The following is a 922,746-nucleotide window of genomic DNA, read 5'->3' as shown; positions in this document are numbered from 1 at the left end:
GTCCATGGGGGCAATCATTTCCTGAACCTATATTTGATGGACACTTTCAGCTATTACAACAAAAATTAGTTGGCACTAAACATCTTAAGTTGATCTTGGAGCCTATTAATGGTGGGCCGATGTTAGATGCTATTATGTTTAATATTGATGTACGCCGGTGGCCTGATAATAGCGTGAAAAAAGCTAAAATCGCATTTAAACTCGATGTTAACGAGTTCCGTGGACAGCGAAATGTGCAGTTAATGATAGAACACATTTGGCCTGAATAACAAATTAAGCTGTACTCATTAATGATAGGTAAAGCAGTTTTTATGGTGCTATAAACCTTGCCGAAGTTCCGGTATACTAAACGGTTTGTAAATACAAAATTTTATCTTCGACCAACCATAAGATATTGAAAATGACGTTTGAAATTAACCCAGTAAAAAATAAGATTCAGGACCTGTCTGAACGGACAGCGGTTCTGAGGGGGTATCTTTGACTATGATGCCAAGAAGGAACGCTTAGAAGAAGTCAATGCAGAGCTTGAGCAGCCTGATGTCTGGAACGAACCAGAAAGAGCTCAAGCACTTGGTAAAGAGCGCTCATCCCTTGAAATTATTGTTGAGACCATCGACCAATTAACTCAAGGTATTGAAGATGTAGAAGGTTTACTTGAACTTGCCATCGAAGCCGATGACGAAGAAACCTTCAACGAAGCGGGTGCCGAGTTAGATGCGCTACAAACTAAGTTAGAAAAACTTGAGTTTCACCGTATGTTCTCTGGTGAGTATGATAGTGCTAACTGCTACATTGACTTGCAAGCGGGTTCTGGCGGTACGGAAGCCCAAGATTGGGCAAGTATGTTATTACGTATGTACTTGCGTTGGGCTGAGTCAAAGGGCTTCAAAACAGAAATTATTGAAGAATCTGATGGTGATGTTGCAGGTTTAAAATCCGCGACAGTAAAAATCATTGGTGACTACGCATATGGCTGGCTGAGAACTGAAACTGGGGTTCACCGTTTGGTTCGTAAAAGCCCGTTTGATTCAGGTGGTCGTCGTCATACATCGTTCAGCTCGGCGTTTATTTACCCGGAAGTTGATGATGATATTGATATAGAAATTAACCCAGCTGATTTGCGCATTGACGTATACCGCGCTTCAGGTGCGGGTGGTCAGCACGTTAATAAAACTGAGTCTGCGGTACGTATCACACATATTCCGACCAATATTGTGACTCAGTGTCAAAATGACCGTTCACAACATAAAAATAAAGATCAAGCGATGCGCCAGTTAAAAGCGAAGCTTTATGAGCTGGAAGTCCAGAAGAAAAATGCTGACAAGCAGGTCATGGAAGAGAACAAATCGGATATCGGCTGGGGAAGCCAGATTCGTTCTTATGTACTTGATGATGCAAGAATAAAAGACTTACGTACTGGTGTGGAAACGCGTAACACGCAAGCCGTACTGGATGGTGATTTAGATAAATTCATTGAAGCTAGCTTAAAAGCTGGCCTGTGAGGAAAAAATGTCTCAGGAAAAAATGTCTCAAGAACAACAGGGTGCTGAACACGTACCCGATTTGAATAACGAACTCAAAGCCCGCAAAGAAAAACTTGTAGCGTTACGCGAAAAAGGTATCCCATTTCCAAATGATTTTCGTCGTGAAGATATTTCTGACAAAATTCATGCACAATATGGTGAAAAATCAACGGAAGAACTTGAAGATTTGAATATCGAAGTCTCAATTGCTGGCCGTATGATGACGCGTCGTATTATGGGAAAAGCGTCATTTGCAACCCTACAAGATGTGGGTGGTCGCATTCAGATTTACGTTTCACGAGATGATTTAGCTGAAGGCGTGTATAACGAGCAATTTAAAAAATGGGATTTAGGTGATATTTTAGGCGTTAAAGGTCGTTTATTTAAAACGAAAACAGGTGAATTGACGGTTCATTGTCATGACGTTCGTTTACTGACTAAAGCACTGCGCCCATTACCAGATAAATTCCATGGTCTGTCTGATCAAGAAACGCGTTACCGTCAACGTTATCTTGATTTGATTGCTAATGATGAGTCACGCCATACGTTTATTGTTCGTTCTAAAATTCTAGCCGAAGTTCGTAATTTTATGGTGGCTAGAAGCTTTATGGAAGTTGAAACCCCAATGATGCAAGTGATCCCAGGTGGCGCAACTGCGCGTCCATTTGTTACTCACCATAATGCATTAGATATTGATATGTATCTGCGTGTTGCCCCAGAGCTGTATCTCAAAAGATTAGTCGTGGGTGGTTTTGAACGTGTATTTGAAATCAACCGTAATTTCCGTAATGAGGGATTATCTCCTCGTCACAATCCAGAGTTCACCATGATGGAACTCTATATGGCTTATGCTGACTATCGTGATTTGATCGTTTTAACCGAGGATTTATTCCGTACGTTAACACAAAAAGTATTAGGTCAAACCGTAGTGAAATATGGCGAGCAAGAATTTGATTTTGGTCAGCCTTTCGCTAAGCTAACGATGAAAGAAGCGATTTGTAAATATCGTCCTGAAACGAATGTTGCCGATCTTGATGATATGGAAAAAGCTACCGCAATTGCGCAATCTATCGGAATCAAGATTGAAAAAAGCTGGGGATTAGGTCGTGTTCAGTGCGAAATTTTTGAAGAAGTTGCTGAAAGTCACTTGATCCAACCAACTTTTATAACGCAATATCCAGCAGAAGTTTCACCTCTTGCGCGCCGTAATGATGATAACCCATTCATTACAGACCGTTTTGAATTCTTTATTGGTGGTCGTGAAATCGGTAATGGTTTCTCTGAGCTAAATGATGCTCAAGATCAAGCCGAGCGTTTTGCTGAGCAAGTGCGCCAGAAAGATGAAGGTGACGATGAAGCGATGTTCTATGATGAAGATTATATCACTGCATTAGAGCACGGATTACCGCCGACCGCAGGATTAGGTATTGGTATTGACCGTATGGTTATGTTATTCACAAATAGTCATACTATTCGTGATGTTATTCTTTTCCCTGCACTACGTCCTACCAAAGCATAAATAGGGCTTTTTATGCCCGGTGTAACGCCGGGCATACTATTTATTTTATAAAAACACCCCATAAAATTCTGCAATATAGAGATGCTTATTATTTAGATGACTATTTTGGAATGGCTGTCTTAATAAGATTAGTAAAAATATTATCTTGAACTAAACTCATTAAATCTATTGTAAGTAACGAATAGTATCAATTTAGTATAAGTATTTATGACAGAGAACTGTTATAATTTGTATACTTGGTAGTTATCTATTATGTGATTTTAAAATTAACGTATGCTGTGTGTTTTACCCATAGTAATTCTTAGGTTATGCAATTTTATTGGCTAAGATAGAGATGGATTAAATACGCTTTTAAGGCGTGTATTTGTAATCAAAAATTATAACTTTGCAAGTATAAGCTTTTAATAAGATGATGCAGTGTAATCTAACTTGTTAGTAATTATTTCAACTGTCATGGATTCAAATATTATCCTCGATAAGGATGTTATTGTGTTGTTGAAATTATGAGTGACTTACACATATAAAATATGTTGTGGATAATAGACTTAATAAATCAGGATTAGATTTAAAATATAAACACATTAAGCGTATTTTTGAGTGTGATTGTGAAAAAATCAGAAATGTTCGCAAATGTAGAGACAAAACTCGATAAAAACTAAAAAGTAATTAATCTAAATTTATGAGATGACTCTATTTCTACATTCGGGCTTATAGAAAATAGCTACATTTTAGCTTACACTAGGTTTCTCGGGCATCATTATAATAGCGAAGAAAAGTACTGGTAAGGTAACCATATGTTTTTAAAAAATAAATTTTATGTTGCATCTTTGCTTATAGCAAGTACGGCTCTTCTTTCAGGCTGTGCATTTGATTCAGATAGGTACAACACAGCGGTACCAAATAAACCAGCAGCAAGCTCTAGTACTGCAACTCAGCAAGCTACAGCAGAACAACAAGCTGCTCAAGTAAAAGCTAATCAAGTAGATAGCTCTTACCCTGAATCACAAAAAGTATTAAATAGTGCGATGAATCGTCCCCCAGTAGAGTCAACGACTTATAACGCTGATGGAACAGAACAACAATCATTTGCCCATTTAAATACTTGCGTTAAAGAATTAAACGCACTTAAAACACTATCACCAAAAGATTACAACCGTCTGGTCGGTTCTTTTAAAGAAGTGAGCGAAATTAATCGTCTTTATAGGCAAGTAGAAACAACAGCAAGCCCAGATACGATTGAATTATTACAGATGGCAATAGAGTCTAAAACGAAAGTGCTTTGTGCAAAAGTTCGCTATAACTCTGTATTGTCTACCGAATCAACATTGAAGAAAATTAGTGGATTATGAGAACTAACCTAAGGCTTTGTGTGTCACTGGCACTTTTTACAACATTTTGTAGTAGTGTTATAAAAGCAGACAGTTTTAACAATGTTATTGATGATTTTGATACTTACCTTCAATTAGAAAAAGAAGATAAGTTACAACAACAACCGTCAGTGAATACGCAAGCTCAAGGTTATGATGTTTTCTCTTCGTTATCGACTGTTCCTGCGCCGAAAGAAAAAAGTAAATCTGCGGCGAATAAAAAAAGAACAAGTGCGAAGACTACCGCTAAAAGTAAGACAAAAAGTACAGTAGAAGCTAATAATAAAAGTTCTACAGGCGCCAGCCAGTCTGTAGAACCTGAAAAGACAACTCTTTCTGAAGTTTGCACTTTAACTGAAGGCGTGAGCCCTTCTGCGCCAATGTTGCTGTCTTCTTATCCCTATCTATTTCAAAGTAATCAGTGGAACCCAAGTTATTTAGCTAATGATTTTGCTAAATACCAAATTGCGCTGAATCCTCTTGGTTTATATTCATCTCAATTTGCTAAATCGCCAATAATGGATAACTCTGTTTATTTGGAGCAATTAGCTAAACTCATTGAGCAGCAACAATTAACAAATTTATATCAATTTGGTATTGCCCAAGGTGTAGGGCAACTAATTGGTTATAATAATCTACTTACTGATGCGCAATTAGTGGAAAAACTTATTAATCATAATAAGAGTATTGCGCAGTTGAGTCATATTATTACCGAAAAGCAATTTGAGATTAATAAATTAACAGATGAAGTGGCTAGAAATAAAGATCAAATCACACAACTACAATCTTTACTGAATTCATCTGACGATCAATCAATTATTGACTCGTTAAATGCTAAGCTCGCCGCAGCAGAAAAAACTATTGAACAAAAACAAAATAGTCTGACAGAGCTTAGCCAAGAGAATCAACAAACACAGGATACAATTGCACAACTTGAAAAGCAGTTGAATGATAGTGTTGTTGAACAGTCACGAATCAAACAGCAATTAGCCGACAAAGATACACAATTTGCTGCTGCTAATTTAAAAATAGAACAGCTTACAGCTGAAATTGCAGCATTAGAAATTGCGGCTAAAGAGCAATTAAAACTTAATGGTGATACTGATGAGCAAGTTAAATCAGTTACCGCTAGTTTATTGCAGCAACAAGAATTATTAAAACAAAAAGAAGATGAACTGCTATTAGCTCAAAATCAAAAGAACGATATTCAAGTGGTATTGAAAGCGCAACAAGATGCGGCAAAATTACTTGAAACACAAAATCAGCAGTTAACTAAGCAGTTAACTGAAAAAACGCAACAAGCTGAGAAAATCGCCCAGTCTTTAGTAGAGCAGACTGCTAACGCTGAGCAAAAAGTGGTATTAGAGCGTGAATTAGCGGCGGCAAAACAGCAATTACAAGCTCATCAAACGGCACAAGACGCGCTGTCTAAACAATATGCTGATAGTCAGAAGCAACAGCAGCAACTTCAACTGGCGTTGACGCAAAATGAACAAAATTATGCGGCGGCGCAAAAGCAATTTGAACAAGCGAATACTGATTTACTGAAATTGCAAAAAGATGTTGAAAAACAAACGGCCTTAATGAGCCAAGCTAGCGATGCGCAGGTGAAGGCGTTAACCGCTGATCTGAATCAACAAGTGGCTTTGTTGAAACAAAAAGAAGATGGGCTGAAAAAAGCCGAAGTGGACAGTCAAGCTACCCGCGAGGCATTAGCTAAACAGCAAGCGGCGGCAAAATTACTGGAAACGCAAAATCAGCAGTTAACCAAGCAGTTAGCTGAAAAAGTACAGCAAGGCGACAAAACGCAAACTGCTTTAATAGAGCAAACAGCGATAGCCGCGCAAAAAGCTGCTTTGGAAACAGAGCTGGCGAGTGCCAAGCAGCAATTGCAAGCGCAGCAAACAACGCTAAGTCAAAATGAACAAAACTATGCAGCCGCGCAAAAACAACTTGCGTTAGCGAATGCTGATTTAGAAAGATTACAAAAAGAGTTAAAAGAAAAAATCACCTTAGCAGGCCAAGCCACTGATACGCAAGTTAAAGCATTAACCGCTGATCTGAATCAACAAGCGGCTTTGTTGAAACAAAAAGAAGATGGGCTGAAAAAAGCCGAAGTAGACAGTCAAGCTACCCGCGAGGCATTAGCTAAACAGCAAGCGGCGGCAAAATTACTGGAAACACAAAATCAGCAGTTAACCAAGCAGCTAACTGAAAAAACGCAGCAGGCGGAGAAAATCGCCCAATCGTTAGCTGAGCAAACCGCACAAGCCAAACAAAAAACCGCCTTAGAAGCTGAGCTTGCCAGTACCAAGCAACAACTGAAAGAGCATCAAGTCGCGCAAGATACATTGTCTAAGCAATATGTTGATAGCCAGAAGCAACAGCAGCAACTTCAACTGGCGTTGACGCAAAATGAACAAAATTATGCGGCGGCGCAAAAGCAATTTGAACAAGCGAATACTGATTTACTGAAATTGCAAAAAGACGTTGAAAAACAAACGGCCTTGATGAGCCAAGCTAGTGATGCACAGGTGAAAACGTTAACCGCCGATCTGAATCAACAAATTGCGTTGCTGAAACAAAAAGAAGATGGGCTGAAAAAAGCGGAAGTGGATAGCCAAGCTACCCGCGACGCATTAGCTAAACAGCAAGCAGCGGCGAAACTGTTGGAAACACAAAACCAGCAGTTAACCAAACAGTTAACTGAAAAAGCGCAGCAGGCGGAGAAAATCGCTCAATCGTTAGCCGAGCAAACTGCACAAGCCAAACAAAAAACCGCCTTAGAAGCGGAGCTCGCCAGTGCCAAGCAACAACTGAAAGAGCACCAAACAGCTCAAAATACGCTATCTAAACAGTATGTTGATAGCCAAAAGCAACAACAGCAGTTGCAAACAGCATTGACACAAAATGAACAAAACTATGCGGCCGCGCAGAAACAACTGACGCAAGCGAATGCAGATTTATTGAAATTGCAAAAAGATGTTGAGAAGCAGACGGCTTTGATGGGGCAAGCTAGTGATTCTCAAGTGAAGGCATTAACCGCCGATCTGAATCAACAAATTGCGTTGCTGAAACAAAAAGAAGATGGTCTGAAAAAAGCCGAAGTGGACAGTCAAACCACTCGCGAGGCATTAGCTAAACAGCAAGCAGCGGCGAAACTGTTGGAAACACAAAACCAGCAGTTAACCAAACAGTTAACTGAAAAAGCGCAACAGGCAGAGAAAATCGCCCAATCGTTAGCCGAGCAAACCGCACAAGCCAAACAAAAAGCGGTCTTAGAAGCAGAGCTCGCCAGTGCAATGCAACAACTGAAAGAGCACCAAACAGCTCAAAATACGCTATCTAAACAGTACGTTGATAGCCAAAAGCAACAACAGCAGCTGCAAACAGCATTGACACAAAATGAACAGAACTATGCAGCGGCGCAGAAACAGCTCACGCAAGCGAATGTCGATTTGCAAAAATTGCAAAAAGATGTCGAGAAGCAAACGGCCTTGATGGGACAAGCCAGTGAATCACAGGTCAAAGCATTAACCGCTGATCTGAATAAACAAATTGCCTTATTGAAGCAAAAAGAGAATGATTTATCTAAATTAGATACAGATAAAAAATCAATTCAAGAGTCCCTTGCTATTCAGCAATCTGATAAGAAAAAATTAGAATTACAGAATGTTCAGCTTGCAGAACAAAGTAAAATTCGAGAAGAACTGATCTTAAAACTTGAAAGTGATATTGCAGATAAGCATAAAAAGCAGAATGAAGCTGAACAACGGTTAGCTGATGCAAATAAACAAATTAGTTCACTAAAACTCGATGCTGAAAAACTGAATGTTGCTAATACTAAAGTTCAAACTCAAACACTAGAGTTAGAAAAACTTAAAAAACAGTTGAATGATAAAGTTGAAGTTGATACGAAATCGCAAAAAGAGCTCGCATTAGCACAAGAGAATTTGAAAAAATTACAGGCTGAGTTAGCGTCTCAAAAATCTTTAGCGACTGATAATGCATTAAAATCACAAATTATGGACCTGAATAAACAAATAACGCAACTTCAGGCAGAAAATAATGCGTTAAAAACAAAACCAACTAGTGGCAATAGAGGTTTAGCCGCTAAGGTTCCTTCAAAAGAGGCTTCAGCGAAAGAATTAAAACAGATTGCTGATGATAATAGTAAACGGAATCAAAAAATAATTGAGCAAGTAACACAGCAAAAATACAGTAAGTTAGACAGCAATACTTACTATAAAGTGTTACAAGCAGGCTCGCCAATTACGAATGTTAAAAATAAAGATATTACATTCATTATGAGAGAGCAGTTAACGGATGGTACGGTAACTGTTATGTATACGGACAAAAATCCAGTGACACTACCTTATAATGAGTTACCTACGCCATTAAATTCATTTGTTGAAAAAGCGGGTGAAGGGGGAATGGTCAAGGTTTATATTAAACCTGAAGGTGGGTATGGTGTTCAGGGTATACCTGGTGAAATACCACCGAATTCTATGTCAATTATTGACCTGAAAATTATTAAAGCGAAGTAATTTTAGTCTATGATTAAAAAGGTAGCTTGTTGAAAAATAAGCTACCTTAATTTATTTATCTTATACAATTCATTCAAGTCCTCATCACTGTCAACGTTAGCTCCCTTCAATACTTTGTTTAGAAACGTACGATAAGGTTAGCCGCCAAAATATTAATGCAATTATGGTGATTAAAAATCCTAAGAAACAAACACCAATCCAATCTGCATATGTATAGGTTATTGTGGTGGTTATTGCACCAATACCACTACCGATTGCATAAAATAACATGTAAATACCAACGAGTCGGCTATGAGAACCTGTATCTCCACGAAAGATCATTATTTGGCTTGTAACATGCAAAGCTTGTCCGCCCATATCTAATAGTATTATTCCAATAAATAATGCGAATAAAGATTGCTCCAAAAGCGATAAGGGTATCCACGCTAATAACATGAATATTAAGGAAAATAAACTTACTTTCTGTGTGTATCCATGATCTGCCCATATTCCAGCTTTCGTTGCGGCAAGTGCACCAAGAGCACCAATAAGGCCAAATGCCCCAATTTGAGTATGGGAAAACGCATAAGGTGGCGCGCTTAGTGGTAAAACTAAAGCACTCCAAAAAACGTTAAAAGCAGCAAACATTAGCATGGCTAAGATGCCTCTAACTTGTAAAGTTCTATTTTTTCGTAACAAAGTAAACATTGATAAAACTAAACGTGAATAGCTTAAATTGTTTGTAGGGGTTGCTATATTTGGTAGCAAACGAAATAGAAGAATTGAAACAATTAACATGAGTATTGCTGAGCCTAAATAAACACTTCTCCAGCCTGCAATATCACTGACACCACCAGCGAAAACTCTGGCGAGCAACAAGCCAATAAATACGCCGCTTTGCGCTGCTCCAACCGTTTTTCCTTGATTATTCCCTTCAGAGGCACTGGCTGCATAGGCGATTAGTCCTTGGGTCATTGCTGTACCAAGTAATCCAACGCTTAGCATACCAATTAATAACATTATTGATGATTGAGCTAACCCGACAATCATTAAAGCAACCATTAAGCCAATAAGTTGGGCTAGCATTAGACTTCGGCGGTTGATGATATCACCCAGCGGCACCAGAAAAAGTAAGGCTAACGCACTGCCAATTTGTGTGATTGTTATTATGCCACCTATAGCAGCATGGCTGATTGCAAATTCAAGCGCCAAACTATCTAACAAAGGTTGGGCATAATAAACATTGGCAACGCTCAAGCCGCAGCCAGTTGCAAACAGCCATGTTAACTTTGCCGATATTATTTTTTGTTGCAGTGTCATTATTGACATACACTAACCTAGTTTTAATTTGAAACTAGTTGTATGTTATTCAAAGTGGTTTTAAAATGCAACTTAATTGTTCAGTCAGGAGGACTCCATGACAAATGATCCTATAGTTGAATTTTGCCCAGTTGCCAGAGCACTTAATTTGGTCGGTGACCGTTGGTCTCTTCTGATTGTGAGAGATGCATTTGATGGAATCTGTCGTTTCAAAGATTTCCAAAAAAGTCTGGGGGTTGCACGTAATATTCTATCTGATAGGTTGAAAAAGCTAGTTGAGAGCGAAATACTGGAAACTAGAGCTGCATCAGATGGTACTGCATATCAGGAATACGTTTTAACATCTAAAGGAACAAGCCTGTTTACACTCATTGTTGCATTTAGGCAGTGGGGGGAAACTTATCTGTTTAGTGGTAATGAACCCCATTCTGTATTGGTTGAAGCGCAAACGCAAAAGCCAATACCATTGATGCAGGTGGCTAATGAGCAAGGAAATATTTTGTTGCCTTCTGAGGCTTATGTTAAAAAAGTGATTTGAATAATAGGCTAGATTTATTGAAAGGGGTGCGAAAAGTGAATTGTAGTAAACATTGAATAGCATTGCCTTTCTGCCAGTGTATAGATAAAACATTAATTCTATAACTGACAGGGCATGTATTCTGTATAAGCGATACAAACGATGTGTAGGTTAAGCTGCTATTCGCGATCTACTCGGCGTGTATCCAAAACGCTTCCGATAACTTTGTGTGAAATAAGATTGGCTTGAAAAACCTGCTTCCATTGAAACTTCAACAATACTCATTGCAGTATTAACCAGCAACTGGTGTGCATACATAATTCTTTTTTCGCTGATCCAAGAGCGAGGCGATGTGGAATAGACGGTATTAAAAAGCTCTTTAAATGTAGTTAAGCCCATTCCAAAGGTTTTAGCAAAGTCACTTAATTTCCATTCCTTTAGATAATTATGTTCCATGAAGGATTGTAAACGTTCAGCTTGTCGATTACTTAATTGTCGAAAATTAGAAAGCAAATGTGGCCCTTGCTCGCCATATGATAATAATAATAAGAGTTCTGAAACTCTTAAGCTGACTATCACTTCAGGAAATTGATTGTGAGAAAATGAATTGAAACTATTTTTAATATCTCGAATTAAAGCGCAAGTCGAAAATTTAATTACATCACTTGGATCGTTTTCAATGCGTTCTATCTTACTTAGCTGAGCTCCATGCTGATTAATAAATTCACGTAAAAAGTGGTCTTCTAGTGGCAACCAAATAAACTCACAATCAATACTATTATCGGTAATTTGAAATGAGTATGAACCTTGCTTATGGTATAAAATATCGCCTTCATTTAATGTTTTTGTTGCTGCGGGTGTTTCTAGCAACAGAGAACCTTTTTCAATGATAATAATGCCTTTCGATGTCATATCGAGTATTGAATGCGGGTTATTCTTATCGATACAGATCTTATTAATAGTTTGGTTATTTAAATTGCTCATACCTTGCATAGTAGTGCCTTATGTTGATTACTTTGCCTTAGATCAAAATTTTATATCGGTTTGTTTGTTGAGGTTGATATAAAAAGTCACCATGACTTCAATGACGAAAATTATATAAAACGATCATTTTTGTGTCACATTTTAATGCAAAATATTAATAAATGTTTCTAAATATACTTTTTCCGTTCTATTTCATTATTTGCATCGGGAAAAGTATAGTATTAAATGGTGATGTATTGGCAATATTTATAATATGAGCCAGACTTGCAGCTTATTATGCTGCTTTTATTTGTTAAACCAGATGTTAATAATCCCCAAAAATTAATAAATATTTATGTTTTTTTACATATAAAGACCAAGTAGTCATATTTCGTGATCTATACGTAATTATAGCTATGTAAATTATTGTCATTAAACTCGCAAAAACAGTACTAATAAATAAAACTTAACTATTTATTAGTTATTAAATTTAGTTATTAATTTTTTTTATCGTTACTATTTGTTTTATTGATTAATATGAGCTAAAAAAGCGTATTTTGTGATTTAAGTCTCAAAATATAACTCATAGGTCGGCTCTATAGCTATGATAGGTAAAATAAACATGGATTTTAGTAATTAGTTTTTAAAGGTTATTATTTTTTAGATAAACCACATAACAACTGTGCTGAGTATTTGTTGGTTATTTTGTATTCTTGATAGATGATTGAAGAGGATAGTAAGTAGAATTGTGATATTTATGAAAACAATAAGTTACCGATTAATTATGATAAATGAATGATTTTATCAATGTTACGTGTAACGTAAGAAAGTCTAATAATATGATGGATACGAAGAGTGATAATACTAGCTATTATATTGTTATCTGATTTTGGATGAGCAAAACAGGCCATGATAATACGATTTAAAGCCGAGTATTTGTTTCTCGTATTGCTTTACGCGACTTCTTAGGTAGTTCAGGGACTGGCTTTCTATCGTCAAGTAAATGACGAATCGCTAAAATAGGGTGATGAAAAAGCATTTTAGGGCCAGACCAACGCATAATGACTTTCATTTGTTCGCGCATTTTAGGTTGGTAACAATGAACGGGACATTGCTTACAAGCCGGTTTCTGTTCACCATAACGGCATTTTTCAAGTCGATTGATGGCATAGGCATAAAGTTTATTGTAATCATCAGGGGAATTCACAGGGGCAGGGTGGGCTCGTTCATAGATTTTTATCATTTTTTCGATTGTACGGATTTCTCGATTAATGCGTTTACTATTCATATCCTACCTCTGTGTGGATTATTAAACAGGTATATTAAATGTATGTTTAATATACCTGTTTAACTTTCTAATAGAAAGTAAAAGGCAGGCTCATAAACGTAAAATGGCATAAGTTAGTGCTTATGCCATGAAGATAAAATGTAGTACATCAGCAATTCAGTGGGCTTACCTCTAAACGGAAAGGTCTTTAAGTATAAATAGTATAGAAAGGCTTTAATGTACTTAGCGACAGCTAATCCAGTTTAGTTTGAAATTTAAGATTAATTTCAACGTGCTTAATTGCTTTGCTTCTGATGATTTGATTACTCGTTGGCCTGCATGGTTAGCATGATTTTTTGCATTTCATCTTTTATATGCAGTTTTTCTTTTTTTAGTTTGGCTACATGTTCGTTATAGCCAGCGCCAGAAGGCCCTTCAAGTTTACTTATTTCTTTATTAAGTTGATGGTGTTTTTCATAAAGGTTTTGAAAACGTGGATGTGTAGCAACCAATTTTGAAACTAAATCTTGCTCTGTAGATAACATACTACCTCCTCAGAATGTATTAAGCCTCAAATTCAGTATAAGCATTGACTACTTTATATGCATCAACATGGCGAGTAATTTACATAATTTTTATCAGATTTATGATCCTTATACTAAAATTAAGTAAGATGGCTCGGCTTTAAGTGTCTATATCTATATTTTTGTAATTAAGAATCATCTATAGTGAAAATAATGGTATTAATGACTTACTATAGAGTGAATGGTAGTATTTTAAATTGATTTATTCTTTTGAAATGGGAAATAATAATGAAAAAGGCAATTTTATCTGTAATGGCTGCGGTATTAGTTTCATCATGTGCAGTGGCAACTGAGGGATTGGAAAAGGTTGCTCCATATCCAAAAGCCGAATCAGGTATGACCCGCCATGTGATCCAGTTGGCTAATCAGCAAAATGAAAATGATTTTATGGTTGAGCTTGTTATCGGTAAAACAATAAAAGCGGATTGTAATCGCCAATGGTTTATGGGGGAGTTAGATACTAAAACGTTGGAAGGTTGGGGATATGATTTCTATAAATTAGATAAGGTCAAAGGACCTGCATCAACAATGATGGCTTGCTCTGAGCCTGCGAAAGATCGTTTCGTCACCACGCAATTAGGTGATGATGCTTTCATCCGTTATAACAGTAAGCTTCCTATTGTTGTCTACACTCCATCCGATATGGACGTTAAATACCGTATTTGGTCAACAGATGATAAATTAATCGAATCTGCTAAGCAATAAAACTAAGCTAACATCTAATAAGTGCCGCATATATAGATAGCGGCACTTATTACGCATTGGTGGGTTACTTATTGATTAGTTTTTATCTGATAACAAATACAGATGTTTTCGCATGGCGTACAATTGCAGAAGCGGTAGAACCCAGTAAATAAGTTGATGTACTCGGGTGATGAGAGCCAACAACAATTAAATCAGCATTAATTTCTTCAGCATAATCTAATATTTCATCTTTTGCAGAGCCAATACCGATTTGGCAGCTAATTCTATCATCTGCGATTTTAATATCTTTGATAACTTCTTCTAAGGCACGCATTGCTAGTATAGAGCGTTGGGCTGAATCTTTATGGCTTTCCGGTAATATAGCGACTTCAATCCCAAAAAATAACTCAAGACTTGGGATCACTGACAAAAAGTGAATTTCCGATTTACCAAGTTTTGCCAACTCTTCGACATGTTTGATGATGACGAGATTTAAATCATCCTCTAACAAATCAATAGGAACTAATATCTTCTTATACATAGCTACCTCGTTCATATGTTATTTAGATTTTATTATAACTCTTGAGTGTCAATATACTATAAGTTAAATAGGCATCAATGAAATGAGCCAAATTTAGCATTTATTGTTATCTCTTAAATTAATCCATTTAAGATTATCTTATTAAGCATATAAAAATAAAGGATAACTGTTATCATTCAACAGAGAGTTTACAAATTAGAATGAGACTTTTAACAAATAATATGTCAATATTTGGTGTCTTTTAAGTTATTGATTTGAAAGTATATACTGAATGATAATTGTTTTGTTTTTCATTAAAGAAAGTAAATTATGAATAAATCTGAACTCCCATTGAAGGGAGATAATGAGTTTGAATTACAGAAAGTTAAATTTAAGGCAGCTAGGAAAAGTACACTTATTAGTGTGGCTGTGAATACAGTATTGTCTGTTTGGCAGATTATCATTGGTATATTTTCCCATTCTTCTGGTTTAATTGCTGATGGTATTCATACTTTATCTGATTTAATTGCTGATTTTGTTGTACTTATTGCGAATAAAAAAAGTCATAAAAAACCGGATGAAGATCATCCTTATGGCCACTTTCGTTATGAAAATGGCGCGTCATTGATTTTAGGTATTATTTTATTGATAGTTGGGGTTGGTATGGTGTGGTCTGCCATACAAAAAATGTTGAATCCTGACCTGATTCAAGAAGTTCATATGATAGCGCTAGTAGCGGCATTGATATCGCTTGTCGCAAAGGAAGGGTTATTTCGTTATATGTTACGGGTAGCGAATAAAGTTAATTCCAGTATGTTAGTCGCAAATGCTTGGCATGCACGTTCAGATGCAGCATCTTCTTTAGTTGTTGCAATTGGTATTATTGGTAGCTTATGTGGTTTTCGTATTTTTGACCCCATAGCAGCGTTAATTGTAGGTACTTTTGTCTTTCGAATGGGATACAAGTTTACCAATCAATCAATACAAGATCTGATGGATAAAGGCGCGGATGAAGAAACGTTGATGGAGATCCGCCAGATTCTTGATAATAGTAATGAGATTGCTGGTTATCATGATCTGAAAACGCGTAAATCGGGTGATTTTTACTTGGTTGATGTGCATTTAGAATTGGATGGAAATATGACTATTTTTAAAGGTCATGAAATCACTGTTAATGTGCAAAAAAGATTAATGCAGCACCCACAAATACTCAATGTGATGACTCACCTTGACCCTTATGACGAAAATAGTCCGCACTAATTCCTTTTTTGAATGAAAAACCTCAGATGGCCCATTAGCCGAAAATAGATAGTTTTCGGTTAATGGGCTTTATTATTTTTATCGTCTTTTACGTATGATTTTAAAATTTAGTGTAAACGTTTACACTAAAGTGGTTTTGATCACAGAATCGACAGTAAACTCATTGCTATACTCACCAGCAATAGAGTGAGAAAGTCGAAAATTATACTTTTAGACGAGTCAAGAGGTGGAATATGCAGCAATCTCAAGTATTAGTAACCGGTGGACTTGGCTACATAGGTAGCCACACTTGCGTGCAGATGATAAAAGCAGGGATATTACCCATTATCGTGGATAATTTATGTAACGCTAAGATGGAAGTCCTTAATCGTATTGAGAAATTAACAGGTTATCGCCCATCATTTTATCAAGGTGATGTTCGTGACGATAAATGTTTAATGCCTATTTTTGCCTCTCATCAAATTTATTCTGTGATTCATTTTGCTGGCTTAAAAGCTGTAGGGGAATCTGTTGAGAAACCATTGGAATATTATGATGTTAATGTGAATGGCTCACTAGTTTTAGCTAGATGTATGCGTAAAGCGAATGTGAAGAGCCTTATTTTTAGCTCTTCGGCGACCGTTTACGGCGAACCTAGTACGTTACCGATTACAGAAGATTTTCCGACAGGCAATACGCAAAGCCCTTACGGTACAAGTAAATATATGGTAGAGCGTTGTTTATCAGACCTTTATCAAGCAGATAAAACATGGTCAATTTCAATACTACGTTATTTTAATCCAGTAGGGGCACATCCATCAGGTTTGATGGGAGAAGACCCTCAAGGTATTCCAAATAACTTAACGCCTTATATTGCACAGGTTGCCGTAGGACGACGTCAAAAGTTGGCTATTTATGGAAACGATTACCCTACAATTGATGGAACAGGCGTACGAGATTATATCCATGTGATGGATTTAGCTAATGGGCATGTTGCCGCATTAAACGTCGTCGGTCAGAAATCAGGCTTGCATATTTACAATTTAGGCACAGGCAATGGCAGCAGCGTTTTTCAAGTCCTTCATGCCTTTGAAAAAGCAGTGGGTAAACCGATTCCTTATGTTATTGAGCCACGTCGTGCTGGTGATATTGCACAGTATTGGTCAAGTCCAGTTAAAGCGGATACGCAGCTCGGATGGCGTGCAATTCATTCAATAGAGGATATGGCGATAGATTCATGGCGATGGCAGTCACAGAATCCAAATGGCTATGGTAATGAGTAATTAATTAGGAAATTATCTTTATGAAAAATCAATTTGATCCTGCCGATTGCCCGCATCGCCGTTATAACCCATTAACTGGGCAGTGGGTGCTGGTTTCTCCACATCGTGCAAAGCGGCCTTGGAGTGGACAAGATGAAAAGCCGCCACTTAGCGAGCTACCCCATTACGATAAAAACTGCTTTTTATGCCCAACGAATAAACGCGTTTCTGGAGACCAAAATCCTGACTATCAGGGCACTTTTGTTTTTGAAAATGACTATGCGGCCTTACTTCCAGAACAATGTGAGCAACCAAGTTTGCAATCGGATTTATTTAAAGCTCAAGCTGTGAGTGGGTTAAGTCGAGTTATTTGTTTTTCACCTGATCACAGTAAAACGCTTCCAGAATTATCGCTCACTGAAATTGGACGAGTTATTGAAACTTGGCAGCAGCAAATTGTAGAGCTAAGTGATCGATTTTTATGGGTTCAGGTTTTTGAAAATAAAGGTGAAGCGATGGGGTGTTCTCAACCACACCCTCATGGACAAATTTGGGCGAGTGATTTTTTACCTAATGAAATTGCACGTAAAGATGATTTTTTGAAACAGTATTATCAGCAGCATGGCACCAATTTACTGGTTGATTATGTTCAGGCTGAAATGCACGACGGTTCACGAACGGTGGTTGAAACGGAGCATTGGATAGCAGTGGTGCCTTATTGGGCGGCGTGGCCGTTTGAAACCATGTTATTACCTAAGCAACATATAAAACGTATGGATGAAATGAATGAATCTGTGCGTTCTGATTTGAGTGTGGCACTTAAACAGCTCACTTGCCGTTACGATAATTTATTTCACTGCGCTTTCCCTTATTCCATGGGATGGCATTTTGCGCCTTTTTTTAACCCAGATGAAAATATTGAGCATTGGCAGCTACATGCGCTGTTTTATCCACCTTTACTGCGTTCTGCGACGGTAAAAAAATTTATGGTGGGGTATGAAATGTTAGCGGAAACCCAGCGAGATTTAACGCCAGAGCAAGCCGCACAGCGGTTACGTGAAGTCAGTGATATTCATTATAAACAGCAGTAATAAGCGATTAATCGAATCAATAATTGTTTGTTTTCCAGTGAAAAAGCGAGCAATTAAAATTTAAAATGTGAAGGATGCGTAAAATGGAACAGCTCAAAAAAATAGTGGCAAATTCATTTGAAACTAAGTTTGGATATCAAGCAGATATTTATGTACAAGCGCCAGGAAGAGTAAATCTTATTGGTGAACATACTGATTATAATGATGGTTTCGTACTGCCTTGTGCCATTAATTATCAAACAATGACTGCGGCAACAAAGCGTAATGATCGAATCGTTCGTGTTGTTGCCGCCGATTATCATAATGATTACGATGAATTTAATTTAGACCAAGAAATCACTTTTTTACCTGAAAAAATGTGGGCAAATTACATTCGTGGTGTGGTTAAATTCTTATTACAACGCGGTTTTATTTTTGGAGGATGTGATATCGCGGTGAGCGGAAATGTTCCACAAGGAGCAGGGCTAAGCTCATCAGCATCTTTAGAGGTTGTGATTGGACAAACGATTAAAGCGCTTTATCAACTTGATATTAGTCAGCAAGATATCGCGTTGAATGGGCAACAAGCTGAAAATCAATTTGTCGGTTGTAATTGTGGCATTATGGATCAATTAATTTCGGCGAGTGGTGATGCGGGGCATGCATTACTTATTGATTGCCGTAGTTTGACCGTTTTTCCTATTCCAATACCCAATGATTTGGTTGTAATGATTATAAATTCAAATAAAAAACGGGGTCTTGTGGATAGTGAGTACAATACACGTCGCCAACAATGTGAAGTGGCGGCGAAGCAGTTTGCGGTAAAAGCACTCAGAGATGTGACTTTTGAACAATTTATTGAAAAGCAAAATCAATTAGACCCTCTGGTTGCAAAGCGCGCTAAACATGTTATTACCGAAAATGAACGTACCCTGACAGCTGCTAAGGCATTGACTGAGAATAATTTATTATTACTAAGCCAGTTAATGGAACAATCTCATGCCTCTATGCGTGATGATTTTGAAATAACAGTGGCAGAGATTGATACGTTAGTGGATATTGTAAAATCGGTGTTGGGGAGTGAAGGTGGCGTGCGCATGACGGGAGGGGGGTTTGGCGGTTGTGTTGTCGCATTGATGAAACAACAACTTGTACAACCTGTGATAGCGGCAGTAGAGCAACAATATCAAGTAATGACAGGGCTTAAAGCTGATATTTATGTCTGCCAACCGAGTGAAGGTGCTAGTGTAGTCATTTCCTAATTTTATATTTTATTATTACCATATCATGAGTTATTTACGTATTCAGTGAGGATAGCATGCAGTTTATCAAGGAACAGCGTCATACGTTGAAAACACCAAAAGTCATTGCGTTGGCCAATCAACATGGCATGAAGATTATTTTAACAAGTTTAGGTGCTGGCTGGGTGAGTTGTATATTACCGCTATCAACAGGTAAACGTGATGTGGTCCTTGGTTCTCCGAATATGAGTGCACAGATGGCGCAAGGTGTTTATTTAGGATCTACGGTTGGGCGAGTTGCTAATCGTATTGCTAACGCAAAATTTATCTTAGAGAACAACGAGTATTCCGTAACTAATAATCAAGGTGTGCATTGTTTGCATGGTGGAAAAGATAATTTTAGCCATCGTGTGTGGTCAATCACACAACCTGATCAGCAACAAGCTGTTTTCACATTAGTATCTCCCGATGGTGACCAAGGGTTTCCTGGTGAGTTGAAAGTCGAAGTTCGCTATGAGCTGACAGATGATAATCAGGTTATTATTAGTTATAAGTATCAAGTGGATAAAGGTTGCCCTGTCAATTTGACTAATCATACTTACTTCAATTTAGCGGGTGAAAACTCAGCTAAAACTGCGTTAGAACATGATTTACAAATTAATGGCACGCATTTTTTACCAACGGATAATGAAGGGATCCCTACTGGGGAATGGCGTGATGTGACGGATACACATTTCGATTTTAGACAAGGGAAGCGTATTGGGCGTGACTTTTTACAAGATGATGAGCAACGCACAGTTGGTGGTTATGACCACACTTTTATTTTAGATAGTACTTTGACTGATGGCAAAGAAGCTGTCGCTTCATTAATATCTCCTGACGGTGATGTTCGCATGAATGTCACCACAACCCGACCAGCGATGCAATTATATACGGGTAATTACCTTATTGCTGTATCGGGTAAATCTCAAGTATACACGCCATTTTCTGGGGTGGCATTTGAAACACAGTTCCCACCCGATGCGATTAATCATCCTGAGTGGGGTGAGCAATACCGCGGTATTGCAGAGCCTAATAATATTTATACTAGCCAAACCAGTTATCAATTTATTTTTTGATAATAAAATTCTCAGTACTTTTTTCTAATAGAAATGCGACTTCATTGTGGCGTTTCTATTTTTATTTTAACGCAAGAGATCAAATTATTACCATTTAAATCAGCTTAATATACGTTATGCTTTGTTTTTATATTTTGTGTATTGTCTAATAAGGCATTTGGTATATAGAGGTTCATAATGGCGACAATAAAAGATGTGGCAAGAGAAGCTGGGGTCTCTGTCGCCACTGTTTCACGTGTGATAAATCAATCACCTAAAGCAAGCAAAGCGTCGATAGTCTCTGTAAAAAGTGCAATGCATAAACTTGGCTATAGGCCCAATGCCGCAGCCCGCGCATTAGTCAATCAAAGTTCAAATACAATCGGTGTATTGGTGAATGATGTTTCTGATCCCTTTTTTGGTGTGATGGTTAAAGCCGTCGATGGGATTGCTCACAAAAATGGTAAGCATATTTTAATTTGTAATGGGTATCATAACGCCAAAGAAGAGCGGCAATCGATTGAACTATTAATTAATAATCGTTGTGATGCACTGGTTATTCATTCTAAAGCATTAGCTGATGAAGAATTGATTGATTATGCAAATGAAGTTCCTAGCATGGTATTGATTAATCGACGTATTGAACAAATTGCTAATCGTTGTATTTCACTCAATAACTACAAAGGTGCTTATCTTGCGACTGAGCATCTTATTCGTCAGGGACATACTAAAATTGCTTATATATCTTCAAATCATTTAATTGAAGATGCCGACCAGCGTTTATTAGGTTACCGGGATGCATTAAAAAATAATGGCATTTATTTACCTGAAACCTATATAGAATATGGTTCTCCTTACGGTGAAGGTGGCGAGCAAGCCATGACTAATCTTTTGGTTAAATCTTTGGATATTACGGCTGTGGTTGGTTATAACGATTTTATGGCAGCGGGGGCAATTGCTGTTTTAGATGAAAATGGAATACGCTCGCCAGAGCAAGTCTCTGTCATTGGTTTTGATGACGTATTGATTGCCCGTTATATTCATCCTCGTTTGACCACGATCCGTTACCCTATTCAAATGATGGCTGAACGTGCAACACAGCTAGCACTTGCTTTAGCGCGTCATGAGCGGGTGATTGAGGAAGATCTTATTTATTCACCAACGCTGGTTCAACGTAATTCTGTTCGCCCAATACAAGTATAATACGGCTACCTTGTGAAAACGTTATCATTATTCTGTGATGACGTTCAATAATTTGAGTTCTTCCTTACTTCCATCTCAATTCCAGCTCATTAGAAATAAATATAATTCATTGATTTATAACTAATTAAACTTTTTTGATAAGTGTTACTTAATATTTAATGAAAATATGTGATTCAAGTAACGGAGAATAGTGGTGGTAACGTTTACACTCGTGGCGTTATCATTTGGGAAGGAATTTTAATATGCAAACAGAAGGTATTGGATTAAGTACATTAGATTATGGGGTTTTTATTCTGTATGTGCTTATCATTATCACCGTCGGGCTATGGGTGTCCCGAGATAAAAATGGGCAAAAAAAAGGAACTAAAGAGTATTTTCTTGCAGGAAAAACATTACCTTGGTGGGCAATTGGTTCTTCACTGATTGCTGCAAATATTTCTGCTGAACAATTTATTGGTATGTCAGGCTCTGGTTTTTCTATCGGATTAGCTATTGCATCATATGAGTGGATGGCAGCACTAACGCTGATTATTGTGGCGAAATATTTTATGCCTGTCTTTATCGATAAAGGCATTTTTACTATTCCTGAATTTGTTGAAAAACGCTTTAATAAAACATTAAAAACAATTTTAGCGGTATTTTGGTTAGCTTTATTTATTTTTGTTAATTTAACGTCGGTTTTATATTTAGGCGCATTAGCGTTACAAACTATCCTTGGTATTCCGATGTATTATGCCATCTTTGGTTTGGCATTATTTGCGGTCGCGTATTCTCTGTACGGTGGTTTATCTGCGGTAGCATGGACTGATGTTGTACAGGTTTTTTTCTTAATTCTCGGCGGGTTTTTAACGACGATTATGGCGGTAAGTTATATTGGTGGCGATGCAGGGGTTTTTGCCGGTATGAGCCGTATGGTAAGTGAGGCGCCTGCCCATTTTGAAATGATCCTAAGCCAGGATAATCCGCAGTTTAGTAATTTACCGGGTATTGCGGTATTAATTGGCGGGTTATGGATTGCGAACCTTTATTATTGGGGTTTTAATCAATATATCATTCAGCGTGCTTTAGCGGCTAAATCTATCGGTGAAGCGCAAAAAGGTTTAGTTTTTGCCGCATTCTTAAAATTGATTGTGCCAATATTAGTGGTTCTGCCGGGTATTGCTGCTTATGTGATTGTGTCAGACCCTGTTTTACTTGCTGGGCTCGGCTCTATGGCACATGAACATATGCCAACACTGGCTCAAGCAGATAAAGCCTATCCTTGGCTAACTCAATTTTTACCTGTTGGCGCTAAAGGTATTGTTTTTGCTGCATTAGCTGCTGCTATTGTTTCATCATTAGCTTCTATGCTGAACTCCGTCGCGACTATTTTTACCATGGATATATATAAAGAATATATTGCTCCAGCAACGGACGATCATAAATTAGTGAATGTGGGACGTACCAGTGCGGTAGTTGCATTAGTGATTGCTTGCTTTATTGCGCCATTACTTGGCAATATTGGTCAGGCTTTTCAGTATATCCAAGAATATACAGGCTTAGTCAGCCCTGGGATTTTAGCCGTTTTCTTATTAGGATTATTTTGGAAAAAAACGAATGCAAAAGGTGCGACAATTGGGGTCTTATTATCAATTCCATTCGCATTGTTCTTGAAATTGATGCCACTTGGAATGCCATTCTTAGATCAAATGATGTACACCTTCTTCTTTACCGCGGTGGTGATTGGGTTAATTAGTCTGACAACATCAAAACAGGATGATAGTGATGGCGCGATAGTTTTAACCGCTGAAACCTTTAAAACATCCGCTGGATTTAATATTGCATCCTATATCATTATGGTCATTCTTTGTGTGTTGTATGCTTTACTTTGGTAGAGTATGACTTAATAAGTACTTATTATCCGTAATAATAACGGGCAGGAATGTAAACACACTTCTTGCCCGTTTTGGGTATGTTTAATCGGAAATAACCGGTTTTACATGCAAGTATTTGTGGCGTTGGTATTCTTTATGTCGCTAAATAGTTAGAGCAAATAGGGGAAGTTTTAAGTCAAGCTAGTCATTACCTAAACTATAGATCAATTTATAAATAAACAGATTAATAATCTACGTAATTTATCTGATTGAGTCTAATAACCTACTTTATATAAATAAATTAGTAGGACAAAATGATAAAGACAATATTTTGCTATAACCTATTTTTGAAGACGTTTTAATATCACTTAAGGTACATTAAAAAATAACCATACCATCAAAACAGTAACATTAAATATCCTATTGTTTTTATAGAATAAAATTGGTATTTTTTGCGTTTTTTGATCTTGATTCTACTTTTAAAAAAACGTGATTTTTCTCACATAAATATTTTTGTTAGTTACCATTAGATTTTCTCATTTTAACTTAATGAATTAACGTTCTATATTGCGCTCAAATTAGTCTTATCAATTTATTAACCACTGCGCTATTCGCCGAAATCTCACCATAATGTGTTCTTTTTAGAGAACGCAAATTTGGCTTATTCTACGATGTAGTTGCAGCGCATATTATTTTTTATTTTGTTAGTTGGAGAGTGGGGCGTGAATCAGTCCACTACTATCATGCGCAAGCGCGACAATACATTCGTACCCGTTGCAGGTTTAACGATTTTTGCTATTGCATCGGGTTATTTAATGAGCTTAATCCCGTTATCGATGGGAAGCTTTAATATCGACATTAGCTATGCGGGTTGGTTGGCGAGTGCCTACTATATTGGTCTGCTAATAGGTTCGTTGTTGATTGAACCTATTATTGCCAAAATTGGTCATCGACTGGCCTTTATTGGTTTTTTATTGATGCTTGCTGCAACTGTTGTGGTTTTACCTTGGACACCAACAATTGAAGCATGGTTACCCAATAGGTTGATTGCTGGTATTGCAGTGGCGGGGATCTTTGTTGTTGTCGAATCATGGCTATTAATTGGTGATAACCAAAAAGAGCGTGCAAAGCGTCTTAGTTTTTATATGACGTCTTTGTATGGTGGCACAACGCTTGGGCAGCTTGCCATTGGATTTATTGGTACACAAGGTGCTTATCCATTTATGGTGGTGCTGGGATTACTGCTTTTAGCGGTGATGCCACCATTATTGTTTCGTCAAGGCCAACCAGAAAGTGGAATTCACCAAAAGTTATCGTTTAAAAAAATTAGCCGCCTAAGTAAGCCTGCTATTATTGGTTGTATGGTTTCTGGCATTTTAATGGGAACGATTTATGGTTTGATGCCGTTATCGCTGAAAAAAGATCAGTTTACCACTGAGCAAGTCGGGGTATTAATGGCCTCAATTATTCTTGGTGGTATGATAATACAGCCAATTATTAGCAAGTTATCTGTGATGATAAGTAAAACATTGCTACTGGCAATGGTGTCTTTGCTTGGCGTATTTGCAATGGGTGTTATTTATATTTCGAGCGATTATTTAGTGATGATTATTGCGTTAGCATTGCTTGGTATGTCCTCATTTGCACTCTATCCAATTGCTATTACATTAGCTTGCGATAACTTAGATTCATCGTATATCGTGGCTGCAACTCAAGTGATGCTATTTAGCTATAGTGTAGGTTCAGCGATGGGACCATTAGCTGCTGGGACCTTCTTAGCGCAGTATAATGGTTTAGTTGACTTCTTCTTTATTGTATTGATTGTGACGGCGATTTATATGTTAGTCGCAAGTTTACGCCGTAAAGCGAGTGTGCTGGCGAACTAATCAGTTATTTATCGTTTTAAATGCGATAAAAAATAATGCCGCGATGTTTCTGTTTTACTTATAGAAATATCGCGGCATTTTTATTGGAACTAGCTTATTTTTTCTTATTTATTGATGCTGTTGCAAATGCGGGTTCAGTTTGTGTGATTGATTGCGTTTCTGTGATCCTTTGCTCCCATAATTCACCGAGCTTGAAATCCCACGAAAGCGGTGAAATAACTGTGCGTCCTGCATTTGGTGCGAAGGTAAGTTCACTAAAATACAAGGTGTTTTCATCTGACATTAAAAAATCAGCACGGCAATAGTCAAATGGTGTGACTAATATTTGAGCTAGCCTTAGCATTTCTTGGAATAAAGGTGGCTCAGATACGGGCTCTAACATATTAGGGTAATCAAAAGTCACGGGTTGTAGTTGCCAATTGATATCGTAGATATTGATGAATTCATGACCAAATTCATCGGTATAATCGATCTCTGCATAGACGGGTTTGCCAGAAAAACAATGAATGCGGCAGGTTTCAGGAACTAACTTTCTATTTTTATTAGCAAATAGATCAATATATTCTTCACAAATTATTTGAGGAGCAATATCTTTATAGTGACGTTCACGTGTAATGTAATAAAGATTTTTCATTAAATGAAATGATAATTTTTCTTTGGCTTTATGTAGATCAAATTTGGCTCTATTTTGGCAAATAATACTACTGCCACTATCATGATTACACTTTAATACAAAGCGTTTAGGGAGTTTATCAATATTGATTTCATTTACATGATTAAAGGCGGCTAAAATTGGTACTAAATATTCATGGCCTATTGTACGAGAAACATAATCTCTTACTGCAAGCTTGTCTGCTAATTGTGTATAAAGTGGGTTTTTGTCATATATCATCCTAAAGTTTACTTTTTCATTAAAGCTTTTCGGTGTCTTGATATTAGGTATGTAACCTAATTTTTTAGTAAACTTATTAGTAAGATAGGCTTTATCACTGATAATAAATGTGCGTAATTTTTTGAGAAAATACTCTAATTTTTTCATGAGAGTGGCAACCATTCTGAAAATATAATTGGTGTTGTTATGGAATATAATTATTTTTTAAGTATATTTCGGCTATTTTAAATAAAGAGTAAATAGATTTTAGTTTTAAGAATAAAAACACTATTTCAATACTTTGTTTAATGAATTGATAGTTTATTAAACAAAGAGTAAACAACCATAAAAATAAACGGTTATTAAATATAAAATCTGGATGAATTTATATCAATAATCGAATCATTTGTTTTATTAAATGGTTTTATTAAGTTTTTTTCATAGCACTCTTCATTTTATTAATCCCTATACTTTATGACTGTATAATATCGGATATTTAGCTTGAAACATTAAGGATTTATTTAGTGCATTGGCTAATGCATTTTTCATCAACTATATTTAATTATATCGAAATATATGATGAGGTTTGTATGTCCCAAAATCCTGAAATATCTTACCCTTATCTGCTATTACTTGATGCCATCAATCCTGCTATTATTCAGTTGGACACCACAAGTTTAGTGACTTTCAATCTGATTGATGAGCTCGGTGGTACGCCTGATGGTATTGCTATTGACCATATCAATCGTTTGATTTATTGGACTAATATGGGCGATAACTATGAAGCTGATGACGGTTCACTCAATTTAATTAATTTTGATGGTAGTGGTCGAAAAATGCTATTAGGTCATGGGCAACTTCGAACACCTAAGCAGCTGTTATTGGAAAGTCAAAGCCAACGTCTATATTGGTGTGATAGAGAAGGCGGTAAGGTTTGTTCCTGCAAGACGGATGGGACTGATCTTCAAACACACATTCAGCGACCTAGGACAGTGACTGATAGCGTTGATATCTTGGATCAATGTGTTGGTATTGCATTAGATTTGGATGCGAATTGGTTATATTGGACTCAAAAAGGGCCTGCAAAAGGAAATAAAGGACGAATATTCCGGATGCCATTATCTAAGTCATCAGGTGATTTCGTTGATGAATCTGATGCTGATAATATTCAGCTACTGCTGGATAAACTGCCTGAGCCCATTGACCTCTTATTCGATAAAGAGACTCAAATTCTTTATTGGACCGACAGAGGCTCAGAGCCTAATGGAAATAGCTTGAATTGTGCGAACGTGACTGATGATGGGCTAAATAATTATCGAGTTATTTGTCGGGGATTTAAAGAGGCGATTGGCTTAGCTTATAATAAGCCGGAAAATATCATGTATATTGCTGATCTTAGTGGGGGAGTCTATCGAGTAATGCTGAGCAATGGACAATTTGATAAGATTCACCAAGGTAATGGTTATACCGGACTGGCTCAATTTTCAGGTTGAAAAATAGCACGGCGATAGTTCAAGATGCAGTGGATACCAGCCTGCATTTTGAACTATGTTATTTAGACCTATTTTTATTGATGAATTGGCGGCTCACCCATTTTACGTAAAAAACGTATTTGCGCTTTAACTAGTTCGCGATAGTTAATGCAGCGGTATGGCATATTATATTCTTTTGCAAGTTGAGAAATGATGTGCGCAAGAGCAGGGTAGTGGCGATGATGCCAATGAGGAAATAAATGGTGTGTTAAGTGGTAATTAAGCCCACCAGTTAAACGCCATAAATAATGTGGTGAAGGGATCCAGTCACACGAGGTGACAAAATTATGGTGATACCAACCATGAGGTATTATTTTGTCGTCTGGTGGTGTGAAAAATTGGGTTTCAGCCCAATGGGTGCCAAGTAATAGGTAGATTACAAATAATGAAGCAACCATTTGGCTAGCTAAATAAGTTAATAATATAGCCATAATACTGATGCCATTGGCGTGAGCAATAATTAAAGGTAATCCTAACATTAAAGCCAGATGGCATAATTTACTGGACAGAAATAGAAACCAGCCTAATTTCCCATTGAGTATTTTCTTCGTTTTTATTGGGGTTTTTCCCGTTCTATCTGACCAATCAAAGACTAAAGCAATCCAAGTTAATGATAACGAAGCTACAAATGGCCAATAGATATGTTGAAACCGCATAAATGGTCGCCATTTTTGAAATGGTGTTTGGCGAAAAATTCCATTCTCTTCAGTATCAAGATCGTAATGTTCAATATTGGCATAATGATGGTGAAAATAAACATGTCTTGCACGCCAAAACTCGGGTTCTAGACCTAGTGGCAGTGTCACGAGGCGACCAAACACTCGGTTTTTCCAACTCGTTTTAAATAAGGTGTTATGACAGGCATCATGTTGACCGATGACATTTAAAAACATGGTCAATAAAACGAAGCTAAAATAGCAAAGGGAGTAAATCAGTGTTGAAGAGGTCGAAAGCGTGGGGAGATAACACAAAATAGCGACCATAAACAAACTGATGATTACAGCAATATCTAAATGACTAGCATATACATGGTCTTGTTTTTCTTGCAGATAATCTCGGCTAGCCTGTTTTAAAGCGAGATGAAAATGCTGCTCATGAGTTTGTGTAAACTGCAGTTCTGGTTCAGCGGAACACATATTTCTCTTGCCTATGTTTTACAAAAAATAATTACAGAGATTATATCGTTTGCCCTACAGTTATCGCAAAACAATTAGTGTTAGTTTCACTGCTTTAAACTTATTCTTAATTATTATTTTTGTAAAATAAAATAGTGCTGAGAATACGCATTTTATGACTTTCACTAGATTGATTTTAGACATTTTATTTTAGATTTAAGTTTATATATTCTTAAATTTAGCTTTGGTTGTGTTTTTTGTGGGCGTTGTGTTTATATTAAACTAATAACATAATGTAATTAATATGTGGGAAAGGGGAGAGACAAAGTGGGGTTGAGGAGTTACATCCATGTAATTTAATCCATTGAGACTAATATAACTAATAAATATGTATCTGTCTGTAATAAATTAAATTAAAATGTAACAATGATTTTATTTACAATTATTTTTACTTCAATACAACTATTTTGAGTAATAAGTGATTGTGTTCTTAATTTTATATCAACATTAAGAATGTTACCTATATGAATAATTATATTTAAATGTTTCCATTAGATGAAGATTAAATAATTATCTATTAGGGAAAACAAATGAAACATATATTTTTTATCATGCTATCAATAATAATATTTCCATTCTCTTCCCAAGCTGGGTCGCAATATTATGGTTGTGATAAAAAAATTACTCAGCTTGAAAAACAACTCAGCTATGCAAAGCGTTATGGTAACAAATATAGAGTTGAAGGCCTTGAAAGAGCAATAGTAAATACTCAAAATCATTGCTATGACCATTATTCTGGGGCTACGGGAGCAACGAGATATAGTCACGATGATGCATTTTCTAAAACTCAAGAATTAGTGCGAGAGATTGAAATTCTTAAAAAAGAAATTGAGCGATTAAAAAAGGAATAATACGCATAATTTAGATATTGAGTTAATTTTCTATCAAACTGATGGTGCAGGGCGAAAATATATGATGACTATATTCCCATTTTTTGCATTACTCTTGGGGAAATTCCATTTTTTTATCACATTAATGGTATCAACTTTAACTTTATGACTCGCTTTATAGCTATCGACTAATTCAATGTTTGTGACTTGCCCATCAGTCTCAATATCGTACTTTACTTTTAACCAAGTGTTATGAATATTTTTTTCTGTAGGCTCCATTATTGCCGATGACGTTATATTAGACTGACTACAGGATATGACTAGAAAGGAAAATATGATAATAAAAATAGATTTACGCAGCATAAAAAAATCGTCAGATTGAATGATAATAATTAATTATATTGATGTGTCTAATAATTAGCAATGGACATATTCAATAAATTTAATAGTTAAAACTGAATTTAACTTATTTTTTTGCAGATATTCTCAATAATATTAAGTTCACCTAAAGAGAGAAATGGTATTAGTTCGTTAGAAAACGCAAGGAACGGTTATCTATTTTGAAAAAGTAGCGTGATTTCTTATAAAGGTCACGCTACTTAATGTATTTGCTAAAATAATTTTTTCTGAGGTGGCCCCGAAAAATTCATTGTGCCAATATTATCCATTAGCACCTCAACGACAACCGGTTGATTTAACGCAATAGCCTGTTCAAGCGTGGATTTAAAATCCGTTGCTTTGGCTACTGTGAACGCGGTTATTCCCATCGATTCAGCAAGTTTACTAAATGAAGGCGTTAATAATTCATTATAGTATTGCCTGCCCGCAAAATATTTTTCTTGAATACCTCGCATAACGCCATAACCCTTGTCGTTCATAATGATTAAAACAATTGGTAATTGCTCTTGCGCCATGGTGGCAAGCTCACCAATTCCTAACATCAACCCACCATCGCCGACTAAGCCCACTACAGGTCTATTTGGATTGGCCTTTGCACTTCCAATTGCCATGGATAAGCCTAAACCAATAGCTCCAGCTAATGAATGAATGTTATGCATTGGGTGAGTGGCTTTAAGCAAACGGCTTCCCCATAAACTCCCCGAAACGGTGATATCACGTACAAAGATACCGTGCTCAGGTAAGGTTTGTTCAACGGCATCACTAAGGGAACTATAAGGGCCACATTGTTCTCGTAATTGCTGCTCGGCTTGCTCTACAGCCTTTTGTACCTGTTGGCGCCATGAGGATGCTATTGGGCGATTTTCTTGCTCTACTTTATCGGCAAGTCCCTCAAGTAAAGCTTTGCAGTCTCCTGTGACACTGAGATCGACAACATAGTTACGATTTGCGGCCAGAGGGTCAATATCGATTTGGATCAATGGATGAGGCAGCGGCAGTGACCATGTTTTGGTTTCGTTACTGCGTAAACGAGAGCCTGCAATAAGTGTTAAATCACAAGTACGCATTAATGCATCAATGGCGTCAGCATTATGAAAAGCTCTAAGGCTAAATGGGTGTTCGTCTGATAAAATGCCTCGCCCATGGGTACTACTGATGACGGCAATACCACAATCAGCCAGCCTTTTTACTGCATCTGTGGCTTGAAGTGCGCCGGCACCAATCCATAATAATGGACGTTGTGCAGATTTAAATTGTTCCCAAATTATATCAATTTCAGTGGTTGATATGGGTGGCAATGGCGCGCGATGAAGTGGGGCGCTGAGCACCGATAATGGAACTTGGGTATTTTGAATATCGATAGGAATTTCTATTGAAACTGGGCCGCAAGGTACTGTTTGTGCAACTTGAATAGCTTTATGTAGTACTGCAACAGCTTGTTCTGCACTATGCACTCGAAACGCCTGTTTGGAGCTCGCGCGTAAAAAGCTTAATTGATCGCGTGTTTCATGAATAAACCCAGCGTCCATATCCAAAAATGCTTTTTCAACTTGTCCGGTAATGTGGATCATGGGGGAGCCAGCATTCATGGCTTCAATCATTGATCCGACGGCATTACCCGCACCAGCGCCAGTGCTGGTGAGTGCGATACCGAGTCCACGAAAGCGGCTGTGAGCATCTGCCATCGTTACCGCACCAGCTTCACCTCGGCTGGGTGTGAAATCGATAATACCACGCTGACCAATAGCATCTGCAATCGGTAAATTATGAATTGAAATAACACCATAAACTGTGCTGACTTGGTACTGCTCTAATGTTCTGGCGACAGCTTCGCCAACCGTGATAGTTTCAGACATTGTGTTCTCCTTAATACGTCAATAATCCACTTAAGGACATTTATTCACACCAACGGTTTGGTTGTGGGTTAAGCGCCAGAAAAATACTTTTTTGTTGCATATAGGCTTTGAGGCTCTCAAGGCCTTTCTCTCTTCCAAGTCCACTATCTTTAAAACCGCCAAAAGGTGTTGAGATGGAAAAAACTTTGTAGGTATTAATCCAAACTGTACCGACATCTAGGGTATCGGCTAATTTAAATGCACGAGTATAATCTTGCGTCCAAATACCGGCTGCAAGGCCATAAATAGAATCATTAGCATCATGAATCAGGCTGGTTTCATCGTCGAAAGGAATAACAACGAGCACTGGGCCAAAAATTTCCTCCTGACACACATGCGCTTGGTTAGTTAAGCCTTCGATAATCGTGGGTTCGAAATAGTGACCCGATTGCAGTGCGGGATCAGTTGGTACCTTGCCCCCGACACGAATTTTGCCCCCTTCTGCAATAGCTTGTGAGACGTAAGCTATGACACTATCTCGATGTGCAGAGGAGATCAGCGGACCAATATGTACGCGTTCTTGACGTGGGTCACCGATGATGAGCCCTTGTGTGAGTTTCGTCAGTTTTTCAATAAAAGCTTGATAGACGCTTCGGGCGACAAATAAGCGAGAACCTGCAATACAGGCTTGTCCCATTGAACTGAAAATACCATAACAAACACCGTGGGCTGCTAAATCTAAATCCGCATCATCTAAGACAATCGTTGGGGATTTTCCGCCTAATTCTAATGAGGTTCCAATCAGTTTATCGGCAGCAATATGAGCTAATTGGCGTCCCGTATTGGTGCCACCTGTAAATGAAATTTTTCGTACTAGTGGATGACGCACTAATGCATCGCCAATAATTGAGCCTTTGCCGGGAAGCACGCTTAATAATCCTGCGGGTAACCCTGCTTGTTCAAAGAGTTCGGCAAGTTTAAGTGAAACAAGAGGAGTCGCTTCTGCGGGTTTTAAAATAACTGCATTACCGGCTGCAATTGCAGGCGCAATTTTTTGCATATCACTGGCAATGGGTGAGTTCCAAGGAGTGATTGCGGCGATGACACCAAGGGGCTGGTAGGTGCTAAGGGTCATGATGTCAGGTTGGCGACGGGGTGGCAATTCGCCACCACTGACTTCACATACTGCCGCAAAATAACGGGCGGTTGCGGCGGCACTCATCACCAATCCACGGGCTTCAGCCCAAGGCTTTCCATTGTCAAGAGTCTGTAACCTGACCAATTCTTCACGTTGCTCGTCAATTAATGTACTGACTTTGAGTAGAATAGCGGCGCGTTGATGAGATGACATATGGCGCCACTTCGGGTCACGCCAAGCTTTTTCGGCGGCGATCACGGCATCTTCAACATCCTCAAGGCTAGCGCTATTGAGGGTTGCGACAACGTGGTTATCACCAGGAAAACGTGATTGCATTTGCTGACCGCGGCCTTGTTGCCATTTACCGCCGACAAAAATATCCCTGTTTTTCATTGTGCTGCTCCTGTCAGATAATGGCATTGTGTTCAGCAACTCGGCGACACATTTCGACCGCACTTAAGGCTGACAATAAAGATGTTTTAGGATTCGAGGCTAACGGTTGACCATTAAGCTCAATACAGAAACGACCAAAGTCACCGACGACTTCGATTCGATGGGTATTTTGTTGTGTTGTAGGGTCAACCATTAGCTGAACTTTTGTTGCATCCATACCTATCCCATACAGTGCGACGGTTGCGGCGACATTGGCATTGGCTGGGAAATTGAGCGCCGCTTCTCGCGCCGTTCCGCTAAAAAATACGGTTGGTTCTGATACTTGATTAAGGTCGATATATTGCTCGGCAGGGCCATTACGCCAGCTTGCGGGACTTTTTCGTGATTGATAGGTAATTTGTGTAATATTGGCTTCTTTTGCTGCGCGAAGACCATCTAACCCTGCAATGGCGCCGCTGAGTGGAATTAACTGACCATGATGTTGGCGAGCAAGATCACTTAACTCGCGAGCGAATATGGCATCAGCAAGGGCACCCGTTGAAATGATGGCTATTGTCCAACCTCGTTTAAGCGCGATGGGAGCATATTGTTTAATCGCTTGATGACTCGCGCATTCTAAAACTAAATCGGGTTTTTCGGTCACTGTCGCGAGGTCGTTGATCGGTATTACTTGGCCATGAAAACGAGTCATAATGTCATCGTGATGGCTAGGGCGAGCAACAATCCAGCGAAGTACAATTCCATTGGGTAAGCGGTCAATCACTTCATTGGCCATCGCACCATACCCAATAAGCATCAATGTTTTCATCATAAAATCCTTTAAATATGGTGACTAAAACCACCTGAAACATCCAATGCAGCGCCTGATGTAAAAGAAGCCATCGGTGATGCTAAAAAAACCAGTGCACGAGCTGGTTCTTCAGGTTTGCCTAAACGTTGCATAGGAATACCGCGTTTTTTGGCAATATCGCCAATCCAGCTCGCCCAATCGCTTGTTTTATCATTGCGATTTTCAAACCGGCGATGCCATTGATCGGACTCTACCATCCCCAGTAAAATTGAATTCACTCGAATACCTTTAGGTAGCAAGGTTTTTGATAGATTAAGTGTCATATTGAGTAATGCCGCCCGTGCCGCAGATGTAGCGACCATATGAGGCTCCGGTTGTAAGGCCAAGAGCGAATTAACACAGGTGATTGAGGCAATATTCGATTGTTCGAGTAACGGTAAAAATGCATTAACGGGATTAATAACGCCAAAAAGTTTGAGCTGTGCTTCCTGTAACCACGCTTCTTCTGGCGTATCGGCAAAGCTCGCCACATAGCCTTGTCCGGCGTTATTAATCAGTAAATCTACTTGTCCATACTGTTGTTTAACTTGTTCAGCAAATGCCAAAGTTTGTGTTTTATCTAGCACATCACAATTAACCGCCATAAACTTTTCTTGAGAATAAGTTTTTTGCAATGTGTCGAGGGCTTGTTGCAATTTATCTTGAGAGCGACCGCAAAAGGCGACTTTACAACCTTCATCGAGTAATAATTTGACTGTCGCAAAACCAATACCGGAGCTTCCCCCCGTCACAACAGCAACACGATCATGTAACTGTAAATTCATGGCACTTTCCTTTGTGAAGCTTTATTTTGTGAACTGTCTTTTGGAAAACGATTTTTGGGTGAGTCAGTACATTCCAAGGCATCTGAAAATTGCTTTAAATAGAGATTAAATTCTATCGGTGCATCAAGGTAGCTGGCATGTCCTGCTTGCTTTATCACTTTTAATGGGCATTGTTTATCGGTTGATAATTGCTGAACTTGTGCTGGTGGTGTAATGGTGTCATCTAAGCCAACAATCATCTCGACAGGGCCTTGATAAGCGTTTAAATAAAGGCTGATATCGTCATGAGCCAACATCCACGCAGCGGCTAAAAATCCTTCTGGATTGAGTTTTTGCATATTACGTTTTACCCATTCAATCTTTTCAGCGGATGCCGAAGGGGAAAGTAATGTGGCTGCACGATTTTGTGCATAAGCTTCAATACCTGAATCACAGACAATTTCACGGCGCTTATCATAAACACGATGACGTTCTTCTGGGCTTTTAGTGGCATATCCTTGTGCAGGGTTCGCCAATAATAATCCTCTAACTCTTTGTGGATGCAGAGAAGCAAAGGCACAAGCCATTAATGCCCCTAAAGAGTGCCCAACTAAAATGACTTGTTGTAATCCTAAATCATTTAAAAAATCCGTTAGCGCATCAGCATAATCAAGTGCAACAGGTGTCTGGGTTGCAAGGGGATCGCTGTCTAAATAGCCCGGCGCATCCCATGCAAATAAATGATAGTTATCTGTCAGTGATGAGTCTGCGAACTGACATATCCATGAAGTCGAACCTGAGCTGATACCATGGAGCAGGACGATAGGAAAGCCGTCACCAGATTCACGCCAATTAAGACGATATTGGCCAAATTCAGCAAATTGTAAGTTGGGGAGCTTGTCAATTGGCAGTCTCATCATTGATTTCTCCTATTATCCGCGCTTAACTTTTGATAAAGGATGATCTTCTGGATACGTCGGAATAGCGGGTTTTTGTGTACCAATCATGACGCACATTAATGCTTCTTCTTCCCCATGATTAAATAAACCACGGTAAATTCCAGCGGGAACAGAAATGAGATCGCGTTCTTTTAGTACCGTTTCAAACTCTTCATCACCATCTTTAATAAATAAGGTGATGGTGCCTTTGAGCATGAAAAAAACTTCTTCAACATCGGGGTGTAAATGCAGCGGTCCTTCACATTTCGCCGGAAGCACCATGGTCGAAAAAGTGAAATTTTCAGCGGGTACGGTATTGGTGTCGTTGGCGACTCCTGTTGCCCCTGTTCCGATATAGCGCATTTGTGCACGACGGTATTTAGGATCAAAATCCGCTTGAAACTTCAGTGCATTCCAATCGTATTTGCGCCCTTCAAAGCGTGCCACGCGAGACTCAATCCATTGCGCCATTGAAATATCTTGAGGTTTAACTTGGTTCGAAAGTTGTGACATAGTGTTCTCTCCTGATAAGACACAGATTAATCAGTATTTTTTGAGTAGCGGCAGTAATAAGAAACTGCCAACCAAACCTATAATTACGATAAATAAAAGTCCGTTATCCATATTTCCAGTGAAGGCGATAAGCATACCCATTAAGAGCGGAGCCGCTGCGCCAGCCAAGTTTCCTAGCCCATTGAAAATACCACCAGCCAGTGCACTGACTTGTTTTTGCGTTGCTTTGGCGAGTAGTGCGAAAATATTTGGTGCGCCGGCTCCCCACATAAACATGCTAAATGCCATCATCATGATGATGCTGTAGGTTTCCGTGAGAAATAACACGCCAGAAAGTCCGATAATTGCGCCGAGTAAGGATATGAAACAAACCAGTGCACGGCGGTCATAACGGTCTGATAACCAAGCACCAATTACTTCACCAAACAACATTGCGATAAAGGGAAGGGAAGATAGGATCCCTGCGTGCGATAAATCAATCGATTTACCTTTGATTAAATAACTCGGCAACCAGCCGTTCATTCCCCACAGATAGACAAGAAAGGCGATGTTAAATAGACAGATAATCCAAAAGTGTGAATTGCGCAGTAAGATGTTTCGCTGCGTTTTTGCTTCAATGATATTCGCTGTCAGGGCTTTGTTACCAATCGGAGCTACTTTTTTAGCTAGATTTGGGTGACGGATACCTATAATCACTAACCACCAAACTGGAACCGTAAAGGCTGCCATGACAAAGAACGTACTTTGCCAACCAAAATTTTGTAAAAGATATAGTGCGATAGGAAAACCCAGCGCGGCGCCTAATGGGGTACCTAAAAGCCAAAGCATGGTTGCTCGAGCCTGCATTCTTTGTGGGAATGTACGGCGCACGATGGCATATGAAATAGCGAGCAACGGCCCCTCAGCAATCCCGAGCAAAACACGTAAGAAAATCATAGTGCCATAATGGTGTGTGAAGCCCATGAGAATCATCAAGATACACCAGCTACTGACCATGAAAAGTAGCATTTTAGTGGGATGAAAACGATCGCCAATACCACTCAATAACATTGATGAAACGCCATAAGCGAATAAAAATGCGCTCATTAATAGGCCAAGACGAGTGGGGTCGAAATCAATGCCAAGGGCTTGTTGAAATTTCTCATCAGAAAATAGTGCCGCAATACTAATCTTGTCGAAAAAAGCCAGCAATACGCAAGAAAACAAGGCTATCGGGATCAACCAATTCACTTTTTCTTGAGCGTCATTTTGGACTGTCGCTTGGACGCTGGTTTGTTCTGGTATCTTGGTGTGTACAGTAATACCTTGATTTGCCATATTATCTCTCTTAGCTATACACTATTTCAGCGACATTAATGAAAAGGCTGGGTCAGCAAGCTCTGACGGGTCTAACCTGCGATTGTTTTGTATCCAACGTTTACCGAGTTTGATCGCACGTGCATCGTTAAATGCAACCATCTGCACCAATTCATTGATTTCATTGAGTGAAAAATGGATTTCAGAAGTCGAAGTATGGCGCTGAATATGTTGTAAAGCTTGCCCTGTGGGAATACCGAGAATTTGGATGTTGTCCTGATATTGATCAGACCAAAGCCAAGCTGGTTCGTTAAATTTTTCGCTTTGGCTATTTAGCATGGCTTTTGCTGTCGCAATAGCTTGGTTTTGGGCATAGGCCCAAGACTGTAAACACAACGAAAGTGTTGGATGGCATGCTACATCGCCTGCCGCATAGATATCAGCGTGGGATGTTTGCCCATGGCCATTGACGACAATACCTTGAGTGAGAGTAAGCCCGGCTTGTGCGGCTAACTCTAAATTGAGCTCGACACCAATGCCCATGACGGCAAGGTCAAAAGATTGCGTAGGTTGTTTTTGACAACCAATGTTGAGTGCAGATGTCGTTTCATCAAGGTAAATATCGCCGCAATCCGTGATGACATGCACACCGGCTTGTCGATGACGTTGCGCTAAAGCATCGGACACATTTTGGGGTACACTGCGCTCACATAGACGTGATTGACGTTCGAAAATCGTCACATCTAGCCCCATTTTTCGTGCGGAAGCGGCAACTTCTAAACCAATCCAGCCGCCCCCGATGATTGCGATTTTTTGAGCTGAAAGTAGCGCTGTGCGTAGCTGCTGCGCATCATCCCAAGAACGAAGTGCAAAAACCTGTGGGTGTATTTGCCATGCTTTTGAGAGATAACGAGGTCGTCCACCTGTGGCTATCAATAGTTTATCAAAAGCCAGTTGGCGTCCATCACTGAGCTGGATTTGTTTTTGATTACTATCAATTCGAGTCGCGCGGACAGGGCGAAACCATTGCAAATTGAGTGCATCGGTATCGGCTTCACTGAATAGGCGTGAAAGCGCTAAAGTATCTTGGGTTAATGCTGCCTTTGATAAAGGCGGCCTTTCATAGAAATCATGGATCTCATCGCTGATAACAGACAGTGTGCCTTGGTAGCCCTCATCTCTGAGTGTTTTCGCTGCCCAGCCTCCGGCTTGCCCTCCACCAATAATCACAATACCGCCTTGGATAATTGCGTCCATGGTCTACTCCTTATTGGGTTTGACTTGGCGACGAGTGTCATAATCGAGACCACCTTCAACTGCCCATTCGGTAAATGACACTAAAGAGTGTTCCAGTTCCCGCGGCTGCCATTTTTCAGTGAGGTAGTCATCATTGGTGTAGTATTCAAAAGCACCGCCCGTTGGACTATTTACATACCAAAAATAGGCAGATGAAATAGGATGACGGCCGGGGCCAATAAAGGTGCTCCATTGATGGCGGTTCATTGCTAAACCACCCCCGATGACCTCATGAATATCTCTGACTGTAAATGCCACATGATTTAGACCGCGACCACGATGGGGGAGTTTGAGTAAGAATAAGTTATGGTGGCAGCCATTGATTTGTGCCCGCAAAAATACAGCCCGATCGATATAACGGTCGGAAACCTGAAATCCTAATTTTTGGCAGTAAAATGCCTCAGTCGCGGGCAGATCATCGACAAAAAACACCACATGACCAATATTAATGGGAGTCGCTTTTTCATAAACAGGACTCGGGGCATCTATGCGGCGTATATCACCCCATTGGTTAATTGGGGAAATATCGAGTGAAACCGGTTTTTGTTGGCTAACACAAAATGCCACAGTCATGCCATTAGGGTCGCGGCATTCGGCACCATTTTCGGTTAATCGGAAACCATCACACTGTGCTATTTGCGTGATAATTTCAGCGAGTGAAGCCGTATTTTCTACCCCCCATGTGATTCGGCGTAGGGTTGAACCTGATTCAAAAGGCGCTGGAAGGGTATTATCAGCAAGGGGCGAAACGTTGATCCCTGCACCTGATAATGTCGTAAAATAAGTTGGATTATCAGCGCAAGCGTGCAGACCAAAGTCTTTAAAGAATCGAGTACAGGCAGCAACGTCTTCAACCCCGAATTCCATTTTTTCTATTCCAATCACTGACATAGTATAGCCCTCTATAGAGTAGTGTTATTGCCAGATGCGCATTTTGAGCAAACAGAGGCCGAGGCTTATGGCAATAAACCTAAAATTTTGTTGTCGATAATAAGGTGGAAGCTAAACGGCTTTGGCGGGTCTTATGCCGCCAATAAACTCCGTAAGTTTTTGTGCTGCACTGCTAACTTCATTTTGTAAACGCTGACGTTCCTGAGCTGGGATGCTATCCATTGGCACCATAATGCTGATAACGGCTTCAACTTCATTGGTTTGGTTGTAAACAGGATAAACAATCGAGGAAATACCTCGACGATAAAATGATTCGCCAAGCACATAACCGCGTAATTTGTCTGCTTGGATCATGTTCCAAAACACCTGTTTACTGCCCGCATCATCAGGTAATTCCTCATCGGGATAGAGCAAGTCAAACTCAGTACGACTTAAACTGGTTAATAACATACGACCGAGAGATGTTCGGTGCGCTGCTAACCGAGTTCCAACACTCACATGGTTAATTTTTGATTCTGCGCCGCTGACTCTGGCAATGTAAATAATGTCTCGCCCATCGCGTATGACTAAATGGCTATTGCACTGGCTGCGGTCGCGCAGCTGTTCAATAATGGGTTGGCCTAGCTGGGTTAAATCGAGTGAAGCGATATAACCCAATCCGAGACTAAGTACCTTACGACCTAGGGAAAATGCTCCCGTTCGTGGATGCTGTTCAATAAAATCTAAATGTACTAAGGTCTGAATTGCCCGATATGCAGTCGCTTTTGGCATATCGATTAAACGAAGAATTTCTGCAAAAGTCAGCTCGCGGTGCTGCTTCGCGAGGAGAAGTAGCAGTTGTAAACCTTTTTCCAAACCTGGAACTAAATATTTACATGTTGAACTCATCGTCTTAATCTCCCCGCCAAAGCGGTTTTGCTTGGTGCGATTTTGTTTTTAGTTAAAAATAAAGCCGCCATTGACAGGAATTAATTGCCCTGTGACAAAATCAGACATCGGTGATAATAAATATAAGGCGGTTCCCGTTACGTCATCAGGCATTTGTTCACCTTGTAAAGCTCGCCCATTTTCATAGAGCTGGTGGCGCTCTACAGGAACATATTCAGTAGCCTCTACTTTGGTTAATCCCGGAGCGATGGCATTAACACAGATTCGATGTACACCAAGTTCACGCGCCATTGAACGTGTCATACTGATAATGGCACCTTTACTGGCGACGTAAGCCATCAGTTTTGGGGCTCCCCATAATGCGGTATCAGAGGCAATATTTACGATCTTAGCGGTTGATGAACCTTGTTTTGATGCACACTGTTTTAATAATGGCAGCGCAGCTTTTGTGACTAACCAAGTACCTCGCACATTGACTGTCATCACCTTATCCCACAGCGTTAAATCGTACTCATCTAATGATTTTCCACCGACGCCAGTTGCTAAAGCGGCATTGTTGATTAGTCCATCAATCGAACCCTTTTTTCCAATAGTGTCAAAGGCCTGATTAATTGCATCAGGATTGGCAATATCGAATGTTAACCCTTCGGCATTTAGCCCTTCACGGCACAGCAATTCGACACTCTCTTGCAATCGGTCACTTAAAATATCGCATAAAATCACATTCGCACCTTGCCTAGCCGCCGCTTGTGCAAAGCTAAAACCGAGTCCTCTTGCGGCGCCAGTAATCACAATACGTTTTGCGGCTAATAAATCATGCATTTGACGTTTCCTTGCCATAAATCAGGTCAAATTGTTTTTTTGCTTCTCGTTGCATAATTCGGCGTAGGCGTGATAACCCCACATCATGTTGATATAAGAACTCTTGTCCGCGTGCATTTGGAGCCATGTTTTCTAAGATGATGCGGTCTTGTTCTAAAACATCCCAATGCAAGCCTTCTAAGCGATTGCGGTACATGAATCGCCATAAATCACGTTGCCAATCTTTAACTTTACGGATACGCCAGAAGAATACGCGGGTGTTGAATCTATCCTCAGGGACGACCATACCAATAATCCAGAAATGACCACCGGGTCCAAAACGTTTTTGATAGGGAATCGATAAGCGCATCCAGTTAGCACCGGTACTTGCAAATTCAACCCAATCGAAATTGACACCAATTTGGTCATTTTTACGAAAGATAAAGCCATGTTGGGTAGGGACTAAGATCATTTCTGATTGCTTATCACCATCTGCCATTGAGTGAGATGATGAATGCAAGTAGGTGCCATGCATTGGGTCCATGACATTTTCTAATGCATATTGATAGTTACAATTCCATGTGGCAGTACACAAAAAATGACTGTGATTTTCGTGGTCAGCCAACTCCTCGGGGAATTCAAGCTCTGGCGGCGTTTCATTTTCGGTTATCGCAAAATAAAGAAAAATAGCACTATTAAGTTCTTTAACGGGATAGGTTTTTAAGCACTTTTGGCCTTCAAGCGGGCATTGATTTACCGCCGGAACATCTTTAACAACGCCATCACCACCCACTTCAACACCATGGTACCAACAGGCAATACGTTCACCGAGGTTCCAGCCCATTGATAATCTAGCACCACGGTGGGGACATCTATCCTCTAGAGCATGGATTTGGCCTTTATCATCACGCCATAGCACAATTTGCTCTTCTAGACGCGTGATCCCAATGGGATTGCTATTGACTTCCCAGCTTGATAATACGGGGTACCATTGCCCTCGTAGTCCAACATCTAAGTAATCCTGAGCGCTATGAAGTTGTGTATTTGTTGTCATTGATCTGCTTCCTGTTATCGGCGGTATTATTCAAGTTATAATCGCTATGAAATAGCAGAGAATTAATACCCGTTGACTTGTAGAAACTCGCGAAAACTACTTTCACTCCATGACTGACCTTGGCGGTCAACAAGGAGCTGTTGATTCAGGGCATTAACAATATCTGAGAGTGATTCAATTCCTGATGCAAATAAGGTTTCTAAGGCGGCAATTAGGCTGGTTTCATATTCATCCGGAACTCTTGAACGGGTTTGCCAAACAATATTGGGCGCAGTACCAGGAGATTGAATGCTACCTTTACCCCCTTCGCGGGCGGGAATAATTTGATGATTTGCGGGTAAGTAAGGGTTGATGTTTTGTATCGGTTCCATTGCTATTCCTCAATTAAACTGATTTCGATTTGATTTTCGTGAACGCGTGTTTGATAAGTTTTAAGGTCGCGCCCGCCAGGCTCTCGTAAACATTTTCCTGTTTTGATATCAAAAATGGCTTCATGCAGTGGGCATTCAACTTTTCCATCTTCCACAAATCCTTGGCTGAGTAAGGCATATGCGTGGGGACAAATATCTTCCATGGCATAATATTGGTTCTCAACTAAGAAAATACCGATTTCGGTACCGTGGATCTTGGCGGAGTAGGGAAATTCTTCTTGTACTTGTGATACATCACAAACGGTAATCCAGCTCATCTCTTCCTCCATTTACCCTGATAACTATTTTGTTTCATATGTAAAACTTTGTTTATTATTTAAAACCAGACTAATTGCTAGGGTGATTACTCGTCAATCAAATGTTATTTTTATGTGATTAATTTGTGTCAAAATGTGGTGTGCGTCGTGCTTATGAGGATGTTTAGTTTCATATCAGAAACTTTATGGTTTTTTACTGGATATTGGACAATGGAATCTGATTAAGCATGATTACTGATTTTTTATACTGATTAATTAAGTTATATGAGTTTAAAATTTTAATTTAATTTATTGATTAGAAAATAAAAAATGAATTTCATCTCGAATGACAGCGCAGTGAACTGTTTTTTATCCTATTTTCTGTACAGTTTGTATTATCAATACTATACTCCCCCTATGTATATGTGAGAGGGCTTTACGATGCCACATTCACCCAAAGAGAAAAAAGCGGTACTGACTCGTGTCAGAAAATTAAAGGGACAATTATCTGCCCTAGAGACTGCATTAGAGGATGAAGTTGAGTGCTCGGCGGTACTGCAACAGATAGCGGCGATACGCGGTGCGGTTAATGGCTTGATGGCAGGGGTTTTAGAAAGTCACCTGCGTGAAGGGTTGCAAGCCTCCGCTGATACGCAAATTCAAAAAGATTCTGTAGATGATGCCATCTCACTTATTCGCACATACCTGCGTTAAATATCAAAAGGAATAAACATGAAATCACGTGCAGCAGTTGCATTTGGACCGGGTCAACCACTGAAAATTGTTGAGATTGATGTGATGCCGCCGAAAGCGGGCGAAGTATTAGTTAAAATTAGTCATACCGGTGTTTGTCATACCGACGCATTTACTTTGTCAGGTGATGATCCCGAAGGTTTGTTTCCGGTGGTGCTTGGCCATGAAGGCGCAGGTGTTGTGGTTGAAGTGGGCGAAGGCGTTACCAGTGTGAGTGTTGGTGACCATGTGATCCCTCTGTATACCGCAGAATGCGGAAAATGTGTATTTTGTGAATCAGGTAAAACTAATCTCTGTGTATCCGTTCGCGCAACACAGGGCAAAGGTGTGATGCCAGATGGTACAACACGTTTTTCCTATAATGGTGAGCCAGTTTATCACTATATGGGATGCTCCACGTTTAGTGAATATACCGTTGTTGCTGAGGTTTCACTGGCAAAAATCAATCCTGAAGCAAATCATGAAGAAGTATGTTTGTTAGGTTGCGGTGTTACAACCGGTATTGGTGCGGTGCATAATACGGCTAAAGTTCAAGCGGGTGATTCTGTTGCTGTATTTGGCCTGGGTGGTATTGGTCTTGCGGTTATTCAAGGGGCGAGACAAGCTAAAGCGGGACGTGTTTTTGCCATCGATACGAATCCGGCTAAATTTGAATTAGCCCGCCAGTTTGGGGCGACGGATTGTTTGAATCCAAAAGATTTTGATAAGCCAATTCAACAAGTGCTGGTGGAAATGACTGAGTGGGGCGTTGATCACACCTTTGAGTGTATTGGTAACGTCAATGTAATGCGAGCGGCATTAGAAAGCGCACATCGTGGTTGGGGCCAATCCATTATTATCGGTGTCGCAGGCGCAGGACAAGAAATTTCAACTCGTCCATTCCAATTAGTCACAGGTCGTTCTTGGCGCGGCACAGCATTCGGAGGCGTAAAAGGCCGCAGTCAATTACCTGCGATGGTAGAAGATGCCATGAAAGGTGACATTGAATTAGCCCCATTCGTGACACATACCATGCCACTTGATAACATTAATGAAGCATTTGATTTAATGCATGAAGGTAAGTCGATTCGTACCGTTATTCATTATAAATAGTTTTCATTAGGCACATAGGCGCAATTTAGCGCCTATATCTGAGTTATTAATAGGAGTACTAATGGAAAGAGTTGAACGCCACGCTTGTTTTGGTGGTTGGCAGGATGTTTATCAACATCAATCGGATGTGTTAGGTTGTTCAATGAAATTTGCTGCATATATACCGCCGCAAGCTGAACAACAATCATGTCCGGTTATTTATTGGTTGTCTGGGCTTACTTGCAACGAACAAAATTTTATCACTAAAGCGGGAGCACAACAGTTTGCCGCGCAGCATGGTATTATTTTAATCGTACCGGATACCAGCCCTCGCGGAGAAGATGTTGCCGATGATGAGGCATACGATCTCGGTCAAGGTGCGGGGTTCTATGTGAATGCGACACAAAAACCGTGGAGCACTCATTACAAGATGTATGATTATATTGTCTCTGAGTTACCAGCCTTGGTTGAAGCACATTTACCCGCATCCGATAAGCGTGCAATTTCTGGGCATTCCATGGGCGGTCACGGAGCATTAATGATTGGCCTGCGTAACTCGTCTCGCTATACCAGCTTATCTGCTTTTTCACCGATTGTTGCGCCTTCCCAAGTGCCTTGGGGACAAAAAGCATTTACCGCTTATTTAGGTGCAGAGAGTACTCAGTGGTTATGTTATGACACGGTGAATTTACTGAATGAAGCCACTACAATTCCACCTATTTTAGTGGATGTTGGGACGGGCGACTCTTTTTATCATGAGCAGCTTAAACCTGAGCTACTTGCAGAAGCATGTGATAAAAAACAGCATCATTATCAATTAAATTTACGTGATGGGTACGACCATAGCTATTATTTTATCAGTAGTTTTATCGGTGAACATATTACTTTTCATGCAAAATATTTAAACGACGTCAAATAGTCATTAAGGGTGGAACTTGTTATAGGTTTCACCCATGAATAAGAATAGCGTATTGGCCATATTAATATTATTGAGCTAGTTAATAATAAATATTTAAGTTAATGTTAAAGTTTACTGATGGAGTTTATTGCTGAAATAGCGATGTTTTTATTAGGGTCTTTGCATAATAGAAGTAATCTTTCAATTGCAGTTTTATGACCAATTGCTGCTTTATATTCTCCCAGTGCATTAATTGCAGCAATTTTTATATCATCATTTGTTCTATTTGTTAAATTAATCAACGTATTAACAATATTGTTTTCCATAATCTATCCGAGTGATAATTCAAGTTATATTTAATGTCTTATGATATTTAAATTATCAGAATAGTTAGTTTTAAAATATAAAAAAAAGATTTTTTACGATTTTATTAGCATCGTATTTATTGAGTTTATTAATTATTTTTACTAAGTATAAAAATGGCACCTTAATCAGTTAATAGATAACTTTTCAGGTACAATTATTGATATGCTAAATTTGTTCAAATAATGGTAATTTAATGGCGTAAATAGACATGAGGGGTTGCATATTCAGGGTGCTGGCTAACGGCTAAATCTGCTTTATACCAACGAGTTAAGTTATCTGTCGTTAATACTTCAGTAGGTGTACCATTTGCAACCAGTTTTCCTTCATGAATTAAATACACTCTGTCTGCATATAAGGCGGTAAGGTTGAGGTCGTGTAAGACACAACACACGCCTAATGGACGCTCGCGAGTCAGTTGATGTAATAATCGTAAACTGTGTTGTTGATGGTACAAATCGAGAGCCGAAGTCGGTTCGTCGAGAAACAAACATGCAGGGCTGGCTGTTGGCTGCCAAAGCTGAGCAAGTACTCTGGCTAATTGCACCCGTTGCTGTTCTCCTCCCGAAAGTTGGCGATAATCGCGTTCACGTAATAACTGGCAGTGAGTTTGTATTAAGGATTCTTCAATGGCTTCGTGCTTATGTTCTGAACCGTAAGGCGTCCTTCCCATAGCAACCACATCCTCAACGGTGAAAGCAAATTGCAAATGGCTCTGTTGCTTCATTACCGCTCGTTTTCGTGCTAACGCGTTGCTATCCCACTCGGAAATTGAACGGCCTTCTAACAAACATTCTCCCTGCGTTGGATGGGTATAACCCGTCAATAGCTTTAATAAGCTTGATTTACCCGCACCATTAGGGCCGATGATCACCACCATCTCATTTTGTTTGATAGAAAAATTTATATCGTCAATTAATGTTTTATTATTGATGCGATAACTTAAGTGATTGGCTTCAAGCAATGTAGATTGTGGTTCTATTTTCATTTCCATATCGTTAAACCTTCCCGACGGGTTGACGTAGGATCAACCATAAAAAATAAGGCCCCCCAATCAAGCCCGTTAATAGCCCAACAGGGATTTCAGCTGGTGCAACAGCAATACGAGCGATGGTATCTGCCACCAATAGCAGCGTTGCCCCCACAATGGCAGAGCCTGGGATCAACCAGCGATGGTCAGGACCTAATGTCATGCGGATCAAATGGGGAATCACTAAACCGACAAAACCAATCACGCCACTCATTGCGACAGCGCAGCCCACTAACATTGCGCTCAGAAATAACAGAATAAATTTACTGCGCTCGACATTTAAACCAAGGTAATGTGCATCCTCATCACCTAATTGTAGAACATTTAATTTGTTACCTTGCCATAAACAAATAAAACTGATGGGCAGGATCACTGATGCGGCAATAGAAAGGGATGTCCAATCAACATTACCGAGTGTGCCCATCATCCATAAACTAAAAGTCCGTAATTGTTGGTCATTACTGATATAACTGAGCACTCCGATAAAAGACATGCAAAGTGCATTTATCGCTATTCCAGCCAGTAATAATCGCGCTAAATTGCCGTTAGAGCTGCGATTTAAACTAAAAATAATCAATGAAACCACTAAGCTACCAATGAATGCTGCGCCAATATGACCATAACTTTGCAATACACTGGGTAGTGAAAGTGAAAAAATGATAAATGCGGCGACACACAAGGCCGCGCCACTGCTGATCCCTAGTAGGCTCGGGTCAGCCAGTGGATTACGGAATAATCCCTGCATGATAGCGCCAGAAACAGCAAGCGCCAGTCCAACTAAAATGGCTAATAAAATACGAGGCAAACGAATATTTAGCCATACTTGCCAGTCTGGATCTGTTGCTGATGCCTGCCATAGCATTTTTAATGACAAATTCATTGCACCCGCGTTGGATGCAATCAACGCGATGGCGCAAAGCACGATAAATAAAACAACAATCACAAGTAAAGGGTGTTTAAAGCGACTCATTGGGACTTCTCTAACGCCTCGCGTAATTGTTGCATGACTTTTGGCGTGCCTAGGCTAAAACTGAGCATTCCCACATCATCGACCACTAATAAGGCTTTATTTTTACCAGCTGGTGTCATGGCTATTCCCGGTAATTGCCAAACTTTATCGATACCACCGAGTGATTTAACGCCTTCTTCGGTGAATATGATTAAGTCAGGTTGGCTGGAAATAAAACCTTCTTGAGACAATGGACGATAGCTATTGAATGCTGCCATCGCATTTTTGGCCCCAGTTGCTTTTATTAGACTATCAGCGGCAGTTTGTTGACCCGCAGCTAAGGGTAGAACACCACCATGACTCATGATAAACAATACTTTTTTATTAATTGGTGCGGTGTTGACTTTGGCTAGCTCTTGGTTGAATTGCTCAACGAGTTGCTGACCTTGCTGTGTTTTCCCCACAGCATTTGCTACGGTGGTAATTTTTTCTGGAATGGCTTCTAAAGTAGGCTTTCCGGTAACCTTGATGATTTTGACACCATTTTTTTCTATCTGTGTTAAAGCCATCGACGGTTTCGCGAGTTCACTGGCAATCACTAGCGTTGGGCGCATTGATAGCACACCTTCCGCGTTAAGCATTCGCATATAGCCTACATCCGGTAAGGCGAGTGCTTGCTCGGGGTGAAGACTGGTACTATCGCGTGCAACGAGTTGGTCTTGTGCACCCAGTTTATACACGATTTCAGTAACATCGCCGCCAAGGGTGACAATACGTTCAACCGAATGTGCACTGACGGACACTATCAGCGTCGCGATCATTAGAAGCCATTGTTTCATTATTAAATTACCTAACTGGTTAAATGTGAGGCAATGCCATCACTTGATTTCGCCATTGTTCTTGTTCTGGCGTGCCTTCAGTACGTTGACCATACATTTGAACGATTTGATTGCCATCTTTATCAAAGACTTCAAGGCTGGTGACAAAACCATCTTGTGTTGATTTACGTGTCACCCAACATTCAGCGATATCATTCTCGATCATGTGTAACGTGAAATCAGGATTAAAAATATTCAGCCATTTGAGATCTGAACCTTCGCTTTGATAAGGCATGATGCGCTTAATTTGACCTGTGAAAATTTGCACACAACCGCGATTACCAACAAAAATCATAATTTCGTTTTGGTCATTAAAAGCAGTATTGACCAATTGATTAAATGAATCTGTAGGCACTTTCCATGCAAGATCATCACTGACAGCACTGAACACTTGTTGGCGACTCAAATTATTTTTCTTGAGTAGAATAAAGAATTGGTGCACATCCGTCATATTGCGCCATTCTTGTTCTAGCTGCTGTTTAAGCTCATCACTGATCGGTTGAGTGGTATAAGGCTTAGCCGCTTCAAGTTCCAGTAATGGGTTCTCGGTCGTGGAATATTGCTCGATTAATGCATTCCAAGCCGCTAGATCTGTTTCATCTGTGGTGTAAACTTTATGTAGTGCATCACCTTGTTTATCAAAAAATTGAATGCTGTGGCGCTCACCATTTTTAGCTTCTTCACTGAGGGTAAATACAGAATCCCAGTGAGAGAAAAACATGCGTAAATCTAATGCGCGAGGGTTTAAAATTAAACCACCGTGAGAACTAAATTTCGCATTGTCATAGCGGCCAACTTGTTCATGAACGACATATTCATTGCGTGTGATAGCTTTGACTTGTCCTACTGCCGCTAAAGCGGTGAGTAAGGTTGGGGCATCAACATTAAGACGTTGAGCTTTATCATGACCCACACGGCTATGCAGTAATTCCGCTTCTGAAACCTCGAGATAAGCGGCTAGATCACGAGCGTATTTTGCTTTGTTTTCTGTTTTGGCCTGTTGGTAACGCTCGAAAAGTGCTGAATTCACGGGTATCTCCTTAATTTTTTTGTGAATTACCATTGGAAGCTGACAAGCAGTTTGGCATTACGTCCATCTTGTGGAATGCCTTGCGATGAATAATATTCTTTGTCAAAGGCATTGCCTAAGACGACACTAGTACCTAAACCTTTGAGTTGGCCTTCACCCTGATAGCTGACATAAAAATCATGAACAGCATAACCGGCTTGTTGTTGCACATTAGCCGCAGTATTGAAGTCAGTGTGACGTGTAAATTCGCCTAACCAACCCACTGCAAAACCACTATCGTCAATAGGAACTGCGATATTACTGGTGACTGAATCGGGTTTGATCGAGGTTATAGATTTGCCATTGGCTTCATCTTTACCTTCGGTATGGTTATAGGCTAAATTCCAGCTAAAATAGTCAGTTTTATAATCCATAGAGGCATCCCAGCCCCAAATTTTAGCGCGTTTGGTATTGATTGATGTGGTGTAGTTATTGGCTAGGTTTTTAAAATCAACATTGACATCTGTATTGATATAATCTTTGGCTTTAGTATCAAAGTAGCTAGCTTTGAATTGTAAATTGTCACGTTCCATCATTAAATCATCGAAACGTAGTCCAAGACCATATTCAGCTGTACTGGTCGACTCAGGCTTTAAGTTTGGATTTGGACGCCATCTATTAACTATCGGCCCCATTTGGAAATGGATTTCGTCGTTATACATTTCCATCATAGTGGGTGCACGGAACGCTTCTGAATATGAAGCAAATAGCATTGACCATTCAGTCGGCGTAATACTTACCGCACCTTTAGAAGACCATTTACCTTTCTTAACATCATCATGGCCATCAGCGCTGGCTTTATAATGGTCATACCTTGTACCTAAAATAAATGAAATTGGTAAGTCTTTTAAGGTGATTTCATCTTGTAAGAAGCCTGAAGCAAAAGTGATATCGGCATCAGGGAATTGTGTTGCTGACGCGTAAGGCGTTTGCTTTTGTTTATAAGCTTCACTACCATAAGTTAAATTATGTGCGGCAACAGGTAAGTCATAAAAATTGGAACGGTTATCTAATTTCAATCCGTAAGTTTTTTGAGTTCTGCCTTCGTAATTGGTACCGACACCTTTTGCTGTGATATTAATATCTGAATAATAAGGCGTGATCTTAAGATTAAGTAGGTCTTGTGATTCAGGATTCAGTTGATAAGTAGCTTGTGCATCACGTTGGCGAGTGGTGCGATTGACTTTTAAATTACTTTTGCTGGTGCTAATTTCTTGTGGATTCTTAGGCTCATAAGCGTCGTTATCATAATAACGCATCTGACCTGACAGTTTTTGTGCGTCATCTAACTGCCAAGTTCCTTTTGCCAGTAAGTTTGCGATAGTCTCTTTGTTATCCATATCATCGCCATTACTTAGGCGAATATCTCCCACTTGCTTAGTCACAAAACTGAATAATCCATCAAGATTATCGGTACGACCAAAAGCCGTGCCACCAAATCCAAAACTGTGGTCGCCTGTTGCTCCTAAGCCAAATACCCTAGCACCGCTGTTTTGTCCTTCACGCAGTAAATCTTTAGCATCGACGGTTTCCCATGCAATTACACCGCCCATCGCGCCACTACCGTATAATAGTCCTGAAGGGCCACGAATAATCTCTACTTGCTTGATTAGGGCAGGGTCAACAAAAGTACCATTCATATGTCCAGTATCAGTGCCTTGGCGAACACCATCAACTAAAGTCAAAATTCCGCGTCTATCAAAGCCGCGCATATAAATATCTTGCCCATTCGCACGGCTGGTTCCTGTCACTCCAATCCCGGGCACTTTACGCAAGATATCATTCACCGTGCTCGCGGTTTGTGTTTCAGGAGAATTATTTTTGATTACCGTCACCATCATGGGGGCGTCAAAGCTATCTCTTTCATTTCCTGTTGCATAAACAGTCATCACTTCATGACTATTTTTTGCTGTAGCTGGTACCGCTGTTTCTGCATGAGCACTGGCTATAATTGAAACAATCGCACTGGTTAAAACTGACACACGTAATACATGAGACATAATAGTGATACTCCGCAAAAGTTTATTGATTCATTTTATCGGGGCACTATTAATTGCCATCACCGACATACAAAATGAATTGATGATATTTTTGTTTTAGTTATGAATTAGTTGTCGTTGATAACTCACATTAAAATAGAGAACTAACTTGTTATTTAAACAACAAGTGAGATGAGTTTTTTCGGCTAAAAGGCGCGTGGCTTGAGTTTGGTTAGGCGGTTGTTTTTGTTGGTGTTGTGTGACCCTATAGGCAATGTGATAATTTGCCCAATCATGGCTTAATGCGATGAGGGATTTGACAAGATGATATCGATTGGCAGGTAATATCCCAAAAGCTGACACCAGTTTAAACACCATAAGAAACCCTTTCCTTATGTACTCGATTAAGCTGGCTGCCTGGATATACGACCTAGGTGGCTTGCGGAATATATTGTATATTTATTAACTTAATACATTACTTGGTTAAAATTAATTTACCGGTACGTGTTTGTCTTAATTGATAAATTTCACCACGATGCTGTATTTCAACTTTACCTGTCGGACCCAATAGCTGTTGGCTTTCTATCACGTCAGTTTTTATCGGTTGCTTGATTATTTCGATGCTATCTGCAACAAGTGGCTTGGTCATATTATTTACCACATTAAATTTGTTGATAATAAAAATGATACTGATAATCATTATCTTTAAAATCATTATCGATATCAAGCATTTTTCACATTGAAATAACAAAAGGTCTACATGTTAAAGGAATAACATATACTTAAAGAAGTACAATCGAATAGGTGGCCGTTGTAGGGCTGAAGCTAAATAAATAATTAATTTGCTCGATTGAAAATATCTGGTGTAAAACGATTTAAGCTTTTAGAATTTCGGTTAGTTAATAGTACAGGTGTATTTATACTATGATTAGCGTTGTTATTCATTCATTGAGTAAGGGTGTAAATATATGAACAAAGCACTTATATTTTTAGGTTTATTTATCATGGGATTCAGTCAGATAGCGTTTTCAACGCAAACTATTATTTTTGTAAGACATGGTGAAAAACCCAATAATGATAGCGGACAATTAACTTGTAAAGGCTTAAACCGTGCTCTAGCTTTGCCTAGCGTACTGATTAGCCAATTTGGTCAGCCAGATGCATTATTTGCTTCGGCACCTAAACAAAGTAAGTTAGGCAGTTCATTACGTGCAGTTCAAACGATCACCCCGACAGCGATTAAAGTTTCACTACCTATTCATCTTAATTTTCATGCAAAAGAGACAAAAGAATTACGCAAAGAATTGTTAAGCCAACAGTATGAAAATTCAGTTATTTTTATTGCTTGGGAGCATGACAATTTGGTTAAAGCTGCAAAAGATATTATGAAACATGAAGGTGGTGATGCTGACTTGGTTCCTAAATGGCCTGGTAGTGATTTTGACAGTATCTATATTCTTCGAATTAACCGAGATAACGGTACTAAAACAATTACTTTCGAACATAAACAGCAAGGCTTAAATAACGTTTCTGATAAATGCCCTGATTAATTATTTGTATTTTATGACGATAAAAGTGTTGAGATAAACTCTGGTTGCTAACGCTTTTTTATCCACCTTAAGTTCATAATTTAACGTATTAATCATGATGAAAAAAGGCTTCATTCTTATTAGGTACGAATTAACCTAATGGGTTTGAAGCCAAATAATTCAATTTTCGAGAAATAAAATCTGTTATACAAATATTAGTTGATTACACAATCATTGGCGCGATGATAAAACCAAAAGCCACACCAGCGATAATCCCACCGAGCCCAGGTAACATAAACGGATGATTTAAAATATATTTACCCACTCTAGTTGATCCCGTTGAGTCAAATTCTATGGCTGCTAAGGAGGTTGGGTAGGTCGGTAGTACAAAGACCCCCGTTACCGCGACAAATGAAGCTAAAATTGCCCATGTCGGTACGTCTAATGCAATTGCTAGTGGAATAATTAAAGGTGTTGTTGCGCCTTGTGAATATAATAATGCACAGGTACAAAATAAAACTAATGCAAGCAGTATTGGGTAGGCTGCGAGTACATCTCCCGCAATTTCTTTGATTTGTTCCATATGAGCATCAACAAAGGTCGTTCCCAATGTCACAATACCGAGTATGACCGCTAACGAACTCATACCTGAGCGAAAGGTTGGCGCGAGTACGATGGAATTAGGTGAAGTCTTACAAAATATCACCATCAAACACGCAGCACTCAACATACAAATAATGATGATATCGCGTGTTCCCATCGGTTTATCGATATCGAAACCTGGACGTAGCTGAGGAAATGCGGCCAAGATGACAATGGCGACGGTGGCTAATAAGAATAGAACAACTGAGAATTTTTCTTTTGTTGTACTGTCATCTTTTTTCTCTTCATATTTATGGACTAAGCCCTTTTGTAGACGTTCTAAATAAACCTGGTCATCTTCAAGTTCACAACCCTGACGCGATGCAATAAAAGCCGCTACCATTGCCGCGACAAAAGAAGCGGGCAGACAAACCGACATCACCACAATAAAAGTGACACCATTTCCTTCCATTATAGTTAACATGGCCGCCATTGCTGCACTAATAGGAGAGCCTGATATTGCAATCTGAGAGGCAACGACGGAGCCTGCTAGTGTCCTTGAAGGGCGAACGCCTGAGTCTTTTGCAATTTCAGCAATGACAGGAAGCATGGAAAATACAATGAAACCAGTCCCTGCCATAATTGTCATTACCCAAGTTGTAATGGGCGCAATGATATTAATATATTTTGGATTTTTTCGCATAAAGGTACCGGCAGCACGAACTAAAAAATCCATACCTCCCGCAGCTTGAAGCGCAGAGGCCGCCACAACCACTGTCATAATAATTAAAATAACATCAACGGGTGGTGAACCGATAGGTAAGCCAAATCCAATGGTTAATACTGCTAATCCTAATCCACCACATAAACCAATACCTATTCCCCCCATTCTAATACCGAAGAAAATAGCACCTAATACAACAATGACCTCTAGCCAAACCATAATCGTCTCCAATAGACAATATATTGTCATTAGTAATTGAAAAATTTAGTTGTTATAATTTGATACTACACATGAGTATTTATTGTTAATTCTTATTTGTTTTTAAATTTATTTTTCCGACTCTGTTTTCATACCATTCAATTCCAGCACGTACTAATGAACCAGTAGAGTCTATATATTTGTCAGGACTATTTTTAACTTCATTAGCAAGAATGACTGGTACTTCAGTGCATCCTAATACTATTATTTCTGCCCCTTGGGAAAATAATAAACTGGCTTGTTCTTTCATTAAGGTTTCTGCAAGGTTGAAATCTCCAGATTTTAATAAATAAATGCTTTCCATTACTTTTTTTTGATTTTTAACATCTGGTGTAATGCAATTAAGTCCTTTGTCTTCAATGTTTTTTTGATATAAATTCATGTATAGCGTTGCGTTGGTTGCTAATAAACCAATTGATTTTTTTTTTGTTAAAAGCACTTCTTTCATGGTTGTTTCAATGATGTTTAGCATTTCTACATGACATGATTTCTTTAACTCTGAAAACCAAAAATGTGCTGTATTACAAGGTATTATAATACATTCTGCACCTGCACCTTCGAGCCTTTTAAGATAGTCGGTCATAGCCGGTAACGGAGATATACCGTGATTTAAAAGAGCCTCTGTCCTATCTGGAATATCGGGAATAGAAGATATAATTAATGGGATATGTTCCTGATCATTATTTGCAGTAGTGAATGTTACAAATTTATTAAATAAATCTACAGTTGCAGCTGGACCCATTCCACCGAGTACGCCAATTAATCCTTTCACTATAATTACTCCTGAATATTTAATATCTCAGCAAGATCAATTTAAAATAAATATAATAGACTGACTATTTCATTTAACATGAGGTTGCAAATGTGATTAATTAAAAATTTAACGATTTCATTTAATCTGGAATTAATTTCTATCAGTGTTTATAGGGTAAGAGAAATGCAAATATGTATGGCATCATGCAAAATGTGCATTAAATAAATTTAGATAGTCTATATTTTATTGGGAATATTTAGTGAGCGACTATTTTCCCTAGTGTTGAAGGGAGTGTGAGGAATATAAGCAATATAAATTGATTTTAAGTAATGTTTAAATTAGTAGGGTTATGCATAATACAAATAATGAAGATACAAATATTACCGAATAATGTAACTAATAATTAACTTTAATTATCAATGAAATTAAAGTAATTAATTAAACATCATTGCCGTAAAGTGTGATTAGGGTCAAATAATATGAAAAATATAGAAACGAAATGGCTATATGACTTTTTAACTTTAGAGTCTTGTCGTCATTTTTCTCACGCAGCAGAACAGCGCAATATTTCTCAACCTGCATTTAGCCGCCGAATAAAAGCACTGGAAGAAGCTATAGGTGTTGAGTTATTTGATAGAACAACATTACCGTTACAGCTTTCAGAAGAAGGTAAGGTTTTTCATTCTCAAGCTCGGAGTCTTTTACAGCAACTCGAATGCAATCTTAATGAGCTTTCAGGGCGTAATGTACTCAGTATTCCCAATATAAAAATTGCGGCGGCGCATTCATTATCACTCACTATGTTACCTAAGTTAGTTCATTCACTATCAAGTTATGGTGGCGAATTTGTTTATCATGTTGAAGCGATTGATGTTGTTCAAGTGGTCAATACCTTACGGGAAGGGAAAAGTGATTTTATTATCTCTTTTTATGATGAAGATCTTATGCAACCCCCCTTTAGTTGTTTAAATGTATTTGAGTCTGAGCTTTACCCTATTTGTGCCACAAATGAATTTGGAGCACCATTATTCGATATTTATCAACCACAGGTGCCGTTACTCAATTATACGAGTGCATCGTATATGGGGAGGTTAGTTAATCGCCGATTAAGTGAATCGGGGACGATTAGTTCTAAAACATTATTTATGTCCTCGATGAGTGAGCTATTGAAAAATATGGCGTTAGATGGACATGGTATCGCTTGGTTACCTATTTATTCTGTTGTTGATGAACTGAAAGAAAAAAAATTAGTCTGCCTTGATACGCCAGAGCTAACTATTCCTATTCAGGCATATATTTATCGAATGGATACGAGATTAAATAAAACCGCAGAAGATTTTTGGCGAATTTTAAAAAAGAATATTCCTGATGATTTAAAAGATCTTTAAAGAAAGTAAGTTTTTCATTCATCGTTAAGGTAATAGGTTATTGTGTGAAGTATTTAAATGAGTGATAGCATATGGCTATTAGATATCCATGACTAGCTAAACAATAAATTATTGATGATGAGAACTGGTACTTAATGATATCAAAAAACTGGTTCTTGAGTGTTATCAACATTTCACTAGAATTGTGATAATCGATTAAAAAGAGGTTTTTATGTACACACAGAATGAATTTGGACAGCCAATAGGTCATTTAGTTAAAAATTGGTCTCCTCGTCCACAGCCATCTGACGTTGTGTTGGAAGGCAAATATTGTATGGTTGAGCCTCTAAATTTGGATCATGCTGAAAGCTTATATAATTCATTTTTAAAATCGCCTGATGGTAGAAGTTGGACATGGTTGTTTGATGAAGCGCCTAAAAATTTTGCTGAATATTTTTCGTGGGTTGAAAATAAATGTCAGAAAAATGATCCATTTTTCTTTACCATTTTAGATAAAAACACACAGGCAGCCATAGGTGTATTTGCTCTTATGCGAATAGATGCAAATAATGGCGTCATTGAAGTCGGACATGTTCACTTTTCGCCTCTACTAAGTGGCACGATTATGTCAACTGAAGCGCATTGGCTCTTGATGAAATATGTTTTTGAAGAGCTAAAATATAGACGTTATGAGTGGAAGTGTAATAGCTTAAATGAGCCTTCCCGCCGTGCTGCCAAACGCCTTGGATTTCAATATGAAGGTACATTTAGAAATGCACTTGTTGCTAAGGGGCGAAACCGTGATACAGATTGGTTTTCAATTATTGATACTGAATGGGATATCGTCAATAAAACTATGCAACAATGGTTATCACCATTAAATTTTACAGGCACTGGAAGGCAAATAAAAACACTTTTAGAAATTCGAGAAAATATATTGCGTTAACATATAGACGGAATTTAGATAACTTTCAAAAAAGCAAAGATAAATTTTAAAACGGGCTGACGGAGCTTTCATCCGTCACCGGATTAAATTATTTAACTACTTAACCTATATAGATTATTTTAAAATTTCCAGTTTTCAGTCAAGTTCTTTAGTTATTTTATCATTCGATAAAATAAGGGTAACTCATTTTAGAAGTCATTATTTATTTTTTTTCATCATTAATTTAATGCAATAACTACATATAATTGCAAATATCCCTCCAATAAGCGTTTCCATGACTCTCTCAGGTAAAAGGTGATAATCTACATTATTAAAGAAAATGGACATTTCTATTAAGGATAATACAAGTCCTGTAAGACAAAATGTACCAAATACGTTATTTTTTTTTGTATTACTAATAGGGATCAAGAAAGCAAAAATGAGTATGAGTGCAAAGCCAATATACGGCATAAATTCTACGAGGTTAAAGGAAAAATAGAGTAGAAAAACAACGACTAGTGTACCAATAACACGGTCTCTAGTTAGCTTAATGATATTGGTTAACTTAGGATTTAAAACAAAAATATACGTTAATGGAGCCCAGAAAAAATGGTCAAGATTAATAGCTCTAGAGGTTAAAACACATAAAAGTAACCCTAAAGAATAGATAAATGACTGAAATAATTGATTATAAGATAACTTATCTCTCTTTAGTGTGATGTATTTCTTTATTTGAAATAGCGTGATTTCTTCGCGTTTACTCATGGCGTAGCAAAATGCAAGCGTTATAATTGTTCCTATTAGTAGACCTATTACAAGGCCATCAAAACTAGATTCATTAAGTGTTGCGCCTATGATGTAGAAAATCATAAAGTACTTAATTGACATATCTAATGATGAATCAATATTGTAAAACTGGTAGTAAACAAAAGGCGATATGAAGAGGACGATAAAAAATAGAGAGTCAAAACCGAAAAGGTAGCCTAACGCGGAACCCAAAAAAACCAATAAGGAACACAATAGCGAATAGATGATATTTTTATATTGATTGGCTTTATTGAATATTGTGTAGCCATGCAGAGTTGATAGTGAGCTCCAGAGTGTTGCATCAATGCCTGCCGCATAGTAGGTAATGATAAAACTTATGACGAGACATAATGTTAAATAAAAACTTTCTGCGACTTTCGCCATGAATTCACCTAGTTGGATGAGAAGTAAGCATGTGCTAATTCGTTAGCTATTATGATTAAAATGTGTGCTTAAGTCATTTGCATCATATCTAATATTTATTCGATTATAGATATTAATAATAGTTGTTTTCTTCATTGTAACCTTTGCATCATTTTAGTAAAAGAGCCACTTCCAAAATCATTCCAAATCAGAATACCTAAAAAAATTCACTAAAGTCAAAAAGGGTGTAGATCCACTTATTGAAGTGGTGTCGATAATAACACCCAATCTACTATTTAATACATCATCAGTGATTTATATCAAATATTACAAGTAGTCGATATGAATTTAACTTAGTTCAAGGTTTTTCACTTGTCGCGCAAGCAGTACGGGAGGTTGAGGCTGCTAAAAGCGTACTTTAATATAAAGTACTGCTATATAAACCAAATACCCTGCAATACCTATCGCAAATACAGATATCAACGTAAATAGACTTTTCATATGCACCAAAAAAGTTGTGATTATGCATCAATAGACATTTAGATTATAAAAAGGTTCTTAGAGTAAAATGGTAGTTCGGGAAATGGAACAATAAACCTTTGATTAAAGGCTTTCTAATAAAAATTATAGTTATATAAAAATACCATAATAAAAATAATTAGAGGAGTGAAAAAGGAAGCGAAGAATGAATTAAAACATCCAGACATAGACGTATCACCTTTATATTTATGGTCCAATAAAAATTGCTGAGGTGAATGAGCATCTACCATTTAAATTTCTGGTAGAAACTGTTTTAAAATAGTCCACTCTAATGGATTTTCTTATTCATCATCTAAATGAAATTTATGTAATAATCGATGGGCAATAGGTGCAAATATTAATCCTAGAGTGGTCATAAAGACGACACTGGTGAATACACCATAGAAAGCGAAAAAAACCTTTCCTGAAATATTTTGTGGAACAATATATGGGCCAATGCCATTGGCTATAAAAGCACTATTAAATACTGCATCATGTAAATTTATACTCGAATCAAAGGCTATGTGCCCGACAATGCCTATTAGCAAAGTAACAAGGACTAGTGCAAGTGCGTAACTAAAATGCAATAGCATTCGTTTTAAAAATGCACTGAATGAAATTAGTGGCATATTTTTAGATTCAAACATGACTTTTCTCTCAAAGTAATTTAATGAAGTGATTGCATAATACCATCTATGTTAGCTTATCTGAAATTACCGCCTTGATCGCGATGGCGTAAGTAAAGCCAAATTCCGCGGGTCTTTTGTTTGCTTCAATTTGTACTTCCGCTAAGCTAACATTATTGAAACTAACTGGCGGGATGGTGATGCTTTGCGCAATTTACTCAATACAAAACATAGGTTAGTTAAGATAGTTGAAAGTATCCCTGATGCTAAAGCACCATTAGGATGGGAGTTATGTTCAATAATTGCCATTGGTGGCTTAACTGAGGTCGGCTTTTCTAAGCAGTATAGCAATATGTTATTGGTAATATCATCCGCAGGCAGAGGATTAATAGACTGTAATACAGGTGAAAAAATTGCGAGAGATTATGAAGAGTATGGCGATTGGTATAGCTCCTTTAACCTAACATCTATGGGGATAGGTATTATATCAAATGAGTCCATATCTATATCTGGTTTATGCGGTGGGGGATTGCCTGTAGCAAACCATTATGGCGAGACATTGACAGTTGTTTCTCCTAAATGGCCCTTAGAATACTTAATATGGGCGCCTTTAGGTAAAGATCCATTAATAGATAGATTTCAAGAAGGCTGTTTGAGAATAATGTCTGACTTTTTTGTCTGCGCCGGATTTTCATGGAATGGTGAGTTTATTGTAGCTGCAACTAGTAGCGATATTACTATATGGAAAAGAGTGTAACCTAATCTAGTCGACCCTTGGGTTGAATAGTAATTTTTTGTCGGATATATCTATATCTTGATTGATAATCCCATGCTCAGCCATTTCTTGGTATTGTTTTAGTTGTCGTATGACAGCCTTGTGAAAAAACTCGCCAGTTTTTTGTTTTATCCATAAAGGAATTATATGCATTAGCCGGAAAATAAAAGTCAATGATCAGTCTTTCCTTCGGCTTTTGATGCATTTATGTAAAAACGAGTCTCATCCCCCAGCCGCAAGCCACGCATAGAAAAGCTGGCGGAGTCTGAATTCGTCGCTTAACTAAATGATTTTATAGTGCTAATGTTCAATTCAACTTTTCAAAAGTGCCTAATAAGGTGCCTAAAAATATTTTGATTGATTTTTAGGCATTGGTATTAATGGGCACTTATTCGCTGTAGTTTGGTATTCTATCAGTTGATACAAAAATTGCTACTTTGCTTTATTTATTGATAATCTAGCCTGACTATATTGTAATAAGTTTCAAAGTAGGGCAAGCATGAGCTTTAGGGAAAATTGTTATGGCAACACGGTTGCTGATACATTTTTTTAATTATTAATACGAGAATGAGTTAAAAGGAAGCGTTATTCAGTGCGAAAATACAGTTAAAGCTAATTGAGGCATTCGACAATGTTAAATGTCGGCACAGCTTCCAATAATCACCCGTAGAGCATGAAAAAGAAACTTTAATTTACTATGAACAACACATTTCTAATATATAGTGTGTTGTTCATAATAGAACTGTTATGGTAATGATTATATTTTAAATCCAGTCTTTAGGTATGAGGCCATCACCTTTTGTGCCCCAATATGCGACTTCGTTTACATGAGGAACTTTAGCCCAAATGTTTTTACCTGCATGTTCTAAAACAATTATTTGAAATTTGTTTTGGGAGTTTTCATAGACTCTATCTATGCTCCTACTTAATATCTTGAATATTCTCTGGGTTTCTTTGATATCTGTATTTCTATTTGCCATTACTTTGTCAAATACTTCCGTTGGAGTATCTAAATCATTAACGCCAGAAGATGAACTAGGAAAATATACTTGGCTGGGTTGATCTATAACCATGAAGCTCAAAACTGGACTGGTTCCAGAGCATCCATTTGAAGACATCAAATATTCATGGAATGCTAAAAATGATGCAATATGATACCCCATCCAGTTAGCCCCACTCCCAATCTCCCACAAAAATTCTTTTTCGTGAAAAGAGCTTTTCTTTTGAAATGAAATTGTAAGCTCTCTATAATCTAAAGAAGCTAACTGATGCTGGGTAAGCCTGAAGTTTTTAGCATACCCTTGAATTAGTTGATCAATTTTGAATTTAGCTGATAGCTCTCTATTGTAATAATTATTTTCTTTAAAAAATAAGGACAAGTTCTCTATTTTTTCTTGGAGTAATGAAATTTCTTTCGATAGGTCATCATTTCTCTCCACTGTTAGCAGTGTTTTTAGTAAAGACTGAATATTCCCAATCAAAAGATAGGTTTTACTCAAAGAATCTTTAGTGGAGTTATTATTTAGCTCTAGCTGTAATCGTGTTTTACGCGTTGTATTTATCTTTTCCTGGAGCTTATCAAGTTCTATTTGTAACTGTTCAATTTGTTTATCTGTAATTGGAGGGTTAATAAATGCTTCTGAAGATGCATCAATTTTCTGTTTACTATCATCAAGTGATTTTACTATAGGAGTTAAATGACTGGAAATGCTTCCGCAAACGAGACAAGTTGTTTCTGTTTTTAGGTTTTTTTTAACCCAGTCTATGTTCAATAAACTTTCTTTTTCTATTGTTGTGGCATCTCTAAATTTCTTTGCATAACTATTCATACTCTTATAACTACGTATCTTTTTATTAGTGGAATCTATTTCTTGCTGAAGTGTTTCTTCTAATGATTTTAGTTCTAGATATTTGTGATTTGTATGCTGATAATGCGGAGGTGAAAATATATCTTCAATTTTTTTAGAATTAAAAATACTGATGATTTCCTTCAGTTTGTTTAATTTATCGTCAGTATTTTGACTTGAGCTATCTCCAGTAATACCTAATTCAATAGCTTTATCCCATAAGTTAGAAATATCAGCTTCCCACATTTTATAAGCACTTATTAATGAAGATTGTTGTTTCTCTTTTTTTTCTAAATCTTTTCGAACTATAGATATTTCTCTCTCTTTAGCTAAGTATATGGCATCTCTCATGTTAAATGCATAAGGTAATACTTTTTTTAGTTTTTCTTTGTGATTATATGAGTCTGATCTATAAAAAAGGGTGTTTGGGTTTGCCACAATATGTTGCGGTTGGAAATTAAATGAGGTTAAATCTCGATACGATGGAGGATCGTACTTCTCGTTTTCATCGTAATTTGTTTCAATAGAGATGTTTGTAATCTGGAAAATAGCATTCAGCCTTTGCTTAAATTGTGATAATGAATAATTTCCCGATATAGTTTCTGGTATCTCTTCACTGTCACTAGTCATGGATACATGGCAATCATTAACAGAAGGATGAGATGGCGAGCTTCTAGCTATTATATAAAATTTGTTGTTTATGTATACCTTAAGTCCAAACCAACGAACCTTTTCTCTTATAATTCCTACGGGAATGGAACAGCGTGACGACCCAAGACAATAATCAGTGATTGAAATTATGGATGACTTTCCTGTCCCGCTAACACCATGAACTATGTTTATAGCTCCGTCGTTAAATTTAAGACTTTGTATTTGATTACGTGTATCTTTGGGCCAAAGAATAATTTGTGAGATATAAAATTTCATATTAAATGACCTTTAATATAGAGTATATTTCATCCGAGGTATAAAAACCAAACCAGCATGCAACTTTAGACGCGGTTCTGACTATTTTTTTTTGTGCTTTGTTCTCAATAGCTGTACCTCGAGGCATACTTTTTAAGTTAAAACTACATTCTCCATTTTCATGTAGGCTTATAAGCCCTGTTGAAACAGCAAAATTAAGAGATTGGAATGTTATTTTTGAATAAATGGATACCCTTTCGTTTAAGCGTTCAAGAATAATTGGTTCATTATCGATTATATACTGGAAGTTTGTTGTAGTTCTTCTTTTAAATAGAATTTCACGGGTAGGAGCATGCCACACCATTGGAAGTAATAGTAGTATTTCTTTTAGTGTTGGATTTCTGTTTTCATTTTTTTTATTATATTCAGTAATGAAGTGTGATATTAAAAAACATCCTAAAATAGGATTATTCACTATAGGAGTATTAAAAATATAGTTATCCATATCTATTCTCATTTAATTTTTTTGTACCAATGAATATTATTTCTGTTGGCTGTATTATTAACTAAATCATGATAGTGCCCATGTGTAAAATAGGTGTTGTTAGTCTCGTAATTTCCTAAGTTTTCTTTAAACTCTGGTGTTAAAGTTCGATTTAGAATTTTCCTAAATTTTATTTTTTCCTTAGGAGTAGGGTTATCTATCTCTTCTATTTCAATTTGCTGAGAAATACCCTTCCAGCGAGTGTTTAATTTTCTTTCACGGTTATCCCAATCTGTTGGAAGCACATAACCCTCATTTTGTAGGCGTACTCTTTCTGCATAAAATCCAAAGTACGTTTTTAGCTGATCATCAATATAACTTTCTGGAAGCTCTAAATTTACTAATTGTCTAATGAAATCGAAGTCTCTATTTTCCATAATATTATTTTGGAAATCGTCAGAAAAAATATCTCTGTCTATATATCGTACTAACGGAACTTTTTTTTGTGACTCATGGAGTTGATCTCTAAAAAATTGCACTTTATGCCATGCTTGTTCTTTATTTTTCCATTTTGTAAAACTTTTATTTATAAGTGTGCCTAATAGTTGCTCGTAAATTTCCTCTGCATACTCTACTGCACTTGAATGTAACTGAAAATATTGAATTGTTTGATTTCTTATGTCGATTGATTTTTCGTGAAGAAATGATGCATCGAATACCTTTACTCTTTTTATGACGAACATCAAATCTTCTGGGTTATATTCAGATACGCTTTTTATATCGACATTTTTCGTATTTTTAGCTAAAGAATATATTTTTGATAAAATACTACTTATATCCTTATTTGATGTTGCACTGGATATCATTTTTGCTAAAGAATCCTCAGGTAGTGAAATATTTGTTGTTAGATAAAAATTTATTTCATCATACGACGAACGATATTCCCTGAGATTACTTAGCCATATATTTAAAGTGTGCCAAAGATTATGGCTTCCATCTCCAATCGGATTGAAATTTTCTCTTCTTGTATATTTATTTTGTTCTATAGTTATAGTCACTTCTTGATTTTCATCAAAGCTTAAGGTGGAAACGTCATCTAATGTTTCGACACCAACTATGGAATTTTGATTAACAGAGGAGAATATATGAAATAGAGCCCGTTGGAATTGATAAAGAAATCCGCAAATAGAACTACTTGCGTTTGAGTTAATAGCCTTTCTAAGGTAGTCCTTTTGAAAACCTTCCATAATCTATCTCACCCTATTGAAGTTTTTGATGATTATTATTTCATTACGATCGATTTTTTTTCATTCTAACTTCAATTCCTCAATGAGACAAGAAACTAGGGAAAAGTAAAAATAGGGTAGGATAGATCTTCAACGACATGGTGCTTTTTGTACTTTAAAAGAAGGTTTGCAAAAAATGGTAGATCAAAGATCTGCCAAATATTATTTAGATAGAGAACTAAATAATTAACCTGAACTCGGGATAAGAAAAACAAAAAAAGAAGGGAACTAAAAGCGGGTTCTGTGATCAGATCTTTCGATTAAGAAATAACTTTTCACTGAGGAACCCGCTATGCGTAATCTAGTTAATTTATTCTGTCATGTCGATGATTTTTGCAAATTATTCATACCTCAATGGCAAAAATACTTGATTCAAAGTGGCGAGTGCCAGCGATTACGCCAAACAAGAATGACAAGCAGTGAAATTATGACCATTATTATTGCATTCCATCTCTCCCACCAACGTGACTTTAAGCATTTTTATATTGGATTCATTGCCATATACCACAAAAAAGAGTTCCCAACCTTATTGAGTTACACGCGTTTTCTTGAGGTCATGCCGAAGGTTTTAGTGCCATTAAGTTCTTTCTTTACCCATCTAAAAGGTCAACCAACAGGCATCGAGTTTATTGATTCAACCAGTATTAAAGTGTGCCACAACCTACGGATCCCAAGATATCGAGTTTTTAAAAACTCAGCGGCCAGAGGAAAAGGGACGATGGGATGGTTCTACGGTTTCAAGCTGCATATTATCGTTAACCATCTTGGTGAGATTGTCGCCGCGAAGCTCACGGCAGCAAATGTTGATGATAGAACGCTAGTCAAGGCGCTCTCCAAAGGGCTTTTGGATAAGCTTTATGCAGACAAAGGTTATATCAGCAAAGCCTTAACTGAAGATTTAAAGATGGAAGGGATCACATTGGTAACAGGGCAACGCAAAAATATGAAGCCAAAATTATTAGCGGCTTGGGATAGAGCGATGCTAGCTAAGCGATTCATTATTGAAACAATTAATGATCAGCTGAAAAACATTACGCAGATTGAACATTCTCGCCATCGTAGTTTGCATGGATTCATGTTGAATTTACTGGGCGGTTTGATTGCTTATTGTTTGAAACCGAAAAAGCCATCATTGAATATTTCAAATACCGAGAAAACAGGACTTCAAGTAATGGCTTAAACCGATCTCAGGTTAATTATTACTTTTCTCCTGCCACACTCGTCTTAGCCAATTCTGGATTATTGGTCTGAAAGAACGATAGCAGTAATATGTAATGACCCACCAATATTTAGGAGCTGGCTGATTAGAAGTAATCTCTGTTTAACAAAAAAATAAAGTGACCAAAAAATAGATTGCAGCACATCATTTTATGAAGAACAATGTGCTACCTTTTTTAAACTCTTTCTCTGCCAGAAAAATGTTCGTGCATCTTTTCTGTCATCACCCACAGCGCCTTATTCAATTTGATATCACCATCAATACCATTCACCGAACGTGTGCGAGCTCGCTTACCTTTCGCATTCCTGCCTGATAATCCTCCCTTGATTAAATTCTCCTGCAAACGTTGATATACCGTCCACAGATCGTCTTTTTTATCTTCCCATCGGCGAGGCTGTAATACTTGTTCTTCAGTAATCGGTTGATGTTCGTCACCAAAGCGATAAGTCAAAGCCGCATGTGCCAAGGCTTGCTGTGCTGGAGGCGGTAACAATAACGATTGCATCTGTTCGCGCTTTTCAGCAACCGTATCAAACGTTTCCAATACCTCATAAGCCCCTTCAATTACCTTGCCAACAACGTCGCCCTTGTGGGGTACACGCACTTCGCCAAAGGTATCTCCGCAAACTAAACCATTTTGACATACCATCCTAAATAGACCCGGTAACATTTGATAACTACTCGAACCATCATGGCTATTTAGGAGAATAATTTCAGGCACTTGAATTCCTGTGATTTGGTCATGGCGTCGAAGTCTTAACATATGCTTGGTATGCTCTCGACGGCTGGCATCACGAACACGGGTCTGACAGGCAAAGAAGGGATAAAAACCTTCCTTTTGAAGACTATCGAGTAAGGTAATGGTTGGAATATAAGTGTATCGGTCACTTCTGGATTCGTGTTTCTCTTCAGAGAAAACACTCGGTACAGTACGAAATAATTCTTCAATCGTTAATGGACGGTCACGACGGATCACATTCGCCGCACCAAAGCGGGAGGCTAAACGAGTCATAATCAATTTCCTTGAATATAAATAAGATAGGTAAAACTGGAGGAGTTAATTAAGTGGAATTTAATCGATAAGATGGAAAATAGCTGAGCTTTCAGAATGTTGAATAGCGTAGTCACGAAGTTGGTAGAAACGGTCTACGAGTAGTTCACTTTCCGTTCTAAATGACCACTGGCTATACAGCATCAAGCAAACAGCCACACCTGCAGCTTCTGTGCTCAGTGCCGCTTCATTGCCATTGTGCATATTGAACAGTGTTAGTTTTTCAGAATCCAAATCGGGATAAATAAATGCGCCGCCATTGGGTAGCGTGCAGTATTCCCAATAGCCGCCTGTGTATTCATCACAAAACTGACCCATGATAGTGAAAATCACCACTTCAAACGTGGCGAAACCTTTCACTGTACCAAAGTGGGTTTGCCAAAAACGCATGCGCTGGTGGTTTGGAACGGGTGTTGCTGTTATTGAATCAAGTGTCATCAGAAAGCCCTTTTGTGAATATTGCGAAATAAAAAAGCAGACCTATTGGCCTGCCTCTGTATATCTTTATTTTGAAGTGGTTGAAGTTTAATTGTCGTTAAATAGCCCGTTAAGTAGTCGTTCAATTGCGTCCCCTAATAATGTGGTACAGGCTAGCGTCGCCCCAAGTCGAGCCGCTTGAATCTCTGAGTCGGAATACTCGCCTTCAAGCGTGAGTTGCTCATTGACCGTCTTCTGGGCGTAGTAAGTGATAGACACCAGTGTCACAACGCTCACTGAGGTCGCTATAAGTTTAAAAATTGACATGATGAATTCCTAGGAAATGAGTCTGTGAGAGAACAGACTCAAGTAAGGGATAACGTAACTTATTGAGGACCAGACCAGTTATCACTATCAAGAACTAAAAATGAGTCGCAGCCTGATTGTCCTGCAGTACAAACACGCTTGGCTATCGATTTAGGTGGCCATTTTTTATCGGCTGAATAAGCTAAACCATTATTATCGACACAGGCGACTTTTAACCAGTTAGCCTCTGCACCACGATTATAATAAACACTGCTAATACAAGTCATCGCTGTCGGTGCAGGAAAACCTTTTGCTTGCCGAATTGGGGTGTAACCTGTCAACTCTCCATGAGGCACACCTAAGATAGGCCTTTCATTACTCTCATTTTTCTCTTTTAATTTTTGACCATATTCTGGTGTTAAATAGTAGGTGTAGCGTGTCGGCTGAATTTCACCGGGTAAGCGAAGTGCTAATGCTTGAGTACAAACTGTTAGCGAGATTAAGGCCGTAAACAGTACCTTTTTCATAAAGATGAACTCCATTATTTTATTAAAGATTGGATATATTGGTAATGTGGCAAAGCTTGAATAAACGCCTCTTCACATAACCGCTGATTTAGGTCTTCACGATAACGAAAGCCCCGCGCAGTCATGACCACATCTTGCAGGGCCATCACATCAAACACGTGAATGTGTTCAGCGATATCGGCGGCGAGATACCAATGACCGTGGTAATAAATCAACTTATACGGGGCGACGTTCGTGATGTTTTTTCCTTGGTGGGCAAATTGCAGTAACCGCCGTTTCACAATGGCTTGCGTGAGGATATAAAAGCCCCCAAACAGCGAGGGACGCTGCTCAGGTGGCGTATGGTAGACAATAAACGGTGAATCAATTGTTGGGTCGAGCAAAACCGTCAGCAGCTTCCTGTCTAAAGCCGGAAACAGTGAGGTGACATGCGTAATGGCAGCAAAGCGCAGTATGTCCTTATCGGTTCGAAAAGGTCGCTGCGATGCGGCTAGTCGATAGCCACCTTGATGAAACTCCAAATCTAGGTACTGAAGACGCTCATTAAAGTCACGCCGTAGAGTGCGGGTTGAGACATTGAGCTCTTCTGACAATTCTGATAAATAAACGGTTTCTCCTCGAAATAATTGACTGATGATAAACGCCAACCGAGACGGAAGCCGGTCATGGCGAGACACAGATGTCGACATGATATGTCCTTATTAAAATAGCTCCGGCAAGCGGATAGAGTGGGATTGATAAGCCTTATTGGGATAAGGCTTTTTGTCGTAAATACGCCACAATGATGCAGGCGGGGACGGTGACGCGGTAAGCGGGACCCGCTAAGTCAGCGACAAGCCATGCAGAGCTCACTGCAAGACCTATCGGCCCAGCAATCAAGGAAAGTGCTCGGTGTGCGGCAAAGAGTGTACCGAGAGTGGCAACCCCGCCTAACGCATTAATCACGCCAATAGCTGAGAGTGTTGCCACTTCCAGCGCGGCAATACCCGAGGTGCGGATAGCCGCTTGAACAGCAATCAAAATCAATTGGGGAGTCGGGTTGGTGAGGTTAAGCTGCATATCACGGGAGAAGGCTTGCAACTCTTCCGTAGTCAGCCCATTTAAGCTTTTTTCTAACACTTTCAATAGCAAGTTTAATTCTAAGGTTTCAGTATTTCCGGCCTTCGGATAATTAACATCGAGGTGGTCACAGACATCTTGTAATATTTCACGATATAACACGCCTTTATTACCTCGAACGAGGTTCATCAAACTGTTGGCTCCAAAAGCTTGCAGCTCAGCTGCAATCGACATCCAGTATTGCTGGTGCTCAGGGTGATACAGTTGATATTCAGGTGAGCTGGTTAAGGTTTCAGTCCAGCGCTTTTGCCCATCTTTACTGTCGTGAGTCAGTACAGACACAAGCAAGCCCAGTTCTTCGTTACTGCATTCACGTAAAAATGCTAAATCGGTATCTAATCGGTAAGTTGCCATCGGTGTTATTCCCTAGCTTGAAAAAGAGAACATAACAATAACAACCTCACCGGACAGGTTATGTCCGGCTATTTGACTTTTTTTCGGGATAAAAGGAAGGGTAAATGACAGGGTGTGTCACTGGTTTGTTTTAACTGCATGATATTAATGCGATTATTAGATTTCGTGTAAGTGATATATATCTGAAAAATATTTGAAATAGCTATTTTTGATTAAAAAGAAAAGTAAAGGGGACTTTTAAAGAAACAAATATAAATAACGATTAAAAAAACAGCATTCAAATAAGGGCAAAATGCATTTTTTAACTATCCAATTTCATCTAATTGAATCTGAATTAGTCCATTTCGATTTAATTAAGTTGTTGATATATATGAATTAATTAATTGACTTGCTGCCGAAAATGCGATTAATTAGCTACTTCGAAACAAAACAAACTTAAGGTGAAAAATATGTCCCATTTTCCATTAGATGCTTTTCCATCACTTATTCGTGACATTATTCATGATGTTCATGAAAGTACCCAAGCACCAGTTCCATTAATTGCCTCCTCTGTGATTAGTGCAATGTCTTTGTCTTGCCAAGGTTTGATAAATGTCAAAATTAATCAAATGACACCGTTTCCCGTGTCATTATTTTTACTTGTGATTGCAAATTCTGGGGAGCGTAAAACAACGGTGGATAAAATGGTGATGAAACCTTTTTATGAACATGACACAGATTCATTAAGAGAGTTTGAACAAAAGAAAACAGACTATTCACTTGAGATGCAGGTTTGGAAGGAGAAAGAAAAAGCTATCCTAAGCCAGATCCGCAAGAAAACAGCTCAAGGACAAAGTACCGAAGAAGTATCTGAGAGGCTTAAAGGTCTACAAATAGAGAAACCGATTCAACCAAAACATCATCGATATATTTATAACAATGTGACACCTGAAGCGTTACAAATGGGCATGTTCAATAATTATCCCCATATTGGGTTAATCGCAGATGAGGGGGCTAATGTCTTAGATAGGCAAGTCATGAAGGATTTAAGCTTTATTAATTCCATGTGGGATGGTGTGAGCTTTCATGTTGACCGCAAAACAACATCAAGTTTTACGATAGAAGATGGGCGTATTACGTTATCTGTGATGGTACAGAAAAAACCGTTTGATTTATATTTAAAGAGGCAAGGAGATAAGGCGAGGGGAATTGGTTTTTTTGCGCGTTGTTTGGTTGTGAATATTGATGAAAGTTTGACGACCCAAGGTGCACGCTTTATAAAAAATAATTTTACTCGAAATATGAATATTAATTATTTTCATTGTCGAATAAATGATTTATTAGCTGATAATAATTCAAAGAAAAAAATAGATGGAAAATTATGCTTGTCATTAGAACCATCAGCTAAATATGCATGGGAACAAATTCATAATAGCATAGAGAGTCGACTTCTACCGGAGGAAGAATATGCTAGCATGAGAGATTTTGCATCTAAATTAGCAAATAATATCGCACGTTTAGCAGCTGTATTTAGTTATTTTCTTGATGGTGATTGCGATATAAAAAAGGAATATATTGATGGTTCATCAGTTATTTGTGAATGGTATATGCAACAAGCTATTCATTTATTTGGGCATGAAGACGGCTATTATGAAGCCTTATTATTATCATGGCTACACCGTGAGTATCATCAAAGTGGTAGAGTGCGAGGTAGTATAAGATTTAATGATATTCGACGATATGGGTCAAATGCATTACGAAAAGGGAAGTTACTGGAAAGCGTTATTTCAAATCTAGAAAAAGAAAATGCAGTATATATAAATTATTCACTGCGCGGTGCAAAATTTGTATATGAAGGTGAAAATCTCAATAACAATATTTTTACAAATCACCCTGCATATTTATTTTATCCATTAGCTACTGCTGCTACTGTAGCAACTAATCGCAGATATTAATGATAAAATTGTATAAAAATAATATCAGAGTGAAATTATTACAATTCTGATGCTTTTCAAAGTTAATAAAGGTCTATAGCTTTTATTTTTATCTAATAATTAAGTTTATAGTGTCGGTATAGTATTATATGTATTAATGATTATATCTGTTATTAATGTCGGTTATTTTATATATCTAATTATAGCTTATAGAGTATTGTTAGCTACATTATTATAAGTATTAAATTAAGATGCTTATCTAGTGTAACTAATGAGTAAGCTATGTCTAAATGATTAATTAATGGGTTGATGTATTATATGCTTCATTAGTTTTTATCATAACAAAATTGATAATAAGATAATTGATGTAATCATATACCGATACTTCCTTAAAACTAGTGCTAAGGATTAGCAAATTTAAAATGCAACATTACACGTATAATGCTCAATATCAGCAAGCTTTTTCGGATGTGATTAATTATGCCGTACGAGAGTTTCCTCGTACGCTTGCTTTACGCGTGGATCTCCGTTTCCCTTCTCATTATCAATACGGTGATTCAAATAAAGAGATAACACGTTTTATCGAATCATTGAAATGTATGATTCGGGTAGACTGTACAAGAAGAAATCGGCGCTGGAAACGCAAGTATCCTAATCGTTTGCGCTATATTTGGGTTCGTGAGATTGGTGAACGTAATCACCGTAAGCATTATCATGTTCTGCTATTACTGAATAAGGATTTTTATCATTCGGTTGGCCATTATAGTTCGAATACAAGTTTAGGCGCTCTTATTCAGAAGGCATGGTGTAGTGCGTTAAAACTACTTGTAAAGCAGTACGCTAGTTTAGTTCATTTCCCCAAGAATAAATTATTTTACTTAAACCCGAATAGTTCAATTTATATCCAACAGTTGTCTGCATTACAGCACCGTATGGATTACTTAGCGAAAGATCATACGAAGCGTTATCACGATGGGTATCGTTCTATTGGAATGAGCCGGGGGTAGGTGACTGTTTCTATCTGGTAGGTAAAAGCGGTTATTTACCGACCGATGTTATTAATGAATTTACTATTAATGTTATAAAGAATTAGTTAATTAGCGTTAAATAAATAAAAATTGAAGTTATGTGAATTTAATAGTCGTAAATTTAATTTTAACGGATTAATACACTGCAAAAAAGAAAGTTCAAAGATTGAGCTTACGAGAGTTAGATGGTGTTGTTGGAATTAAGTAAATAAAATCAATGCATTATGGTCTATTTTTAAATTGAAACATTTAGTAACATAGTTTATTTCTATGTACATTAGAACTTGCTGGGCTTGTTGTGTTTTGGTGTGTTTTTTGCTCGATGATTATTCTGATGTGGTTCATTTTTGGTGTTTTTATTAGCATTATATAGCGATATTTCAACCAGTTTACGCTAAGTCACTTATCCTGCGGAGATACAACAAGGTCGATAGATTTACAACCCACTCATAAGCTTTTATTATCCTTAACACAAATCTGACAGTGCGCACTGACTGAGATGTCTGAAATTATTAGGGGATTATATTTCCCTAATCAAACTTGCCATTACTGACAAAGGATATCACTATGCCAACTCCATGTTATATTTCCATCGAAGGAAAAACGCAAGGCAACATCACTGCGGGTGCATTTACAGCAGAATCTGTGGGGAATATTTTTGTACAAGGTCATGAAGACCAAATGCTGGTGCAAGAGTTCTCTCATGTGGTTACAGTTCCTACTGACCCGCAATCCGGTCAGCCTTCAGGCCAACGCGCACATAAACCTTTCCGCTTTACCGTGGCGCTGAACAAATCTGTTCCGCTGCTGTATAACGCATTAGCGTCAGGCGAAATGCTGCCAAAAGTCGAACTGAAATGGTACCGCACCTCAGTAGAAGGTAAACAAGAGCATTTCTTCACCACTACATTAACAGATGCCACTATCGTTAACATCGATTGCCAAATGCCACACTGCCAAGACCCTGCTAAATCGGACTTTACCCAACTGATTGAAGTGTCCCTGTCTTACCGTAAAGTAGATTGGGAGCACACTGTTGCGGGCACATCCGGTGCTGATGACTGGCGCGCGCCACTCGAAGCCTAATACCTTTCTTTTTAACGAGCCCATTGGGCTCGTTATCACTTTATTTAAAACCCCATTATTCGCGCTTATTTTGCACGGAGGCTGTTTATGTTTAGCAAAGACCCCAAAGAGGCGGCCATTGACTCCGCTTCAGTTTTAAAAGACGAAGCGATGAGCCAAGCTAAAAACATCGCACAATCTAAAGCGCGTGAATTAGTGTCTGAAAAAACACAAAAAGCGGCCGCATTAGCACAACAAGGCATGTCTTTTGCTTCAACCGCTACGTCCATGTCAAATAATGCCATTTCACAAGTCAATAGTGTTACTAACAATCCGATGATACACGGTGGTGGTTTTACGGGAGGTGTCTCGCAGTCTGGACAGACCTACTCACAAAACCAAGCCTTGCAAGCGGCTCATGGCGCATTGTTAGAAGCATTAGGCGCAGGGAGTCTGGAAAGTGGATTAGTGTTCACCTGTACCATTGGCGGCTTACCTGATAACACTTTCCAACTTACTGAATTCAACTTAACCGAAGGGTTATCTTCATTATTTTCACTGTCGATAAGTGCGGTCAGTGCGTTGCCATTTATCGATTTTCAGCAACATCTCGGGGTCGCCTCTTCACTTACCGTTAAGCGCGATGGTGTACCTGTGCGCACCGTCAATGGGGTTTTAGCGGGTGCAGTGCAAGGCAATACGGATGGCGTGAAAACCTGGTATCACTTTGATATTCGACCTGAAATGTGGGTCATGACCCTGAACCAAGACAGCCGTATTTTTCAAAACCAAAATGTGCCGACGATGTTGAAAACCTTGCTGGATGAAGCGCATATTAAATCGGACTGCAAGTTTTACCGTGATGATTTGCACCCCGAGCGTATTTACACCACCCAAAAGCGCGAATCCGCTTTTGATTTTTGGTGTCGGCTCGCGTCTGAAGAAGGGATTAACTTTTGGTTTGAAGAAAATCAATTGTTTTATAGCGATGAACATATGGGAATGACGGCAGGCATTAACCTGATGTATAACCCGCAAGCTGAGACTGATATCAGCGACAGCACCGCCAACACATGGCAATACGGTGAGTTTTTGTGCGTCGACGAAACTATCCATAAAGACAATAATTTCATTCGTCCCTCTTACCCGCTTTCGCATGACAATAAAATTGAAAATGGCGGACAGCATAGCGTATTTGAAAGTTACGGACGTTTTCAGGTGGATGCAGAAGGCAAGCCATTAACACAAATTCGCTTTGAACAATATCGCAATGGCAGCAAAGTGGGAAAAGCGACCACAAACTGTTTTAAGCTGATGCCGGGTAAGATATTCACCTTAGCGAACCACCCTCATCTTCCCATGAATGATAGCTGGCAAGTGATTAGTGTGAGTCACCGTGGTGTGCAACCGATGGCTGATAATGGCGGAGGCGAAGGGACGCAGCTGTCGAACAGTGTTTCCTTTATTCCGGGCACCCAAGAGTGGCGCCCGTCGTTTCGTTATAAACCGACGGCAGATGGCGATGAAGTCGCCACCGTTGTTGGGCCTCCGGGTGAAGAGATTTATGTGAATGAACACGGTGCGGTTAAAGTGCATTTTCACTGGGACAGGCGAGGTAAAGCCGACCACGGTGCGTCATGTTGGGTGCGTGTCGCGATGGGCTGGAGTGGCGGCGGTTATGGCTTTTCTGCCGTGCCCAGAGTTGGGACGGTCGTTCAAATAAGCTACCTAAATGGAGATATTGATAGGCCAATCATCACGGGGTGTACTTATGATGGGCGAAATGCGACCCCGTTGAAGTTTCCCGAAAATAAAACCCGCACCACCTTTCGGACAAAAACCCATAAAGGTGACGGCTTTAATGAACTGCGCTTTGAGGATGAAAACGGCCAGCAGGAAGTGTTTATTCATGCCCAAAAGGACATGAATACCAAAGTGCTTCATGACCGAACAACCCATGTATTGCATGACCATGCGGAAGTTGTTGATAACGACCAAACTATGTATGTGAAAGGTTACCGCACTGAAACTATTGATAAAAATAACACGGAAACGGTTGGCGAACATAAGAGCATTACGGTGGGGAATACCTTATCAATCAATGTGGGCGATGTGATTGAGCTGCGTTGTGGTGCGAGTGTTCTGCGTATGGACAGTGGGGGGCATGTCACCATTAATGGCACGGAATTTAAGTTTGAAGCATCAGGGCCAGTACAGATTACTGGTAAAGATGTGGATATTAACTGAGGTCTTTTCATGTTAGCTCAAGTGATAAATAAAACACCTTTTCCCCATTTTGCTTTTGAAAAACTCGGTCATGTCAATGAGCATTGGTTTACTGTCATTATTAAGGCAACTTGTGATATTGACCCTACGACAGGCCATTGTGAGTTTTCCGATACACAATTACCGATTGTGATGGCGGATAAATACCGTACAACCCTCGAAAATAGCAGCTTATTAGTAGAAACAGATTTAGTGTTCTATAAACCGCGAGGGGAATTTTATCTAACAGGTACTGCGCGTGTGCTCGAAGGGCAAGCCACCCCTCAGTGGGAAAGCGGCTTTACCTTTGGCTCGCTTAATAAGCAACTGACCTTGAGCGGGCCCCGTTACTGGGAATACCAAGATATATGGCGACTCACGGATCCGTTACCGATTACTGCATTGCCGCTAATTTATGAACATGCATTTGGTGGTCATCATCATGAGGATCAAGCTTATCCAGATAACCCGATAGGGTTAGGTTGGTATGACGCGACAAAATTGAATATTTCTGAGAGATATGCGGCGGCGCAAATTAGCTATCCGCAATTAGAACATGAAATTGGAATACCTTCCCCCGTAGCGGGCTTTGGCTTATATAGCCGATGGTGGCAACAACGGCTTCAATATGCGGGGACGTATGATGATATATGGATTAATGAAATCCGTCCTTATTACCCTGCTGATTTTAAAAATGATTTTTTAATGGGGACTCCTGTTGACCAACAGCAAGACTATTTTAAAGGTGATGAAATTCTCACGTTGAAGGGCTTATTCCCTGAAAGCCCAGTAGTCACACTCACCTTACCTAAAATTGGTTTTTTAGCTGCTCAGCAAGTCTCTCATCAAGCCGATTCTCACCATAAACTCAACCTTGATACAGTTTCTGTGTCCTTAGATGAGCGCAAATTGTATCTAACATGGCGTTACAGCCAAACGGATTTGCAGGCTGGTACCACGCTGAAATTAAATGCTTATAAATTGCCATAAGGGTATTGACGAGAATGAAGAAAGTTGTCGGAAATAAAAATGGAGATTATTGTGTCGTCTCGTCAGGGCCTGATGTCTGTAAAGTGGGCAATAGTTTAATTCCCTTTGATAGTTATCAGCAATTAAGCTCAGAGCAGTCTTATGTCAAAAGCGTTCGTGTCAATGGCGTGCCGACATTAACCGTAGGGAGTGTCATTAAAGGCACACAGAGCAATGCGGGTTCAGGCATTATTTCAGGCACAAGCCAAGGTAGTGGTGATTGTGTTATCACCAGCGGTTCGCCAACGGTACGTTTTTGTGGTAATGCGACAGCCTATCATGGCTCTGATGTGATGATGAATAACGGTAATGTGCCGGGGTTGCTGTATACGGTAGAAAAAGTCCATAACATTGCAACCGAAGCAGCGATAATTAATAAACAAGAAAAAAAAGAGGATAATGAAAAATCTTTTTTTGAACGCTGGGGAGATGCATATGTTCAAATGAATGAAATGGACAAAATGGCCAATGAGCAGTCTAGCGAGATCATTATCGGCGGTGCTAAAAATTTTGCTAATTCACTCATTTCACTAAGTGAATTGTTATTACAAGGTGCGGCACTGCAAGGTGCTTATGAAATGGAATCTCAAGCCTATCTTGCAGCTCCTTTTCTTCCAGAAGAACATACTCAAAAAACACTGGAATTGGCAGAAGACCTTAAGAAAAAAGAAAATTTACCGACTCTCCCTCAATTTGAGTTAACAAGTGAAGGGCAAAAAATGGGGGCGGTAGCAGAGGAAATCATTGAATACGCTTTTTTGACCAAAGCTGCTGCAAATTTAATCAAGACAGGATTCAAAGCACTTCCTCGATTATTCAAAAAAGAAGCTCCAGCAGCAAAAAATGTCACGATTGCCACACCCCCTAAAAATGAAAATGTGGTAAATGCGAACAAACCTGATGGGCCTACGGGCAGCGCCGTGTGTAAGCTCGACCCAGTGAATGTGGCTACAGGTGATTTTCTCCAGGTTTGGTCAGTCCTCTCGTTACCTGGACTGCTACCAGTTCAATTACAAAGAGCTTATCGTTCAACCGCTTCGCAAACAGGGCTATTTGGTGCCAAATGGGCCGATAACTGGTCAACTCGCTTAGACGTTACAGCTAACGAGTTAGTTTATTGGAATGAGGAAGGAACATCCATTACGTATCCCGTGCACAGTGAGTTCTTAAATATCCGCCATTCTCACTATGCTCACACTCTGTTATCGGGTGAATTGAATGGCGAAATATCCCTCTTTGATAATCGCACTCAACTTACCCAGCACTTTAATCATCTTGATGGGCAAATTCGCCGATTATCGGCTATTACTGATAATAATCATCAACGTATTAATTTTCATTATGATGATGAACAGCGATTAAATCTCATTACGCGTAATGGACAAGCATTATTGCGTTTGGAATACCAACAACATCAACTTCAGACTATCTCGTTAGTTGGTTCAGCAATGACTCAACTTTTAGTGACGTGTCAGTATGATGAACAGGGGTATTTAAACGAATGCGATGCTTTCCAGCAAAACCATTTGTGGCACGAATATTCTCCTGAAGGATATATGACCCGTTGGCATGATACCGACCAAACGGATTACTACCTTGAGTATGATGAACAAGGGCGAGCTGTCCGTAACCACTCTCCATCAGGATATTGGTGCGGTGGATTTATCTATGATGATATTCATCGCATGACCACCTTCTATGATAATGAAGGCGGGCAATCTTATTATTACTACAACGATGCCGGGCTGGTTACACATGCCATTGACCCGCTAGGGCGAGAAACCGTAACAGAGTGGGAAAATAATCTCAAAATCAGTGAAACCAATGCATTAGGGGATACAACACGTTATCTTTATCATTATGACGGTAACTTAGCCCAAATTATCTATCCCGATGAGCGTTCAGTTGAATATCAATATAATGAGCGTGGGCAACTCATTGAAATGGTGTCTCCGAATAGTGATGCCTGGCAGTTAGGTTATGATAGCCAAGGCAATCTAGCCACCGTCACCGACCCCCAAAGTCAAACGCAAACTTACGAATACAGCCAACACGGTGAGCTGCTTAAAGCCATTCAACCCAACGGAGCACAATGGCAATATGAATACAACAGTACCCATCAATTAATCAAAACGACCAATCCGTACCAAAACAGCACGGAATATCAGTTTGATGAACTGGGGCGCTTGGAAGAATATACGGATGCGTTAAAGCATACCACACGTTACCGCTACAGCTCAGCTCATGCAGGGGTAAATGGCAGTGTCAGCGATATTTTGCTGCCTGATGAGGCTCATCAACATATCGAGTATGACAGCGAGCGTCGAGTAATTGCAGTGACGGACGGTGAAGGAAAAATAACTCGTTATCGTTATGGTCCGTTTGATTTACTGCTGACGATGGTGCGCCCAGATGATACTGAAATTCATTTTGAATATGACGCGTTAACGCGTTTAAAAACAGTGATTAACGCAACAGGTGATAAATACACCTATGAGCGAGATCGCGCTGGTCAAATCATTCGAGAAACAGACTTTACCGGGCGCGTTCAAGAATATCGTTACGATAGATTAGGCCGCCGCATAGCGACACGTTATCCGGATAACCACGAATTACGTTGGCGTTATGACACCTCGGGGCTTATCACCGAACAGAGTGAATGGCTCGATAATGGCATTGAAAATAGGTGCTTATCGACAACGACTTATGAGTACAATCGTCGTTTGCAATTGTTGAAAGCCACCAACCCTGATTCGGTAGTGGAGTTTGACTACGATGAGCAGGGGCGTTTAACTTGTGAGCGCATCAATGGTCGTGAAATTGCACATCAATGGGATGATGAAAAACAGGTCTTATCTCACACCCGTTTTGGTGGCCGAGAGCTGAGTTATGGATTTGGGCAATTAGGCGAACTCACTCAGTTGCAAGTTAACCAGCACGCGCCACTGCAATTGAGTTATAACGCCGTTGGGCAAGAATTCTTACGCCGCAGCGAGGCGGGTTTTGTTAACTCGAGTCATTACACCGCGACAGGATTGTTAGCTCATCAACGGGCAGGACGGGGCAGTGAAAACTTCTTACAATCACTGCAAAATAATCCGCATCAACCGCCCTTTTGTACCGATGTACATCGCGCTTATCATTACGACCGCGCGCACAATGTGGTGGGCATTGAGGATGACCGCTGGAAGCAAACCACCTATCGTTATAACGCTAACGACCAAATCACTGAAACCCAATACAGTAACCAAATTGGCAATCGTGATGAAAAATTTCTGTACGACGCGAACCTGAATCTCACCGAGCACATGACGTTACCGTCAGATGCGCAAGGGGCGATGTTGCAGTTATTCCAGCAACAACAAGCAGGACGTGTCACACGGCGAGATACAGCAAGAGGCTATCAGCTTTATCACTATGATGTGAATGGGCGATTAGAGAAGAAAATTGTCCATGAACACGGTTACCGACCTAAGGAATGGCGTTATCTGTGGAACACCCAGAACCAATTGACCGCGTGTTTCACACCAAAAGGCGACTGTTGGCACTATACCTACGATGCATTTGGACGCCGACTGAGTAAAACGAAGACCGTCGATAGCCAAGCAGCTAATGTCAACCCCTTGTTTCCACAGCTCAAACCCAAAGTCACCGCATGGCATTATTTATGGTCGGGTGACCAGATGGTGGAGGAGACGCCAATTTATGCGGATGGGACGCCGGCTTACGATTCACAAATTCAATGGTTATACGAGCCTGGCGCCATCACACCGACGGCACGCTATCAAAATGGCAAGCTGCATTATGTGGTGACTGACCATCAGGGCACACCGCGAGAGATATTTACGGAATCGGGCAAAGCCAGTTGGGCAGGACGCCTGAACACATGGGGTCAGATGCAGTTCTGGCAGTCTCAAGATGGTCGAGCGGATAATGACCCGAACTATACCGAGTGCCACTTTCGTTTTGCGGGTCAATATGAAGACTCGGAATCCGGCTTGTATTACAACCGCTTCCGGTACTATGATAGGGACAGCGGACAATATATTAGCCCCGACCCGATAGGGCTACTGGGTGGTGTGAATCCGTACGGGTATGTGCATTGTCCGACCGGGTTTATAGATCCGCTGGGGTTAGCTTGTTGCCCTGTATCGTTATCAGGAAATAAAATAACTAGAGCCGATGGTACCGAACTAATTGCTATCCCCGAAAATGCAAAGGTGCGTAAATTAACACCTCCAGAAGGATATAAGGGTGAGTATGGTTATGAATATAAATGGAAAAATGCTGAAGGAAATACAACAACTGTACGCATGCATGGAATAGATGAATTTGCACCGATTGGCTCAAATTCTAGTCAAGGATGGGTAGTTAGAATTATGGATGGGAAAAAGAGTATGGACGTAAACGGCGTATATCATCCTCCAGGTATTTTTAATACGAGCAGTCCTAACTATAATCCATCTCTCATTAATGATGTTCATATAGCTATAGATAAACCTACAAGGTTCCCTGGAGTGCCCTAATGCTTAAAAATCAAGAATTATTTTTGACTGAGAAAATAAAAGAAATAAAAATATCATTACAGAGTCAAGAGCCTGATATGTATGAGCTAATAGGCTCTGTACGAGATTTGTTCTCGTCTATATATAATACTAATATAATAGCTAGCAATAAAATTATTGTAGATTTATGGGATGTTCTACTAAATGTATTTCTTGAGAGTAAATACTATGATAATAGATTTGATGCAATATTTGCCATGAGTGATATTCACCTTTATGCGAAAAGACAAAATATAGATTTAAACATGCACTTGTTAAAGGAATGGATTAATAAGAATGAATTATCTAATGAAACAGAAGAAATATTAGAATGTGTTAACGATATATTGACTTAATAAAAAATGAAAGTAAGTGTAAAATTACTTTCATTTTTTATATCAGCTTAGTAGTTAATATACTCTACCATCAGCTCGCGCATGGTGTGTTTGATGGCACTGAGTTGCGCTTGCTGTTGTTGGTTCTGCTGCTTCATCGCCCGAATGTCTTCACTGTCGGGAATTAACATCAAACAGCCGTTTAAAATCTTCACCGTAAAAGTGAAGCCTGTCTCAAAGCCCGCGGCTTTTAGCCATTACCCTTTAAGATGTATCGTCGGAGGTGGGCTGACTTTACTGCCGTTCGGGGCATCGCCCACGGTGTAATAACGTTCTTTTTTTGGGAATTTATTTACAGTACTGCCTGACTTTTTCTTTTATAGCATCCTTAATTTAAGTTGAATAATTGACTGATAATTCAAAATAATTCAGATAAACTTGAAAAAGTGCGCGTTGGGGTTTTAGGGTTCGCCAAAACCGCTTAGACAGTCAGATGTTCTTTAATAAGTGATATGTATCAGGTGGTTGAACGCATCCGGCAGTACAACGGCGTCGGAATACGCCCTAAGACCCGATAGGACTACTGGGCGGGTTGAATCCGTACGGGTATGTGCACTGTCCAACAGGGTTTATTGATCCGTTTGGGTTGGCGGGCGATTGTTGTGATAAGTTGAAATGGGGTAATCCTAAAAGTAAGCCAACTTATGGACATACATTTATTGATCATGGCCAAAAATTAAAGCTTCAGCAGCTCATGGATAGAGATAGGGGTAAAAATCATCAGATAGGGCAGTATTTAGATGATAATGCGGCAGCTAATTTTATTTCTGATGTAGCTAAAAAAGGACCGGGAGTTCATGATGTTCCTCTCCCCAATAATATAAATGGTCGTGGTTATTTACTTAATGGCATAGAAATAAAACCAGATATGGCCAGAGTAGTCGTAAAACAGGATAGCTCTATTAGGTCATCATTTCCGTATAACTCGTCACATCCTAACTAAATGGAGGGCTTATTTAATTTATATCAATCAATTAGCGGTAGATTTAGGCTTACCAATGGGAGATGCATATATCCAAGATTGGGCTTATGAGCTACCAGAGTCATATCGTACAAAGGAATGGCTAAAAAAATACATTAACGCATACTCTAATGGTAAATATAATGCATCGGAAAAGAATGAGCTAATGGAGTTGATGCTTGATATTGTGAATGATCTATTAGTTCAAGACGGTAAGAAAGATGATTTGGTAATAAAAGTTTTAAGCCTACTATCTAATAATTATCAAATTCATTTGCAATTGATAGAACACTGGTCCTTAGATAATGAACCATTAGAAGATTGTTTTGAATTAACTCTAGAAATTAGAGAAATTAAAGATAGTATATTCATTAAATAATTAAGAATAAGGCAGAAGATCTTTAAATCTTCTGCCTTATTCGTTTTTTAGAGCAGCTCAATATACCCTTTAGCTGCTAACATACTCTGCCATCAGCTCGCGCATCGTGTGTTTGATGGCACTTGCTGATGCTGGTTTTGTTGTTTGATTGTTCTTGTTTGAGTTAGGCCTCAAATATGTAGTTGATTCTGCTTTTTAGCCATTGATCAAGTTCTGATTCCATCCAGCCAACAGACTGTTTTCCCAACTTCAGTTGCTTTGGAAAAGTGGGATCGTAGCGCTTTGACTTTGGGTTGAGCCAATCGTATATCGTCGAGCGGGCGATACCAAGTTTAGCCATAACTGCAGGGATACGCAGAATTTTCATAGTTTGAATATGGGAGATCATATTTTTACCTCTTTAAATTGTAAGCATCTAAGTTATCTGTTGAATAACGGCTTTTCGTTATTTTCTACCTAAACCGATTGTTTGGTATGTGATGGATTGTAATGGAAACAGAAAATGTCTAAAATTGGTATTAATTCCTTTCCTTTTTTGACACTACACTATGCCATCTATAACACCTTTACAAAAAGCTGCATTTGATGGGCTCGATGCTCTTCATGTTGGTCAGCTTATGTTGCATTACATATCGAGAAAGCCCATTTCTGAGTGGTATTCCCCTATTATTGACCAAATTAATAAGATACTTCAGAAGGAAGAGATAACTGGAAAACAGGCTGAGATAACCAAGCATTACATATTGGCTACTCTTGAAATTTATTTGTTTACTGATAAAACATGTCTTCCAGATATAGCTGAGTATTTTGAAGAGGGTGATGGTGACGAAACACCTAATGATAATAAAATAAATGAGCAACTGACTGAATATAATATGAAATTTAATCTCGTCATGCTTTTAACAATAGCTCATGATAATGGTGTCGATAAAGATTTCATTTTGCAGGTAGCAGAAGACTTGATGAATGATAAGGTGTTAGCTTTATCAACTATGCCTGTATTTCTCTTATACCAACTGACCGAACGTTGCTATGCATTTGAATATCCTGATGCACCTTTAGGCTTTTATCATGAACTTGTGAGTTGCGAGATTATTAAATGTAAAAAATACTCACGCAAGATTGATAAATACACAAAAGAATCTAACTCAGAATTATCGTTATTGTTCATTCGTGCAGGCTTAATTTTTGAGTTTAAAATGTTACAAAGGTCATTGGATATAATGAAATATCGAAAAGATAATACGACAATTATTTTACCCGAAATTAGTTCGAGCATGTCCAATACAAACCGTAAGATTATTGCAAATTTCTATAAAAGATTTATCGATGCCTATATACTAGAGGAAAGACTAGATACATGTTGGGTTTTTCAGTGTAAAGAACACGTTTCTAAGGCTAATGCCGAGAGATTATTTAAAATAATGAGTAAATTTTATTTTCAGGAACGAATATTTGGTGGTACACAAGGGCGCTGGCTGGGAACGTTGGGGGCATTTGATATTAAAGACTACCATCGTGAAAAGCCTGAACTTGCGATTTATTATGAGGCTAATAATAGTCATACAATTTCAGAGAAAGTAAAATCAAAGTTTTCAGATTATGGATTTAGCGTATCAGCAAGAAGTTTATATTTAAGACATAAAGAAATAAGAAAAAATATTTACCCTATAATCGAAAAATATTATTGCCATTTACAGAAAATAGGAAATACGAATCTCTAGCAGATTAATAGCTATCACTATTTTGATTTGTTCCTTGAGCTCAAAGAGGAGGGTATGAATGAATAGCGATTTGTTTATTAGTCTGTATAGCGACAATGATTGATGTGCAATTCATTATTTTTTCTCCGAATTTGAGCAAAATAATATTACTGATTTGGTTAAGCAGATGGATAACCAGTTCTTTTTGCGTGGTATGTCGCTATCGTTTGATTAGTTATAAAGGTACAATCAGTTAACTTTTTTAATATTCAATGTGCTGATTACAATGACTAATAACAATTTCTCTTCAACAGCGGCATTTCTATGGTCAGTAGCTGACCTGTTACGTGGTGACTTCAAACAATCTCAATACGGACGCATTATTCTCCCTTTTACACTGCTAAGGCGCTTAGAGTGTGTCCTTGCTGCTACAAAGCCAGATGTCTTAGTTAAATATGAAGCAGTAAAATCAATGCCGATTGAGGCGCAAGACAAACTACTCACCCATGCAGCGCAGCTAAGCTTTTATAACACCTCAAAAATGGATTTAAACCGCCTTGGTGAAACGGGAGTTGCTCGCAATTTAGAGAACTATATCCAATCCTTTAGCCCAAATGCCCGTGAGATTTTTGAGCACTTCGACTTTTTTAATACAATTGACAAACTAGAAGAAGCGGATCTGCTTTATAAAGTCGCAAAACGCTTTGCGATCACAGACCTCCACCCTGATGCCATTAACAATTATGGCATGGGTTTAGTGTTTGAAGAGCTCATCCGACGCTTTGCAGAAAGCTCGAATGAAACCGCAGGTGAACACTTTACCCCAAGGGATATTGTCGAGCTGACAACGTCATTACTTTTCACTAACGAAGAAGAATTAACCAGCTCGGGTTTAGTTCGTTCAATTTACGACCCTACAGCAGGGACAGGTGGCTTCTTATCGTCAGGTATGGAATACGTTCACAAGCTCAATGAAAAAGCCTCTCTATCCGCATTTGGTCAAGAGCTGAACCCTGAGTCATACGCAATCTGTAAAGCGGATATGCTCATTAAGGGGCAGAAGGTCGATAACATCAAGTTGGGTAACACCTTATCGAATGATCAGCTCCGCAATGATAAGTTTGACTATATGCTGTCGAACCCACCGTTTGGTGTCGATTGGAAAAAGATCCAAAAATACATCACTGACGAGTATACCCAAAAAGGTTTTGAAGGTCGCTTTGGTGCTGGCTTACCAAGAGTGTCTGATGGTTCATTACTGTTTTTGATGCACCTAATTAGCAAAATGCGCCCTGAAAGTGAAGGTGGTTCACGTATTGGTATCATCTTGAATGGTTCCCCTCTGTTTACAGGTGGAGCAGGCAGCGGTGAGAGTGAAATTAGGCGCTATGTCCTGGAGAATGACCTACTTGAAGCGATTGTGGCATTGCCTACTGATATGTTCTACAACACAGGTATTGCAACTTATGTTTGGGTGTTATCCAATCATAAACCCGCTATCCGCAAAGGTAAGGTTCAACTAATCAACGCGTCAAAAGAACGGGCTAAAGCAGGTGGTCGTGGGCGCAGTGGTGGCGGTGAAATCGAAAGTGATGATGAAAACGTGTTTTATGCTGCCATGCGTAAATCATTGGGCAGTAAGCGAAAAGAACTGACATCCGAAGCCATCGATATAATCGTACAAACTTATGGCCAGTTTGTAGAAAACGACTTTAGTAAAATCTTTGATTACAAAGCGTTTGGCTATCGCCGAATTACGGTTGAACGCCCACTGAAATTAGCCATTTACCCGAAAGATGCTATACGCCTTGAAGCGCTGCAAGCAGACAGTGTTTGGCAGAAAATGGATGAAACCAGCCAACAAGCTATTCTTGATGCTCTCGCTTCATTTGAAGCCGAAAAGTATTTATCTCGTGATAAATTCCTAAAACAGTTAAAAATCAAGCTGGCAGACGTTAAATTAAGTGCAGTGCAGCTAAAACTGATTGTGAAACACCTTGGTGAGCACGATGATGAAGCTGAAGTGTGCAAAGCCAAAGGCCAGATTGAAGCTAACCCTGATTTACGCGACAACGAAAACGTACCACTCACTGAAAATATTGCTGATTATTTTGCTCGTGAAGTGCTGCCACACGTACAGGATGCTTGGATTGATGAAAGTAAACTAGACCCGAAAGATGGTGAAGTGGGTATTGTGGGTTATGAAATTCCGTTTAACCGCCATTTCTATGTTTATGAACCACCTAGAGCGTTAGAAGAGATTGATGCTGATTTAGATGCGATATCGGCTGAGATTATGCAGTTGCTTAACGAGGTGCATTCATAATGGCTGGCAGCTACAAACAATATCAAGGTTATATTAGCTCGGGAGTCGATTGGATTGGTGAAGTTCCTAGTCACTGGAGTGTTAAGCGTCTTAAACATATCTTCGATATCAAAAAGAGAATTGCAGGTCGGTTGGGTTTTGATGTTCTTTCAATAACTCAAAGGGGAATCATTGTAAAAGATATCGAGAGCGGTGATGGGCAGCTTTCGATGGATTATTCAAAGTACCAATTGGTTTTTGAAGGTGATTTTGCAATGAATCATATGGATTTATTAACGGGATATGTTGATATATCTTGTTTTGATGGTGTAACTAGTCCTGATTATAGGGTGTTTACGCTAAAAAACTATAAGCGTTTCAATGCTCGGTACTATTTGTATTTATTGCAAATGTGCTATAGGCAAAAAATCTTCTTTCCTCTTGGTCAAGGTAGCGCACATTTAGGGCGTTGGCGTTTACCTACAGAAGCATTCAATGACGTCGTATACCCTTATCCGAGTTTTTTAGAGCAACAAAAAATAGCCAGCTTCCTCGATCATGAAATCGCTAAGATTGATACCTTAATCGCCAAGCAAGAAAAGCTGATTGAATTGTTACAAGAAAAACGCCAAGCAGTGATTTCTCACGTAGTAACCAAAGGGCTTAATCCTGATGTTCCAATGAAGGATTCAGGTGTGGAATGGTTGGGAAAAGTACCTGAGCATTGGGGGGTAACAAGAGCAAAATTTGTCAGTGATATTTTTGTTCCTCAGCGGAATAAGCCTGAGCTTAACTCAGATAATATAGGTATATCGTGGGCTACGATGGATGATATGAAATCTGATTTTATATCATCAACACAATACTCTGTATCGAAAAAAGCATTTGAATCCGCTGCTTCAAAAGTACTCCCAAAAGATTCAGTGATTGCTAGCTGTGTAGGTAACTTTGGTATAGCTTCAATCAACAAAATTGATGTAATAATAAACCAACAGTTACAAGCTTATATACCCTCAGGCATTTCACCTTTATACCTTAGAGAGTTGATATCTGTATCAAAATGTTATTTCGAACTCGTTGGAACAGCCGCCACTTTAGTCTATGTAAATCAGCAAGGTTTTGAAAATCTGCCTATTACTCTTCCAAGCACCGAAGAACAACAAGGTATTACAAACTATCTTACAGTTCAGAAAGGCAAGTTAGATAAACTAATAGATAGATGTTTTAACTTAATTGAGTTATTTAGAGAGAGAAAAACAGCGCTTATTTCAGCCGCAGTAACAGGCAAAATTGATGTGCGTGATTGGGTTATACCAGATGAGGCTCAAAGAGAACCATGAGTGAAACAAAAAAAGTAGGGGCTGTCTCTACATTTGTTACTGAACTAACTAAAATCAAACCAAGAAAAGGCTACTCGTTGTTCTTTCGCGGCCAGACAAAAGAAAGCTTTAAACCCTTTCCTTCTGTATTTCGTAACACCGTTCCTGATAATAAAAGTAGTCCTTTGTTCTCAGAAAGAGAACATATAATGTTTGAGCAATTGATTGCTGCTTGTCCTAATGATTTCTTAAGTTGCAAATCGGCATTTGATTATCTTGTAAAAATGCAGCATTACGGACTTCCTACAAGGTTACTCGATATCACGAGTAACCCACTTGTGGCATTATATTTTGCAAGTAATAATCATGCAGGGCGAGGAAAGGATAGTTCTGATGGTGAAGTCATCATCTACGAAATAAAAGATGAAGATATAAGGTTTCATGGTAGTGATACTGTATCTGTTATCAGCAACTTAGCTAAAATGGATGAGCAGTTTACTTACCCTGATGGAAAAAATAAGCTTCTACATTCAATTTATGCTGAAAAACCTTATTTTAAAGATGCAATTGTTTCTGAACATCTATTTTCTATTCAAATAGTTAGACCTAAATTAGATAATCCTAGAGTTATTCGCCAAAGTGGTGCATTTTTAATTTTTGGTATGCAGGATGAAAAATATCTTCCATCGGATAAAGTGAATAAGTTATACAAAGAAGTGGATATAAGTCTTGTTCAGTCAGAAGGCAAAGACGGAAAAATAACAACGTTCTTCCATCAAACTGAAGATAAAGGTTATGTAATAAAGGTAAATGCAGAGAAAAAGGACGAAATTATTCAAGCTCTTGAAGGGCTAGGGATATCAAAGGCTACTTTATTTCCAGAAATTGATGAAGTTGCTCAACACATTAAATCTCAAACAGTCGACTACCTCAAAGGCTAAACAATGTCTGATATAGCACAAGAGAAAATATTCCAAAATGACATCCTTGACCAAATGCTGTCTCACGGTTGGTTATTAGGCGAGTCGAGCAAGTACAACAAAGAGCTGGCTCTTTATCCTGAAGATGTCATTTCGTTTGTGAAAGCCACGCAGCCAGAGCAATGGGATAAACTCGCGCAGCATTTTCCAAATACAACGGCTGATGTGCTACTCAAATCATTAGAACAACAACTTAAACAAGAAGGTACACTCTGGGTATTGCGAAACAAGGTCAATAATCGAGGAGCTAAGTTTGATCTTTGTAGCTTTAAACCGGATCACGAGCTGAACCCAGCGGCAACGATTCGTTATCAGCAAAATATTCTGCGTGTTGTACCGGAACTGGTTTACTCGCCCAACGGTTATGACGGTCGATTAGATTTAACGCTATTCGTGAATGGGATACCTGTTGCCACTTGTGAGCTTAAGTCTGAGTTTAAACAGTCAATTGATAAAGCCAAAGTTCAATATATGAAGGACAGGCCACCGAAAGATAAGAAGACACATAAGTCTGAACCGCTATTGACCTTTAAACGGGGAGCATTGGTTCACTTTGCCGTCAGCCAATACAATGTGGCAATGACCACGCGTTTAAATGGCGTAAACACCTATTTCTTACCGTTTGACCAAGGAACAAGCGAAGGTGGTAAGGGGAATAATATCCCCGAAGATGATAGTTATGCGACATCTTACCTTTGGAAGGAGATTTTCCAAAAAGACAATTTATTGCTTATTCTTGGCCGTTATATTCACCTTGAAGTAAAAGATGTTGAAAATCTAGACGGTTCAATTAGCCAAAAAGAAACTATGATTTTTCCCCGTTATCATCAGTGGTCAGTAGTCTCTAAGCTGCTTAAAACTGTTGATGGTGAAGGTACAGGGCATAAATACCTCATTCAGCACAGTGCAGGTTCAGGTAAATCAAACTCGATTGCGTGGCTATCTCACCAATTAGCGTCAAAACACTATGATATCGATCACCCTGAGCTTGATAAGCAAGCAGGGGATAAGGTATTTGATTCCGTTATTGTGATTACCGACAGAACGGTGTTGGATAGCCAGTTACAGGATACAATTTATCAGTTTGACCACAGTGAAGGGATGATTGCTCGTGTTAATCGCGAAGAGGCTCAAGGCTCTAAATCTAGCCAATTAGCTGGAGAGTTGAAGGCCAGTACCTCTATCATTATCGTGACTATTCAAACCTTTCCTCACGTATTAGAAGCTATACGGCAAGACTCAACTCTTGCTGGTCGAAGTTATGCTGTTATTGCAGATGAAGCGCATTCAAGCCAGACAGGGACAACCGCTCGTAAACTGCGTGAAGTCCTTATGGCAGAGCAGTTAGACGGTGATGAAGAGTTAGATAGCGAAGATATGCTGCGTTTATCACTGGAAGCCCGTAAAGGCTCGAATAAACTCAGCTACTTTGCTTTTACAGCGACACCGAAGGCAAAAACGCTAGAGTTGTTTGGTCGTAGACCCAACCCTTATGAGCCCGCGAGCGACACCAATAAACCCCAGCCTTTTCATGTCTACTCAATGCGTCAAGCGATTGAAGAAGGTTTTATTCTGGATGTTCTGCAAAATTACACCAGTTACCGAGTGGCTTACCAATTAGCGCATAAAAACCCTGATTTAGATCATGAGGTAGACAGTAAAAAAGCCGCATCGAAAATGGCAAAATGGGTTCGCTTTCACCCTTACAACATTGCTCAAAAAGTGGAAACTATCATTGAACATTTCAATGATAAAATTAAGCATTTGCTAGGTGGCGAAGCCAAAGCGATGGTCGTCACCAGTAGTCGCTTAGAAGCAGTACGCTACAAACTTGCTTTTGAAAAATATGTGCAAGAGAAGGGCTACACTAACGTTAATGCAATGGTGGCATTTTCGGGGGAGGTGAATGATCCTGATTTACCTGATCATCCTTTTACTGAAAATAATATGAACCCTAATCTCCGTGGTCGCGATATGCGCAAAGCATTTGATACCTCCGATTATCAGGTCATGCTGGTGGCGAATAAATTCCAGACGGGTTTTGACCAGCCGAAATTAGTGGCTATGTACGTCGATAAGCCCTTAAAAGGCGTTGAGTGCATCCAGACCCTTTCAAGGCTAAATCGTACTTATAAAGGTAAGGAAAAAACCTTTGTGCTTGATTTTGTCAATGATCCTGAAGATGTTTTGGCAGAGTTTAAAGTTTATTACCAAACGGCTGAATTGGCTGATATCTCTGATCCAAACATTGTCTATGAGCTGATGAAAAAGCTCGATAAAGTTGGTATTTATCAATGGCGAGAGGTTGAGATGTTTGTTGAAACTTATAACAACAAGCAAGCAAATCAAGCCAAACTCGCTAATCTATGTAAGCCTGCTGTTGACCGTTTTTCTGTTCGTTATAAAGAAGCGTCGCAGGTTCTTCGAACTGCACAATCGGAACTGCCCAAAGCAAAAATTGAAAAAAACGACAAAAAAATTAAGTATGCTGAAAATAGCGTAAAACACGCAAAAGAAGCCCGAGATATTCTTGAAGTGTTCAAAAAAGATCTGATCTCGTTCTATCGTTACTACGAATTTACTTCTCAGATTGTCAATTTTGATGATTATGAATTAGAAAAGCTGAGTATTTTCGCTAAATATCTTCATCCTTTGCTGCGTCTTGATGTTGTGGAAGACGAAATCGATTTATCAGATGTGGTCATGACTCACTATCGTCTTCACGAGCAACGCGAAGCCGATTTACAGCTTGGCCTTATGATTGGAGAAGAACCAACGCCTTACCTATCTGCTGCAAAAGAAGGCTCTGGTGCTGTGCCGAAAGACCCTAAAACAGAACTGCTTAATGAGATCATCCAGCGAATGAACGATTTGTTTATTGAAGATGGTTTATCTGAAAATGATATGCTCAATTATGCGAATACGATTGCAAGCAAAATCTCAGAAAATGAAGTAGTTATGGATCAGCTGCGCAGTAATACCAAAGAGCAAGCAATGTTAGGTCAATTCCCTGAGTCAATCAACAATGCCATTATTGAGAGTATGGATGTCCATAATGAGATGGCAATGAAACTCCTGTCTAACGAAGCGATAGCGAAAGGCTTTGCTGGATTGATGTTTGATGTGTTAATGAAGGGATTAGGAAAAGCGAGTGAAGCTCAACGTTAGCATTTGGTAGTTTGCCACCTTGGAAGCAAGTTCAGGGTGGTGAACTATCGTTATATTTGTACAGTTTAGATAACGGTATGTTGCAATAGGATATACGCCAAAACGGTTAGGTATTAAACGGCTAATGGAATCTGACTGAAAATGGTTATTGCTATTGTAGCTAGCTCATTAATTTAACTGGTGTGATGTCCGCAATGAGCGAAGAGCGGAAGTTTAAATTTCGTTATAAATTGACATACCTAGTGTGAAAAAAGTAATAAAGATGCAACTAAACGATTGTGCTCACATCTAGATTCAAAAAATGAAGAGATATCTCAAGATGTGGAGTCGTGTTGCCGATATACATTAGTCAATAAGCTATGGGAACTAAGCATGTTAAGAAACATGACTGACTTAGAACAAATAACCGCACTATTGTTAGTCGAAGCCGGTGAGTGTGCTCGCTGGGAATACTCTGCTTCACTTCATTGCCCTAAAGGTCCGCTACTCGAATTCTGTACAGAAAAACTAGAGAACCAAGCAAATCCCTCTTCAGCATTGCTGGACTCAATCAGTAATCGGCCTAACTTTGTTTTGCATCATAACCACCTGAGCGGGGAGTCCTTGAGCTTCGCTGATTGGCGAGGAGCATCCGTTTACTTCAATGAGATATACGCACACTGCAATGATGGAACCTCGTATTATGGTAGAGTGTTAAATAAAGAGAAAGTGTTGTCAGTAATAAAAAATAAAAAAGACTTCATAGAGGTGAATGCTGAGAACCATCTCTTTAATTATACAAACAACATTCAACTTGATGCTTTTTTTAGAAAAGAAGTAATTTGTAGGGCTTTGAAAATCAGAGGGTACGTAGAGTATGGGTATTTATGGGGGGCGAAACAGGTTAACCATCAAGCTATTTTGACAATGAATATCCTTGGTATCCAAAGCATAGGGCAATTGGGAACTGCCTATGAGCAATTGATTCAATCTGCAGCCCTTGATTTATCAAAAGATAACTGGTGACCAGTCCTGCTAAGAGGATAGCCTGATGTTATTAAATTCCGCTTGTGACATACAGTGAGCAGAGTTAGGACAGGACTGAAAATGCTGCGAATTTGGTTGCGCTTCACTGCCGGAGCAGAGTTCAACTCTGATATTATCACCTACTTTTATGAGGGTTAAATTATCATGTATGAAGTTTTTTCGCGCCAATCATTACCGTCAAAAAAATATAGAGAACTTGTTGGCACTGCCGTTTGTGTTTTCAACTCCAACAATGGTTTTATCATTGAAAATATTTTAAGGGAAGATGATGATGAAATTTACAACTGGTATGCGTTAATAGATAAAACTTCTGGCCAGCTTAAAATCCCTATCAAAGAGACCATTTCAAAAAAATCAGACGATACTATTGCTACTCTTTTTGAAGAGCTTGTCATTATCCGCAATAGGATAATGCATAGTTTTCGCATCACCGCTCCGGAAGGTATCTCATCAGATAATGATAACCAGATGTTAGCAACTAAGTATAAGGATGGAAATCAAGTAATAATAACTGAAGAGTATTTATTAGACTTCATAAAAAAGAATGAAGAGCTATCTTCAAAATTACATGAATTTAGAGGTTTCTGAAAAATTAATATTTATCCTTTTTCTTGTATAAAATCTCACTTGTAATAAATAATGGATGAACTCATCATCACGTTAGTAACGTCTGCTCCTGGCACGAATCTGACTACCTGAAGCGTCGCGTGTTCTGCTGTGAGCGATGAGCAGACAGAGGCCGTTAGTTGTTGTATAACGATTTCATTTGGATTAACAGTGTGATGAGTAAGGAAAGATGGGCAAAGAAAACAGAGATGATTTTTCGTCCAAGACTAAGCAAGCTTTAGCTGCAAGAGCGAATTTTAGATGTTCTTTTACAGGTTGTGCCCAGATTACATGTGGACCCAGTCATGAGTCTAATTCTGCAGTGAATAACACAGGCGTTGCTTCTCATATTTATGCTGCAGCTTCTGGCGGTAGACGATACCGAAGTATATGACCTCTGAAGAACGTTCCGATATTACTAATGGTATTTGGTTATGTGTAACTCATTCTGTAATGATTGATAGAGATGAAGTAACATTCACACCCGAAGTATTATTTAAGATGAAAGAGGAACATGAACGTAAGATTCAACATGAACATTTAAAGTTACCGGAAGAAGCCAAATCCGAGTTGTTTAGATTAGGCAGTCAATTAATTTTTACTGGAGAATTATTATCAGTTGAACCCACCAAGTGGAATATAAAGCTTGATGAGTATATTTCTGGTGATAAGTTTGACATTTTAAATGTGATAAATTGCTTCGCCGAGCTTACTAATGAAGGGAAATGTATAATCTCAGAATCACTTAGTGATGCCCGCCTAATCACAATTCCCCCTAGAATAGTTTTCACATCTACTGGCCTAATTTTAGAGTTAAAAGTATCACCAAGAACCAAACGAATTAGTGGTCGTAACCTTGGGAGTGATTTGGCTTTAGATGATACTGGTGATCTTCTTATTGAAAATGGTGATATTAAAATCATTTCAGGCATAGATAGGCTATCACAACACCTCATGATCTGCTTATCAACACAGAAAGGGGAAGTTTACGGACAGCCTGAGATTGGAGTAAACCTTTCTGAATATTATAATTTGTTCAAGTGCACCACTTGGCTTGAGCGGATTTTAAAACTTGAGGTGATTTATCATTCGGCTTTAGGCTCAGAAAACCATTTACCGATAGAAAGACAAACCACTCTTGAGTGTATTGATCGAGTAAAAGATTTTTATGTGGTCAGTGACGTTTTAGATAAAGATTTTTTTACTGTCTTTATCGGAGTCCAGGTAAAAGATTATGGACTTTGGGAAGGTGAAGTGAAAATCTATCTTGATAAAAATGCTAAATTGCTATCGATTTGACCGACTAGCCTCCTTGATTGATAAACTTACACCAAAGCCTGTAATTGACACACAGCAGTCAAGTTCCTGACGCTGAAAATCTGTTGTGACCAAGAAGCAGAAGTTCGCCCCTATCGCATGTAATCAGTGGTCATATGTCATAAGCTTATGACAATCAAAAGGCTCACAACTTTTGGTTTGCCACTATAGGCGCAATAAAAGCCGTTAATTCAATTTTCAGTGACGCGACAATGTGAGGATCTGGATTTCTTTAAGTTGCAGGTAACACAAGCAATTGTAAAAAAAGTTTGGCGTGAAAAAAATTTTCTGACTGACTCTATCTGAGAGGGTGATTGTGGAATTTATCGAAAGTGAAGTGTTTGGAAAGGTCTTTGCTCCAGACAGTATTTCTCAAATTCTGGAAATTGTGGGCGGTTCGCCTGAGGAACAAAAATCAGATAGTATTTTCATGTGGCGGGGGCAAGGGGATATTAACTGGGCAATTCATAGCGCTGGCTACAGACGTCTGGCGGGCTCTATTGCCAGCAGGAAGCCTGATGAACAGGACATGCGTGATTATGAAAGATGCCTGCTCAGTGAAGCCCGACATCAAGGCTACGGTTTCGAAGCAGGACGTAAACTCAGTGATTTCGAATTGTTGGCGAAGTTGCAACATCATGGTGCAGCGACAAGGCTTATTGATGTGTCAAGAAATATGCTGGTTGCTTTGTGGTTTGCTTGTAACTCAAGGCCCGAAAACACCGGCATGTTGTTTGGCATTTCTGCTGGTTCAATTCTGGGTCTGGAGGGGGCATATGGATATGAGAATGGTGATTATAATAAAAACTTTCCCCACATAATTTCTAAAAATGAGCAAACATTTGACTTCCCAATTGTCTGGCAGCCTCCCGTTGTGACAAAACGAATTGCCGCCCAGAGTGCGCAATTCATTTACAGCAATGTGTCACATGAGAAGATGGGCAGTCTAATCCTTAACGGGGCTATCAGGCATGACGGGATTATCGCTCTGGCAATCACCGCGAAAATGAAGAAAAAGTTTCTGATGGTACTGGAGCGTACTTTTGATATAAGGCTTCTAACTCTGTTTCCAGATTTTGACGGCTTTTGCCGAGCTAACAGTGAGGTATTTAGCTCACTGAACAATAGTCGGTGGTAGAAAAGAACGTTTATATCTTTCGATGAAGCATACAGCGAACCGATCCCATTTCCACTATCTGGAACCTGTCATTCGGGTATCGGTTAACTTGTAAGTGCCCCATCCAGACGAACTGCAAGCTTTTCGATACCTGACGTGCCTTTACTTCCGCAATGCCTGCTCCTTACACCAACCCCCTATATACAGAACTCAAAAGGCAGGTATGAGCGAGAAGCTGCCCATTGCTGCGAGGCCGCTCGCAATTTTAACTTCAGCCGATTCGAGTTTTAAACTCATTGATCCATACAATCAGCTCCAATACATCTTTTTCGAATTCATCAAGTTCAACCGGAACTAGAGGCAGCTCATCGGATTGAGAGTGCTCGTAAACTGAATACTTAGTCATCAACGCGTCAATAAGATCACAGTCTTCTGCAGTTACCTTGGTTATACCCCGCAGCTTTCCTTTGGTATTGACATCACGTCTGAACCGGACAACTACATCATTCAAAAGGACAAATTCTACTATTCGTTCCAAGATTATCCGAAAATCACTACATGCACTTTTTGCCGTAAGATCATAAACATCAGCATCTGCATCTACTTGATGCTTTTTGAGCTTAGGGATGACATGATCCCTAATCATATTAAGCGATTTTTCAGGCTTAGCATCCCGCAAGCTGTGTTGTGCCAAGATTCCCGAAATTTTATCTAAACGTCTAAGCGATTGCACTGTATGGTTAATTTTTTCATTAGCCGGATTCTCACTGTGCTTTTTAATTACAGCATCAATGATGGAAACAAGCGAAAGGCGGTGTGTGAAGATTATGACCTGTCTGGTCTTCGCTAACTCGACAAGCCTAGCTACAACCCGCTCTTCGAAGTCCTGATCTAATGACGAAATAGGGTCATCAAAGATGAAGGGGGCTAACTGATTCGAACCAGTCGTATCGGCCAAGAATGCCGCTAATGCAACAATGCGGGCTTCTCCTTCACTGAGTATTACATCAGGAGTGAAGCCAGCCCTTGCCCCGACAAGGGTTAGCCCAAAAGTTATTACTCCTTTGCCTTGAGCTTTGCTCTGCGGCACTACCGGCAAACGCCGTCCACCAAGTACCTTTAACTCCGCATCAAAACGGCTCTGATATCCAGCATCAAGCTCAGTTTTTCCTAGTTCGGTTCGCTTAGTTGTCAAAGAATTGCTGGCAGTTAGTCTCACTGCTTTATCTAGCAAATCCACTGCCACCAAGCGTTCACGCTCGGCGAGAATTGCCAATTTGTTTTGACATAACCATTGCAGTGCCTTGAGTTGCTTAATGCGCTTTTCAAGTTGTTGGCGTTGCCCATCTTGTTGCAATTGCATCAAATTAATCTTCTCAGCAATTAAGTCGACAGCACGTTTTTTAACTACCTGATCAATAAGTGCCCAATCGAATGCGACGATAGAACCAACGGCGGTGCATGCCTCAAGCTGTGAGCGCCTTGCTTTCAAAGTTTCATAACAGGCACGAGCAAAGGTCTCATCAAATTTCAATTGAGCCAGCCGAGCAATCCAATCCTCTATTGAAGGTAATTGAACGACCTTCGTAATGAGTTCAGCGCTAGTGGCTTCCGCAGTTTTTGCCGTGGTCTCTAAACCAGCCGTAACGAAAGCCTCAAAACTTTTGAGTCGAGATGAGCCTTCCTCAGTAAGTTTCTGTTGGCAGAGCACACAATATGCATCTGCATTAGTAACGGGAAATTCGCGGCTATGGTAAGCATGAACAGTGGAGTAATTTCTGGCTTGCTCCCACATTAGCTTCCAAGCCGTTTCACCAACGCCTTGTAGAGGGGCTGTTGCGAATGCCTGCTGCGCAACTATGTTGGCAGCCTTTCTTGCTGCAACAGCCAATTCTTTTGCCTTAAACAATTCTTCGGCTTTCCCATCCGCAAGTCCTTCCTTCAATAACCTCATGGCCTGCTTAATGTTTTCAGAGGCAATCTCTTCCTTATTAATTGCAATCAGGCGTCCCTTGATGTCTTTCTCTGCTAACAGAGCTTCACCTTTAATACGCTCATCTTCCAAATCATTACCATATTGGCAAAACGACTCAATTTTCTCAGCGGAGGTTGATGCTTTAAGAGAGTTAAACCAAGTATTTTCGGCGGTCTCTGTAAGGTCACTTGGGAAAAGTGGAAGAGCACGGACAAGTTTTTCCTTCTCTCTACTTAGTTGTTCAGAAACTATTCCTGAGATCTGAATGAGCAAAGATATAAAACGCATGCTGCTTGGTTCGTAGCTTGATTCAGTGCGCCCCATATATTGAGCCGCAGTTTTCGAGTCAAATACTTGGGCATACTTGAGCATCGGGTGTGGGGCAGTCCCAGCTTGCCAATTGATTTCTAGGGGTTTACCATCAATGGTAATTCGACATTGAGCACTACATGTATGCTCTTCGTTGCTGAAAACATTCGGGCGGATTTCGTCCCTTGAACGTGAGCCGCAGAGTTGTTTGAGCAGACGAGAAAAACTACTTTTCCCTGAACCATTCTGCCCATAAATAACAGCTAAACTACCAGCGCCGAATGGTAAGGATGCCCCAGGCTTGATGGCATTTACACCAAATACTTGGCTTACTTCTTCAACACGTACATTTCGTTGGAGTAACCCTACTGAGAATGAGCCAGGTTCAACCTTCAAGAACCCAGAATCATCTTGTTTAGCCGCTTCCAGTTTGCAGAGTCGAACCAGCTCAGTGAGTTCGACCTCATTGGGTAACCGTTTATTCTCAATAAGCTGTTTTGCTGCCGTTTGAACCCAGTTATTACGCTCATTCAGCCATTTTTCGAAGTCATTGGTTGCGATTGATTCTTGTGCTAATTCAGACATCTTTGTTTCCTTTGCTCTTTGATGTACAAGTAGAAAAACAATATCATATCTTTTTTGGGGGCTCATGAATGAGTGCACGGTCAAACGATACCGCAAAGAGCTGCCCTGACTTGCTCCCAGTTTTAAAGCTGGGAATGTCTGCTTTTGGCACAAAGCAGACATCTTGATGGCGGATAACTCTGTGTAGTTACAGTACCAGCTCAAGTTTGAGCTGGTACACACAAATTACCCAACTAGCGATATCCCTCTTATTCCACCTTCAATAATACTTCCCCTATCTGCCGATTCAATAAAATCAGCCCACCATTGCATCATAGGGCGTCTTTGTTCTAAGTAATCACTGCGGTTATAGGCACGTCTAACTTCGTTTTTATCAACGTGGGCGAGGGCGGCTTCAATCACATCAGGTGGAAAGCCTTGTTCATTAAGTGCGGTGCTGGCAATTGAACGTAGGCCGTGTGAAACAAGCACTCCGCCAAATCCAGCGCGTTTTAATGCAGCATTGACGGTTTGGCTGTTCATTGGCTGAGTAGGCTTAATACGGCTAGGGAAGATAAACTCACGATTACCACTGAGAGGTTTCATTAGCTCTAAGATAGCTAATGCAGCATCAGATAGCGGAACTGTATGTTCACGGTTCATCTTCATTCTAGCAGAGGTACTTTCCATTCATTGGTCTCAAAGTTGATTTCGTCCCAACGGGCTTCAGCGGCTTCGGCAGGGCGGGATATGGTAAGCAGCTGCCACATGAACAAGCATCGAGTCGATAGGCTAATACTAGCTGTACGCATTGTCTGCATGAGCTTTGGTAGCTGATCAGGGCGAATACTTGGCATATTCTTTTTCTTCGGTTTTTCAAAAGCTTTACCAATATTGATACTTGGAACAGCATCAATTAAGCCAGTATTTTGAGCATAGATCATCACTTCGTTAATGCGCTGACATAAGCGGCGAACAGTTTCTAGCGCACCTCTGGCTTGTACCGGTTGTATTGCTTGAACCAATATGTGAGCTTTGATATCGGTAACACTGATGTCACCAATGGCGGGAAATACATCTCGTTCAAGTGAACGCCAAATATCATTACCGTAGCCTTCTGTGACGGTGGACTTCTTCACTTCCCACCAACGTTCAGCAACTAGTTGAAAGGTATTTGCCTTTGCTTCTAAGGTGTTACGGACTTGCTCTTTATGGTGATCTTGTGGGTCTATCTGTTTAGCGAGCAGTGTTCTTGCTTCAAGGCGATAACTACGAGCATCAGCAAGGCTGACGGCAGGGTAAGAACCAAGGCTCTTTTTAGCTCGTTTCTTCGTGAGAGGGCGAATGTAGCGAAATGACCACAGCTTGCTGCCATTGGATTTAACCAATAGCTCTAATCCATCGCCATCATAGAGGACATAATCACTCTGTTTTGGTTTTGCTGCGTCGATCTCTTTTACTGATAAGGGTTTGGTTTGTCTTGCCATTTTGATGTTCCATTGTTTTTAGGCACCTCAAAAACTATAAAGGTTAACGAGGTGCCTATCAAGGTGCCTAAGATGATTGGATTTAATTAGGTGACATCAGACTGCGCAGGACATAAAAAAGCCCGCAACTCATTGAGTTAGCGGGCTTTTCAGTCTTCTTTGGACGTCCTTAGAAGATAATTTGGTGGAGCTGGCGGGAGTTGAACCCGCGTCCGAAATTTCTACATCCTCGGTACTACATGCTTAGTCTAGTCTTTAAATTCATTTGCCAGCTGCGGACAGACACGCCACTAACAAACTATCCTGATTAAGTTTAACGCTGCAACCCCAGGCAAGGCATTCACGCGATCTCTTTTGGTTTTGACCTCTCTTGATCCCCGTCCTAAGAGCGGAGGCTAGGGAGAGAGGGCTCTGAGCAGGTTATTAAGCTGCTAGTGCGTAGTTTTCGTCGTTTGCGACTATTTTTTTACGGCTTTTTACGAGGCCAACCGTCCCTCGGCATGCACCTTGGGTTTCGCAAATCCCGTCGAATCCAGAATCAGCCCCAAGTTGTTGAACGCAGTATAACAGAAAATTACGCTATAAAGCTAGAGGTTAGCGATTAGAATGTTTCATTATACGTGCTTTATCTAACTGCCATTCACGATCTTTGATGTCAGAACGCTTGTCATGTGCTTTTTTACCTTTGGCTACGCCAATTTTAACTTTGCACCACGCATTTTTCCAATATAAGGAAAGTGCGATGACGGTATAACCTTCGCGATTAACTCTACCATATAGAGTGTCTAATTCACGTTGGTTTAATAATAATTTGCGGCTACGAGTTGGATCGCAAACAACGTGCGATGATGCAACCATTAGTGGTGTAAAGTTTGCACCAAACAAATAAGCTTCACCATCTCGAAGTAAGACGTAGCTATCACTAATGTTGGCTTTGCCCGCACGTAATGATTTAACTTCCCAACCTTGTAGGGACAAACCCGCCTCGAACTCCTCTTCGATAGAATATTCGTGGCGAGCACGTTTGTTCATAGCAATTGTTGCTGAACCGGGTTTATAGGGTTTTTTCTTTGTCATAGTTCAATCATTATACTTTAAGCTGAGTTGAAATAAATCTTTCTGTACTTAAATTTTTTTAATTGTGCATTTATTGCCCTATATGGGTTTTGTTTTTTGTTTAACCAATCAATAGTGGTATTATATGCGCAGTTTTTGGGGATAGGAATTGATATGCCACAGATTAGTCGCTCTGCATTGGTCCCTTTTAGTGCAGAACAAATGTATAAACTCGTTAATGATGTTATTTCATACCCTAGTTTTTTACCTGGGTGCGTGGGTAGCCGTATTATTAGCCATCATGATGATGAAATGACTGCTGCTGTCGAGGTGTCGAAAGCGGGGATCAGTAAAACGTTTGTGACCAAAAATATATTGGAAGATAATAAATGTATCCATATGCAATTGGTTGAAGGGCCTTTTAGTAAGCTCTCTGGAGGGTGGCGTTTTATCCCCCTAAGTGCAGATGCCTGTAAAATTGAGTTTCATCTTGATTTTGAATTTACTAATAAATTAATTGAACTGGCTTTTGGTAAAGTTTTTAAGGAACTTGCTAATAATATGGTTCAGGCTTTTACATTAAGAGCTAAGGATGTTTATAGTGTCTGATCTTAATATTGAGGTGGCTTACGCCTTACCTGAAAAGCAGTTTTTATTGCCTGTTAAGGTAGCCAATGGTGCAACTATTGAAGATGTAATTATTGCATCAGGTATTTTATCTCTACGTGCTGATATAGATTTAAAAAAAAATAAAGTGGGTATTTATAGTCGGCCTGCCAAATTAGGTGATTTGGTGCAAGATGGGGATAGAATTGAAATTTATCGACCGTTACTTGCAGATCCGAAAGAATTACGTCGTAAACGCGCTGAAAAATCAAAAGAAACAAAAAAATAGTTCAATTTCAAATGTGTGATTGATAAGCCGAGTTAATGCTCGGTTTTTTTGTTTTTGTGCTTTTTAAACTGAATTGATTTTTAAAAATCAGATGGATAGACGGAAAAAGACTAATAGACAATGGAAAACGGGACGATAACGAAAATTTTTAGTTATTAGATATTTGTAACTACCTGCAAAATGCTAATTTTAAGCTTTAACAGGTAGTTACTTGTTCAGAATACTGAAAATAGGTATAGAACAGTATCAGAAGACAGATGACATTAATGTAATGTGTTATTCAGCTGCTTTTGTTTCTGATGCTTTAATTTCTTTATTTTCCATTGATTCTTGTGCTGCAAGATTTTTTTCATTTTTGATTTCGGTAAGGATACCATTACGATCAAAATTGAGAGTTAAAGTTTCTTGCTGAACAGGATCGTGACCAAGTTCTTGGCGGAAAACATAATACCAGGTCTGAGTACCAAACGGGTCGGATAACATTGGTGTGCCCAAAGTATAAGCGACCTGTTGCTGTGTCATTCCTTTTTGGATCTTAGCAACATCTTTCGCGGTTAAGTAGTTACCTTGGTTAATGTCAGGGTGATAGACAAGACGTTCCATCATTGAACAGCCCGTAGACATTAATGCGAGTGATAGTGCAGCAGCAGTTAACAATTTATAACGCATGGATATCTCATTCCTTTTGGAGTCAGAACATCAATGATAATCGACATTGATACAATTTAAAACCTTCCTGATTGACTCTAAGACCACATGAGCGCAAAAAAGTTGTCAAAAATTAGGCCGCAAGCAATTCTTTTGCATTCGCAAGGGTGTTTTTTGTCACTGAAGAACCCGCTAAAAGTCTTGCAAGCTCTTGTAATCTAGATTTTTTATCTAGTAGTTGCATATGTGTTTCAGTTTCGATGCCATTGGTTTCTTTACTGACATAAAAATGATGATGACCGCAACCTGCAACTTGAGGTAAATGAGTAACGCACATAACTTGGGTCGATTCGCCGAGCTCACGTAATAATTTTCCGACAATTGCTGCAGTAGGGCCACTGATCCCTACATCGACTTCGTCAAAAATAAGTGCCGGCGTATCCATTTTTTTCGCTGTGATAACTTGGATAGCGAGTGCAATTCGTGATAGTTCGCCGCCAGATGCGACTTTTGCAAGGGCTTGGTGTGGCTGTCCTGGATTAGTTGTAACATTAAATTCAACTTTACAAGCACCATCAACTTGTAATTGTTCAGGAACAAATTTGATATCGATAGTAAATTTACCATGCGGCATCGATAGCTGATGCATACTATCAGTGATTAGATAACTTAATTCTTGTGCATACTGCAAACGAATTTGATGTAAACGTTTTGCGTACTCTAAAGCGATTTGATGATTTGTGACAACTTGTTCATTTAAAGCGGCGCAGTCTTCATTTTGGTTTGCTATTAATTCTTGTTCAGCTAAAAATTGTTGAAATAACTCTGGCAATGATTCTGCGGTAACATGATGTTTACGCGCAAGACTGATTTGTTTCGATATTCGTTTTTCAAGTTCAAATAAACGATTTGGGTCTAGTTCAAACTGATCACAATAATGTTTTAATTCATCACTGACTTCACTTACTTGAATCGAGGCCTCTTCAAGCATATCGAGCAACCCTGAGAATTTTGGATTAAGTGAGATTAATTCACTTAATTCATTTTTAGCGGTATTGAGTAAGCTAATAATATTGGTGTCATCATTATCAGACAATATTTGAGTTGTACTTTGACCAATAGAAAGAAATTGTCCGTGGTTAGCGAGTTGATTGTATTCTTGCTCTATTTCTTCAAATTCACCTTGTATTGGCATGAATTCATTTAACTCTTTCAAATGATAACTAAGTAACTGTTGGCGTGATTCACGTTCTTGCATTTGTTTTTGAAAAACAGCAAGTTGTTGGCATGAATTATGCCAGTTTTGCCATGTTTTTTTCATTTGGGCTAATAAATCTTGCTGGTTTGCATATGCATCAAGTAGAAATTTTTGATGGTTGTTATCAAGCAATAACTGGTGAGCGTGTTGACCGTGAATTTGGATGAGTAAGGTGCCCAGTTCTCTTAATTGTGATAAAGGAACTGAAACGCCGTTAATAAAGCCTCTAGAGCGACCGTCAGAGGTAATAGTACGACGTAATAGGCATTCGTTGTAGTTATCAAGTTGGTGTTCTGTGAGCCAATTGGAGGCCATTTGTGCATCAGCAAGTGAAAAGCGGGCGCATAAGTCAGCACGTTGTGCGCTAGGGCGAACCATATTGGCTTCCCCGCGATTACCTAAACACAGTCCAAGAGCATCAATTGCAATAGATTTACCAGCACCAGTCTCACCTGTAATTGTGGTCATTCCGCTGCGAAAATCAATTTCTAACTCACGAACAATAGCAAAATTATTGATAGTTAATTGGGTTAGCATCTGCGCTCTCCTGTGAAAATTCACAACTGTGTTTTCATACAGTGTAAACTGTTTTTTTATACAGTAAAGAGCCAGAGCATAAAAATTAGAAAGTTTTTTTAGCCCAACCTAACTTTGAGCTTAATGTATTGAAATAGTTATAATCTTTTGGGTGTACTAAATTAAGGCTTTTATTGCTACGTTTGATAATAACTTCTTCACCATCTTGAATAGGTAACATTATTTGGCTATCACAACTCACTTCGTAATCAATATTACTTCGTATGAATTTTAAGCGAATACTACTATCGCTACTGATAACGAGTGGTCGTGATGACAGTGTATGAGGAAACATAGGGACTAAAACAATCGCATCTAAATTTGGCATTAAAATAGGCCCACCAGCTGATAAAGAATATGCGGTTGAACCTGTTGGTGTAGCAATGATGAGTCCATCAGAGCGTTGAGAGAAGGCAAATTTATCATCGATGTAAACTTCAAACTCAATCATGTGTGCGACTTTGCCTGGGTGTAAAACTATTTCGTTTATTGCGCTGCTTTTACGGGCTTTTTGGTTTGGTTTTATAACTTGGGCCTCTAATAAAAAGCGTTGTTCTTCATGGTATTCCCCTTCAAGTACACGAGAAAGTTGTTGCAGGGCATTATCGGGATCAAGATCAGTTAAAAAACCTAAATTTCCACGGTTAACACCAATAACTTTGTTGTTATAACGCGATAAAATACGAGCCGCCCCAAGCATATTACCGTCACCACCAACGACAATGACTAAATCAGCTTGTTGTCCTATTTCTGTCAGATTACCAGTATTTGCATTTTTTAAGTTCAAGTCTTTTGCAACTTGCTTATCAATAATGGCATGATAATTTTTAGATATAAGCCAATGATAGATAACTTCATGTGTTGCTAATGCTTCAGGGTGTCTCGGATGTCCGACAATACCGATTGTTTTAAAGTGTGATTGTGGTTTCGTTTTATCCATTTGCATACTTTTTTGGCCTCTCATTGTATGACTTCCCTTGAATCCCTGTTTTAGATCCCCATAATACTCTCATATATGGGATTAATGCTAAATACGCGGAGATATTCATGAGTAGTAAAGAACAAAAGATGCATGAAGAGCAAGCTTCTGAGCAAAATGAATCACAAAAAGTTCAATCAGAGCAGGAAGTCGAAGTTCAACAAGCAGCCGATTTACAAGCAGATGAACAAGCGTTAGCAGCGCGTATTGCTGAGCTTGAGCTACAATTAGAGGCTTCAAAGAAAACAGAACGTGAAGCTATGCTACGTGCTCACGCTGAGGTTGAAAACATACGTCGCCGCACTGAGTTAGATATTGAAAAAGCACATAAATTCGCACTTGAGAAGTTTTCAAATGAATTATTGCCAGTGATTGATAACTTAGAGCGTGCAATTGAAGCTGCGGATCATGAAAGCGAAGAATCAAAAGCCATGCTTGAAGGATTAGATTTAACGCTAAAAGCTTTTGAAAGCGCGATTGCTAAATTTGGTATCGAAGTGGTTGGTGAGACAAATGTGCCATTTAACCCTGAAGTTCACCAAGCAATGACGATGATTGAATCTCCTGATCATCAATCAGGACAAGTGATTAATGTGATGCAAAAAGGTTATACGTTAAATAGTCGTTTATTAAGACCCGCAATGGTTATTGTGTCTAAATAAGCTACGTTTTAGACAGCATAATTAAATAATGTAAAATGGGATGTTTCGGCATCCCATTTCACGAAATGAAGTTATTCTGAAATGACGGGTTGCCAGTCAATCGGTTTTTGGCCTTGTTGTTTTAGTAATTCGTTAGTTTGTGAAAAATGACCACAACCTAAAAAACCACGATGAGCAGAAAGTGGGGATGGATGGGGGGCTTTTAACACATGATGGCGTTTTGTATCAATGATTTGCCCTTTTTTCTGCGCATGAGCGCCCCATAATAAAAAAACAACCCCTTCAGTATGTTCATTGATCGTCGCGATAATTTTATCGGTAAATGTCTCCCATCCTAAATGGGCATGAGAGTGCGCTTTACCTTGTTCGACAGTCAAAACAGTATTTAGTAATAATACGCCTTGTTGTGCCCAACTTAATAAATAGCCATGGGTAGGGCGTTCAAAACCTATAATATCTTTTTCTAACTCTTTATACATATTGACTAATGATGGCGGCGTTTTAATTCCAGGACGAACTGAAAAGGATAAACCATGAGCTTGACCAGGACCATGATAGGGATCTTGCCCAAGAATAACGACTTTAATATCAGCTAGTTCAGTGTAGTTAAAGGCATTAAATACATCTTCTTGTGGAGGGTAAATAACTTTACCTTTTTGGCGTTCGTTAGCGACATAAGTCAATGTATCTTTTAGGTAAGTTAACTCTTTTTCAGAATTAATAAAGTTGTGCCAAGTTGGGATTGTTGACATGAAATGTCCTATCGAATTGAGTTTATGAGGATTACTTATATCGTTAAGCTTACTGGTTCATGGGAGATAGATAAAGCATTGTTAGTGGTAATTATTTGCTATGCCGTTCAAATTAATTTGAAATATTCAAAAATACTATAAAAACAGCATTTGTTAATTTTGATTTAAATCATGAAGTTGAGGTGATGCGATTGCTTGTAAAACGAAATGATTGATAAATATCAAAGAATGCAGGCTTTTTAGCTGTTATATAATAGATATAAGCACTAGCAAGACTAAATATCTAATAGATAGTTAATGTAGATAGCTAATCTAGATGACAAAATAAATTCCAATCTGATTCGGACGTGGAGGTCGATATGATTACTGGTATTCAAATTACTAAAACTGATAATGCAGCGCTACTTAACTCTTTTTGGTTACTTGATAACGAAAAAAATGAAGCACGCTGTGTGTGCGCTAAAGCGGATTATGATGAAGGCCAAATTGTTGCTAAAGATGCATTAGGTGCTTTCGAGTATCGTGAGGTTCCTTTAGAAGTTAAACCAACAGTTCGTGTCGAAGGTGGACAGCATCTAAATGTTAACGTATTAAGTCGTGAAACATTAGAAGAGGCGGTTAAAAACCCAGAAAAATATCCTCAATTAACTATTCGTGTTTCAGGTTATGCGGTTCGTTTTAATTCATTAACACCAGAACAACAACGCGATGTTATTACGCGTACTTTTACTGAAAGTATGTAATGGATATTAAGTATTAAGTTCCATAGTTAATTTGTGATAAATTATAAAGGCCATTGATACTGATGGCCTTTTTGTTTCCTTCTAATAAATTCCAATATTTCCTCTCTGTGTTATTTGTATTTCAATATTCTTCCAACTTATAACGTTTATTAGGGAGAATCTATGCTTTCAACAAAAACAAAAATGCAGAGCTATTTTGGCCAAAGTGAACTTTCACTTATCAGAGCAAGCTTACAATTATATTTACAAAATAGCTTTATAGAGCCTTGTGGTAATGAAAGTAGTCATGAACATAATCCATGGTCGAATAATATATTAAGAGATGATTTTTTTGGCCGTGATGCGCAGCATCAAGATTATATTTTAGCGCTGTTATCTCACGGGGCGTATTTTAATAACTGGAGTGCAATTAAAGGGGTTAAGCGGCTTAATCGAAAAGAGATTAAGGCACTTGGTATTGACGCTGATTTATTAAAAGATAATTCCACTGGCTTTCAAGCTAATATTTGTCGCTTTAATGATCTGTATATTATTTGTTTTGCCGGCTCTAATGATTTTGTCGATTTTTATGCAAACGTAAGACAAGGTCTTGGATATTATGAGCCTCAGTATTTTCAGGCTGTTGGTTTAACTAATATGTTATTTAATGCGGTTAAAGGTAATGTTATTTGTACGGGACATTCCCTTGGCGGTGGCCTTGCATCAATAGCCGCTTTAGCAAGCCAGTCACCTTGTATCAGCTTCAGTCCAGCGGGCCTAGCTCAAAATACAGTGAAACAAATTGGAATTGATTATCAAATTGCTAAAAAAATGGCAAATGATGGGTTGATACGCTTTTATTCTGTTCAATATGATTGGCTTGATACACTTCAAAATACGTTACCAATCCCTTCTGCGTTGGGAAATCAAATTAAAATGGCTTATAGCGAACACAGCTCATGGACGGATTGGCTACCACACCGCTTGTTAACTCGAAGTTTTATTGCACATTCCATGGTGAAAGTTGCGAGGATGATGTGCAAACATAAGCCTTGGAATAGTTGGAGTGCAATAACAGGTGAATTCGAAGATAAGCTAGATACGATGTTGACAGATCTTCCGTCAGTGGAAGAACATGAAGCAACTCATTGGCAGGCTTGTTGTAAGAGTGCGATTAAACACGGTAATGTCGCTGAATTTTCTGAATTACTTAACTCGGAGTATAAGCAGTCAGATATTATATTTGCTGCAAATCAATCAGCATTAGCAATGAATAGTCAGTTCATGCAAGCTTTAATAGAATCATCACATGGTAACTTGATTAAAACATTACAATTGATGGAGCAAGAAAATATCTTACATTTAGCGGCTCGAAGTGGGCGAGTTATTCAATCGCAACTTTTATTAAATAACGGGTTGGCTATTAATACGACGGATAATTTAGGCAATACACCATTACATGATGCATTAAATAGTCATGCATTAGAGGTTGCTGAATTATTATTAGTGAGTGGTGCTGATTGGCGTATGAAAAACAATCAAGGTTATGATTGCCGCGATATTTTGGATAACCATATGTTGAAAATCGATTTATTGACACAGGAAGGGAAAGCGATGCGTGAAAAAATTATTCATATGATGAATTAAGTAACGGGCCGAAGCCCGTTTGTTTACTCTGTTTTATCGCTAGTCGTAGACGCTAAAGGATTTACTGGTGCACGACGTTTACCAATATTTTTCTTATCGCGTTGGCGTACTTTTTCTTTCTTTTTAGCTTGTTCTTCTTTTTTCTTTTCTTTACGTTTTTCTAGCACTTTTTTTGACGGCTTTGGCTTATTTAGCATCGCATCTGAAGGTGCTTTAGTTGTTGGACGTAAAGAGTCTATTACGCGAACTTTAATTGATTCATCAATATAACGACTGATTTTACCAAATAATGGGTAGTCATGCGCTTCGATTAACGAAATTGCAGTACCTTTACGACCTGCACGACCAGTACGGCCAATACGGTGTAAATAAACATCTGCAGTGCGTGGCAAATCAAAGTTAAATACATGACTGACGTTATCAATATCAAGTCCACGAGAAGCGATATCAGTGGCAACTAAAACTTTAACTTGTCCACTAACTAATCGGCGAATAGCTTCAGTCCGCTTAGCTTGAACCATTTCACCTTCAAGATAACAAGGCTCGATACCTGCGCTACGTAGCCATTGAACGACTTCATGTACACGCTCACGCTTACGAACAAATACGATAGATTTAGTGACTTCGTCTTGCTTCAATAGGTGACATAATAGTGCTGTTTTATGCTCAAGTGAGTCAGCACGGTAATGAAATTGTTGGATTTTTTTGCGTTCACGACGAGATGGGTCGGAATCAACTTCAAAAGGATTGTCTAACAGTCGTTCTGCAAAGTCACGAATGGCTTCGCCTTCAAGGGTTGCAGAAAATAGCATAGTTTGCTTGCGCCAGCGAGTTTCACCTGCAATGGTTTCAACATCGTTAGCAAACCCCATGTCTAACATGCGGTCAGCTTCATCAAGAATTAAGATTTCAACTGCTCTACAGTCAAAATTTTCTTCTAGAATATATTGCAGCAAGCGACCCGTTGTCGCGACAACGATATCTTGATTTTCGCTGAAAACTTCAGCGTGATTCATATAAGCGACACCACCTGTGATGGTTGCAACGTCTAGGTTGTTGTGTGCGCAAAATTCTTTGGCTTGATCTGCAACCTGCATAGCAAGTTCACGAGTTGGTGTAATAATCAGAACGCGTGGCGGTCCTGATTTCTTTCTTGGGAAATCAAGTAAATGTTGGATTGCTGGCAGCAAGAATGCTGCTGTTTTACCTGTTCCCGTTGGTGCTGAACCTAAAACATCGCGTCCATCCATTGCTGGAGGGATAGTCGCTGCCTGAATCGCAGTTGGGCGCTCATAGCCTTTATTTGCTAGCGCTTCGATCAGGGTTTCATCAAGTTCAAGTTCAGAAAAAGTGGATGCAGTCATGATATACCTCTATTTGGGGCGCTGATTATAAACAGGTTAGCAAAAATGTTCACCAGAAAAATCAACTTTGGGTGAAGTGTACCTGTTTTCAAGGGTGACTGGCAGCGATATATCGATGAATTGGTGCTTTACGAGTAAGTAAAGCACCGACTCAAATTAGCTAAGCATATTAATTAGCCATGTGTGATATGGGATACCGACTAAATCAATTAATACCGCACCACTTAATGGCACGATCATAAAGGCTTTCATAGAAACTTGTTTGTAACGTTCGCATACGGACGACATATTTGCCATCGCATTTGGTGTTGCTCCTAAGCCATGACCCATCAAGCCCGCACACATGACAGCTGCATCATAATTCTTACCGAGTAATCTAAAGATAACGAATACAACTAATAGAATTAAAATGATAACTTGTGCAATTAAAATGGTAAATAGTGGTAGTGCGACGGTTTTGAGTTCCCATATTTTAAGTGACATCATGGCCATAGTTAAAAACAAACCTAAGGACACTTCTGAAATTAAATCAACTGACTTTTGATTAATGCGAAATAGTTCAACTTGGTCATTGATATTTCTGATGACGATAGCAATGATCATTGCGCCTACATAGCTTGGTAGTGAAAAACCGGTCGCTTTGGTAAATTGTGCAGAAGCAAACTGACCAATCACCATAATGCCTAAAATAAGGGCTAACATTTTTAAAAAGGCATGTGCGTCAATCGATTCAATTTTACCGGCGATGGTTTCTGGTACTTTAATATTGGTTACATTTTCATCCGCTTTAATCTGAACTTTAAATTTCTTAATTAAAAATGTCGCTACTGGACCACCAAGTAGACTTCCTGTTATCAAGCCAAAGGTCGCTGCTGCAATAGCAGCAACAGTCGCAGATTGGACACCAAGACCTTCAGCCATACCGCCGAACGCAGCTGCACCACCATGACCACCGGTTAATGAGACACCGCCAGCCATGATCCCAATAACGGGTTCAATACCGAGAAGATGAGCAAGCGCCGCACCAAAAGTATCTTGAAAAACAACCACGAACCAACAAATAATCAGGTACATAAAAAGCAAACGTCCGCCGCTTTTTAAAATTCGAAAGCTACCATCAATGCCAATAGTCGTAAAGAAAGCTACCATCAAAAAGGTTTGTAAACTGGTATCGAAATTGATTTCAGCCAAATTAAACGATTTTAATCCCCAAATAATTAAACTAATCAAAAAACCACCAATAACAGGTGAAGGGATGCAAAAACGTTGAAGCCATTCAATACGTTTCTTTAAATGGATGCCCATGAGTAGGCAAATGACGGTTAGGAGGAGTGTTGTTAGTGTGTCTAGGTGTAAAGTCATATCTTTCCCTTTTTTAAACTTTGTCTTTCAAGCTGTAGCTTTGTTGGCTTCATTCAGTCACGCAAGTTACATACTGATGTCTGCTTCTCGGGATCTCTTCAATTGCCAGCTAGCTGTAACTTAGAGTTTTAACTATTATTTTTCTAAATTCATTCAGGTACTTAATACAACTAAAGTGTTGCTTTGAAATTTAGAAATAAGTTTTAGCCAGTTTGATATAACGCTTTGTGCATATTATTTTTTTTTACACTCGCTGTTATATCGCTACAGATTGGAATATAAAGTTATTGGTTATTAGTCGGTTTGGTGAATTTAAAATAAAAATTGGTAAATAATGTAAGCTGCTAGTTTTGACGTGTGATTATCAATATCAAATTCAGGATTACATTCAGCGATATCTAATAGGGCAATTTTTTTACTGTCTTTAATAATCGAAAATAGCTCGTCAAAAATTTCGGTTGAAATGCCTCTTGCGGCTGGTGCACTGACGCCAGGAGCAATCGCTGCGGAGAAAACATCAAGATCAACCGTGACATAGAGATAATCGACTTGGCTTATAAACTGTTTAATTTGTTCAATAGCCTTGGCTAATAGCGAATGGGTTAATGCCTTGTCACGAATATATTGGCAACCGAGTTTATCCGCGGTATCAAATAAAATTTTAGTATTACCGTGGTCAGCTATACCTAAACATAAATAATGAAAAGGGCGCTGATGCTGTTCGCAAAGTTTTGCTGATTGCAAAAATGGTGTCCCAGAAGTAGCTTCAGATGCTGCACGTAGATCAAAGTGGGCATCAAAATTGATGATACCAATTGATTTATCAGACTCATGTTTTTCTACATAATCAAATAATCCTTGAAAACTGGCAAATGCGACTTCATGGCCACCACCTAATACAATAGGAGTTTGTTTAGTGGCTAAAATAGCGATGAGTTCATCTGATAGACGACGTTGTGCACTTTCCAAATCACCGTCATCGCAGCTAATGGTGCCTGCATCTCTAATTGCTAAGGTTTGGTGCAGAGGAAGCCCTGCAAGTTGACGGCGAATAGCATCGGGTCCTGCTTTAGCACCTTGACGGCCTTTGTTACGCCTTACGCCTTCATCAGATGCAAAGCCCACAAGGGCAAATTGGGCTGGCGTGACTTTATTGATTACTTGATGGATGCGTAAATGCGCTTGTGCTTCGCCATCTATGCGACCTTGCCATTGAAAAGGTTGTGTCATAGTTACTCCAAGTTAATCAGTTTTGTGATGTCATGTGCGGTTTGACATGTATCAGAGATAAGTTCGTTTAGCCGATGGGTCGCACGAAACTCAGGTGCCATAACAGAAACAACTGCTAGTACTTCTTGCCCTTTAAATATGGGCGCTGCAACACCGAAAACGCCTTCATCGATTTCACTAATTGATGTGCCAAAACCTTGTTGACGGATTTGCATTAAATTTTGTTTGAGCTGCTGTATATTTTTAGGTTGTTGCAACTGCTTAGTGTAGATTTCAAAAACAAGCGCTTGGTATTGTTCATCGCGAAAGGCTAGAAGTGTTTTTGCACTTGCGCCTTTAATTAAAGTGTTACCACGGCCAATAATAAAAGAACAACGCAGTGCTTGTTCACTTTCAATCATATCAACACAAATAGTTTCGCTTAGATTTGAGGTGATAATTGCGGCAGTTTCTTGTGTTTTTTTGGCTAGAGATTGTAAGGATGATCGAGATGCATTCATTAACAAACTATGGTGATAGTATTTTTCTTGAGTTTTGATACTCTGCGCACCAACTGTATAGGTTCCATACTGTTTTGCATAAGTAATAAATTCCCAATTTATGAGAATAGTCAGTAATCGATAAACTGTAGATAGCGGAATATCAAGCGCAGTTGATATCACTTGTGGAGTTACCGGAGATGTGCAACTTGTTACGTAAGATAAGATATCTAAGGTTCGATTAATACTATTCATTGCATCTCCTTTTTTTCGAACTTAGCAGTAAAAATTTTCAGCCTCAAACATTATTCTTATAATATGAGAATAATATTGTAGCAAACATGTGAAATTTACACTTCAACTTTATTAAAGTTAAATAAGTTGGATGAATAACCGCAAATTAGAGTATTTAAATGAGTAACCAGCAGAAGAAATATCGTAAAGGTGGTTTTACCTTCAAAAATTTTTTTGTCGCTCATGATCGTTGTGCGATGAAAGTGGGCACTGATGGTGTGTTATTAGGGGCTTGGGCACCTATTGATGGCGTAAATAAAGCACTCGATATTGGTAGTGGGAGTGGCTTGATAGCGCTGATGTTAGCTCAACGAAATGAGAGCTTAACGGTAGATGCGGTTGAGCTAGATGTTGATGCTGCACAACAAGCACAAGACAATTTTGTTGAGTCAAAATGGGCTGCGCGATTGCAGGTAGTGAATCAAAATATTATACAATTTAGTGAACAGGCGAGAAATCAATATGACTTAATTGTTAGCAATCCGCCTTATTTTGAGCCAGCAGTATTATGCCGCGATGAAAAACGTGATCAAGCTCGCTACACTGGCACATTAACGCATGAAATTTTATTAAATTGTGCAAAAAAATGCTTAGCAAAGCAGGGGCTTTTTTGTTTGATATTACCTTATGAAATTGGCGAAAATGTTGAGGTGATGGCGCTAAATAGTGGTTGGTTCACTGCTTTTCGAATAAATATTAGCGATAAAGCGAAAACACCGTGTCATCGAATATTGCTCGGGTTTAAGCGTGAACAGGTTGTTACAATGATATCGACGTTAGCGCTAAAAGAAGAAAATGGCCATGATTATACTGAAGATTTTCAACAGTTAATCAGACCATTTTATTTGAAATATTGAAGCCTACATCTGGAACGGAGAGTAGGCTGACAAATTTTGAGTATCAAGGTGTTAAAATGGTTGGGCCTGATAGTTCAAGTAAGTCGGGGTAATCTAAAGTATAGTGTAGACCTCGGCTTTCTTTACGATCTAATGCACAGCGCACCATTAATTCAGCAACTTGAACAAGATTTCTGAGCTCTAATAAATTATTAGAAATGCGGAAGTTTGCATAATAGTCATGAATTTCTTGCTGTAACAGATGAATACGGCGAAGAGCACGTTCAAGTCGTTTGGTACTTCTGACAATCCCCATGTAATCCCACATAAATAGCCTTAATTCGTGCCAGTTATGCTGAATAACAACTTGTTCATCTGAATTATGAACTTGGCTTTCATCCCATTCTGGGAGGACAGGGATCTCACCGATCTGACTGATCGTTTTAATAATATTTTCTGCCGCAGACCAACCATAAACGAGGCATTCTAATAATGAATTAGATGCCATACGATTTGCGCCGTGTAAACCGGTGTAACTTACTTCGCCGATAGCATAAAGGTTAGGGATATCGGTCATGCCAGTTTGGTCAACGATAACGCCGCCACAGGTATAGTGTGCCGCAGGAACAATCGGGATTGGCTCTTTAGTTAGGTCTAACCCAAGGGTCATTAATTTGGCATAAATAGTTGGAAAATGATGTTTAATGAAATCTTCGGGTTTATGACTAATATCGAGATACATGCAATCGGCACCTAAGCGCTTCATTTCATGATCAATTGCTCTAGCGACAATATCTCGTGGGGCTAATTCATTTCGCTCATCATAATCAGGCATAAAGCGGCTACCATCAGGACGTTTTAAATGAGCGCCTTCACCACGTAGTGCTTCAGTTAGTAAAAAATTACGTGCTTGTGGGTGAAATAAGCACGTTGGATGGAATTGATTAAACTCTAGGTTAGCGACACGACAACCTGCACGCCATGCCATTGCAATACCATCTCCTGATGAAATATCTGGGTTGGTGGTGTATTGATAAACCTTAGCGGCTCCACCTGTTGCAAGAACTATGGTTTTTGCTTGAATAGTTTCAACTTGTTCTTTTTGTCGGTTCCAAACATAAGCACCTATAATACGAGAAGGCGCTGATGAGTTGGTTTCATCTGAAAGAATAAGGTCTACGGCATTATAGCGTTCTTTAATATGAATATTTGGATGTGCGAATGCTAAATCAACCAAGGTGGTTTCGACTTCTTTTCCTGTCGCATCGGCATGATGTAAAATACGTCGATGACTATGACCACCTTCTCGCGTTAAATGGTATTGCGTTTCACCAGTTTGAGTGATTTCTGTATCAAATAACACGCCTTGATCGATTAGCCATTGCACACAGTTTTTTGCGTTCGAAGCAATAAATTCAACTGCTTCTTTTTCGCAAATTCCTGCCCCTGCAATGAGAGTGTCGTTAACATGAGATTCAATACTGTCAGTGTCATCGAAAACAGCGGCAATACCGCCTTGAGCATAATAAGATGCGCCTTCACTGAGGTTACTTTTGCTGAGAATAGTGACTTGATGAAATGGTGCGAGCCGTAATGCTGCCGAAAGTCCTGCTACACCACTGCCAATGATTAATATATCAGTGTAATGCTGTGTGGAATCGTTCATATTGTGTTTGCATGCATATAGTATTTATTGAACTTTTTATGTTAGCCTATCGGGCTGCCTAATGCCATTGGCGAATGGATGTTTTGCATTAACGAATCAGCCATTATTTTGTTGGGTTTAGATATAGCATTCATCAGATGAAGCCCGTATGCTGTATTTATTCTACATGACTGTTTTATGTAAAGTATTAACTGGGATCGTTAGGATCGGTGAAGGGGCAAAACGGATACTTTTGTAAATTTTTGACGATTTTTTTGTATTAAATTGAACTTCGTCTGTTTCTGCTACTCAAAGTTTACGCTTGCTTTAGAAAGGAAGAACATGATCAACTTAATAAATTATCAGACTAAGTTCGGGAGATTGTTCCTAGAATGAGCGAGCAACTGACCGACCAGATATTGGTTGAAAAAGTACAAAAAGGCGATCAACAAGCCTTCAATTTACTGGTGATTAAATATCAGCATAAAGTTGCAAGCTTAGTATCTCGTTATGTACCACAGGCTGATGTGCCTGATGTTGCTCAAGAGTCTTTTATTAAGGCTTATCGAGCCATAGGTTCATTTCGTGGTGACAGTGCTTTTTATACTTGGCTTTATCGTATTGCTGTTAATACGGCAAAAAATTATCTAGTCGCACAAGATAGACGACCGCCCGCAACAGATTTAGAGGCGAGTGATGCAGAAAACTTTGAAAGCGCAGGTGCTTTAAAAGAAATATCGAACCCAGAGAACTTAATGTTGTCTGAAGAGTTAAGAAAGGTAGTTTTCCGGACCATCGAGTCATTGCCTGAAGATTTACGGATGGCAATTACACTTAGAGAGCTTGATGGCCTAAGCTATGAAGAAATCGCAGAAATTATGGATTGCCCTGTTGGCACCGTGCGGTCTCGAATTTTTAGAGCTAGGGAAGCTATTGATAATAAAGTGCAACCATTGATTCAAGAGTATTAATTCAATAGGTTGGCCTATAATTGTGATGCAATTAACTGAAGGTAATTAAGCATGCAAAGAGAGAAACTTTCCGCAATGATGGATGGCGAAGCTCTAGATTTAGAACTTATTAATGCCATTACATGTGATTCAACGTTAAAACAACGTTGGGAGAGCTATCATCTTATTCGTGATACTCTGCGTAATGATACTTCTGATGTCATTCATCTTGATATCGCCAGTAAAGTTGCGGCAGCATTAGAGAGTGAAGCAGTGCGTATTAATCCTCAGGTGGTTGTTGAGTCTCAGCCTGAACCGGCAACATGGGGTAGTTTTCCATTCTGGAATAAAATTCGCCCTTGGGCTAGCCAAATTACCCAAATTGGCGTAGCGGCTTGTGTATCGTTAGCGGTTATTGTTGGTGTGCAGCAGTACAACCAAAGTAACTCAGTTGATTCCGTGATTGACGAGCCTGTATTTAATACTATTCCTGTCGGGAGTGGTGCGCCAGTGAGCTTAAATATTTCTGATAGTCAATTGTTTGGCAATGAACAGCAAATTCAGCAGGTTGAACAGCAAAATCAGCGTATTAATGCGATGCTTCAACAATATGAATTAGAAAGACGCTCAACGCTTAATCAGCAATCTAATGATAGTAAAAAAGCAACGCCCCCCGCAGGAGCTAAGCTGCAATAATGAATAAATGGTTATCCGTCATCTGCCTGACGGGCAGCCTGATTATCTCTAATCAAGCTTCGGCATCTCAAAAGGATGCCGAAACTCTTTTTAAAGAAATGGGAAGTGCTGCCCAGAACCTATCCTATGAAATGTCTTTTATGACTTTCAGTCCGCAAGTTATCGTACCTGTACGTTATCGCCATGGAATTATTAACGGTGTATCTGTTTCACAAATGATCCAAATGGACTCTTCTCGACGTGAAATTGTGCAAAATGGCGATAAAATAAGCTATTTTGAGCCGGGTTTTGACGCTTTTAGTTTAAATGGCAAAAATATTGTCGATAATTTGCCTTCTGTTTTGTTTGCAGACTATGAAAAAATTCAGCCTTATTATAACTTTATTGATGCAGGGCGTACGCATATCGGTGATAAACCTGCATTAGTGATCCGTATTATCTCTAAAGATAATTCACGGTTTAATTATGTTATTTTAGTTGATGAAGAAACTAAGCTACCTTTGAGAGTTGATTTGCTTGATAGTAATAATCAGACATTAGAACAATTTCGAGTGATATCTACAGTACTTGATAGCAAAACGGTGAGTGATTCATTATTATCTTTGAGTAAGGTGAATCTTCCACCATTACTAATTTATCCTAAAAATACCAGCCCATCATTTAAGTGGCAGGTTGGTATGCTTCCACCTGGATTTGAAGAATCATCACGTTCTTTGCGCAAGCTGGGGGAAAATGATGTCGTTGAAACTGCGATGTTTAGTGATGGCTTATTTACATTCTCAGTCAATGTGACCAAAGCTGACCAAGGTTCACTTCTTGATCAACCACTACAAAATGGTCGCCGTACAATTTACACTACGACTCAGAAGCAAAATGTGATAACGATAATAGGCGAACTACCTTTGTCAGCAGCACAGCTAATTGCAAGCAGTATTCAGTTTCGGGAGTAACATATGGTAAAAGAATGGGCGACAGTTATCCGTTGGCAGAAAGGTAGAGCATTATTGCGCTATGGTTCTTCATCAGGATGTGGAAGCTGTGGTGCACGTGCGACTTGCGGCTCTTATGCACTAAGTAAAATAGGGCCAAATACGGAGCATGAATTAGAGATTGAAATTGAGCAGCCTTTAGTTGTAGGCCAAAAAATTGAGGTTGGTATACCCGAAGGCAGTTTATTGCGTTCAGCGATGTTGGTTTATTTAACACCTCTTTTGGGTTTATTTATTTTTGCAGCTTTTGCTCAGTTTTTCGATTTTGAACAGGTTTGGGTTGCTCTTTTCGGTGTCCTTGGTGGATTTTCTGGATTTTTTGTTGCTCGTAAAATAGCGAGTTATTTACGCTTCGAGACAGCATTTCAACCTGTAGTATTACAAATAGGTTTACCGCCTACTGAGCTTTCAGTCCAAGTTAATTGTTAAATATACTCGATTTAACTTGATTTGAGTCGCCTGTTATTAACAGGCGATTTTGCTTTAGGTGGTCCTAAATTAATTGAATAACTCATTATACTTATGCAGGTTTACAGTTGTTTTACATTGAATCTTTGTGTTAGACGTATCTTCTATGTAAAATGCTGCTAATTAGCAATCTTGTAATAATCATAGCATTTTAGTTTTGTGGCAAAATTTGCTCAAAACTGATTTTGTAAGGCAATTTAAAAGAAGATATTACCTTGAAAATCAATAACATAAGAAATTTTTCTATCATTGCTCATATCGACCATGGCAAGTCTACTTTATCAGATCGTATTATTCAGATTTGTGGCGGTTTAACTGACCGTGAAATGGCGGCGCAAGTTCTAGATTCTATGGATTTAGAACGCGAGCGTGGGATCACCATCAAAGCACAGAGCGTGACGCTTAATTATACAGCGGCAGATGGTGAGACATACCAATTAAACTTTATCGACACCCCAGGACACGTAGACTTCTCTTATGAAGTTTCTCGTTCATTAGCTGCCTGTGAAGGCGCTTTGCTGGTTGTTGATGCAGGTCAGGGGGTTGAAGCTCAAACGCTTGCTAACTGTTACACTGCAATAGAAATGAATTTGGAAGTTGTTCCAATCTTGAATAAAATCGATTTGCCTGCAGCTGATCCTGATCGCGTTGCTGATGAAATTGAAGATATTGTTGGATTAGATGCTCATGATGCTGTTCGTTGCTCAGCTAAAACGGGTATTGGCGTTCAAGATGTTATTGAACGACTAGTTAAAGAGATCCCACCACCAATTGGTGATGCGGATGCACCATTACAAGCACTAATTATTGACTCTTGGTTCGATAACTACTTAGGTGTTGTTTCACTTATCCGTGTTAAAAACGGCACACTGAGAAAAGGCGATAAAATCAAGGTAATGAGTACAGGGCAGGTCTACAACGCTGAGCGTCTGGGTATTTTTACGCCAAAACGAATTGATCGTGAAGTACTCAGTAGCGGAGAAGTCGGCTGGTTGGTCTGTGCAATTAAAGATATTACTGGTGCACCTGTTGGCGATACCTTAACAGGTTCGCGTAATCCAGCGGATAAAGCATTGCCAGGGTTTAAAAAAGTTAAACCACAGGTTTATGCAGGACTATTCCCAGTCAGCTCCGATGACTATGAAGCGTTTCGTGATGCGTTAGGGAAACTTAGCTTAAATGATGCTTCTTTGTTCTATGAACCCGAAACATCAACAGCACTTGGTTTTGGTTTCCGTTGTGGCTTCCTTGGTTTGCTGCACATGGAGATTATTCAAGAGCGTTTAGAGCGTGAATATGATCTTGACTTGATCACTACCGCACCAACTGTGGTATATGAAGTCCGATTGACTAACGGCGATATCGTGCTTGTTGATAGCCCATCTAAATTGCCAGCGCTGAATAATATTGAAGAATTGCGTGAGCCAATTGCAGAATGTCATATGCTAATGCCTAAAGAATATTTAGGTAACGTTATAACGCTGTGTATTGAGAAACGTGGTGTTCAGACCAATATGGTCTATCATGGTAATCAAGTATCATTGACGTATGAAATTCCGATGTCGGAAGTGGTTCTTGATTTCTTTGACCGTTTGAAATCAACTTCTCGTGGTTATGCATCTTTAGATTATGCTTTTAAACGTTTCGAGCCATCTGACATGGTTAGGGTTGATGTTCTTATCAATAATGAACGTGTTGACGCCTTAGCGTTAATCACTCACCGCGCTAACTCGCAGTATCGTGGTCGTGATTTAGTTGAAAAAATGAAAGAGCTTATTCCACGTCAGCAATTTGATATTGCGATCCAAGCGGCAATTGGTAACCATATTATTGCTCGTTCTACAGTTAAACAGCTACGTAAAAACGTCCTTGCTAAGTGTTATGGTGGTGATGTTAGCCGTAAGAAAAAACTGTTGCAGAAGCAAAAGGATGGTAAGAAACGCATGAAACAAGTGGGTAATGTTGAATTACCACAAGAAGCGTTCCTTGCTATATTGCACGTCGGTAAAGACAACTAATTGCATGTCGCTAAGACAGCTACACTAACAAGGAGTCTCAATGGCTAACACTTTTGCCTTGATCTTAACACTGGCAACATTAATCACTGGGATTATTTGGTGTTTAGATAAGTTTAAGTTTGCACCAGCACGAAAAGCAAAGCTGAAAAAACTACAAGAAATGACTAGCGGCTCAATGAGTAACGACGAATTAGAAAAAGCGGTTCGTCGTCCTTCATGGCTTGAAACGGGAACTTCTATTTTTCCAGTATTAGCGATTGTGCTTATTGTTCGTTCATTTATTTATGAGCCATTTCAAATACCTTCAGGGTCGATGATGCCAACATTATTGGTTGGTGACTTCATGTTGGTCGAGAAATTTGCTTATGGATTAAAAGATCCAATTACGCAAACAACATTAATTGCAACGGGTAAGCCAAAACGTGGTGATATTGCGGTATTTAAATACCCAAAAGATACCAATGTTGACTTTGTGAAGCGTGTTATTGGCCTGCCTGGCGATAAATTGGTTTATAACCCTGATGCGAAAGAACTGACAATTTACCCTAATTGTGCAGATAACAAGTGCACAGAACAATTACCGATTACTTATGGTCCTTTAGCTCCAAGTGAATGGACAATGTTCTTTGATGTGAGCTCTGTTGTTGATAGCCAAAAAGGAAATTTTGAAATTCCGGTTGATCAAGAACTACCACGTAATGCACTTCGTCAGTATCAAAGAAGTGAAACGTTGGGCACTGTTGAACATCAAATCTTAATTATTCGCCAAGCGGTGACTGAGGCTAAATATATTCAGCCAAATATGCCGCGTAATGAATGGATTGTGCCAGAAAAACAGTATTTCATGATGGGTGATAATAGAGACAATAGTTCAGACAGCCGTATGTGGGGCTTTGTTCCTGAGCAGAATTTAGTTGGTCGTGCCGTGTTTATTTGGTTAAGCCTAGATAAACAAGAAAATGAATGGCCAACGGGTATTCGCTTTAGCCGTCTTGGACCACTTTAATTAAGTCATACTAATATGGGTTTTCATTTGAAAACCCATATTATCCGAAGCATTATTATCTTACCCAGTGTACAATATAATTTAATTAATATTATTGGCTCCTCAATTGTTCACTCTTCCTTTTTAAGTCCTTATAACTAATGAAAATTTTTAGTTTTAGCTTTATGGTCTATAAAAAAACAGTGGTATAGGAGTCAGTGCAAACGCAACAGTTTTGTAAAATGATTTATATTACAGGTCTGTTGCGTGTGCTTTTTCTCAAACGAAAAATGGTTGGGCGCACATGAACCCCTCTTTATTAGAAAGATTGCAACGTAAGCTTGGTTATCAATTTCAACAATATTATTTATTGGTCCAAGCTTTGACACATAGAAGTGCAAGTAGCAAACATAATGAACGCTTAGAATTTCTAGGTGATTCAATTTTAAGTTTTGTTGTCGCGAACGATTTGTATCATCGATTCCCTAAAGTGGATGAAGGGGATATGAGCCGTATGCGAGCGACACTTGTACGCGGAAACACATTGGCTGAAATAGCCCGTGAATTTGAACTCGGCGAATGTTTACGTTTAGGCCCGGGTGAACTTAAAAGCGGCGGCTTTCGTCGTGAATCTATTCTTGCTGATACAGTCGAAGCGTTAATAGGCGGAATTTTTCTCGATAGTGATATTCAAACAATAGAGAGAATTATTTTAAGTTGGTATAAAAGCAGACTAGATGAAATCAGTCCGGGTGATAAACAAAAAGACCCGAAAACTAGATTACAAGAATATCTTCAAGGGCGCCATTTACCATTACCTAACTATTTAGTTGTGCTGGTAAAAGGTGAGGCCCATGACCAAGAATTTACGATCCACTGCGAAGTGAGTGGAATTGACCAACCGATAAATGGTATCGGTTCAAGTCGACGTAAAGCAGAGCAAGCCGCTGCAGAACAAGCATTGAAAATTTTGGAGCTTGAATGAGTGAATTACAATCCCACTGTGGCTTTGTTGCTATAGTTGGGCGACCAAATGTGGGTAAGTCTACGCTGTTAAATCAGCTATTAGGGCAAAAAATTTCTATCACCTCTAGAAAGCCGCAAACGACTCGCCACCGTATTATGGGGATCGATACAGAAGATAATTATCAAATTATTTATGTAGATACCCCAGGTTTACATATTGAAGAAAAAAGAGCGATTAACCGCTTAATGAACCGCGCAGCATCAAGCTCGATTGGTGATGTTGAGTTGGTGATTTTTGTAGTCGAAGGAACGAATTGGACTGCTGATGATGAAATGGTTGTCAATAAACTATCGAGCTTACGTTGCCCAGTGATTTTGGCAATTAATAAGATTGATAATGTTACAGATAAAACCATCTTATTACCTCATATTGGCATGATTAGTCAGAAAATGAATTTCTTGGATGTGGTCCCAATTAGTGCAGAAAAAGGCACTGGTGTGGATACAATTGCTAAGATTGTTAAAAAACATATTCCAGAAGCAACCCATCATTTCCCTGAAGATTATATTACTGACCGTTCTCAGCGTTTTATGGCTTCAGAAATTATTCGTGAAAAATTGATGCGTTTCCTTGGGGATGAGCTGCCATATTCTGTTACTGTCGAAATTGAACAGTTTAAAGTGACGGAAAAAGGCTTTCTCCATATTCATGGCTTAATTCTTGTTGAACGTGAAGGTCAAAAGAAAATGGTCATAGGTAACAAGGGCAGCAAATTGAAAACTATCGGTACTGAAGCGCGTATCGATATGGAAAGAATGTTTGAGAACAAAGTGCACCTTGAGCTTTGGGTTAAAGTTAAATCAGGTTGGGCAGATGATGAAAGAGCATTGCGTAGCCTGGGTTATGTTGATGACCTAAAATAGTAGGTGACAAGGTGAGTGGCTGGCAACGTGCATTTGTGCTCCATTCTAGACCCTTTAGTGAAACAAGTTTATTGCTTGATTTTTTCACTGAAGGAGAAGGGAAAATACGGTTACTTGCTAAAGGCGCTAGACGTAACCGCTCACCATTAAGAGGCTGCTTGCAGCCTTTTACACCTTTGTTGATCCGTTGGGGAGGCAAAGGTGAAATCAAAACATTGATTAATGCTGATCCTGTATCCCTTGCTCTTCCTCTTAGTGGTACAGTCCTCTACAGCGGTTTATATCTAAATGAACTCACGACCCGTGTGCTCGAATTTGGGACACCATACTCCGCTTTATTTTTTGATTATCTGACTTGTTTACAAGTATTGGCAGCAAGTGAAAATACCCCTGAATCGGCTTTACGTCAGTTTGAACTCGCTTTATTGTCATACCTTGGCTATGGGGTTGATTTTCTTCATTGTGCAGGAAGTGGGGAGCCAGTATCAGATACGATGACTTATCGTTATCGTGAAGAAAAAGGCTTCATTGGTAGCTTGGTTGTCGATCAATTAAGTTTTACAGGTAAGCAGCTTAAAGCATTAGCCAGTCGTGAGTTTCCAGATGCAGATAGCCTGAAAGCTGCAAAACGTTTTACGCGAGTTGCATTGAAACCCTATTTAGGTGGAAAACCATTAAAAAGTCGTGAGTTATTTCGGCAGTTTACCTATTCGCCGACTGCCCTTAATCGAAAACCTTCCTAGATTTAATCTTAGATTTATACAATTCAATTATGTGCCCGATGATCATTTTTTCGAGCCGTTTCCCAAAATAAAAATTTTTAGACTGAAATACTAACGCCAATTTATAATCTGCTCGCAAGAGTGAGAGATATATTCCCATAACTGAATAAATTGCAGTAGGATATGGCTCATAAAAGAGTTCGTTACTATTTAATGATAGGGAGTTAAGAATGGCTGAGCTTTTGTTAGGTGTAAATATTGACCACATTGCAACAGTAAGAAATGCAAGAGGTACTCAATATCCAGATCCAGTACAAGCTGCATTTGTCGCGGAGCAAGCAGGCGCTGATGGCATTACTGTTCATCTACGAGAAGATCGCCGTCATATTACGGATAGAGACGTTGCTTTACTCAATGAGACTATTCAAACACGAATGAATCTTGAGATGGCCGTGACTGATGAAATGATTGATATAGCTTGTCGTATCAAACCTACTTTTTGTTGTTTAGTGCCTGAAAAACGTGAAGAAGTTACCACTGAAGGTGGGTTGGACGTTGCAGGTCAAAAACAAAAAGTGGCTTATGCTATCAAGCGGTTATCAGAAGCGGGTATTTTGGTTTCCTTATTCATTGATGCGGATCATACGCAAATCGATGCTGCTCAAGAGTGCGGGGCGCCTTTTATTGAAATACATACGGGTGCTTATGCGGATGCTAAAACAGAGCAGGAACAAGAATTAGAGTTTCGTCGTATTCGTGATGGTGTGGCTTATGCCGCAGGTAAAGGAATTAAAGTTAATGCGGGTCATGGCTTAACCTATCACAACGTTCAACGCATCGCACAATTACCAGAAATTTATGAACTCAATATTGGCCATGCCATTATTGGACGTGCACTATTTAGTGGTTTAGCTCAAGCAGTAGCAGATATGAAGAACTTACTGACGGAAGCACGTAAATAATGGCAATTGTAGGTCTAGGTACGGATATCGTTGAAATAGCACGCATTGAGTCAGTCATTGAGCGTACGGCAGACAGCCTAGCAAAAAGAATTTTGACTGATAATGAGTTTATGCAATATCAACAACAGACTAAACCAGCACGTTTTCTGGCAAAGCGGTTTGCAGTCAAAGAAGCCGCCGCTAAAGCACTGGGAACAGGTATTCGTAATGGTCTTGCATTCAACCAATTTGAAGTCTCTAATGATAAACTCGGTAAACCATTGTTAACATTAAATGGCGAGGCATTAAAGTTAGCGACTAGTTTACATGCGACACATTTTCATGTTTCCATTACTGATGAGCGCCATTATGCATCAGCGACAGTGATTATTGAAAGCTTACAATAATTAAGATGTTTGATTATCAATGAAATAAATCAACATTACAGTTATTATTCATTTAACTGTAATGTTGATTAAAATGTGGGATTAGACTAATTTTCAGGTTAAATTTTGTCTGCGTGGTGGATCGCCACAAATTTATCCCAAAGTTGTTCTTGTGTTTCAATACGTTCTGGATCGGTAATGATAGTATTAGTGATAGGACATACGGATTGGCAAGTTGGCTTGTCATAGTGACCAATACATTCAGTGCATAAATCTGAATCTATCTCATAAATGTCATTGCCCATATAGATTGCATCATTAGGGCATTCGGGCTCACACATATCGCAATTGATACATTTTTTAGTAATTAATAGTGCCATTTTTATCAGTAAAATTTGTTTTTATATTGTCTTATGAGCGCTATTCTACACTGAAATAGAAAAGTTGAATACTTAATTATTAGAATGTAAACAAAAATTGATGGTTAGTAATTAATATTATTTTTCATAATTATATTAAATTGGATTTAACTAAAGATTAAATAGTATTTGTAATAATATTATTATGATTATGTGAAAAATAAAGGTTAAGGTAATTCTCAACCTTTACTATTAATTTATTGTAAAAAAATATTATGCTTCAACAAAATTAACTTTATAAATATACCATTCTTTATTATTTTCAGCTTGAATAAATATATGAAGGATACCACCTGATAGGAACATGGTTGTTGATTTTATAGTGTTTTCAACGGCGAACTCATCACTTAATAATAAAGTAATGCTTGCATTATCAGCTATTTGATAAAATTGAAAAACTTTAGTTTCTAAGTTGTAACCGTATAAAAACTGTTTATTTTGAGTCGTGTCATAAAAAGCTTGCAGATTACTCAAATAAGAAAGTAACTTTCCTTTTTGAATCGGTGCTTTATCATCAATTTTTCCATTATCTGCTAGGGAATAAACAGTATATGATTTATCTTTTGAATGACCTAAGAAGAAGTTTTTTTTAGCTGCCGAGAATGCGAGTGTTGTTGGGTAAAAATCTTCAAAGCCTGATTTTTGAACCGTTGATTTATAAACTACCATTTTATTTTCCTTATATTTAAAATGAATTAACATGATTTTAAAATCACGTTTATCATATTTAAATAATTATATTTTAAAAATAATCTTTATTATTAGCCTCTAATATGAACATTAATAATATGAAAATAATTAATATTATAAATATTCACAAATAATAGTAGTTGTGGTAATAATAACGAAAAAATCATAAGGGTGTTCTATGTTTGAGAATCTAGGGGTGTTAAATTTTTGGACTTATCTAGCAGGGTTAGTTCTTATCATTATTGTACCAGGTCCAAATTCTCTATATGTATTAAAAACAAGTACTTCACATGGTACTAAAGTGGGTTATCGCGCAGCGCTAGGTGTATTTACAGGGGATGCTATGTTGATTTTTCTCTCCTTTATTGGAGTAGCATCATTGATTAAAGCGTCTCCGACACTATTTACTATTGTGCGTTATCTTGGGGCTGCCTACCTTTTATACTTAGGCGGCAAAATTTTATATGCCACGTTTTTCCAAAAAAAGGCACTTACAGCCGACGTGGGTATGGTTGCGGTCAAAACTGAGAAAGTTTTTACTCGGGCATTGGTGCTAAGTTTGACCAACCCAAAAGCAATTTTATTTTATATTTCATTTTTTATTCAATTTATTGATTTTAATTATTCTCACGCTTGGGTTCCCTATCTCGTTTTAGCGACCATTTTAGAAATTGTCAGTTTTTTATATTTAAGCCTTCTTATTTTTAGTGGTTACTTAATTGCCCGCTTCTTACGTGAAAAGAAAGTTTTAGCTAAGTTAGGTAATTGCACTGTTGGCGCTTTTTTTATGGGTTTTGCCGCTAAATTGGCTATTTTTAGTAATTGATATTATAACCGATTAATTTATTAGCATAATTTATTTAAATAAGTCATGAAGAGCTATAATATTTCAAGTTGTGGGCACTCTGACATTTCGTGATAATCTAAGGCTAAAGAAGTAGAGCATTGAGGTCAGAGTGACACAAACACAAATAGATGAATATTGGATGGAACAAGCGCTTGAGCTAGCTCAAAATGCACAACAAGCTGGAGAAATCCCTGTTGGCGCATTGCTCGTTAAAGATAACCAACTTATAGCTTCAGGATGGAATTGCTCTATCCGCAATCATGATGCTACCGCTCATGCAGAAATGATAGCATTACAGCAAGCAGGACAAGTTCTTAGCAATTATCGTCTGCTTGATACCACGCTCTATGTTACTTTGGAACCTTGTATTATGTGTGCAGGGGCGATGATCCATAGCCGTATCGGGCGTGTCGTTTATGGTGCTAAAGATTTTAAAACAGGAGCTTGTGGCTCTTACATTGATATTATGGGGCAGGTAGGTTTAAACCATTATGTGGAAGTCACTGGGGGGATTTTGGCAGAAAGATGCTCATCTATGCTAAGTGCTTTTTTTAAAATGCGTAGGGCGCAGAAAAAGCTGCAAAAGAATCAATCAATTTAGTTCCTTTTTGCACTTTTCTTATTTATTTTTATTTCTAGGTTTGTTTGGTTTACTCATTTTTAATTAGAAATTGCCTCAGTTGATGGGGCGGTTGAGCTATGGTTGGTATCAGTGGGCTGATAAGGGATAGTTGATGCAAATTGCGGTTTTAAAGGTAGTTTAATCTCAGGAGTAAAAAGAGGTGTCTTTTGTGTTGAGTTAACTGACTCAACGTAATGAAGACTGACTTTTTCTTCTGTAGGTATCTGTTTTTCATGTTGAACTGATTCAGTTTCCCCTGTTTTGTTGTTTTCAGATAACTCAGGTGAAATAATATAGGTTAATGATTTTTGTGCGATATCTAATGTACGCTGTTTTTTATCTTTATTTTCCAAGTATCCCACTAAGCTTTGATGATAACGCCTGATATTTTCCACGTACCGGTACGCTTCATGGCCTCGTGCATAACCGTAAGGGAGTTGAGAATAATATTTTTTCTGTGTGAGTAGTGGCAGCCTTGCTTTGACGTCCAGCCAGCGGTTAGGGTCTCCGCCTAACATTTCAGTGAGCTTTCTTACATCCTGCATATGGCCATATCCCATATTATAAGCCGATAAAGCAAACCAAATACGGTCATCTTCCTCAATGGACTCAGGTAGACGCTCCATAATATATTCAAGATAGGCAGCCCCCCCTTTGATACTTTCTTCTGGATCTAATCTATCGGCGATCCCCATTGTCGCTGCGGTGGGCTTAGTTAGCATCATTAACCCTCTAACACCTGTGGGAGAGGTGGCTAGCGGATCCCAATGAGATTCTTGCCATGCAATGGCGGCAAGTAGCTTCCAATCTAGTGATGTTGCGTATTGTTCGAATAGAGGCTGATATTCAGGTAATTTATTATTGATTGCACTGATAAATGTTAGGGTATCAAAATAATCGAATGTTTTGACATGACTAAAATATTTTTCATTTAGACGAGCAAGTAAGTCAGTTTCGTGGCTTGAGTTGAAAAAATCGAGTAATGCCGCATCTAGACTATCATCCTGATTACGGCTCATATACCAAGTGATGGCATGATCGTCGAGTAAATCAAAAGCGACAGCGATTTGCGGATGAATGCGTTGTTGCAGTGCAATGGCAATTGAATCTTCCAATACATAATCAATCTCACCCTCTGCTACCATTTCAAGTAATTGATTTGTAGTGTACTTTGAGCTTTCTTCCCATTTTAGGTTTGGGTATTCTTTAGCGAGCCTTTTTAAAGTACTTGCGTGAGCGGTACCTGACATAACCATCAGTTTGCCGTTGATATCATTAAAAGATCTAGGACGAGTTGAACCTTTGCGGTAAACCAGTTGCTGAGTTACATTCAAATAGCTCGGCCCCGTTTTCATTTTCTGTAGTCTATCTTTGTTATATAACAAGCCAGCTACTGCAATATCTGCGGTGCCATTGTCTAAATCATCAAAAATTTGTTCGAAAGTGGGTCTGATGGTGATTTTTAACTTCACTCCTAAGTACGCAGCAAAGCCTTGAGCAAGCTCATAGTCAAAACCACGAAGCTGTTTTTGCTCATCGATATAGATAAGTGGCGAGCTAACGGCACTAATACGCAATTCCCCTTGAGAAAGAATTTTATTGATTTGGGAATCTTGCGTATTTGACCATCGAATGTTGAAGCCGATGATCATAGTAGCCAGTAAAGCAATGACCACGATAATTAAATAGTTAACTTTTAAGTTATTCAAATAGTTATTTCTCGTGCATTAACTGGTGTAGTTGCTGGTGTAGTGATTCAAAAAAAATTTAAAAAAGAAAAAATAATTAAGTAATGGTTATAATTCCAGTGGTTAGGTATTTTGCTCAACTATTATGATCGGTGCAACCTATATTATGCTATTTAGCACATAATAATATTTCACTAATCGCTTTTTTTTTAATCACGCAAACGGTTTCGTATTGATGAACATTGCTTTATAATAGTGTCGGTTTCCCTGCTTTCATGATCAGGGCTGGCGTTTAAAAGAGAGAAATAAAGACGATGGAAATTTTGCGTGGTTCACCTGCTCTATCAGCATTTCGTATTACCCGCCTTTTGGCACTGTTTACTGAAAAACAGCTCCCTGTAACGGATATCTATGCTGAATATATGCACTTTGCTGAATTATCAGCGCCGTTGAGTGATAGTGAGCAAGGAAAACTGAGCAGCCTATTAAATTATGGCCCCTCTCTTGCGGAGCATGAACCATTCGGTAAACTTATTTTAGTAACCCCGCGTCCGGGAACTATCTCTCCTTGGTCTTCAAAAGCGACGGATATTGCACATAACTGTGGCTTAGCGCAGGTCAAACGAATTGAGCGAGGTATTGCTTACTATGTTCAAGCTAATACGTTAACTGAAAAGCAATGGCAAGAAGTCACCGCAATATTGCATGATCGTATGATGGAAAGGGTGTTTACCTCTTTTGATCAAGCTTCTGCACTATTTGTACAGCATCAGCCAGCACCATTGAAAGTGATTGATATCATTAAAGGTGGGCGTTTAGCCTTAGATACTGCAAATAAAGAAATGGGCTTGGCACTTGCTGATGATGAAATTGATTATTTACTTAATGCATTTACGGGCTTAAAACGTAATCCAACCGATATTGAGCTTTATATGTTTGCGCAGGCAAACTCAGAACATTGCCGCCATAAAATCTTCAATGCAGATTGGGTGATTGATGGTGAAGAACAGCCGAAATCGCTGTTTAAAATGATTAAAAATACCTTCGAAAAAACACCTGATTACGTCTTGTCTGCATATAAAGACAATGCTGCTGTTATGGAAGGCTCTTCAGTAGGGCGTTTCTTCCCTGAACCGAATGGTCGTACATATCGTTATCATCAAGAAGATGCGCATATCTTGATGAAAGTTGAAACTCACAACCACCCAACGGCTATTTCACCTTGGCCGGGCGCTGCAACGGGCTCTGGTGGTGAAATTCGTGATGAAGGCGCAACAGGGCGTGGTGCTAAACCAAAAGCAGGCTTAGTTGGTTTTTCAGTCTCTAATCTACGGATTCCAGGTTTTGAACAACCATGGGAAGAGGATTTTGGTAAACCAGAACGTATCGTCACTGCACTTGATATCATGCTAGATGGCCCTTTGGGCGGCGCTGCATTTAATAATGAGTTTGGTCGTCCAGCCCTTTTGGGTTATTTCCGTACCTATGAAGAGAAAGTTAATAGTCATAATGGCGAGGAGTTACGGGGTTACCATAAACCGATTATGTTAGCAGGTGGTATTGGTAATATTCGTGCTGATCATGTGCAAAAAGGTGAAATCACCGTTGGTGCGAAATTAATTGTACTTGGTGGCCCCTCAATGAATATTGGCCTTGGCGGCGGCGCTGCATCATCAATGGCATCAGGGCAATCGGATGCTGATTTAGATTTTGCCTCTGTTCAACGTGATAATGCTGAAATGGAACGCCGTTGTCAGGAAGTCATAGACAGATGTTGGCAGCTAGGTGACGACAATCCAATTTTATTTATTCATGACGTAGGGGCTGGTGGCTTATCAAATGCCATGCCTGAACTGGTTAGTGACGGTGGTCGCGGTGGCCGTTTTGAATTGCGTAAAATTCTTAACGATGAACCGGGTATGAGCCCGTTAGAAGTTTGGTGTAATGAATCTCAAGAACGCTATGTAATGGCCGTCTCACCTGAACAATTACCTGTATTTACGGCGATTTGTGAACGCGAACGTGCGCCTTTTGCCGTTATTGGTGAAGCGACAGAAGAACGTCATTTAATATTAAATGATGCGCATTTTGATAATCAACCAATTGATATGCCATTAGATGTTTTATTGGGTAAAGCGCCTAAAATGTTAAGGGATGTCACTACATTAAAAGCGGAGCCACAGCCCTTAGATAGAACTGCGATAAGCTTAAATGAAGCAATAAAACGCGTTTTGCATCTTCCTGCTGTTGCTGAAAAAACTTTTTTAATCACTATTGGTGACCGTACTGTAACCGGCATGGTTGCACGTGATCAGATGGTAGGGCCTTGGCAGATTCCAGTATCAGATTGTGCGGTAACGGCTGCGAGTCTTGATAGTTATTATGGCGAGTCGATGTCAATTGGCGAAAGAACCCCAGTTGCGTTGATTGATTTTGCTGCTTCTGCTCGAATGGCGGTTGGTGAAGCATTAACGAATCTTGCTTGTTCATATGTTCAAAATCTAAAACGCGTTAAGCTATCAGCTAACTGGATGTCTGCAGCGGGCCATCCCGGTGAAGACGCCGGTTTATACGCAGCAGTTAAAGCGATTGGCGAAGAACTTTGCCCTGCACTCGGTATTGCCATTCCTGTAGGTAAAGACTCGATGTCGATGAAGACCCGCTGGAAACAAAATGGTGAAGAGCGTGAGATGACATCGCCACTATCATTAGTGATAACGGCATTTGGTCGCGTTGAAGATGTGCGTTTAACCGCAACGCCAGAGTTAAAAACTACGGCTGACAATGCATTATTATTGATAGATCTTGGTCAAGGTCATAACGCATTAGGCGGCTCAGCTTTAGCACAGGTTTATCGTCAGTTAGGTAACAAAGCCCCTGACGTTCGTCATCCTGAGCTACTCGCGGGCTTCTTTAATACGATTCAACAGCTACTATCAGAGCAGAAATTATTAGCCTATCACGATCGTTCTGATGGTGGATTATTTGTGACATTAGCTGAAATGGCCTTTGCTGGGCATTGTGGTATTAATGTTGATATCAGCTCATTTGATGAGGATACGCTCGCAGCGTTATTTAATGAAGAGCTGGGCGCTGTTATTCAAATTGAAGGTAAAGATCGTCAGTATGTAGAGGACTGTTTTACACAGGCAGGACTTGTAGATTGTATTCATTACTTGGGTACTGCAATTAACGATGATGCGATAATTATCAATAGTCGCGATACTGTTGTTTATAATGAGTCTCGTAGTTTATTGCGTCAATGGTGGGCTGAAACTACATGGCAGATGCAGCGTTTGCGCGATAACGAAGTTTGTGCTGACGAAGAGCATGCCGCGAAACTGGAAACTCAAGATCCTGGGTTGAATGCTCATCTCACATTTGATATTGCTGATGATATTGCAGCTCCGTATATTTTATCGGGTGTTCGTCCAAAAGTTGCCGTATTACGCGAACAAGGGGTTAACTCCCACGTAGAAATGGCTGCTGCATTTGATCGTGCTGGTTTTGATGCGGTTGACGTGCACATGAGTGATTTACTGGCTGGTAATTTATCTCTCGAGCAATTCCAAACGTTAGTGGCTTGTGGTGGTTTCTCTTATGGGGACGTACTCGGTGCAGGGGAAGGTTGGGCTAAATCTATCTTATTTAATACTAAAGTACGTGATGAATTTGCCACTTTCTTTAATCGGCCAGACACGTTGTCATTAGGCGTTTGTAATGGTTGCCAGATGATGTCTAACTTGCATAGTTTGATCCCCGGTGCTGAATATTGGCCTCGCTTTGTTCGTAACCGGTCAGAACGTTTTGAAGCACGTTTTAGTTTAGTTGAAATTGCTCAAAGCCCATCTTTGTTATTACAAGATATGGCAGGCTCTCGTATGGCAATTGCTGTCTCTCATGGGGAAGGGCAAATTGAAACTCGTGCCCAAAACCATTTACAGCAGCTAGAAAATAACCAGTTGGTGGCGATGCGTTTTGTGAACAATCATGGACAAGTTACAGAGCAATATCCAGCGAATCCAAATGGCTCTGTCAACGGTATTACATCTGTGACTTCGACAGATGGCCGGGCAACAATCATGATGCCGCATCCTGAGCGAGTATTCCGTACGGTGAGTAACTCATGGCATCCAGATAACTGGGGTGAAGATAGCCCATGGATGCGTATTTTCCGTAATGCGCGTAAGCAATTAGGTTGATATTGAAGAACCAATAAAAAATAAAAAGCACTCATTATGGGTGCTTTTTTTATTGAGGGTCGATTATGTCGATGATTTTGCCTAAAACTTCCTCAAATACACTTTCTTCAAGTGTGGCTGAGTAGTTAGCTTTTTGCGCTAATAAATCTAATGAACGTAATTGGTAGCATAGAACACAGCCTGTAATTTTTCCGGTATCTGTACTTGAGCCATCTAAATAGACTGTAACGCTTCGAGTTCGTGATGTCCTGCCTCCACTCGTAATAGGAGCGCATAGTGTTGTACCAAGTACATTGTTGAGTTGCGAGTCAGTTATAACTAAATAATAGTGTGAACCTTTAAATTCTTTACCACTAACAGGATCGCCATTGATATGCCAGATTTGGCCTTTATGTGGTTTTTTAGTTTTAGCCATTAGATAATCTCATGGCCAATAGGATCTGAATTATCTAACTGGCTATTTAAGGCTTTAATTTCATTTTCATCAATACCAGAAAGTAGCTCTGATAATGATTTACGTCCTCTTGCAACCCGTTTAGTTGGTTTGATACAAACGGATTCACCAAATGCATCTATATCTAACTTCATTCCGACAACCCAACCCGCCATATTTGCGACATCACTTGGGATTGTTAATACAACCGCTCCACCTTGTTGCCTTAATCTTGTAGTTGACATGTTTTCTCCTTCAAAATCTAATTGTGACTCTGTAATACTATAGCACTAAGTTACACAAAGTCACACTATCCTTTGCCTAAAAAAAACCGCCTAATTTTCATTAGACGGCTGTTGGTATTCACAATACTTATTATTAATTATTCAAGGACAAACATACCGTAAGGGTGAATTTGTAAGTACAGATTTTCCCCGACAGACGGCTGTAATTGTGTGGCATTAATTTGTAATAACATTGATTGACCATGCCAATCTACAGTTACCTCATATTGAGGTCCCATATAAGCAACATAGGTAATTGTACAGCGCTGGCTCTCATCACCTTGCAAACTGAGGGTAATAGCCTCAGGACGAACACCCAAGGTAACTTGATTTTTGTCTGTTACAATCTGAACGGGACGCGGCAGGCGATAGTTAAAGATATCAACCGTATCATGGGTTAATGTGGCTGGGAAAATATTTGCATCTCCCATGAAACTTGCCATGAACTTGGATGCAGGCTGGCGGTAAAGTTCTTGTGGTGAGCCAAGTTGCATAATTTTACCTTTATTCATTACCAATACCATATCAGAAACTGCAAAAGCTTCACTTTGGTCATGAGTAACATACAAAGAAGTAATATTAAATTGTTGCTGCAATTCGCGAATTTTTTCACGCATACTGCGGCGCAAATTGGCGTCCAAGTTACTTAACGGCTCATCAAATAACAGTACTTTAGGTTTTAGAATAAGGGCGCGAGCTAAGGCAACACGCTGTTGTTGTCCCCCTGAAATTTGATCAACAAATCGCTCGGCAAAACCAGCTAAATCAACGATCTCTAATGCTTCATCGACACGTTTCTTAATTTCTGCTTTTGGTAAACCAAGCATTTTAAGACCATATCCAACGTTTTCCCCTAAAGACATATGTGGGAACAGTGCATAAGATTGGAATACCATACAGATATCACGCTGCTGGATTGATCTGTCGGTAACATCCTCTCCATCGATAAACATACGTCCTTCAGTGGGCTTTTCAAGACCTGCCACGAGGCGTAATACGGTTGTTTTACCGCAACCCGATGGTCCTAATAACGTCACCATACTGCCTTGCGGAATGGAAAGGCTTAAATCATCGATGACTGTGTTGTCGCCAAAACGCTTAGTGATATTTTTTAATTCAACAAAACTGGTTGTTGTTACAGAACTTGATTGCGTCATGTTAATTACTCCGTGATTACTGTGCATTTTTGGCTTTGGAACGTGAAACACGGGCTTCGCCAATCAAATAGTCAAACAAGAAAATAATGGCTAGCATGACCACTATCAAAATAGAACCGTAAGCTATTGCAACACCATATTCGCCATCTTCTACTCGATTAAGAATATAAGCCGTAGCGACACGGGTGTCTGGTGTGACTAAGAAAACAATGGCGCTGACAGTTGTAATAGCTCGAACGAAACTGTAAATCAGCGCGGATAAGATAGCAGGGCGCAATAATGGCAATAGTATGTGGAAAATAGTGCGCATTGAACCTGCTCGTAAGCTGAGTGAGGCTTCATCAAGTGATTTATCGATTTGTCCAAGTCCTGCAATACCGGCTCGAATACCAACAGGCACATTACGCATCGTCATTGAAATAATGATAATGGCCGCAGTACCTGTGAGATAAAACGGTGAGTCATTAAAGGCTAAGATATAAGACACCCCAGCAACTGTGCCTGGTACAGCAAAGCAAAGCATGGTGGTGAATTCAATTGTTTTTTTACCGCGGAACTCTTGGCGTACGACAATATATGCGATCAATAGGCCGAGTATGGCGGTTATTGGCGCTGCGATAGCGGCATAAAGTAAAGTATCTAGTAATGAAGGCCATGCACCATCACTCATACCTTGACCAAACAATTTAATGAAGTTGTCTAAGGTTAAGGTGTAATCCACACCCCAGTTAACCGTGAAGCTTCCGTAGAAAATGCTGCCATACAGCAACACATTGAATGCGACCCAGATAGCTAAGAAAGTTGTGACGATGGTAACTAATGAGTTTGGTAATGGTTGCACATCACCACGGTAAGATTTGCCTGACACCGTGACATAAGAGCGTTTGCCAATCCACATATACTGTACGCAGAAGACCAGTAATGAGAATACTAATAATGAGGCGCCTAAGGTACTTGCGGCTTGATAGTCAAGTTGGGAACCCGTGATGTAGAAGTAAATTTGCGTCGCTAAAACGTCAAAGTTACCGCCTAAAACTAGTGGGTTACTAAAGTCAGCTAATGATTGAACGATAACAATCAAAAAGGCATTTGCCAGTGCGGGTTTTAATAACGGCATAAAGACGTTGAAGAAAGTCTGATAGCGATTTGCACGTAATGTATAAGACGCTTCTTCCAATGATGGGTGAATAGTTTTAATCGCCCCGTCTAAAATCATAAACGACATCGGGGTAAACGCTAATACTTGCGCTAACCAAATACCGGTAAAACCATATAGCCAGTTAGTGTTTTCTAACCCCATATAAGCGGCCATAAATTCAGTAATGTAACCTGAACGTCCCATCATTAAGGTAACGCCTAAGCCAACAACAAAAGGTGGCGTTACAATGGGTAAAATTGAGAAAACACGACCTATAATGGCTGATCGTTTCGCAATTCTTGAAGTATAAATAGCTAATATTAAACCGAAGAAGGTACAGCCTGCACCTACTGCCAGTGATAAAAACACTGAATTAATAATAACTTGAATAATGTGTGACTGTGTGAGAATAGCGACAAAAGCAAATGGAGCAAAATTTCCATTACCGTCGGTAAACATCGGAACGAAAATCGCAATGCTTGGGAACACGATAAAGAGTGCTATTAACACAACAACGGTTATCAAAGAGCCAATGACAAATTGGTCACCACCAAGCCACTCTAATCGAGTCAGCGCAAGCGTCATCACCATACCAAGGGCAATGAACAGAATAATAGTGGAATACCCGAGTCCTTTACCTTCAAAATAAGAGGTTAAAATAACCACCGCAGCGGTGATAACGGCAACGGCAATATCAAAATAATGGCGTTTTTTATGATGGCGATCCGCCGGTGTTAATGGGCGAATAAATAAAATAGAAGGCAATAAGAACCAAAGCCAACTAATATTGACGTTACTCCAGCCGTAAGCGGACAATATTTCATCTTGTGTCGAATCAAGTAAGCCATAGTCGAGACTCCAAGATGGCAATAAAGCGAAGCCAAGCCAGGCGATTAGCAGCCAAAGGAATGTCGTATCCTTTTTATTTGAGGCTGATAAAGTTAGGGTTTGAGGCATTGTTTTTCCCTCTGTCCGTCATATTTCATGTTGCAATGGTATTGGCTGCTTCCGCGACCTAATCGATCGCTTCCCTTACCGTTTTATTGCCACTCAAACTATTTAGGACGTAATTAAATTATTATTTAAATATATTTATCAATTAACTACTTAGGTAGTGACTAAAGATAATAAGCTACCCGCACCTAAAATTAATTTAGATGTAATTATTGTATTTATTATTTAGTAAGTGCTCAGTGCGGTGTATTAACACCGCACTTTGGTCGTTATTTACTCATTTTGACTTCAGTAACCCATTTGTTGATAAGATTTTTACGGATTTCAGCATCGCCGTATTTATCCATATCATAATTGATTAAATTCAGGTCATTGAGTTTTAATGAAATAGGTGAAGATTCTGCGGTTGTATTGGTTAAGATTTGGTAGGATTTACCTTCTTTCCAGCTCAACTCTTGTGCTTCTTTAGATAAAACAAAATCAACGAACAATTTGGCGTTATCCATATTACGTGCATTTTTCAAAATACTAATGCCACCAATTTCATAGCCAGTACCTTCACATGGGGCGATAAGTTCCAACGGTGCGCCATTTTCAACTTCTAATGAGTAATCATGTAAGAAGCCGATGCCAATTGCAGATTCGCCACGGGCGGCGTTACGTGCAGGGGCAATACCTGATTTGGTGTATTGTGAAATATTGCTATTCAATTTTTTAAGGTAATCAAACGCTTGCTCATTTCCCCAAAGTTGGTCGAAAGTGGCAAGAGCGGTATAAGCTGTACCTGAACTTTGTGGATCTGCAATTTGAATTTCACCTTTATATTCAGGTTTAATCAAATCTTTCCAGCACGTTGGGATTGGTAAACCTTTTTCTTTTAAACGATCTTTATTAACGCCAAAACCTAAGATTCCAATGTAAACCGCAGAGGAGTAGTTTCCTTTACGTTTAGCCGGATCTTGGAATTGTGGCATGATTTGGCTAAGATTTGGTGATTTATAGGCTGCTAAAAGATCCATTTCGCCCGCTTGCGAATGTGGGTCTAACGTACCGCCATACCAAACGTCTGCTTGTGGATTACGTTTTTCTGCTTCAATTTTAGCCAGTGTGCTGCCTGAACCATTACGTATAAATGTTGTTTTAACATCATATTTTTTAGCGAAAGCTTGAGTTTCAGTTTCACACATTGCATTGGTCGCACTACAGTAAACAACCAGTCGTCCTGCTGCATTTGCCGTGGTAGAAATTGCTGCCAGTGATAAGCCCGCAGCGATAAGTGTAGAGAGAGTTTTCAGTTTCATTGTCAGTCCTTTATTTAGGTTCTAGTATCGGATCAGAATAAATATAAAAAACAATTTAGGTCTTATTGTTAGAGAGTGAAACAGTGCCTGCTAAATGCTCCCGCTTGCTAACATTTGCAATCAAAAGAGGCATTAGCAGTAGCCCCATCAATGCCGCCGCACTGGCAAGTAGGGCAAACATTCCCGACCAACCGTAATTTGCGATGACTTGAGAGAGCGGCCACCCTGCGATTGCAGCGCCTAAATAGGCATACAACCCAAGATAGCCAGTTACCGTTCCGGCTGCTTGTTTGTGACAGTATTCTGTAGCAGCCAGACCGATCAACATTTGTGGTCCAAAAACAAAAAAGCCAATAGCGAAAAAACATACAGCTAATAATGCGTAGTGATGAATTGGCGTTAACCATAAGGCACTGACTGAAACAACGAGGCCTAAGGAGAAAAGCAAAATCATCGGGGCGCGTTGCCCTTTAAATAAAATATCAGAACCCCAACCTGAACAAACCGCGCCGAGTAGCCCGCCTAATTCAAATAAAGATAAAGTGGCATTCGCACTCAGTAAGTTTGTACCGTGGGTTTCGGTTAACCATAGATTTCCCCAATCGTTTATCGCCATGCGGATCAGATAAACTAAAATGTAAGAAAAACCTAATAACCAAATCATACGGTTAAATAAAATCGTTTCTTTCAAGATGGACAACATTGGTAAGGGCGGCGATAAACGTTCTTGTCGTAGTTCTAAAACATCGTGACGCCACTGCCCAACGGTCGGTAATTGCTCTTCTTGAGGTGTTCCTTTTAGCTGGCGACATAACCAGAGTCCAATGACAACACCAATAATTCCGGGGACGATTAATGCCATTTGCCAACTATAGTGAGTAGCGAGCAATGCGGTTAATAGTGGAAGTAACATGCCACCGAGGTTGATAGATATATTCCACAATCCCCACCAAAATCCGCGTTCATTACGAGAGTACCAATGTGTCAAAATTCGAGCGCAAGGTGGCCATCCCCAACCTTGAAAAAAACCATTCAATGTCCAAACAATCAGTAATGCAGGAAAAGAAAGGCAATAAGCAAATGCGATATTGAGAACTCCCGTCATGACAAGACCAACACCCATAAACCAGCGATAGCCTGTGATATCATGAAAAATCCCCGATAAGAATTTCGAGAACCCATAAGTTAAATAAAAGGCAGTTGCTATCCAACCAATATCACTTTTGTCTAAAAATAACTCGGCCTGCATGACGGGCATGACGAAATTAAAACTTTTTCGTGTCAAATAAAAAGTGGCATAACCAATAATCATCGATAGCATCAATTTACGACGCCAAAAATGGTATGAATTATCGATATCGGTGGTATTTTTGCCTGTCATGGTGGCATTTCTCCCGTTTGGCAAAATGTAATCAAATTTTTAACAAAATGGATGAGATAAGGTATTAGGAGACTAGGAATTATTCTTAGTTTTTAGCTTTTTAGTTTCAAAGTGTGGGCAAGTTAACAATTATTTTTGTACCGCCTTGAGTTGTCAGTGTCCAGTCGCCGCCTAGCGCTCGAATGCGTTCTTCTATTCCACGTAAACCAAACCCGCTGGTTCGCTTGCTAAATGGAATGCCAACTCCATTATCATTAACAATTAGCTGTATCGAGTCACCATACTGTTCTAGTGAGATTTGGATTTGTGTCGCTTTGGCATGCTTACTAATATTATTTAATAACTCTTGGACTAAACGATAAAGGGTAAACAAAATGGTTTCATTTGCAGGGGTTTCTTGTAAACCATAATGAAAATCACATTGAATATTATTTTCCTCAAATGAAAATTCAGCAATAAGGTGTGTTAGCGCTTTTTCAAGTGACATCTCATTGAGTACGGGAGGGCGGAGTTGACGCAAAAGTTGACGAGTAGATTGATGGATTTGTTGAGCGAGTTCATTAATTTGGCTTGCAGCTTGGTTACTGAGAGTGTCAGTTGCTGTTTTTTTGACAAGCATTGACTGAATCTGAATCGCAGTAATATTTTGTCCAATTTCATCGTGTAACTCACGGGCAATGGCTTTTTTAATATCTTCTTCGGTATGTACTAACTGGCGCATTAGGTCACGGCGAGCTTTTAATTCTTGCTCTAAACGTTGTCTGTATTGTTGTAAGTTACCCGCTAACTGTTTTTGACGACTAATCGCTATTCCAAGGCCAATCCCAATGAGTGCTTGAGTACTTAAAAACATTTCAAGCTCTTGTAAATCGGCAAAGGCACCATGAAATTGACGTGCAAAAGTAATAATTAAGCTACCAAGTAAGGCAGACAGCACGCCACCTTGCCAACCATAGCGATAAGCCATAAAAACATTGGGAATGAAAACAAGTAAAATAATGAGCCGTTCAATTTCGGGTGCAAAAAAAACTTGGGCGCTGAGGCCAACAACAAAAAAGAGAAAGCACCAAACAATCAAAGAGGTGCGTAGTTGTTTATCTGATGTCCCGTAATCAAGTAACATTTGATAATGCTGTTCATGGAGATATTCATAAATGAGATAAACAAATGGTGATAAAAGTATTCCACCCGTAAATGTCGTTAAGAATAACTGGCTGATAGAAAATTGAGAGAGCCAACTGAATAAAAGGGCGTGGAGTACGCTATTTGCAGCAACTCCCGCTAATAGTAGTAGCAGACGTTGCCAATATAGTGTGTAACGCCACCAAATATGCTGAATGATGAATGCAACACATAAGCTCAGTAAAGGGGATAGCAAGAGTATAGGTTGCGTTAACAATTGTTCTTCTGCTAGCCAATAATTTAGCAAACCCTCACAAAGCAGTAATGTTGGCCAATAGCGGCGCCATAGAATAATCATCAGGGCCAGTCTCAGGCCTTGAGGTAAAAATAAGGTTGCTTGAAAGCTATTTTGACTCAGGTAAAAGCCAATAATCCACAACCCAATCCAAATTAATGAGTAGGTGAAAAGTAGAAAAATCGACTGTAATAGCAAACGAGTGCTTTTAGTCATCAATAGCGACCTTCAGGGGAGTGATTTACCGTGAAATGAGATTATGTTCTAAGGCATAGTGAACAAGATCAATCGTATTTTCACATTGTAATTTTCCTAGCACATTGGCGCGGTGCACATGTATTGTTTTATGGCTGAGATTTAACTGTTCAGCAATTGCTTTGACGCTCAACCCTGCAATTAATAAATTAAAAACTTCTTTTTCCCTTGGCGTGAGTTCTTGCATTCCTTGCTTTTGTTGTGGTGAATGTCGTAGGGCTTTCATTGCATCGGAGCACAGGTAGCACCCTCCTTGATGAACTGAGCGAACGGCTTGAACTAATTCTTCTGGGCCACAGCGTTTGGTTAAATATGCGCTTGCGCCGGCATCTAATGCGCTTTGCACAAAGGCTGGAGTGTCATAGATACTCAAAATGATGGTTCGAAAATCAGGTTTTTTTTGACGTAGGCGTGTTAGCAGTTGTAATCCGTTTTCATCAGGCATTGAAATATCCATAATCGCGACATCAATATCAAGACTAATCAAGTTAGGCCAAGCTTCTTGCGCATTGGCATATTGTCCAACAATGGCGATATCAGATTCTAAGGTTAATAACTGTGCGAAACCGGAACGTACAACAACATGGTCATCAATAAGTGCTATTTTTATCATTTATTATTGTCTGATGAATAAGGTATTTATTAAATCTTATATCAATATAAGAAGAGATAAGCTAGAGAGATAGTTTAGAATTCTGACCTGTATCTGCTAAATATATTTTGCTTTCAATCGGCTAGGGGAATGGGGTATGTATTGGGTTGATGCTAACAATAGAGTTAGACATGACACCCTCATGATGATGAGGGTGAGGGGCTATTTAATTAAAGTGGTAATACTTCAATAATATAATGGTGTGCATTTGTATTGATAATACGATTGATTTTAAGACTGGCTAAGGTAAGTAATTGGCTAAATTCTATCGCAGTACGTTCCCCTGCATCTGCAGACAGATTTGTACAAATTAACCCCAGTTCATGCCCAAAATAAGGTTGGTCATCTTCAGTGATAATATTTTCAATCAATAACAGTTTGGAAGAGGGGGACATGGCTTGGCGAATTGTTTTAAAAATTTGTACTGTTTGTTCATCTGACCAGTTATGACTAATGTACTTTAACAAGTAAATATCGGCTTCAGGACATTCTTCAAAAAATGAGCCGGGTTGAACGCGCCAGCGAGTATTATCACCAAGTAAATGAAGTATATTTTTAGCGAGTACATGCTTTCTATCAAATAAAATACCGTTAGTTGTTGGATTTGTTTTTAACACTTCAAGTAATAGTCCTCCAAATCCACCAGCAATATCAGCAATGGTTATGTTTTCTGGGAAATCATAGCTTTTTACGATGTAATTATTTTCAATCTTTGAAAGCGAGGACATACCTTCATGAAATCCGTTGGGGTTATCATCATTTTTTTCCCAATAATCGTAGAAAGATTCTTTAAATCGATTTGTAAAAACGGGTTTGCCGGCTGCCATGTCGCTTAATTCATACAATGTCATCCAAAATGTTTTATCAGTCATCATTAAAATAGCTTGGCGAACAGAGTAAGGGTGGTCGCTGAGTAAAAATTCAGCGGAAGGGGTTAATGCAAAACCTTCACCTTTTATCGTTTTAAATATGTTTCGTGTGGCTAATAAACGTAATATTTGTTTAATGATAGGAGCTTGAGTATTTGTTTCTAAAGCTATCTGCTGAGCCGTTTTGGGGCCTGTCTTTAAGATATCGGCAAGATTTAAAATCACGGCGGCACGTAAAGCTGCCTGATATGTATACCCCGTCGCTTGTTCTATAACATGTAGCCCTGCATCAATATTGCCAGGATTAGCCTCTATCGCTAATGAATTATTCATCGTTTTACCTATTGGTGGGTTTTAGTGAGGTGTTATATTTAAGTATCTGTATCTATTTTTAATTTTCAAATTAATATTTATTACTGTTAAATATTAAATAATATATTCAATGCATTGATTTTTAATTAAAATTCCAAATTATTTTAATTTTACTTTAGATGATAATCATTGAAATTAATTAATTTTATTTATATTTTATGCTTAAGGTAGCATCAGTAATCTGTATGTTGGGGGGATTATTTTGATAGCTGTATAAAATTAGCGACAAACACGATATTCCTTGTCTCTAAAAGGCGACATTTATCTTATTGATAAGTAAGAGTTTTAAAAATGAGTAATATGAGTGTCTTTAATAAGAGACAGTTAATCAGGATTTGAGGGGGCCTTTATCAAAAGAGATATAGGTTTAAATTAGGATTAAATTAAAAATCGTTATTTATCAGCGAAGTAAAATTTATATTGAAAAGTTGGCACGGGTTGTGCATAATAATATTCAGTTGCTCATTCAATTTATTATGTAGGTCCAAGATTAGTTGGGTACATACCACATAAAGCAAGAATGATGCCGAAGTAAGGTGCCTACCGTCCAACACTACAGATATTTGTCTTCGGGCTTTATCAAACACAGGACGACACGTTGAGTGAGGCGCCACCTATCTAACTATAGATAATTGTATCTAAATAGGTAGATAGCAAGTTAGATAAGACGTCGCTGGCGGAATAGGGGTAATGCTCTATTCCGCCTTCCTATTTTGTTGTCCGTCATACTTCAGGCTATAGCTGTGTTGGCTTCATTCAGCTATCCGAGTCACATACTTGTGTATGCTTTCTCGGCTATCATCATTCGCTACCTTTGTCCGTCATACTTCAAGCTATAGCTGTGTTGGCTTCATTCAGCTATCCGAGTCACATACTTGTGTATGCTCCTCGGCTATCATCATTTGCCGCCTTGCTATAACTTGAATTATTTAGGACAACTATATTATTCAAAATCATTCAAAATCATTCAAAATCATTCAAAATCATTCAAAATCATTCAAAATCATTCAAAATCATTCAAAATCATTCAAAATCATTCAAAATCATTCATGTCCCATATTAAATGTATTTGTTTCTATTATCGTTATCTACTCTACTGAAATTATTGTACTTTTGGTTTGAATATTGGCACGTTCATTGCTGTAGATATGATTATTCAAATACTTTGGATAACAGAACGATTAATCAACTTTCCGCGAAGGGCTGAGTTCTGCTACCATTGAAATACGTTTAATAGGTATGAGATGAATGTATTGAGTAAATGGCGGCTTTTCCCGCGATCCTTGCGCCAATTAGTTATGATGGCATTTTGGTTGGTTTTGTTACCCCTGTTGGTATTAGCTTATCAGGCATATCAAAGCTTAGAACAACTAAGTAACCAAGCGGCGAACATTAATAAAACTACACTTCTTGATGCAAGGCGCAGCGAGGTGATGAGTAGTCTTGCGCTGGAAATGGAGCGCAGTTATCGACAATACTGTGTTTTACAAGATGCAGCACTGAAAAATCAATATCAAAAACAGTTTGCTGACTACACGCAAATGTTTGAGCGGCAAAAAACAATCCTACCTCGAACCTCTGATACTTCGACACTTACAAAAAATCTTGAATTACTTGCGCAGGTGAATTGTGAAAATAATGAACCGACAAAACAAGTGACGGTGGCGCTCGAACAATTTTCAACTGCAAACGCATATCTTGTTCAAGAAACTCGTGAAGTGATTTTTAGTCGCGGCGAACAACTTCAAAAAGCGATTGCTAATAAAGGTCAATTGTTTGGCTGGCAAAGTCTCATTTTATTCCTATTAAGTGCTTTATTAGTGACGTTATTTACGCGAATGATTATTGGGCCAGTTAAAGCAATTGAACGTATGATTAATCGCCTTGGTACCGGAGGGTCACTGGCTAATAATTTAGAGCGATTCAAAGGCCCTAGAGAGCTGCGCACTATTGCTCAACGTATTATTTGGTTAAGTGAACGTCTGGAATGGCTCGAATCCCAACGCCACGAATTTTTGCGTCATATTTCTCATGAGTTAAAAACGCCGTTAGCCAGTATGCGTGAAGGAACTGAATTACTTGCGGATGAAGTAGCGGGGCCATTGACTAGCTCGCAAAGAGAAGTGGTTGAAATACTCGATAACAGTAGTAAGCATCTTCAGCAACTTATTGAACAGTTACTTGACTATAATCGTAAGTTAGCGGATGAACCTCCAGAAGCACAACATATCGATTTGAAAAAATTAATCGAAGATATTGTTAACGCACATAATTTACCCGCAAGAGCTAAAAATATTAAAACAGATATTCGTTTAAAAGTTGAACATTGCTTTGCTGAACCCACCTTGCTTGGGCGTGTTATTGATAATATCTACTCCAATGCGGTGCACTATGGCGGCGAATCAGGTAATATTTGGATCTCTAGTCGTAGAACAGACAATAAACTGCTTATAGAAGTGGCAAATACGGGCACACCAATACCTGAATCTGAACAAAACATGATTTTTGAACCGTTTTATCAAGGCTCTTTACAACGAAAGGGCGCGGTTAAAGGGAGTGGTTTAGGGCTTAGCATCGCACATGATTGCATTAAGCAAATGGGTGGTGAGCTATCGCTGGTGCCGAATAAACTCGCTGATGTCTGTTTTAGAATTGAATTGCCTTTAACTGTTGAGAATGAATAACAATGTTAAATAGGTCTATAGATTTTCTGGCAATGCTGCGCGATAAAGCATCGTCGAAGAGAAATAACACATTAATAAGTCACGCTATTTCGTTAAATTCAACGCGTACAGCGGTACATTTTTCAGTATTTCTATTTGCTTTTATTTTAACGGGATGTGTTGCTAAAAATGGGCAATCACCACTTGAAACCTTAGCTCAAGTGGTTGTACCTGAAATAAAAGTGACTGACTATCGTTATGCATCATGTGATTCGATTTGGAATAATGAACAGCCAAATGCTTTAGAGAATGCGCTATTTTGGTTACGTATGATGGACTGTGCCGATAGAACGGAAACCCAACAAGCACGTAGTGATGCGAATAAAATTGAGGCTAATAATTGGTCAAATGTCTTTGAGCAAAATATTTTATTAAATTCTGCGGATCCTTCCATTGCTGAACGCCGTAAAATGCTTGATAACATTAATGCCTATAGTTTGAATTTTCCAACGGCGATACGCCCGCTATTGCAATTATGGCGTGAGCAGCAAGTGCAAATTATTAATTTGGCTGAGGCCAATGCTCGCTATAAACGATTACAGCAAGATACTGATGCAAAGATGGATCGTTTAAGAGAAGAAAATGCAAAATTAACTTTTGAGCTGAATACTATTTCTCGTAAGTTAGAAAATTTGACGGATATTGAACGCCAGCTCTCTTCACGCAAACAAAGTAGTAATGAAACTGAGAAAGAAGTTGAGAACTCAGTGGATAATACGAATTCAGTCGCGCTTGAAGCGGAAAAACCAAAAGAAGTTATTAGTGAGTCGAAAGAAGTCATTAACGAAGTGAAAGAAAAAAATCAATCGGAGAATAAACGCAATGACAAGCCGTAAGTCAGCGAATTTACTATTGGTTGATGATGATCCTAGCCTGCTGAAGTTGCTAGGTATGCGTCTAAGCAGTGAAGGATTTAGAATTGTTACCGCAGAAAGTGGTCCTGAAGCACTAAAGATTTTACAAAAAGAAAAAATTGATTTAGTGATTAGTGATTTACGGATGGATGAAATGGATGGCATGGCGCTATTTGATGAAATTCAAAAAGCCCATCCCAATATGCCTGTTATTATCTTGACTGCACATGGTTCAATTCCTGACGCTGTTGCTGCAACTCAACGAGGTGTATTTAGTTTTTTAACTAAGCCAGTTGATAAAGATGCACTTTATAAAGCAATTGATGAAGCATTAGCATTATCTTCAACGCCAATAGGTGACGAAGAATGGAGCATGGGCATAGTGACTCGTAGCCCATTGATGATCCGCTTATTAGAGCAAGCCCACATGGTGGCGCAATCAGATGTTAGTGTTTTAATTAATGGGCAAAGTGGAACAGGTAAAGAAGTTTTAGCGCAAGCTATTCACAAGGCGAGCCCGCGAGCAAGAAAACCCTTTATTGCAATAAACTGTGGCGCTTTGCCAGAACAATTACTTGAATCCGAATTATTTGGCCACGCTAAAGGGGCTTTTACCGGAGCTGTCAGTAATCGTGAAGGGCTATTTTTTGCGGCGAGTGGTGGAACACTATTTTTAGATGAAATCGGTGATATGCCGATGGCATTGCAAGTAAAACTTTTACGTGTTTTGCAGGAGCGCAAGGTGCGCCCATTAGGCAGTAATCGCGATTTGGATATTGATGTACGTATTCTTTCGGCAACACATCGTAATTTGCCTAAAGCGATGGAAAAAAATGAATTTCGTGAAGATCTTTATTACCGACTGAATGTTGTTAACTTACGCATTCCGGCGCTGAATGAAAGAGCTGAGGATATCCCATTATTAGCTAATCATTTACTACGTGAGTCAGCGATACGTCACAAGCCTTTTGTTCGCAGTTTCTCCAGTGATGCGATGAAATGTTTGATGACGGCAACTTGGCCAGGAAATGTGCGACAGTTAGTTAACGTCATTGAGCAATGTGTCGCATTGACGACTTCCCCTGTGATTAGCGAAGCATTAGTTAGCCAAGCATTACAAGGTGAAAATACGGCACTACCGACTTTTGTTGAAGCGCGTAATCAATTTGAATTAAATTATTTGCGTAAATTATTACAAATGACTAAAGGCAACGTCACACAAGCGGCTCGAATGGCCGGACGAAACCGGACCGAGTTTTATAAATTACTTGGGCGACACGATTTAGAAGCAAATGATTTTAAAGAATAATATTTTTAGAATTAACGACACCCCTAAAAATACTTCGGGAGAAGAAATACCTTATGAGCCGTAAGCTTAATATTTCACTTGCTCAATTGAATTGGTTAGTTGGTGATATTGAAGGCAACTGCGACCGTATGTTGCAAGTTGTTAAAGAACAAGAAAAAAACACCGATATTGTCATGTTTTCAGAGCTGGCTCTTACCGGCTATCCGCCTGAAGATTTAATTTTTCGTGGTGAATTTGAGCTACGTTGCTTAATGCAATTAGATCGTTTGCAGCGTGCCAGTATGCAAACCGCAATTATTGTCGGTCATCCGTGGTATGAAGATGACCAAATTTATAATGCATTGTCATTTTTCTATCAAGACAAGCTAGTTGCACGTTATTTTAAGCAAGAGCTACCAAATTATGGTGTTTTTGATGAGCCGCGCTATTTTACCGCTGCCGAAGATACTTGTGTGATTGATTTCAAGGGCTATCGTCTAGGTTTGTTGATTTGTGAAGATATTTGGTATGACGAGCCAGTTGATGCAGTAAAAGGTGCAGGCGCTGAATTATTACTCACCATTAATGCGTCTCCTTTTGATCTTAATAAAGAACATATTCGCAGTGACTTACTTGTTGATCATTGCCGACGTACGGGTTTGCCTATTGTTTATCTTAATCAAGTGGGTGGACAAGATGAGTTGGTTTTTGATGGCGGCTCAAAAGTGTTGGCAAATAAAGGTAAGCAAGTCTATCAGTTAGCTGAATTTGAAGAACAAATTGCAACTGTTCAATTTGAAGAGCTAAAATTGGTCACGCAAGACAATAGTGCTCCTGAAATGTCTTCTATTGCGCAAGTCTATCAAGCTTTAGTTATGTCCACGCGTGACTATATTAATAAAAATGGTTTTAACGGCGCAATTTTAGGATTATCAGGTGGTATAGATTCAGGCTTAACCGTTGCGATTGCAGTCGATGCGATTGGTAAAGAGCATGTACAAGCCGTGATGATGCCATTTCGTTATACGGCAGAAATGAGTATTCATGATGCAAAAGAGCAAGCAGAGTTATTAGGTGTTGAGTTTGATATCGTTTCCATTGAACCTATGTTTGATGCCTTTATGGCACAACTCGAACCTTTGTTTGAAGGAACCCAAGTCGATACTACTGAAGAAAATTTACAAGCTCGCTGTCGTGCCGTCATTTTAATGGCAATGTCTAATAAGCGCCGCCGTATTGTATTGACGACTAGTAACAAAAGTGAATCAGCAGTCGGATATTCAACATTATATGGTGATATGGCTGGTGGTTTTGATGTACTAAAAGATGTGCCAAAAACACTTGTCTTTGAACTGGCTAATTATCGTAATACACTATCGCCAGCTATTCCACAGCGTGTGATCGATAGGCCACCATCAGCAGAGCTAGCGCCTGGACAACTCGACCAAGATAGCTTGCCACCATACGATATTCTAGATGCGTTATTAGAAGGTTATGTTGAAAAAGATTTATCTGTGGATCAGCTGATTAAATTAGGTTTTGATGAAGCCACCGTGCGTCGTGTTGTGCGTCTTGTTGATATTAATGAATACAAACGTCGTCAGGCGCCTGTAGGACCACGGATCACCATGCGTAACTTTGGTAAAGATCGTCGTTATCCGATCACCTCAGGTTTTGGCCGTAAAAACTGGTCATAGCAGGAATATTTATGAAAAAAATTGATGCAATTATAAAGCCATTTAAACTTGATGATGTTCGTGAAGCATTGGCAGAGGTTGGAATTACGGGTATGACCGTGACTGAAGTGAAAGGTTTCGGTCGTCAAAAAGGCCACACTGAGTTATATCGTGGTGCAGAGTACATGGTTGATTTTTTACCGAAAGTTAAAATCGAAATTGTGGTGCCTGATGATATCGTCGAAAACTGTGTTGAGACGATTATGCAAACAGCACAAACCGGTAAAATTGGTGATGGTAAGATTTTTGTCTACGATGTAACTCGTGTTATTCGTATTCGTACCGGTGAGCAAGACGAAGAAGCGATTTAATTATTAAAGAAAAAGTGGTAACGGTATAAATACACAGGAATGGGATTTTGTACCGTTAATTTAATTTCGAATTACAGAGTTACCTGTAACTCAAAATATTAACGATAAATGTATTTAGTATGCGAACCCGTTACCACGAAATAAAGTATCGATTTTTACTGTTGATAGCTTAATATCAGTGAAGTGGTAATACTTTATGAGGCCCAAAACACTCATAATGAATATTATTGGCCGCTACTCCCATCTCTATAAGCTGTTTTCCAATATGCTGCATAAAGCCGACAGGCCCACAGAAATAAAATTGCATATTGGGCTGCATTACCCACTCTTTAACCTGCGTTAAATCCATCAGTCCACTATATTGATAATCGAAGCTCGCTTTATCATTTTCACGAGGTTGATTAAACCAAATAGCACTATGACCATTTTGTTGAGCGGTCATTAGCTTACTGACTTCATGGCTAAATGCATGAACAGCACCATTTTCAGCGGCATGAAGCCAATTAACGGTCGCTTGATGTGCTTGTTCAGTTAAATAATTAAGCATGCTTAGCATAGGGGTGAGACCTACACCTGCGGAGATTAATGTCACAGGTGTTTGTGCATCGATATCGATAAAGAAATCACCACAAGGAGGCGCTAAGTGAACAGTATCTCCTTGATTAAGTTGCTGATGTAGTAAACTCGATACTGCACCTTGATCTTCTCGTTTTACAGCAATTCGATAGCTTTTTCCGTTAGGTGCTGTTGTGAGTGAATATTGACGTATTTCTTGATTGTCTAAACTCTCATGATTGATATAAATGGTGAGATACTGACCAGGGCGATAATCCGCAACAGGCTTGCCATCGACAGGCACAAACTCAAAGCTAGTGATAACATCACTTTGTAACTGTTTTGAATGAAGGCGAAATTCACGCAATCCTTCCCATCCACCTGTTTTTTCTTCATTTTGTTGGTAGATATCTTTTTCTCGATTAATAAAAATATTCGCAAGTACACCGTAAGCTTCGCCCCATGCATCTAAAGCATCTTGTCCGGGATTCAATAACTCATCAATTGCTGCGAGTAAGTTTTCTCCCACAATTGGATAATGTTCAGGTTTGATATTTAGGCTAACGTGTTTTTGGGCAATTTTTTCTACCGCAGACATCAGTGCTTCTGGTGTTTCAATATTGACAGCATAGGCGCAGATTGCATTAAACAATGCTTCTCGTTGGTCACCATTTTTTTGGTTGGTCATATTAAAGATATCTTTTAGTTCAGGGTGCTGCTTAAACATTCTGTCATAAAAGTGAGCGGTAAGTTTTGGTCCTGTGGCGACAATGGCAGGAATAGTTGATTTAACAATGGCGATAGTTTGGCTATTAAGCATACAGGTGCTCCTGAATTTTTTTCATTATATGATGAAATTATAAACATGCATTTTAAATACAACTTATAATATTTAGTGAAATATGTAAATAGCTTGCTATCGAAAATCTTTGGGGAATAGCCACATATTGAGAGGTGGTTAACAAAAGCAGAGAATAATGCGTTCAAAATTTAAATATAAGCTATTTTATAGGGAAGTGCTTTAAGGTAACTTTGGGTTAAAAAATTAATGCAAACGTTTGCGTGATTTTTTCTTTAGGGCTATCTCAACAGCGAAAAAGAGTTTACACTAAGCGCTATTGCTATGAATTTATTGTCAACATATTGAATTGCTGAGGCAGGAGAAGCGAATGTTAAAGCGTGAAATGAATATTGCAGACTATGATCCACAATTATGGAAAGCGATGGAACAAGAAGTTGTCCGTCAAGAAGAGCACATTGAATTAATTGCTTCTGAAAACTATACCAGTCCACGAGTTATGCAGGCTCAAGGTTCTCAGCTAACCAATAAATATGCAGAAGGCTATCCGGGCAAGCGTTATTATGGCGGTTGTGAATACGTTGATGTCGTAGAGCAATTAGCGATTGACCGTGCAAAAGAATTATTTGGTGCAGATTACGCAAACGTACAACCACATTCTGGCTCACAAGCCAATGCAGCGGTTTACATGGCGCTATTACAACCGGGTGATACCGTTTTAGGTATGAACTTAGCGCAGGGTGGTCACTTAACTCATGGTTCGCCAGTTAACTTCTCCGGTAAATTGTATAATATCGTGCCTTACGGTATTGATGAAAGCGGCAAAATCGATTACGACGATATCAAAGAGCAAGCTGAAAAACATAAACCAAAAATGATTATTGGTGGTTTTTCTGCATACTCAGGTCTGGTTGACTGGGCTAAAATGCGTGAAATCGCAGATAGCATCGGTGCATATTTGTTTGTTGATATGGCGCACGTTGCAGGCTTAATTGCCGCAGGTGTATATCCAAACCCAGTTCCACATGCACATGTGGTGACAACGACGACACATAAAACTTTAGCAGGCCCACGTGGTGGCTTAATCCTGGCTAAAGGTGGCGATGAAGAGTTATATAAAAGAATTAATTCAGCGGTATTCCCAGGTTCACAGGGCGGCCCTTTAATGCATGTGATTGCAGGTAAAGCGGTTGCACTGAAAGAAGCGATGGAGCCAGAGTTTAAAGTTTATCAGCAAAATGTTGCTAAAAATGCAAAAGCTATGGTTGCTGTTTTCCAAAAACGCGGTTATAAAATTGTCTCTAATGGTACTGAGAACCACTTATTCTTAGTTGATTTAGTTGATAAAGATATTACCGGTAAAGATGCAGATGCTGCACTTGGTCGCGCTAATATTACAGTTAACAAAAACAGCGTACCAAACGATCCTAAGAGCCCATTTGTGACCTCTGGGGTACGTATTGGTTCTCCTGCAATTACTCGCCGTGGCTTTAATGAAGCAGAAGCCGCTGAGCTAGCCGGCTGGATGTGTGATATTCTAGATAACCTCAATGATGAAGCGACCATTGAGCGTGTTAAACAGAAAGTATTAACCATCTGCAAAAAACACCCAGTCTACGCATAATAGACATTAATCGTTACCGAAACCCGCTTCTACATTTTGTATGAGCGGGTTTTTTGTATTTAAAATAAGGGAGGAATGATGGTAATTCCATCAACACGCTGGCTAGCTATTGATTATTTTACCTACTTTTTTGCTTATAGTATTTTTCTGCCTTTTTGGTCTATTTGGCTAAAAGGAGAGGGTATTGATGCAGAGATGATTGGTGTTTTACTTGGAATAGGGTTAGGGGCTCGTTTTCTGGGGGCGATGTTTATTACCCCGTTAGTGAAAGAACCTTCAAAACTAATTATTGCACTAAGAATATTGGCGGTACTCTCTTTTATTTTTTCTGTTGGTTTTGCTCTGGGTTCTCATTGGGCATGGCTTCTGTTTGTTATGATAGGTTTTAACTTATTTTTTGCACCTATGGTGCCGCTTGGTGATTCATTGGCCGGCGCATGGCAAAAGCAATTTACTTTTGATTACGGCAAAATACGCGTTTGGGGATCGATAGCTTTTATTATTGGTTCTTCATTAATGGGGTATTTAGCTGGAGTTTGGGGGCATAAATCCATCATGGTGGCGTTAGTCATCAGTTGTGCCGCCTTACTGGTCAGCACCTTGTTAAGACCCGCAATTATGCCTTCTGGTGCCACGAAGGTAGAAGGGCAAGCTAAAGTCTCTGTTAAGCAATTAATTGCTGATAAAAATGTAGTTAGGTTTTTAATCTGCGTATCCCTACTGCAAGGGGCTCACGCAGCGTATTATGGTTTTGCTTCGCTATTTTGGAAAGAAGCGGGTTACTCAGATTTAGTGATTGGTAACTTATGGTCTCTGGGTGTTGTTGCGGAAGTGATTGTTTTTACATTAAGTCATCGTCTATTTCGGCGCTGGAGCGCCCGCAATTTGCTACTACTTTCTGCATTTTGTGGGATTGTACGTTGGGGATTGATGGGGGCATTTACGGCTTTACCTGTTCTGATTATTGTCCAAATTCTACACAGTGGTACTTTTACCGTCTGCCATTTGGCCGCAATGCGTTTTATCAGCGCGCGCAAAGAAAGTGAAATTATTCCATTACAGGCCGTTTATTCTGCATTAGCCATGGGCGGTGGATTAGCCATATTGACTATTGTTGTTGGATTCATTTATGAACGAGTGCCAACTCATCATGGTATTGTATTTTATTTAATGGCGTTATTGGCAGTGCCAGCTTTGTTTATCCGACCAAAAGTGACTGCACAGGTTTAAATCATGTTGTTAACAACAAATGGGCAGCTTAACCGGCGACCTGTTTGTTGTTAATCATAGTTTTATAGGTAATAAAGTCACCTCTATCATCAATATAGATAATAACAATATTTGTATTGGATAGGTTTTTATAATTAATTTTGTGAATGGAAAATGGCGCCACCATCAAGCTTTTTGCTATGGGGGTCGATTGATTATTTTCCATATACAGTTCAGAAATATTTAAAAAGTATGGGCTAGGGTTATTTATATTTAGAGATTGATTCTCTGAATAGAATTTAACCTTATTTATTATGTTTTCAGGTTTTTCAGTTAACTCTATTGGGTGATAGAATAATTTAATGCGTGTTTGTAGCGCGAGTTGTAATACGTTTAGATTGGTTTTATTTTTGGGTTTTGGTGAAATATCGAGTACGTTTAAATAAAAAACAGATTCACGATCTTTCGGTAGTCCATCGCCAATATATTGAATCCGTATTTGTGAGCCTTCATTAGCTGATATTTTAGATATAGGGGGAGTCACAATGAAAGGGGCATTGGTTGTTTCGGGGGTCGAATCAATATTTCCTTCATCAACCCAGCTTTGTGTTAAAGCTGACTGTTCACTATGATTTACCGCCTGAATGCTGATTGATTTCCTATCGCTAGGAAAAACCAATCGAGTTCCTTGAAGTACAATACTTGCACTCACTTGTATGCTAACTAGTTGAAGCACCAGTATTGTTATAACTTTATTAATCGTTAGCATATATCCCTCATTCTTAATTATATGACATAACAACAGTTGCAGTGCTGGATATGCGCCCTTGAGTAATACTACTTGCATTATATGGGTAATAATAAGCCCCCATATTAATGGCAAATGAAGGGGATATTGGACTACCTTTTGTCACATTAAAAATATCGGTTGCGCCATTTCGTATTGTAATACTGTCTGAGAGTGTTAGGGGAGCATTGATGTTATCGGCTTTAACTAGCCTAAAGCCTACCCCTGTAGCTCCTTGGCTTGCGGTATTATTCAGCACAGTTTTATCTGTAGAGAGTAAATTAGCACTAGATAAAAACATCGAAACATCGCGAGAAGCATTGCCTCCGCTAAGAAAATCTTGGCAAGTAAAATTGAGCGTAAAAGGGGTATAACCTGCTCGGGGGGTATTTTTTGCTGCTGTTATGCTAACCGGAGGAAGTGTAACTACAAGTCCTTGATTCACAAAGTTACAAGTTGTTAGAATTGGATTGTAAGTTATTGATATAGGCTGTAAAAAAATATCATCTGGATCAGACGGCCATTGTAGTGTTAATAAAAAAGTAATTAGTTTGCTGACAATATTGAGTAACCATTGAACGATAGTTAATGACGATGCATCTGATGCAAGTACAACAGGTGTGATAGTGATAAAACTACCGGTCACTTCTTTATAATTAGTGCTTGGCTTGCTATCTACTAAGGTAAATTTGATTGTGAAATTAGAATCAAGATCAGATGCGGGGTGGCTACCTGTGGTGATATCTGTCACTTGGTTTTTTTCTAAGGCAGTCACCGTAATCGAAACAAATTGTTTTCCGCCATTAAAGCCGATAGTTGCTATTCTGCCTTCAAATGGGGATGCAATACCAACAGCGTTTGGAAATAATCCTCTCGCCGTACAGGTAAATGTACCTGGGTAAATGGTTCTGCTATTTTTTATTACTGTGGTTGATGTGCTAGTGAGTTCTGTGGATAAATCGAATGAGAGTGCTGGAGCTGTCACCGTAGAAACTGGCCTACAGCTTGCTGATGCATATTGGCTCATCGCTAACAGAGCAGATATTAGAAGCGCAAGTGTTATCTTTTTCATTGCTTTTTCCTTTATCGACAGAAGTTACGGTTTTTAGTCATCGTATTAATTGGGTTATTGATGACGCACTCATTTTTACCATTAGGACCAAGTTTGATATGCAAGCTAGAAGGTAGCTGTTCACCTTTTAAATAAAGCACGCCTGATTGCCCAACATAACCAATGCTTTGTTGTTGGTTATCAGTGACTTCTGTACCAAAGGGTAAACTATCTCCATTAGCAAGAGATGCTCTTAATAAATAAGTTTGGCGGGTATCGGTTTCTAGTTTGATATAGTTAACGGCACCTTGATAGGGACTGACATTTCCCATATTTCCTATAACGTCAGCACCTGAGGTGGTATCTGTATCGGAAAGCGTATAAGTATTGGTTCGATAAGGTGTTGAATTTGCAAGCAGAACGACGCCTTGCTGGTTAGTCAGTGCAGTTTTATCGGAATTGACCATCATATGGTTCGCCATTGGAGCATCAATAATGGTGTAGGTTTGCCCTGTTTCCCCTGAAAAAATAATATGTTCAGGGATGGCGATAACAGTTCCTCTCGCCCCTAACCCTGCTTGTCGGTAGTTATTAGCTTCAGTATAAGACCCTGACACTGTACTGTATGGGTGCTTATAACTGATATTAGTCCCAATTAAATTATTTCCGCCTGTTTGGTTTGTTGCCGTAACGGTATAATTTATTTGGTCATTTCTACCGGTAATTCCACTCAGACTCATTGCAGTTTGCTGATAGTGTGCATCAGTAAAATAAGTCCCCATACTGATGTTGGCACGCTTCTCAAATAGATCTATGGGGACGTTGATATTCACGTAATAGCGAGTTTCTTCATTGTTATCATTATTGCGAATGCGAGAAGCTGACAAGCTGTATGAAATATCATTAAAATTATTGGAATAACCTATTTGATACTCTCGGCTATTACCGTCTGTATTCCAGTAATCACGATGAGTGCCTGAAACAAAAATAGAACCTAATTCATCACTTAATCGTTGGTTTAGATTGATAGTAAAGGTGTTTTTAGCGCGTGAACCCCGCAATGCATCGAGGTTTGTTAATGACAAATCAGTACTGTTGTTATTATTAGGTTGATTAGAAAGCGCTTCTTGATAATTTTTCCAAGCTTGGTAATTATCATGGGAATATATTGAATCAATAAAACTATAGTAACCGCTAGTCGAATAGCGGTAAGTCGCAATCGATAAATTTGTTGAAGTGGCATTAATGTATTTGCTATAGGCTAAGCGGTAGCTTTGTCCATTTTTGTCACCTGAATCAAGTTGGGTATTAGCATGGGTTACATCAGCTGAAATTGCACCAAAACTGAAATTCCATCCACTTCCAATCACCGCTGAATGATAATTTTCACTCATGAGTGCACCAGTGTACAGAGTGACTAAATTATTTAAACCGTAATGAATTTCACCTTGGACAAATTTCGGTTGATAGTGCGTATTATCAATTTTAGTTTGCCCCGCTAATACATTGTAATTATAAATACCTTCTTTAAGCATGTCAGGGACTGTGGAATAAGGAATGGTAAATGATTCAGTGCGCCCATCAGCTTCTTGAATACTGACCGATAAATCGCCGCTACCTGCACTTGGTTGAATATCATCGAATAAAAACTCACCCGGCGGTACATTTTCTTGAAAAACTAAATTTCCATTTTGATAGACACTGACTAGCGCGTTTGTTTGAGCAACTCCTCTAATCACTGGTACAAAATTTTGGCTTGAATTTGGTAACATTCCCATTTCGGTTGCCATAGCGATACCTCGGATACGAATGCTATTAAAAAGGGCCGCCGGTGTATAGAAATCACCGATTTTTAACCCAGAATTAATTGTGCTAATCGGTCTGTAGGCATAACGCGTATTATTTTTCCATTTTTTTTCGCCATGGCTACTATCGCTATAATTAGATTCATCTCTAAATTGCCAAGCACCTAAATTAACACCTGAATTTAGAGTGGCATAAAAGTTATCATTATTAATTTTTTGGTTTTTCTTTTCTTTATAACTATAGTAATTAGCATTATAAGCAAAAATAATAGCGGGAAGTCCATAATTCCAAAGGCTAGGGTCCACATAGCTTGCGTCGGATTGTTTCACTGCAATTTGAGGAACTGAAATATTGAGCTGTAGATCATTCACGTTAAGTTTGTAATGAACATTTGAAACTAAATCATCAATAGGAACCCACTGTGTTTCCTTTGATTGCTCCAAAACCGTAGCTGCTAAATTTAAACCTAGCTTTTGAATATCATTAGCAATAAGACTAATTTTTTTTCCATTATCCTCTACATCAACAAGAAATTGACCTTTCCATGATTGATTAACATAAACATCGACAAGTTGTTTACCTGATGGAATATTGCTATCCATGGTGAATCGTGAAATATCTCCTTGTGCAGATTTTCCAACCAATAAGGAAGTTTCAAATTCATCCGCTATAGAATTTTTTATATTACTCTGTAACCCTATTAGGATTAGAATATAGAGATAGTTTTCTTTTTTCACGATGATTTCTTCTTTTAAAGTTTGATATCTTTGTATTTGAAAACACCATAATCATCAACGTAACTAATAGTAATATTATTATTTTTTAATTTATTTTTTAATGGAATTTCTTGGCTTGATAATGGCGCAATCATTGCTGAATCAACGAGCGAAATATCTTTATTTTCATTTGTTGTTATTGACGCTAAAGTAAAGTGATATTGAGAGTTATTTTTTACTAAGACAGTATTATTAATTAATTTAAAAATTACTTTTTCAATAGACTCACTAGGTAATTCAGTTAATCCTTTTGGACGATAAAATAGTTTAATTCTTGAACGTGTTGCTAACTGTATGGCATTTTTTCCTTTTGCTGCATCAGCAGTTTTCGGTATATCTAGTACATTAAGATAAAATACACTTTCAACATTATCAGGTAGCTGGTTTTCCATCTTTTTAATCTTTAATTGTTGCCCTTGTGATCCTTCAATTTTTACGATGGGCGGATAAAGATAAAAGGGAGAATCAGATGTTTCAGGGGTAGAATCTATGTCTCCGTTGTCTATCCACGATTGAACCAAGGAAGATGTCTTACTGTTATTTGCTAACTGTATAGTCACGCTATCAATATCTTCAGGATAAATTATTCGAGTGCCTGTAATGACTACATTAGCGAGCACATATTGGGAAAATAAAATCCCTATTAGGAATAACAAAAAGTTTTTCATAATTAATACCCACAAAAAAGTCAGACTCATATGAGTCTGACTTTTAAAGTTAGAGATAAGATACAGTATAAATAACATTTGACTGTAAAAGACCTACTTTTGCAGCGGCGGTATTCGTTTTGTAATAACTCGCAATCAAGTTTAAAGTTTCACTATTAGGTGCGGCTAGATTACCAGCAAGGCCAGTATCAAATACTGTATTTAGTGGAATAGCGACAGTTGGGGTTGCCGTTTTGGATAAACTAAAGCCTACGTTCTTAGCTACAGTTGTATCATTTTCATTCACTGAAGTATTTACTAAATATAATCCGGACGATGAGATATTGCTGGAAGAATAAAAATGAACTTTCAGATTGCTTGCAGGAAGTCCTGCTGGAGCGCAATCAGAAAATGTTAATGAAAATTGTTTTTGATTTTTCGTAATTACTGAATTGGCCGTAGTTCCCGCATCTGTAATAGTTATTGGATCTAATACAATGGTAAAGTCAGCGCTATTACCACCATTGATGGTACAGGTTGTGTCACTAATTGCTCCAGAAAGTGAAATGACGCCACCAGCACTATTTGTTATTGCAAGTGCTGAGCCTGATATAACAGTTAAAGAAAGTAATGAAAGACGCAATATATATCTAGACATAGTTAACCCCATTAATGTTAGGGAGTAGAATATAAGTTCATATGTTTTTAAGTCAATAGACTGAGTGAATAGTCAGTCTTATTTGATGTTAGATATAGTTTTAAATTATTTCAAATATAAATTTAAAAAATAATTAATGAGATTTGAGTCTTTTTTATCTTTATGAAAATTATTATTTTTATTTTTTAAAAATAATTTTTATATTTTTGACTTACTCGTTCTGTTTGTTATTTATTTTAATTGATAACGATATGAAACTTTATTTATTTGTTTATTTATGTGAGTGTAATTATTGTTTTTATCAGTGTCGTTATTGTTTTTTTTGAAATTAGTTTGGTTAATTTTTTTTAGTTTTAAATTAAATTTAATTATTAACTGAATTTTAATAAATAAAATTATTGATTAATTGTTGGATGATATTTAACCATGTGAATATCAGCTAAAATTAGATTGGTTGAGTTGTTTATACTGAATTGCAATATCAATTAAATGATTTTTCGTGAATAGGTTATAAAAAAGGTTATTAAGGGAGAATTAAAGAGATGCTGATATCTTTTCAGCACCTCTTTTGATTTGATTAGCGTTTTAGCGCTTCAGATAATTCGTCTTTCATGACATTCAAAATGTCACGAACAATACGTGGGTTACCTGCAATGATATTACCAGAAGCCAAATAATTATGGTTACCAACGAAGTCTGTCATAATACCGCCAGCTTCACGCAAAATAAGTTCTCCGCCTAAGAAATCCCAAGGCTTCAACCCAATTTCATAGTAAGCATCGACACGGCCAGCTGCAACATAGCATAAATCAAGTGCTGCAGAACCTGTACGACGGAAATCTGCACATTTTTCGAACATCTTATTCATGATATTCATAAATGGTGCGGTATGTTGTTTATGTTTGAATGGGAAACCAGTGGCAATGATTGTACCGTCAAGATCGCGAGTTGCTTCAACACGTAAGCGGTAGCCGTTAAGTTGAGCACCCTGGCCACGTACTGCGCTGAATAATTCGTTACGCATAGGGTCATAAACAACAGCAACCTCTGTACGGCCTTTGACGCGTACGGCGATAGAAACTGCAAAGTGAGGTAGACGTTTTGTGAAGTTAGTAGTGCCATCCAGTGGATCAATTACCCATTGAGTATCATCATCTTTACCTAATAATTCACCACTTTCTTCTGTGATGATAGTGTGATCTGGGTAAGATTTGCGAATGATATCAATAATAAGTAACTCAGATTCTTGGTCAACGTTAGTCACGAAGTCATTGACGCCTTTTTGAGTCACTTTAATGTTGCTTGGCATTTCATAGTTTTTTGCTATGTGATTACCGGCCTTACGTGCAGCACGTATGGCAATATTAAGCATTGGATGCATGGGCTTTTTCCACTGGAATGTTAAAGAACGAAAAACTTGAGTGCGCGGATTATATAGATGTTCGTCACAATAAGCAATTTTGTGTTAAACTATGCCGATAAATTTTTCATAAAAAATGTGTAAACCATGTTAGATAATATTCGTATCGTTCTTGTTGAAACCTCACACACTGGCAATATGGGCTCTACAGCCCGTGCAATGAAAACCATGGGGCTTTCTAATCTGTATTTGGTCAATCCACTTGTTCAACCAGATTCACACTCAATAGCGCTTTCAGCAGGGGCGAGTGATGTTATTGGTAATGCGACAATCGTAAATTCTCTCGATGAAGCCTTAGAAGGTTGTAAATTAGTTATAGGGACAAGTGCGCGTTCTCGTACACTTTCTTGGCCGATGGTTGAGCCTCGTGAGTGTGGAGTAAAAGCGGTCAATCAGGCTAAAGAGTCTCCTGTCGCGATTGTTTTTGGCCGTGAGCGTGTTGGGCTAACCAATGAAGAGCTGCAAAAGTGTCAATATCACCTTTATATACCAACGAATCCTGAATATGGTTCGTTAAATTTAGCGATGGCAGTGCAATTAGCCAGTTACGAAATTCGTATGGCTTATTTGGCATTGGATGAAAAAAATACGGTAAAATCAGAAGATGATGAGGTAGAATATCCGCCATCAGAAGATGTTGAACGTTTTTATGTTCATCTTGAAAGTGTATTAAATGAATCTGGCTTTATTCGTAAAGCTCACCCAGGTTTAATTATGAGTAAATTGCGACGTCTCTTTACCCGTGCACATATTGAAACACAAGAGCTACATATTCTTCGGGGTATTCTGACTTCAATGGAAAAATGGGCGAAAAAGTGAGGCTAAAACCGTGAAATAATACTTGAGTAAATTAGTCAGGTAAATAGTTGACTAAATTAGTCAGGAATGACACAATTGTTTCATATTTTACCACGGAGCATTATGCTATGAGACTCACTTCCAAAGGGCGTTACGCAGTAACTGCGATGCTAGATGTCGCGTTACATTCTCAGACTGGCCCAGTACCTTTAGCTGATATTTCTGAGCGTCAGGGAATCTCCCTCTCTTATCTTGAGCAACTTTTCTCTCGATTACGTAAAAACGAACTCGTTTCTAGTGTCCGTGGACCCGGTGGCGGTTATCTCCTTGGTAGAGAGCCCGATCAAATTTTTGTTGCACAAGTTATTGCTGCCGTTGATGAGTCTGTCGATGCAACTCGTTGTCAAGGTAATAAAGAAGGCTGCCAAAATGGCGACCGTTGTTTAACGCATGCTTTATGGCGTGACTTGAGCGATCGAATTACCAGTTTCCTCAGCAGCATCAGTCTTGATGAGCTAGTAAAAAATCAAGAAGTGATGGTCGTTGCTGATAGACAAGATAATGAAAAGCGTAAAACAATGCCTAACGGTATTACGCTTGATTCTATTATTAATGTACGTGCTTAATTAATCTGTTTTTTATTGTTTAAGCTATAACATTGCTGTTTTATTCGTGAGTTATGGCTATCTAACATAAGTTGTAGTTTGAATTATTGGTAACAGATTTAAATTAATTGATATACAAAATATAACAAATTGCAGTCGATACAAAAAGTGGTAGGAATTTGCATAAATAGCTGATTTCACCCAGTATCTTTAGAAAATTAAAGGCAAGTCATCTTGACCTTTGGAGTATGTGAGCAATGAAATTACCAATTTATCTCGATTATTCAGCAACGACGCCAGTTGATCCTCGCGTTGCTGAAAAAATGATGCAATGTCTAACAATGGATGGGATTTTCGGTAATCCGGCGTCTCGTTCCCACCGTTTTGGTTGGCAAGCAGAAGAAGCCGTTGATATTGCACGTAACCAAGTTGCGGAATTAGTCAATGCTGACCCCCGTGAAATCGTATTTACATCAGGTGCAACTGAATCTGATAACCTAGCGATTAAAGGTGCTGCTAATTTCTATAAAAAGAAAGGTAATCATATTATTACCTGCAAAACTGAGCATAAAGCCGTTTTGGATACTTGTCGTCAATTAGAACGAGAAGGTTTTGAAGTGACTTATTTGGCACCTCAAAGTAATGGTTTGATTAACCTGAAAGATTTAGAAGCTGCTATTCGTGACGAAACCATTCTAATTTCGATTATGCATGTTAATAACGAAATTGGTATTGTTCAGGATATTAGCGCTATTGGTGAATTATGCCGTAGTCGCGGTATTATTTTCCATGTGGATGCTACTCAAAGTGTTGGTAAATTACCGATTGACCTTGCAACATTAAAAGTTGATTTGATGTCATTCTCTGCGCATAAATTGTACGGACCTATGGGGATTGGTGCATTATATGTGCGTCGTAAACCACGTATTCGTCTTGAAGCGCAGCAACACGGTGGCGGTCATGAACGTGGTATGCGTTCAGGTACTTTACCGGTTCACCAAATTGTCGGTATGGGTGAAGCATATCGTATTGCAAAAGAAGAAATGGCTGAAGAGTCCATACGTTTGCGTGGATTGCGTTTACGTTTATGGAACGGTATTAAAGATATTGAAGAAGTTTATCTCAATGGTGATTTAGAAAATGGAGCCCCTCATATTCTAAATGTAAGCTTCAACTATGTTGAAGGCGAATCGTTGATGATGTCATTAAAAGATTTAGCCGTATCATCAGGCTCCGCTTGTACTTCCGCAAGCCTCGAACCTTCTTATGTACTTCGTGCTTTAGGGATGAATGACGAACTCGCTCACAGTTCAATTCGCTTCTCCTTAGGTCGCTTTACGACAGAAGAAGAAATTGACTATGCAATCACATTGATTCATGGCGCAATTGACCATTTACGCGCGCTTTCTCCTTTATGGGATATGTTCAAAGAAGGCGTAGATATCAGTAGTATCGAATGGTCTCACCATTAATCAGATGATTTCAGGAGTTTAAAATGGCTTACAGTGAAAAAGTTATCGATCATTATGAAAACCCACGTAACGTTGGTTCATTCGACAATAGTGATCCAAGCGTTGGCAGTGGAATGGTAGGTGCACCTGCTTGTGGTGACGTCATGAAATTACAGATTAAAGTAAATGATGCCGGTATCATCGAAGATGCACGTTTTAAAACCTATGGTTGCGGTTCAGCTATTGCATCAAGTTCACTAGTGACAGAGTGGATGAAAGGTAAAAGTTTGGATGAAGCAGAGTCAATCAAAAATACAGCGATTGCAGAAGAGTTAGAATTACCACCAGTGAAAATTCACTGCTCAATTTTAGCTGAAGATGCGATTAAAGCTGCTATTGCAGATTACAAAAGCAAACGCCAAAGTAAATAACGTATATTAGCTTATATGGGTTGCTAGCATAAATGCGATAAAAAATAAAAACATGCAGCTCAGTAACTGGTAACTATACTCAAAACAATTCAAGTTTCATGTCTGCGCTTATAGCGGTGTAATTTGAAGTATAAAGAGTGATAATAATTTAAAGGCGGATGCTGCATAATAGCGGGCATCTGCCTTATTTGTTTTAAATGTGAGGTTCGCAATGTCTATTTCTCTTACAGAAAGTGCAGCGCAACGTATTCAATCTTTCTTGCAAAACCGTGGTAAAGGTGAAGGATTACGTTTAGGTGTAAGAACTTCTGGTTGTTCAGGTATGGCTTATGTACTTGAGTTTGCTGATATAATCAATGAAGAAGATACCGTTTTTGAAGACAAAGGTGTGAAAGTTATTGTTGATGGTAAAAGTATTGTTTACCTTGACGGTACCGAGCTGGATTTTGTTAAAGAAGGCTTAAACGAAGGATTTAAATTTAATAATCCTAACGTAGGCAGCGAATGCGGATGCGGTGAAAGTTTTCACGTATAATCCCTTCTAATTAGCATAATTTTCGACCAATATATCTAAGGTAGCTAAATAAATTATTGCTCAGTGATACACAATGAGTGAATCTTTAATTAGCATGATAAAAAGACTAATTTTATCATTAGATTAGCTGTATTGGTCAATGGTTCGAGATATTGAGCACTTATGGATTACTTTACTCTTTTTGGACTAAGCCCTAACTATACTCTTGATAACGAACAGCTAACGCGTCGCTTTCAAGATTTACAGCGTCAGTATCATCCCGATCGTTTTGCGACCTGCTCTGAGCAGGAGAAAATGCAATCTCTTCAACAAGCTGCAACTATTAATGCGGCGTATCAAACTCTTCGTCACCCACTTAAACGCGCAGAATACATGCTTTTACTTCAAGGCATCGATATCAATAATGAACAACATACAATGCATGATACGGCATTTTTGATGGAGCAATTGGCGCTGCGAGAAGAACTTGATGATATTGAGAATAGCTCAAAAGTGCTTGAGTTATTGACTATATTTATAAAAAACGTCAAACAGATGCAGCAAACACGTAGTGCCTTAATGGTGACTCAACTCAACGCCATGGATTGGGAGCAGGCTGCCGATACCGTACGCAAATTACGTTTTCTCGATAAGTTACAGCAACAAGCTGAGCAGCTCGAAGAACGGTTACTCGACGATTTTTAAGAGAAAACGATCATGTCTTTATTACAAATCAGTGAACCTGGAATGACAGCCGCACCGCACCAACGTAAGCTTGCTGCGGGTATTGACCTTGGTACGACTCACTCATTGATAGCGACAGTTCGTAGTGGTCAAGCAGCGGTTTTACCTGATAATCAAGGCCGCTATTTGTTACCTTCTGTTGTAAATTATCAAATCGATAGCAAACAAGTTGGTTGGGAAGCAAAACAATTAGCTGAACAAGATCCCGTCAATACCATTATTTCAGTGAAAAGAATGATGGGGCGCTCCTTGGCTGATATCCAGCAACGCTACCCTGAACTTCCTTATCAGCTAACATCAAGTGAAAAAGGTTTACCTTTTATTCAGACCATTGCCGGTCAAGTTGATCCTATTCAAGTTTCTTCTGATATTTTGAGAACATTAGCGAAAAGAGCAGAAGAAACACTGGGTGGTGAGATGGATGGCGTGGTAGTGACTGTGCCTGCTTATTTCGATGATGCGCAACGTCAGGGTACCAAAGATGCGGCTCGTTTAGCGGGTCTTCATGTTCTGCGTTTATTAAATGAACCTACCGCCGCCGCAATTGCTTATGGACTTGATTCAGGGCAAGAAGGTGTTATTGCTATCTATGATTTAGGTGGTGGTACTTTTGATGTCTCCATTTTACGTTTAAGCCGTGGCGTATTTGAAGTGCTCGCGACCGGTGGCGATACGGCACTCGGTGGCGATGATTTCGACCAAGTATTAGCCCAGTGGATTGCAGAACAAGCAGGCTTATCGATACAAGACGATCATCAATTTAATCGTCAGTTATTAAATATTGCGACTGAAACTAAAGTGGCTTTAAGTGATGCAGACAAAGTAGTTATTAACTTGGCTAATTGGCAAGGTGAAATTCGTCGTGAGCAATTTGATGCGCTGATTGAAACTTATATTAAACGCACGCTGATGGCTTGTCGTAGAGCGCTAAAAGATGCACAAGTTGAAATTGATGAAATACTGAATGTCGTCATGGTCGGTGGCTCAACTCGGGTTCCTTTAGTGAGAAATAAAGTCGGTGAGTTTTTTGGTAAACAGCCATTGACCTCAATTGATCCCGATAAAGTAGTGGCTATCGGTGCTGCCATTCAGGCAGATATTTTAGTGGGTAATAAACCGGATAGCGATATGCTTTTGTTGGATGTCATTCCGCTGTCCCTCGGTCTTGAAACCATGGGGGGATTAGTTGAGAAAGTTATTCCACGCAATACCACGATCCCTGTTGCTCGAGCGCAAGAATTTACTACTTTCAAAGATGGTCAAACGGCAATGAGCGTTCATGTGGTACAAGGTGAGCGTGAAATGGTCGCAGATTGTCGCTCCCTTGCACGTTTTGCTTTGCGTGATATCCCTGCGATGGCCGCAGGTGGCGCCCATATTCGAGTCACTTTCCAAGTGGATGCCGATGGGCTGCTTAGTGTGAGCGCAATGGAAAAGTCGACAGGCGTCGAAGCATCTATTCAAGTTAAGCCATCTTATGGATTAACTGACAATGAAATTTCAAACATGATTAAAGATTCAATGAGTAACGCGCAAGATGACCTTAATGCGCGCCGCCTTGCGGAACAAAAAGTTGAAGCGGCAAGAGTGCTTGAAAGTTTAACGAGTGCATTAGAGCAAGACTCACATTTACTGACGCCTACAGAAGAGTCAGAAATTGATAATGCAGTCGATGAGTTAATTAAAGCGATTGAAGGTGTTGACCCAATCGCAATTGAAAATGCCATTAAACAACTGGATAAGCAATCGCAGGAGTTTGCGGCCCGTCGAATGGATTCATCTATTCGCCAAGCGCTGTCAGGTCATTCTGTGGATGAGATATAATTATGCCTAAAATAGTTTTTTTACCTCATAGTGATTTATGTCCAAACGGTGCAGTTGTTGAAGCACAGCAGGGCGAGTCAATCTTAAATGTTGCGCTACGCAATGGGATTGAAATTGAACATGCCTGTGAAAAATCATGTGCCTGTACAACGTGCCATTGTATCGTTCGTGAAGGCTTTGATTCATTAGAAGAAAGCAGTGAGCTAGAAGATGACATGTTAGATAAAGCATGGGGTCTTGAGCCTGAAAGTCGATTAAGCTGCCAAGCGGTTGTGACGGATGAGGATTTAGTCGTGGAGTTGCCTAAATATACTGTTAATCATGCTCGTGAGCACTAAATGCTCGTCATATTTCGCGCTGTAGCGTTGTTGGCTTCTTTCGCTAATCTTAGTCACATACTTATGTATGCTCCTAAGTCTTAGCTCAATTGCCGCCTAGCTACAACCCGAACTATTTAGAGCATTAATTACTAGTTATATTTCGTGCTGTAGCGTTGTTGGCTGCTTTCGCTAATCTTAGTCACATACTTATGTATGCTCCTAAGTCTTAGCTCAATTGCCGCCTAGCTACAACCCGAACTATTTAGAGCATTAATTATTGATATATTCTTAAAATAATCTTGCTGCATATATCATTGCAATGATGCTAAGACGACTATCAAACTGTTACTAACGAATGATTTAGGGGAAAACATGAGCTTAAAATGGTCTAATAGCCGCGAAATTGGCGAAGCACTCTATGATGCATTTCCCGATATCGATCCGAAAACCGTGCGCTTTACTGATATGCACCAATGGATTTGTGAGTTAGACGAGTTTGATGATGATCCACAGAAGTCTAACGAAAAAATCCTTGAGGCCATTTTATTGGTTTGGTTGGATGAATTTGAGTGATATCGCAAATGAGAGCAAAAGCCGAACTACTGTTAAAACAGAGTTCGGTTTTTTATTTAATATCAGCACTATCTTGATATCCCTAGCGCTATTTATCAGTTAATGTAATCACATCGCCGATAGAATTATAGGCTTTTCGGCTGCCTGCAAAAATGGATAAAGAGAGAGAAATAATGACTAAACAAATTATGCCAGTAATGATTTCTTGTGAACCCGCAGCGCCTTGTTGGGGCGAGGGTGCACTACTCAGTTCTGGCAACAATGGGATGACTATTCATCTAAAACATCCAGGTAAATTATGTGCAGTGCAAAGTGCGGGCCGTAAACTAGATGGTCAAGGTATTCGTAATGTTTCGCTAGTAGGCGAAGAGTGGGATTTAGAAAAAAGTTGGGCATTTTGGCAAGGTTTTCGTGCACCCAAAGGTGCGAGAACGATTGAATGGCCAGTATTACCAGAAGCGGAACGCAAAGAGCTAGAAAACCGTATCCGTACGATTGACTGGGTACGTGATGTGATTAATGCCCCAGCAGAAGAATTAGGTCCAGAGCAATTAGCGAAAAGGGCCATTGACTTGCTATGTACCGTTGGCGCACAAGATATTAGCTATCGTATTGTTAAAGGTGATGATTTAGCTCAGCAAGGTTACGCAGGTATTCATACTGTCGGTCGTGGTTCCAGTCGTGCACCTGTCTTTCTTGCTTTAGATTACAATCCGGGTGCTAATCCTAACGCACCCGTATTTGCTTGCTTGGTCGGCAAAGGAATTACATTTGACTCGGGCGGTTACAGTCTTAAGCCGTCTTCATCGATGAATTCAATGAAAGCCGATATGGGTGGCGCGGCGACACTTGCAGGTTCATTAGCCTTAGCAATCAGCCGTGGTTTACAAAAACGTGTAAAAATGTTCCTGTGTATTGCTGATAACATGGTCAGTGGTAATGCATTCAAATTAGGCGATATTATTCGTTACCGTAATGGTAAATCTGTTGAAATCATGAATACGGATGCGGAAGGTCGTTTAGTACTGGCTGATGGTTTGATTGATGCAAGCAAAGAAAAGCCAACACTGATTATTGATGCAGCAACATTGACTGGTGCAGCAAAAACAGCCGTTGGTGGTGATTATCACGCAGTTTTAAGCTTTGATGATAAATTAGTTTCTGAATTAATGAATGCTTCTGATGAAGAATTTGAACTATTCTGGCGCTTGCCATTAGCTGAATTCCATCGCCAACAACTCCCGTCAGGTTTTGCTGATTTAAACAATATTGCGGCTCCTTCTCATAGTGCTGGCGCAAGTACTGCGGCAGCATTTTTATCGCATTTTGTTGAAAATTATCGCCAAAATTGGGTGCATATTGATTGTTCAGCAACGTACCGTAAATCACCTGTTAGCTTATGGGCGGAAGGTGCAACCGGTATTGGTGTGCGCACTATCGCTAATTTATTAGTGAGTAAAGCTAAATAAGTCAGTGGTATTTAGCCGTTATAGGCATGAGTTATAGGGCATGGGAAGGCAACTTTTCATGCCTATTTTTTACGTGAATGAAATTGCGAGTATAATACGTAAAATTATTTCTAAATTGCAGAGGATTGGCAATGTCGCAGCAATCAAATGATAAAGCATCTAACTCAGAAAGTGAGATTGAATATACGGAATTAACCGTACCAGAAGGCTCGGCTCTTAAATTAAGTGTGCTTGAGCAAGAGCCTGAAGCGTTAACAACTGCGTTAAGTGAATTCTTTAAACAACATAAAGTCATCAGACGAGCCTTTATTGTTTCGGCGCTCGAAAATGAAGATGGCGAAGAAATGACGATTTTAATGGTTGCATTAGAGTTTGTCGCGGGTGCTGAAAATATTGATGCCATTATTCATGATGCGGGAACACTGGCTTGTGAATATTTAGCAGATGAAGAATCAATTGATTTTTGCTTAGTTAATGAAGAAGAAAAAGGTCTCAGTCACTTTATTACTCAGCATGTTCAACCTTTCTATCAGCGCCGTTTAGGTAGCTTTTTGCGTGATACCATTCCAATTAAAAATACGTAATTAATTCCCTTCTTAAAATAAAGACTAGTTTTTACTGGTCTTTATTTTTCCGTTTTGTCTGATAGGTGTTTTTATAACATTCTGTTAAATTACGTCGATAATTGAAACAATATCGACGGTCTTGGTATATTGATAATATACGGTCTTGGTATATTGATAATATTAAGTTAAATCTAAATCTCTTAAATGTTCAAACAATCAGTTTGAGCTCAATAAACATAATAATTTTAACTCGTTAAAGGATGGGACGGTAATGAAACAACAATCAAGTTGGGCTTCATTGACGGGTCTAAAAACCAAAAAGCGTTATATTGCACTTGCATTAGCATCTGTTGTGGCATTAGCGGGTTGTGATAATACGGAAGAGACCACTAAAAAAGACACCAATGTTTCTTCAACAGCAAGCGAAAATCAAGTTAAAACAGCACCAGTTGCGGAACAAAAGAAATCCGCACCAAAGCTCTCTACTGAAGAGATGGTGAAAAAATACGCAGGAAAAGATCTGGAAATTCTTGATGCCTCTGAGCTACAGCTTGATGGCGCTAGTGCTATGGTTGTCACTTTCTCAGTACCTATTGAGCCTAACCAAGATTTCGGCCAATTTTTAAATCTTGTTGATGTTAAAGCTGGAAAATTAGATGGTGCATGGGAACTTTCAGATAACCAATTAGAGTTACGTTTCCGCCACTTACCACCATCTAAAGAGCTGAACCTATCTGTTATTCCTGGCATTAAAGCGGTTAACGAACGCACGATTACAGCAAACTTTGATAAAAAATTCCAAACTGCACAAATTATTCCAACGGTTGGTTTTGCAAGTAAAGGTTCTTTATTACCAAGTAAAGTTGCACAGGGATTGCCTGTCATTGCACTTAATGTTGATAAAGTCGACGTTAACTTTTTCCGTGTTGATGAAAAACAATTACCACAATTTTTAGCAACTTGGCAATATCGCAGTAATTACGAATATTGGTATTCAGATGAATTTCTCGATAAAGTTGAGCTTGCCTATACTGGACGTTTTGACCTTAATCCAGATAAAAATACCCGCCAAACTGTTTTATTACCGCTTAAAGATATCAAAGAATTACAGCAAGATGGCGTGTATCTAGCCATCATGCAAAAAGCGGGTAGCTATAGTTATCAGTTCCCTGCGACTGTTTTTACTCTCAGTGATATCGGCGTTTCATTACATAGTTATCAAGACCGTGTCGATGTCTTCACGCAATCCCTTGCAAAAGGTTCCGCCATTAAAGGTGTTGAGCTACGCATTCTTGATGATAAAGGACAGTTAGTAACGAAAGGCACGACTGATGGTGATGGTCATGCACAATTAGAAAAATTAGCAGGTGGAAAGTTATTACTGGCAACCCATGAAGGGCAAACCAGTATGATTGACTTAACACAGCCTGCACTTGATTTATCTGAGTTTGATATTTCAGGCCCTGCTGGTTTTGCAAAGCAATTTTTCACCTTTGGACCGCGTGATCTTTATCGTCCGGGGGAGTTATTATTAGTCAATGGCTTGCTGCGTGATGGCGATGGTAATCCAGTTAAATCACAACCCGTTAAAGTTGATGTATTAAAAACGGATGGGCAAGTTGTTCGTAGTTTTGTTTGGCAGCCGCAAGAGAAACAAGATGGCTTGTATCAATATCAATTTGAAATCCCTAAAAATGCAGAGACGGGGGGTTGGTCACTCCGCTTTGATTTAGGTGATGGCTCTCCTTTGCGTTATTACAAATTTAATGTTGAAGATTTTATGCCAGAGCGTATGGCACTTGATATTACGACGAGTGATACCCCAATTTTGAATACTGAATCAGTTGATTTTGATATTCAAGGTCGTTATCTCTATGGTGCACCTGCGGCAAATAACGAGCTGCAAGGGCAAGTTTTGCTCAAAGCAAACCGTGAAGCCGTTGCTAAATTACCCGGCTTTGAATTTGGTGCCATGAATGAAGAAGGTTTACCTCGTAAACTGGATGAGTTTGACCTAACGTTAAATGATAGCGGTGAAACCGTTATCTCACTGCCAAAAAGTAATTGGGAATCTACGCGTTCACCTATTTCTGCAATCTTACAAGCGAGCTTATTAGAAGCGGGTGGGCGACCAGTGACCCGTCGCGCTGAACAAGCGATTTGGCCTGCGGATAAGCTAGTCGGTATTCGTCCATTATTCGCTAAAAAAGAAATTTATGATTACCGTACTGACCGTTATGTAAAACGTCATAATGTTGATGAGAATTCATTAGCAGAGTTTGAATTAGTCATGGCCGATGCGGCGGGTAATAAACTCGCGGCTGAAAATTTAACAGCACGTTTAGTGTACGAGCGCCGTGATTATTACTGGAGTTGGTCTGAAAGTGGTGGTTGGTCATCAAATTATGATCAAAAAGATTTAGTGATGGCAAATGAAAATATTACGATTGCTAAAGATGGTACCGCCAAGATTGCTTTCCCTGTGGATTGGGGCACATTTCGTTTAGAAGTGTTGAATCCTGAAAATCAATTAGTCAGCAGCATTCAGTTCTGGGCGGGTTATTCATGGCAAGATAACACTGGCGGTAGTGGTTCTGTTCGTCCTGATCAGGTCAAATTAAGCTTGAATAAACCGGCCTATTTACCGGGCGAAAAAGCGAAAGTTCGTATTGAATCACCAAAAGCGGGTAAAGGTTATATTTTACTCGAATCTAGCGATGGTCCGCTGTGGTGGCAAGAAATCGACGTGCCTGAAAATGGCTTAGATATTGAAGTGCCTGTGAATAAAGAGTGGGCGCGTCATGATCTCTATATTTCTACCGTTGTTGTGCGTCCAGGGGATGATTCAAAAGAAGCGACCGTAAAACGTGCGGTTGGCGTATTACATCTTCCGATAGCCGATGAAAATCGTAAAATTGCCTTGGCATTAACCTCGCCAAATAAAATGCGTCCGAATCAAGATCTTACGGTAAAAATTAAAGCGACTGCGCAAGATGGAAAACCACTGCCTGAGAAAGTCAATGTGATACTTTCTGCGGTGGATACGGGCGTCTTGAATATTACTGATTTTAAAACGCCAGATCCGTACGATGCTTTCTTTGGTCGTAAGCGTTACAGCGTTGATCAATATGATGTTTATGGTCATCTGATTGAAGGCCAAGGTAAAGTGGCTAACTTACGTTTTGGTGGTGATGGTGAAGATGCCGCAATGGAACGTGGGGGAATGAAGCCGCTGACTGAAGTACAAATCATTGCAGAGCAAGCGCAGCCTGTCACATTAGATAAAAATGGCGAAGGTGAAATTACTCTCGCTATTCCTGATTTTAATGGTGAATTGCGTTTAATGGCTCAAGCATGGAATGGAAAAGATTTTGGTCATGCCGATAGCAAAGTAACAGTTGCAGCGCCACTAGTGACACAAATGTCAATGCCACGCTTTATGGCGGGCGGAGATAAGTCCTATTTCTCTCTTGATCTCACTAATATGACTGAGAACACTCAGAATGTATCAGTGACCTTTAAAGCAACAGGGATGGTGAAACTTGATGGCGTGACCAGCCGTGAAGTTGAATTGCAAAAAGGTAAACGCACCACGTTAACATTGCCAGTAAAAGCTGATTATGGCTTTGGTGAAGGTGAAGTGACCATGACCGTTAATGGTGTGAAGATTAAAGGTGAAGCGAGCAAAGACTACAGTAATAGCTGGAAAGTCGGGGTTCGTCCTGCTCAGCCTGCGGAAACCATCTCTTTTGCTACGACGATTGAGCCCGGTACTGCATGGTCGTTGCCAGCCAACGAAATCTTAGGTTTGCAACCGGATACGCTTGAAGGGCAAGTGCTACTAAGTAGTCGTCCTCCGATACAAATCTCTCGTTATATCAGAGAATTATTTGCTTATCCGTATGGTTGCCTTGAGCAAACCATTAGTGGGTTATATCCGTCTTTATTCTCTACACAAGCAGAACTGAAGAAATTAGGTATTAATTCTCAAACTGATGCAGATCGTCATAAAGCGATTGAAATTGGTATTCCTCATTTGTTAAGTATGCAACGTGGGGATGGCGGTTTTTCCTTATGGGACAGAAATGGTTCAGAGGAATATTGGTTAACCGCTTATGCTGCTGACTTTTTAAATAAAGCCAATCAACGTGGTTTCACCGTACCACAGGATGCGTTGAATAATGCGAATACGCGTTTGTTAAGCTATTTGCAAGATGCAAATCAAATTAATTACCCTTATACCGATAACCAAGCTGGTGCCCGTTTTGCAACTCAAGCCTATGCAGGTTTAGTGCTAGCAACTCAACAAAAAGCGCCGCTTGGTGCACTTCGTCAGATTTATGGACAAAATAGTAATGCCACCAGTGGATTACCATTAGTTCAATTAGGTGTGGCGTTGAATTTGATGGGCGATAAAGCGCGCGGTGAAAGTGCGATTATTGATGGTCTGAAAAAACAACGCAGTGGTTATAGCTATGTGGGCGATTATGGTTCTGTGGTTCGTGATGATGCATTGATCATTGCATTACTAAATGAATACAACCTGATGCCTAAATCACGTGATCAAAAATTACAATCGTTGGCGAATAATTTGACCTCACAGCGTTATTTCTCAACTCAAGAAAATAATGCGCTGTACTTAGCGGGTCGTTACTATGTCAATGAAACTGAAACACCATGGAAAGCGCTGATCAATGGACAAGAACCTCCGATGGTTTCTGATAAACCCGTGAGTGAGTTCTTGACCAAAGAGCAGATACAAAATGGTTACAGTATTGAAAATAGCGGCACTAATACACTTTATACTCGCTTGAATGTGGTTGGTTATCCACAGAGCTCACCAAAACCGAGTTCAAATGTACTTGGTGTTCAACGTAGTTACTATGATATGAAAGGTAATCGCGTTTCACTTGATAGACTAAGAAGTGGTGAAATGGTGGTGGTTAAATTGGATGTTACTGCATCTCAAACCGTACCCGATGCACTAGTTGTTGATTTGTTGCCTGCTGGTTTAGAGTTAGAAAACCAAAACTTAGCGAATAGCAGTGCGAATCTCAGTGAGTCAGCACCAAACTTACAAGAGATGATTGATGATATGCAACAATCGCAAATTCGTCATATGGAATATCGTGATGACCGCTTTGTGGCCGCTGTTGAAGTTCAACAGTATAAACCAACGACCTTGGTTTATTTGGCGCGTGCGGTAACGCCGGGTGTATATAGCATTCCAGTACCGCAAGTGGAATCCATGTATGTACCTGAATGGCGTGCAACAGGCTATTCAGATGGTAAATTAGAAATAGTGCGTTAATCTTCACCTTAAGCCCTTATATTGTATGATATAAGGGCTTTCTTCTTAACTAGCGGTACATTCATCAATGAAAAAATGGTTATGTCGCACTGGATTGACTCTCGTGTTTCTGGTGATTTTGTTGCCTTTATTATTTTTGGCAGCAGATAAAATTTGGCCATTGCCAATTAAACAAGTTGAAATGGCACGAACCGTTGTCGCGGCTGATGGGACGCCTCTTTGGCGCTTTGCCGATAAAGACGGTATTTGGCGCTTTCCGGTTAAACTGGATGAAGTATCACCTGAATTTATTGAAGCGCTACTGACTTATGAAGATCGCCATTTTTATCGTCATCCGGGCGTGAATCCCTTTTCACTGGTGAGAGCAACTGGGCAGTTTATCAGTTCAGGACGAATTGTCTCTGGCGGTAGTACTATCTCTATGCAAGTGGCTCGGTTAATTGACCCGCATGACCGCACGCTTTTGGGCAAATTGAAACAGTTGTGGCGTACTGCGCAACTTGAATACCATTATTCAAAAGATGAAATTCTTGAAATGTATCTCAATCGGGCGCCTTATGGTGGAACGATTGAAGGAATTGGCGCAGCAAGTTGGGTTTATTTGAATAAATCTCCCGCTAAATTGACCTCCAGTGAAGCGGCATTATTTGCTGTTTTACCTCAAGCCCCAAGTCGTTTAAGGCCAGATCGTTACCCTCAACGGGCTCAAATTGCACGTGATAAAGTCTTAGATAGGCTTGTCGAGTATCAAGTTTGGAGTGCTGAAAAAGTTGCAGACATCAAACAAGAGCAAATTTGGCTAGCTCCACGCAAAAATCCACATTCAGCGCCTTTGTTGGCTCGTCGAGTTGTAAAAGATACTCAGGAGCCTGTCATTGAAACAACCATTGATGCGAGTTTACAAAGCCAATTGGAAGAGATGGCGTTAAATTGGAAAAATCAGCTACCTAAACAAACCTCCCTCGGCATATTAGTTGTTGATCATACTGATATGAGCGTGAAAGCGTATATTGGTTCGATAGATTTTCAAGATGACAGCCGTTTTGGTCATGTTGATATGATAAGTGCTTGGCGCTCACCCGGTTCAACATTGAAACCATTTTTATATGCATTAGCAATGGATGATGGGCTCATTCATGCGGAATCATTATTACAAGATGTTCCCCGGCGTTTTAACGACTATCGTCCTGGTAATTTTGATAGTGGTTTTAATGGTCCCGTTAGTGTGAGCGATGCTTTAGTGCGCTCACTGAACTTACCTGTTGTGCAATTACTGGATGTTTATGGGAGTAAACGATTTACGGCGCAGTTACGTAATGTTGGTACTGAGTTACGTTTTCCTATGGGGAGCGAGCCCAATCTATCATTAATCTTAGGCGGTACTGCAACGAGAATGGATGATTTGGTCGCTGCATATAGTGCATTTGCTCGCCAAGGTAAGGTTTCTCCTCTTCGTTTTAAACCGACAGATACATTGCGTGATAGAACATTAATTTCACCGGGAGCGGCTTGGATTATTCGTCGCATTATGGGGGGAGAAGCGCGACCAGTACCGGATATGAATTTATCGGGACAATTAAATTTGGCGTGGAAAACCGGTACCAGTTATGGTTATCGCGATGCTTGGGCTATTGGCGTTAATCCTCGCTATACCATTGGTGTTTGGGTTGGACGTCCTGATGCGACGCCAGTGGCAGGGCAGTTTGGTTTTGCCACAGCAATTCCAATTATGAATCAAGTCAATAATATGTTGTTGGCGAGAATATATCAGTCCCACGAGCCGTTACCGAAAGATACTAAACCTGCTAGTGTGAGCCAAGCGGTTATTTGCTGGCCGGGTGGAACCGCGTTACTTCAAGATGATAATAATTGTCGCCAGCGCCGTTTGAGCTGGATTTTGGATAATACAATTCCGCCAACGCTAATGGCAAGAGACCAAGAATCATTATTGGGATTAAGACAAAAAATTTGGTTGAACGACAAAGGTTTACAAGTTGCGGCTGATTGCCCAAATGCGACAGAAAAAGAGGTCCATCTGTGGCCAATTACTGTTGAATCATGGCTTCCAGCAAGCGAGAAACGAGAAAACCGTTTACCAAAACCAGATTTAGCTTGCCCTCCACTTAAACTTGAAATGCCGCCATTGCATATTTCGGGTATTCGAGATGGTGAGGTGTTACAGCGATTACCGGGCAAAACCAGTTTAGACTTGCGCCTAGTGACTCAAGGTGGTCAGGGGAATAAATGGTGGTTTTTAAATGGCGAGCAAGTCAATGAAACTGAACATAATGGCAGTATTTTACTGACGTTGGATAAGGTCGGAAACTATCAGATTTCAGTATTAGATTTGAGCGGACAGGTGACAGCATTAAACTTTAGAGTTAAGTAGTAGACAAAAAGTGTGACTTAGTCAAAAAAATAGTATTTTTTGCTACGAAAAGTTTAACAAAATGTTGATATGACTGTAGGAAATTGTAACTGTAACCCCTATAATCAACGCCTTATTTTCTGCTTCCTTGGATCAGGAATAGAAATAATATTAAAACTAAAACAGACTCATATTTTTATACTCTTGATATAAAAAGAATAAAAAATTAAAGTCAAATAAAACGCTAAGAGGTTATTTATGACGGTTCAACGTACATTTTCAATTATCAAACCAAATGCAGTGAAGAAAAATGTGATTGGTGCAATCTATCATCGTTTTGAAAGCGCTGGCTTTTCTATTATTGCTGCTAAAATGATGCATTTGACGCGTGAACAAGCGGAAGGCTTTTACGCAGAACACAAAGGTCGTCCTTTCTTTGACGGTTTAGTTGAGTTCATGACTTCAGGTCCAATCATGCTGCAAGTTTTAGAAGGTGAAAATGCAATTCAACGTCACCGTGATCTGATGGGCGCAACAAACCCAGATAACGCTTTAGCCGGCACTTTACGTGCAGATTACGCTGATAGCTTCACTGAAAATGCAACACACGGTTCTGATTCTGAAGAGTCAGCAGCACGTGAAATCGCCTATTTCTTCGCTGAAGATGAAATTTGCCCACGTTAATACATAAATTTAGCGTGTAATAATTGTAATGCATTAGCATTATGATTATAAAGTTTGTACAATGCTCGCCCTGTTAATCTATTTATAGGTTAACAGGGCAGTTTGTTTTTTATAGCAACTCGAATTATTTAGCGTGCTATTAGTGTTTTTCGTTAAATTGAAGGCTCTATTACTGCCAAATGCTCCTATAATTTTTGTTATAAAATACGTTCTATTTATTTATATATGCTGTGCTATTATTAGCGTCGCCGAAAGTGTAATAACGAGGCAATACACCATGTCCAATACGACTACCAGCGCACAATGTGCCACTTCTTCTGCTATTTCTGTCACGCCAGAAAAAAACAATCAAAAAATTAATCTACTTGATTTAAATCGCAAAGAAATGCGTGAATTTTTTGTTCAATTAGGTGAAAAACCCTTTAGAGCTGATCAAGTGATGAAATGGATTTATCACTACTGCTATGATGATTTTGAGCAAATGACCGATATCAACAAAGTGCTTCGTACTAAGCTACAGGCCATTGCTGAGATTCGTGCGCCTGAAGTTTCTGAAGAACAACGCTCATCTGATGGCACCATCAAATGGGCAATCGCCGTTGGCGATCAACAAGTTGAAACGGTTTATATCCCTGAGGATGACCGAGCAACTCTATGTGTATCATCACAAGTGGGTTGTGCTCTTGAATGCAAATTCTGCTCAACGGCTCAGCAAGGATTCAATCGTAATTTACGTGTTTCTGAAATTATTGGCCAAGTATGGCGTGCGGCTAAAATAATTGGCTCATTAAAATCCAGTGGTCGTCGTCCAATTACTAACGTTGTAATGATGGGAATGGGTGAACCATTACTTAATCTGAATAATGTAGTGCCTGCCATGGAAATTATGCTTGATGATTTTGGGTTTGGTTTATCTAAACGCCGAGTGACAATATCGACATCAGGTGTTGTTCCTGCTCTCGATAAACTCGGTGATATGATTGATGTGGCATTAGCGATATCGTTACATGCGCCTACAGATGATATCCGTGACGATATTGTGCCTATTAATAAAAAATACAATATCGAAACTTTGTTAGCGAGTGTTAATCAGTATCTGACTAAATCGAATGCAAACTCAGGCCGTGTAACCATTGAGTATGTGATGTTAGATCATGTCAATGATAGCGTTGAACAAGCCCATCAGTTAGCTGAGTGCTTAAAAAATACGCCAAGTAAAATTAATTTGATTCCTTGGAACCCGTTCCCTGGCGCACCTTACGGGCGCAGCTCGAATAGTCGTATCGACCGGTTTTCTAAAGTATTGATGGAATATGGATTTACAACAATAGTACGCAAAACTCGTGGTGATGATATTGATGCTGCTTGCGGACAATTGGCTGGCGATGTTATCGATAGAACGAAGCGGACATTGAAAAAACGCTTAGTCGGGGAACCTATTGAGGTAAAAGCAGTCTGACTTATAGATAATATCTAATCAGTGAGTTAGGTTATGATTCGGGGTATTTTATGGTTAGGCAAAATACCCTTATTCACCTACAATAGTTGGAGCAATAAATTTAATTGTTGCTTCATAGCTATGATGAACTAAGACGAATAAAGCGCTGTAAAGTTTGCTTTATATTTTTTCAACTTGGAAATAGTGCTATCAGCAAATGACTATCGAAAATAATAGCGAACAAACTAATGTCACTGTAGGACAATTATTATCACAAGCGCGTGAGCGTAAGGGCTTATCTCAAGAAACTGTTGCGGAGAGGCTTTGCCTGAAGATCAGTACAGTAAAAGAGATAGAACAAGATATTCATCCAACCGGTGTAGAACCTACTTTTTTACGTGGCTATATTCGATTATATGCTCGTATGGTGAGTATTCCCGAAAGTGAAATACAGGTTTTATTAAAAACAGATGAGCCTATCCAAGTTTCAAATGTTTCCCCAATGCAAAGTTACTCTCTGGGTAAAAAACGCAAAAAACGCGAAGGTTGGTTAATGAAACTGACTTGGTTGATTGTTATTGTTTTGATAGCAATGGTTGGTTTTTGGTGGTGGCAAGATCATAACGCTCAAAAAGATGAGCTGGTTACAATGGCAAATCAAAGTGATTTGATTTTATCTCAACAAAGTAGCGATACAAATCCGGTTGAGTTATCAAGTCCATCTGTAGATACGCTAGTGGCTAATCCTGTTACTAATCCGGTCGTTAATAATAATACTGTTGATGGCGCCGCGGTTACATTAACTCAAGATCAACCTTTGAGTATTCAAGATACCGAAGTGCAGCCGGTTAGAACGATCCCATTGCCAAATACACAGCAATCAACGCCTGCTGTTAATCGAATTCAATCTGCTGAAACTGTCGATGCTGCGCCTGTTAGCACGAGCGCATTGGCGTTGAATTTCAGCGGACCCTGCTGGTTAGAGATCCGTGATGCGAATAATAAAATCGTTTTCAGCGGAACTAAAAATAGCGGTGATAAATTAGAGTTAAATGGTACACAGCCTTTTCGCTTAAATATTGGCGCACCAGCGAATGTGACTATTCAGTTTCAAGGTAATACCGTTGATCTTAGCCGATTTATTAAAGCCAACCGTCCAGCTAGATTAAAACTACCAGAAGCTTAATTGGTAAGAATAATGCAAAGAAGCAGACTATATCCTAAAACCTCTTTTGTGATAGTTTATAGTTTGCTTTCTTGTGTATAGTGGAATGCGTAAGAAGTAAGAACCATACATTATACTAAAGTATTAAAGAGCACATGGACGTTTGGAGAATTAACAAAAAATGCATACTGAATCACCGATAAAAAGACGCAAATCCACCCGTATTTATGTAGGCAATGTGCCTATTGGCGATGGCGCACCTATCGCCGTTCAATCAATGACGAATACACGTACAACAGATGTCGATGCGACTGTTCGTCAGATTCAAGCGTTAGAGCGTGTTGGCGTTGATATCGTACGTGTTTCTGTTCCGACGATGGATGCCGCAGAATCATTCAAACTCATTAAGCAACGTGTTAACGTACCATTAGTGGCTGATATTCATTTTGACTATCGTATTGCCTTAAAAGTTGCGGAGTATGGTGTTGATTGTTTACGCATTAACCCCGGAAATATCGGTAGCGAAGAACGTATTCGCCAGGTTGTTGACTGCGCTCGTCATTACAATATTCCAATCCGTATTGGTGTAAATGGCGGCTCATTAGAAAAAGATATTCAAGAAAAATATGGTGAACCGACCCCTGAAGCGTTGGTTGAATCAGCAATGCGCCATGTTGATATTTTAGATAGACTGAATTTTGACCAATTCAAGGTTAGTGTTAAAGCTTCTGATGTTTTCTTGGCTGTCGGGTCTTATCGCTTGCTAGCAACTAAAATCGATCAGCCTTTGCATCTAGGAATTACTGAAGCAGGTGGCGCACGTGCTGGTTCTGTAAAATCAGCTATTGGCCTTGGTATGTTATTGTCAGAAGGTATCGGTGATACTTTACGTATTTCATTAGCCGCAGATCCTGTTGAAGAAGTTAAAGTGGGCTTTGATATACTGAAATCGTTGCGTATTCGCTCCCGTGGTATTAATTTTATTGCCTGCCCAACTTGCTCGCGTCAAGAATTCGATGTAATTGGCACGGTGAATGAATTAGAGCAGCGTTTAGAAGATATTATTACGCCAATGGATGTTTCTATTATTGGTTGTGTGGTGAATGGCCCAGGAGAAGCTGAAGTCTCAACTCTGGGTGTTGCCGGTGCAAAAACGAAAAGCGGTTTCTATGAAGACGGTGTTCGTCAAAGAGAGCGTTTTGATAACAATAATATTATCGATCAGCTTGAGGCCAAAATTCGTGCTAAAGCGGCGATGCTTGATGAAAGTAATCGTATAGAAGTTAATTTGCTCGAAAAATAGTATTGGACAACTGGCTCGAATGAGCCAGTTTTTATATACTCGTCATGCTTCAAGTTGTAGTGTAGTTATTCGCATTCAACTTGAGTTATTTTTTGAGTGTCACGGCATTTTTGATTGGCCGATTTTTGAAATTTTAAGTGCTAATGGTGTAAATCAACAGAATAATCCCGATTGCAGGGACTAAATACAGTTTGTTGATTGAACCTGAAGATACTTCGCTCTTATAATCGAACTTATGTAATTCTGAAAATAGAGAAATAAAGTGGGAAAAAATATCCAGGCCATTCGTGGCATGAATGATTACTTGCCAGCTGATACCCGAGTATGGCAAAAAATCGAAGCAACATTGAAAAATATTTTACAGGGTTATGGTTTTAGTGAAATTCGTACCCCGATTGTAGAGCAGACCCCGCTATTTCGTAGAGCGATTGGTGAAGTTACGGATGTCGTTGAAAAGGAAATGTATACTTTCAATGATCGTAATGACGAAAGTCTGACTTTGCGGCCTGAAAATACTGCCGGTTGTGTACGCGCAGGTATTGAGCATGGTTTGCTGTACAATCAGGAACAGCGTTTATGGTACTTGGGGCCAATGTTCCGTTATGAACGCCCTCAAAAAGGCCGCTATCGCCAATTCCACCAATTAGGTGCAGAAGTTTTTGGTTTAGCCGGTCCTGATATAGACGCAGAAGTTATTTTAATGACTGCACGCTGGTGGAAAGCATTAGGGATTAGCGATCACGTAACGCTTGAACTGAACTCAATTGGTTCACTTGAAGCACGTGCTAACTACCGTGATGCATTAGTTGCATTCCTTGAGCAGCATAAAGAAACGCTCGATGAAGACTGTAAACGTCGTATGTATACTAATCCCTTGCGTGTCTTGGATTCAAAAAATCGTGATGTGCAAACACTATTAAATGATGCACCGGAGCTATTTGACTACCTCGATGCGGAATCACGTGAACATTTTGACGGCTTATGTAAGCTGTTAGATAGCGCTGGAATTCAATATCGGGTGAATCAACGTTTGGTTCGTGGCCTAGATTATTATAATCGTACCGTGTTTGAGTGGGTGACAACTGCACTTGGCTCTCAGGGGACGGTTTGCGCAGGTGGTCGTTATGATGGTCTGGTTGAGCAACTTGGTGGTCGTGGAACACCTGCTGTTGGCTTTGCTATGGGCATGGAACGTATGGTTCTACTGGTTCAAGAAGTTAACCCAGAATTTATCGCAGATATGTCAGTGGCTGATGTTTATTTGGCTTCATTTGGTGAAAATAGCCAACAAGCTGCATTGTTAGTGGCTGAAAAAGTACGTGATGAGCTGCCAACACTGCGTTTGATGACCAATCATGGCGGCGGCAACTTTAAAAAACAGCTTGCAAGAGCTGATAAGCAAGGTGCTAAAATCGCGCTTATTTTGGGTGAAGACGAAATTCAAAATAGCCAAGTGACAATCAAAGATTTGCGCACGGGCAACCAAGAAACCATTTCACAGCAATTAATGGCATCGCGTTTAGCTGAGCTGTTAGGTTAAGGAGAGACAAGTGGAAGTCTATACAAACGAAAATGATCAAGTCGATGCGATTAAGCGTTTTTTTGCTAATAATGGTGTTGCATTAGTGGTTGGCCTTGTCATCGGTGTGGGTGGCGTATTTGGTTGGAATTACTGGCAATCTCATAAAACTAACGTTTTACAAGAAAGTGCTCAAAAATATGAAGCTGTTAGCACTCAGTTGCATTCAGGAACTGTTCAAGGAATTGAAGCCGCACAAAAATTTGCGGCGGAAACAGATGATGTTTATAGCGCAATGATGGGGCTTGAACTTGCTCAGATTTCAGTGGATAAAGGCGATTTGGCTAATGCACAAAAAGCATTAACTGATGCTTTAGCGAAAGCTAAAACCGTCGATATGCAAGATTTAATTAGTTTTCGTTTAGCCAGAGTCCAATTGGCTCTTGGTAATCTAGACCAAGCGATGACGTCGATTGAAAATATTAAAGGTAAGTCATGGCAGGCTGCTGCACAGGATGTCCGTGGTGATGTTTTGCTCCAAAAGGGTGATAAAGCAGGCGCGAAAGCGGCGTACACTCAGGGGTTAGAAAGTGATGGTTCTCAATCTCTCAGAGGCATTTTAACTCTGAAATTGAACAACGTATCTAATTCATAAGAAGAAAGGAAACGACAAACATGCAGTTGCGCAAAACTCTCTTGATTGGCCTAGTCGCTTCAGCTTTACTTGCCGGTTGTTCTAGCGAAACTGATTCTATTATCATGGCTCCGCTACCTCAGGTTGAAAATCAATTTACCCCATCTATCGTTTGGGATAAATCAGTGGGTAATGGTACTGAACAATTTTATTCAGAGCTGTCACCAGTATGGGACGGTACTGCTGTCTATGCCGCCGATCGTAAAGGTCTAGTTAAAGCACTAGAGCTTGATAGTGGTAAAGAAATTTGGTCTGTTGATCTCTCGAAGCGTACAGGTTTCCTTTCTGCGAATTTATCTGCGCTGTTATCCGGTGGCTTGACTATCTCTAATGATAAAATTTTCATTGGAACTGAACGCGGTACCGTCATTGCTTTGAATAAAGAAGACGGTCAGGTCGTTTGGGATGTTCCAGTCGCAGGTGAAGCATTATCTAGACCTGTGGTGAGCAATGATCTCGTGATGATCCACACCAGTAATGGACAACTGCAAGCGTTAGATGAAAACAGCGGTGAAATTAAATGGACAGTGAACATGGATACGCCTTCATTGTCTTTACGTGGTGAATCAGCGCCGGGTGTCGCCTTCGGTGCCGCCATTGTTGGTGGTGATAATGGTCGAGTTAGTGCTGTATTACTTTCGCAAGGTCAGCTGATTTGGCAACAACGTATTTCTCAAGTAACAAGCTCTACCGAGATTGGTCGCTTGGATGACGTTGATATGAGCCCAATTATTGATGATGGTAAAGTTTATGCAATCGCATATAACGGAACATTAGCGGCTTTGGATATGCGTTCAGGTCAAATTCTGTGGAAACGCGAATTAGGCTCAGTGAATAACATGGTGCTTTCGGGCGAGAATCTTTATCTTGTTGACCAGAACGATCGCGTATTATCCGTACGTAAGAGTGATGGTGTGACTCTGTGGACACAAGAAGATTTGCTCAACCGTGGTTTATCAGCGCCTGAAATGTTTAATGGTTATTTAGTGGTGGGTGACAAAGAAGGTTACCTGCACTGGTTGGATATGGCTACTGGCGGTTTTGTCGCGCAAAACAAGCTAAACAGCTCTGGTATTCATAGTCGCCCAGTTGTTGCTAGTGATAAATTAATGGTTCAGGCAAGAAACGGAACGGTTTATCTGTTAACGCGTTAATTTCCTGACAAGTTGTCAATTTATCGATAAAATTAACGGTTCCTGAATCAAGGAACCGTTTCGTTTTTTTGTTTTCTGAGTGTGCTTGTACTTATGCGTCAGAATTCTTTTAGTTAATTAAAGTTGTGAGGCATCTAAGAATGATACCCGTCGTAGCGCTGGTTGGGCGTCCAAACGTAGGAAAATCCACGTTATTTAACCGATTAACCCGTACCCGTGATGCACTTGTAGCGGACTTTCCCGGTCTGACTCGTGATCGTAAATATGGTCGTGCCGAAGTAGAAGGGCATGAATTTATTATTATCGACACAGGGGGTATCGATGGTACAGAAGAGGGCGTAGAAACGCATATGGCTGCGCAATCGTTACAAGCGATTGAAGAAGCCGATGTCGTCCTATTCATGGTCGATGCGAGAGCAGGGTTAATGCCTGCTGATGAAGGTATTGCAAAGCATTTACGTAGCCGCAAGAAAAAAACTTATCTCGTTGCAAATAAAACAGATGGTATTGATGCAAACACAGTTATCGGTGATTTTTATTCACTGGGTCTTGGTGAAATTCATCCAATAGCCGCTTCCCATGGCCGCGGTGTGACTCAATTGATTGAGCAATCATTAAAACCTTTCATCGAAACTGAAGATGAAGATGTTGAGCTCACCGATGAAGAAGAAAATGCCGCATACTGGGCTGCGCTGGAAGCTGAAAATGAGCTTGCTGAAGAGGAAGAAGATGATTTCGATCCAACAACATTACCGATAAAATTGGCAATTGTTGGGCGTCCTAATGTGGGCAAATCTACCCTCACAAACCGTATTTTAGGCGAAGATCGTGTTGTTGTCTTTGATATGCCAGGCACGACTCGCGATAGTATCTATATTCCGATGCAACGCGACGAGCGCGAATATATATTGATTGATACTGCGGGTGTGCGTAAACGCGGTAAAGTGACTGAAACAGTTGAAAAATTCTCAGTAATTAAAACGCTGCAAGCTATTGAAGATGCAAACGTTGTTTTACTGGTTATTGATGCACGAGAAGGTATCTCAGACCAAGATTTGTCTTTATTAGGCTTTATTCTTAATGCCGGCCGTTCTTTAGTGATTGCGGTCAATAAATGGGATGGTATGAAGCCTGAAGATCGTGACCATGTCAAAGATATGCTTGAGTTACGTCTTGGTTTTGTTGACTTTGCACGTATCCATTTTATCTCTGCATTGCATGGTAGTGGTGTGGGTAATCTGTTTGAATCAGTGCAAGAAGCTTATGAGTCAGCGACACGTCGAGTTGGAACCGCATTGTTGACACGCATTATGAGCATGGCAGAAGATGAACATCAGCCGCCGCTTGTTCGTGGTCGTCGTGTGAAATTAAAATATGCGCATGCGGGGGGACATAACCCACCAATCGTCGTTATTCATGGTAACCAAGTCACTGATCTACCTGATAGTTACAAGCGTTATTTGATGAATTATTTCCGTCGGTCTTTAAAAGTGATGGGTACACCGATTCGCATTCAATTTAAAGAAGGCGAAAACCCATATGCAAACAAGAAAAATAAACTAACGGCAACTCAGCTACGTAAGCGTAAGCGCCTGATGCAGCATATGAAAAAACGCTAGTTTTAAAAGCGAATGCGAAGGTAATTAATTACTTTCAGCAAGCTACTAAAAAGCCGTAACAAATTCATGCTGTTACGGCTTTTTACTATATTTAATGAGTTATGTTTTTCTTGCAGTTCTGAAAGTATAGTCAGTCATTCAAAAATCGAGCACCAACCCATTTAAAATAGATAAAGATAAAATTTATATATGGTGCTAATAATTGAGGGTAACAATGGAAATTAATGCTTCTACTCGTCTTAATAAATATATTAGTGAGAGTGGTATTTGCTCTAGACGTGATGCTGACCGTTATATTGAGCAAGGTAATGTTTTTATTAATGGTAAACGCGCAGCCATTGGCTCACAAGTTTTTAGTGGTGATGTGGTTAAAGTTAACGGACAACTGATAGAGCCGCGTGATGAAGATGATTTAGTGCTAATTGTGCTGAATAAGCCAGTGGGCATTGTGAGCACTACCGAAAGTGGTGAAAAAGATAACATTACCGATTATGTGAATCATAGTACTCGTATTTTTCCAATCGGCCGATTAGATAAAGATTCTCAAGGTTTGATTTTTCTAACAAACCATGGGGATTTAGTGAATAAAATCTTACGTGCTGGTAACTCTCACGAGAAAGAATATATTGTGACCGTGAATAAACCGGTTACTGATGATTTTATTACTGGCATGGGCGCTGGTGTACCTATCCTCGGTACGATGACCAAGAAATGTAAAGTTAAAAAAGAAGCTCCGTTTGTTTTCCGGATCACTTTAGTTCAAGGTCTTAATCGTCAAATTCGTCGGATGTGCGAACATTTTGGTTTTGAAGTGACGAAACTTGAACGTGTTCGCATCATGAATGTGAAATTGACGGGTATTCCAGTGGGTGAGTGGCGAGATTTGACAGATGACGAATTGATTGAATTATTTAATTTAATTGAAAAATCAGAGTCTGATGTAAAGCCAAAAAAACAAGCTAAGCCAAAAGTGCAGGCTAAGCCTAATACCCAAACAGCTAAACCTAAAGCTAAACCAGATACATCATCGCAGAAAAAATTTACCCAACCGGGGCGTAAAAAGAAAAAACGTTAATCTGGAAATAGATTAAGAAGAGTTGTTTACTGAAAGGCTGAAGAAAAGAAATAGAAATTGAATTTCTTAGATGTAGGCCTTTTAATATCTAAATCTATTTTAATTTAAAAGTCAGCCAAATTTACGGCCGACAAAGAAAAATAGATGATTAATTGAGGCTATTTATTATTTAAAACTAATAAGTTAATACTTAGATATTATCTAGTTGTACCCCTACATCAAGCCAGCTTTGGATCGTTTTAGCTGATATATCTTCATCAAACAGGTTTTTAGCTGCTCTAACTGTAGCATTAGCAAACTGTTTAAATGTTGAGGTTCGAGTAACTAGAGGGTCAGAAACAGCCGCAATCCAAATCTTCCCTGCTACATCCCATGAATTTCCACCGAGCTCGCATGCTAATAGATAGAATGCTTTATTGGGTATCCCTGAATTGATATGGACACCACCGTTATCAACAAAAATAGAGAGTTCCATATAATCATCCATGTGACCGACTTGCGGGTCATAATTGAGATTATCTATGTGGTAAGCTGTACCGGGTTCCTTTAATGAGCGTAATGCGGGGGCTCTGACTTTATCAAGGAAAAGATTTTCGCCTAATAGCCAATTAGACTCGTTTGCACTTTCGTTATTAACAAACTGTTTTACCATGATGGCAATAACATCCGCTACCGATTCATTCAGTGCACCAGATTGAAATACATAATCGAAATCTGCTTGAGAACTAATATAACCATGGGAAAGTTCGTGGGCTACTATATCAATATCATTGTAGAAAGGGCCAAAAGTTTTACCATCACCATCCCCAAAGAAAATAGCTTGAGAATTCCAAAATGCATTGGCGTAATTTGAACCATAATGAATGACCGCATTAATATCAGTATCACATCCAAACATTTTATCTATGTTTAATTTCTCTTCAAAAAATGAACGAATGATCCCGATGGAATGAAAAACATGGTGCGCAGCCATGCTAGGTGCAACGGTATCTTCTTCTTGCATAACAATGGAGAAATCTTGATGAGGCATGTGCTGATCTGTTGGCATTTTATCACGGCTGCAAATAGGTAGATCAGAATGGTTGTGATATCTATCTTCCCTGCGTTTTTTAGCATCTCTAATGATTCGATTATAGCTTTTAGTGTTACCACTAGCGCAGGAAAATAAACTTCTCTGGTATGCCGCATCTTCTTCTGAATAAGTGCGACTCATAATTTCATTAATATGGTTAAGTGTATTTTTTAAATGTATGCATTGAGTTTCTTTATAGAAATTAGAAACTAAACAAGGTGATAACAGTGAACGTCCAAGAATTTTACTCATAATTGACTCCATTTCATGTGGGTGAAATGGAATCATAAACTGCTAATGAGATAAATGTAACTAGTTGATAATTAAGGTTTTTAAGTAATTACTGCTAATTTATATTAGAGTTATAATCTCGACTCGTTACTGTTTTATTACATAAACTTGTGCCATTAGTTATTTGTCTAGCCACTCTTTTCCCAAAACTAAAAAGTCTGTATACAACTTGGCTTCTGGGCTGTCGGCTTCAGGATGATAATCATATTCCCAGCGGACTAATGGTGGCATGGACATCAAAATAGATTCAGTACGGCCTCCACTTTGTAAACCAAATAAAGTTCCTCTATCCCACACTAAGTTAAATTCTACGTAGCGGCCACGGCGATATAATTGAAATTGCCGTTCTCTATCACCCCATGAATGGGTTCGACGTTTTTCAACAATAGGTGCGTAGGCTTGTAAAAAACCATTTCCAACATCACGGGTGAAATTGAAACAAGTCTCAAAGTCGTCCTGATTTAAGTCGTCAAAGAATAGGCCACCAACACCGCGTGGCTCATTACGATGTTTTAGATAAAAATACTCGTCGCACCATTTTTTATATTTAGAATAAATATCAGCGCCATAGGGTGTACAGAGGTCTCTGGCAACGGTATGCCAATGAATGACATCTTCGTTGAAACCATAATAAGGCGTTAAATCAAACCCACCACCAAACCACCATACAGGCTCACAACCTTCTTTTTCGGCAATAAAAAAACGCACATTGGCGTGAGTGGTTGGAATATAAGGATTTAGGGGATGAATGACTAAAGAAACGCCCATTGCTTGATAACTACGACCTGCAAGTTCAGGGCGATGAGCGGAAGCGGAGGCGGGGAGTTTTTCACCTTTGATATGCGAAAAATTCACACCGGCTTGCTCGAAAATTGCACCATTCGTCAAGACGCGGCTACGTCCACCACCACCTTCAGAGCGTTCCCATGTTTGTTCTAGAAAAGTTTCTTTACCATCGAGTTCAGTGAGTTTTTGGCAAATCGTCTCTTGCAAGCTTTGCAAAAAGGATTTTACACGAGCAATATCAGGGTAATTCATTGTTTTTTAATAGAACCATCAGCAAAAAATAATGGGTAAAGTATACCCTTTTGAACTAAAAAAGGCATATTGAATATTGATTGTGTTTAAAAAGCAGTGATAATGACAGAAAGCTCAGTTTAATTGGATAATTATTATGGAAATACGTATTTTCCGCCAAAGTGATTATGAAGAAGTTATTACGTTGTGGGAACGCTGTGATTTGAATGAATCTACAGGGGATCCTGAACTTGATATTGAGCGTAAATTACAATGTGGCGCAGATCTTTTTTTGGTTGCTGAAGTGACAGGTGAAGTGGTTGGTACCATTATGGGAGGCTATGATGGCATTCGCGGAACGGCTGTTTATTTAGCGGTTCATCCCGAGTACCGTGGTCGTGGGATCGCAAACGCGTTGGTAAGCCGTCTCGAAAAAAAATTAATCGCACGAGGCTGTGCAAAAATTGAATTATTGCTGAATGAAGAATTTGATGAGGCAACCTGTATGTTTGAAAAAATGTTGTATGAAGAAGAGCAGCCTGTGCGTCTGATTTATTCTAAAAAGTTATCTCATGACACCGATTTTTAAGTGTATTGACCTTATATAGAGATATTTTCTTGAATGTTTCTTTAAATAGGTTGTCACAGTATGGATTACACAACCGATTTAAGAGGATGCTATGTCTCAAAGTACAATGTCCCAAAATACAATGGAAAATGTCAGTATTATGGCAAAAATGTTAAAGGTAACCCTACTCGTGGGCACTGTATTATTGTCAGGTTGTGCAGGTACAAGTGCTTTTTCGCCATCGACTTGGTTTACGTCACCATTGACTTGGTTTAGTAGTCCATTGGTCGTGTCAGATTCAGGTGTCGGTCAAGTGACGAGTATGACGCCAATGAAGATGGATATTGTCAAAGAGCAACTTGATGACCGATATACAATGAGAAGTGGGATGCAAATGGAAAATGGCGATGTGGTGACTATTTTCCAAGGTATTGATGATGAAAAAATTAAAATTGAAGTCATCGGGCCAGAGAATGGGTATGTTTCACGCATTATCATTAGCGACCCTGATGTAGTGACTGAATGGGATACTAAAGTGGGTACTTCATTTAGCGATATTTATGATAAAGCTTTTGGAGTTTGCATACTTGGCGCCAGAATGAATGATATACCTACGGTCGAATGTACCGCAAAGCAAAGCAAAAAAGTGGTTTATCGATTTAGTGGTAAGTGGCATGGACCTGAAAATTTAATGCCTTCAGATAGTGACCTTAAAGATTGGCAAGTTTCACAAATTATTTGGACCAAGTAATTATCTTCTTTTGCAAAATGCCGTAAGCGAATCAAACGTTTACGGTATTATCTTTTTAATATTTCTCATCATTTTCCCTTCCTAAATATTCAGCCCTATAATAGAGGTTAAATTTCTATCAAGTCTTGCGCTAAAACAAGGTGAAAATAGCCATTAATAGGATAATATAGGTTATATAGCGTTAGATAACATATTCATTTTACGAGGTTTATAGCATGTCGCATTCCCAAAGTGGTATTTTGAAAGAACATAGTCGTTTCGGTATATTTATTGAAGCAATGGTTGAAGGCTCTCTGGACGATGTGAAATTAGCCTGTAAGCATTTCGTTGATGAACTGACGAAGTTACAATCAAAGTACCCAGATGACCGCCTTGGTGCCGTCATTGCGTTTGGCTCAGAAGTTTGGAAGCAACTTGGGCAGGCACAAAGTGCCCCTGAATTAAAACCATTTAGAGCGCTAGGCAAAGGGTTAGCACCAGCAACCCAAAGAGATTTATTTATCCATATTCAGTCATTACGCCATGATATTAATTTTTCATTGGCCCAAGCCGCATTAAAAGCATTCGGAAAATCAATTCAAGTTGTGGAAGAAATTCATGGTTTCCGTTGGGTGGATGACCGCGACTTAAGTGGCTTTATTGATGGCACTGAAAATCCGCAAGGAGAAGAAATTGCTGAAGTGACATTAATTGATAACGGCAATGATAAAGGCGGAAGCTATGTATTAGTGCAACGCTATGAACATGACTTGAAGAAATGGGATCGTTTTTCAGAGCACGAACAAGAAAAAATGATTGGTCGTACAAAACATGATAGCGTCGAGTTAGATGAAGACGTGCGTAATGTGACTTCTCACGTTTCTCGTGTGGTGATTGAAGAAGACGGCGAAGAGTTGTCAATTATGCGCCACAGCCTGCCATACGGTACTGCAAGTGGTAAGCATGGACTCTTTTTTATTGCCTATTGTGCAACGCTACATAATATTGAAAAACAATTACTCAGTATGTTTGGGGAACAAGACGGCAAATACGATGATCTGTTAAGAATGACGAAAGCTGTATCCGGTAGCTATTATTATGCGCCGTCGATAGAGGCGCTGACCTCCCTCTAAACTCGTTATATTTCAAATTGTAGCTTTTATTCATCCAAGTCGCATATTTGAGCATGCTTCTTGGGTGAATTTATTGTTACTTAGTTACAGCTCAAATTATTTGAAGTAATTCCTTAAACATATTTTCGATAAAAATAGAAAGCTAAATGAAAGGATCTTATTTATAACTCATTCAAATGAGCAGTATTCATATTGCTAACCTATTAAACTAAAAAGAGATGTTACTGCTTATTTCAATAATTTCTTTGATATTCTAATTTGATATATTAAATGGTGATTGATAACTACACAGTTATAACTAAAGCATATACAGTATTCTTCATCCTGTAGTTTTGGTTTAGTCACGAGTAGGTATCTAATGAAAAAAACGATTATCAAGAAAACAGCCTTAGCGAGCTTAGCGACATTTGCGCTCTTTGGTAGCTCACAACTTATTGCAGCCGAATTGCTGAACAGCTCTTATGATATTTCTCGTGAATTATTTGTCGCGCTAAATCCTGATTTCGAAAAACAATGGAATGAAGCGCATCCCAATGACAAGCTGACTATTAAACAATCTCATGCGGGCTCATCAAAGCAAGCTTTAGCTATTTTGCAAGGCTTGAAAGCTGATGTGGTGACTTACAATCAAGTGACTGATGTCCAAATATTGCATGATAAAGGAAATTTGATCTCGGCAGATTGGCAGGCTCGTTTACCGAATAATAGCTCACCATACTATTCCACAATGGCTTTTTTAGTACGTAAAGGAAACCCAAAAGGGATTAAAACTTGGGATGATCTTGCGCGCGAAGATGTCAAACTTATCTTCCCTAATCCAAAAACATCCGGTAATGGGCGTTATACCTATTTAGCTGCATGGGGAGCATTTAACCAAGAGAATGCAGGTGACGTCAAAAAAACACGCGAACAAGTTAAACAATTTTTAAAAAACGTTGAAGTCTTTGATACTGGCGGTCGTGGTGCAACTACCTCCTTTATTGAACGAGGACTTGGGGATGTATTGATTAGTTTCGAATCAGAAGTGAATAATATTCGAACTCAGTACGGTGAGTCTGATTATGAGGTGATTGTTCCACCTGTCGATATTTTGGCTGAATTCCCGGTTGCTTGGGTCGATAAAAATGTGCAAAAAAATGGCTCGGAAGATGCCGCTAAAGCTTATCTGAATTATCTTTATAGCCCACAAGCACAACAAACAATTACTCGTTTTAATTATCGCGTTAACGATAAAACGGTAATGGCGGCGAATAAAGCTAAATTTCCTGAAACTAAGTTATTTACGGTCGAGTCGCAATTTGGAAGTTGGCCAAAGGTAATGGACGTACATTTTTCAACGGGCGGGGAGTTCGATGAACTAATGGCTCAAGGACGGCGTTAATGAGTAAGTCAGGAAAGCGTTTTCTGCCTGGATTTGGCTTAACACTTGGTAGCAGTTTACTTTATACCTGTTTGATTTTACTACTGCCACTGAGTGCTTTAGTTATTCAGCTATCAGAAATGACATGGCAACAATATTGGGCGGTGATTAGTTATCCGCAAGTTGTCGCGGCTTATAAAGTTACCTTGCTGGCGGCATTGGTTGCAAGTCTATTTAATGCTGTTTTTGGCATGTTGCTGGCGTGGATACTAACGCGTTATCGCTTTCCTGGTCGGTTATTTCTTGATGGTTTGGTCGATTTGCCTTTTGCTTTGCCTACCGCAGTTGCAGGGCTGACTTTGGCAACATTATTTGCAACGTCAGGTTGGTATGGTCAATACCTTCATCAGTTTGATATTAAAGTGGTGAATACTTGGTTAGGTATTGCTGTCGCGATGGCATTTACCAGTATCCCTTTCGTTGTTCGGACAGTGCAGCCTGTATTAGAAGAACTTGGGCCTGAATATGAAGAAGCCGCACAGACGTTGGGCGCTAGTCGTTGGCAGACTTTTCGGCGTGTTGTGCTACCCGAAGTTTCTCCTGCGTTACTGGCTGGAACGGTGCTTTCATTTACTCGGAGCCTCGGCGAGTTTGGTGCAATTATCTTTATTGCGGGCAATATTGCATGGCAAACCGAAGTGGTTTCGCTCATGATTTTTAGTCAATTACAGCAATTTGATTACCCCGCAGCTAGTGCTGTTGCATCGGTGATTTTAGCGGTTTCATTACTCCTTCTATTTAGTGTCAATATGGTACAAAGTCGCTTTGGTAAAAGGTTAGGGGGTAAATAATGGCTCAAATCACACCGATATCGACAGCCGATAAATTACCTATTAATTGGGGTAAATGGAGTTTAATTGCGATAGGCATCTTTTTTTCTATTTTACTTTTAGTGATCCCTATTGTTTGGATTTTTCTTACTGCATTTCAAAAAGGTTTAGATGCGGTTTTAATGAATTTAGGTAATGCGGATATGCTACATGCTATCGGCTTAACCGTGCTCATTGCATTAATCACAGTACCCGTAAATTTGATTTTCGGTACTATGATGGCATGGCTGGTGACGCGCTTTCATTTCCCGGGTAGGCAACTATTACTGACTTTAGTCGATATTCCTTTTGCCGTATCACCGGTTGTCGCTGGGCTCTTATATTTGTTGTTTTATGGCTCTAACAGTTGGTTTGGCAGCTGGTTAGAAGGATTCGATATTCAATTAATGTTCTCTTGGCCGGGTATGGCATTAGTAACAATTTTTGTGACTTGTCCATTTGTAGTTAGAGAGTTGGTTCCTTTAATGTTGAGCCAAGGAAGCCAAGAGGACGAAGCCGCAGTTTTGCTTGGTGCATCGGGTTGGAAAATGTTTTGGCGCGTAACGTTACCTAACATTCGTTGGGCATTGCTATACGGTGTGGTACTCACTAACGCAAGAGCTATCGGTGAGTTTGGTGCAGTTTCAGTAGTTTCAGGTTCTATTCGAGGTGAAACTTATACTCTGCCGTTACAAGTTGAATTATTGCATCAAGATTATAATACCGTTGGTGCCTTCACCGCGGCAGCAATCTTGGCATTGATGGCAATGCTTACCTTGATAGTCAAAAGCGCATTGCAATGGCATCTGAGCCGACAGCAATCCGAGTCAGGAGTCCATTAATTATGAGTATTGAAATTGAAAAAATTGGCAAATTCTTTGCTAAAACCGAAGTTTTAAATAATATTTCTTTGGATATTGCATCGGGTGAAATGGTGGCATTGTTAGGTCCATCAGGTTCAGGGAAAACAACCCTACTGAGGATTATTGCGGGATTAGAGCAACAAAGCCAAGGTACTTTACGTTTTCATGGACATGATGTAAGCCGTATTCATGCCAAAGATCGCCGTGTTGGTTTTGTTTTTCAACATTACGCTCTTTTTCGTCATATGACCGTATTTGATAATGTCGCTTTTGGTTTAACCGTACTGCCAAGAAAAGAGCGCCCATCTGCGCAAGCAATTAAACAAAAAGTGATGCAGCTATTAGATATGGTGCAATTGGCACATTTAGCATCACGCTATCCAGCACAGCTTTCCGGTGGTCAAAAACAGCGTGTTGCACTGGCGAGAGCCCTTGCAGTCGAGCCGCAAATTCTATTATTAGATGAACCTTTTGGCGCTTTAGATGCACAGGTTAGAGTTGAGTTGCGTCGATGGTTAAGACAATTACATGAAGAACTTAAATTTACCAGTGTCTTTGTTACTCATGACCAAGAAGAAGCCATGGAAGTGGCAGATAGAATTGTGGTGATGAGTCAAGGTGCGATTGAACAAGTCGGCACTCCAAATGATATTTGGCAGCACCCTGAAACGCGTTTTGTACTAGAGTTTATGGGGGAAGTGAATCAGTTGCATGGTCGTATTATTGGGTCGCAATTGCATATTGATAGTTATGAATTCCCACTAAATCATTCCAGTGCGCATCAAGGTGATGTAGATGTCTTTTTAAGGCCTTGGGATATTTCATTGAAAACTGAAGTTGATGAACAACATCGTTTACCGGTAAGAGTGACAGAATCTGGCCCAAGAGGGCACTTTTGGCAATTGACGGTTCAGCCGCTAGGTTGGAGTAAAGATCCTATTTCAGTTATTTGGCAAAACTCAAATACTATTCCACTTAGAGGGGAGCAGTATTTCCTCGGTAGCCAGCAAGCAAAAATCTACCAAGGTAAAACAGAATTATTATTTCCCCAATTAGCTCAAAGCGCATGAATATAAACTATTATTATCTATAGTTTCAATATATATAACACCAATAAATTGAACATTATTGGTGTTATATTCCTGAGTACCTTCCTGATTATATCCCTATCATTTACCCGTATATAAACCAATGAATTTTTATAAAGTCATTATGGTTGACGGTTCATTTAATTAATTGATATTCATTGATTTATTGGTTTTATTCCGCAAAAGAATAAGATTGGTAATATGATATTATTATTGTAATATATTATATCAATTCGCTATATCAACAATAGTAATAACAATAATCAACTCTATTTGTTAAATAATAAAAATGAATTTATTTCAGGTGTTCTGTTATTGATGTTGGGGTAGTATTTGTTATTAATTATAATAAATTAGTATAAGGAAAATGAAGTGTCAACTCTGGAACAGTTTATTGGCAATACACCATTAGTGAAACTTCAGCGTTTGACGCAAGGAATTGATGCTGAAATCTGGGTGAAATTAGAAGGGAATAACCCTGCTGGCTCAGTGAAGGATAGAGCTGCATTTTCAATGATCAATGAAGCAGAAAAACGTGGTGAAATTAAACCAGGTGATACATTGATTGAAGCGACAAGCGGTAATACGGGTATTGCATTGGCAATGATAGCCGCAGTCAAAGGGTACAAGTTAAAGTTGTTGATGCCTGAGAACATGAGTAAAGAGCGCCAAGCATCGATGAAAGCATATGGTGCAGAGCTACTGTTAGTAAATACGACGGTGGGGATGGAAGGGGCACGTGATTTGGCGAAAGAAATGGAGCAAAGGGGAGAGGGGAAAGTATTAGATCAATTTAATAACCCTGATAATCCATTAGCGCATTTTAACACCACAGGACCTGAAATCTGGCAGCAAACAAAAGGTCGTCTTACTCATTTTGTTTCAAGTATGGGAACAACGGGCACTATTACGGGTGTTAGCCGCTATTTAAAATCTCAATCTGAGCATGTGCATATTGTTGGGTTACAGCCAGCAGAAAAAAGTCAAATTCCGGGAATTCGACGTTGGTCACCGGGCTATCTACCGGGTATTTTTGACAGTGAACTGGTCGATAGCGTATTGGATATTAATCAGCAAGATGCTGAGGACACGATGAGAGCGCTAGCAAGGCTAGAGGGTATTTTCTGTGGCGTTAGCTCAGGTGGTGCAGTTGCAGGGGCTCTACGAGTCGCTAAGGCGAATCCTGGTGCAATTATTGTTGCTATCATTTGTGATAGAGGCGATCGTTATTTATCAACAGGCGTTTTTGATAGCTAATTAATCATGCGGCGGGCTTAAAGATAAGTGCGTAGAAGATATCATGATGATTTAAAAACGAATAAGGCTAAACCATCAGATGTAATATTTTGCATCTGATGGTTTTTTAACACCGGAATCAAAAAAAACGTGAATGATAATTCACTATTTTTTAATGCGCATGATAACGGTTTCACCTACGGTTACTGAACCGCTAAGTTTAGTCAATTCTTTGATTTCATCCATGTTAGAAATCACAACTGGTGTAAGAACTGATTTGGCTTTTTCTTCTAATAGCGCTAAATCAAACTCGATTACCAAATCGCCTTTCTTCACTGTTTGTCCTTCTTCAGCGATACGCTTAAAGCCTTCGCCTTTGAGTTCAACGGTATCAATACCGAAGTGAACAAAGAGTTCTATGCCATCATCTGATTCAATGGAAAATGCATGGTTGGTTTCAAAAATTTTACCGATGGTACCATCAACAGGTGCAACAATTTTATTGCCAGCAGGTTTAATAGCAATACCATCACCGACGATTTTTTCTGCGAACACAACGTCTGGAACATCTTCAATATTGACGATTTCACCTGAAATAGGTGCAACAATCTCAATACTGCCACTGCTACTTTTGTCTTCCGAAACTAGTGATTTCAGTTTGTCAAACAGACCCATGGACCTTCTCCTAATCGTTTATATGGGACCGAACTAATGCGCTGTTCCTCGGGGCTGTTGAACTATGATGCTTATTTTTTGTTGTCGGTTATTAGGTATAGCGCTTGATTAATCAGCGAAGATGAAAATTGGCTGCAATTTACGCAATAGCTAATACAAGATGACTAACAAAAATTGCCCTTCGGGTTCGATTAAAAAGCGTTTTGCATAAATTGAGTTGTAATCGCCTAAGTAGCCCACTTCTCATCTTAATTAAAACGCCTTTACACCGAACAAAATTAACTTTTAAAAGTTAACAGCTCCTAGCATAACGTTTTTTCTTGGATAAAGGTATCAACAAGTTTCATCAATTCATCTGCCGTTGGCTGAGCAAGGGCTTGTTCAGCTAATGCTTTAGTATCAGAGAAATTTGCATTACGAATTAATTTCTTGATACGCGGAATTGAAATTGCACTCATACTAAACTCATCAAGTCCCATGCCAAGTAGCAGCAAGGTTGCACGTTCGTCACCGGCTAATTCACCGCACATACCCGTCCATTTGCCTTCAGCGTGAGAAGCGTCGATAACTTGTTTAATCAAGTTGAGGACGGCTGGAGACATTGGGTTGTACAGATGAGAAATTAACTCATTACCACGGTCAACTGCCAAGGTATATTGAGTCAGATCGTTTGTTCCAATACTAAAGAAATCAACTTCTTTTGCCAAGTGATGGGCAATAACGGCAGCAGCTGGCGTTTCGACCATCACACCAACCTCGATTGATTCATCAAATGCTTTATTTTCTTCACGTAGCTGAGTTTTAAGTAACTCAAGCTCTGCTTTTAGTTCACGGACTTCTTCAACAGAAATGACCATTGGGAACATGATACGCAGTTTACCAAATTTAGATGCTCTTAAAATAGCACGTAATTGGGCGTGTAGAATTTCTTTGCGATCAAGACAAATACGAATTGCACGCCAGCCGAGAAATGGGTTCTCTTCTTTTGGTAAATTCATATAAGGTAGATCTTTGTCGCCACCAATGTCCATGGTACGAACAATAACTGCTTGGCTACCCATCCCTTCAGCGACGGCTTTGTAGGCTTGGAATTGTTCTTCTTCTGTTGGTAGAGAGTCTCTATCCATAAATAAAAATTCGGTGCGATATAGACCAACACCTTCTGCACCATTACGTTCAGCACCCGCGATATCACGGACAGTACCGATATTGGCACAAACTTCAACTTGGTGACCATCAAGCGTAATTGCCGGCAAGTCTTTTAATTTAACTAACTCTTCTTTTTCTTGCAGGTATTCTTCTTTGAAAGCTTTAAGTTTGTCGATATCGGCTTCAGATGGATTAAGGTAAATTTCATTATTTACACCATCTAAAATGACGTAATCGCCATTCTTGATTTTACTTGTGGCATCAGAGGTACCCACAATTGCAGGGAGCTCAAGTGAGCGAGCCATGATAGAGGTATGTGATGTACGGCCACCTAAATCAGTGATAAAGCCTAATACTTTATCTAAATTTAGTTGAGCTGTTTCAGAAGGGGTTAAATCCGCTGCGACTAAAATAACTTCTTTGTCGATTGCACTTAAATCAACAATAGGCATATTTAAAATATTTTTTAGCAGACGCTTACCAATGTCACGCACGTCAGCTGCGCGTTCTTTAAGATATTCATCTTCAAGAGCTTCGAGCGCTTGGGCTTGATCTTCTATTACTGAGTATGCAGCAGCATCAGCTGTTTTTTTGTCGCCTTTGATGAGAGTCACAATTTCTTGCTCAAGCTCTTCATCTTCTAACAACATAATATGACCTTCAAAAATCTCAGCTTTTTCCGCACCAAGATTTTTTTCGGCTTTCTCTTTAATGAGGCTGAGTTGTTCGGCTGATTTGTTTCTTCCGTCAATAAAGCGTTGAATTTCTTTTTCTATCTGATCATCAGCAATTTTTTTTGTGCTAACAAGAATAGGATCTTCTTTGAGGATCAAAGCCTGACCAAAAGCAAAACCTGGGGATACTAAAATTCCTGAAATCATAATATTACCTTACTACTGGTAGAAGTTCTGATGTTGCAGAGACAACAGTAATGATAAGTGATTAAACAGATATCCCCGAATGATTACATTCAGGGAAGAGATTTAAATCTGTAAAACTGACGCTCTTGCGTGCAAGATTATTCCAATTCACCCATCAGTTTAACTAAGAATTCTACTGCTTCTTTTTCATCTTCGCCTTCGGCTGAAATCGTCACAACAGTGCCTTGAGTCAAACCTAGAGTTTGTAATTTAAACAAACTTTTCGCGCTAGCTGATTTGCCATTAGAAATCAAAGAAATATCAGAAGTGAATGCTTTGGCTTCTTTCACAAATTGCGCTGCTGGACGGGTATGTAGACCATTTGGTGCTGTAATAGTGACTTCTTGCTGGAACATATTATTTCCTCAATAGCTTTAGTTTTTTATAATTACCCAGCTATTGTAGATGAAATATGCTGGGTTTGCGTATAAGTTAGATTATTAACTCGCAAAAAGGTTTCCTATTTTATTCAATATTGACCTTTTTTCTATCTTTTACCGGAAAATCAATTGGTAACGGCTAACAAAATATCTGTCTTAAACCTGATATACAATAGCTTAAAAATTGATTAATTTCGCGGTGCAAAATAATTGGTATATGTAATACTAAACCCAGAATTATAAATCATCTCAATCCGTGCTAAACTTTGATCTCTGCCACAAAAAAAGCACCAATTAGGTGCTTTTTTAACGAATAATTAACGAATTCAATACTATTCTGCTGAAATATCTGCGAACAAGACAGTTGATAAATAACGCTCACCTGATGAAGGCAAAATAACGACAATGTTTTTGTCTTTGAACTCGGGCTCTGCGGAAAGTTTAACGGCAGCGGCAACCGCAGCACCCGAAGAGATCCCCGCTAAAATACCTTCTTTTTTCATTAATTCACGTGCGGTTTCTATTGCTTCGTCATCTGTAATCTTAAAGACTTTATCAAGTAGTGTCAGGTCTAAGTTGCCAGGAATAAAGCCCGCTCCAATTCCTTGAATCTTATGTGGGCCGGGTTTAATTTCTTCTCCAGCAAGCGCTTGGCTTATGACTGGTGAGGTCTCAGGTTCAACAGCAACGATAGTGACATTCTTACCTTTAGTTTTTTTCAGATATCGAGCAATACCCGTGACTGTACCACCAGTACCTACGCCCGCTATCACCACATCCACATTGCCGTCTGTATCTTCCCAAATTTCTGGGCCCGTTGTTTTTTCGTGGATTTCAGGGTTTGCAGGGTTATTAAATTGCTGTAATAACAGATATTTTTTAGGGTTGCTATTAACTATTTCTTCAGCTTTGGCAATCGCCCCTTTCATGCCTTTTGCTCCCTCGGTTAATATTAAATTAGCCCCGAGTGCCTTTAGTAATTTACGACGTTCAATACTCATGGTTTCAGGCATTGTGAGGGTTAATTTATAGCCCCTTGCAGCCGCGACATAAGCGAGCGCAATACCTGTATTACCACTGGTTGGTTCAACTAATTCTTTATCTTTGGTGAGAAGTCCTTTTTTCTCTGCATCCCAAATCATGTTTGCCCCAATACGGCATTTCACACTAAAACTTGGGTTACGAGATTCCACTTTTGCCAAAATCTTACCATTACCAAAATGCTTTAGGCGTACTAATGGTGTGTGACCAATGGTTAACGAATTATCTTCATAAATTTTGCTCATGGGATATCCTTAAAATAAAGCGGTTAGCCTGAATATTTTTAACGTCCAAATTCAATATACCCTAAATAATTCAAATTACTGGTGAGTTACGTATAAAAATTATCCTAATTCAGCGTATCGAAGTATGCGATTTTGGTGAAAAAGTGAAAATAACACCACGGTAATTTGAAGTATAACGAGTATGATTCAACATACGTGAAGAATGGGTTAATGCAAATATGATTTGAATATAAGCTTATAACGATTCGCTATTTTATATTCAATAGTTCTATGCACGTAAGCATTTGTATTGAAGTTAATGATTAATACTTGAGCTATTTAGATGGCTATTTATTGATATTATTAAAGAATGATTGCTTTGAGAGCACATGTGCAGGTCATCCTACACATGTGCTAAGAAATGACTATATCGAAACTACTGTACTTAGAAACTAATAGCGTGAATAGCGCTCGCGATAGCGATCAACCCACATGAGGGTCGCACCACAAACCGCCACTGGCATGATGACTAAGTTAACAAAAGGCACCATCATGAGAAGGCTAATCACACCCCCAAATTGAATGTTTTTCATGCGATCTTTGGCGAGTGCTTGTTTCATTTCACTGAAACCAACCCGATGATTATCAAAAGGATAATCACAATATTGAACAGACATCATCCAAGCACCGAATAAAAACCACAGCACCGGAGCGACAGTCTGACCGATACCTGGGATCATAAATAAAATTAGTAGACCAATAGCACGGGGTAAATAATAACCTATACGGACTAATTCTCGCTTCATCATGCGAGGGACATCTTTTAATAGTTCCGCGACGCCAGCATCAGGTGCCGGAATACCGGTTAGCTCAGCTTCAAGTTTTTCGGATAACCAGCCATTAAATGGCGCGGCAATAATATTTGCCACGGTCGTAAAAAAATAACTGAAGACTAGTAAAATAGAGATGACAGCGACAGGCCAAATAAGATAATTAAGCCATTGCAACCAGTCAGGAATATAACTCATGACTTGTTCTATCCAGCCACCTAGTTTACTGTACAACCACCAAAAAGCGCCCCCTAAAAAAACAATATTGGCGATTAGAGGCAAAATAACAAAACGCTTAATACCGGGACGAGTGACGAGTCGCCATCCTTGAGCGAAATAATAAAAGCCAGAATGTGCTTTTTGTGGCGAAAATGTCGATTGGGTCATACTTCTTGTTCTCTCCTTTTCAGTTGACCCTGTATCATATAGATATGATTTTGTGCTGACTAGCCATTATTTGCTCAAAAAAGCAGCAAACGAAAGCAGAATATTCTCTTTATTGTAAGAAAATCGTTCTGAGGGTTGCACTTAGAGCGATTGACAAATAATCTTAAGGTAGTTTCCGCCGTAAAGGCATAATTATTCATCAACTAGAGATAGCAGCGATGCAGGATTTGCGTCTGATATTAGTGGTCGTAGGTGCGATAGCCATAGTCGCTTTATTACTGCATGGTTTATGGACCAGCCGTAAAGAGCGCTCTAAGTTATTTCGCGATAAACCCGCAAAACGTAGGAAAAGTGACGTTCAAGAGAATTCGTCAGATTATGATGATTCTGCGTTATTTACCGAAAAACAGTCAACATCAAGGGCTTCTGCCCAACCTGTTGCGCCTGAACCTGTACATCAGGTAAAAGAAGCGACTCGTGTTGAACCCAATATACAGTCACCATCAACAATTGAACGTGAAGTTGAACCTGAGCTAAAAGTTAGGCCAGAAAGCACGGTTCAATTAGCCAATCAAGCTCATGTAGAAAATAATGTGCGTGCTGAGCCTGTTGCTTCTCATGAAAATAGTAGACCTGAGCAACTGACGATTAATATGGCTGAAGAAAGGGCTGAACTTCCTGAAGTGAATATTCGTCCAGTCAATGGTGAACCGACGGAACCTTATTTTGATACGAACTTATCTCATAAGGAACCTCAGCCAGTACATCATGAACAAAATGCAGTGCATGTTGAGGCGAAAACTGAATCACAGGCAGCACCTTCAACAGCCGCATCTACAGCAAGTAGTAAGGAAACTGTTCTAGTCCTTCATGTTGCAGCGCATCAGGGACAAGAGTTACAAGGTGATGCTTTATTGCAAAGTATTTTGCAGGCAGGTTTCCAGTTTGGCGAAATGCAAATTTTCCATCGCCATGTTAGTCCGTCGGGTACCGGGCCTGTTTTGTTTAGTTTAGCTAACATGGTTAAACCGGGTTCTTTTGATCCTGAAACGATGACTGACTTTACTACCCCTGGTGTTTCCATGTTTATGATGGTGCCATCTTATGGTGAAGCCGCGCAAAACTTCAAGTTAATGCTACAAGCTGCGCAGCGTATTGCTTCTGATGCAGGTGGTGTTGTGCTTGATGATGAACGAAAATTACTGACACCTCAAAAAATTGAGGTGTATCATGGTAGAATTAGAAACACGCTAAGTTAATTATACGTTTTTCAGAGACCCCCTTTTTAGGGGGTTTTTTATCGTTATTGGTGAGACATGACTACGAAACATTCTATTGAAGCTGTACAGCAATCTATCGAAGCGCTTAAACAACAATTACGCTATCACGAATATCAGTATCACGTATTGGATGCCCCAGAAATACCCGATGCGCAATACGATAAGCTGATGCAAGAACTTAAAGCACTTGAAGCTCAGCATCCTGAATTAATCACCAATGATTCACCAACTCAACGTGTCGGTGCGGCACCCTTAGCGGCCTTTGATACTGTTCGTCATGAAGTTCCAATGTTGTCATTAGATAACGTTTTTGATGAAGAAAGTTATTTATCATTTGATAAACGCATCAGAGACCGATTAAAAAATCACGATGAATTAACCTTTTGCTGTGAACTTAAATTAGATGGTCTTGCTGTAAGTTTACTCTATGAAAATGGTGAATTGGTACAAGCGGCGACTCGAGGTGATGGCAGTGTTGGCGAGAATATTACCGTTAACGTGAGAACAATTCGCGCTATTCCATTGCGTTTAACGGGGAATAATATTCCGGCTCGCGTTGAAATTCGTGGTGAAGTTTTTATGCCACAAAAAGGATTTGAAGCCTTAAATGAACTCGCACGTAAAACCGATGGGAAAGTCTTTGCTAATCCACGAAATGCAGCAGCAGGTTCATTGCGTCAGCTTGATCCTCGCATCACAGCCAAAAGGCCACTGACTTTTTATTGTTATGGTGTTGGGTTGGTGGAAGGAAATACCTTACCAGACACTCATTATGAGCGTTTAATGCAGTTCAAGGCATGGGGTTTGCCGGTGAGTGACTATGTGCAGTTGCGTGTAGGGCATCAGGCCGTATTAGATTTCTATCATGAAATTGAGCAAGTTCGCCCTCAGTTAGGTTTTGATATTGATGGCGTAGTGATTAAAGTTAATTCAATCGCGCTGCAAGAAGAGCTCGGTTTCGTATCGCGAGCACCTCGTTGGGCTACAGCATTTAAGTTTCCTGCTCAAGAGCAGATGACTTTACTTAAAGATGTTGAGTTCCAAGTTGGTCGAACAGGTGCAATAACACCCGTTGCGCGTCTTGAACCTGTGCAAGTGGCGGGGGTCATGGTCAGCAATGCAACCTTACACAATGCAGATGAAATTGAGCGCTTAGGTGTCCATATTGGGGATACGGTAGTTATTCGTCGTGCAGGGGATGTTATTCCACAGATTGTTAGTGTGGTGATGAGTGAACGCCCAGCCGATAGCCGAGAAATTGTTTTCCCGACTCATTGCCCTGTTTGTGGCTCTGATGTGGAACGAGTTGAAGGCGAGGCGGTTGCACGCTGTACAGCAGGTTTAGTGTGTGGCGCGCAGCGTAAAGAGGCGCTAAAACATTTTGTTTCTAGACGTGCTATGGATGTTGATGGCATGGGTGACAAAATCATTGATCAACTGGTTGAGAAAGAATACGTCAAAACACCCGCCGATCTATATCAGCTTAGCGCCGGTAAATTGACAGGTCTTGATAGAATGGGGCCAAAATCAGCTCAAAAACTTATTGATGCGCTTGAGAAATCCAAACAAACTACATTAGCGCGTTTTATTTATGCGCTCGGTATTCGGGAAGTCGGGGAAGCCACAGCAGCAAATCTTGCAGCTCATTATCATACTCTCAATGCGCTGATCGCTGCCGATGAAGATTCATTAAAAACGGTACAAGATGTTGGCCATGTAGTGGCTAAGCATGTGGTGAATTTTTTCCGTGAAGAGCACAATCAGGCGGTGATTGCTGATTTAGTCGCTAAAGCTAATATTCAATGGCCAGAAGTTAAAGTGGTTAATAGTGAAGAAATTGATAGCCCGTTTGCCGGAAAAACGGTGGTATTGACTGGTTCAATGAATATTTTAACCCGTGATGAAGCAAAAGATAAATTGATAGCTTTAGGGGCAAAAGTTGCCGGTAGTGTATCCAAGAAAACAGATATGGTGATCGCAGGTGAAGCCGCTGGTTCTAAATTGGCGAAAGCGATTGAGCTTGGCATTAAAGTTATTGATGAAGAAGAATTGATTAATTTGCTCAATCTCTAGTTGTGAACTATATTTCTACACGGTGGCCATTGCCTTTATTTGGGTAATGGCTCACTGAGTTAATCTGATAAATCTTAATTTCGTTCTTGAAATGTGATCTGACCCTTCTTTTTACAAAATACTCCTTCTTGGTTTTCATTTAAATGTGACATTCATCGCATTTAAATGTTACTTATTACATAGAATACGCACATAGACTGAATCTTAAATTTGTTGGAGTGGTAAATGACCTCGATCCTGCATTTCGTTTTATCCTTAGTAGTAATAGCCGCCCTTGCTATTTTAGCAAGTAGTAACCGTAAAGGGATCCGTCCTCGCTATGTGGTTCAACTACTTGTCATTCAAATTGCATTGGCATATTTGTTCCTTAAGTCGAATATCGGTGAATCCTTTGTTCTTGGTGTAGCGGGGGTATTTACCCATCTACTCGGATATGCGGCCGAAGGGACTAAATTTATTTTTGGTGGAATGATTGAAGGCAACTTAGCATTCTTCTTCTTACAAGTACTGTGCCCAATCATCTTCATTTCGGCATTGATCGGTATTTTACAACACATCAAAATCTTACCTATTATTATTCGCTTTATTGGTACCGTTTTATCAAAAGTGAATGGCATGGGTAAACTTGAGTCATTTAATGCTGTGAGCTCATTATTACTTGGCCAATCTGAAAACTTTATTGCTTATAAAGATCAGCTAAGCAGAATGTCAGAACGCAGAATGTACACCATGGCAGCAACTGCAATGTCAACGGTATCAATGTCTATCGTTGGTGCTTATATGACTATGCTAGAGCCTCGTTTCGTTGTTGCAGCATTGGTGCTTAACATGTTTGGTACCTTCGTTGTTCTATCACTAATCAATCCGTACTCACCTGAAGGTGAAGAAGATATTCAAATGATCAACTTACATGAAGGTCAAACCTTCTTTGAAATGTTGGGTGAATATATTCTTGCAGGCTTTAAAGTTGCGATGATTGTTTCTGCAATGTTGATTGGTTTCATTGCATTGATTGCAATGATTAATGGTGTTTTCTCTGCAATTTTTGGTATCGACTTCCAAACTATGTTGGGTTATGTTTTCTATCCGTTCGCATGGATATTAGGTATCCCAGCAGATGAGGCCCTGCAAGTAGGCGGCATCATGGCAGTTAAGATGGTAACAAATGAATTCGTAGCAATGGATGGCTTACAAGCAATCGCAGCGGGTCTATCTGAACGTTCTGTCGGTATATTGTCTGTATTCTTAGTCTCTTTTGCTAACTTCTCCTCTATCGGTATTATCGCTGGTGCAATTAAAGGTTTGGACGAAAAACAAGGTAATACAGTGGCACGTTTTGGACTGAAATTACTGTACGGCTCAACTTTAGTCAGCTTCTTGTCAGCCGCGGTAGTTGGATTGATTTTGTAAAACACAAATAAGTGTTAAAGTAAAAAACGGCGTTCATCTGAATGCCGTTTTTTTATTGTGGGAGACAAAATGGAAAAGCAAGATCTGATAGATATGGCAAATACCTATATGCCTTTTGGCAAATATAAAGGATGTATATTGATTGATTTGCCAGAGGAATATCTATTATGGTTTTATAAAAAAGGTGAATTTCCAGCTGGGCGTTTAGGACAACTGATGGAGATGGCGTTAGGATTAAAAATAGAAGGGCTAGATGGCCTTGTAAAGCCACTTAAGCGTAAGTAAGCAGTTACTGCTTACTTATGACCTAATGCGCTTGTAACCTTATTGGCGAGGGAAATAAAGAGCACTTGCTCTTCTTCGGTGAGAGCCTGTTGTATTTTCATCGCATTCTCTGTACGCCCTGTTGCTGCTCGTTGTAAAAAATCCTGTCCTGCATCTGTAAGGTGAGTGATAAATTCTCGTTTATCTTGTTTTGATTGGTATTGACTCACAAAATCATATGACTTCAAAACACGTAAAAATTTAGATAAATTTTGTCGTGAGATACCAAGTAGTTGACTTAATTGCCCCGGTGTCAAATCGCCTTTCAGACGTAATATCTCAAGTACATCATACTGACCCCAAGTGACTTGCTCAGGCGTAAAACTTATTCGGCGTGCGACAAGGGTACATTGTAGCAATGACAATGCATCTTCAAGTTTATTAGACATAATTGCCTCTCTATTGTTCTTTATTTAAGTATAACGACATTGTAAACATAAAACGAGCGATTGATTAACTTTAGTTAATCAAATATAGTCAATGAAATATAATTAACTAAAGTTAATCATGTGAGGGTTGAGAAATGCAAGATTTTACGAATAAGATAGCGATGGTAACGGGAGCGTCAACAGGCGTAGGGGAAGGCATCGCACAATATTTATATCTATGCGGCGCAACAGTGATCATCACAGGACGTCACAAAGGGTCATTGATTGAAGCGGCTAAGAGAATCGATGAAAAACAACAAAAAGTTATTCCAATGGTCATGGATGTGACCGATGCTGAAGCCTTTAAGGTGACAATAAACGCCATTGAGAAGCAACTCGGTGGATTGCATTACTTGGTGAATAATGCAGGGGTTACCGGCCCTCATGGCGTATCTGTGGAAGACTACCCATTAGAAGCTTGGCATGAAGTGATTAATACCGATATTAACGGTACATTTTACGGCTTGAAATACGGTATTCAGGCTATTATACGCAGTGGTGGTGGCGCAGTTGTTAATTTATCAGCCTGTAATGGTGTCGTCGGGATAGCGGGCATTGCACCTTATACTGCGGCGAAACATGCGGTAGTAGGTTTAACGCGCTCAACGGCGCTAGAGTATGCTAAAAAAGGAGTTAGAGTTAATGCTATTGGTCCCGGTTATGTGGAAACGCCAAATATTGCTGCATTACCACAAGCCACACAGGCGTGGATGGCATCAACCCATCCGATGGGCCGTATGGCACAGCGAGACGAAATAGCTAAGACGGTTGGATTTTTATTATCCGAAGACAGTAGCTTTATTACTGGCGCATTTATTCCTATTGATGGTGGTTATACTGCACAGTGATACACATAGGATTAAATATAGAACGCAGTATTGCATCGTTAATTTTAGGGAATTTTAAATCAGGAAGGCTTATAAAATAGTGGTGGAGCTAAGCGGGATCGAACCGCTGACCTCTTGCATGCCATGCAAGCGCTCTCCCAGCTGAGCTATAGCCCCAATTTGTTGATTTTTGCTGTATTTAAATTCAGGTTTAAATACGAGCCATCTAATAGGGAATTAGATGGTGGAGCTAAGCGGGATCGAACCGCTGACCTCTTGCATGCCATGCAAGCGCTCTCCCAGCTGAGCTATAGCCCCAAACAAAATCTTTTGGACGGGAGGCATCATATTCAAGCTAGGTTGGGGTGTCAATAAAATAATGTGGTTTTTAAGTTTAATTGCTGAAATATAGAACATTTTGCAATCAAATAGAAATTAGTACTTGAAAGAATAGAAAGGTATTACCCTCTCAGTAACGAGAGGGTAATTTGAACAATTATTGATTAGAATTATTGTGCAGAGGCTTCGCGCTGCGCAATAAAATCTAATGCTTTATCGATACGAGCAATTGAGCGAGATTGGCCAATCGCATGTACAGTCACATCGAGTCCTGGAGATTGGCCAGCACCTGTCACTGCGACGCGCAATGGCATACCGACTTTACCCATTCCCACGTCTAGTTCAGCTGCTGTTGCTTCAATGGCTTGGTGAACATTTTCAGCTGTCCAATCCGTGATCGTGGCGAGTTTTGCTTTAACAACCTCTAAAGGTTGACGAGCTACAGGGCGTAAATGTTTTTTCGCTGCGTCAGCATCAAACTCATCAAAATCTTGATAGAAATAGTGGCAAGATTCAGCCATTTCTTTCAATGTTTTGCAACGCTCACCAAGTAATTTAATTAATTCAACGAGCTGAGGACCTGTGCTGGTATCAATGTTTTGTTGCTCAATATGCCATGCAAGGTGTACGGCAACTTCTTCAGCAGGCAAATTATTGATGTAATGGTGATTTAGCCACAATAATTTATCAGTATTAAATGCACTCGCAGATTTGCTAATGGCATCTAAGCTGAAGTATTGAGTCATTTCCTCAATAGTAAAGATCTCTTGGTCGCCATGTGACCAACCGAGTCTGACTAAGTAATTCAGTAACGCTTGTGGTAGATAACCATCATCGCGGTATTGCATCACACTCACAGCACCATGGCGTTTAGATAGTTTTTTACCGTCATCACCTAAAATCATTGAGACATGAGCATACTCAGGTACAGGAGCCCCTAAGGCTTTTAAGATATTAATTTGACGCGGGGTATTATTAATATGATCTTCACCACGAATAACGTGAGTGATTTCCATATCCCAGTCATCAATAACAACACAAAAGTTGTAAGTTGGAGAACCATCAGTGCGGCGAATAATTAAGTCGTCAAGTTCTTGGTTGCTAAATTCGATTGGCCCACGAATGGTGTCATTGAAAATAACAGAACCCTCTTGTGGATTACGAAAACGAACAACATGGGGTTCACTCGGTGTATGGTTATGTGCATGGTCACGACAGCAGCCGTCATAACGAGGCTTTTCGTTATCGGCCATTTGCTGTTCACGTAATGCTTCTAAACGCTCTTTAGAGCAATAGCAGTGATAAGCGGTACCAGCTTCCAACATTTGGTCAATGACAGCGTTATAGCGGTCAAAGCGCTTAGTTTGATAATAAGGGCCTTCATCCCAATTTAAATTCAACCAGTTCATACCGTCCATAATGGCATCGATAGCTTCCTGAGTTGAACGTTCTAAGTCGGTGTCTTCAATACGCAGGACAAATTCGCCCTGATTGTGGCGACTAAATAACCAGGAGTAGAGGGCGGTACGAGCACCACCGACATGCAGGTAGCCTGTTGGACTTGGTGCAAAACGGGTTTTGATTTTACTCATCGAGATTGCCTTAATTGCGAAACGTGATTTTTTTACGCTTTTATATGTTCACCGATTTACAGAATAACTAAGATGTTCAAACGAATGATGTCTGGTATCAAAGATTACACATTACTAATAAATGATGTGAATTATTCTGTCGTGAAACTCATTAGCATTGCTAAAAATGTTTATCTATTCTATCACCCTGTAATGATTCCTCAATCAGGTTATCGCTTTACAGTGAAAGAAAACGATAAATTGAGTGAAAATATGCTCAAGAAGCGTGATAGAAAATAAAATATGTCATTTTTACGATGATTGATGAGGATGTTATTGTAGATAATTGATTAAATAGGAAGCTTTGTTGGTGAATATTGAAACATCTTGCTTATTTTTGCAACGAACAGAAAAAATCTATTCAAAAACCGTTGACTCACAACGTAGTATCCCTATAATGCACCTCCATCGACGACAGGGCGATTAGCTCAGTTGGTAGAGCACCTCCCTTACAAGGAGGGGGTCAGTGGTTCGAGCCCGCTATCGCCCACCACTGTCGACGATGAAGTAAGAAGATTAAGTAATTGGGCGATTAGCTCAGTTGGTAGAGCACCTCCCTTACAAGGAGGGGGTCAGTGGTTCGAGCCCGCTATCGCCCACCAATTACTTATTCAAAATGTGGTACATGTCATGAAGTGGGCGATTAGCTCAGTTGGTAGAGCACCTCCCTTACAAGGAGGGGGTCAGTGGTTCGAGCCCGCTATCGCCCACCACTTCATTTGTTACTCGCATTATCAGGCAGTTATTAAGATGGGCCGTTAGCTCAGTCGGTAGAGCAGTTGACTTTTAATCAATTGGTCGCAGGTTCGAATCCCGCACGGCCCACCATCTTAAAGTTTTAAAGCATTAAACCATCCTAATAGATGGGCCGTTAGCTCAGTCGGTAGAGCAGTTGACTTTTAATCAATTGGTCGCAGGTTCGAATCCCGCACGGCCCACCATCTAAAAAAAATCCCATACCAATAGATAGATCATTACTCAGTAGTAAACTTGCAGATATCTCGATAAGCTGGTTGCAGGTTCGACCCGTAGGGTGAAGCCGAAGGCTGAAAAATCCCGCACGGCCCACCATCTAAATAAAAATCCCATACCAATAGATAATCCATTACTCAGTAGTAAACTCGCAGATCTCTCGATAAGCTGGTTGCAGGTTCGACCCGTAGGGTGAAGCCGAAGGCTGAAAAATCCCGCACGGCCCACCATCTAAATAAAAATCCCATACCAATAGATAGACCATTACTCAGTAGTAAACTTGCAGATATCTCGATAAGCTGGTTGCAGGTTCGACCCGTAGGGTGAAGCCGAAGGCTGAAAAATCCCGCACGGCCCACCATCTAAACAAAAATCCCATACCACTAAATAAACTATTACTCAGTAGTAAACTCGCAGATATCTCGATAAGCTGGTTGCAGGTTCGACCCGTAGGGTGAAGCCGAAGGCTGAAAAATCCCGCACGGCCCACCATCTAAAAAAAATCCCATACCAATAGATAAACCATTACTCAGTAGTAAACTTGCAGATATCTCGATAAGCTGGTTGCAGGTTCGACCCGTCAAAGAGGGACGTATAAAGGCACTTTTCTTATTCTTATTAACTAATAGATTTAAAAAAGAGCAATAAGCCAGTTAACTAAAATAGGAGATCATTAAAATATTAACATTTGAGAGAATGTGACGTAATTAAACTATGTACTATTTTATTATCACAATAGTTAATTGAGTCGTTGGATTATTGAAAATGGCAATACAATAAAATTTGTCTTATCTTAGAGAAATGAAATCGCTGAAGGTACAGTAGTTAGATTTAAATGTCTTTATATTCAAATTTAGTAGACTATTTGTTTGTCAGTTTAATCTTTGAGGTCAAAAAAACAATTAAACTAAATTAAATACGTCATTTATTTTTCATATTTTTGTGATGTTCATCAAGTAAAGTGAATACTAAACGTTTTTAACGTTAATGTTTTGTTATCTTGAATAGGCTAAGTGAGTAAATTTCTAAGGCTACTTTAAAAATCGAGCAAATTTAATGTGGGTTGTAACTAAATATCATCAATGTATGTCATTGATAGTAGGTAGTAGAATATGATTATATATATAAAATGTATAACTTTTACCTTATTTTACAGAATTTAATCATTTATCTCACTTCATATACTCATAAAACGAATATGTTGAAAAGCAATCATCAAATTTGTTACAGTGTTAAATTATTCTGTTTATTTCCTTTATTTTTGGATTTTTTATCGGGCAAATGACTACATTTTAGTGTATTATTCTGACCATGAACTGTCGGTACTGCAAGGTACGCTCATTACTCACTTATCGCTTAACCTCTTAACTAATTGAAATTATTGACTTAATTTCAATACTTAAATCATATGTAATTATCGTAATTTTTTGTTACATAGTTGCAATGTCATTTTTAGACTAGTTGAAACTAATTAGATGGCTAGTATATCATTCGTCTCGAGATATATGCTGAATCGTTAGTATCATAATTAATGGCTATATCCATATAAAGATAACAATAGAGAAACGCAGTGAAGTACCTGCTGTTTTTTAATTCAATAATATAAATTGAAGCGAGAATGTTTATGAATACAAAATATCCTGTCGCTTGTGCAGTTGGACAAAAAATAAAATCATTGAGAAAAGCTCAAGGCTTTACAGTCTTTCAGTTAGCTAAAGAGATTGATATCAGTGAACAACAACTATTTCGTTATGAGCGCGGTGTGAATCGTATCGATATAGATTGTCTAGTGCGAGTATTGAAAGTATTAGATATTAACATGGGCGAATTCTTTAGTGAGATTCTGCATGATGATGTCCAGTCAGTAGAGAGCAGAGAAACAAAAGGATTTGATGATTCAGTTTATTCTCTAGTTTAATAATATATTTAATACTTATGTTTCAAAATGGAACTTAATTAAAGTTTGATTTCTTAATTGCTTCAATTAAGGGCATAAGTGTGCGTGTGGTTATTATAATTATGCTAATGGTCATACTCATATATTATCTTCTCTCGAATAGTGTGTAATTATGAAAATAAAAGCCCATTACGGGCTTTTATTTTATCTAAGATATATTTTTTGGTTATTAATATAAATTTAAGTTGAACATAAGTTTTAATGAATAACGTAAATAGCGTAAAGAAAATGGGAATTCATTAGTCTGTACCATCAATAGGTTCTAATATTACAGTAACAATACGAGTATCGATCATTTCAACTATCTTCAGCTGTAAATGTTCTAATTTTATCACGCTGCCTTGAGTTGGTTCAGTTGTAGTATTGGCATAAATAAATTTGTCTAATGTGATATCGTCATTTTCGTCAATACGTATGCCATAAGAAGCATATATCTCATTTAATCGAGTTGTACCTTTAAGACTTAAGCCTGTAGACGGTAATTCTACAGCCTCAAACTCAGGTGATATTTTTTCTGAAAAAAGATGTTCAAGAAAAAGTCTGTTCTCAGGTTTAAGGACAACAAATAAATGGTCATTAGCAAAAAGTTGTGTTGAACCTCTAGGGGGTAGTACTGATTTACCTCGAGTGATCATTGCAATAACAGTTTGGTCAGGTAATGCTAATTGAGATAAGCGTCTACCTACAGCAGAACAATCTTCACCTAATGTATATTCCACTAAATCGGCATCTATTTGGTCTACAGCAGTAATATCTAAAGTTGCAGCCGGAATAAGCGGTGGTGGCTGCATTAAATTAAGCTTACGTGCGACATAAGGTAGTGTTGAGCCTTGCAAGGTTGCTGAGATTAGTACGACGAAAAAGACAACATCAAAAATTAAATTTGCGCCGGGTAAGCCGTAAATAAAAGGAAAAATAGCTAATATAATTGGTACTGAGCCACGTAAGCCAACCCAAGAAATTAAGGCTATCTCTGGTTTAGGGAAACCAAATAGTTTTAGTACTGGGATAACGGCAAGTGGTCTGGCTACAAAAGTGAGTACTAACGCGATAACTAGGCCTTCAAGCCATACTTCGAGCAATGAACTTGGATTGACTAGCAATCCTAACATGACAAACATAATGATTTGGCTAAGCCATGCTAAACCATCATGAAATAAAAATGTGTTGCGTTGGAAAACAAATCGATGATTTCCAATCACGACACCGGTGACAAAAATAGAAAGAAATCCGCTACCCTCTAAATTACTCGCTAATCCAAATGAAAGTAAACCACATGCTGCGACGAGTACAGGGTAAAGCCCCGTTGCCATTAATTTAATTTTGTTAATTATCTTAACGGATACCCAGCCCACCGTTAGACCAATAACAGTGCCAATGCCCATCTGACTGAAAAATAGCAAGACCAGCTCACTACCTGAAGCTTGTTGGTTCATTAATAGTTGTAATAACCCTACGGTGAGAAAGATAGCCATTGGGTCATTTGTTGCACTTTCAATTTCGAGTGTTGATTGAAGACGTTCATTGAGGTAAATTCCGGCGTTTCGTAACAATGAAAATACGGCGGCGGCATCGGTTGAACCCACAATCGCACCTAATAAAAGACCTTCAAGTAATGGGATCCCTAAAATATAAGCGGCAGCCACTCCCGTTACACCAGCGGTGACTAAAACGCCTAAAGTGGCAAGAGTAAATGCAGGTTTCCAGACTAGGCGAATAGATTTTACAGATGTTTGAAGTCCACCATCAAATAAAATTAAAGCCAGAGCAAGGGAGCCAACAGCATAAGAAACATTAACGTTATCAAAGGTGATCTTTCCTATTCCATCCTCGCCTGCAAGCATACCGATGAAAAGGAACATAACTAGCATCGGCAGGCCGAGCCTTGCGGATAATTTACTCGAGAATATACCGAGTAGGATGAGTATTGATGTGAGTAGGATTAATTGTTCAATTGTAGGCATAATCAGTTTAATTTGTAGGTGAATAAAACGCTGACGATGCATCGCAAAGCGCATGTAGGTAATAACAAAGCACAACAAAATAATAAAAATATTTAGCTAATGGCTATTTTCATGGCATACCAAGAGCAAATATTAAAAGGTATATCATCATGATTATAATATAAAATAGGTAAATAAATTGTTATTTTGTCGCATTATAAATAATTAATATGCAATTTATTCCAACGATGAATATCATTACAGCTAGACTAATCGATTCAACATTGATAGGTATTGATAGATTGTTGATAGATACCATTGTTGAGAATGTTGATTAAACGTGAGTGCAGATGAAAGAAGGGGTTAGTGAATTGCATTGGTAGCATCGATGAAAAGCTAACAAGGTCGATATAATGATAATATCGACCTCAATTAAGTTAATGAAAACGTGCTTTCTTCGCTAAGTAATCACCAATAAGTTGCATGCCTTGAACAATAATCACTAAAGTGACTACTGTGATTGCCATCGCAACATTATCAAAACGTTGGTACCCATAGTTGAGCGCTAAATCACCGATACCTCCACCGCCAACAGCACCTGCCATCGCCGTTGCGCCAACTAATGTAATACTTGCCGCAGTCAAACTTAATATTAATGACGACTTGGCTTCGGGTAAAATAAAGTGCCAGATAATTTGCCAATTGGTTGCGCCCATTGCATCTGCCGCTTCAATGATGCCGGAGTGAACGCCAAGAAGAGAGTTCTCGACTAAACGTGCAGTATAAGGGGCAATATAAATAACTAAAGGCACTATCGCAGCAGTAGTTCCTATTGATGTTCCTACCATGAATCGTGTTAGAGGGATCATGGCAACTAATAAAATAATAAAAGGTAGAGAGCGAATAGTATTTATAATAGGGTTAACAATTCGATAAATACATTTATTTTCCCAAATACCGTCCTGCCTTGTTACAACCAGTAAAATGCCTAATAAAATCCCAAATAATGAGCCAAGTACAAGGGCAATACTCACCATAGTAAAGGTTTCTGACATCGCTAATAAAAATTGTTTACTAGTGAGTGCCGTCTCAAAAATTTGTGTCATAATGCCCCCTTATTTACTGCTACGCCACGGAGACGTAAGAAATTCACCGCATCATCAATTTGTTCTTTCTCACCAATTATTTGTACAAACATACTGCCAAGTACCACGCCGCTAATTTCTTTCATATTGGCAAACAAGATATTTATTTTGACAATATTTTGCACAATGAGCTCATTAACAACCGGTTCTTGAGCGGATTTACCCAAAAACTCTAATCGATACACATCTTGTTGATGTTCAAGATTGTGAAGAACACGTTCAGGAATTTCTTCATTTAAAACCGTACGAACAAATTTTTGTGTCGTTAAATGTTGAGGTTGAGCAAAGATATTTAATACGGTTCCTTCCTCTACAATTCGCCCTGACTCCATGACGGCAACACGATTACAAACTTGTTCAATGACTTCCATTTCATGAGTGACTAATAAAATAGTTATCTTTTGTTCACGACTGATTTTTTGCAGCAACGCTAAAATTGAGCGAGTTGTTTGTGGATCAAGTGCTGATGTGGCTTCATCACAAAGTAATATTTCAGGATTATTAATTAATGCACGGGCAATACCAACTCGCTGCTTTTGTCCCCCGGATAATTGCCCAGGATATTGATGTTTTTTATCGCTTAACTCGACGTATTCAAGGATGTTATCGACTCGGCGATTGATCTCTTGCTTATCAAGTCCGAGCAGAACCAGTGGCATTGAAATATTTTGCGCGACTGTTTTGGTTTCTAATAAATTAAAATGTTGAAAGATCATGCCAATATTTCTTTTATGGGCACGAATTTCAGCAGGGCTGTGATGGGCAATATTTTGGCCATCAATAATTACAGCACCACTGGTCGGCTTTTCTAATTGATTGACTAAGCGAATGAGAGAGCTTTTACCCGCGCCGCTATAACCAATAAAACCAAATATATCGCCTTTATTGATTTGCAAATTAATATCTTGCAACGCAACTAAAGATTGCCCATCTTTTTCATATACTTTTTGGACATTTTGAAATGTGATCATGATTTACTCCACATTATCGGTTAGTTGCATACGTTCTGTTGGTGAAAGAGCGGCTTGCCATTCATCACCTAAAAGTTCTGCTTCAGTGCTTGTTTTAACTAAATCAAGATGTTGCTCTTGATAGGCGAGGTATAATTGAGCCGCTATATGGTCTGCGAGTCTTTCAGCACCGGTATTCGTGCCGGGTATTAAGCCAATGACAGGTCCCATGCTCAAAGATGCACTTAAATTAAAACAATAAAGTTTGTTTAATTCAGGCAAGTCACACCCTGTTTTAGGTTGTAATTCAAAATGTGAGCCAAGGTAGGGATGAGAGGCTAATTCACTATTCTCTTCAGCTTGCGGTGGCGTATATACATCACCCCAAGTTTGAATATAGGGCGTTAACTTATTAAAGGCGGTTTGTTTAAACCAATTAATACGATAACCCGTCGCTAATATAAGATAATCAAAGGTGAATTTATCATTAGCTGTTGTAACCTGTAATTTCCCATTATTTAATGCAACCTGTTTAATGGGGGAATTAAAGTTGAAATAGGCATTATCATGGCGAGAAACTCGCAATGTACTGCCATGTGGTGCAGGGGTTTTTGCTTTAGCGACATAATCGGCATAATGCCATTTTTGCGCATCAGAGAAATAAGCATATGCATGAGTGAAACCTGGACTTCCAGCAACCTTGCCACGGTTAACGCGGGGCATATCACTTGCACGAATTAATATTTCGACTGAATTTGCACCTTGCTCAAGTGCCGTGGCCGAACTATCCATCGCTCCCGCGCTATAACCAACGACACCAATATCCAGGCCTTTAAAGCGGCTATAATCACTACCAGCGTATGAATGTTCCCAATAAGATGTTGGGATCTGTGCCATAAAGTCAGGGATGTTAGGCTCACTAAAAGATTCCATACCCGTTGCTAAGATGACATGCTTCGCGATATAGCACTTCGTGCCTTCCGGTGTGTTAAAGAAGAGTTCGCTGCCATTCGTACTGAGCTGTATATCAATTAATTGATATTGATTAAAAACCTGAGGTTCAGTTATGGATTTGAACCACTGTAAATATTCACCCCATTGTAAGCGCGGAATTTTATCCAGTTTTTCCCATGCATCTTCACCAAATTGTACTTTAAACCACGCTTGAAAGGTTAATGACGGGGAAGCAAGTGCAGGACCAACAACGTGTTTTGGTGAACGTAATGTTTCCATTAATGCTGGCTTTTGCCACGGACCTTCTTTACCTGTTTTTGCTTGGTCAAATACTGTTGCATTAATGCCGCGTAATTTGAGTGCAAAAGCGGCAGTAACCCCTGACATACCAGCACCAATAATCGCGACATCAATTTGATGAAGTGAGTCTTTATTGGATAATGACCATGTCGCGATCGGTAAATTTAAATATTGTAAATCTAGTCTTATTTGCTCTTCCAGAGCGAGTAAACCCTCAATTCGTTCCATTGAATTACTCCTTGTTCTCTACAATTTCAAAGGGTTCACCGAGCGATAACATTAAGCGGTTGGCCCATGAAAAAAAGGCACTAGATTGGATTAAATCGACTAATTCCAATTCAGACAAACCTAACTCTCGCAGCCTATCAATTTGTGAGGTTGATGATTGAATTGGTGTCGCAGACAAAGATGCCACTAAATCAGTAATAGCGAGCAACCTATCATCAAAACCTTCAGCTAAAATAGAGCCTGTGGCTGTTGCTAATAATTTATCCACATCATTACGGCGCTCTTTTGCATATTGACTCGCTTTACGTGCATGGACGGAAGCACAATAAATACAGCCGTTAACTTTACTCACTACAGCTGCTGCATATTCACGTTCCCAACGCGGTAAACCGCCTGATGTATAGAAAACGCCGCGATCAATCAATGTACGAATTTCTAAAATTCTGCTGTGGTGGGCGAGTAATAAAAAATATTCAGAACTAAGTTGACCGAATTTTTTCATTACTTGGGCTTCATCGGCACTGAGCGTGTTTACGGCTCTGGCATCTAACCAAGCCTCCCAACCCAATTCATCTTGTGTAAATGCGATTGGTGATGGTTTTCCATGCCGACTTAATGGACGACTATTCCATTTCCCAGCTTTAATTTTTGTTATATTGCTATGGTCACTATTATGGCCTTGCAATAAATTTAAACCCTCGACTAAACGGGCTTGATAGGTGACAAAAGTGATTAACTGGGCTAATAAAACAATATCTGCATTTTGCCAACCATGATCGGTTAATTGTTCAATGAGCGAATAATCGGTTTCTTTTGGCGACGAAGTTAATATTTGAAGATATTTTTTGGCGGCTTCGAAACCTGGTGTTGATGTAATTGGTGTTTGCGACAGCAACAGTTGGCTATAAAAATGGATTAAACTTTGGCTTCCTGTCAGCGTGGCGACTTCGAGAGCGAAATGATATTTCACATTGATAGGTAGTAGGTCTGAGGGCGTGGAAAAAATCGCCTCAAAAGCCGCTTGTGTATTTTCGGTCGCAACCAATCGTTCTTGGCGTATTTTTGCTAAATGAGATTCTGGCGTTAAATTAGTCAGGGAATCAATTAAATCAGTATTAAAAATTGTCATAAAATAACTCACTTTTTTTAAACGTTTTTTTATCTCCTTCATTACATATCATGCACATCATTTATCGAACGAATGAATTGTTATATGTATATAACTAAATGGAATTATAATTAAATATATATATGCTTTTGGTTTTAAGTTATAACGATCTGGTCTAAGTAGAATCAAAAAATTATGTCTATACTGCCCAAAATATCATTACAGGGTTGTTACATATGTTAAAACAAAAATTAATAAGTCTTTCACTCATCGCAACTGCAATTGTTACACTCGTGGCGTGTGGTGATAGTAGTGAGAAAGATAATCCAAATAAAAAACAAATTACGATTGGTTTTGGGGTTGGAAACTACATCGACCAAGTTGATAAAGGCATTGTGCCCATCTTAGAGAAAAAAGGTTATACAGTAAATTTGCGCCAATTTTCTCAAAACAGGCAAATAAACCCAGCGTTTGAAGAGGGCGCAATTGATGCATCGGTTAATCAAAGTCGTGCATATATGGATGCATACAATAAAAAAAATAATATCAATATGGTGGCATTGACGGACTCGCCAAGCGCGCCACAGAGCTTGCGTTCTAATAAACATAAGTCATTAGATGAAGTGAAAGATGGCATGATTGTCGCGTTATCAAATGATCCGGTAAATGCAGAGCGCGGCGCACGAATTTTAGAGCAATTGGGTTGGATAAAAATAAAACCTAATGTCAGCACATTAAGCTTCAGTGTGAATGATATTGAACCTGGAAAATATAATTTAGATATTCGTGAAACTGATGCCGCGCAAGGATTACGTTTATTAGATGATGTTGATTTTGTCGTGGTTAATGGTAACTATGTGGCAAGTGCAGGACAACGAATAGCTGATGGGCTTGTGGTTGAAAATTCACCATTAGAGCATCGTATTATCGTCACTGTATTACAAAAAGATGTCGATGCGCAGTGGGCTAAAGATTTAAAAGACGCTTTTGATTCTAAAGAATACGCAGATTATATTCGCTCTCAGCGCATATATGATGGATTCATTGAACCTGCAAGCTGGACTAAATATTAATTATATTAAGAATAACCGCGTGTTTAGCATTATTCTGCTTGCCGAATCATATAGTTTCTATGTGATTCGGTATATTTAATGTGAGTACTTAACGTTATTACAGTATCAGCTGTTTAGAACACATCTTATTAGTTAGCGTTTTCATTTCAAAACATGTTAGTCACAATAACTAAATGATATTTGAGAGCTATCATTATATTTTTAATTATTTTTCACATTATATCTTACTGCCAGTTTTCATTTCAAATTCAACATGAAAAACATTCGTATTAGAAGTGTAGACAAGTTAATTTAGTTATTTAATATTAAAATAAATAAATGTCATAACACAAAAATAATTGCTGGAAAGCGTTTAAAATGAACCAAACAGGGGAAACTAGATGGCTAATGAACTGATTAATGCACTTAATATACTTAAATCAAAAACGTGGATTGATTTGACTCACCGTTTTGATAAAGACTCACCTCATTTTTTTATGTTTGAACCTGCTGAATTCAAAACGCTATTTGGTTATCCCGACGGATTTTTTGCACAACAATTTACGTTTCCTGGACAATATGGCACTCATATTGATGCACCATGCCATTTTGTTGAAGGAAAGCGTTATTTACATGAATTGGAACTTAAAGAATTAGTATTGCCACTTATTGTGATTGATCAATCGTCAAGAGCGAAACAAGACCCTAATTTCTCATTTTCTCGTGAAGATGTAATCTTATTTGAGCAACAACATGGACAAATAGAGTCTGGTACTTTTGTCGCGTTACGAACTGATTGGAGTCACCGCTGGCCGTCTCAAGAGGCTATGGATAATAAAGATAAAGAAGGTAAAAACCAAATACCAGGTTGGGGAATCGATGCGCTCAAATTTTTATTTGAAGAACGAGGCGTTAAAGCCATTGGACATGAGACTTTTGATACCGATGCAGCAAAAGATTTTCGTCAAAATAATGCATTATTGGCTGAATATTATGTTTTAGAGCAAGACACGTACCAAGTTGAGTTGATGGCAAATTTAGACCAACTTCCGACTCGAGGGGCGGTTATTTTTAACGTTGTCGCTAAACCTAATAATGCGAGTGGTTTTCCGGTTCGCTCTTTTGCTATTCTTCCGTAATACTATTCTTACTTTAAATTTAAACGTGACTTTCTAAGTTAAAATGCACCAATTTGTAGGTAATAGCGCAAATTGGTGCCATCAAATTATAAAGCGATTAATATCCACGCAGCGGCAAGTAGCATACACAGCGCGGCGACAATACCACCTGATTTAGCAAATTCTGTAAATGAGATTTTCACGCCATATGCTGCGGATTGTTCGACAACAATGATGCCAGCTAAACTACCGAAAACAAATAAATTACTGGAAAATCCAGAACCCAAAACGAGTGCAGCGCCTAATGAATCCGCATTGCCGTCAGGAGATAAAAATGGAACCAGTAGCATTACTGATGGGTTATTTCCCACAATAGTACTGAGTACGCCAGTGACTAAAAATAAAACAATTGGATTATTTAATTCAACCCCATGACTACGCAAATCATTTAGTAATTGTTGTGGTAAACCAGTTGATGCAAAAGCCGCGTTGACTACAAATAACCCCATGATCAGTAATAAAAGATTGCCATCAACCAGTTTTAACATATCACTTGAAGCGATAGAACGATTAAGCAGTAAAAAGCCTGCCGCAGTTAACGCTATGAGTTCCCTTGGAATATCAGTAGCGACAAAAGCAACGATAACAGCGAAGGTGATGATACCTGCTTTTGTTGTTTCCCAAATATTGAGTTTTTCTGATTGTGATTGTGTGCTAGGTATTTGTGTTGTTTCTTTCGCTAAATACCAACGGTTACGATAAAGCCAAACTAAAACTAACCAAGTGATTGGTAATGAAAGAAGAGCAGGAATAGCCGCTGCTTGAATTAACCCAACAAATGAAAGGTCCAGACCTTGTGCTGCAATCATATTTTGTGGACTACCAATTAATGAGCCAGCGGCACCATTATTGGCGGCAAAACAGAATCCTAATAAAAAGGGAATAGGATTAAGGCCACGAGATAAGGTAATAGAGACTAATAAAGGCGTCATCGCCACGACAACGACATCATTTGTTAATAAGGCAGAAAGTAGCCCTCCTACTGCAATTAATACGGCAAGCAATGTTGGCGCACTAACCTTTAACATCGCAACACGGTCAGCCGTCCAACTATAAAAGCCAGAGACCACAAACGATGCAGAAACTACCATCAAACCAAACAACATGCCTATAGTTCTATAATCAATTGAATTCCAAGCGTGTGGCGGGGTAATGCTACCTATTGCCATCATTGCCAAGGCACCAATAACCGCCGCACCTGTTCTATCAACTTTAAAGCCGGGTAGTTTGCCAAAACCCATTGCGATATAAACCAGTAGGAAAATAATAATAGTTAGCGTCATAGCAATCACATTTTTCGAGTTAAATTATGCTTAATTTAGCGGTGAATAACCATGGAGGCAAGATTAAATAATCTTTAATAATAATAAGTTGCGTTTATTCCCAATAATGAGCATCGCAAAAAGAATAGTCGCTGACGATATGTAAGATAAGCAAGAGTTGTTGACGAAAAATAGGCGTTTTAAAGCATAAAGTGGTTTTTATTTAAACTTGAAATATATGCTGAAATTTTATTACAAAATAAATTATGCGTAAATAAAACTAATTTTAAATGAATTCAAATGTTAAAAAGGTCATGAACATGAAAATATTTCGTGATCAAAGTCACTAATTTATAAAAAACAGGCTAACAAAATAAGTGATCAACATCACATAAAAAAGGATTTTTGTGTAAAAATAACTCAATGTAATTAAATAACATGATTAATTTGTGAGGAGAGTCACTGATTGATGGGGGGGGATGGGGGGCGTAAAGTGATATCTATCACAGAAAGCCCGCGTGGTACGCATCAGAGAAAGGACATGCTAGAGTGAAAGTGTTCAAAAAATCTCACTAACGTTATTTGGCGATAACGTTACAACCTTATCATTCTCGTACCACGGGGTTCTATCATGGTAACATCAAATATCAAATTAAAGGTACAGAATTTTGGGCGCTTCCTCAGTAATATGGTGATGCCCAACATTGGTGCTTTTATTGCGTGGGGATTAATCACTGCGCTATTTATCCCTACCGGCTGGTGGCCAAATGAAACGCTAGCACAGCTTGTAGGACCGATGATCACTTACTTATTGCCACTATTAATTGGTTATACGGGGGGGCGGTTGGTTGGTGGTGAACGCGGCGGGATCGTTGGCGCGATCACGACTATGGGGGTGATTGTTGGTGCTGACATGCCTATGTTTATGGGGGCAATGATAGCTGGCCCTCTCGGTGGCTTTGTCATTAAGCGTTTTGACCGCTGGATTGAAGGTAAAGTTAAAACAGGTTTTGAAATGCTGGTGAATAATTTTTCATCAGGCATCATTGGCATGTTGTTAGCGATACTGGCTTATTTGGCCATCGGCCCACTGGTTGCGGGAATGTCCAAGATCCTTGCGGCTGGTGTAAATGTCATGGTGGAAAATAACTTATTACCACTTACCTCGATTTTTGTCGAACCTGCAAAAATACTCTTCCTCAATAATGCGATTAATCACGGTATATTTTCACCACTTGGTATTCAACAAGCATCTGAAACAGGCTCATCAATTTTCTTTTTAATTGAAGCAAATCCAGGTCCAGGACTTGGCGTGTTATTGGCTTATATGTTTTTTGGTAAAGGAAATGCAAAGCAATCAGCCTCAGGGGCGGCAATTATTCATTTCTTTGGTGGTATTCATGAGATTTATTTCCCTTATGTTCTAATGAATCCGCGTCTTCTTATTGCTGTTATTCTTGGCGGAATGACAGGTGTCTTTGTGATGAATGTTTTCCACGCAGGATTAGTTTCTCCAGCATCTCCAGGTTCAATCTTTGCAGTTTTACTGATGACACCAAAATCGTCATTAATTGGTGTGATTTTATCAGTCACAAGTGCAACACTCGTTTCATTCTTAGTTTCCGCAATCTTATTGAGAAGAACTCGATTAGGAGATGAAGATGAATTGGATAATGCGACGAAAAAAATACGTGAAATGAAGGCTCAATCTAAGTCTTCACATAAAAATTCTGAGAAGAATGAATTAGCTGCAAGTTTAGTTAATATCCGTCAGATTATTGTAGCCTGTGATGCAGGAATGGGATCAAGTGCCATGGGGGCTGGTGTTTTAGCTAAAAAAGTGCGTGATGCAGGTCTACTTGATATATCTGTCACCAATATGGCGATTAATGATTTACCTGATGATGTTGATATTGTCGTGACACATAAAGATTTAACGGCAAGAGCGAAAACTTTTGCACCGAATGCAATTCATATTTCCCTAACAAACTTCCTAGATGGGCAAACATATAGTGATTTAGTGACGCGTTTAATTGCTCAGAGAAATCCAAAAGCTGCAAATGACGGGCGCTTAATTAAGCAAACTATTATTGCGGCTAATGATGAATCTTATCAAATGGAAACGCGTGAAGACGCAATATTCACCTTAAGTGCAAAACATATTCACTTGAATTTAAGCGCACAAAATAAAGAACAAGCTATTCGCTATGCAGGACAAAAGTTAGTTGAAGGCGGTTATGTTGAACCCGATTATATTGATGCCATGCTAGCGAGAGAAAAACTAACATCAACTTATTTAGGGGAGTCTATTGCGGTGCCTCACGGCACGATAGAAGCTAAAGACAGAGTTATTAAAACGGGCATTGTTATTTGCCAATATCCAAATGGTATCCAATTTGGTGATGAACCCGATGAAATTGCTCACCTTGTAATAGGAATAGCTGCACAAAATAATGAGCACATAGAAGTTATTATGCGAATTACTTCTGCGCTTGATGAGGCTGGTGTTATTGAAAAACTAAGCAAAACACAAAGCATTCAAGAAGTTCTCGAAATTTTATCCGCTCAAAGTGCAGCATAGGGAGACAAATCATGAAAGTTATTCATTTTGGTGCCGGAAATATTGGACGTGGCTTTATTGGTAAGCTATTGGCAGATGCAAATTCTCAATTAACATTTACAGATGTGAATCAACCTTTAATCGATCAACTGGCTCATCAACAGTCTTATCAAGTTCATATTGTTGGGCAAGAGCATCGTATTGAAAAAGTTCAACATGTTCACGCGATCAATAGTCAGGATCCAAAAACTATTGAATACATTGCTCAAGCCGACATGGTAACTACCGCTGTTGGTCCTCAAGTATTAGAAAAAATTGCGGTTACATTAGCGAAAGGCCTATTGAAGAGGAAGGAACTCAATAATAATAAACCATTGAATATTATAGCCTGTGAAAATATGGTCAGAGGTTCGAGTCAATTAAAGCGACACGTATTAGCTCAAATACCAGATAGCAATCATGAATGGATTGAGCGATATATTGGTTTTGTTGACTCAGCAGTTGATCGCATTGTTCCACCAATGGATGCTGCAAATGATGACCCATTGGATGTGACTGTCGAATCTTTCAGTGAATGGATTGTTGACCAAACTCAATTCATTGGTGATATTCCGATTATCGGAGGAATGGAACTTACTGATAACCTAATGGCTTTTGTTGAGCGAAAACTATTTACACTTAATACTGGGCATGCCATTACAGCGTACCTTGGACAATTATATGGGCACCAAACTATCAGTAGCGCCATTAGTGATCCGACGATTTGTGCAGTAGTTAAAGCAGCAATGTTAGAAAGTGGTCAAGTATTGATTCAACGTTATGGTTTTAATCCCGAGCAACATGCTCAATATATTGACAAAATATTAGGTCGTTTCGCTAATCCGTATTTACACGATGATGTTAGCCGAGTAGGGCGTCAACCGATTAGAAAATTAAATTCTGAAGATAGACTCATTAAACCATTGTTAGGAACGATTGAATATCAATTGCCACATAAATATTTGATTATTGGAATTGCTTCAGCGTTACATTTTAGATGTAACAGTGATCCGCAAGCGAGCGAAATGGCGGAGCTCATAAATGAGAAAGGAATTCGTCAGGCAGTGAAGCAATTGTGTCAATTAGACGATTATCCGTTGATAATTGAGGCTATTTGCGGTGAATATCAATTATTAGAGTCAATACGAAAATAACTTTGCAGATCATAGTTTGAGTCTAGGATAATAATGACTTTATGGTGACTTAATCGGTCACCATAAAGTGAACAAAGAAGATGTTATGGAAAATAGACAAAATATAGAAAATCAAATTTTGGAGCGGCTAAATCAACGGCCGGAAGTCCATTTATTTGTTCAGGAAGTGATTATTTTGATCACGGAAGCTATTGATCAACTGATGCTAAAAGTTTTTCGTAAAGATGACTATGCAGTAAAATATGCAGTTGAACCCCTTTTAACGGGAAGTGGGCCATTAGGTGAACTTTCAGTGAGATTAAAACTATTATTTGCTTTAGGTGCAATTACTCGAGAAGTATATGAAGATATTGAGTTATTTTTAGCATTGAAAGGGTCTTTGCCTACCAATGGTATAGTTTTAAATTTTACAGATGATGAAATATTAGGCAGTATTAAAATGTTACATTGTATGGAACCATTGCCTGAAATGATGCGATTTAATCAACCAGAAGATTTAGTTGATAAACAACTCATCGATTTACAGAAGTATCGATACCAACAAATGATAAAGTCATCATTAGTCCTATCGGTAACCGCTTTAATTGCACAAATTTTAGAAACTGATGTTTTTTAACTTCTTAACTTAATCTATTTCTAGCCTTTAATTACCTTCCGCTGATTGACAATGTTAATCGCTCTAAAAAATCATAACTTAATTATCTATTTTATATGCAGTTTAGATATGAATGCTTTTTCCAAATGTTAATTGCCACTCTTAGTATAAGTTATAATATGATGGAGATAGGTAAAGGATAACTACGATGCAAGAGGGCAGCATATGAATATTATTATCACACACCAAATAGCGGATGAAGATAGGAACGCAATTTTAGCTGGGCTAAGGCAGCATAATATTCAATATCTTAAAGAAAATAGTTTTGGTCAATTGGCTGTTTATGCGAAAAACGAAATAGGTGTGATAATCGGTGGTCTACTTGCTTCGACTAAAGGAAACTGGCTATGCATTGATTATTTATGGGTCAGTCAAAATGCAAGAAAAAGCGGTTTAGGCCGTACTTTAATGATAAGTGCAGAGCAGGAATCAATTAAATTAGGCTGTAAACACGCTTTAGTTGATACATTTAGTTTCCAAGCATTACCTTTTTATGAAAAATTGGGTTATATACAACAAATGAGCTTACCCGATTTTCCTGAATTAGGTATGCAAAGACATTATCTAACTAAACATTATGAATAAAAACTCATTGTGAATTAGGGCATAATTGGTTTGATCAATAAATATTGTGCTGCGTAATCGGGTAGTAGCGCTTTTATTTTATCCAGAGTAATTTCTGTCATGACACCACTTATTGGTACTTGTTTACCTGTTTCAATGAAGCTATTTTCTGAACAAAAAAACTGATTAGAAGATAGTGATTTGTCTGGTGAGGTAATTAATGGCTTACTGACAGGGCGATTAATAAAATGGTTAGAGAAAACAAGATAATTTTTAACATTAATGGCTTTATCTTCTGTATCAATAAAATTTTGCCAATAGCTAATTAAAGCATCAGATAAGTAATTATTAAAAATAAAGGTATCCTGCATGATCAACCATTGTTCATCGACATTATCATAAGGACGCGCATTAAATGAAATCTGATTAAGATAATTACCTGCAAATACAAGTCCTTTAGCGTTACGAAATTTTAATTGACCGGATGCTCGATCGTCTTTTGGCCAGCCAGAAAAATAATTTTGAATGACTTCAACTTGCGTATATTGCTTAATATAAACACCATGATCACGAGAAATATCATTTTTCCCAGTTTCAGGGTTATAGAGATAAATTTCGCTACTACCGGAAATAAAGTTTTTACGAAATATTCCTTTTTTTAAATTACTCGTCGAATACCAGCCTGAAACAAAGTTACCTTGAGCATCATCAAAAGACATTAATCCTTTATCTCTTAAACTTAAAAGTGTTGTGAGTAGTGTTTGTGTTTTATCATCAAGCCATGGTGTCGCTACATTAATATCTTCGATAGAGCCTAAAAAATTTTGCTCAATGAGCAAACCTGCCGCGTTACCATAGGTGCTAAGACCAACACCCGCATAGTGACGTCCACGCATAAAAACATTGCCATTAATTGTATAAGCGTTACTTGAACATGTCAGTTGCGCCGTACTTTGCTCGGTTATTGTGTTGATAAATATATTGTGGCTAATGCTAATTGCTGATTTACGTCCATAAAAATGCACACGAATGTTGTCAAAGATAATATTTTCAATACTGAGGTTCGAGACTGTTGTGCCATAAGTACTATCACCGAACATTACTGATTTTTTTGTAATGTCGAAACAGCGAAAAATAGTACCTTCAATTGAACCTAATAAAGAATTATAAGATGTTAGTAGCACATCACTGGAAAATAGGTAAGTACCCGCAGGGAAATAGATACCTTTACGAGAAGTATGACTTTCTTTGAGTAAATTTAAAATGACATGACTCAGATCTTTACCTGTATTTGGTGATATACCTGCATTTGGCGCATAAATATAACCTTCAGGTACATTATTATTCGCATGTTCTAAATTTTTCATATTTAACCTTATTGAAAATTTGCTTTAGTGAACATAGCCATGAATAGCGTTAATAAATTATCACTATATTTAATCGAATCATGATTTAAGTAAATTTACTTAGATTAAGAATAGATGAGTATCGATTTTTTTGTTACCAATTAACTAAGATAAATCGATAATTAGGAGGATTCTAATAAAAATGTGTTTATGATAATTATTTATCAAAGCAATTCATATTCTTATCTTCGATAAGACAGCCTGCTGTTGCCGAAGGGTTTTGTGGCGAATCTTGATTTTTTAACCACAATGCTATGCGTTGTTTTGCATTTAATCTGATAGATGAGTTAATTTCGTTTTTTGGTCTGATATTAATAACGGTATATTCAATCAATGTGTCATTTTGAAAAACAAAAGTGCGATCTGCTTTATTTTTACTGGATTCAGGCATCATTTGGTCGAGATAGAGTAATAAAGCATAATTGTCTTTTATTGTACTCTCCATTGCGTCTTCATCAGGCACGCCCTCAATTTCAATAACTTGTTGTTTTGACATTCCCGCTAAAACAACCCGCGAGTCATTGCTAGCACTACAACCAGTTAGAACTAAGAAAACAATTATTAGTATGTATTTCATGGATAACTACCTAATGGTTGATGATGGAACGCTACTTGTTGTGAATAATAACGAGTCGTGAAGAAACCTGAAATAGGTCGATATAAAAATGGGAGAATTCTATAAATTTTTTTATTAATATTATTCTCAATATTTTCACAGTAGAGGTCATATTGAATTATGACTAAATTTAGTGAGTGATAAATAAATCTCACTTATGATAGCCGAGCGTTTATTAATAGACTGGGAATGGAATATTAGATTTGTGCAATGATAAACAGTTAGGGCATAAGCTTTAGCTTTCTGAATTTGGATATCAGTGAGCAGCATAATGTGTATAGTTTTTTTATCGAACCTAGACCTATACACAATACTATACACATTAGCACTTAGATTCCACTATAAGTGGCTAGACCTTCTTGGAAGCCAAAATAATTAATTTGTTGTTTTTATTTGAAAAATTGGAAGTCTTGAGCGGTCTTTAGAAGTGGTACTGGTGTCCCCTGCAAACTTCGAATTCAACTATTAATTATGTTGATAATAAAAGATATTTTTATGTTAGATAAGTTTAGGAGCCCCCAATTGAAACCCTAAATGTATTTATATTGATTTTGAAGTAGAGCAGGGTATTTTTCTTTACTACTGAAACTACAGCTTGGGTTCGTAGCACGGAATTGTACTCGTTGCCGACTTCAAAAATGTTTTTCAACATAACTAAAGAATTCCAGCATAATTTTATCAAATTAATATCTCTCTATTGAGAGGGATTGATAGTAGTGGACTTTCGTGGAGTCCGTTCAAGGATTGCGAAAGTAAATGGTATTAAGTAAAAATAGGGAGGGTGTTGAAATTTGGCAGGTTTTTCTCGTTATGAATTATTTAATATCGTGATATTTAAAGGCCCTCTTTTATGTTATTAAATATATTAAAACCCAATTCAGTTAAGATTCAACGACATGATGTGTGCCGTTGGATTAAGCTTTTTTTCTCCAGTGAGTAGAGCGTCCGTTTATTGCTGAGTTGACCGTAATTGAGTTTAACATTGGATAAGGTTTTTAGTTACGCGTTCGTGGTGAGCGGACTATCAACCACGCTGACGATAAAGGCCGCAATGGTATGAAGCACATCTTGAGTTATTTAGGAAAAGAAAATCAGCGCACAGAACGCCGTGTTTATCAGGTCAGTGATATTCCAGAGGCAAAACAACGAGGGCGTAGACGAAGTGTAAGAAAACGTTGAGAACAAATTCACATCATAACTCAGTACCCCATTGTTCAATGGGGACTGTTTCATGTATGAATACATACCAATAAATCAGGCTGACCTCTTTCAGGTCAGTCAAAAATAACGCCAGCCAGTTATTGTTTGAAGGATTCCCGCAACTCCCATTATCCCTTTTCGAATCCTTCTCCTTTTCAATCATCGGAGAAACAAACAATGACTATTCAAACAACTGATACTCCACTACTGAGCGACCAATTCATTGACATGAAATTTATCACTAAACTAACGGGATTAACGGATAAGTGGTTTTATAAGCTGATACAAGATGATGAGTTTCCTAAACCTATCAAACTAGGACGTAGTTCACGTTGGTTACGAAGTGAAATTGAACAATGGTTACAAAATCGTATTTCTGAATCTAGATGTTAAATAAATCGGTATAATTTTTTCATACAATTTAATTGTTTTTTATAATATTGATTAATATCGATATCTAGGTGTGAATAAAATAACATGATCAATCTGATTAGCTAAAGCTCACAAGCAGTAAAGCTTTTCGCATTAGTACCTAGCGTTGGGAAAATAGGTATGAGTTATGAGTAAGGTAAAGAATAACGTGACGAGTATGGCTTTATTGTTTAACATAACTTAAATTTTTTAGAAAAGGGATGAACAATGGCAAATTTAATTTATCTGACCCTAGAAGGGAAACAGCAAGGTCTAATTTCTCGTGGTTGTGGAACGCTAGACTCTATCGGTAATCGTTATCAATCCGGTAAAGAAGATTCAATTTTTGTTACTGAGCTAAGCTATACATTATCGAGAGAGCAAAATTTATCACATCAACCCATTCAATTTACTAAGTTGATTGACAAGTCATCTCCTTTATTGTTAGTTGCAATATCTAACAATGAAATAATTAATCTTCAATTTGATTATTTCCGAACCGCTCAAAACGGGGGAATTGAAAAGTATTATTCCATCAAATTGAATGAAGCTTCGATTATTAATTTTACAACACAATGCCCTAATAATATCTTACGTAATGATATTGAACCGGAGGAGCATGTTACTGTCAGATATCGCGATATTACAGTATCGCATATTATGGCTGGAACATCTGGATACAGCATATCGGATAATAGTGTGTTTTAGTTTGTTGTGTTTCTTCATCAACTTGGGAGTTTTTGTGATAAAAGCATCATCACTGACAGCGTTACTCGGACTTGCGGCTAATGTAATTAAAGGGTCTAACTCTTCTTCAACAAAATAGTAAGCCGTAGTGATTTTGCTTTCACTCATAGTGTTATATGCGACCATGTACTTAATAAAATTATTAGATATCTAATTTCATTATTTTTTATTAAGTCTAGTTAAGTTCTTTTTTAAAAAATCGATCCGTAATTGTGCATCTGCATAACCAAGCTGATATGCTCTTTCATAAAGTTCAATCGCTTTTTCGTAACTTTGAGGAACACCGAGCCCTTCTTCATACATAAGACCAAGATTAATTAAACCGGCAATATTATTATTGTCAGCAGAACGCTGGTAGAACGTAATGGATTTATTTATATTTCGTTTCACACCAAAACCGTGTTGGTATAGTAATCCCATCGAATTCATTGCTGTAGAATCGCCTTTATCTATTGCTAGCTGATAATATTTGATAGCTTCATCATAATTTTCTAACGCACTGTATAACATTCCTAAACGAGTGATTGCAACAACACTTCCTGCTTGTATAGATTCGTTATACCATTTTTTAGCCAGTTCCATATTTTGTTCAACGCCGAGTCCATCAAAATATAAATCGCCCAAGCTCATCATTGCATTACTAGAATGATTTATTTTAATCGCAGACTCAAACATCTCTTTTGCGTTAATGTAATTATCACTATATCGATATAAAATTCCTAAGTTGTAATATGCGGATGATGAACCTAAGCTTATTGCTTTTTGATAAAGTTGTATTGCTTCTTCTTTTTTCCCCTGACTTTCTTTTACTCTTGCTAAAAGATTAAATCCTTCTTTATTGTTTTTATCGGCTAAGCGTTGATATATTTTTTCTGCTGTGTCTGTATTTTTTTCGATCCCCACGCCCCATTCATAAAGAAATCCAAGGATAAGCAATGCTTCATCATCCCCCTGATTTGCTAGCCTTTCGCATATTGTAAAGCTTTTCGCATCGGCTAAACATTTGTCTGGTGATTCAGCATAAGAGAGAGTCTGCTTGCACAACAGCAGGGATAAAGTAACGAGTATAATTTTATAATTTAACATAACTGAGATATCCCTAAAATAAATGCAAGTATGGCTAATCTATTTAAAACTGAAAAAACCGGAAAAATTGATTTCCCGTGTTTGTGGAGTATTGGATAATCACGTGCTTTAGCTTTTATATTTCGTCATCAAATGTCGAAGTTCAGCAATAAAAGCATCATCACTGACAGCGTTACTCGGGCTTGCGGCTAATGTAATTAAAGGGCTCAGTTCATCTTCTACAAAATAGTAAGCCATGGTGATTTTACTTTCATTCATCGCGGTATAGACAGCTAAATTTTTACTCTTAAGTCGGATTGCTGCTTGAGACATTTTTTCTATGGTGCCGTAGCTATACAGCACTGTTGCAATGACTACACTTCGCTTAATAACAGTACTTGTTGATATAGGGGTAAATAGCTCAGGGTAGCGTAAAGCGATTGTTGAGATAATACCTGTTAAAATACCATTGATAATAAACTTGCGAATAGTTGACTCGCTAGCAACATTGGCGGAGGTCTTTATTGTGAAATTTTTAAATGATTTATTTATATCTGCTCGAATATCGGGTAAGTCAATTACATTAGAAAATTGATTTATATCCGTTAAGTTTTTTATTCCACTGATATAATCAGATAATTTCTGTTTTCTAGACGGTGCCATATTGTTGGTAATTGAAGCAATAATAATATTGATAACTTCTGCAAAACTGTCGTAAGGGTTAACGACAAAACGCAGTAAATAAATGGCTTCAATATTCTCTTGCATGATACGAGGATTTCTAGAAATTCGAGATTTAAGAAGAAAATTCATACCTTGCAAAGGAGGGGGGATAACCCCTAAATGTGCGGCTGTTTCTACGGCACGTTTAACACCCATTGCAGAAGTTACACCAATATCTTCAGTTCTTTTTACCCATGGGTTATTCAATGCGGTTTCAACAGAAGGCACATCACCTTCGCACCGATAATAAATAGACTCATCTAATCCGCTTGGAGGTAAACATTCATTTGAGCGATTATGTGCATTTTTAAGTTCTTGACCTATTTTTCTGAAAATTTCAAATCGCTTTTCCATGGCTTTATTTGCATCCATGATTTCACCATTGTTGCAGTAAAACCATTCTAAATCTGTACACTGCATATTTATATCCTTATTGTGGTAAGACTTAAGCTAAATCCATGGGTTTTGATAATAAATCAAAAGTGATAAAAATAAAATGGTCAAATGCATTCAGTATTCTTAATTATCAATTTTTTGTTTGACTTTTAGGCATGTGAAATAATCAGTTGATAATTCATATTTATCAAAGCATTCATTAAGTTTGAACGTGTATCCGCATGACTTACAGACAATATTTGGGTTATCAAGAGGCGATACTGTCCTTCTTACTGTTTGTAGATTTGGTGAATTACAGCATCGGCACTTTACTCCTTGCTCCCCCAAAGTAAATCCCATTAACCAACGAGGGTGAGGTGTTATTTTTTCTCCATTGAATTCTGTGAATAGTTCTTTAATGCGCCGTTCATAAACGCTAAGTTGTCCGAGTGTACTGATTTTTCCAATTGATAATGCTCTGTTACGATTCCATTGCCCCCACATCAATATAAGTACCCTATAGAGTGCTTGGTATCGATTTTTTTCCATATTTTGGAAAATAGTTCCTGTTGTGGCACTAAATGTACTTTTGCATGCGGGACATAAATATCCATTTTCATTTTGGATAATTGAATGGTTGTCGCAGTAGGGGCATTTGCATACCTTATTAAGGAGAGGATTTTGATTATCCAATTCATCAGCTAATTCTCTTAATAAGGGTTCTCGATGCCAAATTATAATTAATTACTCGTATTCTGCATTAAGTGTGTGGCTAAGTGTTTTTTCAAACCAGAGCGGGACAATGGGTTTTGAACCATCAATTAATACGCCTCTTTTCATTTGAGGGTTCATAACAAATTGATTTTGACAGCATTGACAATATAGGTCGGGGTTAGCTGAAGGCATTAATAAAATATATTTGATATCAGATGAATGACACAAAGGGGAAGTTATTCCTTGTGCATCTGGGGTAAAACCGTGTAGGTAACGAGGTGTTTGTGTTACAGGTTTTGGTATTTGGGGTATTAAATTGCGTAAACGGTTTGCATAATCTCACCAATAAGTTTTGTTATGGCAACCAGATAACCAAACAACGTCTTCAACGGCCTCGTTAAGCCAATATGTCATTAATACTGCATACAGGATTGAATAATTTTGTAGGTGGAGATCTGCAAAAGGGGTTCCTGTTGCGGCTGCGCTTTGTTTTAAACAAGATGAACAATGAAATTCTCGTTTATAAGAAAAATATTGATGACTACCATAGTGAGGACATTTTTTGGGCGGATTCAAGCTCGGATTTTGTTTATCAAGTAAGAAAATAGCTTTTTGCAGTACAGGCTCTGTTTTCCATAAGTAAATTAACTTGTTGACATCAGTTTCATTAAGATGATTAAAAGCCTCAAAAAACCAAGATGGAAGAGTCTGCATATTGTTTTACTCCTAATAGGTAATTCGTGGTTAAAATATTATTCAGTTTATTCCTAAAAACTCACTCACTTTTGTATGATGACTTTTGTATTCCATTTAAATCGATGAGGCATATTGCCATATAAAGATAATCGATATACTCAATTTATTTAATGTAAATAAATTGATGAAAAATAATATGTGGTAATCTTTATAAGATTTTTATCTTATATTAGGTATTTTATATGCAATTAGAGTTGTTTAAATTAATTCAAGTAAAATATTAGTCTTAAAATAGCTATAACTTAAGTTTTAATGCTGATTTAACTTATAATTTCCCTGCTACTCATTATAGTAGTTATTTTATTCTCACATTAACAATTTGCTAACTATATATTAACATATTGTTTTGGGAGCTATTTATGGCACAAGCTATATAACTTATTGAACATTATGGCAATGTATATAATGAGAAAACATTGGATTTTTTATTGAAAAATTAAATTTACAATCAATTGATTGTAATGATGAACTTAAGTGCACATCACTTATCTGTAACATTTGTTTTCAAAATTAGTGAATTGATAATTAATTTTTATGTTGACCATAAGTGAAATACGTATAGGATGTAGTAAAATAATTTAAATAATAAAAATATTCTTTTTTTTAGCTTACACCAGGATAAATGACAACTAAAGTGAGTGAAATTTCATTCACCGGCATTCTTATGCTCAAAATTTTATATCATTACAATTTCAGCATTTTTTATTAATGAAAAAAAGATGTGCAAACTGGTAAAGGAGTTTAATTTATAATGAGTAAGAAAAATCTTGGTAGTGTTGCCCCAAAAGAAAGAATTAATATCAAATATACTCCGAATACGGGTGGTGTGCAGTCTGAAATAGAACTTCCTTTGAATATGCTTATTGTGGGTGATATGACAGGAAGTACTGAAGATACACCTATTGAAGAGCGCAAAGCTATTTCAATCAACCAGAATAACTTTAATTCAGTTATGGAAAGTGCAGGCATTAGTTTGAATTTTAATGTCGCTAATACTCTCGATGAAAATAATGATTCAGATCTTAATGTTAACCTTGATATTAAATCACTTCAGGATTTTTCACCCGATTATATTGCACGTCAAGTACCCGAATTAAATAAGCTCCTTGAGTTGAGAGAAGCGTTAGTGGCACTGAAAGGTCCTCTTGGCAATGTCCCAGCATTTAGAAAAAGTCTTCAAGAGCTTCTTGAGAATGAAGAAACTCGCGAACAGCTTTTAAAAGAGCTTGAAATAGCTAGCCAAAAATAATGTTTATAGAGGATTATTTCATGTCAGTATCAACGAAAACGCAAGAGCAGCAAATTACACCAACCAATGGTTCTTTACTCGATGAAATTATGGCCCAATCTCGAATGGCGCCAGAAACTGAAGCTTATGATATTGCAAAACAAGGTGTTGCAGCTTTCATCAGCAACCTTTTTGCAAATGAATCTGCAGATCAACAAATAAATAAGTTGTTGATTGACAAGATGTTAGTCGAATTAGATAACAAACTGAGCGCACAAGTAGATGAAATAATACACACACCTAAGTTCCAAGAGATTGAGTCTTCATGGCGTTCGCTCAAACTCTTGGTTGACCGTACAGACTTCAGAGAAAATATTAAAATTAATATTCTTCATGCAACAAAAGAAGAATTATTGGAAGATTTTGAATTTTCACCGGAAATTGTGCAATCTGGATTTTATCAACATGTTTATTCATCTGGTTATGGTCAATTTGGTGGTGAACCAGTTGCAACAATCATTGGTAACTATGCGTTCAATAATACCACGCCAGATCTTAAGCTGATGCAATATGTTAGCGCTGTTGGTGCGATGGCTCATGCGCCATTCTTATCATCCGTTTCACCAAATTTCTTTGGTATCAATAGTTATGCAGAGTTACCTGCTATAAAAGATCTGAAGTCAGTGTTTGAAGGGCCTGCACATACAAAATGGCGTTCATTACGTGAAGCTGAAGATTCACGCTATTTAGGTTTAGCTGCACCTCGTTTCTTATTACGATTACCTTATTCCCCAACTGAAAACCCAGTCAAAATGTTTAATTACATTGAAAATGTTAAACAAAATCATGAACATTATTTATGGGGAAATACAGCGTTTTTATTAGGTAGCTGCATTAATGATAGTTTTGCAAAATACCGTTGGTGTCCAAATATTATTGGTCCACAAAGTGGTGGGACAGTAAATGATTTACCCGTCCATATTTTTGAAGCGATGGGTGAGCTACAGACTAAAATTCCAACCGAAGTTTTAGTAACAGACCGCCGTGAATTTGAGCTTGCAGAGGAAGGTTTTATCACTCTAACTATGCGTAAAGGTAGTGATAACGCAGCATTCTTTTCAGCGAATTCTGTGCAGAAACCGAAAAACTTCCCAAATACACATGAAGGAAAAATGGCAGAGACTAACTATAAGTTAGGCACACAGCTACCTTACATGTTCATCATCAACCGATTAGCACACTACATCAAAGTTTTGCAGCGTGAACAAATTGGATCATGGAAAGAGCGTCAAGATCTTGAACGCGAGCTGAATATTTGGTTGAAACAATATATTGCTGATCAGGAAAACCCACCAGCAGATGTTCGCAGCAAACGCCCATTACGTTCAGCTGAAATTCGAGTCCTGGATGTTGAAGGTGATCCAGGTTGGTATCAAGTATCAGTTCAAGTTCGCCCACATTTCAAATACATGGGTGCAAGCTTTGAACTGTCACTTGTTGGCCGTCTAGATAAAGAGTAACGGTAATGTCGGAATTTCATAACTGGAATTATACAGAAACTTCCAGTTTATTTGAACGTATCCGAGGGGAGAGCTCCGGCTCTTCTCACCGTTCCAGAATGGACTCGTTGATTAATTCAATAAAACAAAACTTGAATTTGATTCTCAATAGTCGGCCTCAAGCTTGTCAAGGTACTCCTTGGCTGGGCGTTCCTGATTTAAATGATGCTACACAAGCAGCGATGGATTTTAAGTTAGGGCTAGAGAACAGTATTAAGAGTTGTATCATCACCTATGAACCTCGAATTGCAAATGTGAATGTAAGGTTTATAGAGAATGATGCGGATGCTTTATCTTTACAGTTTAGCATCACGGCATTTATTGATTTAGATAATCAGCGGCAAGTCATTGAATTCAACATGCATCTGGATAATAACCGCAGATACCAATTGAAATAATTTTAATAATGACTTCAAAATCTTATTTTTCTAATGAATCTAAGTATTTAGATGAGCTTGCTGAGCAGGTTGCCATAGAGAAACCACATTTGGTTAATCTGCTCTCAAATGCTGTTCAGGATCCAGATAGTGCCCGTCTTATGGACGGTCTGTCTTATCTTTCTGGAAATTTACATGAGCAAATCGATAGGCAATTTCCTGAACTAATCAATAGCTTAGTTAATATGTTATGGCCTAATTATACTCGACCAGTTCCGAGTATGACGATTATGGAATATCAATATGATAATTCTATAGGCCACCAAGCAATTAAAATTCCAACTGGGCAGCCTTTTATTGCGAAACCTATTTATGTGCAAGATGCAAATGCTAGCTTAGATAATTTGCATCAATGCCGATTTAGTCAAAGTCGCGATATGTGGTTGTTGCCTGTTCAGATTACGCAGATTGCCCAACGTGTGGATTCTATTGAAATAACTTTTGAGCTCGATAAGGCGGATACTTTAGCAACATTGGGATTAGATAAGCTTTGTTTTTATTTGAATGGTGCGGCATATACGACGAATCAGATCTATTATTTGCTTTCTAGATGCGTTAAATCAGCTTCATTGGTAACCGATGAGCACTATTTTCCTTTGGAAAAATTTGCAGCTAAACCGATTGGTTTTAAAAAAGAAGATGGGTTATTGCCATATCCTAAAAATAGTTATGATGGTTATCGTATTTTGCAGGAGTATTTTTGCTTTCCTGAGGCATTCATGTTTATGGATATCGAAGGGCTAGAGGATATTCCACTGGCTCTAAAGGCTAAAGTGTTTAAGTTAGTTATTCACTTTGATATTGAAATACCTGAAGGGGTTATTATTCGAGATGATAGTATTAAATTAAATTGTATTCCCGCAGTAAACTTATTCACTATGGACAGTGAGGCTATCTCCCTTACAGGGAAAGAGGAGGAGTACGTTTTAAGTGCGAACTATCAGAAATCACATTGCTTTGATATTTTTTCTGTAGGGCATGTTCAGGGATTACGCTACCCACAGAATGAAAAACCTTACGCGGCAAATTATACCTCATTTGAAAGCTTCCATCACCAAAGCCATTATTCAAAAGAAAAAAATGATGGGTATTATCGATTAAAAATAAATCAAAAAGAAAATGTAATCGGTTACCAACATAGACTTTCATTTGTTCGTAATGAAGAAACTCAATTGCAAAATTGTGAAGAGAGTATTTCTGTTTCGTTAAATTGTACGAATAGAGATATTGCGGCGAGATTGTCTTCACATTCGATTGGCATAGATAATGTTTATGTACCTTATGGGGCTCTATCCGCAAGTAACATATTGAAGCCCACTTTGCCACGGTATCCTTTATTGGATAGTACATTATATTGGTCGGAATTAACCAATTTATCACTTAATTATCAATCACTACTAAATTTAACGTCTTTAAAGCAGATATTGCAACTCTATGATTTACCAGCTATTAGTCATCAACAGATAGCGCGGCAATCACAAAAAAGGCTAGATGCATTAGTTAGCCTACAAACTGAGCATGTTGAACATTTGTATAAAGGCCTTCCTGTGCGTGGCTTAAAAACAATAATAACAATCCATCAAAACACATTTCTATGTGAAGGCAGTTTATTTTTATTTTGTACGGTAATTGCTCATTTTTTTGCTTTGTATACCAGTATCAATATGTTTCATGAGTTGGAAGTTATTAATCTTGATAATCAGGAAATCTATCAATGGCCAGCACAAATCAATCAGCAAGAACTGAAGTGATTGAAAATTGGCTCGGCAGTATAGGGCCATCTGTTACAGAGTATAACTTTTATCAGCTTGTCGAATTGTTGAATAAACTAGCTTCATCGCAAGATATAGATGTTAGAAGTGAGCTAATTAGGTTCAAGTCTTATGCCAATATCGCATTTCCAACACGGGATGTGATGTCTATTGAGAAAAATACGGCAGGGCAGTTTGAACTTGAAGTTTCTTTTTTAGGGCTTCACGGTAGCCAATCTCCTCTTCCTGGATATTATCTGGATGATTTCGCTTGGGAGGATACCCAGCAAATATTGGGTGTTACCGATTATTTAAACGTATTTAATCATCGCTTAATTGCATTGCTGCATCGTATTTGGCGTAAATATCGTTATTACATTTGTTTTGAGAATGAAGGTGTTGATTCATTCTCTCGTTATATGTTTTCCCTAGTTGGGCTTGGTAATGGCGTCAATCGAGGAAGGGTACGGATCAATCACAGTAAGATGCTGGCCTATGCTGGATTGCTAGCAAGCCCTAGCCGTTCACCCGATGTTATTAGTAGCTTAATTTCTCATTGTTTTGATTTAGATAAGGTTAACGTTGTTGGCTGGGAAACTCGTCGTATTCCAATTCCTGAGGCACAACAAAATAGGCTAGGCGTTATCTCTTATCAGCAAGGGAAAAAATCGCGTCCACGTATGTTACTCGGTGAAAATTTTAGTTTGGGCTCACATATTCATGATTGTAATGGCAAATGTACGATTGAAATTGATGAACTTAGCCTAGAGCGCTATATGTCATTTTTACCCAATGGTAGTGATTTTTTACCTCTTGTCGCATTTGTTTCTTACATTTTTCATGAGCAGTTAGCATGGGATTTACGGTTATGTATTGCAGAACAACAGGCGGAAGGAATTTGTTTAGGCCTAAAAAAACATAACCAGTTAGGTTGGCAAAGTTTTTTGGGGCAACCAGAAAAACAGCCTAACGTCACAATTACGGTATTGGAATAAATAATATGGATAAATACTTGCCGACAGTTTCATTTCGTTTGATTAACAGTGAGTTACTTGAAAGTGGCTACGTACCAAATGCTACGTTTGCACAGAGTGGCGGGAAAATAGGAAGTAGCAGCCAATGTGAGTGGCAAATCCAAGACAATCGCGGTGCTATCGACCCTGTCCAATGTACAATTTCATGGAAAGATAAACATTTTTGCATTAAAGCAAATGCAGGCACTGTTTATATTAATAACGCGGTTGTTCCATTACATGTTGATGCAGTTAGATTATCTCATGGTGACCAGTTTAAAATAGGCCAATTGATTATTTCAGCGAATATTAGTCTAACAGGTCAGCCCGTTGAAGATATTATGGCTGTGACTCCTCAGTCACTTATTTCTGCTGATAGTAATCCACTGGAAACATTATTTGAGACGAGAAACTCAAGTAATTATGAGCAGCCAGAGCCAGAGTTTTCACCTACGCTTCAAGGCTCATTTACGGTTGATCCTCTTCTTGCATTAGAAAGCGAAAGTTTAAATTTAACAGCTTCAAGTCGCCAACCTGCAGCAGCCGCTACGTTAATGGGGGATTCTTATCCGATAAACCCAGTCGCTCCCTTTTCAGATAATCAAGAGAATACCATGGTTCAAGAATTTATGGATTTGCCAAAAATAACACCAAAAGAAGACGGTCATATTACAGATATCGAGCATGTTGCAGTTAACCCCTTAATGCATGGGTTAGGTATTCACTTGAATCTGAATGATTCAAAACAAGCGAATGATTTTCTTGTTGAACTCGGTAAAACACTTAAAGCAGCGGTTGAAGGATTGCTAGCTCTACAACAGCAGCAAGAAAGTTTGCAAGATAAACAGCTACGCCCGATTGAAGATAATCCATTGCGTTTAAGTAACAATTATGAAGATACGATGAGGTTGCTATTTACTGATGAACGCAGCCCTGTACATCTTTCTGCGCCTTCGGCGGTATCTGAAAGTTTACATAATATGGGTCTCCATTATCGTGCTAATCAAGAGGCCATCTCAGCGGCATTATCGACTATGTTAGCGGCATTTTCTCCTGAGCATTTACTCAATCGTTTTTCTCATTATCGTCGAGCGTCTGATGATAGCCAGACGACGGACTCATGGGCATGGGAAATGTATAACAATTATTACAAAGAGTTAGCATCTTCTCGGCAGCAAGGCTTTGAGAAATTATTCTATGAAGTTTATACCCATGCTTATGACAGAGCCTTAAGAAAAGGTATTGAGGAAGCGTAACATGCAAACAAGATCCCTATTGACATTGCTGTTGCTATTCTCGGTGCTTGCATTAAATGGGTGTAGTAAATCATTTCAAGCCGCATCTAAGGTAGGGCAAATTTTATTGGATCCCTCTATTCCTGTTGGATATCCAGAAGATAGGCCATCGACAGTCTCTTTGACTATTTTGGCTGAACCAGACATTAACCCAAATCAGGATGGAGAGGCATCTCCAATAAATATTCAAATTGTTTATTTAAATGAAGATTCTCTTTTTGCCTCGCTAGATCACGATCAAATAGAGGAAAAGGATGGGGACTTGGAGAAAGTACTCAAAAAAAATTATATAGACCACCAGGATTACACGATCCTCCCAGGCCAATATAAGCCATTTCCAACAATGACGCTAAACACAGATAACCGTTATATCGGCATTATTGGCTATTATTCAGATCCTGATAACGCAGAGTGGAAGAAAGTTGTAAAAGCGCGAGGCAAAGGGCGTAGTTACTTCATACTCGCGCATATCAGAGGTAATGAAATCGAGTTTAGGCAAGAGGAAGATGACTAGGATGGCGACTAAAAATAGAGTGATTTGGCGAGAAGGGCTGTTTATTAAGCCTCAGCATTTTCAGCAACAACAACGCCACCAAGATTATGTTACTGAAAGTTTATTGAAAACTTATATCTCTCATTTTTGGGGGTTGAGCTCTTTAGAGCTTAGTGATGAGCTATATGCTTTAGGTAGAATTGGTATTAAAGAAGCTTCGGGTGTCATGCCTGATGGCACAATTTTTTCTTTGCCAAATCAAGATGTGTTACCTCAGCCCATTGATATTACAAGTATTAATGAGGGGGACAATAATATTGTTTATTTAGCATTCCCTCTTCGTAATGGCAGTGTAAGTGAAGTTGCAACAGAGCATGATGGAAGCCGATTGCTCTCTAGATATAGTGATGCGCTGGAAAATATACGTGATTTACATACTGAGAATGGCGATATTAGCATAATTAATGTGGCTAAATTGACGCCAATACTTAAACAAGGAAAGAACGAGCTAGATGCTTATGTCTCGTTACCTATTTGCAAGATTAGAGAACGTAGTGCAAATGGTAAGTTAACCCTTGATAAGGATTACATTCCAACTTGTTTGAATGTTCGGACATCTCAAATACTGACAGAATTTCTTGCTGAAATAGAAGGGACTCTCTATGAGCGAGGAAAGCAGATTGCTTCGCGTATTGGCGCCCCAGGACAGCAAGGTGTTGCAGATGTAGCAGAATTTATGATGCTGCAGGTATTAAATCGAACTTATCCACTCTATTCTCATTACGCTCAAGAGCCTGTTATTCATCCAGAGAAATTATTTCGTGATTTACTTGAACTATGTGGTGAATTACAAACTTTTACTAATAAATCACGCTTACCAGACACGATTGCAAAATATAGGCACTACAACTTATCGGAAGGTTATATTCCGTTAATTAAAACAATCAGAGAAGCATTAAGTGTTGTTCTAACGCCTCGTGCTATTCCTATTCCATTACAGCTTCAAGAGCATGGCATTCGTGTTGCAACAGTTCATGACAAACAGCTATTACAACAAGCTGAATTTATTATTGCTGTGAGGGCTCAACTGCCACAAGAGCAATTGCGTCGTCAGTTCCCACAACAAACTAAAGTGACCTCCGTTAATAACATTCGTAGCTTGGTGAGTGTTCAGATCCCAGGTGTTCCACTTCTACCGTTATCGACGGCACCTCGCCAATTGCCTTATCACTCTGGATATACCTATTTCCATTTTGATCAACAAGGTGATGAATGGAAGGAAATTCAGCAAAGCGGCAATATGGCATTTCACGTATCTGGAAATTTCCCAGACTTAGATATCCAGCTCTGGGCAGTGAGAAATGGTGGCAGCAATGACTGATAATATTTTGCTTCACTCTTATCTACCGGAGCAAGGGGGACAAAAAAATTATCAGCTCCCTCTAAGAGGTAACAGCATTAACCCAATGATAGATGCTGCAACGCCGCTGTTGGGAATGGTTTTACGAATGAAAGCGATGTCGGAAACACCGTTATCTGAAAAACTGTATCAACAAGTTGTTACTGATATTTCCTCAATTGAGCAACAGTTGCAGGCTCAGGGCTATGAGCCTGGTGCAATCGTATCCTTTCGTTATGTCTTGTGTACTTTTATTGATGAGACTGCGCTTGGTTTAGGTTGGAATCAAGATAATGACTGGGTAAAGCAATCTTTACTCGTTCATTTTCACAATGAGTCATGGGGTGGGGAAAAAGTATTTGTTTTAATCGAACGATTATTGGGGGAACCGAAACGTTACCTCGATTTACTTGAGTTTATCTACCTCTGCTTATGCCTTGGCTATCGTGGGCGTTATAAAGTGACTACTGGGCAAAATGATGAATTCAACCACCTATTAAGACGCCTCCAAAAGCAAATTCAGCAGTTCAGAGGTGATGCTAAACCGATTGTCCTATTTGAAAATGGTGATAATAAATATGGCCGATACCGCTTAGGTAAACGCTTGAGTGTTCGTTACATCATCATAGGCACGGCGATACTCGCCGCTATCGTGTATACCATTTATTCGTCCCGACTGAATCAGCAAACACTCAGCATTGTGGAACAACTTAATACTTTACTTGGCTAGGACGGCACTATGATCCAAATTGATCTTTCTACACTTGTTAACCGATTAAATCCAATGGCAAAGCATGCTCTTGAAAATGCAGCAGCGTATTGTGTTAGCCACCAACAGCCAGAGATCACGGTTACACAATTTTTTCAGCAATTACTTGAAACACCGTTGACCGATATTCGTTTAATTAGTCAAAAAGCCTCTTTGGATCTCAATAGCTTGCTGGATTTACTGGATGTGCAAATTCCACCTCACAATATGGTGACACAAAGTTATCCTAATTTCTCGCCACTCCTTGTTGAATGGATGAAAGATAGCTGGTTATTAGCTTCTACAGAATTTAACCACAGTGAATTGCGCTCGGGAATGTTGTTTCTGACTTTGCTACAAATGCCACAGCGCTATTTATCAAAGCCTACTGCAGATATTTTATCTCAAGTTAATCGAGAACAATTAAAATTACAGTTTGATAATTGGACTGCGGGTTCTGCTGAATCGCCCTTGAGTGATGCACAAAAGCGAACCGGAGAAGGTCGGCCAACAGATTCTTTATTGGCTAAATTCACTCAAAATATGACTGAACAAGCACGAAATTCTCAGTTAGATCCCGTTTTGTGCCGTGATCATGAAATTGATTTAATGATTGATATTTTATGTCGCCGTCGTAAAAACAACCCTGTTGTGGTTGGTGAGCCAGGGGTTGGAAAAAGTGCATTAATTGAGGGACTTGCTTTACGTATCGTTGCCGGAGAAATACCGGAAAAACTACGCGATTGCGAGTTATTGACGCTAGATTTGGGTGCGCTGCAAGCAGGTGCTGCAGTTAAAGGTGAGTTTGAAAAACGTTTCAAAGGGATTATGCAAGAAGTCACCCAATCACCTCATCCCATTATTTTATTCATTGATGAAGCTCACACGTTAATTGGCGCAGGCAATCAGCAAGGTGGGTTGGATATTTCTAACTTATTAAAGCCAGCTTTGGCTCGAGGTGAATTGCGTACTATAGCTGCAACGACTTGGAGTGAGTATAAAAAATACTTTGAGAAAGATGCTGCACTAGCACGTCGCTTCCAGCTAGTTCAAGTCAAAGAGCCCAATGTGAATGAAGCTATTATCATAATGAGGGGGTTACGCTCTATTTATGAAAAAGCTCATCAAGTATTTATTGATGATGAAGCATTACGTGCAAGTGCCGAATTAAGTGAACGTTATATATCAGGGCGGCAATTACCAGATAAAGCTATTGATGTATTAGATACGGCAAGTGCACGAGCGGCTATCAATCTTTCTTCGCCACCGAAAAAACTATCATCATTGAAAACAGAGCTTCACCAAGTTAACGCTGAAATGGATGTGTTGCAACGCGAACAGCAGCTTGGTTTAAATGACCATTCTGAGCGCTTGGTTTTATTGAGTTCGCAAGCAGAAACTATCAATGAAAAAATAGGTGAGCTTGAACAAGCTTGGGAGATTCAAAGAGTCATTGTTGAAGAGATTATCGCATTACGAGCTCAATTATTGGAAAGTAATGAAGATAATGGTTCATCTTTAGAAGAGGCGGATATCGCTGTTCTCAAGGCAAAACTTAGCGCATTGAATCAGCAGCTTATGCAATTGCATGATGAACATTTATTAGTGTCACCACATGTTGATAAAAAGCAAATTGCCGCAGTGATTGCTGAATGGACCGGTGTTCCGCTTAATCGTTTATCCCAAGATGCGTTATCGGTTGTTACAGAATTGCCCACATATTTGGAAACTATTATCAAAGGGCAATCTCTTGCTATTGCTTGCTTACACAAGCACTTATTAACTGCAAGAGCGGATTTACGTCGCCCAGGTCGCCCGTTAGGTGCATTTTTGCTGGCAGGGCCAAGCGGTGTAGGTAAAACTGAAACTGTTATTCAGATAGCACAACTTATGTTTGGAGGGACTCAATATCTTACTACAATCAACATGTCTGAGTTCCAAGAAAAGCACACAGTATCGCGCTTAATTGGTTCGCCCCCAGGTTATGTAGGTTATGGTGAGGGTGGTGTGCTGACAGAAGCTATCCGTCAAAAACCTTATTCTGCTGTTCTTCTTGATGAAGTAGAAAAAGCACATCCAGATGTTTTAAACCTTTTTTATCAAGCATTTGATAAAGGTGAAATCGCAGATGGGGAAGGGCGAGTTATTGACTGTAAAAATGTTGCTTTTTTCTTAACCTCAAACTTAGGCGATCAAGTTATTACAGCATATGCGGATAAACCTGATGAATTACAAGATGCGCTTTACCCTGAGTTAACGGCATTCTTTAAACCCGCTCTATTGGCCCGAATGGAAGTTGTTCCCTATCTCCCTCTACCTCCGGAAATTTTACAACAAATTGTTGAAGGTAAATTATCCCGTTTAATTTCATTATTAAAGCAACGTTTTGGGGCAGAAGTTGAATTGGATGGAAGTGTATCGAGCGAAATTTTACGTCGTGCGTCTCGGGCAGAAAATGGTGCTCGCATTTTAGAATCTATTATTGATGGTGCGTTGTTACCGCCACTTTCACTTCTTTTATTACAGCATAGTGCTCGAAATGTAGATATTAATCATATTCGTCTTTTTATCAAGGATGAGGATTTTGTCGCTGAGGTCAATGGCCGCTAATGAAATCACGACTGAAAAATGCCTTAGCACTACTTGAACACTCGCATATAGAAACACTTGCAAGGCAATTTCTTGAATTTAGTTTTCAGCGTGGCTCATCGAGTGCACTGATTGTTTCATTGATTAACCCGTCTGAAAATAAATTACAGAGCTGGACGATTGATCAAAATAATCAGGTAAAAGGGGAATATTTGGACGTTGATATTAATGATGTTGATCACCCTTTGATTCAAATTGTTTCGAAGGGGGACAGTGTTTTATGGCCAAATTTACAGCAAGGTAGCTATATAGAGAATACTTTTTTCCGTCAATTCGTATCGGAATTGCCTGTAAATACAGGTCTATGCAGCTACCCATTACAAGATGTAAGTCATAAAACAATGGGGGCGATAACCCTTTTTGGACAAGGCCTTGAGTTGAATAATTTTGAGCAAGGTATTTTCCCTATTTATTGTGCAATATTTCATCATCAATTAAAAAGCATCTTTGCGCTTTCTCAAATGAAACAAAAAATTTCACATTTGCAATATCTAAATAGCCTTCAGCAGGAGAAAGAGCGAGTGTTGCAGCTCTCTATTAATGAACTAACCGCTCAGTCTTTATTATATTCAAATAAACCTTTTATGAATGTAGAAAATATTAGTTCATTAACTGACGCGATAGAGCGTTATGAAAAAGAAATTCTTTTGGTGAAACAAAAAGAGATGCACGGTGACATCGATGCTATCGCAAATAACCTGAATATTTCGAAGCGTTCCTTAATGTATAAATTGAAGAAGTATGGTGCATAACATGAAATTATCTCACCTAATAATTTGGGGATTTGCAACTTTAATTTTTAGCTTGCAAGTAAAATCTGAAGAGATACAAACCGATAGCTTAGTCGAGGCATTATCGCAATGCCGACTCGAATCTTCACAACTTATTCGGTTGGATTGCTATGACAAAATAATGACATCAACGACTTCTCCGGACCTTCTTAACCCCAGTCAAATGGGGAGAGTTTGGCGACAAGCAATGGAAAATGAGCTGCAGCGTAAAGATAATAGCGCAGGCTTTCTTGTGTCTTTACCCGAGGATGGGGGCCTCCCAGTTATTATGACAATCCCAGCGCTTGGTATGTCCCCTCCACGTCCTGTATTAATGCTCAGTTGTATTGACAATATTACACGACTACAAATTGCGATGCCGAGTAAACAAGAGGCTGGGAGCGTCATGTTATCAACGGATAAAACACAATTCACAGCCGAGTGGTTTTTACGGGAAAACGGTTATGTTCTTGAGTCTAGCCGTGGGCTTTTAGGTATTGATGAAATTAAGCGCCTTTTGAATGCTGAAAAGTTAACCGTGAAATTAGCAAATAATGAGCGATTAAGCTTCAATATTTCGGGGATTTCACAAGATATCAAACCGTTACGAAATGCGTGTCGTTGGTAACTATCATGATGAATAATAAACAACAGCAATGGAAAGAGCAGCTACTCACCAAGCTCCCTGATGACAATGTGAGCGCACCAGTTATGGATAATAATTCTGACTGGGAGTACATAGATAGCGAGATGGTCAAATTCGGCTCACTAAGTCATGCGCAGCTAAATATTGATGAAATACAAAAAAAAGCACTACATCTTTTTGCTACTCAAACCAAAGATTTCCGCTTATTAGTACATTTAATTAGAACATTGCAACATGCAGGCTCACCAAATGAGCTGATTATTGCCGCGCAGCTACTCGCGGATTTTGTTCGCCATTATTGGGGGGATTGCTACCCGACTAATATGAAGTTAAAGCAGCGTTTAGCTGGTCAGATCCTTAAACGATTTGAAACTGCACAAGATAGTTTTTGTAAGCAAGCAAATGTAGCAATGAGAGACGATATTCTCGGCTCGTTTGCATTTCTGGCTCAATTTTGGCATCAACCTTGCCCACAGCTAGCAGAGCAAATAGATGCATTAAGTCGTGGATACCAACGTGTTGAGACTAATAAACCGGTGCTCGTTGTTGAGCAAACACCGCAATCTTTAGGTACAGATACTACACAAACACAGTCAGAGCCTATTATTACTGCTCCTAAGCTTCCTCAATTGATGATTAATGAAAATGACGAGCGACAGTGGAAGCAAACAGTACTCAAAATCGCGGAAATCCTGATTGAACAGATGCCGGATAATGGTGTGGGATATCGGCTACGTCGTTATGCGATTTGGAATTCTATTCAAGCATTACCGCAAGCGGATAACCAAGGTAAAACACCGTTGGCATCAGTCTCTGTAGATAGGGTGATGGACTATAAAAATCAACTTTCTGAACCATCTTTAACACTTATCAATAATATTGAGCAAAGTTTAACTTTGTCTCCCTACTGGCTAGAAGGTCATATGCTGGTGGCTCAGGCATCAGATAAGCTGGGATATCTTAAAGTAAAAATGGCTATTGTTGATGAACTTCAGAATTTTTTAGGGCGTTTGCCTAATTTGGCACAACTTTATTTTTCTGACATGACTCCCTTTGTTTCTAAAGAATTGAGTGACTGGCTGGTGGAGTGCTCCCAGCCAAGTAAAAGCATGGCGGTATCTAGTGACTTAAATATGTATCAAGAAGAAGTATTTTCTTGTTATGAACAGCAAGGACTCCATGAGGCACTGAGTTTAATTGAAACAAATATGATGACTGCTCAAGGGCCAAGAGAACGCTTTTATAACCAACTATTATCGGCTCAACTTTTTGAGCATTCAGGCATGCAAAACATGGCTGACAACCTTTACCAACAACTTTATATTGCAGCTGCTCATTATTCGCTATCAGATTGGGAACCAGAGCTACTGAACCGGTTGGCGCAAAAAGCAGAAAGTAAACAGGAAATGACTTTTGATAGGGATTTACAATAATGAAATTATCTTTTTTTTCCATCCCAAAAATGACCAGTGCATTAAAAAAACTGTTTTTTGCGGATAAGCCAAAAATTAAATCATTTTTTATACTTTTACTTGCATTGATCCCTGCAATCTTAATCGTTTGGATATGGTGGTGGGGGCCAACTTTCAGTTACCAAGATAGCATGCCATTGAAAGAGCTGAGCGCACGCTGGCTTGCAACAATTGTCATTATTTTACTCATTGTTAGTTGGATTGGTCTTACAACTTGGCGACGAGTCAAAAAGTTAGAAGCATTAAAATTAGATGTAGAACTTGCTGTTGTCGATCCTGTTCGTCAAGATATCGAATTTCAAAATCGTTATCTTGATTACTGGAAGTCTCAATATGTTCGCCATTTGAATGGGCATACTAATGCGGTCTATTTACGCCCTTGGTATTTTGTTCTAGGAGCCAATAACAGTGGTAAACAGTCGTTGCTTAAAAAAAGCATGAACTCTGTAGATATTGCCCCAAGTGAAAATATCGTTAATGATCAAAAAATAGCACTGCATATTCAATGTTTGTTAGCGGATAATGCAGTGTTATTTGTGCCTGATGGTGAGCTATTGACTCAACCTACAGTTAATAGTGATAAGCCACAACTCTATCACCGTTTGTGGGATGGACTACTGCATTGGATCCATCAAAATAGAGCAAGGCAGCCAATGAATGGCATTATTCTGACGGTTGATACTTTAGCCCTTTTGACAAATTCAAAAGAGCAAAATAGTCAGCTAATTGCTGACTTACACATGCGTATTGAAGAAATTCGTATGACATTTAACAGTCAGTTGCCTTTGTACATTATTTTGACAAAACTGGATTTATTACGTGGTTTCGATGCCATGTTTCAATCATTAGATGCACAACAACGGAATGAGGTTCTCGGCGTTTCATTTAGCTTAAAAGATCCTAATAGTTGGGAAAAACAACTGAATGACTTTTGGTTACAGTGGGTGAGCCAAATGAATAGCGCGTTACCGGACATGATGTTGCAACGTCCCGAGGGCGGGCAAAGAAGTGATTTATTCAGTTTTATTCGTCAAATAGAAGGATTACAACTAAGTATAATTAAGCTAATCCATTCTTTACTTACCAACAATGATCAACAAAACATCCGTTTGCGTGGTGTATATCTGACATCTGCATTACAAGTAGGGCAAATTGATGATGTCTTTAGCCAAACGGCATCAGTGAAGTACCATTTACCAACGGCACCGTTAACAACTTGGCCTATCATCGATAGCCATACTTATTTCACTCAGGATTTATTCAATAAAATCTTATTCAGCGAGCCTAATTTAGCGGCTGAGAATCATTTTTGGTTGAAAAAACATCGCTCACGTTTGCTTTTTGCTACGGCAGCAAGCATTGTTGGATTAGTTGCAGTATGGAATGGCTGGAGCCACTACTACAATAAAAACTACCAAGCTGGGGAAAGCGTACTTAATGAAGTTAAAGCATTCCGAGCTATTGATTTAAATACGAAAAATGACACAGATGGTAGTTTGCAACTCCCAGTACTGAATCCACTGCGTGAAGCAACATTAGCTTATGGTAGTCATCGTGATAAAAGCCGTTTTTTCGCAGAAATGGGGCTTTATCAAGGACAAAATGTCGGGCCGCAAGTTGAGCAAGTTTATTTACAATTGCTTATGGAGCGTTTTCTTCCAGCGATCATGTCGGGGCTTCTAATTGAACTTAATGAAGCCGAAGCAGGAAGTGAGGAAAAATTAGAAACTTTGCGCATTATGCGGATGTTAGAAGATAAAAGTGGGCGAAATAATGGTCTGGTTGAAGATTATATGGCTAATTATTGGAGTCATATTTTCACTGGACAGCGAGAAATTCAATCTCAGCTTAAAGGGCATTTACGTTATGCACTTGAGCATACAGATTGGAAAGCCGAACGTCAGCAAGGTTCAGCGATGGCAAATAGGATATATGTACCATTTGCTGCGCCAATTAAGGATGCCCAAAAGGAGCTGAGCACACTATCACTTTATCAGCGTGTTTACCAAACTCTAAGATTAAAAGCAAACCAAGAGCTTTCCTCACCCCTCAATATGCGCCATCAAATCGGACCAAGTTTTAGTACCGTATTTGTTGCGCTGGATGAAGACAAACTAGAAGTACCTCAGTTTTTAACTCGCTCAGGACTGCTTAATTATTTTATTCGTCAAAATGATGAGCTGGTCGAGTTAACGTTGTTAGATGCGTGGGTTCTTAGCCTCTCAGCGAATACCCAATATAGCGAGAGTGATCGCAAGGAAATACAGCGCCAAATCAGCGAGCAATATCTGAATGATTATACTGCCCAGTGGCGTAATGCGATGAGTAATTTAGAGATCCGTGAATTTGATACCATTCAGGATGAAATTAATGCTCTGGAGCAAATTATTAGTGGTGAGCAGCCATTACGAAGAGCCTTGCAAGTATTACGTGATAATACAGTGTTGCCAGCTATTGATAGTACATTGTCATCAAGTGAACAAAAATCCTTGATGAATGAACCAAGATACAAACTACTGGGGCGTTTAGATAGAGAGTTTTCTCCACAAACTGAAATTCTTGTCAGTAATAATGGAGAAAACCTACAGAATCTCAACCAAAAATTGAATGAATTACATCGTTATTTATTGAGCATTCAAAACTCACCAGTACCTGGAAAAGCAGCATTAAAAGCAGTATCTATGCGTATTAATGATAACAATCGTGATGTGATTTTTGAGTTATCACAAATGGCAAAAACGTTACCTGAACCTTTAAATCGTTGGGTAGGGGAGCTGTCAGATCAAGCATGGAATGTTGTACAAAAAGAAGCAATTCGCCATATGGAAGTTGAGTGGAATGAAAACGTAGTGAAGCAATATAATACTTATATTGCTGGCCGTTATCCATTCAATCCAAAGTCTACACAGGATGTTCCGCTGAGTGAATTTGACAAATTCTTTAAACCAAACGGGACATTAGATAACTTCTACCAACAGAACTTACGATTATTTGTTGAAAACAATCTGATAGACAATATGGATGGGCAGTCATTGATCCGCCCAGATGTCTTGGCTCAAATTGAAATGGCAAGTCGTATTCGTGATACTTTCTTCACAGCCCAAGGTAATTTGGAAACGCAATTTGCGATTGAGCCGTTATCACTGGGGGGTAATAAACGTCGTAGTGTCTTGAATCTCGATGGGCAATTATTGGACTACTCACATGGGCGTAGTAATGTCGTTCATATGGTATGGCCAAATTCTATGCGTTCTAATATCGAAAGTAAGCTGACATTAGTGCCTATTTCAGGGGACAAATCTCCTCGCGCAATGACGTTTTCAGGTCCTTGGGCACAAATGCGGCTTATAGATAGCGGCAAGTTAATGAATGTAAAACCTAATTCATTTGATGTTCGTTTCACTATTGATGGGGGTGATATGACTTATCGTGTGTATATCGATGAATCAAGTAATCCATTCTTTGGTGGGTTATTCACCCGTTTCCGTTTACCTGAAACCCTATATTAATGATGAGCTCCCCGCAGAAATGTGGGGAGAATGTAGAGCTAACGATAATGATGAAATCAGAAAGTTTGGTTATTAAAATTGGTAAGTCACCACTCGATACACCAGAGTTTATTGCGCTCAGGGCTGAGTTTAATAAATTAAACCATCCTGCACGCCCTGAAGTCAGTTGGACCTTGATTGAGTCCCTTTGTTTGACTTTGTTTAAAACACATGGAATCGACCTGCAAAGTGGTGCTTATTATACTATTGCTAGATTGCAACTTCATGGTTTAAATGGGTTTACCGAAGGCATTGAATTATTAGCAAGCATCATTGTAACTCAATGGGATAGCTTGTGGCCGGAGCAACCACATCAACGGACAGATGCTCTTAATTGGTTTAATACAAGAGCAAGCGCATCATTGCGACAAATTACTTATACAAATTCAGATTTGCGTTTAGTTTATCGTTCCGAGCGTGCGCTGCAATTAATTATTGATAGGCTAGCTCAAACAACATGGTCAAAACTGCCTAAACTAGAAAATTTACTCTGGTTTTTTCAAAATACAGCTAAATCACTTGAGCTGTCAGAAAATACGTTAGCGCAGAAAAATAGTTCTCCAACTAATCTTCCACCATTGGTTTATATCCAGCAACCAAGAAGTCACTCGGAGCAAGTGGCGCCAACGATTATTTTAGAAGCGGCAGAACCCGTTGCTCCATTACCTAAGCTTCAAAAAATGAGCGCCTCGAAAGGTTTTTTTCTTGGTTTCGTTGCCAGTGCAGTGCTCTTTTCATTGGCGGGGTATGGGGCTTATTATTTTTTCAAGCAAGAAATAAATGCCATTACAGCGGTACCTGAAGGCGCAATAGCACAATGGTTATATAATCCTGAGTTAAGTACTTATGCTGATAGTTTGAACATTTTAGAAAAAAAATCGCCTGTATTGGCATTGCAGTTAATGAATAATGTTGTTGAAACAGCAAAATTACGTTGGCCTAATAATGCAGATCAAGCATTTGCCAGCCGTAACTGGCAAAACCAGCTGACAACCCAGTTAGAAAATGCACCTATTAATGACAGTTGGTCAGAGACGGCACTTTTGCTTCAACAATTATCAGATAAAATTGTTCAACAAGAGCGTAATCGCGGTAGTTTTACCCTTTCATATTTAAAAACAGCGGTCTATGACATTCAAAAACAGCACAATAAAGCTGTTCCTATTGAAGAAAAATTACGTAACTTCTCAATACAAATTGATAGCGGTCAACCCATTTCCCCCGCAGTGATCACTAATATTGATGCACAAATTAATGGATTACTGGCTCGTTATTATGAGTTACAGAAACAGGCTGAGAAACAAGGGTTAAAACCGAGTTCTTACTGAGAATAATAAGAAAAATTATGGCAAATATAGGCTATTTATTATTAGAAATAGGCTAACAAGTCGTCATTACATAGGTTATGGCTGGTTGTATATCCATTTGATACAAATATCAATATGGGTATACAACGCTAAGTCATAGTTTTAACAGCGGGTAGGACCTTCATTTTCCGCCAATAGCAGTTATTCAATTATAGAGCCTGCATTATGAGTGAAATAAAATATATTCAAGAAAAACAATATCTACAAAAACTCTTTGAAGATTATGCAAAAGAAAAACCGCATTTAGCCGATGTGCTTGATCCCCAAGATCCCCATACTAGTTATTTGCTGGAAGGATTTGCATTCTTGTCAGCTCGCTTACAAGAAAAAATAGATGATGCTTTTCCTGAAATTACTTTGCCTTTATTACAACGATTGGGTTCACAAGCAATTAAAGGGCTTCCTTCAACAGCAATAGTACAAGTTGATCAAGAGGAAATGATCCCCTATGAGCTAGTAATACCTAAGAGTAATTTAATTTTGGGGGATAATGGTGCAACTTTTAGTTTATGTTCCAGTTTAACTATTCAGCCGTATACTTTGGTTGAAAGGAACATAACTCATCAACCAAATAGAAGTTGTATTTCACTTTCGTTTATTTATCGTGGGGACATGAAAAAACATGGTTCTGTACCACTTAATTTATTTTTAAGTGAATCTAAAAATATCGCGGAAAGTTTGTTGCTTGGCTTTTGCCAATATTTTGATTGTATTGAAATAACTCATAATGAGAGTAGACACAAAGGTGATAACCTTAATTTTTGTTTTGAGCCTCAAATAGGACAAGGATTTTCTGTTTACTCTCAAGAAAGTCAGGCATTGTCCGCTCCTCAACAGTTATTGGAAGGTTTTTATCTTCCTCATATTCATCACTTTATTGGTATTGATATTCCTCAAATAGTTAAACAGCTAGATTGGGAAGCGGATACAGCGTTTACGGTTAATATCTACTTTAATCAGCAATTATCTATCACTCAAGATGATTGCAATAAAAGTTTTTATTTAAATTGTATTCCTGTGGTTGATAATAATGATAAATATACATTATTGATTGATTTTCAACATAAAAAATCAGCCTATCTACTCCCCGTACCGAGCAATCACTTTCTGGCAAATATAGATAATATTCAACTTTCTTTAGAGCCGCATGAACTAGCGAGAGGAATATACAGTCATTTTTATCCAGTGACTGAATTAACCGCAGCTTCGCGTTTATTACCACAATATCAGCAAGCATTGTTTTACTCACTTACGATTGAAAATAATATTACTGGGCATACCCTTTATTATTTAAATTTTTTCGATAATAAAGGCATGCCAATGGAAACACCCCCAAGTTTGCATTTCTCATGTGTTTATATTGGTTTTGAGCAGCGCCAAAAGAGTGATATTGGTATTTTAAATCGGCATAGCGAAAGCATGCCAGATGGAATAAAAACAGGAAATATCACAACACTATCTTCTTGCTATCCTCCTATTGTTAATAATAAACATTACTGGCAACTACTTTCTCACTACAGCGCAAATGCGTTCATGTTGATGTCTTTAGATACCATCAAACAAATGTTGGCAGATTATATTTTATATCAAGATAAAGATAAGCAAATAACACGCAAACTAGAACGGTTATTATCTGGGTGTATTCATTTAGAAACACATTTATATGACTATATTTTGAAGGGTAAACCTTATCGTTGTTTAGCATTAACGATGACATTAAATAGAGAACAGTATGAAAACGAGGGGGAAGCTTTTGTTTTTGTCACTCATCTATACCATTTTTTTCCTTTTTGTTTATCGGAGAATATGTTGCTTGAGATGTCAGTGAATTTTCAAAATGATGAAAAAACAATTTGGTATTTATCACCTTCACCATTGAAGGGCTATAAATCACTTTTATAAAATGAACGTATAAATAATAAATATTCTACTTAATAAAGATATTTTATAGCTTCTAATAAAAAATATGTCTTACAGCATCAGATTAAGAGTTGGTTTTTCTGTTTTTTTGTGATTTATAGAAGTTTTGTTTAATATTGTTTTATTGAGTAGTTAAAAATGCTGGGGAATTATCGTGTTGATGAATTGAAAATGTAAAAATATTGAAAATACTATTTTTTTTATGATTAAAATCAAAGTGTTACAACAAAGCTATCGTTGTAATATTTTGTTACATTGTTTATTTTCATGTACATGGGTGTTTACTGGCCTTGTCACCATTTTACTTAAAATCGACTAGTTCATAATACTAATAATGGTTATTTTTGTTTTGAATTCCAGTTAAATATATCGCTATTACAATCATTTTACGCGAAGTCACTTATCCTGCGAGGATACCTCTGCTTTTCAAACTGTCTCACTATTTACAGTTTAGGGTGAAGCTTTTATCATCCTTAACACAAATCTGACAGTGCGCACTGACTGAGATGTCTGAAATTATTAGGGGATTATATTTCCCTAATCAAACTTGCCATTACTGAAAAAGGATATCACTATGCCAACTCCATGTTATATTTCCATCGAAGGAAAAACGCAAGGCAACATCACTGCGGGTGCATTTACAGCAGAATCTGTGGGAAATATTTTTGTACAAGGTCACGAAGACCAAATGCTAGTACAAGAATTCTCTCACGTGGTCACCGTCCCGACTGACCCGCAATCCGGTCAGCCTTCAGGCCAACGTGCACATAAACCTTTTCGTTTTACCGTGGCACTGAACAAATCCGTTCCATTGCTGTATAACGCATTAGCGTCAGGCGAAATGCTGCCGAAAGTGGAACTGAAATGGTACCGCACCTCGGTAGAAGGTAAACAAGAGCATTTCTTCACCACGACACTGACTGATGCGACTATCGTTAACATCGATTGCCAAATGCCACACTGTCAAGACCCTGCTAAATCGGACTTTACCCAACTGATTGAAGTGTCCCTGTCTTACCGCAAAGTGGATTGGGAGCACACCGTTGCCGGCACATCCGGTGCTGATGACTGGCGCGCACCGCTCGAAGCTTAACTGATTACATCTTGTGGCAATGCGTGAGCCATTATTTTTGTGTGGCTCGCGTATTTCATTGGAGGCGTTGCCATGGCAAGAACCACGGTACAGGGAAAAAGGGTGGGGTTACATCAAGACAAAACCACCACAGGGGCAACCTGCCTTGCTAGCATCTCGACAGTTACCAATGACGGTACTCGACTATTACGGGTCGGTGATAAAACCACACGGTGCCCACAATGTAAAAAAGACGGCATGTTGGTGACGGGAGAGGACGGTATGATATTGCACGGACGTCGTGTTGCCGTCGAAGGCTCTGTTGTTCAATGCGGTTGTGCCTACGGGGCGAATCAATTGGTATGTTGAGTTTCTTCTTTTGAATTTATAAGGGTATTTGGTATGGATGGATTGGTTTTTACCTGTCAATTTAAAGGTGTGCCACCCGATACGTTTGCTGTCACCGAATTTCAACTCACCGAGCATTTGTCTGAGTTGTTTACCTTATCGTTAACGGCTGTCAGTGTGCTACCTTCACTGCCTTTTGATGACATGCTAGGGTTCGCTTGTTCATTGACCGTAACGCGCAACGGTAAGCCTATACGGACTGTGCGAGGATTACTCGCCAGTGCAGAGCAACAAAATACGGACGGTAATCGGACGTGGTATCACTTTATTATTCATCCTGAAAACTGGATTATGTCACTAGGGCAAAATAGTCGCATTTTTCGGCAAATGTCAGTACCCGATTTACTTCAACAACTGTTATCCGAATCTCACATTAAAGCCGATTGCAAATTTTATGCGGCCACGCCGTACCCGAAACGAGATTACATTACGCAAAAACGCGAATCCAATTACCATTTTTTTTGCCGTTTAGCGGCAGAGGAAGGCATTAGCTTTTGGTTTGAAGATGCAGGGCAAGACCCTCGGCTCTTTTACAGTGATTCCCATATGGGGATGACGGCGGGGATTGATTTGGTGTATAACCCTCAATACGATACTGATATTGACGACCACACCGCCTATCACTGGCGTTACCGCGAATCCTTGCTCTCCGATAAAACTCTCTATAAAGATTATAATCCCGAGCGTCCGTCATACCCGTTAGAGCGTGAAATAAAAGGGGGTGTGCATGGGCAGCACCCTTTCTACGAAAGTTATGGGCGCTTTCAAACTCAAGATAACGCTGACCGTTTGACTCAACTTCGTCATGAGGGTCGGCAGCAACATCGCTGTGTCGGCAGTGCGGCAACTAACTGTTTTGCCTTAATGCCGGGCAAAATTTTCTCTCTATCATCTCACCCTAGCCTTGACATGAATCGACGTTGGCAAGTGGTCTCGGTTTCCCATCGCGGTGTCCAACCGTTAGCGGACAACAGCGGCGGAGAAGGCACTACCTTATCGAACCAACTGACCTTTATTCCCGACGAGCTCGACTGGCGACCGCCCTTTATTCATAAACCCACCGCGGATGGGGACGAGTTGGCGACGGTTGTCGGACCGGAAGGGGAAGAGATTTATACTAACAAAGATGGGGCAGTGAAAGTTTATTTTCATTGGGATCGATATCGTGAACCTGATACGGGGAGTTCCTGCTGGGTACGGGTGGCGCAGGGTTGGAATGGGAATGGGTATGGGTTTATGGCGATACCCAGGATCGGCCAAGAAATTTTAGTTAGCTATCTGAATGGAGATATTGATAGGCCCATTATCACGGGGTGTACCTATAATGGGCGCAATGCCCCCCCATTAAATCTCCCTAATGAGATGACCCGCACCACGTTTAAAACCAAAACCCACAAAGGGGAAGGCTTTAACGAACTGCGCTTTGAAGACAGGGCGGGTCAAGAAGAAATTTATTTCCATGCACAGCGCGACATGAATATCCATGTTGAACATGATACGCATTGGCATATTCAGCATGACGCTAAACAACGCATTGATAATGACCGTTTTACTGAAATTGCGGGCAATGAGCATTTAATCCTCAAAGGTAGTCAAAAGGAAAACATCACGGGCAATACCTCTTTGCATATCGAAGGTGACCAACAGACACAAGTTGATGGGAAAACGGTGCATGAAAGTAGCCAACAAACCCATTTGGTCAGCGGAGGTAAAATTGTTTTGGAGGCGGGCACCGAAATTACGTTGAAAGTTGGCGGCAGTTTTATCCGCATCACACCGGGAACGATATTTACGTCCAGCGATATGGTGGTCGGCGGCGGCAGTGCGGGTAGCGGTGCGCCAGTCGCTTTGGCGTTACCCGAGGGCGTTGCGCCTTTTGAACAGCCGCCTTATCCCGTGAAAAAATATTGTGCCATGGCGGCGCAGCAAGCGGGGGGATTAACCGTGAAGCCGAGCGAGGACGAATAATGTCACAGATACAACGGCAAACGCTACCTCAGGCGCCAACGTCGACCGAATCGCCAACATGGTTATCGTGGTTAACAGGCACTTCGCAAAATGACGTGTACTTTTTAATTAATACACTATCAGACCCCAACCCGATTAAACGGTTTTATACCCATGATTGGATTGAAGAGGCATTCCCGATATACCACGGAACGGCATTAGCGCATTTAGTGGAGGTGAGCCCGTGGCTAGTCAAAATCAAACGGTCACAATTATTTCACCTTGGACAAGCGCTAGATAATAAGCCTTATAGCGATACCAGCTGGGGCTGGGCTTATCAAAGCCAATTGGATTGGGGTACTCAAATCACCCATTGGCAAAAATACCAGTTTGCCTTGATGGGTGAGGAAAAAATCATTTTTCGTTTCTTTGATGCGCGGGTAGCACGAACCTTACTGCCGAAACTGAATAAAGGGGATTGGTCGTTATTGATGATGCCCGTGGAGGATTGTTTTATTGAAAATGGTGAAACGAATTCTGTATTTTCACGCCCGCAATACGCCGACCCGTTTATCAGTCCTGCGGATTACACATTGGGTGAGCATTTAATTCAAGCGTGGCGAAACTCTAATTATGCGATTGATTTAATTGTTGAAAATATGCTACTGAATTTTTGGGAAGATCGTGGTGAGCTTGCGTTGCGTATTTTTAATAATGAATCGAATATTGAAGCAAATATTAAGCAATGGCTAATCGAATGCCAATCAAAAAATGTAGACATTACCTACTTATCGACAACGCATTTAGTCGAGCATTTAATCAATATTAATGTGATTAATAAGGAAGATCGTCACTATGATTAATAGTCCTGATTGTATTCAATGTGGGAAAAATTGGATTGAAATTATTCTCGTGGATGAATTAAATCAACCCATTACTGGGCTAAATTATGAATTAAGCCAGATGTTTGGCCCTATGATAATGCCCAGAAAAAATAGTGTTGGTGGTAATGGATTAATCAGAGAAGAAGACTTAAATAACATACCGGTTATTTTAAAATTAGATACAGAGGCATTAGTAAAAAAAATGTCTTCAAGGAATTTGAGAAAGCAACGTGGGGAAGCGCATTCCTCTGTGAAGCAAAAAGCCGCTGAAATGAACTATCAATATCAATATACTACTATTGGTCCGCTGTGTATTGATAAGCCAGAAATAGATTCAAAAGATTATGAAGATGAGCTGCCTTTTTATCATTTTCCAGATAACGCGTTTAAGGGGATAACCTTATTAGGGCTAAACCAGACTCACATTATTGAAGTGTGCCCGTTCAGAGCTTGGTCATTACTGCTTCATCACACCAGTGAATATTCATTAGTCAATGGTTATAACCTTGGCGCCATGGCATTTTTAAGTTATGGGGGAGATTCTCTTTATTCACCTAAATCAGTCCGTAATTTTTTTGAGCGTCAATGTTTAGATCTCTCAAAATTACCAACGCTTTATGAAGGAAATAAAGCCTTTCCTGCGGTAATGATTGACGTGCCTTTTGACGAACGCTATGACTCGCCAGTGTTTATGGATACTGAGGACGCTAATTTACACGGAAAAGAACTTGCAGAAGGCAGTTCACAACTCTTCTATGTAAAAAATAATAAGCATCTTTTAGTGTCGTGGCGCGGTTCCCAAGAGTGGCTCGATTGGGTGTCAGACTTTACGTATCGCCCAATGCCCTGCCCACCTCATTGGAGTAAAAGCGGGCGTATTCATAAGGGCTTTTTGGATGCGTATACCATTGCCGAAAAAACATATCTAAAAGATTTTGATAGTATGAAAGAATTCATTGATGAAAATAAATTAGAATTGTTTATGTGCGGCCATAGCCTGGGGGGAGCCTTATCATTAGCGCATGCCACTGAACTGCATGAATTTAATCCTGTACTCTATACCTATGGTTCTCCGCGATTATATTCGATACCGGCGATTACCGAGCTACCGGAAATTACGCACTATCGTCACATCAATGATTCTGATGTTGTGCCGCGTGTCCCGCCTGAAGCCGACCTAGAAAGTTATCTCTTTAATGTTTGGGGTATCGTAGGTACGGTCGCGGGGACGGTTTGGTCAGTTTTAAGTTTGGTAATACAAAATTTTGCAGATTTAGACGACCGATATTGGCATCATGGTAAACTGGTGATGTTTAGCCAGTTACTCAATGTGATTGAATGGAACATTGAAAAGACACCTCAGCACTCAATGCGTGCGCGAACCTCCCTACCCGGAGAGTATACCGCATATTTAGTGCCTACCATTGATGACGTTTCTGAACAAAAATCAGAAGAAGAATACATTAAATTTATGGCTTCATTAAATAAGGCGCAAAAAGAACGTATTTTTCCCAACAACCAAATTCCCTCAATTGGCAGGACGAAATTTAATATTGCGAAATGCATTACCAGTCATTTTATGGGAAATAGTTATATGCCAGTTTTATTGAATCAATTATTACATGAAGTCAATAAGGATAAAACGCCTTTAAGAAATACTAATAAAAATAACTTTACTTCTGCAATGACGACACACGGCGATATTTTACCGGCGTCTAGAGAGCAAAATCAATTTTTATTAGAACTTGAGGATGCGGTTAACAAAGCGCTTGTCATATCAAGCTCACAGTCTGAAGGCGCGTTGGCATTATCACGCTTTGAAGAGCACGCGATTGAAATTCAGATTAACGCTTAATCAAAAGGGGGATTATATGAAAACAAAAATTATCGCAATAGTATTGCTACTTTCGGGATGTTCGAGTCAGCCACTATTTTACAATGAATTTTTGCCACCTAAGGACAGTAAACAAGTCACTATAGAAGTGGATGTTCCTCAAGGCTATGAGATACGCCCTCTGAATGTGATGTACCGTTCTGATAAGTGTAAAGTCAATCGTCGCGTATCTGAGCGGGAATATCGAGATGTGCCTGGTTTTCACAATATGGAGATTTTACTTAATCAACAAGGGAATACCTCCATATTTGCTAAAGAGATACCTATTACTGGTGGAGGCCGATGCGACTGGCGGTTGAGCAATGTAACAGCAAGCCTAGATTTTAGCAAAAATCACCCATTAGCACACACTGCCAAAACATTTATTGGACGATCCCTTATTTTTATTTTTGATACAAACAGTCCGAAAAGATCTGGAGGATATATAAATAAAGTAAAAGGAAATCTAATTATTTCAAAAAAACATTTCCCTAAAATAAATAAAAATTCTATAAATAACAAATTAGTATTAACACTACTTGGTGGGAATTTGTACGAATACTACGATGTATCTCAACCTCAAAAAATTCAATGGAAGCCGATAGTACGAAATAATATTTATGTCATGACTGAGTATTCTGGTAATGCTGAAAAAGATAAAAAAGGAAAGCAAGTTAAATATTCAGACGGAACAGTTTCTCAAGGTGATACTGATGATGAAATGTACAAAAAACTATTATCTATGATGGAAAAATAAAAATTTCATCAGATCGAATTTGTTTATTTACGGTCTTGTCTAGTCAGTTTTAAGTTTAGTTATACAAAATTTTGCAGATTTAGACGACCGATATTGGCATCATGGTAAACTGGTGATGTTTAGCCAGTTACTCAATGTGATTGAATGGAACATTGAAAAGACACCTCAGCACTCAATGCGTTCGCGAACCTCCCTACCCGGAGAGTATACCGCATATTTAGTGCCTACCATTGATGACGTTTCTGAACAAAAATCAGAAGAAGAATACATTAAATTTATGGCTTCATTAAATAAGGCGCAAAAAGAACGTATTTTTCCCAACAACCAAATTCCCTCAATTGGCAGGACGAAATTTAATATTGCGAAATGCATTACCAGTCATTTTATGGGAAATAGTTATATGCCAGTTTTATTGAATCAATTATTACATGAAGTCAATAAGGATAAAACGCCTTTAAGAAATACTAATAAAAATAACTTTACTTCTGCAATGACGACACACGGCGATATTTTACCGGCGTCTAGAGAGCAAAATCAATTTTTATTAGAACTTGAGAATGCAGTTAACAAAGCACTTGTCATATCAAACTCACAGCCTGAAAGCGCATTAGCATTATCACGCTTTGAAGCACAAGCGATTGAAATTCAGATTAACGCTTAATCAAAAGGGGGATTACATAAAAACTAAAATTATCGCAATAGTATTGCTACTTTCGGGATGTTCGAGTCAGCCACTATTTTACAATGAATTTTCGCCACCTAATGACAGTAAGCAAGTCACTATAGAAGTGGATGTTCCACCTAACACCAATATATCACCGTTAAATGTGATGTATCGTTCTTATAAATGCAAAGTCAGTCGTAGTGTGTCAGAACGAGAATATCGAGATGTGCCTGGCTTTCATCGAATGGAGGTATTACTTTCTAAGCAAGAGAGTACAACATTGTTTACCAAGGGCATACCCATTAATGGGGGAGGTAAGTGTGACTGGCGGTTAAGTAAAATAACTATGGGATTAAAATTTAATAAAAATCAGCCGCTTTCATTTAATGTATCTGATTTTATTGGAACAAATTTAGTCTTAATTTTTGATAATAATCCTCCACAAATTAATGGTGGGAGGGCGATTAAAGTTGTAGGAGACTTAACTATATCAAAATATTACTTTCCTTGGCTTGATAAGGGAGTAAAGGGAGATAAACCAACATTAAGAGTTTTTGGAGGAGAAAGTTACATTTATTATAATATTTCTAATCCACAAACAATACTCTGGCAGCCGAAAATAAATAATGAAACATATATTATTACAGAGAATCCAGAATCGAAAAGATCAGTAGGAATTAAGACGTTAATTAAATATTCAGATGGATCCGTTTCCCAAGGAGATAGTTATGATAAAAAATATAAAAAACTATTATCTATGATGGAAAAATAAAAATTTCATCAGATCGAATTTGCTTATTTACGGCATTGTCTGGTTAGTTTTAAGTTTGGTGACTCAAAATTTTATTTAACAACGATATTGTATAGCTAACAATAAAAGAATATATCTTACAGCATCAGATTAAGAGTTGGTTTTTCTATTTTAGTGTGATTTATAGATGTTTTGTTTGATATTGTTTTATTGAGCAGTTAAAAACGCTGCAAAATTATCGTATTGATGAATTGAAAATGTAAAAATATTCGGATTTCTATTTTTCATAATTAAAATCAAAGTGTTACGACTGAATTGTTATTGTAATACTTTGTTACATTGTTTATTTTCATGTACATAGGTGTTTACTGGCTTTGTCGCCATTTAGTTTAAAATCGACTAGTTCATAATACTAATAATGGTTATTTTTGTTTTGAATTCCAGTTAAATATATCGTCATTACAATCATTTTACGCGAAGTCACTTATCCTGCGAGGATACATCTGCTTGTTAAACCACCCCACTATTTACAGTTTGGGGTGAAGCTTTTATCATCCTTAACACAAATCTGACAGTGCGCACTGACTGAGATGTCTGAAATTATTAGGGGATTATATTTCCCTAATCAAACTTGCCATTACTGACAAAGGATATCACTATGCCAACTCCATGTTATATTTCCATCGAAGGAAAAACGCAAGGCAACATCACTGCGGGTGCATTTACAGCAGAATCTGTGGGAAATATTTTTGTACAAGGTCACGAAGACCAAATGCTGGTACAAGAATTCTCTCACGTGGTCACCGTCCCGACTGACCCGCAATCTGGTCAGCCTTCAGGCCAACGTGCACACAAACCTTTCCGTTTTACTGTGGCGCTGAACAAATCTGTTCCGCTGCTGTATAACGCGTTAGCGTCTGGCGAAATGCTGCCAAAAGTGGAACTGAAATGGTACCGCACCTCAGTAGAAGGGAAGCAAGAGCATTTCTTCACTACGACATTGACTGACGCCACTATCGTTAACATCGATTGCCAAATGCCACACTGCCAAGACCCTGCTAAATCGGACTTTACCCAACTGATTGAAGTGTCCCTGTCTTACCGCAAAGTGGATTGGGAGCACACGGTTGCCGGTACATCAGGTGCTGATGACTGGCGCGCACCGCTCGAAGCGTAATCATCATCTTTTTAACGAGCCCATTGGGCTCGTTAAATTGCCTATTTCAATGTGTGTTAATCATCTGACTTTGCGCATTAGCGAAATAATGAGATGTGACTTTTCTTTGTTCTCATTGGAGCTTATTTATGAACCCTGATATTCCAAAAAAAAATACATTAGCCTCAACCACATCTCGCCTAAGTGATGTGTCGACGAATTCATTGGTTCATGGTGGAGGTTATGCAGGCGGAGTAAGCTCATCAGGTGTCACGTATTCAGAAGGGAAAAGGCGAGAAGCCGCACATGGTGCATTACTTGAACAGCTCTACAACCAAGTATTTGAATCGGGTTTAGTGTTTACTTGTAGTATTGGTGGGCTGCCAGAGGACACGTTTCAGGTGACGCAGTTTGATTTACAAGAGGGGGTATCTGAACTTTTCACCTTGTCAATTCAGGCTGTTAGCCCATTACCGGAGGTCGATTTCCAGCAAGTATTGGGGATAGCTTCTTCACTAACGGTTAAACGTGATGGTCAAATTATTCGTACTGTACAGGGCATTTTAGCGAGCGCAGAGCAGGGCAACACCGATGGCGTGAAAACCTGGTATCAATTTGTTATTCGCCCTGAAATGTGGGTGATGACGTTAAATCAAGACAGCCGTATTTTTCAAAATATGACGGTGCCAGATATTTTGAAAAAACTGCTGGAAGAAGCACATGTAAAACAAGATTGTCAATTCTATCATACCGAAGAACATCCCGAGCGGCGTTATATCACGCAAAAGCGTGAATCGGCCTTTCATTTTTGGTGTCGTTTAGCCGCAGAAGAAGGGATTAACTTTTGGTTCGAAGACGGTCCAAAATTGTTCTACAGTGACCGTCATTTAGGTATGACTGCAGGTATTTCATTGACCTATAATCCGCAATCAGAGACGGATATTACAGACAGCACTGCGACCACATGGCGTTACGTTGAACGGTTATGCAGCGATGTTCGCATTGATAAAGATTATAACCCTCGTCGCCCCTCGTATCCCTTGAGCCAACAAGTCACGGGAGAGGTTCATCAACAACACGAAACATTTGAAAGTTATGGCCGTTTCCAAGAAGACGCACAAGGACAGCCGATTAATCAGCTGCGCTATGAGCAATCTCAAAATCAGCGTCAAACGGGCACTGCTACGACGAACTGTTTTGCGCTGCGACCGGGAAAAGTTTTCACTTTAGCCAATCATCCTAGCGGTCGTATGAATGAGCCGTGGCAGGTTATTCACGTGAGTCACCATGGTGTTCAGCCCCTTGCTGACAATAGTGGCGGCGAAGGTACACAACTCTCCAATACAGTATCCTTTATTCCGGGCACACAGGAATGGCGTCCTGCATTTTATTATAAGCCGATGGCCGATGGTGACGAGCTCGCCACCGTGGTAGGGCCGCCGGGAGAGGAAATTTACACCAATGAAGAAGGGGCTGTTACAGTTTATTTTCATTGGGATAGACGAGGCAAGCCTGACCACAGTGCCTCTTGTTGGTTACGCGTTGCTCACGGTTGGAATGGGGATGGCTATGGGTTTATGTCAATTCCTAGAGTTGGGCAAGAGGTAATTGTTTCATATTTGAATGGTGATATTGATAGGCCAATCATTACTGGCTGCACCTATAATGGTCGTAATCGCCCGCCAATTGATTTACCTAAACATAAAACTCGGACGACGTTTCGCAGTAAAACTCATAAAGGGGATGGGTTTAATGAGTTACGGTTTGAAGATGAAAATGGCCAAGAAGAAGTTTATATTCATGCGCAAAAAAACTTAGCGATTAATGTATTAAATTCGCGAGGTGAGCGCATCAATTACGACCGCACCACCAGTATTGGTCATAATGATGAACTGGTGATTGCCAATAACCGCACCGTCACGGTGGAAGGACATCAAGCCCATAAAACAACGGGTAACTACCAAGGCAAAGTGGAGGGAGACCAGCACCTCTCTATCGATGGTGACCTTGTTGAAGCGGTGCAAGGTGTGGTGAGTACCAATGCGCAAGGCGACATTACGCTACAAAGTGGCAGTAAAATCACCCTGAAAGTCGGGGGAAGCTTTGTGGTTATCCACAGTGGGGGTGTCGATATCAAAGGCCCTGCGATTAATCTCAATTCAGGGGGAAGCCCCGGCGATATCCTGCAAGCGACAAATCCGGCGGTACTCAAAGCAGCCGCGAGTAGTGGCGCGGCATTTGTGGCCCATTGCCCAATGAAAGAAGGTCAAGAGGAGGCTGAAAATGGCTAAACCTGAAACTTGCTATGCCATTATAGATGCCGCAGCCGAGCCCGAAGTCTTCAACCTACTGGCCGAATTTGAACCCCCTGCGAGCTGTTTATACAGCGAACCTGTTCAGCCTGAAATTGCCGAATTAGCGCCCTATCTGGTAGAAGCGACAGAGGATGTCAAAAATTGGTTGAATCAACGAGAGACCCCGTGGGGAATGTATGTCTACACACAGGCGACGATGCGTGAATTACGGCAGCATCTGCGTAAGTATTTGATGGTGATGATCCCGGGACAAGAAAAACCGGTATTTTGGCGTTTTTATGACCCGCGCAATGTTTGGGGTATTTTAGGAACCTTTGATAACTGGTGGCTGCATGTTTTTTTAGGCCCCATCACGCAATTGAAGACCGTACTATGGGGCGAAGAAACAGCTTCTCGCTTTGAGCGTGAACGTCGCAATTACCCCGAGAATGCGAAGCTGGGTGGGAAGTTGATGAAATTTACACTCAGTCAATATGATGCGGTTAATCGCGTATTCGAACGTCAGTTCTTAGAACAACTGATTTATTTTTTTGTTAGAGCCAGAAGTGCAAGTGTGAGTAAGCTTGAAAATTTTCTGTTGGAGGACTGGGTAGTGACTGCCTTTAGAAGGCCAGCTCGAAGCACTCAGAAAATACAGGATATCTACGGTGAAATGGCGTGGCGTCATAGTCAACAATTTGCGAGAGATGTGTTTTCATTGTGCCAACAGCATCAAATTGAAGATAAGCACTCCTATCAGTTGTTTTGCTTTTTACTCGCAAAACATCAAATTTATCAAATTGAAGATATGCCTACGGAATGGCTAAGTCAGTTGTCAGGTTTTGAAGGGACGCCATCTTTTCGTGTAGAAGAATTGGTTAAGCAACAATTAGGATTTGTACCTGACTTTTTATTTATGGAGAAATGAGGATGTCTAAATATTCAACGATTGTTGCAAATGCCTGTCAAACTTGTGGGATACCCGAGCCTTGCTATCAACAATTAAAAATGACAAAAGTGAGTAAAGATGTCGATATTGACGGAGACGTACTATCGCATTGGCGGGGTGAACCATTACCTTTTTATGGCGAAACAATAATTGATGAAGGCGACGGTGTTGACGTTGAAATTATGCTTAATGGTAAATTGCATGAAAAAAATATCCACTCAGCCTTTATTTCATCAAATCGAACACAAAAAGCGATAGGCATTAATTCACCAACGTCATTTCATGTTACTTATGATGAATATAATGATACAAGTTTCTTTAACGCTAGTAAGCTGATGGATATGTTTTTAGGCGCTTTAGGCCCATTTGGTGCGTTTAAATCACAACAGTATAAAATTCAAGCAATGAACTGTAATGGTGATACACCCACTTGGGTGTTTGATGTTAAGCCATCAGTTAAGATTGGTTTTTCACTTGAACTAAAATACGCGTTTAGTGCAGGTGAGAGATCTGATAACGAAAGAAGAAAAGAGCAAGCGGGAAATTTAGTTAATGAAAGAATGAAGGGGGGGCCGGGGCAAAATACATTACCTAAAGATTTCAATCGATACCGAAAGGGTTGGACGTTAAGAACAGTTCCATTCTTTAAGTCGGAGACGATATCCTTTAATATCGGATTATATTGTGATGTTGCAGGAAATGAATATACATTTACACCATATGGCGTGTCCAATGAGAAAAAAACATTGTTGGATAGTCTGAGTGGTTTGGCCAAAATTGCTGATATTTTTAATGATTTTCAAGACAAATTTCTTTGTGTTTCAGATAAGCGTATCTCAGAGAAAAACAGCGAATATCCTATATTTGATTTCTCTTTCTTACCCTTAAAACTGGGTTTAACTTTTTATATTGATAATGTAGCTAAATCAAATGATGCAAAGCTTGTGTGCGGCTTACAAGGTGCCCCTTTTTTTGGTGGTGAAATTAAAATAGATGTATTGCAAATTGCCGCAAGCTATGGTGGTGTTCTGACCAAAAAATTAGTAAACGCCTTGCAAGATGCACTGAAAAAAAGAGAAGGTCAAGCCATTAGCGCTGAATTTAATATTGACCTCGTTTTATCCTGTGAAATTAATTGTTTTATTGGAATGGCTCAACTGTCAGGCAGTAATAGCACTGAATTTTGTATTGATGGCGATAATAGTTTTAAAATTACAATTAGTGGCGGTATCAAAGCTCATGCAGAAGCTAATGTGTTTTTCATGACAGCATCCTTTAATTTTGAATTAGAATTAAAAACAGCAGCATCTCTTGAGCTCGAATCACACAAAAATGGTATTGACTTAGTTGTTTGTCATGATGGTGTTGTTCTGGGACTAGGGTTGTCAGCTGATATAAAAAAGGAAACTAGAGGTCAATCAAGAAGTAGAGAACAATATTCAGCTAAGCCTAAAAACTATGAGTTTTACGCTATCGCAGATCCTTTGAAGAGAGAGGATTCCGATTTAAGATTTAATTTAATCGGTGAAATAAAACAGGTTCCTAAGAGAGAACGACAGCATATTAGATCCGCGATCCCTCCTGGAGCAAACCCAGGGTTTAAGCTTAAATACTAGGTGGTTTTAAACATGAAAATTATAATGATTTTTATTTTGTTTTTTTTAGGAGGGGTTAATATGGTGCATTCACAGAGTAATAATTATACAGTTAGAGCAAGCATTGATGTCGCTTATATGTTTTGTGATTTTAAGGTAAATGGAGTATCGAGTTTTGATAATAGGCAGTACGTTTTTTTTGATAAAGGTATTGTTACAACCAATACAAACGTTCAAATGCTTATCGAAAACGGTGTTAATAATATCGAGTTAGAAGTTGCTCCACTATATTGGTTTAGTGATAAAAAACAAAATAATAATAATAAAAAATTTGATAAGGATGCTGCTTGCAATGTTAGCTTATATATTACAGAAAACTCAACTGGCCATTTAAATTATGTGGCTAAAATAAAAATAGAAATTGATAAAGAAGGAAAGCCTATAGCTTATTCATTTAATAAAACTGATAACTCTATTAAGGAAGGTGTCGCTTATTTAGATAATACTGAAAAAGTTACTAATAATAAAATTAGGTATATTGTAGGTGAGTTTGAATACCCTAATAATATGGAGGTTGTGACCTTCAAAAAAAATATACTTTTTCATAATGTCCCTGATTGGTTATGGATAAAATCAGAACCTTATGATGAATCAAAAATTAATAGTTTAAAATCTGCATATGAGGATTTATGGCATTCCTTTAATGATAAGAATATTAATAAAATTAAAGAACTAAACTCTGCAGCCAATAATGCATGGGCTATTTCTAATAACTCAACTGAAGAAGCTATTTTTAAGTCTTATGATATAATTGAATTAATAAATGAGCCGTCATCAAAAATGATTCCCATTGATTGGAATAATTTTAAAATAATTTTGATGAATAAAGGAAGAATGGTTAAACTTGTTTACAAAGAGGATTTTTCTTATTCACCTATCACTATGACATATAAAGATGAGAATGGTGATGAGCTATTATATAGTTTTTCACCAATATTTTCATTTGTTAATGGTAAATTTATTCCTGTTATATAGGTAGGTAACATCATGCCCACAATTATTCTTATTGGTGACTCCGATACAGGCCATGGTAAACATGGCCCTACCCAAGTGATTACAGGTTCATCAACAGTTAAAGTCGATGGTAAAGCCGTTGCTCGACAAGGTGATGCTTTAGCTCCCCACGGAGGTCATTCAAGAACTATCGTTGGTGGTTCAAATAGTGTGTTTATTGATGGAAAGCCCGCAGCTCGAACGGGTGATGCGGTAAGCTGTGGTGGGGTTTTAATCGGCAACTCATCAGTGAATATTGGCTAGTCATCATATAAATATATTAGTTTTGACAAAGGTTACTATGATGTTGAAAAGCAAATACTGGTTAAATATTTTTGTGACACTCGCATTTTCTTCTCTAAGTTATAGTGATAGCAATGATTTTCTTATTCGTACTTCTGTCGATATGAAATACGCATTTTGCGATATTAAAACCAATGGGGTAAGCGGAACAAGCAACCGTTCGGGCTTAGTTAGTGGCGGATTAGGTTTTGGTACGACAAGTACAAACTCCATGATAATGATGAATAATGGAGAGAATACTATTAGCATTGAGATGGCATCACCAAATTGGTTTTCAATTGAAGAGGTACCAACGGATAAACTCAATAAGTTTAATCCGAATGCAAAATGTGAGATTACGGTCAATAAGATAACGAATAATGGCGATATTATTCCATTAGCAACGCTGCTAGTTAAAATTAATGAAAAAGGTGAGCCTGAAGCGTATCAAGGTGATGGTCTGGATGGGCAAGTAGAGAAAAAACTGGTTAAAGTACTCAATACAGAAAAAGTACATCAGAATAGAATACGCCAGAATATTCGGTCGAATGAATATCCTCATGATATGACTGTATTTCAATTTAATAAAAAGATAACGATTACTGGGCTAACCGATTGGAGTTGGGTAAATGCTGAAAAATATAATGATACGGCTGAACAACGAAAATTATTGCAAGAGGCATACCTAGAACTCTGGTCGGCTTTTAATCAAAAAAATACAAAAAAAATTAAACAAATACTCACTCCTTCACTTGAAATTTGGATGGAAACAACAGGGGGGACAATTGACGAACAATTTAAGTCACGTGAAATAGCAGATGATTTTAATCAAAAAGCATTCGAAATGATCCCAATTACTTGGGATAATTTTGAACCTTTAATTATGAATAATGGCAAAATGGTAAAATTGATTTATAAAGAAGATTTTGATTACTCACCTATTTCATACAGCTATCTTAACGATGCAAATAGAAAAATTATTGGAGTACATTCCCCAATATTTTCCTTAGTAAATGGAAAGTTTATTCCAGTCATATAGTCAGGTAACATTATGCCAAGAATCATTCTTATTGGTGACTCCGGTACAGGCCATGGTAAACATGGCCCTACCCAAGTGATTACAGGTTCATCAACAGTTAAAGTCGATGGTAAAGCCGTTGCTCGGCAAGGTGATGCTTTAGCTCCACACGGTGGTCATTTAAGGACCATCGTTGGTGGTTCAAGTAGTGTATTTATTGATGGAAAGCCCGCAGCTCGAACGGGGGATGCTGTTAGCTGTGGCGGGGTTTTAATTGGCAACTCATCAGTGAATATTGGCTAAGTGACAGGAACGAATATAACCTTCAGAGATTTAATTCTTTATCTGACATAGTCACCAACATTCTGAGTGTCCTTGTTGTGGCAAAAGGTTCACTCCTTTATGCAGGAAAAAGTGATATTTCTAAATTGGTGTTATAGCGGAAGGTCGCTTAAGCATTCTTATGCTAAATTAAAACTTTTATTTAACTTATGTATTTGTAGTCTACTTTGTAATACCTAAAGCTAAATAAATAAGGGATTATGATGTCTTCATCTGAAAACAAAAAATCAAGTGCACATGAGAATATTTGCCAATCATGTAATATCCCCACAAACTGCACTTTAGAAGCCACAATAGATTTTGATGGAAAAACTGAAATATACCGCCAAGAGCAACATTTTTTTAGGCGATTTAGTTATCTCATTGAGCCTAAAAATGGTAAGACTACTCCATTAAAGTTAATTGCTACACCAAAAGGTTGCATCTCTCACAATCCTAATTGCCCAATTGGGAATGTATTTAACGAAAATGGCTAGCTCTATGGTGATTTTTCTCCACAACAATCATTTGATGATGTTCTTGTTTATACCAAAAGAACAACTGGGTTTTCTTTAGGTGAAAACAACTCAATATCCATGCTTGATAGTTTTATTTATCGAGAAGGATTCACTGATGACCCTCGTTATCGGCAAAGATACAGTATGAGATTATCCGAATGTGGAGCAGCCCCTTTTCTGACAATGCACAACGCAATAAAATTACTCCAAGTGACACTTAACCCAATGACTCATGGCGCAGCTTTACTCTATCAAGAAGGGAAAAAGCATCTAACATCAGCTCAATTTGATCTTGTTTTATACCGTGAATTTAAAGTCAACGTTGAAATCGGTCTTGAATCTTCATTAGATGAAAAAAACAATGATGCTAGAAAAGCAGAACAAACAGCAAACAATGTAGCTAGAGGATACAAACCAACACATAGTGGCTGGACCAAACACACAAAAAGGTATGGAATTAAAACTGGGTTAGGCATTAAAGGTGAAATTACCAGTATCATTGGTGATGAAACGGTAGCTTTTAACACTGAACTTAAACAAGAGTTTCTTAAAAATAAAAATAAACTCAATTTAACTAATAGCATTGATACAGCCTTTAATAAAATTAATTCTGTACTGAGCAGTGGAAACAGTATTCAGTACCCTTTGGTCTCAACTGAATTTTGCTATCCAGTTCTCAATATAGAAGGGGGGATAAAAACACATCAATCTTCAAATTATGGTGTTATCACTCAAGGGAATGTTTCGGTTGGTTTTGCACCTCTATTTGGTTTCCAAATTACTGTAGACCTATTGACCGCTTTTGCAACATATGCACATGTTGATTTTGTTGTTAATAATGCACGTGAATTCCTAGAGAAAAATGAAGAAACCGTTAAGGAAGGCAGTGAAGGTGCTTATGCCAAAATGGTGCTTGAACTCACGTTTAGCTGTGGATTACACGGTAACTTCAAATTTAAAACTGACGATGAAGGCAAGTTTGAGTCAGATGGACGAGATATTGAAATTCAAGGTGAATTAATCGGAAATGCTCACCTTGAAGCAGGTGTTAATTACTGGGGAATACAAGGATTCTTTGAGGCTGGTGCTGAAATTTCCGCTAAATTAAATATCGCATTTGACAAAGAAAAGGGGGACGATTTAACGGTTGTTATTTATCACGAAGGTATTAAAGCAAAAGTGTATGCTAAATACGGTATAGGCAAAAAGAAGAATAAAAATAATAAAGAGTTACCAACCAGTACTAAAACGACTGGTGGCTATGAAGAGTGGATCATTTATAAGGAATTGGATAAAGATGAATCAGATTGGCGTTTTAAATTGGGCTAAAAGTATATTTTTTTTGTGTGGAATGGTGGGAATTATGAGTAATTCAAATGCAGAAGAAACAATAAAAACCAATTATATTGTTAATTTTAAAAGTAATGATGCTTTATGTTTTATAAAGATTAATGACATGCTAGTTATGGATAATGTAGATTCTATTGAGGGTGAATTTACTATAGGAAAAACTATAAGCTCTTACCTACAAAATGGAGAAAATACATTAAGTATTACGATGTTAAATGATTCATTAAAAGGTGATCATAAAGTAACTAGTAATATGTGGTGCTCCGCAATTGTGACCGAAGTAAACAAAAACCCTCCAGTTTCAGGTGTTAAACTCATAGTTGATGACGGCAAAATTTCGGTTGATCCACATTTTAACCCAAGGAAAATATCTTATTTTGGTGATAGTCCAAGAGCTAATGGCGCAGAGAAAGGAATGATTGAAGTAACTCAATCTTTTTCTGCTACTAACCTACCTGATTGGGCATGGACAACCGCAAGGCCTGTGATGGAAAAAGATATTCCTATCATAAAAGAATTTTATGGCTCATTGCAAAATGATTTTAAAAATCAAAGTTTAAATTCCATATACCAAAAAACAGAAGGAATGTGGCGTTCATTAGCAATAGAACAAGGTAGTACACCACAAAAAATGTGGGAATCGATACCATTTAAGCGTTTTTTTAATGATGGTTACAAAGCAATTCCTATTGATTGGAAAGATTATAACCTTAATTCATATATGAATGGGCGTATTTTTAGATTTGAAACAGGTTATGATAGAACCTCACCGCTAATAATAGAAAACAAAGAGGATGATATTTTTACGCTCATGCCTTATTTATCTATAATTGATGGTGAAGTCATTGTTGTTAAATAACAATGCATTAAGTAAGCTATCGATAATTATTGATAGCTATTATGATTGCATATTGATTTTTATTTTATTTCTTTTTTGGATAAAGCCAGATTTTTTTTATGACTCAATTGGAAATGATATTTTTATAATGATATGCATAGAATTTTTCTTGGCTTTTTCGACCATGGCCTTCTTGCATGTGAATATAGTTAAAATTATTCTTTTTTATGGTTTACTATTATCTATATTTTACATTTATATTGATCATTTTTCATCATGGATAATATACATTTATCTTGTTATATCCATAAATCAAATTATGATTTTAAAAAACAATAAAATTGACTCAACATTTCGCAGTCTATGGTTTTTTGCTGAAAAACCATGTTACTTTATAATTAGTTTTTTAACTATTATGTATTTATACTTATGGGGGGCTGATCTAAGAAATGGAATTAATAATGAATATATGTTAAAGACTAAATATAATGAAAATATAATTCCATTATATTTATTGGTGGTATTTTCCATAATATATTATTCTCTTCCGATAATAAAAAAAATTCTTATTAAACTTCAGGTTATAGCGAATAAGAAAAATGAAGAGTTAAATAAAGCAAAGGAAAACTTGATTAAGAGAACAAAAAAAGAGAATGAAAAAATTGGAAAGTAGTGCCTATAAGAGCTGTGTTATGAATATTCATGCTGGTTTCCGTTATTATGGCATCTCTTGCTTTGTTAATGCGGAAGCTAAAGTGACTGCAATTGTTAAAGTTGCTTGGGTTCCAAATGCAAACAACGAGATTGTATTTTTCATGACAGCATCTTTTAATTTTGAATTAGAATTAAAAACAGCAGCATCTCTTGAGCTCAAATCACACAAAAATGGTATTGACTTAGTTGTTTGTCATGATGGTGTTGTTCTGGAACTAGGGTTGTCAGCTGATATAAAAAAGGAAATAGATGAACAATCACCTGATGAAATAGGTTATTCATCTAGTTCAAAGGATTATGAATTATATGAAATTGCAGATCCACTCAAGTTAGAGGATTCTGATCTAAGATTTAATTTAATCGGTGAAATAAAGCAGGTTCCTAAGAGAGAACGACAGCGTATTAGATCAGCGATCCCTCCTGGAGCAAACCCAGGGTTTAAGCTTAAATACTAGGTGGTTTTAAACATGAAAATTATAATGATTTTTATTTTGTTTTTTTGGGGAGGGGTTAATATGGTGCATTCACAGAGTAATAATTATACAGTTAGAGCAAGTATTGATGTCGCTTATATGTTTTGTGATTTTAAGGTAAATGGAGTATTAAGTTTTGATAATAGAAAGCGAACTTTTGTTGATAAAGGAATAGTATCTACAAATACAAATGTCCAAATATTGGCCAAAAATGGCATAAATACAATAGAGGTTGAAGTAGCTCCATTGTCATGGTTTGAACCCAATAAAACAAAAAATGGGCCTCATTTATTTAATAAAAATGCATCTTGTAGTATTAATGTATATCAAACTAACGATATAACTAATGAAAGCCATAATGTTATAAACATAAATATATTGATTGATAAGGATGGTACTCCTCACGCGTATATTGGTAATAAATTTGATACTGATTTTAAATCGGAGTTGGTTTTGTCAAAAAATACAGAGGCGGTGGTATTCAATAAAATTAGAAATGTTATTGGGAATTTTGAGTATCCTAAAAACATTCAATTAACTAAATTTAAAAAAAATATAGAAATTATTAATATACCAGAGTGGCTATGGGTTAAGTCTGATGATTTTGATGAAAGTAAATTACCTGAGCTAAAGCTTGCGTATCAAGACTTGTGGGATGCTTTTAATGAAAAAAATATTTCTAAAATACGTTCATTAAATTATCATGCAAATGAAGCTTGGGCTTTATCTTCAAACTCTACAGAAGAAAAAATATTTGAATCTTATAATATAATTGAGAGAGTTCGTAACCCATCATCAAAAATGATAGAGATTACTTGGGATAATTTTATTCCGGTTGTAATGAATGATGGTAAAATGGTAAAAATGATATATAAAGAAGATTTTTCATACTCACCAATAACTATGATTTATTTAAATGATGAGGGTAAAAAATTATTATATAGTTTTTCACCAATATTTTCATTTGTTAATGGTAAATTCATTCCCGTTATATAGGTAGGTAACATCATGCCCACAATTATTCTTATTGGTGACTCCGATACAGGCCATGGTAAACATGGCCCTACCCAAGTGATTACAGGTTCATCAACAGTTAAAGTCGATGGTAAAGCCGTTGCTCGGCAAGGTGATGCTTTAGCTCCACACGGTGGTCATTCAAGGACCATCGTTGGTGGTTCAAGTAGTGTGTTTATTGATGGAAAGCCCGCAGCTAGAACAGGGGATGCTGTTAGCTGTGGTGGGGTTTTAATTGGTAATTCAACCGTAAAGATTGGTTAGGAACTACCGATGCTCGGACAGATAATAGCTGAGTCCATTAGGATAGGTATTAATGTAGAAATTAGTGTTATATCTGATAGTAAATATTAACTTTAAGTGATTAATTTATTGCCAATATAAGGATGTTTGATGCGTAAGTTAGCGATCGGTTTGGCGTTAGTAATGATTATAGTTTTTACTTTGTTAGTAAATCCTTACAATACAATCCAAAAAAATGATGAGTTAGTCACTGCGGCAGCATCAGAATTATTAAATCAGTATCAACGTCGATTTGATTTAATCCCTAATCTGGTTAGTACGGTCAAAGGATATTTAAGTCATGAAAACAATGTGTTACAAGAAATTGTAAAGGCGAGGGCGTCTGTCGGACAAATTAATGTGGATGGTCGCTTGTTTGATGATCCTGAAATTGCTGCGAGTTATCAAAAAGCCCAAGATAATTTAGGGCAATCTCTATCACGTCTTTTAGTTATTTCAGAAAATTACCCTGAATTGAAAGCAAACTCACTCTATCAAGACCTGATGGTACAGTTGGAGGGGGCTGAAAATCGTATTTCAGTTGCGAGGGGGCGGTATATCGAAGCGGTTCGTCATTATAATACTCAAATTAGGCAGTTTCCTTATAATTTAATAGCTGAATTTATGGGGTATGATAAAAAAGCCAATTTCAATGTTGATAATGAGCATGAAATAAAAAGAACACCAATGGTAGATTTTAGCTCATGATACGTAATATTTTATTTTTATTCTCCTTGCTATTATTTAGTGTCATTGTGAGTGCATCTGCGAATGATACTCCCATATTGAAAACAGATAGAGTCATTGATCGTGCAAATTTATTAACGTCACAACAGTTCAAGAAAATAAATAACCTATTGATTAATTTTGAAAATAATCGTAATGATGGTTCACAATTTGTTGTTTATATCGTCCCTACTACTGGTAGTGAAACCATCGAAACTTTTGCGAATCGTATTTTTAATCAATGGGGGGTAGGTAAAAAAGGAATAGACAACGGATTATTGCTTGTCGTGGCAATTAACGATTCTAGTGTTCGCTTTGAGGTCGGGTATGGCTATGAGGACATATTTACCGATGTGCTTGCAGGACGAATTATTCGAAAAAATATGTTGCCATACTTTCGAGCAGAAAATTATTATATGGGTATTGAGCAAGGGGTTATAAACGCTATTCGGGCGGCTAATAACAAGCCAATAAGCTCAACGAATTCTCTAATAGATCTTATTCCTCTTAAAATATTACAAACACATTTCATTTTAATTTATGTGACAATATTAGGGCTAATTTATTGTTTTCAGATTGTATTTTCAACGCGAAAACTGAAAAGAAAAATTAATCAAGTGATAGCACTTTCAGGTAAAAAAAAGAAAAATTCAGAAAAATTAGGATATAAGATAGGAGCAAGTCAGTTAAAACGATTAAAAAATTATCTGAATTATAAATTCTATTTTCCAACATTATTCACGCTGTTTCTCCCTGTAACTTGTTGTTCGGTGATTGCCATTTTTTATACGCAAGTAGCCCTTAATGGTATTGTTAACCCTTTTATTTTATTAGTGATGGTGGCGTTATCATTGTTTTTTAACCTTATTTCATTAACAGTGTTCTTTATTGGCATCAATATCTTATTTCCGATTTATAGACAACAGAGAAGGGAATGGAAGGCGATTTGTGAGCTCAGTCGATTTGGTTCGCCTTTTTATCAACCTTCACAATCAGTAAAAAGATCCTATAGACAAGTTTCTGATTTTAGCTCCAGTAGCTATTCCAGAGATTCTAGCGATTCCAGCTCGTCAAGTTCATCAAGTTCATCAAGTTCATCAAGTTCATCAAGTTCATCAAGTTCATCAAGTTCATCGAGTGGAGGCGGCGGCGGCTCTAGCGGAGGAGGTGGTGCTTCTGGGCATTGGTAAGGTGAACATTCAATTTCTAGATTTAGGATAAGGAATGTATAGTGGAATTAACCAAATATATTCAAACTGTTAGTTTTCAACCTCTAACATCAGAGGTGCTCAGTAAGCAGCAAGTAAAAGTATTATGGCAAAGAGCGCATAAGCATACTGTCGATAATGAAAACAAAGGATTTCGAAAAGATATGCTTGGAGAGTGGGTGGGAGACAAATTTTATAATGAAACGACCAATCAATTTGGTTGGCAGGCTGTACTATTTTATACAATAAGAAATGACATAAAAACGTTTAAAATACATCCTGTTAATTCATGTTTCTTACAGAAAATACCAACTAATTTTGATGAAAATGGTTGGAACCATTGGAACTCATTTGGAGTCGCTGCTGATGCCTTTGATGGGATGATATCTGTTGTGGCGGGATTGTTTACTCCTCCAGAGTAATCCGCCTCCATCCGCCATTTTATAGGTTTTTTCTCTAGGCTTGGCTGTGTCTACTTGACGTGCATTAAGTGGAATTGGGGGCCTCATTTTCCATTGAACAGAATGAGCCCCTATTTAAGCCCCCAATTGGAAGTTGATTTAGGTTTAATTGTGTAGAGGTCGGTTGACTTCAGAATACTTAAATAAAGGGGTTTTATTGATTATAAAGGGTTTTTGTTGAGTTGGGTAGACTTTGGGAGAGTTCAATATGGTGTCCCCTGCAGGAATCGAACCTGCAACTAGCCCTTAGGAGGGGCTCGTTATATCCATTTAACTAAGGGGACATAAATGCGAAATGGCAAGCAGAGTGGGGCATTTTACTGGTCACATCTAATTGAATCAAGTTGTTACGCTAAAATTCTTCTGTTTATACTAAAAAAAGTATTTTTTAGGTTGTTTTTTATTCAAAAATGAGACTGAACGGTTGATTATGTCATATAATGGTTAGCTGAAAAACATATAAAAAACAGTTAATTATTAATTTTTTGAATCGTGAGTGACTAAATCATTATTTCAATGACACTATATGAATAATCAGTGAGTGATTATTCTTATTGTTTGTTGATAGTTAAATTTTTTTAAATCGTCATACGTTATCTATTATGAAAATAGCGCATAAAAAGACACATTGTTCTATTCGGTAATAAAGTGAATTAATAGACTGGTTTTTGATGAAATCAATTGGTTAATTTATTGATTTTCTTTAGATATTTGCTGGATAATTAGTAATGCCAGATAATGAGAATAATATCGCTTTTTTCATCGCCATGGATACCTCTGTTTAGTAACTCGTTGATAAATAATCATAATTAATATTATGATACATATTAATATGTTGTGCTATTTTTGTACTTATTAGTCATTATTCTTATAATAAATATATAATTAAATAGGTTATAATTAGTAGATATAGATTGTTGGATCACTCAAAACGATTAACAAATAATTCTATTTGGCTTTATTATAAAATACATAAGTTAAAACTGTGGAAAGTACCGAGGCTGGTGGTACAGGGTATGGAGAGGATGATGAAGTTTCGAATGACTAGCGTTTTTCTTGCAGGGGTGCTAATAGCTGGCTGTGCTAGTTCTATTGATCCTGTAACGCAAGAACGTTCAGACCCGCTGGAAGGTTTTAACCGAGCCATGTTCAACTTTAACTACAACGTCTTAGACCCTTATGTCTTGAGGCCTGTAGCTGTTGCTTGGAAAGACTATGTCCCAATGCCAGCTCGAAATGGATTAACTAACTTCTTTGTTAACCTTGAAGAGCCTGCGAGTATGCTTAACAGTTTTGCTCGTGGTGAAGTGACCCAAGGGTTTAAACATTTTAATCGCTTTTTCCTCAATACCGTATTTGGTATGGGTGGGTTGATTGATGTCGCTTCAATGGCAAACCCACAACTAGCGAAAGAAGAGCCTAAGCGCTTTGGTAATACACTTGGTTACTATGACGTTGGTTATGGTCCTTACGTCGTCTTACCGGGCTATGGAAGTGCTACAGTGCGTGAACAAGGGGGCGACCTTGTTGATGGACTCTATCCGATGCTGAGCTATTTAACTTTTTGGATGTCAGCCGGTAAATGGGCACTTGAAGGAATAGAAACGCGTTCTAGACTGTTAGACTCCGATGGTTTACTCAGAAATTCATCTGACCCATATTTAATGTTGCGTGAGGCTTATTTCCAGCGTAATGATTTCCTCGCTAATGGCGGAGTATTAGAAGCGGTTGAAAATCCGAATGCAGCGGCGATTCAAGGGGATTTAGATTCTATAGATTAATAATATAATAGAGTGAAACCGTATTACTCTGTTGTATTCAAACATCATGCAATGTGCCGTGAATGATATCAGGGGATGATTTCCCCTGATATAGCAATGAATAAAGCCTACTTTAGTGGCTAATATCTTAGAATGTATAGTTAAAGTTCACGCCATATAGCCACGCAGAACCTTCAGATTTAAAGCTATATACAGGAGAATTAGGAATGTTTTCACTTAATTTTTCATTAATATTGACTTTTTTACCGTACATATAAGCAATACCAACGTCAACCGATGCGTTTTCATTAAATGCGTAGGTTGTACCGGCACTTAACCAGTAACGGTCTTGGTCAGGGATTGAGATTGAGCGGTATTCAGAGCGGACAGGGCTTTCATCGTAAGCAATACCGGTACGGAATGTCCAGTTGTCATCATAAAAATAGGTAGTACCAATAGCTAAACGCCAAGCATCTTTAAAGTGCTCAGGCTTATGAAATAACTCTTTTCCATCACTTTTCTGATAAGCCGTTAAGTCTTTAAAGGTACTCCAACCAGTATATGCAACGCTATAATGCATTGCCCATTGTGGTGCAACTTTATGGTAACCAGAGAATTCCCAGATGTCGGGTAAATTGAGATCTAATTTACCGTCGACTTTTTCTCCACCAGTTCCATAAAGGCCAGATATTCCTTTAGGAATATCATTGGAGAATTTACCTTCTTCAAATTTAACCTTTACTTTTGAACGATAAGAAAGACTTAGGCGGTTGTCTTGGTTAAATTCATATAGAATACCGGCATTCCAACCATAGCCCCAATCATCACCAGTCAACTTAGCCATTGTTGTATTAGCTGGAAATTTTGGCAATCCCATCATTGGTGCTAATGCACCAAGATCACCAGCATGGCGTGTAATTTCAGCATCAGCATAGACTGCATTAGCGCCAAGACCGAAGCTAAAATTATCATTTAATCGATATGCGCCGCTTAGGTTTAAGTTAACAGTTTTTAAATCTGTTTTTCCACCGATTGGGCCTGCTGCATAATTCTTGTTAAAATCAGTTGCTAGCCCAAAATTGGTGGTCATTGATGTGCCGACTGCCCACTTATCATTAATAGGAAAAATGAAATGTGCATTTGGAACGAGCGCACTTGGAGCAATATCATTTGCAGTTGTATTACTGCCTAAAGGAGAGCCGCCTTTACCTTTAATATCAACCGTTGGGTCAATATAAACTGCGCCGACTGAAAGTGCTGGGCGGTCGAATAACATCATTGCCGCAGGGTTACGGCTCCCTTCACTTGCGTTATCGCCAACTGCGCCTGCTCCCGAAAATGCACGTCCTAATGCAGAAGTGGAATATTCATTAAGCAAAAAACCAGCTGCACTTGCGTTGGAAGATATAATTGCCACTGCTATTGCTAAAGCTGATCGATTAAACAGGTTTTTCTGGCTCATGACCAAAACCCTCTTGTATGTTTTATTTAAATAAAGCGACTTCTTATCGCAAGAAGCGCAGAATTGTAGGGTCGGATGTCGTTATGACAAATCAGACCAGTTACTAGAGTATAGGTCTGACCACCTAATATGTTGCAAGTATGTTTTGTGTTTATTGTGACCTTGTTTTCAAAAATGCGATGCATTTAACAAAATTACAACATAAAACCAAGATTAAAGTACAATAAAAGACCATGTACGGGGTCAGATCAAACTTATGTTGGATTGTTTGCAATAAATATTGATGCACACTGGTTTTTACTACTTTTTCAGCGTTATGATAGCCACTTAACAGTTTGTTTATTTGGAGAGTACGATGACTGATGCGATTAACCGTTGTAGTGCGGAAGAAACAGCTGCTTGCTGTTGTGTTGATGTAGGTACAGTCTTAGATAATAAAGACTGCACAGCATCGTATCAGCATGTTTTCGCAACACAAGGTGAGGCAGATTCCATGTTGAAAACACTCACAGATAAAGCGAAATCTGTTGAGTCAGAACCTTGTGTAATTACCCATTCCTTCAAGGCTGTTGAAGGTGGTATTGAACTCACTGCTGATTTTAATTTTGCTTGTGAAGCAGAAAGTCTGATTTTTCAGTTAGGACTTCGTTAATCAAACGATTGAATTGCCGCTAATAACCCTTTTATCAATTCAGATCCCCAGATAAAAGGGTTTTTTATATCCCCTTTCTTAATAATTTCTCACCTCTATTTTTATTTCACTTTAAGTTGCGTGCGAGCTCCCATTTTTCATTAACGCCATTTGATAATTGTGAAGATTATGTTAACAATCAGTACAGGTCAGACCTCTGCGGGTCAGTATTGAAGAAAACAATTTTAATTTTCATTTTTTCTTTTAGCGGGAGCGCCCATGAATCAACTTTCCCAACATGGCGAAAGCACTTATACAGCAAAGGAACGAATCGCTATTGTTAGCGGATTACGTTTGCCTTTCGCAAAACAAGCGACTGCTTATCAAGGGATTGCTGCCGTTGATTTAGGTAAGGCAGTTGTCGCTGAGCTGTTATGCCGTAGTGATTTAGATAAATCTTTGATTGAACAATTGGTGTTTGGGCAAGTTGTGCAGATGCCAGAAGCGCCAAATATCGCCAGAGAAATTGTGTTAGGCACGGGTATGAGCGTATCAACCGATGCTTATAGTGTCTCTAGAGCCTGTGCAACCAGTTTTCAAGCCATTGTTAATGTGGCTCAAAGTATGATGGTTGGTGATATTTCAATCGGTATTGCTGGCGGAGCAGATTCATCCTCGGTACTGCCTATTGGTGTTTCAAAGAAATTAGCCGCGACATTATTATCGTTAAGTAAAGCGAGAAGTCTTGGGCAAAAGTTATCTTTAATTTCAAAATTAGGCTTAAAAGATTTATTGCCTGTTGCGCCAGGTGTGGCTGAATATTCTACTGGATTGCGAATGGGCGATACCGCTGAGCAGATGGCAAAAAGTTATCATATTAGTCGAGAAGAGCAAGATGAATTAGCGCATCGCTCACACATACTTGCGGCCAAAGCTTGGGATAGCGGGGTGTTGGAGTCAGAAGTCATGACGGCTTATATGCCACCATTTAAGCAAGCTTTTTCTCAAGATAATACAATAAGAGGCAATTCAGTTTTATCTTCCTATGCGAAATTAAAACCGGCTTTTGACCGTAAACATGGAAGTGTGACCGCAGCAAATAGTACACCGCTTACTGATGGTGCTGCTGCGGTATTGATGATGACAGAATCGAGAGCAAAAGCACTTGGCTATACACCGCTAGGTTACATCCGAAGCTATGCCTTTTCTGCCATTGATGTGTGGGAAGATATGCTGCTAGGCCCTTCCTACGCGACGCCAATTGCATTAAAACGCGCAGGGCTGACACTGCAAGATTTAACTTTGATTGATATGCATGAAGCATTTGCTGCTCAAACATTGGCAAACGTTCAAATGTTTTCAAGCCACAAGTTTGCTCAAGAGAAACTTGGGTTAACACAAGCGATTGGTGACATCGATATGGATAAATTTAATGTATTAGGTGGTTCAATCGCTTATGGGCATCCATTTGCTGCTACGGGAGCCCGCATGGTAACGCAAACATTAAATGAGCTGCGCCGGCGTGGTGGTGGTTTTGGGTTAACAACGGCTTGTGCTGCGGGTGGTTTAGGTGCAGCGATGATCTTGGAGGTGGAATAATGAAACAACATTCTGCTATAGAGGTTGAAACTGCTAGTGAAATGGATACAAAAGCTAGTCAACCCGCGTTTAGATTAGAAATTTACAACGAAAATGTCGGGGTGATTTTTATTGATGTGCCAAATGAAAAAGTGAACACGCTGAAAGCGGAGTTTGCAGAGCAATTTTTGGCTATTTTACAGCAGGCACAATCAACCTCGGGTCTTAAAGGCTTGGTTATTACATCGGGTAAAAAAGACAATTTTATCGCCGGTGCTGATATCAGCATGATTGCTAACTGTGAAAATAAAGAGCAAGCGAGTGAACTTTCAAAAGAAGGGCATTTGCTGTTTGATAAAATAGATAATTATCCACTCCCTATTATTGCAGCAATTCATGGTGCTTGCCTTGGTGGCGGATTAGAACTGGCGCTTGCTTGCCATGCAAGAATTTGTTCAAACGACGAAAAAACTCGATTAGGTTTGCCTGAAGTACAATTAGGTTTATTACCGGGGTCAGGTGGTACGCAGCGTCTACCTCGTTTAATCGGTATTCCTCATGCACTTGATTTAATGCTAACGGGTCGGCAATTAAGAGCAAAACAGGCACTAAAAATAGGTTTAGTTGATGATGTTGTACCTGAATCCATTTTATTAGATGTGGCTGTGCAGTTGGCTAAAAAAGGTGGTGTAAAGAGACCTGTTATTCATTGGCAACAGCGCTTATTGAGTAGCAAGTTATTGCGTAATCAGGTGTTTAATAGTGCAAAACAAAAAGCACTTAGTAAAACGAAAGGCCACTATCCGGCACCGGATAAAATTATTCAAGTTGTTAAAACTGGTATGAATAACGGGGCGAAAGCGGGCTATGCCCAAGAAGCTAAAGCGTTTGGCGAGTTAGTAATGACTCCTGAATCTGCCGCATTACGTAGTTTATTTTTTGCCGTGACTTCTCTTAAAAATGAAACAGGTTCTAAAGCAAAACCGATAAATATTCAGCAAGTTGGTGTTCTTGGCGGTGGCTTGATGGGCGGTGGAATTGCGTATATCAGTGCTTCCCAAGGAAAATTACCTGTTCGTATTAAAGATATTTCGGATAAAGGCGTGGCTCAGGCATTACGTTATAGCTGGGATTTGCTCACCCAACGAGTATCAAAAAGGCGATTACTTGCTCGTGAAAGAGCGGCAATAATGTCGAAAATATCGGGAACTGTGAATTACCAAGGTTTTGAAAAAGCAGATATTGTTGTTGAGGCAGTTTTTGAAGATTTAGCATTGAAGCAAAAAATGGTCGCTGAAATAGAACAAATATCCGATGGGAAGACTATTTTTGCCTCAAATACATCGTCATTACCTATTCATCAAATTGCTGCACAAGCTCAATACCCTGAAAAAATTATTGGTCTGCATTATTTTAGTCCTGTAGATAAAATGCCGTTGGTGGAAGTTATTCCTCATAAACATACGGATGACACGACAATTGCCACTGTAGTTGCTTTTGCTAAGCGTCAAGGTAAAACGGCGATTGTGGTTGGTGATGATGCTGGATTTTATGTGAACCGAATATTAGCGCCTTATTTATGTGAGGCAACTCAATGCCTTGTACAGGGTGAGTCGATTGAACATATCGATAGTGCATTAGTCAGTTTCGGTTTTCCTGTTGGTCCCTTTAATTTACTAGATGAAGTCGGGATTGATGTAGGCACCAAAATATTACCTATTCTTGTTGCGCGTTTTGGCGATAGATTTAAGGCACCAGAAGCTTTAGACAAAGTGGTTAATGATGACAGGAAAGGAAAAAAGAATGGCCGAGGTTTTTATGAGTACGGCCATACAAGTTCAAAACTGTTATTTTGGAAAAAGGCACCAAAACGGCAGGTGGATAAACGAATTTACGCATTAATTGGTGTTCAACCTGATAATAAATTGAGTAAAACAGATATTGCACAGCGCTGTGTCATGTTGATGTTAAATGAAGCGGCACGTTGTTTAGATGAAAAAATTATTCGCAGTGCAAGAGATGGCGACATCGGTGCTGTCTTTGGTATTGGTTTTCCGCCATTTTTTGGTGGTCCTTTTAGGTATATGGATAGTTTAGGTATTGCTAAAACAGTGGAGACAATGCAAGCCTTAGCTAAAAGCCACGGTGAAAAATTTTCACCTTGTGATTTATTGTGTCAAATGGCTAAAGATAACCAAACCTTTTATCCCACTCAGAGTGAATAAGTCGGGTTATAGCCAATAAGCTTGCTATTTTAGTTTCAGTGGAAAACCTGATACCCTAGTGCATTCATTTGTTACATTCACTTGGGTTATCAGGTTTTTTTGTGATGTTTTTTCGAGTAAGAGTCTAGTTTAGCCATAAGTGTAAAATACTGACGAAAGATATTAATAAAAAATTTCAGCAAAAAACAATGCAAGTCATTTTATTTATCTGTGGTTTATTGCAGAATCAGGTTTCACCCCAACTGATGGTGACTTTTACAACAATTATCTTAACAAAAAGAATAGCCATTCATTTAGGATTGGCTACCCAGATGGTGGATTATGCAAGTTTATATTATGCGTCATGGTGATGCGGCAATACAGGCTCCCAGTGATTCTGCAAGACCATTAACCCAAAAGGGAAGAGATGAGTCTGCATTAATGGCACAGTGGTTAAATCATCATGAGCCACAGATTGATATCGATAAAGTGTTAGTTAGTCCTTATTTACGAGCAGAACAAACCTTACAAGTCATCAGGGATAACCTTGAATTACCAACGCAAATGCAGGTGATGGAGGAGTTAACACCTGGAGGGCATGCAGCATTTGTCGCCGATCATATTCGTGATTTGGCGACGTTGGGCGCTAATGCAGTTTTGGTGGTTTCTCATTTACCCTTGGTGGGATATTTGGTTTCGGAGTTGTGCCCACATAAAGAACCTCCGATGTTTACGACATCAACTATCGCTTGCATTAATCTCAATATGGAACAGTTGAAAAGTAATGTTGAATGGATGCTAAGTCCTTCACAAGTGATGTTTGCAAAATAACTCATATACTTAAGTTATGATGCAAACTTATCGATAAAGAGTGCTTAACGACGAGCGCTCTCGATGGTTTCAATTAACAATAAAAGTGCTGCATTACCCCCCCATTCTTTGGGTGCTTGATGAAAAGCAATGATATCTGGATGCTGCGCAAGCCATAGTGGCGTCTGCTGCTTCAATATATGCTTCCCATGTCCATGCATAATGCAGGCACAATATACATTTTCTCTTTTACAGGCTGCAATGAGTGCGCCGATTTCTTTTTTTGCTTCCATCTGCGTTAGCCCATGCAAATCAAGAAAAAGCTCAGGGGTGTAATCGCCTCTGCGTAATTTTTTGAGTTCATAGGGGTTTGAATCAGGCTTTAAATAACGAGTTGGACCTTCATCTTCAAGTTGTGGCTGAAACTCATCTGAAAAATAAAAAGAAGCATCAACTTGTTCTTGCATCACTTTTTTGCTGGATGGCTTTGTGACTTTAGCGCGAATAGGTGCATGTAAAATCTGATCTTGGCGGATCTTTTTTGCACCAGTAATCGCTTCTTTGAATAGATGAATATCTTCATCTTTCAGTCCAAATTTGTTTTTCATCGTGTTTTAATTAGTTATTTTTAGATTGATATGACTTTCTGTAGTGTAACCTATTTTCCGTTTAAACGGTCACAATTGAATAATATCCATGTTGTGTAACAAATTTATAACTATTTGACTTGTTATATATTGACAAGAGATGGTTTCTTAGTCTAATTGTATATACATATATATACTTTTATTTGTGAAGCTGACAAATATCGCCTTAATAGTAATAGGAAATTCAATGTCATTTATAACTCAATCTCAAGATGTTGTATGGCGCAATGGCCGCATTGCTACAATGAATACTGATTTAACAACTGCTTATGGATTAGTCGAAGGTCATGACTTGATTGTTCGTGATAATAAAATTATGGCAATACTGCCTAGTGATACCGTTGACACAAATGGATGTCAGGTTATTGATATTGAGGGACGGTTGGTCACACCGGGATTGATTGATTGCCATACGCATTTAGTGTTTGGTGGTGATAGAGCTGCTGAGTGGGAGCAGCGAATGAATGGCGTTTCGTATGAAACAATTAGTGCGCAAGGTGGCGGTATTAATTCTACAGTGCGGTCAACAAGGCAATTAGATGAAGATGCATTATTTCGTGCATCACAGCCAAGGCTAGAGGCGTTAATCCGAGAAGGCGTGACGACTATCGAAATGAAATCAGGTTATGGACTTGATTTTGACAGTGAAGAAAAACAACTGTTAGTCGCGAAAAGATTATCTGCGGTTTATCCTATTACAGTGAGCTCGACGCTATTATCTGCCCATACCGTTCCACCTGAGTACAAAGGTAAGCCAGATGAATATATTGATTTCATTTGCCATACCATAATGCCTCAATTGTGGGAAAAAAGGCTTTTTGAATCTGTCGATGTATTTTGCGAAAGCGTAGGTTTTTCACTTGATCAAAGTAAGAAATTATTTTTAGCAGCGCAAAAATTAGGGATCCCAGTTAAAGGTCATATGGAACAATTATCGAATCTGGGCGGTAGTGAATTAGTGGCGAGCTTTAAAGGACTATCTGTCGATCATATCGAGTATCTTGATTTGGATGGTATTAAAGCATTAAAAGAGAGCGGTACAGTTGCCGTCTTATTACCGGGAGCATTTTATTTTTTACGTGAAACTAAATTGCCACCCATTGAGCTATTGCGCGAACATCAAATACCCATGGCTGTTTCTACTGATTTTAACCCAGGAACCAGTCCGTTTGCATCTTTACGAATGATAATGAATATGGCAGCGGTGCTATTTAGATTAACACCAGAAGAAATTTGGTCTGGGGTAACTTGTCATGCTGCAAAAGCGCTTGGACGTGAACATAGTCATGGACAGCTAAAAGCAGGTTTTCAAGCAGACTTTGTGGTTTGGAATGCTCACGAACCTGTTGAAATGATTTATGAACAAGGCAGTAACCCTCTGTATATGCGAGTGCATCAAGGGACGATTACGCATCATAATAAATAATATTAAAAAAGAGACTAATGGCACGAATTATCGTGATAATTAATAAAGTTCTTATTGCTGCGGGTTAGGATCATGTTCAATATATGCAGTAACACTTTTCTATAAATAAATACTCAATGGGGCTTAGTTTTATTTAATACCATTGAGTAGCATTTTTTTATTAACGACTGTCAGGATGATTAGGAACCGAAAGTAGTGAAGTAGCCTGTGTTTAAGGTTTGAAGATCTTAGAGGCAGGTTTGGCCATCTTGTTGACTAAACTGGAAATAACTGTGACAGCCGATAAAAAAGAGAAATCAGCCACACCAATCCCATTATATTTGCAGGTAAAGCATTTGATTACTGAGAAAATAGTGACGGGTGAATGGCAGGTAAATGACCGAGTTCCCTCTGAATCTGAATTAGTTATTCAATTTCAATGTAGTCGAATGACCGCAAATCGTGCTTTACGTGAATTAACAGCACAAGGTCTGCTTATCCGATTACAAGGCGTGGGAACTTTTGTTGCTGAACCAAAAGGGCAGTCTGCATTATTTGAAATTCACAGTATTGAATCTGAAATTGTTGCGAGAAAGCATCGGTATAGCTGTAAGATTATTAAGTTAGAGCAAGTTACGGCCTCTGCTGCATTGGCGCAAGAATTGAATATATTGTCAGGCAACATTGTTTTTCATTCTGTTATTGTGCATCTTGAAAATGATGTTCCAGTACAAATAGAAGATCGGTATGTTAATGCATTAGCCGCACCTGACTATCTAAAACAAAATTTTTCATCCATCACTCCTCACGATTATCTTTCCCAAGTAGCACCTTTAACCCAGGGTGAACATATTGTCGAAGCGGTGGAAGCGGATGAGCGCTCTGCTAGGTTATTACATATTGATGCAGGGTCTTCATGTTTGCTGATTACACGTCGAACATGGTCACAAGCTTTCACGGTTACGAGTACAAAATTATTGTTTCCCGGTCATCGTTATAAATTAAAAGGTCGTTTTTCTTCCTAAATACCCCTTTAAATATCTTTTTATACAGCAAAGTGGTTAATGAATTATGCCCATTATTTTCCACTTTTATCCGCTAAAACTTCCCGTCATATTTTGATTGAATCACTAAACCTAATTGTTTTTTTCTTAAGTTAAATTTCATTGAATGTAAATTGACTGTGAATGAAATGTGACTTGGCAGGCAAATTCAGAAGAAATAAATTGCCCTGCAAGTGTATAAAAATATTTTATCTGCATGATATTTATTGAAAATAATTATATTTATTATTATTTCACCTAATTTAGTTGTTAAAAAACTAATTGATAGTACATGTATATACAACTATATCTATATGGAGACCGAATCAGAATAAATGACGCTGTCAGTACCAGCGACGTAATAGCAAAAGGATATAAAAGTGACAGAACTCAATAATAAATATAGAAATGTCGAAATTAGATCTCCACGAGGAAATACACTTAATGCAAAAAGCTGGCTGACAGAAGCGCCTTTACGCATGTTGATGAATAACCTTGATCCTGATGTTGCAGAAAATCCACATGAATTAGTGGTTTATGGCGGAATTGGCCGTGCTGCACGTAACTGGCAATGCTATGACCAAATCGTTGAATCGCTTAAAAAATTGGAAAGTGATGAAACTTTGTTGGTTCAATCAGGAAAGCCTGTTGGTGTTTTTAAAACCCATGAAAATGCACCTCGCGTACTCATTGCTAACTCAAATCTCGTGCCACATTGGGCTACTTGGGAACATTTTAATGAGCTCGATGCTAAAGGGTTGGCCATGTATGGCCAAATGACAGCAGGTAGCTGGATTTACATTGGTAGCCAAGGGATTGTCCAAGGGACTTACGAAACTTTTGTTGAGGCAGGTCGCCAACATTTTAATGGTGATTTAACCGGACGCTGGGTGCTAACCGCTGGCCTTGGTGGGATGGGTGGTGCTCAACCACTAGCCGCAACTTTAGCCGGCGCTTGTTCGCTCAATATTGAATGCCAGCAAAACAGCATCGATTTTCGTTTAAGAACGAAATATGTGGATGAGCAAGCGACTAGCCTTGATGATGCCTTAGCCCGTATCCAAAAATATACCTCAGAAGGTAAAGCGGTTTCTATTGCTTTGTGTGCTAATGCGGCAGAAGTTTTACCTGAATTAGTAAGACGTGGCGTTAAACCTGACATGGTCACAGACCAAACCAGCGCTCATGACCCGCTTAATGGCTATCTACCTATAGGCATGAGTTGGGATGAGTATCGTGAGCAAAGCGTGAAAGATCCGAAAGGAACTGCACTTGCCGCCAAAAAATCGATGGCTGAGCATGTAAAAGCTATGTTGGCCTTTAAGCAACAGGGTATTCCAACGTTTGACTATGGTAATAATATTCGTCAAATGGCACTTGAAATGGGCGTAGAAAATGCGTTTGATTTCCCTGGATTCGTACCTGCCTACATTCGTCCACTATTTTGTCGTGGTGTTGGACCTTTCCGTTGGGTTGCGCTTTCAGGCGATCCTGAAGATATCTACAAAACTGATGCAAAAGTGAAAGAATTACTTTCTGATGATAAGCACTTACATCGCTGGTTGGATATGGCGCGTGAGCGTATTAGTTTTCAAGGGCTGCCAGCGCGCATTTGTTGGGTTGGTTTAGGCGATAGAGCAAAACTCGGTTTAGCGTTTAATGAAATGGTCAGAAGTGGTGAAGTTTCTGCACCAATCGTTATTGGGCGCGATCATTTAGATTCAGGCTCTGTTGCAAGTCCAAACCGTGAAACAGAATCAATGAAAGATGGCTCTGATGCGGTTTCAGATTGGCCACTACTCAATGCATTGTTAAATACCGCAAGTGGGGCGACATGGGTTTCTCTGCATCATGGTGGCGGTGTTGGTATGGGCTTCTCTCAACATTCGGGCGTCGTTATTGTTTGTGATGGTACTGATGAAGCTGCTGCACGTATTGCTCGCGTTTTGCATAATGACCCGGCGACTGGGGTGATGCGCCATGCGGATGCAGGATATGACATTGCCATTAAATGCGCGCAAGAAAAAAATCTTAATTTACCTATGCTAAAAACACGTTAAGGGGTGCCACCGATGACTAAATTAACTATTCACCCAGGAAAAATGACACTCGACGATTTGCGCAATGTTTTTGAGCATTCAGTCACTATCTCGCTAGATAAACGTTCTCATACTGCGATTGAAAAAAGTGTTGCTACCGTAAATCAGATTATTGCTGAAGATAAAACGGCCTATGGCATCAATACTGGATTTGGGTTACTGGCGAATACCCGTATTGCCACCAAAGATTTGCAATCATTACAACGGTCAATCGTGATGTCCCATGCCGCAGGTGTGGGCGAGCCATTAGAAGATGAAATAGTTCGATTGATAATGGTACTTAAAGTAAACAGTCTTGCTCGTGGTTTTTCAGGTATTCGCCTTGAGGTGATTAATGCTTTAATTGCGATGGTAAATGCGGAAGTTTATCCATTCATACCAGCCAAGGGTTCTGTAGGGGCATCAGGTGATTTAGCTCCGCTTGCTCATATGAGTTTGATTTTATTAGGTGAAGGTAAAGCTCGTTTCCAAGGAAAATGGATCTCAGCGAAAAAAGCATCAGAAAAAGCTGGATTGTCACCATTAAAACTAGAGGCGAAAGAAGGACTCGCGCTGCTAAATGGTACTCAGGTGTCAACGGCATTTGCACTTAAAGGATTATTTGAGGCTGAAAATCTACTCCTTTCTGGCATTGTTTGTGGTGCATTGAGTGTTGAAGCAACTTTGGGTTCTCGTAAACCTTTCGATGCACGAGTTCAAGAGGTTCGCGGTCAAAAAGGACAAATTGATGTCGCGGCATTGTTCCGTGAAGTCTTGACGTCAAATAGCGAACTATCTCATTCCCATGAAAATTGTATTAAGGTGCAAGACCCTTACTCTTTGCGTTGTCAGCCACAGGTCATGGGTGCTTGTTTAACTCAAATTCGCCAAGCGGCAGAAGTTATTCTTATTGAGTCAAATGCAGTGTCAGATAATCCATTGGTATTTACTGACAATGGCGACATTATTTCAGGTGGAAACTTCCATGCGGAACCTGTGGCGATGGCATCGGATAATCTTGCCCTTGCATTTGCTGAAATTGGCGCACTATCTGAAAGACGTATTGCGTTATTGATGGATACGCATATGTCTCAGTTACCACCATTTTTGGTGAATAACGGCGGCGTAAACTCAGGCTTTATGATTGCACAAGTGACAGCAGCAGCGCTTGCGAGTGAAAATAAAGCCTTAGCGCATCCTTCAAGTGTTGATAGCTTACCGACGTCAGCGAATCAGGAAGACCACGTTTCTATGGCGCCTGCCGCAGGCCGTCGCTTGTGGGAAATGGCCAAAAATGTAACCGGTATTTTAGCTATCGAATGGCTATCTGCTTGCCAAGGCATGGATTTTCGCGAAGGGCTAAAATCGAGTGAAGTCCTAGAAAAAGCGCGATCAACACTGCGTAATCAGGTCGCGTATTACGATAAAGATCGCTACTTTGCACCCGACATTGAAGCTGCGATTGAATTGATTAATCAACATAAATTATCAACATTGTTTTCTACAGGGACAATCTTCCCTAAATAGCATATCAAGCAAAGAAAAGGCAGCCGGCGACGTATCGGCTGCCCGAAGTATTTATACCCGTTATACTTCAAGTTGCATGCTTGTGGACTTCTTTTAGCTGCCTGAATTGCATTCTAGAGCATGCTTATCCAGATAGCTTCATCTGTCGCCTACATGTAGCCTGAATTATTTTGTGTATATCTGCAAGACTAATAAAATAATATGAAGGATAAATCATGCAAAGCACATCACAACTTGCACGCGGGCTTTCTGCGCGTCATATACGATTTATGGCTTTAGGTGCTGCAATCGGTACGGGGCTATTTTATGGTTCAGCAAAAGCAATACAAACAGCAGGTCCGGCGGTACTGCTTGCCTATATAATTGGTGGCGCGGCTGTTTTTATGGTGATGCGTGCTTTAGGTGAAATGGCAGTTCATAGCCCACTTGCAGGCTCTTTCTCACAATATGCAAGCCATTACTTAGGGCCTAGAGCCGGTTTTTTCACGGGCTGGACTTACGTTTTTGAAATGCTGATTGTTTGTCTGGCAGATGTGACCGCATTTGGTTTCTATATGAAGCTATGGTTCCCAGATGTTGCACAGTGGATATGGGTTTTAAGTATTATCTGCTTTATTGGTGCAATTAACCTTTGCCATGTGAAAACGTTTGGTGAAATGGAGTTTTGGTTATCGCTGATTAAAATTGTCGCTATTATCGCGATGATAGTTGGCGGTGCGGCAATTATGATGTTTGGTTTTGGTGTCTCAGCAGACCATGCTGTGGGTGTTTCGAATCTGTTTATTCACGATGGATTTATGCCAAATGGAATAGGTGGGGTGATAGCCTCCTTTGCCGTGGTGATGTTTGCGTTCGGTGGAATAGAAGTGATTGGGATCACGGCCAGCGAAGCAAAAAACCCTGATGTGACTATCCCTAGAGCTATCAATGCTGTTCCTATTCGTATCTTATTATTCTATGTGTTGACCTTATTTGTCCTGATGTGTATTTATCCTTGGAACCAAATTGGTCAGCAAGGTAGCCCGTTTGTTCAAATTTTTGACAGTTTAGGTATTCAATCTGCGGCTAATATTTTAAATGTCGTGGTAATAACCGCCGCAATATCTGCGATTAATAGTGATATTTTTGGTGCAGGACGCATGATGTATGGCATGGCTCATGAAGGACAGGCACCTAAAGTATTTACTAAGTTAACTAAGAATGGTGTGCCTTGGATGACTGTGTTAGTCATGGTTGCAGTCTTATTAATTGGTGTTGTTTTAAATTATCTAATCCCTGAAAGTGTTTTCTTAGTGATTGCATCTATTGCAACCTTTGCCACTATTTGGGTTTGGTTGATGATTTTGCTCTCTCAGTTTGCGATGCGCAAAAAAATGACGCCAGAAGAAGTTAAACAGATAAAATTCCCTGTGCCTATGTGGCCTGTTGCGCCAATTATTGCGATTGTATTCATGCTATTTATTTTTGGTGTGTTGGGTTATTTTGAAGATACGCGTATAGCATTGTATGTTGGAATTATATGGCTGGTACTTTTGAGTATCGCTTATACCTTATGGGTAAAAAAAACCGTTAAACAAACGGAAGTGCTTGTACAAAATGAAAGTTAAAAACACAATATAATAATCTGCAAAATAATGCCTTCGGTGAAGACCGAGGGCATTAATAAGACAAAATATCATTCAAATAGCCCTTCTTGAGCATGTTCATCTTTATTTTATTGTATTAATCTGCTGATTTGTCTCTCACTTCGTGGCAAACTTTAACCATTCAAATATTACCTTTCAATAGACCGACTGGAGAATCCCTTTTTGGAAAAGATTTTCGTTGATGAAGCTGTAGCAGAACTTCACACTATTCAGGACATTTTACGTTGGACAATGAGCCGCTTTAATGCTGCCAATGTTTATTATGGTCACGGTACTGATAACGCATGGGATGAAGCGCTACAACTGGTGCTACCTACTCTTTACTTACCGCTCGACTTACCCGATGAGCTTCTCACATCGCGTCTAACGCCAACAGAACGTCATCGTATTATTGAGCGTGTATTACGTCGTATTAATGATCGCATACCCGTGGCCTATTTAACGAATCGCTCGTGGTTCTGTGGTCATGAATTTTACGTGGATGAGCGTGTATTAATTCCTCGTTCACCTATTGCTGAGTTAATTAACAACCATTTTGTGGGTTTATTATCGGATGAGCCGCAAAATATTTTAGACTTGTGTACGGGGAGTGCGTGTATTGCGATTGCTTGTGCTTATGAATTCCCTGATGCAGAAGTGGATGCGGTTGATATTTCTGCGGATGTACTAGCCGTTGCTGAGCAAAATATTGCTAATCACGGCTTAGAGCACCGCGTTATACCAATGCGCTCTGATTTATTCAGAGATATGCCTGATATCAAATATGATTTGATTGTCACTAATCCGCCTTATGTTGATGCGGAAGATATGGCCGATCTACCTGAAGAATTCCGTGTTGAGCCTGAACTCGCACTTGCAGCAGGTAGTGATGGTTTAAAATTGACTCGTCGTATTTTAGCTAATGCGCCACGTTTTCTGACGGAAGAGGGGGTTTTGATCTGCGAAGTCGGAAACAGCATGGTGCATTTAGTTGAACAGTACCCAGAAGTTCCCTTTATTTGGCTTGATTTTGAATACGGTGGAGAAGGTGTGTTCATGTTGACGCGTGAGCAACTTGTTGAACATCATGGACTTTTTGACTTGTATATTGACTAATTAGTAAACTCATTATATTCAAGTTTCAGCTTTGTTTATCGTGCACATTTGTGCGAACTACATATTATGTATACCTTGCTGTTGCTTGAGTTATTGAGAGAATAGTTGCACTGTTTCATAGAATAATGTAATCAAATACAACATCGCATATTAATAATATAAGCATAGACTTAAAATAGGAAACTCGGGATGGCTGGAAATTCAATAGGGCAACTTTTTCGTGTTACAACATTTGGTGAATCTCATGGATTGGCATTAGGTTGTATTATCGATGGGGTACCGCCGGGGTTATCGCTGACTGAGGCAGATTTACAAGTCGATTTAGACCGTCGTCGTCCTGGTACATCGCGTTACACAACGGCACGCCGTGAACCCGATCAAGTGAAAATATTATCCGGTGTATTTAATGGCATAACGACAGGAACTAGCATTGGTTTATTGATTGAAAATACCGATCAACGTTCGCAAGATTATGGTTCAATTAAAGATGTTTTCAGACCTGGGCACGCCGATTATACCTATGAGCAAAAATATGGTCAGCGCGATTACCGTGGTGGTGGACGCTCATCTGCCCGTGAAACGGCGATGCGAGTTGCTGCTGGTGCAGTTGCTAAAAAATATCTACAAGAAAAGTTAGGCATTCAAATTCGTGGTTGTTTGACTCAAATGGGTTCCATTGAATGCGAAATCAAAGATTGGTCAATTGTCGAAGAAAATCCATTTTTCTGCCCAGATCCGACTAAGCTTGATGCCCTTGATGAATTGCTGCGTGGATTAAAAAAAGAAGGTGATTCTATTGGCGCTAAAGTCACTGTTATTGCTGAAAATGTTCCCGCAGGACTAGGTGAACCCGTATTTGATCGCTTAGATGCCGATCTTGCTCATGCCTTAATGAGTATTAATGCGGTGAAAGGCGTTGAAATTGGTGATGGCTTCGGTGTTATTAGCTTGAAAGGCAGTGAAAACCGCGATGAAATTACTCAACATGGTTTTACTTCAAATCATGCAGGGGGGATTTTAGGTGGGATCAGTAGCAGCCAGCCTATCGTGGCGCATATTGCGATGAAACCGACATCAAGCATTACTGTTTCAGGTAAAACACTTAATCGTGATGGTGAAGAAGTCGAGATGATAACCAAAGGTCGTCATGACCCATGTGTGGGTATACGTGCAGTACCTATTGCAGAAGCGATGATGGCGATTGTATTGATGGATCATTACTTACGTCATCGTGGGCAGTGTGCTGATGTTATCCCGACAATGAAACCTTTTGCATAAAACCCCATAGTTAATCTGATTGATGTTTGTTTATAGGGTTATTCAGTAGGTAGATGAGATTATCTGCCTACTGATAAATAAAGGTTTGGATGATGCCTTTTTCAAAATATCTCATCTGGGCAGTGATACATTTGTTTATTAGAGGCGCTTATCGCTATGGATAAATAAAGGTATATTACGTCATTATTTTCTTTGTCTGGATTGTGAAAATGGATTGGCTGACCGCCGTTGCACCGGAAGTTTATTTACTGCTTTTTTTCGTTGCTCTCTTTGCTGGTTTTATTGACTCTATTGCTGGTGGCGGTGGTTTACTGACTATACCGGCACTGCTATCTGTGGGTATTACCCCCGTTGAAGCCTTGGCGACCAATAAATTGCAAGCGGTAGGCGGCTCATTTTCGTCAACCCTCTATTTTGTTCGGCGAAAAGCGATTAATCTGCGTGAACAAATCTTTCCTTTCATTATGACAATGATAGGCGCGATGATTGGTGCAATTGTTATCCAGATGATTGATACCGCATTTCTCAAGCAGTTATTGCCGATTATGGTTATCTGCGTGGGGCTCTATTTCTTATTGACGCCATCTATTGGTGCGCAAGACCGACAGCAACGCGTTAGCATGCCTGTATTTGGGGTGGCAATTGGCATGAGCTTAGGTTTTTACGATGGCGCATTTGGCCCGGGAACTGGCTCATTTTTAGCATTAGGTTATGTGTTGTTGCTCGGTTATAACTTAGCGAAAGCGACTGCCCATGCAAAATTACTCAATTTTGCTTCTAATTTTGGCTCCTTAGTGTTTTTTATTATCGGAGGTCATGTTCTTTGGGTACTTGGCTTTGTTATGCTAATCGGCCAAATGATCGGTGCTAGGTTAGGTGCGCGCTTAGTATTGACTAAAGGACAAAAACTTATCCGACCAATGATTGTGATTATTTCATTGCTAATGAGCATTAAATTGCTTCATGACAGCCATGGCGACGTAATCAAGGCTTGGTTTCTCTCATTATTTTAAGATGATTTGAATTATTCATGACTACACATAATTATCAGCATTTAATTGATATTTTCGAAGAATGTTTTGGTGAAGAATATAATACCAAGTTGGTAAAAGGGGATGACGAGCCTATTTATTTACCAGCTGATGAATCTATTCCATATCATCGCATTGTTTTTGCTCATGGTTTTTTTACCAGCGCATTACATGAAATTTCTCACTGGTGCATTGCGGGAGAAGCAAGGCGTCAGCAGGTTGATTACGGTTATTGGTATTGCCCTGATGGGCGTGATGCAAAAACACAATGTGATTTTGAAGTAGTAGAAATTAAGCCTCAAGCATTTGATTGGTTATTTTGCGTGGCAGTGGGGATCCCATTTAATGTCAGCTGTGACAACCTAGAAGGTGATTTTGAACCAGATCGCATTGCTTTTATGCGCAAAGTTCACGCACAAGTGATGTTATATTTAGAAAATGGTATCCCAGAACGACCATTACGCTTTGTTAATGCGTTACAATCGTTTTACAATACGCCTCCACTTTGCGCGGAAGCATTCCCTTATCCGGAAGATATCCTCGCTTAATAAATCAAAACACTCATGATAGTAAGGATTAAGCATGCTTGCGGATTTTGAAACACGCATACTGACAAAAATTGATGATATGGTCGAACACGCTAGCGATGACGAATTATTTGCGGGTGGATACTTGCGTGGTCACTTAACCCTTGCTGTGGCAGAACTAGAAGAAGAAAACCAAACAAGCGCAGATGCGTTATATCAACGTGTTGAGCAAAGTATTCAAACTGCGATTAAAGCTGGCGAGCTGACACCACCTGATCAGATCTTGGTGTTGGGGATGTGGGGGCAGCTGTTGAACGAGGTGCGTTAATTACTCTTCATATTTCAAGTTGTGGTGGTGTTGGCTGCACTTGCCGGCTAATCGCAACTCTTCATATTTCAAGCTGTGGCGTTGTTGGCTGCGCTTGCTAATCCTAGTCACATACTTATGTATGCTCCTAGGGATTAGCTTCACTTGCCGCCTAGCCACAACTCGAACTATTTTGAGTAATGCTTATATGATTTTTTTATATTGATTTAAACCGCTTTTAATTAAATTACTTCAATTAGTTAAACTTATCGAGTCATTATGTATTCCATTCGCCTTGCAAATCAATATGATGCTAAATATCTTCCTGCGGTTGAAAAATCGGCGGCTCAAACTTTTTTGGGACATGAAAAGTTTGGTTGGATTGCGCAAGGAGATGGGCAGACTGAGAAAGACCATCTTGAGTTTATTCAGTTACAAATGGAATGGATTGCAGTTAATAATAGTGATGAGCCTATTGGTTTTATTAATTTCGAAAAACACGAAAATAGCCTGCACATTTGCGAATTATCTGTTTGTCAGCAATGGCAAGGAAAAGGTATTGGCAAGCAGTTAATTAAGCAGGTTTTTAATACGGCAGTTAATTTAGGGATAGCGCGAATTACACTAACGACTTTTTGTGAAATTCCATGGAATGCACCTTACTATCAACGTTTAGGTTTCTCAATTATTGAAAAAGAAAATCTAACATCTGCATTACAACAAATTGTGCAGCATGAGTTAGATATTGGTTTTGAACCCCAAGATAGATGTGCGATGGAAATTATTTTAATTTAAATAGTTGGTCTGCTAGATATAAATAGCAGACCAATACAATTCATTAGTAAGGCTTTTTCACTTTCCTGCCAAGTAACAATTTTCTTACCCAAAACCGATTAGGATGCAATTCTGCTAAGGTTTCATCATCTAAAGGCAATGGCTGTCCAAAAATTTGCGATGCTAAAATTTCCGCACATAACGGTGCCGTTGAAAGACCGCGAGAACCTAAAGCGCCTAAAATAAATAAATTGGGGTGAACGGGGGCATTGGCGATAGATTGCTTGCGCGCCATTTGTTGAGGTAAGTCTTTGTATATCAACATGAGCTTATCATAATCAGGGACATTGCCAACTAATGGCATATGGTCGCGGATGACACAGCGAATGCCTTGACGTGAACGTTGTTGTGATACATCGATTTCGTGTGGCCATGCTAGATCCGGCAGGTTATCAATGAGCTTTTGCTTGTTACCTTGCTGTTCTTCTTCACTATAATCAAAATCAAGATGCTCACGCTGATAACTCGCCCCTAAACAATGTTGTTCATTTGATGAGTCTGCTGGGGTCAAATATCCTTCAAAACAGAGGACGTTTTTCAGCTTTTGGAGTGTTGGATTGGTTGGAATATGGCTGACTTGTCCACGAATAGGCGTGATTGGAATGTATTCGGTTTGTGTAAATTGTCTGAGTTTATAGCCATTAGCGATAACAACAGTTTGATGAATGAATTGTTTTGTTGTGCCAGCAACATCAATATCTAATTGCCAATTATCGTCGTTGTGCTCGAGTTGGTTAACCTCATGTTCAAAACAAAACTCAACACCTTGCGCTTGAAGATATTGAGTTAAACTGTCACAAAGTTGAGCAGGGCAGAGCCAGCCACCAGTAGCATAGTGAATACCTGAATGATTTACATCCACTCCGCAAATTTCACTCAGTTGTTGTTTGCTTTTACCAACTGCAAAATTTTCTGGCCACTGTGTTTGTAACATGGTTTCAATTTTTTGAGCAATTTTATCATTATAGGCGAGTTGGCTCACGCCACACCACTGCCCATCAAATTCTAATCCTATGGTGGCGAGATAATGGTAAAAGCGCGAGGCAAATGGAAATGCACTGACAAAAAAACGTTCTAGGGGATCGTTATTGCCAGTGAGTAGCGGGTAAATTGCCCCTTGTCGATTTCCTGATGCATTTTGGGCTACTCGCTTGTCTTTGCAATAAAGTGTGACTTTAGCGCCGCGTTTCATCAAGGTATAAGCGGCGGTTAAACTGGCTAATCCGCCACCAATAATGGCAATATCATCAGTTTTACTGGCAGGTAATCGTGCAAACCATGGTGTTGGTAGATCAGTGCTTTTTTTAATTAAGCTACCAATTAGCATTTCACGCTTTTGACCAAAACCTTTGGCTTTATGAATGGCAAAACCTGCTTGTTGTAATCCTCTTTTGACAAAACCCGCTACGGTAAAAGTGGAAAATGTGGCATTATTTTTGGAAAATTTTGCCATTGTAGTGAACAGCTGTTCGCTCCACATAAGTGGGTTTTTTGATGGGGCAAATCCATCTAAAAACCAAGCGTCTATCTGATTGTTTAAGCTGAAATTAAGTTGAGATATCTGTTCATTAACGTCACCAAACCATAAATCTAAGGTTATCGCGCCATTTTCTAAGAGTATTCTATGGTTTCCAGCTAGGGGCTGTGGCCAATATTCACATAATCGTTTTGATAGCGGGGCAAGTTCAGGCCAACAGCTGTGCGCTGTAATTAAATCTTGTTTTGTTAAAGGGTATTTTTCAAAGCTAATGAAATGTAAACGTTGTGTTGTAGCTTGTGGGTTAGCTAATTTGAATTGAACAAAAGCTTGCCATAACACGAGAAAATTCAATCCAGTACCGAATCCGGTCTCTGCAATAACACAGGTTTTAAATGGATGAGTTGAGAAACGTTCAGGGAAATGATTTCCGTGTAAAAACACATGGCGTGCTTCTTCTAAGCCACTTTGATTTGAAAAATAAATATCCTCAAATTGTTCAGACATTGGCGTACCTTCCTCATTCCAGCTAAGGTTTGCAGTCTCTATGGCTATCTTTTTCACGTTACAATCCATTTTTACTTAAATAATGGTTGAATTTTAGCGCTGATGACGGCGTAAGGCTACCTTCACATAAAAGTCTTATGAGTGTCATAAATAAAAAAATACAAATATTTACCCTGATCGGACTTGTTCAGCGTACAAGTGTAAGCTAAAGTGACTGCATGTAATCCCGCAATCAAATAATTATAGTTATGAGGTAACGAATGAAGCGTGCAGTCATCACTGGCCTAGGTATTGTTTCCAGCATTGGTAATAACCAGGAAGAAGTACTGGCTTCTCTGAAGGAAGGTCGTTCCGGGATCACTTTCTCAGAAGAATTTAAAGAGGCAGGGCTGCGTAGTCATGTCTGGGGTAATGTTAAAATGGATACTGACGGTTTGATTGACCGTAAGATCCGCCGCTTTATGAGTGATTGTTCCGTCTATGCTTACCTGTCAATGGAGCAGGCAATTAAAGATTCAAATCTAGCAGAAGACCAAGTTTCAAATTTACGTACTGGTATTGTTGTTGGTTCAGGTGGTGGTTCACCTCGTAACCAAGTGGCGGGTTCTGATGGTATGCGTGCTAAAGGTTTACGCGGCGTCGGTCCCTATATGGTAACGCGTGCAATGGCATCAGGTATTTCAGCTTGCTTGGCAACTCCGTTTAAAATTAAAGGCGTAAACTATTCAATTAGTTCAGCCTGTTCTACTTCTGCGCACTGTATCGGTCACGCCGTTGAGCTTATTCAATTAGGTAAGCAAGATGTTGTTTTTGCTGGCGGTGGTGAAGAGCTGAGCTGGGAAATGACTTGTGAATTTGATGCAATGGGCGCATTGTCAACGAAATACAATGAAACGCCAGATAAAGCATCTAGAACCTATGACCAAGACCGTGACGGTTTTGTTATTGCAGGTGGTGGCGCGATTGTTGTTGTTGAAGAGTTAGAACATGCATTAGCACGTGGCGCGCACATCTATGCTGAAGTTGTGGGTTATGGTGCAACTTCTGATGGTGCCGATATGGTTTCTCCTTCAGGTGAAGGTGCGGTACGTTGTATGCAAATGGCAATGCACGGTATTGAAGGCAAAATTGACTATATTAATACTCATGGTACTTCAACGCCTGTAGGTGATACGAAAGAACTAGAAGCTATCCAAGAAGTGTTTGGTCATGATTCACCTGCAATTTCTGCAACTAAAGCAATGACAGGTCACTCATTGGGTGCTGCGGGTGCTCAAGAAGCAATTTATAGCTTATTGATGTTAGAGCATGGTTTTATTGCACCAAGTATTAACGTTGAAAATCTTGACGAAAAAGCAGCAGGTTTGAATATTGTGACTAAACCTACTGAGCAAGCACTGAATACTGTTATGTCAAATAGCTTTGGTTTCGGCGGTACAAACGCAACATTAGTGATGAGCAAATATAAAGCGTAATTTATATTAAATCGCGTCATTATTGTGCGAATAGAAAAAGCGAGAACTTAGGTTCTCGTTTTTTTTTGAAAAAAAGTGATTAGTCTTGATGGAAAATCATTTTGTTAAATTATTGGTGCTGTAAGTATGAGAACTTATCTATGGTTGAAATCGTAAAATATGTCTCATCACTTAAATGAAAAGGATCGATATGAATGTAACGAGGTTTCATTTTCCAATATTGAAGCAAGACTTGAGAATTTTAAAGGAAGCATTTTCGAAATATATAAAAAGCAAATTTAGTAGGATGATTAATAAAATATATAACATTGAGATCCCATTCCCATTGCACACGAAAAAGCATAGTCGCAATAAATATTAATAGGGGAATGAAAAGATATTTATCTAAATTAGCGTCATAAGGTATCTATATAGAAATAGCCCCACGGAAGTGGGGCATATTGGTTACGACATTGCATTCAAACTTATATCACGCTATAGAATAGATAGACTGTAATCGTATCGTTATTATTGGCAGCTATCTTCCTGCGTTGTTTTTTTCCTACGGCTAAAGACTTGAGTTAGCGGCGTGCGGAGCTGTTGCGCTAGCATTACACCTAATAAAACCACACCTCCGCCTATTAAGTGATAGCTTTTTAATTCTTCACCGAGTGCAAAGATGGCAATAATGGCTGTAAATACCGGAGCAAGATTCATAAATATTGACGTGGTATTGGCACCTAAGCGCATGACTCCTTGGATCCACATTGCCGGCGCAATAATGGATGCGGCAATACCAGCAAATAAAACTAATCCAATATTGTGACTATTTAATGAGACGTCATCTGCTAATACAAAGCTTGGTATTAATAAAATTACGCCAAAAAAGATTTGTATATACAGAGAATCCCAGCTTGAGAGTTTAATCCCCCAGCGCTTAGTTAAAACACCATATAAGGCATAAGCGGCGGAAGCGATGATCATTAGTAACTCACCCGTACCTAAACCGTGTGTTAACAGACTACTTGGATTGCCTTGGCTGACTAGCCACACTAAGCCTGATAACGAGAGGGCTGCACCAACAACAATACCCACGGTTGGAATAATGCGTAGCACAAAAATACTGATAATAACTGTTAATAATGGAATTAATGAATTCATTATTCCCATAAATGTGGCACTGACAGAGTGAGCGGCATAATAGGCAAGACTTTGATAAATCATCATGCCTAAAGCACCTAAAATGGCGAGCTGCCACCAATGTTTCATCACAATTTGTTTATTTTTAAGCACTGATCGAAAAACAAAAGGTGTCATCACCACAAGCGCTAAAGCCCAACGATAAAATGATATTGCAGCCGGATCTATCGCCGTCGCTGCTGCTTTGCTGACGATGGCATTGAGTGACCATAAAAAAACCGCAATGAGCGGAAAAAGAAAATTTTTCATTAAAAGCATTCTCCCAAATGAGTGGGACTAGTATACATCTGTCTGATTTTTTATATATACTGATTACCAGACATTAGATAACGTTTTTCAGACAGGATAAGATGCGAAATTCAAAATCTGACACTTGGTTAGTGAATGAATGCAATATTATTGAACCCACATTTATTGCATTACGTCATGAGCAAATTAATACCCAGACAGAGTACAAATCCCATGCACATGTATTTGGGCAGTTGCTTTATGTTGTCTGCGGTATTATGGAAATGGAGGTTGAGGGCAAACATTATCTAGCGCCGCCTGAATTTTGTATTTGGATACCTGCCAATACTCAACATGCCAGTTTTAGCAAGCAAAGTGTTAAATTTCGGATTATTGATTTTTCACAAAAATATAATGATAAATTTGCGCAGCGTGCTTGCGTGGTAAAGTTAAGTGCAATTTTCCATTCCATTATGACCGATATGTTTTTACGCGGTGTTTCACTACCCGAGACAGAACAAGATACGAGATTGGCTGAGGTATTAATTGACCAATTCGCTGTTTTGCCTTGCCAAGATACCTATTTACCGACCACTAAAGACCGTTTTCTAGCACCGATATTACAAGAATTACAAAAAGAACCTGCCGATAATACAACATTGGCGGAATGGGCGAAGCGCTATTATACCTCAGAGCGAACGCTATCAAGGCGTTGCCAGCAAGAATTGGGGATGTCTTTTAGTGAGTGGCGGCAACGTTTACGTTATTTACATGCAGTAGCCGCATTGGAAAAAGGAAAAAGTGTCTATGAAGTCGCTCTTGATGTCGGCTACAGCTCTGCATCTGCTTTTATTGCTATGTTCCAGCAGATATCAGGTGTGACGCCTGACCGTTTTCGTTTAAAAGAGTTTATCGTGCAAGGTAATCTAGAGTAGTGGCTTTTATGGGAACGTGGCAAAATATAGGCCCTTGTTATATCTCGAACAACAGATACGTCAATCTATTGGGACAAATTAAGTGAAAATTCTAGTTGATGAAAACATGCCATATGCTCAACAGCTATTTAGTGAGCTAGGGGAAGTGAAAGCAGTACCAGGGCGTCCAGTTCCAGAGAAAGAACTTATTGATGCGGATGCCTTAATGGTGCGATCGATTACCAAGGTCAATAGCTCACTGCTGAATAACACGCCGGTTAAATTTGTAGGGACGGCAACCGCAGGTTTTGATCATGTTGATACTGAATGGCTATCTGAGGCCAATATTGCATTTTCTTCTGCCCCAGGTTGTAACGCTATCGCAGTAGTCGAATATGTTTTCTCTTCTTTATTGTTGCTTGCCGAGCGCGATAATTTTGATTTACGAGATAAAACTGTTGGTATTGTTGGTGTCGGCAATGTCGGTGGGCGTTTGCATCATCGTCTATCCGCTTGGGGGGTTAAAACGCTATTATGCGATCCTCCTCGAGCCGCTAATGGTGACGATGAAAACTTTGTGTCATTAGATGTTTTGCTTGAGCAAGCGGATGTTCTCACTTTTCATACGCCACTAAATATTTCTGGTGAATATAAAACTTTCCATTTAATGGATGAACCGCGGTTATCTAATTTGCGTGCTGGTACGATTTTAATTAATGCGAGTCGCGGCGAAGTGGTGGACAATCAAGCGTTATTACAACAGCTTAAACTAGGACAACAACTCAGTGTCATTTTAGATGTTTGGGAGCCTGAACCAAATTTAGACACTGAATTATTAGATTGGGTTGATATTGGTACGCCTCATATTGCGGGTTATACCTTGGAAGGTAAGGCTCGGGGAACAACTCAAGTCTATGAAGCCTACTGTAAATTCTTGGGTAAACCCTGTGAAGTGTCGCTATCTTCACTGTTGCCAAAACCCGATATCAGTTCAATTACATTTAATGGTAAATTAACGCAAGGTCAACTCAAAAGATTAGTGCATCTAGTGTATGATGTGCGCCGTGATGCTGCTGCACTGAGAGATGTCGCAGCGATAGCCGGTGAATTTGACAAGTTACGCAAACATTATCAAGAGCGCCGCGAATGGTCATCTCTTGAAATTTTGTGTGATGATGCACAAACTGCCATTCAACTGAATGCATTAGGATTTACTGCACAATTAGTTGAATAATAGCATTTGGTTTTTATTTTTAGAGGAACGACCATGACTGAAGGTTGGAATATTGCGTTATTAGGGGCAACTGGCGCAGTCGGTGAAGCCATTATTACTCTGCTGCAAGAAAGAGAGTTTCCTGTTGGCGAGCTGTATTTATTAGCAAGTGAACGAAGTGCAGGTGAAGTTATTCGTTTTAACGGTAAAAGCTACCCAGTCGAAGATGCTGCCAATTTTGATTGGTCTCAAGCTCAAATTGCTTTTTTTGCGGCGGGAGAAACCGCAAGTTTGCAATATGCAGAGCAGGCGGCACAAGAGGGTTGTATTGTTATTGATAACAGTGGCGTTTTTGCTCAAGATCCTGACGTTCCTTTAGTTGTGCCAAGTGTTAATGCGCATGTTTTAGCTGATTATCGAAATCGAAATATTATTTCGTTAGCAGATAGCTACGTTAGCCAGTTATTAACCGCGATAAAGCCGTTGATTGATGCCGCAGGGATCGGCCGTATTACTTTAACGAATATGTTATCGGTTTCTGCACATGGTAAAGCGGCGGTTGATGAACTTGCAGGGCAAAGCGCGCGTTTACTAAATGGTATTCCGCCTGAAGAAGGGCGTTTTAGTAAGCAATTAGCATTTAATATGTTGCCATTATTAGGTGATATGGAAGGTACTGTCGTGCAAGAGCGCCGCCTTGTTGAGCAGGTGCGTAAAATTTTACAAGATGACGGCTTACCCGTTGCTGTCAGCTTTGTGCAGTCTCCGGTATTTTATGGTAATGCCCAAGTGGTTTATTTAGAGTCATTGAGGCCGATGGGTGCGGAAGAAGCGCGTGATGAACTTGAACGTTTTGCTGATATTCAGGTCTCAGAAGAGGGTGATTATCCAACTCAAGTTACAGATGCTTCGGGTAATGACCAACTCAGTATTGGTTGTCTACGTAATGATTATGGAATTCCTGAAATCTTACAGTTTTGGTCAGTTGCGGATAATGTCCGTTTCGGTGGCGCGCTAATGGCAATCGAAACTGCGGAAAAACTGGCTCAGGAGCTGTTTTACTGATGTCAGAACCAACAGAATTGTTTCGTATTGCATTAGGGATTGAATACAACGGTAGTCGTTATTGTGGCTGGCAGCGCCAGCTAGATGTTAAAAGTGTGCAAGGTTGCCTTGAAGAGGCGTTGTCAAAAATTGCGGCAAAGCCTATTACGGTACAATGTGCGGGGCGTACCGACACGGGGGTACATGCGACGGGACAGGTTGTTCACTTTGAAACATCCGTCTTTCGTAAAGAAGTTGCTTGGACTATGGGAACGAATACCCATATGCCTGCTGATATTGCAGTGCGTTGGTGTAAACCGGTCGAGAGCGATTTTCACGCGCGCTTTAGTGCCACGGCACGCCGATATCGTTATGTGATTTTTAATCACCGCTATCGACCTGCAATATTATCAAATGGTGTAACGCACATTCATTACCCAATTGATGAGAAAAGAATGCATGAGGCTGCACAGGCACTTTTGGGGGAACATGATTTTACCTCATTTAGAGCGGTTCAGTGTCAGTCAAAAACACCTTGGCGTAATGTGATGCATGTGAATGTGAGTCGTCATGGCCATTATGTTGTGGTCGATATCAAAGCAAATGCATTTGTGCATCATATGGTCAGAAATATTGTAGGTAGTTTGCTCGAGATAGGTTGTGGAAATCAGGATATTAGTTGGATGAGCCATCTTCTTGAGTTAAAAGATAGAACCAAAGCAGCAGCGACAGCCAAAGCCGAAGGCTTATATTTAATTAAGGTTGATTATCCAGAGAAATATGAGTTACCTATGAATGTAATGGGTCCTCTTTTTCTTGCCGATGAGCTGATGTAAATCTTATTTAATTTAACCCTAAAGTTGTTAGTAACATAAGGTAATGGCAAGCGATAATGCTTATTACCCGGGTTTAAACGACGATGGGAAATAGCATGGATGCTATTCATAATGAGGATTTTTATGGAGTTTATCAGTTTTATTATCGATTTTATTTTGCACATCGATGTTCATCTTGCAGAATTAGTCGCAACGTATGGTAATTGGGTTTACGGCATTTTATTCCTTATTCTATTTTGTGAAACAGGACTTGTTGTTACGCCATTCTTGCCGGGAGACTCGTTATTATTTGTGGCGGGTGCGATTGCTGCATTAGATAGTAATGATTTAAATGTTCATTTAATGGTTGGTTTAATGATAGTCGCTGCGATTGTTGGAGATGCAGTAAACTATACTATAGGCCGTATTTTCGGTGAAAAGCTGTTTAAAAATCCAGATTCGAAAATTTTCCGTCGTGTTTATTTAGATAAAACCCACGCGTTTTATGAAAAGCATGGTGGAAAAGCGATTATCCTTGCACGATTTGTTCCAATTGTAAGAACTTTTGCACCATTCGTTGCAGGAATGGGAAAAATGTCTTATCGTCATTTTGCCTTTTATAATGTGACCGGTGCGTTAATATGGGTGTTACTATTTACCTATGCGGGTTACTTATTTGGTGATTTACCGATAGTGCAACAAAATTTGAAATTACTGATAGTTGCGATTATCTTTATTTCAATTTTACCGGGCGTGATTGAAATAATTCGACATCGCCGTATTGCTGCAAAAGAAAAGCGTGCAGCTGCACAAAAAATGAATAACCGTTAGCAGGTTTAAAAAGTTTTTATCTACAGTGAGATATCATTGTGGTTTAATGGCAAAAAATTACATACTGGTGTTAGCCAGAGATCAAGCAGACAAAAAGGTCCATTAATGAGCTGGATTGAAAAGATTTTAAAGAAAGGTAACGTAACCCAATCGCATAAAGCGAATATCCCTGAGGGCGTTTGGACTAAATGTGACAGCTGCGGGCAAGTGCTCTACGGTGCTGAGCTTGAGCGTAATTTGTCGGTGTGTCCAAAATGCGACCATCACATGCGCATTCATGCACGTCAACGTCTTGAAACCTTTCTTGATGAAAACTCAACAACAGAATTAGGTAGCGAACTTGAGCCAAAAGATATTCTCAAGTTCCGTGATTCAAAAAAATACAAAGATAGAATTTCAGCTGCGCAAAAAGCTACAGGTGAAAAAGACGCTATCATTGTCATGAAAGGGACTCTAAAAGAGATGCCAATCGTGGCCGCTGCATTTGAATTTGCTTTTATGGGCGGTTCAATGGCGTCGGTTGTCGGGGCACGCTTTGTCCGTGCAGTGGAACAAGCTTTGGAAGATAACTGTCCGTTAGTGTGTTTTTCATCAAGTGGTGGTGCGCGTATGCAAGAAGCACTACTATCATTGATGCAGATGGCAAAAACCAGCGCAGCATTAGCGAAAATGCAAGAACGTGGTTTACCGTACATTTCTGTTTTGACTGACCCTACTATGGGTGGTGTTTCTGCTAGTCTTGCTATGTTAGGTGATATCAACGTTGCTGAACCTAAGGCTTTGATTGGTTTCGCAGGTCCGCGAGTTATCGAGCAGACTGTGCGTGAAAAATTACCTCATGGCTTCCAACGCAGTGAATTTTTATTGGAAAAAGGCGCAATTGATATGATTGTTCGCCGTCCTGAAATGCGAGATAAACTCGCCGAAATTCTTGCGATGTTAACCAACAAACCGGGTTTCAGTGCGCCACCGGTTATTGTTATTGAAGATCCTGAAATCGAAATCGATATTACTGAAAATATTGAAGGTATCGATATCAATGAACGAGAAAAGGATCCTGCAAAGCTTAAAAAAAATGATGCGTAATTTAATCATTCCTAATGCCAAGTCTCCTTTGGAGGCTTGGCTTTCTTATCTCACCGACTTACATAGCCAAAATATTGATATGGGGTTGGAGCGAGTCGGGCAAGTTGCTCGTCAGATGAATTTAACGCAACCTGCGCCCCGTGTTATTACCGTTACCGGAACGAATGGGAAAGGCACAACTTGTCATACTCTTGAGTCTATTTTAATGGCAGCAGGGTTGAAAGTGGGTGTTTACAGTTCTCCGCACTTAGTCCGCTATACCGAACGTGTACGTATTCAAGGGGTAGAGCTTTCAGAAGCCGATTTTTGTCAAGCCTTTGCAACAATAGAGTCTCAGCGAGACAATATTTCCCTGACTTACTTTGAATACGGTACGTTAGCGGCTTTGCAATTGTTCAAACAAGCTAATTTAGATATTGTGATCCTTGAAGTTGGATTAGGTGGTCGCCTAGATGCAACGAATGTTGTTGATGCTGATATTGCTGCGATTACCAGTATTGCACTAGATCACACTGATTGGCTGGGTTCCTCTCGTGAACATATCGGTTACGAGAAAGCGGGAATCTTCAGAAAAGGCCATTATGGTGTGGTTGGTGAACCTGACATGCCTGACTCAATAGGTGCATTTGCGGATGAGATTGGTACTTTACTATTTCGTCGAGACAAAGACTGGCATTATGTAGAGCAGGGCGACAATTGGTCTTGGCATAGCTCGCAGCAACAATGGCAAAAACTTCCTTTACCTAATGTGCCTTTAGCAAATGCAGCAACGGCGCTAGGCGTTATCAGTTGCTTGATGCAAATTGATCATCATTTAGCGCAGAAAATCACAGAAAAAGCGATACATCAAGGCTTGAGAACAGCTCAATTACCGGGACGTTTTCAAATTATCAGTAAAAAGCCATTGATCATACTTGATGTGGCACATAATCCTCATGCTGCCGGTTATTTAGTGACTAAGCTTGCGCAATTACCTGCGGTTGAAGGGCGACGTATACGTGCTGTTGTTGGAATGCTAGGTGATAAGGACATTCAAGGTACATTGAATTGTTTATCACAACAGGTTACGGATTGGTATGTTGCTTCACTGACGGAATTCAGAGGGGCGGATGTAGCGCAATTAAGCCAATACCTCGATAGTGCCAATGAATTTAGCTGCATTGAACAAGCTTGGCAAAAAGCAAACCTCGATGCAAAAGAACAAGATGTCATTATTGTTTGTGGCTCATTTCATACAGTAGCCCATGTTATGATGTTATTAGAAAAATCAAAAGGATAGCGCTGGTGGCTAGTAAATTTCAAAATCGTCTGGCTGGTGCCGTTGTATTAGTCGCAGTGGGGGTAATTGTGCTTCCTGCTCTGCTTGATGGCGATAAGAAATATAATGAAAATGAATTTGCAGCCATACCTATCATTCCTAAACCGGGTGATGAAGAAGATATTGAAGCGATTGCGCCAATTACGCATAGCGCATCAACTGCTTCTTCAGAAGGGGCATCGGAGGCGATGCTTTCAGAGGCGCTCACTGAGCAAAAGCAAAGTGTACAGACCGCAGCTGCGAATCAAGTTTCTCAAGGCATAGCTAACGTTCCTGCGGCGATTGAAACAGAGAAACCGAAGAAGCCAGAGCCTAAACCAGAACCAAAGCCTGAGCCGAAACCAAAAGTAGAGCCAGAGCCTAAGCCAGAACCAAAAAATGAGCCTCAAGGTAAAGCATTTGTGGTTCAAGTAATCGCATTGAATAATGCTGCCAAGGTTGAAGAGATAGTTGCGAAGCTTAGATTGTCTGGATATCAGGTTTATACCGTCCCAGCGAAACCGGTGAACAATAAATTAACGCGTATTTATGTTGGGCCAGAAGCGTCAAGACAGAAATTAGAAGCTTCGCTTTCAGAGCTAAACGCAATTACAGGGACAAAAGGGATAATTCAAACATTTAAACCTTAATATTAAAATAAACATCCTTAAAATATGAAGGGATTTAGTAACTTACTGCGGCGATTATGATTTTTCTTTTCGCCGCTAATTTTTTTTAATTGAATGTAAAATGGTTACGCAAACGTTTTCGTTTTCTGTTAGAATGCATTCCGCTGCTGTCGTGAGTGCGAATTATGGAATGAAATATGGTCTGGATTGATTACACAATTATCGCCATTATTGGCTTCTCGGCACTAGTAAGCCTGATCCGCGGTTTTGTACGTGAGGCATTATCATTAATCACTTGGGGCTGTGCTTTTTTTGTTGCTAGCACCTTTTATCCTTACTTGGCGGATTATTTTACCCGCTTTGAGGATGTGTTAGTTCGAAATGGTATCGCCATTGCTGCCTTGTTTATTGCCACATTAATTGTGGGTGCAGTCGTTAACTATGTGATTAGCTCATTAGTACAAAAAACGGGATTATCGGGTACAGATCGTGTTCTGGGGATCTGTTTCGGTGCGTTGCGTGGTGTGTTAATTGTATCGGCATTGCTATTCTTTCTCGATACATTTACGCCTCTTCCTCAAAGCGAGGACTGGCAACGTTCAGAACTTATTCCGCAGTTCAGTCATATAATCAGGTGGTTTTTTGACTACCTGCAAAATGCGTCAAGTTTCCTACCGGAGAATATTTCTCCGTCTGGCTGATGAGGAAAGACTAATGTGCGGTATTGTCGGGATCGCCGGTGTTACACCGGTAAACCAATCAATTTATGATGCATTGACGGTGCTACAGCACCGTGGGCAAGATGCAGCAGGTATTGCTACTATCGATGGCAATAACAATATTCGTTTACGTAAAGCGAATGGTTTAGTTAAAGATGTTTTTGAAACTCGCCATATGCTCAGATTGCAAGGTTGTATGGGGCTGGGACATGTTCGTTATCCAACGGCTGGCAGCTCTAGCGCATCTGAAGCTCAACCTTTCTACGTAAACTCTCCTTTTGGAATCACACTTGCTCATAATGGTAATCTGACAAACGCTCACGAACTCATGCGGAGTTTATTTGAGACAGCGCGCCGCCATGTGAATACGACTTCAGATTCTGAGATTTTATTGAATGTGTTGGCGTATGAATTAGACCGTTTCGATCATTTTCCTCTTGAACCAGATAATGTTTTTAGTGCCGTTTCTGCGATGCATAAAAAATTACGTGGTGCTTACGCCTGCGTTGCATTGATTATTGGCCATGGCATGTTGGCATTCCGTGACCCTCATGGGATTCGCCCTCTTGTATTAGGTCGCCGTATTCTTGAAAACGGTGCGCATGAATACATGGTTGCTTCTGAAAGTGTTGCGCTTGATACGCTAGGATTTGAATTTTTGCGTGATGTGGCACCAGGTGAGGCGGTGTATGTAACAGAAAAAGGTCAGTTATTTACACGCCAATGTTCTGATAACCCTCAATTGACGCCGTGTATCTTTGAGTACGTATACTTTGCGCGCCAAGATTCATTTATCGATAAAATATCGGTATATAACGCAAGATTGCGTATGGGACAAAAACTGGGCGCTAAAATTGCGCGTGAATGGGATGATTTACATATTGATGTGGTGATCCCTATTCCAGAAACATCCTGCGATATTGCATTAGAAATTGCGCATATCTTGGATAAGCCATATCGACAAGGTTTTGTGAAAAATCGGTATGTTGGACGTACTTTTATTATGCCTGGTCAGCAGGAGCGTCGTAAATCTGTCCGCCGTAAACTCAATGCAAACCGTGCCGAATTTCGCGATAAAAACGTGTTGTTAATCGATGATTCTATTGTTCGAGGTACCACGTCTGAGCAAATTGTTGAACTCGCTCGTGAGGCTGGGGCAAAAAATGTTTATTTTGCGTCAGCAGCGCCAGAAGTGCGTTTTCCAAACGTCTATGGTATCGATATGCCAAATGCCAATGAATTGATTGCTCATGGTCGGGAAGTAGATGAAATTCGCAAATTGATTGGTGCAGATGCACTTATTTTCCAAGATTTAACCGATTTAGTTGATGCGGTTCGCGAAGAAAATCCTGAAATTAATGAATTTGAGTGTTCTGTTTTTGATGGTATTTATGTCACTAAAGATATTGATCAAAGCTATTTAGATTACCTTGAAAATCTACGTAGAGATGATGAGTTAAAGCTTAAAGATAAGAATGAAGTTGAAGATTTAGAAATCTATAACGAAGGCTAAGTTTTATACATTTCCTTATTATTTAATTTAAGTGCCCGCCTTAATTGCGGGTACTTTTGTATCTATTGATGTTATTAATTATGATTAATGTCTCTTTGCAGGCTAACGAATCGTTAGGATCATGATTTATATATTTAAGGGCTATTCTTTGTAATAATTGCTACTATTATTACCGATGACTTTGATTAAATGGAAAAGCTGTATGAAGAAACTTATCATTGGGTTAACTGGGGCAAGTGGTGCGATTTATGGCATTAGATTGCTAGAAGTATTAAAACCTGTACAAAATGTAGAAACTCATTTGGTGATAAGTGCGGCGGCTCGCCAGACATTAGCGTTAGAAACTCAATATAGCGTTAAAGATGTACATCAGCTAGCTGACCATGTCTATGATAGTCGTGATATTGCAGCCGCTATCTCCTCAGGTTCATTTCGTACCGCTGGCATGGTAATAATGCCATGCACCATGAAAACCCTTTCTGGCATTGTGCATAGTTATACTGATACGTTGGTGACCAGAGCGGCAGATGTAGTGCTAAAAGAAGGTAAGAAATTAGTATTAGGCATAAGAGAAACACCACTACATTTAGGCCATTTGCGTTTATTGGTGCAAGCGGCAGAAATGGGCGCTGTTATTATGCCACCCATGCCTGCTTTTTATCATCAACCTGCAACGATTCAAGATATCGTGGATCAAACTATCAATAGAGTGCTTGATCAGTTTGATATCGAGCTAGAAAACGACCTATTTACCCGTTGGACAGGGGATAAATAGGCTCATATTCGTTTGGCTAAGTATCATCTTTCACTAACAAGTCAGTTAGTGCTTCTTTCAATTCGACAAATTTGAATTCAAACCCAGCGTCTTCTAATCGTTTCGGAATAGCTTGCTGTCCGCCTAATACTAAAGCGGCAGATTCCCCTAGCATGGTTTTAATAACAAAAGCAGGGGTGCGGACAAACGCAGGTCTGTTGATGATATCTCCTAAAATAGCGGCAAACTGGTCATTATGCACAGGGTAAGGCGCTGTCATATTAAATGGTCCAGAAAGTTCAGGGGTATCGAGTAAAAAACAAATTGCTCTGACCATATCGTCGATATGTATCCATGGCATGAATTGTTTTCCGTGACCGATAGGACCACCCGCAGCCATTTTAAAGATAGGTAGCACTTTTTCTAATACGCCACCTTTTGGCGATAAAACAAGTCCAGTGCGCATTAAGCAGACTCTCGTTGCAGAGGATTGTGCATTTTGTGCAAGCGCTTCCCAATGCTGAGCAAGTTGATGGGTAAACTCGTCATGGGGTTGGTCAAACTCAGTAATAACAGATTGGCCTTGATCACCATAATAACCCACGGCAGAACCTGATAGGAATACTGCTGGAGGTGTTTCACTTGCATTGATAAGTTCGGTTAGCTGCTGCGTAATTTTCCAACGGCTATCGCAGAGTATTTTTTTTTGTTCATCAGTCCAACGTTTTTCAGCGATGGGTTCCCCCGCTAGATTGATGATAGCATCAAAATCATTTAAGTTTTTTTTATCACCAAGGGAGGTCCAGCATTCAACTGCTTTACAAAAAAGACTATAAACTTTCTGCGGAGAGCGGCTCAGGACGGTTATCTTATGCGAGCGAGAGACGAGCTCTTGGACAAGTTGAGTGCCAATTAGGCCTGTGCCACCAGTAATTAATATTTTCATTTTTTGGCTCCTTTATACCTGTCATACTACTAGCCGCAGCGCAAGAGTCTAAATTTAAATTTGTGAGAATTTATGTCACTTCCATTTGCTAACTATAGCACCTGCGATATTGATTTGTGGACTTTAAGATAAAGTCTTTCAAAAAGTTATCTGGACGACTATTCTAAGACAATAAAGTCTCCTTATTGTGATAGAAACAAAACACAAATTTGGTTAGGATCACTTGCATCAGACTGATGAAAAGCATAACTTGTATCAAATTATTTGCCTAAATTATTAGGGCAATCTATTTATGGCATAAAGCTGTATTACAGGCTTAAAAAAAGGTTTTCAGGATGGAACAACAGACCGAGTTAGTTGAGTGGGTTGATATTGTCGATGATGACAATATGGTTATCGCTCAAGCGACACGCAGCCAGATGCGAGCCGAAAATTTGCGTCATCGTGCCACTTATATCGTGGTTCATGATGGTGCGGGTAAAATTTTGATTCAAAAACGAACTGATATCAAAGATTTTCACCCTGGCCTATTAGATGCAACAGCAGGGGGAGTGGTGACTCAAGGTGAGAACATACTCGATTCTGCGAAACGTGAAGCAGAGGAAGAGCTCGGTATTGCTGCCGTTCCTTTTGCAGAGCATGGACATTTTTATTTTGAAGATGAAAATTGTCGTGTTTGGGGCGGGCTATTTAGTTGTGTTAGTCATGGCCCATTTGCGCTTCAAGAAACTGAAGTTGCTGAAGTCAGTTGGTTAACACCACAAGAGATCAGCGCACGTTGTGATGAGTTTACCCCCGACTCGTTAAAAGCGCTTTCATTATGGTTAACACGAAATAATGAGTTTGAGAAAGCCATTAGTTGTGCTGAAAACTCATAATCAAATAGTATTAAATCTCTCAAGGGCTAATATATTTAGCCCTTTTGCTTTTTTAGCGTAATTTCAACTCTCTAAGATGTCAGTTCTTTGACTAATATATAACTATTGGTTATATCTAGCTTGCAGGTTATTCAATGTATTTATTTCAACTCAGGATATAATCCGCCTGTGCGTCACGTTTTGTAATTGCTTGATGTATGAATAAAACTACTGGCTAAGAGAATAAAAATGATAATTCATAAAGCAGATCTTTTGTTAAAACAACAACACCTCGAAAGTGTCACTTATAAAGCGCGTGAAATAATGAACCGCGATGGAATAGAAGCTTTGATCGCTACCGTGGGGGATAATTTTTATCACTTAACCGGTTTCGCAAGTTTCTTTATGTATACTTTTAGACAAACTGGCTCGGCTATTGCGGTTATTTTTCGTGATCCAGCGATTAAATCGCTTGTGATTATGAATGAATTTGAAGCATCAAGCTTGCAGCTTCAAATGCCAAATGCACATATTAAAACGTTTCCAATTTGGGTCGATGTTGATGATCCTTTTAATCCAGATAATGGCAAGGTTGTGAAAGCAAGACCGATTAACAGTCCTATCGAAACGGTTTTTACGTTACTAAAAGATGCGTTAACTGACGCTGGCGTATATGGGAAGCCTGTTGCGATTGAGCTAGGGCAAATCACACATACAGGTAAGATTTGGTTAGATAAGATAATACCAAGTTTAAACCTTGTTGATTCATCTCCGCTATTTAATGAATTACGTATGATTAAAAGTGAGTGGGAAATTAATCACCTCAGAAAAAGTGCACAAATTACTGAGGCAGGCATTGAAGCGGCGAGTAAATTAATTAAAGTGGGTTGTACTTCCGCACAACTAACGGCTGCATTTAAAGCTAAAGTGATGGAATACCCAGATACAAATTATAGTCGTTTTCACTTAATTTCGGTCGGAAGCGATTTTTCACCAAAATTATTACCTGATGATGTGCCTGCAAAAGAAGGTGATTTAGTTAAATTTGATTGTGGTGTTGATGTTGCCGGTTATGGTGCTGATATTGCACGTACTTTTGTTGTTGGGAAGCCGAATGAAAAAGTCAGTCAAATATATCAAACTATATTGAAAGGTCATCAATATATGCTAAATCGTATCGCGCCCGGTGTGCTATTAAGCGACGTATTCAATGAAACGATGGCATTAATTCGCTGCTCAGGGCTTCCTCATTATAATCGGGGGCATTTGGGGCATGGTGATGGTGTTTTTGTTGGTTTAGAAGAAGCGCCATTTGTCAGCGCTGCGACAACGGAAGTGTTTCGCGCTGGCATGGTGATGAGCCTTGAAACACCTTATTACGGTATTGGTGTAGGTGGCATAATGATTGAAGACATGCTACTTATTACTGAAAATGGTGTGGAAATGTTAAGTCATTTACCTCGCGAATTAGTCTCTCTCGGGTGAGTTGAAGAAGGAATTTTTCTATGAAATGGTATCACTATTTAGTTATTTTCCCGATCTTGGCATTAACGCTAGGTATTTATTACGCCAATCGGGTTGAACCTTTTGTTATGGGGCTTCCGTTCCTTATGTTTTGGATTGTAACATGGGTTGTTATCACTGTATTTATCATGTTGCTAATCAATATATTAGATAACAAAACAACTAAGGAAACGCCATGAGTTCTGCGCTTATTGTCATTATTGCGTTTTTCGTTTTTAGTATTTATTTAGCCATTCGAGCAAAAAAAGGCAAAACGATGGACCACGAAGGGTGGTCTGTGGGGAGCCGTAGCTATGGCGCCTTATTAGTTTTTTTGCTAAGTGCAGGGGAAATTTATACCACATTTACTTTTTTAGGTGGTAGTGGTTGGGCATATGGTAAAGGGCCTGCAATTTTATATACCTTGGCTGTTAATGCGTTTATGGGGATATTTCTTTATTGGGTTCATCCTCGAATTTGGCGCTTTGCAAAAGATCATGATGTTAGAACGATTTCTGATTTGTTTGCCGCTAAATATAAAAGTCAGGGATTAGGGCTGCTCATTAGTTTAATATCAATTGCAGCAATGGTACCTTTGTTTGTTTTACAGTTAAAAGGGTTAGGGATTATCGTTTCCCAAGCGTCCTATGGGGCAATACCTGCGGATATGGCAATCTGGATTGGTATTATTGCTGTGACCTTATTTGTAATGATTTCGGGTATTCATGGTTCTGCATGGACATCTGCGTTAAAAGATTTAATGATTTTGGTTGTGGTTATTTTTATCGGTATTTATATCCCACTGCATTATTACGGAAGCTTTGGTGATATGTTTAAAGCGATAGATACAGCAATGCCGAATTATTTGACCTTTGCTGAAACGGGTTTAAACATACCTTGGTATATATCCACAATATTCCTATCTGTTATTGCTTATTTTTGTTGGCCTCATTATATGGCCGCAGTATTTACTGCCAAAGATGAAAAATCATTAAAACGTAATAGTATTTTAATTCCAGCATATAGTTTAATTATGTTATTTGCTTTCTTTGTTGGTTATGCAGCGATATTGCAGATCCCACATCTTGAAGGCTCGATGGTCGATTTATCATTATTTGAAATCTCGAAATCCACCTTTTCGCCACTCATAGTTGGATTTATTGGTGCAGCAGGTATGTTGACTGCACTCGTACCTGGTTCAATGTTGCTACTAACTACGTCCAATATGCTTGCAGGTGTGGTGCAAAAGGCATTGAATGTCAGTGAAGAAAAGCGCCAGTCAGGAATTTATGCACGTTATATGGTGCCTTTTGTTGCACTGGTTAGCTTGTATTTTATTTTCCACAGTAATGATACGTTAGTCGCTATTATGTTGCTTGGTGTGAATATTGTGGCTCAATTCTTTCCTGCATTATTGATGAGCTTCAAACAACGTAATCCAATGACCCCAATGGGTGCAATTACAGGTATTCTCGCGGGCGTGATTTTCCTTGCAGTAACCTATATTGAACACATTTCATTATCACAGCTGTTCCCATGGTTAGGTAATGGACTGAACTTTATGAATATCGGTATTGCTGCCTTTATTTTAAATATTGTGATTGCAACAGTAGTTTCATTATTTACACAAAAGAAATAGTAAGTGTAAATTAATGATGAGTTAAATTAAATGCCAAGTAGTGAAGTTACTTGGCATTTTTATTTTTTTTTCTATAGTTGCTTGTTATTCATTTTTTACTTTTTTAAAAAAATTAACGAATAAAAAATAGATGTAATGCTTAAAGATTGTTAGAGTCGTTATCTTGTAAAGTATCTGTTAATCCCTATTATGATTTGTGTTGGTTATAACATTCTATTGTTATGGCGTTAAAAATATTAATCATCAGAACTAAATTATTTAAATTAATTTAGAGTTTGAATTGTTACATCAAATTAATGGGGCTTAATATGTTAGAAAATGAATCCGTTGAATTACTAAAGAATCAAAAAGGAATAGATAAATGTCCGCCAGATAAATTGGCTCTTTATACAAATGTTGATTATAACAATTCGGAGATTGGGGATATTTTATTAATATCACCAGATATTCAACTTGATCAAGAAGAACTTGAATCATATGGATTTGATGTTGGACAACATGATGGTGTTTCCTGCGTAGTCAATAATATGAATCAAGCAGCCTCATTGGTTGCTGGCCTTAATCTTGATGGTGATATATTAAATGTGCCTGCAATGTCATCTATTCCGTCGCTGGTCCCTCAGGGATGGAATGATTTAACTCGCTCTGTTGTTTCTGCGCCTGTTGCATTAGTCACGTTAGAAATATCTTCAGAAAGCCCACTGAATGTTATATTAGGTCAGGAAAATAATATTGAGCTTAATATAGAAAATAAAAGCAGCGTCACCATTCCTGGCGTTACATTAGAAGTTACCGTAAAAAATAATGATCTGATTACCGTCGTTTCCTATCCTGAAATTATTGATCTTCCAGGAAGCGAAATAACAACAATACCTGTATCTCTCAAAGGAAATAAAACAGGTGAAACAACTCTGAGTGTTCGAATTTATACACCAATTGGTTTTATTAATCAGGGAAGTAATACCTATGATGTGAATGCTGAAGTTAAAGGTGTCATTACATTAAAATTGACGCTGGATAAACAAATTGTTTTATTAACCGGAGAAACAAAATCAGTTCCGCTGAAAATAGCAAATCAAAGTAGTGTCACCATTAATGGTTTAATTGTTGGTGCAACATCAGGCAATGATGCAATTATGACTGTGGGTGAATTTAATTCGCCGGTTGATATATATCAGAATGACTCAGTCGTTATTGATATACCTTTGAATGCAAATTCATCAGCAACGGGTACTACAAATCTGGTATGTAGTTTGACTCCACCAGCCGGTTATGAAAATGAAGGTGATAATAATATTACTTCAACGGTTACTGTAACAGCGGAAAGAGAATTAGAAGTATTACAGGAGTTCCAAGCAAGTTGGGCAGGGGAAGGTGGTTACTTATATAGCTATATGTTGACTTTAAAATCACAGAATACCAGAGTCAATAAGTGGGAGCTTAGTTTTCAGCTACCTTCAGGTGCAGTTGTTTCTGAAAATTGGTATGAAAGTCAGAAAAATTGGTTAACGAAGGTTGAGGTCGACGGAAATGTTATATTAAGCAATACTACTGGACATACTATTGACCCTGGAGTTGATCTTCCACTGCAAATTCAGTTGGTTTATCCTGACCAATCTGAATATTATAAATATATTTACAGCCTATCTCTTCGCCAGATTCAATAATAGATCTTAGTTTATAAAATGCATCATTGTTAAGTGATGCATTTTATATTTTGTGAATAATTATTTGCGTGAAAATTGGACAAATAAAACACCTACGATGACAAAGGCAATGCCCAAAATTTTGCCAACAGGAATGGGGTTTTGAGGCATACCAAACCAGCCGAATTGTTCAATTAAAGCCGAAATCATTAACTGCCCCGCAATCACCATCACAAAAAATGTCGTACTACTAATTTTAGGTAGCAATATTAAGGCTGAGGTGAGATAAAGCATCCCCGCAATACCGCCAAACCAAATCCAGATAGGTTGACTTAATAGCTCAAGCGTAAAGTTTGGTTTAGGAACTTTAAAAATAAATAGCAGTGGAATTAATACAATGATACTGACTAATAGTGAAATTGCACTGGCCCATAATGGATGACCTAAATGACGGGCTAGAATAGCATTACTGGCGGCTTGAATAGGTACGACGGCACCGGCAAAAAGCGCCATAGAAATCAATAAAATCCCTGAAATAGAAAGTGTAGACATCATTACCTCACGGTTAACAGTTAACCAAATTTGATTTACTATAAGGGTAATGAGTTGGGTGCCTATTGGGAAATGAACAATTTTATAAGGTACTATTCGCCACATGAATAACTTAAGAAGACTAGATTTAAATCAATTAGTGACTTTGCAAGCTCTATTGAGTGAGCGTCATGTGAGTCGTGCTGCGGAAGCGTTACATAAAAGTCAGCCTGCGGTGAGTCACACGTTGAATCAGCTTAGGGAGTTATTTCAAGATCCGCTACTAATTCGTCAACAAGGCCAGTATCAATTAACCAGTAAAGCCGAATCACTTTATTTGCCGTTGACTCAGGCGTTAGGACAACTTGATGATTTAATTGCACAACAAAATTTTAAGCCATTCCATTGTCATCGCAGATTTAATATTGCGATGTCAGATTATGGCGCTGTGATTATCGCAACCAAACTCGCTCACTACTTGCGTTTACATGCGCCAGATGTCGATTTAAAAATTTGGCATTGTAGTCGAGAAGAAATGCAAAATAAATTACATGAAGGGAGTTTAGATTTAGCTTTTGGGGTGTTTAATGCACTTGATTATACGTTACGTGGGCAATCAATTTTTACCGATACTATGGTTAGTGTGGCAGATAAAACAATATGTCCTAATGAGCAAATGGATTTAACACAGTGGCTTTCTTACCCTCATATTTCTGTGAGTATGAAACCCTATGATGCAAATGAAGTTGATTACGCCCTTAAATTACTTAATCAACAACGACGTATTGCGATTACAGTACCTTATTGGCAGATAGCTTCTCAATTATTAGAAAATAGCGATTTGATACTGACTGTGGCTAAAAAAGCCTTACCTCAACAATTGAGCAATAGTCTCGTCGTATTTGAGCCACCATTAGATATGCCTACGTTAGAGTTTCAAATGATTTGGCATGAACGAAGTGATGGTGATAATGCATTAAATTGGTTAAGACAATCTGTCATTAATATTTTAAATCCAATCAGTACATAGCAATGACGTTTTCATTAGATGAGGGCAGAGAACTGTTGAACGACGTCCAATAAAAAATGCTAACCAAGTTCATTGGCTAGCATTTTATTTGTGACTTAATTCATAGCTTCATTAAGATAATGAATTATGCACCTTCATTCTGCGCAGCTTGAATTGCTGTCAGTGCCACAGTGTAAACAATATCGTCTACCAGTGCGCCACGAGACAAGTCATTAACCGGTTTACGCATACCTTGTAGCATCGGTCCAATTGACACGAGGTCAGCTGAACGTTGTACTGCTTTGTAGGTAGTATTACCAGTATTCAAGTCAGGGAAGATAAAGACAGTCGCTTTACCTGCAACAGGTGAATTTGGCGCTTTAGACTTAGCCACATCCGCCATTACTGCCGCATCGTACTGTAATGGACCATCAATGATTAAATCAGGACGTTTTTCTTGTGCTAAGCGAGTCGCTTCACGAACTTTCTCAACATCACTACCTGCACCTGAATTACCTGTTGAATAGGAAATCATTGCAACGCGAGGGTCGATACCAAAGGCTTTTGCTGAGTCGGCAGATTGGATAGCGATTTCAGACAATTGTTCAGCTGTTGGATCTGGATTGATTGCACAGTCACCGTAAACAAATACTTGTTCAGGCAGCAGCATAAAGAACACAGATGAAACCAATGAGCTACCTGGCGCCGTTTTAATCAACTGAAGTGGTGGGCGAATGGTGTTAGCTGTGGTGTGAACTGCACCAGAAACGAGGCCATCAACTTCACCTTTTTCTAGCATCAATGTACCCAGAACGACGTTGTCTTCAAGTTGTTCACGTGCAACAACTTCTGTCATTCCTTTGCTTTTACGCAATTCGACTAAACGAGCGACATATTCTTCACGCGCTTTGATTGGGTCAACAATTTCAATACCAGTGCCAAGCTCAATACCTTGAGCCGCAGCAACACGGCGAATATCATCAGGATTACCTAATAACACGCAAGTTGCGATACCACGTTCTGCACAAATTGAAGCGGCTTTGACTGTACGAGGTTCGTCACCTTCTGGCAGTACAATGCGTTTTCCGGCTTTACGTGCAAGTTCAGTTAATTGATAACGGAACGCTGGTGGTGATAGACGATTAGGGCGCTCTGAGTCAGCAACCAGTGATTCAATCCAATCACTACTAATATGGCGTGCAACATAGTTTTGAATTTTTTCGATACGTTCATGGTCATCTGCTGGGACTTCTAAACTGAAACTTTGCAGATTCAGTGAAGTTTGCCATGTATTACTATCAACCATGAAAACTGGCAGACCAGTTTCAAATGCTTGTTCACATAATTTGCGAATAGGTGCATCGATATCATAGCCGCCTGTAAGTAGTATCGCACCGATTTCAACGCCATTCATTGCAGCCAATGAAGCAGAAACTAATACATCAGGACGATCCGCTGAGGTGACTAATAATGAACCCGGACGGAAATGCTCAAGCATGTGAGGAATGCTGCGAGCACAGAATGTAACTGATTTAACGCGGCGAGTTTTGATTTCACCTTCATTAACCACTTTAGCATTCAAGTGTTTTGCCATATCAATTGCACGAGTAGCAATTAAATCAAAGTTCCATGGAATAGACGCAAGGACGGGTAAATTCAATGAGGTCAGTGATTTAGTATCAATGTTAGCAATAGTTGCTTTGGTTGAATCATCAAAAATTTCTGACAAGTCAGGGCGAGTGCGACCTTGTTCATCAACAGGTGCATTCACTTTATTGATCATGACACCAATAATGTTCTTATTGCGTTGACCGCCAAACTCGTTACGGACTAGTTCAAGACGCTCTTGCATTTGTGTGATGCTGCTATTACCCGGAGCGGTAACGAAAACAATTTCCGCGCCCAATGTTTTAGCAATTTCATAGTTTAATGATTGTGCAAAAGAGTGCTTACGAGTTGGAACTAAACCTTCAATAAGAATGACTTCAGCATCTTTTGTATGGTCATGATAGCGCGCAACAATCTCTTCCATCAAAATATCTTTTTTTGATGAAGTCAGCAGCGATTCTACATATTCCATTGTCAGCGGTTCGACAATCGTTGTGATGCTTGAATGGGAGCGTAATACTTCAGTGGTTTGATCTTTATTGCCTGAAATACGTGGCTGGGCGATTGGCTTAAAGACGCTTAGTTGAACGCCTTTTTGTTCCATTGAGCGAACGACACCCAAGCTGACGCTGGTTAAACCAACGCTGGTGCCTGTAGGAATTAACATAATTGTACGGGACACGGGAACCTCTTTTTTCTGTGCAAAATAAAACCGCCAGCTAATTGCTGGCGGCTTAAGTTTGTTACGCGGTTAGACGCGCAGCATCTTGTGCTATAACCAATTCTTCGTTGGTTGGAATAACCAATGCAGGACGGCTGTTATCAGTAGTGATCACGCCTTCTTTACCGAAGCGTGCCGCTAAGTTGCGTTCGTGGTCATATTCAAAGCCCAGAATCGCTAATTTTTTCAACGTAATTTCGCGAACTTGTGCAGAGTTTTCACCAATACCGCCGGTGAAAATGATGGCATCAAGACGGCCTTCCATCAGTGCACTGTAAGCACCAACGTATTTCGCTAAGCGATGGCAGAAAACGTCCATGGCACGAGTTGCATCTGCTTTAGTACCGTAGTTATCTTCAACATAACGGCAGTCGCTGGTGACACCTGTTAAACCAAGTAAACCTGATTCTTTAGTCAGCATTTTGTTGATTTGATCAACACTCATACCTAATGAATCATGCAGGTGGAAAATAATAGCAGGGTCGATATCACCACTACGAGTTCCCATGACTAAACCTTCTAATGGAGTTAGACCCATTGAAGTATCAACACATTTACCGTTAACAATTGCAGCAACAGAACCACCGTTGCCTAAATGGCAAGTGATAACGTTGAGTTCATCAACCGGCTTATTAAGTCTTTTCGCAGCTTCACGAGAAACATAGAAATGGCTAGTACCGTGAGCACCATAACGGCGAATGCTATGCTCAGAATATAATTCATATGGCAGAGCATATAGGTAAGATTCTTCAGGCATTGTCTGATGGAATGCAGTGTCAAATACCGCAACATTTTTAGTTATCAGATGTGGGAATGATTTGATTGCTTCTTCAATACCAATAAGGTGAGCAGGGTTGTGCAGCGGTGCGAATGGGATAGCGGCTTTAATACCCGCGATAACATCGTCGTTAATCAGCACAGATGATGTGAATTTCTCACCACCATGAACAATGCGGTGGCCAATAGAGGTGATCTGTGCAGATAGCTCAGGTTTTTCAGCAAGAATAGTGTTAACAATGAAGTCCAACGCTTCGCTATGTGCAGCGCCAGCACCTAGAGATGCTTCATGTTTAGCGCCATCCATTTTCCACTTAATACGGGCTTCAGGCAGATTAAAACACTCAGCTAAACCTGATAAAAATTCATCACCATTAGTTGGGTCGATGATGGCGAATTTCAGTGAGGAGCTACCGCAGTTTAGAACCAGTACCAGCTTTGACATGGAAATACCTATCGTTAATTGTTGTTGTGAAGTCTTTAAAAAAGCCTAACTCGCTTACAAAGACTTAGAAAATAATATTAGCTGCTAGAGCCTAGCGCATTTATTGCTCAAAGCGTCATGATTGATATCATGGTTCAAGCAATTACCCATCATTTTTTGAATTACAGTAGGAATGACCTAGTGCTGTTTATATTTCAAATTATTTTGGATAAGGCGCTAATTTTTCTGATTAAATTTTCCATAAGGAAATATTTAACGTCTGGTGTTGAAATAACGTTCAAAACCCCAATATATAACTGTAGCTTATTAATTTATCGGCGCTATAAAGTAACAAAATCCAACAGCAATTCTAAATAGAGTTAATTCTACTAAAATTATTTTATATTTTATATGTTTTTTTTAAATACAGGCAGTTTGATTGATTAAAATCATAAGCACTCTATCACTGTAATTATAGCAAATGCAGATATACGAATGCGGTAGAAGTAAGAGAATAGCTGATTTTGTCTAAAGTAGTTTGATTTAGGGTAAATAAAGCAAAATATTTTTTTCTGTCACCTGAGTGTGCGTTCTTGCTCGGATTGGCGTAAGCTAGTAAGTAACATTCTTTGATTTTTAAGATGTCCATAGGAAGCGATACATGAGCACATTACAAAATACACCGCCGGGTTTTTTTAAAAAATTCAGATTAGGAAATCGTTATCTGAAGACCTTTCCTATGGAAAAAAAACTCGCTCCCATTTTTCCTGAGATCCGGATTAATAAAGCGGTTCGTTTCGGTATTCGCTTCATGCCACCATTGGCTATTTTCACCTTAGCATGGCAAATAGCCCTCGGCGGTCAACTCGGTCCTGCCATTGCAACCGCATTATTTGCCTGTAGTTTACCAATGCAAGGTTTATGGTGGTTAGGTAAAAAGGCCGCAACGCCTTTGCCTGCAACGTTACTAAGCTGGTTCTATGAGATCCGTGAGAAATTTGTCGAGGCCGGTATTGCGATGGGTCCCATCGAGCATCAACCGGATTATATGGCACTTGCTGATTTGCTGAAACGCGCTTTTAAGCAGTTGGATCGGTCATTTCTTGAAGATATCTAAAACAAACACGTTGATTTTGTAAGATAAAATCGATAAAAAATAACTAGCTCTAGGTATATCTATTATGAATATAGAGTTAGTTATAGTTTGAATTATTTTGAGTAACTGGGATTATTGGGCCAAATAATCGCGCTTTAGACTAATAAAAGTGTGACTTAACAACAAGTAATATAAAAAACCCGTTTAGATCAATAAAAGTTATGTTTTTACTGTCTATCATGATTGTTGAATGCGAAGATTGAATCAATAATTTTCTCTAGGAGAGCCATGATGGAAATGACCAATGCCCAACGCCTAATTTTATCTAATCAATATAAAATGATGACCATGCTAGACCCTGCGAATGCAGAGCGCTATCGCCGTTCACAAACTATTATCGAGCGTGGTTTTGGCTTGCAAATGCGTGAGTTAGATAGAGATTTTGGCCATTTAAGTGAAGACACCTGCCGGACAGTGATTGATATTATGGAAATGTATCATGCACTACAGGTCTCATTCGGCAACATGGATAATCAACAAGATATCGATGGCCGCCGTGTTCAATTCCTAGGTTTTGATGCCCCAACAGAATCCCGCTACTTAAGTTACGTTCGCTTTATGGTGAACACTGAAGGGCGTTATACGCATTTTGATAGTGGCACTCATGGCTTTAACTCGCAAACACCAATGTGGGATAAGTATGTCAGAATGCTGGCTATTTGGCACGCTTGTCCGCGTCAGTATCATCTTTCTGCGGTGGAGATTAGCCAAATCATTAACGCTTGATAGCGGTTCATCATCCTTCACCTTGTAGCGTTGTTGGCTTCATTCGCTAACCCTAGTCACATACTTATGTATGCTCCTAGGGCTTAGCTTATTTGCCGCCTAGCTACAAGGCGAATTATTTAGAACCGTTCATGATAATTAATTTTTAATGTGTTAATTTCATATCTTAGTTTTGCTTTAGAAAATTTGACTATTTAGTTAACTTCCAACTTCCAACTTCCAACTTCCAACTTCCAACTTCCAACTTTTCGTTCATCCCAGCGCATTCAAATCTAAGCTTTTTGCTTAATTCTTAATTATTTTTGATATCTAGGTTGCGTATGTGCCCGTATTTAGCGTTAACTAATGCACAGGCCTAGAATCAATTCAAATTTTGTCGTGGATAAAAAATTAAAGGGGTAGACGTGGAATTAAAAGCAAAAGGTTTTCTATTTGACCTTGATGGCACATTAGCAGATTCATTAGCCGTGGTTGAGCGTGCTTGGTGTAAATTTGGTGAAAAGATTGGCAAAAGTCCAGAGGAGATTATTAGCTTTATCCATGGGAAGCCTGCACTGACAAGTTTACGTCATTTTCTACCGGCAGCGAGCGAAGAAGAAATTATGACTTATTTTCGCTGGCTAGAAAAAATGGAAAGCGAAGATACTGATGGTGTTATTGCATTGCCTGGTGCGATAGCGCTGTTGTTGCGTTTGAATGAATTAGGTGCGCCCTGGGCTATTGTGACTTCGGGTACGGTGCCTATTGCACATGGTCGTCAAAAAGCGGCGGGATTACCTGAACCCAAGCATTGGGTAACTTTTGAAAAAGTTACAAAAGGCAAGCCTGATCCTGAGCCATTTATGCTAGGCGCAAAAGCACTCTCACTTAATACAAATGAGTGTATTTCGTTTGAAGATGCGCCTGCAGGCATCTATTCTGCACTTGATGCAGGTAGCCAAGTGGTTGCGGTCCATGCACCTGAAGATATGCCAAGAAGAAATGAAATCGATATAATTGTCAGCTCATTAGAGCAAATTTCGGTTATGGGCCCTGACAATAATGGTGATTTCACCCTTTTAGTAGCAAAAAATGTTTAATAGTGATCTAATCAAAGAAATCTGCTCCAAAACATGGTTAACTAAGGGAAATGTTTAACACTGTTTTTTTCGTTGAAAGGGGATGTTTTGAACGGAGAATTGTTGTGGGTGTTAACCCTGCTGTTGATAGCTATAGTTCTATTTACCACTAATAAAATTCGCATGGATGTTGTGGCATTATTGGTAATAGTGGCGTTTGTATTAAGTGATACATTAACGTTAGAACAGGCTACGGCGGGCTTTTCCGACCCTAACGTATTGCTAATTGCCGCTTTATTTGTGATTGGTGACGGACTCGTTCGCACCGGGATCGCTTATCAAATGGGAGACTGGCTTGTTCGCGTTGCGGGTAGCAGCGAAAGCAAAATGCTAGTTTTCTTAATGATAACCGTTGCTGGGCTTGGTGCATTTATGAGTTCAACAGGTGTTGTGGCTATTTTTATTCCTGTTGTTCTCAGTGTTGCCGCGAGAATGAAAACTTCTCCGAGTCGTTTGATGATGCCACTAGGCTTTGCAGGGCTAATTAGTGGCATGATGACACTTGTTGCAACGCCTCCAAACATGGTGGTAAATAGTGAACTTGTCAGAGAAGGTATTAAAGGTTTCCAGTTTTTCTCAATAACACCGATTGGGATTATCATTTTACTAGCGGGTATAGCTTATATGTGGCTGACTCGCCGCTGGTTAGGCAGTGATGAACCAGACAAACTTCCTGAGCGTTATCGACGTACTTTTCGTGATTTAATTCGTGATTATAGGCTGGCGGGGCGAGCTCGCCGATTAGCGATTCGTTCCGGCTCACCATTGATTGGCCATACCTTAGAAGAATTACATTTGCGCTCACGCTATGAAGCTAACGTTGTTGGTATTGAACGTTGGCGTAAATTTCGTCGAGTAATGGTGAGTGCGACGGGCGGAACGGAATTGCGTGAGCGAGATGTTTTATTAATTGATATTTCAGTTAGTGATGATGATTTGCGCCAATTTTGTTTTGAGCAACAGCTTGAGCCGATGATTTTACGTGGCGATTATTTTTCAGACCAATCTCGTGATGTTGGGATGGCGGAAGTTTCAATGAATCCGGATTCTGAACTGCTGGGTAAAAGTCTCCGTGATATCAAGTTTCGTACGCGTTATGGACTTAATGTCGTTGGTATAAGACGAGATGGAAAAGCGCTTGATGGTAAATTAGTTGATGAAGCGTTGCGAGTCGGGGATGTACTGTTAGTGATTGGGGATTGGAAACTTATTCGTATTTTATCCACCAAGCCGCGTAATTTTATCGTCCTTAATTTAGCCGCTGAAGTTGAAGCGGTTGCACCTGCCTCTTCACAGGCTCCTCATGCACTATTTTGCTTAGCATTGATGGTTGCCATGATGGTAACAGATGAAGTTCCTAATTTTATTGCAGCACTTATTGCATGCTTGTTAATGGGTAAATTTCGCTGCATTGATATGGAAAGCGCTTATAAGTCAATTCACTGGCCAAGTATTATTTTAATCGTTGGGATGATGCCATTTGCACTGGCTTTGCAACAAACGGGCGGGATTACGCTTGCCGTTGATTTGCTTATGAATGTTGCAGGCAATATGGGACCTCATGTGATGTTGTTGTGTCTATTTGTCCTTTGTGCGGTCACAGGACTATTTATCTCAAATACGGCAACTGCGGTGCTAATGGCACCCATTGCGATTGCTGCCGCGCGCCAGATGGAAGTTTCGCCATTACCTTTTGCTATGGTGGTTGGTATTGCTGCATCGGCAGCCTTTATGACTCCAATTTCTTCACCGGTTAATACTTTGGTTTTAGGCCCTGGCGGTTATAAATTTTCTGACTTCTTAAAAATGGGTGTGCCATTTACGATTATTGTGATGGTTATTAGTATATTAGTCGTACCTATATTGTTTCCTTTCTAAATAGTAAAAATAAAGCTCTAATTATTTAGAGCTTTATTTCTCTACCTTATATTTTAAAGAAATTAGCTATTAATAATTAATCAGTTTTAAATTTGACTACTATATTGTTAGATTTAACGTCTACTATTTATTGAAAGTAGATATTAAAGAAAACGGAAAAATTTATACGTAATTCTTATTTTGTAGAGGTAAATATTGAATTTTCTTTTGGGGTAAGGCGTTAAAATATTTTTTTATAATATCCTGAGATAAAATTAAAATAGAAAATGTTTTTTCATTTTTATATGAATTAAGAATACCTGACTCACATGATAATTGGTCTGCTAGAATTACCACAAAGAGTGGTATATCATTGGTACTGAACGTGACCATGGAAAGGCCATTATAGGCGTTAATGGTGATGCAAAAACACTTTATATTGCCTTTCCTGGATCAGGAAGTTGTTCTACTTCACTTGTTAGAACATAAACGAGGAATCAGAATCCTCACTCCACATTTTAGTGACTAATTTCATCTAACGAGAGTTTAAAACCTGGCACAAATGTCTCGATGAAATATTCCATTTCAGGGCTATTTCTATCATCGAGCATTTTTTCTAGCCGTTTTTTAGCTAGTTTAAATTCACTATTACCCGCAGATAACTCTTCTAAACATTTAAGATAAGCACATAATGAATCCGCCTGCTTAACAATAAAGTGCTCTTCATCTGTTTGTAAATCTTCAATAAGCAGTGCCTTAAAATCTTCTTGCAGCTCTTCTGGTAGCATATCAAGTAGTTTTTGCTGAGCAAATTTTTCTATTTTTTTATATTCATGAGCAATTTGCTGATTATGATATTTGATTGGTGTAGGGAGGTCACCCGTAATAACTTCACTGGCATCATGATACATTGCTAGCATAGCTATGCGTTCAGCATTTACATTACCATTAAATTTACGATTTTTAATAATAGCTAAAGCGTGAGCAACCATCGCGACTTGTAAACTATGTTCTGAAACATTTTCGGTCCGAACATTACGCATTAATGGCCAACGATGAATGAGTTTCATTCTAGCAAGGTGGGCGAAAAAATAGCTCATAGATCCTCATTTTTTTGATAAAAAACAATTATAATATATAGCCTTCGAAATGGATATGACTTTATTGAAAAATAATAAAGTTAAAGAAATCAAAATATTATTAATAAAATTTATTTTTTATTTAATTAATTAGAAGATTACATTATTGGTTCTATTTATTTAGATAGTCATCTAGGGACATGGCGTAAAATGATATATCTTAATGTGAAATAGAGTGAAACTATTGCTAAAGTATTTAACGTTAAAACATATACAACTAATAATAATTTTTACTATTTAATAAAATAGGTTGATACTTGGAAAGTAATCCTAAGTATTAATGGTGAGGTGAAAAATAATGTATGTGTATTTTCTTTTTTTCATAGCTTGCTAAATTGCATTAAATCGAATAAATGGATAGAGATAACTATAAACAGCTAAAAAATAACATGTAAAGTCAAAATAAGATGATTGTTTTTTGACTTTAATTATTAATTGATTTGAGGCTATAAAAAATTATAATGAATAGGTTATAGCTCAACATCATTAAGGAACATCATGAAATATTTTCCTATTATATTAGTATTGTTTTTTTTAGCAGCAGTTTATATTATTTCGATAATTTAAAAGTCTAATAATGATTGGTTTTAGTCAGTAATATTTAAAATATGCACTATGATAGATAGAAATAAAATAGCCTCTAATAAATTAGAGGCTATTTTATGATTACACAAAATAATTTTATTGACGGTAATTTTCTAAGAACCGCCCAAACTTATTGATCGCCATTTCAAGATCGTCAATATAAGGCAACGTCACGATACGGAAATGGTCAGGTTCTGGCCAGTTAAATGCTGTTCCTTGAACAAGAAGAACTTTTTCTTGTAATAGTAGATCAAGGATCATTTTCTGGTCATCGTGAATATTAAAGCGTTTAACATCTATTTTTGGGAACATATACAGTGCACCTTGTGGTTTAACACAAGAAACGCCAGGAATTTGATTGATTAATTCCCATGCACGATTGCGCTGCTCATATAAACGCCCACCAGGTTGAATAAACTCGCTAATACTTTGGTAACCACCAAGAGCAGTTTGAATCGCATGTTGCATCGGTACGTTGGCACATAGACGCATAGATGCAAGCATTTCTAGCCCTTCAATATAACCTTTCGCATGTTTTTTCGGACCATTGAGTACCATCCAGCCTTGGCGGAAGCCGGCAACACGGTAGGTTTTGGATAAACCATTAAAAGTGACAGTGAGCAAATCAGGCGCAAGTGCGGCAATAGAATGATGTTGTGCATCATCATATAAAATTTTGTCATATATTTCATCTGCATAGATGATTAAGTTGTGTTGGCGGGCGATTTCAACAATTTCTAATAGTAGTTCTTTACTATATACCGCGCCTGTTGGGTTATTGGGGTTGATAACCACAATTCCACGGGTTCTAGGACTGATCTTTTTACGGATATCATCGATATCAGGCATCCATCCTTGTTGCTCATCACACATATAGTGAACAGCATTACCTCCAGAAAGCGAAACCGCAGCTGTCCACAGTGGATAATCTGGCGCAGGCACTAACATTTCATCACCATCATTGAGCAAGGCTTGCATCGCTTGCACAATTAATTCAGAAACGCCATTACCAATATAGACATCTTCAACAGTCATATCGTGAATATTACGAGCTTGATAATGTTGAACGATGGCTTTACGTGCTGAATATAAGCCTTTTGAGTCACAGTAACCCTGTGAACTTGGCAGATTGCGTAATACGTCAACAAGGATTTCATCGGGTGCTTCAAAGCCAAATGGTGCCGGGTTACCAATATTCAGTTTGAGTACTTTATTGCCTTCTTCTTCTAAGCGTTTCGCTTCTTTCAAAACTGGCCCACGGATGTCATAACAGACATTATCGAGCTTATTGGATTTTGTTAAATTATTCATTGTTCTCTCATTACCCTAACGGGGTTACTTTGGTAGGGGGGCCGGCATTATCACTCTACTGTACTCTTCCCTCGGAAGCTTTTGAAGATGCAAGATAAATTTTGGTGGAAACGGTTGGTTTATACTAAAATGTAATATGTGGTATCTGAAAATATTCATTAATCAGGCTTTAACATCTTACTATATTAGTTAAGCTGGAATTAAATTTTAATAATTATTATTGTTTTAGAGTAAAAGTAGAAATAAAGAGACTAAAACGAATAGGATAAATAAAAATTGTATCAAAATGTAATATTGATCTTTAAATCATTAATTAAGAAATAAATTTTACGCACTATTAGTGATTTTTTATAATTTTTAGGCCTATTTTGTTAGTAATATTGATTGTTTGGCTATGTACCATTTAGACAGAATTGAAAGAATTCACTATAACTAAATGATATTTAAACCAATATAAATAAGTCAAGATGATGTTTATAATGTGCTTACATTAAAATAATTGCATTTACATTAAATATGTTAGTATTTAGATATAGGCCTCTTTTCTCATTTTATTCAGAGAAATGCCTTAAATATGGCAGTATATACCCAAAATAATTCCGATTTACTGGCAGATTACAATTAAAGATGTCTGGATGAATATACCTTAAGTGTGTGATTCTAAAGTTAAATATAATCATCTCTACCTGTAAAAATTAACTGCAAGTTGAAGGAATAGTATATTGAATTTTTTGATAGTGTATTGCTTTAATAAAGCAATTTAGTTTTGACTAGCCATAGTGTTTGCTTCTAGCTTATGTTTTTTATGAGTTTTAATCAGACAACCCAGGAAATGCAGATCTACGGATAAGAGATGCAAAATAAAGTAGTTGATACAAACTCGCTGATTCTCACGGAGGAGAGCAGAAACACCAGGCACCATAAAATTATATAAGAGAATTAACGATGATAAATTCCAATCGTCCAATAATGAATCTAGATCTCGACTTGCTACGTACTTTTATTGCAGTTGCTGATCTAAACACCTTTGCTGCTGCGGCAGCTGCAGTATGTAGAACACAATCGGCAGTGAGCCAACAAATGCAACGTTTAGAGCAGCTAGTCGGTCGCGAGTTATTTGCTCGTCATGGCCGTAATAAGTTGTTAACTGCGCATGGCTTACAATTGTTGGGGTATGCAAGGCAAATATTGCGTGCAAATGATGATGCAACTGCATCACTGGCATACAATGACGCGGATGGCGAATTAAGAATTGGTGCATCCGACGATACTGTTGATGTATTACTTCCATTTTTACTTAATCGTATTGCTTCGGTATATCCGCGTATTGCGGTTGAGGTGCGTATCAAGCGCGCTCAATTTATCGAGTCAATGCTAGATAATCACGAAATAGATTTAGCATTAACAACCGCAAGAATTAGCCATCATCCTAAAACTGCATTAAGAACTGTTCCGGTCTTATGGCACAGTGCGCCTGATTTCCAATTACGCCATAACGAGCCAATTCCATTAGTCGTTATGGATGAAACTAATCCTTATCGCAAATTGTGTACTGCGGCACTGGATGAAGCTAATTTACCTTGGCATATCGCTTATGAGGCAGCATCGCTACCTGCGGTTCGAGCCGCAGTAAATGCAGAAGTTGGTGTGACAGCTAGGCCGATGGAAATGCAAAATGCAGATCTTCGTATACTGAGTGAGTCTGATGGTCTACCACGTCTTCCAGATATTCAGTACTGGCTATATAAAAATGCGGATGAACAGAAAGACTTTGTATTAACGGTCTTCAATGCAATTGAAAACAAAAAAATCCCGTATATTGCTACCGCTGCGAGTGATACTACAGAGACTAATTCTATCGAAGGGTAATTTATTTGCCTTTAAGAATGAGTTAATACGTTAATCTGATGTCTCGTTTAGAGCTGAGTTTCTTATTATGGAACTCAGCTTTTTTATTTTTATCTTTCGATAAATGTATTTTTAAAACCATGAGGATTTACTTCATTTTATTATAGATAAAATTAATTGCATTTTAGAAAGATAAAGACGTTTCGTTCACTAAAACTGTTCAGGGACAAAATTAACAAATTTTAATTCTGCTAAAATAAATTGGCCGCTAGTGCACTTGTTAATAATGGGCATTAATCTGTTCAGATTACGAGTTAGTTCAGAATTATGAATATTTTTTGTTATATCGGTTAGAAATAAATCAATTAACCACTTAATAAGTATGGTTAAATGTTCAAGACCATGAAATAATTGTGACTTAGATGGCATAACGTGAATTTCATAATTTGGTTAATAGATTGTTACTTTATTAACAATCTATTTTTGAACGGTATAAAAAATAGCACAGTGTTGTCAGTTAGTTACTTAGTACAAAGGAAAAAAAAGCGTTATCAATACTTAATGTAAATTTGAATGTAATGTAAACAGCATGAGTATTTTTTAAATAAAACTGTGCGCTAGATCAAATAAAAAGAGCAATTTTTCATCCGTTAAGACAGGTTTTTCCTGAGATAATAGTGTAGTAAAAACGAATAATCAGTTAAACTAGTTTGCGTGTTTACCTGTGTATCATTACACTGACACGTTTTAGCAAGACATGAGTATTTATTGTTTGCTTTATGTTTTCGAACTGTAAATTATTTGTGAAAAATACGGGTTATTTTGCCTCATTTGAGCAAAATAAATTGTAATGAGAGAGGACAAACCAAACACAGTCTTCAGGCTGATTTTTAGTTTGGTGATAACTTTTGGTCTTTCTTCTCGATTAACTGGGCAATTGTGGTGCAATACTGCCGTGTTGTTAAAAAAGAGCAGGGTCCGCACCATAAGTAATGAGTAAGCAACGAGTATGTCTACATCAATCCTAGCGTTAGCCCATAACTGGGCGTTTGCGATATTCCTTATCGGCACTATCGGTCTTTGTGCTTTTATGTTGGTCGCTGGTCATTTTTTGGGCAGCCGCGCCAAAGCCAGAACAAAACACGTTCCCTATGAATCAGGTATTGATTCTGTCGGCAGTGCCCGTCTTCGTATGTCAGCCAAATTTTATTTGGTGGCTATGTTCTTCGTTGTCTTCGATGTTGAGGCCATGTTTTTATTTGCATGGGCCACTGCCATCCGTGAAACGGGTTGGGTAGGCTTCATCGAGGCCGCTATCTTTATTTTGGTATTGTTGGCGGGACTATTTTATTTAGCTCGCGTAGGAGCATTGGATTGGACTCCAGTCCGCTCACGTCGCGCAGTTAAAGGTCCTAGTGAAGTTATTAAAATCAGCAATCGTCATCCGCAGTAAGAAGCGAGGCATTATACAATGGATTATACGCTCACCCGCATAGATCCGAACGGTGAGAACGACCGTTACCCACTGCAAACTCAGGAAATCGTAAGCGATCCACTGGAGCAGCAAGTTGAAAACAGCGTGTATATGGGGAAACTTTCTCATGCACTTCACGATGTTGTTAACTGGGGACGTAAAAACTCTCTATGGCCATATAACTTTGGTCTCTCATGTTGCTATGTAGAAATGGTAACTTCGTTCACGGCTGTTCATGACGTTGCCCGCTTTGGTGCAGAAGTACTTCGTGCTTCACCTCGTCAAGCCGATTTCATGGTCGTCGCAGGAACCTGTTTCACTAAAATGGCGCCTGTTATTCAACGTCTTTATGACCAGATGCTAGAGCCTAAATGGGTTATCTCCATGGGTTCATGTGCCAACTCTGGTGGTATGTATGACATTTATTCTGTCGTACAAGGCGTTGACAAATTTATCCCTGTGGATGTTTACATCCCTGGCTGCCCGCCACGCCCTGAAGCCTATATGCAGGCTTTACTTCTTTTACAAGAATCAATTGGCAAAGAGCGTCGTCCGCTCTCTTGGGTCGTCGGAGATCAGGGTGTTTATCGTGCCAACATGCAGTCAGAAAGAGAAAGAAAGCACGGTGAACGTATCGCAGTGACAAACCTGCGTACACCAGACCAAATTTAAGGCTTAAAGCCATACAGCGTAACAGAGCAATGTTGTTGCGAAATAATAAACCTGATCAAGCGTTATGGTGAAGAATGATGACAGGTCAGATAGCGCAAGCAAGTAGTACCCAGCCAGAATGGCAGACACAGGATCATTTAAATGACCCTGTGCTTTTGGAATTGCGCAACCAATTTGGGCCAGATGCCTTTTCTGTTCAAGCTACCCGTACTGGCATGCCAGTTATCTGGGTAAGACGCGAACAGTTACTGGAAGTTGTAGATTTTCTTAAAAAACTACCAAAACCTTATGTGATGTTGTTTGACTTGCATGGGGTAGATGAACGTCAAAGAATTCATCGTCAAGGTCTGCCTGAGGCAGACTTTAGTGTTTTCTATCACATCATATCCATTGATCGTAATCGCGATATCATGTTGAAAGTTGCGCTTAATGAGAATGACTTAAACGTGCCATCAGTGGTTTCTTTGTTCCCGAACGCAAGTTGGTATGAGCGTGAAGTGTGGGATATGTTCGGCATTACCTTCCAAGGTCATCCGAATTTACGCCGCCTGCTGATGTCACCTTGCTGGGAAGGTCACCCGCTGCGCAAAGATTACCCTGCGCGTGCAACCGAGTTCGACCCCTTTGTTCTGACTAAGCAAAAACAAGACTTAGAAATGGAAGCGCTGACTTTCAAACCAGAAGAATGGGATATGTCTCGTGGAAATGAAAACGAAGATTTCATGTTCCTGAACTTGGGTCCTAACCATCCATCGTCTCACGGTGCATTCCGTATCGTTTTACAACTTGATGGTGAAGAGATTGTGAACTGCGTCCCTGACATCGGCTACCACCACCGTGGTGCTGAAAAAATGGGTGAGCGTCAGTCATGGCATAGCTACATTCCTTACACTGACCGTATCGAGTACCTCGGCGGTTGTGTTAACGAAATGCCATATATCTTAGCGGTTGAAAAACTTGCAGGTATCGAAGTACCGGATCGTGTGAAAACCATCCGTGTGATGATGTCTGAATTGTTCCGTATTAATAGTCACTTGTTGTATATCAGTACTTATATTCAAGACGTTGGTGCAATGACACCTGTGTTCTTTGCGTTTACTGATAGACAAAAAGTGTACAACGTTGTCGAAGCCATTACGGGTTTCCGTATGCATCCAGCTTGGTTCCGGATTGGTGGTGTTGCTCATGACCTACCTCAAGGTTGGGATAAGCTGCTACGCGAACTATTGGATTGGTTACCGAAGCGTTTAGAATCTTATGTGACTTCTGCACTGAAAAACTCCATCCTAAAAGGCCGTTCTATTGGTGTGGCATCTTATACCAAAGAAGAAGCACTGGCATGGGGTGTTACTGGTGCGGGTTTACGTGCAACAGGTGTTGATTTTGATGTGCGTAAATGGCGTCCATATTCAGGCTACGAAAACTTTGAATTTGATATTCCTATTGCCCATAACGGCGATTGTTATGACCGTGTGATGATCAAAGTGGAAGAGATGCGTCAAAGTATCCGTATTCTTGAGCAATGCTTGAAGAATATGCCAGAAGGTCCTTTCAAAGCGGATCACCCATTGACGACTCCGCCACCAAAAGAGCGCACATTGCAGCACATTGAAACCCTGATCAATCACTTCTTACAAGTGTCTTGGGGTCCAGTGATGCCTGCGAATGAGTCATTCCAGATGGTTGAAGCCACGAAAGGTATCAACAGCTACTACCTGACGAGTGATGGCAGCACGATGAGCTACCGTACCCGTATTCGTACCCCGAGTTATGCGCATTTGCAGCAAATTCCGGCGGTGATAAAAGGTAGTTTGGTTTCAGACTTGATTGTCTATCTGGGTAGTATCGATTTTGTAATGTCGGATGTGGATCGCTAACCATGCATAATGAACATAACGAAAATGATAAGCACGTTGCACAAGATGGTGTAAATTTATTTGAACCTCAAGCACATCACGGCTTTGTCTTAACAGAGAAAGAACGTGAAGAGATTGAAGGTGAAAAACACCATTATGAAGATGCACGTGCAGCATCAATTGAAGCACTAAAAATTGTACAAAAAAATCGCGGCTGGGTCGAAGACGGCGCTATTCATGCAATAGCGGATGTTCTGGGTATTCCAGCAAGTGATATTGAAGGTGTGGCGACATTCTATAGCCAAATCTTCCGCCAACCAGTTGGACGTCACATTATTCGCTATTGCGACAGTGTGGTTTGTCATATTACTGGTTATCAGGGCTTAGAAGCTGAAATTATCAAACAGCTAAATATTCGCCCAGGTCAAACAACAGATGACGGTCGCTTCACCTTGCTACCGACTTGTTGCTTGGGTAATTGTGATAAAGGTCCAACTATGATGATAGATGATGACACGCACAGTTACGTCCAGCCTGAAAATATTGAAAAGCTACTGGAGCAGTATCCATGACAAACTCCTCCGTTAAACCAGTGATCCGTACTGAGCAGACACATCCGCTGACATGGCGTTTGCGTGATGACAGCCAACCTGTGTGGTTGGATGAGTATCGCAGTACTAACGGATACAAAGGCGTTGAACGTGCCCTTAAAGGCATGGCTCCCGAGGAAGTGACTAATCTTGTTAAAGATGCAGGATTAAAAGGTCGCGGTGGTGCGGGATTCTCAACAGGCTTGAAGTGGAGCCTGATGCCAAAAGATGAAAACATGAAACTGCGTTACTTTTTATGTAATGCGGATGAAATGGAGCCGGGGACTTATAAAGACCGCCTTCTAATGGAGCAACTGCCACATTTATTAGTGGAAGGAATGATTATCGGGGCTTATGCATTAAAAGCTTACCGTGGTTATATCTTTTTACGTGGTGAATATGTTGAAGCGGCACAAAATTTACGTCGCGCCATTGAAGAAGCGAAAGCGGCAGGTCTGCTGGGTAAAAATATCCTAGGTTCTGGTTTTGATTTCGAATTATTTGTGCACACAGGCGCAGGGCGTTATATCTGCGGTGAAGAAACCGCACTGATTAACTCCCTAGAAGGACGTCGTGCAAATCCACGTTCAAAACCACCATTCCCTGCGACATCAGGTGCTTGGGGCAAACCAACTTGTGTTAATAACGTTGAAACCATTTGTAATGTGCCTGCAATTTTAGAGCATGGCGACAAATGGTATATCGACCTTAGCGCAGGTAAGAGTAAAGATGCCGGCACTAAACTGATGGGCTTCTCTGGCCGTGTTAAAAACCCAGGCCTTTGGGAACTACCATTTGGGACGACTGCGCGTGAAGTTTTAGAAGATTACGCAGGTGGTATGCGTGATGGTCTGAAATTTAAAGCATGGCAGCCCGGAGGGGCAGGTACTGACTTTTTGACTAGCGATCACCTTGATTTACCAATGGATTTCGAAAATATCGCTAAAGCCGGTAGCCGTTTAGGTACTGCGCTCGCAATGGCGGTCGATCACGAAATCAATATGGTTTCACTCGTGCGTAATTTAGAAACATTCTTTGCACGTGAGTCTTGTGGTTGGTGTACGCCGTGTCGTGATGGTTTGCCATGGAGTGTGAAAATTTTACAAGCGCTAGAAAAAGGCGAAGGTCAGCCGGGGGATATTGAAACCCTAGAGCAGCTATGCCGTTTCTTAGGTCCAGGTAAAACTTTCTGTGCTCATGCACCGGGTGCGGTAGAACCGTTACAAAGTGCCATCAAATATTTCCGTGAAGAATTCGAAGCGGGTATCTCGCAAAAGAACTTGCGCAATCTTGTGCAAATTGCCGGTATCCAACCTAACCTGCTTAAGCAGCGTTGGTAATATTTAACGATTGAGCAACCGTTAGATTGATTTTTCACCAAGAACGTATTTTTGATTAACGCCTGCTCTTGAGCGGGCCTTTGGGAAGCATGCTGACTATGGCTACAATATATGTAGACGGCAAAGAATATAATGTAAACGGGTCTGAAAACCTGCTACATGCCTGCCTTTCTCTGGGGCTAGATATTCCTTATTTTTGCTGGCATCCGGCGCTGGGAAGCGTTGGCGCTTGCCGCCAGTGTGCGGTTAAGCAATATCAGAACGCGGATGATACTCGCGGTCGTTTAGTAATGTCTTGTATGACACCGGCAACGGAAGGTACTTACATCTCTATTGATGATGAAGAAGCCAAACAGTTCCGTGAAAGTGTTGTTGAATGGCTGATGACTAACCATCCACACGACTGTCCAGTCTGTGAGGAAGGCGGTAATTGTCATTTACAAGATATGACGGTAATGACCGGTCATACCATGCGTAAATACCGTTTTACTAAACGTACTCACGTTAATCAGGATTTAGGGCCGTTCATCAGTCATGAGATGAACCGCTGTATCGCCTGTTATCGTTGTGTTCGTTACTATAAAGATTATGCAGACGGTACTGATTTGGGCGTTTATGGCGCACATAACTATGTTTACTTTGGTCGTACGGAAGACGGAACACTGGAAAGCGAATTTTCAGGGAACTTAGTCGAAGTTTGCCCAACAGGCGTATTTACCGATAAAACACACTCCGAGCGTTATAACCGTAAATGGGATATGCAATTTGCGCCAGGTATCTGCCAACAGTGCAGTATCGGTTGTAATACCAGCCCAGGTGAACGTTATGGTGAATTGCGTCGTATCGAGAACCGTTATAATGGCTCAGTAAACCATTATTTCCTCTGTGACCGCGGTCGCTTTGGTTATGGTTACGTCAATCGTAAAGACAGACCACGTCAACCCGTGTTAAATAAAGACGGTGTTAAACAGGTTATTTCTGCGATTGAAGCGATGCAAAGTGGTGCTCAGATTATCAATCAAGCGAAAAAAGTGATTGGTATTGGTTCGCCGCGAGCAAGTATTGAAAGCAACTATGCATTACGTGCATTAGTGGGTGCAGAAAACTTCTATTCAGGTATTTCTACCGCTGAACAACGTCGCTTAGAATTGATGCAAAATATTCTGCAAAATGGTGGTATTTATACCCCGACTTTGCGTGAAGTTGAAGGCTATGATGCAGTACTGGTGCTGGGTGAAGATTTAACTCAGACTGGCGCGCGCATGGCATTATCTGTTCGCCAAGCGGTTAAAGGCAAAGCACGTGAAATGGCAGCTGCGCAGAAAGTGGCAGACTGGCAAATTGCGGCAATCCAAAACATTGGTCAACACGCTAAATATCCACTGTTTATCACTAACGTGGATGATACACGCTTAGATGATGTCGCAGCTTATAACTATCGTGCACCAGTCGCTGATCAGGCTCGCTTAGGTTTTGCAATTGCAAATATGATTAATGGTGATGCGCCAGCAGTGGATAGCTTACCTGCCTTTCTGAAAGCAAAAGTAGAAACCATTGCACAAGCCCTTGTCGGTGCGAAAAAACCATTGATTATCAGTGGTAGCCACAGCGGTAGTGACGCGATGATCCAAGCGGCAGCTAACGTCGCATTTGCATTAAAAGGCAAAGGCGCGGCAGTGGGACTCTCTTATTTAGCTTCTCACGCTAATAGCTTTGGTTTAGCGATGATGAACGCGCAACCACTTGATAGCGCGTTTGCACGCATCGAAGCGAATGAAGCTGATGTTGCCATTGTGATGGAAAATGACCTTTACCGTCATAGTGATGTTGATACAGTGAATAGCGCTATCGCTAAGTTGAAACAGCTGATTGTTGCTGATCATCAACAAACTGCCATCATGGATAAAGCGACACTCATTCTGCCAGCGGCAAGTTTTGCTGAAGCGGATGGTACGCTGATTAACCAAGAAGGCCGTGCTCAACGTTTCTTCCAAGTTTTCGACCCTTCTTACTACGACAAAGCGATTGTGATGAACGAAAGCTGGCGCTGGTTGCATTCACTGCAAACCGAAGCGCAAGAGCGTGATGCAGACTGGTCTCAACTTGATCACGTTATTGCTGACTGTGTTGCTGCAATGCCACAATTTGCGGGTATCAAAGATACGGCACCGAAAGCATCGTTCCGTATTCGTGGTCAGAAATTAGCGCGTGAACCGCACCGTTACAGTGGCCGTACAGCTATGTTGGCTAACCAATCTGTTCATGAGCCGCGCCAACCACAAGATATTGACTCACCATTTGCTTTCTCAATGGAAGGAAATAACAGTCCAACAGCTCCTCGCCAGCAAATTCCATTTGCATGGGCGCCGGGTTGGAACTCACCACAAGCTTGGAACAAATTCCAAAGCGAAGTGGGGGGACACTTATTATTTGGTGACCCAGGTGTTCGCCTGTTTAATTCTACAGAAAGCAAATTGGCTTACTTCACTGATATTCCTGCTGCTTATCAAGCAACGGATGCACAGTGGGTCGTCGCACCTTATTATCATCTGTTCGGTAGTGATGAAATGTCACAGCGTTCAGATGTTATCCAAGTGCGTATGCCAGAGCCTTATATCATGCTGAACACTCAAGATGCTGCGACTTTAGGTCTGCCAGCAGGTTCTAAAGCTGAATTTAGTCATGCAGGTCAAGCATTTAACTTGACAGTATGCATCAGCAAGAACTTGTCATCAGGTCAAATTGGTTTACCGCTAGGTATGCCAGGTATTGCACCAGTCATGGCGGGCGTGTCAGTCAATAATCTGAGGAGGGGAGCATGATGGATTGGATTTCTCCTGAAGTGATGGAAGTGATTATTTCCATCCTTAAATCTGTCGTCATTTTATTGGTTGTTGTGACTTGTGGTGCCTATATGAGTTTGGGGGAGCGCCGTATTTTAGGTCTGTTCCAAAACCGTTATGGTCCTAACCGCGTTGGTCCATTTGGCATGGGGCAATTAATTGCCGACATGTTCAAAATGCTATTTAAAGAAGACTGGGTGCCTAATTTTGCGGACAAGAAAATCTTTACGCTCGCACCTGTTATTGCATTTTGTTCATTGTTCCTTGCATTCGCTATCGTGCCGGTCAGTCCGACTTGGCACGTTGCAGACCTCAACATTGGGATTTTATTTTTCCTGATGATGGCCGGTCTTGCAGTGTATGCAGTGCTGTTCGCCGGTTGGTCTAGTAACAACAAATATTCATTGCTCGGCGCGATGCGTGCATCAGCACAAACCGTCAGCTACGAAGTGTTCTTGGGATTGTCATTAATGGGCGTGGTTGCACAAGCCGGCTCATTTAACTTGATTGACATTGTTAATTCCCAAGAAGGTATGTGGAACATTATTCCTCAATTCTTTGGTTTTGTGACTTTTGCGATAGCGGGCGTTGCGGTATGTCACCGTCACCCATTTGACCAACCTGAAGCAGAACAAGAAATTGCAGATGGTTACCACGTCGAATATTCGGGCATGAAGTTCGGTTTGTTCTTCGTCGGTGAGTATATTGGTATCGTAACAGTGTCAGCACTAATTGTGACCCTGTTCTTTGGTGGTTGGCATGGTCCATTCCTGCCGGCATTCCTGTGGTTTGCGATTAAAACAGGTTTCTTCATGATGATGTTTATCTTGATCCGTGCCTCTTTACCGCGTCCACGTTATGACCAAGTGATGTCCTTTGGCTGGAAAATTTGTCTGCCATTGACACTGCTTAACCTGCTGGGTACCGCAGCAGTGATTTTATACAACGCTCAGTAAGGGGTGATTGAACCATGACATTGAAAGATTTATTGGTCGGTTTCGCCACCCAAGTACGTAGTATTTGGATGGTAGGCCTACATGCGTTCGATAAACGCGAAACGCTGATGTACCCAGAAGAGCCGGTTTATCTACCACCCCGTTACCGTGGGCGTATCGTGTTAACACGTGACCCTGATGGTGAGGAGCGTTGTGTTGCTTGTAACTTATGTGCTGTTGCTTGTCCTGTAGGTTGTATCTCCCTACAAAAAGCAGAGCACGAAGACGGGCGCTGGTATCCTGAGTTTTTCCGCGTTAACTTTTCGCGCTGCATTTTCTGCGGTCTGTGTGAAGAAGCTTGCCCAACTACGGCAATCCAGCTGACGCCAGACTTTGAAATGGCCGATTGGCGACGTCAGGATCTTGTTTACGAGAAAGGCGACCTGTTAATTTCTGGGCCGGGTAAATATCCTGATTATAACTTTTACCGTAAATCGGGTATGGCGATTAAAGGTAAAGACAAAGGTGAGGCTGATAATGAAGCTAAACCTATTAACGTCAAAGACCTGTTGCCATAAGGAGCGATATTCATGGAATTTACATTTTATATCGCCGGACTCGTTGCCATTTTAGCAACGTTGAGGGTGATAACTAATACCAATCCGGTGCATGCATTACTGTACTTGGTTGTTTCTCTGCTGGCGCTGTCCATGGTTTTCTTTTCACTAGGTGCTTATTTTGCCGGTGCATTGGAAATAATCGTGTACGCAGGTGCCATCATGGTGCTGTTTGTTTTCGTGGTAATGATGTTAAACCTCGGCCGTTCAGTTCAAGAACAGGAACGTGCTTGGTTAACACCTAAAACATGGATTGGTCCTGCGGTGTTATCTGCCGTGTTATTGGGCCTATTAGTCTATGGTATCAGCACGCTTTCTTATCAAGAAGGTATTGTCGGTACAGTCATTGGGGCGAAAGAAGTGGGTATCAGTCTATTTGGTCCATATGTATTGGCCGTTGAACTGGCATCATTGTTATTGCTAGCAGGTCTAGTCGTAGCATTCCACGTCGGTCGCGACCGTCACGAAAATAGCGGTGACCTTGTTAGCAACCGTAATGCGGAGGAGCAATAATGATACCTCTTCAACATGGTCTGATTTTAGCGGCAATTTTATTTGTAATGGGGCTTAGCTGTCTTGTTATCCGCCGTAACTTGCTTTTTATGCTTATCGGACTGGAAATCATGATTAACTCAGCTGCACTGGCGTTTGTCGTGGCAGGGAGTTTCTGGGGGCAGCCAGATGGACAGATAATGTATATCTTGTCCATTGCATTGGCTGCAGCGGAGGCGAGTATTGGACTGGCGTTGTTACTGCAACTCCATCGTCATCGTCAGAACCTGAATGTTGATAAAGTCAGTGAGATGCGCGGATGAACCTACTCTATTTAACAATTTTGCTGCCACTACTGGGGTCTGTGCTACTCGCATTTTCCCGTGGTCGCTGGTCAGAAAATATTTCTGCCATTATTGGCGCGGGATCGGTTGGTCTTGCCGCTGTCGTTGCATTTTATGCAGGCAGTGAATTTTTAGCTCAAACAGAAATGGCCAACGGTGGATTTGAACCATATCCTCAATACCTGTGGACTTGGATGTCTGTTGGCGATTTTAATATCCCATTCAGTTTATCGCTTGATGGTCTATCTCTTACTATGCTAGGTGTAGTGACGGGTGTGGGCTTCCTTATTCACGTATACGCTTCTTGGTATATGCGTGGCGAGGAAGGTTACTCACGTTTCTTTGCTTACACTAACCTGTTTATCGCAAGTATGGTGGTTCTAGTACTGGCTGATAACATGATGCTGATGTATCTCGGTTGGGAAGGGGTAGGGCTGTGTAGTTATCTGTTGATTGGTTTTTATTACACTAATCCAGATAACGGCAAAGCAGCGATGAAAGCCTTCTTTGTTACACGTATTGGTGATGTGTTTTTAGCTATCGGTATGTTTATTCTGTGGAATGAACTCGGTACATTGAATTTCAGCGAAATGGCGGTGCGCGCACCTCAATTATTTGCTGAAGGGTCACCAGCTATCACATGGGCAACCTTAATGATCTTAGGTGGTGCGGTTGGTAAATCTGCACAGCTACCACTACAGACATGGTTGGCCGATGCGATGGCAGGTCCAACACCAGTTTCGGCTCTGATCCACGCCGCAACCATGGTAACCGCGGGTGTTTATTTAATTGCTCGTACTCATGGACTGTTCCTATTAGCACCTGAAGTTCTGCATCTTGTCGGTATCGTGGGTGCGGTGACCTTGATTTTTGCAGGTTGCGCAGCACTTGTGCAAACAGACATCAAACGTGTGCTTGCTTATTCAACCATGAGCCAGATTGGTTATATGTTCTTGGCACTGGGTGTACAAGCATGGGATGCAGCTATTTTCCACCTAATGACTCACGCATTCTTTAAAGCGTTATTATTCTTGTCAGCAGGTTCTGTGATTTTAGCGTGTCACCACGAACAAAATATTTTCAAAATGGGTGGATTGCGCAAGCAAATACCATTTGTCTACGCTGTAATGTTAATTGGTGGTAGTGCATTGGCTGCGTTGCCATTGTTTACCTCTGGTTTCTATAGTAAAGACGCTATTTTGTGGGGTGCACAACTTGATGGACAAACTGTGTTGCTATGGGCGGGTATCATCGGTGCATTAATGACCGCAATTTATACCTTCCGTATGATTTTCATCGTCTTCCACGGTGAAGCGAAAATCAAAGCGCACAAAGTCAAAGGCATCACTCATACATTGCCTCTGGGCATATTGGCTATCCTTGCAACGTTTGTTGGTGCTTTAATTCACCAGCCATTGGAAGGGGTTTTCCCAGCTAAACCATTAGGATCTCATGACGGTAAAGTATTACTGGAAGTTATCTCTGGTGGATTTGCTATCGCAGGTCTTTTGATTGCGACATTCCTCTACTTATTCAGACGTTCAATCGCCAATGCTATCGCTAAAAGTGCACCGGGCCGTTTCCTATCAACATGGTGGTACCATGCATGGGGCTTCGACTGGCTGTATGACGTCGTTTTTGTGAAACCTTTCAAAGGTATCGCATGGCTACTAGAAAGCGATCCTATTAACTCACTGATGAACTTGCCTGCTCACCTGTCACGTTGGGCGAATAAAGGGCTTGCTGTGAGTGAAAACGGTCAGGTCCGTTGGTATGTTGCCTCATTGGGGCTGGGTGCAGTGCTGATTCTTGCTCTGCTGCTTTTGGTTTAATTAAGGGACACATTGCGCCATGCTATTACCCTGGCTAATACTTATTCCCTTCATCGGTGGCCTGCTGAGCTGGCAGGCTGACCGGTTCAGTCACCGCGCTCCACGTTGGATTGCGCTTGGGACGATGGGAATTACATTAATACTTTCTGTGCAACTTTGGCTGCAAGGAAACTTTTCGCTGGTCAATCCACAAGGTATTCCACAGTGGCAAGATGTTTATCTTGAACCGTGGATCCCTTCGCTTGGCATTAACTTCCATTTAGCGATTGATGGTTTATCTTTGTTGATGGTTGTCCTTACTGCAATCATGGGTGCTTTTTCAATCCTCAGTTCATGGAGTGAAAATCAAGCAAACCAAGGTGCATATCACTTTAACCTGTTGTGGATTATCGCAGGTGTGATGGGGATATTTACTGCTGTCGACCTTTTCCTATTCTTCTTCTTTTGGGAAATGATGTTGATACCGATGTATTTCCTGATTGCAAATTGGGGACACAAAGGTTCAGAAAATAGACAACACATCAAAGCTGCAACGAAGTTCTTTATTTACACGCAGGCAAGTGGCTTGATTATGTTAGTGTCCATCATTGGATTGGCACTGGCACATGTTGCATCCACAGATATTCTAACATTCAACTATAACGAACTGCTGGGTACTCAAATGTCTGGCACCGTGAGCTTCATGTTGATGCTAGGCTTCTTTATTGCTTTCGCGGTTAAAATGCCATTGGTACCATTCCATGGTTGGATGGCGGATACGCAAGAACAATCGCCAACGGCAGGTTCGGTGGATATTTCCGGTATCATGTTGAAAACAGCGGCTTATGGCTTGCTGCGTTTCACATTACCATTATTTCCAGAAGCGTCTATTCAGTTTACCCCAATTGCAATGAGTCTGGGTGTTATCAGTATCTTCTACGGTGCATGGTTAGCATTCAAACAGACTGATATTAAGCGTCTAGCGGCTTACAGTAGCTTATCGCATATGGGCTTTGTCACAGTAGCTATCTATGCAGGTTCGACCTTAGCGTATCAAGGTGCGGTAGTGCAGATGATCACTAACGGCCTTTCAGGCGCGGCATTGATTATTATCAGTGGTCAGCTATTTGAACGTACCCAAACGCGTGATATGCGCATGATGGGCGGTTTATGGAAACGCATTAAATGGTTACCGGGTATGTCCTTGTTCTTTGCTGCCGCGACTTTAGGTATGCCAGGTACAGGTAACTTTATCGGCGAGTTCATGATCCTGTTCGGTAGCTTTAGCCAATTTACACTTGTTACCTGCATTATGGTTTTCGGTGTGGTATTTGCGTCTATTTATTCATTATGGATGATGCAGCAAACTTACTACGGTACGCCAAAATCCGAAAAAGAAATGAAAGGGCTAACTGCACGCGAGTTTGGTGTGCTGCTAGCGCTGGCGGCTTTACTGGTTATCATTGGATTCTATCCGCAACCAATTCTCGATACGTCAATTGGTTCGATGGAAACGCTGCATAACTTGTATTGGGCTTCACTTACAACATTAGGGCTGTAATTCGCCATGACAATAACACCTCTAGAATTGATCGCGATACTACCGCTGATGATCGTCGGATTGACGGCGGTGGTTGTGATGCTGTCCATTGCGTGGCGACGCGATCACTTAACCAGTGCTGGATTGACAGCATTTGGCTTCGCAGTCGCTTTATTATCGCTTATATGGATAAACGGTTATACATTAAATAGTGGCACCATTTCTTTGCTTCCTAAAGAAGTGACTTCGCTGATCTTAGTTGATGGATTTGCCTTGTTCTACAGTGCATTAGTCCTGATTGCTGGGATTGGGACCTGTATTTATGCATACCATTGGTTAGAAGGCTTTGGGGACAACAAGGAAGAATTTTATCTGTTACTGGCTATTGCGGTATCAGGTGGTGTTCTACTTTCAATGTCTAATCACATGGCGTCAATGTTTATTGGTATTGAGCTTATCTCATTGCCTTTATTCGGCTTAGTGGCTTATACCTTCGAGCGTAGTAAAACGTTAGAAGCGGGTATCAAGTACATGTTGTTATCAGCTGCGGCGTCTTCTTTCCTACTCTTTGGTATTGCGCTGCTCTATGCAGAGTCAGGTAGCTTAAGTTTTGTTGCTGTAGGGCAAAGCTTAATGGATAGCCAAATCCATGCTCCTCTGATCTTGATTGGTATGGGGATGCTGATTGTTGGGTTTGGTTTTAAACTATCTTTATTCCCATTCCAGCTATGGACGCCGGATGTGTATCAAGGTGCTCCAGCACCAGTATCTGCATTCTTAGCGACAGGCAGTAAAATTGGTATTTTTGCTGTGTTGATGCGCTTGTTCTTGGAAGCGCCAGTTGCCCACAGTGAGACACTCGCAACAGTGATTACCATCATTGCTATTGCGTCTATCTTGTTTGGTAACTTACTGGCGATTACACAAAAAAGTGCAAAACGCCTATTGGGTTACTCATCGATAGCACATATGGGGTATTTACTGGTTGCATTAGTTTCATTGCGTAATGAACCTGATGTTGCTCAAATCACAGTGGCAATATATTTAGCGGGTTACTTGTTCGCGAGCCTCGGTGCATTTGGTGTTATCAGTATTATCTCTAGTCCTTATCGTGGTGACGATCAAGACGACTTCAGTGCATTCCGTGGATTGTTCTGGCACAAACCAGTATTAGCTATTGTAATGACTGTGATGATGTTATCCCTTGCAGGAATTCCAATTACATTAGGCTTTATTGGTAAGTTCTATGTCATCGTCTCTGCTGTATACGCTGATTTGTGGTGGTTGACGGGTGCGGTGGTTGTAGGTAGTGCTATTGGTTTATATTATTACCTACGCTTTATGGCGAGTCTTTATAGCCGTGATGCGGAACATGCTGAGCGTTATACTGGGCCTGAAAAAGCAACACTGGGTACGGTATTCGCCGCTATCTGCGCAGTTTTAGTCATTGTATTCGGTGTTTGGCCACAGCCATTAATTGATATTGCGACAACTGCATTGGCTGCTATTCACTAGCCCTTAGGTTTAACATATCATTAAATTGATAAAGGCCGGTTACTTCATTACAATGAGTAACCGGCCTTTTTTTAATCGGGTAGTTGGCGCTGATATTGGTATTCAATATCATCTAAATAAGTGATTAATATTTTAGCTTCGATGTTGATTTGTGCTAGGTCTGGGGTTTGTTCTGCAATATTCTGATTAATAAAATGACACCATGATCCCCAGTAATTTTTAAGTAATTCAATTTGCGTGATAATAATATATTTCTGCGTATCAATAACTGTAATTTCATTAGAAATATCAATTAGTTGCGTCATGTTGACCACTAGGTTGTCGATATTGTTTTCCTCTTTTCGTAAATCAATAAGTTGCTGATTGAGATAAAGCCTAACATCGACGAGTTTTTTAAACTCTAATCCGTCATCAACCATAGTTAATAATTTTTTAACATAAACAATAGCGGCTTTTAATATATCTTTTTTGTTTGGTGGAATGCTAATTAAGTCAATGATATCATCGCCAATGAAATATTTTTCAAAAAAGTCTAATAAATTACCATTTAAAATTATTTCTTCTGCTGCTATAACAATTAAAAGGTGATTGTTGATCTCACTTATTTTCCATAAAGTATTCTCTCTCGCTTTAATTAGCATTTCTTTTTTATTAGTATATTGTTTACGTTTTGTTTTATTAGGTTCATCGAGTTGATACACTAATAATCCATCTGATAAAATATTTAGTTTGGAAATTATGCGTTCTAATTCACTTTTTAAATCAATTAAGTCATCAATAAAATTGGTAGTTAAAATATCTGTATTGTTTTCTATTATACTATCTAAGTCATTAATGAGAATGTAATTTGATTTAATTTTTAATATTGGAATCGAGCTTCTTATAAACTCATTAAGTTGTTCTATTTTAACTGATATTTTTTTTATTCGATTATGAATAATAAGATCATAACTGATGATGTTTTTATTAAATGCATTTATATTATTTGAAGTACATCTTAAACTATATATGTCTATAGAGGGTGATATAGGCAAAACAAAATTATTTTTCATATTAATACCTTTTGGTTATTAAATTTTATTTTCTAATGACTCATCAAAGACAGAAATTAAATGAACGGAATAATCCTTAATAGCAGCCCAAGAAGCAATTATACGTTTGAACTGAACAACAAAGCGTATTAATTTATCAGCATCATTTATTTTTTTAAATACATCTATGGATTGATTTATCTCTGTCAGAATGGCTAACCACATATAATCTAAATGATCAACTGCTAGCCGAGCATCTTTAAAAAAACCTTCAATTTTCTGTAAACTAATTTGAATTTCAAATATTGTTTTTTTAATGAGTTGATCTTGATTCATCTTTTTATTCATTTCTTGAATTTCTTGTAATGCTGCATTTTTAAGCTTACGTATTTTTTCTGCTTCAATACCAAAGATACTACCTGTGATAATAAGACCAATGATTCCACCCGCTAAACCAGTAAAGCAAAGTTTTACGAAGTGGTCATATTCGAGTTCAAGCTGGTGTACCTCCTGCTTTTTATGCATTATTTCCTCTTTTAAAAAATCCTCAGAGTTATCATTATTAGCAGAATCTAATTGCTGATAAATTCCTTTAACATTGAACATTAATGATTCAACATGTTGAAAGTCAGATAAATAGCCTCCAATTATATGGACCCGAAAATCTGAAACGGTATTTTTAGTTTTGATGGTTTTTATTGATTGTTGTTTTATATCATTTTTAATGTACTCTAAGATGCAAACAAGTTCTGTTGCTATCTGTTGGTCATCACTTTGATATTTTATGTCAGCTAACTGTTCTTGGCTTAATTCATCTAAGCTGCTAGTTGTTTGTTTAATTATTGGCATATGGTTAATATATTCAATAATCTGCCTTCCAGTTTGAGTTATATTTCGACTAGTTAATGCCAAATCTATAGATTGTTGTTTGACTTGTTGTTCAACATTATCCCAATTATTTGCATGTTCACGAATATTAAGAATAATATCCGTTAATTCAGTGGCAGGAATAGGTAATTTAGTTGATTCATTAATATTAAACCATTTCAGGATATCATCATTTTTTGTCGGGAATGCGAGTGAAGATTGAACATAATTTTTTATATTAAGTAAATCATCTAATGTAAATATACCTGGGGGGCGCACAGATAAAGGATCTTGGTTTGCTAATAAAGCAAGAGTTGCATCGGCTATATCTTCTTTTTCAATGATTCTATCGTAATTAACTTGATTGTTCATTATTCATTTCCATTTAATTAGGTTAGTAGTGTTGAGTTTTATTTTTAGCGTAAATTATCATGTTAATTTAATGTTGGAATTAGGTATTTGGTAAATTACGCTAAAACTATCAGTGATACTGATATTAAAAAATGAAAATGTCCGATAAAAAACAGTTCATGAGATAAATGATAAAATTAAGATAAGTTCTGTAGTTTATAAGTTCAAATTATTATTGAAAGGGAAGTTGATTTATTAGTAATAATAATATGCAACCTTTTTTATGCGAAAAGTATTATTTAATTAAATCTTAATTTTAAATAACACATAAAGTAGAGTGAATTTAGCAATAGACTTACGTTATTAAATAGATTTTAAGAGATTCCTATTAAAAAAATTTAAACATATTAGTACGTAAAGTCATTATTCTCTTTAGTGGAGGTGGGTTTACCTATTTGAGCATTCTAGATTGTTTATTACCTCATCTATCTGCCTTCCTGTGTGAAATTTAACCTTTTCAATCAATTATTTCGTATTAATTCACAATTTATCAACTAATTGAATGATTATGTAATCATATAAGCTATATAATAATCTATACTGATAATCTTGAGAGAAAAACGAGTCTGTTAGGATACATTTGTTCATTATGTGCTCTTCTTATAGCTATAAATAATCAATGTTTTAATAAATTACATTGCGCTATATAATAATTCGAAGTAAATCTGTGGTGATGTGGCAGTAGGGATCTAGAGTGAACTATAAAAAAATCGATAATTTAATAACTGAAATTCTTAACCATTTGTCTACGTTGACACTAAAATCGGAACAATACACTCGCTTTGTTTGGCAGCTCGATGGGCAGTTGTCATTTCCAGGCTTAGTGTGGTTGTCTGAGCAATCTTGTTATCCACAATTCTACTGGTATCAACGTACGGGCGCTGAAGAATGCAGTGCGGTTGGTATGGTCAAATCTTTCAATATTACTGCTGATGCAGAACAATTCCTCTCTCAGTATCCAGATACTGCGGATGTGCGCCTGTGGGGCTTAAATGGTTGGAATGCGGTGGGTGAAGGTCTTTCGCAAGAGATTAAACAGCAGGCAACATTTTGTTTTCTTCCGCGTTTAGAAATTTTCAGGTCGCGTTCAAATGTCACCGTGAGTCTTAATATTGATGGTGAGGAGGATAGACTCAACGCTATTGCATTTTTACAACAATTAAAGCCCACTTCGCAGACCACGCTTTCACTGTCTGCCAATATTATTGCTCAAGAACATATTCCCGAACATGATGAATGGTGTTCTTTATTAACCAGCGCTATTGATGATATGAAAGCGGGGAAAATGGAAAAGGTAGTGATGGCGCGTGAAACCAAACTGACGTTATCCAATCCAATTTCAGCGGCTGAATTTTTATATATTAGTCAGCAAGTTAATCATCATTGCTATCATTTCATGATGGCTTTTAATCAATACTCTGGTTTTATCTCATCAACACCTGAGCGGCTTTATTTGCGCCAAGGTGCACAGCTGAATTCTGAAGCGCTCGCAGGAACCGTTGCAAATCATACTGACGATATTATTGCCGCAGAAAATGCAAAATGGTTGATGGAAGATAATAAAAATCAACATGAAAATTTAGTGGTCGTTGATGATATTTGCCAGCAATTACAAGGTGCAGTAACAGGTATCGATGTTTCATCTGCAAAAGTAATCCGCCTACGTAAAATTCAACATTTATATCGTTCGATTTCGGCAACCTTGATATCACCCTCTGACAGTGATTGTTTACAACGTTTGCAACCTACCGCTGCGGTTTGCGGTTTGCCAAGAACAGTAGCACGTGATTTCTTAGCTAAAAATGAATCATTTTCGCGAGAGTGGTATGCAGGAACCGGCGGCTTCATGAGTTTGAATAAGAGTGAGTTTGCTGTTTCTTTACGCTGCGCAAAAATTAAAGGCACCCAAGTTTCTCTCTATTCGGGGGCAGGGATCGTGAGTGGTTCAGATCCTGAGCAAGAATGGGACGAAATTGAAAATAAAGCGGCAGGGCTTAAGTCATTGCTAGAACATAACTAAATATATAAATTAAAAACCATAAAGTAAAAGTGGTTATTTTCTTTTATTTTCAACTAGTTCATCAAAAATTGTTTTGAGATCAAGAAATATTTATCAACCGGACTAAACTAGTTGATAATAAACAATCTGCCGAGCACATTATGTCGAATTCTGCTTTTAATATACGTTGGGCTGAGATCATTGTTGAAGCACTTGCCCGTCATGGTATGAAACACGTCTGTATTGCACCAGGGTCACGTTCAACGCCCTTGACCCTCGCGGCAATCAGTAATAGTAAGCTCCATTGCCATACGCATTTTGATGAACGGGGTTTAGGTCATCTTGCGTTAGGTCTTGCGAAAGCAAGCTCAGAGCCTGTGGGTGTCATTGTCACATCAGGAACAGCGGTGGCTAATCTTTATCCTGCGTTAATTGAAGCAGGACTGACTGGTGAGAAAGTTGTTTTTTTAACTGCGGATAGACCGCCTGAATTGATCGACTGTGGGGCTAATCAAGCCATTCGACAGACACATATTTTTGCTTCTCATCCTTCCCAAAGCTTAATGCTTCCTAGACCAACCAAAGATATTAGTGCTAAGTGGCTTGTTACTGCTATTGATAATGGCATGAATCAGTTACTGCATGGCGGTTTTCATATTAATTGCCCGTTTGCAGAACCTTTATATGGTGATACTGATGGCGAGTATGAATGGCAAAAAACACTGGGTGATTGGTGGACATCAAACCATCCTTGGTTAATTGAACCACCAACAAACTCAGTCGCATTGGTCGCTGATTGGTATTTTTGGCGGCAAAAAAAAGGCGTTGTGATTGCGGGTCGCATGAGTGCAAGCGATGGTGAGTTAGTTAATCAGTGGGCGCAACAACTTGGTTGGCCAATAATTGGTGATATTTTATCTCAGACTGGGCAACCTTATCCGTGCGCAGATCTCTGGTTACAACATCCACTCGCTCAAGAACGGTTAAAACAAGCTGAACTTGTTGTTCAATTTGGCTCTAGTTTAACGGGTAAAAGGTTGTTGCAGTGGCAATCTGAATGTCAGCCACAAGAGTATTGGCTTATTGATTCGATTGCTGGGCGTTTAGATCCTGCGAATCATAATGGCCGCAAATTAACCTGTTCAATTAAGGGCTGGATAGAAAATCATCCCGCACAGCCACGCAGTTTGTGGTGTGATGATTTACCTCAATTGGCAGAAAAAGCACAGCAATTAGTGAAATCTCAATTACAAGGGCAATATTCTGAAGCCGCTATTGCTCATCAACTTCCTGAATTATTACCGCCAAAAGGTCAGCTATTTGTTGGTAATAGTTTAATTGTTAGATTGATTGATGCCTTAGCTCAATTACCAATTAGTTATCCGGTTTATAGTAATCGCGGCGCAAGTGGTATCGATGGTCTCATTTCCACCATGGCGGGTGTACAGCGCGCTAAAGCAAGACCTACACTGGGTATTGTTGGTGACATTTCAGCGCTCTATGATTTAAATAGCCTTGCATTGTTACGTGAGCCCTCAGCGCCAACCGTCTTGATTGTGGTGAATAATAACGGTGGGCAAATTTTTTCAATGCTACCTACCGCTGATGAGGCAAGGCAGAAATATTATTGCATGCCGCAAAATGTGAGTTTTGAGCCAGCAGCAAAAATGTTTGGACTGCAATATTGTGCACCAACAGATTGGCTGACATTAAAAGATACGATTCAACAATTTTGGCATAATCAATATGGAACATTATTAGTTGAATTAGTTGTTGATGGTGATGAAGGGGCCAGAACACTGAAGAAACTACTTGAAGATGTGGTCAGTTTTTGATGTTAGCAGCTCATCAATATAATACGGACAAAAAATCACCTTGGCTTATTTGGTTACACGGATTACTGGGTAGCGCGGCTGATTGGCAACCTATTATTGCACATTGTAGTGATCACCCATCTTTAGTGGTTGATTTACCCGGTCACGGTGATTCACAGGTTTTTGGCTGTGATAGTTTTAGCCATTTTGACCAGCAACTCAGTGCACTTTTACAGCACTATAATATAAAAGAATATTATTTGATCGGTTATTCATTGGGCGCAAGACTTGCTATGCATTATGCTTGTTTTCAGCCCGCTGAAGGACTTAAAGGGCTTGTGATTGAAGGGGGAAACGTGGGTTTAATTGATAACCAAGAACGTTTAGCCCGCAATAAGCACGATCATCTTTGGGCGCAGCGCTTTCGCCAAGAACCGATTGAACAGGTATTAAAGGGGTGGTATCAGCAAGGCGTTTTTGCTGATTTAACCTCCTCTCAGCGTCAACAATTAATTGCATTACGTAGTTTGAATAACCCACAAAGGGTCGCGGATATGTTGGAAAATACATCATTATCTAAGCAACCTTTTCTTGTGGATAAACTACAACAGCTAACCGTCCCATATTGTTACTTTTGTGGCGAAAGGGATCAAAAATTTCGAAGCGTTTCGCAACAATACGCATTGCCGTTAACGCTGATTGCAAATGCAGGGCATAATGCTCATCGGGAAAATCCGCAAAGCTATGCAACTGCACTTCACTATTTTTTATCACACTGTGGTTAAAGGAACTTGATAATGATGTATCCGAGCGAAGAAAAATTGTATGCCCCGATTGAATGGAAAGATTGCTCTGAAGGATTTGATGATATTTTATATCACAAGTCTCCAGAGGGTATTGCCAAAATCACCATTAATCGTCCTCAAGTCCGTAATGCTTTTCGCCCACAGACTGTCAAAGAAATGATCCAAGCATTATCAGATGCACGCTATGACGATAACATTGGGACTATTATTCTAACGGGTGAAGGCGAGAAAGCTTTCTGCGCAGGTGGTGACCAGAAAATTCGTGGTGACTACGGCGGGTACCGTGATGAAAGTGGTACCCATCATTTAAATGTATTAGATTTCCAACGCCAAATTCGAACTTGTCCAAAACCCATTGTTGCAATGGTCGCAGGTTTCGCTATTGGTGGTGGTCACGTATTGCATATGATGTGCGATCTCACTATTGCAGCAGAGAATGCAGTATTTGGTCAAACGGGTCCTAAAGTCGGTTCTTTTGATGGTGGTTGGGGGGCTTCTTATATGGCTCGCATCGTAGGTCAAAAGAAAGCGCGTGAAATTTGGTTCCTGTGCCGTCAATATGATGCTAAAGAAGCTTTAGATATGGGCTTAGTTAATACTGTTGTGCCTAATGCTGACTTAGAAAAAGAAACTGTCCGTTGGTGCCGTGAAATGTTAGAAAATAGCCCAATGGCGCTGCGCTGTTTGAAAGCGGCTTTAAATGCAGACTGTGATGGTCAAGCAGGGTTACAAGAGCTCGCTGGTAATGCAACTATGTTGTTCTACATGACAGAAGAAGGTCAGGAAGGACGTAATGCATTTAATGAGAAACGTGCCCCTGATTTTTCTAAATATAAGCGTAATCCATAATGCGTAAAGCGACACTTTATTCATTCAGCCTGCCAATGGAGGCAGGCATTATCCTTCGTTATCAACGACTGAAAACCCGCGATGGGCTACTGGTCTGTTTACAGGATGGGGATAGCGAAGGTTGGGGAGAGATTTCACCTCTACCTGAGTTTAGTCAAGAAACCTTAGCAGATGCTACTGCCAATGTGATTGATTGGCTAAATGAATGGGTAAGTAACGGTAATATCTCTGATAGCTTATTGCCATCAGTGGCCTTCGGTTGCAGTTGTGCATTAGCTGAATTGACCGGAAAATTGCCTCAACAAGCGAATTATCGTAAAGCGCCTTTGTGTAGTGGCGATCCTGATGATTTGATTTTAAGCCTTGCAGCAATGGATGGCGACAAAGTCGCGAAGGTGAAGGTTGGGCTATATGAAGCGGTTCGTGATGGTATGGTCGCAAATATATTGCTTGAAGCCGTTCCCGAACTAAAACTACGTTTGGATGCGAACCGCAGTTGGACTCGCGCAAAAGCGGATGGTTTTGCTAAATATATTAATCCTGAATATCGTGACCGTATTGCTTTTCTTGAAGAGCCTTGTAAAACCCGTGAAGAATCTTTGCAATTTTCCGCAGAGACTGGCATCGCTATCGCATGGGATGAAAGTGTTCGTGAAGCCGACTTTAAAGTTGAAGCGTTACCTGGTGTTGCTGCTATCGTGATAAAACCTACATTAACGGGAAGTTTATCTTATTGTCAGTCTTTAATCGAAGAAGCTCATCGATTGGGCTTACAAGCGGTTATTAGCTCATCAATTGAAACCAGTTTTGGTTTGACTCAACTTGCTCGCATCGCAGACTGGCTGACACCTGATACGATACCAGGGCTAGATACCGTCTCTTTAATCCAATCCCAATTAGTACGTCCGTGGCCACAATGTGAAATTCCAGTGCAACAATTAGATGAATTGACAATTGTATGGCAGAAGTAGTCCATTTTACAGACTGGCCATGGCAACACTGGGCCAGTCTTCAACCTGATACTATTGCATTAGTCACAGATACTGAGCGTTATACTTGGCGTTCATTCAGTAAGCACGTTTATCAATTAGCCGCGTACTTTGCTCGCCAAGGTTTACAAAAGCATCAAGCCGTTATTTTGCGAGGTAAAAACAGCGTTGAACTGTTATTGAGCCAACTCGCCATCATTGCTAGTGGCGCACGCGTATTACCTCTTAATCCGCGTTTACCGGATAGGTTACTTGATGAATTACTGCCACACCTTAATATTGATTTTGTGATTGATTTTGATGGTTTGGGTACGCTAACGAAAGATTATCCCACTTTAGAATATTCCAATTTTTTATTATTTACTGCAAATGATGATTTTCAGTTGATGCAATATACTGAAGCATTAAACCTGCCAGCAACGCTGATTTTGACTTCAGGTTCAACAGGCTTACCTAAAGCGGCGGTTCACCATGTTACAGCGCATTTGAATAGTGCGGAAGGTGTTATTAACGTGATGAATTACCAGCAACAAGATTGTTGGTTGCTCTCTTTGCCTTTATTTCACGTTTCAGGACAAGGTATCGTTTGGCGATGGTTATTACGTGGTGGTGGTCTTTCAATTATGGCTAGTCCATTAATTGAAGCCTTACAAAAAGTCACGCATGCATCGTTAATTCCAACTCAGTTGTGGCGCTTACTTAATCAAGATACTGCCCCTGACACTGCGTTAAAAGAAGTTTTGCTCGGTGGTGCGACTATTCCAACAGCCCTGACTGATTTAGCAGCAAGCCGTGATATTGTCTGCTGGAGTGGTTATGGCATGACAGAAATGGCATCTACCGTTTGCGCTAAGCGTGCCGATGGTAAAAAAGGTGTCGGTATTGCGCTAAAAGGTAAGCAAGTGCGTATCGTTAATGATGAAATCCAAATTCAATCATCGAGTCAAGCAATGGGGTATTGGTTTGATGGCGAAATTAAGCCCTTAAAATGTACAGAGGGTTGGTTCCAAACCAATGATAAAGGAGCATTTATTGAAAACGAATACCAAATATTGGGTCGTTTAGATAACGTATTTATCAGCGGTGGGGAATGCGTGCAGCCAGAAGATATCGAAGCCATTATTAATAGCCATCCCAAAGTTGTACAAAGTTTTGTTATTCCTATTGATGACGCTGAATTTGGTCAACGCCCTGTGGCTGTTATTGAGCTTGATGATAGTGAGGAATTGAATGACGTTGCTGCATGGCTAAAAGATAAGGTCGCACCTTATCAATATCCTATGGCTTATTATCGTCTAGCTAATGAATTAAAGGCGAGTGGAATTAAAGTTTCCCGACAACAAATCAAAAACTGGCTATTAAAAGAAAGCGAATAAAACTTGAAATTGCTCGGTTGCTTTGCGTAATGAATGGAAAAAATTTAAAATCAGGCTCTATTTTTAGAGCCTGATAATTAATATTTAAGCATTACTTCAGTGCATTCAGCGCTTTTTCAACACCAGCACCATATTCAGGATGGACTTGTTTGAATAATGCAATTTGACGTACTTGTGTCGTCTCAGTCGCATCAATCAGTTCACCTGCGATACGTTGGAACATACGTTGGTGTTCTGCATCATCTAATAGTTCATACAATGCTCGTGGCTGGCTGAAATAGTCTTGGTCTTCACGATGATCCCAATGGTCAGCAGCACCTTCAATAGATAATGGCGGCTCACTATAATCAGGTTGTTCTTGGAATAAACCAGCTTCATTTGGTTCGTAGGTAACGTTATTGCCACTGTTACCATCAACACGCATTGCGCCATCACGGTGATAATTATGGAATGGACAACGTGGTGCATTTACTGGGATCTGATGGTGGTTAACTCCGAGGCGATAACGATGTGCATCCCCATAAGAGAATAAGCGGCCTTGTAACATTCTATCTGGTGAGAAACCAATTCCAGGGACGATATTGGCTGGACTAAATGCGGCTTGTTCAACATCAGAGAAATAGTTATTTGGATTACGGTTAAGTTCGAAATAGCCGACATCAATTAATGGATAATCTTTATGTGGCCAAACTTTAGTCAAATCAAATGGGTTATAAGGCACTTGCGATGCTTCTTTCTCTGGCATGATTTGGACTTGTAAATTCCAACGTGGAAAATCATTTTTTTCAATAGACTCAAACAGGTCACGTTGGGAGCTTTCTCTATCTTTAGCAACGATTTGCTCTGCTTGTTCATCGGAGAGGTTTTTAATGCCTTGTTGGCAACGGAAATGGAATTTTACCCAGTAACGTTCATTATTGCTATTGATGAAGCTATAAGTATGGCTACCAAAACCATGCATGTTACGGTAGCTTTGTGGAATGCCCCTGTCACTCGCATCAATGGTTAATTGGTGTAAAGACTCAGGTAATTGAGAGAAGAAAGCCCATTTGTGTTCCATGGTGCGTAAGTTAGAGCGCGGATCGCGTTTTACCACATGGTTTAAATCTGGGAATTTTAAAGGGTCACGGAAATAGAAGACAGGCGTGTTGTTACCCACCATATCCCAATTTCCCTCTTCTGTATAAAACTTGAGGGCAAAGCCGCGAATATCACGTTCGGCATCAGCTGCACCACGTTCACCAGCAACAGTTGAGAAGCGTGCAAACATCTCTGTTTTTTTACCGACTTCTGAAAAAATCTTAGCACGGGTATATTGAGAAATATCATGGGTGACGGTAAAAGTCCCAAAAGCGCCTGAACCTTTAGCATGCATACGTCGTTCTGGGATGACCTCACGATCAAAATGGGCTAATTTTTCTAAAAACCAAACATCTTGTAACAACATTGGACCGCGTTTACCTGCTGTCATAACATTATTGTTATTGGCAACTGGTGCTCCAGAGGCGGTAGTAAGACCTTTTTTTGTCATCATATGCTCCATTGCTTTGGATTTATAAACTGTATAAAAGTAATTAACTAGTTAATTTTCTTGTGATAATTAATATTATTTACTATAAAAAACGCATGATTTAGTATAGTAAGTATTAAATTAATAATCTAATCAGAACAACCAATTACTGCAATTAAGGTAACAAGACAGTCTTTTACGTTCTATTGGGTGTTGTAATAGTATATACCCTTTATAAAAACATGGTTATAGGTTAAATAGTGAATTTATCGTGCTTTTATCATGTTGATTGCGTAAATCTTGGTAAGAATGACTGAGAAAAAAGATAAAATCGCGTAGTATCCCTACGTAATAATATAATGAGGATAATAATTATGCGTAAAGTTTTACTTATCGTCGCTGCAACGACCCCACTTTTTTGGGGAACAGCACATGCAGTTTCAGTTAGCGCTCAAGCGGGTAAACACTATACTGAATTAGATGCAAGCCTTGGTAATCGTAATGCGGGCCTGGCTTTGAATGGCTCATGGGCACGTAGTGATCATGATGGTCAGCTCGGTAGCGTTGGTGCAACATTTGGTTTGCCAGTAGGTCCGTTTGCTGCTTATGTTGGGGGAAAAGCATTATATTTATCACCTGATAACAATAGCAACGGTGCTGCACTTGCTGTAGGTGGTGGATTAAACTGGCAAGCATTGCCTTCGCTAAACATTTATGGTGAAGCATATGGTGCGCCAGAATCCCTGACATCTGGCAGTAAATCCTATGTTGAAGCTAAAGCAGGGGCGCGCTATACCGTATTTAAACCATTATCTATTGATGCAGGTTATCGTGTAATAGAAATGAAAGGCACACATAATAAGTCTAATGAGAAAATTGCAGATGGACTGTACCTTGGTGCGGGCCTCTCATTTTAATTTGTTTTATCTTGTAGACTATAAGCTATTTAGGATTGCCAAAGGGCATACTTATGTATATGTATGCACTTTTGGTAACTTTCGTTACGGCTTGGCTACAGTGTGACTTTTTTGAAAAATAATTAAGCTTAATTATTTGAAATAAAAAAATACCCCAAAGATTGAAAACAATTTTGGGGTATTTTTTATGGTATCAATAGTTAAATGCAAACTAGCCTACATTGGGCAAATATCCTGCCACAATTGAAAATTGGATAGCGATTACGGCAAAACCACATAATAGAACTAGCGCTAATATAGGGAAGCCGCCTTTAACTTGGTATTGACCTTTAGCTTCAACTTTTCGAACTCGCATTGTTAATAATGCAGGAATAATCAGTGCTAATACAGATAGTGCAACGGCGGCATAAGTTAACGCCTGAACAAAACTACTGAAAAATAGCGCTGCTAATAATGGTGGAACGAAGGTGAGCAAGCCTGTTTGCACACGGCCTATTAAACGATTACTACGCTTGAAAAGGTCAGCGAGATAATCAAATAAACCTAAAGCCACACCTAAGAATGAAGTTGCTAGCGCTAAATCCATAAATAGGCTGACTGCAATATTTACTTTTGGTGCTGAAACAACATCACGGATCGCGGTTAATAAACCGTTTAATCCAGACTCTTGGGCGAGAATACCCATGAAGGTGCTTGATGGAATTGAGCCTAATGTGGCAATTTGCCATAAAATATAAGCAACTAATGGAATCGCACTACCAGTGAGGAAAATCATCCGTAATTTACGAACATCCCCATTCATGTAGTTGACTAAGCTTGGCACGCTGCCATGGAAGCCGAAAGAGGTGAAAATAACCGGTACAGCAGCAAGTAGCAGGCCTTTTTCAAGTGGCATGGTACTCAAATTGACAGCTTCAGCATGAGGCATCATAACGACAAGCATGATAACTAAAAAAATAGTTTTTGCTGTAAATAGTATTCTATTAATAAAATCAACAGAGTGCGTGCCAACACATACAACAGCGCCCCCAACAAGGGTAAATAGAACAATTGCAGTATTCGTTGAGACCTTGATACCCCACCAAGAAGACAAACTATCTGAGATTAGGACACCCGCCCCACCAATATAAGCGGTAGTTAGTGCATACATTAATAGCAGCATACTCAGACCTGTCGCGAGTTGACCCGCAGGGCCAAGATATTTTTTTGCGATAGTCCCTAAACCCATATTGGCAGGATTATGTTGATAAACCTCTACCAGTAATAATGAGGTATAACTCATTAACATCCATAACCCAACAAGTAAACAGACGATACCTGTAAAACCTACACCTGCAGCGGCAAGCGGCATTGCCAACATCCCTGCGCCTATTGTTGTTCCTGCAACGATTAACACACTGCCAAGAGTACGATTCTTCACAAGTTCCTCTGATTGAATTCGATATATTAATTTGCCAAGCAGATTATGCGATTGTGATTAACCTGTCAAATCAAAAGTACAGATGGTGTAATATTATGTTTACACTTGCATGATATAAATAATAGTGAGTTTTAAAAAGTATTAATAATATAAAAAAATGGCAAGGATAAATATTAATATAAATTATGAATTAAGATGATTAAAGGTAAATTTCAAGAGGGGAAAATGTTATCAGGTATGATTTAATTGCTTGATTTTACTTGAATTTAATTTTAACAGAGCAGTATGGCAGTTACTTAAGTTGAATTTTGTGACAGTGGCTAAAAAAAGACCTTAAAAATAAAATTAAATTCATTTTTAAATTATCATAAATCAAATTCACGCTTCAATATCATCCGGATAATGTATAGAAACCTATATATAAGGATGGAACTATGGACTTTATGATTCAGCTTGCCATTATTCTCGTTTGTTTGTTCTACGGAGCAAAGAAAGGGGGAATGGCATTGGGGCTTTTGGGTGGTGTCGGCCTCGTTATACTTGTCTTTGGGTTCGGTTTGCCGCCAGGAAAACCGCCTGTAGACGTCATGCTCGTAATTATTGCTGTTGTTGCAGCATCAGCAACTTTACAAGCATCAGGCGGTTTGGATGTCATGCTGCAAATTGCAGAACGACTATTACGTAAAAATCCAAAATACATCTCTATTGTGGCACCATTTGTGACTTGTATCTTAACCATGTTGTGCGGTACTGGGCATGTGGTATATACAATTTTGCCAATTATCTATGATGCGGCTATTAAAAATAATATTCGTCCAGAAAGACCAATGGCAGCCAGTAGTATTGGGGCTCAAATGGGGATCATCGCCAGCCCAGTATCAGTGGCGGTGGTATCACTAGTCGCGATGCTAAATGGAGTGACAATTAATGGGCAATCCCTTGAGTTTCTAGATTTACTTGCAATCACTATTCCATCAACTCTACTTGGTATTTTAGCTATTGGTATTTTTAGCTGGTTCAGAGGGAAAGATCTTGATAAAGACCCGGTGTTCCAAGAGTTTATATCTGTACCGGAAAATCATGATTATGTATACGGCGGAAGTGTCACTTTACTGAATACAAAATTACCTAAGATTAATTGGGTGGCAATGTGGATATTCTTGGGCTCTATTGCTGTTGTCGCATTGCTTGGTGCATTCACTGAATTGAGACCGTTAATTAATGGCAAGCCATTATCAATGGTACTTGTTATTCAGATGTTTATGTTATTAGCTGGTGCATTGATCATTATTGTTTGTAAAACGAACCCAGCACAAATATCTAAGAATGAAGTCTTTCGCTCAGGGATGATTGCTATCGTTGCGGTATATGGTATCGCTTGGATGGCTGAAACCATGTTCGGCGCACACATGGATGAAATCAAAGGCACTTTAGGAGCATTGGTCAAAGACTTCCCTTGGGCTTATGCCATTGTTCTATTGTTAGTGTCTAAGTTTGTTAACTCCCAAGCGGCGGCTTTGGCTGCGGTAGTGCCTATCGCTTTGGGCATTGGCGTTGATCCTGCTTATATTATTGCATCTGCTCCTGCCTGTTATGGTTATTATATTTTACCGACATACCCAAGCGATCTCGCTGCTATCCAGTTTGACCGTTCGGGTACAACACGTATCGGTAAATATGTTATTAATCACAGCTTTATTTTACCGGGATTGATTGGTGTCGGTGTATCCTGCGTGTTTGGTTGGGTATTTGCTGCGATGTATGGCTATTTGTAAAAGAAAGGCGAAATAGAGTTGTTTTGGTAAAATAACTGCGATTGCACAATTTAATATGACAATGACCATTATTATATTAAAGATAAACGGTGCAATCGCGGTATTAATATAGATTTAGAAGCGCTAACCGATTTCAATATCTGAAAGGGGCTGGCAACAACAGGGCAGTATTTCACCTTCTTGAACATAGGCGAGGGGCTTATGTTTATACCCCACTTTTCCTTTGTGTAACGTTACTCGGCATGAACCGCAGTAGCCTTCACGGCACTGATATTCAGCCGGAATACGACTATCTTCAAGTGCTTCCAATAAACAAGAGTGAACGTCAGCATGGTAGGGGATCTGCACACCCTGCGTTAAACGCAGGGTGACTTTATGACTTGCCATAATTAGAGTTCGAAATCACTCAGATCGTCGGTATCAACTTGAGAGTCAATTTGGCCGACTAAATAAGAACTGACTTCAACTTCTTGTGGCGCCACTTGAACGTTATCTGAAACTAACCAAGCGTTAATCCATGGGATCGGATTTGAACGACCTTCAAATGGTAATTTGAGTCCAACAGCTTGCATACGAATATTGGTAATATATTCAACATACTGGCAAAGTATGTCTTTATTTAAACCAATCATCGAGCCTTCGCTAAATAGGTATTCAGCCCACTCTTTTTCTTGCTCTGCCGCATCAACAAATAATTGATAACACTCTTGTTCACATTCAGCTGCAATTTCTGCCATCTCAGGGTCATCTTGACCTGAACGAAGCAAATTCAGCATATGCTGTGTACCTGTGAGGTGAAGTGCTTCATCACGAGCAATCAGTTTGATGATTTTTGCATTACCTTCCATTAATTCGCGTTCTGCGAAAGCAAAGGAACAAGCAAAACTGACATAAAAACGGATAGCTTCAAGAGCATTAACACTCATTAAGCACAGATACAGCTGCTTTTTCAGTGCGCGCAGTGAAACAACCACTTGTTTACCATTACAAGTATGAGTACCTTCACCAAACATGTGGTAATAGTTAGTCATCTCAATCAGTTTGTCATAGAAAGATGAGATATCTTTTGCGCGCTTGAGTATTTCTTCATTCTCGACAATATCATCGAAAATGATTGCCGGGTCATTAACGATATTACGAATGATATGCGTGTATGAACGAGAGTGAATAGTCTCTGAAAATGACCAAGTTTCAATCCATGTTTCTAATTCAGGAATTGAAATTAGAGGCAAAAGTGCCACATTAGGGCTGCGACCTTGAATTGAGTCAAGCAGCGTTTGGTATTTCAAATTACTAATAAAAATATGTTTTTCATGATCTGGCAATGCGTTGTAGTTGATACGGTCGCGAGACACGTCAACTTCTTCCGGACGCCAGAAAAATGACAATTGTTTTTCAATCAATTTCTCAAAAATAGGATATTTTTGCTGATCGTAGCGTGCAACGTTAACAGGCTGGCCGAAAAACATCGGCTCCTGTAGTTGATCATTCTTAGTTTGAGAAAAAGTCGTATATGTATGTGACATAACCATTCCTATTAAATTTTACACGCGCCGCCTTCACAATCGGAATCTGCTGACTCAACAACTTCTTCCAGATCGCCTTGAACATCATCCGCGCCATCGCGAGTGTTGTGATAGTAAAGTGTTTTCACACCAAACTTATAGGCGAGCAATAAATCTTTTAGCAATTGGTTCATTGGTACTTTGCCGCTCGAAAAGTGAGTTGGGTCATAGTTTGTATTGGCCGAAATCGATTGATCGATAAATTTCTGCATAATACCAACGAGTTGCAAATAGCCGCTATTTGATGGCATTTGCCATAATAGCTCATAAGCACCTTTTAGGTTTTCGTAGTCAGGAACAACTTGACGCAAAATACCATCTTTAGATGCCTTAATACTGATATAGCCACGTGGTGGCTCAATGCCATTGGTTGCGTTAGAAATCTGAGATGATGTTTCTGAAGGCATCAATGCAGATAATGTTGAGTTACGCAGACCGTGTTGCTGAATATCTTTGCGCAGTGTTTCCCAATCATAATGCAATGGCTCATTAGTTAATTTATCGAGGTCTTTTTTATAAGTATCGATAGGCAAAACGCCTTGTGAATAAGTCGTTTCGTTAAACCATGGGCAAGCGCCTTGTTCTTTGGCTAATTCATTAGAGGCTTTCAACAGGTAATATTGAATGGCTTCGAATGTTTTATGTGTCAAATTATTTGCACTACCGTCGGAATAGCGAACTCCATGCTTAGCTAAATAGTAAGCATAGTTAATCACACCAATACCGAGGGTACGGCGACCCATTGAACCTTTTTGAGCAGCAATAATTGGATAATCTTGATAGTCGAGTAGGGCATCCAATGCACGTACAGCTAGTACTGCAAGCTCTTCTAATTCATCAAGGTTACTAATTGCGCCGAGATTAAATGCAGACAATGTACAAAGTGCAATCTCACCATTCTCATCATTAATATTATTTAATGGCTTAGTCGGTAGTGCGATTTCTAAACAGAGATTCGACTGACGTACAGGCGCAACTTGTGGGTCAAAAGGACTGTGCGTATTACAATGGTCAACGTTTTGAATATAGATACGACCCGTTGATGCACGTTCTTGCATCATTAGTGAAAATAGTTCGACAGCTTTAATGCTTGATTTACGAATATTTTCATCTTGTTCATAGCTGACATAGAGGCGCTCAAATTCATCTTGATCCGCAAAGAAAGCTTCGTAAAGGCCTGGAACATCTGAAGGACTAAATAACGTAATGTTTTGGTTTTTAATTAAACGCTCATACATTAATTTATTGAGTTGTACACCATAGTCCATATGACGGACACGGTTACCTTCAACACCACGGTTATTTTTTAAAACGAGCAGGCTTTCAACTTCTAAATGCCAAATTGGATAAAATAGTGTTGCAGCACCACCACGAACGCCACCTTGTGAACATGATTTCACGGCAGTCTGAAAATGTTTATAAAAAGGAATACAACCTGTATGGAATGCTTCACCACCACGGATTGGGCTACCTAATGCACGAATGCGTCCCGCATTAATACCGATTCCGGCACGTTGTGATACGTATTTCACAATAGCGCTGGAGGTTGCATTGATAGAATCTAGGTTGTCACCACACTCAATCAGTACACAAGAACTGAATTGACGTGTTGGTGTGCGAACACCTGCCATGATAGGTGTCGGCAATGAAATTTTGAATGTTGATACCGCATCATAGAAACGACGAATATAATCAAGGCGCGTTTCTTTTGGGTAATGTGAAAACAGGCACGCAGCAACAAGGATATATAAAAATTGTGCGCTTTCATAAATTTCGCCCGTAACGCGATTTTGGACTAAATATTTTCCTTCAAGTTGCTTAACTGCCGCATAGGAAAAATTCATATCACGCCAATGTTCAATAAAACCATCCATTTGCTCGAACTCTGCTTCGCTGTAGTCTTCTAGCAAATGCTTGTCATATTTACCCATTTCAACAAGACGTTTGACATGAGTGAACAATGCGGGTGGCTCAAATTGACCATAGGCCTTTTTACGAAGGTTAAAAATCGCTAAACGAGCGGCAAGATACTGATAGTCCGGAGTTTCTCCAGTGATCAGGTCAGCTGCGGCTTTGATCATCGTTTCATGGATATCTGAAGTTCTGATCCCGTCATAAAACTGAATCTGTGAACGCAGCTCCACTTGTGAAACAGATACGTTACTGAGGCCTTCAGCTGCCCAGGTTATTACCTTGTGGATTTTATCGAGATCGATACGTTCTTTGTGTCCATCACGTTTTGTGACTAACAGACTCTGGTTCATGAGCAAATACACCTTGGTTGGGCCACAAATAATGTCACGTAAACATAAAAAAAGCCCATGATTTGATACCATGAGTCTTGTAGCGATATGTTGGGATTAACACTATATGTAGTGGTTTGTTGATTTCACAATAACAAGATAATGTTAATACGTGATTTTATCAAGTGTACAAAATGGGGTGATCTTGTGGATAACAGTTTGGATAAGAAAACAGATCATGTCGGTAAGCTGCATGGTAAAAGGAACTAATAAAAAATATGCTTCCGACATGAAGGCTAAAATTAATTTTGTAAAGTGAGACCGTTTGCTGTTTTCTTAAACGTACCGCTTGCTATTTATTCGCTTATAGTATGTAACATATAGTTCACATCAACGTTCGGGCCTAGCGAAAACTTATCAGTTAACGGATTGAGATGTAACCCTATGATATGTCTGTCCTTTAGTTGTGTATTATCGACCCAGCTAATTAATTCTGAAGGACGAATGAATTTTTTTGCATCATGGGTTCCTTTCGGAACAATTTTCATTACATATTCAGCCGCAACAACCGCCATTAACCATGCTTTTTTATTTCGATTAATGGTTGAAAAAATAACATGGCCGCCTGGCTTAACTAATTTAGCACAAGCTCTGACCACCGATTGTGGGTCTGGGACGTGTTCAAGCATTTCCATACAGGTTACAATGTCATAAGCATGCGGATATTTATCTGCATGCTGCTCAACAGTTTCTTGTACATATTCGACAGGAATGCCTGACTCAAGAGAATGCAGGCGAGCAACCATGAGAGGATCTGCGCCCATATCTAAACCCGTCACATTTGCACCTTCTCGCGCCATACTTTCTGACAAAATACCGCCACCACAGCCGACATCGAGTATTTTTTTGCCAAATACACCATCAACGCGTTGCATGATATAACCTAGACGTAGTGGATTAATTCGATGTAAAGGGGCAAATTCGCCTTCTAAATCCCACCAACGGGAAGCAATAGCTTCAAATTTTTCAATTTCTTGTTTATCGACATTGAGATACGCTTGGGTTTGAGTATCACTCATGAGAGGAGCTCCTATCCTATAGAGATGCCCGCAAGCTAACTTCGTAAATATTACAAATAATAGAATCTATTTTTAGGCGCTATTATTAGAGGCTATTGTTCACTCAATTCGCAAGTTTCGGACATGTAAACTAATTTGCGACTATTATACATAGCTTGAAAGACAAATACCCACTTCTATTATTTTTATTAGAAAAGACAAATACCCGTTGCTCTTATTTTTATTAAATTGATGAATTGTGGTATAGTTCTACTCTTTGAATCCGAAGTTATGAGGGACAGTGGTTCCATGAGCGAGATTGCCAGAGAAATCACACCGGTAAATATCGAAGAAGAGCTGAAAAGTTCGTATTTGGATTATGCAATGTCCGTTATTGTCGGACGTGCGCTTCCAGATGTTCGAGATGGACTGAAGCCGGTACACCGCAGAGTACTCTTTGCGATGAATGTATTGGGAAATGATTGGAATAAACCCTATAAAAAATCTGCCCGTATAGTCGGGGACGTTATCGGTAAATACCATCCACATGGTGATAGCGCTGTTTACGAGACCATTGTTCGTCTTGCACAGCCTTTCTCTATGCGTTATATGCTGGTAGATGGTCAAGGTAACTTTGGTTCGGTCGACGGCGACTCTGCGGCTGCTATGCGTTATACGGAAATCCGTATGGCGAAAATTGCCCATGAAATGCTGGCCGATCTTGAAAAAGAAACCGTAAATTTCGTCCCAAACTATGATGGTACAGAGCAAATCCCTGAAGTTATGCCAACACGTATCCCTAGCCTATTGGTAAATGGTTCGTCAGGTATCGCTGTCGGGATGGCAACAAATATTCCTCCGCACAATTTAGGGGAAGTGATTAACGGTTGCCTTGCTTACATCGATGATGAAGATATTAGTATCGATGGCTTGATGGAGCACATTCCGGGACCTGACTTCCCAACTGCTGCTATCATTAACGGCCGTCGTGGCATTGTCGATGCTTATCGAACAGGTCGCGGTAAGGTTTATATTCGTGCCCGTGCTGAAGTTGAAGTTGATGAGAAAAATGGTCGTGAAACAATTATTGTTCACGAAATTCCTTATCAAGTGAACAAAGCACGTTTGATTGAAAAAATCGCTGAACTAGTTAAAGAAAAACGCGTTGAAGGTATCAGTGCATTACGTGACGAGTCTGATAAAGACGGTATGCGTATTGTGATTGAAATTAAACGTGATGCAGTTGGTGAAGTGGTTCTGAATAATTTATATTCATTAACACAACTCCAAGTTTCTTTTGGTATCAATATGGTTGCTTTACATCAAGGCCAACCAAAAATATTGAACTTGAAAGATATCATCGCTGCGTTTGTTCGCCATCGTCGTGAAGTCGTTACACGCCGTACTATTTTTGAACTGCGTAAAGCGCGTGACAGAGCCCACATCCTTGAAGCTCTTGCAATTGCATTGGCGAATATCGACCCAATTATCGAATTAATTCGTCAAGCATCAACACCAGCAGAAGCAAAAGCAGGTTTGATTGCTCGTTCATGGATGTTAGGTAATGTTGCTGCAATGCTTGAACGTGCAGGTGATAACGCTGCGCGCCCTGAATGGTTAGAAGACCAATTTGGTGTGCATGACGGTGAATATTTCCTGACTGAGCAACAAGCACAAGCAATTTTGGATTTGCGTCTACAAAAACTGACAGGTCTAGAGCACGAAAAATTACTGGATGAATATCGTGAACTTCTCAAACAAATTGAAGAGTTGTTATTTATTCTGACCAGTCCTGATCGTTTGATGGAAGTCATTCGTGAAGAACTCGAAGCTATTCGTGATGTTTATAATGATGCGCGTCGTACAGAAATTACTGAAAATACGGCTGATATCAATATTGAAGATCTGATTAATCAAGAAAATGTGGTTGTTACCTTATCTCACCAAGGTTATGTGAAGTATCAGCCATTGACTGATTATGAAGCGCAGCGCCGTGGTGGCAAAGGTAAATCCGCAGCACGTATCAAAGAAGAAGACTTTATTGAACGTCTATTAGTTGCTAACACTCATGACACCATATTGTGCTTCTCTAGTCGTGGTCGTTTGTACTGGATGAAGGTTTATCAGTTACCTGAAGCTAGTCGTGGTGCGCGTGGTCGTCCAATTGTTAACTTGTTACCACTTGAGCAAAATGAGCGTATTACCGCTATTTTACCTGTGCGTGAATATGAAGATGGGTACTTCGTCTTTATGGCTACTGCGAGCGGTACTGTGAAGAAAACGCCTCTGCAAGATTTCAGCCGTCCGAGAAATGGTGGGATTATTGCTGTTAACCTTAATGAGGGCGATGAGCTAATTGGTGTTGATTTAACCAATGGTTCTAACGAAGTGATGTTGTTCTCTGCTCAAGGGAAAGTTGTTCGTTTCGCTGAAGATGCTGTGCGTGCAATGGGACGTACTGCAACGGGTGTACGTGGTATTAAATTAGTGAACGATGATAAAGTTGTATCACTAATCATCCCACGCGGTGAAGGACATATCTTAACAGTAACCGAAAATGGTTACGGTAAGCGTACTGCTGAAGAAGAATACCCAACCAAGTCGCGTGCGACGCAAGGGGTAATTTCTATCAAAGTTAGCGAGCGTAATGGTCATGTTGTCGGTGCAATTCAGGCAGACGACGCCGATCAAATCATGATGATCACAGATGCAGGTACATTGGTACGTACCCGAGTTTCTGAGGTAAGCGTGGTGGGTCGTAATACTCAGGGTGTAACCTTGATTAGAACGGCAGAAAATGAAAAGGTTGTTGGCTTACAACGAGTTGCTGAGCCTGAACCTGAGGATTACATCAGTATTGCAATGAATAAATTCCTTGCAGTTATTGACGCTACATCTTAATCATTTTAAGTGGATGGCAATAAAGCCATCCACCTTTCAATTGAATCACGCTACTTTGAGATTTAATCGCTTTTCATTAAGTTTATCGCGTATACTTAGTCGTAGTCATTCGGCTCTGTAGGAAAAAGATTGAGATATTTACCCTCGTTTAAGACATCGCTCAGATTATCTCGAGATTTATTTCGTATCCTCGGCTTGATGTTGTGGGGAATGGGTGTTTTTATCACTTTATTCTTTATCTACATGCAATTTAATGAAAATAAATCAGAAATTCGTCAACAGTTTCACTCTGGCTATGATAATTTACAATCATATATTCAGCAAACAGCCTCTACTCTACGTTCCATTCAGTCGATGACTGAGCAGCACAGACTTAAATTAGATGAATTTAGAGAAAAATCAGGTAGTAAACTCGATTTCATGGCGTTACCCACCTCTCAGTCATATTCTTTTTATCCTCTAACGTCGAGTTCTGATTGCGAATATTTTAAAGAAAAAACAGAGAGCTATTTGCTCGCGTTTGAACAACTTAATTACTTTTGGAAAGATAGTATTGCTGCGCCACAGGGGCTTAACCACGTCTATCTGATAGGCTCTACAAGTTACTGTATGGTAGATTATCCTATTCGTTCAATGGTCTCAGATATTGAAACATTAAAAAAAGTAGGCTATGAAAGTGTTCGCGCATACAAAAGCTTTAAGTTACAGGGACAAGAACGAAATTTATATACAGTAGTACGTGGCGCACAATCGGATAATGGCCAAGTTTATTTAGTATTACCGGTATTTAATGCATCAGTGTTAACTGGCTTTATTGGTTTAGAACGAACAATCAATTTAAATCAATTTAATTTACGTAATGATAAAACAGTCGAAATTATGATTGTTAATCATTATAACCAACCCACATTATATTACCCTAATGATTTAAATCCTAAAAATTCTACACTACTCAATATTAGTGAGCCTTATTTCTTTGGTTTTAATTCCGATTATTCGAAGCTTATTTTTAAAAAACGTCTGGTGCCATCAAACATGGCCGTTATTTATTCAATCGCAACCATTGAAATTATAGAGAATTTAAAAGGGGTTATATTCTATGGTGTATTGATAAATATTATAACCGGACTCCTTATTTTCTTTTTGATTTGGTTACTTGAAAGAAAAATGTTAGAACCTGCGGCTAATACCGCAATACGTCTAGAGGAACATGAACAATTTAACCATAAAATAGTTGCTTCAGCACCTGTGGGAATCATTATCTTAAGGTTAACGGATGGCGGTAATATTTTAAGTAATGAATTAGCACATAATTATTTTCGTTTACTCAGTGAAGATGATAAGCAACGTATCTTGATGATTATTAGGCAAAAAACTAGTAATTACATCGATGTTGTGACAATCAATAATACTCACTTGCAGATCAGTTTCGTTAATTCACGTTACCAAAATGAAGACGTTGCTATTTGTGTACTTATTGATATTAGTATTCGTGTACAAATGGAAAAATCTTTACAAGACGTAGCGGATGCCGCAGAACAGGCTAACCTGGCAAAATCAATGTTCTTAGCAACAGTTAGCCACGAATTAAGAACGCCTTTATACGGCATTATTGGTAATATCGAATTACTTCAACGTTATGATTTATCAGAAAAAGCAAATCGACTTGTTTCGACGATGGATAACTCCTCATCACTTTTATTACAGATCATAAGTGATATTCTTGATTTCTCGAAAATAGAATCTGAACAATTAAAAATAGAAAATAAGTTGTTCAACTGTCGAGATGTTTTTTCTTTTGTACTGGCCAATTATTTACCGCTGATTACTAAAAAACAAATTTCTATTTACGCATACATTGAGCCTAATATTCCTGATCTTATTTTGAATGACTTTGTTAGGTTGCAACAAGTCATCTCGAATATAATTAATAACAGTATAAAATTCACACACTCAGGATTTGTTTTGCTCTATGTTTGGAAAGATGATAATTACTTAAAAATAGAAATTAGGGATTCTGGTATTGGCATGACACAAACTGTTGTCATGCAACTATTTGATCCATTTTTTCAAGTATATGACCAAAATAATACAGGGCATAAAGGAACTGGTTTAGGCTTAGCTATTTGTGAAAAACTAGTTAGTTTGATGGATGGTGACATTGAGGTAAGTTCACATTTAGGATTAGGTAGTTCATTTACTATCCGAATTCCGTTATATGGGCAAGAATATATTACCCATTATGTGCCTGATTATCGATTAAATTATCGCATCGCAATAGTGTGCAAAAATGAATTCTTAATGCATTTTCTATCTCGGTTATTAGTACATCATAGTTTTATTGTATTGACCGATAAGCTAATTGATAAAGATAATACTTATGATTTATTGATTACTGATAATAATGACGACTTGAAGGTATTGAGCCACAATATCATTAGACTTTCGAGTATGTATGCGGGCGATTTCCGTGAAACTTGTCAAAATGAGTGGATTTATAATACCTATCAACTCGATAACTTACCGATATTAATCGATAAAATTATTGTTAAAGCGACTGATCAAATACATAAAGGACCACAAAATAGCCCTGAGTCTCTCGAGGCTGATCGATCTTTAAGTGCCTATAATGTATTGATTGTCGATGATCATCCAATTAACAGATTATTATTAAGCGAACAGTTAGCGAGTATTGGATTTACCACGCGTACAGCAGTTGATGGTCTTGATGCACTTAAATACTTAGGAAATTATTCAGCGGACATTGTTTTGACTGACGTCAACATGCCAAATATGGATGGGTATGAATTAGCACGAGAACTACGTAAAACAGGCTTTAAGTTGCCAATTATCGCTTTAACTGCCAATGCAATGGCTGAAGAAAAACAACGTTGTATTGAGGCAGGGATGAATGATTGTTTATCTAAACCAACCACCATCGCGATATTAAGAGAAACCTTAGTTCGATATTGCTAAACATGAATTAAAAATGAAAACCCCCAATGTTAATTTTTTAACTGTTGGAGGCTTTTCATTCTTGATTTTTATGATTAACAAAATCAGCAGGATTATGTTTATTCTGCAGGTAGATTATTAATACTTACTGAAGACAGGTAGTTAAGTAAAGCAATGTCATTTTCAACTCCGAGCTTCAACATAGCTGACTTTTTCTGACTACTGATAGTTTTAATACTACGATTAAGTTTTTTTGCAATCTCAGTTACAAGAAAACCTTCCGCAAATAAACGTAAAACTTCACTTTCTTTCGGTGATAATCGCTTATCACCATAACCACTTGCATTCACTTTCTCCAGTAGTTTACTGACACTTTCTGGCGTGAATTTCTTTCCTTTTTGTAGTGCTGCTAGTGCTTTTGGTAAATCAGCTGGTGCGCCTTGTTTGAGAACAATTCCCTCGATATCCAACTCTAAAATAGCACTTAAAATAGCTGGATTGTTGTTCATTGTTAAAACAATGATTGAGAGGTCAGGATAATGGCGTTTAATGTATTTAATCAACGTAATACCATCACCGTATTTATCTCCAGGCATAGATAAATCAGTAACAAGAACGTCAGCATTCAAACGTGCTAAGTTGTTAATCAAAGATGTTGAATCTTCAAATTCACCAACGATATTCACCCATTCGATTTGTTCAAGTGACTTTCTTATACCGAAAAGAACAATAGGATGATCATCGGCAACAATGACATTTAGGTTATTCATATTATTGGTTACCTTCTGGCATTAGTCTTCTCACTGAGATATCCAGTTCTCTAATGCAATTTCTTATTTCCAATTCGTTTTCATCTGCTATGAAAAATTCTAACTCTTCACATAATTTGTGAAGAAGCTTAAATTCGAGCATAGCAAAAACTCCTTTTAAACGATGTGCAGTATTTTTTAATTCAGTCAAGTCCGCAATACTCGCGCTATTATACAGTTTATTAATATCTATCGGTACTGTTGTGATGAACAAATCCTTATAATCGCTTTTTGATAAAATTGTATGATAATCACTAAGTGCGTTTTCAATCGACTCATTAGATATCATGGAAGCTTCTTGATTATCAAGTGAAATAGATGAAAATGAGACAGAGTTACTATTTTGTAGTTCAGAATTTTCGATTAGCAAAGAGATAGCATCGATGAGTTCATCTGCAAAGTTATAGTTAACTTCGATTAAATTTGGTTTAAGTAAGTTGATTTTGCGACAATAACTATTTACTAGGATAGTATGTGCGAAATTTTCATCATGGTTATCTGCTATCAATAAATCCCAATCTGTATGTGGTGAACTTTCATTAATATCGAGAAATTCAGCACCATAATTAGTCAGTGTATTTCTGACTATGCGTGAGATATCTGCATTATGAATATTTAGTCTGATATAAATATCTTCTAATAGTGCGGGATACTCATTAACAACGATTTCATTTGTTGATGGTAATATTATTTCATAGTGGGTGCCGATGGCATCACTTGTTTTAATCGAAAATGTACCATTCATTCGTTTTGTTAGTTGCTTGCATAAATAGAAGGTGATCCCAGAGCGAGTAAACTGAACATTTTTTGAGATTTTTCCTGTGAATGGGTTCTGTAAGTTATTGACCTCTTGATTCGTTAGGCCAATTCCACTGTCTTTAATATTGATAGAGATAGTATGTTTCTCGGTATTGTAGTCTAGAGAAACTGAAATCTTCCCAAAAGAGGTGGTAGAGAGAGAATATTCCCAAATCAGTTGTAACAAATTCTGTAGGTAGCTTGGATTGATTTCAATCGAAGAATCTGGATTTATGTTGTTGCTAAAATAGAGCGAAAGCCCTTTATCATTCACGCGAGATATATTCTGTTTAAGAAAATGACTTACCAGTTGACTAACTGAGATTTTTTCTAATTCTAAGGCCTGTGTTTGAGTTTCGAGTTGATTGAGTAGCTCAATGTTTTTAAACCAGTGATTAATATGTAGAAGCTGATCTTCTATCTGGAGAATCGGTGTATTAATATTATTTAAATCTTGTTTTGGAACAGTCGAAAGCTTGAGTTGCGAGACAATTGTATCGATTTGATTTAGGGCTGGTAAAATTTCATTGCACATGTTCTCAAATATTATTTTTCTTAATTGTATATTTTTTTGATATTCCCGAGTGGCAAGTTCTTGACGTTTTTGTGTTAAGACTTCTTTGTCTTTATCAATAATAATAAACAAAATAGCGCTTTCGATTGTAAGGCTGTTAACCAGTATGATTTCATAGATATTATTCTCTATAGAAACTTGGATAACATCATTATTATCTGTTGCCATCTCTTTGATATGAACTAAATCCATCGAAGGAAGTAACTGATTAGCAATGCTATTGCTCAATAACTTTTTATTGTTACTAAAATCATAGACTAAGATTCCATATGAAATATGGTTAATAATGTCATTGTTGAGCCCATCTTTAAATTGCAGTTCACGCAAAATTGTCGTGTTAGGTGAGATAATTCTTTTTCGGATAAAAATAGTTGCGACTAAGGCTAATATTGATACTGCAAACATGCAGGCAATTAGCCAAAAGTTATAGCTGGCAATATTGAACAGAATATTTTTAATGGAAACACGGTAGTGAATCTGATAATTGGTTCCTTCAATTGGTTGAAAGAATACAAGGTTAGTGCCGATAACAGAGACTAAAGATTCATTGTTGCTTAAATTGCTTGAGCGCGGGCTAATTGAAAGATAATCGCCTTGTAAGCTAAAAGGGATTAACGAATTAATTGAAATATCGAAAGAGATAACACTCGTTAATTGACCTGGAGAATTAAACATTAGCCTATAGGTATAGTAGTACACATCATCTGGAGAGTATTTTTGTATATTTGAAATGATCTCTCGACGGTCAAGTAAGGTTGACTGCGTTAACATATCAGTACGTTTGTCTTCAGCAGTTAACGTCAAGTAGCTTTCTTTATAGCGTAACTCAGGTTTAAGTATGGAATGGGTGGTGACTAGGACTAAGGTGTTATCTTGGCCATTAAGGTAATACATTGAATTGAATTCATTACGAGCCCCCCAAACTATTTCCATATAGTTTGCCAGTTTTGTTGCCAAAATATTGCTACTTGTCTTATTACTACCAAAAACGATGGAGTCAATAGTCTGGTTTGCACTACTTAACCAGAATACATCATGGCGAACTTCAGTGATCGACAAATCTTTGGTCAACGTAGTCGGAGACTTGTCATTGGCGAGCTTGTAGATGTGGCTAGCTTGATATCGGTAATCTTCAATTTGATAAGCTAATCTTGTTGCCATGCTACTCAGGGCGGTTTGACGGCTTTGTAGCCAAGCTTGGTAATAGTTATAGAGTGATAAAGAGAGCATCACCGCAAGTAGCAAAATAAACGCAATAAAAATGCGTGAAAGTATGTTTGATTTTAATAATGATTGTCTGTACATATTGTCGCGCGCAGTCCTGTCGGCAAAATATTTATTTAGATTAAAAATCATACGCCTAGAGAGACTATAGACATCGATTCTGCACAGATACTACCATTTTTCTAGGTAAATAGAGAACAATTGAGTGAAGATTAGCCAAACGATACAAAAAAATCAATTATTTTACTATCAGGGGTAGACAAGACTACGCGATTACTACATAATCGCGCCCCATGGAGGGATGGCCGAGCGGCTGAAGGCAGCGGTCTTGAAAACCGCCGATGGGAAACCATCCTAGAGTTCGAATCTCTATCCCTCCGCCACATTAGCCGGCTTAGCTCAGTTGGTAGAGCAACTGACTTGTAATCAGTAGGTCACCAGTTCGACTCCGGTAGCCGGCACCAAATAAGAACCCGTTACTTCGAAGGAAGTAACGGGTTTTTTCTTTCTAGTCGTTTATATTCCTACTTAAAATGAAAGGTTGTTTTATCTGACTATCACCCTATACGTTGGTATCTATTATCACTCAATGATAGCCAGACTGTTTTAATCAAAATGACATGAATTCAGATATTTTTTCTTGATAAGAAACTCGTCCATGGGACGAGTTTTTTGTAACTAAAGCCAGCTGTGTATCATAAAATAGGATAAAGAAAAAACTAAAATTACCATGAGGTGTTGGAGCACAGTTAAAAGCAAAAGAAATCTTCTTATTTGATTCATAGTTTCTCGCTCAATTAGGCTAAAATACGGCGTACTAAAATGTACTATTCAGCCATTTAACCATAGTAATAAAGTTATTTTCTTCAAAAAAGATTTGAAATTTTTGTGAAGTAAATGCTAAAAATAAGTATAAATAATTAGTTGAATTCTATTTTTTTAGGAATAGGAAAGCAAAACTGATTATTTTTCGTTGAAATTTATCAAAGTTACTCTCGAATATAATTGAGGATATTATTTCCATTTATATCGGTCATAGATGTATGTGTAAATTTTCTTTTTACTAGATAACTGTTATATAAGCTAGGCTTGAAAACGTTATTTTATCAAATAAAAAATACACTCTATCAAGATGACTAGAGTGTATTTCAAGTAACTCGATTTAATTTTTTAATCTGGTCGTGACTAAATTAAAAACTGTCTTCATATTCGCGAGCTTTTTTCTCATCATAGTTATGCTCCCATTTTGCGACTACGAGTGCAGCTAAAGCATTACCGACGACGTTTAAGGCTGTGCGTGCCATATCCAGTATACGGTCAACGCCGGCGATGAAGGCAAGGCCTTCGAGTGGGATACCAACGCTACCTAATGTGGCGAGAAGGACAACGAACGAAACACCAGGAACACCAGCAATACCTTTTGATGTGATCATTAGCGTAAAGACTAATATGAGCTCTTGCCCAATAGATAACTCAATACCATAAAGTTGTGCGATAAATATAGCTGCAATACTTTGATATAAGGTTGAGCCATCGAGGTTGAAAGAATAGCCTATTGGGATCACGAAACTGGTGACTGATTTAGGTGCACCATATTTTTCCATTTTGTCCATAATACGTGGTAAAACGGTTTCTGAACTGGCGGTCGAATAAGCGAGTAAGAGTTCATCTTTTAATATTTTCATCAGCATGAAAATATTAATTTTACAGTATCTTGCAACAAGTCCTAATACCACCACAGCAAAGAATATAATGGCGCAATGAACTAAAATAACTAATTTTAATAATGGAACAAGTGAGGTAAACCCAAAGTTTGCAACGGTAACTGAAATCAGTGCAAATACCCCGATCGGCGCATATAGCATGATCATGTTAGTAACACGGAACATAGTTTCAGAGAATGTTTGCAAGACAGTGAGTAAAGGTTGTTTTTTCTCTAAAGGTAAAGAGGAAAGACCTAAACCAAATAATACTGCGAAGAAGATCACCGGTAGCATATCACCACTAGCCATTGCAGCAAAAATATTGCTAGGCACCAATGTTAAAAGGGTATTGATAATACCTGATGGATGGCTTTCAACTTCTTGTGTGGTTTTTTCATACTGAGAAATATCGACTTGGGTTAATTGAGACATATCAATACCAACGCCAGGTTCGAATATATTGGCAAAAGAAATACCAACTATAATGGCAATGGTGGTGATGATCTCAAAATAAACAATAGTTTTAAAACCTAATGTTCCTAATTGCTTGGTGTTACCAACTCCTGCAATACCGACAATTAGCGTTGAAATAACGATTGGAACGACAATCATTTTTATCAACTGAATAAATATTTTACCAGCAGGGGATAATATATTTAGAATAAGCCAATCTTTATATTCTGTATTATTATGTAATAGCGCACCAAGAATAACACCTAAAATAAGAGCAACCAAAATTTGCCATCCTAGGCCAAACTTAAAGGGCTTCTTTTTAGTCATATGGTTTAATGTCATAATGGAATCTCATTTTTATATTAATAATTTTTATGTATGCATATTTTTTATCATAAATTTTATAACGAATATTCGAGAAAACTACAACTATTAACTCGATAAAATTGAGTGATTTCTGTGGTTGATTTATATAAAAGTGTTATATTTGTTTCATTGTTGTTGTTTTTTGTAACATAATGTTTTTTTATGTGGGATTTGTGGTTTGTTTTTTTATCGAGTATGTTAATTTTTGAGGGGGATTAAATTAGGTAATTAGTTGTTTTCATGTGTAAAAATTGTTTAAATTTTGTGCTTATTTCTGCGATTAAGTATAGATATAGTGGCTTATTAACAAAAATAGATATATTTCGAGATAGCATGATAAATAAAATTTAAAATAGGCGTAATATAAAAATATTAATTTAAAAATGAGATGTGAATATATAAAAATGTAATTTTATGTAGCGGTAAATTAGCGGATAAAAAAATACTGTTAATAAATAAATTTCATTGAGACAATTAATTTTCTCACTCAAATTTTTATTATGATTAAATTACAAATAACGTTAATGATGTATTTTAAATATCTTAATTAAATTTTCACCATTAAGCTAAGTTACGACGTAGTTTGGTTACGTTTATAAGCTGCGAGTAATGTACGCTCTGATAAATCAAGATAGCTTCGCAACATATCTGCCGCTTCTTGGTTATGTCCTGAGTCCAATAATTCAAGAATTGACTGGTTTTTATCAATATAAGGCGCGTAAAGTATTTTTGGGTCATTCAAATGACCAAATGCTAAACGTAATTCAGCTGAAACATTGCGATAAAGCTTGATAAGCCGTTCACTATCAGAAAGTTCAACAATGGCAATATGGAACTTCATATTGGCAGTACCGACACCTATCCAATCTTTGACTTCTTCATGTTCACGCGCTTCATTTACGGCTTGGCTCATTTTTTGAACTGCTGGATGTAAGGCGTATGCATGGCTCAATGCATCACATTCTATCAAACGGCGAACTTGGTAAATATCAATAATAGCGGCCATGTCAGGAACTGAGACATAAACCCCTTTATTGGGTGCATAAGTTAATAAGCCTTCTTGAGTTAATACTCTAAATACCTCACGTAAGGTATTACGGGAAATCTCTAACTCTTCACTCAGCATGGCTTCCGATAAGCGCTGCCCAGGAGTAAGCGCACCGACCATAATTTTGTATCTGATAGTTTCAGCGATGGTGACGGACAATGTTTGAGCAACAGGCTGTTTTTTCATAAGAAGACAAATTTTGGGTTGAGTGAAGAAATGGAATAAAGCGCTATCTTCACATATTCGAGTTACAGCGGCAAGGTGCCTTTCATGCACTGATAGGGTGAATATAAATCAATTATCTACCTGAAAGTGATCTATGCATTCAATCTATGCACTTATTTGGTGCAATCGTAATGTTAATAATTGAGGTTAATTGTTAATTAAGTGATCGAGATTTGATTTTTAATCATGGGATAACGATTTATGTTGATTGTTTTATCAGCATTTCATATTAATTGTTCAACAATCTATTCTTGATGAATTAACAATTTAGGTAACTAGTAGAACAATGGCACGATAATTGCCTAGTCTTATTGGGTTATTTGCTTAGGTTTATAGCTCGGAAAACTAGGTCAGTATTTAAAACACAACATCAATAAGCACACTAATAATTAAAAAAATAATCAAATTAGAGGGGTATGTATATGACAGCTCAAGAAAGTACCACCACCGCCGAGTATGTAAAAAAAAGACGTTCATCGCTAATAGGCGCTATCTTCTTGATGGCAACATCGGCAATTGGGCCTGGTTTTATCACGCAAACGGCAACGTTTACCGTGACATTGGGTGCGGCATTTGCCTTTGGTATTTTAGCTTCGATAGTGATTGATTTCGTGGTACAGCAAAATATTTGGCGAATAGTGACCTTAACTAAGATGCATTCATCGGATATTGCGAATGCAACGATACCGGGAAGCGGGTATTTGTTAGCGGTTTTGGTCATTTTCGGTGGATTGATTTTCAATATCGGTAATATTGCTGGCGCAGGCTTAGGATTAAATGCCTTAGTCGGGCTTGATCCTAAATGGGGTGGGCTAATTAGTGCATTGCTCGCTATCTATATATTCTCTTCTCGTAAGGCGAGCTCATTTATTGACAGACTTATCATTGGCTTAGGAATAGTCATGATTGGTTTGACTTTATTTGTTGCTATCGCATCAAATCCACCTTTAGGGGAGGCATTACGCCAAACTGTGCTACCTGATACTGTCGATTTTGCCATGATCACAACCATTGTTGGCGGTACCGTTGGTGGTTACATCTGTTATGCAGGAGCACATCGTTTATTAGATAAAGGTGCTGTTGGTATTGAAAATATCAAGGCTGTTTCTAGTGCGGCGACTAAAGGCATTTTAGTTGTTGGTTTGATGCGTTATATATTATTTCTTGCCATCTTAGGCGTTGTGGCAAGCGGTGTGACTATTGATATTTCAGGTAAAGCAGCTAATCCTGCATCACAAGCCTTCCAAGCGGCAGCGGGTAACTTCGGGTTACGTATTTTTGGCTTAATTTTATGGGCTGCGGCACTCACGAGTGTTATTGGTGCGGCTTACACCTCCATGAGCTTTATTTCAGCATTTAAACAATCTATCACAGAAAGACAACGTAACGTTGCGACCATTATCTTCATTGCCATTTCATTAGTTATCTATTTATTGATGGGAACTGCACCTGCTGCGTTATTGGTTTTCGCCGGCGGCTTTAACGGTCTTATCCTACCGATTGGTCTAACTATCTTTGTTTACATTGGTTGGAAAAGAGCGGATTTAATGTCTGGATATCATTACCCGCGCTGGTTGCTGTGGTCTGGTGTTATAACCTGCGTACTGACATGGTATATGGGCGTTATGTCCGTTGAAGCTATCTTCAATTACTTGAAATAATATCGAGGAATAATAATGAAAAAAAGAATCGATTTAAACAGTGACCTTGGAGAAAGCTTTGGTCAATGGCAAATGGGAAATGATGAGGCAATCCTACCTGTGGTCAGTAGCGCCAATATTGCTTGTGGTTTTCATGCAGGCTCTCCAGAGGGAATATTCAAAACATTGAAGGCGGCGAAAGAAAATGGGGTTGCCGTTGGTGCTCATGTTGGTTATCCCGACTTAGTGGGTTTTGGTCGCCGCAACATGGATATTGACTCGGGCGAATTAACCGCAGATGTAGTTTATCAAATTGGTGCGCTCAAAGGGCTAGCGGCAGCGGCTGGTACCCAAGTGCAATACGTCAAGCCACATGGTGCGCTCTATAACACTATTGCTCACGATAAACGTCAAGCAATGGCAGTGATAAATGCAATTCTTGCTATCGACAATCAATTGATATTAGTGGCACTTGCCGGTTCACCATTAATTGATTGGGCGCGTGAACAAGGCCTCAAGGTTGTTGCTGAAGCTTTTGCGGATAGAGCCTACAACAGTGATGGAACATTAGTATCCCGTAAACTTACTGGTGCGGTATTACACGATCCTAAACAGGTTGCACAGCGTATGCTGCAATTGGTCACTGAAGGGGGGGTTATGTCTATTGACGGTAAATTTACGCCGATTGAAGCCGGGTCAATTTGTGTTCACGGGGATAGCCCTGGAGCCCTTGAAATGGCGCAACAAGTCCGTGCCATATTCGAAGCACAAGGTATCGAAGTCTATGGTTTTGCGCATAAAGGGGATAATGAATGACTCAGTTAATGAAAGCCTCTAAACAGGCGATTGACGCTGCAAAATCAGCAAGAGAAGCGATACGTCATGGATTCGATAAACCTACGGCAGGGTTAGCGCCGGGTATGACACAAGCGAACATGATTGCACTGCCGCGCGATTGGGCTTTTGATTTTTTACTTTATGCGCAACGTAACCCTAAAAGTTGTCCCGTTCTTGATGTCTGTGAAGCGGGGAGCTGGCAGACGGTATTAGCAGAAGGGGCTGATCTGCGTACTGATATCCCGCGTTATCGCGTTTGGAATGATGGTCAATTGGTTGATGAAATTACTGATGCAACAGATATTTATCATCAACACCCTGATTTAGTTACATTTTTGATTGGTTGTAGTTTTACTTTTGAAACACCAATGATTGAAGCGGGTATTGATATTCGCCACATCACGGATAAATCGAATGTACCTATGTACAAAACTAATCGTTTATGTCGTCCCGCGGGGCGATTGCAGGGTGAACTCGTGGTCTCAATGCGCCCCATCCCCGCAGATAGAGTCGCTGATGCTGTGAATATAACAGGCAGGTTTCCGGCGGTTCATGGAACGCCAGTACACATAGGTGCCCCAGAGTTGCTCGGTATTAGCGATATTATGCAGCCAGATTTTGGCGATGCGGTTCGTATCGAGGAGGGTGAAATCCCTGTGTTTTGGGCTTGTGGTGTTACACCGCAAGCGGCTGTAATGAAGTCAGGCGTACCCTTTGCGCTTAGTCATGCGCCCGGTTACATGTTCATTACTGATGTTCCCGACGCTGCTTACCATATATAGAGGTGCCAATTGCGTTTTTTACCGGTCAATTTGAGTGCATTTATGGTCGAATTGCAAAGTCTTGAACAGACGATGGCATTGACTGATTCATTAAATAATATGCCAATTCAGGGAATTGAAGAGATAACCCCGGCAGCGAGAACGATACTGGTTCGTTACAACCCAGTAATTACCAAAATCAATGAATTGGTGCGTGAGATATCATTACGTGATGTTTCTAAAGTGGAGTTGAAAGTCAGTAAGTTAGTCACTATTCCCGTTGATTACCGCGGTGAAGATATTGCTGAGGTTGCGCAGTATTTAGGGATAACGATTGATGAAGTGATCCGACGCCATACTGAAAATGAATACCAAGTTGCTTTCAGTGGTTTTGCGCCAGGATTTGGTTATATGGTATCTAAAGGGGCACAGTTAAATGTGCCAAGACGTCAATCGCCACGTGTTCGAATACCCGCAGGCTCAGTGGCTTTGGCGGGCGAATTCAGTAGTGTTTATCCACAAGCCAGTCCGGGTGGCTGGCAATTGATTGGTACCACAGATATTGCCGTATGGGATATTGATCGTGAGGAGCCTGCTCTACTGCAAGCAGGTTATCGAGTTAATTTTATCGATAAAGCACGAAGCAATGTGACATATAGCTTGCCGATTAGTCAACCAATTAAGAATCGTAGTCAACAGGTTGAAACTACTGATTTAACCGTATTAACCGTGGGTTTACAGACCTTATTTCAAGATATGGGACGAATTGGTCAGTCAGCACTCGGAATTTCTGAATCAGGGGCAATGGATAAAAGCGCATTGCACAGCGCAAATCGCTTAGTGGGTAATTCGTCTGATAGCACCGCTTTAGAAATCACGCAAGGTGGCTTTAAAGCACGAGCAAACAGAGATTTGCTCGTTGCCATTACTGGTGCAACTTGTCCTATTCAAATTATGACGTCGGAAAACGAACATTATGAGGCGAAAACTTATCAGCCCATTGGCTTAGCGAAAGGGGATGTCATACATGTGGGGCGACCGAGCCAAGGTGTACGTAGCTATTTTGCTGTAAGGGGTGGTTTCAATGTCGCCACAGTTTTAGAAAGTTGCTCATTTGATACATTAGCCCAAGTTGGACCTGCTCCATTAGTTGTCGGGCAGTCGTTATCTATCAAGGCAAATAATCAACAATCGGCAATATCATTGAATGAAACACCAGCTTTTGAGTATCCAACTTCAGAGGATGTGGTTGTTCTTGATGTAGTCTTAGGGCCGAGAACTGATTGGTTTACTCCGCAAGCGATTGAGTTACTCCACAATCAGCTATGGCAAGTCACGGCAGCCTCTAACCGTATTGGCTTACGCCTTGCGGGAGATGTGCCATTTGAACGCGAAAAACAGCAAGAGTTACCTAGTGAAGGAACTTGCATTGGTGCGATTCAAGTGCCCGCCAATGGCCAACCTGTATTGTTTTTAAATGACCATCCCTTAACGGGTGGATACCCAGTTATCGGGACAGTTTGTGAATACCATTTGGATTTAGCAGGGCAGCTGCCTGTCAATACCAAAATTAGGTTTAATCCACTTGGTGAATTTAAGCAATTTGAAGGGAGTCATGTTGAATATGAAAACAAATAATAACGCTAACCCATTAAATAAAGAAAATACTTCACATAAAGTATTGATAGCAAACCGTGGCGAAATTGCCGTCCGTATCATTCGCGCTTGTCGTGATCACGGTTTCGCTTCAATCGCTGTTTATGCCGATAACGACATCGATGCTTTGCATGTAAAAATGGCCGATGAGGCGTTTGGCTTAGATGGCAGTGCACCAGCGCAAAGTTATTTAAACATCGAAAAACTGATTGCGATTGCAAAGCGATCAGGGGCTACGATGGTGCACCCAGGTTATGGCTTTTTATCTGAGCGTGCTGAATTTGCGCGAGCAGTCGAAGAAGCCGGCTTAATTTGGATAGGCCCTAGCGCACAGTGTATTGATATTCTAGGTGACAAAGTCCAAGCGCGTCATATTGCGTTGCAAGTGGGAGCGCCTTTGGTGGTTGGTACTAAAGATCCCGTTAAAGATGTTCGTGAAGTGGTGGAATTTGCACATACTCATGGCTTGCCGATTGCAATTAAAGCGGCTTTTGGTGGTGGTGGTCGGGGTTTGAAGGTCGCATGGCAACTAAATGAAGTTGAAGAACTGTATCATTCTGCGGTGCGGGAAGCCACCGCTGCATTTGGTCGCGGGGAATGTTTTTTAGAGCAATTTCTCCATAATCCGCGTCATATTGAAGCGCAAGTCATTGCCGATAAACAGGGTAATGTTGTGGTTGTGGGAACTCGGGATTGTTCATTACAGCGACGAAATCAAAAACTTGTTGAAGAGTCTCCGGCGCCTTTTTTATCTGATATGCTGCAACAGCAAATTATTAAGGCATCGACTGATATCTGTCGTAAAGCTGGCTATGTTGGTGCCGGTACGGTTGAATTTTTATTAAGCCAAGAAGGAACGTTATCTTTCTTAGAAGTGAATACTCGATTGCAAGTTGAGCATCCTGTTACCGAGGAAACGGCGGGTATTGACTTGGTTATTGAGCAGTTGCGCATTGCTCAAGGTCTACCGCTAAGTATCAAAGATACACCTCAGCCTAGAGGCCATGCTTTTGAATTTCGTATTAATGCCGAGGATGCGGGAAATGGTTTTCTTCCTACTCCAGGTACCATTACATTATTTGATGCGCCATCAGGTCCCGGCATTCGTATTGATAGTGGTGTAGTAACTGGCTCGACTATTCCGGGTACTTTTGATTCATTGATGGCTAAACTCATTGTGGTGGGAAATACTCGGGAACAAGCAATTAATCGTGCTCGACGTGCTCTGGCTGAATTCACGATTGAAGGTGTGGCATCTGTATTACCTTTTCACCGCGCAGTCATGGAACATGCTGATTTTTGTGAGCAATTTAAGGTGCATACACGCTGGATTGAAACTGAATTTAATACACCAATTTCACCGGCAAAAAGACAAGTGCCAACATCGAGTGGTGAATTGATACGAACGTTTATTGAAATTGATGGAAAACGTTGTGAACTTGGTTTACCCGCACAATTATATTCTGGTTTTCTTACCAGCGGTTTATCTTCAACGAGTTTAGCTGAAAATGGCTCAAGAAACACCAAAGCGAGCCAGCTTGTAGACAACAATCCAGATAGGGTCAATGCACCAATTTCAGGTATTTTATTTAATTGGCTCATTCCTCAAGGGGAAAAAGTCATTGAAGGTGATGTCATTGGTGTAATGGAAGCGATGAAAATGGAAGTTCAAGTATTAGCTCATCGCGCCGGAAAATTAACCTATAGTGCCAATAAAGGTGATTTTATTGAGGCGGATTGTAAAATTGCTGAAATTAATTAATAGTTGAAACTGATGTCGTTTTAAATAAAGCGGTAATTCTAAAAGGTTACCGTTTTAATTTACTTTGCTAGCAGATGTATGATTTTTGAACGCAAACCTTAAGGGTGATTTATGTATTATATTGATATAATAGAATAAATAGCCACTTCTTTAGGTGAAAGAAAGTTCTGGAAGGTTGGCTCATTAAATTTATAGGGAAAACTTAGCGTGAATTACGGCTAGGTAAAGTCCGTAAAGGGGGATTAGGGGCAGGGACTGCATGTTTTTCAGAACTAACCACGTCTTCGCTATCTCGATAAACTTCACCACAGAGAAAAAAAAGATTTGGGCGTTTTGACTCAAGATAAGATTTTCGACTGATACACTGTTGCTCAGTAAATAGGGTGTCAGTAACTGGTAGTGCATCACATGAGTCTGTTCCACAAGGGCTAACCCATAATGCCCAACCAACCAGTACCATATGTCCTGCCATTTATGTTGCCTTCCCAATTGAGTCGTTATAAAAATTTTTCAAATTATGCGCTTTCAAATGAAGTAAATATTATTAATGCACTATCAGTTAAATCAAGCGTCAAATTCTAGCATTGGATTTAGTGAATGTATTCATCTGTAAGCCACTGAAAGGGACATTCACACTATTAAGCAAATCTATAATTATTATTCTATACGATATGTAATAAAAATTATATTTATCAAAAATGAAAAATATTTTGCACTGGCAGGTACAAGTAAGATAGAACGATTTTTCGTGGTTGATCGCAAAAAAATAAAATAATTATCTGCAAATTGCTGTTTTAAGAGTTCAAGCCTGTCAATTTAAACAATTTTTATCTACGATGAATTTAACGTTAAGTATTAATAGAAGCAGGTATATGATGAATACCATGGAAGAAGTGCTTTCATTTTGGTTTGAAGAATCAACGCCAAAGCAATGGTTTGAAAAAAGCAAAAAATTTGATTTAGCAATTGCTAAGCGATTTACACATGTTACTGAAAGAGCAGCTAAATGTGAGTTAGCTTATTGGCGAGTTTCTATTCGAGGACGTTTGGCTGAAATTATTGTTTTAGACCAATTTTCACGAAATTTATGGCGTGATACACCAAAGTCTTTTGCTCAAGACAGTATGGCATTGGCTTTGGCGCAAGAAGCGATTAAACAACATGATTTTAATTTGCTCACATTATCACAGCGTAAATTTATTTTAATGCCATTTATGCATTCAGAATCAAGCTTTATCCACTTACAAGCTGTCGAGTTATTTCGTATGTTAGGGGATGACAATACATTGGATTACGAAATGCGCCATAAGGCGATTATTGATAAGTTTGGTCGTTATCCGCACCGTAATGAAATAGTAGGGCGGTCTTCAACTCCAGAAGAAATTACATTCTTAACACAACCTAATTCGTCATTTTAAGTTTGAAATTTAATGAGTTTGTCGTTGAACAGTTACAAACTCATTAAATGTTATCAAATTAGAAATTAACGATATAATTCAGCTTTAACTGGAGTCAAATTAAGTTGCTGTTGAAGCGCTCTTAAATATTGTTCAGTGATTATGGCAAGGTTAGGGTAAAACGGCTGCTCGGTTTGGCTCTGTTGTACTAATTCTAAATAGCGATATGCCCAAGGTAGTAAGTGTTGTTCTAAAAGGACAATAATCGCCTCATCTTCACCTTTCTCTGCTAAGGCGGAGATTGCCATCAATATTAAACCAAATTGATCTTCTGGCTCACGAACGCCGGTTTCTGTGACTAACCCTTTAGTCATTAAAAACTGTCGGTAAGCTGCGGTTGACTCTCCCATGACAGTATTATCATGGGCCAAGTAAACAGAGCCCCAAGGCGGAGCAGGCATCGCGCCTTGACCTTCGAATAAAATAGAAAAATCGTAAGTAATATCACCAGTATTGATTTGTGAAAATGATGAACAAATTTGCTGTACTTGGTTGATATTTTCCCATGAATGTAATGATGACAATTCAGGTAAAACAGGCAGTAGGTTCTGAAATGTTTTTGTTTGTGGTGCGTAGTAGAAGCAGGCGCCGAGGATTCTGAGTAGTGTGGTATCAATCATGATATATCCGTTATATTTCGAGCTACAGCGTTGTTGGCTGCGCTCAGCTACTCGAGTCACATACTTATGTATGCTCCCCGAGCTATCTTTGCTTGCCGTCTAGCTGTAACTCGAACTATTTAGGATATAAATTATTTAGCCTATTTCGAATTACAGCGCTATTGGTTGCGTTCAGTTACTCGAGTCACATACTTATGTATGCTCCCCGAGCTATCTTTGCTTGCCGCCTAGCTGTAACTCGAACTATTTACAGCGTTATTGGTTGCATTCAGTTATTCGAATTACATATTTTGGCGTATTAGTTTTAAACAAAGAACCCACTATTTGGGCTCTTTGATGAACTATCATATCACAGTAAGAACAATGCCTTACATAGTGATCTGCCAGAGGTTATAAAATGCAATTCGGCCAGCGAGTTCAGCTAACAGAACCGCAGCAGCGCTGGTGGCTAAAATGGTTTTTGAGGTACGTTGTTTTAATGCCATGCCTACAAAAGCCGCGAGGGCAATAACTAACACAACAACTTGGAATCCCCAAAAGCCAGTTTGTTCACTGCTAAGAGTCGGGCCCGTATCAGTTAAAAATGCTTGGTATCCGGCTCGGCTGGCAAAAATAGCTAATGTACCGATGAGGAAAGAAGCAATTCCTAAGCCACGAGCGCCAATAACAATAGCCAGCGCTCCACCACCTACTAACATTGTCATCCACATTTGTAGCGTAGTGTAACCCGTGTTCCAGTTAGCGATAGACGCAATATTGTAAACTTGGGGTATTGACCAAACAAAGGCAAGACCTGTAATTACAGCTGCAATATTAGCTAATTCACGCAATACAGTTTGTTTATAAAAATGCGTAAAAAATAATGTTGCAGCAGCGCAACCGACAAATACACCACTGAGGAATGCTTCGTTACTCATTGGTGAACGACCGACACCTAATAACATATTGAAGAAGCGTAGTGGTTGTCCAACGTGCAGGCCACCAATACCAAGTCCTATCACCATGATAATAAAAGCGACAATATTGGCTGTTTTTAACTGCTTGTCATCAATCGAGCCCATTTTTCGACTTAAATAAGCGAGCAGAAATAGGCCTACTGCGGATTGTCCTAAGACAGTGAAAAAAACGAGTGGTAATTCATGCATTTTACACCTCCGCAGGGTTTTTTAGTTCGCCACTTTTATCACCAGATGGTTTGGCGTCTTTGTGTGGTTTGATGACAATGTTAGGGTTGGTCAGGCTTGGGTCTGGCATAGGTGCAATACCACACTCAGTACCATGTAACTCGCGTAGAACCGTAATATCATCAAAGTCTAAAGCGCGCTGCGGGCAAGACTCAACACAGACGGGTTTCATTCCTTTAGCGACACGTTCATAACAGCCATCGCATTTGCTCATGAGCTTTTTCTTTTCATCATACTGAGGCGCGCCATATGGGCAACGTAGCTCACAGTAACGACAACCGACACAGATTGACTGGTCAACAACGACTAAGCCATCTTCCGCTCGCTTGTGCATTGCGCCTGTCGGGCAGCCTTCAACACACGTTGGGTTAGAACAATGGTTACAAGAAATGGACAAATAGTAGCTAAAAACATTTTGTTGCCAAATGCCATCTTGTTTTTGCCAACTTCCGCCGCCGAACTCATATACACGACGGAATTTTGGACCTAAATCTAAATCTTTTTCATCCTTACAACTGACTTGACAGGTTTTACAGCCAGTGCATTTAGTGGAGTCAAAATAAAAGCCATACTGTTTCATAAATTAACTCCTTAAGCGCGTTTCACTTCAACAAGGTTGGTATGCTGTGATGTCCCTTTCGCGAGTGGCGAAGGAACTTGTGAGGTTAGTGTATTAATACAGCCACCAATATCTAAACCTTCACTATCGAGGGTACGCCATGCACCCTGAGGAACAGCGATAACACCTGGTAATACACGCTCGGTAACTTTTACAGTAATTTTGATACGGCCGCGATCATTGAAAATCTCAGCAATATCGCCATTATTTAGTCCACGTTCTTGGGCATCAATTGGGTTGAGCCAAAATTGGTGCGGGATAGCTTCACGTAACATGGCTACATTATAGTAGGTTGAGTGTACGTGGCCTTTATCATGGAAACCGGTCATGAGTAATGGATGTTTTTGCTGCGTTGCCGCCGCTTCAACACCTTCTTTATTGATGCAATACTCAGGAACTGCAGGGATACGTTGACCAGCCGGTAACTCCCAGTTTTTGACTCTATCCGCCAGTTTTTCTGAGTAAATTTCAATTTTGCCCGAAGGGGTTTTTAGTGGATTATCGACAGGATTATCACGGAAGTTTTTGAGCGCAATATTTTTTGAGCTATCAATAAATTGACGGTCAATAATACCGGCACCATCAGTTTCACTAAATTCAGGTAAATGAGGCATTTTTTCACGTGTTTTGTTATAACAAAATTCAATCCAATCGGCATAGGTACGGCCTTCGGTGAACTCATCTTTAACGCCCATTTTTTCAGCAACTTCAGCTAATACATCATAGTTAGGTCGATTTTCCCACAATGGCTCAATAGCATTTTGTAGGCGAACTAAATAGTGATAAGCACCACTTGCATAAGAGTTGTTGATTAAGTCATTGGTTTCGACTGGCGTGACATCCGGTAATAACAAGTCCGCATATTTTGCTGATGGGGTGTCATGGTTATCCCAAACAAGGATAAATTCACACTTAGATTCATCAGATAAAATTTCATGTGTTTTATTCAAGTCGCCGTGCTGATTGCCAATTACGTTACTGGAATAGCACCACATGAATTTAATGTCATTATCAAGTTTTTCAACGCCTTTAATACCACCATTTTCAGCGGTTAATTGCTTGCCATGAGTAATCGCATCAGTCCACATATAAGTTGGGATCAATGCTTTAACTGGATTTGGCAGGCCAAACCCAGTGACAGGATAAGCGAAGCTATTACCCCATAAGCCTGTGTTAGTTCCGGCACGGCCAATATTGCCAGACATAATTGGCAACATCATGATTGAGCGGCAAGCTTGTTCACCATTTTCGGTGCGTTGTAATCCCCAGCCTTGTGAGATCCATGCACGGTTAGAGTTACCGATTTCACGTGCTAATTGCGTAATGCGGGCAACTGAGATACCTGTAAGTTTACTTGCCCATTCAGGCGTTTTTACGATGCCATCAGGACCATTGCCGAGAATATAATCTTTATAAGAAGCATTGCGTGGTGCTGATTCAGGTAATGTTGACTCATCCCAGCCGACACAATGGCTTTGCAAAAACTGCTCATCGGTTAGGCCTTCTTGGATCATGACATAGCCAAGCGCTGCTACTAATGCAGCATCAGTTCCTGGATAGATAGGGATCCACTCTGCACCGAGTGTGGTGACGCTGTCGGTACGACGAGGGTCAATAATAATGACTTTGGCTTTGCTTTTATCTAATGCGTTGAGTGTTTCATAAAACTGGCCGCCACCGGACATACGTGTTTCGGCAAGGTTATGACCAAACATCACCACAAGATCAGAATTTTGGATTTCAGATAAATAAGACTCTTCAATACCACCATAAACATAAGGGGTGATTTCCATTAGCTGAGCATAGGAATAAGTCCCATAGTCGCCAAGAAATCCACCTGTTAGGCTTAAAAGGCGTTTACAGGCTGCACGACCATGTAAATTTGCACCAGTAGAGCCTGAACCATATTGATAATAAATTGAATCGCTACCGTATTTATCTATCGTATATTTGAGTTTTTCAGCAATGATGGTAGTAGCTTCATCCCAGCTAATTTTTTTAAATTTACCTTCACCACGCTTACCAACACGCACCATTGGGTATTTTAAACGGTCTGGATTGTAAGTTTTCCAACGAACAGACCGACCACGCAAGCAAGGACGAATTTGATGTTCACCGAGTGTTGAGTCATCAAACATAGTTTCATTGGATATACGACTAATGACGCCATCTTTGACGTGAACTTTTAGAGGACAACGGCTACCGCAGTTAACTAAGCATGCGCTGTAACTGATCTTTTCGCTGGCTTCATCGGGCATTATTGCTGGTGTTTTGGCTTGTGCGGAAAATGGTAGAGCTATTGAGCTGGCAACAGCGGCTGCGCCCGCGATAGTTGCAGAGGTCTGTATAAACTCCCTCCTGCTCAGTGCTCCAAATTGAGTATTTTTTTTAATTTTATGCATCGACATTGCCTATATGTAAATAACGTTATAACTTTCTTCTTTTGTATGTTAAAAAAAGTCTGTTCTAAGTAACATGATTTACATCAACAATAGGCAGAATAATTCAAAGGCATTGGTTTTTATTTGTTTGATTTTTAATGAGTTATTGTGCCTAAAGAATAGAATAATACTATTTTAATTAACTATCGTTATATTATTTTTTATATAATGAGTGGTAGGGAAGGCAGAAAAAAAGAGGGATTTACCCCTCTTTTATTTACTACTTAAGTTGTAGATAAATAAGATATACTTACTAATCACTAAGTGTTAACTATTTTACTGTGCTTTACCTATCATTCTAACGTCATTTCCGGTAGGTGATTGGTGAACTAACAAATTGAATTGCGGTAGAATTGAGAATATATGGTCAAAAATATCAGATTGTATTCTCTCGTAGTCCACCCATACTGTTGTATTGGTAAAAGCATATATTTCTATTGGTATTCCATTCGAATCAGATTCAAGTTGTCTGACCATAATTGTCATACTTTTATGAATATTGGGGTGTGATTTAAGATAGGCTTCTATATAGGCACGAAATGTACCGATATTCGTCAAACGTCGTTGATTGAGTGGAATGGCTTTATCTTCGGGTAGCGATGAATTGAACACTTGAATTTCAGTGACTTTTTTATCTATATAAGGCTCAAGTAAATTCGCTTTTTCAAGGTTAGTTATTTCATCAGGCTCTAGAAAATGAATGCTATTAGCATCTAGGCGAATGCTGCGTTTAATACGTCGACCACCCGAGTCGGTCATGCCTTTCCAATTTTTAAAAGAATCAGAAATAAGCGCATAAGTTGGGATTGTAGTGACGGTATTATCCCAATTACGGACTTTAACCGTTGTTAATCCGATATCAACAACAGCACCATCAGCACCATATTTGGGCATTTCAAGCCAGTCGCCAATATTGACCATGTTATTGGCAGATAATTGAATTCCTGCTACTAATCCCATAATTGGGTCTTTAAACACTAACATCATTACTGCCGTCATTGCGCCCAAGCCACTTAATATAATTAAAGGCGATTTACCAATAAGCAATGCGATGATCATTATGGCGATAAGGATTGAAGCAATGAGTTTTATGCTTTGAAAAATTCCGCGTAATGGCAGGTGAGCTGTTTTTGCAGCACGTTGCAACATACCTAATATAATATCTAGAATGGAATAAATAGTGAGCAACCCAAATAACAAGCACCAAGCTTGAGAGCCAACTTTAAGAATAATTTGTGCAGTAGAATCTGAGTGTAACCAAAGTGTTGCTTGGATATTCACCACAATACCTTGAATAACAAAAGCAATACGATTGAAAAGATTATGTTGAGTTAATTGATGTTGCCAGCCTATCCCTTGTTTTTGGCCATTTTTTTCAATACGAGGGAGAAGTATTTTATGTAAAAACAGGTGCAGTATTAGGGCGACAATTAGGATTAACCCAAGAACCATTATGAGTGAGGCAAGGTTGGCGTAGTCTTGATTAAACTGGCGTACCCAGTCTAGCAGTTGCTGCTGCATGTGTTCTCCTTCTTTGGAACATGATTAAATCTTTTATTGAGATTAAACCCTAACATAAAAAAAACTAAATTTCATTAATGGAACGATAAAAAACGGCGTCAGTACTGATTAAATAGTGATAAATATTAAGATGTTAATCTCAAATGTATTAATAAATGTAAACAGGCAATAGTGCTAATACAAAGCATAATATGTAAATCGACAAACTTTATATTTTTAAATACATGTCTATAACATTTATTGAGGTAGATGGCATTGAGCGAGGCGATAAAAAAAAGAAATACGTAACAGTATCGAGAGAGAAAATAGCGTAAATTGGGAAGTCAACACGATGAAATATTATAATAAAAAAGCGGCCTTATAGACTAAGGCCGCTATGCAAAATATTTTGCAAACTAACGCTAATGATGAGGTAAATCAAAGGTCAATTGACTAGGAAATTCTACAAATTACATAAAACGTTTTGAAAGTGATTCAACAACTTCTTGTACGCTGCTGATAAATTCTTTGATGCTGTTCATGTCGGCTCCAATTATTAAAGTGTGATCTTGATCACGCAAGTACATTTTAGCTACTAGCTTGTTAAAGTCAAGTTAATATTCAAAAATATTTGAATGATTAAACTTATTTTTAGTGTGCTTTATAGCACTTATATAATAAAGCTTATTGAGCATCTTTAAGGTGAAAAATAGATATATAAATTAGAAGTGGTGCAGTGAATTGTTTCGTTATTAGTTGTATTGTTATAGTGTTAGTCGTGTATGAATGTTGGCCTTGAATGAAATTTAATCCACAAAATGGAACGTAAATCTATGATTGCCTATGTTAATGGTGAGTTTTTGCCTGAAAATCAAGCAACAGTCTCTATTTTTGATCGTGGTTTTTTATTTGCAGATGGTGTGTATGAGGTAACTGCCGTTATCAACGGGCAGCTTATTGATTTTGAACATCATATTGCTCGGTTACAACGTTCATGTCATGAACTAGAGCTGACATTACCTTATGGAGAAGCTGAATTAAAGCAAATTCATCATCAATTAATTGAAAAAAATAACCTTCATGAAGGATTGATTTATTTGCAGCTAACCCGTGGTAATGCTATGACGCGGAATTTTTTATATCCAGATAAAGATGTAAAACCGACATTAGTCTTATTTAGCCAAGAATCTAGCATAGTTGATCATCCGAAAGCTAAGTTTGGTATTGAGGTTGTGACTTTTGACGATATTCGTTGGCAGCGGTGTGATATTAAAACTGTCGCGTTACTTGCCGCATCAATGGCGAAAGAATATGCACATAAGCATGGTGCTGATGATGCTTTATTCACAAAAGATGGTTATATAAACGAAGGAAGTTCAAGTAACTGCTTTATTGTTACTCAGGACGATAAATTACAAACCCGCGAGCTAAATAACAAAATATTACCAGGGATCACGCGTCGAGCTATTCTTGCGTTAGCGCAAGAAAAAGGGTTAGAAGTTATTGAGAAAGCCTTTCGGCTTGAAGATGCATTAAATGCAAAAGAAGTTTTCATTACATCTGCAACAACACTTATATGGCCTGTTATTAAAATTAATGGGCAAAATATTAGTGAAGGTAAGCCGGGAAGTATTGCAGTCCGGCTACGAGAAATCTATTTGCAAAAGGCTAAGAGTCAGAAATAACCAATAAATAAGTTTATTGGTTATTTAATTTATTTAATTTGCATAAATTCTTTAAGTGATGAAATAGTCGCCATTCCTTGCAACGCTTGCATGCTTTGTTCATGAAGCTCAAGCGTTGCAGCAGCACATAAGTCATCGAGTACGCTAACATAGTAACCTAAATCATGGGCTTGTCTTGCGCTACTTTGAATTGCCATTAATGAACTTACACCTGCTAAATATAAATGGGAAATTTGATTATCAATAAGCCATTTATTTAATTTATTGCCCGTAAAAGCAGAGACACCTTTTTTAATCATAACAGGATCACGAAAGTGAACTTCAAGATCATGCACCCAGTTACAGCCATTTCCACTGAGTTTTAGTGCTCCAATTTGTTTTGCACGCTGAAACATAGGTGAACCTGTTGGAATATCTTGATAATCATCAGCAAAGCCAACTTTTACCCAGATAACAGGGATATTATGACTTCGTGCAAAATTGGCGGCTTGGTTGGTTTTTTCAACAATATTACGTGCTAGTACTTGTTGATAACTGGAATTAGATAAGCCGTTTTTTCCAATAATCTCTTCAATCAGATCAATGATTATTAACGCTTGTGACATTAGTACCTCTTTCAATGCATAAATATTTTAAGTAGAAGCACCTATTATACTTAAAATATCCAGTAGCACTGTTAAGTGAATAACATAATCACATTTAAGGTAAGTCAATAATAAAACCAATACCTTTATTTTCTATTCCATCAGATACTCGAATAACAGCCCCAATTTTACCCGCTAAGTTTTGTGCGATTGATAAACCTAATCCGCTACCTATTTCTGTCGTACCGGGAACACGATAGAAACGAGAAAAAATATGCTGACGATTTTCGAGAGGAATACCGCGGCCATTATCTTGAACACTAATAATTGCACCAAAGGGTGAAAGATCTTTTAGTGTTATTTTTATTTTTGCATTCTCATGATTATATTTAATGGCGTTTTCGAGTAAATTAGTGAAGATATTAGTTAGTGCGAGTTTATCTGAAACAATATAGAAAGAATCAGGACTATGTAACTCAACATCAATATTTTTATTGATGGCATGAGGGATATGAGAAGAAATAATATGGCTGATTAGCATCGGAAGGTCAATTTGTTCCGTGTGCAAGGGAAAGTCCTCTGCCTCTAAGCGTGCTAAATCTATGAGCTGATGTGATAACGATGCAGCCCGATTAAGCGTTTGTTGCATATCATCAATGATTTCTTCTTTTTCTTTGGGATTATTAATTTGTATGAGTAAGTGCAATTGAGCAATCACTGCCGCAATCGGGGTGCGTAATTCATGAGCCGCATCAGCCATAAAGCGTTTTTCTCGTTGATTAGTTGCATCCACTCTAGCCATTAAATTATTAATGGCTTCGATAATTGGGCGTATTTCTTTATATTGTTCTTTGATTTCAATAGGCGTTAAGTTACCAGGTTGGCGAGTCGAAATTATTCTTGCAGATTGTCGCAATGGTTGCGAGCTAAAGTAAGCTGCGAACAGTATCGCGATAAGCATTCCGCCTAAAACCAGGGCTAGTGGGATCGCCGTTCCCCCAGCAGGACTACCTAATAGTGTAGTACGTTCAGCTTGTGACTCTGCAATTAAAACCTCAAATGTATTTGCTTCATTCCACGCTGAGGTAAAATGCCAATCTTTATGTAAGTCTGTTAATTCTTCTATAGTTTTTAGCGAAGGAACCTTTAATTTTTCACTATTTCGATATAAAACATTTCCTAGTTTATCTCTAACAACAACGAAGGGGCGATAACTAATACCTTCTTCACTTTCTATTGCATCGGTATACATTTTTTGTAGGGAATCTGCTACTTCATTGAAATATTTTGGGTTATCTGAAACGACCCCAAGGGTTCTAGCAAAACCTTGAGTGATTACTTGTTGTTGTTTATTGAATTCATTATATATGGACGGCCAGTAGGAATACTGAAGCCAAATAAGGAGTAATATCCATAGAAAAAGGACAGAGCAAATTTGTAAACCAAAGGTGTAAATAAAAAGAGATTTAATTTTCACTAGGCTGCGCATCTTTTTTTAATAAATAACCTATGCCACGTATAGTAATTATTCTGTCTTTACCAATTTTGCGGCGTAAATTATGAATGTGTACTTCAAGAGAATTGCTCTCTATTTTATCATCTAGACCAAACAGGCGTTGCTCTAAATCAGCTTTACGGACAACATTATCTGCATTTTTAATTAACTCAAAAAGTAGTAAATATTCTTTACCTGATAATAATAAAAGCTGTTCATTTAGTGTGACCTGATGATTAATAGGATTTAACTGTAGGTTATCTAGTTGCCATATCTCAGAGGAAAAACCGGCGATGCGACGACTGACAGCTTTGACTCTTGAAATAAGTTCAGGCATGGCAAAAGGCTTAGTGAGAAAATCATCTGCACCAGAATCGAGGCTTGAGACAAGGTTGTCCATTTGATTACGTGCAGTTAAAATAATGATAGGGATCGCTTCACCTGCATGACGCCAAGCCACTAATTCATCATGACCATCGCCATCAGGTAAGCCCAAGTCTAATAACATTAAATCAAAATTACGGTTTTTTAATTGAAGTTTTGCATCTGTAAGCAAACGAACCCAACATGGATTAAAACCGGCTAATTCAAGTCCTCGACACAACGCTTTCCCTAATTGGAGATCGTCTTCGACTAATAGGATATTCATTTTATCACCTCTGCTTCGCAGTATAAGCAGTCAACCAATACTCGACAATAAGGCAATGACTTATTTTGAAGTAATTTTAAGTATTTCTTAATATTGGGTTAACCATTTATTAAGGTACTAAAAATTAATCAGATTACTATCCTCGTATATCTCTAAAAATAAGAGCATTGGCGATGAAATACATTTTCATAGAAGTGCCTATATACGCAATTGTTATTTTTATTGCTCTGATGTTTATAGGAAAAAATTTTAGTAAAACTCACCACACCAATTTTTATAATGTGAAGGTAAGTGAAGTTAGAACTTGCATTGGAGTAGATAAATGCATTCCAAATGTTCACATATCTTTAGATAGAAAAAACACATTCAGTCCAATAAAGAAAATTAAAGTTTTTATTAGGCAAAAAATTTATTAATAAAAAGAGCGTAAACTTTAACATGAGCGAAATGAAACGCGTATTCACATTAGTGCTTTGTGCATTGCCGTGTAGCTATACTGTGGCTAATGAAAATATATTTATTATTGGCACGGGTATGAATGTTGCCCCTGTTTATGAAGGCTCTAAAAAGTATCAAGTTGAGCCAAGTCTTGAAGCGAGTTATGCATATACAACTGATAATTACGGTGTTTTTAGTTTAGGCGTAGATGGTGCTGCATGGGCTGTTGGGCTCACTGATAATTTTACATTTGCGACCTCTGTTGGCTATGATGATGGCCGTGATGAAGATATAGGCGTTTTAGGTCATAAAAATAAAGACTTAAAAGGTATGGGGAAATTAGACGGTTCTGTTCTTGTTGGATTTGATCTTTATTACACATTGAGTGATTACCAATTATACATAATGACAGATATTGCCACTAAAGATCGCAAATATGGTGGGCGTCAGATAGGTAGAGCTGTTACTGTTGAATTAGGTGCAAATACGCAATATGAGATTAATCAAGATTGGAACATAGAATATAATCTAGCTACAGTTTGGGGAAATAAAGCCCACAATCAAGCCTATTTTGGTGTTTCTAAACAACAAGCGAGTAAATCAAAGTTTGCAGAGTATGATGCGGGAAGTAGCTTTAAAGATGTGCATGGTTCAGCAATTTTAAACTATAAAGTAGATAAAAACCTTTCTTTATATTCAGGTATAGGGGCTTACTATTTAGTGGGGGATGCCAGTAAAAGTACGCTTACTGAGCAACGTTCAGGTTTTGTTGGTTTAGCGGGAATTAGATACACGTTTTAGTTTGTAATTTTTATTTTCGAACAATGATAAATGAAAGAAAAATAATAGAGAAAAGGAATGCTGTACACTATTTTTCAGTAAAATAGCCTATCAGCCATTCCTTTAATTTTTATCACTCTACAGATTCTTCAGGTAACCAGCCATCGTCCATCCAAATTTCTTCAAGTATTTCTTCTATTCTAATTTTGTCTTCCGCAATCTTAGTTCCTGAGATATTAATACTCTGTTGCGTACTTAAACCAACTCGAGTGACCATATCAGGATACTGTGTTTGTAGTTTGCGTAAAATCTCAGATTCAAGTGCATGTAGAACATTGTTATCTGGTTTTTGTTTTGAATTTTTATCAAATAATACTTCAATGCGTAACATAGTAGCCTCGCTTAAGACTGTATTAATATACAGTATATTTAAATGGATGAAGAATAAAGTCAATATCAGAAAGAAAATATTTTTGTTATTGCTAACAGAATAAAACAAAATGCAAAAAACATAAGTCTTATATATTAATAAAAACAATGAATTAGTTTTTTTTATGGGGGCTAAGATGAAATATAACTCATTGCCTATAGGCTGAAAATAAGTATGCTAAGGAGTCTATTTTTATTCAAATAATGAAGAGATTTAAAATCTAATGCTAATAGTAAAACGCATAACTCGAGATGATTTTGGAAAAATTAACGATGTTAATAAGCTTTATGACAGTGCATTTCCACGTTATGAGCAAAGAAGCTATCAAGGAAGAGTAAGCATCTTAGGGCATGATGATTATCATCTCTATTATTTCACTGATAGTGAGATTTTTGTTGGATTTATTGGCAGTTGGAAAATAAATGATTATTTTTATGTTGAGCATTTAGCAATATCGCCAACATTGCGGGGGCAGGGCTACGGTCAAGTAGTACTAAAACAGTTTTGTACTGAAGTAAATAATGTAATTTTAGAGATTGATCCAGTTATTGATGAGGTGAGTCAAAAAAGACTATCGTTTTACCAGCATTGTGGCTTTAAGCAAAATAGCTATCAACATACTCATCCAAGCTATTATCCTGAAAATGAACCCCATAAACTTGAAGTGTTAACATTTCCAACTGAAATCGATCGAGAAAGCTATCATCTATTTAGTGAAAAATTAAAAACTGTGGTAATGAGTCCTTCATTGCTTTAATTTTTATGAGGTTGATTTACCAGCAAATTTATTTTAGGGATTATAACAGTAGATAAGTTCAGGGTCATTTTTATCGAGATTTTCAATGACTCCACTGGCAATAAATCCCGTTTGAGTAAGTAATTTTTGGGTGGCGACGTTTGATTGATTAGTAGACGTAAATAGTTTTGGTGTTTTACGTAATTGCTTGAAATTTTCAATCAATATTAACGCCAAACCTTGGCGGCGATATTGTTGGTCTACCATTAATAGTTCAATAAAATTCTGACCAAAAAAGTGGGAATGAAAAATGCCATAAGCGACGATAGTGTCACTTATTTCGATCAGGTAAGCGTTATCTTGAGTCACCCATTGTACAATTTCTTGATAGCGTTCATTTGAATTGACACTATCAATACGGCATAAAGCTCGGATATCGTTTTGATTCGCAAGTCTAAAAATAGGACTATATCCTTTGTTTGAATTTTGATTCATCATTATATGAGTAGTCAGCTATAAATATTTAGTTATCACTATAAAGTAGTATAAATTGAAAAACTAAAAAGTGGCAGTCGTGTTAATAGCTAATTAAAACTCAAAGTGAGATAGATAAAAATGCCCGATTTAATTGAAAGTAAAGAGTATTTTGAAGAAAGTTTTAAAAAACTTGAAATGGGTGAAAGTCGCTTAGTTGAAACCGTATTTGAAAAGTGTGAATTTATTCAATGTGATTTTTCATCAGCAAGTTTCACTAGCTGTAAGTTTATTGATTGCTTATTTGATAGATGTAATCTGAGTCTGGTCGCGCTTGCAAATACTCGTTTGTCTAATATTGAATTTTTAGGTTGTAAACTGGTTGGTATTGATTGGACTAAAGCTTATTGGCCACGCTTTGATTTTTATTCTCAGCTCAATTTTAAAGATTGTATTTTAAGTGGTGGGAGCTTTTTTGCATTAAAACTCCACGAGTCCACTTTTGAGGATTGCCGTTTACATGATGTTGATTTTAGAAATACGGAGCTAAATAAATCCGTCATAACAGGGTCTGATTTATCAAATAGCTTATTTATGCAGACAAACCTAGAGTCTGTTGATTTTACTGATTCGTACTCGTTTAACATTGATATTCGCCAAAACAAACTCTCAAAAGCAAAGTTTTCACAACTCGAAGCTTTGGCTTTATTACGAAGTTTAGATATTTTGCTGGTGGACTAATAACCAAGCCGATGTTTTTTTAGGCATAATATGCATTATTTTGAGGTTTTTAATGGAAAATACAAATTAAACTGAAAATAGGGTTGCCAGAAGATGAGTAATATGAGTAAATAGCGTCATCGGTTTGGAAGTACAGACCTATTTATGATAGTCGAGTTTAAAGAAGTTCACCATTTAGTTATCCATGATACCTATCAAGTGCGAATTCCTTCTAATTAGTACCATAAGTAATAAATCGAACTCAAACCAAATATGCCTATGGCAATCAATTAAAATTTAAAGGAAATCCTATGTCTAATACAATGACTGGTACAGTAAAATGGTTTAACGATGATAAAGGTTTTGGTTTTATCACTCCTAAAGATGGTAGCAAAGATGTGTTCGTTCACTTCTCTGCAATCCAAAGCGAAAGCTTCAAATCTTTAGCTGAAGGCCAATCAGTTTCATTCTCAATCGAGAATGGCGCAAAAGGCCCAGCTGCAGCTAACGTTGTAGCTATCTAATAGTTTTCTAACTATAGATCAGAATTTAAAGACCTCACTTCGGTGAGGTTTTTTTTTACTTATTATTTAACTATAACGTGAAATATTTCGAGAATACTGAATATAAAGAGTAAAAATTTTCGAGTTAATTTCCCCTTGAAATTTTAAATACGATCATTATATTTATGAATGTCCTGAGTAGGACATTAGTAATTTCATTTGCTAGGTGTAGATAATTTATTCTGACAATTTTTTATAAAAAATAATTATTGAGGGTTGAAAAGTAGTAAGAAAGCCTTATCTGTATAACGAAGCTATTGGTATAAAGTATTTATCTGTATAACTCATTAATATTTAACCTACTATTCAATTAATACTGAAGGAGGAGTTATGGCTCATATTAAACCTTTTTCATTATTTCCAGTAATTTCAGATAATGTGTTGTCAAATCGTGTTGATCAAATTGAACGTTTGTTTAGTCAGTTAACAGGAAGTAAACCTATTTCATCTCCTATTCAGACTTATAATTTGAAGCAGGTGGATGACAATCATTATGAATTAATTGTCAGTGTCCCAGGATATCAAGAAAGTGATTTAGCTGTTTCATTAAAAGAAGGTCGTTTATTTGTTGAAGGAAGAAAAGAAGAAAAAACGAAAGACGAAAACGAAAAATGGATCCATCGTGGGATAACTCAAGGTCAATTTACTTTGCAGTTTGACCTAGGTAAGAATGTTAAAATCGAAAAAGCTAATCTATCAAGTGGGCTTTTGACTGTAAGCATTGAATATGAAGTACCTGAAGAAGAAAAACCGGTAATGATCGCGATTGAAAATAAAGATAAAAAATAATTCATTTTAGTTTATGGTCGTTTTAAAAGCGTACATAGTTAATAGTTAGATGAAAGAGCCACATAAGCATGATATCGATGCTATGTGGCTCTTTGCTTTAATTAAAATAAACTAGCTGAAATATTAATACATAGGCCTAATATAGCCATATTAAAAATAAATGAAATAATAGATTGTAGTAATACTGCTCGACGCATTGCTGTTGATGCAACTTCAATATCAGCTGTTTGTGATGCAACCGCGATAGTGAAAGAAAAATACATGAAGTCAGAATAACTCGGCTCTGTTATTTTATCGGGAAATAATAACCAAGGCTTATCTTGTTCAGGATTATTGTAATATAAATGAGCATAATGCATGGTAAAGCCTGTCGGCAATAATAACCATGAAGAAATTAAGGTAGATGCGGTTAAGAGATAAGGAAAGATTTTCTCAGTTTTAGTCAGGTCACTATGTCCGCCTAAATCAAAAAATAAGGCTAGTAAGCTTACACAACAGCCTGATATTAGAAAGAAGATAACCATTTTTGCACTTTCATCTTCTATTTTAGTCAGCTTTCTAATATCTTTTACATTCCGTTTGATAATTCGTTGAAATAAAAATAGTAAATAAACCCAAGCAAATGCATTCCAACTGATAATTAAACTTATTATTGTATTTTGATAACGAAAAAGTGCTAGAAATGTCACGATTGCAACCAGTAATGAAACCACAAACCGTGGCCGTGAATGAAAAGCATGTTGGATAATATGGGTGATACGAGTGGCGTAACGTAACATGTCATATACCTTTCATAAGTCGCAATTAATCCTAAAACCTACAGTCATCTTACATGAAAACTTCGTCTTTTGTTATAACACTACTAGCATCTTGGGTGAGAATAGAGTTATAAAAATCGAATTTATGGCTGGGTATTAAATGGGAGATAGAGTTTAAGATCATTGATTACGCTTATGCTATAGCAATAGGTAGAAAATTCTAATTATTAAAAGTTAAATATATTGTATTCGTTAGATTTCTTAGCGTTAGTAATTATAAGTTAATAGCGAAAATATATTAATTATGATGAGAGCCATTTAGTTTATGGATTTGATCTTTATTGATGAATATATTGATTCGAGTTGATAGGTGAGTGTTTCTAGTCGAATTTGTGATTAACTCAGCTTGTGATATATGTCGATATTTTAATATAATTTATCCATCTTAGAAATGGAGCAAATAATGACTCAAAATATTTATGACAATCCTCAGTTTTTTGCAGGTTACGCCACGCTACCTCGCTCTGTTAATGGTTTAAATGGTGCGCCTGAGTGGATTAAGATACAGGAAATGCTTCCCTCTGTGGATGGAAAGCACGTTATTGATTTAGGTTGCGGTTATGGTTGGTTTTGTCGTTGGGCACGAGAACAACACGCCGAAAGCGTGATAGGTTTTGATATTTCAGACAAAATGTTAGAAAAAGCGGCTGAAATGACTCAAGATGATCATATAGTTTATTACCAAGGCGATCTGGAAACACTAGTATTGCCACCTGAACAAACAGACTTAATTTATAGTTCATTGGCTTTACATTATGTGGAGCAGATACCTTCTCTTTTTTCATCACTCTATCAGGCACTGAAACCTGGCGGGATGTTAGTTTTTTCTGCGGAACATCCTATTTATACAGCACCTTTAGTGCAAGCTTGGTGTACAGATAGTGAAGGCAATAAAGCTTGGCCTGTAAATCAATATCAAAAAGAAGGCGAGCGATTCAGTAATTGGTTTGCAGATGGCGTGAAAAAACAACATAGGAAGCTATCGACGTGGATTAATATGTTAATTAGTGCTGGATTTGAAATTACAGCTTTGGATGAATGGGGACCATCAATAATACAAATTGCAGAAAATGTGTTATTAGATGAGGAAAAAGAGCGGCCAATGATATTCATTGTTAGTGCTCGTAAACCATTAAACTAGATAGACTTTAAAAATTTTATGCTTGGGGTAATCAAAAAGCAAAAGCCCTTTGCAGGCATAAGCAGAAAGGGCTTTTAGAGATAGTTACATAACATACATATAGCCTATTTGTTTATCGTCAACGCTAATTTTAACTTGTTCACTATTGGGTGACTCCATAGTATCAAGGGATATAAAAAACGCGATAACAATAATTGTGTATACGAGAAACATACAAACCTCCCGTAATGAGTAAAAGTTCTATTATCTTCGAGTTATTTAACTCAATTTCATAATAGGTTATTTTTTTAGTTTTGAAAATAGGCTATAGAAATATTTTACATCATTAAATTTACATTCAGTCATTTGTTTTAACATTTAAGGTCATGTGTTAAATATGAATGCCTTAAATTGCCCTTTGATATCTTTAAGTTAAAGTCTGGTATATGTAAAAAAGCTAACCTTTAAGGTTAGCTTTAAAATGGATTAGATGAGGGATTTTTTAAGTTTTTTATATTTTTTAAATCTAAAGGCTAATTTTCATTAAAGCGCTTAAGTTCAGTGAAAATTTTCAGCAGTTCTGCAAGGTCTGGTTTTTCATTTTTTTCAATTTCACCATTTAAGCTATAGATATTAAACTGGCCATTAGCATCCATATACAAAGTCGCTTTATCTGTTGTGATAACGACATCATTATCATCACCTGTAATAACCCATGGTAGTACACGATTACTACGGAATAAATCTTCACCTTGGCTATAATCATCAGGTTGGTTGCTTACATGTAGCATACGCTGCATGAGTGTGGTCATAATATCTTGATGGCTTGTTAGCTTTTTAATCTGCTGAGTAGGCGTATTAGGCCAATAAATAAATAGCGGTACTTGCATCTTTTCACGATTAAAACGATTTTTATCAACCCAATCATTATCTTGTTGACCATTATTATTATAGTTGGCAGTGATAACCACAATCGTATTTTTCAGACGATCTTCGTGCTTTAATGTGTCAATAATTTGATTGATTTGTTCGTTGGTTTGCGAACTACCTGGCACACCTTTGATGTTTAAGAATGAGAACCATGGCGTATCATTCTTAATATTTTTAAGCCAGGCATCCCATTGTAAAATAGTCTGCTTATCGTTATCTGCTTTGGTTGCAGGTAATGAATAATCAGACAAAATAGCTTGATGGAATAAAGGTGAATTAAAGCCATCGGTTGAGAATAAACCGAACTGGTAGCCTTGGTGCTGTAATGCTTCAATCAACACCGATGGGTGGCGTTCATTTAGAATGTTATCATAATAGGTCGATGAAATACCATAGAACAAACCAAATAGGGCGGTGTCATTGCGTAGGCCAGTTGTATAGTGATTAGTAAACTGAGTGCTGATCTGTTTAAAATCGTTTAACGCAGTCATTTGATCTTGTTGTGATTTATCACCAAGGTCATCAACGACTAAGAGTAATAAATTATACCCTATGCCTTGGTCTTGATAGCTCAAAGGCTTTAGTGGGTACTGAAGTTTTAATGCGGTAGGGCTGCCTTGTTGGAACACTCTATTTTGATGTTCAGTGAGGTCTAATAAGCCATATTTATCGAGTAATTTACGCGCCGTCAATGGCTGAGATAACGGGTAATTATAGCGCTGCATTGTAATTGGGCGATAGAAATTAGCATCCGCTAAAGCGTACATTAGGTGGGTCATAATAAACGTAATGATAAAGATCCCAGCTAGCGGTTTGCCAAAAGTTTGTCGGCTTAAACTCCGTAATTTTTGCCAGCTCCAAGTTGCGAATAACATTTCAACTAGAAAAATGATTGGGATACTAATAAACATCAGTTGCCATTCACGTGCCATTTCGCCTTTAGTCGGGTTAATGACTAAATCCCAAACTTGGGGAGTAAGGTGCAGCCCAAATTGACTAAAGACGCGGATATCAAAAATTAAAAGGGTAATACCCGCGGTGGCAAGTGCGACACAAATTAGCCTCAGCAATCGCTGAGACATCACGATAAAGGTCAGTGGGAAAATGATAAGAAGATAAGCGGCAAATACCACAAAGCTAAAATGGCCTAACCAACTGACGAATGCATAAATGCGGCCAGTTAAGGTTTCTGGCCAATCAAAAATAAACAGATAGCTGCTACTTAACGCGAGGCTAAGTAGTATATTAAAGAGTGCAAACCAGTGCCCCCAACCAATCATGTTGGAGACTTTATCTCGGTAGCGCTGACGGTTGACCATTCTGTTTATTTCATTAGTCGATTAGTGTGATTTATCTTCTTTAACAGAAGAAAGTAAGGCATTTGCAAAAGATTCTGCAATCATTTTACGTTGCGCAGGCGCAACAGAAGTATTGAGCAGATTCGTAACCATGTTACCTAACACCATAAGTGAAAGATCAACAGGGGTATGGTTTTTTTCTAACACGGTAACGAGGTCAGAGAGTAAACCTTCAACTTTTTCATCACTATAGCGAGATGATTGTGGCATAAATTGTGACATCCTAAATTAATGAAAGCTCCATATAATAGCCCATAGTGGGATGTTTTTCTTCTTTCTTCGTAACAAATTTTCGATTAAGTGATAATAATGATTATTCAAACTCAGGAAGCGCACATTCGCGCCAATAAATAGGCTATAAAAACGACAACTGATAGTTTCGGTTGCAGACAGATAATATCAATGTTTGAATACGCGCAACAATATTTTTGTAAGAACAAGGAGCCAACAATGAGTCTGGAAATTACCCAGATAGCGTTACATCAGTTGATTAAACGAGATGAGCAAACACTAGAAGTGATGTTACGTGATTCTTTATTGACAACAAATGATGTTGTACGAGACATGATGGCTGAATTACATCGTGTATATAGCGCTAAAAGTAAGGCTTTTGGTGAGTTTAATGAAGAAAGTGAATTGGCTGATGCATTGAAGCTGCTGCGCAAAGGTGAAGAAGAATTTTTAGGCTTTAGCCGTGCTATGACTGTGCGTCTAAAAGATGAGTTAGCTAAATACCCTTTTGCTGAAGGTGGCATTGTATTATTTTGTCAGTATCGCTACCTTGCCGTTGAGTATCTGTTGATTTCTGTTCTTAACAGTTGTGACAGTACGTTTGTAACGGATACATTGGATTTAAGCACTACACATTATTTAGATATACCTCATGCAGATATTGTTGCGCGTATTGATTTAACTGAGTGGGAAACTAATCCGGAATCAAAACGTTATTTAACCTTTTTAAAAGGTCGAGTAGGGCGTAAAGTTTCTGATTTTTTTATGGATTTTCTTGCCGCATCAGAAGGGTTAAATGCTAAAGCTCAAAATAAAGGACTTGTTCAAGCATTAGATGATTTTTGTGACAATGCCCAAATGGACAAAAATACACGTCAAGCATATCGCCAACAAGTTCACAGTTACTGTACTGAACAGATGCAGTCAGGCGAAGAAATTGAACTTCAAGTATTGGCAAAAGAACTACCAATGGTTGAAGAGCAAAGCTTTGATGATTTTGCCCGGCAAAATGATTATCAATTAGAAGATAGTTTTCCTGCTGATAGAGGTACGCTTAAACAGCTCACTAAATTTTCAGGAAGTGGCGGTGGGATAACAATTAGTTTTGATGCGATGCTATTGGGCGAGCGGATTTTTTGGGATCCGATAACGGATACGTTAACGATTAGAGGCACGCCACCTAATTTACGTGACCAACTGCAACGTCGTAGTGGTAAGTAGTCATTTGTGGCTTAAAGTTATTTAAGCCTAGAAATAAATAACGCCGCAATTGCGGCGTTATTTACTCGGCGTCCCGAAAATTTCAAAGCTCGGCTGTGGGCTTTTAATTAAGCGCGCAGGAAGTCAATATGCGTCACTTTAGGTTTAAACGGGTGACGTTGAACAGCCTGAACTTTTACTTTAGTCTCTTTACCATCGATAACCAGAGTCAGAACTTCATAGAACTCTGCTTTGCTTTCTTGGTTAATGACTTCATCATGGTTCAGAGTCACAGAGATAGGTTCCTGATTGCCACCGTAAACGATAGCGGGAAACTGATTAGCTCTGCGCAGGCGGCGGCTCGCACCCTTACCCTGCTCTTTACGTTCAATTGCATTGATAGTTAACATTACTATTTCTCTTTAAAAAGAAAAAATAAAATCCTGCTACAGGCGACCCAGCAGCAGGTTCGATATTTGGCCCCGAGGTCAAACATTATAAATAATGAGATATATGGAGGCGGCAGTATTTTAACCAAAAAACATGCTTTGGGCAATGATTAAGATTTTTTCTTCTAAAAAGAATCAATTGCGATGATTTTTATGGCACTTAAAAGCGCAAGTAATGTGATGTTATTGATTCAAGTGCCGATAGAAACTTAATAAAGTTGGGCTGCTAAGCGAAAGCGACCTTGATAATCAAAAATTTTCTCACGTATTTCCCAAAAATTATCTTTTTTACGTGCCACAATAAATTGAGGGTAACGTAATAATACTTGCTGTGAAATGATATCATTTGCATTATGCCATACAAAAGGAACACCCGGTGCTCGGTGATGGTTACGTAAGAAACGATATTCAAATACGCGTTTCTGAGCGGGGGTTGTCAATCTAAAACGCTCGGATACAGAGGTGCCATCTTCATCATAATAGGTGATTTTAAGCCATTCACCTTTGGCATCTGAATCGGTAGATAATTGCATTCCTCCGCAGCGCAATATTAAAGCATCCTTTAATTTCAAGGCGGCTTTTAGCATATCATCAGGGTCAGAGAGTACTTCTTGGCATTTTATGCATCGACGGGCGGCAATATCATTTTCAGCACCACAGTGAGGACATTGCTTAAAACGAAAGCGAAATTCACATTGTTGTTTGCCTTGCTCATTTTCTTCCCAACCTTGGCAGCGACGACCATAGTGTTCAATAATTTGCCCATCTGATGTACATTTTCCCCAAAATGTATTAGCAAATTGGCATAAAGGGCAGAATACTTGCACAGGGACGCTACTTGAGTGCGGTTTTGTATTACCGACTTCAGGACGAAATAAATCATGTGGATTTCCTGCATAATCAAGGATTAAGCATTTTATTTTGCCTTCACAAAGGCGCAAGCCGCGACCCACGATTTGTTGATATAAGCTGACTGACTCGGTGGGGCGTAATATCGCAATGACATCGACATGTGGGGCATCGAAACCTGTAGTAAGTACAGAAACGTTGACGAGAAAATGTAGTTGTTTGTTTTTGAATTTTTTTATGATTGATTGACGTTCAATTGCAGGTGTTTCTGCTGTCACTAGGGCTGCTGTTTTTTCGGGTAGATAGCTGAGTATTTCTTTAGCATGCTCAACAGTTGCTGCAAATATCATACAGCCTTGAAGGGGGAGGGCGTATTCGACTATTTGAGCAACGATTTTGGGGGTAATGCGCTGCTGCTTTTTTAATGACAGGTTAAGTTCTTGTTCATTAAAAATACCGGACTGATTTATTGAAACCTGACTGAAATCATATTGTAAAACAGGCATGTCCAATCGTTCAGGAGTAACGAGGAATTTATTTTTTATCATATAATGCAATGGTAATTCATAGATGCATTCATGAAAAAAACATTTCTCATCACCGCGAACCATACCGTGATAATGATAGCGATAAATCCATCCGCTACCTAAACGATAAGGTGTAGCGGTTAGACCTAAGATGCGTAGTGAATTATTATGTTTTTGTAAGTTATGAATAATTTGTTGATATTGGCTTTTATCATTTAAGCTAATACGATGGCACTCATCAATAATTACCAAAGAAAAATGGTCGTCAAAGTGACTCAAATTACGAGCGATTGACTGTACACTGCCAAAAACAACCTTACTTTGTGATTCTTTGCGATTAAGTCCTGCGGCAAAAATGTCAGCGTCTAGTCCATATGATAGATATTTCGCATGATTTTGTTCAACAAGCTCTTTTACATGGGCAAGGACAAGTACTCGTCCACGGGCAAGGCGTGCAAGTTCAGCAATAACTAAACTTTTACCTGCACCTGTGGGTAATACAATGACGGCAGGTTGAGTGTGTTGGCGAAAGTATTGAATAGTCGCATCAACGGCTTCTTGTTGATAAGGGCGCAGTACAAAAGGTCTAGCTGATGAAAGAGGCATATTATTCAGTATTATTTCAAAAAGTTAGAGGATACAGGTTAAATTTGAGCTAAGGCAATGACTAGGTCTAAAAATGCGAGTTCCCTTGGCGAAGCTATCACTTGTGACGAGTTATTGATATAATAAAATATGTGATATTAATCACAGCAACCTTTCATTCTATATTCTGACAGTTGAGTGCTATTGTACGCCTCGCTGACATTCCATCAAGTTAAGAGAATCTATGCGACTGGATAAATTTCTGTCCCAACAATTAGGGATAAGCCGGAGTTTGGTAGCGCGTGAGCTACGGGCAGGTAATATCACCGTTGACGATGAAATCGTAAAATCAGGTTCATTCCAAGTAACCACTGATAAACAGGTCGCTTATGACGGCAATGTTCTGACTCAAGTCACCGGACCTCGCTACTTTATGTTGCATAAGCCTCAAGGTTATATTTGCTCAACTGATGACCCAACACATCCAACAATACTTTTTTTTATTGAAGAGCCTTTGAGTCAGAAATTACATTCTGCGGGGCGCTTAGATATTGATACGACAGGATTAGTTTTGCTGACGGATGATGGTCAATGGTCACACCGCATTAGTTCACCAAAGCATCATTGTGAAAAAACGTATCGAGTCCAGCTCAGTGAAGACATTACTGATGATGTGACTGCAAAGTTTGAGCAAGGCGTGATGTTAAATGGTGAGAAATATCCAACGAAAGCCGCAAAGCTTGAGATTATCTCTGCTAGAGAAGTGTTACTGACAATTAGTGAAGGACGCTATCATCAAGTGAAACGCATGTTTGCAGCAGTGGGTAATCATGTGTGTGGTTTACATAGAGAGCGTGTGGGTGAGATATGGCTTGATGAAGAGCTTGCACCAGGTGAATACCGTCCACTGACTGAAGCAGAAATTAACAGTATTACTGTGCCACGCTAAATATTAAAAAGCAGGAGTTTAAAGAGTGCAACAGCAGCGTTCATCCTATTTGGGGCTGATATTAATTTTAGGATTATTATCAATGCTAATGCCATTAGCTATTGATATGTATCTACCTAGCTTTCCGATAATGACAGAATATTTTAATGTAGATCAAGGGCGTATTCAGATGACCCTTAATAGCTACATTTTAGGTTTTGCGATTGGGCAGCTATTTTATGGCCCGATGGCAGATAGCATTGGACGAAAGCCTGTCATTTTAGGTGGCGTTATTGTTTTTGCATTAGCTTCCGCAGCTTGTGCAGTTGCAGAATCTATCGATGTCTTTATTTGGTTGAGATTTTTACATGGTTTTGCCGCTGCTGCCGCGAGTGTTGTAATTAACGCATTGATGCGAGATATGTTCACAAGAGATGAATTTTCTCGCAGTATGTCGTTTGTTGTACTTGTTATGACTATTGCGCCATTACTTGCCCCGATTTTAGGGGGAGAAATGATGCGTTGGTTCTCTTGGCATGCAATTTTTTGGAGTATTGCTATAGCAGCCGTCATTGCTGTAGTGCTAGTTAGTTGTTTTATTCGTGAAACACTACCAGCTGAAAAACGGCAAAAATTTCATGTGGGTACAACGTTAAGGCAATTTGCGACTCTATTTAGAGCAAAACAAGTTTTGTTTTACATTCTAGCCAGCTCATTTTCTTTTGCTGGGATGTTCTCATTCTTAAATGCGGGAGCCTTTGTTTATATTGATTTGAATGGTGTTTCACCGCAGCATTTTGGTTACTATTTTGGTATTAATATTATTTTCTTGTTTATAATGACCACGATTAATGGGCGTTATGTGAGGCATTTTGGTGCAGAACGTATGCTCTATTTTGGTATTATCATTCAATTTATTATGGGCTTATGGCTATTGACGACCACTGCACTTGATTTAGAGTTTTGGACTTTAGTTATTGGCGTGGCGATTTATGTTAGTGGTATTGCAATGATTACCTCCAATGCTATGGCGGTGATATTGGATAACTATCCGCATATTGCTGGTACAGTATCATCCCTAGCTGGAACTATCCGTTTTTCAATAGGTGCATTAGTCGGTACGTTATTATCGTTGATCCCTGCAAAAAGCGCGTGGCCAATGGTCGGTTCGATGGTTGCTTGCGTTGCTTTATCGATGTTATTTGTGCTTCTCGCAAAGAAAGCTAAGTAAAATCACTTTTTTATTCAGTTTCATGGATGAAGCTGAAGATCTCGCCTATTTCCTTTCTTGATACTTCTCTTTGTTATTTATTACTTAAACGCATTACTCATCATATACATGCTTTTTGCTCTATTAATCTTCGGAAAAAACGATTAATGACAGATTGTTATTAAATTTCATGACTAAAAATGATCTAAATCAATTATCAAATTTGGGTAATTTGTTAAATTTATGTTTTGATTGAACCAGTTTTAATTATCATAAAAAGAGCTGTATAGAGCATTTATTATTCAAAAAATGTTCTATTATTATAATTGTTGGTTTAATAATGTAAAAATTAGTTTTGTTAGTCATGAATAGTGTTGATTTTTTTTCTAAAAAATATTTTAAAAATTAACATTTTTATCAAAAATATATTTATACAATGATTTGTGTCACAAAAATTTAACGACAGGCTATATTTTTAATGTTATATTTAAGTTCTAAAATTTAACAATCGTGTTACTTATTTGATTTGCTAAAGTTCGGTTTGAACGAGGATTGTTTAGAGAGTACGTGGCTTTATGTGGACTAAAACTATGAACTGCATAGCGGCCTAAAAATACCTTATATTATTTTAGTGCTTAAAATAAAAGCGATTTTTTAGTGATATTTGAAGTCGATATAACTGCATGAGAGTTAGTTTTACTCGGCAAATTTATAAATGTTTTAATAGGATATTTTCGTGGAAAAATTAGGTCTTTCGGTGGTGCACAGGCTACCGCAAAGCTACCGCTGGTTATCAGGAAAAATAGGAACTGATGTTGAAGTTGTTCCTATGAATGATGTCGATAGCGATAAACTTGTGGGGCTAAAATTACTTAGTCATGACTGTGCGACAGATTGTATTGCAATGCAGCAACTGGCTGAATCGTTGTCTGACATGCAAATTGAAAATGCTATTTTAGAATGGCAAAAAGAAATTTGCCTATTTATTCATGCAAATGATGAGCTACCTGCTATGTGTCGTTTAAAAGCATCAGGTGTTGCTATTGCTGAGTTATCTTCGGGTTTTTATTGCGCTTAGCTCAAGCATGATGCTTGGTTAACTGCGATCTTGACGTTTTTAAAGTTTACTTATCTAACCTGCTTATTTTTGCTCATACTTTGTGGGCTGTGCAGAGTGTTTATTAACGTGAATTATATTTAGGTAAGCTATGTTGATTTAAGCTAAACGAATCAATCTTCTATCTTGTATCACTTGTGTATTAACGAATTTTGAACAATAAAAAAGCTTCCGGTTTAGAGCCTGGAAGCTTTTTTATTGGTAAATTCTTTGTTGCAAGGGATTATATTTACTACAAAGAAATAATGTTATTGAATATTATGAGCCATTCACAATACGTCGGCCTGCATAATATCTTTTACTCCAATAGTTATTGCTCATTTCTGACACAATAACTCCACTGCTTGTTGATGCATGAACAAATTTATCATCACCAATATAAATACCAACATGTTTCATTGTGCGACCCGTTTTAAATAAAACGATATCACCTGCTTTTAAGCTATTACGTTTAACGCCTTTACCTGATGATTCTTGCTCAGAGGTCGTTCGGGGGAGTTGTACACCAAATTGTTCAAAGAAAGTACGCTGAACAAAACTTGAACAATCGATGCCATTTTTAGTTGTTCCACCGAGGCGGTAGCTTACGCCTTTCCAATTTGCATACTGGCTCATGATTTTTGATTTAGTATCGACGCTTTGAACTAATTCTTCAAACTCGTCCTGTGAGGCCATTGCGAGGGAATCATTAGATGTTGCATTTAACATACGAACATCAGATTTAGTGGTGTTATTAGCGTTCTGACTTGATTTGGGGTTAGTACATGCTGTAAGTGTTACGGCTATTGCGATTGCCGGAACAATGCGCCAAGCATAGCGCTTAAATTTTTCAGAGGTTAACATTATTATATATATCCCTTGCCATTCTATGTTTCATCATTGTGTAAATAGACACAACAAAGTTAAACTTATCCCTGTGAAAAACGCATTTAGAACGACAACAGTGTATTTTTCGCAGAAAGTGTTTATGAAAAACTTCATAATTCTTTATCTAAATTAGCTGATTTTCTAGGCGCTCTAATCGCCCGTTACTAACAAAACTCACTAAAATATTCATTCCTTGAATTTGGCGTAGATACAACCCTTAAACCAAACACTAAGAGCATACATAAACAAAGCTAAAATGGCGAGTTATCGGGGGGTAATTTACAAAACCTTAAACATAAAGTGATATTAGTCATCAATTTATCGCCTAAAAGTAATAATACTGTATTTTTTTACATCGAGTTACCCTTTATAGGGAGAAAAACATGATCTAATTCACGTTTATTTAATGTTATTGCTTATTTACACACTATTTGGGTGGGATGAATAAATATGAATGTAAAGAAAGTTAAATTTATCACTATTAATCCCTAAATTAGGGTTCATCATAATGAAAAAATTGTACAAAATATTATCAATTTTGTGATGCCTATTATCCTGAATATAAGCAATATAGTGACAATTCATTTTATTAATATAAGCCTAAATGATAGCGATTTTAATCTGATGTTTTGTAATATACCCGATACTTTTATCTATTCTATAGGGAGTGGCTAGGTCAATTAAAACTCGACATTTAAGTTATGGCAGCGATTGATTATAATAATCATATTAACCATATTGTTTCTAAGTGGAATTATGATCCAGATTAAAATACGGTTATTAGTTAGTAATTACTGATGGAATTTATTATTTAAATTCCAATTTCAATTTGATAACTGTCACTCATATTATTGTTGAAAACAACATTGTTTTTTAACTCGTTGTTTTTATTTGGTTTAATTTGATTTTTGTCATTGTTTCATAAATTGATAAAATTGCGACCACACTTAATAGATTAAAAAAGAAATGAAGTATAAATTGTAGAGTTAAACATAATAATGTGATGAACCTATCTAATATAATTTTATTTATCCAACTAAAAGTAATATAAAAAACTACGGCTATTATTGAAATCCACACTTTTCCTTTTAATTTAATATCTCGTCATCGAACAGAGAAATATAAATAAATATTTTAACTGTAAACAAATCTTTGTAAATGACGATAACATAATTTTAATAGGAAAATCTCAATGACTCACTCAGTAAAGAAGATGGCAAAAGTAATTCTTGCATTAACAGCCCTAACGGCTAGCGTGACAGCGTTTGCATCACAGTCTAGTGGCCTGAAGCAAGCACATACAGGTGTTATTCATTTTACAGGTTCAATTGTCGCGCCACCTTGTGTTATCGAAACGAGTGGTCATAAAGTTGAGACTCAGTGTTGGCATGATAACGGTAATACGAAAACGATTTCTGTTGATGTGACTAAGTTAAAAGGAAAAGATGTTCAATTACCAAATAATAAAGGAACACAAAAATTTAATTGGATAAATAAAGATAACAAATTAGGTCTTTATACTGTTGTTTATGATTAATAAATGATTGATAGCAAATGAATGGTAAGAAATATCAAAAAGGTCAATGAGGGGAGTTGAATGTGTGACGATATTGTATGCCTACGGATATAACTCCCTAGGCATACCGACGTGAGTGTTCTTAATCGCTGCGTCCCATATAACGACGCTCAGCAATATGAATACGAATTTTATCACCTGTAGAGAGGTATTCAGGTACCAGTACAGTTAAACCCGTAGGTAAGGTGGCCGGTTTATTACGAGCACTTGCAGACGCGCCTTTAATACCTGGAGCTGTTTCGATAATAACCATATCGACAGTCTGTGGTAATTCTAATGCAAGAACTTGTCCTTCCATAGTTAGAACTTGCATTCCTGGTAGGCCTTCTTCAGGGATGAAAAGTAATTCATCTTCAATATCCGCTTTTTTAAATAGATAAGGCGTGTAATCTTCATTATCCATGAAAACATACTCATCACCATCTATGTAAGAAAAGCTGACCGCACGGCGAGTTAACGAAATCAAATCAAGATTATCATCGCCTTTGAAACGTTCTTCAACTTTTTGGCCAGTTTTGATATCAGTAAAGCGCATTTTATACAGAGTACTTGCACCACGAGCGCTTGGTGCTTGAATATCGATATCTTTTACAAGTAATAATTTACCATTGTAGTTAATTGCTAAACCACGTTTGATTTCATTGGCCTTGGCCATAAATAACCTTCATTTTAGTCATTGTCAAAAGAGTGCGACAAAATTACTCGTAGATAAGCGATTAGGCAAGATGTTGATATCAATTTTATGTAAAAAAATCCCTAGTTAATGAACTAGGGATGGTGTTTTAGCTGAATGAGATTAATAAATAGGAAGTAGGCCAAACAAAGACAATATATGTGCGACCGCATTGATGACACCGAAAAGGATCACAAAGCCGATGATAAATGCGCCACCGGGTGCTTTATAACTGTTATTTGGAAAACGTTTACGACTTGCTCTTGCCATTAAGGCGGGCACGATGACTGCCCATATTGTTGCAGCAAGACCTGCAAAACCAATCGCATAAATAAAGCCATTCGGAAAAATTAAAGCCAGTACAGTTGGTGGCAAAAATGTCATTAACACTGACTTGAAACGGCCGGGCTTGTTATCATCAAATTTAAAGAAATCAGCAATAAAATCAAACAAGCCAAGGGAAACACCTAAAAATGAACTGGCTAATGCCATATAAGAAAACAGGTTCAAAAATTGAGAAATAAAACTATTTTGAGTGGAAATATTCATTTGAGTTAGCAATGAATCAATATTATTACCACTTTCTCTTATCTCAATAAAGGCTGAGCGAGGGATATTTCCTTGGATAGCATACTGCCATAAAATATAAATAGTGACAGTGATTATCGAGCCATAAACTAAGCTTAAAACGACGCTACGACTGTCTTTATTATAATATTTAACCAGTCCAGGCACGTTGCCATGGTAACCAAATGAAGTTAATAAGTAAGGTAGGGCCGCTAATGCATAAGGTAAGTATTGAGTATCGTTCTGTTCTATTTGGTTAAATAAAATAGAGGGTGATGCCGTTGTTACCATGCCACCAATAGACATAATAAAGGTAATCACCATTCCGCCAATTAAAATGGTGCTTAGTCGGTCAACTGCACGAGTTGATCTCCAGACAAAAAAAGCCACGATGACGGCAAATATTAATCCTGCAAGCGCTTGTGGAATTTGTATGTATTGCGATAAATTGCCCGTAATTATTGAGCTACCAGCAGAAATATAAGCGTAAGTTAAAATATAAAGTACAAAAGTAATCGATAGGCTATTAATTGAGTTCCATGTAGAACCGAGCAAGTCTTTTACAACGGTATGAAAACTAGCACCCGCCGGATAATTCATATTAGCTTCTAAAATCATCAAACCTGAAAGAAGCATACAAACAAAGGTGTAAAGGAGTAGGGCAACTGAGCCTGAAAACCAAATACCGGAAGTCACCATTGGGATTGAAAACATACCAGCACCGACGGCGGTGCCTGCAATAATCATCGAGCCGCCTAATATGGACGGGCGTTTTTGTTGTTTTACAGCATCAACTGACATGGTGACCTCTAAATTTACCGTTTCAATGTACTAGCTAAATGATACATAGCGAATGTGATAATGTAAATAAAAAAGACGCAATATAATTTGAAAAAAAGGAATAATTTTAGAGGATTGTGTAAGAAACGAACAAATAGAACTCTGTGGTGGTCCTATTTATTCGCTTAAGTTCGTTATTTAATTAGGGTACAGGATGATAAAAACGCTTAGTTAGCCAGAGATCAATGGCATTACGGCTTGCTTCGAAATGTGGTTCAGGTAGCTCATTGGGGAGAACCCACATAATGCTTTCACATTTATCTTTTTCCATATTACAAGGCGCAATATCGTTATCGTATTCAACATGCATACAGATAGAAACCGTATGTTTACCTTCTTGTTGATAAGTTTGTAAATTATTACTGATACCGAATATTGTTGGCGTATTGATATCAATGCCTATTTCTTCTTTAATTTCACGTATGGCACAAGCTTCAAAGGATTCACCTGGGTCAACATGCCCACCAAAAATTGACCAGTAAGGAGCGTGTTTACTACTGCGTTTGCCGATTAAAATTTGCCCTTGTTTGTTAGTAATGATGACACCCACCCCAACAACGACATTGACAGAACTGGACATGAATTATTCCTATTTTTGTATTTTATCTGTGTGTAAATTTTGCCACGTTAGCGTAGAAATACAATTAGGAAAAATATAAATATCACTGAAAGCAGTACGCTTTAATGTTATAACTGTGAATAGAAAATCTTGTTATATGACAATAATGATAAGGGAGATTAGTGGTTATGACTCGCCGGGTTGCTACAATTACATTAAATCCTGCCTATGATCTTGTCGGGCTTTGTCCATCAATTGAAGTCGGTGAAGTTAACCTTGTTAAAACTGCCAGCCTGAATGCTGGAGGCAAAGGGGTTAACGTTGCGAAAGTATTACGTGATCTTGGTGTTGATATCACGGTTAGTGGTTTTATGGGAAAAGAAAACCAAGAGGAGTTTCAACATTTTTTCAGTGAAAATGGGATGGCAAACCGTTTTAGTATGGTGCCAGGACGTACCCGTATTAATGTTAAATTGACTGAAAATAATGGTGAGTCGACTGATTTTAATTTTTCAGGCTTCGATGTGAGCCAAGACGATTGGAATCGATTTTCAACAGAATCGTTAAACTGGCTCGGCCACTTTGATATGGTGGTCGTCAGTGGCAGTTTACCCAATGGCGTCGATCCTCAAGAATTTACACGCTGGATGACTCGTTTACGTCAGTTATGTCCTTGTATTATTTTTGATAGTAGCCGTGAAGCGCTTAAAGCAGGGCTTAAAGCATCACCATGGCTTGTAAAGCCAAATCGGCATGAGCTCGAAGTTTGGGCTGGTCGCAAATTACCTGATTTAAATGACGTTATTGCTGCAGCGCATGAGTTGCGTGATAAAGGTATTTCTCATGTTGTTATTTCGCTCGGAGAGGAAGGGGCGTTGTGGGTAAATGCTTCCGGTTCTTGGTTGGCAAAACCACCTCATTGTGAGGTCATTAGCACAGTGGGTGCCGGCGATTCTATGGTTGCAGGACTTGCCTATGGTTTATTAAATGGTGAATCCAGTGAGCATACGTTACGTATGGCAACGGCTATTTCAGCGTTATCGGTATCACAGGCTGACGTTGGTCTTAAAAATCGCAATAAGTTAGCGGATATGATGGCTAAAATTGAAATGAAGTCTTTGTAATCTGAGATTAGCATGAGAAGGGGTGGTGAATGTCACCCCTTTAACGATTTAATTTAACTATTCTGTTGAGATTTAAGCCAAGCAATTTCTTGTGGCCAAATATCCGGATTGACGGTTTCTAATATTAATGGAATGCCATCAAAACGTGAGTCTTTCATGATATAGCTAAAAGGTGCATAACCAATATTACCTTCACCAAGGCTATGGTGGCGGTCAACTCGGCTAGCAAATTCACTTTTCGCATCATTGAGATGCATACCTTTTAGAAACTCAAACCCTACGATATCTGAAAATTGCTTAAAGGTATTTTCACAGGTTTCTTCTGTCCGTAAGTCATAACCTGCGGCAAATGCATGGCAAGTATCAATACATACACCTACTCGACTTTTGTCTTTGACACCTTCGATGATTTTTGCCAGATGAACAAAATCAAAACCAAGATTAGTCCCTTGTCCTGCGGTATTTTCAATCACCGCGGTCACGCCTTCCGTTTCATTTAACGCAATGTTAATGGATTCCGCGATGCGTGCTAGGCAGTCATCTACATCAATTTGTTTTAAATGACTACCTGGGTGGAAGTTTAATAAGTCGATACCTAATTGTTCGCAGCGTTGTAATTCATCGATAAATGCAGCACGCGATTTTTCTAGTGCTTCAATTTCAGGGTGGCCTAAATTGATTAAATAACTGTCATGAGGCAATATTTGATGCTTGCCATAGCCATATTTAGCGCAGTTATCTTTAAATTTTTTAATCACTTCTTCTGAAAGTGGGGCGGCTTTCCATTGGCGTTGGTTTTTGGTGAATAACGCAAAGGCTGTCGCATTAATTTCATGGGCGCGAATAACGGCTTGATCAACACCACCAGAGGCGCTGACGTGTGCTCCAACATATTTCATTATTGACTCCTATTTTTTAGGAGTATGACATTAATCAACAAAAAAATGAACTCAACAAAAAGCCGCTTTAAAAAGCGGCTATAGAAAAGAATGAATTAAAAAATAGTTTGAATAACTAGGTTTATAAATAGTCCACCAACAATTAACCAAATAAATAAAATCAAAGCCATGAGTAGAGGTTTGATCCCTGCTTGACGAATAGCACTAACATGGGTGGTCAATCCAAGAGCAACCATGGCCATTGCCAGCAAGATAGTATCTAACGTGATAATGTGGTGTACCAACGCTTGTGGCAATAAATTAAATGAATTAAATGCCGCAACCAAGATAAAAATAACCGCAAACCATGGAATGGTGATTTTATTTTTCTGCGCACTGGTACCATTTTTTTTGGCGATTTTACGACTTAAAAAAGCCGACAGTATGATTAGAAATGGCGCTAGCATCATCACACGGATCATTTTGGCTATTACGGATGCATTTTCAGCTTCGGGTCCAATCGTGTGGCCTGCGGCAACAACCTGTGCAACTTCATGTACGGTAGAGCCAATAAAAATACCAAAAGTTTCTTGAGTGGCAGGAAACCAGCCGTAATGCATGTTTAGTTGGTATATCCATGGATAAACAAAGATACAAATGGTACCGAAAATCACAACGGTAGAAACTGCAACAGCAACTTTACTCGCAGGCGCATTGATCACAGGTTCGGTCGCCATTACCGCGGCGGCACCACAAATACTACTGCCTGCACCGATTAAGATAGTGGTTTCATCATCTAAACCAAAAACCTTTTTTCCTAACCAATAAGCCAGTAAGAAGGTTGATGTTAGAGTTAGAGCATCGATTAATATGCCTGTTGCGCCAACATCAGTAATTTGTTGGAAAGTAAGACGAAAGCCATACAAAATTATCCCAGCACGTAAAAAATAATGCTTAGCAAATTTAATACCCGCATCACAAGATTGGCTAGCAACGGGATAAACTGTATTACCAACAAATATACCTAATAAAATAGCCAAGGTTAAAGCTCCAAGGCCGATATCGATAAACCAAGATTGTTCACCTAAATAAATAGAAATAGCGGTTAGTATCCCAGCGAGAATGATCCCAGGCAAGAGTTTGAATATAGGATGCATATTATGTTGTGCAATCTCATTAGTTTCAGTTTTATTCATTTTAATGCTCTTCATTACTGCTTAGATGAATTTGTAATAAGCATATAACAAAAATTATAATAATTTAAATTGATTGTATTCATATAATCTATCTATAAAACAGGTTAATAATTTTTTCTGGTATATTGCTAACAAATCATTAATATTAACAATATTATTACAAATACTATAAGGCATCTTGGGGCTATCTTTATGCGAATAACACTTAGGCAACTAGAGGTTTTTACTGAAGTATTAAAAAGTGGCTCCACCACGCAAGCATCTCTCTCATTAGCGCTATCTCAGTCTGCGGTGAGCGCGTCTTTGACTGATTTAGAAGGGCAATTGGGCGTTCAGTTATTTGACCGTGTCGGTAAACGATTAGTGACAAATGAACACGGGCGACTCCTCTATCCTAAAGCTTTAGCGTTGCTAGATCAGGGATATGAAGTTGAGCAATTGTTTAAAAAAGAGATGGGAGCAGTACGACTCGCGGCAAGTACCACGATAGGTAACTATATATTGCCTCAAATTTTAGCAGGTTATCGTCATGACAACCCAGACATTCCTCTCGAATTATTTATTGGTAATACCGATGAAGTGATTAAAGCTGTGATGGAATTTCGCGCTGATGTAGGGTTAATTGAAGGCGTGTGTCACAGTTCTGACCTTGTTTCTAAATCGTGGTTAAAAGATGAGCTTGTGATTTTTGTAGCACCAAATAACCCATTAGCGGGTAGAACGGTGATATTAAAAGAGCTCCGAGACGCACCTTGGATTTTGCGTGAAAGAGGCTCAGGTACTCGGGATGTATTAGACCAATTATTATTTGCCCATTTGCCAAGCTTTCATATTTTAATGGAGTTAGGTAATTCAGAGGCGATTAAACATGCTGTTCGTTTTGGCATGGGAGTGAGTTGTTTATCTAGACGTGTCATAGCCGAACAGCTAGAAAATGGCTCATTAGTTGAATTAAAAGTTGAAAAACAGCATTTAGAAAGAACACTATATTTGATTTATCATCGACAGAAACATCTTTCCAAGGCTATTACTAATTTGCTTGATTATTGTAACTAGGCTCCTTTACCCGTCATACTTCGCGCTGTCGGGTTGTTGACTGCACTCAGTTACTCGGGTCACATACTGTTGTATGCTTCCCGAGCTATCCTCGATTGTCGCCTACCGACAACGCGAATTATTTAGGGTAAATTTTAGATTAGAAAAGTTAAAACGATAAATCTTATTTTTATAGTGAAGAGTGCTAGTTGCCTGGAGTTGTTTAGAATAAATCTGGGGTCATTGTTAAAGTAATTTAAATATTGAGCAATATATCATCAATTTTATATTATGGTGTTTTGCTTATAATTATTGATGGATTATGAAGGTATCTTATAACAGCAAAGAGTTGCTTAGTTCTGGCGGGATGTTTTGCTAGAATTCCGGCGATATTGGCTGAATAATAAAAAACAGGGAACAGATGTCAGAACAACATACCAAGACTGTCTCGCAAGGCGGACCTCAAAGACTACGTCGTGAATTAAAATCTCGCCATCTTGCTATGATTGCTATTGGCGGCTCTATAGGCACAGGTCTATTTGTTGCATCAGGTGCAACAGTTGCTCAAGCAGGCCCCGGTGGTGCACTACTTTCTTACGCTATCATTGGCTTAATGGTCTATTTTTTAATGACCAGTTTAGGTGAATTAGCGGCTTATATGCCAGTATCTGGCTCATTTGCTACTTACGGTGCTAAATACGTTGATGAAGGTTTTGGTTTCGCACTCGGTTGGAATTACTGGTACAACTGGGCTGTAACCATTGCAGTTGACCTTGTGGCTGCACAATTAGTGATGGCCTATTGGTTTCCTGATACTCCAGGCTGGATCTGGAGCGCTATTTTCCTTGCCGTTATTTTTCTCCTTAACTTTATCTCAGTAAAAGGTTTCGGTGAGGCTGAATATTGGTTCTCATTAATTAAAGTAGTTACTGTCGTTGTGTTTATAACGGTAGGTGTATTAATGATTATCGGTATTATGAATGGTGCGCCAAATGCAGGATGGCATAACTGGGAAATCGCCGATGCGCCTTTTGCTGGTGGCTTTTCAGCAATGATTGGTGTGGCGATGATCGTTGGGTTCTCGTTCCAAGGCACTGAATTAATTGGTATCGCAGCCGGTGAATCAAAAGATCCAGCTAAGAATATCCCCAAAGCAGTACGTAAAGTCTTTTGGCGTATACTTTTATTCTATATCTTCGCAATCTTAATTATTAGCTTAATCATTCCTTATACTGACCCAAGTCTATTGCGTAATGATGTGAAAGATATCAGCGTGAGTCCATTCACCTTAGTATTTGAAAATGCAGGTCTGCTTTCTGCCGCTGCTGTCATGAATGCTGTAATTTTAACAGCTGTGTTATCGGCGGGTAACTCTGGCATGTATGCCTCGACACGTATGCTATATACCCTTGCTCGTGAAGGTAAAGCCCCTCGTATATTTGCGCGTTTATCTAAAGGTGGTGTGCCTCGTTATGCTTTAGTGGCAACGACCGTTATTGCTGGTTTATGCTTTTTGAGCTCAATGTTTGGTAACCAATCAGTTTATTTATGGTTATTGAACACCTCAGGCATGACAGGCTTCATTGCGTGGCTAGGTATTGCAGTTAGCCATTATCGTTTCCGTAAAGGCTATATGGCTCAAGGCAGAAATCTTAATGACTTACCTTATGTGTCAGGGTTCTTCCCAATCGGTCCAATTTTTGCTTTTGGGCTCTGTTTAATTATCACCCTTGGACAAAACTACCAAGCATTTTTAGCAGATAGAATTGATTGGGTGGGTGTTACAGCGACTTATATTGGTATTCCTCTTTTCTTAGCTATTTGGTTTGGCTATAAAATTGTGAAGAAAACAACGATTATCCGCTATAAAGAGATGGATTTTCCTACTTATCATGAAAATTTGAATAAGTAGCCCCCTTAGTTAACTAATTATTTATTTTAAATAATAGAATGATAAAAAACAGTATCTTGTAACGAGGTGCTGTTTTTTTACTATATAACGCTTATAAATATTCAAATAGTCGATAAAACGAACAAAAAGTATAACTTTTCGATATAGCTCACAATATTGCATATATATAGCTTATGATAAAACTAATAATCGCATTGATAAGTATTCTTATTTGCTTTATTGTTACCGCATAGAAATAAGTGTGAATGAATGGGGTTGATTGTGAAGCTTAATACTATGTCGTCGATAGCCAAGAAGTCGATAGCTAGGTCGGTAGTAAAGGGGATAAGTTTAACATTATTAGCGGGTGCAAGTTTTGGTTCATGGGCGGTAACTGTGACCGATATTGCAGGTCGTACCGTTGAAGTGCCTGATGATGTTAACCGTATCTTACTTGGTGAAGGTCGTTTATTCAGCGCAGTTGCGTTACTTGAAGGTGATAAACCGATAGAGCGAATCGTTGGATGGCAAGGGGATTTACGTAAGCTAGACCCGCAAACCTACGCAGTATATAAAGCAAAATTCCCCGCAATCGATAATATCCCATTAATCGGTAATACTAGCGCTGATAGCGTTAGTTCTGAGAAGGTATTAACACTTAATCCTGATATTGCCATCTTCGGTATCTCTGGGCATGGTCCGGGTAAAAATAGTGAATTAGTCAATCAGCTTGAAAAAGCGGGCATTCCGGTTGTATTTGTTGATTTTAGAGATAATCCACTTAAGAATACGTTGCCAAGTATACGTTTGCTCGGCAAAGCGTTAAATCGTGAACAAGTCGCTAATAAATATATCGATTTTTATGAAAGAAATCAGAAATTGGTGACTGACGTTACGGCAAAAATACCTGAAGATAAAAAACCAACGGTATTTATTGAGTTACGCGCAGGAGCATTTGAAGACTGTTGTGGCACCGCTGGTGATGGAAGCATGGGTAATTTTATCGATCTTGCTGGCGGTAAAAATATCGCGAAAGGTGTTTTGCCCGGGGCGCTAGGCACGATGAACTTAGAAAAAATTATTGCATCTGATCCGAATATTTACATTGCTAGTGGCGCTAAAGCCCCCGGCAGTCAAGATGTAGGTATTCAATTGGGTGCGCAAAGCACTAACGAAGACGCTAAAAGCAGTTTGCAAAAAATTGTTGATCGCAAAGGAATTAATGCCTTATCTGCCATCAAAGATGGGAATGATCATGCTATTTGGCATAATTATTATAACTCGCCATATAACGTTATTGCGACGCAAGTCTTTGCTAAATGGTTTTACCCGGAGCAATTTGCCGACCTTGACCCGCAAAAAACACTCGAGGAACTTCATAATGAGTTTCTTACAGTCGAGCCAACTGGCGTATATTGGGTCAGCAAAAAATCATTATAGTGGGTAAGAATCAATGAGTATCACGAGCGAGCCGATAGTTGTTACTGAGCAAGCGGCAAAAAATACAGACGATGGTGTTAAGCTGCATTATCAGCAAATGCTGCGTCGTCGATTAGTATGGATAGGCGTTATTGTCGCGGCTATTTTATTATCTTTAGTTATCGATTTTACTTTAGGGCCTTCAGGTTTAGCGCTTGAAAAGCTTTGGCAAACCCTGATCACACCAGAAGCCGTTGATGCGGGTACGCGTGTAATTGTGTGGGATATTCGTTTGCCATATGCATTAATGGCTGTCGTCATTGGGATGTCATTAGGTTTAGCGGGTGCAGAAATGCAAACTATTTTGAATAACCCGTTAGCGAGCCCGTTCACATTAGGGGTATCTAGTGCCGCTGCTTTTGGTGCTGCGTTAGCAATTGTTTCTGGAATTGCGATCCCCGGCGTGCCTGACCAATGGGTTATTTCTGCAAATGCATTTATTTTTGCACTTTTGGCGGCTCTAATGCTAGATGCAGTCACTCGCTGGACTCGCGTTGCGACTTCAGGCGTTGTTTTATTTGGTATCGCCTTGGTCTTTACCTTTAACGCATTGGTTTCGATGATGCAATTCATTGCTACTGAAGATACGCTACAAGGTTTGGTTTTTTGGACTATGGGTAGCTTGTCGAAAGCGACTTGGATAAAACTAGGCGTGATGGCATTGGTTTTCGCATTAATTTTCCCAATTGCCATGATGAGTTCATGGAAACTGACGGCATTACGTCTTGGTGAAGATAGAGCGATTAGTTTCGGTATTGATGTGCGTCGCCTACGTTTGACGACATTATTGCGTATTAGTATTTTGTCAGCATTGGCTGTGGCATTCGTGGGACCTATTGCGTTTATTGGTTTAGTTGCACCGCATATTGCACGTTTAATTTTTGGTGAAGACCACCGTTTTTACTTGCCAGCAAGTGCATTAATTGGCGCATTGATATTATCAATGGCATCGATAGCTTCTAAAAACATTATACCGGGTGTCATTATTCCTGTGGGCATCGTGACTTCGTTGGTAGGGGTACCGTTCTTTCTTAGTATTATTTTGCGTCACAGAGGAAACGTATCATGAGCGGATTGATAATTAATCGGTTTAATGCAGGTTATCCTAAGCGCGCAGTGATAGAGAATCTCTCTACGCAAGTATTACCAAGGGGGAAAATAACGGTATTACTTGGACCAAATGGCAGCGGTAAATCAACGTTATTGCGTTCTTTAGCGGGTTTGAATAAATCGACGGGTCAAATATTATTAGATGGGCTCGATTTAATGCAGCAAAACTTTGCCCAGCGCGCACAGAATGTGGTGTATTTACCACAGAGTTTGCCCGCAGGTGTTCATCTTTATGTTTTAGAGTCGGTTATTGTTGCTCAAAGAGCGTCAGGTGGATTGAATAATAAAAGCAATAAAGATGAAGTGATGCATTTATTGCGTCAATTAGGTATTGAACATTTAGCATTAAGTTATTTAGACCAATTATCCGGCGGTCAAAAACAGCTTGTTGGTTTGGCTCAATCTTTAATTCGTCAGCCCAATTTATTATTGTTGGATGAGCCACTTAGCGCATTAGATTTAAATTATCAATATCATGTGATGGATTTGGTTGCAAAAGAAACGAAGCGGCGAAATATAATTACAGTGGTTGTTGTTCACGATATTAATATTGCATTACGTCACGCAGAACATGTATTAATGCTGAAGCAAGGTAATTTGATTGCGCAAGGGAAACCTGAAGAGGTGATTACCCCTGAAAGTTTAGCAGAAGTTTACGGTGTGAGAGGACGCATAGAGCGCTGTTCACAAGGTGTGCCTCAGGTACTTATCGACGGGCTAGTTGAAAAACTGGCAAGTTAGATTATTTAAAATTACTAATATTAATGGTAATAAAGTGCTTATTAATTGAATAAGCACTTTAGGAGTATTTATAGATTTAATTTCATATAAAAATAAAAGATAGAAAATAATAATTACCCACAGAAAATTTAATCTCTTTATTTGCTAGTTAATATAGCATGAATTTTCTATGGGTATTTAAATACTCAATAATAAAAATAATAGATTTTCATGGTTCACTGAATCTAATGTCGAGCATATATCAGTTCATGTTGAAAAATATATTTCTTGGAGAGTTGGGAATGGTTGTTTTTAATAAAAGAAAAATAGCAATTAGCGTAATTGCGGCTATCACTGCTATACCTGCATTAGCGGATGATAGTAAAGATACAATTTATGTCACTACGGCGTCAGGTTATCAACAAAAAATTGAAGATGCTCCGGCCTCAATTTCAGTTGTGACGCGTGAACAATTAGAAAATAAAGCTTACCGTGATGTCACTGATGCGCTGAAAGATGTCCCCGGTGTTTTAGTAACTGGCGGTGGTAGTAGCTCTGATATTAGTATCCGGGGTATGGATGCTAAATATACGATGATTTTAATTGATGGCAAACGTGTAGATACTCGTAGTACCCGCCCAAATAGTGACGGTTCAGGTATTGAACAAGGATGGTTGCCACCATTACCTGCTATTGAACGTATTGAAGTAGTGCGTGGACCAATGTCTTCGCTTTATGGCTCTGATGCGATGGGGGGGGTTATTAATATTATTACTCGTCGCGTACAGCAAGAGTGGACAACTAGTTTACGAGCCGATACTACGCTAACTGAGCGTAAGAATTCAGGTAATACAGGGCAAGGAAGTTTATATACATCAGGCCCACTTATTGATGGTTTATTAGGTGTAAAACTGCAAGGTCAATATTCTCATCGTGGTGAAGATAAAATTATTGACGGTTTTAATCGTCAAATAATGACTAGTGGTGGTGCAACAGTATCGTTAACCCCTGATGATAAAAATACCTTTGATGCAGAGTTTAAACGTGATAATCAACACCGTGATGACCGTGAAGGTTATACCAATAAAAAAGGTGATGGTAGCGGCTTTAGCAAATATGAACTGACTCATATGGCGTTAACACATACAGGTATTTATGATATTGCCTCAACCGATACCTATGTTCAGTATGATGAGACTAAAAATCCAGGTCGTAAAATGACAGCGGAAGACCTTGTTTTCCGTAATCAAAGTGTATTTTTATTGGGTGACCATAGTTTAAGTGTGGGTGGCCAATATCGTAAAGAAAAACTAAAAGATGAAGGCAATAAGTTTAAACAATATAATGAATTAGATAGATACAGCTGGGCGTTATTTGCGGAAGATGAATGGCTAATGACTAATGATTTCGCCTTAACTGGTGGCCTTCGTATGGATAAAGACGAAAACTATGGCTCTCATTGGACTCCGCGTTTATACGGTGTATGGCATGCGGATGAACAGTGGACGATTAAAGGCGGTGTAACTACAGGTTATAAAGCACCAAGCTTACGTGAATCATCCGCAAACTGGGGGCAAGCTACGGGTGGGAGTAAAGGAAATGCCGTTATTTACGGTAATCCAAACCTAAAACCGGAAAAAAGTGTAACAGAGGAAATTGGCGTTATTTGGAATAATCAAGATAATATTACTGCTGGTGTGACTATCTATAATACTGACTTTAAAGACAAAATTACCGAAATTAGGCGTTGTGAAAAAGATAGCTCTACAGTGAGGCCATGTACGATCCCTGAAGATGGTGAAGGTGACAAACCAAATCAACCATATAACTTTATTAGCGAAAAAGCGAATGTTGATAAAGCAAGAATGCGTGGTGTAGAAGTAACCTTTAACTGGCGTATAGTTGATGATTTAAGTTTTGCCGCTAATTATACTTATACAGATACTGAACAAAAAAGTGGTGTGAATAAAGGTAAACCATTAAATAAACAACCTAAGCATATGGGTAATAGCACACTGACGTGGAATACCACTGAGGACTTAGAAACTTGGACGCGTATGAATTTCCGAGGCAAAACCTCAGAATATCAAGGTCGCGGACAAAAAATGTCAAGCGGCACACCATCCTATGCATTGTTTGATTTAGGCGCAAGTTACAAATTAAGCAAAAATGCTAATTTAGTTGGTGGAGTATATAACTTATTAGATCGTCGTATTGACAATGAAAGCTATGGTGCTGAGCTAGAAGGCCGTCGCTACAATATCGGTGTTAACTACAACTTCTAATTAGAGTTGCTTATCACAATTAATATGAGCCCTTTGGCAATAAACCAAAGGGTTTTTTTTTATCTATAATAAAGGGAATGAAACAATTTTCACCTTCAAAATTGATAGAAAAATGAGGGTTATTAGTTATAAGAGTAAAATGAACGAAATCATCAGAAATACTCATCGAAAAGAAAGGGATTAGTAACAATATGACTTGCTATTTGATGGTATGGCGTGCAAAATGCGCCAACAAAAAAAGACTGATGCCTAATTAAAATAGCATCGGTTTTTTTTATTTAGAGTTCATCCATTTTTATGGGGCCGGTTAATAGACCGGATAGATAATTTTTATATTTTTGTGTAGCTAAAATGTAATGCTACCGATTTGAGGAATGCTTTTATGGGTTACTTTTTCGCATTAGCAGCAGGGCCTACTGGTCGTCGCTGCCGTATTGATGACTATGGGGCTATTAGCGCCTTCGCTCGCCTGCCGTTTTATCTTCCTTCATTCTTTTCTGCCTATAGGCAGATGCAAAGTCTTCCCAGTAGCTATCGATTGAGTCAAATATTTAAGACTCAATCGACAGTTATGGGAGGGCTTAGACATGCCAAATAGCTCAATACCTTTATCTATCGGCCCTAACCAAACGGGTGCGAATAACCGCGTACAGCTTGCAAAAACACTGACTTTGCTGCAAGTCGTGATGATTGGTATCGCCTATATCCAGCCAATGACAATATTTGATACTTTCGGTATGGTATCGGATAAAACGGGTGGACACGTCCCAACTTCATACATTATTGCACTTGCTGCGATACTGTTTACAGCACTGAGCTACGGCAAATTGGTGAAACGTTTCCCATCTGCGGGTTCAGCCTATACTTATGCCCAAAAATCAATGAGCCCTCATATAGGCTTTTTAGTGGGCTGGACATCTTTGCTGTCCTATATATTTATGCCAATGATAAACATCTTATTGGCGAAGATTTATTTACAAGACATTTTCCCAACAGTTGAACCTGCGATATTTGTGGTCGGTCTGGTCATTATCATGACAGCAGCAAACTTACGCGGTATTAATGTGATTGCAAATCTCAGTACTATTATTGCAATTATACAAGTTGGGGTAATGGTCGTCTTTACTGGCCTTGTGATCCACGGTGTAAGTAGTGGCGAGGGTACGGGAGAAATATGGACTTTCAATCCATTCGGTAATGAAAAAACAGAAATGATCCCGCTGATTGCTGGTGCAACTATTTTATGTTTTTCATTCTTAGGTTTTGATGGATTAAGCTCGCTCTCAGAAGAAACGCCGAATGCAGGTAAAGTGATCCCACGCGCTATTTTCTTAACGGCGCTTATTGGTGGTGTTATCTTTATTACTGTTTCGTTTTTCTTGCAGCAATATTTCCCTGATGTATCACGTTTCAAGAATATTAATGAGACACAGCCTGATATTATGCGATTTGTGGCGGGTACATTCTTCCAGTCAATCATCTTAGTATTCTCATGTGTTACTGTGTTGGCATCAGGCATGGCAGCGCATGCAGGTAGTGCACGTTTGATGTATGTTATGGGTCGTGATGGCGTATTCCCAGAGAAAATATTTGGCTATGTAAGTCCTAAATGGCGTACACCGGCTTATAATGTTTTGTTAGTTGGTGTATTAGCGCTCGGTGCTATCTGGTTTGAGATGGATTTTGCAACCGCATTGATTAACTTTGGTGCATTGATTGCGTTTACCTTTGTAAATATCTCTGTTATCAGTCAGTTTTTTATCCGAGAACGACGTACTCAAGGTTTTAAAAATATCTTCAACTATTTGATTTTACCAATAATAGGCACACTCACTGTTTGTGTGCTATGGCTTAATATCGAAGAAGATTCGATGGTATATGGTTTAATTTGGACAGCGGTCGGCCTTATTTATATGGCTATTTTGACCCGGATGTTTAAACGGCCTATGCCTCAAATGAGCGACGTCTAAATTTCCTCGTCATACTTCATGTTGTTTCGGCGTTAGCTTCGCTTGCTAGCCCTAGTGCTTCTAGGGTCTAGCTCGCTTTGCCGCAATTTCCTCGTCATACTTCACGTTGTATCGGCGTTGACTTCGCTTGCTATCCCTAGTCACATACTTATGTATGCTCCTAGGGCCTAGCTCGCTTTGCCGCCTTGCTACAACATGAATTATTTAGAGGAAATATTTATATATTAAACTTAAATCTTTAGGGTTTTTTACTTCTAATTTATAACTGCCCAACCCTTCAATCCTTCAAACTTATATAAGATCTATTCCTTAATTCTTATTTTAATTTTTAAACGCTATGTTATTGTTATGCAAAATTAATATTACCTTATTGATGCACTGATAGTGCTATTTGAGTTAAAGGAATAAGGAAATTGGCATAAAATGTCATCTGCAATCAGCTCTATAGAGTCATACATCGAAAAACGTAACTATTTGCGTTCATTACTGGCTTCCCATCAATTTGAACAGCTTGATCTATTGCTGAATAATATGCAGCAGCAATGGCTAGAAAAATCATCTGAACCATTTGATTATGAATGGTTTATTAGTGATTTACTTGACCCAACAAAGATTGCGGCTGATATACTTTCTCATTTAGATACTTGGATCAAAAGTAATCCAACGTCCTATCATGGGTATTTACTTCTGGGTTGTTATTGGGAAGCTGCAGCGGCACGTATTCGAACCTCTAATGGGGGAGAATATGTAAGTGATGACCGCTGGATTGGAGCTCAACTTGCTCGAGATTTAGGGTTAGTATCCTATTTGCGCGCAATATCATTACATGAGCGTCCTGCTTATGCATTGCGCCGAATGATGCGCTTAACAGCCTATCTCGGAGAACCACAATGGCTATACGACTTAGCTTATGGTCGTGAGCCATATACTTATGTGCAATTGCAAAATGATATTGACCCCGAAATATGGCGTGCTGGTTTGCGTCGCTTACTCGATGAAGGTGGCGACTTAGCGTTTATTCCTCAAGAGTTACCTAGTAACCTTCCTATTCGTGAAACAGATGAAGTTAAAACATATTGGTTGAATGCGACTTTAGCTATTCGCCCTCAAGATGTTGGCATTCGCAATGAGTACCTTTACTTCCTTTACCCGCGCTGGGGGGGTAGCCATGAACAAATGGCAGAGTTTATCGAAGGGGCTGTATGTGAAACATTGAGTGAGCAAGAGCGTAATATTTTGTGGATCACTAAAGCTTGGGATTTCCTTGGTTATTCTATCTATTTTCCCGAGCAAGAAGACCATGATGAAATTGAATATTGTTGTGATGCATTTGAACAGTTATTAGCGTTGGATTTAGCTGAGGAACAGCGTGCTCGTGTACTGTATCAATATGCCAATTTCCGTGCACATTACGGCAAACAAGATGGCGTTTGGCAAGTAGAAAAAATGCAGCTTTGTTATGAACTATTAGCAAAAGCATGGCAAATAAGTCCGGCCATGGCTAACCCACAAATGGGATTAGATACATTGATGAGCTGCATTAATTTCGCGCATATTAATGATAGTTATAATTTATTACCTCAATGGTTGGAGCGATTACAGCTGTTGGGTGATGATAAATATGCTGTCATTCTGGCCGCAGTAGCCAGTAAGTTTGGACTGTATGGTATTTCGAAGGGACAATTCGATCATCAGGCACTAATGGCTCAAGCTAAATTTTTAGATGCGGAAGATCTTGATGTGGGGCAAGCCGCCGCTAATTTATTTGGCTCTCAATCTGAAGACGCGGCAATTTACCTATTGCAGCAAGCCTGTGAATGGGGCGATATTTCAGCAATGGCAACGTTATCAGACGTATATGCAGGGGTATTATCACGTCAGAACGATCGTGATATCAATACCTATAAAGATAATGCGTTGCGAACGTATTGGATGGAACGCGCTGCAAACGGTGGTGATGCGACTAGCCAATATAATTTAGCCTATGGGATTCTTGAAGATAATGAAGAGTTGAGTCCAGAGCAGTATCAGCAAACGAAAAAATTATTACTCAATGCAATGAATACATCCAATGTACGGCGAGATGTTTGGGAACGTTCAGCACATAGGCTCGCAACCTTATTGATATTTGGTGATATTCAAGATGATATGCTGCTGTGTCTTGATACCGTATTACCCGCTTTATGGAATGATGAAAGTGTGGAAAACCAAGTGTTTGCTGCCGGCTATTATGCTTTGGCGTTTCATTTGGGCGCTGGGTGTACCCGAAATAGCTATTTGGCTAAAGTTTGGTTAGAGCGCGGATTGGAATTAGCACCAGAAGATAGTTATTTGGCTGACCGAGCAGCAGAGATATTCCGACATAAAGAACTGCTGGGTGGGGCTCGTGCCAAAATAGGTTTTAGTAAAGATCAAAAGTTAATGGATCAACATGGATATAATTTAACTTTTGGTGAGTAAAATAGTTCAGTAGCGTTATTGCAAGTGGCATTACCACAAAAATAGCGCTACGATTTTTCCATTCTAACTGAAATTATGCGTTACCTTTGTATAAAGTTATGGCAACAACCGCTAGATAGATATTTTATCGTCCTCAATCAACGTTTAGCAATATATCGCTGTTTTCTCTTTCCTTAATGCCAAGTTTAAGGAAACGTAATAACCTACTAATACACTAATATTATGTGATATTGTTGTTATATCTAATGACAGCACAACTTTGTGTATAGGAAGATGAGTAAATGACAGATACAAAAAGCCCTGAGAATCAACGATTACTACTCACACTCAGGAACATTGTTGGCAAAAAAAATATTCTCACTGAGCCTCATAAAACAGAACGTTATCGTAAAGGCTTTCGTTCTGGGGTTGGTGATGCGATAGCGGTAGTTTTTCCGACCACATTGTTGGAGCAGTGGTATGTATTCAAAGCTTGTGTTGAGGCAGATAAAATTGTTTTGATGCAAGCGGCTAATACAGGGTTAACAGAGGGCTCAACGCCAAGTGGTTATGATTATGATCGCGATATTGTGATTATCAGCACGCTAAGACTAAACCAAATTCAAGTGCTACCTGAGTTTAATCAGGTGGTGGCAATGCCCGGTAGTACCTTATATGACTTAGAAAAAATATTAAAACCTTTAGGCCGAGAGCCTCATTCTTTAATTGGTTCATCTTGTATTGGTGCTTCTGTTGTTGGTGGTATCTGTAATAGCTCAGGTGGATCGTTAGTACGCCGTGGGCCTGCTTATACAGAATTAGCGCTGTATGGGCGTGTAAATGATGAAGGCAAAGTTGAGCTGATTAATCATCTAGGGATTGATCTAGGTGAAACACCGGAAGCAATATTAAATAATTTACAAAACCGAGCTTACGGTAGTGAAGATGTACAAGTAAGTGAAAAATTGGCATCTGACCATGAATATGCGCAGCGAGTGCGAGACGTTGATGCGGATACACCGTCACGTTTTAATGCAGATGAACGACGTTTATTTGAAGCATCAGGTTGTGCGGGTAAATTGGCTGTTTTTGCTGTGCGCTTAGATACATTCCCCGCAGATAAATCCACACAAGTCTTTTATATTGGTTCCAATAATCCGGATGTGTTAGAGGATATTCGTCGTCATATATTGAGTGAATTTAAAAACTTACCTGTAGCGGGTGAGTATATGCATCGCGGTTGTTTTGATATTGCCGAAATTTACGGTAAAGATACCTTTTTAATGATTGATAAATTTGGCACCGATAAAATGCCAATGTTTTTCACTATAAAAGGTCGTCTGGATGCAATTTTAAATAAAGTGCCATTGTTGCCCTCAAATTTAGTGGATAGAGGAATGCAATTGTTGAGTAAATTATGGCCATCACATTTACCGCCTCGTATGAAAGAATTTCGTGACCGCTATGAACATCATTTAATGTTAAAAATGGCAGGTGATGGTATTGATGAAGCTAAAGTATGGCTAAAAGCATTCTTTGCCAGCGCGGATGGTGGTTATTTTGAATGTACAGCGGAAGAGGGTGCTAAAGCCTTTTTACATCGCTTCGCCGCCGCAGGTTCAGCAGTGCGTTATCATGCTGTTCATGCTAAAGATGTTGAAGATGTTTTGCCTCTGGATATTGCGCTTAGACGTAATGACACTCAGTGGTTTGAACAACTTCCACCTGAAATAGAAGATCTGCTCGTACATAAACTCTATTGCGGACATTTTATGTGCCATGTAATGCATCAAGATTATGTTTTAAAGAAAGGGGTTAACCCGAAAGAGTTAAAAGAGAAAATGTTAGCCCTACTGGATGAGCGTGGAGCACAATATCCCGCAGAGCATAACGTTGGGCATTTATATAAAGCACAACCGCAACTAAAATCTTTCTATAAAGACGCTGATCCGACGAATACCATGAACCCTGGACTCGGTAAAACGACTAAACGTAAGAATTGGGAAGGGGATTGTGGTTGTGATAGCCATTCTGGTGAACACTAATTAAAACATCTTCCTTATAAAAATGGGCAGATTATCTGCCCATTTTCATTTTATTTAGTATTTTAGCTAACTTGCTAACTCTGTCGCGTAATTTACTAATGCCTTTAATTGTTGGCAACGTTTTTCATCTTGCTGATGTTCCACAAGTAGCATTTGTATTTGTTGCATATATTCGGTTAAACGGGCTTCGTTAAAGTAGTCTCTACGATGTTGTAACCAGCGTTGTTGTTCTTCATAAGATAAGATGTTTGGAAAGTTACGTGCTTTATAGCGAAAGAAAAGTTCTTTCATGCGCTTATCTTCAAAACTAAGATCTAAAGCGGGCAAATTCTGCGGTAATGTTTCACGAATAATATCCATCGTAGAACGATCGGAAGTACTAAAGAAGCCGCTATAAATTTGTGTGTCTACATCATTTGATTCTTCAAATTCTTGTGCAACACTAAATAACTCAATTATTTTATTACGGATTTCTGGATCTTTGCGAAGAACTTCTAAATTACGTAGACATAAATCACGATCTAAACCTGTACGCTCTGCATCTTCAGGACGCAATGTTTTTTCGGGCGCTAAAATTGGGCATTTATTAATTTGCACTAATTTAACGGGAACGGGTAGTTTGTCCCCAAGTTCTGCTTTAGGTGTATAAAGCCGAGTGCGCAATTCTTGTGCATTTAATTCAATTAAAGGGGATAAATCCGCGGATAAATCACACATGATGACCGCATTACGATTATCAGGATGCCATGCTAATGGAGCAACTAAACTCACATAAGAGCGTAAAGCGCCAAACATGCCAGAAACATGCACCAGAGGAGTCATATTAACGATATCTATTAACTCACTGACTTTATTTTTATTTCGTAGTTGATAAAAATAATCAAACATTCGTGGTTGTGCTGCTTTCAGTAATTTAGCCATGTTGATCGTGGCTAAAACATCGGACATCGCATCATGAGCATTTTCATGCAAAATGCCATTAGCCTTACTTAAATGCTCAAGACGTAAACTAGGTAACCCATCTTCGTTTTCAGGCCAGTTAATGCCTTCAGGACGCAGTGCAAAGCAGGCGCGAAGCGTATCAAGTAGATCCCATCGAGAGTTACCTTGTTGCCAGCTATAGGCATACGGGTCATAGAAATTGCGATAAAAAATATTACGCGTGACTTCATCATCAAAACGAATATTGTTATAACCCATGATACAAGTATTAGGCACACTGAATGCTTGATGAACACGTTTCGCAAATTCAGCTTCGTTGACACCTTGTGCCAGTGCAATTTGTGGCGTAATACCCGTGATCATTACCGCTTCTGGCTGTGGTAAATAGTCATCTGATGGGGCGCAATAGAAAACTTCGGGTTCATCGATGATATTGAAATCGAGGTCAGTACGTACACCTGCAAATTGAGCCGGTCTATCCAGCGCAGGCCGTTTACCGAAAGTTTCATAGTCATGAATGAAAAGTGAGGGTTGTTTTTTATTGTCTTTCAACGTGAACCACCGTGTAGTTTTATATTGTATTGCATGAAATGCTATCTTGTAACCGCATATTCTTCGGGAGCATTGCTTTAATATTCTATGTTAGTGTTGCTTAATAGTAACCTATCTACACACAAAGCTAAACCAAACAAAGAATAGCAATCGGGATCATTAATAATTGATGTATTTAGGATTTCTATTGCTAGACTCTATAAAATAGTAAGTTTGATAATTTTGTTTAAGCAAATTAATTATGGATGATATTCAGAGGCGATATTAAATAGAGTATCAAGTGATTTTATAGTGTGACCGATGTCTCAAATAGATATTGTTAACGTTAACATTTGTGAGTAACATCGCAAATGGCAGGCAAATATCTAGTTTACAGTTAATGTTAACCTTAACATTAAGCCAAGGATTATTATTAGTTGGCGGATAAAACATGAATAGTGAATCAAAAAAATATTATGCCTCACTAAGTGCGTTGTTGTTTTTTTTCTTTTTCACCTGGTCATCAACATTTTCAGTTGTTGCAATTTGGTTACGTAAATATGTTGGCTTAGAGGGAACGGATACTGGCGTTATTTTTTCGTGTATCTCAATTATCGCATTATGTGCACAACCACTATATGGATTTTTACAAGATAAATTAGGTTTACGTAAAAACCTTTTACTTTTTATTGCAATTTTACTGATTGCCTCTGGTCCATTTTTTATGGTATTTGGCTCATTATTAAAGTGGAATATTGTGATAGGTAGTTTAGTGGGGGGGTTGTTCATTGGCATGACCTTTCATGCGGGGATTGGTGTTCTTGAATCTTATACCGAGCGTGTCAGCCGATTACGTGATTTTGAATACGGCAAAGCCAGAATGTGGGGATCTTTAGGTTGGGCTGTCGCCACTTTCTTTGCTGGGCGTAATATCAATATTGATCCAAATTATAATTTTATAATGGCTACTATTTCGGGTGTCATCTTTCTAATTATATTATTGAGATTAAAAACCGCAAAAACAGATGCTTATAATAGCCTTGAGCATGGCAGTCCTTCTGCGATTACGATTGGAGATGCTTTACAGTTATTCGCATTGCCGCGTTTCTGGGCGCTCATCTTGTTTGTACTTGGTACTTGTATTTACAGTGTTTATGATCAGCAATTCATGGTCTATTTTGCGCATCAGTTTGCTGATGAAAAAATGGGTAATGAGATGTACGGATATCTAAATTCATTACAGGTCTTCTTAGAGGCTGGTGGTATGTTTTTAGCCCCGTTTATTGTAAACCGAATTGGTGCGAAAAATGGATTATTATTTGCTAGTAGCATTATGGCATTAAGAGTTATTGGTTCAGGTTTAGTGGAAGGACCAATTTTAATTTCAGCGATGAAACTCTTACACGCCGTTGAATTGCCTATTCTCTTAATTGCTATCTTTAAGTATAACAGCCGTCATTTTGATAAGCGTTTATCATCTACTTTATATTTAGTCGGTTTTAGCTGCATTACTTCTGTTGTTGCCAGTATTTTGTCACCACTGGCGGGTTGGGGATATGACAAAATTGGATTTGCAGATACATACTTAATTATGGGTGGTTTTGTCGTTTTAACCACAATATTATCCGCATTTTGTCTACGCAGTGATAAAATTGATAGCAATGAAAATGAAAAAAGTGCGAAAACCAATCAAAATAATATTGAGAGCCCATTGGTCACCAAAGCATAAAGCAATGAGGTTTTAAGCATATTCTTTGGGCAGTAAATGCACATCGATAGCGCTGTAACTTGAAGTATAATAGCTATAAATCAATAAAAATGTGAAACTGACTTGTAACATGATGGTATTCGAAGGTATTGTGTTAATAGATAACACGTTTTGAATATTTTAATAGAGGGTTTTAAATCATGGACAACGCTAACAAGCCGTCTTTCCAAAATGTACTGGAATTTGTGCGTATGTTTCGCCGTAAAAATAAGATCCGTCGTGAAATTACCGACAATGAGAAAAAAATTCGCGATAACCAAAAGCGAGTTTTATTATTAGATAACCTGAGTGAGTATATTAAACCAGGTATGTCTATTGACGATATTCAAGCTATTATTGCGAATATGCGTAGTGACTACGACGATCGTGTTGATGATTACATCATTAAAAACGCTGAGCTTTCTAAAGAGCGTCGTGATATCTCTAAAAAATTAAAAGAGATGGGCGAATTACCTCGTATTGACGTTAAATAGTCGATAGGTAATCGTTTTTTTCAATTTAGTTTATTTGAAGCCGAGTTAGTCTCGGCTTCTTTGTTTTTCTTCTTTGTATTTATTATTAGCTTAAATAACAATAGTCTTAACTTGCTTGATGAGTGCACTCGCAAGTGCTTCCATATCAGTTTTATCAATAAAGCCCATAGTGATGGCTGCGGCGATTAATTCCCCTTGATTATTGAAAACGGGGCAGGCAATTGATTGAGCGCCAGGAATACCCTCTGTTGGTGTATAGCGAATGGCGTAACCTTGTTGTATTACTGTATCAAGCTCTTGGGATGAAAATAAGGTCTGTTTGATTTGTTTATCAAAGGCACAATAAATGATACCTGCGGCACTTTTTTCAAGAGGTAACGGTGTATTTGGTAAATAATCGATATCAACATTTTTAAAGCTGCGATTATATTTCACTAGTGACACAGTTTTACCTAATCGAGAAGCAACCCCTGTCGAAACATTCCGTTCGTCACGAAAGTTTATTAAGCTGTTATTAATAATATCGATATGTGAATTATCAGCCTCAATAAAGCTCGATAATAATAAAATATTTCGTCCTAGCCCATAACGGCTTGTCTGGATATCTTGATAGAGCATTTGTGTTCTACAAAGAGAGACGAGATATTTATGTAATCGACTTTTAGATATTTCACATCCTTTAGAAATATCCGCAGCACGAGCAATACCGCCATTTTGAGCAATAAAATTTAAAATGTTAATTGCAATATCAACAGAATTAACACCTTGCAGTGTAGACATAAATAAACCTCGCTTTAACAAGACCGCTGATTTTACCACGAGTCGCTAACGTCAGCTAACATCTCCATAAAAATCGCTTTTAGTTCTGTGGTCATCATCTTTTATACCCGTAAATAGTGTGTTGTTTTGATCTCTCTCAAGTTTACTAATTGTGTATGGAGTATATATATGGTGAACTTATTAAAGCAATGTCGAGGTTTACTATAATGAAAATAATAAATGAGTTTCGTCTTAAACGTCGAACCTTACTTAAAGGACTTGGAGTGGTTGGTTTGGCGACGATCGCACCATGTTCTTTTTCCCAGGTAAATAATAACCAACCCTTAATAAAAATAAGACTCAAGTTATCTGACTACAAAACATTTCGTTCCACCTGTGCGATGGAATGTTTGCATTGCAATCTAACCGCTTACACTTATCAAGGTAAGTTGATGAAGGTGCAAGCGACGGAAGGTTTTAATGTTAAATGCTGTTTAAGAGGCATGAGTCGGACAAAATGGGTTTATCACGACCAAAGAGTTACCACACCGTTATTGCGTGTCGGCGAGAAGGGGGAGGGTGATTTTAAGCCTATCAGTTGGGATGAAGCCCTTGATTTAATAGAACAAAATATTAGAGAAACTATTGCTAAGTTTGGTAATGAAGGGTTATTTATCTCTACACACGCTGGCAATATGGACTCAATCAAGAATGACATGGGAAAAGCATTTTTTGATTATTTAGGTGGTTCAACTAAACAAGCGGGGTCTTTATGTTGTTCTGCTGTGACTGCTGCGATGATCCCAATGGTTGGTTTACGTTATGCAGATACACGAGATACCGTAGCGGATAGTCGTTATATTCTTTGCTGGGGAAATAACCCAGCGGTAACTATGCAGGCTTATTTTAAAAATTATAATCAAGCTAGAAAAAATGGTGCTCGGTTAGTGGTTATTGATCCGAGATTTAATGAAACTGCGGCTAAAGCAGATGAGTGGATACCGATTATACCGGGTACTGACACAGCATTAGCACTAGGTATGATTAAGATTATTATTGAAGAAAATCGTATTGATGAAGATTTTTTACGCGCACGTACGGGTGCTGTTTATTTAGTGGATAAAGAACAACATCAAGTTAGGCAAGATGCTCAAGATAAAGATAGCTATTTGGTATTTGATGTCATTAAACAACAACTAGTACGTCATGATACTCAGGGTATTAAAGCGGCACTTTTTCAACATGAATTGCCAGAAAATTTAGGCTATCAAACTGTATTTGAACAAATATATCAATCATCCAAGCCTTGGGATGTGCAACGAGTTAGCCAAGAAACAGATGTCCCCGTTGAAACCATTGTGCGCTTAGCACGTGATTATTCATCAATCACTCCATCTATGATCGTACAAAATATGTCTGGCGCACAACGTACTGAACATGGTGCATATGTGGCGGCGAGTCAGTTCTACCTTGCTTTGTTAACCGGAAACATTGGTAAACGTGGCGCAGGTGTTTGTGATGCGGGTGGTGCGAGACAAATGGCAAATTTCAGCCCTATTGTTCCCCCAGCGCCAAATGCTAAAAAAATAACGCCTATCCCTGTTGCGAAGGTCGGTGACTATATTGTCAACGATAAACCGCATCCCATTAATTTTTGGTGGGTAATGACAATGGGGGTCATGACGCAACTACCGAATACGAATAAAGTTCGTGAAGCCTTGAAAAAGGTACCATTTGTCGTGGTTGCCGATAACTTGATGAGTTCGACTGCGTTATATGCAGACCTAGTGCTTCCTGTGACAACAATCTTTGAAGATACCAGTTTAATGGCAGGTGTGCGTAGCCAATATGTTCAATTAATGGAAAAGGCCGTTGAACCGGTTGGTGAAGCGAAGCCTGATTATTGGATTTTTGCACGATTAGCTGAGCGTTTTGGATTCGGTGAGGTGTTTAATCAGCCAATTGAGCATTACATTGATGCCTGTTTAGCAGGGTCCGGTATCACTCGACAGATGTTAGAAAAAGGGCCTGTTCGCCCTGTTGAAGGCGATTGGATCCCATTCAACGAGGGTGTTTTTAGAACATCGACTAAAAAAGCGCATTTTTTTATTGAAGAGTGGCAGCAGAAAAAGTTCTCGCCAATTGTGGCTTATTATCAAGTCAAAGAGTCAATTAAAGGGTCTCCGGAGTTGGCCAAAAAATATCCATTGATGGCTGTGCAACGCAAGCTTGCACGCAGTGTGCACTCTAGCCATGGTATGAATGAATGGATATTAGAAGTGCAGCGTAATCAACCAAATGTATTAATCCACCCAGAAGATGCCAAACAAAGAAACATTAATAATGGTGAATGGGCAGTTGCTTTTAATGATCGTGGTGAACATCGTGCAATCGCGGTTGTTACTACACATATTAAACAAGGGGTTGTATCACTGGATAACGGTTGGTGGGAACAACAAGGAGGTAGTAGTAGCCACGTTACTAATGACCAAGTGGAGCATTTAGGCACAGGCCATTGTTGTAATAGCACCTTGGTTGATGTGAGAAGGGAGGTGTAATCATGGTTAAGCAATATGGATTTCTAATTAATACCAAAGACTGCTATGGCTGTAAAACTTGTTCAATGGCTTGCAAGTCCGAGAATGTAACACCGCCAGGGGTATTATGGCGTAGGGTACGAGAGTTTAATCAAGATTCACCGAATACGCAGGCATTTATTACTATGTCTTGTAACCATTGCGATGATCCTCAGTGTTTAAAGGTTTGTCCAGCAGATACTTATACAAAGCGTGCTGATGGTATTGTGGTGCAAGATCATGAAAAATGTATTGGTTGTCAAATGTGTATCATGGCTTGCCCATACCATGCCCCTGTTTTTGACCCTGCTGAAGGTAAAACCAGTAAGTGTAATATGTGTGCAGAGAGACTTGATGAAGGTTTGTTACCTCGATGTGTTGAGTCTTGTCCAACAGGTGCGATTGAGTTCGGTGAAATATCTGTCCTACGAAAAAAACATACGACTAATTGGGCAGTACTGGAACAAAAATACAATATGCCTGACCACACGATTAGTAATCCAAATATTGTGATTATTGGTATGGAGGATTAATGATGGATATCAAACATATGGAACTTCCTCTAGTTTTTTTTACGGTTATGAGCCAGTGGGGAATTGGCGCCATTTTAGCGCTGACATTATACCAGTTCAGTGTCTCCGCAGAGCAAGCGCTTTCAGGAAAATCATTGCGCAGTGCAGTCATTATTATCTGGCTGATTGAAGTTATTGGATCGTCAATGTCAATGGGGCATTTAGGCGTCCCACTTGAAGCTTATCGTTCAGTATTAGGTCTAAGTCATTCATGGCTAAGCCGTGAAGCGATAACCTTCATTTTATTGAATGGATTGATAACTTTATGGGCGCTTTGCTGTTGGCTACAGCCAATTAAAAATACACGTAATCAAATTTTAGGTTTGTTGAGTGCAATAGCGGGTATTGCAGCAATATTCGTGACTGCTCAAGTCTATTATCAGATGTTAGCGCATCCATTGTGGCACTCACCTGCGACTCAAATTGCTTTTATCGGCAGTGCAATACTACTTGGTTTTTGCTTTGTGACCCTATTTGTTAATGGACAAAATAAGCAACAATCAAAAGTGATTAAATTAGGGCTACTTATTGGTGTTGGCTTGGTATTGGTTTCGCAAATAATACGCATACAAATTCCAAACAGCCTTGGTGATAGCTATCTTCTTTGGTGGCAAGTAGTTATGAGTATGATGCTGCCATGTATCATTGCAAATAAACAGATAAAGCCAACAGCAAGTAATAAAATTGTGTTGGTTATTATGATGGCGGCGGTATTTAGTGGCGAGCTGGCGGGTAGAGCGCTGTTTTATGGAGGGGTTATGGTTGCCGCTCCTTGGTTCTAACTTCCCGTCATATTTCGAGCCGTAGGGGTGTTGGCTTCGCTTCAGCTACTCGGGTCACATACTTATGTATGCTCCCCAAGATAGCTTCGTCTTGCCGCCTACCTACAACTCGAACTATTTAGGGAATATCTGTTCCTGTCATATTTCGGGTCGCTGAGGTGTTGGTTTCGCTTCAGCGACTCGGGTCACATACTTATGTATGCTCCCCAAGATAGCTTCGTCTTGCCGCCTACCTACAACGCGAACTATTTAGGGAATATCTGTTCTTGTCATATTTCGGGTCGCTGAGGTGTTGGCTTCGCTTCAGCGACTCGGGTCACATACTTATGTATGCTCCCCAAGATAGCTTCGTCTTGCCGCCTACCTACAACTCGAACTATTTAGGGAATATCTGTTCTTGTCATATTTCGGGTCGCTGAGGTGTTGGTTTCGCTTCAGCTACTCGGGTCACATACTTATGTATGCTCCCCAAGATAGCTTCGTCTTGCCGCCTACCTACAACTCGAACTATTTAGGGAATATCTGTTCCTGTCATATTTCGGGTCGCTGAGGTGTTGGTTTCGCTTCAGCGACTCGGGTCACATACTTATGTATGCTCCCCAAGATAGCTTCGTCTTGCCGCCTACCTACAACTCGAACTATTTAGGGAATATATTAGAGTGGTTTTATTTATCTTTATTCTGAATCATTTTGTTATCTAGATTTTTAAAATTTGCTTACTTACCGCTTATTTACAATGCAAATTATCTAGGGAATGGATTGGTATTTATATAATAGAGGGTTGATTGTATTATCTCTAAGCAATAAAAAAGGCCTCGATGATGTCATCAAGGCCTTTTGAACAACTGAGTGTAATCGTTAGAAACTAGCTGGTTTTGCCATTTCTGAAGTGGCTACACTTGATGCTGCGTGCCCACCGGCACCACCTTTACCTTCAAAAGTAGAAGCTTCGCGTTGATATTCTTTACTCTCAAATGTTGATTCAACAGCCGCAGGTGCAGGTGCTTTTGTCATTGGTGAAGATGAATGACATTTGTACTGCCCTGCAGTTTTTTGAGTTGCAGACGCTATTGTTGGTTTCGTCTCAGCAGGCACTGTAGCAATCGTTTCAGTTACTACTGCGAGTTCAATTGTAGTTTCAGCTATAGCATCAGTTACAGAAGATACAGTCGCCATAGATTCAGGCTCTACCGATTCAGTAACTACAGGCTCTACGACTACAGGTTCTACAACTATAGATTCAACAATAACAACAGCAGGCGTTTCAGTAGCTGTCACTATTTCTTGAGTTTCTTCAACAATAACATTGATAGGCTCAGCGACTATTTCTTCTTTCACTTCTGCAAGTGTCGTTTCTACAGAAACAGGTTCTTCAACTATAGGCTGAGTGATTGGAGCCGTACTTTCGATAACGGGCTCAATTACTGCTTGAATTGATTCTTCAGCTACTGTTTCAGTTGTTTCTACTGTAGAAATAACAGCTTCTGTCACAACATGTTCAACTGCTTTAATGATTTCTACTGGCTTAGTTTCAGCTTCAACATTAATCGCTTGTTCAGTTGCTACTGATATAGCTAATTTAGCGGTTTCGGCGAGTGATGCGTTAGCTGAGTTTTGTTGTTCCAGCATTTCTTCATTTGTAATAATTGCAAAGCTTTCTTGTGGAGGCAGAACAATTGGATAACGAATGAATACTTTACCTGAAGCAAATTCTGGCGAAGCAACAGCCCCTGATAATGGCATCGGAGATTTATTTAAATGACGCTCATCACGGAAACGACGACGACGCTGACCACTCACGCGCAAGTGACGAGGAGAGCGACGTGAACGGCGTGGGATAATCGTATCCTGCTTCTCATCATCGCCTACTAGATCGTTATTATCTTGCAGGTTTTCATCATTAAGTTGTGCATTATTTTGTGTAACAGTATTAGCCTGTTGATTGTCATTATCATGGCTTACTACTTTATGTTGTATAGCAGGCGTTGGTGCCGGTAAAGCAGCGGTAGTATTTGCCACAACTGTTGTTGGTTGTTCAGCAGCGGTTGTTGACTCTACAGATGTTGCTGCTTGGTCGTTATCAGTAACACGAATCTTTTGTGTTAACTGACGGCGTTGGCGACGTTGCGCCGCTGGGCGTTGTTCATCTTCTTCTTTTACCGCAGGTGTTACAGCACTGTCTTGCTGAACTTCTTGCTGATTTTTAGCCGTTTGTTGTTGACGTTTTTCGTCTTGACGGCGGCGGCGATCAGCTCGTGGGTCACGGCGTTGCTGCTGATTATCATTAGCTACAGTGGCAGTTTCAGTTGTCGCTTGCTCTTCTGGCTGAGCAGTATTTCTGTTGTTTCTACCTTTATTACGATTATTTGCATCATCAGACTGCGTATTACGGTTATTGCGATTATCGCGGTTGTCACGATTATCTGTGCTGTCATCGCGGTCACGTCGATTATTATTGCGACGATTATTTCTGCGATCATTATTACGACGACGGTCATTATTGCTTGGTCGTGGCGTAGGCGCCGGCGCTTCGACAACTTTTTCTTCTTCAGCGAAAAGATTCTTAAAGAAGGTCGCAACTTTGCTAAATAGGCCTGGCTTAGCGGGTTTATCAGCGCTTGTTTGGGTAGGCGCTTTAACCGGGACTTCTTTTGGTTTAAGTGCAGGAACTTCAACAGGTTCTTGTAGCGCAAACGCTGAGATAGCCGGTTGTTCTGGCGCTTTACGTTCTGAGGTTGTGTCGTCAGTATTACTGAGTGTTTCCGACTCATGGTATTGCGCTAAGTTATAGCTAAGCGTACTAATCTCTTCGCCTTTACGAATACGGATCACATTGTAGTGAGGCGTTAGCATTTGGTCATTAGGGACGATAATGACACGTACTTGATGTTGACGTTGTTCAATCTCAGTGATTGCTTTGCGTTTTTCATTAAGTAAATACGACGCGACTTGCACAGGAACAATGGCATGAACTTCATGCGTATTTTCTTTTAGTGCTTCTTCTTCAATTAAACGAAGAACAGAAAGAGAAAGTGATTCGTTATCACGAATAGTTCCTGTACCTGTACAGCGTGGGCACACATGATGGCTTGATTCACCAAGAGAAGGGCTCAAACGCTGACGAGACATTTCTAATAAACCGAAACGTGAGATACGCGCAATTTGAATACGAGCACGGTCTTGTCGAACGGCATCACGTAAACGGTTTTCAACTTCACGTTGATGCCTAACTGGCGTCATATCAATAAAGTCGATAACAATTAGACCACCAAGGTCACGAAGACGTAATTGACGTGCAATTTCATCTGCGGCTTCTAGGTTAGTATTGAACGCAGTTTCTTCGATATCACCGCCACGCGTAGAACGTGAGGAGTTAATATCAATTGCCGTTAATGCTTCAGTTGTGTCGATAACGAGCGCACCACCAGAAGGTAAACGCACTTCACGCTGGAATGCAGACTCTATTTGAGATTCGATTTGGTAGTGACTAAATAGCGGTATTTCACCACTATAATGTTTAATTTTGCTCGCAAAATCACCACGACCAATGGCTTCAATGTGGTTACGTGCCATTTCAACAACTTTCGGATTGTCGATAAGGATTTCACCAATATCAGGGCGTAGATAATCGCGGAATGCACGTACAATAACGTTACTTTCTTGATGGATTAAGAAAGGCGCTGGACGATTTTCAGCTGCTTTTTGGATAGCATCCCAATGGCGCAGACGGTAAAGCAAATCTTGTTGTAAAGACTCAGCTGATTTACCAACACCGGCAGTACGAACGATAAGGCCCATACCTTCTGGAATTTCTAAGCACGATAATGCTTCTTTAAGTTCGGTACGATCTTCACCTTCGATACGACGTGAAATTCCGCCTGCACGAGGATTGTTTGGCATTAATACTAAATAACTACCGGCCAAACTAATAAAAGTGGTTAGTGCCGCACCTTTATTACCACGTTCTTCTTTATCAACTTGAACAATAACTTCTTGGCCTTCCTTTAAAACATCTTTGATGTTAGGGCGACCTTGAGAGTGATAGTTGCTTGGAAAGTATTCGCGGGCAATTTCTTTAATCGGGAGGAAACCGTGTCTTTCAGCACCATAATCAACAAAAGCGGCTTCAAGGCTAGGTTCGATACGGGTAATTTTACCTTTGTAAATGTTGGCTTTTTTTTGTTCATGACCTGGGCTTTCAATATCCAAGTCATAAAGACGTTGCCCGTCAACAAGGGCAACACGCAGCTCTTCTTGTTGAGTTGCGTTTATTAGCATTCTTTTCATGTTGTTACTTACTCATTATTTTTTACTTTATAAATAAAGAGCAGCGAAAAAAAGAGCTACTGTAAACCGATGGCCTCATGATTTTTACAAAGCCGTCTGCCTCTCGGCAGTCGTTCGTATAGAGACGCGCAGTATTCGGTGAACCTGATTCTTAGATTAAAAATTCAGCGTTCTTAATCAGGATGCCGTAAATTTTCATAAAAAACGGAAGTTCCTAACCCAATAAGCTAAAATTCGTTGCTCGCTAATTTATTTGATGTTGTTAAATGTCTTACGCCATTGCTGCATCGTTACGCCATCAAATAACAAATTCAATACCCATTATATTTCAAATTGAATGGTGTTTATTATAAACATAGTACATCACTCAACTGCCTGAACCACATAATTTATCCATGCTTATCGGGCTATTTTCGCTCGATACCTACATGCAATTTGAATTATTTTGGGCATATATCTATTTTAGTGCCAATTCTTGTGTTCAAACATCTCGGCAACTTCTTATTATTCCATTGCCATGTGCATTATAGCAAGTTGATACGTAAGTTATATGGAAATTTTATTGAGAAATAGGATTATTCAGCCAGAAAGTAAGCAAATTGAAAAAAAAGATAAAAAAATTTACGAAAAAGGTATGATAGAAAGAGTGAGTTCGAGTATTTTTTAATCAATTAAAATTTTAATCAATTAGAGTTAACGCATTCCTTAATGAAAACAGATAACCAAGTTTATTTTATTGATATTAGCGATGACGAAGCAGGGCAACGCATCGATAACTTTTTGCTAGCAAGGCTAAAAGGTGTTCCTAAAAGCATGATTTATCGCATCATCCGTAAGGGTGAGGTACGTGTTAATAAAGGACGGATTAAACCTGAGTATAAATTGCTAGATGGTGACCAAGTTCGCGTGCCGCCAGTGAGAGTTGCAGAGCGTGAAAATGCGCCTGTCTCAGCGAAATTGGATAAAGTTGCTGCTTTAGCTGATTGCATATTGTATGAAGATGAATCGATTTTAGTGATCAATAAACCTTCAGGTACCGCTGTGCATGGTGGTAGTGGTTTAAGTTTTGGTGTAATTGAAGGGTTGCGAGCATTGCGACCAGAAGCCCGTTTTCTTGAATTAGTTCACCGTTTAGATAGAGATACCTCCGGTATTTTACTTGTGGCAAAAAAACGGTCTGCATTAAGAGCATTACATGAGCAATTACGCCTCAAGCAAATGCAAAAAGATTATTTAGCATTGGTGCGTGGCAACTGGCCATCACATATCAAAGTGATTCAAGCGCCATTATTAAAAAATATTCTGCAAAGTGGTGAGAGAGTTGTCAGAGTCAATAGTGAAGGAAAGCCCTCTGAGACACGTTTTAAAGTCGAAGAGCGTTTTGATAATGTGACACTGATAAAAGCAAGCCCTGTAACGGGGAGAACGCATCAGATTCGTGTACATACCTTACATGCAGGGCATCCAATAGCTTTTGATGACCGATATGGTGACAAGCAATTTGATAGTCAGTTAGCTGATACAGGTTTAAAGCGTCTATTTTTACATGCCAGCTCATTGCGCTTCACTCATCCTAAAACAGGTGAAGAAATGCAAATACAAGCACCTTTAGATGTAAAACTGAGCAATTGCTTGAAAGCTTTACGTGCACGCAAGGCAAATTAATAGGCATTTAATCTGATTTGCGTTAACGAGGAGTAGCAGTTAGATCCTCGTTAACGCTTTTTGGGCTTATTTAGCTTAATGGGTTTATGCCATGCTTACGTAACATTTCGAGTAGTAAAATAATGGGCAGGCCAATTAATGTATTTGGATCGCGGCCATCCAATCGTTCAAATAGAGCAATACCTAATCCTTCAGATTTAAAACTTCCTGCACATTGGAATGGCGCTTCTTTATTGAGATAGTGCGTTATTTCTTCATCACTTAATGGCCTAAAATAGACATCAAACAATTCACATTGAACGTTAAATTTGCCTGTCTCTGTGTCTAGTAAGCACAAACCAGTATAAAAAGTCACTTTGCTGCCGGATGCTGCTTTGAGCTGCTTAAAGGCATTTTCAAAGGTGTGTGGTTTACCAACAATTTGATCATTAATGACACAAACTTGGTCTGAGCCAATAATTAAATGCTGTTGGTATTGCTTAGCCAGTGCATTGGCTTTTTCGTGAGATAAACGAGTAACTAAAGCTTGCGCAGATTCGTGGAGTATAGGGGATTCATCAATATCGGGTGCAGCCGTTAAAAATGGTATGCCTAGTTTTTTTAATAAGGCTTGGCGATAGGGTGAAGTGGAAGCCAAAATAATTGATTTCATAATTTTTCTCGAAACTCATAGCCAAAAGGGATAACTCATTTTAAACTATACACCGCAAAACCTGCGATTTTTTGGTGAAAAGGCAAGATTACATTGCCTTTTTCTTTGACTATAGTTCATTTGAAAGTTAATATGCGCGCCTTATGCAAAAGGTAAAATTACCCCTAACGATTGATGCACAGCGTACAGCTCAGAAAAACCTCGACTATGTTGGGAGTTATACACCTGAGCAAGTTACTCGTATTGCTGAGTCAGTAGTTAGTGTAGATAGTGATGTTGATAACGAATTATCATTTAAAATTGATAATCAGCGTTTGACAGTTATAGAAGGGCATTCCACTGTGGATGTCACGCTAGAATGCCAACGTTGCAGAAAAGATATTAAGCACCATGTCTACATATCGTATTGTTTTAGTCCTGTCGTCAATGACGAAAAGGCCGAAGCATTACCGGAATGCTACGAACCTGTTCATGTAGATGAATTTGGTGAAATAGATTTGCTGGGAATGATAGAAGATGAAATAATTCTTTCCTTACCAGTTGTTCCGGTTCATGATTCTGAACACTGTGAAGTGTCCGAAGCGGACATGGTGTTTGGTGAATTGCCTCCTGAGGCCGAGAAACCAAACCCATTTGCCGTATTAGCCAGTTTAAAGAAAAGTACTTAAGGAGTAAGGTCAATGGCCGTACAACAGAATAAACCAACTCGTTCAAAACGCGGTATGCGTCGTTCACATGATGCACTGACTGCAACCCTAGTTTCTGTAGATAAAACCTCTGGTGAAACTCACCTGCGTCACAATGTGACTGCAGATGGTTATTACCGTGGCCGTAAAGTTATCAACAAGTAGTTTTTAATTTACAAGTTGATACCTTGGCCAATCTAACCATTGCGTTAGATGCTATGGGCGGGGATGTTGGTCCCCGCATCACGGTGCCTGCGGCTTTGCAGGCATTGGCATCTAATCCAGCACTAAAATTACTGCTTGTCGGTCAACCCGAAGCCATTCAACCCTTGCTTGCACAACAGAGTGCCGAGCAAATTTCGCGTATTGAAATTATTCCAGCACAAGGCGTCATAGCGAACGATGCGAAGCCATCAAGCGCTATTAGGCAGAGTAAAGGAACATCGATGCGAGTGGCCTTAGAGTTGGTAAAGACAGGGCAGGCACAAGCTTGTGTAAGTGCAGGAAACACTGGTGCGCTAATGGGGTTGGCAAAATTGATGTTAAAATCAATTGAAGGGATAGAACGCCCTGCATTGATGACAATATTGCCTAATCAGAAAAAAGGTAAAACGGTTGTCCTAGATTTAGGTGCAAACGTGAATTGTAGTAGTGAAATGTTAGTCCAGTTTGCAGTGATGGGTTCGGTTATGGCAGAAGAAATTGCCAATATCAACAACCCTAAAGTCGCTTTACTGAATATTGGTGAAGAAGAAAGTAAAGGACTAGATAATATCCGCGAAGCCGCCGCAGTATTAAAACAAGCCGCGTCGATTAATTATATTGGTTACGTTGAAGGCAATGAATTGCTCACAGGTAAAACCGATGTATTAGTGTGTGACGGCTTCGCAGGTAACGTCTCATTGAAGACAATGGAAGGGGTTATCCGTGTTATCCTTTCATTGTTAAAGTCAGCGGGCGATGAAAATAAAAAAAGCAGTTGGTTTATGCAACTGGCAAAAAAATGGTTAAAAAAACGCTTAATGAAGCGTTTTGTGGATATGAATCCAGACCAGTATAATGGTGCGACTCTGTTAGGATTGAATGGTATTGTTATCAAAAGTCATGGTGCAGCGAACGAACATGCTTTCAAAGCAGCAATTGAGCGTGCGGTACAAGCGGCGGATAAACAAGTACCTGAAAAAATAACAGCTCGACTAAATATTGTTTTACCCAGGAGTGATCAATAACCTATGTCTATGCACAGTAAAATATTAGGAACAGGCAGTTACTTGCCAGAGCAAGTACGTACCAATGCTGACTTGGAAAAAATGGTTGATACTTCTGATGAGTGGATTGTAACGCGCACGGGTATACATGAAAGAAGAATTGCTGGGGAAAACGAAAGTGTTTCCGACATGGGCTTTCACGCTGCAAAAAACGCACTCGAAATGGCAGGCGTTGATAGCAGTGAAATTGGTTTAATTATTGTTGCCACAACATCTGCAACCCACGCATTTCCAAGCGCAGCCTGCCAAGTCCAACAAATGCTCGGTATTAATGATTGCGCTGCATTTGATATTGCAGCAGCCTGTGCGGGTTTTACTTATGCAATAAGTATTGCAGATCAATTCGTTAAAACCGGTATGGCGAAAAAAGCACTCGTTATTGGTGCAGATGCATTATCAAAAACATTAGATCCAAACGACCGCGGTACTGTTATTTTATTCGGTGATGCAGCGGGTGCGGTTGTGATTGGTGAATCTAATGAACCGGGTATTATTTCAACGCATTTACACGCTGATGGGCGCTATGGCGATCTATTAACGCTACCAAATCGTAGTCGTTGTTCTGATGACCCTGCTTACCTGACAATGACAGGTAATGAAGTTTTTAAAGTTGCAGTGCGCGAACTCGCTCATATTGTTGATGAAACACTAACGGAGAGTGGCATTGCAAAAGAAGAACTTGATTGGTTAGTGCCACATCAAGCTAATTTAAGAATTATTACAGCGACGGCCAAAAAACTAGATATGACAATGGATAAAGTTGTTGTCACACTTGATCGTCACGGTAATACTTCTGCAGCATCAGTCCCAACAGCTTTTGATGAAGCTGTGCGTGATGGTCGCATTCAGCGAGGTCAACTTGTGCTATTAGAAGCATTTGGTGGTGGATTCACGTGGGGTTCGGCGCTGGTTCGTTTTTAATTTACTGAGAAAATAGACATGACACAATTTGCTATGGTATTTCCCGGACAGGGTTCTCAGTCTCTTGGAATGTTAGCATCATTAGCTGAGCAATATCCGCTAGTTGAGCAAACATTTGCAGAGGCATCAGATGCATTGGGTTACGATCTTTGGGCATTAGTACAAAATGGACCAGAAGAAGAATTAAATAAAACATGGCAGACACAGCCGGCGTTATTAGCAGCATCTGTGGCAATCTTCCGTGTTTGGCAGCAAAAAAAAGGTAAAATGCCAGTAATGATGGCAGGTCACAGCCTTGGTGAGTATTCTGCATTAGTGTGCGCAAGTGTTATCGACTTCAAAGAAGCGATTAAACTGGTAGAATTACGCGGTAAACTAATGCAAGAAGCAGTTCCTCAAGGCACTGGCGCTATGTACGCTATTATTGGTTTAGACAATGATTCGATTGCTAAAGCTTGTGCAGATGCGGCTCAAGGACAAGTTGTTGCGCCGGTCAATTTTAATTCACCAGGCCAAGTTGTTATTGCTGGTGAAAAAGATGCTGTTGAACGCGCCGCTGCGGCCTGTAAAGAAGCGGGCGCTAAACGTGCGTTGCCTTTATCTGTTAGCGTGCCATCACATTGTGCATTAATGAAGCCAGCGGCTGAAAAATTAGCAATTGCATTAGAAAAAATTGAATTTTGTGAGCCAGATTATCCAGTGATCAACAATGTTGATGTTAAAATGGAGCAATCAGCGAAAAATATTCGTGATGCTTTGGTCCGTCAACTGTATAATCCAGTCTGCTGGACACAAACAGTCGAGTTAATGGCAGAACAAGGTGTTGATCATCTTGTTGAAATGGGACCGGGCAAAGTATTAACTGGTCTTACCAAGCGGATTGTCTCTAATTTAACTGCCGTAGCAGTCAATGATCCTGTATCATTAGACACTGCTTTAGAAAATATCTGAGGACGACATGAGCTTTGATGGAAAAATTGCCCTTGTAACGGGTGCAAGTCGCGGGATTGGTAAAGCAATCGCTTTAACTTTAATTGCTCGCGGTGCGACCGTTATTGGTACAGCAACAAGCGAAAATGGTGCACAAGCAATTACCGCTTATCTTGATGGTAAGGGTAAGGGTTTTGCATTGGACGTGACCTCGCCAGAGTCAATTGCAGAAACTTTGACCAAAATTCGTGAAGAATTTGGTGAAATTGATATTTTGATTAACAATGCGGGCATAACACGTGATAACCTATTGATGCGCATGAAAGAAGATGAGTGGCAAGATATTATTGACACCAACCTTTCATCCGTTTACCGTTTGTCTAAATCTGTTTTGCGTGCCATGATGAAAAAACGTTGTGGACGTATTATTTCCATTGCATCAGTTGTCGGTGTTATGGGAAATGCAGGGCAAACGAATTACGCAGCAGCGAAAGCAGGGCTTATTGGTTTTAGTAAATCATTAGCACGTGAAGTCGCTTCTCGTGGTATCACTGTCAATGTAGTAGCACCTGGTTTTATCGAAACTGATATGACTAAGGCGTTGACAGAAGAACAGCGTGCAGGCATTTTATCTCAGGTTCCTGCAGATAGATTGGGTGATGCACAAGAAATTGCCAGTGCTGTAGCGTTTTTAGCTTCTGATGAAGCGGCCTACATTACGGGTGAAACATTGCATGTCAATGGCGGCATGTATATGATCTAAAGAAATGAGGGAACCATTTGCATTAATTAGTGTTATATAGCGCAAAATAATGCAAAATTATGGTTTCCACAGCCGGGATTGGGTTGTATCTTTTCCTGTATTCATAAACTACGAAAACCATCGCGAAAGCGAGTTTTGATAGGAATTTTAATAGTATGAGCACTATCGAAGAACGCGTTAAGAAAATCATCGTTGAACAACTGGGTGTTAAAGAGGAAGAAGTTGTAAATACAGCTTCATTTGTTGATGACTTGGGCGCTGATTCTCTTGACACAGTTGAGCTAGTAATGGCTCTAGAAGAAGAGTTCGATTGCGAAATCCCTGACGAAGAAGCTGAAAAGATCACAACAGTACAGGCTGCGATTGACTACGTCGAGAACGCATCTAAATAATTGTACTAAACTTATCTAGGCGATCACTCGATCGCCTATGTTCCCTTTGTCACTTTTCCCTCTTAGGAGGATGCGCGTGTCTAAGCGTCGTGTAGTCATAACCGGACTAGGCATGTTATCCCCTGTCGGCAACACAGTTGAATCATCATGGAAAGCTGTTTGTGGCGGACAGAGTGGTATCAGCCTTATCGAGCATTTTGATACTACTAACCACGCAACTAAATTTGCAGGCTTAGTAAAAGATTTCAATTACGAAGATTATGACATCTCTCGCAAAGATGCGAAGAAGATGGACCCATTTATTCAATATGGCATTGCAGCAGGCTATCAAGCTGTTAAAGATGCGGGATTGGAAGTAACAGAAGCCAATGCTACACGTTTCGGTGCAGCGATTGGTTCTGGTATTGGAGGGTTAGGTTTAATTCAAGATAACTGTGAGTCTATTCTACACGGTGGTCCTCGAAAAGTAAGCCCATTCTTCGTACCTTCAACAATTATCAACATGGTTGCAGGCCATTTAAGCATCATGTACGGTTTGCGTGGTCCAAGTATTTCTATCGCCACTGCTTGTACATCGGGTGTGCATAATATTGGGCATGCAGCACGTATGATAGCTTATGGTGACGCAGACATAATGTTGGCAGGTGGCGCAGAAAAAGCGACAACCCCGCTAGGTGTTGCTGGCTTTGGCGCAGCTCGAGCATTATCAACACGTAATGATAACCCACAAGCGGCTAGCCGTCCTTGGGATAAAGACCGTGATGGTTTTGTTCTTGGTGATGGTGCGGGTATCATCGTACTTGAAGAATATGAACATGCAAAAGCGCGTGGTGCAAAAATCTATGCAGAGGTTGCAGGCTTTGGTATGAGCAGCGATGCTTACCATATGACTTCACCGCCTGAAAATGGTGAAGGGGCTGCTCGTGCAATGATTAATGCGCTGCAAGACGCGGGTATCGAAGCAAGTGATATCGGCTATATTAATGCTCATGGAACATCGACTCCAGCAGGTGATTTAGCTGAGGCTCAAGCAGTTATTTCTGTATTTGGCGAAGGTACTGATGTATTAGTCAGTTCAACTAAGTCAATGACAGGACATCTTTTAGGTGCTGCGGGCGCTGTTGAATCTATCTTTACGATTTTGTCGTTGTGTGATCAAATCGTTCCACCAACCATTAACCTTGATAACCAAGATGAATCTTGCAAGTTAGATCTTGTACCGGGTAAAGCAAGGAAAGTTGAGAACATGGAATATGCGCTATGTAACTCATTTGGTTTTGGTGGTACAAATGGCTCGTTGATATTCCGTCGTTATCACGCAGAATAAGCCTCGGCTATATTGAAATTAAAGCTCCAGATTACCTTAGGGTCTGGGGCTTTTCTTTTTCCTATCCTTTACAGCACTTCATGCTTTAGTTTATGATAACTCCATTATGTTACTGTCTGATTTATCAGCTTTTATTATAAGTATAATCAATGTCATACTGGGTAAATGGTCAAATTTGTAATCAAATCGATGTCGCTGATCGCGCTGTTTCATTCGGGGATGGTTGCTTTACGACTATACATGGGGTTAATCAACATGCACAAATGTTGAAAAATCATATTGGTCGTTTGATAAGTGATAGCCGACGATTAAAATTACCACAACCGGATTGGCAGGCGCTTACCTCACACATAGAAGCGATATGCCGTGAACAAACTGATGATGAGTTTGTCGTGAAAGTGATTATTAGCCGTGGTGCAGGTGGGCGGGGGTATAGTTCAAAAGGGTTTAACCAACCCACAGTCATCACTGCGATTTCTGCATTTCCTCAACATTATCCGCCATTGCAGCAAACAGGTGCTCAACTTATCCTTAGCTCAATTCCATTGAGTCGAAATACTTTGCTGGCAGGAATGAAGCATCTTAATCGTTTAGAACAAGTTTTGATCCGACAGGAAATCGATGAAGCGCAAGTAGATGAAGCGATTGTATTAGATACCAATGGCATCATGGTCGAGTGTTGTAGTGCTAATTTCTTTTGGCGTGTGAAAAATCGAGTTTATACCCCGGCATTATCTTATTCAGGTGTGAATGGGCTTATGAGACAAAAGATAATGGCGCTTCTTTCTGGCAGTCAGTACACTTTGGAAGAAGTCGAACGGTTTCCGGCGATATTGGCTCAATGTAATGAGGTTGTTATTTGTAATAGTTTAATGCCAATTTTACCGGTGGCGACAATTACCTTGAAAGAGTCGCAGTCTGTATTGGAATACCAATCACGAGAATTATTTGAATATCTGCTTTTGCGTTGTCAGATGTAGTTAATGCTTTCAAATCTGATCTATATCGGCAAACCTAGTTTTTAAGTGGTCAAAACATGAAATTAGCCAAAAAAATAGCACTTGTTATCTTTGTTCTCGTATTAGTCGGTGGAATAGCTGCTTATTTGCAGTATCGACAGGTTATTAATTATGCAAAAGTGACAGTCAATTTAACGCAAGAAAAAATATTTACAGTACCTGCGGGAACGGGGCGTGTTGCATTGGAAGATTTACTTGTTAAAGATAATATCATTGAGCAAGGACATGAATTTCAGTGGTTATTAAAGCTACGCCCTGAATTGGCAAAAATGAAAGCAGGTACTTATCGTTTACAACCTGAAATGAATGTTGAACAAGTTTTGGTGCTTATTGCGAGTGGTAAAGAAGCTCAGTTTTCAATTCGTTTTATCGAAGGAAATCGTTTCTCAGATTGGAGTAATATTTTACGTGATGCACCTTATTTAGAAAATAAAGCTAAGGATGCAACCCAAACTGAATTATACGCGATGATTGGTTATGATGGCGAAGGTTTACTTGAGGGGTGGTTGTATCCTGATACTTATTCATATACAGCGGGAACAGCAGATACCGATATCCTCAAACGCGCTTATCAGCGTATGAAAAACAGCCTAGATGAAGAGTGGGCTGGGCGTGATCGTGATTTGCCGTACAAAAATGCATATGAAATGCTGATAATGGCCTCAATCATTGAAAAAGAAACTGGAATTGATAGCGAAAGGTCTCAGGTGGCCTCTGTATTTGTTAACCGACTGAAGAAAAATATGCGTTTGCAAACAGACCCAACTGTTATTTACGGGCTTGGTGATAAGTACCGTGGTAAAATTTACCGAAGCGATCTCGATAACTACTCAGCGTATAACACGTATAAGATAGATGGACTACCACCGACACCAATTGCTATGCCAGGTTTAGCATCAATAAAAGCGGCTGCGCACCCAGCAAAAACAGATTACTTATATTTTGTTGCAAATGGGACGGGTGGGCATACTTTTAGTCATAACCTTAATGACCACAACCGTGCAGTTAAAGTTTACCGACAAATTGAACAGAAAAATTGATAAACAAAATGAAAAACCAATTTATTGTTATTGAAGGATTAGAAGGGGCAGGGAAAACAACTGCAATTAATACGGTTGTTGAAACCCTTAACCAAGCCGGAATTCAAGATATCGTTTTCACACGTGAACCTGGTGGTACACCGTTAGCTGAAAAGCTACGAGAACTGGTAAAACAAGGTATTGAAGGTGACAAAGTGACTGATAAAGCAGAGCTATTGATGCTTTATGCTGCGCGCGTTCAGTTAGTTGATACCGTGATAAAACCCGCTTTAGCCGCAGGCAAGTGGGTTGTTGGCGACCGCCATGATCTTTCATCTCAAGCGTATCAAGGTGGCGGAAGATGTATTGACCGCGAACTTATGCAATCTTTGCGTGATTTAGTGCTAGGGGATTTCAAACCTGCATTAACGCTTTATCTTGACCTTCCACCTGCATTAGGTTTACAGCGTGCACGTTCACGAGGTGAGCTTGATCGAATTGAGAAAGAGTCGTTAGCTTTTTTTGAACGGACTCGTGCTCGTTATACCGAACTTGCCGCTCAAGATGAGTCAATTTTAACCGTTGATGCAAGTCAAAATATCGAGCAAGTTCAAAAAGATATTCGTAGTACACTTCAGCAATGGTTAGCTAAATAAGGTTATGACGTAATGAACTGGTACCCTTGGTTAAATGATAGCTATCGCCAATTAATAGCGACTTATCAAAGTGGTCGTGGGCATCATGCTTTATTATTGCACGCATTTCCGGGAAATGGAGCTGAAGCTCTTTGCTATGGTATTAGCCGTTGGTTAATTTGTCAGAAGAAAGATGGACTGAAAAGTTGCGGTGAATGTCATAGTTGTCGCTTAATGTTAGCAGGAACACATCCTGATTATCATGTTTTAGTGCCAGAAAAAGGTAAGCAAACGGTTAGTGTTGAATCGGTTAGGAAGCTCACGGAAATACTTAGCAGTCATGCTCAACAAGGCGGCGCTAGAGTTGTTTATATTCCTAATGCAGAGATATTAACCGATGCAGCAGCAAATGCGTTGTTAAAAACGCTAGAAGAGCCGGGCAAAGAAACTTATTTCTTACTAGGCTGTGAGAAAAAAGAAAGTCTACTGGCAACGCTAAGAAGCCGCTGTTTAACACATTTTTTACCCGCGCCAGAACAACAAATCGCGTTATATTGGTTGCAAAAACAAATTGCTAATTTGAATACAAATAATGCGATAACCGCGTTGAAACTTTGCCAAGGCTCACCTATAGCGGCATTAGCACTTCTTAGCCCAGAACATTGGCAAAAACGTAGTACATTATTTGACGAGTTAGAGATTGCATTACAACAACGTGATTTATTACGTTTGCTACCTATTTTAAACAGCGATAATGGACCTGAATTGATTAGTTGGTTATTAGGACTATTATCGGATGCGTTAAAATTGCAGCAAAATGCCGTACAATATTGCATTAATCAAGACCAATTATCACGGGTCTCATTGTTATCGACCTCGATGACACGTTCACAACTAGTTAATGCTTATGAGCAGTGGCAAAATTGTCGCCATCAATTAGTGACTGTCTCTGCGCTTAATCAAGAATTGATTTTGACTAATCAGTTATTACAATGGGAAGCATTGATTGCAAATCCCTCATTATGAAAAGAGTAAAATATGTTTGTAGTTGATTCACATTGTCATCTCGATTGCTTAGATTATGAAAAAATACACTCTAACGTTGATGATGTTATTACTAAGGCATCTGCGCGTGATGTCAACTTCATGTTAGCCGTTGCCACGACGTTGCAAGGCTTTGAAAGCATGAAACAGCTTATTGGGAAGCGTGATAATATTGCGTTTTCCTGTGGTATTCATCCACTAAATTTAGATGAAGGCCATGATTTTGAAAGATTAGCGCAATTAGCGGCTGGCAGTGAAGTTGTTGCCCTTGGCGAAACGGGGCTTGATTATTATTACCAGCAAGAAAATGCCGCGTTGCAACAAACGTCTTTTCGTCAGCACATTCGAATTGGGCGTCAAGTTAACAAACCTGTTATTGTGCACACTCGCGCAGCTCGTGAAGATACCTTATCGATTTTACGAGAAGAAAAGGTAACTGAGTGTGGGGGTGTTTTACATTGTTTCACTGAAGATAAAGATACGGCGATAGAATTACTTGATTTAGGAATGTATATCTCTTTTTCGGGAATTGTGACTTTTCGTAATGCTGAGCAAATAAGAGAAGCCGCACGTGTTGTCCCGCTTGATCGAATTTTAGTGGAAACTGACTCGCCATATTTGGCACCGGTTCCCCATCGTGGTAAAGAGAATCAACCTGCATATGTTCGTGATGTTGTGGAGTATATGGCTGTGCTTAAAGGTATTAGTGTTGAGCAGATGGCTGAAATTACCACAGAGAATTTTAATCGCTTGTTCCATTTGAATGTAGGTAAAAACAGCGATTAGGTTTTAACTAACCATAATATAAGTCATTATTGAATTATTAAGGAAAATGAAATGGCAGAAGAAACTATTTTCAGTAAGATTATTCGACGTGAAATTCCTGCTGATGTGGTTTATCAAGATGAACTGGTTACTGCATTTCGTGATATTTCACCGCAGGCACCGACTCACGTTTTGATTATTCCTAACAAGCTTATCCCTACTGTTAATGATATTACCGCTGATGATGAACAAACACTCGGTCGCTTATTTACAGTTGCAGCTAAAATTGCCAAAGAAGAAGGCATTGCTGAAAATGGTTATCGCTTGATTATGAATTGTAATGAACATTCAGGCCAAGAAGTTTTTCATATCCATATGCACCTTGTTGGCGGACGCCATTTAGGCCCATTACTTGCAAAATAATGGATAACCCAGTGGGACATGTTGCTATAGCGGCTAAGCGTTTTTTTGCACTCAGTATCATGATAATGGTATTGAGTGGTTGCCTTTGGGGCAAAAAAAATGGGCTCATATTTAACGAGCAGCAGCGGATAATTATGGAATCTGCGGTCTTAGCAGAAGGTATCATTGCTGAAAATCCGATCATCAGTGTGGAAAATTATCAAACAGCCGCCACAATTAATATTAGCAATATACAGCCACAAGCTGTGACAGTGTTATACCGCTTGTATTGGTATGATGAGCAAGGGCTGAGAATTGAAACATCCGCTGTTTTAACACAACAAATTCCAGGAAATTCGATGGTGACTGTTAATGCCGTGAGTCTTTCACCTTTAGCGCGCAATGTCCGTATTTATATATTCTTACCACCAAAGGCTGGAGAATAGTCATGAAACACGTTTTATGGGTTGCAATTGCAACGTTATTATTAGCTGGTTGTCCCTCTTATCCTCCCCAAGAGCCGGTTAAACAACCGCCAATCGTACCTGTAGAGCCTGAACAACCGCCACAAGTGACACCGCCACCACCGACAGATAAAGTACCTACACCACCAAAACAGCAAACTACGAATTGGTCTGCATCGATTACCCCTTTGGTTGGGCAAATGGCATCAGCGGAAGGTGTTGAAAGTGGTAAAGTGTTGTTGGTTGATTCAGTAAAAAATAATACAAATGGTTCTTTACCTGTACAAGTTGTCACCGGTGCCATGACCACTGCGGTTGAAAATACGCAACGCTTTAAGGTTGTGCCACAAAGTGTTGTGAGTTCGGCACGTAAAACATTGGGTTTATCACAAGATGATAGCCTTGTGACACGCAGTAAAGCGATTGGTTTAGGGCGTTACGTGCAAGCGGATTATGTCATTTACAGTGTTATTTCAGGTTCAACTAAAGAGCGCAATATTGAAATGCAGCTAATGGAAGTGCAAACAGGCGAAATTGTTTGGACGGGTAAACACACGATTGAGTAGTAAAAATCTGCGCAATGAAAAGTCGAGCAGTAACCAGCTGAGTAATAAAAAGTGAATAACAATAATGCGTTATTCTCTTTGCTTATGCGTTATTTTCCTCATGTATTAACGCAAAATTGGGAGATAACGCCTTTAGCTGGTTTGTCTGGAGGCACATATTTATTACAAACTCGGTGTGCCCATCAGCGTATTAGTCTTATTGCTCGTGCCGATGGACAAACTCAGTCATCTTTATATGTTGATCGCGATAAAGAAGCACGAATTTTAAAGCAACTTGAACAATTTCCTTATGCCCCGAAATTGATTGGCCGCAATAATCATTGGTTATTATTAACATGGTGCGTAGGGCAAAACCCTCACTATACCACCTTTGTCTCTCCTGAATTTCAAGCAAAGCTCGCTAACATTGTTGCGCAGTTGCATTGCCATCCTTTATTAAATTATCGCTTACAATTGAGAAATGAAATTGCGCATTATGGTGCTCTTATCGATAAAAAGCGCCTATCGCCAAGGTGGAAAAAAATTCATCATCAATTTTTGACGATGAAAATGCCGAAAACATTAAAACTTGCGCCGGCGCATATGGATATTCATAGTGGAAATGTTGTCAGTAACAGTGATGGGAAAATAATGCTGTTAGACTGGGAATATGCGGCGAATACGGATATCGCATTTTCATTAGAAACTTATTTTCAATTCAATGAGCTTACTTTAAATCAGCAAGATTTTTTTCTTCATCATTACTGTGATGTCAGTGGTGCGTATAGCGATAAAATACGGCTAGCTAAGCACTGTCATTTATGGACGCCATGGGTAAAATATATGATGTTAATGTGGTATGAAGTGCAGTGGAATGAAAGTCATCAGCCGCAGTTTTTGCTACAATCACATTCATTAAGGCAATATTTCAATTTACTTGGTTGATAGTTAACGCTGATAACTGAGTTGATAATCATTTGTAGAATAGTTTAATAAGCGAGGCAGGATATGGGTCCGATAATGCTGGATGTTCAGGGATATGAGCTGGACAATGAAGAGCGCGAAATATTAGCCCACCCCTTAGTTGGCGGTTTGATTTTATTTACCCGTAACTTTCATGACGCCGCTCAATTAAGAGAACTAGTGCGTCAAATCAGAGATGCATCAAGACATCGCTTATTGATAGCTGTCGATCAGGAAGGTGGACGTGTGCAGCGTTTTCGTGATGGTTTTACCGCCTTACCTTCAGCACAAGCTTTTGCTGAGCTAAACAGCCAAATGGATGGTGCAAAACTTGCTCAAGAAGCAGGGTGGTTAATGGCATCCGAAATGATAGCGATGGATATTGATATCAGCTTTGCGCCCGTTTTAGATTTAGGTCATCAAAGTATTGCGATTGGAGAACGTTCATTTCATGATAATCCTGAGATTGCAATGGTGATGGCTGAGCGTTTCATTAAAGGTATGCACAGTGCTGGAATGAAGACCACAGGTAAACATTTCCCTGGGCATGGTGCTGTAAAAGCTGATTCACATAAAGAAACGCCTCGTGATGAGCGTTCATTAGAAACCATTCGTGGTAAGGATATGTCGATTTTTAAAGATTTTATCCAGCGAGATTTATTAGATGCCATTATGCCAGCTCATGTTATATACACTCAGGTAGATGAACGTCCTGCAAGTGGCTCACCATTTTGGTTGAAATCAGTGCTTCGTGAGCAACTTGGCTTTAACGGGGTTATTTTTTCTGATGACCTCTCTATGGAAGGCGCGGCTATTATGGGAAGTTACCCTGAAAGAGCTAGCGCTTCTTTAAATGCAGGTTGTGATATGGTTCTTGTTTGTAATAACCCTGAAGGTGCTGTGAGTGTTTTGGATAATTTACCAAAACAACAAAATAGCCAAGCCTCTAAGTTATATCATAGTGGTCGTCAATACAGTTTGAAAGAGTTGCAAAGTGTAGAACGTTGGAAAGAAGGTCATCGTCAATTGGTCAATTTGCACCAAAAATGGCAAGAGCATCGTCAGTAGTTTTATTGAATTTCTAATTTATCGATATCAGCTAGAAATTATATCTAGCTGATATACATCAAAATATGTAACAACCTCCGATTCCTTACCATGCTGATTCTTTGATGATCCATGTCAGATGGCTAAATTTTCGATTCCCCCCTGATTAAAACATCTTCCATTACATTAATTATTGTTACTCTATCGTCTAAAATTTCACATGAGGTTAGTGAACGCAGTCGATACCCCAATAGTATTATTTCTAATCAATACCATTATTGTGCATCGGAAAAATATTGATTGTTTTTTAGCTTCATATAGTTTTAATCTCTTTTTATTTTTATTTTTTTAGGTAAATAGTCCATTAAGAGTTGGCAGTTATTAGTTAACTTGTCATATAAAACTAAAAATAGTACTGATGGAATTTACATCTAATTAGTGTGATTTCAAATTGTTAATATTATTTAACTGAAATGAAAATAATAAAAAAAGTTAAGTAATATAAAAAGATATTTATTAATAATGTTATATAGAAATAGATTGCAATGTATCCAAAATCTAATATTTCAATCTTTACTATTAAGTAATCGGTTGCTTTACCGATATGTAGAAGGTAATTACATATATCTGCTTTTAAATTGTTTGGATAAATTTGAAATGTACCTAAATAGTGATTTTTAATTTTAATCGTTCAGTGGATATTAAAGTGAATACAATAACGTAATGTGATGTAAATCACATTGAATCATAGATAAAATGCAAGTGATGTAACAGGTTGTGACAGTGATCGTTTTAATTGACGGTAAATTACGATAGCATTCAGATTATGACGAAATTATTACAATTCGAAGCTAATGAAGATTTACTCGACGAGAGATAAAAAACAAAAAAAACGCTGAACTGTTTAAGTTAAATATAACTAAATGTATGAGGATTACGCCTCATCGTACTCGTTTTGTCTATTTTTAAATAGTTATTAAGATAATAATTAAAGAGATAAGTAAGTTGATATTAGTGTTTAATTCTTTTGCGTAGAAAAATAAGATTTTAGTGTTTGAAATGGAAGTGATGTTTATTAAAAGTCAGTGAAGTTATTTTAAGCTAAATATAAAGATGGTGTTTTATTGCCCATGGCAACATGGGCAAACATAAAATTAATTCAAATAATCATTAACTAGGTTTATTCATAATGAAAGTTAAAAATTTTGTTTTACTAATGCTTTCTCCTTGTTATTTAGCCGTTACTGCAGCGAATGCGAGTAACTGGGAAGATACAATCAAGGAAAATTCGTTTGTTGCTGATTCTGAACTTGAGATTTCTACACGTAATATGTGGAAGTATTTAAAAACAGAAAATCGTTTTGACAAAGAAGAACAACGTTATAAAAAACAAGTCGCACAGGCTTGGGGTCAAAACTTACAACTTGATTATAAATCAGGTTATTTCGCTGATATTATCGGGTTTGATGCTTCGTACTACGGTGGTATTAAACTTGCGGCAAGTAAAGACTTCGCCTCTCGTGCAATTTTGTATAACGATGATGGTGAAGCTAAAGGCTATAACAAAATTGGTCAACGCTACGCTAAAGTAAAACTTGATTTTGAACCTGTTAAAATAAATGGTAAAGCAGGTTGGTTTACACTGAAAAACAAGGGTATTTTTACTAACTCCCAACGTCTTTCTCTTAATACCTATAGCGGTTATTACACCAATACTGCACTCGGTGATTGGAATTTAGACTTGATGTATCTCGACAGTAAAGTAATGCGTCGTGATAGCCCTAATATTGATAAAATGTATTTTGATGACGGTAATGGTAAACGCCATGTCCTTGATCACGTAATTACGGGTGGCATCAATTATGAAACAAAACCGCTGAAAGTTTATTATTTCTATGGTCAAGCAGATGATGTATTCCGTCAACAAGGTCTCGAGGCTAAATATAAACTAACATCGGACGTTACACTGGCTTCTCAAATTTATAATCATGAGTATGGCAGTGACGGAAAACGTACTACTGAAAAAAATACAAAACGCAATTTTGATAAGAGAGCATGGCACTACGCTGGTACTGTAGAGTGGAAAGTGCCAGAAACGCCTTGGACTTTGGGTGCAGGCTTAACACATACCACGGCGAAAAAAACCAATGGCGTGGGTCAATTTGCACGTAATCCAATCGGTAATACGCGAGGTCGTTTTAATTCACCAGCATACTCAGATATCGACTATGTTCGTGATGGCGAAACAATGTTAGGACTTTCTGCTGAATATCAAATTAATCCAGATCTCTCAGTGGGTGTTCGTTCTAACTATAGTGAATTCTCTTATGAAGGCGAAAAATTAAGACAAGGCCAAGCAGGTTTGTTTAGTTATTGGACACCAATGAAGAACTTATCAATTTCTTTAAGCGGTGGTTATGGCTGGCACCATGAGCAAGAATCTGATTATTCTACACCGAAATTATATAATGGCCATTCACAGCGCGCGCATTCATTATCGGGCTCTATGACAACCACATATCGTTTCAAAATGTTCTAGAAAGTAGATGTTTATAAAAGGTAATAATAAATGAAACATAAAATTGGGTTACTCACAGTGCTTGTTGCTGGTGCATTAATGGCCGGTTGTGCACCTAAAACGACTAATGATAATTTGAAAGTTCAAGTTATTGGTATCAATGACTTCCATGGTGCACTTCAAGCACCAGGTGATGGTGAATTAGGTGGTATTGAGTCTATCGCGACCCTTATCAATCAATTAAGAGCTGAAAATAATAAAACGATCGTGGTGGGTGCAGGGGACTTAGTGGGAGCGAGTCCGCTACTTTCATCCATGTTTTATGATGAGCCTACGATTGAAGCTTTAAGTGCAATCGGCATGGAAACCAGTGCCGTTGGTAATCATGAGTTCGATAAAGGTAAAGAAGAGCTTTTAAGAAAACAAAATGGTGGCTGTCATCCAACTGCGGGTTGTGTCGGTAAAGACTCATTTGCAGGGGCTGATTTCAATTATTTAGCAGCTAACGTTATCGTGAAAGAAACGGGAAATACGCTGTTTCCTGCTTACTTTATCAAAGAGTTTGACGGTGTCCCCGTTGCATTCATTGGTCTAACACTTGAAGGTACGCCTGCGATTGTTACACCAAGCGGAACTGCGGGTTTAGAGTTCAAAAATGAAGTTGAAACTATTAATAAGCAAGTGCAATTGTTAAAAGCACAAGGTATTAATAGTATTGGTGTGTTGATCCATGAAGGTGCGACTCAACAAATTGATACCAAGAAAAAAGATATAAACCGTTGTGATAATATCCAAGGCCCAATCGTGGATATCGTGAAGCAATTAGATGGTGCTGTGGATTTTGTTGTTAGTGGACATACACATCAAGCTTATAATTGTGAAATTAATGGTAAAACAGTGATTTCTGCACAATCTAACGGGACATTGATTTCTCAACTGAATATCGAAATTGATAGAAAAACGAAAGATATTGTTAGCATTGATGCTAAAAATATCCCAGTTGAAACTAAGCGATATGAGAAAAATCCTGAGTTAACCACGTTTGTGCAAAAGTATGAGCGTATTTCTTTACCTATCGCCCAACAAGTGATGGGAACATTAAATGGCTCAGCGGATAAAAAATTATCGCCAGCGGGTGATTCAACACTCGGTAAAATTATTGCAGACGGGCAATTGTATTCAGCCTCTTCAAAAGAAGCTGGCGGTGCACAAATTGCCTTTATGAATAGTGGTGGTATCCGTGCTGATTTGAAAGCAGGCGAGTTAACTTATGGTGATATCTTCACTGTACAGCCTTTCTCAAATGTGATTGTGACTCAGTCATTAACTGGCGCTCAAATTAAGCTTGCACTAGAACAGCAATGGGATCGTGCTCGTCCACAAATTATGCCAGTTTCTAAAGGTTTCTATTATGAGTGGGACGATAGTCGTGCAGTTGGCGATAAAGTTATTCCAGGCTCAATGAAGCTTAACGGTAAGCCAATTGATATGAATAAGAGTTATCGTGTTGCTGCCAATGAATTCTTGGCAACAGGTGGAAGCCGTTTCTCTGCATTCAAAGAAGGTAAAGACCGTGTTTATGGTTTACCTGACAATGAAGCATTGATGCAATACTTCAAAGATAATTCACCAATTGCATTACCAACGGATACACGTATCAAAAAAGTTAAATAAGGTGAGTTTACCTACCGGCGTTGGATGACGCTATGATTTAACATTGAACAAACCCTGAAAGTAAATGACTATTTTCAGGGTTTTTTATCGCTATAATTCCTTCTCGTTTTTTTGACTATTTCATCATAACTTCCTAAATTTTAATCCAAATATCACAATTTAAATGATTACGTTATGGCTAATTTGTTTTGATATGCAAAACATTAATGATTCGTATTATCAAATAGCTTGGACGGATTATCATAAATTGATTAATATCAGCATGGTCAGCGCTATCTGGATTCCTTTTTTTCAAAAAATGATTTGACGATTGTGATCGTTGTCATAATAATCAACTAAATTGATATTGATCAATATTTGGTATGACCAATGCGCCAGTCGTGATATTCTTTATTTTATTCGAGTTAATAGTGGTTAATTATTGTTATTAAAGATGTTTATGATGAGAAATCTTTAATAACATTAATATATTTTGTATTGAGGAAATTATGACCTTATCTCAACCTAAGATTGTCGTTATAGGTGGTGGTGCTGGTGGTTTAGAGCTGGCAACTCGCTTAGGACGCAAATTGGGCCGCAAAAAACGTGCCGAGATCACTTTAGTTGACCGTAATCCAAGCCATTTATGGAAGCCGCTATTACATGAAGTCGCTACTGGTTCATTAGATGATGGTGTAGATGCTATTAGCTATCTTGCCCATGCACGCCATAATGCATTTCATTTCCAATTGGGTTCGTTAACAAATATTGACCGTGAAAATAAAAAAGTGATTTTAGGTGAATTGCGCGATAAAAATGGCGAGTTATTAGTGCCATTGCGTGAATTACATTATGATTTTTTGGTGATAGCGCTCGGCAGTACCTCAAATGATTTCGGTACACCTGGGGTGAAAGAAAATTGTATTTTCTTAGATAGCCCGAACCAAGCGCATCGTTTTCATGATGAAATGCTTAATTTATTTCTTCGTTACTCGGTTCGTGATAATGCTGAAGAAAAAGTTAATATTGCGATTGTTGGCGCGGGTGCAACGGGTGTTGAGTTATCGGCTGAGCTCTATAATGCTGTTGAACAATTGACGAGTTATGGTTTCAAAGGTTTAGATACTGATGCATTAAACGTCACTTTGGTTGAAGCGGGGGAACGAATTCTACCTGCTTTACCTCCTCGAATTTCGGGAGCCGCACATCAAGAGCTGAACAAGCTCGGTGTCAATGTATTGACTAAAACGATGGTAATAAGTGCCGATAAAGAAGGTCTTAACACGAAAGATGATGGCAAAATTCATGCAGACCTTATGGTTTGGGCTGCTGGAATTAAAGCACCAGACTTTATGAAAGATATTGCGGGGCTTGAAACTAATCGTATTAATCAATTAGTAGTCAAACCGACGTTACAAACAACTCTCGATGATTCGATTTTTGCTATTGGTGATTGCGCCTCTTGCGCTAAGCCCGAAGGTGGATTTGTCCCGCCAAGGGCACAGTCTGCCCATCAAATGGCAAGTCGATGCTATGATAATATTATTGCGATTATGAAACAAAAACCGCTTAAAGATTATATCTACAAAGATCACGGTTCTTTGGTTTCGTTGTCGCGTTTTAGTACCGTGGGTAGTTTGATGGGCAATCTGATGCGTGGTGACATGATGGTTGAAGGGCGTATTGCTCGATTTGTCTACATTTCGCTATATCGAATGCATCAAATAGCGCTTCATGGTTATGTGAAAACAGGATTAATGATGCTAGTAGGAAGTATTAACCGTATTATTCGACCTAAATTAAAACTTCATTAATTCAATCTTTAAAAATAGCGGTTAGGTATTTATTGGCAATAAAAATTCACCTTATTATATTAGGGTGAATTTATTGCTATGATGAGATCTTACTGCTTGACCACTCATTACTGCCCGAAACTAATTACAATAGTTATTATTTCTTTTGTTATGTATTTAAACGAATCTGTATTTAGAGATAGTTGAGATTTATGTATTTTGTTGTTAAATATAATTGATTTTATAAGTAAAGTTTAATTAAATAAATTTTAATTGTTACGAATTAAATAATTATTTAATTGTTTTTATGATAGAAAGCACATTAATTATTTAAAAAATATTATGACCTTATATTAAATAAATACGGAATATAATTAATGACTATTTGAAAAATTTTATAAAAAAGTTTTTTGGCTAAGTGTTAGTCAAGGTTAGATTGTCTAAATTGAAGTTTATTTTGTATGTATTTTGTGCGTGATTTTTTAACCTCATGATTAATATTGATTTTATCCTGTGATATCATTGGTGTAATATTGTTATTTTGGATAGAAGATAACATTAAATCTCGACTCATTTTGGGGGTATGCTATTAGAGTGACTTAATGTTTATAATTGTTTCAAAATATTATTAAAATAATATTTTGAAAATTAGGATTATTCTAAAAAACCTTATTTACTGTAGGTAATTATCGAATTATCCTGATTAATTGCTACAATAGATTCATTCTGTTTTTTTATAAGGGCATTCTATGAAGCTTAGATTTAAGTTGTTAACAGCATCAGTAGTTTGCCTTACTGTAATCTTAATTATAGCACTCCTAATAACTTCATTTTCTCGCTCTCCAGAAGCTAAATTAGCAACGGTATTATCTACAGAACCTATTAAATCAAATCGTATTATTGAATATGAAAATTGTGCAGTAACTGGGGTGCCAGGTACTTTTAGTCAAGAATCACTTTCTCGTTTTCATCCTGCGCAAAATGAATGCAAAATAGTGTTTATGATTGAAGCACTACAAGATAAATCATTTCCTTTCTTTTCAGATAGTCATCAACGAACTTGTGTGATTACTAAAAAAATGGAACTGGTTATCGTCGGATATGATGTGGTGTATCGGATAGGGGATACAGTCGGTAAGGTTAGAACAGCTTATGACCCCGGCTTATTTATTCCATTGAATGAAGATGGCCGCTTAAATTTAACGGTGTCTAATAGTGCTGTCTGTGAGACATTACGAAGTGACGTTAAGGATTTAGCCCCTTTTTACTGTATCAAGCAAAACGAATTACTGACGAATAATGACCCTTCCTCCATTTTGGAATTAAAACCCAGCAAAAATACCTATGGTTTTTTCGAGTAATAGCTTATTTTTGAATCATGCCAATTGAAGTGATAAAAAAAGACTATCAAGGTTTACTTCTGATAGCCTTTCTTGTTATCTATGATAATTGATGCTCTTCAAAATCTGTCAGTAGCTGCTTAATAAATTCGATTCTACCGACTCGATCACTCAGGTCATTGAAGAATTTCAATCGTACAGGGCCATCTAAACGATAGGTTTGTGGTTGTCCTTGTAATAAGCTGATTAAAAAGCTTGGGTCGACTTTATTTTTCTCACCAAACTCAATAAATCCACCTTTTTCATGGGCTTCAATTCGTTTCACACCAAGAGCTTGTGCTTGTAGTCGTATCGCAGCGTTAGCGAGCAAGAATTTACCTGCATCTGGTATTTTACCAAAACGGTCAATTAGTTCTGTACGTAACTCATTCAGCTCGAGTGAGTCTTTGGCGCTAGCAATGCGTTTATAGAAAGAAAGTCTGATATTTACATCATGAATGTAATCATCAGGCAACAAGACTGGCATTCTTAATTCAACTTCTGTTTGTTGATTCGTTAAATCTTCAAGGGAAGGTTCACGACCTTCTTTCAATGCATCCACGGCGCTTTCTAGTAATTCCATATATAGCGTAAAGCCTATGGTTGTCATTTGTCCGCTTTGGTCATCACCCAGTAATTCACCTGCTCCTCGAATTTCTAAGTCATGGGTTGCAAGTGCAAAACCTGCGCCGAGATCTTCTAATGACGAAATAGCTTCAAGGCGTTTATGGGCATCAGCCGCCATCGCTTTCGGGTGTGGCGTCAGTAAATAAGCATAAGCTTGATGATGGGAGCGACCAACACGACCTCGTAGCTGGTGTAATTGTGCTAAACCGAAACGATCTGAACGTTCAATCACAATTGTATTGGCTGTTGGGATGTCGATGCCCGTTTCAATGATAGTGGTACAAATAAGGACATTAAAACGTTGATGGTGAAAATCGGTCATTACCCGTTCTAATTCACGCTCTCGCATTTGTCCATGCCCCACAACAAAGCGGGCTTCAGGGACTAATTTCTCAAGACGCTCTTTCGTTTTCTCTATATTTTCTACGTCGTTGTATAAATAGTAGACCTGCCCGCCGCGCAAGGTTTCACGTAATATTGCCTCACGTACGATTAAATCGTCATATTGGCGAACAAAGGTTTTAACCGCTAAACGACGCGCTGGTGGTGTTGCAATGATAGATAAATCACGCATACCACTCATTGCCATATTTAGTGTACGGGGAATTGGCGTGGCTGTTAGGGTTAAAATATCGACGTCTGCTCGCATGGCCTTAATGCGCTCTTTATGACGGACACCAAAACGATGTTCTTCATCCACGACCAACAGACCTAAATCTTTCCAGATGATATCTGGCTGAAGTAGTTTGTGAGTACCGATTAAGATATCAACTTTACCTTCAGCGGTTTCAGCAATAATTTGTTGTTGCTCTTTTGCTGTTTTGAAGCGCGATAGCATTTCAATCTTAACCGGCCAATTTGCAAATCTATCTCTGAAATTATCAAAATGTTGCTGAGCAAGTAGGGTAGTCGGCACTAATACAGCAACTTGTTTATTATTGTTGATCGCAAGAAATGCTGCTCGCATAGCAACTTCAGTTTTACCAAAGCCGACATCACCACAAACTAATCTATCCATGGCTAAAGGTTGGCACATATCACTTAAAACAGCATTGATTGCCATTTCTTGGTCAGGCGTTGTTTCAAAAGGAAAACCTTGGCAAAACTCTTGATATTGTTGTTTGTCATGTTTGAAAGCAAATCCAGCTTTTGCTGCACGCTGAGCATAAATATCCAGCAACTCAGCGGCCACATCGCGTACTTTTTCAGCGGCTTTTTGACGCGCTTTGCCCCAACTATCGCTCCCCAATTTATGTAATGGGGCATTTTCATCCGCTCCGCCTGAGTAGCGGCTAATTAAATGTAATGATGATACGGGAACATACAGTTTATCTGAGCCTGCATAAGTCAGTATGAGGTATTCGGCTGTTATACCGCCAGCTTCAAGTGTGGTTAACCCTTGATAGCGGCCTACACCATGCTCAATATGAACAACAGGTTGCCCTGGGCGCAATTCAGCAAGATTACGGATTAAGGTGTCTGTATTAATGGTGCGGCGGTTATCAGCACGCCGGCGAACAACTCGCTCGCCGAGCAAATCACTTTCACAAATCAGTGCCCTGTGTAGGCTAGATTGAATAAATCCATGCTCTGCTGCACCTAGCGTTATTGCAAAACGGCTCGTGGTTTGATGCGTATAGTCATCAATAATTTCAGGGCGAATTTTCAAGCGTGCTAATAATTCTGTAACAGTTTCACGGCGGCCTTCGCTTTCTACTGAAAAAACAACGGTACCATCAAATTGTTCTATAAACTGGCGCAGTTTCTCTAACGGGGTTTTACTTTGCCCTTGGGTACTGATATCCGGCAATGGTAGATAATCTAAATTAGTATTGGCGGCTTTATCTGCTAGTCTTTCTGCTGATAGTTGAACTCGAGGCCATTTTTTTAATGATTGATTAAGTTGTTCAACGGTCAACCATAAATCTGCGGGTGGTAGCAACGGACGCATCGGGTCAACGCTACGACTTTCAAAACGCTGTTGAGTATCAGATTGAAAACGTTCTGCGGCTTCTTGCAAACTTTGTGAGACAAATAAGGTGTTATCGGGAAAATAATCAAAAAGCGAACTTAGTGGCTCGGGGAAAAAGAGCGGTTGCCAATATTCAATGCCTGTTGGTAGTGTGTTTTTACTGACTTGTTGATAAATATGTTCAGGATCTCGGCGAACTTCAAAGCGTTCGCGCCATTGACTACGAAAGCGTTCAATTGCCTCTTTGTCTGTTGGGAATTCATGAGCGGGTAATAAATTAATGCTCGTCACTTCATCAAGGGTTCGTTGAGAATCCACATCAAAAGTACGTAAACTATCAATTTCGTCATCAAAGAAATCAAGACGAAAGGGTAATGAACTTCCCATCGGGAATAAATCGAGTAAAGCGCCTCTGATGGCGTATTCACCATGTTCTAAAACTTGTTCGACATGGCGATAGCCCGCTTTATCGAGCTCTATTGTCAAGTTTTCGCGCGAAAGTTTATCGCCTTTTGCCATTACGAGTGCATGACTGGTTAAAAAACCCGATGGACACACTTTCTGCATTAAGGTATTAACCGGTAAGATTAATGCGCCTTTTTGCATTGTTGGCAAACGATAAAGTGTCGATAAGCGATGAGAGATAATTTCTTGATGAGGCGAAAAATTATCGTAAGGCAAGGTTTCCCAATCCGAGAGTGTTTCGATTGGATGATGAGAAAACTGTTGCATTTCATCTCTCAAGCGTAATGCATTTTGCATATCGCGAGTGACAATAACGACAGGGCCTTGATGACGTTCCATCATCTGTGCACATTCAAGGGCACCAGCTGCACCTATTAGGCATCCTAAATGGCGAACATCGCCACTACGGCTAGGCAGTTCATAACGAGTTTTTAACGACATAAAAATATTCGGCTTCTCACAGCTATTAGTTAAAAAATTAAGCGACTAGCTAAACTTGCAGTTCAGTTACCGATAAAAAATTATCAATAAATTAGTCCGCTTTACTCCATGATTTGTCTGAAAGTAACGCAAATAGGTATATCAATAATAAAAAAAACCACAAAAGCAGGGTTGGGTGGTTCCATTCATCTATCGTACCCTTTATTATCGCTGAACACTTCGCTTTGGCAACAGGGGCATCAAAGATTTCATGCACCAATCTGTCTCAATATTCATAGGTCTGCGCTATATGCGCGGACGAGCTGCTGATAAATTTGGTCGTTTTGTTTCCAGTTTATCGGCAATAGGTATCACACTTGGGGTTACGGCATTAATTACAGTAACTTCAGTAATGAACGGCTTCGAGCGATCGCTACAAGATAGCATACTTGCATACATGCCGCAGGCTATATTGACATCAGCAACTGGAAATATTGACCCAAAAGCACATCCTCTTTCTGACCTACAGCACTTGCAGGGGGTGAACTACATTACTCCTACAGTGCAATCGGATGTGGTCTTACAAAGCCGTACCAACGTTGGTGTCGGTATGATGACAGGGGTTAATGTTAACGAGCCATCTCCGTTATTGGACAAGCTGATTAGCGGCGACCGTAAAGAACTTGTCGAGGGAAGTTACAATGTTTTTTTAGGGAGTCGATTAGCGGAAACCTTAGGGCTTAAGCGTGGCGATGATGTGCGTTTAATCATACCTGGAGTGAGCCAATTAACACCGATGGGGCGCATTCCGAGTCAGCGACTATTTACCGTCGCGGGTATTTTTCAAACTAATGGTGAAGCTGATACGAGCGAATTAATTGTTGCGCAGTCAGATGCCGCTAGAATTTTACGTTACCCTATTGGCCATGTGACAGGGTGGCGATTATTTTTGGATGAGCCTCTCAAAGTAGATATTTTGAGTAAGCAAATTTTACCTGACGGGCTTGTCTGGACGGATTGGCGTGAACGCAAAGGTGAGTTTTTTCAAGCTGTTAAAATGGAAAAAAATATGATGGGATTATTGCTCAGCCTGATTATTGCGGTTGCAGCATTTAATATCATTACATCACTTTCTTTGCTTGTTATGGAAAAGCAAGGAGAGGTGGCGATCCTTAAAACATTAGGATTAAAGCGTGGTCGTATATTGGCGATATTCATGATCCAAGGTGCAGGGGCCGGTATTATTGGTACTTTAATCGGCACGTTCTTGGGTATATTGCTTTCGAGCCAATTGAATGTATTGATGCCGTTAATTGGTTTGCTACCTAAAGGGGTGGCATTACCCATTGTACTTGATTACCCCGGTATTTTAATTATTGCACTTTCCGCTATGTTTATTTCGTTGCTTGCTACGCTATACCCTTCTTGGCGTGCGGCAGCGGTGCAACCTGCTGAGGCTTTACGTTATGAATAATCAACCACTTCTTGTCTGTGAAAATTTAAGTAAGGTTTATCAAGAAGGGCCAATGACGACAGAAGTGTTGAAAAACGTTAATTTTTCAATGAATGAGGGAGAAATGATGGCAATTGTCGGCAGCTCAGGCTCTGGCAAAAGTACATTATTACACCTATTAGGTGGGCTAGATACGCCTTCTCAAGGTAATGTTATTTTTAAAGGGCAACACATTAACCAGTTGTCTTCTGATTCAAGAGCTGAAATCCGTAATAAAGAATTAGGTTTTATTTATCAATTTCATCATTTATTACCTGATTTTACCGCCTTAGAAAATGTTGCGATGCCCTTATTAATTGGTGGTGTATCGAAAACACAAGCTTTTGCTAAAGCGACAGAAATGCTTACGGCCGTAGGGTTGGCTCACCGTGCGGGGCATCGTCCATCAGAACTTTCTGGTGGTGAGCGCCAACGAGTGGCAATAGCGCGAGCATTAGTGAATGACCCTGCTTTGGTACTCGCTGATGAACCGACAGGGAATCTGGACTTGCGTAATGCAGATGCAATTTTTGAATTGCTAGGTGAGCTTAATCGTAAGCAACGAACTGCATTTTTAGTCGTTACTCATGATATGAAACTTGCGCATCGTTTATCACGTCAATTAGAAATGCGTGATGGACATTTACAGCAGGAACTCAGCTTGGGGGCTAACTGATGCTTAAAATGCCTCTGACGCTATTAGCGGCATTACGCTTTAGTCGAGGACGCCGCCGAACAGGCATGGTGTCTTTGGTTTCTATTGTGTCAACGCTTGGGATCGTATTGGGTGTTGCGGTATTGATTATTGGTTTAAGTGCCATGAATGGTTTTGAGCGCGAGCTAAATAATCGTGTGCTTTCAGTGGTACCCCATGGACAAATCTATGCTGTTAAACCGCCTTATAATGATTGGAAATTCACTGAGGATATTATTCGTAAAACGCCAGGCGTGCAGGGCGTTAGTCCCTATGTGAATTTTACCGGTTTACTTGAGCGTGGCGCAAATCTAAAAGCGATTCAAGTGATGGGTGTTTCAAAAGAAAGCCAATCGGAAGTTAGCGCTTTACCTCAATTCATTCTTAATGATGCATGGCAGCATTTTGAAGCAGGTAAACAATCGATTATTTTAGGCCAAGGGGTTGCTAATTCACTGAATGTAAAAGTAGGTGATTGGGTGACTATCATGATCCCAAATACGGATACTAGCTTAAAAATTCAGCAGCCAAAACGCATTCGAGTTCAGGTATCTGGTATTTTTCGTTTGAGTGGATTACTTGACCACCAGTTGGCCCTAATTCCTCTTGCGGATGCTCAAGAATATCTTGGTTATGACAATGGAATTAGTGGATTTGAAATTAAAGCGGATGACCCATTTATCGCTGATAAAGTTGTCTATGATGCAGGGTTAAGGACAATGCATCATGTCATGGTTAAAAGTTGGATTGGTGACTATGGCTATATGTACAACGATATTCAAATGGTACGAAGTATCATGTATCTAGCGATGATTTTAGTCATTGGCGTCGCATGCTTTAATATCGTTTCGACGTTAGTGATGGCGGTTAAAGATAAAAGCAGTGATATCGCAGTATTTCGTACTTTAGGAGCCAAAGATCGACAAATTCGCGCTATTTTCTTATGGTATGGCTTATTAAGTGGTCTAATTGGTTCCTTAATTGGCGTGATATTTGGTGTACTTATTTCGCTTAATTTAACCACGATGATCAAAGGATTAGAATTATTGATTGGGCATCCTATTTTATCTGGTGATGTATATTTTATTGATTTCTTACCATCAGAGTTGCACTTTATGGATGTTATTTATGTGCTAATAACAACGATTGTCCTGAGTTTATTAGCGAGTTGGTATCCTGCTCGTAGAGCAAGTAAGTTAGATCCTGCGCGTATTCTAAGTGGGCAATAGTCGCTATTAATCGTAGTGAATAATAATTTTTCAGCTCTATCCTATTGGGTTAGTTATTTTGAGTGAGCTATTCATTCGGTAACTAGCCCAATCTATTTAGTTGTGATCCCTTTGCTTATTTTCTCTAAAAATAACTGCTTATAGCTTCGTTTCTCAATTAATTCTTCTGTAAATCCATAATGGGTTGCTAGAGTCATAAGGCGTTGATTAAACTCATTAAGTCGCATTATGTCATCGGTCATAATTGCGAACTCAGCGAACCAACCGAAATCAGCAAGATTGTCTATTGTGATATGAACGTCGTTGAGAAAATAAATACTGCGTATTTTCGTTAAAGTTAAATTGCATTGGTAACCTAATGTTTGCAGCATATTTTTGACATGTTGGCAGTCATCTATATTAATGGCTTTACATTCAGTAGCACTAGGGCCCTTAACTATCCACAATTTGATCCCCGATGGGGTCATTTCTCTGACTGACATACTGATATTTTTATCGGCAAGTGATGTATTTTCATTATCGAAAAAATAGTCTGTTTCTATATTGTCTGAGGTAAAAACCTGAGCTTTATCGTTAATTATTTTTTGTAAAAATCCTTGAGGATCAGGTAGTTTGAATTTAATTTCAGCTTCATATTTTCCGACAAAATGTTCGCTCATGAGATTTACCTGTCTTGTCATTACTGTTTGTTTTAATTAACGGGATGGTAGCACAGGTTACTAAGTGTTTGGTTGTAAAGGTGAGGCTATTTTTAGGTAAAGCGCCTATTTGAACTGAATGATAAATAGGCGCTTTAAAATTGGAAGATGAGTCTGATTTTCTAAATATTAAGAGTAAAATAGCACCGTATTAATAGGCTTCTTTTTTGGTCATTTTGTCTAAATAACCCATAACAAAAGCTGAAAGAACAAAGGTGAGGTGGATAATGACGTACCACATCAATTTGGTATTTTCTATATTTTGTAGGTTCATAAAGATTTTTAGTAGATGAATCGAGGAAATGGCAACAATCGAAGCCGCAACTTTATTCTTCAATGAAGTTGCATCCATTTTGCCAATCCAACCTAGTTTATCACTACTATCAGGGATACTAAGTTGAGAAACAAAGTTTTCGTAACCTGAAAACATGACCATGACTAATAAGCCACCGACTAATGCCATATCAATCAATGATAATAACGTGAGGATGAGGTCAGCTTCTGGAATGGCGAGGATATTAGGTAAAATATGAAACAGTTCTTGGAAGAATTTAATTGTTAACGTAAGCAATGTAAGTGAAAGCCCAAAATAGATAGGGGCGAGGATCCAACGTGATGCATACATTGTTTTTTCGAAGAACTTTTCCATGAAAACCCTTTTAAGTGATAAAAATGATAACAGATAAAACTGTATGTCACATTTTAGCGGTTTGGGGGCATGTGGATAAAGGTTTTTTTGTTAATATTATGATTTAGGGTGTTAAGCTGACGTAACTATCCTTTTTAACCGTCAGTCATTTAATGAATTTAGCATTGTTTTGTCTGTATTCATGATGGTGATGTGTTTGAGTGTGTTAACATTTACATCATGTAGAAGTGATATTATAAGTCATTCTTAGTAAAAATTATTTTTACAGTAAACTGTCGCCAAGACTTGTTGCTAAAACGCATGGATGAAAGGATGTTTTCTGATGTTGCGATACCGTTATAGATTAAAAAAAGTTAAAAAAAATAAGTGTGTGCGCCGCCAGCGACTTCGCAATCGGGCTTTTTATATTGATAGTAGACTAGCTGATATGAAAAAAGTGAACATTGTTGTATTAACTGGAGCCGGTATCTCTGCCGAGTCTGGAATTCAAACCTTTCGTTCTGCCGATGGATTGTGGGAAGAGCATCGTGTTGAGGATGTGGCTACGCCAGAAGGCTTTGCGCGTGATCCTAAATTAGTTCAACGCTTTTATAATGAGCGCCGTCGGCAGCTACAAAGCGATGATATAAAGCCAAATGCTGCACATTTTGCATTGGCACAATTAGAAGAACTATTAGGTGATAGATTTTTACTTATCACACAAAATATTGATAACTTGCATGAAAGAGCAGGTAGTAAACGAATTGTTCATATGCATGGTGAACTGCTTAAAGTACGTTGCAGTTGGTCAAATCAGGTTCTCGATTGGAAGGGCGATTTAGCTGTTGATGAACGCTGCCATTGTTGCCAATTTCCTCAACCTTTGCGCCCGCATATTGTGTGGTTCGGTGAAATGCCATTGGGTATGGAACGTATTTATCAAGCGCTTGAAGATGCAACTATTTTCATTTCTATTGGTACATCAGGGCATGTTTATCCTGCGGCAGGTTTTGTACATGAAGCAAAATTACACGGTGCCCATACTGTTGAGCTTAACTTGGAACCTAGCCAAGTAGAAAGTGAGTTTGAAGAAAAACACTATGGATTAGCGAGTAAGGTGGTTGTTGAGTACATTAATAAGCTAATTACTGAGCTTAATTCAGCGAACAAAATCTAATTTTTGATAGTTAGAGTCATCGAAACAGCTGAAAAGGGAGCATTAGACTCCCTTTTAGCGATTTTAGAAACAAAGTATTCAATCTGATTCTATTTTAAACGTTCTCATCCATCATCGCTGGCATGGTGATTTCTTTTACACAGGTCGCATTGCTGGTACTTAAAATAAAGCGAACAGCATTAATAACATCTTGTAGAGGGATCAACTTGCCTTCACTGTGTTCAATAACTTCGTTTACAGGCATCGATAATGGATATTCTGTCGCTAAGTAACCTAAGTTAAGAATAGATATACCAATTTTATCTTCTCGTAATGTTTCCCTTAAGGATTGAACAATACCTCGCAAAGCATATTTAGTTGCAGAAAAAGTCACTTCTTTGCTCTTATGGTTATCCAGCCCCCATGTGGAGCCAATAAGTATTATTTTGCTGTTATCGGCTAATCTTAGGTTTGCTAACAGGCTTTTTAAATTTAATAGGCATGCACTAATATTTGTTTGAATGATATTGAGTAATTCGAGATCATCAGAGGATTCAAATGTATATTCTTCAGTAAATGCTAATTTTTCCCAGATACCGACGTTATAAATAAGCGTATTTATAGGGCGTTCACCCACTTTGTTTTTAATCATTTGTGCGCAGTTTATTTGATTAAGGTCGGCTTGGATCCAATGAAAATTATCTGCTTTAAACGGTGGCACAGAACGTGAGACCCCATAAATAAAATCTTTTTCGGAGGGTATTCCTTCAATAAGTGCTTTGCCTAAACCTTTACTCACACCATAAATTAAAAATGTTTTTGACATTTGATTACCTGTAAAATTAAGTGTAAATACACCTTGTTTTTATAAGGGATAATAGCGTTACAATATTAAGTATTAGTGTATAGCATGAATGAATGGGTAGATGTTTGGTTAAATGTGCATATAAATTAATAATGTTAAATTAATACTATCGTCTCAAAAATAATTCGACTTACTGAAATAAAGCATTTATTTTTAAAGTGTTAGCATTAAAATTAACTTGACTTCATATTATTTAACTTAAGATTATTATTTCTATATTAAACCATGAGGTATAGTTACAATAATACTAAATTATTATTGATATCCTAATTATTAGGTAGTTGATAGTCAATAAGATGCTATTTTGAGTAAATAGAGAGTAGTTAACGAATTAACTATTCAATTTTTATTTAAAAAATCACCTGCATTAACCTCAAAGCTGATTTGAAACAATAATTGTTTGTGTGATCTTTCCCATAATATGAATATTAATATTAAGGGGGATGGAGTATGGACAAACTCTTGGAGCGGTTTTTTGAATATACTGCTTTTGATACACAATCAAAACTGAATGCAAAAACAGTACCTAGTAGCAGTGGCCAACTAAAATTTGCCCGTGCGTTGCATAAAGAACTGAATGAGTTAGGATTTGAAAAAGTGACATTGACTGATCAAGGTTGCTTGACGGCCTATTTGCCATCAAACGTTGATTGGGATGTGCCAACTATTGGATTTATTTCTCATCTGGACACGGCGCCTGACTTTTCGGGCAAAAATGTTTGTCCACAAGTGCTAGAAAATTATCGTGGTGGTGATATTGCATTAGGGATTGGCGATGAAGTTTTATCCCCCGTGATGTTCCCTATATTGCATCAAATGATAGGTAAGACACTTATCATGACTGACGGTAAAACGTTACTTGGTGCTGATGATAAAGCGGGCATTGCCGAGATAATCACTGCGCTAGTGCGCTTGAAAGCAAATAATACGCCACATGGAAAAATTTGTATTGCTATCACACCTGATGAAGAGATAGGGCGTGGGGCTCGTCATATTGATTTTAAAGAGTTCGATGCGCTTTGGGCTTATACCGTTGATGGTGGCGGTGTCGGCGAGCTTGAGTATGAAAATTTTAATGCGGCCAATGTCTCCATTAAAATTGTGGGTAATAATACCCATCCAGGTATGGCTAAAGGGGTTATGGTCAATGCATTAACTTTAGCTAATCGCATTCATTCAATGTTGCCTGCTGATGAAACACCTGAAAATACTGAGGGTTATGAAGGATTTTATCATTTGACCTCGATTAAAGGAACGGTTGAAAAAGCAGAGTTAAATTACATTATTCGAGATTTTGACCTTAATGGCTTTGAAGCAAGAAAGAAAAATGTCATTCGGATTGCTGAAAAAGTCGGAGAAGGGTTGCATCCTAGCTGTTATATCGAGCTCACTTTAGATGATACTTATTACAACATGCATAAAGAAGTAATGAAATTTCCGCATGTTGTAGAGCTAGCAAAACAAGCCATGATTGATTGTGACATTAAGCCTATCATCCAACCTATTCGTGGTGGTACTGATGGTGCTCAATTATCTCATCGCGGCCTACCGTGCCCGAACATCTTCACTGGTGGATATAATTTTCATAGTAAACATGAATTTATAACTCAAGAAGGGATGGAGCAAGCGGTTAGTGTCATCATGCGTATCGCTGAGTTGACTGCAATACACGCAAGCAATAATCAATCGTAATCAAATTATATTTATCTGACTACAGTAAAACGCCCTACACAGTTCAATGTATAGGGCGTTTTTTTTATTAATAAAGGTCTATTAAGATTAATTATTGAATGCGATTATTAATGTCAGTCGTCAAAATACCAGTATCCATTATTTACCAGTGCAGTAATTAATGGGATAAAATTCACATCATCAATTGCATCGCCGAGCGTCTTACTATTTACCGAATCAAATCGGCATAGGCTATCTGCTGCTTCATAGCACTGAGTCTCTAAACATTCGCCATTGACAAAAAATTGGTCGCCAACACGCAGTGCTCTTAACCCATTGAGTTTGTACAAAGTTTCATCTTGAGTTTTCAACAAGTCATAAATTTCTTCTTGTGTATATGGCGGCTCTGGTGGTGCAACATCTAATTCATGGCGAGATTGAGAAATGTACTCACCTAACCACTTGCGGAATAATTCAGGGTCATTAATCAGAGAGACCATCATTTCACGGAGCTTAATTTGCTCACCTTGCAAAACTTCGGCGGGATTATCACGAAATGATAAATCAGGATCGCTATAGCGATAACTCCCAAGATCATTCGAAATCAAATGGTCGGCAAAGCTACTAATCAGTTCACGGGTATTTGGCGCGCGAAAGCCTACAGAGTAGTTTAGGGAAGGCTCGATGGCATAACCTTCATGTGGGAATCCAGGTGGAATATAGAGAATATCTCCAGGTTCCATCTCTTCATCAATAATCGCATCAAATGGATGGACTTGGAGTAGGTCGGGGTGAGGGCTGTGCTGTTTCATTGGGATTTTTTCCCCAACGCGCCATTGTCTACGACCTTCACCTTGAATAATAAACACATCGTATTGGTCAAGGTGTGGGCCTACGCCACCCCCAGGTACTGAATAAGAAATCATTAAGTCGTCCATGCGCCAGTCAGATAATACTCTGAATGGTTTCATTAGCGCTGAGCTTGGGTGATGCCAATGATCAACGGCTTGAACGAGTAGTGACCAATTTTCTTCACCTAAGTGTTCATAGCTTTCAAATGGGCCATGACCTACTTGCCAATTTCCTTCTTTGTGGCTGACTAGACGGCTATCAACCTCATTTTCCATCGCTAATCCCGCAAGTTCATCAGGCGAGATAGGATCAATAAAACGCGTAAAACCCTGTTTAATAAGCAGCGGTCGTTTCTGCCAATGACTGTCAAGAAAACTCTGCCAGTCAAGATTCAGTTTATAATCCATCTTATTGTCCCTATTAGAAAACATGTCGTAAATAGTATACCTGAAATGGCCTGCAATACAGGGTCTAAATAGCTTCACATCACAGATTAGCTATCTTCAATGACCATCTGTTGCCTAAAAGTGACGATAACGCGGGCTCCACCAAGTGGGCTATCAATGATTGAGATTTCGCCATCATATTGGTCAATAATATCAACGGCAATAGATAAGCCAAGACCTTGCCCAGGACGCAAAGTGTCCGCACGCTGTCCTCGAATAAAAATGACATTTCGTTTGTTTTCAGGTACGCCAGGGCCATCATCATCAACGGTGATGGTTAAACTGTCTTGTCCTACAGCGGCTGTTACCTCAACAAATTCAAGACAGTATTTACAGGCATTTTCCATCACATTACCCATCACTTCCATAAAGTCATTAGGTTGTCCTAACCATGTGATTTCAGGTGAGATATCGACGGTAATGGATACCCCTTTATGTAGATAGACCTTATGAAGTGCGCTCGCTAAGCTATCAATAATGGAAGGAACTGATGAAATTTCACGTAATATAAGGTTTTCATCACCTTGCATTGATGCACGGTGTAAATAATAACCGACTTGTTGTGAAATACGGCCAATTTGCTCCAACATGATAGGTTCAGCTTGCTCGATATTCATTTGTTTACCTGAGCGCAATAATCTAAGTGTGGATTGTATAACGGCCAAGGGTGTTTTTAAGCTATGCGTTAAATCAGAAAGTGTTGTGCGATATTTACTATAACGCTTGCGCTCATTGGTGAGCAAAATATTGAGATTGCGGACAAGCCCTCTTAACTCTGCGGGTGGATTTTCATCTAAGGTTTCTCGTTCACCTTTTTCGAGGCCGCTAATCTGCGACACCAATGATTTTATAGGGCGCAAGCTCCAGTAGGCAGCAAGCCATAATAGTGGTATCACTAAAATTAAATTGGCGAGTAACACATAGCCAAACCATTCCCAAACTAAACCTGTTTTTTGTAAATCTTGAGGAAGTGTATCGACTACAACAATAGTGAGAGGTGGAAGATGCTCGCTTTCACTGTATTGGTTGACAGAAACAGAGTGAGTAAGTGGCTCATCGTCATTATTCATGTCGTTAAGCTTGGTATTATATTCAGGATTGTTATAGAGCAGTTGACGCGTTTCTTTAATATCGGTGTCAATTTCGTATAATCCCTCTTTTCTTAGCCAATCTTGATGAATGAGTTGCTCAACATTGGGAACATCGCGTTGACGCCAAAGAACTTGACCATGGTCATCATAGATAATGACCAAAGTAGGATTATTTAACGTAAAATTAGGGGGAACACGGATATCAATTTTATTATTTTGCCACTGTGCAAGGCTATAAATTAGATTGCTTTGGCTGCGCAGTAGGGTGTAGGTCGTCTTATCAAAGCTAATCAGATAACCCAGTATGGCAACAATACCATAGGACAATGTTAGTGCGAGAATAACCGCAGAGGTCGCGCATAAAAAGCGCGCCCGTAATGATAGTGGCTTAATTTTAAATTTTCTTAATGACATATTAACCATTCACGTCGAAGCGATAACCTTGGCCACGAACGGTAACAATTACATCATTACTATGAAATTGTTGTATTTTTTTGCGTAGCCGACCCATTAAAACATCAATGGTATGACTTTCTCTTAATTCTGCATCTGGATAGAGCTGGCGCATTAATGAGTCTTTGCTCACCACTTTACCATTATTACGCAGTAGTGTTTCGATGATGGTATATTCAAAGGCTGTTAGTTTGACGGGCTCACCTGCAACCGTAAATTCTTTACGTGATAAATCGATAACAAAATGGTCTAGCTCAAGTATTTGCGAGGCAAGTCCACTATTCCTGCGCATCAACGCTTGCATACGAGCAACGAGTTCTTCTAATTGGAAAGGTTTAGTTACATAGTCATCAGCCCCGCTATTTAATGCTTGCACCTTTTCTTGCCAGCTTTCTCGGGCTGTCAGGACGAGAATGGGAATGGTCACATGCATACTACGCCAGCGTTTGATCATGGATAGACCATCTTCATCTGGCAAGCCAAGATCAACTACCGCAATATCAGGGCAGCTTTCATTTAAAAAGTAGTTTGCTTCTTTTGCATCTTCCGCTGAATCAACTTGGTGTCCAAGGTCTTTGAGTTGAACGGTTAAGTGATGGCGAAGTAAAGCATTATCTTCGACGATGAGAATACGCATCTGAAAGCCTCATATTAAAAAAAGAGAGTTAACCTGTCGGTTATATTATCACTATGTTAAAAAGAGAAATCACTGACGACAAGTCATTAAGTAAATATAAGTCAAACAAACCAAAAATATACTCCAAATGATCAATTTATTGCGATTTAGTCAATTATCAAAGTGTTATTTGATCTTATCTGAGGTAGGGGTTTTATTTGTATGGGATAAGTAAAATTAATGGGAGTTAAGCGTTGAAATATCAAGGATGACACTGAGAAGGATATAAAGGCGAACAATTCAGAGTGAAATGTTCGCCTTTATTAAATTTAACGAGTTATTTTAAATCGTTAACAAAAGTGACAGCGTAACCAATATAATTAGCTGGTGTCATTTCTTTCAAACGTGCTTTTTCGCTTTCAGGTAGTGCTAAGCTATCAATGAATTGTTTCATCCCTTCTGCGGTAACACGTTTTCCACGCGTTAACTCTTTAAGTTTTTCGTATGGTTTTTCAATGCCATAGCGACGCATTACGGTTTGAATTGGTTCAGCTAATACTTCCCAGTTTTGGTCTAACTCATCAAGCAGATGTTGTTCATTAACTTCCAGTTTATTCAATCCTTTCATTGTGGATTGATAAGCAATAAGTGAGTAGCCGAGGCCAACACCTAAGTTACGCAGTACTGTTGAGTCTGTTAGGTCACGTTGCCAACGAGAAACAGGTAATTTGCTTGATAAATGGCCAAGTACCGCATTTGCTAAACCTAAATTGCCTTCTGAATTTTCAAAATCAATAGGGTTCACTTTGTGTGGCATGGTGGATGAGCCAATTTCACCCGCAATGGTTCTTTGTTTGAAGTGATTTAGTGCGACGTAGCCCCAGATATCACGGTCAAAATCTAGCACAATAGTGTTAAATCGTGAGACACAATCAAATAGCTCAGCGATGTAATCATGCGGTTCTATTTGAGTGGTGTATGGGTTCCACTGAATACCGAGTGAAGTCACGAAGGTTTCACTAAATTCGTGCCAATTAACTTCAGGATAAGCCACGATGTGAGCATTATAGTTACCTACTGCACCATTGATTTTACCGAGGATTTCAACTTGTGTGAGTTGACGATACTGGCGCTCTAAGCGGTATGCAACGTTTGCAAATTCTTTACCAATAGTCGATGGTGTTGCTGGCTGACCATGAGTACGTGATAACAACGGTAAGTCACGATATTCGTGAGCCATTGCTTTAACTTTATCAATAATTTGACGCCATTGTGGCAATAAAACATCTTTACGTGCAGTTTGAAGCATCAGCGCGTGAGACAAATTATTGATATCTTCAGAAGTACAAGCAAAGTGAATAAATTCTGAAACAGCATGTAGAGCAGGAATGTTAGCGACTTTTTCTTTTAGGAAATATTCAACTGCTTTAACATCATGGTTAGTGGTGCGCTCAATTTCTTTGATACGCATTGCATCTTTTTCGCAGAAGTTTGCAACAATTTCATCTAGGTAAGCGTTTGCGTCAGCATCAAATGAAGGAACTTCATTGATTTGAGCGGTTGCCGCCAGTTTTTGCAGCCAGCGAACTTCAACTTGAACGCGAAATTTCAGTAAGCCAAACTCACTAAAAATAGTGCGTAAAGCGCTGACTTTATCACCATAACGGCCATCAATCGGCGATACAGCGGTCAGTGAGGATAATTCCATTGGTAGCAACTCCAGATTAAAGGTGAGACAAAATATCTTTCGCCTGATTAGACAGACGGCTTCGGGAAAACATTAATTGAATACGGCTGCCGCCGACTTGCTGCCAAAGCACCGCACAACGGATACCTGCCAGTAAAGTGGCTCTAACTTTTGCTTGAACCAACGTATTTTTGAGAATGTCTGGAGAACCTGTAACTTGAATACGTGGTCCTTGAGGGCTGACAACATCCACATAAATACCCGCAAGAGCATTAAAAACACCTTCAGACATAGGTTCAAAATAGCTTGCTTGACGTTCAAATTGTTCTATACGTTGACCTAGTTGGTTCATGGCGTCTTGATTTTTATTAAGGCGGCGCTCAAGAACCATCATACTAAGCATATAGCGTGTCATTTCAGCGGATAAACCACTGTTGCCGCCTGTTAGCATGCCAAGCATTGTACTAAGGCCTGTTTTTAAATTTGCAGGATCGTTACCGAAAACATCTAATGTAGATGATGGATTCATATTCGTCAGGCTTTTGATCATAGTTTCAAGGTCTTGCTCATTAGAAACACCTTCATGAGCCAGTTTTTGAACTATATGACTTGCTTGGCAGATACCTGCCAAAGCAAGCGTGATATCGTAATAATTTTTAGCCACAGTTACTCCTGAATACGGGCTTCAATAATACCGCCACCGAGGCAAACTTCATCTAGATAAAATACTGCAGATTGCCCTGGCGTTACAGCAGCAACTGGGTAGTCGAATGCGACTTCAATTCTATCTTCACTCAGAGGTGTAATAGTACAAGGAATATCAGATTGACGATAACGAGTTTTCACCACACAGCGTAGCGGTTGCGTCATGGTTTCTCTATCAACCCAATGCAGTTGTTGAGCAATTAAGCCAACAGACATCAGGCGAGGGTGTTCATGCCCTTGAGCAACGATAAGATAATTATTTTCAACATCTTTATCAACAACATACCAAGGATCTTCAGAGCCTTCTTTGGTGCCGCCAATACCAAGACCTTTACGCTGCCCTAAGGTGTGGTACATCAAACCTTCATGCTGACCAATAGTTTCACCGTCGACGGTAATAATTGGGCCAGGTTGTGCAGGTAAATAGCGGCCTAAGAAGTCACGAAATTTGCGTTCACCGATAAAACAAATACCCGTTGAATCTTTTTTCTTCGCGGTGATTAAGCCAATCTCTTCGGCGATACGGCGGACTTCAGGTTTTTCAAGTTCACCGACAGGAAAGAGGCTTTTAGCGACTTGCTCATGACTTAAGGTATATAGAAAATAACTTTGATCTTTATTGGTATCTAAGCCGCGTAGTAGCTGACTTTTACCATCAATATCACGACGGCGCACATAGTGACCTGTCGCAATAAAATCTGCACCGAGATCTTCGGCTGCAAACTCAAGGAAGGCTTTGAATTTAATTTCTTTGTTGCACAGAATATCTGGATTTGGTGTACGACCCGCTTTATATTCAGATAAAAAATGTTCGAAAACATTGTCCCAATATTCAGCGGCGAAGTTAATTGTATGGAGTTCGATGCCTAATTTGTCACAAACAGACTGCGCATCAGCAAGATCAGTTGCCGCTGAGCAATATTCTTTATCGTCATCTTCTTCCCAGTTTTTCATAAACAGACCAACAACCTGATATCCTTGCTGCTGGAGCAAGTAGGCTGAAACGGAGGAGTCAACACCACCGGACATACCGACGATGACTTTCTTTTGGCTGTTATCTGACATGGTACTGTTATCTGACATTATAAATAGTCTCAATGCGGAAAAATCAAGCCCCATACTTTAGCATGTTGTACCCTTGTTGCACCAGAGTTAGCGGCAATATTCTTGGCGCAAGAAAAACAGAGTAAAGACTGACGCGGCTCTATTAATCGTTTTTTATTAGATCAAAATAAGCCAAATCGAGTTGATTACCCAAAGTGATCACCATAAGCAGACAGAATATCAAGGGGATAGGTGGTATTTTCTTGAAAGCAAAGGATACTTTGCGCAACTAATGGAGATCGTAAACAATTACTTTCAATAATTTGTTGTGCGCTGACCCAGTGGCAACAGCTAATGTCGCTATCTTGTGGATGTGTTTCACAGGTATTTGGTAGTTCGAGTTCAAATAAAAAACGAATAAAAGGGGTGCTATCAGGCGCTATCCATTGATGAATTTTAATTAATTTTTGCGGTGTAGCGCTGATACCTGTTTCTTCTAAAAGTTCGCGCTCGGCTGCCTGCAATAATGTTTCATTTGCTTCTAAATGCCCGGCAGGTTGGTTCCACGTAGGTTTACCATTAACCCACTCTTCAACTACTAAAAATTTGTTTTGGGCATGTACGATAGTCGCTACCGTAATATTGGGTCTAAATTTTGGACTAGACAATTTTTACCTCCATCCATTCACCGATGGCTAAGTTTTCTAATTTGAATTCACCAATTTGATAGCGAATCAATCTTAGGGTAGGAAAGCCAATATTGGCAGTCATTCGGCGAACTTGTCGATTTCTGCCTTCATATAATGTGATTCTAAGCCAGCTTGTCGGGATATTTTTACGTTCTCTAATTGGGGGATTCCTTGGTTTAACCCAATCAGGTTGTTCAACAAGCTCGATATTTGCGGGTAACGTCAAACCATCATTTAATGTTAATCCCTGACGAAATTTAGCAAGAGCCGCCGTATCGGGTATCCCTTCTACTTGAGCATAGTATATTTTGCCCGTTTTTTTCTGAGGTTGAGTTAAGCGAGCTTGTAATTTACCGTCATTGGTTAAAATTAATAATCCTTCACTGTCCCTATCGAGGCGGCCTGCTGCATAAACATCGCTTATTGGAATATAATTCTTTAAAGTATCTCGACCTTGCTCATCGGTAAATTGTGGTAGCACATCATAAGGTTTATTAAATAGGATGACTTTACGCACAATAGGTGGTTTAGAGGGGGAGTGAGTTGCTCGTCGAGTGCGATCCGCATGAGATTTTGGTGTCAGTTTGTTATTGGTTGTTCGTTTAATGTTTGGCTTTGTCATAATCAGTTAATTATCCACATAAAATAGTGAGTAACTTTTTGTTTTTCTTTGTCTATTAAAAAATTACTCAATTGATCTTAGTTTATGTGATTTACTTGTCAAAGCATAGTAATGTGTAGAGATAATAATATTGTTATTATGCTTAGTTAAATTCAAAAACAAGTAGGTATATAAGTAGGTATAAGTGATGAATGGAATTAATAAAAATCATCTAGTTGGCTGATAAATTGATAGAATGATTGAAAACCATGTTGAATTAGGTCGACACAAAATAGATGTTCATCTTCAGAAAAATCAATGGTATCAATTAAATTTTGTTCACTCCCAATCGCATGACCAGATTCATGACTTAAATGTAACTCACCGCAAAACTCTAATGCAGAGGCGAAGATTTAGTTAAACTATTTAAAAATGAAAACATTACGTTATCTGTTACTTCCATTACCTCAATAGCAACAAGCCTAAATTTAGCAGGTTGGTTTGAGATCATTGAATCAAGTTATTATAGGTAAGTTGGCAGCTAGGGGATAATTTTTCTGACCAAAATTATTCAAGTGTATCACTCAGTGGCAATGTAAATTTATTTAAATTACCAAAACTCATAATAAAAAATAACATGTTGGGTAAGAATGAAAGCTTTTCGTTAATCAGTCAATTTGATGAAATTTTTTTAGAAAAGAAAAGGTGTTGAGCAAATTTAAATTTATGTTGTTTAATTAAATGAGAGATTTTATTCATGGGTAGCCTATTTTAAAATAATTTATTGAATTTGATTGTTTGTATTTAGTCGCTTTATAAATGTTAATTCAAATTGATATTTGATTGAAAATAATTAAGTTCATTAAAACCATTTAATACAATAAAATCGAATTTTTATATTAATAATAAATGTATAAATAATTATGTGCTTATTAATTATGTGAGCAATACGTATTTTTAAGGCAAACTATTTTGTTAGTATGAAAATTATACGAATATGGTTTTTTGATCTTATTATTTGTTTAATTTATTGTAGTAATTGTCTGTTTTTTAACCTAAAAATTAGATTGAAAATTATAATTTTAGAATTAATTGTTTGATTTAAAAGTAATTGCATGGATATTAACTTTATATTTTAATAACTAATAGATACGTTAAATGCGATCTGTATTGAAGCTTAGGTGAGTAATCATTGGCGTTCGATGCAGATTGAAGTAATATTGACAGGTCTCTTACAAAAAATTAACAAGCTAAATACGCAATTGAAAGGAGAGGTTAATGGAAAGCAAAGTAGTAGTTCCGGCAGAAGGCGCTAAAATCACCATTGATGCAAAAGGCAAACTAAACGTTCCGAACAACCCGATTATTCCTTACATTGAAGGTGATGGTATTGGTGTTGATGTGACACCTGCCATGCTAAAAGTGGTTGATGCGGCAGTGAAGAAAGCATACAACGGTGAACGCAAAATTTCTTGGATGGAAATCTACACCGGTGAAAAATCTACTCAGTTATATGGTAAAGATGTTTGGTTACCGCAAGAAACCCTCGATTTAATCCGTGATTACCGTGTATCAATCAAAGGCCCTTTGACAACTCCAGTTGGTGGTGGTATTCGTTCTTTGAATGTTGCGCTACGTCAGCAACTTGATCTGTATATTTGTTTACGCCCAGTTCGTTATTATGCGGGCACACCAAGCCCAGTAAAACAACCTGAGCTGACTGACATGGTTATCTTCCGTGAAAACTCTGAAGATATTTATGCAGGTATTGAGTGGAAAGCAGGTTCTGCTGAAGCTGATAAAGTCATTAAATTCCTTCAAAATGAAATGGGTGTAACAAAAATCCGTTTCCCACAAGATTGTGGTATTGGTATTAAGCCTTGTTCTGAAGAAGGAACAAAACGTTTAGTTCGCGCTGCAATTGAATATGCAATTGATAACGACCGTGATTCAGTGACATTAGTTCATAAAGGTAACATTATGAAATTCACTGAAGGTGCATTTAAAGATTGGGGTTATCAATTAGCACAAGAAGAGTTTGGTGGCGAATTAATTGATGGCGGCCCATGGCTTAAAATTAAAAACCCTAAAACTGGCAAAGATATCATTGTTAAAGATGTGATTGCTGATGCATTCTTACAGCAAATTTTGCTGCGTCCAGCTGAATATGATGTTATCGCTTGTATGAACTTAAACGGTGACTATATTTCTGACGCATTAGCAGCACAAGTCGGCGGTATTGGTATCGCACCGGGTGCTAACATCGGTTCTGAATGTGCATTGTTTGAAGCAACCCACGGTACTGCACCAAAATATGCGGGTCAGGATAAAGTCAATCCTGGTTCAATTATTCTATCTGCAGAAATGATGTTACGCCACATGGGTTGGGTTGAAGCGGCTGACTTAATCGTTAAAGGTATGGAAGGCGCAATCGCGGCTAAGACTGTAACTTACGATTTCGAGCGTCAACTAGAAGGCGCTAAACTACTGAAATGTAGCGAATTTGGCGACGCAATGATTAAACACATGTAATTAGTTGCATTGTGATATTAATAACGGGAGCCTAAAAACTCCCGTTATATTTTGTTTAGAAAAATTCTTCTGCAAAACTCCTGCAAAACTCTTCTGCAAAACGGGCTACAAAATAAACACTATTTTATAGCTAAAACCTGCCAGTTTTTCCCTCGGTCATCATGATATTTGTCGGTCATTGCTTGACTCTTATGACCCAGCAAAGTTTTGGTATCGATGCCTTGATCTCTATATAACCTTTCCGATAAAGAACGTTGCTCATGAAAACTTGGCGGGGTTCCATCTTCCCACTTCAAATCAGTCTGATCCCTAATTCGCTGAAATAACGTTGTGATTGCATTGCTTGAAACTTGTCCGCCACGCTTTGCTTGCGATGTGGTGTGGTGATAATGAAGTATATAAGGGCTAACTATTAGATCCCTGCATCGAGCAATAACATCTCTTAATGAATACCCCAATTTGTCACAATGCAATGAAAGAGGGATCGCAATTTTAGAGCCTGTTTTTTCTTGAATAACATGTAAATGGTCATCCCAAATATCATCAAATCGCATTTTCGCGATATCCCCCAAACGCTGGCCAGTAATGACGGCTAGTAGCATTGCATTCTGCAAATAACGTTGTGTTTTTTTAGCTTCATTAAAGATCACAAGCCATTCGTCAAAATCTAATCGTTGACGTTTAATTCTGTTCATCGGTAATTTTGTTGCTTGCGCAGGGTTATAGCCGGGAGGAACTTCGCCGGCATGTTGAGCCTCTTTAAATACATCAACTAAAACCATTCTAACTACCTGAGCCATTCTTGTTTGCCCGCGCTCTTTATATTCATCAACGATAGAAGCAATATCTCTAACATCTATTTCTGAAATAACTTGGTTGCCACACGCTTGGCGAAAAGCTTCTACGGGGGCTATTTTTTGCTTATATGTATTAAGCTTTATTTCGCCATATTCCATGCGTTCTTTTTGTATTTTTAAAAACTGCTCTAGCCATGTATGGACCGTAATTCCTTTTTTTAACTTTCGACTTATTTCGTCTTTGGCTTTTATAAGTTGGTTCATTTTTGCTTCAGCTAGTCGGGAGTTTGCCTCAATAGCAATTGCTTTTGCTGCGCTTTCGTCTGTACCTAATCCATGGAACTTGCCAGTAACCCGACCACGCACAAATTGTTTTAGAACATTTCAATAAATCCACTAATTCCAGTTATCGCGATGGAAAAACCACTATGGGTCATATCAGAGCCCGTTTAGCTGAAAACTATACCGCTGATAACTTAATTCTAGTGACGGACTACACCACAGCCAAGTGGCTGAATGACGCGAAAATGAGTGATTACCTACGCCCTAAAACACTGTTTAGCCCTGAAAACTGCATGGAATACTTTGAAAAGGCTCAAAAATGGCATGAAGCCGGTCGCCCCGCATGTGTTAACGGTAAGTGGTTAAAGCCTGGTGAAGTGGCTGTAGATATCAATACCGTAGAGCGTGATACCACTTTTACCAAAATTTTCTCAACTGGTTGGCGTCCTGAGAATCGAATTCAAGCAATTGCTAAAGAAATGGCTAGCAAAAGTGGGTTAGGCCGTCTCAATGAACACGCAGGGCGTGGGGCTTGGAGAGCTATCTGGCAACAAGCCGCAGAACTAGCAGCGAAAGAGGTGACAGCGTGATGCGTAGTGAATCTAAAGAAATTTACGGCGTGAATGTATTTGGCTTAATTGCCATGTTTAAACAGCTTCGTAAATTGTGGGCTATTCGCAAGCTTCGCAGAAGATGGAATGATTCTCGCCGTGATTTAGTCACTTGCAGAAAATTTCGTCACTTAAATCATCATGCTGACCATTTTCAAGTTAAGCAGCGTTATGAGCATATTCGCTTGTATGTGGAAACCCACCAGCAGCGAGGTGCTATCTAATGGCCGTTTATTCAAGTAATACCGCACCAGAAGATAAAGACTGTTGGCAAACGCCTCAATGGCTATTTGAAGCCTTAACGCTTGAATTTGGTTTCTGGTTAGATGCTGCAGCAAATGAGCAAAATGCACTGTGCCCATATTTTTTAACCATAGAGCAGAATGCATTACAAAGCGATTGGGTAAGTCTTGGTGCTATTTGGTGTAACCCTCCCTACAGCAAGATTAAGCCATGGATCGCTAAAGCAGCGGAACAATGCATAAAGCAAAACCAGCCAATAGTGATGTTATTACCTGCGGATAAGTCAACATCCTGGTACTCATTGGCATTAAAAAGTGTTGATGAAATTCGCACTATCATTGATGGCCGTATTAATTTCGTAGATCCCAATACAGGAAAAGAGAAGAAGGGTAACAGCAAAGGTTCGATACTTCTTATCTGGCGTCCATTTGTCGAACCAAAGGCCACCCCGAACCATGTTTCAAAAAATCGCCTGATGGAAATCGGTAAAGCGATTTTAGGGGAGGTTGCATGAAACCTTTACATATCCGAATTGTTGAAGACTTTAAAACAGGACACGAGATCACAACAAAGCTAATTAAAAATATGTATGCATCTACAGATAATCACGCTAGCAACACGATTAATTTTTTATATCGTTGCGGAGCAGTAAGAAAATCAGGAAAAAAAGATGGTAAGCACATTGTTTATATCATTGCGCGTGATGGATATGAGAAAACAATTCAAAAAGACAAAGAGATTAGTAAGTTCAGAAAGAAAACGAATAAATATTTACGTTGTGATGTTAAAGAGCTTACTAAAACACATAACCCATTGATATTGAAATTTGATTCACTGTTAGCAGGAGTGAGGCTATGAGTAACGTTATTCCTCCTATGACTAATTCATTAGGTAACTATTGGAAGCAGCCAAACCCTGCAAATATTACCATTGATGATACGCACGCCATGATGACCCGTTCAGATTATGAGTTACTAGCTGACTACTCTGACTCGGTGCCATCTGGAGTTTATGTTGGAAAAATGTGGAAAGCAGTAGCTCCAAGCGGTAAGGCCTTTCTTCGTTGGTTCGGTGTGGTCGAAGGGCGTGTTGATATGTGTAGCAAAAATCAGCGTGAAATTCTGATAGTGGAGGGCTTTAGGAATGACTGACAACATTATTAAAGTTAATTTCACAGACGATACCAAACCTGTATTAGATACCCAGATAGAGGATAAAAGAGATTTTAGGCAGGTTCAATGTAAGCACTATGCCGTTATTGTCAGTGAGCAACATAGGACAGTTAAGTGTAAAAACTGCGGGTGTATTGTTGATGCTTTTGACGTTTTTTTACTGAGAGCTAATGATGCCGAACATCTTTTTAGGCAAGTTTCAACCCTAACCGAACAACGTGATGCTCTGCGTAAGTCAGTTGATGGCTTACTCAGAGAGGAAAAGAACACGAAGGCCAGATTACGTAGTGTCAGAACAGATTTAGCATTCATTGAAAATAAAAAACTTCAGCTTGAGGGGAAGGTTGGATGAAAAGCAAAATAGCAGAAATTTACCCTTGCCCCCATTGTGGAAGTGAAAACATAACCATTGAGAGCCACAGTTATAGAACATGGTTTTACATTCAGTGCCACAGTTGTGGTGAAAAGGGGCCAGAAGTAAATGATAAGCCTACTGCCGTATTGGCATGGAATAAGGGGGTGATTGGTGAGTAATTCAATATCTTTAATTTTACCTTTCCCTCCTAGCGTCAATGCGTGCTGGCGGACTGTTCGCGGTACGATGATTATCAGTGAAAAGGGGCGCAAGTTCCGTGCTAATGCGATAGCTGCTGTTTATGAGCAATTACGAAGAAGACCTATAGCAATTACTGAAAACGTATCAGTAGTTATAAAAATGTACCCACCAACAAATCACAGAAGGGATATCGACAACTATTTAAAAGCGCCATTTGACGCACTCACGTATGCAAATATTTGGAAAGATGATGCTCAAGTTAAGCGTGCAGATATCGAATGGTGTGAAGTCGTAAAGGGCGGTCGATTTGAAATAACGATCAGCTTACTTAAAAACGCAAATGCGGTTGCGTAAAATGTGGAGTAATAACATGAGCCAATTAACAGTAAAAACACTAACAATGTCGAGTGCTGAAATATCAGATTTAGTTGAATCTCGGCATGACAAAGTGAAGCAATCGATAGAAAGGCTTGCAGCACGAGGCGTAATTCAACTTCCCCCATTGGGGGAAGTCAGAAATCATCAAAATCAGACAGTACAGGTTTACCATTTAAATAAGCGTGATAGTTATGTTGTCGTTGCTCAGTTATCACCAACATTCACGGCAAGGCTGGTGGACAGATGGCAAGAGTTAGAAAACCAACAATTGGTACCGACAACATTTTCAGAAGCCCTGCGCTTAGCGGCAGATCTGGAAGAGCAAAAGCAACAACTAGAAAATAAGTTAGTTGAAGCCGCACCTAAAATTGAATTCGTTGATCGCTATGTGAAAGCGACTGGCGCCATGACATTTAGGCAGGTATGTAAATTACTTGATATCAAAGAACCAGAATTTAGAGGCTTTTTGCTCGATAAGAAAATCATGTATCGGCTTAACAATGTAATGACACCCTACCAGCAGCATCTAGAGGCCGGACGCTTTGAAGTGAAAACAGGTGTAACTCAAGGTACTGACTATGCATTCACCCAAGCTAAATTTACAGCAAAGGGTGTTAATTGGGTTGCAGGTCAGTGGATGGAGCACAAAGCATATGCATAAAGCCTCGATACTCACCGCAAATATGGTACCAGAATTAGGGCTAGTAATATTTAGACCAGGAGTGAGCGAACTTCATAAGTTTAATGGCCGTATGTTGATTATTCCGGTACCAGAGCATTTAACCGATAAATCAGTAGGGCCTATCTCTCTTTCACCTTCTTTCTTCAGCAACGAGTTGAGTGATATTGAAGTATTGAAACCGGTACTAAATTTAACTATTGATCCCGAGCCACCAGCAAGCCTAATGCTAAAGCCAAAACTTAAGCGCTGGGAAAGCACGAAATACCTACAGTGGGTTAAGTCTCAGCCGTGTTGTATATGCGGATCTATTGCTGATGATGCGCATCATATTATTGGTCACGGACAGGGCGGTATGGCGACTAAATCCCATGATTTGTTCTCTATTCCTCTATGTAGAATTCACCACAGAAACCTACATGATGACCAAAAGGGATGGGAAAGCGAGCATGGAAGCCAAATAATTTTATTATTTAAATTTCTAGACCGTTCAGCGGCGCTAGGTGTTTTCGGTTAATGCGACAGCAGGAGATAATGGAATGAATTACCAATATTTAGAATATCTTCGAGCAAATGTAACCTTAGCATTAGCCAATATTCACGGAGGAACTAAAGGGCAATTAGATGCGTTTCAAGGTGCAGCATTAGTAAGAACAAGTCGATTCAAAAGAAATAAAATGCGTGATAGTACTGGATCAATGCGCGAGTCCGATCCTGTTAAATGTAGCGAAACACGAGTAAGTAAATCACCGATGCCACCAATAGAGGAAATAACATTCTGTCTTAGTTCGTGGCGTCGCGCTGTTAATAAGCTAGATGAAGCCCATAAGGCATGGTTGATGTACTGTTATGCTTATGACTTGAATTATAACCACCAAGTAGAAATATGTAATTACGTGTGGGAACAGTTTAAATCCTCACTATCAGGGAAACGGATCACTAAAAAGGTAACGGCCAGATTAATGCAATTGGTATGGTTAGCAGCACAAGATACCGCTTCAAGGTTTGGGGAAATACTAACACTTGATAAATATACCGATACAGCGTTAGCAAAATTAGTCGGTGTCAGTAAGTCAACATGGTCAGAGATATATCGGGATCATTGGACTATGTTGGTTTCTATTGTAGAACGAATAGATCGTGAGGTTTTGTTGTCGGTTTCAAATATTAGAAATGAGTCACATTCTTGCAATTTAACATCATAATACTTGCAAAACCGAACAAAATAAGCCATATTTAACACTAATTTGGTATATTGCCATAATTGTTTATAACTTCACATTGTGAGGTTTTTTTGTAGAGTTAGGAGCATCAAATGGCGATTGAGAGTAATGTAGGTTTGGCGGGCATCGTCCCGGCTGATGGTCTGATTGATGTTAATGGGTTATGGTATAATCAGAAAGACTTAACTTTAGACGGTTATAGATTTATTGGTTGCAGATTCGACCTCTGCAGCCTTTATATAAGTACAACGAGGTTTGAGCTTATAAATTGTTTTATTGATGACAAGACATTAACATATTATTCAAATGAAATATTAAAAGTTATAAAGCTTTTTAATTCAAGAAATAAAGCAATGTATGATAATTACCCATACTTCGCCCCTATGAGAAATATTGATGGAACCATTACAATATCAGGGGAAAAGTAATGGACTCTAATTTAAAGGCCTACTTGGAAACTAAGTTATCATTAAATCCTGCAAAGAGTCAGATTTATTTAATAATTCTATTGTTGTTATCATTTCTTCTTACGGGATTGGGGATATTTTTTCTTTGGCATGATAAGTTAATAGGTCTTTTACCAGCCATTGCAGGGTTAATACTAATAGTTATCTCTATTGTTGGATGGTTTTTTTCACAAAAATCAATTGACTTAGATCAATGCATACCAACAACCATTATGAAAGATAGCAATGGAATGAAAGTATCCACTGACTCTAGGTCTCTTAACTCAAAGCAAATGATGCAGGGCTTAATTGGCTTGATGGAATCTATTAATACCAGAGAGAAATTACCAGAACCAGATGGGCTTGTTGCCGAAAATGGTAGTGTATGCGCTGATCTTGACTCGTTAAAAAAGGCAAATGAAATGACTAATCATATAAACCAGCAAGCCAAGGAAATTAATCATGAAGCAGCATCTAGTTTGGAGTCCGCATTTCTAGTAAGAAATAATGATAAAACAATCAATGAAATAATGGCTGATGGTGCGGCAGTAAATAAAATGATTATAGATAATAAGTAGCAAGGATTATTCAAAATATCGGTACATGTGCGTTAGGAAACTTTAATAAGACTCTTTCAATACATTTTCCAATAAAGCCATTTCGAAAAACAAAATATTCTAATAATGAATTAAGGCTGCGTATTGTGTGGTCTTTTTTCGTATATAGCCACCACAAATCACTATCAACATGTTTAATTACTGCAATGACGTTGCTGGTGGCTTTCTATTTAAGAGAGGTATTAAGTGAAAGCAATCCAAGTCACAGCCTTAAAGCTTAATGGCTCTATTTCATTTGAGGTATATCAGCAAGGGAAATTACTTATTAAAGATACCTTTAGTGGCAAGTCGGTTGCTGAATTTAACAAAAAATACAATGTTGATTGCATTTCGCAAGAGGTAACTGTTGTGACCACTTATTGCGATAGTGACACAGTAGAAATTTCAGTTAAAGTCATTGGCTAGTTAACAGTAAATACAATAATCTATCTCTGGGTACCCAACAAAGGAGATAGAAATGTTTGTAGATAATAACTTAGTGCCAGATCCAGATAATGAAGGTTGGGTTTTGGGCTGGGGAGTAGTCAAGTATGAACCATGGCATTTAGATAGCGTTCATGCGACAGAGACTCAAGCAGAATTAAGGGCATCATTATTAGGTGTAGATTACAAAATTTATTATGGCTCACACAAACTACACAGTGACGACTTTGTATGGACTGTAGTGTCTTAATTGTTGATATAAATATTATTTATTTAAGGTCACTTTGGTGGCCTTTTCTGTTTAAGAGAGGTAGTTATGAGTAAGAAAGATGATAAGCCTTATTTTGTCAATAACACCCTTAATAGCTTAGAGCTTGAAGATTGGCTACTACAGCAGAGCTTGTTTGTTGCTCGATACAATAAGCTTCAAAAAGAAAAAGCTACCCTACTTGAGCAGCTTAAAGAAATTGAAAACGAATTAGATGTTATAGATAAACACCCGTTTGTAGGAGCTTCGAGTCTTCCTTGGGTGCCCAATCCGTATCTGGAAAGTCATCGAGTGGATAAGGTTTAACAGGTAATTTCATCCCATTTAAGAATGTTTGAGCATCAGTGGGAATATTCTCTTTTCGTAATTCTCTAGCAATTATCAGCATGCTATCGTTAAGTGACAACTTTCGAATGTCATTTAGTGCCCAGCCTGTTTTGCTTAATATTAAGTGGTGCAAGGCTTTTTCGTTTTCTAACGGAGAGTAAAGGGAGCCATTCTTACTCCGATAATCAGCTAATAGGCATTCAAGGATAAAAATTTGCTCAATTCGGTGCCAAAGCTGGTCGGTTCGATAGTTGTTTTTCCGCTCTAGTATTGAATCTGGCTCTTTACTATTTCTACATACTCTCATTTTTATCATGAGAAACAATTGCTCATAGTCATTCATCAGTATTCTCACACCGAAGTTAATCAGCCATCCCTTCGGTAAGTCACATAGGGCTGAACCTCTAACTTAACTTAAATATCAATTAAATTCATCAATCACACTAGCTGCTATAGCTGGTGGCTTTCTATTACTTTAAGAGAATAAATAATTTATGAGCACATCATTAGGGATAACCCTAGGTGCTGCTGGCGGCGGTGCTATGGGTGGGTTCCTTATTGGTGCCGATTATGGTGTCGTGCTGGGAGCTATCATTGGCGCGTCTGCTTCCGTCATTGCATCTAAAGATAATAACCGGCGAAAGATACTGCATTTTATTCTGGCGCTTGGTGCGGGGATACTCATTGCTAAAGAAGCGTCTGAGTTTATTGCTCAAGTATGGGGATGGGATATTAGCTCAAAAATAACAGCGATTGTGATATCTGCTTTATTAATACCCGTGCTAGTGCTGGCAGCAAATAAAGACAACCTCAGAAAGCTGTTTAGCCGTATCGCTGCATCCATAGACAAAAACTTTAGCGGTATCGTACAAGCCATTAAAGATTGGCGAAAAGGGGGCAACTAATGGATACCTTCTTTTGCAGTATAAGCCAGTTAGTTGATTGGATTGAATTACACCCATGGGATGCGGCTGATATTTCGTTCATGCTTACTTCAGCGGTGACGGTATTTCTTTGCCGTTATGAAAAAAGCAGAGATTCGGTAGTTGGTGCCATTTTAATTATTTGTTGGGTTTGTCAGATAGGGGAAACGATATACGGAGGGCGAATATCAGCGCCTTCAGACGTGTTATTTGATGGTGTATTTTTTGTCGTCATTTTCTCCGCTGGCGGCAACATCATGTCGGTAGTGGTTATTAGTAAATTAATCGCTCGACTCAAATCAATCTGGTTGCTCATGAAGCGGCCTTTTACTTTTATGGTGAAGAAATGACAGAACCTAAATGGTTAATTGAGGCTAAAAAAGAAATTGGCGTATCTGAGCATACCGATTCAGGCTCGAAAGCTGTAGATCAGATGTGGATTGATAGCAAGCTGCGCGGGTTGGTTGGCACTGCGAGAAAAGTTCCTTGGTGTGCTGGCTTCGTCAATGCCATGTTAGAGCGCGCTGGTATTCGCTCAACTCGCTCTGATTCTTCTCGTTCATACCTGAATTATGGCGTAAAGCTATCCGAACCCAAATACGGTTGCATTGTTACTTTCTCTCGTGATGGAGGCGGTCATGTCGGTTTCGTTGTTGGCAAAACAGAATCAGGCTCATTATTGGTATTGGGTGGTAATCAATCTGATGCTGTTAACATTAAAGCATTCAAAACAGACCGTGTAACTGGTTACTGTTATCCCGAAGGTGTGGAAATCGATAGCAGACCGCTACCAATTGGTGACGCTGCTTTGTCAGTAAAAGAGTCGTGATATGAATTCGCTAACTAAAGTATTAGCGAGTGCTTGTTTGATCCTCATTGCTTGGCTTGGTTGGGTAATGCATGATTACGGGAACTTAAAGGATGATTACATTTCACTGAAAAAAGATAATGTTCAATTGGAAAGTGATAACGCCAAACAATCCGAAGCTATAGCTAAGCAATCATTTGAATTCAATCGCTTCAACCAAATATCTACCACGGCCTATCGTTATGGAATTACCACTGATGCGAATTCAGAAAATAGAGTTATCGAGTATCGAAAAATACTCCAAAAAGAGCCTACCTGTGATTTGTATATTCCTGATGATATTGGTAACAGGCTGTACAACTACGCAAAAGAGCTACGTTCCAGCGCAATGCACGCCGATACCGGAAACATTGACCCAACCCATGATAGTGCCATTACCTCCAGCAAGATAACGTATTGTCAAGCGGCACTTTGGATTGACCCTCTGATATCAACGATAGATGGTGGTAATGCACGGTTTAGAGCAATACGAGAAATTGAACAACAACGGCAATAAAAGCTAACTCATTTTAACTGAGTCATACTTATTAACAATACGACGGTCTATGTATTTTTGTGGCGCATAAGAGGTTATTAGCCTTTGATATATTATAAAAGGAACATCTGCATATTTATCTGTGCTTGTGTGGTGATAGCCAATGTAGAGAGTTTTAGTCTCATGGTTGTAGGCAGCTGAATGAACAGTAGGTGAGTTTATATATGACTTATGCATTTGAATCAATCCAATAAAAATAGCCAATTAGGGGGCTATAAATGAGGGTTATAAATTTCATCGTTACAAGTTAATTGTCGGCATCATTTAAGAAAGCTTTAACGTAAGTTCGAGCCTCTGAGAAATCAGGGCTTTTTAATAATAAAAAAATAGCCCCATGATAGTGAGGCCAAACACTGCATTGCTGTGTGTGATATTTTTGCAGTGGGGTAAATCTTTTTTTTAGTAGGCAAGGATTGTAGTGAATTTAGATTAAGTTAGTTAATATTTTGTTAATTGAAAGTAAGATTAAATTATATTTCGGTCAATAAACTGTATTTAAATGTAAGCATTATTCGCGAATATATCATCCAAGGAAAACAATATGTTTAAACATGAATTAGGTCAGGTTGTACAAGCAACCATCAGTGGTGAAAAGCGACAAGTCAAAGGCCGCGCTGAATATCAGAACGATGCTAATCAATATTATGTCCATTACTTATCAGCGGATGGTCGAGCGGTGAACGCATGGTTTGAGGAGGGTGAGCTGTCACCAGCTAATCAGCAGCATTAATTTTATAAAGTTTTACAAACGTCATTCATAGAGCGGCAATATTAGTTACCTAAATTATTAGATAATTATCATCTACAAATCGCTTCATATACAATTGTTTATTCTTAGCGGCAGATAATCGTTGATAAGTGATCATAGGGACGTTTCTATATTGATAGGTGCCCTTTGTGTGATAAGTCACTTCAAGTACTCTAGATTGGTCATCATAGCCTATGGAGCAGATACTGGGTGAGTCGACATGATATTTAAACATCGCAATTGCCTTCATTTAAATCGTAAGAGTATTGACGATATAGAGCTGTTTCTCTTAAGAATGCGAGCGCAGATCACGCTCTTAGTAAATGATGTCACTCTTCTAAGGTGTTTTCAGTAAAATGTGACATTGGTTTGATTTATTGCAAATAACCATACGTTAAATATGAATTTGTTTGACATTTGAATAATTATCGCTCTCGTGTTTTAGGTTTGAGTTAGCACTTCATCTGCTAGATACTCATAGCCATCAGCTAATCACTGGTGGCTTTTTCATTTGTGGAGACAGTTATGCCAAATAAAAAAGAAATAGCCACCCTATCTATAAAGATATCAGTCGATAGTACTGATTTAGATAAGCTAGAAGCACAGCTAAAACGCATTGCTGGGCTGATGGTCAGAACAGGACTGAAGGAGCCAGCGAAAGGTGGGTTTGTTATTGATCCATACTTTGGCGTTAATGACGGACAGGTGTTTATTAATAGCGCATTCATAACATCGACAACCATTAGCGATGCCATGCAAAAAGCTGCAAAAGAAGGCGCTAGAAGAGGTGCTGAGCAAGCGCGGTTTGAAATAACCACAGGTATTAATGATAACCACGAGCAATCATCCGCTATGGCTAAGCTTGATGTTAGTGAAGTTGGCGGCGTTGTCTATGTTGATAGGTTAGAAGCTGTACCACTAAGCAAAGCGGCTAAAGCTACTATTGCAAGTATTAGCGAATCAATATCTCATGAAGAGTCTGAGTTCGATAAGTATAAGCAACAGGTCGAGGCTAACTTTAATCAATTGCAGGCTTCTATTACAGCTATACAGCATACGCAAGCTAGTTTTGAGATGGCTAATGCTAGCGCTATTGAACAGATTCGGGCTGATATTCAATCGGCTAAGTCTGGGTGGTTGTAATGCCACCTCGCATACCGCGTGCTTGCCGTAAACATGGCTGTAGCAAGACAACAATAGATCGCAGTGGTTATTGTGATGAGCACATGAATACAGGCTGGGAATCCCACCAGCAAGGCAAGAGCCGACATCAGCGTGGTTATGGATCTAAGTGGGATAAGATACGCGAACGAGTGCTAAAGCGTGATAAGTATCTGTGCCAAGACCACTTAAACCAAGGGCTGGCAGTAGAAGCCAAGACAGTCGACCACATCAAACCTAAAGCGCATGGTGGTACTGATGACGATAGTAATCTCCAGTCATTGTGTTGGCCATGCCATAGACGCAAGACGGCAACAGAGCGAAATCATAACCAATTGAAATAAAACGGTTATTTTAAATAGTCACGCAAATGATAATGATTATCAATAGTAGGGAGGGGCGGGCAAAATCTCTACCACTCTTGCCCTAAAGTACCGCCGCCTTACCTTTTGTTATATCGCCGCAGGTTAGAAAACTTTTTTTGGGGTTCCCCCAAGCAATTATTAATAGGAGGTACCTATCATGGCTGGACCACCTAAAACCCCGTCACACTTGCAATTGGTGAGGGGTAACCCATCAAAAAGACCCATCAATAAAAAAGAGCCAAAACCCCCATCAGGGGTTCCCCCAACACCGAAGTATTTTGATAAGCGGGGGAAGTATTGGTTTAAGCGGATGGGGGAAGAATTAAATGCATTAGGTGTAATGAGCACGCTCGATGCAAAAGCATTAGAAATGCTCGTTGAGGCCTACGTTGAGTATCGGCATCACTGCGAAACGCTTGATGAAGAAGGTTATACCTATGAAGTGATTTCCGCGATGGGCGATAAGTTGAAAAAAGCACACCCAGCTGCTGCAATGAAAGCAGATGCGTGGAAGCGTATTCGTACGATGTTAAGCGAATTCGGTATGACTCCAGCGGCCCGCACCAAGGTCACTATAAATACACCTGCCGAAGAAGATCCTTTCGAGGCATTTTTGAAGCGCAAATGATGAATGGCAACCGTAACAGATGGAATTCAGTACGCCGAACAGGTCGTCGCTGGAGAAATTGTTGCGTGCGAATTGGTGCGTTTATCGTGCCAACGGTTTTTAAATGATTTAGAGCATGGCCCTGAGCGTGGCATCTACTTCATTGAAGAACGCGCACAGCACATACTCGATTTTTATAATTTTATCCCTCACGTCAAAGGGGCATTAGCAGGAAAACCCATTGATTTAATGCCTTGGCATACTTTTATACTGATTAATATCTTTGGCTTTGCTATTCCATTGATTGATGAGCTCACCGGTGAGCAGGTTCTTGATGATGATGGTGATACGGTGCTTGTTCGCCGATTCAGAACGGCATTTAATGAAGTGGCCCGTAAAAATGCCAAATCAACCCTTTCTAGTGGTATCGGTTTATACATGACAGGCGCTGATGGTGAGGGTGGGGCTGAAGTTTATTCAGCCGCGACGACTCGCGATCAGGCACGAATTGTGTTTGAAGATGCAAAGAACATGATTAAAAAGGCCAAAGCGACACTTGGACGCCTATTTGATTACAACAAACTCGCCATATACCAGGAGCGAACCGCTTCTAAATTTGAGCCGCTTTCCAGTGATGCCAATAACCTCGATGGCTTGAATATTCACTGCGGTATTGTCGACGAGCTGCATGCACACAAAACCCGTGATGTGTGGGATGTGCTTGAAACCGCAACTGGTGCACGTTTGCAATCTCTTCTTTTTGCCATAACTACCTCGGGATTTAATAAAGAGGGTATTTGTTATGAGCTCAGAGATTACGCAATCAAAGTGCTCACGGGTGTTGTCGAGGATGATACGTTTTTCGCGATCATTTATACCCTTGATGAGAAAGATGATGATTTTGATGAATCGGTTTGGATAAAAGCCAATCCGGGACTAGGTGTCTGTAAGCGATTTGATGATATGCGCCGGCTAGCTAAAAAAGCTAAAGAGCAAGTTGCTGCACGGCCTAACTTTCTAACTAAGCATTTAAATAAGTGGGTAAATGCCGAATCGGTTTGGATGGATATGGGTAAGTGGGAAAAATGCCCCGTCAATGCGCCCGATGATGAGTTGAAAAATTACCCTGTTTGGGTGGGTGTGGACTTGGCCAGCAAAATTGACGTTGCCGCCGCAATCAAAATGTACGAGGACAATCAAGGTAAAACGCATATCAAGTGCAAATTTTGGATACCTGAAGAGCGCATTGAAACAGCCCCCAAACATATTGCGGAACTTTATCGCAAGTGGGCGAAGATGGGACACCTAGAGCTCACTGATGGTGAAGTTATTGATCATGATATTATCAAAGATGACATTCTTAAATGGTGTGAAGGTGACGAAGTGCGTGAATTGGGCTTTGACCCATGGAGCGCAGTGCAATTTTCTCGCCGACTAGCCGAAGAAGGTGTGCCGCTGGTAGAAGTCGCACAGACAGTGAAAAACATGTCAGAAGCGATGAAAAGTGTTCAGGCTGATGTGTATTCGGGTAAATTTCATCATGATCACAACCCCATGATGACGTGGATGTTATCTAACGTCACAGTTAAACCTGATAAAAACGAAAATATCTTCCCGAATAAATCTACCGCTGAAAACAAAATTGATGGGCCGGTTGCGTTATTTACTGCAAAAAGCCGTCAATTGGTGGGTGGTGGAAATGATACCCCTGATATCTCAGGATTTATAGACAACCCAATCATAGTAGGTATCTGATGAAACATAACAAGGAACCGGGGCGCATAAAAAGTGCGCTTCTTAACTGGTTGGGCGTACCAATATCGCTAACCAATGGCGGTTTTTGGCAGGAGTGGAGCGGAGCAAGTAGTAGTGGGAAAATTGTTACTGCAGATAAAGCTATGCAGCTTTCTGCTGTTTGGGCTTGCGTGAGGTTGCTTAGCGAGTCGATATCAACGCTTCCAATAAAAATTTACAAGAGTGAAAATGATGGCTCTAGAAGTTTGGCAAAAGATCACCCTGTTCATCGCTTGCTTTGTAAGCAACCCAACATTGAAATGACACCATCTCGGTTTATGTTAATGGTTGTGGCCAGTTTGTGCTTGAGAGGCAATAGCTTCATAGAAAAAAAATACATAGGGTCTAAGCTAGTTGCTTTACATCCTTTATTACCCCAAAACATGGTTGTGAAGCGTAGTGATGAAAACGGAATGCTCGAGTACCAATATACCGACCCGCTGACGCAGAAAAAAAGAAATATTGATTTAAAGCATATGATGCATATTCGTGGTTTTGGTATGGATGGCATTTGCGGAATGATCCCTGTTCAAATGGGGAGAGATGTGATTGGTTCTGCTTTATCAGTTGAAGAATCTGCAGCTAAAATTTTTGAGAATGGTTTACAAAGCTCGGGATTTTTATCATCAGACTTATCCCTTAATGACGAGCAACGTGAACGAATTAGAAAGTACCTTTTAAGTTTTGTCGGTTCAAAAAACGCCGGGAAAATGATGGTTCTTGAAGGAGGGATGAAATACAACAATGTCACTATGAATCCCGAAGCCGCTCAAATGCTTGAAAGTCGAACCTTTAGCATTGAAGAAATTTGCCGCTGGTTTCGCGTTCCGCCCTTCATGGTGGGTCATATGGATAAACAAAGCAGTTGGGGGGCTAGTGTTGAAGGGATGAACATGCAGTTTCTTACCAATACACTAAGGCCACTACTTGTGAATATTGAGCAAGAAATTAGTCGTTGCTTATTAAGTGGTGATGATGATTATTATGCTGAATTCTCTGTTGAAGGATTACTCAGGGCTGATAGTGCAGGTCGCGCCAGTTATTATACTACTTCACTACAAAATGGTTGGATGAGTCGCAACGATGTTCGGCGACTGGAAAATTTACCCCCTATTGATGGCGGTGATATTTATACTGTTCAACTTAACTTAACCCCTATAGATCAGTTGGGTAAAGAGAATACTGGTACTGAATCTGAAAAGCTTAAAGCCCAGTTGGCTAACTGGTTATTCCCCGAAAGCAACCCAGCAACACCCACCAAACCTCAACCCGAGGAGTAAATTGAATGAAAAAGAATCATCTGCCGGTTGCGCTGGAGGGAAATCCCTGCGCGTCAATCAGCTATGAATTAACCCCCAACGCCTTAGATAAATGGGATGGCAGCATTAAAGCCGCCAGTACCGACAATACAATTTCTATCCTTGATGTGATTGGTGAAGATTATTGGGGGGAGGGCGTGACCACTAAACGCATTGCGGCGGCATTACGGGCTATTGGTGATAACGATGTAGTGGTGAACATCAATAGCCCTGGTGGGAATATGTTTGAGGGGTTGGCGATTTATAACCAACTTCGCGCCCACAGCGGCAAAGTGACCGTGAATGTGCTGGGCATTGCCGCCTCAGCGGCTTCTATTATCGCGATGGCTGGGGATGAAATTCAAATGGGTCGTGGTGCCTTTTTGATGATCCATAACTGCTGGGGTGTTTGTATCGGAAACCGTCATGATCTTGCCAAACTCGCCCTAGATATGGAGCCCTTTGATAAATCGATGTGCGATATCTACATGGCGCGCAGCGGTCAAGCTAGTGACGCTATCAGTCAGATGATGGACAACGAAACCTACATTGGCGCTAACGATGCGATTGAAAAAGGCTTTGCGGACAGTTTGTTGTCAGCGGATGTCATTAATGATGGTGACGAAAGCCCACAAGCCGCCATTCGTAAGCTGGATGCGTTGCTCGCTAAATCGAATACCCCTCGCGCTGAGCGTCGAAAATTAATTAGTGCATTAACCGGAAGTACGCCGGGCGCTACTTCTCACTCTAACGGTACGCCAAGCGCTACCTCTGAAATTAACCCTGAAACCCTTTCTGAACTGGAAAAAGCCGTTAGTGCCTTTTCCGTTAAACGTGACGGTCTTGGTCTTACCTTACAAAATATCAATGATAATCAATCTGCTTACTACGATATTAAAGATAAAGAGGGCGTTAGGCGCGCGCTCATAGGTTACGGCGGTGCGGATAATACCCTGTCGATACTCAATAGTCACACGGGTTATTCGGTGCAATTAGCGGCTGATGGTATATTAAAATACCGAGGAAATGCTGTATTACTCTTGGGGGACTTTGGTGTTGGTGGAAAATCTCAAAATTTAAATGGCATATCCGATGCAAACTGCTTTATATCCTATTCTGGTGCAAACGATGCAACACCGCATGGGTTTCCAACAAACGGGGCGGGCATGCAAAGCGTATATGCCGCCGCGAGACGTGCTCAAATATTTCAAGCACAGGCGAACGGTAAATTTTATAGTCGATTTTCAGTCGTTGCCGGAGCTGATACCACAACCGCTTGGAATGAACATTACACGACAGCGAACACAACCAAAGATTCTAATGGTAACTTAAAAGCCGCATCCCCGATTGTTAAACTCTTTGCTGATGACATTGAGTTAAACGAAGAATCCGAAGGTGTTGAAATGGAACACCTTGGTGTTGGCCATTACCTCATTAAAGGCGTTGTCGGTTTTAATGCCGATGGTGCATGGGGTATCAATAACGGCTTTGTTATTCCTCAAGACCATAACGGTAAAAACATGGTCCTCATTGATTACGAGGTGAGGCCTGATGGTGACATTGAAGTTTTTGTTTTCCACCAACAGAATGCAGATATGCCAGAACGTTTCCAGAATAAGCGCATCAAGCACTTTGATGAAGAGGGTGCGCCTGTTTACTTCGAAAACTACGAGGCGTGTGACGTACCCGAATCGCGCTGGATAGATATGCGTGTCGAAATGCCACCTAACTCCCTCTACAATCAAAAGCAAGCTGAAGCTGAGAGGCTCGCTAAGCTAGAAGCAGAGCGATTAGCGAAAGAAGAGGCTGAGCGTATTGCTGAGGAAGCGGAAAGGGCGGAGCAGGAAGCTACCACGCAGGCAGAAGAGCAATAAAAATTAATGCGCCAGCTCGAGTAGTTGGCGCATTTAGATTATCTATCAAAATACCCCACTTCAGCTTCTTGGGTTTCAGAAAGTCATAAAAAACCTTCTGCAAAACTATTTGTTATACATTGATCTTTAAGGGGTTTATAAATCGATAATAACCAGTGCTTTAGGTGGCTTTATTTGATGTATATCGTTATTTATCAGTATGTTGATTAATTTATCTTATTGTGGTGTTACGTCACATGGGTTGGGTTGAAGCGGCTGACTTAATCGTTAAAGGTATGGAAGGCGCAATCGCGGCTAAGACTGTAACTTACGATTTCGAGCGTCAATTAGAAGGCGCTAAACTACTGAAATGTAGCGAATTTGGCGACGCAATGATTAAACACATGTAATTTATTACGTGGTGTGATTAATAACGGGAGCTTAAAAACTCCCGTTTGTTTTTTGTACAAATTAAATCTTCCCCAAAATCCCACCAAAACTTCTCCCCAAAATAGGCTAAGAAATAAGCGAGCTAAATTGCAATCACTTGCCATTTTTTTCCACGATCATCATTATACTTATCAGTCATTTTTTGCGATTTATGATCCATATAAAGTGCTATAGCTGTGAATGAAATAAACGAAAAAAAGAATGCAATAGAAAGAGCATATCCTAAGTCAGCCATAATAGATGAATTCCTTTCTAATCGAAGTTGTAAACGCTATACATAATTTAAATATTTATAGCCATCGATTAGCTGCTGGTATGTTTTCATTTGTGAAAAAAGCGATATAGGAAATTGGACATCTAGGATAAAAAAAGCCCTTCATAGAAGGGCATATTTAATGGAATGTACAAATAGTAATTATTATAGTGTTGCGAGTTATCCATAACTTGCAGTGAGATAGTATCACCAGTTATTGCTTAATCCAAATCGGAGTATTAGTTGTGAGCGATGCTCAGCATTGTAACTTACGATTTCAAACGTCAGTTGGAAGGCTCTAAATTACTGAAGTTTAGTGAGCTTAGCGACGAAATGTTTAAGCACATGTAATTTATTATCTGTTTGTATTACAAATTAACACTGTGGGTGTTCTCTATGATGGTTTTTTTGACTATTGCTATTGCACATTTTATTGCTTTGATAAGCCCTGGGCCAGACTTTTTACTGATAATAAAAAGTACCCTGAATAATAAAAAGCGAGTTGCATTTGGTGTTATTTCTGGGATTGTTGTCGCAAATGCGATCTACATAGCTCTATGTATGGCGGGGGTTGGCGCTATATTGGCGAAGTCAATTACGACAATGATTATTATAAAGTTATTTGGTGGATTATTCTTAATATATATCGCATGGCAGGCTCTACGAGCAAAGAAGCAGGATTATGCCTTTTTGATGGTTAATGCAAAAGAATCTAAAAATGAATGTATTCAGAGCTCATTCAGCAGAGAATTTATGATTGGGCTGTCATCAGGCTTACTTAACCCTAAAAATTTATTATTCTATTTAAGTCTATTTACTGTTGTGCTCGATAGTCAGGATAACTCAACTCTGTTTAAAGTCGGTATCGCCGTTTGGATGGTTGTGGCTGTATTGGTCTGGGATAGTCTTGTTATGTACATTTTAACTAGGCCGATGATTCGTAATCAATTTAGCCGCTGTGCTTATTGGATTGATAAAGTTGCTGGTGTCATCTTGGGTATTATAGGGCTGAAAATTGTGCATTTAGCGTTTAAAGAGACTGCATACTTAAGGTTATTTTTGAATAATAAATAAAATCATTTAAGAGACTCGTAGCGACAGATGTAGAATAACTAGCGATAGAAAAGGTTGGGAATGTAGATATACAAAATTAATATAAATATATTATTTTTATATATTGCAATTTATGAAGTTCAGGAGTAGTAGTTATGTTAATACCTTCTTGAAAAGATGTTCGGTAACCTAGGAGGCATTGCATGCATACTGATAACATAATTTCCCAAGTAGTAGGATGTAACATTAAAAAACTAAGGAAGGACGCAGGCTATACAATTAAACAGCTTGCACAATTAATTAATAAAAGTGAACAACAGTTACATCGATATGAAAGAGGGATAAGTAAAATTGATGTAGATACATTAACTGCTGTATTGAAGGTATTAGATGTTAATATAGCGGACTTTTTTACTCAATTAACAGGGGATGAAATAAATGTTGATTCAACAGGGCCCATATTCGTGACTCAAAATAAGTATTTAAATGCCAAGCTAGTCTTCGAAGTTGAAACGGCGGGTATTAACTACTAATCGTGATCGATAGCGCCAGTTGCAATAGTTGGCGCTACCTTTAAAATTTTTTATCAAAATATTCTACAGTTTCAGTTTTTGTGCCGCAGGCTGTTAATTGCAATTCTCCGATATCTCTTGAAGCATTTTTCTTAAAGTTCAAATAATTAATTTTTATTTATCAGATGCTGAATAAGATCTTTGTGAGGTTGATTAAATCCAAAAGGTTGCATTGGATTTGTTTAATTGAATTACTTAATAGCCTCAACTACTTTTTTAGTTGTAGAGGTTTTCTTTTCAATACTATCTTTTTTTTCAAAACTATCATTTTTGATTTTTTTTGAATCAATATCTAAGGCATTATCAATTTTATTCGTTGTTTGTGTTTTAACTGCTTTTTGAGTGTCACAATTACCAGAAATGCCGATTTTTTGATCGAGCATTTTATTTCGAGCTGCTTTTTTAAAATCACATTCAGCAAATGTGTATGTCGATAGTGCAAGTAATGAGATTAACAATCCTACTTTTTTCATAAATAATATCCGACAGAATAAAAAGGGGATGATAAGTTAAAATTGATATAAAACAAGCAAGTAAATGTTACAGAGTTTTGTTTTTTTAAGATTTTGTCAGTTTATCATATTGTAAGTAAATATACCTAAATGAGTATATTGAAAAAGATGAATGATTATTTATCTGTCAGCTCACATGTGCAGTTACTTATATAAAAACCATACAGCCGTTATCTTGCAGTTTCTCTATAATTTTTGGCTTCTGGGTGAAATTGTTCCATCGTAAGTCGAGCTTGGCTAGCTGTGGCAAATTAATTAGGCTATCAGGTAAAGATGTAAGTTTATTTGCACGTAAATCTAAGTATTGGATGGGTAACATTTCACCTATTGACTCAGGTAATGTAGTTAATTTATTGAATCTAAGATTTATTGTTGTGACGTTTTTTAGTTTAGATATATTTGAAGTGATTTCTTGAATTTTGTTATTATTTAAATCCAAAACTCTAACTTCTTTTAAGTTAGCGATATCATCAGTAATTTCTGTGATCAAGTTATTCATTAAATGTATTTCTCGAGCATTTATAAGTTCTGTTACAGAGCCAGAGATATCCGTTATCTGATTGTTATATAACCTCAATTCTCTCACATTCTTTAATGCAGATAACCAATGAGGTAGTTGTTGTAATTTATTATCAGTTGCATTGAAATATAATAAATTTTGTAGTGCAGAAAAAGAGTCAGGTAAGTAATTAATGCCATTATCACTGATATAAAGAAATTTTAGTTTATGAAGCTTACCTATTTCATTGGGAAAGTGGTCGATGTTGTTATGCTCCAGATCAAGCATTTCTAGATATTTTAAGTTTTCTATTATTGCGGGAATCTTAGTTAATTGATTACAGGATAGGTTTAAGACTTTTAATTTTCACATTGACTCAAATGCGATGGAAACAGCGTTAGCATATTGTTATAAGCACTTATTACAGTATATAAAAATGGTGACTCAATGCATGAATCTATTTCTATATGACTCCCTGAGTCTAAATTTAACTCAGATTTTGATGTTGAGTGCTGGTGTAACATACCTATTCCTTTTTATCCTATTGCATCGAGTATATATGGTAGGTTACTTCATTAATTTTAAGAAGCTAATAATTTAGCAAAGCAGATTAAAATGGATATTTATTATGCGATAGCTTAGCTTAAAACATAAGATAAATTAATATCAGTTTATTCAGATGCTCCTACAAATCAATGGGCCGTATACTATGTGTAGGTGTATAATTACGTAGAATTTAAGCGTGAAATAAAGTAATAACCTAAGACTGTCTTTAATCAATATTTAAAATGCCAACAAAGATAAAATGTATTGAATATAGGTTAAGGTCATAGTTATACTGGTGTGCATTTGTACAGTATTCATAATTATATGAGGGAACAACAATGTTAAAAGTTATTGCAGAGGATTTTATTAAAACTGAGGCATTAGATATTGTGCGACCACTTTATGCAGAACTGGTGGCAGCAACGAAGCGAGAGCCATTATGCATCAGTTATGATTTATATATTGATCAAAAAATTCCGGGACATTTTATTTTTATTGAAGAATGGCCAAATCAAGAAGCGCTTGATATCCATTGTGCTTCTGAGCATTTCAAACGTTTGGTCCCGATGATTAATCAATATAAAAATGCAGAACCACGGTTTCTTTTGATGAATAGTTTTGACAAGTAATTGTTGATGAGTCACTTCTACTGACATATAGCTAAAGTAGGGGAGAAAGTGAATTTATTTCAATTTTCTCTCTTTATGCATAAGCGTTGATGTCTTTTAGTAAGATAAAGCTAATTTGAACGCTATTTAGTTAAATTTATATCCGCGACTAGTTAATCATCAGTTGAACCCTATATAAGTTAGTAAATTAGCTTATATAGGGTATTTTAGTTGCTATATTTTAACTTGGAAAAGTAAGTTGCAATCCAGCGCCGACTTCTTTTACAGGGGCGTATTTGGCTAAATGAATTTTGGCATCGAGATCTGTACAGTGGCACGGGTGAATATGGTCTAAATCTTGTTGATTAAAATAATTTCCGGTCAAGTTTAAAACTTCATCTGATGCTTTCTGTAAATGGAAGCCGCCTATAACAGTTACAATTTTATCTATATTTGTTATTTCTTTTGCATATTCAACGATATTACAAATACCTGAATGTGAGCAACCTGTGATAATGATCAGTCCTTCTGATGTTGTTATTACAAGGGCCGTATCATCCAATACATAGTCATCTATACTGTTATTATGCTGATCTATAGTCGTTCCAATCGGTTCTTTTCCTTCAAAACTATTATTTCGTGGAATTTGTCCTAAGAAAATGACATTGTCGGATATAGGATAAGGTTTCGTGGCCTCAATACACTCAAAATACGCTGAAAGTATATTTTTAGTTGTATTAGTGCCAATGATTTTTGCTTGATAATTTTTTGGACGTAGCGCATCAGGGTGATAAATTAATGACTTTTTTTGTTTTAATTCAATATTTCTGCGGTCAAAATGTTGGAGCAAATGGCTTAGGCCCCAAGTGTGGTCATTATGACCATGTGAAAGGGCTAAGTCGGTTATATTCGCAAGATCTATATTGAGTATTTGAGCATTATTAATGAAAATATCTGAATAACCTGTATCAAATAGTATTTTTTTACCATCGGCTTCGATGTAATAGCATACTCCAGGTTCGCCACAGAAATAGCTATCTATTAGTGTATTATTATCAACAAGCACAGTTATTTTTAGCGTCATGTTTTGCTCATACGGTTAAAATTTGAATAATTATTAATGTTATATCAGATAAAATATTAAAAATATTCAATACAATTTAAATAAAAAATCAGATAAGACTAGCTATGTTTAATATGGATGAATTCGACACTTTATATGTGAAAATAGCTAGATATTAGTATGAAATATCGATATCTAGCTATCAGTATAATTCCTTAAGCTAAGGCTTTTATTTTAGATTGATGGTTTTCTTTTGATTCATCTTCAGATTTTTTTTCAAGATGGAAAATAGAAATCACGTTTTCTAATAAATTTGATTGAGACTCAAGAGCTATCAATGAGGTTTGTAATTCTCTCGTCATTGTTGCATTTGCTTGTGTAGTATTATCGAGCTCATTAATGGCTAAATGGATTTGACCTACACCATGAGTTTGTTCATTCGAGGCTAGTGCAATATTTTGGATCATTTCATTAATATTGGATGTATCTTGTGCAATAGATACAATATTATCGTTAGCGTCAGCGGCAAGTTGGAAGCAATGGCTAATTTTATCATTGGAGTTATTGATCAATAATTTGATTTCTTTTGATGCTTGAGTGCAACTAATTGATAATTCGCGAACCTCATTAGCAACAACGGCAAACCCTTTTCCGTGTTCACCAACGCGAGCAGCTTCAACCGCTGCATTTAGTGCTAATAGGTTGGTTTGAAAGGCAATATTATCAATTGTTGAGGTTATTTTGCTAATTTCTTTGGAGAAATCAATAATCTCATCCATATTTTCAACAACATCTGAAATAAGCGCATTACTTTTTTCAATGGTAACACTGGTTTCAGTCATTAATTGGCATGATTTATGAGTGTGAGCGGTATTAAGTTTAAATGATGAGTCGAGTTCTTCCACACTTGCTGCAGTTTCAACAATTGCAGCAGCTTGCTGATCTGCTCGAATAGAGAGATCTTGATTCATCTGGGTAATATCGTTGAGTTCAATTCTTATATGATGGGTATTTGAGTGAATGTTTTTCACAATATCAATAAGTTTACTTTGCATATCAGAGACATGTTGTTTAAGTGATTTTATTTCTGCTAATCCTTTATTATCAAAATTATGATATAAAATTCCTTGGCTTACTTTTTCAATGCCTTCAATGACTTGGTTTAATGGGCGAACAAAGAAGTATTGCAATATAAAACGAATAAATAAGGTCACAACAGTGACGACTAAAAGAATAATAATCATGCCGATAATGCTTTGTCTATAAAGTTGTTCACTAGCGACAGCAATTTGATGATAGTTGTTATTTAATTGTTGATGATAATAATTATAATTTTTTTCAAAGGAATCTTGAAATGCTTGAGTGGGTTGGTTTAAAAAATCATAAGTCTTTCCTTGAGTTAAAAATACAGAGAGCTCATTAAGTGCGGCATAAAGTTCTTTATAGGATTTTTCTAGTTCGGTAAATGTTGCGTTATCTTTATATTGTGAAACGGAAGAGAAAACTTGCCAATGCTCATCTGTTTTAATCATCTTTTTATGATAAAACTGAATTAAACTATCGATGTCAGTATTGGACGTTTGCATTTTATTAATAATAAGTAAATGCCTTGAACTGGCTCGATTAAGTGTATTACGTGCTTGTAATAGCGATTGCCATGTTTCATTCAGTTGAGATTGTTCATTATAAATAGTGTCGAGTTGGTCGAGTGTCGATTGATACTGTTTTAAATAACTGAAAAAAAACCAGCATGACGAGAGCAACAAAGCAATGAGAAGCCCAGAGATAAACCAAACAAGTGTTGTCGTTTTAAGATTCGAAAATGAGAATCGAGCTGATCGAAGTTTTAAATGCTTTGAATTATCAGATATCATTAATTATTTCCTTTCATACCATCGAGTAGCATGTTCTGAATACATACAAATTAAAGACTTATAAACATAACCTTGCTAATCACCTTTAATAGGTAGATTAAAAAGTTATATGCAGTCGCGCGAAAGCATCAGGCGTAGGACCAATTAAAGGTATCGGCATTAAAGATGGATACTTTATAGTCAATAATATGAGTTATGTCATAAAATTGGCTATAAATAGAAGTTTTCAAAGTTGTTATATTTTTAAACTCAAAAAATGGTAGGAATTATTGTGATTTATTGCTATCCATGAGGCTTTTAATTTTACAGCATTGAGTGATAATGAAAGTATAATTTTAGGGCTTTATCTGAGTATTTTATGTTATCTCTATTATTGAAGTGTCTTATCGGCGCCTTAGCGGTGTTTTTTATTGCATTACTTTCTCGTAGCAAAGTCTACTATATAGCAGGGCTTGTTCCCTTGTTTCCAACCTTTGCGCTTATCGCTCATGTGATTGTTGTTCAAGAGCAGGGAGCAGATGCATTAAAAAAAACAGCACTGTTTGGTTTATGGTCTCTCATCCCTTATGCAATGTATTTGCTAACCGTCTATTTATTTGCAACAAAATTACCTGCCTGGACTTGCTTAAGTATTGCAACATTGGTGTGGGTCGTTACCGCTATCATTTTGGTCTATATATGGCAGCTAGTACAGTAAACTTGGATGATAATAAGCGTTAACTTTATTAATAAAAATTGATAATTATCAATTCATTTTTCTTGTCGCAAATTGTTACAAGTTAACTATAATAAGTAGCAATGTTTCCATTTAGTTTTACTGTGAAAAAATGCTATTAAGATCATTAGTTTTAATTCTTGTCGCTGGTTGTGCATATATCGCCGGTATCATGACAGAAGTCTCGTTAGAATCAGAATATGATACTGAGAGTAAAGTAAAAAGCTCAGTTGAAGACTTTCTTGCGTACCCTGGTGCGGCAAATTATAAGAATGTTAAATACTATGTTCTTACCAAAAGCGAAGAAGGCGAAGAAACGGGATATTATTGTGGTGAAGTTTTCGGTTTTGAACATGAACTTCCCCATGGTTATAAGCGGTTTATTATTAGGTTACATAAGAATCGAATGGGTAAGGTTATGGTTTCCATTCCTTTTGTCGAAAAAATTGATGATATCATTCCAGCAGAACAGTTTGAGTCAGTTTGGAACCGGTATTGCCATCGCTCTTAATTTGAGCATCTAGACTGAAATTTATTTATCAGTCTAGATGTTACGTATTAGCCTATTTTTATCGCTAACGTTGCTAGGAATGTTGGTAGATAATTATCAATAATAAACCGTGGTGTTGGTTGCCAGTCTTCTAAAAAACCTGCAATATTAAAGCCCGCGTTTATTTGTCCTCCAATTAAGTCCGTTAATGAATGTCCAAACACAAACGCTTCTTGTTTCTGATGTTTCTGAGCGATTTGTTCTGAAGATAGAGCATCTAATTCAGAGAAAGGCATTTTAAAACGAGGCTTAATAATATCTTGCTCTTCTGGCTTTTTTTCACGGTCATCAACGAATACTATAGGATTAAAAAAGCTGGCTAAGAGTTTTCCATTAGTTTTTAAAACTCTGTGGCATTCCTGCCAGACAGGATTAACATCGGGAATATAAAGATTAGAAATTGGATGAAATATTAAATCAAATGTTTCATTGGTGAAGGCGTGAAGAGAGCGCATATCCCCTTGAACTATTTCGAGTTCAAGATTATCTCTAACTGCAACGAGCCTGTCTTGTTCTAATTGTTTGGTAGACAGGTCAAATACAGTCACTATTGCACCAGCTGCTGCTAATATAGGGGCTTGTTGGCCACCAGCCGAGGCTAAGCATAAAATTCGTTTGCCTTTGATATCACCTAGCCACTCTTTAGGTAATGGTGTTGGTGTTAAATGGATATTCCAATTTCCTTGTTTGGCTTCTGAAATTGTTTTTGTATCAACAGGGGTAGACCATATTTGCTGTGATTCAGCTTGTTTATCCCATGCTTTTTGGTTCGCAGTAATAAAATCAGACATAAAGTGTACCCTCAAATATATTAATAAGTGAAAGTATAACTAATGCCCAGTAAAATTAAAATAAAATGTACTCAAAAGTACAAAATAGTGTGGTGTTCAATAAAACTATATTGGTAATTTTTATTTTAAAATGCTTTGATTAATGACTTTGAACTAATAAATATTCAGTATCGTTATAGTTAAATTTGGCTATTTCAATCATGCCTAATTTATGATGTGCCTGTATTGATCTTAGATTATCCGTATTAATAAAAGCGACAGCTTTACCTGTATTTCGGGTGCAAATATATTGATATAGTGGCTCGAGAATATTCTGCCCTCTAAACTTTTTATCAATGCAGACTGGGCCATAAAACCAGTTATTGTTTATGACTGATGGATATTCTGTCATGATTAAATGCGCGATTGGCGGTAGGGCTGAACTCATTAAGCTGAAACTAAATAGAACCCCGATAATTTTATTGTCTAATCGGGCAACTACGACGCTTAATGAATGAGTAAACATCGCTTCTACTTTAGGTAGAGGGAACTCACCTAATAGGCCACCGTGTTGTGATTGTGAGTTGGCTTGTAGGAGTTGAGCAACTTCATTACAATCTGTTTTTGTCATCAATTGATAGTTTATAATCATTATTCTTCCAATTCAGTTGTTTATTTGGATAAACATTAGGTTAGGCTAAAGTGTATATTAAGACAAATAATGCATGTTTAAATTATGAATTTTTATTCGATGTAGTTGATTGACATCATATTGTAATAGCTCATCATTAATCGCATAATAACGGACATATTTATCTCTTCGTTAACTAGAAAAATGCTAACTAAATTATATCCGATTCTACTGCTGATTATTTCTAATGTATTTATGATGTTTGCTTGGTATGGGCATTTGAAATTTACAACTAAACCTTTGTATAGCGTTATTTTTTTTAGTTGGCTTATTGCATTGATTGAATATTGCTTTGCGGTACCTGCAAATCGCCTAGGACATCAGTATTATAGCGCGGCTGAATTAAAAACGATGCAAGAAGTGATAACATTATGTGTATTTGCCGTATTTTCAGTGCTTTATTTAGGTGAAAGTATCACTATAAACCATATCATTGGATTTATTTTGATTATGGCTGGCGCATTTTTTATTTTTAAAGGTCCCTTTTAAGTGAGTATTATTCCCCTGACTTAACAGGGGAATAAAGAACTAATTAAACCCAGCCTTTTTCTCTAAATTGCTTTAAAACAACCACAAACTGTTCCATTTCTTCAGGGGTTCCGAGAGTTAATCGATTCCAACCGACTGCGGGAGGAAACTCTCTTCCTACCATAATGTGCGCATCAGCCATGCGTTGCTTATACGTTTTTACATCCCCTTTAACTTTATGGAATATGAAGTTAGCTTGAGATGGTGCATATTCTAGATTGAGTTCATCTAATGCTTTCTCTACAATTTTTCTAGAGAGGTTATTAGACTTAAGACTATAAGCAATGAATGGTTTATCGTTTAAAGAGGCAATAGCGGCGATGGCACCAGCGGTATTGGTGTTATCGATAGAGACAAATTCGTCAACAGTCGCAATAACATCAGGTGATGCAATACCATAACCTACACGTAATCCTGCTAAAGCAAATATTTTAGAGAAAGTGCGGGTGACAATTAGATTATTTTGTCCTTGTTTAACGAGTTCAATTGCACTAACAAAGTTAGGATCTTCGACTAATTCAGCATAAGCCTCATCGACAATGAAAAATTGTTTATCTGATACTTTAGTCATCCACTTATTAAGCTGACTATGTGGGGTGATCATAGCGGTTGGGTTATTCGGATTACAGATATAAATAATTGTTAAGCCATTAAAATCATTTGCTAGTTGCTCCATCTTATCAAGATCAAAAGAAAGATCTGATTTTAATGGAACTTTAGTGATCTCAATACCAAGCGGTAGGGAGTATAGCTCGGCATAGTTAAAGGTTGGATCTGGCGTTACTAGCTGTATTTTAAGATTGTTTTTTCTAGCTTTGTTCGCAAGCATTGCAACAGTTGCTTGGATTGTTTCAGATGAGCCATTACCTATTGTGACATGCTTATCAGATAACCGATATAATTCGCCCAAATGCGTTATTAATTCAGAGCGGGCATCGTCAGGATAACGAAAAGAATCGGGTAATGCGGCAATAATCGCTTGTTTTGCATTCGCAGACATACCCAGTGAATTTTCATTGAAATTAAGTAGCAATGGATGCTTTTCATCGATGATAAGTGGTGATTTATTTTGAGCAACTGCTTGATTTATTACTGAATTTAAAGCTAATCCGCCGGCAATAAGTGAGCTTGATTTTAAAAATGAACGACGATCCATAGTGATTCCATATAATTATTATTTGTAAAGCCATTAGCTTACTTCAAAAAAAATTATTGTAAATATTTATATGAAAAAAATGATTATTTATTCATTTTTCTTTGCGAGAAACTGCGGTGAGCGATACCAATTTCACTAGTGCAATAACTTTATTTTAAGATTAACCTTTTTGCTAATCGATGCAAATTAGCTGTATCTATTTCTAATTCGCGCGCGCTGGCAGACCAATTAAAATGATTTTGCTCCAAGGATTGAGTAATTATTTTTCCCTAGAGCGCTTGCCGGAGAATAAGTGGATATCTTAATTCTCTTGTTTGATTTTAATACTATGACTTTTAGTCTGATGAATTCTATTACTGACTAGTTTTCGCGACTGGATATTTTTATCAAAAATAAAATACCCAGTCGCTTAATCATGTCATTTAGTTATATAGCAGAGAAAATAAAGATAAATTGGGTTAATGGCCAATTATTTTGGCATTAGGTATGATATGAAACCAATAATTATCTGGAACAGGGCTTTCCCAAACTCCTGTGTAGGCCGCAAATCCAATTGTGATAAATAGAATCGTCAGAGTTAACGTTGACATAATGATACCTGATAGGACTATTGAGCGTTTTTTAGTTGGTAATGGCAATGAAAAACTTAATGTTGAAGAAACTGGGCAAGATTCAACACAGGTCATACAACCTGTACATTCTATGGTTCTTACTTTTATTAGTTTATCGACAGGGATACGGGAAGGGCAATTTTTTGCACATTTTCCGCAATCAATGCAACTTTCTACATTTCGATATATTTTGAAAGGGGAAAGTAATGAAAATAGCCCTAACAGCGCGCCATAAGGGCAGAGATAACGGCACCATGCGTTATGGATAAATAAGCTAATAACAATAAGTATGACGACGCTAATTAGTGAAACGCCGCTAATATATCGGAAGAAATCAAGCATTTTAACATCGATGATGATGCCGTAGGGTGACATGAGAAAATATTGGATCATCTGTGCAGGCATTGATAGCGCAATATACAAAAAGAAGCCAAGCAGTAAATATTTAAGACTACGTAAAGAGATATCTAACCAACGTGGAAGATTGAATTGAAAGCGAAATATTTTTTTGCCTAAATTCCCAATGAGCTCTGATATAGTACCAATCGGGCACATCCACGAACAAAATGCCTTTTTAAGAATTAGGCTAATTGTAATAAAAGCGACTAGTAGAAGCATTGACGCCGCATGAATTGGGGGGAGTACACCTGTTTCTAGCGTATATTTTAAGTTCATTAAACCGGCAATGGGTAACCAACCTTCAATACCACCAGGACGAGACATAAAAAAAGTTGTACCACCAGACTCGTAATAACGAACCCAGTAGTAAAAAGTGACACCAATGTAAATATTAATGGCAAGTAGCAATAGTTGTGTTGCTTTACGCCAAGTAGAAGCATTTCGCCAGTCATTCCAAGGTAGTTTACCTCCAATAGTATCAGGACGGCGTTTGTACCTTTGGTGTGTTTTCTCTGTCATTCCTATCTATCTCTTTAACATGTATTTTAAATGCCATAATTCTAAGTTAGTTCTTTATCGCGAATATTGATTTATATCTGGCTAGTCTAATTTGTTATTTAATTATTGTTGGAATGAGTGGGTATGAGCAATGGGTATTGTTTTATGAAAGAGTCTAAAGCATAGATTCTGAAAGAGGTAACGCGATGGAACTATTATTTTAGATAGATTTTATTTGGGAATGGTCGTGTTATTAAGTTTTAATAGTGTCTCACTAGACTGAAAATAAATATTTTAATCTGACAGAATAAGTTAAAGGGCAGCTTTTGCTGCCCTAAATAAGTTATTAATTTTGTGTTTGTGTATTTGGTGTGATTTCAATAACAGAAACTCGTACTTGATATTGCTTCCCATTTTCACCTTTAGGCACATTAGCAGTAATCTTTTTTAAGGCTTCTTCCGGTTGTGTAGTTTGAACGGTAGTTGAATATTGCATCATTCCACGATGGCGGCCTGAATAATTGGAATGACGGTTATTATCGCAAGGTCTATTATCATATTGTTGCCCATTTTGAGATGAGCCTCTATGCCATGAGCCATCATCGTTCCTATAGCCATCACCATGATATGCTAAAGTTGAAAAGCTGACGGCCATTAAACTAGCTGTAATAATCAGAGGTTTTAAGATATTCATAATTTATTCCTTTTTATATCTGTTGATTATTATTTTGGCAGCTAAATTTAATAATTCAATTTACTTTACCTAAATAAATGAATAAATCATAATTGGGACTATTTTTATCCATTATTTATTCACAATGAAAATTTTCTGTTAATAAATTTAATTTTAAGTTAACGAAATAATAATTCCGTCATGTTGATTATTATATTTTCATCCTTTTTTATTACTGACTATCAGAAAAAAATTTTGCTAATTTACTTAATGAAATAATTGATGCCACAGCAATATCTTTATTATAATCATCACATAGATTTATCAGTCTATTAATTGCATCTTGTTGTTCAATAGAGCATTTGTAGTCACCTAATGCATTGATAGCAGCGATTTTAACATCATTGTTTGCACCATAGGTTAATTCTACTAAATTTTTTACGATTTTTTCTTTCATGTAATTAATAATTTAAGTATGAGAGTAGAGATTTATAGTATAAAACTATCGTTAAAAATAAAAAATGTTTTTTTTATCAATGATTGACTGATTAATATAGTGGTGAAAAATTATATTTATATTAATAATTATATTTAGTTACATAGTTAATCTGATTTATTGTCAAGAGCGGGTATAAATTGACAGACAAGGTAGGAGCGGGTGGATTAATGGCTCATTTTGTTCATCATCAAAGGGGTGATACTATTATAATTTAGGCCATTTCTCATTCTGCAAGAAGGACTGAACGTTGAAACGAATAAAAACTAAGCTACTAATCGTTGTATTGTTGGCGTTAGGAACATTTTCTTACCAATATTTTACCAGTATTGGTGATTCTGATATTAAAAAAGCTGCACAACAACGCGTTGAGAAAAAACTCGCTTCAACAGAGTCTGTTATATTTGATAATGTGAAAATAGCACAAAAAAACCAGTATAAGGAAGGGGAAAGTTACCGGGTTTGCGGGTTATATCGACTTGCTTCACAAACTGAATTTTTACCTTTTGTGGCAAATATTGATGTGCAGTCTGGGGCATTTTCAGAGCATGACCAATTATTGGTGAGTGAAACGCCAGAAATCAAATTAGCAATCGATAATTTATGTCAGGACACTGATAAAAAATCATAAATTTATATACTAAACATGAAAATAGTGCCCTGAGTATTTTGGGCACTATTTTTATATGTTCAATTAAGGCTTGTTTAAAAGTAATTCAGTTTGAATTTTGCATGCAGAAATTGAATCATTTAGAGATGTCATGAAATCTGCTTTATTGGCAAATTGAGATTTGTTCGCGCGTACAGTATCTATAGCTGTTGCTAAATTTTGGCGTAGATCTGTTTCGAGAGTTTCTAATTTGGCTAAATCAACCTTTTCGCTTTTTAAGCGTTCAATTGTATTACGGGTTAATTCACTACTGCTTTTATCCGTGCTGTATGCTTCACTTAGCGTTTGACCTGTAATATCGCAATAATCGCTTGCCAGTTCGCTTATATTTAGTGGGGCATTGCTTGCTATAGCAAGGGCAGGAGTTAGGCATAAAGCCAGTAATAAACGCTTCATAGTAATACCTCTAGTTTGTACTCAATGAATGTTAACTTTAAATGATAACGATAAACTACTATAGCAGAATAGCCCTAAAAGGGGGGTAGGAAGAGGATTTTTAGCATGATTTCATAAAAAAAAGCCAGTATAAATACTGGCTGCCATAATTAGCAAAAGCAATGTAATGAAAATTACGTTATATACTTTATCATATAGCGAATGAAAATACAGAGAATTTATGAGGTCTCTTGAGAAGTTAAAGGAAAATATGATTTTGATCAGCGATGGACACTATCGTTGGATACTAACGTGGGGCTTATTAGGATTGGCGAATAGAGAAGAATTGTCGTACGTTTCTTAAAAGGTAGCCAAATTGCCCTCATGAAAGAGTTTGCAAGAATTTGGCTACGATATTGGAATTACGCTTTTGACCAGTAGCCATGCTTTAATACGTCTTCGACTAACTCATGCAAAACGATATGTGCTTCTTTGTCATCATGAAAACCACTTGTTGTAAAGGTTGTTGGTCCGCAATCATGAGTCACTTTTAAATTACTACTCGGATAGACCTCTAATACTCTGGCTTTTAACTCAGCAGTGAAAAGGTCATAAGCTTTTTCGGTCAGTTTTGAAACGGAGTCATCTGAAACTTTAATGTTAATTTCCATTTTTTAACCCTTTATCTAAAAACTAAATTTCACTCAGTGTATTGTTATCATTAGTTATAAGCAATAATCTTATTTGGATGATACAAAAAAGAATAATAAATATAGAGTTGGGGTTTTAATATTAACTTTAATTTTTGTTTCTAATTTTAATAATAGTTCTTAACTGAATTTAAATAATTTATTTAGTGTGATATTAGTGCTTCAATTAAAATGGAAAACTAATTTATTGCTTATTTTTTTTGAATATGAAAGCTATGAGTTAGTTAAAGTTATTAATCATACTTGTTATTTGATTAAAAAAATAGCTAAAAATCAAACGTTTGATTTTTGTCGTGCACGCGAAGGCTGGGTGTTATATAAGCCAATGAAAATTAAGTATTTTTTTCTTTCTGCTTTCGAGGGTATGTTATATTTAATTAAAAATTAAGAAATTAGTTTAATAATAAAAACAAAAATCAATTTACAAGAAAGATAAAAGAATATAATTTCGACCCCTTACTGAAGGATGGCATTTTTGTTTTTAATTTAAAGTTTCATTCATGGTTTATGCGTTTTAGATATTGGCTAATATGGAGCGAAATAATTATCAACTAGATGTTTCATTAGTTGATTCAATAAAAAAGGAGCGTAATTTGATAGAATATATAAACTCACTGAGTAATATTATTTGGGGGTCATTGCTTATTTATTTATTACTTGGAGCAGGCCTGTACTTCACGATTAGATCTGGATTTATTCAAATAAGACACTTTAGCCATATGTTTGGTGTTTTAAAAAACAGTAAAAAGTCAGATAAAGCAGGTATTTCTTCATTTCAAGCGCTTTGCACGAGCCTGGCGGCTAGGGTGGGAACGGGCAATTTAACTGGCGTTGCTATTGCACTTACTGCGGGTGGACCAGGCGCAATTTTTTGGATGTGGGTTGTTGCATTACTTGGCATGGCAACTTCTTTCGTTGAGTGTACTTTGGCTCAGTTATATAAAACTAAAGATGATCAGGGAAATTATCGAGGCGGGCCTTCGTATTATATGCAAAAAGGCTTAAACCAAAGATGGATGGGGGTATTGTTTTCTATATTTCTTATTATTGCATTTGGATTAGTGTTCAATGCTGTTCAAGCTAATTCAATCGCGCAAGCAACTGCAGTGGCATTTGATTTTAACCCGCTTTACGTTGGAATAGGCTTGGTTTTTTTAAGTGGGATTGTTATTTTTGGCGGATTAAAATCAATTGCCAAAGTTGCTGAATTAGTTGTTCCAGTAATGGCTCTAGCTTATTTAATATTAGCATTTTGGGTCGTGGGGCATCATATTGACCGTTTGCCTGAAGTTTTCATGTTGATTATCCGTAATGCATTTGGATTGCAAGAGGCGGCTGGTGGGGCGGTAGGGTATGGCGTAGCCCAAGCAATGACACAAGGTATTCAACGTGGCTTATTTTCAAATGAGGCTGGTATGGGGTCGGCACCTAATGCGGCGGCTTCGGCATCACCTTATCCTCCACATCCTGCCTCACAAGGCTATGTGCAAATGCTGGGTGTATTTATGGATACCATCGTTATCTGTAGTGCAACGGCGATTATTATCCTATCTTCCGGAGTATTAGAAGGCCCTCTTGATAACATTAATGGAATAGAGCTAACGCAACTCGCACTTTCTTCTGCAGTAGGCAGTTGGGGTTCCACTTTCATTGCAGTCGCAATATTTTTCTTTGCCTTTACATCTATTATTGCTAATTATGCCTATGCAGAAAGCAATATGATTTTCTTGGAAAATAATCATACAGCAGGCTTATTTATTTTTCGCTTAGCAGCCTTAGGTATGGTGATGTTTGGTGCATTAGCTGAAATGCCACTGATATGGAAACTCGCAGATCTGTCTATGGGGCTAATGGCGATTACTAATTTAATTGCGATTCTTTTGTTATCTGGAATTGCGTTTAAATTAGCGAAAGATTATAACCAGCAATTAAGTGATGGAAAGGTCCCCACCTTTGATATTAACCAGCACCCTGAATTGAAAAAACAATTTGAAGATGGGATCTGGGAAAAAGAACAAGTGGAGCAGTGGATAAAAAAAGAGACTAGTCAGTAAAATAGCCGTGGAAGTATATCCGATTAGTATTATTTTGTATTGCGCCTCAACAGTGGAATAGTCGCTTTTGGGGCGCAGTCTTTTATGATTAAAAAATATTAATATTTTTAGATTGGTGATCATTAGTATTATTCATTAAACCATAATAGCCGCTCTGTTGTTATGTGCCTTCTATCTAATTTTATCTATTTTAAAAATAACCTTAGTGAAAATGCTTGATTAATAATCTATTGAGCTTTAAGGTTTTTTTATATGACAATATTATTATCTTAGCGGATTAGAAAGACAGTCGAGAACAACATGAAATTAGGGCAGCATGCAGCAACATTTTACGGCGTAATATCCATCTTATTGTGGAGTACCATGGTTGGATTAATACGCAATGTGAGTGAAAATTTTGGTCCAGTTGGCGGTGCTGCATTAGTTTATACCACTGGGACTATTGTCTTAATGGTAGTGATGGGGTTACCTAAAATAAGCCTTTACCCAAAACGCTATTTATTTTGGGGTTCATTACTCTTTATCAGTTATGAGATTTGCTTTGTTTTAGCGTTAGGGTTAGCCAATAATCGACAACAAGCGATAGAATTAGGTATGGTGAACTATTTATGGCCGAGTTTTACTATCGCTTTGGCGGTCTTTTTTAATCGACAACGATTTACAGTATTACTGTCTATTGGTTTAGTTTTGGCATTCTCGGGGTTGCTCTGGGTTATTTCTGGCGATCAGCCTATCTCGTTTGATGCAATTATTAATAATATTAAAAGTAACCCGCTTTGTTATCTTTTAGCCTTTATTGGTGCCATTTTATGGTCTTTTTATAGCAATGTAACTAAACGAATTTCAGGTGGTCATAATGGAATGGTGTTATTTTTCATGATGACATCATTAGGGCTTTGGGGTTTGTATCTATTTGAAGAGCCAACCGTATTTAATGTCACATTTAACAGTGTTTCTTTATTGATATTAGCTTCAATTGCAACGGGTGGGGCGAATGCACTTTGGACTTTAGCGGTTATCAAAGGCAATGTTGCTTTTTTAGGGACGCTATCTTATTTTACACCTGTTATATCAACGGCTTTTTCATCGATGTTACTCAGTACTGCGTTGACGTTAGGATTTTGGCAGGGTGTGCTTATGGTGACTATAGGCTCTATTACTTGCTATATTGCAACACGTCAATATTCAAATAAAAAGCACATTAATTAAGTTAGTCGTTTTCACCGTAAAACGCTCGTTAATACGAGCGTGATAATGATTGTCAACGTTATTGATTTTCGGGATTAATAAACTTATTGATTGCGATGGCAACGCCGTCATCATCATTCGTTTTTGTCACAAACTTAGCCAATTTTTGAATATGTTCCTGTGAGTTACCCATCGCAACTGAAACACTCGCATACTTTAGCATTTGAATGTCGTTATTTTGGTCACCAATACTCATGACTTTATCTGGAGTGATACCTAGTTTTTCACAGATAACTTGTAGCGCAGTCCCTTTATTTGACGTGTTGTTCGATATTTCGAGGTAATAGGGGCTAGTTTTAATTAATGAGTAATTTTCGTACGTATTTTCTGGAATATAACTGATACCGATGTCTAATTTTTCTGGACAATCAATCATCATAATTTTGGTAAATTTTAGCGATGATTCCATCTCATTAACTGGGCAGTAAACAAGCGGAGAGTTAGTTAAATAAGCATCATAAATAGTATAGTGACTTATATGTCGATTAGCCGTAAACATTGTATTCTCTGCAAGGGCGTGCAAATGAACACCAATATTTCGTGATAGCTCTTCAAAGTAAAGATAGTCAGCAAAATCTAATAGGTTTTCAACTAAGTGGCTACCATCATGGGCTTGATGGATGACACTACCATTATTGCTGATGCAATAATCATTTGCAGTATCAAGGCCAAGCTCTTTTAGATAAGGTTGAATGCCGGTATAAGGACGGCCGGAAGCGAGAACGACCTGTATGCCTTTTTGTTTAGCTTGCGCGATAGCGGCTTTAACTGCTGGGGATATTTGGTGTAGCGAATTTAGCAAGGTACCATCTAAATCAATAGCGACTAGTTTGATAGACATCAACGCCTCCTATAATTGAGAGTTTTTATCCAAATACCTTACTCTAAATATTAAAAATGTAAATTGACACAGAACTGTCGTGTAGTAATAAGTGTGATTGAACAGCACGTTTTAAAGCGCTTGTTCAATATCCATTGTTCATTACTGCTGTGGCTCAATACTACTGTGATCGCTTCTTGTCCCATGGAAATGATGATGGCTTAGCGCATTAAAATGTCAGACAGGGGATTTTAATGCGATTAAACATATTCACTCGTATTCATGGGTTAGATGTAAAGGTTGCTTAACTTCTAAATAAATTTGCTCATTTTGTCTAAAATCAAATGGTGTAATGTCATATTCTTTACGGAACATGTAGGTAAAATGTGATTGTGAACCAAACCCAAAATCTAAGGCAATATCAAAAATAGATTGGGTACTGTTTCTTAGTAGGTTAACTGCGCCAGCGAGGCGACGTTGGCGAATATATTTTCCCAACGAAATTCCAGTCACTTCTTTGAATATTTTTTGCATATGCCAAAGTGAATAGCCAGAGTAGGCGGCAAGCTCTTCTAAGTGAATAACTCGGCCTAAGTGTTCTTCTATCCATTTACTCAAAGCATAGACAAGTGCTAAATGATTATCTTGTGGCATCTCAAATTATTTCTAGTTTTACGGTAACCGAAGTATACACAACTTCATTTCACCATGACAAAGGCTGCTTGTGCGGTATCATCCATTTTTTGAATAAAAAAAGCACAATCAGAATAAGTTAATGCTTGATTGCGGTTAAAATGAACAGTTATTTTATGAAAATACGTGAAATGCTCATTTTCCTCAAATTTCAATCAAGGGCTTAGGGTAGTATTCATTTTTTGAATGTATTACAGGTGATTCTTAAGTGATACCAACTAAAGCTTATGAAGCTTTAACATTGTAATCATTTGAGTAAGAAAAATCATCAGTGAAAGTTTTAAGGAATATCGGTGTTTGGAAGAAAGCTAGTATTTATCGTGAGTATCATCATTATCTGTGTATTTCTTTATCTTTTAGCCATGGATAGCCTCTGCGATCAGGGGGGGGAGAATTTTATCTTTGGTATCTGTCGCATAACAGACTTGTTACCGTTTTGAATTTGTTTTTTAATACGCCATGCTGATATTTTGTCGTCATCATTATCAATAATGGCTATTGTGTAATATTATGAAAAATAAAGACAAGGACTAAATCAGCTTTTAAGTAGTGTTAATCAGAGAATTCAAATAAACTTATCGATTATCACGACTTTGGACGATAACAAGCAAGTAACAGGACGAAAAGGGTAAAGTTATGGCGCAACAGCAACAAACGCTAAAGCGTGGATTAAAAAATAGACACATCCAATTGATTGCTTTGGGGGGCGCTGTTGGTACAGGGCTGTTTCTTGGAATAGCGACAACAATACAAATGGCAGGGCCATCTGTATTGTTAGGATATGCATTGTGTGGTTTTATTGCCTTTCTGATCATGCGTCAGTTAGGGGAAATGATTGTACAAGAGCCCGTTGCAGGTTCATTTAGTCATTTTGCATATAAATATTGGGGTGGTTTTGCAGGCTTCTTATCCGGTTGGAATTACTGGGTAATGTTTATTCTAGTTGGAATGACAGAACTGACAGCCGCAGGCAAATATATGCAACATTGGTGGCCAGAACTCCCTATTTGGGTTTCTGCGGCTGTCTTTTTTATTGCGGTAAATGCCATAAATTTAGTGAATGTTCGTTCTTATGGCGAAACTGAATTCTGGTTTGCATTGATTAAAGTTGTCGCTGTTGTGGCAATGATTATTTTTGGTTGTTATTTATTGTTTAGTGGCCATGGTGGCCCTCAAGCGAAAGTCAGTAACTTATGGGAATATGGCGGATTTTTTGCCAAAGGTTCTATGGGTTTATTTATGGCTCTCGCTATCATAATGTTCTCTTTCGGTGGATTAGAACTCGTTGGGATCACCGCCGCTGAAGCGGAAGATCCAGAAAAAAGCATTCCTAAAGCGATTAATCAAGTTGTTTACCGTATTTTAATATTTTATATCGGTTCACTTGCTGTGTTACTGGCGCTATTTCCATGGGTCGACCTTGATGGAAAAACCAGCCCATTTGTGTTGATATTCCACGAGCTAGGTGACTTGCTTGTAGCAAACGCATTGAATGTGGTGATATTAATTGCGGCACTGTCGGTTTATAACAGTGGTGCCTATTGCACTAGCCGCATGTTATATGGCCTTGCTCAACAAGGTAATGCCCCTAAGTTTATGGCGAAAGTCAATAAAGGCGGTGTACCTGTCATGGCTTTAGTTATTTCAGGTATTGCGACCTCGGGTGGTATTTTAATCAACTTTGTGATGGAAGGGCGCGCCTTTGAGTTATTGATGTCCTTAGTGGTGACCACGTTAGTGATCAACTGGATTATGATTTGTATTTCTAACTTGAAATTTAGAGCTGCAATGGACAAGGATGGAGTTAAAACTAAGTTTAAAAGTATTTGGTATCCCTATGGAAATTACTTGTGCTTAGCTTTCCTTTCGCTGATCCTTATCATTATTTTGATGATGGATGGATTACGAGTCTCAGTGCTGATTATGCCATTGTGGATTGCGGTACTGTGGATTGGTTATCAGTTTTCAGGAACTAAAAAACAAAATTTAGCTGATGATACGGCAAAATAAAAGTGCTTGAAATGTAAAATAAAAAAATGGCCGGTAGATTTAATCTCCGGCCATTTTTTATTTAATTAAGATCACCACTGCCAGCGTAACCAGGCAAATAACACGTTACCGTTATTGTAGGTACCAGGAATATAGGTTGCTTGTAGAGATAGCCTATCATATTCCACTGACACTAATGGCAGTGGAACAGGTATGGGGATATAGTGATAATCATCACGAGCTGTAATACTTAATGTAAAACCCGCACCCATGCGAAAACCATCTAGCTCACCGGGTATCCACATTTTTTGGAAGCCATATCCGACAATAGGCTCAAATTTATTATGTGAATCTTTAAACATCATAGCGTATAGGGCGTGCCAATCATTGTCTTCATCAAAACGATATTTACCGAAACCAATGCCCCATGGTTGTTCATTGTAGCTATCCGTTTTCTTTTTATCGTAAGTAAAGCGGTTATGCCATGTGAAAGCAGGAACATAAAGTTCGTAGTTGTCAGACTGCCAAGTCGTACTAACATTGTTAGTAAATTTGTCCCATAGCCCTGTGGACTGCTCTTCAGCTAATGCAGTTGACGATGTGCAGATGATAGTCGTCACGAGTAGTGACTTAGCGACTACTGATTGTATATTTTTAGTTACTCTCATTGTAAATCCGTCTTGTTTATCTTTTGGATAAAAATTTTATATTGATGAAGATAATCGGCTTGCTAATAATAATTATATTAGCATTTTTGTAATTATTATGAATAAACATTATTTTAAATAAGATAAATGGAAGATGACAGCATTTATTGCATTATGTAGCACAATGGTTTAAAAAACGCGTCAAAATAGTTTATTACCTAAAAATGAATGTAAGTCTCTTGTTGTCTACTCATTTAAGTCAAAGAAAACAATAAATGCGTCAATTTAAAAAATAAATTGAGAGCAACTCCAGTAATGATGATTCAAATCAAATACTAGCAAGCAGCAATGCGCTGAAATGGTGATATTAAGTAGCAGCAATGAGCAGTAGGTTCTTGCTGCAATGTTGATTTTGATTGTATTAGCGCTTTTAAGCGCCAATTAAAAGTACAGAGGCATTGATATGATGAAGCGTCACGACGTATTAACCGAATACCAAGCCAAGTGTTTGTCCATTGCTACTGATACCTTGTTATCGCCAAAACAGAAAGCTAATTTTCTGGCATTAGAAGCTGAAAATAATATTCCTTATTTAGCATTAAGCGAACCGTTGAAAACTGCTTTGGATACACGTGTTATTTGTGACATGTATGAAGGTCATGCGCCGTATAAACCTCGCTATGTACTGCCTGATTATGAGCGTTTTCTACAACTGGGTTCTGCCTATCTAGAATTAGCACCAGCGGAAGATTTTGATGATGCACTTAATCATTTGATGATCCTGTATCATCACGTGCCTTCAGTAACCGGATTTCCAGTTTTTCTTGGGTATTTAGATAGATTGTTAATGCCATACGTTGCAAATTATACTGAAGAACAACTATATCCTAAGCTAAAACGGTTTTGGGTCATGCTCGATCGCACGCTACCTGATGCCTTTATGCATGCCAATATTGGGCCTGAAGATAATATTATTTGTCGTCTGATTTTACGCATCGATGCTGAACTTAAACAGGTCGCACCAAATTTAACCTTTGTATATCACCCACAACGCACGCCTGAATCGCTATTTTTACAGGCTATCGAAAATATTTGTGAATGTAGCAAACCGCATATTGCTAACGATATTATTCACAGCGCTGCGTTTGATGAAAAAGGTTATGGCATAGTCAGTTGTTATAATTCACTCCCTATAGCAGGGGGCGGTAGCACGTTGGTGCGTATCAATTTACGCGAGGTCGCCTTGCGTAGTGAAAATTCTACCGATTTTTTAACTGTGCAATTGAAAAAGTATTGTGACCTGCAAATGGAATTGATTGAGAAACGAACGGCTTTCTTATACGAAGAGTCTAATTTCTTTCAAACAAGTTTCCTTGTACATGAAGGGTTGATTGCACCCGAACGTTTTGCCCCGATGTTTGGTATTTATGGCTTAGCAGAAGCGGTCAATATTTTGATGGAAAAAGAGGGCACCACAAATCTTTATGCACCGGACTCACCGGCATTACCTCTTGCTTATCAAATTAGTGAACAATTAGCGGACTTCGTTGAATCCACTCCTGTTAAATATGGCTTTAATCATAAAGCGATGTTGCATGCACAATCAGGTATTAGCTCTGATAGCGAGACAACGCCAGGTGCACGTATTCCTTATGGTGAAGAGCCTGATCCAGTTTCTCATATCATGACAGTTGCTCCTCACCATCAATATTATGTGTCGGGGATCAGTGATATTCTGACTATTGATGAAACTATCAAACAAAATCCTCAAGCACTTTTACAGCTCTGTAAAGGGGCCTTTAGTCATGGTATGCGTGAGTTTACAGCAAACGTTGCGAACAATGATTTAGTGCGCGTCACCGGCTATATGGTGAGATTATCGGATATTGAGAAATTTAAAACGGAAGGTTCAAGAAATAACACTACGTGGTTAGGGGATGAAGCAACAAAAAATTGCAAAATTCAGTCGCGTCAACAACGAGTGATAAGCCATGAGCAATCGATGCGCTACACTCAATAAACTGATTCCATTTTCTTGTGTCGATGGGCCTGGTAATCGGCAAGTGCTATTTTTGCAAGGATGCAATCTGCGCTGTTTGAATTGCCACAACCCCTATACTATGGCGCTATGTGACGACTGTGGGGATTGTGTTCCCACTTGTCCACATGGTGGATTATCTTTAATTGCGGGCAAAGTGGTATGGGATAACATCGCGTGTCAGCAATGTGATACTTGCCTGCAAACTTGTACCAAAAACGCCAGCCCGATGACGAAGCAGCTTAGTGTCGACAGTATGATTCAAAGTTTAACGAAGAATGTCGCTTTCCTCAATGGTGTTACTATCAGTGGTGGGGAAGCTACGACACAACTGCCTTTTATTATCGATTTATTTAATGAGATAAAACAGTCACCAACTCTGTCTCATTTGACCTGTTTTATTGATAGTAATGGACATTTATCGTCCACTGGATGGCATAAAGTATTACCGAATACCGATGGTGTCATGATCGACCTAAAAGCGTGGGGGAATGAATGCGCCTTAAAACTCACGGGTAGAGATAATCAGAAAGTATTTGATAGTATTGATTTATTAGCGCAAGCCGGAAAATTATACGAATTACGTTTGTTATTTATTCCCAATCAAACGGATTATCTCGAAAATATTGATGTTTTAGCCGCGTTTTTACGTCAACTTTCTTCGTCTACACGAATTAAAATCAATGCCTTTCAAAATCATGGTGTCACCAACGAAGCCGCAAGTTGGGCAGCGGCAAAGCAAGTTGAAATTGAATCTTTTGCCCAATTATTACGTGACCGCGGTGTGACCAATCTACATTTACCTAATGTCTATTTGTAATTTCTATCCCTTCAAATAAATTTAGCCTATTTCCAATTAAGTTTTCCCTCAATAAAAATAGCGAGTGGGAAATACTGGTATTTGTGAAAACATGTGCGACAATCAAGTAAATCTTATTATCTGATTTAATACGCTTTTTTATTCATAACTGAAATGCGTTGAGAATGTTAAACGGTAAAGTTGAAGGTTATGATTTCTAAACTTAAATAATCACCCAGTATTCGAATAGGAGTGGCAATTAATGAGAGTCAATGCGCTAACCATAGCCGGAACTGATCCTTCAGGGGGCGCAGGTATACAAGCAGATTTAAAAGCATTCTCTGCGTTAGGTGCTTATGGAACAAGTGTCATTACGGCATTGGTCGCGCAAAATACCCTTGGGGTTCAGTCTGTCCATAATTTGCCAGAAGAATTTGTTGCCGCGCAACTTGAGTCTGTATTGAGTGATGTTCGAATCGATAGCGCTAAAATAGGTATGTTATCAAATCAACGCAATATCTTTGTAGTTGCTGAGGCTTTAAAGCAATATTCAATTCCTTATATTGTTCTCGATACCGTCATGGTTGCAAAAAGTGGCGATCCGTTATTACTGCCCGATGCAGTTGATGCATTGCGCCAAGAATTATTACCTACAGTTTCTTTGATTACGCCTAATTTGCCAGAGGCAGCGGTATTGTTAAGTCAAAAAATGGCCGAAACTGAAAGCCAAATGCTGAGCCAAGGTTATCAATTATTAGACTTAGGTTGTCAGGCTGTTTTAATGAAAGGTGGTCATTTAAGTGATGCACAAAGCCCTGACTGGCTTATTACCAGACAAGGTGAATGGCGATTTACCTCACCGAGGGTAAATACAAAAAATACGCATGGAACTGGTTGTACGCTCTCTGCCGCATTAGCTGCGCTTAGACCTCGTTATATTGATTGGCAGACGACTGTAGTGGAAGCTAAAGCCTATTTACAAGCTGCGCTAGAACAAGCCGATAGTCTAGAAGTTGGGCGGGGGATAGGTCCTGTTCATCATTTCCATGCTTGGTGGTAATAGGTAACCGCCCTCTAACAATGCAGTGTTATGAGGAATGAGGGCGATTACGTAAATGCAATATTGTTAAGAGAAAGGCTCACTACAGTAATAAATTACATTGTGGTGGTAGCCGACAACGCAATGCATTGGGGATCAATGTAAAGGTAAAATTATCCCCAGAAAGTGGCTCACCATCGAGGTTTAAAACCATATTATGAGGCGATGAAATTTTTATCCATGTGCTGGTTTTTTCAATGAGATGCTGATTTTTATCAGAAGAAAATAGATTAGTTAGTAAAGCGGGTATCACATCTCTTGCGGGCACAATTAATAGATTTAAAACGCCATCATTAATTAGCGCCGCAGGTGTTAATTGCTGACCCCCGCCGGCTTGGCGGCCATTTCCGATAGCAACGACTAACGTTTCGCCTTCCCAACTGAAATTGTCAGCTTCAATCTTACAGATATCCGTTTTCAATGTATCAGGGCGCAATAATCCATTAATTACATATGCTGCACCGCCTAAAGCTGATTTTAATGCTTCGGGTGTTTCCGTGGTAATGCGTGTACCAAAACCACCGGTTGCCATATTCATAAAATAATAATGTTCATTGACTTGGCCTAAGTCAATTTCTACGGCTTTTCCTTTTACCGCTAAAGCGAGAGCTTGTTCGATATCAGCCGGGATATTTGCGCTCGTGGCAAAATCATTGGCGGTTCCCATGGGTAAAATACCCATAATTGGACGGTTCTTGGCGGGCAGTTTCATTAAAGCGGAGGAAATCGCGTTGATGGTGCCATCACCGCCCGCTGCAACAATGGTATCGATTCCTTGGGTGAGTGCTTGTTCAATAAACACATCGGTATCTTTAGGCTCCCAAGGGATGCGTACGATAATTGTGTGTCCTTCATCGCGAAGATGAGTAATTGCCTTACGAAGCTCAGGGTTAGCTGATTGCTTGCCATTAAGAATAATCATAGCTGATGGGAGGTTATTCATGCGCAAGTTTTCCTTATTCGTTTTATCTCAATTAAAAGTATAAAGGCTTTACAATGAGAAAAGGGAATATTTGCATTATTTTTACAGAAGGGAGAGAGATAAAACGTGGATCGAAGAGTAGATAAAAGAAATGGCTAGCTCAAGGGAGATTGAGCTAGCCAAGGAGGTGGTTCCTAGTCTTATTTTACGACTTTCTAGTTCTTCGTTTTCGATAGTGACTATACGATATTGAATAGCCAATTGATGTGATCTATTGCATAAAATTAGATATTCAGTGCACTTTTACACTAAGTTGTCAATAACGAGAATGGTTCTCATATGGACTATCGCATGAAATGTTAGGTTAATAAGACATTAATCTATTTTTTAATAACAAAAAGCCAAAAATTCAATCAGCTAGCAATAAATTAAGCTAGATATGAATTTTTGGCTAATGGGTTATTTCTAGTCGTTAGGCTTTGGCCGCGGCATCTGCTAGATGAGGATCACGGGTTGTTGTTCCTGGTAAATTACGAATTAACAAACCAAAACTGATATCAACATCGTCAGGAATTGGTAGATAGACAATATGACCATTCCCCGGAGCAACCTCAATCGATTCACCTTTACGGTTGGTTAGTGAATCTAAGGTAAAGACAATATTGCCTGCAGGCGTCATCATTTCTAAACTATCGCCGACACTAAATTTATTTTTCACATCAACTTCAGCAAGACCATTAACTCGCTTACCGGTAAATTCCCCGACAAATTGTTGAGTATCGGAAACAGAATAGCCGTATTCATAGGTTTGATATGAGTCATGGGTATGGCGACGCAAAAAACCTTCTGTATAGCCACGATGAGCTAAACCTTCTAGTGTTGATAATAAGGTCGGGTCGAAAGGTTTACCAGCAACGGCATCATCAATGGCACGGCGATAAACTTGTGCAGTGCGTGCGCAATAATAAAAAGATTTAGTACGACCTTCAATCTTGAGGGAGTGAACACCCATTTTTGTTAGATTTTCAACATGTTCAATAGCTCGTAAGTCTTTTGAGTTCATGATGTAAGTGCCATGTTCATCTTCGAAGGCGGTCATATATTCGCCTGGGCGCATGGCTTCTTCTAACATGAAGACTTTATCTGTCGGTGCACCTTCACCAAGCGTCGGTGCTACATTTTTCACCGCAATAGGTTCATGGACATGGACGATGTTGCCAATTTCGTCTTCTTTGCCTTCTTGAACTTTATATTCCCAGCGGCATGCGTTAGTACAAGTCCCTTGATTAGGATCACGCTTATTAATATAACCGGAAAGCAAACAACGACCTGAATAGGCCATGCACAGGGCACCGTGAACGAAAACCTCTAATTCCATTTCAGGAACTTGTTGACGAATTTCTGCAATTTCATCAAGAGAAAGTTCGCGAGATAAGATAACGCGGGTGAGTCCCATCTGTTTCCAGAATTTGACCGATGCCCAGTTAACTGCGTTCGCTTGTACGGATAAGTGAATGTCCATTTCAGGGAAGGCTTCACGCACCATCATGATCAATCCGGGGTCAGACATAATTAAGGCATCAGGACCCATTTCAATCACAGGTGTTAAATCGCGGATAAAGGTCTTTAGTTTGGCATTGTGTGGTGCGATATTGACGACCACATAAAATTTCTTGCCAAGGTCATGGGCTTCTTGAATGCCTTTAGCTAGATTTTCATGGTTAAATTCGTTGTTGCGAACACGTAGGCTGTAGCGAGGTTGTCCCGCATAAACAGCATCAGCACCATAGGCGAAGGCATAACGCATGTTCTTCAAAGAACCTGCTGGGGATAATAATTCGGGTGTAAACATGATAATTCTCAATCTGATGTCAGGTCAGTACTCACTCAATAGAGTCAGTATTTATACCTATGATAATTCAAGTTACATCAGTGATAGATATCTTGAATTATTTAGGTACATAATAAAATGAAGGGGGATTTTAACTCTAAAATCGGGAAATGCCAAATTTCCCTTGTAAAAAATAAGGTTATAATTTTGTTATCAAATAAAAGGGTAATTTATCAGTATTCATCCCATCTGTAGCCTAATCCATAAATTGAGCGAATAAATGTTTTTTCGTTATCCAGATATTCCAATTTTCGTCGTAAGTTTTTGACATGGCTATCAATTGTTCTATCAGTCACCACGCGGTGGTCATCATATAAAATATCTAATAGTTGATCGCGTGAATATACGGTACCTGTATTATCAGACATGAATTTTAATAGACGAAATTCAGCTGGGGTCAATTCTAAAAGTTTATCGCCATAACGAACTTGGTAGGCATTTTCATCAATAATTAATTGGGTATGATTTTTTTCAGGTGTAATAGTCCGTTGGCAGCGGCGTAAAATTGTTTTAACTCGAGCGACTACTTCTCGTGGGCTAAAAGGTTTACAAATATAGTCATCCGCACCAATTTCTAAACCTAAGAGGCGGTCAATTTCTTCTGTTTTTGCTGTCACCATGACGATGGGGACTTCACTAAATTTGCGCAGTTCACGACAAACCGCTAGTCCGTCCATTCCTGGTAACATTAAATCCAGTAAAATTAAATCAGGCGGTGTGGCTTGCACATAATCGATAACTTCATCGCCTCGAGCAAGTAAGGCGGGTAAGTAGCCCGCCGCCTGTAGGTAATCAAATAAAAGTTGTCCAAGTTTTGGTTCATCTTCGACGATGAGAACATGTGCACTGGTTGAGTCAGTTGTTATCACTATTCTTTTTCCTTCGATGGGATAGGTAGCCGAACGGTAATGCGTACGCCGCCTAAATCAGACGAGCTTGCTTGTATGCTGCCATTATGCGCCTCAACAATATTATAGCAAATTGCTAGCCCTAAACCGGAACCACCACTGGCGCGATTACGCGATTCATCCACTCGGTAGAAACGTTCGAATAGATGGTTACATTGCTCTACTGTTAATCCGGGGGCGCTATCTTCCCAGTTAATAACCAGCTGGTTATTTTCTTGTTGTACCTGAATGATAATTTTACCCATAGGGTCGGTATAACGTAGGCTATTTTCCATTAAGTTATAAAATAGCTGGGTAAGACGGTCAGGATCAGCAAAAACGATGCATTGCTCGATAAAATGACGTTCTAAGGTCAATTTTCTATCTTCTAATCGCCAGCGGGCTTGACCTATAGCCATATCAATAAGAGGAATAATATCAACAGGTTGTTTACGATAAACTAATGAACCTCTATCTGAGAGCGATAGCTGGTGGAGGTCATTAACCAGTTTAATAAGCGTTTGCGTTTCCATTAAGAGAGAGTTAATGGTTTCGGGCGTTGCTTGACGAACCCCATCTTGCACCGCTTCTAATTCACCTTGTAATACTGATAATGGCGTACGTAATTCATGAGAAATATCGGCCATATAATCGCGGCGCATTTGTTCATTTTTTTCAAGTGTTGAGGCCAGATGATTAAAATCTTTGGCTAATTGGCCGAGCTCATCACGCCCCACATCGGGAACTCGAGCAGAAAAGTCGCCTCTCGCGAGTTGGTTGGTGCCTTCTAGTAACCGTTTGATTGGCCTTAAAAATCCACGGGCAAGGAATAGGGTCGCAATCAGAGCAACAAAGAGGGAAAGACCGGCGATAATCCAACTGGTATACAGTTGTTGTTCATCAAAGCGTTGATCAAGCTCGTTATTGATACCATTTTCATAGCTCGCGACTAACCAACCCACGGTATCCCCATTCCCCGTGACCACGGGCTCACGAATAACATTGTTAGGTAAGGGAACATCACGACCAAAAATTAGCCGATCTTTGTTGTCATAAACCCAAAAAACTGTACGCCAGCGCTTATGATTATTGGGTTTGCTATTGCGATGTTGATGTTCAACTGCACGCAATATATTGAAAAAAGCGCGGTCATTGCTTAATAAAAACATCCAATTTCCGGAGAGTTCATATTGTTCGGCTAATGCACTTGAAATAAGCTCTGCACGCTGCTGGTCATTTTCTTTGATGTAGCCAAGAAAGCCGTGCTGAAAGCTCATTCGCACCCCTTGGTGCATCGTGACCACTAATAATAAGCACGTTGCGAAAATAGCAAGGAAAAGGCGTGTGCTGACGCTATTTAACCTAAACTTCATTATTTGCCTCCGGTGCTTTATCGGTCAGCTTATTTTTTCGTGCGAAACGTTGTCTTAGGCTATCGAAACTGAGATAAACGACCGGCGTTGTAAACAGAGTTAATAACTGGCTCATAATTAACCCACCGACAATAGTGATCCCAAGAGGTTGACGTAACTCAGCGCCATCACCGCTGCCTAAGACAAGCGGTAATGCACCGAAGATGGCAGCTAAGGTTGTCATGACGATAGGGCGAAAACGCAATAAACTTGCACGGAAAATAGCTTCACGAGCGGTTAATCCGGCATTTCGTTGAGCTTGAATAGCAAAATCAACCATGATGATGGCATTTTTCTTGACGATTCCTATCAATAGCATAATGCCGATGAGGGCAATTAAACTAAATGGAGTGTCAAATAATTCAAGTGCCAGTAATGCGCCAACCCCTGCTGACGGTAACGTTGATAAAATGGTGAGTGGATGAATATAGCTCTCATAGAGAATACCAAGCACTAAATAAACCGTCACAATAGCGGCAAAAATCAAAAATAATTGCGATTTTAACGTATCTTGGAATATCTGCGCAGTACCCGCAAATGTGCCACGCACTGCGGAAGGCACGCCTAAGGCAGTCATGGTTTTTTCAATTTCAGAAATCGCGTCATCAAGGGTATAACCGTCAGCCACGTTAAATGCGATGGTTGATGCGGCAGATAGCCCTTGGTGATTGACACTCAACGGCGCATTTGCCGGCTCCCAACGTGCAAAGTAGGATAGCGGGATTGCTTGACCTTGGCTGTTAATCACAAACATTTTATCTAATGAGCTGACATCTTGGGTATATTCAGGAGCAACTTCCATTACCACTTTATACTGATTCATCGCTTCATAAATGGTTGAGATTTGACGTTGACCAAAGGCATTATTCAATAAATTATTGGCCTCGCGGACATCTATACCTAACTGCGCCATCAGATCTCTATCATAGGTCAGCGCCATTTCAGCACCTTTATCTTCTTTATCTGAGTTAACATCGGTCAGTTGCGGTAATTCTCCGAGCGCTTTACGAATGGCTGGTTCCCAATCTCGTAGCGCAGATAATTCATCGGCCAGTAGCGTGAATTGATAACTGGCATTGGCTTGCCGTCCACCAACCCGAATATCTTGAACGGGCATCATAAATAAATTCGCACCGGGCTCATTAGCCAGTTTAATTCGTAAGCGGTTCATGACACTGGTTGCGCTTTCATTTCGTTCATTAAGATCTTTTAATGAAATAAACATGAAACCGCTATTCACACGGCTACCTCCGGTGAATCCGGTCACATTATCGACCGCGGGGTCCGCATTGATTTGCTGCATAAAAGTGGTCATTTTCTGTTTCATGGATTGAAACGAAATACTTTGGTCTGCGCGAACAAAGCCCATGATGCGTCCCGTATCTTGCTCAGGGAAAAAGGCTTTAGGGATCGCAATATAGAGGTAAACATTTAGCCCAATAGTCATAAATAAAATAGCTAACACACTACGGCGATGAGACAGCACCCAATTTAATGTGACGCCGTAACTTTCTTGTAAGCGCATAAGTACTCGACCAAAACCGCGATTTTTTGCTTTGGTTTTATTACCTCGCTTTTTGAGCAAATAAGCACACATCATGGGGGTCAATGTCAAAGAGACAACCAATGAAATCCCAATAGCGGTGGCGAGGGTGATAGCAAATTCACGGAATAATCGACCCACTAATCCATCCATTAATAATAATGGAATGAAAACAGCGACAAGCGAAATACTCATAGAAACGACGGTAAAACCGACTTCATGAACCCCTTTAATCGCTGCAATAAAGGGCTTTTTCCCATTTTCGATGTGCCGTGAAATATTTTCGAGTACGACAATGGCATCATCGACAACAAAGCCCGTTGCTACCGTTAATGCCATCAACGAGAGATTATTTAGGCTAAAACCGCACAGATACATGGCGGTGAATGTACCGATAAGCGAAACTGGCACTGCAATAGCAGGGATTAATGTTGCACGCCCAGAACGTAAGAACAGTAAAACAACCAATATGACGAGGGCAATAGCAATTAATAATGCGCGCTCGACTTCGGCAAGAGAGGCTCTGATTGTTGGTGTTCTATCTTGGGCAACTTCTAAATTAATCGCCGCAGGGATCATGTCTCTAAATTCAGGCAACTCATCGCGAATACGATTGACGGTCTCGATAATATTAGCGCCAGCTTCGCGGCGGATCACAATCAAAATAGCGGGTTCGCCACCGGCCATACCGGCAGCTCGAACGTTTTCAACAGAGTCTTTAACGACAGCCACATCACTGAGTTTGACCGCATTACCGGCATTGTAATGAACAATGATAGGGCGATAATCAGCCGCTTTTTTTAATTCGTCATTTGTTTGTACCTGATACCGATTGTCATCGTTATTAATGTAGCCTTGGGGCTGACGAACGTTGGCACTACTAATCGCGGAGCGCACCGCATCCAATGAAACACCTTGGTTAAACAATGCGGTAGGATTAAGCTCAACACGTACGGCAGGCAATGAGCCCCCACCGACAGATACCTCACTGACACCTTCAATTTGGGCGATCCGCTGAGCTAATCGCGTTGAAGCAATATCATAAATTTCACCGGTATTCATGGTTTTTGACGTCAGTGTCAAAATCATGATAGGGGCGTCTGATGGATTCGATTTGTAATAACGCGGTCGGCTTGGCATACCACTTGGGAGCAAAGATTGTGCAGCATTGATAGCGGCTTGAACTTCTCGCGCAGCATTATTAATATTTTTATCGAGATTAAATTCTAGGGTGATGGTTGTGCGGCCTTGTGCGCTACTGGAGGTCATTTCACTGATCCCCGCAATACTGCCTAAAGAACGCTCAAGGGGTGTTGCGACGGATGAGGCCATCGTTTCAGGTGATGCACCTGGAAGTGACGCTGTCACGTTTATGACGGGATAGTCAACCTGTGGCAAAGGAGCCACAGGTAAGAACATAAAGCTTAATGCACCGCAAAGAGTGATAGCCACACTAATTAACGTGGTCGCAACGGGTCGACTGACAAACAGAGCAAAAAAGCGTTTCATTATAGCTCCTGCGCCTTGTTTGCTTGAGAACGCGTTTTCCAGCGGTTTGATAAGCCATCAAACAACAGGTAAATCACTGGCGTGGTAAATAACGTCAAAATTTGACTCATAATCAAACCACCCACCATACAAATCCCTAATGGTTGACGTAATTCAGCGCCGACACCAGTACTTAACATCAGTGGTAATGCGCCTAGCAAGGCCGCCATTGTGGTCATGAGGATTGGACGAAAACGTAATAAGCAAGCCTGATAGATAGCATCATAAGGCGACATGCCTTTATCTCGCTCGGCCGCGAGAGCAAAGTCAATCATCATGATGGCGTTCTTTTTCACGATACCAATTAGCAAAATAATACCGATGACGGCGATTACATCGAGATCTTTACCTGCCATCATTAATGCGAGTAGTGCTCCGACGCCCGCAGTTGGTAGCGTTGAGAGAATAGTGATTGGGTGAATAAAACTCTCGTATAAAATACCTAATACGATGTACATAGCTAAAATTGCGGCGGCAATTAACCAAATAGTACTGCTGAGTGCGGCTTCAAAGGCGAGAGTCGCTCCTTGGAATTGAGTGGTAATCGATTTAGGCATCGAAATTTGTGCTTCAGCATTTTTTACGGCTTTAACGGCAGATTCAAGTGAAGCATCGTCAGATACATTAAATGAAAAGGTTACCGCAGGGAATTGGTCAAGATGATTGATAGAGAGTGGTCCATAACCCTCTTTAATATTTACTAAGGTAGATAATGGCACAATGGCACCATCCGTCCCTTTTAAGCGAACATCATTTAATGCATCCATTCCATCCCGAGTTTGGGTATCGTGCTCCAAAATGACGCGATATTGATTCGATTGTGTATAAATGGTTGAGATCATCCGTTGACCAAATGCATTATACAGAGCGTTATCAATCGCTGACATAGTAATACCAAAACGGCTAGCAGTATCTCTATTAACGTTGACATAAGCGACTAAACCTTTGTTCTGCCAGTCGCTACTGATATCCGTTAATTCAGGTTGTTTCTCAAGCTCATTCAATAATTTAGGTACCCAAGTGCTTAATTCATCAAGGGAACCTGCTTGCAGTGTAAATTGATATTGTGTACGAGCGACTTGTGTATCAATCGTTAAATCTTGCATGGGTTGCAAGTATAAATTGACGCCAGAAATATTATCTACAGCACTTTGTAAGCGAGTAATAATCGCGCTAACCCGATCTTCACGGTCATCGAGCGGCTTTAAGGTAATTTGAATGCGAGCATTATTCAACGTGGCATTACTACCATCAACTCCCACATATGTGGTGACGTTATCGACGGCAGGGTCAGCGAGTATTTTACTGGCGACTTCTTGCTGCTTCTGCGACATAGCAGAAAATGAAATAGATTGATGGCTTTCAATCGAACCTTGAATAATTCCACTGTCTTGCAAAGGGAAAAAGCCTTTAGGTATCCACATATACAGCAAAACGGTCAATACCATAGTGCCTAAAGCAACAGATAACGTCAGCCACTGGTGATTAAGAACACGTTTAAGCCATATCGCATACCCTGCAACTAATTTGTCGAAGAAGCGTTCGCAGGCAAGCTCAAAACGGTTGTGTTTGTGCTGAGATTCAGGTTTTAGCAAGCGAGCGCACATCATCGGTGTGAGTGTGAGCGACACCACAGCAGAAATTAAAATTGCCACTGCCAAGGTAATCGCAAATTCTCTAAATAGGCGACCGACAATATCCCCCATAAATAATAGCGGAATTAGCACTGCAACAAGGGAAAATGTGAGTGAGATAATCGTAAAACCTATCTCGCCGGCACCTTTTAATGCGGCAACGAGTGGTTTATCTCCTTGCTCTAAATAGCGTGATATATTTTCAATAACAACAATCGCATCATCGACAACAAAGCCTGTAGCAATGGTTAATGCCATTAGCGTCAGGTTATTGACGGAAAAACCACAAAAATACATTACTGCGAATGTGCCAACTAGCGATAAGGGCACCGCAATACCGGGGATTAGTGTGGCAATACCGTTACGTAGAAATAAATAAATCACCATAACAACCAATGCAATGGCTAATAGTAATTCAAATTGCACATCATTGACCGAGGCGCGGATCGTGCTAGTGCGGTCGGTTAAAATTTCAACATTGACAGATTTTGGTAAACTTTCAATTAATTCAGGTAGTAAAGAACGGATCGTATCCGTTGTTTCTATCACATTCGCACCAGGTTGGCGCTGAACATTAATAACAATTGCGTGTTCTGTATTTGCCCAAGCGCCAAGGTAGGCGTTTTCAGCGCCTTGTTCTATGGTGGCTATATCACCAAGGCGAACGGGTGCGCCATTTTGGTATGCGATAATAAGCTTGCGATAGTCCTCAAGGGATTTCATCTGATCGTTAGCTGAAAGGGTGACCGAGCGTGTTGGCCCATCAAAACTGCCTTTTGCGGAGTTCACATTGGCATTATTAATTGCACTGCGGATCGTTTCGCTATCTAAACCTTTAGCTGCCATTGATTGGGGATTTAAATTTACGCGAACCGCAGGGCGTTGCCCGCCAGCAAGTGTTACTAAACCAACACCATTAACTTGTGATATTTTTTGAGCAACTCGCGTTTCAATGATGTCTTGTACTTGAGTGAGCGGCATTGCATCAGACGTTACTGCCAGTGTTAAAACAGGAGGATCAGCAGGGTTGACCTTATTATAGATAGGTGGGTAGGGTAAATCTGATGGTAATAAACTTGTTGCCGAGTTAATTGCCGCTTGGACTTCTTGCTCAGCGACTTCAAGCGGTAAGGTCAGTTGGAACATGAGCGTAATAACAGATGCGCCACCTGAACTTTGGGAGGACATCTGTTTAAGCCCAGACATTTGTCCAAATTGGGTTTCGAGTGGTGCAGTTACCGCTGAGGTCATGACATCAGGGCTGGCGCCGGGATATAACGTCACCACTTGAATTGTTGGGTAATCAACTTCGGGTAAAGCGGAAACGGGTAAGAAACGATAACCAATAATACCCGCAAGTAAAATAGCGACCATAAATAATGTGGTCGCGACAGGGCGCAGAATAAAGATGCGAGAAGGGCCGCCACCTTTCATCATTTCAGGTTGCATTACGCTTTCTCCGCGCTGTTTCTATTATTTTTTCTTGTTTCTGAGCTGGGCTCTTTTGATTTTCGCGCCACTTGCCCTGGATTAACAACCTCAACACTGGTGCCATCCGTTAATTTATCGACGCCATCAGTAATGACTTTACTTTTAGCACTTAAGCCACTTTCAATGACCACTTGTTGGCTATCTTGCATGCCGACAACCACATTATGTTTTGTCACCTTATTGTCATCACTGAGTATCCAGACGTAGTGTCCTTCATTACCCATTTGTAATGCTGCTGTTGGGATCACGACGGCATTCTGTAGGGTTTCAACTTGCATTTTTACATTCACAAATTGGTTTGGAAAAAGTTTTTGTTCTTCATTGGTAAAACGCGCTTTAATTTTTAATGTCCCCGTTGCTGGGTCGATTTGGTTATCCGTACTCAGTAACTCACCACCGGCAATCATGGCAACATTATTTCTATCCCATGCTTCAACAATTACGTTCTGATTTGATGACTGCGCTTGTTGAATGGCGGGGATATCACCTTCAGGCAGGGCGAATAACACATCAGCAGGTTGCGTTTGTGTAATCACAACAATAGGTGTGGATGTCCCTGCTGAAATAAAATTGCCCGTATCCACTTGTTTTAAACCAACACGGCCAGAAATAGGGGCTGTAATTTTACTGTATGTCAGTTGTAATTTGGCGTTATCGACGGCCGCTTGGTCGACTTTAATGCTGCCTTCGGCCTGTAAAACCGCCGCTTTTTGGTTATCAAGCTCTTGTTGTGAAATAACTTTGGTGCCTGCCAATTTTTGATAACGAGCTAAATCTAATCGTGCATTGGCTAAAATAGCTTTGTCTTTTGCTAATTGCCCTTCGGCTTGGGCTAATTGAACTTCAAATGGGCGAGCATCTATTTGCGCGAGTAAATCACCTGCATTGACATATTGTCCTTCGGTGAAATAAAGCGCCATTAGCTGCCCTTCAACACGGCTCGTAACAGTCACAACATTGGCGGCTTGTACTGTACCAAGGCCAGATAAGTATCTAGGCACTACTTTTTCTTCAGCGGTCGCAAATTGTACGGGCGCTAAAACACGTGGTGGCCTACCGCCTGTACCGGGTTTTTGTTGCTGATTTGGCTTGGCTCCAGCGGCAGAATTTGAGGTATTTGTTTGATTATTTTGTTGATAAAAATACCAGCCTGCACCCGCTGCCGCAATAATGGCAACAACGATAGCGCAGCGAGTCAAAGTAGTACGGCGATTTTGTTTATTCATTTTGGGTAAGTCGCTCAACGCAAAAAGTGGATAAAGTCAGTTCGTTTTTAGAGCAAAAAACTAACTGAAAAAGAGTCAGTTACACAAATAACATAGTAATAGTTTAGCGCGATAGGTACAAAGAAAAATGGAGGAAATATGAATTAGTGTCAATTTATATATACATAATTGTTTGGTTAGCACTAAGTAAGTGAAGAAAAGGGCACGGATAAAGTAGTAATTGAAGTGTTAATAAATTGAATTGATAAAATAGAGATATTAACGCCGAATAACTAAAAATATTGGCAGAAAGTTTAGAAAATACGTTTTATATTTTTGTTTCAGTTAGTATCTTAAAGTGTATGAAAAAGCAGGAAAAATGTATTTCCCTGCTTTTTGTGCAACCAAAACGGGTAGTTAATTAATGTGTGGTGCTAGTATTTAACACCTTGGCACTATCTTCAATTTTAGTACTATTGGCTGTCCACCCTTTCCAAGAAAGAGGTACATAAGCAACAGCCACTGCTAACAATGATACGCCTGCGACATAATAAGCGGGTGCCATATGTGACTGTTGTAGCCAAGCACCGGTCAAAATTGGGGTCAATCCACCGAAAATCGCATAAGCCACATTATAAGCAAATGATAATCCAGAATAACGAATCTCAGGTGGGAACGCACGAGTACTGATAATCGGCGTCGTTGCAATAGCCCCCACAAAGAATCCCATTAAGGCATAGTTAAAAATCAAAGTATTGGCTGCGATATCTGTAGATAAAGACGAGTAAAAATAAATTGCTGTTACTGCAAGGCCGCCCCAAGAAAAAGTCATTGATGCGCGAGTACCCGCTTTATCACCTAGCCATCCCCAGAAAATACAGCCTAAAGTTAGCGTTAAGGTGGCAGCGCAGTTTGCCTGCAGCGCAATATTACGATCAATATTATAGATGCCCTTTAACACCACATCAGGCGTCATTAAAATTGTAACAACGATCGCGGTTGATAATGACCACGTCAATGCAGCGGTTATCATACAAGCTTGTTTATGAGAGCGAATGACTGTTTTTACAGGTAACTCTTGAGATAAGGCTTTTTTTGCGGCTAGCTCTTTGAATATCGGTGTTTCTTGTAAGAAACGGCGTAAATAAACAGAGATAAAACCAAAAATACCACCAAGAATGAAAGGAATACGCCAAGCAAACTCATGAACTTCCTGTGAAGTATAAGAACGTTCAATAATAATTGCGACAATAGAGCCCAGCAAAATACCACCGGTAATACCCGAGGTTAATGTGCCAACGCCTAAACCATAACGTTGTTTAGGGGTATGTTCTGCAATAAAGACCCAAGCGCCTGGCATTTCACCACCAATTGCTGCGCCTTGCATAATACGCATTAATAATAATAGTAAAGGTGCTGCTGCACCAATCGTGGCATAAGTGGGTAAAAAGCCGATAACAAAGGTCGGAAATGCCATTAAGAAAATACTTAATGTGAACATTTTTTTACGACCAATTTTATCGCCAAAGTGGGCCATAATAATACCGCCAAGAGGACGGGCAAGGTAACCCGCAGCAAACAAACCTAGCGTCGCCATTAGTGCAAGAAATTCATTATCTCCTGGGAAGAATAGCTGAGAAATGATTTTTGCGTAAAAGACGAAAATAACAAAATCATAAAATTCTAAGGTTCCACCTAATGAGGATAAGCCTAATGTTTTATAATCTTCTTTGCCCAAGGGTCTTGCCGAGGGCTGGCCAGTTGTTTGCGATGTCATAATACTATCCTTCTGAAATGCCCCAAAATATTAATGGGAAATAACAAGCTGTTTTTGCTTTGAATAAATATATTAGTGATTAATTAATATTAGTTGTGTGCAGATAAGCGGTATAAAACGTTGGATGGATGAACCTAGTTAATACTGTGTATCTTTTGCATACCCTCATTTATAGCAGAAAGTTTCATATTCTGTAAACCTCGACTATTAAAACAAGCATAACATTCTTATTAGTTGATTTTTTATGGTTTAAGCATTCAATGTGAGGATAAATAACATTATATGATGTTAATAATAACAATTTGGCAGACGATCGTATATTGGCGTTGGTAATTTAAGGTCTTAAATTATAGAAAATAAATGAATTGTTACTCTTTTTATTAAAAAATAAGGAGAGAAACTATATTTTATGGCATTAATTACAACTAATAGTAGTAGCGAATAAATCTATTTGAATAAATAGCATCAGTCTAAATGACCTGTTTATTGCTGTCTGGCTAGTTTGATTAAGTAGTATGAAAATATAAACTGGGGGATTGTAAAAAAAACATGCCCAGAAGGAAGCTGAGCATGTTTGAATAAAGCGTTAAACCAAGAAGAGCGTGGCAAGGCCAAGGAAAATAAAGAAACCCCCAGTATCAGTAATCGCAGTTATCATAACGCTTGAGCCTATGGCTGGGTCTTTACCAACTTTGAGCATGATAAGCGGAATTAATACTCCCATAATGGCGGCCATCAGTAAGTTCAGTATCATTGCGAGCGTCATAACGGCACCCATCGCGAGGTCTCCATAGAGAAGGTAGGTAACAACACCCATAATTCCGCCCCAAACGACACCGTTAATCATGGCTACACCAAGCTCTCTAACTAAAAGGAATGAGAAGCTATTATTTTGAATCTGGTGTAGGGCAATTGCGCGGACAATCATCGTAATGGTTTGGTTACCGGTATTACCCCCGATCCCTGCGACTATCGGCATCAGTGTCGCTAAGGCCACTAGCTGAGAGATAGTATCTTCAAATACACCGATAACACGAGAAGCGACAAACGCAGTACAAAGGTTAATTGCAAGCCATGCCCAACGTGTTTTAACAGCTTGTCCTACAGGTGCAAAGACGTCCTCTTCGGCGCTTAATCCACCCATACGGCGAATACTATTATCATTTTCTTCGTTTAAGTTATCAACGATGTCTTCAACAGTCAGTCGTCCCATCAACAGGCCATTACTGTCAACCACCGCGGCAGAAATTAAGTCATACCGTTCGAACGCACTTGCCGCATCTTCGCCTTTTTCATCAGGTAAGAAGGTGACCGTATCGGTCTTCATCACATCTGCGACAATTTTTTCAGGAGATTGGATAAGTATTGTGGTAAGAGGAAGTTCCCCTTGAATGTAATTATTGTTGTCGACAACAAAAATTTTATCTGTGGCTTCAGGAATTTTTCCGCGTTGACGTAGATAGCGTTGCACTGTTTTTAAGGTGACATTAGGACGCACAGTGACAAATTCAAAATCCATCATCTGGCCAACACTGTCTTTTGCATATTGCAAAACTTCGCGAATACGGCTGCGTAAACTTGGGTCTAAATAGGTGAGCAGCCTGCGCATGGTATCGCGAGGTAAATGTTCGGCAATATAAGCTTGTTCATCAACATGTAAATTGGCGACGGCCCGCAGAAGTTCCCTATCGGACATATCTTTAATCAGGCTGTCCCAAACGGCAACAGAAGCCTCAACTAACACTTCACCACGGTCGTTATTATCGACAAGGCGCCATAATGCAAGACGCTCATCGTAAGGCAGCATTTCTAAAATATCCGCGATATCGGCGGTGTGTAGGTCAAGTAGTAACTCTTTTACAGTATTGACTTTTTCACTAAATGCTTTGTCATCACTATCGACATGTTGATCTCTTTCAACAAGGCGATGAACGAATTCTTCGTCATCCAAAAATATCGTCAGGATCTGCTGGCGGATATGCGCCAGTTTTTGAGAGTGCGGATTTACCGTTGATACCGCTTCGTTAGAAAAAGCATGTTGTGACATTTTAATCCTTAAAACAATAAGAGCGCTAAGGGCGCTTCTAAACTAATCCGTCTGCTAATTGACGAAATATCTTACTACCATTGTCACCGATCCCGGCAAAATATCAAATATATGAGTAATAAGGTAGTCAATTTTATATTTATAAGTCAAATAGCTAAGTTTAAATCACTACAAATGATAGATTGAAGTTACTCATATTCTGGGCTGATGGTTAATTGCCAACCTGGCACATCTTCCCAATAAGCACTTTCTTTCTCAAGATCGAGTAGCATAAGTGCATTTCGTGTTAAATATTCAGCAGGTAAAAATAGGTTCCAATGGTCATCATCGGTTTCTATTCTTAGCGATGATGGGGTCGTTGTCGATTGGCGCTGGTTATTTAACAGTATCGATAGCCGCAAAATTTGAATTAACGGCATAAACTGTTTTCGCTTATAAAGGTTAAATTTCGGAATATCATCATATTTAATCACTCGGCGATGATTACGAACCAGTGTGGCTAACAGTAATTGCTGTTCTTGATTAAATCCGGGTAAATTAGTGTTCTGGAGAATATAAGCGGAATGTCGATGCATACCGCTGTGATTAATACTCAAACCTACTTCATGCAGCATGACTGCCCAAATAAGTATTGATTCAAGTTGTGGATTTAACTGTTTGGGATTTTGCTTACCCCATTGATAATAAAGCTCTTCCATCGTTTTAAGAACTCGCTTGGCTTGTTCTCTATCAATATTATAGTGCTCCGCTAGGCTTAGTGCAGTGCGTTGGCGGATATCTTGATGGCGAAAACGACCTTCCATTTCATAGAGAACACCCTCACGTAAGGCACCGTCAGAAAGGCGTAATTCTTTAACATTAAGTGAATCAAAGACAGCAATTAAAATCGCTAATCCGGGCACAAAAACATGTTTGCGTTCATTAGAAAGACCGGGAATATTTACCGCAGAAAATGACTTATACTTCAAGGCCATTTGTTTTATTTTTTCAAGTCGTTCACGGGTGATAATACCGTCTTTTTCTTCCATTTCGAGCAACACTGCGTGTACCGCTTTGATGGTACCTGAAGCGCCCATCGCGACATCCCAGCTTTGTTTTTTAAATAAGATAGCGGCATTTTCAAGTTTCAAACAGGCTGCAAGGTAGGCTCGATTAAAATTTTCAGACGAAATGGTTTCATTAGGAAAATAATTGCGGGCAAAACTGACGCATCCCATCCGGCGGCTTTCAATTAACAGAGGCTCGAATTTTTCTCCAATGACAAGCTCAGTCGAGCCACCACCAATATCGATAACCAGTTTACGGCCTTTTTCCGGTTGAGTATGCTCAACACCCATGAAAATCAATCGCGCTTCTTCTTGTCCTGAAATGATTTCAATGGGATAGGGCATTATGCCTTTAGCGCGCTGCAAAAAATCTTTTACATTCGTTGCCACACGCAATGAATGGGTGCCTACGATACAAACGTTTTCAGGTGAAAAGCCTTGTAAGCGCTCAGCGAATAGCGCTAAACAAGCTAGCCCTCTTTCCATTGCTTCTTCGCTAAGTTCATTGGTATCACTGAGCCCGTCAGCAAGATGCACCCGTTTTTTTAAGCGAGTAAGCACTTGTAATGCACCATTAACGATACGTGCAATCACCATGTGAAAACTATTAGAACCTAGGTCAATAGCCGCAATTTCTTGTGGTCTAGTCGTAGATGTATTGGTTATTGGCATAGTATCAAGCTCTTGTATCAGGCGTTTCGTGTGATTTTAAATAGTCATAAACCGCAAGTTGGGAACGAATTTTACGTTTATTACCGCGAGGAACATAATGATTACTTAAATCTTTGTCAACATAACGCGCTTTTACAGTATCGTTAAATTGTAACTCAAGAATATCTAAAACTAATTGTTTAAGACGTGGGTCTAGCAGGCGAACAGCGACCTCAATACGATAGTCTATATTACGAGTCATCCAATCAGCTGACGAAATAAAGACCTGTTCATCACCGGCGTTTGAAAAGACGTAAACGCGGTCATGTTCAAGAAATCTATCGACAATACTGGTTACTTGAATGTTTTCACTGTAACCCGCCTGACCAGTAACTAAAGAACACATACCGCGTACTAATAAGCGGATTTTGACACCTGCATTTGATGCATCATAAAGTTTATCGGTTAATTCTTTATCAACAAGGTTATTGATTTTTAATGTAATACCACTAGGTAATCCGGCGAGAGCATTACTAATTTCCTGATCAATGAGTTCATTTAATTTAGTGCGGGTATTTTGTGGTGATACCATTAAATTATCGAATGAAACAGGGCGGTATGGATTTTCAATAAAGCTAAAGACTCGGCGAACTTCATTGGTGATTTGTTCATTCGCAGTAAGTAATGAATAGTCAGTATAGAGACGCGCGGTTTTCTCGTTAAAATTACCGGTTCCAATATGTGCATAGCGGATAATTTCGCCATTTTCCATCCGCGAAATAATAAACAATTTAGCGTGGATTTTAAGGCCTGGCGCAGAGAAAATAACGTGTACGCCTGCTTCAGTTAATCTTTTGGCCCAATGGATGTTGGCGGCTTCATCAAAGCGCGCTTGTAGCTCAACCACCACTGTGACTTTTTTGCCATTGTGCGCGGCATGGATAACGGAATCAATAATCCGAGAATCTTTAGCGACACGATAAATATTGATTTTTATCGAGAGCACATTGGGGTCAAAAGACGCTTGTCTCAGTAATTCTAAGGTATGTTCAAATGTGTAATAAGGGTAATAGAGCAGCACATCTCGTTCACGGATGGCATCAAATCCATTGCGAAAATTATCGAACCAACGATGGCGAAGTCTCGGCAATGGTTTATTTAATAAGTTTTTATTACCTTCATTTGGGAAGTTAATGAAATCTTTAAAGTTATGGTAACGTCCACCCGCAATAACAGAGTCATCATTAGATAACCCCAATTTTTGTCGTAGAAGAACCACCATTTCATCAGGCATATCTCGCTGATAAACAAAACGCACAGGTTCCGCGGTAAGGCGCTGTTTCAGGGTCGATGACATGATTTCAAGTAGGCTGGACTCCATTTCTGTCGCAATATCATATTCTGCATCGCGTGTCATTTTCATGGAATAAGCATTTAACTTATCGTAGTCAAAGAAGCCTTTAAAAATTTCATCAAGGGTATATCGCAAGATATTATCAATTAATACCATAGACTTTCGACGCTTGGGCATTTCGGGAGGCAAATTAACAAAACGCGGCACTTTATCTGATGGTATTTCTAATAACGCATACTGAATATCACTACCGTTAATAATTTCAACGGCAAGGTAGGTGTAGTCATCTTTTAGAAACTCGACTAAATCCGTATCCCGATTAATTAAAATCGGGGTAATGTGTTGACGTAAGTTTTGTCTGAAATATTGACGTACCCAAATTTGTTGGCGTGGGGATATTTGTCTTTCGTTAATTAAGAATATTTGGTTGCGAGCCATTTCAAGCAGTAAATCATTATACAAAACGTCAAACTCTTGTTCTTGTTTGGCGACTTTAGATTGGATGCGTTTAAGTAAATGACGAGAGCCACTGGCTGAGCCACGTTCTTCATTAATTAAAATCCGACGCTTCACATCGGCAAAACGGACTTTATAAAATTCATCTAAATTATTGGAATAAATGCCCAAAAAACGCATTCGCTCAATGAGAGGGTTACGCTTATCAGCGGCTTCTTGTAAAACGCGTTCGTTAAAAGCCAGCCAGCTTAACTCTTTTTCATGATAGAGACGTTCTTGGGACATTATTGCTCCGTAATACTCTAAGCGTTAATACTTATATGCCGTTGATATTAGATATCAATGTATAAATATGAATAATTTAGCTTTGATTAAACGCGCTGCTTAATGGCTGCATTTTTACTGACAACACTTTCAGGATTATCAGACTGTTGTTTCATTGCAAAATATTGGTGTTGAAAAACACACATACGAATTGCTGTATGATAGCGACCATTAACAAAAAACTCGTCAATTAATTCGCCTTCAGTATGAAAGCCTAGTTTATTATAAATATGAATAGCTTTTATATTTTCTTTATCGACGATGAGATAAAGCTTATATAAATTAAGTACAGAGAAAGCATAGTCCATCGCAAGTTTGGCTGCACGCGTTGCATAGCCTTTTCCTTGATAATGTGGAGCAATGATTATCTGAAATTCAGAGCGTCGGTGAATGTAATCGATTTCAACGAGTTCGACTAAGCCGACTTTTTCACTATCATTTTCAATGATAAAACGACGTTCAGATTGGTCATGAATATGTTTGTCGTAAAGATCGCTAAGTTCGACAAAAGCCTCATAAGGCTCTTCAAACCAGTAACGCATCACGCTGGCATTATTGTCAATTTGATGAATAAATGCCAAATCTTCACGTTCAAGTGGGCGCAACCTAAACGGATGAACTTGCCCGGTAGTCATATAACACCTCTAATTATTTTTGGTATATGTTTATATATCGATTTTGCCGTTTTGGTAAAAACAGAAATAAACACACTGAATTAACTTCTAAGAACCATGATAAGGATACCATTTATTTGTAATAAAATAATGACTCAACGCAGAGAGTTTTTTTTCATGGCGAAGATTTATCCAGTTTAGGTGGGAAAATAACGAATAAGGTTAGAATAAAGAGAAAAAGGGCAGAAATTATTTTCGGCCCTTGATTTGATTAGCCTAGCGATTTAGCGGGTGTCGCTTAATAACGGTCACTCGACAGCGGCACCTTGTGCAGGAAGTGGATTGCCATCTAACACCGCTTTGCCATCAATCATTGTTAATCGGTCATTCACAAACCATTGCACTACCATCGGGTAAATGTGGTGTTCTTTGGTTTTGATCCGCTCAATGACACCATATTCAGTATCGTCTGTAAAAAGTGGGATTTTTGCTTGCAAAATGACAGGGCCGCCATCAAGTTCTTCGGTGACAAAATGCACAGAAGTACCGTGTTCTTTATCGCCATTTTCAAGGGCTTTTCGGTGAGTATGCAACCCCGGATATTTAGGGAGCAAAGACGGGTGTATGTTGAGCATTTTACCCGAGAAATTTTTAACAAAATTCGATGATAAAATTCGCATAAAACCAGCAAGCACCACTAAGTCAGGTTGATATTGCGCTATTGTTTCCAGTAAAGCAGCATCGTATTCATCGCGGCTAAGATAGTTTTTAGCATTCAGACAAAGGGCGGGAATACCCGCCTCTTGTGCTCGAATAATACCGTATGCATCGCTTTGGTTGCTCACTACTGCAACAATATCAGCATTGATGGTGCCGTTATGGCAACCATCAATTAATGACTGTAAATTACTGCCACTACCGGAAATGAGGACAACAATTTTTTTCATTAGCGGATCACTACTTGCTCTTCACCTTCAGGTAATTGGCCGATGGTGCCAATCTGCCATGCTTTTTCACCTAATGCGGTGAGTAATGTTAACGCAGAGGCAACTTCGGTTTGAGGCAGAGCAATAATGATACCGACACCACAGTTAAACGTGCGATACATTTCATGTGTTGTAACTGCACCTGCTTGTTGTAACCAACTAAATACGCTCGGCCACTGCCAGCTATCGCCATCAATAATCGCTTGAGTATTATCAGGTAAAACGCGTGGAATATTTTCCCAAAAACCGCCACCTGTAATATGTGCGATAGCGTGAATATTATTTTTAGAGATCAGCTCAAGGACATTTTTCACATAAATGCGAGTTGGCATTAATAAATGATCAGCGAGTGATTTGCCCTCTAACTGAGTATTTTCTGGGTTAGTTTTGCTGACTTCTAAAATTTTGCGTACGAGAGAATAGCCATTTGAATGAGGACCACTTGATCCTAAAGCGATTAATGCATCACCCGCACTGACTTTAGTGCCATCAATAATTTCTGAGCGCTCAACGACACCAACACAGAAACCAGCAACGTCATAATCTTCACCATGATACATACCTGGCATTTCGGCAGTTTCACCACCCACTAAGGCACAACCTGATTGTTTACAGCCTTCAGCGATACCCGTGATGACGCTTGCCGCTGTATCGACGTCTAATTTGCCTGTTGCGTAGTAGTCGAGGAAGAATAGGGGCTCAGCACCTTGTACAATTAAATCGTTAACGCACATAGCGACAAGGTCAATACCAATCGAATCGTGACGCTTTAAATCCATCGCAAGACGTAATTTGGTGCCAACGCCATCTGTACCTGAAACCAAAACTGGTTCACGGTACTTCTGTGGCAGGGAACATAATGCACCAAAGCCTCCGAGTCCTCCCATGACTTCTGGGCGGCGAGTTTCTTTTACTACACCTTTAATGCGTTCAACCAATGCGTTACCTGCATCAATATCGACACCGGCATCTTTATAGCTGAGAGAGGTTTTATCAGTCACTACGGCCCCCAAGGCAATTGCATATTTAGAAAAATAAACTATCTTGATAGATATTCTAGCAGGCAACGCAAACGTTTGCGATAGCTTTGTTAATGAAAAATTATGGCAAAGACTCTCCAAGTTGCGATGGTGTTAGCTACACTTAGTATTCATCCTTATAATATCGCTTAGAGATAAGCATATAAACTAGCTAATTAACTATTTGAATTAGCAGATATATTTAAAAAAACAAAATCTAACTGATTAAATCTTGACCTGAGTCAAGCGGAATCTAGTGGCATCTACCGAAAAAAGAGGTATAATCCGGCGATTTTTTTGTCCGCCAGTGTCTAAAACAGTAGGAGAAACCCATGAAGATCGTTGAGGTAAAACACCCTCTCGTTAAACATAAACTCGGCCTGATGCGAGCTCATGATATAAGTACTAAGCGTTTTCGTGAACTGGCCTCAGAGGTTGGTAGCCTACTCACTTATGAAGCAACCGCTGACCTAGAAACTGAAAAAGTAACAATAGATGGTTGGTGCGGTCCGGTAGAAGTTGAACAAATCAAAGGTAAGAAAATAACGGTAGTCCCAATTCTTCGTGCAGGTATTGGCATGATGAATGGTGTTCTAGATAGTATTCCAAGTGCACGTATCAGTGTGGTGGGTGTTTATCGTGATGAAGAAACACTAAAACCTGTCCCTTATTTCCAAAAATTAGCTTCAAATATTGATGAGCGTATGGCGCTAGTCGTTGACCCGATGTTAGCGACCGGTGGCTCTATGATTGCAACAATTGATTTGTTGAAAAAATCAGGTTGTCATGCAATTAAAATTTTGGTTCTTGTTGCTGCGCCGGAAGGTATTAAAGCACTTGAAGCCGCTCACCCAGATGTTGAATTGTATACTGCTTCTATTGATGAATATTTAAATGAAGAAGGGTATATCGTTCCGGGTCTCGGAGATGCGGGCGATAAGATATTTGGTACTAAATAATAATGAGCCGACTTAATGAGTCGGCTTTTTTTTGTTTGTTTAATTATTATTTTCTTAATTATAAAATCCATTATTAAAAGGATAAAACGAAATGACACGTCGTACGATCGGTGTTGAAGAAAGACCCCCTCTACTACAAACTATTCCACTGAGTTTACAACACCTGTTTGCTATGTTTGGGGCGACGGTTATCGTACCTATTTTGTTTGGTGTTAATCCTGCAACCATACTGTTATTTAATGGTATTGGCACATTGTTATATTTATTTATCTGTAAAGGACAAATTCCAGCTTATTTGGGTTCGAGTTTTGCTTTTATTTCACCAGTATTAATTTTGCTACCGTTAGGATATGAGCTTGCACTTGGTGGGTTTATCATCTGTGGTGTGCTGTTTTGCCTTGTTGCTTTAATTGTAAAAATTGCGGGACGAGGTTGGATTAACGTCATGTTTCCACCTGCGGCAATGGGTGCAATTGTTGCAGTTATCGGTTTAGAGCTGGCGCAAACAGCGGCAGGAATGGCGGGTTTACTACCAAAAGAAGGCGTGCCTGTTGAATCCTCCACGCTAATTATTTCAATTGTCACTTTATCGGTCACCATTTTGTGTGCAGTGGTTTTCCGCGGCTTTCTGGCGATTATTCCAATTTTAATCGGCGTGTTGAGCGGATATGCGTTGTCCTATTTCATGGGTATTGTTGATTTTACACCAGTTATTGAAGCGCCATGGTTTGCTTTACCGACTTTTTATACACCACGTTTTGAATGGTTTGCGATATTAACTATCTTACCTGCTGCGCTGGTTGTTATTGCGGAGCACGTGGGTCACTTAGTCGTCACCGCGAATATCATTGAACGCGATTTAATGAAAAGCCCCGGCCTGCATCGCTCAATGTTTGCTAATGGACTTTCGACAGTAATTTCAGGCTTCTTTGGATCGACGCCTAATACCACTTATGGTGAAAATATCGGTGTAATGGCCATAACGAAAGTGTATAGCACATGGGTTATTGGTGGTGCTGCTGTGATTGCCATACTACTTTCTTGTGTCGGAAAATTAGCAGCGGCGATCCAGTTAGTGCCAGTTCCAGTCATGGGCGGTGTTTCTTTATTACTTTATGGTGTGATTGGTGCTTCCGGTATTCGCGTTTTAATTGACTCAAAAGTAGATTATAACAAACCACAAAACCTAATTTTAACGTCAGTTATCTTAATTATTGGGGTTAGCGGCGCGGTTATTCATATTGGACAAGCAGAACTTAAGGGAATGGCATTGGCAACAGTAGTGGGTATAGGAATGGCGTTACTGTTCCGTTTTATCACTTTTGTACGCCCTGAAAAGCAATTTGTCACTGCGGAACTTGAAGAAGTCGATACGAAGAAAAAATAAACTTTTTCTATATGAAAAGATAAAACTAATTGCCGGTGTGACGAAATACGCCGGCAATTGAAATTCTTACTGTTCATCTATCCTTGAAATTTATGGTAAACTTGTCCGCGTTAATTGATTTGCACAGTCAGAGGTGCTTCTGAACACACCATCACAGCTTTCACTGCCACTTTATCTACCCGATGATGAAACTTTCGCCAGCTTTTATGCAGGGGAAAATGATGCCTTATTATCTGCAATTAAATCAGCGATTATGCAATCTCATGGGAGCTATATTTATTATTGGTCTCGTGAAGGCGGGGGAAAGAGTCATCTGCTTCATGCAGCTTGTGCTCAATTGTCGGAGCAAGGTGTGGCTGTAGGCTATGTGCCATTAGATAAACGAGCTTATTTTGTACCTGAAGTTTTAGAGGGTATGGAACATTTATCACTGGTATGTCTTGATAACATTCAATGCATTGCTGGAGATGAAGAGTGGGAAATGGCCATTTTTAATTTCTACAATCGAATATTAGAAATCGGGCGTACTTGTCTTTTGATTACGGGTGATAGGCCGCCAAGACAAATTGATTTGGTTCTTCCTGATTTAGCGTCAAGGCTAGACTGGGGACAAATTTATAAGCTACATCCACTAAGTGATGAAGATAAAATTTGTGTGCTCCAATTACGAGCTCGGATAAGAGGGTTTGAACTACCTGAAGATGTGTGTCGTTTTGTTTTAAAGCGCCTTGACCGAAAAATGGGTACTTTATTCGATATTCTCAATAAGTTAGATCACGCATCTATCGTTGCACAACGTAAACTGACCATCCCTTTTGTAAAAGAAACTCTCAAATTATAACATTCTCCGACTAGGGAAATGATTGGCAGCCAAATGACTGCCAATAATAGACGCTATAAAATATCGAATACCTGTTCAGGTGGGCGACCTAATTTAGCTTTATCACCATTGACCACAATGGGGCGTTCAATCAACTTAGGATTATCGTGCATCGCTTTGATGAGCTGCTCTTGACTCAATGAATCATCGCTAAGTTTTAATTCTTTATATAAATCTTCTTTAGTACGCATTAATTGGCGCGCATCGTTAAAATTAAGCATTGTTAGCAATTTTTTAATATCAGTAATGCTAGGCGGTGTTTTTAAATATTCAATTACCGTTGGCGTAATGCCTCTTTCTTCTAAAAGATTGAGCGTTTCTCGACTTTTAGAGCAGCGAGGATTATGGTAAATCTTAATATTATCCGTCATGACGATTATTCCTTACGGTTTGGCATTACTGTCGCGTAATTGTAATTTTTTCAATTCATCGATACGTGCATCGTAGCGTTGTTGTTCATAACTGCCGAGCTTGCTTTTTCTGCTAGCATCACTGAGATAATTGATTGCATTATCATAGTTGCCTCTAAGCGCCATTCCCTCAGCGTAAGCCGCGAGTTCTTCGTTTCGATTACCTTGTTTTGCCGATGCTTCTGCTAATAAATCCCAACCGATAGGGTCATTAGGGTAATCAAACGTATATTTATTTAACAGCTTACTGGCTTCTTTATATTGATGGCCATTAACTAATGCGTTGGCAAGGTTAACGATTAGAACAGTATTGTTGGGTGATTTTTTTAACGCATTTTGCAGGCGAGTAATGGCTTTACCTACTTGTTTTTGTTCAATATCAATATCCGTCATGCTATCGATAAACCACGGATTGTCAGGTTGTTTTGCTAATAATTGGCTGACTATTTTTTCTGCTTCTGCATACTTTTTATTTTGAGATAGTTGTAAGGCTTGGCCGTATTTCGCGGCGAGCTGTTCTTGTTCAGAACCTTTACTATAGTTATCAATTATTTGGTCTAAAGCGATCTTTTGATCTTCACTATACATCGACAAGATACGTACACGGGCTAACATAAAATCCAGTGATGATGGCGTGCTCACTTTTGGATATTGATTTGAGCGGTTACGTGCATCGGCTAAACGACTATCTGGTAATGGGTGAGTCAGTAATATTTCAGGCGGCTTAGACATATAGCGGGTTTGGTCTGACATTGTTTGCATAAAATCAGACATTGCATGAGGATCAAACCCAGCACGTCTTAACGTTTGTAAACCAATGCGGTCAGCTTCTTGTTCGTTGGCTTGGGTAAAGCTAATCATACCTTGCTGTACACCCGCCATAGTACCTGTTAGCGCTGCAAATCCTGCTTGTGGATTAGCCATAATGAGCAGTAATGAACCAATGGTTCCTGCAATGGCTAGCGGTGTGGTGCTTTTTTGGTCTTCCATCATTCGTGCAAGATGGCGCTGAGTAACGTGAGATATTTCGTGAGCCATAACTGAGGCTAACTGGCTTTCATTTTGGCTATAACGAAAGAGCGCGGAATGCAGGACGACATTACCACCGAAATAGGCGTAAGCGTTAATATTTGGGTTATTTACAAGATAAAACGTGAAGGGTGTTTTAACTGAATCGGCATTTTTAACTAAACGCATACCCAATTTGTTAATGTATTGAGTAAGTAATGGGTCATAAATTAATGGTGTACTGGCGCGAATTTGGCGCGTAATTGCATCACCCATGATAATTTCTTGGTTAATACTTAGTGTAGCTCCTGCGGTTGTACCAATATCGGGTAACGTATCTTCAATAGCGCCATACGCAGGGAGTACTGTACTATTCATTAGTGCAGTGATTAATAAAGCCAGTAGTGGATATTTAAATTTTTTAGTCATTTGGTCATGGTATCCCATACAGCACGAATTATTTAGGGGATATGATAGCAAAAGCTATCGTAAAATCAGTTATTCGGTATAATTTTCGATAATTTAAGAACTGTCCTTTATTTTAAGCGCATTTTTTTGCATTAATATCCCAGGAGCCAATGAATGTTGGAATTGTTTTTACAGTGGTATCGCCGACGTTTCGCTGACCCACAAGCTGTTGCACTTTTTACTCTGCTCGTTATCGGCTTTTTTATTATTTTTTTCTTTAGCAGTATATTGGCTCCGTTATTGGTGGCAATTGCATTAGCGTATTTGTTGGAATGGCCGACACATTTACTTGAACGTATTGGTTTATCTCGGGTTCTCGCTGTTAGCATTATTTTGACCTTATTTGCAGGAATTAGTGCCATGGTCATTTTAATAATTGCACCTACAGCATGGCAACAGGGAATTAATTTAGTTGCTGATTTACCGAGTATGGTCACGCGTTTCAATGAATTTGCTCAAAAATTACCTGAACAATATCCTGCTTTAGTTGATGTTGGCATTATCGACATGATGGCAGATAACTTGCGTAGTCGTTTATCTGGTGTGGCAGACTCGGTAGTAAAAGCATCAGTTGCGTCTTTGATTGGTATTTTTTCCCTCGCTATCTATCTAGTGCTTGTTCCGTTAATGATGTTTTTCTTACTTAAAGATAAAGACAGAATAGGGAAAAGTTTTGTTAAATTGCTACCGAAAAATCGCGTGTTAGTTAGCAAAGTTTGGTTGGAAATGAACCAACAAATTGCGAATTATTTACGTGGTAAAATCACTGAAATGGTGATTGTTGGTGTTTGTACTTATTTATGTTTTGCTTATTTTGATTTGCGTTATGCGGTGTTACTTTCCGTATTAGTCGGAATATCGGTATTGATCCCATATATTGGGGCGGTAGCCGCGACAATTCCGGTTGTGCTGGTGGCACTATTTCAATGGGGAATTGGTAGTGACTTTTGGTCCTTGATTATTGTTTATCTTGTCATTCAAGGGCTTGATAGCAATATTGTTGTTCCACTTCTGTTTTCAGAAGCGGTAAACTTACATCCATTAGTTATTATTTTATCTGTGGTTATTTTTGGTGGATTATGGGGATTTTGGGGGGTGTTTTTTGCTATTCCTCTCGCCACTTTGATTAAAGCCGTGATCCACGCATGGCCAGAAGATACCAGTGATAGTGAAAAGCTAGAGAGTAAAGACAGTAAATAGTTATTGCGCTAATAAGAGCCTCGTCCTTTAGGGGACGGGGGGAATGACAAAATTTTATGCTTAATTTGACGATGAGCGATTGATGATAAATGCTTATTTATCAGTTGGATAATGAGTGACATATTGCAGGTTTTGAAAAAGAGGGTTGAATACAACATAACAACCCTATTTAATTAGATTAGTTGTGAGTGTTTATGTAGTTAAGTACAATTTCATGGTGATTACTGGTTTTAAAGTCGTCAAATACGTGTTCAACGTTACCTGCAGCATCAATAAGAAAGCTAATACGATGAATTCCATCATACGTTTTCCCCATGAATTGTTTTTCGCCCCATACACCAAATTGTTCACAGACTTGGTGGTCTTCATCGGATAATAAAGTGAAGTTCAATAGTTCTTTTTCAGCGAAACGCGCCAATTTTTCAGGTTTATCGGTGCTGATCCCTAAAACTTCGACACCTTTAGCTTTCAGTGTGTCCATTTCATCGCGTAGACCACAAGCCTGCACAGTACAACCCGGCGTCATTGCTTTTGGGTAAAAGTAAACTAATACACGCTGACCTTCGTAATCAGACAGACTGATAACCTCACCATCTTGGTCAGGAAGGCTAAATTGTGGCGCCTTATCACCGGCTTTCAATGGGTTCATTGCTTATATCTCCATTAACTCTGCATGTTGGGGTTGTTAACAATGCTGATATTGCCTTTAGCTTTAAGCATTGTACATAGTTGTTGAAATTTATTTTTTATTATTATGCCATTATCATCTAATGGGTCATGTGCCGTAATTTGAATTTCTAGTTGGGCTGGTACATTATTATGGGCAGGTTGAGTTTTAGAAACAAGTTCTGCAATATTACATTGTTGGGTTGTGAATAAATTTGTGAATTGCTCGACAATTCGAGGCGCATCATCGACCACAATATTGACAGTCACTGTCGATGGATAGTAAGTGGTTTGAACGCTTTTAGTTCTTTTCATAACAATGAGAAGCTCTAACTCGGCTCCTTTGGGCGGTAGTGTTGATTCTAAGAGGGCGATAGAGTTCCAGCTACCCGACAGCATCATGATAAAAGTAAACTCTTTGCCAAACATCGCTAGGCGACTATCTTCAATATTACAATCACATTCGCTAACAAGGCGAGTTATTGTATTCACAATGCCTGGACGATCTGTTCCCAGCGCGGTAATAACGAGAAATTGCTGTTCAGTCTGAGGCAAAGTCTATTCCTTATTTTTGTATTATGTCAGTTTTCATTCGACCGACAATATTGCCATAAAAAATATTGCCATAAAAAGTATCGTCATAAAAAAACTAACTTTAGATAATGATAAGGAAACCATAAAAATATGAATCTGCCAAGAGGAGTGACTCACTCTTGCGAGAAATATCAGTGAATTATTACTTCTATTTAAGTTTATGCTGCTGGCATTAACAAAATTCATTAAAATCTTGCGTTTGGGTGGTTTTCTTCTTCGATATGAAAAAGTAACATGGGGGTTCAACTATTTTAGAGGTTATCGCCATGGCTAACGGAAACTACAAAGATTTTTTAACGGGAAGTATTGTTGCAGTTATTACACCGATGGATTCAGCTGGGCGTTTAGATAAACAAAGCCTAAAAAGATTGGTTGATTATCATGTTGAAAGCGGTACATCTGCTATTGTATCGGTTGGTACTACTGGTGAATCTGCTACGCTAAATCACAAAGAGCACGTTGAAGTGGTGAAAGCTACGTTAGAATTAGCCGATGGACGTATCCCTATTATTGCTGGTGCAGGCGCCAATGCGACAGCAGAAGCTATCTCATTAACGAAAGATTTCGAAAACAGCGGTGTAGTTGCTTGCTTGACGGTAACACCTTATTATAATAAACCGTCTCAAGAAGGGCTTTATCAACATTTTAAAGCAATATCAGAAAACACGAGCTTGCCTCAAATTCTCTATAATGTACCATCACGTACTGGTTGTGATTTATTACCAGAAACCGTGGGGCGTTTAGCTAAATTAGCAAATATTGTTGCAATTAAAGAAGCAACAGGGAACTTAGCAAGGGTTCACCAAATCAAAGAACTTGTTGATGATAATTTTGTATTGCTCACAGGTGATGATGCAACTGCACTTGATTTTATGCAACTCGGGGGCCAAGGTGTAATTTCAGTAACTTCAAACGTTGCAGCTGCACAGATGGTAAAAATGTGTGACTTAGCGCTTGCAGGCAAATATACTGAGGCTCGTGAATTAAATAAACGACTGATGGGACTGCATCATCAGTTATTTGTTGAACCAAATCCAATTCCAGCGAAATGGGGCTGTCACCGTCTTGGCCTGATCTCCGATGATACTTTACGGTTACCAATGACACCGTTAACCGCATCAGGTCAGCAGAAGGTAGAGGAAGCTCTGAAGCTCGCTGGGTTACTGTAAAATTTAGGGAATTTTAATGGCAACATTATTGCAAAAATCGAAGGTTATGAAGGTTGCTGGCCTGTCACTTGTTGTGTTACTGGCAGCCTGCTCCAGCGATCAGCGCTATAAACGTCAGGTCAGTGGTGATGAAGAATATCTCAATGCTGCGCCATTGAAAATGTTGAATGCGCCTCAAGGAATTACATTACCAGAACAAAATGGTGAGTTTGATATTCCTAAGGCAACATCAACAGGAGCGATAGGGAAAGCACTTGATATTCGCCCACCAGTACTGACTATTTCGCAATTGTCCGGTTCGCGTACAGAAGATAGCGCTAATGCGAGTCGTTTGTTGCTAGAAAATACCCCTGAAAATAGTGCTCTATGGTCACAAGTGACATTGATCCTAGAACAGCGCGGTATTCCTGTATCTTCAAAAGATGATGGTTCACATTCAATTGAAACCAATTGGGTTAAATGGGATCGCGCAGATGAAGATGTGGCAATCGAAAGCCGCCATAAAATTACAGTGCAACCAGAAAATAACATGATAGCGCTGACCGTGACTAATTTAGGAATGCAGCAGGGTACCGAATCGATTACCGATGCCGCTGAAATGCAACGTTATAATAAATTGCTGTTAAATGAATTAACCGATAATTTATTTGCATTGCGCGATACATCTAATAAAAATAGCATTCAGAATGCTTATGGTATTATTGATGTTCAAACCGGTAGTGACACCACAGGTCTACCATTGGTCATTGTTCGTGCGCCGTTTGATGCTGTGTGGGAGCGTCTGCCTCATACACTGGAAAATGTCGGTATGAAAGTCGGCGATCGTAGCCGTTCTACAGGTTCTGTTATGGTGACATATAAAGGACTAAGCAGCTCTGAATGGCAAGCACTTGGTGTTGATGACCCATCAGTACCAGAAGCCGACTATAAAATTCAGGTTGGTGATTTGAATAACCGTAGTAGCCTACAGTTTATCAATACTAAAGGTGTGCCATTAACTCAAAAACAAAATGATGAAATGGTTGCTGCATTGAAAGCCGCATTTAGTAAAGTTGCACCTAAAAAATAATTATTAATTATTTGATTTGAATATAAACCGTAACGCATTTATTGGGTTACGGTTTTTTTCGTTTTATTACGACTAAGCACAATTATATTTAATCAGTAATATAAAAAATAAGAATATTTGGTGGATTTATAATCAATTTGTTTTCAGATATACTCTACTTATAGATTGGCAACATTATAGGGATCTGTCGTGCATAATAATCGAATTGAGAGGATAAAAAATAGAGACAGTAATGTAATGCCAAGGAAAATATCAGGGGCTGGTTTCAATCGAAAATTACGAACAACTGAGGGCAATATTTCACATACTGCTACCTTTATTAGAGAGGGTATTGGTGATTTTGAATTACCAAATTATGATATTTCTATTGGTTATCGGTTGGTTAAGTCAGAAAAAAAAGAGCAATATCGTTTGATAACTGTGGGCGATATTCCTGAAACCGTTTACTTGGTTGAGTTAAAATTTCGAAAAGATATTATTTTGGATAGAATAACGTGTACACAAATTAAAGTATGGCGCACAATTTCATCGATCCATAAAAATGTTATTCGAGAATTACCCAGCTTATTTTTTGCTTATCTACTTGATACATATTGTATTATGCTTACTGATGAAGAACATACCGATGACGGGAGACGTTTTTGGGAATCAATGATTGATTGGGCATTTAATACTCAATATTACGTTTATACTTCTGATGGTACAGTCGAAGATAGACCTTTGACTGTGATTAAAAATATGAATGATTTTTATACGAACTGGAGCGATCTATTTTGGGGGAACGACATTGATATTCATACACATAGATTAATTGCTATAAGTAAAATACCACTAATCTCTAGATAATACGGTTAAATCGCCATTCTTCAGTTTTTACTCGCAAAAATCAATTCTGAAATTGCTATTCATTTGAATAAATAAACCATAAAACAAATGGACAAAAAATCAGTGTTCATCGTTAAGTAATCGTTTGCGTCTGAATGATATTTTGATTATCATAATGGTTAGTGAGTTATTAAATATTGAATATCAGTTAGTTAGCAATGACGAATGATAATATTCGGTAACTAACTGAAACAGAGCAGAAAACTAACAATGAGTTGAGTTTTTTTAAGTTATCGCAGCACTGCTGTTAGTTATCTGAATCTGCAACGCAGGTTGATATCCTATTTCGTTTAGCCACATCTCTGGAGTGTGTAAAATGCAAAAGAAAGCTGAGTTGTATCGTGGGAAGGCAAAAACTGTCTATACCACAGAGGATCCTGATTTATTAATTCTGGAATTCCGTAATGATACATCAGCACTCGATGGTGAGCGCATCGAGCAATTTGATCGTAAAGGAATGGTAAATAACAAATTTAATCATTTTATTATGAGCAAACTAGAAGAGGCGGGTATTCCAACCCAGATGGAAGCCTTGTTATCTGATACTGAAGCTTTGGTTAAAAAATTGGATATGGTACCTGTTGAATGCGTGATCCGTAATCGCGCTGCAGGCTCATTAGTGAAACGCCTTGGCATTGAAGAGGGTATGGTATTAAATCCTCCAATATTTGATTTATTCTTAAAAGATGATGCAAAGCATGACCCAATGGTCAATGAGTCTTATTGCGAAACATTCGGTTGGGTAAGCCAAGAAAACTTAGCACAAATGAAACTGTTAAGTTACAAAGCCAACGAAGTGTTAAGCAAAATTTTTGCAGATGCAGGGCTCATTCTTGTTGATTTTAAATTGGAATTTGGCTTGTGCAACGGTCAAGTCATTCTTGGTGATGAGTTTTCACCTGATGGTAGCCGTTTATGGGATAAAGCGACATTGAACAAAATGGATAAAGACCGTTTTCGTCAAAGTTTAGGTGGGTTGATTGAAGCTTATGAAGAAGTTGCTCGCCGTATCGGTGTTCAACTCGACTAACAAATTAATATATTTTCCTTAAATGATGTTTTTTTAGCCTGCAAAATGCAGGCTATTTTTTTAGGCGTTTTGATTCATTTTAGTCGCATTTATAAATTGAGTAGCCCAGAAATGAGGCTCACGTTGTAGGGGTAATTGCAAAGCATGGCTCAGTGATATTAGCGTTGGTGCGGGAAGTTCTGAGGCAGGCTGTAATTCACCGTGGCGTAAAATTTGGTCAATATCACCATCTCCAATTAATTGACCCGCAGATAAATGTAAGGCTCTATCAAAATGACGAGCAACAAAATCAAGGTCATGGCTGATGGTAATGACCGTCGTGCCTTGCGCTTTTTGTAGATTTAGCCAATGCTCAAAACAATCCATCCAACGTGCATCGAAATCTCGACTAGGTTCATCAAGTAGCAATAATTTGGGTGCAACGGCGCTCAAACAGGCTACCGCGACCATACGGCGCTGCCCTGAATGGAGGTCAAGTGGATGTTTGTGTGCTACCTCTACTAAATTGCAAACGTCTAAAGCCTGTAGGGTACGTTGTTGAATTTCTTCTTTGGATAATTTTTGCCTACGAAGCCCAAAGGCAACCTCATCCATTACCGTACTATGAAAGATTTGTTTTTCTGCTTCTTGAAATAAAATGCCGATTTTGCTGGCGCGTTCAGGTGCTGAATAATTCGTTAAAGCTGTATTCTCAAACAACACACTGCCATGAGTGGGTTTTAATAATCCGGCAATAAGGCGCAATAAGGTTGATTTTCCTGCACCATTATCGCCCACTAATGCTATCCATTCGCCTGAATTAATGGTTAAGCACAGCGGTGAAATATTGTCATTCACTGAATTAGGCCAACGATAGGTTAAATTATCAAGCTGTAGCATAAAAATCCTTAAATGCTTGGAGCAATTGGTTATCATTGCGAGGGATAGAATTTTTCCAATGCCCCGACTTAACCAAATGACCAAGGGTACGCCACGCATCAGGCATATTAATCGTTTCTTGAGCTGCGGTGAATATCTGCTCAATATCGCCGTGAGCAATAGTATGACCTGAATCGAGCAGTAAAAAATCATCACAAAAGCTAAGGGCCGGCAACAAATTTCGCTCGAATAAAATTACACTACAGCCGCTATGTTGGGTGTGTTGTTTAAGTTGTAATAATATGCGATGTGTCGCACTCGGTGTTAAGCGACTAAATGCTTCATCTAGTAATAACAATTGTGGGCGCATTGCAAGCGCGCCAGCTAAAACCACACGTTGGGCTTCGCCACCGGAAAGCGTGGCAGGATGGCGGTAACGTAATGACTCACAAAATGTCAAAGATATAGCTTCATCAACTCGTTGAGTAATATCGTTAGGTGATAAACCTAGATTTTCGGGACCGAATGCAACTTCTTGTTCAACAGTAAACGCGCAACCGGATAATTGTAGTTGTGGCGATTGCTGGATAAGTTGTCGATTAGCCGATAATGTGACGAGAGAGCCTTCGGCTAAAGGCTGTTCTATGGCTTGCGCTGTTCCTTGCAATTGACCACTGAGTAAATCGGGATGCCATCCACATAGTAATTGCGCTAAGGTACTTTTACCACTGCCATTACCGCCTAGCACACATAGCCATTCCCCGCGCACTAATTGCATATCAATGGGGCCTAATATGGGTGTTTCTAAGCCAACGGGCGTAAAGCTCATTTGTTGTAAATTTACCACCACAGTGTTAACCCACCTTCAACAATAATAAGTAATAAAAGACCATAACGCAGCCAGCGCTGAGATGGGCTATCGATAGGGTGATTAAGCGTGGTGCGTTGAGTAGTATAGCGAAACCCTCGCATATCTAATGCTGCACCACGAATACTGAGCTCGCTTAAAGTATTACTGGCAAGAGGTAATAATATTGTGGGTAATGAAGTTAGCCGTTGCCAGAAATTACCATCAAGCGGAACCCCTCTCGCTAATTGAGCTTCTTTAATACTGGCTAGCTGTTGGCGAAGTTGTTCGACGAGTAATAAAGGTCCAGCTAATAAATAAGAAAAGCTAGCAGGGAGTCTGCTAGCAAATAACGCACGAATGAAACGCTCGGTTGGCACATACTGTAACCACAATTGAGAGCCACTGATTATGGCTAGTAATCTAAACCATAATGCCATCGCTCTTTCTTGATGATTATTTTGTAGCATTTCACCTGTTAATAGTTGGGACAGCCATCCGCTATGGATCAGCCAGAGTCCTGCTGCCATTGGAAGCATAATCCATGCGACAAAGCGCCAACGAAAACGAGCGGCTGGCCAAATGATTAATGCTGAGAATAGGCTACAACTGAGTATAATTAGCGGCCAACCTAAAGGTAAAAGCATTGCGCTAGCACTGAGCCATAACCATATAGTTAACGAGGTGAAAGGGTGCATCTTTAGCGAACCTTCGCCATTTGTGGGAAACTTCTTTGTACGCGCTCAGGTAATCGGCGAACTAATAACCAAGCAACTAAGGCTGAAATAATTTTATCAGCAATATTCGCACCGAGTACGGTGATGGCGACAGATTCAAGTAAATTATCCCCAACAGCATGAAAATAAGCGACAAAAAAGTCTGCACCACTACCCGTAGTTCCTGCAAATAAATAAGTTCTTATTGGTACAGCAACAATCATTAAAGCAAAAGTTATCACTACGCCAGATAAAATAACGCGGGGCAATGTACGGAATCCTCCGGCACGCGCTAATAATCCTGCACTTAATCCTATCATCATAGCGACGGGTGCAAAGGCAGCAGCAATAGGGCCGCTGAGCAGTCCCCATAATAAATTTGTTAATAAACCACTGAATAAGGCCACCCATGGTCCGGCTAATAACGCACAAATTAATGTACCAATAGAATCAAGAAATATAGGGAGTTTAAGCATTGAGCTTAATTGTCCACCAATCATATTAATTGCGATAGAAAAAACAATTAAAGCTAATGTACGACTAGAAATAAGGGGGGATTTTGTCATGACAGCATTAATCCTTGCAAAATATAACCAATAATAAAATTAACGAGAGGTAATGACGAGTTCGTCGTAACCAGATAAAGGGCAATGCTCGCGGATGAAAGTATTATTTTCTAGTTCGCCGATCACCAATTCTAAAGTGGTTCTAACCGTACAGCCAGGCATCATGTGCCCGCCACTCATGTGACCATTTTCATCGGATACTGCAAGATGGAGGTGTTCTCCATTAGCATCTAGTGTGCCAATTAAAGAAACAATTTCGAATTTTCCAGAGGTTTGATGGCTATTTTCTTGGCCTGCAAAGCGCAAAGCAACATCGGTTAAACTACCAACTGATCCTGCAATAAAGGCAGCTTGTAAATTATGTTGTTGAATTTGTTGTCGTAAAGTGAGGATTACATCCTCTCCCGGGCTCAAGCGGATAGCGATATAGCGAGCGCTTGAATAAGGTGATAAAGGTTTGCTCATTTCATCAATCCTAAAAATAGTGGTGTGTAAAGCTTCTCACGAGGAATTAAACAGATAAAAGTATTAAAAATAATAAGCTATAAATTTTTAATATAGATTACCCTGCATCATTATACGTGATTATAAAATCTTGTCTGAGCGTAAAGACTTTCCAGCTATTTTTCAGTAACACTTGCTATTAGTTGATGTTTATCGGCACTTAAGACAGGAAAAAGCATAATTTAAAATTTAGAGAGTCGCTAATATTCCGACTATTTAGCTTAAGTAGTTCAAGTAGGATCACTGATATTACACACTAAATAATGAATGCTCTTCTTCCTTAAATCTGTACAAACATTGATTTAATATAGGGAGAAAAATAACCGCTAAAACTATTTTTATGTTGTAAGCGGAAAATATTAGGTAAATATTTGCTTCTTCAATGATGAGTCAATAACATGTTTAATCTATGTGTTTTTTACTGATTGCGAATGCAAGACAGTTGTTTTACAGGGAATGATTATGGGCAATGTCGACTCGACGTTGATAATTTTATTAGTATTAGCTGGGCTGGGTATTATCAGTCATAACATGACTGTCACTTTAGCGATGCTATTTCTGCTTGTCGTTCGGATCACGCCATTAAATGATTTTTTTCCTTGGGTGGAAAGATATGGTCTGACGATTGGTATTCTTATTCTTACTATTGGTGTAATGGCGCCGATAGCCAGCGGTAAAATATCTGCACATGACGTATTGAGTTCATTTTTAAATTGGAAATCAATATTAGCAATTATCATTGGTATTGCAGTTTCATGGCTTGGTAGTCGTGGGGTGACACTCATGTCGCATCAACCCTCTACCGTTGCAGGCTTATTGGTCGGTACGGTTATCGGTGTCGCATTATTTCGAGGTGTACCTGTTGGGCCACTGATTGCAGCGGGTATTTTGTCACTGTTAATTGGTAAGTCTTAGATAGCTATGTATAGCTCATTACCCGATATATGTGCACAATTACGCCAATGTGGGTTTCGCCGGTTATTGGTGTTATCGGGAGAGAATACGTGGATAGAACAACAGCTTACTCAAATTAAAGCTCAATTATCAGGTGATTGGCTAACTTTATCTTCCCACTTATCGGCAGCGATGTTACCAGAAAAAGCCCATTTACTACTAGGACGTGAGTATACTCACGCTATATTTGATGCAAGGTCTGGTTTTCATAGTGAAGCATTTGCAATATTAGCTGGCACGCTAAAAGCAGGAAGTTTATTGGTGGTTTGTACGCCACCCCAAGAAATTTGGCCTCAAAGTGAAGATGCAGATAGTGTACGTTGGAATGAGCAATTGGGTATTATATCAACGCCAAATTTTATTCATCATATTCAGCGCATTATTAAAGCTTCACCACAAACCCTTATTTATCAGCAAGGACAAGAACCGCAGTTTGCATTATTAACTGATTGTCCTACTTGGCAATCGCCAACGGGCCAGCCGACTCAGCAACAACAATTCGCACTTAACCAGATGCTGTCTACAACGCAATCGGTAGAGCAAAAAATTTGGGGCATTATTGCTGCCCGAGGTAGAGGTAAATCTACTGTCGCTGGAATGTTGATTCAGCAATGGCAAGGGGAATGTTGGTGCTGTGCACCCGCAAAAGTTGCGACACAAGTTTTAGAACAATATGCAGGAAAGTCATTAACATTTTGGGCGCCAGATACGTTACTCCAATATTGCCAACGCGGTGAGCAAGTCAGTGCTGACTGGTTGATTATTGATGAAGCAGCGACGATTCCAACATATATTCTTAGACAAATTATTACCTATTTTCCTCGAGTTTTAATGACCACCACGGTTGATGGTTATGAAGGCACAGGGCGAGGTTTTATTAATAAATTTTGCGTTACGCTTAACCATTTTACGGCATTAACGTTAAATGAACCTATCCGATTTGCTCGCAATGACCCACTTGAAAATTGGCTAAACCAAGCGTTGTTATTGTCTGAGCCGCCACAACAGCTTCCGGTTGATGGAAATATTCAACTTGAAATTATCTCACAATCTCAACTTGCAAATAACGCTGAACGGCTCAGCAGATTTTATGGGTTATTGACGAGTGCCCACTATCGAACTTCTCCGCTTGATTTACGTCGCTTGCTTGACGCTCAAAATCAATATTTTTCGGTTGCTTGCTTAATGGGGGATCATTACGTTAGTCATCAATCTGAACGTTATGTTGGTGCGTTATGGATGATAAGCGAGGGGAAATTAGATGAAGCATTAAGCTGGCAAATTTGGGCTGGGTTGCGGCGTCCAAGAGGTAATTTAGTTGCACAATCACTTGCTGCACATAGTTATTTTCCCTCTGCTGCACAAATGAGCTCGCGCAGAGTAATGCGAATTGCGGTCGAATCTGCTTATCGTCGGAAAAAAATAGGTTTTCAGCTAATTGAATTACAAAAAAAACAGGCGCAACAGCAGGGGTTAGATTATTTATCGGTCAGTTTTGGTTTAACGCCAGAGTTACTTGCTTTTTGGCAAGCTGCAGGTTTTGGGTTGGTGCGAATTGGTAGCCACAAAGAGGCTAGCAGTGGCTGTTTTTCGGCGATGGCAATAATGCCAATTTCAGTTGAAGCACAAAAATTGTATTCGAGAGCTGACTATTTATTACAAAGAGATCTATTTTGGCGTAACGATTTGAATGAATTTAATCTGAAAAGTAGCCAAGAGCAAAGTCTTACCACTGAAGATTGGATGGAATTAATTGGTTTTAGTCAATATAGCAGACCTATGGCTGCAAGTAGCGCGGCGATTCAGCGCTTGTTAATGCAGGACAACCTAATTAAACCACCAAGTGCTGAACATCAATGCGGCTCTCAAAGTGTGCTAGCCCTTTATTTTCGTGACGGCTTATCTATAGCGGAAATTTGCACACAGGTCGGTTTGGCCGGTCAAAAACAGTGGATTAAACAAGCAAGGCTGGAAGTCGGTCTGTATATTCGTTATCAGCAATTGGAACTTACAGCCATGATTGAGCAAAAATTTACGATTTCTTATCCTTAGGCCAATCGTCTTCATCATCCCAAAGGTGATTATTATCTTTATGGGGTGGTATCTCAGGTTTATTATCAATAAATTTTTTAGGGTCGATTTTCTTCATCGCCTTGATTGCATTCCAAATAATGCCGATAAGTATGAGTAAAATAACCCACCAATAATCAGTTAACCATTGCATATATGTCCTCAAATTTTGATGATATTCGGATTTAATCACTTAGTTATACGGATAGTATTTGATGAGAACATCGATAATTGCAAGTACTTTAACAATGGCTAATCATAGTTAGCGATAATGCTTTATTTATGGATGCTAATTAACTGAATTTTTTACATTACAAAAATCAAGTGCTATCAGTGTAATAGGCTTGTGATTTAAAGTTACAATAAGTAATGATGAATAATTGAATCGTTTTAGCGCACTTTAAATGAGAACTAGGGTTTTTTTAATATATTTATATGAAATATTTTTATTTAATTTTAGCCTTGGTTTAATCAAAAATATAGTTAACACATCAAATATAGATATGCCAATAAACTCCATACGATATCATGAAGTAATAGTGTGTAAATAGGTTAGCGCTGGTTCTTTAAATAATGCCATTGACTACTAGAAGTAGCTTTCTTCATTATTCTTATTTTACATTTCTATTAGGGTCTTATTTTACAGTAAATATCAATATAAGATTGTTGTTTTATGATTGTTTACAATGGCTTTAATTAATTTCAAGTAATATTTGTAATGCGAAATGAACTAAAAAGTCTCAACGGATAATATATATTTAAATTTAAATTCATTTTTATAGTGTAACTATCTATTTTTTGACATTGGTCAGCTATATGTCACCAATCGCTAGCGTAAATGGGGATTATTTAGTTATAAATTCTATTCTATTTGATTTTTATAACATGATGTTTTTATTGGGGTTACTTAGTTATTAACTTAACGAATACTTATAAAAGTAAATTGAATTTGTTTTACTCACTAATGAGTGATGTTGTTTGTTTTTAAGTTATGAATGCGTAAAATATTAGTTAGAAACTAATCTGAATCTAAACTTTGATAATAAGATCAGAGGTGAAACCTATGGAAATTGAAAAATATAAATATTCGTTATCGATTGGAAAAAAGATAAAAACAATTAGACTTCAAAAAGGTTTAAGTGGTGAAGCTCTTTCTAAAATGACAGGAATAAGCCAACAGCAAATTTCTCGTTTTGAGCGTGGTATAAATAGAATCGATGTTGAGTCATTAGCTAAATTTGCTAATGCCTTTAATATAAATGTCGTATTTTTATTATCTGATTATGATAAAAATATATTTATCGCAAGTACGTTAGTTATCTAGTTTTGGATGGCAGTATTAAATGGATTTATCCCTATATATGTAGTTTGTCACCTTTATTTTAAAAATAAAGGTTGAGATTTTTTTATCTTATAAAGGTTAAATATGAAAAAAACATTTTTAGTTTTATTTATCGCATCTTCAATTTCAGCATCGGTATTAGCAGCTGATGGTACTATTACATTTAATGGTGAAATTACGGCGACAACGTGCAAAGTCAGCTCAGGTACTAATGGTGACTTTACCGTTAATTTGCCCACAGTGTCTACTACTGCATTGAATGCGGCTGGTGCTACTGCCGGAAATACATCTTTTACTATCGATTTGACTAATTGTACTGTCAGCGGTGTTGATGTAGCGGCAAATTTCGAAAGCTTAACAAATGGCGATGCGGCGACAGGTAATTTGATTCCTTCTGTTGCACCTGCAAACGTCCAGATTGGTTTAGCAGATCAAGGAGGTAATGTTGCGAAGGTAAATGGCACACCTGTTGGTTCGACTCCAATTGTTGGTGGCGCAGCTCAACTTGCGTATCAGGCTTATTATTTCGCTAAGGATACAGTAACTGCTCCGGGTAATGTTACTGCACAAGTAAATTATACGCTTACATACCCATAATGAATAATGCTGTCAGGAGAATTTAATTCTCCTGACAGCTAAATTGAAAAATTCATGTATTACATTAAAAATGCAAGGTTAGGTCATTATGTCAATTCGACTCGCCTATATAAATAAAATATTCTTATTTGTATTTCTATTCATGATATCAACATCACTTTATGCGAGTGTTATTATTAATGGCACTCGTATTATATATAATGAAAAATCTAAAAGTAAAGTTGTACAACTAGTTAATGAAAATAAATGGCCAGCATTGGTTCAAGTTTGGTTAGATAAAGGCGATCCTAATGAGCTTCCTGAGGATATTAAAACACCATTTGCTATTACACCACCGATATTTAAAATGCTACCAAATGCAGGGCAAAATTTAAGATTAACTTATCTTGGTGATTCACTACCTAAAGACAGAGAATCAATTTATTATTTAAATGTGTTAGAAATTCCACCAGAAAAAGAAGATGCAATTGAATCAAATAAAAATACGATGCAAATTGCAATTAGATCTAGAATAAAATTATTTTTTAGGCCTACAGGTATAGGAATGCCTGAATTATTAAATGAAAAACTTATTTTTTCATTCAAAAAATCGACAAAAGGGAATGCGTTATTTATCAAAAATAATTCACCTTGGTTTATAACTTTTCAAGATGTCGTTATTCATGATGCATCTAATAAAATGAAATTAGAAGGTAAAATGGTAGCACCTTACTCAGATGTGATCCTTGATAGTGATAGTGGGACTGGGGTACCTAATGCATTTATTAATGCTAAAAAAATTAGTTACTCAGTTATTAATGATTACGGTGGTTTAGATACCTATGAATATAATTTATAAATAATGGTATTGCTATGAAAATTAAATTAATCCTTATATTTATTTCGCTATCTTTAATGAGTGGTCGCTTAGCTTTTGCTTTAGAAAAAAAACTGCCTGAAAAAAAATATTCATATAATGAAGGTTTTTTGCTTGGAAACGCTAAAGATATATCAATAGATAAGCTGACAGAAGATCAAAATACGCCGGGTAATTGGTTTGTTGATCTATACCTAAATAACGAATTTATTTATAATAAAGAGATTAGGTTTTATGAAAACAAGCAAGAGAAAGTTATTCCTTGTTTGACTCAAGAAGATATTGATAGCTTTCAAATAAAGCCAGAATATTTAAAAAATATCAAATCTACTGAGCAATGCAAAGACCTCCACATGTTGTCGAAAGATGTGCAAATTAAGCTTAAGCAGGATGTATTACGTTTAGATATTTTAATTCCACAAATTATGGTAGAACAATACGCGCGTGGATTAGTACCTGTTAGCGCACTTACCGAAGGGATCCCTGCACTATTTCTTAACTATAATTTCAATGGTTATAGTAGTCGTAATCATGGCCAAGATAGCCATTCTGTATATGGAAATATATCAACAGGAGTTAATTTAGGTTTATACAGGTTTAGACATCAATCTAATCTTCAATATAACCAGGATAATAAATTTAGACATGAGAATGTGAGAACATATGTTCAAAGAGCAATTCCGCAAATTGAAAGTGAATTAACCATTGGGCAATCATTTACTAATGGAAATATTTTTGACAGTTTTTCTTATACTGGTGCAGAATTAACAACCGATAATCGTATGCGTCCGCAATCATTGCAAGGGTTTGCGCCTACAGTTAGAGGTGTCGCGAATAGTAATGCTCGTGTGAGGGTAATACAAAACGGTTATGTTATTTATGAAACGAACGTATCCCCGGGAGAGTTCACGATTAATGACCTGTATGCAACAGGTTATGGTGGAGACCTGACAGTTCAAGTGACAGAAGCGAATGGCAATGTATCAAGTTTTATTGTGCCATTTTCAACAGTGCCCGGTTTATTGAGGCCAGGACAAATTGATTACAGCATTGTGAGTGGTAGATTGCGTGGTGATGATACTTCTTCTGATATTTTTATTCAGTCAACAGTGCAATATGGGCTAAGTAATATTGTCACTCCATTTATAGGATTGCAGTATTCAAATAAATATCAATCCGGTTTGCTTGGACTGGCCGTAAATACGCAAATTGGCGCGTTTAGCTTTGATGTAGCTAATTCAAAATCTGAATTAGATAATAACCGAATTTATAATGGCACTCGTGCTCGAGTCACATGGAATAAAGATATAAATACAACAGGCACCAATATTGCGTTAGCAGGCTATCGTTATGAGTCACAAAATTATTTAAGCTTGTATGAAGCAAGTCGCGATACAAAGAACGATTTATTTGATGGGGATAATATTAATCCCCGGCGTGCACAATATGTGTTAACGATTAATCAACACCTAGCAGATTATGGTTCGGTATATGCGAGTGGCTCATTGCAAACGTGGCGTGATAATTTACCCGATACCAAACAATTGCAAGCGGGTTATATGAATAGCTTTAAAGGAATTGGTTATAGTTTTAGCTATATTAAAATGTATCGAAATGATAACAATGCTACTGATAATAACTATATATTTAACGTGTCAGTACCATTCTCTATCTGGTATCCAGAACAAAACACGTTATTGTCTAGCTCAATCTCACGTTCTGAAGATCGTTGGCTAAATAATACGAGTGTGAGTAGTACGTTTGGCGATGATAAATCAATGGCTTGGAATGCATCAATAAGTAATATTGGACAGTCGGATAGTAGTTTCTCTGGAAATATTCAAAAAGATTTTTCAGTGACTTCTGTTAATGCTGGTTATTCTCAGGGTAATGATTTTAAATCACTTTCCGCTGGGGCAAGCGGTGCATTGGTTGCTTATCAAGGTGGCATCGTACCATCTCGTTATTTAAGCGAAACATTTGCTATTGTGGAAGCAGATGAAGCAGAAGGTGCTTCAATATCTTCATGGAGTAATATAGTCATTGATAAACGAGGGAAGGCAATAGTACCGTCACTTACACCTTATCAATACAATACCCTTTATCTTAATTCTGAGAATATGAGTACAGATGTTGATATTGATAACAATATGGTAAAAATAGCACCTTATGCAGGATCTTCAGTGTTAGTTAAATTTGAGACTAAAAAAGGTATGAATATTACTTATCGAATAAAGCTACAGGATAATAAGTCTGTACCATTTGGCGCTGATATATACGATGAAAATAATAGAAAAGTAGGTTTAGTTGGGCAAGGAGGATTAGTTTATTTTAATTCTCAATCAGCACAAGGAAAGATTACTGTCAGATGGGGAAGTAATAATAAGCAGCGTTGTAGCTTCAATTATAATATTTCTAATAACAACTCCATACCTGAATCAGTTTGTCAGTATTATTGATATAATATTATCTTTTAATTTATCATATTAAATATTGCGTTAACTATTGCTATTTATTTGGAAGTGTCATTCCACCATTGGGTTTAATGACTCATGCTAGTTATTTCTTTATTTAACTTGTGTTATGTTCGGAGAGAGTTATGCTTAAACGTGATTTAATGTTTTTCGGATTTATATTATTTTTTATGTCCGAATTATCCCAAGCTACATGTGTTGTAAGGAATGGTGGATTACCAAGTGGTAATTCTGGAAATCCCGTGAGAGTTGGGTCAAAAACTGACTTGATGATCTATAGGGAAGTATATCAACCAATAGGTACACTTTTAGCATATGAATATATATCGCCTAGTAACATATCCGGTCAAACTGGTATTCCATTAGATAGGGTTCTTTTTCAATGTGACCTAACTGATAAGGACTCAATTTATGAAATGTATTATATGCCACCTGGAATTATTAATAATAATGCCCCGCGTCTTACTTTAGCCGGTATTAGATATTGGTCAACTAACATGACGGGCATGATGTTTAATTTCTTCATTGGTTCAAATACGGATACAACAACACAGTTTAATAACGCAGTACAAAGAAAAAAACTGACTGGATATGATATAGACTCAATTAATCCAAATAAAATTAATATTACATTAAAACATTTTTCGGGTATCTCTATTAATCAAGTTCGTTCAGATCAAGCCGTTAATTCAAATGCATACTTAAGCCAAGTGGGTATCGTTTCTCGCGGAGTATTTGGATTTTCTGGACCAGGTTTAAATCCAGGCACAACATTTTCAGCCGCTAATTCATATACTAATTTAGCTCAGCGAGTTATTGGTGGGCGAGTTATTAATGCCTGCGGTATAAATCAAGTGACCTCTGTCGTCAATTTAGGTCAGCACTCAGCAACTAGCCTTCCTTCAACCCCAGCAAATTTTTCAGTTACACTTGAATGCCAGCGGGGCGCTACAAAAGTAAAATATGGTTTCGCACCTAATGAGGAAAATAGGGTGAATAATGAGCAAAATTATTTGCTATTAGATCCTGACTTAGGTTCAACCGCGAAAGGCGTAGCTATTGAAATATTAAATTCGGTTGGCGGCCGAGTGAAAGTGCTTTCACTCGGTACTTTAGGGAACGGGATTCCCATTACCAATAATAACTGGATAGCGGTTCCAGTACAAACGGGGTCGGGTACTCAAATAATAACGTTAAACTTTAGCGCTAGGTATGTTAAATATCCCCCTGAAATAATTAAACCGGGTAAGGCGAATAGTAAGGCTATTTTCATGATAGATATGCAATAGTCAGATAAACATGTAATAAAAAATCGGGATACTTCAATTATTCATTTGGGTATCCCGATTAAGTGTTTAAAATTATACGTATTAATCATAATATAAGTTTAATATCTTTTTTTAGTTAACGTGTTTATATTCACTTTCACATAGCTAAAATTAAGTTTCTTTATTTGTGTTAGTGAGCTAGATTTCGTTATATATTTCCCATCATGATAACACTCAATACTGACATATTTAGTGTTATTGAAATGAACGTCACATAATGGTTCGACAACATTGCCAATAAAGGTAATTTTACCGCTTTGTTGTTCTCCCAATGTTTTAGTTTAACTATATCCACGATTAACATTGGAAGTGAAAATAACAACTGCTGTCAATAAAGATAAGTGTTTCATTATCTCTCTACCATTCTTACCCGATATAAAACATATTCTTCATATTTCAAGTTGAAAGGTTGTTAACGGAATTATTTATGACACAGCATATTGTGGATTTAGTAATATAATCCCTTATCATTTGTATGCTTATAGCCTTATAAAGACATAGTGAATTATCCATACTTTCATTTTAGCTTAGTTCAAATGTGAGTAAGTAAAAGAAATCAATTAATGATGAAGCCTTTTTATTTATAAGATGAAAAAGATAGATTTATGCACTAGTAGGAAAAGTATGATCAATTAAAAATTATCTGATATTGGGGAAAGATAAAAGAGATTCCTTCTCATTTAGCGCATTTGGTATTAGAGTATAATCTTGGTCATCTTCGAGGTTACCATAGGTTTTATAAGGATATTTTACGGACTATTGTCTTATACGGGAAAACCTAAGTGAGTATAAAAAAAATATTTCTGATAATGGTAGGCTGGCTCGCCGTCATTTTAGCTTTCGCAGGGGTGATTTTACCGGTATTACCCACAACACCATTTTTACTGCTAGCAGCTTGGTGTTTTTCACGCTCATCTCCTCGTTTTCATCATTGGTTACTTTATCGGTCATGGTTTGGCGGTTATATTCGTCATTGGCAAAAGTATAAAGGATTACCTAAAGGGGCGAAGCCAAAAGCGATTGCATTAATATTAATCACATTTTCTTTTTCTATTTGGGTTGTGAGTTTTTGGTGGTTGAAAATAGGTTTATTAGCATTGCTTTGTTGGTTACTCTTTTTTATGTACCGTTTGCCTGTGGTTGATGAACAAATTCCAACACGTACTAAAACAGAACGTTAAATAATTTTATTTTAAACAACCGTACCAAAAATCACAGTAATAGAAATAACCGTATGCATCTGCTTTATGTTTATGGCGATATGTCGCTGATGCATACTGGTTGATATCAAAAGGGTTAATCAGGCACTTTAATATAGCGTCTAAACACATAATCAAGATTATCTAATAACCAACTTTTACCATTAATATCTTCTTGTAATAAAACGCGTCTGATAACATCAGGAGTGAGTAGCTGTTCAGCTTCATGAGATAGTGGCCAATAACTGATATGCCAAGGCTCATAAGCCACTCCGGCGTCTTTGGCAGTAAAAGGGCGATAAAAATCAAATGACGCCATATTATCTGTTAGCCAGTTATTTAATTCGGCGAAATAGCCACCTTCTTCGTATTCCCAAGGCTCTAATTGTAATGTTTGACCGACAGGGATTCTCAAGGGATCATATATATCTATCTCAGTTCCCCAGTGGTGGCGACTTGCACCTGGTAGTGCTGACCAGTGTAAAATCGCTTCGCACAGTTGCCCTTCAGTTAGTGTTGCTATATCTAATGGTTGACTTTGGGCATCAAGCACGGGACGTTTACCACTAAACTTTTCGTTCCAAATTAATAATTGGCGTGAAAAATCGCGAAATGCACTCGCTGATTGCAGTTTAAATCCAGACTTAGCTGCGGCTTGTTGCATCGCGAGAAAGGCTTTGGTGGTATTAAATTGCAAGCGATGGTTACCACCTAATGTGACTAAGTGGTCTGAAGAACGACCGGTTAGCATATCAATAGTGATCATAATAATAGCAACTCCATAATTCTTTCATAAATTAAGGCGAGTTGCTTTAAATCGTCCACACTGACACATTCGTCTACTTTATGGATGGTGGCATTTAATGGACCTAACTCAATTACATGTGCACCTGTCTGAGCAATGAATCGACCATCTGATGTGCCACCACTGGTGGAAAGGGTGGCAGTACGCCCTGTAAATTCATTGATGGCTTGTCTTGTTGCAGTGACAAGTTTACTGTCACCTGTTAAAAATGGTTGCCCTGAAAGTGACCATTCAATCTTATAGTTCAATCCATGGCGAGTGAGCATTTCGATCACTTTCTCGCGGATCATCGTATCAGTTAGTTCTGTACTAAATCGAAAATTAAATTGAATGAAAAGTTCACCGGGGATTACATTACTTGCCCCAGTTCCTGCTTGAATATTGGCAATTTGCATTGTTGTAGCAGGAAAAAATGCATTACCGTTATCCCACTGGGTCGTAACAAGTTCTTGTAAAAAAGGGGCTGTACGATGAATGGGGTTATCCGCTAGTTGGGGGTAAGCAACATGTCCTTGCGTGCCAATAACAGTTAAATTCGCCGTAATAGACCCTCGACGACCATTTTTAATGATATCGCCAAGTTCAGATTGGCTTGAGGGTTCACCAACTAAACAATAATCTAGACGTTCATTGCGGCTAATTAATGTTTCAACTACTTTGACTGTACCATTTGTCGCCGCAGCTTCTTCATCAGAAGTAATTAGAAAGGCAAGACGACCACGATGCTCTGGATGTTTTTCAACAAAACGCTCGGCAGCAACCACCATTGCGGCAACTGAGCCTTTCATATCCGCAGCGCCACGCCCATAAAGATGTTGATTAATAATAGTGGGGGTAAATGGAGGTGTTTGCCAATGAGTGGGGTCCCCAGCCGGAACAACATCTGTATGGCCTGCAAATGCAAGAGTTTCACCTTCCATTCCACGATAAGCCCAAAAATTTAACGTATCCCCAAATGGCATTTGCTCAACGGTAAAGCCTATTTTTGCAAGACGTTCTATTAGTAATGCTTGGCAGCCATGGTCATCTGGGCTAATAGAGGGTTGAGCGATAAGTTGTTTTGCCAGTTTAATAACAGGACAATCCATTTTAATCTCCTGTTTATTTAATAAAGTGTTGGTATTCATCGGCAGAAAAACCCACGATGTAGCGGTTATCTGAAGAAACAAGTACAGGACGTTTTATCATTGCAGGTTCGTCGAGCAATACTTTTTTTGCGCTGTTAGCATCAATAACTGAGTTTTTTTCATCTTCTGTTAGTTTTCGCCATGTCGTTCCTCTTTTATTAACAAGAACTTCCCAGCCCAAATGCGCGATAAAGGTCGATAACAGCTTATCATTGAGACCATCAGCGCGGTAATCATGAAATTGGTAGGGAATTTCATTATCTTCTAAGTAACGGCGTGCTTTCTTAATGGTGTCACAGTTTTTAATTCCATACATAATATAAGACGAAGAAGGGGTGTTTGGCATCGCGTAGTCCTCTGATGACTTACTATTTTGCTTAACATAATGCGCGAAAATGGTTTTTTGGTCTACCCCTTTGAATAGGAAAGATTTATTATTTATAAATGAAAACGTTAGTCATATACTGAATGACGGACTATTGATTAATACTTGTTAATTAATAAGCTTCATATTAAATGAGTTTAAAATAATAATTTTTTGTGATTAAGTTATTATTGCATCATTTATTTTGAACGCATATAAAGTAAGCTAGCTTCTAATCTCGAACGAACATGTAGTTTTTTTAAAATATTTCTAATGTGAACTTTTACAGTTTCTTCCGAGATAAATAATAACTGTGATATTTCTTTATTTTTTAAACCGGCGGCCATTTCATGGATAATTTCACATTCACGACGGGTTAAGTTAGATAATGGTTCTGTTGTTTGATGGCGTGTAATCAAATGTTGGTATATTTTTTCACTAAAAACGTGATGGCCCGCAGTTGCCTTTTTTAAGCTATGCATCAGCATATCAAGATCGCAGTTTTTTAATAGATAGCCTTGAGCACCTGCATCGATAGCACTATAGACATCTGTTTTCATTGTGGATAATGAAAGAACGAGTAGGTAACTGTTAGTGCAGTGTTTACGCAGTAATCGCATGGTTTCAAACGTTTTATTTCCATGCATATTAATATCAATCATAATCATGTCAGGCTGTAAACGCGTAGCAATATTAAGTGCTTCTGAGCAATTACAACTCTCTGCAGTAACGGTAAAATGTTCATCGGAGTCCATTAACTGACGTAATCCAAAACGGATAATAGGGTGTTCATCGATAATCATAACGGTGTGATTAGACATAGTTAATTCCTTTTTATGTCCTAGCGCTTAATGAGATAATATAAAGAATTAAAAATTAACTATTAGAGCTATTATTTAATGGCTTGATTCAATCTATTTGTTAATAATTTAAATTCCATGAATTACATGACGAAATTATGTTTTAATTTTTATTTCAATTTCTTCTTGTTATTTAAATAATACATTAAATTTGGAAAAATAATAATGAAGATTGAAGTAAGTAATTTATTTGTAGAAATAGAGTTATAACTAATAATATTGCTATTATTCTAAAACCCGAGAACGCTTTACTTAGTTTTTTACTCATTTTCATCGTAACCAAAAGATTTTTCTGGAAATTGCCAGCATGATCATGATTTGCTAGAAAGATGTGTTTATACTGTTATCGCTCTTACCTTACCTATTTTGAAAGGACTTGATGATGGATGATAAATTAAAACAAAGTGCTCTTGATTTTCATGAGTTTCCTCATCCAGGGAAAATAACTGTAACACCAACTAAACCCTTAACGACGCAACGTGACCTCGCATTAGCTTATTCGCCAGGTGTTGCCGTCCCTTGTCTTGAAATTGCAGCCGATCCTTTAAAAGCATATCGCTATACTGCAAAAGGAAACTTGGTGGGTGTTGTTTCAAACGGAACGGCAGTGCTGGGTTTAGGCAATATCGGTGCTTTGGCCGGTAAGCCTGTCATGGAAGGAAAAGGCGTATTATTTAAGAAATTTTCTGGTGTTGATGTCTTTGATATTGAAGTCGATGAAACGGATCCAGACAAGCTTGTTGACATTATAGCCTCGCTTGAACCTACTTTTGGCGGTATTAATCTCGAAGATATTAAAGCGCCAGAGTGCTTTTATATTGAGCAAAAACTGCGCGAAAGAATGAAAATTCCGGTGTTTCATGATGACCAACATGGAACCGCAATTATCTGTACAGCTGCCGTCATTAATGGTTTAAGGATCGTCAAAAAAGAGATTGGTGAGGTAAGGCTGGTGGTATCGGGTGCCGGTGCCGCATCAATTGCCTGTATGAATTTGTTAGTGGCGTTAGGATTAAAACGTGAAAATATTACGGTGTGCGATTCAAAAGGTGTGATTTATAAAGGTCGTGATGACCGAATGGATGTGACCAAAGCAGCATATGCGATTGATGATAATGGCCAACGTACTTTAGCGGATGCAATTCCAGACGCTGATATTTTCTTAGGCTGCTCAGGCCCTCGTGTTTTAACACCTGAAATGGTGAAAACGATGGCTAAAGATCCGCTTATTTTAGCGCTCGCTAATCCTGAACCTGAAATTCTGCCACCATTGGCAAAAGAAGTACGCCCAGATGCAATTATCTGTACTGGACGCTCAGATTATCCAAATCAAGTTAATAATGTTCTGTGTTTTCCATTTATCTTCCGTGGTGCATTGGATGTTGGCGCAACCACTATCAATGAAGAGATGAAATTGGCCTGCGTTTACGCTATCGCAGACCTCGCATTAGCAGAGCAAAGTGAAGAGGTTGCCTCTGCTTACGGTAATCAAGATTTATTTTTTGGTCCTGAATATATTATTCCTAAGCCATTTGATCCTCGCTTAATTGTGAAAATTGCGCCTGCGGTGGCAAAAGCAGCGATGGATTCTGGTGTTGCAACCCGTCCAATTCAAGATTTTGATGCCTATATTGAAAAGCTCAATCAGTTTGTTTATAAAACAAATTTATTCATGAAACCTATTTTCTCTTTAGCAAAAACAGCGAAAAAACGCATTGTTTTAGCTGAAGGAGAAGAAGAGCGCGTATTGCATGCGACGCAAGAATTAGTCTCACTTGGTTTGGCATTCCCTATCTTAGTAGGGCGTCCAAGTGTTATTGAGATGCGCATTGAAAAATTGGGCTTACATCTTGAGCTCGGTAAAGACTTTGAAGTCGTCAATAACGAAAATGACCCGCGCTATAAAGAATATTGGCAAGAATATTATCAAATCATGAAACGTCGTGGTGTGTCACAAGAAATGGCGCGTCGTGCAGTGATAGGTAACCCGACTCTCATCGGTGGCATTATGGTTTTACGTGGTGAAGCTGATGGCATGATCTGTGGTACTGTGGGAAGTTATGGTGAGCATTACAATGTGGTTAAAGACCTATTCGGCTTCCGAGATGGCGTCCACACGGCTGGTGCCATGAATGCATTACTCTTGCCTACGGGTAATACATTTATTGCTGACACCTATGTTAATGAAGATCCAACCTCAGCAGAACTTGCTGAAATTACGCTTATGGCCGCAGATACCGTGCGTCGTTTTGGTATTGAACCAAAAGTTGCATTGTTATCGCGTTCAAGTTTTGGCTCTTCTGATTGCGCGTCGGCTCAAAAAATGCGCGATACATTAGCATTGATTAAATCTCGCGATCCTCACCTAGAGATTGACGGTGAAATGCATGCCGATGCGGCATTAATTGAATCAATCAGAAAAGATGTTATGCCAGATAGCCCATTAAAAGGTTCTGCTAACTTATTGATTATGCCAAATATGGAAGCTGCTCGTATTAGTTATAACTTATTGCGTGTAACGAGTTCAGATGGTGTGACAGTAGGACCTGTGTTGATGGGAATAGCAAAACCGGTACATATTTTGACTCCGATTGCGTCTGTACGCCGTATCGTGAATATGGTGGCATTAGCCGTAGTTGAAGCTCAAACTAATCCACTTTAATTATAAGGCCTTAAATTAATAGGGTTTTATATTTAATAAGCCTGTTAGTTTAATTTAAAAACAAAAGACTTCTATTTTTATAAGTAGAAGTCTTTTTTAATTGTAAATGATTCTCATTATCTGTATTTTGAGTGGATTAACTACTTAGATATGGAAAATATAATGATATCAGTTGGATTGAAGGGCAGTGCATCGATTCTTTTTATCGGGCTATTATTTCTGACCGGATGCACTCAAAAAATAGTGCAATCTCCCGTCCAGTTAGATAATAAACTAACCGCTCAAGGGAAAATTATCGATCTATCGACAGGAAAAGCAATTACGCCACAACAGCTAGTTCAACAGCTCTCGCAATCTCCTAGAGTAATTGTCGGTGAAAAACATGACAATCAATACCATCACCAAATAGAACAATGGCTTTCACAAGAAATGCCCAAAGTAAGACCTCAAGGATCTGTTTTACTTGAAATGCTTACACCTTCACAACAAGCTCAGGTCAATAATATTAAAGCTGAAATGCAAGGTAATCTCTATATACGAGATGAAAAATTGCAATCAACACTTAAATGGCAAAATGGTTGGCCATGGGAGCAGTATGGTGAATTGGTTAAACAGCTATTAAAAACACCTTACCCATTATTAACTGCCAATCTTGATAAACAAGAAATAACAGAGGCTTATCATAATTCCCCTGTATTAACGGGGGAGCGTTCAACGCAGCCCATCGTTAAGGAAATCATTAGCAAAACAATTGAAAGTTCACATGGTGGCGAATTAACGGCTGAACAAGTAGACAAGATGGTTGTTATTCAACAATTACGCGATCGTAGAATGGCTGAATCACTCATTAAGGCTCCAACACCTGCACTTTTATTTGTCGGTGGTTATCACGCAACAAGAGCCATCGGAGTACCGTTACATGTACAAGATCTTGATGAAAATGCTGAATTTAAAGTGTTGATTATCTCTGAGCAAGACAATGAAATTGATCATTTACATGCAGATTATGTTTGGTACACACCTAAATAATCAATAACGAAATAGTTTCATATCATGAATAATCAATGACTTCTGCGAATGATTTAGTCGAAAATATAAGAAATAGTTTTCATTTGCATTTGTTATTGATTATCATTCACGTTTTGTGTGATTAAAGATAAAAATGAATACAATGACTTTAGGGCAAGGACAAACATTTAAAATGGCAGGTTCAGCCGTTTTAGCTGTTGTTTTACATATTGTAATTATTAGCTTGTTTATTCATAACATGTATGAAGAACAACGAGAACAGCTATTGCCACCACCTTCGGTGATCATGGAGCTTTCTATTGATGCGCAAGCTGAGCAATTAACTGAATTAAATATAGGTCAAACTCAAGAATTATCAGTGGCAAGTGAAGCACAAGAATCAAAAATAGAAGAGATGGAAATTCCTTCGGTGCTCATCAATGAACAAGCTGAAATTTTAGTGACGAAAACAGACAAGAAAAAGTCACTACCTGAGCCTAAAAAAGAGCAAAAGGAAAATAAGGTTCCAAAAATTAAAAAAATTGAAAGTGATCATTCAAAAGCGAGTGATGCACCAGTTACGAGTGACGCTGCTGCGTTAAAAAAATCTGAACGCATAGCCGCGCAGATAAATAGCCAATCTCAGTCACAACTGGATGAGAAAAGGCGTTGGGAAGCTTTGGTGCTCGGGCAGCTTAATAAATTTAAGCGCTACCCCGCAGATGCTCAAAAACGAAATCGAATGGGTAGTCCTGTTGTTAAGTTTGAAGTTGATGCGCAAGGTTATGTTTTAGCGAGCTCATTAGCGGCAAAATCAGGAACTCAATCCTTGGACAGAGAAGCGCAAAATGTGCTTTCAAGAGCTGAACCATTACCCCAACCACCTGCTGACATGTTGATAAATGGACGTGTGATAGTAGAAATGGCAATTGATTTTACGATAAATAATGATTAATTAGTTAGGAAAAAAAATGTTCAAACGATTACATTTATTGTTAGCATCTCTTGGGGTCACTAAATTTTGTATTATTACACTCTTTGGATTATATGCAGGGAATAGCCTTGCGGAGGATTACATGTCAGCACCTAAGGCAAAAAAACAACCTTATACAATGACAATGCACAACGATGTACGTGTAGATGATTATTATTGGTTAAGAGATGACGAACGAAAATCACCAGAGATAATCGATTATCTAACCGAAGAAAATAACTATACTAAACAAGAGCTTAAACTTGGCGAGTCGCTAAGAAAACAAATTTATGACGAATTGCTTTCTCGTATGAAGCAAGATGATGAATCAGTTCCGTATGATTATAATGGTTATACTTACAGAACGCGGGTTGAAGCTGGAAAAAACTATTCAATTTATGAAAGACGCCCGATTGATAGCAAAGGTGAATGGTCTTTGCTTGTCGACGGCAATCAACGGGCAGATGGCCTAGAATATTATCGAATGGGCGCATTAGCCATCTCTCCTGATAATACGATGATAGCAATTGCAGAAGATAAACAAGGTCGCAATGAATTTGCTGTTTCTTTCCGTCAAGTTGGTGATAAACAATGGCAAGAAGCAACATTAACAAATACGTCGGGCAATATTGTTTGGGCTAACGATAACAGCACGTTATTTTATGTAAATAAAGACAAACAAACTTTGCTGCCATACCAAGTTTTTTCGCATCAATTTGGGACAAAACAAGCACAAGATAAGCTGTTATATGAAGAAAAAGATGATACTTATTATGTGAGTTTATCTAAATCGACTTCTAAAGATTATATTTTAATTGGTATCACGAGCACTGAAACGTCCGAATATCGATTGATTGATGCAAATATTCCTACACAGGAAGCCAAAGTATTCAAAGCTCGCCAAACCGGTGTTGAATATTACCCTGATCATTTTGATAATAAATTTTATATTCGTTCTAACCATGAAAACCCATTATTTGGGCTCTACACGAGTGAAAATAATTCTGATGCATGGATGACGTTAATTGCGCCTCGTGATGATGTTGATTTAGAAGGTTTTGAACTCTTTAATCAATGGCTTGTATTGGAAGAGCGTGCTAACGGCTTAGTCAATATTCGCCAAATCAATTGGCAAACAAAAGCTGAAAATTATGTCAGTTTTGATGATCCTGCCTATATGGCATGGGTTTCAAGTAACCCTGAGCCAAATACGAATAAGCTGCGTTATGGCTATTCTTCAATGACTACACCTTCTTCTATCTATGAAATAGATATGCAGACGCAAGAAAAACAGTTATTAAAACAAGAAGAAGTACCTAATTTTGATAAAGCCAATTATCAAAGTGAGCGTTTATGGATAACGGCGACGGATGGCGTAAAAGTTCCTGTTTCATTGGTCTATCGTAAAGACATGTTCAAGGAAGGCAAAAATCCGTTGTTAGTATATGGTTATGGCGCTTATGGCTATGGCCTCGACCCATCATTTAGTTCTTCTCGTTTATCATTACTCGATCGCGGTTTTGTATATGCTATTGCCCATATTCGCGGTGGCGGTGACTTGGGTAAAAATTGGTATTTACAAGGTAAAACAATCAATAAGATGAATTCATTTACTGATTTCATCGACGCAACAAAAGCGTTAATAAATCAAGGTTACGGTCAAGCAGGGCATATTTATGCAATGGGTGGTAGTGCGGGAGGCTTGTTGATGGGAGCGGTTGTTAATATGGCCCCTGAACTGTATGAAGGTGTTGTTGCCGCCGTTCCATTTGTTGATGTGGTGACGACAATGCTTGATCCTTCAATTCCACTGACTACTGGTGAATATGACGAGTGGGGTAATCCTGAAAATGAAGATGCATATTGGCGCATAAAATCTTATAGCCCTTACGATAATATTAAGGCACAACAATACCCTCATTTACTCATTACTACTGGGTTGCATGACTCCCAAGTACAATATTGGGAACCTGCTAAATGGGTGGCAAAATTACGCGATATGAAACAAGGTAATTCAATATTGTTATTAGAGACAAATATGAATGCGGGACATGGCGGAAAATCAGGGAGATTTAACGCGTTAGATGATACCGCTTTGGATTATAGTTTTATCTTGATGTTAGAAAATAAAGATGTTTATTTTCCTCGTTTAAAGTAATTAAATAATAATTAGCCAAGAGCTAAGATAGTAAAGGGTAACGGTAGCAAGTTATAGTGAATAAATTATAATTTACTGCCGTTCTCTTATTAGCGGTAGCAAATTTTCCGCTGTGGCATGTGAGCACATAAGTAATTCATGTGTTTACAGGAATGGTTTGATGAATAATAAAATAATATATATGGGGATCAGTTTAATCATAACTGGATACCCTAGCTTTTCTTTTGCTAAAAATACACAGCAACCAACTAAGACAGACGATAAAGTGGTGAAATTTAGTCGATTGAAGGTCTCTGGGGCGCAGAAACAAACCGCATTAGTCAAAGCATTAGAAAAACCTGGCGCTTTTAGTGCCGTGGGAACTGAAAATAAATTACAGTCAATGGATAAAATTATCCGTACCATGCCAGGCACCTATACGCAAATGGATGCTAGTCAAGGTGCTGTGAGTGTTAATATTCGTGGGCTTAGTGGTTTTGGCCGTGTCAATATGATGGTCGATGGGGTAACGCAAAGCTATTATGGTATTTCTCCAAGTAGCTATACTCACGGGCAACAACCAAATAATGAATTCGGTGCATTAATTGATCCTAACTTTATTGTAAAAGTTGAAGTTGAAAAAGGGCAATTAAATGGTAGCAACAGTATTAATGCATTAGCTGGAAGTGCAAATTTTAGAACAATTGGTATTGATGATGTATTACTTGACCATAATTTATATGGGTTACGTAGTAAAGCGAGCTGGGGAGATAACGGTCTTGGTTATAATGGTATGGTCGCTGTTGCTGGAAAATCGCAATTAAATTCAGAGGATGGTTATATCGGTGGGTTAATTGCCGTCAGTGGGCTCAATATCCCAGGCAGTTATAAAAATGGTTCTGGTTATAATAGTGAGGATTTTGCTACTGATTCAACCTATAAGCAAAAGCCTCAATCACAACTCACTAAATTAAAATTTAAACCAAATGATAGCCATGAATTAGAATTCAGCGGGCGCTTTTTTCAAAATAAATTAACACGTCGAAAAATTGACAGTGAAGATTATTACCTTAAATACAAATATACACCTTTAAATGAACTTATTGATTTCGAGTTATTGGCGAATCATGGAAAAAGTAAACAACAATTTGAAGGTGACTCATTAGGTTGGGCATTGAGGGAGGGTAAATCAGAAAATACGGCAGATGGCATTAATATGTTTAATACCAGCCGTTTTTCTTATGGCGCTGTAGATTACCAATGGTTAGCGGGTTCAAAACTGATGAAAACTAAATATCAGAAAGAAGTCAGCTCGGTCATCGATCAAGATACGTTGATTTATAATCCATTCTCACCAAGTGGAACGCAAGACTTAATAAGTGCTTATACACAACTTGAGGCTAAATATGATATTTATACGGCGACATTTGATTTAAATTACACCCATTATCGTTTAAATGGCTATAAACCTGCTTGTAATGAAACGGAAAAATGTTTCCCGCAAGAAGAAGCAAACTTAAATCTACGAGAAGGTGGATTTAACCCAGGGTTATTGCTATCCGCAGAAGTGATCCCTGAATTTCAACCTTTTGTCAGCTACGCACATTCAATGCGTGCACCAAATTCGCAAGAAGTTTTTTATTCGCAAAATGGTGGACAATCAATGAATCCGTTTTTAAAAGGAGAAAAGGCACAAACATGGCAAATTGGGTTTAATAGCTTTAGACCAGATTTAGTGGTTGAAGGCGATCAATTTAATTTAAAAGCACTTTGGTTCCATACAAAAATTAAAGATTATATTACCAGTAAACCTTACTTATTATGTCGCCCAAGGAATGATGCCGAATTTGAATGGTGCTTAATGAATGATGATGTTTGGGATAAAGAAGGACCTGACATTATACAAAAAAGTTATATTTATACTAATGACCCTCGTGATGTCAATTTACGCGGTTATGAATTACAAGCCAACTATGATGCAGGTGTTTTTTATTCTACAGTTTCGTATACAAAGGAAACTGGCGATCAACCGAACTCAATAGCGCGGATGGCTGATTTCAGTGCGGGTGATTTTACAGAATTACCTGATTATTATCTTACACTAGATACGGGTGTTAGGCTGTTAGACGAAAAATTAAAATTAGGGACGATGATCACATGGACGGGTCCATCGAAACGTATTGGTGTGGAGTCTATCGTAGATAATAATGGTGATGCTTTAAAAGATAAATATGAGAAGCAACCCACAGTAATTGATTTATATACAGATTATGAAATGAATAAAAACATCAAATTGATGTTCACGGTTAACAATATTACCAATGAAAATTATTCTGATGCATTAAATCGCGCAAACTCGACGGCCATTATGGAAGAGAGAGGAAAAAATAATGCCACTGCAAGAGGGCGAACTTACATGCTTGGTGGGCAGGTGCGTTTTTAAGCAATAAATAAATTAACCACCACTTATCTGAATGATTTTCATTAGATAAGTGGTGGAAATGCTCATTTCACTGATTTTTTTGCTTTTAGCTTTTGAATGTTCGTGATTTCACTTTCAACCCAACCATCGTTGAGGCGTGTTCTTAGTTGTTGACCTAATTTAACTTGATTAGTTTTTTTCAGTACAGCGCCTTCCGCTGTTTCACTAATACTAAATCCACGAGCAAGCGTAGCTAAAGGGCTTACTGCTTCCATCTTTGAACATGCAACTGCAAAACGTTGACGATAACTATTTACAAGTCCAGACATCATATTTTGTAGATGATATTGAGTTTGTTGAAGTTGTCGTTGTTGTTTTTGCAGTTGTGGACGCATATCAGTTTGCAATAAACGGCGTTCATATTTTTCAAAATGGAAGGTGGCTTTTTGCAATTGGCGAGTCATCAACTGAGTTAATTTTTGCTCAAGTAAATTAAGTTGATGATGTTGTCTTGCAAGACGTAATTGTGGGTGTTGTTGCTGTAATCGATGCTGCAAGCGAGCAAAGCGTTGCTGCTGGCTTGCCAGGTAATAATCCATCGCCATTTCAAGATGCTGTTGCTGAGACTGGATTTGGCGTAACATTTCAGTTTGATTTCGGCTCACTAACTCGGCCGCGGCAGACGGGGTTGGTGCTCTTACGTCAGCAACATAATCTGCTATTGTCACATCAGTTTCATGACCAACAGCACTAATAACAGGCAGTTTACTTGAAAAAATAGCCCTAGCGACGATTTCTTCATTAAATGCCCAAAGATCTTCTAAAGAACCACCTCCACGACCGACGATCAGCACATCACACTCATTACGTAAATTAGCAATTTCTATTGCGCGAGCAATAAGTGCAGGAGCCAATTCACCTTGAACGGGAGTTGGATAAATAATGACGGGTAAAGAAGGGTCACGACGACGCAGTATATGTAAAATATCATGTAGCGCCGCACCTGTTGCCGACGTTACGACTCCAACACATTTTGCAGGTGTAGGTAACGGTTTTTTATGAGCAATATCAAACAGGCCTTGTGCATTCAATGTTTGTTTGAGCAACTCAAAGCGCTGCTGTAATAATCCTTCACCTGCAGGTTGCATACTTTCAATGATGAGTTGATAGTCACCACGTGGCTCATACAGTGTTACTGTGGCGCGGACAAGCACTTGCTGCCCATTTTGCGGACGAAAGCTGACTCGGGTATTTTGACCGCGAAACATGGCCGCACGAACCTGTGCTCTGTCATCTTTTAACGTCAAATACCAATGACCGGAGCTTGGTTGTGAAAAATTAGAAATTTCAGCGGTGAGCCAAATTCTGCCCATTTGGCTGTCTAACAGCTCGCGAACAGACTGATTGAGCTTGCTGACAGAATAAATTGCGTTATTTTGTTGTGTCGACATGTGAGCCAGATCAAATTTTAAAACAATGACTTAATGAGTAGATACTAACGTAGCTATTGACGTTAGCAAGTTTTTTTTCAAAAAAAGGCTGGAAGCAATCGATTACGGTGTGTATAATTCCGCGGCAATATTTTATACCTTTCCATAACGCTGCCTGGTGGGATATTGCCTATGTTACGCATTAAAAAAGAAGCACTAACTTTCGACGATGTTTTACTCGTTCCTGCACACTCTACTGTATTACCTAATACAGCCGATCTGTCTACTCAACTCACTGCAACAATCCGCCTCAACATCCCTATGCTTTCAGCTGCAATGGATACTGTCACTGAATATGAGCTCGCTATCGCACTTGCTCAAGAAGGTGGTATTGGTTTTATCCATAAAAATATGACCATTGAGCGTCAAGCGGAAGAAGTTCGCCGTGTGAAAAAACATGAAAGTGGAGTGGTGACTGATCCTGTTACGGTCACCCCAGATACAACAATTCGTGAAATTCAAGAAATGGCTAAGCGTAATGGATTCGCAGGTTACCCGGTTGTTTCTACTGATAATGCATTAGTGGGGATTATTACTGGCCGTGATGTGCGTTTCGTGACCGATCTTGATCAACCCGTTACTGCGGTAATGACACCTAAAGAAAAATTAGTTACGGTCAAGGAAGGCGAAGCACGCGAAGTTGTATTACAAAAAATGCATGAAAAACGTGTTGAGAAAGCACTCGTCATTGATGATAGCTTCCATTTGTTAGGAATGATCACTGTTAAAGATTTCCAAAAAGCAGAGCGTAAACCAAACGCATGTAAAGACGAGCAAGGCCGTTTGCGTGTTGGGGCTGCCGTTGGGGCAGGCGCTGGTAACGAAGAGCGTGTAGACGCACTGGTCGCTGCTGGCGTTGATGTTCTGTTGATTGACTCATCTCATGGACATTCAGAAGGTGTATTACAGCGTATTCGCGAAACACGCCAAAAATACCCGGAATTACAAATTATAGGCGGTAACGTTGCGACAGCAGAAGGTGCGAAAGCCCTTGCTGATGCAGGTGTTAGCGCTGTTAAGGTTGGTATTGGCCCAGGTTCAATTTGTACCACTCGTATCGTAACTGGTGTGGGTGTTCCGCAAATTACAGCAATTGCCGAAGCGGCAGAAGCATTAGCGGGTACCGGTATTGCTGTCATTGCGGATGGTGGTATTCGCTTCTCGGGTGATATTTCTAAAGCAATCGCCGCAGGTGCTTCTTGTGTCATGGTGGGCTCCATGTTTGCAGGCACAGAAGAATCTCCAGGTGAAACCATTTTATTCCAAGGTCGTACTTATAAATCTTATCGTGGAATGGGCTCACTCGGTGCAATGTCTAAAGGTTCTTCAGACCGTTACTTCCAGTCTGATAATGCTGCCGATAAATTGGTACCTGAAGGTATTGAAGGGCGCGTTGCTTATAAAGGCCGTTTAAAAGAAATCATTCATCAGCAAATGGGTGGTTTACGTTCCTGTATGGGTCTGACTGGATGTGGTACCATTGAGCTATTGAGAACTAAAGCAGAATTTGTTCGCATCAGTGGCGCAGGTATTCAAGAAAGCCACGTTCATGATGTGACGATTACAAAAGAATCTCCGAACTATCGTTTGGGGCAATAACAGATAACGTTACAGGGTGGCTTTACATACCAGATAGAGCCACCAATTTTTATTTTTTGACTTGAATTTTTGGAATTCGCCTCAAATGACAACTAATATCCATAAACATCGCATTCTTATTCTTGATTTCGGTTCGCAATACACTCAGCTAATTGCCCGTCGTATCCGTGAAATTGGCGTTTATTGTGAACTCTGGGCGTGGGACGTTACAGAAGAACAAATTCGCGAATTTAATCCAAACGGTATTATTCTTTCTGGTGGACCAGAAAGCACAACAGAAACTGATAGTCCTCGTGCACCCGACTATGTTTTCAATGCTGGCGTTCCAGTATTAGGTATTTGCTATGGCATGCAAACTATGTCGATGCAATTAGGTGGCGCGGTTGAAGTTTCTGGAGAGCGTGAATTTGGTTATGCAAATGTTGAAGTAACTGAACAATGCGAACTATTCCGTGATATTCAAGATTCATTAAATGCCAATGGCACGCCAGTTTTAGATGTCTGGATGAGCCACGGTGATAAAGTTACTGCAATTCCTGCTGATTTTAAAACTATCGCCAGCACCCCAAGTTGCCCGTATGCCATTATGGCAAACGAGGCGAAAAAATTCTATGGTGTTCAATTCCACCCAGAAGTGACGCATACCCATCAAGGTTTGAATATTTTAAAACGTTTTGTTTTAGATATTTGCCAATGTCAGGCTTTATGGACATCAGCTGCAATCATCGAAGATACAGTTGAGCGTTTAAAAGCACAAATTGGTGATGACCATGTATTGCTGGCACTGTCAGGTGGTGTCGATTCTTCGGTAACAGCATTGTTATTGAATCGTGCCATTGGCAAGCGTTTGACCTGTGTATTCGTTGATAACGGTTTATTACGTTTAAACGAAGCAGACCAAGTTATGGATATGTTTGAAGGTAAATTTGACCTAAACATTATTCATGCGAAAGCAGAAGATCGTTTTCTTAATGCACTAAAAGGTATTAGCGATCCTGAAGCTAAACGTAAAAAAATCGGTCATGTTTTTATTGAAGTTTTCGATGAAGAATCATCAAAATTACCGCAAATAAAATGGTTAGCACAGGGGACTATTTACCCTGATGTTATTGAATCTGCTGCATCAGCAACAGGTAAAGCGCATGTTATTAAATCACACCATAATGTTGGCGGATTACCAGATGACATGAAACTGGGTCTGGTTGAACCATTAAAAGAGCTGTTCAAAGACGAAGTGCGTAAAATTGGTCTTGAATTAGGTCTGCCATATGACATGTTATATCGCCATCCGTTCCCAGGCCCAGGTCTTGGTGTTCGCGTATTAGGTGAAGTGAAGAAAGAGTATTGTGATTTACTCCGTCGCGCAGATGCTATCTTTATTGAAGAGCTGCACAAAGCTGATTTGTATAATAAAGTTAGCCAAGCTTTCACTGTATTCTTACCAGTTCGTTCTGTCGGTGTAATGGGTGATGGCCGTAAATATGATTGGGTTGTTTCATTGCGTGCAGTAGAAACTGTTGATTTCATGACCGCTCATTGGGCTCACTTGCCATATGATTTCCTTGGTCGTGTCTCTAACCGCATCATCAATGAGGTTACAGGCATTTCAAGGGTAGTCTATGATATTAGCGGCAAGCCACCTGCGACAATTGAGTGGGAATAATCCCCCAATAAGAACTCGCTGGCACTGACTGGCAAAATAATAAGTTAAGCCCATGTAAAAATGGGCTTTTTTGTTAGTGCTAAATATGTTTATGACACCTTTATTAATCTATAGGGAAATGTAAGGTATTATTCATGAGTCATATAGCTGATAGTGTAGAATACGATTAATCATGTTGTCATGCATAAATAGGCAAATTCGCGATGAAGAAATACGAAGAACTTGTTCAAGATATCATTAGTAAAATTTGCCAAGGTATTATTACGGTAAAGCTATTACCTGAACGAGAGTTAGCCGAAAAATATGAAATTTCGCGGTTTTCAGTTAGAAAAGCATTAGCCAAACTTGAAGCAATTGGTGTTATAAAATCAAAATTAGGTTCTGGTTATTTTGTTAATACGGCAATTATTAATAAACCGCTTATTTATAACTCGGTGACTGAAAATAAATTTGGGGAGATATCCTATAAAAAAATCAAACTCAATAAACGTTTACCGACTCCCCATGAAATACAAGTATTCTCAATTAATAATGATGAATATCTTTGGCATATAAAACGGTTACGTTTAATTCAAGGTAAAGTCACACAAATTGAAGAGACTAAGCTACCCGTTAAAATATTTACCCATATTTCGAATGAAGTCATTGAAAGTTCGTTGCAAAAACATGTTCTTTCATTGGGATTAGAAATTGATAGTTATTTAACAAGCTATCGAGCAATTAATTTATCAAAGGAAGATGCCGTATTACTTGACTGTAAGCGTTCTAGTGCCGCAATGAATATCACCAATAGAGGTTTTCTGAAAACAGGCGAGGTTTTTGTTGTGAGCGATATTATCGATATCAATTATCAATGTACTTATTACACTCAATTTAATACAGAAAGTCTTAACTACAGAGATAAAAATGGCCACTAATTATGTGGCCATTGCATAATTATGGTGTGTGGATAGTTCCGTCAGGAAGGCGGCTTTGGGTCCATTCATGAGGGCGATATTCAACAGGAAAATCCTTCGCTGCATTCACATCCATTTCAACACCTATCCCATTTAGTTCAGTCGCGTAGAGATAACCATTTTTTGGTTCTACAGCATTAGGAAATACGCGTAATGTGTTCGGTTTATAAGTCACATGCTCTTGAATAGCGGCATTATGCAAGTGTACGTTTAGATGAGTATTCACTGCTGCGCCAATAGGCGTCATATCCGGTGGACAATGCCAAGCAACGCGAACACCAAACGTTGCACACAAATGAGCGAGCTTTAAGGCTGGAGTGATACCGCCAATTTGTGATACATGACAACGAATAAAATCGACTCTACGGTTAATAATAAGTGCTTTCCACTCTTCTGGATTATTAAATAATTCACCTAAGGCTAAGGATACACTCGATTGACTTCGAATATTATCTAGCCATTCGGTTTGGTTTGGTGGCAGGATATCTTCAATAAAATAAGGGCTATATTGCTCAACATTTTTGGCAAATTGTATGGCCTGATTTGGAAATAATCGTTCATGTACATCGTGTAAAATATGAAATGATTTTCCATATTTAGCCCGTAAATTCTTGAACATCTCTAGGGTATTGTCGATGTATTGGTCCTGATCAAAATATGAACCGGCTGTTGATGTTTCTGGTGTGTGCATATCAGTCGGTATACCACCATAAAACCCAAGTTGGCAGCGAATATGTTTATAACCCTGAGCGAGGTATTTATCGACTTGCTGATATAATCCTTCCATCGTATCACTGGTTGCGTGAGTATATACTTGAATAGCATCTCTCGATTTACCCCCCCATAACTGATGTAAAGGCATATTGGCTAATTTTGCTTTTATATCCCAAAGTGCCATATCAACACCTGAAATTGCATTATTGATAACAGGACCGTTACGCCAATAAGAATTAACCATCATCATTTGCCAGAGGTCTTCAATATTATTTGCATTTTTACCGATTAATAATGGTTTTAAATATTCATCTACCATTGTTTTTACGGCAAGGGGGCGCTGTTGAAAGGTTGCACAGCCAAATCCGGTTAGTCCAGAATCAGTTTCAACGATCACTGCGATGAGATTATGTCTATCTGGTTTAGTAATTATGCATTTAATATCTGAAATTATATTTATGTTCACTTTTAACATCCTCTGGCTAACTGAATCTGCTTATGTAACAGCGAATAAATATAGATTTCAAGAGGCAAATTTAATTTAAAATTAACTGGTTCGATACGGTATAGGATTAGGCAATAAAAACGTACCAATTGATAAAAATAATCTAATTTTATTATTTCGTAGGGCTTAATGTGATGAAAATCACATATCTACTGATTGGATAATTATCGCTAATGGATAATATGAGCAAATGATAATAAATAAATAGGACAATATAATGTCATTGCCAGGTACCAATAAGCCAATTAAAGAAACATCAGCAGTAAATAAAGATGCTTTTAAGGCAACATTAGAGCAACTTATCGCGACATTAGGCGGTAACGCAAATATTGAAAGTATTACCCATTGTATGACGCGTTTGCGTTTTAAATTAATCGATGAATCACTGATAAATAAAGAAAGGCTAGAAAGCATTCAAGGTGTAAAAGGTGTTGTGATTGCTCAAGGGCAAATCCAGGTGGTTATTGGTGTTGAAGTTGAAAAATGGTTTAATGCACTGACTGATGTCAGTTCAGCTACAGATGAAAAAATAGAACATAAGGGCGTACAAAAGAAAGGGCAATTATTTCAAAATGCCATGCAAGTTGTTGCTGGCATTTTTGGACCCGTAGTTCCTGCGATAGCAGGATCTGGTATGTTAATGGGGCTGTTATCGGGACTGATTGCAACCAAGGTTATTTCTGAGACGTCAGACACTGTATTTTTCTTTAGATCTATTTCTGTTGCCGTATTTTTCTTCTTACCTATGTTAGTTTCATTCTCTGCGGCTAAAGTCTTTAAAGTGAATGAATATATTGCATTAGCCGTTGCAGCAGCAATGATGGCTCCGAAATTAGTTGAAAAAGCGGGGCAGCTTTCTGCTGCGGGTAGTTCCCCTGAACTATCTGTATTCGGTTTTGTACCAATTGAATTATTGAATTATGGTGGTGCGATTGTTCCCGCTATTTTAGCCGTTTGGGTGCTTTCAAAAATTACACCATTAGTTGATAAATTAGTTCCTGCATCGGCCAAACCTGTATTCACGCCGTTATTAGCTTTTACTGTAACATCTACAGTTGTGTTATCTGTTGTTGCGCCTGCGGGTATGTGGCTTAGCAACGGCGCAGGTTGGGTAGTGAGCTCTCTACTTGATGTATCACCGACTTTAACTGGTTTTGTATTCGGGTTAACTCGCCCAATTACCATTGTATTTGGTATTCATCACAGTATGACACCTATCAGTTTAAATAACTTTGCACTATATGGGAAAGATTTACTGATGCCTATCATGTGCTTAGGCAATTTGGCGATTGCTGGCGCGACGATGGCAGTGTGGTACAAACAGCGTAAAATTGCCTCAAAAGAGCAATCCTCAATTACCTTAGGCTCTGGTATTACCGCAATATTAGGAATCACAGAACCTGCATTATTCGGTGTATTGACTAAATATACTAAAGCACTATTCATGGCGAGTTTAGCTACGGGGATATTCGGAGCAATTTCGGTGACTCTTGATACTCATTTAACTAGCTACATTCTTTCGTCCGTCTTTAGTTTACCTGCCTATCTTGCTGGTGGGACTCAGAACTTTATTCAAGCAGTCCTCGGAGTCTGTGGTGTATTTGCGCTGTCTTTTATATTAACAACCATGTTCGTCCGGGTAGATAATAAATAGTTCAAGTGATAGGAAGTGAAGGGCTTACTGAGGTAAAACTGAGTAAGCCTATTTAAAACAGATCAAAGATGATATTTGGTTTTTTATGCGTCAGTTTCACGTATTTATTCAACAAATATTCAATTATTACTTGTCCAAATCATTCATCTTGTTATTATTCGAAGCCTATATGCATGCTATGTATATATTAACTCCCCAAAATTAAAAAATAATCGATTGGGGAAAGTTATCATTTATGGCTAAGGATAAATAAGTGTCATTTCGTCTGAAATATTTAGCATTATTACCACTACTGGTGGTGACAGCATGCCAACAACCCGCGAATACCAATATTACTACAACGGCAAATGCACAGGTGCAGCCTGTCATTGTAAATAATGCGTGGGTAGAAATTTCCCGTAGTGCGCTGGATTACAACGTCAAAAAGGTTCAGGCCTTGTTAGGCAATAAATCTTCAATGTGCGCAGTATTGAAAGGAGATGCCTATGGTCATGATTTATCTCTTGTTGCGCCTGTTATGATTGAAAATAACGTGCAATGTATTGGTTTAACGAATAACCAAGAATTTGAACAAGTCAGAGCATTAGGATTTAAAGGGCGCTTGATGCGTGTACGTAATGCCACTGAACAAGAAATGGCACAAGCTAGCATTTATGATGTTGAAGAGTTAATTGGTAACTTGGATATGGCGCAGCGTCTCAATGCGATTGCACTGAAGCAAAATAAAATAATCCCTATTCATTTAGCGCTTAATTCAGCGGGTATGTCACGTAATGGGTTAGAAGTTAGCAATGCACAAGGGTTAAATGATGCAAAACTAATTTCTGAGTTACCTCAACTAAAGATTGTTGGAATAATGTCTCATTATCCAGAAGAAGATGAAACGCAGATTAGAAAAGATTTAGCTAAATTTAATCAGCAATCTAAACAGGTTTTAGCGGTAACGGGATTAAAACGTGAGGATGTTATTTTGCATGTCGCAAATACTTACGCCACAATTACTGTCCCTGAATCATGGCTTGATATGGTGCGTGTTGGCGGTATTTTTTATGGTGATACGGTGGCAACAAATGACTATAAACGTGTGATGACGTTCAAGTCGAATATTGCAGCTGTGAATCATTATCCAAAAGGGAATACGGTAGGTTATGACAGAACCTATACGTTAAAACGTGACTCAGTATTAGCGAATATCCCTGTTGGTTATGCTGATGGTTACCGACGCGTATTTAGTAATGCAGGACATGTACTGATTAATGGGCAAAAAGTACCTGTATTAGGAAAAACATCAATGAATACCGTTATGGTTGATATCACGGATTTAAAACAAGTTAAACCTGGTGATGAAGTGGTGTTTTTTGGTAAACAAGGTAAAGCTGAAATAACTGCCGAAGAAGTTGAAGATATTAGTGGTGCGCTATTTACTGAAATGTCGATCCTTTGGGGAGCAACTAATCCGCGAGTGCTGGTGGATTAATGATATTTCATGATTAAATTGTTTTTTAAACCCGCCTTATTGGCGGGTTTTTAATAGCAAATATGAGATAAGAAATTATATATTATTCTATAATATGTTGATTATGTGCTGTTTATACGAATAGCTATCGAATCCTATGAGCCGATGTGTTAGCGTGTTGAATCCTTTCATTATCAGGAAGGGTTAGACGCTAAATAGTAGAATTAGAAGGATATTATTTATGTATCAAGTTGATTTACATGCACATACCATTGCAAGTACTCATGCTTATAGTACCGTTAATGAGTATTTTGCAGAAGCGGCCAGCCGCGGTGTGAAATTATTTGCAATTACTGATCATGGACCAGAAATGCAAGATGCTCCTCATGAATGGCATTTTGGTAATATGCCAATTCTGCCACGGATTATGGGCGGTGTCGGATTGTTATATGGTATTGAAGCCAATATAAAAAATAAGCTGGGCGAAACTGATTGTAATGAAAAAATTGAGCGTCACCTTGATATTATATTAGCCGGATTTCATGAGCCTGTATTAGAGCCTAAAAGTTTAGCTGAGAATACTGAGGCAATGATTGCCACTATTCGCAGTGGAAAAGTACAAATCATTACGCATCCTGGAAATCCTAAATATCCAATTGATATTAAAGCGGTCGCACAAGCTGCTAAAGAATGTAATGTTGCATTAGAGATGAATAATTCATCATTCCTGCATTCAAGAGCAGGTAGCCAGAAAAATTGTCTAGAAATTGCTAAAGCAGTTAAAGAAACGGGAGGCTGGGTCGCATTAGGCTCTGATTCACACCATGCTGGCTATTTAGGTCGCTTTGATCGAGTCGTTGAAATGCTTGATTCTATTGATTTTCCCCAATCACAAATATTAAATGTGTCGCCGCGCCGAGTATTAGATTTTCTTGAATCTCATGGACGTAAACATATTCCTGAATTTGCTGATTTTTAAGTTACTAGATTCGGATGATTGCTCATATTTATTAGATACTCACATTGTTCTGTGCAATTAGCCGTTCATTTCTGCTGAGCGGCTTTTTTATTTACTTCAATGTGATTTTTATCGAGTTCGACATTAAAGTTCAATAGACATATGAATACAAGGTAGGTTAGCCTGAACTAATGCTGAAAAATAACTATCATAGCGAACAGAGATAAAGCCGTGTCGTTGATAAAATTTTTCTGCATTTAATGTAGAATCTAGGGTTAATTGTTTTATTCCTCGTTGTATCGCTTCAGTTTTAATGGCATTAAGGATCAATCCTGCGGCACCTTGTCCACTATATTCAGGTAGTGTGAATATGGCATCAACGCTATTTTCAGTTAAATTTAAAAAGCCTGTAGAAATTGCTTCGCCGTTTTTATTATCGACAACAAAAAATGGATTGTTTTTAACCATAGTTCGGTAACTTTCGGGCATTGTATTAGGTGTCCAAGCATCAATAATTTCACGAGTCAAACTTGTCTGGCAGCCTGCTCTGATTGCTTGGTTTCGAATAATCCAGAGACGTTCGGCCTCTTGAGGTATCGCTAATCGAGTATGCAATTTATTTCCTATTAAATTTTATTTAGTTTTCTAATTAGATACTAACAATATAGTGAAAAAAATAAAGTAGTAATGAAATATACGAATAACTAATTAAAAATAGATTTAAAGAGATATCAAATTAATTGCTGTTAATCGATGTTTTAAAATGAAAAAATTCATAGCTAATTTTTTATTTGTTAATTCATTGATATTAATAATATTTATTGTATTTTTTTGACTTTTCTAAAGTAAATAAATAATCAACAAAATGAAAATATAGTTCACTCTAAATAACCTATAAAATGTTTAATAAACTTTAATCTTGTCCTATTGTGGAGCGTTCATGAATTATGGTTAATTAGTGTGGCAAGAACATCCTTGCTTCTAAAATCTTAAGGTACTTAAAATGAAAAAGTTATTAGCAATCGCAACCGTATTGTCTTTAGCTGTTTCTAGTGCTTCATTTGCAAATACAACTGTAAAAACTGAGCCTGCTTCTCCTGTTGCAACTGCACATCAAACCGCTAAAGCACATACTATGAAGGCGAAAGTAGAGAAAAAAGAAAGTAAAGGAAAGACCGCAAAGGTTGCTAAAACAGCGATTTAATTTTATTTAGGTTATCATCCTGTATCGGTGCCATGGGCGAATAATTCCTATGGCGCTGCTTATTATGATCTATGGTATACTGCGAATTATTTATAAATCAGTGTAACTATATGAATTATCAATGCCCCCTTTGTTTTAAATCCCTTCAATTAATTAATAATAACTACCGTTGTGAAGCAAACCATCAGTTTGATCGGGCTAAAGAAGGTTATGTTAATTTACTTCCGGTACAACATAAAGGTTCGAAAGATCCTGGGGATAGCGCTCAGATGATGCTGTCTCGTCGGCAATTTTTAGATGCGGGACATTATCAATTAATGCGTGATAAAGTCGCTGAAAAATTAGCCGGTTATTTGCCGGAACAAAATCAGTCAGTGCTTGATATTGGTTGTGGAGAAGGCTACTACACTGATTATTTTTTACAGTCATTATTAACGCAATTTAGTCAGGCTACCGTATTTGGTCTAGATGTCTCTAAAGTCGCAATCCGTTTTGCGGCCAAACGTTATAAATTAGTTAATTTTTGTGTCGCTTCTAGCCACCGATTACCCTTTCCAGAGTCGAGTATCGGTGCCATCGTGCGTATTTACGCACCATGTAAAGCCGAAGAATTAAGTCGAGTACTCATTCCGTTCGGAATATTAATTACAGTAACGCCAGCAGCAGAACATCTGCAAGAATTAAAAGCATTAATCTATGATGAAGTGAAATTGCACCCAGAGAAAAACGAAGATTTACCTAATTTTAATTTACTCGATGAGTGTCGTTTAAACTACAAAATGAATTTATCGGGTGGGGAAGCGTATGAATTGTTAGCGATGACGCCTTTTGCATGGCGGGCTTCTGAAGAGGTTAAGCAAACATTAAAACAATCTAAAGAGAGCTTATATACAGCAGATTTTCTTATTCGGGTTTATCAATATCAGGGTGAGTAAAGGTATTTATGTTGTATCCCTCTCATAATGGGAGGGATACAATTGAATTAGAACTATGCTCCGTACATGAACAATTCTAAATGTTCAAATAAGATATTAAAGCCAATACCGATCAATACTAAACCGCCAATGATCTCAGCTTTTTTCCCAAGTATCGGACCTACGTAACGGCCAATCATCATCCCAATTGTTGCCATAATCATGGTCATTAAACCAATTGTCATCGCAGTGTGGACAATATCAACTTGTAAAAATGCTAAACCTAAACCTATTGCCATGGCGTCAAGGCTGGTGGCAATGGCCGATAATATAAGACTTGAAGAGCTATTACTTGAGGGTTTAGTGCAACATTCATCGTCTTTCTTTTTATAGCTCTGCCAGATCATTCTGGCACCTAAAACAAATAATAGGCTAAAGGCAATCCAGTGATCCCAACGAATAACATATTGGCTTGCTAAAATACCAATTCCCCAGCCGATAATTGGTGTGATCGCTTCAATTAAGCCGAAGATAAAACCAGTTCGTATTATTTCTTTAAAATGGGGTTTGTGTAGCACGGAACCTTTACAAATAGCAACAGCAAAGGCATCCATTGATAGCGCAAGCGCTAAAATGAGGGTGGCGTAGAAGCTCATAACATAACCTCGGTTGGGTGTTTCCATATACACATAAATTACCCCCAACCAAAAGGCTTATTCATGTGTCTATGGTCTTGCCAACCTATAATTATAGTAATTATGGTGTCCGCACCACGTTTAAAATCAAACGAGCATGTTGATACGGACTTTCTGGAAAGAATATATTTCCAGAACAGGCTACTCCCCAATGACGTGGGATGAAAGATACCATAATTTATTATAAAGGCAACACTTTTCGTTGTTGACTATTAAATCGTATTGAGAATAATTTTCATTTGCGATATTAAGAAAATTAAGGCTAATTAAATATTTAATTAACCTTAGTTTTCTTAAGAATATATATTTGAATTATTTATGATTAATGAAGAAATCATAAATTCTTTGAAAATCATCTAGATGCATTGCTTGTATGTGGATTTTCTTTTGCTCTAATCCGATTATTAATATTCCATCTTCGGATAAATTCATTGTTTTAATTCTATCGTATAAAATAAAAGTATTAGCAAAATAAAAACCTGTTTGTTTAAAAAATAACTTAGGTCTTCTTATAAATGCTAAGTAAATCGACATTAAAATAGTAATCATTAATAAGTAAGTGGTTAATAAACTACCGTGGCGGATAATATTTGTATAAATAACGATGCAAATTAATACAATAAAAATGATGGCATCAACTCGATGTTTTCGTTTTAGATTAATTTTTAGGAGGGTCTTCCCTTTGAGTAATGGCTGGATGAACTCATCATAAATTGCATACACAAGCATGATCAAAATGATAATAGCGAGGATTGAATCATTTAAGGTCATTGGAGTGCCTTTGGCTAAGTAAACATACTATAGAGCTTAAAATTAAAAAAGGGAGGCTGCAACCTCCCATTTAAATAATTACAGATAATTACGGTGCTAAAAAGTTTAGCCAAGCACCGAGAATACCTAGACCGAAGAAACCAATGATTATCCACAATGCATTGACTTTACGACGTAGAAGCCACATACACGCAAATGTGAGCAACAACGGCACTAAGCCTGGCATCAATTGGTCAAGGATCATCTGAACGGTGGTAATATTTTCTACCCCAGTCGTCGGGTTTTTAATCCGTGAAACTTCGAGCGGAATATTAACGTGTGTCCATTTGTTAACGAGCGCCCCCATGACAAACAGGCCGAGTATTGACGCTCCTTCTGTGAGTTTTTGTAGGAAGCCACCACCAATATCTTGAACAATATCAATCCCTTTTTTATAGCCATATGAAACGCCATAATAGAGAGTTAATAAGCGGATTAAGTTGAACAGGACAAAGAACAGAACTGGGCCAAGTAAGCTACCAGTCATCGCAATACCTGCGCCTAAGGCTGCAAATACTGGGCGAACAGTTCCCCAGAAAATAGGGTCACCGACACCAGCTAATGGGCCCATGAGACCGACTTTGATACCATTGATAGCACCATCATCAATATCCGCACCATTGGCACGTTGTTCTTCCATTGCCATCGTTACGCCGAGAATAGGGGCTGCGACATACGGATGTGTATTAAAGAATTCGAGATGACGCTTGATTGCTTGCTTACGATCGTCGTTATTTTCAGGGTAAAGGCGACGAATAACAGGAACCATTGAGTAGCAAAAACCGAGTGCTTGCATACGCTCGAAGTTCCAAGAACCTTGTAATAGGTTAGAACGTAAGAATACACCTCGAATATCGCTTTGTGTCAGCTTTTTCGCTGCCGGTTTTGTGATATCTACCATTGTGCTTCTCCTAGTCTAATTCATTGTCAAGATTGTTATTACTGCTATTCCCTTGTGTCACAACAACTTGTGACTTGTTGTATTTTGGACTGAGTTGGATATAAAGAATCGCCATTACAGTACCAATTACCCCAAGGGCAACAAGGTTAAAGTCAGTAAACGCAGCGGTGACAAAGCCTAAGTAGAAGAATGGCATTAGGTAGCCTGCACGCATCATATTGATAACCATTGCATAACCTACAACCACAATCATACCACCAGCAATATTCAGACCATCAGTTACAACTTGAGGGATAGAATCTAACATCTGTTGAACTTCAGAAGTACCCACTGAAACCGCAACAATTAGCGCTGGGATTGCAATTCGCATTGCTTGAAGGAGTAACGCCGAAATATGGATGAAACCAATTGCTGATAAGTTACCATTGAGCGCAGCACGGTCAGCGGCATGTTGGAATGCAACGGTGACGGTACGAACAATAATCGTCAGAACTTGGCCAGCGGCAGCTAATGGGATTGCTATTGCAATACCAGCACCGATACTTTGTCCACCAGCAATAACAAGGATAGTTGAAATAATCGATGCTAAAGCAGCGTCAGGTGCGACCGCAGCGCCGATATTCATCCAACCTAATGCTATCATTTCAAGCGTACCACCAATGATGATACCGGTTTTCATATCACCTAATACGATACCAATGAGCGTACAGGCAATAAGAGGGCGGTGGAACTGAAATTCATCGAGGATTGAACCCATACCTGCGATACAAGCAACGACGAAGACCAGTACTATTTGAACAACGGTAAGTTCCATTGTTTAATCTCCTGTAACCAAACAAGTTTATAAATCTGTTATTGAGTAATGGTGCAAAATCAATATAAATTGATGCCCAAAAAAGTATTATTTTTTAAGTTTATTAATCAAATCCATCATCCGAACTTTACTGTCTGAAGACACTTTACGGACTTCTAGCTCAATATTTTTATCGTTCAGATAATTAAATGCATCGATATCCTCTTGGTTAATTGAAACTGCATTTGTCACCATGGTTTTACCTTCGTGATATGCCATGCCGCCAATATTAACCGATTTAATATCAACGCCTTCTTCGACAAGCCGTTTTACATCAGTTGGGTTAGTAAACAGTAGCATTACACGTTCACCTGAGTATTTAGGATTGTTATAAACACGAATACATTTAGCAACATCGACAACATGCGCAGTAACACCAGGAGGTGCGACTTGTTTTAGTAATGTGGAACGGACATGGTCTTTAGCAACTTCATCACTCACGACAATAATACGCTTAACGCCTGTCTCTTTAGTCCAACGTGTCGCGACTTGACCATGGATCAGACGGTCATCAACACGCGCTAGTGCAATCACCATATGCTCTCCCGGGCCTGCAATAACCGGTTGTGCGACAGGAGCTTTAACTGGTGCAGAAACGACTGGCGCTTCAGTTTCTTTAAACTTGAATGGACGAATGCCACCACGGCCTGTTTCTAATGCAGTATTGATTAGTTCACTCATCGATGGATTATCATCACGGCACATGAATGTTTCCACAAGCATGGGCACATTTACGCCAGTGATAATCTCATAGCTTTCATGTTCATTGACAATACGGCTAGCGGCATTGAACGGACTTCCCCCCCATGTATCAACAAGAAATAACACCCCTGCGGTGGTATCTAATTCAGTTAATTTCTGATTGTACTTATCGAACAGGGTGTCAGCATTTTCACCAGGGACAAAATCAATAAACGAAACGTTATCTTGTTCGCCTATTAACATTTCCGTGGTTCGAAGTAACTGCTCAGCAGCGACTCCGTGGGTACCAATCATAATAGCTATACTCACTATTTTTTCCTCTCAACAGATAAAAACGGAATAAATATGTGGATAAAATTGAAGCTAAAAAAAGCGGCTCCTTTTTATCAATTTCCCCTGCTACATAATAGTAGCTGAATAATGACGATCTATGTTATCAGCTAATTATTATATAAATATATTATAAGTAACTAAATCGGCAACAGCATATCATTTTGCTTTATCCTAAAAACTTGTTTCGTGTCAGAAAAATAAGAATATACCTAAAATTACTTAATAATTAATGATATTATATTTAAAATATGTAAATAGTTATTATTTTAACGCAAAAATTGTGTTATTTTTAGTTTGTTACGCTGTTATCGGTAACAAATACTAGTCAAAAATTGAATAAAAAAACCAAAATTTACACTCACTAAGCTAAATTAACTGATTTAGTACATAATCTATACGCACTAAAACTACGGTTTTTAGAATAAAATAATATTGAGTAATATTTTTAAGTTAATCAAAATGTTGTATTTAAGGTTAAAAATCAACCGATGACATGCGTGAAATTGATAAATATAGCTTGTGAATTAAACTATTTTTAAATGACGAGATGATTTGAGAATTCTTTTTTATCGAATCTAAAAAAGAGTTTTTAATGATTAGAATAAAAAACCTCCCCAACTATGTTTTTCTTGTATGAAAATAGTTGAGAAGGTTTATGTATTGGAAAATAAGTCTAGCTTAAGTTAATGTTGCTTTGATCATACCAGTAGCAAAAATCATTAAGAAACTTAGTCACATTGAACTTTGATTGCCAAACCACCGCGAGATGTTTCACGATATTTAGCATTCATGTCTTTGCCTGTTTCATACATAGTTTCAATAACTTTATCGAGTGAAACGCGGGGCTCACTGGTTCTGCGCAATGCCATACGCGAAGCGTTGACGGCTTTTACAGAAGCAATGGCATTACGTTCGATACAAGGAACTTGAACTTGTCCTGCTACTGGGTCGCAAGTTAATCCTAAATTATGCTCCATACCAATTTCAGCGGCAATACAGACTTGTTCTGGGCTACCGCCAAACAATTCTGTCAAGCCTGCTGCTGCCATAGAGCATGCAACACCAACTTCGCCTTGGCAGCCAACTTCAGCGCCAGAGATAGAGGCGTTCATTTTATACAAAATACCAATCGCCCCTGATGCAAGGAAATAGCGTAGATATAATTCAGGGGTAACAGGCTCAATACAGTGATTATAATAAGCTAATACTGCTGGAACGATACCACAAGCACCATTAGTTGGGGCTGTGACAACACGGCCACCAGCAGCGTTTTCTTCGTTAACGGCTAAAGCGAACATATTGATCAAGTCGATCACATTCATCGGATCATTTGAAAGATTGCTCGACGATGTAACGAGTCGGTTAAGCGCAGGGGCACGACGTGGAACTCTTAGAGGTCCAGGTAAAATACCTTCAGTATTTAAACCGCGTTCGATACAAGATTGCATGGTGTGCCACACATCGCCAAAATAGGCATATATCTCATCTTTAGCATGCAAATCCAGCTCATTTTTCATCATTAAGCTAGAAATCGATAAACCTGATTTTTTGCAGTTAAGTAATAACTCTTCCGCTGATTTAAAAGGATAAGATACGGGTTTGCTATCTGTAGTCGATTGACCGAAATGTTCTTCGTCAACGATAAAACCACCACCGATAGAATAGTAAGTTTTGGTGTAAATTTCTTTGTCGCCAGCAAAAGCATGAATAGTCATGCCATTTTCATGTAATGAAAGATTATCTTGGCGAAAGTTCATACCGCCTTCATGAGGAAAATCGACAGAGTGTGTGCCATTTGCCAGCAACAGTTTCTGAGTATTTTCTACATTAGCAATAAAGGCAGGGATAGATTCAATATCGACAGTGGCAGGTAAATTACCCGCTAGCCCCATAATAATTGCGATGTCAGTATGGTGCCCTTTTCCAGTAAGCGATAATGAGCCATACACATCAACAGAGATGCGAGTGACGGCTGATAATAGTTTTTTGCTTACTAAATCATCGACAAATTCTTTCCCAGCTTTCATTGGACCAACAGTATGAGAGCTTGAAGGGCCTATGCCCACTTTAAACATGTCGAAAACGCTTATCACGCAGGACTCCTTAAAAAAAAGATGAATATATAGTGATTTATTTTAAAAGGCGCTACTTTACTGTTATTTAGTAGTGTTAACCAGTAAGTTTAAAGTATTTTTTAAAATAAGGTAGTTTCGTTAGGTGAATTGGTCATTAATAGCACAAATTGTATTTTATTAAGTTTAAAAAGCGTTGAAACAAGAATTATTGTCTATGAAAAAATAATTTAGATAAAAATGCCACCCAGACGTTTATGCTAAATATTTTTGATTATTATGGTAAATATATCAGAACAGTAAAGCGAGGGTGTTTAGTTAAGTTGTAATGCTAATTGATGGATAATTGCGGCGGTGAGACCCCAAACGAGGTGTCCATTGTACCAATAGAAGAATATTCGGTTTGGACGACCAGCGCGTTTGATATCTATGTACTTATATCGTTGGATAGATAACGCATCAAATAAAGGAACTTCAAAGATAGAAGATACTTCGCTAGGATTAGCTTGATAAGTGAGATTATCCGGCAATAAACCAATAACCGGAGTGACTTGATATCCACCATAACTTTGCATTGGCGCGAGTTGACCAAGAACTTGTACCTTTTCTGGTGGAATAGCAACCTCTTCATAGGCCTCTCGTAGGGCTGTTGCTATTATAGTGCTATCTTCTGGATCACTCATCCCACCAGGAAAGGCAACTTGTCCGGCATGTGAGCGTAGTAGAGGGGAGCGTTGCGTTAGTAGTAACGTTGGATTGGCTTTGTTAATAATTGGCAATAAAACGGCAGCAGACTTACCCGTCTGTTTAATTGGTTGACGGGCAAGTGGTAATGTAAACTGAAAGCGATTAATAAAATCATTCAGTTCAGTCATCGAGGTTTAGTTCTCCCAGTAAAGGCAAAATAAGAGACAGTTTATCAAACGTTTCTTGATACTCTTTATCCGCTTGGCTATCTGCAACAATACCACCACCCGCCCAACAAAAAATGTGTTTTTTATAAGTCAATAATGTGCGGATAGTGATGTTGGTATCCATATTGCCACAGAAACTAATATAGCCTATAGCGCCACAATAGCCATGACGGCGATGAGGTTCAAGCTCTTCTATGATTTGCATCGCTCGGATTTTAGGGGCACCTGTAATCGAACCGCCCGGGAAACAAACGCGTAATAAATCCGTTGCTGTATATTGGGGACTCAGTGTTGCGGTAATGGTACTGACTAAATGATGCACCGCAGGGAATGCTTCAACGACAAATAATTCAGGAACTTTGACTGTACCTGGAGTGGCAACACGGCCAATATCATTGCGTAGTAAGTCTACTATCATCAAGTTTTCAGCGCGATCTTTCGGCGAGTTAGCCAGTTTCTCAGCTTGAGCGATATCAGCCTCTGCATCATCTAATCGGGGTAATGTCCCTTTGATAGGGCGAGTTTGAATTTCACCGTTTTTTAATAAAATGAAACGCTCGGGTGAAATGCTGATGACAGCATTGTCGGGGAGTCGTATAAAAGAAGAAAAAGGTGCACGATTACTTTCTATTAAAGTTAAAAATGCATCCCATTCGTTACCTTTATATTTAGCTTTAAATCTTTGAGCTAAATTGATTTGGTAGCAATCACCATTACGTAAATATTCATGGATCTGCATAATATTATGATGATAAAGCGCTTTTGGCATATTCGATTGCCAAGCTGTACTCAATTTGAAGGTGTTTTTACGCGGTGCTTTTTGCTTTTTTAACCAAGTTAATCGGGAGTCTGCATCATCATAACTAATTAATGTCACCGTTTTATTGTGGTGATCAATGATTACCGCCCATAAATAAATACCAACGGCCATATCAGGAAATTGTATATCAGTGCCTGCACTTTCTGGAATTTTTTCAATATAACGGCCTAAATCATAACTCCAAATTCCCATGGCACCGCCATTAAAAGGAAGTGTTGTATCAATTAATTTGGGTACTTTATATTTATCAATAAGTTGTTGAAGGACTTCAAACGGTGCATCATCAGGGATATAAGCGTTTTCGTTTCTTTCATTTACTGTTGTTTGTCCGCCACTTGTTATAATGGTAGCTACAGGATCGGCAACAATAATATCGTATTGATTATGTGAATGTTGCGCATTACCTGAATGTAAGAGCATAGCCCAGGGCTGGTGCGCTAAGGGAGTAAATAAATCGATTGCCACATCAGGGCTGTAGGGTAATTGAATTTTATTGATGACCATTATGGTGAGCTAAAATTAGGTTTCGTAAGTGGATAGTGTGAGATTAACATATAATCTTATCTTAATAAGGCAAGAACTGTTAAAATTTAATTAAAAATTTGCACAATTCACTTCTGTACAATTAATTTTAATCTTTAATTAATGAGGTTTTAACATGCTTTCAGGCATCCCAGTACTAAACCATGAAGAACAGCAAGAAGCCGTCGACAAAATTCATCAACTCATAGCCGATGGAATGAGTAGTGGTGAAGCCATTGCAATTATTGCACAGGAAATTAGAGAGAGCCATAAAGGAAGAGAACAAGTTCACGCTATCTTTGAAGAACAAGATGCAAACGAAGATAATAATGCGAACGAATATGAAAATACAGATGAAAACGACGATTCAGATGAAGATGACGGTGAATACGAAAATTAATACAAAATAAACATCCTATTAACATTTATGTGTAAATCTGATAAGTTTAAGATTAGTTAACGCATTCTGCTCATAAGAAATACTTTAAAGAATAAATTAAAGGTGTCTTAAAAATAGGGATATAAAAATATCACTAATCCATAAATGAGTAGTAAAACTAATTAAACTTTAGCCTATGTAGCATGGGTGTCGGAGAATAGTATGGAAGTTAATAGAAAAATAGCTGTTATTTTAGGTGGTTGTGCTCTGATTTTTAGTTCTGTTGCTATGAGTGTTAATAAGGACGAAGGTAAAGCGGCTGCGTTTGTCAGTTGTCAAAATCTAACCGAACCACAAATTGCGGCACAGGTAAAAAAAGATTTTATTAATAACCGGTTACCGCGTTGGGCTGATGAGAAAGCGATATTAGGTAAAAAAGCGATCGCGTGGGTTAATGATAATGACGTCACTAAAACTGACTCGGGTTACACAATACCGCTAACGGTAAGAGGTTCAAAATCAGATTTACAATATCGAGTTGTAGTTGATTGTGAGCAAGATACTATTACATATAATACCCTTAATTAGGGTTTTACAATGCATTAATAAAAAGGAGAATCATTAGGTTCTCCTTTTTTATGCACATTTATAACGTTAATCTGTAAATATAATGTGTGATTCTAGCGATTTCTTGGCTCATAGGGAAGACGAGCAAAATGCTGAGATAATTGACGATAATAAACTAAACGTTCTCTAAAATACTCTCTAAGATGCTCTGGCTGTTCACGTTCAACGGCCTCAGGAATGATCGGTACATTATAGCGTTCTTTAAATGCGACTCCTGAAGCTAATAGGTCGGTATTGATTTTGTCCATTTCATCTTTAGGTAGCAAAGCTAGGTTATGGCTCATGTCGGATCTCTGCAATTAAATATAATCTCAGGAGAGTTTAGCAATTAAATGAGAAAAAATCTCAATACATTTATTTTAAATAATAGATTAAATCGCCTATATTTAACCTATTATTACGTTGATTATATAGATTAAAAAATGATGAAAGATAATGAGATTGATTATTATTTTTCTTACTAAATGTTATTAATAATCAGTAATTTGTATTTTTTTGTTTTAATATTGTTTTGGGGTTTTAATTATTTTAATACTGTGCATAATAGCACCATGAGTTATTAACCAATAAGGTATAAATATGTTAACTACTGACATGATTAAAAAATTAAATGAGCAATTAAATCTTGAGTTTTATTCTGCAAATCTTTATTTGCAAATGAGTGCATGGTGTAGTGATAAAGGCTACGAAGGCGCAGCTGCATTTTTGAAAGCACACTCTCAAGAAGAAATGGAGCATATGCAACGCTTATTTGATTACCTTAGTGATACCGGTGCTTTGCCACGCCTAGGTCAAATTAATGAGCCGCCAGTTGATTTTAAATCAATTGGTGATGTATTTGCCCAAACTTATGAGCATGAAAAGCTTATTACTGCTGAGATCAACAAATTAGCGCATTTGGCGATGAGTACTCAAGATTACTCAACATTTAACTTCTTGCAGTGGTATGTTTCTGAACAGCATGAAGAAGAAAAATTGTTTAAATCTGTTCTTGATAAACTGGACATGGTGGGAGAATCAGGTAAATCACTATTCTTGCTGGATAAAGATCTCAAGAACATGTCAACAGCTGCGCATATCTAGCTACTATAGATAAAGTCGGTTAACACTCAATTAGTTTCCTATCATTGCTAGGGAACCTGAGTGATAAGATAATTAAACTCGGGGCACATAGTTATTTATGTGCCCCGAGTTGTTATATAAATCTGTAGTTAAACCGCTTGAGGTATGAACGATAAGCTTTTTTATTTTCATTTTGTGTTAAAACTCACATGCTAGGTCTTTAAATCTCTCTTTTAAGCGGTAAAACTGCTTTTTTTCCGTATAATGATTGGCAATAAATCTAAATTCACCTGCAAATTAAGGGGTTATAATGCCAATTAACCATATTAAATCTTCATGGCGTCAACTGAGTGCTATTGCTGTTCTATTCTTAGGCATGTCATTCCAACAAGCTTTTGCCCATGCTCATCTAAAAGATCAGCTACCGGCAGAAGGCGCCGCGGTAGAGCAAGTACCAGAATCCATTACTCTGAATTTCTCTGAAGGAATAGAAATTAACTTTACTAAGGTGGATATCGTTGGCCCTGAAAGTCAAAATATTAAAACCGGTAAAGCTACTCTTGATCCAGCTAATGATACAAAAGTGATTGTTCCTATTGAAGATAAGCTTGCGATCGGTAAATACGATGTCAACTGGAGTGTTGTTTCTGTGGATGGTCATAAAACTAAAGGAACATATAGTTTCACTGTGAAATAATATGTCACTGGAAGCTTTTTATACGCTCATTCGCTTTGTTCATTTTATAGCTGCAATGTTGATGTGTGGAATGTCAATTTTTGCGGCTATACTTAGTTATGGCCAGTTTAGTTACTTGTTAAGCCGCTATCTAAATAAAAGTATTATATTTAGTGCGGCACTTTCATCAATAACCGCATTTGCTTGGATGTTTGCACAAGCGGGATTAATGGGTGATGGATGGCAAGATACCCTCGATTGGAGCGTTTGGCAGGGTGTACTGGGTACAAATTTCGGCCAGGTTTGGCGCTGGGAATTATTGTGTTCAGTTATTTTATTTGGCGTAATATTTATTCGTCCAATGAAAATTCGATTACACCTCGTTCTTATGCTTTCTATTGTGATGTTAGGTTTGCATGCATTTATTGGTCATGCGGCAATGTACGATGGCCTAACTGGAACACTTCATCGATTTAATCAATTTATTCATCTTATTAGTGCTGCATATTGGTTTGGTGGCTTATGGCCATTTTTAATCTGTATACAATTTTTACGCCATAAAAAAGAATTGGTGGCAGGAATTGATAAACAAATCATATGCACTATGACGCGTTTTTCGCGAATAGGGCACATTGCGGTTGGGTTAGTACTGATCACTGGCGTGATTAGTTCAATGACGTTGTTACCTGATTGGCCTTTTGTTTATTCAGCTACTGAGTATCAATCATTACTATGGTTAAAAATAGTTTTAGTCAGCGTGATGGTGTTACTTGCTTTGGTCAATCGATATATCGTCGTACCAAGTATCAAACAGAAGGGACGTGTAAATTATTTGATTATTAATAGCTGGGTTGAATTATTGCTTGGTACAATGGCTATATTGGTAGTTTCTATATTTGCAACATATCAGCCTGCTTAATTTGTTATTTAAATCGAGTATAATAGGCTGATAATAGTTGCTTTATCATTTTTACAAGGTCATTTTAATGAAATACAAATTAATTATTTGTTCGTTATTACTCAGCGGAATAATGATGGGTTCTGCTATTGCTGCACCGCTGACAACTGTGAGTAAAAAACAGTTTGGTGATGAATGGCCGTTTACACGAGAAGAAGTGATGTTGGAATGTCGCAGTAATGGTGCCATGGTTGTTATTAATCCAGCAACCTTGATGCAGTATCCTTTGAATGATATTGCAACATCCCTCATGGAGAAAAAAGAAATAAAAGCACAACCGATTGATATCTTATTGGCGCCAAAGGATACAGATAAGACAACGGCAGAGCGAATTAAGCCATTGCAAATTGAAGCTCAAAAGCTGTGTGATAATAAATAGTAGTTATAAATCCATTTCAAATTATTTTAAATACAACTTAATTGTATTTTTTCTGTTATTTATTAATTGGTTATAAAATTGAAAGGTTTGAGTAATTAAACATATAGGTATAACCTATTAAACAAATAGTTCAATCTTAGAAAATTAAGCAATAAATTGTGTTAATAATATGTAAAATAATGGCTAATTAAAGTGGTAAGAACGTGAGTTGAAGGCTAGTATTAAATTGTACTTTGTTACGTCTCAATGGCAATTTTAGCGCACGGCTCTGCCAGAGCCATTTCCCAAGGCCAGGTAATCGGAATCTACCAGGCCTCTTTTTTTGCCTATTAGTTTGCTGCTCATCATATCTTGCATAAAAATAACTCATCATTATGACATGGCGTCATTAAGCTAACTTCATTATCCAATGGTGGTTATCTTTATCGTAGTGATGGCGATAGAGTAGTACAGGCTTCTCATCAATAGTCGCGGGAATACTGGTATGTTCATCCCAACCATCTAATTGCATACAAAAATCCGTATCGGAATCACAAGGAATACTTATCGTGTCGCTTTTTTGACTCGACATGATGGCATCATTTATTTCATAGGATGATATTTTCAATGTCACTATGCTCATAGCTATACCTCTATCGTCAATTTTAAGGTTGAAAAACTCAGGCCAACAGAATTAAGCATAGTATAATTGGAAGTGATTTCCAAAATATTTTTTTACTTGAAAAGTAAGGGAGGTGCAATGCATTGCAAGCATGCACCTCGATAGGGATTATTTCTTAGGAATAGCGGTTCCCCAGTCTAACCAATCTGCAGGTGGCTCTAATTTTAGAATGAAATGTTGTTCACCTTTAGCTTTAGGTGCAAGTGGTATAGTAGGCGGTGTTGCTAAAGAAATACCACCACGGACAAATTGCTTGAATGTCCCACTTCTCACTACGCCGCCCGTTAGGCCGAAGGTCAGGTTATACCCTGAAGATAACCAGAATTGGGTATTGTCACGGATCAAATATTGATACTCTTTGCCAATACGCGTTACCACATAAACGCGATCGGAAAGCTCTCCCAAATATAAACTGGTGACAGTTCCTATTTCTAAGCCTCTAAATAAGATTGGAGTGCCAACTTGTACTGAACCTGCTTCACTAGCATCAAGATAGATAGTCAGACCATCCAAATAACGAGAGTCAGTAATATTGGCAGTCTGTAATTCAAATTGGTAACGATTTCTATTATCTCTACCCGGCTCAGCACTAATATAAGGCTGTAGCAGGGAGTCCAAATTATTAAATCCAGCAGGGGATAACTCAGGGGTTACTATCGCAAAGCGGCTGCCGAGTTTAGTAAACGCTTGCACATATTCGGGGTAGAGGATGGCCTTAGCTCTGACCTCATGATTATCAGCAGATAGTTTGAGCGATTCAATCTGACCAATATTGATCCCTAAGTAACGTATTGGCATACCTTCAGATAATTTTGATGCATCATATGTGGTTAATGTGACAGCACTTCCAATTGCTCTTGCCGCAGTTTCTGTCGAATAAAGTGTATGCTGGCGAACGGAGTCGAGTGAGCCCGTTTGTATATTATCAAAACTGATCGCTCCGCTTATTGCGCGGCTAAGAGGGGCTGCTTGAACGGTTAAACCATTTGCATTGAGCTGAACCTTTGCACCGCCTTCAGCCCAAAATACACTTTTATCTGTTAATAAATGCCGATATTGACTTGATATGTGAATTTTGACATCAAAGCTGCTATCGGTCGGTTTAATGGCAATAATTTTTCCGACCGCAAACTGACGATATAGTACGACAGAACCTGTTTGAATATCAGGAAGGCTCGATGCATTCAATGTTATTGTGGTTGGAGGTGCAGACCCGAGGATACCCGCTTTGGCATTGTCGTCACTGCGGTATAATGGGAACTCATCAGGAAGTGGTTCTTTCCCCTTGCCGGGAAGTAAATGAATACCACCTTCAATCCATTCTTGAGGTGCAGCGCCTTGGAATTGTATGCCATTAAGGCCTAATTGCATATCAATGCGGCTGTTAGCCACAAATTTGCTGTCATTTTTTACAAGATGACGATACTCATCAAAAATAGTGATATTAAAACTCACTTTTTCATCAGATAAGTGACGTTGTAACACTTCGCCTATCTTGATACCGCGATAAACAATGGGTTGCCCATCATTGACGCCATAGGTATCTTGAGCCCATAAAGAAAGGCGAAGGTTATCTTTCTCTTGTTGTTGGTGCTGTTTTACATCTTGTTTATTGGCTTGCAATACAAATTGTTGGCCTTCTTGTGCAGGTTTACTCCCTGATGGCGAATCAAATGAAACCGCGCCGTTAATTACAGCGGAAAGGCTTTCCATTTTTACATTTACACCGGAGTTTAAATTAATCTCACCCTCAACACCGGATACATTCCAAAATTGGCTATTTTCTCGAACTAAATTGGCATAGCGTTTCTCAATGACGGCGGCAATAGAAACGCCTTTATCATCCGGTAAAATAGAGTAATCAGAGATATAACCGACAGGGACTTTGCGGAAATAAATAGCCGAATTTTCATTGAGTGAACCAAGATCTTTAGCTGTCAAATAAATGAGCAATTCACCGTCATCAATATTGAGCTGAGGGGGACTATCTTGCGCAACAAATTGATATTGTTCATCTCCTGCATTGGGTAACATACCAATATAGTTCCCCCCCACTAAAGCATCCAATCCTGAAACGCCTGCAAGGGAGGCTTTCGGTGTGACCAACCAAAATTTCGTCCCTGATGTGAGTGCTGAACGCATATCTTTATTGACGCTTGCCGTCACGATAATGCTTTTCATGTCTTTACTGATAGTCACGGACTGGACAAGGCCAACTTCGACACCTTGGTATCGGATGGGTGTTCTATTTGCCACAACACCGGGAGCAGATGAGAACTCTATAGTGATTTCAGTTCCTTTCTCTACCCAATGCTGAAATAAAAGCCAACCCGCAATAAATACTGCAACAAGAGGGAGTAGCCAAAATGGTGAGATACTGACTCTTTTGCGTAAGATGACATCTTCTACGGGTTCAGAAGGGTCATTTTGTTGATTTTGATTTTCCATAAGAATCCCAAATAAGACGACTATCTAACCATTCAACGGCCAGTATGGTCAAAATAACAGCTGTACCAAAGTATAAGGCCGCAGGCCCCATAGTAAATGACATTAACTGGTCACGATTGACGAGTGTCATCATTAATGCAATCACGAATAGATCAAGCATGGACCAGCGGCCTATCCATGAAACAATTTTAAGCAGTTTCATGCGTAACACAGGATCAGTTTTACTGTTGAACTGAATTGAAAATAGTAGCAATATCATGATGATAATTTTAATAAATGGCACCAGAATACTGGCAATGAATACAATAATGGCAATAGGCCAATTTCCTGAGTCGATTAATGAAACAACGCCTGAGTAAATGGTATCTTCTATACGTTTTCCGTTAAGATAAAAAATTGATATAGGTAATAAGTTTGCAGGAATGAGTAATACTATTGCGGCAAGTAAAGCTGCCCACGTTTTTTGGAGGCTGAGTGGTTCTCTGTAATGTAAAGGGCGATGGCAACGTTGGCATTTCCCCTGTGAATTAGGAACCCCAGTATAATGGCAAGCAGTACAAGTCAACGTGTTTTCAGTTTTAGGTGCATCTTCTACTACATAAAAATATTGCCAAAGCCGATCAATATTCATGTGAATGATGATTAATAAACTGACAATTGACATTGTAATAAAAGCAATTAAGCCGTTATTGATATATACCGTGGCATAGTCTTGCATTTTTATGGACGCAATTCCAAGTGCAATAAGATATACGTCGAGCATCACCCACTCTTTTAGGTGGCGAAGAATTAATAAAATCGGTCGTAGATTTAAATTTAAGCGTTGACCAATAAATAAATAAATAATGCAGGTCGGTAATAATAATGGTGCAACGATCGCACAAAAAGCCACAATACTGGCGGTAAAAGGGTCGCCTTGTTGATTTATTAACCTTATTCCTTCGATAACATTGGCGTTAATCTGTGCTCCCAGCAAATTAATCGATATCAATGGCTGCCAAAAAGCGATAGGAGCAAGCATTAATAGGGTGATTGCAAGTATCAATAAGCGATTTAATGACCACGAGCGGCCATCATCGAGTTGAGTTAAACATTGTGGACAAACAATGACTTGTCGTACACTAAAGTTAGGTAAATGTATTTTTTGGTTGCAGTAGCAACAGCGTTGCAAAATCATGTCAGTATGATTACTTTGATTCATATGCGCTTATTGTATGGGTTAACTATGATGTAATCTAGTGTAAAAAAATTTACGACAAAGTCACAAATTGGTAACCTTAACGCTACTCTTATTGATGATTTTTTTAATTACTTGATAAATACAAGAAATAACTATGGATAAAAAGAAGTATTATCTCGAACTTTCAGCTAATCTATCTAGCTTACTGGCAGGAGAATATGATTTAATTGCAAGTTTGGCGAATACCAGTGCGTTGCTATTTGAACGTCTAGATGGTGTGAACTGGGTTGGGTTTTATTTGAGTAATGAACAAGAGTTGGTGCTAGGGCCATTTCAAGGAAAGGTGGCTTGTGTCAGGATAGCGTTTGGCAAAGGTGTTTGCGGAACCGCTTTTAGTCACAATCTAGTTCAACGTGTGGCAGATGTTCATGCTTTCCCAGGTCACATAGCTTGTGATGCGGCAAGTAACGCTGAAATAGTCTTTCCTTTAGCGGTAAATGGGCGAATTATCGGTGTTCTAGATATTGATAGCCCAAATTTCGACCAGTTCGACCAAGAAGATGAGGATGGGTTGCAACACATTGTAAACCAGTTGTGTCAACACCTGGGAATGTGTTCTACGCCAAAATATTACTAAATATTGGTATGTTAAATTAATAGTAACGTGGCAATTGTCAGCAACACGATTATAATGTCGGCTTGTTCATGCCCGTGAGGTTGGCAAAATTGTTGTTATCAGGAAATTTCATGGAAAATCAACCTAAGTTGAAAAGTAGTAAAGAAGTAATCGCATTTTTAGCGCAGCGTTTTCCACGTTGTTTTATCGCTGAAGGCGAAGCTCGTCCGTTAAAAGTCGGAATTTTTCAAGATATCGTAGGATGTCTGACCGAAGAAGATGGTATTAGTAAAACGCAGCTACGTTCTGCGTTGCGCATGTATACCTCTAGCTGGCGTTATCTTTACGGTGTTAAAGAGGGAGCTAAACGTGTTGATTTGAATGGCGATGACTGTGGCGAATTAGACGCAGAGCACATTGCACATGCACGTCAGCAATTAACTGAAGCGAAAGCAAGAGTTCAAGCACAACGTGCTGAGCAAAAAGCGCAAAAACGTCCTGCCGCTAAAAAGCCGAGTGAAAAAACCGCTCGTAGCCCTGAAGCTGCAAAAGAAAATGCGCCTCGCCGCCGTCCGTCAGACAATAAAGAACGCCCGCAAAACACGCCTGCAAAAACCCCACGTCGTAATAACGTTGCACCAGAACAAACATTGAAATCAGTAACTGATATCAATGCATTACAAATTGGCCAATCTTTAAAAGTTAAAGTTGGGTCGAGTGTAATGGATGCCTCTGTAATGGAAATTGCTAAAGACGGTGTTAGGGTTCAATTGCCAAGTGGACTGGCAATGATTGTGCGCGCGGAACATTTAAAGTTCTGATACGGAGGTCCATCAGGTCATGAACAAGCTTCTTAAAATAGCACTTGTTGTTAGTTTAGCGACTTTCGGCAGTGCAATTGCTAATACTCAAGCAGTGACGCCAGTCACTGCTTCCCAGTTACCTGTTTTAAAACAGAATGTACAACATGGCACAGTGAGTGAAAGAGTGAGTTCAAGATTCACTCGTTCCCATTATCGTCAGTTTGATTTAGATGAAGAGTTTTCTGGGAAAATATTTGACCGCTATCTGAATATGTTAGATTTCGGACATAATGTTTTACTTCAATCCGATGTAGACCAATATGCTAAAGATAAAGCAAAAGTTGGCCAGTGGCTTGAAGATGGCAAGTTAGATAAATTTTATGACCTGTATAACCTTTCGCAACAAAGGCGTTTTGAACGATTTAAATATGCCCTTGCTCGTCTCGATCAGCCAATGAATCTTGATGCACATGATTCAATAGAAGTTGATCGTTCGAAAGCGCCTTGGCCTAAAGATAATCAAGAACTTGATAAGCTTTGGGATCAAAAAGTACGATATGATTGGCTAAATCTAAAACTCGCCGGCAAAGATGACAAAGAGATAAAAGAAAAGCTGACTAAACGTTATAATTTTGCTTTAAGACGTTTGGCTCAGGCGCAAAGTGAGGATGTATTTCAACTCATTATTAATTCTTTTGCTCGTGAAATAGATCCCCACACCAGTTATCTTTCTCCGCGTAATACTGAGCAATTTAATTCTGAGATGAGCTTATCACTCGAAGGGATTGGCGCAGTATTACAGCAAGATGACGAAAACACAGTCATTAACTCCTTAGTTGCGGGCGGTCCTGCATCTAAAAGTAAAGAGCTGAAAGTAGGCGATAAAATTATTGGGGTCGGCCAAACTGGTAAGCCAATTGTTGATGTCGTTGGTTGGCGTCTTGATGATGTTGTCGCGCTAATTAAAGGCCCTAAAGGTAGTCAAGTACGGCTAGAGGTTGTTTCTGATACTAAAGGGGCTAAGCCACATATAGTCACTATAGTAAGGGAGCAGATCCGACTGGAAGATCGAGCTGTAAAACTGACAATTAAGCAACAAGGTAAAGATAAAGTTGCTGTATTAGACATTCCAGGTTTTTATGTTGGGTTAACTAATGATGTTAAAACTCAACTGCAAAATATGGCAAAAGATAATGTATCAGCCTTGATTATTGATCTTCGAGGTAATGGTGGTGGTGCATTAACAGAAGCGGTTTCTTTATCTGGTTTGTTTATTCCTAAAGGTCCAGTTGTCCAAGTTAGAGATAACAACGGACAAGTTCGCCAAGACATAGATGATGACGATGTTGTTTATTACAAAGGCCCATTAGTCGTGCTTGTTGATCGTTTTAGCGCATCTGCATCAGAAATTTTTGCAGCAGCAATGCAAGATTATGGCAGAGCGTTAATTGTAGGTGAGCCAACTTTTGGTAAAGGTACCGTTCAGCAACACAGAAGCTTGAGCCGTGTTTATGATCAAATGCTAAAACCAGAATGGCCGTCGTTAGGCTCAGTACAATATACCATTCAGAAGTTTTATCGTGTTAACGGGGGTAGTACACAACGTGAAGGTGTAACACCTGATGTTGTCATGCCAACAGGGCAAGATCCTGCGGAAACAGGTGAGAGCTTTGAGGATAACGCGCTTCCTTGGGATAGTATTCCGCCTGCAAACTATACGAAGGCCGGTAATGTTGCTGGGGATTTATCTGTCATAAAAACCAAGCATTTAGATCGTATTAGCAAAGACCCTGAATTTAATTATATTGATGAAGATATTGCACGTTATAAGGTGAATAAAGAGAGTAAGAATCTGATATCACTTAATTATGCGGAGCGAGAAAAAGAAGATAATGAAATTGAAGCGACTAAGCTAAAACGCATAAATGAACGTAATTCCAAAGCAGGTAAACCATTACTTAAGTCACTTGAGGACTTACCTAAGGATTACGAAGGCCCAGATCCGTATTTGGATGAAACGGTTAAAATGGCAATAGATCTGGCTAAGCAGAATACCAAGATGCTATCTAACCAAAAATAAATTTATTCGGCTATAGATTATTCAATAAGCCAGCGAAAGCTGGCTTTTTTGTGTGTATTACATTTACATTATTAGTTCACTGGCAATATTTAAAACTCTCAACTTCAATTAGTTATAGATTTCTTTACCTTTGCTTAATTTATCCTAAACTTTTAGGGTATGTTCCTTATTAATGAGGTAATGCCAATGAATAAATTATTTTTAGGATTGATTGCGGTTATCGTTATAGTGATTTCATCATTAGGTACTGCTAATGCAAGGAATTATCCTTGTTCAGGCAGTAAGGGTGGAATTGATCGTTGTGATGGCGGCCAATTTATTTGTAATGATGGCTCAACGAGCCGCTCTGAACAGGTCTGTACTGTAGAGTTAAAAAATTCAATTAACAGTAAAGCGGGTGTAGCTGGCGCGAGTGTTTCAAAGTCATCAAGCAAGCCTTCTGTAACAGAATCAATTAAAACGACGAATGAAAAAGCAAATAAGAAGACCAGTGAAAAAATTGGCAAAGCATCAGATGACACTGCTGATAAAATTAAAGATGTAAAAAGTACGACCACGAAGAAAGTAGATAAAGAGCCACTAAAAGCGACAAAGGAAAAAATACCTAAGGATATTGATAAAGAATCGACTAAAGCAACAAAAGAAAAAGCGACCAAAAATACTGATAAAGACACGACTAAAGTGGTAAAGGATAAAGCTGCTAAGGCGACTGGTACAGATACTACTAAAGCAACAAAAGAAAAAGTGACCAAAGCCGCTGATAAAGAAAAAACTAAAGTTGCAAAAGAGAAAACCGTAAAAGATACCAAAGAAAAAGCGCCAAAAAATACGACTAATTAACTTTAGTCTATCGACATTTATCATTATTTTGAATAGATGCCATCTCATTTGACGTGAGATGGTATTTTATTGTCATCATTGCATACTAATAGAGATAGTAAGAATGAATTAAATTTGATAAATAAAAAGTTAAATATGTGTCTCTAGTCTCATGTTGTGTATAAGATGGCGGAAACTAGAGGGTTACTCATATGTATGCTGTTGATATCAAGCCTTGAATTTTAAAAGTTAATTATCTAGAAAATGAATGATTATTTTTGTACTTTTAAAAACAGTGAGTTATCAGTATCATTTTATATAATATTGCAAGAAAACAATCTTTTTTGAGGCATCTATTCATATTATATGTAAAGTTATGTCGTTTTTTGCTTTTTTCATGTTAATTGACTTGAAATAGTGTGAAAAAACCTTATTTATAAAGTAAATTCTACGTGATATCTGTTTTTACCAAGGAATACATAAAAATGATGAGAATTGTTTTATTCTTGCTCACAAACTTAGCGGTTATGTTTGTGTTTGGGATAATCTTAAGTTTAACGGGCATTCAAGGCAGTAGTGCTCAAGGTTTGTTGATCATGGCTGGGCTGTTTGGTTTTGGCGGTGCATTCATTTCTCTATTGATGTCTAAATGGATGGCGCTTAAATCTGTTGGTGGTGAAGTTATTGAGTCACCCCGTAATGATGTCGAGAGATGGCTAATAAACACAGTAGGGCGCCAAGCACAACAGGTAGGTATTCAAATGCCTCAGGTTGCGATTTATCATGCGCCTGATATAAATGCATTTGCAACGGGAGCTCGCCGTGATGCATCTCTTGTTGCTGTTAGCACGGGCTTGTTAGAAAACATGAGCCGAGATGAGGCAGAAGCGGTTATTGCGCATGAGATTAGTCATATTGCTAATGGTGATATGGTGACAATGACGTTGCTTCAAGGTGTTGTGAATACCTTTGTTATCTTTATTTCTCGTATTATTGCACAGCTTGTTGCTGGGTTTATGTCAAACAATAATAATGAAAATGAAAGTAGCAACGGCAATCCCATGGTTTATTTTGCAGTTTCAATGGTATTAGAGATTGTATTTGGGATACTTGCTAGCATTATTACGATGTGGTTCTCTCGTCACCGCGAGTTTCATGCTGATGCGGGTTCTGCTCAGTTAGTGGGTAGAGAAAAAATGATAGCTGCGCTTCAACGATTAAAAACCAGCTATGAGCCACAAGAAGAAGGGCGCTTAATGGCATTTTGTATTAATGGTCGCGGTAAAGCATTTAGTGAGTTATTTTTATCACATCCACCGTTAGACAAGCGTATTGAAGCGCTGCGCTCAGGACAGTATTTAAAATAGTATTTGCATAGATCAAATGACAAGTTAAATAATAATTTGAATGAAGTAAAAGCCACTCAAAATTTATTGAGTGGCTTTTTTATGTTCAAAGGTATTTAATTTTTGGTATAGAAGCTTTTATTCAAAGGTTATGGACTAGAAATACTAACTTTTAGTACTGAATTATAAATATATATGAAATGTCTGTTTTAATTAGAAAATAGAGCTAAGTATATTTATCTAGTGATGAACGTGGAGTGCTAGCTAAATAGAGCGATATTGATCAGCTGACTTTAATTTTTTGATAAAAAAAGCCCCCTTCATAGGGTTCTGAAGGGGGAGCTAAATGAATAAAGAATGGTTTAATTCATGAACAAAGATAGGCTATTTCGATAAATGAAACTTAGTTATTTGTGCAGTATAAACCGCTTTTATACGGTTATATGCTATAAATAGCATTTATCGCTAAATGTTCTATTGGCGATAGCCTGCTTTAATCTGCTCTAGTGTATTTTTATATGTTTCTGCTTGTTTTTCATCTTCAATTAATGCGACTTCTCTTTGCATTTTAATTAAAATTTTACCTGCATCTGCTTGGCCAATCGCTTTAAGCATATGTGTGACTAAATTTTTTAAACAAGTGATCTCATCCGCAAGGGTATTAACATCAGGCTCGGTAGGGAAATGGGTTTTCATTTAGAGATTCCTTTAATAATAAACAGTAATTCGCAGATTGTAGCACAGAAAAAATCCCGATGTGTTCTAACATAAGTGGTATTAATGATAATGTGGTAGAAATGGCTGTGCATGAGGATAGTATCAACAAGATTGTCTTATTTTTGTTATTAAAAGCATAAGTGGGCAATTTAATCTGAATGTTCAGCTGTATTTATTGAAAAGTAATAAGATTGAATATTGATTGTTTTGTATTGACATTCTTAGTTAGAGTGTCTTTAAAAGATGCCTCATAGTGTGATATGATTCACATAATTCTCTATAGCATACACAAGGCGAAAATAAACATGTAGCGACGGCAAACACGTAAAATTGTGCCTCGATACATTTTAGTCATCGTTAAAGTTGCTTTTATCTTAATCTCCCTTTTTGTTGTTTTGCGCAATGGTATTGTATTTTTTGTGCAGATTAACGCATGGAAAAATAAGGCTTGGTATTAGACAATGACTCAGGTTTCTAGAAAAACAGCATGGATAAGAGTTGTGATATTAGCAGTAGCTGCTTTTGTCTTTAATACAACAGAATTTGTGCCTGTGGCATTGTTAAGTGATATTGCTGAAGGTTTTGATATGACAGTGGCTCATACGGGGCTGATGATCACGATTTATGCTTGGGTAGTGGCAATAATGTCATTACCGCTGATGCTACTAACCAGTAAAATTGAACGGCGTAAGTTGTTAGTATTCTTGTTTATTGTCTTTATTATTAGCCATATTATTTCGGGCTTTGCATGGAGTTTTGACGCGCTTATAGGCGCTCGAGTTGGTGTCGCATTATCACATGCTGTATTTTGGTCAATTACAGCATCGCTTGCTATCCGAGTTGCACCAGCAGGTAAAAAAGCGCAGGCGTTAGGATTATTGGCAACGGGGACAGCATTAGCAACAGTATTGGGTTTACCTATTGGTCGTGTAATTGGACAATTTTTAGGTTGGCGCATGACGTTTTTATCTATAGGTGCGATTGCTGCTGTCACAATGATTGCACTTATACGCTTTTTGCCTCACTTACCAAGTGAGCATTCGGGATCTTTAAAAAGTTTGCCTATCATATTCAAGCGCCCCGCACTGGTGGGTATATTCGTATTGACGGTTGTCGTTGTTACTGCACATTTTGCTGCATATAGCTATATTGAACCATTTGTACGAGATGTTGCTTTACAAAGTCAAAATTTTGCCACGATATTGCTGCTTATTTTCGGTGCCGCAGGTATTGTCGGCAGTGTTATTTTTAGTCGTTATAGCAGCAAATACGCATTAACTTTTTTACCTACCGCAATTGGTGTATTAACTGTCTGCTTACTATTATTGATGCCACTAGGCGGAGATATAGGGTCCCTTATTCCTCTATCTATATTTTGGGGAATAGCGATTATGTGTATTGGCTTAGGAATGCAGGTCAAAGTCATTGACTTATCACCCGACGCGACCGATCTATCTATGGCAATTTATTCAGGTATTTTTAATCTTGGGATTGGTGGTGGGGCATTACTTGGTAATCAAGTTATCATCCATATGGGTATGACGTATATTGGCTATGTTGGTGCAGCATTTGGTATTATCTCATTGATTTGGTGTATTTATATTTTTAAACGCTATAAAGAATCATTTAAGGATAAATTACCTCAATCAAGCATTCACTAATTAATTTTATTGTCATGAAAGTATTATTTTATAGGCAGTATATTTTGACTATATAATTAAATAACACTCGTATATTGTCTATTCAATATAGTTGTAGCTAAGCATAGTGTAGCTAACTAGGGCGATTATTAATATTTACAACCAAAAGCTCGATTTATCCACAATTATTGGTATGCTGCTTAATAGATAGTTAATATGTTGCCATTAATCTGTTTTCAAGAAGCAGTATCACTGATTAGAGGGAACAGAAGCTGATATTATTGGAGAATGTGATGAAGTGTAAAATCAGTGCTCTGTTAAAACCGATTATTTCAATAAGTTTAATTAGTACTTTTTCTTTAATGCTTACTGCTTGCAGTAATTCTGAATCAAGTAAGATGACACGAGCGGAAAATTCGGATGCACAGTATGCCCAACAAGTTGTTAATTTAGGCTATGGGGCGCAAGAGGCTTGTGTCTCTGCTGGTGGATTACCTGCGATGACATTAGAATTGAATGGCAACCAAACAGCAGTTTGCCAATTTGCTAATGGAAAGCGTTGTGCGGCTGATATCATTCAAAGTGGTAGCTGTATTTAATAAGCAATTTCCCACGCATTATTTCATGTATATCGTGATGTATATTACTGCGAAAAATATTTTAATAAACTAACCCCCATATTTATTTAAAAATATAGGGGTTAGTTAAATAAATATCATTATTATTAACATTACGCCGTTAAGTATTTAATTAATCACTAGTCCTCTTTTAAATTTAAACTATACTCTTTCTTAAATGTAAAAGCGCCATAACATACTGTTTTTACGAAAATATATTTATTTGGTTTATTTTGCCATTAAAGCGTTTATTGTTTTTTTATATTACGATAATAAGGTGTAGGATAATTATATTATTGTACGTAATAGATTATCTTATTTCGACTGCCAGTTTTTTATTCTAAATAAATAATTGATCTTCATTTGAAAAGTTATTAACCTTCATTGTAAGGTCATAATTAAAATTATAAAAAAGTATATTAACAATTATAACTATTTATTTTCAATTCAATGAAGAGTAATGAAAAATGAAAAAGAAAATTGAGGAGTATACTGGCCCAGCCGCAGGTTGGGGTGCCGTTAAAGCTGTTGCTCAAGCGTTGCGTGGCCAAATGGAAATAGGCCATGATGTGATTGCAATGTTTGATATGAATAAGGTCGATGGTTTTGATTGCCCCGGTTGCGCATGGCCAGATCCTAAGCATACTGCGTCATTTGATATCTGTGAAAATGGCGCTAAAGCCATTGCGTGGGAAGCTACATCAAAACGCACTACACCTGAATTTTTTGCTAAGCATACAGTGACGGAATTACTCAGTTGGGATGATTTTCATTTGGAAGACGAAGGGCGCTTAACACATCCGATGAAATATAATCCTCAAATAGATAAATATGAGCCAATTGAGTGGGATGAGGCATTTAAGCAGATAGGTGAAAAACTGCAAAACTATTCAGACCCTAATACTGTTGAGTTTTATACTTCTGGCCGTACATCCAATGAAGCTGCTTTTTTGTATCAGTTATTGGCTCGTGAATATGGAACTAATAACTTTCCTGACTGTTCTAACATGTGTCACGAACCTACTAGTGTTGGGCTAGCTGCATCCATTGGAGTAGGTAAAGCAACGGTATTATTGGAAGATTTTGATAAAGCGGATTTAGTGATTTGTATTGGGCATAATCCGGGTACCAACCACCCTCGTATGTTGAGTTCATTGCGTGAGGTTTCTAAACGCGGCGCTAAAATAATTGCTATTAATCCGTTGCGAGAGCGAGGTCTTGAGCGTTTTGCATATCCACAAGATGTCGTTGAAATGCTTACATTAGAATCAACACCTTTGGCTGGGCATTATTATAAAGTACGAATTGGTGGTGATACTGCTTTGATTAAAGGCGTGATGAAAGTACTCATTGAGCGTCATCAAACTGCGCTTGAAGCAGGTCAGCCACCTATTCTTGATACCGATTTTATTTCAACCCACACTCACGGTTATGATGCCTTAAAAAATGATGTGTTAACCACAGGGTGGAAAGATATTTTACGCGTTTCAGGACTATCCCGTGAAGCGATTGAGGAAATTGCCGACCTTTATAGTGAAGCAAAAAATACCATTATTTGTTATGGCATGGGAATAACTCAGCACCAGCATGGTACGCAAAATGTTCAGCAACTGGTTAATTTGTTGCTATTAAAAGGCAATATCGGTCGTGAAGGTGCTGGAATTTGCCCGTTGCGTGGTCATTCTAATGTGCAAGGGGATCGTACTGTTGGGATCACAGAAAAACCAAGCAAGCATTTTTTGGATAAGATAGAGCAACGTTTTGGTTTTCAGCCTCCAAGTGAATTTGGTCATGCTGCAGTGGCGAGTATGCAAGCTATCGCTGCGGGTAGTGCTAACGCATTAATCTGTATGGGTGGAAATTTAGCAGTTGCTATGCCAGATAAAGACGCTTGTTACGCAGGTATGAAAAAACTCGATTTAGCTGTACATACTGCAACTAAACTCAATCGTTCCCATTTACTGACAGCTAAAAATACTTTTTTATTGCCGGTGTTAGGACGTAGTGAAATTGATAGGCAGGCGAGTGGCGCACAGTGCATTACAGTGGAAGACTCTATGTCTATGGTGCACGCTTCTAAAGGATTATTAAAACCCGTCAGTCCGTATTTAAAATCGGAATGTGCAATTGTAGCGGGTATTGCTAAAGCTACAATACCCGCAACTAAAGTTGAATGGGATAACTTCATTGATAACTATGATCTTATCCGCGATGCGATGGAAGTGATTTTACCTGACTTTGATAATTACAATGCACGAATTAAAATTCCTGGTGGTTTTCATCTTACCAATGCAGCTTCAGAGCGTCGTTGGTTAACTCAATCAGGTAAAGCTAACTTTGTGCCTACAGAAGGTGTAATTGAAGATCCAAAATCTGCGGTTAATAGTGAGTTGATACTTGCGACACTACGTAGTCATGATCAATATAACACCACCATTTATGGAATGAATGATCGTTATCGCGGCGTATTTGGTCAGCGAGATGTCGTCTTTATCAGTGAAGGTGAAGCGAAAAAACAGAAATTGAAAGCGGGTGATAAGGTTAATATTATTGCATTAGATAGCAATCAAAAACCGACAAAACGTCGCTTAGATAATTTGACGGTTGTGATTTACGATATGGCAGATCGTTCAGTTGCGACTTATTTTCCAGAAGCAAACAATTTGATTACGTTAGATAATTTTGACCCACAATGTGGTATTCCGGCATACAAAAATATTCCTGTAAAATTGGAAATTGTTATGTAATTGCTGATTCGGATTTGAGACAGTTAATCTTTGCTGGCTGACTAATTAAAATACCCCATATGTTTAATCATTAACTATGGGGTATTTTTTAAGACTATTTTTTGGATGGGAAAAATTGGCTTATTAAAACAATGATAGCAATAAGTAAATAAGCAGCAAAAATACCAATTAGCCATTGTGGCATATCTAAACCTAAAAATGCCCATTGTCTTACTGCACAGTCACCAGAAGCTTCAAATACAGCAGGGACCCATTCTTGTAATGGCAGCCAATCTGGGAAATTGACAAAGAAATCACAAGATGCGAAAGGTGATGGGTAGAGCTGTAGCATGGTATGTTCCCATGCAAGTTCTAAGCCTCGCCATGCAGCATAAATCCAAATGATGATGGCAATCCAGCGGATTACTATGTTTCTTGGCGCAATGGCTCCCATTAAGCCTGCGGCTATAACACCGAGCAAAGCGACACGTTCATAAATGCACATAACGCAAGGTTGTAGCTTCATTACGTGCTGAAAATACAGCGCAGCACATTCCAGCATAAACGCCGTAAAGGCCATTAATAGCCATGCGCCTCGTCCTTGTGAGCAGTAGTTAAAAAATCTGAACATACTTAGATTCCCTAAATTAGTGATGTGCCATTTTGCCTCTAACCGACTGATAAAAAAAGCGTCAAAAATCAAATTAAAGGTTTTTTGAGTAGGCTTTACCTAACATTACAAAATAAGCCGCATAAAATCGCGGCTTATAAAGATTGATATCGTTAAGTTAATGCGCATTATATCCGAAAACTAAGGTAGTGAAACCCAACCAATGCTTTCCATCCAGTTAGTTATAGGGATTAACCATAATTCGACACCAAGTAAGCCTACAATAGTCATTACGATAGTATAAGGCAATGCCATCCATACCATACGACCATATGACAAACGAATCAGTGGTGATAACGCGGAGGTTAACAGGAACAAGAAAGCAGCTTGACCATTTGGTGTTGCAACGGAAGGTAAGTTGGTTCCCGTGTTAATTGCCACCGCGAGTAATTCATATTGGTGTTGTGAAACAAGCCCTTCATTAGCGGCTTTTAATGCTTCCGTAATATATACCGTACCAACAAATACATTATCTGAAACTGCGGAGAGTAATCCGTTAAATAAATAAAATAGTGATAATTGAGAGGATTCGGAGGATTGCAGAACATACTGAATAAATGGTGTAAATAATTGTTGATCAATAATAACGGCGACAACACTGAAAAAAACAGTTAATAGTGCAGTAAAGGGAAGAGCTTCTTCAAATGCTTTACCCAATGCATGCTCTTCTGTGATCCCACAAAAAGTGGTCGTTAAAATAATGACAGAAAGGCCGATAAGTCCTACTTCAGCAAGGTGAAATGCGAGGGCTAGAATAAGCCATACACCGATTAAGCCTTGAACAATTAGCTGAGCCAACTCTTTTTTAGTACGCTTGGCACTCATTTTTTTATCATGTTCAGTTAATATCTGGCGCACTGTTGAGGGTAATTCTGTTCCGTAACCAAATAATTTGAATTTCTCGACAAGATAACAAACTAATAAACCACAAATAAAAACAGGAACAGTGACTGGCGCCATACGTAGATAGAAGGTGATGAAATCCCAATTAACATGTTTAGCAATAATGAGGTTTTGTGGTTCACCAACCATCGTCATTACACCCCCTAAGGCAGTACCAATGCCGGCATGCATCATTATGCTACGTAAAAAAGCACGGAACTGTTCAAGGGTTTGTTTTTTCTCTACGGTATCAATGAAATTATCATTTTGTAGATCGGTATTATTATGATGACTCGATGCGTATTGATGATAAATAGAATAAAAACCAATAGAGACACTAATAACGACAGCTATCACAGTAAGTGCATCTAAAAAGGCAGATAAAAACGCACTTGCTAAGCAAAATGATAACGATAGAATTCGTTTAGAACGGACGTTTATTAGTAGTTTCGTGAAAACAAACAGCAATAGCTGTTTCATGAAATAGATGCCTGCCACCATAAAAATTAGTAAAAGAACAACCTCTAGGTTATTACTAATTTCGTGGGAAATTTGTGCGGGTGTTGTCATACCCATGATAACGGCTTCAATGGCGAGCAGGCCACCAGGCTGTAGTGGGTAACACTTTAATGCCATTGCTAATGTGAATATAAACTCAATCACTAAAAGCCAACCAGCAACGAAAGGGCTAACATAATAAAAAATAATTGGGTTAATAATTAAAAATAAAATAATTGCTAACTTGTACCAATCCGGTGAATTGCCTAGAAAATTTTTCAAAAAGGCTCTTTTTAAACTAAAATCCATTATGATTTGTTATCCTCTTTTGGGGATGTTGTGTGATGTTGCCCTACATAGTACGCTTATCTTTTGTATTATTTAAGTCCTTTTGCTAATAGATAATATATGAATTATATGGAATTTTTATGATTAACCGCATTGTTTATTGTGAGTCTAACTATCTCATTTTGTGGCAATCTGATATGCTTTCGTCTAAATCCGTCTAAAAATGTTTGGAATAATAAAAATATGGTAATTCGAGCTCAAAGTCCGGCAGGCTTCGCGGAAGAATATATAATTGAAAGTATTTGGAACAATCGATTCGCACCGGGAACAATTCTACCCGCCGAGCGCGAGCTTTCTGAACTTATTGGCGTGACAAGAACAACACTTCGCGAAGTATTACAACGATTAGCGCGTGATGGCTGCTTAACCATTCAGCATGGTAAACCAACAAAAGTGAATAATTATTGGGAAACGTCAGGTTTAAATATTCTTGAAACTCTCGCAAGATTAGACCATGACCGAGTTCCGCAACTGGTTGATAATTTGCTAGCGGTAAGAACAAACATTGCGGCTATTTTTATTCGTACCGCTTTTCGTAATAATCCAGAAAAATCTCTTGAAGTTTTATCTGGAAAAGACAAAGTTGAAGATAATTCCGATGCTTTTAGTGATTTAGACTACAATATTTTCCGTGGCCTCGCTTTTGCATCCGGTAATCCAATTTATGGATTAATTATTAATGGCTTGAGAGGGCTGTATACCCGAGTGGGACGCTATTATTTCTCGAACCCAGAAGCTAGACGCCTTGCTTTGAATTTTTACCAGCAATTATCTAATTTATGTCGCGAACAAGCGTATGACCGTATTATGGAATGTGTCAGGAATTATGGTAAGGAAAGTGGACTAATTTGGCATAGTATGCAAGGTAATATGCCCTCAGATTTAGCGCTTATTCGTTAGAAATATTGAGTAAAGAAAATCCTATAATTAACCAGTTCAATATTTGTAACTGGTTTTTTTATCTCCGCTGTATCTTCGCAATATCTTCATATAGTTATTCCAAATAGGTTGAGCTTACTTTTCATCTTCATGTTTTGCTGATAACACAGTAATAAAACGACTTAGTTAGTATTAAATTCTATTAAATTAAAAAATACAAGCATAATAAACTGTTCGAATTCGACGTCTAGAATTTAACGATAAATAGTGTATCAATATAAAATCTCGCTTGATAAGTATAAAAGTCTGTATCTCTCTATTCATATTATAAAAATTAATTTAGTTAACACTATATTGTATTGATATATTTAAATAATTTTTTTCATGTGATTAATGTCGTTAGCAGAATATATGATTGAATCGAGGAAATCTGATTTTTAATGGAACATTCGACTTTATTGTTAAAAATGTTAATCAACTGTATTGGAAAATGAAAACTAGAATATTATTCTATTGAGTAAATTATAGTCATGCGTAAGGTGGGTATATGAAAGTTATGGTCTTAGGCGCAGGTGTTATCGGTGTTACAACCGCATGGTATTTAGCCAAGCAAGGGCATGAAGTGATCGTTGTTGATAGACAACTCGATGTTGCAGAAGAAACGAGCGCAGCGAATGCAGGACAAATTTCACCTGGCTATGCAACGCCTTGGGGGGCACCAGGCATTCCAATAAAAGCAATAAAATGGATGTTTGAAAAGCATGCACCTTTAGCCATTAAACCTGATGGATCATTATTCCAATTACGTTGGATGTGGCAGATGTTAAAAAATTGCGATATTCAACATTACTCCATGAATAAAAGTCGTATGGTGCGCATCGCGGAGTATAGCCGTGATTGTATTCGGCAATTAAGAACGGATACTGGTATTAATTATGAAGGTCGTCAAGCGGGCACTTTGCAGTTGTTTAGAACAGAAAAACAATTTGATAATGCGGCTAATGATATCGCTGTTCTAAAGCAAGAGGGCGTTGCTTACGAATTGTTAACAGCAAATGAGCTAATCAAAGTTGAGCCTGCTCTTGAATATGTGAAAGATAAGCTTACTGGCGGATTGCGATTGCCCAATGATGAGACTGGTGATTGTCAGCAATTTACTAAAAAGCTGGCTAAAATGGCTCAAGCCGCAGGTGTGATATTTAAATTTGGCGCTAAAGTTGAACAAATTTTAACGGATGGTAATAAAATCAGTGGTGTAAAAATTGATGGTGAAGTGGTTAAGGCTGATCAATATGTTGTCGCTATGGGGTCTTATTCAACCGCGATACTACAGCAATTAGTTAAAATACCCGTGTATCCATTAAAAGGTTATTCATTGACGATGCCTATTTTAGATACACAACGAGCTCCTGTATCGACAGTGCTTGATGAGACTTATAAAATAGCGGTGACTCGTTTTGATGACCGCATTCGCGTCGGTGGTATGGCTGAAGTTGTGGGATTTAATTTAGATGTCTTGAAAAAGCGTTGTGAAACATTAAAGATGGTTGTGCAAGATCTGTATCAAGGTGGCGGTGATATAAATCAAGCTCAATTCTGGGCGGGGTTGCGTCCGATGACGCCAGATGGTACGCCAATTGTGGGTGCAACTGTTTACAGTAATCTTTATCTTAATACTGGCCACGGTACATTGGGTTGGACCATGGCTTGCGGTTCTGCAAAACTACTTGCAGATTTGATTTCTGGCAATAAGCCGGATATCAAATTCGATGATTTGTCAGTATTTCGATATGTAGATGGCTTTAATACAAAATTGGTATCTAGTGGACATTTATCGCCAGTACGTTAAATGGGCGGCTAAAAAACAGTGAGGATGATTATCCTCGATAATAAAGGAATTAATATGCCACGCCCAATCAGTGCGGTTATTCATTTACAAAATTTAACGCATAACTTATCCGTCGTGCGCAAACACATTGGGCAAGCCAAAATTTGGTCAGTGATGAAGGCTGATGGTTATGGTCATGGTATAAAACAAATTTGGCGTGCTTTACAAGAAACGGATGGTTTTGCTGTTTTAGATCTTAATGAAGCTATTTTGTTACGAGAGGAAGGCTGGAAAGGCCCAATATTATTGCTTGAAGGCTTTTTTCAAGCACAAGATTTACTTGTGATTGAGCAATATCAGCTTGCGACAAGTATTCATAGTCAATGGCAGCTAGCCGCGATAGCAAAAGCACCATTGAAAACGCCAATATCGGTGTATATTAAGCTAAACAGTGGAATGAACCGATTAGGTTTTTCCCAAGATGAATATATGAATGTCATTAGTCAGTTAAATGCGATGGCAAATGTGGGTGAAATTACGCTAATGAGCCACTTTGCAAATTCTGACATTAAAACGGGTATAAAGACTCCGTTGCAACAAATTAGGCAATTTGACCATTTGTCTTTACCAACTTGCATAGCTAACTCAGGTGCTGCACTTTGGCACAGTGGGACACATTATGATTGGGTTCGTACAGGAATAATACTTTATGGCGCTTCGCCTAGTGGTAAATGGGCTGATGTGGTTGATTTAAATCTTAAAGCTGCGATGACGTTAAAATCAGAAATCATTGCTATTCATCAGATTAAAGCCGGGCAATCTATTGGTTATGGTAGTAAGTTCACTGCAACAAAATCGATGCGTATTGCAACAGTGGCTTGTGGCTACGCAGATGGCTATCCGCGACATGCGCCAACGGGTACGCCTGTCTGGTGCCATGGCGCTAAACATGCGCTGTTAGGTGCGGTGTCGATGGATATGCTAACGATTGATGTTACTGATTGTCCTGATGCGAATATTGGCTCATCTGTGGAGCTTTGGGGAGAAAATATCCCTATCGATGATGTTGCTCAGATGGCTGGAACGATTGGTTATCAATTAATGTGTGCATTAGCCAAAAGAGTTCCTGTGAGCTATTAATATATTTGTATATAATACAGGTAATCATTCAATATAGATAAGTTTACCAATTTAGCTTTAAATGTGATTTATTAGGCTAATATTGGGAAATGTTCTATATTGCGTTAACATATCCTCTAAATCATTTTCATTTACTCTTGGATTTTGTATGTCTAAAACAATTAAATTAACAACACTAGCTGTCGCATTAGGTATGTTATCAAGTGCTGCAGTTGCAGGAACGTGGTCAGTAGGTGCGTCAGTTTTGGCTCAATCTACTCCCTATAAAGGCATCAAATCACGAGACTATGTAACGCCAGTCCCTGTCATTAACTATGAAGGTGAGAATTTCTATTTTCATACTTTAGCAGCAGGTTACTACCTGTGGAATGATGGTGTTGACCAACTGTCACTGGATGCTTATTACTATCCTCAATTTTTCAAGCCTAAAGATAATGACGATAACGCGATGCGTGAGTTAGATCGTCGCCGTGATACCGTAATGGGCGGTTTTACTTATAAACATAAAGCTGATTGGGGTACATTAAGATTTATTGGTTCTGGTGATATGTTGGGGATTAGTAATGGTTTACGTGCTGAAACGGCATATCTCTATAGTTTCCAAGCTGATAAATGGACATTGACACCAGGTATCGGTATCAAGTGGGACAGTGAGAACCAAAATAGATATGAATATGGTATCTCTTCAAAAGAGTCTCGCAATAGTGGATTAAAACGTTACCAGCCAGGCTCTAGCTGGACGCCATTCTTAGAATTATCAGGTAATTATCGCTTTGATGAAAACTGGACAGCATTCGCTGCGGGTCGTGTTGACCATATGTCTAGTGAAGTCAAAGATAGTCCGATGGTGAATAAATCAGTGTCGGCTATTGTATGGACGGGCTTCACTTATACTTTCTAAGTGATGAACCTCGGATAAGTGTTCTATTACAGACTTATCAAAGTTAATATAAAAAACCCCAAAGGTAGATACTTTTGGGGTTTTGTTTTTTCTATATTTTTATGCACTAGGCTTGAGGTTTGTTATCTCGACAAACCATGACTAATGATAAACGAGCAGGGTGCTGGGCTTCACTTATCATCGGTTTATTAATTCGGGCTGTTTCGACACAGACCATCTGCTTATAACCATTATTTGGCATATCTTTCATACTGCAAGATAATTCAGCCCATGGATTCCAGCAAACGACATCACTATGGTGATAATGGTGGATTTCAATGGTACGAGCCCAACCATCATCGCGTAATAAACTGTATTCTTCAGGTTCGGTATAAACACGGTCAGTCAATTTATTAAATTTGAGCGGTTCTGAAATATAAACTTCTTTATCAGCAACGGTATCTAAATAGTGATCGCCAAGGCCATAAACTGTCGCTTTTTGAATGTCACTTATATTGAAATAGGAATGTAAAGCGGCAGTCGCTTCAAAATCACCATAACTTTCTAATTCAAGCTCACAAGTTTCACCTAATTTCATTCGTAAGATTAATGTGAATTCATGAGGCCACAATTTACGACTGTATTCTGTATCCGTTAACGTGAAAGTGAGAATTACGCCGTCTTCATGTTCGTTATGAGCAGTAAATTTCCAGGGCAAAATACGAGCGAAACCGTGGCTAGGGCTGTTTACAGGACCAAACCAAGGCCAACAGATAGGAATACCCCCACGGATTGCAGTGCCTTCTTTAAATGCGCTCTCCGCGCTGAGCCATAAACAGGGTTTTTGTCCTGCTGGTTGCCAATCAATTAACTGAGCCCCTTGAAGGCTTACGACGCCTCGAACTTTTGGGTGAGAAACCACAATAAGAGGAAGTTCATCCAATTGGCGTTGAGTAATGTATGCAGAGACCTGTTTAATGACTGGTAATGCAAATAATTTATCGTGCATGATATTCCGCCTGTTTTGATGGGACAGAGACAGCAGTTTATTAGGTGGTGAAAGTATTATAGCGCTTCAAATGAATAAAGAATGATAAGACAAGAGATTGAAAAAAAGAAGTGATATATAACCATTTGATGCGATACAAAAGAGCCGCCATAAGGCGGCTCCGTAAACACTAATAACGTAATATCTCTTATTTAGAGATATGTGAAATTAGGTCTAATACTTTGTTTGAATAACCAGTTTCGTTGTCATACCAAGCAACTAGTTTTACAAAGTTGTCGCTCAGAGCGATACCAGCTTTAGCATCAAATACTGAAGTCAGTTTTTCGCCGTTGAAGTCAGTTGATACAACTTCATCTTCGGTATAACCCAGAACGCCTTTCAGTTCGCCTTCAGATGCATCTTTGATAGCTTTGCAAATTTGAGCGTAAGTAGCAGGCTTTTCAATACGAGCAGTCAAGTCAACAACAGAAACGTTAGGTGTTGGTACACGGAATGCCATACCAGTCAGTTTGCCGTTTAACTCAGGGATAACTTTACCAACAGCTTTTGCAGCACCAGTTGAAGATGGGATGATGTTTTGAGAAGCACCACGACCACCACGCCAGTCTTTATGAGAAGGACCATCAACTGTTTTTTGTGTTGCAGTTGTTGCGTGAACTGTTGTCATCAACGCTTCAACGATACCGAAGTTATCATTGATAACTTTAGCCAAAGGCGCCAAGCAGTTAGTTGTACAAGAAGCATTAGAAACGATTTCTTGACCTGCATAGTTCTTATGGTTAACACCCATAACGAACATTGGAGTGTCATCTTTAGAAGGGCCAGTCAGAACAACTTTTTTCGCGCCAGCTTGGATGTGTTTGCGAGCAGTTTCGTCAGTCAGGAATAGACCTGTAGCTTCTGCAACAACATCAACACCCACTTCTTGCCATTTCAGGTTCGCAGGATCTCTTTCTGCAGTAACACGGATTTTTTTACCGTTAACGACTAAGTGACCATCTTTAACTTCAACAGTACCGTTGAAACGGCCATGAGTTGAGTCATATTTCAACATGTACGCCATGTAGTCTGCATCAAGCAAATCGTTGATAGCAACGATTTCGATATCTGAACGCTCTTGTGCAGCACGGAAAACGATACGGCCAATACGACCAAAACCATTAATACCTACTTTGATAGTCATAGTATTTCCACCAGCTATTTATTCGTGAATTAAGTTACAGTTAAAGTTACCAAAACCTTGCCAGTCGTCAAGCGGAATCGTGTCAATTATTGAAAAAAATCAATTCTGATACCACTAACTGCTTATTTGTTAGCCACTTTAGAGGCAAATATCGCCGCACGTATTATCGGGGTTGCGCAGCATAATGAAACCATCCATCAGTGATATATGTGATACTGCTCACAAATCAAATGGGAAAGTGTGCTGCTTATTAGTCTAGAATAGTTTTACAAAAAATGTTGTTAAATTTTTGTTGTTTTAGAATTAGTGTATGATTGTGTTAATACCATCTTTTAATTTAAATACATGGGTAATACATGTCAAATAAAGTCAAACAACCTATTGATTTATCTGATTTAAATGAAATGCAGCTCTATGTTACGCAGCAGGCAGGAACAGAGCCTCCTTTTAGTGGGCAATTATTACATAACCGTAAAGATGGTGTGTATGAATGCTTGTGCTGCGGTACGCCACTTTTCCTTTCTGAGACTAAATTTGATGCCGGATGTGGTTGGCCAAGTTTCTATGAACCAATCAAGGAAGGGGCGATAAAATATATTGAAGATGTCTCTCATGGTATGCATCGAATTGAAGTTCGTTGCCAAAACTGTAATGCACATTTAGGGCATGTTTTTCCTGATGGACCACAGCCAACAGGGCAACGTTACTGTATAAATTCAGCATCGTTAAGTTTTTTAGATGACGATAATGGTGAAAAAACCTTAGGTTAGTGTATTTCATGATGCTGAAGCTTGCTGAACACCATAAAGATAAAATAGCAATATCGATTCAGCAAAATAAATGGAAAAAGAATTATTTAAACACTCAGTTTTGTAAGATTTATTTAAGGAGCACTCTTGTGAGCGTAGAAATAGATGCAGAACATATTGAACAGTTGCTTGCGGTGATGACACCTGAAATATACCAGCGTTTGGTAACAGCGGTAGAGCTTGGTAAATGGCCTGATGGGGTAGTATTAACGCCTGATCAAAAAGAACACAGCTTACAAATGGTATTATTATGGCAATCTCGCAATAACCATAATCCAGATCACATGACTGTCGGGACTGATGGACAAATTACCATGAAAAGTAAGCAAGAATTAAAATCCATTTTTCAAGGTGATATGTTAGCAACACTGAAACCACAAAATCATGATTGATTTTAAACTAAAAATGGCGCTTAACGCTGAGAAATGCTTTGCTTCTTAAGATTAAGATAATAAAAAAGTGACGTTGTCACTGAGTGTGAGTGATGCGCATTTTGATTTATTGAGATAGTAAATAAGCGCTAAATGCGCCGAGCATGAAAGCAAGGCGCAGTTTGAATTTAACTTAACGTATTGAGAGTAATTAATTTAGCACCTGATTTTTGCATTTCGAGTAAGGCATTCTGGCTATCTTGCGCTGATAAATTCACACCACGACAGCCATCGGTTAGCACATCAACCTGATAACCCAATGTTAGGGCATCAAGTACTGTAAATTTAACGCAATAATCTGTCGCAATGCCCATTACGATTAAGTGTGTGATTTGTTGCTGTTGTAGCCATTGATGTAAACGTGTTTGAGTGACTTGGTCATTATCAAAAAAGGCACTATAGCTATCAACTTGATGATTTTCACCTTTAGTAAAAATTTCGTCAATGGCTTGTATGTTTAACTCAGGATGAAAGTCTGAGCCTATTTCGCCTTGTACACAATGAACCGGCCACCAAACTTGTGGAATACCATTTAAGTCACCAATATCGCCAATTTGAGTACCTGAATTATTGGCAAAACTTAAATGTGTCGCGGGGTGCCAATCTTGGCTTGCAATAATTTTGATATTATTTTTTAGGCAGATATCAATCGCCTTATTGGCGGTATCGATGACTTTTTCGCTCTCTTGAACAGCTAATGCGCCGCCTGAACAAAAATCATTCTGTAAATCGACTAATAATAAGGCTGATTTCATTACGTTCTCAGTTCCTATATTGATTTATAGTACTATTCATCTGCATAGCTTAGCTCACCGCGTAAATTATTTTGCATTAATTCACGGATATGTGATGAGGTATAATCTTGGCTAAGTAAATAATGTAATTTACTTAATGCGGCCTCGAATGTCATGTCATAACCGCTAATTACACCAGCTTCTGCAAGGGCATGACCAGTTGCGTAGCCTTCCATATTAACTCTGCCAGAAATACACTGGGTCAAATTCACCACGATAATACCGCGATTAGTGGCTTCACGTAAGATGCGCAATAGCTCAGGCTGTTGTGGTGCATTACCGATACCATATGAGCGCAAAATCAATGCTTTTACTGGCTGTTGTAATATGTTTCGGACGATATCTATCGATAAGCCTGGGTAAAGTGTAACAACGCCTATTGGTTGTGGGGTGATACGGTGCGTTTTCAATTCACCGATACCAATAGGTGCCGGGCACGTATTGTATGAGCGAATATGAATACCTGCTTCCATTAGTGGTGTGCAGTTAGGAGAACTAAATGCATCGAAGCCATCCGCATGCGCTTTTACGGTTCGGTTTCCACGATAAAGCTTATTATTAAAAAATAATCCGACTTCATTGACTGGATAATTCGCGGCTAAATATAGCGCATTTAATAGGTTAGTTTGACCGTCGGAGCGTAATGCTTCTAATGGTATTTGTGACCCTGTCACAATAATCGGCTTCTTTAAGTTTTCAAACATAAAAGACAGAGCAGAAGCTGTAAATGCCATGGTATCAGTACCGTGCAGGATCACGAAGCCATCATATTGGTGATAGTTATGACTAATATCATCAGCAATATATTGCCAATCTTCGGGGGTAATATCGGATGAATCGATTAGTGGCTGAAGTTCTCGGATCGTAAACTCAGGCATTTCACTGCGATGGAATTCAGGCATTTTAGCTAATTGGGCTTGTAAATGGCCAGAAACGGGGATGTAGCCTTGAGCTGAGTGGCTCATTCCGATGGTGCCGCCAGTGTAGACAACATAAATCGATTTCTTCTGCATCTTTTTACCTAATCTTTTACCTAAGTCATGTACAGATAAGTTCAAATAAATCATGAACTGGATGTCAGGGATTTTGACTTATTTAATTGGGATTATCTACGGATAAAATAATATTTTATAGATTGATATACAGATACGGTGCTGTAACTCTAGATAAATCCCCCTCATTTGATTGAGGGGGCAATATTTAGTTAATATCAGCGCAGTTCAGGCAAAATGCATATCGATTTTGTGGATCATTCATTTTTAAAAAGAATTGTGCTTGTTGGCGGATATCAGTTGCAACGGCAGGAGGCAAGAACGCTTGCAACATATCGGGCATCACGGCCTGTACATTTGTGGTTAGCTCAAGGAGGAGTTGATCCATAAATGAAAGCTCAGGCGACATCCAATCGAGTTCAACGGAATCAAGTTTGGCAAGCTCTGCGGCTTTTGATACAGCATCATCAAAGTCTCCGAGTTCATCAACTAAACCATTTTTTAAGGCATCTTGACCAACCCATACACGACCTTGTGCAATTTTATCTATTTCCGCTGGTGTTTTATGACGAGATTTAGCCACTAAGCCAATAAATGTTTCATAGCCATTTTCGATAGTTAATTGCATCATGTCTGAAAACTGAGGAGTGATACCTTTTGTTAGTGAAAGGTCTGCGAGTGGTGAAGTTGATACACCATCAGTATAGACACCGATAGTTTCTAAGGTATTTTCGAATGTGTTGATCACACCAAAGATCCCAATAGAGCCGGTAAGTGTGCTTGGGCTAGCAATAATGTAATTGGCAGGGGTTGATACCCAATAGCCTCCAGATGCCGCCATTCCTCCCATAGATACAACTATAGGTTTACCTGCTGCGCGAACAGAGGCTAATTCACTGCGGATTAAATCTGAGGCACTGACACTTCCGCCTGGGCTATTTACACGTAAAATAATGGCTTTAATGTTGTCATCAAGTCGAGCATCACGAATTTGTGAAGCAATAGTATCACCGCCTGCGATCCCAGCTGTTTGCGGTCCATCCATAATGGCACCTTGTACAACAATAACGGCAATATTACCCGTTTTATTTGTTGAGGTATCAGCTGTTTGAACCGAATAATCATAGATACTAATGCTGTTAAATTGCTTATCCTCTTTATTCCAACCAAAGTGTTTAGTCAAAATATTTTCAGATTCTTCATGGGTGTAAATTTTATCTACTAATTTTTGTTTTAGTGCATATTGTGCACTACTGCCTTTATTGGCACGTAACTGATTCAGTATCTCATCGGCACCCGGAAAAATTTGTTTATCCGTTGTATTCCTGTTGGTTGCTAAGGCCGAAAGATAATTGTGCCATAATGCATTTAACCACTGTTGGTTTGCTTCACGTGCTTCAGGTGACATATTGTCACGCATCATAGGCTCAACGGCTGATTTATATGTACCAACACGAAAAATATGACTGCTAACTTTTAAGGTTTCTAGTAGCGATTTATAATAAATACTGTTGGTAGAAAAGCCCAAGACACCCACAGAACCTTGAGGTGATAGATAAATATCATCAGCAAAACTGGCTAAATAATATTGAGGTTGGCTAAAATTATCACCGATGGCGTAAACAGGTTTACCCGAGGCTTTGAATTCTTTAATCGCTTTGCCAATATAAGCAAGAGATGGTTGATCTGCACCGACTAAGTTATCTAAACGCAGTACCATACCGGTGATCCGGTCATCATTCTGTGCGTTACGTATGGCATCTACAATATCAAATAGTGAATTTTCCTGCATACGACTATTTGATGTGCCAAGAAGTTCTCTGCTCATTCGCCCAAAAGGGTCGGGCGCTGAAACTTGATCAACAATAACACCTTGAAGATCGACATAAAGTGCACCAAAATAATTTTTTTCGGGTTTAGAATCAGATTGATATAATACAACTGAACCTATTACCACAAAGAACAACACAATAAAAATAGTGTTGAATACGAGTTCCCTAATAAAATTCAGTATTCGCCAGCTAAATTTAAAGACGGTGGCGATAATTTCCCATATTTGGCGCATAACTTCTCCAGAACGTAATCGATACAGTTTTGTATGTTTAATAATACAGTTGTACGTAAATCAAACACATTATTATTCATAACAAAACGGTTATGAGAGAGGTACAATGTGATGATTATATTTTTCAATACATACAAATGATACAATTCAATGAATTAATAAAGTAATTGGTACACACTTTTGCTGATACGAGCCACTTAGTCAATGATATCAGATGGATTAAGTTTCACGGACAGCAACAAATAACAAATATATAAAGTGAGTATGATTCCTCGTTTAAACGACTATCATATCAGTTTACGCTTAATCGGAGACGAAAATGGATGCTTTAACCCTTTTGTTGAATCGCCGTTCAGCTTCAAGGCTGACAACACCAGCCCCACAAGGTGAAGAACTAGAAAATATACTCGCGGCGGGGATGAGAGCCCCTGATCATGGTTCATTGCGACCGTGGCATTTTATAGTGATGCAAAATGAAGGGATCGCAAAATTTAGTCAACTCCTTGAAAAAGCTGCAATAGACGGGAAATTAGGTGCTGAAGTGGAAGAAAAAGCACGTAATGCACCTTTTCGTGCACCGCTAATTATAACAGTTATTGCTAAAGTTCAAGATCATCCTAAAGTACCGCAATGGGAACAAATAGTGGCAGCAAGCTGCGCGGTACAAGCTATGCAAATGGCTGCTGTTGCTCAAGGATTTGGTGGTATTTGGCGTTCTGGCTCATGGACTGAGGATACTGTTGTTCGCGAAGGTTTGGGTTGTGAAGAAAATGATCATATTGTGGGTTTTCTGTATTTAGGAACACCCGAACTAAAAGCACCAGTTAAAGTTCAACGTCCTGATATGACAGGTTTTGTAACGCATTTTTAAAGAGATTAAAATGACTGAAAAAATTAGATTAACGCAATACAGCCATGGTGCTGGTTGTGGATGTAAAATTGCGCCAAAAGTGCTTGAACAAATTCTACATACAGAGCAAGCCAAATTTCATGATCCACATTTGTTAGTGGGCAATGAAACAAAAGATGATGCTGCAGTTTATGATTTAGGTAATGGGATTGGCATCATCAGTACGACTGACTTTTTTATGCCGATTGTTGATTCGCCTTTTGAATTTGGTCGTATTGCGGCAACAAATGCAATTAGTGATATTTTTGCAATGGGCGGTAAACCGATTATGGCGATTGCCATTTTAGGTTGGCCAATTGCGAAGTTACCACCTGAAGTTGCCCGTGAAGTGATTGAGGGTGGTCGCGCAGCTTGTGCTGATGCAGGGATCTCATTGGCGGGTGGACATTCGATTGATGCACCAGAACCTATTTTTGGTTTAGCTGTGACTGGCGTGGTGAATACTGCTTATGTGAAGAAAAATAGTGCGGCTACAGTCGATTGCGAGCTATTTTTAACCAAACCACTCGGGATTGGTATTCTGACCACCGCTGAGAAAAAAGGCGTTTTATCACCTGAACATCAAAACCTTGCATCTGAAACAATGTGCCAATTAAACAAATTAGGTGCAGTGATTGCCCCGCTTGATGGTGTTACTGCGATGACTGACGTGACGGGATTTGGACTATTAGGTCACTTGAGTGAAATTTGCGAAGGCTCTGGTGTTCGTGCACAAATTTCATTTAGTAAAGTACCTAAACTTGCGGATGTAGAAAAATATATTGAAGCGGGTTGTGTGCCAGGTGGAACTCAACGTAATTTTGATAGTTATGGTCATCTTATTGCACCAATGACCGATTTACAGCGTAAATTACTTTGTGACCCACAAACTTCAGGTGGATTACTGATTGCAGTGAAACCTACAGAAATAGCTAAAATTAAAGACATTGCACAGCAGCAGGGTGTTTTGTTACAGTCTATCGGTAAATTATTACCCCATAGGGACAATGGACCTTTAATTGAAGTGATAGATTAATTCATGCGTTTGTTTATTGCGGAAAAGCCCAGCCTTGCTAGGGCAATTGCGGATGTATTACCAAAACCTCATAAACGGGGCGATGGTTTTATTCAATGTGGTGATGGTCAAACAGTGACATGGTGTATTGGCCATCTATTAGAGCAAGCTGAGCCGGACGCTTATGAGCCGCGCTACGCCCGTTGGAATTTACAAGATTTGCCAATTATCCCGGATAAATGGCTATTAAAACCGCGGCCCTCAGTAACCAAACAACTGAAAACAATTGAAGTGCTATTAAAGCAAGCAACTGTCATTATTCACGCAGGAGACCCTGATAGAGAAGGACAGTTGCTGGTAGATGAAGTTCTCGATTTTTTAAAGTTACCCGATGAAAAAAGAAAGACAGTTAAACGTTGTCTGATTAATGACCTTAATCCACAGGCAGTAGAAAGAGCAATAGAGCGATTAAGAGAAAACCGTGACTTTATCCCTTTGTGTGTATCAGCATTAGCTAGAGCGCGTGCTGATTGGCTTTACGGTATTAATATGACTCGAGCCTATACATTATTAGGCCAACGAGGTGGCTATCAAGGTGTTCTGTCAGTTGGGCGTGTCCAAACTCCGATTTTGGGGCTGGTCGTTCGACGTGACGAAGAAATAGAAAATTTTATTTCCAAAGATTATTTTGAAGTTAAAGCGCATATAGTGACACCACTGGATGAACGCTTTGTGGCAACATGGCAGCCAAGTGAATCTTGTCTCGACTATCAAGATGAAGAAGGTCGCTTATTTCATCGTCCATTAGCTGAGCATGTTATTGCACGCATTGAAGGTAAACCTGCGATTGTCACGCAATATCAAGATAAACGTGAATCTGAAATCGCGCCGTTACCATTTTCTCTTTCTGCGTTGCAGATTGAAGCGGCTAAAAAATTTGGCTTAAGCGCTCAGGAAGTCCTCGATATTTGTCAGCGCCTATATGAAACCCATAAGCTTATTACCTATCCGCGTTCTGATAGTCGATATTTACCCGATGAGCATTTTGCTGGGCGTCATTCTGTGCTTAATGCCATTGCAGTGCATCAACCTGAGCTTACTGAGTTTGAATTACCTGAATTAGACAAAAAAAATCGTTGTTGGGACGACAAAAAGGTCGATGCCCACCATGCGATTATTCCTACGGCTAAAACATCTGCTACGAAGCTAACAGAACATGAAGCTAATATTTATCAGTTAGTCGCTCGTCAATATATTATTCAATTTATGTCTGATGCAGTTTATCGAAAATGCACAATCGATTTAGAAATCGAAAACGGTAAATTTAATGCTAAAGCACGGTTTCTTGCAGAGGCGGGTTGGCGAGTCGTACTTGGTGGTAAAGAGCGCGATGCAGAAAATGATGGAATGCCATTACCTGTTGTGAGTAAAGGTGATGAGCTATTGTGTGAGAAGGGGGAAGTGATTGAGAGACAAACTCAGCCACCTAGACCTTTTACTGATGCAACATTGCTGTCGGCTATGACTGGTATTGCTCGATTTGTTCAAGACAAAGCATTAAAAAAAGTATTGCGTGAAACGGATGGTTTGGGAACGGAAGCGACTCGAGCGGGTATTATTGATTTACTATTCAAAAGACAGTTTTTGTTTAAAAAAGGTCGAAATATTCACTCTTCTCCTGCTGGTAGAGCGTTAATTCATGTGCTACCCGATATGGCGACATTGCCAGATATGACTGCTCAGTGGGAATCTCGACTAACTCAAATTAGTGAGAAACAAACCCGTTACGATGATTTTATGCAACCACTAAGCCAAACACTGATTCAACTGATACATCAGGCCCGTCAATATACAAATTTGCGTGCTTTTAGAGAGTTACCACCGGTTGCAGCAAGCAAAGGCACTAAAAAAGTCACTAAAGTCAAAAGTGATAAAAAAAGTAAAAAGAAAAGTGATTAAAATTGAATAATTAAATTTAAAAAGGAGCCAATGGCTCCTTTTTTGTATTTCTACAAGCATGAACTTATTTTGTTAAATTAAACTCAGCCCAAACTGGTGCATGATCAGAAGGTTTTTCCATTCCTCGAATTTCATAATCAATACCGGTTTCAGTGCACTGTTCGGCAAGCTTTTTAGACGCTAGAAGTAAATCTATTCGTAAGCCACGGTTATCGTCAAAACCTTTAGAGCGGTAATCAAACCATGAATAACAATCTGATACATTAGGGTTTTTAGCGCGATAAGTATCGACTAATCCCCAATTCATGAGTCTATCAAGCCATTCCCGCTCTTCTGGCAGAAATGAACATTTCCCTGTTTTTAACCAGCGTTTACGATTGACTTCACCAATACCAATATCTAGGTCGGTATGGCTAATATTCAAATCACCCATAATAAGAAGTTGAGAGTCTTCAGTTTGTGTAGTGGTAATGTAGTCTTGTAAGTCGCGATAGAATTTTTCTTTTGCTGGAAATTTAGTCGGGTGGTCGCGACTTTCACCTTGAGGGAAGTAACCGTTAACAATTGTCAATAAGCCTTGGTTTGTTTCGATATCTGCCATGATGATACGACGCTGAGCATCTTCATCATCGGTAGGAAAGCCTTTCCTTACGGCAATAGGTTCATTTTTTAATAGTAATGCGACTCCATAATGGCCTTTTTGTCCGTGATGGTAAACATGGTAGCCAAGTTTACCGACTTCTTCATGAGGAAACATATCATCATGGACTTTAATCTCTTGTAGGCCTATCACTTCAGGTTGATGTTTTTCAATGATAGCAGCAAGTTGGTGGGGGCGAGCTCTTAGGCCATTAATGTTAAAGGAGATGAATTTCATGATCATTGTACCTATTATTTTTTAGTTATCACTTTAGCTGATTCTACCAGAGGATAAGAATAGTGTAACTATCAAATATATTTTTATAGAGTAATTTATAATTTATTAGACAAATTTAAATTTGATTAAATATAAAATGTTTATTCTTAATTAAAAAATAATTATTAATTTTATGATTAATAATTATTTTTTTCATTTAAAGTCAATTGGTTATTTGTATTTTAATGTGATTTAATAGTGGGGTCATAAAAAATAATCAAATGAAACAATATTATATATTGCTTTGCTATGTTGGAAAATATAAAAATACTTTTAAGAAATATTGTTATTCATTTAATGAAAATTTAAATTTAATTTTTAATTAGATGTTTAAGATTATGGACTGACTTACAAATGATTGTTTTAAAAATAATCATGTTAGTTAATATTTTAATAAATAGTGGGGTCATAGATATGTTCTTTTCAAGAAAATTAGAGGCGTTTATGGCAGTTGTCGAAAATGGCTCGCTAAGCAAGGCGGCAAGGGTGATGAACCGCACGACGCCACCTATCGCTAAATCAATAAAAGATTTTGAAACTAGCCTAGGTAAGCGACTTTTTAAACGAGAAAAATTTGGAATGACATTAACTAAGGATGGCCAGGAGCTTTATAACGATCTTAGGGATTTATACTTACAAGAAAAAGAAATAACAAAAAAACATTTTTCTGGATATGTTGTCAATGAAGCTAATATTTATTATGACTGGGGTAAGGAAAATCATTTAATTAATCTTTATCAGGCTGCTCATCAAAATAATGTTCAAGTTAACATTCTAAGGTTTAATTATGATGAGGTGGATGAAATTATTGATTATGATGGTAACACCCTAATTTTAAGCTCAGAGCTCGTTATTAGCGAACGTTTTTCTTTACAGCGGAAAATAGAAAACTCACCACTAGGAATATATTGTAGAAAAGAACTGTATGAAAAATTTAATTCTAACGTGACTGAATTACTACAAAAAAGTACATGGCTATGTGACCCTGCTTTTTATAAAAGCGCCTTGATGGCAGATTTGCTTGCAAAAGTCGAAACGACAGATAGTAAATCAAGTATTAGGCAAATGGATAATATTGGGTGTTGTCAGAGTTTTATACAGGATGGTGATTTTATTGGGATTATTGATCATTACCCTGAAGATGAGCTAAATGATAAATCTTTAATTTACTTATCATTGAATCGCATGTTAGAGCTAAGTAACTGCTATATCTATAAATCTAAGGCACATTCAAGTGTTTTAAATCGTTTTATGGGAGTTGTTGACAGTTTAGGTAAAAAACAATCTTAGATGGTGGTGGGAGAAGGATTCGAACCTTCGAAGTCGATGACGGCAGATTTACAGTCTGCTCCCTTTGGCCGCTTGGGTATCCCACCAGATTTTGAATTGCTGTAATCGTTCTCAGCGGGCGGCATCATATCAAATGACGCGCCCCTGTAAAGTATTAATTATAAAAAAAGATCTAAATGCTGTTTTTTTATTCTTTATGTTTGTAAAAACAACAAATTAACACAGTTGCAGTTATAGATGAGTGTTTTATGAAAAACGATTATATTTAAATATCACTTTCTATAAAGTGACTTGTTGAGATCCTCATGACAGATAAAAGCCATGCTTTTAATTGTCATGTGACTTTCTAAAAGCATGGCTTTAAAAACAACGAACTTATAAAAGAACGAACTTATAAAATAATGGTCCGGTTGCCATAAACAAATACACGCTGAGACAATACCCAAGATAGGGCATGGCTGAGTACGTTTTTCTCAACATCACGCCCTGCACGCATCATATCATCGGCAGAAAACGTATGATCAATGTTAATCACGTTTTGAGTGATGATTGGGCCTTCGTCAAGGCTATCATTTACAAAATGTGCCGTTGCACCAATAATTTTCACACCGCGCTCATAGGCTTGATGGTATGGGCGAGCACCAATAAAGGCAGGTAAGAATGAATGGTGAATATTGATAATTTGATTTGGATAATGTTGTACAAACTCAGGAGTTAATACGCGCATATATTTTGCTAATACAACATAATCAGGCTGATATTGATCAATTTGAGCCGTCATTTTTTCGTCGTGCTGTTCACGCGTTAAGCCTTCATGGCTAATATGATGGAAAGGAATACCAAATTGCTCGACTAAATTTTTTAACGTTTCATGGTTGCCGATAACCGCTGCAATTTCTACGTCTAAGCCATCGTAAGCACTTTTCATCAGTAAATCGCCAAGACAGTGCGCTTCTTTCGTCACCATAACGACAATGCGGCGACGCCCAGATGAATTCAATTCACGTATTGAACCCTTAGGTAGAGCATCGTCAAGATCTGCTAGAAGGGTTTCATCATTAAAAATCCCCTCAAGTTCAGTTCTCATGAAAAAGCGGCCGGTCAGATGATCGACAAATTCATTATTCTGAACGATATTAAGTTGGTGCTTATAGCAAATATTGGTAATTTTGGCGATAAGTCCTTTCGCGTCAGGGCAAATAGTCCTGAGAATTTTTTTTTGTACATTTTTGTGTTGCATGAAGCTGTCTAATCCTTAACTAGCAAAAGTCTAACTATTTAATGGGTAAACAAAAATAGTAGACCAATGGCAAACTGTGCACTTAACGAATTTTGATAAAACATATCACTAACTATGGCAGCACTTTTTAAATTTTTTACCTGAACCGCAAGGACACGGGTCATTGCGGCTTACTTTCGGTGTAGTGCCATCTATGTAATACCAACGCGTATTAGTGCGAAGAAAACGGGAACGTTCATGAATAAGTTGTTTATCATCAGCTTTTTCATCAATAAAGCAAGCCGAAAATTCGACATATGCCTCATCTGAATTTTTAGCATAAGAAGAACTAATAACATGAAGGCCTAACCATTGGGTCGATTCAAAGCTCTTAATTATCTCTTCGCGAAAATTTTGAGCCTTAGAATCAGGATGCCAAGTGTTAATGAGGTAGTCTGCATTTTTGCAAACATAAGCGCTATATCTTGAGCGCATTAATTGCTCAGGTGTCTCAGGTATCGCATTACCGAGCAAGAAAGGTTCACAACAGTGGCTAAACTCTTGTTGATTCCCACAAGGGCAAATATTTTCAAGTAATAGATTCATTTTTTCTCGATAAAAATAAGTATACGGTGCAAAAATCACTATACTTTAAAAATGGGTAGATAATGATTTTGTTGGATGAATAATAGTATTGTTAATTAAACCAGGTTTGAGTAGTTGCAGGTGGGTGAATGATGATAAATAAAAAAATACTCATAATTGAAGATGAAAAGGTTTTTCGAAGCATTTTAGGGGATTACCTTAAAAATATAGGCACGCAGGTTTATACTGCCGACAATGGTGAAATGGCTATAGAGCTACTGACTGCCCATAATATCGCCCCTGATATTATTTTATGTGACTTAAATATGCCTATCATGAATGGCGAGGCGTTCATGATAGAGCTCGTGAATAGGGAAATAAATATCCCGGTTATTGTTATTTCTGCAACCACGGATTTCACTCAACTGGATAGAATGTTTCGTCTGGGAGCGAAAGATGCATTGCTTAAACCAATAAAAAATCTAGATGAGGTTAAGAAAACTATCCATCGCGCATTGTATCCTGAACAATACAATACCGCGTTTTTGGCTGAGGGGGAATTGCAAAATATATCGAGCTTATTAGAAAATGATGAGTACGATATAATGCCAGTATTAAGGCAGTTACAGCCACCAGTGAGCCAGATTATAAATAATTATAGGATTAATTATCGACAATTGAATGAAGCGAATCGATTTGGTTTATTACTCGATTTAGCTGCGTTGTCAGATAGTCAAATCGGCTTTTATTGTATAGATACAGAACGATCCCCTCATGAGGGGGTTATGGCTGCGTTTTTGATCCGCGTGGTGTTTAATGACTTATTAAAGAGTGCTGTGAGCCATCCAGATAAAAAATTGCCAAAAATTGATAAGATAATTAATCAAATAAATTATTTACTTGAAGACTCTGGATTTAATGGGCAATTTCCACTTTTATTGGGTTACTTTAATACGAAGAACAAGTCTATCATATTGGCTAGTGCAGGCCTTGAAGCTGAAGTGACAACAGAAAAAGGGAATTTTAACTTAGCACGAAGTATTCCTTTAGGAACTTTGACTTTTTATCAATCAAATCAGCTCGACATTAAGGGGTCTGAGTGGCAATGTTTAATTCGTAATAATAGTCAAAAAATTAAACTGATGTTTAGCCCACAAACTTAAACCAAGCTTAACATTATTATTCAAATATCATTAAAAACAGCTAATCAGACTCATCGCTATTTATTCAAAGTTGATTCCTGATATACTTCCGCGCACTGAAAATGCACAGCTATATATTTCTGAAATATTAGGCGCAGGTGCTTAGGAAATTTCTGGAGCTTCGATAAATGATAAAACGTAAAGTGCGTAAGGCGGTAATCCCTGTTGCTGGATTAGGTACTCGCATGCTTCCTGCAACTAAGGCTATTCCAAAGGAAATGTTGCCAATTGTTGATAAACCACTTATTCAATATGTTGTTAATGAGTGTATTGCAGCAGGCATCAATGAAATAGTATTAGTGACACATTCATCAAAAAACTCGATTGAAAATCATTTTGATACTAGTTTTGAACTTGAAGCGATTTTAGAGGCTCGTGTTAAACGTCAACTACTTGATGAAGTGCAATCTATTTGCCCAAGGCATGTGACAATTATGCAAACTCGCCAAGGTATTGCTAAAGGATTAGGTCACGCTATTTTATGTGCTAAGCCATTAGTGGGTGATGAGCCATTCGTTGTTATTTTACCTGATGTTATTTTAGACCGTTATAGTACTGACCTAACTAAATTCAATCTTAGAGAAATGTTAGATCACTATGAAGAGTCTGGTGCTAGCCAAATACTCGTTGAGCCTGTACCTGAGGACGAGGTTTCTAATTATGGTATTGTTGACTGTAATGGTGAAATATTGCAGCCTGGAGATAGTAAGCCAATCGTCCGTATGGTGGAAAAACCTCGTAAAGATGAAGCACCCTCTAATTTATCTATTGTTGGCCGTTATGTTTTATCCGAAAAGATTTGGGACGCTTTATCTAAAACAACACCTGGCGCTGGTGATGAAATACAATTAACGGATGCTATTACATTAATGATGGCAAACAATGAGCCTGTTGAAGCATACCACTTATGTGGTAAGAGTCATGACTGTGGTAATAAATTAGGTTACATGAAAGCATTTGTCGAATATGGCATACAACATGATACGCTAGGAAAAGATTTTACTCAGTGGGTGAAAGAATTAGCAGATAAATTGAATACATCCGCTACATTGAAATAATATATCTACTCTTTATATTATTAAAGGCCAACACGAAAGTGAAGGCCTTTTTTTGTACATCTAGAATAAGTAAATGAACTCATTTTTATGAGGCAATTAACATTGTTTATTTAGCATAGGCGGGTTATTTTTTTTTGAAAAATCGGACTAAATTCATAAACTCGTTATCTAAAAATATATTTTTAAGTGTGATTGAAATTACATATCTTTACTTTAATCGAACGGCTTATTTTATAAGCCTGTTTTTTAGAGTAACTCGATGGAGTCAGTGAAAACCTAAATATGATGATTAATATAGAGTTATTCTAGATTTATAAGTATGAATGAGTAATTTTAAGAAGGGCTAATATAAATTGTTATATTAGGATTTAAACAAAAACACCCTTTATAAAAAGGGTGTTTAGAATAGATTTTTAGGCTAATTAGATTAAGAAATCATCTAAAGATTTACCTTGTTCTTCAATGGCAACTTTGATTACAGCTGGAGTACGGCCTTGGCCTGTCCAAGTTTTGCTTTCGCCATTTTCATCGATATATTTGTATTTAGCTGGACGTGCAGCACGTTTAGCTCTGGTACTTGTAGTTTTAGTTGAATCCATAGTTTGCAGAAGGTCATTTAAATCTACGCCTTGCTCTAGGATCATTTCACGTACTTTTTCTAATTTACGGTTACGCTCTTCTAATTCAGCGCGAACTTGGCTTTCTTCATCACGACGTTCTTCAACAACGACAGTTAATTTCTCTAGCATTTCTTCTAAAGATTCTAAAGTTACTTCGCGAGCTTGAGCACGAAGAGTACGGATGTTATTTAACGCTTTTAAAGATTCGCTCATTTTCCTGGTCTCAAATTATTTGTTGGTATGTGTATGCTAATAATAGAATGCTATTTTAAATTCTGCAATAGCTAATTTACTTTAGTAGTTTAAAAGTTATCTTTAAAGAATGCAATTTTTTTACAAAAGAAATATAAAGTTTCCGTTGGTTTATATATACAACTATTATCAATAACAGAACTATTGAAAAAAAGGTAATTAGACGAAAGTATCTAAGAACATATTTCTCTTAGTTCTGTAAAAATCATAACGATACATTATGAATTTAGTGAATAAAGTAAGAAGAATTAACTTAAATTTTCTTTTTATGATGAGCTTACTTAGCTATATGTGCCTTAATTTAAACCGCTTATAGTTAATATCAAATTGATTTTATTGCCTATAAGATACACATTTTTAAAAAAGAGATGTTATGTTTACATAAAAATAGTTAAATTTTCAATAAGTAGGGCACTCTGTTATCCTTGTTGTTAATTTAATAGTGCTTTTTATGATAAAATTATTAGGCATATTATTCTTAAGGAAACAGCTTGATGGCTCAGCTATATTTTTATTATTCAGCGATGAACGCTGGAAAATCGACTTCATTACTACAATCATCGTATAACTATAACGAACGCGGGATGCGTACGGTTATTTTTACTGCTGAGATAGACAATCGATTTGATAAAGGGAAAGTATCATCACGTATAGGACTATCAGCTGAAGCATTGTTATATACACCGATAACCAATATGGCTGATGTTATCAATAATGAAAATAGTATTCAAAAAGTACATTGTGTGCTTATTGATGAATGTCAATTTCTCACAAAAAAACAAGTAGAAGAATTATGTCATATAGTCGATAACACGGATATTCCTGTTTTATGTTATGGATTACGGACAGATTTTTCAGGATTATTATTTGAGGGTAGTCAATATTTGTTAGCTTGGGCCGATAAATTAGTTGAGCTTAAAACGGTTTGTTATTGTGGGCGTAAAGCAAATAAAGTATTAAGAATTGGTAGTGATGGTATTGCTATGTATGAAGGCGCACAGGTCGATATAGGCGGAAATGAAAAGTATATATCGGTATGTCGCAAACACTACTCAGAAGCCATTGAGCAGGCCAAATTAATGAATAGTGGAGTAATACCTAAAAAGCCAATTCACTTTAGTTAAGAGCAGGGCAAGCCTAAACTAGCTTAATAGATGAATTGATGCTTACTTCTCTCTTTAAGTGTATTTAAGTGATTAACACTGCATTAATATAGAAGCTAAACAGAATAGACTATTTGTTGTATATCTAAATATGATAAATGTTTAAAACTACTCAAAAGAAAAGGCACTGCAAATAATATGCAGTGCCTTTTTTTATTAACTATTAACTATTTTTTAGTGCTTTTCTTTTCTGCTTTTGGTGCTTCAGCAGGGGCTACAATTTCTTCTGAAAATTCACGGCCATAGAATGAGTCTAATAAGATCTGTTTAATTTCCGAGATTAACGGGTAGCGTGGGTTTGCACCTGTACATTGGTCATCGAATGCATCTTCCGATAGCTTGTCTATTTTCGCTAAGAAATCAGCTTCAGTAACACCAGCTTCACGTATAGATTTAGGAATACCTAAATCTGCTTTAATTTCGTCTAACCATGCTAATAGTCTTTGTATTTTAGCCGCAGTACGGTCACCTGATTTACTTAATCCCAGATGATCGGCAATTTCAGCATATTGACGATGAGCGTGAGGACGGTCGTATTGGCTAAATGCAGTTTGTTTTGTTGGGTTTTCATTTGCATTGAAACGAATTACATTACAAATCAACAATGCGTTTGCCAAACCATGTGGAATATGGAACTCAGAACCAAGTTTGTGAGCCATTGAGTGGCATACGCCTAAGAATGCGTTAGCAAATGCAATACCAGCAAGGGTTGCTGCATTATGTACGCGCTCTCTTGCTACAGGGTTCTTAGCACCTTCATGATAACTTGCTGGCAAGTATTCTTTTAATAAACTTAAAGCTTGAAGCGCTTGCCCATCAGTAAATTCACTTGCTAAAACAGAAACATAAGCTTCTAGTGCGTGAGTGACGGCATCAAGACCACCGAAAGCGGTCAATGACTTAGGCATATCCATGACTAAATTAGCATCCACAATGGCCATGTTTGGTGTTAATGCGTAATCAGCAAGTGGATATTTTTGGCCTGTTTTGTCATCTGTCACTACGGCAAATGGTGTCACTTCAGAACCTGTACCTGATGTCGTTGTGATTGCAACTAGTTTTGCTTTTACACCCATTTTAGGGAAACGGTGAATACGTTTACGGATATCCATAAAGCGTAATGCCAATTCTTCAAAATGAGTTTCTGGATGCTCGTACATTACCCACATAATTTTCGCTGCATCCATTGGTGAACCACCACCTAATGCAATAATCACATCGGGTTGGAATGCATTCATCTGCGCTGCACCTTTACGGACAACAGACAAAGTAGGGTCAGCTTCAACTTCGAAAAACACATCTGTTTCGATATGATGTTTTTTCAGAACGTTAACGACTTCATCTACATAGCCATTATTAAACAAGTAGCTATCCGTTACGATGAGTACGCGTTTTGCACCGTCAGTCGCAATTTCTTCAAGAGCAATAGGTAAACAACCACGGCGGAAGTAAATTGAGTTAGGAAGTTTATGCCATAACATGTTTTCAGCTCTTTTCGCCACAGTTTTTGTGTTAATTAGGTGTTTTGGTCCAACGTTTTCTGAGATGGAGTTACCCCCCCAAGAACCGCAACCTAGCGTTAGAGATGGTGCTAATTTAAAGTTGTACAGATCACCAATACCACCTTGGGATGCAGGGGTATTGATTAAGATACGAGCGGTTTTCATTTTGTCGCCAAAATAATTAACGCGAGCATGTTGATTGTCTTGATCTGTATAAAGGCATGAAGTGTGGCCTATACCGCCCATTTCTACCAATTGTTCAGCTTTTTCAACAGCATCTTCAAAATTCTTACCGCGATACATAGCTAAAAGAGGCGATAATTTTTCGTGAGCGAAAGGTTCTGAATCATCAATGACTTTAACTTCACCAATTAGGATTTTAGTGGTCACTGGAACGGTGATACCAGCCATTTCTGCAATTTTATAGGCAGGCTGACCAACGATAGCTGCATTTAAATTGCCATTTTTTAAGATGATATCTTGAATGGCCTTAAGTTCTTTACCTTGGAGTAGGTAGCCGCCATGTTTAGAAAAACGTTCACGGACTTGGTTATAAATTTCATCAACAACAACGACAGATTGCTCTGAGGCACAAATAACGCCATTATCAAATGTTTTAGACATTAAAATAGAGGCAACTGCGCGCTTAATATCTGCTGTTTCATCGATAACGACTGGTGTATTACCTGCACCAACACCAATTGCTGGTTTTCCTGAGCTGTAAGCTGCTTTAACCATTCCAGGACCACCTGTCGCTAAGATCAGGTTAATGTCAGTGTGGTGCATTAATGCATTTGAAAGTTCAACCGTCGGTGCATCTATCCAACCAATAATATCTTTTGGTGCCCCAGCTTCAATTGCTGCTTTTAAGACGATTTCAGCTGCACGATTAGTGGCATTTTTAGCACGTGGATGTGGTGAAAAAATAATGGCATTACGCGTTTTTAAGCTAATCAGTGATTTAAAGATAGCAGTAGAGGTTGGGTTTGTTGTTGGGACAATACCACAGATGATTCCAATAGGTTCAGCAATAGTAATTGTGCCAAATGTTGGATCTTCAGAGAGCACGCCACAGGTTTTCTCATCTTTGTATGCGTTATAGATATACTCTGAAGCGAAGTGGTTTTTAATCACTTTATCTTCAACAATACCCATTCCTGATTCTTCGACTGCGAGCTTCGCTAATGGGATACGCGCATCTGCGGCAGCAAGTGCAGCAGCGCGAAAAATTCTATCCACTTTTTCTTGAGAAAAGCCTGCGAATTCACGTTGAGCTTTTTTGACACGAGCAACGAGTTCATTGAGTTCGGTAACGTTAGTTACGGACATATAGATTACTCCTGATAAATGTTAAATTTTTAAGCCAATGAGCAATGCATCTATAAATACTGTAGTAATAAGACTAGCCGGAAAGAAAAGTATAGATAGTTTTATTAATATTTCTGCTCGTTACTGCTAATTGGCTTAAAAATCTGTTTAAAATTGAATGAAATGATCTGTTATCTGCAAGGTAGTGTCTCTATCAGTTGGTAACAGGTTAGCAAATTAGTAATTAAATAAAGTGATCTTAATCACAAAAAATGCAAGCTGACACCTTTCAGCATGAATATTTCGGCTTAAGTTAAATTGATGATGAATATTTATTAATAAATTTACCTTTATGGTCGGATAGAAGGTGAATTTTAAAACTTTTTACAATTTTTAAGTTACAAAAATAAGTCACCATTAAAAGGAAGATAAAAAGTAACATAATCAAATTAAAGGAAATCATGGTTTGTTCAAGGAATTTAATTGTATCAATGATAAGATTAGCAATAGGTGAAATCTCTCGAATGAGAATCTTGTAAGGATATGAATGGGTGAGCGCAGCATTACTGGATTTATCGGGCTATATTAAGTTTTTTATTGGTCTATTTGCGTTAGTAAACCCAGTAGGAATTCTACCGGTGTTTATTAGTATGACTAACTATCAAGGTATTGCGGGAAGGAATAAAACAAATACGGTCGCTAATTCTTCAGTAGCGATTATTCTTTGTATTTCTTTATTAGTGGGTGACTCAATACTTGCACTCTTTGGTATTTCGATAGATTCGTTTCGTATTGCGGGTGGAATACTCATTGTAACGATCGCGATGTCGATGATCAGCGGAAAAATAGGTGAAGATAAACAAAATAAACAAGAAAAAACAGAAACCGCCGTTCGCGACAGTATCGGAGTGGTACCTTTGGCATTACCACTTATGGCAGGACCTGGTGCAATCAGTTCTTGTATTGTCTGGTCTTCTCGATGGAATGGATGGCAGAATTTTATCGGTTTAGCGATTACGAGTATATTTTTTGCTTTTTGTTGTTGGTTATTGTTTCGTTCAGCATCTTTACTTGTTCGTTATCTTGGGCAAACAGGTATTAACGTTGTGACTCGTATTATGGGTTTACTGCTTATGTCATTAGGTATTGAATTCATTGTCACTGGTGTGAAAGCGATATTTCCTGGTTTACTCTAATTTTTATATTCTTCTATTCAAAATAGCCGGCTAAACCTAGGCGGCTATCCAACCTCTAATCTCATTTACTTTTAAAAAATCAAAGTATTACCATTAAAGTGAGCCACTCTTATTATTATTGATATTGTAAGAGGATATTTTAACTGCTTATTTAATAGGCACTTAAAGGTGATTTTGGTAATAAATATTTTTTGTCATTATATGCCGCATTTTTTGCCAAATCAGGCATAAAAAATGTGGAATTGTGAGCTAAGTAAAATTATTCACTATTCTAATTGGTGTTTGTTAATGATATGTTTATATTCACTTTAATGATTATTAAGAAATTATATAAAGAGTCTATCTAACTTATTGTAATTTAATTATATTTATAAAATTAATGGTTGAGGGAAATTTAAGAATAACTTAAAATTTTATTAGATGTTAAATTAATGTTAATAAATTGATTGTTGAAAGGTAGATATTACTAGCGATATTTTTAGTTGAAAGACTCGTTTTATCAGTTAACTATCTAATAGATAAGATACTATTAACAACTTCAGGGGGATGTAGTGACAAAATCGATAACATATTTGAGCATACTTCCTTTTTTGTTTTTAGCGTTAGAGGCTAAGGCAAATGAACTTACTAAAAATGTATCACCGCAAATAATTACTATTAATAATGGCTCTGAAGTCGTATCCCTTGACCCGCATAAGGTTGAAGGTGTTCCTGAAAGTAATATCATTTTGAACTTATTAGAAGGATTGGTTTATACGGATATCGACGGAAAGTTAACACCTGGAGTCGCTAAAAATTGGGAGAATGATAAATATACGCGTTGGATTTTTACATTAAGAGAAGATGCACGCTGGAGTGATGGGACTCAGGTTATTACTGAAGATTTTGTTTACAGTTGGCGACGTTTAGCTGATCCAAAGACAGGTTCTCCTTATTCAAGTTATTTACAAAATGCCTATATTGAAAATGCTGCTGAAATATTAAAAGGAGATATGCCAGTTGAATCTCTCGGTGTTAAAGCGTTAGATAATCATCATTTAGAAGTTACATTAAGTCGTCCTGTTCCATATTTTGTGGACATGTTAGGACATACTGCGATGAAACCCGTTAACATGAAAATCATTGAACAGTATGGTGACAAGTGGACCCAACCTCAAAATTTTGTCGGAAATGGCGCTTATTTATTAGATCAATGGATTGTTAATGAACGTATTGTTGTTAAACGCAATCCGCAATATTGGAATAATAAAAATAGTCGAATTAACCAAGCTACCTTTTTATCAATCTCCTCTGAAGTTAGTGATATTAATCGTTACCGTAGTGGTGAAATTGATATTACAAACTCGGCCATTCCTCCCGCACTATTTCAAAAAATGCAGGTAGAAAGACCAAATGAATTATATGTACGCCCATACTTGTGTACTTTCTATTATGAGATTAACAATCAAAAAGCACCATTTAATGACTCAAGGGTGAGGGAAGCAATTAAATTAGGCTTAGACAGAGAAACCATTACAAATAAAATTATTGCGCAAGGACAAACTGTTGCTTACGGTTTTACACCTACTTTTATTAATAATGGTGATTTCGCATTACCTAGTTGGGTTAAATTAAGCCCAGAACAACGATATCAAAAAGCCAAGCTATTGCTAGCCGAAGCCGGATATAATGAAAAAAATCCGCTTAAGTTCTCTCTTTTATATAACACGTCCGATCAAAATAAACAGCAAGCTATTGTTGCAGCTTCTATGTGGAAAAAAAATATTGGAGCGCAAGTTATATTACAAAATCAGGAGTGGAAAACATCATTACAAAGTCGGCATGAAGGAAATTATGATGTTGCTCGAGCAACTTGGTGTGCGGATTATAATGAACCTACCTCTTTTTTGAATATGATGTTATCGCAAAATAGTAATAATACGGCGTTTTATAAGAACAAAGGCTTTGATGCACTACTCGAAAAAGCCTTAATAGCGCCAACCCCCCTCGAACGTAATCAAATTTATCAACAAGCTGAAGCGCTATTAGATGCCGATTCTGCGATTGTCCCTGTTTATTACCGCGTTAGTGCTCGAATGATAAATCCGACAGTTGGTGGATTTAAAGGTGAAGACCCTCTTGATTATATGGATATTAAGCGGTTATATATAAGAGAAGATGATAAATAACATTTAAATAATTACAAAAAGTGCTTACAAACTTAAGTAAGTAAATACATCAACAACACAATCATAATAATAGTAAGGGAGTAGCTGATACGATGAGTAAATTAATCAATAAAACTCTTGTTGCATTAAGTGTTACTGCTGGACTCATGGCGGGTAGTGTTGCAAGTAGTTTTGCAGCAACAATCCCTGCTGGTGTCGAATTGGCAGAAAAACAACTTTTAGTACGCAATAATGGCTCAGAACCTCAATCACTTGATCCTCATAAAATTGAAGGTGTTCCTGAATCGGCATTAGCAAGAGATCTGCTAGAAGGTATTACAATTGTTGGCCCAAATGGTGAAATCTTACCTGGCTCAGCAACGAGTTGGGAAAATAAAGATTTTACTGAGTGGACATTTAAAATTCGTGAAGATGCAAAATGGTCAAACGGTGACCCTGTTACTGCGCAGGATTTTGTATACAGTTGGCAACGTTTAGCTGATCCAGATACCGCATCACCATATGCAAGCTATTTACAGTACGCCCATTTTCTCAATGTCGATGATGTTATTACCGGTAAGAAAAAACCATCAGAATTAGGCGTCAAAGCGCTTGATGACCATACTTTGGTTATTACGTTAAGTGAGGCAGTGCCTTATATTCCTAAATTGTTAATTCACTCATCCATGTCACCCGTTAATAAAAAAACGATTGAAAAATACGGTGCCAAATGGACCCAACCACAAAATTTTGTCGGAAATGGTGCGTATAAATTAAAAGATTGGACCGTTAATGAACGTATTGTTTTAGAGCGTAGCCCAACTTATTGGGATAATGCGAATACGGTGATAGATCAGGTTACTTTCCTGCCGATCTCTTCTGAAGTTACAGATGTTAACCGCTATCGTAGTGGTGAAATTGATATGACTTATAGCAATTTGCCAATAGAACAATTCAAAAGCTTAAAAGAAAATATGCCGAATGAATTACGTGTAAGTCCATATTTGTGTACTTATTACTATGAAATTAATAATGAAAAACCGCCGTTTAATAATCCGAAAGTGAGAGAGGCGCTGAAGCTTTCAATGGATAGAGATGTGATCACTTATAAAGTGAAGGCGCAAGGTGATATTCCTGCATATGGATTTACTCCTCCCTTTATTTATGGGATGAATGCAGAAAAACCGGAGTGGTATACTAATATGACTCAGGAACAACGTAATGAAAAAGCGAAGCAATTACTGGAAGAGGCTGGGTATAATAAATCGAATCCACTGAAGTTTAATTTGTTATATAACACGTCTGACTTACATAAACGAATTGCTATTGCCGCTGCGTCAATGTGGAAGAAAAATATCGGCGCAGAAGTAAAACTTGAAAATCAGGAATGGAAAACATTCTTAGATAGTCGTCATCAAGGAACTTATGATATTTCTCGAGCAGGTTGGTGTGCAGATTATAACGAACCTTCTTCTTTCTTAAATATGTTACTTTCCTATAGCAGTAATAATACCGTTCACTATAAAAATACTGACTTTGACGCTGTAATGAAAAAAACATTACAAGTTAAGACTGATGAAGAACGTGCCGAATTATATAAGCAAGCTGAGAAATTGCTTGATAAAGACTCCGGAATTGTCCCTCTTTACTATTATGTAAATACTCGCTTAGTTAAACCTTATGTGGGTGGCTATAGTGGTAAAGACCCATTAGATAACCTACATACTAAAGATCTCTATATTATCAAGCACTAGTCATATTAGTCTGGCTCTAATGATGGGCCAGACTTCATTTGACCATTACAGCCTAATAGGCAATAGAAGTAGGAAAGGGCAATGTTTAAATTTATTTTGCGTCGTTTACTTGAAGCAATTCCGACACTTTTGATTCTTATCACCATTTCATTTTTTATGATGCGACTTGCACCTGGAAGTCCTTTTACGGGGGAGAGAAAATTGCCGCCGGAAGTGATGGCAAATATTGAAGCCAAATATCATCTTAATGATCCGATGTATAAGCAATATTTTAATTATCTTGTTCAGCTTTCTAAAGGCGACTTTGGTCCCTCATTTAAATATAAAGATTACAGTGTTAATGAATTAGTGGCTAAGGCATTTCCGGTATCAGCCAAATTAGGCGCGACTGCTTTTATTGTTGCGGTTTTTTTTGGTGTAACTGCGGGGGTGATTGCTGCACTTAATCAAAATACTAAGTGGGATTTTACAGTCATGGGTTTTGCCATGACGGGGGTTGTCATCCCAAGCTTCGTTGTGGCTCCACTGTTGGTACTTATTTTTGCCATTCACTTAAAATGGCTACCAGGTGGAGGTTGGGATGGTGGTAACGCCACACACATGATTTTACCGATGGTTGCACTTTCGTTAGCATATATTGCGAGTATTTCTCGTATCACTCGTGGTTCTATGATTGAAATTATGCATTCTAATTTCATTCGCACTGCCCGCGCCAAAGGTTTACCGTTAAGAACCATTATTTTACGTCACGCATTAAAGCCTGCATTACTCCCGGTATTGTCATATATGGGGCCTGCATTTGTTGGCATTATTACTGGTTCAATGGTTGTTGAAACTATATTTGGTTTACCGGGGATTGGGCAATTATTTGTTAATGGCGCGTTAAACCGAGATTATTCATTGGTACTGAGTTTGACAATATTAGTGGGTATATTAACGATTGCCTTTAATGCCATCGTTGATGTGTTATATGCCGTTATTGACCCTAAAATTCGTTATTAGACCGGAGACCCACTATGTTATTAAATAAAAAAAATAGTGAAGCTCTGGAGCAATTTACAGAGCAGCTTGATATTGAAGGGCGTAGTCTTTGGCAGGATGCCCGTCGGCGTTTTATTCATAATCGTGCCGCCATTTTTAGTTTATGCATTTTATTTTTAATTACGTTGTTTGTTATTTTTGCTCCGATGTTATCGCCATTTCTTTATGATGATACGGATTGGGAAATGATGTCTATGCCGCCAGATGCAGCAACAGGACATTATTTCGGGACCGATGCATCTGGACGTGATTTACTTGTTCGAGTCGCTATTGGTGGAAGAATTTCATTGATGGTTGGTGTCGCAGCCGCACTCGTGGCTGTTATAGTCGGTACTTTATATGGCTCATTGGCGGGTTATGTCGGCGGCAAAATTGACTCATTGATGATGCGTATTCTTGAAATTCTAAATTCATTTCCTTTTATGTTTTTTGTCATTTTATTAGTCACTTTATTTGGTACCAATATTTTACTGATATTTGTTGCCATCGGTATGGTGTCTTGGCTTGATATGGCACGTATTGTGCGTGGGCAAACATTAAGTCTTAAACGTAAAGAATTTATCGAAGCTGCATTAGTGAGTGGTGTAAGTACTCGACATATTATTTTACGTCATATCGTCCCTAATGTGCTCGGGGTGGTTGTGGTGTATGCATCATTATTAGTGCCAAGTATGATTTTGTTTGAATCATTCTTAAGCTTTTTAGGTTTAGGAACTCAAGAGCCGTTAAGTAGTTGGGGGGCATTACTCAGCGATGGTGCTAATTCAATGGAAGTCACACCTTGGTTGCTGCTTATACCTGCGGGATTCTTAGTGATTACATTATTTTGTTTCAATTTTATCGGCGATGGCTTACGTGATGCCCTCGACCCGAAAGATCGTTAAAGGGGATATATATGACAATAATGACATCTAAAAGCCCTCTTTTAACTGTAAAAGATCTCAATGTGACATTTTCTACACAAGATGGTGATGTGACAGCGGTTAATAAACTTAATTTTGAATTAAGTGCAGGAGAGACCCTTGGAATTGTTGGGGAATCGGGCTCAGGTAAATCACAAACGGCATTTGCATTAATGGGATTACTCGCCAAAAATGGCCACATTGGGGGTTCTGCTATTTTTAATGGGCGAGAGATCCTTAATTTAAAGGAAAAAGAACTTAATAAAATGCGAGCTGAAGAAATATCGATGATATTTCAAGATCCAATGACATCATTAAATCCTTATCTAAAAATAGGTATCCAACTTTCTGAAGTTTTAATGCTTCATAAAGGAATGAGTCGTCATGAGGCATTTGAAGAATCTATTCGTATGCTTGATGCAGTGAAAATGCCAGAAGCGCGTAAACGTATGCATATGTATCCCCATGAATTTTCAGGTGGAATGCGTCAACGAGTTATGATTGCAATGGCATTATTATGTCAACCTAAGCTATTGATTGCAGATGAACCCACAACCGCATTAGATGTTACTGTGCAAGCACAAATTATGACGCTCTTAAATGAGCTAAAAAGTGAATTTGATACAGCTATTATTTTAATAACACATGACTTAGGCGTTGTGGCAGGTGTATGTGACAAAGTATTGGTTATGTACGCAGGGCGTACCATGGAGTATGGTACTGCGCGCGATATTTTTTATGCGCCATCACACCCTTATTCTTTAGGTTTGCTTGCTGCGGTACCGCGTCTTGATGGTGATGACGAAAGTCTGGCAACTATTCCAGGCAATCCACCGAATCTATTAAGATTGCCTAAAGGGTGTCCATTTTCTCCTCGTTGCCAGTTTGCTAGTGCTCAATGTGTTGAAAATGAACCTCTGCTAACAGGATTCTCACAAAATCGCCTACGTGCCTGCTTTCAGCCTGTGGAGGAATTAGCATGACACAGCAATCTACTAATCAAGAACAAGACAGGCAAAAACAAGATAGGCAAGTCTTATTGGAAGTTAACGATCTTAAAGTTCACTTTTCGATTCGAGATAAAAAACAATGGTTTTGGCAGCCAGATAAAAGTCTTAAAGCAGTTGATGGCGTTACTTTGCGTCTTTATGAAGGTGAAACTTTAGGTGTTGTCGGTGAGTCAGGGTGCGGTAAATCAACTTTTGCACGAGCCCTCATTGGCTTAGTTAAAGCGACCGATGGTACGGTGAGTTGGTTAGGCAAAGATTTACTTGGAATGAGCAATAAAGAATGGCGTAATGTGCGTAGTGATATCCAAATGATTTTTCAAGATCCATTGGCATCACTGAATCCACGTATGACCATTGGCGATATTATTGCAGAACCACTCAAAACTTATCATCCAGAAATGTCACATACTCAGATTCTTGAAAAAGTAAAAGCGATGATGTTGAAGGTCGGCTTATTACCTAATCTGATTAACCGTTATCCGCATGAGTTTTCTGGCGGGCAATGCCAGAGAATTGGGATTGCCCGTGCGTTGATTCTTGAACCTAAATTGGTTATTTGTGATGAGCCAGTATCAGCACTCGACGTTTCCATTCAAGCACAAGTCGTCAATTTGTTGCAGGAACTACAGCGCGAAATGAAGCTTTCACTGATTTTTATCGCCCATGATTTAGCGGTAGTGAAACATATATCAGATCGCGTATTAGTGATGTATTTAGGTCATGCCGTCGAATTAGGTACTTATGACGAGGTGTATAATCATCCATTACATCCTTATACTCGAGCGCTGATGTCTGCTGTTCCTGTCCCCGATCCTGACAAAGAAAAAAATAAAGTGATTGAATTACTCGATGGGGAACTTCCATCACCGATTAACCCACCGTCTGGTTGTGTATTTAGAACGCGCTGCCCGCTGGCGGATGAGGAATGTAGTAAAACAAGACCATTATTGGAAGGTAGTTTTAAACATGCAGTATCATGTTTAAAAATTGATCCGCTTTAATCATAGTGGTTTAAAATTAGCGTTAAAAAAATAAAAAGGGCCAATCGGCCCTTTTTACTGCATGGCAATAACTATTTGAAAGTATTTAGATAAAAACTAGTTTTTCCATAAAATATGATGGAATGGTTTTTTAGGATCACGGCTAATGAGAACTCGTGCAAAAATATCATCTAGCTCATCTTCGGCTGTTTTCGCCAATCCGATCACGACTTCACTTAGCGTTTTTAACTCAAGCTCATTTGTTAAAATCATTTGCCAGTGATCAGTTATGGGCACTATTTCTGCCGCACCACACTCTTCAAACTGTAAAGCAAAAATTAATTGATCCGCAGGTTCTAGATTATCCATTGCCCCTTCGAGGAAAAGGTCATATGCGATTTCAATGATTTCATCTTCATCAATTAAATTTGTATTATGCGTTGCTGTCATGGTCGTTCCTAAAAATTATAATTATAACAATGGGCTAAAGAAATAACATAAGCGTTCAACGACACGATTCCAAAATGGGCGTTGTTCCCATTCATCTATTTCTAAGCGAGTTGAGCGAGCCATATAGTCATACTGGACAAGCGTGAGATCGCTACCAAAACTCTTATCGTCGATGACAACAGTTATCTCAAAGTTTAACCATAAGCTGCGCATGTCTAGGTTAACTGAGCCGACTAAACTGAGTTCACCATCGACAAGGACGCTTTTTGTATGTAGTAAGCCATCTTCGAACTGATAAATCTTAACGCCAGATTCAAGTAATTCGGTGTAAAACGAGCGACTTGCCCAACGTACTAAAAATGAGTCATTTTGACGAGGCATAATAATACTGACGTCAACACCACGCATTGCAGCAGTGCAAATGGCATGTAACAGGTCATCACTCGGTACGAAGTAGGGGGTCGTCATAATTAACTGCTTACGTGCAGAGAACATGGCTGTCATTAAAGATTGTTGAATAAGCTCATCAGGGAAACCAGGCCCTGAGGCAATAGTTTGCGTTGTATGTCCATTGGCCTGTTCAAATGGCATCATATTGGCATCAGGCGGCGGTGGCAGTATACGTTGGCCTGTTTCCATCTCCCAGTCAAAAGCATAGACAATACCCAAGGTGGTGCTTACAGGGCCTTCCATTCGAACCAGTATATCAATCCACTCACCCACCCCTGAATCTTGCTTAAAATAGCGTGGGTCGACCATATTCATACTACCGGTGTATGAAATATAATTATCGATAATGACTATCTTACGATGTTGACGTAAATCCATACGGCGTAAGAAAAAACGCATTAAATTAACTTTAAGCGATTCAATGAACTCAATACCTGCTGCGCGCATTTTATCTGGATAATCACTACGGAAAAAATGCCAGCTACCCGCAGAGTCAACCATAATACGACATTTGACACCGCGCTTAGCCGCGTTAAGAAGGGCGTCTGTAACGCCGTCTACAAGACCACCAGGCTGCCAGATATAAAATACCATTTCAATGGAGTGTTGCGCATTGTTGATATCATTAACAATCGCTTTGAGAGAGTCTTCACAAGTTGTTAAGAGTTGTATTCGGTTGCCTTTTACACCAGCAATGCCTTGGCGTTTTTCACAGAGTTGAAACAGAGGCTCGGCGACAGGACTATTCTCTGACGTGAATATATGTTTTGAATGACGTAAATTTTCTAGCCATGTTGCGACTGATGGCCACATGTGATGTGCTTTATCGACACGGCGCTTGCCTAAATGTAACTCACCAAAAGCAACATACGCAATGATACCGACCAATGGCAGGATATAGATAATTAATAACCACGTCATCGCTGAAGTCACAGGTCTTCGTTTTACTAGAATTCGAACCGTAACAGCTGCAATAATTAGCCAATAAAGGAAAAAAAATAGCCAGCTAACGAAAGTATAGACTGTTGCCATAATTGATTGCATGCCTCACTGACAGGGTGAAAAATGGAAGAAATAGTGTCAAAAAACGAGAGTTTAGCTAAATTTCACCATATAAAATCATGATCAAAACTAAACTTAATAGAATTTAGCAAAAATTGGTTACAAAAGCTTTGTTAAATGCATAAATCTATAATGAAATTATAATTTAGCTTGTTTATTATTTATAGTTGTAATTATTTAATATGGATATTTAGGGGTTAAAAAAGTTCTACTTGGCTCCTTTGAGCAAAAGAATATAATATTTTTTGAAAATTAATTATTCATCTGAAAAGGACACAATAAATGAGACGTAGTAGGCATGAAGTTGCTCGCTGGAGAATGTTAAGACAGGCTCTTAGACGCCGTCGTCGCTGGTTGGAAGGGCATTCTAGGCGTAATATGCACATCTACTCAATGCGTAAAATTGACATTTATAAACGTCGTCATTCTCTGTTATTTGCTCAATGGTGTGAGTAGGGTTATTAAGGCTTTTATTCACATTTTTCACTTTGAGTGATAAAGCTTATTGAATATGATTGCTATTTGCATTTAAACTATCAGTCATATTCATTAAGTACAGGTGTAGGGTAGAAATTGCATATGCGCTGGATCCGTTGGGTTTTCATTATTGTTATCTCGTTATCTATACATGCGGGCCTCGCAATGGCTTGGATTTTCAATCAACCAAATTTGGTTAAAAATCCAGAACCTATGAGCATTGCAATGATAGCGTTTGAAGAAGAGGCTCCCGCAGCTCAGCCTGTACCGCAGGTAGAAACGCCGGTGGAACCTGAGCCAGAACCAGAACCTATCGTGGAACCTGAACCCGTTGTTGAGCCAGCTATTGCTTTACCGCAAAAAAAACCTGAAGTTAAAAAGAAACCAAAACCTAAAGTAGAAGAAAAGAAAAAAATTAAAGAAGAGGCTAAGCCTGTTGAAAAGCAGCTGGCAACAAATAATTCAAACACAGAGTCTAATTCACAATCGAAGGTAGAAAAATCGAATGTGACTGCCAAAAATAATGGCCCGGCTAACAACCAATCAACGAGTAAGAGTGGGCCTAAAGCGTTACGTAAGCAGGCTCCTCCATATCCAGATCGCGCACGACGACTGGGTAAAGAAGGTTATGTTAAAGTCCGTTATGATATTGATGAAGATGGGCGTGTGACGAATATTGAATTTGTGGAAGTCTCACCAAAAGGATTATTTGAGCGAGACGTTAAACGTGCGATGAATCGTTGGGCATATGAAAAACAACCGGCTAAAGGTTATGTGACAGAAATTTATTTCAAACTTGATGGTACGGTTAGCCAAGTATAAAAATAGAAGTCATATTATAAAGTTACCCCATTACTTTCTTGATAAAAAATACCGCCGTGAATAATTATTTCACAGCGGTATTTTTTATTTTATGGCTATATTTGCAAGTCGTAAAGCTAGTTTAATCTGAGCTTTCTAACTGAAAATGTTGTTTTTCTTTTGGCAATTCACGAGGTGTACTGTCGTCATTGACTGCGACATAAGTAAAAATGGCATCAGTTGCACGGTAACGTTGACCTACGGGTTCTGTAGCCACTTTTTTTACCCAAACTTCAATATTGATAGTGATCGAGCTTTTACCTGTTTTTACGCAACGTGCATAGCAACAAACGACGTCACCTACAGCAACAGGCTTTTGAAATTTAATACCATTAACCGCGACGGTGACAACACGTCCCAGTGCTATTTCTTTCGCTAGAATAGCGCCGCCAATGTCCATTTGAGACATTAACCAACCACCAAAAATATCGCCATTTGCATTGGTGTCCGCAGGCATAGCCAGCGTGCGTAAGACGAGTTCCCCGTTAGGTAATTGCATATCCAACTCTTAGTTAAAATAATGATTTAAAGGATAATTATACTTTTATAGCAAATTATAGTGACAATAGTAAACTAGAACAACATCTTCTGCCACGATGATTTATAACCAAATGATTTTTGTATGAAGAAAATACGTTAATCATCAATATTGACTATAGTGTGTCAAACGCCTCCTGTAATAAACTAAATTAATGCAAAGAAAAAACAAGAAACGTCTTTTACATTTAGTTAACAGGTTAGATTGTCTATACTAAAAAGATGACATGTTATCGATGAAAGATAATTAGGGAGATTCATGATGAGATTAATATTGGCACTATTACTACCTTGGTTTCAGTTCTTTACCATTGGGCGGCCTTTTGCGGGAATTATCTGCTTAATTTTACAGATTACGCTCATTGGCTGGATACCCGCAGCGATATGGTCGGTATATGCATTATCTCAATACAATACCGATAAAAAGATAAATAAAGCGTTTGGTCGATAATGACTGAATAATGATGTTGTCATCTAAATAAAAAAACCTGCTTTTATTAAATAGCAGGTTTTTATGTTTCGAAGCTAAATATAATTTATAAAGCCTATTCTTTATGTTCTTCTACAGGTTCTTTGGTCATATTTTTAAAAATATAAACCACACTGAGAACTGTAAAAATAAGTGTACCAGCCGTTAAACCAAAGACTTTAAAGTTAACCCAAATATCTTGTGCCATCCAAAAGGCAACATAGATATTAACAATTGCACAGACTATAAAAAAGATAGCCCACGCACTGTTGAGTTTTGCCCAATAACTATCAGCCAATTTAATTTCTTGATTACTACCGAGCATTCTTTGAATTAATGGTTTTTCAGTGAACCACTGGCTTACTAGTAGCGCGATAGCAAAAAGACCGTAAATGATAGTTACTTTCCATTTAATGAAGACATCACTATGGAAAATAAGTGTTAATGCGGCAAAGGCCATAACAATAGCGCAGGTAATTTTCGCCACTTTTTCTACTTTTTTATAGATCAGATAAGTCGCAAGTAATGCCAGAGGAGTCGCAACCATCAAGGCGCCACTCGCATAAAAAATATCATATCGCTTATAGACGATAAAAAAGATGACTAAAGGAATAAAATCAATAAGTTGTTTCATAACAGTGAATACATAGCCTCAACGTCAAGATAATGGAGTAGTTTAACTGATTTTTGCTTGGATTGTTAAAAGTTTGCATCTTTTTACCAATAAACACGCATTGTTACCAATTATATTTGCACAATCTTACTGTTATTTGACTTACTTCTAGATTAACTTGTGCGGTTGATATATAAATAGTGTGTATATTATTTTAACTACCTAATTTATAGGGATTTTTCAGAACATGATTAAAGCTAGGCTATTTGCCTGGATGCCAGGATTAGAAACGCTGTTCAAATATCAACTTGCAGACTTAGGGCCTGATGTGAAGGCGGGGCTGTCGGTTGCTGCTGTGGCATTGCCTGTTGCCATCGCCTATGCAGAACTGATGGGTGTTAATGCAATCGTGGGTTTATATGCCTGTATATTGCCGATGTTTGTTTATGCCTTATTTGGTACTTCAAAACAGCTTATTATTGGGCCTGATGCGGCAACGTGCGCCGTAATAGCGGCAGCCGTTAGCCCATTAGCAATGGGTGATGCCAATACGCGGTGGCAATTGATCATTGTGATGAGCTTGATGACGGGGGTCTGGTGTTTAATTGCGGCAAGATTTCGATTAGGGACTTTTGCTGATTTTTTGTCTCGCCCGATTCTACAAGGATTACTCAATGGGGTGGCATTGACGATTGTTGTCAGTCAATTGGGCAAAATTTTTGGTATTACGACCCTACCTTCCGGTTTTATTGAGCGCTTAATTGCATTTCCTTTATCGTTATCTCAAACACATATTCCAACGTTAATTATTGCAGTGGCAACATTAACTATCACGATTGTGATTCGAAAAATTCGTAGTAAATGGCCTTCATTATTAATTGCTATGGTCTTAGCTACCGCTGCGAGTCTGTTATTTAATCTTGAACAATATGGGGTGAGTATTGTTGGAAATCTTGGTAATGGATTGCCATCAATCCCTATGCCTGATTTCCCTCCCGGATTAATTCGCGATCTTGTCATTCCGTCCTTAAACCTTGCGGTGATAAGCTTTGTGAGTTTTATGATGACGGCGCGTAGCTTTGCAAGTAAAAATGGTTATACCGTTGATGCTGATCAGGAATTACGTGCTTTGGGATTGGCGAATATTGCCTCGGCATTGTCGCAAGGCTTTGCTGTGAGCGCGGCAAGTAGCCGAACAGCTGTTAATGATATGATGGGCGGGAAAACACAATTAGTTTCAATAGTTGCAGCATTAACAATATTGGCTGTTTTACTTTTTTCTATGGACTTACTCGGTTATATACCGATGCCCGCATTGGGTGTGGTGCTTGTTATTTCGACATTATCATTAATTAATTTCCGAAGTATATTTTCAATGCGTAAACGTAATCGCGAGGCTTTTTTCCTCTGCATATTTACGCTGTGTGCCGTATTAGTCGTTGGGCTTATTAGTGGCGTTGGGCTTGCGGTATTATTAGGTTTGTTGCAATTTATTCGTATTATTTTTCGTCCGACTGATCAGCTTTTAGGTGTTGATGATCAAGGCATGTTGCACTCTATAACGCCGGGTAATGACATCCAACCAGTAGATGGCGTTTTGATTTATCGTTTTAATTCTCCGCTGACTTATTTTAATGTTAATTATTTCAAAGAACGCTTAAATAAACATTTAGATAATCAGCCTAAAAGGCCCGCTTGGATCATCGTTGATGCTGCGGTGAGCTTTACGCATAATGATGTTAGCGTTTTTTCTGCCCTAAATGACATTGTGACTTCATTGAAAGCAAAAGGGGTTACTCTGGTTTTAGCAGGGCGGCGTACCTCCGTTAATCGATGGTTAGAACAAAATAAAATTATACGTTCTGATGATGATTTATTAGTTGTGCCAGATATTTATTTTGCAATCCGCTTAATTCAGAGTAAGCAGCAAATACAAATAAAATGTGTAGAAGATAGAAAGGCAGTAGAAGAGCGAGTAATTGATGAGGTAGAACAAACTGCGGGTACGCTAAAATGTTGTAATGGTGTTATGCCACTCTCTGAACAAATTAAACATGAAGACAGATAATTCTTAAAAAATAGCAAAACAAAAATTGTTATTTAGTGAGTCAAAAAAAGGGCGCATTTATTATGCGCCCTGAATATTTGAATTGATGCTAAGTCAGTTTTTGTTAATCAGCATGTATAAACGGTAGAAATAAATTAGTGCAAAAGCGGCAATAATATTATTTATTAGGAACGAAATACCGTTAGCAACAATATGATTTAATTGGACACTGCTGAGTAAAACACTCACTAGCATTTGTGACGCCATCCAGATTAATACCATTGGTAATGCAATTCGCCAATTGGCATAAGCCATCTTCCAACTTTTACCCATAGCACTAAATGGATTAGTTTTTTCACTGATAAGAATCGCTGGGGCTAACGAAAAACCAATGGCAAGCACAATACCAGGAAGCACCATAATAGTGATACCTAGTTGAATAAGCAGCGAGCAAACCACTAATAACAGAAACATGGATGGCGCTTTAGATAATGACGATACAATGGCTTGCGTACCTGTCATTTCCTCACCTTGAGACATTCCTGCTATATAAGATAGTACACCACAAATCAATACTAGACTGCCGAGTGTTACTGATAATATCAACCCAAAAGATACACGTAAAATGCTGCTTTTATCCGCTTCAGAAAGACTAAGTACCCAGTCTTGCAAGCCTGAATTGCCCGCTTCGACTAGCTTACTTTGCGCTTCAATAAGTACCCCTATCATTTGCTCATTTGGGATCATGACAGCGTAAAAAATCAGGCTAACCGCAGTTGCTAACAGTACGATTGTGGATAGGCCACTCAACTGATTTTTAAAAAAATTGATACTGTCACTGATGAGTGAATTGGCCGAAATGGACATCTAACTGCTCCTATCTACAAATGAGATCATAATTTTAGCTAATTGTAACTGAGTATCCTGCTCATAGGTAGAGAAAGATAAGAAAAGTCTGGGAGTTAGCAATAATTGTTATTTGAAATTAACACGCTAAATAGGTGTTAATAATGTTTTTTATAATCAAATACACTTAACATGTATTTTAAATGTAAGTTATAAGCGTGATGGAAATATAATGAAATGAAAAATCATTTTATATTTCGATGCTTATTTGTCAAAAATTGATTTAAATCAAAATTTAAAAAAATATAAATGAAATAATATAATCATATTTATTATGTTGTCTGTAAATTAGTAAAAGATGTGATCTTGATTTGAACATGAATTTATATAATAAGGTATATTTGCCTAAAATAAAAATACAGGAATGGGATTGATAATGAAAAAACTCACTGCGCTTATCTTAGCTGCTGCAACTCTAGCTCCGGCAATTTCAATTGCTCACGAAGCTGGCGATTTCTTATTTCGTGCGGGTACTGCAACCGTAAGACCTAATGCAGGATCAGATGCTGTTGATATAAAAGGAGTAGGTAATTTAGGTTCTTTTGATGCTAATAATAATACTCAATTAGGTTTAACCTTTGGTTATATGATCACCGATAATATTGGTGTGGAATTATTAGCAGCTACACCTTTTGAACATAAAGTTGGTACTGGTCCAACAGGAAATATTGCAACAGTTAAACATTTACCACCAACGTTAATGGCTCAATATTATTTTGGTAGTAAAGAAGACAAACTGCGCCCTTATTTAGGTGCCGGTGTTAACTATACCTTCTTTTTTGATGAAAAATTTAACTCAACAGGTAAAACAGCAGGTTTAAGTGACTTAGACTTATCTAGCTCTTGGGGCTTTGCCGCACAAGCAGGTATGGATTATATGTTAACTGACAACTGGATGTTAAACGCCTCTGTTTGGTGGATGAATATTGAAACTGACGTTAAATTTAAAGCAGGTGATGACCAATATAAAGTTGATACACGTCTAGACCCGTTTGTATTTATGTTCGGTGTTGGTTACCGCTTCTAAGTATTTAGCAGGATGCAAAACAGGATATTTCCTGAAATCTGATGGATTAGAGTGTAGTAGGAAATCCGAGAGTATTTATATTCTCGGATTTTTTGTTTTTACTTGTATCGTTTCTATTTATTTATCACCATTTCAGGGTATTGAGATAATTTTAAAAGAAAAATAACAATTAATTTATAGTTACCAAATAGAGAACAATAATCAGAATTAAAGCTATACAACAAATAAGCCTGTGCAATAATTAATTAAAGTAATCACATTATGTGATAAATGTAATGGTAAATTATTGAAAATTATTATTGATGATTTAATTTCTGTTAAATGAAAATAGGAAGGGGCTAATCTAATGCGAGGCGCAATTAAATTAACCCTTTAGATTTTTGAATATGTGATTTTAGATGACTACCAGAACCATTGAATATTTAAACCGGCATTGACACTACTTGTCTCATATTCATCAGGTTTATACAGCGGTGTTCCCAAAAAGAGGTCATAGCTAAAGATATTAATGTTGCCTCTCATACCGATGGACGTACCGATTAATTGATCATCAGAATAAAGGCCTATAGGATAGATATCGCCAATAATGCGTCCATAATCTATAGCATAGTACGGGTAGATGGAGATCCCAGGGAAATAAAAATTGAATTCATTACGAAAATAAAAGCCTTTGTCTCCAATAAGGGAAAACTCCTCGTCAAATCCTCTTACAGTCCAACGATTTCCCAGAGAGAATTGGTCTTGAATAGTTAAACGGTCACGGGAGTATTGTAGGAATAGCTGTGGATTATAGCTCATGACGAAATTATCAAATACGATAGGGATCATGCCACTGGCATCAAATGTAATAACTCGCCCTAGTGTACTGACATCACCATATTTCATATCCCAACTCTCTTCAGCACCAAACCAAGGAACATTACGTTGGTAATTTAGTGAGGCATCGATAGTTGCATTATCAATATTTTGTCGATGATTCACGCCTAATTTAATGTTGGTAAGGTTTCTTTCCTGCGACAGTAAAGTGACATCTTCAAGCTTATATTTGGATTTTCGTTTCATTAATTGCATTGATACCGTATCTTTATATGTTTGACCACGTACTAAGATATGGCTAGCAGTCGCATTCAAATATTTACTATCACCATAGTATTTGTAGCTCATGACGGTATCATTAATAGTTTGCTTATAGTCACTTTGACTAGCATAAACAGAAAAAAGCCAATAGTTATAGGGGACAGCATAGTAAATTGATTGGTTATTTGAACTATGACGAGCTTTGTTGTTTAAGTTTTTACCTGCCGATACATAGAGCGTGTCATTTAAGCTCGTGAGATTATTCCCATACAGCGTGACGCCCACTTGGTCTTTACCTGTTTGTTTACTCCCTGAGTTACTGTAATAGCCACCGACATTGAAATGTGGTGATTTATCCCGTTTAATCGTGATGTCAGAGCTTGAAAGTTCGCGACTAGGCGATAATTCTATGTCAATTTTTGCATTTGGTATTCTTTCTAAGTTTTCTAAGCCTTGCTCAATATCGCGCAAATTTAAAATATCCCCTTTTTTAGTCGGCATGACAGTGGATAAATTGATATATTTATCACTATCGTCGGTTAGTTTTATGTTTGCGACTTTTCCCGGAATAATTTGAAGTATTAAATTACCATCACCAATATTTTGTTCGGGGATGGTGACGCGCGTTGTGATATAACCCGTTTTAATTATTTTATCTTGCAAACCTTTCGCTAGTGTTTGGACACCGTTGATACCAATACAGTGTCCGATGACTTGATTTGCATACATCTGAAGAGGCCGCATAGACGGTAACTTGGGTTCTATTATTAACGTAACCTGTTTTATTTCAAAACAGTTTTTTTCTTCTGAGAATATTAAAATGTTATTCGACTTTTCCACTTTTTTATTGAGTGTATCTTTAGTTTCTAACTGAGTTTGTTGCTGACGAGATTTATCTTGACTAATTTGATTGTTAATTTGTTGATCGATAACAGGTAGTTGGTTACCTGATGAAAAAAAAGGAAATAATGAAATAGATAAAAATAAATAACGAAACTTCATAGACACCACTTATATTTTAAATAAAAAGGGAGTTGTTTAAATATCCAGATTAGGAATTAATAGTTTCAAATATGTTGATGATTGATTTTTTATTTTATGTTCAGGTGTTTGATTATCTTTAATATTAGTTTTTTGACTAAAAAAAAGGGCCAAAAGGCCCTTGGGTTATATTATTAATAATATAATTTACCATCAATTATAACTGTTGAACCTGAAACTATGCCAGTACTACCATTGTATATGGCAGGAGTAGTTATTTTAGTTGTGCCAGTTGAACTAATTCTACCACCAGCATTATCAATCTTTGTAAATGCATCTATAATAACGTTTTTACCTGCTTCAATTACGCCTAAATATGTATTGTTAATTTTATCAACGTTTAATTTAACATTATTCATCCCTGAAATTTTGCCATAACGATTATCCAAATCATTTCTTAACGTAATATCAATATCACCTTTAATAGCAGCTTTCTCTGAAATATTAGCAATTATATTGCCATAATAATTATTTAAACTATTTGATTTTATTACAACTGATCCATTATCTGATTTTAGCCCACCAGTTTTATCAATCAATCCAAAGCTTGGAGTCAGATTTTTAAAATTAATTGAACTTCGATTACTTACAGTATTAGCTGCAATATTTAAGTTATTTTCAGCGAGGATAAATGCACTATTATTAGAAAATGTATTGGTATTAAAGTCTAAATTATAACCTTTAATGTAGCCGTTATCATTCCAAAGGCCTGTAAGGTTATATACAGACTTACCTGCTGCAGATGTGATAGAACCTCGATTCTCTAACACATTAGCTTTAACATTTATAGCTTTACCACTACTAATAGAAGAGTATCTGTCATTTGTAATAGCGGTGCCAGCGACGATATCCATTTTTCCATTAGTGGATGTTATTGTGGAGGAAATATTTTTTATATCCATTGCATCAAGACTAATTCTACGCTTAGCAGATATTGCAGCTGAATTAGCATTAGTGATTAAGTTGCGAGAGTTTATTGTTATATCACGGCCTGTAATATTTGAGTTATTATTGTAGACATAACCTGCATTGATAACTAAATCATTACCTGAAACTATTCCTTTATTTTCAGAAGCAGGTGATCCAGGTTTTAAAGTGTGATAGTTTTGAATTCCTGTTATTGCTTTAATATTTATGTCACCTTTGTTTGTTTTAATACTGCCATTTGTATTGTTTAATAAACTTGTATTAAGATTAATATCATTCTTCGCATTAATAATACCAGCACCATTATCGATTGTAGTAGAATTCGCCATATTAATGCTACCACCTGTGGAGGTGATTTGGCCGTATCTATTATCAATAATTGAATTATACTGATCTACTACAACATCTATATTATCGGTTGCAGTAATATTAGATAGATTTTTTAATCCAATAGAATCAATTTTAATAGCACCATTAGACTTAATATTATTTTTATTTGTTAGCAATCCTACTGAACTTATTGTTAAACCATCAGTACCGGCGGCAATAGTGCCTGCATTATTAACGCCAGAACCGTGTTCAGTGGAAACTAAGGTGATTTTATCAGCATACATACCGCCGACAGATGTGACATCAATACCTACTTGATAATTATAACCTACACCTGTGACATTAGTGACATAATTACCATCTGCATCAACAAAGTTATTACCTGTAACTACATTGATTTCTTTAGCTTTAATATCACCACCGATAGAGACTGCTCGAGCGATTATATCGGTTGGTGAATCTGAAACTAAAGTGTTCTTAATAACAATTTGGCCTTTTTCAACGTTATAACCGATAACCGCACCACCAGCAACAAGTGGTTTTCCTGTGGTTAGAGTGACTCTGTCAGTATTAATAAAGCCACAATTGTTACAGGTAATTCCTGATGCGTTAGCAACGATGACTTGAGCTTTATCACCGGCAACTTCGATCATACCGCCTAAAGTACTCGCTTTATTAGAGTTAACTTCATTGAGTATAACGCTAGCAGGTCCTCCTGTAAGATTTTGGTTACCGTTAATCGTACCGCCTAGTTGGGTAACAGAACTTGTATTACTATTATTTAAAATTAAGCCTTTTTGATCAACATCGAATTGGCTATAAATATTATGTGATACACCACCAGTACTTGGGCCCTTAATATTAACGATAGTAGGTCCGGTTGATTGATTAATAACGTTAGCACCGTTAATATTAGTAATGGCCCCTTGAGCGACAGAAACAAGACCTAAAACAATGGATACTCCTATAAATACAGGTTTAATTCTCAATATTGGGCGATTGAGTGATTTATTGTTAATTTGTTTCATATATATCCCTAAATTAGACTGTAGATTAATTAAAAAATAGCATACTTAAATTCCATTACAGCCAGTTAATTATGCTTTAAATGTAATTTAAATAAAAATTAATTATTTTAAAGTCCTATGGTTAATATATATGTAACATAAATGCCTACAATAATTTGAATGTAAGATGTAAATATATCAAGATCAAATTTTCACTTATTAATCATTGCGTTGTAATTACTCTAATATGGATATTGTAGTTATTATTACGCATGAATTAATACTTAGCTTTAAATTATAATAAGATGCTATTAATAAGGGTTATTTATTGTTTGTTATTAGGTTTAGTTATTTTTACTGCTTGATGATGCTTTTTTATCTAAGTTTTAATTTAAATTGATTGTTTATTCATAGAGAGTAAAAGTAGTCTTGTCAATAATAGAATTTAAATATTAATTTACTTTAAATAAACACTAAATATATCCTTAAATAGTGTATTTTGTATTTGAATAATGAAGGGGTTTTTAATTAGAGAGAATAAAAAGGGTTTTAAATTAAAAAAACCGCCAACAAATCATCTTGACGGTTTTTTCTCATTATTTAAAAGTTGCTGACTTCATATTAGAAACGAATTGGGTTAATTCGGCCAGCATAACATCAGGTCTATTAAGATTATTCTCAATAATTTTAACTACAGCTGAACCTGAAATAGCACCAGCAGCACCATTTTTTATTGCTTGAGCAACTTGTGCCGGTTCAGATATACCAAATCCTTGCAGAGCGGGGGCGGCATTGTATTGTTTAAGTTTGTCGATTAAATGCGTTAATGGCATTTCAGCACGTTTCTCTGTTCCTGTAACACCCGCTCTTGATAATAAATAGGTATAACCGCGGCTGTGCTGTCCGATACTCTGCAATAATTCATCATCGCCATTTGGTGGACAGATAAAAATAGGGGCAATATTATGCTTCAAAGCAGCATCGCGAAACGGTTTAGACTCGCTCATAGGAACATCAGCAATTAAAACTGAATCGACACCCGCTTCTTGGCAGCGAATAAAAAAGTTTTCAATTCCATTGCTGAATACAAGATTTGCGTAGACTAATAAACCAATCGGAATTTCAGCATGTTTTTCTCGAATTCGTTTTAATAATTCAAAGCAAATTGTTGGTGTTATTTCACTTTTAAAAGCACGTAAATTGGCATTTTGAATCGTTGGGCCATCGGCAAGTGGGTCAGAAAAGGGAATACCGATTTCTAATGCATCTGCTCCGCCAGAAATTAAAGCATCAACTATCTTTAAAGAAAGCTCAGCGTCAGGATCGCCTAAAGTAACAAAGGGAACGAAAGCACCTTGATTTTTATTTTCTAAACGTTGAAAAAGTTGTGTGTAACGTTCCATTAGATTTCTCCCTTACTTTTTAAAATATCGTGCACAGTAAAAATATCTTTATCGCCACGGCCGGATAAATTTACGATTAGCAATTGCTCTTTATTTGGCTCTTTTTCAGCCATTTTTAAAGCATAAGCTAAAGCATGTGAAGATTCGAGAGCGGGTATAATACCTTCTTTGCGCGACAGTAATTTAAATGCATTTAAAGCTTCATCATCCGTGATAGAAACATACTCAGCACGTCCAATACTGTTTAAATGGGCATGCTGAGGGCCGACAGAGGGAAAATCGAGACCTGCTGAAATAGAATAAGATTCTTCGATTTGTCCTTCATCTGTTTGCATCATCGGCGATTTCATACCAAAGTAAATACCCACTCGACCGTGTTTTAATGGCGCGCCATGTTGGCCTGATTCAATGCCTAAACCCGCAGGTTCGACACCAATAAGATTAACTTGCTCTTCAGGGATAAAAGAAGCGAACATACCAATTGCATTAGAGCCGCCGCCAATACAAGCAATGACAGCATCAGGTAGACGTCCTTCTCGTTCTAAGATTTGTTGTTTGGCTTCATCTCCAATCATACGTTGAAATTCACGTACAATCGTTGGATAAGGGTGTGGGCCTGCGGCTGTTCCCAGCAGATAATGGGCATTTTCATAACTTCCAGACCAGTCTCTTAGTGCCTCATTACATGCATCTTTTAAGGTGGCTGAACCGCTATGTACAGGGATAACCTCTGCGCCCATCAGTCTCATTCTAAAGACGTTTGGTGACTGGCGTTCGACATCTTTTGCACCCATATAGATGCGGCATTTCATATTGAGTAGCGCACAAGCCAGTGCAGTTGCAACACCGTGTTGGCCTGCACCTGTTTCTGCAATGATCTCAGTTTTTCCCATTCGTTTAGCCAGTAAAGCTTGACCCAAAACTTGGTTCGTTTTATGCGCGCCACCGTGTAATAAATCTTCGCGTTTTAAGTAAAGCTTAGTTTTGGTACCTTCCGTAAGATTACGGCATAAGGTGAGAGCTGTAGGGCGTCCCGCATAATTTTTAAGTAAGTCATGAAATTCTTTTAGAAATGTGGCATCACTTTGGGCTTCAATAAAGGCATCTTCTAACTGATTCAACGCTGGGATCAGAATTTCTGGGACATATTGCCCGCCGAATTCACCAAAATAGGGGTCTAATTTGCTCATTTTTTGTTATCCATTTCGTCAATTAAATTTAATAATATATTGTTGATATTGAATCAACGATATTTAAATAAGGGCTTGTTCCGCTTTTAGTGATGTAAAAATTTGATTTATTTTTTCTTCACTTTTAATTCCAGGTTCAATTTCAACACCTGTATTGAAATCGAGCCCGTTACACACTAATTGCGCGGCTTGTCGGCAATTTTCTATATTTAAACCACCAGCTATCATGATCCGATGCTTTATGGTTGTCGGGATTGTCGTCCAATCAAATGTTTTTCCTGTACCACCATTGCCGTTATCAAGTAGTAATACATCAACTTGTGCTTGTTCATAGTCTGAAAAATGAGATTGTGACATATCAACGGCTTTCCAGATTTCACAATGCCCAGGAAGGAGATCGCGGAGTTGTTCAATATAATCTGCGGATTCACTACCATGAAGCTGTACCGCGGATAGTGCGAGTTGGCTTGCGATATGTGAAACAAAGTCTATGGATTGATTACGAAAAACACCTACAAATTTTAATGGAACTGAGTGAACAATCTGCTTTGCTTGTGACAATGTCACTTTTCGTGGGGATTTTTCAGCAAAAATTAGCCCACCAAAACTGGCGCCTGCAGTTAACGCCGCTTTTGCATCTTGCTCTCGGGTTAAGCCACAGACTTTATGCTCACCCACAAGTAATGTTTGTAGTGCTAACTCTAGGTTATCTTGTTCCATCAGCGCACTACCAATTAAAAATCCATTAGCAACATCACTTAATTCGCGAATATGCTGATATCGGTTGATACCTGATTCGCTTATCACAATAGTCTCTTTGGCTAAGCGGGGTGCTAATTGACGAGTACGATTTAAATCGATAGATAAATCGCGTAAATCTCGGTTATTAATACCAACGACTTTAGCGTTTAATTTTATCGCGCGCTCTAACTCTTCCTCATTACTAACCTCAGTTAGTACACCCATGTTTAATTGATGCGCAACATCTGCTAGTGCAATATATTCCTCATTATTAAGCACGGATAACATAAGTAAAATAGCATCTGCTTGATAGTAACGAGCAAGATAAATTTGATATGAATCAACGATGAAATCTTTGCATAACACAGGTTGCTTAACGGTATTACTCACTATCGTTAAATACTCCATATTACCTTGAAAATATTTTTCATCAGTTAATACAGAAATTGCAGAAGCGTAAGGCGCATATGTTTTAGCGATCAGTTCAGGATTAAAATCCTGTCTAATTAATCCTTTTGAAGGAGAGGCCTTCTTACACTCTAAAATGAATACAGGGCGTTTTGCGCTTAACGCTTGATAAAAATTACGGCGACTCGGTTCAACCTTAGTGATGAAACTGTCTAATGGTTGCGTAATTTTTCGCTCTGCGAGATAAACAAATTTATCATCAACAATTTTTTGTAATACGGTTGCTTTCATTTTAGTGATCCCTTGCAGCTAGTGCAGTGACAAGATCAAAAGACTTACCACTACGAATAATATTTAATGCGTGTTCGCTATTTTCTTTCAAGTTTTCATGACCATTAATGCGCATTAACATGGCCACATTTGCTGCTACCGCAGATTCATGAGCAGCTTCACCATGACCTTGTAGCAGATTGCTGAGTAAAATGCGATTTTCATCGGGCGTTCCACCTTCTAAATCACGGATTTGATAAGGCATTAAACCAAAGTCATCGGCAGTGAGTTGGTATTGTCGTAAAGCTCCATCTTTAAGCTCTGCAACTTGGGTCGTGGCATGTAAAGAAACCTCATCCATTCCACCACTGTGAACTACTGCTGCACGGGTGAAACCAAGCATTTGTAATGTTTTGGCTACAGGCTCTACAAGGGATGCCTGATAGACGCCAATTAACGCTAGCGGCGGCCGTGCAGGGTTAATTAATGGGCCGAGTACATTAAACAGTGTTCTTGTTTTTAATTGAGTGCGTACAGGTGCAGCATGGCGAAATCCACTGTGATACTGCGGCGCGAATAGAAAACACACGCCTAAATCATCAAGAGCATCACGCGCACTTTGTGCACTCAAATCTAATGCAATACCAAATGCAGATAATAAATCTGATGAACCTGAGCGACTAGAAACGCTACGGTTACCATGTTTCGCCACTTTGATCCCCGATGCGGCGGCAACAAACGCGCTCGCTGTTGAAATGTTGATGCTATTTGCGCCATCACCACCCGTACCTACAATATCACTAAATTGATAATCGGGACGAGGGAAAGGCTGCGCGTTTTCTAAACAAGCTAATGCAGCACCTGCGATTTCTTGTGGTTGCTCACCCCGCATTTTCATACTGATAAGCACGGCAGCTAGTTGTGATTCGGTCAGCTCACCTTGAATAATGGCATTAAATAAAAATTGGCTCTCTTGCTGTGTTATTGCTTTGCCATTAAATAATTTATCGTAAATATTTTGCATGATTGATTCTCTCTTTCCCATTAGTGCGAATGTTGTGTTGTTTGTTGATTGGGAGCAGAAAGAGCCCACGCCACTGTATTTTCTAACAACAATTTTCCCTGTGTGGTTAAGATAGACTCAGGATGAAACTGAAAACCGCAAACGCGGTCGTTATCATTGCGTACTGCCATGACCATGCCATTTGATTGCGCGCAGATAGTTAAAGATTCAGGAATTTGACTACCGACCAGTGAATGATAGCGAGCAACAGAAATTGGATTCTCTAAACCTGAAAACATCGCTAATTCATCATGGGTTGTCATTGATGACTTACCATGCAGTATTTCACCTGCCGCTGAAACGGTGCCGCCGTATGCTTCTATAATGGCTTGATGACCCAAGCAAATTCCAATAATAGGAATTTGACCTTTTATTTTGCTTAGGACTTCAGGCATTGAGCCAGCTTCACTTGGCTTTCCTGGGCCTGGAGATAAAACCAAAATAGGCGACTCCATACCGTTTAAGACAGATAAAATATGTTCAACCGGTACAGTGTTACGATAAATCACGACTTGATGACCACTACAACGGAGTTGATCGACTAAGTTGTAAGTAAAGGAATCAACGTTATCTAGTAATAAAATATTCGCCATTAGAATAACTCCTCAACTTGGTGTGCTTGGGCAATAGCGCGAATAACCGCGCGTGCTTTATTACGGGTTTCATCAGCTTCAGCTTGAGGAGAGGAATCGAGAACAACGCCACCGCCCGCTTGTACCGTCGCAATGCCATTTTCGACATAAGCCGAACGAATAACGATGCAAGTATCAAAATCACCTTTTCCGTTGAAATAACCAACAGCACCACCATAAGAGCCACGACGTTCTTGTTCATATTGTGCAATTAATTGCATCGCCTTCACTTTTGGTGCTCCTGTTAATGTGCCCATGTTCATACAAGCTTGATATGCATGGAAAACATCAAGGTCGCTGCGTAATTTACCTACTACATGAGACACTAAGTGCATAACGAAAGAGTAGCGATCCACTTTCGTTAAATTAGCGACATAACGGCTACCCGCTTCACATATACGAGCGAGATCATTACGAGCAAGGTCAACTAACATAATGTGTTCTGCGAGTTCTTTTTCATCTGTACGCATAGACAGTTCGATACGGCTATCGAGATCAAGGTCAATTTCTCCTTGTGCATTACGGCCACGAGGCCGCGTTCCTGCAATAGGGTAGATCTCTACCTTTCGGCTGTCAGCGTTATATTTCAACGCACTTTCTGGAGAGGCACCAAATAACGTGAAATCGCTATCTTGCATATAAAACATATAAGGGCTTGGGTTTTGTGCTTTAAGTTTTTGATAAGCGATGAGCGGATATAAGCATGGCATAGTGAATTTACGTGATGGGACGACTTGAAAAATATCGCCACGATAAATAGCTTCTTTTAATGAAGAAACCACGGTGCCATATTCGCTATCATCTTTATTAATGCTAACCGTAAAATTCACCAGAGACTCAGGTGGTAGTGCGGGTAAAAAAGGGCGGCAAGCAGCAATTATTTGATGATGACGTTGTGTCAGTGTTTCAATATGTAATTTGTTATCAGTAAAAATGCAGCTTTTAATACGAGCAGCTTGGTTCTGATGGTCGATCACTAAATAGTGTTCAGCGACAAAAAAACAGTAATCGGGACAGTTATTAATTGTTTTAACATGAGGCAATGACTCAAAATTTGCCACTAAGTCATAAGCAAATAATCCACCGATAAAAATATTTTCAGGTTTGCTTGAATGGGCTTGCGCCAGTGCAGGTAACGAACGTAATACATCTAAACAAGATGAAGCTTTTAAACGACTATCTTCATCTATATCATTGTTTGGCTTAGTAAAGATAACCACTAAATTATCAATAGTTATTGTGCTACTTTCTATATGGTCGGTTAATTGTGAGAGTATTAAAGGTAATAATGCACGGCCGTTATCTGTTAAGGCTTCAATTTCAACACGTTGGCCAAAGGCACGAATACGTAACGAGCTTTCAACAATCAATAAACTTTGTAGGTTTGCTTTATTATTAATTTCAGCAGATTCCAACAACATGGTTGAAGGCTTATTTTGACATAAGTGATTAAACAGCAATGTTGGATCTGGTTGGTAGTTAATTGGGCTATCCAGATAATTAAAATGTGCTAATGTGGTGTTTTGTTTGTTCATTTTGTTGCCTTTACGCTAATTTCAGACATTAAAAAACCCGCTATATAAGAGCGGGTTCGGCACTGAGGCATGATTAATCTATGCGTGTGCAGCTTCCGCCCAATTAGGGAAGTCACGCCACCAACGATTTGATAAATTACATAAATTCATATAATGCCTCACTGGATAAACAGGGTTTAATTTTAAATCTTTTCGCTATAAGCTATCTTGCGTACTAGTAAACTGGATCGCGCGCTTTGTGTCAAGGATTTTTATTAATGATTTCAGAAATGTGATTTCAGAAAAATAGTTAAAATATAAAAAATGGAGTAGCTATAATTATGTCGCAAGTCTCGACACCATTACTAACTCGCTATGATTTGCATAGTCACACGAATGCTTCAGATGGCAATCTGACCCCTGCTGAATTAGTCGAGCGTGCGATAGAAATGGGCATAAATATTCTATCGATTACCGACCACGATACTTGTGATGGGCTTATTCAAGCCAGAGATTATATTCTTGAAAATCAACGGCCAATCGAACTAATTAATGGTGTTGAAATCTCAACTCTATGGGAAAATATAGAAATTCATATTGTGGGGTTAAATTTCTCAGTCTCTGCTAATTCAATGAAAAATTTGTTGAATGAACAATCGGCACGTCGGCTAGAACGAGGGCAAGAAATAGGTAGGCGATTACAAAAAGCAGGTATCGATGATGCTTGGGAGAATGCGGTTAAATTATCAGGTGGAGGGCAAGTAACACGCGCACATTTTGCTCAACATTTGGTTCAAATTGGTAAAGAAAAAAATATTAATAAAGTATTTAAACGTTATTTATCGAAAGGTAAAACAGGCTATGCTCCAGCTCAATGGTGCAGTATTCAAGATTCGATAGAAGCGATTCATGCTGCGGGCGGTGTTGCTGTACTTGCCCATCCGTCTAAGTATCAACTATCAAATAAATGGTTAAAGCGAGTCATTGCTCATTTTAAAGAATGTCAGGGTGATGCGATGGAGGTTTCACATTGTCAGCAACCCCCACATGAAAAACAATTTTTGGCTGAGCTTGCGAAAACAGCAGATCTGAGAACGTCAGTGGGTTCAGATTTTCACCGCCCCTGTTCATGGATAGAGTTAGGTCGGAATTTATGGCTGCCAGATGATACTCAAGCTGTTTGGACGCTTTGGAATGAGGTCAAAACAGATTAAATCAAGTAAAACAGTTTGAAACTTTGATGTCTTATCGATGCGGTGTAGAATAATAATATTAACTTACCGTAAATTAAGCTTACTATAGGTTGCAATACGGTATTACACCCAAAACGATGATGTTATTTGATTAGATTGGGGTTTGGATTAGATAATCTATTAGATAAATGTATTGATAATTACCTTATTTTTCTCAATACATTAAAGTTTTGAAAGTAGATGGCATTACTATAATCATTTTACTAAGTGATGCATCGATATCAAATATTAGAGGTATGTATGAGTCAGTTTTTTTACATTCACCCGGATAATCCACAAGCTAGATTAATTAGCCAAAGTGTTGATATCTTAAATAAAGGTGGAGTTGTTGTTTATCCGACAGATTCCGGTTATGCCATCGGGTGTCGCTTAGAGGATAAAGACGCACTTGCACGAATTTGTCGCATTCGCAAAATCGATGTTAATCATAATTTCACTTTGATGTGTCGAGATCTATCTGAGATTTCTAATTATGCGCATGTTGATAATACGGTATTTCGCCTGATTAAAAATAATACGCCTGGCAACTATACTTTTATTTTGCGTGGAACGAAAGAAGTCCCACGTCGTTTGATGAATGAAAAACGTAAAACGATTGGGTTACGAGTGCCTTCAAATCCAATCGCACGGGATTTGTTAGAGGCGGTTGGCGAGCCATTAATGTCCACGAGTCTTATTATGCCTGGTGATGACTTTACCCAATCAGATCCAGAAGAAATCCGTGATTTACTTGATAAACAAGTGGATTTAGTTATTCATGGTGGCTATATCGGGCAAAAGCCAACAACAGTTATTGATTTTACCGATGATACTCCTGTTGTTCTGCGAGTCGGTACTGGTGACCCATCACCATTTGAATAAGAAATCGATTGTACTGAGATTTATTGTTGCAAAGAGTCGCAAAGATTAGTAATAGGGGTTCACTGCAAACCTGTGTATAATGCGCGGGTTTTTAAATTTATACTTTTTTGTGCTAGGCCTTAAGTTTAGTACAGCAAGTTATTTGACGCCTGTGAAGGCGACAGTAAGAGGGTTATATGAGCGATAAATCGCAAAAGACTGAAAAGTTACAAAAAATTCTAGCTCGCTCTGGGCATGGTTCCCGTCGAGAAGTTGAGACATTTTTACAAGCTGGTCGAGTCAGTGTTGATGGTAAAATTGCAACATTGGGCGATCGGGTTGAAGTTACAGCATCAACTAAAATTCGGTTAGATGGTCGCCTGTTAGCGATTAAAGAGCCTGAAAAAGAAATTTGCCGCGTTATGGCGTACTATAAGCCTGAAGGTGAATTATGCACACGCCATGATCCTGAAGGTCGTCCAACAGTATTTACTCGTTTGCCTAAGCTCACAGGAGCAAGATGGATAGCAGTAGGACGTCTCGATGTTAATACGAGTGGTCTGTTGTTGTTTACGACAGATGGTGAATTAGCAAACAGATTGATGCATCCAAGTCGTGAAGTTGAGCGTGAATACGCGGTTCGTGTTTTCGGTGAAATTAATGATGCGAAAATTCGTCAATTAACGATGGGTGTTCAATTAGAAGATGGTCCTGCCTCTTTTAAAACTGTTTCATACCGTGGTGGTGAAGGTATGAACCAGTGGTATAACGTGACTTTAACTGAAGGACGTAACCGTGAAGTTCGTCGCTTATGGGAATCTGTAGGTGTTCAAGTTAGTCGCTTGATCCGTGTACGTTACGGTGATATTGATTTACCTAAAGGGCTTCCTCGTGGTGGTTGGACTGAATTAGGTCTCGAGCAAACAAATTACCTAAGAGAATTAGTTGGGCTTTCCGTTGAAACAGAAAGCAAGGTTGCTGTTGAACGTGATCAGCGACGTCTGAAAGCGAATCAAATTCGTCGTGCGGTTAAGCGTGCGACTGAGGTAGCTTCAAGACCTGCATCTAAGCGTCAGGCATCAAAACCGAAACCAACTGCGAAACGCCGTACACGCATTTAGTTTGAGAGTGTTGTGTTGAACAAAAAGGTTATGGGATTGAGTCATTTACCCATAACCTTTTTTGTTATATTAATTTATGATAATGAAGAAAATGTAATTACTTTTCTTGTCTCATTGATTTTAAATTAATTTTTTTGAATTGCATTCACAATAACTTTATTGCCAGAAATCGTACCCGTAGTTCCATTTGTTACTGTTGGGCTAGTGATTTTTGTGGTGTTATTTGAGCTTAGTATCCCATAACTATTTTCAATTCTAATAGCAGAATCAACAGTAAGGTTTTTACCTGCTGCAATTTTTCCGGCGTAGTTATCAAGGTTACCGACATTAATTTTTTGATTATTAGCACCCGTGATTGCTCCATAATTATTTTGCAATCCAGCTTTTAAAATAATATCAATATCGTTTCGAGCTATATTCTGCTTGTTAATATTAGCAGCAATGGAACCATACCAGTTATAAAGTGTATCCCCTTTAATGGTAATTGCACCATCATTGGTTTGTAATCCACCATTTTGATTTGTTAATCCAAACTTGGTGTTAACATATTGGAATTCATCACTATAGGTGTTATTCAATGCACTTGTTTCAATGTTTAAGTTACTTTCAGCATTGATCAAACCACCTAGGTTATTGAGGTCATGAGACTTTATATCTAAATTTTTAGCTTTAATATAACCTGCATTATTGCTTAATACTGATGTGGTTATATTACTTAGGCCATTATCAGAAATGATAGAACCCGTATTAACTAATTTATAAGTATCTATATTGATTAATTTACCACTATGAATTTTAGAGACAGAATCATTAGTTAATGAAACCGAAGCATCAATATCCATTTTACCATTTTGTGCATTTAACTCAGAGCTCAATTGAGTTAAATTCATCGCACTTACGCTGACTTTGCGTTTAGCCGTTATTTTACTATTGGAGATATTATCAACGGTTGATTGAGCCTTGATATTAAGATCTCTACCAGCGGTGACATTCGAGTTTTCGTTAAGTAAGCTAATTGCATTGATAGAAACATCGCGTTCAGCAATAAAGCCTTTATTCGGATTGTTGGGAAGTTGAATACTATCTCTATTATATATGGCACCCGTAGAGTGAATGTTAATATCACCATTAGTTGATTTAAATAAACCATTATCATTCACGAGTGTATTTGAAATCGTGTTAATATCTTTAGCGGCTTTAATCACGCCATTCGCATTAGTAATATAGCCTAATGTGGTGATATTTACATTTCCTTTATTTGCCTCAATTCTACCATTATTGTTATTTAACGTATTGGGATTAGATATGGTGATATCGATATCATTATTTGCATTTATGACGCTATTGTTGGTTAGACCCATTGATTTAATGTTGATCGAACCTGAGGAGGTTATATTGGCAGAAGTATTGATTAGTCCTCCAGAAGTATCGATCAATAAACCGCCATTACCAACAGAAATATTACCAGCGTTAGTGACGCCAACACCATTTTCAGTTGTGATTAAAGAAATTTTGTCAGCATACATACCACCTATAGCAGATACATCAATGCCAACGATGGGTTGAGCTCCCGCTCCCGTTGTACGTCCAACAACTTGACCATTATTATTGACAATATTATTACCGGCAGTTGCGGTGATATTTTTTGCGCTAATAACTCCGTTGACAGCAATTGAACGAGCGATAATATCGGTAGGAGAGTTAGTATCAAAATGGTTATTAATAGTCACTTTTCCTTTCTCAACATTGTAACCCGTAATTGAACCATCATTGGCTAAAATAACATTACCGGTAGTGAGTGTTGCGCGATTGGTATTAATAAATCCACAGTTATTGCAGGTTATTCCAGAAGCATTGGCAACAATGACTTGTGCTTTACCACCAGCGACTTCAATCATGCCATTTAAGGTGGTTGCAGATACTGAATTAACTTCATTTAAAATAACTTTAGCTCTGCCATTTGTAAGATTAGCATTACCACCAACTCTACCGCCTATTTGTGTATTACTATTATTTGCACTGTTGTTTAAAATAACACCTTTTTGGTCAACATCAAATGCACTATAAATATTATGAGATACGCCATTTTGACTAGGTGCTTTGATATGAACAATAGTAGGGCCATTTCCTTGGGTTAAGATACCCGCACCATTTGTTGATGTGATTGCACCTTGAGCAACGGTCGATAATCCTAATATAATTGAAACACATAAAAATACAGGTTTAATTTTCAATATTGGTGTATTGGAACTATTATTTAAATAATTTTTCATATATATATCCTTTAAACTTAAAATAGACAGAATCTAAAATAATTAACAATCCATTATTGCAGTTAAATTATGATGCAATAAAACTTTAAATAAAAATTAATAATATTAAAGTTGATTATGAAATTGTACGATGGTTGAAAGTAAGTTCAATCACAAATATGCAGGATTAAATATATTTAAATAAATAAATTTCTTTTTGTTCAATAAGTAACAGTTACTCTAGTATTGATATGATGGGGATTAATACTAAGGTAATTACACTTATGTATAAATGATGTTTTTGTATTTATAGTTAAGTTATTCTAATAAGGATAATCTAACTCATGTTTAATTTAATGAATATTTTCTGGTGTCGTGATTTATTAAATATAATTAACGCTTTTATAGGATAATGTCTATTAAATGTAATACTTAAATTTATTTTTTTTGATTTTTTTAAAATATGACAATTAATTAACTCAATAGTATTTTTATTTTTTTTTGAATTAAATTCCCATATTTGATGAGAAACACATCAATTTATCGTTTAAAATCTCTCGGTATAAATTGGCTGAAATTCTAAGGTTATGTCAGTGATGTAATTACCTCATATTAGAAAAATTTCTCGTGATTACATTAATTTTAATTATGTTTTATCACAAAATTGTTCAATTTAGATTGAGATAATTTCATTTATACACTATTTTGATGTAGATCAAAATTAAAATAGGTTATGGCTTTTTATGACGGCTTTCCAATTAGTGCGTTGGCTAGGAATATTGAGTATTAGCATCTCTGGTTGCGATGTTTATCAACCAATACAGCCTGAAAGTGGTCGATTTTATTTTAGTAATGATATGGGGGAAGATGTCGTTTTTTTAATTGATGAAAAATCTGTCGTTATCCCCAAACATACGGTTGGAAGTCTATTTTTAGGTGTTGGTATGCATACTATGTCAACGAGAGATAATCAATTAATCAAATTTATGGTTTATCCAGATAATAAAGGTGGAATATTAAACCCGCAGCACCAACTATACTACAGCTACAATTTCGTACATGGTACGAATGGTATCCCTTCAATTTATCACTTAACTACTCAGGATGTGATCGTGGGTGATTATCATCTCAAGGGAAAAATTAATAGTAGCAATAATTATATTATTGATAATAATGCATTTAATTGTGATTTTGCTATTGGTGATGAGGTGCCTAATATTCTGACAACTTATACAGGGGTCAGCCAAGTGAAAACGAAATGTTTTTCTCGCCAAGAATTACTGGATTTGCTTCGTAGTGATGATGCTTTGATATCGCAGTTATTAGTAAAAAAGGTATTTTATAATGAAAAAGAGTCAGTCACATTAATCTTTGATTATTCGCTAACTGCACCTAATTTTACTGATGAAAATTTGCAAATGTATGCACTAGATATATTTGAACTTCTTAATGACTATAGAGGTTCAACAGATTCAGATAAGAAGCAATTTTATTATAACCAATACCATAAACTAGTTTCTCGAATGACGCGTATTTATGGGCAATTAGGTAGTGAAGAGTATTCGATGGTGGAAAAACAAAAATATCTTACGTTTATGAACCAGACAAGGGCGATATTTAATGCAGGAATTCTGATGCTTAATTAGTTTGAATGAGTTTATGGCGAGTTGAATAGCCAATAACAACGTTATTGGCTATTGAGTTTATTACCAATCAATCCCTTTTTGAGCTTTAATGCCAATATCAAAGGCATGTTTTATTGGGCGCATTTCAGTGACGGTATCTGCGAGAGCTAGTAAATCTCGATGGCAACCACGACCCGTTATGATAACGGATTGGTTATCAGGTCTATTTTGTAATGCAGTGATGACATCTTCTAAGGGAAGGTAGTGATAGCTAATCATATAAGTTAATTCATCAAGGATAACTAAATCGATCTGAGGGTTAGCTAACAACTGTTTAGCGTGATGCCATGTTTCAAGGCACGCGAGCGTATCTGTTTCTCGATTTTGAGTGTCCCACGTGAAACCGGTATTCATCACATAGAAAGGAACTCCATGAGGTTCAAGTAACTCACGTTCGCCATTGTCCCAGCTACCTTTGATAAATTGAACTACAGCCGCTTTTTTGCCATGACCAACACTTCGACAAACGGTACCAAAAGCCGCTGTTGTTTTCCCTTTACCATTTCCCGTGAATACGAGCAGAATACCGCGTTCAAGTTGCGCCGCTTCAATGCGTGCATCAACTTTATCTTTTAAGCGTTGTTGACGTGTTTCATGTCGGTTTTGTGACATAAAGTTACTCCGCTGGACCTGCTTTACGTCCAGGCTGTGCATCATAGCTAGTGCCTGTTTTACGTAAGCTATCGTCACCCATTAAGTAAATATAGATTGGCATAATTTCTTCGGGAGTTTTCAAATTCTGAGCGTTTTCTTCAGGGAAAGCACTTGCGCGCATACTGGTGCGTGTTCCACCTGGATTAATACAATTTACGCGTAATTGAGTATGTTTATATTCTTCTGCAAGAACTTGCATTAAACCTTCGGTCGCAAATTTAGAAACAGCATATGCTCCCCAACCTATACGGCCTTGTTTGCCAACACTAGAGCTAGTAAAGATTAATGAAGCCGTAGGTGCTTTTAATAATAAAGGTAATAGGGCTTGAGTCAGCATAAAAGTGGCATTTACATTAACTTGCATAACGTCGTGCCATAATTGAGTTGGTTGTTCTGTGATGGGTGCGACAACACCAAGAATACCTGCGTTATGTAACACGCCATCAAGGTGAGGAGATATCTTTGCAACGTTATTAGCTAAAGAATGACAGTCATCACTCGTTGCTGTTAGTAAATCTAAAATATGAATTTGGGCTGGTTTACCTGTCAAGTTTGTTATCTCTTGACTGACCGATTCCAGTTTTTGTCGAGTTCTTCCGACTAATATTAACGATGCACCAAAGCGGGCATAAGTTAAAGCCGCTTCACGACCAATGCCATCACCTGCGCCTGTTACTAAGATAGTTTTACCCTTTAAAAGGTCTTGTCTTGGCTGATATTGAAGCATATTCTTTCCTATCATATTTATTAACATATTGTCGGTATCATCGCACTAATCGTGTTTCTTGGCTAATCTTACATAGATGTTAGTCTATTTTTATGTGGCAATATGACTTTTTTCTGGTTGTTTGGTTACAATCATGAGACTATTTTTTATTAAAGATTAATATTAGAAGGATCAATTTGTGGAGTATTTCTCTTTGTATGGACTATTTTTAGCAAAAGTTGTCACAATTGTGGTTGCTATTGTTTTACTTGCCGTTTTTGTATTTGGTGCAGGAATGCGTCGTCAAGGTGCTAAAGGTTCTTTAAAAATCACTGACTTAGGTGAAAATTACCGTGAGCGTCAGCGTCAAATGCAGCAAATCAAAATGAATGATTCTGAGCAAAAAGCTTGGTTAAAAGCATTTAAGAAACAGCTTAAATTAAAATCAAAAAGTGAGAAATCTGGCGCTAAAGTAGGACAAACTGCGGTTAAAAAGCCTTGTTTATATGTATTAGACTTCAAAGGAAGTATGGACGCGCGTGAAGTGACTTCTTTAAGAGAAGAAATCAGCGCTATCCTTGCGGTTGCGGATCAACAAGATGAAGTTTTACTGCGTTTGGAAAGTCCAGGTGGAATGGTCCATGGTTATGGCTTGGCGGCTTCTCAATTAGTGAGATTAAAAGAAAAAAATATCCCGCTAACTGTCGCTGTTGACAAAGTGGCAGCGAGTGGGGGATATATGATGGCTTGTATCGCAAGCAAAATAATTGCCGCGCCATTTTCTATTATTGGATCGATTGGTGTTGTCGCCCAAGTTCCTAATATTCATCGTTTACTCAAAAAACATGATGTTGATGTTGAATTGCATACAGCTGGTGAATTCAAAAGAACGTTAACCATGTTAGGTGAAAATACCGAACAAGGTCGCAAAAAATTTGTCGAAGATTTAAATTCAACTCATGAATTGTTTAAACAGTTTGTGCATATGAACCGTCCATCGCTTGATATCGATGCAGTCGCCACGGGTGAATATTGGTATGGTTCGCAAGCTATAGAGAAAGGTTTAGTTGACCAAATTGGTGTGAGCGATGATGCGATAATTAATGCGATTGATACCAAAGAAATTATCAGTATTCGTTACGTAATAAGTAAAAAAGTGATGGATAGATTTACAGGTAGCGTTTCAGAAAATATTGATAAATTATTATTGCGCTGGTGGCAGCGTGGACAAAAACCATTTTTATAATTGCTCGAATATTCGCAAATATTTTATTATCAAACTAATATATAAATTACCGGCGTCAAGCCGGTAATTTTTTTCAGGTCATTCATCATTCAGACGATACTGTTCTGAAAGTATATGTGCTAGGTGTTTATACATATTGAAAGCTGCGGTACTTTTAATGGTAGGAATTCCATTGTCATCTAAAAAGAACTCGCCTTTGAACACTAAAGTATTGCGATGTTGCTCTACAGTATTCACAAACATGCCATGAATATAATCATCGTGTTTCTGTATGATATCATTGGCTTTTTCAAGTAGTTCTTTTTTTGTAATGTATTGGATATTATCTTGCATTGAATCGCTCCCTTGAAAAAATAATTGGTTGCTTATAGCATTTTATCAGGTACAGTGTGTGTTTTTCAATAGTATTTAAACAACATAATCCGGTTAAAATCAGTTGATTAGAGCGTTTTATCTGTTTTTTATAATAACGTGACTGAGATTAGAAGTTTTGTTTCAATACAAATTATTGTACAAAAACATATTGATATATTGTGATTGTGTCGCAATATAAAAAAGAGATTTCCATTTTGCGCATTTTAATGCAGAAATGCGCCATTGTTGATATTTAGGTAAAGGTAACTATGGGTAAAGCTCTTGTTATAGTGGAGTCCCCGGCAAAAGCCAAGACAATCAATAAGTATCTTGGAAGTGGCTACGTTGTGAAAAGCAGCGTTGGTCACATTCGTGATCTGCCGAAAAGCGGCTCTAGTTCACAAACCGGCTCACAAAAAAAGAGTACAGACTCATCTACCGATAAAACCAAAAAGGTGAAAAAAGATCCTCAAGAAGCGTTAGTTAAACGCATGGGGATTGACCCTTACCATGGTTGGAAAGCAAATTATCAAATTTTGCCCGGTAAGGAAAAAGTCGTTTCTGAACTCCAAACATTGGCAGCAGATGCTGACCATGTCTATCTCGCGACGGATCTCGACCGCGAAGGGGAAGCGATTGCTTGGCATTTGCGTGAAGTTATCGGTGGTGATGAATCACGTTTTAGCCGTGTCGTATTTAATGAAATAACTAAAAATGCGATTACACAAGCGTTTGAAAGCCCTGGCGAGTTGAATATCGATAGGGTAAATGCTCAGCAAGCTCGTCGCTTCATGGACCGAGTAGTGGGATACATGGTATCGCCATTATTATGGAAAAAAGTGGCTCGTGGTCTTTCTGCTGGTCGAGTACAATCGGTTGCAGTACGATTAATTGTTGAGCGTGAACGCGAAATTAAAGCATTTGTTCCTGTCGAATATTGGGAATTACATGCAGATTTATCTGATAAAGATGTGACAAACTTACGCATGGAAGTCACTTCTCAAGCAGGTAAAGCATTTAAGCCAGTCAATAAAGCACAAACAGATGCGGCAGTTAAATTGCTTGAAAAAGCTCGTTTTCAGGTTATTGACCGTGAAGATAAGCCGACATCAAGTAAGCCAAGTGCGCCATATATCACTTCAACCTTACAGCAAGCGGCCAGTACGCGCCTTGGCTTTGGTGTGAAGAAAACGATGATGATGGCTCAACGCCTTTATGAAGCCGGTTATATAACCTATATGCGTACCGACTCAACTAATTTGAGTCAGGATGCATTAGATATGGTTCGTGGCTATATAAATGACAATTTTGGTGCAAAGTATTTACCAAAAGATGCCAACGTTTATAGCAGTAAAGATAACTCTCAAGAAGCGCACGAAGCTATCCGACCTTCAAGTGTAGATGTTCTACCTGAAACACTGAAGGATATGGAAAATGATGCCAAACGGTTGTATCAGCTTATTTGGAATCAGTTTGTTGCTTGTCAAATGACACCAGCAAAATATGATTCGACGACGCTGACAGTTAAAGCGGGTGATTTTGAGTTAAAAGCCAAAGGACGTACTTTACGTTTTGATGGTTGGACTCGAGTGATGGCTGCGTTACGTAAAAACGATGAAGATAAAACTTTGCCACCGATTCAAGTGGGTTCAGAGCTATCTTTAGTTGAATTATTACCAACGCAACATTTTACTAAGCCACCAGCTCGCTTTAGTGAAGCATCGTTAGTTAAAGAATTAGAAAAACGAGGTATTGGACGTCCATCTACTTACGCTGCCATCATTTCGACTATCCAAGATAGAGGATATGCGAAAGTTGATAACCGTCGTTTCTATGCAGAAAAGATGGGTGAAATCGTCACAGATAGATTGGAAGAGAATTTCAATGATCTGATGAACTACGATTTTACAGCTAAAATGGAAGACCAACTTGACCATGTAGCGAATCACAGTGCAGATTGGAAAGCGGTATTAGATGAGTTCTTTTCCGACTTTAGTAAGCAGCTCGAAGTTGCAGAAAAAGATCCGGAAGAAGGCGGAATGCGAACCAATCCAATGGTTATCACGTCTATCACCTGTCCTGATTGTTCTCTCCATATGGGAATTCGCACAGCATCTACTGGTGTATTCCTCGGATGCTCTGGGTATGCTTTACCCCCTAAAGAGCGTTGTAAGAAAACAATTAATTTAATTCCAGAAGATGAAGTGCTCAATATTCTGGAAGGTGAAGATGCTGAAACTAATGCCTTAAGAGCAAAACGTCGTTGTCCAAAATGTGGTACTGCGATGGATAGTTATTTGATTGATAATCAACGTAAGCTACATGTTTGTGGTAATAATCCAGCTTGTGAAGGTTATGAGATCGAAGAAGGCGAATTCCGTATCAAAGGTTATGATGGCCCAGTCATTGAATGTGACAAATGTGGTTCTGAAATGCACTTGAAAATGGGACGTTTTGGTAAGTACATGGGTTGTACTAATGAAGAATGTAAAAACACACGTAAAATCTTAAGAAGTGGTGAAATAGCCCCGCCGAAAGAAGATCCTGTTCCGTTGCCGGAATTACCGTGTGAAAAGTCAGATGCTTATTTTGTTCTACGTGATGGCGCCGCAGGTGTATTCCTCGCTGCCAATACATTCCCTAAATCGAGGGAAACTAGAGCACCATTAGTTGAAGAGTTACAAAGATTTAAAGATAGATTACCTGAAAAATTAGCTTACTTAGCGGAAGCACCAGCGAAAGATCCTGAAGGTAATTCAACTGTTGTACGTTTTAGTCGCAAGACTAAACAGCAATATGTGTCTTCTGAAAAGAATGGCAAGGCAACGGGTTGGAGTGCTTTTTATGTCGATGGTAAGTGGGTAGTTAAAGAAAAGTAATTGCATTTGAAAAAATGAAACTCATAAAAATACCAGTCAGCTAAGTTGACTGGTATTTTTTTATTGGGGTATCCAAGAATCCCAAGCAGGAACAGGTTGCAATTCTGAGATAAGAAAATCAATAAATGATCTTATTTTAGGATTACTGTATTTACTTGGGAAATAAAGCGCATATAAAGCATGAGTTTCATAAGTCACATTCCCATCAAGTAATAACGGTATTAATTCTTCTTTTTGAATATGGTCGCCAATAAGATAAGTGGGTAACCAAGCAACACCTTGGTTTTCTAGCACAGATTTCAGTAGAACTAAGCTGCTATTTGCCTGAATAGGAGCTCTAACTTTCAATTGATGCTGGCGGTTATGTTCATCGGTCATTTTTATTGGGGGCGTCAGCCCTGGATAAATAAGGCAATCGTGATCTACCAAATCAGTGCGCCTCATCGGAAAACCTTTTTTAGCCAAGTAATCTGATGTTGCACAATAAGCCCATCGAATAGGCGCTAGTTTACGCATGGCGTAATTCTGTGGGGGAGATGACGATATTCTTAATGCAATATCAAAGTCGGTATCATTTAAATTAACAAAGTCATCGTTAAGGTCAATGTATAAATTAACATCTGGACACTGCTCACGATATTTATCAATTAAATTAACTAGACGAGAATAGCCAAAAGCAATGGAACAGGTAATACGCAATTCTCCCTGAGGATATTCGTAATAGCTAGATGTTGCATTCAACGTATCATCGAATTCTTTCAATAACTTAAGTGCCCGATTAAAAAAATACTGTCCAGCATCCGTCAATGTAATGCTACGCGTTGTTCTTTTAATTAATGTTGTTCCTAATGTATTTTCCATCGCTGCTAAATTTTTACTGACCGCTGAAGGCGAAACATTAAGTTGTGTGGCGGCTTCAGAAAGACCTCCACATTCAACAATTTTAACAAAAAACTCTAAATTCTTGAGTGAAATTGGTGAGCTCATTCTTTCCTTTAATTCACAAGTGATTTGAGAAAACAGTATCAATATGCCATTTAAATCCCTTTTTAAAAGTGTAACTATTACCCTGTAGGAAAGAAAGCTATAACAATATGAAAAATAAACAAGTTAAGTGATATGCATCACAAAATACAGGGAAGGGAAATTACAAAACTTATAAATGTGATTTCTATCCTGATAAATATAATTTTAATTAAAAGGTATCCGATATGTGGACTCGACTAGAACCCTACAAATCGTCTCTTATTCTACTCTTTGCTCTTATCCTTGGGGGATTACTTGGTATTTATACCCCAACATTTGCTATCCAACTGCAACCAGTGGGACAAATATTTCTTAATCTACTATTTATGATCATTGTTCCGTTAGTTGGGATCAGTGTGATGTCATCAATTGCTGGAATGACCGACCTTAAACGCTTGGGGCGAATAATTGGTATTATTTTTATTGTCTCTATAGCCATGGCACTTATCCCAGCGGCGGGTATCGTTGCATTAGCGTTATGGTATAACCCAGCGCAAGGCGTCACGATTGATCTTCCTAAGTCTGTCAATGCAGGCGCGGGAAATATGGATTTTGTCAGCATGATAACGACCAGTGACTTTGTCGGTCTATTTTCTAAGTCAAATATCTTAGCGCTCATCATGATTTCCATTATTGCAGGTATCGCAATTGGTCAATCTGCTGATGCAGGTAAGCGTATCGCTGCATTTCTTGATGATGCCAATACTATTGTGATGAAGATAGTCTCAATTATTATGAAAGTCGCACCTGTTGGGTTGGGCTGTTATTTTGCGGCGACTATGGCAAGTCAGGACGCGGCGCTATTAATGACATTTGCTCGTGCTATTGGGTTATTTATGGTTGCGACCCTAATTTACTATGTTTTTGGCTCTATTTTTTACTCGTGGATTGGTGGTGGTATACCGGGTGTGAAAGCATTCTGGCGTAATGCGATTGAACCTTCTGCGACTGCATTGGGAACCATTTTTTTAGTAAACATTTCCTTTCCTTCAATGTACTCATTAATTAAATGATTGTGATGTAACTATCATTTATTCACTAAAGAAATCATTTGAACAAAAGTACTAACTTAAATGTGCTAACGTGAAATAGCGCTGTGCATTATTGCGTTCAACAATAAAACGGTTCTTACTTCATATCAATATGAGGTAAGTCGATGGAACGATAGATAAATTTTATCTACTGGAGGTAAAATGAAGTTCAAGATTTGTTTACTTGCTGCATTATTTACGACAAGTGCGGCTTTTGCCGCTGACACAACTGTCGTATTAAAAGAAGCGACCACAACTGGAGAGGGTAAAGCAATCGGTGAAGTCGTTATCTCTGAAACTGAATATGGATTATTGTTCACCCCGAAAATAACTGGGCTACAAGCTGGTATTCATGGTTTTCATATTCATGCCAACCCAAGTTGTGAACCGGGTGAAAAAGAGGGCAAAATAGTGCCAGCATTAAAAGCTGGTGGTCATATGGATCCTGAGAAAACAGGTGTGCATAAAGGTCCTTATGATAATAGCGGCCATTTAGGCGATTTACCGGGCTTAGTGGCAGATGCTAAAGGTAATGCGGATTATGCGGTTCTCGCACCACGGTTAAAGTCACTTAATGATGTGAAAAATCATGCATTAATGGTACATGTTGGCGGTGATAATTATTCAGACAATCCTGAAGCACTCGGTGGTGGGGGGGCGAGGATGGCCTGTGGGATAATCAAATAATTACTCTTCATACTTCGCGCTGTGGCGGTGTTGGCTGCACTCGGCTACTCGGGTCACATACTTTTGTATGCTCCCCGAGCTATCCTCGCTCGCTGCCTTGCCACAGCACGAATTATTTAGAGTAATATTCTACTAGTTTCTACTGAATTATATAGGTAACTCCATTTTCCATTTATTAAGAAAAGTTAGAGCCTTATAGTCAGTATTTACCAAATACGGATACGTTGTTCAGGCTCTAAATAGAGTTGGTTATTTTTATCAACACCGAAGGTTTGGTACCAATCATCGATGTTGCGGACAACGCCATTTGCACGAAACTGATTTGGGCTGTGCGGGTCGGTTAAGATTTTATTACGTTCTGATTCTTTGTTTGACAGTTCTTGCCATGTTCTCGCCCATGAAATAAAGAAGCGTTGTAATCCAGTAGTTCCGTCAATGATAGGGGCTTCGCCATTTGGGTAGTTTTCTTTGACAAACTGTTTGTAGGCGCTTAACGCAATGTTAAGCCCACCTAAGTCACCAATGTTTTCGCCTAACGTTAGCTGCCCATTGACTTTTTGCCCATCTACATCAAAAGCATTGAATTGGTCGACTAGCTTATCGGTTTTTTGTTTAAAATGCGTTTTGGCACTTTCACTCCACCAGTTACGCAATTGGCCCGTACCATCATATAAACTACCTTGATCATCAAATCCATGCCCCATTTCATGACCAATAACTGCGCCAATAGCGCCATAGTTATAGGCTGGGTCAACGTTAGGATCAAAAAACGGTGCTTGTAAGATCGCCGCAGGGAAAACGATTTCATTTTGTACTGGATTGAAATAAGCGTTAACGGTTTGTGGTGTCATTCCCCATTCCCATTTGCGAACCGGTTTACCTATTTTGCTGATGGCGTCTTTGTAAGACCACTCATTCACTTGTTTGTAATTACCAAGTAAATCATCTTGTTTGAGATTAATACTATCAAAGTTGTTCCATTGATCTGGGTATCCTACTTTTACAGTAAATTGGTCTAATTTTTTGAGTGCTTCTTGTCGAGTCGCGTCATCCATCCAGTCATTAACTTTCAGACGTGAATTGAATGTTTCTCTCACATAACTGACCAGATCTTTAATTTTTTCTTTTGATTTCGGATCAAAATACTGTTCAACATAGATTTGCCCTAAAGGTTCACCTTGCAGGGCGTTAACTGTCTGTAACGCACGTTCTTGACGGGTACGTTGTTTTTCTATCCCATTGAGTTTTTTCGAGTAAAAATCAAAATTGGCATCAACAAATTGTTGGTTTAAATAACGGGCATTACTGCTAACATATTGGAAAATTAGATAGTCTTTTAGTACCGATATTGGTGTTTGCGCATAAATTTGTGCTGTCTTTTCTACAGCCGTATCGGTTTCTACGACAATTTTTTCTAATTGTTTATCTGAAAGTTGCCAATGATTAATGAAGTTTTCCCATGCAAAACCTTTAGTGAATGCTTTCATTTCTGGTAAGGTCATTGCGTGATAATTTTTGAGGGTATCACGGCGTTCCTCTGGGCTCCATTGTACTTTAGCTATTGATTTTTCGAGGTCAAATATTTGCTGCGCTTTCTTATCGACATCTTTTTCTCCCGCTAATTTTAAAATAGTTTCAATGTAGGCAATATAGCTTTTACGAATTGCTTCCATTTGCGGGGTATCATCAAGATAGTAGTTACGATTTGGTAATCCTAAGCTACCTTGACCGATATAAAGAACATAAGTATCAGGTGATTTTGCATCTAAATCGACCCAATAGGAAATGAGTGAGTTATATGCGGGTAAGGTCATTAAACGGCTTATATCATTATGATCTTTCGCTTGCTTAATTGCGTCTAAGTCGCTTTTTATCGGCGAGATATTCGCTTTTTCAATCGCATCTTCATTTAAATAACTTAAATATAAATTTCGAATATTACGTTGGTTATGGCTAAGAGCGCTTTCTGGTAAGGCTTGTAACTGTGCAATAATTGCCTGTGTTTGTTTTTCGGTATTGAGATACAAATCAACGAAGGAGTTAATACGAGGCATACCTGTAGGTATTTTTGCTTTTTTTATCCAATCCTCATTAACATAACGATAAAAATCATTTCCTGGTTGAATCGAATCAGATAGCACAATTTTTTGTTGACCGTATGAAACTTCTTTTGCATACAAATTAGATGCAAGGGAAACAGTTGATATGCCAATAAGTAAAGCCAATACGTTGATACGCATGCATAAACCTCTCTTTATTAAGGATTTGTATATTCACCTTTAAGTTGTAAAAGCTAAGGTGAATCTAACAACATAATATTTTTATTATTCAATCATACTTCAGAAAAAATTTAATTCTACTTTGCAAAATCTTACGTCGGCTGATGATTTTGTATGACTTAGATGAAATTTTATCATCATGCTATTTATTCTTATCTAAATAATGATATATTAGTTATATAGAACATAATCTATATTTCTTTTAGTTATAACTAATATTTTTTAGCTATAGCGATTGGCAAGTCGCTTTGTAAGAGGTAGACCTAAAAATGAAATTGCAGCAATTGCGTTATATTGTTGAAGTCGTCAATCACGACTTGAATGTCTCCTCTACAGCCGAAGGATTATTCACTTCACAGCCGGGGATCAGTAAACAGGTTCGTATGCTTGAAGATGAGCTTGGTATTCAAATATTTGCTCGTAGTGGTAAACATTTAACACATGTCACTCCCGCAGGTGAAGAGGTAGTTCGTATATCAAGGGAAGTTTTGTCTAAAATTGATGCGATACGCTCAGTAGCGGGGGAACATACTTACCCAGATAGAGGTAGCCTTAGCATTGCAACTACGCATACACAAGCTCGTTATGCATTACCTCCGGTGATTAAAGGGTTTATTGAGCGTTATCCTAATGTCTCTTTACATATGCAGCAAGGGACGCCAACACAGATAGCAGAAGAAGTGTGCAAAGGTAATAGTGATTTTGCAATCGCAACAGAAGCATTACACCTTTATAGCGATTTGATCATGTTACCTTGCTACCACTGGAACCGTTGTGTGGTCGTACAAAAAGATCATCCATTAGCCACCAAAAAGAACGTGACTATTGAAGATATCGCACAATATCAAATTGTGACCTATACCCACGGTTTTACTGGTCGTTCAGAACTGGATATTGCATTTCAAAAAATAGGATTAGAGCCAAAAATAATTTTCACTGCAACAGATGCTGATGTGATTAAAACTTATGTTCGGTTAGGGCTTGGTATTGGGATTATCGCAAGTATGGCAGTTGATCCCGTTAATGATAGTGATTTAGTTATTATTGATATGCGTGATAAATTCAGTTATAGCACTACAAAAATAGGATTCAAAAAAACCAGTTTCTTACGTAGCTACATGTATGATTTTATGTGGCGTTTTGCACCGCATTTAACCCGAGATGTGGTAGATAAGGCGGTTGCGTTAAGAAATAATGAGGATATAGAAGCGTTTTTTAAAGATATAAAACTCCCTATAATTTGATTTTCTTTGCCTTTTAGCCCATAGCGTTGTTGGCTTCAAACACAAACCCTAGTCACGTAGTTATCTACGCTCCTAGGGATTTGTGTTTTTGCCGCCTAGCTATGGGCTAAAATGCTTTGAAAATAATTTAAATGTACATTGTTCAAAAATTAAAAATCAAATTTAAATCCCTTCGAAATGTAATGATAAAGGTGATCATTTGCCTTAAGTTCACATCTTAGCCTAAATTATCCTACACTAAAGTGTGTTTCATTGTGTATTTGGCACGAAATCAATAAATGAAATTTTTTGAGCAACTATGATTAAAAGAGGTTTATAAAAAATAATGGTGATTGACGTGTGGTATTGCCATCGTCATAAAAAACCAAGGAGGAGTTATGTCGTTGAATCTAAAAACACAAAGTGCAGCGGTGCTCGATATTGGAAACAAGCAATATAATTACTTTAGTTTAGCACTTGCCGAAAAAAAGTTAGGTGATGGAGCTCGGTTACCTAAATCCCTCAAAGTTCTACTCGAAAATCTATTACGTAATATTGATGGTAAGTCAGTGGTTGAACAGGACTTACAAGCCATTATTGATTGGCAAAAAGAAGCCCATGCAGAAAGAGAAATCGCCTACCGACCTGCGCGGGTTCTCATGCAAGATTTTACAGGTGTACCTGCTGTAGTGGATCTCGCGGCAATGCGAGAAGCGGTTAAGTCATTGGGTGGAAATGTTAACCAAGTGAACCCATTATCACCAGTAGATCTCGTTATCGACCATTCCGTGATGGTAGATGAATTTGGGTCAAAAAATGCATTTGGGGAAAACGTTGAAATAGAAATGCAACGTAACCATGAACGTTACTTATTTTTACGCTGGGGTCAAAAAGCGTTTAATCGTTTTAGAGTTGTTCCACCGGGAACCGGTATTTGTCATCAAGTTAACCTTGAATATTTAGGTAAAACTGTGTGGCATGAAGAAACCGGCGGTAAGTTATATGCTTATCCAGATACTTTAGTGGGAACCGACTCACATACCACGATGATTAATGGATTAGGCGTACTTGGCTGGGGTGTTGGTGGTATTGAAGCTGAGGCCGCAATGCTAGGTCAGCCGGTATCGATGCTAATTCCAGATGTGGTTGGATTTAAATTAATCGGTAAGTTGCCCGAAGGTATAACGGCAACGGATTTAGTGTTAACTGTCACGCAAATGCTGCGAAAACACGGTGTCGTTGGTAAATTTGTTGAATTTTATGGTGATGGATTAGCTGATTTACCGTTGGCTGATAGAGCAACTATCGCTAATATGGCCCCAGAATATGGTGCAACCTGTGGATTCTTCCCTGTGGATGACGTGACACTTGCCTATATGAGATTAACGGGTCGCAGTGAAGATGATATTGCGCTGGTGGAGCTTTACAGTAAAGCGCAGGGACTTTGGCGCCATCAAGGGGATGAGCCCATATTTACCAGCTCATTAGAATTGGATATGTCTACCGTAGAATCTAGCCTTGCAGGCCCAAAACGCCCACAAGATAGAGTCGAACTGAGCCAAGTTCCAGTCGCATTTCGCGGTGCGGTTGAATTAGAGGTGAATAAAAAAGAAAGAAACGCACATCCAACGGTTAATTATAAAAATCAATCTTTTGAATTAACAGATGGTGCAGTTGTGATTGCCGCGATTACATCGTGTACCAATACTTCGAATCCAAGTGTTTTAATGGCAGCAGGGCTTTTAGCGCAAAAAGCGGTTGAAAAAGGGTTATCGCGTAAGCCATGGGTGAAATCATCTTTGGCACCGGGCTCTAAAGTTGTTACTGATTATCTCGCCTTAGCCGGATTAACGCCTTACCTTGATAAATTAGGTTTTAACCTAGTGGGTTATGGATGTACTACCTGTATAGGTAACTCAGGGCCATTACCAACACCAATTGAAGATGCGATAAAACAAACCGACTTGACAGTAGGAGCTGTATTATCGGGTAACCGTAATTTTGAAGGCCGAATCCATCCATTAGTCAAAACCAACTGGTTAGCTTCACCACCTTTAGTTGTTGCTTATGCGCTTGCAGGTAATATGAATATCAATCTTAAAGTAGAGCCTTTAGGAGTAGATAAACAAGGTAATGATGTTTATCTCAAAGATATTTGGCCAACAAGTGCAGAAATTGCTTTAGCGGTTGAAAAAGTGAAAACGGATATGTTCCGTAAAGAATATAGCGCAGTTTTTGATGGTGATGATGCATGGCGTTCATTAGAAGTTGAAAGTTCATCAACCTATCATTGGCAAGCAGATTCGACTTATATTCGTCATCCGCCATTTTTTGAAAATATGCGTGCAGTCCCTGATGTGATTGAAGATATTCAAGGGGCAAGTATTTTAGCCATTTTGGGTGATTCGGTCACGACTGACCATATCTCGCCGGCGGGTAACATTAAAAAAGATAGCCCAGCGGGACGTTATCTCCAAGAGCATGGTGTGAATTCTGCTGATTTTAACTCTTATGGTTCACGTCGTGGTAACCATGAAGTGATGATGCGCGGGACATTTGCTAACATTCGTATCCGTAATGAAATGGTGCCGGGTGTTGAGGGGGGATATACATTACATATTCCAACAGGTAAGCAAATGGCAATCTATGATGCGGCTATGTTGTATCAGCAAGAAAAACGACCATTAGCGATTATTGCGGGTAAAGAATATGGTTCAGGCTCTAGTCGTGATTGGGCTGCGAAAGGAACCAATTTACTGGGCGTTAGGGTGGTAATAACGGAATCTTATGAGCGTATTCACCGTTCTAATCTTATTGGTATGGGGGTGGTTCCCCTTGAATTTACTCATGGGATGACACGTAAAACATTAGGTTTGAAAGGCGATGAAAGAATCGATGTGGCATCGTTGCAATCATTGACACCAGGGCAAGATATCATCGTTAGAATTACTTATGGAAACGGTGATATTAAAGAAATAACCACTCGTTGTCGTATTGATACGGCAACAGAAATGGAATATTACCGTCATGGTGGCATATTGCATTATGTGATTAGACAAATGCTTCATTAGCACCAAACTGTAAACGCCTGCGTGAACTTACATCGCAGGCGTTTTTTATTTCATATTGCTTGATGAATATTGTTTTTTCTCAATATTTTAATGTTGTTTCTAAGTTATGGTGATAGCAGTTGTTTGAGTTGTTGGGAGAAATGAATTAAACCTGTTGAACATCAAATATTGTACTTTTAGTGCTTTATGTGAAGTTAACCATGAACCAGTTTGTTTTTTTTGATTACATTTACGATATATAGCTTGTAGTCTGATTTAATGAAGTAACAGCATCTATTGAAAATAACGTAAAGGAAATAAATATGGCAGAGATCCATGAAATTGATTTTTATAAAGGTGCTTTATGGGCAGCAGATATTCTTGTAAGTACTTCCCATTGTGTGGGAGCGAATGATGAAGTCCGAGATATTTTAGAACATATTCCCAATTTATATTCCATTGTGATGCAAACGCCAGAAACTGAAGTCCACGATTTACGATTATATGCCGATAAAGAATTTCCATTAGGAATGAATGCTGATTATTCCTCAATCTCAATTGCCCCCCTAAAAGATTTCTTCGAAATTTTTCCTATGTTAGATCAAAGCATTGATAGCATTGCCGCTGAAGTTGATTCATGGGGAGTGATAGCAAAAACATCAGCGGGTAAATCAGATTTACTTATTGCAGGCTTATTAACTGAGGAATCAGCTCAAGCATATGCACAAAGTTTATCTCAGCAACTTAAATTACAACGCACTTAGAATTGAGCATCGATAAGTTATAAGAACACTTATATTGAAAAAACGCCGATACTGTATATAAACACAGTATCGGCGTTTTTGTCTCTATTAATGGATAAACATTCCGAATGAAATACATTAATTTTCTAGCTCGGCTCTCTATTATTAGTCATGAATTTTGTCAGTAAATAAGCCTGAGACCAGTCGTAGCAGTGGTTATTAAGGCTAAAGTAACGAAGTTCAAATTAATAAATATTTTGGTGGCGTAGTTATCTATTGATAAGATACCAAAAAGCCAATAACTGTGTTTATATACAGCTATTGGCTTTGGGTTTTCCAATTGAATGCTATCTGGATGATTACTGTTCTTTATAAAATTTTATCTTCAGCAAGTTGCAATGCAAAATAAGTAAAGATGAGGTCAGCACCAGCTCGTTTAATTGAGCCTAATGTTTCAAGTGTTACTCGAGTTTCATCGATAGCACCAGCTTGAGCTGCAAATTTAATTTGCGCATATTCACCACTGACTTGATAAGCCCCAATGGGTAATTGTGTACATTCACGTAAATCACGAATGATATCAAGATACGCACCCGCGGGTTTAACCATCAATGCATCAGCGCCTTCTTGTACATCAATTAATGATTCGCGAATAGCTTCACGGCGGTTCATTGGATTCATTTGATAGGTTTTTCTATCACCTTTAAGACAAGAACCTGCGGCATCACGGAATGGGCCATAAAGTGCTGAGGCAAATTTAGTGGAGTAAGACATGATAGCGGTATCTGTAAAACCGGCGGTATCAAGTGCGTGGCGAATTGCTGCAATTTGTCCATCCATTGCTGCGGATGGCGCAATGAAATCAGCCCCTGCGCGCGCTGCGGCAACAGCTTGTAAACCGAGATTATGAATAGTGGTGTCGTTATCAACGATATCACCATGCATTACGCCGCAATGTCCATGAGAGGTATATTCACAAAAACATGTATCTGACATGACAATCATTTCAGGAACTGTGTCTTTACATATACGTGACATACGTGAAACTAGGCCATTTTCATGCCATGCATCACTCCCTGTTTCATCAAGGTGATGCGAAACACCAAATGTCATTACGGATTTAATGCCTGCGTTGGCAATGCGTTCAATTTCATAAGCCAAACGCTTTTCAGGGATGCGCATGACGCCCGGCATACTTTTAATTGGCATATAATCATCGAGTTGTTCTTCAATAAAAATAGGTAAACACAAGTCATTTAGTGATAGGTGAGTTTCTTGAAATAGGGCGCGAAATTGTTCATTTTTACGCAATCTTCTCATGCGCTGAATGGAATGCAGGTTATTCACAATATCTCCTTGCAGTATGAAAAATAGGTATAATTGGCAGCAATTATTGACATATTTATCAAGGTAATAATATTGCAGACAGTATAAACCTTATAAAAAGAATGTGAATATGACAATGCGTAAATGTCTAACATTTGATTGTTATAATCGGATATATAAATAAGGCGTAATTGGAGGAAGGAAGCGCGGGGGCGCACTTCCTTTAGATATGATTATTGATGCTTAAATAACAAATGACCCATTTTTTCAGCTTTGACATCAAGGTAGTGCGCATTGCTAGGATTACGTCCAACAATTAAAGGTACGCGTTCTACAACATTAATTCCGGCTTCACGCATAATATCAATTTTCTGCGGGTTATTGGTCAATAAACGAACTTCATTTATGCCTAGTAGTTTATACATATCAGAACAAAGCGTAAAATCACGCTCATCGGCTTTAAAACCCAGTTTTAGATTAGCTTCTACGGTATCAAAACCCTGATCTTGTAATGCATAGGCACGAATTTTATTGAGTAGGCCAATATTCCTACCTTCTTGACGATGGTAAAGAAGAACACCTCTACCTTCTTTGCTAATCTGAGAGAGTGCGGCTTCTAATTGAAATCCACAATCACAACGTAAGCTGAATAATGCATCACCCGTTAAGCATTCAGAATGAATACGACTAAGAATAGGCACAGAGCCGGTAATATCACCAAAAACTAGTGCTACGTGATCATGACCTGTGGCGATTTCTTCAAAGCCAACCATCAGAAATTCGCCAAATGGAGTGGGTAATTTTGCTTCGGCTACGCGTTTTAGCTGCATATTTTCATTCATTAGTTAAAGTAACTCTTGCTTAATTATTAACGTTAATCGATATAAACTACATTGAGTTTAAAATATCGATACTCTATAACGTTTAGCATATAGAGGCTGACACCTTTGCACACTGCCAGCGGTATATTACTATAGCAGAGTTAACGAAGAGTGAATGTAATATTTATGTATAGGAAATAACTTATCTGTATGGAATACATGAGATGAAAAAAAACGTTTATATTGTTACCTGTTTTGCTGTGTTGTTGTTAATTCCACCGATTATATTAATGATGATAGGATGGAATTGGTCACCTGAAAATCAGCCAAAATCGATGAAGTGGATACTTTGGCTAACCGATACGGCAGGCGCACCTTATAGCATTGTTACTTCTCTCATTTTCGTTTCTATCACATTATTTGTGTTCCGTTCACAACGTCATTTATTTGTTAAATTGATCGCTATTATGATTTTTTGCATATTAGCCATGCAGGGTCTTAAGTCGATACTTAAAAATTATTTTCAAGAGCCTAGACCCTATATTGTTTGGATAGAACAACAATATGATATTTCAAATTCAGAATTTTATGATTTAACACGGCTACAACGTGCAGAGCTAGTTCAAACAACGGTGAACCAAAATGAAAACGTTCCAAAATGGCAGCTTGCACATTGGCAATCAGAAACTGGTTACTCATTTCCTTCTGGGCATATGTTATTTGCTGCTGGTTGGGCATTGCTACTGATAGGGCTGTTATGGCAACGTCGCCAATATACATTTTGTTTATTTTTAGCTATTTGGGCAGAAGGAATTGGATTTAGTCGTATGATTTTGGGGATGCACTGGCCAATAGATATAATTGTTTCTATTATTATTAGCGGTTGTTTTGCCATTTTTGGGTATGCATTATTCGATTATAAACTCTCAAATAAGATGGTTGATCGTGATTGCAATTAGAGACTGAAAATAGGTGTTTTATTTTAGTTAAAGTAGTTTGTATAAAATAAATTACTTTGTCTGAATGCGCCGGAAATGCTACCTTATCAGGTAGATATTTTAGGATCATAAGAACTGACAACGGGAACAAATGTGAAATATTTTCTGATTTTATTACTAGCGGTCGCTTTTTTTATCATTTCGATTACGCTGGGCTCAAGCAATGATCAGGTAATTACATTTAACTACCTGATAGCAAAAGGGGATTTTTCTTTATCATCTCTGCTTGCATTACTTTTTGGTGTCGGTTTTGTGCTTGGTTGGCTAATCTGTGCAGTCTTTTATTTACGCACTGTTGTAAGTCTTAAAAATGCACGACGTAAAATTAAACGTTTAGAGTCACAATTAGAGGTTGGAGATAAAAAAACTTCAGAGTCAACCTCGATAGTGACAGCTCAGGATAAGGAATAGTCCTGTATGTTTGAGTTGCTGTTTCTGTTGCTACCTGTTGCCGCAGCATACGGTTGGTACATGGGGCGCAGAAGCGTTCAACAAGATAAGCAGCAACATGCGAATCGCTTGTCACGTGATTACGTAACAGGCGTGAATTTTCTATTATCCAATCAACAAGATAAAGCAGTTGATCTATTTTTGGATATGTTGAAAGAAGATAGCTCTGCTTTTGAAGCCCATCTCACTTTAGGTAATTTATTTCGCTCTCGCGGCGAAGTTGAACGCGCAATTCGAATTCACCAGTCGCTGGTGGAAAGTGCCTCTCTTTCATTTGAACAAAGACTTTTAGCAACTCAGCAGTTAGGTCGAGATTATATGACCGCTGGAGTTTATGACCGTGCTGAGAATATGTTTCAACAACTTACTGATGAAATCGATTTCAAACAAAGTGCATTACAATCTTTATTAAGTATTTATCAGTTAACCAGTGATTGGAGCAAAGCGATAGATGTTGCGGGTAAACTAGTCAAGCTAGGTAACGATGAGCTACGTGAACAAATTGCCCATTTTTACTGTGAACTTGCGACTCAGCAACTCGGTAGTGATGATCTTGATGATGCGCTGAATTTACTTAATAAAGCGGCTCAAGCGGATAAAAATTGTGCGCGGGTTTCAATTATGAAAGGGCGCATTTTTATTGAACAAGCTAACTTTGAAAAAGCAATTAATGTTTTAAAGCAAGTTTACGAACAAGATCGTGAACTTGTCGCGGAGGCTTTACCTCTTCTTTATGACTGCTACCAACATACTGGCGATTCTGATGAGTGGGAAGATTACTTACGTCAATGTGTTGCAGGCAATTCAGGTGCGATTGCCCAACTGTATTTGGCTGATATCATCGCAGAAAAACAAAATCGAGAAGCGGCTGCCAGTTACGTTAATGATCAAATACAACGTCATCCAACCATGCGCTTATTTTATCGTTTGATGGATTACCACCTTCAAGAAGCAGAAGATGGTCGGGCGAAAGAAAGTTTGATTTTATTGCGTAAAATGGTTGGTGAGCAAATTAAAACAAAACCTGATTATCGCTGTCATAAATGCGGGTTTACCTCACATTCACTCTATTGGCATTGCCCATCTTGTCGCTCTTGGGACACTATCAAGCCAATAAGAGGATTAGATGGTCAGTGACAACGTCACCTTTTCAATTATTACAACTCAATTAAAGGCTATGAAATGATTTCCTCAACTGAGAACCAGACCTGCGTAATGACGCATTCGCCTGTCATTGTTGCGCTTGATTACGATGATGCAAATGCGGCGTTAGCCTTTGTTGATCGTCTTGACCCACGTGATTGCCGTCTAAAAGTGGGTAAAGAGATGTTTACTTTCAATGGTCCTCAATTCGTTAAGTCACTTCATGAGCGTGGATTTGATGTTTTCCTTGATTTAAAATTCCATGATATTCCAAATACGGTTGCTCGAGCTGTCGCAGCATCTGCTGAAATGGGGGTGTGGATGGTGAATGTGCATGCTAGCGGTGGTGCTCGTATGATGGAAGCTGCGCGTAATTCACTGGAAGTCTATGGCAAAGATGCACCATTATTAACAGCTGTAACTGTGCTGACTAGCATGGATGAGTCTGATCTTATTGGCGTTGGTATTAATGCAACCCCCGCGGAACATGCAGAACGTCTTGCTCTACTTACCAAACAATGTGGTCTTGATGGTGTCGTCTGTTCAGCCCATGAAGCTATTCGTCTAAAAGATTTATGTGGCAACGATTTTAAATTAGTCACGCCTGGTATTCGCCCATTAGGCAGTGATATTGGCGATCAACGCCGTATTATGACGCCACAAGATGCGGTAAAAGCAGGGGTTGATTATATGGTCATTGGTCGTCCCATTACGCGTAGTGATAACCCAACTTTGACGTTGCAACAAATTAATCAGTCAATCAAGGGGTTGTAATGAATGACTCAAATAGCCGTTTAGTTTATAGCACTGATGTTGGTCGTATCGAAGAAGAGAAAATTAAATCAGAAAGACCAAAAGGTGATGGCATTGTTAGGATTCGTCGTGAAACATCAGGACGAAAAGGTAAAGGTGTATGCGTTGTGACAGGCCTTGATCTTGATGATAATGCACTTAGTTTACTCGCCGCTGAATTAAAAAAGAAGTGTGGTTGTGGCGGTGCAGTTAAAGACGGTAATATTGAGATCCAAGGTGAAAAGCGTGACTTTATCAAGCAACTTCTTGAAGCCAAAGGATTTAAAGTTAAATTAGCTGGTGGTTGATTCGCTAATTAATCCAGTAGCATTGAAAAGTAAGGGGAAATCAAATGTTTCCCCTTATTATTGAATCTGAGTCCAGCTGGCTATGGTCTATTTGACCTGCCGACCAATAATACCACCAACCGCTGCACCACCGATCGTTCCTAGTGGACTACCATCAGTGAGTATTGCCCCACCAACTGCGCCTACGCCAGCGCCGATTGTCGTATGTTTATCTCGTTTCGACATGTTCGAGCATGCGCCAACACTGATAGCGATAGTCGTTACAATAACAAAAGATAGAATGCGTTTGCTTAGAGTATTCATTTTATTGATCCTTAAATTCAAATTATTACATGTTTAAAATATCATGGTCGTTGATTTAACAAATAAGAATAATCAGGAATAAATATCAATAAATGTAGATTTTTTAACGTTAAATGCGATTTTTGTGTTAAGGCTAAAAAATAAAAGACTACTGACGATTTTGTCAGCAGTCTTTAGATAATAGCACAATTGTTACTATGCCGCAGGGCGAGCAACGATATTTCGAGTTTCCATACGAACTTCGGCAATATTGACATCAATGATGTCGTTAAGCTGATAAGCTTTTTCACCTTTAATCAGAACACACCCTGTTTCTTGGCTGCATTGAACTTCATCGCGTACGCTATGAAGGAATGGCGCAGGGATGAAAGCGACCGCACCATTGCCAGTCAGTCTGACTCGAATACCGCCACGGGTAATATCAATAATTTCAGCAGGAAATTTTTTATCAGTACCTTCAAATGGCTTCAAGAATCGGGAATATAACCAATCTCCAACGTCTCGTTCAGCCATACGGTTAGCTCGGCGACGCTCAGCCAGTTTAAGTGACAGTTCTTCATTCGGCTTATTGGTTGATGGCTTACCGGCAATAATGGACTTTAACAGGCGGTGGTTGACAATATCGGTATATTTACGAATTGGAGATGTCCATGTTGCATAAGCATTAAATCCTAAGCCAAAATGTGGGCCTGGATCGGCTTTAATTTCTGCAAATGTCTGATAACGGCGAATACGGCTATCTAAAAATTGGGTAGGTTGTGAATCTAATTGAAGGCGTAATTGGCGGAATCCTTCAAGTGAAAGTAGTGACTCCGCTGTTGTTTCAATACCGTTATCTTTAAGGGTTTGAACTACTTGATCAATTTGTAATGGGTCAAAGCCCATATGTACGTTAAAGACACCAAAACCTAATTTATTTTTTAATACAGACGCAGCGCACAGATTTGACGTTATCATGGCTTCTTCGACAATGCGATTAGCACTACGACGGCTTTCTGAAACGATGTCAACGACATCACCTTTATCATCTAACACAAAGCGGTAATCCGGTCTGTCTTTAAACACGAGTGCATGATCATCACGCCACTGTAGGCGTTTATCTGCCATCTCTTTTAATAACAGAATTTGTTGCTTGTCGCTTTCATTCTTTGGCTGCCAACTACCTGTATTTTCTAGCCAATCAGAAAGTTCATCATAAACTAGCTTAGATTTTGACTCTACCCATGCACTGAAAAATTCAATATTTTCAGAAATAGAGCCATCTTGGTGGATCAAGGCAACACAAACTAAGGCTGGCCGACGCTCATTTGGACGTAAGGAACATAGATTGTCAGATAATATGCGCGGCAGCATCGGGATATTAAAACCCGGTAAATAGTTAGTGAAAGAGCGGGAAAGGGCGAGTTTATCGAGCTCACTTCCTTCGCTGATATAGCTAGTTGGGTCAGCAATGGCGATAAATAATTTTAAATCGCCGTTTTCAGTTTTTTCAATATAAAGCGCATCATCCATATCTTCAGTGCTTGCACTATCAATAGTCACAAAATGCAGCTCAGTTAAATCAACACGTTCAATACCCTGATCATCACGCTCACAGTCAACCATTTGTGGTTCATCACGGTCTAATTGGTGACGGCGTAACGTTACCCACCAAGGAGCAAAATGGTCAGCGCCATCAGTAATGTATTCAGTGATGTCTGCATAAAATGCCTTATCTCCTTTTAAGGGATGGCGACGCATTTGTGCGACGGCCCAGTCATCTTGTTTGAATTGATGTGTAATTCCATCTATTGGGCGACAGGAAATAGCGTCTTTTAATAAAGGATGATCAGGGATAATAAATAATCGATTGTCGTTCTCTTTTTTCTGAATTTTACCGACAAAACGTTCAAGAAAAGGTTCTACAAGCTCTTCTGGCTCTACAAATTCACGGTCTTTATCTGTATGTACGGAGGCAATAACGCGGTCACCATGCATGACTTTTTTCATTTGCGGAGGTGGGATAAAGTAACTTTTTTGTCCATCAACTTCTAAAAAACCGAAACCTTTTTCAGTACCTTTAACTAGGCCTTCAACTCGGGGGGTTTGGGCATGTAATTTTTGTTTAAGCTGTGCGAGCAATGGGTTATCTTGAAACATACTTACCATTTATTTTGTGAGGTTGAGTTTGACTCTATTGTTACGTAAGACAAAGTATTAGGGCAAGAAAAAAATGCGCTTTTAACCATATCTGAGAGCTAATAGGAATTAACTAAAGGTTAATAACGATTAGCTGAGAGTCAAATTTATTAATTTTCAGGATATACTTTGTCTTTGAATTCGCATAAATCTTCGATAATACAAGAGCCGCAACGCGGTTTTCGCGCAATGCAAGTATATCTGCCATGTAGTATAAACCAATGATGACAATCAACTTTAAACTCTGCTGGGACGACTTTTAATAACTTATCTTCGACTTCAACGACATTTTTACCTGATGCGAAATTGGTACGATTACAAACTCTAAAAATATGCGTATCAACAGCAATTGTTGGCCAACCAAATGCAGTATTTAGTACTACATTGGCTGTTTTACGACCAACACCCGGCAAAGCTTCAAGCGCTTCACGGTCTTCTGGAACTTGGCTATTATGTTTTTCAATTAAAATTTTACAGGTTTTAAAAACACTTTCAGCTTTAGTATTAAATAAGCCAATGGTTTTTATATATGATTTTATGCCATCGACACCCAGAGCCATGAGCTTTTCTGGGGTATTTGCAACAGGATATAATTTTGCGGTTGCTTTATTAACACTGACATCAGTTGCTTGCGCTGAAAGCAATACCGCAATAAGTAACTCAAAAGGGGAGTTAAATTTTAACTCCGTTGTTGGATGAGGATTGTTATCGCGTAGACGAGTTAGAATCTCAAGGCGTTTTGATTTATTCATTGCTCACATAATATTAATTTAAGAAATATGACTACCGCACCCTTGTTGTTTTTCATATTCGCGGGCTGGTTGTTGATCCAGTTTCAGGGCGGCTCTTTTTTTCATTTTTTCATCTATCAAATACTTACAGGCTAACATTAAGGCTAAGCCAATAAATGCACCTGGGGGCAGCATAGCGAGTAAAAATGGTGAGTCAAGGTGTAAGACTTCAATTCTTATGGATTTAGCCCATGATCCTAGTAATAAATCGGCACCATCAAATAGGGTTCCATTGCCTAAAATTTCACGCATTGCGCCAAGCACAAAAAGTGCAGCGGTAGCACCAAGTCCCATTGCTAAGCCATCTATCGCAGATAAATGAACAGGATTTCGTGACGCATAAGCTTCGGCGCGCCCAATGACGATACAGTTTGTAACGATAAGAGGGATAAATATTCCAAGTGATTCATATAAGCCAAAGGCATAGGCATTAATAAGCATTTGAACAGCACTAACAACCGAAGCGATGATCATAACATAAATTGGGATACGTATTTCTGCCGGAACCCAGCGGCGAAAGGCAGAGATAGCAACATTAGTACAAATTAGAACTAACGTCGTGGCTAATCCAAGCCCCAATGCGTTGGTTGCTGTTGAAGAAACCGCCAATAATGGGCATAAACCCAATAATTGCACTAGAGCAGAGTTATTTTTCCATAACCCTTGAACCATCAGATCTTTCGATTCACTCATTATTATTCATCCCCGCAAATAGGGTAACTCGATAATTCTTGCTGTATATGTTGCATAAATACAGCGGTACGTTTTGTGGCATTAACAACCGCTCTGGGGGTTATCGTTGCGCCAGTGAATTGGTCGAATTCACCACCATCTTTTTTTACTGCCCATTTAGGGTCGTTATCGGATTCCATTTTTTTACCACTAAAATGGGTTATCCAATCAGAAATACGTGTTTCAATTTTATCACCAAGACCTGGTGTTTCATGATGCTCAGTCACTCGGACTCCTAGTACCGTACCTTTGAAATCCGCACCAACTAAAAGATGAATAGCACCTGAATAACCGTCGCGAGCGGTACTTTCTAATGCGGCTGCAACGGGTTCACCATTTTTTCGGGCTATATAAAGCCGTCTTGGTAGTTTATTACCTAAAACAGATTCATTGGTGACAAGATAACACTCTTTGGCCAAATCATTATCATATAGCTCAGATGGCACGACTTGATCGAGTAATTTCTTTTGTACGAGAGCTGCTTGTTCCGCAATAGTTTCTTTAGTCAAAGTATAGACTGCGGCACTGAGTGCGGTAGTTCCCGCAGCAAATAGTGCTAAAATTGTACTATGGCGTCGCATCGTATTTAACATATTGGTTTCCTACTTATGTCCATGTCCGTACGCGCGAGGCTGCGTATAGTAGTCAATTAATGGCACTGTAATATTGGCCAATAATACCGCAAAGGCGACGGCATCTGGATATCCACCATAAACGCGTATTACCCAGACTAAAAATCCAATCATGATGCCAAATATAATTCGGCCCTTAGGTGTCGTTGAGGCGGTGACTGGGTCGGTTGCGATAAAAAATGCCCCAAGCATCGTTGCGCCTGATAACAATTGAACTAAAGGTTGCGAATAACGGCCATCATCAATTAACCAACTGATGATAGAGAAAAATGCTAAAGTGCCGATAAATGCGACAGGGATCTGCCAGCTAATAATACGGCGGTTAAGCATAATCAAACCACCAATAAGATAAGCAATATTGACCCATTGCCAACCTATACCAGCAAGAGACCCTTGCAAAATAGGTTGCTGTAATACTTCAGATATAGAGTGGGTTAATAAACCTGTTTTAAAGCTATCTAAAGGTGTCGCTTGGCTCATGCCATCGACACCCATCCGTAACTGCTCTAAAGTAACTCCAGTGGGAGTATGACCACTCATAATGACAGATAAGCTATCCATTGCAGAAATAGAAAGCGTTTGTAATTCTTGTGGGGGTAACCAGTTAGTCATTTGGACGGGAAATGAAATAAGCAAGACAACATAACCAACCATTGCGGGATTAAATGGATTTTGCCCTAATCCACCATAACATTGTTTGGCAATAATAATGGCAAATACAGTACCGAGTACGATAAGCCACCAAGGTGCTAATGGCGGTAAACTTACGCCAAGTAATAAGGCAGTTACAATCGCTGAATTATCTTTCAGTACGGGAAGTATAGGTTGTTTGCGTAAGCGAATTGCAATAGCTTCTGTTATAGCAGCCGTCACCATCGCTAAAATAATTTGATAAAGTGTACCGATACCAAAAAAATAGGTTTGAACAGCAATACCGGGGATTGCTGCAAGTAAAACCCAGAACATTATCTGACTGGTACTTTGCCTATCATGAGTAAATGGGGCACTAGCTATTTTTAATCGGCGATTTTTCGCATCAAGTGGCCTAAATTTCATCTTTTATCACTTACTCTGTAGTTGTCTGTTCATTTTGTTTCTGAGTTTGCTTCGCTTTCACGCGGGCTATTGCTGCAGCTACTGCAATTTTACGGGGATCAGTTTCTTCTTCAATTGGCATCTGCGCGGCAGGAGCTAGTTCATCTTCAATCGTCACTTGTGTCGCTAATTCCGTTTGTGCTTGGGCTAGTTTTTTGGCTTTTGCACGTGCAATCGCAGCTGCGACTGCCGCTTTGCGTGGGTCAACTTCCGTTTCGGTTGATGTTGTCACTGTTTCTGTGGCTATCGATTCAGGTTGAGATTGCTCTTGTGCCGCTTTTTTGGCTTTTGCACGTGCAATCGCAGCTGCGACTGCCGCTTTGCGTGGGTCAACTTCCGTTTCGGTTGATGTTGTCACTGTTTCCGTGGCTATCGATTCAGGTTGAGATTGCTCTTGTGCCGCTTTTTTGGCTTTTGCACGTGCAATCGCAGCTGCGACTGCCGCTTTGCGTGGGTCAACTTCCGTTTCGGTTGATGTTGTCACTGTTTCTGTGGCTATCGATTCAGGTTGAGATTGCTCTTGTGCCGCTTTTTTGGCTTTTGCACGTGCAATCGCAGCTGCGACTGCCGCTTTGCGTGGGTCAACTTCCGTTTCGGTTGATGTTGTTACTGTTTCCGTGGCTATCGATTCAGGTTGAGATTGTTCTTGTGCCGCTTTTTTGGCTTTTGCACGCGCAAGTGCTGCATTTACCGCAGCTTTTCTAGGATCTTCATTGATATCTAGAGATGGGGAGCTCAATTGTTCATTTGCCATTTTTTCGGCTTGTTTGGCTCGAGCTTGTGCTTTGCGAGCTTCTCTAGCGGCAATGGCCGCACTGTTATCCGGTAGCTCACCAGAAATAATTTTGATAGGTTCATTGGAAAGCTTTTGCTTGGCTTTAACCCTTGCCAATGCAGCATTAACAGCATCGTTATTTATGTCATCAACTTGTACAGCTGCTTTTTTATGGCGCTCTGCACGAGCAAGTTTATCTCGCTCCATACGCTGCTGTTTAGCTTCAAAACGCAATTTAGCCTCAGCAGAACGGCGCTCTTCTTGGGTGAGTTCACGGATTTCTGCTTTTTCTTGGCGATAATACTGCACTAAAGGAATATTACTTGGGCAAACATAAGCGCAAGCACCACATTCAATACAATCGAATAAGTTATGTTTTTGCGCTTTCTCGTGCTCATTTCCTTTACTAAACCAGTATAGCTGTTGTGGTAGTAATGCAGCGGGACAGGCGTCAACACAGAGTCCGCAGCGAATGCAGGCTTCTTCTAATGCTTTTTGGCCAACTTCTTCCATTGTTGGAACTAAAAGGCAATTACAAATTTTAACGACTGGTACATTTAAGTCAGGCAGGGTGAAGCCCATGAGTGGACCACCCATGATCACCATTTGTTCTATCTCGGGTATAAACTCAGATTGTTCAAGAAGATATTTTACAGGAGTCCCAAGTCGAACCCAAAAATTGCCTGGTTTTTGAATAGCTTCACCGGTGACAGTGACGACGCGCTCAATTAATGGCTGTCCATCAATTACTGCGCGCTTAATGGCAACGACAGTACCGACATTTTGCATTAAAACACCAATTTGAGAAGAACGAGCCCCCGAAGGGACTTCTTTACCTGTTAGTATTTTAGTTAATTGTTTTGCGCCACCTGAGGGATATTTTGTCGGGATAACTTTAATGAGTATTTTGTTGTCTCGCTTAGTGATAGCGTGTTTTAACGCCTCAATCGCTTCAGGTTTATTATCTTCAATACCAATTAATACTTGGTCAGGATTTAAAAGGTGTTGTAAAACTCGGCATCCTTCAATCACTTCAATTGCATGTTCCTGCATTAATCTATCATCTGCTGTAATGTAAGGCTCACATTCAGCAGCATTGATAATCAATGTATTAATAGCATCTTGCCCACCGGCAAGTTTTGATGCGGTAGGGAACCCTGCACCACCAAGGCCGGCAATACCAGCTTGCTCAATTTTTAGTAGCAATTGTGCCGTAGTAAGTTGTTCATAATGCTTTTCTGGGAAGAGTGGGCACCACTCATCATTTCCATCTGATTTAATACGAACACAAAGTTCTTTAAGACCTGATGGATGGGCCGTAACCATTGGCTCGATGGCCGTAATAGTACCGGATGTTGAGGCATGAACCGGAACTGTTCGACCCAATCCTTTCGTTAAAGGCTGTCCTTTTAAAACATGGGCGCCGACAGTAACAATTAATTCACCTTCAGGGCCTAAATGTTGTTGTAAAGGAATGATGATTTCATCAGGTACAGAGGCAATGCGCATAGGCACTTTGCTTGACTGCAATTTCATTTCCGGTGGATGAATACCACCTTTAAAGTCCCAAATATCATCGTTTTTTAGCCAGCTAAAAAGCTTAAACATGTGACTCACCTCTAGTTAATATTTGGCGTTGTTCTAGAGGTTCCACAGAAATATTTTTAACAGGGATCGAGTTAAGATCCCACTTCCAGTTTGCAGTAGTCGTTTTCACAGGGACCAGCTCAATACAATCAGTTGGGCAAGGCGCAACGCAGAGGTCGCAACCAGTACACAAATCTTCAATTACTGTATGCATGGCGCGTGTTGCACCAACAATAGCATCAACAGGACAGGCTTGAATGCATTTTGTACAACCGATGCAATTCTCTTCATCAATAATGGCAACTTTACGAATAGGGTTTTGCGCTGAGTCATCACCATCAATAGGTTGAGGATCAACATTCATTAGTTCTGCAATTTTGAGCATGACAAGCTCGCCACCCGGTGCGCATTTATTAATCATTTCACCATTATTAGCCACGGCTTCTGCGTAGGGGCGACAACCAGGGTAGCTACATTGACCACATTGACTTTGTGGTAAAATAGCGTCGAGCTTTTCAACGATTGGGTCTTGTTCAACTTTAAATCGTAGGGATGCATATCCGAGGATCAGACCAAATATAAGGCCCAAAACAGCTAATATGCCAATTGCAATCCATAAAGACATCATTAGAATTTCACCAAACCACTGAAGCCCATAAATGCAAGAGACATCAGACCTGCGGTAATCAGCCCAATTGAAGAACCACGAAATGGTGCAGGGACATTTGCGATAGCAAGGCGTTCCCTGATGGCGGCAAACAACACCATAACAAGAGAAAAGCCAACTGCTGCGCTAAATCCATACATTGCTGACTGTAAAAAATTATGGGATTGATTGATATTGAGTAAAGCGACACCTAGCACTGCACAGTTTGTGGTGATCAAGGGTAAGAAAATACCGAGTAAACGATAGAGGGTTGGACTCGTTTTTCTAACAACCATTTCTGTAAATTGCACCACAACTGCGATAACCAGTATAAAGCTGAGGGTGCGTAAATAGAGTAGGTCGAGAGGGATAAGAATTAAGGTATCCATCAGCCAAGAGCTAATAGAAGCTAGTGTCATAACGAATGTTGTCGCAAAGCCCATTCCAATGGCGGTCTCGAGTTTTTTTGATACGCCCATAAAAGGGCATAGGCCGAGGAATTTAACGAGGACGAAGTTGTTAACCAGCACCGTTCCAACAAATAGAAGAAGATAGTCAGTCATTTCATTGCCTGAAAATAGAAATAAAAGTACAAAAACTGGCTATAGCCAGTTAAACAGTCTGTATGATAACAATCTATTTTTGTGATGCTTATCGATCTTGTGTGAAAGTCATTTTAACGCGAACAGAACGTTTTAAATATGGGACAAAGAATCCTGCGCCAAATAGTGGCCAAGCGAGAACTTGTAATGCGGTCTTATCATCAATCGTTGAGAATGCAAAAGTTTTTAAACCAAGCAGCAATAAAATCAACAACCAAATAATAAACCGGCGTGGAAAATGGCGAGAATGTGAAAACATCAGTCGAAGGATATAGACACTAAACAGTGTCATCGCAATAGAAATGGCAAAAGATACATACCATTCCATCGGTATGAAATTCGTCCAATTTTCAATGGTGGTTACTATTTCATAGAGTTTAATGAAATACATCACTGTCATGCTGCAAACCGCTATAAAGGTGAGTAATAGGTAAGTTGCTGGTACGAGTAACCAGCCAGTGATACGGTTAGCGTTATAAACAGAGGTCATAAAATTAAAAGTCCATTAATGTAAAACGTTAGCTATATTAACATGATGATATTTTTTGATCCTACCATAGATTTATTTGCTAATTAATTCATTCTGATGGTACTTTTTTAGCTATCTATACTTTTCTGACTATTTAAGTTAAATGCATCTACGAGGTCAATATGTCTAAGCCGATTAAAGTTGGTATTATAGGGTATGGTTATGCGAGTAAAACATTTCATACACCATTTTTAGCCCGTCTTGCCGGTTTTGAATTAACCGCGATTTCAAGTAGTGATCCAAGTAAAGTAAAAGCAGATTGGCCTAATATTAATGTCGTTTCTTCGCCAGAAGCGATATTTGCTGATCCTGAAATTGAATTGGTTGTTATACCAACACCCAATGACACTCATTACCCACTGAGTCGTGATGCACTTGCAGCGGGTAAGCATGTTGTCGTCGATAAACCTTTTACATTAAATGTTGAAGAAGCGTTAAAGTTAAAACAGCAAGCAGAAAAAGCAGGGAAATTACTCTCTATTTATCATAATCGCCGTTGGGATTCAGGATTTCGTACCGTTAAAAAACTTCTTCAAGATGGCTGCCTCGGTGAGATCAAATATTATGAATCACATTTTGATCGTTTTCGTCCGGTTGTAAGACAACGCTGGCGTGAAGCTGATATTCCGGGAGCGGGTATTTGGTATGACTTAGGGCCTCACTTATTGGACCAAGTCTTACAGTATTTTGGCAAACCTAAAGGTATTACCGTTGACCTGGGTAAAATAAGGCCTGGCGCGGAGGCTGTGGATTACTTCCATGCAATGCTTGAGTATGCAGATAAAAAAGTTGTACTCCATTCAACTACACTCGCAGCAGCGCCCATGCCAATTTATATTATTCATGGAATGAAAGGTAGTTATGTAAAGTATGGATTAGATACGCAAGAAGATTGCTTGAAAAATGGTTTATTCCCACAAGATGAGCGCTGGGGAGAAGATCAAAACAAAGGAATAGTTACCCTGTCACAAGGTGACGAATTCATTACTCAGGAATGGCCGAATGAAAAGGGCAATTACGGCGGCTATTATGAGGCAATTCATGATGCTATCCGATTAGGTAAAGCAAACCCAGTTACGCCAAATGAAGCCATTGATATAATGAAATTGATTGAAGCTGGTATACTTTCCGCAAAAGAAAAACGGACAATTGAAGTCATTTTTTAAGATTTAATTTAATGATAGAGCCTGCGATAAACAGGCTCTTATTTTTGGATAATAGAATGAATTTACTAGCGAAGTTTAGAATAGATCCTTTTTTGTTAATCATGATATGTGTGGTTGTAGTGGCGAGTCTATTTCCTTGTGAAGGTGAAATTAAGACAGCCTTTAAATACTTAACCACAGCTGCAATAGCATTATTGTTTTTTATGCATGGTGCTAAATTATCTCGAGAGTCAATTATGGCGGGTGTAGGGCATTGGAAGCTACATCTATTAGTTTTTGCCAGTACATTTATTTTATTTCCTATCATAGGGCTAGGTTTACGCTTTTTGGTGCCAGATTGGATGTCTCCAACGGTATATATGGGCTTTTTATATTTGTGTGCGTTACCTGCCACCGTTCAATCTGCCATTGCTTTTACCTCTGTTGCCGGCGGTAATGTTGCTGCTGCTATTTGTAGTGCATCGGCATCAAGTATTTTAGGTGTTTTTCTCTCACCTATACTGGTTGGTTTTTTAATGGATGCTGACGGAAGCGAAGCTATTGATACACTCAATGCAATTGGCTCGATACTGATGCAATTAATGTTGCCATTTGTTGTTGGACATTTAGCGCGCCCATTAATTGCCAATTGGATTAATCGTCATCGTAAATTAGTTAATATCACTGACCGGTCATCGATACTATTAGTTGTTTATGTTGCTTTTAGCGAGGCAGTGGTAGAAGGGATATGGCAACGGATTGATGCATTTTCATTATTGATGATATCAATCGTTACCTGTGTGATCTTATTTATTGTTATCGTTATTAACACTACAGCGGCACGCTTATTTGGTTTTAGTAAGGAAGATGAGATAACCATCGTATTTTGTGGTTCTAAAAAGAGTTTAGCTAATGGAGTGCCAATGGCGAATGTACTTTTTCCTGCTGCAACAGTTGGGGTGATATTATTGCCACTGATGATCTTCCATCAAATTCAGCTAATGGTGAGTGCAGTATTAGCGCAAAGGTATGCAAAACGCTTATTGAATAAATAAAATTTAATTCACGCGATGGTTCGGCTAATATCGCGTGAGTTATTATTAAGTTAGAATAAAATCCATTTTAGTTACAACATGCTTAAGTGTTAATTACTTATATTACATCAGCATCTGTGTATATTTTTATTAAGGAGGGGAGTTAAACAGGATGAAATAATTTATAAATCACCCTGTTTTGAAGATAGCGAAGGTATTATCGTATGGCCACTTTTTGCATTAATGCTGCTTTTTCACTATCTGATAAAAATGCCATTGCGAGTCCGTTTCGTTGAATTTGCTCAATGTCGCTGAGACTAAGTCCCGCTTGTGGCGCTGCAATTTCATATTCATAAGGAAGTTCAATCCCTTGCACGGCAGGGTCGTCAGTATTAATTGAAGCTAACACACCGTTTGCTAAAAATGTTTTCAATGGATGATTAGCCAAAGAGGTTACTGTGCTAGTTTGAATATTCGAGGTTAAACAGCTTTCAATGCCGATTTGATTCTTAGCCAAATATTCCATTAATGATGGATCTTCAATAGCTTTGACTCCGTGACCTATCCGTTGTGCACCAAGTTCATTAATCGCATGCCAAATGCTACTTGCTCCTGCTGCTTCACCAGCGTGAACGGTAATATTTAAGTCAGTATTTCGAGCTTTTAAAAAGTGGTCTTCAAACAATTTACCGGGAAAACCGAGTTCATCACCAGCTAAGTCTAATGCACATAACTTGTCACGATGGGCGAGAAGTCCAGCGAGTTCAAGTGAGCATGCTTCTTGACCAAATGTACGGCTAAGAATACCAATTAAATTAATTTTGATGTCATATTGGCGACAACCCGCTTGAACACCATCAATAATGGCTTCTACGACTGCCTCAACGGGTAATTGATGTTTCATTGCCATGTAGTAGGGAGAGAAACGTAGTTCTGCATAATCGATGCCAGCTCTGAATGCATCTTCCACATTCTCTTGTGCAACACGCTTACAAGCGTCTAGGTTAGCAAGAACAGCAACCCCCCAGTCGAGCTTAGCTAAAAAACCAACAAGATCCGCCTCTTGTCCAATGATTTGAACATGGGGCCTTAATGTTTCTAGTTCATATGCAGGCAATTCAATATTGTGTTGCTCAGCAAGCGAAAGAATCGTTTCTGGGCGAATATTTCCATCAAGGTGGCGATGTAAATCAGTTAAAGGTAAGCGTGTATTTATCACGTAGTGACTCCTTATCTATTTTCTATTCTTATATTGGCTGTTATTGCAAAAAAATCAATGTTGAGTCACGCAATATGTGAAATAAATACATTTGTTACATTAAAAGTTAGATGTCTGTCACATAATGATAGAGTGGTTATCTATAGATACAAAAACGCCAGTCAATTAATGACTGGCGTTTTATTCATTACTTTATAGAAAAAAGTAAATTATTGAGCAGGAACTGCTTCCGCTTGTGGTGCTATTTCAACAGGTTCAGCGCCTTCTGCTTCCATTTGTACTTCTGGTGCAGGTTCTACTTCTGAATTCATATCATCAGCTGGGTTAGACATTACTTTCATTTTAGTCAAGAATTCAGCTAAAGTGAATTTGTCTTGGTTAAAAGTAATATCATTGCCAGCAAATTTAATCGTCATTGTTAAGTCAGTTGCGCTATCGACCATCCAAGGCGATTTCTTCTGTTTTGCTTTCGCAGCACGTTCTTCATCTGTCATGAACATTTCTTCAAACGGAGAAGAGAACATATCAGAAGTTAACATTTGCTGAACACCAGCAAACTCAGTCGTGATTTCATCTTTCATTGCTTTTTTAGCGGCAGCATCAACTGGGACACCTTGGTCTAAAATCATCACTTGAGTCATTGATTCAATAAGCATTGGCTTATTAAGTTTCATGCTAAAGTCAAAAGAGCTGATGAGCTGTTTAATTGCTTCATCTACTTTGTTAGACATTGCTAAAGCTGTAATTTCGTCTTGATTCCATTTATTAAACGTTATGTTTAAGTCAATAGAACTTTGGCCAGCTTCGTTTTTCCAAGTAAATGGACTAACAATGAAAACTGGTTTGCTTTTCATTAGTTCTGGCAGTGTTGTACTCATCATTTCCATTGCTAACTTTTCAGTTGCTTGTGATGGGTCACCACTTGCTAGACCTTCGCTAAGAGCTTTGTTGTATTGCTCAACAAATTTACCTAAAGCTTTAGCATCTAATTTTTCAATAGCAACTGTGATCTGGCCTGAACCTAAGTTTTCACCAAGTGCTTTTAAGTCGCCAATGCTGTAGGAAACATTACCTTTAACATCTTCACCGTTAATGGATGTATCACTAGCAATTTTGAAATCTTTAAAAGAGAATTTAGTTTCTGGGATATTGAAATCAGTATCTGCAATGACAAATTCTTGTGTACCTGTATAGAAACCGTACTGTGATTTTTTCACATTAGAAACAAGTTTTAAGCCTTTTAAGGTCATTGTTTCTGATTTATCGGTTTTACCCATCACCAAACTGTCAGTGATTAATGAAGCGTCTACAGACTCTAGGTCAGCTGAAGTAGAGACGTCCAATTTAGAACCACTGAATGATAATGCAACATCATCTTTATTATATTCAACAGGGATAAGTTCTAAGTTAGTATCAATACTTTTAGAATAACCAATTACAGCTGTGCCCGTAATGAATGGTTTACCCTTAGTTGCTTCAAATAGCTCTTTAGTTGTCGCATTGTTAGCTAATTCCATATGAGTTGCAGCCAATTTTGGCATTAAATTAAATTTAGCAACTTGAGAAATAGGGAATGGACCATGGTCAATATTGGCTTTAAATACGATAGCGTCTGTAGGTGTTGCTGAGTCAGCAGAGCTGATCACGATATCTGCTTGTGAAGAGAAAACACCACGTTTGTAATTTTCTACTTTAAAATTCACGCCCGCTTCAGGGGTATTTACAGCAAAAAAATCGTTGGTTTTAGTAACTACTCTATTGAGTTCATCTTCAACTTTTGAGCCTGTGTACCATGATGCTCCAGTCCATACCACACCTACAGCAACGATAACACCAATCGCGACTAATGACTTTTTCATTATAAACATCCATCCTTTCAGTACGTTTTTAACGCACCTTAAAATATTGTATAAGTTTTATATAACCGTTTTCATATTACTAATAAAAAACAGGTTAAATACAGAATTTGACACTAAATATTAAATACTCGGGCAAGCTTTCCATTACCTTTAATGGAAATACTTTCCTCATAAGCAGGTAAAAATATTGACTCTCCAGAACCAATATTGATGATATCATTACCTGAGCTCAAAACTAACTCACCTTCAATACAAAACAGTATGGAAGCGGTATTGTTATCGACGGCTATTCCCGAATCGTTAATAGAATATATATTAAATGAAAAATCTTCTACTGGAATATTATATTTCCAGATATTTCCATATTTTTCAGGGATGCTCAGTAAATCATCAGCCTTGGTAGGCTTAAAGTCAATGTTAGCAATAAGTTCTGTAATATCAATATGTTTATTGGTTAATCCTGCACGTAGAACATTATCTGAATTCGCCATTACCTCTAAACCAACACCTTCTAAATAAGCATGGGGTGTTCTCGCATATAAGAACATTGCTTCTCCGGGTTGCAATTCAACAACATTAAGAAGAAGTGGTGAAAATAATCCATTATCTTCAGGATACAGACTCACCATTTGTTTAATGGAGTTCCAAGGTTCACCTTGACGACTATTTAACGCCGCTTTTAACACACCTAATGCAAGTTCTTTTTGTTCTCCTGCAAGATTAAGAATTTGTGCAAAAAGCCTTGCAAGTTTTTCTTCACTCGGTGATTGGACAAACAACTGGATATCAGGATGTGCAGCAGAAACAAAATCAAGTAATTGCGCTATTTCTGACAAAGGGCGAAATGCATTCATTGCTTTAAACGGTGTTAAAGCATAAATCAATTCGGGCTTATGATTGTCATCTTTATAGTTTCGAATAGGGGAGTCTAAAGAAATACCTGCGGCATTTTCTTTTGCAAAACCAACCTCGGCATAAGTCTTATTCGGGTGTACTTGGACAGATAAAGGTTGCGCCGCACATAGCACTTTAAATAAATAAGGTAACCGCCCATAGTGCTGAGCGATATTTTTTCCTAGATATTTATCAGGATCACTACTAATAAGCGTTTCAAGCGAAATAACCTGATTTGATTCAGGAACAATAACGTCAGAACTGGCTTTTGGATGAGCGCCCATCCAAAGCTCAGCCATGGGTAAATTATTAGGGTTAGATATGCCATACAGCTTAGTAAGTGCTGTTTTACTACCCCAATCATAATGTTGAACTTTATTTATCATTTTAAGCATAGCAAAACTCTCTTCTTTTTAGAAAATCAACTCATTTCCTTTTTACAACAACACAATAAGCTCGACTAAGTCTCATAATTGAAATTCAATTTGTGGCATCATACTGCTCGGTTATTTGCTTACCTGCAAGCAGATGATTCTAAAATCAATTATTCTGTGTATGTATCTAAGGAGATAGTAATGGCAGCCACTCGCATTGAAAAAGACTCAATGGGACCAATTGAAGTACCTGCTGACCAATTGTGGGGCGCGCAAACGCAGCGTTCTTTAGAACATTTCCGTATATCTGTAGAAAAAATGCCCGTTGCTCTTATCCACGCACTCGCTATCACTAAAAAAGCAGCGGCTAGTGTGAATATGGATTTAGGGTTATTAGTTAAAGAACGTGGTGATGCCATCATTGCAGCCGCAGATGAAGTTTTAGCTGGTAAACATCCAACTGAATTTCCTCTAGCCATCTGGCAAACTGGTTCTGGTACTCAAAGTAACATGAACATGAATGAGGTGCTAGCGAATCGTGGTAGTGAAATTCTAGGTGGACAACGAGGGAATGATCGTCTTATCCATCCAAATGATGATGTGAACAAAAGCCAGAGTTCAAATGACGTATTTCCTACAGCAATGCATGTTGCGGCAGTTGTTGCTATTCGTGAACATCTCTTGCCTGAGCTTAAAATCCTACAAAAAACATTGGATGCTAAAGCAAAAGCGTTTAAAGATATCGTTAAGATTGGACGTACTCATCTACAAGATGCAACCCCACTGACATTAGGCCAAGAAATTTCTGGCTGGGCAACTATGTTGGCAAACAGTGAAAAGCATATTGAAAATTCAGTTCCACATGTATGTGAGCTTGCATTAGGTGGCACGGCTGTTGGTACCGGATTAAACACGCATCCTGAATATGCGGTTCGTGTGGCGAAAAAAATCGCGGAGCTAACAGGGCAGCCATTTATTACGGCGCCTAACAAATTTGAAGCATTGGCAACCTGCGATAGCCTCGTTCATGCACATGGTGCACTTAAAGGATTATCTGCATCATTAATGAAAATAGCTAATGATGTTAGATGGTTAGCGTCAGGTCCACGTTGTGGTATTGGTGAGATTTCAATTCCAGAGAATGAACCAGGTAGTTCTATCATGCCAGGTAAAGTTAACCCTACTCAGTGTGAAGCCTTAACGATGCTTTGTGCTCAAGTTATGGGTAATGATGTTGCTGTTAATATCGGTGGCGCATCAGGGAATTTTGAACTCAACGTATTCCGCCCAATGTTGATTGATAACTTCTTACAATCAGTTCGTTTATTAGCTGACGGTATGCGTAGCTTCAACGAGCATTGTGCAGTCGGTATCGAACCAAATCGTGAGCGTATTGAAAAATTACTTCACGAATCACTGATGTTAGTCACTGCATTGAATACCCATATTGGTTATGACAAAGCGGCTGAAATTGCCAAAAATGCACATAAAGAAGGGCTTACTCTGAAAGAGTCAGCGCTTAAATTGAACTACTTAACTGAAGAACAATTTGATGACTGGGTTCGTCCTGAAGACATGGTTGGTAGCATGAAGTCGTAAGCTATTGGAAAAACCAAAGCTTGTTAAATTAGAACACCTGCTGATTTAAAACAGTAGGTGTTTTTTTATTCTTTAACTGATTAGCGTTCTATATATAAATTTAGACGAGGGATAATTAATTCTACCGGTTTTGATTTAGGCCGATTACGAATAGCAATATTATCCATATGATAATCAGGAAGATCGCCGATAACAATGTCTGTAAGCTCTTTGTCTACCGCGAAAACAAACAAAGGTGTGGCACAAGCAAATTGTGTTTGTTTTTGTTGTTCCTTATCCCAAACTCTAGCAATAGGTTGAACTTTAACGGGGCGTTGTGTTTTTAGTACGGCATCATGGGGCAGCGAATGAATAAGGGCTATTTCACTCATCAGTTGTATTTGCCATTGTTCTTTAGGAATGTCACTTGGCCCTCGGCCACTTTCAAAACTGTCTTGCAGACGATTAAGAACCTCTTCTTTAGTCATTTTATTGATTACTTTTTTGTTTGCCCAACCAAAGCGAATGGTATCAATATCAGAAAGTAGGGTGAGGGTACGGTAAGTATTTAGTGTTAATAACCCATGAAGGCTTTCTCTTATAAAATCAAAACGTTGTGATTCATCTAGTTGAGTTACTATTTTTTTTATTTCAATTTTTAATAAATTAATTTGAGTTATTAATTTATTAAACTGCAGATATCCAGCAGGTGATGTTTCAACACAAATTGCTCCTGGTAATCGTATCGCAGATTTATTACTAACAAGACCTGATTTTTTATGGATAAATAATAGACTTATTAGCTGGATAATGTCATTAAGCGCTTTTTTCCCTGTTACTTTTTCGACTAATATTGAAGATATTTCACTGGTTTCATCACCTTTGAGTATTTCAGGTAAACGGAATACATTAGCTATAAACATAGATTGCGCTAACAATAAATGACTGAGTTCATTTATGTGGGCTTCTAAACGATTGAAACAATCAATTAAATTTTGTTTATTGTTATTCATGTTTTTATTTAGTTACAACATTCTATTTGTGATACAAAACAAGTTAACATTAGCATTGACGATTATCAATGCTAAACCGTAAAAAAGAGGGCTAAAAAGAAAGTACCGATAGATAAACGGTTTTTGAAGTGTGTGAGTTATTTTAACAGTTCGTAATTTATATCGATATCAATAGCTTGATAAAATGCGTTTTGAGTATCACTTATTGTCCATACCGCTAAAATAACATGATAACCATTGTAATTTTTTGGTAAATCACAGCGATGATGCACTTGATCCTCTGGTATTTCTAATTTCTCAACCTTGCAAAAGGGGGTTAAATTAAACTGACTTCGAGATAATGGCTGGCTGGAGTCCCAATTAGGATTAGTAATGAAATATTCCCATTTAGAAGTTTTATGTACAGCGGTAAGCCGCCAATAAAAATCGACATTGCTTTGATTTATTTTATTATGCTTCCAACGAAAAGTTTCTTGTAAATCAATTGGATAAAATCTATCTATACCTGCACTTGCTAGATGTCCATCAGCAGGCCCTTGTTGGGGAAACCCTTTTAAGCCCTCGACTGATTGTGGCTCATATCGCACAGGGCCGCAGTCAATATTATTTTTTAATTTACATTGATATGCTCGGCTCGCTGGGGATTCAACATACCCGTGAGACCAAACCAAAAAACTGCAACACAGCAATAATGGAAGTAACAGAAATTGTTTCATTGAATATCCTCATCATTTATAGAAAATATAGAGTCTATTAATGATGAGAATAGATAAATTTCATTTTTTATCAGTAGCAAATGATAGGTTAGCAGTTAATTTTTAATTTATAAGCAATCATGGCGCCAAGTAGCAACATAGCTGCTATAAAAATAGCAACGCCATTCCAACCATACTGAGACCAAAATATACCCCCGATAGTCCCAGCGACACTTGAGCCAGTATAATAACTAAATAGGTATAATGATGATGCTTGACCTCGAGCGCGTTTTGCTCTTCGTCCAACCCAGCTACTCGCCACTGAGTGCGCAGCAAAAAATCCGGTAGTCAGTGCAGTCATGCCCAAAAGAATAACCCAAATATTAGGGTGTAATGTTAGTAAAATCCCAATGAGCATAAAGACTAGCGATGCGATTAAAATATTACCGAATCCGTATTTTATGGTCAGGCTACCCGTTTTAGTCGCACTATAGGTACCTGTTAAGTAGATTAACGATAGCATTCCGACTGTAGATTGGCTCAAATTATAAGGTTCTGCTAATAGGCGATATCCAATGTAGTTATACATGGTGACAAAACCGCCCATTAGGACAAAGCCTTCAATAAATAACCATGGTAACCCTTTATCACGCAAGTGAAGATGCAAGTTAACCCATAAGCTTTTAGGTTTAAGGGAGCTAGCTCTAAAATGTTGAGAAGGGGGTAATAATCGCCAAAATCCGATAGCAGCCAATAAGGCCAATGTTCCCAAAATGACAACCGCAATTCGCCAAGAATAAAAATCAGCAATCACACCCGTCATAAGCCTTCCGCTCATTCCACCAATAGAATTACCACTAATATAAAGCCCCATAGAAAGCGCAACATAGCTTGGGTGAATTTCTTCACTTAAGTAGGTCATTGCAACGGCGGCAACACCGCTCAAAGAGAGTCCAACTAAAGCGCGAACAATTAAGATACCCTGCCAACTTTCCATGACAGAACTGAGTAAAGTAAAAAGAGCAGCACAAGTTAATGAGATAGCCATGACATTTTTACGGCCTATAGCATCTGATATTGGCCCGGTAATCAATAATCCTAATGCCATCAATCCAGTACTTAAAGATAAAGATAAACTTGCTGTTGCTGGCGAAATATTAAAATCTTCAGATAGCAGCGGTAAGATAGGTTGTACAAAATATAACAAAGCAAAAGTTGCAAACCCTACGGTAAAGAAGGACAAAGTTACACGTAAATATAAAGCATCATCACGTTGTATATAATGCTTTTTGGGGGGGACCGGTATAGGTTGATCAGCGTCAAAATCATTAACTGAATGTTTTTCATCGACTGATTGGTCGGAAATTAGACTATTTGATGATTGTTCCATGAATATTCCTTGTCTGATCAACCTCATATCATTTGATTTCGATCAAAGAATAGAAATTTTGCAATCTTTTGTCTAATATATTAATAATAACAAATGATACTTTTAAAATATCAATTAAATAAGAGTACAGCATGAATATAGAATTAAGACATTTGCGTTATTTTATTGCTGTCGCTGAAGAGCTTCATTTTGGCCGTGCAGCTGAACGCTTACACATATCTCAGCCACCATTAAGTCAACAAATTCAAATTCTTGAAGAAAAAATCAACGCTAAATTACTTGAACGTAATAATCGGAATGTTTCTTTAACACCCGCGGGGACTATGTTTCTTAAAGAAGCGTACCAAATTTTATCCCAAGTCGATGCCGCTGCAATTAAAGCAGCGCGTATGGAAAAAGGAGAATTAGGCGAGCTCTCAATCGGCTTTACCTCTACAACACCTTTTATGCACAAAGTGACGATGAGCTTACGTCAATATCGAGAAACTTACCCCGATGTATCTATTCATATGCATCAGATGAATACCAAACAACAAATAGCACCATTGATAACAGGCCGTATTGATATTGGAATTATGCGTAATACGCTATTACCTGAACAACTTGATTATCAACTATTATTTAAAGAACCTTTTATGGTCGCAGTATACGAAGGACATCCGCTATTAGAGTTTGAAAATACAGGCATTGATATCAAGCAACTCGCTAAATATCCGCTCGTTTTTTTTGAAAGAGAAGTTGGCACTGCGCTTTACGATGAAATTAGCCAATTACTTGCTTCTGCCGGCGTTGTGCCAACAATATCTCAAGAGGCAGGGGAAGCCATGACGATTTTAGGTTTAGTCTCCGCTGGTATGGGAATTTCCATAATTACGGAATCATTTACGCGAATGAAAATTGATGGTGTACGATATATAAAATTAGCTAATATTAAAACGGTTTCTGAAGTGTGGTTAGTTTACAATACTCGTAGAGTTCTACCTGCCGCCGCTAAAAAATTAACCAATTTATTACTTGCAAATATTGTTGGTACTCTGGCGTGATCGAGATCACACTTACTGTGTATATGAAATCATTATTACACATATTAAGGCATAATAACTAATTGCTTTGTAAAGGATTTGGGCGCTAGCCATGTTAAATCAAACCGGTCATATTGACCAAATTAAACAACTAAACACTGGAATAGTGTATCAAGTCATTGATCAACATGGTCCAATCTCTCGTATTTCACTATCGAAACAATCTCAGTTAGCACCAGCAAGTATTACCAAAATAACACGCGAACTAATAGATGCACATTTAATAAAGGAACTTGAATTTCCTGTTTTAGGCCTACGTGGTAGACCAGCGATTGGATTAGTGGTTGAAAGTGAAGGTTGGCAATTTCTTGCAATTAGAATTGAAAATCAAAAGGTTAATATTGCACTTAATGAAATAAATGCTAGAACTCTTGCTGAAAATGAATATCCATTTCAAGTGCGAAACAATACCGAGTTTTGTGAATCTCTTTCATCGCTAATCAGTCATTTTTTTGAATCCAATCAACAGTATCTAGAACGTGTCACTGCAATTAGTATTTTATCTGATGGTATTTTAGACTCTCATTCAAAGATTATTTATCGATTGCCCAATTTTGATATAAATAATTTACATATTGGTGGATACCTAACAGAAAAAATAGGTCTTCCAGTTTATCTGCATTCATCAGTAAATGCTTTGGCATTAGCCGACCATTTTGCAAACTCTGCGAACCGAGTGGCAAATGTCATTTATCTACAATTAGATAAAATAGTTAATGTCGCCGTATTAAATCATAGCCAAATTTTGGAAACAAATACTCACCGCCCAATTCTTTTTGGTCATATTCAAGCAAGTAAAAACAATGATAGGCAATGCTATTGCGGGGGTGTTGGTTGCTTAGAAGCGCTTGTTTCAATGCCTGCGATTATACAGCAAGCACAAGCCTTACTTACAGATTTTCCATTATCAATATTAAATAATGGTTTAATATCACTCGAATCCATCTGCCATGGAATATTAAAAGAAGACAAATTATGTCTCTTTCTAATAGACAAAGTTGCGGAGCAACTCGCTACACCTTTAGCTATGATGGTAAATATCTTTGGAACTCAGTTAATTTTAATCAATTCACCATTAAATTCTGTATCAACTGTCTTTTTTTCTCGCTTATATACTTATATAAGTCAGCAATCAACTCCTCTGTATCATTTACATTTACAGATAGAAAAATCTAAATTTTCCATAAAAGAAAGTGAAACCTCATTAATTAAACAGTCATTATATGATGGTTCTTTGCTACTGCAATTATTACAAGGCTAATATCTATTAATAAACTTTTCGCTATCTTGCATAAAATTGAGCTAACGCAAAATTATCAATTTCCCATTCTAATAAACTGAATCCATATCATTTTTACAGCCTTTTGCTGCACAGTCTGTCACTTCAGGATAGAAATACCATGATGAACCTATTTATTACCGGGACAGATACAGATGTCGGGAAGACAGTATCGACGCTTGCAATATTGCAGGCTCTTAATCACCAAGGAATTAAAGCTGTTGGATATAAGCCAATAGCAGATCAATGTATTGATACTCCGGAAGGAACCAGGAATAAAGATGCATTACTCATTCATAGCGTATCTAAAAATCTCGTTTCTTATGATGAAATTAATCCAATAAGAATTGTTGATAATTATAATCATAAAAACATCATAGATTTTAGTAAAATCAAACATGGGTTAGAACATCTTAACGACCAATGTGATGTTGTTGTAATTGAAGGTAATGGAGGTTGGCGTTACCTGTTAGATGATAATACTTTTTATGCGGACTGGCTTAAAGAAGAAACTGTTGGTGTGATCCTCGTTGTTGGTATTCAAAATGGCTGTGTGAATCATGCGCTATTAACCGCTGATGCTATTAGAGCTGACGGCTTACCGATTGCAGGGTGGATTGCGAATAGAATTAACCCGGGTTTAGCTCACTACGCACAAATCATTGAGAGACTACAGCAACATATAAAAGCTCCATTATTAGGCGAAATCCCTTATCTATTAAGGCCAGAAGAAAGAGACTTAGGTCATTATCTAGATTCAGAAAAACTGCAAAAGTCCATAAGGCGTTCTGCTCAGTAGTATGTCTAAAAGAAAAGGGCGCTTAGCGCCCTTTAGTGTACTTTAAAAGTAAAAAATCATTAATGTCGAGTATAAATGATTTTATAAGAATCATTTTGACAATGACCTACCACTTGTCCTTTTGATGGGTCGACCTCATCATTTGGGACAGCGACTAAGCTAAAATTATCCGCAGGTACGCCATTATTAATAATTTTCTGTTTAATCTCTTCAATTACGCTTTCACATGATGCTTGAGCGAAAGCAGGTGCAAGTACCATTAAAAATAATGGTATTAAAATTTTCTTGTACATGAAACCTCCCGATTAATGAATAGATTGTAAGTCAATGTATTATGGTCTTGCTAGGGGGCGACCAGTGCTTACATCAAGGCAGCGTTTAGTACTAGGCTCCCAATATGCATTCAAGTTAACGCTTTTTTCACAATTATCTTTTGCATCAAAAGCTGAGTCGATTTTATCAAACTCTTTTTCGGTACGCGCATTCACTTTAGAGCGTAGCATTCGTGTCTCATCCCATTGCTGCTTTTCTTGACGAGCTTGTTCTTTATTTAACGAATCGTCGCCTTTACCCACAGAAACACAAGTGCTACCCGCAGTACAAGAGGTATTTGCTTGCGCCGATGATACCCAAAGTAACGGTAGGCAAAAACATATTGCAGCGAAACTATTTTTTAAAAACTTTTGTGATGAGCTCATATCAATTCCTTACTGACCTAGATAGTTAAACATAGTATAGCTAAAAGTAGCCAGTTTCGTCTTTATAGAATAGTACGAAAGTTATTGCTCTTTATGTATAGTTAAACCTGCAAAAGTTTGACATACGGGCATCAATTCTAATGTATTTACATTCATACGGGCAGGGAGGGTTGCCACCCAAAACACTGTTTCTGCAATATCATCTGGCGTTAGTGCATCTGCACCTTTATAGATATTTTCTACTTTACTATCATCACCTTTAAAACGAACATTTGAGAATTCAGTACCTCCGACTAAACCTGGCTCAATGTCGGTTACGCGAATTTTTTTACCTTGTAGATCAGCACGTAAGCCTAAAGAAAATTGTTTCACAAAGGCTTTGGTTGCACCGTACACATTGCCACCTTTATATGGCCAAGTTGCGGCGGTTGAACCAATATTAATAATATGGCCGTGATTATTTTCGACCATTCCTTGCAAAATTTCGTAGGTCATATTAACCAAACCTTTAGTATTGGTATCTATCATGACTTCCCAATCATCAGGGTTCGCATTAAATGCAGGCTCTAAACCTAATGCAAGTCCTGCATTATTGACTAATATATCAATCTTTTTAAGATTAGCCGGTAAATTAGCCACCGCATCTTGGATTGCTTTCCTATCTTGCACATCAAGAGTTAAAGGATAAAAATTCTCACCTAATTCATTACGTAGAGCATCCAATCTTTGGGTTCTTCGGCCTGTGCCAATAACGGTGAAGTTATGTTGTATAAATTTACGTGCGATTGCTTCACCAAAGCCAGAAGTTGCACCTGTCACTAGTATAATCATGAATACCTCAAGGTTTTTATTGTTGTTCAATCATAAGTTCAATAGTAAATCCATTCTAACGCTAACTCGACTTAACTACAAAAACCAAATAATCTGAACTTACGGTTATCCGTTACCGGTGTAACTTTATAAATGAAAGTCGACAATATACGGTTGGTTAAGAAAATCCAATTAAGTAAAGATGTAGTGACGATTAAGTGCGAAGAAAATAGTGGGCTTACTAAATATTGATTAGAACACATTCAGTTTATGGATAGGATCTGACTTTAAAGCCTAAAAATAGCAACATGATTAACCAACCAAAACGCTGGATTCCTTCATTTCACACTTAGGTTCGCATAATGCATATTATGTTAAATTGACTATGACGGTAAATAACTCCATATTCCAGATCCATCCCTCGATAAATCAATGTATTAGTAATTTCTGATATTCCTCCCGTTTCTTGCATTAGGTGCATAGTACATTTACTTCATATCCATATAGATTACAGACTTAATTTCATGTTCTTCCCCCTGTCCCATCTGGTGCACCATTTCTCTATGGTAGGCACCTGTAGCATCTAAATGAAAAGTAACAACCAATAACTTCATGAGATGTCTTTCAATGATTTAGCGCTTCAAAGCCCTATTTAATTAATTTGGAAAATTTAATGATTTAGTTTCATCAATAAACTAAAGTTGTCTCTTATTATATAAATTAAGACTATTAACGCTATGCATAACTTTTTAATTATTATACCTGACGGTGGAATATTATTTGAAGCAACGGGTATCGCTGATATTCTCATGCACGCTAACAATTTGCGCCCAGCAGATATTCAATTCCCACTTTATCAGGTCACTATTGCGACTACGCAACCATATCACGTAATTAATGGTGCTTCTGGGCTTAATTTACTTGCGGATCAGCGGCTCTGTGATCTAGAACCTAGCCTTCCCCGCGATACTATAATGGTCACAGGAAGAGGACAAAGTGAAGAGGAAGATAACAATATCGTTAATTGGCTTATACAGGCGGCTCCACATTCAGAACGAATTGTTTCAATCTGTGGAGGTGCAATGTTACTTGCCAAAGCAGGTTTACTCAACGGCCGCCATGCTACAACACACTGGCGGTTAATTGATACTCTCCAATCTCATTATCCGTCAGTAACGGTTGAACGAGGCCCTTTATATGTTCAAGATGAAATGATTTGGACATCCGGTGGCGTTAGTTCAGGTTTAGATCTTACTCTTGCGTTGGTTGAAACTGATTATGGATTTAATCTGGCTAGAGACGTTGCTCAAGATCTCGTTCTGTTTTTACATCGTCCTGGAGGGCAAGCACAGTTTAGCCGATACTTACTAAATCAGGCTGATAGCGGACCTATCAAAGACCTTCAAACGTGGATAACAGATAATCTCAGTAATGATTTGTCTGTTGAAAATTTAGCTGAAAAAATCGCAATGAGCCCTCGTAATTTTACTCGAGTCTTCACTAGAAAAACGGGGATTACTCCAGCAAAGTATGTTGAAGCAATTAGATTAACTACAGCCCGACAGTACCTTGAGCAAACAAGTTATCATATTGAAAAAATTGCGGATATTACAGGTTTTGGTACAAGCCTGAATCTTCGCAGGGTTTTTGAGCGCAATCTACATGTGACGCCAACGGAATATCGTGAACGTTTTCATTCACGCAATATGGCATAAATTGATTCTTTGTTGTCATTTACGCCAAACCCGTTCGGGATTAGTATTGCCCCAGTTCAATAAATTCAGGAGTATCTATCATGGTTAAAATTGGTATCAACGGATTTGGCAGAATTGGCCGCAATGTTCTTCGAGCCGCCTTAGGCCGCGATGATTTTCAAGTTGTAGCTATTAACGATCTTACCGATAGCAAAACACTTGCTCATCTCCTCAAATATGATTCACTTTCAGGTACGTTAAACGCTGATATTAAAGCAGGTACAAATCAAATATTAGTAAACGGGGAGATAGTCAGTGTTTTTTCAGAAAAAGACCCTGCAATGATCCCGTGGAGTAGCGTTGGTGTTGATATTGTTATTGAATCTACTGGTTTTTTTACCAATAAAGCTCAAGCTGAACTTCATATCACGAAAGGTGGTGCAAAGCGAGTCATCATTTCTGCTCCGGCAACAAATGAAGACATCACTATCGTAATGGGTGTCAATGATAAATATTATGATGCCACTAAGCACAAAGTTGTCAGTAATGGCAGTTGCACAACTAATGGCTTAGCACCTGCTGCACAAGTTTTACACCAAGTGTTTGGTATTGAACATGGTCTTATGAATACGACACATGCATATACTAATAGCCAGTCTTTGCACGACCAGCCTGAAAAAGATCTACGAGGAGCACGCGCCGCAGCAATGTCTATTGTTCCTTATTCTAGTGGTGCGGCAAAGGCTATCGGTAAAGTTATTCCTGAATTAGATGGCAAAATGACTGGTTATTCTTTACGTGTTCCAGTCCCTGTTGTATCTATTGTAGACTTAACTGTGAATCTTAAACGCGAAACGACGGTAGAAGAAATTAATGCTGCATTTCGTAAAGCGGCTGAATCTGGCGAATTAAAAGGCATTTTAGGTTATAATGATGAACCTCTGGTATCAGCAGATTATCGTGGTGATACTCGATCATCAATTATTGATGGTCTCTCTACATTAGTTATTGGCGGGAAACTGGTAAAAATACTAGCTTGGTACGATAACGAATGGGGTTTTTCGAACCGCCTGATCGACTTAGCTTTATTAATGGAAAAACGTGGTTTATAAGCTTTTAATCAGCTGAAGCGGCAAAACCAACATTAACCTTGTCCATACTCACCTTCTATAAATGGACAAGGTCACACCCTTTTGTTCTTTAATTATTGATGCATTGAAAAAGCTCCTCCCTACTTCCTAGCCCTGTAATTAGCAAATCGATTAAAATTATATTCATTGCGACAGCAGGATTTAACTGCCCTTCTTTTACTCATATCGTAAGCTTCAAGTGTGTTTTCAGCCCCTTGAATAACTGACATATTTTGATATGTTAATTATTTGATAAACACATATATCGGCCTACACTATATACATCATTTCTAATAAAACAGTATCTATTACTTTATAGGTACTTAAATATAACAAAAACTAATCGCTGGGGAATGAAATGGATACTGAATACGATATAGTCATCATAGGTAGTGGACATAATGGACTTGTGGCTGCCGCAGTGCTTGCGACAGCAGGACTAAGAGTTGTTGTTTTAGAAAGTGAAAATGATATTGGCGGCGCTTCTCGTTCCGCTGAAATAACACAACCGGGATTTCATCATGACCTTTATGCAACCAATATTGGTATGTTTTTAGGTTCACCTTTTTATCAAGAATATCAAAAAGAACTACATAACAACGGATTTGAAATTGTCACCAGTGATAAACCCTATTCCAATGTTTTTCCTGATGGTGACGGTATTGGCGTATATCAAGACTATAATAGAACAGATGCCATGCTTCGAAAGTATTCGAATAATGATGCTGATGCTTTCTGGAAATTACTTAACTATTTTCAAAAAACATCAGAACATTTTACTCCGTTGATGCAAATGGAGCTCCCTTCTTTTAAAGCAGCACGCCAGCTATGGTCAATGACTCGGCATCTTGGCCTATCCGACTCACTTAGTCTAATTCAATTACTACTCAAATCTACTCGTGAATTTTCAGAAGACTGGTTTTCTCATCCCAAAGTCCGCGCATTATTTATTCCATGGGCATTTCACTTAGATTATGGTCCTGATATTTCAGGAGGAGCTACTTTCTCTTTTGTCGAAGGTATGAGTGACCATTTACATGGATTATCCATCAGTAAAGGTGGCGTGGGTAACTTGATAAAAAGTATAGCCAAAATTATTGAAAATAATGGTGGTTCAATATTAACGGGTCAGAATGTTACTGAAATTATCGTCGAAAAAGGTAAAGCAATTGGAGTAAAAACAGAAGATGGGCAATCATTCGGGGCTAAAAAAGCGGTTATAGGCAATATAGCGCCAACACAAATAGTGAATACTTTGATAAAAGAAGAGCATTTGCCCGGTGAATATATACAAAAAGCAAAAAAATATCGGTATGGTGCTGGCACGATGATGCTGCACTTTGCTTTAGATGGCCATTTAGAATGGAATGCTGGAGAGGATTTTTCTAATTTTGGATATGTACATATCGGACCTTATACTGAGGATATAGCGACTACATTTAATCAAGCTCAGAATGGAATATTGCCTCATAATCCAATGCTTGTCGTGGGTCAACAAAGCCGACATGATAAAACTCGAGCGCCAGAAGGTAAAGAAACGCTTTGGGTTCAGGTAAGAGCACTGCCATACGCACCAAACAGTGATGCTTTAAATGAAATTCAAATTAGTAATTGGGATTCTATGAAACAACAATACGCTGAACGTGTTATTGATAAAATCTCATTATATGCCCCTAATATTAAACAACAAATTTTAGATTATTCGGTTCTTTCACCTGAAGATCTAATGCGAAATAACAGAAATCTTGTCAATGGTGATAGTGTTTCTGGAAGCCACCATATTAATCAAAATTATATATTTAGACCTTTTCCCGGATATTCCCGTTATAAGACACCGATTAAAAATTTATGGGTGATCGGCGCAGCAACATGGCCTGGTGCTGGGTTAAATGCAATATCAGGTTACCTTGTCGCTAAACATATTTTAAAAAACCACTAATTAGGTCCTTATATGATTTACGTTTTTGGTCATCAAAATCCCGATAGTGACAGTATTTGTAGTGCAATTGTTACAGCTGATTGGTTAAACAGCCAAGGAAAGCTAGCAACGCCATTTCGTCTAGGTGAAATCACGCCGGAAACCGCTTTTATTTTACAGCAAGCTAATGTAGCTCAACCCGAACTTCTCAATATAGCACTGAATGAAAAAACAGTTTGGCTCGTTGATTTTACCGATGCAGAACAAGGACCTCCCTCTTTAGCTTTCAGTAATATCATTGGTATTATTGATCATCACCGGCTAGGAACCGTAATGACACAAAATCCACCAGACGTTTGGATACGTTCGGTTGGTTGTTGTGCCACAATCATCTGGCAAATACTTACTCTTGAAAACCAACAGCCTATTTCCGCTTCTCAAGCTACCTTGATGTTAGGCGCAATACTGAGTGATACCGTCAACCTTACATCATCGACAACCACTGGCCATGATATCGCTGCGGTAAAATCTCTGTCTGCTATTTGCCAACTAAACTATGATGAATTTGTTCAAGGTTTGCTTGCCGCTAAAACTGATATTCATGGATTATCGGCTGATTATCTTCTTATGAAGGATGCTAAACGCTATCAAATCAGCGGTTTTTCAGTTCTGATTTCCCAAATTGAGCTCACCTCAATGTCTGCAATTGAAGCTATTCTTCCTGAGGTTCTAGCTCAATTAGCCAAACAAAATCAAACAGGCAACTTTGATATTGCCGTATTGGTAGTCACGGATATTTTTAAACAAAACTCAACGTTATATTTTTCACAAGACAATCAATTCCACTTCAGTAGTGTTTCCCTACTTGGATTCATTAGTAGGAAAAAAGATATATTGCCTTGGCTTACGAGGACTATTTTAACGTCTTCGGACTAATTAGAGCAAAAGTGACATTTTTAGATACTGATATTCTTGAAAAAATATTATTCCCGCTGTTGATTCAGCGGGTAGCCTAGATATTGACCCCGAATGGTTAAAAATATCGGCGTGAAATTAATCAATAATCCATTATACGGTGCTATAGCAGGCACCATTTTTAATCTCGATGGTCGTTATGTTAAATTCATTGTTGAAATTTTACATAAGATGTTTTACACCGTAAATAATTAATATACGTTTGCATCTGACCTTCCATTGTCATTTATCTTTCTTTCTTGTAACCTTCCCGCCTAAATCCCATTATTTTATAACCTGAAGACAGGACTACCCATGACCGAACATTTAAATAAAGATCCTTTACATGGCGTAACGCTTGAAATGCAGGTCAATGCTTTAGTGGCAAGATATGGTTGGAGTGAGCTGGGGAAATTGGTCAATATTAATTGTTTTAAAAAAGACCCCAGTGTTAAATCAAGTTTAAAGTTTCTTCGCCGTACACCATGGGCTCGCGCAGAAGTCGAAGCACTTTATCTCGATTCCCTTGAGGATGATCTTATTGATAAATCAAATGGAAATGATTTTGACCCTTGGGGCTTACCTAGAAAATAAAAAGCAATGTTTCTGAAAATTTTAGTCCTAGTTTAGAGAACCGGTTAATTATTATCGGGTATGAATATCTATATAAAATCACTACGGATAATTTGTTTGATATTACTTGCAGTGTGGGATATTAAAAATAAATCATGGAAACTATAAAGCCCTTCTCAGGGCTTTTAAGCGGGTTGTTTTAACGATACCCTCGACTATGATTTTTAGATGACCAACTAAAGGTCTCATCACTAGAAACTAGTTTATCTTTTTTCTTTTGAGCTCTAACTTTTTTAGCGGCTTTTTCAACTTCAGTTGAGATTTCGAGGATTATTTGATCTTTAACTTTATTGTTTTCTGCGTTTGTTAATTCACGTCCTAGTCTTTTCCTCTCCTGACCCAGCCGTGTTTTAACTTGCATCTTCTGAGCTTCGGTCATTTCTTGAATCGTTAGCATTTTCATTGTATTACCCTACTCATGTTGAGATGTCTATAATCAATATAACACTTTTGAAATTACTAACGAAATTTTTAATACAAATTTGACATGAAACTCGGTTTATTTTTCAATTCTTTATCATTTAATTATGAGGAATATAAGGTTAGACATAAAATTTTTTCATAATAAAATGGCAACCACTATCATCGCTGCGTGCCATCAAATAGGATTCGGAGTATAATAAAGTCCATTACAATCTGAATTGATATCACAGTCTTTATTATGGAATTAGTCCCATCGCCTCAAAATATTCGTCAAATCCTGACCTTAGACACCCCTTTAATCGATGTGCGAGCACCAATTGAATTTTATCAAGGTTCAATGCCTTCCGCTTACAACTTACCGTTGATGAATGACGAAGAGCGTGCTGCGGTAGGAACTTGCTATAAACAGCATGGTTCGGAAAAAGCGGTGGCTCTCGGTCACCAATTGGTTAAGGGTGATATTCGTGATAACCGCCTAGCGGCATGGCGTGAAGCCTGCCATCACTTTCCCCAAGGATATATTTGTTGTGCTAGAGGCGGTATGCGTTCGCATATTGTTCAGCAATGGTTGAAAGACATTGGGATTGATTACCCTCTCATTATTGGTGGCTATAAAGCCTTACGCCAAACAACAATTGATGCGATAAATAATTTATCACAGCGCCCGATTACGTTAATTGGTGGATGTACTGGCAGTGGTAAAACAACACTTGTTCGAGACCTAGCTAATGGTATTAATCTAGAAGGTATTGCTCGGCATCGTGGTTCTTCTTTTGGCCGTACGCTAGAAGAACAGTTTCGCCAAGCCACTTTCGAAAATCATCTTGCGATTGCAATGCTTAAAAAAGCAGACCAACAAACTCACTGGATATTAGAAGATGAAGGTCGCGCTATCGGAGCCAATAGCATTCCCGATCCTTTACGCATTCAAATGGAAAAAGCGACTATTGCTGTTGTTGAAGATCCTTTTGAACGTCGAATTGAACGATTAAAAGAAGAATATTTTGACCGAATGACTCATGATTTTTTAATCACCTATGGTGATGAAAAAGGATGGGCTGCTTATAGTGAATATCTCCACCACGGATTATCAGCGATCCGTAAGCGTTTGGGGTCACAACGAGCCGTCGAATTAACTAATTTGCTAGATAACGCCCTCGCAGAACAAAAAACAAATGGTAATACGGAAGCTCATTTTGCATGGTTATGTCCTTTACTTATTGAATATTATGACCCGATGTATCGCTACCAATTGAGTAAAAAAGAAGACCGAATCGTATTCAAGGGCACTTATGAAGAAGTTATGCAGTGGCTCATTAGCTGCTAATGTATAAAGTATCTATTTTGATCTAATTAACGGTCAATGGATCAATCCAAGCAGAGACAGATCTTCAAACGTCATGACTTATTTTCTTACTAGTTAACCTATCATTCAAAGAATTCTTTATCAAAACCCTTACAATGAAATTGTAAGGGTAAACTGCGTTTACCTATGATTTCAGTAGGTACTTTCCTTTATCGAAGTATCCTATCTTATTTTTCGATAAGAATTAATGAGATCTGTATTTGATTTCTCACTGTTACTTTCCTAATTCAATAAAACCTTTGTTAGTATCATATTGTTTTGCAAGCACATATAAAAATAAACTTAATTTTAAAAGGAAAATAACCATGTATAAACCTTTTACGAATCGCTTTCAGGTGAAAACAATCGCAGCACTTGCTGTTGGCCTAGCACTTTCATTTCAAGGTATCGCAGCACCCACAGTTATTGCACCGCAAGCAAATTATACGGATTATGTTACTCAGCGCCAAACAGTTGATTTACTGGTAAATGAAGCACTACAAGCATTCAAAAATCCATCACGAGTTTCTGATGCTGGTTTTACCGGAAAGCTACCATCTAATCTTGAAATTGTGGCACAAAAACTGTTACAAGCTCATAAGCTTGAACCTTATCGCGTAGATCTACTCTTCAGTGCTGCAAGTGCATATATCTACAATAATGATGTTGAAAAAGCACTGACTATTTACCGTGATATTCTTGACGTTGCTCCTGATGATATTGATGCGCTAATTTATCTATCAGCTTGGTCCCGATTTGCCGGTAAAACTCAAGATAGTGAAAGTTATCTAAAAAAATTAAATGAATTAAATCCAAATAAAGCGTTGGAGTTAGATGAGTTTTATAAAGTTATCGATCGCGTTACTACAATGCCAATTACCGATAATCTTTCTCCTGAATTGCAAAAACAACTACGTGAAAGCGGTGATAACACAGCTATTGTGACATTAGGGTATGCGCTTAATCCAGACGGAAGCATGCATGACATTTTATTAAAACGATTAGAAAAAACGTTACAAATCGCTAAAGAACTCCCTGATTCAATTATATTAGTCACGGGTGGTGTGCCTCAGAATAATAAAACTGAAGGAAAACTTATGGCGGATTGGCTATTAAAAAATGGTATCGATGGAAAACGTATTTATCAAGATAACTATGCTCGCACAACAGTAGAAAATGCACTTTATAGTCGATATGCTTTGGCTAAGCACCGCATAAAAAATACGGTACTTATTAGCTCTGGCAGCCATATTCGCCGAGCGGATGCTATTTTTACTTTAGCGAGCTGGGAAACTGGTCCACGTGATATTCAATTCTATGGCATTGTTGCTTTAGATAAACCACTGGCTGAATTACAAAAGGTTAGCCAAAAAGATATTCAAGGAATTTACCGCGATGGTCTGAAAGCTTTAGGTTTATGGAGTTTCCGCAGCTATCCGCTTGAAGAACGTTAAAACCAGAATTAAAGGTGCTGTTTTAATATAAAAATCTTATATTCGATACCGCTAAAGCACTTCTTTATCAGTTGATAGTGAAGTGCTTTCTTCATTTAGGTTTAATAAGAAAATAAATAGCATTATCAGTGCGTTCTATTTAAACCTAGGATGGCATAATTAAAATATCACCTCCCCTACTAATGGGCCATTTCTATGAACCATTATAGCGACTACGATTGGTACTATCAGAATTTTCACATCACAACACAGCAAAAAAAAATGGATATTACCGCTATTTATCCCTATTAAAGTAGTGAACTAGACATCGAGATAAGTATACTCAAACAGATAGAACTTAAACGTCAAACTACTTAATATTAAAATCTATTTTCTGAAAACTAACTCAGATATCCCTTGGTAAATTAATCGCGTTGCTAACCCACCGAGAATGAAGCCAACAATTTTTCCGACTACCTTATGAATACGAGAATATGTTCGTCTAACTGATGACAGTGAAAAAGTCTGACATAAAATAATACGCCACACTAAAGAAGCAATAACAATCCCTAACCAAATAATAATTTTGGTCCAAAGTGGTGTCGTTGGGGTAATGGTGGTTGAGAAGATACTAATAAAAAACAAAATAGTTTGAGGGTTCGAAAGGTCAGAAATGAGCCCTCGACGAAAATACGTGACTACGGGAAAAGATTCTAACGAATTTTGTGTAGATAAATTAAGTTGCGTCCTATTTTTAAACACACTAATGGCATAATAAAGAAGGTATAAACCGCCTAAAATTTTAATTAAAGAAAATAAATAGCCAAACTCTGACATTAAAGTGACTAAGCCAAACAATCCGAGACCAGAGTATATAGCATTGCCTAATACAACGCCGTAACCACATGTTAGACCAGCCTTTTTACCTGAGCTTAATGTTGTTTGTACAACAATAAATAAATTAGCGCCTGGGTTAAAAAAAGTGAGAATAAATAAAAAAAGAGTCACGATAATACTGTGTATTGGATCCATGATTTTTTTCTTCATCAAATTTATTTGAAGACCATTATAAGCATGAAATTATCTGTAACTCTATTTGCAAATACACATTTACTGCACAAAATTAAAATTTTTTGGAACCTAGTAACACTAAGCTTTTAATGTTTTTTTTCTATGCAATAACCATTTATCTAACTCGTTGGCAAATTGCTGACGATCGCGTTGATTTAACGTTGCAGGGCCGCCCGTCTGAACACCACTTGCTCGCATCGTATCCATAAAATCACGGATAGTGAGTCGCTCTTTAATTGTGGCTTCGCTATAACGTTCTCCTCGCGGATTAAGTGCTATAGCCCCTTTTTCCATGACTTCAGCAGCAAGCGGAATATCTGCGGTGATAATTAAATCCCCTGCTTGAGCGCGTAGAACAATTTCATTGTCTGCAACATCAAAACCTGCTGGAACTTGTAATGTTCGAATAAACGGTGAAGGTGGAACCGTGAGCCTCTGGTTTGCTACCAAAGTAATTTGCACTTTTTCTCTGTCTGCGGCGCGATATAAAACTTCTTTAATTACTTTAGGACATGCATCCGCATCTACCCATATCAACATTTTATTATTCCATATTTATTAATGCTATCTACCGTTATGATAACATGATTGTGCATTGACAGTTTGCAGTTACCTTAGTCTTAGAATATTTTTTTAGGTAATTTTCCTAATGGTAACGACCGAGTAATTGATTATGTTTTAAAAGTGCCAATATCACGACTAACCCGAAGAAAAAAGGTACGGTTAAAGTCAGTTCAAGATAAACAAATCGATTAAAATGGAAACTTGTTACCTTTGGTGTCAAATGATAAGCCACTGGTAGCGCTAATCCCCCCGAAATTACGGCAATATAGGATAAGTTTTTAAGTTTGATAGCGTTTTCTTTCTGGGTGACATTTGGCTGCGTTTTATGATACTGATAATATTTAAAACAAAGATAAATCAATCCTAGCAGTGACCCCATATGCTGAAGTAGCTTATAAATCGCAATCTCTTGTTTATCGCTCATATGAATAAAATTAAATTGCAATAGTGAAAAATTTCTCACAACAGCGCCAGATTCATGGGTAAAAGAATCCCAAATAATGTGAGTCATAGCTCCGAGAAATAAAGATAGAATTAAGATAAAAAAATAGCGTCTATTCCATAACTTATTCTTTTGCATAGGAAACGGAATGATTTGCTTTAACGGCTCAATAAGTAAATAAACCATAACATATATAAAAATACACAATGGAAATGCAGTATAAAACCAACCAACGACATGGTGAGCTGTACTCGCAAAACGATATAACCCGAACGAATAGAGTAAATCTGGACTTAAACTACCTAAAATCAGAGCGGGTAAATTCAAAAACTGTCCCCACCTAGAGTGCTTTAATGGGAAAACAATCGCAGGATGGGAGAAAGTCCAAGGCATAGTTAGTTCTCAATAGAGTTAATTCTCAAAAACGACTTAGTTATTAATAAACAGTTTGCAGACGAAGAAAGAATAAAGATATACGAGAAATCGTAAAAGCAGCAAAAGTACACGACGAATTTAATTAGAAAGCCCGAACTAATGTACTTTTTCCTGAAAGACTGTTGAACTAATAATTAAAACTTCATTACCATTTCATGCCATACCATGCCGCCGTGGTCAGAGGCTGAAGGTCTGACATATTCATAGCCAAAATGTTTATAAAGGTCGACATGTTGTTCTTTGCACATGAGATGAATCGTTTGTTTATCATCTTTTTGCATCAATGAAATAAATTCTTTCATTAACAATGATGAATACCCTTTTCCTTGGTATTTAGGATGAATGACCACCGACATAATAACTACATTAGGTGCTTTGGGGTCATGACCAATAAGTTCTTTAAACTCTTCATCAGACATCACCACATCCCATGCGCAGCCTGCGTTAATAAAGCCAATAACTTCATTATCTATTTCCATACACAGGAAACCTTCAGGATACTGGTGAATACGTGTCGTTATTTTTTCAAGCGTTGCCGCTTCGTCACCTTCATAAGATCCGACTTCAATCGCATAACAATGCTCAGCATCGTTTAATGTTGCGTGTCTAAATACTGGGGAGTGCATCTGGTTACCTCATTCACTAAATTAATATGGCGGTATATTAACATTTTTGACTTAGCTAATGAGGCAATTAACTGCACTTTAGCTGTACTGATGTCTTTTAAATTCAATTTAAATCTTATTCACCTAGATTAGACACAGAATGATAATGGCAAGTTAATTGAAAATAACTAAACGTAGAGGCAACTAATACCAATACTCCTCCTCCAATAGCAACATAATAACCGTAGTCTATGGCAAAAGTATCAACCACTTTCCCTGATAAAACTGCACCTATCGCAACACCAATATTTAAACCAGCAAGTAACCAGGTCATACCCTCAGTTAATCTATTTGCGGGTATAATATTTTCGACTAATGACATCGCAATAATCATGGTTGGTGCAAAAAATAATCCTGAAATAAAAACAACGATGGATAAAGAGATAATACTATCAACCCATAGTAACGGGACGATAGATAATAGCGTTAATAATCCGCTTATAAATAATAAGCGAGGCAATGGCGTCGATAACGTGAGCGCACCAAAAATAAGTCCCATAAAGCAAGAGCCGACTGCATAAGCAGATAATACGAGGCTAGCTGCAGCGGGTTGATTTTGCTGTTCCGCTAATGTAACACTGAGAATATCCACTGACCCAACAATAATGCCTAGAGAGATCATTAGCCCAATCAATAGTTGTAAGCCGGTTATCCGTAAAATCGACTTATTATCTGACTCCACGCCAACATATTTTAAGATACTGGGTTCAGTACTACGTTGAAATACCAAAAGCCCTACCCCAATGATAAGTAAAACCATAGCAACAAGTAACCCTGCTTGAGGAAATAACGCGACTGTTATACCAACAGATAAAGGCGGCCCTGTAATAAATGTCACATCATCAAAAACGGTTTCTAACGAATAGGCTGTTTGTAAAATAGGCTGACCTTTATAAATAGCAGTCCATCTTGCCCTCACCATTGCTGACATGCTTGGCATAAAACCTGCCCCAAAGGCACCTATAAATAACCATAAGTTTGATAATTCAAACCATGTTGCCATTAATATAATACTGATACCTACAGCGCTAATAATAGTGACTCGAGGTAATATATAAAATTGTCCATGCCTATCCACTAAACGAGATATTGCTGGAGATAATAAGGCATAAGTTAAGACAAAAGTTGCAGCTACTGCTCCTGCTAATGTATAGCTTCCTCTTAATTGAGATAACATTGTAATAATGCCAATTCCCATCATAGGTAATGCTAAGCGCGCTAAAAAGCCAGCAATAACAAAGTGGTTACTTCCCGGTGCCCGAAAAATTTCTTGGTAGCGGCTTATCATTAATATCTCCATAGTTAATACTAAATTTTATATACGCAATGTATGTATAAAAATGATATATTGATACGAGATGAATGTAAACAATTATACGTAACGTATGTAAGAGGTTTCATGGCCAGAAGAACTCAAACACAAATGGAAGAAACACGAGCTGTTCTATTATCAACCGCACGTGATTATTTCTGCCGTTTTGGTTACGCAGAAACCTCAATGGATGACTTAACCGCAAGTGCTGATCTAACTAGAGGCGCTCTTTATCATCATTTTGGCGATAAAAAAGGCTTATTAGCTGCGGTTGTGGAACAAATTGATACTGAAATGAATGATAGATTATATGCGATTACCCATGGTTCACTTGATATATGGGCAAGTTTTTGTCAACGCTGTTACGCCTATCTGGAAATGGCATTAGAGCCTGAATATCAAAGAATTGTATTACGTGATGCCAAAGCCGTACTTGGTGAAACACTGGCAAAATCTAATCTTCGTTGTATTGAACAAGTCGAAAAAATTATTACCCAACTTATTGACCAAAAATACATTGCTGACGTTAATCCTCGAGCGCTATCGTTACTCATTAATGGGGGATTGTCAGAGGCAGCTTGCTGGATAGCTGAGGGAAATAGTGATCGTAGACTTAACCAAAGTATTGAAACTGTGAATATCTTACTAAGCGGACTATTAATCGCTAAACCTATAGATTGATGTGAAAGACAAATTTAAAAGAGAGTGAACTCAAATCGATACTAAGCTCACTCTTAGTATCATTAGCGCAATAACTTAAATGAAGAAATAAAATCGTCTACATCTTGTTGGCGAGTTGACCATGACGTACAAAAACGAACACAAGTTTTACCTGGTTCTGGTTCACATATTTTATTTAATGCGTATTTTGATAATAATTTTTTTGCTAATTCATTAGGTAAGATCACAAATACTTGATTTGATTCTGTTGGTGCTAAAAATTCAAATCCATTATCTTTAAAGAAAATAGCAATCTGTGAAGCCATATCATTCACATGTTGACCTAATTTAAAGTATAAATCATCTTCAAATAAAGCTTTGAATTGTGCAGCAAGCAACCAGCCTTTTGCCTGTAAACCGCCCTTTTGTTTAAGGCTAAAGCGAAAATCAGATTTCAACGCACTATTAGCAATAACTAAAACTTCACCAGTAAAAGCACCTATTTTAGTTCCACCGATATAAAAAATATCAGTAAGTTGTGCAATATCCTCAATAGTTAAGTCACTATATTTGGACATCAAACCGGATGCTAAACGAGCGCCATCCATAAATAGGAATAAACCATTAGCATCACAAATTTCACGTAAAGCAACTATTTCACTTTTACGATAAACCGTACCAATCTCTGTTGAATTACTAATATAGACTAATTTAGCTTGAACCGTATGTTCATCCCCATTCTCAGTCAACACTTTTTGAATATGTTGTGGGGTAAGTTTTCCTGACTCAGACTGTACAGTAATGACTTTATGGCCCGTCGCTTCAATAGCCCCCGTTTCATGAGTTGAGATATGTCCTGAATCCACAGAAATCGCAGCTTGATGAGGCCTTAGTACATGTGAAATCACCGTTAAATTGGTGATCGTTCCGCCATTAAAAAAATGAATATCTGCGTCTGCTCTTCCAATTCGTTCTTTGATTTGTTTCGCAACACTCGCGCAAAGTTTATCTGTGCCATAACCTTCATAACGCTGCCCAACCAAGCTATTCAACTCTTTCATTACTGCAGGATGTGCTATTTCGTTATAATCATTTAAAAAACTATACATGGAATCTACCTATCGTTGCTTTGTTGGTTTCTCATTCAAAGATGTCATAGTTATATGCGTATCTAATTAATTATTCAATACTATTTTAAATTATGAATGATATAAAAATTATATAGTTAACTTATTATAGCTAATCATATAATTAAGCTTAAGCAGTGACCTAATGAGAACATCGAAAGGTTATATTAAAACGAAAAGGTCCTAATAAAGGATGCTCGCCTGCTTTTATACTTCGTACTCCATGAAAATTTAAGCGCGAGCGGCCACCCCAGACTAATACATCACCATGTTCGAGTAAGATAGCTATTTTCGGCATTTCTCTCTTTATACCACCAAAATCAAACATTGCAGGTAATCCGAACGAAAAAGACACAATGGGGTGTGAAAAATCAACTTCGTCTTTATCTTGGTGTAGAGATAATTTAGAACCTACACTGTATTGATTGATGAGACATGCGTCTGGTTCAAAGTGATTGAATCCCACGCTTTTTGCTGCATCGATAGCCAGTTTTTTAAATATTTCAGGCATAACGGGCCATGGATCATTTGTGACAGGGTCACGTAAAGAATAACGATAACCGGTTTCGTCTGTCACCCATCCCCAGTCCCCGCAATTAGTCATTGCAACTGACATGTTATAACCACCAGGCGTCACCATATGACGAAGTGGAGCCTGCAAGATAACATTGCTTAATGCTAATAATAACGGTTCCCCTTGTCCTAAAAGAAATCCTTTTAACAAATAAGCATCTTCAGCAATTACAATATTGTTCTCTTCGTCAGAAAATAGCATGATTTCAATTTCGCAGTATTAAGGTGATTTTTGATCAATGATTTTTCAATAAATAGACCATTCAGGTATAATGTAAAAATATATCTTCTTACTTTTATGGCTATTTTTCATCTACCAATACCAATAATGGTGATTCAAACATCGCTTGAGGTGAAATTACGGTCTCATTATAAGGTATTTTCGATCCATAACGTTCCGCAAGCTTAGCTTTAACTGCTTTTGAACTTAAATCAAAATCTTTCAGTTTCTCTAGCTTACCAACTTTTACATCAATACCATGGTAGTAAATTTTCCAGACCAATTCAGAACAATACATTTTATCATTAGACCAAGAAAAAGCTAAATCATAAGGTTTAGATTTATATAACATAGCCTGTTGATATAATTTATCTTTTTGCGAATCACTTAGTCTACCCTTTACTCTTTTAACAACATACTTATTGGCGACACCTTGGTTAATCCACATCTGCAATGAAGTAAATTTAACCACATTCGATGCTTCGTAAACATAAGGTTTACCGTTATTAAATAATATAATTCCCATATGGCTGTATGGTGAATTTGTTGCTTTTTGGATAGCTAAACTCTGTGTTGATTTTGACGTTTGGAAAATAATATCGCCTTGCTCAGGTTCATATCCATAACATAACGAAGCAAATAAAATAGGCATTAAAATATGAAACTTCAGAAACAACGACATAATTATCATCCACTTGAAAAACTGCGTAAATACATAATTATATAATGCCTTATTTCTATTAATAAGACATTGAGATAAATATGATAGTTATCAATGCAGTTATATCGATTCTTTATATTGATTTAAAGCTCGCTTTCTCTCTGATTGCTGGCTTACCCATACACTGGCTAATATCACCAGCATTCCGATGAATTGCAACATACTTAATTGCTGATCTAATACTATCCATCCCAATAATACAGCACTGACTGGACTTAAAAACCCCAACGAAGCAACTGAGCTTGGTCCTAATATAGCTAGACCTCTAAACCAAAGAGCATAAGTCAAAGCTCCACCAATAATAGTTAAATAACTTAAACCTATAAAATTAATCAATGTTAACGGTGGTAATGCAGGTTCAAAATATAATGCAAAAGGTAACAATACCAATCCACCAGCAGTTAGTTGCCAAGAAGTAAATGTTATAGCATTAACTGGCGGCTGCCAGCGACGACTCAGCACAGTTCCAGCAGCCATCGAAAATGCGCCTAAAAACCCAGCAATTATTCCAGTCATATCAAGCATTGCATTAGGTGTCAGTAATAAAATAGCCACTCCAATAATTCCACTAAAAGAAGCTAATATAGATAAAAAAGACAACTGACTATTTAATAACCATCGACTAAGGAACAATACAATTAATGGTTGAATTGCCCCTACTGTAGCCGCAACCCCACCAGGCAAGCGATAAGCTGCAATAAATAATAACCACCAAAAAAGTGAGAAATTTAAAATCCCAAGCATCACTACACGTCCCCACCAAATGCCTTGTGGTAACTTTCGTATAAATAATAGTAATAATAATCCGGCTGGCAATGCACGTAATACAGCCAGCATTAAAGGCATTCCCTTCGGTAACATTTCGGTTGTCACCAAATAGGTGCTTCCCCAAACGATAGGAGCCAATGCAGTTAATAATAAAATTACATATCTATTTTTAATATCGTTCATATAAAACACCCACTAATTTATCTTGATATCAAGATAGTTTTAACTTACCTTGACGTCAAGATAAATTCAAACTATTATTTGTCTATGGATAGAATAGATAAAATCACTCAACAGTGGGAACGCGAGCGTCCAGACCTCGATACTAGTGCTATGGGGCTCATTGGTCGTTTAGGGAATGTAGCGCACCACTTAGCTCGCGAAATGGAAAAAGTATTTGCGCAATTTGGTCTTAATCGTTCAAGTTTTGATGTGCTTGCTACTTTGCGTCGAGCCGGCTCCCCTTTTACCTTAAGCCCAAGCGATATGCTCACCACGTTAATGGTTACATCTGGAACGATGACAAATCGTATCGATCAGTTAGAAAAAGTCGGATATGTTAAACGATATGTGAACCCTGAAGATGGGAGAGGTTTTTTAGTTACTTTAACGCCTGAAGGGTTAACCTTAATTAATAAGGCGATAGAGGCTCACACACAAAATCAAACACGTCTTATTTCCAGTCTTCCTGAAGCGCAACAACAATCTCTCGACCAAATTTTACGCTTATTTTTAGCGTCATTTGAATCTTAGAATTTGTGGATGACACATATTAACGTCATCCACTTATAAAAATCATCAATGTATATCAAATGGTAGTGGCATTTGCGAACGCTCAAATTGTTCACATAAGTAGACTAACTTCAAAAGCGCTTCTGACTCTTGATCCAAAGAGTTAGCAAAAAACTCAACTTGTTTGGCAAACCACTCCATACCAAGCTCTCGTAGTGTTCCTACAACATAAATTAATTCATTTTTTTGACTTTGCGATAATTGCTGTCTGCCCGTACAAGCTTGAGTTTCAATCACTGAAAAAATAGGCCTTGTCAGTTGCTGAGTTAAGGTTGGAACAGGGATAAAATTAGCGCTCGTGTGTTGTTTTTTCGCCATATACTCTAAAATATGATTAATAAAATTCGAGGGCTTCTTTTTTCGAGGAATAAACTCAAAGTCTAAATAAAATAACTCGATCCCTTTTTCTTTTTTAAACCATAAAGTTTTTGGTACTAACTGGATTTCTTGTTGATGATAAATAATTTGTACTGCTATCGCAGCTATAGGAAGTTTTTGTTTAGTAATAAAACGCAATTCTTCAATTTTATTGCTTTCATTACCTTGCCAATTTAAACGCAAAAAGGCGGTATTGTGATTCTTATCTGATATTGCCCATAAAATACATTGCTCAGTTTCATTCCAATAGAGTTGCTCATAACTATCAATATGAAGTAATACAGGTTCATAGATATTATCCTCTTGTAAGTTAGAGAGATATTCGACGGCGTTAGGCCACTCGCTAAAGCCATATTCCGTTTGAAGCTGTTGGTAATCGGCTATTGCAATAAACTTATTTGAATGATTAAGTGCGTAACTCTCTCCACTGGCTGCCAGTTTGCCTTCATCTGATAACCTAGGCTCATGTAATTCAAATGAATTTCGCATAAGATTATCAGCAGTTTGTTTCCAGATAGCTAACGTTTGCCAAACATTGGTACGATTAAAATTAGCATCCAGTCTATTGGCCCTTGCTTGAGTAGTTTGAATAACTTTCTTATCTTTGGTATCCCAAAAACTGAAAGTTGCCCCAATTGCTCCACTTTGAGTTTGCCACCATTGAGCGTCAATAGGCATTAAATTTAGCGTTGTATTTTTACCTTCATATTGCTGCCTAACTCGCCCGCGCAATAAAATAAGTTGGTCTTCGTTTGCATGAAGTAATTGATATAAATAGGCCGAGATTCGTGCAATCAGACGCAATACTTGCCCTTCATCCATCGTAAAATGTTTATTCGCTAATAACTTAACTTGGCTACTTAATCGTTTTAAATAATTCCCTAGTCTAGGCAATCCTTCCGCGCGAGCGGACATATTTAATAACTGTAATTGAGCTGCACTACTTTGACTAATATGGGATAAGCCTTGACGCAGCATATTTTGAATAAAGATCTGTATTGATTCAATAACCGCTTTATCATCATTATTTAATGTTTGCTTAGTCTCTGTTGCAACAACCAAATCATCTGGCCACAACCATTGCTGGTTTTGTTGAGTAAACAACTTAGCCATAGCGGCCAAATGTAGCGCTTTTTTTTGCCTTTCTGGTAATGATGACAACATTCCTTGAAAACCATTACCGCGAAGATAGATAATCGGCTCTTCGTAATCAGGTAAGAAAATCTTAAATTGCGTACATTGGTCATCAGTACGTAATTCAATGTTGTCCCAAGCTTGTAATAACCGAATGGCTAATCGACAATCTGCTTTGGTAGTTTGCTTAATTAAATATTCCGTTTCTAACGCTAGCAGTTCAGGTAGTAAAGGTACTGGCTCTGCCGGTATTTGTGCGTGATTATCTTGAAGGGGTTTATTTAAGGCAGATATATCGTCGCTTATATTAGCTTGCAACCAAAGTATTGCCGCTAATATATGTTTGCAGCAACCAGAAGCAATACAATCACAAGTCGCCTGTTGCACTCCCTGTTCATCCAATTTAACTTGCTGGCCATCGCTATTAAAGCTGCCATTAGTTAAATCGATAGGCACTACCTTCCCATTTTCAATGTCTTTGCGAGCACGTCGAAGTAACCCAACGTTAGCAAATACTGCGAGTGCATCGTCGTCATAATGGAAATAAACTGTTTTCCAACTCATTGCATCACCTCCGCAAGCCATTGAGCAAAGTGTTCTGGTGTCAACGCTGCTACATGCATTCCTCTATCTGCGAGTTTTTGTGCAATTTCAGTATCGTAAACGGGCAATGCCTCGTCATCGAGAGCAGCAAGCCCAAGTAGCTTGACTTGTTGGCTATGAAGTCGCTGGGTGCAATTGAGCAAGTTATTCAATGCCCCTCCTTCTTCAAAATCACTAATCAAAGAAATAACGGTTCGTTTTGGATTACGGATCAAGCTTTCACAATATTGCATGGCTTTAGCGATATCCGTACCGCCCCCAAGTTGCACTGTCATTAAAACTTCAACAGGATCATTCGCTAAATGACTTAAATCAACAACCTGAGTATCGAAAATGACGAGTGAAACTCTCACCGTTGGCAATGCAGCTAAAATACTGGCACAAACAGCCGCATACATAATTGAACTTACCATCGAACCACTTTGGTCAACACACAGAATGACATCCCAGGGTAAATGTTGCTGCTGTCTTGAATTAAAATGAGGTGTTTTAATTACTAAACGTTGGTTTTGTTGATCATAGTTTTTTAAATTAGCAGCAATAGTTGCTCGCCAATCAAAATTTCGACTATTAGGAATAAATGAACGACTAAAACGATTGCGACGACCCGTTAATGCCTGCCTAAACTGATTTTTCATCTGGCTTAAAATATCATCGACAACTTTTCGAATAATATTTTTAACTGCATCGCGAGTTTCTTCGCTCATCTTTCCCCGTAAGCTTAGTAACGATTTAGCTAGCGCTTTAGTGGGTTCCATCGCATTGAGTGCTTGAGGATCTTTTAATAGGCTACTGATTTCATAACGCTCTAAAGCCTGTGATTGCATTCGCTCAAAAGTATTATTAGGAAACAATTTTCGCGCTTGATTTAACCAATTTACAGCCGTTAATTGAGATGCATCTAATGAGCCATGACGTCCACTTTCCTGGCGTAATCCACGTCGTTGATATTCACGTCGATATAAAAAATCAAGTGAGCGTTCAATTTTTAGTTCATTCGCATTGAGTGTCGCTTGCCCTAACGCATTGTCTGCATATTGTCCTAAAATTAGACGCCAACGCTTAGCTAATTGAATTTGTTCTTCCGTTAACGCTTCGTTCTCAGTCTTTTTTTGACTCATGATGATTTGCCCTCCATTGCATTATCAAACCAACCTCGTAAACCTTGCTCAACCAACTGTTGCTGTATTTTTTTTTCTAGTTGAATAGCATGTAGCATATTTTTTTCACTGAACTCAGTTTGATGAAGCGTTAAATCTTGTGTTTTAATTGATAAATTTTGCGCAATACATTGTGCCATCTGCGCATTTTGTTTTGGTGTTAATTGGCTAAATGCAAATCGTAAATCAGGCAAAACTTGAATAAACCGTTCATCGTCCCATTCGCTCAATAATTGGTTTAATAATTCCACCAACAAAGGTATACGTATAACTAATTCAGGCGCAGCACGCATAACGCCAATAAAGTAACCAATCGCAATTTCGGGATCGCTACCGGCGCTAAAAGTACGTTGAATTGATGTTGTGAGCACTGAATCATCAATTTTCCCACCTAAAAATCGTAATGCATCAACGGCACCTTTGAGTAATGGTGCATGATTTAGCTTTCCATCTAAGCGTGCTAACTGATGATAAAAATCAGAGGAATAATCACTTTTAGGGTTAATTTCAGGCATGAAAGTAACTAGCTCTCGGCATGAAAGCAGCGCATTAAAATACGACTCTTGCTGTTGTTCATCCCCTTGTGATAATTGGTCAAAACAATAAAAACTTTGTTTAAGAACCTTATCTAATCGTTGTTCTATAACAAGATCTTCATCAATATCAAAGAAACTACGACCTCGCCATAAGTGTACTAATTTATGACCACAAGTAATCAGTGACTCAAATTTAGCATCTTGCTGAATATAACGGTCAAGAAGCATAAATAATGTTGGAATTCGTTGATGCAATCCCATTAAGGCCGCTTGCATTAATAAAACCACAACATTCTGGCTTGAGCGGCTTATACCTTGCTCTTCAAGATTTTTTTCCATCTCAAGTAATCGATTCAGAGCAATCGCTTTAAGCTGGGTGCCTTTTTCAGATAAAGCTATTAACTCGCCTTCTACATTAGGTGTCCATGCATACCGCCATTCCTCAAACAACAAATCCATTTGGTTACCAGAAAGAAAATTAGGTCCAGTGATATGTTTAGCGAAATGAATATCCAAAAAAGCGAGCAAATGTAAAAAGCGGCTACGCATACGGTGCTGGCGATTACGGTATACATCTAACCGGCTAACTTTACTTAAGGTATCCTCAAGTTTAAAACGAAAGGCTTTTGCTATTTCATAGGTTTCAGCAACTAACGGCGGCGCTATGGTTCCTTTGGGGATCTGCCCCAAGATAAATCCAGAAAAACAGGTTTGTATTTCATGCCACAATTCATTTTGGCTTTCATCTAAGCTGCCTTTAATAAAGGCACTTTGTAATCCGTCGAGCAAATCATAACGTCCCGGCCCAGTATGTCCCCGAAAAATGGCTAAACGAAAACTTTGTTCAGCCGCTAATTTGACTGATAAAAAGCCAGGAGCAGCATCAAATTGTTTGACTCTTAATATTTCTGCAACTTTAGATAAATAATGAATACCTAATTGGTTACGATAATTAAGAGTTGGAATAATTTTATTATTAAGTTGATCGGCTCGTTGCTGTAGCAAGCTTTCCCAAACACATTGATAAAATGCCGGTGATGGCATCCCAGAAGCATAGCCATTTAAAGCATCTAGCCGGTCATAACTATAACGAATAAGCCAAGCTTTATCTTTTTCACCTAATTGCTGTTTTTGAGAAAATTTTTTCTGTTCGATTGATGATAATTCAAAATTCTCAGTCAACTTATTCGCTAGCCCTTCGATTAAGGCTAAGGTATGAAAACCACCCGTAACAATCACAATTTTTGCATTAGGCTCTTGTGTTTTGATTGCTTGAATGTGCGATTGCATGTGTATTTCGCGCTGCGTAGAGCCTTCAGATTCAAGGACTTCAGGCTCATAATCTAGACGCGCTAATGCACACCAAATAAAACTATCGTGAAAAAATGATTGCCAATGAGTTAAAGATTCAATTGTACGTAATTCAAATAAGTGTTCCCAAAGTTCATCATGATCACGGCAACCACATTTCTTAGCAAGTTGTGTAATAAACAGACTATGAGCTAAGTAGCGTTCTTTTTGTAAACTTTGATTTTCTGTACTTTCATCTACATTGACTTGTTCGGTCCAAGGTAAATCAATAAACCTTAATTTAGCATGATGTTGATGACCTACCCGTAACGCTTGCCATTCCGGTGAATACTCACAAAACGGAAAATAAGCCGATCGTGTGACAGGGTCACTTTTATTGCTATCATCTTGCTCATTTTTAATTTCTGTTTGTGCCATAATCGCAACCGGTGGTTTAGTTTCTTCATTCAATAAGCCAGAAATGAGCGAATTAAAACTGTCGGGTCCTTCGATTAAAACATAATCGGGTTTAACTTGTTCAATTAGGGATAACACACTATAAGAACATGCAGGGCTATGATGGCGAATAGGTGCAAAATAAAGCTGATGAGAACTAAGTGCTTGCCACTGTTCAAGTGCACTTTTAAGACGTTCAGGTAAAAATATGGATGGCAAACTCACCGTAATATTCCCTAATCTAAAAAATGAGCAAGAAATATTTCCTACTCATTGATGGCGTGATTCAAAAACGAATACTTATTTAGGTTATTCCCTATTTGGGGTCATTTTTTAAGACTTTTTTACTTTAAAAATTATCGCCAAAATTCACGAGAGGCTTCAAAAAAAGCTTTCCATTCTTTACTTTGTTTCGCCCTTTCTCTTGCAACATTATCAATGTAATAACGCATTCGTTTAATATCATCAGCATTATCTTTCAATACCACACCAATCAGTTGACGAGCAACGGCACCTGCACTCAGCGTGCCATCGCCTAGGTAATGTGCTTCTAATGCACAGGCATAAGCAATATTTACCGCTTCGGCAGTCGACATCACCGCATCAGGCGTCTTGATATTACCGCCATCTTTAGTATTACCAGAACGAAGCTCTTGAAACGTCGTGACAAGTAATTCGATCACATTGGCCGGTATAGTCACTTGCGTATTTAACTCACCTAATTCGGCATTAAGCTGCTTATTAATCAACTCTATTTCAAAAGCGGGGTCTTGAATCGGTTTAACTGTCTCAAAATTAAATCGACGCTTAAGAGCCGATGACATTTCATGAACACCACGGTCACGTAAGTTTGCCGTACCAATTAGGTTAAATCCCTGCCTTGCACTAATGCGAGCGTTATCTTTCATTTCAGGGATCATCATCTGTTTTTCTGACATTAAACTGACCAATACATCCTGAATTTCAGGTGGACAACGGGTAATTTCTTCAAACCGAACAATTTTACCCTCAAGCATTCCCTGATGTAACGCGGAGCTAACTAATGCTTTTTCTGTCGGACCTTCCGCCAGTAATAACGCATAATTCCATGAATATTTAATATGATCTTCAGTGGTGCCAGCAGTTCCTTGGATCGTCAAACCCGAATCACCACTAATTGCTGCTGCCAATAATTCCGATAACATCGATTTTGCTGTACCTGGTTCACCGACTAACATCAGTCCTTGTTTACCCAGTAATGTCACTATAGCCCTATCAACAAGGGCGTCGTCACCAAAGAATTTCGGCGTAATTTGTAGAGCATCATCACCCAAAATAAATTGCCTAACAGCACGAGGTGAACGTAACCAACCTTGAGGTTTTGGGTTGAGTGTATCCGCTTGAGTCAGTCGCTCTAACTCATCAGCAAAGCGGACTTCTGCACTTTCACGTAGTACATTCGCACTCATTGTCTTTTTATTCGTCATTTCCATACCCTAAATTAACCCTTACCAAGGTGTTTTCTTTTCCCATTCTGGGTCAAAGCCGGCGCAAGCTTCAGCAACTTTTAAATAATCTGCATAACTTTCCGCTAATAAAATCGATGGAATATCTTTTAATTCAATATAACGTCTATTCCAAGAGCTCTGCTGAGACTGTTCAAAACTTAATGAATACAAAACAGCGGGAATATTTTCTTCCGGTACATAGCTGCCACTAAATTCAATATAGACGTAAAAATCTAAGCTTGGGAAATGCTTATAATAATGACAAAAACTACCGCCATCCTCGGCTTGACCACGTTGATAACCCATTTTCGTGAGTACACCACGTAAGGTGAACGTATCTGTTATCCAGCCTTTTCGATCTTCGATTTCATTAAGCGTTAGGTCTAAATCAGGAATTCTATGTACCATTTGTGAAAATAAAAATTTCACTTTGTAATCTTTAAAATGGGCTATCCATCCGTTGCTTTCTTCTTCAGAAATTAACGCTGCATGCGCTAATTTAATAAAAGAATTTGCACTTAATGTCACTTCATCATCATCAATATTAAGCAAGCAACCATCGTCTGAAGGACGAAATACATTGATAACTTTGTCATCATTTACTTCCATCCAAACGAGTTTTTCAATCAGACCACGCATTATTGGGTGAGTTTGAATATATTCCTGCCAGTCTGATGTTGTCCAAAGACGCTCCGCACACATTGCTTCATAAAGGCGCGCAGTTTGTAGTTCAATGACTTGTTTTAATTCTTTTTTACTTGAGGTCAGCAGTTTTTTGGATTCTTTTATTTTATCTTCATCATCAGTTTTACGTGCTGCCGGCAATGCTTTAATTTCTTTCCCTTCTGGATTGAAGAGCACCAATTTTTGCTGAGCATCAAGTTTTGCCGTAAAGTTGCGGTCGCCATACTCAAGAAGCAGCGTACCCGTTTCATCCATTCCTGCGGTTGGAATAGTACGGTCGGCTAGCTCATCTGCACTCCAACCATTACGCTGTGCAATTTGAGTGACCAAACCTCGCGCTTTTTCTTGAACTGAAGCCGTACGATAACGGCGAGATAATGACAGTAATAATTGAATAATCAGTGGATCATTGCTCGTTGCAATAGCATCAATCATTGCTTCAATTTGCGCGCGTCGTTGATAGTGATCTCGCATATAATTACGCAATGCAGTAACAGCAATATGTCCTTCAATACCACAAATTAATGCCAGCATTCCTTTATCACTGATAGCTGAACCTAAATACCGACGCAGCACTTCACTTTTAATTTCATTAATAGTTTGTTCAAGCGTGAAATTTTCATATTTAGCATAATATTCAGGCCAGCGTTTAAGGCTACTTTGGTAATTAGCTAGTCTTTGTGGTGCATTTTGTTCAGCTTCCGCCATTGCCTCTTCCAATGATGGACCTGCCGTATCCTGGTAGATAAAACTATTTAAAATAAAATTACCTAAATGACGTTGGCTTTCGACTGATAATAAACTGATATAACGTTGTAATAATCCATTCCCAGCAGGCATTTTTAATTTCACCGCTAAAATGATCCACCACCGAATAATATCACCATCAACGGGCTTATTATTTTGCCATGTCAGCGTAGGAATACTGTCTAAATTAAACCATGCCATGCTAGCTGGCGCTTTGGCCTTTAATCCTTTTTGCGCTTCAGCTAATAGGACTTTTGGCGACAAATAACTTGAAATATCTTCATCAAATTGTTCTAACGCGGTTAACAGTGCCGCACGAACAACTTCCCTTTTCTCTTTTTTCAATAAATCATACAGTGACTTTAAAGAATCGGGGTGTTTCAGACGCGCTAGCCACTCAATAGTAGTGACACGAATTTCTTGTTTACCTGAATCTAATCCTTCAGCTGCATTGAGATGAATATTAGGTAAAGTTTCAAGTAAAGTTTGCGCATTTAAGCGATGCGTTTTATTTTCACCAAGAGCAAGTTCCATGATTCGAGGTATAAATCGCGCAGAAATTTTAGGTAACATAGCTAAAACTTTAATCGCATTAGTTGCATCATATTCTTGATATGAACGCTGAACCTGTTGCTGAGGAATTAAACCTAATGCTTCCGCTAAAAAATCAGAGTATTGGGTAAAGAATGGCCAAATTTGCTCTGAACGAGAAAATAGTGATAAACCATCCGCATAAGAACGTAAACATAAATCTGCAATCAAACGTTTTGCATCTTTAAAACGACAACATTCGAGCACTAATTCAAATTGGCGTAGCTCCAATTGCCCAATAATGCGTGGAGGTATCCCTTGGCTTACTTGATATTGAGATAAAAACTCAACTTGAGAACGATTATTATTAATCAGACGTAATGCATGAAACAACGTAAATTCTGGAAGATTGGTAATGCGCTCTTTATATTTAACGATATTGTGTTCATCATTCGTTATAGGCTCTTTACCTAAATTTAGCTTATCAAGAATTTTACTGACTTCTTTTATGCTATTTTTTTGGAATTCTTTGTAATGTTTTTGAGACCAATTATAATTATGTTTTTGGTTTTTATTCTCTTCAATCTCACGCTCAGCATTTTCTTTTGCTTTTAATAACATCTCATTGAAATTATTAACTAATAATTCTCTAGCGCTTTCGGGAAGTGGCGTATCTGCCAATTCAATAATTGGCGATAATTCAATTTCGTTAACTTCACTCGCAGTATCCATCACATCAAAGCGAGAAATGGCACTTTCAATGCTTTTAATAACCGTTTTATTTGTTTCGACCTTAAGCGCCTGTTCCAGTGTTTCTCTGTACTTACCAATACGCGCAAATAGATCCGCTGCTTGAGTTCGCTGCTTTGGCGTTCCCTCTAGTAAGACATGAGTTAAATGAATTTTAACTGAATTTTCAGGTAAGATAGCCATAATAGGTTCAGCGGCCGAACGCACTGTTTTTAATGCACTCGTAGCAAAAATAACTAATATATCCGCAAAGGCGGAATAAAGGTCTTTATCCTTTTTTAACGTATTAATAAGTTGAATTTGTCCTGCTGCGGATAAATTTTTAATTAACGTTTGCTTGATAAAATCTTGCTCAGCTAAAAGATATTCTTTAAATCCTGGAATAACAAATAAACGATTAAGGTTATCATAATGATAATCAGATAGGTTCTGTCTATCAAAAATGGCATATAGAATATTATTCGCGGGCTTATCCGTTTCTTTTTCAATAATTTCTGCCAATAAATTAAAACTCCAGTATTTGCGATGTTCTAATTTACTCTCTCGTGAATTATCAAATGTTTTCGCAAAAGCATCACCTAAAAGATAGATAACCCATGATGGAAGCTCTTGAGTAAATAACTTAATATTCAAGTCTTGGCAGGCAGCGGCGAGTACTTTGGCAAATCTAGCAACCTGAGATACTGTTATTTCAGCACCAACTTTTGCATACATTTTGTGACGAGCATTCATTCCTTGACGTATGACCTTTGAATACGGATTAGTATCAAAGTTATTACTTCCCCACCACCAATCAACTGTCCCTGGCTTATCCAGTAATTGAATTGCTTTTTCATTATCTAATTGGCTTAATTTAACCAGTATTTCAGGCGATTTGCCTTCAATAATATATTCCAATATTTCCTTAGGTAACTTTTCATCAAATACACAAAAAGGTAAAAGTGTTTCTTGTATAGCCTGCTCGGCGATTTTAGATTCTTTTTTGCCAAAAATAGACAATAAGTTAAAGGTAATTTTAGCCACGTTAGATCCCTGAAAGTATTTATATAACAACTTCTTACCATTTATTATTTATCGTCACAATTTGATTATTCTTAATCGTTTTTTAATCAGAAGTTTCCATACCATAACTCGTGGCTTTTTATTCTAACAATTTTGAAATTAATTTTAATTTAATCCTAAAAATCAGCTGATATCGATTATTAACTTCAAGCTAACACGTAAAATAACATTTATGTTCAAAGAGTTAATATCACAATTTGCACTGCTTTTAGTGATAATTGATATACCTAAAATAGAATATTTCTGCTCAAAGCACTATTTTTCTACTGTTTAATTTATGACAGAAAGACACTTGACTAAACACATAGTCTAATAATAGACTATAAATCCAATCAACTTAATAAGACGAGGTAATCTGTGAGTCAGTCTATTTTATATACGAATGCTCCTGACCTTATTTCACCACGAGGCCATTATTCTCATTGTGTTAGCGCAAATGGTTTTGTTTTTATTTCTGGGCAATTACCTGTCGACTCACTAGGTGTAGTAAAAGCTCACTGTTCATTTGCAGAACAGGCAAAGCTCGTATTATCAAATTTGACGGCTTGTCTAACTGCCGCTGAAATAACAACACAGCACTTAGTACAAGTCCGTGTTTATATTGCGGACATGAATAATTGGCCTGTATTCAATGAAATTTATGCGCAGTGGATTGGTAATTTCCGACCAGCACGAGCCGTCGCGGGTGTTTCAGAATTACATTTTGGATCTGCTATTGAGATAGAGGCAACTGCAATAATAGCTTAGATATTCAATACTTTATGGGGTATAAACATGACAGACTTAATTTTACCAACTTATCAAGATGTAGAAGCCGCTGCACAACGCATTAAACCATATGCAACTAAAACACCCGTCATGACATCAAGAACGGCTAACCAACAATTTGGGGCTGAATTATTTTTCAAATGTGAAAATTTTCAGCGTATGGGGGCATTTAAATTTCGCGGTGCATTTAATGCGTTATCACAATTTACCCCAGAACAAAAAAAAGCGGGCGTTATCGCATTCTCTTCTGGCAATCATGCACAAGGTGTTGCACTTGCAGCAAAACTTCTTAATATTCCTGCGACTATATTAATGCCAATTGATGCACCTGACGTTAAAGTTGCAGCAACTGAGGGGTATGGTGCGACAGTCATTCGATTTGATCGTTATACAGAAGATAGAGAACAATTATGCCAATCATTAGCTAAAAAACACGGCTATACCCTGATTCCACCATTTGATCACCCTCATATTATTGCCGGACAAGGAACCGCAGCAAAAGAGTTAATTGAGGAAGTCGGTGAGCTGGATGCATTATTTGTTTGTTTAGGGGGCGGTGGGTTATTATCAGGTTGTGCAATAGCTGCGAAGAAACTCTCTCCTAACTGCAAAATTTATGGCGTAGAACCGGAAGCTGGGAATGATGCTCAGCAATCCTTCCGCGCAGGAAAAATCATTCATATCAATACACCCAATACCATTGCAGATGGTGCGCAAACACAACATATCGGCCAATATACATTTGCCCTTATTCAAAAAAATGTTGATGATATTTTTACCGCAACAGATGAGCAGTTAATTGAATGTATGAAATTTTATGCAGAGCGAATGAAAATGGTAGTAGAACCTACCGGATGCCTTTCTTTTGCTGCGGCGATCGCTCAAAAGGAACAATTGCAGGGTAAGCGTGTGGGTATTATTGTTAGCGGTGGTAATGTTGACATCAAACATTTTGCACAACTAATCTCACAATAGCGGCGAATTATTGCTGGCTTATAATATGTAAATAGTAGTCGTTAATAACGAACGGTTTCTCCTTCATCTATTAGCAAATATAAAAATAGGTTAAAATTATACAAAGACTGGTAGATGAAGGGGTTATTAATGCCAAATGATAAAGAAAATACGTTACTTGCACAAATAGATACCATTGCTAAAGGACTCAGTGAGACATTAGCCCCATTTTGTGAAGTTGTTGTTCATGATTTAAAAAATCCTGAGCACTCAATTTTATCTATTCATAACAATTTATCTGGTCGGCTTGTAGGTGAACCTACCACCGAGCTTGGATTAGCTAGAATTCAGTCTTCTGATTTTCCTAACATCATCGCTAATTATACCAATCAATTTTCTGATGGACGTCCCGTTAAAAGTACATCTATTGGGATAAAAGATGATAATGGCGATTACATCGCAGCACTTTGCTTAAATTTAGATATGACTTTATTTAGAGGAATGCAAAGTATGTTGTCTCAATTTACTCAAGTCGGCACAAGCCCTATCAAAGAGCATATTGAACCTAACGGAACCGAAGCTATTCGATTACGCATTGACCAATTTGCTGCCGCTTTAGCGGCAACGCCTAGAACCTTGAAAGCCGAAGATAGAAAAGTATTGATAGAAGTACTGCGTAATGAAGGTTTACTAGATGTTAAAAAATCAATGGAAACGGTCGCCCAACATTTAGGGGTTTCTCGTGCATCTGTTTATTTGTATGCAAAAAAAGAAAGTTAAGAATAAAACTATCAGTCCCAAATTGCCTTACCTCCCCAGTATTCGTCAAACAAATTCAAAAATTGACGAACTTTAGGGGGTAAATAACGCTTCGTAGGATAAAGTGCACAAATAGGATATTCTGGCTTGGAATACTCGCTTAACACAGGTATGAGATCACCTCTAGAAATATATTTACCCACTAAAAATGCACCTAGCTGGCATATTCCATGTCCTTTTAAAGCGACATCCAGTATAGCTTCAGTGTCATTAAGCAATAATCGCCCTTTTGTTAAGTAACGTTGGTAGCCTTGTTCTGTATTGAATTGCCAAGGTACCGAGTTGCCCCGATGACGAAATGAAAGAGTTTTATGGTTTTTCAACTCATTAATATTCGTTGGAATTCCGTAATTTTTTATATATTCAGGGGATGCACAGGTAATAAAACGATGAGGTGCCAATATTTTTCGGACTAACCTATTATCATCATTACCACCAATTCGGATCGCAATATCAAAACCTTCGCCAATAAGATCGCAATAATTGTCAGAAAGATCCATGTCAATTTGAACTTCAGGCCAACGTTGAAGGTAAATTTGTATTAAAGGCAATATGTATTGTCGCCCCAAAACAATAGGTGCCGTTATACGTAATAGCCCTCTAGGCTCCAACTGACCTTGGCTTAATATATTTTCAACATTTTCAATCTCATATAATATTTTTAATGCAGACTCATAAACTGTATGCCCTTCATCACTTAGACTTATACTCCGGGTTGTACGATTTAATAAGCGTACTTGTAACCGTGTTTCTAATCGTGCAATACATTTTCCCACTGCGGAACGAGAGATTTCTAACTTTTCAGATGACTTTGTAAAACTACTGGTTTCAACCACATCTACAAATACTTTTAAATCGAATAGATTATCCATAATTAATGATGATTTATTTGACACGATTTGTCCCCAATGAAGCAATGAATAGCATATTTATAAACAATACTCTCCCATATATGATCAACTGACAAGTCAAATTACATTTGGAATCAAGATGTCTTTAAATTCATCCATAGGGTCTTCATCAAATAATTATCAACATTCTTGGAAAGCAGTACTTGCTGCTACACTTGCCACCTTTACAGTCGTGACCACAGAAATGCTCCCAATTGGTTTATTAAATCCAATTGCAGCACAATATTTAGTATCAACCAGCACTGCTGGCCTATTAATGACACTACCCGCAATAATTGCAGCAATCAGTGCTCCAATTATTATCTTATTTACTCGAACTTTAGACAGAAAGATAATCTTAGTATTTGGCGCATTTTTGCTAATGGCATGCAATTTAATTGCTGCATTTACACCTCATTTTAGTCTATTGCTTATTAGCCGAGCCTTTGTAGGCATATGTATTGGAATTATTTGGTCAATTGCGGGTGGAATAGCGCCACGCCTTGTTCCGCCAAAAAAAGTAAGTATTGCAACCTCATTGATATTTGGCGGTGTCGCAGCCGCATCTGTTATTGGTGTTCCTCTAAGCGTTTTCATTGGCGAATGGTTAGGTTGGCGTAAAGCATTCCTCTTAATGGGTAGCTTATCTTTTACTTTGACATTATTATTAATGTATTATTTGCCCCCTCTTCCTGTGCAATCAATACCTACAATAAAGGCTTTTATATATCAAATTAAGAGACCAATTATTTATATCGCATTATTAATGACTTTCTTATTAGTTTCTGGTCATTTTTTAGTATTTACTTATATTAGACCTTTACTATTAAGCAGTGATATCTCTGGCGAAAAACTCGGTATTATTTTATTACTGTATGGAGTTTCAGGTATATTGGGTAACTTTATTTTTGGAATTAGTTCAAACTCACGGTTGCACTTATCTATAAGACTAATTATTACAGGTATTATTTTAGCACTAATAATATTTATTATAGCCCCCCTAAATATTATTAATACTAGCATTAATATGATCTTGTGGGGTATTTCATATGGAGGTGTTTCTGTAGCATTAATGACTTGGATGATCGTTAACAGTTCAAAAAACATTGAAATTACGAGTTCTCTTTATATCTCCATTTTCAATATTGGAATTGCTGCTGGCTCAGTATTAGGAAGCTTACTAATTGCACTTTCTGGAATAAATACAGTATTAATCATTGCTATAGTATTACTTTCTATCGCATTTTTATGTACAAAATAACATCTATATGAGAACTAACAGCAGCGAGGTTAAAAATATTAATTATAGGTAATCTATCAATCCATCATGATATTCATGCTCTTTTATTGATAATAATATTTCATTATTTAACTTAATATAATGTTATTTGTCATAATAATAATTAAAATAGCTCAAACTTATACTAAAAAATAGTCACTATTCTTGTTTATTATGATTAACTTTTAGGCTAACTTATTGGATAAATAACATAACTGTTTAGAACATGGATGAAAAATGACTACTAACCAACAAATCTCGCTTTTCTATGATGCCTTTGGTATCGCGACAAACCCTGCTGTTGTTTTGATCCCAGGTTTAGGTGGGCATAACATTAGCTGGACCGAAGATTTTTGCCAACAAATAGCCAAGGCTGGGTTTTATATTATTCGCATTGATAACCGTGATGCAGGGTTATCGCCACATTTCAACGATTCCCCTCCCATTGATTTAAACGAATTGGTACAAAAATTACAAAATGGGGAAAAAGTTGAGGTTCCGTATACTCTATTTGATATGGCTGATGATGTTATTCACCTTTTAAACTCTTTATCAATTAACAAAGCCCATGTAATTGGCCGCTCAATGGGAGGAATAATCGCGCAATTAGTCGCTGCAAAAGCGCCAGAGCGTATTATTAGTTTATGTCCAATTATGTCCTCAACGGGCAATCCAAGCTTACCGCAAAGTGAACCAGATGTTCTGGATATGCTAATCAGGCCAAGTATTAATCCAAAAGAAGACATTGATGGCTATTTAAATGGTCAATTAGTATTTTATCGCCGAATTAGTTCATCAAGTTGTCCATTTGATGAAGAATATTATCGTGATTATATTTTACAAGCATTGGCTCGAAATTACTCGCCACAAGGAACTACACGCCAAATAGTTGCAGTCATAGTCACTGGTGATATTCGCCCATATTTAGTGAATATTACGGCACCTACATTAGTGATTCATGGTTCTATTGATCCGCTATTTCCTTTAGCTGCGGGTCAAGATATTGCACATAATATTGCGAATGCAACACTAGAAATTATTGATGGAATGGGACATGAAACCCCGCCTGCTTTAAATTCTAATATTGCTAATTTAATTATTACTCATCTACAAAATGCGTCACATTCATAAATATTAAAAAGGCCCATTCAGGGCCTTTAAAATCAATATAGAAAAGCTAAATTACTCACTCTATAGCCAACCTTGTTTCTTATGTTGAGTACAAATTGGGCAAGTTTTATTATCAGCTGTCCATGAAAAGAATGGCAACTGACAAGTATGACATTTAGCGTCATAGTATTGAAAAGTCAAGGGTTCACTATTTTTAGCGACGTGTTCATGTACATGAATTGATTTTGGAAAACAGACAACTTGACAGCTCATACAACCTGTACAACGTTTATCATCTAAATTAAATTGGTTATCGCCAATTTCAATCGCATTTTCATCACAAACTTTGGCACATGCACCACATAAAATACAACTTGCTACATCTAATTCAATATGAAACCAACTATCTTCTGGATAAAATTGTTTTCTTGCATTTAATCCTGTTTTAACTACACCTTTATCTAAAGGTTTTTGATCTAACTTTTGACGAAATAACATCATACGACGCCCACTGTCAACTTCTGGCGGTTGAACAATTATTAATTGCCAAATAGGTTCTTGTAAGGTTTTTAATTTAATATTCAAAGCTGCAAGGGTTGGAAGCCACTTATCAACCAATGGCGAGGCAATTTGTATACCACGAATTTGATACTGACGATGCCAAACAATTAATTCTTCCGTTGTTGCTAATGGTTCATCGTGATTAATCATTAGATAATTATTTTGATATGTGCGCTCGTGAGGAGTAATGTTTTCAATCGCATCAACTGGACAAGAAAATAAACAGTTACCACATTGAAAACACAGCTCATTATCAATTTTGGCATTCATCTGTGTAAATGAAATTGCCCCAACTGGGCAACTGGATGCACAATTATCACAAACACTATTTTTTAAGCGCTTTCTAACACAGTTACTATTAATAACAGGTTCGGGGGGAAGATCTAGATTCATAAAACGCTGCATAATTCTTCCGCTCCATTTTTAATAAAAATATATTTGCCATAAGTCGTATAGTTAGAATCTTTATCGAAAACCTATACAAGTTACCCAAATATATTAACGTAAAAAGCCTATAACAAAGATGATTTAAGCTAAAAACAATGCGATTAATCACCACATGATACAAAAAAAAATAATATTTTCTATTGAGTTATGATGGCTCTACACGCGAGTATATTTATTTGTTCCGAAATTTGTTCAATCAACGAAAGGTCTAATTCTCTTTTTTCTAATCTTTTTAGTACAGATTTTCGAGCAATGACAAAACCTAATATCTGTCCTATCAAGGCATGAGCAATAATAATTGCAGTTTGTTTATCGTGATGAGTAATAAACTGAACAAGATCTGACAATCTTACATGGAACGGGGCAATAAATTCATTAAAAATAATTTCTGCATTTTCAGTAGGCTCAAGTTGCTCTCTAAGAATCAATACTGAGTAATATTCACGCTCAGGTGCAAGTAATGCACGGCTTAGCCCATTCATTAATAACTTAATTAACATTTCTGCCTTTTGAGCGTCACATTGTGATTGTGTACGTATCTGTGTAAATTGCGAATCAAAAATTTCAACGTTACTCTCCCTAGCCAGTTCAGTCGCAATTTTACGGATAACAGCTGTATAGACGCCCAATTTTCCACCCATATGATAAGGAATTGCCGATTGGTTTACACCCGCATTTTCAGCAAGTTGGCGTGTTCTTACGCCATTAATACCATGAAGAGCAAATAATTTGATCCCTTCATTTATCAGTTTTTCTTTAGTCAACTCAGATGAAAGTATATTTTTATTTATTTCAGTCATATACAGCCGTTATCCTATTTAATTACACATCTGCACGCATTAGATGAGTTGAATTATTATTAAGTTCAATACCTTTGTCTTTTCCGACTATCACAGTACCGCCTAGATTACACAAATGGTAATCAAAAGCACAATTAGGTTCAAATGCAAATGTCATCCCAGCTTTTAATACTAATTCGCGCCCAGGATTAGGAAGACGACTCACATGACCATATTTTTGTGCTAGTGGCAGCACTTCAATTCCGGGAGCGGTCCCAAAACCAATAGGACCATATGGATTAATACTATGGATAAGTGGATGTACATGCCACCCTTTTGCCTGTAAAAGCGGTTTCTCCATTTTATCAACCAATTCGCCGAATGTGATCCCTTCTTTTAAATTTTCCACGCCAATTTCATAGCATTCTCTAGATACTTGTGCAGCTCGCTCAATTTCTGGATGGATTTTTCCTACAGCAACTGCGGCTTGATGCTGTGTCTCATACATGCCATACAATGCAAATATTTCAGTCAGAACAATATCGCCCAATTGTATTTCACGAGGTTTTTGTGATCGATATTGCCAAGCGGGCTGCCCCCAACCAATATATTCAGGTCCTGACCCCATTAATATTTCAGCAGTAAATCCCCCCATTGACAGGCAAGTTGCGGTCACTGCTGCTGCTATATCAGCTTCTGTATTTCCAGGTATTGCAGTGATCCTCATGGCCTCGCTCATTGCTTCACCAATCATAGCGGCATGCTTAATATGTAAGATTTCTTCTTCACTTTTAATCGATGCGAGTTGGAAAAAAGATTTATAAACTGGAATGAAATTTACATTAGGGAGTTTTTCTTTAATGCCTGAAAGTGTATTGAACGGCATAGCTCCATCGAAATAAAATGGTGGGTAAGGCTCTAACCCAATAACACCAATATTTGCATGAGCAGATACACCTAAATCAATTAGAATTTGACCAATATTTCGCCCTGTTTTACCAACCATTATTTGCTCTGGAGATATCCACTGCATATCCCCTCTTATTGAAGCTTGCATATGATCAGCGACCATCATAGGCGCAAATGTAACAACAATGGGGTCTTTTTCTTGATGAAACAACACAACTGAACCTAATCTGTCGTTAGTAAAATAGTGGTCAATACAAAATGGAGCAGGTGCTGCTGATTCTCTATCTCCATAAATCATCAAAGTTTCGAGATTATTTTCTCGCATGATTTGCCTTGCTAACGCCCATCGTCTATCACGTTCACTTAATGTAAATGCCGCAGGAATCGATATATTTTTCATGGTTACCTCTACGTGTTTATTGAATTTAATTCATTTGAATGAATTAAATCTAGGCGCAAAAAAAAAGAATGTCAAATATATTCATAGAATTTTACTTCATAAATTTACCCCGATTATTTTTTAAAATAACAAAAATTAAGAAGTAATTCATATTAATCAGTAAGATACTTTTCTTTTAATCCCTCAAAAAATTCAATATAAAACTCTATAGTATATAGAATCAATTATTTCCCTTATAATTATTCAATAATCTATTATCACTTCAATGCCTGTTATTAAACGGTGTAACTGAATTCTTCAATTTCCACATTAAACGAAGGTCTGCATATGAATAATTTTGAGTTTTACAACCCAACACGTATCGTTTTTGGTGAAGGTAAAGTCGCAGAATTGAATCGATTGGTGCCTAAAAATGCCAAAGTTCTTATTTTATTTGGTGGTGAAAGCGCAAGAAAAACAGGTACATTAGATGAGGTTGAGCATGCCCTTGGTAATAGAGAATTTGGGCTATTTGGCGGTATTGAAGCTAACCCCCGCTATGAAACCCTGATAAAGGCTGTCGATAAAATTGAACAGGAAGGATTTGATTTTTTACTGGCCGTAGGTGGAGGTTCGGTTATTGATGGCACTAAATTTGTTGCGGCAGCAGTTAATTACCCAGGTGATAAATGGGAAGTTGTTACCAGTGGCGGCACAACAATTAAAACAGCACTTCCTTTTGGTACGGTATTAACTCTACCCGCTACCGGTTCTGAAATGAATAAAGGTTCAGTGATCACTCGTACAGAATTACAGTCAAAATTAGCATTTATGAGTGATAAAGTTTTCCCTCAATTTTCAATTTTAGACCCAGTCAAAACTTATACATTACCACCAAGCCAAATAAGCAATGGTGTAGTCGATGCTTTTGTTCACATCGTAGAACAATATTTAACCTATCCAGTAAATGCTAATGTGCAAGATGTTTTTGCTGAAGGCTTACTCAAGACATTAATTGAAATTGGTCCCAAAGCATTAGAAATGCCAAAAGATTATGATATTCGAGCAAATTTGATGTGGACAGCAACATTAGCGCTCAATGGTTTAATTGGTGCTGGTGTACCTCAAGATTGGTCAACACATATGCTAGGCCATGAAATTACCGTACTTTATGGTTTAGACCATGCTCAAACATTAGCGATTGTATTGCCTTCGATGTTGATTGAAAAATTGCCGCAAAAACAAGCTAAACTTGCTCAATATGCTGAACAAGTTTGGGGAATATCACAAGGCACTGAAAAAGAAAAAGCTCTCAAAGCTATTGAGTTAACGCGTGAGTTCTTCGAAAAAATGCAGGTTGGAACCCGCTTTATTGACTATAATTTAACGCAAAATGTTATTGAACCATTGGTAAAAAGCTTAGAAATACACAACATGGTCACCTTAGGTGAACATCAGGATATTACACCAGAAGTTAGCCGCCGAGTTTATATGGCTGCATTATAGTTAAACGTAAATAAGGGCCAACATCAGACTGTAATTAATTTGGCCCTTTATTTTAAATTAAAATTTAACTATCCCCACCTAACACTAACTGACTTTTTGCATAAAATTTTCAACATAATTTATAGGGTCCCAAGATATTTTCGTTTCCCCCACCTCAACGCTACTATATTCATCCTGCATACGTATTGATGCTAAAGAATTAACTAAATAATCTAATTGTTGTTCTACAGAATTGTCATTGATATCAGTTAATATTTTATGGTGAACGACTGTCGGTGCTTGCATGTTTGGATATTGATAAATTTTCACTCTATTGCCATTTTCTGACTCATAGGTATACGTCGTACTATTTTCGATATTATTAGGAGCCTCTCGATAACAGGATGGTTTAAAATTAATAAGGTGAATCGTATTTTGCCCACCAAAATTACGAATATATGCACCACCTTTTTTATCACCATTAATAATAAAAATATTTTTCCCTCCCTCATCATTTAGCATTCCATCAGTGCCATTGGAAATCAATATGTCGTTCCCTTTCCCGCCGTATAGATTGTTTTCCCCCCGGTCACTGTAAAGAACATTATTGCCATCTTTTACTGAAATACTTCCTTCTTGAGCTTGTGCCATCAATACACGGCCATGACCACTTTTATCCCACAACCTTTGGGTTTTCCCTGTATTTTTTAATACTAATTGTCTGAACGGTGAATGCTCATTAACATAAACTTTTTCCGAGCTTTGATCTATAGGCGTAAAATCACTACCAACAAGCGTATTTTTAAATTCATCCATTGGCCGCCAAATAATCAATGGATCTAATTGTTCTCTTTTCTGTTTTTGTATACTTAAATGTTTTACTAACTGATCCATATTAGACTGCGCTGAGATGGGAATATGGCTAGGTAATGATTGATAGTGATTAATACTCATTTGAATGCTATCAGTTTGTTTAGAATACTTTATTCTAACTTTACGCGGTGATGATATCGCACTATATACACGGAAACTCACCCCATCCTCAATAATTTCTTGATATTGAGTTGAAAAATGACATAAATGTACATGATTATTGCCGATTTCATCGACAATTGTCGTCATCCCATCACCACGGCTACCATCGATAAGGTAATTGTCATCACCTTCCCCACCTACCAATACATCATTACCAATATCTGATAACATGAGATCACTTTGAATCCCACCATAAACGAAATTATTACCTCCACCACCATAAAGTACATTGTAACCTTGAGTTACCTTAATAATGTCATTCCCTTCACCACCATCGACAATAACGCCATCACTATTATTTACTTCAATAACATCATGGCCATTAAGCCCAGCAATAATAGAATTTGGTATTTTAAAGCCAGTAGGAATACGAAGGTAGTCGTCATTATCAGTAGCTGAAGAAACATTTAGTGCAGATACAATGCTGTGACCACCTTTATTTAGTTCTAGTTGAAATAGATTACTGTTACTATCTTGAATAACAACACTTTTTGACATTGATTCATCATAATTAATAAAATTAAGCGTCAACTTTTTATCACCGAAACGGTTCTTTAGATATAAAGATTGCCGGTCAGATTGCAGTTCAAAGCCATTCTCAAAGGGTAATGCAATAATAACACGATCATTTTCGGTATAATTACCCTGTACATTAGAAAAGTCGAATGTAAGATTTCCTTGCACAAACTGCTCGGGGCTAATTTGATAAAGATCACTGCCTTTACTCACCATGATTTGACTATTTCTGTCTACCATTAATAATTGGTCATTCGTGTTACTACCTTCATAATCTAACTTATTGATCAAACCAATAAAGTTGAATTTCCCCCAATGGGGAGCACTGTATAATCGCTCATCCCCAATAGAGATTATATTTTCAGGCATATTAATTCGTGTCGATTTACCTGTCTTCTTATGTAAGGAATCACTGTCTTGGTGATATGTGACTTCATAAATTTGTTTGTTATCTATAAACTTACCTTTTTCAATATCTTTTAATTGGCTATTTAAGATAAACCCATCTAGTGTACGTAGTCTATATTGATGATTAACTTTTAATGTTCCATTCACCTCACGATAAACATTTCCCAATGTTAAATTAGCTTGTAAATTATACTTTACAACTTCGCTATTTTTCACAGTATATTGAGAATAAATAGTGACAACTAAGTTATTGCCAGAAAATTGAATATCTTTAATTTCGTCAAGAGAATAGCCTAAATTAACCTCACTAAAACCGATATCATTTTCTGAAATATTCGCAGTTAAATAAATAAAATCTGTTGGACCTTTAGTCTCATTAATATAAGTACTCCAATCAAATCGGCGCATGTAATAATTGTCATTTCCATCACCACCATTAATAATACCAGACTCAAATATCAACTGGTCATTACCTCGCCCACCATTGATAAAGGCGTTACTCGAACCGGCATCAATCACATTATCTGAATCATTTCCTGTAATAAAAAATTTAGTTGAGCGCGAGTTACTTAGCATGACATTATGAATATCACTTAAATAGAGCTCTTTAGAAGCACCATAGTTCAATACTAACTTTGATTTTTCTTTATTTAAATCAATCTCTATAAGACTGTTTATTGAGATATTTGTTATATTTAGGGTATCGTTTCCGCCATTGCCATCAAAATATAACTTCTCTACTCCGAATTTTAACTGATTATCGATTAATGAAATATTGAAAATATCATTTTTAGCGCCACCTACAAAAAACTTATTACCAGAAACGTAGCTAAAATGGTTGCTCGAATTATTCTTTCCTATGATGATGTCATTGCCGCCACCAGCGTTAAAACTTATATCTTTAGACCTCGGTTTTTCCTCATACTTATAGCCAATATTTATCATACCTTCATAAATAATTTCTGGCTTTTCACTTAATATTCTCTTACTAATTTCTTCACTTTCATTTATGTATTCGTCGCCCATATCATTGATATCAACTTCCCCAGTAATGTCAGGGTGATATCTATTTGAATGACTATTTCTTAGTCTAAAAAAACGTACTTCACTTGTTGGTAAGTCAGTAAGTTGTGAAACTAAATTTTTATTTTTTTGTGAACGATACATATCATCAAGTAAGAACTCTCGAGAAAAAACAGAGAGTGTTTGGTTCTCATAACTAGGATTTAAAATTAAAACTTCATTCATACTCTCACTTCCAACTTGTTTAAACGATAGAGGTGCGACTTTTTTAATTAACTTAAATTTAAAATTAAAATGAAATAAAAAATTATAATTTCCTGTAACTGTACGCCATCGATTTGCTTTTTCATCATAATTTAAGTTTGTGCTAATAAAATCAATTTGTTTTTGAGTATAAACTGGGCCTTTATCATCCATATCAATATGAGAAAAAATATTTGATTTTATTTTTTTGGTAAATTTGGTATCAGTAATAACCCGCCCACTATCCTTTGAGTAAATATAATATTTATGCTCAACCTCTAGAATTGGATTTTCAACAAACTGTAAATGTTCTTGAAAACCAGAAAATAATTGAGATGCTTTAAATGCATCTAAGTCTTGTTGCCAATTTCTGTTTTTAAAGTAAGTAATATGCTGTTTATAACTAAAAAGATTTAAAATATTATTAGATGGAGATATTCCGAAGGCGCCTCTTAGACCTTCCTCTAATCTATCATGCCAAACTAATTCCTCACCCAACTCTTCTTCAATTCTTTCAACATTTCGCACACCATTGTAGATTAACCCACCAACCAGTAATGTTGCACCAATGACTAAGCCTATAACAGGAATAACAGATGAACTGAGAATGATTCCTACTATTGTCAATCCAGCAACCGCGATATTTGCAATTGATAATGAGCCTGCCACAATTAAATCTTGCCGTATTTTAGGATCAGTTATTTTATCTAACTGTTTAAAAGTTTCATAAGCTTGATAAACATCTAACCCCATCCCTATAAGATTAAAAATAATAGTTAATCGGGCAGCTAATTGATTTGCCGCATGAAAAGAACCGGCTTTACCATAGGCTATTTTAAGTAAGATTGGTTGTAAAACCATATCGCCGTAATTAAAGAAAGCATTAGAACATGCCATATACAGATTTTTTTGAGCTTCTAAGCGCTCATATTCACTTAAATTAGGGTCATGGAGCATATCTATTAATTGATAAATACTATTTATCGTCATTAATATACCAGCAGCCCCCATTCCTTGTCCAAAACGATTAGCGATACGAGAATAAACCGGTAATTTAGTCCCGGCTTTATTTAACGATTTAACTATCTCTGGCACTGCATTATCTTCAATAATATTACTATGTTGAATTAGTTTGAGTTGCTTCTTCAATACAGCACGTTCTTGAAATGTCGCTCCTTTAGCAATTAAAGTTTGAATTTCATTATCTGAGATAATATTTTTCAACACTAAAATAAGATTAATATCGTCTTGATTGTCTCCCAAAATAGTAAGTCTACTAGCTAATTGGTTTGCGTCGAACTGAATGTTATTTTTCCAGTCAACTTGCTTTATATGTTCACCATTTAGTGGCACCCCATCGATGGTTGCTCCTAATTTACTTAATTGCTCAACCGTAATTATTGTATTTCCAAAGCTAATCTTCATGCTTGAAGACAGTAATAATCGTTCATTTATATGATTAATATACTGTAATTCATTTTGTCTTATTTGTTTAAATTCACGATAAATAGGACTATCAGTATCTATTTGTTGAACGGTCGCCCTACAATCGCTTACACTATCATGCTGAAAACCCACTTTTTGAGCAATTGAAATTTTAGAACCATCTGGTTGCTTAATCGTCTGCATTATATGCTTTTGAAAAATAGATGAAAACTGTGATCGTGCATCATTAAAGTGATGACTCGAAACTTTAAATTCCATTCCTGTACTATCGAGTAAACTTAAGTAATATTTCCCATCGTTCGAATAGCTTATTATGGTATAAATAGCTGATTCATTCTTTAAATACGTAATTTGATTATTCTTTAAATTTTGTAAAACATCAGCTATATATTGATCTTTATAAGTTATTCCCATTGTATCTAGGACAGATAGTTTTCGCTGATAAAAATCATTATAACTTACTAATAACTCATGCTCTTCAGGTGATAATCGATTATATACATACTTATTTTTTAAATCATTTATTGTCATTATAAATTTTTGAAAACTCAGTTCATTACCATCGAGATTATCTGATTGATGAAGTAGACTATAAATGTGATGAATTGATTTATGATCAACTGAAAAAATAGTGGTCGCACTAATATCTGTGTGCGATACGATATTTTCGGTAACTATTGATAATTGAATTAAATTGTTCTGTTGGTAATTATTGATATCGGCAATTTTCTGTAACGCTTGCTTTAGTGAATCCCCTTTAAATATAACTTTACTTTCATTATAACTCACCAAAAAGCGATCAATTTGCTCATTATATAAATTTAGACTTTGTGGATCGTTAACTAGAGAGAGGACATCTCCTCGATGAAAACCATACTCAGCAGGAAATAATGAATACAATCGTTTTTCTGAAATCTGGCTTAGATATATTATTTTCTCAGGTTGTAAGCTTAAAAAATCCAAAACATATTTAGTTTCTATTGCCTGTTGTTTTAATGTGATATCTTGATCATCAAGAAATAAATCATTCCACTTATCAATAGAATTAGATGGACTCGCCATATTAAGAAAATCTTGTACCTTTCTATTTACAATAGGGTCATAAACTGCAATGTTTATTTTATTAATATCTAAATCACCATTTTCCTTACAAAAATATTGAGTTAAATAAGGATGCTCAGATAAAGTTAAATCTGAAAGCACTAATTTCCCTATTGCTACTTCCTCAAGAAAAAGACTAATATTATTTTTGGTTTCTATTGCCTCCCTAGATTCAATTGATGCAACATCAAGCCTTATTCTTTTAGGTGGTAATAATGGTTTATCACTCACTATTAATTCATTATCTATACCTTTATTTAATCTGACATCTGAATCTAAACCATTTAACTTTAAAAATTTAGATAACTCAGAATGAAATTCGGTTTTCATTAGTAATGTTAGTTTTTCTTTTTTATCTGTTAAATGTAATTCAATTTTTCCTGGATCATTAAGTTTATAGCGTTGTTTTAATTTTATTAGCCCACTTGCTAAATTTTGTTTAAAATTCAAGTCTTCAGTAATATTGTCAATTAAAACCCAGTTTTGATTAGAATATTTAGATAGCTTTTCTACATCTCCATACTCTACCATCATTCTTTGAGAATTAGGATTTAATTGAATAATTAGTGTGTTATTTGGGTTAGTTGATGCTAACTTCTCTACTTGTAACTTACCAAAATCGCCATAACCAGACCGGATAATTACCATAAGATTATTGCTATCAATATCACTGTCAATACTACTATGAGCTACTTTATTTTCAATTTTTGAACTATCAACCATTAACCATAATGGAGCCTCTTTTATATCACAACTATCTAAGGTTTTTGTAAAGCGTTGGTAGAAAGTGCCATCACCTAGTTTATCGCTAAATTTAACTTCATCAATAAATAACTTATAAGCATCATGATTAAATGCAACTTTCCTTATTAATTCAATATCTATTTTATTATTGTTTGGATTTTTGAAGATCTGCATGAAATCAGACTCACTTTCATTCAGTAACTGCCAAAGAAATAATTCTCCTTTGTGTAATTGTTCAATAAAATAGACAACAGCAGGTTTATCATTAATGAATACTTTTTGAGTTAATTTATCAACAACAAAAAGTAGGCGATGATCTTTCGTTTCTAAATAATGCCCCTCTCGTCCAATAGGCCAGAAAACTTTTTTTCCAGAAATGGTATTTCCAACTAATCGGTTATAGGCAACTAAAGGCACGTTAAAATCATTTTTCGATAATTCAATACTCGTTTTTAATGCGAAATTTTGATTAACGCCCCCACGAGCTAAATTACAACCAATTAATACGACTTTATCTGGTTGGTATTGTGTTAATACACTATTTTTTAAATAAATCATTCCTTCAGAGAATTGTTTTGAGGTACTACCTTCATACAAAGTTTCTTTCTGTGTATATGTATACTGACCATGACCCGTTACAATCCAACGAATTTTCCCTGATATTTTAGCATCCAAGTCACCCTGTAAAACTTTCCATTGTTGGCTTGCAACATCAAATTGTATAACTGTAGTTTTATTTGGGTGTTTCGACATTGCATTAGCGGTTATTTTGCCAATAGTATCATCATAGCCAATTTGAATAACAACATTATGATCAAATTCTGAGGCGTTAACCAGTCTAGTATTCTCTTTTGGGAATGCACTTAATTCTTTTTGTGAATCAAAAGGATTTGTCCAGTTATCGATATAATTCGTTAAAGGTGTTTGCTCCCCAACTGCAGGTTTGGGATGTGGCTCTTTAATATAACTCTGGTAGACATCATTAAAGCCAATATCTAGCCTATCAAATGGATTACCTAATGATTTATCTATTATTCGAGTTTCAGTAGAAAGTTTACTTAGGTCGACATTATTATCTATATTAAATAATTGGTAGCTATCCTCACTTATAAAAATGTCATTTTCTAATTTACTTAGCAATGAAAGATTATTTTTTAATTTCACATAAAGGTCAGCCCCATCAATACAATTTGTGTGTATCTTTATAAATTTACCATCAAAATCCAAATTTAAACTCATTATCTGATTTTGAGGATCATAGCTTTCATAACTGAGCTTATATTTTTTATTTACATCCAAAAAAATGGATACCGCTCTTTCGCTTAGTAACCTATTTTTAGTTCGTGTTATATCTTCCGTAGATGAATCAGTTAAATAACCACCCTTTGCAACATTTTTATCAATTGTAAATTCTGTAATGTTAACTTCATAGTCACCATTATCTAAAACAGAAAATTCATAGTTTTTACTGTTAGTTTTAACCTTTTCTTTGAGATAATTGAAAAAATCATCTTGATCATGAAACTTCATCAGTCCAGTATTTGGATCAAAAAATGAATATGCCCAACTATTCGATACTGGTTCGTATTTTACTGTGATAGCCATCGCATGAGCTTCACTATTAAATTGATAAAAAACAGTTTTTTTATTTTTTTTTGATAGTTTCATTTCGGACATGAATTTTTCTAGTGAAATAGAATAGTTTTTATTATTTAAATCCGAACTATAGCCTTCATTGTAAATAATACCATGGTTTTTATCCATATCATTTTCACGCGATGATATATCATTCATTATTTTTAGCATTATAGCTTCTATAAAAATAGCAGCATCATCATCTGAAAATTGGTAATTTAATGCTGGCAACCTATCCGAAAAATATTCTTTTAATGTAATGAATTGGGGTTCTAACTCTATCATTTTTCCTTCTGGTGTATTAAAAAAATGCTTACTCTCAAAGAGAGCACTATAATAACGCTCTACTAAATCAATTTGCTTTTTGCTAATATCATCATAAAGACGATCAAACCTATATTTACTATTTTTTTTATTATAATTAATTGTTTCTATAATGTATTCATTAAATTTCCCTCCGGGTGTTATTTTTGGATATTTGTTTTCCGAATAAAACATAGATATACTAACTAACTTATCAATACTCTGCTGGTCACTTACAATATCTTTTATCAACTTATGTAACGATTCTCTCGCATGATACTTTTGAGCATCTATCTCGATTTCAGTGATCTTATTTGAAGAATTATTTTTAGAATTTATTATATCTATATATGTATTTAGCTTATTTAAATATTCTCCCCCTTGACCACTGGCAGAATATCGAAGGAATGATTTAACAAAACCATAGCAATAACCTTCATTTGAAATCCCTCTCCTTTCTCCCTCCTTAGCTAATATTTCTTTTATATCTTTATTAAACATATTTCTTTGAATGTATGTAATAATATCTCGCTGTTGAAAATTAATTTTATTTTGTTTTAAATTCACCTTGTGCATATAAAAGTCCTTTTTATTTCAAATAACTAATGGTTCATATTTAGAATAGAAATAACATATAATTATTTAAATTAAAACAAAACAATAAAGATTGAGACTTATTATCATTGGAAGTAAATAAAATCATTAATAATATAAATTGTACGAATTATTAGCTCTATGAGTAGCTAATATAAGTATATCTAAAGCTAATTGATTTTTTATTTTAATCTTATCAATAACCAAAGAAGCCCCGCAGCACACAATGCCATAATGACATTAAATAAAAGACTAAAACTTACAGCATTACTAAGTTGCTCAAATGTCATTTTGCTTACTGTATGTTGTAGTTTATATTGTAAAATAACTAAAGCTGCCGTTGCGCCAATAGCCGCACCAATTTGTTGTAACGTTGCCGTAAAACCAGAAGCCATACCTGCAGACTCCACCTGAACGGTTGATAGCACTAAATTTAGCATTGGAGTCATAATCATCCCTTGCGTGAATCCGATAAAAAATAAAATCAATATCAATTCATTGAAATGAATTAAAGATGATGTAACATTTATATTCATCATCAAAATGATATAACTAATACCATATAATACAGCCCCACATAATAAAACTTTATCGCCATATCGGTTTACCCAACTTGGGGTTATGAAAGAGGAAATCACAAAACCAATACTGGCAGAAACAAACATTAAACCTGACTGTAATGGCGTCAGCCCTAACCCATTTTGTAATAGTATTGATAGCAACAATGGGAACGCTGACGAGGTAGCATAAACACACATAACGATGAACAGACCAATCACAAATGGACGATTATTCAATATTCTTATGCTCAATAAAGGCACTTTCCTTTTTTGTTCTAATTTAATTTCATAATAAACAAATAATGCTATCAACAATAATCCTATAATTAATATGGAAGAACTACTTAAAGTCCATCCCCAAATAGGTAGCATTAAAAAAGGTAATAGTGTTACACCAATCCCACTGCTAGATAAAATAACACCTACCCAATCTAAATTGACCTTAATTTTATCTCCTTCAGATAAGTAATGAGATAAAGCGATAGCTAAAGTACCAATTGGAATATTAATTAAAAAAATAGTTCTCCAACTTAGCCCAAACAAATTTAAAGTTATTAACCATCCACCGAAAGCTTGTCCTGCAATCGCGGCAAGCCCTAACATCATACCTAAATAACCAAAAGCCTTTTTGGCTTGCTGCTGATCAAAATTAATGCGGATACTTGAATAAACCTGTGGAAATAAAATAGCAGATGATAACCCTTGAATAAATCGTGCTATCACTAATAGCATTGCCGTAGGTGCTAAAGCACAAAGTACCGATGAGAGAATAAAAAATAGCATACCGGCTTGATACAATGTTTTTTTACCAAAAATATCGCCTAATCTTCCCCCTGTGATTAGTAATAAGCCAAAAGCTAATTCATATCCTACAATAATTAATGTCAATTCAGTAAGACTAGCATTTAAAGATTTTTCTATGCTCACAATAGCAACATTAACGACAAATAAATCAAAAATTGTCACGAAACCTGCAAGCAGCAATACAAACAAGGCAATTCCTTGATGTTTATTCATATAATTCTCATTTAGACAGCCCAATAAATGAAGACTATAATAAATTAATTATCCTGTTACAATTTAACTACTTATACTATTACTAAATACAATAGGCTATATGAAAGATAGACAAAGAACTCGCCCTGAACTTGCTGATTTCTTGAAAAATAAGCGTGAAAGGTTATCCCCTGAACTTATGGGATTACCTCGAACAACTCGCAGAAGAACTCCAGGATTACGTCGTGAAGAAGTAGCGACTCTCGCTGGCGTCGGGTTAACTTGGTATACATGGTTAGAACAAGGACGAGATATTGGTGTATCAACCCAATTTCTTGATAGCTTAGCAACTGCGTTACATTTAAATAGTGCTGAGCGCCAACACTTATATCTATTAACACAAAATCGTGAACCTATTGCGACTGAAAATACGGAAAGCAATGTTCCCCCTGCAATATCACGAATGATTAAAGATTTTCCTAACGATTATCTTTGCTATGTCTTAAATTTACATTGGGACGTATTAGCATTTAACACACAAGCAGATCATTATTTCCATTTTTCACAAGCAAAATCTCACCGATGTAATTTTCTCTATTTATTGTTTATTGATGAACGTTACCGTGAACGATTTAACCAATGGCCATTAGTTGCTCAGCAATTACTTGCTAGTTTTCGTAGAGATTATGCACGAACAAAAAATAACCCTAATATTAAAAAACTTATTAATACCCTAAATTCTGAATCAACTCTTTTTAACGATTTATGGCATCGACATGAAATTTACCAGCCCTGTACTGGCATACGTGAAATCAACTATCAAAATCAACAGCAAATCTATGATTACAGTTCGCTCACCTTTGATATTGAAAAAGGTAATCGCTTAATAGTTTATATACCAGTGAAAGGACATGAAACAATAGAATAATTGGCTTAGTTTTTAATTTTCATCTTATTTAACTAAAAATCAAATAGATAGTGACAGCAGATTACGCTAATTAAATTTAGACGACCTCCAATAACCAGATATTTGGTGGCTAATGGGACATTGGCATAATCAAAATATTGTTTTTATTTTTAAGGGCAATAAGCCATTTCTTGCGACATTATTTTTATGTATTTTATCATATCTACCCGCAGTAAATTCCTTGAGTAGCATTTATTAATTCTATAACAACTATTATAATTTTAGGTCGTGAGTTATGTGGTCAAAATCCAATATATCTAATAGTGCATTGCTAGTGTCCTCTCTTCTTTTAACGATAGGACGTGGTGCTACTTTGCCTTTTATGGCCATTTATCTTACCCGTGAATATCATATGGCAATTGATATCGTTGGCATAGCTATGAGTATTGCCTTAACTATTGGTATTTTATTTAGTATGGGGTTCGGTATTTTAGCCGATCGCGTTGATAAGAAACGCTGCATGTTATTAGCGATAATGGCTTTTATTAGTGGTTTTATTGCTATCCCTCTGATGAGTAATGCAATGCTAGTTGTCGTATTTTTTTCCTTGGTTAATTGTTCTTATTCTGTTTTCTCAACTGTCTTAAAAGGCTACTTTGCAGATACACTTTCCGTCGCGCTGAAGGCCAAAATCTTCTCTCTCAATTATACTTTTATTAATATCGGGTGGACAATTGGTCCGCCACTTGGAACTTGGTTATTGATGTATAGCATCAATTTACCTTTCTGGCTTGCTGCAATTTCAGCGACCATACCGATTTTTTTTATTCAGCGCTTTGTGCAAAGCATCAAACCTGCACAACATGAAGATGGTAAAGTAAGAGTATGGAATCCCGCAGCAATGCTGCATGATCGCGTTTTAGCCTGGTTTATTTTATCGACTTTTCTTGGTTCTTTAGTCTTTGGCTCCTTTATTACTTGGATTTCTCAATATGTCATCACGGTAGCAAATAGCGAATTTGCACAAGCCGTTATCGGAGTCGTATTGCCTGTTAATGCGATTGTTGTTGTGACCTTACAATATACTGTCGGTAAACGTATTAATCCTGATAATCTTAGAAAGTTGATGACGTTAGGCAGTTTATTTTTTGTTGTTAGCTTAGTGGTGTTTATGAATGCAGGTGAAAACTTATATTTATGGGCGTTAGCTTCCTTTATTTTCACCTTAGGAGAACTCATTTACGCGCCGGGTGAATATATGCTAATAGATAGTATTGCACCAGAAGGAATGAAATCGAGTTATTTTTCTGCTCAATCACTCGGATTATTAGGTGGGGCATTTAATCCAATGCTAACGGGGATTGTACTAACTGAATTACCCCCTTATTCTATTTTTATTATCCTTATATTTGTTACTGTGCTCGCTTGGTTAAGTATGCTAAATGGAATGAGAGTTAGAAAATTACAATCAATTGTAGCGACATCTTAATACTCACCGCTAATTAATGAATCCATTTCCTATGGACTCATTAATTAAAACTCAGCGGGATTGTAATAATTAGAAAAATAATATCATTTGCTTTAGTGAAAAAAAATGTACTATAAACTTGTTAATTTTAATGTTTCACCTAGTATTTTAATCGCATTTCGTCTTCTTGCAATTAATGGTAACGCATAATTAATACGCAAGTGATTAGCAAAGCATTCACTCGTAGAAAAATGTTCTCCCGTCAAGACCGTGACTTTATTACGGTGTAATATATCTAATAGCTTTCGATTATCGACCGGTAAATGTTCAACCCAAAGTGAAAATCCACCTTGTGGTCTTGATATACGCGTATGTGCAGGAAAATGACTCTCAACCAGCTCCTTATATTGGCACTGTAACTCACTATAATGTTGACGCATTCGGCGTAAATGCAAAAAATAGTGCCCTTCTTTTAAAAAATTGGCCATCACCTGCTGCATAAATATTTCCCCCGAACAGTGGGAAAGATATTTCAAATGCATAACTTTTTCTTTATATTTTCCAGGAATAATCCAACCAGTACGTGTACCGGGCGCTACGGTTTTAGAAAATGAACTACATAAAATCACATGACCGTCGCTATCAAGTGACTGTATTGTCGATGGTCTTGGATATTCATACGCTAAGCCAGCCAAACAATCATTTTCTATTACTGTTCCATTGAATTTTATGGCAATCTCTAACAATCGTTTTTTATGAGATTCAGGCATGATACAACCCATTGGGTTATTGCATGTTGGCGTCACCACAACGGCTTTTACTTTCCAACATTCAAATGCTTCCTCAAGTCTATCAAGATTAATTCCAGTTTCAGGATCAGTCGGAATCTCAATTATTTTACGTCCTAACCCATATAATGTTTGTAATAAACCGGGAAATGCTGGCGATTCAACAGCGACAACGTCATTCCCCTGTGTACAAGCTTGCAAAGCAATAGCTAAAGATTGATGGCCACTTGTGGTTGTCACAACATCATCAGGTGTAAATAGTTGACGATCATCCGAAATAATATGGATTTGTTCACGTAACGCTTCTAAGCCTTGTAAGCTGTCATACTCAAGTGTCAAGGAATTCTTACGTCGAGCTATCATACCCATTTCTTGCCACAACGGTTCTAGACTTTTATCTTCAATATTCGGTACTGCACAAGATAAAGATGTCACACCCCGCGTTTCTGAAACGCGTAAAAACCCCATTGTTGGGTTCCATTGCGCTATTTGAACAGGTTTTTGTATATAATTAGCAACTTTAGGTAATGGCGCATGTGTTTTTTCTGGGATGACAAAATAACCTGATTTCGGTACCGCGTAGATCAACTGCACTCTTTCTAACTCGCGATAAGCCAGTTGTGCTGTAGTGATACTCACATCATGAGCTCGACCAATATCCCTAACTGATGGCAATTTTTCACCGCCGAGATACTCTCCACGATTAATTTTATCCTGTAGCATCTGCGCTATTTTTTTATACAGTAACACGCTTAAACCCTTAACTTTTTTGCCGTATCTGTACTGTAATACAAAACAGACTGATTTGATCTGTATTTTGTAAAAAAACTCATCTGTCACTTTTTTATATATTTACACCATGTAATTCTAATTAAAGATTAGCCTACCAACAGGATATTTTATGGAATATGAAAAGAACACAAGTGGCAAGCCTCATACTAAATTTATTTTAACCCAGCCTTTGTTTTGGTTATTAAATAAACTTAAAAAATATATAAGGAAAAAATGCCATGAAAAATATAAAGGCCAAAAAATATGAAACATTATTTAAATGGATAAAAATAACTTTCATTAAATTGATGTTTAAAGGTTACTCAGCAGGAACTGCACATTATAATAAATAAAACAAATGAAGAACCACTAACTTTAATACAAAATTTAAATATTTTTTATCTATGTGCCTATTATGAAAAAACACCTATAATAGGCACTTAATATTAACTATTTTATTTCCTCATCAGATTAAAACCTTTAATTGCTGACTGATGATATTGCTGATTAATAGACGAAGTTAATGATTGCGAAATAGCGGTTAATTCAGTGCCCGCAAGCAATGGAGAACCCGTTTTAAATGGCGGTCTTGGGTCATATTCAATTGCTAACTCGACCAATTGTGCAAATGATGTATCTTTTAATTGCTCTAAAACTAATAACGATGCATCAAAAGAACCCGTAGCAGGACCCGATGTGTAAATATTACCGTCGATGATCACATCGCTTCCAGCAACTGGAATCGCATCAAGATCACTTAACATAGGCACAACATTAGAATTACTCGTCGCCCGACGACCAACAAGTAACCCTGCGGCACCAAGCACTAATGTGCCATAGCATGTTGCAATAACATATTTTGTTTTAGGCACTATGCGCTTAAAAAAGTTTAAGACTTCGATATCTTCAACGATTTCAGGTGGAACCATCCCTACAACTAATACATCTAGATCATCAGGGCAATCGTTAAACGTCATTGTTGGCATTGTAGGCCAACCAATATAGCCTTCAACTAACTCTTTTTCTTTCCAAATAAAATAAATTTCAGCAGCCGCAATGGTAAAAACAGATTGTGCACCATTGATATCCATTGGCATAAAACCGGGACTAACAAATATGCCTATTTTCAATGGAGTAGATTGATTGCTTCTTCCCCCATCAACAAGTTTAATAATAGATTTTGTCGTTTTACCATAAATACCGTTCACAATATTCATTATGCTTCCCTATTTTTATACCGAATGGTAAAATAATGGCAGTTATCTAATAATAAGTAAATAAATATCTTACTGAGTGGTACAAAATGAAAAAAAAAGGACGCCCTCGTCGCTACGATAGCGATATTGCGATTAATCACATTACAGAACTATTTTGGCGTAAAGGATATACTGCAACCTCTATGGATGATTTGGTTCTAACCACCGAAATGAATAAACCTAGCTTATACAGCGCATTTGGAAACAAATTTGCCATGTATGAAAAAGCAATTGAACATTTCAGTAAAATAGCCGGAACTCGCTATAGTGAAGCCCTAAATAAACAAAATGACAATGACGATATTTCGCAACGACTACTGCGCTATTTTTTAGTTGGGATTGAATTATATACTGGGAAACATGGGCAATTAGGTTGTATGATCCTTTCTACTGCCTCAGCTGAAGTTGATATTCCAGAAGTACAACAGCACTTAGCCAATGTCATTAAGGCACAAATAAACCAAGTTGCCCTTGCTATTACGCAAGCTTTAATTGATGGAGAATTAAAAGAAAATTGTGATATTGATTTAACCGCACAGCTTATCACTGCAATACTGCATTCAATTTCATTAAGAGCTCGTGCAGGAGAAACCGAGGCAAATTTATTCGCTGTAGCTCAAGGCGCCATCGACATGTTAATTAAGCCATTAACTATCTGAATTTAATATGATGACTTGGCCTTCTTGTTGAATTACATCTTGTTCTTTTAGTCTAAATAAAACTTTATCTAAATGACGACGAGAAGTACCTAAAATTGCGGCCAATGTATCTCTAGGTAACCGAATTTGATGACTAGGTAATTGTTCTAGAATATAAAGTAAGTTTTTCTCAATGGAATCTACCGCTGTCATTAATCGTTGTTCTCCATTGATTAATGAACGCTTGGATAATTGACGATTTAACAAAATAGACAAGCGATGGTCTTGAGAAACCCATGATAGAAAACTATTTGATGGAATTCGTATAACACGAGCATCGGTTAGCGCAATTACATCATAATAATAATGTTTTTGTTGGCAGAGAGCTTCCATTTCGCCTAAAAACTCACCGCGATAACACAATGTTAATGCTAATTCTTTACCATTACCCGCAAGTTTGTTCACCACAAACTCACCCTCAATAATAATATAAACAAACTGATTCTCCGTACCCTGATGAATCAATTTATATCCTTCTTGCAGATGGATGGTGCAGAAAGTATTTTTAACTGACGGCGGCGCATGACGAAATAACCAATCAACATTGGGCAATAGCTCTTGTTCACTGAATTTTAACCACAACTCGCGAAAAGGCGTTTCATCTATCATTTTGCCACCTCAGTTATTATCCTAAAATTAATCCAGCAATCGCACCATTCATCAAGTTAGCCAATATTGCAGCGCCAAAGGCTTTAAATGCAATACTGGTTAATTCGCCACGACGCTCTGGGCACATTGCGCCTATTCCGCCAATAGCGATACCAATTGTACCAATGTTGGTAAAACCACATAATGCAAAAGATAAGATGACTTGCGTTTTCACGCTTAATGCTTCACCTGTCGCGGGTAAAATTCCACCATCTAAATAGGGTTGTAGATTAGCATAAGCAATAAATTCATTGAATAAGACCTTTTGACCTAATAATTGCCCTGCAAATTGAGCCTCAGCCCAATCAACCCCTAATAACCAAGCTACAGGTGAAAATAACCAACCAATTAATTGTGTGAGAGAAACTTCATAACCAGTGAAACTCGTTGCCCACATCATGAGACCATCGAACATAGCGATAATTGCTAACAATGCCAATAACATACCCGCAATGTTAAGTGCCATTGTCACACCAGTACTCGCACCTTGGGTTACCGCATCAATGCCGTTACGGTATTCTGATTTCTGCCCACGCATGGAGTCGCCAGTTGTAAATTTATCACTCGTTACCCCTATTTCTGGATAAAACAATTTTGCAAACAGTAATCCGGCCGGTGCAGACATAAAAGAAGCTGCTAATAAATATTCAATTTTCACACCATATTGTGCATAACCTAGTAATACCGTTCCTGCAATAGATGCTATTCCACCGACTAAAATTGTAAAAAACTCTGATGACGATAAATGCTTTAAGTATGGGCGAATAACTAATGGTGCTTCAGTTACGCCAAGAAAAATATTTGCAGCAGATGACATTGATTCCGCACGAGATGAGCCTAATAAACGATGTAACCCTCCACCGATTAATAAAATAAGTTTTTGCATGATCCCAATATGAAACAATAAAGCGGATAGCGCAGATAAAAAAACGAGAACAGGTAATACTTTGAAAACAAAAATAAAACCATCATTACCCAACAGTTCAAACATCTTATCTGTTGCTAACCCACCTAGTAAAAATTGAGTACCAACTTGCGTATAATCTAATAATGCGGTGACTTTATCTGCCATCCATATCATGACTTGCTTACCCGTAGGTAAATACAACATACAAAATGCAAATGTGATTTGTAATATTAATGCGATGGAAACGAGTCGCAAGTTTATCTTGCGGCGGTTATTAGAACAAAGGAAGGCGATAAGAAGTATTACCACCATTCCTAACAAACTATTAAGTGTTGACATTAACGTCCTCCGGCTGGTTATTTCAGTTCAAAGGCGTTCAAATACTGGTATTGTTTGTCACTAAGTGTTTCTAAAGAAATACCCATATCCTGTAATTTAAGGCGGGCAACCTCACGGTCTATCTCATCCGAAACCGCGTACAGCTTTCTATCTAAAGTATGCTTAATTAAATATTCAGCTCCTAGTGCTTGCAATGCAAAACTCATATCCATAATTTCAGCAGGATGACCATCAGCACAAGCAATATTGACCAATGCGCCGCGTCCAAGTAAATAAAGAGTACGTCCATTTTCTAAACGATAAGCGTCAATATTTTCACGGGCTTCAAATGTTCCGACATTAATAGTTTGTAAGTCTTTTAAGTTTATTTCATCTTCAAAATGACCTGTATTACAAATGATCGCCCCTTCTTTCATTAAATTAAAATGTACAGCAGTCAAAACATCACAACAGCCTGTCGCAGTTACAAAAATATCCCCGACAAGAGCAGCTTCTTCCATTGTCATGACACCAAAGCCGTCCATTTTTGCTTCTAGACCTTTAATTGGATCAATTTCAGTAATAATGACTTCCGCACCTAAGCCTTTAGCTCGCATAGCACAGCCTTTCCCGCACCAGCCATAACCTGCAACGACAACTTTTTTCCCTGCAATCACAAGATTAGTTGTTCGCATGATGCCATCGAATGTAGACTGCCCCGTACCATATCGGTTATCGAAAAGATGCTTGGATTGCGCACCATTAATAGAAATCACCGGAAAATTCAGTTCATTATTTTTCTCACGTGCAATTGCTCTTAATACACCAGTGGTTGTTTCTTCACAGGCGCCAATCACATGGTGCGCATATTCAGGGTATACGCTATGCAATTCGTGCACTAAATCACCGCCATCATCAATGACGATATGAGGCTCACAGGCTAATGTTTCTTTTACAAATTGTTGATATTCTTCAGTACTTGCACCATGAATTGCAAAAGTATTGATGCCACATTTGACCAGAGCAGCAACAACATCGTCTTTAGTCGACATGGGATTACTGCCAGTGACAGACACTTTTGCTCCGCCAGAAACTAATACTTGAGCTAAATAGGCTGTTTTTGCTTCTAAGTGAATAGAAAGTGCAATACGCTTTCCCGCAAAAGGTTTTTCTTTAATAAAACGTGTTTCTAATGCGCGCAATAAAGGCATATGAGATTTTACCCATGCGATTTTTTGCTCTCCAGCGGGGGCTAATGCGAGGTCTTTATAGATACTAGTCACCATCATGAATTCCTTAAAATAAGTTATAATCAAATTAATGACATTGAACATACAAAAGGAATCTTAGTCACAATAGGTCAATTGCCCATTTCAGGTTGAAATAGTGTTAACAAGATATAGTTATTACAAGTAAATATTGTTTCTGATTATTTATCCATGGATTCTTTGAGTAAAAGTGCTCGTTTCCGATCAATTCCCCAACGATATCCTGACAGTGCCCCATCATTTCTCACGACACGATGACATGGAATGGCGACTGCTAACATATTGGCAGCACAAGCACTAGCAACCGCGCGTACGGCTTTAGGTTGCCCCATTTTTTCAGCGACATCCCTATAACTAACAGTTTGTCCTACAGGAATACCTCTCAACACTTGCCAAACTCGCTGTTGAAAGGCGGTACCACGAATATCCAGTGGCATATTGAAACCAATTTCTGGTGCTTCAATAAAACCGATAACATGCGCAATGAGTTGTTCAAATTCAGCATCTCCCCCCATGAGTTCAGCCTGTGGAAATTTATCCTGCAAATCTCGTAACAACTGCTCAGGGTCATCACCTAAAAAAATTGCACACACACCAATCGGACTTTGAGCAATAAGTACATTTCCGAGAGAGCAAACTGCAAGCGCGAAGTAAATTTTAGTACCATCTCCACCCGCCTTCCAATTTTTAGGGGTCATACCCAATCGTTGAGTCGATGTTTCATAGAACCGACTAGTTGAACTGTATCCCACATCATAAATAGCATCAGTGATACTATTTTTTTGTTGTAATTGTTGGCGCATTTTCTTATGGCGAAAAGCATCTGCATAAGCCTTTGGTGTTAAGCCTGTTTGTGATTTAAATAATCGATGAAAATGAAAACGACTGATACCAACATGATCCGCAAGTTCAGATAATTTTAAAGACATTTCGTTTTGTTCTATATAGCGGCAAGCTTGTTCTATTTTATCTTGATAGAATTGCGTCAATTGAGATGTTTCATAACGGCTACGCTTCCCTGAACGATAGCCTTCATCCAATGCTTGTTGTTCATTATCAAAAAACTTTACATTATTTCGATTAGGCAATCGCCCTGCAACTGATGGATGATTATAAATAAGCGATGTTTTTACACCATAAATAAAATAGCCATCTGCGGCTTTATTACGCTCAACAATCGCTTGCCAACGTTGTTCATCGGTTAACCACATATTTTGAATTGTCATAATAAAACTCCTTGCTAGTTTTGTTATCTTCATTATCCAACTCAATGTAAAACAACAAACTCCATCTCTTGCTTTTTAATTCGATTACCCAGTGTAATGCGCCAGCTTAAAACCAAAAATTATTAGATAATAAATACTATAATGAATAGACAAAAAACAAATAAAAAAGACCTTTTTATTTGATGATAAGCTAAGGTTATCAAGATAAAAAGGTCCATTAATTTCAGGTCTGTTTATTATCGTTAGTTACAAGCACAAACTGCGTTTGTTACACCTTTTGTTTTAGAATTTCTGCGAATAATAAGTAAAATAATAGCAACACCAAGGCTTGCAACAATTGTCCCCATAAAACTAATCATAGTATAACTAGAGCCATAAGATAACACAGCAGCACCAATCGCAGCACCAATGGCATTACCTAAGTTAAATGCCCCAATGTTTACTGATGATGCTAAAGCTTGCGCTCCAGGAGCAGCATTCATTACTAATATCTGAATTGGTGGTACTAAGCCAAAACTAAATATACTCCAAAATGCCAGACCTATACCTGCGCCTACTGCATTAACCGCAATAAAGGGGAAAACAGCCATACTTACGGCAAGTAGAATGAAAAGTGCCAACAAAGTACCATACAGTGATTTATCAGCAAATAAGCCACCAATATAATTACCTATAGTAAAACCAATACCAATAATGACTAACATAACCGTAATCATCTGATCAGATGCATGAATAAATTGCATTAACATAGGTGTAATGTATGTATATAAGGTAAACATTGCACTTGCGCCTAATACAGTTGCAAGCATACCTAACAAAACTTCTGGTTTGCGCAAAATACGTAACTCATTTCGCACATTGACCTCACGACCTTGCAAATTATTGGGTAAAGCAAGCACTAAGCCAACTATAGTAACTAATCCGAGTGCTGAGATTAAATAGAACGCTTCTCGCCAGCCCACAGCTTGGGTTAATTTTGTCATTAATGGTACACCGCCGACATTAGCAATTGTTAACCCCATAAACATCGCAGCAATGGCGCTCGCTTGTTTACCTGGTGGAACGACACTTGCCGCAACGATAGCCCCTATACCAAAAAATGCGCCATGATTTAAACTGGTTACAAATCTTGAAAGTGACAGCGTCACCAAATCGGGAGATGCTGCTGAAAGTAGATTACCAACTGTAAAAATAGACATTAAAAAAATCAAAGCAACTTTAGGCCGTCTTTTGACTAATAATAATGTCATAATAGGCGCACCAATCATGACGCCTAATGCATAAATCACAACAATTGAACCTGCTGATGGAATATCAACATGTATATTTTCTGCAATATATGGCAGCATACCCATTGGAGAGAATTCAGTCGCTCCAATAGCGAAAGCACCTATTGATAACGCTAAAAGTGCAGTATTAATCTTCATCTAACAACCCTATTTTAAATAAACCATTCAACTAAATTGATGTGGCTGATTTTTTCATATTGTATGGCAATGAAAAAGCCGTTATGGTGGAAATAACTTTTGCCGGAAATGCAATAATGAAAATTACATTTGAAGAACTACAAGCATTTATTAGTGTGGTAGATAGCGGTTCAATAACCGCAGCAGCAGAACAACAAGGAATGACGATATCAACCGTAAGTCGAGCTCTGTTACGCTTAGAAGAAAAAATGGAAACAACTTTAATTTACCGAACTACACGAAAGATTAAACTCAGTGAAGAAGGTGCTGCATTTTTGCAAAAAGCGAGAGAGATAATTAACCTAGCACAAGAAGCTGAAGAAATGCTCTCTGCTCGTCAATCAATTCCTTCAGGTAAATTGCGCATTGATGCTTCAACACCTTTTGTCACGCATGTCATAGCCCCTTTAATACCTATATTTCATGAACGTTATCCACAGGTTGAGTTAGAAATAAACAACTATGAAGGCGTCACTAATTTATTAGAAAAAAAAATAGATGTTGCGTTTAGAATCGGTACGTTAAAAGATTCATCATTAAATGCAACCTTATTAGGTTATAGCCAACAACGATTAGTTGCTAGCCCTTCTTATCTTGAAAAACATGGTATTCCACAGAACGTTGAACAACTCAAACAACATTGTTTATTAGGCTTTACACATCCCGATTCTTTAAATACTTGGCCAATAAAAAACAGTGCTAACGAATTATTAAAAATTACACCCGATATTGCCGCTGCAAGTGGTGAAATACTTTTTCACCTTGCTGTTCAAGGAAGTGGAATTTCATGTTCAGCTGATTTTGTTACTATGGATGCTTTTGCTCAAGGTCAACTTGTTCAAGTGCTTGGAAATGAAACTATCGTGATGAAACAAGCTATTAATGCTGTTTATTATCGAAATCAAGCTGTTTCACCACGTCTCCGCTGTTTTATTGATTTTGTAAAAAAGTATTCAAAAAAAATTGAGCAAAGCTAAAAAATGATAAATTATCTGAGCTATTATCACCTTCTCTGTTTTTTAAAACCCGATAGAGTAATACCTGTATGCCGTTTGAAATAACGACATAAATATGAAGTATCTTCAAAATTCAGTCGTACAGCAATTTCCTTTATTGATAATGTCTCAATCTCAAGTAGTGCTTTTATTTCTAATATCACCTGCCTATCGATTAAAACCTTAGGTGAGTCTTTAAAGAAATTTTGGGTTATTTGAGACAAATAAAATGGTGTAATTGATAATTTTTCAGCATAAAACTGAACATCTCGATGTACCTTACTATGTTGCGTAATTAAATCCCAGAAACGCCAGCATAGATGCGTTTTTCTGCTATAACCTTCATGTTGCTTTACATCTAGTTGCTTAGTGTTATTCGCAATTTCTAAAAACAAATTTTGCATATGGTTACGCAACTGTAATAACCAATATTCTTTTTTTTCTTTAACAATATACATCATTAAATTCTGCCATTGAGACAACATTTCTATTTTATTATTTAGAATCTTAATAACAGGTTGCTTATTAAAGAAAGCAAATAAAAAATTAGGTAATTGAAATGCAATATCTGTGGAGAAGTTCTTATCCAACAATAAATAGTCTACAAGAAAATGCTGTGATTTTTGTTGCAGTATAGCGAAGGTATCATCATATAAAATCACGATATCATTTTTACGAACAATGTAGTTTTTAAAATTGATATTAAAAATTGCATAACCTTGTTTACAGATAATAATGGTAACATACGTTAACGAAAGCGGTATTCCTTGCAACTCATCCAATGACGATTGACCAATACTAATCACTTTTGGCACATGAAACTGATGCTTGTAACACCTTAACATACATTTTTCTCTTTCTAATGCATCCTCATCAATAAATCATATCATTAGTTGTTAAAAGTACCCAAACCAGCAAGGTTTTGCACTTATATACTGCAATAAAATACCTAAAATAGAGATAAACAATTAAATAATACCTAATTAATAAGGAAACCATTATATGATTCTCTACACCGATAGGTTAGTACTGCGCCCATGGCAAGAAACTGATGCTGAATATTTATATTTGTATGCTAAAGATCCTCAAATTGGTCCCATTGCTGGTTGGCCGCCACATCAAAGCGTAAAACAAAGCGCCGAAATTATTCGAACTATTTTTATGCGTGATGAAGTTTATGCAGTTACCTTAAAAGAGGATAATTTAGCTATAGGGTTAATTGGCCTCTCTATGAGTCAAGATAGTAATTTTCCTATCGGTGCTAATGATGCAGAAGTCAGCTATTGGATTGGTGTTCCGTATTGGGGAAAAGGCTTAATTCCTGAAGCGATATGCGAAATAATACGTCATGGTTTTAAAAATTTAAAATTAGATAACTTATGGTGTGGTTATTTTCAGGAAAACCAACAATCAAAAATTGCTCAAGAAAAATGTGGTTTCAAATATTACGTCACACTTGAACCACAGTTTATCGAATTGATTGATGAAACTAAAACCCAAAATATTAGCCGTATAACTTACAGTGAGTGGCTCAATTCAAAATAATTATTACTATTGATTTATTTTTAAGCTCAAAGCCATTTTACGGTGGCTTTTTTCCTTCTTATATCACTTCCCTTACATAACTTAAATTGTTTACCCTCATAATTTTTGCCACAATACACTACATTTTGTATAAAGTCTTTTTATAGACCTCGCATTAATGCTATGATTTTTCAATAATTATAAATAGTAATATCAAAATATCTCTTAAAATAATCAACAGGTAAACACATGCACGACTATGGAATTTGGACAATTATAACCCCCATTGTCACCATCCTTTTGGCAATATTAACTCGCCAAGTGATGCTTTCCTTAATGTTAGGGATCTTTGTCGGTTTTACAGTGATTAACGACCACAATATTTTGTTAGGTGTTAAAGGTACAGTAGATGGCATTATCGATACTTTTTCTTCTGCCGGTAATACCAGAACAATTGTATTTATGGTAATGATAGGAGGTTTAATGCGATTAGTGGTTGTCACTGGTGGTGTTCGCGCACTGGTTCAGTTATTAACCAATAAAACTAATCTCATCAAAAACCGTGTTACAACTCAATTGTTAGCCATTTTAATTACCTCATTAATTTTTATTGAAAGCTCAATCAACCAACTCGTTGCTGGCGCTTCAACCAAAAATTTAGCGAGACAATATGGCGTCGCCCCAGAAAAAATGTCATATATTATTCAAACTGCATGTGTTTCAGTTTGTTCCTCTGCTGTTATTAATGGTTGGGGAGCGGTGATCATGGGTTTAATAGGAGTGCAAATATCTCAAGGACTTATTACTGGCGAGCCTTTTGATATATTAATTAAATCGATTGGTTATAATTTAATGGCTTGGCTATCTTTAGCTACCATTCTTTTTTATGTGTTAACCAATATAAGTTGGGGCCCAATGAAAAAGGCCGAAGTAAAATACCAAGAGAGTTTCGTAGCGGGTAATATTACACTGTCTAGCCAACACAATGCTGATGAAGACGATATTATTGAACACCCTCACGCCTACTCGGTTTTAAATTTCTTCATTCCTATTCTATCCACCGTTTTAATGGTCCCTATTGCGTTATATATTACAGGTGATGGTGATTTTACCAAAGGTAGTGGCTCCACTTCTGTTTATTGGGGAGTTATGTTTGGTACAGCTGTTTCTTTCTGCTGGTTTATTGGTCGCCGCTTATTAAATATCGATAACTTCTTCAAGGAATTATTTATTGGCTATGCCAATATGCTAAAAATTAGTTCAATCATGATCCTTGCGTTTTTGATGGGAAATGTCTCCGCTGAATTAAATACCGGCGCATACATTGCTGAAGTTACTCAAGGCGTTATGGCACCCGGTTTTTCAATTGGCTTCATTTTTATTATTAGTGCAATTATGTCACTGGCAACCGGTACATCATGGGGTACTTTTGCAATTATGATCCCAATTGGTGTTCAACTAGGCCTATCTGTCGGTATGCCAGTTGAATATATGATTGGCGCAGCTATTTCCGGCTCGATATTTGGCGATATGACCTCACCTATTTCAGCGGACGCAATTGTCGCTTCAATGGCAACAGATTGCGATCATATTGAACATATTCGAACCCAAATGCCTTATGCATTAGTCACTGCGAGTATTGTACTCACTATTTACCTTTATTTAGGATTTACCTATTAATATCACGGAGTTTACGATGTCACTTCAACAAAAATTTGCCCAATTCAACAAAGTTGATTTACTTAATACATCAACCCCGTTGAATCGACTGAATAACTTATCTCGTCTATATGAGCGTGAAATCTATATTAAACGTGATGATATGACGCCACTAGCGATGGGCGGTAATAAACTACGTAAACTCGAATTTTTAATCGCTGATGCCTTAGCTAAAAATGCAAAGATTATTGTCACTGCGGGTGCGATTCAATCAAACCATGTCAGACAGACTGCTGCTGTTGCCGCAATGTTTGGACTTGAGTGTGTCGCGTTATTAGAAAATCCAATACAAAGTGACGATGCAAATTTTCTACACAATGGTAATAAGCTTTTAACCGATTTGTTTGGTACGCGCTGCGTAATGTGTGATGAATTAACCGATCCACAAGCTCAAATGGTTGAATTAATTAAAAAACTGGATCTGCAAGAGGCTTATATTGTCCCAGTTGGTGGCTCTAATGCCTTAGGTGCTTTAGGCTATGTACAATGTGCGATTGAAATTGAACAGCAAACACCTGAACATATTGTATTTGATAAAGTCATCGTGGCATCAGGCAGTGCCGGAACTCATGCAGGGCTTGCTATTGGCTTACAAGAGTTACTACCTGCTACCCAATTAATTGGTGTCACTGTTTCACGTACGCAGCAAGACCAAGCACCAAAAGTAGAAAAATTGCAGTTGGAATTAGCGCAGTTATTAGAAATTAAAAACACACCTAACATCCAGCTATGGGACAGTTTTTTTGCACCTATGTATGGAATGCCAAATAGTGCAGGTCTTGATGCGATTAAGTTACTGGCACAAAAAGAAGGTATTTTATTAGACCCTGTCTATACCGGCAAAGCGATGGCAGGACTAATAGATTACTTAGAAAATTCAACAGAAAAAACACCTGTTTTATTTATTCATACTGGTGGTGCGCAAGCATTATTTGCTTACTCAGAAATTAGCCAAACAATTTAATTACTTTATCTATCAATATCTATGGGGTGATTCTCATCCCATTTATTCTACTAAAAGTATCATCTGCAATTTGCTATTTTGTTTTTCTCTCGCACCTAGCCTAAATAGATACCCATTAAATCGACGATTTATATCAAAAATGCTCTCTCCTTCAATGAACCTAGCTTACAGCGTTAAAATTACTATAAACTACGCTCTTAAAGAAATACCATTGATAAATATGATGAAAAATACTTATACCAATATCTAATTAAAAAGGTTAACTAAAATGTCTATAACACTGAAATTAGCTACGGTGCAAGACGTCCAAATTCTTCATGAAATAGGTATAAAAAGCTATTGTCATCATTTCGGACATTTATGGAATAATAAAACAGAATTAGATGATTACCTCTTTAAAGAATATACACCAAGCAAAATAACTTCAGATATAAATCTGGCTAATACAGATTGGTTTTTAATTCAAAGCCCACAATCAATTGCAATTGGGTTAGTTAAACTCAGTTATCATCTACCAATCCCTGAATCTTCAGCAATCGGTACATTATTGAATAAAGTTTATTTTTCACCTCACTCAACAGGTCAAGGCTTTGGGAAAGCAGTATTTCAAATAATTGAACAACTTGCGATGAAACAAGGAGATCAATGGTTATGGCTTGATGTTTTAGCCGATAATCATCAAGCCATTAGATTTTATCAATCCAATGGGATGCAAAAAATCAAAGAAATCATGTTTACCAGCCAAACACAACAAACTCTTGAATATTTGATGAGTAAAAAGCTCTAATTTATCAGTAATTAAAGTGAATTTTAATCCATGAAAAATACAATTTTAGTGACAGGCGCAACTGGGCAAGTTGGCCAATATTTAGTTCAAGCACTACACAATATGGGCTATCAAGATGTTATTTTAGCTGTAAGAGACCCGAACAAGTTAAGTTCAGCACCTTTTACGACCATCTTAATGGATTATGACAAACCGGAAACAATCAAAAGTGCCTTAATCGGTATTGATTCTGTGTTTATGATGACAGGCTATACTATTGATATGCTTGCTCAAAGTAAAATTTTTATTGATATCGCAAAATCATCAAATGTGAATTATATAGTACATTTAGGTGCTTGCGGAGATGATAATGCACAAGTTGCCCATTGGGCTTGGCACCAACTGATTGAGCGTTATATTGAATGGTCTGGTATACAGTTCACTCATTTACGCCCTGAATCTTACATGCAAAATTTGCTAGGTTATCAAGGGGATGATAATTTACAAAAAGGTATTTTACGTTCCTATTTTGGTAATGCCGTGCTAAGTTGGGTTGATTACATTGATGTCGCCGAACTTGCTGCGCATTGTCTGACCTCACCCAAGCAACATTATGGACAAATCTACCGTTTAGGTTATGAAACTAAAAGTCATCATCAGATAGCCCAATTACTTACCAAAGAGCTTGGTATTCCCTTTCAATATAAAGCAGAAGATCCCAATGAATTTTGGCAGCATGCACTAAATAATAATTTAGAATTAGCCTATATGAAGAGTATTTATGATCACTTTATTGCTTTCAGTTCGGGTGAATTAGATAGAACAGGCATGGTATTTGATAATTTCCAAAAAATAACAGGTAAAGCACCTACAACATTAAAAGAATTTATTTTAAAGCATCAAAATAGATTTAAGTAAATTTTGTAGCCACACCCTGTTGTGTGGCTATTTTTCCCTAATTTATTTTTAGGCCTTAATTTTTTTATTTGCGATTAAAATACCTAAAATTATCATCACACCACCAACAATAACAATCATACTTATTTTTTCATTAAGAAATAATGCACCGATAAAAACTGCAGTTAGTGGATTTAATGCAATGAATGATCCTGCACTTGCTGCTCCTAACTGGTCTACTCCCTGATAATACCAAACATACGCTATCGCTGAACCTAAAACGCCTAAATATAGAAGGCTAGATAAGTCTAAAAACGATAAACGTTCAAGGTTATTCACAGTTAATTCCCCTGTCACACAAGAGATGATGACGAGTAATAATGTACCTAATAATATGGCATAAGTTACTGTGTGCAAAGCTCCAATCTCACGAATGACATTTTTACCAGCGACTGTGTAGATCCCCCAACTAATCACACAACCAAGAATAGCTAAATCCCCTTTGTTGGTAAAAATTCCGCCAACATCTTCAGTGTTATCGGACAACAAAATAAATGCACCAATAACACAAAAAATAATCCCAATACCTTTAATTAAAGAAATTTTCTCCCGCCATAAGATAAATGAAATTAGTGCAATCATTGCTGGATTAATTGCGACTAATAAAGCAGCTCTGGAAGCGGGTATGTTTTGCAGACCATAAAAAAATAGAATTTGATAAATAAATATCCCACTTAATCCGAGTATAAAAATTTGCATAAGCTGTTTGAATGTTATTTTTTGCCAACCTATTTTAGTGAAACTTAGTAATACTATTAAAAAAACACCCGCAAATATAAAACGAATAGATGCTGACAAAATAGGTGATATTTCAGGTTGTAAAACTCTACCTGCAATAAATGTCCCTCCCCATATGATGGAAACAAAGATCATTTGAATGAAAATAACGTTTATTGAAAATCGGAAAATTATTGCTTTTACACTTATCATCTATACCTCTATAACACGTATTAAATAATATTAGACTTGCTAGATAACGGTATAGTGATAAGTTATTACTTATTCTGATTCATAAGCAAATGAGCAAATACTCATGACATTAACTCAACTTGAAATTTTTACTACCGTAGCTGAATTTAAAAGCTTCACACTGGCGGCAATGAAATTAAATATTTCTCAATCAGCAGTATCACACGCCGTAAAATCGCTAGAAAAAGATCTTAACGTTACCCTTTTTGTTCGTGAACAAAATCATACTACCTTATCCGAGATTGGTAATATCTTGCTCATGCGGGCGCATAATATGCTAAGCATTCAAGAATCAATGATCCAAGAAGCGCAAGCAGCTAATGGATTAAAAAAAGGCGTATTACGAATTGGTTCATTTGGTCCTGGTTCATCATCACGCATCTTGCCACCTATTCTGGCACAGTATCGCCGACAATATCCTCTGATCAATATTATCGTTGATGAAGGTGATGATGAAAGTGTGATTCACTGGCTACAAGAGAAACGTATCGATATAGGTTTTGTTATATTACCGGATGAAAGATTTGATACTTTTAAAGTAAAAGATGACCAAATGGTCGCAATACTACCATTAGGCCATCCACTTGCTGAATATGATAAGGTTTCTTTAAAACAACTATGTGAATTCCCGTTTAATTTAACGCAAGCGGGATCAGGAAAAACGGTGATGGATTTATTTCATGCACAAAAACTAGTGCCAAAAATTCAGTTTAAAACGAGACAATTATTAAGCACATTCTCCTTAGTTGCTCGAGGGGAAGCGGTGTCAATTGTGGCTCAATTAGCCATTCCAGAGGGTGCTCAAGATTTAGTCATAAAGCCGCTAACACCCGCAATAAAAAGAACGATTGCTTTTGCCATCAATAATGAAAGTGAAGCATCCCCAGCTACTAAAGCATTTATCAAAATAGCCAAAGCAATGCATAGCTAAATTAATTAATTGAATTTATTAACTTATAATGAATAACATACAAAAATTGCTCTGTTGGGTAAATTTCTCGGATCAGTTTTTTTAATGTCTCAAGGGACATTGCTTCTTGTTTAGCGTGATACTCATTAATATCATCATAGGAAATTGCATCGACTGAGAGTATTTCTATATCAGTATAATATTCTGCAGTTTCTAGCGCATAAACTTTAACAACGGTTCCGGGAATATAATGACTTTCACTTTCATCACGAATAGTGATAACTTTTTCACCCGAAACAACTAAAGGTAGTAGCCGTTCGAAAAAAGTAATAGTCTCTGGCGCTTTGTTCACTTTATTTACCTTAATATGGATATTTCTCGTTATTGTCAACAAGCTATTTTCCAGTAATTAGCAAAAAGTGCAATACAATGGTTGTATAAATGCGTTATGTTCCTCTACAGCTAGAACTCTGGATTTAATGCCTATAAAATATTTCTATTAAATTGTAAATTCAGAGCAAAAAATGAAAAATAACCAAACACTTTTTTACCAACAAGAAAAATATTTTTGGCAAGCTATTTGCCATAGTACAATTGATATCGATGAATCTACAATTACCTATTTCTCAGAATTGCCTATTCCTGCATTTAACTTTATCTATTTACACCAAAATGCATCTATTGCTAGTTTTGAATTAGCCGAAGACTTATTTAAACAACAAAACAAGCCTTATATTTTAGTTATTCAAGATAGCGAATTAGAAAAATTTAAATTCGTTGTTACGCAAAGAGAACTTATTGAAGATGGTGAGTCCACAGCAATGATCCTAGACTATTCTAATCTAAGTGATCACGCAAAAGATATCTCACTACCTAATGGTTATCATATTACAGTTTGCAATCAAGATTTAACATCTTGGGCAGAACCCTTGATTACGGCATTTCCTATTTCGCCAGAAGATGATGAAGCAGGTGATGATACGGTTATTAATGAATATATTCGTTATCATCAGCGGGCATTGGATAAGCAAATCGATATGTTGCATTTTGTCTTATTCCATAATCAGCAACCCACATCTACCCTAACACTAACATTGAATAACAAGATAGCCCGTCTTGATGATATTGGAACTGATGCTCAATATCAGCGTCGCGGTTTAGCTACGCTATTAATCAAACATGCTTTACAAGTCTGCCATCAACAAGGCATTGAGCAATGTGTATTAGAAGCCTCCAGTGACGGTCTAGGTATTTATCAAAAGTTAGGGTTTAAACCTATTTTTAATTATCACAGCTTTGTTTCAGCGTAAAATAAATAAGAGAATTCGAGGAATAAATATGTATAAAGTTGCTATCGTTATTTTTGATGAATTTACAGATATAGATTATTTTTTAATGCGTGACATTTTTGGCCGCTGCCGTGAAGACTGGAATGTCCAAGTATTAGGCACAAAGCCCTTTCACACCTCAACACTCGGTCAAAAAGTAGAAACAGACGGTCATATTACGCTCGCGAATGATGCTGATGTTGTTTTATTTAGTAGCGGGCAACAAGGTATTCCAGCCGTACTTGCTGATGAAAGTTTTATTAATGCATTTAAACTCGATAATACACGACAAATTCTTGGTTCTATTTGTGCTGGCTCTTTTGTGTTGCAGAAATTGGGTTTATTGAATGGAACACCAGCAACCACGCATCCTGATGCAATGAATGCCTTTATAAATATGGGGGCAGATCTCGAAGATAAACCATTAGTTGTTCGTGGAAATATTGTAACAGCGGGTGGTTGCTTATCGGCTTTATACTTAACTGGTTGGATAGCGGAAAAGTTATTTAATACTGATAAACGCCGCCAAATGCATCGCCAGCTATTACCGGCAAACCAACATGTATTATTTGAAAATATAATTCATGACGCGATTGAAGATGCAAAAATCTAATATTCATGAATAACATCAGCTGTATTGCCCCCATAAAGACAATACAGCAATGATGTACTTAAATTACTAGTGATTAATAGATTGATACCAGCTTTGAATATCCGTCACAATCATTGAAGTTTGTGATTTGCCTTTATCATCTTTAAAAAAGTGATCCAAACCTTCATAACTTTTAAATGATACCTTGGTGTTAGTGTTATTCTTCATCATTCGTTGGGCATTGTGTGCGTCTACATTTATATCTACCATTGTTTGTATGACTAAATGCGGAGTTTTTATTGATTGAATCAAGCTTTGATTATCAATCGTTAAGCTTTCATACCACCAAGTAGGCCCATGACTACTTACAAATTGATTTTCATCTAATTGCTTATCTTTTGCAGCTTGTGCAAATTGTTTAAATCCATCTACTGATTCAGATACATATTCAGCCGGAGTATTATTTTTAATACTATAAATGACATCATCTATAAAATATCGACCACCTAAATTTAAAGCAATGGATGCTTTTATATAATCGACTTTGGAAACTATAATATTAGTGACGACAGCTCCCTCACTACCTCCTAATAAGATGATCTGCTGGTAATGATCCTTTAACTGATTTAATACAGAAATATAATTTTCTGCTCTTTCAAGTGGAGAATCATTCTTCATATATTCCACAGGGCAATTAGCTTGTTCAACCTCTTCGTTATTTTGACCGATTTGATCAGTCAAACCTGTTTTTTCAACTAACAAAATGTCATTATTTGGAAAAGCAGCGCCAAAATTTTTGACCATATCGGGATTATTAACCACACTTTTACAGTCAGAACCTTGAATTAAAACTAACAAATTTTTAGATTTAGCCGTTCCCTTTTGGATTAGATAATAATGAATTTCTTTACCGTTATGTGGTTGAGTTTGCATTTGATAAGAATAACTTTCAGCAATACTATTAAATGGGAATATTAATAAAATAAGTGAAATCGTTTTGATTTTCATGAAGTTCCTATTCTCATGTTTGCTCTAATTATTTATCAACCATGATGTTCATAAATCGCAGACTGAATTACACTAAATTAGCGTAATTTAGTGTAATTTAGTGTAATAGCTAATCTGAAAACAAGATTTTTACTGAGTTATTATCAAATAACTGAATTATTTCTTTAGGTAACTGTTTATCCATCACGAGAATTGATAATTGGTCACAATCAGCAATAGTATACCTTGCTACACCCGGTAATTTATCAACAGTAAGTCCCATAATAACCTGGCTACTTTGTTCAATTAGCACTTTTTTAAATTCAGCTTCTTCATAATCAAATATAGAGATCCCTATTTGAGGGTCAAGTGCACATCCGCCAAGAAAACATTGATCAAAATGAATTTGGCTAATCTGCCTAACTGCTGAGCTATCTACACTCGCACCTATTTGAGTATTTAATTTTCCGCCTATTAAAATAACTTCACTTATTGATTTTTTCATTAACTCAATAGCAATAGTCGGCGAATTAGTAATGACCGTCACCGCTAAATTATCGGGTATACAACGTGCGATTTCTAAATTAGTTGAACCTGCATCGATAAATATACAACCTGCATCTTTGATCAGACTGGCGCATTTTTGCGCGATCTTAGCTTTCTCTGCTTGATTCTGTTCGATTCTCTGCTCGAATGAGCCAGCACCGACTAAGACACTCACCGCACCACCATGCACGCGTCGGCATACACCTTCTTGTGCTAATTCATTTAAATCTCGACGAATTGTATGCTCTGATACGCTCATCTCTCGCGCTAGTACGGTACATATTACTCGACCATTTTCATTAAGTAGCTGGCGAATTTTATTTTGTCTTTGATCTGGAAAAGCGGCATAATCGAGCATATAGTGTTCCTGTTAATGGTTTAAACTATCATAATCGAGCAATAACGGATGTCAAACTTTATGATTACTAAAATGACTGAGGATAAAAAATGACTAACAACCTACTTCCTGATAGCTTTTTTTTACATGAGCTCGCGAACATTGCAGGTAAAGCTTCATTAGAGCATTACCGAACAAATGAGCTGACAGTTTTACAGAATAAACCAAAAGCAGATTATCGATTTGATCCGGTTACTCAAGCCGATAAACTCGCCGAAAAACTGATGCGTGAATATATTACAGCGGCTTACCCTGATCACGCTATCATAGGTGAAGAGTACGGTATTAGTGGAAGTGGATCTATTCAATGGGTGCTCGACCCGATTGATGGGACACGTCCTTTCCTATGTGGCCTACCTTTATGGGCTAATTTAATTGGAGTAACACATCACGGAAAAGCAGTAATGGGAATGATGAGCCAACCCTATATTGGTGAACGTTTTTGGGCCGATGCTAACGGCAGCTGGACGAGTAGCGCACATGGGCACTTTCGTTTAGAAACGCGTAAAAATATCGCACTTAACCAAGCTATTTTGCACACTAATTCACCAGAACCCATTGCAACACATCCAGACATTCATTTTGGTTCTTTAACGGAACAAGTTTTAATGACACGTTATGGTGGGGAATGCTACGCAATGGCAATGTTAGCAGCAGGCAGAATTGATGCTTGTTTTGAATACGCACTAGAACCTTATGACATTGTGCCATTAATCCCTATTATTGAACAAGCTGGTGGCGTAGTCACAACTCTCGATGGTGGTAGAGCTGAAGCCGGTGGTGCAGTCCTAGCGACAGGCTGCCCAATATTACATGAACAAATTCTGACTATCCTCAACCAAGGCTAGTTTCTTTTAATTCATTGAAAATATAAAATATGCAATCAACTCAACAACTAGACAATAACATCATCTCAGCGCCTGCTAAAAAAGAGCAGATTTCGACACGTATTATTTTTTTCATTGCAGGTTTCGCGACTGCCGCATGGGCAGCACTAGTTCCCTATGTTAAATCAAATACAGGGGCAAATGATGCGACTCTAGGCATGCTATTACTGTGCTTTGGTGGCGGTGCACTAATTGCTATGCCAGTCACCGGCGCACTAGCAGCAAAATTTGGTTGTCGCAAATTAATGGTTGTTTCTACCATTGCCTTTAGTCTTTTATTACCCATGTTACCGTCATTGTCACAGATCAGCTTTTTAGTTGTTGGGTTATTTTTATTTGGTGTTTTTATTGGTTTAACAGACTGTGCCATGAATATACAAGCCGTTATTGTCGAAAAATCCTCAGATAAACCAATTATGTCAGGTTTCCATGGATTTTACAGTATCGGTGGAATTGCGGGTGCCGGTTCAATGAGTGCTATTTTGCTCCTCGGTGTTCCTACCGTCTTTGCCGCCATGATCATTTCTGCTATTGGATTAGTGTTATTGGCAATCAGTTATAATGGTTTTCTAAACTATGCTAATGTCTCATCAGGCCCATTAATTGCGGTACCTAAAGGAATTGTACTCGTCATTGGTATTGTTTGTTTTGCCGTATTTCTTTCAGAAGGTGCCGTATTAGATTGGGGCGCTGTATTTTTAATTGAACACCATGGTTTAAACGAAACATTAGGTGCGCTAGGATTTGCGGCATTCGCCACAACAATGACTATCGGCCGACTAACTGGTGACCGAATTGTGATGCGAGTCGGTTCTGCTCGCGTAGTATTCTTAGGGGCCTTATTCGCATGTTTTGGTTTTATTATTGCGGTTATGTCGCCTTACCTACCTTTGGCGATTGCAGGATTTGCCTTAGTTGGTGCCGGTTGCTCTAATATTGTACCGGTGATGTTTTCAGCGATAGGAAAACAAAACACAATGCCTGAAGCCCTTGCTGTTCCGGCGGTTTCAACACTAGGTTATTTAGGGATTTTAGCGGGTCCCGCAGCTATTGGTTTTGTGGCGTTTCAATTTTCTCTCGCCACTGCATTGCTCATCATTTCAGTTCTATTAGTTATGATTGCTTTTGTGACTCGATTTATTCGAGTATAAATTTGATAGTTAATTCAGGTTATCTCTTATTTTCGGTAACCTGAATCAACTGATAATTAGTCAAATTCAACTGTACCACTGATACAATTGACAACGTCACCGCCCACCCATATCCCATATTCGTCCGATGAAACATAAACTAACCCATTGCGTGAAACACATTGGCCTTGCCCTGCTACATAGTGTTTCGGTAGTTTTCCTTGAGGTATTAACCATTGAGCAAATACCGCATTCAAGCTTCCAGTAACCGGATCTTCCTCTGCAATTGAACAGCAAAAAGCACGAACCTCAAGTTGTTTATCATCGCCTTCTGGATAAATTGCACATAAACCGATGTCATAACCCTTCAGTTGTGCATAATCTGGTTTGACACTAAGTAATGTAGCCACAGATTTAAGCTGTATACCTAACCAACCTGGGCCGTTATCTAACCATTGGCAAGCTTCGACATCATTATCGGTAAGTCCAAGCGCATTGAATATTTTAATTCGTTCATTTTCCTCTAGTTCACCAGTACGGATCATTGGCGGAGCCATAAAAGCTAAACGACCATTTATTTGCTTAATATTAATTAAGCCAGCTTCACATTGTTGAGTGATAGTTGATTTATTCTGCTGCCCATAGATTTGCTGCCATACAAAGCAACTGCCCAACGTTGGATGACCTGCAAAAGGTAATTCACCCTCTGCAGTGAAAATTTTCACGAAATAATCAGCATCGGGATGTTTTGGCTGCAATAGAAAAACGGTTTCACTTAAATTGGTCCATTTTGCAAACTGTTCCATTTGATGATGAGTTAGACTATCTGCACCGACAACAACGGCTAATGGATTACCATCCAACTTTTTATCTGAAAAGACGGTGACTTGTTCAAATAGAAATTTCATTTTTACCTTATTTAACTTATGGTTGCAATTTACGCCTAAATAATAATACCAGCCTGATTAATGCTTTGTTGATATAATAACAGACTGATTATTCATATAATTAATAAAAAAATGCGCAGGTTGAATGACCAAACGCTTTGCTCATTAATTTGGCCCTTAATATTCAGGTAACACATGATTTCAAAACAAAATAACAGCATAATTATTATTGGTGCAGGGATTGTAGGAACCACGCTCGCTTGGTATTTATCCCAACACTATAAAGGTAAAATTACGCTGATAGACAAACAGCAAGCGGCTGAAGGTGTAACACAGCACTCTTTTGCATGGTTAAATGTCTCCTATGGCCGCCCTGACGGTTACAGTAAATTACGTCAGCAAGCCTTAACAGAATGGCGAAACCTTGACAGTCTTACCCAGGGTAAACTCAATATTAATTGGTCTGGCGCCATAAGTTGGCACGAAACGGATGCGGCGACTCATGAGTTCATTCATAGCCACCAGAAAACAGGGTTTAATATTAAAGCACTAACAAAAAATGAATTACAGTTAATAGAACCTCAGTTACTGTCTTTGCCTGAAGTTGCCGCATTTTCAGCAGATGAAGGTTTTGTTGACCCTGTACACGCTACCCAGACGCTGCTAACTGAAGCAATTGCACGAGGTGTAAATTACCTACCAGAATATGAAGTTCTAGCTCTTGAACACCATAATCATAAAATACATGGAGTGATAACAAACAAAGGTACGTTCAGCGCCGATCAAATTATTATCACCGCAGGTGTTGGCTCCATTGAATTGGCTCAATCATTACGAGTCTCTCTACCAATAACTGCGTCACCATCAATCATTGTCCATTATAATAATCCAACTGAACAATCTTTTATTAATCACATTATTTCAACACCAGAAATGGAGTTACGCCCTGTATCATCAAGTAAAATTCTGTGCGCTGAAGATTTTATTAGTGACCGCCTTGAAGACAGTGAAGTTGCTATCGCACAAAATGCCTTAACAACAATAAAGAAATCCTTTATAGGTACGGATGCCCTTAATCTTGAAAAAGCTTACATAGGAATGCGACCTATGCCAAAAGATGAGATGCCAATTGTCGGAAATGTTGATGATTTCGAGGGTTTATATATTATCAGTATGCATGCGGCCATAACTTTAGCCCCTTTGATATGTAAATTAGCGAAAGAAGAGATCATAGATGGGATTAAACAAGCTGCATTAAGCCCATATCGATTAACACGTTTTGCTTCAGGTAACTGAGAATGAATATTCCGCTTTACTATTTAAGACACTACCAATCTATTGAAAAAACATTTTGGAGCTCCATTTGTGAGCACAGCATTCAGATTGAACAGCATACTATTTGTTATCTGACACCGTTAAACTCCCCAGCGTTTAACTTTATTTATTTGCAGCCAGATTCGACTATTCATACCTTTATGCAAGCGCATAACCTATTTGTTGCACAAAAGAAAAACCATACTTTGGTTATTCCTGAAGAAATGTTGCCACAAGTTATTACTGAAGCCGAAGCGTTAAACTATGAACGTGACAGCGTCACAACAGCAATGGCATTATCTTTAGATAAACAACGTGAAGTAGCCTTGCCTGCTAATCAGGTCGATATCGTCGTTGCCAATCACGATCTTTCTTTATGGGCTAAACCTCTTGTTTCTGCATTTTATTTATCCGAAGAACATGATCAAGTTATTAACGAATACGTTCGCTATCACGAAGATGCATTGCAACAAGGCGCACCACAATTCCATTTAGTGCTGCTTGTAGATGGAGAACCTGCCACCTCGATGACAGTGACGATTGAAGGACCACTCGCGCGGTTTGATGATATTGGAACAGAGCCTAGATATCAGGGCAAAGGTTATGCTTCTCAACTTATTGACTATGCATTAGCATTTTGCCGCCAACAAGGTGTTGAACACTGCTTCCTTGATGCATCCGAAGCTGGGTTTGATTTGTATAAGAAATTTGGTTTTGAACCCCTCTTCCGCTATATCAATTATGTTTGGTGTAAGTAGTTATTTAAACTAATGCGATTGACATAACATACTGTTACTGGAACCATTAACCATCAAAATTGGTTCCAAAACAAATTGATCGTTATTTAGGTTTACGCTATGAAAATAAAGCGGTTTTTCTTATATTTAGTGCTCCTTGCCATACTGGCGTCTTTGGCTATTATTTTAACGAGCAATATTGATGATTTTGATTTAGACAAAACTAGACTGGTTGAAATTCAATTTAAAGCTAATAATAATTCTCTTTCAGGAACGCTCATATTACCAAAATCAGAAACACCAAACGCTATTGCTATTTTTATTCATGGTGATGGACCTCAAAATCGATTTTCAAATGACAGTTACCTCCCTTTAATCAATACACTTGTCGAAAATGGAATTGGTGTATTTAGTTGGGATAAAGCTGGGGTTGGGGAAAGCTCGGGGAACTGGCTAACGCAAGGAATGGAAGAGCGAGCAAATGAAGTACAAGCTGCATTAACCTTGTTACGTGAAAAATATCCTGCCCCTATAACACAAATTGGCTATTTAGGTTTTTCACAGGCGGGATGGGTCATCCCTATTGCCGCTGCCAAAAGTCATCCAGATTTCTCAATCATTATCGGCGGTGCAATAAACTGGCGCGATCAAGGGGCATTTTATTATCGAACCCGCCTAAATCAAACGGGAATTTCTCATGATGAGATAGAACAACATGTCACTAACCAACTGAAACTTGATGATGATATTTTTGGCGCTACGGGCTCACATGATCCCAAAACTAGTCCAGATATGACACCAGGTCGTTTTAAATTTGTCGTTAACAATTACCTCAATGACTCATCAAAAGATATTCCTCTCATGAGCGGACGAATTTTAGCAATCTGGGGAAGCGAAGATTTAAATGTAGATGCAAAAAACGATGCTTGCCGTTATAAGCGTTTACTTGCGAATAATCCTAACAGTGAGGTTGGATTAATTCAAAATGGCACCCACGGCTTACTCAATGCATCTTGGTTTAATTATCAATTAGTGGAACAATGGCCTTGGTGGAAACAAACTTATTTTCTTTATTTAGGCCGTGATGCTTATACATCAAATTCCTTAGCCTTTATTATTGATTGGATAAAACACCGACAAGTTACCGTTCCAGATCATTGGCAACCACAATGCTCATAGAAATAAATTAGAAAATTGAAATTATTGCCGACTTATTTTAATAAAAGTCGGCAATATAATAAAAACTATTGAGGGTCGCAGACGGTTTTTAATGATGCAGTTTGCTGATAACTTTCAATACCCAACTCAATTAAGCGACTAATGAGCTGTTGATATGTCATACCGCCTTGCTGCCAGAGTTTAGGATACATGCTGATATTCGTAAATCCTGGCAGTGTATTAATTTCATTGATAATAACATCATTATCTTCAGTCAAAAATACATCTACGCGAGACATTCCACGACAATTAAGCGCACGATAAGCCGCTAAAGCAATTGCTCTAATATTCTCACTGACAACATCATCTAGCTGAGCCGGCGCAACAACAGAGGCACCATTCTCATCAATATATTTAGTATGGTAGGCATAAAAACTATCATGCAGAACAATTTCACCACATGGGCTGGCCAATGGTTCATCATTTCCTAACACTGCACACTCAATTTCGCGCCCTTTTACTGCACTTTCAATCAGGACTTTAATATCGAATAAGAAAGCAAAATCAAGTGCTTCGTAAAACTCTTTTTCAGTATTTATCTTACTAATACCCACTGAAGAGCCTTGATTTGCAGGCTTGATAAATAAAGGCAAACCAAGCTTAGATACCGTTGTTTCATAGCTAATGGCTTCTCGTTCATTTTTCGCTATGGTAATAAATGGTGCTATTTTTAGCCCCGCATCTCTTAATAATCGTTTTGTGACATCTTTATCCATACATGCCGATGAGCCTAATACGCCGGGGCCAACAAAAGGTAAGTTAGCCATACGTAATAGCCCTTGCAACGAGCCATCTTCACCTAAGTTACCGTGAACAATAGGAAAAATAACATCGATTTGCGGTAACGGCTTAGCATCTTCTAGCGAAATAAACTGATCGCAGGTTTTACCAGGAACAATAGCAACACTGCGTTTAGGTGTGTTTAAAGCGATACGGGACGGGTCATTACCATGCAATAAAAAATCTGTTTCATTGTATTCATGCCATTGACCTTCTTTATTAATACCAAGAAGGCATACATCAAATTTATTGCGGTCGAGACCATTAATAATATTTTTGGCTGATTGCAGAGAAACTTCGTGCTCTGTCGACTTACCACCAAAAATCACACCAACCCGTAACTTGCTCATTATTAACTCCAACGTAAAGACACCAAATCGTAATAGAGAAATGATAACACGCTCGGAAATGGTTATGTCATAAATTCTTTGTTTTACAGGGAGATTAGCTGAATATATAACCAAATAATTATTTTTTTTGATACTTATCATTCATAGTAATAAACAAACTTTCATTAATACGTTCGGTTAACCATTTCATGAAAATCTCGATAGCACTATCAGGTGGGGGCGCTTTTTGCGCTAATAAATAATAAGCGGAACCTTCTTCAATAAATCCTACTGGCGCAATTAATTGCTTTGATGCAATTTCATCCACAACCATTAAGAACGACGCTAATGTAACACCTTGCCCAGCAAGTGCAGCTTGGATACAAAGATAGAAATGCTCATAAGCGATTTTTTTATTTTGACTAAAATCGATCCCTGTCAGTTGTTGCCAAGTTTGCCATGCATTAGGTCTAGATGTCGTACTTAGCAATGTCATATCATCTGAACAATTGCTATTTTTATAATCAGGTCGTTGGATTAATCCCATTCGTTCAGTACAAACTTTAACGGCATAAATATCGTCATGCCATTTAAAATCATTACGCCTTAACGCTAGGTCAACACCTGTTTTGGTAAAATCAATAGCGCCACCAGCAGCAATAAGATGCACAGTAATATGTGGATATTGTTGATAGAAATCGGTCAACCGTGGAATAAGCCATTTCATTGCAATTGTCGGCTCACAAGACAAACTAACAACATTCGATTCGATTTTCTCATTGAGCAAGTTAACGGTTGCACTCAACTGCTCAAACATACTCGAGGTAGTTTGAAACAACAGTTTCCCTTCTGATGTCAGAAATACAGCTCTATTTCGTCGCTCAAATAACGCAAATCCTAAGTGCTCTTCTAATAGCCTAATTTGCCGACTAATAGCGCTATGCGTGACGTGCAGCTCTTGCGCTGCTTTTACAAAGCTACCACAGCGCGCAGCAACATCAAAAAAATGTAGTGAAGCTAGAGGAGGTAATTTCATCATTTATCGGTAACAAAAACTTACAGGTTTGTGTCAGAATAAATCGTTTTTCAAATAACTTCAATCCATTGATAATAAAAACAATAAATAATTCGATATGATTCATTTAACTAAACAATTAGGTCAGTTTTCATCATCTTTAGGAACGTAATATGAATGAAATAATTGCAGTAGCCACTATCACTATTTTAGCCGTGATAAGCCCTGGGCCTGATTTCGCTATGGTGACACGAAACAGTTACAGCTATGGAACAAAAATAGGTTTAATTTGTGCATTAGGTATTGCCATTGGCGTTCAAGTTCATGTGTTGTATACTATTTTTGGTGTTACGCTCATCATTATGAATTCACCTATGCTATTTTTTGGCATTAAATTATTAGGTGTCGCATATCTGATTTATATTGGTTTTAAATCATTTACCAACAAATCCAAAATCAGTGCTACTAATGAAACCGTATCCTCACTCTCAGTATTCGCTGCCTTTAAAAATGGCTTCCTCACGAATGCATTGAACCCGAAAACAATGTTTTTTGTTGTTTCTGTTTATACTCAAGTGATTCAATCCGGAAATTCATTACTCTTAAATTTCAGTTATGGCTTATTTATCTCTTTTGTTCATTGGGTTTGGTTTAGTCTTATCGCAATATTTTTCGCGGCACCACTTATTAGAGTGAAAATATTAAAATATCAATTTATTGTAGATAAAATAATTGGCTTATTATTGATATTACTAGGTATTTCGCTCCTCTTTTTTAATATTCAATAGCCTGTTTTATCACTTTTGATAATACTCATTCACCATATTCGCTAACTCAATAACATCATCAGGAATGTTTAAGTTAGCGAGTTCATGAAATGGTACCCAATGAAATTCATCAGCAGGCTTTTCATCATAAGAGTTCAATTCACATAAATACACCATATCAATATGCCAATGGTCGCCCTTTTTTTTATCCGCAATAAATTCTTTTAAAATAGCCAGCGGCATTGGTAACGATTGTGTATGAGATGAATTACTCACTTGATGCTTAAAAGGATGCCCACAATTAATCACACGACACATAAGACCGGTTTCTTCCAAAACCTCACGAACTACCGTTTCCTGAGGTTCCTCATTGGGATCAATATGCCCCCCTGGTGGTAACCAGAAACCTAATTTACGGTGTTCATGTAACAAAAAATCACCATTAGTATTACGGATCATTGCTGTTGCAGTGAAATGCTTAACCTCTTTATTCATCGGTTTGTCCTCCATAATGTTAAAGTCGTTCTTTTTTCCAATCATAAGGCATTAACTGCCCTAAGGTGACTTGAGTTGTATCATTTACACCAACTATTGTATCTTTGCTTTTATTCGATAGTTGACTCAATAATTCACGACAACGCCCACAAGGAGGAATAATACTACCGGATGCATCAACCGCAACAATCGCTTTTATGACCGACTTCCCCTCTTTCAACATTTCAGCCACTGCCGCATGTTCGGCACAAAAGCCCAGAGAACAAGCAGAATCAATACTAATCCCGCTATATATTGAGCCGTCCTCTGTTTCTAATGCCGCGGCTACATGTCCACACTCAATGTAACCATTAAATGTAGCCGGTTTTGCGTATTGGCTCGCAATAGCCACAAGGTGTTTCAACATAAGGATTCTCTACTTTTTATTGTCTAATTTCATTAGTATGCAGTAATAAATGAGAGACTATCGCACCGATAATGCGCTATTACAAATCAATTGAATACTCCACGACTGACTTAACAGTTTGTAACGCCAACGTTAATTCTTCATACGTTAGGGTACTAATCGCAACACGAAGCGCTTGCGGGACAACAGCAGTAGAGCAATAAGATGAGGCACTACTTACTGCAATATTTCGTTGATTTAATTCACTCATCACTATTTCAGAACGAACCCCTTCAGGTAATGGGACCCAAATAAAATAACTGCATGGGTGTGCAATATAATGCAGTTCACCCAAAACTTGCTTGGCAATTACCTGTCGAGTTCGGGCATCACGTCGTTTGTCTCGTTCAATCTTGAAAACTTGTCCAGTTTCTATCCAATCACAGATAATTGCGGTTGTTAATGCTGGTGTATTCCATGTAGTAATACGAATAATTCGCTCAATATTTTCAATATATTGAATTGGCGCAACAACAGCACCAACACGTAAGCCTGTCGCAATGTTTTTTGAAAAACCCGTAGTGTAAAAAGTAATATCGGGCGCTAAAGACGCTAATGGGGGTAGTATTGGACGATGTAAAAAGGCATAAGAACCATCTTCTATTAGAAAAAATTTATATTTTCTTGCCAACTTAACAACTGCTCTACGTGATGCCAAATTCATTACCCATCCTAAGGGATTATGAAGTGTCGGCATTGTGAAATAAGCCTGTATTTTACGATGATGACATATTTTCTCGAATTCTATTAAGTTTGGCCCATTTTCTAAGATTGGAATTGCGACTAAATTAATGTGATAGATATCTGCCAATGCTTTAAATCCTGGGTAAGTTAATGCATCTACCGCAATAGTATCCCCTGGATTAAACAGTCCTAATACAATAGTTACAAGCCCATGTTGAGCACCACTGACAAGTACCGTAGACTCTGCACAAGCCTGCTTTATCCCTTGCTGAACGAGGTATTTAGCAATAACTGCACGTTCATGAAAACGACCAGTGTGTTGCTGATAATATAGTAAACCTTCTAAATCTCCGCCAACTGAGAGCTTACGCAGAGATTTGCGTAAAAGTTGAGTTTGTTCTTTTGCAATTGGATAACTAAAATTCAAATCTAGCATTTCAGCAGTGACATCCTGCTCAATACTCAAAGTAGGTAATAAGTTGATATCACGAACAAAAGTTCCTCTTCCTATTTCACCACTCACAAGACCTAACTCAATAAGCCCATGATATATACGTGACGCTGTCACCAATGAAATATGCTCTTGTTTTGCGAATTCACGATGAGTTAATAATCGAGTCCCCGGCTTTAGCTCTCCATCCCTAATTTTTGCTGCTATTTCATCGATATATTGCTGATAACGAGGTTGATTCATGAAATTGTATCCATGACAATTTTTTGATTGTCATGATTATGTGGATTAACGTTATTAACCTCAAGTGGAATAACAATAGGTAATCGATTTAATGGCACGTACAGATAAAATTATTAGCAATAAAAAAAATATATCTCGGGGATGGGTGAATGGCTTTATAGGCGTCGTTATTTTTAGTGGTTCACTTCCAGCAACAAAGGCTGCTATAGCTGGATTCCCTCCTGATTTTTTAACTATTCTAAGAGCTATTTTTGCAGGCGTTTTAGCGATAATTATTTTAATGGTATTACAACAAAATATTCCACATAAAAAACAATTAATTCCTTTATCTATTGTTGCAATAGGTGTTGTTATTGGCTTTCCTTTTCTCACTGCACTTGCTTTACAACATGTTAGTTCTGCCCACTCAATTGTATTCCTAGGTTTACTTCCTTTAATTACAGCTTTATTTGGTGCTCTACGTGCAGGTGAACGCCCTAACAAAATATTTTGGTTTTTCGCTGTTTTAGGAAGCCTGCTTGTCATGAGTTTCGCGTTAATGCAAAAAGGGGAAATTTCTATTATTGGTGATGTGTATATGGTAAGTGCTATTGTCCTTTGTGGTTTAGGATATGCTGAAGGTGCAGTTCTCTCTAAACAACTAGGTAGCTGGCAAGTGATTTGTTGGGCTCTCGTCATATCCTTACCACTCATGCTAATTCTGAGTATTATTTTATGGCCTCAAAATTTAACCAATATTCCAATAAATGCATGGATTGGACTCATCTATGTTTCGCTATTTAGTATGCTAATAGGCTTTTTCTTTTGGTATAAAGGATTAGCTGAAGGTGGAATTACAGGGGTTAGTCAGCTTCAATTATTCCAGCCATTTTTTGGCTTACTTTTTTCTGCTTGGTTATTAAATGAAACAGTGAGCGGTGTCATGATTGCATCTACTTGCGGCGTGATTATCTGTGTAGCGGGTTCTAAATGGTTTACACGTTAAACTGCACAAAAAGCGCGATGGCTATCCAATAATTAACGTATTATTTAAAATTGATTTTATTAGGCAAAAGCTCATGATATCGAATTCATTTAAAAAAATTAAACAGCAAGTTAGCACTTTTTCAAATGGAAACATGAAACGTTAATCTTATCCGACACAAAAATAGCCAACATGAAACATTGGCTATTTTTGTGCAGAATTGAGGATACCTTATGCAGTTAAAGCAAGTTTAGCGCCAAACATTAAGAAAACGGCACCGATGCAACTATTTGAGAATTTGGACAGTGTTTTATTATGCTTAACCATATTGGTGACGGCTATTGCGCCAAATATCAACATGGATAAATAAATCATGCTGCAGAACTCTAAAATCACGCCAAGAATAAAAAATGGCACTGCTGCACTTGGATACGCAGGATCAATAAATTGAATAAAAAATGAGACATAAAAAATTATCATTTTAGGGTTTAGTAAACTTAAAAATACCGCTTTTTTGTACGTACCTTTCGTCGCTAAAATAATGCTATCGACGTCAGTACCCTGCTCTTTTTTATGAAATACGGAATATAAAGTTTTTATCCCTAAATAAAATAAATAAGCGGCACCAGCATATTTAATCACACTAAAAAATACTGGTGATGTTTTAACTAATGAAGCCACACCTAAAAATGATAAAAATATGAGCAATGCATCTCCTGTAAAGACACCTAATGCCGCTTTATAACCATTCTTTACACCATATTTTGCACTACTAGTTAGAACAAATAAAGAATTAGGACCTGGTACTAGTGTTATAAAAATCACACCAATAAGATAAGTCCATAAGTTTGTAATACCGAAATTTTCAAGCATAAGAAACTCGCTAACCCAATAAAAGTTATAACAAAAAATTCACATTACTTCTGCATGGTTACTATAATACATTGAATTTATTTTTAACGAAAGATACCACCAGCAAAATGAATAACTAAAAGATATTTAGCTATAAATTAAAACAAAAACAGACTATCTAGCAATTCTATGATTGAAAAATCGGAATATAAAACTAAAAATTAATCATAAAATAGCAGTGTACTGAAAAAGAATTTCTACCAGTTAAAAATTTCAAAAAAAGCCAGCTAGGCGATTAAAAACGCCAAAACTAACGATTAAATAGTCTTAGTGAATTATTTTAAATTTAGAGATATAACATTGAAGGTGGTTTTTATGAATTAATGCATTCTTTATTGTTTTTTATAACTCATCAGGTTATTTGGGCTACTTGTATCATCAAAACGAAATACGTATTTTAAATCAAAAACAAAGTTCAATAGGTGTTAGTTTAATATGGATTCTCAACAAAAAAATAATTGGCAGCGTGAAATGATCGATGGAGCCGTTCATGCAGCGCCATTGCATCTTGCAGTTATTCCATGGGGTGTTCTGGCTGGCTCAATGGCCGTGGAAGCCGGTTTTGATTTTTGGCAAAGTATCGCTATGTCAGCGATGATTTTTGCTGGCGCCGCACAACTTGTCACTCTAGGACTTATTAATTCAGGGGCTGGATACATTACTATTATTATTTCTGTTTTTTTTATTACCTCACAGCATCTGCTTTATGGGTTAACCATGCGCTCCCATGTGAAAGACTTCACTACACCTCAACGGATCGGCATTGGTTTTTTACTCACTGATGAGCTTTTTGCTATCAGCGCAGCAAAACGACAAGCCCTTACTTTTCCCTATTTATTTGGTGTAGGTTTTAGTTTCTATGTTGTTTGGATAGTCACCAGCTTTTGTGGGATTGTCATGGCCAATTTTGTCAGCGATCTTAGTCGGTTGCATCTCGACTTTTCCGTTGTTGCGACTTTATTAGCGATTGTTGTTTCACTAACAAAAAAAATCAGCACTGTTTGTGGCGTATTATTCTCTTTAATTACGGCTGTCGTGCTATCTGCCTATTCTATTAGCAGTGCAATCGTTATAGCCGGAGTCGGTGGTATGTTTATTTCTGTGGCTATTTCTCGCTTACTTAAGGAAGAAAAATGATCTGGGCTCTGATTATTACCTTAACCGTAATTGTTTTTTCCTTACGTTATGTTTTTTTAATTCCACAATTACCCGTTAGGTTGCCATTAATTATTCGTCAAGCATTAAGCTATTCAGCACCTTGCTTGCTTACCGCAATCTGTGCACCCGTCATTTTATTAGAAAATAATGAAATGCGCAGTTTTCCTGATAATCCTTATTTATGGGGTGCACTATTTTGTGTTGTTGCAGCATCATTACTAAAAAATATGCTATTAACGGTCGGGCTCACGCTCATCTTTTTTTATGGGCTGATTTATTTTATGGCTTAAATACAAGCACCTATATTTGAATATATGAAGCAAAGGCGTAAACCTTTGCTTTATCGCATTATTCCCTACATAATAAAACCTCTCATCAAACAGTTCCCTCGTGTCTTACGATGAAAAGCTTCGCAATGAAAAGTCTGATAGCGGTGAAGGCTACCGTTGATTCTATTTATTACTGCACCAATTTTATTGTTAATAATATTAACAAATAATGGATAAATTATAACCATGTTGAATAATTATGTTTTACGAAGTGTTCGCTATATGTTGGATTTGAGTGATGCTCAAATGGTCAAAATCGTAGAACTCGCAGGCCTCACTGTCACTAAAGAAGAAATGGTCAAGTGGCTAAAAAAAGAAACTGACCATGACTATGCTGAATGTAATGATAATGTTATGGGTCATTTTTTAAATGGCTTAATTTTCCATCGCCGTGGAAAAGATGAAAATCACCCTGTACCTGAAGTCGAAGAGCGTATTAATAATAATATCATGCTCAAAAAATTACGTGTTGCTTTCGAGCTGAAAGACACTGATATGATTGAAATCTTCCAACTCGTTGATTTTCGCGTATCTAAACCTGAGCTTAATGCGGTATTCCGTAAGCCAGGACATAAAAACTATCGCAATTGTGGTGATCAATTACTGAGATATTTTCTAAATGGTCTAACCATTCGTCTGCGTGGCCTGCCACCTGCAACAAAATAATCGATAATTTTAATAATCCATCTTAAATCAAATTAATATTGCTACATCTTACTCAGTACGAATTTGAATATTTTACTCCTCCATCACATTTGTCTATACTATATAAGACAAATGTCGGAGGAGATTAAAATGAGAAACTATATCCCTACCCCCCCTACGTCAAATATTGCACTGGCAATCAAGCCGTTATGGCGTTTTGCAGGTCTCCCTGCTGAGCGTGGCATTGAGCTTACCCACTTCTTACGTCAAGGACTGTCAGTCAGCGTATTAGACGATATCCAAGAATGGTCTGGCATGACTAAAAGTGAATTATTACGGATCTCAGGTATTAACGAGCGCAATATTTCTCGACGTAAAAATGCAGGTCAGCCACTGAATATTGATGAAAGTGAGCGGATAGCACGTTTAGTCCGTGTATTTGACGCCGCAGTACGCCTATTTAACGGTGATAAAACGGCTGCCACAAATTGGCTAAATCAACCGGTAAAAGGTTTGGGGCATATACGCCCAATTGAACTCATCGCTACTGAAAGTGGCGCTCTTGAGGTTATCGATTTAATTGGTCGCATCGAGCATGGCGTATTTTCATGATTTTATATCGGCTTATCAAATCAGAGTTTGCCCATGACGCGTGGTCTGGGCAAGGTGCTCGACTATATGGTGGACGCTGGAATCACAAAGGAACGCCTGCGGTTTATGCATCAACACAAATTTCATTAGCCGCACTAGAAATACTGGTACACATCAACCAAGAGCAGTTATTACAGCGTTATAGTTTGTTTTCTATTGAAATAAATGACAAACAAGCCATGAAGTTATCAATAGAAAACTTACCTGTAGATTGGCAACAAGACCCCGCACCAACCTCCACAATTGATATCGGGACAACCTGGTTGAATAACCAAGATAGCCTTGTACTACTTGTTCCTTCGGGTATCATTCCCTATGAATACAATGCCATTATTAATCCAAACCATCCGCAGTTTGCAAAGGCTCTTCAAAACGTTAAGCCCCTTGATTTTAACTTTGATCCTAGGCTCAAATAATTGAATTTAACTAACAACAAGTTAGATGTGTTCTATAAGATAATGTAAAAATGCATCAATTTTCGGAGATAATGCACGGTTACTTGCATAAATCGCCCTCAATTCAATCGGTGCTGGCTTATAATTCATAAAGCTAATAACTTTGAGCTTTCCTTGTTTTATCTGTGCCTGACAAGGCTCTAACGCTAAAATAGCATAACCAACACCGTTTAAAGCCGCTACATTAGCCAATATCCCACTATTCACTCGAAATTGACTGTTAATATTAACTTTTTTTTGTAATCCATTTTTATCAATAAAAATCCAAGGTTGACCTTGTAATGCACTGAAACTGGAAATACAAGGCATATCTGCTAATTTTTCGGTAGTTTCAGGCTTACCTGTCTTTAAAATAAGTTCTGGCGCGGCAACGACAACACTTTCCCATGATTTAATTAACCGTGAATGATAACTACTGTCTTTCAACTCACCTCGATGAAAGGTCAGCAAGAGATCTATATCATCACTAATTACATCGAGAGGCATTAATTGAGTATCACAATGAATAGCTAACTGAGGATGAGCTAATGCAAATTTGGCAAGTACCTCGGCTAATAATTGACTACCAAATTCGCTAGGAATTGTTAAGCGCAGCATCCCTGTTAATCGCTGAGGATGACGAATTTTTTGAAGAGTTTCATCAAGTTCAATATACAATTTTTGGCTTTGTTGTAACAACATAGTACCTTGTTCGGTTAACCGCATACGTCGAGTCGTACGTTCAATCAATCGGCAACTTAATTGTTCTTCTAACTGCTTAATTCCACGGCTTACATTAGATGTTGGCATAGAAAGCTGTTTTGCAGCATGGGCAAAACTACCTAATGTGGCGACAGAAACAAATATCTTTAATAAATTCAGATCCACTGACATCACTCAATACCCAACAATTTGCTTTATACCAACTTGAATTAATAACATTAGCAATAGCCGAATGCCATAATTTTTTGATAACGTTCAGCTAATAAAGTATCAATATCAAGCTGGTTTAGTGCCATTAAATCTGCCAGCAATTGTTGTTTCAGATTTTTAGCCGCTTGCTGATAATCGCGATGAGCACCACCAAGTGGTTCAGGGATAATCGTATCAATAATACCAAGCTCTTTAAGCCGAGTTGCCGTAAGTCCCATCACTTCAGCGGCAATCTGTGCCTTTTGAGCATCTTTCCATAAAATAGATGCACAACCTTCTGGCGAAATTGCAGCATAAGTACTGTATTCCAACATATTTATACGGTCACCCACACCAATTGCCAATGCACCACCAGAGCAACCTTCTCCCGTAATGACACAAATAATCGGCGTTTTTAAACAAGACATCTCCATGATATTACGGGCAATTGCTTCAGCTTGCCCACGTTCCTCGGCACCAACACCAGGGTATGCGCCAGCAGAATCAATAAAAATAATCACGGGTAAATGAAAGCGCTCGGCCATCTTCATTAAACGAAGTGCCTTTCGATATCCCTCAGGTGATGGCATACCAAAGTTACGCATGACTTTTTCCTTAGTGCTGCGCCCTTTTTGCTGGCCAATAACCATCACCGGCTTGTCATCTAATCGCGCCAATCCACCCACTAATGCCTTATCATCAGCAAACATTCGGTCGCCTGCAAGCTCTTGAAATTCCGTGAATATCAAAGAAACATAATCAAGGGTATAAGGTCTGAGAGGATGCCTCGCAAGCTGCACGACCTCCCACGCGCCTAACGATGAAAATATCGTTTTAGTTAGCGCATGACATTTGTTTTTAAGCAGCTTTATTTCTTCTTCGAGTTTAATTTCAGATGGGTGTCCCGATTGTTTAAATGCAATTAATGCATCAATTTTTTCATTAAGTTCAACAATCGGTTTTTCAAAAGCAAGAAATTGAGTAGACATAGGAACCTTAAAATCAATAATGCAATTTTAAGAGTGTAATCAGATATTCCATCCCATTCTATAGCAGAATATGGGATTAATTGTTATCAATAATGGCATAATAAAAATGTACCAATAACAGTTACGTTTTTTTGCGATTCATTTTCAAACTTGTTTCCATTATTTTTTGGAAATTAGGACACAGTAAATGATTTTCTTCGGGGCAATTTGCAATATGTAATATTCCGTCTTTTAATACAGTCAAACTGGCAATTGTCTTTTCAATTTCGTCGGCTTTCGTCATTAAGCTGGCGCGCTCTATATTAAGGCCATCTTTATGGTTTAGCATTTTACCAATTTCATCGAGAGAAAATTTAGCTTGTTGCCCCATGCTTATTAATGCTAAACGGGTCATAACACTTTTACTATGATAAATACGTTTAAGTCCCTTACGGCCAATAGGCTTAATCAACCCTTTCTCTTCATAATAACGAAGAGTTGAAGGCGCTAGACCCGATAATTGACTTACTTGGGAAATATCGAGTTCATCGTTCATCATGTTATAACCTAACTTATTAAGATTAAGACGATTCAATTTAACTTTTGGCGTAAGAGTATTGTTATAGAACCATTCATGAAAACTTCCTTTTCTTCTACGTAACCGACTTTTTTAGCAACACGCAATGAAGCCGTATTATCCGGATCGATAAAACAAATGGTTTGTTCGAATTTATTTTGTGATTTTAGCCATATCAATGCGCCCTTCATGGCTTCAGTGGCATATCCTTGCCCATGATGTTCTGGTGCAATTACCCATCCCCCCTCAGGTATCCCTTTTACTGAAGGTTCGACAACGCGATGAAAGTCAGCAAAACCAAGATCGCCAAGATATAACCCTGTCGCTTTATCACGTACGGCCCAATATCCAAATCCTAACAATGGCCATAAACCACCATAATTAAGCATTCTCATCCAAGATTCTCGCTCGGTGGATGGAACGCCTGTAATAAATTCAGCCACTGAATTACTCGCCCAAAGTCGAGTTAAACTAGGAAAATCATTAAGCTCATGTTTTGATAAAATTAAACGTTCTGTTTCAACGACTGGAATAAAATCCATTAATTACTTCTCCGCACTATCTAAAAGGTGGCTCATCAAAGGTTCGCAATTTTCTAGAGTGTAATTTATCCCCTTCCTGCCTTAATAAATCAATGGCTCGGATCCCTATCTGTAAGTGCTCAGAAATAGCGCCCTCGTAAAAACTATTAGCCTGCCCTGGTAATTTAATTTCACCATGTAACGGTTTATCAGAAACACATAACAAAGTGCCATAAGGTACACGAAAACGGTAACCTTGCGCGGCAATAGTTGCGCTTTCCATATCGACAGCAACAGCTCGACTCAAGCTAAAACGACGTGCAGTTGCAAAAAAACGCAGCTCCCAGTTACGATCATCCGTAGTAACAACGGTACCCGTGCGTAAACGCTGTTTAACCAACTCTCCGGGCATGTTGCTCACTTGCTTGGTTGCGTCGTATAAAGCACGTTGTACTTCCGCTATGCTTGGAATAGGAATATCTGGCGGTAATACATCATCCAGTATGTGATCATCACGTAAATAAGCATGGGCAAGAACATAATCGCCAATTTTTTGGCTTTCACGTAAACCACCACAGTGCCCAATCATTAACCAAGTATGAGGGCGTAAAACAGCCAAATGGTCACAGATATTTTTTGCATTAGAAGGCCCAACACCAATATTGACCAGTGTAATGCCAGCGCCATCTTTTGCAATAAGATGATATGCAGGCATTTGGAATCTTTTCCAAGTTAAATCTGATATTGCAATCTGTGGATCCGCATTTTCATCAGTAAGGTAGTTATGCCCCACGCAGGACAATGCGATATAACGACTATCTGGATCTTTAATCTGCTCACAAGCCCAACTCACAAATTCATCCACATAACGATTATAATTAGTGAATAAAATATAAGGCTGAACATGCTCCGGCGGTGTTCCTGTGTAATGTTTTAGCCGCGCCAATGAAAAATCAACACGTAAAGCATCAAAATGAGACAACGGCATTTTATCCGTAGCATGATACAAACCATCGGTTATATCATCACTAATATCGGCTAGATCAGTAATAGGGAAATGTGTGGCTAGGCTGCTACTCATGCTTCTATCAAGTACTAAGTCAGAACCATCAATAACAAAAGGATAAGGAATTTCTATTTTGGAAGGACGCACAGTAAAAGAAACATCATAGTCCTGCTGTAAAATAGTCAATTGATCAACTAAATAAGCGCGAAACAACTCAGGTTGCGTTATTGTGATACTGTAATCACCCCGCTTTACAAAGCGTGCATAAGCACGAGTTTTTTCACAATGATCTACTTTACCATGCCACGAGACACAAAGTTCAGGATAAGCAAACAACCCATTTTCTCTGGCTTCTGTGTCTGGTATACGCCCTTCATTAACGTAAATTGCGATAGAATCTCTTAATGATTCAATCGCACTCGAATATAAAGATGAAAGTTTCTCTAAAACATCCTCAATAGATAGGTTTTCATATTTCTGGCATTTTTCCAAAGACACACTCAACTCCTTTTCAAATATCGTCATCACTCGATAACATAGTGTAACTGTAAGGAGGTTGCAAAATATATCTCAATACTTTTAAAACATGATTGTATCTTTGAAGAAACTAATGCATCACTAACGTCAAAACAAGAGGTAATGTCAGTATTGCGGTTATTGTTTGTAGTGTAATAATTCCCGCCATCAATTGACTATCACCTTTTAATTGTCTTGTTAAAATGTAAGCTGTTGGGGCGGTTGGAATAGAAAAAAAGATCGCTAAAAGTACCGTTTCAAGTTCGGGTAATGAAAATAAATAAGCCGTAAATATCGCTAAACTAGGCATAGCCAATAAGCGAATTAGTGTCGTCACTATTATAGGTTTAAACTCATTTTTTAACGTTGCCGTTTGTAATGCCCCACCAATACAAATCAACCCAAGAGGTAAACTCGCCGCAGCAAGCAATTTTAATAGCTGGTCAGAACCAAATGGCAAACCAATGGGTGATAAGTTTAATAAAATTCCGAGAAAACAAGAAATGATCAATGGATTTTTAATTATCGGCAGAAAAAGCTGTTGAATAGAGACCCTCTTACCCGCACTTAATGACAGCACAGCAATAATATTGGTACTCGGTACTAAAATTGCCATGATGACCGCAGCTATCGCTATCCCTTCCGTGCCAAACAAATCAGCAATTATCGCTAAACCTAAATAAGTATTAAAACGAGTGACTCCCTGAATGTAAGCACCAAATCGGCCAATTGTTATTTTAAATAAATATTTATTCACTAAAACTAACAAGGAGCTAACAGCTAAAATAAAGAATATTGCGCTCGCTAAGAACGGTAATTTAGGATTATCAAGCGGCGCTGTCGCTAGGCTATTCATCAGCAAAGCTGGAAACAAAATAAAATAATTTAGCTTTTCCGCACTCGGCCAGAAATCAACAGAAAAAAGCGCCGTTCGACGTAAAGCAAACCCCATTGCAATAAGTGCAAACAATGGCCATAACACCAATAAAATCTTTTCCATAATCGATTATTTTATTTCTTTCATAGTATTAAGCGAATAAAGACTTTAAGTTTAACGTTAACGCAATGTGAATGTTAGGTAAAAAAAGCGCTAATAATACGCTTTATGAGTGAGTCTTCATTTATTTCCCTGTAATCAAAACTAGATCACATTTAAATATTAATAAGCACACCTTTATTTTCAACGTCGTATAAATGCATAAAAATTAAACTAAATTAATAGAGTTAAACATTATCTAATCTAGAATTTAAAATAACATTTGCCTGCCGTGATTATTTTATGTATTTTTATTCACTATAAATGCATAAAAAAGAGGTTTGTATGTTTAAGAAATTAGTTTTTGCGGGATGTATGACACTCGCCGCATTCTCAGGGAATGTTTACGCTAAAGAGAGCTATACCGTAGGTTCTGGTGGAACTTATCGTCCATTTGAATTTGAAAATAGTCAAAAACAGCTCGAAGGCTTTGATATCGATATTATTAAGGCTATTGCTGACGTCGAGGGCTTTGATGTCAAACTCATTAATACCCCTTGGGAGGGTATTTTTGCCACATTATCCACCGGTGACAGAGATATTATAATCTCAGGTATTACGATCACAGATAAACGTAAAAATATGGTAGATTTTTCTAAACCCTATTTCCCTGCGGAACAAGCTATTGTCATCGGTGAAATGTCTACGGTAACTGATTTAAATAGTTTGAAAAAATTAAATGTTGGTGTGGTCAATTCAAGTACAGGCGATATTGTCGTTTCTGACGTTATTGGCAAAAATAGCACATCAATAAAACGTTTTGATAATACTCCATTACTATTACAAGAATTGTACGAGGATGGTATTGATGCCGCGGTTGGAGATGTCGGTGTCATTAAATATTACATCAAGACTCACCCAGAAAAAAAATTCAAATTAGTTTACGACAACCAATTTGAGAAGCAATATTTTGGTATCGCGGTTGCAAAAGGAAATACTGAGCTGCAACAAAAAATAAATAATGGGCTAGATAAAATTGTTGAAAATGGTACTTATAATAAAATCTACCAAAAATGGTTTGATGAAAACGTCCCTGAATTACCAAAACAATAACCATATTTAGTTTCAAGCCATCTAAGGGTGGCTTTTTCTCGTTTATATCAGGGTGACCATTAAGATGTCTGCTTTTCGTTGGGAAATAATTGAAGAATACGCCCCGCTATTTGTTGAGGGCGCAATGATGACAATCAAATGTACGATTATTTGCGTTATTTTAGGTTCACTTTGGGGATTAACGCTTGGTTTAGGACGCACAGCCAAAGCAGAACAAGGAGTATGGAAACCTATTTTACGTTATTGTGTTCAATGGCCCGTTCGTTTCTATGTCAGCGCCTTTCGCGGTACCCCGCTATTCGTACAAATAATGGTTGTTCACTTTGCATTAGTTCCTTTATTTATCAATCCTCGTGATGGAATTTTTGTAACTTCAGGACTCATGTCTGTCGATACAGCACGTATGTTGCGTTCCGATTACGGTGCGTTTTTATCATGTATTGTTGCTATTACTTTAAATTCAGGCGCTTACGTCTCTGAAATTTTTCGTGCTGGTATTCAATCTATTGATAAAGGGCAAATGGAAGCCTCTCGTGCATTGGGTATGAGCTGGGCGAAGACAATGCGCAAAGTCATTTTACCGCAAGCCTTCCGCCGGATCCTTCCTCCACTTGGAAATAATGCAATTGCTATTGTTAAAGATTCTTCTTTAGCTTCTGCCATCGGTTTAGCAGATTTAGCCTACGCAGCAAGAACAGTATCAGGGGCTTATGCAACTTATTGGGAACCATACTTAACAATTTCAGTAATTTACTGGGTGCTGACATTTATCCTTGCTCAGCTCGTGCAATATATGGAAAGAAGGTTGGGCCGCAGTGATCTACGTTAATAATTTACAGAAAAAATTTGGTGAAACCCACGTATTAAGAGGAATTTCCTGTGAGATTAAACCTCAAGAAGTTATCTGCGTAATAGGCCCTTCAGGTTCAGGTAAAAGTACTTTTTTACGCTGCTTAAATGCCTTAGAAAGACCTGATGGCGGTGAAATTCGAGTCAATGGCTTTGATGTTCATGATCCTAAAACTGACCTTAATAAGATGCGTGAAAATATCGGGATGGTTTTCCAGCGCTTTAATTTATTTCCTCATATGACTGTGCTTGATAATTTAACTATGGCACCTATCTCAGTTAAAGGATTAAAGAAATCACAAGCATTGGAAAAAGCAGAACAACTTTTAATCAAAGTGGGTTTATTGGATAAAATAGACGCATGGCCTGCGAGTCTCTCTGGGGGACAACAACAACGTGTGGCAATAGCTCGAGCACTTGCAATGCAACCGTCTATTTTATTGTTTGATGAACCCACTTCAGCGCTAGATCCTGAACTGGTAGGTGAAGTACTTGCCGTAATGAAAATCCTTGCAACCGAAGGGATGACCATGGTTATCGTCACTCATGAAATGGGATTTGCTAAAGAGGTTGCCGACCGTGTTATTTTCATTGACCAAGGTATTATCCAAGAAGAAGGCACACCTCAACAATTATTCACTTCACCGAAAAATCCACGTACCGCCGAGTTTTTAAGTAAAGTCCTATAATGAATGAGGTACAGTAAATTCTTTCTAGCCAACAAATAACGAAAAGCCCGTTGTTAGCCTAAACAACGGGTCAGTAAAATAAATACTGAAATGTAGGTAGAACGACTAACTTTATATACTTATAGTGGCATTCGATACTCAATAACACCCGGTTTTTCAGCCACCCAATTATATAATTTTTGTCCACGTAAATTAGTTTCTTGTGTGTGCCAATACAATCTTCCACACTCTTGTTGTTGAGCTTGTTCATGAACAAATTCAATTAGCTGCTTGCCTACATGCTTTCCTCTCACTTCTGGCGTTACATAAAGGTCTTCTAAGTAACAAAAATTATTTTTTGCCCATGTTGAGCGATGATATGTGTAGTTAACAAAACCAACGACTTTATCGCCATCAAGAGCAACAGCACAATACATTGGTTCATCATTATCAAAAAATCGTTCCCACGCTTTCAATGTAACATCTTCATCTAAATCTACTTTATAGAATTCTTGATACTTTAACCAATAAACTAACCATTGTGGATAATGTTCTTGTGACGCAAACTCAACTGTTACAGGCAATGCTGCATTATTCATAATAACCCTTCCTTTAGTAGACATATTAGATAATGACGTTATAGTACATATCAATTTGGTACTGTATAAGACACACTTTTAGCATTTAAATAGGGTCCACTTTTATGCGGCGTAAACCACAAGCGCAGTTTCCATTACTACTTTTAGAGGAAAGATTACTAAAAGAAGGGAACATCAAAGAAAGTGTATATCACACTATCCGTAACGCTATTCTTGATGGGCGATTAAATGCAGGAATTAAGCTACCGTCAACCAGAGCATTGGCTGAAATGATGTCCATTTCACGTAATTCTGTTATCGCAGGATTTGAACGATTATCAGATGAAGGGTATTTATATTCTAAGCAAGGTTCTGGAACTTATATTTCAAATAACCTGCCTAACGAGTTAGTCAAAACCAATAATCGCCTACACACCCTCGATAAACCTAAATATCATGCACTAAATCTTAGTCCGACTGTCGATAATCTCACCAATTCGTGGGTTCAATCACGACCGTCTACGGATAAACACCAAATGTTTAATATTGGTATTGGTTGCGTTGATCAATTTCCGCATGAACTTTGGGGTCGATTATTAGGCCGTGTTTGGCGAAAATCAAAACATGCCATTACTCTTTACAATCACCCTGATGGCTATACCCCTCTTAAAAAACTATTGGTCGACTATGTTCTTTCAACCCGTGGCGTACACTGTTCAGAAGAACAGATTATTATTGTAAATGGCACACAACAAGCAATAAATTTAGCCGCCAGAGTATTGTTAAAACAAGGAGACAAAGTTTGGCTTGATGACCCAGGTTATGATAGTGCAAAGGCGATTTTAACGGGTTTAGGTGCTGAAGTAGCCCCAATATTCTCTGACCAAGAAGGAATGAATATTGCCTATGGAGCAACACATCATCCTGAAGCTAAACTTATTTATACGACACCATCCCATCAATTTCCACTTGGTGGCACATTAAGTTTACCCCGCCGTTTAGCCTTACTTGACTGGGCTCAAAAAAATAATGCATGGATTTTTGAGGATGATTACAACAGTGAGTTTCGTTTTTTATCTAAGCCTATTCAAGCACTACAAGGACTCGATAATCATCAGCGGGTTATTTATGCAGGTACTTTTTCAAAAATGATGTACCCCGGTTTTCGCTTAGGATTTTTAATTGTGCCACGAATGCTAAGTGATGCATTTACTATGATGAAATATTACAGTGACAGTCAGTGTAGTTATTTAGAACAAGCCGCTTTAGCTCAATTTATTCAAGAAGGCCATTACGCACGGCATGTCAGAAAAATACGGAAAATATGTTATGAACGCCAAAATGCTTTTTTTAAGGCAATTAACTTATATTTACCCGATATATTTGATGTAGAAATGACAGATTCAGGGATCCACACGGTATGTTGGATCAAACAAGGTTATGACCTTCATGTTATTTTAGAACAGTGTCGCCTATTAAATTTTGGTGCCCAACCCCTAGCTAGATATTGCATCAAGAGTAAAAATAATAATGCCATTTTATTTGGTTACGCTGCCCACACAGAATTAAAGATTACAAATAGTATTCAAGCACTCAGCGAAAAATTACGGAACATATACCCTATATAAACATAGGGCTATTTTAAGCCTTTTTCTGATTGCGACAATTCACCAATTGTTTATAACATAACCTCAATGCAGCTTTTTAAATCACCTTGAGGTGTGTTGATGACAAAGATTAATTACCCTTATGACCTAGAAGTCGGGGATATCATTTTTACCAGTATTGGTAACGAGTTATTTCGCCAAATTGCATCTGCTTCATTATGTTGGAGCAATCACGTTGGCATGATTATTGGGCATAATGGCGAAGATTATTTAATTGCAGAAAGTCGTATACCATTATCCACCACAACTACCCTTTCACGTTTTATTTCACGTTCTAATAATAACCGTTATGGGATCCGTCGTTTAGCCACACCACTGACTACAGAACAAAAATTAGCATTAGTATCCCAAGTCCCTACAAGACTCAATAAGCTTTACCACACGGGCTTTGATTATGATTCATCAAGACAATTTTGTTCAAAATTTGTATTTGAACTCTATGATACTGCACTCAATATTCAAGTTGGTAAAAAAGAAACTTTTCAAGAATTATTAGGCAAAAATCCGAATGCAAAATTAAATTTCTGGAAATTCTGGTTTATCGGTCAGATCCCATGGGAACGCACGACAGTCACTCCTGCCAGCTTATGGCACCACCCTGAATTGTCACTTATTTATAGCAGCCATGAAGATATTCATTAATGACTTTTAACTAAATCATTGGTCTGGTCGGCGTGGTCAATTTCAATGTGCATCAATTGCTTGCTGACCGCGGGTTTGAGGTTATAACGCCCTGCTATCGCGCTGATCACATCAGGCACCTTGATATCGTGCCAACTGTATTCACGTTTAACGTTGAAATCTTGCCGAAAATCCGCGCTGCGAGCGGTGACAGTGATTTGGTCAGGTGGGCCTGAATGACTAATTTCATCAACGGTATACATCCCTTTATGTACCAAGGCTTCCCCCTGCCAACCAAGGGATACGGAAATCTCAGCCCCACGCGCCGGTAACGCGATTTTACCGTCGGTATCATCAATCGTTAGCTCTAAGGTATCTACCTCAAATCCGCGATTATCCGTTAATGTTAATGACATTAGCTTATTTGAGTATCAGCGCCAGTGGTGGGATAAACGCACGCAAAGAAATCGCTTTATTCTTAAATCACGGCAAATTGATACCACGTGGTATTTTGCCCGCGAGGCCTTATTAACCGCATTGGAAACCGGTAATAACCAAATATTTCTCTCTGCTAGCCGCGCTCAAGCTTTTCAGTTCAAACGCTTTATTCAATTGTTCGCAAGGCAAGTCGGCGTTGAGCTTAAAGGCGGTGACGAAATTATGTTATCCAACGGCGGCATACTGTTTTTTCTTGGCACCGCAACTGCGACCGCGCAATCGTATACCAGAGATCTCTATTTTGATGAGGTATTTTGGGTATCGCGTTTCTTAGAATTACGTAAAGTTGCCTCGGCTATGGCATCACATATCCATTTACGCCGTACCACTTTTCGACTCCATCCAGTGAAGATCACGAGCCCTATTCATTTTGGACTGGTGACTTGTATAACAAAAGATGAGTTTGTGGGCATTAAAGAATGATTTGTTCGCAATGCACCGCATCCCACCGCAGTTGATGGGAATAATTCCGCAAGGTTCCGGGAGCCTCGGCGATATCGAAAAGGCCGCAATGGTGTTTTGGTTCAATGAGTTATTGCCACTTATGGAAAGCATGAAGTCAATTAATGACATGCTAGGCGTTGAGGCGATCCGCTTTAAACAATATGCGTTGCTGGATTTTTTGACGCAGGCGAAGGGGAAAGAGCCGAGTTATAAATAATTCATCACAAGCTAAGTACAGAGAACATAACTGAAAGTAATCTATTTCCAACCGAGTGTAGGAAACCTGATCACAAACATTTCCGCTCAAACACAATAGGACGGCCTTAGCGCCGTTCTATCTATTCGACATATCCGAATCTATTTTTTATCTCATCTCGGCTGTATAGCCTAAATACTCGTAGATAACACCACTCACGGGCTAATCACAACATAGCCAGCGCGGCCCACCTTTACCCCTTTTGCGCGCGCTTGCTCCCCCGCCTCGCCCGCACACAAAAGGGGTGGGATTTTGTGCAAGTGTGCGGAGTGGAAAAGCTGCGCCAGCGTATGTACTGAATAGGAAATATGAAAATATTGAATTTGTGCAATGTAATGCAAAATTATGAAGTGATAAAGTACTGAATTAAAAACAAAAAATACCGCCTCATTTTAAATTTAGCGGTATCTATAACTACAGTGAAAAATTATGCCGAAAGAAGTTCTTCATCACAATGAGCAACAACTTCTTTTTGTTCTAAGCTATTAAGTGCACGAACTAAAGAACGCCCAATTGCATAGGATAAATTAACAGGAACAGCGTTACCAATTTGCTTATATTTAGCAGTAATCGGTCCTGAAAACTCCCAATTATCGGGGAATGTTTGGATCCGAGCGTATTCTCTAACTGCCAATGGGCGAGTTTCTTCTGGATGGCAACGCTCTGTTTGCTTTTGAGCGGGTGAACAGGTTAACGTTAAGCTAGGTTCATCCCATGATAAACGTCTTGCCATTCCTGTTTTACCACCGCCTAAATAGTAACTTTTTTGCATATATTCTTTCTGAATATCTTCAGGAAGATCACGCCAATAACCGCCTTGAGGTACTAAAGACAAAATTTCTTGTTTTCTTTTAGGATATTTTTGACCTTCAGATATAGGCACATCTGTTTCAAATAATTCACCTGCTTTCAATGCATCACGCATTGTCATTACCTTATGGTAAGGTGATGGCCATTCATAATCTATTGAATTTAATAAATCTTTGCGAATAGCAACTAAAATAAGTCTTTCGCGCTTTTGAGGTACTTGATAAAAAATTGCTTTCAGTACTTTAGGTGTAATAAGGGAATAACCTATTTCATCAATAGCGTTAACTATCGTTTGTAAGGTTTTACCATCGTCGTGATTTAGTAAACCTCTAACATTTTCAGCTAATAATATTTTTGGTTGTACTTCCTGCACTGCTCTTGCGAATTCAAAAAATAAGGTACCTCTAGTATCTTCAAAACCCATTTTTTTCCCTGCATAAGAAAATGCCTGACAAGGAAAACCACCGGCCAAGACATCAACCTTACCTTTGTATTGCGAAAAATCGATACCAGCGACATCCCCTTCAACAACATTCCAATCAGGTCTGTTTAAACGTAGTGTATTACAAGCATGTTTATCAATTTCATTTAGCATGACGGCCGATAGACCTGCTTTTTCCAACCCTAGCGCCATACCACCTGCACCTGCAAATAATTCTAATACCGTGAATTTTTTGGCTGGCTTGATTTGCAATTCATGATCCCAATTACTTTTATAAAGTGCTTGGATTTGTTCGAACTGCATAAGTTGTTCTTTTTCATAGTAACGGTAGTTATTATCAGGATTGCGTTTTGATTTTAATTTTTTACTTGAATCCCAACGCCTTAACGTCTCTTTTGTTACACCTAAAAGGTCTGCAACTTCAGCGATAGAAAATTCATCTTGTAGCATAATAGTGATTCCTGATAATCTTGATCATGGTTACAACTGTATATATAGTCATGTTAAAAGTCAAACATTGATCATGGTTATTTTCCGTACGCTTCAGTAAAATAACTCATAAACAATTCAACATCAGGAATAACAAAATCTTTTTGCCCATAACATTGATGATAAACAGCTTCGATGACTTTAGGTAATGCCTCATGCAGCTCTTTTAGCGCATCCTCTCGGCCTGTTACTATGTGATAAAAACTAGCACCATCAATAACTCTAATTAAAGAGTTTTCAGAGCATTTTGCGCCCGTTTCTTTATTTGATGGAATAAAAGGGATATTAAAACGTTCTGGTTTTTTAGGAATAATATTAACAAAATAAGCCGTATAGCCTTTAAACTGACTATTTTTAGGAGAAACTTGTGCATCTAACGAAATGTACATCGCGGCAAGGTTGCCACCCGTTACGGTATTAAATTTATTTTTCGATTCTGCAATAATTTTCTTTTCACGATTAATCAAATCAACAATACCGCCGGTTCCTAAATCTTCCCAGCCATCGACATAACCTAGGATTTTCTGATGAAATGTACCCACATGATTTTGAATGGTTTTTTGACACTGTCGAGCCATTTCAGAATTGCGCCACTCTTCATGACTATTGAAATCAGAGGCTTCAAACAAGGCGCCAAATGGGTCAATGACATTTTTATTGAATGATTTTTCAGCATCTTGCCTTTTTTCTACGGCCTTGTCCAAAAGATACTTTACTTCTTTGATTAAATTATCATCAGATATGTATTCTAAAAAAGGCATTTCACGCTTCTCCCTTTATTTCGTTAACTCTAAAGAGTGTTCAAAATCCCCTCTAATGTCAATTTAAATAGTTTATTTTCTTTAAAAACAGAAAGATAATACTATTTTTGACGCCCCTAAAATTAATCTATCTTAAAATACCTTTATCATGATATTAATACTATAAATCGAACCTATTTAACTTATGGAATGCTAAGTACTATGAAACGCTATTTATCTTATATAAAAAAAATAGCCAAACAAAAAAATGACTCTGTAGGTAACTCTATTGTCAAAAGAGTTATGTGGCGTAGTCTTGAAAATAGGCTAAAAGAAGAATTCGAACTACTAAAAAATAATGAAATCATAGATAATAGTTTTGAAAAAATCTACTTTAGCAACTATATGAGCGATGAAATAAAAGATAAGAATATAATGTATTATAACGTATTAAATGCTGCACAAGTACACTGTGGTAATAGAACACTACCTTGCGATAGTTTTATATTAGATGAAAATAACAACGGTGTATTCTCACAAACTAAAGAAGGAGGTGCTGCAATTTGGTATACACAAACCTACGATGGGCGTGTCCTTACATTTATTTCTCCTTACAAAAATGATTTCACTAAAGCTAACGAGAATGAATTATTAATCAATATATACAATCATCCACAATGCATCAGCAGGAAAAAAATAAGGAAAAATTTTAAATTATTTTTTAAATATGCTCTTGCAACCTCAGCTGAAAACACTTCTAGTACAATGCTTTATCTTTTTAGACTTAAATTACTATTTATCGATTTAAATTTCAGAAATCAAAAAAAAATAAATAGTTACCTATATGGATTTTTCATTTTATTTTTTGCTGCTATTGCAGCATTCGCAGCATTGTTGGCCTTATAAAACTCCCCCCTCTCGGAAACCGGTTACATCGGTTACACCCTACCAAAACCACCTATAACTCACTGATTACAAACAACTCCGTTGTAACTTTTTGCTGGTTACAACGGGTTACAAAACAGGGGTTAAAAAGTTACATCCTTATAAAATAATGAGTTATGTTTTTAATTTGTAACCTCTCAAAACGGTTACACGTAACCACAAAGTAACCCATTTGTAACCTTTTACTATTTCTATATTTTTATATCTTATCAATAAGATACAAGACTATTTTAATTTTGTAACCAATGTAACCGCTTTCCGAACCCCTCCCACAAATTCTCTATATTTATAAAAGCGATTAAATAACAGTCAATTCTTATTCTGTTATCTATAGATTCACTTACCTACGCTTTCATAGAATATTGATGATGAGTATTTACTTAATTCATGGGATTTATCGATAGATAAAAGAAAGGCTGCACAAGGCAAGCCGATAGAAAGGAAATAGGCGATAACTAGCTTTCACTGTTTTCTTGAAATACCCAACATCTAAGCACATCCGGCTTCGACAAAGTACTCCCCACCGCAAGCGAACTATTAAACTGACTGTTTACCACACTTCTCACGGTCTTAACGCTCACAAACTTACGCATTCGACCCGATTTCAATAAATTCTTAATATCTGTATTCAACAACATCGATTGGCGATGTTCACTGGCCACCTGTGCAATATGGTTAAAATTCACCACATAAACACCCTGCTCAACGCTATGATTCACACCAAACGCTTCATTATCTTGCAAGTAATCGAACATATCCCAAAACTCCATCACTGGCGGCTGGTCGAGTTGAATAGCTTGAACACGTTGTTTGGCCAACTCAATAATAAAGTCACGAGTTTGGCGAATATGTGCCGCTTTTACGGGTAGAACCAGCGCTAACTGCGATTACGTATAATCCATTAAAGGGAGGAACAGAGTTAGCTTAATAGATTGTTCGTTTTAGGGTGATTTTGACGACGAACACCGAGGCAAACTTAGCTTTGGCGTGTCCACAAGTTGTCCACACTGGAATGCATTTCTTCGCTGCAAGTACCACCAAATCAGCGTTTAGATCGTCCACAAGTTGTCCACACTTGAACACTTTTAGGCACTTTTGAGCCTTTTTTGATTAAAATACACACAAAAAAAAGGCACTCGCCCCCGAGTGCCTTTAGACTACAACCTACTGAATTTAGAGTAAAAAACTCCTATTCAGCGGTTCTGGTACTTGTGCGGATTAGGTAGTCAAATGCGCTAAGTGCGGCTTTTGCACCTTCTCCGGCTGAAATGATGATTTGTTTGTAAGGCACAGTGGTACAGTCGCCAGCGGCAAAAATACCTTTGATATTCGTTTCACCGCGAGCATCAACTTCAATTTCGCCCATACGGTTACGAATAATCGTATCTCCTAACCAATTGGTATTTGGCAATAAACCGATTTGTACAAATGCACCTGCAACCGCTAAAGAATGTGTACTTTCATCAGCACGATTTTTATATTCTAAACTCGTCATCTTGCTACCATCACCCTTTACTTCTAAGGTCTGTGCATTCAAGATGATCTCTACATTTTTCATGCTGCGGGCTTTGTGCTGTAAAACAGCATCAGCTTTAAGTTCAGGTGCAAATTCTAATACTGTCACGTGCTCAACAATACCTGCTAAATCGATAGCGGCTTCAATTCCTGAGTTACCACCGCCAATAACAGCAACACGTTTACCTTTAAATAATGGGCCATCACAATGCGGGCAGAATGTGATCCCTTTGGTACGATATTCTTGTTCGCCCGGTACACCCATATTTCTCCAGCGTGCACCCGTTGAAATAATAATGCTGCGTGATTTTAAAACTCCGCCAGAAGCCGTTTCTATTTGATGTAAACTGCCTTCTTGTTCTGCCGGTATTAGTTTTGTTACCGACTGACCATCAATAATATCAACATCATAGTTATCAACATGATTTTTAAGCGCTCCTGCAAATATCGCACCTTCTGTTTTGATCACAGAAATATAGTTTTCGATATCAACAGTATCCATGACTTGACCACCGAAGCGCTCACCAATAACACCGGTGCGAATACCTTTACGCGCCGTATAAATCGCAGCTGATGCACCAGCAGGGCCACTCCCTATGATCAGAACTTCATATGGCTCACGTTCAGTCAATGATTTAGCTGCACGTAAATCAGCATTAGTATCAACTTTACTCACAATCTCACTTAAGGTCATACGGCCTTGACCAAACGCCTTACCATTTAAGTAAACAGCTGGTACACCCATCACATTACGCTCTTCAATTTCATTTTGAAAAATCCCGCCATCGATAGCCGTATGGCTAATCTTGGGATTCAAAATAGCCATTAAATTAAGAGCTTGTACAACATCTGGGCAATTATGACATGATAATGAATAGTATGTTTCAAAATGGAACTTACCCTCGAGGGCTTCAATTTGTTCCAATAACTCTTGTGCTTCTTTAGATGGATGTCCACCCACTTGCAATAATGCGAGCACAAGAGATGTAAATTCGTGTCCTAATGGCGAGCCAGCAAAACGTACACCACGGTCAACACCTGGGTTGGTAATTAAAAAAGATGGCATTCTTAACGAATTATTATGTTCAACTCGCACACTAATTTTGTCTGATAACGCTGCAATCTGTTCAATTAATTGTTTTATTTCATTTGATTTATTGCTGTCATCTAAATTGGCAACTAACTCTAATGGCTTAGTGAGTTTTTCTAAATAGGCTTTCAATTGAGCCTGTAAATTATTATCGAGCATGTAATTCCCTTTTTAATGATAAAATCGGGTACATATACCCGTCAGATAGCAAATTGCAGGTGTCTTAATAATCACTATCACTTACCTACAATTTGCACTATCGTATTACTAATCTATGAATAGATTTATCAACGAATTAGATTTTACCGACTAAATCTAAAGATGGAGACAGAGTCGCTTCACCTTCCTTCCATTTAGCAGGACAAACTTCGCCTGGGTGGCTTGCAACATATTGAGCTGCTTTTATTTTACGCAGTAAATCTGATGCATCACGGCCAATACCTTCAGCTGTGATTTCAATTGCTTGGATAATACCTTCTGGGTCGACAACGAATGTAGCGCGATCAGCTAGACCTTCATTTTCACGCATATTTTCAAAGTTACGTGTCAATGCGCCTGTCGGGTCACCAATCATTGCATATTTGATTTTACCTATAGTGTCTGAGCTTGAATGCCATGCTTTATGAGTAAAGTGGGTATCTGTCGAAACAGAGAAGATTTCAACGTTTAATTTTTGAAACTCTTCGTAATGATCAGCAACGTCGCCGAGTTCTGTCGGGCATACAAAGGTAAAATCTGCTGGATAAAAGAAGAATACACTCCATTTATTTTCAACATCTTTCTCTGTAACTTCGATGAATTGACCGTCTTTAAATGCTTGATTTGAGAATGGTTTGATTTTTGTATTAATTAGTGACATTTGATGTCCTCCTGTTGGGTTGCCTATTAAGTTACTGTTTATAAGCATCTTAATCCAATCAGTAGGCACTATTGATTTGATAGGTAGAACCGAACCAATAAATATTAATTGATAGGTTTTATATTAATATTACATGTGAAAGTAAAGCGCTTACAGTGACTTTCAGCAAGCGCTTTTTAATTTTTACTAAGCCATAGTTGCGATAGTTTTTCGGAAGCGAATCAATGCAAGACCAAAAAACACACTACCAATAACCATCAGAACAATGAACTGAGGCCACACGATTTGAAAACCAGCGCCTCGATACAATATAGCTTGCGCCAAACTAACAAAGTGGGTCGTTGGCATTGTTTGCATAATATCTTGCACTAGCTGCGGCATACTTTCACGAGCGGTCATTCCACCGGAAAGCATATTTAATGGTAACAATACCAGTATCATTAATAAACCAAACTGTGGCATTGAGCGTGCAATGGTTCCCATAAAAATACCGATAGATGTTGTAGCAAATAAACTTAATGCCACACCACACATAAACAATAGTATTGAGCCTTCGATTGGCACTTGAAGTAAAGTTTTCACAACTAAAAGTAATGAAACTCCCGAAGCGACTAATACCACTAATCCCATCGACCAAATTTTAGACATCATGATTTCAAAAGGTGTCAAAGGCATTACCATCAAGTGTTCAACTGTACCGTGCTCACGCTCACGAATTAACGCAGCACCCGTCAGTACAATAGAAAGCATGGTGATATTATTGATGATGGCCATCACTGATCCAAACCAAGACTGCGTTAGGTTTGGATTGAAACGCATACGAACCTCAAGATCAACAGGCAAACTGGCATTACTACGCGACTTGGCTAAAAATTCATTTACTTCACCTAACGTAATGTTTTGAATATAGCTATTGCCTAAAAATGCCTGACTCATCCGCGTTGCATCAATATTTACTTGTATTGCAGGATGACGCCCAGCTAATACATCTCGTTGAAAATTGGGCGGAATATCAAGTGCAAAAGTATAAGTACCGCTATTAAGCAATTCATCAATTTGATTAGGCGTAATATCCGCGGGAGGTAAAAAATAAGGTGCATAAAAACTATTAATAATTCGATTCGATAACTGAGATTTATCCTGATCAGCAATCGCGATAGGTGCATTATGCAACGAGCCTGGCGTCACTGTTGCTGATGAGTAAATAGAAACCGTGAAGGCAAATACAATCAGCCCTAACATGGCTTTATCTCGCCCCAAACTACGTAATTCCTTAATACCCAGATTTAAAATATTTTGTATTTTACGCATCATCACTAAGACTCCTGTTTTTTCAGGAAGTAAACACTCAGGCCTATCACAAGTGGGATCGTAATCAATAGTGGAATAAACGATGCCTGTAGATCAAATAAATTGAGACCTTTTGAGAAAGTACCTCTCGTGATAGTTAAAAAGTGGGATGTCGGATATATCATACCAACCCATCTACCAATACCCTCAAGTGATGATACCGGATCAATCATTCCTGAGAACTGAGTTGCAGGGATCAAAGTAATAATTGATGTCCCGAATATTGCTGCAATTTGGCTTTTCATAAAACATGAAATCAACAAGCCAATTCCTGTTGCAATAGTGATATAAAGAAATGCAGCTAGAGATAAAGTTAAAAAGCTACCTTTAAATTCAACACCAAAAAAATAGACCGAGAGAATACATAGTAGGACAAAGTTAAACATCCCAAGCACAATGTAAGGTAATTGTTTTCCAAGTAAAAACTCTAATTTGGTGATCGGGGTTACATATAAGTTAATAATAGAGCCGAGCTCTTTTTCACGCACTACACTGAGAGCACTAAGCATCGCAGGGATCATCATTAACAACAACGGTATAACCGCAGGTACAATAGCAGGTAGGCTTCGCACATCTGGGTTATAACGATAACGGGTTTCAATATCAATGACAGGTGTACCCGCAACGCCCGCAGGCTGACGGGCCGCCATGGTACTTAACCATGCCAGATGCATCGCCTGCACATAACCACGCACAGTTTCTGCGCGATTTGGCATCGCACCATCAATCCAAACCCCGATTTTAACTGGCGTTCCTCTTGCAACATCACGAGCAAAGTTAGGTGGAATTTCAATGGCAACAGTAATCTGTCCACTGCGCATGCCTGATTCTAATTGCTCGTAATCTTGAATTGGTGGTTGCTCGATAAAATAACGAGAACCCGCAAGATTAAGGGTATAGCCTTGACTAAGTCCCGTTTGGTCACGGTCGAGCACAGCGAATCGTAAATTTTCCACGTCCATGCTAATACCATACCCCATAATAAACATCAGAATAACGGTACCGAGCAATGCAAGCGTCGAACGCACAGGGTCACGACGTAATTCCATACCTTCTCGGATTGTATAGCTAAACAGACGGCGGAAACTGAACCGTTTTTTTAATGCTTCCGTGGCATTATCTTTTAATGCAGGATCAACATGAAACTCTGGTGCACTATCTTGCACTGCACCCGCATCACCAACGGCATCTTGTAGGTAAGCAATAAAGGTATCTTCAAGTGTTTCAAGCCCCCGTTTTTTAATCAAATTATCAGGGGTATCACAATCGAGTACTTTCCCTGCATGCATCAATGAAATACGGTCACAGCGCTCCGCTTCGTTCATAAAGTGGGTTGATATAAAAATTGTGACACCGTCACTTCTTGATAAATCAACCATTAAATTCCAGAACATATCCCGCGCTACGGGGTCTACCCCAGATGTTGGCTCATCAAGAATTAACATTTCGGGTTTATGGATCACCGCAACGGCGAGAGATAAACGCTGGCGAATACCTAATGGCAGGTCATCAGGCATTGTATCGCGTACGTCATTAAGTTCGAATCGCTGACACATTTCATCTAAACGTTGTTTTATTTGCGCTTCTGGAATGTGAAAAAGTTTCGCATGCAATTCAAGGTTTTGCTCAACAGTTAATTCGCTATAAAGCGAAAACGCCTGTGACATATAACCTACGCGTTTGCGTGTTTCGATATCTTTTGGGTCAATTTCTTGACCAAATAACCAGGCTTGCCCTTCACTTGCAGGCAAAAGGCCCGTTAACATCTTCATGGTGGTTGATTTACCACAACCGTTAGAACCAAGAAAACCAAATATTTCCCCTTTCGGGATTTTAAAATTAACGTGATCAACCGCCACGAATTGTCCAAAGCGCATAGTTAAATCTTGCGCTTCGATGGCAATAACATCATCTTTTGAGGTATCACGAGGCGGAATAACGACTTCTTTATGGCCACTACGTTTTTCTTCAGGCAATAGCGCAATAAAAGCAGCTTCAAGATCGTCACAAGCAGTTTGAGCTTTAAGCTCTGAGGCGTGCCCCGTCGCTAAAATTTTTCCATCATCCATCGCGACTAACCAATCAAAGCGCTCAGCTTCTTCCATATAAGCTGTTGCCACCAATACACTCATATTGGTTTGACGTTCACGAATTCGGTCAATTAAATCCCAAAATTGCGCACGAGATAGTGGGTCAACACCGGTAGTGGGTTCATCTAAAATTAATAAATCAGGATCATGAATTAAGGCACAACATAACCCGAGCTTTTGTTTCATACCACCAGAAAGCTTGCCCGCCGGTCTATCTTTAAAAGGCGCTAGGCCGGTGCTCTCTAATAAATCCTGTATCCGATATTCACGTTCTTCTTTGGATTGACCAAATAATCGCCCAAAGAAATCTACGTTTTCATAAACAGATAACGTATGGTAAAGATTTTTACCCAAACCTTGGGGCATATAGGCGATACGGGGGCAAACAGCTCGACGATGATCCTCATCCTTCATATCCCCATCGAGAACAATCACACTACCTTGTTGAATAGCTCTAGCACCTGCAATAAGTGAAATTAGGCTAGATTTACCCACGCCATCAGGGCCAATTAACCCAACCATTTTTTTAGCAGGAATAGAAAGTACAATGTCATCCAACGCACAATTATCACCATAATGTTGGCTGACATGCTTTATATCTACTATCACATCATCCATCAGTTTGTTGGTCATTGTGGTAATCTCACCTCAAGGTCAGCAGGCCATGGTTCATTGGCGTCTAAACGGATATACGCCTTTCCTGGTAAACCCGTTTTAACATATTCAAGGTGTTGTTCTAATAATTCAGGAGAGATCCGCGCACGAACACGGAACATCAATTTTAAGCGTTCATTCTGTGTTTCAACAGTTTTAGGGGTAAATTGTGCAACACTTGCTACAAAAGTCGCTTTCGCTGGGATCACAATATTAGGCGCTGCATCTAAAATAATATGTACATCACTCCCTAAAGCGACCTTCCCTGCATCTTCTGTAGGTAAGAAAAACGTCATATAGACATCGCTTAGATCAACCATATTAAGCACCCGACCACCTGAGCCTAGCACTTCACCTGGCTCCGCTACACGATATTGTATACGCCCATTTCTCGGAGCTTTTAGTACGCTATCCTCTAAGTCGGCAATTATACGTCTTTCGGTTGCGGTTGCGGCTTCAACACGAGTTTTAGCTTGTACAATACCCGCGTTTGCAGAATCAATTGCCGCTGTCGATGCCGCAACTTGAGCTTTAGATGCTTCTAATGCAGCTTTTGCACCTAACATTTGTGCAGTGTCATCATCAACCTGTTGCTGTGACACTGCATTAGTTCTCACCAGTATTTTTGAACGATTGAGCCTTTTTTGTGCGGCATCAAGCTCCGCTTCTCGTTGGCGAACAACGGCTTGTGCAGCTAATTTCTCACTTTTTCGCTGCATAAGACTAGATTCTGCGGTGACCACCGCACTAATAGCTTGACGTAACTGAGCTTGAACCTCATGTAACTGCTCTTGCAAGGCTCTAGTATCCATTCGAGCAAGTTCTTGCCCTTCTTTAACAAAATCACCTTCTTTTACGGTAATAACGTCAATTCGACCGGCAGTTTTAGTTGCAATATCTATCTCAGTGGCTTCGATTCGCCCGTTACTTTGTGCAAAACCGGAAGGTAATCCTCCTGAATTGGCATTCCAGTAATAAAAACCACCCGCACCAATAATTAAAATTAAAACTATGTAAAAAGATATTTTTTGCTTATTAATTTTCATACTATTCCTTTTCCATTCAACGAAGAAAATAACGAACAAAATAGTTTTGACTATTAACCTGATGAATTAATAAACCCACACGACTGTTTATGCATGAAATAGATACGGATAATCACTTAATTCGAAATTTTTATTATTATTATTTTTCTTCACAAACCTAAAAATAAAACACCTATAGGCTACTAGAAAGCTATCTATCTAATTTAATGATATTTTATCAAAATTTTGCTTAGGTGTAACAGTGCATGTATCACAAAAAATAAATTAAAAATATAAAAGAGTATATAAGGCATTAATTGTATAGATTTAAAGGGATAAACAAAAAACAAAGCCACTAATTATTATAAAATTAGTGGCTTCATCTAAATTTTGGTCTCTATTTAGTATGAATTATAAACCAACTTTGTCGACTTTATTTCAAGTGATAACTAACTTGCAAAACTAATAATTGTTTTTTCATCCATACGATAACGAACCCATTCATCCTGTGGTTCTGCACCAATGCTCTTGTAGAAATCAATAGCAGGTTGATTCCAATCCAATACACTCCATTCGAGTCGCTGACATTTTCTTTCACAGGCTAGTATTGCTATATGTTTTAATAATGTCTTTCCTGCTCCCGTTCCACGAAAGTCAGGAGAAATATATAAATCTTCTAAATAAATACCATTATTACCAAGCCATGTTGAATAGCTTGTAAAAAAAACAGCGTATCCGGCTGGTTTCCCATCCACATAGCACATTAATGCTTCCGTTTTTGAATTCGGGCCAAACAGTGAGTTTTCAATGTCCGCAACCGTTGCTTTTACTTCATGGCGCGCTTTTTCATAATCAGCAAGCTCGATAATCATCTCCAAAATTAACGTGGCATTTTCGAGAGTAGCGGGTTTTATTTCGATATTCATTTTTTGATCTCTTGTAGTTTGAGCGCCAATTTTAAATAGCTATCATCGATTTCACTAGCAGTAGAAATATAATTCATTTAAATATATCCATTATTAGAATTAGTTATAGCAATCAATAAACCAATAATAAACAACGCAATTATAGCTATTGCATTAAAAAGATATCATTTGCTATGATAAGAATAGTGTTCAACTTAACCTAAAAATAAGGAGGCTAAACTATGCTGTTGTGTGATCTAATTGAATATTCACACTTCTTTGGCAATCGTCAAAGCTCAGGCTTTCACAGTTTTATACTGCGATAATCCTGCCTGAGCGAAGACACTAACTAAAGGAAACTTCCTCAGCTTACTGGGTTATCGTTATTACGATACCTTGGCATTTTTATGCCTAAAATTTGAGTAAGCTATGAGCACATTATTATCTGTAAAATCATTGAACTATGATACTTCCACTCGTTCACTATTAAACGATATGACATTCACTTTGCAACAAGGTGATCGCATTGGTTTAATTGGCCATAACGGAAGCGGAAAAAGCACTCTCTTAAAATTAATCACTCATCAATTATTACCAAATAGTGGCAGCATTACCTATGCCAACCATTGTGTAACTGCCTATATTGAACAGCACTTACCTGATGATATTATTGGATTAACATTAATTGAAGCATTAGTACAAAAATTGCCTGAACAAGATAAGGTATCAGAGCGTTGGCGAGCTGAAGTTCTGTTATCTGAATTAGGTTTTACTTCTGAACAATGGTTACAAAAAGCCAATGAAATCAGTGGAGGTCAACACACCCGCTTGTTGCTAGGCCGTGCATTGATTTCTCAACCGGATTTATTGTTACTTGATGAACCCAGTAATCACTTGGATTTACCAACGCTGATTTGGTTAGGTAATTTCCTACAGTCATGGAAAGGCAGCTTTGTCCTTGTTTCTCATGACCAATCGTTACTCGATAAAGTCACAAACTGTACTTGGATATTACGTGATAAAACATTGCATTTTTATCGGCTGCCTTGCAGTGCTGCTCGTAAAGCATTAATTGAAAAAGATGCTGCTGACGAGCATCGTCACCAAGCAGAGCAAAAGGAAATAGATCGTGTTGCCTCAAGTGCAAAGCGTTTAGCTATTTGGGGACGCGTGTATGACAATGAAGGACTGGCGAGTAAAGCCAAGCAAATGGAAAAACAAGTTGACCGTTTGAAGGATGCACAAACTGAACTTTCAGAGGGTTATCAATGGAAACTTGCGCTAAATGGCAAATCAATACCCGCCAATAGAGTGCTTGAATTCGATAACGCACGCATTAAAACGCCTGATGCTACACCTTTATTTTCAACAAGTTTTCATCAAGTAAAAAGTGGCGATCACATCGCTATTATTGGCGCTAATGGGTGTGGAAAATCAACATTATTACGATTAATTTGGCAAAATTATCAGCAAGAACTACGTTATAGTTCTCAACTGAAATTTCATCCTGCAATTAGTGCGGGTTATTATGACCAACAATTAGCGCAGCTTAATGACAATGACAATTTACTTGATGCATTGCGAAATTTTGCACCATTAACCGATGACCAACGGAAAATGGCCTTAATTGGCGCAGGGTTTCCCTATATCAGGCATCAGCAAAAAGTCTCAACTTTAAGTGGCGGTGAACGCGCCAGATTACTTTTTATTGGACTCAGCCTTGCTCAATATGAATTGATCTTACTCGATGAACCGACAAACCACCTTGATCTTGAAGGTAAAGAAGCACTAAGTGAGCAAATTACTCAGTTTTCTGGGGCTTTATTAGTCGTCAGTCATGATAAATGGTTAATAGAAAATAGTTGTCAGCGATTTTGGTATATCCATAATAATCGCTTGGAAGAGTACCTCAATCTTGATGATATATATCAGCAAATTGAGCAACAATCTCATCAATCGAATAATATTCTCATTGCAGATAATTCGCTTAACTTAATTACAGAAATAAGTGAAAGCCATGTTTCTCATGAAGATGAATTATTAGAACAACTATTGATATTAGAAGAAAAATTACAGACAGATAAACTACGTAAGTTGGCACATCAAAAACCACAATTGCAACAACAGTGGATTGATGAAATAGCTAAAATTCAATCACAATTAGATTTATAATTTGGATTTTTAAATAGCCCCTGATTACTTTGCGTAGTCAGGGGATTACAAATGTTGGGAAATTATAGTGAAAGCTTGATATTATTTAGTAAATGATATTTAACTTAATTTACAAAATAGCTATACGTATGACACTTAACACTTCCATTTTCGTCCGTATATTTCAGACACTTTATTTCATGAGAAACGCAGTTCATCGCTAAAATAAACATTGAATAATGATAAGTTTTTCTATAACGCATTAAATAATTCCCTCTAATGCATTAGAGATAATCACTTTATGAATAAAGATTTTGTAAACCATCAATTCTAATATTAAGCCTTTTGTTTTTTTGCTCGCTTAAAATAAGATGTCGGCACCTTAGGGCAAACAACCTCTTTAAATTTAGCATCTGTAGCTGGTTTTTTTGCTTGTTCAGCATTAGTTTCTTCTGCTGAATTATTCTGTACTGGTTTGATTATTTCGTTCATATATAAATGCTCTTTCACTTGAATAATATCATGAGTTTTTGCCATCTTATTTATCCTCTGCCACTAATACGGCATTAACCTGTTCAATCCTATCAACTGCGCTGTTAATGATTTCAATCACTTTTTCAGTTTCTTCTGTCGTTAGTTGCTGCAAAACAATTTTATGCCTCAATAACGATTTAAATTTATCTACTGCACACTCAATCTCATTCGCAAATTGATTTCCTGCTTTAAGTTCTTGTGCATAATTTAATTTCATTTTAACTTCAGCAAAGATATCTGCTTTTAGTAATAAAAAGCACCGGCCCTCTGGGGTTATAGCATAACATTTACGCCCCTTCCCACTATCTTTACCTGTAATAATAAAGCCTAATTCTTCTAAAAGTGTCAACGTTGGGTAAATAACACCAGGACTCGGACAATAAAAACCCGCAGTACCCTGACTTATTTTTTTGATCAATTCGTATCCGTAATTGGTCCCATCCGCAAGCAAGTGTAAAATGTAGATACGTAGTTGTTTGGGATTAAACATTCGCCTTACACTTTTGCCATTACATAGGCATGTTTCAGGCTGTTGCATACTGTTCATTAACACTCTCTGGCATTGTTTTTACTACAGTAAACCGATATATCTAATATAATAGTATATTCTACAGAAAACACCAGCTTTAGATATATCGGTTTTTTGCATAAAGTGCTAATGATAATCATTATTAAGTAGAGGATAAAAAGAAACAATAAAGCCAACCATTATTCAGATAAAACCTATAATGGCTGGCTTTCTAAGACTAAAACAAATGACAGTTAATTAACCAACATTAGGTAATATTTTAAACGCTATCCCGAGCTGTACACCAATAACAATTATGCCACAAAGGAACACAATCAATAATGCAGTACTACCACCTAATACCTGATACTTACGTGAATTAATATTTCTTGATTTAAAAGCCATCGCGCTCGGTAGTAATAATGCCAGAATCGATAAAGCAATTGCCGCAAAGCCCAACGCCATAATAAAGCCTTTAGGATAAAATAAAGCAAATATGAGCGGAGGTAAAAACGTGAGTAATCCCGTTTGTAGTCGTCCTGATGCATTATCTTGTCTTTTAAATAGATCAGCTAAAAAATCGAATAACCCTAAAGCTACACCAAGGAATGATGTCGCTAAAGCTAGGCTCATAAACATTTGAGCAATTAATTCTGTTTTACCCGACTGAGCAACGTCTTTAATGGCATCTAACAACCCATTTAATCCGGCATTTTCAGATAAAATACCTACAAATGTCGTGGTGCCAATACTGCCTAATGTGGCAATTTGCCATAAAATATAAGCGACTAGCGGAATAGCACTACCAATAATGAATATTATGCGCAGTTTTCTAACATCTCCGCCCATATATTTCACAATACTGGGCACGCTGCCATGAAAACCGAATGATGTAAAAAAAACAGGTATCGCAGATAAAATTAATATTTTTTCTGTCGGTGCGGATAATAAATTTTGTTGCTCAACATGCGGCATCATTAGTGCCAATATCATCACTAAAAAAACAATTTTTGCAGCAAATAGAATACGATTAATAAAATCCACTGATGACGTACCGAAACAAACAACGCCACCACCAATAACAGTAAAAATAACAATACCTAGCCAATCAGCTAAATCAATTGCAAAACTACTCTTTAAATTAGAGGTAATAATTTCCCCTGCACCGCTGACATAGGCTGCTGTTAAAGCATACATCAAAAACATCATACTAAAGCCGGTGATAAATTTACCGCCTGAGCCTAAATATCGCTCAGCTACACTACCTATCCCTGTTTCATGAGATTCATGCTGATAAACCTCAACGAGTAATAGCGCGGTATAGCACATCAATGCCCACAAACCTAACAGCATCGCCAAACTCACCATAAAGCCGTTACCAGCCGCTGCAATTGGCATTGCTAACATACCGGCACCGATTGTCGTACCAGCAACAATAAAAACACTACCTAGCGTGCGATTTTTCATATTGAGATCCTAGCCAATAAAATTAAATACAAACCTTTTGATTAATATGAGTAAGTTTATTTTCTTCATCGATAAGCTGTTGTAATTTATCTTCAAAAATATTTCTCAATTCAACCCAATAACGCTCAAAATGTTGTTTATCACGTAGGCAATGCGTCATGATTGCAGCTCTTAATACATAGATTGAACGCACTTTATGCCATTCATCATCAGTAAATCCTGCATTCCGGCAGAGTTCCAGTGGGCTATTACCGTATTCTTCATAAGTCAGCGAAGTAGATGATGTTAAAAAATCATTAGTATACGTGCGCCCTGCTGCATATGAACATAATTCATATATACGCTTATTAAGTTGGTTTTGTTTAGCTAACGATATATTTCCACACTCCCTAAACATAAAATTTATCATGTGAAAATCGGGTGACGGCATCACGGTAATTTGAAATTCTCGACCATCAATAATATAAGGTTTGCTGGTATTAATTTTTTCAATCATCCAATTAGCCGTGGTGATCCCAGCAGCGATAACCTTGCCATAACCTAAAAGATTTAAAGGAACAAGTCGGTGGGCAGCCCATATTGCAGCAGCTGTGGCACCCGCTTTGGAACCTTCCATTATTGAAGAACCTAATAAAACATTATGCTGTTTTTCCGATTTGCGGTTTTTTTCCTCTACTTCTTCGAAAACATAAGCAGCATGATAGGAAATTAAATCAACAATACGCCTATCTTTCATACAAATGGCCCCCGCCGCATAAGGAATAAAACCAACTTTATGGGGATCAACGGTGATTGAATCTGCTTGGCTCAGTGCTTTAAAACTTTCATAAACATCAGGTTGTGGCCAAATAATATCTGTTGGAAAAACACCTTCACTATGGAAGCGTTGTATTAATATTTCATAATCAAGAAATTGATTATTTTCATCTCGGAACATCGCACATGCATATCCCGCATAAGCTGCATCTATATGCACATAAAATGAAACGCCAAAGCGTTCTTCACATTCTTGACGTAGTTTGATAACTTCAGCGACATTATCAATTGCCCCTGTTTCAGTTGTGCCAACAACCGCAACAACCGCTAATATTGGCTCACCTTGCTCTATTAATGAAAATACAATCTGACGCATTTTTGCTATATCAGTACGATAATGAGCATCGACAGGTAATTGCGTTATATTTTGTTGACCCAATCCCAAAATATCCATCGCCTTCAACCACGAATAATGTTTAGATTGAGGGACTAATAATTGTCCTAATTGACCCTGTTCAACTCCCTCACCTCGACAGCTCATTTCTCTGACCTGTTCAAATAAACCTTGTTTTTTTAGCTCATCCATTAAATCAAGCACTGCATCAGTGGACATATTCAGTAAACTTTGCGCTGTCTTATCTTTTAATAAGTGTTGTGCTTGTGGATGTTTCGCCATTGCTAAAGGCAGTGTTTTAATATTTCGAGCAACCCATAACCCCTCATAATTAGCAACCGTACCACCTGACGTAATGTGACCCCATGCTTGTTGTGTGTCATAACCAAACATTGCACATAAATCGAGCCCTGCTTCTATTTCAAGTACTGTGGTCGTGGGAGATGATTCTTGTGCACAATTATTTGGGTTGTACAGCATTGCCATTACATAAGCGAGATTAGATATCATAAAGGTATCTGCATTCATGTGGCCCATATAACGAGGCGAAAACCAAGGAACGGATGTTGTTTTAAGCTTAGAAGAAAGCTGATTAAGGATGCCTTCTGTACGATACAATGTATCCCTATATTCGGGGGCATACCTATCGACGGTTGAGATAAGCTCTGGATCTTCTGGGTGATAACCTGAACGCCAATGCATGTGTTCAGAAACGGCATACTCCATCATTTCTTTGAAAAAAACAGCATTTTCAGATTTTGGCCCAAGAAATAATGCATCCACATTCATATTTGAATTTTTAAAATTATTCATTATCACTACACCTTCGATTCACAATTGACCCAAGTCAGTTGCTTTTAAGTTTATTAACTTATTATCATTGGAAAGTGCAATAACGGACATATGTCTTTATAAGACAACAACTTATTAATAACATTGTTATTCTTAATATCAATCCTCAATTAAATACTGATAGACAAGCCGCTAAGAAACCAACTTGCCTATAGATATAATCTATATTCATTAAAATATTAATAAACTCAGCATAATTTCATTCGGATTTGTGGTCAGGCACAAAAAATCAAAATTTAGTCAGCTGTAAAGAGATATTTACGCCAAAAAGACTTGATAATGTAAATAATTTGTTATAAATAAAAATTAAGATCACTCAAAATAAAAATATATTGCAACTAATTAGTCACATAAGAAATAAAATTAATTAATTGTTTAATAATACAATTTTACCAATAAGGTCACCTGATTCCATATGACGGTGGGCATCCGCAACCTGTTCTAACTTATAGGTTTTGTTAATAATTGGTTTTATTTCACCATTTTGCAACATACCCCATACCTGTTGCTTTAATTCAGCGGCAATCTGGCTTTTTTCTTCAATTGTACGAGATCGCATTGTTGAACCAGTATGAATTAATCGCTTAACCATTAATGGCATCATATTCAAATTTATTGGATTTCCTTTCATCATGCCAATTTGAATAATTCGCCCAAATTTCCCCGCTGCAAGATAATTTTTAGCGACATAATCACCACCAATAATATCAACAACCATATCAACGCCACGAGATGAGGTATAATCTAATGAGACTTGAACAAAATCATCTGTATGGTAATTAATCACACAATCTGCACCTAATAACTCCGCCGCTTTCACTTTCTCTTCTGAACCTACGGTGGTAATAACTGTTGCACCAAAGGCTTTCGCTAATATAATCGCGACACTCCCAATTCCAGAGGTGCCTCCATGAATCAGCACTGTTTCATTCTTTTTAAGTTTTCCAATTTGAAAAACATTTGCCCACACCGTAAAAAAATTTTCTGGAATAGCGGCACCTTGAATAAAAGATAAATGACCTAATGGCAACGCAATATTTTTGTGCACTAAACAATATTCAGCATAACCACCGCCCTCAACTAAACCGCATAATTTATCGCCAAGTTGCCATTCAGTGACGTCATCAGCTTTAGCAACAACACTTCCTGAAATTTCTAGCCCCATAATAGGCGAAGCATCTGCGGGTGGCGGATAAGAACCCATTCTTTGAAAAATATCAGGGCGATTAACACCAATAGCCTCAACTTTGACAAGTAAATAACCTGGAGCTAGCTGAGGCAATGCTTTTACTTTTAATTGCAATTTATCCGCCCCCCCAGGTTCTATAATATCGACAAATTGCATTGTAGTAGGCAAGAGCAATTGATTGTTTGTCATTATGATTTCCTTTGTGGGTTTATTTAAAAAATTGATATTTATATGTTTATTTTTGTGTTAATTTAATGCTAATTAGTTTAACGTATACATGGGTTGAATCCTAAATTTATGAATACATTTTAATACACACTAAAAGCATTTTTTCATTTTTTGCCATTTTATATTTAATATACAGCCAGTTTATTATTTAATAATATTGCTTAATTCAGCATTTACCTCTAAATTCATTAACTTATTACTTTTGACATCTATTGCTTTTTTATTTAATAAGTCAATTCTGTTTTATATTACTACTTACCAGTCGCGTTATCTTATGTTAAAATTGACTCATATCAATAATTCTAACTTGATTGAGCATTTAATATGATCCCAGAAAAAAGAGTTGTTCGTCGCATCCAGTCTGGTGGTTGTGCTATTCATTGCCAGGACTGTAGTATTAGCCAACTTTGCATTCCTTTCACACTGAATGAACATGAACTGGATCAACTTGATAATATTATTGAGCGTAAAAAACCAATTCAAAAAGGGCAAGCCTTATTTAAGGCTGGCGATGAACTACGTTCATTGTATGCCATTCGCTCAGGAACTATAAAAAGCTATACTATTACTGAGGAAGGTGATGAGCAAATCACAGGCTTCCACCTTGCTGGTGATTTAGTTGGCTTTGACGCAATTATTCATACACAGCACCCAAGTTTTGCTCAGGCACTTGAAACCTCAATGGTTTGTGAAATACCTTTTGAAACACTCGATGATTTGTCTGGCAAAATGCCTAATCTACGTCAACAAATTATGCGCTTAATGAGTGGAGAGATTAAAGGAGATCAAGAAATGATCCTCCTTTTATCCAAGAAAAATGCGGAAGAAAGATTAGCTGCATTTATTCTTAATCTATCACACCGTTTTGCAGAGCGTGGTTTTTCACCTAGAGAATTCAGGTTAACAATGACGCGTGGCGATATTGGTAATTACCTTGGTTTAACCGTTGAAACCATTAGCCGCCTTTTAGGTCGTTTCCAAAAAAGTGGTATGCTCAGTGTTAAAGGTAAATATATTACCATCGAAGATATGACCAAACTTACTGATATCGCAGGTAAAGTTTCAGCTATTACTAACTAATATCCTAAACCGGATCACAATCTCTGTGGTTCGGTTTTGTTTTTTTCCTCAGTTTTCTTGCCTATTTCTTCTCAATAACTTAATTTATCCTTATGGAACTATCCGTACGTTGAGAGGATTTCAATATGGCAAACTACAAAAATCTCCTAGTTGCGATCGACCCAAATCAGGATGATCAACCTGCATTGAGACGTGCTGTCTACATTGTGCAGCGTAATGGTGGACGGATAAAAGCGTTTTTACCTATCTATGACCTTTCCTACGATATGACAACGCTGCTCTCCCCTGAAGAACGCCATGCAATGAGAAAAGGCGTTATCAGCCAAAAAACCGCATGGATAAAGCAACAAGCACACTTTTATTTAGAAGCTGGAATTGATATTGAAATTAAAGTCATTTGGCATAATAAGCCTTATGAAGCCATTATTCAGGAAGTCATTGGCGGAGAACATGACTTATTACTGAAAATGGCCCATCAAACTGATAATTTTGAATCAATCATATTTACACCACTTGATTGGCATTTATTAAGAAAATGTCCATGTCCTGTTTGGATGGTGAAAGATAAAATTTGGCCCGACCATGGCTCAGCTGTTGTCGCTGTTAATTTATCTAATGAAGAATCTTATCATGACGACCTTAATATTAAGCTGGTCGAGAAAACAAAAGATTTAGCTCAACGGATTATGAAAGATCAAGATATTCATTTAGTAAGTGCCTATCCTGTCGCACCAATGAATATTGCAATTGAATTACCTGATTTTGACCCTAGCTTATATAACAATGCATTACGTGGACAACATCTGATAGCAATGAAAGAACTACGGCAGAAATTCTGTATCGATGAAAAATTCACACATGTTCGCGAGGGTCTACCTGAAAAAATCATTCCCGATATGTGTGAAGAATTGGAAGCAGGTGTTGTTGTTCTAGGAATATTAGGGCGCACGGGGATCTCAGCTGCTTTTCTCGGCAATACCGCCGAACACATCATTGATAAACTAAAATGTGATTTACTGGCAATTAAACCCGATGGATTTGTATGTCCTATTAATCCAACAGATGAATAGCAGCGAAGTCCGAGCACTTTATTTTAGTTACATGACTGCCTAATACTCACATTTTCATACATTTCGTTCAGTTTTCACTCTAAAAAAGGCTCTGCATTTACATGCAGAGCCTTCTGTTAACACCTTTGAGTTTTAGAGTGCACGTAAAATAGCATCTACACTATCTTTAGCATCACCAAATAACATCTGTGTATTTTCTTTAAAGAATAATGGATTTTGTACACCTGCATATCCCGTATTCATTGAGCGTTTAAATACAATAACGTTATTCGCTTTCCAAACTTCTAGTACTGGCATTCCAGCAATTGGGCTATTAGGATCCTCTAATGCCGCAGGATTAACCGTATCATTAGCACCAATAACCAACACTGTGTCTGTATTAGCGAAATCATCATTGATTTCATCCATTTCTAGCACGATGTCATAAGGTACTTTCGCTTCAGCTAGTAATACGTTCATATGACCTGGTAAACGTCCAGCAACTGGATGAATACCAAATCGAACATTAATACCACGTTCACGTAATTTAGCCGTTATATCATGTACTGGATACTGAGCTTGCGCTACTGCCAGTCCATAACCTGGAGTGATAATAACTGATGTTGAGTTCTTCAACATTTCAGCAACGTCTTCTGCCGATGTTTCGCGATACTCCCCCATCTCTTCGTCAGAACTTGATGCAGTACCATCAGTACCGAAACCACCCGCAATAACGCTAAAGAATGAGCGGTTCATCGCCTTACACATAATATAGGACAAAATTGCCCCTGAAGACCCCACCAACGCACCCGTGACAATCAGTAAGTCATTACTTAACATGAAACCAGCGGCGGCGGCAGCCCAACCTGAGTATGAGTTTAGCATTGATACAACAACTGGCATATCCGCACCACCAATTGATGAAACAAGATGCCAACCAAATGCTAATGCGATCAATGTCATGATCAACATAACAAATACTTGCAGACCAACACTCTCTGTTTTAACAAAAATAACTAACAGAATGAATGAAATAATAAGTCCAGCTAAGTTGAGCTTATGTTTATTTGGTAACATCATCGGCTTAGATGATATTTTTCCAGATAATTTACCATAAGCGACAATTGACCCCATAAAAGTGATCGCGCCGATGAAAATACCTAAAAAGACTTCAGTTAGGTGAATATTTTCCATAACCGCATCAGCATGGCCTTCACTAGCAATAAAGCTATTGAATCCTACTAATACAGCAGCCAAACCGACGAAACTATGTAAAATAGCCACCAGCTCTGGCATTTCAGTCATTTCAACTTTTTTGGCTAATCGAATACCAATAACGGCACCGATAACCATTGCAATGATCATCCAGCTAATGTTGCTACTATCTGGTCCAAGTATGGTAGCAATTAATGCAATTGCCATCCCTGCGATGCCATAAGCGTTCCCTCTTTGAGAACTTTCATGGCGCGATAGCCCTGCTAGGCTGAAAATAAATAGGATAGCAGCAACAATATATGCTGCAGTCACAATTCCACTCGACAACATAAGTTACCCCTTACCCTTTACGAAACATTTTTAACATACGGTGAGTAACTGTAAATCCACCGAAAATGTTGATACTTGCGATCAATATAGCAACAAAGGATAAGAAACTTACCCAACCACCACTACCAATCTGTAAAACTGCACCAACAACAATAATTCCTGAAATCGCATTAGTGACAGACATTAATGGTGTATGCAGAGCATGAGTGACGTTCCAAACTACGTAATAACCCACAACACACGCAAGTGCAAAAACAGTAAAGTGAGATAGAAACTCGTTTGGCGCCGAATTTGCAAACCAACCAAATAAAATAATAGCCAGTGCCATCAAGCTATATTTAGCCGCTGGAGACATTTTTTTCTCGGGAGCTTTGACGCGTTCTATTGCTTTAGATTTGACTTGTGGCTGTGCAGAAACTTGAATTGGTGGTGCTGGCCAAGTAATTTCACCTTGTTTAATCACAGTAACACCACGAATGACTAAATCATCAAAATCAATGACAATTTCACCATCTTTCTCTTTGCATAGCAGCTTCATCAAATTAACAAGGTTAGTACCATATAATTGAGAAGACTGAGTTGGTAAACGGCTTGGTAAATCAGTGTAGCCGATAATTTTCACGCCATTATCAGTGACAACGAGTTTATCTGCTTGCGTCAGTTCGCAGTTACCTCCAGTTTGAGCCGCCAAATCAACAATGACGCTCCCCGGTTTCATCGACTCAACCATTTCTTTAGTAATAAGCTTAGGTGCTGGTCTGCCAGGAATTAACGCAGTAGTTACAATAATATCAACATCTTTGGCCTGCGCAGCAAACAATGCCATTTCAGCTTTAATAAACGCTTCTGACATGACTTTGGCATAACCGTCACCACTGCCCGCTTCTTCCTTGAAATCAAGTTCAAGAAATTCAGCGCCCATACTTTGTACTTGTTCTTTTACTTCCGGACGAGTATCAAATGCGCGAACTATTGCGCCTAAGCTACCCGCAGCACCGACAGCTGCTAAACCTGCTACACCTGCACCAATCACCATGACTTTTGCTGGTGGCACTTTACCGGCGGCTGTAATTTGTCCAGTAAAAAAGCGGCCAAATTCATGTGCGGCTTCAACTATTGCCCGATAACCTGCAATATTTGCCATTGAGCTTAATGCATCAAGTGACTGCGCACGTGAGATACGAGGCACCGCATCCATTGCCATAACAGTAATATTGCGTGTTTTTAACGCTTCCATTAGTTCAGCATTTTGAGCTGGCCAAATAAAGCTTACCAACGTCGAACCTTCCTTAAATAAAGGAATTTCATCATCTAGTGGCGCATTCACTTTAAAAACGATATCCGCTGCAAATGCAGCATCACGATCAACTATTTCTGCACCAACAGCCTCATATGCTGCATCATCAAAACTGGCCAAATGTCCCGCGTTTTTCTCTACACAAACAGAAAAACCCAACTTTAAAAGTTGAGTCACTGTTGAAGGTGTAGCAGCAACACGCGCTTCATTGGCAAGTCGTTCTCTTGGTATACCAATACGCATAATGTTCCCTTTTATAGCCTAAAGTAATGTTGTATGTAGGGTGTTTGCAAAAAAAATGACCATTTTCTTGGAAAAGTCCTATTTTCTGCATAAAACAGTTTTAAAATGTGCTAATAACCTACTGAAAATAACGTTATTGATCCATAATTGATCACGATTATTAAACAGTAAATGGAATTCGCAGTGAAAATCTTAGTTTTAGGTCAATAAAACACTGGATACTTTGAAATAACTGGTAAATTTGACTAGTCAATCATTATTTATTTCTCATAAAAAGAAAATCATGAGACAACAAGAACAGTTACGTGTAATAATCATGGACATGTGGTACAAATAAGATTCAGCACGTTTATAATAAATTGCGCAAGGCGGAAGGATTTTGTATGAAGCTGAAAACTACGGTCATCGCAGCCGCGGTGTTATCATTATCTAGTATTACTGCTAGTCAGGCAGCTGTTGAGTTAACGCCAAAACAGGCCGAAGAATTAAAACCTTATGAGCGTATAACGGTCACTGGACGCTTTAATGCTATTTATGAAGCATCTGACGCGGTCTCCCGTAGGGCTGATAAAATGGGGGCGTATGCCTTTTACATTCAAAGCCTTGATGATATAGGTGATAGTGGCAACATGCGTGTTGTTGCTGACGTTTTTGCAAAAGACGCACCTAAATTTGAAGAATCAAATCGCCGTGTATTCGGTGGTGTTGAAGAAATGTCAAAAACCGATGCTGCTCAGTATGAACCTTTTGATACTGTCAGTGTAAGCGGTTTTTACCCTTCTCAACCTGACCTCTATGAAGCAATCGCTAAGAAAGCTAAAGAGAAAGATGCAGCATCATTCTACGTCGTTCGTAATATTGCGATGAATGATGGTGGTAACACATTAGCAACTGCTTATATATACAAAAAAGATGCACCTAAGCGCCAAGTTCAATTAGATGAAGCAGTTATTCCTGCGGACTCTGATGCAGGCCGTGCGTTACTTGCTGAAGGTGGCGAAGCTGCTAAGAAAGTACGTATTCCAGGTGTTGCATCTTCTGAAGAACCGACAGTTGCTGTTGGCCGTTTCTTTGAGACATCAAGTAGCCAACCGGGCCGCACAAGTGTAACCCTACCAAACGGCTATGTTATCGAAGAAATCAACAAAACTGCGGCGGCACAAATGGTGCCATACGATTCAATTACTTTCTCAGGTTATTACACCAATACACCAGAAGTACGTTATCAAATTGCAAAACGTGCTGAAGCTAAAGGTGCTAAATATTTCCATATAACAAGAGAATGGCAGTCTAATGGTGGCAGCGTTACCATTAGCGCGGATTTATTCAAATAATAAATCAATAACCTATAAAAAACCAGTTTATAAAAACTGGTTTTTTTTTACCTTCTAATTCCATATACAATAACCCCCGCTATTTTCTTACACTACCCACTCTTTAGCGCTTGTATTTATTAATCTCATGCTATCAATTCAATGACTTAGCTAACAAATTTAATCTAAATTAATATTACAACGTTAATATGCATAAAATAGCTAATTAACTGCATATTTTTCCATTGCATCTCAACCATTTCATTCGTAGAATCCACTCTTAATTTTTGATAGTCAATTTAACTGCCATTTTAAGGCAGAATAGATTAATTACTCATAACAATGATTATTTTAACGTCATTTTAACTTTTGATTGCAGAACAACCAGGATATACATTGAAAAATACATTAAGCCTCACTGCCCTAACCGCTTTAGTGCTTAGCTCTATGGTAGGCGCAGGTGTATTTAGTCTTCCACAAAATATGGCTGAAGTGGCCAGTCCAATGGCACTGATTATTGGATGGTGCATTACCGGTGTTGGTATCCTTTTTTTAGCCTTTTCATTGTTATTATTATCAAGAATCCGACCTGATTTAGATGGTGGGATATTTACTTATGCAAAAGTTGGATTTGGTGAATTTGTTGGCTTTTGTTCCGCTTGGGGTTATTGGCTATGCGCTGTCGTCGCCAATGTTTCCTATTTAGTGATTGTTTTTGCTGCAATAAGCTTTTTTACTGATACTCCTGATAATATTATTTTTGGTGATGGTAATACATGGCAGGCCTTAATTGGTGAATCTATTCTACTCTGGTTTGTTCATTATTTAGTCTTACAAGGTGTACAAACTGCTGCTGGTATTAATAAATTAGCAACAATGGCGAAGCTGGTTCCACTTGGATTATTCATTGTTCTTGCTTTCATCGCGTTCAAATTAGATATTTTTAATGCCGATTTTAGTGGTATTGAGCTTGGTGTCCCTGTTTGGCAACAAGTTAAAGACACTATGCTAATTACCTTATGGGTATTTATTGGTATTGAAGGCGCAGTAGTCGTTTCAGCTAGAGCTAGAAATCGTCGTGATGTTGGTTTAGCCACGGTATTTGCAGTCTGTTCTGCATTAATAATCTATATTTTAGTCACGTTACTATCGTTAGGCTTAATGTCTCAGGCTGAACTTGCTGATATTAAAAACCCGTCAATGGCAACATTAATGGTAAATTTAATTGGTACAAGTGGCAATATTATCATCGCCGCAGGACTCATCATCTCTGTCTGTGGCGCCTATTTAAGTTGGACTATAATGGCCGCAGAGGTTCCATACATCGCCGCACAGTATAAGTCATTTCCAAAAATATTTAATAAACTTAACGCTAATGATGCACCATCATCATCACTATGGTTAACCAATAGCGCGGTACAGCTTTCTTTAGTATTAATCTGGCTTAGTGGTAGCAATTACAACACGTTGCTTACTATTGCTTCTGAGATGATATTAGTACCTTATTTTTTAGTAGGTGCATTTTTAATGAAGGTTGCCTTTGAGCGTCACAATAAGCCATTATTAGCGGTAGGCTTAGTCGCCAGTGTTTATGGTTTATGGTTATTATATGCTTCCGGCTTAATCAATTTGCTGTTATCTGTTGTGCTATACGCCCCTGGTATTTTAGTTTTCTTGTATGCACGCTCCCAGCAAACAGCAAAATCACCATTAAAATTAGTTGAGAAAGTTGCCGCTTTTGCCATAGCAATTACTTCAATACCAGCACTTTATTATTTAATGGCTTAATAAGCCTATGTGGATATGCACTAAATTTGATTAAATTTAGTGCTCTTTTACTTATTCCTCCGCCCTATTCCATCTGCTTTATTTAACAACTTACCTCTTTTTTCATGTTTAGCTTTTTGATATTAAAAGCAACTCAGATGCTTATTTATCTCTATGAACGCCAATAGTATGTTGTAACTAAAAATTCTTAATTGATAGTAATGTTATAAAAAAGGCCCCTACCTTTATAAAAGATAGGGGCCTGATATTTAAAATAACACTACTTACACAACAAATTATAATCGTTGTGCGATGCTTTCCATCGTCTGGATAATTCGCTTGTCTGAGATGGGATATGGAGTGCCTAATTGTTGTGCGAATAAGCTTACTCTCAGCTCTTCTATCATCCAACGAACCTCCAATACTTCAGGTAACATTTTTTGTACTGGAGTCAATTTTGACAGCCATTGTTGATGCATATTTTGCACATGCTCAACTCGGCTCATTTGAGCTCGATCTCTATTTGGGTCAATAGCCAATTTTTCCAATCGACGTTCAATGCCATTTAAATAGCGCAGAACATCAGGTAAGCGTTTCCAGCCATGAGCCGTTACAAATCCTTTGAAAGCTAACCCTGACATTTGTGCTTTTAGGTCAGATAAAGCCAATGCCATAGATAAATCGACACGCCCTTTTAATCGTTTGTTGATTGCAAATACAGTCGTCAAAATTTGCTCAACTTGCTTTGCGATATTAACCACAACATCATTTAGTTCTGCACGGGCAAGCTCTTTTAAGTGCTCAAATTGTTCTTCATTCCAAACGGCCCCACCATGATTTGCAATCAACTGGTCGATACCACAAGCAATGCAATCATCAATTAACTCTAGAACTTTGCCATAAGGATTAAAGTAAAGACCAAGTTTAGATTTATTTGGTAGTTTTTCATGTAAATATTTAATTGGTGATGGAATATTAAGTAATAATAATCTGCGTACACCTGCCCACATAGCTTGCTGCTGTTCAAATTCCGTTTCAAATACACGAATACCAACACTACTTTTTTCATCAACTAGTGCAGGATAAGCTTTAACTGAATATCCACCTCGTTTTTGTTCATAACGTTGAGGTAATTCACCAAAACTCCAAATATGTAAACCACTTTGCTCAATACCATCATCGACAACTTCAGAAAGAGTTTCTTGCACTTTTTCTTTCAAACTACTTTTTAGCGCATCAAGATCATACCCTTCTGCGATTGTTTTATTTTTATCGCCAATAACACGATAAGTCATTTTCAAATGTACAGGCAGTTGGTCTAATTGCCATGATGCCCGATCGACAGTTACACCAGTCATTCGACGTAATTCACGCTCTAGTTTATCCAGCACGCTTCCTTCAGGTGCAGGCACTCGCTCCAAAAATGCAGATGCATAGTTCGGCGCTGGAACAAAATTTCGCCTAATTGGTTTTGGTAGTGACTTAATCAGTGCAATAATCAGCTCCTCTCGTAATCCCGGGACCTGCCAATCAAAACCAATATTTTGTACCTGATTTAATACCGCCAATGGAATATGAACAGTGACGCCATCCGCATCAGTTCCCGGCTCAAATTGATAACTCAGACGGAATTTTAAATCACCTTGATACCAGTAATTTGGGTAATCGAGTGCTGATACATTCGCCGCATCCTCTTTAATGAGCATATTTTTTTCAAAACTAAGCAGGTCAGGCTTTTCTTTTGATGCTGATTTCCACCAATTATCAAAATGTCGTGATGAAATAACATCATTCGGTATACGTTGATCATAAAAAGCAAATAGTGTTTCATCATCAACTAAGATATCTCGACGTCTTGATTTATGTTCTAAATCTTCAATTTCTGATAATAGCTTTAGGTTTTCCTTAAAAAAGGCATGACGAGTAGCCCAATCACCTTCCACTAACGCATGTCGAATAAATAATTCGCGACATAACAAAGGGTCAATATTACCAAAATTAACCTGACGAGCCGCAACAATAGCCAAACCGTATAAAGTAACCTTTTCAGAGGCCATTACTGCACCCTCAGATTTAGACCAATGCGGCTCACTGTAATTATGCTTAGTTAAATGTTCTGCTAACGGTTCAATCCATTCAGGGTCGATCGATGCTGCGATACGGCCCCAAAGTTTTGATGTTTCAACCAATTCAGCCACCATTGCCCACTTAGGTGGTTTTTTGAATAAACCGGAGCCTGGAAAGATAGTAAAACGTGCATTTCTTGCGCCGGTAAACTCAGGTTTATCCGCATCTTTTTGCCCAATATGGGACAATAAACCCGCCAGCAAAGAAACATGCACACTCCGAAAATCAGCTTCTATGCTATTAATCGCAAAGCCTTGTTCTTTCACGACTTGTCTAAGTTGAGTATATAAATCTTGCCATTCTCGAATACGAAGGTAATTGATAAAGTCTTGGCGGCACATTTTTCTAAATTGAGCATTTGAAAGTTCTTTTTGTTGATCTTTCAAATAATCCCACAAGTTTAAAAACGCAAGAAAATCAGACTGTTTATCATGAAAACGACGATGTTTTTCATCGGATGCCTGTTGCTTATCAAGCGGCCTTTCTCGCGGATCTTGAATAGATAGCGCCGCAACAATCACCATAGTTTCACGCACTGCACCATGTTTTCTTGCTTCAATCACCATTCTAGCAAGTCGAGGATCCACTGGAAGCTGCGCTAACTGACGACCTATTTCTGTAAGTTGATAACCACGACTGACATCTTGGTGAGATTTAACAGCCCCTAATTCTTCTAATAGTTTTACACCATCTTGAATATTACGTTTATCTGGTGCCTCAACAAATGGAAACCCAGCAATGTCACCTAACCCAATGGAGGTCATTTGCAAGATAACAGAAGCTAAATTAGTTCTTAAAATTTCGGGATCTGTAAATTCAGTTCGTGATAAAAAATCTTCTTCGGAATATAAACGAATACAAATACCATCAGATACACGGCCACAACGCCCTTTCCGTTGATTTGCAGATGCTTGTGATATTGCTTCTACAGGTAATCGTTGTACTTTAGTTCGATAACTATAACGACTTATTCTTGCATACCCGGTATCAATCACATATTTGATACCGGGTACTGTTAAAGATGTTTCAGCAACGTTTGTGGCCAAAATAATTCGACGGCCGCCATGAGGATTGAAAATCCGATTTTGCTCGCTATTTGAAAGTCTCGCAAACAAAGGTAAAACCTCTGTATGACGAAGCTGTAATTTAGCAAGTGCATCAGCAGTATCACGAATTTCACGCTCACCACTCATAAAAATCAAAATGTCACCCGGTCCTTCAAGCGTAAGTTCATTGACGGCATCAACAATTCCATCAATTTGATCACGCTCGCTATCGTTATCATCCCCCATAATAGGACGATAACGAACCTCTACCGGATAAGTACGACCAGAGACCTCAATAATAGGCGCACTATTAAAGTGACGAGAGAAACGTTCAGGATCAATAGTTGCAGAGGTAATAATAATTTTTAAATCAGGTCTTTTAGGTAATAATTGACGCAAATATCCTAATATAAAATCAATATTCAAACTTCTTTCATGAGCTTCATCGATAATAATAGTATCGTATTGCAGGAGTAATTTATCATTTTGTAGCTCTGCCAACAAAATACCATCAGTCATCAATTTGACTTGAGTATTCTCACCAACATGATCACTAAAGCGAACCTTATAACCTACATTTGTTCCGATTTCACACTCTAGCTCTTGGGCTAAACGTGCAGCAACCGATCGAGCTGCCAAACGTCGTGGTTGTGTGTGACCAATAAACCCTTGAATTCCACGTCCTAATTCAAGACAAATTTTAGGAATTTGCGTCGTTTTACCTGAACCTGTCTCGCCCGCAATAATAACAACTTGGTGCTGTTTAATTGCTTCAAGGATGGCTTGTTTTTTCTGACTTACAGGTAGATTTTCAGGATAAACAATTTTTGGCGGATTTAACCGTTTCATACTAATTTTTTGTTTTGCCGTTTCAATCTCCGTTTTTATTACTTCAAGAACGGCCTGACGTGATTTTTCATCGTGTATTTTTGTCACACCGCGGAGTCGTTTATTCAAAAACCACTGGTCACGCAATGAAGTTTGTCCAATATCAGCTTCTAATGCTGTCAGAATGGATTTCACTTTTAAATCCTTATTTTTTATATGTTTATATACTATATGATGGTGATTAATTACCCATAATGCGGCATCATTCATTTTTTGGTTATGATTTTAGTTATCGCATATACACACCATCAATTTTCTTAAAATTTATAATCTAATTTTCATTTATCAATCAATTGCGTCTCGCGCCAATCGTTAACCACGCAATATCAATCAGTTTTGAGAAAATAAATGAGCAAAATATTATCATTGAAGTCAGGTACCCTGTCAGATACTTCACATTATAAACTAATAAAATGACAGATTATTTTATTCAACAATGGCAGGGAAAAAATCCAACTGATAAATGAATTGTTCGGAGTGTAATCAACAATCTGCTCCCAACACTCGATAGCAAAATACTAGCAGCTTTTACCTCTAGTGGCACGCTCACGAAGCAACAACAAGCACAATTGGATCTGTCAAATCAATTAATTGAAGAAATTAAGCAAAATAACATCATTATCATTGTGGCACCGATATACAATTTTACTATTTCTTTTCACTTAAAACACTATTTTGATTTTATCGCCGGGTTCGGCCATACATTTAAATATACTGAACAAGGTGCTATTGGCTTAAAAAGCAAACATGTTTATATTTTTACTAGCCGTGATGAGATCTATAAAGATATATTTGCCAACCAAGCATACATTCAGGCTCAAAAATATATTAATTGCCTAGTACCTTAAAATAGAAGAATCGAATCAATATAGCCTAAAGTACCTTTGTTATTTTTTCTTCAACCATTGCCCATTAATACCTCGTACATATTCCCCCTGACTTGCGCGGTCGACTAGTTTCTGGCCCGCGATTTTAGCGACATCTTTAGTTTTAAGGTTATTTTTTGATGCTATTTCACTGTACTTGATTTCACGTTCACGGTTAATTTTATTGACTAATTGATCTGCATCTCTATTACTTTCGTTAACTACTGCTAAGTAACCTGACAATGTTTCACCAATAACACCTTGCTCTTTCGCTATATCGACCGTCAGTGAAAATGCAGAAAATGAGATAACTGAAATACATAGTGCAATGGCTTTAATAAAATTGATCATTTTACGTCGACCTCGCCAAATAACTCACTGTTTTCTTTAAGTAATTCCTCAACCTGTCTATCTGCTTTAATTTGAATTTCATGTTCAATTTTGACATTCATATTAATGTTGATCGGCTTTTCTGGTGTCGCGACCTCAACTCTAATACAAGATGACAATAACATTGCCATTATAAATACTACGCTTATTTTGAGTATTTTCACTTTACCTATTCATCCTTTATAAGTTTTTTTCTAGCCATTCTTCTAAACTGCTGCCAAAACGTAAACTACGCCACAATTGAAATATGTTTTCTTCTTGCTGATAATTTAAATGCACTTCACGTTTTTTCTTTTCTTGAGAATTAAATCCCTCTAAGATTGTTTTCATTGTTAATAATCCTAGATTAGTCACATTTACATCAGTTCGGCTACGTTGTATCTCCAAATATTGTAACCAGCTAATTGCCGATCCCGCAGAGATATTATCTTTTTTAATTGACTCAACAAATTGAGTATCAAGACGTAAAGTCAATGACCCATTATTTTCCATCCAACCACCTTTAACAATCCATTCAGGATTATTAAGATAAAATGGTAATTCTCCATTAACTTTTCCTGATACTGCAAATTGTGAAACCTTTAGTATGGTAAATAACTGGCTTAGTTCAATTTGGTGTAATTTAATAATGGCAGCATCATGTTGTGGCCAACGAAGTAAATCGAGATTTACCTCACCACCTAACATTTTAAAACCAACATTGCTTAATTCTAGCGGTTTAATCTCTGATGGAGGATAAGTTCCCATCAAATCTGCGGTTATATCGCTTAACTCAAATAAATTAGTAAGTTGTTTAATTCGTAATTTAACTGACGATTTTTCACCTAATGTCCAAGTACTATTTTTTAGTCTCCACGGCAAAACAAAATCTAAACCATTTAGTTCACCATCTTTTAACCACATACTTGTATTTTCGACTCGCCAATGCCCACCAGCAATAAAACCATCATTTGGTGTCATAGAAAAAGCAGCTTGCGAAAATAACTTACCTCGACGCAATTCAATACCTAAATCTTCAGGTATAAGCGTTTGAAATGCAGTCACTGATTGCTCTGGCCAACGAGCCTCTCCTCTTAAGCGCTCACCATCCCAACGACCAAAGATAATAATAGGTCCGACTTCTTTCGTACTCAAATCACCTTTTAATTGAAAGTTTGCTGGAGACTTACCTTTAATAGCAGCACTAACTGTTATTTTTGGTAAATAGCTATACTCACCAAATTGCATTTTATTGCTAGTAAGTTGTAATGAACCATTAAAATTAGCTTTATTCTCATCACGTTGCCATTGCAAAGGCTTTGTGAGTATCAATCTCGGTGAGCTCATCGCTAAAAGCCCGTATTTAATTTGGTCAAATCCTGTAGTCAAACTGTTAAGCGTTAATAAAGTACCCTGCCAACTACCTCTCCCTTTAATATCCCATTGTGCATCTAGAGAAGGCAATTTTGCATTTCCCCAATAATTCCAAAACCATTTACCATTATCAGGTGTGAATTTATTTGCATTGCCATCGAGATGAATAGCAAAGGCTCCCCAGTATTGTTCTTTAATTTTCAATATGGCTTGAAGCCGTCCAGAAATACCTTCTGCTCCCAAAGATGTTCCTGCTAAAGGTAAACGAGCCTCTTGTAATACAAGAGTTGGAGACACTCTTCCGTAAGCTCTTAATAATGAACTCGGCAAAAAAGTCACTGCCGGTGAGATTAATTGCCCGGTAAGTCGAGCTGGCAAATTAATATCTAAAACCATATCATCATATTTAACTTGCCCATTTAAACTGAAGGTGATATCGGTATTTAATAAATTAAATTGGCTAGGAGGAAGCGTTAAAACAAGATTAGCTTTACCTTTTTTGGCCTGCGTTAGCATATTTAATCGCCCCGAAATAACCATGTTGCTCAATGAATTATTCCAGTTGTCAATTTGTAATGTTATCCCACCCTGAATGGGTATTCCTGCATCCTGCCATTGCCATATCCCTTGGGTAATATTTAAACTCTCCGCTGACAGGGACCATGGTAGATGAAGTAATTCCTTAGCATTATCTACATCAACTAAGGTCAATATACCTTCGTTATGTTGCCATTGTAGTTTGGCCTGAAAAAATTTCTCAATCCCTGTTAACCTAAATTGCGTTTCAAGCACACCATTTTCGGGCATTTGATCTGTCATTAAAGGAAGTTGCAGATCGCCAGCCAATTCTATTTTTTGTTTTTGATCAGGTAACAATATCGCAAAATCATTAATGATTAATTGATGATTTTCAGTAATTGATGATGTAAGCGTTAAGTTTTCTCCACGGTATTGAACTTTCAATGGCAATTTTTCATTTTTATATAGCCAAAGGCTTCCTTGATAATTCGACCATGGTTGAATATTTACATTATCAATAACGAGTGAAAACAAGGGGATACTGTCTATTAATTCAATAATATTAATGGGAGTAACAGCTTCATTATTATCAATATTTGATTCATTAGGACAATTTAGAGAGACATTTAAATTGTTTATTTTTGCATGCAAAGGAAACAGTGATAATCGAACATTGTTAAGTTCAACCCAATGACAATTGCCCGAATTAAGTGTTACTTGCTCAATGAAAAGTTGCTTATTATTAAGTCTAGGCTCAGTCAATGACAAACTTACTGATGGTGGTAAAAAATATGCCGCTACAATAGGAGTCCAACGTGCAATATTTATCCACAATAAAACCAAGAGCGTAATGCTACCTATAAATGCCCAAAGTAGAATTTTAAGTGCCCTTTTCATTTACTGCTTCCTTGTTTTGTCTGTACACAACTATTGTTAGCCGATATCTCTTATACTATTTTCACATTAAATCGCAATTTATGAAACCTGAGTAATAATCAAAAGTAAACAGAGGCTTGTTTTGTTAATTTGTTGATGCTTTACACCACTAATTGTCTTATCCTGATCTCATTCTTTGTAGGTGCTCTTTTTCACCTATTATTTATTTTTTTGGTTCCTGAAAATTTGTGGAGTCTCTTTGATGAAAATCGTTTCTTATAGTACCAAACAGTATGATCGTAAGCATATGGAGCAAGTCAATCAACAATCAGAGTTTAATTTTAGTATTGAATACTTTGATTTTCCATTAACTGTACAAACTGCAAAGAATGCTGTTGGTGCTGATGCCATTTGTATTTTTGTTAATGATGAAGCTAATCGTGCTGTTTTAGAAGAGCTGGCAGCACTTAATATTCGTATATTAGCTTTACGTTGTGCGGGATTTAATAATGTTGATTTAACTGCCGCTGAAGAATTGGGCATCCAAGTTGTTCGCGTTCCTGCATATTCTCCTGAGTCTGTCGCAGAACATGCAGTCGGAATGATGCTTTGCCTCAATCGTCGTATTCACAGGGCATATCAACGTACCCGCGATGCCAATTTCTCCCTAGAAGGTTTAACTGGCTTTAATATGCATAACCGTACCGCTGGTATTATTGGTACAGGTAAAATAGGACAAGCAACCTTAAGGATCTTAAAAGGTTTCGGCATGCGTTTACTCGCACATGACCCATACCCTAATCAAGCAGTATTAGATCTTGGGGCTGAATACGTTGATTTGAATACTTTATATGCACAATCAGATATTATTTCGCTTCATTGCCCTTTAACACCTGAAAATCATCATTTATTAGATGAAATTGCATTTCACAAAATGAAAAAAGGTGTGATGATCATTAATACAAGTCGTGGCGCACTTATTGATTCAGTCGCAGCAATTAATGCACTTAAATCACAAATAATAGGTTCACTCGGGATGGATGTTTATGAAAATGAACGAGACCTATTTTTTGAAGATAAATCAAATGATGTTATACAAGATGATATATTCCGCCGTCTTTCGTCCTGCCACAATGTGTTATTCACAGGACACCAAGCATTCCTAACTGAAGAAGCATTAACAAGTATTAGTCTTACGACTCTAAATAATATTCGCCAGATTAGTCTTGGTGAAACTTGCCCAAATGTTGTTAAAGCTGAGTAATAATGAAACGTTTAATTCCGCTAACATTATTTGGCTTACTATTGACGGCTTGTCAGACACCAAAAGTAAATGCAGGCAACGATAACCAAACATTAGTACAAAAATTAGTTCATCATAATTTTGTGCTAACTAAGGTAAATGGCAAAACGATACGTTATAAACAAACTCTTCCATCAATATCATTTGGAGAGAATATGTTCACATCTGCGACAATGTGCAATGAATTTAATGGAATAGCCAGTATCACCGACTCTAAAATACTAGTCACTAGTATAAGTAAAACAGAGCTCGAATGTGTAGATGAAGATTTATCAAAATTAGATATTCTCATTAATAAGATGTTAACCAAAGGCGCTACTGTAACATATTCACATAATCAGTTAGTTCTTACTCAAGGCCCATACAGCCTAGTCTACATGTTACGTGATTACATCAATTAGTATCAATTAGTATCAATTAGTATCAATTAGTATCAATTAGTATCAATTTAGAATTAAACTCGCAGCCAAAAATTAGCTGCGAGTTTAATATTCTATTTTGCTTGTTCAAAAAGCAAATTAACACCTGTAGCTTTAGCTACCCGCACCATATAATTATTGACATTAGTACTAAATGATAATTCATCTACAATGCTTAAACTCCGTAATATTGGAAATATAATAAAATCATTAAGATCAAAATTATCGTTACGATTTTCTAACCATATATCAAGCAATTGCATTTGTGGTTCTAATTCAATCAACAAGGTGTGAGTTTCTTTATATAATACCGTTAAATCACCATAAGACTTAGTAACTCGGGTAAGGTATGCTTTTTTTGCTTCAGCTGTACTCACCTCAGGAAAATCAGTTTCAACAAAACGAGGTGTGACCAACTTAGATACTGTCTTTGATACGGCTTTGAACCAAGCATCAATCTCCGCAGAGACTTCTCCCCCTGCATATCTGGGTTCATTTAACTTATCGATATAATGGACAATGTCCATACTTTCAGGTAAATAACTACCATCTTCTTTTTGTAAAATAGGTAACATTTTACGACCAATCATTCGAGTTGGCGTATCTATATCACTATCTAATAGAACAATTTCCTCAACTGCTATTTTTTTTAAACCGAAAATCATTCTCGCGCGTACACAAAATGGGCAAT

The 922,746-nt window shown here is 38.4% G+C and carries 796 protein-coding genes, 11 tRNA genes, 1 other RNA gene, 12 pseudogenes, 1 riboswitch and 1 other annotated feature (2 of these 822 cut by a window edge); of the genes and pseudogenes, 475 read left to right on the top strand and 345 right to left on the bottom strand.

Going from position 1 to position 922,746, the window contains the following annotated elements; all coding sequences use genetic code 11:
• The 5 genes from recJ to AAZR93_RS06865 form a co-directional block, all read left to right on the top strand.
• On the top strand, nt 1-269 hold the final stretch of the coding sequence (gene recJ, locus AAZR93_RS06885; RefSeq protein ID WP_434719337.1) for a single-stranded-DNA-specific exonuclease RecJ. 1,465 nt of this gene lie to the left of the window's left edge; 269 of the gene's 1,734 nt are visible here — the last part of the coding sequence; its start codon lies beyond the left edge, outside the window; its stop codon occupies nt 267-269.
• 131 nt (nt 270-400) lie between these two features.
• Nucleotides 401-1,502, top strand: a protein-coding gene (gene prfB, locus AAZR93_RS06880; RefSeq protein WP_336428758.1) for a peptide chain release factor 2 whose coding sequence is annotated in 2 segments (ribosomal slippage) — nt 401-478 and nt 480-1,502 — 1,101 coding nt in all. Because the reading frame shifts where the segments join, the coding sequence is not laid out codon by codon here.
• 22 nt (nt 1,503-1,524) lie between these two features.
• Complete coding sequence (lysS, locus tag AAZR93_RS06875) at nt 1,525-3,042, top strand: lysine--tRNA ligase (protein WP_434719649.1); 1,518 nt, start codon at nt 1,525-1,527, stop codon at nt 3,040-3,042.
• A 794-nt stretch (nt 3,043-3,836) separates the two neighbouring features.
• Nucleotides 3,837-4,391 (top strand): hypothetical protein, encoded by a 555-nt coding sequence (locus AAZR93_RS06870; protein ID WP_336428760.1) that lies wholly within the window; start codon nt 3,837-3,839, stop codon nt 4,389-4,391.
• Between the two features lie 20 nt (nt 4,392-4,411).
• Nucleotides 4,412-8,956, top strand: coding sequence for a hypothetical protein (locus AAZR93_RS06865; RefSeq protein WP_434719336.1), 4,545 nt, complete (start codon nt 4,412-4,414; stop codon nt 8,954-8,956).
• A 96-nt stretch (nt 8,957-9,052) separates the two neighbouring features.
• On the opposite strand, the gene AAZR93_RS06860 is transcribed toward AAZR93_RS06865, so the two are convergent.
• On the bottom strand, nt 9,053-10,264 hold the full coding sequence (locus tag AAZR93_RS06860) for an MFS transporter (protein ID WP_434719335.1): 1,212 nt from the start codon (nt 10,262-10,264) through the stop codon (nt 9,053-9,055).
• An 88-nt stretch (nt 10,265-10,352) separates the two neighbouring features.
• Between AAZR93_RS06860 and AAZR93_RS06855 the strand changes: the two genes are divergently transcribed.
• Nucleotides 10,353-10,793 (top strand): winged helix-turn-helix transcriptional regulator, encoded by a 441-nt coding sequence (locus AAZR93_RS06855; protein ID WP_434719334.1) that lies wholly within the window; start codon nt 10,353-10,355, stop codon nt 10,791-10,793.
• A gap of 150 nt (nt 10,794-10,943) precedes the next feature.
• On the opposite strand, the gene AAZR93_RS06850 is transcribed toward AAZR93_RS06855, so the two are convergent.
• The 3 genes from AAZR93_RS06850 to AAZR93_RS06840 all read right to left on the bottom strand — a co-directional run bounded on the left by AAZR93_RS06850 (nt 10,944) and on the right by AAZR93_RS06840 (nt 13,547).
• Nucleotides 10,944-11,765 (bottom strand): helix-turn-helix transcriptional regulator, encoded by an 822-nt coding sequence (locus AAZR93_RS06850; RefSeq protein WP_336431528.1) that lies wholly within the window; start codon nt 11,763-11,765, stop codon nt 10,944-10,946.
• Nucleotides 11,766-12,657: 892 nt separating this feature from the next.
• Entirely contained in the window at nt 12,658-13,023 is a 366-nt protein-coding gene (locus AAZR93_RS06845) for a nitrous oxide-stimulated promoter family protein (protein WP_294110371.1), read from the bottom strand.
• Nucleotides 13,024-13,325: 302 nt separating this feature from the next.
• Nucleotides 13,326-13,547 carry a DUF465 domain-containing protein gene (locus AAZR93_RS06840; RefSeq protein ID WP_294110372.1) on the bottom strand — a complete coding sequence of 74 codons (222 nt, stop codon included), beginning with the start codon at nt 13,545-13,547 and terminating at the stop codon, nt 13,326-13,328.
• A 267-nt stretch (nt 13,548-13,814) separates the two neighbouring features.
• Here AAZR93_RS06840 and eco point away from each other — a divergent pair, with 267 nt between their 5' ends.
• Nucleotides 13,815-14,291, top strand: coding sequence for a serine protease inhibitor ecotin (gene eco / locus AAZR93_RS06835; RefSeq protein ID WP_294110375.1), 477 nt, complete (start codon nt 13,815-13,817; stop codon nt 14,289-14,291).
• Nucleotides 14,292-14,373: 82 nt separating this feature from the next.
• Here eco and AAZR93_RS06830 read toward each other — a convergent pair whose 3' ends face one another.
• Nucleotides 14,374-14,811 carry a universal stress protein gene (locus tag AAZR93_RS06830; RefSeq protein ID WP_294110376.1) on the bottom strand — a complete coding sequence of 146 codons (438 nt, stop codon included), beginning with the start codon at nt 14,809-14,811 and terminating at the stop codon, nt 14,374-14,376.
• Nucleotides 14,812-15,120: 309 nt separating this feature from the next.
• Between AAZR93_RS06830 and AAZR93_RS06825 the strand changes: the two genes are divergently transcribed.
• The 8 genes from AAZR93_RS06825 to AAZR93_RS06790 all read left to right on the top strand — a co-directional run bounded on the left by AAZR93_RS06825 (nt 15,121) and on the right by AAZR93_RS06790 (nt 25,641).
• The gene (locus tag AAZR93_RS06825; protein WP_434719333.1) at nt 15,121-16,050 is read left to right on the top strand and encodes a cation diffusion facilitator family transporter; all 930 of its coding nucleotides are present in this window, start codon (nt 15,121-15,123) and stop codon (nt 16,048-16,050) included.
• A gap of 233 nt (nt 16,051-16,283) precedes the next feature.
• Nucleotides 16,284-17,312: a UDP-glucose 4-epimerase GalE gene (galE, locus tag AAZR93_RS06820; RefSeq protein WP_434719332.1), complete on the top strand. Its 1,029-nt coding sequence runs from the start codon at nt 16,284-16,286 to the stop codon at nt 17,310-17,312.
• A gap of 20 nt (nt 17,313-17,332) precedes the next feature.
• Nucleotides 17,333-18,382, top strand: a complete 1,050-nt coding sequence (locus AAZR93_RS06815) for a UDP-glucose--hexose-1-phosphate uridylyltransferase (protein WP_434719331.1) — start codon at nt 17,333-17,335, stop codon at nt 18,380-18,382.
• Between the two features lie 83 nt (nt 18,383-18,465).
• Nucleotides 18,466-19,623 carry a galactokinase gene (gene galK / locus AAZR93_RS06810; RefSeq protein WP_434719330.1) on the top strand — a complete coding sequence of 386 codons (1,158 nt, stop codon included), beginning with the start codon at nt 18,466-18,468 and terminating at the stop codon, nt 19,621-19,623.
• Nucleotides 19,624-19,679: 56 nt separating this feature from the next.
• Nucleotides 19,680-20,720 carry a galactose-1-epimerase gene (galM, locus tag AAZR93_RS06805; RefSeq protein ID WP_434719329.1) on the top strand — a complete coding sequence of 347 codons (1,041 nt, stop codon included), beginning with the start codon at nt 19,680-19,682 and terminating at the stop codon, nt 20,718-20,720.
• A gap of 177 nt (nt 20,721-20,897) precedes the next feature.
• Nucleotides 20,898-21,902 carry a substrate-binding domain-containing protein gene (locus tag AAZR93_RS06800; protein WP_434719328.1) on the top strand — a complete coding sequence of 335 codons (1,005 nt, stop codon included), beginning with the start codon at nt 20,898-20,900 and terminating at the stop codon, nt 21,900-21,902.
• Between the two features lie 242 nt (nt 21,903-22,144).
• The gene (locus AAZR93_RS06795; protein WP_434719327.1) at nt 22,145-23,776 is read left to right on the top strand and encodes a sodium/sugar symporter; all 1,632 of its coding nucleotides are present in this window, start codon (nt 22,145-22,147) and stop codon (nt 23,774-23,776) included.
• 722 nt (nt 23,777-24,498) lie between these two features.
• Nucleotides 24,499-25,641 carry an MFS transporter gene (locus AAZR93_RS06790; RefSeq protein WP_294110678.1) on the top strand — a complete coding sequence of 381 codons (1,143 nt, stop codon included), beginning with the start codon at nt 24,499-24,501 and terminating at the stop codon, nt 25,639-25,641.
• Between the two features lie 94 nt (nt 25,642-25,735).
• Here AAZR93_RS06790 and AAZR93_RS06785 read toward each other — a convergent pair whose 3' ends face one another.
• Complete coding sequence (locus AAZR93_RS06785) at nt 25,736-26,680, bottom strand: ATP-grasp fold amidoligase family protein (protein WP_434719326.1); 945 nt, start codon at nt 26,678-26,680, stop codon at nt 25,736-25,738.
• A gap of 422 nt (nt 26,681-27,102) precedes the next feature.
• Here AAZR93_RS06785 and AAZR93_RS06780 point away from each other — a divergent pair, with 422 nt between their 5' ends.
• Nucleotides 27,103-28,005, top strand: a complete 903-nt coding sequence (locus AAZR93_RS06780; RefSeq protein WP_434719325.1) for a YncE family protein — start codon at nt 27,103-27,105, stop codon at nt 28,003-28,005.
• A gap of 74 nt (nt 28,006-28,079) precedes the next feature.
• On the opposite strand, the gene AAZR93_RS06775 is transcribed toward AAZR93_RS06780, so the two are convergent.
• Nucleotides 28,080-29,180 (bottom strand): fatty acid desaturase family protein, encoded by a 1,101-nt coding sequence (locus AAZR93_RS06775; RefSeq protein ID WP_434719324.1) that lies wholly within the window; start codon nt 29,178-29,180, stop codon nt 28,080-28,082.
• A 569-nt stretch (nt 29,181-29,749) separates the two neighbouring features.
• Between AAZR93_RS06775 and AAZR93_RS06770 the strand changes: the two genes are divergently transcribed.
• The gene (locus AAZR93_RS06770) at nt 29,750-30,070 is read left to right on the top strand and encodes a DUF1090 family protein (protein WP_434719323.1); all 321 of its coding nucleotides are present in this window, start codon (nt 29,750-29,752) and stop codon (nt 30,068-30,070) included.
• A 590-nt stretch (nt 30,071-30,660) separates the two neighbouring features.
• Here AAZR93_RS06770 and AAZR93_RS06765 read toward each other — a convergent pair.
• The 14 genes from AAZR93_RS06765 to AAZR93_RS06700 form a co-directional block, all read right to left on the bottom strand.
• On the bottom strand, nt 30,661-32,304 hold the full coding sequence (locus AAZR93_RS06765) for a thiamine pyrophosphate-binding protein (RefSeq protein ID WP_434719322.1): 1,644 nt from the start codon (nt 32,302-32,304) through the stop codon (nt 30,661-30,663).
• Between the two features lie 40 nt (nt 32,305-32,344).
• On the bottom strand, nt 32,345-33,814 hold the full coding sequence (locus AAZR93_RS06760) for an aldehyde dehydrogenase (protein ID WP_434719321.1): 1,470 nt from the start codon (nt 33,812-33,814) through the stop codon (nt 32,345-32,347).
• Nucleotides 33,815-33,827: 13 nt separating this feature from the next.
• Nucleotides 33,828-34,622: an aspartate dehydrogenase gene (locus tag AAZR93_RS06755; protein ID WP_434719320.1), complete on the bottom strand. Its 795-nt coding sequence runs from the start codon at nt 34,620-34,622 to the stop codon at nt 33,828-33,830.
• An 11-nt stretch (nt 34,623-34,633) separates the two neighbouring features.
• Nucleotides 34,634-35,428, bottom strand: a complete 795-nt coding sequence (locus tag AAZR93_RS06750) for an SDR family oxidoreductase (protein WP_434719319.1) — start codon at nt 35,426-35,428, stop codon at nt 34,634-34,636.
• On the bottom strand, nt 35,425-36,324 hold the full coding sequence (locus AAZR93_RS06745; protein ID WP_434719648.1) for an alpha/beta fold hydrolase: 900 nt from the start codon (nt 36,322-36,324) through the stop codon (nt 35,425-35,427). The genes AAZR93_RS06750 and AAZR93_RS06745 overlap by 4 nt, the downstream gene beginning before the upstream one ends.
• Nucleotides 36,325-36,339: 15 nt before the next feature.
• Nucleotides 36,340-36,858, bottom strand: coding sequence for a cupin domain-containing protein (locus AAZR93_RS06740; RefSeq protein ID WP_294110680.1), 519 nt, complete (start codon nt 36,856-36,858; stop codon nt 36,340-36,342).
• Nucleotides 36,859-36,888: 30 nt separating this feature from the next.
• Nucleotides 36,889-38,142 carry an MFS transporter gene (locus tag AAZR93_RS06735; protein WP_434719647.1) on the bottom strand — a complete coding sequence of 418 codons (1,254 nt, stop codon included), beginning with the start codon at nt 38,140-38,142 and terminating at the stop codon, nt 36,889-36,891.
• A 54-nt stretch (nt 38,143-38,196) separates the two neighbouring features.
• Entirely contained in the window at nt 38,197-39,411 is a 1,215-nt protein-coding gene (locus AAZR93_RS06730) for an NAD(P)/FAD-dependent oxidoreductase (protein WP_434719318.1), read from the bottom strand.
• Between the two features lie 3 nt (nt 39,412-39,414).
• A complete protein-coding gene (locus AAZR93_RS06725; RefSeq protein ID WP_434719317.1) occupies nt 39,415-40,341 on the bottom strand; it encodes a VOC family protein in 927 nt (308 codons plus the stop codon).
• 111 nt (nt 40,342-40,452) lie between these two features.
• The gene (locus AAZR93_RS06720) at nt 40,453-41,229 is read right to left on the bottom strand and encodes an IclR family transcriptional regulator (RefSeq protein ID WP_294110414.1); all 777 of its coding nucleotides are present in this window, start codon (nt 41,227-41,229) and stop codon (nt 40,453-40,455) included.
• A gap of 48 nt (nt 41,230-41,277) precedes the next feature.
• On the bottom strand, nt 41,278-42,051 hold the full coding sequence (locus AAZR93_RS06715) for an SDR family oxidoreductase (RefSeq protein WP_434719316.1): 774 nt from the start codon (nt 42,049-42,051) through the stop codon (nt 41,278-41,280).
• Nucleotides 42,044-43,084 (bottom strand): aromatic ring-hydroxylating dioxygenase subunit alpha, encoded by a 1,041-nt coding sequence (locus AAZR93_RS06710; protein WP_336431035.1) that lies wholly within the window; start codon nt 43,082-43,084, stop codon nt 42,044-42,046. Before AAZR93_RS06710 ends, AAZR93_RS06715 begins: the two co-directional genes overlap by 8 nt.
• A gap of 62 nt (nt 43,085-43,146) precedes the next feature.
• Nucleotides 43,147-43,455 carry a recombinase-like helix-turn-helix domain-containing protein gene (locus tag AAZR93_RS06705; protein ID WP_294110422.1) on the bottom strand — a complete coding sequence of 103 codons (309 nt, stop codon included), beginning with the start codon at nt 43,453-43,455 and terminating at the stop codon, nt 43,147-43,149.
• Between the two features lie 2 nt (nt 43,456-43,457).
• Nucleotides 43,458-43,772: a Rieske (2Fe-2S) protein gene (locus tag AAZR93_RS06700; protein ID WP_294110424.1), complete on the bottom strand. Its 315-nt coding sequence runs from the start codon at nt 43,770-43,772 to the stop codon at nt 43,458-43,460.
• A 420-nt stretch (nt 43,773-44,192) separates the two neighbouring features.
• Between AAZR93_RS06700 and frmR the strand changes: the two genes are divergently transcribed.
• From frmR to fghA, 3 genes are all read left to right on the top strand, one after another.
• On the top strand, nt 44,193-44,465 hold the full coding sequence (gene frmR, locus AAZR93_RS06695; protein ID WP_294110427.1) for a formaldehyde-responsive transcriptional repressor FrmR: 273 nt from the start codon (nt 44,193-44,195) through the stop codon (nt 44,463-44,465).
• Nucleotides 44,466-44,483: 18 nt separating this feature from the next.
• Nucleotides 44,484-45,596 carry an S-(hydroxymethyl)glutathione dehydrogenase/class III alcohol dehydrogenase gene (locus AAZR93_RS06690; RefSeq protein ID WP_294110429.1) on the top strand — a complete coding sequence of 371 codons (1,113 nt, stop codon included), beginning with the start codon at nt 44,484-44,486 and terminating at the stop codon, nt 45,594-45,596.
• A 61-nt stretch (nt 45,597-45,657) separates the two neighbouring features.
• On the top strand, nt 45,658-46,494 hold the full coding sequence (gene fghA / locus AAZR93_RS06685; RefSeq protein WP_294110431.1) for an S-formylglutathione hydrolase: 837 nt from the start codon (nt 45,658-45,660) through the stop codon (nt 46,492-46,494).
• Between the two features lie 104 nt (nt 46,495-46,598).
• Here fghA and AAZR93_RS06680 read toward each other — a convergent pair whose 3' ends face one another.
• From AAZR93_RS06680 to hemP, 7 genes are all read right to left on the bottom strand, one after another.
• Entirely contained in the window at nt 46,599-46,799 is a 201-nt protein-coding gene (locus AAZR93_RS06680) for a HEAT repeat domain-containing protein (protein ID WP_294110433.1), read from the bottom strand.
• Nucleotides 46,800-47,029: 230 nt separating this feature from the next.
• Nucleotides 47,030-47,824, bottom strand: coding sequence for a heme ABC transporter ATP-binding protein (locus AAZR93_RS06675; protein WP_434719646.1), 795 nt, complete (start codon nt 47,822-47,824; stop codon nt 47,030-47,032).
• 10 nt (nt 47,825-47,834) lie between these two features.
• Nucleotides 47,835-48,836: a FecCD family ABC transporter permease gene (locus tag AAZR93_RS06670; protein ID WP_294110435.1), complete on the bottom strand. Its 1,002-nt coding sequence runs from the start codon at nt 48,834-48,836 to the stop codon at nt 47,835-47,837.
• The gene (locus AAZR93_RS06665) at nt 48,833-49,654 is read right to left on the bottom strand and encodes a heme/hemin ABC transporter substrate-binding protein (protein WP_434719315.1); all 822 of its coding nucleotides are present in this window, start codon (nt 49,652-49,654) and stop codon (nt 48,833-48,835) included. The genes AAZR93_RS06670 and AAZR93_RS06665 overlap by 4 nt, the downstream gene beginning before the upstream one ends.
• Before the next feature lie 19 nt (nt 49,655-49,673).
• Complete coding sequence (locus AAZR93_RS06660; RefSeq protein WP_434719314.1) at nt 49,674-50,723, bottom strand: hemin-degrading factor; 1,050 nt, start codon at nt 50,721-50,723, stop codon at nt 49,674-49,676.
• 26 nt (nt 50,724-50,749) lie between these two features.
• Complete coding sequence (locus tag AAZR93_RS06655; RefSeq protein WP_434719313.1) at nt 50,750-52,762, bottom strand: TonB-dependent hemoglobin/transferrin/lactoferrin family receptor; 2,013 nt, start codon at nt 52,760-52,762, stop codon at nt 50,750-50,752.
• 454 nt (nt 52,763-53,216) lie between these two features.
• On the bottom strand, nt 53,217-53,390 hold the full coding sequence (gene hemP, locus AAZR93_RS06650; protein WP_294110444.1) for a hemin uptake protein HemP: 174 nt from the start codon (nt 53,388-53,390) through the stop codon (nt 53,217-53,219).
• A gap of 319 nt (nt 53,391-53,709) precedes the next feature.
• On the opposite strand from hemP, the gene AAZR93_RS06645 reads away from it, so the two are divergent.
• Nucleotides 53,710-54,291, top strand: a complete 582-nt coding sequence (locus AAZR93_RS06645) for a phosphoglycerate mutase family protein (protein ID WP_294110445.1) — start codon at nt 53,710-53,712, stop codon at nt 54,289-54,291.
• A gap of 202 nt (nt 54,292-54,493) precedes the next feature.
• Here the strand turns inward: AAZR93_RS06645 and AAZR93_RS06640 are convergent, their stop codons facing one another.
• Together AAZR93_RS06640 and AAZR93_RS06635 are read right to left on the bottom strand one after the other, a co-directional pair.
• Complete coding sequence (locus AAZR93_RS06640; RefSeq protein WP_434719312.1) at nt 54,494-55,795, bottom strand: anaerobic C4-dicarboxylate transporter; 1,302 nt, start codon at nt 55,793-55,795, stop codon at nt 54,494-54,496.
• Nucleotides 55,796-55,880: 85 nt separating this feature from the next.
• The gene (locus AAZR93_RS06635; RefSeq protein ID WP_434719311.1) at nt 55,881-56,606 is read right to left on the bottom strand and encodes an aspartate/glutamate racemase family protein; all 726 of its coding nucleotides are present in this window, start codon (nt 56,604-56,606) and stop codon (nt 55,881-55,883) included.
• A gap of 461 nt (nt 56,607-57,067) precedes the next feature.
• On the opposite strand from AAZR93_RS06635, the gene hypT reads away from it, so the two are divergent.
• The gene (hypT, locus tag AAZR93_RS06630) at nt 57,068-57,976 is read left to right on the top strand and encodes a hypochlorite stress DNA-binding transcriptional regulator HypT (protein WP_294110453.1); all 909 of its coding nucleotides are present in this window, start codon (nt 57,068-57,070) and stop codon (nt 57,974-57,976) included.
• 211 nt (nt 57,977-58,187) lie between these two features.
• Nucleotides 58,188-58,901 (top strand): GNAT family N-acetyltransferase, encoded by a 714-nt coding sequence (locus tag AAZR93_RS06625; RefSeq protein WP_434719310.1) that lies wholly within the window; start codon nt 58,188-58,190, stop codon nt 58,899-58,901.
• Nucleotides 58,902-59,099: 198 nt separating this feature from the next.
• Here the strand turns inward: AAZR93_RS06625 and AAZR93_RS06620 are convergent, their stop codons facing one another.
• Both AAZR93_RS06620 and AAZR93_RS06615 read right to left on the bottom strand, forming a co-directional pair.
• Nucleotides 59,100-60,071, bottom strand: a complete 972-nt coding sequence (locus AAZR93_RS06620; RefSeq protein ID WP_294110456.1) for an FUSC family protein — start codon at nt 60,069-60,071, stop codon at nt 59,100-59,102.
• 800 nt (nt 60,072-60,871) lie between these two features.
• Nucleotides 60,872-61,216 (bottom strand): two pore domain potassium channel family protein, encoded by a 345-nt coding sequence (locus tag AAZR93_RS06615; RefSeq protein ID WP_434719309.1) that lies wholly within the window; start codon nt 61,214-61,216, stop codon nt 60,872-60,874.
• A gap of 184 nt (nt 61,217-61,400) precedes the next feature.
• Between AAZR93_RS06615 and AAZR93_RS06610 the strand changes: the two genes are divergently transcribed.
• Entirely contained in the window at nt 61,401-61,952 is a 552-nt protein-coding gene (locus AAZR93_RS06610) for a hypothetical protein (RefSeq protein WP_434719308.1), read from the top strand.
• A 782-nt stretch (nt 61,953-62,734) separates the two neighbouring features.
• Here the strand turns inward: AAZR93_RS06610 and AAZR93_RS06605 are convergent.
• The 3 genes from AAZR93_RS06605 to AAZR93_RS06595 are packed head-to-tail and all read right to left on the bottom strand — an operon-like array spanning nt 62,735 to nt 66,454.
• Nucleotides 62,735-64,744: a DUF3732 domain-containing protein gene (locus AAZR93_RS06605; RefSeq protein WP_434719307.1), complete on the bottom strand. Its 2,010-nt coding sequence runs from the start codon at nt 64,742-64,744 to the stop codon at nt 62,735-62,737.
• Nucleotide 64,745: 1 nt separating this feature from the next.
• Nucleotides 64,746-65,228, bottom strand: coding sequence for a three component ABC system middle component (locus AAZR93_RS06600; protein ID WP_434719306.1), 483 nt, complete (start codon nt 65,226-65,228; stop codon nt 64,746-64,748).
• 8 nt (nt 65,229-65,236) lie between these two features.
• Complete coding sequence (locus tag AAZR93_RS06595) at nt 65,237-66,454, bottom strand: ABC-three component system protein (RefSeq protein ID WP_434719305.1); 1,218 nt, start codon at nt 66,452-66,454, stop codon at nt 65,237-65,239.
• A gap of 331 nt (nt 66,455-66,785) precedes the next feature.
• Between AAZR93_RS06595 and AAZR93_RS06590 the strand changes: the two genes are divergently transcribed.
• On the top strand, nt 66,786-67,673 hold the full coding sequence (locus AAZR93_RS06590) for an IS982 family transposase (RefSeq protein WP_434719304.1): 888 nt from the start codon (nt 66,786-66,788) through the stop codon (nt 67,671-67,673).
• A 214-nt stretch (nt 67,674-67,887) separates the two neighbouring features.
• Here AAZR93_RS06590 and AAZR93_RS06585 read toward each other — a convergent pair whose 3' ends face one another.
• From AAZR93_RS06585 to AAZR93_RS06560, 6 genes are all read right to left on the bottom strand, one after another.
• Nucleotides 67,888-68,724: a DUF932 domain-containing protein gene (locus AAZR93_RS06585; RefSeq protein WP_434719303.1), complete on the bottom strand. Its 837-nt coding sequence runs from the start codon at nt 68,722-68,724 to the stop codon at nt 67,888-67,890.
• A 60-nt stretch (nt 68,725-68,784) separates the two neighbouring features.
• Nucleotides 68,785-69,201, bottom strand: a complete 417-nt coding sequence (locus AAZR93_RS06580) for an antirestriction protein (RefSeq protein WP_434719302.1) — start codon at nt 69,199-69,201, stop codon at nt 68,785-68,787.
• Between the two features lie 87 nt (nt 69,202-69,288).
• Nucleotides 69,289-69,507: a hypothetical protein gene (locus AAZR93_RS06575; protein WP_434719301.1), complete on the bottom strand. Its 219-nt coding sequence runs from the start codon at nt 69,505-69,507 to the stop codon at nt 69,289-69,291.
• Nucleotides 69,508-69,566: 59 nt separating this feature from the next.
• Nucleotides 69,567-70,013 (bottom strand): hypothetical protein, encoded by a 447-nt coding sequence (locus AAZR93_RS06570; protein ID WP_434719300.1) that lies wholly within the window; start codon nt 70,011-70,013, stop codon nt 69,567-69,569.
• 14 nt (nt 70,014-70,027) lie between these two features.
• Nucleotides 70,028-70,702, bottom strand: coding sequence for a helix-turn-helix transcriptional regulator (locus AAZR93_RS06565; RefSeq protein WP_434719299.1), 675 nt, complete (start codon nt 70,700-70,702; stop codon nt 70,028-70,030).
• A 55-nt stretch (nt 70,703-70,757) separates the two neighbouring features.
• On the bottom strand, nt 70,758-71,486 hold the full coding sequence (locus AAZR93_RS06560; protein ID WP_434719298.1) for a DUF3944 domain-containing protein: 729 nt from the start codon (nt 71,484-71,486) through the stop codon (nt 70,758-70,760).
• A gap of 449 nt (nt 71,487-71,935) precedes the next feature.
• On the opposite strand from AAZR93_RS06560, the gene AAZR93_RS06555 reads away from it, so the two are divergent.
• The 9 genes from AAZR93_RS06555 to AAZR93_RS06515 all read left to right on the top strand — a co-directional run bounded on the left by AAZR93_RS06555 (nt 71,936) and on the right by AAZR93_RS06515 (nt 85,065).
• Entirely contained in the window at nt 71,936-73,420 is a 1,485-nt protein-coding gene (locus AAZR93_RS06555) for a YfjI family protein (protein ID WP_434719297.1), read from the top strand.
• Between the two features lie 401 nt (nt 73,421-73,821).
• Nucleotides 73,822-74,406 (top strand): inovirus Gp2 family protein, encoded by a 585-nt coding sequence (locus AAZR93_RS06550; RefSeq protein ID WP_434719296.1) that lies wholly within the window; start codon nt 73,822-73,824, stop codon nt 74,404-74,406.
• Between the two features lie 588 nt (nt 74,407-74,994).
• Nucleotides 74,995-75,513 carry an Hcp family type VI secretion system effector gene (locus AAZR93_RS06545; protein ID WP_294110176.1) on the top strand — a complete coding sequence of 173 codons (519 nt, stop codon included), beginning with the start codon at nt 74,995-74,997 and terminating at the stop codon, nt 75,511-75,513.
• 87 nt (nt 75,514-75,600) lie between these two features.
• Nucleotides 75,601-77,739, top strand: coding sequence for a type VI secretion system Vgr family protein (locus AAZR93_RS06540; RefSeq protein WP_434719295.1), 2,139 nt, complete (start codon nt 75,601-75,603; stop codon nt 77,737-77,739).
• A 9-nt stretch (nt 77,740-77,748) separates the two neighbouring features.
• A complete protein-coding gene (locus AAZR93_RS06535) occupies nt 77,749-78,747 on the top strand; it encodes a DUF2169 family type VI secretion system accessory protein (protein WP_434719294.1) in 999 nt (332 codons plus the stop codon).
• 14 nt (nt 78,748-78,761) lie between these two features.
• A complete protein-coding gene (locus AAZR93_RS06530; RefSeq protein ID WP_434719293.1) occupies nt 78,762-83,312 on the top strand; it encodes a polymorphic toxin type 30 domain-containing protein in 4,551 nt (1,516 codons plus the stop codon).
• On the top strand, nt 83,312-83,686 hold the full coding sequence (locus tag AAZR93_RS06525) for a hypothetical protein (protein ID WP_434719292.1): 375 nt from the start codon (nt 83,312-83,314) through the stop codon (nt 83,684-83,686). Before AAZR93_RS06530 ends, AAZR93_RS06525 begins: the two co-directional genes overlap by 1 nt.
• 589 nt (nt 83,687-84,275) lie before the next feature.
• On the top strand, nt 84,276-84,668 hold the full coding sequence (locus AAZR93_RS06520) for a hypothetical protein (protein WP_434719291.1): 393 nt from the start codon (nt 84,276-84,278) through the stop codon (nt 84,666-84,668).
• A 55-nt stretch (nt 84,669-84,723) separates the two neighbouring features.
• A complete protein-coding gene (locus tag AAZR93_RS06515; protein WP_434719290.1) occupies nt 84,724-85,065 on the top strand; it encodes a hypothetical protein in 342 nt (113 codons plus the stop codon).
• 163 nt (nt 85,066-85,228) lie between these two features.
• Here the strand turns inward: AAZR93_RS06515 and AAZR93_RS06510 are convergent, their stop codons facing one another.
• Nucleotides 85,229-85,453 (bottom strand): AlpA family phage regulatory protein, encoded by a 225-nt coding sequence (locus tag AAZR93_RS06510; RefSeq protein ID WP_434719289.1) that lies wholly within the window; start codon nt 85,451-85,453, stop codon nt 85,229-85,231.
• A 160-nt stretch (nt 85,454-85,613) separates the two neighbouring features.
• On the opposite strand from AAZR93_RS06510, the gene AAZR93_RS06505 reads away from it, so the two are divergent.
• The 9 genes from AAZR93_RS06505 (at nt 85,614) to AAZR93_RS06465 (ending at nt 98,627) form a co-directional block, all read left to right on the top strand.
• Entirely contained in the window at nt 85,614-86,789 is a 1,176-nt protein-coding gene (locus tag AAZR93_RS06505) for a hypothetical protein (protein ID WP_434719288.1), read from the top strand.
• A gap of 265 nt (nt 86,790-87,054) precedes the next feature.
• On the top strand, nt 87,055-89,094 hold the full coding sequence (locus AAZR93_RS06500; protein ID WP_434719287.1) for a type I restriction-modification system subunit M: 2,040 nt from the start codon (nt 87,055-87,057) through the stop codon (nt 89,092-89,094).
• Nucleotides 89,094-90,413, top strand: coding sequence for a restriction endonuclease subunit S (locus tag AAZR93_RS06495; RefSeq protein WP_434719286.1), 1,320 nt, complete (start codon nt 89,094-89,096; stop codon nt 90,411-90,413). Before AAZR93_RS06500 ends, AAZR93_RS06495 begins: the two co-directional genes overlap by 1 nt.
• Nucleotides 90,410-91,333 (top strand): FRG domain-containing protein, encoded by a 924-nt coding sequence (locus tag AAZR93_RS06490; RefSeq protein ID WP_434719285.1) that lies wholly within the window; start codon nt 90,410-90,412, stop codon nt 91,331-91,333. Before AAZR93_RS06495 ends, AAZR93_RS06490 begins: the two co-directional genes overlap by 4 nt.
• Nucleotides 91,334-91,336: 3 nt before the next feature.
• Nucleotides 91,337-94,540 carry a type I restriction endonuclease subunit R gene (locus tag AAZR93_RS06485; protein ID WP_434719284.1) on the top strand — a complete coding sequence of 1,068 codons (3,204 nt, stop codon included), beginning with the start codon at nt 91,337-91,339 and terminating at the stop codon, nt 94,538-94,540.
• A gap of 372 nt (nt 94,541-94,912) precedes the next feature.
• Nucleotides 94,913-95,545, top strand: a complete 633-nt coding sequence (locus AAZR93_RS06480; RefSeq protein ID WP_434719283.1) for a hypothetical protein — start codon at nt 94,913-94,915, stop codon at nt 95,543-95,545.
• A gap of 165 nt (nt 95,546-95,710) precedes the next feature.
• A complete protein-coding gene (locus AAZR93_RS06475) occupies nt 95,711-96,154 on the top strand; it encodes a hypothetical protein (RefSeq protein WP_050298657.1) in 444 nt (147 codons plus the stop codon).
• A gap of 408 nt (nt 96,155-96,562) precedes the next feature.
• A complete protein-coding gene (locus AAZR93_RS06470) occupies nt 96,563-97,471 on the top strand; it encodes a hypothetical protein (RefSeq protein ID WP_434719282.1) in 909 nt (302 codons plus the stop codon).
• A gap of 334 nt (nt 97,472-97,805) precedes the next feature.
• On the top strand, nt 97,806-98,627 hold the full coding sequence (locus AAZR93_RS06465; protein ID WP_321146726.1) for an FRG domain-containing protein: 822 nt from the start codon (nt 97,806-97,808) through the stop codon (nt 98,625-98,627).
• A gap of 250 nt (nt 98,628-98,877) precedes the next feature.
• Here the strand turns inward: AAZR93_RS06465 and AAZR93_RS06460 are convergent, their stop codons facing one another.
• From AAZR93_RS06460 to smpB, 4 genes and pseudogenes are all read right to left on the bottom strand, one after another.
• A complete protein-coding gene (locus tag AAZR93_RS06460) occupies nt 98,878-101,475 on the bottom strand; it encodes an AAA family ATPase (protein WP_434719281.1) in 2,598 nt (865 codons plus the stop codon).
• A gap of 225 nt (nt 101,476-101,700) precedes the next feature.
• A pseudogene (locus tag AAZR93_RS06455) lies at nt 101,701-102,941 on the bottom strand (integrase).
• A 182-nt stretch (nt 102,942-103,123) separates the two neighbouring features.
• Nucleotides 103,124-103,487: a transfer-messenger RNA gene (gene ssrA / locus AAZR93_RS06450) on the bottom strand.
• Nucleotides 103,488-103,535: 48 nt separating this feature from the next.
• Nucleotides 103,536-104,018 (bottom strand): SsrA-binding protein SmpB, encoded by a 483-nt coding sequence (smpB, locus tag AAZR93_RS06445; protein ID WP_294110494.1) that lies wholly within the window; start codon nt 104,016-104,018, stop codon nt 103,536-103,538.
• 153 nt (nt 104,019-104,171) lie between these two features.
• On the opposite strand from smpB, the gene AAZR93_RS06440 reads away from it, so the two are divergent.
• Nucleotides 104,172-104,606, top strand: a complete 435-nt coding sequence (locus tag AAZR93_RS06440; RefSeq protein WP_336431039.1) for a type II toxin-antitoxin system RatA family toxin — start codon at nt 104,172-104,174, stop codon at nt 104,604-104,606.
• Complete coding sequence (locus tag AAZR93_RS06435; protein ID WP_294110498.1) at nt 104,599-104,892, top strand: RnfH family protein; 294 nt, start codon at nt 104,599-104,601, stop codon at nt 104,890-104,892. Before AAZR93_RS06440 ends, AAZR93_RS06435 begins: the two co-directional genes overlap by 8 nt.
• Before the next feature lie 276 nt (nt 104,893-105,168).
• On the opposite strand, the gene bamE is transcribed toward AAZR93_RS06435, so the two are convergent.
• From bamE to nadK, 3 genes are all read right to left on the bottom strand, one after another.
• A complete protein-coding gene (gene bamE / locus AAZR93_RS06430) occupies nt 105,169-105,561 on the bottom strand; it encodes an outer membrane protein assembly factor BamE (protein ID WP_294110501.1) in 393 nt (130 codons plus the stop codon).
• A 112-nt stretch (nt 105,562-105,673) separates the two neighbouring features.
• Complete coding sequence (gene recN, locus AAZR93_RS06425; RefSeq protein ID WP_434719280.1) at nt 105,674-107,335, bottom strand: DNA repair protein RecN; 1,662 nt, start codon at nt 107,333-107,335, stop codon at nt 105,674-105,676.
• Nucleotides 107,336-107,420: 85 nt separating this feature from the next.
• Nucleotides 107,421-108,314, bottom strand: a complete 894-nt coding sequence (gene nadK, locus AAZR93_RS06420) for an NAD(+) kinase (protein WP_294110690.1) — start codon at nt 108,312-108,314, stop codon at nt 107,421-107,423.
• A 107-nt stretch (nt 108,315-108,421) separates the two neighbouring features.
• Here nadK and grpE point away from each other — a divergent pair, with 107 nt between their 5' ends.
• Nucleotides 108,422-109,015, top strand: coding sequence for a nucleotide exchange factor GrpE (gene grpE / locus AAZR93_RS06415; protein ID WP_294110505.1), 594 nt, complete (start codon nt 108,422-108,424; stop codon nt 109,013-109,015).
• A 71-nt stretch (nt 109,016-109,086) separates the two neighbouring features.
• Here grpE and ung read toward each other — a convergent pair whose 3' ends face one another.
• Nucleotides 109,087-109,767, bottom strand: a complete 681-nt coding sequence (gene ung / locus AAZR93_RS06410) for a uracil-DNA glycosylase (protein ID WP_294110509.1) — start codon at nt 109,765-109,767, stop codon at nt 109,087-109,089.
• Nucleotides 109,768-110,126: 359 nt separating this feature from the next.
• Between ung and grcA the strand changes: the two genes are divergently transcribed.
• Complete coding sequence (gene grcA / locus AAZR93_RS06405; protein ID WP_294110512.1) at nt 110,127-110,510, top strand: autonomous glycyl radical cofactor GrcA; 384 nt, start codon at nt 110,127-110,129, stop codon at nt 110,508-110,510.
• Nucleotides 110,511-110,672: 162 nt separating this feature from the next.
• Nucleotides 110,673-112,136, top strand: coding sequence for an ankyrin repeat domain-containing protein (locus AAZR93_RS06400; protein ID WP_434719279.1), 1,464 nt, complete (start codon nt 110,673-110,675; stop codon nt 112,134-112,136).
• A 23-nt stretch (nt 112,137-112,159) separates the two neighbouring features.
• On the opposite strand, the gene srmB is transcribed toward AAZR93_RS06400, so the two are convergent.
• The 4 genes from srmB to AAZR93_RS06380 all read right to left on the bottom strand — a co-directional run bounded on the left by srmB (nt 112,160) and on the right by AAZR93_RS06380 (nt 116,826).
• Nucleotides 112,160-113,500 carry an ATP-dependent RNA helicase SrmB gene (gene srmB, locus AAZR93_RS06395; protein WP_434719278.1) on the bottom strand — a complete coding sequence of 447 codons (1,341 nt, stop codon included), beginning with the start codon at nt 113,498-113,500 and terminating at the stop codon, nt 112,160-112,162.
• Nucleotides 113,501-113,656: 156 nt separating this feature from the next.
• Nucleotides 113,657-114,862 carry a sodium/glutamate symporter gene (gene gltS, locus AAZR93_RS06390; protein ID WP_294110518.1) on the bottom strand — a complete coding sequence of 402 codons (1,206 nt, stop codon included), beginning with the start codon at nt 114,860-114,862 and terminating at the stop codon, nt 113,657-113,659.
• A gap of 312 nt (nt 114,863-115,174) precedes the next feature.
• A complete protein-coding gene (gene hutG / locus AAZR93_RS06385; RefSeq protein ID WP_434719277.1) occupies nt 115,175-116,092 on the bottom strand; it encodes a formimidoylglutamase in 918 nt (305 codons plus the stop codon).
• Between the two features lie 2 nt (nt 116,093-116,094).
• Entirely contained in the window at nt 116,095-116,826 is a 732-nt protein-coding gene (locus tag AAZR93_RS06380; protein ID WP_434719276.1) for an IclR family transcriptional regulator, read from the bottom strand.
• A 158-nt stretch (nt 116,827-116,984) separates the two neighbouring features.
• Here AAZR93_RS06380 and trmN point away from each other — a divergent pair, with 158 nt between their 5' ends.
• Nucleotides 116,985-117,722 (top strand): tRNA(1)(Val) (adenine(37)-N(6))-methyltransferase TrmN, encoded by a 738-nt coding sequence (trmN, locus tag AAZR93_RS06375; protein ID WP_434719275.1) that lies wholly within the window; start codon nt 116,985-116,987, stop codon nt 117,720-117,722.
• A gap of 43 nt (nt 117,723-117,765) precedes the next feature.
• Here trmN and nadB read toward each other — a convergent pair whose 3' ends face one another.
• Nucleotides 117,766-119,367: an L-aspartate oxidase gene (gene nadB / locus AAZR93_RS06370; protein WP_434719274.1), complete on the bottom strand. Its 1,602-nt coding sequence runs from the start codon at nt 119,365-119,367 to the stop codon at nt 117,766-117,768.
• Nucleotides 119,368-119,738: 371 nt separating this feature from the next.
• Here nadB and rpoE point away from each other — a divergent pair, with 371 nt between their 5' ends.
• The 11 genes from rpoE to acpS all read left to right on the top strand — a co-directional run bounded on the left by rpoE (nt 119,739) and on the right by acpS (nt 129,412).
• The gene (gene rpoE / locus AAZR93_RS06365) at nt 119,739-120,317 is read left to right on the top strand and encodes an RNA polymerase sigma factor RpoE (protein WP_294110524.1); all 579 of its coding nucleotides are present in this window, start codon (nt 119,739-119,741) and stop codon (nt 120,315-120,317) included.
• Nucleotides 120,318-120,368: 51 nt separating this feature from the next.
• Nucleotides 120,369-120,992, top strand: a complete 624-nt coding sequence (gene rseA, locus AAZR93_RS06360; RefSeq protein WP_294110526.1) for an anti-sigma-E factor RseA — start codon at nt 120,369-120,371, stop codon at nt 120,990-120,992.
• Nucleotides 120,992-121,942 carry a sigma-E factor regulatory protein RseB gene (gene rseB, locus AAZR93_RS06355; RefSeq protein WP_294110528.1) on the top strand — a complete coding sequence of 317 codons (951 nt, stop codon included), beginning with the start codon at nt 120,992-120,994 and terminating at the stop codon, nt 121,940-121,942. The genes rseA and rseB overlap by 1 nt, the downstream gene beginning before the upstream one ends.
• Before the next feature lie 3 nt (nt 121,943-121,945).
• Entirely contained in the window at nt 121,946-122,410 is a 465-nt protein-coding gene (gene rseC, locus AAZR93_RS06350) for a SoxR-reducing system protein RseC (RefSeq protein WP_434719273.1), read from the top strand.
• 260 nt (nt 122,411-122,670) lie between these two features.
• Nucleotides 122,671-124,467 (top strand): translation elongation factor 4, encoded by a 1,797-nt coding sequence (gene lepA / locus AAZR93_RS06345; protein WP_434719645.1) that lies wholly within the window; start codon nt 122,671-122,673, stop codon nt 124,465-124,467.
• Between the two features lie 40 nt (nt 124,468-124,507).
• Nucleotides 124,508-125,473 (top strand): signal peptidase I, encoded by a 966-nt coding sequence (gene lepB / locus AAZR93_RS06340; protein WP_294110534.1) that lies wholly within the window; start codon nt 124,508-124,510, stop codon nt 125,471-125,473.
• Between the two features lie 283 nt (nt 125,474-125,756).
• Entirely contained in the window at nt 125,757-126,437 is a 681-nt protein-coding gene (gene rnc / locus AAZR93_RS06335) for a ribonuclease III (protein ID WP_434719272.1), read from the top strand.
• A complete protein-coding gene (gene era, locus AAZR93_RS06330; protein WP_294110538.1) occupies nt 126,434-127,342 on the top strand; it encodes a GTPase Era in 909 nt (302 codons plus the stop codon). The genes rnc and era overlap by 4 nt, the downstream gene beginning before the upstream one ends.
• Before the next feature lie 11 nt (nt 127,343-127,353).
• Nucleotides 127,354-128,085 carry a DNA repair protein RecO gene (recO, locus tag AAZR93_RS06325; RefSeq protein ID WP_434719271.1) on the top strand — a complete coding sequence of 244 codons (732 nt, stop codon included), beginning with the start codon at nt 127,354-127,356 and terminating at the stop codon, nt 128,083-128,085.
• A 209-nt stretch (nt 128,086-128,294) separates the two neighbouring features.
• The gene (gene pdxJ / locus AAZR93_RS06320; RefSeq protein ID WP_434719270.1) at nt 128,295-129,026 is read left to right on the top strand and encodes a pyridoxine 5'-phosphate synthase; all 732 of its coding nucleotides are present in this window, start codon (nt 128,295-128,297) and stop codon (nt 129,024-129,026) included.
• On the top strand, nt 129,026-129,412 hold the full coding sequence (gene acpS / locus AAZR93_RS06315) for a holo-ACP synthase (protein ID WP_294110544.1): 387 nt from the start codon (nt 129,026-129,028) through the stop codon (nt 129,410-129,412). Before pdxJ ends, acpS begins: the two co-directional genes overlap by 1 nt.
• Before the next feature lie 98 nt (nt 129,413-129,510).
• On the opposite strand, the gene AAZR93_RS06310 is transcribed toward acpS, so the two are convergent.
• Both AAZR93_RS06310 and AAZR93_RS06305 read right to left on the bottom strand, forming a co-directional pair.
• The gene (locus tag AAZR93_RS06310) at nt 129,511-129,771 is read right to left on the bottom strand and encodes a YfhL family 4Fe-4S dicluster ferredoxin (protein WP_434719269.1); all 261 of its coding nucleotides are present in this window, start codon (nt 129,769-129,771) and stop codon (nt 129,511-129,513) included.
• Nucleotides 129,772-130,023: 252 nt separating this feature from the next.
• Nucleotides 130,024-130,479 (bottom strand): XRE family transcriptional regulator, encoded by a 456-nt coding sequence (locus tag AAZR93_RS06305; protein ID WP_294110548.1) that lies wholly within the window; start codon nt 130,477-130,479, stop codon nt 130,024-130,026.
• 199 nt (nt 130,480-130,678) lie between these two features.
• Here AAZR93_RS06305 and leuE (AAZR93_RS06300) point away from each other — a divergent pair, with 199 nt between their 5' ends.
• Both leuE (AAZR93_RS06300) and tadA read left to right on the top strand, forming a co-directional pair.
• Nucleotides 130,679-131,326 (top strand): leucine efflux protein LeuE, encoded by a 648-nt coding sequence (leuE, locus tag AAZR93_RS06300; RefSeq protein ID WP_336431043.1) that lies wholly within the window; start codon nt 130,679-130,681, stop codon nt 131,324-131,326.
• Nucleotides 131,327-131,456: 130 nt separating this feature from the next.
• Complete coding sequence (gene tadA, locus AAZR93_RS06295; RefSeq protein WP_294110552.1) at nt 131,457-131,948, top strand: tRNA adenosine(34) deaminase TadA; 492 nt, start codon at nt 131,457-131,459, stop codon at nt 131,946-131,948.
• Between the two features lie 59 nt (nt 131,949-132,007).
• On the opposite strand, the gene mltF is transcribed toward tadA, so the two are convergent.
• Entirely contained in the window at nt 132,008-133,678 is a 1,671-nt protein-coding gene (gene mltF, locus AAZR93_RS06290; protein WP_434719268.1) for a membrane-bound lytic murein transglycosylase MltF, read from the bottom strand.
• A 293-nt stretch (nt 133,679-133,971) separates the two neighbouring features.
• Here mltF and purL point away from each other — a divergent pair, with 293 nt between their 5' ends.
• Entirely contained in the window at nt 133,972-137,859 is a 3,888-nt protein-coding gene (gene purL / locus AAZR93_RS06285) for a phosphoribosylformylglycinamidine synthase (protein ID WP_434719267.1), read from the top strand.
• Nucleotides 137,860-137,908: 49 nt separating this feature from the next.
• Here the strand turns inward: purL and AAZR93_RS06280 are convergent, their stop codons facing one another.
• The 9 genes from AAZR93_RS06280 to AAZR93_RS06240 form a co-directional block, all read right to left on the bottom strand.
• Entirely contained in the window at nt 137,909-138,274 is a 366-nt protein-coding gene (locus AAZR93_RS06280; RefSeq protein ID WP_434719266.1) for a type II toxin-antitoxin system PemK/MazF family toxin, read from the bottom strand.
• Nucleotides 138,274-138,537, bottom strand: a complete 264-nt coding sequence (locus AAZR93_RS06275; RefSeq protein WP_294110558.1) for an AbrB/MazE/SpoVT family DNA-binding domain-containing protein — start codon at nt 138,535-138,537, stop codon at nt 138,274-138,276. The genes AAZR93_RS06280 and AAZR93_RS06275 overlap by 1 nt, the downstream gene beginning before the upstream one ends.
• Nucleotides 138,538-138,674: 137 nt before the next feature.
• Nucleotides 138,675-139,760, bottom strand: coding sequence for a ferric ABC transporter ATP-binding protein (gene fbpC / locus AAZR93_RS06270; RefSeq protein WP_434719644.1), 1,086 nt, complete (start codon nt 139,758-139,760; stop codon nt 138,675-138,677).
• Nucleotides 139,750-141,828: an ABC transporter permease gene (locus AAZR93_RS06265; RefSeq protein ID WP_294110562.1), complete on the bottom strand. Its 2,079-nt coding sequence runs from the start codon at nt 141,826-141,828 to the stop codon at nt 139,750-139,752. The genes fbpC and AAZR93_RS06265 overlap by 11 nt, the downstream gene beginning before the upstream one ends.
• 266 nt (nt 141,829-142,094) lie before the next feature.
• Nucleotides 142,095-143,126 (bottom strand): ABC transporter substrate-binding protein, encoded by a 1,032-nt coding sequence (locus tag AAZR93_RS06260; protein WP_294110564.1) that lies wholly within the window; start codon nt 143,124-143,126, stop codon nt 142,095-142,097.
• Nucleotides 143,127-143,181: 55 nt separating this feature from the next.
• Nucleotides 143,182-144,507: an MFS transporter family glucose-6-phosphate receptor UhpC gene (gene uhpC, locus AAZR93_RS06255; RefSeq protein ID WP_294110567.1), complete on the bottom strand. Its 1,326-nt coding sequence runs from the start codon at nt 144,505-144,507 to the stop codon at nt 143,182-143,184.
• A gap of 106 nt (nt 144,508-144,613) precedes the next feature.
• On the bottom strand, nt 144,614-146,140 hold the full coding sequence (locus AAZR93_RS06250; protein ID WP_336431046.1) for an MASE1 domain-containing sensor histidine kinase: 1,527 nt from the start codon (nt 146,138-146,140) through the stop codon (nt 144,614-144,616).
• A 25-nt stretch (nt 146,141-146,165) separates the two neighbouring features.
• The gene (locus AAZR93_RS06245) at nt 146,166-146,792 is read right to left on the bottom strand and encodes a response regulator (protein WP_434719265.1); all 627 of its coding nucleotides are present in this window, start codon (nt 146,790-146,792) and stop codon (nt 146,166-146,168) included.
• A 209-nt stretch (nt 146,793-147,001) separates the two neighbouring features.
• Entirely contained in the window at nt 147,002-148,033 is a 1,032-nt protein-coding gene (locus tag AAZR93_RS06240; protein ID WP_434719264.1) for a methyltransferase, read from the bottom strand.
• A gap of 1,283 nt (nt 148,034-149,316) precedes the next feature.
• Here AAZR93_RS06240 and AAZR93_RS06235 point away from each other — a divergent pair.
• Genes AAZR93_RS06235 through glnB form a run of 5 tightly spaced genes read left to right on the top strand, consistent with a single transcriptional unit; the run spans nt 149,317 to nt 154,984 of the window.
• Nucleotides 149,317-150,756 carry a sensor histidine kinase gene (locus tag AAZR93_RS06235; RefSeq protein ID WP_434719263.1) on the top strand — a complete coding sequence of 480 codons (1,440 nt, stop codon included), beginning with the start codon at nt 149,317-149,319 and terminating at the stop codon, nt 150,754-150,756.
• 2 nt (nt 150,757-150,758) lie between these two features.
• Nucleotides 150,759-151,631, top strand: a complete 873-nt coding sequence (gene qseG / locus AAZR93_RS06230) for a two-component system QseEF-associated lipoprotein QseG (protein ID WP_434719262.1) — start codon at nt 150,759-150,761, stop codon at nt 151,629-151,631.
• Entirely contained in the window at nt 151,618-152,958 is a 1,341-nt protein-coding gene (glrR, locus tag AAZR93_RS06225) for a two-component system response regulator GlrR (RefSeq protein ID WP_294110576.1), read from the top strand. Before qseG ends, glrR begins: the two co-directional genes overlap by 14 nt.
• Nucleotides 152,959-153,011: 53 nt before the next feature.
• Nucleotides 153,012-154,634, top strand: coding sequence for an NAD+ synthase (locus AAZR93_RS06220; protein WP_294110577.1), 1,623 nt, complete (start codon nt 153,012-153,014; stop codon nt 154,632-154,634).
• Nucleotides 154,635-154,645: 11 nt separating this feature from the next.
• Nucleotides 154,646-154,984, top strand: a complete 339-nt coding sequence (glnB, locus tag AAZR93_RS06215; protein WP_294110578.1) for a nitrogen regulatory protein P-II — start codon at nt 154,646-154,648, stop codon at nt 154,982-154,984.
• A 175-nt stretch (nt 154,985-155,159) separates the two neighbouring features.
• Here glnB and hmpA read toward each other — a convergent pair whose 3' ends face one another.
• On the bottom strand, nt 155,160-156,359 hold the full coding sequence (hmpA, locus tag AAZR93_RS06210) for an NO-inducible flavohemoprotein (protein WP_434719261.1): 1,200 nt from the start codon (nt 156,357-156,359) through the stop codon (nt 155,160-155,162).
• A 349-nt stretch (nt 156,360-156,708) separates the two neighbouring features.
• Here hmpA and glyA point away from each other — a divergent pair, with 349 nt between their 5' ends.
• Together glyA and AAZR93_RS06200 are read left to right on the top strand one after the other, a co-directional pair.
• Nucleotides 156,709-157,962, top strand: coding sequence for a serine hydroxymethyltransferase (glyA, locus tag AAZR93_RS06205; RefSeq protein ID WP_294110580.1), 1,254 nt, complete (start codon nt 156,709-156,711; stop codon nt 157,960-157,962).
• A 78-nt stretch (nt 157,963-158,040) separates the two neighbouring features.
• Complete coding sequence (locus AAZR93_RS06200) at nt 158,041-159,192, top strand: 3-phenylpropionate MFS transporter (RefSeq protein ID WP_434719643.1); 1,152 nt, start codon at nt 158,041-158,043, stop codon at nt 159,190-159,192.
• A gap of 28 nt (nt 159,193-159,220) precedes the next feature.
• Here AAZR93_RS06200 and AAZR93_RS06195 read toward each other — a convergent pair whose 3' ends face one another.
• The 6 genes from AAZR93_RS06195 to suhB all read right to left on the bottom strand — a co-directional run bounded on the left by AAZR93_RS06195 (nt 159,221) and on the right by suhB (nt 166,277).
• Nucleotides 159,221-159,940: a fimbrial biogenesis chaperone gene (locus tag AAZR93_RS06195; RefSeq protein ID WP_434719260.1), complete on the bottom strand. Its 720-nt coding sequence runs from the start codon at nt 159,938-159,940 to the stop codon at nt 159,221-159,223.
• A 13-nt stretch (nt 159,941-159,953) separates the two neighbouring features.
• Nucleotides 159,954-161,030, bottom strand: coding sequence for a fimbrial protein (locus AAZR93_RS06190; protein WP_434719259.1), 1,077 nt, complete (start codon nt 161,028-161,030; stop codon nt 159,954-159,956).
• A gap of 11 nt (nt 161,031-161,041) precedes the next feature.
• A complete protein-coding gene (locus AAZR93_RS06185) occupies nt 161,042-163,552 on the bottom strand; it encodes a fimbria/pilus outer membrane usher protein (protein ID WP_434719258.1) in 2,511 nt (836 codons plus the stop codon).
• Between the two features lie 14 nt (nt 163,553-163,566).
• On the bottom strand, nt 163,567-164,259 hold the full coding sequence (locus AAZR93_RS06180; RefSeq protein WP_434719257.1) for a fimbrial biogenesis chaperone: 693 nt from the start codon (nt 164,257-164,259) through the stop codon (nt 163,567-163,569).
• A 49-nt stretch (nt 164,260-164,308) separates the two neighbouring features.
• Complete coding sequence (locus tag AAZR93_RS06175) at nt 164,309-164,896, bottom strand: fimbrial protein (protein ID WP_434719256.1); 588 nt, start codon at nt 164,894-164,896, stop codon at nt 164,309-164,311.
• Nucleotides 164,897-165,473: 577 nt separating this feature from the next.
• The gene (gene suhB, locus AAZR93_RS06170) at nt 165,474-166,277 is read right to left on the bottom strand and encodes an inositol-1-monophosphatase (RefSeq protein ID WP_294110591.1); all 804 of its coding nucleotides are present in this window, start codon (nt 166,275-166,277) and stop codon (nt 165,474-165,476) included.
• A 126-nt stretch (nt 166,278-166,403) separates the two neighbouring features.
• Here suhB and trmJ point away from each other — a divergent pair, with 126 nt between their 5' ends.
• The 22 genes from trmJ (at nt 166,404) to rluF (ending at nt 193,941) form a co-directional block, all read left to right on the top strand.
• The gene (trmJ, locus tag AAZR93_RS06165) at nt 166,404-167,135 is read left to right on the top strand and encodes a tRNA (cytosine(32)/uridine(32)-2'-O)-methyltransferase TrmJ (RefSeq protein WP_336431048.1); all 732 of its coding nucleotides are present in this window, start codon (nt 166,404-166,406) and stop codon (nt 167,133-167,135) included.
• 107 nt (nt 167,136-167,242) lie between these two features.
• Nucleotides 167,243-167,740 (top strand): Fe-S cluster assembly transcriptional regulator IscR, encoded by a 498-nt coding sequence (iscR, locus tag AAZR93_RS06160; RefSeq protein ID WP_294110596.1) that lies wholly within the window; start codon nt 167,243-167,245, stop codon nt 167,738-167,740.
• A 236-nt stretch (nt 167,741-167,976) separates the two neighbouring features.
• Nucleotides 167,977-169,191 (top strand): IscS subfamily cysteine desulfurase, encoded by a 1,215-nt coding sequence (locus tag AAZR93_RS06155; protein ID WP_294110599.1) that lies wholly within the window; start codon nt 167,977-167,979, stop codon nt 169,189-169,191.
• A 23-nt stretch (nt 169,192-169,214) separates the two neighbouring features.
• On the top strand, nt 169,215-169,601 hold the full coding sequence (gene iscU / locus AAZR93_RS06150) for a Fe-S cluster assembly scaffold IscU (RefSeq protein ID WP_294110601.1): 387 nt from the start codon (nt 169,215-169,217) through the stop codon (nt 169,599-169,601).
• 211 nt (nt 169,602-169,812) lie between these two features.
• Complete coding sequence (gene iscA / locus AAZR93_RS06145; RefSeq protein WP_294110603.1) at nt 169,813-170,136, top strand: iron-sulfur cluster assembly protein IscA; 324 nt, start codon at nt 169,813-169,815, stop codon at nt 170,134-170,136.
• Between the two features lie 162 nt (nt 170,137-170,298).
• Nucleotides 170,299-170,820, top strand: coding sequence for a co-chaperone HscB (gene hscB / locus AAZR93_RS06140; protein ID WP_294110604.1), 522 nt, complete (start codon nt 170,299-170,301; stop codon nt 170,818-170,820).
• Between the two features lie 12 nt (nt 170,821-170,832).
• A complete protein-coding gene (gene hscA, locus AAZR93_RS06135) occupies nt 170,833-172,683 on the top strand; it encodes a Fe-S protein assembly chaperone HscA (RefSeq protein WP_434719255.1) in 1,851 nt (616 codons plus the stop codon).
• A gap of 2 nt (nt 172,684-172,685) precedes the next feature.
• A complete protein-coding gene (gene fdx, locus AAZR93_RS06130) occupies nt 172,686-173,021 on the top strand; it encodes an ISC system 2Fe-2S type ferredoxin (protein ID WP_294110606.1) in 336 nt (111 codons plus the stop codon).
• 354 nt (nt 173,022-173,375) lie between these two features.
• Nucleotides 173,376-173,576 (top strand): Fe-S cluster assembly protein IscX, encoded by a 201-nt coding sequence (iscX, locus tag AAZR93_RS06125; protein ID WP_336431049.1) that lies wholly within the window; start codon nt 173,376-173,378, stop codon nt 173,574-173,576.
• A 173-nt stretch (nt 173,577-173,749) separates the two neighbouring features.
• On the top strand, nt 173,750-175,045 hold the full coding sequence (gene pepB / locus AAZR93_RS06120; protein ID WP_294110609.1) for an aminopeptidase PepB: 1,296 nt from the start codon (nt 173,750-173,752) through the stop codon (nt 175,043-175,045).
• A gap of 131 nt (nt 175,046-175,176) precedes the next feature.
• On the top strand, nt 175,177-175,629 hold the full coding sequence (locus AAZR93_RS06115) for an enhanced serine sensitivity protein SseB C-terminal domain-containing protein (RefSeq protein ID WP_434719254.1): 453 nt from the start codon (nt 175,177-175,179) through the stop codon (nt 175,627-175,629).
• A 253-nt stretch (nt 175,630-175,882) separates the two neighbouring features.
• Entirely contained in the window at nt 175,883-180,922 is a 5,040-nt protein-coding gene (locus AAZR93_RS06110) for an MG2 domain-containing protein (RefSeq protein WP_294350069.1), read from the top strand.
• Nucleotides 180,923-180,989: 67 nt separating this feature from the next.
• Complete coding sequence (pbpC, locus tag AAZR93_RS06105; protein WP_434719253.1) at nt 180,990-183,311, top strand: peptidoglycan glycosyltransferase PbpC; 2,322 nt, start codon at nt 180,990-180,992, stop codon at nt 183,309-183,311.
• A gap of 237 nt (nt 183,312-183,548) precedes the next feature.
• A complete protein-coding gene (gene ndk, locus AAZR93_RS06100) occupies nt 183,549-183,974 on the top strand; it encodes a nucleoside-diphosphate kinase (protein WP_294110618.1) in 426 nt (141 codons plus the stop codon).
• Between the two features lie 277 nt (nt 183,975-184,251).
• Nucleotides 184,252-185,433, top strand: coding sequence for a bifunctional tRNA (adenosine(37)-C2)-methyltransferase TrmG/ribosomal RNA large subunit methyltransferase RlmN (locus AAZR93_RS06095; protein ID WP_336431050.1), 1,182 nt, complete (start codon nt 184,252-184,254; stop codon nt 185,431-185,433).
• A gap of 196 nt (nt 185,434-185,629) precedes the next feature.
• The gene (rodZ, locus tag AAZR93_RS06090; protein ID WP_434719252.1) at nt 185,630-186,598 is read left to right on the top strand and encodes a cytoskeleton protein RodZ; all 969 of its coding nucleotides are present in this window, start codon (nt 185,630-185,632) and stop codon (nt 186,596-186,598) included.
• 160 nt (nt 186,599-186,758) lie between these two features.
• Nucleotides 186,759-187,880, top strand: coding sequence for a flavodoxin-dependent (E)-4-hydroxy-3-methylbut-2-enyl-diphosphate synthase (gene ispG / locus AAZR93_RS06085; protein WP_434719251.1), 1,122 nt, complete (start codon nt 186,759-186,761; stop codon nt 187,878-187,880).
• A gap of 262 nt (nt 187,881-188,142) precedes the next feature.
• Nucleotides 188,143-189,420: a histidine--tRNA ligase gene (gene hisS, locus AAZR93_RS06080; protein ID WP_434719250.1), complete on the top strand. Its 1,278-nt coding sequence runs from the start codon at nt 188,143-188,145 to the stop codon at nt 189,418-189,420.
• Between the two features lie 10 nt (nt 189,421-189,430).
• Complete coding sequence (locus tag AAZR93_RS06075) at nt 189,431-190,054, top strand: YfgM family protein (protein ID WP_434719249.1); 624 nt, start codon at nt 189,431-189,433, stop codon at nt 190,052-190,054.
• Between the two features lie 20 nt (nt 190,055-190,074).
• A complete protein-coding gene (bamB, locus tag AAZR93_RS06070; protein ID WP_294110629.1) occupies nt 190,075-191,247 on the top strand; it encodes an outer membrane protein assembly factor BamB in 1,173 nt (390 codons plus the stop codon).
• Nucleotides 191,248-191,387: 140 nt separating this feature from the next.
• Nucleotides 191,388-192,866, top strand: coding sequence for a ribosome biogenesis GTPase Der (gene der, locus AAZR93_RS06065; protein WP_434719248.1), 1,479 nt, complete (start codon nt 191,388-191,390; stop codon nt 192,864-192,866).
• Nucleotides 192,867-193,080: 214 nt separating this feature from the next.
• Nucleotides 193,081-193,941 (top strand): 23S rRNA pseudouridine(2604) synthase RluF, encoded by an 861-nt coding sequence (gene rluF / locus AAZR93_RS06060; protein WP_434719247.1) that lies wholly within the window; start codon nt 193,081-193,083, stop codon nt 193,939-193,941.
• A gap of 190 nt (nt 193,942-194,131) precedes the next feature.
• On the opposite strand, the gene AAZR93_RS06055 is transcribed toward rluF, so the two are convergent.
• Both AAZR93_RS06055 and hemF read right to left on the bottom strand, forming a co-directional pair.
• Nucleotides 194,132-195,265, bottom strand: a complete 1,134-nt coding sequence (locus AAZR93_RS06055; protein WP_434719246.1) for a M4 family metallopeptidase — start codon at nt 195,263-195,265, stop codon at nt 194,132-194,134.
• Nucleotides 195,266-195,424: 159 nt separating this feature from the next.
• On the bottom strand, nt 195,425-196,342 hold the full coding sequence (gene hemF / locus AAZR93_RS06050) for an oxygen-dependent coproporphyrinogen oxidase (protein ID WP_294110637.1): 918 nt from the start codon (nt 196,340-196,342) through the stop codon (nt 195,425-195,427).
• A 136-nt stretch (nt 196,343-196,478) separates the two neighbouring features.
• On the opposite strand from hemF, the gene AAZR93_RS06045 reads away from it, so the two are divergent.
• From AAZR93_RS06045 to cysM, 8 genes are all read left to right on the top strand, one after another.
• Nucleotides 196,479-196,910 (top strand): GNAT family acetyltransferase, encoded by a 432-nt coding sequence (locus tag AAZR93_RS06045; RefSeq protein WP_294110639.1) that lies wholly within the window; start codon nt 196,479-196,481, stop codon nt 196,908-196,910.
• A 91-nt stretch (nt 196,911-197,001) separates the two neighbouring features.
• The gene (locus AAZR93_RS06040) at nt 197,002-197,640 is read left to right on the top strand and encodes an RpoE-regulated lipoprotein (RefSeq protein ID WP_434719245.1); all 639 of its coding nucleotides are present in this window, start codon (nt 197,002-197,004) and stop codon (nt 197,638-197,640) included.
• A gap of 215 nt (nt 197,641-197,855) precedes the next feature.
• Nucleotides 197,856-198,752: a Dyp-type peroxidase gene (locus AAZR93_RS06035; protein ID WP_294110642.1), complete on the top strand. Its 897-nt coding sequence runs from the start codon at nt 197,856-197,858 to the stop codon at nt 198,750-198,752.
• A gap of 358 nt (nt 198,753-199,110) precedes the next feature.
• Nucleotides 199,111-200,133 carry a sulfate ABC transporter substrate-binding protein gene (locus AAZR93_RS06030; RefSeq protein ID WP_294110644.1) on the top strand — a complete coding sequence of 341 codons (1,023 nt, stop codon included), beginning with the start codon at nt 199,111-199,113 and terminating at the stop codon, nt 200,131-200,133.
• Complete coding sequence (cysT, locus tag AAZR93_RS06025) at nt 200,133-200,963, top strand: sulfate/thiosulfate ABC transporter permease CysT (RefSeq protein ID WP_294110646.1); 831 nt, start codon at nt 200,133-200,135, stop codon at nt 200,961-200,963. Before AAZR93_RS06030 ends, cysT begins: the two co-directional genes overlap by 1 nt.
• Nucleotides 200,963-201,823, top strand: coding sequence for a sulfate/thiosulfate ABC transporter permease CysW (cysW, locus tag AAZR93_RS06020; RefSeq protein WP_434719244.1), 861 nt, complete (start codon nt 200,963-200,965; stop codon nt 201,821-201,823). The genes cysT and cysW overlap by 1 nt, the downstream gene beginning before the upstream one ends.
• A gap of 2 nt (nt 201,824-201,825) precedes the next feature.
• Nucleotides 201,826-202,914 (top strand): sulfate/thiosulfate ABC transporter ATP-binding protein CysA, encoded by a 1,089-nt coding sequence (cysA, locus tag AAZR93_RS06015; RefSeq protein WP_434719243.1) that lies wholly within the window; start codon nt 201,826-201,828, stop codon nt 202,912-202,914.
• A 390-nt stretch (nt 202,915-203,304) separates the two neighbouring features.
• The gene (gene cysM, locus AAZR93_RS06010) at nt 203,305-204,189 is read left to right on the top strand and encodes a cysteine synthase CysM (protein WP_434719242.1); all 885 of its coding nucleotides are present in this window, start codon (nt 203,305-203,307) and stop codon (nt 204,187-204,189) included.
• Between the two features lie 144 nt (nt 204,190-204,333).
• On the opposite strand, the gene crr is transcribed toward cysM, so the two are convergent.
• The 5 genes from crr to cysZ form a co-directional block, all read right to left on the bottom strand.
• Complete coding sequence (gene crr / locus AAZR93_RS06005) at nt 204,334-204,843, bottom strand: PTS glucose transporter subunit IIA (RefSeq protein WP_294110655.1); 510 nt, start codon at nt 204,841-204,843, stop codon at nt 204,334-204,336.
• A gap of 302 nt (nt 204,844-205,145) precedes the next feature.
• Entirely contained in the window at nt 205,146-206,873 is a 1,728-nt protein-coding gene (gene ptsI / locus AAZR93_RS06000) for a phosphoenolpyruvate-protein phosphotransferase PtsI (protein WP_434719241.1), read from the bottom strand.
• Nucleotides 206,874-207,010: 137 nt separating this feature from the next.
• Nucleotides 207,011-207,268, bottom strand: a complete 258-nt coding sequence (ptsH, locus tag AAZR93_RS05995; RefSeq protein WP_294110660.1) for a phosphocarrier protein Hpr — start codon at nt 207,266-207,268, stop codon at nt 207,011-207,013.
• 356 nt (nt 207,269-207,624) lie between these two features.
• A complete protein-coding gene (cysK, locus tag AAZR93_RS05990; RefSeq protein ID WP_294110663.1) occupies nt 207,625-208,578 on the bottom strand; it encodes a cysteine synthase A in 954 nt (317 codons plus the stop codon).
• Nucleotides 208,579-209,009: 431 nt separating this feature from the next.
• The gene (gene cysZ, locus AAZR93_RS05985) at nt 209,010-209,774 is read right to left on the bottom strand and encodes a sulfate transporter CysZ (protein ID WP_294110665.1); all 765 of its coding nucleotides are present in this window, start codon (nt 209,772-209,774) and stop codon (nt 209,010-209,012) included.
• A gap of 218 nt (nt 209,775-209,992) precedes the next feature.
• Between cysZ and zipA the strand changes: the two genes are divergently transcribed.
• The 4 genes from zipA to AAZR93_RS05965 all read left to right on the top strand — a co-directional run bounded on the left by zipA (nt 209,993) and on the right by AAZR93_RS05965 (nt 214,822).
• On the top strand, nt 209,993-211,033 hold the full coding sequence (gene zipA / locus AAZR93_RS05980) for a cell division protein ZipA (protein WP_434719240.1): 1,041 nt from the start codon (nt 209,993-209,995) through the stop codon (nt 211,031-211,033).
• Between the two features lie 57 nt (nt 211,034-211,090).
• Nucleotides 211,091-213,127 carry an NAD-dependent DNA ligase LigA gene (gene ligA / locus AAZR93_RS05975; protein ID WP_434719239.1) on the top strand — a complete coding sequence of 679 codons (2,037 nt, stop codon included), beginning with the start codon at nt 211,091-211,093 and terminating at the stop codon, nt 213,125-213,127.
• A gap of 225 nt (nt 213,128-213,352) precedes the next feature.
• Entirely contained in the window at nt 213,353-214,537 is a 1,185-nt protein-coding gene (locus tag AAZR93_RS05970) for a NupC/NupG family nucleoside CNT transporter (RefSeq protein WP_434719238.1), read from the top strand.
• Nucleotides 214,538-214,606: 69 nt separating this feature from the next.
• Nucleotides 214,607-214,822, top strand: coding sequence for a DUF3820 family protein (locus AAZR93_RS05965; RefSeq protein ID WP_294110672.1), 216 nt, complete (start codon nt 214,607-214,609; stop codon nt 214,820-214,822).
• An 11-nt stretch (nt 214,823-214,833) separates the two neighbouring features.
• On the opposite strand, the gene AAZR93_RS05960 is transcribed toward AAZR93_RS05965, so the two are convergent.
• Nucleotides 214,834-215,250 (bottom strand): MarR family winged helix-turn-helix transcriptional regulator, encoded by a 417-nt coding sequence (locus AAZR93_RS05960; protein WP_294110674.1) that lies wholly within the window; start codon nt 215,248-215,250, stop codon nt 214,834-214,836.
• 134 nt (nt 215,251-215,384) lie between these two features.
• Between AAZR93_RS05960 and AAZR93_RS05955 the strand changes: the two genes are divergently transcribed.
• Nucleotides 215,385-216,137: an SDR family NAD(P)-dependent oxidoreductase gene (locus AAZR93_RS05955; protein WP_434719237.1), complete on the top strand. Its 753-nt coding sequence runs from the start codon at nt 215,385-215,387 to the stop codon at nt 216,135-216,137.
• A gap of 80 nt (nt 216,138-216,217) precedes the next feature.
• Here the strand turns inward: AAZR93_RS05955 and AAZR93_RS05950 are convergent.
• The 3 genes from AAZR93_RS05950 to gltX all read right to left on the bottom strand — a co-directional run bounded on the left by AAZR93_RS05950 (nt 216,218) and on the right by gltX (nt 218,047).
• A tRNA-Ala gene (locus tag AAZR93_RS05950) sits at nt 216,218-216,293 on the bottom strand.
• Nucleotides 216,294-216,358: 65 nt separating this feature from the next.
• Nucleotides 216,359-216,434: transfer RNA gene (locus tag AAZR93_RS05945), tRNA-Ala, on the bottom strand.
• A gap of 191 nt (nt 216,435-216,625) precedes the next feature.
• The gene (gltX, locus tag AAZR93_RS05940) at nt 216,626-218,047 is read right to left on the bottom strand and encodes a glutamate--tRNA ligase (protein WP_294350066.1); all 1,422 of its coding nucleotides are present in this window, start codon (nt 218,045-218,047) and stop codon (nt 216,626-216,628) included.
• Between the two features lie 456 nt (nt 218,048-218,503).
• On the opposite strand from gltX, the gene AAZR93_RS05935 reads away from it, so the two are divergent.
• The 6 genes from AAZR93_RS05935 to AAZR93_RS05910 all read left to right on the top strand — a co-directional run bounded on the left by AAZR93_RS05935 (nt 218,504) and on the right by AAZR93_RS05910 (nt 220,976).
• Nucleotides 218,504-218,579, top strand: a tRNA-Val gene (locus AAZR93_RS05935).
• Between the two features lie 33 nt (nt 218,580-218,612).
• A tRNA-Val gene (locus tag AAZR93_RS05930) sits at nt 218,613-218,688 on the top strand.
• Between the two features lie 35 nt (nt 218,689-218,723).
• Nucleotides 218,724-218,799: transfer RNA gene (locus tag AAZR93_RS05925), tRNA-Val, on the top strand.
• 39 nt (nt 218,800-218,838) lie between these two features.
• A tRNA-Lys gene (locus AAZR93_RS05920) sits at nt 218,839-218,914 on the top strand.
• A gap of 37 nt (nt 218,915-218,951) precedes the next feature.
• Nucleotides 218,952-219,027: transfer RNA gene (locus AAZR93_RS05915), tRNA-Lys, on the top strand.
• Between the two features lie 1,655 nt (nt 219,028-220,682).
• Complete coding sequence (locus tag AAZR93_RS05910; RefSeq protein WP_294107888.1) at nt 220,683-220,976, top strand: helix-turn-helix domain-containing protein; 294 nt, start codon at nt 220,683-220,685, stop codon at nt 220,974-220,976.
• 278 nt (nt 220,977-221,254) lie between these two features.
• On the opposite strand, the gene AAZR93_RS05905 is transcribed toward AAZR93_RS05910, so the two are convergent.
• From AAZR93_RS05905 to AAZR93_RS05885, 5 genes are all read right to left on the bottom strand, one after another.
• The gene (locus AAZR93_RS05905; RefSeq protein WP_434719236.1) at nt 221,255-223,021 is read right to left on the bottom strand and encodes a potassium/proton antiporter; all 1,767 of its coding nucleotides are present in this window, start codon (nt 223,019-223,021) and stop codon (nt 221,255-221,257) included.
• A 374-nt stretch (nt 223,022-223,395) separates the two neighbouring features.
• Complete coding sequence (locus tag AAZR93_RS05900) at nt 223,396-224,064, bottom strand: methionine ABC transporter permease (protein WP_434719235.1); 669 nt, start codon at nt 224,062-224,064, stop codon at nt 223,396-223,398.
• Nucleotides 224,061-225,074: a methionine ABC transporter ATP-binding protein gene (locus AAZR93_RS05895; RefSeq protein WP_336430859.1), complete on the bottom strand. Its 1,014-nt coding sequence runs from the start codon at nt 225,072-225,074 to the stop codon at nt 224,061-224,063. Before AAZR93_RS05895 ends, AAZR93_RS05900 begins: the two co-directional genes overlap by 4 nt.
• A 3-nt stretch (nt 225,075-225,077) precedes the next feature.
• The gene (locus tag AAZR93_RS05890; RefSeq protein WP_434719234.1) at nt 225,078-226,535 is read right to left on the bottom strand and encodes an FAD/NAD(P)-binding protein; all 1,458 of its coding nucleotides are present in this window, start codon (nt 226,533-226,535) and stop codon (nt 225,078-225,080) included.
• 4 nt (nt 226,536-226,539) lie between these two features.
• The gene (locus AAZR93_RS05885) at nt 226,540-227,664 is read right to left on the bottom strand and encodes a CMD domain-containing protein (RefSeq protein WP_434719233.1); all 1,125 of its coding nucleotides are present in this window, start codon (nt 227,662-227,664) and stop codon (nt 226,540-226,542) included.
• Between the two features lie 215 nt (nt 227,665-227,879).
• Between AAZR93_RS05885 and AAZR93_RS05880 the strand changes: the two genes are divergently transcribed.
• Nucleotides 227,880-228,716, top strand: a complete 837-nt coding sequence (locus AAZR93_RS05880) for a MetQ/NlpA family ABC transporter substrate-binding protein (RefSeq protein ID WP_434719232.1) — start codon at nt 227,880-227,882, stop codon at nt 228,714-228,716.
• A gap of 380 nt (nt 228,717-229,096) precedes the next feature.
• Nucleotides 229,097-229,834: a cyclase family protein gene (locus AAZR93_RS05875; RefSeq protein ID WP_294107903.1), complete on the top strand. Its 738-nt coding sequence runs from the start codon at nt 229,097-229,099 to the stop codon at nt 229,832-229,834.
• Between the two features lie 86 nt (nt 229,835-229,920).
• Here the strand turns inward: AAZR93_RS05875 and AAZR93_RS05870 are convergent, their stop codons facing one another.
• The gene (locus tag AAZR93_RS05870) at nt 229,921-231,156 is read right to left on the bottom strand and encodes an SLC13 family permease (protein WP_294107904.1); all 1,236 of its coding nucleotides are present in this window, start codon (nt 231,154-231,156) and stop codon (nt 229,921-229,923) included.
• Nucleotides 231,157-231,766: 610 nt separating this feature from the next.
• Here AAZR93_RS05870 and AAZR93_RS05865 point away from each other — a divergent pair.
• From AAZR93_RS05865 to AAZR93_RS05850, 4 genes are all read left to right on the top strand, one after another.
• Nucleotides 231,767-233,716: a PTS mannitol transporter subunit IICBA gene (locus AAZR93_RS05865; RefSeq protein ID WP_434719231.1), complete on the top strand. Its 1,950-nt coding sequence runs from the start codon at nt 231,767-231,769 to the stop codon at nt 233,714-233,716.
• A gap of 11 nt (nt 233,717-233,727) precedes the next feature.
• The gene (locus AAZR93_RS05860) at nt 233,728-234,888 is read left to right on the top strand and encodes a mannitol-1-phosphate 5-dehydrogenase (protein WP_434719230.1); all 1,161 of its coding nucleotides are present in this window, start codon (nt 233,728-233,730) and stop codon (nt 234,886-234,888) included.
• Between the two features lie 85 nt (nt 234,889-234,973).
• The gene (locus AAZR93_RS05855) at nt 234,974-235,504 is read left to right on the top strand and encodes an MltR family transcriptional regulator (protein WP_294107910.1); all 531 of its coding nucleotides are present in this window, start codon (nt 234,974-234,976) and stop codon (nt 235,502-235,504) included.
• A 204-nt stretch (nt 235,505-235,708) separates the two neighbouring features.
• Nucleotides 235,709-236,128, top strand: coding sequence for a GNAT family N-acetyltransferase (locus AAZR93_RS05850; protein ID WP_434719229.1), 420 nt, complete (start codon nt 235,709-235,711; stop codon nt 236,126-236,128).
• A 14-nt stretch (nt 236,129-236,142) separates the two neighbouring features.
• On the opposite strand, the gene AAZR93_RS05845 is transcribed toward AAZR93_RS05850, so the two are convergent.
• Nucleotides 236,143-237,474 carry a glycosyl hydrolase family 28-related protein gene (locus AAZR93_RS05845; RefSeq protein ID WP_434719228.1) on the bottom strand — a complete coding sequence of 444 codons (1,332 nt, stop codon included), beginning with the start codon at nt 237,472-237,474 and terminating at the stop codon, nt 236,143-236,145.
• Nucleotides 237,475-237,670: 196 nt separating this feature from the next.
• Nucleotides 237,671-238,090, bottom strand: a complete 420-nt coding sequence (locus tag AAZR93_RS05840) for a hypothetical protein (RefSeq protein ID WP_434719227.1) — start codon at nt 238,088-238,090, stop codon at nt 237,671-237,673.
• Nucleotides 238,091-239,185: 1,095 nt separating this feature from the next.
• Between AAZR93_RS05840 and AAZR93_RS05835 the strand changes: the two genes are divergently transcribed.
• The 3 genes from AAZR93_RS05835 to AAZR93_RS05825 all read left to right on the top strand — a co-directional run bounded on the left by AAZR93_RS05835 (nt 239,186) and on the right by AAZR93_RS05825 (nt 240,448).
• Nucleotides 239,186-239,308 carry a hypothetical protein gene (locus AAZR93_RS05835; protein ID WP_336431549.1) on the top strand — a complete coding sequence of 41 codons (123 nt, stop codon included), beginning with the start codon at nt 239,186-239,188 and terminating at the stop codon, nt 239,306-239,308.
• A gap of 198 nt (nt 239,309-239,506) precedes the next feature.
• On the top strand, nt 239,507-239,722 hold the full coding sequence (locus AAZR93_RS05830) for a helix-turn-helix transcriptional regulator (RefSeq protein ID WP_294350361.1): 216 nt from the start codon (nt 239,507-239,509) through the stop codon (nt 239,720-239,722).
• Nucleotides 239,723-239,968: 246 nt separating this feature from the next.
• The gene (locus AAZR93_RS05825; RefSeq protein WP_294350358.1) at nt 239,969-240,448 is read left to right on the top strand and encodes an Hcp family type VI secretion system effector; all 480 of its coding nucleotides are present in this window, start codon (nt 239,969-239,971) and stop codon (nt 240,446-240,448) included.
• Nucleotides 240,449-240,646: 198 nt separating this feature from the next.
• On the opposite strand, the gene AAZR93_RS05820 is transcribed toward AAZR93_RS05825, so the two are convergent.
• The 4 genes from AAZR93_RS05820 to AAZR93_RS05805 all read right to left on the bottom strand — a co-directional run bounded on the left by AAZR93_RS05820 (nt 240,647) and on the right by AAZR93_RS05805 (nt 244,078).
• Nucleotides 240,647-241,573 (bottom strand): SEL1-like repeat protein, encoded by a 927-nt coding sequence (locus AAZR93_RS05820; RefSeq protein WP_434719226.1) that lies wholly within the window; start codon nt 241,571-241,573, stop codon nt 240,647-240,649.
• 108 nt (nt 241,574-241,681) lie between these two features.
• A complete protein-coding gene (locus AAZR93_RS05815) occupies nt 241,682-242,695 on the bottom strand; it encodes a hypothetical protein (protein WP_434719225.1) in 1,014 nt (337 codons plus the stop codon).
• A 99-nt stretch (nt 242,696-242,794) separates the two neighbouring features.
• The gene (locus AAZR93_RS05810) at nt 242,795-243,199 is read right to left on the bottom strand and encodes a hypothetical protein (RefSeq protein WP_434719224.1); all 405 of its coding nucleotides are present in this window, start codon (nt 243,197-243,199) and stop codon (nt 242,795-242,797) included.
• Nucleotides 243,200-243,703: 504 nt separating this feature from the next.
• Entirely contained in the window at nt 243,704-244,078 is a 375-nt protein-coding gene (locus tag AAZR93_RS05805; protein ID WP_434719223.1) for a hypothetical protein, read from the bottom strand.
• A 793-nt stretch (nt 244,079-244,871) separates the two neighbouring features.
• On the opposite strand from AAZR93_RS05805, the gene tssB reads away from it, so the two are divergent.
• From tssB to AAZR93_RS05600, 41 genes are all read left to right on the top strand, one after another.
• On the top strand, nt 244,872-245,369 hold the full coding sequence (gene tssB, locus AAZR93_RS05800) for a type VI secretion system contractile sheath small subunit (protein WP_294350337.1): 498 nt from the start codon (nt 244,872-244,874) through the stop codon (nt 245,367-245,369).
• A 20-nt stretch (nt 245,370-245,389) separates the two neighbouring features.
• Nucleotides 245,390-246,868 (top strand): type VI secretion system contractile sheath large subunit, encoded by a 1,479-nt coding sequence (tssC, locus tag AAZR93_RS05795; RefSeq protein ID WP_294350334.1) that lies wholly within the window; start codon nt 245,390-245,392, stop codon nt 246,866-246,868.
• A 5-nt stretch (nt 246,869-246,873) separates the two neighbouring features.
• Nucleotides 246,874-247,305, top strand: a complete 432-nt coding sequence (gene tssE / locus AAZR93_RS05790) for a type VI secretion system baseplate subunit TssE (RefSeq protein ID WP_294350331.1) — start codon at nt 246,874-246,876, stop codon at nt 247,303-247,305.
• A gap of 8 nt (nt 247,306-247,313) precedes the next feature.
• A complete protein-coding gene (gene tssF / locus AAZR93_RS05785; protein WP_434719222.1) occupies nt 247,314-249,095 on the top strand; it encodes a type VI secretion system baseplate subunit TssF in 1,782 nt (593 codons plus the stop codon).
• Complete coding sequence (gene tssG, locus AAZR93_RS05780; protein ID WP_434719221.1) at nt 249,059-250,090, top strand: type VI secretion system baseplate subunit TssG; 1,032 nt, start codon at nt 249,059-249,061, stop codon at nt 250,088-250,090. Before tssF ends, tssG begins: the two co-directional genes overlap by 37 nt.
• Nucleotides 250,091-250,095: 5 nt before the next feature.
• Nucleotides 250,096-251,364 carry a type VI secretion system-associated FHA domain protein TagH gene (gene tagH / locus AAZR93_RS05775; RefSeq protein WP_434719220.1) on the top strand — a complete coding sequence of 423 codons (1,269 nt, stop codon included), beginning with the start codon at nt 250,096-250,098 and terminating at the stop codon, nt 251,362-251,364.
• A gap of 1 nt (nt 251,365) precedes the next feature.
• The gene (gene tssJ / locus AAZR93_RS05770; RefSeq protein ID WP_294350320.1) at nt 251,366-251,917 is read left to right on the top strand and encodes a type VI secretion system lipoprotein TssJ; all 552 of its coding nucleotides are present in this window, start codon (nt 251,366-251,368) and stop codon (nt 251,915-251,917) included.
• A 1-nt stretch (nt 251,918) separates the two neighbouring features.
• Nucleotides 251,919-253,277 carry a type VI secretion system baseplate subunit TssK gene (tssK, locus tag AAZR93_RS05765; RefSeq protein ID WP_434719219.1) on the top strand — a complete coding sequence of 453 codons (1,359 nt, stop codon included), beginning with the start codon at nt 251,919-251,921 and terminating at the stop codon, nt 253,275-253,277.
• Nucleotides 253,270-254,025, top strand: a complete 756-nt coding sequence (icmH, locus tag AAZR93_RS05760) for a type IVB secretion system protein IcmH/DotU (RefSeq protein WP_294350312.1) — start codon at nt 253,270-253,272, stop codon at nt 254,023-254,025. Before tssK ends, icmH begins: the two co-directional genes overlap by 8 nt.
• A gap of 9 nt (nt 254,026-254,034) precedes the next feature.
• Nucleotides 254,035-256,653 carry a type VI secretion system ATPase TssH gene (tssH, locus tag AAZR93_RS05755; RefSeq protein WP_434719218.1) on the top strand — a complete coding sequence of 873 codons (2,619 nt, stop codon included), beginning with the start codon at nt 254,035-254,037 and terminating at the stop codon, nt 256,651-256,653.
• The gene (locus AAZR93_RS05750) at nt 256,653-257,444 is read left to right on the top strand and encodes a Fis family transcriptional regulator (RefSeq protein ID WP_294350307.1); all 792 of its coding nucleotides are present in this window, start codon (nt 256,653-256,655) and stop codon (nt 257,442-257,444) included. Before tssH ends, AAZR93_RS05750 begins: the two co-directional genes overlap by 1 nt.
• A 1-nt stretch (nt 257,445) precedes the next feature.
• A complete protein-coding gene (gene vasI / locus AAZR93_RS05745) occupies nt 257,446-258,090 on the top strand; it encodes a type VI secretion system-associated protein VasI (protein WP_294350302.1) in 645 nt (214 codons plus the stop codon).
• A 5-nt stretch (nt 258,091-258,095) separates the two neighbouring features.
• Nucleotides 258,096-259,541, top strand: a complete 1,446-nt coding sequence (tssA, locus tag AAZR93_RS05740) for a type VI secretion system protein TssA (protein WP_434719217.1) — start codon at nt 258,096-258,098, stop codon at nt 259,539-259,541.
• On the top strand, nt 259,541-263,089 hold the full coding sequence (gene tssM / locus AAZR93_RS05735) for a type VI secretion system membrane subunit TssM (RefSeq protein ID WP_434719216.1): 3,549 nt from the start codon (nt 259,541-259,543) through the stop codon (nt 263,087-263,089). Before tssA ends, tssM begins: the two co-directional genes overlap by 1 nt.
• 47 nt (nt 263,090-263,136) lie before the next feature.
• Complete coding sequence (locus AAZR93_RS05730) at nt 263,137-264,456, top strand: VasL domain-containing protein (protein WP_434719215.1); 1,320 nt, start codon at nt 263,137-263,139, stop codon at nt 264,454-264,456.
• 204 nt (nt 264,457-264,660) lie between these two features.
• Entirely contained in the window at nt 264,661-266,397 is a 1,737-nt protein-coding gene (locus AAZR93_RS05725; RefSeq protein ID WP_434719214.1) for a type VI secretion system baseplate subunit TssF, read from the top strand.
• Between the two features lie 592 nt (nt 266,398-266,989).
• Nucleotides 266,990-267,508, top strand: a complete 519-nt coding sequence (locus AAZR93_RS05720; RefSeq protein WP_294110176.1) for an Hcp family type VI secretion system effector — start codon at nt 266,990-266,992, stop codon at nt 267,506-267,508.
• A gap of 72 nt (nt 267,509-267,580) precedes the next feature.
• Nucleotides 267,581-267,856, top strand: coding sequence for a PAAR domain-containing protein (locus tag AAZR93_RS05715; protein WP_434719213.1), 276 nt, complete (start codon nt 267,581-267,583; stop codon nt 267,854-267,856).
• Between the two features lie 33 nt (nt 267,857-267,889).
• Nucleotides 267,890-269,863: a type VI secretion system Vgr family protein gene (locus AAZR93_RS05710; RefSeq protein WP_434719212.1), complete on the top strand. Its 1,974-nt coding sequence runs from the start codon at nt 267,890-267,892 to the stop codon at nt 269,861-269,863.
• Nucleotides 269,863-270,705 carry a DUF4123 domain-containing protein gene (locus tag AAZR93_RS05705; protein WP_434719211.1) on the top strand — a complete coding sequence of 281 codons (843 nt, stop codon included), beginning with the start codon at nt 269,863-269,865 and terminating at the stop codon, nt 270,703-270,705. Before AAZR93_RS05710 ends, AAZR93_RS05705 begins: the two co-directional genes overlap by 1 nt.
• Nucleotides 270,698-272,581 carry a lipase family protein gene (locus tag AAZR93_RS05700; protein ID WP_434719210.1) on the top strand — a complete coding sequence of 628 codons (1,884 nt, stop codon included), beginning with the start codon at nt 270,698-270,700 and terminating at the stop codon, nt 272,579-272,581. Before AAZR93_RS05705 ends, AAZR93_RS05700 begins: the two co-directional genes overlap by 8 nt.
• A 16-nt stretch (nt 272,582-272,597) precedes the next feature.
• The gene (locus AAZR93_RS05695) at nt 272,598-273,356 is read left to right on the top strand and encodes a hypothetical protein (RefSeq protein ID WP_434719209.1); all 759 of its coding nucleotides are present in this window, start codon (nt 272,598-272,600) and stop codon (nt 273,354-273,356) included.
• Between the two features lie 115 nt (nt 273,357-273,471).
• Nucleotides 273,472-274,017, top strand: coding sequence for a hypothetical protein (locus AAZR93_RS05690; RefSeq protein WP_434719208.1), 546 nt, complete (start codon nt 273,472-273,474; stop codon nt 274,015-274,017).
• Nucleotides 273,995-274,792: a hypothetical protein gene (locus tag AAZR93_RS05685; protein ID WP_434719207.1), complete on the top strand. Its 798-nt coding sequence runs from the start codon at nt 273,995-273,997 to the stop codon at nt 274,790-274,792. Before AAZR93_RS05690 ends, AAZR93_RS05685 begins: the two co-directional genes overlap by 23 nt.
• 637 nt (nt 274,793-275,429) lie before the next feature.
• Nucleotides 275,430-275,948: an Hcp family type VI secretion system effector gene (locus tag AAZR93_RS05680; protein WP_294110176.1), complete on the top strand. Its 519-nt coding sequence runs from the start codon at nt 275,430-275,432 to the stop codon at nt 275,946-275,948.
• 128 nt (nt 275,949-276,076) lie between these two features.
• Nucleotides 276,077-278,218, top strand: a complete 2,142-nt coding sequence (locus tag AAZR93_RS05675; RefSeq protein WP_434719206.1) for a type VI secretion system Vgr family protein — start codon at nt 276,077-276,079, stop codon at nt 278,216-278,218.
• Nucleotides 278,211-279,149 carry a DUF4123 domain-containing protein gene (locus AAZR93_RS05670; protein ID WP_434719205.1) on the top strand — a complete coding sequence of 313 codons (939 nt, stop codon included), beginning with the start codon at nt 278,211-278,213 and terminating at the stop codon, nt 279,147-279,149. Before AAZR93_RS05675 ends, AAZR93_RS05670 begins: the two co-directional genes overlap by 8 nt.
• 80 nt (nt 279,150-279,229) lie before the next feature.
• Nucleotides 279,230-280,786 (top strand): hypothetical protein, encoded by a 1,557-nt coding sequence (locus AAZR93_RS05665; RefSeq protein ID WP_434719204.1) that lies wholly within the window; start codon nt 279,230-279,232, stop codon nt 280,784-280,786.
• 12 nt (nt 280,787-280,798) lie between these two features.
• Nucleotides 280,799-281,800, top strand: a complete 1,002-nt coding sequence (locus tag AAZR93_RS05660; RefSeq protein WP_434719203.1) for a hypothetical protein — start codon at nt 280,799-280,801, stop codon at nt 281,798-281,800.
• A 12-nt stretch (nt 281,801-281,812) separates the two neighbouring features.
• Nucleotides 281,813-282,082 (top strand): type VI secretion system PAAR protein, encoded by a 270-nt coding sequence (locus AAZR93_RS05655; protein WP_434719202.1) that lies wholly within the window; start codon nt 281,813-281,815, stop codon nt 282,080-282,082.
• Nucleotides 282,083-282,122: 40 nt separating this feature from the next.
• Nucleotides 282,123-283,139, top strand: coding sequence for a hypothetical protein (locus tag AAZR93_RS05650; protein WP_434719201.1), 1,017 nt, complete (start codon nt 282,123-282,125; stop codon nt 283,137-283,139).
• A 12-nt stretch (nt 283,140-283,151) separates the two neighbouring features.
• A complete protein-coding gene (locus AAZR93_RS05645) occupies nt 283,152-283,421 on the top strand; it encodes a type VI secretion system PAAR protein (RefSeq protein WP_434719200.1) in 270 nt (89 codons plus the stop codon).
• Between the two features lie 242 nt (nt 283,422-283,663).
• Nucleotides 283,664-283,936 carry a hypothetical protein gene (locus AAZR93_RS05640; protein WP_434719199.1) on the top strand — a complete coding sequence of 91 codons (273 nt, stop codon included), beginning with the start codon at nt 283,664-283,666 and terminating at the stop codon, nt 283,934-283,936.
• A gap of 99 nt (nt 283,937-284,035) precedes the next feature.
• On the top strand, nt 284,036-285,286 hold the full coding sequence (locus AAZR93_RS05635) for a hypothetical protein (RefSeq protein WP_434719198.1): 1,251 nt from the start codon (nt 284,036-284,038) through the stop codon (nt 285,284-285,286).
• Complete coding sequence (locus AAZR93_RS05630; protein ID WP_434719197.1) at nt 285,255-286,166, top strand: hypothetical protein; 912 nt, start codon at nt 285,255-285,257, stop codon at nt 286,164-286,166. The genes AAZR93_RS05635 and AAZR93_RS05630 overlap by 32 nt, the downstream gene beginning before the upstream one ends.
• Before the next feature lie 671 nt (nt 286,167-286,837).
• The gene (locus AAZR93_RS05625) at nt 286,838-287,314 is read left to right on the top strand and encodes a hypothetical protein (RefSeq protein WP_434719196.1); all 477 of its coding nucleotides are present in this window, start codon (nt 286,838-286,840) and stop codon (nt 287,312-287,314) included.
• Nucleotides 287,315-287,326: 12 nt separating this feature from the next.
• The gene (locus AAZR93_RS05620) at nt 287,327-288,328 is read left to right on the top strand and encodes a hypothetical protein (protein ID WP_434719195.1); all 1,002 of its coding nucleotides are present in this window, start codon (nt 287,327-287,329) and stop codon (nt 288,326-288,328) included.
• A 12-nt stretch (nt 288,329-288,340) separates the two neighbouring features.
• Complete coding sequence (locus AAZR93_RS05615) at nt 288,341-288,610, top strand: type VI secretion system PAAR protein (protein ID WP_434719194.1); 270 nt, start codon at nt 288,341-288,343, stop codon at nt 288,608-288,610.
• 129 nt (nt 288,611-288,739) lie between these two features.
• Nucleotides 288,740-289,336 carry a LemA family protein gene (locus tag AAZR93_RS05610; RefSeq protein ID WP_434719193.1) on the top strand — a complete coding sequence of 199 codons (597 nt, stop codon included), beginning with the start codon at nt 288,740-288,742 and terminating at the stop codon, nt 289,334-289,336.
• Nucleotides 289,337-289,413: 77 nt separating this feature from the next.
• Nucleotides 289,414-290,544, top strand: coding sequence for a TPM domain-containing protein (locus tag AAZR93_RS05605; protein WP_434719192.1), 1,131 nt, complete (start codon nt 289,414-289,416; stop codon nt 290,542-290,544).
• 41 nt (nt 290,545-290,585) lie between these two features.
• Entirely contained in the window at nt 290,586-290,984 is a 399-nt protein-coding gene (locus AAZR93_RS05600; protein WP_434719659.1) for a hypothetical protein, read from the top strand.
• Nucleotides 290,985-291,232: 248 nt separating this feature from the next.
• Here the strand turns inward: AAZR93_RS05600 and AAZR93_RS05595 are convergent.
• Nucleotides 291,233-291,307 (bottom strand) — tRNA-Arg (locus AAZR93_RS05595).
• 744 nt (nt 291,308-292,051) lie between these two features.
• Between AAZR93_RS05595 and mlaA the strand changes: the two genes are divergently transcribed.
• On the top strand, nt 292,052-292,804 hold the full coding sequence (gene mlaA / locus AAZR93_RS05590; RefSeq protein ID WP_294108084.1) for a phospholipid-binding lipoprotein MlaA: 753 nt from the start codon (nt 292,052-292,054) through the stop codon (nt 292,802-292,804).
• Between the two features lie 127 nt (nt 292,805-292,931).
• Here mlaA and fadL read toward each other — a convergent pair whose 3' ends face one another.
• The gene (gene fadL, locus AAZR93_RS05585; RefSeq protein WP_434719191.1) at nt 292,932-294,245 is read right to left on the bottom strand and encodes a long-chain fatty acid transporter FadL; all 1,314 of its coding nucleotides are present in this window, start codon (nt 294,243-294,245) and stop codon (nt 292,932-292,934) included.
• Between the two features lie 355 nt (nt 294,246-294,600).
• Between fadL and AAZR93_RS05580 the strand changes: the two genes are divergently transcribed.
• The 4 genes from AAZR93_RS05580 to sixA all read left to right on the top strand — a co-directional run bounded on the left by AAZR93_RS05580 (nt 294,601) and on the right by sixA (nt 299,489).
• Entirely contained in the window at nt 294,601-294,897 is a 297-nt protein-coding gene (locus AAZR93_RS05580; protein WP_294107920.1) for a YfcZ/YiiS family protein, read from the top strand.
• A 258-nt stretch (nt 294,898-295,155) separates the two neighbouring features.
• Complete coding sequence (gene fadI / locus AAZR93_RS05575) at nt 295,156-296,475, top strand: acetyl-CoA C-acyltransferase FadI (protein ID WP_434719190.1); 1,320 nt, start codon at nt 295,156-295,158, stop codon at nt 296,473-296,475.
• A gap of 41 nt (nt 296,476-296,516) precedes the next feature.
• Complete coding sequence (gene fadJ / locus AAZR93_RS05570) at nt 296,517-298,679, top strand: fatty acid oxidation complex subunit alpha FadJ (RefSeq protein ID WP_434719642.1); 2,163 nt, start codon at nt 296,517-296,519, stop codon at nt 298,677-298,679.
• A gap of 321 nt (nt 298,680-299,000) precedes the next feature.
• Nucleotides 299,001-299,489 (top strand): phosphohistidine phosphatase SixA, encoded by a 489-nt coding sequence (gene sixA / locus AAZR93_RS05565; protein WP_294107924.1) that lies wholly within the window; start codon nt 299,001-299,003, stop codon nt 299,487-299,489.
• A 44-nt stretch (nt 299,490-299,533) separates the two neighbouring features.
• Here sixA and smrB read toward each other — a convergent pair whose 3' ends face one another.
• Nucleotides 299,534-300,076 (bottom strand): endonuclease SmrB, encoded by a 543-nt coding sequence (smrB, locus tag AAZR93_RS05560; RefSeq protein WP_434719189.1) that lies wholly within the window; start codon nt 300,074-300,076, stop codon nt 299,534-299,536.
• Nucleotides 300,077-300,302: 226 nt separating this feature from the next.
• On the opposite strand from smrB, the gene hutI reads away from it, so the two are divergent.
• The 11 genes from hutI (at nt 300,303) to AAZR93_RS05505 (ending at nt 312,847) form a co-directional block, all read left to right on the top strand.
• Complete coding sequence (gene hutI, locus AAZR93_RS05555; RefSeq protein ID WP_434719188.1) at nt 300,303-301,541, top strand: imidazolonepropionase; 1,239 nt, start codon at nt 300,303-300,305, stop codon at nt 301,539-301,541.
• A gap of 272 nt (nt 301,542-301,813) precedes the next feature.
• Nucleotides 301,814-302,545 carry a histidine utilization repressor gene (hutC, locus tag AAZR93_RS05550; RefSeq protein WP_434719187.1) on the top strand — a complete coding sequence of 244 codons (732 nt, stop codon included), beginning with the start codon at nt 301,814-301,816 and terminating at the stop codon, nt 302,543-302,545.
• A 398-nt stretch (nt 302,546-302,943) separates the two neighbouring features.
• Nucleotides 302,944-304,623, top strand: a complete 1,680-nt coding sequence (hutU, locus tag AAZR93_RS05545) for a urocanate hydratase (RefSeq protein WP_294107933.1) — start codon at nt 302,944-302,946, stop codon at nt 304,621-304,623.
• 12 nt (nt 304,624-304,635) lie between these two features.
• On the top strand, nt 304,636-306,168 hold the full coding sequence (hutH, locus tag AAZR93_RS05540; RefSeq protein WP_434719186.1) for a histidine ammonia-lyase: 1,533 nt from the start codon (nt 304,636-304,638) through the stop codon (nt 306,166-306,168).
• Nucleotides 306,169-306,383: 215 nt separating this feature from the next.
• Complete coding sequence (locus AAZR93_RS05535) at nt 306,384-307,775, top strand: amino acid permease (RefSeq protein WP_294107937.1); 1,392 nt, start codon at nt 306,384-306,386, stop codon at nt 307,773-307,775.
• 201 nt (nt 307,776-307,976) lie between these two features.
• Nucleotides 307,977-308,909 carry a 50S ribosomal protein L3 N(5)-glutamine methyltransferase gene (gene prmB / locus AAZR93_RS05530; protein WP_294107939.1) on the top strand — a complete coding sequence of 311 codons (933 nt, stop codon included), beginning with the start codon at nt 307,977-307,979 and terminating at the stop codon, nt 308,907-308,909.
• Between the two features lie 189 nt (nt 308,910-309,098).
• Nucleotides 309,099-310,187: a chorismate synthase gene (gene aroC, locus AAZR93_RS05525; protein ID WP_294107941.1), complete on the top strand. Its 1,089-nt coding sequence runs from the start codon at nt 309,099-309,101 to the stop codon at nt 310,185-310,187.
• Between the two features lie 209 nt (nt 310,188-310,396).
• On the top strand, nt 310,397-311,200 hold the full coding sequence (locus AAZR93_RS05520) for a TSUP family transporter (RefSeq protein WP_294350266.1): 804 nt from the start codon (nt 310,397-310,399) through the stop codon (nt 311,198-311,200).
• A gap of 17 nt (nt 311,201-311,217) precedes the next feature.
• Nucleotides 311,218-311,766 (top strand): elongation factor P hydroxylase, encoded by a 549-nt coding sequence (locus AAZR93_RS05515; RefSeq protein WP_434719185.1) that lies wholly within the window; start codon nt 311,218-311,220, stop codon nt 311,764-311,766.
• Between the two features lie 34 nt (nt 311,767-311,800).
• Complete coding sequence (locus tag AAZR93_RS05510; protein WP_294107949.1) at nt 311,801-312,073, top strand: YfcL family protein; 273 nt, start codon at nt 311,801-311,803, stop codon at nt 312,071-312,073.
• Nucleotides 312,074-312,331: 258 nt separating this feature from the next.
• Nucleotides 312,332-312,847 (top strand): GNAT family N-acetyltransferase, encoded by a 516-nt coding sequence (locus AAZR93_RS05505; protein ID WP_434719184.1) that lies wholly within the window; start codon nt 312,332-312,334, stop codon nt 312,845-312,847.
• Nucleotides 312,848-312,890: 43 nt separating this feature from the next.
• On the opposite strand, the gene mnmC is transcribed toward AAZR93_RS05505, so the two are convergent.
• A complete protein-coding gene (gene mnmC, locus AAZR93_RS05500; protein ID WP_434719183.1) occupies nt 312,891-314,927 on the bottom strand; it encodes a bifunctional tRNA (5-methylaminomethyl-2-thiouridine)(34)-methyltransferase MnmD/FAD-dependent 5-carboxymethylaminomethyl-2-thiouridine(34) oxidoreductase MnmC in 2,037 nt (678 codons plus the stop codon).
• Between the two features lie 203 nt (nt 314,928-315,130).
• Here mnmC and fabB point away from each other — a divergent pair, with 203 nt between their 5' ends.
• The gene (fabB, locus tag AAZR93_RS05495; protein WP_294107955.1) at nt 315,131-316,345 is read left to right on the top strand and encodes a beta-ketoacyl-ACP synthase I; all 1,215 of its coding nucleotides are present in this window, start codon (nt 315,131-315,133) and stop codon (nt 316,343-316,345) included.
• Nucleotides 316,346-316,852: 507 nt separating this feature from the next.
• On the opposite strand, the gene AAZR93_RS05490 is transcribed toward fabB, so the two are convergent.
• Nucleotides 316,853-317,773, bottom strand: a complete 921-nt coding sequence (locus AAZR93_RS05490) for a DMT family transporter (protein ID WP_434719182.1) — start codon at nt 317,771-317,773, stop codon at nt 316,853-316,855.
• 101 nt (nt 317,774-317,874) lie between these two features.
• On the opposite strand from AAZR93_RS05490, the gene AAZR93_RS05485 reads away from it, so the two are divergent.
• The 11 genes from AAZR93_RS05485 to AAZR93_RS05435 all read left to right on the top strand — a co-directional run bounded on the left by AAZR93_RS05485 (nt 317,875) and on the right by AAZR93_RS05435 (nt 328,588).
• Nucleotides 317,875-318,687, top strand: coding sequence for an AraC family transcriptional regulator (locus AAZR93_RS05485; RefSeq protein WP_434719181.1), 813 nt, complete (start codon nt 317,875-317,877; stop codon nt 318,685-318,687).
• 82 nt (nt 318,688-318,769) lie between these two features.
• Entirely contained in the window at nt 318,770-319,900 is a 1,131-nt protein-coding gene (gene pdxB / locus AAZR93_RS05480; RefSeq protein ID WP_434719180.1) for a 4-phosphoerythronate dehydrogenase PdxB, read from the top strand.
• A 33-nt stretch (nt 319,901-319,933) separates the two neighbouring features.
• The gene (locus AAZR93_RS05475; RefSeq protein ID WP_434719179.1) at nt 319,934-320,944 is read left to right on the top strand and encodes an aspartate-semialdehyde dehydrogenase; all 1,011 of its coding nucleotides are present in this window, start codon (nt 319,934-319,936) and stop codon (nt 320,942-320,944) included.
• Complete coding sequence (truA, locus tag AAZR93_RS05470) at nt 320,944-321,759, top strand: tRNA pseudouridine(38-40) synthase TruA (RefSeq protein WP_434719178.1); 816 nt, start codon at nt 320,944-320,946, stop codon at nt 321,757-321,759. Before AAZR93_RS05475 ends, truA begins: the two co-directional genes overlap by 1 nt.
• Before the next feature lie 123 nt (nt 321,760-321,882).
• On the top strand, nt 321,883-322,569 hold the full coding sequence (locus tag AAZR93_RS05465) for a DedA family protein (RefSeq protein ID WP_294107968.1): 687 nt from the start codon (nt 321,883-321,885) through the stop codon (nt 322,567-322,569).
• Nucleotides 322,570-322,674: 105 nt separating this feature from the next.
• A complete protein-coding gene (accD, locus tag AAZR93_RS05460; protein WP_434719177.1) occupies nt 322,675-323,655 on the top strand; it encodes an acetyl-CoA carboxylase, carboxyltransferase subunit beta in 981 nt (326 codons plus the stop codon).
• A complete protein-coding gene (gene folC / locus AAZR93_RS05455) occupies nt 323,645-324,934 on the top strand; it encodes a bifunctional tetrahydrofolate synthase/dihydrofolate synthase (RefSeq protein WP_434719641.1) in 1,290 nt (429 codons plus the stop codon). The genes accD and folC overlap by 11 nt, the downstream gene beginning before the upstream one ends.
• Before the next feature lie 5 nt (nt 324,935-324,939).
• Nucleotides 324,940-325,602 carry a cell division protein DedD gene (gene dedD / locus AAZR93_RS05450; protein WP_434719176.1) on the top strand — a complete coding sequence of 221 codons (663 nt, stop codon included), beginning with the start codon at nt 324,940-324,942 and terminating at the stop codon, nt 325,600-325,602.
• Between the two features lie 176 nt (nt 325,603-325,778).
• The gene (gene cvpA, locus AAZR93_RS05445; protein WP_336430861.1) at nt 325,779-326,282 is read left to right on the top strand and encodes a colicin V production protein; all 504 of its coding nucleotides are present in this window, start codon (nt 325,779-325,781) and stop codon (nt 326,280-326,282) included.
• Nucleotides 326,283-326,295: 13 nt separating this feature from the next.
• A complete protein-coding gene (purF, locus tag AAZR93_RS05440) occupies nt 326,296-327,813 on the top strand; it encodes an amidophosphoribosyltransferase (protein ID WP_294107974.1) in 1,518 nt (505 codons plus the stop codon).
• Nucleotides 327,814-328,015: 202 nt separating this feature from the next.
• On the top strand, nt 328,016-328,588 hold the full coding sequence (locus tag AAZR93_RS05435) for a UbiX family flavin prenyltransferase (protein ID WP_294107976.1): 573 nt from the start codon (nt 328,016-328,018) through the stop codon (nt 328,586-328,588).
• Between the two features lie 16 nt (nt 328,589-328,604).
• Here AAZR93_RS05435 and AAZR93_RS05430 read toward each other — a convergent pair whose 3' ends face one another.
• On the bottom strand, nt 328,605-329,513 hold the full coding sequence (locus tag AAZR93_RS05430; RefSeq protein ID WP_434719175.1) for a TIGR01777 family oxidoreductase: 909 nt from the start codon (nt 329,511-329,513) through the stop codon (nt 328,605-328,607).
• 335 nt (nt 329,514-329,848) lie between these two features.
• Here AAZR93_RS05430 and yfcD point away from each other — a divergent pair, with 335 nt between their 5' ends.
• The 5 genes from yfcD (at nt 329,849) to AAZR93_RS05405 (ending at nt 335,179) form a co-directional block, all read left to right on the top strand.
• Nucleotides 329,849-330,391: an NUDIX hydrolase YfcD gene (yfcD, locus tag AAZR93_RS05425; protein WP_294107981.1), complete on the top strand. Its 543-nt coding sequence runs from the start codon at nt 329,849-329,851 to the stop codon at nt 330,389-330,391.
• A 228-nt stretch (nt 330,392-330,619) separates the two neighbouring features.
• Nucleotides 330,620-331,855: a M24 family metallopeptidase gene (locus AAZR93_RS05420; RefSeq protein WP_434719174.1), complete on the top strand. Its 1,236-nt coding sequence runs from the start codon at nt 330,620-330,622 to the stop codon at nt 331,853-331,855.
• A gap of 20 nt (nt 331,856-331,875) precedes the next feature.
• Nucleotides 331,876-332,073, top strand: coding sequence for a DUF3311 domain-containing protein (locus AAZR93_RS05415; RefSeq protein WP_336430862.1), 198 nt, complete (start codon nt 331,876-331,878; stop codon nt 332,071-332,073).
• Complete coding sequence (locus AAZR93_RS05410) at nt 332,070-333,512, top strand: sodium:solute symporter family protein (RefSeq protein WP_294107984.1); 1,443 nt, start codon at nt 332,070-332,072, stop codon at nt 333,510-333,512. Before AAZR93_RS05415 ends, AAZR93_RS05410 begins: the two co-directional genes overlap by 4 nt.
• A 308-nt stretch (nt 333,513-333,820) precedes the next feature.
• Nucleotides 333,821-335,179 (top strand): hypothetical protein, encoded by a 1,359-nt coding sequence (locus tag AAZR93_RS05405; RefSeq protein ID WP_434719173.1) that lies wholly within the window; start codon nt 333,821-333,823, stop codon nt 335,177-335,179.
• Between the two features lie 60 nt (nt 335,180-335,239).
• Here AAZR93_RS05405 and AAZR93_RS05400 read toward each other — a convergent pair whose 3' ends face one another.
• The gene (locus tag AAZR93_RS05400; RefSeq protein ID WP_434719172.1) at nt 335,240-335,710 is read right to left on the bottom strand and encodes a DMT family transporter; all 471 of its coding nucleotides are present in this window, start codon (nt 335,708-335,710) and stop codon (nt 335,240-335,242) included.
• A gap of 103 nt (nt 335,711-335,813) precedes the next feature.
• On the opposite strand from AAZR93_RS05400, the gene AAZR93_RS05395 reads away from it, so the two are divergent.
• Nucleotides 335,814-336,719 carry a LysR family transcriptional regulator gene (locus AAZR93_RS05395; protein WP_434719171.1) on the top strand — a complete coding sequence of 302 codons (906 nt, stop codon included), beginning with the start codon at nt 335,814-335,816 and terminating at the stop codon, nt 336,717-336,719.
• A 124-nt stretch (nt 336,720-336,843) separates the two neighbouring features.
• On the opposite strand, the gene pta is transcribed toward AAZR93_RS05395, so the two are convergent.
• Nucleotides 336,844-338,988, bottom strand: a complete 2,145-nt coding sequence (pta, locus tag AAZR93_RS05390) for a phosphate acetyltransferase (RefSeq protein ID WP_294107992.1) — start codon at nt 338,986-338,988, stop codon at nt 336,844-336,846.
• A 61-nt stretch (nt 338,989-339,049) separates the two neighbouring features.
• The gene (gene ackA / locus AAZR93_RS05385; protein ID WP_294107994.1) at nt 339,050-340,249 is read right to left on the bottom strand and encodes an acetate kinase; all 1,200 of its coding nucleotides are present in this window, start codon (nt 340,247-340,249) and stop codon (nt 339,050-339,052) included.
• A 640-nt stretch (nt 340,250-340,889) separates the two neighbouring features.
• Between ackA and yfbV the strand changes: the two genes are divergently transcribed.
• From yfbV to AAZR93_RS05365, 4 genes are all read left to right on the top strand, one after another.
• Nucleotides 340,890-341,345 (top strand): terminus macrodomain insulation protein YfbV, encoded by a 456-nt coding sequence (gene yfbV, locus AAZR93_RS05380; protein WP_294107996.1) that lies wholly within the window; start codon nt 340,890-340,892, stop codon nt 341,343-341,345.
• A 270-nt stretch (nt 341,346-341,615) separates the two neighbouring features.
• Nucleotides 341,616-342,110: a YfbU family protein gene (locus AAZR93_RS05375; protein ID WP_336430872.1), complete on the top strand. Its 495-nt coding sequence runs from the start codon at nt 341,616-341,618 to the stop codon at nt 342,108-342,110.
• Between the two features lie 404 nt (nt 342,111-342,514).
• The gene (locus tag AAZR93_RS05370) at nt 342,515-343,189 is read left to right on the top strand and encodes a sugar phosphatase (RefSeq protein ID WP_434719170.1); all 675 of its coding nucleotides are present in this window, start codon (nt 342,515-342,517) and stop codon (nt 343,187-343,189) included.
• 87 nt (nt 343,190-343,276) lie between these two features.
• A complete protein-coding gene (locus AAZR93_RS05365; protein ID WP_434719169.1) occupies nt 343,277-345,106 on the top strand; it encodes an SLC13 family permease in 1,830 nt (609 codons plus the stop codon).
• A gap of 497 nt (nt 345,107-345,603) precedes the next feature.
• Here AAZR93_RS05365 and yfbR read toward each other — a convergent pair whose 3' ends face one another.
• Entirely contained in the window at nt 345,604-346,185 is a 582-nt protein-coding gene (gene yfbR / locus AAZR93_RS05360) for a 5'-deoxynucleotidase (RefSeq protein ID WP_294108002.1), read from the bottom strand.
• Between the two features lie 720 nt (nt 346,186-346,905).
• Nucleotides 346,906-348,120, bottom strand: coding sequence for a pyridoxal phosphate-dependent aminotransferase (locus tag AAZR93_RS05355; RefSeq protein WP_294108003.1), 1,215 nt, complete (start codon nt 348,118-348,120; stop codon nt 346,906-346,908).
• Nucleotides 348,121-349,065: 945 nt separating this feature from the next.
• Here AAZR93_RS05355 and AAZR93_RS05350 point away from each other — a divergent pair.
• The 14 genes from AAZR93_RS05350 (at nt 349,066) to nuoN (ending at nt 365,997) form a co-directional block, all read left to right on the top strand.
• Nucleotides 349,066-349,989 carry a LysR family transcriptional regulator gene (locus tag AAZR93_RS05350; RefSeq protein ID WP_294108005.1) on the top strand — a complete coding sequence of 308 codons (924 nt, stop codon included), beginning with the start codon at nt 349,066-349,068 and terminating at the stop codon, nt 349,987-349,989.
• A 988-nt stretch (nt 349,990-350,977) separates the two neighbouring features.
• Nucleotides 350,978-351,421, top strand: a complete 444-nt coding sequence (locus AAZR93_RS05345; protein WP_294108007.1) for an NADH-quinone oxidoreductase subunit A — start codon at nt 350,978-350,980, stop codon at nt 351,419-351,421.
• Nucleotides 351,422-351,439: 18 nt separating this feature from the next.
• Complete coding sequence (locus AAZR93_RS05340) at nt 351,440-352,114, top strand: NuoB/complex I 20 kDa subunit family protein (protein ID WP_294108009.1); 675 nt, start codon at nt 351,440-351,442, stop codon at nt 352,112-352,114.
• Between the two features lie 74 nt (nt 352,115-352,188).
• Nucleotides 352,189-353,991, top strand: coding sequence for an NADH-quinone oxidoreductase subunit C/D (gene nuoC, locus AAZR93_RS05335; RefSeq protein WP_434719168.1), 1,803 nt, complete (start codon nt 352,189-352,191; stop codon nt 353,989-353,991).
• Between the two features lie 2 nt (nt 353,992-353,993).
• Nucleotides 353,994-354,542 (top strand): NADH-quinone oxidoreductase subunit NuoE, encoded by a 549-nt coding sequence (gene nuoE / locus AAZR93_RS05330; RefSeq protein ID WP_336430863.1) that lies wholly within the window; start codon nt 353,994-353,996, stop codon nt 354,540-354,542.
• On the top strand, nt 354,539-355,900 hold the full coding sequence (gene nuoF / locus AAZR93_RS05325) for an NADH-quinone oxidoreductase subunit NuoF (protein ID WP_294108013.1): 1,362 nt from the start codon (nt 354,539-354,541) through the stop codon (nt 355,898-355,900). The genes nuoE and nuoF overlap by 4 nt, the downstream gene beginning before the upstream one ends.
• Before the next feature lie 89 nt (nt 355,901-355,989).
• A complete protein-coding gene (gene nuoG, locus AAZR93_RS05320) occupies nt 355,990-358,722 on the top strand; it encodes an NADH-quinone oxidoreductase subunit NuoG (RefSeq protein ID WP_434719167.1) in 2,733 nt (910 codons plus the stop codon).
• Nucleotides 358,722-359,699 carry an NADH-quinone oxidoreductase subunit NuoH gene (nuoH, locus tag AAZR93_RS05315; RefSeq protein WP_336430873.1) on the top strand — a complete coding sequence of 326 codons (978 nt, stop codon included), beginning with the start codon at nt 358,722-358,724 and terminating at the stop codon, nt 359,697-359,699. The genes nuoG and nuoH overlap by 1 nt, the downstream gene beginning before the upstream one ends.
• Before the next feature lie 14 nt (nt 359,700-359,713).
• Entirely contained in the window at nt 359,714-360,256 is a 543-nt protein-coding gene (gene nuoI, locus AAZR93_RS05310; protein WP_294108017.1) for an NADH-quinone oxidoreductase subunit NuoI, read from the top strand.
• 12 nt (nt 360,257-360,268) lie between these two features.
• Nucleotides 360,269-360,808, top strand: coding sequence for an NADH-quinone oxidoreductase subunit J (nuoJ, locus tag AAZR93_RS05305; RefSeq protein ID WP_294108019.1), 540 nt, complete (start codon nt 360,269-360,271; stop codon nt 360,806-360,808).
• Nucleotides 360,808-361,110: an NADH-quinone oxidoreductase subunit NuoK gene (nuoK, locus tag AAZR93_RS05300; RefSeq protein ID WP_336430865.1), complete on the top strand. Its 303-nt coding sequence runs from the start codon at nt 360,808-360,810 to the stop codon at nt 361,108-361,110. The genes nuoJ and nuoK overlap by 1 nt, the downstream gene beginning before the upstream one ends.
• Complete coding sequence (gene nuoL, locus AAZR93_RS05295; RefSeq protein WP_434719166.1) at nt 361,107-362,963, top strand: NADH-quinone oxidoreductase subunit L; 1,857 nt, start codon at nt 361,107-361,109, stop codon at nt 362,961-362,963. Before nuoK ends, nuoL begins: the two co-directional genes overlap by 4 nt.
• Before the next feature lie 19 nt (nt 362,964-362,982).
• Complete coding sequence (gene nuoM / locus AAZR93_RS05290) at nt 362,983-364,503, top strand: NADH-quinone oxidoreductase subunit M (RefSeq protein WP_434719165.1); 1,521 nt, start codon at nt 362,983-362,985, stop codon at nt 364,501-364,503.
• A gap of 6 nt (nt 364,504-364,509) precedes the next feature.
• Entirely contained in the window at nt 364,510-365,997 is a 1,488-nt protein-coding gene (gene nuoN, locus AAZR93_RS05285) for an NADH-quinone oxidoreductase subunit NuoN (RefSeq protein WP_434719164.1), read from the top strand.
• Between the two features lie 71 nt (nt 365,998-366,068).
• Here the strand turns inward: nuoN and AAZR93_RS05280 are convergent, their stop codons facing one another.
• Together AAZR93_RS05280 and AAZR93_RS05275 are read right to left on the bottom strand one after the other, a co-directional pair.
• The gene (locus tag AAZR93_RS05280) at nt 366,069-367,049 is read right to left on the bottom strand and encodes an alpha-xenorhabdolysin family binary toxin subunit B (RefSeq protein WP_434719163.1); all 981 of its coding nucleotides are present in this window, start codon (nt 367,047-367,049) and stop codon (nt 366,069-366,071) included.
• An 18-nt stretch (nt 367,050-367,067) separates the two neighbouring features.
• Nucleotides 367,068-368,267, bottom strand: a complete 1,200-nt coding sequence (locus AAZR93_RS05275) for an alpha-xenorhabdolysin family binary toxin subunit A (RefSeq protein WP_434719162.1) — start codon at nt 368,265-368,267, stop codon at nt 367,068-367,070.
• A 733-nt stretch (nt 368,268-369,000) separates the two neighbouring features.
• Between AAZR93_RS05275 and AAZR93_RS05270 the strand changes: the two genes are divergently transcribed.
• The 6 genes from AAZR93_RS05270 (at nt 369,001) to menE (ending at nt 376,139) form a co-directional block, all read left to right on the top strand.
• Nucleotides 369,001-370,326 (top strand): isochorismate synthase, encoded by a 1,326-nt coding sequence (locus AAZR93_RS05270; protein WP_434719161.1) that lies wholly within the window; start codon nt 369,001-369,003, stop codon nt 370,324-370,326.
• Nucleotides 370,327-370,466: 140 nt separating this feature from the next.
• A complete protein-coding gene (gene menD / locus AAZR93_RS05265) occupies nt 370,467-372,140 on the top strand; it encodes a 2-succinyl-5-enolpyruvyl-6-hydroxy-3-cyclohexene-1-carboxylic-acid synthase (protein ID WP_434719160.1) in 1,674 nt (557 codons plus the stop codon).
• Nucleotides 372,140-372,904 carry a 2-succinyl-6-hydroxy-2,4-cyclohexadiene-1-carboxylate synthase gene (menH, locus tag AAZR93_RS05260; protein WP_434719159.1) on the top strand — a complete coding sequence of 255 codons (765 nt, stop codon included), beginning with the start codon at nt 372,140-372,142 and terminating at the stop codon, nt 372,902-372,904. The genes menD and menH overlap by 1 nt, the downstream gene beginning before the upstream one ends.
• Before the next feature lie 12 nt (nt 372,905-372,916).
• Nucleotides 372,917-373,774 (top strand): 1,4-dihydroxy-2-naphthoyl-CoA synthase, encoded by an 858-nt coding sequence (menB, locus tag AAZR93_RS05255; protein ID WP_434719158.1) that lies wholly within the window; start codon nt 372,917-372,919, stop codon nt 373,772-373,774.
• A complete protein-coding gene (gene menC, locus AAZR93_RS05250; protein ID WP_294108039.1) occupies nt 373,774-374,745 on the top strand; it encodes an o-succinylbenzoate synthase in 972 nt (323 codons plus the stop codon). Before menB ends, menC begins: the two co-directional genes overlap by 1 nt.
• Nucleotides 374,733-376,139, top strand: a complete 1,407-nt coding sequence (gene menE, locus AAZR93_RS05245; RefSeq protein WP_434719157.1) for an o-succinylbenzoate--CoA ligase — start codon at nt 374,733-374,735, stop codon at nt 376,137-376,139. The genes menC and menE overlap by 13 nt, the downstream gene beginning before the upstream one ends.
• Before the next feature lie 91 nt (nt 376,140-376,230).
• Here menE and AAZR93_RS05240 read toward each other — a convergent pair whose 3' ends face one another.
• Nucleotides 376,231-377,673 carry a catalase gene (locus AAZR93_RS05240; RefSeq protein WP_434719156.1) on the bottom strand — a complete coding sequence of 481 codons (1,443 nt, stop codon included), beginning with the start codon at nt 377,671-377,673 and terminating at the stop codon, nt 376,231-376,233.
• Between the two features lie 350 nt (nt 377,674-378,023).
• Between AAZR93_RS05240 and AAZR93_RS05235 the strand changes: the two genes are divergently transcribed.
• Nucleotides 378,024-378,566 carry a YfaZ family outer membrane protein gene (locus AAZR93_RS05235; protein ID WP_294108044.1) on the top strand — a complete coding sequence of 181 codons (543 nt, stop codon included), beginning with the start codon at nt 378,024-378,026 and terminating at the stop codon, nt 378,564-378,566.
• Between the two features lie 211 nt (nt 378,567-378,777).
• Here the strand turns inward: AAZR93_RS05235 and tyrP (AAZR93_RS05230) are convergent, their stop codons facing one another.
• Nucleotides 378,778-379,986 (bottom strand): tyrosine transporter TyrP, encoded by a 1,209-nt coding sequence (tyrP, locus tag AAZR93_RS05230; RefSeq protein ID WP_434719155.1) that lies wholly within the window; start codon nt 379,984-379,986, stop codon nt 378,778-378,780.
• Between the two features lie 434 nt (nt 379,987-380,420).
• Between tyrP (AAZR93_RS05230) and AAZR93_RS05225 the strand changes: the two genes are divergently transcribed.
• Nucleotides 380,421-381,761, top strand: coding sequence for an anaerobic C4-dicarboxylate transporter (locus AAZR93_RS05225; RefSeq protein WP_294108048.1), 1,341 nt, complete (start codon nt 380,421-380,423; stop codon nt 381,759-381,761).
• Nucleotides 381,762-381,884: 123 nt separating this feature from the next.
• Here AAZR93_RS05225 and yfaE read toward each other — a convergent pair whose 3' ends face one another.
• The 4 genes from yfaE to ubiG form a co-directional block, all read right to left on the bottom strand.
• Nucleotides 381,885-382,148: a class I ribonucleotide reductase maintenance protein YfaE gene (gene yfaE, locus AAZR93_RS05220; RefSeq protein WP_294108050.1), complete on the bottom strand. Its 264-nt coding sequence runs from the start codon at nt 382,146-382,148 to the stop codon at nt 381,885-381,887.
• A gap of 2 nt (nt 382,149-382,150) precedes the next feature.
• Nucleotides 382,151-383,287: a class Ia ribonucleoside-diphosphate reductase subunit beta gene (gene nrdB, locus AAZR93_RS05215; RefSeq protein ID WP_294108052.1), complete on the bottom strand. Its 1,137-nt coding sequence runs from the start codon at nt 383,285-383,287 to the stop codon at nt 382,151-382,153.
• An 11-nt stretch (nt 383,288-383,298) separates the two neighbouring features.
• Complete coding sequence (gene nrdA, locus AAZR93_RS05210; protein WP_294108054.1) at nt 383,299-385,590, bottom strand: class 1a ribonucleoside-diphosphate reductase subunit alpha; 2,292 nt, start codon at nt 385,588-385,590, stop codon at nt 383,299-383,301.
• Nucleotides 385,591-385,925: 335 nt separating this feature from the next.
• Nucleotides 385,926-386,648 carry a bifunctional 2-polyprenyl-6-hydroxyphenol methylase/3-demethylubiquinol 3-O-methyltransferase UbiG gene (ubiG, locus tag AAZR93_RS05205; RefSeq protein WP_434719154.1) on the bottom strand — a complete coding sequence of 241 codons (723 nt, stop codon included), beginning with the start codon at nt 386,646-386,648 and terminating at the stop codon, nt 385,926-385,928.
• Nucleotides 386,649-386,936: 288 nt separating this feature from the next.
• On the opposite strand from ubiG, the gene gyrA reads away from it, so the two are divergent.
• Both gyrA and rcsC read left to right on the top strand, forming a co-directional pair.
• A complete protein-coding gene (gyrA, locus tag AAZR93_RS05200) occupies nt 386,937-389,528 on the top strand; it encodes a DNA topoisomerase (ATP-hydrolyzing) subunit A (protein WP_294108058.1) in 2,592 nt (863 codons plus the stop codon).
• 186 nt (nt 389,529-389,714) lie between these two features.
• Nucleotides 389,715-392,504 (top strand): two-component system sensor histidine kinase RcsC, encoded by a 2,790-nt coding sequence (gene rcsC, locus AAZR93_RS05195; protein ID WP_434719640.1) that lies wholly within the window; start codon nt 389,715-389,717, stop codon nt 392,502-392,504.
• A gap of 98 nt (nt 392,505-392,602) precedes the next feature.
• On the opposite strand, the gene rcsB is transcribed toward rcsC, so the two are convergent.
• Entirely contained in the window at nt 392,603-393,253 is a 651-nt protein-coding gene (rcsB, locus tag AAZR93_RS05190; RefSeq protein WP_294108060.1) for a response regulator transcription factor RcsB, read from the bottom strand.
• Nucleotide 393,254: 1 nt separating this feature from the next.
• Nucleotides 393,255-395,969 carry a phosphotransferase RcsD gene (rcsD, locus tag AAZR93_RS05185; protein WP_294108063.1) on the bottom strand — a complete coding sequence of 905 codons (2,715 nt, stop codon included), beginning with the start codon at nt 395,967-395,969 and terminating at the stop codon, nt 393,255-393,257.
• A 214-nt stretch (nt 395,970-396,183) separates the two neighbouring features.
• Here rcsD and AAZR93_RS05180 point away from each other — a divergent pair.
• Nucleotides 396,184-396,271: transfer RNA gene (locus AAZR93_RS05180), tRNA-Ser, on the top strand.
• Nucleotides 396,272-396,276: 5 nt separating this feature from the next.
• A tRNA-Thr gene (locus tag AAZR93_RS05175) sits at nt 396,277-396,352 on the top strand.
• Between the two features lie 726 nt (nt 396,353-397,078).
• Here AAZR93_RS05175 and gltP read toward each other — a convergent pair.
• Nucleotides 397,079-398,386: a glutamate/aspartate:proton symporter GltP gene (gene gltP / locus AAZR93_RS05170; RefSeq protein WP_294108065.1), complete on the bottom strand. Its 1,308-nt coding sequence runs from the start codon at nt 398,384-398,386 to the stop codon at nt 397,079-397,081.
• 595 nt (nt 398,387-398,981) lie between these two features.
• A complete protein-coding gene (locus AAZR93_RS05165; protein WP_294108066.1) occupies nt 398,982-399,644 on the bottom strand; it encodes a GntR family transcriptional regulator in 663 nt (220 codons plus the stop codon).
• Nucleotides 399,645-400,105: 461 nt separating this feature from the next.
• Between AAZR93_RS05165 and AAZR93_RS05160 the strand changes: the two genes are divergently transcribed.
• The 5 genes from AAZR93_RS05160 to AAZR93_RS05140 are packed head-to-tail and all read left to right on the top strand — an operon-like array spanning nt 400,106 to nt 406,339.
• Entirely contained in the window at nt 400,106-401,344 is a 1,239-nt protein-coding gene (locus AAZR93_RS05160) for an NRAMP family divalent metal transporter (protein WP_294108070.1), read from the top strand.
• A gap of 15 nt (nt 401,345-401,359) precedes the next feature.
• Entirely contained in the window at nt 401,360-402,139 is a 780-nt protein-coding gene (locus tag AAZR93_RS05155; protein ID WP_336430869.1) for a LamB/YcsF family protein, read from the top strand.
• Nucleotides 402,136-402,942: a putative hydro-lyase gene (locus tag AAZR93_RS05150; protein WP_434719153.1), complete on the top strand. Its 807-nt coding sequence runs from the start codon at nt 402,136-402,138 to the stop codon at nt 402,940-402,942. The genes AAZR93_RS05155 and AAZR93_RS05150 overlap by 4 nt, the downstream gene beginning before the upstream one ends.
• A gap of 9 nt (nt 402,943-402,951) precedes the next feature.
• A complete protein-coding gene (locus tag AAZR93_RS05145; RefSeq protein WP_434719152.1) occupies nt 402,952-404,559 on the top strand; it encodes a 5-oxoprolinase/urea amidolyase family protein in 1,608 nt (535 codons plus the stop codon).
• The gene (locus AAZR93_RS05140) at nt 404,546-406,339 is read left to right on the top strand and encodes a biotin carboxylase N-terminal domain-containing protein (protein WP_434719151.1); all 1,794 of its coding nucleotides are present in this window, start codon (nt 404,546-404,548) and stop codon (nt 406,337-406,339) included. Before AAZR93_RS05145 ends, AAZR93_RS05140 begins: the two co-directional genes overlap by 14 nt.
• A gap of 202 nt (nt 406,340-406,541) precedes the next feature.
• Here AAZR93_RS05140 and AAZR93_RS05135 read toward each other — a convergent pair whose 3' ends face one another.
• Complete coding sequence (locus AAZR93_RS05135) at nt 406,542-406,811, bottom strand: hypothetical protein (RefSeq protein ID WP_294108082.1); 270 nt, start codon at nt 406,809-406,811, stop codon at nt 406,542-406,544.
• A 403-nt stretch (nt 406,812-407,214) separates the two neighbouring features.
• On the opposite strand from AAZR93_RS05135, the gene AAZR93_RS05130 reads away from it, so the two are divergent.
• Nucleotides 407,215-407,757, top strand: a complete 543-nt coding sequence (locus AAZR93_RS05130; protein WP_294108103.1) for a DUF924 family protein — start codon at nt 407,215-407,217, stop codon at nt 407,755-407,757.
• 65 nt (nt 407,758-407,822) lie between these two features.
• Here the strand turns inward: AAZR93_RS05130 and AAZR93_RS05125 are convergent, their stop codons facing one another.
• The 5 genes from AAZR93_RS05125 to AAZR93_RS05105 form a co-directional block, all read right to left on the bottom strand.
• On the bottom strand, nt 407,823-408,419 hold the full coding sequence (locus tag AAZR93_RS05125) for a molecular chaperone TorD family protein (protein ID WP_434719639.1): 597 nt from the start codon (nt 408,417-408,419) through the stop codon (nt 407,823-407,825).
• A 365-nt stretch (nt 408,420-408,784) separates the two neighbouring features.
• Nucleotides 408,785-409,561, bottom strand: coding sequence for a dimethyl sulfoxide reductase anchor subunit family protein (locus tag AAZR93_RS05120; protein ID WP_434719150.1), 777 nt, complete (start codon nt 409,559-409,561; stop codon nt 408,785-408,787).
• Nucleotide 409,562: 1 nt separating this feature from the next.
• Nucleotides 409,563-410,180, bottom strand: a complete 618-nt coding sequence (locus AAZR93_RS05115; protein ID WP_294105237.1) for a DMSO/selenate family reductase complex B subunit — start codon at nt 410,178-410,180, stop codon at nt 409,563-409,565.
• An 11-nt stretch (nt 410,181-410,191) separates the two neighbouring features.
• A complete protein-coding gene (locus AAZR93_RS05110; protein WP_434719149.1) occupies nt 410,192-412,621 on the bottom strand; it encodes a DMSO/selenate family reductase complex A subunit in 2,430 nt (809 codons plus the stop codon).
• A gap of 315 nt (nt 412,622-412,936) precedes the next feature.
• Nucleotides 412,937-414,181, bottom strand: coding sequence for a mechanosensitive ion channel family protein (locus AAZR93_RS05105; protein WP_434719148.1), 1,245 nt, complete (start codon nt 414,179-414,181; stop codon nt 412,937-412,939).
• Between the two features lie 797 nt (nt 414,182-414,978).
• Here AAZR93_RS05105 and AAZR93_RS05100 point away from each other — a divergent pair.
• Nucleotides 414,979-415,845, top strand: a complete 867-nt coding sequence (locus tag AAZR93_RS05100) for a D-amino-acid transaminase (RefSeq protein ID WP_434719147.1) — start codon at nt 414,979-414,981, stop codon at nt 415,843-415,845.
• Between the two features lie 29 nt (nt 415,846-415,874).
• Here AAZR93_RS05100 and AAZR93_RS05095 read toward each other — a convergent pair whose 3' ends face one another.
• From AAZR93_RS05095 to AAZR93_RS05085, 3 genes are all read right to left on the bottom strand, one after another.
• A complete protein-coding gene (locus tag AAZR93_RS05095; protein WP_294105247.1) occupies nt 415,875-416,450 on the bottom strand; it encodes a cysteine hydrolase family protein in 576 nt (191 codons plus the stop codon).
• A 94-nt stretch (nt 416,451-416,544) separates the two neighbouring features.
• Nucleotides 416,545-417,906 (bottom strand): sensor histidine kinase, encoded by a 1,362-nt coding sequence (locus tag AAZR93_RS05090; protein WP_434719146.1) that lies wholly within the window; start codon nt 417,904-417,906, stop codon nt 416,545-416,547.
• Complete coding sequence (locus tag AAZR93_RS05085) at nt 417,896-418,573, bottom strand: response regulator (RefSeq protein ID WP_294105253.1); 678 nt, start codon at nt 418,571-418,573, stop codon at nt 417,896-417,898. The genes AAZR93_RS05090 and AAZR93_RS05085 overlap by 11 nt, the downstream gene beginning before the upstream one ends.
• 447 nt (nt 418,574-419,020) lie before the next feature.
• Here AAZR93_RS05085 and AAZR93_RS05080 point away from each other — a divergent pair, with 447 nt between their 5' ends.
• Complete coding sequence (locus tag AAZR93_RS05080) at nt 419,021-419,812, top strand: MipA/OmpV family protein (protein ID WP_434719145.1); 792 nt, start codon at nt 419,021-419,023, stop codon at nt 419,810-419,812.
• Nucleotides 419,813-419,924: 112 nt separating this feature from the next.
• On the opposite strand, the gene AAZR93_RS05075 is transcribed toward AAZR93_RS05080, so the two are convergent.
• Nucleotides 419,925-420,182, bottom strand: a complete 258-nt coding sequence (locus AAZR93_RS05075; protein WP_336429776.1) for a DinI-like family protein — start codon at nt 420,180-420,182, stop codon at nt 419,925-419,927.
• Between the two features lie 262 nt (nt 420,183-420,444).
• Between AAZR93_RS05075 and AAZR93_RS05070 the strand changes: the two genes are divergently transcribed.
• Nucleotides 420,445-420,978: a GNAT family N-acetyltransferase gene (locus AAZR93_RS05070; protein ID WP_434719144.1), complete on the top strand. Its 534-nt coding sequence runs from the start codon at nt 420,445-420,447 to the stop codon at nt 420,976-420,978.
• A gap of 33 nt (nt 420,979-421,011) precedes the next feature.
• On the opposite strand, the gene AAZR93_RS05065 is transcribed toward AAZR93_RS05070, so the two are convergent.
• Nucleotides 421,012-421,455, bottom strand: a complete 444-nt coding sequence (locus tag AAZR93_RS05065; protein WP_434719143.1) for a GNAT family N-acetyltransferase — start codon at nt 421,453-421,455, stop codon at nt 421,012-421,014.
• A gap of 117 nt (nt 421,456-421,572) precedes the next feature.
• Here AAZR93_RS05065 and AAZR93_RS05060 point away from each other — a divergent pair, with 117 nt between their 5' ends.
• From AAZR93_RS05060 to AAZR93_RS05050, 3 genes are all read left to right on the top strand, one after another.
• Nucleotides 421,573-422,172 (top strand): pentapeptide repeat-containing protein, encoded by a 600-nt coding sequence (locus AAZR93_RS05060; protein ID WP_294105268.1) that lies wholly within the window; start codon nt 421,573-421,575, stop codon nt 422,170-422,172.
• A 290-nt stretch (nt 422,173-422,462) separates the two neighbouring features.
• Entirely contained in the window at nt 422,463-422,675 is a 213-nt protein-coding gene (gene cspE, locus AAZR93_RS05055; protein ID WP_294105272.1) for a transcription antiterminator/RNA stability regulator CspE, read from the top strand.
• A gap of 369 nt (nt 422,676-423,044) precedes the next feature.
• On the top strand, nt 423,045-423,503 hold the full coding sequence (locus AAZR93_RS05050; RefSeq protein WP_434719142.1) for an Hsp20 family protein: 459 nt from the start codon (nt 423,045-423,047) through the stop codon (nt 423,501-423,503).
• Nucleotides 423,504-423,604: 101 nt separating this feature from the next.
• Here AAZR93_RS05050 and AAZR93_RS05045 read toward each other — a convergent pair whose 3' ends face one another.
• The gene (locus tag AAZR93_RS05045) at nt 423,605-424,282 is read right to left on the bottom strand and encodes a DUF1345 domain-containing protein (RefSeq protein ID WP_434719141.1); all 678 of its coding nucleotides are present in this window, start codon (nt 424,280-424,282) and stop codon (nt 423,605-423,607) included.
• A 442-nt stretch (nt 424,283-424,724) separates the two neighbouring features.
• Here AAZR93_RS05045 and AAZR93_RS05040 point away from each other — a divergent pair, with 442 nt between their 5' ends.
• Nucleotides 424,725-425,462: a class I SAM-dependent methyltransferase gene (locus tag AAZR93_RS05040; RefSeq protein ID WP_434719140.1), complete on the top strand. Its 738-nt coding sequence runs from the start codon at nt 424,725-424,727 to the stop codon at nt 425,460-425,462.
• Between the two features lie 84 nt (nt 425,463-425,546).
• On the opposite strand, the gene AAZR93_RS05035 is transcribed toward AAZR93_RS05040, so the two are convergent.
• From AAZR93_RS05035 to AAZR93_RS05025, 3 genes are all read right to left on the bottom strand, one after another.
• The gene (locus tag AAZR93_RS05035) at nt 425,547-425,675 is read right to left on the bottom strand and encodes a hypothetical protein (protein WP_294105282.1); all 129 of its coding nucleotides are present in this window, start codon (nt 425,673-425,675) and stop codon (nt 425,547-425,549) included.
• A gap of 299 nt (nt 425,676-425,974) precedes the next feature.
• The gene (yejM, locus tag AAZR93_RS05030) at nt 425,975-427,690 is read right to left on the bottom strand and encodes an LPS biosynthesis-modulating metalloenzyme YejM (protein WP_434719139.1); all 1,716 of its coding nucleotides are present in this window, start codon (nt 427,688-427,690) and stop codon (nt 425,975-425,977) included.
• Between the two features lie 21 nt (nt 427,691-427,711).
• Nucleotides 427,712-427,939 (bottom strand): YejL family protein, encoded by a 228-nt coding sequence (locus AAZR93_RS05025; protein ID WP_294105288.1) that lies wholly within the window; start codon nt 427,937-427,939, stop codon nt 427,712-427,714.
• A gap of 240 nt (nt 427,940-428,179) precedes the next feature.
• On the opposite strand from AAZR93_RS05025, the gene yejK reads away from it, so the two are divergent.
• Nucleotides 428,180-429,181: a nucleoid-associated protein YejK gene (gene yejK / locus AAZR93_RS05020; RefSeq protein WP_434719138.1), complete on the top strand. Its 1,002-nt coding sequence runs from the start codon at nt 428,180-428,182 to the stop codon at nt 429,179-429,181.
• 107 nt (nt 429,182-429,288) lie between these two features.
• Here the strand turns inward: yejK and rplY are convergent, their stop codons facing one another.
• Together rplY and AAZR93_RS05010 are read right to left on the bottom strand one after the other, a co-directional pair.
• Nucleotides 429,289-429,570, bottom strand: coding sequence for a 50S ribosomal protein L25 (gene rplY, locus AAZR93_RS05015; protein WP_294105294.1), 282 nt, complete (start codon nt 429,568-429,570; stop codon nt 429,289-429,291).
• A gap of 248 nt (nt 429,571-429,818) precedes the next feature.
• Nucleotides 429,819-431,591 carry a DEAD/DEAH box helicase gene (locus tag AAZR93_RS05010; protein WP_434719137.1) on the bottom strand — a complete coding sequence of 591 codons (1,773 nt, stop codon included), beginning with the start codon at nt 431,589-431,591 and terminating at the stop codon, nt 429,819-429,821.
• Nucleotides 431,592-431,814: 223 nt separating this feature from the next.
• Between AAZR93_RS05010 and rsuA the strand changes: the two genes are divergently transcribed.
• The 3 genes from rsuA to AAZR93_RS04995 all read left to right on the top strand — a co-directional run bounded on the left by rsuA (nt 431,815) and on the right by AAZR93_RS04995 (nt 434,786).
• Nucleotides 431,815-432,519 carry a 16S rRNA pseudouridine(516) synthase RsuA gene (rsuA, locus tag AAZR93_RS05005; protein ID WP_294105299.1) on the top strand — a complete coding sequence of 235 codons (705 nt, stop codon included), beginning with the start codon at nt 431,815-431,817 and terminating at the stop codon, nt 432,517-432,519.
• Nucleotides 432,520-432,544: 25 nt separating this feature from the next.
• Entirely contained in the window at nt 432,545-433,729 is a 1,185-nt protein-coding gene (locus tag AAZR93_RS05000; RefSeq protein ID WP_294105304.1) for a Bcr/CflA family multidrug efflux MFS transporter, read from the top strand.
• Between the two features lie 715 nt (nt 433,730-434,444).
• Nucleotides 434,445-434,786, top strand: a complete 342-nt coding sequence (locus AAZR93_RS04995) for a hypothetical protein (protein ID WP_294105305.1) — start codon at nt 434,445-434,447, stop codon at nt 434,784-434,786.
• Between the two features lie 297 nt (nt 434,787-435,083).
• On the opposite strand, the gene mepS is transcribed toward AAZR93_RS04995, so the two are convergent.
• Entirely contained in the window at nt 435,084-435,668 is a 585-nt protein-coding gene (gene mepS / locus AAZR93_RS04990; protein WP_294105307.1) for a bifunctional murein DD-endopeptidase/murein LD-carboxypeptidase, read from the bottom strand.
• Between the two features lie 1,216 nt (nt 435,669-436,884).
• On the opposite strand from mepS, the gene AAZR93_RS04985 reads away from it, so the two are divergent.
• Nucleotides 436,885-437,229, top strand: coding sequence for a hypothetical protein (locus AAZR93_RS04985; RefSeq protein WP_434719136.1), 345 nt, complete (start codon nt 436,885-436,887; stop codon nt 437,227-437,229).
• A gap of 121 nt (nt 437,230-437,350) precedes the next feature.
• Here AAZR93_RS04985 and yeiP read toward each other — a convergent pair whose 3' ends face one another.
• From yeiP to AAZR93_RS04970, 3 genes are all read right to left on the bottom strand, one after another.
• A complete protein-coding gene (gene yeiP / locus AAZR93_RS04980) occupies nt 437,351-437,923 on the bottom strand; it encodes an elongation factor P-like protein YeiP (RefSeq protein WP_294105312.1) in 573 nt (190 codons plus the stop codon).
• Between the two features lie 141 nt (nt 437,924-438,064).
• On the bottom strand, nt 438,065-439,309 hold the full coding sequence (gene mtr / locus AAZR93_RS04975) for a tryptophan permease (RefSeq protein ID WP_294105315.1): 1,245 nt from the start codon (nt 439,307-439,309) through the stop codon (nt 438,065-438,067).
• Between the two features lie 181 nt (nt 439,310-439,490).
• Nucleotides 439,491-439,928 carry a nucleotide triphosphate diphosphatase NUDT15 gene (locus AAZR93_RS04970; protein ID WP_434719135.1) on the bottom strand — a complete coding sequence of 146 codons (438 nt, stop codon included), beginning with the start codon at nt 439,926-439,928 and terminating at the stop codon, nt 439,491-439,493.
• A 167-nt stretch (nt 439,929-440,095) separates the two neighbouring features.
• On the opposite strand from AAZR93_RS04970, the gene fruK reads away from it, so the two are divergent.
• A complete protein-coding gene (fruK, locus tag AAZR93_RS04965; RefSeq protein WP_294105321.1) occupies nt 440,096-441,031 on the top strand; it encodes a 1-phosphofructokinase in 936 nt (311 codons plus the stop codon).
• 53 nt (nt 441,032-441,084) lie between these two features.
• Here the strand turns inward: fruK and nfo are convergent, their stop codons facing one another.
• Both nfo and AAZR93_RS04955 read right to left on the bottom strand, forming a co-directional pair.
• Nucleotides 441,085-441,930, bottom strand: a complete 846-nt coding sequence (gene nfo / locus AAZR93_RS04960; RefSeq protein WP_294105323.1) for a deoxyribonuclease IV — start codon at nt 441,928-441,930, stop codon at nt 441,085-441,087.
• Between the two features lie 95 nt (nt 441,931-442,025).
• Nucleotides 442,026-443,105 carry a YeiH family protein gene (locus AAZR93_RS04955; protein WP_336429792.1) on the bottom strand — a complete coding sequence of 360 codons (1,080 nt, stop codon included), beginning with the start codon at nt 443,103-443,105 and terminating at the stop codon, nt 442,026-442,028.
• Nucleotides 443,106-443,297: 192 nt separating this feature from the next.
• Here AAZR93_RS04955 and yieE point away from each other — a divergent pair, with 192 nt between their 5' ends.
• From yieE to dld, 10 genes are all read left to right on the top strand, one after another.
• Nucleotides 443,298-444,161 (top strand): DNA-binding transcriptional regulator YeiE, encoded by an 864-nt coding sequence (gene yieE / locus AAZR93_RS04950; RefSeq protein WP_434719134.1) that lies wholly within the window; start codon nt 443,298-443,300, stop codon nt 444,159-444,161.
• A 400-nt stretch (nt 444,162-444,561) separates the two neighbouring features.
• Nucleotides 444,562-446,052 carry an amino acid permease gene (locus tag AAZR93_RS04945; protein WP_294105334.1) on the top strand — a complete coding sequence of 497 codons (1,491 nt, stop codon included), beginning with the start codon at nt 444,562-444,564 and terminating at the stop codon, nt 446,050-446,052.
• Between the two features lie 249 nt (nt 446,053-446,301).
• Nucleotides 446,302-447,471 carry an ABC transporter substrate-binding protein gene (locus tag AAZR93_RS04940; protein WP_434719133.1) on the top strand — a complete coding sequence of 390 codons (1,170 nt, stop codon included), beginning with the start codon at nt 446,302-446,304 and terminating at the stop codon, nt 447,469-447,471.
• A 97-nt stretch (nt 447,472-447,568) separates the two neighbouring features.
• On the top strand, nt 447,569-448,579 hold the full coding sequence (locus tag AAZR93_RS04935; RefSeq protein ID WP_434719638.1) for a FecCD family ABC transporter permease: 1,011 nt from the start codon (nt 447,569-447,571) through the stop codon (nt 448,577-448,579).
• The gene (locus AAZR93_RS04930) at nt 448,573-449,361 is read left to right on the top strand and encodes an ABC transporter ATP-binding protein (RefSeq protein WP_294106174.1); all 789 of its coding nucleotides are present in this window, start codon (nt 448,573-448,575) and stop codon (nt 449,359-449,361) included. The genes AAZR93_RS04935 and AAZR93_RS04930 overlap by 7 nt, the downstream gene beginning before the upstream one ends.
• Nucleotides 449,362-449,642: 281 nt before the next feature.
• Complete coding sequence (locus AAZR93_RS04925) at nt 449,643-451,625, top strand: ligand-gated channel protein (RefSeq protein ID WP_434719637.1); 1,983 nt, start codon at nt 449,643-449,645, stop codon at nt 451,623-451,625.
• Nucleotides 451,626-452,007: 382 nt separating this feature from the next.
• The gene (locus AAZR93_RS04920) at nt 452,008-452,223 is read left to right on the top strand and encodes a hypothetical protein (protein WP_294105338.1); all 216 of its coding nucleotides are present in this window, start codon (nt 452,008-452,010) and stop codon (nt 452,221-452,223) included.
• Nucleotides 452,213-453,595 carry an APC family permease gene (locus AAZR93_RS04915; RefSeq protein ID WP_294105339.1) on the top strand — a complete coding sequence of 461 codons (1,383 nt, stop codon included), beginning with the start codon at nt 452,213-452,215 and terminating at the stop codon, nt 453,593-453,595. Before AAZR93_RS04920 ends, AAZR93_RS04915 begins: the two co-directional genes overlap by 11 nt.
• A 423-nt stretch (nt 453,596-454,018) precedes the next feature.
• Nucleotides 454,019-456,055 carry a DUF4034 domain-containing protein gene (locus tag AAZR93_RS04910; RefSeq protein WP_434719132.1) on the top strand — a complete coding sequence of 679 codons (2,037 nt, stop codon included), beginning with the start codon at nt 454,019-454,021 and terminating at the stop codon, nt 456,053-456,055.
• 281 nt (nt 456,056-456,336) lie between these two features.
• Nucleotides 456,337-458,079, top strand: a complete 1,743-nt coding sequence (gene dld, locus AAZR93_RS04905; protein WP_294105342.1) for a D-lactate dehydrogenase — start codon at nt 456,337-456,339, stop codon at nt 458,077-458,079.
• A gap of 66 nt (nt 458,080-458,145) precedes the next feature.
• Here the strand turns inward: dld and sbcB are convergent, their stop codons facing one another.
• Nucleotides 458,146-459,573, bottom strand: coding sequence for an exodeoxyribonuclease I (gene sbcB, locus AAZR93_RS04900; RefSeq protein WP_434719131.1), 1,428 nt, complete (start codon nt 459,571-459,573; stop codon nt 458,146-458,148).
• A gap of 430 nt (nt 459,574-460,003) precedes the next feature.
• Between sbcB and AAZR93_RS04895 the strand changes: the two genes are divergently transcribed.
• Nucleotides 460,004-461,281, top strand: a complete 1,278-nt coding sequence (locus tag AAZR93_RS04895) for an MFS transporter (RefSeq protein ID WP_434719130.1) — start codon at nt 460,004-460,006, stop codon at nt 461,279-461,281.
• A gap of 179 nt (nt 461,282-461,460) precedes the next feature.
• Nucleotides 461,461-461,793, top strand: a complete 333-nt coding sequence (tmaR, locus tag AAZR93_RS04890; protein WP_294105349.1) for a PTS system regulator TmaR — start codon at nt 461,461-461,463, stop codon at nt 461,791-461,793.
• A 90-nt stretch (nt 461,794-461,883) separates the two neighbouring features.
• Here the strand turns inward: tmaR and AAZR93_RS04885 are convergent, their stop codons facing one another.
• On the bottom strand, nt 461,884-462,573 hold the full coding sequence (locus AAZR93_RS04885) for a helix-turn-helix domain-containing protein (RefSeq protein WP_434719129.1): 690 nt from the start codon (nt 462,571-462,573) through the stop codon (nt 461,884-461,886).
• Nucleotides 462,574-462,779: 206 nt separating this feature from the next.
• On the opposite strand from AAZR93_RS04885, the gene AAZR93_RS04880 reads away from it, so the two are divergent.
• From AAZR93_RS04880 to AAZR93_RS04870, 3 genes are read left to right on the top strand one after another with little or no spacing between them, the layout of a single operon-like run.
• On the top strand, nt 462,780-465,110 hold the full coding sequence (locus AAZR93_RS04880) for a molybdopterin-containing oxidoreductase family protein (RefSeq protein WP_434719128.1): 2,331 nt from the start codon (nt 462,780-462,782) through the stop codon (nt 465,108-465,110).
• 2 nt (nt 465,111-465,112) lie between these two features.
• Entirely contained in the window at nt 465,113-465,661 is a 549-nt protein-coding gene (locus AAZR93_RS04875; RefSeq protein WP_294105356.1) for a 4Fe-4S dicluster domain-containing protein, read from the top strand.
• Entirely contained in the window at nt 465,661-466,482 is an 822-nt protein-coding gene (locus AAZR93_RS04870; protein ID WP_434719127.1) for a dimethyl sulfoxide reductase anchor subunit family protein, read from the top strand. The genes AAZR93_RS04875 and AAZR93_RS04870 overlap by 1 nt, the downstream gene beginning before the upstream one ends.
• An 858-nt stretch (nt 466,483-467,340) precedes the next feature.
• Here AAZR93_RS04870 and rne read toward each other — a convergent pair.
• Nucleotides 467,341-470,769 carry a ribonuclease E gene (gene rne / locus AAZR93_RS04865; protein WP_434719126.1) on the bottom strand — a complete coding sequence of 1,143 codons (3,429 nt, stop codon included), beginning with the start codon at nt 470,767-470,769 and terminating at the stop codon, nt 467,341-467,343.
• A 708-nt stretch (nt 470,770-471,477) separates the two neighbouring features.
• Here rne and rluC point away from each other — a divergent pair.
• A complete protein-coding gene (rluC, locus tag AAZR93_RS04860; protein ID WP_434719125.1) occupies nt 471,478-472,434 on the top strand; it encodes a 23S rRNA pseudouridine(955/2504/2580) synthase RluC in 957 nt (318 codons plus the stop codon).
• A gap of 70 nt (nt 472,435-472,504) precedes the next feature.
• Here rluC and AAZR93_RS04855 read toward each other — a convergent pair whose 3' ends face one another.
• Entirely contained in the window at nt 472,505-473,086 is a 582-nt protein-coding gene (locus tag AAZR93_RS04855) for a Maf family protein (RefSeq protein WP_294105367.1), read from the bottom strand.
• A 143-nt stretch (nt 473,087-473,229) separates the two neighbouring features.
• Between AAZR93_RS04855 and yceD the strand changes: the two genes are divergently transcribed.
• From yceD to umoD, 22 genes are all read left to right on the top strand, one after another.
• On the top strand, nt 473,230-473,754 hold the full coding sequence (gene yceD, locus AAZR93_RS04850) for a 23S rRNA accumulation protein YceD (protein WP_294105369.1): 525 nt from the start codon (nt 473,230-473,232) through the stop codon (nt 473,752-473,754).
• A gap of 12 nt (nt 473,755-473,766) precedes the next feature.
• Nucleotides 473,767-473,937, top strand: a complete 171-nt coding sequence (rpmF, locus tag AAZR93_RS04845; RefSeq protein ID WP_068444665.1) for a 50S ribosomal protein L32 — start codon at nt 473,767-473,769, stop codon at nt 473,935-473,937.
• A gap of 23 nt (nt 473,938-473,960) precedes the next feature.
• Complete coding sequence (gene plsX / locus AAZR93_RS04840; protein ID WP_294105389.1) at nt 473,961-475,001, top strand: phosphate acyltransferase PlsX; 1,041 nt, start codon at nt 473,961-473,963, stop codon at nt 474,999-475,001.
• Between the two features lie 9 nt (nt 475,002-475,010).
• Nucleotides 475,011-475,961, top strand: coding sequence for a beta-ketoacyl-ACP synthase III (locus AAZR93_RS04835; RefSeq protein WP_294106180.1), 951 nt, complete (start codon nt 475,011-475,013; stop codon nt 475,959-475,961).
• A gap of 18 nt (nt 475,962-475,979) precedes the next feature.
• Complete coding sequence (gene fabD, locus AAZR93_RS04830) at nt 475,980-476,912, top strand: ACP S-malonyltransferase (protein ID WP_434719124.1); 933 nt, start codon at nt 475,980-475,982, stop codon at nt 476,910-476,912.
• Between the two features lie 7 nt (nt 476,913-476,919).
• Complete coding sequence (gene fabG, locus AAZR93_RS04825; protein ID WP_294105391.1) at nt 476,920-477,654, top strand: 3-oxoacyl-ACP reductase FabG; 735 nt, start codon at nt 476,920-476,922, stop codon at nt 477,652-477,654.
• A 155-nt stretch (nt 477,655-477,809) separates the two neighbouring features.
• Nucleotides 477,810-478,046 (top strand): acyl carrier protein, encoded by a 237-nt coding sequence (gene acpP, locus AAZR93_RS04820; RefSeq protein ID WP_004253236.1) that lies wholly within the window; start codon nt 477,810-477,812, stop codon nt 478,044-478,046.
• Nucleotides 478,047-478,122: 76 nt separating this feature from the next.
• Entirely contained in the window at nt 478,123-479,373 is a 1,251-nt protein-coding gene (fabF, locus tag AAZR93_RS04815; RefSeq protein ID WP_434719123.1) for a beta-ketoacyl-ACP synthase II, read from the top strand.
• 149 nt (nt 479,374-479,522) lie between these two features.
• Entirely contained in the window at nt 479,523-480,353 is an 831-nt protein-coding gene (pabC, locus tag AAZR93_RS04810; protein ID WP_434719122.1) for an aminodeoxychorismate lyase, read from the top strand.
• 56 nt (nt 480,354-480,409) lie between these two features.
• Nucleotides 480,410-481,432 (top strand): endolytic transglycosylase MltG, encoded by a 1,023-nt coding sequence (gene mltG / locus AAZR93_RS04805; RefSeq protein WP_434719121.1) that lies wholly within the window; start codon nt 480,410-480,412, stop codon nt 481,430-481,432.
• An 8-nt stretch (nt 481,433-481,440) separates the two neighbouring features.
• Entirely contained in the window at nt 481,441-482,067 is a 627-nt protein-coding gene (gene tmk / locus AAZR93_RS04800) for a dTMP kinase (RefSeq protein ID WP_294105550.1), read from the top strand.
• A 12-nt stretch (nt 482,068-482,079) separates the two neighbouring features.
• On the top strand, nt 482,080-483,072 hold the full coding sequence (holB, locus tag AAZR93_RS04795) for a DNA polymerase III subunit delta' (RefSeq protein WP_434719120.1): 993 nt from the start codon (nt 482,080-482,082) through the stop codon (nt 483,070-483,072).
• 12 nt (nt 483,073-483,084) lie between these two features.
• Nucleotides 483,085-483,876 carry a metal-dependent hydrolase gene (locus AAZR93_RS04790; protein ID WP_294105556.1) on the top strand — a complete coding sequence of 264 codons (792 nt, stop codon included), beginning with the start codon at nt 483,085-483,087 and terminating at the stop codon, nt 483,874-483,876.
• Between the two features lie 51 nt (nt 483,877-483,927).
• Nucleotides 483,928-484,278 (top strand): purine nucleoside phosphoramidase, encoded by a 351-nt coding sequence (hinT, locus tag AAZR93_RS04785; RefSeq protein WP_434719119.1) that lies wholly within the window; start codon nt 483,928-483,930, stop codon nt 484,276-484,278.
• Nucleotides 484,278-484,703, top strand: a complete 426-nt coding sequence (locus AAZR93_RS04780; RefSeq protein WP_434719118.1) for a YcfL family protein — start codon at nt 484,278-484,280, stop codon at nt 484,701-484,703. Before hinT ends, AAZR93_RS04780 begins: the two co-directional genes overlap by 1 nt.
• Before the next feature lie 2 nt (nt 484,704-484,705).
• Nucleotides 484,706-485,287 carry a penicillin-binding protein activator LpoB gene (gene lpoB, locus AAZR93_RS04775; protein WP_294105564.1) on the top strand — a complete coding sequence of 194 codons (582 nt, stop codon included), beginning with the start codon at nt 484,706-484,708 and terminating at the stop codon, nt 485,285-485,287.
• A gap of 51 nt (nt 485,288-485,338) precedes the next feature.
• Nucleotides 485,339-486,211, top strand: coding sequence for a phosphotransferase (locus AAZR93_RS04770; RefSeq protein ID WP_434719117.1), 873 nt, complete (start codon nt 485,339-485,341; stop codon nt 486,209-486,211).
• Nucleotides 486,212-486,274: 63 nt separating this feature from the next.
• Nucleotides 486,275-487,297, top strand: a complete 1,023-nt coding sequence (gene nagZ, locus AAZR93_RS04765) for a beta-N-acetylhexosaminidase (RefSeq protein WP_434719116.1) — start codon at nt 486,275-486,277, stop codon at nt 487,295-487,297.
• A gap of 1,168 nt (nt 487,298-488,465) precedes the next feature.
• Nucleotides 488,466-489,815, top strand: a complete 1,350-nt coding sequence (locus tag AAZR93_RS04760; RefSeq protein ID WP_434719115.1) for an OprD family outer membrane porin — start codon at nt 488,466-488,468, stop codon at nt 489,813-489,815.
• Nucleotides 489,816-489,845: 30 nt separating this feature from the next.
• Nucleotides 489,846-491,468 (top strand): bifunctional metallophosphatase/5'-nucleotidase, encoded by a 1,623-nt coding sequence (locus AAZR93_RS04755; RefSeq protein ID WP_294105574.1) that lies wholly within the window; start codon nt 489,846-489,848, stop codon nt 491,466-491,468.
• Between the two features lie 488 nt (nt 491,469-491,956).
• Nucleotides 491,957-493,261 (top strand): NAD(P)/FAD-dependent oxidoreductase, encoded by a 1,305-nt coding sequence (locus AAZR93_RS04750; protein ID WP_294351852.1) that lies wholly within the window; start codon nt 491,957-491,959, stop codon nt 493,259-493,261.
• A gap of 728 nt (nt 493,262-493,989) precedes the next feature.
• Nucleotides 493,990-494,601, top strand: coding sequence for a UmoD family flagellar biogenesis regulator (gene umoD, locus AAZR93_RS04745; protein ID WP_434719114.1), 612 nt, complete (start codon nt 493,990-493,992; stop codon nt 494,599-494,601).
• Nucleotides 494,602-494,680: 79 nt separating this feature from the next.
• On the opposite strand, the gene mfd is transcribed toward umoD, so the two are convergent.
• Nucleotides 494,681-498,124 (bottom strand): transcription-repair coupling factor, encoded by a 3,444-nt coding sequence (mfd, locus tag AAZR93_RS04740; RefSeq protein WP_434719113.1) that lies wholly within the window; start codon nt 498,122-498,124, stop codon nt 494,681-494,683.
• Between the two features lie 250 nt (nt 498,125-498,374).
• Here mfd and lolC point away from each other — a divergent pair, with 250 nt between their 5' ends.
• The 3 genes from lolC to lolE are packed head-to-tail and all read left to right on the top strand — an operon-like array spanning nt 498,375 to nt 501,518.
• On the top strand, nt 498,375-499,577 hold the full coding sequence (lolC, locus tag AAZR93_RS04735; protein ID WP_294105584.1) for a lipoprotein-releasing ABC transporter permease subunit LolC: 1,203 nt from the start codon (nt 498,375-498,377) through the stop codon (nt 499,575-499,577).
• Nucleotides 499,570-500,271 (top strand): lipoprotein-releasing ABC transporter ATP-binding protein LolD, encoded by a 702-nt coding sequence (gene lolD, locus AAZR93_RS04730; RefSeq protein WP_336429841.1) that lies wholly within the window; start codon nt 499,570-499,572, stop codon nt 500,269-500,271. The genes lolC and lolD overlap by 8 nt, the downstream gene beginning before the upstream one ends.
• Nucleotides 500,271-501,518, top strand: coding sequence for a lipoprotein-releasing ABC transporter permease subunit LolE (gene lolE, locus AAZR93_RS04725; RefSeq protein ID WP_294105589.1), 1,248 nt, complete (start codon nt 500,271-500,273; stop codon nt 501,516-501,518). Before lolD ends, lolE begins: the two co-directional genes overlap by 1 nt.
• 92 nt (nt 501,519-501,610) lie before the next feature.
• Here lolE and cyaB read toward each other — a convergent pair whose 3' ends face one another.
• Both cyaB and AAZR93_RS04715 read right to left on the bottom strand, forming a co-directional pair.
• Complete coding sequence (gene cyaB / locus AAZR93_RS04720; RefSeq protein ID WP_434719112.1) at nt 501,611-502,177, bottom strand: class IV adenylate cyclase; 567 nt, start codon at nt 502,175-502,177, stop codon at nt 501,611-501,613.
• Nucleotides 502,178-502,367: 190 nt separating this feature from the next.
• Entirely contained in the window at nt 502,368-502,865 is a 498-nt protein-coding gene (locus AAZR93_RS04715; protein ID WP_294105593.1) for a TIGR00645 family protein, read from the bottom strand.
• Nucleotides 502,866-503,190: 325 nt separating this feature from the next.
• Between AAZR93_RS04715 and cobB the strand changes: the two genes are divergently transcribed.
• Nucleotides 503,191-504,021, top strand: coding sequence for a Sir2 family NAD+-dependent deacetylase (cobB, locus tag AAZR93_RS04710; protein WP_434719636.1), 831 nt, complete (start codon nt 503,191-503,193; stop codon nt 504,019-504,021).
• A gap of 94 nt (nt 504,022-504,115) precedes the next feature.
• On the opposite strand, the gene AAZR93_RS04705 is transcribed toward cobB, so the two are convergent.
• Nucleotides 504,116-504,826, bottom strand: a complete 711-nt coding sequence (locus tag AAZR93_RS04705; RefSeq protein ID WP_434719111.1) for an SDR family NAD(P)-dependent oxidoreductase — start codon at nt 504,824-504,826, stop codon at nt 504,116-504,118.
• A 489-nt stretch (nt 504,827-505,315) separates the two neighbouring features.
• On the opposite strand from AAZR93_RS04705, the gene pepT reads away from it, so the two are divergent.
• Complete coding sequence (gene pepT / locus AAZR93_RS04700; protein WP_294105598.1) at nt 505,316-506,557, top strand: peptidase T; 1,242 nt, start codon at nt 505,316-505,318, stop codon at nt 506,555-506,557.
• A 113-nt stretch (nt 506,558-506,670) separates the two neighbouring features.
• On the opposite strand, the gene AAZR93_RS04695 is transcribed toward pepT, so the two are convergent.
• The 8 genes from AAZR93_RS04695 to rluE all read right to left on the bottom strand — a co-directional run bounded on the left by AAZR93_RS04695 (nt 506,671) and on the right by rluE (nt 514,741).
• Nucleotides 506,671-507,795 (bottom strand): cupin domain-containing protein, encoded by a 1,125-nt coding sequence (locus AAZR93_RS04695; RefSeq protein WP_294105604.1) that lies wholly within the window; start codon nt 507,793-507,795, stop codon nt 506,671-506,673.
• 86 nt (nt 507,796-507,881) lie between these two features.
• Complete coding sequence (gene phoQ / locus AAZR93_RS04690) at nt 507,882-509,339, bottom strand: two-component system sensor histidine kinase PhoQ (RefSeq protein WP_294105606.1); 1,458 nt, start codon at nt 509,337-509,339, stop codon at nt 507,882-507,884.
• A gap of 1 nt (nt 509,340) precedes the next feature.
• The gene (gene phoP / locus AAZR93_RS04685; protein ID WP_434719110.1) at nt 509,341-510,015 is read right to left on the bottom strand and encodes a two-component system response regulator PhoP; all 675 of its coding nucleotides are present in this window, start codon (nt 510,013-510,015) and stop codon (nt 509,341-509,343) included.
• A gap of 316 nt (nt 510,016-510,331) precedes the next feature.
• A complete protein-coding gene (gene purB / locus AAZR93_RS04680; RefSeq protein WP_294105608.1) occupies nt 510,332-511,702 on the bottom strand; it encodes an adenylosuccinate lyase in 1,371 nt (456 codons plus the stop codon).
• Between the two features lie 16 nt (nt 511,703-511,718).
• Entirely contained in the window at nt 511,719-512,345 is a 627-nt protein-coding gene (gene hflD, locus AAZR93_RS04675) for a high frequency lysogenization protein HflD (protein ID WP_294105610.1), read from the bottom strand.
• A gap of 2 nt (nt 512,346-512,347) precedes the next feature.
• Entirely contained in the window at nt 512,348-513,451 is a 1,104-nt protein-coding gene (gene mnmA / locus AAZR93_RS04670) for a tRNA 2-thiouridine(34) synthase MnmA (RefSeq protein WP_434719635.1), read from the bottom strand.
• A gap of 185 nt (nt 513,452-513,636) precedes the next feature.
• Nucleotides 513,637-514,098, bottom strand: a complete 462-nt coding sequence (locus AAZR93_RS04665) for an NUDIX domain-containing protein (protein ID WP_434719109.1) — start codon at nt 514,096-514,098, stop codon at nt 513,637-513,639.
• Complete coding sequence (gene rluE / locus AAZR93_RS04660; protein WP_294105612.1) at nt 514,091-514,741, bottom strand: 23S rRNA pseudouridine(2457) synthase RluE; 651 nt, start codon at nt 514,739-514,741, stop codon at nt 514,091-514,093. The genes AAZR93_RS04665 and rluE overlap by 8 nt, the downstream gene beginning before the upstream one ends.
• 1,257 nt (nt 514,742-515,998) lie before the next feature.
• Between rluE and icd the strand changes: the two genes are divergently transcribed.
• On the top strand, nt 515,999-517,252 hold the full coding sequence (gene icd, locus AAZR93_RS04655) for an NADP-dependent isocitrate dehydrogenase (RefSeq protein WP_294105615.1): 1,254 nt from the start codon (nt 515,999-516,001) through the stop codon (nt 517,250-517,252).
• A gap of 119 nt (nt 517,253-517,371) precedes the next feature.
• On the opposite strand, the gene AAZR93_RS04650 is transcribed toward icd, so the two are convergent.
• Entirely contained in the window at nt 517,372-518,415 is a 1,044-nt protein-coding gene (locus tag AAZR93_RS04650; protein ID WP_434719108.1) for a tyrosine-type recombinase/integrase, read from the bottom strand.
• A gap of 2 nt (nt 518,416-518,417) precedes the next feature.
• Between AAZR93_RS04650 and AAZR93_RS04645 the strand changes: the two genes are divergently transcribed.
• The 16 genes and pseudogenes from AAZR93_RS04645 to AAZR93_RS04570 all read left to right on the top strand — a co-directional run bounded on the left by AAZR93_RS04645 (nt 518,418) and on the right by AAZR93_RS04570 (nt 525,253).
• Complete coding sequence (locus AAZR93_RS04645) at nt 518,418-518,921, top strand: conserved phage C-terminal domain-containing protein (RefSeq protein WP_434719634.1); 504 nt, start codon at nt 518,418-518,420, stop codon at nt 518,919-518,921.
• Nucleotides 518,921-519,166, top strand: coding sequence for a hypothetical protein (locus AAZR93_RS04640; RefSeq protein ID WP_434719107.1), 246 nt, complete (start codon nt 518,921-518,923; stop codon nt 519,164-519,166). Before AAZR93_RS04645 ends, AAZR93_RS04640 begins: the two co-directional genes overlap by 1 nt.
• Nucleotides 519,166-519,699 (top strand): phage N-6-adenine-methyltransferase, encoded by a 534-nt coding sequence (locus tag AAZR93_RS04635; RefSeq protein ID WP_434719106.1) that lies wholly within the window; start codon nt 519,166-519,168, stop codon nt 519,697-519,699. The genes AAZR93_RS04640 and AAZR93_RS04635 overlap by 1 nt, the downstream gene beginning before the upstream one ends.
• The gene (locus AAZR93_RS04630) at nt 519,696-520,043 is read left to right on the top strand and encodes a hypothetical protein (protein WP_434719105.1); all 348 of its coding nucleotides are present in this window, start codon (nt 519,696-519,698) and stop codon (nt 520,041-520,043) included. Before AAZR93_RS04635 ends, AAZR93_RS04630 begins: the two co-directional genes overlap by 4 nt.
• A complete protein-coding gene (locus AAZR93_RS04625) occupies nt 520,040-520,336 on the top strand; it encodes a hypothetical protein (protein ID WP_434719104.1) in 297 nt (98 codons plus the stop codon). Before AAZR93_RS04630 ends, AAZR93_RS04625 begins: the two co-directional genes overlap by 4 nt.
• Nucleotides 520,329-520,709: a hypothetical protein gene (locus AAZR93_RS04620; protein ID WP_434719103.1), complete on the top strand. Its 381-nt coding sequence runs from the start codon at nt 520,329-520,331 to the stop codon at nt 520,707-520,709. The genes AAZR93_RS04625 and AAZR93_RS04620 overlap by 8 nt, the downstream gene beginning before the upstream one ends.
• On the top strand, nt 520,706-520,891 hold the full coding sequence (locus AAZR93_RS04615; protein WP_434719102.1) for a Lar family restriction alleviation protein: 186 nt from the start codon (nt 520,706-520,708) through the stop codon (nt 520,889-520,891). Before AAZR93_RS04620 ends, AAZR93_RS04615 begins: the two co-directional genes overlap by 4 nt.
• Complete coding sequence (locus AAZR93_RS04610; RefSeq protein ID WP_434719101.1) at nt 520,884-521,267, top strand: RusA family crossover junction endodeoxyribonuclease; 384 nt, start codon at nt 520,884-520,886, stop codon at nt 521,265-521,267. The genes AAZR93_RS04615 and AAZR93_RS04610 overlap by 8 nt, the downstream gene beginning before the upstream one ends.
• A gap of 16 nt (nt 521,268-521,283) precedes the next feature.
• Nucleotides 521,284-521,952, top strand: coding sequence for a phage antirepressor KilAC domain-containing protein (locus AAZR93_RS04605; protein WP_434719100.1), 669 nt, complete (start codon nt 521,284-521,286; stop codon nt 521,950-521,952).
• Between the two features lie 184 nt (nt 521,953-522,136).
• Nucleotides 522,137-522,487, top strand: a pseudogene (locus AAZR93_RS04600) (DUF968 domain-containing protein); the annotation flags it as partial.
• A 22-nt stretch (nt 522,488-522,509) separates the two neighbouring features.
• Nucleotides 522,510-523,175 (top strand): bacteriophage antitermination protein Q, encoded by a 666-nt coding sequence (locus AAZR93_RS04595; RefSeq protein ID WP_434719099.1) that lies wholly within the window; start codon nt 522,510-522,512, stop codon nt 523,173-523,175.
• Nucleotides 523,176-523,285: 110 nt separating this feature from the next.
• Entirely contained in the window at nt 523,286-523,621 is a 336-nt protein-coding gene (locus tag AAZR93_RS04590) for a hypothetical protein (RefSeq protein WP_434719098.1), read from the top strand.
• Nucleotides 523,621-524,217 (top strand): hypothetical protein, encoded by a 597-nt coding sequence (locus AAZR93_RS04585; protein ID WP_434719097.1) that lies wholly within the window; start codon nt 523,621-523,623, stop codon nt 524,215-524,217. Before AAZR93_RS04590 ends, AAZR93_RS04585 begins: the two co-directional genes overlap by 1 nt.
• A 225-nt stretch (nt 524,218-524,442) precedes the next feature.
• Nucleotides 524,443-524,661 carry a hypothetical protein gene (locus AAZR93_RS04580; RefSeq protein WP_434719096.1) on the top strand — a complete coding sequence of 73 codons (219 nt, stop codon included), beginning with the start codon at nt 524,443-524,445 and terminating at the stop codon, nt 524,659-524,661.
• A 52-nt stretch (nt 524,662-524,713) separates the two neighbouring features.
• A complete protein-coding gene (locus AAZR93_RS04575; protein ID WP_434719095.1) occupies nt 524,714-524,929 on the top strand; it encodes a hypothetical protein in 216 nt (71 codons plus the stop codon).
• Between the two features lie 66 nt (nt 524,930-524,995).
• The gene (locus AAZR93_RS04570) at nt 524,996-525,253 is read left to right on the top strand and encodes a hypothetical protein (RefSeq protein WP_434719658.1); all 258 of its coding nucleotides are present in this window, start codon (nt 524,996-524,998) and stop codon (nt 525,251-525,253) included.
• On the opposite strand, the gene AAZR93_RS04565 is transcribed toward AAZR93_RS04570, so the two are convergent.
• The gene (locus tag AAZR93_RS04565) at nt 525,165-525,581 is read right to left on the bottom strand and encodes an ECs1072 family phage-associated protein (protein ID WP_434719633.1); all 417 of its coding nucleotides are present in this window, start codon (nt 525,579-525,581) and stop codon (nt 525,165-525,167) included. The two genes, AAZR93_RS04570 and AAZR93_RS04565, sit on opposite strands and share 89 nt — an antisense overlap.
• A 187-nt stretch (nt 525,582-525,768) precedes the next feature.
• Between AAZR93_RS04565 and AAZR93_RS04560 the strand changes: the two genes are divergently transcribed.
• The 4 genes from AAZR93_RS04560 to AAZR93_RS04545 are packed head-to-tail and all read left to right on the top strand — an operon-like array spanning nt 525,769 to nt 527,561.
• Complete coding sequence (locus AAZR93_RS04560; protein WP_434719094.1) at nt 525,769-526,179, top strand: putative holin; 411 nt, start codon at nt 525,769-525,771, stop codon at nt 526,177-526,179.
• Complete coding sequence (locus tag AAZR93_RS04555) at nt 526,179-526,547, top strand: hypothetical protein (RefSeq protein ID WP_434719093.1); 369 nt, start codon at nt 526,179-526,181, stop codon at nt 526,545-526,547. Before AAZR93_RS04560 ends, AAZR93_RS04555 begins: the two co-directional genes overlap by 1 nt.
• A complete protein-coding gene (locus AAZR93_RS04550; RefSeq protein WP_434719092.1) occupies nt 526,544-527,026 on the top strand; it encodes a TIGR02594 family protein in 483 nt (160 codons plus the stop codon). Before AAZR93_RS04555 ends, AAZR93_RS04550 begins: the two co-directional genes overlap by 4 nt.
• Nucleotide 527,027: 1 nt before the next feature.
• Nucleotides 527,028-527,561: a hypothetical protein gene (locus AAZR93_RS04545; RefSeq protein ID WP_434719091.1), complete on the top strand. Its 534-nt coding sequence runs from the start codon at nt 527,028-527,030 to the stop codon at nt 527,559-527,561.
• Nucleotides 527,562-527,564: 3 nt separating this feature from the next.
• Here the strand turns inward: AAZR93_RS04545 and AAZR93_RS04540 are convergent, their stop codons facing one another.
• Nucleotides 527,565-527,777: a KTSC domain-containing protein gene (locus AAZR93_RS04540; protein WP_434719090.1), complete on the bottom strand. Its 213-nt coding sequence runs from the start codon at nt 527,775-527,777 to the stop codon at nt 527,565-527,567.
• Between the two features lie 364 nt (nt 527,778-528,141).
• Between AAZR93_RS04540 and AAZR93_RS04535 the strand changes: the two genes are divergently transcribed.
• Nucleotides 528,142-528,330 (top strand): hypothetical protein, encoded by a 189-nt coding sequence (locus tag AAZR93_RS04535; RefSeq protein ID WP_434719089.1) that lies wholly within the window; start codon nt 528,142-528,144, stop codon nt 528,328-528,330.
• A gap of 49 nt (nt 528,331-528,379) precedes the next feature.
• On the opposite strand, the gene AAZR93_RS04530 is transcribed toward AAZR93_RS04535, so the two are convergent.
• Entirely contained in the window at nt 528,380-528,583 is a 204-nt protein-coding gene (locus AAZR93_RS04530; RefSeq protein WP_434719088.1) for a KTSC domain-containing protein, read from the bottom strand.
• Between the two features lie 290 nt (nt 528,584-528,873).
• On the opposite strand from AAZR93_RS04530, the gene AAZR93_RS04525 reads away from it, so the two are divergent.
• From AAZR93_RS04525 to AAZR93_RS04495, 7 genes and pseudogenes are all read left to right on the top strand, one after another.
• Nucleotides 528,874-529,491, top strand: coding sequence for a hypothetical protein (locus AAZR93_RS04525; protein ID WP_434719087.1), 618 nt, complete (start codon nt 528,874-528,876; stop codon nt 529,489-529,491).
• Nucleotides 529,491-529,853, top strand: a complete 363-nt coding sequence (locus tag AAZR93_RS04520) for an HNH endonuclease (RefSeq protein WP_434719086.1) — start codon at nt 529,491-529,493, stop codon at nt 529,851-529,853. Before AAZR93_RS04525 ends, AAZR93_RS04520 begins: the two co-directional genes overlap by 1 nt.
• A gap of 178 nt (nt 529,854-530,031) precedes the next feature.
• Entirely contained in the window at nt 530,032-530,502 is a 471-nt protein-coding gene (locus AAZR93_RS04515; RefSeq protein ID WP_434719085.1) for a phage terminase small subunit P27 family, read from the top strand.
• A gap of 3 nt (nt 530,503-530,505) precedes the next feature.
• Nucleotides 530,506-532,236 (top strand): terminase large subunit, encoded by a 1,731-nt coding sequence (locus AAZR93_RS04510; protein ID WP_434719084.1) that lies wholly within the window; start codon nt 530,506-530,508, stop codon nt 532,234-532,236.
• Nucleotides 532,236-533,555 (top strand): phage portal protein, encoded by a 1,320-nt coding sequence (locus AAZR93_RS04505; protein WP_434719083.1) that lies wholly within the window; start codon nt 532,236-532,238, stop codon nt 533,553-533,555. The genes AAZR93_RS04510 and AAZR93_RS04505 overlap by 1 nt, the downstream gene beginning before the upstream one ends.
• Nucleotides 533,556-533,560: 5 nt before the next feature.
• A pseudogene (locus AAZR93_RS04500) lies at nt 533,561-534,394 on the top strand (head maturation protease, ClpP-related); the annotation flags it as partial.
• A 1,274-nt stretch (nt 534,395-535,668) separates the two neighbouring features.
• Nucleotides 535,669-535,836, top strand: a pseudogene (locus AAZR93_RS04495) (NADP-dependent isocitrate dehydrogenase); the annotation flags it as partial.
• Between the two features lie 122 nt (nt 535,837-535,958).
• Here the strand turns inward: AAZR93_RS04495 and AAZR93_RS04490 are convergent.
• Nucleotides 535,959-536,111 carry a hypothetical protein gene (locus AAZR93_RS04490; RefSeq protein ID WP_434719082.1) on the bottom strand — a complete coding sequence of 51 codons (153 nt, stop codon included), beginning with the start codon at nt 536,109-536,111 and terminating at the stop codon, nt 535,959-535,961.
• 414 nt (nt 536,112-536,525) lie between these two features.
• On the opposite strand from AAZR93_RS04490, the gene AAZR93_RS04485 reads away from it, so the two are divergent.
• A complete protein-coding gene (locus tag AAZR93_RS04485; RefSeq protein WP_434719081.1) occupies nt 536,526-537,203 on the top strand; it encodes a LysE family translocator in 678 nt (225 codons plus the stop codon).
• Between the two features lie 182 nt (nt 537,204-537,385).
• On the top strand, nt 537,386-537,715 hold the full coding sequence (locus tag AAZR93_RS04480; protein ID WP_434719080.1) for a helix-turn-helix domain-containing protein: 330 nt from the start codon (nt 537,386-537,388) through the stop codon (nt 537,713-537,715).
• A gap of 230 nt (nt 537,716-537,945) precedes the next feature.
• Here AAZR93_RS04480 and AAZR93_RS04475 read toward each other — a convergent pair whose 3' ends face one another.
• On the bottom strand, nt 537,946-538,227 hold the full coding sequence (locus AAZR93_RS04475) for a hypothetical protein (RefSeq protein WP_294105677.1): 282 nt from the start codon (nt 538,225-538,227) through the stop codon (nt 537,946-537,948).
• A gap of 187 nt (nt 538,228-538,414) precedes the next feature.
• Nucleotides 538,415-539,077 (bottom strand): leucine-rich repeat domain-containing protein, encoded by a 663-nt coding sequence (locus tag AAZR93_RS04470; RefSeq protein ID WP_434719632.1) that lies wholly within the window; start codon nt 539,075-539,077, stop codon nt 538,415-538,417.
• A gap of 572 nt (nt 539,078-539,649) precedes the next feature.
• On the opposite strand from AAZR93_RS04470, the gene AAZR93_RS04465 reads away from it, so the two are divergent.
• Nucleotides 539,650-539,940 carry a putative quinol monooxygenase gene (locus AAZR93_RS04465; RefSeq protein WP_294105683.1) on the top strand — a complete coding sequence of 97 codons (291 nt, stop codon included), beginning with the start codon at nt 539,650-539,652 and terminating at the stop codon, nt 539,938-539,940.
• A gap of 220 nt (nt 539,941-540,160) precedes the next feature.
• Here AAZR93_RS04465 and AAZR93_RS04460 read toward each other — a convergent pair whose 3' ends face one another.
• Nucleotides 540,161-541,003: an MBL fold metallo-hydrolase gene (locus AAZR93_RS04460; protein WP_434719079.1), complete on the bottom strand. Its 843-nt coding sequence runs from the start codon at nt 541,001-541,003 to the stop codon at nt 540,161-540,163.
• Nucleotides 541,004-541,197: 194 nt separating this feature from the next.
• Nucleotides 541,198-542,856, bottom strand: a complete 1,659-nt coding sequence (locus AAZR93_RS04455; RefSeq protein WP_434719078.1) for a methyl-accepting chemotaxis protein — start codon at nt 542,854-542,856, stop codon at nt 541,198-541,200.
• 358 nt (nt 542,857-543,214) lie between these two features.
• Here AAZR93_RS04455 and AAZR93_RS04450 point away from each other — a divergent pair, with 358 nt between their 5' ends.
• Both AAZR93_RS04450 and AAZR93_RS04445 read left to right on the top strand, forming a co-directional pair.
• Nucleotides 543,215-543,553 carry a GlpM family protein gene (locus AAZR93_RS04450; protein WP_294105692.1) on the top strand — a complete coding sequence of 113 codons (339 nt, stop codon included), beginning with the start codon at nt 543,215-543,217 and terminating at the stop codon, nt 543,551-543,553.
• 130 nt (nt 543,554-543,683) lie between these two features.
• Complete coding sequence (locus AAZR93_RS04445) at nt 543,684-544,082, top strand: hypothetical protein (RefSeq protein ID WP_294349883.1); 399 nt, start codon at nt 543,684-543,686, stop codon at nt 544,080-544,082.
• 47 nt (nt 544,083-544,129) lie between these two features.
• Here AAZR93_RS04445 and AAZR93_RS04440 read toward each other — a convergent pair whose 3' ends face one another.
• Nucleotides 544,130-544,912 carry a class I SAM-dependent methyltransferase gene (locus AAZR93_RS04440; protein WP_434719077.1) on the bottom strand — a complete coding sequence of 261 codons (783 nt, stop codon included), beginning with the start codon at nt 544,910-544,912 and terminating at the stop codon, nt 544,130-544,132.
• 139 nt (nt 544,913-545,051) lie between these two features.
• Nucleotides 545,052-545,543 carry an N-acetyltransferase gene (locus tag AAZR93_RS04435; protein ID WP_434719076.1) on the bottom strand — a complete coding sequence of 164 codons (492 nt, stop codon included), beginning with the start codon at nt 545,541-545,543 and terminating at the stop codon, nt 545,052-545,054.
• A 183-nt stretch (nt 545,544-545,726) separates the two neighbouring features.
• Here AAZR93_RS04435 and AAZR93_RS04430 point away from each other — a divergent pair, with 183 nt between their 5' ends.
• Nucleotides 545,727-546,071 carry a DMT family protein gene (locus AAZR93_RS04430; protein WP_294105701.1) on the top strand — a complete coding sequence of 115 codons (345 nt, stop codon included), beginning with the start codon at nt 545,727-545,729 and terminating at the stop codon, nt 546,069-546,071.
• Between the two features lie 43 nt (nt 546,072-546,114).
• On the opposite strand, the gene AAZR93_RS04425 is transcribed toward AAZR93_RS04430, so the two are convergent.
• The 5 genes and pseudogenes from AAZR93_RS04425 to AAZR93_RS04405 all read right to left on the bottom strand — a co-directional run bounded on the left by AAZR93_RS04425 (nt 546,115) and on the right by AAZR93_RS04405 (nt 549,904).
• The gene (locus AAZR93_RS04425) at nt 546,115-547,266 is read right to left on the bottom strand and encodes a pyridoxal phosphate-dependent aminotransferase (RefSeq protein ID WP_434719075.1); all 1,152 of its coding nucleotides are present in this window, start codon (nt 547,264-547,266) and stop codon (nt 546,115-546,117) included.
• A gap of 149 nt (nt 547,267-547,415) precedes the next feature.
• A pseudogene (locus AAZR93_RS04420) lies at nt 547,416-547,526 on the bottom strand (hypothetical protein); the annotation flags it as partial.
• A gap of 198 nt (nt 547,527-547,724) precedes the next feature.
• A complete protein-coding gene (locus AAZR93_RS04415) occupies nt 547,725-548,795 on the bottom strand; it encodes a 4Fe-4S binding protein (RefSeq protein WP_434719074.1) in 1,071 nt (356 codons plus the stop codon).
• Between the two features lie 325 nt (nt 548,796-549,120).
• Nucleotides 549,121-549,468, bottom strand: coding sequence for a hypothetical protein (locus tag AAZR93_RS04410; protein ID WP_434719073.1), 348 nt, complete (start codon nt 549,466-549,468; stop codon nt 549,121-549,123).
• Between the two features lie 211 nt (nt 549,469-549,679).
• Entirely contained in the window at nt 549,680-549,904 is a 225-nt protein-coding gene (locus AAZR93_RS04405; RefSeq protein ID WP_294105716.1) for a HEAT repeat domain-containing protein, read from the bottom strand.
• Nucleotides 549,905-550,193: 289 nt separating this feature from the next.
• On the opposite strand from AAZR93_RS04405, the gene AAZR93_RS04400 reads away from it, so the two are divergent.
• Nucleotides 550,194-550,574, top strand: coding sequence for a hypothetical protein (locus tag AAZR93_RS04400; protein WP_294105722.1), 381 nt, complete (start codon nt 550,194-550,196; stop codon nt 550,572-550,574).
• Nucleotides 550,575-550,637: 63 nt separating this feature from the next.
• Here the strand turns inward: AAZR93_RS04400 and AAZR93_RS04395 are convergent, their stop codons facing one another.
• Nucleotides 550,638-551,009, bottom strand: coding sequence for a hypothetical protein (locus AAZR93_RS04395; protein ID WP_294105725.1), 372 nt, complete (start codon nt 551,007-551,009; stop codon nt 550,638-550,640).
• 401 nt (nt 551,010-551,410) lie between these two features.
• Nucleotides 551,411-551,659 carry a penicillin-binding protein gene (locus AAZR93_RS04390; RefSeq protein WP_294105727.1) on the bottom strand — a complete coding sequence of 83 codons (249 nt, stop codon included), beginning with the start codon at nt 551,657-551,659 and terminating at the stop codon, nt 551,411-551,413.
• 632 nt (nt 551,660-552,291) lie between these two features.
• Between AAZR93_RS04390 and AAZR93_RS04385 the strand changes: the two genes are divergently transcribed.
• A complete protein-coding gene (locus AAZR93_RS04385; RefSeq protein WP_294105730.1) occupies nt 552,292-553,752 on the top strand; it encodes an alanine/glycine:cation symporter family protein in 1,461 nt (486 codons plus the stop codon).
• Between the two features lie 300 nt (nt 553,753-554,052).
• Entirely contained in the window at nt 554,053-554,961 is a 909-nt protein-coding gene (gene yddG, locus AAZR93_RS04380) for an aromatic amino acid DMT transporter YddG (RefSeq protein WP_434719072.1), read from the top strand.
• Between the two features lie 58 nt (nt 554,962-555,019).
• Here the strand turns inward: yddG and yidA are convergent, their stop codons facing one another.
• Nucleotides 555,020-555,841, bottom strand: a complete 822-nt coding sequence (gene yidA / locus AAZR93_RS04375; protein WP_434719071.1) for a sugar-phosphatase — start codon at nt 555,839-555,841, stop codon at nt 555,020-555,022.
• Between the two features lie 249 nt (nt 555,842-556,090).
• On the bottom strand, nt 556,091-556,474 hold the full coding sequence (locus AAZR93_RS04370) for a helix-turn-helix domain-containing protein (protein ID WP_336429886.1): 384 nt from the start codon (nt 556,472-556,474) through the stop codon (nt 556,091-556,093).
• Nucleotides 556,475-556,806: 332 nt separating this feature from the next.
• On the opposite strand from AAZR93_RS04370, the gene mgrB reads away from it, so the two are divergent.
• Together mgrB and AAZR93_RS04360 are read left to right on the top strand one after the other, a co-directional pair.
• Nucleotides 556,807-556,953 carry a PhoP/PhoQ regulator MgrB gene (mgrB, locus tag AAZR93_RS04365; RefSeq protein WP_336431509.1) on the top strand — a complete coding sequence of 49 codons (147 nt, stop codon included), beginning with the start codon at nt 556,807-556,809 and terminating at the stop codon, nt 556,951-556,953.
• Between the two features lie 196 nt (nt 556,954-557,149).
• Nucleotides 557,150-558,523: an amino acid permease gene (locus AAZR93_RS04360; RefSeq protein WP_294105739.1), complete on the top strand. Its 1,374-nt coding sequence runs from the start codon at nt 557,150-557,152 to the stop codon at nt 558,521-558,523.
• 71 nt (nt 558,524-558,594) lie between these two features.
• On the opposite strand, the gene pagP is transcribed toward AAZR93_RS04360, so the two are convergent.
• Nucleotides 558,595-559,170 carry a lipid IV(A) palmitoyltransferase PagP gene (pagP, locus tag AAZR93_RS04355; protein ID WP_336429888.1) on the bottom strand — a complete coding sequence of 192 codons (576 nt, stop codon included), beginning with the start codon at nt 559,168-559,170 and terminating at the stop codon, nt 558,595-558,597.
• A gap of 442 nt (nt 559,171-559,612) precedes the next feature.
• Here pagP and AAZR93_RS04350 point away from each other — a divergent pair, with 442 nt between their 5' ends.
• The 3 genes from AAZR93_RS04350 to thiD all read left to right on the top strand — a co-directional run bounded on the left by AAZR93_RS04350 (nt 559,613) and on the right by thiD (nt 563,046).
• Nucleotides 559,613-561,169 carry a YjjI family glycine radical enzyme gene (locus AAZR93_RS04350; RefSeq protein WP_434719070.1) on the top strand — a complete coding sequence of 519 codons (1,557 nt, stop codon included), beginning with the start codon at nt 559,613-559,615 and terminating at the stop codon, nt 561,167-561,169.
• Entirely contained in the window at nt 561,141-562,007 is an 867-nt protein-coding gene (locus tag AAZR93_RS04345) for a YjjW family glycine radical enzyme activase (protein ID WP_434719069.1), read from the top strand. Before AAZR93_RS04350 ends, AAZR93_RS04345 begins: the two co-directional genes overlap by 29 nt.
• A gap of 241 nt (nt 562,008-562,248) precedes the next feature.
• Nucleotides 562,249-563,046, top strand: coding sequence for a bifunctional hydroxymethylpyrimidine kinase/phosphomethylpyrimidine kinase (thiD, locus tag AAZR93_RS04340; protein WP_434719068.1), 798 nt, complete (start codon nt 562,249-562,251; stop codon nt 563,044-563,046).
• Between the two features lie 82 nt (nt 563,047-563,128).
• Here thiD and yegS read toward each other — a convergent pair whose 3' ends face one another.
• The 14 genes and pseudogenes from yegS to purM all read right to left on the bottom strand — a co-directional run bounded on the left by yegS (nt 563,129) and on the right by purM (nt 585,874).
• Complete coding sequence (yegS, locus tag AAZR93_RS04335) at nt 563,129-564,028, bottom strand: lipid kinase YegS (protein ID WP_434719067.1); 900 nt, start codon at nt 564,026-564,028, stop codon at nt 563,129-563,131.
• Nucleotides 564,029-564,479: 451 nt separating this feature from the next.
• Nucleotides 564,480-565,859 carry a tRNA 5-hydroxyuridine modification protein YegQ gene (gene yegQ / locus AAZR93_RS04330; RefSeq protein ID WP_434719066.1) on the bottom strand — a complete coding sequence of 460 codons (1,380 nt, stop codon included), beginning with the start codon at nt 565,857-565,859 and terminating at the stop codon, nt 564,480-564,482.
• 212 nt (nt 565,860-566,071) lie between these two features.
• Nucleotides 566,072-566,764 (bottom strand): two-component system response regulator BaeR, encoded by a 693-nt coding sequence (gene baeR, locus AAZR93_RS04325; protein ID WP_434719631.1) that lies wholly within the window; start codon nt 566,762-566,764, stop codon nt 566,072-566,074.
• A 2-nt stretch (nt 566,765-566,766) separates the two neighbouring features.
• Nucleotides 566,767-568,158 (bottom strand): two-component system sensor histidine kinase BaeS, encoded by a 1,392-nt coding sequence (gene baeS, locus AAZR93_RS04320; protein ID WP_434719065.1) that lies wholly within the window; start codon nt 568,156-568,158, stop codon nt 566,767-566,769.
• Nucleotides 568,148-571,249 (bottom strand): multidrug efflux RND transporter permease subunit MdtC, encoded by a 3,102-nt coding sequence (gene mdtC / locus AAZR93_RS04315; RefSeq protein ID WP_294105761.1) that lies wholly within the window; start codon nt 571,247-571,249, stop codon nt 568,148-568,150. Before mdtC ends, baeS begins: the two co-directional genes overlap by 11 nt.
• Nucleotides 571,249-574,371, bottom strand: a complete 3,123-nt coding sequence (locus tag AAZR93_RS04310; protein ID WP_294105764.1) for an MdtB/MuxB family multidrug efflux RND transporter permease subunit — start codon at nt 574,369-574,371, stop codon at nt 571,249-571,251. The genes mdtC and AAZR93_RS04310 overlap by 1 nt, the downstream gene beginning before the upstream one ends.
• Nucleotides 574,371-575,639: an MdtA/MuxA family multidrug efflux RND transporter periplasmic adaptor subunit gene (locus tag AAZR93_RS04305; protein WP_434719064.1), complete on the bottom strand. Its 1,269-nt coding sequence runs from the start codon at nt 575,637-575,639 to the stop codon at nt 574,371-574,373. The genes AAZR93_RS04310 and AAZR93_RS04305 overlap by 1 nt, the downstream gene beginning before the upstream one ends.
• Nucleotides 575,640-576,039: 400 nt before the next feature.
• Nucleotides 576,040-577,395 carry an MFS transporter gene (locus AAZR93_RS04300; RefSeq protein WP_434719063.1) on the bottom strand — a complete coding sequence of 452 codons (1,356 nt, stop codon included), beginning with the start codon at nt 577,393-577,395 and terminating at the stop codon, nt 576,040-576,042.
• Between the two features lie 586 nt (nt 577,396-577,981).
• A pseudogene (mgtE, locus tag AAZR93_RS04295) lies at nt 577,982-579,262 on the bottom strand (magnesium transporter); the annotation flags it as partial.
• 368 nt (nt 579,263-579,630) lie between these two features.
• Nucleotides 579,631-581,160, bottom strand: a complete 1,530-nt coding sequence (gene ppx / locus AAZR93_RS04290; protein ID WP_294105779.1) for an exopolyphosphatase — start codon at nt 581,158-581,160, stop codon at nt 579,631-579,633.
• A 4-nt stretch (nt 581,161-581,164) separates the two neighbouring features.
• Entirely contained in the window at nt 581,165-583,234 is a 2,070-nt protein-coding gene (gene ppk1, locus AAZR93_RS04285; protein ID WP_336429903.1) for a polyphosphate kinase 1, read from the bottom strand.
• A gap of 86 nt (nt 583,235-583,320) precedes the next feature.
• Nucleotides 583,321-583,908 carry a spermidine N1-acetyltransferase gene (gene speG / locus AAZR93_RS04280; protein WP_434719062.1) on the bottom strand — a complete coding sequence of 196 codons (588 nt, stop codon included), beginning with the start codon at nt 583,906-583,908 and terminating at the stop codon, nt 583,321-583,323.
• Between the two features lie 287 nt (nt 583,909-584,195).
• The gene (gene purN / locus AAZR93_RS04275; RefSeq protein ID WP_434719061.1) at nt 584,196-584,834 is read right to left on the bottom strand and encodes a phosphoribosylglycinamide formyltransferase; all 639 of its coding nucleotides are present in this window, start codon (nt 584,832-584,834) and stop codon (nt 584,196-584,198) included.
• Complete coding sequence (gene purM, locus AAZR93_RS04270; protein WP_294105790.1) at nt 584,834-585,874, bottom strand: phosphoribosylformylglycinamidine cyclo-ligase; 1,041 nt, start codon at nt 585,872-585,874, stop codon at nt 584,834-584,836. The genes purN and purM overlap by 1 nt, the downstream gene beginning before the upstream one ends.
• Nucleotides 585,875-586,224: 350 nt before the next feature.
• Between purM and upp the strand changes: the two genes are divergently transcribed.
• From upp to hda, 3 genes are all read left to right on the top strand, one after another.
• Nucleotides 586,225-586,851, top strand: a complete 627-nt coding sequence (gene upp / locus AAZR93_RS04265; protein ID WP_294105799.1) for a uracil phosphoribosyltransferase — start codon at nt 586,225-586,227, stop codon at nt 586,849-586,851.
• Between the two features lie 91 nt (nt 586,852-586,942).
• Nucleotides 586,943-588,238: a uracil permease gene (gene uraA / locus AAZR93_RS04260; protein ID WP_294105802.1), complete on the top strand. Its 1,296-nt coding sequence runs from the start codon at nt 586,943-586,945 to the stop codon at nt 588,236-588,238.
• 133 nt (nt 588,239-588,371) lie between these two features.
• Entirely contained in the window at nt 588,372-589,079 is a 708-nt protein-coding gene (hda, locus tag AAZR93_RS04255) for a DnaA inactivator Hda (RefSeq protein WP_434719060.1), read from the top strand.
• A 53-nt stretch (nt 589,080-589,132) separates the two neighbouring features.
• Here the strand turns inward: hda and arsC are convergent, their stop codons facing one another.
• Both arsC and AAZR93_RS04245 read right to left on the bottom strand, forming a co-directional pair.
• Nucleotides 589,133-589,489 carry an arsenate reductase (glutaredoxin) gene (gene arsC, locus AAZR93_RS04250; protein WP_434719059.1) on the bottom strand — a complete coding sequence of 119 codons (357 nt, stop codon included), beginning with the start codon at nt 589,487-589,489 and terminating at the stop codon, nt 589,133-589,135.
• Between the two features lie 12 nt (nt 589,490-589,501).
• Nucleotides 589,502-590,965 (bottom strand): beta-barrel assembly-enhancing protease, encoded by a 1,464-nt coding sequence (locus tag AAZR93_RS04245; RefSeq protein ID WP_294105811.1) that lies wholly within the window; start codon nt 590,963-590,965, stop codon nt 589,502-589,504.
• Nucleotides 590,966-591,118: 153 nt separating this feature from the next.
• Between AAZR93_RS04245 and AAZR93_RS04240 the strand changes: the two genes are divergently transcribed.
• Nucleotides 591,119-592,204 (top strand): AI-2E family transporter, encoded by a 1,086-nt coding sequence (locus AAZR93_RS04240; RefSeq protein WP_434719058.1) that lies wholly within the window; start codon nt 591,119-591,121, stop codon nt 592,202-592,204.
• A gap of 178 nt (nt 592,205-592,382) precedes the next feature.
• Here AAZR93_RS04240 and bcp read toward each other — a convergent pair whose 3' ends face one another.
• Both bcp and AAZR93_RS04230 read right to left on the bottom strand, forming a co-directional pair.
• Nucleotides 592,383-592,853, bottom strand: coding sequence for a thioredoxin-dependent thiol peroxidase (gene bcp / locus AAZR93_RS04235; protein ID WP_294105817.1), 471 nt, complete (start codon nt 592,851-592,853; stop codon nt 592,383-592,385).
• Nucleotides 592,854-592,867: 14 nt separating this feature from the next.
• Entirely contained in the window at nt 592,868-593,425 is a 558-nt protein-coding gene (locus AAZR93_RS04230) for a glycine cleavage system transcriptional repressor (protein WP_294105818.1), read from the bottom strand.
• A gap of 305 nt (nt 593,426-593,730) precedes the next feature.
• Between AAZR93_RS04230 and dapA the strand changes: the two genes are divergently transcribed.
• From dapA to purC, 4 genes are all read left to right on the top strand, one after another.
• Nucleotides 593,731-594,633 carry a 4-hydroxy-tetrahydrodipicolinate synthase gene (gene dapA / locus AAZR93_RS04225; protein ID WP_294105820.1) on the top strand — a complete coding sequence of 301 codons (903 nt, stop codon included), beginning with the start codon at nt 593,731-593,733 and terminating at the stop codon, nt 594,631-594,633.
• A 16-nt stretch (nt 594,634-594,649) separates the two neighbouring features.
• Entirely contained in the window at nt 594,650-595,702 is a 1,053-nt protein-coding gene (bamC, locus tag AAZR93_RS04220) for an outer membrane protein assembly factor BamC (RefSeq protein WP_294105822.1), read from the top strand.
• A 189-nt stretch (nt 595,703-595,891) separates the two neighbouring features.
• Nucleotides 595,892-596,548 carry a hypothetical protein gene (locus AAZR93_RS04215; RefSeq protein WP_434719057.1) on the top strand — a complete coding sequence of 219 codons (657 nt, stop codon included), beginning with the start codon at nt 595,892-595,894 and terminating at the stop codon, nt 596,546-596,548.
• Nucleotides 596,549-596,903: 355 nt separating this feature from the next.
• On the top strand, nt 596,904-597,617 hold the full coding sequence (gene purC, locus AAZR93_RS04210; RefSeq protein ID WP_434719056.1) for a phosphoribosylaminoimidazolesuccinocarboxamide synthase: 714 nt from the start codon (nt 596,904-596,906) through the stop codon (nt 597,615-597,617).
• Between the two features lie 60 nt (nt 597,618-597,677).
• Here the strand turns inward: purC and AAZR93_RS04205 are convergent.
• From AAZR93_RS04205 to AAZR93_RS04185, 5 genes and pseudogenes are all read right to left on the bottom strand, one after another.
• Nucleotides 597,678-598,406: pseudogene (locus AAZR93_RS04205) on the bottom strand (energy-coupling factor ABC transporter ATP-binding protein); the annotation flags it as partial.
• Between the two features lie 76 nt (nt 598,407-598,482).
• Nucleotides 598,483-599,325, bottom strand: a complete 843-nt coding sequence (locus AAZR93_RS04200; protein ID WP_434719055.1) for an energy-coupling factor ABC transporter ATP-binding protein — start codon at nt 599,323-599,325, stop codon at nt 598,483-598,485.
• On the bottom strand, nt 599,316-600,020 hold the full coding sequence (locus tag AAZR93_RS04195) for an energy-coupling factor transporter transmembrane component T (protein WP_294105829.1): 705 nt from the start codon (nt 600,018-600,020) through the stop codon (nt 599,316-599,318). The genes AAZR93_RS04200 and AAZR93_RS04195 overlap by 10 nt, the downstream gene beginning before the upstream one ends.
• Nucleotides 600,021-600,022: 2 nt before the next feature.
• The gene (locus AAZR93_RS04190) at nt 600,023-600,604 is read right to left on the bottom strand and encodes an ECF transporter S component (protein ID WP_294105831.1); all 582 of its coding nucleotides are present in this window, start codon (nt 600,602-600,604) and stop codon (nt 600,023-600,025) included.
• Between the two features lie 39 nt (nt 600,605-600,643).
• Nucleotides 600,644-601,069 (bottom strand): PPC domain-containing DNA-binding protein, encoded by a 426-nt coding sequence (locus AAZR93_RS04185; protein ID WP_434719054.1) that lies wholly within the window; start codon nt 601,067-601,069, stop codon nt 600,644-600,646.
• Between the two features lie 501 nt (nt 601,070-601,570).
• On the opposite strand from AAZR93_RS04185, the gene AAZR93_RS04180 reads away from it, so the two are divergent.
• Together AAZR93_RS04180 and AAZR93_RS04175 are read left to right on the top strand one after the other, a co-directional pair.
• Entirely contained in the window at nt 601,571-602,023 is a 453-nt protein-coding gene (locus tag AAZR93_RS04180) for a DUF441 domain-containing protein (protein WP_294105834.1), read from the top strand.
• Between the two features lie 6 nt (nt 602,024-602,029).
• On the top strand, nt 602,030-604,114 hold the full coding sequence (locus AAZR93_RS04175; RefSeq protein ID WP_434719053.1) for a tRNA(Met) cytidine acetyltransferase TmcA: 2,085 nt from the start codon (nt 602,030-602,032) through the stop codon (nt 604,112-604,114).
• Here the strand turns inward: AAZR93_RS04175 and AAZR93_RS04170 are convergent.
• Nucleotides 604,095-604,286: a hypothetical protein gene (locus tag AAZR93_RS04170; protein ID WP_294105839.1), complete on the bottom strand. Its 192-nt coding sequence runs from the start codon at nt 604,284-604,286 to the stop codon at nt 604,095-604,097. The two genes, AAZR93_RS04175 and AAZR93_RS04170, sit on opposite strands and share 20 nt — an antisense overlap.
• A 909-nt stretch (nt 604,287-605,195) precedes the next feature.
• Between AAZR93_RS04170 and AAZR93_RS04165 the strand changes: the two genes are divergently transcribed.
• The 6 genes from AAZR93_RS04165 to AAZR93_RS04140 all read left to right on the top strand — a co-directional run bounded on the left by AAZR93_RS04165 (nt 605,196) and on the right by AAZR93_RS04140 (nt 611,910).
• On the top strand, nt 605,196-605,456 hold the full coding sequence (locus AAZR93_RS04165; RefSeq protein ID WP_294105841.1) for a helix-turn-helix domain-containing protein: 261 nt from the start codon (nt 605,196-605,198) through the stop codon (nt 605,454-605,456).
• Nucleotides 605,457-605,558: 102 nt separating this feature from the next.
• Nucleotides 605,559-606,071, top strand: a complete 513-nt coding sequence (locus AAZR93_RS04160) for a fimbrial protein (protein WP_294105844.1) — start codon at nt 605,559-605,561, stop codon at nt 606,069-606,071.
• Between the two features lie 142 nt (nt 606,072-606,213).
• Complete coding sequence (locus tag AAZR93_RS04155; RefSeq protein WP_434719052.1) at nt 606,214-606,909, top strand: fimbrial biogenesis chaperone; 696 nt, start codon at nt 606,214-606,216, stop codon at nt 606,907-606,909.
• A 14-nt stretch (nt 606,910-606,923) separates the two neighbouring features.
• On the top strand, nt 606,924-609,386 hold the full coding sequence (locus tag AAZR93_RS04150; protein ID WP_434719051.1) for a fimbria/pilus outer membrane usher protein: 2,463 nt from the start codon (nt 606,924-606,926) through the stop codon (nt 609,384-609,386).
• 140 nt (nt 609,387-609,526) lie between these two features.
• Entirely contained in the window at nt 609,527-610,690 is a 1,164-nt protein-coding gene (locus tag AAZR93_RS04145) for a fimbrial protein (RefSeq protein WP_336431508.1), read from the top strand.
• A gap of 827 nt (nt 610,691-611,517) precedes the next feature.
• The gene (locus tag AAZR93_RS04140) at nt 611,518-611,910 is read left to right on the top strand and encodes a DUF454 family protein (protein WP_294106191.1); all 393 of its coding nucleotides are present in this window, start codon (nt 611,518-611,520) and stop codon (nt 611,908-611,910) included.
• 115 nt (nt 611,911-612,025) lie between these two features.
• Here the strand turns inward: AAZR93_RS04140 and AAZR93_RS04135 are convergent, their stop codons facing one another.
• The 4 genes from AAZR93_RS04135 to AAZR93_RS04120 all read right to left on the bottom strand — a co-directional run bounded on the left by AAZR93_RS04135 (nt 612,026) and on the right by AAZR93_RS04120 (nt 615,045).
• On the bottom strand, nt 612,026-612,694 hold the full coding sequence (locus AAZR93_RS04135) for a M15 family metallopeptidase (RefSeq protein ID WP_434719050.1): 669 nt from the start codon (nt 612,692-612,694) through the stop codon (nt 612,026-612,028).
• On the bottom strand, nt 612,691-613,821 hold the full coding sequence (gene dapE, locus AAZR93_RS04130; protein WP_434719049.1) for a succinyl-diaminopimelate desuccinylase: 1,131 nt from the start codon (nt 613,819-613,821) through the stop codon (nt 612,691-612,693). The genes AAZR93_RS04135 and dapE overlap by 4 nt, the downstream gene beginning before the upstream one ends.
• A 13-nt stretch (nt 613,822-613,834) precedes the next feature.
• Complete coding sequence (locus tag AAZR93_RS04125) at nt 613,835-614,206, bottom strand: ArsC family reductase (protein WP_294105860.1); 372 nt, start codon at nt 614,204-614,206, stop codon at nt 613,835-613,837.
• Between the two features lie 218 nt (nt 614,207-614,424).
• Nucleotides 614,425-615,045 carry a LuxR C-terminal-related transcriptional regulator gene (locus AAZR93_RS04120; protein WP_294105863.1) on the bottom strand — a complete coding sequence of 207 codons (621 nt, stop codon included), beginning with the start codon at nt 615,043-615,045 and terminating at the stop codon, nt 614,425-614,427.
• A gap of 421 nt (nt 615,046-615,466) precedes the next feature.
• On the opposite strand from AAZR93_RS04120, the gene maeB reads away from it, so the two are divergent.
• From maeB to AAZR93_RS04095, 5 genes are all read left to right on the top strand, one after another.
• Nucleotides 615,467-617,746 (top strand): NADP-dependent oxaloacetate-decarboxylating malate dehydrogenase, encoded by a 2,280-nt coding sequence (gene maeB, locus AAZR93_RS04115; protein ID WP_294105866.1) that lies wholly within the window; start codon nt 615,467-615,469, stop codon nt 617,744-617,746.
• A gap of 162 nt (nt 617,747-617,908) precedes the next feature.
• Nucleotides 617,909-618,775: a ChaN family lipoprotein gene (locus AAZR93_RS04110; protein ID WP_294105869.1), complete on the top strand. Its 867-nt coding sequence runs from the start codon at nt 617,909-617,911 to the stop codon at nt 618,773-618,775.
• A 133-nt stretch (nt 618,776-618,908) separates the two neighbouring features.
• Nucleotides 618,909-619,709, top strand: coding sequence for an energy transducer TonB family protein (locus AAZR93_RS04105; protein ID WP_434719048.1), 801 nt, complete (start codon nt 618,909-618,911; stop codon nt 619,707-619,709).
• 16 nt (nt 619,710-619,725) lie between these two features.
• Nucleotides 619,726-621,885, top strand: coding sequence for a S9 family peptidase (locus AAZR93_RS04100; protein WP_434719047.1), 2,160 nt, complete (start codon nt 619,726-619,728; stop codon nt 621,883-621,885).
• A 160-nt stretch (nt 621,886-622,045) separates the two neighbouring features.
• Nucleotides 622,046-624,307 (top strand): TonB-dependent receptor domain-containing protein, encoded by a 2,262-nt coding sequence (locus tag AAZR93_RS04095; protein ID WP_434719046.1) that lies wholly within the window; start codon nt 622,046-622,048, stop codon nt 624,305-624,307.
• A gap of 62 nt (nt 624,308-624,369) precedes the next feature.
• Here AAZR93_RS04095 and xseA read toward each other — a convergent pair whose 3' ends face one another.
• The gene (xseA, locus tag AAZR93_RS04090; RefSeq protein ID WP_434719045.1) at nt 624,370-625,737 is read right to left on the bottom strand and encodes an exodeoxyribonuclease VII large subunit; all 1,368 of its coding nucleotides are present in this window, start codon (nt 625,735-625,737) and stop codon (nt 624,370-624,372) included.
• Nucleotides 625,738-625,908: 171 nt separating this feature from the next.
• Here xseA and guaB point away from each other — a divergent pair, with 171 nt between their 5' ends.
• The 3 genes from guaB (at nt 625,909) to AAZR93_RS04075 (ending at nt 629,955) form a co-directional block, all read left to right on the top strand.
• The gene (guaB, locus tag AAZR93_RS04085; RefSeq protein ID WP_294105884.1) at nt 625,909-627,375 is read left to right on the top strand and encodes an IMP dehydrogenase; all 1,467 of its coding nucleotides are present in this window, start codon (nt 625,909-625,911) and stop codon (nt 627,373-627,375) included.
• Nucleotides 627,376-627,460: 85 nt separating this feature from the next.
• Nucleotides 627,461-629,038, top strand: a complete 1,578-nt coding sequence (gene guaA, locus AAZR93_RS04080) for a glutamine-hydrolyzing GMP synthase (RefSeq protein ID WP_434719044.1) — start codon at nt 627,461-627,463, stop codon at nt 629,036-629,038.
• Between the two features lie 203 nt (nt 629,039-629,241).
• Nucleotides 629,242-629,955, top strand: a complete 714-nt coding sequence (locus AAZR93_RS04075; protein WP_294105891.1) for a GntR family transcriptional regulator — start codon at nt 629,242-629,244, stop codon at nt 629,953-629,955.
• Between the two features lie 19 nt (nt 629,956-629,974).
• Here AAZR93_RS04075 and AAZR93_RS04070 read toward each other — a convergent pair whose 3' ends face one another.
• A complete protein-coding gene (locus AAZR93_RS04070) occupies nt 629,975-631,183 on the bottom strand; it encodes an enolase C-terminal domain-like protein (RefSeq protein ID WP_434719043.1) in 1,209 nt (402 codons plus the stop codon).
• 247 nt (nt 631,184-631,430) lie between these two features.
• Here AAZR93_RS04070 and AAZR93_RS04065 point away from each other — a divergent pair, with 247 nt between their 5' ends.
• The 3 genes from AAZR93_RS04065 to AAZR93_RS04055 all read left to right on the top strand — a co-directional run bounded on the left by AAZR93_RS04065 (nt 631,431) and on the right by AAZR93_RS04055 (nt 635,302).
• The gene (locus AAZR93_RS04065; protein ID WP_434719042.1) at nt 631,431-632,867 is read left to right on the top strand and encodes a PTS transporter subunit EIIC; all 1,437 of its coding nucleotides are present in this window, start codon (nt 631,431-631,433) and stop codon (nt 632,865-632,867) included.
• Between the two features lie 253 nt (nt 632,868-633,120).
• Nucleotides 633,121-634,344, top strand: a complete 1,224-nt coding sequence (gene alr / locus AAZR93_RS04060; RefSeq protein ID WP_434719041.1) for an alanine racemase — start codon at nt 633,121-633,123, stop codon at nt 634,342-634,344.
• 220 nt (nt 634,345-634,564) lie between these two features.
• Nucleotides 634,565-635,302: a phosphatase gene (locus tag AAZR93_RS04055; RefSeq protein WP_294105902.1), complete on the top strand. Its 738-nt coding sequence runs from the start codon at nt 634,565-634,567 to the stop codon at nt 635,300-635,302.
• 123 nt (nt 635,303-635,425) lie between these two features.
• Here the strand turns inward: AAZR93_RS04055 and AAZR93_RS04050 are convergent, their stop codons facing one another.
• Nucleotides 635,426-635,896: a GNAT family N-acetyltransferase gene (locus AAZR93_RS04050; RefSeq protein WP_434719040.1), complete on the bottom strand. Its 471-nt coding sequence runs from the start codon at nt 635,894-635,896 to the stop codon at nt 635,426-635,428.
• Nucleotides 635,897-636,284: 388 nt separating this feature from the next.
• Here AAZR93_RS04050 and AAZR93_RS04045 point away from each other — a divergent pair, with 388 nt between their 5' ends.
• Both AAZR93_RS04045 and rlmA read left to right on the top strand, forming a co-directional pair.
• Nucleotides 636,285-636,485 carry an acid-shock protein gene (locus AAZR93_RS04045; protein ID WP_434719039.1) on the top strand — a complete coding sequence of 67 codons (201 nt, stop codon included), beginning with the start codon at nt 636,285-636,287 and terminating at the stop codon, nt 636,483-636,485.
• A 110-nt stretch (nt 636,486-636,595) separates the two neighbouring features.
• Nucleotides 636,596-637,420, top strand: a complete 825-nt coding sequence (gene rlmA, locus AAZR93_RS04040; RefSeq protein ID WP_434719038.1) for a 23S rRNA (guanine(745)-N(1))-methyltransferase — start codon at nt 636,596-636,598, stop codon at nt 637,418-637,420.
• 53 nt (nt 637,421-637,473) lie between these two features.
• Here rlmA and mntP read toward each other — a convergent pair whose 3' ends face one another.
• The 8 genes from mntP to pabB all read right to left on the bottom strand — a co-directional run bounded on the left by mntP (nt 637,474) and on the right by pabB (nt 646,003).
• Entirely contained in the window at nt 637,474-638,055 is a 582-nt protein-coding gene (gene mntP, locus AAZR93_RS04035) for a manganese efflux pump MntP (RefSeq protein ID WP_434719630.1), read from the bottom strand.
• 82 nt (nt 638,056-638,137) lie between these two features.
• Nucleotides 638,138-638,256, bottom strand: a riboswitch (yybP-ykoY riboswitch).
• A gap of 150 nt (nt 638,257-638,406) precedes the next feature.
• A complete protein-coding gene (locus AAZR93_RS04030; RefSeq protein ID WP_294105911.1) occupies nt 638,407-638,865 on the bottom strand; it encodes a DUF986 family protein in 459 nt (152 codons plus the stop codon).
• Nucleotides 638,866-638,953: 88 nt separating this feature from the next.
• Entirely contained in the window at nt 638,954-639,805 is an 852-nt protein-coding gene (locus tag AAZR93_RS04025; protein WP_294105914.1) for a PTS mannose transporter subunit IID, read from the bottom strand.
• 10 nt (nt 639,806-639,815) lie between these two features.
• Complete coding sequence (locus tag AAZR93_RS04020; RefSeq protein ID WP_294105917.1) at nt 639,816-640,619, bottom strand: PTS mannose/fructose/sorbose transporter subunit IIC; 804 nt, start codon at nt 640,617-640,619, stop codon at nt 639,816-639,818.
• An 87-nt stretch (nt 640,620-640,706) separates the two neighbouring features.
• Entirely contained in the window at nt 640,707-641,669 is a 963-nt protein-coding gene (gene manX, locus AAZR93_RS04015; protein WP_434719037.1) for a PTS mannose transporter subunit IIAB, read from the bottom strand.
• Nucleotides 641,670-642,421: 752 nt separating this feature from the next.
• Entirely contained in the window at nt 642,422-643,786 is a 1,365-nt protein-coding gene (locus AAZR93_RS04010) for an L-serine ammonia-lyase (RefSeq protein ID WP_294105922.1), read from the bottom strand.
• Nucleotides 643,787-644,079: 293 nt separating this feature from the next.
• The gene (locus AAZR93_RS04005) at nt 644,080-644,640 is read right to left on the bottom strand and encodes a CoA pyrophosphatase (RefSeq protein ID WP_294105925.1); all 561 of its coding nucleotides are present in this window, start codon (nt 644,638-644,640) and stop codon (nt 644,080-644,082) included.
• Nucleotides 644,633-646,003 (bottom strand): aminodeoxychorismate synthase component 1, encoded by a 1,371-nt coding sequence (pabB, locus tag AAZR93_RS04000; protein ID WP_434719036.1) that lies wholly within the window; start codon nt 646,001-646,003, stop codon nt 644,633-644,635. The genes AAZR93_RS04005 and pabB overlap by 8 nt, the downstream gene beginning before the upstream one ends.
• Nucleotides 646,004-646,157: 154 nt before the next feature.
• Between pabB and AAZR93_RS03995 the strand changes: the two genes are divergently transcribed.
• Together AAZR93_RS03995 and yebF are read left to right on the top strand one after the other, a co-directional pair.
• On the top strand, nt 646,158-646,421 hold the full coding sequence (locus tag AAZR93_RS03995; protein ID WP_294105931.1) for a YoaH family protein: 264 nt from the start codon (nt 646,158-646,160) through the stop codon (nt 646,419-646,421).
• Nucleotides 646,422-646,622: 201 nt separating this feature from the next.
• Nucleotides 646,623-646,988 carry a protein YebF gene (gene yebF / locus AAZR93_RS03990; RefSeq protein WP_294105933.1) on the top strand — a complete coding sequence of 122 codons (366 nt, stop codon included), beginning with the start codon at nt 646,623-646,625 and terminating at the stop codon, nt 646,986-646,988.
• 92 nt (nt 646,989-647,080) lie between these two features.
• Here the strand turns inward: yebF and AAZR93_RS03985 are convergent, their stop codons facing one another.
• Nucleotides 647,081-647,311 carry a DNA polymerase III subunit theta gene (locus AAZR93_RS03985; protein ID WP_294105935.1) on the bottom strand — a complete coding sequence of 77 codons (231 nt, stop codon included), beginning with the start codon at nt 647,309-647,311 and terminating at the stop codon, nt 647,081-647,083.
• A gap of 295 nt (nt 647,312-647,606) precedes the next feature.
• Between AAZR93_RS03985 and ftnA the strand changes: the two genes are divergently transcribed.
• The 4 genes from ftnA to AAZR93_RS03965 all read left to right on the top strand — a co-directional run bounded on the left by ftnA (nt 647,607) and on the right by AAZR93_RS03965 (nt 650,102).
• A complete protein-coding gene (gene ftnA, locus AAZR93_RS03980; protein WP_294105937.1) occupies nt 647,607-648,110 on the top strand; it encodes a non-heme ferritin in 504 nt (167 codons plus the stop codon).
• Between the two features lie 289 nt (nt 648,111-648,399).
• Nucleotides 648,400-648,786 (top strand): copper homeostasis periplasmic binding protein CopC, encoded by a 387-nt coding sequence (copC, locus tag AAZR93_RS03975; RefSeq protein WP_294105939.1) that lies wholly within the window; start codon nt 648,400-648,402, stop codon nt 648,784-648,786.
• A 1-nt stretch (nt 648,787) separates the two neighbouring features.
• Nucleotides 648,788-649,684 (top strand): copper homeostasis membrane protein CopD, encoded by an 897-nt coding sequence (gene copD, locus AAZR93_RS03970; protein WP_434719035.1) that lies wholly within the window; start codon nt 648,788-648,790, stop codon nt 649,682-649,684.
• A 67-nt stretch (nt 649,685-649,751) separates the two neighbouring features.
• Complete coding sequence (locus tag AAZR93_RS03965; RefSeq protein ID WP_294105944.1) at nt 649,752-650,102, top strand: YebY family protein; 351 nt, start codon at nt 649,752-649,754, stop codon at nt 650,100-650,102.
• Between the two features lie 388 nt (nt 650,103-650,490).
• On the opposite strand, the gene AAZR93_RS03960 is transcribed toward AAZR93_RS03965, so the two are convergent.
• From AAZR93_RS03960 to yebS, 3 genes are all read right to left on the bottom strand, one after another.
• Nucleotides 650,491-650,724: a DUF1480 family protein gene (locus AAZR93_RS03960; RefSeq protein ID WP_294105946.1), complete on the bottom strand. Its 234-nt coding sequence runs from the start codon at nt 650,722-650,724 to the stop codon at nt 650,491-650,493.
• 147 nt (nt 650,725-650,871) lie between these two features.
• Nucleotides 650,872-653,211: a PqiB family protein gene (locus AAZR93_RS03955; RefSeq protein ID WP_294349871.1), complete on the bottom strand. Its 2,340-nt coding sequence runs from the start codon at nt 653,209-653,211 to the stop codon at nt 650,872-650,874.
• The gene (gene yebS / locus AAZR93_RS03950) at nt 653,186-654,412 is read right to left on the bottom strand and encodes a membrane integrity lipid transport subunit YebS (protein ID WP_434719034.1); all 1,227 of its coding nucleotides are present in this window, start codon (nt 654,410-654,412) and stop codon (nt 653,186-653,188) included. The genes AAZR93_RS03955 and yebS overlap by 26 nt, the downstream gene beginning before the upstream one ends.
• A 133-nt stretch (nt 654,413-654,545) precedes the next feature.
• On the opposite strand from yebS, the gene AAZR93_RS03945 reads away from it, so the two are divergent.
• From AAZR93_RS03945 to htpX, 5 genes are all read left to right on the top strand, one after another.
• Nucleotides 654,546-655,028 (top strand): GAF domain-containing protein, encoded by a 483-nt coding sequence (locus AAZR93_RS03945; protein WP_294105951.1) that lies wholly within the window; start codon nt 654,546-654,548, stop codon nt 655,026-655,028.
• Nucleotides 655,029-655,138: 110 nt separating this feature from the next.
• Entirely contained in the window at nt 655,139-655,828 is a 690-nt protein-coding gene (proQ, locus tag AAZR93_RS03940; RefSeq protein WP_336429955.1) for an RNA chaperone ProQ, read from the top strand.
• Between the two features lie 19 nt (nt 655,829-655,847).
• Entirely contained in the window at nt 655,848-657,890 is a 2,043-nt protein-coding gene (prc, locus tag AAZR93_RS03935) for a carboxy terminal-processing peptidase (RefSeq protein WP_294105956.1), read from the top strand.
• A 186-nt stretch (nt 657,891-658,076) separates the two neighbouring features.
• Nucleotides 658,077-658,730, top strand: a complete 654-nt coding sequence (locus tag AAZR93_RS03930; RefSeq protein WP_434719033.1) for a cell envelope biogenesis protein TolA — start codon at nt 658,077-658,079, stop codon at nt 658,728-658,730.
• A gap of 464 nt (nt 658,731-659,194) precedes the next feature.
• On the top strand, nt 659,195-660,076 hold the full coding sequence (gene htpX / locus AAZR93_RS03925) for a protease HtpX (RefSeq protein ID WP_294105962.1): 882 nt from the start codon (nt 659,195-659,197) through the stop codon (nt 660,074-660,076).
• A 453-nt stretch (nt 660,077-660,529) separates the two neighbouring features.
• On the opposite strand, the gene AAZR93_RS03920 is transcribed toward htpX, so the two are convergent.
• Nucleotides 660,530-660,751, bottom strand: a complete 222-nt coding sequence (locus AAZR93_RS03920) for a DUF2594 family protein (RefSeq protein WP_294105965.1) — start codon at nt 660,749-660,751, stop codon at nt 660,530-660,532.
• Between the two features lie 482 nt (nt 660,752-661,233).
• Here AAZR93_RS03920 and AAZR93_RS03915 point away from each other — a divergent pair, with 482 nt between their 5' ends.
• From AAZR93_RS03915 to AAZR93_RS03905, 3 genes are all read left to right on the top strand, one after another.
• Nucleotides 661,234-662,433, top strand: a complete 1,200-nt coding sequence (locus tag AAZR93_RS03915) for a sugar transporter (RefSeq protein ID WP_294105968.1) — start codon at nt 661,234-661,236, stop codon at nt 662,431-662,433.
• Nucleotides 662,434-662,705: 272 nt separating this feature from the next.
• A complete protein-coding gene (locus tag AAZR93_RS03910) occupies nt 662,706-663,011 on the top strand; it encodes a DUF333 domain-containing protein (protein ID WP_434719032.1) in 306 nt (101 codons plus the stop codon).
• 485 nt (nt 663,012-663,496) lie between these two features.
• The gene (locus AAZR93_RS03905; protein WP_434719031.1) at nt 663,497-665,776 is read left to right on the top strand and encodes an FdhF/YdeP family oxidoreductase; all 2,280 of its coding nucleotides are present in this window, start codon (nt 663,497-663,499) and stop codon (nt 665,774-665,776) included.
• A 94-nt stretch (nt 665,777-665,870) separates the two neighbouring features.
• On the opposite strand, the gene dsbB is transcribed toward AAZR93_RS03905, so the two are convergent.
• Both dsbB and nhaB read right to left on the bottom strand, forming a co-directional pair.
• Nucleotides 665,871-666,386: a disulfide bond formation protein DsbB gene (dsbB, locus tag AAZR93_RS03900; RefSeq protein ID WP_294105977.1), complete on the bottom strand. Its 516-nt coding sequence runs from the start codon at nt 666,384-666,386 to the stop codon at nt 665,871-665,873.
• A gap of 180 nt (nt 666,387-666,566) precedes the next feature.
• Nucleotides 666,567-668,114: a sodium/proton antiporter NhaB gene (gene nhaB / locus AAZR93_RS03895; RefSeq protein ID WP_294105980.1), complete on the bottom strand. Its 1,548-nt coding sequence runs from the start codon at nt 668,112-668,114 to the stop codon at nt 666,567-666,569.
• Between the two features lie 222 nt (nt 668,115-668,336).
• On the opposite strand from nhaB, the gene fadR reads away from it, so the two are divergent.
• From fadR to AAZR93_RS03875, 4 genes are all read left to right on the top strand, one after another.
• Nucleotides 668,337-669,053 (top strand): fatty acid metabolism transcriptional regulator FadR, encoded by a 717-nt coding sequence (gene fadR, locus AAZR93_RS03890; protein ID WP_434719030.1) that lies wholly within the window; start codon nt 668,337-668,339, stop codon nt 669,051-669,053.
• Between the two features lie 526 nt (nt 669,054-669,579).
• Entirely contained in the window at nt 669,580-670,881 is a 1,302-nt protein-coding gene (locus AAZR93_RS03885) for a D-amino acid dehydrogenase (protein WP_434719029.1), read from the top strand.
• Between the two features lie 54 nt (nt 670,882-670,935).
• A complete protein-coding gene (gene alr, locus AAZR93_RS03880) occupies nt 670,936-672,000 on the top strand; it encodes an alanine racemase (RefSeq protein WP_434719028.1) in 1,065 nt (354 codons plus the stop codon).
• A gap of 148 nt (nt 672,001-672,148) precedes the next feature.
• Entirely contained in the window at nt 672,149-672,901 is a 753-nt protein-coding gene (locus tag AAZR93_RS03875; RefSeq protein WP_294105992.1) for a MipA/OmpV family protein, read from the top strand.
• 106 nt (nt 672,902-673,007) lie between these two features.
• Here the strand turns inward: AAZR93_RS03875 and AAZR93_RS03870 are convergent, their stop codons facing one another.
• Both AAZR93_RS03870 and gapA read right to left on the bottom strand, forming a co-directional pair.
• Nucleotides 673,008-673,889 carry a D-hexose-6-phosphate mutarotase gene (locus tag AAZR93_RS03870; RefSeq protein WP_294105996.1) on the bottom strand — a complete coding sequence of 294 codons (882 nt, stop codon included), beginning with the start codon at nt 673,887-673,889 and terminating at the stop codon, nt 673,008-673,010.
• Nucleotides 673,890-674,076: 187 nt separating this feature from the next.
• Nucleotides 674,077-675,072: a glyceraldehyde-3-phosphate dehydrogenase gene (gapA, locus tag AAZR93_RS03865; protein WP_294105998.1), complete on the bottom strand. Its 996-nt coding sequence runs from the start codon at nt 675,070-675,072 to the stop codon at nt 674,077-674,079.
• Nucleotides 675,073-675,428: 356 nt separating this feature from the next.
• Here gapA and msrB point away from each other — a divergent pair, with 356 nt between their 5' ends.
• Both msrB and AAZR93_RS03855 read left to right on the top strand, forming a co-directional pair.
• Nucleotides 675,429-675,842: a peptide-methionine (R)-S-oxide reductase MsrB gene (gene msrB / locus AAZR93_RS03860; RefSeq protein WP_294106001.1), complete on the top strand. Its 414-nt coding sequence runs from the start codon at nt 675,429-675,431 to the stop codon at nt 675,840-675,842.
• 128 nt (nt 675,843-675,970) lie between these two features.
• On the top strand, nt 675,971-676,273 hold the full coding sequence (locus tag AAZR93_RS03855; RefSeq protein WP_336429967.1) for a YeaC family protein: 303 nt from the start codon (nt 675,971-675,973) through the stop codon (nt 676,271-676,273).
• 167 nt (nt 676,274-676,440) lie between these two features.
• On the opposite strand, the gene pncA is transcribed toward AAZR93_RS03855, so the two are convergent.
• The 3 genes from pncA to sppA form a co-directional block, all read right to left on the bottom strand.
• A complete protein-coding gene (pncA, locus tag AAZR93_RS03850) occupies nt 676,441-677,067 on the bottom strand; it encodes a bifunctional nicotinamidase/pyrazinamidase (protein WP_434719027.1) in 627 nt (208 codons plus the stop codon).
• Nucleotides 677,068-677,099: 32 nt separating this feature from the next.
• On the bottom strand, nt 677,100-678,119 hold the full coding sequence (ansA, locus tag AAZR93_RS03845) for an asparaginase (RefSeq protein WP_294106009.1): 1,020 nt from the start codon (nt 678,117-678,119) through the stop codon (nt 677,100-677,102).
• 187 nt (nt 678,120-678,306) lie between these two features.
• A complete protein-coding gene (sppA, locus tag AAZR93_RS03840; RefSeq protein ID WP_434719026.1) occupies nt 678,307-680,163 on the bottom strand; it encodes a signal peptide peptidase SppA in 1,857 nt (618 codons plus the stop codon).
• A gap of 319 nt (nt 680,164-680,482) precedes the next feature.
• Here sppA and AAZR93_RS03835 point away from each other — a divergent pair, with 319 nt between their 5' ends.
• From AAZR93_RS03835 to AAZR93_RS03825, 3 genes are read left to right on the top strand one after another with little or no spacing between them, the layout of a single operon-like run.
• Nucleotides 680,483-681,034, top strand: a complete 552-nt coding sequence (locus AAZR93_RS03835; RefSeq protein ID WP_294106014.1) for an NAD(P)H nitroreductase — start codon at nt 680,483-680,485, stop codon at nt 681,032-681,034.
• A gap of 10 nt (nt 681,035-681,044) precedes the next feature.
• Nucleotides 681,045-682,088: a selenide, water dikinase SelD gene (gene selD, locus AAZR93_RS03830; RefSeq protein ID WP_434719025.1), complete on the top strand. Its 1,044-nt coding sequence runs from the start codon at nt 681,045-681,047 to the stop codon at nt 682,086-682,088.
• A gap of 3 nt (nt 682,089-682,091) precedes the next feature.
• Nucleotides 682,092-684,026 carry a DNA topoisomerase III gene (locus tag AAZR93_RS03825; RefSeq protein WP_294106019.1) on the top strand — a complete coding sequence of 645 codons (1,935 nt, stop codon included), beginning with the start codon at nt 682,092-682,094 and terminating at the stop codon, nt 684,024-684,026.
• Nucleotides 684,027-684,090: 64 nt separating this feature from the next.
• Here AAZR93_RS03825 and xthA read toward each other — a convergent pair whose 3' ends face one another.
• Entirely contained in the window at nt 684,091-684,903 is an 813-nt protein-coding gene (xthA, locus tag AAZR93_RS03820; protein WP_294106021.1) for an exodeoxyribonuclease III, read from the bottom strand.
• Nucleotides 684,904-685,356: 453 nt separating this feature from the next.
• Here xthA and AAZR93_RS03815 point away from each other — a divergent pair, with 453 nt between their 5' ends.
• Nucleotides 685,357-686,232 (top strand): LysR family transcriptional regulator, encoded by an 876-nt coding sequence (locus tag AAZR93_RS03815; protein ID WP_294106192.1) that lies wholly within the window; start codon nt 685,357-685,359, stop codon nt 686,230-686,232.
• Nucleotide 686,233: 1 nt separating this feature from the next.
• Here the strand turns inward: AAZR93_RS03815 and AAZR93_RS03810 are convergent.
• The 3 genes from AAZR93_RS03810 to AAZR93_RS03800 all read right to left on the bottom strand — a co-directional run bounded on the left by AAZR93_RS03810 (nt 686,234) and on the right by AAZR93_RS03800 (nt 688,057).
• Nucleotides 686,234-686,318 (bottom strand) — tRNA-Tyr (locus AAZR93_RS03810).
• Between the two features lie 305 nt (nt 686,319-686,623).
• Nucleotides 686,624-687,472 (bottom strand): formyltetrahydrofolate deformylase, encoded by an 849-nt coding sequence (purU, locus tag AAZR93_RS03805; RefSeq protein ID WP_294106024.1) that lies wholly within the window; start codon nt 687,470-687,472, stop codon nt 686,624-686,626.
• A 108-nt stretch (nt 687,473-687,580) separates the two neighbouring features.
• A complete protein-coding gene (locus AAZR93_RS03800) occupies nt 687,581-688,057 on the bottom strand; it encodes a YchJ family protein (RefSeq protein ID WP_434719024.1) in 477 nt (158 codons plus the stop codon).
• A 131-nt stretch (nt 688,058-688,188) separates the two neighbouring features.
• Between AAZR93_RS03800 and rssB the strand changes: the two genes are divergently transcribed.
• Nucleotides 688,189-689,199: a two-component system response regulator RssB gene (gene rssB / locus AAZR93_RS03795; RefSeq protein WP_294106193.1), complete on the top strand. Its 1,011-nt coding sequence runs from the start codon at nt 688,189-688,191 to the stop codon at nt 689,197-689,199.
• A gap of 167 nt (nt 689,200-689,366) precedes the next feature.
• A complete protein-coding gene (gene galU / locus AAZR93_RS03790) occupies nt 689,367-690,296 on the top strand; it encodes a UTP--glucose-1-phosphate uridylyltransferase GalU (RefSeq protein WP_294106029.1) in 930 nt (309 codons plus the stop codon).
• Nucleotides 690,297-690,718: 422 nt separating this feature from the next.
• Here galU and hns read toward each other — a convergent pair whose 3' ends face one another.
• A complete protein-coding gene (hns, locus tag AAZR93_RS03785; RefSeq protein ID WP_294106034.1) occupies nt 690,719-691,129 on the bottom strand; it encodes a histone-like nucleoid-structuring protein H-NS in 411 nt (136 codons plus the stop codon).
• A gap of 533 nt (nt 691,130-691,662) precedes the next feature.
• Between hns and AAZR93_RS03780 the strand changes: the two genes are divergently transcribed.
• Nucleotides 691,663-692,292 (top strand): thymidine kinase, encoded by a 630-nt coding sequence (locus tag AAZR93_RS03780; RefSeq protein WP_294106037.1) that lies wholly within the window; start codon nt 691,663-691,665, stop codon nt 692,290-692,292.
• A gap of 206 nt (nt 692,293-692,498) precedes the next feature.
• Here AAZR93_RS03780 and adhE read toward each other — a convergent pair whose 3' ends face one another.
• Nucleotides 692,499-695,162, bottom strand: a complete 2,664-nt coding sequence (gene adhE, locus AAZR93_RS03775) for a bifunctional acetaldehyde-CoA/alcohol dehydrogenase (RefSeq protein ID WP_294106040.1) — start codon at nt 695,160-695,162, stop codon at nt 692,499-692,501.
• Between the two features lie 530 nt (nt 695,163-695,692).
• Between adhE and AAZR93_RS03770 the strand changes: the two genes are divergently transcribed.
• The 7 genes from AAZR93_RS03770 to oppF all read left to right on the top strand — a co-directional run bounded on the left by AAZR93_RS03770 (nt 695,693) and on the right by oppF (nt 704,192).
• Nucleotides 695,693-696,337, top strand: coding sequence for a YchE family NAAT transporter (locus tag AAZR93_RS03770; RefSeq protein WP_294349866.1), 645 nt, complete (start codon nt 695,693-695,695; stop codon nt 696,335-696,337).
• A gap of 590 nt (nt 696,338-696,927) precedes the next feature.
• The gene (locus AAZR93_RS03765) at nt 696,928-698,505 is read left to right on the top strand and encodes an ABC transporter substrate-binding protein (RefSeq protein WP_434719629.1); all 1,578 of its coding nucleotides are present in this window, start codon (nt 696,928-696,930) and stop codon (nt 698,503-698,505) included.
• 92 nt (nt 698,506-698,597) lie between these two features.
• Complete coding sequence (gene oppA / locus AAZR93_RS03760; RefSeq protein WP_294106047.1) at nt 698,598-700,238, top strand: oligopeptide ABC transporter substrate-binding protein OppA; 1,641 nt, start codon at nt 698,598-698,600, stop codon at nt 700,236-700,238.
• A gap of 81 nt (nt 700,239-700,319) precedes the next feature.
• Nucleotides 700,320-701,240 (top strand): oligopeptide ABC transporter permease OppB, encoded by a 921-nt coding sequence (oppB, locus tag AAZR93_RS03755; RefSeq protein WP_294106050.1) that lies wholly within the window; start codon nt 700,320-700,322, stop codon nt 701,238-701,240.
• Nucleotides 701,241-701,254: 14 nt separating this feature from the next.
• Complete coding sequence (gene oppC, locus AAZR93_RS03750; protein WP_294106052.1) at nt 701,255-702,163, top strand: oligopeptide ABC transporter permease OppC; 909 nt, start codon at nt 701,255-701,257, stop codon at nt 702,161-702,163.
• Between the two features lie 11 nt (nt 702,164-702,174).
• Nucleotides 702,175-703,164, top strand: a complete 990-nt coding sequence (locus tag AAZR93_RS03745; protein ID WP_336429991.1) for an ABC transporter ATP-binding protein — start codon at nt 702,175-702,177, stop codon at nt 703,162-703,164.
• Nucleotides 703,161-704,192, top strand: coding sequence for a murein tripeptide/oligopeptide ABC transporter ATP binding protein OppF (gene oppF, locus AAZR93_RS03740; RefSeq protein WP_434719023.1), 1,032 nt, complete (start codon nt 703,161-703,163; stop codon nt 704,190-704,192). Before AAZR93_RS03745 ends, oppF begins: the two co-directional genes overlap by 4 nt.
• A gap of 96 nt (nt 704,193-704,288) precedes the next feature.
• Here the strand turns inward: oppF and AAZR93_RS03735 are convergent, their stop codons facing one another.
• Nucleotides 704,289-704,621 carry an HI1450 family dsDNA-mimic protein gene (locus AAZR93_RS03735; protein ID WP_434719022.1) on the bottom strand — a complete coding sequence of 111 codons (333 nt, stop codon included), beginning with the start codon at nt 704,619-704,621 and terminating at the stop codon, nt 704,289-704,291.
• A 21-nt stretch (nt 704,622-704,642) separates the two neighbouring features.
• Nucleotides 704,643-706,103: a cardiolipin synthase gene (cls, locus tag AAZR93_RS03730; protein ID WP_294106060.1), complete on the bottom strand. Its 1,461-nt coding sequence runs from the start codon at nt 706,101-706,103 to the stop codon at nt 704,643-704,645.
• 312 nt (nt 706,104-706,415) lie between these two features.
• Between cls and AAZR93_RS03725 the strand changes: the two genes are divergently transcribed.
• Together AAZR93_RS03725 and AAZR93_RS03720 are read left to right on the top strand one after the other, a co-directional pair.
• On the top strand, nt 706,416-706,589 hold the full coding sequence (locus tag AAZR93_RS03725; protein WP_294106063.1) for a YciY family protein: 174 nt from the start codon (nt 706,416-706,418) through the stop codon (nt 706,587-706,589).
• A gap of 123 nt (nt 706,590-706,712) precedes the next feature.
• Entirely contained in the window at nt 706,713-707,432 is a 720-nt protein-coding gene (locus tag AAZR93_RS03720) for a TonB family protein (RefSeq protein ID WP_434719021.1), read from the top strand.
• A 121-nt stretch (nt 707,433-707,553) separates the two neighbouring features.
• Here AAZR93_RS03720 and yciA read toward each other — a convergent pair whose 3' ends face one another.
• Nucleotides 707,554-707,970, bottom strand: coding sequence for an acyl-CoA thioester hydrolase YciA (gene yciA, locus AAZR93_RS03715; protein WP_294106070.1), 417 nt, complete (start codon nt 707,968-707,970; stop codon nt 707,554-707,556).
• 300 nt (nt 707,971-708,270) lie between these two features.
• Between yciA and AAZR93_RS03710 the strand changes: the two genes are divergently transcribed.
• Entirely contained in the window at nt 708,271-708,459 is a 189-nt protein-coding gene (locus tag AAZR93_RS03710; protein ID WP_294106197.1) for a YqaE/Pmp3 family membrane protein, read from the top strand.
• A 94-nt stretch (nt 708,460-708,553) separates the two neighbouring features.
• Here the strand turns inward: AAZR93_RS03710 and AAZR93_RS03705 are convergent, their stop codons facing one another.
• Entirely contained in the window at nt 708,554-709,111 is a 558-nt protein-coding gene (locus tag AAZR93_RS03705) for a septation protein A (protein ID WP_294106073.1), read from the bottom strand.
• A gap of 226 nt (nt 709,112-709,337) precedes the next feature.
• Here AAZR93_RS03705 and AAZR93_RS03700 point away from each other — a divergent pair, with 226 nt between their 5' ends.
• Nucleotides 709,338-711,158, top strand: a complete 1,821-nt coding sequence (locus AAZR93_RS03700) for a SulP family inorganic anion transporter (RefSeq protein ID WP_434719020.1) — start codon at nt 709,338-709,340, stop codon at nt 711,156-711,158.
• Nucleotides 711,159-711,251: 93 nt separating this feature from the next.
• Here AAZR93_RS03700 and AAZR93_RS03695 read toward each other — a convergent pair whose 3' ends face one another.
• A complete protein-coding gene (locus AAZR93_RS03695) occupies nt 711,252-712,004 on the bottom strand; it encodes a YciC family protein (protein ID WP_434719019.1) in 753 nt (250 codons plus the stop codon).
• A 415-nt stretch (nt 712,005-712,419) separates the two neighbouring features.
• Between AAZR93_RS03695 and ompW the strand changes: the two genes are divergently transcribed.
• On the top strand, nt 712,420-713,070 hold the full coding sequence (gene ompW / locus AAZR93_RS03690) for an outer membrane protein OmpW (protein WP_294106082.1): 651 nt from the start codon (nt 712,420-712,422) through the stop codon (nt 713,068-713,070).
• A 402-nt stretch (nt 713,071-713,472) separates the two neighbouring features.
• Here the strand turns inward: ompW and AAZR93_RS03685 are convergent, their stop codons facing one another.
• From AAZR93_RS03685 to AAZR93_RS03655, 7 genes and pseudogenes are all read right to left on the bottom strand, one after another.
• The gene (locus AAZR93_RS03685; RefSeq protein WP_434719018.1) at nt 713,473-715,149 is read right to left on the bottom strand and encodes a ShlB/FhaC/HecB family hemolysin secretion/activation protein; all 1,677 of its coding nucleotides are present in this window, start codon (nt 715,147-715,149) and stop codon (nt 713,473-713,475) included.
• A gap of 173 nt (nt 715,150-715,322) precedes the next feature.
• Nucleotides 715,323-717,473 carry a filamentous hemagglutinin N-terminal domain-containing protein gene (locus tag AAZR93_RS03680; protein WP_434719017.1) on the bottom strand — a complete coding sequence of 717 codons (2,151 nt, stop codon included), beginning with the start codon at nt 717,471-717,473 and terminating at the stop codon, nt 715,323-715,325.
• A gap of 575 nt (nt 717,474-718,048) precedes the next feature.
• A complete protein-coding gene (gene trpA / locus AAZR93_RS03675) occupies nt 718,049-718,855 on the bottom strand; it encodes a tryptophan synthase subunit alpha (protein WP_434719016.1) in 807 nt (268 codons plus the stop codon).
• Nucleotides 718,855-720,045: a tryptophan synthase subunit beta gene (trpB, locus tag AAZR93_RS03670; protein WP_434719015.1), complete on the bottom strand. Its 1,191-nt coding sequence runs from the start codon at nt 720,043-720,045 to the stop codon at nt 718,855-718,857. Before trpB ends, trpA begins: the two co-directional genes overlap by 1 nt.
• A gap of 63 nt (nt 720,046-720,108) precedes the next feature.
• The gene (gene trpCF / locus AAZR93_RS03665; protein ID WP_434719014.1) at nt 720,109-721,485 is read right to left on the bottom strand and encodes a bifunctional indole-3-glycerol-phosphate synthase TrpC/phosphoribosylanthranilate isomerase TrpF; all 1,377 of its coding nucleotides are present in this window, start codon (nt 721,483-721,485) and stop codon (nt 720,109-720,111) included.
• A gap of 1 nt (nt 721,486) precedes the next feature.
• Nucleotides 721,487-723,120 (bottom strand): annotated as a pseudogene (trpD, locus tag AAZR93_RS03660) (bifunctional anthranilate synthase glutamate amidotransferase component TrpG/anthranilate phosphoribosyltransferase TrpD).
• The gene (locus tag AAZR93_RS03655) at nt 723,120-724,694 is read right to left on the bottom strand and encodes an anthranilate synthase component 1 (RefSeq protein WP_434719013.1); all 1,575 of its coding nucleotides are present in this window, start codon (nt 724,692-724,694) and stop codon (nt 723,120-723,122) included. Before AAZR93_RS03655 ends, trpD begins: the two are co-directional and overlap by 1 nt.
• Before the next feature lie 27 nt (nt 724,695-724,721).
• Nucleotides 724,722-724,823 (bottom strand) — a sequence feature (Trp leader region).
• A 191-nt stretch (nt 724,824-725,014) separates the two neighbouring features.
• Here AAZR93_RS03655 and rnm point away from each other — a divergent pair.
• The 3 genes from rnm to rluB all read left to right on the top strand — a co-directional run bounded on the left by rnm (nt 725,015) and on the right by rluB (nt 727,887).
• Nucleotides 725,015-725,887: an RNase RNM gene (gene rnm, locus AAZR93_RS03650; RefSeq protein ID WP_434719012.1), complete on the top strand. Its 873-nt coding sequence runs from the start codon at nt 725,015-725,017 to the stop codon at nt 725,885-725,887.
• Nucleotides 725,888-726,166: 279 nt separating this feature from the next.
• Complete coding sequence (locus tag AAZR93_RS03645) at nt 726,167-726,787, top strand: L-threonylcarbamoyladenylate synthase (RefSeq protein WP_294106101.1); 621 nt, start codon at nt 726,167-726,169, stop codon at nt 726,785-726,787.
• Between the two features lie 176 nt (nt 726,788-726,963).
• The gene (gene rluB, locus AAZR93_RS03640) at nt 726,964-727,887 is read left to right on the top strand and encodes a 23S rRNA pseudouridine(2605) synthase RluB (protein WP_294106102.1); all 924 of its coding nucleotides are present in this window, start codon (nt 726,964-726,966) and stop codon (nt 727,885-727,887) included.
• A 125-nt stretch (nt 727,888-728,012) separates the two neighbouring features.
• Here rluB and AAZR93_RS03635 read toward each other — a convergent pair whose 3' ends face one another.
• Entirely contained in the window at nt 728,013-730,160 is a 2,148-nt protein-coding gene (locus AAZR93_RS03635) for a filamentous hemagglutinin N-terminal domain-containing protein (protein ID WP_434719011.1), read from the bottom strand.
• A 722-nt stretch (nt 730,161-730,882) separates the two neighbouring features.
• Between AAZR93_RS03635 and AAZR93_RS03630 the strand changes: the two genes are divergently transcribed.
• Nucleotides 730,883-731,785, top strand: coding sequence for a hypothetical protein (locus AAZR93_RS03630; RefSeq protein ID WP_434719010.1), 903 nt, complete (start codon nt 730,883-730,885; stop codon nt 731,783-731,785).
• Between the two features lie 60 nt (nt 731,786-731,845).
• Here the strand turns inward: AAZR93_RS03630 and cobO are convergent, their stop codons facing one another.
• Together cobO and AAZR93_RS03620 are read right to left on the bottom strand one after the other, a co-directional pair.
• Nucleotides 731,846-732,436: a cob(I)yrinic acid a,c-diamide adenosyltransferase gene (cobO, locus tag AAZR93_RS03625; RefSeq protein ID WP_434719009.1), complete on the bottom strand. Its 591-nt coding sequence runs from the start codon at nt 732,434-732,436 to the stop codon at nt 731,846-731,848.
• 4 nt (nt 732,437-732,440) lie between these two features.
• A complete protein-coding gene (locus tag AAZR93_RS03620) occupies nt 732,441-733,205 on the bottom strand; it encodes a YciK family oxidoreductase (protein ID WP_294106110.1) in 765 nt (254 codons plus the stop codon).
• Nucleotides 733,206-733,383: 178 nt separating this feature from the next.
• Between AAZR93_RS03620 and sohB the strand changes: the two genes are divergently transcribed.
• Nucleotides 733,384-734,430, top strand: coding sequence for a protease SohB (gene sohB, locus AAZR93_RS03615; protein WP_294106113.1), 1,047 nt, complete (start codon nt 733,384-733,386; stop codon nt 734,428-734,430).
• A 78-nt stretch (nt 734,431-734,508) separates the two neighbouring features.
• Here sohB and AAZR93_RS03610 read toward each other — a convergent pair whose 3' ends face one another.
• A complete protein-coding gene (locus tag AAZR93_RS03610; RefSeq protein ID WP_336430033.1) occupies nt 734,509-734,763 on the bottom strand; it encodes a DUF2498 family protein in 255 nt (84 codons plus the stop codon).
• Between the two features lie 290 nt (nt 734,764-735,053).
• On the opposite strand from AAZR93_RS03610, the gene topA reads away from it, so the two are divergent.
• Nucleotides 735,054-737,663: a type I DNA topoisomerase gene (topA, locus tag AAZR93_RS03605; protein WP_434719008.1), complete on the top strand. Its 2,610-nt coding sequence runs from the start codon at nt 735,054-735,056 to the stop codon at nt 737,661-737,663.
• 60 nt (nt 737,664-737,723) lie between these two features.
• Here the strand turns inward: topA and AAZR93_RS03600 are convergent, their stop codons facing one another.
• Entirely contained in the window at nt 737,724-738,650 is a 927-nt protein-coding gene (locus AAZR93_RS03600; protein ID WP_294106117.1) for a LysR family transcriptional regulator, read from the bottom strand.
• A 224-nt stretch (nt 738,651-738,874) separates the two neighbouring features.
• Between AAZR93_RS03600 and AAZR93_RS03595 the strand changes: the two are divergent.
• Together AAZR93_RS03595 and sodC are read left to right on the top strand one after the other, a co-directional pair.
• Nucleotides 738,875-739,651, top strand: a pseudogene (locus tag AAZR93_RS03595) (dicarboxylate/amino acid:cation symporter); the annotation flags it as partial.
• Nucleotides 739,652-739,882: 231 nt separating this feature from the next.
• Complete coding sequence (sodC, locus tag AAZR93_RS03590; protein ID WP_434719007.1) at nt 739,883-740,407, top strand: superoxide dismutase [Cu-Zn] SodC; 525 nt, start codon at nt 739,883-739,885, stop codon at nt 740,405-740,407.
• A gap of 206 nt (nt 740,408-740,613) precedes the next feature.
• On the opposite strand, the gene AAZR93_RS03585 is transcribed toward sodC, so the two are convergent.
• On the bottom strand, nt 740,614-742,647 hold the full coding sequence (locus AAZR93_RS03585; protein ID WP_434719006.1) for a M13 family metallopeptidase: 2,034 nt from the start codon (nt 742,645-742,647) through the stop codon (nt 740,614-740,616).
• Between the two features lie 308 nt (nt 742,648-742,955).
• Between AAZR93_RS03585 and cysB the strand changes: the two genes are divergently transcribed.
• From cysB to AAZR93_RS03570, 3 genes are all read left to right on the top strand, one after another.
• On the top strand, nt 742,956-743,930 hold the full coding sequence (gene cysB, locus AAZR93_RS03580) for an HTH-type transcriptional regulator CysB (protein WP_336430048.1): 975 nt from the start codon (nt 742,956-742,958) through the stop codon (nt 743,928-743,930).
• A 377-nt stretch (nt 743,931-744,307) separates the two neighbouring features.
• Nucleotides 744,308-746,980, top strand: a complete 2,673-nt coding sequence (gene acnA / locus AAZR93_RS03575) for an aconitate hydratase AcnA (protein WP_434719005.1) — start codon at nt 744,308-744,310, stop codon at nt 746,978-746,980.
• Between the two features lie 302 nt (nt 746,981-747,282).
• Nucleotides 747,283-747,723 carry a hypothetical protein gene (locus AAZR93_RS03570; protein WP_434719004.1) on the top strand — a complete coding sequence of 147 codons (441 nt, stop codon included), beginning with the start codon at nt 747,283-747,285 and terminating at the stop codon, nt 747,721-747,723.
• Between the two features lie 348 nt (nt 747,724-748,071).
• Here AAZR93_RS03570 and hemB read toward each other — a convergent pair whose 3' ends face one another.
• Together hemB and ribA are read right to left on the bottom strand one after the other, a co-directional pair.
• Complete coding sequence (hemB, locus tag AAZR93_RS03565) at nt 748,072-749,049, bottom strand: porphobilinogen synthase (protein WP_434719003.1); 978 nt, start codon at nt 749,047-749,049, stop codon at nt 748,072-748,074.
• Nucleotides 749,050-749,261: 212 nt separating this feature from the next.
• Nucleotides 749,262-749,858 (bottom strand): GTP cyclohydrolase II, encoded by a 597-nt coding sequence (gene ribA / locus AAZR93_RS03560; protein ID WP_294106199.1) that lies wholly within the window; start codon nt 749,856-749,858, stop codon nt 749,262-749,264.
• A 215-nt stretch (nt 749,859-750,073) separates the two neighbouring features.
• On the opposite strand from ribA, the gene pgpB reads away from it, so the two are divergent.
• The 5 genes from pgpB to yciH all read left to right on the top strand — a co-directional run bounded on the left by pgpB (nt 750,074) and on the right by yciH (nt 753,540).
• Nucleotides 750,074-750,808, top strand: a complete 735-nt coding sequence (pgpB, locus tag AAZR93_RS03555) for a phosphatidylglycerophosphatase B (protein WP_434719002.1) — start codon at nt 750,074-750,076, stop codon at nt 750,806-750,808.
• Between the two features lie 132 nt (nt 750,809-750,940).
• Complete coding sequence (locus AAZR93_RS03550) at nt 750,941-751,258, top strand: LapA family protein (RefSeq protein WP_294106144.1); 318 nt, start codon at nt 750,941-750,943, stop codon at nt 751,256-751,258.
• A gap of 6 nt (nt 751,259-751,264) precedes the next feature.
• Entirely contained in the window at nt 751,265-752,434 is a 1,170-nt protein-coding gene (gene lapB / locus AAZR93_RS03545; RefSeq protein ID WP_336430066.1) for a lipopolysaccharide assembly protein LapB, read from the top strand.
• A gap of 45 nt (nt 752,435-752,479) precedes the next feature.
• Complete coding sequence (pyrF, locus tag AAZR93_RS03540; protein WP_294106201.1) at nt 752,480-753,214, top strand: orotidine-5'-phosphate decarboxylase; 735 nt, start codon at nt 752,480-752,482, stop codon at nt 753,212-753,214.
• On the top strand, nt 753,214-753,540 hold the full coding sequence (yciH, locus tag AAZR93_RS03535) for a stress response translation initiation inhibitor YciH (RefSeq protein ID WP_336430073.1): 327 nt from the start codon (nt 753,214-753,216) through the stop codon (nt 753,538-753,540). The genes pyrF and yciH overlap by 1 nt, the downstream gene beginning before the upstream one ends.
• A gap of 87 nt (nt 753,541-753,627) precedes the next feature.
• Here the strand turns inward: yciH and osmB are convergent, their stop codons facing one another.
• The 10 genes from osmB to AAZR93_RS03485 all read right to left on the bottom strand — a co-directional run bounded on the left by osmB (nt 753,628) and on the right by AAZR93_RS03485 (nt 763,371).
• Nucleotides 753,628-753,843, bottom strand: a complete 216-nt coding sequence (gene osmB / locus AAZR93_RS03530) for an osmotically-inducible lipoprotein OsmB (protein WP_294106150.1) — start codon at nt 753,841-753,843, stop codon at nt 753,628-753,630.
• Nucleotides 753,844-754,038: 195 nt separating this feature from the next.
• A complete protein-coding gene (locus tag AAZR93_RS03525) occupies nt 754,039-755,982 on the bottom strand; it encodes an exoribonuclease II (RefSeq protein WP_434719001.1) in 1,944 nt (647 codons plus the stop codon).
• Nucleotides 755,983-756,131: 149 nt separating this feature from the next.
• Nucleotides 756,132-756,773, bottom strand: a complete 642-nt coding sequence (gene nth, locus AAZR93_RS03520; RefSeq protein WP_294106155.1) for an endonuclease III — start codon at nt 756,771-756,773, stop codon at nt 756,132-756,134.
• An 18-nt stretch (nt 756,774-756,791) separates the two neighbouring features.
• The gene (locus AAZR93_RS03515; RefSeq protein WP_294106158.1) at nt 756,792-757,505 is read right to left on the bottom strand and encodes an electron transport complex subunit E; all 714 of its coding nucleotides are present in this window, start codon (nt 757,503-757,505) and stop codon (nt 756,792-756,794) included.
• A gap of 2 nt (nt 757,506-757,507) precedes the next feature.
• On the bottom strand, nt 757,508-758,137 hold the full coding sequence (gene rsxG / locus AAZR93_RS03510) for an electron transport complex subunit RsxG (RefSeq protein ID WP_294106161.1): 630 nt from the start codon (nt 758,135-758,137) through the stop codon (nt 757,508-757,510).
• A 9-nt stretch (nt 758,138-758,146) separates the two neighbouring features.
• Entirely contained in the window at nt 758,147-759,232 is a 1,086-nt protein-coding gene (gene rsxD / locus AAZR93_RS03505) for an electron transport complex subunit RsxD (protein WP_294106165.1), read from the bottom strand.
• A 10-nt stretch (nt 759,233-759,242) separates the two neighbouring features.
• Nucleotides 759,243-761,654: an electron transport complex subunit RsxC gene (gene rsxC, locus AAZR93_RS03500; protein WP_434719000.1), complete on the bottom strand. Its 2,412-nt coding sequence runs from the start codon at nt 761,652-761,654 to the stop codon at nt 759,243-759,245.
• A complete protein-coding gene (gene rsxB / locus AAZR93_RS03495) occupies nt 761,647-762,261 on the bottom strand; it encodes an electron transport complex subunit RsxB (RefSeq protein WP_434718999.1) in 615 nt (204 codons plus the stop codon). Before rsxB ends, rsxC begins: the two co-directional genes overlap by 8 nt.
• Nucleotides 762,261-762,842: an electron transport complex subunit RsxA gene (rsxA, locus tag AAZR93_RS03490; RefSeq protein WP_294103863.1), complete on the bottom strand. Its 582-nt coding sequence runs from the start codon at nt 762,840-762,842 to the stop codon at nt 762,261-762,263. Before rsxA ends, rsxB begins: the two co-directional genes overlap by 1 nt.
• An 88-nt stretch (nt 762,843-762,930) precedes the next feature.
• Nucleotides 762,931-763,371 carry a DUF2569 domain-containing protein gene (locus AAZR93_RS03485; RefSeq protein ID WP_434718998.1) on the bottom strand — a complete coding sequence of 147 codons (441 nt, stop codon included), beginning with the start codon at nt 763,369-763,371 and terminating at the stop codon, nt 762,931-762,933.
• A gap of 161 nt (nt 763,372-763,532) precedes the next feature.
• On the opposite strand from AAZR93_RS03485, the gene AAZR93_RS03480 reads away from it, so the two are divergent.
• On the top strand, nt 763,533-764,576 hold the full coding sequence (locus AAZR93_RS03480; RefSeq protein ID WP_434718997.1) for an oxidoreductase: 1,044 nt from the start codon (nt 763,533-763,535) through the stop codon (nt 764,574-764,576).
• A gap of 56 nt (nt 764,577-764,632) precedes the next feature.
• A complete protein-coding gene (locus tag AAZR93_RS03475; RefSeq protein WP_294103860.1) occupies nt 764,633-765,610 on the top strand; it encodes a bile acid:sodium symporter family protein in 978 nt (325 codons plus the stop codon).
• Nucleotides 765,611-765,806: 196 nt separating this feature from the next.
• Here the strand turns inward: AAZR93_RS03475 and add are convergent, their stop codons facing one another.
• The 3 genes from add to manA all read right to left on the bottom strand — a co-directional run bounded on the left by add (nt 765,807) and on the right by manA (nt 769,956).
• Nucleotides 765,807-766,808: an adenosine deaminase gene (gene add / locus AAZR93_RS03470; RefSeq protein ID WP_434718996.1), complete on the bottom strand. Its 1,002-nt coding sequence runs from the start codon at nt 766,806-766,808 to the stop codon at nt 765,807-765,809.
• Nucleotides 766,809-767,017: 209 nt separating this feature from the next.
• Complete coding sequence (locus AAZR93_RS03465; RefSeq protein WP_294103858.1) at nt 767,018-768,667, bottom strand: YdgA family protein; 1,650 nt, start codon at nt 768,665-768,667, stop codon at nt 767,018-767,020.
• Between the two features lie 113 nt (nt 768,668-768,780).
• Nucleotides 768,781-769,956, bottom strand: a complete 1,176-nt coding sequence (gene manA / locus AAZR93_RS03460; RefSeq protein ID WP_434718995.1) for a mannose-6-phosphate isomerase — start codon at nt 769,954-769,956, stop codon at nt 768,781-768,783.
• A gap of 180 nt (nt 769,957-770,136) precedes the next feature.
• Here manA and fumC point away from each other — a divergent pair, with 180 nt between their 5' ends.
• Nucleotides 770,137-771,534, top strand: coding sequence for a class II fumarate hydratase (fumC, locus tag AAZR93_RS03455; RefSeq protein ID WP_434718994.1), 1,398 nt, complete (start codon nt 770,137-770,139; stop codon nt 771,532-771,534).
• 80 nt (nt 771,535-771,614) lie between these two features.
• On the opposite strand, the gene tus is transcribed toward fumC, so the two are convergent.
• From tus to AAZR93_RS03440, 3 genes are all read right to left on the bottom strand, one after another.
• The gene (gene tus / locus AAZR93_RS03450; protein ID WP_434718993.1) at nt 771,615-772,526 is read right to left on the bottom strand and encodes a DNA replication terminus site-binding protein; all 912 of its coding nucleotides are present in this window, start codon (nt 772,524-772,526) and stop codon (nt 771,615-771,617) included.
• 137 nt (nt 772,527-772,663) lie between these two features.
• Nucleotides 772,664-773,242: a lytic polysaccharide monooxygenase gene (locus AAZR93_RS03445; protein ID WP_434718992.1), complete on the bottom strand. Its 579-nt coding sequence runs from the start codon at nt 773,240-773,242 to the stop codon at nt 772,664-772,666.
• An 88-nt stretch (nt 773,243-773,330) separates the two neighbouring features.
• Nucleotides 773,331-774,611, bottom strand: a complete 1,281-nt coding sequence (locus AAZR93_RS03440; protein WP_294103853.1) for an MFS transporter — start codon at nt 774,609-774,611, stop codon at nt 773,331-773,333.
• A gap of 131 nt (nt 774,612-774,742) precedes the next feature.
• Between AAZR93_RS03440 and AAZR93_RS03435 the strand changes: the two genes are divergently transcribed.
• The 3 genes from AAZR93_RS03435 (at nt 774,743) to bioD (ending at nt 777,771) form a co-directional block, all read left to right on the top strand.
• The gene (locus tag AAZR93_RS03435; RefSeq protein ID WP_434718991.1) at nt 774,743-775,654 is read left to right on the top strand and encodes a LysR family transcriptional regulator; all 912 of its coding nucleotides are present in this window, start codon (nt 774,743-774,745) and stop codon (nt 775,652-775,654) included.
• Between the two features lie 91 nt (nt 775,655-775,745).
• The gene (locus AAZR93_RS03430) at nt 775,746-776,954 is read left to right on the top strand and encodes an ROK family protein (protein WP_434718990.1); all 1,209 of its coding nucleotides are present in this window, start codon (nt 775,746-775,748) and stop codon (nt 776,952-776,954) included.
• A gap of 139 nt (nt 776,955-777,093) precedes the next feature.
• Nucleotides 777,094-777,771 (top strand): dethiobiotin synthase, encoded by a 678-nt coding sequence (gene bioD, locus AAZR93_RS03425; RefSeq protein ID WP_434718989.1) that lies wholly within the window; start codon nt 777,094-777,096, stop codon nt 777,769-777,771.
• Between the two features lie 59 nt (nt 777,772-777,830).
• Here bioD and AAZR93_RS03420 read toward each other — a convergent pair whose 3' ends face one another.
• From AAZR93_RS03420 to ydfG, 3 genes are all read right to left on the bottom strand, one after another.
• Nucleotides 777,831-778,064, bottom strand: coding sequence for a DUF1161 domain-containing protein (locus AAZR93_RS03420; protein ID WP_294103849.1), 234 nt, complete (start codon nt 778,062-778,064; stop codon nt 777,831-777,833).
• Between the two features lie 39 nt (nt 778,065-778,103).
• Nucleotides 778,104-778,469, bottom strand: a complete 366-nt coding sequence (locus AAZR93_RS03415) for a DUF1283 family protein (RefSeq protein WP_434718988.1) — start codon at nt 778,467-778,469, stop codon at nt 778,104-778,106.
• A gap of 81 nt (nt 778,470-778,550) precedes the next feature.
• Nucleotides 778,551-779,300, bottom strand: a complete 750-nt coding sequence (ydfG, locus tag AAZR93_RS03410) for a bifunctional NADP-dependent 3-hydroxy acid dehydrogenase/3-hydroxypropionate dehydrogenase YdfG (RefSeq protein WP_434718987.1) — start codon at nt 779,298-779,300, stop codon at nt 778,551-778,553.
• Nucleotides 779,301-780,016: 716 nt separating this feature from the next.
• On the opposite strand from ydfG, the gene AAZR93_RS03405 reads away from it, so the two are divergent.
• The 5 genes from AAZR93_RS03405 to AAZR93_RS03385 all read left to right on the top strand — a co-directional run bounded on the left by AAZR93_RS03405 (nt 780,017) and on the right by AAZR93_RS03385 (nt 785,569).
• On the top strand, nt 780,017-780,994 hold the full coding sequence (locus AAZR93_RS03405) for a GlxA family transcriptional regulator (RefSeq protein ID WP_434718986.1): 978 nt from the start codon (nt 780,017-780,019) through the stop codon (nt 780,992-780,994).
• Nucleotides 780,995-781,074: 80 nt separating this feature from the next.
• Nucleotides 781,075-782,085, top strand: a complete 1,011-nt coding sequence (gap, locus tag AAZR93_RS03400) for a type I glyceraldehyde-3-phosphate dehydrogenase (protein ID WP_294103838.1) — start codon at nt 781,075-781,077, stop codon at nt 782,083-782,085.
• A gap of 376 nt (nt 782,086-782,461) precedes the next feature.
• Nucleotides 782,462-784,042, top strand: a complete 1,581-nt coding sequence (locus AAZR93_RS03395; protein WP_434718985.1) for a phytoene desaturase family protein — start codon at nt 782,462-782,464, stop codon at nt 784,040-784,042.
• 12 nt (nt 784,043-784,054) lie between these two features.
• Nucleotides 784,055-784,957: a manganese-dependent inorganic pyrophosphatase gene (locus AAZR93_RS03390; protein ID WP_434718984.1), complete on the top strand. Its 903-nt coding sequence runs from the start codon at nt 784,055-784,057 to the stop codon at nt 784,955-784,957.
• A 333-nt stretch (nt 784,958-785,290) separates the two neighbouring features.
• On the top strand, nt 785,291-785,569 hold the full coding sequence (locus AAZR93_RS03385; RefSeq protein ID WP_294103831.1) for a VF530 family protein: 279 nt from the start codon (nt 785,291-785,293) through the stop codon (nt 785,567-785,569).
• A gap of 178 nt (nt 785,570-785,747) precedes the next feature.
• On the opposite strand, the gene AAZR93_RS03380 is transcribed toward AAZR93_RS03385, so the two are convergent.
• Nucleotides 785,748-786,011 carry a DUF3811 domain-containing protein gene (locus tag AAZR93_RS03380; protein ID WP_294103829.1) on the bottom strand — a complete coding sequence of 88 codons (264 nt, stop codon included), beginning with the start codon at nt 786,009-786,011 and terminating at the stop codon, nt 785,748-785,750.
• A gap of 258 nt (nt 786,012-786,269) precedes the next feature.
• Between AAZR93_RS03380 and mnmH the strand changes: the two genes are divergently transcribed.
• Nucleotides 786,270-787,358, top strand: coding sequence for a tRNA 2-selenouridine(34) synthase MnmH (mnmH, locus tag AAZR93_RS03375; RefSeq protein ID WP_434718983.1), 1,089 nt, complete (start codon nt 786,270-786,272; stop codon nt 787,356-787,358).
• A 344-nt stretch (nt 787,359-787,702) separates the two neighbouring features.
• Nucleotides 787,703-788,830 carry an ElyC/SanA/YdcF family protein gene (locus AAZR93_RS03370; RefSeq protein WP_434718982.1) on the top strand — a complete coding sequence of 376 codons (1,128 nt, stop codon included), beginning with the start codon at nt 787,703-787,705 and terminating at the stop codon, nt 788,828-788,830.
• Between the two features lie 366 nt (nt 788,831-789,196).
• Here AAZR93_RS03370 and AAZR93_RS03365 read toward each other — a convergent pair whose 3' ends face one another.
• From AAZR93_RS03365 to AAZR93_RS03345, 5 genes are all read right to left on the bottom strand, one after another.
• Nucleotides 789,197-789,841, bottom strand: coding sequence for a LysE family transporter (locus tag AAZR93_RS03365; RefSeq protein ID WP_294103825.1), 645 nt, complete (start codon nt 789,839-789,841; stop codon nt 789,197-789,199).
• Nucleotides 789,842-789,958: 117 nt separating this feature from the next.
• Entirely contained in the window at nt 789,959-790,420 is a 462-nt protein-coding gene (locus tag AAZR93_RS03360) for a YaiI/YqxD family protein (RefSeq protein ID WP_294103823.1), read from the bottom strand.
• A gap of 106 nt (nt 790,421-790,526) precedes the next feature.
• Nucleotides 790,527-791,279, bottom strand: coding sequence for a DUF4184 family protein (locus tag AAZR93_RS03355; protein WP_434718981.1), 753 nt, complete (start codon nt 791,277-791,279; stop codon nt 790,527-790,529).
• A 176-nt stretch (nt 791,280-791,455) separates the two neighbouring features.
• Nucleotides 791,456-791,947, bottom strand: coding sequence for a GNAT family N-acetyltransferase (locus AAZR93_RS03350; RefSeq protein ID WP_434718980.1), 492 nt, complete (start codon nt 791,945-791,947; stop codon nt 791,456-791,458).
• A 115-nt stretch (nt 791,948-792,062) separates the two neighbouring features.
• Nucleotides 792,063-793,274 carry an MFS transporter gene (locus AAZR93_RS03345; RefSeq protein ID WP_434718979.1) on the bottom strand — a complete coding sequence of 404 codons (1,212 nt, stop codon included), beginning with the start codon at nt 793,272-793,274 and terminating at the stop codon, nt 792,063-792,065.
• A gap of 111 nt (nt 793,275-793,385) precedes the next feature.
• On the opposite strand from AAZR93_RS03345, the gene AAZR93_RS03340 reads away from it, so the two are divergent.
• Complete coding sequence (locus tag AAZR93_RS03340) at nt 793,386-793,979, top strand: TetR/AcrR family transcriptional regulator (RefSeq protein WP_434718978.1); 594 nt, start codon at nt 793,386-793,388, stop codon at nt 793,977-793,979.
• A 62-nt stretch (nt 793,980-794,041) separates the two neighbouring features.
• On the opposite strand, the gene AAZR93_RS03335 is transcribed toward AAZR93_RS03340, so the two are convergent.
• From AAZR93_RS03335 to AAZR93_RS03320, 4 genes are all read right to left on the bottom strand, one after another.
• Entirely contained in the window at nt 794,042-795,067 is a 1,026-nt protein-coding gene (locus tag AAZR93_RS03335; RefSeq protein ID WP_434718977.1) for a threonine aldolase family protein, read from the bottom strand.
• Between the two features lie 160 nt (nt 795,068-795,227).
• The gene (gene alkB, locus AAZR93_RS03330) at nt 795,228-795,860 is read right to left on the bottom strand and encodes a DNA oxidative demethylase AlkB (protein ID WP_434718976.1); all 633 of its coding nucleotides are present in this window, start codon (nt 795,858-795,860) and stop codon (nt 795,228-795,230) included.
• A gap of 100 nt (nt 795,861-795,960) precedes the next feature.
• Nucleotides 795,961-796,548: a YiiX family permuted papain-like enzyme gene (locus tag AAZR93_RS03325; RefSeq protein WP_434719628.1), complete on the bottom strand. Its 588-nt coding sequence runs from the start codon at nt 796,546-796,548 to the stop codon at nt 795,961-795,963.
• A 111-nt stretch (nt 796,549-796,659) separates the two neighbouring features.
• Nucleotides 796,660-797,550: an EamA family transporter gene (locus AAZR93_RS03320; protein WP_434718975.1), complete on the bottom strand. Its 891-nt coding sequence runs from the start codon at nt 797,548-797,550 to the stop codon at nt 796,660-796,662.
• An 84-nt stretch (nt 797,551-797,634) separates the two neighbouring features.
• Here AAZR93_RS03320 and AAZR93_RS03315 point away from each other — a divergent pair, with 84 nt between their 5' ends.
• On the top strand, nt 797,635-798,120 hold the full coding sequence (locus tag AAZR93_RS03315; RefSeq protein WP_294103803.1) for a MarR family winged helix-turn-helix transcriptional regulator: 486 nt from the start codon (nt 797,635-797,637) through the stop codon (nt 798,118-798,120).
• A 45-nt stretch (nt 798,121-798,165) separates the two neighbouring features.
• On the opposite strand, the gene AAZR93_RS03310 is transcribed toward AAZR93_RS03315, so the two are convergent.
• The 5 genes from AAZR93_RS03310 to AAZR93_RS03290 all read right to left on the bottom strand — a co-directional run bounded on the left by AAZR93_RS03310 (nt 798,166) and on the right by AAZR93_RS03290 (nt 808,938).
• On the bottom strand, nt 798,166-800,235 hold the full coding sequence (locus AAZR93_RS03310; protein WP_434718974.1) for an SWIM zinc finger family protein: 2,070 nt from the start codon (nt 800,233-800,235) through the stop codon (nt 798,166-798,168).
• The gene (locus AAZR93_RS03305; protein WP_434718973.1) at nt 800,232-801,395 is read right to left on the bottom strand and encodes a VWA domain-containing protein; all 1,164 of its coding nucleotides are present in this window, start codon (nt 801,393-801,395) and stop codon (nt 800,232-800,234) included. Before AAZR93_RS03305 ends, AAZR93_RS03310 begins: the two co-directional genes overlap by 4 nt.
• Nucleotides 801,392-803,941 (bottom strand): DUF5682 family protein, encoded by a 2,550-nt coding sequence (locus AAZR93_RS03300; protein WP_434718972.1) that lies wholly within the window; start codon nt 803,939-803,941, stop codon nt 801,392-801,394. The genes AAZR93_RS03305 and AAZR93_RS03300 overlap by 4 nt, the downstream gene beginning before the upstream one ends.
• 131 nt (nt 803,942-804,072) lie before the next feature.
• Entirely contained in the window at nt 804,073-805,182 is a 1,110-nt protein-coding gene (locus AAZR93_RS03295; RefSeq protein ID WP_434718971.1) for an AAA family ATPase, read from the bottom strand.
• Between the two features lie 21 nt (nt 805,183-805,203).
• The gene (locus AAZR93_RS03290; protein ID WP_434718970.1) at nt 805,204-808,938 is read right to left on the bottom strand and encodes a DUF4132 domain-containing protein; all 3,735 of its coding nucleotides are present in this window, start codon (nt 808,936-808,938) and stop codon (nt 805,204-805,206) included.
• 396 nt (nt 808,939-809,334) lie between these two features.
• Between AAZR93_RS03290 and AAZR93_RS03285 the strand changes: the two genes are divergently transcribed.
• The 3 genes from AAZR93_RS03285 to AAZR93_RS03275 all read left to right on the top strand — a co-directional run bounded on the left by AAZR93_RS03285 (nt 809,335) and on the right by AAZR93_RS03275 (nt 811,479).
• The gene (locus tag AAZR93_RS03285) at nt 809,335-809,724 is read left to right on the top strand and encodes a RidA family protein (RefSeq protein ID WP_294103795.1); all 390 of its coding nucleotides are present in this window, start codon (nt 809,335-809,337) and stop codon (nt 809,722-809,724) included.
• Between the two features lie 27 nt (nt 809,725-809,751).
• The gene (locus tag AAZR93_RS03280; RefSeq protein ID WP_434718969.1) at nt 809,752-810,720 is read left to right on the top strand and encodes a threo-3-hydroxy-L-aspartate ammonia-lyase; all 969 of its coding nucleotides are present in this window, start codon (nt 809,752-809,754) and stop codon (nt 810,718-810,720) included.
• A 129-nt stretch (nt 810,721-810,849) separates the two neighbouring features.
• Entirely contained in the window at nt 810,850-811,479 is a 630-nt protein-coding gene (locus AAZR93_RS03275) for a helix-turn-helix transcriptional regulator (protein ID WP_294103791.1), read from the top strand.
• An 11-nt stretch (nt 811,480-811,490) separates the two neighbouring features.
• On the opposite strand, the gene AAZR93_RS03270 is transcribed toward AAZR93_RS03275, so the two are convergent.
• Nucleotides 811,491-812,414: a LysR family transcriptional regulator gene (locus AAZR93_RS03270; protein ID WP_434718968.1), complete on the bottom strand. Its 924-nt coding sequence runs from the start codon at nt 812,412-812,414 to the stop codon at nt 811,491-811,493.
• A 94-nt stretch (nt 812,415-812,508) separates the two neighbouring features.
• Here AAZR93_RS03270 and AAZR93_RS03265 point away from each other — a divergent pair, with 94 nt between their 5' ends.
• Both AAZR93_RS03265 and AAZR93_RS03260 read left to right on the top strand, forming a co-directional pair.
• Nucleotides 812,509-813,669 (top strand): MFS transporter, encoded by a 1,161-nt coding sequence (locus tag AAZR93_RS03265; protein ID WP_434718967.1) that lies wholly within the window; start codon nt 812,509-812,511, stop codon nt 813,667-813,669.
• Nucleotides 813,670-813,924: 255 nt separating this feature from the next.
• The gene (locus tag AAZR93_RS03260; RefSeq protein ID WP_434718966.1) at nt 813,925-814,818 is read left to right on the top strand and encodes an alpha/beta fold hydrolase; all 894 of its coding nucleotides are present in this window, start codon (nt 813,925-813,927) and stop codon (nt 814,816-814,818) included.
• Nucleotides 814,819-814,878: 60 nt separating this feature from the next.
• Here AAZR93_RS03260 and AAZR93_RS03255 read toward each other — a convergent pair whose 3' ends face one another.
• The 3 genes from AAZR93_RS03255 to AAZR93_RS03245 form a co-directional block, all read right to left on the bottom strand.
• Nucleotides 814,879-815,763, bottom strand: coding sequence for a 4Fe-4S binding protein (locus tag AAZR93_RS03255; protein ID WP_434718965.1), 885 nt, complete (start codon nt 815,761-815,763; stop codon nt 814,879-814,881).
• A 179-nt stretch (nt 815,764-815,942) separates the two neighbouring features.
• The gene (locus AAZR93_RS03250; RefSeq protein ID WP_434718964.1) at nt 815,943-816,605 is read right to left on the bottom strand and encodes a CerR family C-terminal domain-containing protein; all 663 of its coding nucleotides are present in this window, start codon (nt 816,603-816,605) and stop codon (nt 815,943-815,945) included.
• A gap of 22 nt (nt 816,606-816,627) precedes the next feature.
• On the bottom strand, nt 816,628-817,893 hold the full coding sequence (locus AAZR93_RS03245) for a M24 family metallopeptidase (protein WP_434718963.1): 1,266 nt from the start codon (nt 817,891-817,893) through the stop codon (nt 816,628-816,630).
• A 327-nt stretch (nt 817,894-818,220) separates the two neighbouring features.
• On the opposite strand from AAZR93_RS03245, the gene AAZR93_RS03240 reads away from it, so the two are divergent.
• A complete protein-coding gene (locus AAZR93_RS03240) occupies nt 818,221-819,378 on the top strand; it encodes an iron-containing alcohol dehydrogenase (RefSeq protein ID WP_434718962.1) in 1,158 nt (385 codons plus the stop codon).
• A gap of 84 nt (nt 819,379-819,462) precedes the next feature.
• Here the strand turns inward: AAZR93_RS03240 and AAZR93_RS03235 are convergent, their stop codons facing one another.
• Nucleotides 819,463-828,387, bottom strand: coding sequence for a C80 family cysteine peptidase (locus tag AAZR93_RS03235; protein ID WP_434718961.1), 8,925 nt, complete (start codon nt 828,385-828,387; stop codon nt 819,463-819,465).
• A 200-nt stretch (nt 828,388-828,587) separates the two neighbouring features.
• Nucleotides 828,588-829,982, bottom strand: coding sequence for an MFS transporter (locus tag AAZR93_RS03230; protein WP_434718960.1), 1,395 nt, complete (start codon nt 829,980-829,982; stop codon nt 828,588-828,590).
• Nucleotides 829,983-830,082: 100 nt separating this feature from the next.
• Between AAZR93_RS03230 and AAZR93_RS03225 the strand changes: the two genes are divergently transcribed.
• Both AAZR93_RS03225 and ydeE read left to right on the top strand, forming a co-directional pair.
• Nucleotides 830,083-830,889, top strand: coding sequence for a helix-turn-helix transcriptional regulator (locus AAZR93_RS03225; RefSeq protein ID WP_434718959.1), 807 nt, complete (start codon nt 830,083-830,085; stop codon nt 830,887-830,889).
• Nucleotides 830,890-831,163: 274 nt separating this feature from the next.
• Entirely contained in the window at nt 831,164-832,357 is a 1,194-nt protein-coding gene (gene ydeE / locus AAZR93_RS03220; protein WP_434718958.1) for an efflux MFS transporter YdeE, read from the top strand.
• A gap of 110 nt (nt 832,358-832,467) precedes the next feature.
• Here the strand turns inward: ydeE and AAZR93_RS03215 are convergent, their stop codons facing one another.
• Both AAZR93_RS03215 and AAZR93_RS03210 read right to left on the bottom strand, forming a co-directional pair.
• The gene (locus AAZR93_RS03215; RefSeq protein ID WP_434718957.1) at nt 832,468-833,874 is read right to left on the bottom strand and encodes a PLP-dependent aminotransferase family protein; all 1,407 of its coding nucleotides are present in this window, start codon (nt 833,872-833,874) and stop codon (nt 832,468-832,470) included.
• A gap of 476 nt (nt 833,875-834,350) precedes the next feature.
• The gene (locus AAZR93_RS03210; RefSeq protein WP_434718956.1) at nt 834,351-835,112 is read right to left on the bottom strand and encodes a DJ-1/PfpI family protein; all 762 of its coding nucleotides are present in this window, start codon (nt 835,110-835,112) and stop codon (nt 834,351-834,353) included.
• Between the two features lie 86 nt (nt 835,113-835,198).
• Between AAZR93_RS03210 and AAZR93_RS03205 the strand changes: the two genes are divergently transcribed.
• Nucleotides 835,199-835,810 (top strand): TetR/AcrR family transcriptional regulator, encoded by a 612-nt coding sequence (locus tag AAZR93_RS03205; protein WP_434718955.1) that lies wholly within the window; start codon nt 835,199-835,201, stop codon nt 835,808-835,810.
• On the opposite strand, the gene AAZR93_RS03200 is transcribed toward AAZR93_RS03205, so the two are convergent.
• The 5 genes from AAZR93_RS03200 to AAZR93_RS03180 form a co-directional block, all read right to left on the bottom strand.
• Entirely contained in the window at nt 835,799-836,458 is a 660-nt protein-coding gene (locus AAZR93_RS03200) for a Crp/Fnr family transcriptional regulator (RefSeq protein WP_294103759.1), read from the bottom strand. The two genes, AAZR93_RS03205 and AAZR93_RS03200, sit on opposite strands and share 12 nt — an antisense overlap.
• Before the next feature lie 16 nt (nt 836,459-836,474).
• Complete coding sequence (locus tag AAZR93_RS03195; protein ID WP_434718954.1) at nt 836,475-837,743, bottom strand: NupC/NupG family nucleoside CNT transporter; 1,269 nt, start codon at nt 837,741-837,743, stop codon at nt 836,475-836,477.
• A gap of 17 nt (nt 837,744-837,760) precedes the next feature.
• On the bottom strand, nt 837,761-839,008 hold the full coding sequence (locus AAZR93_RS03190; RefSeq protein WP_434718953.1) for an adenosylhomocysteinase: 1,248 nt from the start codon (nt 839,006-839,008) through the stop codon (nt 837,761-837,763).
• Nucleotides 839,009-839,151: 143 nt separating this feature from the next.
• A complete protein-coding gene (gene ada / locus AAZR93_RS03185; protein ID WP_434718952.1) occupies nt 839,152-840,216 on the bottom strand; it encodes a bifunctional DNA-binding transcriptional regulator/O6-methylguanine-DNA methyltransferase Ada in 1,065 nt (354 codons plus the stop codon).
• Between the two features lie 242 nt (nt 840,217-840,458).
• Nucleotides 840,459-841,643, bottom strand: coding sequence for an MFS transporter (locus tag AAZR93_RS03180; RefSeq protein ID WP_294103751.1), 1,185 nt, complete (start codon nt 841,641-841,643; stop codon nt 840,459-840,461).
• A gap of 116 nt (nt 841,644-841,759) precedes the next feature.
• On the opposite strand from AAZR93_RS03180, the gene AAZR93_RS03175 reads away from it, so the two are divergent.
• Entirely contained in the window at nt 841,760-842,659 is a 900-nt protein-coding gene (locus AAZR93_RS03175) for a LysR substrate-binding domain-containing protein (RefSeq protein WP_434718951.1), read from the top strand.
• 26 nt (nt 842,660-842,685) lie between these two features.
• Here AAZR93_RS03175 and AAZR93_RS03170 read toward each other — a convergent pair whose 3' ends face one another.
• Entirely contained in the window at nt 842,686-843,522 is an 837-nt protein-coding gene (locus tag AAZR93_RS03170) for a helix-turn-helix domain-containing protein (RefSeq protein ID WP_434718950.1), read from the bottom strand.
• A gap of 157 nt (nt 843,523-843,679) precedes the next feature.
• Between AAZR93_RS03170 and AAZR93_RS03165 the strand changes: the two genes are divergently transcribed.
• The 5 genes from AAZR93_RS03165 to AAZR93_RS03145 all read left to right on the top strand — a co-directional run bounded on the left by AAZR93_RS03165 (nt 843,680) and on the right by AAZR93_RS03145 (nt 848,568).
• On the top strand, nt 843,680-844,222 hold the full coding sequence (locus tag AAZR93_RS03165) for a GNAT family N-acetyltransferase (RefSeq protein WP_434718949.1): 543 nt from the start codon (nt 843,680-843,682) through the stop codon (nt 844,220-844,222).
• Nucleotides 844,223-844,450: 228 nt separating this feature from the next.
• A complete protein-coding gene (locus tag AAZR93_RS03160; RefSeq protein WP_294103743.1) occupies nt 844,451-845,881 on the top strand; it encodes a Na+/H+ antiporter NhaC family protein in 1,431 nt (476 codons plus the stop codon).
• A gap of 16 nt (nt 845,882-845,897) precedes the next feature.
• Nucleotides 845,898-846,884, top strand: coding sequence for a D-cysteine desulfhydrase (locus tag AAZR93_RS03155; RefSeq protein ID WP_434718948.1), 987 nt, complete (start codon nt 845,898-845,900; stop codon nt 846,882-846,884).
• 268 nt (nt 846,885-847,152) lie between these two features.
• Nucleotides 847,153-847,671, top strand: a complete 519-nt coding sequence (locus AAZR93_RS03150; protein WP_434718947.1) for a GNAT family N-acetyltransferase — start codon at nt 847,153-847,155, stop codon at nt 847,669-847,671.
• Nucleotides 847,672-847,701: 30 nt separating this feature from the next.
• On the top strand, nt 847,702-848,568 hold the full coding sequence (locus tag AAZR93_RS03145; protein WP_434718946.1) for an SDR family oxidoreductase: 867 nt from the start codon (nt 847,702-847,704) through the stop codon (nt 848,566-848,568).
• A 48-nt stretch (nt 848,569-848,616) separates the two neighbouring features.
• Here AAZR93_RS03145 and AAZR93_RS03140 read toward each other — a convergent pair whose 3' ends face one another.
• Nucleotides 848,617-849,537 carry a DMT family transporter gene (locus AAZR93_RS03140; protein WP_434718945.1) on the bottom strand — a complete coding sequence of 307 codons (921 nt, stop codon included), beginning with the start codon at nt 849,535-849,537 and terminating at the stop codon, nt 848,617-848,619.
• Nucleotides 849,538-849,640: 103 nt separating this feature from the next.
• Between AAZR93_RS03140 and AAZR93_RS03135 the strand changes: the two genes are divergently transcribed.
• On the top strand, nt 849,641-850,507 hold the full coding sequence (locus AAZR93_RS03135; protein WP_434718944.1) for a LysR family transcriptional regulator: 867 nt from the start codon (nt 849,641-849,643) through the stop codon (nt 850,505-850,507).
• A gap of 1 nt (nt 850,508) precedes the next feature.
• On the opposite strand, the gene yqfB is transcribed toward AAZR93_RS03135, so the two are convergent.
• A complete protein-coding gene (gene yqfB, locus AAZR93_RS03130; protein ID WP_294103729.1) occupies nt 850,509-850,838 on the bottom strand; it encodes a N(4)-acetylcytidine aminohydrolase in 330 nt (109 codons plus the stop codon).
• Between the two features lie 172 nt (nt 850,839-851,010).
• Between yqfB and AAZR93_RS03125 the strand changes: the two genes are divergently transcribed.
• Together AAZR93_RS03125 and AAZR93_RS03120 are read left to right on the top strand one after the other, a co-directional pair.
• Nucleotides 851,011-851,796: a GNAT family N-acetyltransferase gene (locus AAZR93_RS03125; protein ID WP_434718943.1), complete on the top strand. Its 786-nt coding sequence runs from the start codon at nt 851,011-851,013 to the stop codon at nt 851,794-851,796.
• Nucleotides 851,797-851,824: 28 nt separating this feature from the next.
• The gene (locus AAZR93_RS03120) at nt 851,825-852,427 is read left to right on the top strand and encodes a DJ-1/PfpI family protein (protein WP_434718942.1); all 603 of its coding nucleotides are present in this window, start codon (nt 851,825-851,827) and stop codon (nt 852,425-852,427) included.
• A gap of 66 nt (nt 852,428-852,493) precedes the next feature.
• Here AAZR93_RS03120 and AAZR93_RS03115 read toward each other — a convergent pair whose 3' ends face one another.
• Together AAZR93_RS03115 and AAZR93_RS03110 are read right to left on the bottom strand one after the other, a co-directional pair.
• On the bottom strand, nt 852,494-853,414 hold the full coding sequence (locus AAZR93_RS03115; RefSeq protein ID WP_434718941.1) for an acyl-CoA thioester hydrolase/BAAT C-terminal domain-containing protein: 921 nt from the start codon (nt 853,412-853,414) through the stop codon (nt 852,494-852,496).
• A gap of 109 nt (nt 853,415-853,523) precedes the next feature.
• Entirely contained in the window at nt 853,524-854,297 is a 774-nt protein-coding gene (locus AAZR93_RS03110) for a DeoR/GlpR family DNA-binding transcription regulator (RefSeq protein WP_294103721.1), read from the bottom strand.
• Nucleotides 854,298-854,386: 89 nt separating this feature from the next.
• Here AAZR93_RS03110 and AAZR93_RS03105 point away from each other — a divergent pair, with 89 nt between their 5' ends.
• Nucleotides 854,387-855,184: an inositol monophosphatase family protein gene (locus AAZR93_RS03105; RefSeq protein ID WP_434718940.1), complete on the top strand. Its 798-nt coding sequence runs from the start codon at nt 854,387-854,389 to the stop codon at nt 855,182-855,184.
• A 29-nt stretch (nt 855,185-855,213) separates the two neighbouring features.
• Complete coding sequence (locus tag AAZR93_RS03100; protein WP_434718939.1) at nt 855,214-856,374, top strand: MFS transporter; 1,161 nt, start codon at nt 855,214-855,216, stop codon at nt 856,372-856,374.
• 56 nt (nt 856,375-856,430) lie between these two features.
• Here the strand turns inward: AAZR93_RS03100 and AAZR93_RS03095 are convergent, their stop codons facing one another.
• Nucleotides 856,431-857,261, bottom strand: coding sequence for a PhzF family phenazine biosynthesis protein (locus tag AAZR93_RS03095; RefSeq protein WP_434718938.1), 831 nt, complete (start codon nt 857,259-857,261; stop codon nt 856,431-856,433).
• Nucleotides 857,262-857,435: 174 nt separating this feature from the next.
• Between AAZR93_RS03095 and AAZR93_RS03090 the strand changes: the two genes are divergently transcribed.
• The 3 genes from AAZR93_RS03090 to AAZR93_RS03080 all read left to right on the top strand — a co-directional run bounded on the left by AAZR93_RS03090 (nt 857,436) and on the right by AAZR93_RS03080 (nt 860,470).
• Complete coding sequence (locus AAZR93_RS03090) at nt 857,436-858,536, top strand: NAD(P)/FAD-dependent oxidoreductase (RefSeq protein ID WP_434718937.1); 1,101 nt, start codon at nt 857,436-857,438, stop codon at nt 858,534-858,536.
• A gap of 2 nt (nt 858,537-858,538) precedes the next feature.
• Complete coding sequence (locus AAZR93_RS03085) at nt 858,539-859,312, top strand: GNAT family N-acetyltransferase (RefSeq protein ID WP_294103712.1); 774 nt, start codon at nt 858,539-858,541, stop codon at nt 859,310-859,312.
• Between the two features lie 99 nt (nt 859,313-859,411).
• A complete protein-coding gene (locus AAZR93_RS03080; RefSeq protein WP_434718936.1) occupies nt 859,412-860,470 on the top strand; it encodes an alpha/beta hydrolase family protein in 1,059 nt (352 codons plus the stop codon).
• A 65-nt stretch (nt 860,471-860,535) separates the two neighbouring features.
• Here the strand turns inward: AAZR93_RS03080 and ddlA are convergent, their stop codons facing one another.
• Together ddlA and AAZR93_RS03070 are read right to left on the bottom strand one after the other, a co-directional pair.
• Complete coding sequence (ddlA, locus tag AAZR93_RS03075; RefSeq protein WP_294103710.1) at nt 860,536-861,639, bottom strand: D-alanine--D-alanine ligase; 1,104 nt, start codon at nt 861,637-861,639, stop codon at nt 860,536-860,538.
• Between the two features lie 118 nt (nt 861,640-861,757).
• Nucleotides 861,758-862,654 carry a LysR substrate-binding domain-containing protein gene (locus AAZR93_RS03070; RefSeq protein WP_434719627.1) on the bottom strand — a complete coding sequence of 299 codons (897 nt, stop codon included), beginning with the start codon at nt 862,652-862,654 and terminating at the stop codon, nt 861,758-861,760.
• 152 nt (nt 862,655-862,806) lie between these two features.
• Here AAZR93_RS03070 and AAZR93_RS03065 point away from each other — a divergent pair, with 152 nt between their 5' ends.
• A complete protein-coding gene (locus AAZR93_RS03065; protein ID WP_434718935.1) occupies nt 862,807-863,421 on the top strand; it encodes a LysE family translocator in 615 nt (204 codons plus the stop codon).
• A 9-nt stretch (nt 863,422-863,430) separates the two neighbouring features.
• Here the strand turns inward: AAZR93_RS03065 and AAZR93_RS03060 are convergent, their stop codons facing one another.
• The 3 genes from AAZR93_RS03060 to AAZR93_RS03050 form a co-directional block, all read right to left on the bottom strand.
• Nucleotides 863,431-863,895 (bottom strand): NUDIX hydrolase, encoded by a 465-nt coding sequence (locus AAZR93_RS03060; RefSeq protein ID WP_336429104.1) that lies wholly within the window; start codon nt 863,893-863,895, stop codon nt 863,431-863,433.
• A 19-nt stretch (nt 863,896-863,914) separates the two neighbouring features.
• Complete coding sequence (locus AAZR93_RS03055) at nt 863,915-864,301, bottom strand: cytidine deaminase family protein (protein WP_294103702.1); 387 nt, start codon at nt 864,299-864,301, stop codon at nt 863,915-863,917.
• Between the two features lie 79 nt (nt 864,302-864,380).
• The gene (locus AAZR93_RS03050) at nt 864,381-865,718 is read right to left on the bottom strand and encodes a PLP-dependent aminotransferase family protein (protein WP_434718934.1); all 1,338 of its coding nucleotides are present in this window, start codon (nt 865,716-865,718) and stop codon (nt 864,381-864,383) included.
• A gap of 91 nt (nt 865,719-865,809) precedes the next feature.
• Between AAZR93_RS03050 and AAZR93_RS03045 the strand changes: the two genes are divergently transcribed.
• Nucleotides 865,810-866,703 carry a DMT family transporter gene (locus tag AAZR93_RS03045; protein ID WP_434718933.1) on the top strand — a complete coding sequence of 298 codons (894 nt, stop codon included), beginning with the start codon at nt 865,810-865,812 and terminating at the stop codon, nt 866,701-866,703.
• 210 nt (nt 866,704-866,913) lie between these two features.
• On the opposite strand, the gene leuE (AAZR93_RS03040) is transcribed toward AAZR93_RS03045, so the two are convergent.
• Complete coding sequence (gene leuE / locus AAZR93_RS03040; RefSeq protein WP_294103697.1) at nt 866,914-867,555, bottom strand: leucine efflux protein LeuE; 642 nt, start codon at nt 867,553-867,555, stop codon at nt 866,914-866,916.
• A 474-nt stretch (nt 867,556-868,029) separates the two neighbouring features.
• On the opposite strand from leuE (AAZR93_RS03040), the gene AAZR93_RS03035 reads away from it, so the two are divergent.
• The 5 genes from AAZR93_RS03035 to AAZR93_RS03015 all read left to right on the top strand — a co-directional run bounded on the left by AAZR93_RS03035 (nt 868,030) and on the right by AAZR93_RS03015 (nt 870,793).
• The gene (locus tag AAZR93_RS03035; protein ID WP_434718932.1) at nt 868,030-868,731 is read left to right on the top strand and encodes an AzlC family ABC transporter permease; all 702 of its coding nucleotides are present in this window, start codon (nt 868,030-868,032) and stop codon (nt 868,729-868,731) included.
• Nucleotides 868,728-869,042: an AzlD domain-containing protein gene (locus tag AAZR93_RS03030; protein WP_294103692.1), complete on the top strand. Its 315-nt coding sequence runs from the start codon at nt 868,728-868,730 to the stop codon at nt 869,040-869,042. Before AAZR93_RS03035 ends, AAZR93_RS03030 begins: the two co-directional genes overlap by 4 nt.
• Nucleotides 869,043-869,267: 225 nt before the next feature.
• Nucleotides 869,268-869,747: a DUF1456 family protein gene (locus AAZR93_RS03025; RefSeq protein WP_434718931.1), complete on the top strand. Its 480-nt coding sequence runs from the start codon at nt 869,268-869,270 to the stop codon at nt 869,745-869,747.
• A 129-nt stretch (nt 869,748-869,876) separates the two neighbouring features.
• Complete coding sequence (gene parS / locus AAZR93_RS03020) at nt 869,877-870,338, top strand: type II RES/Xre toxin-antitoxin system antitoxin (RefSeq protein WP_336429096.1); 462 nt, start codon at nt 869,877-869,879, stop codon at nt 870,336-870,338.
• Nucleotides 870,335-870,793, top strand: coding sequence for an RES family NAD+ phosphorylase (locus tag AAZR93_RS03015; RefSeq protein ID WP_294103689.1), 459 nt, complete (start codon nt 870,335-870,337; stop codon nt 870,791-870,793). Before parS ends, AAZR93_RS03015 begins: the two co-directional genes overlap by 4 nt.
• A gap of 21 nt (nt 870,794-870,814) precedes the next feature.
• On the opposite strand, the gene AAZR93_RS03010 is transcribed toward AAZR93_RS03015, so the two are convergent.
• From AAZR93_RS03010 to AAZR93_RS02985, 6 genes are all read right to left on the bottom strand, one after another.
• The gene (locus AAZR93_RS03010; RefSeq protein ID WP_434718930.1) at nt 870,815-871,705 is read right to left on the bottom strand and encodes a LysR family transcriptional regulator; all 891 of its coding nucleotides are present in this window, start codon (nt 871,703-871,705) and stop codon (nt 870,815-870,817) included.
• A 47-nt stretch (nt 871,706-871,752) separates the two neighbouring features.
• Nucleotides 871,753-872,712, bottom strand: coding sequence for an acetyl-CoA carboxylase carboxyl transferase subunit alpha (gene accA / locus AAZR93_RS03005; RefSeq protein WP_294103685.1), 960 nt, complete (start codon nt 872,710-872,712; stop codon nt 871,753-871,755).
• A gap of 121 nt (nt 872,713-872,833) precedes the next feature.
• Nucleotides 872,834-873,250, bottom strand: a complete 417-nt coding sequence (locus AAZR93_RS03000) for a helix-turn-helix domain-containing protein (protein ID WP_434718929.1) — start codon at nt 873,248-873,250, stop codon at nt 872,834-872,836.
• A gap of 32 nt (nt 873,251-873,282) precedes the next feature.
• Nucleotides 873,283-873,810, bottom strand: a complete 528-nt coding sequence (locus AAZR93_RS02995; RefSeq protein ID WP_336429089.1) for a GNAT family N-acetyltransferase — start codon at nt 873,808-873,810, stop codon at nt 873,283-873,285.
• A gap of 16 nt (nt 873,811-873,826) precedes the next feature.
• Nucleotides 873,827-875,293, bottom strand: a complete 1,467-nt coding sequence (locus tag AAZR93_RS02990) for an AMP nucleosidase (protein WP_434718928.1) — start codon at nt 875,291-875,293, stop codon at nt 873,827-873,829.
• A gap of 109 nt (nt 875,294-875,402) precedes the next feature.
• Nucleotides 875,403-876,311 carry an AEC family transporter gene (locus tag AAZR93_RS02985; protein ID WP_434718927.1) on the bottom strand — a complete coding sequence of 303 codons (909 nt, stop codon included), beginning with the start codon at nt 876,309-876,311 and terminating at the stop codon, nt 875,403-875,405.
• A gap of 321 nt (nt 876,312-876,632) precedes the next feature.
• On the opposite strand from AAZR93_RS02985, the gene AAZR93_RS02980 reads away from it, so the two are divergent.
• The 3 genes from AAZR93_RS02980 to AAZR93_RS02970 all read left to right on the top strand — a co-directional run bounded on the left by AAZR93_RS02980 (nt 876,633) and on the right by AAZR93_RS02970 (nt 878,938).
• Nucleotides 876,633-877,400: a basic amino acid ABC transporter substrate-binding protein gene (locus tag AAZR93_RS02980; protein ID WP_434718926.1), complete on the top strand. Its 768-nt coding sequence runs from the start codon at nt 876,633-876,635 to the stop codon at nt 877,398-877,400.
• 64 nt (nt 877,401-877,464) lie between these two features.
• Entirely contained in the window at nt 877,465-878,229 is a 765-nt protein-coding gene (locus AAZR93_RS02975) for an amino acid ABC transporter permease (RefSeq protein WP_434718925.1), read from the top strand.
• Nucleotides 878,216-878,938, top strand: coding sequence for an amino acid ABC transporter ATP-binding protein (locus tag AAZR93_RS02970; protein ID WP_294103679.1), 723 nt, complete (start codon nt 878,216-878,218; stop codon nt 878,936-878,938). The genes AAZR93_RS02975 and AAZR93_RS02970 overlap by 14 nt, the downstream gene beginning before the upstream one ends.
• Before the next feature lie 119 nt (nt 878,939-879,057).
• On the opposite strand, the gene AAZR93_RS02965 is transcribed toward AAZR93_RS02970, so the two are convergent.
• On the bottom strand, nt 879,058-879,516 hold the full coding sequence (locus AAZR93_RS02965) for a GNAT family N-acetyltransferase (protein WP_434718924.1): 459 nt from the start codon (nt 879,514-879,516) through the stop codon (nt 879,058-879,060).
• A 104-nt stretch (nt 879,517-879,620) separates the two neighbouring features.
• Here AAZR93_RS02965 and AAZR93_RS02960 point away from each other — a divergent pair, with 104 nt between their 5' ends.
• Nucleotides 879,621-881,123 carry a PLP-dependent aminotransferase family protein gene (locus AAZR93_RS02960; RefSeq protein WP_434718923.1) on the top strand — a complete coding sequence of 501 codons (1,503 nt, stop codon included), beginning with the start codon at nt 879,621-879,623 and terminating at the stop codon, nt 881,121-881,123.
• Nucleotides 881,124-881,222: 99 nt separating this feature from the next.
• Nucleotides 881,223-881,804 (top strand): YebB family permuted papain-like enzyme, encoded by a 582-nt coding sequence (locus tag AAZR93_RS02955; RefSeq protein WP_434718922.1) that lies wholly within the window; start codon nt 881,223-881,225, stop codon nt 881,802-881,804.
• 14 nt (nt 881,805-881,818) lie between these two features.
• Here the strand turns inward: AAZR93_RS02955 and AAZR93_RS02950 are convergent.
• Nucleotides 881,819-882,211: pseudogene (locus AAZR93_RS02950) on the bottom strand (phage late control D family protein); the annotation flags it as partial.
• On the opposite strand from AAZR93_RS02950, the pseudogene AAZR93_RS02945 reads away from it, so the two are divergent.
• Together AAZR93_RS02945 and AAZR93_RS02940 are read left to right on the top strand one after the other, a co-directional pair.
• Nucleotides 882,201-882,676, top strand: a pseudogene (locus AAZR93_RS02945) (terminase large subunit domain-containing protein); the annotation flags it as partial. The pseudogenes AAZR93_RS02950 and AAZR93_RS02945 sit on opposite strands and share 11 nt — an antisense overlap.
• Nucleotides 882,675-882,942, top strand: a pseudogene (locus tag AAZR93_RS02940) (phage portal protein); the annotation flags it as partial. The pseudogenes AAZR93_RS02945 and AAZR93_RS02940, both read left to right, overlap by 2 nt.
• A gap of 466 nt (nt 882,943-883,408) precedes the next feature.
• Here the strand turns inward: AAZR93_RS02940 and dcm are convergent.
• Together dcm and AAZR93_RS02930 are read right to left on the bottom strand one after the other, a co-directional pair.
• Entirely contained in the window at nt 883,409-884,683 is a 1,275-nt protein-coding gene (gene dcm / locus AAZR93_RS02935; RefSeq protein ID WP_434718921.1) for a DNA (cytosine-5-)-methyltransferase, read from the bottom strand.
• A gap of 77 nt (nt 884,684-884,760) precedes the next feature.
• Nucleotides 884,761-885,483 carry an Eco47II family restriction endonuclease gene (locus tag AAZR93_RS02930; RefSeq protein ID WP_434718920.1) on the bottom strand — a complete coding sequence of 241 codons (723 nt, stop codon included), beginning with the start codon at nt 885,481-885,483 and terminating at the stop codon, nt 884,761-884,763.
• 201 nt (nt 885,484-885,684) lie between these two features.
• Here AAZR93_RS02930 and AAZR93_RS02925 point away from each other — a divergent pair, with 201 nt between their 5' ends.
• Complete coding sequence (locus AAZR93_RS02925; protein WP_272576743.1) at nt 885,685-886,368, top strand: hypothetical protein; 684 nt, start codon at nt 885,685-885,687, stop codon at nt 886,366-886,368.
• Nucleotides 886,369-886,862: 494 nt separating this feature from the next.
• Here the strand turns inward: AAZR93_RS02925 and AAZR93_RS02920 are convergent, their stop codons facing one another.
• The 7 genes from AAZR93_RS02920 to AAZR93_RS02890 form a co-directional block, all read right to left on the bottom strand.
• Nucleotides 886,863-887,225, bottom strand: coding sequence for a hypothetical protein (locus tag AAZR93_RS02920; protein ID WP_434718919.1), 363 nt, complete (start codon nt 887,223-887,225; stop codon nt 886,863-886,865).
• A 371-nt stretch (nt 887,226-887,596) separates the two neighbouring features.
• Nucleotides 887,597-889,171, bottom strand: a complete 1,575-nt coding sequence (gene ahpF, locus AAZR93_RS02915; protein WP_434718918.1) for an alkyl hydroperoxide reductase subunit F — start codon at nt 889,169-889,171, stop codon at nt 887,597-887,599.
• A 136-nt stretch (nt 889,172-889,307) separates the two neighbouring features.
• Nucleotides 889,308-889,871 carry an alkyl hydroperoxide reductase subunit C gene (gene ahpC / locus AAZR93_RS02910; RefSeq protein ID WP_434718917.1) on the bottom strand — a complete coding sequence of 188 codons (564 nt, stop codon included), beginning with the start codon at nt 889,869-889,871 and terminating at the stop codon, nt 889,308-889,310.
• Between the two features lie 186 nt (nt 889,872-890,057).
• Complete coding sequence (locus AAZR93_RS02905; protein ID WP_294103887.1) at nt 890,058-891,182, bottom strand: ABC transporter permease; 1,125 nt, start codon at nt 891,180-891,182, stop codon at nt 890,058-890,060.
• Between the two features lie 5 nt (nt 891,183-891,187).
• Nucleotides 891,188-893,944 (bottom strand): ribosome-associated ATPase/putative transporter RbbA, encoded by a 2,757-nt coding sequence (gene rbbA, locus AAZR93_RS02900; RefSeq protein ID WP_294103561.1) that lies wholly within the window; start codon nt 893,942-893,944, stop codon nt 891,188-891,190.
• Nucleotides 893,941-895,011, bottom strand: a complete 1,071-nt coding sequence (locus AAZR93_RS02895; protein ID WP_434718916.1) for an HlyD family secretion protein — start codon at nt 895,009-895,011, stop codon at nt 893,941-893,943. The genes rbbA and AAZR93_RS02895 overlap by 4 nt, the downstream gene beginning before the upstream one ends.
• A 428-nt stretch (nt 895,012-895,439) precedes the next feature.
• Nucleotides 895,440-895,916: a GNAT family N-acetyltransferase gene (locus AAZR93_RS02890; RefSeq protein WP_294103557.1), complete on the bottom strand. Its 477-nt coding sequence runs from the start codon at nt 895,914-895,916 to the stop codon at nt 895,440-895,442.
• 408 nt (nt 895,917-896,324) lie between these two features.
• Between AAZR93_RS02890 and AAZR93_RS02885 the strand changes: the two genes are divergently transcribed.
• Entirely contained in the window at nt 896,325-898,067 is a 1,743-nt protein-coding gene (locus AAZR93_RS02885) for an ABC-F family ATP-binding cassette domain-containing protein (RefSeq protein WP_434718915.1), read from the top strand.
• Between the two features lie 315 nt (nt 898,068-898,382).
• Here the strand turns inward: AAZR93_RS02885 and AAZR93_RS02880 are convergent, their stop codons facing one another.
• The 5 genes from AAZR93_RS02880 to AAZR93_RS02860 form a co-directional block, all read right to left on the bottom strand.
• Nucleotides 898,383-898,583, bottom strand: a complete 201-nt coding sequence (locus tag AAZR93_RS02880; protein ID WP_294103551.1) for a DEAD/DEAH box helicase — start codon at nt 898,581-898,583, stop codon at nt 898,383-898,385.
• A gap of 1 nt (nt 898,584) precedes the next feature.
• Nucleotides 898,585-899,070 (bottom strand): helix-turn-helix transcriptional regulator, encoded by a 486-nt coding sequence (locus AAZR93_RS02875; RefSeq protein ID WP_434718914.1) that lies wholly within the window; start codon nt 899,068-899,070, stop codon nt 898,585-898,587.
• Nucleotides 899,071-899,346: 276 nt separating this feature from the next.
• Nucleotides 899,347-900,495: a tyrosine transporter TyrP gene (tyrP, locus tag AAZR93_RS02870; RefSeq protein ID WP_434719626.1), complete on the bottom strand. Its 1,149-nt coding sequence runs from the start codon at nt 900,493-900,495 to the stop codon at nt 899,347-899,349.
• 82 nt (nt 900,496-900,577) lie between these two features.
• Nucleotides 900,578-902,518 (bottom strand): pyridoxal phosphate-dependent decarboxylase family protein, encoded by a 1,941-nt coding sequence (locus AAZR93_RS02865; protein ID WP_434718913.1) that lies wholly within the window; start codon nt 902,516-902,518, stop codon nt 900,578-900,580.
• Between the two features lie 406 nt (nt 902,519-902,924).
• Nucleotides 902,925-903,935: an NAD(P)H-quinone oxidoreductase gene (locus tag AAZR93_RS02860; protein WP_434718912.1), complete on the bottom strand. Its 1,011-nt coding sequence runs from the start codon at nt 903,933-903,935 to the stop codon at nt 902,925-902,927.
• A 363-nt stretch (nt 903,936-904,298) separates the two neighbouring features.
• Here AAZR93_RS02860 and AAZR93_RS02855 point away from each other — a divergent pair, with 363 nt between their 5' ends.
• Both AAZR93_RS02855 and uspE read left to right on the top strand, forming a co-directional pair.
• Entirely contained in the window at nt 904,299-905,054 is a 756-nt protein-coding gene (locus AAZR93_RS02855; protein WP_294103545.1) for an FNR family transcription factor, read from the top strand.
• Between the two features lie 125 nt (nt 905,055-905,179).
• Nucleotides 905,180-906,124 carry a universal stress protein UspE gene (gene uspE, locus AAZR93_RS02850; protein WP_294103542.1) on the top strand — a complete coding sequence of 315 codons (945 nt, stop codon included), beginning with the start codon at nt 905,180-905,182 and terminating at the stop codon, nt 906,122-906,124.
• A gap of 132 nt (nt 906,125-906,256) precedes the next feature.
• On the opposite strand, the gene pntB is transcribed toward uspE, so the two are convergent.
• The gene (pntB, locus tag AAZR93_RS02845; protein WP_434719625.1) at nt 906,257-907,645 is read right to left on the bottom strand and encodes a Re/Si-specific NAD(P)(+) transhydrogenase subunit beta; all 1,389 of its coding nucleotides are present in this window, start codon (nt 907,643-907,645) and stop codon (nt 906,257-906,259) included.
• A gap of 13 nt (nt 907,646-907,658) precedes the next feature.
• Nucleotides 907,659-909,188, bottom strand: coding sequence for a Re/Si-specific NAD(P)(+) transhydrogenase subunit alpha (gene pntA, locus AAZR93_RS02840; protein ID WP_434718911.1), 1,530 nt, complete (start codon nt 909,186-909,188; stop codon nt 907,659-907,661).
• A gap of 383 nt (nt 909,189-909,571) precedes the next feature.
• On the opposite strand from pntA, the gene ydgH reads away from it, so the two are divergent.
• Together ydgH and AAZR93_RS02830 are read left to right on the top strand one after the other, a co-directional pair.
• The gene (gene ydgH, locus AAZR93_RS02835; protein WP_434718910.1) at nt 909,572-910,522 is read left to right on the top strand and encodes a DUF1471 family protein YdgH; all 951 of its coding nucleotides are present in this window, start codon (nt 909,572-909,574) and stop codon (nt 910,520-910,522) included.
• 426 nt (nt 910,523-910,948) lie between these two features.
• A complete protein-coding gene (locus AAZR93_RS02830) occupies nt 910,949-912,289 on the top strand; it encodes a basic amino acid/polyamine antiporter (protein WP_434719624.1) in 1,341 nt (446 codons plus the stop codon).
• Between the two features lie 275 nt (nt 912,290-912,564).
• Here the strand turns inward: AAZR93_RS02830 and hrpA are convergent, their stop codons facing one another.
• Complete coding sequence (hrpA, locus tag AAZR93_RS02825; protein ID WP_434718909.1) at nt 912,565-916,464, bottom strand: ATP-dependent RNA helicase HrpA; 3,900 nt, start codon at nt 916,462-916,464, stop codon at nt 912,565-912,567.
• Nucleotides 916,465-916,796: 332 nt separating this feature from the next.
• On the opposite strand from hrpA, the gene AAZR93_RS02820 reads away from it, so the two are divergent.
• The gene (locus AAZR93_RS02820; RefSeq protein ID WP_434719623.1) at nt 916,797-917,177 is read left to right on the top strand and encodes an NAD(P)H-dependent oxidoreductase; all 381 of its coding nucleotides are present in this window, start codon (nt 916,797-916,799) and stop codon (nt 917,175-917,177) included.
• Nucleotides 917,178-917,216: 39 nt separating this feature from the next.
• Here AAZR93_RS02820 and AAZR93_RS02815 read toward each other — a convergent pair whose 3' ends face one another.
• From AAZR93_RS02815 to AAZR93_RS02805, 3 genes are read right to left on the bottom strand one after another with little or no spacing between them, the layout of a single operon-like run.
• The gene (locus tag AAZR93_RS02815) at nt 917,217-917,546 is read right to left on the bottom strand and encodes a YdbL family protein (RefSeq protein WP_434718908.1); all 330 of its coding nucleotides are present in this window, start codon (nt 917,544-917,546) and stop codon (nt 917,217-917,219) included.
• The gene (locus AAZR93_RS02810) at nt 917,543-917,716 is read right to left on the bottom strand and encodes a YnbE family lipoprotein (protein WP_434719622.1); all 174 of its coding nucleotides are present in this window, start codon (nt 917,714-917,716) and stop codon (nt 917,543-917,545) included. The genes AAZR93_RS02815 and AAZR93_RS02810 overlap by 4 nt, the downstream gene beginning before the upstream one ends.
• A 49-nt stretch (nt 917,717-917,765) precedes the next feature.
• Nucleotides 917,766-920,354: a YdbH family protein gene (locus tag AAZR93_RS02805; RefSeq protein ID WP_434718907.1), complete on the bottom strand. Its 2,589-nt coding sequence runs from the start codon at nt 920,352-920,354 to the stop codon at nt 917,766-917,768.
• 241 nt (nt 920,355-920,595) lie between these two features.
• Between AAZR93_RS02805 and AAZR93_RS02800 the strand changes: the two genes are divergently transcribed.
• Both AAZR93_RS02800 and AAZR93_RS02795 read left to right on the top strand, forming a co-directional pair.
• A complete protein-coding gene (locus AAZR93_RS02800; RefSeq protein ID WP_294103526.1) occupies nt 920,596-921,597 on the top strand; it encodes a 2-hydroxyacid dehydrogenase in 1,002 nt (333 codons plus the stop codon).
• A gap of 2 nt (nt 921,598-921,599) precedes the next feature.
• Nucleotides 921,600-922,037, top strand: coding sequence for an META domain-containing protein (locus AAZR93_RS02795; RefSeq protein WP_434718906.1), 438 nt, complete (start codon nt 921,600-921,602; stop codon nt 922,035-922,037).
• A gap of 92 nt (nt 922,038-922,129) precedes the next feature.
• Here AAZR93_RS02795 and grxB read toward each other — a convergent pair whose 3' ends face one another.
• On the bottom strand, nt 922,130-922,746 hold the 3' portion of the coding sequence (gene grxB, locus AAZR93_RS02790; protein ID WP_434719621.1) for a glutaredoxin 2. 22 nt of this gene lie beyond the right edge of the window; only the last 617 of its 639 coding nucleotides appear in the window; the start codon falls outside the window, past its right edge — the gene reads right to left on this strand; the stop codon is at nt 922,130-922,132.

Origin of the sequence: Providencia sp. Je.9.19 (assembly GCF_051129765.1) — a bacterium.
Lineage (GTDB): Bacteria > Pseudomonadota > Gammaproteobacteria > Enterobacterales > Enterobacteriaceae > Providencia.
Note: the sequence above shows the minus strand (reverse complement) of the source record. Positions and strands in the feature narration are given on the sequence as shown.

Coding starts and splice junctions, on each gene's coding strand:
- lysS (WP_434719649.1), top strand. CDS start 1,525: ATGTCTCAAGAACAACAGGGTGCTGAACACGTACCCGATTTGAATAAC.
- AAZR93_RS06870 (WP_336428760.1), top strand. CDS start 3,837: ATGTTTTTAAAAAATAAATTTTATGTTGCATCTTTGCTTATAGCAAGT.
- AAZR93_RS06860 (WP_434719335.1), bottom strand. CDS start 10,264: ATGTCAATAATGACACTGCAACAAAAAATAATATCGGCAAAGTTAACA.
- AAZR93_RS06855 (WP_434719334.1), top strand. CDS start 10,353: ATGACAAATGATCCTATAGTTGAATTTTGCCCAGTTGCCAGAGCACTT.
- AAZR93_RS06850 (WP_336431528.1), bottom strand. CDS start 11,765: ATGCAAGGTATGAGCAATTTAAATAACCAAACTATTAATAAGATCTGT.
- AAZR93_RS06845 (WP_294110371.1), bottom strand. CDS start 13,023: ATGAATAGTAAACGCATTAATCGAGAAATCCGTACAATCGAAAAAATG.
- AAZR93_RS06840 (WP_294110372.1), bottom strand. CDS start 13,547: ATGTTATCTACAGAGCAAGATTTAGTTTCAAAATTGGTTGCTACACAT.
- eco (WP_294110375.1), top strand. CDS start 13,815: ATGAAAAAGGCAATTTTATCTGTAATGGCTGCGGTATTAGTTTCATCA.
- AAZR93_RS06830 (WP_294110376.1), bottom strand. CDS start 14,811: ATGTATAAGAAGATATTAGTTCCTATTGATTTGTTAGAGGATGATTTA.
- AAZR93_RS06825 (WP_434719333.1), top strand. CDS start 15,121: ATGAATAAATCTGAACTCCCATTGAAGGGAGATAATGAGTTTGAATTA.
- galE (WP_434719332.1), top strand. CDS start 16,284: ATGCAGCAATCTCAAGTATTAGTAACCGGTGGACTTGGCTACATAGGT.
- AAZR93_RS06815 (WP_434719331.1), top strand. CDS start 17,333: ATGAAAAATCAATTTGATCCTGCCGATTGCCCGCATCGCCGTTATAAC.
- galK (WP_434719330.1), top strand. CDS start 18,466: ATGGAACAGCTCAAAAAAATAGTGGCAAATTCATTTGAAACTAAGTTT.
- galM (WP_434719329.1), top strand. CDS start 19,680: ATGCAGTTTATCAAGGAACAGCGTCATACGTTGAAAACACCAAAAGTC.
- AAZR93_RS06800 (WP_434719328.1), top strand. CDS start 20,898: ATGGCGACAATAAAAGATGTGGCAAGAGAAGCTGGGGTCTCTGTCGCC.
- AAZR93_RS06795 (WP_434719327.1), top strand. CDS start 22,145: ATGCAAACAGAAGGTATTGGATTAAGTACATTAGATTATGGGGTTTTT.
- AAZR93_RS06790 (WP_294110678.1), top strand. CDS start 24,499: ATGCGCAAGCGCGACAATACATTCGTACCCGTTGCAGGTTTAACGATT.
- AAZR93_RS06785 (WP_434719326.1), bottom strand. CDS start 26,680: ATGAAAAAATTAGAGTATTTTCTCAAAAAATTACGCACATTTATTATC.
- AAZR93_RS06780 (WP_434719325.1), top strand. CDS start 27,103: ATGTCCCAAAATCCTGAAATATCTTACCCTTATCTGCTATTACTTGAT.
- AAZR93_RS06775 (WP_434719324.1), bottom strand. CDS start 29,180: ATGTGTTCCGCTGAACCAGAACTGCAGTTTACACAAACTCATGAGCAG.
- AAZR93_RS06770 (WP_434719323.1), top strand. CDS start 29,750: ATGAAACATATATTTTTTATCATGCTATCAATAATAATATTTCCATTC.
- AAZR93_RS06765 (WP_434719322.1), bottom strand. CDS start 32,304: ATGTCTGAAACTATCACGGTTGGCGAAGCTGTCGCCAGAACATTAGAG.
- AAZR93_RS06760 (WP_434719321.1), bottom strand. CDS start 33,814: ATGAAAAACAGGGATATTTTTGTCGGCGGTAAATGGCAACAAGGCCGC.
- AAZR93_RS06755 (WP_434719320.1), bottom strand. CDS start 34,622: ATGAAAACATTGATGCTTATTGGGTATGGTGCGATGGCCAATGAAGTG.
- AAZR93_RS06750 (WP_434719319.1), bottom strand. CDS start 35,428: ATGAATTTACAGTTACATGATCGTGTTGCTGTTGTGACGGGGGGAAGC.
- AAZR93_RS06745 (WP_434719648.1), bottom strand. CDS start 36,324: ATGAGACTGCCAATTGACAAGCTCCCCAACTTACAATTTGCTGAATTT.
- AAZR93_RS06740 (WP_294110680.1), bottom strand. CDS start 36,858: ATGTCACAACTTTCGAACCAAGTTAAACCTCAAGATATTTCAATGGCG.
- AAZR93_RS06730 (WP_434719318.1), bottom strand. CDS start 39,411: ATGGACGCAATTATCCAAGGCGGTATTGTGATTATTGGTGGAGGGCAA.
- AAZR93_RS06725 (WP_434719317.1), bottom strand. CDS start 40,341: ATGTCAGTGATTGGAATAGAAAAAATGGAATTCGGGGTTGAAGACGTT.
- AAZR93_RS06720 (WP_294110414.1), bottom strand. CDS start 41,229: ATGAGTTCAACATGTAAATATTTAGTTCCAGGTTTGGAAAAAGGTTTA.
- AAZR93_RS06715 (WP_434719316.1), bottom strand. CDS start 42,051: ATGCATGATTTATTAGCCGCAAAACGTATTGTGATTACTGGCGCCGCA.
- AAZR93_RS06710 (WP_336431035.1), bottom strand. CDS start 43,084: ATGACAACAAATACACAACTTCATAGCGCTCAGGATTACTTAGATGTT.
- AAZR93_RS06705 (WP_294110422.1), bottom strand. CDS start 43,455: ATGGAACCGATACAAAACATCAACCCTTACTTACCCGCAAATCATCAA.
- AAZR93_RS06700 (WP_294110424.1), bottom strand. CDS start 43,772: ATGAGCTGGATTACCGTTTGTGATGTATCACAAGTACAAGAAGAATTT.
- frmR (WP_294110427.1), top strand. CDS start 44,193: ATGCCACATTCACCCAAAGAGAAAAAAGCGGTACTGACTCGTGTCAGA.
- AAZR93_RS06690 (WP_294110429.1), top strand. CDS start 44,484: ATGAAATCACGTGCAGCAGTTGCATTTGGACCGGGTCAACCACTGAAA.
- fghA (WP_294110431.1), top strand. CDS start 45,658: ATGGAAAGAGTTGAACGCCACGCTTGTTTTGGTGGTTGGCAGGATGTT.
- AAZR93_RS06680 (WP_294110433.1), bottom strand. CDS start 46,799: ATGGAAAACAATATTGTTAATACGTTGATTAATTTAACAAATAGAACA.
- AAZR93_RS06675 (WP_434719646.1), bottom strand. CDS start 47,824: ATGAAAATAGAACCACAATCTACATTGCTTGAAGCCAATCACTTAAGT.
- AAZR93_RS06670 (WP_294110435.1), bottom strand. CDS start 48,836: ATGAGTCGCTTTAAACACCCTTTACTTGTGATTGTTGTTTTATTTATC.
- AAZR93_RS06665 (WP_434719315.1), bottom strand. CDS start 49,654: ATGAAACAATGGCTTCTAATGATCGCGACGCTGATAGTGTCCGTCAGT.
- AAZR93_RS06655 (WP_434719313.1), bottom strand. CDS start 52,762: ATGTCTCATGTATTACGTGTGTCAGTTTTAACCAGTGCGATTGTTTCA.
- hemP (WP_294110444.1), bottom strand. CDS start 53,390: ATGACCAAGCCACTTGTTGCAGATAGCATCGAAATAATCAAGCAACCG.
- AAZR93_RS06645 (WP_294110445.1), top strand. CDS start 53,710: ATGAACAAAGCACTTATATTTTTAGGTTTATTTATCATGGGATTCAGT.
- AAZR93_RS06640 (WP_434719312.1), bottom strand. CDS start 55,795: ATGGTTTGGCTAGAGGTCATTGTTGTATTAGGTGCTATTTTCTTCGGT.
- hypT (WP_294110453.1), top strand. CDS start 57,068: ATGAAAAATATAGAAACGAAATGGCTATATGACTTTTTAACTTTAGAG.
- AAZR93_RS06625 (WP_434719310.1), top strand. CDS start 58,188: ATGTACACACAGAATGAATTTGGACAGCCAATAGGTCATTTAGTTAAA.
- AAZR93_RS06620 (WP_294110456.1), bottom strand. CDS start 60,071: ATGGCGAAAGTCGCAGAAAGTTTTTATTTAACATTATGTCTCGTCATA.
- AAZR93_RS06615 (WP_434719309.1), bottom strand. CDS start 61,216: ATGTTTGAATCTAAAAATATGCCACTAATTTCATTCAGTGCATTTTTA.
- AAZR93_RS06605 (WP_434719307.1), bottom strand. CDS start 64,744: ATGAAATTTTATATCTCACAAATTATTCTTTGGCCCAAAGATACACGT.
- AAZR93_RS06600 (WP_434719306.1), bottom strand. CDS start 65,228: ATGGATAACTATATTTTTAATACTCCTATAGTGAATAATCCTATTTTA.
- AAZR93_RS06595 (WP_434719305.1), bottom strand. CDS start 66,454: ATGGAAGGTTTTCAAAAGGACTACCTTAGAAAGGCTATTAACTCAAAC.
- AAZR93_RS06590 (WP_434719304.1), top strand. CDS start 66,786: ATGCGTAATCTAGTTAATTTATTCTGTCATGTCGATGATTTTTGCAAA.
- AAZR93_RS06585 (WP_434719303.1), bottom strand. CDS start 68,724: ATGACTCGTTTAGCCTCCCGCTTTGGTGCGGCGAATGTGATCCGTCGT.
- AAZR93_RS06580 (WP_434719302.1), bottom strand. CDS start 69,201: ATGACACTTGATTCAATAACAGCAACACCCGTTCCAAACCACCAGCGC.
- AAZR93_RS06575 (WP_434719301.1), bottom strand. CDS start 69,507: ATGTCAATTTTTAAACTTATAGCGACCTCAGTGAGCGTTGTGACACTG.
- AAZR93_RS06570 (WP_434719300.1), bottom strand. CDS start 70,013: ATGAAAAAGGTACTGTTTACGGCCTTAATCTCGCTAACAGTTTGTACT.
- AAZR93_RS06565 (WP_434719299.1), bottom strand. CDS start 70,702: ATGTCGACATCTGTGTCTCGCCATGACCGGCTTCCGTCTCGGTTGGCG.
- AAZR93_RS06560 (WP_434719298.1), bottom strand. CDS start 71,486: ATGGCAACTTACCGATTAGATACCGATTTAGCATTTTTACGTGAATGC.
- AAZR93_RS06555 (WP_434719297.1), top strand. CDS start 71,936: ATGTCCCATTTTCCATTAGATGCTTTTCCATCACTTATTCGTGACATT.
- AAZR93_RS06550 (WP_434719296.1), top strand. CDS start 73,822: ATGCAACATTACACGTATAATGCTCAATATCAGCAAGCTTTTTCGGAT.
- AAZR93_RS06545 (WP_294110176.1), top strand. CDS start 74,995: ATGCCAACTCCATGTTATATTTCCATCGAAGGAAAAACGCAAGGCAAC.
- AAZR93_RS06540 (WP_434719295.1), top strand. CDS start 75,601: ATGTTTAGCAAAGACCCCAAAGAGGCGGCCATTGACTCCGCTTCAGTT.
- AAZR93_RS06535 (WP_434719294.1), top strand. CDS start 77,749: ATGTTAGCTCAAGTGATAAATAAAACACCTTTTCCCCATTTTGCTTTT.
- AAZR93_RS06530 (WP_434719293.1), top strand. CDS start 78,762: ATGAAGAAAGTTGTCGGAAATAAAAATGGAGATTATTGTGTCGTCTCG.
- AAZR93_RS06525 (WP_434719292.1), top strand. CDS start 83,312: ATGCTTAAAAATCAAGAATTATTTTTGACTGAGAAAATAAAAGAAATA.
- AAZR93_RS06515 (WP_434719290.1), top strand. CDS start 84,724: ATGGGAGATGCATATATCCAAGATTGGGCTTATGAGCTACCAGAGTCA.
- AAZR93_RS06510 (WP_434719289.1), bottom strand. CDS start 85,453: ATGATCTCCCATATTCAAACTATGAAAATTCTGCGTATCCCTGCAGTT.
- AAZR93_RS06505 (WP_434719288.1), top strand. CDS start 85,614: ATGCCATCTATAACACCTTTACAAAAAGCTGCATTTGATGGGCTCGAT.
- AAZR93_RS06500 (WP_434719287.1), top strand. CDS start 87,055: ATGACTAATAACAATTTCTCTTCAACAGCGGCATTTCTATGGTCAGTA.
- AAZR93_RS06495 (WP_434719286.1), top strand. CDS start 89,094: ATGGCTGGCAGCTACAAACAATATCAAGGTTATATTAGCTCGGGAGTC.
- AAZR93_RS06490 (WP_434719285.1), top strand. CDS start 90,410: ATGAGTGAAACAAAAAAAGTAGGGGCTGTCTCTACATTTGTTACTGAA.
- AAZR93_RS06485 (WP_434719284.1), top strand. CDS start 91,337: ATGTCTGATATAGCACAAGAGAAAATATTCCAAAATGACATCCTTGAC.
- AAZR93_RS06480 (WP_434719283.1), top strand. CDS start 94,913: ATGTTAAGAAACATGACTGACTTAGAACAAATAACCGCACTATTGTTA.
- AAZR93_RS06475 (WP_050298657.1), top strand. CDS start 95,711: ATGTATGAAGTTTTTTCGCGCCAATCATTACCGTCAAAAAAATATAGA.
- AAZR93_RS06470 (WP_434719282.1), top strand. CDS start 96,563: ATGACCTCTGAAGAACGTTCCGATATTACTAATGGTATTTGGTTATGT.
- AAZR93_RS06460 (WP_434719281.1), bottom strand. CDS start 101,475: ATGTCTGAATTAGCACAAGAATCAATCGCAACCAATGACTTCGAAAAA.
- smpB (WP_294110494.1), bottom strand. CDS start 104,018: ATGACAAAGAAAAAACCCTATAAACCCGGTTCAGCAACAATTGCTATG.
- AAZR93_RS06440 (WP_336431039.1), top strand. CDS start 104,172: ATGCCACAGATTAGTCGCTCTGCATTGGTCCCTTTTAGTGCAGAACAA.
- bamE (WP_294110501.1), bottom strand. CDS start 105,561: ATGCGTTATAAATTGTTAACTGCTGCTGCACTATCACTCGCATTAATG.
- recN (WP_434719280.1), bottom strand. CDS start 107,335: ATGCTAACCCAATTAACTATCAATAATTTTGCTATTGTTCGTGAGTTA.
- nadK (WP_294110690.1), bottom strand. CDS start 108,314: ATGGATAAAACGAAACCACAATCACACTTTAAAACAATCGGTATTGTC.
- grpE (WP_294110505.1), top strand. CDS start 108,422: ATGAGTAGTAAAGAACAAAAGATGCATGAAGAGCAAGCTTCTGAGCAA.
- ung (WP_294110509.1), bottom strand. CDS start 109,767: ATGTCAACAATCCCAACTTGGCACAACTTTATTAATTCTGAAAAAGAG.
- grcA (WP_294110512.1), top strand. CDS start 110,127: ATGATTACTGGTATTCAAATTACTAAAACTGATAATGCAGCGCTACTT.
- AAZR93_RS06400 (WP_434719279.1), top strand. CDS start 110,673: ATGCTTTCAACAAAAACAAAAATGCAGAGCTATTTTGGCCAAAGTGAA.
- srmB (WP_434719278.1), bottom strand. CDS start 113,500: ATGACTGCATCCACTTTTTCTGAACTTGAACTTGATGAAACCCTGATC.
- gltS (WP_294110518.1), bottom strand. CDS start 114,862: ATGACTTTACACCTAGACACACTAACAACACTCCTCCTAACCGTCATT.
- hutG (WP_434719277.1), bottom strand. CDS start 116,092: ATGACACAACCTTTTCAATGGCAAGGTCGCATAGATGGCGAAGCACAA.
- AAZR93_RS06380 (WP_434719276.1), bottom strand. CDS start 116,826: ATGAATAGTATTAATCGAACCTTAGATATCTTATCTTACGTAACAAGT.
- trmN (WP_434719275.1), top strand. CDS start 116,985: ATGAGTAACCAGCAGAAGAAATATCGTAAAGGTGGTTTTACCTTCAAA.
- nadB (WP_434719274.1), bottom strand. CDS start 119,367: ATGAACGATTCCACACAGCATTACACTGATATATTAATCATTGGCAGT.
- rpoE (WP_294110524.1), top strand. CDS start 119,739: ATGAGCGAGCAACTGACCGACCAGATATTGGTTGAAAAAGTACAAAAA.
- rseA (WP_294110526.1), top strand. CDS start 120,369: ATGCAAAGAGAGAAACTTTCCGCAATGATGGATGGCGAAGCTCTAGAT.
- rseB (WP_294110528.1), top strand. CDS start 120,992: ATGAATAAATGGTTATCCGTCATCTGCCTGACGGGCAGCCTGATTATC.
- rseC (WP_434719273.1), top strand. CDS start 121,946: ATGGTAAAAGAATGGGCGACAGTTATCCGTTGGCAGAAAGGTAGAGCA.
- lepB (WP_294110534.1), top strand. CDS start 124,508: ATGGCTAACACTTTTGCCTTGATCTTAACACTGGCAACATTAATCACT.
- rnc (WP_434719272.1), top strand. CDS start 125,757: ATGAACCCCTCTTTATTAGAAAGATTGCAACGTAAGCTTGGTTATCAA.
- era (WP_294110538.1), top strand. CDS start 126,434: ATGAGTGAATTACAATCCCACTGTGGCTTTGTTGCTATAGTTGGGCGA.
- pdxJ (WP_434719270.1), top strand. CDS start 128,295: ATGGCTGAGCTTTTGTTAGGTGTAAATATTGACCACATTGCAACAGTA.
- acpS (WP_294110544.1), top strand. CDS start 129,026: ATGGCAATTGTAGGTCTAGGTACGGATATCGTTGAAATAGCACGCATT.
- AAZR93_RS06310 (WP_434719269.1), bottom strand. CDS start 129,771: ATGGCACTATTAATTACTAAAAAATGTATCAATTGCGATATGTGTGAG.
- AAZR93_RS06305 (WP_294110548.1), bottom strand. CDS start 130,479: ATGGTAGTTTATAAATCAACGGTTCAAAAATCAGGCTTTGAAGATTTT.
- leuE (WP_336431043.1), top strand. CDS start 130,679: ATGTTTGAGAATCTAGGGGTGTTAAATTTTTGGACTTATCTAGCAGGG.
- purL (WP_434719267.1), top strand. CDS start 133,972: ATGGAAATTTTGCGTGGTTCACCTGCTCTATCAGCATTTCGTATTACC.
- AAZR93_RS06280 (WP_434719266.1), bottom strand. CDS start 138,274: ATGGCTAAAACTAAAAAACCACATAAAGGCCAAATCTGGCATATCAAT.
- AAZR93_RS06275 (WP_294110558.1), bottom strand. CDS start 138,537: ATGTCAACTACAAGATTAAGGCAACAAGGTGGAGCGGTTGTATTAACA.
- fbpC (WP_434719644.1), bottom strand. CDS start 139,760: ATGCACAGTAATCACGGAGTAATTAACATGACGCAATCAAGTTCTGTA.
- AAZR93_RS06265 (WP_294110562.1), bottom strand. CDS start 141,828: ATGCCTCAAACCCTAACTTTATCAGCCTCAAATAAAAAGGATACGACA.
- AAZR93_RS06260 (WP_294110564.1), bottom strand. CDS start 143,126: ATGAAACTGAAAACTCTCTCTACACTTATCGCTGCGGGCTTATCACTG.
- uhpC (WP_294110567.1), bottom strand. CDS start 144,507: ATGACAGGCAAAAATACCACCGATATCGATAATTCATACCATTTTTGG.
- AAZR93_RS06250 (WP_336431046.1), bottom strand. CDS start 146,140: ATGACTAAAAGCACTCGTTTGCTATTACAGTCGATTTTTCTACTTTTC.
- AAZR93_RS06245 (WP_434719265.1), bottom strand. CDS start 146,792: ATGATAAAAATAGCACTTATTGATGACCATGTTGTTGTACGTTCCGGT.
- AAZR93_RS06240 (WP_434719264.1), bottom strand. CDS start 148,033: ATGAATAATTCATTAGCGATAGAGGCTAATCCTGGCAATATTGATGCA.
- AAZR93_RS06235 (WP_434719263.1), top strand. CDS start 149,317: ATGAATGTATTGAGTAAATGGCGGCTTTTCCCGCGATCCTTGCGCCAA.
- qseG (WP_434719262.1), top strand. CDS start 150,759: ATGTTAAATAGGTCTATAGATTTTCTGGCAATGCTGCGCGATAAAGCA.
- glrR (WP_294110576.1), top strand. CDS start 151,618: ATGACAAGCCGTAAGTCAGCGAATTTACTATTGGTTGATGATGATCCT.
- AAZR93_RS06220 (WP_294110577.1), top strand. CDS start 153,012: ATGAGCCGTAAGCTTAATATTTCACTTGCTCAATTGAATTGGTTAGTT.
- glnB (WP_294110578.1), top strand. CDS start 154,646: ATGAAAAAAATTGATGCAATTATAAAGCCATTTAAACTTGATGATGTT.
- hmpA (WP_434719261.1), bottom strand. CDS start 156,359: ATGCTTAATAGCCAAACTATCGCCATTGTTAAATCAACTATTCCTGCC.
- glyA (WP_294110580.1), top strand. CDS start 156,709: ATGTTAAAGCGTGAAATGAATATTGCAGACTATGATCCACAATTATGG.
- AAZR93_RS06200 (WP_434719643.1), top strand. CDS start 158,041: ATGGTAATTCCATCAACACGCTGGCTAGCTATTGATTATTTTACCTAC.
- AAZR93_RS06195 (WP_434719260.1), bottom strand. CDS start 159,940: ATGCTAACGATTAATAAAGTTATAACAATACTGGTGCTTCAACTAGTT.
- AAZR93_RS06190 (WP_434719259.1), bottom strand. CDS start 161,030: ATGAAAAAGATAACACTTGCGCTTCTAATATCTGCTCTGTTAGCGATG.
- AAZR93_RS06180 (WP_434719257.1), bottom strand. CDS start 164,259: ATGAAAAACTTTTTGTTATTCCTAATAGGGATTTTATTTTCCCAATAT.
- AAZR93_RS06175 (WP_434719256.1), bottom strand. CDS start 164,896: ATGTCTAGATATATATTGCGTCTTTCATTACTTTCTTTAACTGTTATA.
- suhB (WP_294110591.1), bottom strand. CDS start 166,277: ATGCATCCAATGCTTAATATTGCCATACGTGCTGCACGTAAGGCCGGT.
- trmJ (WP_336431048.1), top strand. CDS start 166,404: ATGTTAGATAATATTCGTATCGTTCTTGTTGAAACCTCACACACTGGC.
- iscR (WP_294110596.1), top strand. CDS start 167,243: ATGAGACTCACTTCCAAAGGGCGTTACGCAGTAACTGCGATGCTAGAT.
- AAZR93_RS06155 (WP_294110599.1), top strand. CDS start 167,977: ATGAAATTACCAATTTATCTCGATTATTCAGCAACGACGCCAGTTGAT.
- iscU (WP_294110601.1), top strand. CDS start 169,215: ATGGCTTACAGTGAAAAAGTTATCGATCATTATGAAAACCCACGTAAC.
- iscA (WP_294110603.1), top strand. CDS start 169,813: ATGTCTATTTCTCTTACAGAAAGTGCAGCGCAACGTATTCAATCTTTC.
- hscB (WP_294110604.1), top strand. CDS start 170,299: ATGGATTACTTTACTCTTTTTGGACTAAGCCCTAACTATACTCTTGAT.
- hscA (WP_434719255.1), top strand. CDS start 170,833: ATGTCTTTATTACAAATCAGTGAACCTGGAATGACAGCCGCACCGCAC.
- fdx (WP_294110606.1), top strand. CDS start 172,686: ATGCCTAAAATAGTTTTTTTACCTCATAGTGATTTATGTCCAAACGGT.
- iscX (WP_336431049.1), top strand. CDS start 173,376: ATGAGCTTAAAATGGTCTAATAGCCGCGAAATTGGCGAAGCACTCTAT.
- pepB (WP_294110609.1), top strand. CDS start 173,750: ATGACTAAACAAATTATGCCAGTAATGATTTCTTGTGAACCCGCAGCG.
- AAZR93_RS06115 (WP_434719254.1), top strand. CDS start 175,177: ATGTCGCAGCAATCAAATGATAAAGCATCTAACTCAGAAAGTGAGATT.
- AAZR93_RS06110 (WP_294350069.1), top strand. CDS start 175,883: ATGAAACAACAATCAAGTTGGGCTTCATTGACGGGTCTAAAAACCAAA.
- pbpC (WP_434719253.1), top strand. CDS start 180,990: ATGAAAAAATGGTTATGTCGCACTGGATTGACTCTCGTGTTTCTGGTG.
- ndk (WP_294110618.1), top strand. CDS start 183,549: ATGACGGTTCAACGTACATTTTCAATTATCAAACCAAATGCAGTGAAG.
- AAZR93_RS06095 (WP_336431050.1), top strand. CDS start 184,252: ATGTCCAATACGACTACCAGCGCACAATGTGCCACTTCTTCTGCTATT.
- rodZ (WP_434719252.1), top strand. CDS start 185,630: ATGACTATCGAAAATAATAGCGAACAAACTAATGTCACTGTAGGACAA.
- ispG (WP_434719251.1), top strand. CDS start 186,759: ATGCATACTGAATCACCGATAAAAAGACGCAAATCCACCCGTATTTAT.
- bamB (WP_294110629.1), top strand. CDS start 190,075: ATGCAGTTGCGCAAAACTCTCTTGATTGGCCTAGTCGCTTCAGCTTTA.
- der (WP_434719248.1), top strand. CDS start 191,388: ATGATACCCGTCGTAGCGCTGGTTGGGCGTCCAAACGTAGGAAAATCC.
- rluF (WP_434719247.1), top strand. CDS start 193,081: ATGGAAATTAATGCTTCTACTCGTCTTAATAAATATATTAGTGAGAGT.
- AAZR93_RS06055 (WP_434719246.1), bottom strand. CDS start 195,265: ATGAGTAAAATTCTTGGACGTTCACTGTTATCACCTTGTTTAGTTTCT.
- hemF (WP_294110637.1), bottom strand. CDS start 196,342: ATGAATTACCCTGATATTGCTCGTGTAAAATCCTTTTTGCAAAGCTTG.
- AAZR93_RS06045 (WP_294110639.1), top strand. CDS start 196,479: ATGGAAATACGTATTTTCCGCCAAAGTGATTATGAAGAAGTTATTACG.
- AAZR93_RS06040 (WP_434719245.1), top strand. CDS start 197,002: ATGTCTCAAAGTACAATGTCCCAAAATACAATGGAAAATGTCAGTATT.
- AAZR93_RS06035 (WP_294110642.1), top strand. CDS start 197,856: ATGTCGCATTCCCAAAGTGGTATTTTGAAAGAACATAGTCGTTTCGGT.
- AAZR93_RS06030 (WP_294110644.1), top strand. CDS start 199,111: ATGAAAAAAACGATTATCAAGAAAACAGCCTTAGCGAGCTTAGCGACA.
- cysT (WP_294110646.1), top strand. CDS start 200,133: ATGAGTAAGTCAGGAAAGCGTTTTCTGCCTGGATTTGGCTTAACACTT.
- cysW (WP_434719244.1), top strand. CDS start 200,963: ATGGCTCAAATCACACCGATATCGACAGCCGATAAATTACCTATTAAT.
- cysA (WP_434719243.1), top strand. CDS start 201,826: ATGAGTATTGAAATTGAAAAAATTGGCAAATTCTTTGCTAAAACCGAA.
- crr (WP_294110655.1), bottom strand. CDS start 204,843: ATGGGTCTGTTTGACAAACTGAAATCACTAGTTTCGGAAGACAAAAGT.
- ptsI (WP_434719241.1), bottom strand. CDS start 206,873: ATGATTTCAGGAATTTTAGTATCCCCAGGTTTTGCTTTTGGTCAGGCT.
- ptsH (WP_294110660.1), bottom strand. CDS start 207,268: ATGTTCCAGCAAGAAGTCACTATTACAGCACCAAATGGTCTACATACC.
- cysK (WP_294110663.1), bottom strand. CDS start 208,578: ATGAGCAAAATTTATGAAGATAATTCGTTAACCATTGGTCACACACCA.
- cysZ (WP_294110665.1), bottom strand. CDS start 209,774: ATGACCCAATCGACATTTTCGCCACAAAAAGCACATTCTGGCTTTTAT.
- zipA (WP_434719240.1), top strand. CDS start 209,993: ATGCAGGATTTGCGTCTGATATTAGTGGTCGTAGGTGCGATAGCCATA.
- ligA (WP_434719239.1), top strand. CDS start 211,091: ATGACTACGAAACATTCTATTGAAGCTGTACAGCAATCTATCGAAGCG.
- AAZR93_RS05970 (WP_434719238.1), top strand. CDS start 213,353: ATGACCTCGATCCTGCATTTCGTTTTATCCTTAGTAGTAATAGCCGCC.
- AAZR93_RS05965 (WP_294110672.1), top strand. CDS start 214,607: ATGGAAAAGCAAGATCTGATAGATATGGCAAATACCTATATGCCTTTT.
- AAZR93_RS05960 (WP_294110674.1), bottom strand. CDS start 215,250: ATGTCTAATAAACTTGAAGATGCATTGTCATTGCTACAATGTACCCTT.
- AAZR93_RS05955 (WP_434719237.1), top strand. CDS start 215,385: ATGCAAGATTTTACGAATAAGATAGCGATGGTAACGGGAGCGTCAACA.
- gltX (WP_294350066.1), bottom strand. CDS start 218,047: ATGAGTAAAATCAAAACCCGTTTTGCACCAAGTCCAACAGGCTACCTG.
- AAZR93_RS05910 (WP_294107888.1), top strand. CDS start 220,683: ATGAATACAAAATATCCTGTCGCTTGTGCAGTTGGACAAAAAATAAAA.
- AAZR93_RS05905 (WP_434719236.1), bottom strand. CDS start 223,021: ATGCATCGTCAGCGTTTTATTCACCTACAAATTAAACTGATTATGCCT.
- AAZR93_RS05900 (WP_434719235.1), bottom strand. CDS start 224,064: ATGACACAAATTTTTGAGACGGCACTCACTAGTAAACAATTTTTATTA.
- AAZR93_RS05895 (WP_336430859.1), bottom strand. CDS start 225,074: ATGATCACATTTCAAAATGTCCAAAAAGTATATGAAAAAGATGGGCAA.
- AAZR93_RS05890 (WP_434719234.1), bottom strand. CDS start 226,535: ATGGAACGAATTGAGGGTTTACTCGCTCTGGAAGAGCAAATAAGACTA.
- AAZR93_RS05885 (WP_434719233.1), bottom strand. CDS start 227,664: ATGACAATTTTTAATACTGATTTAATTGATTCCCTGACTAATTTAACG.
- AAZR93_RS05880 (WP_434719232.1), top strand. CDS start 227,880: ATGTTAAAACAAAAATTAATAAGTCTTTCACTCATCGCAACTGCAATT.
- AAZR93_RS05875 (WP_294107903.1), top strand. CDS start 229,097: ATGGCTAATGAACTGATTAATGCACTTAATATACTTAAATCAAAAACG.
- AAZR93_RS05870 (WP_294107904.1), bottom strand. CDS start 231,156: ATGACGCTAACTATTATTATTTTCCTACTGGTTTATATCGCAATGGGT.
- AAZR93_RS05865 (WP_434719231.1), top strand. CDS start 231,767: ATGGTAACATCAAATATCAAATTAAAGGTACAGAATTTTGGGCGCTTC.
- AAZR93_RS05860 (WP_434719230.1), top strand. CDS start 233,728: ATGAAAGTTATTCATTTTGGTGCCGGAAATATTGGACGTGGCTTTATT.
- AAZR93_RS05855 (WP_294107910.1), top strand. CDS start 234,974: ATGGAAAATAGACAAAATATAGAAAATCAAATTTTGGAGCGGCTAAAT.
- AAZR93_RS05850 (WP_434719229.1), top strand. CDS start 235,709: ATGAATATTATTATCACACACCAAATAGCGGATGAAGATAGGAACGCA.
- AAZR93_RS05845 (WP_434719228.1), bottom strand. CDS start 237,474: ATGAAAAATTTAGAACATGCGAATAATAATGTACCTGAAGGTTATATT.
- AAZR93_RS05840 (WP_434719227.1), bottom strand. CDS start 238,090: ATGAAATACATACTAATAATTGTTTTCTTAGTTCTAACTGGTTGTAGT.
- AAZR93_RS05835 (WP_336431549.1), top strand. CDS start 239,186: ATGAAGCACATCTTGAGTTATTTAGGAAAAGAAAATCAGCGCACAGAA.
- AAZR93_RS05830 (WP_294350361.1), top strand. CDS start 239,507: ATGACTATTCAAACAACTGATACTCCACTACTGAGCGACCAATTCATT.
- AAZR93_RS05825 (WP_294350358.1), top strand. CDS start 239,969: ATGGCAAATTTAATTTATCTGACCCTAGAAGGGAAACAGCAAGGTCTA.
- AAZR93_RS05820 (WP_434719226.1), bottom strand. CDS start 241,573: ATGTTAAATTATAAAATTATACTCGTTACTTTATCCCTGCTGTTGTGC.
- AAZR93_RS05815 (WP_434719225.1), bottom strand. CDS start 242,695: ATGCAGTGTACAGATTTAGAATGGTTTTACTGCAACAATGGTGAAATC.
- AAZR93_RS05810 (WP_434719224.1), bottom strand. CDS start 243,199: ATGGAAAAAAATCGATACCAAGCACTCTATAGGGTACTTATATTGATG.
- AAZR93_RS05805 (WP_434719223.1), bottom strand. CDS start 244,078: ATGCAGACTCTTCCATCTTGGTTTTTTGAGGCTTTTAATCATCTTAAT.
- tssB (WP_294350337.1), top strand. CDS start 244,872: ATGAGTAAGAAAAATCTTGGTAGTGTTGCCCCAAAAGAAAGAATTAAT.
- tssC (WP_294350334.1), top strand. CDS start 245,390: ATGTCAGTATCAACGAAAACGCAAGAGCAGCAAATTACACCAACCAAT.
- tssE (WP_294350331.1), top strand. CDS start 246,874: ATGTCGGAATTTCATAACTGGAATTATACAGAAACTTCCAGTTTATTT.
- tssF (WP_434719222.1), top strand. CDS start 247,314: ATGACTTCAAAATCTTATTTTTCTAATGAATCTAAGTATTTAGATGAG.
- tssG (WP_434719221.1), top strand. CDS start 249,059: ATGGCCAGCACAAATCAATCAGCAAGAACTGAAGTGATTGAAAATTGG.
- tagH (WP_434719220.1), top strand. CDS start 250,096: ATGGATAAATACTTGCCGACAGTTTCATTTCGTTTGATTAACAGTGAG.
- tssJ (WP_294350320.1), top strand. CDS start 251,366: ATGCAAACAAGATCCCTATTGACATTGCTGTTGCTATTCTCGGTGCTT.
- tssK (WP_434719219.1), top strand. CDS start 251,919: ATGGCGACTAAAAATAGAGTGATTTGGCGAGAAGGGCTGTTTATTAAG.
- icmH (WP_294350312.1), top strand. CDS start 253,270: ATGACTGATAATATTTTGCTTCACTCTTATCTACCGGAGCAAGGGGGA.
- tssH (WP_434719218.1), top strand. CDS start 254,035: ATGATCCAAATTGATCTTTCTACACTTGTTAACCGATTAAATCCAATG.
- AAZR93_RS05750 (WP_294350307.1), top strand. CDS start 256,653: ATGAAATCACGACTGAAAAATGCCTTAGCACTACTTGAACACTCGCAT.
- vasI (WP_294350302.1), top strand. CDS start 257,446: ATGAAATTATCTCACCTAATAATTTGGGGATTTGCAACTTTAATTTTT.
- tssA (WP_434719217.1), top strand. CDS start 258,096: ATGATGAATAATAAACAACAGCAATGGAAAGAGCAGCTACTCACCAAG.
- tssM (WP_434719216.1), top strand. CDS start 259,541: ATGAAATTATCTTTTTTTTCCATCCCAAAAATGACCAGTGCATTAAAA.
- AAZR93_RS05730 (WP_434719215.1), top strand. CDS start 263,137: ATGATGAAATCAGAAAGTTTGGTTATTAAAATTGGTAAGTCACCACTC.
- AAZR93_RS05725 (WP_434719214.1), top strand. CDS start 264,661: ATGAGTGAAATAAAATATATTCAAGAAAAACAATATCTACAAAAACTC.
- AAZR93_RS05720 (WP_294110176.1), top strand. CDS start 266,990: ATGCCAACTCCATGTTATATTTCCATCGAAGGAAAAACGCAAGGCAAC.
- AAZR93_RS05715 (WP_434719213.1), top strand. CDS start 267,581: ATGGCAAGAACCACGGTACAGGGAAAAAGGGTGGGGTTACATCAAGAC.
- AAZR93_RS05710 (WP_434719212.1), top strand. CDS start 267,890: ATGGATGGATTGGTTTTTACCTGTCAATTTAAAGGTGTGCCACCCGAT.
- AAZR93_RS05705 (WP_434719211.1), top strand. CDS start 269,863: ATGTCACAGATACAACGGCAAACGCTACCTCAGGCGCCAACGTCGACC.
- AAZR93_RS05700 (WP_434719210.1), top strand. CDS start 270,698: ATGATTAATAGTCCTGATTGTATTCAATGTGGGAAAAATTGGATTGAA.
- AAZR93_RS05695 (WP_434719209.1), top strand. CDS start 272,598: ATGAAAACAAAAATTATCGCAATAGTATTGCTACTTTCGGGATGTTCG.
- AAZR93_RS05690 (WP_434719208.1), top strand. CDS start 273,472: ATGTTTAGCCAGTTACTCAATGTGATTGAATGGAACATTGAAAAGACA.
- AAZR93_RS05680 (WP_294110176.1), top strand. CDS start 275,430: ATGCCAACTCCATGTTATATTTCCATCGAAGGAAAAACGCAAGGCAAC.
- AAZR93_RS05675 (WP_434719206.1), top strand. CDS start 276,077: ATGAACCCTGATATTCCAAAAAAAAATACATTAGCCTCAACCACATCT.
- AAZR93_RS05670 (WP_434719205.1), top strand. CDS start 278,211: ATGGCTAAACCTGAAACTTGCTATGCCATTATAGATGCCGCAGCCGAG.
- AAZR93_RS05665 (WP_434719204.1), top strand. CDS start 279,230: ATGACAAAAGTGAGTAAAGATGTCGATATTGACGGAGACGTACTATCG.
- AAZR93_RS05660 (WP_434719203.1), top strand. CDS start 280,799: ATGAAAATTATAATGATTTTTATTTTGTTTTTTTTAGGAGGGGTTAAT.
- AAZR93_RS05655 (WP_434719202.1), top strand. CDS start 281,813: ATGCCCACAATTATTCTTATTGGTGACTCCGATACAGGCCATGGTAAA.
- AAZR93_RS05650 (WP_434719201.1), top strand. CDS start 282,123: ATGTTGAAAAGCAAATACTGGTTAAATATTTTTGTGACACTCGCATTT.
- AAZR93_RS05645 (WP_434719200.1), top strand. CDS start 283,152: ATGCCAAGAATCATTCTTATTGGTGACTCCGGTACAGGCCATGGTAAA.
- AAZR93_RS05640 (WP_434719199.1), top strand. CDS start 283,664: ATGTCTTCATCTGAAAACAAAAAATCAAGTGCACATGAGAATATTTGC.
- AAZR93_RS05635 (WP_434719198.1), top strand. CDS start 284,036: ATGCTTGATAGTTTTATTTATCGAGAAGGATTCACTGATGACCCTCGT.
- AAZR93_RS05630 (WP_434719197.1), top strand. CDS start 285,255: ATGAATCAGATTGGCGTTTTAAATTGGGCTAAAAGTATATTTTTTTTG.
- AAZR93_RS05625 (WP_434719196.1), top strand. CDS start 286,838: ATGAATATTCATGCTGGTTTCCGTTATTATGGCATCTCTTGCTTTGTT.
- AAZR93_RS05620 (WP_434719195.1), top strand. CDS start 287,327: ATGAAAATTATAATGATTTTTATTTTGTTTTTTTGGGGAGGGGTTAAT.
- AAZR93_RS05615 (WP_434719194.1), top strand. CDS start 288,341: ATGCCCACAATTATTCTTATTGGTGACTCCGATACAGGCCATGGTAAA.
- AAZR93_RS05610 (WP_434719193.1), top strand. CDS start 288,740: ATGCGTAAGTTAGCGATCGGTTTGGCGTTAGTAATGATTATAGTTTTT.
- mlaA (WP_294108084.1), top strand. CDS start 292,052: ATGAAGTTTCGAATGACTAGCGTTTTTCTTGCAGGGGTGCTAATAGCT.
- fadL (WP_434719191.1), bottom strand. CDS start 294,245: ATGAGCCAGAAAAACCTGTTTAATCGATCAGCTTTAGCAATAGCAGTG.
- AAZR93_RS05580 (WP_294107920.1), top strand. CDS start 294,601: ATGACTGATGCGATTAACCGTTGTAGTGCGGAAGAAACAGCTGCTTGC.
- fadI (WP_434719190.1), top strand. CDS start 295,156: ATGAATCAACTTTCCCAACATGGCGAAAGCACTTATACAGCAAAGGAA.
- fadJ (WP_434719642.1), top strand. CDS start 296,517: ATGGATACAAAAGCTAGTCAACCCGCGTTTAGATTAGAAATTTACAAC.
- sixA (WP_294107924.1), top strand. CDS start 299,001: ATGCAAGTTTATATTATGCGTCATGGTGATGCGGCAATACAGGCTCCC.
- smrB (WP_434719189.1), bottom strand. CDS start 300,076: ATGAAAAACAAATTTGGACTGAAAGATGAAGATATTCATCTATTCAAA.
- hutI (WP_434719188.1), top strand. CDS start 300,303: ATGTCATTTATAACTCAATCTCAAGATGTTGTATGGCGCAATGGCCGC.
- hutH (WP_434719186.1), top strand. CDS start 304,636: ATGACTAAATTAACTATTCACCCAGGAAAAATGACACTCGACGATTTG.
- AAZR93_RS05535 (WP_294107937.1), top strand. CDS start 306,384: ATGCAAAGCACATCACAACTTGCACGCGGGCTTTCTGCGCGTCATATA.
- aroC (WP_294107941.1), top strand. CDS start 309,099: ATGGCTGGAAATTCAATAGGGCAACTTTTTCGTGTTACAACATTTGGT.
- AAZR93_RS05520 (WP_294350266.1), top strand. CDS start 310,397: ATGGATTGGCTGACCGCCGTTGCACCGGAAGTTTATTTACTGCTTTTT.
- AAZR93_RS05515 (WP_434719185.1), top strand. CDS start 311,218: ATGACTACACATAATTATCAGCATTTAATTGATATTTTCGAAGAATGT.
- AAZR93_RS05510 (WP_294107949.1), top strand. CDS start 311,801: ATGCTTGCGGATTTTGAAACACGCATACTGACAAAAATTGATGATATG.
- AAZR93_RS05505 (WP_434719184.1), top strand. CDS start 312,332: ATGTATTCCATTCGCCTTGCAAATCAATATGATGCTAAATATCTTCCT.
- fabB (WP_294107955.1), top strand. CDS start 315,131: ATGAAGCGTGCAGTCATCACTGGCCTAGGTATTGTTTCCAGCATTGGT.
- AAZR93_RS05490 (WP_434719182.1), bottom strand. CDS start 317,773: ATGAAAAATTTTCTTTTTCCGCTCATTGCGGTTTTTTTATGGTCACTC.
- AAZR93_RS05485 (WP_434719181.1), top strand. CDS start 317,875: ATGCGAAATTCAAAATCTGACACTTGGTTAGTGAATGAATGCAATATT.
- AAZR93_RS05475 (WP_434719179.1), top strand. CDS start 319,934: ATGACTGAAGGTTGGAATATTGCGTTATTAGGGGCAACTGGCGCAGTC.
- truA (WP_434719178.1), top strand. CDS start 320,944: ATGTCAGAACCAACAGAATTGTTTCGTATTGCATTAGGGATTGAATAC.
- AAZR93_RS05465 (WP_294107968.1), top strand. CDS start 321,883: ATGGAGTTTATCAGTTTTATTATCGATTTTATTTTGCACATCGATGTT.
- accD (WP_434719177.1), top strand. CDS start 322,675: ATGAGCTGGATTGAAAAGATTTTAAAGAAAGGTAACGTAACCCAATCG.
- folC (WP_434719641.1), top strand. CDS start 323,645: ATGATGCGTAATTTAATCATTCCTAATGCCAAGTCTCCTTTGGAGGCT.
- cvpA (WP_336430861.1), top strand. CDS start 325,779: ATGGTCTGGATTGATTACACAATTATCGCCATTATTGGCTTCTCGGCA.
- purF (WP_294107974.1), top strand. CDS start 326,296: ATGTGCGGTATTGTCGGGATCGCCGGTGTTACACCGGTAAACCAATCA.
- AAZR93_RS05435 (WP_294107976.1), top strand. CDS start 328,016: ATGAAGAAACTTATCATTGGGTTAACTGGGGCAAGTGGTGCGATTTAT.
- AAZR93_RS05430 (WP_434719175.1), bottom strand. CDS start 329,513: ATGAAAATATTAATTACTGGTGGCACAGGCCTAATTGGCACTCAACTT.
- yfcD (WP_294107981.1), top strand. CDS start 329,849: ATGGAACAACAGACCGAGTTAGTTGAGTGGGTTGATATTGTCGATGAT.
- AAZR93_RS05420 (WP_434719174.1), top strand. CDS start 330,620: ATGATAATTCATAAAGCAGATCTTTTGTTAAAACAACAACACCTCGAA.
- AAZR93_RS05415 (WP_336430862.1), top strand. CDS start 331,876: ATGAAATGGTATCACTATTTAGTTATTTTCCCGATCTTGGCATTAACG.
- AAZR93_RS05410 (WP_294107984.1), top strand. CDS start 332,070: ATGAGTTCTGCGCTTATTGTCATTATTGCGTTTTTCGTTTTTAGTATT.
- AAZR93_RS05405 (WP_434719173.1), top strand. CDS start 333,821: ATGTTAGAAAATGAATCCGTTGAATTACTAAAGAATCAAAAAGGAATA.
- AAZR93_RS05400 (WP_434719172.1), bottom strand. CDS start 335,710: ATGTCTACACTTTCTATTTCAGGGATTTTATTGATTTCTATGGCGCTT.
- AAZR93_RS05395 (WP_434719171.1), top strand. CDS start 335,814: ATGAATAACTTAAGAAGACTAGATTTAAATCAATTAGTGACTTTGCAA.
- ackA (WP_294107994.1), bottom strand. CDS start 340,249: ATGTCAAAGCTGGTACTGGTTCTAAACTGCGGTAGCTCCTCACTGAAA.
- yfbV (WP_294107996.1), top strand. CDS start 340,890: ATGAGCACATTACAAAATACACCGCCGGGTTTTTTTAAAAAATTCAGA.
- AAZR93_RS05375 (WP_336430872.1), top strand. CDS start 341,616: ATGGAAATGACCAATGCCCAACGCCTAATTTTATCTAATCAATATAAA.
- yfbR (WP_294108002.1), bottom strand. CDS start 346,185: ATGAGCTATTTTTTCGCCCACCTTGCTAGAATGAAACTCATTCATCGT.
- AAZR93_RS05355 (WP_294108003.1), bottom strand. CDS start 348,120: ATGAATAATTTAACAAAATCCAATAAGCTCGATAATGTCTGTTATGAC.
- AAZR93_RS05350 (WP_294108005.1), top strand. CDS start 349,066: ATGATAAATTCCAATCGTCCAATAATGAATCTAGATCTCGACTTGCTA.
- AAZR93_RS05345 (WP_294108007.1), top strand. CDS start 350,978: ATGTCTACATCAATCCTAGCGTTAGCCCATAACTGGGCGTTTGCGATA.
- AAZR93_RS05340 (WP_294108009.1), top strand. CDS start 351,440: ATGGATTATACGCTCACCCGCATAGATCCGAACGGTGAGAACGACCGT.
- nuoC (WP_434719168.1), top strand. CDS start 352,189: ATGATGACAGGTCAGATAGCGCAAGCAAGTAGTACCCAGCCAGAATGG.
- nuoE (WP_336430863.1), top strand. CDS start 353,994: ATGCATAATGAACATAACGAAAATGATAAGCACGTTGCACAAGATGGT.
- nuoF (WP_294108013.1), top strand. CDS start 354,539: ATGACAAACTCCTCCGTTAAACCAGTGATCCGTACTGAGCAGACACAT.
- nuoG (WP_434719167.1), top strand. CDS start 355,990: ATGCTGACTATGGCTACAATATATGTAGACGGCAAAGAATATAATGTA.
- nuoH (WP_336430873.1), top strand. CDS start 358,722: ATGGATTGGATTTCTCCTGAAGTGATGGAAGTGATTATTTCCATCCTT.
- nuoI (WP_294108017.1), top strand. CDS start 359,714: ATGACATTGAAAGATTTATTGGTCGGTTTCGCCACCCAAGTACGTAGT.
- nuoJ (WP_294108019.1), top strand. CDS start 360,269: ATGGAATTTACATTTTATATCGCCGGACTCGTTGCCATTTTAGCAACG.
- nuoK (WP_336430865.1), top strand. CDS start 360,808: ATGATACCTCTTCAACATGGTCTGATTTTAGCGGCAATTTTATTTGTA.
- nuoL (WP_434719166.1), top strand. CDS start 361,107: ATGAACCTACTCTATTTAACAATTTTGCTGCCACTACTGGGGTCTGTG.
- nuoM (WP_434719165.1), top strand. CDS start 362,983: ATGCTATTACCCTGGCTAATACTTATTCCCTTCATCGGTGGCCTGCTG.
- nuoN (WP_434719164.1), top strand. CDS start 364,510: ATGACAATAACACCTCTAGAATTGATCGCGATACTACCGCTGATGATC.
- AAZR93_RS05280 (WP_434719163.1), bottom strand. CDS start 367,049: ATGAAAAATAATTTTGTTTTGCCTATATCACCCTCTATAGACATATAT.
- AAZR93_RS05275 (WP_434719162.1), bottom strand. CDS start 368,267: ATGAACAATCAAGTTAATTACGATAGAATCATTGAAAAAGAAGATATA.
- menD (WP_434719160.1), top strand. CDS start 370,467: ATGTCGAATTCTGCTTTTAATATACGTTGGGCTGAGATCATTGTTGAA.
- menH (WP_434719159.1), top strand. CDS start 372,140: ATGTTAGCAGCTCATCAATATAATACGGACAAAAAATCACCTTGGCTT.
- menB (WP_434719158.1), top strand. CDS start 372,917: ATGATGTATCCGAGCGAAGAAAAATTGTATGCCCCGATTGAATGGAAA.
- menC (WP_294108039.1), top strand. CDS start 373,774: ATGCGTAAAGCGACACTTTATTCATTCAGCCTGCCAATGGAGGCAGGC.
- menE (WP_434719157.1), top strand. CDS start 374,733: ATGGCAGAAGTAGTCCATTTTACAGACTGGCCATGGCAACACTGGGCC.
- AAZR93_RS05240 (WP_434719156.1), bottom strand. CDS start 377,673: ATGATGACAAAAAAAGGTCTTACTACCGCCTCTGGAGCACCAGTTGCC.
- AAZR93_RS05235 (WP_294108044.1), top strand. CDS start 378,024: ATGCGTAAAGTTTTACTTATCGTCGCTGCAACGACCCCACTTTTTTGG.
- AAZR93_RS05225 (WP_294108048.1), top strand. CDS start 380,421: ATGGACTTTATGATTCAGCTTGCCATTATTCTCGTTTGTTTGTTCTAC.
- yfaE (WP_294108050.1), bottom strand. CDS start 382,148: ATGGCAAGTCATAAAGTCACCCTGCGTTTAACGCAGGGTGTGCAGATC.
- nrdB (WP_294108052.1), bottom strand. CDS start 383,287: ATGTCACATACATATACGACTTTTTCTCAAACTAAGAATGATCAACTA.
- nrdA (WP_294108054.1), bottom strand. CDS start 385,590: ATGAACCAGAGTCTGTTAGTCACAAAACGTGATGGACACAAAGAACGT.
- ubiG (WP_434719154.1), bottom strand. CDS start 386,648: ATGAGTGATACTCAAACCCAAGCGTATCTCAATGTCGATAAACAAGAA.
- gyrA (WP_294108058.1), top strand. CDS start 386,937: ATGAGCGAGATTGCCAGAGAAATCACACCGGTAAATATCGAAGAAGAG.
- rcsB (WP_294108060.1), bottom strand. CDS start 393,253: ATGAATAACCTAAATGTCATTGTTGCCGATGATCATCCTATTGTTCTT.
- rcsD (WP_294108063.1), bottom strand. CDS start 395,969: ATGTACAGACAATCATTATTAAAATCAAACATACTTTCACGCATTTTT.
- gltP (WP_294108065.1), bottom strand. CDS start 398,386: ATGACATTAAACCATATGACTAAAAAGAAGCCCTTTAAGTTTGGCCTA.
- AAZR93_RS05165 (WP_294108066.1), bottom strand. CDS start 399,644: ATGAAAAAACAGCCTGTTGCTCAAACATTGTCCGTCACCATCGCTGAA.
- AAZR93_RS05160 (WP_294108070.1), top strand. CDS start 400,106: ATGACAGCTCAAGAAAGTACCACCACCGCCGAGTATGTAAAAAAAAGA.
- AAZR93_RS05155 (WP_336430869.1), top strand. CDS start 401,360: ATGAAAAAAAGAATCGATTTAAACAGTGACCTTGGAGAAAGCTTTGGT.
- AAZR93_RS05150 (WP_434719153.1), top strand. CDS start 402,136: ATGACTCAGTTAATGAAAGCCTCTAAACAGGCGATTGACGCTGCAAAA.
- AAZR93_RS05140 (WP_434719151.1), top strand. CDS start 404,546: ATGAAAACAAATAATAACGCTAACCCATTAAATAAAGAAAATACTTCA.
- AAZR93_RS05135 (WP_294108082.1), bottom strand. CDS start 406,811: ATGGCAGGACATATGGTACTGGTTGGTTGGGCATTATGGGTTAGCCCT.
- AAZR93_RS05130 (WP_294108103.1), top strand. CDS start 407,215: ATGAATACCATGGAAGAAGTGCTTTCATTTTGGTTTGAAGAATCAACG.
- AAZR93_RS05120 (WP_434719150.1), bottom strand. CDS start 409,561: ATGCATGAATTACCACTCGTTTTTTTCACTGTCTTAGGACAATCCGCA.
- AAZR93_RS05115 (WP_294105237.1), bottom strand. CDS start 410,180: ATGAAACAGTATGGCTTTTATTTTGACTCCACTAAATGCACTGGCTGT.
- AAZR93_RS05110 (WP_434719149.1), bottom strand. CDS start 412,621: ATGCATAAAATTAAAAAAAATACTCAATTTGGAGCACTGAGCAGGAGG.
- AAZR93_RS05105 (WP_434719148.1), bottom strand. CDS start 414,181: ATGCAGCAGCAACTGCTAGACTGGGTACGCCAGTTTAATCAAGACTAC.
- AAZR93_RS05100 (WP_434719147.1), top strand. CDS start 414,979: ATGGAACGTAAATCTATGATTGCCTATGTTAATGGTGAGTTTTTGCCT.
- AAZR93_RS05095 (WP_294105247.1), bottom strand. CDS start 416,450: ATGTCACAAGCGTTAATAATCATTGATCTGATTGAAGAGATTATTGGA.
- AAZR93_RS05085 (WP_294105253.1), bottom strand. CDS start 418,573: ATGAATATCCTATTAGTCGAAGACGATCTCCAATTAGGGAAAGCGTTG.
- AAZR93_RS05080 (WP_434719145.1), top strand. CDS start 419,021: ATGAAACGCGTATTCACATTAGTGCTTTGTGCATTGCCGTGTAGCTAT.
- AAZR93_RS05075 (WP_336429776.1), bottom strand. CDS start 420,182: ATGTTACGCATTGAAGTATTATTTGATAAAAATTCAAAACAAAAACCA.
- AAZR93_RS05070 (WP_434719144.1), top strand. CDS start 420,445: ATGCTAATAGTAAAACGCATAACTCGAGATGATTTTGGAAAAATTAAC.
- AAZR93_RS05065 (WP_434719143.1), bottom strand. CDS start 421,455: ATGATGAATCAAAATTCAAACAAAGGATATAGTCCTATTTTTAGACTT.
- AAZR93_RS05060 (WP_294105268.1), top strand. CDS start 421,573: ATGCCCGATTTAATTGAAAGTAAAGAGTATTTTGAAGAAAGTTTTAAA.
- cspE (WP_294105272.1), top strand. CDS start 422,463: ATGTCTAATACAATGACTGGTACAGTAAAATGGTTTAACGATGATAAA.
- AAZR93_RS05050 (WP_434719142.1), top strand. CDS start 423,045: ATGGCTCATATTAAACCTTTTTCATTATTTCCAGTAATTTCAGATAAT.
- AAZR93_RS05045 (WP_434719141.1), bottom strand. CDS start 424,282: ATGTTACGTTACGCCACTCGTATCACCCATATTATCCAACATGCTTTT.
- AAZR93_RS05040 (WP_434719140.1), top strand. CDS start 424,725: ATGACTCAAAATATTTATGACAATCCTCAGTTTTTTGCAGGTTACGCC.
- AAZR93_RS05035 (WP_294105282.1), bottom strand. CDS start 425,675: ATGTTTCTCGTATACACAATTATTGTTATCGCGTTTTTTATATCCCTT.
- yejM (WP_434719139.1), bottom strand. CDS start 427,690: ATGGTCAACCGTCAGCGCTACCGAGATAAAGTCTCCAACATGATTGGT.
- AAZR93_RS05025 (WP_294105288.1), bottom strand. CDS start 427,939: ATGCCACAATCATCTCGCTATAGTGATGAAAAAGTTGAAGGTTTACTC.
- yejK (WP_434719138.1), top strand. CDS start 428,180: ATGAGTCTGGAAATTACCCAGATAGCGTTACATCAGTTGATTAAACGA.
- rplY (WP_294105294.1), bottom strand. CDS start 429,570: ATGTTAACTATCAATGCAATTGAACGTAAAGAGCAGGGTAAGGGTGCG.
- AAZR93_RS05010 (WP_434719137.1), bottom strand. CDS start 431,591: ATGCCTCTTTCATCAGCTAGACCTTTTGTACTGCGCCCTTATCAACAA.
- rsuA (WP_294105299.1), top strand. CDS start 431,815: ATGCGACTGGATAAATTTCTGTCCCAACAATTAGGGATAAGCCGGAGT.
- mepS (WP_294105307.1), bottom strand. CDS start 435,668: ATGTTAACCTCTGAAAAATTTAAGCGCTATGCTTGGCGCATTGTTCCG.
- AAZR93_RS04985 (WP_434719136.1), top strand. CDS start 436,885: ATGACTCACTCAGTAAAGAAGATGGCAAAAGTAATTCTTGCATTAACA.
- yeiP (WP_294105312.1), bottom strand. CDS start 437,923: ATGGCCAAGGCCAATGAAATCAAACGTGGTTTAGCAATTAACTACAAT.
- mtr (WP_294105315.1), bottom strand. CDS start 439,309: ATGTCAGTTGATGCTGTAAAACAACAAAAACGCCCGTCCATATTAGGC.
- AAZR93_RS04970 (WP_434719135.1), bottom strand. CDS start 439,928: ATGTCCAGTTCTGTCAATGTCGTTGTTGGGGTGGGTGTCATCATTACT.
- fruK (WP_294105321.1), top strand. CDS start 440,096: ATGACTCGCCGGGTTGCTACAATTACATTAAATCCTGCCTATGATCTT.
- nfo (WP_294105323.1), bottom strand. CDS start 441,930: ATGAAATATGTTGGAGCACACGTCAGCGCCTCTGGTGGTGTTGATCAA.
- AAZR93_RS04955 (WP_336429792.1), bottom strand. CDS start 443,105: ATGAATAAAACTGAAACTAATGAGATTGCACAACATAATATGCATCCT.
- yieE (WP_434719134.1), top strand. CDS start 443,298: ATGCGAATAACACTTAGGCAACTAGAGGTTTTTACTGAAGTATTAAAA.
- AAZR93_RS04945 (WP_294105334.1), top strand. CDS start 444,562: ATGTCAGAACAACATACCAAGACTGTCTCGCAAGGCGGACCTCAAAGA.
- AAZR93_RS04940 (WP_434719133.1), top strand. CDS start 446,302: ATGGGGTTGATTGTGAAGCTTAATACTATGTCGTCGATAGCCAAGAAG.
- AAZR93_RS04935 (WP_434719638.1), top strand. CDS start 447,569: ATGCTGCGTCGTCGATTAGTATGGATAGGCGTTATTGTCGCGGCTATT.
- AAZR93_RS04925 (WP_434719637.1), top strand. CDS start 449,643: ATGGTTGTTTTTAATAAAAGAAAAATAGCAATTAGCGTAATTGCGGCT.
- AAZR93_RS04920 (WP_294105338.1), top strand. CDS start 452,008: ATGGGTTACTTTTTCGCATTAGCAGCAGGGCCTACTGGTCGTCGCTGC.
- AAZR93_RS04915 (WP_294105339.1), top strand. CDS start 452,213: ATGCCAAATAGCTCAATACCTTTATCTATCGGCCCTAACCAAACGGGT.
- AAZR93_RS04910 (WP_434719132.1), top strand. CDS start 454,019: ATGTCATCTGCAATCAGCTCTATAGAGTCATACATCGAAAAACGTAAC.
- dld (WP_294105342.1), top strand. CDS start 456,337: ATGACAGATACAAAAAGCCCTGAGAATCAACGATTACTACTCACACTC.
- AAZR93_RS04895 (WP_434719130.1), top strand. CDS start 460,004: ATGAATAGTGAATCAAAAAAATATTATGCCTCACTAAGTGCGTTGTTG.
- tmaR (WP_294105349.1), top strand. CDS start 461,461: ATGGACAACGCTAACAAGCCGTCTTTCCAAAATGTACTGGAATTTGTG.
- AAZR93_RS04885 (WP_434719129.1), bottom strand. CDS start 462,573: ATGTCTACACTGCAAGGTGTTAATTCTGTTGATATTGCAATTAACATT.
- AAZR93_RS04880 (WP_434719128.1), top strand. CDS start 462,780: ATGAAAATAATAAATGAGTTTCGTCTTAAACGTCGAACCTTACTTAAA.
- AAZR93_RS04875 (WP_294105356.1), top strand. CDS start 465,113: ATGGTTAAGCAATATGGATTTCTAATTAATACCAAAGACTGCTATGGC.
- AAZR93_RS04870 (WP_434719127.1), top strand. CDS start 465,661: ATGATGGATATCAAACATATGGAACTTCCTCTAGTTTTTTTTACGGTT.
- rne (WP_434719126.1), bottom strand. CDS start 470,769: ATGAAAAGAATGCTAATAAACGCAACTCAACAAGAAGAGCTGCGTGTT.
- rluC (WP_434719125.1), top strand. CDS start 471,478: ATGAAAACAGATAACCAAGTTTATTTTATTGATATTAGCGATGACGAA.
- AAZR93_RS04855 (WP_294105367.1), bottom strand. CDS start 473,086: ATGAAATCAATTATTTTGGCTTCCACTTCACCCTATCGCCAAGCCTTA.
- yceD (WP_294105369.1), top strand. CDS start 473,230: ATGCAAAAGGTAAAATTACCCCTAACGATTGATGCACAGCGTACAGCT.
- rpmF (WP_068444665.1), top strand. CDS start 473,767: ATGGCCGTACAACAGAATAAACCAACTCGTTCAAAACGCGGTATGCGT.
- AAZR93_RS04835 (WP_294106180.1), top strand. CDS start 475,011: ATGCACAGTAAAATATTAGGAACAGGCAGTTACTTGCCAGAGCAAGTA.
- fabD (WP_434719124.1), top strand. CDS start 475,980: ATGACACAATTTGCTATGGTATTTCCCGGACAGGGTTCTCAGTCTCTT.
- fabG (WP_294105391.1), top strand. CDS start 476,920: ATGAGCTTTGATGGAAAAATTGCCCTTGTAACGGGTGCAAGTCGCGGG.
- acpP (WP_004253236.1), top strand. CDS start 477,810: ATGAGCACTATCGAAGAACGCGTTAAGAAAATCATCGTTGAACAACTG.
- pabC (WP_434719122.1), top strand. CDS start 479,523: ATGTCATACTGGGTAAATGGTCAAATTTGTAATCAAATCGATGTCGCT.
- mltG (WP_434719121.1), top strand. CDS start 480,410: ATGAAATTAGCCAAAAAAATAGCACTTGTTATCTTTGTTCTCGTATTA.
- tmk (WP_294105550.1), top strand. CDS start 481,441: ATGAAAAACCAATTTATTGTTATTGAAGGATTAGAAGGGGCAGGGAAA.
- holB (WP_434719120.1), top strand. CDS start 482,080: ATGAACTGGTACCCTTGGTTAAATGATAGCTATCGCCAATTAATAGCG.
- AAZR93_RS04790 (WP_294105556.1), top strand. CDS start 483,085: ATGTTTGTAGTTGATTCACATTGTCATCTCGATTGCTTAGATTATGAA.
- hinT (WP_434719119.1), top strand. CDS start 483,928: ATGGCAGAAGAAACTATTTTCAGTAAGATTATTCGACGTGAAATTCCT.
- AAZR93_RS04780 (WP_434719118.1), top strand. CDS start 484,278: ATGGATAACCCAGTGGGACATGTTGCTATAGCGGCTAAGCGTTTTTTT.
- lpoB (WP_294105564.1), top strand. CDS start 484,706: ATGAAACACGTTTTATGGGTTGCAATTGCAACGTTATTATTAGCTGGT.
- nagZ (WP_434719116.1), top strand. CDS start 486,275: ATGGGTCCGATAATGCTGGATGTTCAGGGATATGAGCTGGACAATGAA.
- AAZR93_RS04760 (WP_434719115.1), top strand. CDS start 488,466: ATGAAAGTTAAAAATTTTGTTTTACTAATGCTTTCTCCTTGTTATTTA.
- AAZR93_RS04755 (WP_294105574.1), top strand. CDS start 489,846: ATGAAACATAAAATTGGGTTACTCACAGTGCTTGTTGCTGGTGCATTA.
- AAZR93_RS04750 (WP_294351852.1), top strand. CDS start 491,957: ATGACCTTATCTCAACCTAAGATTGTCGTTATAGGTGGTGGTGCTGGT.
- umoD (WP_434719114.1), top strand. CDS start 493,990: ATGAAGCTTAGATTTAAGTTGTTAACAGCATCAGTAGTTTGCCTTACT.
- mfd (WP_434719113.1), bottom strand. CDS start 498,124: ATGTCGTTAAAAACTCGTTATGAACTGCCTAGCCGTAGTGGCGATGTT.
- lolC (WP_294105584.1), top strand. CDS start 498,375: ATGCACCAATCTGTCTCAATATTCATAGGTCTGCGCTATATGCGCGGA.
- lolD (WP_336429841.1), top strand. CDS start 499,570: ATGAATAATCAACCACTTCTTGTCTGTGAAAATTTAAGTAAGGTTTAT.
- lolE (WP_294105589.1), top strand. CDS start 500,271: ATGCTTAAAATGCCTCTGACGCTATTAGCGGCATTACGCTTTAGTCGA.
- cyaB (WP_434719112.1), bottom strand. CDS start 502,177: ATGAGCGAACATTTTGTCGGAAAATATGAAGCTGAAATTAAATTCAAA.
- AAZR93_RS04715 (WP_294105593.1), bottom strand. CDS start 502,865: ATGGAAAAGTTCTTCGAAAAAACAATGTATGCATCACGTTGGATCCTC.
- AAZR93_RS04705 (WP_434719111.1), bottom strand. CDS start 504,826: ATGTCAAAAACATTTTTAATTTATGGTGTGAGTAAAGGTTTAGGCAAA.
- pepT (WP_294105598.1), top strand. CDS start 505,316: ATGGACAAACTCTTGGAGCGGTTTTTTGAATATACTGCTTTTGATACA.
- AAZR93_RS04695 (WP_294105604.1), bottom strand. CDS start 507,795: ATGGATTATAAACTGAATCTTGACTGGCAGAGTTTTCTTGACAGTCAT.
- phoQ (WP_294105606.1), bottom strand. CDS start 509,339: ATGTCATTAAGAAAATTTAAAATTAAGCCACTATCATTACGGGCGCGC.
- phoP (WP_434719110.1), bottom strand. CDS start 510,015: ATGCGTATTCTCATCGTCGAAGATAATGCTTTACTTCGCCATCACTTA.
- purB (WP_294105608.1), bottom strand. CDS start 511,702: ATGGAATTATCCTCACTGACCGCTGTATCGCCGATTGATGGCCGTTAT.
- mnmA (WP_434719635.1), bottom strand. CDS start 513,451: ATGTCAGATAACAGCCAAAAGAAAGTCATCGTCGGTATGTCCGGTGGT.
- rluE (WP_294105612.1), bottom strand. CDS start 514,741: ATGACAAAGCCAAACATTAAACGAACAACCAATAACAAACTGACACCA.
- icd (WP_294105615.1), top strand. CDS start 515,999: ATGGAAAGCAAAGTAGTAGTTCCGGCAGAAGGCGCTAAAATCACCATT.
- AAZR93_RS04640 (WP_434719107.1), top strand. CDS start 518,921: ATGCGTAGTGAATCTAAAGAAATTTACGGCGTGAATGTATTTGGCTTA.
- AAZR93_RS04635 (WP_434719106.1), top strand. CDS start 519,166: ATGGCCGTTTATTCAAGTAATACCGCACCAGAAGATAAAGACTGTTGG.
- AAZR93_RS04630 (WP_434719105.1), top strand. CDS start 519,696: ATGAAACCTTTACATATCCGAATTGTTGAAGACTTTAAAACAGGACAC.
- AAZR93_RS04625 (WP_434719104.1), top strand. CDS start 520,040: ATGAGTAACGTTATTCCTCCTATGACTAATTCATTAGGTAACTATTGG.
- AAZR93_RS04620 (WP_434719103.1), top strand. CDS start 520,329: ATGACTGACAACATTATTAAAGTTAATTTCACAGACGATACCAAACCT.
- AAZR93_RS04615 (WP_434719102.1), top strand. CDS start 520,706: ATGAAAAGCAAAATAGCAGAAATTTACCCTTGCCCCCATTGTGGAAGT.
- AAZR93_RS04605 (WP_434719100.1), top strand. CDS start 521,284: ATGAGCCAATTAACAGTAAAAACACTAACAATGTCGAGTGCTGAAATA.
- AAZR93_RS04595 (WP_434719099.1), top strand. CDS start 522,510: ATGAATTACCAATATTTAGAATATCTTCGAGCAAATGTAACCTTAGCA.
- AAZR93_RS04590 (WP_434719098.1), top strand. CDS start 523,286: ATGGCGATTGAGAGTAATGTAGGTTTGGCGGGCATCGTCCCGGCTGAT.
- AAZR93_RS04585 (WP_434719097.1), top strand. CDS start 523,621: ATGGACTCTAATTTAAAGGCCTACTTGGAAACTAAGTTATCATTAAAT.
- AAZR93_RS04575 (WP_434719095.1), top strand. CDS start 524,714: ATGTTTGTAGATAATAACTTAGTGCCAGATCCAGATAATGAAGGTTGG.
- AAZR93_RS04570 (WP_434719658.1), top strand. CDS start 524,996: ATGAGTAAGAAAGATGATAAGCCTTATTTTGTCAATAACACCCTTAAT.
- AAZR93_RS04565 (WP_434719633.1), bottom strand. CDS start 525,581: ATGAGAGTATGTAGAAATAGTAAAGAGCCAGATTCAATACTAGAGCGG.
- AAZR93_RS04560 (WP_434719094.1), top strand. CDS start 525,769: ATGAGCACATCATTAGGGATAACCCTAGGTGCTGCTGGCGGCGGTGCT.
- AAZR93_RS04555 (WP_434719093.1), top strand. CDS start 526,179: ATGGATACCTTCTTTTGCAGTATAAGCCAGTTAGTTGATTGGATTGAA.
- AAZR93_RS04550 (WP_434719092.1), top strand. CDS start 526,544: ATGACAGAACCTAAATGGTTAATTGAGGCTAAAAAAGAAATTGGCGTA.
- AAZR93_RS04545 (WP_434719091.1), top strand. CDS start 527,028: ATGAATTCGCTAACTAAAGTATTAGCGAGTGCTTGTTTGATCCTCATT.
- AAZR93_RS04540 (WP_434719090.1), bottom strand. CDS start 527,777: ATGCATAAGTCATATATAAACTCACCTACTGTTCATTCAGCTGCCTAC.
- AAZR93_RS04535 (WP_434719089.1), top strand. CDS start 528,142: ATGTTTAAACATGAATTAGGTCAGGTTGTACAAGCAACCATCAGTGGT.
- AAZR93_RS04530 (WP_434719088.1), bottom strand. CDS start 528,583: ATGTTTAAATATCATGTCGACTCACCCAGTATCTGCTCCATAGGCTAT.
- AAZR93_RS04525 (WP_434719087.1), top strand. CDS start 528,874: ATGCCAAATAAAAAAGAAATAGCCACCCTATCTATAAAGATATCAGTC.
- AAZR93_RS04520 (WP_434719086.1), top strand. CDS start 529,491: ATGCCACCTCGCATACCGCGTGCTTGCCGTAAACATGGCTGTAGCAAG.
- AAZR93_RS04515 (WP_434719085.1), top strand. CDS start 530,032: ATGGCTGGACCACCTAAAACCCCGTCACACTTGCAATTGGTGAGGGGT.
- AAZR93_RS04510 (WP_434719084.1), top strand. CDS start 530,506: ATGGCAACCGTAACAGATGGAATTCAGTACGCCGAACAGGTCGTCGCT.
- AAZR93_RS04505 (WP_434719083.1), top strand. CDS start 532,236: ATGAAACATAACAAGGAACCGGGGCGCATAAAAAGTGCGCTTCTTAAC.
- AAZR93_RS04490 (WP_434719082.1), bottom strand. CDS start 536,111: ATGGCTGACTTAGGATATGCTCTTTCTATTGCATTCTTTTTTTCGTTT.
- AAZR93_RS04485 (WP_434719081.1), top strand. CDS start 536,526: ATGATGGTTTTTTTGACTATTGCTATTGCACATTTTATTGCTTTGATA.
- AAZR93_RS04480 (WP_434719080.1), top strand. CDS start 537,386: ATGCATACTGATAACATAATTTCCCAAGTAGTAGGATGTAACATTAAA.
- AAZR93_RS04475 (WP_294105677.1), bottom strand. CDS start 538,227: ATGAAAAAAGTAGGATTGTTAATCTCATTACTTGCACTATCGACATAC.
- AAZR93_RS04465 (WP_294105683.1), top strand. CDS start 539,650: ATGTTAAAAGTTATTGCAGAGGATTTTATTAAAACTGAGGCATTAGAT.
- AAZR93_RS04460 (WP_434719079.1), bottom strand. CDS start 541,003: ATGACGCTAAAAATAACTGTGCTTGTTGATAATAATACACTAATAGAT.
- AAZR93_RS04455 (WP_434719078.1), bottom strand. CDS start 542,856: ATGATATCTGATAATTCAAAGCATTTAAAACTTCGATCAGCTCGATTC.
- AAZR93_RS04450 (WP_294105692.1), top strand. CDS start 543,215: ATGTTATCTCTATTATTGAAGTGTCTTATCGGCGCCTTAGCGGTGTTT.
- AAZR93_RS04445 (WP_294349883.1), top strand. CDS start 543,684: ATGCTATTAAGATCATTAGTTTTAATTCTTGTCGCTGGTTGTGCATAT.
- AAZR93_RS04440 (WP_434719077.1), bottom strand. CDS start 544,912: ATGTCTGATTTTATTACTGCGAACCAAAAAGCATGGGATAAACAAGCT.
- AAZR93_RS04435 (WP_434719076.1), bottom strand. CDS start 545,543: ATGATTATAAACTATCAATTGATGACAAAAACAGATTGTAATGAAGTT.
- AAZR93_RS04430 (WP_294105701.1), top strand. CDS start 545,727: ATGCTAACTAAATTATATCCGATTCTACTGCTGATTATTTCTAATGTA.
- AAZR93_RS04425 (WP_434719075.1), bottom strand. CDS start 547,266: ATGGATCGTCGTTCATTTTTAAAATCAAGCTCACTTATTGCCGGCGGA.
- AAZR93_RS04415 (WP_434719074.1), bottom strand. CDS start 548,795: ATGACAGAGAAAACACACCAAAGGTACAAACGCCGTCCTGATACTATT.
- AAZR93_RS04410 (WP_434719073.1), bottom strand. CDS start 549,468: ATGAATATCTTAAAACCTCTGATTATTACAGCTAGTTTAATGGCCGTC.
- AAZR93_RS04405 (WP_294105716.1), bottom strand. CDS start 549,904: ATGAAAGAAAAAATCGTAAAAAATTTAGTAGAATTAACCTATGGTGCA.
- AAZR93_RS04395 (WP_294105725.1), bottom strand. CDS start 551,009: ATGAAGCGTTTATTACTGGCTTTATGCCTAACTCCTGCCCTTGCTATA.
- AAZR93_RS04390 (WP_294105727.1), bottom strand. CDS start 551,659: ATGGAAATTAACATTAAAGTTTCAGATGACTCCGTTTCAAAACTGACC.
- yddG (WP_434719072.1), top strand. CDS start 554,053: ATGAAATTAGGGCAGCATGCAGCAACATTTTACGGCGTAATATCCATC.
- yidA (WP_434719071.1), bottom strand. CDS start 555,841: ATGTCTATCAAACTAGTCGCTATTGATTTAGATGGTACCTTGCTAAAT.
- AAZR93_RS04370 (WP_336429886.1), bottom strand. CDS start 556,474: ATGCCACAAGATAATCATTTAGCACTTGTCTATGCTTTGAGTAAATGG.
- AAZR93_RS04360 (WP_294105739.1), top strand. CDS start 557,150: ATGGCGCAACAGCAACAAACGCTAAAGCGTGGATTAAAAAATAGACAC.
- pagP (WP_336429888.1), bottom strand. CDS start 559,170: ATGAGAGTAACTAAAAATATACAATCAGTAGTCGCTAAGTCACTACTC.
- AAZR93_RS04350 (WP_434719070.1), top strand. CDS start 559,613: ATGATGAAGCGTCACGACGTATTAACCGAATACCAAGCCAAGTGTTTG.
- AAZR93_RS04345 (WP_434719069.1), top strand. CDS start 561,141: ATGAGCAATCGATGCGCTACACTCAATAAACTGATTCCATTTTCTTGT.
- thiD (WP_434719068.1), top strand. CDS start 562,249: ATGAGAGTCAATGCGCTAACCATAGCCGGAACTGATCCTTCAGGGGGC.
- yegS (WP_434719067.1), bottom strand. CDS start 564,028: ATGAATAACCTCCCATCAGCTATGATTATTCTTAATGGCAAGCAATCA.
- yegQ (WP_434719066.1), bottom strand. CDS start 565,859: ATGTTTACACCCGAATTATTATCCCCAGCAGGTTCTTTGAAGAACATG.
- baeS (WP_434719065.1), bottom strand. CDS start 568,158: ATGAAGTTTAGGTTAAATAGCGTCAGCACACGCCTTTTCCTTGCTATT.
- mdtC (WP_294105761.1), bottom strand. CDS start 571,249: ATGAAACGCTTTTTTGCTCTGTTTGTCAGTCGACCCGTTGCGACCACG.
- AAZR93_RS04310 (WP_294105764.1), bottom strand. CDS start 574,371: ATGCAACCTGAAATGATGAAAGGTGGCGGCCCTTCTCGCATCTTTATT.
- AAZR93_RS04305 (WP_434719064.1), bottom strand. CDS start 575,639: ATGAATAAACAAAATCGCCGTACTACTTTGACTCGCTGCGCTATCGTT.
- AAZR93_RS04300 (WP_434719063.1), bottom strand. CDS start 577,395: ATGACATCGCAAACAACTGGCCAGCCCTCGGCAAGACCCTTGGGCAAA.
- ppx (WP_294105779.1), bottom strand. CDS start 581,160: ATGCCAATAACCAATACATCTACGACTAGACCACAAGAAATTGCGGCT.
- ppk1 (WP_336429903.1), bottom strand. CDS start 583,234: ATGTCCCAAGAACGTCTCTATCATGAAAAAGAGTTAAGCTGGCTGGCT.
- speG (WP_434719062.1), bottom strand. CDS start 583,908: ATGACTACCGGGCAAGTTCATCCGTTTAGGTTGCGCCCACTTGAACGT.
- purN (WP_434719061.1), bottom strand. CDS start 584,834: ATGAAAAAAATTGTTGTCCTCATTTCCGGTAGTGGCAGTAATTTACAG.
- upp (WP_294105799.1), top strand. CDS start 586,225: ATGAAGATCGTTGAGGTAAAACACCCTCTCGTTAAACATAAACTCGGC.
- uraA (WP_294105802.1), top strand. CDS start 586,943: ATGACACGTCGTACGATCGGTGTTGAAGAAAGACCCCCTCTACTACAA.
- arsC (WP_434719059.1), bottom strand. CDS start 589,489: ATGACGGATAATATTAAGATTTACCATAATCCTCGCTGCTCTAAAAGT.
- AAZR93_RS04245 (WP_294105811.1), bottom strand. CDS start 590,965: ATGACTAAAAAATTTAAATATCCACTACTGGCTTTATTAATCACTGCA.
- AAZR93_RS04240 (WP_434719058.1), top strand. CDS start 591,119: ATGTTGGAATTGTTTTTACAGTGGTATCGCCGACGTTTCGCTGACCCA.
- bcp (WP_294105817.1), bottom strand. CDS start 592,853: ATGAACCCATTGAAAGCCGGTGATAAGGCGCCACAATTTAGCCTTCCT.
- dapA (WP_294105820.1), top strand. CDS start 593,731: ATGGCTAACGGAAACTACAAAGATTTTTTAACGGGAAGTATTGTTGCA.
- bamC (WP_294105822.1), top strand. CDS start 594,650: ATGGCAACATTATTGCAAAAATCGAAGGTTATGAAGGTTGCTGGCCTG.
- purC (WP_434719056.1), top strand. CDS start 596,904: ATGCAAAAGAAAGCTGAGTTGTATCGTGGGAAGGCAAAAACTGTCTAT.
- AAZR93_RS04195 (WP_294105829.1), bottom strand. CDS start 600,020: ATGCACCCTTTCACCTCGTTAACTATATGGTTATGGCTCAGTGCTAGC.
- AAZR93_RS04190 (WP_294105831.1), bottom strand. CDS start 600,604: ATGACAAAATCCCCCCTTATTTCTAGTCGTACATTAGCTTTAATTGTT.
- AAZR93_RS04185 (WP_434719054.1), bottom strand. CDS start 601,069: ATGAGCAAACCTTTATCACCTTATTCAAGCGCTCGCTATATCGCTATC.
- AAZR93_RS04180 (WP_294105834.1), top strand. CDS start 601,571: ATGGGCAATGTCGACTCGACGTTGATAATTTTATTAGTATTAGCTGGG.
- AAZR93_RS04175 (WP_434719053.1), top strand. CDS start 602,030: ATGTATAGCTCATTACCCGATATATGTGCACAATTACGCCAATGTGGG.
- AAZR93_RS04170 (WP_294105839.1), bottom strand. CDS start 604,286: ATGCAATGGTTAACTGATTATTGGTGGGTTATTTTACTCATACTTATC.
- AAZR93_RS04165 (WP_294105841.1), top strand. CDS start 605,196: ATGGAAATTGAAAAATATAAATATTCGTTATCGATTGGAAAAAAGATA.
- AAZR93_RS04160 (WP_294105844.1), top strand. CDS start 605,559: ATGAAAAAAACATTTTTAGTTTTATTTATCGCATCTTCAATTTCAGCA.
- AAZR93_RS04155 (WP_434719052.1), top strand. CDS start 606,214: ATGATATCAACATCACTTTATGCGAGTGTTATTATTAATGGCACTCGT.
- AAZR93_RS04150 (WP_434719051.1), top strand. CDS start 606,924: ATGAAAATTAAATTAATCCTTATATTTATTTCGCTATCTTTAATGAGT.
- AAZR93_RS04145 (WP_336431508.1), top strand. CDS start 609,527: ATGCTTAAACGTGATTTAATGTTTTTCGGATTTATATTATTTTTTATG.
- AAZR93_RS04135 (WP_434719050.1), bottom strand. CDS start 612,694: ATGATCACTATTGATATGCTAACCGGTCGTTCTTCAGACCACTTAGTC.
- dapE (WP_434719049.1), bottom strand. CDS start 613,821: ATGGATTGTCCTGTTATTAAACTGGCAAAACAACTTATCGCTCAACCC.
- AAZR93_RS04125 (WP_294105860.1), bottom strand. CDS start 614,206: ATGCCAAACACCCCTTCTTCGTCTTATATTATGTATGGAATTAAAAAC.
- AAZR93_RS04120 (WP_294105863.1), bottom strand. CDS start 615,045: ATGTCTAATCACACCGTTATGATTATCGATGAACACCCTATTATCCGT.
- maeB (WP_294105866.1), top strand. CDS start 615,467: ATGGATGATAAATTAAAACAAAGTGCTCTTGATTTTCATGAGTTTCCT.
- AAZR93_RS04110 (WP_294105869.1), top strand. CDS start 617,909: ATGATATCAGTTGGATTGAAGGGCAGTGCATCGATTCTTTTTATCGGG.
- AAZR93_RS04105 (WP_434719048.1), top strand. CDS start 618,909: ATGAATACAATGACTTTAGGGCAAGGACAAACATTTAAAATGGCAGGT.
- AAZR93_RS04100 (WP_434719047.1), top strand. CDS start 619,726: ATGTTCAAACGATTACATTTATTGTTAGCATCTCTTGGGGTCACTAAA.
- AAZR93_RS04095 (WP_434719046.1), top strand. CDS start 622,046: ATGAATAATAAAATAATATATATGGGGATCAGTTTAATCATAACTGGA.
- xseA (WP_434719045.1), bottom strand. CDS start 625,737: ATGTCGACACAACAAAATAACGCAATTTATTCTGTCAGCAAGCTCAAT.
- guaB (WP_294105884.1), top strand. CDS start 625,909: ATGTTACGCATTAAAAAAGAAGCACTAACTTTCGACGATGTTTTACTC.
- guaA (WP_434719044.1), top strand. CDS start 627,461: ATGACAACTAATATCCATAAACATCGCATTCTTATTCTTGATTTCGGT.
- AAZR93_RS04075 (WP_294105891.1), top strand. CDS start 629,242: ATGAAGAAATACGAAGAACTTGTTCAAGATATCATTAGTAAAATTTGC.
- AAZR93_RS04070 (WP_434719043.1), bottom strand. CDS start 631,183: ATGTTAAAAGTGAACATAAATATAATTTCAGATATTAAATGCATAATT.
- AAZR93_RS04065 (WP_434719042.1), top strand. CDS start 631,431: ATGTCATTGCCAGGTACCAATAAGCCAATTAAAGAAACATCAGCAGTA.
- AAZR93_RS04055 (WP_294105902.1), top strand. CDS start 634,565: ATGTATCAAGTTGATTTACATGCACATACCATTGCAAGTACTCATGCT.
- AAZR93_RS04045 (WP_434719039.1), top strand. CDS start 636,285: ATGAAAAAGTTATTAGCAATCGCAACCGTATTGTCTTTAGCTGTTTCT.
- rlmA (WP_434719038.1), top strand. CDS start 636,596: ATGAATTATCAATGCCCCCTTTGTTTTAAATCCCTTCAATTAATTAAT.
- mntP (WP_434719630.1), bottom strand. CDS start 638,055: ATGAGCTTCTACGCCACCCTCATTTTAGCGCTTGCGCTATCAATGGAT.
- AAZR93_RS04030 (WP_294105911.1), bottom strand. CDS start 638,865: ATGACCTTAAATGATTCAATCCTCGCTATTATCATTTTGATCATGCTT.
- AAZR93_RS04025 (WP_294105914.1), bottom strand. CDS start 639,805: ATGGTAGATATCACAAAACCGGCAGCGAAAAAGCTGACACAAAGCGAT.
- AAZR93_RS04020 (WP_294105917.1), bottom strand. CDS start 640,619: ATGGAACTTACCGTTGTTCAAATAGTACTGGTCTTCGTCGTTGCTTGT.
- AAZR93_RS04005 (WP_294105925.1), bottom strand. CDS start 644,640: ATGACTGAACTGAATGATTTTATTAATCGCTTTCAGTTTACATTACCA.
- pabB (WP_434719036.1), bottom strand. CDS start 646,003: ATGGTCATCAATAAAATTCAATTACCCTACAGCCCTGATGTGGCAATC.
- AAZR93_RS03995 (WP_294105931.1), top strand. CDS start 646,158: ATGCTTTCAGGCATCCCAGTACTAAACCATGAAGAACAGCAAGAAGCC.
- yebF (WP_294105933.1), top strand. CDS start 646,623: ATGGAAGTTAATAGAAAAATAGCTGTTATTTTAGGTGGTTGTGCTCTG.
- AAZR93_RS03985 (WP_294105935.1), bottom strand. CDS start 647,311: ATGAGCCATAACCTAGCTTTGCTACCTAAAGATGAAATGGACAAAATC.
- ftnA (WP_294105937.1), top strand. CDS start 647,607: ATGTTAACTACTGACATGATTAAAAAATTAAATGAGCAATTAAATCTT.
- copC (WP_294105939.1), top strand. CDS start 648,400: ATGCCAATTAACCATATTAAATCTTCATGGCGTCAACTGAGTGCTATT.
- copD (WP_434719035.1), top strand. CDS start 648,788: ATGTCACTGGAAGCTTTTTATACGCTCATTCGCTTTGTTCATTTTATA.
- AAZR93_RS03965 (WP_294105944.1), top strand. CDS start 649,752: ATGAAATACAAATTAATTATTTGTTCGTTATTACTCAGCGGAATAATG.
- AAZR93_RS03960 (WP_294105946.1), bottom strand. CDS start 650,724: ATGAGCATAGTGACATTGAAAATATCATCCTATGAAATAAATGATGCC.
- AAZR93_RS03955 (WP_294349871.1), bottom strand. CDS start 653,211: ATGGAAAATCAAAATCAACAAAATGACCCTTCTGAACCCGTAGAAGAT.
- yebS (WP_434719034.1), bottom strand. CDS start 654,412: ATGAATCAAAGTAATCATACTGACATGATTTTGCAACGCTGTTGCTAC.
- AAZR93_RS03945 (WP_294105951.1), top strand. CDS start 654,546: ATGGATAAAAAGAAGTATTATCTCGAACTTTCAGCTAATCTATCTAGC.
- proQ (WP_336429955.1), top strand. CDS start 655,139: ATGGAAAATCAACCTAAGTTGAAAAGTAGTAAAGAAGTAATCGCATTT.
- prc (WP_294105956.1), top strand. CDS start 655,848: ATGAACAAGCTTCTTAAAATAGCACTTGTTGTTAGTTTAGCGACTTTC.
- AAZR93_RS03930 (WP_434719033.1), top strand. CDS start 658,077: ATGAATAAATTATTTTTAGGATTGATTGCGGTTATCGTTATAGTGATT.
- htpX (WP_294105962.1), top strand. CDS start 659,195: ATGATGAGAATTGTTTTATTCTTGCTCACAAACTTAGCGGTTATGTTT.
- AAZR93_RS03920 (WP_294105965.1), bottom strand. CDS start 660,751: ATGAAAACCCATTTCCCTACCGAGCCTGATGTTAATACCCTTGCGGAT.
- AAZR93_RS03915 (WP_294105968.1), top strand. CDS start 661,234: ATGACTCAGGTTTCTAGAAAAACAGCATGGATAAGAGTTGTGATATTA.
- AAZR93_RS03910 (WP_434719032.1), top strand. CDS start 662,706: ATGAAGTGTAAAATCAGTGCTCTGTTAAAACCGATTATTTCAATAAGT.
- AAZR93_RS03905 (WP_434719031.1), top strand. CDS start 663,497: ATGAAAAAGAAAATTGAGGAGTATACTGGCCCAGCCGCAGGTTGGGGT.
- dsbB (WP_294105977.1), bottom strand. CDS start 666,386: ATGTTCAGATTTTTTAACTACTGCTCACAAGGACGAGGCGCATGGCTA.
- nhaB (WP_294105980.1), bottom strand. CDS start 668,114: ATGGATTTTAGTTTAAAAAGAGCCTTTTTGAAAAATTTTCTAGGCAAT.
- fadR (WP_434719030.1), top strand. CDS start 668,337: ATGGTAATTCGAGCTCAAAGTCCGGCAGGCTTCGCGGAAGAATATATA.
- AAZR93_RS03885 (WP_434719029.1), top strand. CDS start 669,580: ATGAAAGTTATGGTCTTAGGCGCAGGTGTTATCGGTGTTACAACCGCA.
- alr (WP_434719028.1), top strand. CDS start 670,936: ATGCCACGCCCAATCAGTGCGGTTATTCATTTACAAAATTTAACGCAT.
- AAZR93_RS03875 (WP_294105992.1), top strand. CDS start 672,149: ATGTCTAAAACAATTAAATTAACAACACTAGCTGTCGCATTAGGTATG.
- AAZR93_RS03870 (WP_294105996.1), bottom strand. CDS start 673,889: ATGCACGATAAATTATTTGCATTACCAGTCATTAAACAGGTCTCTGCA.
- gapA (WP_294105998.1), bottom strand. CDS start 675,072: ATGACTATCAAAGTAGGTATTAATGGTTTTGGTCGTATTGGCCGTATC.
- msrB (WP_294106001.1), top strand. CDS start 675,429: ATGTCAAATAAAGTCAAACAACCTATTGATTTATCTGATTTAAATGAA.
- pncA (WP_434719027.1), bottom strand. CDS start 677,067: ATGAAATCAGCCTTATTATTAGTCGATTTACAGAATGATTTTTGTTCA.
- ansA (WP_294106009.1), bottom strand. CDS start 678,119: ATGCAGAAGAAATCGATTTATGTTGTCTACACTGGCGGCACCATCGGA.
- sppA (WP_434719026.1), bottom strand. CDS start 680,163: ATGCGCCAAATATGGGAAATTATCGCCACCGTCTTTAAATTTAGCTGG.
- AAZR93_RS03835 (WP_294106014.1), top strand. CDS start 680,483: ATGGATGCTTTAACCCTTTTGTTGAATCGCCGTTCAGCTTCAAGGCTG.
- selD (WP_434719025.1), top strand. CDS start 681,045: ATGACTGAAAAAATTAGATTAACGCAATACAGCCATGGTGCTGGTTGT.
- AAZR93_RS03825 (WP_294106019.1), top strand. CDS start 682,092: ATGCGTTTGTTTATTGCGGAAAAGCCCAGCCTTGCTAGGGCAATTGCG.
- xthA (WP_294106021.1), bottom strand. CDS start 684,903: ATGAAATTCATCTCCTTTAACATTAATGGCCTAAGAGCTCGCCCCCAC.
- AAZR93_RS03815 (WP_294106192.1), top strand. CDS start 685,357: ATGTTCTTTTCAAGAAAATTAGAGGCGTTTATGGCAGTTGTCGAAAAT.
- purU (WP_294106024.1), bottom strand. CDS start 687,472: ATGCAACACAAAAATGTACAAAAAAAAATTCTCAGGACTATTTGCCCT.
- AAZR93_RS03800 (WP_434719024.1), bottom strand. CDS start 688,057: ATGAATCTATTACTTGAAAATATTTGCCCTTGTGGGAATCAACAAGAG.
- rssB (WP_294106193.1), top strand. CDS start 688,189: ATGATAAATAAAAAAATACTCATAATTGAAGATGAAAAGGTTTTTCGA.
- galU (WP_294106029.1), top strand. CDS start 689,367: ATGATAAAACGTAAAGTGCGTAAGGCGGTAATCCCTGTTGCTGGATTA.
- hns (WP_294106034.1), bottom strand. CDS start 691,129: ATGAGCGAATCTTTAAAAGCGTTAAATAACATCCGTACTCTTCGTGCT.
- AAZR93_RS03780 (WP_294106037.1), top strand. CDS start 691,663: ATGGCTCAGCTATATTTTTATTATTCAGCGATGAACGCTGGAAAATCG.
- adhE (WP_294106040.1), bottom strand. CDS start 695,162: ATGTCCGTAACTAACGTTACCGAACTCAATGAACTCGTTGCTCGTGTC.
- oppA (WP_294106047.1), top strand. CDS start 698,598: ATGAGTAAATTAATCAATAAAACTCTTGTTGCATTAAGTGTTACTGCT.
- oppB (WP_294106050.1), top strand. CDS start 700,320: ATGTTTAAATTTATTTTGCGTCGTTTACTTGAAGCAATTCCGACACTT.
- oppC (WP_294106052.1), top strand. CDS start 701,255: ATGTTATTAAATAAAAAAAATAGTGAAGCTCTGGAGCAATTTACAGAG.
- AAZR93_RS03745 (WP_336429991.1), top strand. CDS start 702,175: ATGACAATAATGACATCTAAAAGCCCTCTTTTAACTGTAAAAGATCTC.
- oppF (WP_434719023.1), top strand. CDS start 703,161: ATGACACAGCAATCTACTAATCAAGAACAAGACAGGCAAAAACAAGAT.
- AAZR93_RS03735 (WP_434719022.1), bottom strand. CDS start 704,621: ATGACAGCAACGCATAATACAAATTTAATTGATGAAGATGAAATCATT.
- cls (WP_294106060.1), bottom strand. CDS start 706,103: ATGGCAACAGTCTATACTTTCGTTAGCTGGCTATTTTTTTTCCTTTAT.
- AAZR93_RS03725 (WP_294106063.1), top strand. CDS start 706,416: ATGAGACGTAGTAGGCATGAAGTTGCTCGCTGGAGAATGTTAAGACAG.
- AAZR93_RS03720 (WP_434719021.1), top strand. CDS start 706,713: ATGCGCTGGATCCGTTGGGTTTTCATTATTGTTATCTCGTTATCTATA.
- yciA (WP_294106070.1), bottom strand. CDS start 707,970: ATGCAATTACCTAACGGGGAACTCGTCTTACGCACGCTGGCTATGCCT.
- AAZR93_RS03710 (WP_294106197.1), top strand. CDS start 708,271: ATGAGATTAATATTGGCACTATTACTACCTTGGTTTCAGTTCTTTACC.
- AAZR93_RS03705 (WP_294106073.1), bottom strand. CDS start 709,111: ATGAAACAACTTATTGATTTTATTCCTTTAGTCATCTTTTTTATCGTC.
- AAZR93_RS03700 (WP_434719020.1), top strand. CDS start 709,338: ATGATTAAAGCTAGGCTATTTGCCTGGATGCCAGGATTAGAAACGCTG.
- AAZR93_RS03695 (WP_434719019.1), bottom strand. CDS start 712,004: ATGTCCATTTCGGCCAATTCACTCATCAGTGACAGTATCAATTTTTTT.
- ompW (WP_294106082.1), top strand. CDS start 712,420: ATGAAAAAACTCACTGCGCTTATCTTAGCTGCTGCAACTCTAGCTCCG.
- AAZR93_RS03685 (WP_434719018.1), bottom strand. CDS start 715,149: ATGAAGTTTCGTTATTTATTTTTATCTATTTCATTATTTCCTTTTTTT.
- AAZR93_RS03680 (WP_434719017.1), bottom strand. CDS start 717,473: ATGAAACAAATTAACAATAAATCACTCAATCGCCCAATATTGAGAATT.
- trpA (WP_434719016.1), bottom strand. CDS start 718,855: ATGGAACGTTACACACAACTTTTTCAACGTTTAGAAAATAAAAATCAA.
- trpB (WP_434719015.1), bottom strand. CDS start 720,045: ATGAGCAAATTAGACCCCTATTTTGGTGAATTCGGCGGGCAATATGTC.
- trpCF (WP_434719014.1), bottom strand. CDS start 721,485: ATGAAAGCAACCGTATTACAAAAAATTGTTGATGATAAATTTGTTTAT.
- AAZR93_RS03655 (WP_434719013.1), bottom strand. CDS start 724,694: ATGAACAAACAAAACACCACATTAGCACATTTTAATTATCTGGATAGC.
- rnm (WP_434719012.1), top strand. CDS start 725,015: ATGTCGCAAGTCTCGACACCATTACTAACTCGCTATGATTTGCATAGT.
- AAZR93_RS03645 (WP_294106101.1), top strand. CDS start 726,167: ATGAGTCAGTTTTTTTACATTCACCCGGATAATCCACAAGCTAGATTA.
- rluB (WP_294106102.1), top strand. CDS start 726,964: ATGAGCGATAAATCGCAAAAGACTGAAAAGTTACAAAAAATTCTAGCT.
- AAZR93_RS03635 (WP_434719011.1), bottom strand. CDS start 730,160: ATGAAAAATTATTTAAATAATAGTTCCAATACACCAATATTGAAAATT.
- AAZR93_RS03630 (WP_434719010.1), top strand. CDS start 730,883: ATGACGGCTTTCCAATTAGTGCGTTGGCTAGGAATATTGAGTATTAGC.
- cobO (WP_434719009.1), bottom strand. CDS start 732,436: ATGTCACAAAACCGACATGAAACACGTCAACAACGCTTAAAAGATAAA.
- AAZR93_RS03620 (WP_294106110.1), bottom strand. CDS start 733,205: ATGCTTCAATATCAGCCAAGACAAGACCTTTTAAAGGGTAAAACTATC.
- AAZR93_RS03610 (WP_336430033.1), bottom strand. CDS start 734,763: ATGCAAGATAATATCCAATACATTACAAAAAAAGAACTACTTGAAAAA.
- topA (WP_434719008.1), top strand. CDS start 735,054: ATGGGTAAAGCTCTTGTTATAGTGGAGTCCCCGGCAAAAGCCAAGACA.
- AAZR93_RS03600 (WP_294106117.1), bottom strand. CDS start 738,650: ATGAGCTCACCAATTTCACTCAAGAATTTAGAGTTTTTTGTTAAAATT.
- sodC (WP_434719007.1), top strand. CDS start 739,883: ATGAAGTTCAAGATTTGTTTACTTGCTGCATTATTTACGACAAGTGCG.
- AAZR93_RS03585 (WP_434719006.1), bottom strand. CDS start 742,647: ATGCGTATCAACGTATTGGCTTTACTTATTGGCATATCAACTGTTTCC.
- cysB (WP_336430048.1), top strand. CDS start 742,956: ATGAAATTGCAGCAATTGCGTTATATTGTTGAAGTCGTCAATCACGAC.
- acnA (WP_434719005.1), top strand. CDS start 744,308: ATGTCGTTGAATCTAAAAACACAAAGTGCAGCGGTGCTCGATATTGGA.
- AAZR93_RS03570 (WP_434719004.1), top strand. CDS start 747,283: ATGGCAGAGATCCATGAAATTGATTTTTATAAAGGTGCTTTATGGGCA.
- ribA (WP_294106199.1), bottom strand. CDS start 749,858: ATGCAGCTAAAACGCGTAGCCGAAGCAAAATTACCCACTCCATTTGGC.
- pgpB (WP_434719002.1), top strand. CDS start 750,074: ATGAAAAAAAACGTTTATATTGTTACCTGTTTTGCTGTGTTGTTGTTA.
- lapB (WP_336430066.1), top strand. CDS start 751,265: ATGTTTGAGTTGCTGTTTCTGTTGCTACCTGTTGCCGCAGCATACGGT.
- pyrF (WP_294106201.1), top strand. CDS start 752,480: ATGATTTCCTCAACTGAGAACCAGACCTGCGTAATGACGCATTCGCCT.
- yciH (WP_336430073.1), top strand. CDS start 753,214: ATGAATGACTCAAATAGCCGTTTAGTTTATAGCACTGATGTTGGTCGT.
- osmB (WP_294106150.1), bottom strand. CDS start 753,843: ATGAATACTCTAAGCAAACGCATTCTATCTTTTGTTATTGTAACGACT.
- AAZR93_RS03525 (WP_434719001.1), bottom strand. CDS start 755,982: ATGTTTCAAGATAACCCATTGCTCGCACAGCTTAAACAAAAATTACAT.
- nth (WP_294106155.1), bottom strand. CDS start 756,773: ATGAATAAATCAAAACGCCTTGAGATTCTAACTCGTCTACGCGATAAC.
- AAZR93_RS03515 (WP_294106158.1), bottom strand. CDS start 757,505: ATGAGTGAATCGAAAGATCTGATGGTTCAAGGGTTATGGAAAAATAAC.
- rsxG (WP_294106161.1), bottom strand. CDS start 758,137: ATGTTAAATACGATGCGACGCCATAGTACAATTTTAGCACTATTTGCT.
- rsxD (WP_294106165.1), bottom strand. CDS start 759,232: ATGAAATTTAGGCCACTTGATGCGAAAAATCGCCGATTAAAAATAGCT.
- rsxC (WP_434719000.1), bottom strand. CDS start 761,654: ATGTTTAAGCTTTTTAGCTGGCTAAAAAACGATGATATTTGGGACTTT.
- rsxB (WP_434718999.1), bottom strand. CDS start 762,261: ATGATGTCTTTATGGATTGCAATTGGCATATTAGCTGTTTTGGGCCTT.
- rsxA (WP_294103863.1), bottom strand. CDS start 762,842: ATGACTGACTATCTTCTTCTATTTGTTGGAACGGTGCTGGTTAACAAC.
- AAZR93_RS03485 (WP_434718998.1), bottom strand. CDS start 763,371: ATGACCTCTGTTTATAACGCTAACCGTATCACTGGCTGGTTACTCGTA.
- AAZR93_RS03480 (WP_434718997.1), top strand. CDS start 763,533: ATGTCTAAGCCGATTAAAGTTGGTATTATAGGGTATGGTTATGCGAGT.
- AAZR93_RS03475 (WP_294103860.1), top strand. CDS start 764,633: ATGAATTTACTAGCGAAGTTTAGAATAGATCCTTTTTTGTTAATCATG.
- AAZR93_RS03465 (WP_294103858.1), bottom strand. CDS start 768,667: ATGAAAAAGTCATTAGTCGCGATTGGTGTTATCGTTGCTGTAGGTGTG.
- manA (WP_434718995.1), bottom strand. CDS start 769,956: ATGCTTAAAATGATAAATAAAGTTCAACATTATGATTGGGGTAGTAAA.
- fumC (WP_434718994.1), top strand. CDS start 770,137: ATGGCAGCCACTCGCATTGAAAAAGACTCAATGGGACCAATTGAAGTA.
- tus (WP_434718993.1), bottom strand. CDS start 772,526: ATGAATAACAATAAACAAAATTTAATTGATTGTTTCAATCGTTTAGAA.
- AAZR93_RS03445 (WP_434718992.1), bottom strand. CDS start 773,242: ATGAAACAATTTCTGTTACTTCCATTATTGCTGTGTTGCAGTTTTTTG.
- AAZR93_RS03440 (WP_294103853.1), bottom strand. CDS start 774,611: ATGGAACAATCATCAAATAGTCTAATTTCCGACCAATCAGTCGATGAA.
- AAZR93_RS03435 (WP_434718991.1), top strand. CDS start 774,743: ATGAATATAGAATTAAGACATTTGCGTTATTTTATTGCTGTCGCTGAA.
- AAZR93_RS03430 (WP_434718990.1), top strand. CDS start 775,746: ATGTTAAATCAAACCGGTCATATTGACCAAATTAAACAACTAAACACT.
- bioD (WP_434718989.1), top strand. CDS start 777,094: ATGATGAACCTATTTATTACCGGGACAGATACAGATGTCGGGAAGACA.
- AAZR93_RS03420 (WP_294103849.1), bottom strand. CDS start 778,064: ATGTACAAGAAAATTTTAATACCATTATTTTTAATGGTACTTGCACCT.
- AAZR93_RS03415 (WP_434718988.1), bottom strand. CDS start 778,469: ATGAGCTCATCACAAAAGTTTTTAAAAAATAGTTTCGCTGCAATATGT.
- ydfG (WP_434718987.1), bottom strand. CDS start 779,300: ATGATTATACTAGTGACAGGTGCAACTTCTGGCTTTGGTGAAGCAATC.
- AAZR93_RS03405 (WP_434718986.1), top strand. CDS start 780,017: ATGCATAACTTTTTAATTATTATACCTGACGGTGGAATATTATTTGAA.
- gap (WP_294103838.1), top strand. CDS start 781,075: ATGGTTAAAATTGGTATCAACGGATTTGGCAGAATTGGCCGCAATGTT.
- AAZR93_RS03395 (WP_434718985.1), top strand. CDS start 782,462: ATGGATACTGAATACGATATAGTCATCATAGGTAGTGGACATAATGGA.
- AAZR93_RS03390 (WP_434718984.1), top strand. CDS start 784,055: ATGATTTACGTTTTTGGTCATCAAAATCCCGATAGTGACAGTATTTGT.
- AAZR93_RS03385 (WP_294103831.1), top strand. CDS start 785,291: ATGACCGAACATTTAAATAAAGATCCTTTACATGGCGTAACGCTTGAA.
- AAZR93_RS03380 (WP_294103829.1), bottom strand. CDS start 786,011: ATGAAAATGCTAACGATTCAAGAAATGACCGAAGCTCAGAAGATGCAA.
- mnmH (WP_434718983.1), top strand. CDS start 786,270: ATGGAATTAGTCCCATCGCCTCAAAATATTCGTCAAATCCTGACCTTA.
- AAZR93_RS03370 (WP_434718982.1), top strand. CDS start 787,703: ATGTATAAACCTTTTACGAATCGCTTTCAGGTGAAAACAATCGCAGCA.
- AAZR93_RS03365 (WP_294103825.1), bottom strand. CDS start 789,841: ATGGATCCAATACACAGTATTATCGTGACTCTTTTTTTATTTATTCTC.
- AAZR93_RS03360 (WP_294103823.1), bottom strand. CDS start 790,420: ATGTTGATATGGGTAGATGCGGATGCATGTCCTAAAGTAATTAAAGAA.
- AAZR93_RS03355 (WP_434718981.1), bottom strand. CDS start 791,279: ATGCCTTGGACTTTCTCCCATCCTGCGATTGTTTTCCCATTAAAGCAC.
- AAZR93_RS03350 (WP_434718980.1), bottom strand. CDS start 791,947: ATGCACTCCCCAGTATTTAGACACGCAACATTAAACGATGCTGAGCAT.
- AAZR93_RS03345 (WP_434718979.1), bottom strand. CDS start 793,274: ATGATAAGCCGCTACCAAGAAATTTTTCGGGCACCGGGAAGTAACCAC.
- AAZR93_RS03340 (WP_434718978.1), top strand. CDS start 793,386: ATGGCCAGAAGAACTCAAACACAAATGGAAGAAACACGAGCTGTTCTA.
- AAZR93_RS03335 (WP_434718977.1), bottom strand. CDS start 795,067: ATGTATAGTTTTTTAAATGATTATAACGAAATAGCACATCCTGCAGTA.
- alkB (WP_434718976.1), bottom strand. CDS start 795,860: ATGCTATTTTCTGACGAAGAGAACAATATTGTAATTGCTGAAGATGCT.
- AAZR93_RS03320 (WP_434718975.1), bottom strand. CDS start 797,550: ATGAACGATATTAAAAATAGATATGTAATTTTATTATTAACTGCATTG.
- AAZR93_RS03315 (WP_294103803.1), top strand. CDS start 797,635: ATGGATAGAATAGATAAAATCACTCAACAGTGGGAACGCGAGCGTCCA.
- AAZR93_RS03310 (WP_434718974.1), bottom strand. CDS start 800,235: ATGAGTTGGAAAACAGTTTATTTCCATTATGACGACGATGCACTCGCA.
- AAZR93_RS03305 (WP_434718973.1), bottom strand. CDS start 801,395: ATGAGTCAAAAAAAGACTGAGAACGAAGCGTTAACGGAAGAACAAATT.
- AAZR93_RS03295 (WP_434718971.1), bottom strand. CDS start 805,182: ATGACGAATAAAAAGACAATGAGTGCGAATGTACTACGTGAAAGTGCA.
- AAZR93_RS03280 (WP_434718969.1), top strand. CDS start 809,752: ATGACAGACTTAATTTTACCAACTTATCAAGATGTAGAAGCCGCTGCA.
- AAZR93_RS03275 (WP_294103791.1), top strand. CDS start 810,850: ATGCCAAATGATAAAGAAAATACGTTACTTGCACAAATAGATACCATT.
- AAZR93_RS03265 (WP_434718967.1), top strand. CDS start 812,509: ATGTCTTTAAATTCATCCATAGGGTCTTCATCAAATAATTATCAACAT.
- AAZR93_RS03260 (WP_434718966.1), top strand. CDS start 813,925: ATGACTACTAACCAACAAATCTCGCTTTTCTATGATGCCTTTGGTATC.
- AAZR93_RS03255 (WP_434718965.1), bottom strand. CDS start 815,763: ATGCAGCGTTTTATGAATCTAGATCTTCCCCCCGAACCTGTTATTAAT.
- AAZR93_RS03250 (WP_434718964.1), bottom strand. CDS start 816,605: ATGACTGAAATAAATAAAAATATACTTTCATCTGAGTTGACTAAAGAA.
- AAZR93_RS03245 (WP_434718963.1), bottom strand. CDS start 817,893: ATGAAAAATATATCGATTCCTGCGGCATTTACATTAAGTGAACGTGAT.
- AAZR93_RS03240 (WP_434718962.1), top strand. CDS start 818,221: ATGAATAATTTTGAGTTTTACAACCCAACACGTATCGTTTTTGGTGAA.
- AAZR93_RS03235 (WP_434718961.1), bottom strand. CDS start 828,387: ATGCACAAGGTGAATTTAAAACAAAATAAAATTAATTTTCAACAGCGA.
- AAZR93_RS03230 (WP_434718960.1), bottom strand. CDS start 829,982: ATGAATAAACATCAAGGAATTGCCTTGTTTGTATTGCTGCTTGCAGGT.
- AAZR93_RS03225 (WP_434718959.1), top strand. CDS start 830,083: ATGAAAGATAGACAAAGAACTCGCCCTGAACTTGCTGATTTCTTGAAA.
- ydeE (WP_434718958.1), top strand. CDS start 831,164: ATGTGGTCAAAATCCAATATATCTAATAGTGCATTGCTAGTGTCCTCT.
- AAZR93_RS03210 (WP_434718956.1), bottom strand. CDS start 835,112: ATGAATATTGTGAACGGTATTTATGGTAAAACGACAAAATCTATTATT.
- AAZR93_RS03205 (WP_434718955.1), top strand. CDS start 835,199: ATGAAAAAAAAAGGACGCCCTCGTCGCTACGATAGCGATATTGCGATT.
- AAZR93_RS03200 (WP_294103759.1), bottom strand. CDS start 836,458: ATGATAGATGAAACGCCTTTTCGCGAGTTGTGGTTAAAATTCAGTGAA.
- AAZR93_RS03195 (WP_434718954.1), bottom strand. CDS start 837,743: ATGTCAACACTTAATAGTTTGTTAGGAATGGTGGTAATACTTCTTATC.
- AAZR93_RS03190 (WP_434718953.1), bottom strand. CDS start 839,008: ATGGTGACTAGTATCTATAAAGACCTCGCATTAGCCCCCGCTGGAGAG.
- ada (WP_434718952.1), bottom strand. CDS start 840,216: ATGACAATTCAAAATATGTGGTTAACCGATGAACAACGTTGGCAAGCG.
- AAZR93_RS03180 (WP_294103751.1), bottom strand. CDS start 841,643: ATGAAGATTAATACTGCACTTTTAGCGTTATCAATAGGTGCTTTCGCT.
- AAZR93_RS03175 (WP_434718951.1), top strand. CDS start 841,760: ATGAAAATTACATTTGAAGAACTACAAGCATTTATTAGTGTGGTAGAT.
- AAZR93_RS03170 (WP_434718950.1), bottom strand. CDS start 843,522: ATGTTAAGGTGTTACAAGCATCAGTTTCATGTGCCAAAAGTGATTAGT.
- AAZR93_RS03165 (WP_434718949.1), top strand. CDS start 843,680: ATGATTCTCTACACCGATAGGTTAGTACTGCGCCCATGGCAAGAAACT.
- AAZR93_RS03160 (WP_294103743.1), top strand. CDS start 844,451: ATGCACGACTATGGAATTTGGACAATTATAACCCCCATTGTCACCATC.
- AAZR93_RS03155 (WP_434718948.1), top strand. CDS start 845,898: ATGTCACTTCAACAAAAATTTGCCCAATTCAACAAAGTTGATTTACTT.
- AAZR93_RS03150 (WP_434718947.1), top strand. CDS start 847,153: ATGTCTATAACACTGAAATTAGCTACGGTGCAAGACGTCCAAATTCTT.
- AAZR93_RS03145 (WP_434718946.1), top strand. CDS start 847,702: ATGAAAAATACAATTTTAGTGACAGGCGCAACTGGGCAAGTTGGCCAA.
- AAZR93_RS03140 (WP_434718945.1), bottom strand. CDS start 849,537: ATGATAAGTGTAAAAGCAATAATTTTCCGATTTTCAATAAACGTTATT.
- AAZR93_RS03135 (WP_434718944.1), top strand. CDS start 849,641: ATGACATTAACTCAACTTGAAATTTTTACTACCGTAGCTGAATTTAAA.
- AAZR93_RS03125 (WP_434718943.1), top strand. CDS start 851,011: ATGAAAAATAACCAAACACTTTTTTACCAACAAGAAAAATATTTTTGG.
- AAZR93_RS03120 (WP_434718942.1), top strand. CDS start 851,825: ATGTATAAAGTTGCTATCGTTATTTTTGATGAATTTACAGATATAGAT.
- AAZR93_RS03115 (WP_434718941.1), bottom strand. CDS start 853,414: ATGAAAATCAAAACGATTTCACTTATTTTATTAATATTCCCATTTAAT.
- AAZR93_RS03110 (WP_294103721.1), bottom strand. CDS start 854,297: ATGCTCGATTATGCCGCTTTTCCAGATCAAAGACAAAATAAAATTCGC.
- AAZR93_RS03105 (WP_434718940.1), top strand. CDS start 854,387: ATGACTAACAACCTACTTCCTGATAGCTTTTTTTTACATGAGCTCGCG.
- AAZR93_RS03100 (WP_434718939.1), top strand. CDS start 855,214: ATGCAATCAACTCAACAACTAGACAATAACATCATCTCAGCGCCTGCT.
- AAZR93_RS03095 (WP_434718938.1), bottom strand. CDS start 857,261: ATGAAATTTCTATTTGAACAAGTCACCGTCTTTTCAGATAAAAAGTTG.
- AAZR93_RS03090 (WP_434718937.1), top strand. CDS start 857,436: ATGATTTCAAAACAAAATAACAGCATAATTATTATTGGTGCAGGGATT.
- AAZR93_RS03085 (WP_294103712.1), top strand. CDS start 858,539: ATGAATATTCCGCTTTACTATTTAAGACACTACCAATCTATTGAAAAA.
- AAZR93_RS03080 (WP_434718936.1), top strand. CDS start 859,412: ATGAAAATAAAGCGGTTTTTCTTATATTTAGTGCTCCTTGCCATACTG.
- ddlA (WP_294103710.1), bottom strand. CDS start 861,639: ATGAGCAAGTTACGGGTTGGTGTGATTTTTGGTGGTAAGTCGACAGAG.
- AAZR93_RS03070 (WP_434719627.1), bottom strand. CDS start 862,654: ATGAAATTACCTCCTCTAGCTTCACTACATTTTTTTGATGTTGCTGCG.
- AAZR93_RS03065 (WP_434718935.1), top strand. CDS start 862,807: ATGAATGAAATAATTGCAGTAGCCACTATCACTATTTTAGCCGTGATA.
- AAZR93_RS03060 (WP_336429104.1), bottom strand. CDS start 863,895: ATGAATAAAGAGGTTAAGCATTTCACTGCAACAGCAATGATCCGTAAT.
- AAZR93_RS03055 (WP_294103702.1), bottom strand. CDS start 864,301: ATGTTGAAACACCTTGTGGCTATTGCGAGCCAATACGCAAAACCGGCT.
- AAZR93_RS03050 (WP_434718934.1), bottom strand. CDS start 865,718: ATGAATCAACCTCGTTATCAGCAATATATCGATGAAATAGCAGCAAAA.
- AAZR93_RS03045 (WP_434718933.1), top strand. CDS start 865,810: ATGGCACGTACAGATAAAATTATTAGCAATAAAAAAAATATATCTCGG.
- leuE (WP_294103697.1), bottom strand. CDS start 867,555: ATGCTTGAAAATTTCGGTATTACAAACTTATGGACTTATCTTATTGGT.
- AAZR93_RS03035 (WP_434718932.1), top strand. CDS start 868,030: ATGGATTCTCAACAAAAAAATAATTGGCAGCGTGAAATGATCGATGGA.
- AAZR93_RS03030 (WP_294103692.1), top strand. CDS start 868,728: ATGATCTGGGCTCTGATTATTACCTTAACCGTAATTGTTTTTTCCTTA.
- AAZR93_RS03025 (WP_434718931.1), top strand. CDS start 869,268: ATGTTGAATAATTATGTTTTACGAAGTGTTCGCTATATGTTGGATTTG.
- parS (WP_336429096.1), top strand. CDS start 869,877: ATGAGAAACTATATCCCTACCCCCCCTACGTCAAATATTGCACTGGCA.
- AAZR93_RS03015 (WP_294103689.1), top strand. CDS start 870,335: ATGATTTTATATCGGCTTATCAAATCAGAGTTTGCCCATGACGCGTGG.
- AAZR93_RS03010 (WP_434718930.1), bottom strand. CDS start 871,705: ATGTCAGTGGATCTGAATTTATTAAAGATATTTGTTTCTGTCGCCACA.
- accA (WP_294103685.1), bottom strand. CDS start 872,712: ATGTCTACTCAATTTCTTGCTTTTGAAAAACCGATTGTTGAACTTAAT.
- AAZR93_RS03000 (WP_434718929.1), bottom strand. CDS start 873,250: ATGATGAACGATGAACTCGATATTTCCCAAGTAAGTCAATTATCGGGT.
- AAZR93_RS02995 (WP_336429089.1), bottom strand. CDS start 873,810: ATGGATTTTATTCCAGTCGTTGAAACAGAACGTTTAATTTTATCAAAA.
- AAZR93_RS02985 (WP_434718927.1), bottom strand. CDS start 876,311: ATGGAAAAGATTTTATTGGTGTTATGGCCATTGTTTGCACTTATTGCA.
- AAZR93_RS02980 (WP_434718926.1), top strand. CDS start 876,633: ATGTTTAAGAAATTAGTTTTTGCGGGATGTATGACACTCGCCGCATTC.
- AAZR93_RS02975 (WP_434718925.1), top strand. CDS start 877,465: ATGTCTGCTTTTCGTTGGGAAATAATTGAAGAATACGCCCCGCTATTT.
- AAZR93_RS02965 (WP_434718924.1), bottom strand. CDS start 879,516: ATGAATAATGCAGCATTGCCTGTAACAGTTGAGTTTGCGTCACAAGAA.
- AAZR93_RS02960 (WP_434718923.1), top strand. CDS start 879,621: ATGCGGCGTAAACCACAAGCGCAGTTTCCATTACTACTTTTAGAGGAA.
- AAZR93_RS02955 (WP_434718922.1), top strand. CDS start 881,223: ATGACAAAGATTAATTACCCTTATGACCTAGAAGTCGGGGATATCATT.
- dcm (WP_434718921.1), bottom strand. CDS start 884,683: ATGCTACAAGATGAATTTTCTATCGCTGAAGTTGCAGACCTTTTAGGT.
- AAZR93_RS02930 (WP_434718920.1), bottom strand. CDS start 885,483: ATGCCTTTTTTAGAATACATATCTGATGATAATTTAATCAAAGAAGTA.
- AAZR93_RS02925 (WP_272576743.1), top strand. CDS start 885,685: ATGAAACGCTATTTATCTTATATAAAAAAAATAGCCAAACAAAAAAAT.
- ahpF (WP_434718918.1), bottom strand. CDS start 889,171: ATGCTCGATAATAATTTACAGGCTCAATTGAAAGCCTATTTAGAAAAA.
- ahpC (WP_434718917.1), bottom strand. CDS start 889,871: ATGTCACTAATTAATACAAAAATCAAACCATTCTCAAATCAAGCATTT.
- AAZR93_RS02905 (WP_294103887.1), bottom strand. CDS start 891,182: ATGCGTAAAATACAAAATATTTTAAATCTGGGTATTAAGGAATTACGT.
- rbbA (WP_294103561.1), bottom strand. CDS start 893,944: ATGACCAACAAACTGATGGATGATGTGATAGTAGATATAAAGCATGTC.
- AAZR93_RS02895 (WP_434718916.1), bottom strand. CDS start 895,011: ATGAAAATTAATAAGCAAAAAATATCTTTTTACATAGTTTTAATTTTA.
- AAZR93_RS02890 (WP_294103557.1), bottom strand. CDS start 895,916: ATGAATATCGAAATAAAACCCGCTACTCTCGAAAATGCCACGTTAATT.
- AAZR93_RS02885 (WP_434718915.1), top strand. CDS start 896,325: ATGAGCACATTATTATCTGTAAAATCATTGAACTATGATACTTCCACT.
- AAZR93_RS02880 (WP_294103551.1), bottom strand. CDS start 898,583: ATGGCAAAAACTCATGATATTATTCAAGTGAAAGAGCATTTATATATG.
- AAZR93_RS02875 (WP_434718914.1), bottom strand. CDS start 899,070: ATGTTTAATCCCAAACAACTACGTATCTACATTTTACACTTGCTTGCG.
- tyrP (WP_434719626.1), bottom strand. CDS start 900,495: ATGTTAGCAATGCCAATTGCAGCGGCTGGTAACGGCTTTATGGTGAGT.
- AAZR93_RS02865 (WP_434718913.1), bottom strand. CDS start 902,518: ATGAATAATTTTAAAAATTCAAATATGAATGTGGATGCATTATTTCTT.
- AAZR93_RS02860 (WP_434718912.1), bottom strand. CDS start 903,935: ATGACAAACAATCAATTGCTCTTGCCTACTACAATGCAATTTGTCGAT.
- AAZR93_RS02855 (WP_294103545.1), top strand. CDS start 904,299: ATGATCCCAGAAAAAAGAGTTGTTCGTCGCATCCAGTCTGGTGGTTGT.
- uspE (WP_294103542.1), top strand. CDS start 905,180: ATGGCAAACTACAAAAATCTCCTAGTTGCGATCGACCCAAATCAGGAT.
- pntA (WP_434718911.1), bottom strand. CDS start 909,188: ATGCGTATTGGTATACCAAGAGAACGACTTGCCAATGAAGCGCGTGTT.
- ydgH (WP_434718910.1), top strand. CDS start 909,572: ATGAAGCTGAAAACTACGGTCATCGCAGCCGCGGTGTTATCATTATCT.
- AAZR93_RS02830 (WP_434719624.1), top strand. CDS start 910,949: ATGGTAGGCGCAGGTGTATTTAGTCTTCCACAAAATATGGCTGAAGTG.
- AAZR93_RS02815 (WP_434718908.1), bottom strand. CDS start 917,546: ATGATCAATTTTATTAAAGCCATTGCACTATGTATTTCAGTTATCTCA.
- AAZR93_RS02810 (WP_434719622.1), bottom strand. CDS start 917,716: ATGGCAATGTTATTGTCATCTTGTATTAGAGTTGAGGTCGCGACACCA.
- AAZR93_RS02805 (WP_434718907.1), bottom strand. CDS start 920,354: ATGAAAAGGGCACTTAAAATTCTACTTTGGGCATTTATAGGTAGCATT.
- AAZR93_RS02800 (WP_294103526.1), top strand. CDS start 920,596: ATGAAAATCGTTTCTTATAGTACCAAACAGTATGATCGTAAGCATATG.
- AAZR93_RS02795 (WP_434718906.1), top strand. CDS start 921,600: ATGAAACGTTTAATTCCGCTAACATTATTTGGCTTACTATTGACGGCT.